Raw genomic sequence first — 874846 nt, 5'->3', positions numbered from 1 at the left:
GGGTGGCGGCCCGGGTTGCCCCGGGGTCCGGGGTTTGCGCCGCCGCGCCCCCCCGCCCCCCCCCCCGGGGGGGCCCGGGGGGGGGGGGCGCCCGGGGGGGGGGGGGGCGGGGGGGCCCCCCCCCGACCCCCGGTCGCAGGACGCGGACTGACCGGCCCGCCTGCCAGGGACGTCAGCACGACCCCGCGGCGCCGACGCAGTGGGGTCCGGAATCAGCGGAGGCCGGCGGCGGCCAGGAGGTTGCCCTCCGGGAGGGCCGGGAGGGTGCGTCCGCGGGACATGCGCTGTTCGGCGCGTTCGGCCGCGAAGGCCGGAGCGGTGGCGACAGCGGCAGCGTAGCTGGCCGCGGTGCGCTGGGCGATCGCCGACCAGCCGTACTGATCGTGCACCATCCGGCGGGCCCGGCGGGCCAGGGCACGGGCGCGCTCGGTGTCGGACAGCAGCGCGTGCACCGCCTCGGTGAGGCCGTCGGGGTCGTGCGGACGGAAGGTCATCCCGGTGACCCCCGGCTCGACGATCTCGGCGAGCCCGCCGGTCGCGGCCACGGCCAGGGGAGCGCCGGCGGCGGCGCCCTCCAGGGCCACCATGCCGAACGGCTCGTAGATGCTCGGCACGGCGAAGCAGTCCGACGCGGCCATCACGGCAGGCAGGTCGGTGCCGCCGAGGAAGCCCGGCAGGCTCACCGTCGCGCCGAGGCCCAGGCGGTGCACCTCGGCCTCCAACTCCGCGCGGTACGGCCCGTCGCCGACGATGACCGCGCGCAGCCCGGGGTGCCGCTCGCGTAGCCGGGGTAGCCCGGCGATCAGGTGCTGCACGCCCTTCTCGTAGACCAGCCGGCCGGCGAAGGTGACCAGCGGCCCGTCCCCGGCGAACCGGGCGCGGGCCTGCGCCACCGCCGCGGCCGGGACCTGCCAGCGGTGCGGCTCCACGCCGTTGGGCACCACCTCGACCCGGCCGGTCGGCACGCCGAACAGCCCGGTCACCTCGTCGCGCATGTAGCCGGAGCAGACGATGACCCGGCCCGACTCGCTGGCCAGCCAGTGCTCGACGCCGTGGATGGTGCGGTTCATCTCCTCCGGCAGCCAGCCCTGGTGCCGGCCGGCCTCGGTGGCGTGGATGGTGCTGACCAGTGGGATGTCGAGGTGCTCGCGCAGGGTCATCGCGGTGTGCGCGACGAGCCAGTCGTGGGCGTGGATGACGTCGTAGGCGCCGGCCTCGGTGGCGCGCAGGGCGGCGCGGGTGAGGGTGTGGTTGAAGGCCATGGTCCAGGCGAGCAGGGAGGAGGTGGCCAGGGGGAAGGTGACCGGGTCCTCGGCGGCGCGGACGATGCGGACGCCGTCGGCGTACTCCTCGAGGGGTGCGCCGTCGGTGTGCCGGGTGACGACGGTGACCTCGTGCCCGGCGGCGGCCAGGGCGACGGAGAGGGCGTGCACGTGCCGGCCGAGGCCACCGACCAGGACCGGCGGGTACTCCCAGGAGAGCATGAGGATGCGTCGGGTCTGCGGGGGCGTGCCCTGCCCGGCCTGCGTCGGGACCTGGGGACGGGAGGTCAGGGTGGGCCGGTGGACCCGGCCCGGGGTGTTGGTGGGCTGCTCGCCGACCCGCAGGGTCGTCACATTGGTCTCCGTCCATGCATGGTGGAACGCGCCGGCAGCGGTGGCGGCGGAAGGGTGCGAGAGGGTTGGCCGAGAGGCCGGGTCGGGGCGCGCGCGGGCGCGCACCCGAGAACAAGCAAAGGGCATCGCGGCGGATCCCGCATCTCGAAAGGGCCCAAGGTGACGGAGGACACCTGACGGTGTCAGGCGGGGTCAGTCGGGGTGATTCCGGTCGACGGTCCGGCCCGGGGGAGGGGCGCCGATCGGGTGCGGGGCGGCCGGACCTGCGGCGGGCGCGGGCGCGGGACGACGTCGGCCGCCGACCCCGCACACGGGGGTCGACGGCCGACGGTGCTACGCGCGACGGCGCGGGCTCAGTGGGAGTGGTCCTCCTCGTGGGCGGTGTCCGGCAGGTTGCCGAGCACCTTGTCGATCACGTGGATCCGGGCGCCGCTGGCCCGGTAGTCGGCGCAGACCGTCTCGGCCCGGTCGGCCAGCCGGGCGCCGGACCCGGCGGAGGTGACGGCGAGGTCGGTGCCGGCGAGCGTGGTGACGGGGCTGGTGGCCACCAGTTCGGCGACCGGGTGCGTCCCGGCGACCAGGTGTTCCCTCAGCAGCCCACGCAGCGTGGCGGTGTCCTTGAGCAGCAGGTTGTCGATGTTGGCGGTGGAGAACTTGGCCCGGAAGGCGTCGTCGGTCGGGGCGAGGATGGTCAGGCCGCCGGGGGCGGACAGCTCCTCGGCCATCCCGGTGGCCCGCACCGCCGCCTCGAACGTCGTGAGCACGGGGATCCAGGTGAGGGCCTCGTCGGGGGCCCGGCCCACCAGCGAGTCCGGGTTGCCCGGCTCGTCCCCCGATGGCAGCGCGTCGCACAGCGGTCCGCTGACGGTGACCGCGCCGGTGTCGCCGGTGCGGTCCGCCGGGGCGGGACTTTCCTGCGAGCTGGTGCAGCCGGTGGCCGCGACCAGGAGTGCCAGGGCCGCCCCGGCCATCGCCCGCCGGCGACGGGTGGCCCGCGGCGCGGACCCGGGGCGCGGGTTCGGGATGGGGGTCTGGGACACGGTCTCTCTCCACTCCGCAGCGGGTACGGGAGGCGCCGGCAGGACGGCGAGACCGTCCTGCCGGCGCCTCGTTTCAGGCGGGTTTCAGCAGGTCAGAGCCGCGCGCACTGGGCGGAGCGCGGACCGCTCACCGAGTTGGCGACCTGATCGTTCGTCGGCGCCGAGGCGTTGCCCGTGCAGGACAGCGGACCCTGGACGGTGTTGCCGGCCACCAGCGGGCCGGTGCCCGTGCTGCCGACCACGCCGACCGGGCCGTTGATCTCGTTGCCGACCAGGACGACCGGGCCCTGGGTGGCGGTGGCGTTCACCGGACCGGAGACCTTGCTGTCGGTGACGACGAACCCGGCGGCGCCGGTGGCGTTCACCGGACCGTTGATCGAGCCGCCGTTGACGACCAGCGCGGCACCGGGCAGCACCTGGATCGGGCCCCGGACTGTGGCCCCGTCCAGGCAGGCGAACCCGGAGACGGTCAGCGGACCGTTGTGGGTGCCGGTCAGGGTGGCGGCCACCCGCTCGCCGGCGACCAGACCCTCGACGGCCTGCTCGTCGAGCAGCAGCGGGATCAGGCCCCGCTCCGGCTGCGACAGCGGCACCAGGTAGCTGTTGCCGACCTTGATCACCTTCCAGCCGTGCGCGGCGAGCCGCTGGGCCACGGTGGTGCGCTGACCGGCGGGGCCGTCGGTGCGCTCGCCGTTGTACTGCTCCTCGGTCAGCCGGTACGCGCAGGGCGCCTGCTCGAGGATCCGCGCCGGGGTGGGGGCGTCCAGCGGCGGCGGGGCCTCACCCGGGTGCGGGGCCGGGTACGCCTCGATCTCGCGGGAGCCCCGGAACACGATCCGTCCCTCGTTGGCGGACTGCGACACGATCCCCTCGGCACGGGCCTTGGTGATGCTGGCGACGTTGGCGCCGTGGTACGCGAAGAACTGGTTGAACGTCCACAGCGCGGAGTAGGTCTTGCGCCGGCGGTTGTTCGCGGTGTTGCCCTCGTCGGGCCGCGTCGGGCCACCGGAGCTGCGCAGCTCCAGCAGGGAGTTGACCACGTTCTTCAGGCCGAGGGTGTTACGCAGGATGGTTTCCTCGCTCAGGCCCACGTTGGCCCCGGGGGTGCACCCGTAAGGACAGGCCCACCAGCCGTCCTTGGCGCCCTGGGTGTACATGTGGCCTTCGATCATCTTCTGCGACTCGTCGAAGATGCCCTGCGCCACGTTCTGGTGCCGCGGCGGCAGCATCGGCAGGTCACCGGTGTTGGCGTTGCCGTACTCGTGGCCGTCGTAACCGGCGATCGGCCGGTAGTCGCGAACCATCTCGGCGAGGGCCCGGGTCTCCGGCTGGCGGATCAGCGAGTGGTCCCGGTTCAGGTCCTGGCCGGTGGAGTTGCCCCGGCTGTTGGCCGCCCGTCCGTCGCCGTTGATCGCCGGCACGATGAGCATCGTGGTCTTCGACAGCAGGTCGAGGGTCTTGGCGTCCTTGGTGAAGGCGAGCTGCCGAGCCATGATCAGGCAGGCCTCGCGGTCACCCGGCTCGTTGCCGTGGACGTTGCAGTTGACCAGCAGCGGGTTGGTCGCGGCCACCGCCTCCGGCGTCGCCGCCGGCCGGGGGTAGCCGATGATCAGCATGTTGATCGGCCGGTTCAGGACGGTACGGCCGATCTCGACGACGCGGACCCGCTCGCTGGCCTCGTCGAGCGCGGCGGTGTACGCGTACTCGTTGACGTCGCTGGTGTACTGCGCGCCCAGCGTCTCCTCCCACTGGGTGCGCAGGTTCTCACCCGGGGTGCCCGGGTCGCCCCAGTGGCCGCGCGTGGTGCCGCTGACCGGCGCCGAGTACGGCTGGACCTCGGTGCCGAACCGGGCCCGGACCCGCCACTGGAAGCTGTTCCCCGGTGCGAAACCAGCGTCGGCGAAGGTCGGCTCGTCGTTGTTGACCTGCCGGTTCGGACGCCAGACGCCGGCGATGACCGGCATGCCGGGCATGCCGTCGGCGGCGAGCGGGGTCCGCTCGATCTGGTAGTCGGTAGCGCCTTCCACCCGGGTCCACGCCAGCGTGACGTACCCGTCGCCCTGCACGGCCGTGAGGCCCTGTACCTGGTTGGGCTCCGCCTGCTGCAGGGCCGCGACCTGCTGCGCCTGCGCCTGCGCCGGCACCGCCGTCGCCACGAGGGCGGCGGCGAGCAGTGCGGAGAACACACCGGCCGTTGTCCGTCTGTATCTCAAAACGATCTCCAAACAGGAGGGATGGCTGGGTGCGCCCAGCACACCCGCAGCCGGCCCGGAGTTGGGAGGCCGCCGGTGATTCTTGAGGATCATCTGAGATTCCCCATGCGGGGGCCGGGGCATGGATGGCGGTAACGGTAACGCAAGGTCCTCAAGCGGTACGCAGCCGGTAGCCGACGCCGCGTACCGTCTCGACCAGACCGGCGTCGTCGAGCTTGCCCCGCAGGGCCGCGACGTGCACGTCGAGGTTGTGCCGGGTGCCCCAGGTGGTCTGCCAGACGTCCAACTGCAACCGGTCGCGGGGCACCACCGTGCCGGCCTGCCGGGCCAGCGCCACCAGCAGGTCGAACTCCTTGCGGGCCAGGCTGACCTCCCGCTCGCCCACCCACACCTGCCGGGCGTGCACGTCGATGCGCAACCTGCCGGCCCGCAACTCGCTCCTGCTGCGGGCGCTGCGGGTGGTGCGACGCGTCACCGCCTCGATGCGGGCCTGCAACTCCACCATCGAGAACGGCTTGACGACGTAGTCGTCGGCGCCGGCCCGCAGGCCGGCCACCCGGTCGTGCTCCTCGGCGCGGGCGCTCACCGCGATGATCGCGACATCCTCGTCGGCCTGCCGCAGCCGCCGGCAGACCTCCAGACCGTCCCGGTCGGGCAGGTTGAGGTCCAGCAGGACCAGATCGACGGCGTCGGCCTGGATCGCCTCGGCGGCCGTCAGCGCCGACACCACCTCGTGTCCCCGCCGGCGCAGGGCCTTGGCGAGGGCGGACGCCACCCGCAGATCGTCTTCGACCAGGAGTACCCGCACCCACACCTCCCCTGGACCTCGTCCCCGCCGGATGCTGCGAGTCTGGCCGACGATCAACGACTTGACCAGTGCAGACGCAAGATCCTGACCGCTCGTCCGAGCCGATCGTGGTACCGGGAGGGCAGGCAAGGATGACGTCCAGGGCAGGGGACGGCCAGTGCCTACCAGCCGGGTGTATCCCGATGATCGTCCGATCGGGTGGATTGGCGGCGGAGCGCGCGGGGCAATACCCGCACGCGCGCCACCCGGCCCCCGTCGTGTGGTGCGCTCAGGGTGCGGTGCCGCGCTCATGATCTCGCGCGAGGGAGCGACATGCAGGTCTGGCCGGGTGAGCGGTACCCCCTGGGGGCCACCTACGACGGGATGGGCACCAACTTCGCCATCTTCTCCGAGGTGGCCGAACGGGTCGAGCTGTGCCTGTTCGACGAGTGGGACACCGGGGCGGAACGGCGGGTCGAGCTGCGCGAGGTCGACGCGTACGTCTGGCACGCGTACATCCCCGGCATCGAGCCGGGCCAGCGCTACGGCTACCGCGTGCACGGGCCGTACGACCCGGCGAACGGGCTGCGCTGCAACCCGGCCAAGCTGCTGCTCGACCCGTACGCCAAGGCGGTCGACGGCGACGTGCGGTGGGACCCGGCCGTCTACGACTACGAGCACGGCGACCCGGAGCGGATGAACACGACCGACTCGGCGCCGTTCATGCCGAAGTCCGTGGTGGTGAACCCGTACTTCGACTGGGGCAACGACTCCCCGCCCCGCATCCCCTACCACCACTCGGTCATCTACGAGGCACACGTACGCGGCCTGACGATGCGCCACCCCGACATCCCCGAGGAGCTGCGCGGCACGTACGCGGGCCTCGCCTCACCGCCGATGATCGAGCACCTGAGGAGGCTCGGGGTGACCGCCGTCGAGCTGATGCCGGTGCACCAGTTCGTGCACGACCACCGGCTGGCCGACCTGGGGCTGCGCAACTACTGGGGCTACAACACCATCGGCTTCTTCGCCCCGCACCACGGCTACTCGGCGCTCGGGCACCTCGGCCAGCAGGTCCAGGAGTTCCGGGGCATGGTCAAGGCGCTGCACGCCGCCGGCATCGAGGTCATCCTCGACGTGGTCTACAACCACACCGCCGAGGGCAACCACCTCGGCCCGACGCTGAGCTTCAAGGGCGTCGACAACCCCAGCTACTACCGGCTCAGCGAGGACGACCGCCGCTACTACGTCGACTACACCGGCACCGGCAACAGCCTCAACGTCCGCAGCCCGCACTCCCTGCAACTGATCATGGACTCGCTGCGCTACTGGGTGACGGAGATGCACGTCGACGGCTTCCGCTTCGACCTCGCCGCCACCCTCGCCCGCGAGTTCTACGAGGTCGACCGCCTCTCCACCTTCTTCGAGGTGGTGCAGCAGGACCCGGTGGTCAGCCAGGTGAAGCTGATCGCCGAGCCGTGGGACGTCGGGCCCGGCGGCTACCAGGTCGGCAACTTCCCGCCGGTGTGGACCGAGTGGAACGGCAAGTACCGCGACACCGTGCGCGACTTCTGGCGCGGCGAGCCGGCCACCCTCGCCGAGTTCGCCTCTCGCATCTCCGGCTCCGCCGACCTCTACCAGGACGACGGGCGCCGCCCGTTCCACAGCATCAACTTCGTCACCTGCCACGACGGGTTCACCCTGCGCGACCTGGTGTCGTACAACGACAAGCACAACGAGGCCAACGGCGAGGACAACCGCGACGGCGAGAGCCACAACCGGTCCTGGAACTGCGGCGTCGAGGGCGACACCGAGGACGCGGCCGTACGCGCCCTGCGGGCCCGGCAACAGCGCAACTTCCTGGCCACCCTCATGCTGTCGCAGGGTGTGCCGATGATCGGCCACGGCGACGAGCTGGGCCGCACCCAGCGCGGCAACAACAACGCCTACTGCCAGGACAGCGAGCTGGCCTGGGTCGACTGGGACGACGCCGACCCCGACCTGCTGGAGTTCACCCGCAAGCTGGTCGACTTCCGTCGCCGCCACCAGGTGTTCCGCCGGCGACGCTTCTTCACCGGCCTGCCGGTGCGCTCCCGCCTCGTCGACGAACCCCTGCCCGACCTGGCCTGGTACACCCCCGACGGGCGGGAGATGACCGGCGAGGACTGGGGCAACGACTTCGGCCGTTCGGTGGCGCTCTTCGTCAACGGCGAGGGCATCCGCGAACGCGGCCAGTACGGCCAACGCCACGTGGACGCCTCCTTCCTGCTCTGCTTCAACGCCCACGACGCGCCGCTGGACTTCACCGTGCCCGGCCCCGAGTTCGGGCGGCACTGGGAACTGGTGATCAGCACCGCGGAACCGGAACCGGAGAAGCCCACGGTGGTCGAGGCGGGCGGCACCCTGCGCGTACCCGACCGGTGCGTGGTGGTGCTGGAGAGGACGGCCTGACGTGTCGCACACCCCCCGACCCGACGCCGATCCCACGGACGCACCGGCCGCCCGGGTGGGCGCCACCTACCGCGTGCAGGTCCGCCCCGGCTTCGACCTCGACGCCACCGCCGGCCTCGCCGACTACCTGGCCGACCTGGGCGTCACCCACCTCTACAGCGCGCCCCTGCTCACCGCCACCCCCGGCTCCGCGCACGGCTACGACGTCGTCGACCACCGCGCCGTCAACCCGGAGCTGGGCGGCGAGGCGGCCCGGCAACGGCTGCTGCGCGCGCTGCGCACCGCCGGCCTCGGCCTCGTCGTCGACATCGTGCCCAACCACGCCGGGGTGGCCGTACCCGCCGCCAACCCCGCCTGGTGGGACGTGCTGCGCCGGGGCCGCGACTCGGCGTACGCCGGCTGGTTCGACATCGACTGGGACCGGGGCCGGCTGCTGCTGCCGGTGCTCGCCGACACCCCGGACGCGCTCGACGACCTCAAGCTCGCCGACGGGGAACTGCGCTACCACGAGCACCGCTTCCCGATCGCCGACGGCACCGGCGACGGCCGCGACGTCGGCGGAGCCGACCAGGGCAACCCCCGCGAGGTGCACGACCGGCAGCACTACGAGCTGGTCTCCTGGCGGCGCGGCGACGCCGAGCTGACGTACCGCCGGTTCTTCGCCGTCTCCGACCTGGCCGGGCTGCGCGTGGAGGACCCGGAGGTCTTCGCCGCCACCCACGAGCAGGTCCTGCGGTGGGCGGCGGCCGGCGAGGTCGACGGCATCCGCGTCGACCACCCCGACGGGCTGCGCGACCCCGCGGCCTACCTGGCCCGGCTGCGCGCCGCCGCGCCCGACGCGTGGCTGGTGGTGGAGAAGATCCTGGAGTACGGCGAGGAGCTGCCGGACTGGCCGGTGGACGGCACCACCGGCTACGACGCCCTCGCCGCCGTCTGCGGGCTCTTCGTCGACCCCGACGCCGAGGGCGACTTCACGGCCCTCGACACCCACCTCGTCGGCCGGCACACCTCCTGGCAGGACCTCACCCACGACACCAAGCTGGCCGCCGCCACCCGGCTGCTGTCGGCCGAGCTGACCCGCCTCGCCGCGCTCGCGCCCGACGTGGACCGCGACGCCGCCCGGGCGGCGCTGGCCGAGCTGGCCGCCGCCTTCGCCGTCTACCGGGGCTACCCGCCGCACGGCACCCGGCACCTGGCCGCCGCCCGCGCCGAGGCCGGCCGTCGCCGCCCGGACCTGACCGCCACGCTGGACGCCCTCACCCGCCGGCTGCGCGACCCCGACGACGAGCTGGCGGCACGCTTCCCGCAGCTCACCGGCGCGGTGATGGCCAAGGGCGTCGAGGACACCGCCTTCTACCGGTGGAGCCGCTTCGTCGCACTCAACGAGGTCGGCGGCAGCCCCGCCCACTTCGGCGTGCCGCCGGCCGAGTTCCACCGCTTCGCCGCCGCCCGGCAGGTGCGCTGGCCGGCGAGCATGACCACCCTCTCCACCCACGACACCAAGCGCGCCGAGGACGTCCGGGCCCGCCTCGCCGTGCTCAGCGAACTGCCGGGACGCTGGGCCGACCTGATCGCCCGGTGGACGGCCCGCGCGCCGCTGCCCGACCCGGCCTTCGCGCACCTGCTCTGGCAGACCGCCGTCGGTGCCTGGCCGATCGAGCGGGAACGGCTGCACGCGTACGCCGAGAAGGCCGCCCGCGAGGCGTCGGTGTCGACGAGCTGGGCCGACCCCGACCCCGCCTTCGAACGCGCCATGCACACCGTCGTCGACGCCATGTACGACGACCGGCAGCTGCACGCCGAGCTGACCGCCTTCGCCGCCGAGATCGCCCCCGCCGGCTGGTCCAACTCGCTCGGGCAGAAGCTCGTGCAGCTCGCCATGCCCGGCGTCCCCGACACCTACCAGGGCACCGAACTGTGGGACAACTCGCTGGTCGACCCCGACAACCGCCGCCCGGTCGACTTCGCCGTACGCCGGCAGCTGCTGGCCCGCCTCGACGCCGGCCCGCCCCCGCCGGTCGACGCGGACGGCGCCGCGAAGCTGCTCGTGGTGTCGCGCACGCTGCGGCTGCGCCGCGACCGCCCGGAGCTGTTCACCGGCTACCGGCCGGTGCCGGCCCACGGGCGCGCCGGCCGGCACGCGCTCGCCTTCGACCGGGGCGGCGCCGTCGCGGTCGCCACCCGGCTGCCGCTGGGCCTGGCCCGCGCCGGCGGCTGGGACGACACGACTCTGTCACTTCCCGTTCACGAGATGACCGACCTGTTCACGGGCCGGGCCTACAGTGGCGGGCAGACCCCGCTGGCCGACCTGCTGGCCACCTACCCCGTCGCGCTGCTGGCTCCCACCACCGAGTCCGTGGAGGCTTCATGACCGAGTTCACGGTGTGGGCGCCGCAGGCCGCCCGCGTCCGGCTGCGCCTGCCGGGCGACGCCGACCACGAGATGCGCGCCGGCTCGGACGGCTGGTGGCGGGTCGAGGTGCCCGCCGCCGGCCCCGGCACCGACTACGCCTTCCTGCTCGACGACGACGACCGGGCCCTGCCCGACCCCCGCTCGCCCTGGCAGCCGCACGGCGTGCACGGGCCGAGCCGGCGCTACGACCACGCCGCCTTCGCGTGGACCGACCAGGCCTGGACCGGCCGGCAGCTGCCCGGCGCCGTCCTCTACGAGCTGCACGTCGGCACGTTCACCCCCGAAGGCACCTTCGACGCCGCCATCGGCCGCCTCGACCACCTCGTCGACCTGGGCGTCGACATGATCGAGCTGCTGCCCGTCAACGCCTTCAACGGCGAGTACAACTGGGGCTACGACGGGGTCTGCTGGTTCGCCCCGCACCAGCCCTACGGCGGCCCCGACGGCCTGAAACGACTGGTCGACGCCGCCCACGCCAAAGGGCTGGGGGTGATCCTCGACGTCGTCTACAACCATTTCGGGCCCTCCGGGGCCTACGCGCCGATGTTCGCGCCGTACCTCACCGAGCAGAGCAACACCTGGGGCCGCACCGTCAACCTCGACGGCCCGCACTCCGACGGCGTACGCCGCTACATCACCGACAGCATCCTGATGTGGCTGCGCGACTACCACGTCGACGGGCTGCGGCTCGACGCCGTGCACGCCATGCCCGACTCCCGCGCCACCGGATGGCTCGAGGAGGTGGCCATCGAGGTCGAGGCGCTCGCCACCCACCTCGGCCGGCCGCTGTCGCTGATCGCCGAGTCCGACCTCAACGACCCCCGGCTGATCACGCCCCGGGAGGGCGGCGGCTTCGGCCTGCACGCCCAGTGGAACGACGACGCCCACCACGCCCTGCACACCCTGCTCACCGGCGAGCGGCAGGGCTACTACGGCGACTTCGGCTCCCTCGAATGCCTCACCGACGTGCTCACCGGCGGGTTCTTCCACGCCGGCACCTGGTCCAGCTTCCGCAACCGCCAGCACGGCCGGCCCGTCGACCGGCAGCGCACGCCCGGCCACCGGTTCGTCGCGTACCTCCAGAACCACGACCAGATCGGCAACCGGGCCACCGGCGACCGGATCTCCGCCACCCTCTCCCCGGGGCTGCTGCGCGTCGGCGCGACGCTGCTCTTCACCGCCCCGTTCACCCCGATGCTGTTCATGGGGGAGGAGTGGGCGGCCAGCACCCCGTGGCTGTTCTTCACCAGCCACCCCGAACCGGAGCTGGCGACCGCCGTCGCCACCGGCCGCAAGCGGGAGTTCGCCGCCCACGGCTGGCCGGAGGGCGACGTGCCGGACCCGCAGGACCCGCAGACCTTCGTCCGTTCCCGGCTCGACTGGGCCGAGCTGGACAAACCCGAACACCGCGAGATGTACGAGTTCCACAAGCGGCTCATCGCGCTGCGCAAGAGCCGGGCCGACCTGTCCGATCCTCGGCTGGACCGGGTCGACGTCCGCCACGGCGACCAGTTCCTGGTGATGCGCCGGGGCGAGTGCCTGGTGGCGGCGAACCTGGCCGCCAAGCCACAGCGGATCACGCTGCCGGGGGTGGCGCGCCGGGTGCTGCTGGCCACGGGGGAGGGGGTGTCGGTGACCCGCGACCGCATCGAGCTGCCCGCCGAGACGGCGGCGATCGTGGCGCTCTGACCGGCGCTGGTCAGCCCGCGTCGAGCACCTCGCGCAGCTTGGCCGCGAACTCGGCGGGCTTGCCCGCGTAGCCGAACTCGCCGTCGAGGAAGCCGCCGTGGTGGCTCGGGAACACCACGGCCTCCTGGCCGAGCAGCGCCGCGGTGGCGACGGCCGTACGCGCCGTGTAGGTGCCCGTGGTCTCCTCGCCGACCGCGATCACGACCCGGGCCGGACCGGCGGTGAGCGCCGCCGCGTCGGGGCGGTAGTCGGTGACCGCCCAGGATGCCTTCGACAACAGCGGGTCGTCGCGGGAGCCGTCGTCCTCGGTCGGCAGGCCGAACGCCGCTGGGTCGGGCGCGGGCTGGGCGAAGAAGTCGTCGGTGAACTCGCCCTGCCAGGAGGCCAACGCCATGAAGGCGGCCATGCCCGCGCCCATCCCCTTCGCCTCGTACGCCTCGTAGAAGGCGGTCCGGGCCCGTTCGGCGGCCTCGGCGTCGGGCAGCACGGAGTTGATCGGCGGCTCGTGCGCCACCAGCGTGCCGACGTCGCCGGGGTGGGCCGTGACCAGTTCGAGCCCGGTCACCGCACCGCCGCTGCTGCCGAACACGTCGACCGGCCCGGTGCCGAGCGCCTCGATCAGCAGGTGCAGGTCGGCCGCCTGCTGCTGCGGCGTGTGGTCCGACCGGCCGTCGCTGCGGACGCTGCGGCCCAGGCCACGCGGGTCGTAGGTGACGACCGTCCGGTCGGTGAAGTGGGCGGCGAGAGCGCCGAAGCCCTCCGCCGTCATCGGCTGACCGATCATGAGCAGCGTCCGGTGCCCGCCGGGGGCCGACACGGGCTCGCGTACGTCGTAGACCAGGTCGACGCCGGGCACGGCGAGGGTGTGGGTTTCCATCGTCGTCATGCCGGCGAGCGTACGACCGACGGGTGACAGATCCGGTGCTACGCGCGGGAAACGGCCCCACGGTCAGTGCGATGCGCCCCCGGCCCACCTGCGCAACGGTGACACCTACACCTGCCTCGCCGCCGGATCCGCCGTCGGGGCCACCACCGCGTGGCACCACGCACAGGATGTGATCGTCAACAAGAAGTGACCCTTGCCTCTTTATTGGTCAGTCTCTATCGTTGCTGGAAAGCGCTTTCCCGTCCCGGTGCTCATGCCTGAAAGGTGAACTCAGATGAGACGCAAAGTCGCCACGCGGTGGCTGGCCGGTGGTGCCACCGCGGTCGCAGGTGCCGTCGTCGCCCTGGCGCTGCAGATTCCCAACGCCTCGGCCGCCACGAACCTGAGCCTCGGCGCCGGCGCTGACGGCTCCAGCAAGGCCAGTGGTACCAGCTATGGCAACGTCATCGACGGCAACCCCAGCACCTACTGGTCGCCGAGCGGTTCGACCGGCACGGTCTCGGTCAAGTGGGGCAGCGCCACGACGGTGTCCTCGGCCGCCATCGTGCAGGCCTCGGGCGGCGGCTCGATCAGCGGCTGGCAGCTCAAGAACCACGACACGGGCTCCGTCCTGGCCAGCGGCAGCAGCGCCCCAGGCACCATCAACTTCTCCTCGACGTCGCTGAAGAAGATCTCCTTTGTCATCACCAGCGCGTCCGGCACCCCACGGATCGCCGAGTTCGAGACGTACTCCAGCGGCGGATCGACCCCGACCACCAGTCCGACCAGCGGCCCGACGGCCAACCCGACCAGCAACCCGGGCGCGCCGACTGGTGCGTGGCCGTCGTCGGCCGGCTCGGTGAGCATCTCGGGCACGGTCAGCGTCTCCGGCACCTTCGACGGCGGGATGAAGACGTACTGCTGCATCGGTGACGGTGGACAGGGCGAGTCGCAGGACCCGATGTTCAAGATTGCCAATGGCGGCACGCTGCAGAACGTCATCCTCGGTTCGCCCGCCGGTGACGGCGTGCACTGCGAGGGCACCTGCACACTGCGCAACGTGTGGTGGAACGACATCGGTGAGGACGCCGCCACCTTCAAGCAGACCAACGGCGGTACCTCCTACGTCATCGGTGGCGGCGCGCGCAACGGCAGCGACAAGACCTTCCAGCACAACGGCAACGGCACGGTCAACATCTCCGGCTTCTACCTCAAGGGATCCGGCAAGCTGTACCGCGCCTGTGGCAACTGCTCCACCTCGCACACCCGTCACGTGCGTATCGACAACGTCCTCGTCGACGACATCGACATGCTCGCCGGCATCAACAGCAACTGGAACGACACCGCGACGATCACTCGCGTGGTCGTAATCGGCTCGGCCACCATCTGCGGCAAGTACAAGGGTGTGCCCAAGGGCAGCGAACCCAGCTACCTCGGTGAAGGCTGGAACGACGCCAACTGCAAGGTCACCAGGAGTGACGTCACCTTCCGGTAGTCACTAGACACGTTTGTTCGCGAAGGGGCACCCGCCGCCAGGCGGGCGCCCCTTCGGTGTCCGTCGTACGGGGGCGAGTTCACTGAAACCCGTGCTCCACTTCGGCGGCATTCTGATGTCTTCGAAGCCATAGACTCTCCCTGTCAAGGGAGGGCCCGGCCTTCGGGCCGGGCGAGGATCGCAACTCTAGGGTCCCGCTCCGCGTGGCGTGCGATGTGCTCGAAGACGTGAACGGCCTGGGCCAGGTGCGCGGGGTTGATGGCTTCGAGGGCCTGTTGAAGGAGCTGCCGATGCGCGGCGTGGACGCTTTCGAGGGCACGGATGCCTACAGGCATGATCGTGATGAGGAAGGCGCGGATCCGGTTTCTGTTTGGTTGACACAGAAACTTTCTGGGTGGATCGTGGCATCGACGTAGATAACTCTGCTCCTGGGTTGAACCGAGCTTCGGTCTCTCCCTCAGCGCCATCCCGGAAGGACACTCATGCGCAGGTCCGCCTACCGAATCGCCTCAGGTCTCGCCGCCGCCCTGCTCACCATGCTGACCGCGACGCTGTCGGCGTCGCCGGCCGCTGCTGGCGAACCGTTTCAGAGCCCCGACACGGGCCTGGTCTTCTACTCGAGCTACCCGACCGAGGGGGTCGGCAGGCAGGCCACGCCTGACGGCGTCTGCCGTCAGGTCCCGGCCGACGCGACCTGGCTGCTGGCCTGGAGCGGTGGCTTCCGGAGCGTCCCCGGCTACCGGACCCCCGACTGCAGCGGTCAGGCCTCTGAGCTCAACAACTTCCACAGTTGGCCGAAGGGCTCTTACCTCACCTACAAGGCCAGTTAACCAGTGCTTCCCTGTGGTCGTTCGCGGGCGGCCACCGGGAAGGCGGCGGGATCACCTGCTGAAGTGCCAGTTCCTGGTTGACGCCGAGTGGCGTGTGGGGCGCCGCAAGCAGACGACGACCCCACACATGTCTTACCGTTGTGGTCGGCCGGTTCGCGTCAGTAGATTCGGCCGCTAGAAAGGTTGATGCAGCTGGTGTTGTTGTTCACGAGGCATTCCTCCCCGGTGATCTTCGTGACGTTCCCGGCGAAGTTGAACTCTTTGGTGACGGTCTTGCCGTACCCACTGGTGTTCCCCACGTGCTCGTGCCGCGTGCCGCCGTCGTTGTAACTGGCAGTAAGGCCTACGACGGCCGAGTAACCGTCGGATTTGGTGTCCTTGAGCTTCACCTCCACGTACAGGCGCCCGCCGGACCACCACCAGGTGCCGTAAGCCCAGGCGCCGGCGACGTCACCGGGGGTGCCGGTCAGGTCCCAGCCGGTTGCCGCCTGGGCGGGTGCCGGGGCAATAGCCACCGCACCGAACGTCGTGACTGTCGCTGCGGTCAGGGCGGCGACGAACCGGCGCATCCTCATGTCGTACCTCCATCTGAATCGGTTTGTCCGGAATACTTTCGCAACGTTCCGCGGTGGGCGCGTCAACCGACGAGTTGGCCTTTCGCTAATACCAACGCGGTACAAGCGCAGTGGACGCCTACTGCCGTCGCTGTACCTGTGGCCGAGGAGCACCGGTCCTACATGGACCGCTACACCGCTGCGATGATCGCGAGGCGCGTGCCGTGCCGACCTCTGACCGGTACGCCGAGATCGAGTTCCAGGCTTGGGCGTTCGGCGGACGACCGTCATGACCTCGAAGGAGCCGCAGCCGCAAGATCTGTGGACCCCTCGTACCCGCTGGCCCCGGCTGACCTGAACGACCAGAAGACTTTCCCAAACGGCGCGGTTGTTGCGGCGCGTCTGCTGCTCGTGGATGACGGTTGGTTAGGCGCACGCCGCCCGAACGCTACGACTCTATGCCCGGTTCGACGAGCGCCGAGCCGGGCCGCCGAGCACCTACTTGGTGTTGATGGTGAAGGTGCCCGAACTGTCGGTGGCCTGCTTCTTCAATGCCTGCCAGGGCGTCGCGTCCAGACCGAGGATGTCGAGCAGGTAGGCGGAGACAGTGTCCGCGACGAGCGCGACGCGGGCGGGGTCCTCGTCGGTGGTCTCGTTGACGGCCTCTCCGGCGATTCCGCCCAGGGTGTGCTCGCCGTCGGCGATGCTGAACAGCCGCTTCGGGGGCGGGCTGAGGTGGTAGGCGTCGGTGAACCAGTCGGGGCCGCGAGTGGACATGGCGGACTGGTCCTTGCCGCCGGCGATCACCAGGGCTGGCATACTCATGGTGGAGTAGTCCGGGCGCATGAACGGCAGGTGCTCTACCGCGAACGGGGTCAGGCTGTCGCCGGCGCCGGTCGCGGCAATGAGCGCGCCGGCCTTGACCGCAGGGTGGGAGAAGTTCTCACCCGGGGTGTCGGCGGCATCGAGGACGCGAGCGCCGAGCAGCGCTCCAGTGGTCTGCGCGCCCCAGGAGTGCCCGACGATCGCGATGCGATTGTGATCCGCGCGTGCGGGCAGGCTACTGACCTGGTCGAAGATGTCGCCGAGGTGGTCCAGGATCGCGTGCAGGTCCGCGATGCGCATGCGCCAGATGCTGGCGAAGCGGGGGTCGTCGAAGCCGATGCGGTTGCGGCGAGAGTCAAGGTGGGTGGGCTGCACGACGGCGAACCCGGCGGCCGCCCACCGGTCCACGAGGGGCTCGTATCCGTCCATCGACCAGGCATTGCCGTGGGAGAAGACGATGATGGGCAACTTTTCGCCTTCGACGGGCGCTGTGACCTTGACCTGAAGCGGGGCGCTGCGGCCGGTGGTAGGCACGGTGAGAGGCTTTACCGAGACGAGCTGACGGTCGAGCGGTGTAGAGGGCATGAGTGTCTCCGCGACTGGTCGTGGGTTTGCTAACTTTGACGGAACATTGTTCCGCAAGACTAGCGGAACAGTGTTCCGCGAACAAGGAGGGTGCGTTGTCCGACACACTCGGTGTGCGCCAGGCAGGTGCACGCCGCAGCCGCGAAGCGGTGCTGACGGCAGCGGCCGCAGCATTTGTCGAGCAGGGTGTGCAGGCCCCCGTCCGCGACATCGCCGGTCGTGCAGGTGTGGGGGTTGGAACGGTCTACCGGCATTTCCCGACGAGGGCGGATTTGGTGGCTGCCGTTTATCGCCATCAGGTCGACGACTGCACGACCCTGGCGGCGCAGCTGCTGCAGCAGCCGATCCCTGCCGTCGACGCTCTAGATCGGTGGGTCACGGCCTTCGTGGACTTTCTGGTGACCAAGCATGGTCTCAGCGTCGCCTTGGGCTCGGAGCACCCGAGCCTGGCCAACCTCCACGCGCTGGTACTTGACGAGCTCGTCCCAGCCTGCGCGACCCTGCTGGCGGCGAGTCAGGAGGCCGGGGAGATCGACCGGCAGATCACCGCGTACACCCTGCTGCGAGGCATCGGGAACCTGTGCATCCTCGGGCCGGACTATGATAGGAACGACGCCAGGCAGATGGTTGCCCGTCTCCTGGCCGGGTGCCGCACACGTGGCTCCACCATTTCCGGACCCGACGCGGCGTGAGCTGCACAAGTTGGGTCTCTGCTAGGTAAAATGCCGTCTGAATCGGGATCTGCGGCGCCATCTACGTCCGTCGCCACGAACTCTCATCAGCCAGAAGCGGACGCCGAGCGGCTCGCCTCGCTGGATGGTCGGTCGTTGCACAACGTTACCGATCACCCCCGCGACCGATCCCGCCCACGCGGCGCTGCGCCAAGTACCGGCGAAGGTTCAGCGCCATGGACCTCTGAAGGTCACACGGTGGACGGTGGTCGGTTGACCGGCTGGTCGGAGAGCCTCCAGGTATCGATAGGGATGTAGGGCGACGAGTCGGCGAGTCGGGGCGAGCAGGTGGAGGCGGCGGAGCGGGAGGCGGCCAAGCGACGCCTCCTGGACCAGGCCGAGGCGGAGCGCGTACCGGTGGAGGAAACCACCCGGGCGGTGCCGGACCGGCGGTGGCGGCGTGACCAGCGCTGACGAGCCCATCGGTCGCCGCGTCGCCCGCTGGCGGGCGCGGCGGCGGATGACGCAGCAGATGTTCGCCGACCGGCTCGGCAGGTCGAAGAGCTGGGTGGACAAGACCGAGCAGGGCGTACGTCCGCTCGACCGGTACCCGGTGATCCAGGAGATCGCCCGGGTGCTGCGCGTCGATCCGCTGGTGCTGCTCGGCGAGCGCCGCCCGCCGCCGTCGACCGGCCAACCGGACGGCGTGGACGGTGTGCGGGCCGCTCTCGCCCGTTACGACGATCATTGTGGGACCGCGTCGGTGGCGGAGACGGGCCGGCACGTCGCGCACGCCTGGCTGACCTACCAGCACGCGCACTACGCCCAGGTGGTGCGCCTGCTGCCGAGGCTGCTGCCCGCCGCGCAGGGTGTGCGGGCGCAGGCGCCGGGGTTGCTGGTGCAGGCGTACCGGATCACGTCGTCGGTGCTGGTGAAGCTCGGCGAGGCCGACCTGGGGTGGCTGGCCGCCGACCGGGCGGCGGGGGTGGCGAGCGGCGACGCGGTGCTGGCGGGGGCGGCGGCCGTGTCGGTCGGTCAGGCGCTGCGGGCGCTGGGCCGCGACCGGCTGGCGTTGGTGGCGACGCTGGCCGCCGCCCGCCGGGTCGGGTCCGCGTCGGAGCCGGTGCACGGCGCGTTGCTGCTCCAGGCCGGGCTGGCTGCGGCCGGTTGCGGCGACACCCGCAGCGAGGAGCTGATCGGGCGGGCTGTCGACCTGGCGGCGCGGGTCGCCGCTGACGACCCGCACCGGACCGGCTTCGGGCCGGGTGCCGTGGAGGCGGCCCGGGTGGTGGCGGCCATCGAGCGGGGGGACGCCGGGCAGGCGCTGCGCCGGCACGAGCAGACGGTACGCCGGGAGGCATGGCGGCGGCTGCCGGCCGAGCACCGGGCCGCCTACCTGGTGGACGTGGCGCGGGCGTACCTCCAGGTCGGTGACCTGCCGGGGGCGGGACGTGCGCTGGTCGAGGCGGACGCCGTCGCGCCCGCCGAGGTCCGGTGCCGGCCACTGGCGCGTACGGTCATCGCGGAGGTCGCCCGGGGTCACCCGGCGCCGGCCGACGTCGCGCGCCTGGCGACGCTGGTCGGCCTGACCCGCTGATCGCGCCGGCCAGCCGTTCCTGGCCGGATGTGGCCATCTTCGATCGAGCCGAGGCATTGGAGCAGAGGCGGAACGCCTACGGCGAGGTCCTGGAGCGCTGCCGGGCGGCGGGATGCAAGTAGTGAACGCTTCCCAGCAAGTGGTGGCCGCCCTCGTGGCGCTGGCGCAGTTGGGCAACGGCGACCGTTCACCCGGTTGGCCGCCGGGTTCCTGGCCGGTAGTGTCCGGAGGTGCTTCCCTCGAAGCCATCGGGCGAGCCGACACGGCGAGCTGACCTGGGGACGCGTATCCCATCCGTTCCAGGTCACGGAGGCGTTTCCCATGTCGTCCTTGCCGCAAGCTGTGCCATTCACCATCGACGTGCCCGACGACGTGCTGACGGACTTGGCCGAACGGCTGGCGCGTACCCGTTTCCCCCAGCCCACCGCGACCGGATGGCGTGCCGGCACGGACCCGGACTACCTGCGTGAGCTGGTGACGCACTGGCGCAGCGACTTCGACTGGCGTGCCCGGGAACGCGAACTCAACGCGGTGCCGCACTACACCGCCATCCTGGACGACCGACGTGTGCACTTCGTGCACATGCGTGCGGCAACCTCCACCGGTTCCTCCGCCCCGCTGCCGCTGGTGCTGACCCATGGCTGGCCGAGCAGCTTCGTGGAGATGTTGCCGCTGGCAGCCCGGCTGACCGATCCGGCTGCCTACGGCGGCGACCCGGGCGACGCCTTCGATGTCGTCGTTCCGTCCCTGCCCGGCTTCGTGTTCTCGGAGCTGCCGCGTCACGGCCCGGTGACCCCTCCGGTGGTCGCTGACCTGTGGGCCCGGCTGATGACTGACGTCCTGGGCTACGACACATTCGGCGCGTACGGCGGCGACATCGGCTCTCATGTCACCGGTTTTCTCGGTGCCAGACACCGGCAGCGGGTGGTGGGGATCCACACCCACCATCCGAGCCTGCACCCCGTTCTCGACGAGGCCCAGCCGCTGTCCGCTGCCGAGCAGGCCTACCTGGAGACGCGATCGAACGAGCACGACGGTGGCGATGACGGTTACGCCGCCATCCAGAGCACCCGGCCGGACACCCTCGCCGCGGCTCTGCTCGACTCCCCAGCCGGCCTGGCCGCCTGGATCGTGGAGAAGTACCGGGCCTGGAGCGACTGCGACGGAGACACGGAAGCGCGGTTCAGCAAGGACCTGCTGCTCACCATGGTGACCCTCTACTGGGTCACCGGGACGATCGGCTCGTCCTTCAGGCCCTATTACGACGACTCTCGGACTCCACCTCTGACCGATGTCGACGTGCCGGCAGGAGTCCGGCTCACGCAGGAGGACCACAACTACCCCCGCGAGTACGCCGAGCGCGTCTATCGCGATCTGCGCCAGTGGCGCGGTCCCGCGCGCGGAGGCCATTTCCTGCCCCTGGAGGAGCCCGACATGCTCGCCAACGACCTGCGGGACTTTTTCCGGCCACTGCGGGGCGGAGCGTAAACGCCCTTTCCGGGTCCGCAGTCGGAAATGTGGAAGCGACACCGCCTGGCCGAGGCGTGAACTGAGAAGGGCTCAATTGGCGGCGGTGGGATTTGCGTCGCATGGCGAGGCTGTTATTCGAGTCGGATTCGCTTTGTCGCCGTCGACTGTGAGCCTTTTCGGTCGCCAAGGAGTCAGTGTCAACTACCTGCCATTCCGCCACATTGCGATCAGAGTAATTCGATCGCTACGTTTCGCTGGTCCGTAATGGAGTACCCGAAATAGGGGGGCAACTCTTGAGATCAATCCTGCGCTGGTCCACATCGGTCAGCATGGCGCTCGCGCTGGTCCTGACCGGCTCGGCGGTCGCCCAGGCGAAGCCGAGCACGGTCGAGAAGAACGGCAACACCACCACCGTCGCCCGTACCAGGGACGGTCGTGCGATCACCAACAAGGCGATCGCCGCCGAGGTCGCCAGGTACTGGACGCCGGAACGCATGGCGAGCGCCGTCGACCTCGACATCGCGAAGCCCGCGAACGCCACCGCGTCGCTGGACCGGGCGCCGAAGCCCGACGGGCCGGCGGGCTCCGTCGCGCCGCGTCGACCGAGTGTCGCCAGCGGCTCTGACGTGGGCATCCAGCTCAACGAGTCGGCCGTCGTCGGCAAGGTCTACTTCACCACCCCCAGTGGCGGTGGCGCCTCGTGCTCGGCGAGCGCGGTCGCCAGCGGCAAGGCGCGACTGGTCATGACCGCTGGGCACTGCGTGCACCAGGGCGCCGGCGGGCAGTGGTACCGCAACTGGCAGTTCGTGCCGCGCTACCGCAACGGGGCACGCCCGTTCGGCACGTTCGTGGCCTACCAGCTCACGGCCCGTACGGCGTGGACCAACAGCAGCAACCACGATGAGGACATGGGCATCGCCATCATGCACAACGGCGGAAACTGGGGCCTGAAGGTCGTGCAGACCGTCGGCGGCCACGGCATGCGCTGGAACTGGGGCTACAACATCAGCCTCGTGACGGCCCTCGGCTATCCGTCCAACCTGGGCGGCGGCGAGAGCCAGTACTACTGTCAGAGCGGCACCTGGCACGCGGGCGGCCAGCAGATCCGGATGTGGTGCAACATGACCTACGGATCCAGCGGCGGTCCCTGGTTGCAGGAATACAACGACCAGAACGGTCTCGGATACATCAACAGCGTCGTGAGCCACGGCGACAACCCGGGCAACGGGCAGTTCGACGGCCCGTACTTCGACAACGACATCAAGAGCCTCTACGACTTCGCGGAGGGTCTCTCCCCGGCGTGACAGGTAACTGACGGCAGAGCCCCGGCCATTGGCCGGGGCTCTGCGCGGCGGTGCGTGTCATCGGCGGGGAAACTCCCCTCCGAAACAACCGGTCACTTGAAGCGGATGAACTTCGAGAACTGGTTGTTAGCGGTGCCCACCGAGACGGTCCGGTGGCTGTACTTGTCCGCCGAAACGTAATTGTATTCGTCGATTTCGAAGGTGCCGTTCGCGTTCACCTTCGTCACGAAGGCGACGTGACCGTAGGTGCCGCCCAGGCGCACGGCGACGTCACCGGCCTTCGGGCTGTTGTAGACCGGCACACCGGCGCGTCCGGCGGCGGCCACCCACTCCTTGGCGTTGCCCCACCGCGCCTGACCCTTGTACTGGTTGTGGAAGGCGACGCCGACCCGGCTGCGCAGCGCCCACGCCACGAAGCTGGTGCACTGCCCCTTGTAGAAGTTCCAGGGGTCGATGCCCGAGGTCTGGCCCTTGTAGGGGTAGTCGTCCTTCGCCGGGTAGGTGGTCCCGGGGGAGATCAGCCGGTGCGAGGCGTTGTTGTTCTTCAGCGTGGAGTTGAGGTTCTTCTTCGCCCCGGCCGCGAAGTCCTGGTACGCGTGGGAGCCGTTGTAACCGGTGTTGTAGTAGACGCGCACCGTCTTGCCGGTGCGGTTCCACGCCGAGGCCGCGTTGTTCTTGATGCACTGGCCCTTGCCGCTGCCGGCGCCCTTGAACTCGTAGCAGCCCGGCTGGGTCGTGCCGTAGTCGGACAGCGAGCCGGCGTGGTCGGAGACCGAGCCCGCGTGGTCGCTGTTGTAGTAGAAGCAGAACTCGCCGGCGTTGCATACGCCGTCGCGGGCCGCTGCCTGGGCCGGCGCGGCGACCGCCAGGACGCCGATGGTGGCGCTGAGCAAGCTCGCACTGAGGGCGCCGAGGACGCGAACGGTGACCGAGCGCATGATCACTTCCCTCCTGGGGTGGGTGAGGAGGGTCACGCTACAAGCCATCGACCGATTGCCATACCCCTCAATTGCGGCGCGGCGGGAGCAGGTTCGCGATGCGGGCGATGCCGCCCGACCTGATGTGGTCAGCTGCCCCGGCCACCGTCGGCAGGTCGTTGACCACCGACGCATACCGATGATCGTCCGCGCACAGGTTTTCCGGCGGCCAATCCGCCATGTTCCGTTGCGTTCTGTCCCGATTCCGGCTCATCGGGCCTGTGCTGCGCATAGCGTCAGGAGTGGCGGCTGTCCGCCGCCGGGCCCCGCCCTGTGCGGGTCAGGACGAGCTGACGGTGGTGCGACGTGGACGAGACCGAACCGATGCTGCTGGACCCGCGGGAGCGACACGCCGAGGGTGCCGGGCTGACCCGGGCACTGGGCGTGCTCAGCCTCGCCCTCGGCGCCGGTGGGCTGCTGGCCCCCCGCGTGCTGGCCCGGCTGACGGGCGTGGACGACTCACCCGCCGCGCGTACGGTCATCCCCGCCGTGGCCGCCCGCGAGCTGGCCCACGCGGCCGGGCTGCTCGCCGGCCGCCGGCCCGTCGGCTGGACGTGGACCCGGGTGGCCGGCGACGCGCTGGACCTCACCCTGCTCGCCCGGGCCTGGGCGGGCGGGTGCGGTGAGCGGCGCCGGCGGACCGCCCTCACCACCGCCGCCGTCGCCGGCATCGCCGCCGTGGACCTGGTCGCCGCCGTACGCGCCGGGCAGGCCCGGGCCGCACGCCGCCGGATGATCGACATGGAGGTGGCGGTCACCGTCAACCGCTCCCCGGCCGAGGCGTACCGGTTCTGGCGGGACCTGGAGAACCTGCCCCGGTTCATGTCCCACCTGGAGTCGGTGCGCGCCGAGGACCTGCGTCGGTCGCACTGGACCGCGCGTGGGCCGGCCGGCCGGCGGGTCGAGTGGGACGCGGAGATCATCGACGACCAGCCGAACCGGTCGCTCGCCTGGCGTTCGATGCCCGGCACCCGGGTGCCCAACGCCGGACGGGTGCGGTTCGTGCCCGCGCCGGGTGACCGAGGCACCGAGGTGCGCGTACGGCTGCGCTACGCCCCGCCGGCCGGCGCGCTCGGCCGGGCGGTGGCGAAGCTCTTCGGCGAGGAACCCGAGCAGCAGGTCCGCGACGACCTGCGCCGGTTCAAGCAGGTGGTGGAGACCGGTGAGGTGGTCCGCTCCGAGGGCAGCCCCGACGGCACCTCCGTGCGCCAGCAGGTCATGCAACGCCCCGCCCAGCCGGTGCCGACCGGCCGCCGCTGACCGCCCGCCACCGAGAGGACGAAGGATGAAGGCCACCGCCTGGATGGGCAGGGACAGCGTCAAGGTCGTCGACGTGCCCGATCCGAGCATCATGAACGCCCGGGACGCGATCGTACGCGTCACCTCCACCGCGATCTGCGGCTCCGACCTGCACCTCTACCACGGCTACATCCCCGACATGCGCAAGGGCGACATCCTCGGCCACGAGTTCATGGGGGAGGTGGTGGAGGTCGGACCGCAGGTGCGCAACCTGCGCCCCGGCGACCGGGTGGTGGTGCCGTTCCCCATCGCCTGCGGCCACTGCTCCTCCTGCCAGCGTGGCCTCTACTCGGTGTGCGAGAACTCCAACCCCAACGCCGGGGTGGCCGAGAAGATCATGGGTCACTCGCCGGCCGGCATCTTCGGCTACTCCCACCTGCTCGGCGGCTACGCCGGCGGCCAGGCCGAGTACGCCCGCGTGCCGTTCGCCGACGTCGGCCCGATCAAGGTGCCCGACGAGGTGCCGGACGAGCAGGCGGTGCTGCTCGCCGACGTCCTGCCCACCGGCTACATGGGCGCGGAGATGTGCGACATCAAGCCCGGCGACGTCATCGCCGTGTGGGGCGCCGGCCCGGTGGGGCTGCTCGCCGCCGCCAGCGCCCGGATGCTCGGCGCGGAGCGGGTGATCGTCATCGACCGGTACCCGTACCGGTTGCGGCTCGCCGAGGAGCACGCCGGCGCGGAGACCCTCAACTACGACGACACCGACGTGCTCGACGCGCTCAACGCGATGACCGCCGGCCGGGGGCCGGACGCCTGCATCGACGCCGTCGGCCTGGAGGGGCACCACGGCAACGCCGCCGTGTACGCGTACGACCGGGCCAAGCAGGCCGCCCGGCTCGAGACGGAGCGGCCGTTCGCGCTACGCCAGGCGATCCTGGCGTGCCGCAGCGGAGGCGTGGTCTCGGTGATCGGCGCGTACGGGGGCTTCGTCGACAAGTTCCCGATGGGCGCGCTCATGAACCGGTCGTTGATCATGCGTACCGGCCAGTGCCACGTGCAGCGCTACACCCGTCCGCTGCTCGAACGCATCCAGCGCGGCGACATCGACCCCAGCTTCATCGTCAGCCACCGGATGCCGCTGAAGGACGCCGCCAAGGCGTACAGGATCTTCCAGAAGAAGCAGGACGACTGCACCAAGGTCGTCCTCAAGGTCTGAGCGGGAGGGCGGCGCGCCCGCGACTCGGCCCGGGGGCGGCGACACCCCCGGGCCTCGTCGACACCGGCTCAGGCCCAGGGGGCCGTCGGATACCAGGGGATGATCTCGCGGCGGGCGAGCAGCCGTACGTCCCAGTAGAGGAACGTGAAGGCGCCGGCGACGATGAACGCGACCGCGGTCAGCACCGCCAGGCGGCTCGGCCGGGCGCTGAACCAGCGTTGCAGGCGCGAGCCGGCCAGCCAGGCCAGCAGCAGGAACAGCACCGCCATGATGACGATGTTGCCGATGGACTGGAGTGTGAACGCGGCCGCGCCGTAGAGCGGGTTGCCGCTCTCGGCGGCGTCGCGGAACATCTGCCGGAACAGCGCGAAGGGCCGGCCGATCAGGAAGCCGGCGATCAGGGCGCCCATGAAGACCATCGGGGCGTTGGGGAACCGCCGGGCGATGCGGGCGAACGGGTCCGGTACGACGCCGAGCGCGGCCAGACCGAGATAGATCATGATGAGCCCGATCGCGCCGAAGACCACCATGGACTGGATGCTCCTCGGCGACAGCCCGCCGGGGGAGTTGGGCGCGGTGGAGAACTGCGGCATCGACGTGCCGACGAGGCCGACGATCGCGCCGTAGACGGCCGACACCGTGATCATGCCCACCGACATCCAGCCCAGCGGCTTCAGCGGCGTGACGATCCGGCTGAGGCGGCTGCCCGTGGTGCCGGTCAGCGGGGCCAGGGCGCCGAACGCGGCGATGTTGCAGGCGGTGAACGTGCCCGCGATGCCGGAGACGAACGCGAACAGGATGCCGGCCGCGATGCCCTGGATGGGCGTCTCCTTGGCGTCGTGGCCGAGCAGCGTGTTGGCGACGTTGTCGCCGATCGTCCGGTCCACGAACTCCGCCGACCAGATGACGGTCAGCAGGAACCCGCCGAGGACGCTGAGCAGGATGATCAGACCGCGCCGTCGCGGAAAGTGCCCGTTGACGAACGCGGACGTCCCGACCCGGGCGGTGTCGGAATCGAGTCGGACGGGCGCGTCGGGTCGCGGGGAAGACCTCTGGGTCTGCGTCACATGCGCTCCTCGGGGGTAGGAGGGGCCGGTCGGGAAGGGGGAAGCCGGCGCCCGCGACGGCACTGGTGGCCACGATCGGCGTCGTGGCCACGAATCCGCCTCGGTGGGCCACCGATCGAGGTGGACGCGCGCACGGCGCCCCGGACCGAATTGGCGCGGATCGATGTCCGCGCTTCATCATCGGGGGACGGCCACCACCCGGGTTCTTCCATCGTGCGCAATTCCGCCCCGCCCTCTCCGCCCCGCCCCCTCCGCCCCGCCCCCTCCGGCCGGCCTCGCCCCACCGCCCCGCCTCGCCCCCGCCGCCTCGCCCGCCTCGCCGCTCTCCGCCTCGCCCCATCCCGCTCCGCTCCGCTCCGCGCCGCTCCGCCTCGCCCGCCTCGCCGCGCTTCGCCATGTTCCCTTTCCTTTTGCCCCTGTCCCGCTTCGCGCCCGGACCGCCTCCGTTCCTCTGCGGGCCGCCCCTGTTCGCCTCGCCCGACTGAGTCGAGGACGATGTCTCCCCAAAGGGTGCTCCGCGACCACGGCCGTGGTGATGCCTCTCGGATGCGCCGCGAGTCCTTCGAGCTGACCGTCCCTGTCGAGCTGATGTCGTGGACGATTCAGCCGATGCCCCTGATCCCGTGGCCGCCTCGGCTCGGTGCAGGCATGGTCGGCTCCTCGCAGCGGCCGGGGCAGGCGTGGACCCGCCGGGGGACGAGAAGCAGGAGTCACTGAACCTTTCCCAAGCTGATCTCGCAGCTCAGAGTAGGTGCGGCGAACCCAGGGATTGATGAGGGCGAGGCTCCAGGCCATCCTCGTCCTGCACCGCGTCAAACGACCCGCTACGAAGGATGCAAAACGACTCAGTCAGTCACGTTGGGCGCTGCACTAGGGTTCGAGGGTGACGAGCACCCCGCGGGAAGCGGAAGCGCGCATCGGTCCTATCGGCGCGCTACTCTGCCGATTGGCGTTCCTGGCCATCTGCCTGCCCGGACCGGTCCTGTTCGCCGTCGCCGTGACGCTCGACCCACTGCGGTCGCCCGCAGACTTCTGGGGCCTACTCGCTGGTGGTGTACTGGTGACGATCGTCGGTGTCGGCTTCGGCGTCTTCGGCTTGCGGCTGGTCACCCGCTCGCGCCGCGACGCGCTTCGGCTATCCGCCGCTGGTGTCGCCGCTACGGCGGAGATTCTAGCGGCGGCGAACCACCTGGGCGGAGAGGATCCTGGGCTGGAACTCCACCTGCGGATCAGCGGGCCCGGGTTCGCCACGTTCGAGGCAGACACGATCCGCGCCGACGACCCAGCCCTCGTGCCCGGCGCGTTGCTGGCCGCCGTCGTGGACCCCGTTGATCGTCTCTTTTCGATTAGTTAGCGGCCGTACGAGAACGCGCCCGCTCACTGGTCGGTGGCGTCGGCGCGTGGGGGCGACGCAGCTGACTTCGCCGACCGTGAATCGTTTACGACATCAGCTCGACAGGGCGCTCGGCACCATCGGCCCGGCTACCTGAACGCTGGGCGACCGCCGTGCTGGGCCCCGTACTGACGTGGCGGCGGTCAGGGAATGGGCCACTCGTGGACCGGCCGGTTGCTGTGCATCAGCGTCACGTAGTGCCGTACCACCTCGCGCAGCGCCTCCGGCCGGTCGAGGTGGTCGGCGGACTCCAGCCGGTGCAGGGTCTCCACCTGCCAGCTCGCGCCGTTGCGCCCGGTCAGGCACCGTTGCTCGATGATGCCGAGCAGCCGGTCCCGCTCGCCCGGCTCCAGGCCCCACCGGTCCAGCCCGTGGTGGGCCAGCGGGAGCAGCCGGCGCAGCACCAGCTCGGTGACCGGGAGGTAGCCGAGGCCGGGCCAGAAGACCTGGGCGTCGATGCCGTACCGGGCGCAGGCGGTGAAGTTCTCCTCGGCCGCGCTGAACGACATCTGCGACCACAGCGGCCGGTCGGCCTCGGCCAGGGCCCGGACGAGCCCGAAGTAGAAGGCGCCGTTGGCGACGGTGTCGAGCACCGTCGGCCCGGCCGGCAGCACGCGGTTCTCCACCCGCAGGTGCGGGCGGCCCTTCAGCACGTCGTACACGGGGCGGTTCCAGCGGTAGACGGTGCCGTTGTGCAGGCGCAGCTCGGCGAGCTTCGGCACGTCCCCGCGAGCCAGCGCCTCGGCCGGATCCTCCGCGTCGCAGACCGGCAGCAGCGCCGGGAAGTAGCGGACGTTCTCCTCGAACAGGTCGAACACCGTGGTGATCCACCGCTCGCCGAACCACACCCTCGGGCGTACGCCCTGGGCCTTGATCTCCTCCGGCCGGGTGTCGGTGGCCTGCTGGAACAGCGGGATGCGGGTCTCCCGCCACAGCTCCCGGCCGAACAGCAGTGGCGAGTTCGCGCCCAGGGCCACCTGGATGCCGGCGATCACCTGCGCGGCGTTCCAGTAGTCGGCGAACTGGGCCGGGCTGACCTGGAGGTGGAACTGGGTGCTCGTGCAGGCCGCCTCCGGGGTGATGGTGTCGGCGGTGACCGCCAGCCGTTCCACGCCGTTGATGGCGATCCGCAGATCCTCCCCGCGGGCGGCGAAGATCTGCTCGTTGAGCAGCGCGTAGCGCGGATTGGCCGACAGCGTCTCGGCGGTCAGGTGCTCCGGGCGCAGCGTCGGCAGGATGCCGATCATCACCATGTGCGCGCCCACGCCCCGCGCCCTGGTCTCGGCGGCGTTGAGACTGGCGCGCACGCTCTGCTCGAACTCGCCGGTGCCCGTGCCGGCCAGCCGCCGCGGCGCCACGTTGATCTCGACATTGAACTGGCCCAGCTCCGTCTGGAAGCTCGGGTCCGCGATGGCAGCCAGCACGTCGGCGTTGCGCATGGCCGGCATCGAGTCGTCGTCGACCAGATTGAGCTCGATCTCCAGGCCGGTCATCGGCCGCTCGACGTCGAACCGGGACTCGCGGAGCATCTCGGCGAAGACGTCCAGGCACCGCCGTACCTTTTCGCGGTAGCGGGCCCGGTCCTCGCGACTGAAGGTCCGCACCCCGACGTCCTCGCCCATGGTCACCGCCCTGTCACCGTTGGTCCCCCTAACCTCGCACGCCCGGGGCGGGCCGGGGAAGACCCGAAGCTTCTTGTACGTACCCACCGGGGGCCCGGGTGATCCCTGTCGCCTTCACCGGTTGTGCGGCAGGTGCGCGCGGCGGGGTGGTTAGCATGTGCGGCAACCGGTGGGGGAGTGACAATGCGCGAGAAGATCACCCGGCTCTTCGTGGCGGCGGCGATCGCCGAGGCCTGCTCCTGGCTGGCCCTGCTCGTCGGCATGGCCGTCAAGTACGGCCCTCCGGGCAACGAGATCGGCGTACAGATCTTCGGCCCGATCCACGGCGCGCTCTTCGTCGCGTACGGGCTGCTGGTCCTCGCGATGGCCCGGGTGCACCGGTGGCGGCCCTGGCCCACCCTCGTGGCGCTGGCCTGCGCCGTGCCGCCGTTCGCCACCCTGTTCTTCGAGCGGTGGGCGGCGCGGCGCGGCATGCTGCGCACCGCCGGCGAGCCGGATCGCCCGCTGACCCCCGTCGGCTGACCGGCCACCCGACCCGCCGCCGGGTCATCGGCGGGCAGGCCGGTCCGGCGACCGGGTCACGGCTGGCTGGCTGCCGGGTGGGTCAACCGGCGAGGAAACCGGCCAGCGCGGCGGCGAGCTGCTCCGGGGCCTCCTCGGCCATGTGGTGGCCCGAGTCGATCGCGGCCACCCGCACGTCGTCGGCCCAGTCCCGCCAGATCGCCGCCGGGTCGCCGTACAGGTCGACCATGTCGTCGCGCTCCGACCAGCAGAACAGCACCGGGCAGGCGATCCGCCGCCCGGCGGCCCGGTCGGCGTCGTCGGCCGCCCGGTCCGGGCCGAGTCCGGCGCGGTAGTCCTCGCACATCGTGTGCACCGTCGCCGGGTCGTGGATGGCCCGACGGTAGTCGGCGTACGCCTCCTCGCCCATGGCGGCCGGCGACCCGCCGTACCAGGCATCGGGGTCGGCGGTGATGACCCGCTCCGCCGGCTTGTCCGACTGGCCGAGGAAGAACCAGTGCCACCAGCGGGCCGCGAAGCGGGCGTCGGCGCGGGCCAGTGCCTCTCCGATCGGCACCCCGTCGAGCACGCCCAGCCGGCTGACCCGCTCCGGGTGGTCCAGCGCCGTGCGCATCGCCACGTAGCAGCCCCGGTCGTGCCCCACCACCGCCGCGCGGTCGTGCCCGAGCGCGTCGAGCAGGCCGACCACGTCGCCGGCCATGGCCCGCTTGGCGTACGTGGTGTGCCCGGGGTCGCTCGGCGGCTTCGACGAGCCGCCGTAACCGCGCAGGTCCGGGCAGATGACGGTGTGCTCGCGGGCGAGCAGTGGCGCGACCCGGTGCCACGTCGCGTGGGTGCGCGGATGCCCGTGCAGCAGCACCACGGGTGGCCCCGAGCCGCCGTGGCGTACCCGCAGCCGGACCTCGCCGACGTCGATGTGTTCCAGCGTGAACCCCTCGAACATGGCTGCGACCGTGCCCGCCCGCGCGGCGCCGGAAACGCGCCGGCCGCCCGCTCGCAACGCCCCACGCTTCCCGGCAGCGCCAGCGCCAGCGGCGGCGGCGACGCGGCGGCCCGGCGGGAGGCGGCCCGGCCAGGCGGGGAACTGGCCGTCAGGTCAGCGCCGACCAGGTCACCAGGACGGCGACCAGCAGCGCGCCCAGCACCGCCTGGAGCAGCAGCGGCGGCCCGAGGTGCGACCACAGGGTGGCGGTACGCGGGGTGAGCAGCTGACCCGTCGTGAGGTTCACGATCCGCTCGATCTTCGGCGGCAGGTCCGGGTCACCCTGGCGGCGCAGTGTGAGTTGCACGTGGTCGGCCGGGTGCAGGGCGCTCTGCGGCAGGTGCCCGTGCAGCTCGACCTCGCAGAGCTGCCCGGCGCCGGTGCGCAGCCGCACCGGTGTGACCAGGTATTCGGGGCCCTTCTTCAGGTCCTTGAACCGTCGTCGGGTCGCGCCGGAGCCGGCGGAGAGCAGGGAGCGCACCAGCGCCACCAGTAGCCCGGCGATCCCGGCCGCCGCGAGCACGGCGACCAGCACCGGCTGACCGATGCGCACCTCGCGCGGGTAGCCGTCCATCAACCGCACGATCCGTCCCGTGACGATCCGTTCGGTCGGGTGGACGATCCGCCGGATGTGCAGGTCACTGTCCATCTAAACCACCCAGAGTCCGCTTGCGTTCACTCATGGTATCGGCCATTCGGGTTGAACGACATGAATGAAATCCCCGTCACGCGCTCGCGGCGGTCAGGTGACAACGGCAGCGGCGCGGGTAAGCGGGGGGCCGAGCTGGAAAGGGGTCGAGCATGCAGCTGTCCTTCCTGCGCCCGCTCTACGACCGGCCGGGACCGTGGGTCTCGGTGTACCTGGACGCGTCCGCCAACACCCAGGACGCCCACCCGGCGCTCGATCTGCGCTGGCGGGCCCTGCGCCAACAACTCCAGCAGCAGCGCGCCGACTCGGGCACCATCGATGCCGTCGAGCGCGTCGTCCGGGAGCACGATCCGATGCCGGGGGACTACGGTCTGGCGGTCTTCGGCGCCCGGGGCCGGGTGGTGCTGTCGGAGTACCTCTCCGCGCCGCCGCTGCGGGACCTCGCCGCGTACACCCCGTTGCCGCACGTGATGCCGCTGCTGGCGCAGCGCGGCGAGCAGGTGGCCTGGGTGCGGGTGCTGGCCGACCGGACCGGCGCCGACGCCATGGCGATCAGCGCGGGCGGCGTGCCGCGCCGCGCCCACGTGACCGGCCGGGAGGACTTCCAGTTGCGCCGGGTGCAGCCCGGCGGCTGGTCGCAGTCCCGGTACCAGCGCGCCGCCATGGAGGCCTGGCACCACAACGCCGGTGACGTCACCGCGGCGACGGTGGAGCTGGCTGAGAAGGTCGGCGCCGAGGTGGTGGTGGTCGCCGGCGACGTGCGCGCCACCGGGATGATCGCCGCCCAGATGCCGCCGCGCTGGCAGGACGTGGTGGTCCGTACGGACGCCGGGTCCCGGGCCGGCGGCGCCGACCAGAGCCTGCTCGACGACCTCACCGTGCAGACCATCGCCGAGGTCGCCGACCAGCGGATCACCGCCGCGCTGGACCGCTTCGGCATGCAGGAGGACGTCGGCGCCGGGCTGGACGCCGTCGTGTCCGCCCTGCAACGCAACCAGGTCGAGACGATGCTCATCGTCGACGACCCGTCCGCCAGCGGGGAACTCTGGATCGGGCCGGACCCCACCGAGATCGCCACCGACCCGGGGCAGCTCGCCGCCATGTCCGTACGCGATCCGGAGAAGGTCCGTGCCGATGCCGCCCTCGTGCGCGCGCTGGTCGGCACCGACGCCGAACTGACCGTGCTGGGCCCGGACGAGGCGCCGGAGCTGACCGACGGCGTCGGCGCGGTGCTGCGGTACGTCGACGCCGCGACGCCGGGGCGCGGCGGTGGCTGAGCGTACGGTGGCCGACCTGGTGGTCGAGCGGCTGCGGGCCTGGCAGGTGCCGCGGGTCTTCGGCTACCCCGGAGCGGCCGTCGCCCCGGTGGTCGAGGCGTTGGACGCCTCGGGCGGGGACCCGGCGTTCGTGCCGGCCCGGCACGAGGAGACCGCCGCCTACATGGCCACCGGGCACGCCAAGTTCACCGGCGGGATCGGGGTCTGCCTGGCCACCCAGGGGCCGAGCGCGGTGCAACTGCTCAACGGCCTCTACGACGCCAAGCTGGACAACAAGCCGGTGGTGGCGATCGTCGGCGAGGACGTCGCCGGCCCGCTCGGCGGCGCCCACCAGGAGATCGGGCTGAGCCGGCTGTTCGCCGACGTGTGCAACCAGTTCGTCCAGTACGGCCGCCTGCCCGACGGGGTGCCGGCCCTGCTCGACCAGGCGTTCCGTACCGCCGCCGCCACCCGCAGCCCGGTCTGCGTGGTGCTGCCGCGCCAGTTGCAGGAGGCCGTGGTGCCCGACCTGCCGTCCCACGCGGCCGGGGTGCTCTCGGCGTCGCCGGGGGAGCCGCTGGCCCGGGTCCTGCCGCACGCCGTCGACCTGGACGCCGCCGCCCAACTGCTCGGCAACGGCCAGCGGACCGCGATCCTGGTCGGGCAGGGTGCCCGGGGCGCGGCGGGTGAGATCGTCGCCCTCGCCGAGCGGCTCGGCGCCGGGGTGGCGGCTTCGCTGCTGGGCAAGCCGGTGCTCGACGAGCGGCTGCCCTTCCACGCGGGCGTGCTCGGCGAGGTCGGCACGACGGCCGCCGCCGAGCTGATGGGCGGCTGCGACACGCTGCTGCTGGTCGGCACGAACAACCCGTGGACGGACTACTTCCCGATGCCGGGGCAGACCCGCACGATCCAGATCGACATCGACGGGCGCCGCTTCGGCGCCCACTATCCGGTCGACGTCCCGCTCGTCGGCGACGCCCAGGAGACGCTGCGGGCGTTGCTGGACAGGGTGCCCGACAGGCCGAACGCCCGATGGCGGGAAACCGTCGAGGCCTCGGTCGACCGCTGGCGGGCCGAGCGGGCCGAACGGATCGCCGCCCCCGCCGAGCCGGTGAACCCGCAGCTCGTGCTGCACGAACTCGCCGCCCGGATGCCGCACCGCGGGGCGGTGGCGGTGGACGTCGGATCGGTCCTCTACTGGTACGCCCGGCACCTGGACCTGCCGCCGGGCGTCAACGCGCAGCTCTGCGGCACCCTCGGCTCGATGGGCTGCGCCCTGCCGTACGCGGTGTCGGCGAAGCTCGCCGCCCCGGACCGGCCCGTGATCGCCCTGCTCGGCGACGGCGCGATGCAGCTCAACGGGCTGGCCGAGATGGTCACCGTGGCGCACCACTGGCAGGAGTGGCGCGATCCGCGCCTGGTGGTGCTGGTGCTCAACAACCGCGACCAGTCCGGCGTGGGCGGCGGTCGTACGCCGATCGACCCGACCCGGCGCCGGCCCGACGTCCCGTACGCCGGCTGGGCGCGCCTGCTCGGCCTGCACGGGGTGCGGGTCGACCGGCCGGAGCTGGTGGGCGCCGCCTGGGACGAGGCGCTGGCGGCCGACCGTCCCTGCGTGCTGGAGGCGGTGGTCGACCCGTTGGTGCGCCTGGCGCCGCCCGAGCCCGCGTTCGCGGACCTGCGTGAGGTGTTCGCCGGGGGCGAGGCGGCCCGCCGGGTACGCGACCGGATGCTAGCCGGACTGGCCGTGCAGGCCGACGACGTCGTTTGATCCACCCGGCGGCGGGCACTGAGGACGGGCAGTACGACGCTGGAGGTCACCTTGTCAGAGCCCCTCGACCGACCGTACGGTCGCGCGCCCCTGCCGCAGCCCCGTGGACCGGTCTCGGCGGCCCTGCTGGAGGCGCTGCGGCGCACGCCGCACGACCTTCCGGCGGGGCTCGGCGCCGCCCTGGACCCCGCCGACCCGCTCACCGACGAGGACCTCCAGCTCACCCTCTTCTGCTGCTACGAGCTGCACTACCGCGGCTGGCGGGGCGTCGACGACGACTGGGAGTGGCAGCCGTCCCTGCTGGCGCTGCGCGCGTACGCCGAACGGCACTTCGAGGCGGCGGTGCGGGCGCTGGTGGGGCCGCTGCCGACGCCGCTGCCCGGCGGGGTACCGGCGGCCCTGGCCGACGTGGTCGCCGCCGACGACGGGCCGTCGCTCGCCGGGCACCTGCAACGCCGCGCGTCGCTGGCCCAGTTCCGCGAGTTCGTCACCCACCGCTCGATCTACCACCTGCGCGAGGCCGACCCGCACAGCTGGGCCCTGCCGCGCCTCGGCGGGCCGGCCAAGGCCGCCCTGGTCGAGATCCAGATGGACGAGTACGGCAACGGGCGCCTCGACCGGATGCACGCCGAGCTGTTCCGGATGACCATGGACCGGCTGGGGCTGGACACCGGCTACGCCGCGCACGTGGACGCCGTGCCGGCGGTCACCCTGGCCACCAACAACCTCATGTCGCTGTTCGGGTTGCACCGGCGGCTGCGCGGGGCGCTGCTGGGGCACCTGGCCGCGTACGAGATGACCTCCTCGCTGCCGAACCGCCGCTACGGCAACGGGCTGCGCCGCCTGGGCCTGGACGAGGCGGCCACCCGCTTCTACGACGAGCACGTCGAGGCCGACGCCGTGCACGAGCAGATCGCCGCGCACGACCTGTGCGGGGGACTGGTCCGGGTGGAGCCGGGGCTCGCCCCGGACGTCCTCTTCGGCGCCGCCGCCGCGCTGGCGGTGGACCGGCTCTTCGCCGCGCACCTGCTGGACGCCTGGGCCGCCGGTCGCACCTCCCTGCGCACCCCCGCTCCGCTGCGCATGGAGGTGCGGAACCACCCCCACCCCGCCGACCTCCCCGCCGCCGTGGCCTGACCGCCGGACCGTCACGTGTGACGGGAGTGGGGTCAGGAGGCGCGGGTGGTGCCCGCGCGGAAGCCGACGGCCTTGTGCGTACCGTCGCAGAACGGCTTGAGCGCCGACTTGCCGCAGCGGCACAGCGCCACCGTGCCCCGCCTCGCGTCGATGGTCTCCCCGTCGGGGGTGAGCAGGGCGAAGTCGCCCCGGACCAGCAGCGGCCCGTCCTCGTAGGGCGTGATGGTCGCCGCCGCGGGGGCGTCGTCGTCGGTGCGCATGGGCGCAGATGTGCCCCTTACCGCTGCACTGAAACCCCTGCTCACCGGCGTGCCGGGGCCGGCGGTGACCGCCGTCGTGGCCCCGTCCGACGGGCCGGCGCCGCCCCGCCCGGGATCTTCTGATTGATCCCGCCCGGTGGGGGATGCCCTGTTTGAACCCCATCGGGACGGGAAGCCGGGCCGCGTGGTGAGCGAACGAGGCAAGGTGGGGCCGGTGCACAAGGTGCGCAAGGGGCTCACGGCCGAAGGTGCCGGGCTGGCGGGCGACCGGGTGGTGGCCGCCGGCAGCGCGGCGCGGGTGCTGGTGGCCGCCACGGCGCGGGCCCTGCGCGGGACCGACTGCGCCGACCTCGGGCACCCCGGACACCCGGGGCCGCTGTCGCGCTTCACCGGCGCGCCCGAGCCGGTACGCCGGGCGGCGGTGCTCCGGGCGGCCGGACGGGTGGCGCTGACCCCCGGCCAGACGGCCGAGGTCGACGCCGGCCGGGTCGCCCGCTGGTTCGCCGAGCAGTACCCGGGCCGCCGCTACCCGGGGGTCCTGGTCGGCTCCCCGCACGGCGCCGCCGCGCACCTGGCGATGGCGCTCGGCGTGCCCTGGCTGCCGGCGGCGTTCGAGATGACCGTGCACTGGGCGCAGGGCGCCGTGGACCGGCCGCAGGCCGCCCTGGACCATGGTGCCGCGCTCACCGCCCGCCTCCTCGGCGGCAACGCCGACCTGCACGTACGCCAGGTGCACTGCCCCGCGAGCCGGGGCGCACTGGCCGGCGCCACGGTGTCCCTGGGGGCCCGGTGGCGGTCCCTGCCGGCCGCGTACGCGCGCTTCCTGGCCGATCGGCTGGAGCCCGGCGCCCCGGTGCTGCTGCTGGGCGACGCCCGCACCTGGCCGGTGTTCGACTCCGCCCCGGGGCACAGCTTCCAGGTCGGTTGCCCGGGCAGCGGCCTCGACCCGGTCGACTTCCACCCGGACAGCCACGCCCTGCGCCAGGTGCTCCGCTCCGCCGGCGGGGACGGCGCGCACTGGCAGCCGCCGGAGGTCACCTCGCCGCCCGAGCCGGCGGAACACGGCGTGGAGTCCGGTTTCGAGGCCGCCGTCCGGGAGTGGACGGGGCGGCACGGGCATCCGCTGCACCGGGTTCTCGTGCCCCGACCGGAGGCGCTCAGCGCCGCGACCGCAGACCTGTACCGGCGCTGGCTGCGCGCCGCCGGCAAGACCGGCGACCGGCTGGTGGTGGAGTGCGGCCGGCTGCTCGACCCGTGGCAGGTGGTGCGGGCCGGGATGGTGCCGTACTGGTGCGAGAACGCCACCCGGCGCAGCGTGGAGGAGGTGGAGTGGTGGCTCGCCGGCAGCGAGCCGTTCAGCTCGGTGGACGTGCTGCCCGAACCGCCCGGCCTGCGGTCGCCGGCGCTGGCCGGGCTGCCCCAGTGGCTGGCCGTCGCCGGCTTCGGTCGCCGCCGGCGGGCGCTGGACCGCACCTCGGCGCGCGGCTACCCGGTCACCTCGGTGCCCACCCGCCGGGCCACGGAGGTGCTGCGGGCGCAGCCGTACGACCTGCCGACGCCGCCGCCGATGACGGTCGCCGACGCCCTCGCGGCGCTGCGTGACGGCGGCGCCGGCCAGGGCCTGCTGGTCTGTTGAGCCGGCCCTTTCGAAACATCCTCGCGAACCCCGGGTCCCGTGATTGAGTACCTACGGAGCGGGAACACCGCTGGCTGCGACGGCCTGATCACGCCGTCCGGCGTGGCGCCGTCACCCGCTGACATCCCAGTCATGTGACCCACTTTCCGGCCCGGGCGTGGTGCGACCACGCGCGCGCACGACCGGTTCCTGAATCCGGGCGGGGGACCTTCCTGAGGGAGGCGCGGATGTTCGGACAGACCACCACGACCACACCACCGCCGACCGAGCGGGGCCTGGAGGACCTCGACGCCGCCGCACTGGCGTACGCGGCCCGCATCGAGGGCCTTCCGCCTGAACGACGCCAGGAGGCGCGCGACGACCTCGTCCGCTTCGCCCTGCCGTTCGCGGGCCGGCTGGCCCGCCGCTACCGGGGGCGCGGTGAGCCGCTGGAGGACCTGGAGCAGGTCGCCCGGCTCGGTCTGGTCAACGCCGTCGACCGCTACGACCCGGAGCGGGGCTCGTTCACCGCGTACGCGGCCATCACCATCGTCGGCGAGATCAAGCGGCACTTCCGCGACCGCACCTGGGGCGTGCACGTGCCGCGCCGGCTGCGCGACCTGATCCTGGAGGTGGGGCAGGCGACGTCGGCGTTGACCAGCGAGCTGTCCCGGGCCCCGACGGTCGCCGAGCTGGCGGAGCGGCTGGAGACGCCGCAGGAGGAGATCCTCGCCGCGCTGGAGTCGGCCGCCGGCTACAGCCCGGCCTCGCTGAACGCCCCCGTCGGCGGGGAGAGCTCGGCCGAGTTCGGTGACCTGGTCGGCGAGTCCGACAACGCGCTGGAATCCGTCGACGACCGGGTGACGGTCAGCGGGCTGCTGCACCGGCTGCCCTGGCGGGAACGGCGGATCCTGGCGATGCGCTTCTACGGCAACCAGACCCAGGCGGAGATCGCCGCCCGCTTCGGCATCTCCCAGATGCACGTCTCCCGGCTGCTGTCGCGGGCGTTGACCTGGCTGCGTCAGGCGATGCTGGCCGACGCCCCGCCGCCGTGGCAGAACGGGGCCGCCGAGTCGGAGCCGGCGAAGACCCGGATCTCGGTCCGGCACAACGGCGACCGGGTGGTGGTGGAGGTCGGTGGTGAGGTCGACCGCGACGGCGCGGACCAGCTGCGCCGCGCGATGCTGGAGGCGGTGACCGGGCAGCCCGCCGAGGTGGTGGTCGACCTGGTCGGCGCGGGCGGCTTCGACGCCGGCGGCATCGCCGCGCTGATGGCCGGCCGCGAGGCCGCCGCCCGTACGGGGGTGCCGCTGCGGCTGACCCGGGTCCAGCCGGCCGTGCGCCGCTCGCTCACCGCGGCGGGACTCGCGGCGGCCCGCGAGAGCTGACCACGTCGAAAGGGCCGGCACCACGTGGTGCCGGCCCTTCCACGCGTACGCCCGCTCAGTGCTCGGGCGTGTCGCCGGGCCCGCGCGGGTGCCGCCAGCGGTCGTTCTCCTGCGGCTCCCGCTGGGCGCCGAGGTGGGTCTCCTCCGGCTCGTCGGTCTGCTCGAAGCTGGGCCGGCGCACCTCGTCCGGCTCCGGGACGTCCACCGGCCTGGCCCCGGACTGTGGAGCCGGCTGGTACTCGGCGGCCTCCCGTGCGCCGTGCGCCCCCTCGAGGGACGGCGACTCGGGCACGTGCCTCTCGCGGTGCAACTCGTCGCGGAAGTCCTGCGGCGGCTTCGTGGTGCGCTGCGGCAGGTCCCGGCCGAGGTCGGCGACGAGCGGGCCGTACTTGGCGTCGAAGGCGGGGCGCTCGGAGCGGATGCGGGGCATCCGGTCGAAGTTGCGCAGCGGCGGTGGGCAGGTGGTGGCCCACTCCAGCGAGTTGCCGAAGCCCCACGGGTCGTCGACGGTCACCTGTGCCCCGAAACGCCAGGACTTCCAGGCGTTCCAGATGAAGAACAGCGTGGAGGCGCCGAGCACGAAGGCGAAGATGCTGGAGAAGGTGTTGAGCGCGGTGAAGCCGTCGCTGGGCAGGTAGTCGGCGTAGCGGCGGGGCATCCCCTCGTTGCCGAGCCAGTGCTGGACGAGGAACGTGCCGTGGAAGCCGACGAACATCGTCCAGAAGTGGACCTTGCCGAGTCGCTCGTCGAGCAGCCGCCCGGTCATCTTCGGCCACCAGAAGTAGAAGCCACCGAAGAGCGCGAAGACCACCGTGCCGAACAGCACGTAGTGGAAGTGGCCCACGACGAAGTAGGTGTCGTGGGTGTGCCAGTCGGCGGGCGGGCTGGCCAGCAGCACCCCGGTGAGGCCGCCGAAGAGGAAGGTGACCAGGAAGCCGATCGCGAAGAGCATCGGCGTCTCGAAGGTGAGCTGCCCCTTCCACATGGTGCCGATCCAGTTGAAGAACTTCACCCCGGTGGGCACCGCGATCAGGTAGCTCAGGATGCTGAAGAACGGCAGCAGCACCTGGCCGGTGGCGAACATGTGGTGGGCCCAGACGGTCATCGACAGCACCGTGATCGCGGCGGTGGCCAGCACGAGGCCGGTGTAGCCGAAGATCGGCTTGCGGGCGAAGACCGGGATGATCTCGGTGATGATGCCGAAGAACGGCAGCGCGATGATGTAGACCTCGGGATGGCCGAAGAACCAGAACAGGTGCTGCCAGAGCATCGGCCCGGCGGTTCCCGGGTCGTAGACGTGGGCGTTGAGCAGCCGGTCCGCCGCGAGCGCCATCAGCGCGGCGGCGAGCAGCGGGAACACCAGGATCACCAGCACGCTGGTGAAGAGCATGTTCCAGGTGAAGATCGGCATCCGGAACATGGTCATGCCGGGCGCGCGCAGGGTGAGGATCGTGGTGATCAGGTTGACCGCGCCGAGGATGGTGCCCAGGCCGGAGACCACCAGGCCGATCACCCACAGGTTGGCGCCGACGCCGGGGGAGTGCTCCTGGCTGCTCAGCGGCGAGTACGCGGTCCAGCCGAAGTCGGCGGAGCCGCCCGGGGTGAGGAATCCCCCGACCACCATCAGCCCGCCGAACAGGTAGAGCCAGTACGCGAGGGCGTTGAGCCGGGGGAACGACACGTCCGGGGCGCCGATCTGGATCGGCACGATGTAGTTGCCGAACCCGAACGCCGCCGGGGTGGCGAACAGCAGCAGCATGACGGCGCCGTGCGAGGTGAAGAGCTGGTTGTACTGCTCGGCGGAGAGGAACTGCATGCCGGGGCGGGCCAGCTCGGCCCGCATCAGCATCGCCTGGATCCCCGCGACCAGGAAGAACCCGAACGAGGTCAGCAGGTAGAGCAGACCGATCTGCTTGTGGTCCGTGGTGGCCAGGAACCTGGTCAACTTCCCGCCGGGCAGGGCCTCGCGCATCGGCCCGGGGTAGCCGCCGAAGCGTGCCGGCGCCAGGATCGCCGGCCCCCGGTCCCGTGCAGGTGCGGTGTTTCCCCGCTTGGGCATGTGACTCTCACCCCGCCATGACGACAGATAGGACGGCGCGGCTACCCGCCCCACAGCCTATGAAACCAGGCGACAGCGGTTATTCAGGCGAGAGTGGTAAATTCGGTCAATTGGCCGGCAGTATGGCCCAGACGACCTTCCCGTCACCGGCCGGCGAGCTGCCCCAGCGCTGGGCCAGCTCGCGTACCAGCATCAGGCCCCGGCCGCCCTCGGCCCGCAGGTCGGGGCAGCGGGCCCGCACCGAGGTCCGGCTGCCGTCCGTCACCGCCACGTGCAGGTACGGCCGGCGCAGGGTGAGCGTCACCTGCATCGGCGTCCCGGCGTGCCGGACCACGTTGCCGACCAGCTCGCTGAGCACCAACGAGGCCGGACCGGCGACCTCGGGCAGGTTCCACCGGGCGCACGCGTCGGTGACCAGTTCCCGCGCCCGCCGGCAGGCCCCCGCGACCGGTTCGAGCCGGACCCGCAGCCGGGGTGTCGCTGCCGCGTTCGCCACCCGGGTCGCCTCGTCGCAGTCCCGGCGTACGGGCACCAACCGGCAGGCGGTCGACTGCGCCAGCCAGGTCGCCGCCTCGGCCGGCGGGGCACACAGCACCACGGGCACCGCGGGCCAGTCGGCCGCCCGGCGGGCGGCCGCGGCGAAGACCGCGAGGGCGAGCCGGTCACGCACGGTGATGTCGGCGAGGTCGACCACGAGCGCGTCGGGCTGGTTCGCGAGGCAGCCGTCCAGCACGGTGTGCACCGTGCGCATGGTGGCGAGGTCGAGGCTGCCACGCAGGCGTACGACGGTCACGGGTGACCCGTCGCGCACCTCGCAGGTGATCCTCCGCATCCGCGCCCTCGCTTCGCCTCGTCGAGGTCTGCGAACTACCCGGGGTCGGGTGGGGCGAAACCGCGACCGGCCGGGGCGCGACGCGCCCCGGCCGGTCCCGATGAGTCACCGCGCGGTACGGTCCCGCGTCGTCAGGACGCCGAGCGCGATCATGCCCACGCCGAGGAACAGGTGCAGCCAGTTGTCGGCGTTGTTGACGGGGATGAAGTTGGCCCCGCTGTTGTGGTCGACCGCCAGGCCGTAGAGCCAGAGCACCAGGTAGATCGCGCCCCCACCGATCAGGTACGCCCGTGCGCCCGCGACGGAACGGGCCAGCGCCAGCCCGGCCACCCCGAAGAGCAGGTGGACGATGTTGTGCAGCACCGAGACCTGGAACAGGCCGAACAGCTTCGCCTCGGAGTCGTGCCCGGCGAAGCGCAGGTCGTAGTAGTCGCTGGTGATGCCCGGCACGAAGCCGAGCACGCCGACGAGGAGGAAGACCACCGCCACGACGGTGGCGGCCCGCCGGACGGGCGCTTTGCCGTCCGCCGGGTTGTGCCGGGCGCGGGAGCGCGCCATGGGACCGGTCACCGCCGTCTCCTCACTGTGCGGGAATACCGAGCGGACCGGGCCTTCCCACTGTTCGCACCGGCAAACCCGCCGTCGGCGCGGATCGCCGGTCAGGCCGCCAACAGGCGCCCGGCGGTGGCGAGCTGGCGGACCCGCTCGTAGAGGCCCACGTACTTCTCCGCCATCACCGCGGGCGTGAAGCGCACGGCGGCCTCGCGCCGGCACTCGTCCGGGTCCAGCATGTCGGCGGCCAGCAGCAGCTCGCCGAGTTCCTCCTCGTCGGTGGTGAGCAGGCCGGTGCGGCCGTGCTCGATCAGCTCGGGCAGGCAGCCCCGGGCGGTGGCCACCACCGGCGTGCCCAGGGCCAGCGACTCGACCACCGCCGTGCCGCCCGGCTCCTCCCAGCGCAGCGGGAACAGCGAGGCCCGGGCGCCGGCCAGCAGGTCGTCGCGGTCCTGCCCGGCCACCGTGCCCACCCAGCGGACCAGGTCGCCGTCGACGTGCGGCGCCACCTCGTCGTAGAAGAACCGCACGTCCGGGTTCTGCCGGGCCTCGTCCCCGGCGGCGGCCAGGTCCTCCGGCCGGTGGTACGGGCCGACGGGACCGGCGAGCACCAGCGGCACCCCCACCCGCCGGGCGAGGCGCGCGCCCACGTCCTGGCCCTTGCCCGGGTTGACCCGGCCCAGGATGAGCGCGTAGTCGCCCTTGTCGGCGCGGGGCCGCCGGTCCGCGTCCACGGCGAGCGGGGTGGACAGGTGCACGTGGCCCACCGAGTGCTCCCGCAACGCCCGGGGCGCGCGGGCCAGCTGCGAGGCCGAGACGCCGTTGACCCGGACCCGGTCGCCGCCGTCGAGGTTGCCGTAGAGCGCCGGGTGCTTGGCCAGGTCCCAGTGCAGCGTGTGCAGCGCCGGCGGGGCGTCCGGGCCCATCGCGGTGAGCGTGGCCAGGCCGACCGCCTCCACGTGGTCGTGCACCAGGTCGATGTCGTCGCGCGAGTGCAGCACGCGCACCACCCCGTTCAGGTGCGCCTGGGAGATGCCGCAGACCTGGTTGTACGGCCGCTGTAGGGCGTGGAACTGCCCGTCGGGGAAGACGGAGAACTTCTCGTCGACCGGCAGGGCGCTGCTGTCGACCGACGCGAGCACCACCCGTACGCCGAGGCGGCGCAGCTCCGGCACGAGCGTGGCGATGACGTTCTCGATACCGCCGTAGCCCGGCGGCGGCACGGACAGCCACGGACCGGCGTTCATCAGGACGGTGAGGCTCATGCGACGTTCCTCTCGACGGGGCCGCGGGCCGTCCGCGCCCGGCGCGGCACGGGCACGACGGGTCGCGCGTTCACGCCGCGGCGACCCGTCGGCGGGGGATGCGGTGGCGCAGCTGCGCCAGGGGCGGCCGCTCCTCGACGGAGACGTCGCTGACGACGATCTCCCGGTCCAGGTTCGGCAGGGCGTCGGAGCCGCCCCGGCGGAACTGGGTCAGCAGCGCGGCCGGCATGGCACCCGGCGCCGCCCAGCCGCGCCGTTGCAGCCGCGACCAGGCGGTCAGCATGATCTGGGCCGACATCCGGCCCAGCGCGGCGGTGTCCTGGTGGCGGTGCTTGCGCTCGCCGAGGTCCACCTGGGCCAGCGCGTCCAGGCCGACCAGGTCGAGCAGGTCGATGAGCATCGCCGTCTCGACCCCGTAGCCGGAGACGAACGGCACCTGCTCCAGCACCTCCCGGCGGCCCGCGTACTCGCCGGCGAGGGGCTGCACGAAGCCCGCCAGCTCGGGCCAGAACAGGTTGAGCATCGGCCGGGCCATCAGCTCCGTCACCCGCCCGCCGCCGTCGGCCTCCACGCTGGACGCCCCGACCAGCGGACGGTGGTAGAAGCCCTTCACGAAGTCCACCGAGGGATCGGTCAGCAGCGGGCCGATCAGCCCGGTCACGAAGTGCGGACGGAACTCGCGCAGGTCGGCGTCGACGAACGCCACCACGTCGCCCTCGGCCGCGGCCAGCCCCGCCCAGAGCGCGTCGCCCTTGCCGGTCAGCCGGGGCAGCCCCCGGGTCATCGCGTCCTGGCTGACCACCTCCGCCCCGGCCGTACGGGCCACCTGGGCGGTGCGGTCGGTGGAGCGGGAGTCCACGACGATCAACTCGTCGATCAGCGGCACCCGTTCCATCAGGTGCTGGCGGATGGTCGACACGATCGCGCCGACCGTCGCCTCCTCGTTGTGGGCCGGCAGGACCACGCTGACCCTGCTGTCGCCCTTGGCGCGAATGAGGTGCCGGGCCGGCCAGTCACCCGCCGACGTGGTGCGGTAGGTGGCCCACGCCTCCACCACCGGTGACACGATCGTTTCCGCTTTCCGCACAGGCACCCCCAGATCGTGGCGGAAAAATCCTGCTCCTATTTCCCACTGCCGCGCTCGCGCTAACGCAGCATGCCTCACAGCCTGATCACGTCGGCGGCGTGGCCGGGTTCCGCCCTGGTGAACGTTTGGTTGCGCGCGTGCCGGGGGAGTGCTGTCGGCGACGCGAAACGGCGGCGAAGGGGCTTCACATGCGCACGTGCCGGGTGGGACTGGTAGGGGCCGGCGGGGTGGCGCGACGCCATGCCCGGGTGTTGGACGGATTCGCCGACGTGGAGCTGCTCGGGGTGACCGACGTGGTGCCGCAGGCCGCGGCGGAGTTGGCGCGCGCGCACGGCGCCCGCACCTTCGGCGACGTCGACGAGCTGCTGGCCGCCGGCCCGGACGCGGTCTACGTCTGCGTGCCGCCGTTCGCCCACGGACCGGCCGAGGAGGCGGTCGTCGCCGCCGGGGTGCCGATGTTCGTGGAGAAGCCCGTCGCCGTCGACCTGGTGACCGCCGAGCGGGTCGCCGACCTGGTGGCCCGGCGCGGGCTGCTCACCGGCGTCGGGCACCACTGGCGGTACCTGCCGGTGGTGCAGCAGGCCCGCGAGCTGCTCGGTGACCGTCCGGTGCGGATGGTGGCCGGCGCGTGGTGGGACAAGGTGCCCCCGGTGGACTGGTGGTCGCGGCGGGACCGCTCCGGCGGCCCGGTGGTCGAGCAGGCCGCGCACGTGCTGGACCTCGTCCGGCTCCTGGTCGGGGAGGCCACCGAGGTCACCGCGTACGGCGACGGCACCCCGCCGCCGGTCGACGGCGCCGACATCGACTCGGTCACCACCGCGGCGCTGCGGTTCGCCGGTGGTGCGGTCGGCACCCTCACCGCCGCCTGCGTGCTCGGCTGGAAGCACCGCGCCGGACTGGAGATCCTCGCCGACGGGCTCGCCCTGTCGCTGAGCGAGGACGGGCTGGTCGTGCGCGACGCCGACGGGGAACGCCGCTTCGCCGCCGACCCCGACGCCGCCCGGGTGGCCGTGGACCGGGCCTTCTTCGACGCGGTCCGGGGCGTCGGCGACGACGTCCGCGTCCCGTACGCCGAGGCCCTCGGCACCCAGCGGCTGGCCCTCGCGATCGCGGACTCCGCCCGCACCGGCCGGCCCGTACGGCTGGACGTGCCCGCCGCCGCGCCGCTCGCCGCCGGGGTGGCCGTCGATGCGTGACAAGGTGGTGGTGGTCAGCGGCCCGGGGCGGGTGGAGCTTGTCGAGCAGGACGCCGCCGAGCTGACCGACGGCACGTTCCGGGTCCGGACGCTGTTCAGCGGCGTGTCCGCGGGCACCGAACTCAGCTACGTCAAGGGCACCAATCCCTACCTCAACGTCACCTGGAACGCCGACCTCGGGCTCTTCCAGCCGGGCGTGGCCAGCACCCCCTTCCCGGTGACCCGCCTCGGTTACATGCAGGTCGGCCGGGTGGTGGAGAGCCGTACCCCGGCCGTCGCCGTGGGCACGGTCGGCGCCATGACCTACGGCCACCGCACCGGCTGGGTGGCCGACCCGGTCGCCGAGCGGTTCGTGCCGCTGCCCGACGACCTCGACCCGCTGCTCGGCGTCTACGTCGCGCACATGGGTCCGATCTGCGCCAACGGGGTGCTGCACGCCGCCGCCGACCTGCACGGCGCGGACGTGCGGTCGCTGGGCGACGGGGTGCGGGGCCGCCGGGTCGCGGTCGTCGGCGGCGGGGTGGTGGCCCTGCTCACCGCCCTGTTCGCCAGGCGGCACGGGGCCGCCTCGGTGGTGGTGCTCGACCCGACCCCGCAGCGGCGGGCCGTCGCCGAGGCGCTGGGCCTGCGGACCCTCGACCCGGAGGCCGACGACCCGGCGGTGGTGCTCAAGACCCGCTGGGCGCACGGCCCCGGCGACCGGGGCGCCGACGTGGTGTTCCAGTGCCGGGGGCAGGCGTGGGCGCTGCAGCTCGCCCTGCGCCTGCTGCGCCCCCAGGGCACGGTGGTCGACCTGGCCTTCTACCAGGCCGGCGCGGACGCGGTGCGCTTCGGCGAGGAGTTCCACCACAACGGGCTGACACTGCGGTCTGCCCAGATCGGCCGGGTGCCGCGCGGGCTCGCCCCCACCTGGGACCGGGAGCGCCTCTCCGCCGAGACGATCGACCTGCTGCGCGCGTACGGGGACGTGATCCGCAAGCACCTGGTCTCGGCCGTGGTGCCGTTCGAGGACGCGCCGGCGCTGCTGACCGACCTCGCCGAGCGGCGCCGCCAGGAACTACAGGTGGTGCTGACCGTCTGACGCCCCGCGCCGGGCCGGGCGGGTGGCGCGGCCCGATACCGTGCCAGCATGAGCGCCGACGCGTCCGTCACGACCGCCGCCGACCCCCTCACGACCGCCGACGCGCCCGTCACGACCGCCGCCGGTGGTCCTGCCGGAGCCCCGGAGGACCGGCGGGTCGGCCTCGCCGCCCTGCTGCCGTACCTGCGTGCCCACCGCGGCACCCTGGCGGTGGTGGGCGTGCTGTCGCTCGCCGGGGCGGCGGCCTCGCTGGCGCAGCCGCTGCTCACCCGCTCGGTGCTGGACGGGCTCTCCGCCAGCCGGCCCGTGGCGGGGCTGGTCACGGCGCTGGTCGCCCTGGTGCTGACGGGCGCGGCGATCGGCGGGGTGCGCGACTACCTGCTGCAACGCACCGCCGAGGGAGTCGTGCTGGACACCCGGCGGCGGCTGGCCGGGCACCTGCTGCGGCTGCCGATCGCCGAGTACGACCGCCGCCGCACCGGCGACCTGCTCTCCCGGGTCGGCTCGGACACCACCCTGCTGCGCGCCGTGGTCACCTCCGGGCTGTTCGAGGTGGTCACCGGCGCCGTGATGGTGCTCGGCGCGGCCGGCGCGATGCTCCTGCTCGACCCGGTGCTGTTCGGGGTGACCCTGCTCGGGGTGGCCGCCGGGATCGCCATCGCGGTCGCCTTCGCCCGCCGGGTGCGGGGCCTGGCCCGGGCCGCCCAGGAGCGCATCGGCGAGATGACCTCGGCGGTGGAGCGGGCCATCTCCGCCGCCCGCACGATCCGCGCCGCCCGCGCCGAGCGGCGCGAGGCCGACGCGATCGGCGTCAGCGCCGGGCAGGCGTACGCGGCCGGGCTGCGGGTGGCCCGGGTACAGGCGTTCGTCGGCCCGGCCAGCAGCGTCACCATCCAGGGGGCGTTCCTGCTGGTTCTCGGGGTGGGCGGGGCGCGGGTGGCGGCGGGCGCGATCACCGTCGGGGACCTGGTCGCCTTCATCATGTTCCTGTTCTTCCTGGTGCTTCCGCTCGGGCAGGCGGTGCACGCCTACACCCAGTTGCAGACCGGCCTGGGCGCGCTCCAGCGGATCGAGGAGATGCTCGCCGTCCCGGTCGAGGGGGCCGTCGACCGGCCGGCCGCCGCCCCGGCCAAGGCCCCGTCCGGCGGGGCCCCGGCGTCGGTCGAGTTCGACCGGGTGGGCTTCGGCTACCCCGGCGGCCCGCCGGTGCTGCGCGAGGTGAGCTTCACCGTGCCGGCCGGCACCCGGACCGCCCTGGTCGGCCCCTCCGGCGCCGGGAAGTCGACGCTGCTGGCGCTGGTCGAGCGCTTCTACGAGGTGACCGAGGGCACGCTGCGCGTCGACGGGGTGGACGTGCGGGACCTGCCCCGCGACGCGCTGCGCGCCCGGATCGGCTACGTCGAGCAGTCCGCCCCCGTGCTGGCCGGCACGCTGCGGGAGAACCTCCTGATCGGCGCGCCGCAGGCCACCGAGGCCCGGCTGCGCGCGGTGCTCGACGAGGTCAACCTGGGCCACCTCGCCGAGCGCGCCCGCGAGGGGCTGGACGTGCAGGTGGGTGAGGGCGGGGTGCTGCTCTCCGGCGGCGAGCGGCAGCGGCTGGCGATCGCCCGCGCCCTGCTGGCCGGGGCGCCGGTGCTGCTGCTCGACGAGCCGACCAGCAACCTCGACGCCCGCAACGAGGCCGCGCTGCGCCGGGCCATCGACGCGGTCGCGGCCCGGCGCACCCTGCTGATCGTGGCGCACCGGCTCTCCACCGTCGTCGACGCCGACCAGATCGTGGTGCTCGACGGGGGCCGGGTGGCGGCCACCGGCACCCACGACGAGCTCACCGGGACCAGCCCGCTCTACCGTGAGTTGGCCGCCCACCAGCTCCTGGTGACCTGAGCGCCGCACGCGTGCGACCCGCCCCGCGGCGACACCCGCGCGGTGGTACGGCGGGCGGGCCGCCAACGACGGCTCCGGTCGCGTACCGTTGCCGCTCATGGGTGTGTCGCAACGCTTGAAGACCAGGTTCCGCCGGTTCCTCCAGCGCCCGGGGACGACCGTCGACCTGGGGCCGCTGGAGAAGCTGCTGCCGGCCGTCGAGGCGCGCGAGGACGAGCTGTCGGCGCTCGACGACGCCGAGCTGACCGAGGCCGCCGGCAAGGCCACGGGCTACGAGGAGATCTGCGCGATCGGCCGCGAGGCCGCCCGCCGGGGCCTCGACCAGCGGCCGTACGACGTGCAGCTGCTGGGTGCGATGGCGCTGCTGTCGGGCAAGGTCGCCGAGATGGCCACCGGTGAGGGCAAGACGCTCACCGCCACCATCGCCGCGTACGGGCACGTCCGGCTGGGCAACGGCCCGGTGCACGTGCTCACCGTCAACGACTACCTGGCCCGGCGTGACGCCCTCTGGATGGAGCCGGTCTACACCCTGCTCGGCCTGACCGTCGGCTGGGTCAACGAGGCGTCCACCCCGCAGGAGCGGCGCGACGCGTACGCCTGCGACGTCACCTACGTCTCGGTCAGTGAGGCCGGCTTCGACTACCTGCGCGACCAGCTCGTCACCGACGTGGCGGACCGGGTGCAGCCGCCGCTGCGCACCGCCATCGTCGACGAGGCCGACTCGATCCTCATCGACGAGGCCCGGGTGCCGATGGTCCTCGCCGGCGCGGTCGCCGGCGAGCAGGACCCGGTGCACGCCGCCGCCGCCCAGGTGCGGGGCCTGCGCAAGGGCAAGCACTACACGGTGGCCGAGGACGGCCGCAGCGTCGCCTTCACCGCCGCCGGCCTGGCCGCCATCGAGGCCAAGCTCGGCATCGACCTCTACGACGAGGAACACGTCGCGCAGCTCTCCGCCGTGAACGTGGCCCTGCACGCGCACGCCCTGTTGCACCGCGACGTCGACTACATCGTCCGGGACAACTCCGTCGAGCTGATCGACGAGATGCGCGGCCGGGTCGCCCAGCGCCGCCGCTGGCCGGACGGACTCCAGGCGGCCGTGGAGGCCAAGGAGGGCCTCGACGCCACCGCCGAGGGCGAGGTGCTCGGCACGATCGCCGTGCAGGCGTACATCGCGCTCTATCCCAAGGTGTGCGGCATGACGGCGACCGCGGTGCTGGTCGGCGACCAGCTGCGGGAGTTCTTCGGCCTCGAGGTGGCGGTCATCCCGCCGAACACCCCGTGCGTGCGCGAGGACGAGCCGGACCGCATCTACGCCACCCGGGCGGAGAAGGAGGAGGCGCTGGTCGACGAGATCAAGCGCAACCACGAGCGCGGGCGGCCGGTGCTGGTCGGCACCCTGGACGTGAAGGAGTCCGAAGGGCTGGCCGCCGGCCTGAACGCCGCCGGGGTGTCCTGCGTGGTGCTCAACGCCAAGAACGACGACGAGGAGGCGGCGATCATCGCCGAGGCCGGTGCGTACGGCGCGGTGACCGTCTCCACCCAGATGGCCGGCCGGGGCGTGGACATCCGGCTGGGCGGCAGCGACCAGGCCGACCGCGACCGGGTCGCCGAGCTGGGCGGCCTCTACGTGATCGGCAGCGGCCGGCACGACAGCCGCCGGGTCGACGACCAGCTGCGCGGCCGGGCCGGGCGGCAGGGCGACCCGGGTGGCTCGGTCTTCTTCGTCAGCCTGGAGGACGACCTGGTCGTCCGGCACGCCGGCGACGCCGTTCCGGCCTCGCCCCGGATGAACGCCGACGGTCTGGTCACCGACGATCAGGTCGAGTACGCCGTCGAGCACGCCCAGCGGGTCGCGGAGGGCGTCAACCACGAGATCCACCGCAACACGTGGCGCTACAGCGTCGTGATCGAGCAGCAGCGCAAGGCCCTCGCGGAGCGTCGGGAACGGCTGCTGACCAGCGACGTGGCGGCGCTGATGCTGCTGGACCGGATGCCCGACAAGGCCGGCGAGATGGACGAGGACCTGCTCGCCCGGGCGGCCCGGTCGATCGCCCTCTACCACCTCGACCGGCTCTGGGCGGAGCACCTCGCGGAGCTCTCCGAGGTGCGCGAGGGCGTGCACCTGCGCGCGCTGGGCCGGCTCGACCCGCTGGACGAGTTCCACCGCGCGGCGGTGCCGGCGTTCAACGACCTGATCCCCGAGATCGAGCGGCGCACGCTCGCCACCTTCGAGGAGACGGAGTTCGCCGACGACTGGGAGCCGGACGAGGCGAAGCTGGTGCGGCCGAGCGCGACCTGGACGTACCTGGTGCACGACAACCCGTTCGGTTCGGAGCTGGACCGGTTGATCGCCTCGGTGGGACGGCGGCTCAGCTCCGCGTCGCGCTGACGCTGTGGGGGTCCCTTCCGACGCCTCCGGGCGCCCGGAAGGGGCCCCCTTTTGCGCCGTTTCGACCCCGGTTTGCGAGGGTAGTAGGCCGGGTCCGAAGAGTCGGGAGAGAACCAGGCGATGGAACAGGTGACGGCACCGGCCGGCCGTGCGGCGGCACGCGTTGCGACGACGGGGGCAGCGCGGCGGTGAACCTGGAGATGCGGGACCCGGCGGTGGAACGGCTCGGCGTCCTGGAGACCGCCGCCCTGCTGCGCGAGCTGACGGCCGCGCTGATCGCGGTCGACGACTTCGACGAGGCGCTGGGCGCGCTCGTACGCACCACCCGCGACGCGGTCGCCGGTGTGAGCTGGTGCGGCTTCACCACCCTGCGCGCCGGCGAACCAGCCGGGGCGGCGGCCTCCGACGCCCGCCTGGCGGGCCTGGACGACCTGCGGCACGGCCCCGACTCGCCAGCGATGGACGCGGTCCGGCGGCGGGAGATGATCCTCTCCGACCGGTTGGACCGCGAGGAACGGTGGCCGGCCTGGACGCCACGGGCCCGGGAGCTGGGCGTGCACGGGGTGATCTCCGCGCCGGTCGACGTCGACGAACAGGTGATCGGGTCGATCAACCTGTACGCCGGCACCGCCGACCTGCTCACCCCCGGGCACCAGCTCACCGCGATGCTGCTCGCCGAGCACGCCGGGCTGCTGCTCGCGGCGGTCCGCGACCGGGCACGCAGGGCCGCCCAGGCCGGGGAACTGGATTCGGCGGTGCTCGGCGACGGGGTGGTCGGGCAGGCCATCGGTGTGATCATGACCCAGCGCGGCTGCCCGGCCGAGGAGGCGCTCGACGTGCTGCGCAGCGCGGCGTCGTCGCTGGACATCCCGCTGCGTCAGGTGGCCGACCGGCTGGTCGCCACCGTGTCGCGCCCCCGGGACAACTGAACCTGTGGCGGCCAGCCCACCGTCGGGTCGGGGCCGGGTGACCGGTGGGACGATCGGGGCCGGTGGGCCGCGTGTCGTTTCGGCGTACGGGCGCCCGGGTAGCACCCTGGACTGGTGGACGCATGCCGACCTGGGGAGGAACCATGCAGAGCCGGCTGCGGGTGCAGGGGCACCCGATCCAACCGATGCTGGTGACGTTCCCGTTCGGGCTCTTCGTCAGCGCGACCGTGTTCGACCTGACCGACGTGCTCGGCGGGCCGGCCTTCCTCGGTGAGGTGGGCTACTGGACGACCGTGGCGGCCCTGTTCGCCGCCGCGCTGGCCGCCGTGGCCGGCATGATCGATCTGTGGGACGTGCCGGTCGACCGCACCCGGCGCACGGCGATCACCTTCAACCTGGTGAACGTGGCGATGGCGGCGCTGTTCCTGATCTCCTGCCTCGTCCGTGCGGACGCGCCGCAGCGGGGCGCGTCCGTCGTGCTGCTGCTCACCGAGCTGGTGGCGTTGGGCGTCGGCGCGGTCGGCGTCTCGCTGGGCGCCCGGCTGGTGCGCCGCTTCGACGCCGGACGCCGGGCCGAGGCCACCACCTTCGACGCGTTGGCCGGCACCCCGGACTCCACCATCGACCTGGCCCCCCACCGCCCCTGACGCCCCGCCCCGGCGGCGCCCCCCGCCCCGGCCCCAGCTGCGTCGATCATGCAGTCGTGGTGGCCGGTAGGGGCCGCTTCGCACCTTTCGCAGGGCACCACCACTGCATGATCGACGAGGCGCGACGCCACGCCGCACGGGCGACGCGAGCTGGAAGGGCTGGCGGCGGAGACGGCTAGCGGGGGTGGGATTCGGCGTGGTGGGCGGCGAGGACGTCCGCGCCGAAGTCGCTGGCGGGGCGGCGCAGGACCGTGTGCGCGTGGTTGCCGTCGTCGCTGGTGTTGTCGTACTCGATGAGCAGGTCGTCGCCCTGCACGCGGTAGTAGTGGCGGCGTCCGGGCACGGTCGGACCGGCCCAGGCGAAGTGCAGCCGCCCGGCGTCCAGTCGGCGCGCCTCCCGGATCGCCAGCTCGGGCGGGAGCCGGTCCAGATACAGCGCCACGAGTTGGTCCAGCAGGGCCCGTCCGGTCGGCCCGAGCCGGTCGGCGGGCACCCCGAGGGGCTCCAGCGGCCCGCCAACCTGGGCGCGGGTGGCGCTGATGATGTCCCCGGGGGCCTCGTCGGCGACGATGGCGGCGGACCGGCCGGCCGGGCCCATCGCGTCGAGCAGGGCGCGCCCCAGGTCCTCCTCCACGCCCAGCGGGCGGGAGACCGGGTGGCCGGCGTACCGGACGGTGGCCGGGTTGGCGCCGAGGAAGATCGGCGCGGGGGAGACCTGCCCGGCCACCACGGTCATGCTCACCGAGAGGTGGTGCCCCTCCAGGCGCCACGCCCAGGCGTCGTCGCGGGCCGGATCGCCGAAGACGGCCACCCAGTAGTCGCCGCTGTGCCGGCCCCGGCGCCAGCCCTCCGCCCGGTCCAGCACCTCCTCCAGCGCGACGATCGCCATCGCCTGGGCGTACGCCGGTGGGCTCAGCGCGGTGGCCAGCAGCCGGTGCGCGGCCTTGCGGCCCGCGCGGTCGAGGTCGGCCAGGCAGACTCCCGGGCGGGGCCGCGGCCGGTACTCGATCCAGCGGCGGGCCGCGTCGTCGTCGAACCGATGGGCGGCCCGGTCGCGGGCGGGCTCGTCCAGCGCGGCCAGCAGCGCCGCGGCGGCGGCGCGCATCTGTTCGGGCAGCGGATCCTCCACGGGACCTGTATACCGGCTGTCGGGCGCGTGCGCCGGGCGTCGCCGGCAGCGGTCAGCGGGGCACCTCGCGCACGACCGAGCGGGACACGGCGGGCGTCGCGGTCAGGCGGTCGGTGCCGTCAGCAGCGCGAACATCTCGGTCAGGTCGAAGAAGCGGGCGGTCTCCACCGCCGAGGGGCTGCCGTGGTGCGGGTCGGCTCCGGCGGCGAGCAGCGCCCGGACGGCCTCCGTGCTGCTGCGGAAGGTGGCGGCGGCCAGGGCCGTCTGGCCCCGGTCGTTGGTCCGGGTGTGGTCGGCGCCGCGGGCGAGCAGGGCGGCGACCGTCTCGGGGCGGGCGTGGTAGGCCGCCAGGAGCAGCAGGGTGTCACCCTTGTCGTTGGTCAGGTCGACGGGCAGCCCCGCGTCGACGTAGTCGGCCAGTTCGGCGGTGGCGCCGTCGCGCGCCAGGTCGAACATCCGGTGCGCGAACGCCAGCGTCTCGGCGTCGAGTTCCTCACTCACCGGTCCAGGTTAGTCGGAGCTCGGCCTGACGGGTCGCGCGGCCGGCGGGCTGGGAGGCGGAGCCGATGGATGGCGGTGGCGTCCCGGGTTCTGGGAATGCCTACTAAACCAATAGGGTTTGCAGCCTATGCTGGGTCGACGCTCCGCCGAACCGCGAGGACCGCCATGCCCGACCGACGCCCACCCGACCTGCTCACCGTCGCCCGCCGCTGGGCCGCCGACCCCGCCCGCTGGCCGGTGCCGCTGCGCTTCGATCCGGCCACCCGCTGGTACGCCCGGCTCGCCCACGACGCCGACCACGAGGTGTGGGCGTTGAGCTGGCTGCCCGGCCAGGGCACCGACCTGCACGACCACGGCGGCTGTGGCGGGGCGTTCCTGGTCGTCTCCGGGGTACTGACCGAGGAGACGGTCGGCGGGGGCGTGCTGCGCCCGCACCGGCTGCCGGCCGGCTCCGGTCGCCGGTTCGGCCCCCGGCACGTGCACCAGGTGTCCAACCGCGACGACGAGCCGGCGGTGAGCGTCCACGTCTACCGCCCCGCGCTGCGCAGGATGACCAGCTACCGGCTCACCGAGGGCCGGCTGCGCGTCGCCGAGGTGGCCGAGGCCGGAGTCGCCTGGTGAGCGCGACGCCGTCCCGTCCCCTCCGCCCGCGATCCGGTACGCGCCGCCCACCCCGCACCGGCCGTACACCGTCGTACGTGAACCGTCAGCACCCAGTGGAGGCAACGACCATGCCGCAGACCGACCCGCACGCGTGTCCGGCCCCGGTGGCCCCGCCGGGCGCCCGGGGTATCGACGAGATCCTGGCCGCCGCCCGGGCGCGGCTGGACCGGCTGGACCCCGAGCGCGCGCACCTGGAATACCGGGGCGGGGCGCTGCTGGTCGACATCCGTCCGGCCGCCCAACGGGCCGCCCACGGCACCGTGCCCGGCTCGCTGGTGATCGAACGCAACGTGCTGGAGTGGCGGTTCGATCCCCGCTGTGCCGCCCGGCTGCCCCAGGCGGTCGGCTACGACCTGCGGGTCATGGTCATCTGTCAGGAGGGCTACACCTCCTCCCTGGCCGCCGCCGCCCTCCAGGATCTCGGGCTGCACCGGGCCACGGACGTCGTCGGTGGCTTCGTCGCCTGGCGGCTCGCCGGCCTGCCCGTGCTCGGCCCCACCCCGCCGCGACCCACCTCCACCCCCGCGCCCCCGGTGACCGCCGGCCGGGCGCCGTCCTGACCGTCACGCTCCACCGGGCGTGGCGGCACCGCCGCCGCAGGAGGCTCCATGTCCGTCGTCGCCATCCCCACCCGAAACCACTCGACCGTACGCCCCGAGCGGACCGGGTCGGTCCGACCGCGAGCCACACCGAGCGTCACCATCACCCTCGACCTCGCCCCGGGGCCGGTCAGCCCCCGCCTGGCCCGGCTGTTGGAGCTGATCGGCGAACTCGCCGAGTCGGGGGAGGGGCGGCTGGGCTCCGGCGTCGCCGAGGAGCGGCCGGCGGCGCCCCGCGCGGTGCCGGCCGCCGTGGACCCCCACGCGATCCGGATCGCCACCGGCTCCCGGGTGGTCCACCAGGGCGCCCGCGTCATCCCGCTGACCCGCATCGAGTACGACCTGCTGCTGTTCCTGGCGCAGCAGCCCCGCCGGGTGTTCACCCGGCTGCAGTTGCTGAGCCGGGTGTGGGGCTACGAACACGCGGTGGCGCGCACCGTCGACGTGCACGTGCGCCGCCTGCGCGCCAAGCTCGACGAGGAGATGCCGGTGGTGACCACCGTCTACGGCGTCGGCTACCGCCTCGCCGACGAGGCCCGCATCGAGATCGAACACCACCGCTGACGGCGCCACCCGCGCGGCGTGCCCGGACCCGGGCGCGCCGCGCCGCCGTGTCCGGGCCCCGAACCGGGCGGGCACCCCCCTAACCGGCCAACCGGGCGGCTCTGCTGTAATCATCAGGCTTCGTACGCAGAGCGAGCATCCGGCTCCGATGCGTTCGTCAATTGTCACATTCATGCAACGCAGTCGCCCCTTGACCCTCGCGTGGGCGCCGGGAAACATCGATGAAGCGGCGTCCCGGGCCGTGGGGAACACCCGGACCAGCCAAGGAGGACCATGTCGGTCAGCCCCGCCTCGTCGCGCGCCGGATGGCATACGTCCCAGCCCGCTGTTCCCGGTCGTCCCCCGGGAGGCCAGCGGCGCCCCGCCCACACGGCCGCACCGATGCTGACGGTGACCCTGAACATCCCGCTGGCATCCGAGGAGTCGCTGACCCCGCCCGCCCGGCGGCTGCTGGAGGCCGCCCGGGAGATGCTGGAACGCGGCGAGGGCACCATCATCACCGCCGCCGTCGAGCGTCGCCCCGACCCGCTGCCCGCCGGCCGCTCGCCGGTCCGCCCGCCCGCCGCCACCATCCCCACCCTGCACATCCTGGCGTCGTCCCGCTCGGTGCTGCGCGACGGCGAGCCGTTGCCGCTGACCCGGCTGGAGTTCGACCTGCTGCTGCACCTCGTCGCCCATCCCCGCCGGGTGTTCACCCGGTTGCAGCTGCTCAACGCGGTGTGGGGCTACGAACACGCCGGCGTGCGCACCGTGGACGTGCACGTCCGCCGGCTGCGCGGCAAGGTCGGCGTCGACGTCCCGCTGGTCACCACCGTCTACGGCGTCGGCTACCGGCTGGCAGACGACGCCCACGTGACCATCGACCGCAACGGCTGACGACCGCCCCCACCGTGACCGGACGACCGCCCACCGCGTGACGACCGCCCGTAGTGGCTGACGGCCGCTGCCCCACCGCGTCTCGTGCGGGCGGCCCGTCCCCGGGCGGCCGGCGGGGCACCATTGTCGAATGCGCGTCCGACCCATCTCCCCGCAGCGGCTCGTCGCCGAGCTGACCGAGCGCCTCGCCGCCGCCGACGCCCCGGGCCGGCTACGGGTGGCGGTCGACGGCGCCCCGGCGGCCGGCCCGGACGAGCTCGCCGCCGCGCTGGTGGACCCGCTGCGCGCGCTCGGCCGACCCGCGCTGCACGTACGGGCCGACGACTTCCTCCGTCCCGCCTCGGTGCGCCTGGAATACGGCCGCAGGAACCCCGACGCGTTCTACGAGGGCTGGGTCGACGAGCAGGGGCTGCGCCGGGAGGTGCTCGACCCGGCCGGGCCCGGCGGCTCCGGGCGCGTACTGCCGTCGCTGTGGGACGCCACCGCCGACCGGGCCAGCCGCGCCGCGTACGTCGACCTGCCGCCCGGGGGAGTCCTGCTGGTCAGCGGGGCGCTGCTGCTCGGCGGGGCCCTGCCCTTCGACGTCACCGTCCACCTGGCGCTCTCCCCGGCGGCCCTGGCCCGGCGCACCGACCCGGAGCTGCGCTGGACGCTGCCCGCCTTCGCCCGGTACGCCGACGAGGTCGCCCCGGCCTCCTTCGCCGACGTCGTGGTCCGCGCCGACGATCCCCGGCACCCGGCGCTGGTGGAGTCCCCGGTGTCGCCCTGACGCCTCGTCGTGGCGGAAAGTCGTCGGTTTGACCGTCGGCGGGGCGGGGTAATCGCCCGGCTCACAGAGCGCGGGTGATCCGCTCGCGCCGCAGACCACCACGGCGCTGGGCCCACGCACCGGTGCCCAGGCGTATCACCAGGGCAGAAAGGCAGGCAGCGATGCTCGTCCACGACACGATCGGTACGGGCCGGTCCCAGGCGGAGATCGACCAGATCCGGCGCTCCCTGCAGGCCCGCTACGACGAGATGTCCGCGGAGTACGAACAGGCGGTGCTGCAGAGCCAGGTGCTGCGGCTGGTGGAGGTGGGTGACACCGCCGGCGACGACCAGGCCGACAGCGGCACCAAGACGGCGGAGCGGGACACCGCGCAGTCCCTGCTGCGCAGCATCCTCGACCGCCGCGCCCAGTACGAGCACGCCCTCAACCGGCTGGAGGAGGGCACGTACGGCTTCTGCGAGGGCTGCACCTCGGCCATCCCCGTCGAGCGGCTGGAGATCTTCCCCTCCGCCACCACCTGCGTGCAGTGCAAGCAGAACCGGGAGCGCCGGGCGGCCTGACCTCCGGTTTCAGCGGCTGCGGGTCGGTCCGGGACGCGGTGAGGTCGACCGATGGGTGAGATCAGGGTCGGCACCGCCTCCTGGACCGACCGCACGCTGCTGGACTCCGGTTGGTACCCGCGGACGGCCGACACCCCCGAGAAGCGACTGGCGTACTACGCCCGCCAGTTTCCGCTGGTCGAGGTGGACGCCACCTACTACTCGCCGCCCGCCGAGCGGACGGCGAGGCTGTGGGCCGAGCGCACCCCGGCCGGCTTCACCTTCAACGTCAAGGCGTTCAGCCTGCTGACCGGGCACCCGACCCGGCCCAACGCGCTCTACAAGGATCTGCGCCCGGCGACGGAGAAGAAGAACCTGTACCCGGACGACCTGCCACCGCAGGCGTACGAGGAGGTCTGGACGCGCTTCCTCGCCGCGCTGGACCCGCTGGTCGAGGCGGGCAAGCTGGGCGCGCTGCTGTTCCAGTTCCCGCCCTGGTTCACCATCAAGCGCGACAACAAGCAGTACCTGCTGGAGGTCGCGAGGCGGTGCGCCCCGCTGCGCCCCGTCTACGAGTTCCGGCACGCCTCCTGGTTCGACGGCGACAACGCCGACGAGACCCTCTCCTTCCTGCGTGAGCACCGGCTCGCGTACGTCTGCGTGGACATGCCGCAGGGGCACCGCTCGTCGGTGCCCCCGGTGCTGGCCGCCACCGCGGACCTCGCGGTGGTCCGCTTCCACGGGCACAGCGACAAGTGGACCAGCCGCGACATCCACGAGAAGTTCGGCTACCGCTACTCCGACCGGGAGCTGCGCGACTGGGCGCCGAAGCTGCGCGAACTGGCCGACTCCACCAGCCAGACCCACGTGCTGATGAACAACTGCTACCGCGACTACGCGCAGACCAACGCCGCGACCCTCGCCGGGCTGCTCGACGCCGCCTGAACGGCGGCAGGCGCCCGGCTTTTCATCCCGTCCGGGTGAGGGTCGCTCACCCCGCCGCCGCGCAGCATGGACGGTGCGTGTGGTCGGCAGCGGCCACGCGAGGCGACACGACGGAGGTGGATGGTGATGACGGTTCGGGTGGTACCGGGTCGACGGCCCGGCGCCGTGCTGCACGTCGTCGGCACGTCCGCCGCCGCCCGGGGAGTGCCGCGCCCCGCCCGGGTCGGCCCGACCCGGCAGCCGCGTGGCCCGGTGGGGCCGCCGCGACGTGACGACGACCGACGGTGGGAGACCGACGTACGGGGGTGGAACGATGGCTGAGCAGCTGCATTCGGCGTTCGAGTCCTCGATGGACAAGACCAACCTGATCCTCAAGGAGATCGAGCAGGCCTACGGCTGGCCGAAGGAGCAACGCAACCAGTCCTACTGCGCGCTGCGCACCGTGCTGCACCTGCTGCGCGACCGGATGCCGGTGCAGGAGAGCGTGGAGTTCGCCGCGCAGCTGCCGGTGCTGGTGCGCGGGATCTACTTCGACGGCTGGAAGCCGCAGGACGTGCCGATCAAGCTCAACCGGGACGACTTCCTGCTGGAGGTCCGCCAGGGCTTCCCGTACGACGTCGAGGGAGGCCCGGAGCGCGTGGTGCAGGTGGTGCTGGACACCCTGCGCCGGCACGTGACCCAGGGCGAGTGGGACGACGTGAAGGCCACGATGCCCCGGGACATGGCGAACATCATTCCCTGACGCGCCGTCCCGTGGGCGACGGCCCGTTCCACCTCGGGTGGGGCGGGCCGTGCCGGCTGTCGAGGGCCGGGGGACCGGGCCCGGCGAAGCGCCGGTGTGAACCGGAACGGGCGTCTACGGTGGGGTTAGAGAAGATCGCGCGTGGGGTACCACCCGCTGCACGACGGAGACCCCGGCGCAACGGCGGGGCGGCACATCCCTAGGGAGCACCGATGGCACTCAACGACGACGACATGCAGACCACCAGCGGCGGCGGCCTCGAGGGCCCGGCCGACGGCGGTGCCACGCCGGGCCAGCAGGACGGTGGCGCCGACGGCGGTGCCGACCGCGGTGCCGAGCGCGGTGCCGACAAGGGGGCCGACCAGGGCGCGGAGGGTCCCGCCGACGGCGGTGCGACCCCCGGCCAGCACGACGGTGGTGCCGACGGCAGCGCGGAGGGCCCGGCCGACGGCGGTGCGACCCCGGGCCAGCACGACGGCGGCGCCGACGGCAGCGCCTGACGGATCGCCATGACTGACATCGACCCGCCGGGCGGCCACGGCCGCCCGGCGGTTCCGTCCGCGGCCGCCGCCGCGCTCGCCCGCTGCGTGTCGGTCGAGCAGGCGAAGTTCGCCGCCGCCCACTGGGGACGCACACCGCTGCTCTCCCGCGCCGACGAACTGCCCAACCCGGCCGGCTTCACCGACCTGCTCAGTCCCGCCGACGCCGACGAGCTGCTCAGCCGCCGCGGCCTGCGTACGCCGTTCCTGCGCATCGCCAAGGACGGTCAGCTCGTGCCGGCGACCCGCTTCACCGGCGGCGGCGGCGCGGGGGCCGAGATCGGCGACCAGGTCCTCGACGAGCGGGTGCTGGAGCTGTACGCCGACGGTGCCACCCTCGTCCTGCAGGGCCTGCACCGCACCTGGCCCGCGCTGGTCGACTTCGCCCGCGAGCTCGGCACCGCCGTCGGGCAGCCGTTGCAGGTCAACGCGTACCTGACCCCCGCCGGCAGCCAGGGCTTCGCCACCCACTACGACACCCACGACGTCTTCGTCCTGCAGGTCGACGGCCGCAAGCACTGGCGGATCCACCCGCCGGTGCTGCCCGACCCGCTGGAGAAGCAGCCGTGGGGCGGCCGGGCCGACGAGGTCGCCGCCACCGCCGACGGGCCCGCCGCGCTGGACGTGGTGCTCGCACCCGGCGACGCGCTCTACCTGCCCCGCGGCTGGCTGCACAGCGCGCAGGCCCAGGAGTCCAGCTCGCTGCACCTGACCGTCGGCGTACGGGCGCTGACCCGCTACGCCCTGGTCGAGGAACTGCTCGCCCTCGCCGCCGAGGACCAGCGGCTGCGCGCCACGCTGCCGTTCGGCGTCGACGTCGCCGACCCGGACGCGATCGAGCCGGAGCTGACGGAGACGGTGGAGGCGCTGCGCGACTGGCTGCTGCGGGCCGACCCGGCGGCGGTCGCCGGCCGGCTGCGGCAGCGGGCCTGGCCGGCCGCCCGGCCGGCGCCCATCCGGCCCCTGGCCCAGGCCGCCGCGCTGGCGACACTCGACGTCGACACCCGACTGGCCCCGCGACCCGGCCTACGGTGGCAGCTCGACCCGCGCGGGGACCGCGTCGCGCTGGTGCTGTTCGACCGCACGATCAGCCTGCCCGCGACGTGCGCGCCGGCCGTGCGTGCCCTGCTCGGCGCCGAATCCCTCCGGGTCGGCGACCTGCCGGGCCTCGACGACGACGCCGACCGGCTCACCCTGGCCCGCCGGCTGCTGCGCGAGGCGGTGCTGGTACCCGCCTGAGCCCGCCCACCGCCCCATCGCCGACGCGGCCCCGGCCGGGCCGTGCCATTTCGGCGCGGCCCGGCCGGCGGGCGCGGCCTTCCGAGCCGTGCCCGAGGAGGGGTCCGGCTCAGGCGGCGTCGACGGCCGCCACCGGGCGGACCTCGATCGGCAGGGTGGTCGCCCGGGACAGCTTCTCCGCCCAGCCCAACGCCGCGTCGAGATCCGGCACGGCGATCACCGTGAACCCGCCGATGTGCTCCTTGCCCTCGGCGAACGGGCCGTCCGTCAGCAACGTCTCGCCGTCGCGGACCCGGACCACGCGGGCGGTGTGCGCCAGTTCCAGGCCGGCGCCGAAGACCCAGACACCGCTGCCGCGCATCTCCTGGTTGACGGCCTCGACGTCCCGCATGATCGGCTCGAGGAACTCCGGCGGCGGCGGGGCGTCCCCGTCGGGCTGGATCACGTTGAGCACGAAGTTCCGCATCGCACGCTCCCTCTTGTCGGGTGGCCGGCATGACCCGGCCCTCTCCGTCTACACGAACGGCGGGCGGGCGGATCGACGACGCGCTGCGGCAGCCTTGCCCGCACCGGCCCGGCGACGGCGGATCAGCGACCGGCGACCAGCAGCGCGACGGTGGTGACGAGCCCGGCGGCGAGCACGACGGTCATCGGCCGCGGGCCGAGCACCGCGTGCCGGCGGTCGGCGAGGACCTTCGCCGGCACCAGACCGACCAGCGGCCCCAGCAGCGTCACCACCAGGGCCAGCACCGGCAGTCCGACCCCCAGCTCGCCGCCGTACCGCTCGCCCGCCGCCCGCGCCGCGCTTCCGAGGGCGTACGCGAGCACCGCCCCGGCCACCCCGCACAACGCCAGCAGCGGGTTGACCGAGCCCGGCAGGTCGCCCGGCTGGCGGGTGCGGTTGAGCAGCTCCCGCACCCCGGCCAGCAGCGGAGCCGGTCGACCCGTGGCACCGGGCACCGGCGCCGGTGGCCCGCCCGCCCGGCGGCCCGAGCCGCCCAGCCGACCACGCAGCGCCTGCCACAGGTCGGCGACCTCGGCGTCCACCCGCTCCTGCTCATCGCGGGCGTCGGCCAGCTCCCGCTCCGCGCGCCGCAGCTCGGCCTCCGCCTCGGCGACGGCCCGCTCGGCGGCGGCACACTGCTGGGCGTGCCAGGTGTGCGCCTCGGCCCGCTGCACGCGCACCCTCGCGCTCAACTCGGCCAGCCGACGGATCTGGGCCGCGTACGACTCACTGGTCACGGGTTCGTTCATCGCGCCGGCCCGTACGGAATGATGACCTGGCCGGTGCGGTGCACCGCCCGGTCGAAGAACAGCCCCCGCCAGGGGCGGGGATACCAGTCCGGCCCGCCGGTGCCCGGATACAGCGACGAGCCCAGCTCGCCGCCGTGGGCGTCCAGCGCCACCCAGGCGCCGATCTGGTCCGTCCGGGCCGCCGGCCCCCCCAGGTCGGCCCGCATCCGGGCGACACCCCGCCACCAGGCCAGCACGTGGGTACGCCGCTCCGGCCCGTCGTGCAGGATCCGGCGCAGCTCCTCCAGGCCGGTACGCCGCCCGATCCGCGTCGCCAACGTCCCCGCCGCCGCGTCGACGGCGAACAGCAGCAGGTAGTGCGGGATGCCCGGCGTGCCGAGCCCCTCGGCGGTCTCGACCATCAGCTCGCCGACGGTCTCCTCGTCGTACCAGGCGGCGTCGTCGGCGAGATCCTCGTAGAGGGACCGGGCGGCCGGGTCGGCGTCCGGGTCGAGGCAGGCGATGGAGAAACGCGCCGTGCCGGGGCGGTGCTGGCGGGCCAGGGAGCGGGCCGCCGCGTCGAGCACCGCGCACGCCTCGTCCACCCGGGTGCCGAGCACCGCCAGGTTGCGGCCGGGAGCCCGGGGCAGCCGCAGCGCCGCCGAGCGCGCCTGTACGTCGATGATCTCGCCGAGCAGCGCCACCGGCGTACGCGGGTGGCCGGTCTCCGGGGCGGCCAGCGCCCGGAAGTCCGGCGCCTCGGCGAGCTGGGGGATCGCGTCGCCGTCGAAGAGGCGGGCCGGTGCGGCGTCCTGCGGGCGCATCCGCCACAGCCGGTGCTGCAACCCGCTCCACGTCTCCCAGTCGCTGGCCGACGGGATCCGGGCCACCTGGTTGCCCTCGGCCATGCCCGACTCCGCGTTGACGACGGCGTGGTGGCGCGGCAGGGACTGGGCGGCGTCGTTGCGTTCGGCGAGGATCCGCAGGGCCTTCGGCAGCGCGATCCGCAACGTGAACTGCGCGACCAGCGCCGGACGACCCCACAGGGCCTCGATGCCGCGCACGTCCTGCGAGGCGAGCACCAGGTGGATGCCCTGGGAGCGGCCGCGTCGGGCCAGGTCCTCCAGCAGGTCGGCGGCCTCCCGGGCGACCACGTCCCGCCCCGCCAGCAGCATCTGGAACTCGTCGACCACCGCCACGATCCGCGGCCAGTGCCCCGTGGGGTCGACCGCGCGCAGCTCGGCGAGCTTGGTGACCTCGTGCTTCTTCGCCGCGTCGGCGCGCCGACGCAGCTCCTCGGCGAGGAAGCGCAGCAACGCCAGGCCGAACTCCCGGTCGGTGTTGACGTTGATCCCGACGAGCCGCATGTGCGGCAGCCAACTCGGGTCCCGGCGGCCCTTGGCGAACCGCGCGAAGGACACCCCCTCCTTGAAGTCCAACAGGTAGAACTCCAGCTCGGCGGGGGAGTAGCGGGCGGCCAGCGCGCCGATCCAGGCGAAGATCAGGTTTGTCTTGCCGGTGCCGGACGGGCCGCCGATCAGCGCGTGCGGCGGATAGTCGCCCAGTGTGAGCAGCACCGGCCGGCCGTGCGGGCCCTCGCCGATCGGGGCGGTCAGCCCGGTGGCGGAGTCCTCCCGCCACATCTGCTCCGGCGGCGGCAGCAGGTCGGTGAACGGGGTCGGGGCGGGGCCGGCGTTGACCCGCGCCGCCACGTCCCGGCAGGTCTCGGTGACCAGCACCGGCGGGGGCGGCGGGTCGAGGCGTACGGGCAGGCCGTTCGGCCCGCCGATCCGGGCGCCGTCGGCGTGCGCGCCCACCCGGGTCACGGTGGGATCCTCGGGCAGCGACACGCCCCGGACCACCAGGTGCACGCCGCAGGCCGCCCCGGTGCGGACCACCCGGTCGAGCTGCCCGCGCTCGTGCCGCGACAGCTCGTCGCCGCCCAGCAGCACCGCCACCCGCCACGGCTCGGGCCGGCGCCCGGTGACGGCGGCCAGCTCGCGTAACGAGCCGTACTCCCCGGCCAGCACCGTCTCGTTGATGCGGCGGATCTGCTCGACCAGGTCGTCGAGCAGCCGGGCCAGCCCGCCCGGGCCGACGAAGGTGAGCAGCCCGGCGGTGCCGAGGGGGGCGAACCCGGCGAGGCCGCCACCGAGGTGCTCGGGGTCGTAGCCGACCAGCCGGACGGCACCCGGGTCGGCCCGCCCGACGCCGCGCAGCAGCAGCGCCGACACCACCGCGTCGCAGCCCTCCCGGTCGTCGCCGGTCAGCTCGACATGGCCGGCGTCGAGCAGCGGCACCAGCGCCGGCACCGGTTCGGCGCCGGGGATGCGTACCGTGCCGATGCGCAGCGCGCCCGGTGCCTCGGCCCGTCGGGCCGGCGTGGGTCGCCACCGCGACCAGTCCGCCGAGGCGGCCCCGGGAGCCTCCCGCTGGGCCGCGTCCGCCGCCCGCCGGGCCAGTTCCGCGATCCGCGCGGCGTGCCGGTCGTCGATCTCGGCCAGCCGCCGGTCGCGCTGCGCGCCCACCCGCTCCGGCACGACCGCCGCGGCGCGGCGGACCTTCGCCAGGCGTTCCCGGGCCGTGGTCAGCTCGGCCTGTGCGGTCGACACCCGGGTCCGGGTCGCGCCGAGGGCCTCGCCCAGCATGCCCCGAACCCGGGTGACCAGCTGGTTGCGCCGGTCAGCCATCGACGCCCCGCCCGCGCGGATCCGCGCTGACGCCGGACGCCTGGCGGCCCGTGGGTGGGCTCGACCAGACGCGGCCGGCCGAGCCGGTCCGGCCCGGGGCTGGCCCGTCGTCGGCCGGGGCGCCCCGCCGGGCCGCCGCCTGGTCGCGGTTGTCGGGCGCTGCGCCGGGCCGGGCGGACGACGCCCGTTCCCGCGCTGCGGCCGCCTGGTCGTGGGCCGCCCCCGCCCGTTCCCGCGCGGCCGCGACCCGTTCCCGCGCGGCGGCCACCCGGCCCTTCGCGGCGTCGGCGCGGCGCTGCCACTCGGCGTCGTCCGCCCGGTCGCGGGCGGTCTCCGTCTGCCGCTCCCGCTCCGTGGCGGCACGTCGCTCCCGGGCGGTCTCGGCCTGCCGGGCCCGCTCGTCGTCGGTGGGCAGGTCCCGGCCGAGCCGGTCCAGCAGCACTCCGGTGAGCACCCCCGCGGTGACGGCCGGGTCGGCGGCGTGCGGCTGCTCCGTCTCGCCCCGTCGCGGCGGGGGCATCCGGCAGATCCGGGTGAGCAGGGTCTCCAGCACCGCCGGCGGCAGGCCGGGCAGCAGGTCCCGGACCCGGCCGTCCAGCTCGCGGCGTAACCGTCCCAGGTCCTCGGCGCGCGGCGGATGCCCGAGCAACTCCCCGGCCAGGTCGCGCAGCAGGGGCGGGGCCACCGCGGCCAGGCCGAGGCCGACGTCGGCGTGCGCGCGGCGCAGCTCGGTGTGCAGGCGGTCGCGGTCGCCGGCCCGGACCCCGCCGACGACCCGGCGCAGCAGCTCCCGGGCGTCACCGACCTTCTCGTCGGGCTGCTCCGGTGGACCCTCCCGGCCGCCGGTCAGCTCCGCCACCCGCACCGCCCACCAGCGGCGGGGTGCGGCCTCGGCGGCCGGCTCGGGTGCCGCGGCCTCCGGGGCCGCCTCGCGCGGCGCGTCGTGCGCGGGCCGGCGCTGCTGCTCCTGCGGCCCCGGGGTCGGGGAACCGTCGGCGGCCAACCCGATCGCGGCGAGGTACGCCGACAGCTGCTCCTGCGCGACGCGCAGCGCGTAGCCGGCGGTCTCGGCGTGCTCGGTGGCGGCCGACAGCTCCGGCACCCCCATCGGGTTGGCCGACTCCTGGCGGACCCAGCGCAGCCGCTCGGCGGCCAGCCCGAACTTCTCCAGCGCCAGCGCCAGCTGCGCGAGCGGCAGGTCATCGGCGGCGGCGCGGACCTGTGCGCCGACGTCCTCGACGATGGACACGACCCCGCCTCAGAGCGTCGCGACGTAGAGTTGCGCCTGCTCGACGGCGACGAGTGTCGCGGCGAGGCACTCCTCCAGCTCCTGGCTGGCCTGGGTCAGCGAGGACTGGGCCGCCTCGACCGTCTCGTGCCCGCTGCCCTCCAGCGCGCCGGCCAATGTCTGTTGCGCCTCGGCCAGCTTCTCGCCGGCCGCCTGCACGGCGCTCTGGCCGTCGCCGATCTGTTGGAGCGCGACATCGATGGCTGCCTTGAGCTCGGCGACGCTCGCCACGGCGAAACCTCCTGGGGGCGGGGAGGCCTCCATTAGAGCCTATCCCTCACGGTGAGAGAAACTTCCGACTGTCAGTGTTCCTGCCCCGCCGACCGGTTGTCGACCGGAAGCGCCGGTAGTCCGATCAGTGGGACCCGTCGGGCGGGGTCGCCCGGTCGCGCAGCCAGCGCGGCCCGTACACCTCGGCACCGTGCGCGGCGACGCGTTCGCGCAGCTCACGGTCGGCGGTGACGACCAGCCGCCGGCGCTGCGGCGCGGCGGTGACCAGGTCGACGACGGCGTCGTCCCCGGACCCGGGGGCGGCGACCACCCGGACCTCGGCCGTGCCCGGCACGTCCCGGGCCCGGCCCTCCACCACCAGCACCACCTCCACCGGCGGCGGCAGCCGCTGCGGCAGCCCGGTGGCGGCCACCGTGGCCAGCGAGTCGCGCAGCCGGGCGGTCGCGCCCGCGCGGTCACGCCACCAGCCGTCCGGGCGGGATCCCACCACGTTGGCGGCGTCCACGATCAGCAGCGGCGTCGTCGACTCCATACCGCCACCCTGCCATCCCACCCACCCCGCCCGCGAGGCGGAGGAAGGGTCCCTTCCGCCACCGCAGCGTGCCCTCGCCCCACCGGGCGGGTGGCGGGATTGTGGCGTTTGTCGGGCCGACCGCCGGGTAGCCCCTGGCGACCGTCGCGCCCGACTGCGGAGGACAGACATGATGGGACCCGGTGACTTCGGCTCCGACCCCTGGGACGAGTTCCTGGCCCGGTACTTCGGCCGGGGCGAGGGTGGGCGCCGACCCACGCACCGGGTCGACATCACCCGGCTGATGACCGCCGACGCCCGGGAGATGCTCGCCGACGCGGCCCGCCGGGCCGCCCAGCGGCAGAGCAGCGACCTCGACACCGACCACCTGCTCTGGGCCGCGCTGCAACGCGAACCGCTGCGCGACCTCGTCCGGCGCGCAGGCGCCGACCCGGACACGCTGCTCAACGCGCTCGGCGGGCGCGGCGAGGGCGCGCCGAGGGGCGAGGTGCCGCCGAACCTGTCGCTCACCCCGGCGGCCAAGCGGGCGTTGCTCGACGCCCACCAGCTGTCCCGGGCGATGGGCGCCAACTACATCGGCCCCGAGCACATCCTCATGGCGCTGCCGCTGAACCCGGAGTCCCCGGCCGGGCGGATGCTCGCCGCCGGGCGGATCCAGCCGGAGTCGTTGCAGGCCGCCAGCGCCGAGCGCGGGCCGATGACCGGGCCGAAGCCCGACCGGGGCACGCCCACCCTCGACCAGTACGGCCAGGACCTCACCGACCTGGCCCGCAACGACCAGATCGACCCGGTCATCGGCCGGGCCGACGAGATCGAGCAGGCCGTCGAGATCCTGTCCCGGCGGACGAAGAACAACCCGGTGCTGATCGGTGAGGCCGGTGTCGGCAAGACCGCGATCGTGGAGGGGCTGGCGGAGCGGATCTGCGACGGCGACGTGCCGCAGACGCTGCTCGGCAAGCGGGTGATCCAGCTCGACCTGGCCGGGCTGGTCGCCGGGACCCGGTACCGGGGCGACTTCGAGGAGCGGCTGAAGAAGGTCATCGACGAGATCCGGGCGCACCGCGAGGAGCTGATCGTCTTCCTGGACGAGATCCACACCCTGGTCGGCGCGGGCGGGGCGGGCAGCGAGGGCGGCATGGACGCCTCCAACATGCTCAAGCCGGCGCTGGCCCGGGGCGAGCTGCGGGTGATCGGCGCGACCACGCTGGACGAGTACCGCAAGAGCATCGAGAAGGACGCGGCGCTGGCCCGCCGGTTCCAGCCGGTGTTCGTGCCGGAGCCCACCGTCGACGACACCGTGCAGATCCTGCGCGGCCTGCGGGACCGGTACGAGGCCCACCACCAGGTGCGCTTCACCGACGAGGCGCTGGTGGCCGCAGCCGAGCTGTCCGACCGGTACGTCACCGACCGGTTCCTGCCGGACAAGGCGATCGACCTGATCGACCAGGCGGGCGCCCGGGTCCGGCTGCGGACCCGCACCCCCGCCTCCGACGTGCGGGAGCTGGAGACGCAGCTCGACGAGGTACGCCGCGACAAGGAGCAGGCCGTCGCCGACGAGCAGTACGAGAAGGCGTCCACGCTGCGCGACCGGCTCGCCGAGCTGGAGGAGCAGATCCGCCTGGCCCGGGGTGACGAGGGCGGCTCGTCGCAGGTGCCGGCCGTCGGGCCGCAGGAGATCGCCGAGGTGGTCTCCCGCGCCACCGGCATCCCGGTCAGCCAGCTCACCGAGGAGGAACGCGACCGGCTGCTGCGCCTGGAGGGGCACCTGCACGAGAAGGTGGTCGGCCAGCAGGACGCCGTCACCGCCGTCGCCGAGGCGGTCCGCCGGTCGCGTGCCGGGCTGGCCGACCCGGACCGCCCGATGGGCAGTTTCCTCTTCCTCGGGCCGACCGGCGTCGGCAAGACCGAGCTGGCCCGGGCCCTCGCGGAGTCGCTGTTCGGCGAGGCCGACCGGATGGTCCGGCTCGACATGAGCGAGTTCCAGGAACGGCACACGGTCAGCCGGCTCGTCGGCGCCCCGCCCGGGTACGTCGGCTACGAGGAGGCCGGCCAGCTCACGGAGGCGGTGCGCCGCCGCCCGTACGCGGTGGTGCTGCTCGACGAGATCGAGAAGGCCCACGCCGACGTGTTCAACATCCTGCTCCAGGTGCTCGACGAGGGGCGGCTCACCGACAGTCAGGGTCGGACGGTCAACTTCAAGAACACCGTACTGATCATGACGAGCAACCTGGGCTCGGAGCTGATCACCGGCGCCCAGCGCGCCGTCGGGTTCGGCACCGGCGCCGAGGGCAGCGACCAGGAGCGCGACGAGCTGCGCGAGCGGCTGATGCGCCGGCTCCAGGAGAACTTCCGGCCGGAGTTCCTCAACCGCATCGACGAGGTGATCATCTTCCGTCGGCTGGAGGCCGAGCAGCTGCGCCAGATCACGGGCCTGCTGCTGGAGGAGACCCGCCGCCGGCTGCACGCGCAGGACATCCAGGTCGACTTCACCACGCCCGCCATGGACTGGATCGCCGAGCACGGCTACCAGCCGGAGTTCGGCGCCCGGCCGCTGCGCCGGGTCATCCAGCGGGAGGTGGACAACCAGCTGTCCCGGATGCTGCTGGAGTCGGCGATCTCACCGAGCCAGAAGGTCACCGTGGACGCCCGCGACGGGCGGCTCGCCTTCGACGTGGCGGCCGGCGAGCGCGGCTACAGCCCGGCCGCGACGTCCCATCCCCGATGAGCGGAGGGCGGACATGACCGAACCCGAGGAGACCCACGACGAGAGCGACCGCACCGATCCGATCCTGGCCCCGCCGACCGCCAACCCCGCCCGGGTGCGGATGCCGCCGGGGGGCGCAGGCCAGCAGGGCGACGACCCCGAGCCGGCGGAGTCCGACCGCCGCCGAGAGGAGGGCTGATGGTACGCGAGCAGCGGCTCGAACCCGAGGTGGAGGTGCTCTGGGACGACTTCCACGCCCAGGTGAACGTCCCGTCGGAGCAGTTGCGGCAGTGGCTGCTGACCCGCGGCTCGGGCGAGGAGTCGTTCGGGCCCGACCCGGACCTCGACCTGCCCGGGTTGGGCCGGCGGATCCTGCGGGTGCTGACCAAACGCAAGGTCGACCTCACGCCCGAGGACATCCGGGTGATGCGGGACGCCATCGACGAGATCCAGACGCGGCTGGACGAGAAGCCGCCGCGCGGCAATGCCGACGACGAGTGGCGGCACGCCCTGCTCGATCTGGGCCACGACGTCCTCGTCGAGCGCTGACACCGCACGACTGGCGGCGCCCGGGGCCTCCCGGGCGCCGCTGGTCGTGCTCAGCGATCGTGGTCAGCCGTGCTCGCTCTCCAGGCTGCCGATCGTCAGGCCCGCGGCGTCGGCCGCCGCCTCACGGTCGGCGCGGGCCCGCTCCTCGCGGGTCAGCAGGTTGGCGTACTCGGTGATGTCCGCCGGGTCGGGCACGTCGGGCAGGCGACGCAGGAACGTCTCCACCTCGCGGGCGGCGGCGGTGTGCGTGGCGGCGGCCTGCCGGAGGATCTCCCGGTCGACGGCGGCGGGGTAGGGATCGGTCATGCCCGCCTGATACCCGGCGTCACGCCGTTCGCACCCCGTCGGCGTCGGCGGCCGTCAGCCCCCGTGCCCCGTAGGCCGGGTTGCGCAGCAGCCAGGACAGGTACTCCGGGTGGGCCGCCAGCGAGTCGGTGTACGCGGCCAGCGCGTTCTCCAGCACCAGGTCGGCGTCCCGGGCGGCGGGGGAGTCGGGGTGCCAGCCCAGCATCAGCCGCCAGCGTAGCGGCGTACCGGCGAGCATCCGGGTGACCAGCCCGGAGACCGGGCGGAAGGTGGCCTGGCAGAGCGCGATGGCCTCGCCCGAGTCCACCATGTCGATGCAGCAGCGCACGTCGGTCTCGTACACCTTGCGGGGGGTGAAGCCGGCGCGGGCGCAGGCGGCGGCGAAGCAGTCGCCGAAGCAGCCGTCGCCGGGCGCGGCGACCCACTGTTCGCCGCTGAGGTCCACCAGGCTCACCTCCGCCTGCCCGGCCAGCGGGTGGTGCTCCGGCAGCAGCACGAGGACCGGGTCGACCGCCACCTCCCGCCAGCTCAGCCCGAACTCGGCCGGTGGGGCCGCGTCGCCGCACACCCCGATCAGCGCGAAGTCCAGCCGCCCGCCGGCGACCAACTGGGCCAGCTCCTCGGCGGACCAGGAGGCGTGCGTGGTGATCTGGGCCGGTGGCGGCTCGGCGGCGAGGCGGTGCACCAGACGGCCGAGAATGGGGCTGTTCACCCCGCCGAACCGGTACCGGCGGGGCACGTCCGCGGCGCCGGCCAGCCGCGCCGCCTCGTCCTGCAGGCCCTTCATCGCCGGCAGCAGCACCCGGGCCCGGGCGAGCACCAGCTCGCCGAGGGCGGTCGGGCGGGCGCCCCGGCGGTCCCGTTCGAACAGCGGCCCGCCCAGGGTCCGCTCGATGCGCTGGAGCTGGGCGGTGAGTGCCGGCTGGGCCAGGCCGAGCGTCGATGCCGCCTTGGTCACGCTCCCCGTCTCCGCGATCGCGCAGACCACCCTCAGGTGTCGCAGCTCCAGATTCATACCGTGACGGTATGACCCCGTAGCGATCGACGGAAGGCCCTGAACGGATCAACGATCCCCGATGTGCTTCCGATCTGCCCGCCGCGCCGCGAACGGGCCCACCGGCTCAGGCCGGCGGCGGCTCGGTCAGGTCGGCCAGGTAGGTGGGTCGGCCGGTGACGGCGTCGCGCACCTTGTCGACCACACCCACGGCCGGCTCCACGACCCGGTTCCACGGAGGGCTCGCCGGGGTGCCGGGGTGCGGGCGCGTGGGGGCCGCCTCCTCGGCGATCTCCAACCGGTTGCCCAGCCGGATCAGCTCCTCGGCGGTGGCCACCTCGCGCAGCGCCGCGACCAGCGCGCCCGCCTCCTCGACGTGGCGGTGCACCCGTGCGGCGACGTCGGCGAGCCCGTCGCCGTCGAGTTCCCGCAGGGCGGTCAGCAGGGCCCGGTCGTCCGCGATGGCCCGGTCGATGCGGTCGGCGGCGTCGGGCAGGGCGGCGCGTACGGCGGGCAGCAGGTACTGCTCCTCGGCGGAGAGGTGCCGCGACAGCGCCGCCGTCAGCACCTCCAGGCCCCGCTCGGGGGCGGGCTCCGGGCCGGGGCCGGTGAGCCGCCCCAGCAACTCGCGCAGCTGCCGGTGCTCGGTGTCGAGGATGTCGGCGATGCTGCGCCCGCCCGGCCGGAAGCCGTCGTCCTCTCCGGTCGGCGGCAGCGGTGGCAGGGGAACGGTCATGGTGCCCTCCTCTGGTGGCGGGCGGAGCGTGTGGTGGGTAACGGTCGCGAGCGGCGGTACCCGGCTCCGTCGGCGGCGAAACCGTGCCCGGTCGCCCGCCGGCCGTGGACCCCGACGGGCCCCTGGCGGTGGCGAGCGCGGCGGCGCCGGGCGGAGCGGAGCCGGCCGTCGGGGCGGGACGACCGCGCCGGGCGGGGCCCTGGTATGAAGAAGCGTTGACATCCTCCCCGCCCTAAAGGGCGGGGATTTCCTGGGTCACCCCAAAGGTTTCCTGCTTCACCGACGGACGCCCCGTCCGAGAGGACTCTCGTTGAGGTCTTACACCGCCTCCACAGGCAATCACGGAGAGCCCCTCCGCGAGAATGTTGCGGGCCGCGTTGACGTCGCGGTCGTGGACAGTGCCGCACCGGCAGGTCCACGACCGCACGTTCAGCGGCATCCGCTCAGCGAGCGCACCACACGCCGAGCACAGCTTGGACGACGGGAACCAGCGGTCCACAACAACGAGGTTGCGGCCGTTCCAGTCGGCCTTGTATTCGAGCAGGGTGCGGAACTGCCGCCAAGCCGCGTCGCTGATAGCACGAGCCAGGCTGCGGTTTTTGACCATGTTGCGCACGGTCAGATCCTCGATCACGATCGTTTGGTTCTCACGAACGAGCCGAGTGGTCAACTTGTGCAGGTGATCCCGCCTGCGGTCGGTGATCCGGGCGTGCACGCGGGCGAGGTTGAGTCGGGCCTTGTCCCGGTTCGCGGAGCCCTTCTCCTTCTTGGACAGGTTCCGTTGGGCGCGGGCGAGCGCGGCCCGGTCACGGCGCTCATGCTTCGGGTTTACGACTTTCTCTCCGGTGGAGAGGGTCAGCAGGCTGTCAAGGCCGGCGTCAACGCCGACCATGCCCGAAGTGGGAACCTGCTCGATTCGGTCGTCGCACAGCAGCGACACGAACCAGCGACCGGCCGCGTCCTGCGACACGGTCACCGTGGACGGCTTCGCGCCCTCGGGCAGCGGCCGGGACCACACGATGTCCAGCGGCTCAGTCATCTTCGCCAGGGTGAGCCGGCCGTCGCGGTAGCGGAACCCGCTGGTGGTGTACTCCGCCGACCGGCGCGACTTCTTCTTGCTCTTGAAGCTCGGGTACCGGGCTCGTTTGGCGAAGAAGTTCGTGAACGCGACTTGCAGGTGCCGCAGGCACTGTTGCAACGGCACCGACGACACCTCGCTGAGGAAGGCAAGGTCGTCGGTTTTCTTCCACGTGGTCAACATCGCCGACGTGGCGTTGTAGTTGACCCGTTCCTGGCGCAGCGTCCACGCCTCGGTGCGGGCCTGCAACGCCATGTTGTAAACCAGCCGGACACACCCGAACGTGCGGGCAAGCTCGGAAACCTGCGCGTCGGTCGGGTAGAAGCGGAACTTGAACGCCCGCTTCACGGTCTTGGTCACGTCTCACAATCTAGCAAGCTAGCCAGTAAGCCTTGCGGTGGCATGCGAGTGGACGCCCATCCGCCTTGGCGGCGGATGGGCTTTTCCTGCCCTGCTCCGCAGGGGCTCCGTTTCCTCTCCGGCCTGAAGGCCGAAGTATCCACGGAAGGAATCCGATGACGAGCGACGCCTCCGCCCGACCCGACCCGACCGGCGAGGTCGTCGACCTCTGCCGCGACCTCCTGCGGATCGACACCACCAACACCGGGGACAACGACACCAGCGCCGGGGAACGCCTCGCCGCCGAGTACGTGGCGGAGAAGCTGGCCGAGGTGGGCGTCGAGCCGGTGATCCACGAGTCGGCGCCCGGTCGGGCCAACCTGGTCGCCCGCATCCCGGGCACCGACCCGAGCCGCGGGGCGCTGCTGGTGCACGGCCACCTCGACGTCGTACCGGCCGACGCCGACGAGTGGTCGGTGCACCCGTTCTCCGGGGAACTGCGTGACGGCTACCTGTGGGGCCGGGGCGCCATCGACATGAAGGACTTCGACGCGATGGTGCTGGCCGTGGTGCGGCACTGGCAACGCACCGGGGTGCGCCCGCCCCGCGACATCGTCCTCGCGTACACAGCCGACGAGGAGGCGGGCAGCGACTACGGCGCGCACTTCCTGGTCCAGCGGCACCGCGGGTTGCTCGACGGCTGCACCGAGGCGATCGGCGAGGTCGGCGGCTTCTCCTACTCGGTCAACGAGAACCAGCGGCTCTACCTGATCGAGACCGCCGAGAAGGGCATCGACTGGCTGCGCCTGCACGCGCGGGGCCGCCCCGGGCACGGCTCGATGATCCACGACGACAACGCGGTCACCGCGCTCGCCGAGGCCGTGGCCCGGATCGGTCGGCACCGCTTTCCCGTGGTGGTGACCGACACCGTACGGGCGTTCCTGGAGGAGGTCTCCGACCTGCTCGGCATCGAGCTGGACCCGGAGGACCCGGAGACGGCCATCGCCAAGCTCGGGCCGATCGCCAACATCATCGGCGCGACGATCCGCAACACCGCCAACCCGACCCGGCTCGCGGCCGGGTACAAGGACAACGTGATCCCGGGCCGCGCCACCGCCACCATCGACTGCCGCAGCCTGCCCGGGCAGTCGGAGCTGCTGGAGCGGCAGCTGCACGAGCTGGTCGGCCCGGACATCGCCATCGAGTACCTCCAGCGTCAGCCGGCGCTGGAGACCACGTTCGACGGTGACCTGGTCGACGCGATGTCCGCCGCGCTGCGCGCGGAGGACCCGGGGGCGCACCCGGTGCCGTACATGCTCTCCGGCGGCACCGACGCCAAGGCGTTCTCGCAGCTCGGCATCCGCTGCTTCGGCTTCGCGCCGCTGCGGCTGCCCGCCGACCTGAACTTCTCCGCGTTGTTCCACGGCATCGACGAGCGGGTTCCGGTGGACGGACTACAGTTCGGCGTGCGGGTTCTCGACCGGTTCCTCCGCACCTGCTAGCCCCCGCCAGGCACCTCCGGCGGGAACCTCTGATCGTGAAGGGACTGACCCACATGACCGACCAGCACGGTGAGCTGGACGCCGCCCTCGAGCGCGTGATCGACGCGGCCCGTCACCACCTGGCCGCCGTCCGGGCCGCGCAGGGCCGCATCGACGACGACGACGTCTGGCAGGCGTACGTCGCGCTGAACAACGCGTCCTTCGCGTACGACGAGCAACTCCTGGACGCCTTCGGCGAGGTCACCCCCTGGGACGTCGAGTCGATCGACCCGGACGAGGCCGACCAGCGCTTCGGCGCCGTGGAGGGCGCGGAGCCCACCGACCCGCACCCGCGGGTCGTCTCGGTGCGGCAGCGGCGTGACTACCGGGTGCCGAGCGTGTCGGCGCTGATCCGGGTCGCCGAGGCGGCCCGGCGGGAGAGCACCCCGGCCGAGGACGAGCCGGAGCCCGTGGAGGGGGTCGGCGAGGCCGTGCTGGAGCTGCTCCAGAGCGGCGACGGCTCGCTCGGCGCGCTGGACGTGCCGGAGCTGGAGGCGCTCGACGGCGTGGTGATGGTCAGCGAGGTCGGCACGCCGGTCGACCTGGAGTCCTTCGACGACGACGACCCGGTGGGCCCGTTCCAGCCGGCCGCCGACGACCGGCTGGTCGGCCGGCTCGACGAGCACCCGTTCATGGAACTCGACGAGGAGCACGACCACGTCCACTAGGCGCTGACGGCACGCCCGCCACGCGGCGAAGGCCCGGGGCCCGACCTGATGGTCGGCCCCGGGCCTTCTGTCGTGTTCAGTACGACAGGCCGGGCTGCGGCTGGTTGACCCGGCGGCGACGCAGCATGACCTGCCGCGTGCCGTCGCGGTACAGCCGTACCCGCGCCAACTCCCACCCGGAGAACTCCGCCTGGATCGCCAACTGCGCCGCGGCGGTCAACCGGTCGACGTTCGGCGGCAGCCGCAGCGGCGCGTACTCGTAGTCCATGGGATCCATGCTGCCCAGCCGGCCGGCCGTCCGCCACCCCCTCGCCGCCGCCACCGGGCGGGGCGTCGCGCGCGCGGCGCCCGACCCGGTCGCGCGGGGCGTCGGGAGAGATTGCCGAACCGATTGACAATCGATAGGTTGCGAGCGATAGTCGATGCATGTTGAACGAGCATCGAGCGGTGGCGCCGCTCAGAGTGTTCCTCGTGGTGCTGTTCGGGATCCTGGTCATGCTTCAGGCCTTCTCGCTGCCCGGGCAGTTCGCGCACATGGCCGAGGAGTCCCCCGACCTCGCCTACCTCAGGTGGCCGATGACCGCCGTCGCGGTCTTCTGGGTGCTGTGCGTCCAGGTCGTGATCGTGGCCACCTGGCGGCTGCTCACCATGGTCAGGAACGACCGCATCTTCAGCGACGCCGCCCTGGCGTGGGTGGACACGATCGTGTGGGCGGTCGTGGCCGCCTGGGTGGTGCTGCTGGGCGTGTTCCTCTACGTCGGCTTCAACGCGTCCGACCCCGGGCTGCCGCTGCTGCTGTTCCTGCTGCTGGTGGGCGTGGCCGTGCTGGGCCTGCTGATGGTCGTCATGCGCGCGCTGCTGCGGCAGGCCACGACGCTGCGGACCGACATGGAAGCGGTGATCTGATGCCCATCGTCGTCCGCATCGACGTGGAACTGGCGAAGCGCAAGATGAGCGTGGGCGAGTTCGCCGAGCGCGTCGGTCTCACCCCGGCGAACGTGGCGGTGCTCAAGAACGGCCGTGCCAAGGCCGTCCGGTTCAGCACCCTGGAGGCCATGTGCCGGGTGCTCGACTGCCAGCCCGGCGACCTGCTCGAATGGGTGGAGGAGACGCCATGAGGTATCTGCTCGCCGTTCTCGCCGGCGCGCTCGGTGTCGCCGGCGTGGTGCTCGGGGAGGCGGACGACTCGCCGGGCCTCCAACTCCTGGGCGGTCTGCTCGTCGTCGGCGCGGTCGCGTTCGGCGTACGGATCGCGCGGCGCGGCAGGTAGCGCGACCGGAAACGGGCCGGTCAGCCGGCGGGCGGATTCGCCGCCAGCAGGGCGGCCAGCGACGACGCGCCGAGGGCCAGGGCGCGCGGGGTGCCCGCGTCCACCACCAGCCCCCACGCCGGGTCCGGCCAGTCCGCGAGCAGGTCCGCGCAGGGCACGGCGACGAACGGCACGCCCTCCCCGGCGAACGCGGTCAGCGCGTCCGGGGAGGTGAAGACGGGCAGCAGCGGCGCGCCCGTCGGGTCGGTGACGATCGTCCACGGCACGTCGCCGTCCGGCCCCGGCTCCGCCGCCAGCGGTACGCAGACGGCCGAGGCGGCCAGGATGCCGAGGTAGCCGGGCAGGTCCCGCCGCGCGCCGGCCTCGTCGAGCAGGTCCAGCACGGACGGGCCCGGAGGAGGCGGGGCGGGCGCCCGCACGGGGTGCGCAGCGGATTCCACCACGCCCGCGCCGGGCTGCGCGGATGCCCCGGCGGGCGCGACCGGCTCCGCGGAATCGCTGGCGGGCACGCCGGGGTGCGCGACGGGCGCGGCGGGTTCCGTGGCGTCCGCGACGGGCGCGGCGGGTCTCGCGGCCCGGCCGCGCGGCATCGTCGGCTCCGGCCGCACCCGGGGGCCGGTGGGCGGCAGGACCTGGCAGGACAGCGCGCCGGGCTCCGTGGTGAGAACCACGGCGGCGGTCTGCGCCGCGAACCCGCTCCACCAGCGCAGCCCCTCGGCGGTGCGGGGCGTCTCGTACCACCAGCCGCCGGCCCCGCGCGGCGCCTGCCAGCCGAGTTCGGCCAGGCGTCGCTCGTCGTAGGGCGGGCAGATCCCGCGCACGGAGTTCCGCCGCACCATCAGGTGCAGCCGGCGGGGGCCGGCGGCGAGCTCCAGGTCGGTGTCGTGGTCGCAGCCCGACAGCGTGTCGTGGAGCCGGGCGACGACGTCGGGCCAGCCCGACGAGGTCATGCCGGCGGCCCCGCGAGGCGGCCGTCGAGTCGCCCGAGCCGTCCCATGGCCTCCTCCAGCCGGCCGAGGGAGGCGAAGTCGCCGGGGGCGCCGAAGAGCCCGTTCAGGTCCGCGCCGAGCGTCGCGTCGAGACCTTCGGTGCGCTCGCCGAGCTGCGCGGTCGCCGCGGCGCGGGCCTGCCGGTACGCCTGGAGCACCATCGCCGCGAGATCCTCCGTGCCCGCCCGCAGCGCCGTCGGCGCGAGGCTCAGGTCGGTGAGCGCGCCGGTGGGGTCGACGGTCGCGGACACCAGGCCGCTGTCGTCGGTGGCCGTGGCGGTCAGCTCGTCGAGGTCGTCGGTGAGCCCGGCGAAGCGACGCTCGATGTCGGCGAGCCGTCCGGCGAGGGCGTCGAACGCGGACAGCGGGTCTGACATGAGAACCTCCCGTGCGCGGTGTCTTCCGGGGTGGCGGCTGGCGGCGACATGATCGTATCGTCGTCCCGCCGGGCGAACGGGGGAGGAACGGCGTGCCTGACATCGACGTCGACGTGCAGGCGGTACGTCGGCTGGAGGCGGCGGCGAAGCGGGTGGCCACCTCGCTGAGCGCGCTGGAGAGCCACATCGCGTCCGCCGGCGACATACCGGACGGGGCCTTCGGGCACCTGCCGTTCGTCAGCGACATGCTCCGCGACAAGTACGCCGAGCAGGTCACCGGCGGGGTGGAGCTGTTCCGCTCCGGCCACGACGCGTTCGAGCGGGTCGGCGGCACGCTGGGCGCCACGGCCGAGGCGTACGAGCGCACCGAGCAGGACATCGACGCCTCCTTCCGCGCCATCGGCGCCGGGATGACCCGGTGAGCGGGCCCGCAGGCACCGCCGTCGAACTCTGGAACGGCATCGACAACGCCCTCTCCGGCGTGGACAAGGCGGTGGATGCCGTCTGCCGTACCCTCGCCTGGCCGCTCATCCAGCTCGTCGACCTCGTCGACGGCGAACCGGCCGCGCTGCGCGCCAAGGCCACCGAGTGGGACACCCTCGCCGGCCAGGTGCGGGAGCTGGCCATGAACCACCGCGGCGTACGCGAGGCCGAGCAGGCCGCCTGGCGCTCCCCGTCCGGCGCGGCGTACGGGCGGCGGATGGCCGAGGTCGAGCAGCAACTGCTGGACGTCGCCGAACAGTTCGCCGCCACGGCCGAGTACCTGCGTGGCGTGGCCGACGCGCTGCAGACCGTGCACGACGTCCTGGTCGACATCTGCGTCGAGTTCGTCAACTTCCTGCTGGTGACCCTGGTCACCGCGTTGCTGATGGCGCCCTTCACCGCCGGGGCGTCCTGGGCGGCCGGGATGGCGCTCGGGGTCACCCGGGGCATGATCGCGCTCGCTCGGATGCTGAAGATCATCCGGCCGCTGGCGGCGCACCTGCAGAAGGTCATCCGGCTGCTGCAACGGGTCCTGCTGCACCTGCGCAAGCTGCGCAACCACCTGGACAAGCTGGTCGACAAGCAGAAGGCGCTGCGGGCCGGCCAGAAGTACGCCGACCGGCGCCGCGCCGCCGGCGCCGCCGACAAGTGGCACCACCGGTTCACCGACCCGGCGAAGGGCACCTGGAAGCTCGGCAAGTCCGGCACGCCGTTCGACATGAGCACGTTCGAGCGGCTCGGGGCGCTGCGGGCGCACGGCATGGCCGACGGGGCGCGCATGATCGGCCGGGACTGGGTCACCAACCTGCCGTGGAACATCCCGAACTCCGTCGTGCACGGCGTCACCTGGGGCACCGTGGCGACGGTCTCCGGCCTGTCGGTGCCCGGCACGGAGCGGGTCGGTGACAAGGTCGACGCGGCGGTACGGGGTGGCGCCGAGTGGATCGACCAGAATGTCTTCGGGCAGCCGCCGGCGCAGGAGCCGGCCGGCAGGTGACGGCCGATCGAGGGGGTGCGCGGTGTCCGAGGGGCGCAGCCGGCTGGGCCGGCTGACCGACGCGGTGCTGGGGGGTGCGCGCGCCGCCCGGGACAAGGCCCGGGAGCTGCGCGACGAGTTCCGCACCACCGACGAGCCCGAGCGCGCCCTCGTCGCGCCCCTGCTGCCCGGCGAGGAGATCCGCTACGTCGGCCTGGCGCCGGTACGGGCCCCGGAGACCCACCGGGCCGGCAGCCAGCTCGCCGACCGGGTGCACGCGGAACTGGCCGAGGCGCTCGACCCGCGTGCGCTGTTCGGGCTGCTCAACATCGTCAACCCGGTCGCCTGGGTCGACGCCGTGATGACGCCCGTACGCGTAGCCGCCGGCGTCCTGCTGCTGCCCGGCAAGGCCGCCGTCCTCGCCGCGGGCACGCCGGAGGCGGCCGAGCCGGAGCCGGCGCCGGGATCGGCGCCCCGGGAGCCGCTGCCGCTCACCGCCGAGCAGGAGGCGTTCCGGGCCCTGTTCCGGCTCAGCCGCCACCGACCGCTGGCCGACCAGCTCGCCGAGATCGCCTACCGGCGGCGGTACGTCTTCAGCGGCGACCTGGCCACGCTCGCCGGCAGCCTGCTGCTCTTCCTCGAGCGCTACACCGGCACCCCGCTGGCCGTCACCGACACCCACCTGCACCTGCTGCGGATGGGCCGCCGCCCCGACCCCGACCGCGAGGACCGGCGGCGTCCGCAGGTGCTGTGGAGCGTGCCGCGGCAGCGCGTCGCCCGCATCGACTCCGAGCACGGGGCCCGCCTGGTGCAGTTCCCGTCCACCATCGTGTTCGACGACGGCTCCTGGATCCGGATCGTCAACCCGGCCACCCGCGACGACCAGTCCCGCTTCCTCACCGCCGTACGCGATCTTCCCGGCCAGCGCCCCACGGCCTGACCGCACGCGCACCCCCGGGCCGGGGTCAGCCGTCGCGCTCGGGGTAGCCCACGGGTACGGCCGACACGTCGTCCAGCGCGGTGACGATCTCCTCGGGCAGGGTCATCCGCTCGACCTGGAGCGCGCCGAGCAGCTGCCCGACCGTCCGCGCGCCGAGGATCGGGGCCACCACCCCGGGCCGGTCGCGGATCCACGCCAGCGCCACCTCCGTCGGGGAGACGCCCAGCCCGCCCGCGGCGATGGCCACCGCCTCCACGATGCTGGAGCAGCGGGGCTCCAGGTAGGTGGCGACGAACCGCTCGAAGTGCGCCGAGGCCGCCCGCGAGTCGGCGGGCCGGCCGTGCCGGTACTTGCCGGTGAGGACCCCGCGACCCAGCGGCGACCAGGGCAGCACGCCCAGCCCGAGGGCCTCGCAGGCGGGCAGCACCTCCCGCTCCACGCCCCGCTCCAGCAGCGAGTACTCCACCTGTGCCGCCACCACCGGCGCGCGCCCCGGCCAGGCGCTCTGCCAGGCCGCCGCCCGCGCGGTCTGCCAACCGGCGAAGTTCGACACGCCGACGTAGCGGACCCGGCCGCTGGCCACCGCGTGGTCGAGCGCCGCGAGGGTCTCCTCCAGCGGGGTGTCGGCGTCGTAGCCGTGCAGCTGGAACAGGTCGACGTGGTCGGTGCCGAGCCGGCGCAGCGAGGCGTCCAGGGTGCGCAGCAGGTGCCCACGGGAGCCGTCCCGCCGCCGGCCGCTGCCCGGGCGCAGCCCCGCCTTGGTGGCGATCAACAGTTCCTCGCGCGGCACCAGCGTGCCCAGCAGCGACCCGATCACCGACTCGGCGTCGCCGTCGCCGTAGACGTCGGCGGTGTCGATGAGGTTGCCGCCCGCGTCGAGGTAACTCTTCAGCTGGGCGGCCGCATCGTCGGCGTCGGTGTCCCGGCCCCAGGTCATGGTGCCGAGCGCGAGCCGCGAAACCGCCAGCCCGCTTCGGCCGAGCGGTCGCTGTTGCATGGGTGAACCTTATTTCGAACCGCGGTCCGCCGATATCCTCGCCGCCGTCAAGTGTGTCGGGCGCGTCGCTTTTCCGACCGTCCGGACGCCGTTCGGGTGGTGGTGACCGGTGGACGGGCCTCCTTCCGGCATTGCGTAACCTGATGCGACCTGTGGTGCGGATGGGGGAGGACCTAGTGCGACTCGGGCTCAGCCTCGGATACCAGACAGCATGGAGCACACCGGCCGATCACCTGGCCTTCGCCCAGGAGGCGGACCGGCTCGGCTACTCGGTGGTGTGGGCGGCGGAGGCCTACGGCTCCGACTCGCCGAGCATGCTCTCCTGGATGGCCGGGCAGACGGAACGGATCGACCTGGGCAGCGCGGTGATGCAGATCCCCGCCCGTACCCCGGCGATGACCGCGATGACCGCGGCGACCATCGACGCGCTCTCCGGCGGCCGGTTCCGGCTCGGCCTCGGCGTGTCCGGCCCGCAGGTCTCCGAGGGCTGGCACGGCGTGCGGTTCGGCAAGCCGCTCGCGCGGACCCGCGAGTTCGTGGACATCGTGAAGCTGGCCGTCGCCCGCAAGTCCGTCGCGTACGACGGCGAGTTCTACACGCTGCCGCTGCCCGACGGCCCGGGCAAGGCGCTGAAGCTGGGCTTCCACCCGCCGCGCGAGCACATCCCGATCTACCTCGCCGCTGTCGGCCCGAAGAACCTGGAACTGGCCGGCGAGATCGCCGACGGCTGGCTGGCGATCTTCTACAGCCCGGAGTTCGCCGAGGAGCAGCTGGCGTCGGTGCGCGCCGGGCGGGCGAAGGTCGGCAAGGAACTCGCCGGCTTCGACGTGGTCCCGTCGGTGCCCGTGGTGGTCGGCGACGACGTCGCCACCTGCGCCGAGCTGGTGCGCTGGTACGCGGCCCTCTACGTCGGCGGCATGGGCAGCCGTCAGCAGAACTTCTACAACCAGCTCGCCACCCGGATGGGCTACGGCGACGCCGCCCGCGAGGTGCAGGACCTCTACCTGGCCAAGCGGCAGCGCGACGCCGCCGCCGCGGTGCCGCTGGAGTTCATCGACCGCACCTCGCTGCTGGGTCCGAAGGAGCGCATCGCCGAGCGGATGCGGGAGTACGCCGCCTCCGGCGTCACCACCCTCTCCGTGACCCTTTTCGTCGGCGACCGGGACAGCGGTGTGCAGACCCTGCGTACCGTCGCCGAGGCGCTGGACCTCTCGGGAGTCGGCGAGTGACCTGGATCGAGGCCATCGTCCTGGGCATCGTCCAGGGACTGACCGAGTTCCTCCCGGTCAGCTCGTCCGGTCACCTGCGGATCACCTCGGCGATCTTCTTCGACCAGGACGCCGGGGCGTCGTTCACGGCGGTCACCCAGTTGGGCACCGAGGCGGCGGTGCTGATCTACTTCGCGAAGGACATCTGGCGCATCACCCGTACGTGGCTGGTCGGTATCCGGGACAAGTCGGTGCGTTCCAGCCTCGACTACCGGATGGGCTGGTACGTCATCGTAGGCTCGATCCCGATCGGGCTGTTCGGGTTCCTGTTCAAGGACCAGATCCGTACCGCCGGGCGCAACCTGTGGCTGGTGGCGACCACGCTGATCGTGTTCGCGTTCGTGCTGGCGTTCGCGGAGTACTGGGGGCGGCAGACCCGCACCCTGGAGAACTTCAGGATGCGCGACGGCGTGGTGATGGGCTTCGCCCAGGCGATGGCGCTCATCCCGGGGGTGTCCCGCTCCGGCGGCACGCTCACCGCCGGGCTGTTCCTCAACCTCACCCGGGAGGCCGCGGCGCGTTACTCGTTCCTGCTGGCCATCCCGGCGGTGGTGATGTCCGGGATCTTCAGCGTCGGTGACGTCTTCGAACCGGCGGCCCCCGGCACGTCGGTGCCGAGCCTGGCCCAGATGATCATCGCGACCATCATCGCCTTCGGCGTCGGCTACGCGGCCATCGCCTGGCTGCTGCGCTACGTCGCCCACCACACCCTGTACGTCTTCGTGCTGTACCGGGTCGCGGTGGGCACCCTGGTGCTCGCCCTGCTGATGACGGGCACCATCAGCGCCACCTGATCCGCCCGCACAAGCCGGCCCCCGGACCCCGCAGCGGGTACGGGGGCCGCAGCTTGTCGTTTGGACCTATCCGGCACAAGTGGGACTTCTCGGCTATAGCCTCAGGGTGTCGCGCCATCTCGGGAGGGGATCGCCTGTAGCTCGCGCGGGAGGGAGGGCGCCGTGTCTGCCAGCGGCGGCCAGCGACGCGGGCGGGGGCGGCCACCGAGGCGGAACCTCGTCGCGGTCCTCTCCGTCGTCGTCCTCTCCGGTGCCTTCTTCGGCTACGACCAGGGCGTCATCAGCGGGGCGCTGCGCGACATCCGCCGGACCTTCCAGGCCGACACCTTCGCCGTCGAGGTGGCGGCGAGCTGGGTGACCCCCGGGGCGCTGGTGGGGGCGCTGCTCGGTGGTCACCTCGCGGATCGGATCGGCCGCCGCGGGGCGCTCCGGGTCGCGGCGGCCGCGTTCGTGGCGGGCACGATCCTGCAAGCGGCCGCGCCGGTGCTGGGGGTCCTGTTCGGGGCGAGGCTGATCCTGGGGCTGGGCATCGGGGTGGCGTCGGTCGCCGGGCCGATGTACGCGGCGGAGGCCGCGCCGGAACGCATCCGGGGCAGCCTGCTGGCCGTGTACCAGTTCTCCACCACGTTCGCCATCTTCATCGGCTACCTGGCCGACGAGCTGTTCGAGTCGGGCGGTTCCTGGCGCTATCTGCTGGGCGCGGCGGCGCTGCTGGGCGTCGCCCTGGCACTCGTCACCACCGTGATCCCGGACTCCGCCGTCTGGTACCTCAAGCGGGGAGACAAGCGCCGGGCGGAGGCGTCGCTGAAGGCGACCACGCCGGCGCAGAAGGTGCCGCAGCGACTGCACGCTGTCGAGGAGGGACTCACGGCGGGGCAGGCGGGCTGGCGGGAGGTGCTCTCGCGGCGGTGGCGGCGACCGCTGGCGCTCGGCGTCGGCCTGGCCCTGTTCCAGCAGTTGACCGGCATCAACGGGATCATCTACTACGCGGACCCGATCTTCTCGGCGGCGGGCTTCCACACCCCGCAGGAGCAGCTCACCGCGACCACCTGGGCGATCGGCGGGGTCGATTCGCTCTTCACGCTGGTCGCGGTCGCCTTCCTGGACCGGCTCGGCCGTCGTCCGTTGCTGCTGGTCGGGCTGCTGGGCATGGCGGTCTCGCTCGTGGTGGTCAGTCTCAGCTTCGCGCAGCTGGGGCCGGGCGCGGGGCGGGCCGCGGCGGCCGGGCACCAGCCCACCGACGCGGGCGTCTTCCTGCTGGTCGGCGTGGTCATGTTCGTCGCGTTCTACGCCATGTCGATCGGGCCGGCCGCGTGGACCGTGATCAACGAGATCTTCCCGGGACACATCCGGGGCCGGTGCGTGGCGATCGCCTCCGCCACGCACTGGGGTACGGAGTACCTCGTCACGCAGTTCTTCCTGAACATGCTCAGCGCCCTGGGGCGATCCGGGGTGTTCGCGCTCTTCGCCGGCACCTGTGTGATCGGCTTCCTGTTCCTCTGGCGGTACCTGCCGGAGACGAAGGGCAGGACCCTCGAGGAGATCCAGCAGATGTGGGCCGCCGGTGGGCGCGCCCGGCGCTCCCGCGGCGGCGCCGACCGCTCCGGCTGATCGGCGGACGCGTCGATACGGGACGCGGAGTTGCGTGATTCCGGTCCGCACCGGCAGCGCAAAGCGTACGGTCCTACTCGAAGCGACATTTAACCGGCGTAGCGGACATACTGGTCAAGCTGAGCTGCCGGTGCCAAGGCCGAGCCGAGTCCGTCCGGCCCGGCCGGTCGCCCCCGATCGACAGTCGCGAAGGACCCGAACAGTGCATCTGACACCGAAGGAATTCGACAAGCTCACGATCCTCTCGATGGCCGTCGTCGCCAACGCCCGCAAGGCCAGAGGGATCAAGCTCAACCACCCCGAGGCCGTCGCGGTGATCTGCGCCGCCGCGCTCGAGGGGGCCCGGGAGGGCAAGACCGTCGAAGAGGTCATGAACGAGGCCCGCAGCACACTGAGCGCCGACGACGTGATGCCGGGCGTGCCGGACATGTTGCCCATGGTGCAGGTCGAGGCGGTCTTCACCGACGGTTCCCGACTGGTCACCGTGCACTCACCGATCCGGTAGGCGCAGGAGTCCGGACGCGATCTTCGAGAAAGGCGGAGCAGAGATGGCCAAGCAGCATCCCGGCCCCAACTCCAAGCACGTGCGGCCCATCGGCGGCTACGTGCTCAGCGACCAGCCGCTGGAGTTGAACGCGGGCCGGCCGGTCACGGAAGTCGTCGTGCAGAACACCGGCGACCGGCCGATCCAGGTCGGCTCGCACTTCCACTTCTTCGAGGCCAACCGGATGCTCGCCTTCGACCGCGAGGCGGCGTTCGGCAGGCGGCTCAACATCCCGGCGACGACGTCCATCCGCTTCGAGCCGGGCGACAAGAAGACCGTGCAGCTCATTCCCTTCGGCGGGCAGCAGCGCGTCTACGGGTTCAACGGGCTGGTGCAGGGCTGGAGCGGAAGCGAGTCGATGCCCAGCTACCGGCCGGACCGGACGGCGGCGATCCACAACGCCAAGACCCGGGGCTTCAAGTTCGGCCCGGAACAGCAGGAGAAGCCCGAGCAACAGGACAAGCCCGAGGGCAAGAAGAAGTAGGTCCACTATCCCGCAGGGCTGCCAGCCTCGGGCAGGAGAGAAGAACAGATGAGCCAGATCTCCCGGCAAGAGTATTCCGGAATGTACGGCCCCACGACGGGCGACCAGATCCGCCTCGGCGACACGGATCTCTACATCGAGATCGAGAAGGACCTGCGGGTCCTGGGCGACGAGGTGATGTACGGCGGCGGCAAGACCCTGCGCGACGGCATGGGGGTGCACAACCAGTACACCAACGCCGAGGGGGGCCTGGACCTGGTCATCACCAACGTGACCATCCTCGACGCGACCCTCGGCGTGGTCAAGGCCGACGTCGGGGTCAAGGACGGCAAGATCGCCGGCATCGGCAAGGCCGGCAACCCGAACATCATGGACGGGGTCACCCCCGAGCTGATCACCGGACCGGGCACCGAGGCGATCTCCGGCGAGCACCTCATCCTGACCGCCGGGGGCATCGACACGCACGTGCACCTGGTGACGCCGTTGCAGGCGCAGGCCGCCCTGAGCAACGGTGTGACCACCCTGTGGGGCGGCGGCACCGGCCCGACCGACAGCACGAACGGCGTCACCATCACTCCCGGGCCGTGGAACATCCAGGCGATGATGCGGGCCTTCGAGAGCATCCCCATCAACATCGGCCTGATGGCCAAGGGCAACAGCACCGGCCGCGCGCCCCTGGTGGAGCAGATCATGGCCGGCGCGCCGAGCTTCAAGATCCACGAGGACTGGGGCGCCCCGCCCGCGGTGATCCGGGCCTGCCTGGACGTCGCCGACGAGTTCGACGTGCAGGTCAGCATCCACACCGACACCCTCAACGAGAGCGGCTACCTGGAGGACAGCATCGCCGCGTTCGAGGGCCGGACGATCCACACCTTCCACACCGAGGGCGCCGGCGGCGGCCACGCGCCAGACGTCATCAAGATCGCCGGCCAGATGAACGTGCTGCCCAGCTCCACCACGCCCACGGTGCCCTACGGCATCAACAGCCAGTCCGAGCTGTACGACATGATCATGGTTTGCCACAACTTCAACCCGCAGGTCCCCTCGGACGTGGCGTTCGTCGAGAGCCGGATCCGCACGGAGACGATCGCGGCCGAGGACGTGCTGCTCGACGAGGGTGTCATCTCGATGATGCAGAGCGACTCGCAGGCCATGGGGCGCGTCGGCGAGACCTGGTTGCGGACCATCCAGCTCGCCGGGCAGATGAAGGCCACCCGCGGCAAGCTCGCCGAGGACTCCGACGCCAACGACAACTTCCGGGTGCTGCGGTACGTGGCGAAGATGACCATCAACCCGGCCATCACCCAGGGGATCTCGCACGTGCTGGGCTCGGTGACGCCGGGCAAGATGGCCGACCTCGTGCTCTGGGAGCCGGCCTTCTTCGGCACCAAGCCGAAGCTGGTCCTCAAGGGCGGCATGATCGCCTGGTCGATCATGGGCGACCCGAACGCCTCGCTGCCGACGCCGCAGCCGGTCTACTACCGGCCCTCGTTCGCCGCGTACGGCAGCCAGCTCGCCAAGACCTGCGTGACCTTCGTGTCCCGGGCCGCGTACGAGGCCGGCATCGCCGAGCGGCTCGGCCTGCAACGGCAGGTCATGCCGGTGTACCGGACCCGGGGACTGACCAAGCGCGACATGGTGCGCAACGACCGGACGCCGAAGCTCGAGGTGGATCCGGAGACCTTCGCCGTGAAGATGGACGGCGTCCACGCGACGGTGCCGCCGGCCCGCAACCTTCCCCTGAGCCAGCTCTACTTCTTCAGCTGACGCCGCCGGGACCGTCCGTCGAACGCGTGCGGTCCCGGCACACCGACCGAGAGGAGAGGCCCGTGCTCGTCGAGACGGTGCTGGGCAACATGAACGAGCCGGACTGGACGGCCCGGCTGAAGGAAGCGCGCGTCGACGACCTGGTGCTCGACCAGTGGGACGCCCAGAAGAGCCGCATCCGCAAGACGACGACTTCCGGCGCGGAACTGGCGGTCTCGCTGGCGCGGGGCGTGCGGCTGCGCGACGGCGACGTCCTGGCCTGGGACGACCTGACCGCCACGGCGGTGGTGGCCCGGGTGCGGTTGGGCGACGTCATGGTGGTCGACCTCGAGAAGCTGCGCGGGGAGTCGGCCGAACTGCTGATCCGCTCGGCCGTCGAACTCGGGCACGCCATCGGCAACCAGCACTGGCCGGCCGTGGTCAAGGGCTCGAAGATGTACGTCCCGCTGACCGTCGACCGCAAGGTCATGGACTCGGTGATGCGTACCCACGCCTTCACGGGCATCACCCACGAGTTCGTCCCCGGCACGGAGGTCATCGCGTACCTCGCGCCGCACGAGTCGCGGCGGTTGTTCGGCGGGGCCGACTCGACGCCGCACTCGCACCTGCCCGCCGACCTGAACTGAGGGGCCGGCGGTGCGCACGATGGTCGAGACCCTGAAGCTGTTGCAGTTCGGCGACTCGGTCTTCCCGGTGGGCGCCTTCTCCTTCTCCAACGGGCTGGAGATGGCCGTGGAGCACGGGGTCGTCCACGACCGGGTGACCCTCCAGGACTTCGTCCGGACGGTCACCCGGCTCGCCGCCACGGGAGACGGCGTCGCCCTGCTCGCCGGCCACCGGGGCGCCGCCGCCGGGGACCTCGACCGGATCCGGCGCGCGGACGAGGCCGTCCACCTGCGCAAGATCAACGAAGAGATGCGCGTCATGTCCGTACGCATGGGACGCAAGCTGGCCGAGGCCGCGACCCGGATCGTCGGGGAGACCCTGCTGAAGAAGCGGATCGCCGAGTCGGCGAACGGCGTGCCGGTCACCTACCCGGTCGCCCTCGGGGTGGTCTTCGCCGAACTCGGGGTCGGCGAGGAGGACGCCTTCGCGGCCCACCAGTACGGCACGGCCTCCACGGTGCTCGGCGCGGCCGTCCGGCTGATGCGGTTGGACCACCTCGACGCGCAGTCGATCCTCTTCGCGGTCAACGAGAAGGTCGCCGACGACTACCGCGAGGTGCGCACCGCGGACCTCGACGACATGCAGACCTTCGGCCCCCACCTCGACGTCCTGGCCGCCGCGCACCAGCACACGCACGTGCGGATGTTCATGAGCTGAGTGCCCGGCGGAGAGCCGACGGGCGACCGCGCGAACCATCCCCTCCCGAATCTGAACCGAACTCCCCAGAAGGACAGGTCACGAGATGAAGTCGGCAAGTCGTATCGGAGTGGGCGGCCCGGTGGGCAGCGGCAAGACCGCGATCATCGAGGCGGTGGTGCCCCGGTTCGTGGAGAACGGACTGCGGGTGCTGGTGATCACCAACGACGTCGTCACCACGGAGGACGCCAAGCACGTGCGGCGCGCGCTGACCGGGGTGCTGGTCGAGGAGCGGATCCTGGGCGTGGAGACCGGCGCGTGCCCGCACACGGCGGTACGCGAGGACCCGAGCATGAACCTGGCGGCCGTGGAGGACATGGAGGCCCGCTTCCCGGACAGCGACGTGGTGCTGATCGAGAGCGGCGGGGACAACCTCACCCTGACCTTCAGCCCCGCGCTGGTCGACTACTTCATCTACGTCATCGACGTCGCGGCCGGCGACAAGATCCCGCGCAAGAACGGTCCGGGCATCTCCAAGTCCGACATCCTCGTCATCAACAAGACGGACCTGGCGCCCTACGTGGACGCCGACCTCGCCGTCATGGCGCGCGACGCGGACGCGATGCGCGACGGCAAGCCGGTCGTGTTCACCAACTGCAAGACGGGCGAGGGCGTCGACGAGCTGGTCTCGCTGATCCGCCGCAACGCGCTCTTCGACGCCGAAGTGGTCGCATGATCACACTGGACAGTGCGCGGGAGCTGGAGCCGTACCAGGACCAACCGGCCCAGCTGCCCGCCGCGTCCAACGGCAAGGTCGGGGTGCTGCGCCTCGGGTTCGAGCGGCGCGGGGAGCGCACCATCCTGCACGACCTCTACCGGCAGTCGCCGCTGCTGGTCCAGCGGGCGCTCTACTGGGACGAGGAGATGCCGCAGTTGCCCTGCGTCATGATCCTCACCACCTCCGGCGGGGTGCTGCAGGGCGACCGGCTGCACGTGGACGTGGACCTGGCGCCCGGCAGCCAGGCGCACCTGGTGACCCAGTCCGCCACCAAGATCCAGGAGATGGACGCGAACTACGGCACGCAGATCCAGCGGTTCACCCTCGCCGAGGACGCCTACCTGGAGTACCTGCCGGAGCCCACCATCCCGTACCGGGGCAGCCGGTTCGTCACCGACACCCGGGTGCGGTTGCCGGCCAGCGCCACGCTGCTCTACGGCGAGATCCTGCAACCCGGCCGCAAGCACTACCGCGACGGCGAACTCTTCGCGTACGACCTGTTCTCCTGTTCCGTGCGGGCCGAGCGGCCCGACGGCCGGCAGCTGTTCGTGGAGAAGTTCGTGGCGGCCCCCGCCACGTTCGAGGCGGCCCGGGTCGGGGTCATGGACCGCTTCCACATCTTCGGCAACGTCGTGCTGCTCACCGGTCCCGAGCGGGCCGCCCGGGTCTACGAGCGGACCTCGACGCCGGTCTGGGACGAGCAGACCCCGCTGGCCAGCGCCGTCAGCCGGCTGCCGAACGACGCGGGTCTCGTCTTCAAGGTCCTCGGCCAGGAAACGGAGCCGGTCCGCGCCGCGGTACGCGCCTTCTGCGTGGCCGCCCGCGAAGAGGTGACCGGCCACACCTTCCCGCCCGCGTTCAGCTGGCGTTGAGCCGACCAAGGAGGTTGCCGTGAGCGCTGTGACGCACGGCTGGCACAGGCTGAGCAGCCGCAACCCGTTGGTCGGCTTCGTCGACGCCTGCCTGCGCGGACCCGCTCAGGTCGTCTTCCAGAACAACGCGCTGACCGGCCTGCTCATCCTCGTGGCGCTCGCCTGGGGGGCGGTCGAGAACGGCCAGCCACGGGTCTTCGGCGGCGGCGTCCTCGGCCTCGTCGTCGGCACCGCCACGGCCCTCGTCCTCCAGGTGGACCGGACCTCGCTGCGGCAGGGGATGTTCGGCTTCAGCCCGCTGCTGACCGGGCTCGCCGTCCCGACCTTCCTCGACGACCGGCCGCTGATGTGGCTCTACCTGGTGCTGGGCGCCGCCGCCACGACCGTGGTCACGCTGGCCCTGAACGCGATCTTCAAGAAGTGGGGCCTGACCGCGTTCACGTTCCCGTTCGTGCTGACCACCTGGGTGCTGCTGCTGGCCGCGTACCAGTTCGACCGGTTCACCGTACTGACCGACATGACACCGAAGTTCCCCGGGCAGGGACCGCTGGCCGGCGGCAGCTTCGACTGGGCCCTCGTGCCGACCTTCCTGCGCGGCGTGTCCCAGGTGTTTCTGATCAACAGCTGGGTCACCGGGCTGATCATCGTGGTCGCGCTGCTGGTCAACTCCCGCTGGTCGGCGCTCTTCGCGCTGATCGGCGCCGTCGGCGCGACCCTGCTGGCGCTCTGGTTCGGCGCCGACGGGGCCTCGCTCGACAAGGGCCTGTACGGCTTCAACGCGGTGCTGACGGCCATCGCGGTGGGCGCGGTGATGCACCGCCCCGGCACGCTGGCGACGCTCTACACCCTGTTCGGCATCGCGCTGACGCTCTTCGTCCAGCTGGCCCTGGCCACCGTGCTCACCCCGCTGGCCATCCCCGTGCTGACCGGGCCGTTCAACATCGCCACCTGGTTGCTGCTGCTGCCCAAGCGGCACTTCGCGCCGTTGCCCAACCACGAACGCGTCGAGGAGACCGTCGTCTCCGCGGTGAAGCGCACCGTCTGACCGTACCGAGAGGAGAGGTGAGCGCCGTGCTCGCTCAGCAAGCGGTGAACTCGGGCGACACCGCCTGGGTGCTGGTCTGCACCGGCCTCGTGCTGTTCATGACGCCCGGCCTGGCCGCCTTCTACGGCGGGATGGTCCGCACCCGCAACGTGCTCGCGATGCTGCAACAGAACATCATCGCGCTGGGCGTCGTCAGCCTCACCTGGGTGCTGGTCGGCTACACCATCGCCTTCGGCGACGACGCCGGCACCGGCCTCTTCGGCAACCTCGAACTGCTCGGGCTGACCGGCCTCGGCGTCCCGCCCGCGCCCAACCTGCACGTCGTCGCCGGCCAGGTGACCGTACCCACCCTGGCGTTCGTCGCCTACCAGATGATGTTCGCGGTGATCACCCCCGCGCTCGTCACCGGGGCCACCGCCGGCCGGCTGAAGTTCCTCGGCTGGGCGCTGTTCCTGGCCGTCTGGTCCATCGTGGTCTACGCCCCGATCGCGCACTGGCTCTGGCACCCCGACGGCTGGCTGGCGAAGTTCGGCACCCAGGACTGGGCCGGGGGACTGGTGGTCCACGCCTCGGCGGGGGCCGCGGTCCTGGGCACCCTGCTGGTGGTGAAACGCCGCCGGGGCTGGCCGCGCACCGCCGCCCCACCCAACTCCATCCCGTTGACCATCCTCGGTGCGGGCATCCTCTGGTTCGGCTGGTTCGGCTTCAACGGCGGCGACGGACTCCAGGCCAACGGGGTGGCCGCCCAGGCGCTGATCAACACCCACCTCGCCGCCGCGGCCGGCATGCTGCTCTGGCTGGTGGCGGAACGGTTCAAGGACGGCCACAGCACCGTGGTCGGCAGCGTCTCCGGTGCCGTCGCGGGGCTCGCGACCATCACCCCGGCCGCCGGGTACGTCAACACCATCTCCGCCATCGTCATCGGCGCGATCGCCGGCATCGTCTGCCACACGGCGCTGCGGCTGAAGTACCTGCTCCGGCTCGACGACGCGCTGGACGTCCTCGCGGTGCACTTCGTCGGCGGCATGCTCGGCACGCTGCTGCTCGGCCTCTTCGGCGACAGCGGCGTCAACCCGCTCGGCAAGGACGGGCTCTTCCTCGGTGGCGGCGGATCCCTGCTCTGGCACCAGCTCGTCGGCGTCCTCAGCGTGGTGGCCTTCGCCTTCGTACTCAGCTGGGCGATTGCCGCCGCCGTGCAGGCGCTCGTCGGGCTCCGCGCCCCCGCCGACGAGCAGGACGACCTCGACCACGCCCAGCAGGGCGCCGCCGCATACCACCTCGGCGGCGTCGCGGGGCTCAGCGGCACGGGCGCGCCGCAGCGCCGGCAGCACCGGGCCGGACGGGAAACGGCTGTGGCGCCCGCCCAGCCGGCCGGGCACGCCCGGCTGGTGACCGCGACGGTGGACCCGACCCTGCTGCCGACGACGCGGGAGCTGCGCGACGCCCTGCGTGCGGCGGGCGCCACCGCCATCGTGGTCTCCGACGCCACCGTCTCCACCGCCGAGCCGGCCTCCCGCGCGCTGCCCCGGGGCTACTGGCAGGACCAGGACCTCCTGGATCGGGCCCGGGTCGAGGTGGTGGTGCGGCAGGAGGCGGTGCCCTCGGTGCTGGACGTGCTGGGCCGCTACGGCGCGGACCGGTCGGAGAGCTTCGTGCAGGACGTCCAGCCCGCGACGGACGTACGCTGAGTTCCGGCCGGCCCGCCGGATCCGGCTCGCGGCACGGACGGGGGACCGGCGTACCCCGGTGGACCTCCGGCGGCGGGCTACGCCGGAGCGGGTCACCGCGCGGAGCGGACCTGCCGGAGCAGCAGCGCGACGGTCGACAGGGCGAGCGCCGCCCAGGCCGGCACCCAGAGCGGGCGTTCCTGCGCCACGGTTCCGACGCCGCCACCGGCGGCGTAGCAGGTCAGCCCCAGCAGCCCGAGGAGCGCGCCCTGCCGGGCCCGGCTGCGGCCCCGGCCCGGCCCCACGAGCCAACGGCCGACGCGTTCCCCGGTCTTCGCCACCGTGCCCGACTGGTAGGTGATGGCGGTGGTGATGCCGGCGGTGCGGGCGAACAGCGTCGCCAGGGCGCCCAGGGCGAGGCCGCCGGCGGCGGCCAGCGTGACGCGCGGCAGCCCGCCCTGGTGGCCGTAGCGGAGCAGGACGTTGAGCACCGCCCACAGCGACATCGCGAGCACGGCGGCGGCGAGCCCTCGCGCGGACGGCGAGGAGCGGCTGCGGGCCGCGCGTACCTGCGAGACCACGCCCGTGCCGACGGCGAACGCGACCAGCGAGGCCGCCGACTCGGGCCAGGTGGGATGCCGCCCGGCCATGCTCAGGCCCAGGAAGATGGCGTTGCCCGACTGGTTGGCGACGAACGCGCCGTAGCGCAGGAAGGCGAAGGCGTCCACGAAGCCGGCGATCGCCGTGGTGAGGGCCAGGACCAGCAGCGGTCGTCGGAACTCGCGGTACGAGTCGTCGGGGTCCGGGGCGTCGCGGCCCGTCGAGGACCGCGGGGAAGCCGAGTCGCCCATCGCGTCGCACGCACCCTCCGAGCCAGGACCTGGACCACCCGTCCGTTCCGTCGGCGCGGACCGATCAATTCTCATGTTATTGGACTTTCACGGGGGAACCGGGTTGATGCCGCATACCTGTCATCCCGACATTCCGGCGGAGGGCCGCTGTCGGGCGCAGGCCATAGGGTGGTCCCGTGGCGACCCTTCTGCTTCTGCGACACGGCCGGACGACCGCGAACGCGGACGGTGGGCTGGCCGGGCGCCAGCCCGTCGAGCTGGACGACACGGGCCGGGCCCAGGCGGGCGCGGTCGGCGAACGGCTGCGGGCCCTGCCGTTCGCGGCGGTGGTGACCAGCCCGCTGATCCGCTGCCGGCAGACCCTGGAGCTGGCGCTGCCGGGGGTCGCCCCGGTGGTGGAGGAGGGGCTGATCGAGTGCGGCTACGGGGCCTGGGAGGGCCAGCCGCTGAAGAAGCTGGCCAAGGACCCGCTCTGGCCGGTCGTCCAGCAGCACCCGAGCGCCGCGGTCTTCCCCCAGGGCGAGGCGATGGCGGCGATGGCGGCGCGGGCGGTCGCCGCGGTCCGCAGCTGGGACGCGCGGATCACCGCCGAGCACGGTCCGGAGGCGGTCTGGTTGGCGTGCAGCCACGGCGACGTGATCAAGGCGATCGTGGCCGACGCGCTCGGCGTACACCTGGATCTGTTCCAGCGGATCGTGGCCGACCCGGCGTCGGTGACGGCGATCCGCTACACCCCGCTGCGGCCCTTCCTGATGCGGCTCAACGACACCGGCGGCGACCTGGCCGGGCTGGTGCCCCCGCCGCGCAAGCGGCGCCGGGGGGCGACGAAGTCCGCCGGCGCCGGCGACTCCGACGCGCCCGTCGGTGGCGGGGCGGGAGCGGGCCGGTGACCAGCCGGGAACGCCCCGGGCCGTGGCCTCGGGGCGCGGCGGACCCGGGCCGGTCGGGCGGGTCGGCGGCGGGTCGGCTCCGGCCGCCCGCCACGCCCGGCTACGGCGGCCGGTGCGCCGGGCGCGGCGGGCGCGCGGCGATTCGCGTCGGTGGGGTGCGCGGTGCCGTGGCGCGCCGGATAGGGTCGTGGGTATGACCCACCAGGTGCACGCCTTCGAGCCGCCGGAGCGGTTCGTCGCCGGGACGGTCGGGCCGCCGGGGGAGCGCACGTTCTTCCTGCAGGCGCGCGGCGGTGGCCGGCTGGTCAGCGTCGCGCTGGAGAAGGTCCAGGTGTCGCTGCTCGCCGAGAAGCTCGAGGAGCTGCTCTCCGAGGCGCAGCGCCGATTCGGCGTGGAGCTGCCCGAGCCGGTGGCCGCGGTCGGCGACAACGACCCGCTGGACACACCGGTCGACGAGGAGTTCCGCGTCGGCACGCTCGGGCTGGCGTTCGACGTCGACACCGCGACCGTGGTGATCGAGGCCATCGCCGTCGGGGAGGGGGAGGCCGAGGTCGACCTCGGTGAGCCCGACGACGACGAGGAAGCCGAGGACGACGACGAGGAGCCGGACGACGACCTCGACCGGCTCCGGGTGCGGCTGACCCCCGAGGCGACCCGCCAGTTCATCGAGCGGGCCCGACGGGTGGTCAACGCGGGCCGGCCGCCCTGCCCGCTCTGCGGCCAGCCCCTCGATCCCGCCGGTCACCTCTGCCCGCGGCACAACGGTTACCACCGGTGACATCGGATCTCCAGCCCCGACAGGACGGCGAGGCCGCGCTCCGGTTGCTCCGCGACGGCCACCTCGACCTGGAGGGGCGGCTCGTCGACGCCTCCAACACGACCCTGCGCGGCATCCTGACCCTCGACGGGCTGACGGCCCGCTGCGTCTACAAGCCCATCCGCGGTGAGCGCCCACTGTGGGACTTCCCGGACGGCACGCTGGCCGGCCGGGAGGTCTCGGCGTACGTGGTCTCCCGGGCCACCGGGTGGGACCTGGTCCCGCCGACGGTGCTGCGCGACGGCCCGTTCGGCCCGGGGTCGTGCCAGCTCTGGATCGACGAGCCCGACGAGGCCGAGCCCCTCGTCGGGTTCGTGCCGGCCGACGCGTTGCCGCCCCGCTGGTTCCCCATCGCCGCGGCCCGCGACGACGACGGCGCGCCGTACGCGCTGGCGCACGCCGACGATCCGCGGCTGGCCCGACTCGCGGTGCTCGACGCGGTGATCAACAACGCGGACCGCAAGGGCGGGCACGTCCTCGTCGGCCCCGACGACCGGATCTACGGCGTCGACCACGGGGTCAGCTTCCACGTCGAGGAGAAGCTGCGCACGGTGCTCTGGGGCTGGGCCGGCCGGCAGCTGCCGGCGGACGCCGTGGAGACCCTCGACGCCCTCGCCGGCCAGCTCCCCGGGGCACTCGGCGCCGAGCTGGCCGAGCACCTGACCCTGCGGGAGATCGCCGAGCTGGCGGCCCGGGTCGACCGGCTGCGGCGCAGCGGCCTGTTCCCGCAGCCGTCACAGGACTGGCCTGCGGTGCCCTGGCCCCCCATGTGAGCGCCCGCGGCTGGTCCACGACGTTGTCATGTTGATCACTGTGGGCCGGGCCTGCCGCGCTGGGCCGGCTGGTTAGGCTGACGGTCATGGACTCTTGGGCGGGACATGAGGTGCCGCGGCTGCCGGGCAGGGGCCAGCCGCTGTCGTTGTTCGACTCCGCGCGGCAGGGCACCCACCCGAGCGACCCGACCGGCACCGCGACCATGTACGTCTGCGGCATCACCCCTTACGACGCCACACACCTGGGGCACGCCGCCACCATGATCGCGTTCGACCTCGTGCAGCGGGTGTGGCGCGACACCGGCCTCGACGTGCGCTACGTGCAGAACGTCACCGACATCGACGACCCGCTGCTGGAGCGGGCCGAGCGCGACGGCGAGGACTGGAAGGTCCTGGCGATGCGGGAGACCGCGCTGTTCCGGGAGGACATGGAGGCGCTGCGGATCATTCCGCCGGCGCACTACGTCGGCGCGGTCGAGTCGATCCCCGACATCGCCGAGCGGGTCCTCCTGCTGCTCAAGGACGGGGCCGCGTACCGCTTGGAGGACGGCACCGGTGACGTCTACTTCGACATCGCCGCCTCCCCCCGCTTCGGCTACGAGTCCAACCTGACCCGGGAGCAGATGCTGGAGATCTTCCCCGAGCGCGGCGGCGATCCGGACCGGGCCGGCAAGCGCGACCCGCTCGACCCGCTGCTGTGGCGGGGCGCCCGTGAGGGCGAGCCGTCCTGGCCGGGCGGCGAGCTGGGCGCCGGCCGCCCCGGCTGGCACATCGAGTGCACCGTCATCGCGCTCAACCTGCTCGGCGACCGGATCGACGTGCAGGGCGGCGGCAACGACCTGATCTTTCCCCACCACGAGTGCTCGGCCGCGCACGCCGAGCGGCTCACCGGCGTGGCGCCGTTCGCCGCGCACTACGTGCACGCCGGCATGATCGGCCTGGACGGCGAGAAGATGTCGAAGTCCCGGGGCAACCTGGTGTTCGTCTCCCGGCTGCGCGCCGACCAGGTCGACCCGATGGCGGTCCGGCTGGCCCTGCTCTCCGGGCACTACCGTGCGGACCGCGCCTGGACCGACGAGCTGCTCGCGACGTCGCTGGAGCGGCTGGGCCGCTGGCGGCGGGCCGCCGCCGCGCCCGCCGGCCCGTCGGGCGAGGAGTTCCTGGCCGGCGTACGCGCGAGGCTCGCCGACGATCTCGACTCGCCCGGCGCACTGGCGCTGGCCGACGCGTGGGCCGAGGCGACCCTCGCCGGCGCCGCCGACGACCCCGCCGCCCCCGCTCTCTTCGCCACCACCCTGGACGCCCTCCTGGGCCTCCACCTCTGACCCACCACCCCACCCCGCCCGCACCCCCCTCGGGCGTCGATCATGCAGTTGTGGTGCCCCGCGAAGGGTGTGAATCGGCGGTGACCGCCCACCACAGGCGCATGATCGACGGGGCGTGGCGGGGGTGGGGTGTGGGCGGGGCGGTGGGTCAGCCCAGGACCAGGCCCGGGTCCGGGGTGGGGTCGGGGGCCGGGGCGGGGATCTTGTACTCCTCAGTGAGCGTGGTTACCGGGCCGGGCCAGGTGGCCTGGGCTACCTCGATCGGCTTGCGGTGGGCGTCGTAGGCGACGTGCAGCAGGTGCAGCACCGGCGTGTCGGGGCGGATCTGGAGGATCTCGGCCTCCTCGCGGCTGGGCTGGCGGGCGCTGATCGTGTCGGTGGCGGAGACGTAGCGCCGGCCGGTGGCCTCCTCGGCCTCCTGGTAGAGCGGGCGGCCGAACGCCTCGGCGCGTTCGAGGGACGTGCCGGCGGTGTCGGCGGGCAGGAACCACGAGGCGCCCACCTCGACGGGGGAGTCCTCGGTGCGGACGAGGTGGCGGCGGCAGAGCAGGTCGGTGCCGTCGGCCACCCCGAACGCGTCGGCCACCTCGGGCGGGGCGGGGGCCCGGCCGACCGAGACGAGCTGTTGCCGGTACCGCGCGGCCAGGTCGGTGTGGTAGCCGCGGAAGCCGCCGTAGCGGCCCCGGGAGAGCCGGTTGAGGCGCCGCCGGGTGCCCCGGACGTACGTCCCGGAGCCGGGCTTGGTGATCAGGATGCCCTCGACCCGCAGCTGGTCGACGGCGCGCTGCACGGTCTGCTTGGCCACGCCGAACATCTCGGCGATGGCCGGGATGGACGGCAGCCGCTCGCCCGGCGCCCAGTCGCCGCGGCGGATCTGGGTCTTGAGCTGCGCGGCGATCTGCCGGTGCGGGAACTCGGCCGCGCCCGGATTGATCTGCATGCCTGCCTCCTCGATCACAGCTAGGTTCCTAGGATGTCTCAGGGCTGGCGGCGGCGCCACCCCGGACACGCCGAGGTGCCGCGCACCGGCACACGAAAGGGCCCCGGACAACGAACGTCCGGGGCCCGACGGGGCAGGGGAGAGGGGCGCTACCAGGAACCGGCGGTGGGGCCGGCGGAGCCGCCCCGCCGGCGCAGGTACTTCTCGAACTCCTGGGCGATCTCGTCACCGGTCAGCGGGGTGATGCCCGCGTCGCCGACGCGCTCCTCCAACTCACGCACGTACTCGCCGAGCTCGGCGTCCTGCTCGGCGGCCCCGCGCACCCGCTGCTCCCACTCGGCGGCCTCCTCGGCCAGGTCGGCCATGGGCACCGGCAGGTCGAGCACCTCCTCGACCCGGTGCAGCAGGGCGAGGGTGGCCTTCGGGCAGGGCGGGTTGTTGGCGTAGTGCGGCACGTGCACCCAGAACGAGACGGCGTCGACCTCGGCGCGGTTGCAGGCGTCGTGCAGCACGCCGACGATCCCGGTCGGCCCGTCGTAGCGGGTGGGGGTGAGCTGGTAGCGCTGGGCGGCCTCCGCGTCGGAGGCGCTGCCGCTGATCGGCAACGGCCGGGTGTACGGCACGTCGGCCAGCAGCGCGCCGAGCACGACCACCCGCTCGACCTCCAGGCTGTGGCAGATCTCCAGCACCTGCTCGCAGAAGGTGCGCCAGCGCATGCTCGGCTCGATGCCCCGGATCAGTACGACGTCCCGCTCGGTGCCCTCGGGGCTGGCCACCATGAAGCGCGTCGTCGGCCACTCCACCCGGCGGGTCTCGCCCTCGGACATCGTGATGGTGGGGCGGCTGACCTGGAAGTCGTAGAAGTCCTCCGGGTCGATCTCGGTGACCTGCCGGGCCTGCCACACCTGCTCCAGGTGCTCGACTGCGGCGGTGGACGCGTCGGCGGCGTCGTTCCAGCCCTCGAACGCGGCGATCGCCACGGGGGACCGCAGCACCGGCAGTCCGTCGAACTCGGTCACGCCGTCACCCCACCCTGCTCGTCGGAGGCGGCGCCGGGACCGGACCCGGCCGTCCGCCCGCCGGGCGTGGTGCTGTCGCTGTAGTCCTTCACGTCCGTCAGCCTACGTGTCTGGGCGGGATGCGGCCCGTCGGCCGCGCCGGTCGCGCCCGGCGGGGGCCAGCCATACCGCGATGAACCGGACAGCGTGATCCCGCTGACACAATGTGGGAAGGGCCGTACGGGGGGATCGGTACGGCCTCGGCGGCACTAACCTGATCCCGTGCGGACCTCATTGCTCAACGTACTGGCAGACCGGATTCTCGTCGCCGACGGTGCCATGGGCACGATGCTGCAGGCGGCCGACCTCACCCTCGACGACTTCGAGGGCTACGAGGGCTGCAACGAGGTCCTCAACGTGACCCGGCCGGACGTGGTGCGTGGGGTGCACGAGGCGTACCTGGCCGCCGGCGCCGACTGCGTCGAGACGAACACCTTCGGCGCCAACCTCGCCAACCTCGGCGAGTACGACATCCAGCACCGCATCCGGGAGCTCTCCGAGGCCGGGGCGCGCCTCGCCCGGGAGGCCGCCGACGCGTACGCCACCCCCGAGCGGCCCCGCTTCGTGCTGGGCTCGATCGGCCCGGGCACCAAGCTGCCCACCCTCGGGCACGCCGACTACGCGACCCTGCGCGACGCGTACCAGGAGAACGCCGAGGGCCTGATCGACGGCGGGTCGGACGCGCTGATCGTGGAGACGTGCCAGGACCTGCTCCAGGTCAAGGCGGCGGTGGTCGGCTCGAAGCGGGCCATGGCCCGGCTCGGCCGCACGGTCCCGATCATCTGCCACGTCGCCGTGGAGACCACCGGCACCATGCTGGTGGGCAGCGAGATCGGGGCGGCGCTGGCCGCGATCGAGCCGCTGGGGGTCGACCTGATCGGGCTGAACTGCTCGACCGGGCCCGCCGAGATGGGTGAGCACCTGCGCTACCTGTCCCGGCACTCCCGGATTCCGCTGTCGGTGATGCCGAACGCGGGCCTGCCGGTGCTGACCGCCGACGGGGCGTACTTCCCGCTGACCCCGGTGGAGCTGGCCGACGCCCTGGAGCGGTTCGTCACCGAGTACGGCGTCTCGCTGGTCGGCGGTTGCTGCGGCACCACCCCCGAGCACGTCCGGGTCCTGGCCGAGCGGCTGCACGGCACGCGCCCCGCACCGCGCGAGCCGCGGCACGAGGCCGGCGTCTCGTCGGTCTACCACCCGGTGCCGTTCGCCCAGGACGCCTCCCTGCTGATGGTGGGGGAGCGCACCAACGCCAACGGCTCCAAGGCCTTCCGTGAGGCGATGCTCGCCGCCGACTGGCGGGCCTGCGTGGAGATCGCCCGGAGCCAGGCCCGCGACGGCTCGCACCTGCTGGACCTCTGCGTCGACTACGTCGGCCGCGACGGCACCCGCGACATGCGGGAGCTCGCCGGCCGCTTCGCCACCGCCTCCACGCTGCCGATCATGCTGGACTCGACCGAGCCGGCGGTGATCGAGGCGGGGCTGGAGATGCTCGGCGGCCGGTGTGTGGTCAACTCGGTCAACTTCGAGGACGGCGACGGGCCGGAGTCCCGCTACGCCCGGGTCATGCCCATCGTCAAGGAGCACGGGGCCGCCGTGGTGGCGCTGCTGATCGACGAGGAGGGGCAGGCGCGTACCGCCGAGTGGAAGGTGCGGGTCGCGGGCCGGCTGATCGACGACCTCACCGGGCGGTGGGGGATGGACCGCGCGGACATCCTGATCGACGCGCTGACGTTCCCGATCGCCACCGGCCAGGAGGAGACCCGGCGCGACGGCATCGAGACGATCGAGGCGATCCGGGAGATCGCCCGCCGTTGGCCGGGCGTCAACTTCACCCTCGGCATCTCCAACGTCTCCTTCGGGCTCAACCCGGCGGCCCGGCAGGTGCTCAACTCGGTCTTCCTGCACGAGTGCCGCGAGGCGGGCCTGACCAGCGCCATCGTGCACGCCAGCAAGATCCTGCCGTTCAACAAGATCCCCGACGCGCAGCGGGAGGCGGCCCTGGACCTGGTCTACGACCGGCGCCGCGAGGGCTACGATCCGGTGCAGCGGTTCATCGAGATCTTCGAGGGCGTGGACGCCGCGTCGGCGCGGGCCGGGCGGGCGGAGGAGTTGGCCGCGCTGCCGCTGGAGGAGCGGCTCAAGCGGCGGATCATCGACGGGGAGCGCACCGGCCTGGAGGCCGACCTGGACGCGGCGATGGCGCAGGGGCGCAGCCCGCTGTCCATCATCAACGACATTCTGCTCGATGGCATGAAGGTCGTCGGCGAGCTGTTCGGCTCGGGTCAGATGCAGCTGCCGTTCGTGTTGCAGTCCGCCGAGGTGATGAAGACGGCGGTGGCGTACCTGGAGCCGCACATGGAGACCGCCGAGGACGGCGGCAAGGGCCGCATCGTGCTGGCCACGGTGCGCGGCGACGTGCACGACATCGGTAAGAACCTCGTCGACATCATCCTGTCCAACAACGGCTACGAGGTCGTCAACATCGGCATCAAGCAGCCGATCAACGCGATCCTGGAGGCCGCCGAGCAGCACCGCGCCGACGCGATCGGCATGTCCGGCCTGCTGGTCAAGAGCACCGTGATCATGAAGGAGAATCTCGCCGAGATGGCCGCGCGCGGGGTCGCGGAGCGCTGGCCGGTCCTGCTGGGTGGGGCCGCGCTGACCCGGGCGTACGTCGAGGACGACCTGCGGGCGATGTTCCCCGGCCAGGTGCACTACGCCCGCGACGCCTTCGAGGGGCTGTCCCTGATGGACCGGGTGATGACGGCGAAGCGCGGCGGCGCGCCCGTGATCGACGCGGAGCGGGAGGCGGCCCTGGCGGCCCGTCGGGCGCGCCGCGAGCGGCAACGGGCGATCGTCAGCGAGTCGTTGCCGGAGTTGGACGACGCGTCGGTGCGCTCCGACGTGGCCACCGACGTGGAGGTGCCCACCCCGCCGTTCCTGGGCACCCGGGTCGTCAAGGGCGTGCCGTTGGCCGACTACGCGGCGCTGCTCGACGAGCGGGCCACCTTCCTCGGGCAGTGGGGCCTGCGGGGCGCCCGCAGTGGGCAGGGGCCGTCCTACGAGGAGTTGGTGGAGACCGAGGGGCGGCCGCGGCTGCGCTACTGGCTGGACCGGCTGATCGCCGACCAGGTGCTGGAGGCGGCCGTGGTGTACGGCTACTTCCCCGCGTACGCCGAGGGCAACGACCTGGTGGTGCTGGACGAGAACGGGCACTCGGAGCGGGCGCGGTTCTCCTTCCCGCGACAGCGGCAGGAGCGGCGGCTGTGCCTGGCCGACTTCTTCCGTCCGCGCGGCGACGAGCTGGACGTGGTGGCGTTGCAGCTGGTCACGGTGGGGCAGCCGATCAGCGAGTACACGGCGAAGATGTTCGCCCGCAACGAGTACCGCGACTACCTGGAGGTGCACGGGCTGTCCGTGCAGCTCACCGAGGCGCTCGCGGAGTACTGGCACCGGCGGATCCGCGCCGAGCTGACCCTGCCGGGCGGCCGTACGGTGGCTGACGACGATCCGGCGGACCTGGCGGGTCTGCTGCGCACCGACTACCGGGGCTGCCGGTACGCGTTCGGCTACCCGGCCTGCCCGGACCTGGAGGACCGGGCGAAGATCGTGGAGTTGCTGGGTGCGGAGCGGATCGGTGTGCAGTTGTCGGAGGAGTTCCAGCTGATGCCGGAGCAGGCGACGGACGCGATCGTGGTGCACCACCCGGAGGCGAGCTACTTCAACGCCAAGTGATCGCCGCAGGTGCTCTGACCTGCGGTGGAGCATCCGGAATGGCCATGTTTGGCATGATCATGCCGTCTCCAGGCCGTCCAGCGTTTGTGGGTCGTCGGCGAAGGCGTGGTCGATCGCGCGGCGGGTGCGGTCCTCCGCTGGCTGGCAGCAGGTGCGTGTAGATCCGGAGGGTTAGGAAGCGCAGGAATGATAAGCGATCAGGGCAGCCAGTCGTTCGCTGAAGCCCTCCCGCCGCGCCCATCGCGCCCCATCGAGCGCATGAAAACCTGTGTCAGAGATATCGGGCGCGTAGCCGATGTCGTGCAGCCAAGCGGACGCGACGAGCAGGTCTGCGTCTTCGCCCACCAGCCGTCCCAGAGTTTTGGCCTTGGCCGCCACCGCTTGGACGTGTCGCCAGCGGCGCGGCAAGGTCGAGGCGAGATGGCGAGCGGAAGCTTCTGCCGCCCAGCCGCTAAGAGAGGTCACGCGGGAATGGTACACAATCAGACTTAACTTTTGCCATGTCCATCCGTCAAGAAGCAAGTCAGACTGCGGATTTCCCGGTGAGTGTCAGTCCATCTCATCGTCTGAATCCGAAGTCTCAAGCAGGGCCTGAGTGGCAAAGTCCCGAGGAGCGTCGGGGTCGGTGGCCAGCAATCGTCGAACGAACTTCGCCTCCCGCTTGGAGTCTTCTTCTTTGGTGCGAGGCCTCCAGGCGAAAGGATTCGACCCTAGTGACCATACTACAAAATCATCGAAAAGCTGATCGTCCGTCAGTAACAGTCGTGGTCGATCAGGCAATGACTTAGCTAGCTGAGTTAGAGACTCACATTCGCGTGCGGGCTCGGTAACCGCCACCAGATCATACGGTGCTTGGATTGCATCTGCTAGAGTGTCAAGCAATTCAACGGCTCGCCCGGATGTGCCTCCTATTCTGCGTTTCACTTCCACAGGCACAAGACTCCCGTCCGAAAAGAGGAGTAGGACATCAGCCTCCCCGATATCGAGATTCGTTTCGGGATCTATGAAGCGGACGCCTGGGTGAGCGCCGACCAGTCCGTGTCCGTCCAACAGTTCGGTCAGCCACCGTAAGGCTAAAATGTGGCCAAGGCTATCCGTCTCGAGTACACGCCGCAGCGGCTCTCCTATCCGATAAGTAAATAGCAATTCGCGAGCGCCATATGGCTGATCAATGGTCCTACCGCATCCCGGGCAGCCGACAGGGGGCGGTAGGGAGGCCATTGGCAGCCATGAGGAGCTGGAGCAGTAGGGGCATGTGATGTTGGTTCCCCGCACCAGCAAATGCCGGCTTTCTGCCCAGGTGACCCAGCGCTTTGCGGCAGCCTCGTTTCCTAGAGCCTGCCGGAACTTCTGGTAAGGAACCGCCCGGCCCTCGCCGGCGGGAGCCACCGCCGGGTCATCCCGTCCAAGGTCTTGGGCCGCCGTCTCAAGCGCCTGTGGATCGGCTCCCAGTTTCATTAGCTCGCGATGGGTGCGGGTCCACCGCTGTCTCCACCACGACATGCCGCTACGCTCGCCGACTTCATAAAGAAGGTGGATCAGCGGCCTATGTAAAAGCCAGCGGATTCCATCCACGTCGCCGATGGATTCGATCAGCGTTGATGCAGCTAATCCCGCCTCCGATGGAGCCACCTTCAGCTTACGGCTTTGCGCTACGGCGGCAAGGCATGTCCATGTAGGCGGCCAGCAAACTTCAACGGTGCGTTCCCGATTAGGGGATACGGAAACCTGAGCTGCCCCAGCCTGGAAACGAGCAAAGAACTCGCCTCCCCGCATGGTGGGATCCGCCGGGATGGGATGGCCTGAGACATAAACGTCCAAAACCATACTCGGCTGGCGGAAACCTGAAAGAGTAGGGTTTAGAATCTCACGGTCGGAGTCACTGAGGGCATCCAGCTTTGCTCGTCCATCACGCCATAACGCGACCTGGCTACGAGGTCGAGCGGGTGGGTAGCCGAACGTAACCAGGTCCTCGTACTTGACGCACAGCGCATTGCGTGCGCCCGCCGTAAGAGACTGCAACTCGGAAATACTCAGCGAAGCACTAGTGATATGGCATTTTCCGCCGCTCAAACCGAACATGGTTGCGATGCCCGGCTTGGAAAGTTGTTTGAGCGCCTTTGCGGAGATCTCAGCAATCGGCAGACCTATTGGCAGCGCTCGCCGATCTCCATGAGCTGCCCTCAGGTTCCAGAGCAAAGCGACGTCTTCGACCGAGCCAGGACTGACCGCAACGATAACATTGGGGCCAGCGGCGCGACGGATCGAATTCGGTCGTGGGATAACCGAGTCTGTGGCGATGTAGCTAGTGTCTGGCTCACTGCCGGCTGCGAGGAAAACGTTGCTTAGCTGGCGTGGGCTCATGTGGCGCTCGTCGTTGAGGCGCGCGAGAAGATCCTCGAGAGAGCCTGACACGCGCTCGCGTACGACATTAAAGATGTCTTCGAATCGAAGGCCGGGTTTTAACGACGCGAACTCTGTGAGCCTTTCGCTCGGATTTGAAGGCCAAACTCCGAGAGTTGCGGCGTAAATCGGATTCCAGGGATCGGTAGGGTCTAGTTCTGCAATCTGGATCGGTCGCCAACTCTCCGCCGATTTAGTAGACGCGAGAACAATTACGGGGTAGTCCCAAACCGCCCGTTTTCCGACGCGCCTGGGGAGGCGCACCTCAACTTCCTGCAGTCCGCCTACATGGTCAACTTGCTGTGTTTCCAACAGCTTTGCATACGCTTCTGGGACCTGGCCGCGGGTGACCGGAAGGAGAGGATGTCCGCTACCGCCCCAGACCTGACACAGGTGACTGATCTCCTCGATCAGGCCAGTCATGTCCCCCGCTGGCACGGGCCGGGCCCAACGCTGCGGGCGTAGGCGAGTATGAACCTCGAGCGCACCGTCAAGTAGGGCGTCATCCAGCAGGCCAAGCATTGCGACAGGGTCTCACATCCTCCTGTTCAACTAGGGGCGACGCGCCATACAGCCAGCGCGAGGACAGGAGTTCACCCCACGCTTGTTGTTGCTAGCGCATGTCGTCCGGTGCGCTTGCCGTGCAGTGTCACGCAGGTCCCGAGACCTGACACTCAGTCTCCCTCGTCTCCCTCATGTCTAGTCCCACCACATGATTGACGGATGCGTCCCACCTGATGTTTGACGGTTGGTCTAGACATTAAGGGTGACCTTGCGGGGTCGGCTGGCTTTCAGGTTCCGGACGGGGTGGTCGGTGGTGCGGCGGACGGTGCGGGTGCCGTCGTCGCAGTGGATGGCCAGGTCGGTGTCGGTGACGTCGATGGTGACGGTCTTGTGGGCGTGGACCCGGCCGAGGGCGATCTTCTGACCGACGACCATGACGACGCCGCTGTTGGAGGCCCGCCGCTGCACTCGGACTGGTCCGGTGGCCGGTTGTGGTGGCGGTCCGGCGGGGCGGGCGCTGCGTAGCCGGGCCACCTGCGCGGGGGTCAACGGGTTGGGGCGGGTGCGCAGCAGCTCGCGGGTGTCCAGGTCGAAGAAGGCCAGGGTGTGTTCCTCGATGCGGACCCCGACGCGGCGGCCGGCGAGGATCTCGGCGGCCAGGACCATGTGCTGGCCCAAAGAGACACAGCCGTTGGCGCCAACGGTACGGTCGACTTCCACCGGCCCGGACGTCTGGCCTGTCGGCGCCGATGGCAGGGGTGGTGGTCCGGCGGGTCGGCCGCCGGCACGGTGCAGGGCAGCCAGGTCGTTGACCGACAGGTGTGATCGCACGGACTTGATGCGGGTGCCCGCGATCAGCAGGTGGATGATGTCGGTGTCGGCCCAGAACGTCACCGTCACCCCGGACCGGATGGGTCCGAGCCAGAACTGTTTCCCGCAGACTTGCAAGTTGCCCGACGCGGGAACGACCCGCTCAAACTCCACCGCCCCCGACACCACCGAGACCGCAACGGGCACGGGGACGCAGACCGGAGGTGAGATGAGGGCCTGGTCGATCGATGCGGTGAGGCGGGCGGGCAGCTTCACCGGCACCGCCTGCTCCTCGGCGAGGGCAGGAACGAACCGGTCGGCGGGGAAGGCCATGTCCAGGGACTGGTGCGGCCGGTCGGTGTTGTACTCGTCGCGGAACACGTCGATTGCGGCTTGGGCGGTGTCCAGGTCCGGCCAGACCGGCACGTCGTCGAGGAGTTCCCGGCGCAGGGTCTGGTGGAACCGTTCTACCTTCCCCGTCGTGGTCGGCGACGCCGGCTGCGTCAACCGATGGACGATGCCGTTCTCCCGGCAGATCCGGTCGAACATCACCTCCCCGCCCTTGCCGAACCGGTCGGTGAACTGCTTGCCGTTGTCGGTCAGCACCTCCTCAGGCACCCCGAACCGCCGCAGCCCGTCAGCGAAGGCCAGACAGACCGCCCGGCCAGTGGCCCTCCGGACCACCTGGGCAATGACACAGAACCGGGAATGGTCATCCACCCCAGTGACGACCTTCGCCTCACTGCCGTCAGCGAGGAACACCCCGCCGACGATGTCCATCTGCCACAACTCCATCGGCCGAGCCCGTTCCCACCGGCGGTAGTCCTTGCGCCCCCGCCGCCGCGCCACCGGCTCGATCAACCCGTGACGGACCAGGATCCGATACACCGTCATCCGCGAGGGCACAGGATCAGGACAGCCATGCCGGCCGGCCTCGAAAGCGATCCGACGGGCACCCCACCGCGGATGATGCCGACGCAGCTCACACACCAACGCCTCCACCTCCGGCGACGCCTGATGAGCACACCCCCGCGGCCGACGAGAACGATCCTCCAACCCCGCCAGACCCGCTTCGGCATACCGGACCAGCCACGAATGAACCGTCTGACGGGACACCCCGAACCGGGCGGCCACCTCCACCACCGGATCCCCGGCCTGCACCGCCAACACCGCCCGATACCTCTGCTCGACGATCGACAACTCCACCAGCGCCAATCCCGGCCTCCCACCACGCGATGCCCGCAAACACCACGCGATGAAGAACCCAGCTATTGATCATGTCAAGCATCTGGTGGGACGCGACTGTCAAGCATCTCCCGTGACGGGACACCTCGTCTCCCTCAGGTCTGTGAGAAGTTTCTGTACGGGGTCAAGGCGGCCCGCCTCGCGGGCCGCTCGCGCCGCCGACCAGGGGCCGACCCAGAGGGTCGCCGCTCGGGGGCCCCGCCGCCCAGGCGCAAGCGCCGGCGGCACCCCGGCGGTTCCAGCCCCGCCGGCGGCGCGACATACGAGGAAGCCCCGGGCCGCCATGGTCGATGGCAGTTCCGGGGCTTCATGAATTCGAGACACAGACAGTGCCTCCGGCGGGGTCCTCGGGCGCTCTGGGATGGTGGCGCCATCCCGACCACCTCCGTCCGGGCGAAGCCGAGTAGGTGGGGCCTGCCCGGTCAAGGTCGTTCAGACGTGGGGTGCTCCACCTTGACCGGGCAGGCCCCACCTACTCCACTGGGTGCGGACGAAGGCCGACGGGATGGCTTGGGTGGACCGACGAATCAAGCACCCTCTTCTCCACGGCATTGATGTTGACAGAGGGTAGACGTAGCATGACCTTCCGTTGTGAGGCTGGGCGATGTCTTGGAGCGCGATGAGAGTTTCGGAGTATTTTCAGTTGGGACGCACACAGCCAGAGTTGGATTTTGTGGACGTCGACACAGCAACCGACTCTCGCGTATTTATTGACCCCCGCGCTATTCGCATCCAGCAATCAGACTTCGCCGAAAAATGCCAGATGCTGCTCGTATCCTTTTTTCATGAACTGCTCATGGCAATCGTTGAGAAAGACGACGATCGGGTTTACAGCCTCCTCGGTCAACTAACTGAACCGAACGAGACGCATCTTGGGTACTCGCGAGGTCGTTCGCGCGGTCGCGGCCTCGGCGGTGTCGGTGCTGGGCGTGTAGCGAATATGATTCGAAAGAGCAAGGCTGCCGAGTCTGGCGTATTGGCCGACCTTGAAGACACCGCACTCTTCATCCCCGGAATTAAGAACGATATCGTTTCGGACATTGCAACGCATGTCCTGCGGGGTGCGCTTATAGGCTACACGCAGAAAGCTGCGGAGTATTACCACATCCCGGTCGAGCGACAGTACAGCGGGGCAATCTGGAATCCGGACAGCGGGGAATGGGATTTTGACCATGCCGACTTGCCCCGTGTCGACGAAAGCCCCTTGCTTCTTATTCCAAAGTCTATCGTCCGTTTCGATCTTACCCTAGACGAAGATAAATACTACAACGGCTTTCTGGCACCGCTGCACGAGGCTGCAGAAATCGACGCGAGGAGCAACCTGGTCTCCATCTTGAAGAATGGGACCCCACGCGTAAACCGCCTAAAGCTGCGCGAGAAGTACCCGGTTAACAAGACGGCAATTGTAGAGTACACCCAGCAGTTTCCCGGAGTTCTCGACCGGTATAAGGAATCCATTTCCCATTCCACAAGTCCGGTTCTCACTCATGAGCAGTTGGCGCAGAGGCTCGATGTGCCGACACCGAACTACGATGCCCTGCTCGCCCGCGTGAAGCGGATTCCAGCAGGCAAGGCTGCAGCGCACATCTACCATCGCGCGGTCGAAGAGCTCATGTCCGCGCTCTTCTATCCGCACCTCGGTAACATGCGGTTGGAGAGAGAGATCCACGAAGGTCGGAAGCGGATCGATATTTGCTACGACAACTTGAGTAGCATGGGCACATTTTTTTGGTTTACACAACATAAGGCTGCGGAGATTCCGGTCGAGTGTAAGAATTACCGGAAGGATCCAAGAAACCCTGAACTCGATCAGCTCGCTAATCGATTCTCGGTGCACCGGGGTCGCGTAGGTTTCATCGCTTGCCGAAAGCTTTACGATAAGGACCTATTCATTCAGAGGTGCAGGGACACGGCTCTCGATGGGAATGGGTTCATTCTCCCGCTAGACGACGCTGACTTTGAAGAGCTTGTGCAAGAGCGTAAGGCGGTGGCACAGGCCTCTTTCCGAGACAAGTCCATGTACAAGCTGCTTCGAGAGCGCTTTGACGCACTCGTTTCTTGACCCATGCTTTAGAGGCGGGCTAGATGAGGCCAGGTGACGTACGGAGCCGCCCATCCAAATGCCGGGTGACGCCAGTGGTTGTACAGCAACGAAGTACAGCAACCGACCACACCGAGCGGCGCATCTAGGAGCGGTATTTGACCACCACCTAGCGGTCGACGACGTACGGAACCCCTTGCCAGTCTCTGGGGGATAAGCGGTCGTCGCGACGCCGAGGAGGCCCAAGATCATGCCGTCTACAGGCCGTCTGAGGTGAACCAACGCCGACCAAGGATGACGATCGACGGCAGAGCCCAGCGCAGGACAGCCGCCGTTCGGTCCGGTTGGCGGTGGTATGGCAAGCGCCTTCCACATTGCAACGCCAAGTGACGCCGTACCCGAGCTCCATCAGATGCTGGCCGATGGTGATCATGTCATGGTGTACTCGCGGCAATGGCTTCCCGATGCGGGACCGGAGATCGCGGTGGTCGACATCCGGTGGACCGACGACGGGCTGATCGCCGAGGAGTGGGAGATCATCGAGCCGACGGCCCAGGCGGCGGCAAAATCTGGTGTGGTGGGAATCCGCTCAGCGTTGACCATGTGTGAGCGCGCCGTCGCCGATGATCGGGCTTTCAGGATCTGCGTGGACGCGCCGATCGGGAGCGGATCCCGATCGGCGCGTCGTGGAGCGCGGTGTCAGCCGAGGTGCCGGGCGAAGAAACGTAGCGCGCTGTCCAGCTCGAATGCCGGGATCTCGCCGTGCCTGCCGGGGTTGGCGTGCAGGGTCTTCTCGGTCGAGGCCAGGGCGTCGAACAGTGCCAAGCCCTGAGCCCGCGGCACCCGCTCGTCGTCCCACTGAAGCAGGAACTCCACCGGGACGGTGATCCGCGCGGCGGCCTGCGCTGATGCCAGCGCACCGCCCAGGCCCAGCACCGCCGCGCGGACCCGGGGTTCGGCGGCGACGAACGGCACACCGAGCCCGCAACCCAATGACACGCCCCAGTAGCCCACCGGACCGGCGCCGACGTACTCGAGACCGTGGAGCGCGTCCAGGACCGCCCTCCATTCGGGGACGGTCTGGCGGGCCACGAGTGCCAGGAAACCAGCGATCAGCGGTGCCAGGTCCTCTCCGGCGTCCACACGAGCCTGGTTCTCGGTCGCGATCCGGTCGTACTCCTCATCCTTCGGCCGGTCGCCGTGGCCAGGCGCGTCCACCGCCGCCACCGCGAAGTCACACTCGGCCACGAAGCGGCGTGCGCGGGCCACGATGCCGGGGGCCTTCTTGTGCTGGCCGCCGCCGTGTCCCATCAGGATCAGGGGGCGGGTACCGACGGCACCTTCCGCCGTCCACAGCACGCCGGGAATGCCATCGATGATGAACAGTTGTTCGCAGACGCCGTCGGACGACGTCGCAGAGTCGAAGTGCATAGCGCTCACGCCTTTCGGGATGCCTTGCGGGCGCTCCCTAGGCCATGCGAGGGAGGGAGTCCCGACCTGTCACAGCGTTGATCGGTCTCACCTCCTCGGTTCGCAGCAGCGCACAGCGACGCCGAAAGTATCACGAAGGCTCGCTCGCTTCTGCGCACGCAGGTCGCCGAGCGGAGGATGCTGCTTGAAGCAGCGTCCTGTCCCCGGATGGCCCGGCACCGCAACCAGGTGCGACGCCACGTGGCGCCGCCTGAGCCGGGAGAGGCCCGGGCGGGCTGGTCCTGCACCGAGCCCGCCCGTCCCGTTGCCTGTTCCTGGTGGTGGGTTGTGGTGTGGAGTGGTCAGCGCTGCAGGGTGAGCAGGCCGGGTCGGTGGGGCAGGAGGCCGTAGTCGCCGCCGGAGTTGGGGGGTCGGCCTTGGTAGAGCAGTCGTAGGTTGCAGGGGTTGATGGTCATGGTCTGGTCGGCGTTGCTGCGGATCAACTCGCCGTGGCTGATGTCGTTGGTCCGGGTGGGCGGTTCGGGATCGTGACGTACGTGCTGTCGGAGAGATGGTGGGTAGCCACCGCGGCACCGAAGTAGCGACCTGACGGGTGTGGAACAAGATCCTGTTAGCGCTCACACCCATAGATGAGTGCGGATTCTCAGAAAGTTACGGGATTATCGAGCGATAGTTTCGCCGCTGTCGATGGCGTCGGCGACGGACCGGGCCGTCCCGGAAGCTGGCCGGGATCGATCAGGCGGCGGCCCGGCCGCAAGCCGACAAAGGGCTACAGGCGACTTCCCCGCCATGCGCCGGTGGGCTGGGTGCGGCCGCGCCGCGGTGTCTTCCGGAACGCGGCCGGTTGAGGATGTTATCGATAACCTGCTATCTTTCCGGCGGGAGTGAAGGGCACACTCCCTGTCACCTCAGTCGATCGGCAGGCGCCCCGAGGGGTACGCCCGCTCACCGCCTCGCCGGTCGAGGACCAGTCCGGGCCGCTGCGCCGATGTCATGTGACCGCGCGCGGCCGGGCGACTCCGTCCGGTCGTACGCCCAGCTTCCCTCGCCTTGTCGCCGGCGGCCCCGGTACCGGCTCGACCCGGATCGCCGACGGCGAGGAGAAGCGGTTCGAGTCGTCCGCGCCCTCTGTTCCGGCGGGGGTGCGGCCGGCGGTCGCCGGGTCGACGTCGCGCAGCGCCACCGGCACAGGACCAACGGCCAGGAGGTCAGGCAATGCTGAAACACCGGCACCTTCTCTCATCCATCGCGGCCGCGGCGGTCCTTGTCGCCGCGACCGCCGGCGCGCTGGGCGGCGGCTTCCGCACAACGACGGTGGCCGCGACGAACGGCACCCTCGCGGCCACCGCGGGCTGCGGCAAGGCCCCCACGCTCACCAGCGGGACGCGCACGATCCAGAGCGGCGGACAGAATCGCAGCTACATCCTGCGGATCCCGGACGGGTACGACAGGAACCGTCCCTATCGGCTGATCTTCGGCTTCCACTGGCTGAACGGCTCGGCCAGCAGCGTGGCCTCCGCCGGCTACTACGGGCTCGCGCCGCTGTCGGGCAACAGCACGATCTTCGTCGCGCCCCAGGGCATCGACGCCGGCTGGGCCAACACCAACGGTCGGGACCTGACCCTCTTCGACGACATCTCCCGACAGGTCGAGAACGACCTCTGCGTCGACACGACCCAGCGCTTCGCGCTCGGCTGGAGCTACGGCGGGGCCATGAGCTATGCGGTCGCCTGCGCCCGGCCCACCGTCATCCGGGCAGTCACCGTCCTGTCGGGCGCCAACCTCAGCGGATGCAACGGTGGCACCCAACCCGTCGCGTACTTCGGCATCCACGGCCTCTACGACAGCGTGCTGAACATCTCGATGGGTCGGTCACTTCGCGACACGTTCGTCAGGAACAACGGTTGTACCGCGCAGAACCCGAGTGAGCCGAGCAGAGGCAGCCTCACCCACATCACTACCAGCTACTCCGGCTGCCGGCCCGGATATCCCGTGCAGTGGGCCGCGTTCGACGGAGACCACACCCCGAGTCCCGTCGACGGATCGTCCAGCCCCAACGACGCCAGGACCTGGACCTCGGGGGAGATCTGGCGGTTCTTCACCCAGCTCCCATCCACCACGCCGCCGCCCACGACCGCGCCGCCCACGACGGCGCCGCCCACGACCGCGCCGCCCACCACGGCGCCGCCCACGACCGCGCCGCCCACGACCGCGCCGCCCACCACGCCCCCGCCAACCGGCGGGCCGGGCGCCTGCGCCGCCACCTACCGCACGGTGAACAGTTGGCCCGGTGGGTTCCAGGGTGAGGTCGTGGTGGCCAACGTCAGCACCACCACGATCGACGGCTGGACCGTGCGTCTGACCCTGGCCGGCGGCCAGGCCATCAGCAGCCTCTGGAATGGCACCCACACGGCCACCGCCGGCGACATCACCGTCCGCAACGCCGCGTACAACGGCACGTTGGGCCCGAACGCCTCGACGACCTTCGGGTTCACCGCCACCGGCGACGGCGCCACCACGCCCAGCAACATCACCTGCACCAGCCCCTGAGCGCGGCGAGACCTGGGGCCCGGAGCCAGCTGGCTCCGGGCCCCAGCGGAGGAGAAAACCTTCCATTTTCAGATTGTGAGCCGTAGACATCTTTCATCGCCATCGACCTGCCGCTATATTGCGGGCACTGTCGATCTTTCCCGATGACGAGGTGCACATGTTCGACAACCCGACGCTGCGGCGGCGTACCCTCCTGGCTGGCGTCGCCGGTGCCGCGGCCGTCCCCATCGTCGCCAGCCCCGCGTGGGCGGCGTTGCCCAAGGTCTACATCGACCCGGGCCACGGTGGCACCGACCCCGGCGCGGTCGGCAACGGGCTGCAGGAGAAGAACCTGACGCTCGACATCTCCCTGCAACTGCGCAGCATCCTGCTGGCCAACTGGGCCGTCGACGTCCGCATGTCCCGCACGACCGACATCACCCGCAGCCTGGCGTACCGCACCGACGACGCCAACGCGTGGGGCGCGAACCTGCTCGTCAGCGTGCACATCAACTCCGGCGGCGGCACCGGCTTCGAGAGCTACCGGTACCCGTCGGCGAACGCCGCCACCGTCAACCTGCACAACGCCCTGCACCCGAAGGTGATCGGCAAGATGCGGACGATCGGCTCGGTCACCGACCGGGGTCTGAAGACCGCGAACTTCCACATGCTGCGCGAGTCGAACATGCCCGCGGTGCTGACCGAGAACCTCTTCATCGACTCCGTCGCCGACTCGAACCTGCTCAAGCGCGCGGACTTCATCACCGCGACCGCCCGCGGCCACGCCGAGGGGATCGCCGCCTACCTCGGCCTGGGCACGCCCACCCCGCCCGCGTTCAGCACCATCGTGGACAACGCCACGGCGGGGCGGTTCACGGCGAGCACCAACTGGGGCACCTCGTCGTACTCCGCCCAGCGCTACGGGGCCGACTACCGATTCGCCGACCCCACGCCCGCCAGCGACGCCGCCTGGTTCAAGGTGGACATCCCGGCGGCCGGCAACTACCGCATCGAGGTGCGGCACCCGGCCGACGCCGGCTACAACAGCTCGGCGCCGCACGTCGTCGTCACCGCCTCGGGCAACCAGACGGTCAACGTGGACCAGCGCTCCAGCGGCGGCGTCTGGCGCTCGCTGGGCACCTTCGCGCTGGCCGCCGGTGACCGGAACCTGGTCGCGGTCAGCCGCTGGACCAGCGCCACCGGCTATGTGGTGGCCGACGCCGTCCGGGTCACCCGGGTCTAGTCGTACCGCGAGGGCGACCGGGATCGCGTCGATTCGCGATCCCGGTCGCCCCGACCGTTCCACACGCCGGGCGTCGTCAGTGCCAGTTGTGCGACTCGACCACCTGGCAGACAAGAACCGCGCCGCCGGTACGGGCCGACAGTTCCTCGGCGTCGCGCAGCGCGAACCGCACCGGCCAGCTCGCGCCGAGCTTCAGATAACGTTCCCTGCCGGTGGGCGGCAGGAGCAACTGGTAGGGCTGCAACTGCCCGCGCGAGGCCGGCCGCCTCTCCTCCGGCCACAGCCGTCGCTGCTGGCCGCCGTGCAGGAGCGCGACGCGGGCCAGCAGGGTCAGGGTGGTGTAGCCCATCGGGATCGCGCGGTGCAGCTCGTCCGCGGACGGTACGCGATCGGCCGGGAACACCCGCGACGGCTGCTCGCGCGCCCAGTACAGCAGCCCGGCCCAGGGCAACGCGCCGTCGAAGGGGTCGCCCCCGTACGTGGGCCAGTCGATGCCACGGTGCGCGGCCGTCCCGCCGTCGGTGAACACGACAGCGACTGTACCGAGCGGACGAGGGGCCTGCGTACCGCCGTCGCCGGTCGACGGGTCCTCGACGACACGCCCGGAGGCGACATGTGGGGTGTGACAACGCCGCCAACCCTATATATGGTGTCGGGCGCAGCTGGTTCGGCCGCCCATCCGGGGCGGTCGAGGCAAGAGGGAACCCGGTGGGAATCCGGGACTGCCCCGCAGCGGTGAGTGGGAACGACCGCCGTCATCAGCACTGGGCCGCCAGCGGCCTGGGAAGCGACGGCCAGTAGGAGACCGGCGCGTCCGGTCACGCCCGCGAGTCCGAAGACCTGCCAGTGCGCCGTACGCCCGCATCGGGGTGTGCGGCGGTCCGAGGCCGCGTGGGACGGCCGACGCCATCCCGACGCGTGCCCCGCGCGCGTCGTCGTCGGTGTCCGCTCCCCGCGTGCCCAGGAATCCGTCTGGGATCAAGGCTCGCGAGGAGTGAGTGGTGACAGTCACCGAGGTTGTTCCGGCCGCCGGCACGGCGGTCGACGATGTGGCCGTGACAGGCCAGCGGCGGCCACGGACGCGGGTCCGCACGCGCGACGGCGGCACCGAGACGGTCGACGTCGACCGGATCGTCCGCGCGATCGAACGGTGGGCCGACGACCTCGCCGACGTCGACCCGCTGCGGGTGGCGACCCGCACGATCAGCGGCCTGTACGACGGGGCGACGGCGGACGAACTGGAGCGGCTGTGCGTCCAGACCGCCGCGGAGCTGATCGGCGAGGAGCCGCAGTACTCGCGGCTGGCCGCCCGACTGCTGGCCGGGTACGTCGACCGGGAGGTCCGCCGGCAGGGCATCGGCTCGTTCAGCGAGGCGATCGGCCGGGGGCACGCCGAGCGGCTGATCGGCGACGACACCGCCGCGTTCGTCGCCGCCCACGCCGGGGTCCTCGACGCCGCCGTCGACCCGCGCGGCGACCTGCGCTTCGAGTACTTCGGGCTGCGTACGGTCCACGACCGCTACCTGCTGCGCCACCCGACGAGCCGGCTGGTGCTGGAGACCCCGCAGTACTGGCTGCTGCGCGTGGCCTGCGGCCTGTCCCGCACGCCGGACGAGGCCATCGGGTTCTACCGGCTGATGTCGAGCCTGGCCTACCTGCCGAGTTCGCCGACGCTGTTCAACTCCGGCACCCGGCACACCCAGATGTCCTCCTGCTATCTGGTCGACTCCCCGCGCGACGAGCTGGACTCGATCTACCAGCGGTACGCGCAGGTGGCGAACCTGTCGAAGTTCGCCGGCGGCATAGGCATCGCCTTCTCGCGGGTGCGCTCCCGGGGCGCGCTGATCAGGGGCACCAACGGGCAGTCCAACGGGATCGTGCCGTGGCTGCGGACGCTGGACGCCTCGGTGGCGGCGGTCAACCAGGGTGGTCGGCGCAAGGGCGCGGCCTGCGTCTACCTGGAGCCGTGGCATCCGGACGTCGAGGAGTTCCTCCAGCTGCGCGACAACACCGGCGAGGACGCCCGGCGGACCCACAACCTGAACCTGGCCAACTGGATCCCGGACGAGTTCATGCGGCGGGTGGAGTCCGACGGGGTGTGGTCGCTGTTCGACCCCGACGTGGTGCCGGAGCTGCCGGACCTGTGGGGCGACGAGTTCGACGCGGCGTACCGGGCCGCCGAGGAGCAGGGCCGCTACGTGCGGCAGGTCCCGGCGCGGGAGCTGTACGGGCGGATGATGCGTACACTCGCCCAGACCGGCAACGGGTGGATGACGTTCAAGGACGCCGCGAACCGGCTGTGCAACCAGACCGCCGAGGCCGGCAACGTGGTGCACCTGTCCAACCTGTGCACCGAGATCGTCGAGGTCTCCAGCGACGCGGAGACCGCCGTGTGCAACCTCGGCTCGGTCAACCTCGCCGCCCACCTGGGTGCGGACGGCATCGACTGGGAGCGGCTGCGTGCCACCGTCCGCACCGCCGTGACGTTCCTCGACCGGGTCATCGACATCAACTACTACCCGACGCCGCAGGCGGCGGCGAGCAACCCCCGCTGGCGGCCCGTCGGGCTGGGGCTGATGGGCCTGCAGGACGTGTTCTTCGCGCTGCGGCTGCCGTTCGACTCGCCGGCGGCCCGGGAGCTGTCCACCCGGATCAGCGAGGAGCTTTACCTGACGGCTCTGGAGACCTCCGCCGACCTGGCGCGCAGCGCGGGCGCCCACCCGGCGTACGGGCAGACCCGGGCGGCGCGCGGGCAGCTGCAACCCGACCTGTGGGGTGTCACGGGAACCCAGACGGCGCGGTGGGCCGCGCTGCGGGAACGGGTCGCCGCGTACGGGCTGCGCAACTCGCTGCTGGTGGCGATCGCGCCGACCGCCACGATCGCCTCGATCGCCGGGTGCTACGAGTGCATCGAGCCGCAGGTGTCTAACCTGTTCAAGCGCGAGACCCTGTCGGGGGAGTTCCTCCAGGTCAACACGGCCCTCGTACGGGAGCTGAAGGCCCGTGGTCTGTGGACGGAGCGGATCCGTGCGGCCATCAGGCGCGCCGAGGGCTCCGTGCAGGACGTCGTGGAGCTGCCGGCCGAGGTGCGGGAGCTGTTCCGTACGGCGTGGGAGCTGCCGCAGCGGGCGTTGATCGACCTGGCCGCCGCGCGTGCCCCGTACGTCGACCAGTCGCAGTCGCTGAACCTGTTCCTGGCGGCACCGACGATCGGCAAGCTCTCCTCGATGTACCTCTACGCGTGGAAGGCCGGGCTGAAGACGACGTACTACCTGCGTTCCCGGCCGGCCACCCGGATCCAGCAGGCCACCGTCGCGCCCGTCGGGCCGGCTCCGGTCGGTGGGGTCGTGGCGCCGGTGGCGACCGTCGACGAGGCGCTGGCGTGTTCGTTGGAGAACCCCGAGGCGTGCGAGGCGTGCCAGTGACCATCCCCGCCACCCGTGAATCAGTGACCACCCCCGACACCCGTGAGCCGGAGGCCACCCACATGCTGCTCGACCCGGGGATGGATCTCACCCTGCGCCCGATGCGTTACCCGCACTTCTTCGACCGGTTCCGTGACGCGATCCGCAACACGTGGACGGTGGAGGAGGTCGACCTGCACGCCGACCTCGCCGACCTCGACCGGCTCTCCCCGGCCGAGCGGCACCTCGTCAGCCGCCTCGTGGCGTTCTTCGCCACCGGCGACACCATCGTCGCCAACAACCTGGTGCTCAACCTCTACCAGCACGTCAACTCGCCCGAGGGTCGGCTCTACCTGTCGCGGCAGCTGTTCGAGGAGGCCGTGCACGTCCAGTTCTACCTGAACCTGCTCGACACGTACGTGCCCGACGACACCGAACGCTCCGCCGCGTTCGCCGCCATCGGGAACATCCCGTCGATCCGGCGCAAGGCCGAGTTCTGCTTCCGCTGGATCGACTCGCTGGGCGAGCTGCGCGAGCTGCGTACGCGGGCGGACCGGCGGGCGTTCCTGCTGAACCTGATCTGCTTCGCCGCCTGCATCGAGGGGCTGTTCTTCTACGGCGCCTTCGCCTACGTCTACTTCCTGCGCTCCCGGGGGCTGCTGCACGGCCTGGCGTCGGGCACCAACTGGGTGTTCCGCGACGAGTCCATGCACATGGCCTTCGCCTTCGACGTGGTGGAGACCGTGCGGGCTGAGGAGCCGGACCTGTTCGACGACGAGCTGGCCGGGCAGGTGCGGCAGATGCTCACCGAGGCCGTCGAGTGCGAGGTCCAGTTCGCCGAGGACCTGCTCGGGCGGGGCGTGCCCGGGCTGTCCCTGGCCGACATGCGCGAGTACCTGCAACACGTCGCCGACCGGCGGCTCGTGCAGCTCGGCGTCCCCGCCCACTACGGGTCGGCCAACCCGTTCGCGTTCATGCAGTTGCAGGACGTCCAGGAGCTGTCCAACTTCTTCGAGCGGCGCGTGTCGGCGTACCAGGTGGGGGTGACTGGCACGGTGGCCTTCGACGACGACTTCTGAGCCCCGGCGCCGTCGTCGTGGCGGTGGGTCACGTCGCCTGCATCGAGATGTCGAAGGCGGCGTCGCGGACGTCGGCGACCGGATGCCCGCGCAGCAGGTGCAGCAGTTCCCGCCAGGGCGCGGACCAGCCGTACGCCCGGCCGCCGCCGGCCAGCGCCACCGCGAACAGGCCGGTGGTGGCCTCACCCCGGGCGGCGAGGTCGCGGGCCGTGGCGAGCACCGGCGTGGCGTCGAGGGGCTCCGGCGAGGCGGTGCGTCGGGACAGGAACCGGGCGAGCCGGGCGGCGAGCGCCGGCCGCCCGGCCACCAGTTCCGCGATGGCCAGCGTGTCGGCGGTCAGCCGGTCGCACGTCGGGCCGTCGAGCGGCAGCAGCGCCGTCAGCAGGGTGCCCGCCTGCGACACGTACGCGTGGTGTCGGCCCAGCTCGTCGGCCATCCGCCGCCACGGCGCGGCATCCGTGCGCGGGCCGGCCGTCCAGGCCGCGGAGGCCTCGGCCGCGATGGCGTCGATCCGTCGGCGGGCGGGGCGGTCCCTGGCGGGGCCGCCGAGGTCCGCGTCGGCGTCGTCGACGCGGACGAGGGCGCGCAGGGCGGCGACGAGCACGTGCTGCTCGGGGCGCTCCGGGTGGCGCAGCACCGCGTCCACGATGGGGCGCACCGCCTGCCAGTCGTGCTGTTCGTCCAGGTCGGTGAGCGCGGCCGTGACGAGTTCGGTGAGATCGGGCGCCCAGGGCAGCCAGTGCACGAGCCGGGGCCAGGCGATCCGGCCCACCTCCCGGTCGCCGCTCGCGCAGGCCCGGGCCACGAGGGCGGCGTAGCGGGGGCGATCCGGGGCGGCGACCGCGTCGGGCGGGGTCGCCAGGACGGTCAGCGACTCCTCCCGGCTGCCGGCGATGGCCTGATCGAGGATCGGCCAGCTCTGCGGCGCGTGCAGTCGCTGCCGGGCGGCGGCGACGATCGCGGCCCGCACGTCGCGGTGCTGGTCGGGCTGCTGCCACGCGGCCACCAGCACCGCCATCGCCTCGGGGGGACCGAAGCGGCCGAGCAGCCGCAGCGCCTCCTTGCGGCTGGTCACCTTGCCCCGGCCCAGGGCGACGGCGGACAGCGGGGCCACCAGATCGGCCGGGCGGGTGGAGCGGACGACGCGACCGGCCGCGTACAGGGCGACCCTGGCCCACTCGTCGTCGGCGTACGACAGCAGCAGCGGCAGCGTCTCGTCGGGCCGGCCGATCCACGGCAGGGCCGCCAGGGCCGCCTCGGCCAGGGTGACGTTCGTCGAGTCGACGTAGCGCAGCACCAGCTCGCGCCCGCCGTCCGGCACCCGCGCGGCGGCCCGTACGGCGGCGGCCCGGTGATGCAGCGGAGTGCCGGCGTCGGCGGCGAGGCGCGCCTGCAACCGCACGTACGCCTCCTGCTGGCGTGGCGGCCACCGCTCGGCGTGTACGGGTTGCCCGGGGATCCAGCGGGTGCCGGCGGTGAGGAACGCCCCCTTCGGCGGGCGGTGCAGCACCTGGTCGAGCAGGTCGTGACGTCGGGCGCTGACGGTCGACCACACGGTGGGCAGGGTGATGGTCGAGGTGTCGGAGTCCAGCACGTGGGCGACCCGCTGCGTCCGGGTCCTCGGGTCGGCCAACCACAGCTCGACGGCCTCCCGTACGACGGCGGCGACGGTGCCCGGGGCCGTCGCGCGGCGCAGCAGCTCCTGCAGGTCGGGCAGCCGCCAGGCCCGCCGCCCGAGGGCGTGGGTCACCGCGAACAGCGCGGTGAACTGGCCCCGGGCCATGCCGGCCTCGATCCATCCGCGCAGCCGGGCGAGGACCAGCTGCTCCTGGCCCCGGCGTAGCGTCGTGTCGAACCGTCCGAGCGACGGCAGCCGGTGCCCGCCGAAGAGCCGGTCGAGGGTGTCCAGCGCCCACCGCAGCAGGGCTGGTTCGTCGACGTGTCGACCCAGCACCCGGGCGGCGAGGGTGCCGAGCGCGGAGAGGGTACGCGTCGACGCGTCGCGGGTGGTCGTGGCGTCGACGGTGATGCGGGTCAGCATCTGTGCGGCGTCCGCGCGCAGCAGCGGGGCCAGGTTCGCCAGCTCCGCCAGCGCCACGGCCCGGACCGGGTCCTGCTCGTTGCGCAGCCGATCCAGCTGGGCCAGGGCCTCGGCCGCCGCGTCGGGGTCGCGGCTGCGCCGTGCGGCGGCCAGCAGCAGTTGGTACGCGACGGCCCGGTCGTGCGCGTCGGCGGCGCGCAGGGCGGGGGTGAGCGCCGCCGACGCCGCCGGCCAGGGCAGCAGGGCGCTCCACGACCGTACCCGCGCCTCGTCGTGGCGGACCTCGTCGAGGGTGAGCACCCGTCGTGCCTCCCGCTCTCGCCAGGCGTGCGGCAGCACCTCCAGCAGCGACGCGTCGGGGATCCGGGTGGCGGTCTCGACGTCGGCGAACACGGCGTCGTACAGCTCGCCGCGCCTGGCCGGGGGCAGGGCCGCCAGCAGCCGCGTCAGCAGGTTGTCGTGGTCGCGTACCCGCCGGCCGAGGGCGACCAGGTCCGCCTGTGGCAGTCGTACGAGTCGACGCAGCAGCGCCGGGGGCAGCCCCTCGTGGCGCAGCCGGTCCACTCGGGACGCCTCGGTCAGCAGGGCCAGCACCCGCCCCGGGGCGGACGCGGCGAGCGCACCGTAGTCGGCCAGGGCGCCGGGGAGGCGTCCGTCGGGCGCGTACCGTTCGAGCAGCGTCAGGGCGCGCTCCGGTCGGCGCCGGCCGGCCACCAGGACCCGCTCGCCGTGGGTCGTCCACCAGCGGTCCCGTTCGGCGGGGGCGAGGTGGGGCAGCGTCGACTCGGCGTGGTCGAGCACCACGTCGCCGTGGCGACGGGCGAGGCGGACCGAGCCCGGCAGCGCGTGTTCGACGGCCGGCAGCAGCCGGCGGACGGTGTCCGCCCCGCAGGCGGACAGCAGGGCGACCGCCTCGGTGGCGCCGAAGCGGTCCAGCACGTCGTCGACCAGGCCGTCGGCGACCGCCGGCCGGCGCATGCAGCCCAGCGTGCGGTAGACCAGGTGACGCAGGTCGGCCGGCGCGTCGCGGACGAATGCCCGCAGGTCGTCGCCGGCGAGCCAGCCGGCGCGTAGGCCCGCCTTCACGGCGACCGCCCGGACCGTGCCGTGCGGGTCGTCGACCGCTGACAGCACCGCCGCGCGGTCGCCGACGATGGCGGCGGCGGTGACGGCCAGGAACCGGTGGTACGACGCGCCGCCACGCAGGTCCGCCAGGATCTGCGGCAGCTCGCCCGTGGTGGCCAGCTCGCGGGCCCGGCGCGCCAGCGCCGCCATGCGCTCCCCGTGGTCCAGCGTGTCCAGGACGCCGAGCAGCCGTCGTGTCGATCTCCGCACGCCGTTTATTGTGTCGGTCGCGGGGGCCGGGCCGCAGACCCGTTTTCCACCCGGCGTCCACCGGCGTCCACCGGTCCCTGCCGGCGACGGTGCCGGGGAGAGGTGCCTTGCCGGCGTCTGCCATGCTCGGGCCGGTGACGACCGGCCACCCCACCAGCCCCCGTACCCACCGCCGTGTCCGCAGCCGCCGCACCCGCGTCGTGTTGATCTCCGGCGCGGTCGCCGTGCTTCTCGCCGCCGCCGTCTTCGTCGTCGCGGTGGTCGTGCCGCTGGTGCGGCCGGCGGGGCCGCGTCCGCTCTTCCAGCTTCCGGTCGCCTGCGGCGAGACGTGGCAGTTGGGCACCTATCCCGGTCACGACGACTACGACGTGGACCTGTTCCCGACCGAGGGCAAGGCGTGGGGGCGGCCGGTGCTCGCGTCGTACGCGGGGAAGGTGACCGTGGCGGGGATCAACGGATCGCTGGGTGGCCGTACGCCGGACGATCCGGACGGGCCGCGTGGCCGAGGCGGCGGCTACTGGGTGAAGATCGACCACGGCGGCAAGTGGGAGACGCAGTACCTGCACCTGCTGGAGCCACCGCTGGTCCGGGCCGGTCAGCGGGTCGCGCAGGGCGAGCAGATCGGGCGGGTGGGCAGCACCGGCAACTCCGGGGCGCCGCACCTGCACTACGAGCAGCGCCGGGGCTGGGAGAAGGTCGAGGCGTACTTCGACGGCGTGCCGTCGGGGATCACCCACGACGACACCGAGTACACGGTCACGCGCAAGAGCAACAACTGCGTCGGGGGATGACCGCCGGTGACCCCCGTGCGGCCGGGCTCGTGCTGAGCCCGGCCGCTGGGGCCGGCGACGTGGTGCCCGTGCTGAGCCACCGGAACGGCAGGTGCCTTGCCGCTCCGTTCGCACCTCGTCGGCGGTGTGGTGGGGCCGGGGGACTGCCCGCTGGCCCTGGTGCCGAGCCGCGAGCTGGCCTCCGGCCCCGGGGGGTCAGGAGGCGGTGGGGAAGTGGAAGTCCGACCCGATCGTCTCGGCCCGGCCCGGCCACCGGCTGGTGACGACCTTGCCGCGGGTGTAGAACGCCACCCCCTCCGTGCCGTGGATGTGGGTGTCACCGAAGAGCGAAGCCTTCCAGCCCCCGAAGGAGTGGTAGGCCATCGGCACCGGCAGCGGGACGTTCACGCCGATCATGCCGACCGTGACGTCCCGGACGAAGCGGCGGGCCGCCGCTCCACCGGAGGTGAACAGGGCGGTGCCGTTGCCGTACGGGTTGGAGTTGATGATCCGGACGGCCTCGTCCAGGGTGTCGGCGCGCAGCACGACCAGGACCGGTCCGAAGATCTCCTGCTGGTACGCGGCCATCTCGGGTGTGACCCGGTCCAGCAGGCACGGGCCGACGAAGTAGCCGCCGTCGTGGCCCTCCACCCGCAGGCCCCGGCCGTCGACGACCACCGTGGCGCCGGCTTCCTGCGCCTCGTTCACGGAGGTGATGACCCGCTCGCGCGCCTCGCTGGTGATGACCGGGCCCATCTGGGAGGACGCCTGGTCACCCGGGCCCACCACGATCGTCGACGCTTCCCTGGCCAGCAGTTCGATCAGCTCGTCGCCGGCCGTGCCGACCGCGACCACGGCGGAGATCGCCATGCAGCGCTGCCCCGCCGAGCCGTACGCGGCGGAGGTGATCTGCCGCGCCGCCTCGGTCAGGTCGGCGTCGGGGAGCACCACGGCGTGGTTCTTTGCTCCGCCCAGCGCCTGGACCCGCTTGCCGGAGGCTGCGGCGCGCTGGTGCACGTAACGGGCGATCGGGGTGGACCCGACGAACGACACCGCCGCGACGTCGGGGTGGTCGAGCAGCGCGTCGACGGCCGGCTTGCCGCCGTGCACCACGTTGAAGACCCCGTCGGGCAGGCCGGCGTCGGCGTACAGCTGGGCGACGAGGTTCGAGGCGGACGGGTCGCGCTCGCTGGGCTTGAGGACGAAGGTGTTGCCGCAGGCGATGGCGATGGGGTGCATCCACATCGGCACCATGACGGGGAAGTTGAACGGGGTGATGCCGGCGCACACCCCCAGCGGGGCGCGCAGTGAGTACGAGTCGATGCCGGTGGAGACCTGGTCGGAGTAGGCACCCTTGAGTAGTTGCGGGATGCCGCAGGCGAACTCGATCACCTCCCGGCCCCGGATCACCTCGCCGCGCGCGTCCTCGATCGTCTTGCCGTGCTCGGCGGTGACCAGCCGGGCCAGGTCGTCCTCGTGCCGCTCCACCAGGTCACGGAGCTTGAACAGGACCTTGGTCCGGCGGGACAGGGAGGTGTCGCCCCAGGACTCGTAGGCCTTGGCCGCCGTGGCGACGGCCTGGTCGATCTCGGGCTGCCCGCCGATCGCCACCTGTGCCTGGGGCTGTCCGGTCGCGCTCTGGTACACGGTCGCGTACCCGCTGCCGGCGACGGACGCCCCACCAATCCAGTGCTCGATGCTGCGCACCGCACTCTCCTTCGTCAATCGACGCTCCGAACGTCGCCGGATTCGTTCTGCGATTCGGTTCATGTGCTGTGGGTCGGGCGGGGTCCCGGCACGTCGTACGTGACCGGGATTCCGCCTGGGGGAGCTAGAGCCACCGGGTGCCGATTCCCCGCAGGTCGGGGGTGCTGAAGGAGTAGAGCAGCTCCATGCTGTCCGTGCTGTCGGTCTCGATCGCGTGGCCGACGCCGGCGGGGATGTACATCGCGGTGCCCGGGCCCGCCTCGAACTGTTCGTCGGCCACGGTGAACAGCGCCGTGCCGGACAGCACGTAGTAGAACTCGGCGGAGTCGGCGTGCAGGTGCAGCGGGTGCTTCATCCCCGGCTCCATGCGGTAGACGCCGGTGAGGAACTCGCACTCCGGATCGCCGGTCAGTTGCCGGTCGACGAGGCGGTGCACGAGGCCCTCGTCGTCCGGGTTGTGGTTGAGGGCGGAGATCAGCTCGTACGCGAGTTCATCGCGGTGCACCACGAACGCCGGGCGTGGGCCCTTCGCCCCGGGGGTGGCGGCTGCTATCCGGCGGCCACCGGTGGGTAACGCCGTCACCGCTCGGCGTCCACGCTCGTCGCCCCGAGGGGGATCTGGGGGCTGGTGAGGGGGCCGTGGTGCTTGGAGAGGCAGAGCGCGTCCCAGCCGGTGACCACCCCGTGGATGACGCCCGGTTCCCAGCACAGGTACTCGCCCGAGCGGTAGACGTGCTCCGGGTCCGTGGCGCACCAGCCGCCGAGGAAGAAGATCTCCTCGGTGCTGTGGTGGAACTCCAGGGCGGTCTTGGCGAAGCGCCGGGGCAGGACGAACAGGATGGTGTCCTTGCCGGTCTCCTCGACCTTGCGCAGCCGGATGCACTGCGTGGGCACCTCGAGGTCGCCGTGGCTGCTCGTGTCGGTCACTCCCGCGAACGCCTCGCGCACGGGGAGCCAGCTGGTCGGGTCGAAGATGTCGACGGTCTCGCCGAACGGCTTCGACGGTGCGGGGCGCTCGTCCGTGCGGACCTCGAACGGCGAGTCGGTCCAGAAGATCAACGTCGCGCCCTGCTCCGACGAGACGGGGCCGATCTCGGTGCCGGACGGCAGGAAGAGGTAGTGCCCGCGCCGGCACTGGCGGCCGGCGATGGTGAGGTCACCGTCGCGCACCAGTAGTTCGAGGTCGGCGCTGTTCCAGTGTTCCGGCATGACCCAGCCGGGTGGGACGTCGACGACGAGCGTCTGTGCGCCGGTCTCCGGGTCTTCGTTGATGTGCCGGGTGAGCAGTCCGAAGGGCAGATCCTTGGCCCGCCACACCCGCTGGGATACCTGGTCGATGATGACCCGTCGCTTGCCGGAATGAGTCACGGTGGACCTCCTTCGGGTTGCGCAGGATTGTATGTAATCGCTGTGGCACCGTCTAGGCCGTCGTCCCGGTGGTCGGGATCTACGCAGTCGACGGGGGTGCAACCCGTGCTTCGGCGCGGACGGGCCGAAGATCATGTATGCAAAACCGTCCCTGTCGACCCGTTCCTGGTCGGCGGTCCGGCCCGCGGTGCGGATCTGCCGGAGTGGGCGGGGTGCGGGCGGCGCGCGCCGGGCGGCGGTGCCGACGACAGTATGCCCGCCCGCGGCCGGCGCCCGGGGTGGTCGCGGTGGTCGGGCTCCTTGTGCCTGGTCAGGTCACTTGTATACGATCCAGCGTCTAGTCGTCCTTCCAGCCGCGTTTCCTCATCTGCTCGGAATCGGGGAGAGATGTCGCGAAGATTCGGTCTCGTCGGTGGGACGGTGGTCACCGAGGACGGCGTACAGGCCTCTGACGTGCTCATCGAGTCCGGGCGTATCGAGAGCGTCGGTCAGATACCGCCGTCGGCGGACATCGAGAAGGTTGATGTCCGAGGGAAGATCGTGATTCCCGGCGGCGTCGACGTGCATACACATTTGGATACGCCGTTCATGGGCGCCGTGACCTCCGACGACCATGCCTCGGCGAGCCGCGCCGCCGCCGTGGGTGGTACGACGACCTACGTCGACTACGCCTTCCAGCGGCCCGGCGAGCGCCTGCCGGAGGTCCTGGGGCGGTGGGCCGGTCGGGCCGGGGGCCGTTCCGCCATCGACTTCAGCTTCCACCTGGCCGTGACCTCGCCGTACCCGGATCTCGTGGCGGACATGGCGCTGGTGGTCGCCGACGGCGTGACCAGCTTCAAGGTGTTCATGGCGTACAAGGGCCTGGCCATGCTCGACGACGGTCAGCTCTTCTCGATCCTCGACGAGTCGAGTCGGCTGGGCGCGACGCTCTGCGTGCACGCCGAGAACGGGCACGTCATCGACGTCCTCGCCGAGCGGCTCGTGCGGGCGGGCAGGACCGGGCCGCTGGCGCACATGCTGTCACGGCCGCCGGAGACCGAGGTGGAGGCCGTGCGACGCGCGATCGCGCTCGCGAACATGGCCGACGCCCCGATCTACTTCGTGCACCTGTCGACCGCCGGCGCCGTCGCCGCCGTCGCGGAGGCCCAGCGGGCGGGGCGCCCGGTCTCGGGCGAGACCTGCACGCACTACCTCCTTCTCGACGAGGATCTCTACCACGCGCCCGGGTTCGAGGCGGCCAAGTACGTCGTCAGCCCGCCCCTGCGCGGTCGCGAGCACCGCGAGCAGCTGTGGCGGGGCCTGCGGGAGGGCACGCTGGGCGTGGTCAGTTCGGATCACTGTCCGTTCTGCATGGACGGACAGAAGACCCTGGGCGCGGACGACTTCAGGCGGATTCCCAATGGTGCGCCGGGCATCGAACACCGCGTTCCGCTGCTCTACGGGCACGGGGTGCGTCCGGGGCGACTGAGTCTCGAACGCTTCGTCGACGTGGTGTCGACCGAGCCGGCCCGCCGGTTCGGGCTCTACCCGACGAAGGGCGTGATCCGGCGCGGTTCGGACGCCGATCTCGTCGTGCTCGACCCGCAGGCGGCCTCGGTCGTGCTCGCGCAGACGATGACGCAGAACTGCGACTACACCCCCTTCGAGCGGTGGCACGTCCCGGGGCGTGTCGACGCGGTCTACCTCAGGGGCGAGCTGATCGCCCGTCGTGGGCGTTTCGTCGGACGTCAGGACGCCGGAAAGTTCCTGGCCCGTCGCCCTGCGTGATGGTTTTGGGATGTGGCCGTACGGAGCCTTGACAGCGCATGACTTGTATACAAACATCAGCGCTTGTGACCTGCTTCATAAGGTTTCTCTGCGTCAGCTGAAGCAACCTTGCACACAATGTGGAGGTGTTGGCATGGGAATACGTTCCGTGCGGGTACAGGCCGTGGCAGTGCTCGCCGTTGCGGGCCTGGCTCTCGCGGCCTGCGGGAACGATGCGAAGAAGTCTGATGCCGGCACCGGCCAGACCCTGACCATCGCCGCGCCCGGTGTCGTGTCGAGTCTCGACTCCGAGCGCTACCAGGGTTTCATCTCGATCGACCTGCTACCGAACACCGCTGGCACGCTCGTGCGCTTCAAGAAGCCCGAGGCCGGCGCGACGAAACTCCAGACCCCGGACCAGATCGAGCCCGAACTCGCGGAGTCGTGGAAGCTGAGCGACGACCGCAAGCAGATGACCTTCACCCTTCGTGAGGCCAAGAGCCAGTTCGGCAACACCCTCACCGCCCAGGACGTGAAGTGGTCGGTCGAGCGGATGGTCGAGAGCAAGGGTGTGCCGATCGCCAAGACCCTGATGGGCATCGGCGGCTGGGACATCGCCAACCCGATCACCGTCACCGACGACAAGACGTTCACGATCAACGTCGCCAAGCCGAACGCGGTGAGCGTCTCCATCCTGAGCACCTTCTTCATGACCATCTACGACTCGGTGGAGGCGAAGAAGCACGCCGCGGCGGACGACCCGTACGCCTACAAGTGGCTGGGGGAGAACACCGCCACCTTCGGGCCGTACCAGGTGAAGTCCTTCGACCCAGGCAAGGAGGTCCGCCTCACCGCCAACCAGAACTACTTCCGCGGTACGCCCAAGGTGACCGACGTGGTGGTGCGTGCCGTCGCCGACACCTCGAACCGGCTCCAGCTCGCCCAGAGCGGGCAGGTCGACGTCGCCACCGCGATGACCTTCGACCAGCTCTCCTCGCTCGAGAAGAGCGGTGACGTGCGCCTCGAGCGGGTGCTCTACCCGAACATCGACGTGCTGGTGCCGAACCTCAAGGCGAAGCCGTTCGACGACAAGCGGGTGCGCGACGCCATCTCGCTCGCCGTGGACCGCAAGGCGATCGTCGACTCGGCGTACCAGGGCTTCGCCACCGCGTCGGCCGACTACATCCACGACGACTTCGGCGCCCCGGCCGCGGACAAGCCGTTCACCCACGACATCGACCGGGCCAAGCAGTTGCTGGCCGAGGCGGGCCTGCCCAACGGCTTCTCGATGGAACTCGCCTACAACGCGGCGAACGTGGGGGCCCACAGCGAGCAGGTGGCCGTCCTGCTGCGCTCGCAGCTGGCCAAGGTCGGCATCGACGTCAAGCTGAACAACGTGGCCTCCGGCGCGGACTTCGACGCCGCCAAGCGTGAGGGCAAGCTGCAGACCTGGCTGGCCACCAGCACCCCGCTGGTGCCCGACCCCGCCTACTACCTGCAGGTCTTCTACTCCACCGGTGGACTCACCAACCTGCAGAACTACAGCTCGCCGACCCTCGACGACCTCAGCCGCAAGATCCTCGAAACCCAGCCGGGGGCCGAGCGGGAGGCGCTGGTCAAGCAGGTCAACGACTTCATGGTCGATGACATGCCCGCCGTGCCGCTGGTCGACGGCCAGAAGTACTACGTCTTCAAGAAGAGCGTGACCGGGTTCGTCAGCTACTCCCAGGGCCACGTCAACTACTACGACATCAACATCTCCTAGCCCGGTCGGGCGTCCCCGGCACCGTGGCCGGGGACGCCCCGACGGGCGGTGGTTCCGGACGGACCGCCGTCGAGCCGGTCACCGCCACCGGCACCTCTTCAGAAAGCTGGAACAGCCGACAAGACCGGTGTCTCCCCAGAAAGCAGGAAGTTCACTGATGTACCGACTAGGAGTTGACGTTGGTGGCACGTTCACGGACGTTCTGCTGATCGAAGAGGCGACCGGCAGGACGCGCCGGACGAAGGTGCCGTCGACGCCCCACGACCAGTCCGTCGGTGTCATCGAGGGCGTGACCCGCGTGCTCGCGGACGCCAAGGCCCGCGCGGCGGACGTCCGCCAGTTCCTGCACGGAACGACGGTGGCCACCAACGCCGTACTCGAACGTCGGGGAGCCCGGGTCGGCCTGATCGTGACCGTCGGCTACCGGCAGGTCCTGCACATCGCGCGCTCGTTCGTGCCGGGCGGTCTGGGCGGCTGGATCGTCTGGGACCGGCCGGCCGAACTGGTGGCGCTGGAGGACGTACGCGAGGTCGCCGGCCGGCTCGACTTCCGGGGCGACGAGGTCGAACCCCTCGACGAGTCGGCCGTCCGCGCCGCCGTCCGCCAGCTCGTCGACCGGGGCGTGGACGCCCTCGCCATCGGCTTCCTCAACTCCTACGCCAACCCGGCCCACGAACTGCGCGCCGCCGAGATCGCCGTCGAGGAGGCGCCGGGCGTACCGGTGTCCACCTCCGCCGGTGTCCTGCCCGAGCTGGGCGAGTACGAGCGCACGCTGACCACGGTGGCCAACGCCTACGTCCGCCCCGGCGTCGGGGCCTACCTGCGCAACCTCAGCACGAAACTCATCGCCGAGGGGCTCGTCGGCGAGCGCCGGGTGCTGCGCTCCGACGGCGGCCTGATGACCTTCGAGCGCGCCGAGGACATCCCCGTCAGCCTGCTGATGAGCGGGCCCGCCGGCGGGGTCGCCGCGGCGGTGGCCCTCGGGCCGGCCGCCGGCTACCGCGACCTGCTCACCCTCGACATGGGCGGCACCTCCACCGACGTCGCCCTGATCGAGGACGGCACCCCCGTCATCCGGCGCGAGACGACCGTGGCCGACCTCGCCGTGCGCGCCCCGTCGATCGACGTGCAGACCGTCGGGGCCGGCGGCGGTTCGATCGCGCACGTGCCCGAGCTGACCGGGGCGCTGCGGGTCGGCCCGGCCAGCGCCGGCGCCCTGCCCGGTCCGGCGACGTACGGCCGCGGGGGCGTGCTGCCCACCGTCACCGACGCGAACGTCGTGCTCGGCTACCTGCCGCACGCGCTGCTCGGCGGGGCGATGCCGCTCGACGTCGAGAAGGCCCGTACCGCCGTCGGGACCGTCGCGACCAAGCTCGGCGTGTCGGTGGAGGCCGCCGCCGCCGCGATCATCGACATCGTCAACGAGAACATGCTCGGCGCGCTCCGGCTGGTCTCGGTGCAGCGGGGCTACGACCCGCGGCGGTTCGCGCTCGTCGGGTTCGGCGGCGCGGGCCCCCTGCACGTCAACGCCCTGGCCAAGCTCCTCGGCTCCTGGCCGGTGCTGATTCCGCAGTCGCCGGGGGTGCTCTGCGCCTACGGGGACGCCTCGACGGGCGTGCGGGCCGAGGCGAACAAGTCGCTGGTACGCCCGCTCGACGACATCGACGAGGAGCAGCTGCGGCGTGAGTTCGCCGAGCTGTCCGCGCAGATCGACACGGAGTTCGACCGGGCCGCCGTGCCCGCGGACGCCCGTACGGTGCGCTTCGAGGCCGACGTGCGCTACCACGGCCAGGGCTTCGAGGTCTCCGTCGCCGTCGGGGAGTCCCGGCAGGAAGCGCTGATCCCGAAGCTGCGCAGCGGGTTCGACGAGGCCCACCAACGTCTGTTCGGCTTCGCCCTCGACGAGCAGCACGAGGTCGTCAACATCCGGGCGGTGGGGGTCTCCGAGGCCGGGCGGATCAAGCCGGTGGAGATCGAGCACGGCGACCGGGACGCCTCCCGCGCGATCATCGGCCGCCAGCAGGTGTACGTCGACGGGGGCTGGCAGGAGGCGTCGCTCTACGACCGCACCGCCCTGCGCGCCGGCAACGAGCTGCCCGGGCCGGCGATCGTCGTCGAGATGGATTCCACCAGCCTGGTCCTGCCGGGCTGCGTCGCACGCGTCGACAGGCTGGGCAACCTGCTCATCCTGCCGACCGAGGATGGAGTGGTCTGATGAGTGCGGTCATCGTCGAGACGCCGCGGCCGGCGCGTGCGGTGGAGGTCGAGCCAGCGGTGCTCGACATCGTCGAGAACGCGTTGCGCAACGCCCGCTTCGAGATGGACGCCGTCGTCCTGCGTACCGCGATGTCGCCCGGCATCCGGGAGCAGCACGACGCGTTCCCGCTGATCGCCGACCGGCGCGGGCGCATGGTCGCCGGGCAGTTCGGCTCCTTCATCGACGGCTTCCTCTCCGGCTACGACGGCACGGTCGAGGAGGGTGACGTCTTCTTCACCTCCGACCCGTACGCCTGTGACGGCGCCATCAGCCACGCCAACGACTGGCTGGTGCTGCTGCCGATCTACCACCAGCGGGCGCTGGTCGGCTGGGCGGCGATGTTCGGCCACATGAGCGACGTCGGCGGCAAGGTCCCCGGCAGCCTGCCGACCGACGCCGTGTCGATCCACGAGGAGGGGGTCATCGTCCCGCCGGTGAAGCTGTTCCGGGGCGGGACGCTCGACCAGCAGCTGCTGGACACCGTCCTCAACCAGGTGCGGCTGCCCAGCTGGAACCGGGCCGACCTGAACGCGGTCCTGGCGTCCTGCCGGACCGCCGAGACCCGGGTCCGGGAACTCTGCGACCGGTTCGGCGTGGACACCTACCTGTCGACGCTGGACCTGCTGCTGGAGCGCAACCGGCAGGCGATGGCGAAGCTCTTCCGCCAGGTCATCCCGGAGCAGCCGGTCACCTTCGAGGACTTCGTCGACGACGACGGACGCGGTGAGGGACCGTTCCGCATCCGGTGCACGCTGTGGCGTGAGGGCGACCGGGTCGTGCTCGACTTCACCGGGACCAGCGACCAGGCCGACGGGTCGATCAACTTCCTGCTGAACGAGAACGTCCTGCGGATGTTCTTCGGCGTCTACACGATCATGGCGGTCGACCCGCTGATCCTGTTCAACGACGGGTTCTATCCGCTGGTCGACGTCCGTATCCCCGAGGGCAGCCTGCTCAAGCCCCGACGGCCGGCGGCCATCTCGTGCCGGACGCACGCCCTGGGCCGGCTCTTCGACGTCCTCGCCGGGCTGCTGGGACAGTGCGAGCCGGACTTCCTCTGCGCGGCCGGGTTCTCGTCGAGCCCGCACCTCATGTACTCCGGTCTGGACCGCTCGGGCAAGTGGTTCCAGCTGTACCAGATCGGCTTCGGTGGCGTGCCCGCCCGCCCGGCCGGCGACGGCTTCGACGGGCACTCCATGTGGCCCTCGTTCACCAACGTGCCGAACGAGTACCTGGAGGCCTACTACCCGCTGCGCATCGAGGCCTACGAGTCGATCCCCGACTCGGGCGGCGCGGGTCTGCACCGGGGCGGAAACGGCATCCGGGTCGGCTACCGGTTCCTCGAACCGGGTGAGGTGTCCATCCACGACGACCGGTGGTTCACCAAGCCCTGGGGCGTGCTCGGCGGCGAGCCGGGACAACGCGGCACGAAGATCCTCCAGAAGGCCGACGGCTCGCGGCAGGTGGTGCCGGCCAAGTGCGACCACGTCGCCGTGACGCCGGGCGACCTCCTGGACTTCGTCACCTGGGGTGGCGGCGGCTGGGGCGATCCGCTGCAGCGCGATCCGGAGCAGGTGCGCTACGACGTCGAGCAGGGTCTCGTCACCGTCGAGGGCGCCCGGCAGTACGGGGTCGTCCTGGTCGGCGACGACATCGACCACGACCGCACCCGGGCGCTGCGCGCCGAGCTGGCCGCCGCCCGGCCGGAACTGCCCCGCTTCAACCGGGGCGGCACGCTGGAGGAACTGAAGGCGCGCTGCCTCACCGAGACCGGGCTGGCCGCGCCACGGGATCCGTCGCGTACCCAGGTGCGCGACGAGCCGACGGCGGCTCCCGCACGCACCGCCGCCACGACGCAGACCCGGCGCCCGGCCGACGTGGCCGGGGCGGGTGGCGTCCGGCCGGCGGGAGCGGGACCGCGCCCGCAGACGCCGACGCTCTCCCCGTTGGAGGCGCTCGTGCACCACATCGCCCGGCAGGTGACCGGGCGATGATCCCCAACCCTTCCAGGACCAGCGACGTCCTGGACAACGGCGGGCACCCGCCCGTCGACCAACCCGCAGAGGAGAACTGTCATGGCTGACCTTCAGATGTCCGCGCTCGGAATGATCGAGACCCGTGGCCTGGTCGCGGCGGTCGAGGCCGCCGACGCGATGGTGAAGGCCGCCACCGTCGTGCTGGTGGGCACCGAGTACATCGGCGGTGGACTGGTCACGGTGGTGGTCCGCGGCGACGTCGGCGCGGTCAAGGCCGCCACGGACGCCGGCGCGGCCAGCGCCTCGCGGTTGGGCGAGGTCGTCTCCGTGCACGTCATCCCCCGCCCGCACAGCGAGGTCGAGGCGATCCTGCCCACCGGGGCGACCCGGGGCGGAAGCAAGGCCTGACCAAGGCGTCGCGTGCTCATCGAAGGAGCTGATACATGAGTCGGGTGTGGACTGCCGTCGATATCGAAGACATCGCCCGGTCGCACGAGCCGCGCGAAATCCTTCTGGGCCCGCGTGACCTGATCTCCCCGCATGCCGAGGACATCGCACGGGGCCTTGGCATCGACATTCGCAGGACAGGACAGGACGTGCCGCCGGAGTCGGCGCCAGCACCGGTCGCGGCCGGCTCCGGCGGGACGCAGGGCGGATGCGACGACGCCGACGGCTGCTCGTGCGGCTGCGCGGGCGCGGAGGAGGCGGAGCGGACCATCCGTACGATCGCCGCCGCGCTCTCGTCGGCGAACCCGGACGCGGACGCGTCGACGGTGGCCAGCGAGACGTTGCGGGCGCTCGGCGCCTTCGGCGGACCGGGCGTCGGCACTCCCGAGCAGGCGCAACCGCTGCCCGGTCAGCTGCTGCCCAAGAAGGCGAAGGGGGCCCGGCCCCAGTTCTTCGCCGACCCGGGCATGGAGGCCCTGGTCTCCACGGTGGTCACCCTCTCGTCCGAGGTGTGGGTGCTGCGCGAACGTCTGATGACGCTGGAACGTCTGCTCGCCGACCGGCGGGTGGTGGAGCGCGGCGCGGTGGACGACTTCACCGTCTCCGGCGAGGACGCGGAGGTCCGCGACACCGAGGCGGCGGCCTTCGTCGCCCGGGTGCTGCGGGTCTTCTACGAGTGGCGTGAGGAGATCGTGCGGGAGGAGACCCCGGAGTCGTACCGGGAAGTCGTTCGGCAGGCCTTCACGCAGGTGGGGGAGGGGAAGTGAAGCAACAACAGCAGCACGGCCTGTTGCCGAAGGAGAACCACGACGAACTCGCCCGGGAGAACTTCGTCCGGGCGCTGAAGTCGCACATCTCCAACGAGGTGACCCCGGGGGTCCGGGAGTTGTACACGCACCGCGTCGCCCCGCGGTACGAGCGGGAGGAAGGTGTCCCGCCGCGGGACCGGCAGTCGGTGCGCAGGGCGATGGAGCCGGAGCCGTACTACCAGCTCTGGAGTTCCGTACGCCGGGCGAGCCAGGACCTGCTCTGGAACGTCGTGGCGGACAGCATCGGCCGGCAACTGGACGACCTGAAGGCGCGGGCGAAACGGGCCGAGCGGGGGCTCGGCTCGCTCGAACTGGACCCCGACTTCACGCTGCCCTGGTACTTCTGGGGCATCGACATCCACGCCATGCCCGGCGGGTACCGGGGCGAGTACGTGGCGGAGGACCTCACCGCCGGGGCGCTCTACGACCGGGGCGTCTACGTGTACGCCATGGGTCAGATGGGCGCGCTCAACGACGACTACGGCCAGTCGGTGGTGAACAACTACCTGAAGAAGCAGCACCGGGACTTCCGTCCCCGGCGCATCCTGGAGATCGGGTGCGGGGTCGGCAACTCGACGCTGCCGTACGCGGAGGCCTATCCGGACGCCGAGGTGCACGGCATCGACGTCGGCGCGGCCCTGCTGCGCTACGGGCATGCCCGCGCGGAGTCGTTGGGCCGTAAGGTGCACTTCTCGCAGCAGAACGCGGAGGCGACGAACTTCCCCTCGGGGCACTTCGACCTGGTCGTCTCGCACATCCTGCTGCACGAGGTGCCGCCGGACGCGGTCCGCGCCATCCTGCGGGAGTGCCACCGGCTGCTCGCCCCCGGCGGCATGATGATCCACGCGGACTTCCCCGGCTACGCGGGCCTGGATCCGCTGGTGCAGTTCCTCATCGACTGGGACACCTGGAACAACAACGAGCCGTTCTGGGGCCCGATGCGGGACATGGATCTCGTCCAGGCCGCGCGGGACGCCGGGTTCACCGGCGACTGCTCGGAGCTGTCCTGCAAGCGGGAGTGCGTCGAGGAGGTCACCACGCCGACCGGCCGGATCCTGCAGAGTGGCGAGCGGCGGCGCAGCGGCAGCCTCGCCCTGCTCGTGGGCAGGCGCTGACGTGGCGCGCGAGGGCATCGAGCTGCGGACGTTCGCGTTCGTCGACCGGCTCCAGCCGCAGATGGCCGCCCTGATGGGCAGCATCATGTCCGGCGACCCGGTCGTCGAGGGGATGTCCCAGCTCTACCTGGAGATCTCGCCGGGCAGCGACGTGTACGCGCTGGTCGACGCGGCCGTGAAGGGGGCCGGGGTCCGGCCGGGCTCCCAGGTCGTCGAGCGGCAGTACGGCATGACGGAACTGCACTCGATGTCGCAGGACGCCGTCCGCCAGGCGGGCCAGACGATCCTCGACCTGCTCGGGATGACCGAGGCGGACGCGCAACCCGCGGAACTCGTCTCGGCGAAGATCGTCTCCAACATCGACGCCTACCAGGCGCAGTTGGTGAACCGGTCCAAGAAGGGTTCCCTGCTGGTGGCCGGCGAGTCGATGCTCGTCGTCGAGTGTCAGCCGGCCGCCTACATCTCCGCCGTCGCCAACGAGGTGGAGAAGTCGGCGGACGTCAAGATCGTGGACGTCCGGGGGGTGGGTCAGTTCGGGCGGTTGTGGGTCTCCGGGCTCCACTCCGAGGTCGACTCGGCCCGCGACGCCGTCCGGCAGGCCTTCGAGAACACTCCCTGGTCCCACCGACGCTAGAGGAACGAGGTGGTTCGGCATGCGTATCGCCCGGGTGATCGGGTCGGTCGTCAGCACCGTCAAGGCCGACACGCTGACGGGAGCGAAACTGCTTGTCGTCGCGCCGCTGGGTGAGACGCCTGCCGCAGAGCCGTACGTCGCGGTCGACACCGTCGGCGCCGGCAGGGGAGAGGTCGTCCTGGTCGCGACCGGCGGGGCCGCGCGGCTGGCGGAGCGGCAATCCAGTCAGGCGCCTGTGGACTCCACCATCGTCGCGATCGTCGACCGGTTGGAGACCGAGGCGTGGATCAACTACGTGAAGGACTGACGTGGATCTGTGGGATGCGGGTGCCCTCGGCGTGGTCGAGACGCGCGGACTGGCCGCCTCGATCGTCGCCGTCGACGTGATGGCCAAGGCGGCCGAGGTGCGGGTGATCGGTGTCCGCCGGATCGGCGCCGGCCTCGTCACGGTGTCGTTCATCGGTGACATGGCGTCGGTGCGGGCGGCGATCGAGAGCGCGCGGAGCGCCGTCGCGGCGGTCGGCGGGACGCTCGACTCGACCGTCATCGGTCGGCCCGCCATCCCGACGGGACTGCTCCGCGAGGCGGCCCCGACCGTCGGGGAACAGGCCGCCGGGGAGCGGGCCGCGGGAGCGGAGTCTGCCGGTGAGCCGGCTGCCGGACGGGAGCCCGCCGGGGAGCGGGTCGCCGCACCGGCGTCTGGCGTGGCGCCGGTCGGCGGCGACGAGGCCGGGGCATCGGCCGGGGGCGACGAGGCCGGGGCATCGGCCGGGGGCGACGAGGCCGGGGCACCGGCGGGGAAGGCCGTGACCGGCGCAGGGCAGAAGCGGCGGTCGGCGCGCTCGGCCGCCCCGAGACGGCGCCCGCCGTCGGCCGGCCCGCCGTCCGACGGTGACTCGGCACCACCTACCGACCGACCACGAGGGAAGTGACATGCGCGGATACGTCGGCCCGGCGGGCGGGCAGATCCACTACCGCACGAGCGGTGACCGGGGACCCACGGTGGCGCTGTTCCACGAGTCGCCACAGGCGTCCAACGTCTTCGAACCCGCCATGGGCGCCCTCGGGCGGTCGCTTCGCGCGTTCGCCTTCGACACGCCCGGATACGGCCAGTCCGACCCGCCGGTCGGTCCGCTGGAGATTCCCGGGTACGCGCGCCTGCTGCTCGACGCGATCGACGCGCTGGGCATCGAGGAGTTCGCCGTCGCCGGGCAGCACACGGGTGCCTCCCTGGCCCTGGCGGTCGCCGAGATCGCCGAGCCCGGGCGGGTCACCCACGCGATCCTCTCGGGGCTCGTGCTCGACCGGGCCGAGCGGGAGGAGTTGGGCGCGTCCTGGGCGCCCGACAAGCCGATCGATCCGGCCGGCGGGCACCTGAGCGACCTCTGGGCGCGGTACCTGGAGATCTGGGAACAGCCGCCGGAGCTGGTCAACCTCGCCGTGGCGAACATCGCGTCGGTGTTCGAGCGCTACAACTGGGCGTACCGGGCCGCCTTCCGGTACGACCCGACCGACGCCCTGCGCGACGTGCCCTGTCCGGTGCTCCTGCTGACCGCCGAGCGGGACATGCTGGCCCACTGCGACGCGATCGCGCTGGCGGTCCGTCCGGACGCCAAGGCCGTCCGGCTGACCGACACCACCGGCCAACTGCCGTGGCGGGTGCCGGAGGAGTTCGCCGCAGTGGTGTCCTCCTTCGTCACCGAGGTTCCGGGAGGGGCGCCGTGAGCGAGGACGCGGATCTGATCGTCATCGGCGCCGGTACCGCGGGTCTGCCCTGTGCCATCGAGGCGGCGCGGGCCGGGCTGCGGGTCGAGTTGGTGGACGCCGACGACGACATCGGGGGGACGCTGCGGGTCTCCGCCGGACACATGAGCGCCGCCGGCACCCGCCGGCAGCGGCTGGCGGGCATCGACGACGATCCGGACCGGCACTTCGCCGACGTGACGCGGATCGGGCACCACCGGGGGGACGCGGCCCTGATCCGGCTGGCGGTCGACGAGGCCCCCGGGGTCGTGGACTGGCTGGACGAGAACGGCTTCCCGTTTGCCCCGGGCACGCCGGTGGTCTACCACGGGCACTCCCCGTACTCGCGGCCCCGGACGTACTGGGGGGTGGCGCACGGCCGGTCGATCCGCGAGACGCTGCGGCCGCTCCTCGACGAGCAGGTGGCGTCGGGCCGGATCAACCTGCGGCTGCGGACCCGCGCCGCGCGCCTGAGCACCGAGGGCGGTGCCGTCACCGGCGTCGTCGTGGACACCGCCGAGGGCCCCCGCGAGCTGAGGGCGGGCGTGACGGTCCTCGCGTCGGGCGGCTACGGGGCCAACCCCGCGCTGTTCTCCGCGCTGACCCCGGGCGCGCCGCGTCTGGTGACCAACGCGGTGCCGACCGCGACGGGCGACGCGATCGAGATGGCCCTGCCGCTGGGCGCCGGGGTCCGCTTCGCCGACCTGCACACCCCACGGCTCGGCCTGCTCGAACGTCGCTCCCAGCCCGGGCGGGTGGACTTCTGGTCCGAGCTGGTGCACCTCGCCCCCGCCGAACGTCCGCCCCGGGAGATCTGGGTGAACGCGCGCGGTGAACGGTTCGTCGCCGAGGACCTCGACGACGTCACGCGGCACGAGCGGGCCGTGCAGGAGCAGCCGGGGGCCGAGTTCTGGATCGTGTTCGACGAGGCCAGCATCGACGCCGGGTCGTCCCTGGTGCCCTCCTGGGGCGCGGAGCGGCTCCGTGAGGAGGCGCGCCGGGGGGACGTGGCCTGGGCCGCCGACGACCTGGCGGGCCTCGCCCACCTCGCGGGCATCGACCCGGAGGGGCTGTCGCGTACGACGCGGGAGTACAACCTGGCGGTCGAGCGGGGATCGGATCCGCTGGGTCGGCGGGTCCTGGAGCACCGCGTCGCCGGGCCGCCCTACTACGCGGTGCGTTCGGTGGCCGCGTTGCTGTGCAGTTTCGGCGGACTGGACGTCGACACCGACTTGCGGGTCCGGCGTGCCGATGGGGGTGTGGTCCCGGGGCTGCACGCCATCGGGGAGGCCCTCGGGATGGGGGCCACCAGCGGGGCCGCGTTCTGTGGGGGGATGGCGGTGACCCCGGCGCTGGCGTTCGGTCGCCTGCTCGGGCGGCGGTTGGGCGGCCGGCGCGATCAGCAGGGGGCGTACCTCTGATGCCCTGTATGCACTGAGGTCCGAATGTGGGCCTTCCCCAGATTCCCGTCGGCGAAATCCGCCGTTGACAGTTGACAGCGAATAGCTGTTGTATACAACGACCACTCAGTGGGCTGTTATGAGAGGTGTCCAATGTCTAGCGATCTGCACCACGAAGGACCGCTCCACGGCGTGCGCGTGGTCGAGTTCGGGTCCCTGCTCGCCGGGCCCTTCTGCAGCCAGCTGCTGGCCGACTTCGGCGCCGAGGTCATCAAGTGTGAGCCACCCCGCCAGGGCGACCCGATGCGCGAGTGGGGTCAGGAGAAGCCCCACGGCAAGTCGTTGTGGTGGCCGATCGTGGCGCGTAACAAGAAGTCGATCACCGTCGACCTGCGGACGCCCGAGGGTCAGGCGGTCGCCCGGCGGCTGATCGCACAGTGCGACGTGGTGGTCGAGAACTTCCGCCCCGGGACCATGGAACGCTGGGGCCTCGGCTACGAGCAGACGTCGAAGGACAACCCCGGTCTGGTTATGGTCCGGGTGTCCGGCTTCGGCCAGACCGGGCCGTACTCGACGCGGCCCGGCTACGGCTCCGTCGGAGAGGCGATGGGCGGCCTGCGGTACGTCGTCGGCGACCCCCAGACGCCACCGAGCCGGGTGGGCATCAGCCTCGGCGACTCGCTGGCCGGGACCTTCGCCGCCCTCGGCGCGGTGATGGCCCTGCGGGTACGCGACCGCAGCGGCCGCGGCCAGGTCGTCGACTCGGCGATCTACGAGGCGGTGCTGGCGATGATGGAGTCGCTGCTGCCCGAGTACGCGTTGGGCGGTCACGTGCGCGAGCGCACCGGGGCCATCCTGCCCAACATCGCGCCCTCCAACGTGTACCCGACCCGTGACGGCGGGCTGGTGCTCATCGCGGCCAACCAGGACACGGTGTTCCGGCGGCTGGCGGCGGCCATGGACATGGCGGACCTGGGCACCGACCCGCGCTTCAGCACCCACGTCGCGCGCGGCCGCAACCAGGCCGAGCTGGACGAGACCATCTCGAAGTGGTCGGAGCAGCACGACACCGAGCAGCTGATGGCGCTGATGATCAAGCACGACGTCCCGGTCGGTCAGGTCTACCGCGCCCCGGAGATGCTGAACGACGAGCACTTCGCCGCCCGCGAGGCCATCGTCCGGCTGGCGCACCCCGAGTTCGGCGAGTTCCCGATGCAGAACGTCGTGCCGAGGCTGTCGATGACGCCGGGCAAGGTCAACTGGATCGGCCCGCAGCTCGGCGAGCACACCGACGAGGTGCTGACCGACGTCGTCGGCCTGGCGACCTCCGAGATCGACGAGCTGCGCGCCAGCGGCGTCATCTGAGGACGGACACGGTGAACGATCTCCACGCGGACTACCGCAGGGCCGGCTTCGGCGGCGACCTGGGGCGCGGCACGCGCCGGGCGCTGCTGCTGGTCGACTTCGTGCGGGCCTACCTCGACCCGGCGTCGCCGCTGTACGCCGGCGAGGAGGACCCGCCGGCCCTGCGCGCCTGCGCCACCCTCCTGGAAGCCGCCCGGCGGCACGGCACGCCGGTGGTCCACACCAGGGTGGAACTGAGCCCCGGCGGCCTCGACGGCGGCCTGTTCACGCGCAAGGTGCCGGCCCTGCGGGTCTTCGAGCGCGGCGGCGAGTTCGGCGTCGCGCCGCCGGCCCTGGCCCCGCTGGCCGGCGAACCGGTCGTGACCAAGCAGTACGCCAGCGCGTTCTTCGGCACCAGCCTGGCCAGCACCCTGCGGGTGCTGGGGGTGGACGCCCTGCTCGTCGCGGGCGCCTCGACGAGCGGGTGCGTCCGGGCCAGCGCGCTGGACGCGTTGCAGCACGGGTTCGTCCCGCTCGTCGTCGCCGACGCGTGCCTGGACCGGGATCCGCGTCCGCACGAGGCCGCCCTGTTCGACCTCGGGGCCAAGTACGCCGAGGTCCTGACCCTGGACGAGGCGACGACGCTACTCGGACCGGGAGGTGTGTGATGCGGGTCCTCGGGTACGCACGGCGGCGGTTGCTCTTCCTGCCGCTGGGGCTGCTGTCCGTCATCGTCCTGGCGTTCCTGCTGGTCAACGCCCTGCCAGGCAACCCTGTCGGGGTCATCGCGGGGCCGGCCGCCTCGCCGGAGGACCTGGTCGAGATCGAGCGCCGCCTCGGCCTGGACCGTCCCCTGTGGGAGCGGTTCGTCGACTACCTCGCCAACATGGTGCGTGGCGACCTCGGCTCGTCGTACTACACCGACCGGTCGATCGTGTCCGAGATCCTGCGGTTCGCCCCGGCCACGCTCGAACTGGTTTTCCTGTCGCTCGCCATCGCCGCGATTCTCGGCGTGGGCCTCGGCACGCTGGGCGCGTACTACAAGGGCACGATGGCCGACCGGACGTCCCGGTTCGTCATCACCACGTTCCAGTCGATTCCCGACTTCTTCCTGGCCCTGCTGCTCATCTACCTGTGCTTCTACGTCGCCGGGTGGGCGCCCGCGCCGGTGGGCCGGCTCGGCCTGATGGACGAGCCGCCACCGACCGTCACGGGGGCGCTGCTGGTCGACTCGCTGCTCTCCGGTGACATGCAGATCTTCCGGTCGGCGGCGGCGCACTCGATGCTGCCGGTGTTGACGCTGGGCATCTACTACTCGGCGTACTTCGCCCGCAGCACCTACGCGTCGCTCGTACCGGCCCTGGAGTCCAAGCAGGTCGAGTTCGCGCGGGCCTGCGGCCTTCCGGAGCGGACCGTCCTGGCGTACGCCTTCCGGCAGGCGCGGACCCCGATCCTGACCTACGGCGGCATCCTGCTGGCCGCGCTGCTCGGCGGCGCGGCGATCATCGAGACCATCTTCTCGTGGGGCGGCTTCGGGGAGTGGGCGATCGACTCCATCCTCCAGCTCGACATGCCGGCCGTGCAGGGCTTCATCCTGGCCGCCGGTTTCGGAACCCTGTTGGCCTTCACCGCACTGGACATCCTCGTCGCGGTGCTCGATCCGAGGGTGCGTTATGACTGAGACCCTGACCGCCGACCCCACCACGGTCACCGCCCCGGCGACCAGGAAGCGACGCGGGGGTCACCGGCGGCTGCGGCTGTGGGTACCGACCGCGATCCTGACGAGCATGCTGGCGGCGGCCTACTTCGCCCCGCTGCCTCACGATCCGGCCGAGCCCGCCGCCGCCACCCTCACGGCACCCGACGGCGAGCACTGGATGGGCACCGACAAGTTCGGGCTCGACGTGTTCAGCCGGTTGGTGGCCTCGGCGGGCGTGGACATCCCGCTGGCCCTCGCCGGCATGCTGATCTCGCTCGTGGTCGGCGTGCTGCTCGGGCTGGCCGCCCTGCACCGGGGGCCCTGGGGCGAACGCGTCGTGCGCGCGCTCGACGTCTTCCAGGCCTTTCCGCTGCTGATCCTGGCGATCGCCCTGGTCGCGCTGATGGGCAACAACATCGAGAACGTCGTCGTGGCCATCGCCATCATCAACGTTCCACGGTTCGTCCGGCTGGTACGCAGCGAGGGCCTGACCATCCGGGAGAGCCGGTACGTCGAGGCGGCCCATGCCATCGGCGCGACCGGACCACGCGTCATGTTCCGGCACATCCTGCCGAACATGACCGGCATCATCCTGGCCCAGGCGTCCCTGGCGGTGGCGCACTCGATCGTCGTGATCGCCTCGCTGTCCTTCCTGGGCATCGGCATCAACGCCGCGGACGCCAGCTGGGGAGCAATGATCCAGACAGGAGCGCAGAACATGACGACCGGCCAGTGGTGGGTCTCGGTCTTCCCCGGGCTCGCCATCTTCCTGACCGTGCTGTGCTTCAACGCCATCAGCGACGAACTGCAGGACTCCTTCGGCCGGGCGAGGCAACGATGAGCACCCTGAAGGCACTGCGCCGGCCACGGCGGCGCCCCACCGGCCCGGACACCGAGGGCGCGGGCCGCCGCCTCCTCGAGGTACGCGGGCTGACCACACGCTTCGACACGCCGGACGGCGTGGTGCACGCGGTCAACGGCGTCGACTTCCACGTCGACCGGGCGGAGATCGTCGGCGTGGTCGGCGAGAGCGGCTGCGGCAAGTCGGTCACCATCCGGTCGATCCTCGGCCTGGTACGCCCTCCGGGGCGGGTGGTGGACGGCACCGCCCGCTTCAACGGTGTCGACCTGCTCGGCCTGCGCGGCGCGGAACTGCGCCGGCTGCGGGGCAAGGAGATCGGCTTCATCGCGCAGAACCCGTTCAGCGCCCTGAACCCGGTGATGCGCATCCACCGGCAGTTCGCCAACATCATGGCCGCGCACGGCGCGAAGTCCGACGGCGAGGTCCGGGCCCGGGCGCGTGCGGCACTGAGCGACGTCGGCATCGCCGGCCCGGACCGGGTGCTCGACGGCTACGCGCACCAGTTGAGCGGCGGCATGGCCCAGCGGGTCGTCATCGCCATGGCCATGCTGCTCAACCCCGCGTTCGTCATCGCCGACGAACCGACGACCGGTCTCGACCTGACCGTGCAACGGCAGATCCTCGACCTGATCCGCGCCCTGGTCCGTGAGCACGACCGGTCGATGCTGCTGGTCACCCACGACCTCGGTGTCGTGGCCCAGTACTGCGACCGGGTGGTCGTCATGTACGCCGGCAAGGTCATCGAACACGGGACGGTGCGAGAGGTGCTCAACTCGCCGCGGCACCCGTACACGCAGGCGCTCATCCGGGCCATTCCCCGGCCGGGTCAGCCGCTTGTGCACCTCACCGGGCGACTGCCGAACCTCGTCGACTATCCGGCCGGGTGCCCGTTCCGGGACCGCTGCCCGCACGCCTTCGAGCCGTGCGGGCAGGTGGTCCCGGAAGCGGTGACCGAGGCGTCCGGCCAGACGTACTGGTGCCACCTGCCGCAGGAGAGGGGGGCCGTCGGATGAGCCTGCTGGAACTGGCGAACGTCAGCAAGGAGTTCGACCTCGGGGGAGACACGCGGGTCTACGCGCTCGACGACGTGTCGCTCTCGGTGGACGCCGGCGAGACGGTGGCGATCATCGGCGAGAGCGGGTCCGGGAAGTCGACCTTGGGCCGGCTGGCGCTGCGACTGATCGAACCGACCCGGGGATCGGTCCACTTCGAGGGTACGGACGTGCTCGCGTTGCCCGCCGCGGAGATGCGCAAGCTGCGCGCGAAGATGCAGATCATCTTCCAGGAGCCGTTCGAGTCGTTGAACCCGCGCATGCGGGTGGGCGACATCATCGGTGAGCCGCTCGCCATCCACCGGCCCGGAATGTCGGCGCAGGACCGGCGGGCCCGGTTCGACCGGGTCATCGAACAGGTGGGGCTCCCGCCGGACATGGCGCGGCGCTATCCCGGTGAGCTCAGCGGCGGGCAGCAGCAGCGGGTGGGCATCGCCCGGGCCGTCGTGACCGAGCCGTCCCTGATCGTCCTCGACGAGCCCACCTCGTCGCTCGACCTGTCGGTACGCGCCCAGATCCTGCAACTGCTGGCCGACCTGCAGGCGGAGCTCGGCATGGGCTACCTGTTCATCTCGCACGACATCCACACGGTCCGCTACGTCAGCGACCGGATCGCGGTCATGTACCGGGGACGCGTCGTCGAGACGGGCCCCTCCGAGCGGGTGTTCGCCGACCCGCGGCACCCGTACACCCAGGCGCTGCTGGCCGCGGCCCTGCCCGTCGACCCCGACGAGGAGATGCCGCCGGCCCGCCTCGTCGGCGACCCGATGAGCCCGACCACGCTCGTGAAGGGATGCGTCCTGTACGGACGGTGCCCGGTGGGCGAGGACCGGTGTGCGCAGACCGAGGTGCGCCTGACCCCGGTCGACGCCGACCGCGAGGTGGCCTGCATCAAGCCGGGCGCGTCCGCGAGCTGACGACGGCCGGCCGGGTGTCGCCGAGGATCGGCGAGCACCCGGCCGGCCGTCGCCGGCCGCCCTCAGGCTTCGGAGCCGCCGTCCACCATGGCGTCCAGGAGCACCGTCCGGGCGGCCAGCACGTGTGCCCGCATGGTGCTCGCCGCCCAGTCGGCGTCCCTGGCCCGCAGCGCCGCCACGAGATCACGGTGGTGCGCCATGCTGCGGGCCAGCGCGTCCGGTGAGTACAGACGGAACGCCCGGACGATGAGCGGCACCTCCACGACCGCCGACAGCAGCGAGGTGAGCCGGGGGCTGGCGGCGGCGCTGATGACCAGTCCGTGCAGTTCGGAGTTGAGGTTGGCGATCTGCTCCAGGTCCGGCAGGGTCATCCGCTGCGCGCGTTCCTCCATCTGGTCGCAGAGCAGGCTCAGCTTCGGCAGGCAGTCGGCGTCGATGCGCTTGGCGGCCAGCGACGCGCCGTAGCTCTCCAGACGTGCGCGGATCTCGTAGATCTCCTGCAGGTCGACGAGCGACCACTCGGCCACCCGCGCGCCACGGTTGGGCTGGAAGACGACGAGGCCCTCGGCTGTGAGCCGGCGCAGGGCCTCCCGGATCGGGGTCCTGCTCACGCCGAACTGCCGGGACAGTTCGACCTCACCCAGGCGTTCGCGTGGGCCGATCGCGCCGCTCAGAATCGCGCTCCGTAACGCCTCGTAGGCGTCCTCCGCCGCATTCGTCAACCGTGCCTCCGTGGTGTGAGCGGCGTGCGGCACTACTCCTTGCCGCGTGCCCGACGGTCTGAGATTGTATACACATGGCAGTTCAATTGGTAGAAGTGTCCCCTCGCGACGGTTTGCAGAACGAAGCCGAGATCCTGCCGACGGCGCGCAAGGTCGAACTGATCCGGCGGTGCGTCGACGCGGGCGCCCGGCGGGTCGAGGCGGTGTCGTTCGTCCGCGCCGACCGGGTACCCCAGATGGCCGACGCGGAGGCCGTCATGGCCGCGGTGCCCCGGCGCGACGACGTGTCGTACATCGGTCTGGTGCTCAACCGGCGCGGGCTGGACCGGGCGCTCGCGGCCGGGGTGGACGAGGTGAACTGCGTCGTCATCACCACCGAGACCTTCGGCCGGCGCAACCAGGGCGCCTCCGTCGACGAGATGGTCCGGGCGTGGCACGACATCGCGCGGGCCACCCACGCGGCCGGGCTGCGGGCCAGCGTCACCGTCGCCGCCGCCTTCGGCTGCCCCTTCGAGGGCGACGTCTCCCCGGCGACCGTCGGTGACCTCGTCCGCCGGCTGGCCGACGGCGGGCCCGACGAGATCGCCCTGGCCGACACCATCGGCGTGGGCGTGCCCAGCCAGGTCCGGGAACTGGTGGCCGCGGCGACGGCGGCGGCACCGGGCGTGCCCCTGCGTGGCCACTTCCACGACACGCGCAACACCGGCATCGCCAACGCCCTGGCGGCGGTCGAGGCCGGCATGACGGTGCTCGACGCGAGCGTCGGCGGGATCGGCGGCTGCCCCTTCGCCCCGGCGGCCACCGGTAACGTCGCCACCGAGGACCTGACCTACGCGCTGCACCGTTCCGGCCACCCGACCGGCCTCGACCCCCGCAAGGTCGTCGAGACGGCGGACTGGATCGGCGAGCAGCTCGGCAAGGCGGTGCTGCCGGGCGCGCTCGGCCGGGCCGGCTGGTTCCCGGGCGAGCTGGCCGGGAAGGGCTGAGCGGTCCGCGTCGAGTCGACAGGGGAGGGAAGCGTGGCGATGGGGGAGCAGGCGTCCGGGCCGCTCAGCGGCGTCCTCGTCGCCGACTTCTCACGGATCCTCGCCGGCCCGTACGCGACCATGCTCCTGGCCGACCTCGGCGCCGACGTCATCAAGGTGGAGGGGCCGGGCGGGGACGACACCCGGACGTGGACGCCGCCCGTGCGGGAGGGCACCTCCACCTACTACCTCGGCGTCAACCGCAACAAGCGTTCCATCGCCCTCGACCTCGCCGACCCCGCCGACCTGGACGTCGCCCGGGAGCTCGTCCGCCGCGCCGACGTCATGATCCAGAACTTCCGGCCCGGCGGCCTGCGGCGCTTCGGCCTCGACTACGACAGCGTCGCCGCCGTCAACGAGCGGATCGTCTACGCCTCGATCAGCGGGTTCGGCGCCGGTGGCGGCGCCGACCTGCCCGGCTACGACCTGGTGGTCCAGGCCGCCTCCGGGCTGATGAGCCTCACCGGCGAGCCGGACGGTCCGCCCTACAAGGCCGGGGTGGCCGTGTTCGACGTGATCGCGGGCCTGCACGCGGCCGTCGGCATCCTCGCCGCCCTGCGGCACCGCGACCGCTGCGGAACCGGCCAGCACGTCGAGGTGGACCTGCTCTCCTCCGCGCTGTCCGGCCTGGTCAACCAGAGCAGCGGCCACGTGGCCGGCGGCGCGACGCCGTTCCGGATGGGCAACGGGCATCCGAGCCTGTTCCCGTACGAGCCGCTGCCCACCGCCGACGGCGACCTCGTCGTCATCGCCGGCAACGACGGGCAGTTCCGCAAGCTGTGCCACGTGCTCGGCCTGCCCGAGCTGCCCGACGACCCACGGTTCGGGCGCAACCAGGACCGCACGGTCAACCGGGAGGCACTGCGGCCCATCCTGGTCGCGCGACTGGCCGAGCGGACCCGCGACGAGTGGTTCCGGGACCTGCGCGCGGCGGGCGTGCCGTGTGCCCCCATCAACACCGTGGCGGGCGGCGTCGACCTGGCCCGGCAGCTCGGGCTGGACCCGGTGGTCGTCGCCGGCGGCGTGCCCGGCATCCGCAACCCGATCGGCTTCGCCGCGACGCCGCCCCGCTACGACCTGCCGCCGCCGGGGCTCGACGAGCACGGCGACGAGATCCGGGACTGGCTGACCGGCTGACCAGCCCGGCCGCGTGAAGAGGGCGTCAAGAAACGGCCCTCCGCCGTCATGATCGCGTCATCACCCCTGTCCCCTCGGGGAGCCACGGAGTTTCGATTGCCCGGCACGGCCGGAAGGCGGTCGTGCCGAGTGGTTCCGGTAAGGGAGTCAGCGTGTCCGACGTGGTGTTCGTCCTGGTGACGGTGGGACTGTTCGCCGTACTCGCCCTCGTGCTGAGGGGCGTGGAGAAGCTGTGAATGTCGTCGATGCCGTCGGCCTGGTGCTGGCGCTGGACCTGGCTGTGTTCATGGTGGTCGCGTTGCTGTTCCCGGAGCGCTTCTGATGTCCACGACGACAGCCGGCGCCCTCTTCGTCCTGTCCCTGGTGGTGGCGCTGGTCGCCGTACACCGGCCGTTCGGCGACCACGTGTACCGGGTGGTCGCCGGGACCCGGCACACGCGCGTCGAGCGCGGGCTCTACCGCCTGGTCGGCGTCGATCCGGCCGCCGAGCAGACCTGGGGCGTGTACGCCCGCGCCGTACTGGCCTTCTCCGCCGTGTCGATCCTGTTCCTGTACGCGTTCCAGCGGTGCCAGGACCACCTGTGGCTGTCGCTCGGCCACGAACCGGTCGTCGCCCACGGCGCCTGGAACACCGCCGTGTCGTTCGTGACCAACACGAACTGGCAGTGGTACTCGGGCGAGTCGACCATGGGTCACCTGGTGCAGATGGCCGGCCTGGCGGTGCAGAACTTCGTCTCCGCCGCCGTCGGCGTCGCCGTGGCGGTGGCCCTGGTCCGCGGCTTCGCCCGCAGCCGTACCGGCGAACTGGGCAACTTCTGGGTCGACCTGACCCGGATCACGCTGCGGATCCTGCTGCCCGTCGCGGTTCTCGGGGCACTGGCGCTGATGGCGGGCGGGGTGGTGCAGAACCTCTCCGGCGGCACCGAGGCCGCCACCCTGACCGGTGGCACCCAGACCGTCACCGGCGGGCCCGTGGCCAGCCAGGAAGTGATCAAGGAACTCGGCACCAACGGCGGCGGCTTCTACAACGCCAACAGCGCGCACCCGTTCGAGAACCCGACCTCCTGGACGAACTGGATCGAGATCTTCCTGATCCTGCTGATCCCGTTCAGCCTGCCGCGCGTCTTCGGCCGGATGGTCGGCCAGACCCGGCAGGGCCACGCGATCGTCGCGGTCATGGCCGTCCTCGCGCTCGCGAGCGTCGCGCTGACCAACGTCTTCGAGCTCACCGCCGGTGGCACCGTCCCGCAGGCCGTCGGCGCCGCCATGGAGGGCAAGGAGGTGCGCTTCGACGTGTCGAACTCGGCCACCTTCGCCGCCGCGACGACGCTGACGTCGACCGGGGCCGTCAACTCGTTCCACGACTCGTACACGGCGCTGGGCGGCATGATGACGCTGGGCAACATGATGCTCGGCGAGGTCGCGCCGGGAGGTGTCGGCGCCGGTCTCTACGGGATGCTGGTGCTCGCCGTGATCACGGTTTTCGTGGCCGGGCTGATGGTCGGCCGCAGCCCCGAGTACGTGGGCAAGCGGATCGGCTCCCGCGAGATCCGGTTCGCCTCGCTGTACTTCCTGGTCACCCCGGCGCTCGTGCTGGTCGGCACCGCCACCGCCTTCGCCACCGGCAACGACGCGACCGCGCTGAACGTCGGCCCGCACGCCCTCTCCGAGGTGCTCTACGCGTTCACCTCCGCCAGCAACAACAACGGCTCGGCCTTCGCCGGCATCACGGTGAGCACGCCGTGGTGGAACACGGCGCTGGGCCTGTGCATGCTGCTCGGCCGGTTCCTGCCGATCATCTTCGTGCTCGCCCTGGCCGGGTCGCTGGCCCGCCAGCGACCGGTGCCCGCCTCCGAGGGCACGCTGCCGACCCACCGGCCCCTGTTCGTCGCGATGGTCGCCGGCGTCACGGTGATCCTCGTGGCGCTGACCTTCCTGCCCGCGCTCGCGCTCGGCCCGCTGGCCGAAGGGCTGTGACCCGATGAGGAAAGAGACCATGACCGTCGACACGCGGGCACCGCACGACCGGGCCGAGGCGGGCACCCCCGCCGTACGCGGCAGCCGGGGTGGTGGCCTGCTGGACGCGCGGCAGCTGCTGCGGTCGCTGCCCGACGCGCTGCGCAAACTCGACCCCCGCATCCTGTGGCGCAACCCCGTGATGCTGATCGTCGAGATCGGCGCGGCCTGCACCACCGTTCTCGCGCTGGCCGACCCGTCGGCGTTCGCGTTCACCGTCACGGCCTGGCTGTGGCTGACCGTGCTCTTCGCCAACCTCGCCGAGGCCGTGGCCGAGGGGCGCGGCAAGGCCCAGGCCGCCAGCCTGCGCCAGGCCAGGAGGGACACCGTCGCCACCCGCCTGCACGGCTGGACGCCGGGCGCCGCGGCCGGCACCTACCGTGAAGAGGCGGTGCCCGCCCCGGAACTCGCGCAGGGCGACGTCGTCTCGGTGGAGGCGGGGCAGCTGATCCCGGGCGACGGCGACGTGGTGGAGGGCATCGCCAGCGTCGACGAGTCGGCCATCACCGGCGAGTCCGCCCCGGTGATCAGGGAGTCCGGCGGCGACCGCAGCGCGGTCACCGGCGGCACCCGGGTCCTCTCCGACCGGATCGTCGTACGGATCACCCAGCGGCCGGGGGAGAGCTTCGTCGATCGGATGATCGCGCTGGTCGAGGGCGCCAACCGGCAGAAGACGCCGAACGAGATCGCGTTGAACGTCCTGCTCGCCGCGCTCACCATCGTCTTCCTGCTGGTCGTGGCCACCCTCCAGCCGCTGGCCGTCTTCGCCAAGGGCTACCAGGCGGCGGCCCCCGACACCGGCGCGATCACCGACGCCGGCGTGACGGGCGTGGTGCTGGTGTCGCTGCTGGTCTGCCTCATCCCCACCACCATCGGCGCGCTGCTGTCGGCCATCGGCATCGCCGGCATGGACCGTCTGGTCCAGCGCAACGTGCTGGCCATGAGCGGCCGCGCCGTGGAGGCCGCCGGCGACGTCGACACGCTGCTGCTGGACAAGACCGGCACCATCACCCTCGGCAACCGGCAGGCCGCCGGGTTCCTGCCCGTCGACGGCGTCGACGCGAGCCTGCTCGCCGACGCGGCGCAGCTGGCCAGCCTCGCCGACGAGACCCCCGAGGGCCGTTCGGTGGTCGTCCTGGCCAAGCAGGAGTTCGGGCTGCGCGAGCGTGAGCCGGGCCTGATCCCGCACGCCACGTTCGTGCCGTTCACCGCGCAGACCCGGATGAGCGGCGTCGACGTCGACGCCGCCGGGAGCGCATCCCGGCCGGCCCGGCGGATCCGCAAGGGCGCCGCCTCCGCCGTCACGGCGTGGATCCGCGCGCACGGCGGCGAGCCCACGGAGCAGCTCGGGCGGACCGTCGACGAGATCAGCGGCGCGGGCGGCACACCCCTCGTGGTCGCCGAGCACGTCGACGGCGAGCCGGCCCGCGCCCTGGGGGTGATCCACCTCAAGGACGTGGTCAAGGCCGGCATGCGGGAGCGGTTCGACGAGATGCGCCGGATGGGCATCCGCACCGTGATGGTCACCGGCGACAACCCGCGTACGGCCGCGGCGATCGCCGCCGAGGCGGGCGTCGACGACTTCCTCGCCGAGGCCACCCCCGAGGACAAGCTCGCCCTGATCCGGCGTGAACAGCAGGGCGGCCGGCTCGTCGCGATGACCGGGGACGGCACCAACGACGCACCCGCCCTCGCCCAGGCCGACGTCGGCGTGGCGATGAACACCGGCACGTCGGCCGCGAAGGAGGCCGGCAACATGGTCGACCTCGACTCCGACCCGACCAAGCTGATCGAGATCGTGGAGATCGGCAAGCAGTTGCTGATCACCCGGGGCGCGCTGACCACGTTCTCCATCGCCAACGACGTGGCGAAGTACTTCGCGCTCATTCCCGCCATGTTCGCCGGCATCCACCCGGGCCTCGACGCGTTGAACGTCATGCGGCTGGCCAGTCCCGAATCGGCCATCCTCGCCGCCGTCGTCTTCAACGCCGTGGTCATCGTCGCCCTGATCCCGCTGGCCCTGCGCGGCGTGCGCTACCGGCCGGAGTCGGCGTCGCGGCTGCTGCGCCGCAACCTGCTGGTCTACGGCCTCGGCGGCATCGTCGTGCCGTTCGTCGGCATCAAGCTCGTCGACCTGCTCCTGCAACTCGTCCCGGGGGTCTCCTGATGCGCCTGCCCACCTGGCTCTCCGCACACGTGGCCGCGCTGCGCGCGCTGCTGGTCTTCACGGTGCTGCTCGGCCTGGCGTACCCGCTCGCCCTGGTCGGCGCCGGCCGGCTGCCCGGCCTGCGCGACAGGGCGGACGGGTCCCTGCTCACCGCCGACGGCCGGACGGTCGGCAGCGCGCTGATCGGCCAGGCGTTCACCGACGCCGACGGTGAGCCCGTGTCCCGGTACTTCCAGTCCCGGCCGTCGGCCGCCGGAGCCGGCTACGACCCGACGGCCACCGCCGCGTCCAACCTCGGCCCGGAGAGCGTGCTCGACACGCTCGCCGAGGATCCGCAGGGGTCGAGCCGGAGCCTGCTCAGCCAGGTCTGCGCCCGCAGCCGCGCCGTCGGCGAACTCGAGGGCGTCGACGGCCAGCGTCCCTACTGCACCGACGACGGCGTGGGGGCGGTGCTGGCGGTGTTCCGCGCCGGCGGGCTCACCGGCCCCGCCACCCGGGTCGTCAGCGCCAACCAGATCGCCCCGGCCACCCCGTTCCTCGCCACGTACGAGGGGGTGGCCGTGGAGCTGGCCCGGCCCGGCGAGGACCTCGTGGCCGCCGGTGGTCTGATCGTGCCGGTCCGGGGTGCCGCCCCGGACATCCCCGCCGTGCCCGCCGACGCGGTCACCGCCAGCGGCAGCGGCCTCGACCCGCACATCAGTCCGGCGTACGCCGACATCCAGGTGGCCCGGGTGGCCCGGGAGCGTGGCGTGGCCCCGGCGGCGGTCCGGCGTCTCGTCGCCGAGCACACCCGGGGGCGGGCGCTCGGTTTCCTGGGCGCCCCCGCCGTCAACGTGCTGGAACTCAACCTCGCCCTCGACGAGGCGCTGCCCGTCGGGTGAGGGACGGCGTGGGGTGGGGCCGGCGTGCCCCGCCCCCACCGTGGTCCGTGGTCCGACGACCGGCCGTGCCGGTGATCAGGGAGGATGTCTGCGTGCCCAGGGGAGAACTGCGCATCTACCTCGGGGCCGCGCCCGGCGTCGGCAAGACGTACGCGATGCTGGAGGAGGCCCGGCGGCGCGCCGAGCGCGGCACCGACGTGGTGGTCGGCCTGGTCGAGACCCACGGCCGCGCCCAGACCGCCGCGATGGTCGGCGACCTGGAGGTGCTGCCGCGCCGGGTGGTGACCTACCGCGGCGCCGCGTTCACCGAGATGGACCTCGACGCGGTGCTGGCCCGGCGGCCCGAGGTGGCCGTGGTCGACGAGTTGGCCCACACCAACGTGCCCGGCTCACGGCACGAGAAGCGCTGGCAGGACGTGCAGGAACTGCTCGACGCCGGCATCACCGTCCTGTCGACCGTCAACGTCCAGCACCTCGAATCCGTCAACGACGTCGTCGCGCGCATCACCGGCACCACCCAGCGGGAGACGGTGCCCGACGCGGTGGTCCGCGCCGCCGAGCAGGTCGAGCTGGTCGACATGACCCCGGAGGCGCTGCGCCGGCGGATGGCACACGGCAACATCTACCGGCCCGACCGGATCGACGCGGCTCTCGGCAACTACTTCCGGGTCGGCAACCTCACGGCCCTGCGTGAGCTGGCCCTGCTGTGGCTGGCCGACAAGGTCGACGAGCAGCTCGGCGCATACCGCGCCCAGCAGGGGATCTCCGAGACCTGGGAGGCCCGCGAGCGGGTGGTGGTGGCGCTCACGGGCGGGCCGGAGGGCGCGACGCTGGTCCGCCGCGCCGCGCGGGTCGCGGCCCGCAGCAAGGGCGCGGACCTGCTCGCGGTGCACGTCGCCCGCAGCGACGGGCTGGCCGGCGCCGATCCGGCGCAGCTCGCCCGGCAGCGCGTCCTGGTGGAGAGCCTCGGCGGCACGTACCACCAGGTGCTCGGCACCGACATCCCGGCGGCCCTGCTCGACTTCGCCCGGGGCGTCAACGCGACCCAGTTGGTGCTCGGCGCGAGCCGGCGCGGGCGGTTCGCGCAGCTCTTCTCCCGTGGCGTGGGGGTGACCACCACGGCCCTGTCCGGGCCGATCGACGTGCACCTGGTCACCCATCCGGAGGTGGGCCGGGGGCGGCGCGGCGCGGGCGTGCCGGCCGCGCTGTCGCGGCGACGCCGGCTGCTCGGTTTCGGCCTCGCCGTGTTCGGCATGCCGCTGCTGACGGTGCTGCTGCGGGCGCTGCCGGACCTCAGCCTCACCAACGACATCCTGCTCTTCCTCACCGGCGTCGTCGGGGTCGCGCTGGTCGGTGGGCTGTGGCCGGCGTTGGTCGCCGCGCTCGGCGGGTCCCTGCTGCTGAACTGGTTCTTCACGCCCCCGTTCCGGACGCTGACCATCGCCGAGGCCGACAACCTGCTCGCCCTGGGTGTCTTCGTCGCCGTCGCCGTGGCCGTCAGCGGGGTCGTCGACGTCGCGGCGCGGCGCACGAGGGAGGCGGCGCGCGCCTCGGCCGACGCGCAGACCCTGGCCACGGTGGCCGGTGGTGTCCTGCGCGGCGAGCGTCCGCTGCCGGCGCTGCTGGACCGGCTGCGCGAGACGTTCGGGCTGCGCGCGGTCAGCGTCCTCGAACTCGTCGCCGACGCCGAAGGCCGACCGGGGCGCGCCAGCGAGGACGGGGCGTGGCGGATCGTGGCCGGCGTCGGTGAGGATCCGGCGGGCAACCCGGGTGCGGGTGAGACGGCCGTGCCGGTGGACGACCGGCTCACCGTGGTGCTCTCCGGCCGGCGGCTGGAGGCGGCGGACCGGCGTGTGGTGGAGGCGTTCGCCGCGCAGGCCGCCGTCGCGCTGCGCCAGGAACGCCTCGCCGAGGAGGCGGCCAGCGCGCGGCCGCTCGCCGAGGCCGACCGGATGCGTACGGCGCTGCTCGCCGCGGTCAGCCACGACCTGCGTACGCCGTTGGCCTCGGCGAAGGCCGCGGTGAGCAGCCTGCGCAGCCACGACGTCGAGTTCGACGCGGGCGACCGCGACGAGCTGCTGGCCACCGCCGACGAGTCCCTGGACCGGCTCGGGCGGCTCGTGGCGAACCTGCTGGACATGAGCCGCCTGCAGGCCGGTGCCCTCGGGGTGACCCGCGTGCCGATCGGGCTGGAGGACGCGGTGCCGAGGGCGCTGGACGAGCTGGGTCCGCAGGCGGCCGAGGTCAGCACCGACATCCCCGCCGACCTGCCGGCCGCCGTCGCCGACCCGGGGCTGCTGGAACGGGTGCTGGTCAACATCGTCGCCAACGCGTTGCGGCACAGTCCGCCCGGACGGCCCCCGGCCATCACCGCCAGCGCGCACGCCGGGCGGGTGGAGCTGCGGGTCATCGACACGGGCCCCGGCATCCCGGAGGATCAGTGGGAGCACGTCTTCCTGCCGTTTCAGCGTCTGGGCGACCGGGACGCCGCCACCGGCGTCGGTCTCGGTCTGGCGCTGTCGCGTGGGCTCGCCGAGGCCATGGGTGGCAGCATCACTCCCGAGACCACCCCCGGGGGTGGTCTCACCATGGTGCTGCGGTTGCCCGCCGCCGCCCTGAGCGCCGCGGAGGGGCAGCCGGAATGACCCGCATCCTGGTCGTCGACGACGAGCCGCAGATCGTCCGCGCTTTGCGGATCAACCTGCGGGTCCGGGGCTACGACGTGCAGGCGGTGGCGACGGGCACGGCGGCGCTCAAGGCCGCCGCCGCCGATCCGCCCGACCTGGTGGTGCTCGACCTCGGCCTGCCCGACCTCGACGGGGTGGAGGTCATCCGGGGGCTGCGGGGCTGGACGCACGTGCCGATCATCGTGCTCTCCGGTCGGGCCGGCAGCCAGGACAAGGTGGCGGCCCTGGACGCCGGCGCCGACGACTACGTCACCAAGCCCTTCGGGATCGACGAGTTGCTCGCCCGGATCCGCGCCGTGACCCGACGGCTGCACGTCAGCGTCGACGCGACCACCGCCACGGCGCGGGTCGGCCGGCACACCGTCGACCTCGCCGCCCGTACGGTCACCCGGGACGACGGTGTCGACGTCCGGCTGACCCCCACCCAGTGGGGGGTGCTCGAACTATTGCTGCGCCATCCGGGCAAGCTCGTCAGCCAACGTCAGCTCCTGCACGACGTCTGGGGGCCCGAGTACCAGAGTGAGACCAACTACCTGCGCCAGTACATGGCCCAGTTGCGCCGCAAGCTGGAGGACGACCCTGCCCGCCCCCGCCACCTCATCACCGAACCCGGCATGGGCTACCGGTTCCGGCCCTGACCGCGGCGCGCCCGCTCCGGTCGCACCTTCGGGTCACCGACGGGGTCAGGCGGGGGCGACCGGGAGCCGGGGACCGGTGGGTGGTGCCGTGGCGGCCAGACTGAGCAGGGTCTGTCCGGTGGCGTCGTCGACCACGGCGACCCGTACGGCGTCGGGTGCCCGGTCGGCCAGCGGCACGGCGAACACGGCGGTCATCGGTCGACCCTGGTAGCGCCCGGCGTGCCCGACGAAGCGCCAGTCGCCGTCGTCCCAGTGTTCCCGTACGTCCGAGCGGAGCAGCGGTGCCACGCGCCGGTAGGCGTCGCTGAGCTGTAGCTGCTGGACGGTGGCCAGCAGCGGCACGCCCGCGCCGCCGCGTAGCGGGTGGGTCAGCCGGGCGCGCAGCCGGCGCAGCGGCAGCAGCCACGTCCGGTCCAGCTCGGGTGAGAGTGTCACCACCGCCGCCAGTTCGGCGAGCAGCACGGCGCCAGCGGCCACGGGTCGGTCGGCGAGCGCGGTCGACCAGCCGTCGGTGGCCGTCCAGGCCAGTCCGCCCGCGGCCAGCAGCAGCCCGGCCCGGGCCAGGCTGCGGTCGGTGACGGGGGTCGGGGTGGCGCTCAGGCAGCCGCAGGACGATGCCGGTGCGGCTCGGCGGGAGTACGCGAGGAAGCCGAGGAAACCGGCTGCCAGCACGGCTGCGGCTACCGCCTCCAGGCGGTGGACGGGCGGCAGCAGGAGCAGCGCGCCGAGCGTCAGCTCGACGCCGCCGAGCAGCCGGTACGCGGGCAACGCCCGGCGTTGGCCGAGCAGTCGGGTGAGCGCGGAGCGGCCGGCCGCCGTGGCGGCGTGCCGGCTGACGAGCTTCACCCGGGCGGACCAGACCAGCACCGCACCGACGACCAGCGGTTGCAGCGCCGCGAGCATGTCGATCATGGAACCTCCATCGGATGGTCCGGGACAGGTCCCGGCGGTCGCGGGTGTGCCGCCGGGACCTGCGGGCTATGCGGCGGCGTAGACGGTGGCGATGTCGATCTCGTTGGTGTCCGGATGCCAGGCGCCGAGCACCTGCACGTGCCGGCCGACGCGCAGCAGCGACAGGTCGCTGACGGCCGGGGTGCCGTTGTAGACGGCGGCGGAGCGGTCCGGCACGACGTGCGCGACGATCCGGTGGCCCTTGTGGTCGAGGTGCAGCAGGTTGCGCCCGACCGCGGCGATGTGCGCGTGCAGGTTGACGATGTTGACCCAGACGGAGTCGGCGGCGAGGGTGCCGTCGGGCAGCCGGACGCCGCGGGCGTAGAGGCCGTCGCCGACGGCGATCCGGTCGAAGGTGGTCGGGTGCAGTTTCCAGATGCTCGTGCCGTCGGTGATGCGGATCGAGTGCAGTACGGTGTCCGAGCCGGTCACCAGCAGCATGCTGCCGGTGATCCTGCTGATCCGGCCCTCGGCGAAGTTCGGGTCGGGGGCGCCGGGTTCGACGACGGCGGCCTCGGCGGCGAAGGCCGCCTCGGGGGCGAGCGAGCCGAGCGCGGTGGCGCCGACCACGCCGCCGAGAGCGGCGGTGGCGAGCAGCCGGCGCCGGTCCAGGGTCTGGTGCATGGCGGGTCTCCCTCGTTCAGACGGAATCGACGGAGCAGGGCCGCAGCCCGGTGGAGAGACTGGCGATCGCGCTGTACGCGGCGGGCGTCAGGTCGATGATCCGGTTGCTGCCGCAGGCCGAGCCGCAGCAGGTGCGTTCGCCGCAGAACAGGTCGGTCTGTGGGCCGCAGTCGGCGATGGCGGTGCCGACGCGGGCGCCGTTGCAGAGGTTGGTGGTGTAGTGCCGGAAGCCGCAGCCGCGGCGGCTCATGCCGGTGATCCCGCACGCGTGGGGCCGGGTGATGGCCAGGCAGGCGTCCGAGGTGTTCGGCCAGGCGTGCTGGTAGTTGCCGGACGAGCAGGTGCCGCAGGCGCCTCCGCCGGCGGTGCCGCAGGGCCCCCAGGCGCTGCCGCAGCAGAACCAGGACACCTCTCCGGTCAGTGCTGCCATGGGTCCTCCCTCCGATTCACTGATCGACATCGATCGATTTCCATGGAGGGTGATTGTTTCGGCACGAACAATCGAAGTCAATGGATGTATTCGAGTTCCTGCGCGCCCCGGGGAGGTGCGCCGCGCCCGTGCGGCGCCGGGACCTGCCGTCGCCGGGGGCGGGTGGTGGATCGGTCGAAAGAAATTTTTTGCCTCTGCTGTCGAGAGCCGTGGAACTTATCTCCAGCGCGGGATACCCTCCGGTGACACCTACCGTCCACCGTGGAGGAGACCGAACAATGCGCAAGCTGATGTCAGCGGTCGGAGCCGGGGCGATGCTGACCGTGGGGCTGCTGGCCGGTGCCGGCCCGGCACAGGCGGCGAGCTGCACCCTCGTGCAGTCCGAGATCTACAACGGCGCCAACATCATTCTCTGGTCACAGGGCCTGCAGGGCTGCTCGGGCGACGTCTACTGGGAGATCCAGTCGGGCGATCCCGGCACCAGCAACTGGCAGGTCGCGCAGAGCGGTACCACGTACTACGACAACCAGGTGTCCAGCTACTACGGCGACGTCGAGCTGCCGTGCTACCTGCGGGTCTACGCGAAGTTCGGCACCCAGGAGAAGCTGACCCAGCCCGCGCACAACAACAACTGCGCGGGCTGACGAGCGGGACCGGACGGGGCGGGACGCCGCCCCGTCCGGCGTCTGCCGCGGCGGTTACCGGCTGGGGTAGCGCGTGAGGTAGACGGGGGCGCCGACCCGCGTCACGTCGGCCGCCTCGCCCACGCCGTTGACCACGTGGTCGATCGTGCCGGCGCTCAGGTTGACGGTCATGACGTGCCGCAGCCGTACGCCCGGCGTGACGGGGACCTCGAAACCGTTCTCGGTGCGGATCGACGGGTTGTTCTGGTTGAACACGTACACCCCGCCGCCGTGCAACGTGTGGTGCCGCACCCGGTCGCCGACCTTGTACCCGGCCCAGCCCTGGACGTCGCCGTTCATCCAGTCGGCCTGCGTCGGCGGGTCGTACGGCAGCTCGTTCTGGTAGAGGACCGTCGTGCCGTGCTCGCCGTTCCAGACCGTGTTGTACCGCTGGAAGTGCTCGACGAAGAGGCCGGTGGCCGTCACGTGGTCGCCGTTGATGACGGCGCCGTAGCGGCCGGTGTTCGTCCGCCAGCGGTCGGTGTCGCCGTTGACGCCCTCGGTGAAGCCCTCGACGCCGTGGTCCCCGCGCCACACCCAGGTGTGGTCGATCAGGACGTGGTCGGCGTTGACCTCCAGCGCGGTGTGCGTCCTGCCGACGTGCGGCCCACCGACGCGGAAGTACACGTCGGAGAGCGTGACGGGGTTGCGCGGGTCGCTGACGTTGCGGCCGTGCTCGCGCCCCACCCGCAGCAGCACCGGCGACTCGGTCAGGCCGGCGTCGATGGTCACCCCGGCGACGACGACGCCGGGCACGCCGGCGACGTCCAGCGGTACGGCGCCGTGCACGGCGGTGAGCGTGGCGTGACCGATGCCGAGCACCACGGTGTCGGGCCGCCGGACCTCGATGCTGCGGGCGATGTCGTACACGCCGGGGGTGAGCAGCAGGTGCTTGCCGCGGGCTAGCTGGCTGTTGATGACGTGCACCGGATCGGACGGCTTGGCGATGAAGAAGTCCCGGATGCCGATGGTGCGCCCCGGCGTCATGCCGTCACCCCAGGAGATGCCCCGGCTGTCACGCCGGACGGCGGGGACGCGGACCTGGTAGCGGCCCCGGTCGTCGACGAAGAGGTACGGCTTCTCCCTGCTCACCGGCGTCGTGTCCAGCGTGGTGTAGGGCGGGTCGGGGAAGCCGGCGTCGTCCGGGGCGCCCACGGTGCCGGCGAAGACCTGGTTCCATACCGCGTTGGACCAGCTCTCGACCTCGCTGTTGCGGGTCAGCCACTGCTGCTGGGAGCCGTTGGTGGTGGCGGGCAGCCGGGAGTCGGCGATGAAGCCGCCGCTGGCGTACTGCGGGCCGGCGGTGCAGTAGTCCATCAGGGACAGGCCGCCGCCGCTGATGTCGAGCCGGCGCATGGAGACCGCCTGGGACACCGCCCAGAAGTTCGCCGAGGAGCGGCAGCCGTCCTGGCCGGCGGCGTTGATCGACAGCGACAGGTTGGACAGGGTGCGCCAGAAGTTGACCAGGGCGATGCAGTTGGCGGTCCCGCCGCCTTCGAGGCAGCGGTTGTATGCCTCGATCTTGCCGTTGACGGTGACGTCGGTGGGGGCGGCGCCCAGGCCGGAGACCTCGGTGTAGTAGCCGACCTTCACGTGCAGGGGCTGCGTGTCCGTACCGTAGCTGCCGGGCTTAAAGAGGTACGCGTGCCGCGCGGTGCCCATCTCGGCGTCGACCTGCCGGGCGTGCGCCGCGTCGAGGGTCGCCTGGATCTCGGCGACCGGTGTGTCGGGGTCGAAGATCGTGACGTTGGGCCCGAAGTCCGGGGCGCCGTGCCGGGCCGGTCCGGCGGCGGCGGCCGTGCCGGTGGTGCTGGCGACGGCTGTCAGCACCAGGCCGAGGGCGAGCGTCCGGCGGAGCCGCCGTCGCGCGTCGGGGGACTGCATTCTCATAGTTCGTCCTCTCCGCCGGCCGGGCGCGGGTGCCGGGCTCGGCGACGTGGTGGGGAGGTGTTCCGGCACGGCGCGGGTGGGCGCGCCAATGGCCGGCTCGCGGTCGTCGTCAACCTGCCTCAAAGCGCGGCGGCGGGGGACGACGCCTTGTGAGAGCGCTCTCTCGCCATCGCGACTTCTATCAAGAGGTGAAAGAAGGGTTGGCATGTTTCTACCCTGTCGATCCGCCCGGCGCTACTGCTGCGCCGCCGCGATCAGGGCGGGTTCTTGTCGAGCGACCGCGCCGGGCCGCGCACCGCACGACGCGGGTGGCGTGCCCCTGCCGGCTCGATCGATGTCGGTGTCGGCCGTCGATGGTAGGAACGTGCCTTCCGGTACGGGGGACGGCGGGGGTGCGCGTGATCGAGGTTCCTGATGCGGTGGTGGCGGAGTTGGCGGCACCCGTGGCTGCCGCGCTGCCACTCGTCGTCGCCCGTGTTCCGGCGGCACCGGCGGCCGAGCTCGGCCGGCTGCGGGCAGCCGACGAGGGGGGCGTCTGGCCGATCCGCGAATCCACGGTCGGGCACCCGGCGGTGCCCCGGTTCCGCTCCGGCTCCGGGGCAGGGCCGGACGACCCGCCGGTGCGGGACGCTCTCGGGTCGCTGCCGCCGTTGCTCGTCGAACGCCTGCTCGGCGCGCTGGAACTGACCGTGGCGGAGCTGGACCTGGCGGGCGGCACCCCGGACCTGGCCGGTCTCCTGGGCGCACCGATCACCGGCGCGTTCTCCATCGTCAGCATGGGCGGGCAGAGCGAGGCGATCAACGGCGCAGCCATGCTGGAGCAGCTCCGGCCCGGCGTGTCGTCGCTGGTCGCCGCGCTGGCGCGCCGGCTGGCCACCCACCCGCAGGTGGCCGCCCATCTGGTGGTGGAGCCGGGGATCACCGCCGAGCAGGACATCGCCGCGGCGCACGGTGCGGCCCAGCTCGCGCTGGCCGTGGCCACCGCCACCGCCGTCCTGCGCCGGGTGGGCATCCCGCCCTGGGCCACCGAGGCGCCGGCCGTGCTCGGCGTGGCGATCGGCACCGCCGTCCTGCTGCTCCGGCAGGCCCCGATGCCCGCCGGCTACACCGCGGCCGTGCTCGCCCGGGCCCGGGCGGAGTACCTGCTGCCCCGCCACTCCAGCGGGTCGGCGCTGGTGTCGGGGCACCGGTTCGCGCTGCTGGAGGGCACCGGTGTCCCGGAGGTCGATTTCGGCGGCAACGGACTGGTCGCGGTCGTCCCGGGCGGTGCGGTGATTCGCACCGGTGTCGAGAGCGGACAGGTGCGGATCATGTTGAGCATCCTGGACGGGCCGCCACCGGACGTCGCGACCGGCTGGGAGGAGATCGTCGAGGTCAGCTGGCAGGCGGCCGTCGGCGGCGCCTCGGTGCTCGGGCCCCGCGCCGGTAAGTCGCACCGGGAGCCGGCCACCCCGCCCTGGCCGGGCGACTACCGGCTGCGGGTGCACGCCCGAGGGCGGGACGAGACCGACGAACGCGACGCCGAACACTACGAGCTGGTGGTGTGGCAGGCGCCCGCCGCACCCGAGATCGTGCATGCCCGTACGGACCGGCTCGGCCACCGGCTGCGCGGCGAGCCGGAGCCGGCGCGGCCCGAACGGCCCGAAGCCGCCTACCGGTGGCTGCGTCAGAGCGCCCTGAGCGTGGCCGCGACGGTGACGGTGGTGACCGGGGCAGGTGTGCCGGACGTGCTGCGCGCCTTCGGGGCGGACCCGGCCCGACCGGAGTCGATACGGGCCCTGCGCGAGGACCTGATGCGGCGGCGCTCGAGCGACCCGTGGGTGGCGGTGCTGGACGTCGGCGGCGCCGTGCTCGCCGTCGAGTACAACGACTGGCAGGGCTCGACGGGGCCCGTGCTGACGCGCGCGTCCGCCAGCGGCCGGGCCGCCAGCATGTTCTGGAACGTCAACGCGCTGACCCGACTGTCGTTCGCCGAGCGCGGCGAGGTACTGCTGTCGGTGGAGCCCTTCGGCGACCTCGGCGCGCCACCACCGGTGGCGGAGGCGCTCGCGGGCCTCGACTTCGCCGACCACCACCGTGGCAAGCAGCTGATGGGCCTGGTCGCGGTGCAGCGGTTCACCGGCCACGGCATCACCGCCGAGGACCTCGCCCGGATCGAGTCCGCCAACGTCGCCTTCCGGATCGCCCCGGACCTACCTACGCTGTAACCGCGCCGGCCGCAGCCCGGTGTGTCCGTGTCAGGGGTGTCGTCGGCCGCGGTCGCGCTGCTGCGCGCGGCGTGGGCCGGTTACGCGTCGACGACCAGCCGGACCGTCACCTCCTCGCGACGGGCGGAGTGCCGCCGGCCGGTCCCGCGCCGGCCCAGCGGCGCTCGCGTCGTCAGCGCCGATGGGGCAGCATGCAACCGTGCTCCTGATCGTCGCCTCGGACCCGCTACGACCGCGCCATCCGGACGCCCACTTCGCGCCGGAGGCCCGCGCCGCGCGGGAGGCCGGCGTCGAGGTCGCCGTCGTCGACCACGACGCGTTGGCCCGTGGCGACGACGTGTCGCGGGCGGTGTCGCGGGTGACGGCCGAGGGCGTCGCGGTCTACCGCGGCTGGATGCTGCGCAGCGAGCAGTACGCCGTCTTCGCGGACGCGTTGGCCCGACGGGGCGTCAGCCTGCGTACGAGCGGCGAGCAGTACCGGCGCGCCCACGAGCTGCCGGGCTGGTACCCGGACCTGGTCGAGCTGACGCCACGCTCGGCGTGGACGGTCGGCACCGAGCGTGCCGAATTCGACCGGGCGAGGCGTGCGCTCGGCGGCGGGGCGGCGGTGCTGCGCGACTTCACCAAGTCGATGAAGCACCACTGGCACGAGGCGGCGTTCATCCCGGACCTCGACGACGGCGATGCCGCCTGGCGGGTCGCCAGCCGCTTCCTCGACCTGCGCGGCGAGGACCTCGTCGGCGGCCTGGTGCTGCGCCGGTTCGAGCGGTTCACCACCGCCGAGGTCCGCACGTGGTGGGTCGACGGCGCCTGCGTCCTCGTCGGCGCCCATCCCGACAGTCCGCACGACACGCCGCCGGAGGCGTTCGACGCGGGCCCGGTGAGCGGTTCGGTGGCGGCGCTGGGGCTGCCGTTCGTGACCGTGGACCTGGCCCTGCGCGCCGACGGCGTCTGGCGGATCGTCGAACTCGGTGACGGACAGGTCAGCGACCGACCGTCCACCATCGACCCGGCCGCTCTGGTCGACGTCCTGCGTCGCGGATCCCGACCTCCGAAACTTCCGGTGCTCCCGTCGACGTCGGCCCGGCTTGCGGGCAGGGCGTGAGCCTGCCCGAGGCGGCGATGGGGCGCGCATCCGTCGGAAGAATCCGATAACCGGGCGTTGAGGTTCCGGACATGTTCCGATACGGTCCGATGGAAGGGCTTCGATCAACTCACGGTGTCGAGGATGCTGACGTCGGCGTGGTCTCCGGGCGACCACCCCATCGGCACCGCACCGTGGCGGGCGGTTGCCGGGGCGACCTTCCTCATCCATCCGGTTCATCGAAAGGCTCTGCCATGGACAACGTTCCAACTCCTGCCGGTGGGCGCCCGGTCGCCCGCCGGGGGCCACGCGTCGCGCTGGCGTCGGTCGTGGTCGGTCTCTCCGCCGTCGCCGCGACGGTCGCGGTGGCGTCCAGCGCCAACGCCGGGACGACCCTGGGGGCGTCGGCCGCCGAGAAGGGGCGCTACTTCGGCGCCGCGGTGGCCGCCCACAAGCTCTCCGACACCACGTACGTGGGGATCCTCAACCGTGAGTTCAACTCGGTGACGCCCGAGAACGAGATGAAGATCGACGCGACCGAGCCGCAGCAGGGGCAGTTCACCTTCGGCAACGCGGACCGGATCGTCAACCACGCGCGCGCCAACGGGATGAAGGTGCGGGGGCACACGCTGGCCTGGCACTCCCAGCAGCCCGGCTGGATGCAGAACATGAGCGGCTCCGCCCTGCGTTCCGCGATGCTGAACCACGTCACCCAGGTCGCCACCTACTACCGCGGCAAGATCGACTCGTGGGACGTGGTCAACGAGGCGTTCGCCGACGGCAGCAGCGGCGCCCGGCGCGACTCGAACCTCCAGCGCACCGGCAACGACTGGATCGAGGCGGCGTTCCGGGCGGCCCGGGCCGCCGACCCCGGCGCGAAGCTCTGCTACAACGACTACAACACCGACGACTGGTCGCACGCCAAGACCCAGGCCGTCTACAACATGGTCCGCGACTTCAAGGCCCGGGGCGTGCCGATCGACTGCGTCGGCCTCCAGTCGCACTTCAACAGCGCCTCGCCCTACCCGGGTAACTACCGCACCACGCTGTCGAGCTTCGCGGCGCTCGGCGTCGACGTGCAGATCACCGAGCTGGACATCGAGGGCTCCGGCGACAGCCAGGCCACCGCGTACCGCAACGTGGTCAACGACTGCCTCGCCGTGGCCCGGTGCACCGGCATCACCGTGTGGGGCATCCGGGACACCGACTCCTGGCGGGCCAGCGGCACCCCGCTGCTGTTCGACGGGAACGGCAACAAGAAGCCGGCGTACACCGCCACCCTCAACGCCCTCAACGGCGGCAGCACCCCGCCGCCCACCACCGCGCCGCCGACCACCCCGCCGCCCTCGACCCCGCCGCCGTCCGGTGGCTGCGCCGCGACGGTCTCGCTGAACTCGTGGAACGGCGGCTTCGTCGCCACCGTACGCGTCACCGCCGGAAACACGGCGGTCAACGGCTGGACGGTCGCGCTCACCCTGCCCGGCGGTGCGACCGTCACCAACACGTGGAGCGCGCTCGCCACCGGTTCCAGCGGTGCCGTGACGTTCCGCAACGTCGACTACAACGGCCGACTGGCCGCCGGGGTGACCACCGAGTTCGGCTTCCAGGGCACCGGAACCGGACCCACCGCCACCCCCACCTGCACCGCGAGCTGATCCGTCGGCGGCCCGGCGGGGGAGACTTCCCCGCCGGGCCGCCGCCGCACGCACCTGTTGTTCCACCCCGTGTGGCGCAGCGGTTCGACACGGACGGCGGGCGTGTCCCGCCCTCCGCCGTCGTCACCCGGACGCCCGCCACCCACCGCCTTCCCCCGACGTCAGGGGAGGATGCGGCCTACGTGTCGCGGAGGCGAGCGAGCGTGTCCTCGATTCGTTCCCGTAGCAGCTCGTCGGCCCAGACGATGTCATCCGCGGAGCTGCCCACGCCGGAGCGGTCGTCGCGGTCGAGGAGTTCCTCCAGGGCGGGGATCGTCTCGACCGCCCGCAGCTCCAGGATGATCGCGAGGGCGAACCGGCCGCCGTAGTCGACGACTCCGCGGGTGAGCGGCTCGGCCAGCTCCGCCGTCGGTACGCCGAGCCGGGCGAGGGCTCGGGCGGCGGACAGCCTGCTCCAGCGGTCGCCCAGACGGTCGCGCAGCTGCGGTTCCAGATGGGCGACCGCAGCCGGGGAGGCGGACGCGAGGTCGGCGATGAGATCGGCGGCATGACGCGCGGGGGTGTCTCCGGCGACGAGCACGGCCTCCACCGTCGGCAGCACGCCCGCCGGTCCGGTCACGGCCGCTACCACCCGCGCCGCCAGGACCTGTCGCTCCCGCTGCGGGTGGATCCGCTCGGCGCTGCCGGTCAGCTGCGTGGTCGCGACGGACAGCAGCGGCGCCAGGGCGTCGCCGAGCTCACCGACGTCCGACATGGACGTCCATGGCACCCGAGCGTCTCCGGTCAGGATGGCGCGCAGGGCGTCGAGCACCACGTCGGTGTCCCCGGTCAGCCGCCGGACGGCCAGGGCCGCTTGCAGGTCGCCCGTCCGCACCGCCTGGTTCCGCCAGTGCGGGACGGCGGCGTGCTCGTCGTGACCCGACATGAGGAGCGCCCCAGCGACCTGCGGACCGGCGTGCGGCATGGCGGCGAGCAGGTCCGGCACGAGCGCGGTGGCGTCCGTACCCCAGTGCCCGACCAGCCCCGCCAGCACCTCGGCGGACGCCGGATGGCTGACCAGTTGGCCCCGGACGGCGGCCAGGACCTCCGGTGTGCAGCGGACCGCGCCGGGGGTGAACCGGAATCGGTGGCCCCTGGCGGCCGCCGCACAGACCGGCTCGACCCAGCGCGGGTCACCGAGCCGCTGCAACGTCTCGACCGCCCGGTACTCGACGGTGAAGCCCGGTTCTCCGGCGGAGTCGGGGAAGCCGCCGGCGACCTCGGCCAGCACATCGGCGAACTGCCCCGCGGCCGCACCCGCCTGGCGCAGCACGTCGACGACCCCGTCGCGAACGTTCGGATCCGGGTCGTCGAGCAACGGCGCCACCAGCGGTACGAACACCGGCGGCGCCGCGCGCCGGGCATCGCAGCGCCTGCTCAACGCCCAGAGCCCGGACGTCCGGGCTCCCGGCTCGGTGGAGCGCAGCAGGTGCTCGACGACCGCGACCGCCACCGGGGCGGACGGCGCGACCACGATCTCCTCCGACCACTCACCTCCGCGACTCCAGGCCCAGGTGACGCCCGCGTCGTCGTCGATCGCAGCCACCAGGGCGGGGATCGTGCCCGCCGGCCAGTCCAGGCGCGCACGGAGCAACGCCACCGCGGCGGCCACCCTGACCGGCGGGTCACCGTGCAGCGCCGCGTCACCCAGCACCGTTTCCGCGGCGACGGAGTCCACCTCGCCCAACGCGAGCGCCAGCGCCGCCCGCGCCGCCGGATGGTCCTCCACCGCCCACCGCCGCCACAACGGCTCGGCGCCCGCCCCCGCCTTCGTCGCGGCGTAGGCCGCTGCCTCGCGGACCTGCGGGTCGGCGTCGTCGAGCAGGGCCACGAGACGCTCCCGTTGGCCGGCGACCGCCGCCCGTACCCGCGTGAAGGCGGCGCCGTAGGCGTGCCGGTCGTCGGCCAGCATGCCCAGCATCCAGGCGAGGTCGGTACGGCAGTTCGTGGCCCCGGCGGCGAGCTCCGCGAGGAACGGCACCGCGGTCACCGTGGCCGGGTAGACCGTGCCCTGATGGAAGATGCTCCCGTGCAGGTCGGAGATCGCCGCCGAGGCGACCGCGCCGTCCTCGGAGCCAGCCTTCCGCAGCAGTTCCGGTGTGTCGAGGGCGCTGCCGTAGGAATGTGACAGCTCGTCCCAGGCCACAGCGTCAAGATCGTCGAGCACGCGCGCAGCCTACGTGCCGTCCGCGACGGACGTCCGACCCCACCGGGGTCGCGGACCGGCCCGCTGATCTCCAGATGCGGGTCGAGATTGCGGTACGGTGCCGCCGACGGTCGCGAAGGGGCGGTGCGGCACGGTCCCGATCGGACACCGGTCGTCGGCGGCTACGCGCGGACCCCGCCGACCCGCTGCGGTACGGCGACGAGGCCAGGGCGCCCGAGCCCCGAGCTGAGGGTGGACGCATGAACGCGAGAGGCGGACGGTGGTGACCAGGACCGGCTGGGCTCTCACCGGTGTCGGCTTCCTGGTCTGGGCGCTCTCGCCGCTCCTGTGGGTGACGGGGAAGCTTCCCCTGGACACCAGCCTGTTCATCGGCTCGACCGCACTGCTTCCCTGCATGATCTATTTCGGGACCGGAAAGCGTGGCAGGGGCGGCGACCGACACTAGCGGCGGGTCCCCGTAACGGGGAGCGGAGCAGCGGGCGGACCGCCCTGCCGGTCAGCCGGCGCCGAAGCAGACGAAGGCGGCGGCGGTGGCATGGGCGGCGCCGCCACCGTCGTCGAACGCGCGTCGGGCGTCGGCGAGCGCCACCGCCGGTGCCGCGCCGGCGCGCATCCGCCGGTGCAGGTCCAGCATCAGCGCGGTGGTCAGGTCCGCGGGGACCGGCAGCACGGCGGCGATCAGGCTGCGGGTGCCCAGCGCCAGCAGTACGGCGGTGAAGCCCATCACCTCGTCGCCCGGCCGCACGCCGGAGAGGCCGGAGTCGCAGGCGGAGAGCACCACGCAGCCCGGCGGGCGGGTCAGCCGCTCCAACTCGTACGCGGTCAACGGTCCGTCGGCCAGTTCGAGGGTGGAGAAGAGCGGGTTGTCGGCGCGAAAGGTGCCGTGTGCGGCGATGTGCGCCAGCCCGGTCCCGTTCAGCGCGTCGGTGACCGCGTCGGCGGTGGCGGCAGCGCCGCTGAGGTGGCGGGCGCCGGGCAGGGCCGCGCCGAGCTGGCGTACCTCCGCCTCGGCGGCGGGCAGCCGGGGCCCGGCCACCAGCACCGGCGGGCCGGGCGGGACGCTCCGGCCGACGGCGCGCATCCAGACCGTCGCCGAGGGCGCCACGGTCACCGGCCGGCCGGCGCAGGTCGGCAGGCCCGACCACGGTACGGCGTGCAGCGCGCCGATCGGGACGATCACCAGTGGACGCTCGTCCAGCAGTTGGCGTACGGGGTCGAAGAGTTGCCGGTCCAGCGCGGTGGCGGCGAACTCGACGCCGGCCCGGGCGCTGGCCGAGTCGCCGGTGGTGACCAGCCGGCGCAGCCCGAAGCGGTGTCGGCGGGCGGAATCGAGCGCCTCGTCGAGCGGGCCGAGGTCGTGCAGGCTGGTCCGGCCGTCGCGGACCAGCACCGCCCGCAGCCGTGGCCCGTGCGCCACCAGTTCCAGCAGCACGGCGTCCCCGAGCGTGGCGGCGAGGGCGCGTACGGTGGGCGGCGCCACGAGCCCTCCGCCGTCCGTGCCCCGGGCTCCGCCGTCCGCGCCCCGGGCCAGTTCCCGGATGCGCTGTTCGAGTCGGCCCTGGCTGCGCCGCAGCGCGTGTCCGGGATGGCCGGCCAGCAGCGCGTCCTCCAGGGCCGTGCTGACCATCCGTAGCTCGGCCAGGGCTGTGGCCAGCTCGGGGTCCTGCGGTGGCTGTACGGCGCGCATCCGCAGGGCGTTGGCCCGCCAGCGTTCCGCCCAGGCCAGCACCTGCGCGGGCGTGCCGGTGCGGATGGCGATGTCCAGCCCTTCGGCGGCCAGCTCGTGCCCGTACGCCCCGCTGTGCGCGCGTAGCTCCGTGGCGCCCAGGGAGGCCCGGTGGCCGTCGAGCACCGCCAGTCCCCGGCGCAGGGCCCGGGCCGCGCTCCGCAGGTCCCCGTCGAGCCGGCGGCGCAGCGCGAGCGCGTACCAGCCCTGGGCGCGGTGGGGTGCGGTGCCGCGGCGGTGCGCGCGGGCGGCCACCGCCAGCAGTTCGGCCGCGCGGGCGGGCCGGCCCAACGTCTCGGCCAGCCGGGCGGCCTCGATCCGGGTGGTCAGTGCCGGCGAGGGCCAGCCGGTGGCGTCGAGCTGTCCTGCGGTGCGCAGCATGGCGGTGAGCAGGGCCGTCGACCGGGTGCCCCGGGCGAACTCGGCGCGCAGCTCGACGTGCCGGGCGAAGGCGGCCCAGATGCGGCGTCCCTGGCGGCGGAAGCGGGCCCGTGCCGAGGCGGCGGCGGTCGCGGCGGTGTCCAGGTCGCCGGCGAGCAGGGCCGCCCGGGCCCGGGCCAGCAGTGCCTCGGCGAGGTCCGAGGCCATGCCCTGCCGGCGCAGCTCCGTCACGGCCGAGGTGGCCACCTCGACCGCCTCGTCGACCAGCGGCACCGAGAGCAGCAGCTCGAACCGGTCCAGCAGCAGCGCCGGTCGGGGCACCGACAGCCGGCGGTACTCGTCGTCGACGGCGGCGAAGCTGCGTAGCGCGCTGGCGACGTCGCCGCGCTGGCCGGCGGCGATGCCGATGTTCCAGCGGGCGTCGGCGGCGGCCAGGTCGAGGCCGAGGCGGCTGAAGATTGCCGCGGAGCGCGACAGGTCGTCGTCGGCGTTGCGGCCGGTGCCCCGGTGGGCGTTGAGCAGCCCGCGGTTGTTGCGGGCCCGTGCCTCCAGCAGCAGGTCGCCCTCGCGTTGGGCGATCTCCACCGCGATGGCGTAGTCCCGGACCGCCTCGTCGAACCTGCCCCGGTAGTGCAGCACGACGCCCCGCTGCATGCGGGCCCGGCCGGCGTCGGCGCCGGTCAGTCGGGGAAGTGCCAGGGTCACGGCGCGGAGCGCCGCGCCGGTGTGTCCGGCGTTGGCCAGGACGTACCCGAGGCTCATCCGGGCCAGTGCCCGTACGCGGGGCGAGTCGGCGACCCGCACCGCCCGGCGCAGGTGCCGCAGGGCGCCCGGCAGGTCGTTGAGTTCCCGCAGGGCGAGCCCGATGGCGCGTTCGGCGGTGGAGCGCTCGTCGGGGTCGGGATGACCGGCGGCGAGGATCTCTCGGCCGATCGCGATCGCCTCGCGGGGGTAGCGCTGGACGGCGTCGAGTGCGGCCTGGGCCGTGACGGCACCGGAAACGGCGCTGTCGGCCATGCCGGGAAGACTTCCCTAGTCGCGCTCTCCGGTCAATCGCGCTGACGGGTGTCGGACATGTCGCCTGGCCGACGATCAATTGACACTCAACTATCCTTTGAAATAATCGTCGGGTGCCTCGGAGAGCGCATCCGTAGCTGCCTGGCCCGTCGCCGACCACGCATCTTCGACCGCCTGGAGGACCGGTGCCGTCTGACGACTCCCTCGCGTCGCGTCCGCCTGCCGGGCTGTCCCGCCGGCAGGTGATGGCCTGGTCCACCCTGGCCGCGGCGGCGGCACCGCTCGGCCTCCTCGGGGCCGGTGGACCGGCCGTCGCCGACGAGTCGCCCGACGCCACCTACCAGCGGGTCTTCCTGGAGGCCCTGGCCGCCGACCCGGACCTGCGCCGGCACACCGTCAAGGGCCGGGAGTTCCTCTACCGCCCCCGGCAGCTCCTGGTGGCCCACCCGGACGTGCAGCGGGTCGTGAGCCGGTTGCGCAGCTACGGTCATCCGGTCACCGAGGGCGTCGGCTTCGGCGGGGTCGCCCGGCTCGTCTTCGCCGCCGAGACCGACGTCCCGGCGGTGGTGACCAGGCTCCGCGACCCGCAGCAGTGGCCCGGGCAGCAGCCTCCCCAGGTCCAGCCGCACCACGCCCTGCTCGGGTTCGGCAACATCATGGGCAATCCCGGAGGGCCGCCCCGGGTCGCCGCCGCCCTGCCGGCACCGGATCCGGCGCGGGCGGGCGAGGGCGCGGGAGTGACGGTGGGGATCTGCGACACCGGCATCTGGCGCCAGGCCGGCTCCCGCCATCCCCAGTGGCTGGCCGGCAGCTATCTTCCCGAGGTCGACGACGAGGACGCGGTCTACGTGGGCTCCGACGTGCTCGCGTTGCAGGGCGGCCACGGCACCTTCGTCGCCGGAGTGGTCCGGCAGGCCGCGCCGGGCGTACGTTTCGATCCCGAGGCCGCGCTGAACGCCACCGGCGTCGGCGACGAGGAGATGCTGGTCGCGGCCCTGGGGCGGCTCGATCCGCAGGTGTCGGTCGTCAACCTCTCGCTGGGCTACTTCACCCAGGACGATCAGCCTCCGCTGCCCCTGGTCAACGCGCTGGCCGGGCTGCCCGGCAGGGCTGTGGTCGCGTCGGCGGGCAACGCCGGCACCAGCCGTCGGGCCTGGCCCGCCGCCCTGGAGCGGGTCCTGGCGGTGGGCGCGGTGAGCGCCGGGCCCACCGGCCCGAGCCCGGCGCCGTACAGCAGCTACGGTTCATGGGTGGACGCCTGCGCGCTGGGGGATCGGACCAGCACCTACGTCAGGGGTCGGCTCCAGTTGCCGGGCCAGCCGACGCGGTACTTCGACGGCTTTGCCGCCTGGGCCGGCACCTCGTTCGCGACAGGTCACGTCGCCGGCCGCCTCGCGGCGCTGATGACCAGCGCCGGGCTCAGCGCCGAGGCGGCCCAGGCCGCGCTGGTCGCCGGCCCCCGCTGGCATCCCGACTACGGTGTACTCGTCGCGTGAGATCGGCGTCGGCGCCCCGGGCGGTGCCCGGATGAGCGAGCGCAGCACCGTGGGGCTGGTCGCCGCGGCCTCCGGTGGCGACGAGCCGGCGTGGGGCGAGTTGGTCCGCCGCTACACCCCCCTCGTGCTGTCGGTCATCCGGTCCCACGGGCTCGACCAGGTCGACGCGGCGGACGTGAACCAGACCGTCTGGCTGCGTGCGGTGGAGCACCTGGGGCGGCTTCGGGAGCCGAACGCCCTGCCCGCCTGGCTGGTCAGTACCACCCGGCGTGAGTGCTACCGGCTGCTGCGCCTCGGTCGACGGATCCAGCCGTTCGATCCGTACGACGACTCGGTCGACGGGCACGTCGGCGCCCGCCTGCTGGTGGATCCGGTCACCCCGGACGAGGGCCTGCTGCGCGCCGAGCGGCAGCAGGCGCTGCGGGAGGCGTTCGCTCAGTTGCCGCCGCGCTGCCGGGAGCTGCTCGCTTTGCTGATGGCCGATCCGCCGGTCAGCTACCGCGACATCGGTGCGCGGCTGGGCATGCCGGTGGGCAGCGTCGGCCCGACGCAGGCCCGGTGCCTGCAGAAACTGCGGAACTGTCCGGCTCTCGCTGCCTTGCTGAGGGCGCGTCCGGCCGGCGAGGGGAGCGGAGGTGACCGGGATGGAGCCGTGGCCGCCAGCCGCTGACGAGGCCCTGCTGGCCGAGTTGCGGGCCGCCCTGCGCGACGCCGACCCGGTGCCCGAGCACTTCCTGTCCGCGGCCAGGGCCGCGTTCGCCTGGCAGAGCATCGACGCCGAGTTGGAACTCGCCGAGCTGACCTTCGACTCGGTCTGCGACCCGGAGCCGGCCGGCCTCACCCGCTCCACCGGATCGACCCGTACGTTGATGTTCCGCAGCGGTCCGGTCGTGGTCGAGATCGAGGTGACCTCGACCGGGATCGTCGGGCAGGTCTCACCGGCCCGGGGTGGCCGGGTGGTGGCCCAGACCTCCGTCGGCCCGTACGAGGAGGTGCCGGTCGACGCGGTGGGCTTCTTCTCGATGGGGGTGCCGCCCGCCGGCCCGGTCCAGCTCTGCGCCCACACCTCGGGATTCACGGTGGCGACCGCCTGGGTCAGCCTGCGCTGAGCGGCCCATGGGCGGGCGGTGCCCGGCCGGACAGGTGGAACGGAGGTCACGGGCCCCGTCCGTGACCTCCGTTCCCACCCCCCCCCGGCAGGGTGACTACTTGACCCGCTGGGCCACCGTGATGTCGTACCGGACACCGCCGAGGTCGGCACGTGCGGCGCCGGTGGTGTCCGGGCCGATCTGGGTCACGTTGACGGCGGTCCTCTCCTGCGTCGGCACGGTCGCCGTGAAGTTGAGCGAGAACACGAGCCGCTCACCGGGGTTGAGTTCCAGGTTGTCCAGGCTGGCCTGGCCGATCTCGACGATCTCGACCTGGTTGCGGCCGACCTCGCGGACGCCCTTGCCGGCCTTGCCGCCCTTGACCCAGCGCTCGAACAGGGTCGGTCCGAGGTCGGCGACGAGCCGGCCACCGGCGGCCTGGAACGGGGCCCCGGTCTGGCCGAAGACGACACTGCTGCGCGCCGGCCGGGTCAGGGTGTTGCCGATGGCGAACGGGCGAATCTGCGCCAGACCGCCGGCGGTCACCGCCACCGAGTCGACGTTGCGCCAGGCGATGTTGTTGTTGTGGCGGGTGTTGACGCCGATGTCCGGGCCCTCGAAGGTCATCGGGTCGTTGGGGGAGACCCAGCGCGCCAGCAGGCAGAAGTGACCCGGGCCGGGCACGTCGTCCCACGGGATGGTGACCGAGGTGACGCCCGGGTAGACCGGCACTGCCATCGCCCCGATCTGGGTCCACGCCCCCGGCCAGGCCGCCCCGCCGCCGGGGGTGGTCCGGTAGACCCAGATCGTGCCCTCCTCCATCACGCTGTCGCCGTACGGGCCGGGGTTGCGCAGCTTGATGAAGATGTAGTTCCGCTGGCCGACGATCGGGTTCTGGCTGGTCGCGCACTCGACGGCGGTGGGGCAGACCTTGATGTCCGAGCTCTGCCAGAGCGGGTTGAGCGCGTGCGGCTCGAACCCCAGGTCGGCGGGCGTGTCCTGCATGTACACGTCGACCGCGCTGGCGGTGCCGACGCCGCCAGCGCGGCTGTCCGCCGGGCCGGTCAGGGGAGCGGCCCCGGCCGAGGTGACGGACAGCAGCGTTGCCAGTGCCGCGCCGGTGAGCAGGGCGAGCGTCGAACGACGAGCCCTTCCTGCGAGTCTGGTAGACACATTTCCTCCCGATGATGGGGGATCGCCGCACGCCCCGGGGCGGTCGCGTCGGCGGGTGGACGCCTTTACGGAGCCCAATCGACGCCAATAAATACATCTGTCGCCGGTCGATGTCAGATGGCGGGGTTTCGTATCAAGCCGACGAAAGCCGCACCGCGCTCGGAGGCCGGCCGTGGAAGAGGCTTCGCCGGGATCGCCGTGCCGGTCAACGCGCCGCGACCCGGCAGCTCCGACTCCTCGCCCTGCTCAAACACCTCCGGCCGCGCCGCCCGCAGCACCGGCAATCAGCCGGTCCGTGATCATCACGATCGCGGGCCGGGTCGGGCAGTGGGGTCCCCTGACGTCGAGCGAGTCGATCGACGACAATCGGGAACCGTCATCGTCCACAGTCGAGAGGACACGAGTGAAACGTCGCCTGCTACACGCCCTGACGGTCGCGACCGTCGTTGTCGCCGGTTCGGCCGTGGTGGCCGCGCCGGCGTCGGCGAGCGACGCGTGGGGCATCGTCTGCAATCTCCGGCAGAACACCTGGCTGCGCGCCGCACCGCACAGCCACGTGCTGCTCACCCTGACGGCCGGGCGCGGGTTCCGCTGGCACGGTCAGGTCTGGGCTGTCGACGACGACGTCTGGATCTACGGCCACGGCGCCGAGCACCCGTCCGTGGACGGCTGGGTCCCGGCCGGCAACACCACCTGCTGAACCGGCAGTCGAGTCGGGGTGGCCGCGGGCGGTCGCGGCACCCCGGCGCGGGGTGGCGGCCGGGAGCCGCCGACGTGCCGATCCCGGTCGTTCATCGAGCTGGGCATTGCACCAATCGCGGCGCCGACCCAATCGAGGGGCGGCGCCGCTACTGTTTCGGACCGCTGAGCATCGGCCGTGACCTGGATCACTAAATGGCCTCCCCTGGGAGGTGCGGCCGGCCGCACCTGGTGCGTCACGGCGGACCGGAGCTGCGACTTCCACAGGTCTCGTCCTGTTCGTCCCGCCGACCCCGGCTCGGTTGCCCGGCCGATGGGTCGCTGTCGTGTCGGTCACTACTGTTAGCGTGCCCTCGTTGTCGATCACGGCCGATTCCTCACGAAATCTGGCTGTTCTGCCACTGCGGAGGGTGTTCCTGAATGGGCTGGCTAGCGGTGGGGGACTCTTACGAGATCTCTCTCGTGGACGGAAAGGTGGCGGCCCGGTCCACCGGCCCACGCGCCGGCGGCCGTCCACTGAAGACGCTGCCGAAGGTACTGCGGGACGCCCCCGAGGTGGACCGGCTGCGCCAACTCGGCCAGTGGCTCGACCGGCACGCGGCGGAGTGCCTGGCCCGCGTCGACGCTTGGGTGGTGTCCTCGCTGCCGGTCCCGACCGGGCTGCTGGCCCGGGTCTGGCCGGACCCCGCCTGGCGGGACGCGCTGCGCGACCTCGTGGTGCTCGGTGACGACCCGGCGGAGCCGGGCTTCCTGCGTGACGTCACCGACACCGGTGACCTGCGGGTGGTCAACCTCGACGGGGAGACCGTCCGGCTCACGCCGGTCAGCGCCACGTTGCCCCACCCGGTGCGCCTGCCCGACCTGGTCGACCTGCGCGAGTTCGCCGAGGAACTGGACGTGACCCAGCGCGTCGAGCAGCTGCACCGCGGCACCTGGGCCAGGCCCGACGACCTCGGGCAGCGCGACACCACGATCCCCGACTTCCGCGGCACCACGGTCCCCAGCCGGCTGGCGGCCCGGGCCGGCACGCTCGGCTTCCGGGCCTCCGGCTCGCAGATCAGCTGCCGCGTCTGGGAGGCCGGCCGCACCGTCGAGGCGACCCTGTGGTTCGAGGAGGACTACTGGAGCTCCGAGGCGACCCTCGGCACCCTCTCGTGGCGGGTCGTGGACGGACCGACGCTGCGGTTGACCGAGGTCGGGCCGGTGGCCTGGTCGGAAGGAATGCGGATGGCGACGGCGATCTCCGGCGCCGTGACCGGGACGGGGAGCAAGGCGTGAGCGCGATGACGACTACGACGGACGGACAGTCGGCCGAGAGCCTGCTGGCCGCGGGCGCGGTGCTGCCGAGCGGTACCGCCGGGGCTGGGGACCGGGCGGTGCCCCTCACCGCCCGCACCTACCGGCACCCCGCCCTCGACGACCGGCCGGTGGTGCGCCTGGTCGACGCCGCGCTCGGCGAGGGCGAGGACATCGCCCTCGAGTTCCTCGGCCTGACGCCGGGCGCCGAGCCGGTCGTCGTAGGGCTGGGCCCCCGCCGCCCGTTGGCCTTCCCGGAGTGGGTGCTGGTGCACCACCCGGCGGACGGCCGGCACGCGCTGGCGGTGGTGCCGGAGTTGCAGAAGCTGGCCAAGCAGGTGCGCTCGCGCCCCAAGACCGCCCTGGACGCCCACCAGGGCATCGCCGACCGGTTCGCCCGTTCGCTGCCGCACTTCCTGCCGACGTTCTTCGAGCAGGCGGCGCGGGTGTTCCTCGCCGCCGGGCAGGACGCGTACGCCACGCAGCTGTTCAACAAGGCGCGCAAGGCGGAGGCGCAGCACGGCCTGCAGGTCGACCTGCACCGGCTGGACGAGGTCTACGTGGAGTTCGCGTCGGCAAAGGTGGTGTCCGCGACCGCGTTGGCCGGCTACGCGAAGGAGCTGTCCGCCCAGTTGCCGGCCGACGAGGCGCTGGACCGGTTCTGCCGGCTGGCGCTGCGGGCCGCGGCCGCCGGGGTGGTGCCGTCCACCCAGTCGGCCACCGCGGTGAACCGGCTGGTCCGTACGGCCAGCAAAGCCGCCGGCAAGGCAGCTGCCGCGGTCGCCGAGCGCGCGGACGTCTACCTGACCGAGCTGCTCCGGCTGCCGGTGGCCGCCGAGGCGCCGGCCGGCTGGTGGAAGGCGCACCTGCCGGCCGTGACGGCGCTGGCCGGTCGCGACCCGGCGATCCGTGGCAGCCTGCTCGACCTGATGCCCGCCGACAGCGACGAGCTGGTCGCCTGGCTGGCGCTGCTGGCTGACACCGGCGCGCTCGCCGGTCTGTGTGATCCGGACGTGCCGGACGCGGCACGCCCGCGCGACGGCTCCGTCGGCTGGCTGCGTCGCTTCCTGGGTCGGATCAGTTCCGTGAACCAGCACCGCCGCCGTCGGATGCCGCAGCTGTACCCGCTCGTCGAGCGGATGGCCGACCGGCTGCGCGTCGAGCTGGCCGGCAGCGGCGAGAGCCTCGACGTCGACGGTGACCTCGACCTGCTCGACCTGCTGCTCGCCCTCGGCCTGCCGGTGACGCCGCCCAAGCAGGGGGCCGCCCTCGACCTGGCGACGTGGGTCAAGCGTGACGGCGAGCGGGACCTGCTCGCCGTGGCCGGCGACGACCGGTTCACCGCCGCCCTGCGCCGGGGTCTCGACCAGCTCGACGGCCAGCAGCCGGCGTTGCGCCGGATGGTCGACACGCCGGGCGTCCGGCCGATGCTGGCCGACTGGCTGCGGGCGCGGATCCGCGCCCGCTTCGCCGCCGGGCTGCCGTACCTGCCGGCGGCGGTGGACTGGCTGGGCCGGATCCCGGTCGAGGCGCTGCGGCTGGTCTCCGACATCGTGGGTGGGCTCGGCGAGCCGGGCAGGGCCGGCGACCTCGGCCAGGCCCTGGGCGTCGACCTCGCCGAGCGCGTCGCCCGCACCCTGCGCGGTGGCCTTGTCGACGAACTGGGCTGGCCGGACTGGGAGCTGGCCTGGCAGGAGGTGACCGGCGGTGACCGCACGGTCGAGCTCTCCCGGCAGGAAGCCTGGCCGTACGTCATCCTGGGTGGGCCGACCACGGTGCGTGTGATCGGCGCCGAGGGCATCGTGCTCCGCCACGACCTGCGCATCCCGGCCAACGACATGTGGGGCCAGCCCGGCTACCACTACGTCGACGGCCACCTGCTGGTCTACTGGCGTTCCAAGGCGCTCAACTACGACCTGCGCGGCTACTGGCACTCGGCGCCCGGTGAGCCGCAGCCCCTGCAGGGCCGCACCCAGGGCAGCCAGGCGCGTGGAAAGCAGAGCACCCTGCCGTTGGCGGGCGGCGGGCGCACCACCGGCGACGGCGTGCTGCACCCCGGTGACACCGTCGTGCCGTCGGAGCTGCCGGTCATCACCGACGGCACCGCCCACTGGGTCTACCGGCGCGGCGAAGACGACGACACGCACGGCTGGCGCGAGTACGACCCGGTCGCCAACACCCACGGCGGGTGTGGCCTGCCCCGGTTCCTGGCCGACCTCCCGGTCGACGGCAGCCGGCTGCGGGCGTCGGCCAGCTGGCTGCGTCCGGCCCTGTCCGACCGGGCCACCCCGGCAGCGGTCCCGGTGGACGGTCTGCTCGGCTGGCGGGTGGTCACCCTGCCGGACGGCTCGGTACGCGGCGACGACCTCGCCGGTCGTACGGTGACCGTGGCCGCGGGGCAGGAGCCGATCGCGGCGCTGGTGCTGCCCGGCGACGACCGGCCCCGGGCCGTGCTCAACGGCCTCGTCCTGGTCGACCCCGACGGGACGGCGTCGGCGGCCCCCGGACCGCCGTCCAGCCGGGACTACAACCCCGCCGCCCCGCCGCTGCCGCCGCAGGCGTTCGTCGGTCACCTGCTGCCCCGGGACCCGGCCGGCTCCATCGCCCTGCGCCGGATGGACCGGGAGACCGCCGCCGCTCTGCTCAAGGTCGCGATCGACGAGCGGCGCGCCGCCCTGGCGGAAGAGGCCGCCCGCGCGGCGACGCGGTCCGGGTCGACCGTGGCCACGCAGGCGGTCACCGGCCTGCCCGTCGCCGTCGCGACCGCCACGGTCGCCGCCGCACCCGCCATCGACGAGGACGCCACCGACGAGCTGGTGGAGCTGGTCGGGTCGACGTTGCCGGCGATCGGCCACGACGCCCTGCTCGCCGGGGTCGCCGGGGCGCTGCGGCTGGCCGCCCGGGTGCGCACCGACCTGGACGCGGTGACCGAGCGGCTCACCCGGTCGTTGTCCGCCCCCGTCGCCGAGGCACCGCCGGCCGCTGCGGCCGGACCCACCGACAGGCAGCTGAGCGCGGCGCTGGACGGGCTGCGCGGCTCGATCTACGGGGCGGGCACCGTGGCGCACGCCTTCACCCAGTTCCGGGCGTTGGCCACCCAGCGCTCCGTCACCGGCGGGGGCAATCCCGCCGTACGGCTGCACCTGGACGGGCCGGCGCTGCCGTCCACCCTGAACTGGTGGTCGCTGCTCGGCGGCGTCGCCGCCGTCGCCTACCGGGCCGTCGCGGCGGTCACCCCCGACGAGCACCGGGAGTCGCTGCGCGCGCTGCTCACGGAGCTGGACGGGCTCGACCTGGGCGCGGCGGCCGAGCCGGGGCGGTGGCGCCGGTGCGTACTGCACGTGCTGGACGACGAAATGAGGAACCCCGACGGCTCGCGCCGCTACCCGCGGCCGGGCATCCTGCCGCTGCCCGACGGGGCGTTCCTCGCGGTGCTCAACTCCAGCGGCACGACCACCGGCTACTTCTTCGAGGCGCTGCACCACGACCCGGCCGGCGTCTTCGCCTTGCCCGAGCCGTACACGTTGCACTCCTTGGAGCCCGTCGGTGACGAACGGCCGGCCGGCTGGCTGGCCGCCTTCCGCACCGAGTGGGCCGCGCGTGGCCCGCTGCCCTGGCGGCCGGAGGCGGCCGAGCGGTTCGCCGAGCTGACCGGCATCACCCCCACCGCCGCGAAGCTGGTGCTGGCCGGCCTGCCGTACGTCGACTCGGCCGGCACCGTGCCGACCGAGCTGCGCAAGGCACTCGGGATCAGGCAGGTCGGCGAGGTCAAGCTGGCCTTCGGGGTCCTGCGGGAGGCGAGGCCGGCACTGCGGCTGGCCGTGGTCTCGGCGCTGCTGCCGGCCGACCCGGCCCGGCTGTGGACCGACGGACCGGACGTGGCCGCCGCCGCGGCGGTATGGAACGCCGCTCTGGGGCGCCGGGCGGTCGTGCCCGAACAGCTGCTCGCCGAGGCGACCCGTGCGATCCGCACCGGCTGGGCGCCCGCGAAGGCGTTGCCGGCGCTGCTCGACCCGGCCCGCTCGGCCGAGCTGAGCACCGACCTGGCCTTCGAGGTCCGGGGCAACCGGGCCCGGCCCGTCGCCAAGCGCACGGCGGGCTTCACCGGGCACGTGCTGCACTCCACCATCGCCCTGGCGGCCTGGGTCGCGCACCACACGCCGGTCGGCGACCCGTGCCGGGCGGCGCTGCCGGCCGCGTTGGCCACGATCCGGGACCGGCTGGCCAACCCCGACCTCATGCTCGACCTGGAGCAGTACGTCTACCTGCCCGAGTTCCGGCAGGTGGCGGGCACCCCGTCGGAGACGGGCCCGGGCTGGGAACGCTACGGCGCCATCGTGCTGTCCACCCACGACAGCCGACCGTTGCCCGCGCTGCGGCCGCAGCTGCTCGACGCCGACGGCACGGACCCGTACCTGCCGGCGCTGCGCAGGGACGTGGCCAAGCCGTATCCGGTGGAGGTGGCGCTGCGGCTGGTGCGCGACCCGCGCTTCGCGGCGCTGCTCGCCGACGCGGGAGAGCCCGCCGACGGCGCGCGGGCGGCGGACGGGACCTGGTGGCCGCAGGATCCCACCCGGTCGGCGTCCGACGTGGTCGCCGAGGTCGCCGAGGCGTACGGCCTGGGCACCGACGCGGCGGCGGCGTACCTGATGCTGCTGGCCATGCCCGACCCGACGGACCGCAACACGGCGAGGTGGACGGGCTGGAAGCCGGCGCGGCTGAAGGCGGCACGCGCCGAGTTGGCCGGCACCGACCTGGTCGTCGAGGCCAGCCGGTCCCGGGCCGGCCGGTCGCTGTTCCTGCCCGGCCCGTGGCTGGAGCGCGGCGCCGGGCAGGTGCCGATCGAGGGCTGGAAGTTGGCCCTGTTCGACCTCGCCCCCGACGGCACGGCCGCGCTCGGGGTGACCGTGCCGTTCGAACCGGCCGCGGAACTCTACCGGCGGGCCTGGCGACGCCTCCGCGACGGCGACCGGCCCCGCCTCGCCGACCTGCCCGGCCGCTGACCCCTGTCCGGCGGGTGGTGGCGCCCGCGACGACCTGCCCCGGCCGTCGCGGCGCCGCCGCCCCGCCCACCCCTGTCCCGAAACACCCCAAGAGAGAGATCGAGGAACACCCGTGACCGTGACGGAAGACGTCCGCCCCTCCGAGGCGCCGGAGAACGCCGCCCAGGTCCTCTCGGCCGAGCAGCGGTACGCCGACGAGCTGGCGTTCCTGGCCGCGTACGACGACGGGGCCCGGCCCCCGGGCTGGGCGCTGACCCCGCGCGCCGTGGTCACCTTCATCCAGGGCAGCGACGGCGAGGCGCTGAAGCTGCCCGCCGACCGGCGCACCGGCGCGGACGGTGGCGCGCTGCCGGCCAGCATGACCATCCCGGCGAAGTTCGTCGGCGAGCGGAGCCTCGTCGAGCGGTGCGTGGTGACCCTGGCCGGTGAGCGGGGTCTGCTGCTGGTCGGCGAGCCCGGTACCGCCAAGTCCATGCTCTCCGAGCTGCTGGCCGCCGCCGTCTGCGGCACCAGCGCCCTGACGGTGCAGGGCACCGCCGGCACCACCGAGGACGCCTTCCGCTACGGCTGGAACTACGCCCTGCTGCTCGCCCAGGGCCCGACGCCGCAGGCGCTGGTCGACTCGCCGGTGCTGACCGCGATGCGTACCGGTCGGGTGGTGCGCATCGAGGAGGTCACCCGCTGTCTGCCCGAGGTGCAGGACGCGCTGGTGTCCATCCTGTCCGACCGGCGGATGAACGTGCCGGAGCTGTCCGGCACCGACGACGGCCTGATCCGCGCCGTGCCCGGGTTCACGGTGATCGCCACCGCCAACCTGCGGGACCGGGGCGTGTCGGAGATGTCCTCGGCCCTCAAGCGCCGGTTCAACTTCGAGACCATCCACCCGATCTCGGACGCGGGCGTCGAGACCGACCTGGTCCGCCGGCAGGCGACCGCCGCCGTGCAGCGCGCCGGCGCGCCGTACGCGGTGGACGACGCGGTGCTCGACGCGCTGGTGACCGTGTTCCGCGACCTGCGTTCGGGCCGCTCGGGCGAGGGCTGGGACGTGGAGCGGCCCGGTACGGTGATGTCCACCGCCGAGGCGGTGCAGGTGGCGGTGTCGCTCGGCCTGGCCACCGCGTACCTGCCCGGCGGGGACGCGCTCGACCTGGTGCCCGGGCACCTGCTGGGTGTGGTCCGCAAGGACGACCAGGACGACCACGCCCGGCTGCTCGGCTACTGGGACGGCCCGGTCCGCCGCCGTGCCGAGGACGGCTCGGCGATGTGGCGGCGGCTCTGGGACCTGCGGGAGAGCCTGCGGTGACGACCCTCTCCCGAACGTCGCCCGCCCCGCCGGCGGCCGACCGGTCGACGGCCGATCCGCGTGTCGTGCTCGACGCGCTCGCCGCTTCGGCCCACCCGTACCTGATCGGGGTGCGGCACCACAGCCCGGCGCTCGCGGCGGTGGTGCCGGACCTGCTGGACGCCGCCGGGGCCGAGGTGGTCTGTGTCGAGCTGCCGGCCGACTTCCAGCGCTGGCTGCCGTACCTGTCCGACCCGGCCGCCCGGGCCCCCCTGGCGCTCGTGGGCAGCCACGGCGCGGACGGGCAGATGGGCTTCTACCCATTCGCCGACTTCTCCCCGGAGCTCGCCGCGATCCGCTGGGCCCGCCAGCGTGGCGTCGAGGTGCGCTGCTGCGACCTGCCGCTGGGCGATCCCGGCTGGACCGCCGAGACCGCCGAGCCGGCGACCGCACCCGGCCCGGGCCCCGACTCCGCCCCGACCGCCGGCGCCAGGTCCGCCGCCGGTGACGGCGCCGCCGAAGACGCCGGGGGGCCGGTGCCCGCACCGGGCCGGTCGTACGCCGCCGCGCTCGGCGCCAGCGGCACGGGCCGCGACGGTGACGACCTGTGGGACCGGGTCGTCGAGGTGCGTGCCCCGGGCTGCCCGCCCGAGGCGTTGCGTCGGGCCGCGCTCGGCGTCGGCTGGGCGATGCGCACCGACAGCGCCAACCGCGACGGCGTACCGGCCCGGGACCTGGCCCGCGAGCGGCACATGCGGCGGGTGCTGGCCGAGGCCGGTGCCGACGGCCGACGGGTCGCCGCCGTCGTCGGCGCCTTCCACGCCCCGGCCCTGCTCGCCGCCCCACCCGCGGTCGACGGTGCCGTCGAGGCCACCCGGCCCGCCCTCGCCCCGAACGGCCCGGTCCGGGCCGTGTCGGACCCGCCCGCGCCGGCCACCACCGGCGGCACGGCGGTTACCTCCCTGGTGCCGTACGCGTTCGACCTGCTCGACTCCCGCTCCGGCTACCCGGCGGGGATCCGCGACCCACGCTGGCAGCAGTCCGTGCTTACGGCGGCCGGCGACCCGGAACGGATCCGGGCCGCCGCCGCCCGGGCGGTCACCGACGTGTGCCGGGAACTGCGCGCGGCCGGTCACACCGCCGGCACCGGCGAGGCCGCCGAGACGGTACGGCTCGCCGACGACCTGGCCCGGCTGCGGGACCTGCCCGCCCCGGGCCGCGGCGAGGTGCTGGAGGCGGTGACCACCGTGCTCGGCCAGGGCGAGTTGCTCGGCCGCGGCCGGGCGCTGGCCAGGGCGCTGGAGACGGTGCTGGTCGGGGCCGAACGGGGCCGCGTCGCCCCGGGCACGCCGCGCTCCGGGCTCGGCCCGGCCGTCGAGGCGGAACTCGCCACGCTGCGGCTGCCCAACCCCGACAGCCCGAAGTCCCGCGAGGTACGGCTGGACCCGCTGCGCACTGAGCTGGACGGGCGGCGGGAGGTCCTGCTGCAACGCCTCCAGATCTGCGGCGTCGGCTACGGCGAGGCGATCGCGGTGTCCGGCACCGGCGACGGTGCTGCCCTGACCACCCGCTGGGAACTGGCCTGGACGCCGTCCGTGGCGGCCCGGCTGGACCTGGTCGGCGTCCGCGGGGTGACCGCGGCGCTGGCCGCGGCCGGCACGCTGCGGGAGCGGTTCCGCCGGGAGGCCGCCGACGGTGGCCCCACGGCCGCGCAGCTGCTCACCGGGCTCCGTGACGCCGCCCGGTGCGACCTGCCCGAGCTGGTCACCGACCGGCTCGAGCTGGCCGCCGCGGTGCTGCCGGGCACCGGCACGCTGCCCGAGCTGCTGGCCGCACTGGATCTGCTGGAGGCGCTGCGCCGCGAACACCTGCCCGGCACCACCGCCGACGGCCGGGCCCGGGCCGCCGAGTTGGCCGTCGTGCTGCTGGACGCGGCGGTACGCGGGCTGCCCGGACTGGCCGGCAGCGACGCCCCGGCCGACGCCGCCGCCCTGGTCGACCTCGCGGTGCGGGCCGGCGAGGACCGGATCGGTCTGCGCCTGGACGAGGCGCTCGACCACCTGGCCCGTGCCGGCTCGCCGCTGATCCAGGGCGCCGCCCTGGCCGCCCGGGTGCTGCTCGACCTGACCGACCTGGAGACGCTGGGCGGCCGGGTGGCCGGCTGGATCGACGCGGCGACCGGACCGGACACGCGGCGGCACCTGCACCGGCTGCTCGGTGGCCTGCTCGCCGGGGCGCACCCGCTGCTGCAGTCCGCCCCGGCCGCGCTGGACCCGTTGCTGGACCGGATCGAACGGCTGCCCGACGCCGACTTCCTGGACCGGTTGCCGGCGCTGCGTGGCGGGTTCGACGTGCTCACCCCGGCGGCCCGGGAGCGGCTGCTGCACACCGTCACCGAACGGCTGGGCGACCGGCTCGACCTGAGCCTGTCCGCCCCGCCCGAGCTGCTGGCCCGCTGGGCCGCCGCCGACGGGGCCGGTCGGGCCGCCCTGCTCGCCCGTCACATCCCGCTCCCGGGCGCGCCGACCGGCGCGACCGACGCCCCCGCCGGCACCAGCGCCCCCGTCGACGCCGACGCCCCCGCCGGCGCCGAAGTCCCCGCCGGCAGCGAGGCCCCCGCCGGCGCCGGACCCGCGCTGGAGGACGGGCTCACCCCGACCGACCGCTGGCGGCTGCTGCTCGGCCGCCAACCCGACCGGTTGCCGGCCGACGCCCGCCGCTACGCCCGCGCCCTGGACGAGCTGTACGGGGCCGGCCAGGGCGAGGGCGCCACCGACCTCGGCCAGGCGGCCGGCGGTGGACAGGAGGCCTCCTTCCCGACCGCGCGCGAGTGGGCCGACGAACTCGAGGCGCTGTTCGGCACCGCGGTACGCGAGGAGGTCATCGCCCGGGCGGCCGAGAACGGCCGTACGGACGTGCTCACCGAACTCGACCCGGCCGCGGTACGCCCCTCGATGGAGCTGCTGACCTCGGTGCTGTCGCTGGCCGGTGGTCTGCCCGAGGGGCAGTTGGCCAAGCTGCGGCCCCTGGTGCGGCGGCTGGTCGAGGAGCTGACGAAGCAACTGGCGACCCAGATGCGCCCGGCGCTGACGGGGCTGAGCAACCCGCGCCCGTCACGCCGTCCCGGCGGCCGGATCAACCTGGCCCGTACGCTGCGGGCGAACCTGGCGCACACCCAGCGGCTCGACGACGGCCGGACGGTCGTGGTGCCGCAACGCCCGGTCTTCAACACCCGCACCCGCAGGGAGGCCGACTGGCGGCTGGTGCTGGTGGTCGACGTCTCCGGCTCGATGGAGGCGTCGGTGGTGTGGTCGGCGCTGACCGCCGCCGTCCTGGCCGGGGTGCCCACCCTGTCCACCCACTTCCTCGCCTTCTCCACCGAGGTCGTCGACCTGACCGGCAGGGTCGACGACCCGCTCTCGCTGCTGCTGGAGGTACGCGTCGGCGGCGGTACGCACATCGCCGCCGGGCTGGCCGCCGCCCGCTCGCTGGTGACCGTGCCGAGCCGCACCATCGTCGCGGTGGTCAGCGACTTCGAGGAGGGCTACCCGCTGGCCGGGCTGCTCGGCGAGGTCCGCACGCTGGTCGGCTCCGGCGTGCACCTGCTCGGCTGCGCCGCGCTGAACGACAGGGGAGCGCCCTGCTACTCGGTGCCGGTCGCCGAGCAGCTCGTCGCGGCCGGGATGCCCGTCGCCGCTCTCAGCCCGCTCGAACTCGCCCGCTGGGTGGGCGACCGCATCCGCGGAGGATCACGTTGACAGACCGCACAGCCACCGCCGCAGACACCGACCGGTTGCCGCCGGTGCTGCCGGCAGTCGCCGCCGCGGCGGTGGCGGCCCTGCCGCCCCGGCTGCACAAGCGGCTGGACGCCACCGTCGAGCGGCTGGCCGGCGTACCGGTCGGGCCGGTCGACGGAGGCGTGTCGGTCGACTGCGGCCCGGAGGCGCTGGTCACCCTGACGCCCGGGCCGACCGGCGCGGTCACCGACGCGCAGCAGGCGCGGTGCAGCTGCCTGCTGGCGCCGCGCTGCCTGCACCGTACGGCGGTCCTCCTCGCCTGCCCGGTCGCCGACCCGGCCACCCACCCCAATCCGGCGTCCGCCGCCGGGGGACCGTCGACCGCCGAGCCCGCCAGTCGCGCCCGGGGGACCGGGCGTACCGCAGGAGAGGCTGCCGGTCGTGGCCGCCGGGGCGCGGCGCCGACGAAGGCGCAACGGGCCGCCGCCGGCGCGCTGTGGCGGGCGGCCGCCGCGGTGCTCGCGGCCGGCGCGCCGGCCGCCGGGGCAGTGCCCCAGGCCGAACTGCTGCGGGCCGCCCACAGCGCCCGGCTGGCCGGCCTGCCGCGGGCCGAGAGCGCCGCGCTGCGTACGGTGCGTGGCCTGCGCGCACACCGGGGCCGACAGAACGGTCACCGGCTGGCCGAGCTCGTCGAGGTGCTGCACGACCTGCTGTACGTCGCCGGCCGGCTGTCCGCCGGCGACCCAGACCCGGCGCTGGTCGGCGTCCTACGGCGTGCCTACCAGCCGGACGGCACGCTTGAGGTGTACGGCGTCTGCCGGGAACCGGTGATCAGCGCGACCGGGTACGCCGGGGTGGTCACCCACCTGGTGGCCGCCGACGGGCGCCAGCTCTCCTTCGGCGACGTCCGGCCGGGCGGCCCGGACCGGGCGCGGGACTGCGCCCGGGCGGTCACCGAGATGGGCGCGGTCGCGGTCAACCACGCGGTGCTGTCCCGAGGTGGCCTGCGGATCACCGGCACCACGGTCTCCCCGGACGGCCGCCTCGGCGCCGGCAAGGGGGTCCGGGCCACCCCGCTCGTCGAGACCGACTGGGCCACCGGGCCGGTGGCGGAACTGTTCGGCCGCCCACTCGCCGAGGTGGTGACCGCCCAGCTCGCCGTCGAGGACCCCGAGGACCCGGGCCGGGCCGGGACCGCGCTGGTCGGCGGTGACCTGGTGGTGGTGGGCGCCGTCGGTGACCAGGTGCTGGCCCGCGAGCTCGCCCCCGCCGCCGGCGCGGCGGCGGAGCGCGTGCCGGTACCGGACGGGCCGGTGATCCGGCTGGTGGCGGTCAGCTCGCACCCGATGCTGGCCCACGTGGCCAACCTGCGGCGGCTCGCCTCCCGGCCCGGCCTGCGGATCCGGGTGGTCGGCCGGCTCGACCCGGACCGGGCCGGCACGCTCCGCCCGCTCGCGGTCGGTCCGGTCCCCGGCGAGGCCACGACGCTGCGGCTGCCGGCGGACTGGCACGGGCGGGTGGACCTCGGCTACGACGAGCTCCAGGGCGGTCAGCTGCCACCCCGCGACCCGGCCGCGCCGGGTGGGCCGGTGCTCGCCGTCGGCGCGGACGCGGTCGCGGAGTCCCCGCTGTGGCGGGTCCGCCGGCTGGTGGAGCTGGCCGTCTCCGGCGGTCGCCGGGCGGTCGCCGAGGCGGCCCGCGGCGACGGGGCCGGCCTGGCCGGCCCGCTGCGCCGGGCGGGTTTCACCACGGCCGCCGCCGTGGCCGCCGGGCTCGCCGCCGAGTCCGACCGGCGCGGCCGGGACGCGTTCGGTCGGCTCACCGATCCCGATCCGGACCGGTACGCCTGGGCGTGGCTGGCCGCGACCGCCCACCTCGCCGCGGCCGAGCGGGAGCTGATCCGGTCCTCCTGGACCGCACCGCCCCTCGGCTGACGCTGTCGACGCCGGCGACCCCGCGACCGGCGCCCCGCCCGAACCACGGGTGGGGCGCCGGTCGGTGAGCGTTCGGGGCCGGCGTCTGGCACGGTGGGTACGGCACACTGAGCGGCATTGGCGTGGCCGGGCGACCGGTACGTCGCGACGAGGGGGATTCGTGGACTTCACACTGTCGACCCGGCCGGGGCGTATCGGCACGGTGGTGGAGGTTGTCGGTGAGGTGGACATGAGCACCACACCCCAGTTGCGTGACCGGTTGCACGAGGTGGCACAGGGCGGTGCCCGGGTGGTGGTGGTCGACCTGACCGGCGTCGGGTTCCTGGACTCCAGCGGCGTGGGTGCGCTCGTGGTCGCCTATAAGGATCTTCGGGAACGGGGCGGGTGGCTCGCGCTGGCCGGGGTCAGTCGGCCGGTGCGCTCCGTGTTGTCGATCACTTCGGTCGACCGGGTCATCGGCGTCTTCGACACCGTGCGGGACGCCGAGGAGGCGTCCGCCGCGGCGACGTGATGCCTCATTCCGTGCCGGCGCTGGCGCGGGCGGTGTCGGCGCCGGCGGTGCTGCGTCGCGGCCCGTGGCCGCCGTACCAGTCCACGATCAGCAGGGTGGCGTCGTCGGCGAGGACAGGCCCGGCGGTCGCCAGCACCGCGTCCGACAATGCCCGGACCGCCTCACGGGGGTGCAGGTGCCCGATCTCGCGTAGGGCGGCGGGCAGATCGAGGTCGGCGGCGTTGCGTTCGCGTACCCCGTCGGTGACGACGACCAGCCGGTCGCCCGGCGTCAGGAGAACCTCGCCGCTGCGGTAGCGCTCGTCGGGGAACATGCCCAGGGGGAAGTTGGCGGGCAGTTCCACCGGCGTGGCCCGGCCGTCGCGGACCAGCAGCGGCGGGACGTGCCCGGCGTTGAGCAGTTCGCAACGCGCGGTCCGCAGGTCGATCCGGCCGAGCACGGCGGTCACGTAGGCGCCCCGTACGTTCGCGTGCTCGGCGACGGCCCGGTTGGCCTCCTCGGCCTGCTCGATGAGACCGCCGCCGCGGCGGCGGGTGTTGCGCAGGCTGCCCACGCCGAGGGTGGCGGTCAGGGCGCTCGCCACGCCGTGGCCCATCGCGTCGGTGACGCTGAGGTGCAGCAGGTCGCGGGCCACGCTGTAGTCGAAGGTGTCCCCGCCGACGCTCGCGGCCGGCTCCAGCCAGCCGGAGAGGGCGAACGCGCCGGCCTCGCAGGTGAACGAGGCGGGCAGCAGACGCCGCTGGATCTCCGCGGAGAGCGTGAACGGGGTGCTGCGCTGCCCCCACTCGAACAGGTCGGTGTGCCGGCGGTTGGCGATGACCACGAACGCCAGCGCGTGCGCGGTGCGGCTGACCTGCGCGACCACGTCGGCGTTCGGCTCGTCCGGCAGGTCGATCTCCAGCAGGCCGATGGTCTCGCCGCGTTCGGTGACGGGCGCGAGCACCGTCCAGCTGCCGTCTCGGGCTACCACCTGGCTCTGCTGCTGGCGGAGGACCTGCTCGTGAGGTCCACCGTCGAAGGGGAGGACCTCGGCGTTCTCCTCGCCCTGACGCCGACCGGGGCCCTGGTCGACGGGCTCGTGGGTCAGGCGGACCAGGGCCCGGCCGCTGAGGTCGGCGATCAGCAGCGACACGCCGAGCGCGTCCAGGGCCGTGGCGATCGCACCGGTGACGGCGTGGACCGCCTCGACCGGCGGGGCGTCCTCAGCCGACTGCAACATTCCGGCCAGTACGGCCCGCTCACTGTCCTGCACCAGGCGAGCATAGGCAGCCGTCGCCCGGGCGTCGCGGCGGGCGAACAGGCGTGCGGCGACTGTCGGCGGCGGCTGCTCCATCCGTACGGCTCGCGGGTCAGTCGGCCGCTTCGACGTATGCCGCCAGGTTCGCCAGCGAGGAGGCGATCCCGGCCTCGTGGTCCGCCTGGTCGATGCCGGGTGGCACGTCCGTCGCGGTGACGGTGACCTCGGTTCCCGTCCCGGCGGCGGCGAGGTGCCAGGTCATCGTCATGGTGCCCGCGTACGCCGGGTCGTCGGCCTCGAACACGGCCCGCTGCACCACGCACCGCGAGGGCACCAGGGCGGCGAACCCGACGTCGACGACGTCGGTCGCGTCCGACGTCTTGCCGGGACTGTCCGCCGCGTCGAGGTAGGTCAGGACCATGCGGAATCCGCCACCCGGCCGGGGATCCCACCGTTCGATCCGCCCGCGCATGCCGTCCGGCGGCAGCCAGGCCTCCAGCGACGCCCGGTCGAGCAGGGCGCCGTAGACGGTCGCCGGTGGTGCCGCGATCACCCGGCTGGCGCGGTCGGTCCTTCCCACGGCCTCGATCCTAGGGCCGGGGTTCAGGCCTTGACCATCGTCCGCGCCGCCGGCGGGAGAGGAGCCGGTGTGCTCACTCGCCCGGGCCTGCGGGAGCTGGGCCGTTGTCGACGAAGTCGAAGGTCAGGCCCTCCCGGGCGGCACCGGCGCCCACCCGTTCGACGACCAGGCCCTGCCGGTCCGTCGCGCGGAGGCGGACCCCGCCGTCGCCGCTGATCGTGTAGGTCGGGCGGCCTTCGCTCTTCTCCTGCGTCTTCTCGATGGTGAACAGTTGGCCGGCTCGGCCGGCATCGCAGGCGGTGGCGACGACCGTCGTCGGGGCGCTGCCGTTGTCGCGCAACCCCATGCAGTCGGGCTCGCCGCCGGCGTGTGCCTTCGCGGTGCGGATCTGGTGGCGGCTGCCGCTGGCGGGCAGCAGCACGAACAGGCTCTTGTCCGTGTCGCCGGAGGTCATGCTCAGCCGTCCCTTGGCGTCGACGGCCAGGATCGACTCGAAGGACCCGACCGGCCGCAGGACGACCTGCCGTTCGCCCCGCAGGATCGGGTCGGTGCTGCCGGTCGCTCCCGGGCCTGTCGACGGCGACTGGTTGTCCGGCCCGTTGCCGGTGGGCGAGGGCGTGTTCGCGGTGCCGCTCGCGGGCGCCGACGTCGCCGGCGAGGTGGTGGGTCCCCCGGCTGTGGGAGTCGTCGAGGTGCAGGCTGCCATGGACGCGGCGGCGCCGACGGCGAGCGCTGTCGCGACGGTGGCACGAAGGACAGCCTTGGCAGGGGACGACAGGTTCCGCATGGTCAGCTCCTTAGAGGATCCTCAGGAGCGTAATCCCCCGTCGCCATCCGCGCGGCAGTCGTACCGCCGCTGCGGCGAGCGGGTGCCGGTCGTCGTCACGTCCCGCCGCTGCGGGGCGTCACGGGGTGTCGACGACCTCGCGGCCGAGGGGCCAGAACGCGGCGGGGACGAGCTTGAAGTTGGCGATCCCGAACGGGATGCCGATGACCGTGAGGCACAGCGCGGCACCGGTCAGGATGTGGGACAGGGCCAGCCACCAGCCGGCGAGCACCACCCAGAGGACGTTGGCGAGCCCGGACGCGACTCCGGCGCCGGGCTTGGGCACGACGGTGCGGCCGAACGGCCACAGGGAGTAGACGGCGAGCCGGAGCGACGCGACGCCGAACGGGATCGTGACGACCAGGAGGAAGCAGATGAGCGCGGCGATGCCGTAGCCGACGGCGAGGACGATGCCGCCGCCGAAGATCAGCCACAGCAGGTTGAGCACAAACCGGATCATGTCTCCGAGCATGACCGACGCGTGCCACCGGGTGGCGCGGCCGACAGGGCCGGCAGCTTCCCGACCAGGCTCGCGGGCAGCGCCGTGACGCGCGCCGCCACCCCTGCGTCCGCCGCTGCGCGGCCTGGAACCGCAGGTGGCCCTGCCCGGCGGCGGTAGGTCTGAGATGTCCGACACACCGCGATCGTGGCGGTTCGGGGCGGCTACGGTTGGTGCTCCGGAGGGTCCGGTGGAGGAGGCGTCGAACAGGCCGTGGACGGCTATGGCGTGCAGGTCACGCTGGTGCTCGTGTTGGTGTTGGTGAACGCGGTGTTCGCGGGCAGCGAGATGGCGTTGGTGTCGCTGCGGGAGAGCCAACTGCAGCGCCTGGAGCGGGCTTCCCGGTCGGGGCGGGTGCTGGCGAAGCTGGCGCGGGACCCCAACCGCTTCCTGGCCACCATTCAGATCGGCATCACCCTGGCCGGCTTCCTGGCCTCGGCGGCTGCGGCGGTGTCCCTCGCGGCGCCGCTGGTGGGGCCGCTGGGGTTCCTGGGGTCGGCGGCGGAGCCGGTGTCGATCGTGCTGGTCACCATCGTGTTGACCTTCGTCACCCTGGTGCTGGGCGAGCTGGCGCCGAAGCGGATCGCGATGCAACGCGCGGAGGGCTGGGCGATGCTGGTCGCTCGCCCGCTGGACGCGTTGTCGGCGTTCTCCCGGCCGGTGGTGTGGCTGTTGAGCAAGGCCAGCGACGCGGTGGTGCGCCTGGCCGGCGGTGACCCCCGCGCCAGCCGCGAGGAGGTCACCACCGAGGAACTGCGGGACATGGTCGCGGCGCAGCGCACCCTCACGCCCGAACACCGGATGATCATCTCGGGTGCGTTCGAGGTCGCCGAGCGGATCCTCCGGGAGATCCTCGTCCCGCGTCGCGAGGTGGTCACCCTGTCAGCGACGCTGTCGGCGCCGCAGGCGCTGCGGGAACTGGGCAGGTCGGGGCAGACCCGTGCCCCGGTCGTGGGGCGTGGCGGCCTGGACGACACCGTCGGCGTGGTGCACATGCGCGACCTGCTAGACCAGGACGGTCCGGTCGCGGCGTACGCGAGTCCGCCGTTGTATCTGCCGGAGACGTTGAAGGTGACCGAGGCGATCCGGGAGATGCGTGCCCAGCGGCAGCAGTTCGCCCTCGTCGTGGACGAGCGGGGTTCCATCGACGGGATCGTCACGATGGAGGACCTCGTCGAGGAGATCGTCGGGGAGATCTACGACGAGACTGACCGGGACGTGCAGGCCGTCGTGCGGGAGGCGGACGGGGCGCTGTTGATGCCGGGCGGCTTCCCGCTGCACGACCTGCCGGACGTGGGCATCGACCTCGACGAGGACACCCTCGAGGTCGGCGACTACACGACGGTGGCGGGCCTGGTCCTGGCCCACCTCGGCCGGATCCCGAAGACACCAGGCGACACGGTCGAGGTGCCGGGCCTGACCGCCGAGGTCGCTGAGGTGACCGGGCGGGCCATCACCCGGGTACGCCTGCGTGCGACGCCGACGTACGGGCACGGGCGCGAGCCCGGCGTGGACGCGACGAGTTCCTGACCGGTCCGGGCGACTCGCGGGCGAGTGGTGCGGGCGGCGGTGCCCCCGGGACAGGGGTCCTGCCGCCGGCCGTGCCTCCGGGGGGGGCGGCGGCCATGCCGCCAGTCTTACCCGACAGTAGCGGCGTGAATTCCTTCAGCTACCTCTCAGGTGGCGTTGGTAGTTTCCCGGCGCGGCGGGATCCACCGTGGACGCCGCAGATTCCTTGTGCCGTAAGGGTTTCGTGTGGAAGTCCCATCGGGGGTACACAGTGGATCGGGTTCCCCGCCCTGTGATCTAATCGGGTGAGTTTGTCCGCAACCGGTCGGATTGCCCGATCGGGACTTGAAGGAGAGTGCATGCCCGTCACCGCCGACCTCACCAAGCTGGTCGACAAGGCCTACCAGGACAAGACCCTCGCCGAGATCGTCGACGCCCCGGTGTCCGCCCTCGCCGGGGTCAGCGACGGCGACGCCAAGCTGCTCAAGGACGCCTTCAACATCACCACCGTCGGCGACCTCGGCCGTAACCCGTACTTCCGCACCGCCAGCGCCCTGGTGGCCCTGAACGGCACCAACTAGCACCACGGCGGGCGCCCGGCTGCCGAGAGTCCTTCCGGCCGCCGGGCACCTGCCCTTTCGGCCCGAATCCGCCGCCGCCCAGGCGCGGCGGGGTCCCGCCGATTGCGGGGCCGGCGGTGCGGCCCCGTCGAGGGGGGCATGGGTCACGCGGGGAGTGTGCCGCCGCCCGCTCCGCGCGCCGGGTGGCCCCGCCAGAGGGCTCGTCCTGTCCGTCCCGGCGCGGCCCGGAGCCCGTCAGTCGTGTTCCGGCTCTCCCGTCACGTGGTGCGCGGCGGCGTGCAGAACCTCGGAAACCAGCCGGCGGACGTGACCGCCGCGGGCGGTGTAGAGGGCGCGGCGGCCGTCGCGACGCACCGTCACCAGCCCGGCCAGGCGCAGTTTCGCCAGGTGCTGCGATACCGCCGGCCTCGCCACGCCGACAGCCGCCACCAGCGCGGTCACGTCCTGCTCGCCCTCGCCGAGCAGGACCATCAGCCGCAGGCGGGTGCCGTCGCCGAGCATCCGCAGCATGTCGACAGCGACGCCCACCTCGGCGTCGCCGGGCGGGCGCTGTTGCCGCCCGTTGGCACCTGCAACATTGTCGCGTGCGTACATGAGCACATATTATCGGGCTGCGAACCGGCGGGAAACGACCCTGCCGCGCCGTACCCGAGGGGGTCTGGATCGTGCGCGACCATCATCACGGCCACGGCCACGGCCACGGCCACGGCCACGGCCACGGCCATGGCGGCGACGGCCGGCGGGACGCGCCGCACGCGGACAACCACACGCACGACCACGCGCACGCGAGTGGGCCGGGGGCATGGTGGCACCGGCTGCGGCACACGATGGTGCCGCACTCGCACGACTCGCGGGCGAAGGTCGACCCGGCCCTCGAATCGTCCCGCGCGGGGCTGCGCGCACTGTGGATCTCGCTGGTCGGGCTCGGGATCACCGCCGCCGCGCAGGCGGTCATCGTGGTCCTGTCCGGTTCGGTGGCGCTGCTCGGCGACACCCTGCACAACGTCGCCGACGCCCTGACCGCGGTGCCGCTGGGGATCGCGTTCCTGCTGGGCCGCCGTGCCGCGACCCGCGCCTACACCTACGGGTTCGGGCGGGCCGAGGACCTCGCCGGCATCGTCATCGTCCTGGTCATCGCCGGCTCCGCCGTCGCCGCCGCCTGGACCGCCGTCGACCGGCTGCTGTATCCCGCGCAGGTCACCCACCTGCCGTGGGTGTTCGCCGCCGGGATCGTCGGGTTCGCCGGCAACGAACTCGTCGCCCGGTACCGGATCCGGGTCGGGCGACGGATCGGCTCCGCGGCGCTGGTCGCCGACGGTCTGCACGCCCGTACCGACGGCTACACCTCACTCGCCGTCGTCGCCGCCGCGCTCGGCGCCTGGGCCGGTTGGAACTGGGCCGACCCCGTCGTGGGCCTGGCCATCGCCGTCGCGATCACTCTCGTCCTCAAGGACGCCGCCCGGGAGGTGTACCGGCGGCTGATGGACGCCGTCGACCCCGCGCTCGTCGACCAGGCCGAGACCACGCTGCGGGCCGTCGAGGGCGTCCGCGACGTGACCGCGGTACGGCTGCGGTGGATCGGCCACCGCCTGCACGCCGAAGCCGACCTCGTCGTCGACGCCGGCCTCAGCCTCGTCGCCGCACACGAGATCGCCGCTGACGCCGAACACCAGCTCACCCACGCCGTGCCCCGGCTGACCACCGCGACCGTCCACACCGACCCGCACAGCCATCCCGGCGCGCACCACCACACCGACCTGTCGCACCAACGCCGTAGCGCCGGAGAACCCGTCGCCGGCGAGCGCCCCTGAGGGGCACCGGCAGCGGCCCGCTCCTGCGCCCCACGCAGCGCCCGGCGGTCCTGACACCGGGTGGCGCGGTCAGGGCCGGACCCGGAGGCGGTCCCGCAGGTCGCGACGACCGTCGGGCCGTCATGGACAGTCGGGCACCGCGCCGGGCGACCCTGCCCGTCAGGCGTCGCGGCAGGTCCAGGTCACCGTGCCGTCCACCGCGTCGCCGGGCAGCCCGCCCGCACCGGTGGTGGCCAGCTTGGCGAACGTCCACGTCCCGCCCCCGCGGTCGTCGGTGACCACCTCGCTGGACGTGCTGTCCGGCCACGTGCCGTAGACCGTGCCGTCCACCGCGATGCTCGGCCGCGAGCCCGGGGCGACGAGTTGACCCTTGGGGTACGTGCCCGGTCCCGTGTACTCCTCGATCCACAGCTCCAGCGTGACCCGCCGGCCGGCGACCGGGCCGTCGAGCAGGCCGGCGCCGACGTAGAAGGTCCTGCCCTCCTCCCCGGTGCTGCCCTTCGCGTACTCGGCGCAGCTCGCCGGGATGGTGCCGTTGTTCGTCGGCGCCGCCGCCGTCTGGTCGCCCGCGAGCGTCGTCGCGCCGCTGAGGCTGAGCGTCACGTTCAGTTGCGGGCCGAGCGATCCGCCGCCCTCGTCGTCGCTCCACCCGACCTTCGGGCCGCCCGCTGCACCGCAGGCGGCGTTCGTCGCGAGCAGCATCGTCATCAGGATCATCGAGCCGGTACGGCGTGTCCGTAGCATGGTTGCACTCCCTGTCTGGCCGTGCGGGCAAGCTTGAGCGGTGCCGCCAAAATTGCGCCAAACACGAGGCGGAGGTGCGGGTGCGCTTCGAGGTACTGGGGCCGGTACGGGTGTGCACGCCGGACGGCGAGGCGACCCTGGCGCCGAAGCCGCGGGCGCTGCTCGCCGTGCTGCTGGCCGCCCGTGGCCGGTCGGTCACCGTCGAGAAGCTGCTGGCCGAGCTGTGGCCGCAGGGCGCCCCGTCGACGGCCGTGGCGACGCTGCAGATGCATGTCTCGGCGCTGCGCCGGGTGGTGGGCGAGCGGCTGCGTACCGCGCCCGGCGGCTACCGGCTCGACCTGGCCGGCGCGACCCTCGACGCCGCCGAGTTCGAGCAGACCGGCGCGCTCGACCTGTGGCGCGGTGACGCGTACGACGGGGTGCGGGCGGGGCCCTCCGTGGCAGCGGCGGCGGCCCGGCTCGCCGAACTGCGGCTCGCTGCCCGGCACGAGTGGGCGCAGCGGGCGCTGACGCAGGGCCGGCACGTCGAGGCCGCCACCGAGTTGGCCGGTTGGGTGGCCGAACAGCCCACGGCCGAAGGGCTCGTCCGGCAGTTGATGCTCGCGCTGTACCGCTCCGGCCGCTCCGGCGACGCGCTGAGCGCGTACGACCAGGTCGCCGCCGCCCTCGGCGAGCTGGGCGCCCGGCCCGGCCCGGAGCTCGACGCGCTGGCCGCCGCCGTACGCCGGCAGGACCCCACCCTCGACCTGCCGGCCCCCGGAACACCCGCGCAGCGCAGCCGGTTCATCGGTCGCCGCCGCGAGTTGGACCGGGTGATCGGTCTGCTCGGCACGGCCCGGCTGCTCACCGTCGTCGGGCCCGGCGGCGCGGGTAAGACCCGGTTCAGCCTGGAGCTGGCCCGCGAGGTGGCCGACGATCACGACGCGGTGCACGTCGTCGAGCTGGCCGAGCACCGCGACGGACCGCTCGACGCCCGGCTGGCCGCGGCGACCGGCATCCGCGAGGAGCCCGGCGTGGCGGTGCGCGACACGGTCGTCCGGCAGCTGACCGGCCGCGTGCTGCTGGTGCTGGACAACTGCGAGCACGTCCGGGCGGACGCGGTGACACTCGCGCACGCGCTGCTCGGCGCCTGCCCCGGCCTGCGCCTCGTCGCGACCAGCCGGGAACCGCTCGGCCTCAGCGGCGAGGTGGTCTTCACGCTGGGTGGGCTCGCCACGCCGGTTGCCGGCGCGACCGATCCGCGCGCGGACGCGATGCGGCTGCTCGCCGACCGGGTCGCCGCGGCCCGCGGGGGTGCGGGGCTGGCCCCCGCCGAGCAGGCCGCGGCCGCCGAGCTGTGCCGCCGGCTCGACGGGTTGCCGCTCGCCATCGAGCTGGCCGCCGCCCGGCTGCGCGCGGTACCGCTGTCCGAGATCATGTCGCGTCTCGACCGGCGTCTCGACCTGCTGACCGGCACGTCGCCGGTGCCGCGGCACCAGACCATGCGAGCGGCCATCGACTGGGGCTACGACCTGCTCACCGAGCCGCAGCAGACACTGCTGCGGCGGCTCGGTGTGTTCGCCGGCGGCTTCGACCTGGCGACGGCGGCCGAGGTGGCCGGCGCGGATCCGCTCGACGCGCTCACCCAGCTGGTCGACCGGTCCATGGTGGAGTTCGAGCAGGGCCGCTACCGGCTGATCGAGACCATCCGCGAGTACGCCCGCGAGCGCCTCGACCCGGCCGAGCGCGCCGAGGCGTACGGCAGGTTGGTCGCCGTCTGGGAGCGCCGCCTCGCGGCGCCGCCGCCGCTGGACGGCCCGGCACACACCGAGTGGCTGGCCGGTGTCGGGGCCGACCACGACACGATCGTGGCGGCGCTCGACTGGACCCTGCGTGACGGCGACCCCGCGAAGGGGCTGGGGATCGCCGCGGCGATGTGGTGGTACTGGTGGGTGGCCGGGCGGATGGCCGAGGGCCGGGCCTGGCTCGGCCGCGCGCTCGCCACCGCCCCGCCGGAACCGTCCGCCCTGCGGGCCCGGGCGCTGCGGGCCGCCGCGGCGCTGGCCCGCAACTCCGGCGACCTGCCGGCGGCCCGCCGGCTGGGGGAGCAGGGCCTGGCCACGTTCCGGGAACTCGGCGACCGGACCGGGATGCTCGCGGCGCTGAACAACCTGCTGATCACCGCTCAGGCGCAGGAGGACTACCCGGCGTCGCTCGCGTTCGGCCACGAGGCGCTGCGGATCGCCGAGGACGACGCCGACGCGCGGATGGTCGCGGCGGCGTCCAACAACACCGCGGGCACGCTGCGCTGCATGGGCCGCCTCGACGAGGCGGAGGAGCTGTTCCACCGCGCGCTGGCGGGCTTCCGCGCCCTGAACGACCGGCGCGGCGAGGCGGCCGCGCTGACGAACCTGTCCACCATCGACCGCCGTCGCGGCCGGTACGCCCCCGCGCGTGCGGCCATGCGGGAGGCCCTGGCGATCTACACCGAGCTGGGCATCGCCGAAGGGCAGCTGGACGCCGTCGAGGGGCTGGCGCAGCTCGACGTCGCCGAGGGCGACCCGGCGGGTGGGTTGCGGCTGCTGGCGCTCGCCGAGCGCGAACGGTCCGCGCTGGGCGCGCCCAGCTTCACGCCGGACGAGATCGCGGACCGCGACCGGGCGGAGGCCGAGGCCCGCGCCCGGCTGGGGCCGACGGAGGTGGCGCGCGCGTACCGGCAGGCGACCGTGACGACGCTGGCGGAGGCGGTGGCGCAGCTGCTCGGCGACTGACTTCCCGCGTGACCCATGCCCACCCCGGTGGGCCCACACCGCCGCCGTGCCGGCGTTTGGGTCTTCTTTGGCGCCGCCGTCCATCCTGTCGACGTGATCCGATTTGCCAGGCCAGCCGCCATCCTCCTGCTGAGCGCCGCGACGGTGTCGGGGTGCGCGGCAACCGGCCCGACCGCCCGGGACGGTGCCGTCGCGGCGCCGCCGTCGGCCGACCCGTCCGCCACTGCGACGGTGGAGGGCACCGTCGCGACGCCCGCCCCGACCCCCGAGTCGATCCGGACCGGTACGCCGGGGGCGACGCCGGGGCCGGCCACCCCGAAGCCCGCCGGCAGGAAACCTGCCGGCAAGACGCCGTCGGCTCCGGCCACCGTGGAGGATGCCGGCCCGCGCATCGTCTACCTGCGCGTCGCCCGCAAGCCGAGGTGCGCCGAGGGGACCGCCGTCTTCCGGGCCGACCCGGTGCCGCTCGTGATCGAGTGGAAGATCACCGGCGCGACGGGTGGAGCCCTGTCGGTGGACGACCCGACGAACACCCCCGGCACGTACGGGTCGGTGGATCTCCAGGGCTCGCAGGAGTTCCTCTTCTCCTGCAACGGCGACGTCGGCAGCACCGAGACGCACACCTACACCCTCTACACCGTCGGCGGCGGGCCGGTGCGTTCCGCGACCGTCACCGCCTCGGCCAAGGTGCTCGACAAGGGGCTCGGGATGGGCTGATCCGACGCCGCCGCGCTCGCACCGGGGCTGACCGGGTGTCGGGGCGGCGCCGGTGTCGGCGCCGCCCCGGCCGGTTCAGGCGATCGTGCAGGTGGTGCCGTTGAGGGTGAACGAGGACGGGTGCCCCGTGTCGCCGGTGTGGGTGGCCTGGAAGCCCACGCTGACCGACGCGCCGGGCGCGAGTGTGGCGTTGTAGGAGACGTTGCGGGCGGTGACCGCGCCGCTGCTGGGGGCGTACGTCGCGTTCCAGCCGTTGGTGATGCTCTGGCCTGCGGGCAGCGTGAACGCCAGCGACCAGCCGTTGAGCGTCGCGGTGCCCGTGTTGGTGACGGTCATCGAGGCGGTCAGGCCGGTGTTCCAGGCGTTCACGGTGTAGTCCACCCGGCAGGTGCCCGGCCCGGGCGGGGGAGTGCTGGGCGGGGGAGTGTTGGGCGGCGGCGTCGTCGGGGGCGCGGTGGTGGGAGGCGGGGTGGTGGGCGGCGCCGTGGTGTCGAGCCCGAAGAAGCGGATCGCCTGCGCCGCGTCGACCGGCAGGTTGTGCGACACCCCCTGCATGCTGATCGCCTCGACCGGCGCCCGGTCGCCGCTGCCGCCGTAGCGGGTACGCGTGTAGCCGGCCTGCGGGCTGTCGGTGTACGTCGGCGTCTGGCTCAGCCCGTGCACGTTGGTCCACTGCTTGATCTGCTCGCCGAAGTTCGGGTAGCGCAGCACCTCGTCGTTCGTCCCGTGCCACGTCTGCATCCGGGGCCGGCGTCCGCTGTAGCCCGGGTAGGCGTTGCGGACCAGGTCCCCCCACTGCTGCGGGGTCCGGACGATCTGGCCGTTGGCGCACTCGCTGTTCCACTCGGAGCCGTTGGTGGTGGCGAAGCAGCCGAAGGGGACCCCGGAGAACGCCGCGCCGGCGCTGAACACGTCGGGGTAGAGCCCGAGCAGGACGTTTGTCATCATCGCGCCCGACGAGATGCCGGTGGCGAAGATCCGGTCGGGGTCGACGGCGTACCGCTGCCGGACGTGGTCGACCATCGACTTGATGCCCACCGGGTCGCTGCCGCCGTCGCGGCGCAGTGCCTGCGGCGAGGAGACGTCGAAGCACTGGCTGCTGCGGGTCACCGACGGATAGACGACGATGTAGCCGTACCGGTCGGCCAGGGCCGCGTACTGGGTGCCGGAGTACATGGCGGGTCCGGTGCCGGTGCAGTAGTGCACCGCGACCAGCAGCCCCGGTCGGGGCGCGACGGAGTCCGGCACGTACAGGTACATCCGTAGGTTGCTCGGGTTGGGACCGAAGTTGGTCACCTCGGTCAGGGTCGCGGCGGACGCCGGCGGGGCGAGCGCCACCGCCGCCAGCGCCGTCAGCACGGCGGCGGCCAGGGCGGCGCCCAGCACTCGGAGTCGGGCTCTCATGGGTGGTTCCTCTCAGACGGCGGACAGGGCGGGGTTCCGATCGAGGGCTGCCCGGCTGCCCGATCACGTCCGGCTCAAGAACATCGACAAGTATCTATAAATGCGGCGGATCCCGCAAGCGCCGGCAGTGGGACCGTCGTCCCGCCGCCCGCGTCGTCACGGCGTCAGGCGCTTCTCGAACCAGTGGTGGGCGTACGGCTCGTCGTTGTACGCCTCGATCTCCCGGTAGCCGGCCGCCCGGTACATCGCAATCGCCTCCGTCAGGTTGCGGTTGGTGTCCAGCCGCACGGCGGTCCAGCCCCGCTCGGCGGCCTGGCGTTCCAGCTCGCCCAGCATCCGCCGCCCGAGCCCGAGCCCGCGTACGGAGTCCGCCACCCACACCCGCTTGATCTCGGCGGGCGCGTCACGGTGGAGCTTCACCGCGCCGCAGCCGACCGGCTCGGCGTTGAGGGTGGCGAGCAGGAACACGCCCGCCGGGGGGACGAGTTCCTCGTCGCGGACCGGGTTGCTCCGGGCCGGGTCGAACCCGTCGTCGAAGCGCCGCGCGACCTCCCGGGCGTAGGCCCGCATGCAGGCGCGGGCCCGAGGGTCGCCCGGCGGGCAGGGCTCGACGAGCACCATCGACGCGACGAGCAGCCGCTGCACCTCCGCCATCGCCGCGACGAGCCGCTCGCGGTGCCGCCCGCCCAGGGGGGCGAGGATCGACCGGGCGAACTCGTCGGAGCACTTGTCGAGTTCGGCCCACTCGGCGCGGCCGGCGTCGGTGAGCGTGGCCACCCGGACCCGCCCGTCCCCACCGGCCTGTTCGGACGGTCCGACGGCGACGAGGCCGTCGCCCTCGAGCGCGCGCAGGAGGCGGCTGAGGTGCCCCGAGTCCAGCCCGAGCCGGGACCGCAGGGCGGCGACCTCGGCCCCGCCGGGGCCGATCTCCCACAGCAGGCGGGCCTGCGCGAGGGGGCGGGCGCGCGCCATGTACTCGTCGTCGAGCGCCCCCACCCGCTGGGTCACCGTCCGGTTGAACCGCCGCACGGCGGCGATGAGCTCTGCTTCCACGAAGCCTGACTTTAGTCAGCCGTATGTGGCCCGCGCCAGTGTCTTCCGGCGAGTGCGACGACCTTCCGTGCGTCGCCGGTGGTGCGGGATCGAGCCGTACGCCGATCCGGCGGCGCCGGGGCGGCGCGCTGGGCGCCACCCCGGCGCCGTCCGGTGACGTGTGCTCAGGAGGCGGTGCAGGAATACACCTGGGGACGGGACCAGTTGCCGTTGGCCATCGTGGTGAACCCGAAGACGTTGCCGCTGCCGTTGGAGCGCATCGTCATGACGTTTCCGCTGCTGTCCCAGCTCGGGGTGCCGTTCCAGGTGGCGGAGACCTTCTGCGGGGGCGTCACCGCGACGACGACGGTCCAGTTGGTGGCCCCGCTGACCGTGACGTTGCTGTTGAACCGGTCGCCCCACCGGGTGCCGTCGCTCAGCGTCGCGGTGCAGCTACCGCCCGGCGGCGGGGTGGTCGGGCCGGTCGTCGGCGGCGGCGAGGTCGGCGGGGGCGTGCCGTTGTTGAGGGCGGCGAGGACCGCGTCGTACGCGGCCTTCTTGTTGCCGCTGCCGTCGAACAGCAGCGGCGTGTCGGAGGCCCGCCAGGAGTCGCTGTCCCGGATGCCCCAGACGGTGATGCCGGTGCACCGGGCGACCGCGAGGCAGTCGTTGACCACGTTGCGGTACGTGGTGGCTGAGGCCCCCGCGATGTCCAGCTCGGTGATCTGCACGTCGACGCCGAGTGCCGCGAAGCTCGACAGGGTCGTGCGGTAGTTGCCCGGGTAGGGCGAGCCGCTGTTGAAGTGCGACTGGAAGCCCACGCAGTCGATCGGCACGCCCCGGGACTTGAAGTCGCGGACCATGTTGTAGACGGCCTGGGTCTTGGCGTGCGACCAGTCGTCGGTGTTGTAGTCGTTGTAGCAGAGCTTCGCGCCAGGGTCGGCGGCGCGCGCGGCGCGGAACGCCGCCTCGATCCAGTCGTTGCCGGTGCGTTGCAGGTTCGAGTCGCGCCGGGCGCCGCTGCTGCCGTCGGCGAACGCCTCGTTGACCACGTCCCACGAGTCGATCTTGCCGCGGTAGTAGGTGGCGACCTGGGTGACGTGGTTCAGCATCGCGGAACGCAGGGCGGAGCCGCTCATGTTCTGCATCCAGCCGGGCTGCTGGGAGTGCCAGGCCAGCGTGTGCCCCCGCACCTTCATCCCCCGGCCGAGGGCGTGGTTGACGATCCGGTCCGCGTTGCCGAAGGTGAACTGCCCCTGCTGCGGCTCGGTGGCGTCGATCTTCATCTCGTTCTCGGGCGTCACCGAGTTGAACTCACGGTTGAGGATCGTGACGTAGGTGTTGTCGCTGAGCTTGTTGGCGGCCACGGCGGCGCCGAAGTAGCGGCCGCGCTCCGCCGCCGACGCGCCCAGGGTGGTTCCGGCGCTCGCCGTGCCGGGCAGCACCGTGGCGCCGGTCGCCGCGAGCAGTCCCACGGCGGCGACGGCGAGAGCCGCGTGTACGCGCGAGCGTGATCTCGACCGGGTGTCCCGGTCGCACCTCTCGGTCATTCCTGCTCCTTCCGGGGCCCGGTCCGCACTGTCGGGGGTGGACCGGTGTGGTGGGGGTGTGTCGGATCGGGGCGCTCGGCGGGCTGTGCCGCGGGCCGGTCGACCCGCCTGATCGATCCCGATGGATGTGGAGTATGGCAGCGCGAGACATCGGCGAGCAACAATTTCCGGAAAACTAACGATAGCTAAGTCGGCGACCGCTCCGGTGCGCCTGTGGTGCCTGCCTGGTCAGCCGCACGCGTGGACGTGCGTCCGGGCGCGCTCATGGAAACGAGGCGATCGGAGATGAGTCGTGCCGGACGGATTTTCCGGAGTGCTTCCGTAACGGCTCACGGGCCGGGCGGCGACGGCGTGGCCGATCGACGGGCCGCCCGGATATGGTGGTCGCATGCAGGATCGGTACGGTCTCCGCCGCGCCGGCAAGCGGGTCTCGCTGCCGGCGCTGCTGATGCTGACCGTGCTGATCATGGTGCTCTCCGCGGCCCGGGCCGTCGGGCTGTGCATCGTCTTCCGGTGCACCAGGCGGGCCATCCCCGGCTGCGTGCCCGCCTGGTCGGCCGACCGCGCTCCGCCCGGGCTGGCGTTCGCCGTCTGAAGCCCGTCCGCCTTCCCCGCGTCCTGTGACGCGGGGCCCGTGGCTTGGAGCACCATGCCGACCCTGCCGCACCCTCGATCCATCCTGTCCCGGTCCGTCGACGACGGACCCCGACCCGGGGCGTACGCCGTCGCGGCCACCCCGCCACGGAGGCGGTGACCGTGCTGGCCCCCGGCGCGTACGCCCGCCTCGGCCTGCGCTATCCCGTCGCCCTGGACCTGGGCACCTCGACCGTCCGGATGTGGACGCCGACGTCCGACGCGGTCGTCGCCGAGCCCGCCGTCGTCGCGTGGAACTCGGCCGGCGCCCAGGCCGTCGGGCGGGCCGCCATGCAGCTGCGCGACACCGGTGACGTGAAACTGGCGTGGCCGGTGCGCCACGGCGTGGTGACCGACTTCTTCGCCTGCGTACACCTGCTGCGGGTGGTGGCCGCGGCGAGCGGCCGGCCGGGCGACGACGTCTCCCCGGTCGTGGTCGGCGTGCCGGCCACCGCCACGCTGCGGCAGAAGGACCTCCTGGTCGCGGCCGTCCGCCACGCGTTCGGTGGGCGGGTCGCCACGGTCGAGGAGCCCCTGGCCGCGGCCCTGGCCTGCGGGGCCGACCTCGACGGGGACGACGTGGTCGTCGTCGACATCGGACACGGCCGCACCGAGATCGCCCACATCACCGACCGGGCCGTCGAGGCGGCCGAGCACATCGGCGTGCCCAACGTCCTCGACCAGGTGCCGCTGATCGCCGCCACGGTCCGACGCCTGGGCGCCCGGCCGGTCTGGCCGGGGCGACGACGGCTGCTGATCACCGGGGGCGGGGCGGTGCACCCTGAGCTCGGAGCCCGACTGGCCGCGCTGACCGGCCGGGTCGTCACGATGCCCGCCGACCCGCACCTCGCCACGCTCGCCGGCCTGCGCCTGCTGCTCACCCGCTGACCGGCACCGTGCCGCACAGCGGCCCGGCCGGCGGTGCACACCGCCGGCCGGGCACCCGCACCCCGCCCGGCTGCCCCGCACCCGCCCGACCGATCCCGCACGTTGATCGCCTGCCCGGCCGGGACCGAACCCCCGGCCTCTCACCCACCGAGGAGTTCCGATGGACGTCGAACTGACCCCCCTGCCCGGTATCGGGTACCGCCGCATGTTCACCACCGACGCGGGACTGCGCATCGGCGTGGTGACCCACTACGGCGGCGGCCGGCGTGAGCTGGTCTACCAGGACGGCGACGACCCCGACGCCACCCGCAGCATCACCCTGCGCCGCGACGAGGCCGTCACCCTCGCCGGACTGCTGGGCCTGCTCGACGTCCTCGACGTCACCGTCACCGGCCCCGATCCCCGGGGAGCCCCGGTGACGAGCACCCCCGCCGCCGGGTAGGCCGCCGGACCGGGCGAGGGGGAGCGGCCGAGGGGGCGACCGCCCGTGGCCTGGTCCGGCACGCCGGCGTGCGCGCCGCCGTCGTGGTCGTGAGCGGCCGGTCCTCCGGCCCCGGGAACGCTGGTGCTCAGCCCTTTTGTCGCAGGTAGGGGCCCAGCAGTTCCCGGGTGAGGGCGAGCACGGCGGCTTCCGGGGTGCCGTTCTCGATCATCTGCGAGGACGCGTAGACCACCGCCTGGACCAGTTCCGCCGCGGCGTCCGGGTCGCTGGCGCCGTGCTCGGCCAGGGCCGCCACCAGGGGCGTACGCAACTGGTCGTGCAGGACGCGGGTCTCCTCGGCGAGGACGGCGCCCGGCACGCTGGCGGCGAGGCCGCGCATGACCGCGTGCTCCCCCTGAGCGACGAGGCGCAGGTTCGCCTCGACGTAGGCCAGCACCCGTCCGCCCGGATCGCCGGCCCGGTCCATCTGCTGCGTGACGTACGCCGACCACTCCGGGAACATGTCGGCGATGACGGCGTTGAGCAGATCCTCCCGGGACTTGAAGTACTGGTAGACGCTGGGGCGCGCCAAGCCTGTCCGCTTGCCCACCTCGGCCAGACTCGGCGCCTGCGCCCCGCTCTCCGCGAGGATCTCCCGCGCCGCCGCCAGGATCGCCCGTCGCTGCCGGGCACGGTGCTCGGCCACCGTGGGCGCCTGGATCTTCGGCACGGAAACCCCCTGTCGTCACGACACGGGCATGAGTCGCCCGTCGATCATCTCGTACACCGTCGTGCAGTGGCGCAGCACGTCGTGGTCGTGGGTGACCATGACGGTGGCGACGTCGTTCTCCTTGGTCTCGCGGGCGAGCAGCTCCACCACCTCGTGACTGCGGGCGCGGTCGAGGGCGGCGGTCGGCTCGTCCACCAAGAGTAGTCGCGGCCGGTTGACCAGGGCACGGGCGATGCCGACGCGTTGCCGTTCGCCACCCGAGAGCTGGTGCGGCCGGCGGTTCGCCTTGTGGGCCATCCCGACCTCGTCGAGCAGGGCCATCGCGTCGCGGGCCCGGGAGCCGTGACCGCCGAACCGGGCCGGCAACCGGACCTGGTCCACGGCGGTCAGCGCGGGAATGAGATTGCCGGACTGGAACACGAAGCCGACGAACTCCCGGCGCAGGGCCGCCCGCGCCCGCGCGCTCGGCACGGTCATGTCGCGCCCGGCGAGGGTGACCGAGCCCGCCGTCGGGACGGTCAGCCCGCCGGCCACCGCCAGCAGGCTGGACTTGCCCGCCCCCGAGGGGCCGACCACCGCGACGAACTGCCCGGGGGCGACCGTCAGGTCGACGGAGTCCAGGGCCGGCACGACGTCGTCGCCGTCGCCGAAGCGCAGGCTCACGCCGCGCATGACCAGGCCGGTGTCGGTCATCGGTTCGCTCCCAGTGCGGTCAGCGGATCCACCGCGGCGATCCGGACGATGGCCACGGCGGCTCCGGCCAGGCCGAGGAAGAGCAGGAGGAGGGCGGCCACCACGATCGCCGGCGCGCTGAGCGCGAACGGGATGCCGCTGCCGACCAGGCTGCCGGCGGCGGTGCCGACCGCGACGCCCGCGCCCACGGCGAGCAGCAGCAGGGCGAGGGCCTGGGCCAGCCCGTCGCGCAGCAGGTATCCGGTCGGAGCGCCCATGGCCCGCAGGACGGCGATCTCCGCGCGGCGTTGGATGGTCCACACGGTGAAGAAGGCGCCGACCACGAGCGCGGAGATGGCGTAGAGGAACCACTCGATCAGTCGCAGGGTCGACGTCTCGGCGGTGTATCCGGGCGAGGCGCCGTACGACTCGGTGCGGGACAGGCTTTCGGTGCCGGCGGCCCGGTCACCGGCGGCCAGGTCGATCTCGGCGCCGTCGGCGGCGCGCACCGCCACGGCGGTGATCTCGTCGTAGGTGCCGCCCGGCACGGGCTCGCCGGGGCGTACGCCGGCCTTGATCTCCTGCCAGATCCGCAGCGGCAGGTAGGCCACGTCGACGTGACCGAAGGTGTGCTGGTCGGCCATGGCGCCCACCACCGTGAGCTGGGTGCCGATCCGGTCGACGGTCACCGTGTCACCGACGCGCAGCCCGGCCTCGATCGCGGTCCGGCTCACCACGATGCCGTTCGCGTCGCCCAGCCGTGCGCCCTCGGCGACCGGTGGGGAGAGGAACGAGTCGGTGGGTACGCCGAACAACGCGAGGTCGATCTCCACGCCCGAGCCGCTGCGGGCGTTGATCAGCGCGTTGCCGAAGGGCGCCGCGTCGGCGACCTGGGGCTGCGCCTTCCACGAGTCGACCGCGGAGATGTCGATGACGCTGCGGGAGAAGGCCGAGTCGTGCTGCACCCCGTCGGCGAAGGCGAAGGAGGTCGCCGGGATGCGCTGGAGCCCCGACACACCGTCGTTCACCAGGCCCGTGGAGAGCCCAGACAGCAGCACCACCAGCACCGCGATGAGCGCGACCACCGCCCCCATCAGGCCGAACCGGGCTTTGGCGAACCGCAGTTCGCGTAGCGCTAGGAACATGCCCACCACCGCGGGCGCACTTTTGCTGACAGCATGTCAGCATCGTATCAACATGCTGTCGGCATCATTTCCGGGCGTCGCCCCGGGCCCCGACCGGCGGGTGGTGGGTCCCTCCCTACGCCGACCCGACGAACTGGCTGACGTGGTAGGCGGTGCTGCGATTGTCGGGCGTCCTGGTCCATTTCGAGACCATCAGGTGCAGGTCGTTGGCCCGCCGGCTGGACCACGGGTGGATGAAGCCGCCGTAGAGGCCCGGCTCCTGCCAGGAGGTGACCTGGATCCGCTCCGCCGTCCAGGCCCGGTCCGGCCCGTCCGCCGTGCGGGTGACGATGCACCCCGTGGCGCCGTTGAGGTACGACATGACCCAGGTGCCGTCGGCGAGCCGCCGCACCGAGGGCTCGCCGAAGCGACCGGTCAGGATGGGCGTGCACGGGCGGCCCCAGCCCCAGTTGCTGCCGTTGAAGCCCCATCCCTCGTACGACTCGGGGAAGAACAGCCGGTCCCAGCGGACCCGGCGCAGCATCATCGGCCCGTGCTGGCGCCCGGCGCGCACCGAGAAGACGTACACCCACTCCCCGTCGCGCTGCATCGTCCACATCTGGAACGGATCGGTGTTGGCGCCGTCGTTCCACCACTTCAGGGGCGTACGGATGAAGTCGTTGCCGTTGTCGCTGTAGGCCAGCCCGGCGTAGCGCGAGCGCCAGTGCGGCCCGGCGGGGCCGGCGGAGTTCCAGTTCTCGATGCTCATGTACGACACGAGCTGCCGGCCGGTCTCGGGGAAGGCGATGCCGTCGGTGGGGATGACGGTCACCTCCCACAGCCCGTCGATGCCGACGCCGTGGTGGCCGTTGTGCATCAGCTCCGGGGCCCGGCCGTTGCCCGCGACGCGGGCGGCGCTGTCGAAGACGATCCCGCCGGCGGCGCCCGGGTGCACGGCGGAGCGCAGCAGCACCGGCGAGCGCCAGTCGTTGGGCACCGGGGGACCCTCCGGCCACGGAGTGTCGAACGTGTCGCCGAACAGGTATCCGATCGAGCCGTTCTCCAGCACGTACGGGATGCCGAGGTCGGTGCCCGCGACCCGCCACCGGTGGTTGGTGTCGAGGTCGGCGCCCGTGAGGCGCTTCTTCCAGGAGGCGGCGTGGGCCGTGCCGGGGGCGAGGACCGGCGCGACGGCCGTGGCCATGCCGGCCGCGGCGAGGGTGCCGAACAGCGCGCGTCGAGTGGGCATCGTGACCGTCCTTGTCGCGAGGTCCCGCAGGGCACGGACATGACCGGACCCGGCGCATCAAACCATCACCATCGATGTAAGGGTGGAACCTACGACCAACCGGGCGGCGTGGTCAAGGAGCCCGCCCCCCGTGCAGTCGGTGCGGTGCGGACACGAGCGGGGACGGCGATCCCGCTGGTGGGGACACGGGTCGCGCAGCGGCTGCCCGCATCCCCTCGGGCCGGCCGGTGCGAGGCCGCGGAGAATAATCGGCCAGGGGTGTCCATCCGGCCGGCTCCCGTCCGTAGTGATGTCGTACGGCGTCGCCCGGCACGGGAGGGTGACGCGACACGGAGGGGAGTCGGATCGTGAAGTACATGCTGCTCATCAACGCGGGTGCGGTCGGCGAGGACGGCGGCGCCGACGGGTGTGAGGTCGCCGACTGGATGGCGTACGACAAGCAGGTCCGGGAGGCGGGCATCCTGGTCTCCGGCGAGTCGCTGGCGGACCTGGTCACCGCCACCACGGTCCGGGTCGGTCCGGACGGCAGGCGTACCGTCACGGACGGGCCGTTCGCGGAGACCCGCGAGATCCTCGGCGGCTTCTACGTGATCGACGTGCCCGATCTCGACGTCGCGCTCGACTGGGCGGCGCGCTGCCCCGGCGCGCGCGGGGGCGGATCCGTCGTGGTCCGGCCGGTCGCCGACTTCGCGGGCTGAGCGCGGTGGGCGAAGCGCCCGCCGGCAACGGGGCTGCGGACGAGGATCCGGCGGCGGTCGTGGCGGCGGTGTTCCGCGAGGAACGCGGTCGGCTGCTGGCGGCCCTCGTCCGCCGCTTCGGCGACCTCGACCTGGCCGAGGAGGTCACCTCCGAGGCTGTCGAGGTGGCGCTGGCGCGGTGGCCGGTCGACGGTGTCCCGCCCCGCCCCGGCGCCTGGCTGATGACCACGGCGCGCCGCCGGGCCGTCGACCGGCTGCGCCGGGACCAGGCCCTCGCCGCGCGGCTGGCGATCCTCCAGGCGGAGGCGGACCGGGCGGACCCCGCCCCCGCGCCGGGGGCGGGTGGCGAACTGCCGGACGAGCGGCTCCAGCTCTTCTTCACCTGCGCGCATCCCGCGCTCGCGGCCAAGGACCGTGGGGCGCTGACCCTGCGCTACCTGGCCGGGCTGAGCACGCCCGAGGTGGCCCGCGCCTTTTTGGTGCCGACGGCGACGATGGCCAAGCGGCTCACCCGGGCGAAGAAGAAGATCCACGAGGCCCGGATCCCGTTCCGGGTGCCGGACGCGGGCGAACTGCCGCAGCGGCTGCCGGGAGTGCTCCAGTCGGTGTATTCGATCTTCACCGAGGGTTACGCGGCCAGCGAGGGGCCGCGCCTGCAACGGCGCGATCTCGCCGAGGAGGCCATCCGGCTGGCCCGCATCCTGCGCCGGCTGCTGCCGGCCGAGCGGGAGGTCGCCGGGCTGCTCGCGCTCATGCTGCTGGTCCACGCCCGCCGCGAGGCGCGTACCGGGCCCGACGACGAACTGGTGCTGCTCGACGAGCAGGACCGTGGTCGCTGGGACCGCCCGATGATCGCCGAGGGACTCGACCTGGTGCCCGTCGCGCTGACCGGCGGGCCGCCCGGCCCGTACGGGGTGCAGGCCGCGATAGCCGCCCTGCACGTCGAGGCGCCGGACCTCGCCACCACCGACTGGCCGCAGATCGTCGCGCTCTACGACGTGCTGCTCGCCCTCGCGCCGTCCCCGGTCGTCGCGCTCAATCGGGCCGCCGCCGTGGCGATGCGCGACGGTCCGGAGGCGGGTCTGACCCTGCTGGCCGAACTGGCCGACGAGCCGCTGTTGCGGGGCCACCATCCGTACCCGGCCGCCCGGGCCGACCTGCTGTGCCGCCTCGGCCGGCACGCCGAGGCCGCCGAGGCGTACCGGGAGGCGCTCGGCCTGGCCGGCACCGAACCCGAACGGGCCCTGCTGCGCCGCAGGCTGGCGGCGATCGAGCGGTCCCGCGCACCGGGCACGTGACGGCGGGGGACGGCCGGCGGGATCGTCGGTGGCCGGACGATGGGCCCAACGGACAAGGCGGGCCCGTGAGGACCCGCCTTGCCACTGTTGGTGACTACCAGAGGACTTGAACCCCTGAACCACATCCGCGATTCGCAACCGTGCTAAGTGGCAGTCACCGCAAGCGTAGGCGGGACCCCCGCGGGCGCGCAGTCACCCATGTGACAGCTCAGCTGACGTTGCCCGAGTTCCGCGCACCGCCGCCGACCAGGATCTGACCGTCCGTCGACACGTTGTCGGTGACCGACCACAGGCGCTTGGCCGGCGCGCCGGACCAGGACGGGTTGCACATGATCCCGGGGTCGCAGTTCTGCGCGAGGTTGTCCCGGATCGCCATGATCGGGCCGCCGGCGCCGTACGCCCAGACGCCGAGGCCCGTGCCGGCGGCCACCGAGATCCGGTTGTCCGAGACGAACACGTGGCGCATGTTGCCGATCTTGATGCCGCGGATGGTCCCCGAGCCGCGCCACCACGCCTTGTAGAGGTGGATGTCGTTGCCGGTGACCCGGATCGTGCGACCGTGGATGGGCGGCCCCGGGCGGTACGAGATCCCGATGTGGACGCCCTCCGCCACCTGGTCGAAGCGGCAGTCGGAGACCTCGACGTCCCCGACGGCGGTCCCGCCCCCGATCACCACCCCGCAGGCGCCCACCGAGGTCTCCGCCGCCGCCGTCAGCGCCAGCCGGTACGCGCGGGCGTACCGGTCGCCGAAGGCCGGCTCCAGCAGGATGCGGTCGGCGACGGTGCGCAGGTGCCGGGCGGCGGCCGACGGCGTCTGCACCGGGCGGGAGGGGGGCGAGGCGGCGACGGCGGCCTCCCACGCGCCCTGGCTCAGTGCCGAGTCGAAGCGCAGGCTCGCGCCGGGGGCGGGCAGCGCCACCTCGCGGCGGTCGCGGGCGATGTCGTCGGCCCGCCGTACGTCGAGCCCGCCGCCGACCAGGTAGTCGCGCAGCGTCTGGCGCCCCTCGTCGGTGTCGAAGATCCGCCCGGCGCTCTCGCCGAGGCGTCCCTTGAGCGAGGTGAGCTGCCGCTTGTAGGTGGGCAGCCGCCCGGGGTCCTGCGTGGCCAGCTCCACCAGGCGCAGCACGTACGCCCCGGCGGCCTCGTCGCCGCGCAGGTCCTCGGCCGTGGGCGGGTGGAGCGTGGTCAGGGTCCGCCACTCGCTCTCCGGCACGATCGAGTTCATCCGTACGCCCCACTGGCCGACCCGCACGACGGTGTTCCACTCGCCGCGCTCCAGCCGGTCGTCGCGGTCGAGGGCGAGGCGGCCGACGAGCTGGCCGGCCAGCTGGCCGCGGAACTTCTCGTCCTTGACCAGCTCGGCCAGCGTGAGCGAGGCGGGGCGGGGTGGGCAGGAGAAGCGGCACCGGGTGACGATCGCGTGGTCGGGGTTGACCAGCAGCACACCCTGCTGCCCGTGGCCGATGCGGAAGTCCGAGTCGAGCACCCGGACCCGGCCGGCCGGGGTGCCCTCGTCGTTGCGGACCGTCAGGCAGGTGCTCTGCGGCGACGCGCCGGCCACCCCGGTGAGCTGGACGTGCTCGACGGTGACCTCGGCGCAGTTGATCGCGGTGACGGGCCCGAGGCGGTTCGAGGCGTACGCCGGGCCGGGGGTCTCCACCGCCAGGTGGGCCACCGACACGGTGCCGCAGTTGACGAACATCAGCGCGTGTTCGTGCCCCTGCACCCGTACGCGGCTGGCCGGGCCGGCGCCCAGCAGCCGGATGTTGGCCCGGCCGGTGAAGGTGACCGGCGTGGCGCTGGTGTACAGGCCGGGCGCGAAGCAGATCAGCACGTCGCCGGCGGGCAGCGTGTTGAGGGCCTGCACCCAGTCCATGCCCGGCCGGACGGTCACCGTCGCCCATCCGCCGGTGGTGGCCGCCGCGAGCTGGTCGATGGCGGCCTGCACGGTGGTCGACCCGGCCAGTGCCGGGTGCCCGGTCGGGTCGTACGACACCCGGTCGGCGCGCGACAGGCTGGCCGTGAAGGTCAGCGGCAGGCCGGTGGGCTGCCCGGCCTCGTCGAGCAGGACGGCGGTGACCTCCTGGGTGGCGGTGGCGGAGTCGAGCTGCCAGGCGCAGCGGGCCCGCCCGTCGGTACCCGTCTCGACGGTGACGGTGGCGGCGGTGGTGGACCCGGAGGTGACCCGGCCCTGGCCGACGCTGACGCTGAACCTGACCCGGGCCTTGGCGACGGGCCGCCCGCCGACGGCGACTCCGGCCACCAGGTCGTGGCCGAGCGGCACCAGGGTCGCCGGGCTGGCCGGCACCGGCACGGCCTCCTGGCCGTCGCCGCCGAGCAGGCTCAGGGCGAGCTGACCGGTCAGCGGGGCGAAGACCGGCCGGCAGTCGCGCAGCACGCTCCACTGGCTGCCGTCGTACGCGACGACGCCCACCCGTCCGTGGGAGCGGCGCGGCCCGTGCGGGGTCTGCGGCACGGGCGTGGTGCCGACCCGTGGCCACTCCACGTCGTGCACCGCCGCGCGGGCGGGGAACGCCCACCAGTCGCCGGTACGGTAGCCGCCCGAGGCCGCGAAGCGGATCTTGATGCCGAGCTCCAGGTCGAGTTCGGCGCCGCCGGCGGGCACCGTGCCCCGCCCGTCCCAGCGGCGCACGCGTGGCCGGCTCGGGAAGTCGGCCCGGTCGAGGCTGCCCGTGGCCGTGGCGGGGCGGATCACGATCCGGTCGCCCTCGACCCGGTCGACCTGCACCAGGGTGCCGGGCAGGCCGTTCTGCTCCCGGCCGTCGTCGGTCAGCTCCACCCAGGAGCCGTTGGCGAAGCCGGCGCTGCCGTCGCGGCCGGGAACCTTCACGGTCAGCACGTCGACGTCGACGCTCTCCCACGTCGCCACCGTCGAGGCGTTGTCCCGGGACCACACGTAGGTGGCGCTGCCCGGGGCGCCGCCGGCGAGGATCTCCACCCGGTAGTACTGGTTGTCCAGCCCGGTGTACGGCGACCCCGTCGGGATGACGCAGTCGCCGCCGGCGGCGCCGGTCGGGTCGGCCCGGACGGCGAGGGTGCCGGTGGAGGCGGCGGTCAGCTCGGCCCAGCCCGGCGGGGTGTCCGCGCAGCCGACCGGCGTGTTGGGCGGCCCGGCCTGCACCAGCCGCACCTGCCAGACGGTACGCAGCCGGGTGGCGGTGTCCGGCCCGCCGAGGGCGACCTCGCGCAGGGCCGGGTCCTCGATGGCGGTCACGTGCTGCGGCCACACCTGTAGCCAGGCGACGTAGACACCGGCGGGCACCGGGGCGCCGGTGGGCAGCCAGGTGCCGTCGAGGCGGCGGACGAACGGGCCGGCCGCCGGCAGGTCCGGCTGGGCGAAGACGGAGACCTGCGCGTCGTTTTCGCAGAGCACCCCGTCGAGGTAGTAGCGGCCGGCCGACAGCTTCAGGTCGGCCCCGCCGGTGAGCGCGAACGCCCCGCCGGCCAGCGGCGCGCCGACCGGGCCGACCACGTCGGTCAGCGCCGTGGCGCGCAGGTGCGCCTGGATGTCCTGCTGCTCGTTCCAGTCGGCGTCCAGGTCCACCCGGCCCTGCTGCTTGCGTACGCTCGTCGCGTGCCGCCGCTGGTCGAACGTGGCGCGGCTGATGTCGCCCTTCATGGTGTGGTTCCTCCGGTCGGCAGGACGGGCAGGGCAGCGGCCACCCGCCCCAGCGGCAGGTACTCCGCCAGCGCGAGGGCGAGGTTGTTGAGGCGTTGCGGGGTCAGGGCCCGCCGGAACGCGCCCATCTCGGCGCCGGACTCCGCGCCGGTGTGCAACTCGGCGGCGGCGCTGCCGGCGAGGCGGCCGTAGGTGGCGTCGCCGTAGCGGGTGCTGGCGAACGCCGGGCCGACGCGGGTGGCCACGTCGGGGTCGCCGGGGTGGGCCTGCTCGGCCAGGTCCGGCTGGCAGCGGTAGCGGCGCGGCGTGACCGAGCCGGGCCGCAGGTAGCTGAAGCGGACGTGGCCCTGCTGGCGTCGGGCGACGGTCGCCGGCTGGTCGAAGAGGCAGTCCGTGGCGGTCAGCACCCGCACGTCGGTGGCGCCCAGGACGGTCACCCCCACCAGGTCGGCCTCGGCGTCCGGGGCGGTGATCCCGCCGTGCACGAGGGTGTCGGCCACGGTGAGCGGGCCGTCGCCGGTGGCCAGCGCGCCGGTGACGCAGCGGTGCACGGCCACCCGCGTCCGGTCGTTGCCGGCGGCGATGGTCAGGCCCGTCGCCGCCGGGCCGACGGTGCAGTGCCGCAGCTCGATCCGGCCCAGGCCGGGCCCGCTTGCCGGGGGCGCGGCGACGCCCACCGCCCCGGAGACCAGCAGGCCGTCGAGGACCAGCTCGCCGGGGCGCTCGCCGGTGCCGGTGCCGGTCACCGAGAGGCCGCCGAGCAGGCAGGGCCGCACGCCGACCGGGTCGAGGTCGCTCTGCCGGCGTGGCCGGTCCGGCGGCTGGGGCCACCGGGCGGCCAGCACGCTCAGCCGGCTGCCCTGCCCGACCCGTACGACGAGGTCCTCGGCGTAGCGGTGGCTGTCGGTGAGCACGATGCGCCCGGCGGTGCCCGGGTGGGCGGCCTGCCAGTCGTGCCAGGCCGTGACGGCCTCGCCGATCGAGGCGACGACCTCGCCGGGGCGCGGCGGCTCGGTCACGCTCACCGCGAGCTGCCAGTCGACTCGCCCGTCGGCCGCGCCCAGGTCGCCCCGGCGCGGGTACGGGCCGGCGCCCACGTCGGCGCCGAAGGCGTACCACCAGGAGACCGCCAGGCGGTGCACGGGCCGCCCGGCCGCGACCGTGATCCGGCCGCGTACCGGGTCGACCCGCACCAGGCTGCCGGTCGGCCGTTCCCACCCGGTCAGGTCGCAGATCCGCAGGTGCTCCAGCGGTACGGGGCGCAGCTCGTCGCCGGGGGCCGGCTGGATCCACACGACGAAGGACGGGTCGTCCTCCCGGAACCAGCGCAGCTCCTCCGGGGCGGGCGGGGCGGCGGAGGCGAGCGCGGCCAGCTCGTCGCGCAGCGGGCGGCGGCGCAGCGGGCCGGGCACGTTGGCCTCGTCGGCGCGGTGGTCGATGTCCGGCTCGGTCACCGTCGGCCCGGTGAGCTGCCGGTCCACCCCGACCGGGTCGATCCACCACCGCCCGTCGGGCGGTTGCGCCACCGGGGCGGCGGTGGCCCGGTCCAGCCGGTACGACGGCAGCGGCCACACGTACATGCCGATGTTCGCGATGTTGGGGCGGCCCTGGCCGGCGTCCATGGCCCGTACGTCCACGCTCCGGCAGACCGGCTCGAACGGCCCGCCGACCAGTTCGAGGGGCCCCGCGTCGCGGATCGCGGCGGTGGCCGGCGCGGTCCGGACGTGGTTGACGTGCTGGGTGGTCACCAGGCGTTCGAAGAACTCCACGGCGGCGGTGCTCCAGCCGGTGTTCGCCCGGGTCAGCTCCTCCAGCGCGGCGGTGGTGCCCTTGCGCCGCCGGAACCGGATGGTGTCGGCCACCCGGGCCCGGTCGGAGAAGCCGGTGCCGTCGGCCAGCGGGTGCAGCCGGCCGGCGCCCACCAGCTCACCGAGGTACGGCACCACCCACTCGGCGCAGGTTTCCACGAACCAGTCGTCGGCGAGCTGGTCGACGTCGGCGCCCAGCGCCTCGGCCTGCTCCGCCATCACCTCGACCAGGGCGCGCAGCACGCCGCCGGCCGCCTCGTCCTGGCTGCGCAGGGCGCCCGGCAGCAGCGCCCAGATCTCCTCGGCCCTCACGATGCCTCCAGCAGGGTGACGTCACCGGCGTCGGCGGTGAGCAGGTCGGCGGGGAGCAGCAGGTCGCCGGTGCGCCGCGCCGGTGCGGCGGGGATGACCTCGGCCCGGCCGGCGGGCTGCCCGGCCTCGTGCAGCAGCTCCAGCACCACCGCCGCGACCCCGGGCACCGTGTGCAGCAGCGCCTGCACCTCGCTGGCGCGTACCGGCTGGGCGTAGTCGCGGGCGTCGAAGCTCAGGCCGGCGACCAGCGCCGCCCGGGCGGCGCCGGCGACCGCGGTGAACCGGTACCCGGGCGCGACGAGCAGCCGGGCCGTCACCGTGACCCGGCGGCGGTGGTGGCCGAGGATGCGTACGGGCACGGCGGGCTGGCGGGCCGCGTCGAGGGCGCGCAGCAGGTCGGTGCGCACCGGTGCGCCCTCGGGGACTGCCGCGCCGTCGGGGCCGGCCACGGTGAGCAGGACGATCTGCCGCTGCCCGTCCCAGACCAGGTCGGCGCGGGCCTTGCCGATGCCGGCGAACGCGCGGGCGAAGTCGGCGTGGTCGTGCAGGGAGACCACCCGGCCCAGGGTCCGTACGGCCAGCGGGGCGTTGCGGCGCGCCCGGTCCACGCCCTCCGGGTCGTCGGCGCCGGCGGCGGGCACCGGGTTGGTGACCTCCATCAGGCCCAGCGGCCGGGACAGTGGGATCGTCAGCCGTCCCGGCGCCAGGTCGGCCAGCCGGCCGATCCCGGACCGGTAGGTGGCCACCACGTTGTCCTGCCCGGTGGGCAGGCGCGCCCCGGTCCGGCCGTCGCCGAAGGTGACGCTGACGGTGCCGTCGTCGGCCCGCCGGACGGTGTAGACCCGGGCCGTGGGCGGCTGGCCGAGCAGCGCCGGCACCTCCTGCCAGCGGACCCCGTCGACCCAGACCGCCAGGGTGGTGCGCGAGCCGCTGGCGGTGGCGGCGGGCACGTGGGTCAGCGGCGCGTGCCGCAGCGTGAACCGTTGGAACGCCTGCCGGGCGTCGCCGCCGCCGAGCACCTCGGCCCGGCTCTCCCCGTGCGTCGCCTCGGCCACGTTGCCCAGCACGCGGACGCTGTCGCGGCGGTAGGTGTGCGCGACGTTCGCCTCGAGGTCCACCGTGGTCGTGTCGCGGATCCGCTGGACGGTGACCACCTCGCGGACCGCCGCGCCGGCCGGGTCGACGCCGGTGAGCACCAGCCGCCGACCGGGCTCCAGCCCCGGTGCCGGGCGGGCCAGCTCCAGTGTCGACGTCCGGGCCAGGGGTGCGGTGAGCGGCACCGGGGCCAGGGGGAGCAGCCGGCTGTCGCCCAGGACCGTCGTCGCGCGGCGGGAGAAGGTGTCCGAGTCGCCGCCGGTCACCGTGACGCGGGTGGTGCGGGCGGCGATGCCGAAGTCCGCCACCGGCAGGTCCGCGACCGTGTCCACCCGGCGTAGCTGCGGGGTCCCGCCGGTCTCCAGCACCAGCCACGACCCGGCCGTGATCGACGGGTACGACTGGTCCAGGTGCAGCTCGCGTACGCCCGCCGCGAACGGGGCGTCCACCCAGCTCTGCGCGCGGCCCGCGTACGCGCCGGGCAGCACCTGGTTCGTGCCCGGGTTCAGCTCGCCCACCCGCAGCGCCACGGGCAGCGCCGACCAGGGCTGGGCCTGGTGGCCGAACAGGGCGGCCCGCTGCGTCAGCAGGTGCACCTGCACGGCGGGCACCTGCTGGCGTAGCTCCGCGCCGAGCGCCCGGGCGGTCACCGGGGCGTCCAACCCGACCACCGTGTACGCGGGCACCACCTGGCCGCCGTCGAGGGCCGTGGCCGCCTGCGGCAGCACCGCCGTGACGGCCCGCACCCGGCGTACGTCGAACCAGTCGGGGCCGACCAGCAGCAGCGCGTGGCCGGGGACGAGCACGGTCTCGGTGCCGGCGAGGTGGAGCGTGTCGTCGCCGGGGCGCACGGCGCGGGGCTCGGTGACCCGTAGCCCGACGGCGTTCAGCTCGGGACGGGCGAGCAGCGGCTCGACCGTCTCGAACACCTGGGGCAGCACGCCGGGGCCCGGCACGCTCTGCGCCTGGCTGCCTGCCGGGATCGGCACCCCGTCCGGCGCGCCGGGCGTGGCGGTGACGGTGAAGGAGAGCCAGGTGGTGGCGGCGACGCCGGGCCGCAGCTCGTAGCCGATGGCCCGGGCCAGCATCAGCACCGAGCCGCGCTCGGTGGCGGTGCCGAGGAAGCCCTCGTTGGCGATGCGCTCCTGGTAGAAGGCGAGCACGTCCAGGGTGCCCGCCCAGGCGTGCAGCAGCGCGACGGCCGGGTCGTCGGCCTCGCGGGTGGTCAGCCCGGCCAGCTCCGGCCGGCCCCCGAGGCGGGCCAGCATGTCGGCCACGAAGTCCGCCTGCCGGCCCAGCCGGTAGTCGATGCCGCCGCGTCCGGGCGGGTTGGGCCCGCGGCCCGCTCGTGTCGTCACAGGCCACCCACCAGGTCGAGGTGCAGGATGCCGTGCTCCGGCACGCTGGGGTCGTTGTCGAGGCGGATCACCTCGGTGTCGCCGGTGCGCAGCACCCGGGCGGCCAGCTCGCCGCCGGGCGCCACACCCACCGGATGCAGTTCGGTGACCCGGACGTCGGTGACGCCCGGGACCGTCACCGCGGCGGCCAGCAGCTGGCTGACGTAGAGCGGGGTGCCGAAGCTGAACCGGTCGGGGTGGAAGAACCCGCGACCTCCGCCGGGCAGGTCGCGGTCGGAGAACAGCTCCAGCAGGGCCCGGCGTACGTCGGAGCGGAACGCCCCGGGCGTCACGCACACCCACAGCCGCAGCTCCACCGGCAGGTCCACCGGGTCGCGTAGTTGCAGGTCGTAGCCGGCCACCCGGAACCGGTCGAGGCGGGCGGCGAGGCGGCGGGCCAGGCCCGGCTCGGCGGCCAGCCGCTGGCCGCCGAGCAGGTCGAGGGTGAGGAAGACCGTCCACCAGGATCCGGTCCAGCGGATCCGGGCGGTGGCGCCGGCCACCTCCGGCAGCCGCAGCGCCGCGGCCACCCAGTCGCCGGTGGTGACCGCCCGTTCCTGGGTGGCGAAGGCGACCGGTGCGTGCTGGCGGGCGTGCTCGACGTCCTCCGGATCGGTGCCGCCGACGGCGGGCAGCGGGTTGGTCACGCCGAGGACGCCGGCACGGTCGGTGACGAGGGTGGTCAGCGCGTCGTGGCCGAGGTTGCCGGCGGCGCCGCCGCCACGCCACCAGGTCGCCTGGAACACCGTGCCGGCCGGCGGTCGGCGGCCCGAGGAGTCGTCGCCGAAGCGGAGGCCGACCCGCCCGTCGCGTTCGCGTTCCGCGACGAAGCCCTGGTCGAAGCGGTCGGCGTTGAGCAGGTCCCGGCGGGGCCGCCAGCTGCCCTCGGTGGTCTCCAGCCGGATCAGCGGCAGCGCGGCGCGGGGGTCCTGTGCGAGGGCCTGGCTGGCCGGGGTGTCCGTCGGGAACGGGGCCGCCGCCGCCACCGGCTCGGCGGTGAGCACCGGCCGCCACCGGGCCTCGGCGGCGGGCGGCAGGTGTCCGCGTACGGCGATGGCGTGCTGGACGGCCACCACGTTGCCCCGGGCGACCGCGCAGGTGACGAGCTGGCCGGTGCCCGTACCGGCGACGGAGGCGGTGACGGTGAGCGGGAACGCCAGCCGGTCGGCGGCACCCCACTCGACCTCCAGCACCGGCAGCCCCTCCACCGGGTCGGTGCCCGGCCGTGCCGCCACCAGCCGGACGACCTGCCGGTGGGTGGGGTCCGCGTCGGCGTGTCGCCCGGTGGCGGGGGAGAGCACCTCCTCCAGCAGCAGCAGGTCGCCGGCGGCCAGCCCGGTGGCCGGCAGGTCGACCAGGGTGGCCCGGGTCGCGCCGGCCGGCAGGCGGCAGTCCCGGCCGCCCCAGACGTGCAGGGCGATCTCGTTGCGGGCGGCGCGGGGGGCGAGCGCGGTCAGCGTCTCGAAGCCGGTGGCGCCGTCGGCCAGCAGCGTCGCCGCGTCGGCGGGCGGCAGGACCGGGGTGGCCCGGTCGGCGGCCAGCACCGGGGTGCCGGCCGGCACCCCCCGGGTCTCGGCGTCGGAGCCGGCGGCGACGCGCACGCTGAGCCAGGCGCGGGCGGCGCAGCCGTCGTGCACCGTGTAGTCGAGCAGCCGGGCGTGCCGGCGCACCGAGACCCGGCTGCGGGCGGTGCCGAGGTACGCCTCGGTGCCGGCGGCGTCCTGCCGGTAGGAGAGCCGGTCGGCGACGTGCGCCAACGCCTCCACCACGGTGATCAGCGGGTCGGCCGGGTTGCGTTCGGCCCAGCCCGGCAGCGCCGCGAGCCGGTCGAGCATCAGCCGCCGGAAGCCGTCGTAGTCCTTGGCCAGGTAGTCGACCGCCGCGGGGGCGGCCGGTGGCGGGGGCACGGTCGGCACGGCGGGGGCCGGGTCCAGGTCGCTGGGGCAGTTAGCCTTGAAGGAGAACACCGCCGCCGCCAGCACCGGGTCGAACCCGGGCGGCACCCGCTCGTCCACGGCCGAGCGCACCAGCCGCAGTGTGTACGGGGAGAAGTCGCCGGCCCGGTCCACCCGCACGGTGAGCACCGCGCCGGAGGCGGCGACGCTGAGTACCCGTACGCCGGTGATCCGCACGCCACCGTCGACGACCACGTTGCCGGCGACCAGCGCCGGCGCGCCGGGCACGCCGCCCGGCTGGCCGGGCAGCGGATGCAGGAAACCGACCCGCAGCAGCTTCTGGTCGGCCGCGTCCACCTCGACCCAGTCGATCCCGTTGAACGCGCTGCCGGGGCGGGCGACCTCGGCCCGGCGTTCGTCGTCGGTGCACCGCACGCTCATCCGGTCCCCCTCGAGATCCGTACCTCCGCCGGGCGGCCGGTGGCGCGCATCCGGTAGCCGACGTGCACGCGTACGGCCGCCTCGGCCAGGTCGACGCGGACCTCGTCGACCTCGATCAGCTCGCCGAGCCACCGTTGCAGCGCGCTGCGGGCCTGCAACTCGGCGGCGCCCACCACCGCCTCGTCGACGGGGGCGAAGAGCAGGTGGCCGAGCCCGGCGCCGAAGTCCGGCCGGTTGACCCGTTCGCCGGGCGCGGTGAACAGCACCGCCTCCACCAGGTCGGCGACGTGCCGTTCGGGGCCGGCCAGCCCCGAGCGGCCCCGGTTGTCGGGGCGCCATGGAAAGGCCGGGTACGTCACGACGCCACCACCCGGACCTGGAATCCGCTCACCGTGGGTGGGCCCTGCGGTATGCCCTCGGCGCTGACGCCCAGGCCGACGCTGATGGTGAGCATCGCCGGTTGGCCGTTGACCAGCACGCGGGCGGCTGGGGTGGTCCACTGGATCCGGACGCACGGCTGGGGTTTGGTGCCGGCGCCGACGGGGACCTGGAAGGTGCAGCCGGCGACCGGGTAGGCGTCGGCGGCGGTGAGCACCGGCAGCCCGTTGACGAGCACCCGGGAGTTGCCGGTCTGCGCGGTGACCGGCCCGGTGTGCGGGCAGGAGACGACGGCTCCGACGTGCAGCGGCGGGCCCGGCATCACGTCACCGTCAGGGCGGTCTGGTTGACGGCCACGGTCGGCCCGACCAGGGTGATCGAGGCGCCCTTGCCGTTGGAGATGACGATCCCGGTGTCGTTGATCGAGATCATCGCGCCGGTCAGCGTCTTGAGCAGGATGCCGCCGGCCGGGCCGGGCGCGTCGGAGATCATCAGGGTGGCCTGGCCGGGGGTCTGCAACACGATCGGCGGGGTGAGCGGCGGCGCGGCGGCCACCAGCGCGGGGATCTCGGCTTTCGAGCCGTACCAGCAGCCGGTCCAGATCGGATGGTCGGCGTCGCCCTGTTCGAACTCCACCCACACGCCGGTGCCGGGCAGCGGCACCGTGAACATGCCGGCCTGGATTCCGGCGAGGGGGAAGCAGGGCATCGCCCAGGTCGACGGGGGCAGCGTGACGTCGGGGACGGTCACCTGGATGCGGCCCTGCTGCAACGGGTCGACGTGGTTGACCACCGTGCCGCGATACTTGCCGTAGTACCTGGTCGTCATGGGTGTGCCCTCCCTGAGGTGGAGACGTGGGCGTTGCGGGCCAGGGAGAAGCGCTGCTTGACCTCGCCCGCCTTGACGGTGGTCGTCACGCTCTTCACCACGTACTCGCCGTCGTAGGCGCGTCCGGCGCCGCGCACCCCGACCAGCCGCCGGCACTGCAACAGCCGGCCGTAGCGCAGCACGTCCAGCGAGCCGGAGCCGGTGATCACGTTGGCCGACTGGGCGGCGCGGGCCAGGCCCCGGGCGAGGGTCTGCACCACGTCCATCCGGGCGGTGGCGTCGTCGGTGCCGGCCGGGTTCGACCGGCCGACGTTCATCCGCCGGTACGACAGCGGGACGGGGATCCTGCGGCCCAGCGGCGGGTTCAGCGGGGTGACGTCCGGCACCGGCAGCGGGATCGGCACCCGTACCTGCTCCGGGAAGGCGGTGAGCAGGTAGAGGGTCTTCTGCACCCCGTCGAACGAGAACGACAGGGACTCCACGTTGGAGCCGGCGTCGGCGTTGACGGTCAGCGCCGGCTGGGGCTGGCCCGCGCGGACCTCCGGCCCCCAGTAGGCGACGTTCATGCCGGGGGTGGGGCCCGGCTCGACGTAGAAGGTGTAGCCGACCTCGTCGGCCAGCTGCGACACGTACGCGAAGGTGGTGCCGCGTACCGCCGGGATCCGTTGGATCGGGTTCGGGGCGAAGACCAGCACGCTGGGCACCAGCATCGGCACCACCCCGTACGCGGCGAACGGGGCGAGCAGGGTCAGCACCCGGGCCTCGGCCGGCATCGGCATCGGCAGGTCCGACAGGTCGATCAGGTCCATCATCTGGCTCACGTCGACGCCGGTGAGGGTGAGCGTGGAGGCGCCGGCGTCGTTGCTGCGGGCCACGTCGTGGCGGGTGACGACCCCGTCGGAGAGCACCTGCGGGCGGCCGTCGAGGTGCAGCACCAGCAGGACCCGGGTCGGCGGGTCGAGGCTGCCGTCGGCGAGCATCCGTTCGGCCAGCGAGCCCCGGCCCAGGGCGAAGCGGAGCTGGAACCCGGAACGCTGCCCCGCGTTCTGGGTCACCTGCGCCTCCTGCAACGCCTCCACCAGCTCGTACGGGGCGGGGCGGAAGGTCAGCGGCCCGATGAGCAGTTGCAGGCGTACGCCCCTAGCCATTGCCGCCTCCCGGGAAGCCCTCGGGCAGCGCCACCCGCACGACCCGGCCCGGCTGTTCCAGCTCGGCCGGGTCGGCGGCGCCGTTGGCGTCGCAGAGCTGCCAGAACGCGGTCGGGTCGCCGAGCGTACGGGCGGCCAGCAGGTCGACCCGGTCGCCGTCGGCGACCCGCTCCCAGCCGGCCGTGGCCAGCCGCTCGGCGGGCGGCACGAAGCGGCGGCGCAGGTGGACCAGTTCCCGGCCGGTGTCGGGGTCGACGGTGACGGCGGTGCCGACGCCGGCGTACCGGCTCTGCGGGGGGATCGTTCCCGGAGACGGCTCGCCGACGCCGCCGGCGCCGGTGGCGGCGAAGAGGGTCTCCGCGACGCGGCTGTGCGCGGCCACCAGGGCCGGGTCGGTGTCGTTGGGCCCGGTCACGGCAGCCGGTCGATTCCGAGGTCGCCGAGCCGGCCGCTGCGGGCCCGGCCGGCGAGCTGTTCGAGCTGCTGGTGGGCGGCCATGGCGAGCCCGCCGGCCCGCCCGGCGGTGCCCACGTCGTTGACGGTCAGCACCCGCAGGCCCAACCGGATCTTCGCGCGGATCGGGTTCAGCATGGGATCGAACGCCTCCTCCGTGATGGTCAGTTCGGTGATGCGTACCGGCCAGAGCCGGCGCCGCCCGAAGGCCAGCAGCACGAGCGGGGCCGGTGGGGGGACGACCTCCAGGGTTCCGGCGGCCAGCAGCGCCGCCGCGTCCTGCACGGCGGCCAGGCTGGGGTAGGCCAGCGACTCCAGGGCGGCCAGCTGTGCGGTCAGGCCGAGTTCGGCGGTGTCGCGGTCGGCGAGCTGGTCGGCGGCGTCGAGTTCGGCCTCCAGGGTGAGGGTCTGCACGGGCGGGCCGGTGATCCGCAGCGCCTCGCCCTTCGCGCCGCCCTCCGCGCCGCCGGTCTTGAGCTGGAAGCCGCGGGTCAGCGCGTCCGGGTTGTACTGGAGGGTGATCACGCGCCGGGTCCGGCCGCTGTCCGGGTCGAGCACGACGAGGCCGGCGCGGAGCAGGCGGGGGCTGAGTGGGCTGGTCACGGGGTGCCTCCGGGGGCGGTACGCCGCCAGCGGATTCGCTCGGCGACGGCACGGGTGATCCGTCCGGTCAGCAGCTGCGGGCTGAGCCCGTCGAAGGTGAGCCGGGCGTCGGTGAGGTCGGTGATCCGGATCTGGCCGGTGGACACGCCGACGGAGTCGAAGAGCAGGTTCATCCGGGCGACGGTGGCGCGCTCCAGCGCGATGGGGCGCAGCGCGCCGGGGTGCCCGGTTCCGCCCGCGCCCCGCCGCATCCCTCCGCCGACCGTGAGGTGTGTCAGCGCGCCGGGGGCGAGGACGATCTCGTTGCCGGCGCCCAGCGGCAGGGTGATCTCGCGCGGGTTGTCGACCGACAGGTCCACGTCGACGTTGCGGATCTCCAGCCGGCCGGGCGGATCGGTCGACGGTTCGTCGTCGCCGAAGTCGGCGATGGTGTGCAGCAGGTCGTCGCGGGACTCGGGGGTCGGTTGGAGCAGCCGGTTCAGTCGCACCAGGCGTGCGGTGCGGGCCTGCTGCACCTCGCCGGTGGTGAGCTGCCAGCGCAGTACGTCGATGTCGCTGTCCGGCGGCGGCGCCCCCTCCGGGCCGACGGTGGGCACGTGCACCCGGTAGACGAGGGCGTCGCCCTCGACCATGAACCGGCCGGGTGTCCACCAGGGCAGCGCGCCGGTGAGCCGCCGGTAGTCCACCGCCCCGTCGCGCAGGGCCAGCCGGACCTCCCAGACGCGGGTGCCGTAGAGGAATCCGTCGTGGGCGACGTCGAAGTCGATGTGCCCGGTGAGGCTGTCGATCACCTCGCTGAGGTTGTAGGTGTGCAGGATCCGCAGCAGGTCGTCCCACTGCGTGGCCATGGCGGCCCGCCGCTGGGCGCTGGTGGTGCGGGCGGGCGTGGTCGTGGCCGCGCCGCCCAGCAGCGTCGCGAGGTCCAGGCTGAACGTCGCGTCGCGGATGTCCAGCGAGGGCAGCTCGCCGGAGCCGGAGTTCAGGTCGTGGGTGAGGTCGCCGAGCAGTCCCCGTTCGACGAAGACGTGCAGGCCGAGGCCGGTGTCGGTGAAGTCGAGCCCGCTGATCTCCCCGCCCCGGGCGGTGACCCGACGTCCCGGCGCCGCCCCGCCGGGGGTGGCCGGGTCCTGTTCGTAGCCGATGGAGGTGAGGCGCAGCCCGTACTCGGGGCGGCCGGCCGGGGCGCCGAGCAGCCGCAGCTCCCGTCCGGATTCGGCGGTGACCTGCGCGCGGATCGCGGTGAGGGCGGGCTCGCGCAGGCTGAGTCGCAGCGCGCCCAGGTCGAGGAAGTCGACGGTGAGGCCGGCGGCGGCGAAGTCGGCGCTGCCGTGCGACAGGAACGTGCCGATGTCGAAGCCGACCCGGGGCGCGCTGATCGCGCCGATGTCGAGCCCGCCGAGGACGCGCATGCCGGCCGCGGTGCCGGTGGCCTCCACCACGAACCCCTCCTGGCCCGCGCCGGGGCGCAGCCGCAGCTCCCCGAGGACGGCCTCGCGGTCGGCGTCGAGGCGGATGGTGACGCCGTCGTGCAGGTCGACCAGCAGGCCGCTGGCGCGGGTCTCCTGCACCACCACCTCGCGTAGCAGCAGTCGCCGGAACCGGCCGCCCGGGGTGCCGGCGGGGTGCAGGTCGATGCGTGCCCGCGCGGTGATGCCGGTGAAGGTGAGCGCGCCCTCCCCGGGGGCGATGCGCAGGCCGAGCGATTCGCCCTGCCAGTTCAGGGCGTCCACCGCGACCGTCGCCAGGCGCAGCCCGGGGGCGCCGTCCGGGCCGATCTCGATCCGGTCCGGCCCGACGCGGATCAGGCCCGTGTCCAGGCCCTGGATGCCGACGTGCTGCTCGTGTTCGCCGGGGCGCGGGCCCACGCCGAGGTGGCCTTCGCCGCCGACCACCCGGGCCTCGATGCGGCCGCCGCGGCCGAAGCCCAGCGTGAGCTGCGCGGCCCACAGCGCGCCGTCGACGTGCAGCGCGGCGTCGATCTGGCCGGCGATCTCGACCCGGGTGGCCCCGGTACGCAGCCGCCCGGCGGTCAGCCCGGCCGCCCGGGTCCAGCGCAGTCCGCGCAGGTCCACGTCGAGGATCTCCAGCGGCGGCAGGTCCGGCTCACCTGCCGGCACGGGGGTGGTCCGGCCGAGGCCGACGTCGAGCACGCCGCTGCGGTAGCGCAGGTCGCGGCCGGTGACCCGGTCGATGTGCAGCCGCTCGACGAACAGTTCGGCGGTGGCGGGGACGAGCTGTCCGGTGGCGTCGCGGTGTTCGGGGGTGCTGTCCCAGCGGCCGGTGACGGTCAGCCCGTCGAGCACGGTCGGTCCGCGCGAGGTGATCCGCCCGTCGCCCGCCCGCCAGTCGATCGCCGACAGTTCGATCCGGGACGGGCCGATGTCCTCGAACCGTAGCCCGCCGCCCTGCTCGGTCACGATGCGCCCGCTCACCCCGGCCCGGCGTACGGTGACGCGGCCGTCGGGCGTGCGCAGGGTGGTGTCGGTGAGGGTCACCCCGTCGAGGCGGGTGGCGACGGCGTCGGTGGGGTCGCTGATTACCCGTCCGGTGGCCGGGTCGACCTCGTGCGCGCCGGCGCGGATGAGGTCGACGGTGACCGCCGCCGCGCCCGGGCCGGTGGGCTGCCCGCCCACCGTGCCGGTGATCGTGGTCGGTGGTCCCTGCAGGGCGCGGGAGACCACGGCGAAGCGCAGTTGGTCGAGTTGGCCGACGGTGAGCCGCCCGGAGTAGGTCGCCTCCGCGCCGGAGAGGTCGACGTCGAGGTCGCGCAGCCGGACGCCGACCAGCGCCCCGGAGACCGCCTCCACCGAGTAGCCGGGCGCCGGCTCGGTGACGTCCATGCCGACCTGGTCGGCGTCGATCCGGTCGATGACCATGTTGCGTACCAGCGCGCCGCGGGTCTGCCGGCCTGAGCCCGTCGCGGCCGTGCGGACCAGCACGTCGAGGCTCATCCGCCCGATCCGGGTGCTGCCGCGCGAGTAGAGGCTGCGTCCCGGCGAGCGCAGGCTGACACCGGTCAGCTCGGTCTGCTCCACCACGAGGTCGGGCATGCTCAGGTCGTCGCCGCGCGGCACCACCCGGCCGTGGATCGCCTCGCCGGGGCGCCCGTCGGGTCGCGTCGGCGCGGTGAACGCGATCCGGCGGGCCTCCATGCCGGGGCCGCTCGCCCCGGTGACGACGAGTTCGCCGACGCCGAAGCCGACGGCGCTGCGCCGGGTCGGCAGGGCCTGCTCGGCGGCCGGGCCGGCCAGCTCGGGCGGCAGCAGCCCGCCGCCGTCGGTGTCGAGGTCGGCGCGCAGCCGCAGCCGGCGCGCCTCGATCCGTTCGATCGCGTACGCGCCGGCGCGCACGTCGGTGGCGGTGGCCTCGGCGAGCTGCACGCTCACCCCGAGGGTGGCCGGGTCGAGCGAGGCACCGAACCCGGTGAGGGTGAGCCCGCCGACGGAGACGCCGAAGTAGCGGCGGGCCTGCTCGCGCAGCTGTTGCAGCTCCTGCTCCTCGGCGCGGGTGCGGTGTCCCGGCACGTACCGGTCGGCGGCGTCGACCGGCTCGGCGGGGCGCGCCTGAAGTTCCCGGATCCGCGCCAGGCCAATCAGCCAGCGGGTCAGCTCGGCGCGCCGCTGCGCGTGGCGGGGCTCGTCGGGCAGCGCGGCCAGTTGCTCGCGTACCTGCTCGGGGGTGGGCAGCTCGGCGGCGGTCAGGCGCAGGGCGGGCGCACCGTCGGCGCCGGGCAGCAGGCGTACGCCGGCGGCGTCGACCGACGCGGTGGCGGCGCGTACGGTGGCGGCGGGCCCGGGCGGGGTCCGCTCGGCGCGGAACCGGTCGATCAGCTCGTCGTCGGGGAGGTACTGCCCGACGCGGGAGGGCAGCGACGCCTCGGCGTGGACGGGGTCGATCTCCACGCCGGCGGCCTCGACGCGGCCGGTCAGCCCGGTGACCCGGATGCCGCCGATGTCGAGGGTGCCGCCGGCGCTCGACCGCAGCCGGTCGGACAGCTCGATCATGCGGCGGCGTTCGGCCTCGCTGAGCGAGTCGGCGTGCCAGCGGTGCCGCCCCTCCAGGCGGTGCAGCTCCCGCTCCAGCGGTTCCAGCTCGGTGACCTGCCGGCGTACGGCGGCCAGCCGCTCCCGCAGCGCGGGCTGCGCCGTGGGGTCGGCGTGGGTGAGCCGTTCCTCCAGCGACCGTTGCTCGGCGCGCAGCCGGGTGGGCAGGCTGGTGCCGACGCCGAGCAGCGTCCGGCCGATCTCCACCCGGCCGATCTGTTGCATGCCGGCGAAGGAGAGCCCCTCGGCGGTGGCGCTGGCGAAGCTGACCTGCAACGAGCGCAGCATGCCGGCGGCGTCCTCGACCCGCTCGCCGACCGTGCGGGGCGGCCGGAGGACGCCGTCGGTGATCAGGCCGATGGCGGAGTTCGCCAGGGGCGAGAAGATCTCCCCGGCGGTGTACGAGGCGAGCTGGCGGGCCAGGAACGGCGCACCGGCCGTGTACGGGGCGAGCAACGCGTCGCTGATCTTGGACAGGAAGGGCAGCCCGCCGTAGAACGAGATGACGTTGTGCAGCAGATGGATCAGCGGGTTGATCAGCGGGATGCCGATCCAGCCGCGCCGCGACGGCTCGTCCAGGTCCTCGGTGCCGGTGGCCCCGGCGCGGAAGAACAGGTGCGACAGCCCGAACCGGGTCAGTCCCAGCGTCCCGCCGGGCAGCGACTCGCTGGCGAGGACCACGTCGGCGGCGCTGACGCCGCCCACCCCGGCCTGCGCGCCGACCGGCCGCTCGTAGCCCCGGTCGGAGAAGGACGCCACGACGTCCAGGTCGGTGAGGGTGATCCGGCCGGTGCGCAGGGAGCTTCCGGTGAACACCCGGTTCACGCCACTGAGTTCCAGCCGGGGCAGCCGCAGCCGTACGACGCCCTGCCGGGCGTCGACCGACAGGGACAGCTCGTTGGACCGCTCACCGGGGGTGCGGTCGCGCAGTCGCGCCCCGCCGACGTCGCCGCTGACCCACTGCAACTCGTGCAGGTCGAAGTCGCGGACCGTCACCTCCTCGGTGAACAGGCTCAGGCCGGTCCGGCTGAGGAAGAGCAGCTTCAGGCCGACGGCGACCAGCCGGCCCAGCTCGCCGAAGACCCGGGGCAGGCCGCCGGAGTCGAGCTGCTCGGGAACGAACGTCGGCCGGTTCCGCTCGTGGTAGAGGCGCAGCTGCTCGACGAGGGACTCCAGCCCCGGCACCCGGTCGGCCCGTACCTCCCGGGAGCGCAGGAACACCCAGCGGCGGTCGTCGAGGGCGTACAGCTGGATGACCAGCGAGCGCAGCTCGGTGGCCTGCGCGGCCGTCCAGAGCCGGTCGTCGCGCAGCCGGTCGCGCAGCGCGTCGCGGGTCTCCAGCCGGCGGGGTCCGGAGATGGCGGTGGTCGCCAGCGACGCGCGCATCTCGGGGGTCATCGCCGACTGCATGCGGGCCCAACGGTCCGGGTCCTCGGCGGCGAGCCGGCTCTGCTCGGCGGCCGGCAGGTTGCGTACGAGGTGGAAGGCGAGCCACGCCTCGCGGGGGTTGACCCCCCAGTCGAACAGCCCGACGTCGAGCAGTTGGCGGGCCTGCCGGGCCAGCTGGGCGGGATCGCGGCGGGCGAACAGGTCCAGCAGCTCCGGGCGCCACCGCTCGTGGGTCAGGTACGCGTCGGGCAGCGCCTCGACGATCCGGTCCAGGTCCCGCAGCGCGTCCAACCGGCGGACCACCGAGGTGAGCGTCTCCCGGCCGGGCCCGGCCGGGTGGGCCGGGGCGACGGCGGTGTCCCGTTCCAGCCCGATCAGTCGGCGGACCAGCTCCACTGAGTTGTGCCCGTCCACCCCGGCCTGCACCTGCTGGTGGATCTCGGCGACGATGCGGTCGGCGTCGGCCCGGCCGCCGGTACGACGGGTCAGGTCGATCGGCTCGGCGAGGCTGCCGAGTCCGGCGTACCGGCCGCCGAGGATGTCCTCGGCCGGGATGTTCTCCTCCAGCCGGGCGAACCAGCGGCCCTGCTCCAGTCGCACCCACCGGTCCTGGGCGGCCAGTGGCAGGCTGCGCAGCAGCAGGTACGCGAAGCGGGCCTCGTGGTCGCGGATCGCCCAGTCGAAGATGCCGTACGACAGCAGCCCTTCGACGCGGGTGAGGTTGTGGTGTTCCTCCCGGGCGGCCAGCACGACGAGCAGCCGGGGACCGAGGGGCGCGCCGACCCGCTTCTCCTCCCACGGCAGCTGGTCCAGCAGGGCGTCGATGCGCCCGGCCTCGTCGAGCCGGCGGACCGCGTGGCGTAGCCGGGGGCCCGGCTCGGGCGGGCCGGCGGTGCCGGCCGTGGCCCCGGCGGTCGTCGCGTCGGCCGTGGCCCCGGCGGTGGGTGGGGCCGGTGCCAGTCCGGCCAGCAGTTCCAGCGCCTGAGCGCCCTGGCGCTGGCCGATGAGCCGCTCGACGCGGCGCAGCCGCTCCCGCAGTCCCGTGTCCTCGTCGAGCCGGGCGGCCTCGGCGGCGGTCCCGCCGAGCGCCGTGATCTGCTCGCGCAGGGCGTCGGCGTCGCTGCCCCGCTCCGGCGCCTGCGTCAGCAGGCTCCGGAAGTGTCTGCCGCGCTCGCCGGTGAGCAGTTCCCGCAGGACGCTGGTACGCAGGGCGCGCAGCACGTCCAGCGCCGTGCGCCGCTCGACGGGACCGAGTCCCTCGGTGTCCAGCCCGCGTACGTTGTCGGCCTCCAGCAGGCGCAGCAGGTAGGGCGTCTGGCCGCCGAGCGCGGCGAGGGCGGCACCCGGGTAGAGCCGGTGGTGGCCGTCGTCGAGGTTGCGGCCCAGGTCGGTGCGGCGTGCCGACGGCAGGCTGTGCACCAGGCTCCGGGCGACGAGGAACGGCAGCGTGTCCAGCACCCGCAGGCAGCCGCGCACGTCGTCGCCGGAGACCCACAGGCCGTCGAGCAGGTCGATGATTCGGGCCCGTTCGGCCCGGTACCGGCGCTCGACGAGTTCGCTGAGCTGCGCCTCCAGCGGTCCCGTACCGGCTTGCGCGTCGGGGGCCGGCGTGGGGCGGGCAGCGGTCGCGACGGCACCCGTGTCGGCGGCGACCGCGCCGGCCGGCAGCCGGGCCGACGGCGTCCAGAGTGCCCGCCCGGCCGCGGCTGCCTCCGCCAGCGCCCGCGCCTCGGCCTCCGGGTCGGTGCCGCGCTGCGTCGTGGTCGCGGCGGCGCCGGCCTGGGCCAGGTGGGCGAGTTCGTGGGCGAGCAGGGCCCGCCCGGTCGCGCGGGTCGGGTCGTAGCCGGGGGCCAGGTGCAGCGCCCCGTCGGCGAAGAGGCCTCTCGCGCCGTGGTTGGCGGCCCGCCGCCCGGCCTCGCCGAGGTGCACCCGCACGGTGTCGGGCCGCAGGCCCAGCGCGGGGGCGTACCGGTCGACGAGGTCCCGGGTCAGCCTGGCCAGGTCCGCGTCCCGGTCGCCGGGCGGGGACTGTGGGCGTACGGCCGCCTTCCGCTCGCTCACCGGTGGGCCTCCCGGCAGGCGGGGCGGCCCAGCTGCGCCCAGATGGCCTCGGCCAGTGCCCCCGGCAGGTCCGTTCCCGCCGGTGCCGGCAGCGGGCCGGGCGGGGGAGAGGCGGGTGGCAGGCCGCGCTCGGCGAGCAGCCGGGCCAGCCGTACGCCCACCGCGGTGCCGAGTGCGGCGGGATCGGGCGTCTCGACGCCGGTGAGGACGAGTTCCCGGATGTCGACCTCGACGTTCATGACCACAGCCCCGGGTCGGCGGGCCGGTCGTGCTTGGCGTACTCGGCGGCCACGGCGTCGAGCACGTGCCGCATCCGGACGGGGCCGCGCTCCCCGGCGGCGACGAGGGCGGCGCGCAGGGCGACGGTGTGGATGTCGCCGCCGGTGAGGTCCAGGCCGGCGAGGCGGTGCAGGTCGAGGTCCTCCGTGGCGACCTGCGGCGGGAAGGCGCGCCGCCACAGGTCGGCCCGTTCGGCCGGGCCGGGGTGCCCGAAGGACACCAGCACCCGCAGCCGGCGCAGGAACGCCGGGTCGATGGCGGTACGCATGTTGGTTGTCAGCACCGCCACGCCCCGGTACTGCTCCATGCGTTGCAGCAGGTACGACACCTCGATGTTGGCGTACCGGTCGTGGCTGTCCTTCACCTCAGAGCGGCGGCCGAACAGCGCGTCGGCCTCGTCGAAGAGCAGCACGGTGCCGCCGCGCTCGGCGGCGTCGAAGATGCGGCGCAGCTGCTTCTCGGTCTCGCCGATCCACTTGCTGACGACGGTGGCCAGGTCGACGCGGTGCAGGTCCAGGCCGAGGGCCCCGGCGACCACCTCGGCGGCGAGGGTCTTGCCGGTGCCGCTCGGGCCCGCGAAGAGCGCCGTGACCCCGAGCCCACGCCCCGTACGCCGCCCGAAGCCCCGCTCGGCGAGCAGCGCGCGGCCGGCCGCGGCGGCGGTCAGCTGCCGCAGTTGGGTCAGGGCCGGCGCGGGCAGCACCAGGTCGTCCCAGCCGGCCCGCACGTAGATCCGCTCGGCCACCCCGTCGAGGTCCCGGCGGACCCGCTCGCGGACCAGGTCCCGGGCGTGCGCGGCCGGATCGGGGGCGGGCCGGGCGGCGGTGGCGAGGATCTCGTGGTGCCCCAGGTCGAACTCGCGGGCCAGCTCGGCGGCCGGGCGTGCGGGCAGCAGTCCCCGCCACAGCGCCCGCTGTTCCTCGCGGCTCGGCCGGTCCACGTTCGGCCCGGCGGCGATCCCGTCGAGCGTGACGGCGTGCGGGGCGGAGATGACGACGTCGCCGATGAGCCGCCCCAGCAGGTGCGCCACGCGGCCGGTCAGCTCGGGCGGTTCGTCGCCGGTCAGCTCCACGACCAGCACCGGGTCGGCGAGCACCACCTCGCGGTTCCAGAGCCGGACGAGGGCGTCGCGGTCGGCGACGGCGTCCGGCAGGTCGCCGGCCGCCAGCCGGTGGGCGGGGCGGCCCACCGTCGCCGCGGCGGCGGCGATGACGTCCGTGCGGTCGGGCCGGTCCGGCCCGCTGACCCGCAGGGCGTGGCGGCCGGTCTGCCACGCGGCGCAGAGGTCGGTCGCGGCCCGCCGCCGGCTGGGCGGCAGGCTCGCCGGTGGTGCGGGCAGCTCCGTGACGTACGGCCGCAGCCGCTCGTCGAGCCGCCCGGCGCCGCGTACCTCGTGCAGGATCCGCTCGTCGGCGTGCAGCGGGGCGTGCGGCAGCGGGCCGTCGCCGAGTTCGACCAGTCGGGCGGCGCGCAGCGGACGGTCGGGGGACAGGGCGTCCCAGTGCCCGCCGGGCAGGGCGTCCAGGCACCAGGCGAAGGTGGGCGGGCGGTCCAGCAGGCCGAGTGCCCCGGCGAGGGCGGCGACGAGCACGTCGCGTTCGAAGCCGGTCAGCCCGAAGCCGGCGGCGATCCGGTCCAGGTGCGCGCCGTCGCGGCGGGTGGCCTGCGCGGGTTCGCCCTTCAGCAGCAGCCGGATCCGCTCCACCTCGGCGGCCAGCCCGTCGTCGGCCCGCTCGGCGACGGCGGGGGCGGGCCAGCGGGCGGCGGCGCGGGCGGCGGGCATCACAGCACCACGGAGGGGCCGGTGTAGCGGCCGGTGGGGTCGGTGCTCAGCGGACTGTCCACCCCGTCCACCCGCAGCCGGGCCAGGTACGTGCCGGCGGGCAGGTCGCGGAAGGCGAAGCGGATCCGGTCGGTGCTTTCGGCGCCCGGGGCGATGCCGTTGCCGGGCGGCGCCGGCAGGATGGTGCCGGCTGCCCCGGTCAGCGAGAGGGTGACCTGCTGCGTCGCCTCGACCCGTGGCTGTGCGGTGACGGTGACCGCGCCGGTACGCAGCACCACCGAGTCGACGGTGCGGCTGGAGTCGACGACCACGTCGGCGGGGGCGATGGTGATCGTCGGCCGGTAGGTGACCGGCACGGCGTCGGAGCTGAGCGCCGCCCGGGGCGCGGGCGGGTCGCCCAGGTCGACGGAGTGGGTGACGACCAGCCCTCGCAGGCCGGCGGCGACGGGCCGGTCGAAGGCCGACAGCGGCACCCGCAGCTCGGTGGCCGATGCGGTGGCGGGGCTGGCGGTGGCCGTACCGACGCGGATGCGGGTGTCGGGGCCGGTGAGGTTGCGGCCGGTCACGACGAGGGTCGCGGCGGCGGTGACCGGGGTGCCGGTCGGCCCGTCGGCGCGTACGGCGTCGACCTCGGGTCCGCGTACGTCGACCGTCCCGGCGGTGACCGCCCGTACGGGCAGCGGTTCCCGGGCTGCCCGCAGTGGGTCGATCAGCACGACCGAGACGTCGAAGAAGACGCTGCTGCGGTAGGGGGCGCTGAACGCCGACCAGAGCCGGAAGCTTTCTTCGCCGCCGGGGCTGTTGGCGACGGTGATCCGTAGCTGTTCGACCTGCTCGGCGAGGCGGGACTCGGCCACCGGCGCCGGCAGGGTCGGGTCCGGCGGGTCGGGGGCGAGCGATCGGCGGATCGCCGTGCGGGTCAGCACCGGCGTCTCGTGCAGCATCGCCAGCAGGTGCCCGAGGAGGATCTCGCCGGTCAGCGGGTCGTGGCCGTGGACGCTGGCCACGTAGTGCAGGTCGACGCCGAGCGGGACGGCGGCGACGTCGTCGCCGGCGGCGTTGCGCGGCGGTGGGCCGAGGTTGGCCCAGGTGGGGTTGCGGGTGACCCGGCTGAGGAAGAGGTTGACCTGGTTGCCCTCCTGGTTGCCCACGCTGACCCGGTCGGGCGGGCCGGCGGAGACGGACACCCCGCCGACGGTCGAGGACGCGCCGGTGGCCCGCAGGTACGCCATCAGCTGGGCGCGCAGCACGGCGGTCACGGCGGCGAGGGCGTACGCGCTGCTCATCGGGGCCGTCCCTCCGGGTGGCGCAGGTAGGCCTCCAGTTCGGGGGCGGGTCCCGGGTCCACGGCGGGTGCCGGCGCGACGGGCGTGACCGGCGCGGGCGCGGCGGGTGCGGTGCGCCGCCCGGGGGCGAGCCGCACGTCGATCCGGCCGATGTGCAGGTGCACGGTGGGGCGCTCGGGTGCCCGGGTGGCGGCGCGGGTCACCGGCACGGCGCGTGGGGCCGCACCGGCGGTCACCGGCCGGAGCACGGTCGTCGGGGCCACGGGCGGCGCGGCGGGTGGCGCCGGCGCGGGCGCGGGCGCGGCGGGAGGGTCCGGCCGGACGGGCGGCGGGGTGGGTCGGGGCGCCGGTGGCGGGTGCTCCGGGTCGACCGGTGCGGCGGCGGCCCGTACCGCCTCCCGTGGGCCGGTCGGTGCGCCCGGCTGCGGCGCGGGTGCGGGCGGTGGGGTGGCGAGCGGCGCGGGTGGCGCGGTCCGCGCGGCGGTGGGGACCCTCGGCGGCTCCGGGTCGGGGGCCGGCGCGGCGGTCGGCGGCGGTGGTGGAGTGGCGGCGGGCGCGGCCGTCGGCGTCGCGACGTGCGGCGCGGGCGCGCCGGGCGCGGCGGGGCGGGCCGCCGGCAGGGGCGGCGCCTCCCGCTCTATCTCGTACGCCTCGAAGCCGCCGCCCGGTTCGGGCTGCTGCGGTTCGAAGCGGCCCGGGGTGCGGGGCCGCAGCCGGGGCGCGGCGTCGACGGCGAGGGCGGCCAGCGCCGCCAGGTAGCCGGTCACGGCACCTGCTCCAGGTAGGCGGCGCGGCGGTGCGGGCCGAGGCCGAGTACCTCCGCCTCCGACCAGCCGTACGCGCGGGCCAGGCGGTGCACCTCGCCGAGCAGCCGCCGGACGCGGCCGTCCGCGGCCTGCCACGCCCAGCCGGGCACGTCGAGCAGCGCCTCGGTGGTGGTGCCGCAGCCCGGGCAGGTCAGGGTGACCGCGACGACTCCGAGGGGGTCGCGCGCGGCCATGGCGGCCGACACGTCCGGCAGGGGGGCGTCCGGATCGGCCAGCGGCGGGTCGGCGGCGAGCAGGCACGCCCGCAGCAGCCACCGCTCGGCCGCCGCGGCGTCCCCGGTCCGCGCCGCCCCCTGGAGGTCGGCTGGCGTGGGCAGCCGCAGGGTCAGCTGGTGCCCCCGCCAGCGCAGCGTGAACGTCCCGGTGGCCGGGCCGGCCTGCTGCCGGTCCGGCGCGGCGGCCAGCAGGTCGGCGACGGCGAAGTCGACCTCGAGGCGTTCCGGGCAGGCCGGGCAGTCCAGGGTGGCCTCCACCCGGTCGCCGGTCCAGGCCCGCGCCGTCGTCAGCAGCAGGGCCGCCACCTCGCCCACCGGCAGCCGGTCGGCGTCCTCGCGGCCCAGCAGCAGCAGGGGGCGTCGCGGTGCCGGCTGCCCGAGCGCGTGGTCCCAGGCGGAGACCAGCTCCGCCTCGGTCGGCGGCGGCCCGGCGGTCACGAGCCGAGCCGGGGTTCGGTCGGTTCGGTGACCGCCTCGTCGCGTTCCCAGCCCTCGTTCTCCAGCTTGATGTGCTCGATGGCCACCGCGTTGGCGTTGGCGTCCAGCTCCGGCAGCGCCTGGTACTCCGACACCCAGCAGCGGAACAGCCGGTACGACTGGGCGACCTGCCCGGCCTCGTTGAGCAGCTCGATGGTGATGTCGCGCCGGAAGTCGGCCAGCGACGCCTCCGAGCCGAGGCCGGCGTGCAGTGCCCAGATCCGCCCGGCCCACTGGGCGAACTCGGCGTCGTGGGTCAGGCCGCGTTCCAGCGTGACCGCCTCGAACTCCGTACGCCCGGGGGACTTGCGGCTGGTCGACGGGTCGCCGCCGTCGCGGTGCTTGACCACCTCGGTGGTGCGCTTGAGCGCGCTGACCTTGCTGACCCCGGCCACGTAGCGGCCGTCCCACTTGACCCGGAACTTGAAGTTCTTGTACGGGTCGAAGCGCGTCGGATTGACCGCGAACTGCACCATGACTCACACCTCTCAGGACGGGCTCTGGCCGGCGAGCTGCTGGATCCGCACGATCACGAACTCGGCGGGTTTGAGCGGGGCGAACCCGACGACGACGTTCACCACGCCCTGGTCCCGGTCGTCGCCGGTGGTGGTCTCCGCGTCGCACCGCACCAGGTACGCCTCGCGTGGCGTGCGCCCGGCGAACGCGCCCTTGCGGAACAGGTCCTGCATGAACGACGTCAGGTTCAGCCGCAGCTGGGACCAGAGTGGCTCGTCGTTGGGCTCGAAGACGGCCCACTGGGTGCCCCGGAAGACGCTCTCCTCGATGTAGAGCGCGAGGCGGCGCACCGGGGTGTACTTCCACTGGCTGGCCAGCACGTCGGCGCCGGCGGTGGTGCGCGCTCCCCAGTTGACGGTGCCGACGACCGGGAAGGTCCGTAGGCAGTTGAGCCCGAGCGGGTTGAGTACGCCGTTCTCGGCGTCGGTGAGGGGGTGGACCAGGTTGGTCACGCCGCGCAGTTGCGCCTCCGTGCCCGCTGGGGCCTTCCACACGCCCCGCTCGGTGTCCTGGCGGGCGTACAGGCCGGCGAGGGTGCCGCCGGGGGCGACCGTACGCGGCCGGAAGCCGTCGGTCGGGTCGGGGATCCGCAGCCGGGGGAAGTGTGCCACCGCGTTGGGTCCCTTGACGCCGAGCTGGTTGATCCAGTCCAGCGCGCGGTCCGGGTCGTCGACCCCGGGCGGCGGGTCGACCAGCAGCATCGCCCGGCGCCGCGCGCACAGCTCGTAGGCGGCGGCCCAGACCGCGTCCGGGTCCAGCCCGGTGTCGACCGTCGTCGGGTCGCCGGGCTTGGCGCGGGTCGCGTCGGGGATGCAGAGCAGGTTGAACAGGTCGGTCCTGAGCAGGGCGTAGATGCCGGTGTAGGCGGCCTCGGAGCCGATCAGCGCGGCGGTGCCGGGCAGCGTCGTGCCGTCCGAGCCGGTGACCAGGTCGCCCTGGCCGAGCCGCTTGGCTCCGACGGGGGTGTACCGGCCGACGTTCGTGGTGGTGCCGCCGAGGCCGAGCAGGGCCGCGCCGTCGGCCACGTCGCCCGATGCGGTCGCGCCTGTGACGGTGAAGGCCGCGTCCACGGCCGCCGGGGCCACCAGCGGGTCGACGTCGCCGAGGACGCGCAGGCCGCCGTCGGCGGTGGGTAGCACGCGGACCCGCAGCCCGGCGGCCCCGTCGGCGGCGCCCAGCGCCGTGTTGATCTTGCGTTGCAGTAGCGCGGCCACGCCGGCGGGCGAGGACGGCAGCCGCTCGCCCTTCTCCAGCGCCGTGACGGTCACCGCGCCCACGGCCGGGACGGTCTTGGTGGGGTCCGCCGGGTCCGGCTTGGTGGGCCGGTCCGGTTGCACGGTGAGCCGGTAGTTCTTCGCGGCGTCGACCGTGGGCGAGCCGATGGCCGCGCCGACGGTGCCGCTGGGCACGGGCCGGCCCGCGCCGCTCGCCCCGGCCCGGGCCCGCACCAGGGCGGAGCCCCGGTCGGGGTCGTTGAGCACGGCGACGGCGTACGCGGCGCTCGCCGGGTCCGAGGACAGCCCGGTGAAGCGCTCCGTCGCGCCGGTGGCCGCGTCCTGGACGCTGAGGTTGAACGTCTTGGGGTCGGTCGCGTCGTCGTGGTCGACGTCGATCAGCAGACCGCTGCCCCACGCGCCGGTGCTCGCCGCGTCCAGCAGCAGCGCCGACTTCGGGCCGGTGCCCACCTTGTCCAGCAGGGTGACCGAGGCCGAACGGGCGTCGGCGCGGGGCACCCGTACGACGAGCGCGGCGGAGCCGCCGTTGCGGAAGAACTGCTGCACGGCGAGGCTGAGTTCGGAGTCCCGGTCGACGCCGCCGAAGCGGCGCTCGAACTCGCCGAAGCTGTTCACGCGTACGGCGCGGTGCTCCGGGCCGGTCCGGACGTATCCGACGAAGGCGGCCACCCCGGTCGCCACGCCGATGACGGGCCGGACGCCGCTCGGGGCTTCCTCGATGTAGACGCCGGGGTAGCTCGGAGTCACGGGCATGACTACCTCGTCTCGGAGTGGAAAGTCGGCTGTCCACACCCTCCGCCCGCAGGTCAGCGCCCCCTAGCGGGCACCCGACCGTGTTGCGACGCGAACCCGACAATGCGTCCCTGCCTGGTCACATTCCGTTAGCCGATCGGCCGCGGTGTGCCGCTGAAGGTCCCGGGATCCGTGCGCCGTTCGGTCAGCGTGGCGGGCGGGTCCGATGGCGGTGAGGTCGGCGCTGTCCGGCCCGGGGCGTTCCGCCGGCGCGGCTGGTGGCCCGGATGTCCGGGATGCGTCACTCAGCGTGACTGTCGGGCCCGGTCGGCGCGTTCCCCTTCGGGCCCGGCGGCCGGTCCGGTCGGTCGGCGTCGGCCCGTTTGTCCAGCGTGTTCATCGGACTCCGGTTTGCGGCGGCGGACTTCGGCCCCGTCGGCTGGAGCCAGCCCGCGGCTACTGTCTGTCGCAAGGAAGGTGAGGCCGAATCTCTTGACTGCGCCCGCCGCTCGGCAGTAGCGTCCCACATTAAGCAACGGTAACCATAATATGAGCCGCTAGGTATCTGGGGTAGCCATGAGAATGCGAGCATTGCGCGCTGCGGTAGCAGCCCTGCTGGTGACCGCCGCCGTTGCGGCCTGCGCGGAGAACCAGAGCCCGACCGAGTCCGGCGGCGGCGAGGCAGCCCCGTCGGTGGCGGTCAACTTCGGCGTCGGCGTCGACCCGGCGTACGCCCCGATCTACCTCGCCGACCAGGAGAAGCTGTTCCAGGCCAACGGCCTGAACGTCACGGTCACCCAGTTCCAGGAGGGCACCGGCGGCCTCGACGCGATCCTGGCCAAGCAGGGCCAGATCACCGCGAGCACCGAGTCGAGCCTGCTGAACCGGGCCACCCGCGGCGACATCAAGGGTCTGGCGGTCTTCTCGCAGTCGCCGAGCTTCATCAAGCTCGTGGCGCGCTCCGGCATCGCCGACGTGGCGGGCATCAAGAAGTACGGCGTCGTGCCCGGCACGGTCAACGAGTACGCCACCAACAAGGTCCTCGCGGCGCGCGGCATCAGCCGGGAGTCCGTCGAGTTCGTCAACGCCTCTCCCGCCGAGATGCCGGCCCTGCTCCAGCGCGGCGACGTGGACGGCTACATCATGTGGGAGCCGTGGCCGTCGCGCGGCGTCGCCAACGGCGGCAAGGTCCTGCTGACCAGCGGCGACATCGGCTACGTCTACAACCTCGTCATCGGGGTCGACGGCGCCTGGTACGAGGCCAACAAGGAGGCCGCCAAGAAGGTCGTCCAGACCATCGGCCAGGCGTGCGAGCAGCTCACCAGCGACCCGGCCAAGGCGGGCACCGTCACCGAGAAGGCCATCAAGGTACCGGCGGCGGAGGCGCAGAAGCTGCTGGAGGGCGTCCAGTGCCAGGTCCGCGACTTCACCGACGAGGACCTCAAGCGCTACGGCGAGATCGCCCAGTTCCAGCAGGACAGCAAGATCGTCGCGCAGAAGGCGGACCCGGCGGCCGTCATGGTCAAGGGGGTGGCGTGACAGTCAACGGCACCGCCCCCGCCCCCACGGCCGGCCGACCCGCCGACCGCGCCGGCTCCCCGATCCGCATCCGCGACGTCGACATCCGCTTCGGTGAGTTCGTCGCCGTCAGCGGCGCGAGCCTCGACATCGCCGCCGGTGAGCTCGTCTGCCTGCTCGGGCCGAGCGGCTGCGGCAAGTCCACGCTGCTCAACGCGGTCGCCGGGTTCGTACGCCCGGCGGCCGGCGAGGTAAGCTGCGGCGGCGAACCGGTGACCGGGCCGGACGTGTCGCGAGGCGTGGTCTTCCAGAGCGCCGAGGCGCTGTTCCCCTGGCTGACCGTACGACAGAACGTCGCCTTCGGGCCGCAGATGCGCGGCGTGCCCAAGGCCCAGCGCGACGCGGTCGTCGACCGGTACCTGGCGATGGTCGGCCTCGCGCACAGCGCCGAGCGGTTCCCCGAGCAGCTCTCCGGTGGCATGCGCCAGCGGGCCCAGCTCGCCCGGGTCCTGGCCAACGACCCCTCGGTCGTGCTGATGGACGAGCCGTTCGGCGCGCTGGACGCCCAGACCCGGCTGGTGATGCAGGTCGAACTCGACCGGATCTGGCGCGAGACCGGCGCCACGATCGTCTTCGTCACCCACGACATCGGCGAGGCGATCCTGCTCGGCGACCGGATCGTCACGATGACGGCGGGACCGTCGGCGGCGATCAAGAAGGACTACCGCTGTGACCTGCCCCGGCCCCGTGACCTGACCGACCCGGCCTGCGCGGAGCTCTTCCGGGAGCTGCGCGAGGACATCGGCGCCGAGGTGGCCCGGACGCTGCGCGCCCAGGGACTCGACGACGGCCACGACGGCCGGCCCGGCGCGCACCGCGCCGACGACGACCGGAGGGAGGGGCGATGACCGTCGAGGCACCCACCGTCCCCGACCGCACCCGGGCGGCGGCCACCGCCGGCCCGCGCCGCAACCGCTGGCCCCGGCTGACCCGGGTCGGGCTGTCGGTGCTGTCGGTGGTGCTCGGCGTGCTGATCTGGGACCTGGTCAGCCGCAACTACACCGCCTTCTTCCTGCCGTCGCCGCGGCTCACCCTCGACGGCGCGGTCGAACTCGTCCGCGACGGCACCCTGTGGGACTCGATCAGCGCGTCCTCGACCCGCATCCTCACCGGCTGGCTGCTCGGCGTGCTCATCGGCGTACCGATGGGTCTGCTGATGGGCTGCATCCCCTGGCTGCGGCTGATGCTCGACCCCTACATCCAGTTCTTCCGCTTCGTGCCGCCGATCGCCTTCGTCACCCTGGCCATCATCTGGCTCGGGCCGGGGGAGGCGTCGAAGGTGGCGCTGATCTTCTACACCACCGTCTTCATCGTCGCCCTCAACACCCTGGCCGGGGTGCTGTCGGTCAACGAGATCCGGATGCGGGCGGCCCGTGCCCTCGGCGCCGGCCCCGTACGCAGCCTGGTCTCGGTCGTGCTGCCGTCGACGGTGCCGCACGTGGTCACCGGTGCCCGGCTGGCGATGGGCAACTCGTTCCTGACGATCGTCTCCGCCGAGATCGTCGCCGCCCAGAGCGGCCTGGGATCGCTGATCTGGACGGCCCGCAACTACGCCAAGACGGAGTGGGTCTTCGTGGGCATCATCGCCCTCGGCCTGCTCGGCTACCTCTTCGACTGGATCCTGCGTCTGGTCACGGGACGGACCCTGCGCCGATACGGCGTCACGTTCTAGCGACCGACCCGTCGCCGACGCCATCCACCCCTACCCGAAAGGCTCGCCATGCTCTGCATCGGCGTCGACATCGGTGGCACCTTCACCGACGTCATCGTCTACGAGCCGGCCACCGCCCGGCTCGCCGAGGCCAAGACCCTCTCGACCCCGCACGACCCCGCGGCGGCCATCTTCGAGGGCCTGGCCAAGCTCGGCGTCAGCCTGGACACGGTCGACCGGTTCGTGCACGGCACCACCCGGGTCACGAACGCGCTGCTCGAAGGCTCCGGCGAGCCGGTGTCCGTGCTGGCCACCGAGGGCTTCCGGGACGTGCTGGAGATGGGCCTCGGGCACCGGCCGCGCCTCTACAGCGTCAAGGAGAGCGCCCGGCCGCCGCTGGTCGAACGCCGGCACCGGCACGTGCTGCGCGAGCGGATCGGCGCCGACGGCAGCGTCGTGCGTCCGCTCGACGTCGACGAGCTGGACGAGGCACTCGACCGGGTGGCCGCCGCCGGCCCCCGGGCGGTGGCGGTGTGTCTGCTGCACTCGTACCGCAATCCCGCCCACGAGCGGGCCGCGGCGCGGCGACTGGCGGAGCGCTACCCCGACCTGGTCTGCACCGTCTCCTCCGACGTGGTGCCGGAGCAGGGCGAGTACGAGCGCTTCGCCACCACCGTGCTCAACGCCAGCGTCCGGGGGACCGTCGCCGACTACCTGCGCGGGCTCGGCGACGCCCTCGCCGACGGCGGCTACGCCCACCCCCTGTCGATCATGACGAGCAGCGGCGGTGTCGTCTCCACCGACGAGGCCGGCCGGCTGCCGATCAACCTGGCCCTCTCCGGGCCCGCCGGCGGGGTCGCCGCCACCGTGCACCTGGCCACGCTGGCCGGCTACCCGAACGTCATCACCTGCGACATCGGCGGCACCAGCACGGACGTCTGCCTGATCAAGAACGGCACCCCGTTGATGACCAACGACGGGAAGATCGCCGGCTACCCGAACCGGACGTTCCAGGTGGAGATCAACACCATCGGCGCCGGTGGCGGCTCGATCGCCTGGCGCGACCTGGGCGGGGAACTGCGGGTCGGGCCGCGCAGCGCCGGATCGACCCCCGGCCCGGCCGCCTACGGCCGGGGCGGCACCGAGCCGACCACCACCGACGCGCACCTGCTCGTCGGTCACCTCGACCCGCAGGAGAGCCTCGGCGGTGAGGTGCCCCTCGACGCCGACGCCGCCCGTACGGCCCTGGCGGGGCTGGCCGGCACGTTCGGTCTCGACGAGCTGGAACTGGCGCACGGCATCCTCACCCTCGCCACGGTCAAGATGACCAGCGCCATCAAGGAGATCTCCGTGGCCTGCGGCCACGACCCGCGCGACTTCGTGCTGATGCCCTTCGGTGGCGCCGGCCCGATGCACGCCACCGACCTCGCCGACGAGCTCGGCATCCGTCGGGTCCTGGTGCCGCCGGTGCCGGGCAACTTCTCCGCGCTCGGCTTCGTCACCGCCCAGGCCCGCCACGACTACGTCCGTACCGTGCTGGTGCCGGCCGACGACGACGGCCTGGCGGCCGTCCGGGCGGCCCTGGCCGACCTGCGCGACACCGCCCTGGCCCAGCTCAAGGCCGAGGACGGCGTGGAGCCGGACCAGGTCAGCTTCGGTCTGTCGGTCGGCATGCGGTTCCGGGGGCAGAGCTTCGACCTCGCCGTCGCCCTGCCCGAGCTGCCGGCCACCGCCGACGAGCTGGTGGCGGCCTTCCACGCTGCCTACGCCGAGCGGTACGCCTACACCCGCTCCGACCACCCGGCCGAGATCGTCAACTGCCGGCTCACCGCGTTCGGGCCCCGCCCGGCGGTACGCTTCGCCGCCCCCGCCGGCGGCCCGGTGGAGCCCGGCCGGACCCGCCTCTACCGCCCGGGCGGCTGGGTCGAGGCGACGGTGTGGCGCCGTGCCGACCTGGGTCCCGGCTGCGCCGTCGCCGGTCCCGCCGTCGTCCGCGAGAACGGCAGCACCACCGTCGTCGGCGGCGGATGGAGCGCCACCGTCGACGACCACGGAAACCTGCTGCTGACCAAGGAGTGATCCGTGACCCCGCCCGCCCTCGACCTCACCGTGCTGGACCGCGCCGCCCGGGACCCCGACCGCGCCCTGTACGTCTTCGACGATCCGGGCCGACCCGTGACCACGGGGGAGTTCGCCGACCTCGCCGGCCGGGCGGCGGCCGTCCTGGCGGCCCAGGGCGTCGGCCGTGGCGACCGGATCGCGGTGTGGGCCGAGAACGGGCTGGCCTGGCTGGTGCTGCTGGCCGCCGCGGCCTGGCGGGGCGCCGCCCTGACCACCCTGCACCCCGGCCTCACCGGGCCCGAGCTGACCTCGGCGCTGGCCCGCAGCCGGCCACGGCGCCTCTACGCCGCCGAGCGGGTACGCGACCGGCACGGCCCGTCCACCGTCACGCAGGCCCTGGCGGCGTTGCCGCCCGGCGAGCGCCCGGACGGCTGGCACGTTCTCGGCGCCGACCTGGGTGCGGCGGCGCTGGCGGGACTGCCCGGCTGGGACGACCCGGTCCCGCCGCCCGTCGGTGACCCGGACGCCGCCTGCAACATCCAGTTCACCTCCGGCTCCACCGGCCCGGCCAAGATGGTGTCGCTGAGCGCGGCCAACCTGCTGGCCAACGCGGCCTGGACGGCCGAGGCGGCCCGGCTGCGCGCCGACGACCGCATCGCCTCGCCGCTGCCCCTGGCCCACGCGGCGGGGCTCGGCAGCGGGGCGACGCTGGCGCTCGTGACCGGCGCGCTGTGGGTCTCCACCCGCAGGTTCCGCACCGAGCCGGTCCTCGAGCAGATCGAGCGGCACGCGTGCACGGTCCTGCAGGCCGTACCCACCATGGCCTCGATGCTCACCGACCGCGTCGAGCAGGACCCCGGGCGCTGGGACCTGTCGTCGTTGCGGGTCGGCTTCCTCGGCGGCGCCGCCTGCGCCCCGGCGCTGCTCACCCGCACCCGGCGGGTGCTCGGCCTGGACCGGGTGGCGGTCGTCTACGGGCAGACCGAGGCCGGCCCGACGATCAGCCTGGACCCCGGCGACGGGAGCTGCGGGGCGCCCGGGCACACCGTCGGACGCGTCCTGCCGGCGCTGGAGGCCACCGTGGTCGACCCCGCCACCCGCACCCCGCTGCCCGCCGGGCAGGTCGGCGAGCTGCTGGTACGCGGCAGCTCGGTCACCTGCGGCTACGTCGACGACCCGGCCACCACCGCCGCCACGATCACCAGCGACGGCTGGCTGCGCACCGGCGACCTGGGCGCGCTGACCGGCGACCGGGTCCTCACCCTGGCGGGCCGGATCAAGGAGCTGATCATCCGTGGCGGAGAGAACGTGCACCCCGCCGAGGTGGAGGCCGTCCTCGCCGACGACCCGGCCGTGGCCCGGGTGTGCGTGCTCGGCGTGCCGTCGACCCGCTGGGGCGAGGAGATCGCGGCGCTGGTCGTGACCGTCCCGGGTGGGCACTGCGACGTCGACCGGCTCACCCGTACCGCCACCGAACGGCTGGCCCGGCACAAGGTGCCGACCCTGATCCGTACCGTCGCCGACCTGCCGCTGCTGCCGTCCGGGAAGGTCGACCGGCGGGCCGCGCGGGACCTGCTCGACGCTGCGGGGGAGGAACGCTGATGCAGCTCGGATCGTGCTTCCTGGACTCGCTCACCGTCACCAGCTTCTTCGGCAACGCCGAGATGCGTGGCGTCTTCAACGACCGCCAGCTCATGCAGTCCTGGCTCGACGTCGAGGCCGCCCTCGCCCGGGGGCAGGCGAAGCTGGGCATCATCCCGTCGGCCGCCGCGCAGGCGATCACCGAGGCGGCCCGCGTCGACCGGCTCGACACGGCGGTGCTCGCCGCCGACGCCGCCGACACCGTGCACCCGCTGGTGCCGCTGGTACGCGCGCTCACGGCCGCCTGCCCCGGCGACGCCGGTCGCTACGTCCACCTGGGTGCCACCACCCAGGACGTGATGGACACGGGCTTCGTCCTGCGGGCCCGCGACGGCCTGGACATCGTGCAGCGGCAGGTCGACGAGCTGGTCCGGGCGCTGCGGCGGCTGGCGCTGCGGCACCGCGCCACCCCGATGGCCGCCCGCACCCACGGCCAGCAGGCGCTGCCGACCACCTTCGGCCTGCGCTGCGCCGTGTGGCAGGACGAGTTGCAACGCCACCGCGTCCGGTTGCGGCAACTGCGCCAGCGGCTGCTGGTGACGAGCATGGGCGGCGCGGCCGGCACGATGGCCGGCTACGGCGCGCAAGCGTTCGCGCTGGAGCAGGCCGTCGCCGCCGACCTGGGGCTCGGCGTCGCCGCCACCCCCTGGCACGCCACCCAGGACCGCTTCGCCGAGTGCCTGATGGTCTTCGGTCTCGTCGCGGCCAGCGCCGAGAAGCTGGCCCGGGAGGTCTACTTCCTCGGCCGTACCGAGGTCGGTGAGGCGTACGAGTCGCAGCGGGCCACCCAGGTCGGCAGCAGCACGATGCCGCACAAGCGCAACCCGATCCGCTGCGAGGCGGTGATCGCCGCCGCCGGCACCCTGCGGGCCCAGGTGCCGCTGGCGTTGCAGACCATGGTCGCCCAGGACGACCGGGACATGGGCGTCGGGATGACGCTGTGGAAGCTGCTGCCGGAGTGCTTCATCCTGCTGGGTGGCGCGTTGCAGCGACTGGTCGACGTCTTCGGTGACCTCGGCGTCAACCCCGACCGGATGCGCGCCAACCTCGACCTCACCGGCGGGCTCGTGCTCTCCGAGGCGGTGATGCTGCGCCTGGCCGGCCCGCTCGGCCGGGAACAGGCCCACCACCTGGTCATGCGGATCGTCCGCGACAGCCTCGAGCAGGGCCGCCCGTTCGCCGAGACGCTGCGCGCCGACCCGCAGGTGGCCGCCGCCCTGCCCGCGGCCGAGCTCGCCGGCCTGCTGGACCCGCTGTCGTACGTCGGCCATGCCGCCGCGCTGGTCGACCGCGCCCTACTGAATTCGGAGTCGCCATGACCGACGCCCACCGCGCCGAGAAGTCCGTGCTGTTGCACCGCGACGGCCGGCTGGCCCGGGTGACGCTGAACCGGCCCGCCCGGCGCAACAGCTTCGACCTGGCGATGCTCGCCCGTTTCGAGGACGTGCTGCACGAGCTGTCCCGCGACGAGGGGACCGAGGTTGTCGTGCTCACCGGTGCCGGCACCGCGTTCTGCGCCGGCACCGACCTGTACGAGCTGGCCACCCTCGACGCCCGGGCCACGATGTCGGTGCAGCGGCGCACCGCCGAGCTGGTCGAACGCTGGTACCGGCTGGAACAGACCACCGTCACGGCGTTCAACGGCCCGGCCATCGGCTCCGGCGCCGTCCTCGGCCTGGCCAGCGACCTGCGGGTGGCCGCCGACACCTGCTTCGCGACCTTCCCGGAGGTGGGCTTCGGCATCCCGCTGACCTGGAGCGGCATGGCGATCCTCGCCGACCTCGTCGGCGCCGACCTGGCCAAGCGCTGGCTGCTGCTCGGCGAGCGGATCCCCGCCGACGAGCTGCGCGCCCTGCGGCTGGTGACCGACGTGGTGCCCCCGGGGCGGCTCGCCGACGCCGCGACCGGGATCGCCGACCGGCTGCTGGCCACCTCGGCGGTCGGGCGGTCGATGACCAAGCGGGCCGCCCGCCTGGCCGGGCCCCGCTTCGAGGCCGCCGCCAACGACTCCTACCTCGGCGCGCTGAGCGTGGCGCTGCGCCCCGCCGGTGACTACCTCGCCCGGAGGTCCGAGTGAGGGCCGGCGAGGCGATCGCCGACGCCGTCGTGGCGCAGGGGGTCGACACGATCTTCGGGCTGCTCGGCGACGCCAACATGTTCCTGGTCGCGGACCTGGTCCAGCGCCACGGCGTCCGGTTCGTGGCGGCCCGCAACGAGAACGCCGCGGTGATGATGGCCGACGGTTGGGCCCGCGCCACTGGCCGGTGCGGCGTCGTCACCGTGACCCAGGGTCCCGGCCTGGCGGTCGCGGGCGCCGCGTTGACCATCGCCCGGCAGGCCGGCACCCCGCTGGTGCTGATCGCCGGCGACACCCCGCCCGGCGATCCGTTGCACGTGCAGAGCTTCCCGCAGCAGCCGTTCGCGCTGGCCACCGCCGGGGCGTTCGTGCCCGTGACGGCGCCGGCCACGGCGGCCCGCGACGTCGGCCTGGCGTTCCGGGCCGCCGCCGAGGGCCCCGGCCCGGTGGTCCTCGACGTGCCCATCGATCTGCAGGACGAGCCGGTGCCGGACGGGGCCCCGCCCGTGCCGGCCCGCGCGGTGACGCACCGGCCCGCGCCGACGCCGCCCACCGACACGGCGGTCGCCGACCTGGCCGGCCGGCTGGCCGCCGCCCGCCGCCCGGTGCTGCTGGCCGGGCGGGGCGCCGAGGCGGCGGCCGACGACGTACGCCACCTCGCCGACCGGTGTGGCGCGGTGCTCGCCACCACCGTGCTGGCCGCCGGGCTCTTCGCCGGCCACCCGTACCACCTCGGGGTGGCCGGGGGACTGGCCCGGCCGCTCACCCGGCGGGTGCTGGCCGAGGCGGACCTGGTGGTCACCTTCGGGGCCGGACTCAACCGGTGGACCGCCGACCACGGCGCGCTCTTTGCCGGGGCGCGGGTGGTCGCGGTCGACGTCGACGCGCGGGCGCTGGGGGCGCGCTGGCCGGTCGACGTGGGGATCGTCGGGGACGCGGCGGCGACCGCGCGGGCCGTGACGGCCCTGCTCGACACGATCGAGCGTCCGGACTGGCGCAGCTCCGCCCTGGCCCGGGAGATCGCCGCGGCCGACCCGTTCGACGGCATCGAGTTCGTCGAGGGGCCGGCGGCGATCGACCCCCGCGCGTTCCTGCGGGTCTGCGCCCGGCGGTTGCCGGCCCGGCGTACCACCGTGGTCGGGGTGGGGCAGTTCGGCGGCTGGCCCAATCTGCTGCTCGACTCGTCGGCCGTGGACCGCGCGTTCATCGCGCCCTGGGAGTTCGGCAGCATCGGGGTCGGCCTGCCGTATGCCGTCGGGGCGGGGGTGGGCCGTGCGGACCGGCCGGTGGTCGCGTTCGAGGGCGACGGCAGCCTGCTCACCGGTCTCGGTGAGCTGGACACGCTGGCCCGGGTGGGGGCGCCGGTGCTGCTGGTGGTCCTTGACGACGGTGGCTACGGCGCGGAGGTGCGCAAGTTCGGCCCGCGTGGGGTCGACCCGGCGTTGGCCCGGTTCCCGGCTCGGGATTTGGCTGCGGTGGCCCGGTCTTTGGGCGTGCCGGCGTGGACGGTCACCGACGAGGCGAGCGCCGAGGCGGCGTTCGACGCGGTGCTGCCGGTGACCGGGCCGGCGGTGCTGCACGTGCGGGTCCTGCCCGAGGTCACCCAGGAGCGGTTCTGACGGTGTGCGTCGCACTGCGCCGCCGCCGGCACCTGACGTGGTGCCGGCGCGACGGCGGGGGCCTGTGGTGACCGGTTCGTGGGCGGTGCGGTCAGTCGCCCCACCGGTCGCCGAAGCCGTGGCCGAGCTGTCGGGACAGTTCGGCGGCGGTGCGGCAGGCGGCGTCGGCGAGTTCCCGGGTACGGGCGTCGTCGAGGCGGAAGATCGGCCCGGAGATGCTGATGGCCGCGGTCACCCGGTCGTGCCGGTCGCGTACGGGGGCGGCCACCACGCGCAGTCCGTGTTCGCTCTCCTGGTCGTTGAGGGCCCAGCCCTGCTGCCGGACGGTGGCCATGTGCGCCACGAAGGTGTCCAGGTCGGTGATGGTCTCGCTGGTCAGCGCCGTGAACGGCACGGTGGCGAGCAGGGCGCGCAGGGCGTCGTCGTCGTGGTCGATGAGCAGGGCCTTGCCGGCTGCGCTGCACCACAGGGGGATGCGTCGGCCGAGCCGGGAGACGAGTTGCACGTTGCGGGTGCCCTGGACCACGTAGAGCGAGAGGGCGTCGGAGCCTTCCAGGATGGCGAGGTTGACGCTCTCGCCCTCCTGCTCGGCGAGTTGGTGCAGCAGCGGGCGGGCCAGCGCGTGCAGGTCGATGCCGGCGAGGAAGCGGGCGCCCAGCTCGAAGACGGCGACGCCGAGGCGGTAGGTGCCGTTCTCCTCGTTGCGTTGCAGGAAGCCGGCGTCGGCCAGCGCGCGGAACAGTCGGCTGGCCGTGGACTTGTGCAGGCCCAGTTCGCGGCTGACGTCGCTGACCTTGCGTTCGATGGCGTCGCCCCGGAAGGCCAGCAGCACGCCCAGGGCGCGGTCGAGCGCCTGGGTGCCCGACTCGCGGGGGGCGACGCCCTCCTCGGGCGTCGGGTCAGTGGCGTACGGCATCTTGCTTCCCTGCCTTTCCGGCTGCTAGGTTTCATAATATAACTCTAGGGCCACATGATGGTCCATTGCATGGTGGTCCACCGCGCGACGGTCCACCGCGCAGCGGCCCACCGCACGGTGGAGCACCCGCCCCGAACCAGTCCGGGCCCCGGTCCGGCGGCAGACACGGACCGACACCGGAAATCAGTGAGGCATCCGCATGACTGTGAATCCGATCGACCTGGAAGTCGTCACCGAAAGTCTCATCTCGATCGTCCGGGAGATGCGACAGACGATCTTCCGTACGGCGCACTCGCCGGTGATCGCCGACGCCCAGGACTTCTCCTGCGCGCTCTTCGACCCCTCCGGGCAGATGGTCGCCCAGGGACGGGACATGCCGGGGCACGTCATCGCCATGCCGGCCTCGGTCGCCGAGATCTTCGCCGACTTCGCCGCCGAGATGCGCCCGGGTGACCTCTACATCGTCAACGACCCGTACCGGGGCGGCAGCCACCTCAACGACGTCACCCTGATCAGCCCGGTCTTCGTCGGCGAACAGATGTTCCTCTTTCCCTGCGTCCGGATGCACTGGGCCGACATCGGCGGCATGACCCCCGGCAGCGTGTCGGGCCAGGCCACCGAGATCCTCCAGGAAGGGCTGCGGATCCCGCCGATCAAGCTGATCGAGGAAGGCCGCCCGAACCGGGCCGCCTTCGACATCCTCTTCGCCAACGTCCGCATGGCCGAGGAACGCCGCGGCGACCTCGAATCCAGCATCGCCGCCTGCCACACCGCCGAACGCCGGCTGCGCGAACTCGTCGACCGGTACGGCACCGACATGATCCTCGACTGCGTGACCGCCAACATGGACCGCACCGAGCAACGCCTGCGGGACATGATCCGCGCGCTGCCCGACGGCACCTACCGCTACGAGGACTACCTCGACCTCTACACCGACAACGACTACGACGCCGCGATCGTCCGCTGCCGGCTGACCGTCGACGGCGACGAGATCGAAGCCGACTTCAGGGGCTCCTCCCACCAGGTCGCCGCAGTGGTCAACTCGTCGCGGGCGATGACCGTCGCCGGCGTGTTCATCGCGGTCAAGTCCGCCCTCGACCCCGGCGGACTGGTCAACCACGGGGCGTTCCGACCGCTGCGCGTGCTCACCGAGCCCGGCACGGTGGTGCACGTCAGCTACCCCGCCCCGGCCAACGCCCACAGCGAGGTCCGCAAGCGGGTCATCTCCGCCGTGATGGCCGCGTTGAGCCAGGTCGCACCCGACCTCATCGCCGCCGACCAGTTCGGCACCACCTTCCAGAACCTCATCGGCGGCGTGGACGAGCACACCGGACAGCCCTACCTGTACTACGACTACCCGGCCGGAGGCAACGGCGGATTCCTCGAATCCGACGGCCCCAGCGCGATGAACCCCGTCGACCTCGGCGACATCTCCACCATCCAGTCCGTCGAGCGGCTGGAAACCGAGATCCCGATCCTCGTCGAGGCGTGCGAGCTGCGCGCCGGATCCTGCGGCGACGGTACCCACCGGGGCGGCCTCGGCAGCCGGCGGGAGACCCGGCTGCTGGCCAGCGGCGGGGCGTACTCCGTGCAGACCGACCGCACCACCGTCCCCCCGTACGGGCTGCGCCACGGCGGCCCGGGCGCCCCGACGGTCACCCACCTGCGCCGCGCCGACGGCCAGCGGGTCGACTTCGACACCCCCGGCAAGGTCGCCGGCTTCCCCATGCGCGCCGGCGACGTCCTGGTGATGGAGTCCGCCGGTGGCGGCGGCTGGGGAGACCCGCTGGACCGCGAGCCCGAAGCCGTCGCCGAGGACGTCCGCCAGGACTACCTGACCGGCGACGAGGCCCGCCAGCGCTACGGCGTGCACCTCGACGCCGCCGGCGACGTCGACCGCGCCGCCACCGCCGAGGAGCGCCAACGGCTGCGCAACGAGCGGAACTGGCTGCGCCTCACCACCACCGACCGACCCGCCTACACCGGGCGGCGCGGCCAGCGCCGACTGGCCTACGTCGCACCCGGCAGCGGCCTGGCCGAGGAAAGCCTCGTCGAACTGCACGGCGTGCACCCGGCCCCACTGCGGGCCTGGCTGCGGCACGACACCACGCTCGCCGCCGACGAGCTGGCCCTCGACGACGACGGGATGCAGATCCTCGGCACCAGCACCGAACACCGCGCGTACGTGCGCGTCCTCACCGGGGAGGAACGGTCATGAGCAGAGTCTTCCGCGTGCCGGTGCCGACAGCCACCGCCCGCACCGCCGTCGGCACCGGCAGCGCCCCCGCCCCACAGCCCGCGCCGGCCCGCGCCGGCATCGTCGCCGGCTGCCTCAGCCCGCACCCGCCCCACCTGATCTACGCGGAGAACCCACCGCAGAACGAACCCCGATCCACCGGCGGCTGGGAAACCCTGCGCTGGGCCTACGAGCGACTGCGCAAACGCATCCGCGAAGTGCACCGCCCCGACGTGCTGATCGTGCACGCCCCGCACTGGATCACGATGGTCGGCCACCACGTCAACTGCGCACCGAACCCGCGCGGCATCTCCGTCGAGCCGATCTTCCCGCACCTCTTCCGCTACCGGTACGACTTCCGTACCGACGTCGAACTCGGCGAGGCCATCGCCGACGAGGCCAGCGGCCTCGGCCTCGTCACCCGCAAGATGCGCGACCCCCGGGTACGCGTCGACTACGCCACCATCGGCGCGCTGCACCTGGCCAACCCCGCCTGGGACATCCCCGTGGTGTCCCTGTCGGCGAACAACAACCCGTACTTCTACTCCGACGCGTCGCTGGAGGAGATGGAGGTGCTCGGCGAGGCCACCCGCCGCGCCGTCGAGGCCACCGGCCGCCGCGCCGTCCTGCTCGCCTCCAACTCCCTGTCGCACCTGCACTGGCACGAGGAGCCGGCGCTGCCGGAGGACATGGAACGCGAACACCCGTACAACAACCACCAGTACCGGTGGGACATGAAGCTGCTCGAGGCGATCCGCCGGGGACCCACCGCCCCGCTGCGGGAACTCATCACCGAACACATCGAGGCGACCGCGTCGGAGACGAAGGCCGGCAGCCTCACCTGGATGCTCGCCGCGATGGGCTGGCCCAAGGTCGCCGGTGACGTGCTCGGCTACGGCACGATCATCGGCACCGGAAACGCCGTCGTCGAGTGGCTGCCCGAGGGGAGTCCCCATGGCTGACCGGACCGGAATCGTCGCCGGAGCGCTCCTGCCCGGCATGCCCCACCTGCTGGCGAAGGAACCCGCACCGAGCTGGGCGGCACTCGCCGCGGCGGCACGCGACGTGGGAGACCGACTGCGCCGGCTGGAGCCGGACGTCGTACTGCTGCTGTCCACGCAGTGGTTCACCGTCCTCGGCCACCAGTTCCAGTGCGACCCCAACCCGCGCGGCGAACACGTCGACGAGAACTGGTACGCCTACGACTACGGCCTGCACCGCTACGACCTGCGCTTCGACGTGGAGTTCACCGAACGGTGGGCCGACCGGGTGCAGGCCGACGGCAAGCAGGCGCGCCGCACCCGCTACGAGGGCTTCCCCATCGACACCGGCACCATCGTCACCTCGGCGCTGCTCGACCCGGAGCGCAAACTGCGCTGGGCGCAGGTCTCCTGCAACCTGTACGCCGACGCCGACACCCTCGCCGACGTCGGCCGGGCCGGTGCCGCCGTCGCCCGCGAGGCCGGCGTACGCGCCGCCGTCGTGGTCGTGAGCGGCCTGTCCTCCGGCCTGATCCAGCAGTGGATCGAACCCGGGCAGGACCACATCGGCGCACCCGCGCACGAACAGTGGAACACCCGTGTACTCGACCTGCTGACCGCCGGCAAGGTCGACGAGGTGCTCGCCATCCGCGAGGACTACGCCCGGCAGGCCCAGGCGGACAGCCAGTTCCGGGCCCTCGCGTTCGCCGCCGGGACCGGCGTCGCGAGCGGCCCGGCGCAGCTGCACTCGTACGGCCCGATCTGGGGCACCGGCGGCGCCGTCCTGTCCTGGAACCTCCCCGAGCACCCCTGACCGAAGCCGACCCGCAACCAGAGCAAGGAGTAGACATGCGAAACGTGGCCGTGGGCTTCGTCGAAGCCGAAGGGTTCACCCCCATCTTCGACGCCGTCGACGCGATGGTGAAGGCCACCGAGGTCGAGGTGACGAAGGTCGTACGCCTCGGCGGCGGCATCGTCGCGGTCGCCGTCCGCGGTGACCTCGCCACCGTCGAGGAGGCGGTGGACATCGGCGAGGAGACCGCCCGGGCGCGCAGCCGCTCGGTGCGCTCGATCGTCTTCGCCAGCCCCTGCGACGCCGTGAGCGCGCTGGCGGTTGAACCTGACCTCGTCGGCAACTGACAACCGGGTAAGGAGAATCAGACATGTCCTCAGACATCGCGATCGGAATCGTCGAGACGCGCGGCCTGGTGGCCCTCTCGGCGGGCATCGAAGCCATGATCAAGACCGCCGACGTCCGGTGCGTGGCCGTGGAACGGGTCACCAGCGGCTACCTCGCGGTCGCCGTCCGGGGCACCCTCGCCGCCGTACGCCAGGCCGTCTCCGCCGGTGAGGCCGCCATCCGCGCCCACGGCGAGCTGCGCAGCTCCCAGGTCTACCCGAAGCCCCACCCGACCACGGCGGCACTGCTGGACGCGGCCGAACCGTCCCGCATCCGCGAGGTCATCGCCGGCCTGCGAGGAGAAACCGATGGTGCTCGGTGACGTCGTCGGCAAGGTGTGGGCCGACCGCATCCTGCCGGGGCTGCAGGGCAAACGACTCGTCCGGGTCCGGCCCCACGGCGACGGGCCCGAACTGGTCGCCGTCGACCCCCTGAACGTCGGCGTCGGCACCACCGTCCTGGTCGTCACCGACGAGGCCGCGGCGGCGGTGACCGGCCAACCCACCGTGGACGCCGCCGTGGTCGCGCTCGTCGCCGACTCCGGCAGCGAGCGGACCGAGCCCAGCACCTGAACCGGAAGGGACACCAGAGCATGCCCGAGTCATCCTGGCCGGTGAGCCTGCGCGACGGCCACCCGAGCGCCGACCCACCGGTCCTGCGCAACTTCGTCGGTGGTGAGTTCGTCGAGGGTGGGCGGCGGTTCGTCAAGCGCAGTCCGGTGACGGGTGAGGCGGTGTTCGAGGTCGCTGAGGCGGATCGGGGTTGTGTGGATGATGCGGTTGCGGCGGCGCGGGCCGCGTTGCGGGGGCCGTGGGGTCGGATGGGGGAGCGGGAACGGGCGGAGGTGTTGCGGCGGGTCGCGGACGAGTTGGAGCGGCGTTTCGATGATCTGGTGACCGCTGAGGTGGCGGATACGGGTAAGTCGATTTCGCAGGCGCGGACGTTGGATGTTCCGCGTGGTGCGGCGAATTTCCGTGCGTTTGCGGAGATTGTGGCGACGGCGCCGACGGAGTCGTTCACGACGGTGACGCCGTCGGGTGGTCGGGCGCTGAATTATGCGGTGCGTAAGCCGGTGGGTGTGGTGGCGGTGATCGTGCCGTGGAATTTGCCGTTGTTGCTGTTGACGTGGAAGGTCGCTCCTGCGTTGGCGTGCGGTAATGCGGTGGTGGTGAAGCCGAGTGAGGAGACGCCGGCGTCGGCGACGTTGTTGGCGGAGGTGATGGCGGCGGCGGGGGTGCCGGAGGGTGTGTTCAATCTGGTGCACGGGTTCGGTCCGGATTCGGCGGGGGAGTTTTTGACCCGGCATCCGGGGGTCGATGCGATCACGTTTACCGGTGAGTCGTCGACGGGGAGCACGATCATGCGGGCGGCGGCTGATGGGGTGCGGCCGGTGTCGTTCGAGTTGGGTGGGAAGAACGCGGGTCTGGTGTTCGCGGATGCGGATCTGGATGCGGCGGTGGCGGGTTCGGTGCGGTCGAGTTTCACCAATGGTGGTCAGGTGTGTCTCTGTACGGAGCGGATTTATGTGCAGCGGCCGGTGTTCGAGGAGTTCACGGCGCGGCTTGCGTGGGAGGCTGAGGGGCTGCGGTTCGGGTGGCCGGCGGATGAGGCGACGGTGAACATGCCGTTGATCTCGCATCAGCATCGGGACAAGGTGCTCGGCTATTACGACGTGGCCCGTGGTGAGGGTGCGCAGGTGCTGGCCGGGGGTGGGGTGCCTGTGTTCGGTGATGCGCGTGATGGTGGGGCGTATGTGCAGCCGACGGTGTTGACGGGGTTGGGTGCGGATGCGCGCACCAATCGTGAGGAGATCTTCGGGCCGGTGGTGCACGTCGCCCCCTTTGACGACGAGGACGAGGCGTTCGCGCTGGCCAACGGCACGGAGTATGGGTTGGCGGCGGCGGTGTGGACGCGGGATGTGGGTCGGGCGCACCGGGCCGGTATGCGGTTGGACACCGGCATCGTGTGGGTGAACACGTGGTTCCTGCGTGATCTGCGGACGCCGTTCGGTGGGGTGAAGGCGTCGGGGATCGGGCGTGAGGGTGGCGTGCATTCCCTTGATTTCTATTCGGAACTGACCAACGTCTGCGTGGACCTGACATGAGCGGCGGCGTTCGCATCAGTGACGTGGGTGCGGTGGACGTGGCAAGCACATCGTGGGTCGGGCGCACCGGGCCGGCAAGGGGTTGGACGCCAGCATCAGTGTTGCGGGGTGTCCGTCCGGCTTCCGGTCGACCCGCGGCTTTCGGTAGCGGCGGCGAGTGAAGTGGAGAGCTGACATGAGCGTCGACTACGAGGCGGCGGCCCGGGAACTGGTCGAGGCGCGGGAGAGCGCCAAGCCGTGTGCGCCGCTGCGGGGGCGACTGCTGCCGGAGGGCGACGTCACGTCGGCGTACCGGGTGCAGCAGCTCCAGGCCCGGCGGTGGGTGGACGCCGGCCACCGGCGGGTCGGTGCGAAGGTCGGGTTGACGTCGCGGGCGGTGCAAGAGAGCTTCGGTGTGTTCCAGCCGGACTTCGGTGTGCTGCTCGATGACATGGCGGTGCCCGACAGCGCCGAGGTGCCGATGGGCCGGCTGCTCCAGCCCCGCGTCGAGGCGGAGGTCGCGTTCGTGTTAGGCGCGGATCTGCCGGATGAGCGGATCACCAGTGCGGATGTGATCCGGGCGGTGGATCACGTGGTGCCGGCGATCGAGATTGTGGATTCGCGGGTGGCGGGGTGGGACATCTCGATCGTGGACACGGTGGCGGACAACGCTTCCAGTGGTCTGTTCGTGTTGGGCACGACGCCGCGTCGGTTGGCGGATGTGGATCTGCGGTTGTGCGGGATGGTCCTGGAGCAGGCGGGTGAGCCGGTGTCGGTGGGGGCGGGCGCGGCATGTCTGGGTAATCCGTTGCATGCGGTGCAGTGGCTGGCGCAGACGATGGCCCGTTCCGGTGATCCGTTGCGCGCGGGTGATGTGGTGCTGTCCGGTGCGCTCGGCCCGATGGTTGCGGTGACGCCCGGTGCGGCGTACGAGGCGCGGATCTCCGGCCTGGGCTCTGTCCGCACGTGCTTCTCCAAGGAGGCATCGTGAGTGCGGTGGGGGTCTTCGCGGTGCGTGCGCGGGGTGGCGTGGCGGCCGTCGCGGTCTTCGATGAGGGGGAGGCGTCGTGAGCGTTGGTGTGGCCGTGATCGGGTCGGGCAACATCGGCACCGATTTGATGATCAAGGTGTTGCGGTTGTCGGAGTCGCTGCGGATGGTGGCGATGGTGGGTATCGACCCGGAGTCCGATGGGTTGGCGCGGGCGCGCCGGTTGGGTGTGGCGACGACTGCCGAGGGTGTTGACGGTCTGGTGGCGATGCCGGAGTTCGCCGAGGTGGAGTTGGTGTTTGATGCCACGTCGGCGGGTGCGCATCGGCGTAACGATGCGGTGTTGGCGGCGCATGGTCGGCTGGTGGTGGATCTGACGCCGGCGGCGATCGGTCCGTATGTGGTGCCGCCGGTGAACCTGGACGAGCATCTGCACCAGCGGAACGTGAACATGGTGACGTGTGGTGGGCAGGCGACGGTGCCGATCGTCGCGGCCGTCGGCAGGGTGACGCCGGTGGTGTACGGCGAGATCGTGGCGTCGATCGCGTCGAGGTCGGCGGGGCCGGGCACCCGGGCGAACATCGACGAGTTCACGGAGACGACGGCGCGGGCGATCGAGGTGGTCGGCGGCGCGCAGCGTGGTAAGGCGATCATCGTGTTGAATCCGGCTGATCCGCCGTTGTTGATGCGCGACACCGTCTACTGCCTGTGTGAGGACGCTGACGCGGATCGGGCGGCGATCGCCGGGTCGGTGGCGGAGATGGTGGCGGCGGTGCAGGAGTACGTGCCGGGCTACCGGTTGAAGCAGGACGTGCAGTTCGACGTTGTGGATGCGTATGTGCCGTCGTTGGGGCGGCGTCTGCGGGGGTTGCAGGTGTCGGTGTTCCTGGAGGTCTCGGGGGCGGGGCATTATCTGCCGGCGTATGCGGGGAATCTGGACATCATGACGTCGGCGGCGTTGCGTACGGCGGAGCGGCTGGTCGGGCTGCGATCGGCGATGGCCCACGACAATGCTGACGGCGACGATCCGGGCCGGGGCAACGTTGATGGCGGCGCTGGTCAGGGTGTCGTGGAGGTGACCCGGTGACTGATCTGTACATCCAGGACGTGACGTTGCGCGACGGCATGCACGCGGTGGCTCACCGGTACACCGTGGAGCAGGTCCGTACGATCGCTGCCGCGTTGGATGCGGCGGGGGTGGCGGCGATCGAGGTCGCTCACGGTGACGGTCTGGCCGGTTCGAGTGTCAACTACGGCCATGGTGCGGCCAGTGACGCCGATTGGATTTCGGCGGCGGCCGAGGTGATGACGAACGCGAAACTCACCACCCTGCTGCTGCCTGGCATCGGCACCATCGCCGACTTGAAGGCGGCGAAGGCGCTCGGGGTGACGAGTGTGCGGATCGCGACGCACTGCACGGAGGCTGATATTTCGGCGCAGCACATTGCGTGGGCGCGGGAGAACGGCATGGACGTGTCCGGGTTCCTGATGATGTCGCACATGAACGACCCCGTGGGCCTGGCGGGGCAGGCGAAGTTGATGGAGTCGTACGGGGCGCACTGTGTCTACGTCACCGACTCCGGCGGTCGACTGCTCATGTCGGATGTGGCGCAGCGGGTGGACGCGTACCGGCAGGTGTTGGAGCCGACCACGCAGATCGGTATCCACGCCCACCACAACCTGTCCCTCGGCGTCGCCAACAGCGTCATCGCCGTCGAGCACGGCCGGATTCTCGGCGACGGGCCGCTCGGTTCGGCGCACGGGCGGACGGTGCGGGTCGACGCGTCGCTGGCCGGGCAGGGCGCCGGGGCCGGGAATGCGCCGTTGGAGGTGTTCGTGGCCGTGGCGGAGTTGCACGGGTGGGAGCACGGCTGTGACGTGTTCGCCCTGATGGACGCCGCCGACGACATCGTGCGGCCGTTGCAGGACCGGCCCGTGCAGGTCGACCGGGAAACCCTGTCCCTCGGCTACGCCGGGGTGTATTCGAGTTTCCTGCGGCATGCGGAGCGGGCCTCGGACAAGTACGGGGTGGACGTGCGGTCGATCCTGGTCGAGTTGGGACGCCGCCGGATGGTCGGCGGGCAGGAAGACATGATCGTGGACGTGGCACTGGACCTCGCCGGCAAGGAGACATCATGATCGGGCCGGACACCGCGGGCATCGCCGAGCGGTTGGGCGTGGCGGCCGACACCGCCACCGCCATCCCACAACTGGCCGCCGAGACCGGTCTCGATGTGGATGCGGCGTATGCGGTGCAGACCGCGTTGATCCAGCGTCGCCTCGACCGGGGTGAGCGCCTGGTCGGGTTGAAGATGGGGCTGACCAGCAAGGCGAAGATGGCGCAGGTCGGCGTGGACGAGGTGATCTGGGGCCGCCTCACCGACACCATGCGTGTTCCCGACGGCGGCACCCTCGACCCGAGCAGGTTCATCCACCCCCGCGTCGAGCCGGAGGTGGCGTTCCTGCTCGACCGCCTGCCCGAACCGGGCGAGCCGGTCGGGGACTTCACCGACGCCGTCCGCGCCGTCGCGCCGGCGATCGAGATCATCGACTCCCGCTACGCCAACTTCAGCTTCTCCCTGCCCGACGTGATCGCCGACAACACCTCCGCTGCCGCGTTCACCATCGGCGCCTGGTCCCCGGTCCCGGACGGCCTGGACAACCTGGGTGTGCTGCTGGAGATCGACGGACGGGTCGCGCAGGTCGGCTCCACCGCCGCGATCCTCGGCGACCCCCGCCGCGCCTTGGACGAGGGCATCCGGCTGGCCGGCCGCCACGGCGTACGCCTGCGCGAAGGGTGGGTGTTCCTCGCCGGCGCCGCCACCGCCGCCGTCCCCCTGAAACCCGGCGCCCACGTCCGCGTCGTCGTCGAACACCTCGGCACCACCTCCCTGCGAGCAGCAGCATGAGCGCACAGGCGCACGTCGTCGCCGGCAAAGCCGTACCCCGAGGCGCGTTTCCCCACGTCAAGGTCGCCGGCGGCTTCGTCTTCGTCTCCGGCACCTCCAGCCGCCGCCCCGACAACACCTTCGCCGGCGTGCAGGTCGACGAGTTCGGCACGACGAACCTCGACATCCGCGCCCAGACCAGAGCCGTCATCGACAACATCGCCGACCTGCTGAAGACCGTCGGCGCCGACCTGACCGACCTCGTCCAGGTCACCACCTACCTCGTCAACATGAACGACTTCGGCGGCTACAACCAGGTCTGGGCCGAATACTTCGACGCCACCGGCCCCACCCGCACCACCGTCGCCGTCCACCAGCTACCCCACCCACACCTGCTCATCGAGATCCAGGCAGTGGCCGTACTGCCCTGACGGACGAACAGTGCTTTACGGTGCGGACGACGTGGTTTCGTAGACCGTCTCCAGGCCACGCTCCGCGCGGACCAGCGAAGCCAGCCACTCGCGCGTCTCGGGGTCGGTCGAGTAGAGCAAGGTGCCGCGCATGCCCCGGGTCATCAGCACCTTGTAGGTGTTGCGGATTAGCCGGTCTGCCTCGACATCGCTGAGCGTCTTGCGGCTGCGGAACGCCGGGTCCTTCGACTCGGAACGTCGGGTGATCAGCTGGCCGTCGCGAGCGACCAGGTCCGGGCCGATGATGACGCCCGACCACTCGTACTCGAAGCCCTGGGCGGTGTAGACGCAGCCCACCTGGCCGAATCCGTGCGGGTCGGTGGCCCAGAACGCGCTGCCCGGCGCCTCGCCGACGCTGCGGTCGCTCTTGACGTTCCACGGCCGGGCCCAACTGCCCACCTGCACATCAGGAACGAGGGTGTCATCCGGGCGCGGATCGCTCCACGGCCAGCAGTATCCCGCCGACATCCGTGCCGTTTCCCCGGCGGCCTGTTTCCCGGCGAGGAACGCCTCCAACTCCTCCGGCGAGTCAGCGAGCCGAAGGTCGAAGCGGCCGTCGCCGGTCCAGACCGTCGGCTCGCCACCCTCGAGGCCCAGGAGATCGAGCACCCACTTCTCGTACGCCTCGCTGCCGCCGCAGCGGAACTGGTCGTGCAGCGAGACCACCTCGACCTCCAAGCCGAGCTGCTCGGCATATCGGGAGATGACGTCGACGCTGCCGAGTTCTCCTGGCTTCACGACCTGGTGCTCGTCGAGCAGGAACACCGGCACCCGTGCGGCGGCGATCAGTTCGTCGACCTGCGGACGGGCCTTGTCGCGCTTTGCCTTGGGCGTGAACCTGTTGACCGACGTCTCCCGGATCCGGTGCGCCTCGTCGCAGATCAGCACGTCGAACCCATTGCGTTCCGCTGTCATGAAGCTGTTGAAGTAGGCGAACAGGTTCTTGATCCGGGTTGATCCCTTGCCGGCGTACCGGCGCAGCGTCTGGGTGAACGACCGTGAGCCGGTGGCGTGCATGACCGATCGGTTCTGTCGGGCCAGTTCGCCGAGCACCGACAGGGCGATCACGCTCTTGCCGCTGCCCGGCCCGCCGGCGACGACCACGACCGACTTGCGGTCTGCCGACCGGGCCCGCTCCACCGCGTGCAGGACCAGCTCGTACGCCAGGCGCTGGTCGTCCAACAACGTGAAGTGCGACCGTTCCTTCAGCTCCTGGGCCGCGTACGACAGAAGGTGCCTGCTGGGCCGGACGGAGCTGGTGAGGAACCGGTCCGCTGCGGATGCGCCCGGCGCCGGCGCGAGGTGCGTGCGGAGGTAGTCGAGGAACTGGCCGCGACGCTGTTTGGTGAAGATCCGGCTCTGCTCCGTGGGGCGACGCGCGAACAGGTCTTCGACGTCGCGGTCGACGGCGTTGTGCAGGTACGCGGCACCGCGCACCGGATTGTGCCGGTCGGCGAGGACACCGAGGAAGTCCGTCAGGTATTCGCAATAATCGCTGATCTGCACCCCCGGGTGGAGGCGCGGACCTCGGGCGTGCTCGACCAGAACGAGTCGGTCGGAGCCCTCATAGGACTCGGCCTGGGACCACTGCTTCAGCTCCACGACCACGTAGGAGTCCTCGGCGGTCCTCGGGTCGACACCGGCCAGCACCACGTCGACACGCTTGCTCGTCAGCGGAAGCTGGTACTCGACCAGCACCTCGACCTGTCCCAGCCCGGCGTCGGCGAGATCCTGACCGAGCACCAGGAGGCTGCGGGACCAGGACCGCCGTTCACTCTGGCTCACGGCGTGGCGGAGGTTCTCGGAGATCCGGTCGGCCAGGGTGCCGTTGGTGGCCAGTCGGAGCAGACCATCGGCGGAGGTGCGGAACGCTGACAACACTTGCCCCCGGGCAGCACGAAATGATCGTGCGCATGGGGGGCGTGTCCAGCCACAGCCGGAAGCCCGTCGTTACGCGCCTGTATGAGGGGACTGTAGCGAAGAGATCAACTCATCGCCACGATCAAGGCCGTGCCTTTGCGGCCGAGCCCTTCGCCCGCTCCACCGGATACCGGACGGCCACCTCGTCGAGTTTGGTCATGGCAGCTTCGACGAGGTCGATGTCGAGCACGTCGGCGAGTCGCGTCAGATAGACCATGACGTCGCCGATCTCGGCCTTGACCCGGGCACTGGCCTCTGGGTCGGACATGACCTCGGTGGCCTGCTCGGGCGTAAGCCACTGGAACTCGGCGATCAGTTCACCCACCTCGCCGGCGAGCGCCATGGCCAGGTTCTTGGGCGTGTGAAACTGTTGCCAATCACGTTCGTCCGCGAACGCGCGCAAGCGTGCCGCCAGGAGATCCATTCGCGTGATCCTGCCATGCCAAGCGTGGCTCGTCGTACGTCGGGCCTGGCAGCACATGCGAAAGCCGACCAGATCGGCGACGACGGAACCAGAACGGTCAGGCCCGTGAACCACCGAGCCTGACTGTTCTGTCACAGGCTGACGAACAGCGGGAGTGCGGATCTAAAGGTGTTTCCGGCCTGACCTGCCGGGCGTTGTGCCTGGTGGGGAGGGTGCCGTGATGGCCGCGACCCGAACGAAAAGACCGGACGTAAGAAGCGGTCCGAGCCGTCGGCGGAGGCGAACCCGGACACGTACCTGCGACAAGATCCTGTCCGCGATACTTCCTGCACGTAGTCGCCTGCGGCTGTGGGTTACCCGAGACGGCGGCCACACGTGGTGGCACCGTACCTACATCGGCACCGGAGAAAGGATCACCCAATGACGCTGCAGCTTCGCGACTACCACGGCCATCCGTACCCTCTAGCTAGCCCCGACGAGGCAGGCCGCCGCTTCGACGAGCAGATCGAGGCGATCATGCCGCATGGTGGTTGTGGCCAAACCGTGACGATCGGACCCGCCGACCAACCCACGCTGCGAATCGACATCGACATCGACGCCGACCGCGCGGCCGTGCGTTGGCTACCTGACGGCACCCACGCCGCTGATTCGGACCCTGACACTCCCATCACCGTCTATGAGTCTCCCGACACCGGCCTGCTAGACATTCCAGCCGACCTTGCCCGTGTGGATACCGCAGCAGCCCGGGAGGCGGTCATCGAGTACGTGGCCACTGGGCAACGTCCTGCCGCGGTGTCCTGGACACACGCGCAGCGTGCCGCTTCATAGATCGCTTGTGATCGACCAGCAGCAAGGGGCGGCCGACCCCCTAGCGCTTTGCGGAAGCGGCTCCGCTCGGACAAGCCCGGTTCTAAGAGGGCATCTGATCTCGCTTGGTGAGGTTGGTCCGATTAGGTGGTTTCGTTTCGCCAGGTTGGGGTGGATTCTCCGGTGAGATAGCGGCTCATTGTGTTAGCCATCGCCCAATGGATCATCGCCCTGGTGCGTTGAGGGAGGGTCTCGTAGTCACGCACAAGCCGTCGGTGTTGCATCAGCCAACCGAAGGTCCGCTCCACGACCCACCGCCGGGGCTGGACGTGGAAGCCCTTCCCGGCGTGGCGGGGTACGCGCTCGACGTCGATGCCGAGCCGGGCGCCGTGCGCCCGTACGGCGGTGTTGTAGCCACCGTCTACCCCATGCCTTAGCCACGCCCGGATGGGCCGCGGACACGCTGGTGAGCAAGTGCCGGCCGGCGGTGGAGTCCTGCACCGACGCAGCGGTGACGATCACCGCGAGCAGCGAGCAGCAAGCCGAGGGTGTCGGTGGCGATGTGCCGCTTGCGTCCCTTGATCTTCTTCGCCGCGTCGATGCCCTGGCTGTCCTTGCCGACGTTGCTGGAGGTCTTCACGCTCTGCGAGTCCAGGACCACCGCCGAAGGGCTCGCGCTGCGGCCCCGGACCGTGCGAACCCGTTCCCGCAGCAGATCGTGGATCCGCTGCGTTGTCCCGTCTGCTTCCCGCTTGGCGTAGTAGTCGTACACCGTCTTCGCTGGCGGGAAGTCGTGCGGCAGGTACTCCCACGCGATCCCCGTCCTGGCCACTACAGGATCGCGTTGACGATCTCCCGCAGGTCATGGACCGGCCGGCTGATCCTCAAACCCACTCGCGCCGCCCGCCACGCGGTCAGCACCGGCTCGATCAACGCCCGCCGCTCATCCGACAAGTTCGACCGATATCCACGCCGCTTCGTACCCACGCGGCGATCGACGACCCGAAGTGCCTGACGCCACGCCGAACGTGAATCGACCGCTACGCGGATCAGATGCCCTCTTAGACTGACACGGACACCACAACCGGCACCACCTCGTGGATGCCCCGCTCGCGTAAGTACCGAAGAAGTAGCGGAGCGTCGCCGCCGTGTCGCAGTAGTAGGCACTGTGGGTCGATGGTTCCCTGTGAGATTGCTTGCGGGGCCACGTATGCGGCCGAGTGATGAATTCTGTTCACAGCCAGTTGGGTGACCGGTAGGTCAGTTAGCCACTCGGCCACGATGTCTTGAATAGATCGGCATCTTCGAGGAATCTCGATTACTGCGAAGACTAGAGCTCGGCACTTTCCTTCTTCCGGAAATGACGACACGATGCTTTCGAGTGCGGCCCGGGGGGTCATGAAGCCGTATTCGTTGACGTCGTTTCGGTAAGGAACGGTTGTGGGGGCGTTGAATAGGGTGAGACTGCCGACTGGTGCCGACAAATTTCCCGTGGTCACGTCGTCAACTATGACGTCGGCGCTGATGTCGTTGATGTGGGCGTTTAGTGAAGAGTATGCGGCGGCCCTGGGATTGGCATCCACCATCCTCACGAGGTCGTAACTCCTGGCAAGACTCAGGCCAAGGGCCCCGCAGCCGCTCCCCATGTCGACCAGGCTTCCGCCCCCGCCGTCGCCTCGTGCAAACTCAAGCAGTGTCAGTGTCGAGGAATGAGGTGGCATCACTAGGTCACCTCGCGGCGTCAGATCGATATCGCCGGACTCGTCGATCGTGAACAGTTGGTCTGACGCAAGGTAGAGCGAGGAGAACGGCGTTACCGAAACCTGACCGAAGGTGAGTGAGGCGCGGGTGTCGACGATACCCAGTTCGTCGATGGCCCGTCTCAGGTGCTCGGGCAGGACGCCACAATAGAGGTCGTGTGGTACCGGCCCATTGCGGACGAAGAGCTGTGTCAGGACACCTGCTGGCGTCCGACACAACTTGTCGGTGAGGTGGTCGCTCAGCATTGCGTACCTGGCGGACTGCTGAAGTAGATCCGCCTCGTCGTTCGCGCCCAACGTGTCTGCCACCCAGTCCGCTGAGAAGCCAACGGCTCGGAACTGGTCGGTAAGTGATGGTCGTGCCGGCGGAAGCGTGGCCGACGTGGCACGCTTAGCGGCTTCAACGAGCTGTTGCGTCGACTTCAAATCAGTCCTTCCGGGCCGTAGCGGGATCCGGTCCCGCCATAAGGGCGGCCGTGCCGTGAATTAGGGCGCGCGCGACGACCGGACCGATCGCCGACATGGGCCGGGGTCGCATCATGTCACCGTGGACGCAATCAATTTCGATGGCCTTTGTCCGGCCGGTGACGTGCCTCCGCCAAGCGTCGGGCCCGGGCGAGTCGGTGTCCTTGTCGTTCCTGGCCACGAAGAAGAGCAGATCGCCCACGAATGTCCTGGGCCGGAACTGAGCAGTCAGTCTCAGATTGTTGCGAAATGTTCGGGCGAGGTCTTCCACGGATATCGGTGCTCCGGGCCGCTCCCCGTCGCCAATCATGAGGTTCGCCAAGACCGTGGCCTCCGGGACGGCCGACTCTGCGGTCGCGTCACCGCCTACCGAGCGAATCAGCTCCGACGTTATGGCTTGCTCGCCGCCCACGAGGTCGTCTTCCCTCGTGGTGGGCTCGGGCGGGTAACCGTCCAGCATGATTAACAGGTCTACCTCGTGGCCTCCGGCTTGCAGACGTGTTGCCACCGCGTGCGCCGCCAACGCGCCGAAAGACCAGCCGAGTAGCCGGTAGGGGCCCTCCGGTCGCACCTGACGGATGTGTTCGACATACTTGTCGATCAGCACGTCAAATTCATCGGGGAGTTCGGCGGCGAGCCCGATGCCGGGGGACTGCAGCCCGTAGACAGGCTGGTCGCGGTCCAGGTAAGGCATGAAGGCTGCATAGACCGTCGCCACGCCGGCGGCAGGATGGATGCAGAACAGCGGCGGGCGGCCTCCGTGGAGCCGGAGTGGAAACAAGACTGCCAGTGGGTCGTGGTCGTTCGTTCCGGGATCGAGGCTGAGGATCCCGGCCACCGACGGGGTCTCGAACAGCGCGTGGATCCGGAGATTGATTCCGGCTTCCCGGTTGAGCCGGTTGATCAGCTGCGCGGCTAGCAACGAATGGCCACCGAGTTCGAAGAAGCTGTCATCGACCGAGACGCGTGGCAGCCCGAGAACCTCGGCGAAGATCTGGCACAGGTGATGCTCTAGAGGGGTGCGCGGGGGCCGGCCGTCCGTGCGCGACGAAGGCGTGGGAACGGGCAGCCCTCGATGGTCGATCTTCCCGTTGGCCGTTACCGGGATCTCGGCAACCACGACGATAGCCGCCGGTACCATGTGTGCCGGCAGCACTGAGGCGAGATGGCGGCGAAGTTGGTCCTCCCCGGGTCCGATGTCTCCCCGGTGAACGACGTAGGAAACCAGCCGTTGGTCACCAGGGCGGTCTTCTCGCACCACGGTCACGGCACGGGACACGTCCGGGTGCGCCGCCAAGCGGGCGTCGATTTCACCGGGCTCGACCCTCATGCCCCGGATCTTGACCTGGTCGTCTATGCGGCCCAGGTATTCCAGCGTGCCTCCCGGGCGCCAGCGGACCACGTCACCGGTGCAGTACGCACGCTCCCCCGATGCCAGATCGGGCAGCTCGACGAATCGCTCCGCGGTGAGCTCGGGCTGGTTCAGGTAGCCGCTCGCCAGCTGGACGCCAGCGAGGTAAAGCTCGCCCGCGACGCCGACTGGCACCGGGCGCCGGGTCCGATCGAGCACGTAAACGCGCGTGTTCCACACCGGCCGCCCGATGGGTACGGTCGAGCCGGTGTCCTCCGGACTAAACCGATGAGCGGTGACATCAATTGTCGCTTCGGTCGGACCGTACAGGTTGTGCAGCCGGGCGTCGGAGTGAGCGGCCCAGCGCCGGGCTAACGAGGTCGGCAGGGCCTCGCCGCTGCAAATGACGTCGCGTAGGTATGGCAAGTCGACCGACCCTGGATAGTCGAGGAACGTGCTCAGCATCGACGGTACGAAGTGCACCACCGTTACCCGCTCGTGCCGGATCACCTCGGCCAGGTAGACCGGATCCCTGTGCCCGTCGGGTCGGGCAACCACCAGGGTCGCGCCGGCCAACAGAGGCCAGAAGAATTCCCACACCGAGACATCGAAGCCCACTGGTGTCTTTTGCAGTACCCGGTCCGACGGCGTTAGCCCGTAGGTGGCTTGCATCCACAACAGGCGATTGGCGATGCTCGCGTGCGCGACGACGACGCCCTTCGGCCGTCCCGTCGATCCTGAGGTGTAGATGACGTAGGCCGGGTCTTCGGGCGCGACGTGCGGCAGTGTCGCCCCCGGAACGGTCGGCTCCCTGCTCGCCCCAGCCATAGTCTTCTCGGTCAGGACCAGTAGCGGCTCGGCGTCGACCAGCATCATGTGGATGCGTTCGTGTGGTTGATCGGGATCGATCGGGAGGTAGGCCGCTCCTGCCCGGTGAACCGCGTGCAGTGCCACCACCAGGGCGGTGGACCGCGGCAGCAACACGGCGATGATCCGACCGGGCCCCGCTCCCTGTGCCACCAGGAAGCGGGCCAGCCGCTCAACGTCCGCGTCGAGTTCGCGGTACGTGAACTGGTGGTGTTCATCAACGACGGCGACGGCGTCGGGTGTCCGCGCGACCTGTTGGGCGAAGAGCACCGGAAGTGTGGTCGCCGGAACCGGGACCGCGGTGGCGTTCCACTCATGAAGCAGCTGCCGACGTTCCAGCGGGACAAGAATGTCGAGCCCGGTAACGTGCACGGTCGGATCGTCTGTTACCTGCTCCATGATCCGGAGCAGCCGATCGGTGAGCTGTTTCGCGGTAGCCGGGTCGAAAAGGTCCGTGCGGTAGGTGAGTACGCCCGCCAGTTCTGCGCCGCCAATGCCCGACCGAGTGGGAGTGAACTCAAGCATCAGGTCGAACTCGGTGGAGGTGGGCGCGACTGCCAGCTGGGTGGTGCTCAGGCCCGTCAGGGTGGGTAGGGGCGGCGGGCCGTCTTGAAGGGTGAGCATTACCTGGAACAAAGGGTGGCGTCCCAGCACGCGGGGTGGCCGGAGGGCTTCGACGAGCCGCTCGAAGGATAGATCCTGGTGCGCATACGCGGCCAGGTCGGTCGCCTTGACGCGGGTGAGTAGTTCGGTGAACGTGGGGTCGCCGGAGACGTCCGTGCGCAGCACCACCGTGTCGACGAAGAAGCCGACCATCTCGGCCAGCGTCTCGTCGGTCCGACCGCTGACGGGAGCGCCGATTACGACGTCGGTCCCAGCGCCGAGCCGGGTCAGCAGTGCCGCGAACCCGGCATGCAGCACCATGAACAGAGTGACCCGGTTCGCCCTGGCGAGTGACGTGAGTCGCCGGTGGAGGTCCGGCCCGATGCTGAACTGGTGCTGAGCAGCTCGGGGTCTGGCCGTGCCGGCTCTGGGACGGTCGGCAGGCAGCTGGATCTCCGCCGGCAGGTTGGCGAGCTGCCTAAGCCAATAGTGCAGGTGCCCCGTCTCGTTGTCATCATCGTGCGTCGCGTCGCACGCGTGGTGCCCCGCGACGTAGTCCGCGTACTCCAAGACGGTCGGGGGCCACGCTGGCTTCTTTGCCTGTCGTCGGGCGGTGTACGCGGTGCCGATGTCGCGCATCAGAACCAGCAGCGACGCACCGTCGATGGCGATGTGGTGGACCATGAGCAATAACACGTGGTCGTCGGCGGACAACCTGAACAGCGTCGCGCGCAAAGGCGTCTCGACGGTCAGGTCGATCGGCTGGTCCGCTGCCGCCGTGACCTCGGCCAACAGTTCGGCCTCGCTGTCCACCCAACGCACTGGCAGGTCGACGAAGCCGGCCGGCTGGATCACCTGCACCGGCGTGCCGGCTTGGTTAGGAAAGGTGGTGCGGAGCACGGCATGCCGGTTGACGATGTCCGTCACGGCGGTGCGCATTGCCTCGACGTCCAGCGTGCCCCGCAGGCGCAGGGCGAGCGGCACCAGGTAGGAGTCGTCGCCTCCGGTCGAATGGTTGGCGAACCAGAGTCGCCGTTGTGCGGGGGAGAGGGGTGCTGCGGGCGGATGTGGTGCGTGGCGTCGTTCTGGCGAGGTCCGACCCGGCTCTGGGGTCGTTGCGCCGGCCGCCGTCGCGGATGGCTGATGCGAAACGTACGACAAGGGAGTCACCCATCTCTCTTTACCTGCCACCGCGTCGCTGGGGCGTGCGCTCGAACCGCCGTCGTGGGACCACCCGGAACCCGTCGCCCGGGGGCGCCTGCGTGCTTAGCCCTGCGCGTATTGATGTGCGACGACGACCGGCAGGCTGCTGACGCCGAGAATGAAGTTCGACGCGAACCACTCAACAGGTGCCGCCGGGACAAGGGTGAGTCCGCGTTCGACGATCTGGTCGAAGACGATCGACACCTCGACCTGACCGAGGGCCGCCCCCACACAACGGTGTAGCCCGCTGCCATACGACAGGTGCCGGTTTGGTCGACGATCCAGCACTAGGTCGTCTGGGTTCGGGAACTGTTCGGCATCGCGGTTGCCGGAGACGTTCCATAGTGTGACCGTGTCTCCCGCGCGGATGAGCCGGCCCCGTACGGTGACGTCCCGAGTGGCCGTTCGCTGCACGTAGGCGGCGGTCGCCGTGAACCGGAGGATCTCGTCCACTGCGGTGGGGAGCAGGGCCGGGCTTCGCAGCAGTTGCGCGTACCGGTCTGGTCTTTCCATTAGGGCGTTCAGTCCTGCCGCCGCAGTGTGGGAAGAAGTCTCGTTGCCGCCCACCGCCACGTTCAGGCAGTTGTAGAGGATGTCCTGCCGAGCGAGCGGCCGTCCGCTGACCTCGGCTGATAACAAGATTCCGACGAGATCGTCGCCGGGAGCGTGTCGGCGTTCCTCGACTAGGTCGTCGAAGAATGCGAAAATCTCAGCCTGCGTCGCGGCTAGGAGAAGTCGCTCATCGTCCTGATCGCCGTTGACCAGCCCGGGCTGCCGGAAGTTGGTCATCCTCCGGGTCAGCGCTACGAGGTGGCGGGCGTCCTGATGCCCGATCCGGAGCAGCGCCATCAGCGCCCCGGTCGCCAGCTCGACGGCGACGTCGCTGGCGAAATCACCGCCGCCCTCGGCTACTAGCCGGTTCAACGCCTGATGCACGAGCCGGTGCGCCTGTTGCCGAGCGGCGGTCAGAAAGCGGGGGGCGAAGACCGACTGGATGTGCTGGCGCAGCATCCGGTGCCGCGGCAGGTCGGTGGCGACCAACATCCGCCCGGACGACGTGTCGACCGGATTCCGGTACGACCCGCCCATGATCACCCCGTTGGTGGAGCTGTATGTCTCGTGGTCCCGGTACGCCTCGATGATGTCCCCGTAACGGGTCAGCGCCCAGAATCCGCTCCCCTCACCCGTATGATTCCAATGCACGGAGGCTTTGCGCCGTAGCTCGGCGAAGACGGCGTGGTGGTCGCCGGTGCGGAACATGTCGAGTTCGGTGAGGTCGACCAGTCGGGTCTCAGGCACGGATCGGTCTTCCTGTCGGGTCGGCATCTAGGGCGTTGGCGAGGTCGGCGAGCCTGGAGTGACGGATCACGTCCTGGAGTTGCAGCCCGCTGCCAAAATCGCGGGTGATCCGGCGGTGCATCCGAAAGGCCAGCAGCGAGTGCCCGCCGAGGGCGAAGAAGTCGTCGTGGGTCCCGACCTGCTCGACGCCGAGCAACTCTTCGAACAGGTCGGCGAGGTAGCGCTCCGTTCGACTGTCCGGTTTCTGGTAACGCTCTCTGCGGTGCAGGTCGTCGCGCAGGATCTCACGGAGGGCCTCGTTGTCGCGCTTACCGTTGGCCGTGGCGGGGATCTGCTCGATCTTGATCAAGGTCGCCGGCACCAGGAAGTCGGGCAGTCGCTCGCTCAGGTAGGCCCGAACAGCGGCGGGCGCCCCGTCCTCGGCGAGTTCGACGAAAGCGGCCAGCTGCTTGCCGTCACCTTCGCCGTGCACAAGAACCGCGGCGTCCTCGACCAGCGGGCAGTTCCGTAGGGTCCGTTCCAGTTCGAACGGCTCGACGCGGTAGCCCCTAATCTTGCCCTGCTGGTCCGAGCGGCCGAGAAACTCGAGGAGACCGTCGGGCCTCAGCCGCCCCAGGTCACCGGTGGCGTACAGCCGACCCCAACTGGATCCGCACGGGATGTCGACGAAACGCGCGGCGGTCTCGGCGGGTTCGTCGAGGTAGCCTCTGGCCACGCCTGCCCCGCCGATGAAGATCTGTCCGGTCCCGCCGGCAGGAACCGGTTGAAGGTCGGCGTCCAGCAGGTGTACGCGGCAGCCGTCGAGGGGAACACCTATCGGCACCGGCTGGGCCGCGTCCAGGTCTGCGGTGACCCGATGGGCGGTGCATGCCGTGGTTCCCTCCGTCGGGCCGTAGAGGTTGTAGAACTCGCCGGAGAATTGACCGTCGAGTATCTCGCGGCAAGCCTGGGGGAGGATCACGTCACCGCCGGTGCAGAGAACCCGGAGCGCCGCGAACGCGTCCCGGTCCTCCTTCGCAAGATGGTTGACCGCCATGCTGGGCATCAGCATCGTGGTGATCCCACGCCGCTTGAGCTCACGCCGGGGATCCCGACCCAGCAGCTCGGGAACGCTGGGCATGACCACCACCTCGGCGCCGGCCGCGATCGCGCACCACAGCTCGTAGTGGAAGGCGTCGAAGGAAACGCTGGAGACCTGTCCCATACGGTCGGTTGGCAGGATGCGGGGGAGCGCGGCATTTGTGGCGAAGTTGACCAGCCCGCCGTGGGTCAGCTCCACCCCCTTCGGTCGTCCAGTCGTGCCGGAGGTGAACAAGATGCTTGCCGGGTCGGCCGCGGCCACCGGGGCGACGACCGGTGTGGCGTCGGCGGTAGCCTCGGTCAGGTCGCCGACGGTCGTTGTTACAAGCTTTTCGTCCCACGGGGAGTCTTGGGCGGCCGTGTCCGTGACGACCACGGTGGCCCGCGCGGAGTGGACCATGTGGACCCGCCGCTGCTCTGGGTAACCTACGTCAATGGCGACGTAGGCCGATCCGGTACGCACCACCGCCAGTACGGCCACCAAGAGGTCGACCCCGCGCTCCAAGTGGATGGCGACTCGGTCTCCCTGTCCCACGCCGAAGGCTCGCAGTCCGCTGGCGACCTGTTCGGTCTTCGCCCACAGTTCGGCATAGGTCAGTGTCACGGACTCGTCGCTCACGGCCGGCCGTGCACCGTGCTCCTCGACGGTCGCGGCAAAAAGGTCGATCAGCGTTCCCACCCGCTGCTGTCGTGCGAGATGTCCTTCGGCGTTGGTGTTCATCCCCATCCTCACTTGATGGCAGTGCTTGGCCGTAGTGATATGCATGACGTGACCCACATGGAGGTCGAAGTCGCGGATTTTCCGTTCGGGTGTTCCGGTCGACAGACCGTCATCGTTGGACCGTCCCGGGCTGTTTATGTCAACACGCCTGCGTGCCCGAGCTTGCGCTTGATGCAAAGCTAGTCGATGTCGGCTATAGCGTCCAGAGATGGTGGGTGGGAGACCTCCGAACAATTCGATACTCAGAATCCGTGACCGGTGAATAGCGATCCATGTGGCAGTTTTCTTATCAACACGGGTCCGTTGGCGGACGGCTCGCCGCCAGGTCGCCGGGTCGGGCCAGGCCATTGTGTTTCGGTGAACGCGCTCACGATGTTGCGGCACACGGCTCGACGTGGTCTGCCAGGGCGAGGCGCCGGGCGAACGCGTCCAGTAGCGCGACCACGGTCTCGCTCTTGACCGATTCCTGGTAGAAGGTCGCGTCAATCCGAGCGCCATCGTCGTCAGGCCATACTTCGACAAGCAGTTCGCTCATCGGCTCCGGGACAGCCGGCCGGTGAACGCGGACCACGGTCTGTTCGAGCTGGAGGGTGGGTGGCTCGTTGTCCTGCAGGACGAACATCGTCCGGAACAAAGGATTACGGCCGCGCTGACGCGGTGGATTGACCGCGCGGACCACGTCGGGAAAGGCGAGGAGATGGCGGCCGCGGGCCAGCGACATCTGTTCGTGGGCCCGCCGCGCGAGCTCGGCGATCCGAGCGCTGGCCTCCGGCCGCAGCCGGAGGCAGATTGTGTCCACCAGACAGGTAATCACCTCGGCCTGGCTTGCCTGGCGTCGTACGGACACCGGGACGCCAATCCCGAAGTCGTCCTCGCCCAGCACTTCGGCGACCGCTGCCGCGTACGCTGCCGCCAGCACGGGGAAGCGAGTGATGCCAAGCTCGGCGGAGAGCCGATCGGCTGCGGCAAGCTGTTTGTCCGAGATCCGTCGGCTGTGCACCGCGACCGTCAGCTCAGCGACGTCGGAGACCCCCTTGATGCTGTCGTGTTCGGGCAGGTCGGCGAGCAGATTCGCCCAGTACCGGCGGGTGGAACGGTGCTGGCTTGTCGCGCTCACCTCGGCGACTCGGTCGTGAAGTGCGGCGGCGAGATCGGGGAGTGGTCCGGCGAACCGGGGTGCTCCGCCGGACCGCCGGGCGGCGTAGGCGACCGAGAGGTCATGGGCCAGCACCGACTCGGACCAACCGTCGTAGGCGATGTGGTGGATCACCAACGACAGCAGGTGGGCGTCGGCTGCAGTCCGCGCCCAGTTAGCCCGCCACACCTGCCCTGTGTCGATCTCGAGTGGACGGAGCAGGTCAGCGCGCGCGACGGCCCAGGCGTCCGGGACGCTGTCGAACGAACCAAGCGCAGCGAACTCGACCTCGCGTCCGTCCTGCGGCCGCAGGACGGACGCGAGGTCGATGTCGTAGCAGGCACGCAGTGCCGGATGGCGCGTCTGCACGTCGTTCAGGGCTCGACGGAACGCCTCGGGTGCGAACGGCCCTTGCACTTGCCAGCCAATCAGGCAGTGCCCCGCCCGGCTCGCCGGTCGGGTCTCGTGCTCGACCAGGAATCCGATCTGGGTGTCGGCCAGCGGGATGCCCGAGTCAGCGGGAGTACGCACCGGCGCTGGCGAGTCGACCTGCGCATCACGTACCAGGTCTGCCAGTTCGCGGGCGGAACGGGCATCGAGGACGTGTTGCGGTCCGAGGTCGACCCCGAGGCGTTCGTTGAGGCGCATGCACACCCGCATCGCGTCAAGGGAGTTGACGGAGCCGTCGTCGAGCCGGGCCGACGGCTCGTACGTCGAGCCGGTGACAGCCGACACCGTGCTCAGCACCGCCGCGAGAATGGCATCACCGGGCGCGTCGGTCGGTTCCGTCGTTGCTTGGGACGGCCGCTCCGCCTCGGCGGCAACGCTCAGGGCCTCGATGTCGACCTTTCCGTTGGCATTAAGGGGAATGTTCGCCACGGGCAGCAGACGCTGTGGGACGAACTGTCGCGGCAGGTGCGCCAGCAGGGTGGTTCGGAGTTCGGCGGGTGTCTGGTCAGTCCGTTCCGCGTTGGGGACGTAGAAGGCGGTCAGGCTGGTGCAGACGCCGGTGTCGTCCCGATCGGCGAGAACCACGGCTTGGGTAACGCCCATACGTCGCAGCTGGGCCTCGACGTCGCCGAGTTCGATCCGGAATCCTCTGATCTTGATCTGCCGGTCGGTCCGGCCGACGAACCGGAGAAGCCGGTCCTCTCCCACGAAACCCCGGTCTCCGGTGCGGTAGAGCCGGGTTCGCGTCGGCCCAAGCTGGATTTCGACGAACCGGCGGGCGGTCAGCTCGGGATCGCCAAGATAGCCGATCGCCAGTCCGTCGCCCCCAACGCAGATCTCGCCGACCTCGCCCGGTGCGCAGGGGGTCTCGCCGTCCAGCACGACAACAGAGGTACCTGCCACCGGACGGCCCAGCGGTATGCCCTGGTCGTCGCTGCAGTCGGCGGTGGTCACAGGGTGAGTGGTCGCGAAGACACACGCTTCGGCCGGGCCGTACCCGTTGATCAGGGTGATGTCCGGATGCCGGTGGACGAAGCGGCGGACGTGGCCGACCGACAGCTTCTCACCACCAGTGAGCACCTGACGCAGCCCGACGAATGCGTCGAGATCCTCGTCCACGATGAGGTTGAACAGCGAGCTGGTTAGCCAGACGGAGTCGGCTCCGGCCGCGACCATGTCGCGAACCGATCGGTGGGTCGGCAACTGGTCGCCCCAAAGCAAAGCGGTGCCGCCCGTGAGCAGCATCGACCAGAGCTCCAGGGTCAATCCGTCCCAGGGCAGTGGCGCCCACTGCGGCATCATTGAGCCTGGGCGGAAGTCTCCGGCAGTGGCCCCGGGGGCGAAGAGCCGAAGGGTCGCCCGGTGGGGTGACAGTACCGGCTTGGGCGTTCCTGTGGAGCCGGAGGTAAAGAAGACGCTGCAACCGTCGTCCCCGCAACCTTCCGGGACCACAGTGGTGGCGGGCACCGGGCCCCCGAAAAGGTCCGCGGGAGGCGTCCAACGATGCGTCCCGGTGGCGGGCATCGTCACCGTCACGGCCGGGTCGAGGATCGCGATGAGTTCCTGTTGACGGTGCTGGGGCCAACGATGATCCAAGACGGCGTAGGCCGCTCCTCGCATCAGAATCCCGAGCAACACGGCTACCAACTCCGCCGAGCGGGGAAGCAACAGCGGAACCACGTTTCCGGGACCGACTCCGAGCGCCTTCAGCTCCTCCGCGACCCGGTGTGCGGCCCCGGCGAGCTCCGCGTAGGTGACAGACCGGTCGGGGGTCAGCAGGGCAGTCGTGTCCGGCAGCTCCGCGGCCACCGCCAGGAATGCCTGGTGGACGGTCTCACCCCGAGGGTAGCTGGCGGCGGGGCCGTCTAGGAGCACCGGCGCCGACCGCAGGTCCGACGCGTCGGCAGGAGGCGGTTCGGTCTCGGACATCGAACTCGTCCTTCCCTTTGTTGGCAGCTTTGGACTTCGGTTAGACGAGAGGCGCGAAGAAATAGGTGTCACGACGGACGAAGCGCTCGTCCAGTCCGCTTGTGAAAAAATCTGCGAATCGCAGGGATACTGCGGTTTGGTCCTTCAAGACCCCGGTGAAGGTGCCCTGAACAGCAGTGCTGTCGTCTTGCACGAGCACAGATTGCAGTACGTGCCGACCGCGGTCGATGACGCGCGCTTCCCGGTAGAAACGACGCAGTTCGTGCTGACCGACCAGCGGTGGATAGCCCGGCCGGTGGTAGACCGCGTCAGCGGCGAAAAGGTCGACTAACTGGTCGATCTGATCCGAGTCGACAAGCGCGTAGTAAAGAGTGACCTGGTCGATGCGTCGTTGGCTGAGGATGTGCGGTTTATCTAAATTCTGCACGACGGGACCTCCTTGTCAAGGAACTGATTCCTGCAGCCGCAGCGGCGGTCGACCAAGCCGTGCCCTTCAAATGCCTACCACTAACTCGTTCCTTAGTCACATGCGTGAAGTTGATATGACTGCCCGGGTCAGTTGGGTTTGTCGCCGCGTGCCCATACGATGCGCGGCGGTTATTGTCGTGGCCGGCTGGTGAACGCCCTCGCCGGAGTGTCCCGCCGCCCGGCCGCCGCTGCGCTGGTCGGCGATTGATGAATCCCGTCACGCTTGGCGGAGCGCGACTCCGGATCGTCTCGCCGTCCGCGCCGATACCTCATCCGGGCCTGTTGGTTGCCCGCTTCGGCGATTCGCCGCTCGATGCCCTGCAACGAAAGGAGACAACGATGCAGACGCAGCCCGAAAGGATGCCGGTGGCTCTGCCCCAGGCGCCGTCCGTTGTGCTGTCGAACGGTGACCGACCCGCCTTCGGCACCGCCTTCACCCGGTCGATGGTGACCGCCCTCCACACCGCCGAAGAAGGCTGGGGCGAACTGACCCTGTCGCCGCGTCAGCCGCTGACCGTTGACCCAGCCATGGTGGGCATCCACTACGGCCAGGCGGTCTTCGAAGGCCTGAAGGCATATCGGATACCGGAGGGCGGCCTTGGTATCTTCCGGCCGAGGGCGCACGCCGAACGGCTGCGCGCGTCGGCCGCCCGGCTGGCGATTCCGGCACCCCCCATGGACCTGGTGCTCGACGGAATCAGCGCTCTGGCACGAGCGGACGTGGACCTCGTGCCAGACAGCCCAGACCGAGCGATGTACCTCCGGCCGCTCCTGGTGGCCGCCGACCCTAGCCTCGCCCTGCGCCCCGCTGACACCTATCTGTTGCTGCTGATCGCCTTCATCACGGGTGACTTCTTCGCCGACGGGACCGAGTCGATCTCCGTCTGGATCGAGGACCGGTACGTGCGGGCGGCGGCGGGTGGCGCTGGCGACGCCAAGGCGGCTGGCAACTATGCGCCGACCTATCTCGCCCAGAGCGACGCTGCCGCACTTGGCTGCCAGCAGGTCGTCTGGCTGGACGCCCACGATCGTCGGTGGGTCGAGGAGATGGGCGGGATGAATCTGTTTTTTGTACGTCGTCGTGCGGGGAGAACGGCGCTTTGTACCCCGCCGCTTTCGGGCACCATCCTCGCCGGCGTCACGCGGGACACCATCCTGACTCTCGCCCGTGACCGCGGCGTGCCGACCGCAGAATTGCCGCTGTCCGTTGAGGAGTGGCGGACCGGGTGCGAGACCGGCGAGATCACAGAGGTCTTCGCCTGCGGCACCGCCGCCGGGATCACCCCCGTGGGGTCCGTCGTCGGCCGGGATGGCCGCTGGACTGTCGGGGACGGCCGGCCTGGCCCGCTCACCATCCAGTTGCGGGGTGCACTGCGGGCCGTGCAGCGGGGAGAGGCGGCGGACCGGCACGGGTGGCTTGTGCGGATTTGATGGACGGCCCGGTCGCCTCCGCCCGGATACGGTCACCTCACGGTGTCCGGGCGGAGTCCGGCCTGTTGGGTGGCGTCGCGGTGCAGTGCTTCCCCATAGCTGATCTCGGCGCCGGCGCCCGCGTAGGCTCGGGCGGGCACCCCGTCGATGCGACGCAGCAGGGTAATGCTGTTCTGCGCCAGCTTATGCGGTTCGAGTAGATTGATGATCTCGATCGCGTCGGGATGCTTGCGGGCGAAGCGCTTGATGTACTTGACGATCGCCTCGCCCTCGGGATAGGTCAGCAGGTAGTGCATCGCGATCACACCGCCGTCGGGGTTCATCAATGACCAGAAATGGTCGAAGAAGTACAGACACTCCCACGCGTCGACCCAGGCGAAGTCGACGGGCGTGAAATCGTCGGGAAGGGCGTCTCGAAGGCCTCGAACGTCGGCGTTGACGATGTCCACCTGACCGGTCAGGTTCAGATCCTTCAGCGCGTCGCGCACCCGTCCCGCCGAAGAATGCTCGTTGGATAGGTTGTCGACCGCGATCAGCCTCGGTTCGTACGCCGTGAGATAGGCCGCCGGGGTAGCCAACGCCGGAGCGGCGTCGAGCCAATCACCGTCGAGCCTGCGCCCGGAGCCGAGGTGGGCGGCGGTCTTGGCGGCCAGCGCCGCCGAATCCCGCGCGACCTGCTGTCTGACGTCGGCGAGGGCGGCCGCCAGGAAGGGCGTCGTGTAGCCCATGCCGATCTCGAGGACATGACGCGGTCGGAGGAGTTGCACCAGCGTCGACAGCAGGGGCGCCACCACCTCCGTTCCCATGCTCGGCACGAACAGGCCGGCGACGGCTTCTTGGAACGAGGTCTGGTAGATCCTGCCTGCTGGCAAGGTCGTCTCCGTTCAGGGCGGATGGATGGCAGCGGCCGGGCGGTGTGCAACCGCGCGTTTCCTCAGTTGACGGCCGGCAAGTCCGGAGCGGTCGGGCGCACGCCGGACCCGGCGGTGGCCGGTGACGAGGAGGACGGCTGGTTGTCCTGGCTTCGGCTACGGATGAGATCCCGCAACTGCACCAGGTAGGGCAGGCTCGCCAGCACCACGTCATGTCCCACGCCGAAGTCGATGAGAGACGCCACCTCGTCGACCCCGATGCGCCGCAGGTCTTCAACCAGCGGCAAGACATCGGCGACCGAGCCGAACAGGCCGGCGGTGCGGAAGTACCGTTCGAACGATCTGCCGATGAGAAAATCGACGTCTGCAGCGGAGGCGGTTCGTGGGTCGAACCGTTTGCCGCCGGCCACGCTCTTGGTGACAAGATTGAGATTGCTGCGCAGATAGGCCGAGAAGGGCGCACGAACCGTCTCCCGCACCTGGTCGAGATCCGTGCCGAGGAATGTGTGCAACATGAGGGCGACGTGTCCCTGGCCTGACCTCCCGTGCGCCCGGAATGCGGTCCGGTACTCCTGGATCAACTCGCGCAGCCGGTCGATGTCCTGACCCAGCAGGTGGGTCAACACACCGACGCCGAGCCGACCGGCGGCTCGGAACGTCTCCACGTTCCCGGCGCTGGTCAGCCACATCGGCAGCTCCGGCTGCACAGGCCGGGGATATGTGGTGACGGTGACCGCTTTCCCGCGGCCGTCAATCTCACAGACGGCGTCGCCGCGCCACAGCCCACGCACCGCTTCGACTGTCTCCAGCACGTGGCGCGCCCTGTTCTCATACGCGCCCGGCCGTAGCACGAAGTCCGCCGGGCTCCAGCCGGAGGCTATGGCGATGCCGGCGCGCCCGCCTGACAAGGAATCCACCATGGACCATTCCTCGGTGATGCGTGCGGGGTGGTGCAACGGGCCCACCACGCTTCCGGCGCGGACCCCTACGTGCTCCGTAACGGCGGCCACCGCCGCTCCGGTGACGGCTGGGTTCGCGTACGGGGCGCCGAACGGGTGGAAGTGCCGTTCCGGCGTCCAGACGGCGGCGAACCGGTGTTCGTCGGCGAAGCGGGCGCCGTCGAGGAGTAGACGGTATCGATTCTTGGAATCGGAGTCGCCGTCGGCAAAATAGAACAGGCTGAAATCCATGAGTCCCCGTTGAGATGTCGAATAATCGGTGTCGGGCGGTAGTCGCAGCCGACGGAGAGGTGCCCTCGACCATAGCGTTTGGCCAATTTGCGGGCAACGTGTCGTCAAGTCACTGCGTACTGGTGTTCAGCACAGCGGCGCAATTTCGGTTGGACCGTTATCGTGCGGAGAACACCGCCGGCCCGCGTCCCAGTTCCGCAGCCCGAAGTCGGGAGCGGTCGATCACCCCCGGAGGGAACGTGCGCGTCGAACGATCCGGTCCCGTCACGTTCGGGCAACTGTCAGTCCTGCGCTCCGTGCAGCACCTCGGTCCACCGGGCCCGGTGGACGCGAACACCGCCCAGGTGTGGCCGCTGCCGCCAGGTGTCACCGCACGGCAGGTAAATGGCGCGTGGCACGAACTGTTGCTGCGCAACGAGTCGCTGCGTACGACGTACGACGCCATTGGTTCCCGGGAGCCGATCCAGCGGGTGCTACCCGTTCCCTGCCTGACCTTGCCGGTGGTCGACGTTTCCGAGGCTGGGGCGGATGCTGTCTGGGAAGCGGCCACCGCATTAACCAGTACGGCTCTCGACTTGGGCACCGACCTGCCGTGGCGGGCTGCTGTGATCACCCGTGACGGGCAGGCCACCCACCTGGTTGCGTCGTTCCACCACATCTGCGCGGACGACACCGGCATGCGTTCGGTGGCCACACAGGTGCGCGAGCTGCTCGATGGGAATCCGCAGCCGGCGGGTGCTCAGCCGCTCGAGCTCGCCGCCGAGCAGCGCGCCGCCCACCGTCGGCACGAGCGGGTCCTCCACTATTGGGCCGATCGGTGGGACGGCTTCGTGGCCGAAGACCGTTCGGGGATGGACCGGACATGGCGCTCGCAGGCGACCTTGTACAGCCTGCCGGCGCTGACAGCCGCAGAGGCGGTCAGCACCCGGTTGAAGGTGTCGGTTCAGGCTGTGGCGCTGTCGGCCGCTTTCATCGCGTTGCTGAACATCACCGGCCGGTCCGCGGCGACCTTCGGACTGATGGCATCCAACCGCTTCAGCCGACGCTGGGCCACCGTGGTCAGCTCGCTGAATCAGCTCGCCCCGATGACGGCGGCTCCACAGCCTGGGCAGACCCCCGACGACTTCGTCCGCACGGTGTACGCGAGCAGCATGGAGGCGTACAGCAATGGCGCGTACAACGTCGACGATCTGCGTGACCTGCTCGTCACGCAGGACCGGTCGGGTCCCGAACCGATGGAGTTCAACTGCTACTTCAATTTTGTCGGCGAACTCGCGACGAGCTATCCGCCAACGCACCCGGCGGCCCGGGCGGTTGCCTGGCAGCGACCCCGTCGGCAGAGCGGCCCGTCCTTCCACCTCGCAGTGGGCACGGGCGCGGGCATGACGTTCACCCTGCGCGCGAGCGAAGCCTTCCTGGGCGAGCCCGGAATCGCCGCGGTGCTGACAGGCATGGAGGCCGTGCTTATCGAGCTCGCTGCAGGGGCTGCGGCCGATGTGGCGGCGATCAACACGCGCCCTGTCCGCCGACTAGAATCCGACCAGACAGGAGCTGTCCGATGACCGTCCAGGCCGCTTTGCCCGTCGTAGAGCACCTGCCCACGTCCCTGCTCCGGCGCCTCCGTGCCACCTCGGCCGCGGGCGGCGTGGCCCGGAACTGGTGGCGTCACACCCTGGCCGACCCTCGCGTGCGACCCGGCCAACCACTGATCAACCTCGACACGGCCATGCCGACGATACTCCCGGTTCCGCTAACCGACTCGCATCGCGCCGCGCTCAAGGCGATCTCCGTCGACCGCCCCGTGCGGCTGCTCTCTCTTCTTGCGGCAGCCGGAGGACTGGCAACCCTACTGCCCGTCGGCGAGGTGATCATGGTCGCCACGGTCGCCCCGGACGGCCAGCCGGTGCCGGTCCCGGTGCCACTGGTCCGCGAGGAGAGCAGGGATCGGCTCGTGGAGCGATGCCTGGACGTGTTGGTGGGCGCGTTGCGACATGTCGATGGGCTGCCACCGGATCATGCCCTGACGCCGGCTCTCACCGTGGCGGTCGAGCCTGTCCAGCAGCCCCTGCCCGACTCCCCACTGGTTCTCTGCGCGCGGATCACGGGTGATCTGCCGGTGGTCGAGGTGCGCCACCGAGCGGAGGGGCGACTTTCCGACGTCGCGGACCGCTGTGCCCAGCTGCTGGCCGACATCCTCGACTACCCCGCTGCTCCCGTGTCACCTCTTCTCGACATGGCCGTAAATCCGCCGTCTCGACGGGACCGGTCCTGCGAAGACGAACCGGCCGAGCTGGACGAGACGGCACGCGCGCTGGCGGTCATCTGGGCTGAACTACTCGAGGTGCCGGTCGAGCCGGATGACGACTTCTTCGAGCTGGGTGGGCACTCGCTGCTCGCGCTGGAGTTGGTGTCGGAGATCCGGGACAGGATCACCGAGGGGGTGACGATGAACGACATTTTTGAGCATCCGACCCTGCTGGGCCAGGCGGCCCGGTTGAACGAACTGGCCGACTAATGCTTCTTTGATAGTGCTCCAGCCGGGGCGCTGACCTGGCTGAGCTGCGGATCGACGTGGTATGGGAACGAGGTCGGTCGCCGTCGATAGTGAACAGCTGTGGGACCTACCTCATGCGGCGTTGGTTCCCGGATACAGGGTAGACGTCCAGCGGTGGCGGATGCTCGGTGATGTCGAGGCCGTCTTGGTCATCGACGGGCCGAGTGCTCTGAAGAACGACCGGCACCCCGTCGGCCTGCAGCGGCAGTCTTGGGACACCGCTGGGGAAGATTGAGAACTGTCAGGTCGCTGTGTATGTCGTCTACGCCATCGATGCTGCTTACGCGATGCTCGACACCGTGCTCTACCTGTCCAAATTTGGTGCGCTGCCGAACGCCGCGCCGAGGCTGGAAGCAGGTGCGGTTCGCGACGAAGCCGCAGTGGCCGTCTCGGATGGTCGCCGCCGCGCTCACCACTGAGTTGTCGTGCCGATGGGTGGCCGTCGACGAGGCTTACGGCGACGACCCGCGACTAGGGAGCGTCTCTCGGATCAAGGCGGCTCGTTGACGAAGCGTGCCGGTTCGTCGATGGATCTCTGATGAGATGTGTGCGCGGCTGCAGCCGCATGTGCCGGACCGGTCGCCGCAGCGCGGCGGCCGGTGGGCCGATCACCGTGAAGTAATCGAAGCGATCGCGTGGAAGTACCGCACCGGGTCGCCGTGGCGCGACCTGCCCGCCGAGTTTGCTTCCTGGAAGGGTGTCTACTCGCGGTTCCGGCGGTGGACCCTCGACGGGACGTGGCAGCGGCTGCTGACCGCGGTGCAGGCCGACGCTGATGCCGCCGGTGAGCTCGACTGGCTGGTCACCGCAGTCGACTCCACGGTGGTCCGGGCCCATCAGCACGCCGCCGGAGTCCGGCCGGGAAAAGAACGCGGCGCCACGAGCCGGTCGACCACTGCCTCGGCCGGTCGCGAGGCGGCCTGACTGCCAAGATCCGCCTGGCAGCGGAGTCGCGCTGCCGGCCGATGAGCCTGCTCGTCACCGCTGGCCAAGTCGGCGACGCACCCCAGTTCGAAGCAGTCATGAACGCCATCGCAGTACCTTGCCGGGGACCCGGACGTCCACGGCAACGCCTGCGTGTGGGACGTAGGCAGTACCCGAGCCTTGTGCGGGACGCATGCCCCCTTGACGGGCCACTTGCATTTTGCAAGCATGGCCCGCATGAGCCTCTTCATCACCTGCCCGGTCGAGAGCGTCGAGCGCGCAACCGCCTTCTACACGGCCCTCGGCTGGACCCTTAACACCGAGATGTCCGACCACAATGTGTCGTGCTTTGCGATCGCGCCCGAGCAGTACGTCATGCTCGGCAGCCGCGAGATGTACGCGAGCGTCGGCGGAGTCGAAGAGCTAATCGGCGGACCTCAGACGCCCTCGAAGGTTACGGTCTCGTTCAACCTGGGCAGCCGCGAGGCGGTCGACGAGCTCGTTGACCGCGCCGGCGCCGCCGGCGGGCGGATCGGTGACACCGACGACTACCCCTTCATGTACCAGCGCCAATTCGACGACCCCGACGGCTACCACTACTCACCGTTCTGGATGAAGGCGGACGTCGATCCGACCGCGTGAGCGACCTCGCCGCAGCCCTCGACATCGTCGGAGCACGGTGGGCCCTGCTCATCGTGGAGCGGCTGCTCGACGGGCCACAACGCTACGGCGATCTGCAGCGCGACCTCGGCGTGCCGACGAACATGCTCGCGATACGCCTGCGCGAGCTCGAAGCGGCTGGCGTGCTGTTTCGCCTGCCCCTTCGGCACAACACCCGGGCCTATGCGCTGACCGATCGCGGGCTCGCCTTGCGCGAGGCGATCGTCGCACTCGGCAACTGGGGCAAGAGCGACGCCTAGTACTGCAACAGCAGTTGGTCAGGGGTAGCCGTGTCGTCGGTAGTGGCAGATTCGGGCTTGGTGTTGGCGTCGTCGGCGCCATCGGGACCAGGCCCAGACGCGTTCGGGTGGGTGAGTTGATCGCACTACGAGTGTGGTGAGTAGTCTTCGGATCTCCGGTACGGTGTAGCCGATCATCATGTCGTCGCCAGTGCTGGATCCCCGTCTGTGGAAAGGGATCGGGCCACGGACAGCCAGGCGTGGGCGGCCATCGCGAGGGCGATGTGGGCGTACCAGGCTCGCCAGTCGCGGACCTGGTATTCGTCGAGACCGGCTTCGTTCGTGGCCTGCTGGAAGCACTCCTCGATCGCCCACCGAGCCCTCGCGATCCGAGTGAGGTGAGCAGGCGGGTGCGGCGGGGTCCGTAGCAGACGTAGTAGGCGATCTCCCCGGTGGTCATACTGCGCCGGGCGAGCAGCCAGTTGCCCCCGGCCGGGTTGCCAGCAGATGCGCCCTGGCAGCCGCGCCCACCAGTACTCGCGCGGGCCGTGAGCGCCAGCGCCGGCGGACAGCCGGCACCACGCCCGGGCAGCCGGCTCACATCAGGTGATTACCGGCTTGGGCGCCCACCGCGCGGACGCCCTCGCCGCCGGTCTTCCTGCCATCTCGTGGCAGCGGGTATCCGCCGGTCAAGGTGCGCAAGGCTGCCGCACGACGAGCGGTCCTCTATCGCACTGCCACCCGCCGTCGCCGCTCGCGGCGGGCGTCGTTGGCTGCTGGTCCGCGGCAACCGCCGCACTGGCTACCGCTGCTGGGCACTCGGCTGCTCGAGGGGCGGCCGGAGCAGCGTCCTGGAACGCCGCTCCGGCCGTTTCGAGCAATGAGGAACTCCGTTGCCCGGGAAGGGGGGTACGGCGCCTGCGGTTAGCGATTTCAGAGCCCCAGTTCGCGGGCGAGGGTCGTCCGATCGACCTTGCCGGCCGGAGTGCGTGGCAGTGCCGGGCGAGTGACGGTCCGTCGCGGAATCATGACGGTGGGTAGACGGGATGCCAGCCAGGCGCGGAGCCGGGCGACAGGTGAGGTGGTGACCACTACCGCCACGAGGTGCGCGCGGATTGGATCGTCGCCCCTGGCGAGGAGGACCACCGCCTCGGACACCTCGGAGTGCGACTCCAGCGCGGCCTCGACCTCGCCGAGCTCGATGCGGTGGCCACGCAGCTTTACCTGTCCGTCGCGTCGACCCAGGAACTCCAGGCCACCGTCCGCGGCCCAACGTCCGAAGTCGCCGGTGCGGTAGTGGTTAGTGGGTAGGCCGGGCAGCGCGTCAAAGCTAGCGGCCGTGAGGTCGGGGCGATTGAGATAGCCGGTGGCGATTCCGTTCCCGGACAGGACGATCTCGCCGGTGACTCCTGCCGCGACCGGGAGTACAGCTCCGTTCGGATCGACGAGGTGCAGGTCGGAGCCGGGCAGCGCGGGACCGAGTCGAATTCGGTTCGGGTCGCTGACTCGGTCCGCGGTCGCCCAGATCGTCGCCTCCGTCGGGCCGTAGACGTTCCACAACTCCTCGCAGCGGCTCAGCAGGTCGCGGGCGAGCGCCGGCGTCATGGCCTCGCCCCCGCACCACAGTCGACGGGCGCCCGTTCCCAACCAGCCCCCTGCGATCGCAAACTTCCAAAAGCTCGGCGTCGCCTGGGTGACATCGGGGCGGTGCCGCTCCAGGTCCGCGGCGAAGGCGTCCGGCTGCTGCCGCGCCTCAGCTGAGGCGGCGATCACCGTGCCTCCCACGGTAAGTGGCAGCAGGAGTTCCGCGAGGCAGATGTCGAAGGTGAACGCCGTCAACGCCAGCATCGACTCGCCCTCTCGCAGCCCGGGAACCTGGCTGAGGCCATCGAGCCGATCGAGCAATGCCCCCTGCGACACGATGACCGCCTTCGGTTGCCCCGTCGAGCCGGAGGTGTACATGAGGTACGCCGAGCCGGCCGGCACGCTGCCCTGGGCCTTGCCCTCCGCGACTGGTGCGACCTTCAGCGCGCCCGTCTCGGGGTCCTCGGTCAAGAGCGCCACCGCGCCGGAGTCGTCGAGGACGAAACCAAACCGGGTGGCCGACTCGTCGGCTGCGAGCGGGAGCAGGGTAGTGCCGGCGGCGCTGGCCCCTAGTAGCCCAAGCACAGCGCCGTGGACCGTGCAGACCACCGAGCACACCACGTTCCCCTCGACGGCGACGCCGGCTAGCGAGCCGGCCAGTTCCTCCGCCTCCGCCGCCAGCTCCGCATACGTCCAGGTACGGTCGGACTGCCACAGGGCCGGCGCGTCCGGCCGGAGCGCGACCTGGTGTCGAAATCGGTGCCACACTGACATCATGTCTGTCCTCCTTGCCCTGTCGCCGGTGGGCGACTCGCTGTCAGTCCGTCCGGCGTAGATCGAGCTCCAGAGGTAAGCCCTGCCAACAGGTGTGCCGGTCGAAGAAGGCCAGGGCCAGGTCGTTGCGGCCTGTCGCGGTGGCGCGAACCACGATCCGTCCTGTCCCGGCGGCCCCCGCGCGAGCCGCTACTTCGTCGAGCATGGCGGTCTCGACGCCCCGGCCCAGCGCCGGACAGGTGACGAGGAAGGCCTCGACGACGCAGGCCCCCGGTTCGTGGGACAACAGCAGGGCCGCGCACAGGCCGTAGTCGCCGAGGCGGTCACGGACCTCGAAAAGCCGTACGACGCAGTCAGGGTCGACCAGTGCTGCGGAGAGCCGATCGGAAGCCAGTTCACCGAGCGTGAAGTCGGCGGTGCGCGCGAGCAGGTCGGCTAGGACGGGCAGGTCTGCCATAGCCGCCGCTCTGCCGGTCAACCGCACGTCGAGCGAGGCGACGTACTGCGCAACGTCCGTAGGCCGGCCCTCGGTGGCTGGGCTGGGACGAGGTGTCCGGGCCCAGTGCCCACCGGGCCGCCGACCGGCTGCCCAGTGTTCCGGCCTCGGCCCCGGAGGCCCGGGCGTCTCCAGCCGTCCCGCTGGTCCGGCCGTCATCACCAGCATGCTCTCGGCTTGTGCCCCGTGGGAGGCGACGAAGCGTCGGACCTGGTCGTCCAGGGGAGCGTCGTTGGTCCACCAGATCGTCGGGGGACGGCCCAGTCCGCCCGGCGGATCCGTGCCGGCTAGGGTCGGGTCGGCCCGGACGACGACGGGGGTATCGGTGGGCAGCCGTTCGATGGCACCTAGCTGGGCGGCGCTCAACGGTTCCGGGCCGTCCGCGACAACGACCACGCCGCTCACCGGTCCTGTGTGTCGATAGGCCAGCATGGCGGCGATCTCCTCACCGATCGCGGCGAACACCGGCTCGCGGTAGGGGATCCGGGCGAGCTGGTAGAGGTCCAAGTGCAGCGCGGCGGAGCCGCCGCAGCCCGAGATGATCGGATCGAGGTCCACGACTTCCGTGGCGGGCTGGCCGGCGAGCCGTTCGAGCGCCGTTTCCCGGAGCCGGGTGACGGCGGGATCCGGTGGGTCCGCTCGCGGCGGTAGCAGCATGACGAGACAGGCGTCCCATCGTCGAGCCGCCGCGAGTGCCGCGTCGAGCACTGTGCTGAACTCGTCCGCGACTGTGGGGTGCACGGCGCCACCATCAGCTCCGGCCGGGCCAAGTTCCTCCGGTCGGGCCGCCACCACCAGCACGTGCGGGTCCGACCTGCCGGCTGTGCCCTGGTCGTTCAGGCACTCCTGGACAATCTGGTTGTAGGGCGACACGGTGATGCGCGCGGCCAGACCGCTGTCGTGTAGCGCGACGCCCAGGTATGGAACGAGGGGATCCAGGGTGTAGCTGGCCAGCAGGCTGATGCGTAGCTCCGGCCCGTGTTCCTCGGCCAGGATCCGGCGCCAGCGCAGGCGGCGCTCCAGCAGGCTCTCCACCACCTCCGTCACGGCGTCGCCGCCGAGACCCGCGCGGGATCCTCGATCCGGGTCTTGAGGTGCCGCAGGAACGCCGCCGCCTCACGGCCGTTGACCATTCGGTGGTCGTAGCTAAGCCCCAGGTGCAGGTAGGGCCGTGACGTCACGCTGCCGTCGTCGCACAGCACCAATTCGGAGAGGGCGGCGCCGACGGACACCATGCACGCGTGTTGCGGAAAGACGATCGGTTGGGCGAAGACCACGTCGGGGTCGTTGTGCAGCGACACGGCGATGTCTCCGCCGTCATTGAGATCCTGGGCACGGAATGACCGGCGTAGCGCCTTGCGTCGGAAGTCCATGAGGATCTCGGCAATCTCCGGCAGGGTCCGCTCGGCGGCCTTCTCGACGACCGGGACGAAGAGCCCGTTGCCCATGTCGATCGTGACGCCAACGGCGATGTTCGCTGTCGGATCCCGGTCCCGTCCAAAAGCTATGTAGAAGCGGGGGAACTTGGCAGCTGCCTGACCCACGGCGGCCACGACGAGTTCGGGAATCCCGACTACCGTCCGGTCCTGCTCGGCGATTGACTGTTGCAGCCGCTGTGCTGCGGCCAGTTCCACCCGGACAAGGGTGAATGCTGCCGGGATCTCCCGGTGGGACCTGGTCACGGTGTCGATTACGGCCTGTTGGTGCCGGTCGTCGTCGCCGGCCTCGCCCGGCCCGGTGGCCGTTGCCGGGGTGTCCGACGCGTGGATGAGGGCACGGACATCCTCGGCGCGTACCATCCGGCGTCCGAGGGCGGCCAGGCGCTCGTCGCTGATCCCGTGTCGCTCGACCAGATCCCGGGCTGCGTTCGTCAGCAGGTAGGAACGCGTCGGCGGCGCCGGGTCGTCGGTTTCGCGGTGAACCCTCGCCTCCTCCGCCGACCGGAAATGGTGGGCGATGACGGCGCCGACCGCGTAGTCGCGGCCAGCCTCGGCGGCGTGCCGGAGGTGTCCGTCCGCCGGCATCTCGAGTTCCTCGGTGGCCTTTGACGTCTCGACGACGACGAAGGGCTCACCCGCCGCCACCTGCGCGCCGTCCTCTTGTAGCCATTCGACCAGGTTGTATGTCACGTCGTTGGAGTTGAGCCGGGGAATGCGAATCTCAGTCATCGAGGCCTCCGGTCAGAGCTCGGAAGATGTCGTCGGACCGCACCAGGACCTGTGACTCCAGGTGCGCCGCAGCGGGGATGACGCTGTCGAGGGAGTGCACCAGCGTGATCGGCGCTCGTAGCCGGCCCCAGAGCGCGCGGTAGAGCCCGTTGGCCATCTCACTGCCCCAGGTGCCGCCCGCAGTGCTCTCCTCCACGAAGCAGATCAGGCGCGTCTGGGCCAACAGTTCGTGAGCGGCGCCCAGATCGAGTGGGTATAGCTGCGCCGGCACGATGATGTCGCAGACCTGCTCGGTCTCCAGTAGCAGTCGGCGGGCCGCCGACAGCGCCCGGTCGAGCATCCCGCCGGGGGCGATGATGACGGCGTCCGGCTCGCCCGCACCCTCTACGCGCACGTGGGCAAGGTTGCGGGCACCGTCGAGGAAGCGTACCGAGAATAGGTCGTCGACTTGGGTCTCGGTGATCGTGGCGGACGGATAGAGGGTTTTGTCCTCGACCAGCAGGGCGGGGGCGCCGGTGGCGAACATCCGGGCGAGGGTCTCCGCCGCAGGGTGCAGTGGAGACAGCTCGTGAATGCTGAGGTTCGGCACCCCGATGAAGTGCTTTTGCGGGGACTGGCTGTGCGTCGGCCCGTAGCCCCGCCGGCCGCCGGCCGGACAGCGGACCACCATGCGCATCGGCAGTACCTCTCCGTACATGGTGACCGACTTGCTGGCGAAGTTGACGATCTGGTCGAACGCGAGACCGAGGAAGTCGGCGAACATCATCTCGACGACTACGCTGTTGCCGCACAGGGCCAGTCCGCCCGCGATTCCCGCGATCCCCGCCTCGCTGATCGGGGTGGTGAGGACCCGTTCCGGGAAGGCGCTGGTGAGTCCCTTGGTGATCTTGAAGGCGCCGCCGTATGGATCGGCGATGTCCTCGCCGAGGACCCAGGCGTTGGGATTCTGGGTCAGCAGCGCGTGCAATGCCTGGTTCAGGTCCTCGGCGACTCTCATGCCGTCCCTCCGGCCGTCCACCGGCTCAGCGGTCTGGACTTGACGTCCTCGGTGAGCCGCACGACGCGGTTCCGCTGCACAGCGTCGATCCGGTCGAACTGCTCCGGGTACACCTGCCGGTAGATCGTCGCCCAGTCTGCGGCGGCCACTGCGGCGATCTCCTCGGCCGTACGCGTGTCGTCGCCCTTGCTGTGCGGGCCGAGTCGGTTGGTCACGAACTCGATCACTGTCGGGATGCCGCGCCGAGCGGCGGCGAACAACGGGGCGACGTCGGCGCGTATCCGCGCCGTGTCCCGGTCCGAGACGAGGTGATGGCGTATGCCGAACCCCCGCACCCGCCCGGCGATGCTGCCGGCCAGCTGACGCACGGTCGGCGTGGACTGCGCCATGCCGTTGTTCTCGACGATAATGACTAGGGGAAGCTCCCAGAGCCGGGCGAGATTGAGCCCCTCGTACACCGCTCCCTCGCCCCAGGTGCCGTCGCCGATGAACGCGACCGCTGCGGTGCCGGTCCGGCTTCGTAGCAGGTGCAGTGCGACACCGGCCGCCACGGGCACGCTCTGTCCCTGCACGCCGGTGGAGAGATAACGCTCCCGCCGGAGGTGCTGGCTGCCGCCCACCCCCGCGCAGATCCCGCCGTCGCGTCCCAGGATCTCCGCGAGCAATCCTTCCGGGTCGTCGTGGAGCGCGAGGTAGTGACCGTGTCCGCGGTGGTTGCTGAAGACATGGTCGTTGGCTATCAACGGGGCCAGCGCCACCGGGATGTACTCCTGTCCGAGACAGGTGTGGGTGGTCCCGGCGATGCTGCCCGCGGCGAACAAACGCAACAGCGTCTCCTCGAACCGCCTGATCAACAGCAGCCGGCCGAGGTCTGCGTCACTGAGCCGTGGGGGAGCCGGTTCGGTGGCCACGCCGGCGTCACCGCCCTGCATGCTTGTCCGCCACCATGCGTCGGAGGTCGTCGAGCGTGTTGACGCTGGCCATCTCCTGCGCCGTGAACGAAACGCCATACTGCTCCTCGACGCTGACGATCAGCTGCACGTGTCGCATGCTGCTCCACGCCGCGTTTCCGGTGCGGCTGAGCTCGGCGGTCAGTTCCGAGGGCGGCAGTTCCAGCACGGCAACCACCAGATCGTCCAAGGTGTGCATGTCGCAGTCTCCAGGTGTGGCAGAGGTGTGGTCTCATTTGGCCCGGTAGGCGAGGTGGTGCTCGCGTCGCCAGCGCTGCACTACGCGGTGCAGCTCGGCGAGGTCGGTGGGTGTGGTCGTCGGCCCGGGCAGAAGCTCTGGTGGCAGAGCGAGCCCGTCCGTGCGTACCGGTCCTTTGGGAAGCAGGTGGCCGCCGTCGAACACCCACAGGTGGTCGACCGCGTCGGGCACCTGGGCGGGATCGCCGTTGAGGGAGACGGTCGCGAGCCCGGGGACTGCCGCCGCGGCTTCGGCGCACAGCGCGGGGTTCGCGTCGAGCAGCACCGCGTCGCCGGGATCGACGGCGCCGCGGTCAACCAGGCGTCTGATCGCCGCCGCCGGTTGTTCGTTCGGTGGATCCGAGGATCCGCCGAGGCAGCGTAGGGCGTCCCGGTGCCGGAGCAGTCGCAACTCGGGCCCGCTCTCGATAAGTGGCTCGGTACCCAGACCAGGCCGGACCGCCAGCAGACCGAGTCGGCGGGACTGGCCGACCAGGATGGGCAGCTGGCGGCGCCAGGCCAGGTCGACCGGTCGGCCGGCCGTGGGTGGGTACAGGCTGCGTAGCGGATCGAGGAGCAGGTGACGTCGGGTGCGGGTGGACAGGGCCAGGACGGCGCGGACGACGACGGTGGCCAGCGCGGTGAAGAACGCCGGCTGGTAGGGCATGTGCGCGAGATCGTCCGCACGCTGGTCGTTCGTCGTTGTCGGCCGGTACCGGGCGGCGAGCCCGGCGACGTGACCGACGTGGAGCCGGTCGAGTGTCGAGGCGATGGTGTCGAGCTGCGCGTTGAGGTAGGCCAACGTGCCGGCCCTGTCCGGTTTCGCCCAGGTTGCCGACGGTGGGCAGACCAGTATGAGCACTGGGCCGCTCAGGTTGGGGGCGGCCAGCGCCAGCACGTCGGCGAACTCGGCGAGTCGCCGTTCCATGACCACTCCGGCGCGCATCGGATCTGGGCGTTGAGGCAGGTAGCGCAGCCAGTCCTCCCACCGCAGCAGCACCACGGTGGCGGCGAACGGATCGGGACCGTCCTGTCCGGTCAGGCCGAGCAATGGCTGGATGAGCTGTCCGTACGGGGCGATCGTTGGGGCTGGCGCCAGGGCCAGCCGAGACCACCAGTAGCTCAGCACGGGTTCCATCGGGGTGGCTGTGAACGACGCGAGCAGCCGCACCGCCAACCGATCCTGGTCAGCCATCATCGCCTGCTTCCGCCCTCGCCGCCATCGTCTCCGTCTGCGGTGCTTCCGCCAGCGGTCCAGGCCGGGCGGGCGGCAGCAGGGCGGCGAGCACCATGCCTCCCGTGAGGACGCCGATGACTGGCCAGAGCCGATCCCACCGGTCGACCAGCACCCCGGCCAGGAGTGCGGAGACGATCGCGGGCAGGGTTTGCGCGACGAAGGTGGAGGCACTGCTGAGCGTCGAACCGGTCGTCGTGTAAACGTAAACTGCAAGGGTGACGATCATCAGGCAAGTGCCCAGGTTCCACCGCAGGGTGCTGGTCCAGAGCAGGCCGATACGCCGGTTACCTGCAACGATCATCGGTTACCCGGCTTCTCCGCCGAGGTGGCCGCCAGCAGGGCGTCGACCTCGGCATCAGTGAGGCTGTCCAACCGGTCGAGCAGGCTCGACAACCTGTCCTCCGCGGGCGTGGTCGTGAGCAACGCGGAGTAGTCGACCTTGCCGTTGCGGGTGTGCGGCAACGAGGCGACCACGGAGATCCGGCTCGGCACCATGTGCTCGGGAAGTTGGGCCCGCAGGTCCGTGCGGACACGTTCCGCGAAGTCGTGGTCTGTCGGCCCTGCCGGCACCAGCCAGGCGGCCAGCCTCGCTCGGGGGCCCTGCGTGTCCACCAACGCCACTGCCGCCAGGATGTCCGCCCGGCGGCTGAGTGCCGCCTCGACCTCTCCGAGTTCGATCCGGAAGCCGCGAATCTTGACCTGATTGTCGGTCCGCCCGACGAAGATCAGCGCGCCGTCGCCACGGCGGCGCACCAGGTCCCCGGTGCGGTACATCCGGCCGCCGGGTACCGGTGACCAGCAGTCCGGGAGGAAGTGCGTGGCGGTCAGGTCGGACCGGCCGCGGTAGCCGCGCCCCACGGCGACGCCGCCGACGTAGACCTCCCCGACCGCGCCCAGCGGGACCGGCCGGAGTTCGTCGTCGAGCACGTAGAGCCGCACGCCGCCGAACGGCAGGCCGACCGGCGTGGGCCCGACCTGGTCCGGTGGACACTCGCCCCAAGTCTGCACGATCGTGCCCTCGGTCGGACCGTACGCCGCGAAGAACCGTACCCTGGCTGCCCACCGGTCGCGCAGGTCCCGGCTCACCCGATCGCCGCCGGTCAGCACCAGCCGAACGGACGGCACTGCCGCCGGGTCGAGGATGGCGAGCACCGCCGGTGGCAGGAAGACGACCTCCGCGCCGGAGCGTTTGATCAACTCCTCGAGGGAGGCGGTCGACTCGGCCAGCACCGCCGGTCCGAGGCAGAGGACACCGCCGGTGCAGAGCGCCATGAACGTCTCCCACACCGAGGCGTCGAAACTCAACGACACGAACTGGAGCACCCGCGTCCCCGGCTTGAGGTCGAACGACTCACGGGATCGTTCGATCACGTTGACCAGCCCGTCGTGGGTGAGCGCCACCCCCTTGGGAGCACCGGTCGAACCTGACGTGTAGATGACGTACGCCAGGCTGCGCGGGTCCACCTGCCGAGGTGCGAGGCGCGGGCCTCCACCACCGTCGAGAGTGACCAGCCGTGCCGGCGTACCGTGTAGCGCCGGATCGTCCGGCTGTTCGGTGACGATCAGGGACAGGGCTGCGTCATCGATCATGTAGCGCAGCCGTTCGGCCGGGTAGGCCGGATCCAACGGGAGGAAGGCGGCGCCGGCCATCAGCACCCCGAGGACCGCCGCGACCTGTTCGGGCGAGCGGGTGAGGTGCAGTCCAACCACCGTCTCCGGCCCGGCGCCGAGCTTGGCCAGCCGGCCTGCCACGTGCATGGCGCCGTCGTGCAGTTCGCGGTACGTGGTTAGGCATCCATCGGACCAAATGGCAGGGGCGTCGGGCCGATCCCGGACGTGGCTCAGGAAGGAGGTGACGACGGAGTCGGGCGTGGGCCCCGCCGGGGGTGTCAGCTCGTCGATCAGGCCCGCCTGCTCATGCGGACTGAACATGGTCAGCTCGCGGAGCGGATGATCGGTCTCCGCGCGCACCAGCGCCTCGAGTACACGCAGGAAGTGGTCCCTCATCCGGGTCACGCTGTCCTCGTCGAACAGGTCGGTGGCGTATTCGACGTAGCCTGTCAAGCCGTCGCCGAAGTCCTCTAGGTACCAGCTCTGGTCGTACTTTGACGTGCCGGTGCCCAGGTCCTGCCGCTCCACCCGGAGGCCGGGCAGGCGCAGGGGAGCGACACCGTTGCCGAGTTGAACCAGGGCGACCTGGAACAGCGGCTGATGCGTGGCGGACCGTTCGGCGTCCACTGCGGCGGCGATGTCGTCGAGGGGTACCCAGGAGAGCTCTGTCGAGGTCGCCAGCCCTGAGGTGATCCGCGAGAGGGCCACCGCCACGTCGGGCTGGCCACGAAGATCGAGACGGACCGGTACCACGTTGGACAGGTAGCCGACTGCTTCAAGGGCCCGTGGGTGGTGGCGGTTCGCGGTGGGGACGCCAATCACCAGGTCGTCGCGGCTGGTGTAGCGCTCCAGCAGCACCCCGAGCGCCAACGCCAGCAGGGCGAACGGTGTGGTGCCCCAGGTGGCCGCCCGTGCTCGCAGACCTTCGTGGAGGTTGGCCGGCACCCGTAACGGAACCCGGGTGCCGAGCATCGACCGGGCCGGCGGGCGTGACCGGTCGAGGGGCAGGTCGAGCAGGGTGGGCACCCCGGCCAGCAGGTCCCCCCAGCGTCGCAGAGCCTCCTCGCGGGGGACCGTCCGGCGGCCCTCGTCCCACGACAGTAGCTCCCGCTGGCCGGGGCCAGCGGTCGGCGGCTCGGCTCCTTCCGCCGCGTAGTGCCGGCAGAGGTCGGAGAGGAGGATGTTCAGCGCCCATCCGTCGCACACGGCGTGATGGACGACGACGAGGAGGGCGTGCCGATCGGCGGCTACCGGGAGCAGGCACACCCGTACGGGGGAGCGGGTCAGGTCCAGCGGCTGGGCGGCGATCTCTTGGAGCAGGCTCGCCGCCAGGTCGAGCCGGGTCGCCGGCAGTTCCTCGATGATGACGGTCGCCGAGTCGGCGGGGCGCGTGGTCAGCAGGACCGTGCCGTCCGGCCCGGTCGAGAAAGCGGTGCGTAGTGCATCGTGCCGGTGTACGAGCAGGTTGAGCGCTCGCTGGAGCCGGCGCCGGTCGAGCTGACCGGTCAACCACAGGGCCACGGGGACGTTGTAGGCCGGGAGCTCCGGGCGGGCTTGGGAAAGCGAGAACAGGGCCGCCTGCCGGGGACTGGCGGGCACGGACGCGGCTTCGTCGTTCGGGACAGGCGCACCCCCCGGGGCCGCCGCCACCCCGGCGGGACCGGAGCGGGCCGCGGCCACCGCCGCGACGAGTTCACTCACGGTGGTCTCGGTCCGCAGCGTCTGCATCGGCAGTTCCACGCCGAGTTCCGACCAGCACAGGGAGAGTACCTGGACCGCCTGGATGGAGTCTCCGCCCAGCTCGCTGAACCGGTCGCTCGGGTCGACCGGTCCACATCCCACCACGGCGTCGATGATTCCGGCGACCTGCTCGGGGAGTGACTGGTCAGGCATGTCCGGGCCTCTCATCGGTCGGGCGGCGGCAGAGCAGCACACAGGAGATGGTTAGGTTCTGGCTGCGTGCCTGTTGAACGGTCTTGCCCGTCATCGGGAACTCGTGGCTCTGCTCAATGGTGAGACCGACGTCGGTCACGAGGCTGCGCAGAGCCTCCGGCGACCTCCACAGGGCGAGGTGGTCCGGAGCGGGACTGTTGACGGGAATGTTGAGGAAGAGCAGCCCGCCGGGCCGGGTCAGGGCCGTCAGGCGGCGCAGGGCCTCGGTCGGGTGCTCGAGGTGCTCGACCAGCTCGCTGGCGACCACCGCGTCGAACATCTGGTCGGTGGGGGCCGTGAGCAGGTCTTGTCGCCTGAGGTCCACGTTCCGCGTTCTCATCGCCGTCAGCGCGCCGCGCGTCGCCTCTAGGCTGGTGTCGCTGACGTCCCATCCGGTGATCCGCGCCTCGGTGAGCCGTTCCGCGGCGAGCGCCAGGAGCAGGCCGTGGCCCGGTCCCACCTCCAGCAGGGTCGCGTCGCGGGGTAGTCGGCTGAGGAAGGATTCGTGATACGCCTGCATTGCCCGGCAGTGGTTGGCCCAGAGCAGTTGGGACAACAGCAGTCCGTGGGCGTACCGGCGCATGTAGTCCGGGTTGTCGTAGACGAGCTGTCGCACCTCTTCAAACGAGGTGTGTCGGTAGCGGCCGTGCCGGCGGAAGTGGTATTCCTCCTCCAGCATCACTCCGCAGGTCCACCGGTAGTCGTCGACCACCTTCGCAAGGTCGTGACCGCAGATCCGCAGGATTCGCTCGGCGAGCAGCTCCGCTGTCGCCGCGTTGTCCGCCCCGGCCTCGCCGAAGCGCTGCCGGAGGTACGGCTCGTGCTCCGGCCACCGCCGGACCACCGCCTGGCACAGCGTGCCGAGTGCGGAGGCGGAGGGCATGGGGTGCAGAGCCATCCGGCTCATGCGCCGTCCCCACGCAGTTGTCGGCGTACGGCGCTGAGCTGCTGGGGCGCGAGACGCGACAAAGGGAATTCACTGGGATTCGGGGTGGGTTGGGACAGCTCCGTGACGAGTTCCGTCACGGCGGCGAGTTGAGCGTCCACCAGCCCACGAATAGTCGCCTCCTCGAACGCGAGCCGGTTGTAGCGCCACTCGACCATCAACCGGTCGACCGATACGGTGGCGACGATCTCTAGCGCGTACCGTCGCGTGGCCCGGTCGCTCTGCAACACCGTCGGTACCTCCACGGGCACGCCGAACACGCTGTTCGCCCCGACGGGCTGGTCGAACCGTCCGAGGTAGTTGAAGCTCATCTGGGACTGGGGGAGGGCGGCGAGCCCGCCGTCACCGGCCGGCGTCAGGTAGCGCAGCAGGCCGTACCCGATGCCCCGGTCGGGGATCGTGTCGAGGTGACGGCGGACCCGGTCAAGCACGGCCACGGCTGGCCCGTGCAGTTCGAGGCGGACGGGGTAGATGCTGGTGAACCAGCCCACGGTCCGGCTTACGTCGGACGTGTCGTCGATGGGTTCCCGGCCATGCCCTTCGAGGTCGATTTGGAGCTCGCGCCGACCGGTTCGGCCCGCCCACGCGATCAGGAGGGAGGCGAGCAGGACGTGCTGCGCCTGGACTCCGCTGATCCTGGGCACCTGCTGCACCAGGCGGTTAGTGCATTCGGCGTCGAGCGATGCGGTGATGCTTGCGCAGGTCGCCATGGTGTCTGTCGCCCCGGCGTGGTCCGTCGGCAAGGCCGCCGCCTCCGCCGCGGGGACGGACCGCCAGTAGTTGAGCTGATCGGTGATGTACGGCGACGCTGCGTAGCGGTGCAGGGAGGTAGCCCAGGACCTCATTGAGGCCGTCTTCGGCGGCAGCTTGGGTACGTCCCCAGCAGCCCGGGCACAGTACGCGGTCTGTAGGTCCTCGATCAGGATACGGAGTGACACCCCGTCGACCACGAGGTGGTGGACGGCGAGCAGAAGGCGCGGGGGACCGTCGCAGCCTCGAATGAGCGCCGCCGCCACCAGGCGTCCGTCGGTCAGGTCGATGCAGCGCTGGGCATGCGCGATGGCGTCTTCCAGCGAGCCGTTGTCGACGACGATCACCTCGGCTGTCGGTGCCTCGGCGGGCACCTTCTGCGTCCAGCGCCCGTCCTGGCAGGCGAAGCGGCTGCGCAGCGCATCGTGATGGTCGAGCACGTCCCGCAGGGCATGACGGAGGATGTCGGTGTCGACGTCGCGGTGAACCTCGACGACGACGGCCTGGTCCCAGTAGTGGGAGTCCGGTATCTCCTGCTCGAAGAACCAACGCTGGACCGGGGTCAGCGGGACCGGACCCGTCGCGACGTCATGGATGTTCGGGTTCGCGGCGGCCGAGGTGGCGCTTCTGGCCAGCGTTTGTAGGTCTGCGGCTTCGATGACCTGGCGGGAGGTGAGCCGCAGACCCCTGCTGTTGGCCCGGGCGACGACCTGCAGGCTGGTGATGGAGTCGCCGCCTAGTTGCAGGAAGTTGTCGGTCGGCCGGATCCGGTCGGTGCGTAGCACTTCGCGCCAGATTTCGACCAGCAGCCGCTCCTCGACGCTAACCGGGGTCGTGGCTTGGTCGTCGTCGCCCGACCACTGCGCTAGCAGCTTCCGCCTGGCCGCAGACAGCTCGGTGATCCGTTCGGCGTTGTCCGGGCGGGTCATACGGCGTTCCCTTCGCTAGGGGTGGGGATGTCACGCTGGTCCGCGGGCCGTTCCCAGAGCCAGCCGTCGCTCCAGACGTAGCGGCTACGCCCCCAGCGCAGCGCGGACGGCACGTCGGGGAAGAAGCCGCTGCCGTGCAGGTTCGCGCTGGTGTTGCAGAGCACGGGCACGCCGCTGAGGCGGTGGTAGGCGGACAGGAGCGCGCCGAGCACGGGGTTCGTTGCCGGGTCGACGGTCTGAAGCCGAGCCGAGTTGTCCAGGTGCAGCACCGCCGGGATCCGGTCTATCCAGGCCGGTCGGACGCGGTGGTCGAACAGCATGAACGGGTCCGGCGTGCCCGGGTCAAACACCTCAGGAGCCTGGTCGACGAGACAGATCGGTGACACGGGGCGGTACGCCTCGCGGCCCTTTATATGGTTGAGCCGGTCCTTCATTCCCGGCTGCGTCGCCGGCGCGACGATGCTCCGGTTACCCAACGCTCTCGGACCCAGCTCCGCCGCCCCGTGTAGCGCCACCACCGGTTCGCCGGTGAGGTGTAGGAGCGCGGCCAGCCCCTCGACGTCCAGAGGTCGGCGGGTGTAGCCGTAGCCGTCGCCGTCGTATTTGCCGTAGGCCAGGGCTGGACCAGAGTAGACCGACCAGGCCAGGTCGGGCGTGCCGGTTGACCTGGTCCACTCCGCGCACGCCGCGCCGATCGCCGAGCCGGAGTCGTTGGGGAAAGGCGGGATGTAGACCTCGTCGAACACTCCGCTGGCCCGGATCCGCGAGTTCCATTTGATGTTCAGCGCACACCCTCCGGCGAAACAGAGGCTGGCCGGGCTGTTCGGCAGCAGGGCGCGCATCTCGCGGAGGCTCTCGACGAGCCGTTCGCCGAGCCAGTGCTGCATGCTCGCGAGCGCGTCTTCCGGCCGGACCGTCATTCGTGCTGTGCGACTGAGGAAGCTGCGGGAGAAAGTCGTCGCGAAGTCCAGTGAGATGTCGAGCTCATCGCGGTAGATCTCGTCGAACACCCGGCAGAGATCGGGGCGGACGACACCCTTGGCGACGTAGGCCATCACCTTGCCGGGCACGGAGAGCTGCTGGTACGGAAGCTGGTCGGTGGGGACGCCGAGATCTTCTGGTCGGAACGGCGCGAAGTGCATCGCGAATGTGGCGTAGACGTTGCCGATGAGGCCGAAGATGGGCCCGAGGTTCTCCACCGCTCCGTGCGGGCGCACGAGGTATCCCCGGGGGAGTACACCACCGTCCCAGACCACCACGAAGGCCGGCTCGCGCCGCGCCGCGAACGGGCTCGTGCAGTAGGCGGACATGATGTGTCCGGTGGTGTGGTGGTAGCTGTGGTAGGGATATTCCTTGGCCCCGACGCGGAGCCCCTCGAAGCGGTATACAGCCAGGCTGTCGTCCTGGAGGTTGTCCTCGCGGTACGGGGCCACGGTCAGCGTCAGCGGGCTCTCATCGGCTTGGGTGACGACCTCGGAGGGACCGCCGTAGCCCCAGCCGTCCACAACAAAGGTGTCGACGTCGGTGGGGCTCAGGCCGTGTCCGGCCAGCACCCGCGCGATGAGGGCGGTGTCGGTCAGATCGGTGTAGCGGGACCGGTTGTCCAGCTTCTCAATCTCTACTGAGGTGATCAGTCGACCATTTTCGATGAGAGCGACGCTCCCGTCGTGGGTGACCTTAACGCCGCAGATCAGCATTCTCCTGGCCCCATTCGGATTTCCGGCTCCGCTGGTGCGGAGGCTCTCAGCAGGTCGGCGACCGTGGTGCGGGGACCGCGGCGCAGCACCCGGGCGGGAGTCGTCGACCGCTGCAGGTGCGCGGCCAGTTCGACTGGGGTCGGGTGGGCGAACATGTCCGGCACGGCTACTGGCCGACCGAGCAGGGCGCTCAACCGCCGGGTGATCCGGACCGCGATCATGCTGTCGCCGCCCAAGGCGAAGTAGTCCTCCGTGCCGTCGAGTGGGCCGGTGGCAAGTTCTTCCTTCCACACCGCCGCGATCGCCGTCGTCAGGTCCGGATCGTGCTCCCCGGAGCGGACAGAGGGGTTCGTGCCCCTCGGGGGACTGGGCAGTGCGGCGTGGTCTAGCTTTCCGTTGGCGTTAGTGGGAAGACGGTCGAGTCGGACGATGATCTCGGGCACCATGTGCCGGGGCAGCCGCTCGCGCAGGTACGCGTGGGTTGTGTCGTTGGCTGCGCCCTCGATGTAGGCGATCAGCCTGCTCGTCTGTGCCGTCCGGACCACGACGGCCGCCTGTCGTACCCCCGGTGAGGCAGCCAGCACGGCCTCCACCTCTCCCAGTTCCACCCGGCGTCCGAAGATCTTGACCTGCCGGTCGAGACGTCCGCGGAACTCGAGCTGACCGGAGGCCGTCCAGCGACACAGGTCGCCGGTGCGGTAGAGGCGGGCGCCCGGACGGGTGCTGAACGGGTCCGGCGGGAACCGGTCCGCCGTCGGACCGGGCGCGTCGAGGTAGCCGTGACTCACCCCGACCCCGCCGATAACGAGTTCACCCCACGCTCCGACCGGCACCCGGCGCAGATCTGCGGTCACCACATGGACACTGGTGTTGTCGATCGGTCGGCCGATTGGTGCTCGATCCCAGGTGGCCGATTCCGGGTTGGACTCCGTGTCTTCCCAGACGGTCGAACCCACCACCGTCTCCGTGGGCCCGTATTCGTTGATGATGCGGCTGCCGGGAAAGAGACGGCGCAGTTCGGCCACCTGGTCGAGCAGGAGCGACTCCCCGCCGACCACGATCACCCCCGGCCCCGCGTCGCCGCGGGCCTGACCGGCGAGGATCCGCCAGTGCGTCGGCGTGGCCTTCACCAACTGGTCGTGGCCCATCTGTCTCGCGACTTCCGCGTGCCGGTGCGGACCGTCGGCCACCGTGCGCACCGCCGCTCCCACGACCAGCGGTCCCAACAGACTCGTGATTGCGAGGTCGTAGGCAATCGGGGTGTGTAGTGGAACGCGCTGTCCCGCCGCAAGGCCGTAGTGACGGGTCGCCCAGCTCAGGTAGTTCGTCAGCCCTTGTTGGGTAGTCATTACCCCCTTCGGCGGGCCGGTCGATCCCGACGTGAATGTCACGTAGGCCACTCCGGTCTGCGGCTGGCAATCGCCGGGCAGCATCTCCGGCGGGTGGGTGACGTCTGCTCCGGTTGTCACCCGGTGCTGCCCGCCCGGCCAGTGCGCCACCTCGACTTCGCCAGCGACCAGGAGGTGTCTGATTCCGGCAGCTTCGAGCAGGGCCGCGCGTCGGGCCGGTGGGTCCTCGGGGTCCAGCGCGATGAAGGCGGCGCCTGCCCGCATCGCCCCGAGCACCGCCAGCACCAGTTCCGCGGAGATTGGCAGACAGAGCGCGACTAGGTCACCCGGTCGTACGCCGATGCCCACCAGTCGTGCGCCGAGCGCTCCCGCCCGGAGCCACAGTTGCGCGTATGCCATGGTCCGGCCGCCGTCGACCACGGCCGTCCGGTCGGGGTGCTGGGCGGCGATGGCGGCTATCCGCTCGATCGTCGTGCCCACTACGGGCGCTTCGCGTCCGTAACTCCAGCCCGACAGCATCCGTTCGTCCTCCGGCGGCACGTCCGGCCAGCGCGTCGGAGGGCAGTCGGCGGCGACTGCGGCGACTGCGGCGAAGTGGCTCATGAAACGGCGGATGGTTGCCTCGTCGAAGACGTCGCAGTCGTATTCGACCGTCATCCGGGCGCCCTGCGCCGAGCGTAGGACGCGTAGTGACAGCCCAAACTTGCTGGTGCCGTCGTGGCGCTCCAGTAGCTCGGTCGTGAGCGGGCCGAGGTCGAGCGAGGGAGGATCGTCATGCTCGACGGTGAACGACACATGGTGGATCAGGCGCGGTGTTGGGAAGGGTGCCCGCTCGAACGCCTCGACGACCTGTTCCTGCACCCGACCGACTAGGTCTGAGAGCTTGGGGATAGCGGTGTCCACCACCACCGGCGTGGTCTGGACGAAGTAACCCACCGTGCGTTCGAGGTTCACATCATCCCGAACGGTCAACGGCGTGGTAACCAGGACGGAGCGTTCCCCGAACCACCGAGCGATCACCCAGCCGAATACCGCCAGCATCGTGGAGAACAGGGTCGCGCCATGCACGATCGACCACTCTGATAAGCGGTTCAGCGTCGATGGGTTGAGTTCTCCCCACCACAGCGCGCCCGTGCCTGCGACAGCATCGGCACGGGGTCGGTCCACCGACAGGGTCGGGGGTGGCGCCCCGTCCCAAGGATTCGGGGCATCCGACGTGCTGCGGCTGCGCTGTCGTCGACTGAACTCCCGGTACGAGGATTTCACCGTGGGAAGTGCCGGTGACACACCGGCGACGTACGCGCGGTATGCCGTGCCCAGTTCGGCGCGGATCAGGCCGAAGGACCAGGCGTCGGCAGCCACGTGATGCACGACAAGTCCGAAGAGGTACTCCTGGTCGCTGCGGCGCACCAGAAAGGTCCGCAGTGGCGGATCCCGTTGCAGGTCGATCGGAGCACGTGCGCATTCGTCGAGCCGTGCAGCCGCCGCCGCGCCCGGCTCCGCTGCCCCCCGCATGTCGTGCTCGGGCAGCTCGACCGGCCCCGGGGGCGCGACCGTTTGCCGCAGCCGCCCAGTGTTATCGGTCCGTAGGGTGGTCCGCAGCGACTCGTGCCGGTCGACGACGGTCTGCACCGCACGGCGAAGCGCCATACGGTCGAGCGGCCCGCGGATCAGCCAAAACTCCGGCAGGTGGTAGACGGTGCTGCCCGGATGAACTTGTTCGAACAGCCACAGCTGTTCCTGCCCTATGGACGCTTCCGCCTCAATGGTCATGGATTCCACCTGGATCTAGTCGTCCTGGTTGGTCTGTGCCAACCAGCGACGCAGGCTGAGCGGACGAAGGTCGGTCCAGATTCGCCCGACATGCTCAAGGCACTCCTGGCGGGAGCCGGTCACACCGACGGACGTCCAGCCAACGGGTGGTTCCCGGTCGGCGAACCAGATGGAGTACTGCTCCTCGTCATTGACGACGACGACGTAGGTCCGCTCCTGCGCGGTGGGCGAGGTCATGCGCTGCCTTCCGAAGGGATGGTGGGAATCAGGACCAGGCGACGAGGTCGCTGTTCGTGGTGCGGCCGATGAAGGAGCTCACCGAGATCCGGTCGCCCATTCCCGAACCGGCCTCGACTCGGTGGAAGTTGCGGCTGTTGAACAGAATCAAGTCGGCCTCGCGTGGCTCAATGTGCAGCGACGAAACACCAGCCACCACTTGGGATTCGTAGCCGTAGGTGCCCTCGATGAGGAACTGTTCGGCGTCCTCGGTCCATGGCCGGTTGTAGACGACGGTGGCGCCGCCCCGCTCCGGCGTACTGCAATAGATGTTCCAGGTCAGCTGCGCGTCGATCGATCCGATCGACCATCCGGGAGCGTCGTGCGGGGCCCAATCGCAGTGCAACAGCGCCTCGTCGATGATGCGTACGAGTCCGGCGAAGTACTCGCGACCGTAGGTGTCTCGGGCTACTCCGACCGGCCAGCTCCAGGCACGACCGATCTGTTGGAGCACTAGGTGCAGCAAGTCGCCGCCGTCCTGAAACAGTTTTCGTCGGCGCCGTGTCGCCCCGGCTGCCTGGGCGAAGTACTTCTCCCGGCGGCCACTCTCGTGCCGGTGCTCGTACTGCGTGATGCCGATCCGCCCGATCGGCGGGTTGACCTGCTCGTAGTAGTCGAAGCCCTGCTCCTGGATTGCGCGCGCCACGGCCCGGGTGATGCCCTCCGACAAGAAACCGGGGACGCGGATGGCGGCGATGCGGTTGTCGAAAAGCAACCGGATTAGCTCTTCGTCAAGTTCCTTGGTTTCCACCAGCGTCCACTGGTCCATGTCGTTTCCCCGTCGTCTCGGTGGCATACCGGTTGAACCCACGTCTCAGCGCTCTTCGCTTGACAGCGCGTCGATGAACCTTTGCGCTGCGGCGGTCGCCGCCTGTTCTCCCCCCAGCTCGGTGGAGACCCGTTCCAGCAGACGGCGCGGGGTGCGGAGGCTGAACACTGCACCGACTCCGATCGGGGTGTCGAATGCGGCCCGGACGCGTCCGGTCAGCTTCACTGCGGTCAGCGAGTGCCCGCCGAGTCGAAAGAAATCGTCGTCGAGTCCTACGGACGAGACGCCGAGCACGCGTGCCCACAGGTCGCTCATCAGCTGCTCCGCCGGACTACGGTCCGCCGTGTCCTCGGCCGCGATCCCTGGGGCGACCTGGGGTGTCGGTAGCGCGGCCCGGTCGACCTTGCGGTTGACGGTGAATGGGAAGGACTCCAGGACCATGAGGGTCCACGGAACCAGGTGGTCGGGAACCGTGCGGCGAAGCCGTTCCAGGACGACCGCGACCTCGATGTCCGCGCGTGCGCCGAGTACGTAGCCCACGAGACGACGCTCTCCGTTGACCTCGCGGAGCAGCACGACCGCCTCGCGGATCTCGTCCTGTTCGCGCAGCAACGATTCGATCTCACCCAGTTCAATGCGGAAGCCGCGGATCTTGATCTGGTTGTCGAGGCGACCGAGAAACTCGATCCCACCGTCGGGACGCAGCCGGGCTCGGTCGCCGGTGTCGTACATTCGCTCGCCGGGGCGGCGGGGAAAGGGGCAGGGCACAAATCGGTCGGCGGTGAGCGCCGTACGGCCGAGGTATCCGTGAGCCACGCCGGCGCCGGCCAGATAGAGGTTGCCCGGCACACCCATCGGCACCGGCCGAAGCTCCCGGTCGAGGATGAAGGCGCGGGTGTTGGCCAGGGGCCAGCCGAGGTGGGGATGGTCGTCCATCCGCGCCGGGGGTTCGGCGACGACGTGACTGGTCACGACGTGGCATTCGGACGGGCCGTACTGGTTCTCGAGCCGGCAGCCGGGTGCGGCGGCGAGCAGTCGTCGCAGCTCGTCGGTTACGTGCAGCGGCTCGCTGCCCGGGATCAGCTCACGGAGTTCCGGCAGCGTCGTGCCCAGCCGAGCGGCGGTCGCGGCGACCTGTTCCAACGCGAACGCAGGCAGGTACCAGCGCTGGACCTGGCTTGCCGCGGCCAACGCCACCAGCCGCTCGAAATCCATCCGTTCGTCCTCGTCGACCAGGATCAGCTGGCCACCCACGGTCCACGTGGCGAAGATCTCCTGGAAGGAGACGTCGAAGCTAAGTGACGCGTAGGCGAAGGTACGGGCCGTCGGCGGCACCGAGGTGTGTCGCACCTGCCAGCTGATCAGGTTCGCCCCTGCGCGGTGTGACATGGCGATGCCCTTGGGGCGGCCCGTGGACCCCGAGGTGTACGTGATGTAGCAGAGGTCGTCCGGGCTTACATCGACGACATGGGCGGTAGCGACAGGGATCTCGGCCAGCTCGTCTACCCGTAGCCGGGTCGGGTTCGGCCCCAGCCGGTGGTTGAAACTGGTATCGGTGAGCAACAGTGCGGCGGCCGAGTCCGTCAGCAGGTAGGACAGGCGAGGGTCGGGGTGGTCCGGGTCGAGAGCCAGGTAGGCGCCGCCGGCTCTCAGCACGGCCAGCGCGCTGATCAGCAGCTCGGCGGTCCGCCGTTGCAGGATCGCAACGACGACCCCGGGGCCTACCCCCGCCTCGACGAGCGCCGCAGCCAACCGGGCGGAGCGTTGGTCGAGCTCCGCGTACGTTAGCAGTCTGCCGTGGTCGTCGAGGGCGATCGCGTGGGGCGTGCGGCGGAACTGTTCGGCCACGACCTGCTGCACCGGGCGCTGGTCGAGTTCCGCCTCGGTGCTGTTCCACATGGTCAGCAGCCGTTTGCGCTCAGCTGCATCTATCACGTCCACATCGCCGACGAGGCTTCCCGTGGTCAGGGTGCGCAGAACCGTCTCGAACCGGCCGAGCAGCGCCTCGACGACATCGTTGGCGAACCGCTCGCGGTCGTAGAGGATCTGGACCCGTAATCCCTCCGCGCGGGGTAGCACCAGGACGGTCAGGGGATATCCGGTGTCTTCCAGGAAGGTGCGGAGCTCGAACCGGACGTCCTCGTCGAGTGCCCAGTCGCTGCTGACACTCGGGTAGTTCTCGATCACCAGAATCGTGTCGAAGAGGGTGTCCTCGGCCGACCGGCCCGCGTACTTATGGATGTCGACGAGCGATGTGTGCTGGTGCTGCTCGACGTCGAGGCGGTCCGTCTGGACGCGGCGCAACCAGTCGACGATCGGCTCGCCGGGCTGGAGATCTGCCCGCCGGGGGACGGTGTTTATGAAGGGGCCGACGATGTCGCCCACGCCCGGCATGTCTGCGGGGCGCCCTGCCATGGTGAGGCCGTAGACGACGTCCCGGGTGCCGTTGTGGCGCGCCAGCAGAGCCGCCCAGGCGGCCTGGAAGACCGTGCCGAGGGTCACCCGGGCATTGGCGGCGAGCGTGGAGACGGCCAAAGAGAGTTCTGATCCCAAATCGTGGACAGCTCGGCCGTCGGCCGCCCGTCCGCGTCGCTCGCCCTCCGCGGGGGGACCAACGGAGACTGTCGAGGCCGCCGATGGGCCATTGAGGTACGCCCGCCAGTAAACGGCGTCCTGCCGAGTGTCGCGGCGAGCCAGCCAACCAATGAAATCCCGGAACGGCGGGGCGGGGGCAAGGCTAAGCGGTTGCCCCGCCACGTCCGCGCGGTACGCCGCCGCAGTCTCCCGAATGACTGTCGGAAAGGACCAACCATCCAGGATCAGATGGTGCAGGGTCCACACGAGCACCGCCCCCGCCGGCCTGTGGAACAGGGTAAGACGCATCAGTGGTGCCCGATGCAGAGGAATGCCGGCGGTCCGATCAGCAGCCAGGAACTCTTCCAGCAGCCGGGAGTGATCGACGTCGTCGAGGAGGCGGTGGTCGTGTTCGGTCAGCGGTACTGTCCCGATCGTCAGGACCGCCTGGTGTGGCTCGTCCAACCCCTCCCACATGAAGGACGTCCGCAGAGCGGGGTGCCGCCGCACCGTTGTGGTCCAGGCCCGGGTCAGCGCCGCCACATCGACGGGACCGCCCAAGTCAAAGACGAACTGCTCAAGGTACGGTCCGTTTAGCGGGCTCTTGAGCGTGTGGAACAGCATGCCCTGCTGCAGCGGAGTCAACGGGTATAGATCCTCGATCACCGGCTCGTGCCCGGCCTGGAAGCCGCTCATCGTGCGATTCCTCGAACCGCCACGGCGTGCTGCCCGACGAGGGTAGGCCCATCCACGGGGTGCTGTGGCAGGTCGTCGTGCTCGAGCGGGCGCAGCGGGACTGGGTTCCGGCTGGCCAAGAACTCGGGGCGAGGGCGGGGAACCTCGGCGAGGGGATGGTGGCTGCTGTTGTAAGAAAGAATGAGCAGACACCGGTCGTATGGCGACAGATTGTTCGACGAGCCGTGCACGACGGCGGGGTCGAACAGCAGGACCGTGCCCGCAGGTCCCTTGACCGAGACGATGCCCTGCTTGTCTACGAGGCTACGAAGGCTTTCGGTGTCCACTGTGTACTTGAGTCGGGCGGATACCGTCGTGCGCCAACCCTCGCCCTCCGGTACCTCGTCGATCTCTTCGGCGGGCAAGTCGCCGTACCTGTGTGAGCCAGGAATCAACAGCAACGGGCCATTGAACTCGTCTACCTCGTCTAGGTGGATGAGGATGTTCACCGCCGAGCGTTCCCGCAATCCATCCTCGTGGCGCCAGAAGTATGAATCCTGGTGCCATTGCCAAACCTCCCCACCGAGCGCTGCCTTTGCGTTGATCTTGAATTGGTGGACGTAGACATCCGGCCCGACCACTTGCTCGGCCAGTCCGACCAGGCGGGGCATCCGCACCAAATCGTGGAAGAACGGGGTCACCAGGTGCGCGCCATGCGTGGCGCGCACCAGGCCACTGCCGGCTTCATGAACGCGCCGAGGACTGTCGGTGTCCAGGTCGTGGCGAGCGTGCTTCCGTAGCGTGGCGATCTCGGTCGCAGTGAACATTCCCCCCAGTACGAGATAGCCGTGCTCCTCGTAGTGGGTGAGCTGGGCGGGGCTGAGGTTCATGCTTTCACATCCAGGTCATCGTGAGGTGGGGTCGGACACGAAGACCGCCCGGTGATCGGGTCGACTTCGGTACCGAGTAGCTCCGCCAGGCCGGTGGCCGACGACTCGGCCAAGGGCCACTGAGCGATCGGCGTGTCGGGATCCGCCGCGACGGCCTCGGCGGCGATGCGCAAATGTCGGAGGAACGCGTGGGCGGTGTCCGCCGTGAACCGGCGCGCGCTCCATTCAAGATCGCAGCGCAACTGTCGGCCGGCGGTCACATTGAGGGTGAGTTCGAACTTCGCGGGTCCCGGTGGGGGCGGCAGTTCCCTGACTGACAGTCCTGACAGCGTGACCGGCGCGTCGGCCTCAGGCACCAGGCTGAAGAACACCTGGAAGATGGGAGAGCGACCCTCCTCTCGCCCAGGGCGAAGGTCCTGGACCAACTGGTCGAAGGGGCACTGTCGCCGCTGGAGAGCAGCAACCACGGTGTCACGGATGCGTGCAGAAGCCGCGCCAAACGTCGTCGAGTCGGGCCATCGGGTCACCAAGGGTAGGGAGTTGAGCAGCATGCCGACCGTGGTGTCGAGTTCTCCGCTGTCCCGCAAGGACACTGGCGTGCCGATTACGATTGCGTCGTCGCCGGTCCACCGGTGCAACACTCCACCGAAGAGCGTGACCATGAGCATGAACGGTGTCACTCGTAACGAGCGTGCCACCTCGTCGAGCCGCATAGTCAGCTCGACCGGGAAATCGTCGCTGGTCACCGTGCCGGTGGTCGCTGTCTCGGCGTACACCGGTAGCGGAAGATCGAGTGCCCGCGGGGTATCTGCCAGCTGATCCCGGAAGTAGGCGAGGTGTTCGACGTAGTCATCGCCGGTCAGCCACTCGGATTCCCAGTCCGCGTAGTCGGCGAACTGCAGGGGCGGAGGGGCATCGGCATCTTGGTTGTCCGGTCGGTACTGCTCGGCAACTTCGGCCCAGAGCCGTCGCACCGACGGGGCGTCACAGATGAGGTGGTGTGCGACCATCGCCAGCAGGTGGTGCTCCGCGCCGCACACGAACAGATGCACCCGTAACAAGGGTGGGGCGGTGAGGTCGAAGGCGCCGGCGAGCGCCTGTCGTACAGCCGCCGGCAAGGCGTCGTGGGTCACCGTGAACGGGAGCTCAGCCGTAGGGTGGATCAACTGACGCAGCTCACCACCGACGCGGGTGAACGAGGTGCGCAGGGCCTCGTGCCGCCGCACCACGGCCGTGAAGGAATTCCTGAGCCGCTCCGTGTCCAGCGGCCCGTGCAGTTCGAGCAGCTTGGTGACGTGGTACGCGGAACCAGTTCGGTCCAACTGATGACTCAGCCACATGCCCCGTTGCCCGCTGCTGGCGGGAGCGACAACCACCTCGTGGTCAAGGCCGGCCAGTACCGCTGGCAGTGCTGGATGCATCGAGCTAGCTCCCTAGTGTGGAGAACGGTTGCGGCCACGGCACGACCATCCGCTGCAGACATGACGCCACTCCATTAATTACAAGGAGTCCGAGTATCCGCAGTTCGCCCGGCACTATTCCGCCTGCACTTACTCGTCGACCAAAATTGGCTGGCGTGGCGCTGGAGTGCGGCGCACGCATTTACCGCGTTCGCCCCGCACGAAGAGTATCGTTCCGATCTGGAGACCGCAACGATCCTGCCCTCAACGCCACTTTGGCCATTGGTTGAGCGTGGGTGAATGTGTGGTAGTTGTGCAGGCTGAAGCTGCCGCCGGGCAGCCGTCGGATTGGAGGCAGGCGACCGATGAATCGGCATGAACTGGAAGAAGAGGTTGTGCGTCTGGTAGTGGAGGCGAGCGAACATCCGATCGGCCGCGACACTATCGCTTCCTTGGCTGGGGATCTCGCCGCCGTGGGCTACACCTCGCTGTCTTACCTCCGGCTCCTGAGCGCGATTGAGAGCGAGTTGGACGTTTACATCAGTCCTGCCGACTTAGCTCGCGAGCCGCTGACGATCGCAAGGCTCGTTGGTCGCGTGGCGCACGAAAAGGCTTTGTAGCAACTTCCCCGGGGTCGAGGCATTGCGGTGTGCAACTGGGCGGTTCCTCGGTTGCACACGCTCGGCACACTGGCCTCGGGCTGACGGAATCCAACAGCTGACGGGATCAAACCTTCACCCTCGTGGTGCCCGTACCGACTTCGGCGGGACCGTAGGCGGCGCCGTAAAATCATGACATATCGCCGCATACAGTAAAGAACGGTCAGAGGTTGCCGGTGGCGTCTAGGTGGCTTAAGCTCGCGCAATGACCGGCGTGGATGTTGCAAAGCGAGATTGACACCATCGTTGCCGGTCTGTTCGGAAATGCGAAATACGGGGGTGGAGTTCAGTGGCTAAAAAGTGTGCCGCAGTGACGGATGTCTTGGAGGGCGGCGCGGATGATTCCGACGTCGTTCTTGTGCGAATTGATTCGTTATTGCCGGCGGAATCGCCGCGTCTCGGTGGGATCAACGATGATCACGTGAGGTTGTTGGCGCAGTCGGAAATCCCTCTCCCGCCCATCCTAGTGCAGCTGCGGACCATGCGCGTAATTGACGGCATGCACCGTTTGAAAGCCAGCCAGCTGAACGGCGCGGCCAGCATTAGAGCGCGACTGTTGAACGATGACGACGGCTCCGCGTATCTGCGCGGGGTCACCACCAACATCGCCCACGGCCTGCCGCTTTCGCTTGCCGACCGCCGGGCCGCCGCAAGCCGTCTTATTAAGATGTACCCGCACTGGTCCGACCGATCTCTGGGGCGGGCAGCCGGGCTCTCCGGCAAGACGATCGGCGCACTGCGGCGTGACCTGGGCGAGGCGACGCCGGGGCAGCGCACCGGCCGCGACGGGCGAATCCGCCCGGTGAGCAATGCCACCAGCCGTAAGGTGGTCAGCGAGCTCCTGACGCAGCGGCCCACCGCCTCGCTACGCGAGATTGCCCGGACAGCCGGCGTCTCTCCGAACACGGTGCGGAGCGTTCGGGACAAGATGGAGCGGGAGGGCCCTGCCGACGACGACCACTCAGCAGGGCTGCGGCCGCACCTCGAAGGGCCAGGCGTGCTATTGGTGCGGCATCTCCGGACCGATACTACGCTGGCCAACTTGAGCCGTGACCCGTCGCTGCGGTACACCGAGGCCGGACGCGCGCTGCTCCGCATGCTGCATCATCATTCGAGCGCGCCGATCGACGGCCGCCTCGTCGCCGCGCTGCCTCCGCATTGCTTACCGGTCGTTGCCCAGGTCGCTCGGAATCTGGCCGGCCAATGGGAGGGACTCGCCGACCTGGTGGAGCGCAGAGCACGGCTCGAAGCGGTCTAGCCGCTATCGCACGGGCAGGACGCCCCGGCGGCCATCCCTTCGGGGCCGCCGGGGCGTCCTCTGTCTGCTCACCTCTACGGTCGCGGCGGAACGTCGCGGAGCGCAGCGAAACTTAGCATTTTGGCTGTCGTCAGCTGCTCGTCCGCAAGGCTGATCAAAGCGGCCTCGATCGAGACCGCCAACTGCCCAACTAAGTCCGGCGCGAGGTAGTCCTGGCTGGCACGCACGGAGACTGCAAGCGCTTCGCCGGTACCAACGCGGATGTTGAGACGGGGTCCGGTCTCCCGTGCCGCAGGCTGCCACTCCACGCTGGTAGCGAGAACCGAGTCGTCCGGCGGGATGGCCTCACCAGTGCCGACAAAGTTGAAAAAGCAGTCGAAAGTGATTGGATCGGGGTTTGGTACGCCGAGTTCCGTCAGGTGGTCCCGGAGCGCGTCCACGCTATAACTGCCGCGCATGTACGCCTCGGTGCTAGACGAGGCGACGGCTCGAACAAAATCTGCAGTGGCCATGTTGGGGTCGCGATGAACGGTCAGCGGTGCGATCTGGTTCATGCAGCTCACCATCGACTCCCAGCGGCGGTCAAAACGGTTCGAGGACATCAGCGCCAGCGTGACGGCCGATCGCTGTTTGACCTCGAACAGGGCGAGGTAGGTGGCGGCCAGAACGACGGACGCTGCCGACACATTGAGTCGCTCGGCGATCCTGCGAACCGCCGACATGGCGGACCTGGAGGAAATCGCCGCCTGCGTGCGTCTGGTCGGGTCGGGCCCACGACGGTCCTCGTCGACCATGCCACCCCAGGCGTGCGCCCAGTAGTTGATTACGTCGAGGTTTCGGGCCTGCGCCGCACGCTGCCTGCGCGCTAGATCTAGCGGGCGGGCCGGGGGTGGCAACTCGGTCCCTGTAAGTAGTTGCCGGAATTGCTCTTCGAGTAAGAGGCAGGCCGTGTGGTCGGCGGCGCAGTGGTGGACGATGGCTATCAGGTATCGGTAGACCCCGTCGACGGCGCCCAGGAATGCGCGCCATGGGGACCCCGCCCAAATCGAAATCGGCTCTGCAAGGAATGGTCGCACCGCCTCCAACGCCGCCTCGAACGTGGCGGCCTCAAGTTTCAATGTCGAGACTTGGGCAGCGCGGTGGACATGCACGTGCTGCACCGGGTCGCGCGAGCCGATCTCATAGGTCGTCCGCAGAGTTTCGTTGCGGAGAACGAGTTGATTCCAGGCGTCAACTGCGGCGGTCGCTCCGACATTGGCCGGTAGCGGAAGGACAACTAACTGGTTGGCCTCCGCGTGCCGCTCCATAGGGATCGGCTCAATCGACCGCAAGAATGAGAGCTGCCCGAAGGTGACGGGTCCGCTTTCAATCAGGTTCATGTGTTGGTCCTCGTCATCTGCAGTGAGGTACGCCAGCCCGGGAAAATCTTTGGCGGCCGGCTGATCGATGTCGACGGTCGTCCCGATGGCGAACGCCCGGTAAACGGCGTGTCGTCCCCGGAAACACTCTAGAGGACGTCTCGCATCTGGTCAGGTTCTCGGCAGAGTTGTCAGGTGTAGGCGTGCGTCGATCTCGATTGTATCCAGCAGGACCAAAGGCCACTGATGTCTTCAACGCCTTGCGGACAAGACTGATAACCTTAGAGAGGCCTGTTCTCAGGGCCGCTACCACGGCGATCGACGAAGTCGCGGACGAGGGCGAACGGATTCTGGAGCGGGCTCAGACGGTCGAGGGCCGGTGGCGTACCCGAGCTAGTGGCTACTGCCCTGATCTCTCAGGTCGGTGCAGCGGTGCGGCAGTTGATGCGTCTGGAGCGCTAGAAAGCGCATCTAATCCGCATGGTGGCTGACTCACGTTCGACCGTTGTGGAGTTGGTTCGTTGATCGTCGCGTGGGCGTACAGCGGCGTGGGTATCTTCGGACTTGTCGGATGAGCGGTAGGGCGTTGATCGAGCCCGTCCTCATCGGATGGCGGGCGGCGCGGGTGGGCTTGGGGATCAGACTGCCGGTGCATGAACTGCGGAGATCGTCAACGCGATCCTGTACGTGACCAGAACGGGGATCGCGTGGGAGTACCTGCCGTATGTTTTTCCGCCGGCGAAGACTGTGTACGACTACTACGCCAAGTGGGAAGCAGGCGGGATCACGTAACGGATCTGTGAACCTCCAGCAATGTCGGCGAGTCCAGCCAGGACGTCGACGCGGCGGAGAAGATCAAGGGATGCAAGCGGCACGTCGCCACCGACACATGGGACTGCGTCTCGCGGTGATCGTCACCGCGTCGGTGCAAGACTGCACCGAGGGCCGGCACCTGTTCACCAGCGTGGCCGCAGACCACCCGACTTGGTCAAGGGCGTGGGTCGATGGTGAGTGCAGCACACTTGTGCGAGCGCACGGCGCTTGGTTCGGTGTAGACGTTGAGCGCGGTCCACGTCCAGCCTCGACGGTGGGTCGTGGGAACGGACCTTCGGCTGGCTGACGCAGCACCAACGGCTTGTTTGTGACTACGAGGCCCTTCCCCAACGCACCGGAGCGATGACCCAATGGCGATGGCTGACGCAATGAGGCGCTATCTCCCCGAGCCCGTCCACCGCCGACCGCAACCCGGCAGACGGGCAGTAATGGCTGCGTCAGGATGTGCCTTCGCCCACCACCGCAGATGGCTCGGCCGCCGGCACATTTGTTTGGGGCACCACCCGAGACGGCAGCAGAAGAGCTGCAGCCAACGCGCTGACTGCGAGGACTGCAATGACCAGCCAGACCGTCAGAGTTAGTGGCAGGTGCTGGCCGGCCACGCTGCCGATCGCACCACCGGCCACTGTCGCGGCCATCTCTGCCGCCGAGAACGCCGAACTCACGCGGCCGAGCTGATGGTCGGGCGTCTGTCGCTGTACCTGTACCTGTACCAGCATCAGCAGGGAACCGCCGGGCAAACCGGCTAGGGCGATGAAAATCAGCGCGGCGAGGAAGTGGTGGATGAGGAATAGTCCGGCGAAGCTGACAGTGATCGCGAGTAAGCAGCCTGTCATAGATAGTCGTAGCCGCCCGCTGCGGGAAAGTACATTTCCTACGTACGCACTAGCCAGAAACCCGCCGCCGAGCGCTGCCATGAGCACACCGACGTCGCTGGCGTTACCGCCGAGGACGCTGATCACATAGGGCACGAGCAAAACGTTCAGGGCTGCGTTGGCCAAAAGGAAGAGGCTGGATACGACGAGCGTGGCGCGTAGCACCGGATGGCCAAGGAGAAAAGCTAAGCCCTCCCGAACCTCCAACCAGAAACCGGCGAGCCAGGATGATGACGGCTTGTGCTCATCACGCATTTCGACCGGCACTCGGCCGATCCCGAAGATCAGCATTGCCGAGACTAGGTAGGTTGCTGAGTCTATCAGCACCAGCCCGTCGAAGCCGACCAGCGCGTACAGTGCGCCGCCGAGGGGTGCCCCGGCGAGACGCACGATCCCGCTCGCGACGGTGGTCCAGGAATTCGCCGCCTCCAGATCGGTGCCTCGGCCGACAATGGCCGGGACGACCGCTCGGGCGGCAGGCTGGAAGAAGTGTCCGATGGCGCTTTCGCAGAACATGGCCCCGTAGAGCAGCCAGAGCATGCTCGGGTCATTTACCAAGATCAGCGCCAGGACGATGACCATCCGTAGCAGGTCTGCGCTGATCATGATGAGGCGGCGGTCCCACCGGTCGACCAGCACTCCCGCCAGCGGTGCGAAGGCGATTGCCGGGAGGGTTTGGGCGACGAAGGCGAGGCCGCTGCTCATCGTCGAGCCGGTCATCGTGTAGACGTAGACCGGCACTGCGACGATCATCAACCAGTTGCCCACGTTGGACAGCAGCGTGCTGCTCCACAGCAGGCCAAAGCGCCGGTTCTTGAGGACTATCACGTGATTCCCTCTCCTACGGCACTCATATCGCATATCGCGTCTAGCTGTGTGGCAAGCCTAGGGACCATACCCTTCGACGACCAAATGCGCAGCCCTGGTCCGATCTCTAGGCGCAACATCGGCACCTCGACCTCCTGTGAGCAGGTCGAGCAGTCCTGCGACCGGGACCTCAGTGCGTCGATGATGGATACGGCGGCCGTGAGGTGCGCTCCGCCGGGCAGTGCCGGTGAGGCCACACGATCCGTCCGGCGGCGCCGGCGATCAGCTGCACCTTCACGCCGTGCCGCTTGTACATGCCGGAGTTCTACGGCCTTTGGTCGGTGGTCGGCGATCCGGTCGATTGAATCAGCGTGCCGTCCAGGATCGCGTACGCCAGTTGCCGGATGCGCCGCATCGTCGTGGCCAGATCCTGAGTGACCGTCGCGAGCGGCACGATCGCTTTCTGCACGTGGCGACAAGCGGTGGCGATACCGACTGTGAACCCGGCGGCGAGACGGGTGTAGGTGCCACCGTTGGTCAGATGGGACAGGGCCAACAGCGCCTGCCGACCCGGATCGAGACGGCGCGATCGGGATCAATGCTGATTACGGTGCAAGCGGATAAGGCCGACGAGGTGGTTCAGCGTTCGGGCGAACCCTAGTAGTGCAACGGCAGTAGGCGAACCGAGTTCGACTCGTGTTCGTTGGTTTGCCTGTGACGGATGTCGATGTTACCCGGTGGCATGGGGAGTTGGACCGGTTGCACACACAGAATCGGGCCTCGGGTTCGCCGGTCGGAGCCGCGGCGGCGGGCGCGGCAGTACCTGTGCGGGCTGCGTGGTGGCCGGCGGTCACGAGCGGGTTACCGCCGTTACACCACTGCGCCCTCAACGATCACAGGGCGACCGCAGGCTCCTCGGCATAGGCAGCATTCAGAATGCGCAGGAATTCCTGGTCCTGGACGAGCGGCTCGTCGCCGAGTCGCGCGACCGCGATGCCCGGCGTCCATGAGTTCATCACCGCGGCCGCGAGACGCCCGCCGAGCTCGCCGCGCCTGACCTCCTGCGTCCGTTGAGGGACTCTTAGTGCGTCGAGTCGGCGCGTCAGGATCTGCATCGTGACGCCGGGGAGGACCTCGGCGCACGGCCAGATAACGGCCTCTCCGTCCCAGAAGGCGAGGTTCCAGATGGTGGCCTCGCTCAGCCGACCCGATCGGTCGGCGAACGCGGCGTCGTCGAAGCCCCGGGCGCTCGCGCGCCTGAGCAGGAGCGTCTTGGACACCTCGCCGACGTGCTTGACGCGGGGGAGATGCCGCTCGTGCTCGACGACGTCGAGCGAGAGAGGTCCGGACGGCGCAGTCGCGGGATCGGTGACCTTCACCAGCACGTCGAGGTCAACGTCGTCCCCAGCGGGGGCGAACTCTCTCGGCCGCGAGGAGACGAAGCATGTCAGCGACGCGTCCGGGGGAGCGGCCGCCAGAGCGCTGCGCATCTGCTCGAGGATCGTCTCGTCAGCCAGGTGGCGGCCGAAGAGCTCGTCGCTGGCGTCCCGGAGACGGGCCAGGTGCAGGTCCAGCCCCCGCACACGATGGTTCCGGACCTGCATCGCGGTGAAGTGGGCGAACCCGGCGAAGGCCAGTGGCGCGAGGTCCGCCGCCTCGGCCGCCCTACCATTGAACAGAGTGATCGATGTGGTCATGCAAGCGACCGTAGGAGTTGACACCAGTGGCAGGGGCAAGCGGCGCGACCCAGGGAACGGCGCTGCGGATCGGCGATGTCGCGGCTCTCACGTCGGCCACGCCGCGGATGCTGCGTCACTACGAGAACCAGGGCCTCATCGCCGCGGAGCGCTCGTCCGCCGGCCAGCGCCTGTTCGATCCGTCCGTCGTCGAGCAGGTCCGCTCCATTCGGTGGCTGCTCGGCGCAGGGTTGCCCGTGGAGGCTATCCGCGAGCTCCTCGACTGCATCCACGACACCGACCGCCTCGAACCGTGCGCAGTTCCGCTGCTCGTGGAGCACCTTCAGGCGTACGACCGCCGCATCGCCGAGCTCACGACGACGAGGGACGCGCTGCAGGGGCTCATCGACGCGTCGAACGGGTGATGATCGATCATCTGCGTCCCTGATGGCGGCTTGGATCACCGTCGACACGATGTCGTTTCACGTATCAGTGCACGAGCCTCCGCCGATACTTGGATCATGGCGAAGGCGCGCGAGAAGGAACCCGAGACCATCACCGCGGACTTCGCGTGGCGGTGGTGGAAGTCCCTGATGGCGAACACGGTCGCGCTGGTCGAGGACGCGGCGCTCCTCGCCTCCCATGACAGCCCCGGCCGGGCGCAGGCGCTGATCGTGCTCGCCATGGATTAACTCGCCAAGGCGCGCTGGCTGTACGAGGCGGCCGAGCACCAGTGGACGGCTCCGCTCGGCCTCTACGGCCTCGAACCGAGGCCCGCGGGCGACGTGATCGTGCCGGAGGTCTGAGCTCGACCCGACGGCCCGAGCAGGATCGCATCGCCGAAGCTGACCGGTTGCTCTCCGAACTCGGAGAAGATGATCGCGGTGCCATCGCGCACGATGATGATCCGCACGCAGCCGTACGCTGCCGGCCCGATGGGGCGGTGAATGCTGCGGGTTCGGGCCTTGAGCGGCTCAACCATCATCGCGGTGACCCGCCGGTTGGATGAGCGTCCCGCGGGTGTGGGGAGGCCCCGACATCGCCCGCAGGACGCTCATGTGTGGTTCGGCCGGTCTATACGGTGACCTCGGCCTGCTCAGCGGCGGGTACGGCGTCTTCCTGCGTGGCTGCTTTGGGCAGGCGGAGGAAGATCGCGAGGATGATCGCTGCGCCGATGGCGATGGCGGCGTTGACGCCGATCGCAAGCTGCAGGCCCGGCAGCAGGGTGGCTGCGACGACGCCGGTGGCGATGGCCGACATCACCGGGGTGCCGAGGGCGATGCCGACCTGCTGGCTCATCGTCACCAGCCCGGTTGCGAGGCCCTGCTTGTCGGCGGGGACGCCTGCGGTGGAGGCGACAACGTAGCCGACGATCGCCACGAGGTTCGCGAAGCCGCCGATGAAGGTGAGGATCAGGATCGGGATCAGCCAGTTCCGGCTGTCGCCGGCGAACGCGAGCGGCGCCGTCGCTGCGGCCTGCACGATGAGGCCGGCGACGATCGCGGTCTTGGCGCTGGTCTTGCCGATGATCTTCGGCGCGATGAGCCCGCCGATGACGGTGCCGATGCCGAGCACGCCCAGGATGAGGCCTGCGGTGATCGCCGAATAGCCGAGGATCTGCTGGAGGTAGAGGGTGAGCAGGAACACGAGCGAGGTGAAGGTGCCGAACGCGAGGAGGCCGGCGGTGTTGCCCCAGCCGATGTTGCGGCGCTTCAGCAGCCCCGGGGCCACCAGCGGTTCCTTGACGCGACCCTCGATCGTGAAGAACACGACGAACAGGATCAGGGCGGCCAGGATCGGCCCCCAGGTTCCGGGGTGGGTCCACCCGGCGTGACCGGCGGTGTCGATCCCGAACACGAGGGCGACCAGGGCGAGGGTGATGGTGATCGCGCCGGGCACGTCGAGCTTCGGGCGCTGGCCGGCCGCGGGCTCGCGCAGGACGAACGGGGCGACGAAGATGACGGCGACGGCGACGGCGACATTGATGAAGAACGCCCACCGCCACGAGACCGCGCCGGTGAGGAGGCCGCCGAGCACAGCGCCCGCCGTGAACCCGGCCGCCATGAGCGCCCCGTTGAGTCCGAGCGCCTTGGAGCGTGCCGGACCCTCGGGGAACATCGTCGTCATCAGCGACAGCGCGGCGGGGGTGACCATCGCGGTGGCGATGCCCTGCCCGATCCGTGCCGCGATGAGCAGCACGGGCTCGGTGGCGAGGCCGCCGGCCAGCGACGAGCCGCCGAGCAGCACGATGCCGATCATGAACAGCCGCTTGCGGCCGAACAGGTCGGCAACACGGCCGAAGAACAGTGTGAACCCGGCGGCGCAGAGCGCGAAGGAGGTGACGATCCACTGCAGCGCGGAGGTCGGGAACCCGAGCTCCGTGCCGATGTGCGGGAGCGCGACGTTGAGGATCGAGAAGTCCACGGCGAGGGTGAAGTTCGCCGTCAGGAGGACGGCCATCGCGATCTTCTGGATCGGCGTGAAGCGCTCCGCCGGGATCGAGGTCGCGGCGGTGCGTGGTGGTGGTGCGGTGTCTGTTTTGCTCATGCCACCCAGACTCGGGCCGCGCGAATGAGGTAGCCAGCTCCCCGGTTTGTCTGGCCTATCGTTGCCTAGCACTCACAGGGTCAGGCTCCGCTCGCACGAGTGGCAGACAATGGATGCCATGGCAGCACAGTCTCTGGATACGGACGGCCCGGTCACCGAGCTGGGCGAGTTCCTGCGCTCACGCCGCGACCGCATCTCGCCCGACGAGGCCGGCGTCAACTCCTACGGCCGTCGCCGCGTGCCGGGCCTGCGCCGTGAAGAGCTCGCGCAGCTCGCCGGTGTTTCCGTCACGTATCTGACTCGGTTGGAGCAGGGGCAGTCGCAGAACGCCTCGGATGCGATCATCGACGCGCTCGCCCGTGCCCTGCAGTTGGATGCCGACGAACGCGCCCACCTGTACGCCCTCGCGCATCCGGCCCCGGTCAAGCGGCCCCAGGCGTCGAAGTCGGAGGTCGCCAAGCCGGGCGCGGAGCAGTTGCTGCACTCGATGGGCGATGTGCCTGCGGTGCTGCTGGGCCGGTTCAACGACATCCTTGCGTGGAATCGTGCCGGGCATCTGTTGCTGGCCGGGCACCTGGACTGCGACGCACCTTCCGACGTGGAGGATCGTCCGAACCAGCTCAAGCTCCTGTTCCTTGACGAGCACACCCGCGACCTCTACGTCGACTGGACCGACGAGGCCGCCCTTGCCGTCGCCTCGCTGCGGTATGTCGCGGCGCAGTTCGCCGAAGATCGCCGCCTCGCCGCGCTGGTCGGCGAGCTGTCGATGAACAGCCCCGAGTTCGCCCGCCTCTGGGCGGGCCACGACGTCCGCCTGTGCACGAACGGGTCGAAGCGGTTCCGCCATCCCGAGGTCGGAGAGCTGGAACTCGGGTACGAGGTGCTGCACCTGCCCGAGGGCAACGGGCAGCGCATCCTCACCCACACCGCCGAGCCCGGCAGCGCATCGTTCGCCGCCCTGCGGCTGCTGACCTCAACGTCCTGGCGCCAGGCCTGAAAACGTCGAAGCGCTCCGAGGAAATTTCCTTGGAGCGCTTCACTGTGCGCAGCAGGCTATGCGGCGAAGCGTTCGGCGAGCAGCCGGTGGGAGGCCAGTCGGTCTGCGGGATCGCTGGTGAGGGTGTTGACCATGATTTCCTCAGCCCTGTGCGCCGCCGCGAGCGCGGTCAGCTCGGCATGTACCTCGTCGGGGGTGCCGGCGATGATGGCCTTGCCGCGGGCCTTCGCGCGGATGCGCTCCTGATCGTTCCACCCGTGACGGGCCGTGGTCTCGGCGGACGGGATCGGCCCGTCCTGGCCGAGGTCTTTGCACGCCCGCCACAGCAGCATCGCATCGCCCTGGGCTTGCGCCCGCTGCTCGGTCTGGGCCGTGATGACCCGCACCGCGAGCATCGTGTGCGCGGCGTGCCCGGCCTCGTCCGCGGCCGCGCCGATAGGCGTTGGTGGCTTCCTCGCCGCCGCGGGGTACGGAAGAAGTGCTCGTGCGCATATCCCGCGCCGAGCTCGCCGGCCAGCGGCGCGGTCGAGCCGCCTGCGCCGAGCACCCACACCCGGCCAGCGGCTTGCCAGCCACCGGTCCGTGCGGCGAACCGCGCTCGCGAACGAGCTGGGCGGTCTTCTCGCCGTAGCGTTGGTCGTCCAGCGCCGCCCGTCCGGTGTCCACGCGATCTCCGTGCACCTGCCCGAGGGTTCCCATCACCTCAGCGACCTTGGACGCCGGGTACAGCGGGAGCAGGATGCGGCCAGTGCCGACCCGGGTCGTGGTGGTGCGTTCAAGGGCGAGGGAGGTCATCATCTCCGGGGCCGGGCTCGCGAACGAGCGCGAGCGGTGGTGCTCGGCGAACCAGATCCGCTGATACCCCAGCTCCTCAGCCTCCTGTGCGAAGCGGATGCCGCTCGCGACGGCCTCCGCCTCCGTGGGGGCGTGCTCGGTGAGGGGCACCTGGTCGAGGATCGAGATCCTCACGCCGACCACAGCTCCTCGCCTGCGGGGTGGAGGACGGGGATGATGCGCCAGTCACCACCGACCTGGAACACGAGATTGTGAATGTCCGCGCCCGCGATCGTGCGCAGCACCGGGATCAGCTCCTCGGCGTGCTCAGCCTTGGCGACATTGAGCGGCCATTCCCCGATTGTGGCGCCGCGCAGGTGCGGGTGGTGGATCCCGGCTCCGTAGGTGGCGATGATGCTGATCGGGGCGAGGTTCGCGGCCCGCTGCTCGGGCCAGGTCAGCAGCCAGGAAGCGATGAGTCCGCCGCGCTGGTCGCGGTGCAGGCCGGTGACCTGGATCTTCCCGGAGCCGGCGAGCAGGTGCTCGTTGAACTCTGCCAGCACCCGCCGCGTCGGGGCATCCAGGAGGTCAACGGCCTCGGCGAAGGCCGACTCCTTGCCGGAACGGGTGACGTGCCCGAAGTGGTTGCCGTCGCGCAGGTCGATGAAATGCCGGGTCAGCGCCTCCATGGGCGCAGGAACGGTCGTATCGATGGTGGTCATGAGGGGGCTCCTCTCGTTGTCGCGGTGTTGTGGTCAGGTCAGTTGCGGGTAGCGCTGAGCGCCGGAGTGGACAGTGCGGCTGCGACCGCCGCCGTCACGTTGCTGCCGGAGCGGAGCAGCTCTGCGTGCCCGGCGCCGGCGACGGTGTGCATCACCGGCACCCCGTCGGCACGGAGCCGGCCCGCGTAGGCGGCCACGTCATCGCGCACCGGATCGTCCTCACCGACCACCAGAGCGACCGGGGCGAGCCCGGCCAGATTCGATGCCGCGAGCGGTGCCGGCGGAAACGTCGGATCGGGCGCCCTGCCGAGCCAGAGCTGCCAGGCGACGCGCAGACTGGCGGCGCTCGGGAACGCACCGGAATCAGCCGCGTAGGAGGGGCGGTCGCATGCCGGGTCGAGCGGCGGATACGCGAGTAGGTGCGGCGGCACCGGCTCACCGGCGTCGCGGCGAGCGAGCACGGCGATGGCAGCGACGGTACCGCCGGCGCTATCGCCACCCACGACGACCGGCAAGCCTTCTGTCTGGTTCTCAGCCCAGGTGAGCGCGGCGAGCATATCGAGCACGGCGGCCGAAAAGCGGTGCTCTGGCGCGGGACGGTAGTCCACCGACGCGACCGCCCATCCCGAACGGGCGGTGAGCGCGGCCGTGACCGGCGCCCAGGCCGCGGCGGAACCATACTGCCAGGAGCCGCCGTGCGCCCACACCAGCCATCCCCGCGGCGTGCTCGGGCGGTGCGTCAGGATCGGCACCCGCGCACCGTCTGTGGCGACCGCACTGGTGAACGCCGCCTCGGGTGCAATGACAGTCGTCATGGTCATCCTGCTCCTCAGAGCTGGCGCAGCGCGCCGCCATCGACCGACCACTCCGCGCCCGTCACCTGTCCGGCCCGCGGCGAGAGCAGGTAGGCGATCACGCCGGCGACGTCCTCGGGGCGGCCGATCCTGCCGGTGGGCAGGCGGCGCTCCTCCCGGATGAACCGATCGACCGCGGTGTCGGGATCGGTGCCGAAGCGCGCGGCGAGCTGTTCGGCGAAGCCGCCCTGCGCATCGAACAGAGCAGTGCGGGTGGGGCCGGGCGAGACGACGTTCGAGCGCACCCCGACCGGGCCGAGCTCAGCTGCGAGCGACTTCGACAGCGACAGGATCGCTGCCTTCGACGCCGCATAGGGCGCCATCGTCGGATCGGGCATCCGGGCGGCCTCACTGCCCAGGTGCACGATGCTGCCGCCACCGGCCTCCCGCATCGCGGGAATCACCGTACGGGTCAGTCGGGCGACGGCGAACAGGTTGACCTCGAACGTCGACCGCCACAGCTCGTCCTCGATCTCGGCGAACGAGTCGCGGGTGTCGAACAGGGCGGCGTTGTTCACCAGGCCGTCGATGCGACCATGCCGTTCAAGAGTCTGCGCCACGAGCCGTGCCGTGGTTTCCGGGCTGGTGAGGTCGGCGGCGATGAAGTCGGCCGAGGCCGGCAGCACGCCGTCGCCGGGTTCGCGGCGGGCGACGGCGACGACGGTGGCGCCCTCGGCTGCGAGGTTGTGGGCGGTGGCGAGGCCGATGCCGCTGGTTGCGCCGGTGATGATGACGACGCGGCCGTCGAGTTCGAGATGCATGAGCGGGCTCCTTCTCAGGGAGTCAGGGACGGATGGATGCGGTCTTGCGGCGCGCGGCGATGCGGGCGGCCACGATGAGGGCGAGCCCGAGGAGGGTGAGCGCCCCGCCGGTGATGGTCGGGCTTCGCAGCCCCCATCCGGCGGCGATGGCCGCGCCTGCGAGGCTGACGCCGATGGTGTTGCCGAGGTTGAACGCGGCGATGTTCGTGGCCGACGCGAGTGTCGCGGCGCCCTGTGCGTGGCGCATCACCCGCGCTTGCAGGCCGGGCACCGTCGCGAAGCCAACGAGCCCGAGCAGGAACAGCAGGATCGCCACGAGGATCGGCATACCTGCGACGGCGCCGAGCGTCAGGATCACGACCGGCAGCAGGATCGACAGGACCAGCACCGCGTTGTCGGGGTTCCTGTCGGCGGCTCTCCCGCCGAGGATGTTCCCGGCGAACAGGCCCGCTCCGAAGACCACCAGCAGCGACGGAATCGCGGCGGTGGAGTAGCCGGTGACCTCGCGCAGCAGCGGCTCAATGTAGGTGAACACCCCGAACATGCCGCCGAACACCAGTGCGGTGGTGAGCAGTGAGGCGAGCACCTGCGGGCGGACCAGCGCACGGAACTGCTGAGCAACGGGGAGCTGATCCTGCTCGGGGTCGGTCTTGGGCACCAGGGCGATGAGCCCGGTGAGGGCGACGACGCCGAGTGCGCTGATGATCCAGAACACCGTCCGCCAGCCGAGCTGTTGCCCGACGAGCGCGCCGGCCGGCACGCCGAGCACGTTCGCGATCGTCAGTCCCGCGAACAACGCAGCCACCGCAGAAGCCCGCTTGCTCGTTGGTACGAGCGCGGCGGCGAGCACGGCGCCGATGCCGAAGTAGCCGCCGTGTGCGAGCGCCGCGACGATCCGGCCTGCGAGCATCACCTCGTATGTCGGCGCCCATGCCGAGAGCATGTTGCCGACGACGAAGAACCCCAACAACAGAACGAGCGCGTACTTCGGGGGTTGCCGCATGAGGAACGGGGTGATGATGAGCGCGCCCGGCACAACCGCGAGTGCGTAGACGCCGACGAGGTGCCCGGCCTGGCTGATTGTGACGCCGAGATCGTCGGCCACCTCGGTGAGCAGGCCGGCGATGACGAACTCGGTCAACCCGATCCCGAACCCGCCCACGCTGAGCGCGAGCAGCGCCAACGACGCGGCACGGCGCGTCACACCAGTGGACTTGGTCGAAGGGGCGGCAGCGGTCGTCATTCGGCGTTTTCCTCCTCGGTCGGGTTTCCTGAGGAGCGGCCGTATCTGCCATGGCCCAGTCCCATATCCACCATGCGTGGGTGCCGAGGAGGTAGCCAGAACCCTCGGTTGCCTAGCACTGGCAGGGATAGGCTCTGTGTGCGCCCTGTTCACCTCGTGGATATGACGGTCTCGATGCGGGTGATGTCGGCCGGTGCCGGCTACGAGTACCTGCTGCGCACCGTCGCCGTCGGCGATGGCGACCGTGATTTCTCGACTCCGTTGACGAGGTATTACACGGAGGAGGGAACTCCTCCGGGGTTTTGGATGGGGTCGGGTCTGCCGTATCTCGGCGGCGGTGAGCTCGCCGAGGATGGGCAGGTGTCCGAGGCGCAGCTTCAGCTCCTGGTTGGGATGGGCCGCGACCCGATCACGGGTGAGCCGCTGGGTGAGGCGTATCGGCAGTACGCGAGCGTGCAGGACCGCGTCGGCCGGCGGGTCGTCGACCTCGACCCGGAGCTTGGGCCGGTGTCTCGTGCGGAGCAGGTCGCGACGATTGAGGCGGAAGAGGCCGAGCGCGGCTCCCGTCGGGCGGTTGCGGGCTACGATCTGACGTTCTCGGTGCCGAAGTCGCTGTCGGCGTGGTGGGGTGACGCGGACGCGGGCACGCAGTCGCTGATCGCGGACGCGCACCATCAGGCGGTGGCGAAGGTGATCGCGTTTCTCGAACGCGAGGTCGCGGCCACCCACGTCGGCGCGGCCGGACCGGAGGGCGCGGTCGCGCATGTCGATGTCGCAGGCGCGCTCGCGACCGCGTTCGATCACCACGATTCCCGCTCCGGCGACCCGCAACTGCACACGCACGTGGTGGTGAGCAACAAGGTGCTCACGGTGCAAGATCAGAAGTGGCGGACCCTGGCCGGGCGGCCGGTGCACGCCTCGGTCGTCGCACTGTCCGAGCTGTACAACGCGACCCTCGCCGACCGGATCACCGACATGTTCGGGATCGAGTGGGAGGGCCGGGATCGGAACCCGGTGTGGGAGCTCGCCCCGGTGCCCGAACTGGTCGACAAGTTCTCCTCACGGTCCCGGCAGATTGAGGAGGAGAAGCCCCGCCTGATCGACGCCTACCGGAACAAGCCGGAACAAACACGGCCGCGAGCCGTCGGCGAAGACCGTGCTCAAGCTTCGCGCCCAGGCGACGCTGGCGACTCGTCCGGAGAAGCGGGTGCAGTCGCTCGCTGACCTCACCGTCGGATGGCGACACCGCGCCACCGAGCTGCTGGGTGAGGACGCGACCGCCTGGGCACGCACCCTCACCACAACCGGAGAGCAGGCGGCCTTGTTGCGGGCCGATGACGTACCGATCGACACCATCACGGACCTCGGCCGTTCGGTGGTCGCGGCGGTGGGTGAGAAGCGGTCGACGTGGCGGCGCTGGAACCTCCACGCCTCGGGTGAAGGCGTGCAGATGAGGTAGATCGCCCGCGCGGACCTGGACCATCCAGAGCGAGAGCTGGTCGGCGTTTCTCGGCTGTGGCGTCAGGAGTTCGGCGAAGCCGGCGCCGCTCACGCGTCGATCACGCCGATGTCCTGGCGAAACGCCAGATCAGCGAAGTGCGGCTGGAGTACTAGTCGATGCGTTTACTGCCGGCACCGCGATGTTGACGGACGTTCTGGACTCGGCCCATTCGACCCGTGCGCCTGGCGAGTCGGGGCCGGTTCTACCGGATGCGCCTACAGCCAGGCAGTAACCAGCGTCATCTCATCGGCTACGACAGCGCATTGCGCCGGGCGCGGCCAACGCGCGGACAGCGGCAGATCCGGATGGTAGCCAGCGAAGTCGGTTGCCGCTCTGTCGATGCCTGTGACACGGTGCAGATCCCCGACCCCCGGCTCCGAGGCCCAGATGACGATCTACTTCTACGGTGCCGACGAGGTTCCGTACGGTTGCTTCTCCAACTTCTCCGGCCACGGCTTCGACCTCGACGGCCACTGGTGGACGACCTCCGAGCACTATTTCCAGGCCCAGAAGTTCCCCGGCACCCGCCACGCCGAACTCATCCGGCGGACGGCGACCCCGTTACGGGCCGCCGAGCTGGGCCGCGACCGGTCCCGGCCGCTGCGCCGCGACTGGGAACGGGTCAAAGACGACGTGATGCGCCAGGCCGTGACGGCCAAGTTCACCGCCCACGCCGACATCCGCGCCATCCTGTTGGACACCGGCGACGAGGAAATCGTCGAGGACACCAGCACCGACCACTACTGGGGACGCGGCCGGAGTGGCACCGGCAAGAACATGCTCGGACGGATCTTGATGCGCACCCGCACCCAGCTACGCACCGACCTCACCCAGAACGCCAATGGCCGGGCTACCTCATCCTCGACGTGGTCCACGACGAGATCAGGTACGTCGAAGTGCTGTACCGATCACCGCTGTGCTGACAGCGCTCGTCTCCACAGTCGCGCGGCCGGCGGCATGAGCGTGCAGCCGACCTAGCCTTCAAGCTGCCCGGGGAAACGCACCTCGACGACCTCGGCCACGGCTTCGTTGTCGCCGCTTTCCGCCACCGTGAGTAGGGCACGGTCTTGGTCTAACGAGATCCCGACGTGCCCGCCTCGCAGGCGGATCGCTGTTCGAGCCGGAAAACGGTTTGAGTCCTCCTTCCGCGTTCCCGTAGGTTGCCGATGCCCCGTCGCAGCGAGGACAGAGGACAAACCGCGTGACCCCGCCCGCTCTTTAGACCTGACGCCTTCTTCCGCGCATCTACAGGCCGACCCTCCCGTCGGTTCTGCCGGGCTGCCCGCGTGCGCCCGTCCATGCAGCGTTTGAGGCCGCGCGCAATCGGCCTCGTGTCAGGTCTTTAGAGAGATCATCATGTCTTCACAACCTCATACTGTGCTGCCCTGGATCGTTCGCCGAACCAGGCTGCCTCTGCTGTCGTTGCGGTGCGTGGACTGCCGGTCGGAGTCGGCCACCACCGGCGAAGGCAGGTTCCGCGTCAACGCCAACGGCAAGCTGCTGGACGTGTGGCTACTGGTCCGTTGCGTCTCCTGCAATCGGACGAGCAAACTCACCGTGCACGAGCGATCGTCCGTCAGATCCCTCGATCCGGCGTTACTCGACGGTTACCACGCCAACGATCCGGAACTCGTGGTGGCCACGCTGCTGGATCCGCTGCTCGCTCGGCGCAACCGGTACACCCTGGACTGGCAGGGGGCCTGGCAGCTGGACACCCCACCGGCACAGCTCGACGAGGCGTGGCCCCTGCAGGTGGAGGTCGACTTCCAGGATCCGGTGCCGGTACGCCCGGAGCGGCTCATCGCGCAGGGGCTCCACCTCAGCAGAAACGAGGTACTGCGCCGGATCAAGTGTGATATTTCCCTGCGCCGTCCGACGAGCACCGGATTCACTTTTGTCGTGATGATGAGGGACTCGATGAACTAATTTGCACTCCCAGCGGTGCGAGTCGCAGCCGCTACCACGTCACATACGCATACAGCGGGAATCAGAAGTGGGGACATAGGCCGGCTCGCCTATGTCCCCACTTCTGACAATGTTCGTTCGTTGCCGTCTACCGCTCCTGACTTGATCAAATGCACTCAACTCGGCAGATCCGCGCATTGGCGTGCGGCACCAGCAGTCTTGACCCTTACGCACCGTTACTTGGCTCTCGGCGAGGCCGCCCGTGGTGGGTCCCTTTATGGCCGCCCCGGTGGAGCCCATTTCGGCCGTCATAGCCATGATGACCAAGGATCGGTTGTGGATCCTGCGCAAGGCGCGCACCGAGAAGTCCACCGTGGCGGAGTGGGCTCATGGTATGCGCGCTTCTCTCTGGGCGGTGACGGCGTTGGCAGCGGCTGGGGCTGGAGCTAGTACTGCAACGGCAGTAGGCGAATCGAGTTCGGCTCGCGTTCGTTGGTCTGCCTGTGACGGATGTTGATGTTGGCCGGTGGCATGAGAGTTGGACCGGTTGCACGCGCGGATCGGGCCTCGGTTTCGTCGGTCGCAGCCGCGGCGGCGGGCGCGTCAGTACCTGTGTGGGCTGGTCTCGGGTCTGGGCCGTAAGAACGGTTGGACCCTGGCTGAGCAGGTCGGGATGTGTCGCCGGACGGTATGCAGCGGTTGTTGCGGTGGGCGGACTGGGTCGTCGACGCGGTCCGTGACGATGTGCGGGACTACGTGGTCGAGCACCTCGGCGATCCGGGCGGTGTGCTGATCGTCGACGACACCGGCTTCCTGAAGAAGGGCAACCGGTCGGCCGGAGTGCAACGGCAGTACTCCGGCACCGCCGGTGACGCGTGGCCGGCCGGTGACCGGGCCAGGTCAGAGCGCCGGCGACAGGTACAGGAGACGGTTGGGCGAGCCGACCCCCGGGTTGATCACGACCGGGCTGGCGACGCTGAACAGGTAGCTGGCCACCTGGGCCGGCGTCCAGGTCGGGTTGTTGCTGAGGACCCGAGCGGCGACGCCGGCGACGAGCGGTGCGGCGTGTGAGGTGCCGCTGATTGTCTGGGTCGCGGTGATCGAGCTCCACCAGGCCGACGTGATGCGCTCGCCGGGGGCGAAGATGTCCAGGCAGGGTCCGAAGTTTGACCAGCTTGCCCGGTTGTCGTTCGTTGACGTCGCGCCTACGGTCAGCGCGGTCGGCACCGATGCGGGCGAGACGTTGCAGGCGCTCACGTTCGAGTTGCCGGCCGGGACCGTTACCGTGATGCCGTCGGCGACCGCGTTCGTCACTGCGGTGTTGAGCGCGACGGTGGGGCTGGTCAGCACGCCGATGTTCGCCACGGCCGGCTGCCCGGCGGGGTGGTTGGCGATCATCCAGTTGATCCCGTTGATCAGCATTGACAGCGTGCTCGGCAGGGCGCAGTCGAACACCTTGACCGCCACCAGCACGACGTCCTTGGCTGCCCCGTAGGTCGTCCCGCCGACGGTGCCGGCGGCGTGGGTGCCGTGTCCGCTGCAGTCGTTGGCCGGGAGTGCGCCGTCTACGGCGTCGTAGCCGTACACCGCCTGGCCGCCGAAGTCGGCATGGCTGATCTGGATCCCGCTGTCCACGATGTACGCCCGGACGCCGGTCCCGACACTGGTGAAGTTGTAGGTACCACTGAGCCCCAGTGATGCGTCGATCCGATCAAGGTTCCACGGCGCGTTCGTCTGGGTGGTCGCCAAGCTGGTCAACCGGTCCTGCTCCACGACCGCTACCGCCGGGTCGGCGGCCAAGCGCCGGGCCACCGGCTCGGAGGTCCGCACGGAGAAGCCGTTCAGCGCGTCACGCCAGACCTGGTCGGGACGGAAGCCGAACCGGTCGGCGAGGCGGGATACGTCAGCCTGCCGATCCCCGACCGTATCGCCGCTGTCCTTGAGGATGACCACGTAGCTGCCGGGCACCGGGGTGGCGTCGCCGGTGCCGAGGATCTCACCGGTCGTCTCGGAACGCGGTTCGGGGACGGGTGTCGCAGTGGCCGGTCCGGCAGCCGCGGTGAGGAGCATGACCGTGGTGGCGAGCGTGGCAATGGCGGCCGTTCCTGCTCGACGCTCGCGGGCGAAGATCGTGTGGCGGTGGAGCCTCATCTCCCAGCCTCCCTTTGTTCCGGCCATTTCGGCGGGCGTACGACGCGCCGATTGAATGGTCTGAATGGTTTTGCTGGATCGTATCGCCGATATGCAGATGGATTCCATAGCCAATGCATAGAGTTCAATCGACGGAGGTCTTTTTGCGCATCAAGTGAGAAGAGTTCCGGCTCGATGTATCAGGGCTGCTTCCGGTGCTCCGCCTGCGGCTGCTGCTGTCTGCGGGGGCCGCGTTGCGGCCTCGTGCTGGGTGCGGCCCCAGGCCTCGTCAAAGTCGTGGCTGGGTCGGAGTCCGATGAAGCTCGACTGCCTTCGCTCGGGGAGGGCCTGGCCATAGCCCGCGCCCGTGGGCAACGTCTTGGCCGCCCGCCGGCGATGGCCCGGAGGAGCTCGCGTAAGTCAATCCTTCTGGGAAGAATTCTGGTGTTGGAACGTTGTTTCGCTGCTGCGCACCGTCACAGGACGACCACAGGCCCTGGTGTCGTACCGCTGATCGAAGCTGCGGCGGCAGGGCGGGGTGGCCCGTGCGTGCGGGGAGGACGGACAGGTCACCCCTGCCAGCCCGCAAGGGAGAGACCGGCAGCAGATGAGCGTCCGCAACCAGCGACCGGCAGCGAACTACCGCCTCTCGGCGTACACCAGTCTGCTGCCGTGGCAGGTTCGCGAGCGACTCTTCAACCCGGTCGGCCTCGGACGCTGCGGCCTGGAGCCAGCCGACGTCTACGACTTCCTCGATTGAGTCGCCAGCGACATGGCCAACGTCTACGCCGCCCTGGCCGCCAGCCGCCGGGAGGCCGCCGTCCTCAAGGACGCGCTGCGCCGCTGGCAGTCCGAGCAGGCCCGCGCCCGCGCCGACCGGGGACACGAGGCATGACCCAGCGGTACGTCGTCCATCTGCCCGTCGCCGCCGCCGACCTGCCGGCCGCGCAGCGCTGGCCCGAGTGATCAACCGTTGGCTGCTGGTGCTGCCGCAGACCGACCCGGGGGAGATCACCGTTTCGGAAGAAGACAACCAGCACGTGCGTTAGCGGGTCTTCTGTGACCTGCGGATGCCTGAGGGCCGGCGCTGCCTGCTCCGTGCCGACCACGACGGCCCTTGCTCCCGCCGCCTTCCTCGGTGAGCACTCCGACAGTGCACCTGTTGAGTTGCGGGCCGAACTGGTTCCCTACTCGGGATAGCCAGCGGAGTAGGTCGCGTCCACGAGTTCTTGAAGGTGTCGGATGACCGAGGCCTTGTGGTCCGTCTCCGGAAGTTGTTGCTCGCCAGCCTTGACGAGCCCGCCTCGCCAGTGGCGGATGATCTCGCGCTGGGCCCTTGTGGACAGCTGGTCGATCCAGAGAGATCCGAGGTTGTTGTCGATGATTTCTTGAAGATGGTCGGCAGCTTCCCGGTCGGAGAGCCGTTCGACCAGAAACTCCAGTGTCCAGTCGAAGAGACCACCGGTGGCGGTCCAGTCGACCCCGGGTTTCAACACGATCAGGCCGGCCATCACTTCCCCACGATGAATACCCGTGGACCGAGATCACGGTCCGCTAGGAACTGTTCAACCCTGGCCGTCTGCTCGGCCGAGAACTTTGAGACGTCAACGGGCACGAAGTCGGCCTTGTCCAGGTGTCGTTCGATCTGATACTGAAGCTGCGGCCACTGCCGGTCGAAGAACTGGCCGGGGAAGTTACCGACGGCATCATATGTGCGCCCCGCGTCGTCGACCCAGTCGGCCGAGGAATCTGCAGGGGCGCGACTGAGTTGAACGCCGATGAGTTGTTCCAACCGTACCGCGGTTTCGGCCTCGCCTGGCCTGAACTTCCCGGTCGCCGGGTCCATGCCGAGAGCGTGGACGCGTTCTTCCTCGCTGGCGTGTCGAGCGGGGGGCTCACGAGGCGTCCCGGGAGTCGAGGTGCCGTCACCGGATCTGCCTGGTTGGCTACTGACCAGCCGCCCCAGAGCCTGCTTCAGCTTCTCGATGAGGTCGCCGAGTCGCCGGATCTCCGGCATCAGCCGTCGCAGGCTGGCCAGTAGTCCTCGTAGCAGCCGTGCGATCCGCCCCGCCCATGACGCCACCAGCGTCGTCACCTGCTCCACCACCAGCGGCGCGGCGAAGCCGCCGGTGACGACCAGTTCGCCGGCGTACACGATGAGCCGGGAGACGCAGGTGGCGATGGCGTCGCGGACCAGCAGCCGGACGGCGGCGACCAGGCCGGCGGCTCCTTCGGTGACGGCGGCGAGGGTGTCGGCGCCCTGGGCCAGCCCGCCGATGGCCTGCTGCTGCTCGGCGGCCCAGGCTCGGTAGGCGGGGCCGGCGCCGCCACCCCAGCCTGCGACGTCGGTACGGACGGCGGCGGCCAGGTCGGCGGCCTCCCTGCGCAGCGACGCGGCGACGTTGCGCCAGGTCTGGGCGTGGGCGGTGATCTGCGCCGGGTCGCCCGCGAGCCAGTCCAGTGCCTCGCTGAGCGGTTTGACGTGTTCGATCAGCCAGGCGATGCCGTACTGAAGCAGCGCGCCGACCGGGTCGGAGACGAAGGCGAGGGCGTCCAGGCCGGCGCTGACGACGCCGAGGGTGCCGTCGATCCAGCTGCCGGTGCGGACGCCCTGGGCGATGAGCTCGATGTCCTCGCAGATCCAGATGCCGGCCCAGGTGCTGGGCGGGGTGTCGGATGCGGTGGCGACGAGCGGGTTGGTGGTCACTCCTTGTGCCGTATCCGCTGTAGCGACCGCTCGGCCCGAGCGTCGGCGGCCCGGTAGCGGTCGGCGCCGGTCCGCAGCCTGTCGGCCGTGTCGCGTACCGAGCCGGCCGCGGTGTCGATGCCCTGGACCAGGGTCTGCTGGAGGCCGTCGAGTAGCACCGGCATGACCGCGCAGAGCCGTCCGTACGCCTCGGCGCCCAGCCGGACGTGCTGGCCGGCCTGGCGGGCGGTGTCGAGACTGTCGGCGCGGCGGTCGAGGCGTGCGGCGTGGCGGGTCAGGTCGTCGGGGTCGACCTGGATGCCCTCAGCGCCGGGCATCCGGTGTGCCCCGGTCGGGATCCAGCCGGCGGCGGTACGACTCGACCAGCGCCGCCGCTGTCGGATCCTCGGCGCCGAGGACGCCCGTGGTCGCCTCGGTGATCCTGCTCAGGAGGTCGGTGTGAGCGGCTTGGGTGGTCGCCAGGATCTGCCGGGCGGTGTGCGCCGCGGAGTGTTGTCGGGTCCGTTCGTCCAGCCGCAGGCCGACCAGCAGGCCCGATGAGTCGACGGTGACCTCGATCGCCCGGTCGGGGCTGGTCGCCGTGCCCCTCAGCGCCTGCACCCGCGAAGCCAGCTCCTTGGCCCGGGTCGCCCGGTCCGCGACGGACGTTTCCCAGTCGTCGAGCCGGCGCGTCGCCTCGTCCAGCGCGGCTTCGTCCGTCCACATGACTGACCCTCCCCAGGGCATCGACGCCGACCGGTCGGTGTCGCCGTCACGCTATCAATCAATGGCATCGCGTACGGTGACGGCCGCCGCTCTGGCCCCGCACGCGTCGGCACGCTCTGGTTACGGAAAGTTTGTAGATCATGGTTGACAAACCGTGCTCGAGGTCTACTTTGTAGACAGGGTTCTACAAGGAGGTGAAGGGCCCGTGGTGCGAGAGATGCTCAGCGTGGCTGACATCGCGGCGATGTTCGGCGTCGAACCGAAGACGGTCAGCATGTGGCGGCTGCGCTACCCGGAGTTTCCCGAACCGGACGTTCTCGTCGGCGGCATGGCGGGCTGGGATCCCGAGCGGGCCGAAGAGATCCGTGTCTGGGAGAGCCGGCGCCCCGGACAGGGGCGGCGCGCGATGCTGGCCGAGCACATCCAGGAGACGTTGCGGCGGACGTTCATCTTCCGGTTCATGCGCCCCGATGACTTCGCCTGGGCACCGATCGACTTCCCCGGCATCGAATACGAAGACGGTCGGCTCGCGGACGGCATGCAGGTCAAGGCCGCGGAGCACCTGATCGGCGCACTTCGCGACCAGGGCTACGAGATCGTCTTCCAGGACCCCGGCACCGACACGACGGAGGCCGTGCGACACGTGCTCTGGGACCGGTGGACCGCGCAGGAGGTCGGGGGGAACGAGTTCCTCGGGCAGTTGTTCGATGACTACGGACGGATCTACCGCGGCTGCACGGCCTTCGATGCCGCCTCCTACACGCTGAACCGGCTCGAAGCGCTCGGCGGCGAGATCCGCACCGTACTCGGACCGTCGCCGCAGGTACGGGCCCGCCGGTCGCGATAGCGCGATTGCGCGGCCCCGAACAGCACAGTCCCCTCTCGGGGGCATCGACCCGACGCACAACTGGTCGCCGGACGACACCGGACAGGAATCGAGCGGCCGGCGTGACGGCATCCTGGAGGCTGGAGACTTCGTGGAGACATCCGAGCACCACATCGAGCCCGCCGTCGGCAGGCTGGGCGTCCTGACAATCGGGCTCGGCGCCGTGGCGTCGACCTTCATCGCCGGCGTCGAGCTGATCAGGCGCGGCCTCGCTGAGCCCGTCGGCTCGCTCACCCAGATGGGCACCATCCGCCTCGGCAAGCGGACCGAGCACCGCGTGCCGCTCATTCGCGACTTCGTACCGCTGGCCGGCCTCGATCAGCTGGTCTTCGGAGCCTGGGACCCGATCTCGGACACGGCCTACGACGCCGCGCTCAAATGCGGTGTGCTCGACCGGTACACACACATCGAACCGATCGCGGCCGCGCTCAAGGAGATCGAGCCCATGCCGGCCGTCTTCGACCAGCGTTACGTACGGCGGCTCGACGGCACCAACGTCAAGCCCGCAGCGACCAAGCGCGAGCTGGTCGAGGCCATCCGCAGGGACATCCGCGAGTTCAAGGCGAAGCACTCCTGCGCCCGGCTCGTGATGATCTGGTGCGCGTCCACCGAGACCTACATCGAACTCGGCCCGGCCCACCAGAACATGGAAGCGTTCAACGCTGCGATCGACGCGAACGACGAAAGCATCGCGCCCTCGATGCTCTACGCGTACGCGGCGCTCACCGAGGGCGTCCCATTCCTCAATGGCGCACCGAACCTCACCACCGACATGCCGGCGCTCACGGAACTCGCCCACACGGCCGGCGTACCGATCGGTGGCAAGGACTTCAAGACGGGGCAGACGCTTCTGAAAACCGTGCTGGCGCCGATGTTGAAGGCCCGCATGCTCGGGCTTCAGGGCTGGTACTCGACCAACATCCTCGGTAACCGCGACGGCGAGGTGTTGGACGACCCCGACAGCTTCCGCACCAAGGAGAAGTCCAAGCTGGGCGTGCTCGAGCACATCCTGCAGCCGAGACTCCATCCCGAACTCTACGGCGACTATTACCACAAGGTACGCATCAACTACTACCCGCCCCGCGGCGACCAGAAGGAAGGCTGGGACAACATCGACATTGTCGGCTGGCTCGGCTATCCGATGCAGATCAAGGTCGACTTCCTATGTCGTGACTCGATCCTGGCAGCCCCCCTGGTACTCGACCTGGTGCTCTTCACGGACCTCGCCCAGCGGGCGGGACTCAGGGGCGTGCAGGAATGGCTGTCGTTCTACTTCAAGGATCCACAGCATGCGCCCAGCGTCTATCCCGAGCACGACCTGTTCATCCAGCAGACCAAGCTGAAGAACACCCTCCGCTGGCTGATGGGCGAGGAGCAGATCACCCACCTGGGAGCCGAGTACTACCAGGACTAAAAACCGGCTCGTCCCCGCCCACCGAGCACGGTCAGCGGGCGAGGACGAGCCGGCCCCACTGACATGGCCGACCAAGCGTCGGCGTTCGCCACGGACCGACCGGCGGCCTTCTGCGAACCCGACAGCCGTCGACGACCGTACGGCCAGCGCTTCCGCGAGTTCGTCGGCCAGCCAGCAGGCGGCCTACCGGGACGGCAGAGGGGCGGCCGGGCGGACCGCGGTGAACTGGTCGTGCTCGTAGCGGGTGGCGGAGAGCAGCAGCAGCCACTCGTCGCAGCCCTGCCACGGGTAGAGGTCGGCGGCGCCACCGCGTACGGTCCGGGGTCCGTCGCCGGTACGTGGCCGGGCATCCGCCGGCGCACCCGCGAAACCGGGGATCCACACGTCGGCGCAGATCTCCCCAGCCGAGCCCGTCGCCGCCAGGCCGAAGGCATTCTCCCCGGCGGCCGTGCGCTCCTCGTCGCCGAAGTCGTCGAGGATCTGCTCCTCGTCGGGTTTGTCATCGCCACGGAACGTCAGCGTGGTGGTGCCGGCGCGGGCCGCGTACTCCCACTCGGCTTCGCTGGGCAGCCGGAAGGGCAGGGCGTCGAGCAGGTCGTCCAGATCGTCCTCGAGCCGGGCCGTGTTGGTGTCCTCGTCGGCGTAGTCGTCCTCGTAGTCGGCCAGCCAGTGCCGGACCTGCCCGACCGTCAGCGGGTGCCAGGCGAGCAGGAACGGTGCGACCCGCACCTCACGCACCGGCTGGGCGTCCCTGGCGGCCCTGAAGAAGGGCTCGAGGGTGTCCTCGGCTCCTCCGTCGCGCTCGATCGCACGTACGGCCTCCAGTTCCGCCTCGGACAGACCCATGCGGAACGTGCCGCCGGGCACCTCCCGGAACACTACCCCCGACGCGGTGTGCCGCCACGCCGGACGTCCGGCCACGATCTGCTCCGTCCACATGGCGCCGAACGCTAGCAGCCGAGGCATCGCGCGGTGGAGCCGTCCGCCCGGATCGTGGTCGCCGCGCGCCGGACGTTCACCGCGCGCCGTCGGCGGCGGGTCAGTCGGGCTGGATGCGTAGCGTCGTGATGGTCGTGGCGAGCATGACGTAGTGCCCGACCAGCAAGCACAGCTCGATGCACTCGCGTTCGTCCAGATGGGCGCGCAGCGCCGTCCACGCCTCGTCGTCGAGGTCGCGCTCGCGAACCAGCGCATCGACCGCGACCAGCACGGCGTGATCGCGGCCAGACCACCCGGCGCCGACGTCGTCACCGGTGACGCGCTCGATCTCCGCGTCGGTGACGCCGGCCCGCCGCGCGAGCCTCAGGTGGTGGTCGTGCTCGTAGCGGCAGGCGCACAGGTGCGCGACCCGCAGGATGACCAGTTCGGTCTCCCGGCGGGGCAGCACGCCGCCCGGCATCAGACGGCGGGCGAAGCGCAGCCAGCCGCGAAACAGCGGGCGGTGGCGGCCGAGCGTGAGGAACAGGTTCGGCGGACCGGTGCCCGTGACCCGGCCCGCCGCCCGGCTGAACAGCCAGCCGAACGTACCGACGTCATGCCGGCCGCCCGGGCTGATGCGTGGCCCGGTCACGGCTGGTCGGCCGGCTGCGGCGTGGTCAGCGGCGGACGCTCCTGCTGCGCGATGCGCAGCACGTCGGCCAGCCCGCGTTGGAACCTCCGGTCGAGCAGCGGCTGGACCGCCATGCGCAGCGGCAGCAGGGGCCGCACCCAGCCGGGGGCGACGATCCGCCGGCTCCGTCGGGCGATGCCGCGCTCCAGCGCGGCGACGCCGACCTCCAACGAGGCGACGCGGTGCAGCCGGCTGCCGCGCAGCAACGCCGTCGCGGCTTCGGTGCCGAACCCGCGCGAGGTCATGTCGGTGTCCAACTCGGCGAAGTACGCGACGCCGGCGCGGGCGCCGGAGGGCCGCAGCTCGACCCGCAGCGTGTTGCCCAGCGCCTCGACCGCGGCCTTGGAGGCGCTGTACGCACCGAGCAGCGGCGCGTGTACCGCCGCGGCGAGTGACGCGGTCACCAACGCGTAGCCGTTCGGGTGACTGATGTGCGGGGCGGCGGCGCGCAGCGTGTAGTAGGTGCCGAGCACGTTGACGGCGTTCGTCCGCTCGAATACGTCCGGGTCACCGCCGACCAGCGGCAGCTGCGCGGCGACTCCCGCGTTGGCCACGACGACGTCGAGCCCACCGAGCCGGTCCACGGCCATGTCGACAGCGGCCTCGACCTGGGCCCGGGAACGGACGTCGCAGGTGCGCCACGGTGCGTCGCCGCACGCCGCCGACACCTCGGCCAGCAGCTCGGGCTCCAACCCGATGACGGCGACCCTGGCGCCCCGCTGGTGCAACCGACGGGCCAGGGCGGAGCCGATCCCACGGGCGGCACCGGTGACGAGGACCCGCCTGCCGGCCAGCGACCGGGAACCCTCGCCCATGTCGCGAGTATAGATACGGCCGAATGGCTGTGCACGAGTGGCCGCAACGGCGGCCGCGCCGGATCGGGCGTCAGCGCGGCATCGACGGTAGGGGATAGCCTGGCGGTTCAAGAGCGTGATCCGGCTTGCTGCGGTCCTGTGGTGCCCGGCCGGCAGGAGCGGGAAAGGTTGCCCGATTGCGTCCCTCGCCGGATGGACTCCGCCGTCTCGTCATGCTCAGCCTGCTGTTCATCGCCGGAGGGCTGGCCCTCGAACTCTTCGCCAACCTCGTCAGCGGTCCGGTCCAGCGCTTCCTCGACCGGCTGCCGGGCTGGCTCTACCCGGTGGCCCTGGTGGCGCTCCTGGCGGTTGCGGTCGTGGTCACGTTCTCGTACGAACGATCCGGCCGGCGCCCGGACCGTCCGGCCCGGCGCGCCGACGAGACGCCAACCGCCACGGCACGGAGAGCCGACCGGCCGAAAGACGGTGCGTGGTCGGCCCGGCGACCCGATCGCCGTACGCTGGTGCGGGCCGGGCTCGGCGTCGCGGTGGCTGGGGTGGCCGTCGCAGCCGCGCCGAAACTGCTCACCCGGCGTGGGGCGCCGCAATCGCCGGCCGGGGCGAACGGATGGACCCAGCGGACCCTCAAGCCCTCGGCCAGCGACAGGTCCGACATGGTCGAGTTGGCCTTCAGCCCGGACGGTGCGACCCTCGCGACGGGACTGCGCAGCAGCGGGCTGGTCATGCTGTGGGACGTCACCTCACGCGCACGCGTCATCCTGGACAGCCCCGGCGGGGCACGCGCCGTGGCGTTCAGCCCGAACGGCGCCAGGTTGGCCACCATGCCCGTCAACACTGACTGTTTCCACCGCGAGCCGGTGCTGATCTGGGACATCGCCACCCAGCGGAAGGTCGCCAGCCTGGCCGGGAACATGCTGGGCGGCTCGGTCGCGTTCAATCCCGCCGGTACGGTGCTGGCCTGCGGGTACCACTCCGACTGCGACGACGACCGCAGCGGAGGGCCAGGCGTGGTGGAGTTGTGGAACGTCTCCACGCGCAAGCGCACCGCCCGGCTGACCCACCCGGCGATGGTGGCGCGTTGCGCGGCGTTCAGCCCGGACGGTAGGACCCTGGCCGTCGGCGGGGGACCACGGAGGTCCACCGGTACCGACAGCATCATGCTCTGGGATCCGGGCACCCGCCAGCATCTCGCCACCCTCAGCCACCCCGACATGTCCGTGCTGAGGGTGGCGTTCAACCCGGCTGGCACGGCCCTGGCCGGCGCCGGCTTCGGCACCGACGACACGGGCGTGGTGATGCTGTGGGACCCGACCACCCGCCGTAACACCGCCACCCTCACCGAGCCCGCCTCGCTGGTGCAGGCCATGGCGTTCAGCCCGGACGGCAGGGTCATGGCGACCGCTCTCGTCGGCGGATCCGGACATGACGGTGCCGTGGTGCTGTGGGACATCGCCACCGGCACGAAGGTGGCCACCCTCGTGCACGTGGGCGATCCGGCCGTGACCTCGGTGGCCTTCAGCCCCGATGGCAGGACACTGGCCACCGGGACCAGCCGCGCCGCGGTCCACCTCTGGACGAAGCCGGTGACGGGATGATCCGCGGCTGACCGACGTTCAGTCGTCGCAGCCGATTCCGTCGCCGTCCCGGTCGAGGTCGTAGATGTCGCTGCCCACCACCCGGACCGGTCCGTGGACGTAGGCGGGACCGTTGCCGCTGCCGCCAGCGCAGTCGACGTCACTGGCGATGGGTACGCACGCCCCGCTGTAGTTCGGGTCGCACTGCCGCGTCTCCTTGGTCCCGACCCTGACCACCCGAGTGACCGGCGCCTTCGTGATCTCCGACTTGACCAGCTTCTTGGCCGTCTGCACGCCGTCGGTGTGGGTGACCTGGTAGGTGAGCGTCCTGACGCCGGCGACTCCCCGGGTGGACACCTTCCTGGTGCCCTTCGGCAGGGAGGAGTCGCGGATCGTCCTGGTCTGGAAGGCGATCCGCTGCGTCTCGGTGACCGTGCGCGTCCGCACCACCGGCGCCGCGGGCGTCGTCGGTTCCGCTGCCCCGGTGGGCGTAGCGACCTGCTGAGGGGAGGCCGGCACGGTCACGGGCGGGGTGGCATCGGCGGCCGGGACAGTCGGCACGGCCTCGGCGGCGGGCTGCTTCTGGCCCTGCGGCTCCGGAGGGGCAGCGACGATCGTCGAGATGATGACACCACCGCAGCACAACAGCACCAGCGTGACGGCGCTGATCAGCGCGACCTGCACGCTGGTGCCGCGCTTCGGTGGCGCCGGGAGAGCCCCGCCGGCGGAGAACTGCGCGGTCGGGTACGGCGGTGGCCCGGGTGCGGGGGGAGGTGGGGTCTGCCCGTGCCACGGTTCCTGGGGGTACGTCACGGCTGACAGTGTGCGCACCAGGGTCCCCGCCCAGCACCGGTCAGTCAGCCACGTTCCGTAGCAGTCCGCTGACGGCGCACCGTTCTTTTGTCCGGTCGCTGCCCGCCATGAGGTGAAGATCGCCGTCGATCGTTCCTGCGCGCAGTGCGACGGAACCGTGCGGTCAGCCGTCCGGCTCGCGACGAGCCACCGTACGCCCTCGTGCTCACACCGATGGGCGCGCCCGTCGGGTCAGAGGGTCGGCACCGCCGTGATGCTGCGCGGTTGGAGCCGGATCGTGAACCGTACGCCCCCGATCGTGGTGACGCTGTCGCTCTCGGCGTTCTTCTCCGCCCAGTCGTACGCCCGCTGGCGCAGTTCCGGGTTCCCGGCGAGCACGGCGTCGGCCGTGGTGGCGAAGAGCGAGGCGCACACCTTCGCGCCCGGCTTGAACGCGCAGTCCGCCCGGACGAGGCGCACATGGGTCTCGTCGTCGAACTCGATGGAGACGGTCAGGTCCCACCTCAGGTTGCCCGGCGCCGTGCACTGCTGGAACTGGGGGGCCTCGCTGACTGTCCTAGAGGGCCGTTCGGGAGGCGTACAGGTGTAGGAGTTGGTCTTCTTCAGCCAGTCCTCGGCGATGGTCGCGACCTTGACGCCGGGCAGGTAGCGGCGATCCGCGGAGGGGAAGTCGGCGCCGGTCGACGGCAGCGCCGACGGCCCGACCGGATCGGTGGTGAGCGTGCCGGCGGCCCCGCCCGAGACCGCGCCGGCGAGCCCGCAGAGGACCAGGGACACGACCACGGCCAGCACCAGCGCGATCCTGCCCGGCCCGGGGGAGCGCCCCGCTGCTCCGGGTGACGGCGGCGTGGCGCCCGGTCCGGTGCCGATGCCGACGGGCGGCTGAGGTGGCGTGCTCATCCCTGCCCCACCCAGACCCGCAGGCGCAGGGATTCCTTGCCGGCGGCCGTCAACTCGTAGCGGTAGGCGCCGATGGTCGCCTTGGCGCTCTCGCCGCCATCGAGGCGCTGGTCGAGCCAACCGCGCACCTCCCCGACGGTGACCGGGTCGTGGGAGACCGGGATGGACCCGAGCCAGGTGAGGAAGGACCTGGTCGTCGCGGGGACCTTGTCGCCGTAGTCGGATCGCACCGACCCGGACAGGTTGGTGATCAGGTTCTCGTGGCTGTCGACGTATGTCGTGAACTCCGCTCCGGCGATCCCGAGCTCGCACGTCGAGACGCCGTGGCCGCGCTCCTCGCAGGTGAAGCCCTTTTGCGTGAGCGCGTCGGTGAGCATGGCCGGGCTGAGGCCGGGGATGCAGCGGCCGCCGCCGCACCGGGCGGTCTGCGCGCCGAGCTCCGAGTTCCGGGCGACGGCGTAGCCGCCGGCCCCGGCGCCGAGCAGCGCGACCAGGCCGACCACCCCGGCGACGAGAGCGAGTCGCCGCCAGCTCGCCGCGCGCCGCCCCTTCACCTGGCCGGCATCGCCCGGCCCTGAAGGACCGGCCGGTGTGCCGGAGGGACTGGCCGGGTCAGGGCCCGGGGTGGGGGGCGTCGGCTGCACCGCGTCACGCTCCACTTCGTACGAAGGTCGCCCACTGCTGGGTGAAGGCACTGCTAGTCATGCCTAGCACCCGCTTGCAGACGGCGTTGAAGATCGGCGTCTGCACCAACGGTTCGCCCTCGGTGTCGTTGTACTTGATCACGCTGGCGTAGAACTCGACCGCGGCCGTCCGGCCCTTCGTCCGTTCCACAAAGTAGAAGACCGTCGAGGACAACGCGTACTTGAAGCTGGCGTCCCGGTCGTAGAAGTCCTTCGAGGTCGGCACCGCACCGCGGAAGGCGCCGGCCGCCACCCGACTGTTCAGGTAGGGGCGGTCGTTGACCTGCTCGGCCCAGCGGGCGAAGCCCTCGACGGCCCAGGTCGGCGCGCCCAGCACCCAGCCACCCGGGCTGAGCGCGGTCACCCGGGCGCCGACACTGTGCGCCACCTCGTGGCGGATCACCCGGCGCGGGTCGTCACCGAAGGCCGCGATGTTCTTGAGGTTGACCACGATCCGGGAGCCGGCGTACTGGTCCTGGTAGATGTCGCCGTTCTGCCGTACGCCCTGCTGCGGGATCTGGAAACCCTCGATCTCGGGCTTGAAGTTGCTGCTGCCGCCGAGGCCGTACCACCTGCGGTAGTTCTCCGCGTCGCGGGTCAGGAACAGCACGTGCCCCGGGAACCGGAGCCGGTCGCCCCAGAGCGACTCGACGTGGCGGATCTCGCCGCGTGCGGCGTCGGCGTAGCGCTGGAGATCCGGCACGCTGGCGTCGCCGATCAGGCAGGCGTTGTCGACATGGTGGACGGTCAGCGGCGAGAGGTGCCAGGGGGCGTCGCTACGCAGGCCGTACGCACCCATCTCGTCGGCGTTGTCGCGGGTGAGCGGCAGGATCTCGGTGATCACCAGCCGGCCGTCGCGGCGTGCCAGCGAGTAGCGGAAGCTGGAGGCCGGCGCCACCCCGCCGGGCCCGGCGTCAGCGGTCAGCTGCACGACCTCCTGCACCGGCGTGAACCGGTGCACCTCGCCCTCCGGCGTGCCGATGGCCTGCTCGGCGATGTACCCGAACGTGGTCAGCTTCAGCTTGCGCAGGTTGTCGAAGAGGAGCTTCTGCGCCTGGACCAGCTTGGCGTCGGAGTGGTTCAGGTCTGCCAGGAACGCGGCCTCGTCGCCCTGCCGCAACGCCTCGGCCCGGCGGTCGAGCAGGGCTTGCAGGGCCTGCTTGGTGGGCTCGCCCGTGGACTGGCTGCCCTCGTCGCGGAGCCGGGGCCGTTCCTGTTGGCTGCAGCCGGCGACGACGAGACCGGTGGTCAGCAACAACGCGCGCCGTGACCAACCACCACAGGCTCTGCTGCCAGGTTGCTGTCGCACTGCCGCTCTCCCTGAGATCCACCGAACGTCCGACGAGCCGCGAGCGAGATCATGCCACGGGCAGGCGGTGCCCGAGTACCCACGGGGCGTTCGCCACCCCGGGCCGGTGGCAGACACGGCCGTGCCGACGGGAGGCGTCACGCCGGGGCGCAGCGCCTCATTCCGGCTCGTGCAGCCGGTCCAGGCGGTCGCGATGCGCCCGCGTCAGGTGGAGCCCTTCCGCCGCGAGGTTCTCCTCCAAGTGGGCGATCCGTGCGGTGCCGGGGATCGGAAGGATCACCGGCGACCGGCTCAGCAGCCAGGCGAGGGCAACCTGCGTGGCGGTGGCACCAAGCTCAGCGGCCACGGCGGCGATCTGCGCCGTCGCTCCCGTCGCCCCGGCTGCGACGGGCCGCCACGGCAGGAACGCGATTCCCGCCTGCTCGCAGGCCTCGACGACAGGCTCGTGCTCCCGGTCGAGGATGTTGTACCGGTTCTGCACGCTCGCCACGTCGACGATCTGCCGCGCCTGGTCGAGTTCGGCGGCGGTGACCTCGGACAATCCGATCCGTCCGATCTTGCCCTCGGCCCGCAGCTCCCTGAGCGTGCCGAGCTGGTCCGCGAGCGGCGTCTCCGGATCGATCCGGTGCAGCTGAAGCAGCTCGATGCGCTCGACGCGCAGTCGGCGCAGCGCCTGCTCGACCTGGGCGCGCAGGATCGATGGACGCCCGTCCAGTTTCCACTCGCCCCGGGGCCCCGTCCGCGCGACGCCGACCTTGGTCGTGACGAGCAGCCCATCCGGATAGGGGTGCAGGGCCTCGGCGAGTAGTTCCTCGTTTGCGCCGCCGCCGTACAGGTGGGCGGTGTCGATCAGGGTGACGCCCAGCTCGACGGCCCGCCGAGCCACCGCCCGGGAGGACTCGCGGGCGGGCTGCGGATCGGTGGGCAGGTGCATGGCACCGAACCCCAGCCGCCGAACCTCCAGGTCTCCGCCGATACGAAACGTCGTCGATGTCATGCGTCCCCCTCGCCGGGCGGTCACGGTAGCAGCACGGATCGGGTCGTGCGGACCGTCCGGACCAGAGCTGGGGGAGTGGACCGCCGGCTTCCCCGCGCCGGGCGCGGCCCCTGCTCCCGCCGACTCCTGATATCGGATTTCCGTCAACCGGCGCGGACGCACACTTCGACCGAGGTGAACTGGTGAGGACGGAACGACGGCCGTCTGTGTCCTCATTTCCGGGAGCTGGTCAAGCGCTGCTGCTTGCGCGCCAACACCACCTCCGATGCACAATGGGCAGCGAGAAGGAGCGCGCCGGCACGACCAATGAGATTCGCCGACATCGATGGAGGCACGTCCATGGCGTTGACCCCGGCGGCTGGCGGCGGTTGCGGCGAGTCGTCGATGCCACCCCCGTCGATCCGGTCTCTGCAACCGGTGAATTCCGACGTCGAGTGGGACAGCTTCGACCCCCAGGCATACGTCCGGCACAACTACGCGGTGCTGCGTGCCGACGATCGGGAAATCCTCTGCCGGACCAGAGACTTTCTCGCCAGGGCGAAGCTCTCCGACGCGGACTGTGTCGACGTGGGATCGGGGGCGAACCTCTACCCGGCGCTGTCGCTCCTGCCGTTCGCGCGCAGGGTCGACCTGTGCGACTGGTCGACGTCCAATGTGAGCTGGTTACGTACGCAGATCCACGGCTATGACGAACTCTGGGACCCGTACTGGCAGGTGTGCGCGGAAAATCCGGCGTACTCGGCGCTGACCGATCCACGAGGCCGCCTGGCGCGGGTGGGCCGGGTGCGGAAAACCTCCGTCTTCGACGTGCCGAGGCACGCCTGGGACGCCGGCACCATGTTCTTCGTGGCCTGCTCCATATCGGCCGACCGGGCGGAGGCCGAACGCGCGATCGGCCGGTTCCTCGACGCGCTGCGGCCCGGCTCGCCCTTTGCCGTGGCGGTCATGCTCGGCTCCCGCGGCTACCACGTGGGCCAGCGCCTGTACCCGGCCGTGGCGCTGCGGCGCGCCGAGGTGGTGGCCCGCATCGCGGCGGGCGCGTACGACCTGGACGTCCACGAGGTACGGCTCACGCCGCCGCTGCGCGACGGATACCGCAGCATGCTGCTGGCCACCGGCCGTACCCGCGGTTGATCACAATGCCTGGTGACGGGAGGCGCCGGCCCATCGACCCGGCCTGCCCGTACGGCATTCACCTCGCACCCCGACCGGCCGACACGCGGCTGTCGAAGCCGTTCGAGTGGCACTCGACTGGCCCGCTACCATGTTGTTGCACGTCTTTGTGGATCACCGTGGATCATCGCGTGAACGGCAATACCCAGCAGTTTCTTGTCGACGACTACAGCAGACGGCGGTGAATCGTGCGGATACAGCCACGCCAGGAGATCCTCGACATCTGGCGTGCCACGGTGCGAAGTTGCTGGCAGAACGGCGAATGGCGCTGGGGTGGCCGAAGCGGCAGCAACTCGATCAGCGATGCGGAGCAACTGCTGACGCTGCTGCTCCCGGCGGCCAAGGTCCCCGTGCTGTCACTCGACGACCCGGATCGCGCCGACGACGAGGTGATCGAGGCACTCAGCCCGCTCGGCGGCGCGATCGAAATTCCCCGCCGGCTGGTCAGCGTGATCACCGACTACTTCACGCGGTACACCGACGACACCGGCACCCCGGTCTTCAGCGGCGGAACCTACCTCACTCCGCTCGACGGCGGCGCGGAACTCACCGACGAGCAACGCTCCCTGGACATCGTCGACTCGTTCGCGGTCTCCGTCACGCTGACCCTGGCGACGATCGGTTTCGTCAAGGTCTACCGCGGCACCACCAAACGACGCGACCTGCTGGCGCAACTGGACGCCCTGGACCAGATGGCCAGCGCGCGGCTCACCGCGGCCATGGTCGGCCTGCTCCGCAGTTTCAGTACCTTCGTCTTCTCCGCCAGCGACGAGTACGGCGTCCGACTGTGCGACATGATCAACCAGGACGAGGTGCCGCGCCGCGAACTCGTCGCCGCGCTGCGCGAGCAACTGCGCGAGACGATGGCCAGCCTGCGCAGCGTCGTCATCGGGTCGGGCCGGGTGACCGAGGACCTGGACAACAGCGAGATGCTGTTCGAGTGCGGCTGGTCGTGGGGGCTCATCGCCGGGGCCGAGGAGGTCCCGACCACCGAGCCGATCGGCCTGCAGCGCGACGGCGCGGCGGAGAACGCCCCCTACCTCTACTTCACGGTCATCGCGATGGACGCCATCGAGGACCTGAACTCCGAACGCACCCGCCTGCTCGGGTTGCTCAACGAGGAGCAGCAGCGGCTGTCCCGGGCGCTGCAACTACGCTGGGAGCTGACCCGGACGTACTGGGCGACGGTGGCGACCTTCGGCAACCGACGGCGCTGGCCCATCGAGGACATTCCCTGGCGGACGACCGACGGCGACCGGACCGACTACTACACCCTCCAGGCCACGTCGCTGGCGGTCAAGGGCCTGGTCGCCGGCGGGCGCGGCGGCGACGAGGAGTTCGGCCGGATCGCCGCGGTGCTGGTGGAGCTGGCGCAGCGCGCGCGGATCACCCGGCGTGCCTCGCCCGACGAGCCGGCGCTGCTCGTGCACGCGCCCGGCAAACGGGTGACCCTGATCGACGACACGTCGAAACCGATCATGACGTGGAACGTGAACGAGTACTCCACGGTGCTGCTCCAGCGGGCGGCCACCGTCGCCGGTCTGCTGAACAACGCCCGGCGGCGCAGCGAACTGCTCGAGCTGGCGGACGAGGTGTGGGAGCACCTGCTGCTGCGGCGCATCCCCGACGGCCAGCACCGAGGCCTGTGGGACCACGCCGGAGGCGCCTTCCCCGGGCTGGCGCCGAAGCCCGACGCACCCTCGTGGTATCTGACCGAGCGGGTGGTGGAGGCGCTGGTCAGCGCCGGTCAGCTGCTCTGGGACCGGCCGTTCCCGCGGGCCGGCCGACTCGCCTCCTACGCGCAGGACCTCATCGACGAGGCCGAATACCTCTTCGACCGGGAGCTGATGCGCGGCACGTTCGCCGGCGAGGCGATGCAGCGCAGCATGCGCAGCATCCGGGCCAGCCTGCGCCGGGCGCAGTCGCTGGTGGACGAGCGCCCCGGCACGGCGGCCGCCCTGGCGAACTCCCTGCTGCTGCTGCTCAACGACATCGCCACCGGGCAGCAGAAAGCCAGCGAGGGGATCTGAATGCTGGTCTTCGTCACGTCGCACAAGGGCGGCACCGGACGTTCGGTGACCGCAGCGAACATCGCCTACCGCAGCGCGCTGTCCGGCCGTCCCACCTGCTACCTGGACTACGACTTCGGCTCGCCCACCGCCGGCATCACCTTTCAGATCCCACAGGCCGTCAACGGGGTGGAGGGCGCCGGGCCCAACGGCGGCGGCCTGCACCGGTATCTGCGCGGAGAGATCCCGTCTCCGGAGCAGCTGGACGTGTGGGGCACATCAGAGCGGGCCAGCCTGCGCCAACGGCCCATCGGGTCCGGTCCGCTGGTGCTCCTGCCCGGGCAGCGCAACGGCAGCGAGTTCGGGTTCACCAACGACATCGCCAAACGCTGCGCCGAACTCTTCCTCCGCCTAGAGGAGGAGTTCGACCTGACCCTGGTGGACCTCAGCGCCGGCCGGTCGTATGCCAGCCAGATCGCGCTGGCGGCCACCGCCATCGCGACCCTGCGCAAGGTCACCGTCCGCTGGCTGGTGTTCCACCGGTGGACCCCCCAGCACGTCACCGCGGCGGCGGACCTGGCCTTCGAGGCGGGCGGGATCGTGGCCATGGGCAAGGAGTACGGCCACGAGCCGGACCGGCTGCGGGAGTCGCTGCGGTTCGTCCGTACGGCGGTGATCGACTCACGCGGCCCCGAGGTCGGCCACCTCGACCTCGCGCAGCAGGCGTTCCTGCGCAAGTGCGACGCCGAACTGTCGGAGCTGGCCCGACGACGAGGCGTCGGGCGCACCACGCTGTTCGGCGTGGTGCCGCTGGATCCCCTGCTGCAGTGGCGGGAGCAACTCATCTCGGACCACGACGTACAAAGCAAGATCGCGAACGTCAAGACTGTCGACGCCTTCGTGGATCTGACCGAGAAGCTCTTCGACGAGACGGCATGGGAGACCGTGTGATTGGCGTGGATGTCAGGTTCCAGGAGGCAGCTGCGGTGCGACGTACAGAGAGCGTGGCGTACTCGCATCTGTCGGTCGAGTTGGGGCACTTCTACGCGAAGGACTTCGGCGACGGATGTGAGGAACTGCGGCGCAGGTTCGCGCGGATCGCGGACTTCTCGGCCGCGATCCCGGCCCTCGCCCGACGCGGGCTACCCCCACACCGCCACCCGCGGATCAGCACCTGCTTCATGGTGGACGACTACTTCAATCGCTTCGGCACCCCCCGCGAGGTGATCCCGCAGGTGCAGAGCGCCGCGGCCGAACACGGACTGACGCTGGACTACGTGGCCCGTGAGTCCAGCTTCGCGCGGCACGACGGCGTCGAACTCGCCCAACTGGTGGTCGACACCCTCGTGGTGGAGCCACCCCGGCACACCACCGGGAGCCGCCCCCCGCTGAGCGAGTCGGGTTGGCTGTCCAACGGCAAACGCTCGCCCGGGCACGTCGACGCCCCGGCGATGACCCTGCCCCGACCCTGGTCCCCGCCGGTGCAGTCCGGAGACCCCCAGCACTCCATCTTCGTCGACATCGAGCTGTGGTCCGACGAGCCCAAGACGCGGGTGTGGGCCTGCGCGCTGCTCGCCTCGGTCTGGCAACTGACCCGGCTGGGGGTGCTACGCCACCGTGGTGAGACGGTCCGGCAGCCATGCCAGCTCACCGGGGAACTGCCGACCGACTGGGACGAACTGCCGGCGATCGTGCAGCTGAATCCGGCCGCCGCGCCGTTCTGCGCGTACCGCACGCTGACCCTCATGAACACCCACTACCTGCCGGTCGAACTGGCCGTACGGACCATCCTCAGCCAGGTGGCGGTACCGTCCCCAGTCGCGCAGCAGGTCGCCAAGCGGGCCGGCGGCGAGGGCCTGCAACTGCCCAGCGAACTGGTCGACCGGTTGAGCTACGTGTTCATCGGCGAGTGAGGGTGGTGTCAGCGCCCGCACGGCTGCGTGACCGCGACCCGGTTGGCCAGGTCACGTAGCAACGCCATGTTGTTCACGCTGATCTGGTCCCGGATCCAGTTGACCGACGACTTCCACTGCCGGCTGAACCCGGGCACCTGCTCCAGCCGGTCCCAGACCGGCCGCAGCCGCGGGTGGACCCGGGCACCCGGCAACCACAGGTGCAGCAGATGCTCCAGCACCGGCCGCAGCCGCTCGATGTGCTCCTGCCCCCCGGAGGCCGGTCGCGTGACAGCGGCCTCCACCAGGGACGACAGCATGGTCAGCAGCCAATCGTGCAACGCGAGGTCCTCGCAGAGGCCCGCCACGGCGGCCGGCACGTCCTGCGGGCCGACCACGAGTTCAACCGTACGCAGCGTGGGGGAGTCCACGGTGACCACCGCCGAGACATCCTGCCCCGGCTGCTGGTCCACCCGCGCCGTCCACCGCAGCCGGGTGCGTGCCGCGCGCAGCGGCGGGTGCCGGTCCAGCAGGCCGGACATCTGCACGCCGTCGAGCACCCGGCCGGTGATCGCCTCCAGGTTCAGCACGTCCGCGTTGTTGCCGTGCAGGAAGCCCGCGGCCAGGTCAGCGGCGTCCAGCTTGCCGACCGTCTCGAGGACGCCGGGGTTGGCCAGATAGTGCGACCACGGCTGGCGGCGCTCGCCGGCGACGACCTGGATGACCGAGGAGGCCTGCACGATCCGGCCGCCCGTGATGATGGCCCGGGTGACCACGGCACCCACCCCGCGCAGCTGACGGTTCCTGGCGCTGGGTAGCCAGCAGTCCACGCCGGTGCGGACATCGGGCGACACCGCGTAGAGCGAGGGGCGTCGGGAGGTCAGCACGACCTCGCCCTCGACCAGGCCGAGTACCTCCGAGCTCTGCTCCTGGGCCAGCGCCGTGCTGTGCTGCAGCAGGCTGGTGTGCACCTCACCCACCGTGAGCATGGCTTCCTCCGCATCGCAGGCACCGTCCGCGGTCGCCCCGCGGAATGCGGTCCCATGGTGATTGACGTACGCCGCCGTGACCCGCACCGACACGGATCCGTGTGGTATTACCGAACTCCTCGCGAGCCGGAATGCGGCTCGCCGGAACCATCTCTGTCCTGCGGTCATCATAGGCCGCCTGTTCGCGGGAATCCCACGCATGGGCGGGGTCGCGAGTGTTCGCGGGTCAGAGCGGTGTGAAGGCAGCTGATATTTTCATTGGTGCGGTCGCCAGCCACCCCCTGGAGTTTGCCGTTGATGAAGGTCTACATTTCGGCCACCCAAAAGGACCTGCTGGAATATCGGGCCGCCGTGCACGTCGTGGCGCGTCGTCTCGAGATCGAGGACGTGGCCATGGAGGCGTACGGCGCCGACATCCGGCCACCGTTGGAACGCTGCCTGGCCGACGTGCGCCGGTGCGACCTCTACGTGGGCCTGTTCGCCTGGCGCTACGGGTTCCGGCCACCCGGGCAGGAGTCCTCCATCACCGAGCTCGAGTACCGTGAGGCGCTCGCGGCCGGAAAGCCCTGCCTGATCTTCCTGCTCGCCGAGGACACCCCCTGGCCGGTCGACATGATCGACCGCGACGCCGACTGGCAGCAGATCGTCGCGCTGCGCGGCGAGCTCAAGGAGCGCCACCTCTGTGCCTTCTTCTCCGGAGTGGACGACCTCGCGGCCAAGGTGACCATGGCGCTGGCCGAAGTACGCAGCGGCCGGTCGCCGGCGCGCCAGCTCGCCGACCCGGGCACCCCCCTGCCCGAATCCGTGCGCAACCAGTACCACAAGCAGCTGGCACTGCGCTACCAGGCCGTCCCGCTGGACGCGGTCTCACCGCGCCCCACAATCGGATATCTGACGCTCGGCCTACCGAAGATGTTCGTGGAGCCCCGCGTACACGAGGACAGCCGGCCGGAGATGCCGAAGGCCTGGTGGCGCTGGGCCAGCTCCACCACCGACGGTGACGGCGGGCTGCCCGGGGTGGTCGACTCGGAGGAGGTGGAGCGGCTCTGGGAGGAGTACGCGGCCAAGGACGCGCTGGCACTGTTCGACGTGGTGTGCGATCCGGGCCGGCGGGCGATCGTACTGCTCGGCGACCCCGGCTCCGGCAAGTCGGCGGCCGCGCAGTACCTGGCGCTGGCGCTGGCCGGGGTCTGCGACGAGCCTCGGCTGGCGGCGCTGGACCGCTACCTCCCCGTCCTGATCGAGCTGCGCTCCTACGCCGCGCACTGCGGCGACGGACGGTGCGACGGCCTGCTGGACTACATGGGCCACCGCCACCAGCAGGGACTGGCCGGGATCGAGCAGAGCGTGCTGGAGGCGTACCTGCGGCACGGCGGACAGGCGCTCTTCCTGTTCGACGGCCTGGACGAGGTGTTCGACCCCGCGCAGCGCGAGGAGGTGGCCGCACAGATCGCCACGTTCGCCAGCGAATACCCCGGAGTGCGGACCATGGTCACCTCGCGGGCGGCCGGATACCTGCGGCACACCTTCGCCAACGCCGGCTTCGACCACTTCACACTGGAGGACCTCGACGACGAGCGGATCGCCCGTTTCCTCGGCAACTGGTACCGCTACGTGATGCCCACACCGGCGACCGAAGCCGACCGGCAGCGGCGACAAATTCTCGACGTCGTCCGCAGATCCCGGGCGATGCACGAGATCGCCGGCAACCCCCTGCTGCTCATGCTCATGGCGATCGTCGGCCGGGGCCACCCGCTGCCCCGCAACCGGCACCGGCTCTACGCCCACGTCACAGACGTCCTGATCTCCGAGTGGGACGTGACCAAACAGTTGCGCGAGAGCCACGGCGACGTCCCGCTGCTGGACCTACAGGCGAAGCGCCGGTTGGTGCGCCACCTGGCGTACTGGATGCAGTTCCGGGAGTCCGGCCCGGCAGGAAACTATATTGAACCCGACGAGCTGGCGCGGATCTTCCGGGACCACCTCGTCGCGTTCTACGGTTTCGAGAACGAGCGGGCGCTCGCCATGGCCTACTCGATGATCGAAAAATTGCGTCAGCGAAGCTTCATCCTGGAACGGTACGGGCTGCGACTGTTCGGGTTCGTGCACCGCACGTTCCTCGAGTTCTTCTGCGCAGAGGAGATCGTGGACAGGTTCAAGCACGATCCGGACGCCTGGGGCCTCGACCGACTGCGCGCGTTGTTCCGCGACCACTGGGCCGACCCCTCCTGGCGTGAGGTGCTCCGGCTGGTCGCCAGCGCCCTGCCCGCCCAGACCGCCAACGACCTGGTCATCCTGCTCGCCACCGAGGCCAACCAGCCCTGGCCGCCGCTGAACCTGACCGGCCCACCGTGGAACCTGGTGCTGGCCGCGCAGTGCGTGGCGGAGGCGCCGCAGCCCGCCGAACTGGCCGGCGCGGGCGACGCGGTGCTGTGCCAGCTCGTACGGCTGGTCGAACACGGCATCTCCGCCGACGACCCCAACCTGGCGGAACTCACCGAGCAGGAACTACTCTCCTCGATCCGGGCCCTCGGATCGAACTGGCCCGGCCGGCAGGCCTTCCTGCACTGGTACCGCCGACGCGGCGTGCACACCAGTTGGCGCTCCGGCTCCGCGTTCGCCACCCGGGTCGCCGCGGTGCTCTCCACCGCCGAGGAGCAACTGGAGGAACTGCTCGCCCAGGAACTCGGGCAGGGCCGCGAGCGGCAGGCCCACCTCACCCTGGTCGCAGGGCTGGCCGAGACCGCCGGCCGGCTGGACGCCACCAGCCCCAGCCGCCGCCGCTGCCGGGACCTCCTGCTCGCCGAGGCGCAGGCCGAGGTCTCCACCACGGTCCGGCAGGCCGCCGTACGGGCACTGGTCGCGCACTTCAGCACCGACCGCGACCACGTCGACATCCTGCGCGACCTGGCCCGTTCACCCGATCTCGCGGTGCGCGCGCTGGCCGTGCAGTCCCTCGGCGGCCGCAGCGAGCTGTCCGAGGACGTCCGCCAGGTGCTGGTCAACGCCACCGAAGACCCCGCCACCGCAGTGCGGCGGGCCGCCACCGCAGTCCTCACCGCGCGCTGCGCCGACCTGCCGGGCGCCGCCGGGACGCTGCAGCGGCTGCTGGCCACCGACACCGACCCCGGCGTGGTGCAGCGCGCCCTGGAGGGCCTGCTGGCCCTGCCGGAACACGCCGAGACCGCCCGCACCCGGGCGTTGCAGCGGGTGACCGGCGACTCCCCGGACGAGGTGCGGCGCTGCGTGGTGACCGAGCTGCTGCCCGGGCGACCCGGCCCGGAGAGCACCGAACTGCTGCTGAAGCTGGCCGGCTCGGACCCGTCCCCCCGGCTCCGCGCGGTCGCCGTGCAACGGCTGGCGCTCGTGCCCGACCCGGACGGGCGCTGCCGAGCCCGGCTGGTCGATCAGATCACGCGCGACGAGGACGCCTCCGTGCGCGCCGCCGCCGTGACCGCGCTGATCGACCGGGGCCGTGCCGACGACACCGGATGGACCGTGGTGGCGAAGGCGGCCCGTGTCGACGAGGACGCGACGGTGCGCCTGGCTGCGGTACGCGCGCTGGCCGAGGCCTACCCGGACCACCGCACCGGGGAACTGCTGCTGGAGAAAGCCGACAGCGACCCGACCGCGAGCGTCCGACTCGCCGCGGTCGACCTGCTCACCGGCCGACCGCTGCTCGGCCACGCCACCCGTGACCTGCTCATCAGCCGCGCCGCCCAGGAGCGGGACGCGATCGTCCGGCTGCGGGTCACCCTCCGCCTGACCCGGCTGGCCGACCCGCCCGACCCCGAGGTGCGCAAGTGCCTGGCCGAACAGGTCAGCCGGGACCCCGACCCGAACGTGCTGCGCGCGGCCGCCCAGGCGCTCGCCCGGCACGGCGAGACCGACGCCCTGATGGAGACGCTGTGCCGGCGGGCCCGCCGGGACAGCTACGTCGGCATCCGGATGGCCGCCGTGCAGACCCTCTGCGCGCACGGAAGCCCCGACGTGGTGACCGACGTGCTGCTCGAGTGCGTCGAGTCGGACACCGACCCCACCGTCTTCGACGCGGCGGTGCGCTGCCTGGCCGAGCAGGGCTCCGCATCCATGGCGGTGACACTGCGGCTCCTGCGCCGCCTGGCGGACCAGGACCCGGCGATCCGCGCCTGCATCGCCGCCGCGCTCGGCGCGCACTTCGGAGCCGACCCGGAGGTCCGAGTGCTGCTCGTAGGGCTGGTCCGCGACGATCCGGACCTGGAGGTCCGGCGCCGGGCCGTGGAACAGCTCGGAGCCGCGCTGGCCGGCCAGGTGGGGGTGCGGGAGCTGCTGCTACGGCTGGCGGACGACGACGACTGGGAGATCCGCCGGACCGCGCTGCTCGGGCTGACCCGGCACTACTCCAGGGACAGCCGGACCCGGGGCGTGCTTGTGAGGCTCGCCCGCCAGGAGGACGACAGCGTACGGCGGCTGGCCGGGCAACTACTGGCCGCGCTGCCCGACACCAGGCCCGACGACTTCCCGTGACCGGGCCCGACCGACCGCCGGACCAGCGGTGCCGCCGCCGGTGAGCGGGCCGAGCCGGCGGGGGCGCCGACCGCCGTTCGCCGCAGCCGGTAACGCGCCGGCGGGCGCGCGCCGAGCGCCGTCCTGATCGACCTGGTCAAATAAAATGCCGGTCATGACAGACCCGGTCGCCACCTCGCGCCACCTGGTCGAATGGTGGCTCCGAGCCGTGTTCGGAGTCATCGGGCTGGCCGCCTTCATCCTCGGCTACATCGGCTTCGACCGCCTGCTCCAGGCCCGGCCGGAGACCGCGCACGACCCCTACGACGTGCTCTACTACGACCTGCAACTCTTCGTCTTCGGCGCCGAGCCCTTCCAGAACGCCGGGCCCTACCCGTGGCAGCTACAGGTCGCCCGGTTCGCCGCCCCGCTGTTCACCCTCCTCGCCGTGGCCGAGGCCAGCCGGCTGCTACTGGCCGCCGAGAGCCGCCGCCTCCGGGCCCGGCGAGCCCGTGGTCACGTCCTGGTCTGTGGGGATTCCCCGTTCGCCCACATGCTCGCCGACCGGCTCTTCGCCGACGGTGAACGCGTGGTCGTCGTGCGCTCCGAACCGTTCGGACCGCTGGAATACCGCCTACGCCGGTATCTCGGCGTCGTCGGCGACCCGGCCAGCCCCCAGGTGTTGCGCGGCGCCGGCCTGCCCCGGGCCCACACCATCTACGCCTGCAGCGAGGACGACGACCGCAACCACGCCATCGCCAACACCGTCAGCCGGCTCATCCAGGACCGGCGGCAACCACCCCGGGTCTACGTGCTGGTCCACGACTCCGAGATGTGCCTGTCGCTGCAGGCCCGGCGACTCGGCGCCGCCGGATCCAGCCGGCTACGACTGGACTACTTCCACGTCGACGACATCGCCGCCCGCGCGCTGCACCGGCACCACCCGCTGCCAGCCGTGACCGGCCGACCCACCAGGGTCCTCATCGCCGGCACCGGCAGCTTCCGCCGAGCCCTCCTGGTGGAGACCGCGCGGCACTGGCGGGCACGCCGGGCCGACACCCCTCCCGGCCACGCCGTGCCGCCCCTGCGGGTGGACCTCGTAGCCCCGGACGCCGGCACCGAGCTGGCCGTCGCGGCGTCGCGCTACCCGTTCCTGAACACGGTCTGCCAGCTCACCGCGTACGACCGGGACCTCGACGGCCTCGTCGGGCTCGACCAGGTCGGCCGCGACCGCTACGACCGCATCTACGTCTGCGCGCCGGAGGAGACCAGCGGCCTGCAGTTCGTGCTGGACACGCCCGCCCTCTGGCAGCGCGCCGAGAATTCCGTCTTCGTACCGGTCTACCAGCAGGCGGCGCTCGCCGCCGCCTTCCACGGCGACTCCCGCCACGACCTGCTCGACGAGGTGCACGGCAAGCTGCGCCTCTACCCGGTACTGACCCGCGCCTGCGATGCCCGGCTGATCGCCGAGGACCTCACCGAACGGCTGGCCCGGCTGATCCACGAGCGGTACCTGCAGGCCCAGCAACGCGCCGGCATACGCCCCGGCGACGCGCCGGCCATGGTGGACTGGTCGCGACTGCCCGAGTCGCTACGGCGGGCCAACCGGGCACACGTCCAGGACATCGCCGCGAAGCTGCTCAACCTCGGGTGCGTCGTGGCGCCCCGGCGCGGCGGCAGCAGCGACGCCGCCGCCGGACAGATCATCGACGACCGGATCGAGGAACTCGCCCGCCTCGAGCACGAACGGTGGTGCCGGGAACGACGCGGGGAAGGCTGGACGCACGGCGAACCCCGCGACGACGCCCGGCGACGGCATCCCGCCCTGCGGCCCTGGGACGAGTTGCCCCTCGACGTCCAGGAGCAGAACCGCGCGGAGATCCGGGCACTGCCGGACGTCCTGTCCGACAGCGGATTCGCGCTGATCCGGCTGGCGCCCGCAGTGCCCGCGCAGCGGAGAGGACCGAGCGATGCCGGCTGAGCCCGCACCGGTACGCGTCGGCGTGACCGGGCACATCAACCTGACCCGGGACACCGAGTTGCTCGTCGCCGACGCGCTCCTCGTCGAGCTGCGCCGGATCAGCGACCGGCCGGTGCACGGCGTCACCTGCCTGGCGGCCGGTGCCGATCAGCTCTTCGTGCACGCGATCCTAAAACTGGGCGGCACGTACGAGGTGATCCTCCCGGCCCGCGACTACCGGACCGCCGTGATCGACCCGGAGAACCGGACGACCTTCGACGACCTGCTCGCCCGGGCGGCGGCGGTCGTCCACACCGGCCACGACCACTCGGACACCGCCGCCTACGTGGCCGCCAACCGGGAACTGGTACGCCGGGTGCAGCGACTCGTGGCGGTGTGGGACGGGGAACCCGGCTGCCACGCGGCGTCGACGGACCGGACGGTCGACTGGGCGCGGGGCCTCGGCATCCCGACCACGGTCCTCTGGCCCGCCGGCGCCCGCCGGATGCCCCGCAGCGACTGACTCCCGAATGATGTCCATTTTTCGATGTCGTTGTAGGGTGCTGCGGTGCCTCCCCCTTCCACCGTCAGCGCGCCACCGGGCGACCGCGCACCGACCTCCGAATCCGCGCCGTCCACAGCCCGGCAAGTGCGGCGCGCACGCTTCAGCGAATCCGGTCTCGCCTGGCTGATGCTGCTGCCCTCGGTGGCGGTCTTCGCCCTGTTCGTGTTCTGGCCGCTCGGGCGCACCCTCTACCTGTCCGTGCACGGCAACGACATCTTCGGCGCCGCGTCCGAGTACGTCGGCGCGGCGCACTACCAGGACATGCTGTCCGGCGAGTTCGGCAAGGTGCTGGCCACGACGGCGCTGTTCACGCTCTTCTCGGTGGTCCCGGCCGTGCTGGGCGCGCTCTTCGTGGTGCTGCTGCTGGAGGCGCGCATCCGCGGCGTACGGGCGCTGCGCACCGCGTTCGCGCTGCCGTTCGCGTTCTCGGTGGCGACCGCCTCGGTCATCTTCGCCGTCATCTACAACCCGGCGATCGGGGTGGCCAACGGCCTGCTCGGCTCCCTCGGCATCGACCGCGTCAACTGGCTCACCGACCCGTCGATCGCGCTGCCCGCCGTCTGCGCCGCGACGGTGTGGATGAACTTCGGCTACAACATCCTCGTGCTCTCCGCCGGGGTCTCGGCGATCTCGCCCGAGGTGGTCGAGGCGGCCCGGCTGGACGGCGCCACGGGCTGGCGGCTGGCGACACGGATCACCGTGCCGCTGCTCTCCCCGCAGCTGTTCTTCCTCGTCGTGGTGTCCACGATCCACGCCCTGCAGAGCTTCGGGCAGATCCACATCCTGACCAAGGGCGGGCCGGACCAGGCCACGACGACGCTGGTCTACTCGATCTACGAGAAGGCGTTCGCGTTCGGCTCCTCCGACTTCGGCGCGGCCAGCGCGCAGGCCGTCGTGCTGCTGGTCATCATGCTCGGCTGCACGGCTGTCCAATTCGGCGTCCTCGAACGGCGGGTCCACTACCGATGAGAAAGCTCAACCTCGGGCGGGTCGCCGTCTACGTCGTGCTCGGCCTGGCCGCGATCCCCGTGCTGTTCCCGGTCTACTACGGCTTCGTCGGCGCCGTCATGGGCCCCGGCGACCTGGCGACCTATCCGCCCGCGCTGGTACCGAGCGCGCTGCACTGGCAGAACATCACCGATGTGTTCCGCTCGGTGCCGCTCGGCCGCTTCTACGCGAACTCCGCCGTGCAGGCCGGCGTCATCACCGTGGCGCAGGTCGTCACGAGCATCTTCGCCGCGTACGCCTTCGCGTTCCTGCGCCTGCCGGCGAAGGCCGCGACGTTCAGCCTGTTCCTCGCCACCCTCATGGTGCCGTGGGAAGCGATCATCATCCCCAACTACCTGGCCATCTCCGACTGGGGCCTGACGCGCGGCGGGCTGACGTACCTCGGCCTGGTGCTGCCGTTCCTCGCCTCGGCGTTCGGCACGTTCCTGCTGCGCCAGGCGTTCCTGCAGTTCCCGACCGAGCTGCGCGACGCGGCGGTGATCGACGGGTGCGGCCACTGGCGCCTGCTGTGGCGGGTCATCGTGCCGCTGTCCAAGCCCTCCATCGCGGCGGTCGGCGTCTACGTCTTCCTCTCGGCGTGGAACCAGTACTTCTGGCCGCTGATCCTGATCCGCGACACCGAGTTCCAGACCCTGCAGATCGGCATCTCCCAGCTCAACGACGCCGAGGCCGCACAGCCGGGTCTCGTCCTGGCCGGCGTCGCGTTGTCCCTGCTCCCCACGCTGGCCGTCGTGATCTTCGGCCAGCGCTACATCGTCCGCGGGCTGACCGCCGGGGCGCTGCGTTGAACCATCGAGAAGGAGAAGCAATGAGAAGACCTCGGCTCCGCCGGACCGCGGCGGCGTTCGTCGCCGTCGTGGCCGCCGCCGCGCTCACGGCCTGCGGCGACTCCGGCTCAGGCACCGACGGCGACAGCGGCGCGCTCGACGCGCCCGGCGCCGAGGTGCTGGAGAAGGCCACGGACAAGACCACGATCGAGTTCTGGCACGCGATGAAGGGGGCCAACGCCACCGCCGTCGACCAGCTCGTCGCCGACTTCAACGCCCAGAGCGGCGGCAAGGTCGAGGTCAAGGCGGTCTTCCAGGGAAGCTACGACGAGACGATCGCGAAGTACAAGGCGTCGGTGCAGCAGAAGAGCACGCCGGCCCTGGTGCAGATCTACGACATCGGCAGCCGCTTCATGGTCGACTCGAAGCAGGTCGTGCCGATGCACAAGTTCATCGAGAAGGACGGCTTCAACGCCGCCGACATCGAGCCGAACATCGCCAGCTACTACTCGGTCGACGGCAAGCTGTGGTCGATGCCGTTCAACTCGTCGACGCCCCTGCTGTACCTCAACAAGGAGGCGTTCGAGCGGGCCAAGCTCGACCCGACCAAGCCGCCGAAGAACCTCGACGAGATCGGCGAGCTGGCGAAGAAGCTCACGGTCAAGGACGCCAGCGGCAAGACCGTCCAGTACGGCTTCAACGCCGCCATCTACGGCTGGCTGGTGGAGCAGCTGCTCGCCACCGACGGCAAGGAGTACTGCGACAAGGGCAACGGGCGCAGCGGCCTGGCCACGAAGGTGCAGTTCGACCAGGAGACGGCCGTGCGCGTCGCGCAGTGGTGGACGGACCTGGTGAAGGGCGGCTACGCGACGAACACCGGCCGCAAGACCGACGACGCCCAGGCCGCCTTCAAGTCGGGCACGGTCGCCATGCACCTGGAGTCCACCAGCGTGCTGCGCGGCTACGTCGACGCCGCGAAGGGCAAGTTCACCGTACTCACCGCCCCGTACCCGAAGGTGAGCGCCTCCTCGACGGGTGGTCCGATCATCGGCGGCGCCTCGCTGTGGATCAACGGCGTCGGCCACAGCGACAAGGAGAAGCGGGCCGCCTGGGAGTTCGTGAAGTTCGCCTCCGGGCCGGTCGAGCAGGCCAAGTGGCACACCAGCACCGGGTACGTGCCGATCAACGCCAAGGCGCTCGACGAGCAGATCGACAAGGACTGGATGGCGAAGTTCCCCCAGTTCCGTACCGCCGTCGACCAGCTGCACGCGCTGCCGCCGTCGGTCGCGTCGGCCGGCTGTCTGCTGGGTGTGATGCCGCAGGCCCGCAAGGCCTCCGAGGACGGCCTCGAGGCGGCGATCGTCGGTAGCAAGCCGGCCGAGCAGGCCATGAAGGACGCGGCGGCGAGCGTGCAGGGCGCCATCGACAGCTACAACAAGTCGGTCGGCTGACCCCGCGACACGTGATCGTCGAGAAGGGCCAGTTCCCCACGGAACTGGCCCTTCTCGCTGCCGGCCCACGGTCGGTGCCGCCGGCACCGGTCCCGGCGGCACCGGTCCCGGCGGCACCGGTCCCGGCGGCACCGGAGTCCGGGCTCCGCCGCAGGAGCACCGAGCCCCTCGCCGGTGCGCATCTCGTCCGGCGGGGTGCGGGCGGATCCTAGGGTGGGCCGTGCCACCGATCGAGGGAGAGACCGTTGCCGCTGTCGTACCGCCCGCCCCGTTGGAGCCCGACAGGGGCGGCCCTGAGCCTGCTCGTCGGGCTCGCCGCCTGCACCGTGCCGGGGAGGGAGTCGCCGGAGCCGCCGGCGCCGCAGATCGTGGTGACCCAGGAGAACCTGCGCGGAAAGGAGACCCCGGCGGGGCAGGAGGGCCCGGCGCCACTCTGGTCGGTGCCGGTCAGGCGGCTCGACCAGCCGTTGACACAGCTCGGCCAAGTCGTCGTCGTGCCCGACGGGCGGGAACTGCGCGCCGTGGACCGTTCCACGGGGCAGGACCGGTGGCGTCACCCGTTCCCGGTGAGCTACCAGTACGCGGTCGCCGGTGAGCTGATCGTCGTCAGCGCCAGCAACGGGGGGCCGCTGGAGGTGCTCGACGCGGCCACCGGCGCCACCCGCTGGCGGGCGGAGGACACCCAGGACGTCGTCGTCCAGCAACGGAACGTCTACCACCGGGCATGCGTCGGCACCGGCCGGTCCGCGACGTGTGTGGTCGTCGCCCGGGACGTCCGCGACGGTCGGCACCTGTGGAAACTGCCCGCCGACCGGTTCGCCCGGGTGTCCGACGACGCGGTCGGTGTCCGTCCGCCCCACGCCGCGCCCACCGAGCGGTACGTGGTGGTGCGGCTGACCGCGTCCACCCGGACCTACACCGTGATCGCGGCCAGCACCGGCAAGGCCGGCGCCGGGCGGCTGCCGAGCCGGGCCTGGTACGGCTTCCTCGCCGGTGACCTGCTGGTGAGCACCGACCACGATCCGCCCCGCGGCGACCGGCTGTGCACGGTCAGCATCGCCACCGTCAACGCGGCCACCGGCGCCAGAGGCTGGTCCGGTGAGGTCTTCAGCGGGCGGCGCGAGGACGGCGAGTGCGTCAAGCGGCTGGCGTACGACCACAGCGGGTTGACCATGATCGGGGTCGGCACCCGGCTCGTCGCGGTCACCGCCGACGGCCGGCCACAGGCGGTCGACCTGCGCACCGGCAAGGCGGAGTGGGAGGGCACCAGCCCCGGCGTGCCGATCAACGGGGACGACCGGTCCGTGCTGGTGCGGCGCACCGCCGACGAGGGCGAGCTGGCGCTGCTCGACATGGACACGGGCGCGACGCGGTGGAGCGCCCCGGATCCGGGGATGTCCGGCACCTCGGCGAGCTGGCGGGCGAGCGTGACCCGGCGCCTCGTGGCGGTCAGCGGCACGGTCGGCGAGCGGCCGTTCGTGCTCGTCCACGACGTGTCGACCGGTCGCCAACTCGGCCGGTATCCCGGTTGGCTCGCCGGCGCCGGGGACGACTGGGTCGCGGTCAGCCGTTCCGGGGGACCGGACGGGATCGCCCTGGACCTGCACGCCTTCTGAACCGGCCCACGGGAGCGGCGGCCGGCCAGCCGCCGCTCCCACTCGACGGAGCAGCGGCCACCCGGCTGACCGATCCGTGCCGCCCGACCGAGCAGCGCCGCCCGACCGAGCAGCGTCGTCCGGCTGGCCAAGCAGTGCCGCCCGCGCGACGCGGAGAAGACGGTCCCCGGCCCGCCCGGGCCGGGGACCATCAGCGGACGCCGGTCGCTCCGGCGCGCCGCCCTCAGCGCAGACGGGCCTCGATGGCCTCGATGACGCGCGGGCGCAGCTCCGCCGCGCGGATGACGGCGTCGACGGAGCCGACCTCGACGGCGCGCTGGATGTTGTGCACCCGGTCGAACTCGGCGGCCACCTCGCCCAGCTTCTCCACCCGTACCGTCGAGCGCAGTTCGTCGAGTTCCGCCGTCAGCGCCGCACGGTCGGTGCCGGAGGCCGCCGCGACGCGGGCCTCCAGCTCCCGCACGCGCGGGTCGGCGGCGGTACGGGCGTTGACGTCACCGGAGAACACCACGGCGGCGGCGGGGGCGCCGCCGAGCACCGAGGCGAACGAGCCCTCCAGCGCGAGCACTGTCATGTTCGGGTTCAGCGCCTTGGAGAAGACCACGAACGCGCCCCCGTGGTAGCGCGAGATCACGCAGAACACGATGGGCCCGCGGAAGTTCACGATCGCCCGGCCGATCTCGGCGCCGTACTCCAGCTGCAGGTTGCGCATCGACTCCGGCGAGCCGTCGAAGCCCGACAGGTTCGCCAGCACCACCAGCGGCCGGTTGCCGCTGGCCGCGTTGATCGCCCGCGCGGCCTTCTTCGACGACCGCGGGAACAGCGTGCCAGCGGTGTAGGTGTCCGGGCCGTCGGTGGGCGGGAAGCCGCGCCGCGGCACCGCCCGCGACTCGATGCCGAGCAGACACACCGGCATGCCCCCGAGGTGGACGTCCTGCACCGCCACGGTCTCCGCGTCGGCCATGCCCGCCCACCGTTCCAGCACCGGGTGGTCCTGGTCGGAGAGCGCCCGCATGACGGTGCGGATGTCGAACGGCTTCTTGCGGTCCGGGTTGGCCTCGGCGGAGAAGATCTCACCGACGGTGGTGAAGTCGCTGCCCACCACGACGTGCGGGAAGGTGGAGATGTCCCGGTCGATGGGGTCGCTCGTCCGCGTCCGCCGCGGCCCCTGCTCGCCGGGCGCGACGTACGTGTGCTCGTAGTGCGCCATCAGCACGTCCCGCGCGGCGGTCAGGTTCGGCGCCCAGTACTGCGCCTGCCCGTTGGGGCCCATCACCCGGTCGTAGCCGCCGATGCCGAAGTTGTCCTCGGCCGACACCCCGCCGGAGAAGTCGAGCGACTGCTTGCCGGTGAGGACCATCGCCGAGTCCGGCGTCATCACCAGGATGCCCCTGGTGTGCATGAGCATCGTCGCCTCGGCGTTCCAGTACGGCTGCGCGCCGACGGTGATGCCCGCGACCACGATGTTGATCTCGCCGCCGTCCTGGGTGAACTCGACGATGCGCTTGAGCGCCGCCGCCACCCAGTCCATGTTCTCCGTGCCCGACTCCATGGAGATCCGGGCGCCCGCGGACAGCGCGTACCACTCCAGCGGTACCCGCATCCGCTCGGCCAGGTCCAGCGCGGCGATGACCCGGCGGCACTCCGCCTCCGACAGCGCGCCGAGCGCCTTCGTCGGATCGCCGAGCAGCACGACCCGGGTGACGCCCTGCGGGTGCCGTCGGGTCGGCGTGGTCACCACGCCCGCCACGATCGCCGCCTTGTTGCGCCCCTTCGGCCGGTCGACCGGCACGAGCGCGTGGTCGTCGTCGAGGTCGTGCTCGACGAAGGTGCCGAGCAGGCCGGTCAGCTCGTACGGGTACACCGCGTTACGGCTGCTCGCGCGCAGTACCTTCTGCCGGTAGTCGTCGAGCGGCTCGACCGGCTCCTCCGACGGCTCGCCGACGGTCAGCTCCGTACCGCCGGTGGCGTCGAAGGAGATCCGCACAGCGATCTTGGCCAGCTCGCCGGTCCTGGCGTCGCGCTGCCGCGCGATGAACAGGATCTCCTCCAGCCCGGCGCCCGCCGTCGTCGGCAGCACCCGCCGGGCGATCATCTTCAGTTCGGCGCGGGTCAGCTCGCTCGGCGGCCAGACGTAGATCACGATCCGGTTGGTGCTGAAGCGCTTTTTCGACGGCCGCAGCGACTGCGCGCGGCGGATCGAGTCGAGGCAGGTGGCGAGGACGTCCTCGGCCGTGGGCAGCGCCACCAGCCGCCCGTCGTGCTCGCGCAGCTCGGCCAGGTCGCGTACCTGGGCGAACGCGACGAGCCGGTCGTCCGACGGGTTCTCCCGCGCGACGCACTGGAAGAGGTAGACCTCCTCGTCCGACGACGGCAGGCGGGTGAGGTCGAACCTGCTCAGCCGCTCCATCTGCATGCGCTGCGCGATGTACGGGTGCAGGCCCCGGATCAGCCGCTCCTCGACCATCCCGACCGTCGACGGCCGGAAGGTGAAGTGGTGGTGCATGACGGCGCCGCTGCGACCCGCGACGGTGGTGGTCAACCTGCGGACCTGGTTCGGCAGGGGGTGCGCGTTGACGACCTCGTGCAGCGCCGCGGCCATCGCGTCGAAGTCCTCCGGCTGCCCCTCCCAAGCCAAGTAGATGTCGACGTCGATGGCGTCGCGGCTGCTCGCCAGCTCCGCGAGGCCGCGCAGCGCGTCGCCCAGCGCCTCGAAGCTGACGGCGGAGGAGACCACGCACAGCCCGGGCCGCTCGGCGACCACGAACGTGCAGCCCTCGGCCACACTGGTGCGTACGCCGGTGAGGCCCTTGTTGCCGTAGTAGCGCCGGGTCAGCACCTCCAGCATCACCGCGTTGTCCAGATCGTCGCGGACGAGCCGCTGACCGAGCAGCCGCACGAGCGGCTCGGTGGAGCGCACCATCTCGGCGATGCGCTCGGCGCGGTCCGGTGCCTCCGGGTGCGCGTCGAGGTGCCGCAGGTGCTTGCGGACGTCGGCGTAGACGCGGGCGCGGTTGCGGCGCAGCAGCGGCTGGGCGAACCAGGCGAACACCACACCCCGCGCGAGGTCGGAGACCACCGGGAAGCGAACCTGCGTCGCGGCCACGAGCCGCTCCAGCGCGAGACCGGCGGGCTCGCGCAGCGACTCGTCCGGCGGCGGCTCGCGCAGCCAGGCGCGCAGCAACGTCGCGACGACCGTGGCGTCGGCCGACGCGCGTTGCAGGGCGAGGAAGATCCGGAACACGGCGGCTTCGAGCTCGGGGGAGCGCTCCAGGTCGGTGACGCCGTAGTGCCCGAGCGCCTTGGCGAGCTTGGCCTGGAACGCCTCCGGCAGCCCGGCCCGCTCCACGTCGAGGCACTGGAGGTAGGTGTGGAAGTACTCGCGGGCGCTGGGCACGTGGCCGGCGCCGCCGCCGTCCTCGCCCGTCGGCCGGTTACGGCTCAGCTCGGTGAGGTCGGCGAACACGTCGATGAGGTCGAGTTCCTCGGCCAGCGTCCGGTGGCCGTCCTCGGTGGCCGCCCGGCGTGCGGCGAGGTAGTCGTCGAGCAGCCGGCGCTCGTCGTGCGGGTCGACGTCGAAGCCGAGCAGCAGGCTGCGCAGGTCCTCCTGGCCGCGCGCGGCGCGCTCGCGGGCCGGGACGGTGCCGGACGCGGCGGGCAGGTCCAGCTCGACGGACTCGTCGGCCGAGGTCTCCCCGGCCTCGGCGTCGTCGGCGAGCGGCTCCAGCCGCAGCAGCGGCGCACCCGTCTCCACCTGGGAACCCACGGCGACGACGCATTCCTTCAGCCGCGCCTTGAACGGTGCCCGTAGCACCGTCTCCATCTTCATGCTCTCCAGCACCAGCACGGGCGCGCCCGCCTCGACCTCGGCGCCGACCCGCAACGGCGTGGCGACGACCAGCGCGGGCATGGGCGAGCGCAGGACGCCGCCCTCGTCGCGGGTGACCCGGTGCGCCACGCCGTCGACCTCGACCAGGTGGATCGGTCCGTGCGTGCCGATGAGCAGGCGGTAGCGGGCGCCGTTGACGAGGATCTGGCCGGTGTGCCGGTCGAAGCGCTCCAGTTCGACGTCGGCGGTGCGGACGGCCCCACCCGCTTCGATGCCGACCCGGAAGCGGTGCGCGCCGACCCGCGCGACGCGTACCCGGTAGCCGACGCCACGCAGCTTGAGGTCCAGCGGCCGGCCGCTCTCGTGCTGCACCTGCGGGCGCCCGCCGAACGCCGTCGACAGCAGCCGCTGCCGCTCGACGCGTTCCTCCTCCTCGTACGCCTCGATGGCGGCGGCCGCCAGCGCGACAGCGGAGTGCCGGTGCGAGACGAGCCTGCCCTCGCCCCGGACGCGGTCGATCCAGCCGGTGTCCGCGCTGGCGTCGATCACCTCCGGCTGGTCGAGCAGGTCGAGCACGAAGCTCTTGTTCGTCGCGCCACCATCGATGATCACCGTCGTCTGGGCCATCGCCCGACGCAGCCTGCCGAGCGCCTCGTCGCGGTCGCGGCCGTACGCGATGATCTTCGCGATCATGGAGTCGAAGTCGGCGGGGATGGTGTCGCCCTCGCTGACGCCGGTGTCCACGCGGATGCCGGGCCCGGCGGGCAGGTCCAGCCGCGCGATGCGGCCGGGGGAGGGCGCGAAGTCGCGGTCGGGGTCCTCGGCGTTGAGCCGGGCCTCGATGGCGTGGCCGCGCTCCACGGGCGGCTCGCCTTCCAGACGCCCGCCCGCGGCCACGTGCAGCTGCGCTTTGACCAGGTCGAAGCCGGTGGTGGACTCCGTGATCGGGTGCTCGACCTGCAACCGGGTGTTGACCTCGAGGAACGCGAACAGCCGGTCGCCGGGGTGGTAGAGGAACTCGACGGTCGCCGCGCCGCGGTAGCCGACCGCGACGGCCAGCCGCTCGGCCGACGCCTTGAGCTCGGCCGCCTGCTCGGGGCCGAGCACCGGCGACGCCGACTCCTCGATGACCTTCTGGTTGCGCCGCTGCACCGAGCAGTCGCGGACCCCGAGCGCCCACGCGGTGCCCTGGCCGTCGGCGATGACCTGGACCTCCACGTGCCGGGCACCGGTGACCAGGCGCTCCAGGAACACGACGCCGCTGCCGAACGCCCGCGCGGCCTCCTGGCTGGTGCGCTCGTAGGCGTCGGCGAGTTCCGCCTCGTTGGTGATCACGCGGATGCCGCGCCCGCCGCCACCCGCAGTCGCCTTCAGCATCAGCGGGTAGCCGATCTCGGCCGCCGCCGCCAGGGCGGCGTCCAGGGTCTCGACCGCGCCGCGGCTCCACGGCGCGACGGGCACGCCGACCTCCTCGGCGATCAGCTTCGCGCCGATCTTGTCGCCGAGCTTGCGCATGGCGTCCGGGCTCGGCCCGACGAAGGTGACGCCGACCCGCTCGCACAGCTCCGCGAACGCCGGGTCCTCGGCGACGAAGCCCCAGCCGACCCAGGCGGCGTCGGCGCCGGTCTCCACCAGCGCGCGCTCCAGCACCTTCAGATCGAGGTACGGGCGCGCGGAGGCGGGACCGAGATCGTAGGACAGGTCCGCCTCGCGGACGAAGGTGGCCGTGCGGTCGACGTCGGTGTGCAGGGCGACGGTCTCGATCCGTGTCCCGGTCTGCGCGGCGATGTCCCGGACAGCGTGGATGAGCCGCATGGCGGCCTCACCGCGGTTGACGATGGCGACACGACTGAACACCGACCAGCCCTCCTGTAGCCCAATGATGCGCGGGCCGCGACGTCGCGGCACCTTCGGCAGTGTCCACCCTCCCGCCTGTGGATCAAAAGGCCAGGGATCCGAATCGACGCGGCCAACGTGGAGGATTGTGGCTCTGACCAGGCAAAACGCTGGCCACCTTCTTGATCGTTTCCCGGTATGTGTTAGGGGGTATCCACATGGTGGGAAAGTGATGTCCGCGCCGGGCGCAGATGTTACTGACGGGTCAGGGGGCGCTGCCGCCGTCGAGGTCAACGACGAGCGACTCCGGGACGCGCATGCGCCACGCGTCGGTGACGAGTTCACCCAGGCGCTCGGCGTCCACCTGCGCCAGCCGCAGCATGACCAGAGGCAGCCCGTCGTACGCGGGCGTGGTGAAGAAGAGCTCGGGCTCGCCGAGGAGCAACGCCTGCTTCTCCGCCTCGTCGCCGACATACAGCACCGCGACGTCGGTCCGGATGAGGCGCGGCCGGCCGGGCCGACGCTCCGGGTAGGACCAGACGAACCCCTTGTCGGCGACCCGGAAGTCGAAGCCCTCGCTGTCGATCTCGACCACGTGCGGCAGCGCCCCTGCCAGGCGACGGACGTCGTCGGCGTCAGCCATCGAGATCGCTCCGGACCATGTTCTCCCGCATGCGCGCAGACTAACGGCCACCTCCGACACCGATCGGCTGTGAGCTCGGTTACCTCACCGCCCGGCGGGAATGAGATCGCCGGATCCGGATTTGGAGCCAGATGTGACTTCCTCACCCTTCCCGGCCCGGCTGCGCACCGACCGGTCGGCGGCGAGCCGATGACGGCCGCCGTCGACGCCCCTGACAGGACGGCAGCCCCACTGACGCGGGGTGACCTGATGAGCCCCCGGCAACGCCTGCGGCTCGTCCTCGTCCTCGGCTCGCTGACCGCCGTGGGCCCGCTGACCATCGACATGTACCTGCCCGCGCTGCCCGCGCTCGTCGCCGAATTCCAGACCACGTCGGCGGCGGTCCAACTGACCCTCACCGGCACGCTGGCAGGCCTCGCCCTCGGCCAGTTGTTGATCGGCCCGCTGTCCGACGCCGTCGGCCGACGCGTACCGCTGATCGCCGGCGTCGCGCTGCACGTCGTGGCGTCGCTACTCTGCGTCGTCGCGCCGAACATCGCGGTTCTCGGCGCGCTGCGGGTGGTGCAGGGCCTCGGCGTCGCCGCGGCCTCGGTGGTCGCGATGGCCGTGGTCCGTGACCTGTTCGACGGCACGGCCTTCGCCAAGCTGCTCTCCCGGCTGCTGCTGGTCATGGGGGCCGCGCCGATCCTCGCGCCGACCCTCGGGGGTGGGCTGCTGCGCTGGACGGACTGGCGCGGCGTGTTCGTGGCACTGGCCGCCTTCGGCGTGCTGCTCGCCGTGGTCGCCGCCCTCGGCCTGCCCGAGACGCTGCCACCCGACCGGCGCCGGCGCGGCGGCGTGGTCGCGACGGTGGGCGTCTACGGCGCACTGCTGCGCGACCGCACATTCGTCGGCCTGGTCCTGGTCGCGGGGCTGGCCATGGCGGCGTTGTTCGCGTACGTGGCCGGCTCGTCGTTCGTCCTGCAGGAGCAGTACGGCCTCGACGAGCAGGAGTTCGGATTCGCCTTCGGCGCGGGCGCGGTCGGGCTGATCGCGGCGACCCAGTTCAACGTACGGCTGCTGCGCCGCCACTCACCGCAACGGATCCTCGTCGTCGCCCTGGGCGTGGGGACCGTGGCCGGACTCGCGCTGCTCGCCTTCGCCGTCACCGGAGTCGGCGGGCTGCCGAGCCTGCTGGCGTCGCTGTGGGTGGTGCTCGCGGCGGCGGGCCTCGCGATGCCCAACGCGCCCGCCCTGGCCCTGTCCCGGCACGGGGAGACGGCCGGTACGGCCTCCGCCCTGCTCGGCGCCGTGCAGTTCGGCGTCGGTGCGCTGGCCGCGCCCCTGGTGGGCGTGCTCGGCACCGGCGCGGTCGCCATGGCCGTCGTCGTCGCGGGGGGCATGCTGGCGGCCATGGCGGTCCTGCTCGTCGTGGTGCGGCCGGCCCGGCTCGCCGGCATCGAGCCGGACGCGGTGGTCCTGGCGACGCACTGAGGCACTGGCGGGGGCGCGTTTCAGGAACACCCCCCGCGCGTGCGGAGACCAGGGCGGTCGCTCCCACGTCGGTCGAAAAGACCAGGTGTTGCGGGGCGCGAGGGTGACGACGCTCGCTCCCGCAACCCGGTTGCATGCTGACCGGTGGGTGTGAATAGTCTTTGCACCATGTCGAGCCCTGAGGCATCCAAGGTGGGGGCTTTCGGTCACGCCGTCAGCTCCCTGAACCGCTGAGTTCTTAGCCCGCTTCCCCCAGCAGCCTTTGCTGCCTGGGACATTTGCGCGCGGCCCTGGGGCGCTGGCCGCGGTGACGAGACGTCTCCTTCTCCTTCTCGCTCACCTCGGAGCTCTTGATGCCTCTCCCGCTCTACCTGCTTGCCGTGGCGGTCTTCGCCATGGGCACCTCGGAGTTCATGCTTGCCGGCCTGGTGCCGGACATCGCCACAAGCCTTGACGTGTCGGTCGGGGCCGCCGGGCTTCTGACCTCGGCGTTCGCTGTCGGGATGATTGTCGGCGCGCCGCTGATGGCGGCGCTTGCGCGCCGTTGGCCTGCCCGGGCCAGCCTGTTGAGCCTTGTGCTGGTCTTCGCCGTGGCCCACGTCGTGGGCGCCCTCACGACGAGTTTCGCGGTTCTGCTCGTCACCCGCGTGCTCGCCGCCCTGGCCAACGCGGGCTTCCTGGCGGTGGCACTGAGTACGGCGGCCACGCTCGTCGCATCTGATCAGAAAGGGCGCGCGCTGGCGGTGCTGCTTTCGGGTACGACGGTGGCCACCATCGCCGGAGTTCCCGGCGGTGCGGTGCTCGGCACGCTGCTCGGCTGGCGGGCAACCTTCTGGGCGATCGCACTGCTGTGCCTTCCCGCTGCCTACGGCGTCGTGAAGGGCATCCCGGCCCGTGCCGGACAGACCCCTCAGGGCACTGCGGCCGGCTCGTCTCTTCGGCACGAGATCGCCCAGCTCGCGATACCCCGGCTGGTGCTGGTCATGCTGCTCGGTGCCCTCGTCAACGCCGCCACCTTCGCCACGTTCACCTTCCTGGCACCGATCGTGACTGACACCGCCGGCTTGGGTGACTTGTGGGTCTCGGTCGTGCTGGTGCTCTTTGGGATCGGGTCCTTCACCGGCGTCACCCTCGCGGGACGGCTCTCCGATCAGCATCCCCGCATCGTGATCGCAGTCGGTGGCCCGTTGCTGCTGCTCGGCTGGGTCGCGTTGGCGGCCCTGGCCGCCCAGCCGGTGGCGCTTCTGCTCCTCGTGTTCGTGCAGGGCGCGCTTTCCTTCGCGTTGGGCAGCACCCTGATCGCCAGGGTGCTCTATGCGGCAGCAAGCGCCCCCACCATGGGAGGGTCGTACGCGACCGCGGCGCTCAACATCGGTGCTGCCGGCGGCCCCGTCGTTGCAGCAATGACCCTGGGGACCAATATTGGCAACCTCGGCCCGGTATGGGTCAGCGGCGTCATGGTTGCGATTGCACTGGTCATCGCCCTGCCGCTCCGGCGGTTCATTACACCCCGCGTCGGTCAGGCGATCCGATGACCCACGCGAACGCTCCGCTGAGCATCGAGGGACGGCGGCGACTCATCAAGCGCTGCAGACAGTGGGGTCTCCGGTAGAGGTTCTTCGACCAAGAAGAACCTGACACCGGAGACCTCGTGGCCACCTTGGCGGTGACGAGGCGGCACGACCTGACCGACGCCAGTGGGCGGTGCTGGCACCGCTGCTGCCTGCGGGTAAGCGGCCAGGTCGGCCGTCGCAGTGGAACAAACGGCAGCTCATCGACGGCATCCATTGGCGGTTCGCGTCGGTGCGCCGTGCCGGGGGAAAGCAGTTGTCGGCGGAGACCTGGGACACCTAGCCTGCTGGCTGTGTATGCCTCCTGCCTGCGGACGCGCCGGGTGTCCCGGTGAGCGGTCGCCTTCGTGAGATCGCCCGGCAGACGGTGGCGATCGCCGAGTCCGGCCGGTACCGCGACGGCGGCGGCGCCGAGGTCGTCATCGGCGCGCAGGTGCGGGCCGCGGTCGCCGGCACCCGGCACCACCTTCCGGACGAGGCGCTCCCGGTGGCGGACACGCGGGCCGGAGCCGGCGACGTCGAGGTGACGTACGAGTCGACGTTGCAGGCGGCCCGCCGGGTGGGGCCAGACGCGGCGTGCCTGGTGTTCGCGTCGGCCAAGAATCCCGGCGGCGGATTCCTCGGCGGAGCCAAGGCGCAAGAGGAGAGCATCGCCCGATCGTCCGCCCTGTACCCGTGCCTGCTCGCCGCGCCTGACTTCTACGCGTTCCACCGCGGCCAGCACGACCTGCGGTACAGCGACCGGGTCATCTACTCCCCGCGGGTTCCGGTGTTCCGTGACGACAAGGGCACTCTGCTCGACCTGCCGTACACCGCGTCGTTCCTGACGGCCGCGGCGCCGAACCTCGGCGCGATCGTCCGCAACCAGCCCGAGTACACCGCCGACGTGCCGGGGGTGCTGCGCCGCCGGGCGCGTCGGGTGCTCGAGGTGGCCGCCGCGCACGGGCATCGGACGATCGTGTTGGGCGCCTGGGGGTGCGGGGTGTTCCGCAACGATCCCGCCACGGTGGCGGAGGCCTTCGCCGACGCGCTGCGGGCGGTCGACCGGTTCGACCGGGTGGTCTTCGCCATCCGCGACAACCTGTCGGGCACACCCGTGTACCACGCGTTCACGCGGCGTTTCGGCGGCGGAGGGCCGGGGCCGGCGGGTGACGGCTGAGCGGACCGCCACGTCGCGCTGACCGCCGTACCGGCCGAGCTGCGGCGCGACGCCGCTGCCGGCGGGAGGAGCCCAGCCGCCGACGCCGGGCTCAGCGCGGCTGCTGGGCGAGGTCCCGGATGCCCCGCAGCGTGCCGGCCATGGCCTCCCGCAGGGCACCCAACCGGCGTTCGATGATCTCCTCCTCGTTCTCCGGTGCCTGGTCGATGATGAGGCTGAGCCCCGTGCGGCTGGGGCCGATCCGCACGGAGTGCGACAGCCGGCAGCCGTCGTCCTCGGCGACGAGACGGTACTGCCAGGAGGCGCCCGGGTACCCGGGGTCGGGAGGCCCGCCGCCGAAGCGGTCGTCCGGGTCGGTCACCACCCAACCGAAGACCCGCGGCTCGTCGTAGAGCACGACGTGCGAGACGGTACGCCACTCGCCCAGCAGCGGATGGTGGTTGTAGCCCTCGAACCGGGCGCCGAGGGCCGGCCCACCGCTGCCGTCCAGCCAGCGCACCCGGCGCAGCTCCGGACTGAACCGCGCGGGCAGCTCGATGTCCGTGACCAGTTCCCACACCCGGGCGGGATCCGCCGCCAGGTGGAGGTCGCATTCGACCGCCGGGCCGTCGACATAGCGCACGGCATCCTCCCTCGTGTCCTGCGGTTCGCTGATCCGCCGGCTGGCTCCGCTGTCACCGGACGGCGACAACCGCACCGACCATGATGGACTGCACGGGGCTGCCCACGCAGCCCCGGCACGGTCGGACACCCGTCACCACACTGGACGGACGGCGCCTTCCGGGATCTGTGGGTGCGCGATAGGATCCGCCCGGCCACAATGCACATGCTGCGGAGGCGACCATGAAGCTGCAATGGCTGACGAAGGCCTACGCGGCGGGAGCCGGGGCAGCGATCCTGGCCCTGGCGGGCACCGTCTTCGCCATCGGTACCACCGCGCAGCAGCCATCGGTCGTCGACGGCGCCTCGTGGCTGTGGAGCCGGAACACCGGCGAGGCCACCCAGGTCAACGCCGTGTCGGGCATCGTCGCGCTGCGTCAGCCGATGATCGACGCGCAGGGCCACCGGGTCCGGATCAGCCAGAGCGAGCAGTACGTGATCCTGCACGACCTGGACACGGGCCGGGCCACCTCCATCGACCTGGCCCGACTGGGCTTCTCGGGCTCGCTGGAGCTGGGCCTCAAGGAGGAGACCGCGCTGCTGCTCGACAAGGCGATGGCGGTCCTGGTCGACCGCACCAGAGGCATCGTGCGCCCGGTCGACCCCGCGACCCTGCAGGCCGCCGGCGAGCCGATGCGCCTGCCCGCCCCGCTGGTCGGCGGCGCATTCGACAAATCCGGACGACTGTGGCTGAGCGTGCCGAGCCAGGGCACGGCGATCGCGCTCACGCTCCACGCCGGCCAGCTGAAGGTCGAGCGGACCGAGGCGGTCACGGCCCCCGGCCGCCCCCAGGCGCTCTCGGTGCTCGACGACGGCGCGCTCGTCGCCGACCGCAGCGGCGCCGACACGATCACGGTCGTCGGCCCGCAGGGCGCCCGGAAGATCACGTCGCCGGTGCCGCTCGCCAGCGCGATCGTGCCGGCCCGCACGGTCGGTACCACCGCGGTGATCACCGTGCCGGCCGAACGGAAGGTCGTCACGATCGGCGACGTGACGGACGGCGCGAAGGTGGGCGTCCTGCCGCTGCCCAGCAAGGGCGAGGCGACGCAGCCCGCGGTCAGCTTCGCCGGCCGGGTGTACGTGCCCGATCAGTCAGCCGGCGTCGTCAAGGTCTTCGAAGCCGACGGCGACCCCGCCGGAAAGATAGACGTCGGTGCGCCGCAGACGTCGGTGGAGCTGGAGGTCCGGGAGGACCACCTCTTCATCAACGCTCCCGAGGCGGACAGCGCAGTGATGATCAACAGCGAGGGCAAGTCCTCCCGGGTGCAGAAGTACGACCCGAACCCGGCAGCCACCCCGACGCCGGACGCCACCCCGTCGCTGGGCACGCCGCCCACCGTCGCGCCGCCGTCCACGCGACCCGTCGACCCGCCGCAGCCGACCTCCCCGGCCGAGCCGCCGACCGATCCGGCGCCGACCCGGACCCGGGTACCGGTGCAGCCCCAGCGCCCCGGGCCACCGGTCCCGGTCACCGCGCTGGCCGGAGACGGGGAGGTGCGACTCTCCTGGGGCCGTGCGACGCGCGGGTCGGCACCCGTGCGCAGCTACACGATCACCTGGGACGAGGGTGGCGGCGGCCAGGTCCGGGTCGGCGGCGACGTGCTGCGCAGGACGATCAGCGGCTTGACCAACGGCACCACGTACCGGTTCCGGGTCGTCGCCACGAACGCGGTCGGCGCCGGACCGCCGGCGCTGTCCCAGTCGGTGCGGCCGCAGGCCACCACTCCACCGGCGACACCCGCCGCCCCCAGGGCCGCCCTGGAAGTCGGCAGCGCCGGTAACCCCACCGGCGCGGTCGAGGTCGACTGGGCGGCGGTGCCGCAGGCCGCCGACTACGTGGTGACGCCGATCCTGGACGGCGAGGCCGGCGCCCACCCGCCGCAAACGGTCTCCGGCACGAGCGCGAGGTTCCCGGGCCTCACCGCCGGGCGGACCTACACGTTCACCCTCACGGCACGCAACGCGGCCGGTCGGGCCTCGGCCGCCAGCCCGCCGAGCGCACCGGTGCGGGTCCACTACGCCCCCGGCGCGCCGGGTGGCGTGTCCGGCCAGCAGAGCGGCCCGGACACGTACCTCATCCGGTGGACCGCCGCGCGCGCCCACGGCGTCCCGGTCACGTCCTACGTCGTACGCGACAGCCGGGGCACGGTGCTGGCCCGGGTCAACGGCTCCACGCTCACCGCCACCGTCACCGCGAGCGGCCTGACGTCGGTGACGGTGACCGCCGGCAGCGCCGACGGCGACGGCCCGCCCGGCTCCGGCCGGGTCCAGGCCGCCACCGCACCACGGGTCACGATCACGTCGACGAGCGCCACCCAGAACTCGATCACGGTCAGGTTCACCGTGGACGGGGGCGGCTCCCCCCGGTGCACGGTCAGCGTCGGCCAGCAACGGGTCGACTCCTGCACGTCGCCGGTGACGGTACGCGGGCTGAACGCGGACACGGCCTACCCGGTGACCGTCGAGGCGACGAACTTCGCCGGCACCGGCAGGGCCCGGGCCGACCAGCGCACCAAGCAGGTGACCTACGGGGCACAGGTCACCTGCACCGACGCGCCGAGCAACCCGCAGCCGGACTTCTGCGCGAACGGCCTGCCGGTCTACTCCGCCAGCAACGACGACGGCGCGGTGCGGCGACGCGTCGCCAACGGCGCGCGCATCGTCGTCACCTGCAAGGTCCACGGCGAAAACCAGCAGGCCGGGCCGTACAACCACGACAAGGAGGGCGACCACTGGGTGCGCCTGACCGACGGTGGTTGGATGTCGTGGGTGTGGCTGCGGTTCGACAACGGCGACAACGTGGAAGCGATCCAGAACTGTTGATCAGACCCACCACACGGGGGACGGGCACGGCACTGGGCGGCGGCCTCCTGCTCCTGGCCGGCCTGCTGCTCGGGTACCGCGAACTGTTCATGCTGGGCGCGGCCGGCCTGAGCGCGGTGACGCTGTGCGCCGCCTGGGGCCTGGTCACGCCCTCGCTGCTGGTCGACCGCGCCGTCGTACCGGGTCGGGTCCGGCGCGACGAACCCGCCGAGTCCGTCGTCGACGTCACGGCCCGAGGCCGCGTCGGCGGGCTCCTCTCGCTGCACGACGGCGTCTGGGACGCGGACGGCAAGCCGGTGTCGGAGCCCGTCACCACCGACGTGGTCGCCCGTCCCTCCCTGGCGGTCCGGGTACGGCTGGAGTTGCCCACGGCCCGTCGGGGCGTCTTCCAGGTCGGGCCGTTGCGGGTCGGCCGCACCGACCCGCTGGGCCTGTGGTCGGCACTACGGCCCGTCGGTCGAGCGCAACAGCTCATCGTCTGGCCGAACTGGCACGCCGTGCCCGCATCGGCGATCGGGCGCACCGCACAGGTCGACGCGACCCGGGACGCCCGACACACGGAGAGCACCACCTTCCACACGCTCCGCGAGTACGTCCCGGGCGACGACCTGCGCCACGTCCACTGGCGTACCTCGGCCCGGACGGGCACCCTGATGGTCCGTCGGCACGAGGGTTCGTCCCTGGCACGACTGGTGCTGCTGATCGACGACCGCGCGGCGTCGTACGCCGACCCGGACAGCTTCGAGGAGGCCGTCGAGGTCGCCGCCTCGGTGCTGGTGTCGATGACGGACGCCGGACGCCGGCTGGCGGTGGTGAGCGCCGCGGACCCGACCCGCGACCCGGCGACCTCGGTCAGCGCCGGGCTCGATCTGCTCGCCGCAGCCCGGCTGACCGGTGCGGGCGCGTCCGACGAGCGGATCCAGGCCCAGCTCCGGCTACACCCGATGGGCGACGCCCTGCTCGTCGTGACCGGCGGCGCGGTGGCGCTGGCCGGCCCACTCGCATCGAGGTACCACTCGGTGCGGACCCTGGTGCTCGGGCCGGAAGCCCCTTCCGATGCCGCCGCCGGGGTGACCGCCGCACCCACCGCCGTCGGCATCGTCGAGCGGCTGCGGGAGCAACGATGAACCACCTGCTCCTCGTCCTCGCCGTCGCTGTCGCCGGGTTCGCCGGCGGCGGCCAGATCGCGGACGGCTACGCCGGCGGCGCGGCCCTCTGGGCGATCGCCGCCGCCGCCGTCGGCGCCGCCGCCGTCGGGCAACTGACCGCCAGACACCGGTCCCTGACCCTGCCTGCCAACGCGCTGGGCCTCCTCGCGCTGCTGTTCACCCTGCACCGGCTCATGCCGGTCCCGGACGGGCTGCTCGACGCGCTCCTGCATACCGGTGCCCGCCTGCTGACCAGCGCCACCCCCATCCCACCCCGGGTGGACACCCTGGCCCTGCCCGTGGCGGCCACCTGGATCGCGGTCGCGGTGAGCGGCGCCCTGGCCCGGGGACGTCGCCCCGGCACCGCCGCGCTCGCGCCCGTCATGCTCGCCGCCGCGATGCTCGCCCTGGCCGGCCCGCGTCGGCACCCCGGCTACCTGCTCACCGCGATCCTGGTCGCGGCGCTCGTCCTGCTGCTCGCCCTGACCCGGGCACCGCGAACGGTCCACCGGCGACCGCGCGCGGCCCGACCGGGCACGACGATCGTTCTCGCCACGGTCCTGGCCGCAGGAGCGGGGCTGCTGACACCGGTGCTGTTGCGCAACACCACGTCGACGCCGCCGGACCTGCGCACAATGGTGCTGCCCCCGGTGCAGGCAGAGGATCAGGTGCACCCGCTGAGCCTGCTGGGCCGCTGGCAGGCCCACCCGGAGCAGCCGCTGCTCGCCATCGACTCGAACCGCCCGGTCGTGCTGCGGTGGGCCGTACTTCCCGACTTCGACGGCACGAGCTGGCAGCCAGCCCCGTCCTACCTCGCCGCGGGCGGCGACCGGGCACCACGCCGGCCGGCGGTCGCCGCCGAACCCGTACGCGCGAAGGTCGCCGTCATGGGCCTGACGGGTGGCTGGTTGCCGGTACCCGACGGACTGGACCGGGTCAGCGGGGTGTCGATAGCCATCGACGAGGAATCCGGCGGCGTCGTCGTCCCGGACGGACTGCGCCCCGGACAGTCGTACGAGGTCGAGGCCGCGGTGCCCACGCCGACGACGGAGCAGCTGGTCACCGCGCAGCTGCCGGTATCGGCCGCCCTGGACGACTACCGGGCACTTCCGCCCGGCAACACCGGCCCGATCTTCTCGCTGGCCCTCGACGCCGCCGGTGACGGCCTGCCGTTCCAGCAGGCGACCGCGCTGGCCGGGTGGCTGAAGCGGAACTTCCGCTACGATCCGTCGGCCCCGGGAGGCAGCGGCTACCCGAGCATCGTCCGCTTCCTCACCGCCACCCCGCAGCTCGGCGGTGGACGAGGCACGTCGGAACAGTTCGCCGCCGCGTACGCCGTCCTGGCCCGCGCGCTCGGCATCCCGGCGCGGGTCGTCGTCGGATTCGGGGCGAAGGCCGCCAGGCAGGGCTCGGCCATAACCGTCGTCACCGCCGGTGACGCGCGGGCGTGGCCCGAGATCTACCTGGAACCGGTCGGTTGGATCCCGATGGACGTCACGGCCCCCCGAGCGACCGGCGATCCCTTGACGCACACGGCGCCCCCGCCCGCCCCGTCCGCCGCCGCGACGGCGTTGCCGCAGGCAGCGGTACCGGAGATCCCGGACGCGGAGACGCCGGACGGCGGCGGCTCCGGCGTCACCTGGCGGTACCTCGCCCTGCTGCCGGCGCTGGCGGCCGGCCTACCCGGGCTGATCGTGGCGCTGCGCCTGCGTCTCAGTCGCCGGCGACGCGCCGGCACGGACGAGCTGAGCCGGCTGCGGGGAGCGTGGGCGGAACTACTCGACGCCGCGCGCCTCGCCGGGATCCGCGTCGAGCCGCACTGGACGGTCGGCGCGACGGTCGCCGCGGTGAGCACGGCCGTGGCGACCGTCCCCGAACCGCACCTGGTGACGGCGGTCAACCGCACCTGGTACGCGGCCAGGCCGGACGCCGACGGCGCGGGGCCGGCCGTCGCCCAGGCCACGGCGCTCGCACACGGCGTCCGCCGCAACGCGAGCCGGCTGCGTCGCCTCGTCTGGTGGCTCGACCCCCGACCACTGTGGTGGTGATCCTCCGGTGCGCGGGGCGGGTCAGTCGCCCCTGAGCGCGCCGGCCGCCCGGCGGAGCGCCGCCTCGTCGACCTCGGGCAGTTGGTATCGCCGGCGGGCCAGATAGGCCAGGAAGTCCGCCTCGGGGCCGATGCCGTAGCGCTGCGCGAAGTAGGCCAGCGACTCGGACCACACCCACTCACCGTCGGTGCGCAGGTGCAGCGGCACCACCTCCGGGTGCTCCGGGTCGAACGGGTCCGCCTCGAAGCCGTACGCGACCGCCACCAGCGGGGCCGCGCGCAGATATGCCGCGACCGCCACACGATCCTGCTCGGAGAGCCGTGGTCCCCGTACGATCGGCCGGCCCTGCTCGTCACGCTCGGTGTCGACGGCGGCCGCCACCCTCGGCCTGGGCGGGTCAGGCTCCGCTCCACCGGCCAGAGCCCCGGACTCCCGGCCGGCCAGCCCCCGCCACCAGCTCGTAATCCGGTCCGCCGTCGCGGCTCCGATCGGCACGACGTCGTCGTCGAGTTCGCCCAGTTCGGCCAGTTCCAGAGACTCCGTCGGGCGCCAGTTTCCGTCCCGGCCGAGTGCGCTGTCCTGGTCGACGGTGCCGATCCGGACCCGTCGCAGCAGGCCGCTCGGGCGTTCCGGTGTGTCACCGGCGGCCACCCTGGCGTAGTACCGGATCTCGATCTGCTCCAGCCCCAGGTCGAGCACGACGCGCCGACCGTCGGGCAAGCTCCACGCCTGGTAGGCGAGCTCCTCGGGGCTGGTCAGCCCGAAGACCTCCCGTACGACCCGCGTCAGCTGGGCCGCCGTGTCGGCGTAGTCGGCGGCGGGCGCCGGCCAGGTCAGCTCACGCCACCAGTGCCCGGGATGCTCCGGGGTGGGCGGGGACCAGCCCGACTCGCGCAGGGCGTTCTCCTGCTCGGCGGGGAGCCGGCGTTCCCCGTCGCTGGCCTGGGCACCGCAGACCTCGACGACCAGCCGGTCCGGGTGCTGCCACAACTGGGCGAAGCAACCGTCGACCGGACGCGCCACCTCGTGCAGTTGCAGCACCGTGCCGTCCTCCAAGCGTCCCAGCAGGTCGCTGAGGCGGGCCGTCACCTCACCCCAGCCGGGCTCCGCGCTCACCATTCCTCCTCGTCTGCCGACGGCTGGGCCGCCCACTCGTCCAGGCTGGCCCGTGCTCGGGCCAGAACTACCGGTCGAACTCCGCCAGGGCCCGGTCGTAGGCGGCCCGAGCCGCCTCCAGCCGTACCCGGCCGAACCGGCCCGGCTCGGCCGTCCGCACCACGCGGCCCCGATACGACCAGAACGCGTCCTGCGGCACCTCCGCCGCCCGGGCCGGCAGGAACTTGAGCACCTCGTCGATCGCCGCCCGAGCCGCGAGGAGGTCGGTGCGCGCCTGCTCCCGCTCGGCGTCGGACAGGCCGTCCAGCTCCGCCGGGACGCTGCCGTAGACGTCCGCGACCCAGAGCCACTCACCCGCGTCGAGCAGCTGCGACGGCTCCCGGCCGGGCGCCCATTCGCCGTCGTCCGGAGCGGTCGGTTCGTCGGGCTGCCGGAACTCGAAACCCCGCGGCCGGCCGCACGCCACACACTGACCGGTGTAGCGCACGATCCACTCGTCGTCCACCAGCTCCAGCGAGCTGGTCGAGCCGAAGTCGACCTCCCCGCAGGGACACGGATGCAGCTCGAAGTAGAGATATGTCTCCTCGTGCGTACGGGCCAGGGGCGGTGCCATGTCAGCGACCATAGCGCTCGGTGAACGAAGTGAGTTGCTGGTGCCGCCGGGACCGCTGCTCGGCGAGGTAGGCCCGCCGGAACCATTCGGGGCTCGTACTGCGCACCTCGTGCCCGTTGGCCGTCCACAACATGCCGCTAGGCAGCTCCTCGACACCGGGTGGGAAGAACCTTGCGACCTCGTCCAACGCGTCGATCGACATCGTCAGCATCGTGACGACCGCCTCCAGATCCGCGGGATCCGGCTCGACGACCTCCCCGCTGTCCCCGCCCTCGTCAACCGCCGCTGTGGTCATCGCCGCCAGCACGGTGTCCGCCACCACGCCGTACGCCTGGCTCACGGCCACCCACTCGCCCGGATCGAGCAGTTCCGACGGGCCGTCCTCGGGGTGGCTGAACCGGTACGGATCCCCGGGTGGCGATCCCGGGCGCCGGGGGAGTCGGAAGACATGGTCACGGGACCGGCCACAGTCATCGCACGGGCCGTCGTAGCCGACGACCACGCCGCTTTCGTCGCTGGACAGGACCGCCATCTGGCCGCGCGGAAACTCCACCGACCCGCACTGACACGGATGCGTGTCCAGGTAGGTGTGGATCTCGGCGTAGGTCCGCGCCGGTAGCGGCGAGGAGTTGGCAGCAGGCGGGCTCTCCTGTCCGGACGGCGCAGCGACCGAGCCGTCGTCCGAGATGTCGGTCGGGGCATCAACCGGGACGCTGGCCGGCACGACATCCGGCTCGCCGGCCGCAGCGGAGAACATCGCCTCGAACCGGCGCCGGAAGTCGTCCCGGCGACCAAGGTAGAAGGCCGCGTCGCGGACCACCCGACTGCGCCGGAACACGTCCCGCCGCTGCTCGTGGACCCACTGACCGCGCTCGGTCCAGAAGGCACTGTCCGGCAGCATCTCGACGTCGGGCGGCAGGAACTTCCCGATCTCGGTCGCTGCTGCTGCGGCGCTGTCCCAGGCGTTCAGGACCGCCCAGTACGTCTCCTCGTCGGGCACCTCGTCACCCAACTGGTCGAGTCCGACCTCGGCCATGCCCGCGTTGGCCGACTCGATGACATACCACTGGCCGGCGTCGAGCAGGGTCGACCGGCCCACGCCGTACAACTCGCCCGCCTCCTGCGCGGCCCGCATGCCCGCCTTCGACACCGGCACCTGCGCGACGTACCACTCTGCCTCGTAGGGGCCGTCGAAACGAAGCAGCAGGTGCTCCTCATCGAGGTCGTCCAGCGCGGTGTGGCGCAGGTAGTCGACCCATCCCTCGCCATCCGGCAGATTCAGCTCCAGGAAGGCGTACGCCTCGGCGACCGTCCGAGCCTCAGCCATGAGGTAGCTCCTCACTGAGCCAGCGGGTCAGCCGTCTCACGTCGCCTCATAGAGCTCGAAGTACTCGTTCATGCTCAGTGCGCGGCAGTCGCCGGTAGACTCCTCCACCCGGATCGGCATATTGCCGACCAGGCGCGCCGCCGGATCCCCGGTCTCAACGAACTCCGCGGAGTTGTATCCGACCACCACGACCCCCGGCATCCGCCTGATCCACTCGGGCCGCACGACGAGTCGAACATCGTCATCGACGACGTGGTTGTCGGCGAGGTAGGCGAGGGCACGGTCGATCGCCTGTTGGTCGGTCATCATCAGTTCGTCCTCAGGAACATGTAGTCGGGCCATTTCACTACGTCAGCTATCCCAGTCTGCCCGTCGAGGAAGACGGTCCTGCCTCGGTCATTCACGACGTTGAAGACGTGGCCCGTCGGACCCCGGCCGAAGCCGAGCACCAGACCGCGAGCCCCGTGTCCCGCCCGCGTCATCTCGTCGATGATGTCGCTCAGCGTGACATGCCTGAACCTCGCGTCGAAGTGCTGCTCCAGGGGTCCGACCGGGCCCACGGGAATATCCCGAATCGCCGTCATCGGGGCTCCGCTCAGGGTGGTGTCCACCGCCAGCGCACAAGCCCGGCAGTTGTCATCACCACCGAAGGGATTGATCAGGTTGAGCAATCCCGGGGTTCTCGGCGTGTAGTAGTGGCCGCCGCGCAGTGTCGTCCCGGCATCGCCCCACCAGTTCCGGCCGGCGTCCTGGTCGGTCAGCCCACCCGGGACATCCACTGACGGCTCGATCGCGGCGAGGAGACCGGGCAGGTCCTCGACCCGTACGTCGGGAGGCGTCGCATCGTCGTGCTGACTCGTTGCGGTGTTCGGAGGTCCTGCGTCTCCCCAGGCCACCGGGGCGCCCGGCACGGTACGCGGACCCTGCCGGAACGGCGCGGGTCGTTCGCTGCGCGGTAGGTCTGCGGCGATCTGCTCCAGGTGCTGCAGTTGTTCGAACGCCCGTTGGGTACGGGCCAACAACGCGTCGGTTTCCGCGTGGAAGAGGACCAGGTGTTCCTCGCCGGCGGTGTTGATGTGCCGCTTGAGCAGCTCGCCGCGGTTCTGGGTCGAAACCGCCTCGTTTCCCTCGTAGGAGATGTTTGCCAGTTCGGTGGAGCCGGTGGTGATGATCGCGCTGCTGCTGTATGCGGCCTGTGTCCTGACGGCCTTGTCGAATGGCTTGTGACGAATCTTGGCCTCGACGAGCCGGACCCCGGAGGCCAACGCCTGGCCCACCGTGTCTCGGGCGAACCTGATCCAGCGAGCCTTCGGGCTGGGCAGCCCGGTCGGTTGCTGGGAGATACGGAGAATCTCCTGCCTCGCCCAGGCACGGACCGCGTCGGCTATCCGCTCCGGGCTCTGGGTGGGGTCTACCCGCAGCACGTAGGTCACATCGGAGTCGACGCGGTACGCCGCGACCGTGGCACCGCCGTCGGTGGAGCCGGTGCGGATCTCGAAAGTCAGGTGTTCGGGACGGTTTCCCGCGCCCTTGAAGGCGATCCGGAACGTGTGGTCGGCATCCTGGACGCGGGCGATCGCACCGGCCCGAGGCAGTTCCCCGTCAGGGTCGTCCTCGGCAGTCGGCCGTTCCTGGCTGCTCAGCAGCGTATCGATTGCCGGGAGCACGTCTCGATCGGCGGGCGGCAGGGCTCCGTACCGCTTTCGCAGCCGCGCCACGCTGTCGGTGGTGCGGGGATCGGCGGCCAGTTGTGCCTCGATCTCCCTGGCTCGTTGTTCGAGCTGCTCGACGGGTGCCCGCTGTTCCTCGATTCTCGTCCGCAGGTGCTGCGGAGAGGTTGAGTCAACTTTTGTCTCGGACAGGGTCCGAATCAGTGCCATATCGTTGTCGTGAAGTTGCTTCATCCGGTTGGTAGCGCGGCCGATCACGAAAGTGATGGCGCTGAGTCCGGTGAGCAGTCCGAGGCGGATGGAACCGCTGGCGGCGAAGGTGATCGCTCCACCGCCGACCCCTTGGGCCAGCGCCGGAAGGATGTCCTCGTAAAATCGCCGAACGGATGAAAACGGGCTTCTCCGGTCGGCCAGTATATTATCCATGATGTGCCTGACGGCGTCGGCGACCTGCTTCGGGTCGGCATCGACGTTCACCGTGAATTGGAAGCTGTTTCGCTGCATGCGCTCCGAGCCGGGGGCCACCGGACGGCCATCCTCCACCGCACCGAACTGGAACATCACGTCAACACCGGCACGGGTGTAGACAGCCGAAACCCTTTCACGGAGCGAGCGACCCCGATCGTGCGAACGCCCCGGTCCCTCCTCCCGGTAGGTCACCCCGACGAGGCGGCCTTCCGGGTCGACCATGTCCCGCAAGGAGAAGGTGACGTCGCGCTCCGTGTTCAATTCGGCTATGCCTGACGCAATCGATTCCCTGAGCTTCTGATTTCTAGGGTTGTCGATCGAATCGTGGCTCTCGGTGACCTCCTTGTTGTCGCCGTCCTTGTCGTCGTCTTTGCTTGCCTCCACGGGTGAGGTCGGGGCGGAGATGGCGTGCGGTCCGGCCTCCAGACGGTTCAGCGCCGTACGGGTCAGGTCGCCACCGATTCTCGCCAACTCCTGGATCTGCGCACCGACGTTGCGACGTTGCGCCGCACTCAACCGGCCCGACTGCGCGAGATCGTGACGCTCGAGGAGATCGGCGAGTTCACGGTCACGGCGTCCGGTGAAGCGGTCGACCAGCGCCTGCACCAGTGCCTTGGTCATGCTGGCCGCCACCTGCATGCTGCCGTAGCTACTGATCGCCTGGTTGCCCAGCCACCAGGTCGGCACTGCCAACGGCATTTCCTCCGCGGCCCTCCGCGCAAGGTACGTCCTACCGCTGGGCACACGCTGGGTGAGTTCATGCTGCCGACTCGCGACGGCGGTCAACGCCTCCCGCAACGCGGCGCGCATGGAATTCTCCGCGCTTCTTTCTGTGGCCTGCTCCGTGGCGGCGGCCAGATCCGGGGAGACCCGGAAGGTGATCTGTTTTTCGGTGTAGTCGATCTCGATCTTGTTCGGATCCTTGGTGTGCGCCACCTCGACGTGCACCACGACCCCTACGCCACCCGCCACCTCAAGTTCGTAGGCGTCACCGCCGACGGGCGCAGCGACATTGCGGCGATGCCGCAGTCCGATCTCCCCGAGAGACCGAAGCCTCCTGGACAACCCGCGGGTGCGGGGATCCGTGCGTCCGTGCAGGGGCGAGACATTGTCGAGGAACTCGATCGGCGTCTCGGCGAACGTCGCCATGATCTGCTCGACTTCCTCACCGACACGTTCCCGGACCTGTCGGGCCGCCTGCTCGGGGATCGCCTCGGTAGTTGGTTTCGTCTCCTCCTCCGGGCGGACGGTACGCTCGGCGGCCGTTGGCTGGCCCTGAACGCTCGTGGCCAGGTCCCCGGCGCGGTCGTAGCTGTTGTCGACCCGGCGCTGGAGTTCTCCGTCGGCGATGCCGCTGCGGTCCGGCAGTTGGGCCAACGCGCGATCGAGCTTGCGCTCGAGTTTCGCTGCGCTGTCGTACCGGGTGATCTGATTGCCCGTCAACAGATCAACCCCGGTGACGACAGCCCGCCTGAGCACGAGTAGCGGTGTGCCGAGGACCGCCGCCAGCACGGCCGAAACGGTGATGCCTGCGATGTTCGGGAGATTGGCGGCCAGCCGATCGATCCCCCGGTACGGCACCTCGCCCGGCCGCGCGTACTGCGACGCCACCATCTGCTTCAGCGCCTCGCGGAGATCGCGCTGGAACTTCGCTTCGGCCGCCTGCGGATCCCGGATCGATCCTGGATCGCCGAGCTCGAACCTGTCGGGGTCGATCACGAGGACGAAGTGCCGCTCCCGGCCGCCGCCTCGGAACTCGGCAACCTCTCCGTCCGGCACCGGTCCGGAAGCCACCTCGAAGGTGAACGACAGCCGGCCCTCGCCAATCCAGTCGTTCGGGGTGACCCGGTAACAGGTGCGGCCCGGTGCCGGCACGGGCTCGATCGTCAACACCCCGGGGAAGACCAGGACCGGTTCAGACGTCGTTCGACTGATCTCATTCAAGTGGTATCGGGTCCCGGCGACCACCGGGTCGGAGTCGAGCCACCACCGCCGGCGTTGCTCGATCAGCTGGGCCGTCGGCTCGGACAGATGCCGTCGAGCCAGTTCGATGCGCGCGTCCGCGCCGGGTACACCCTCGCGCAGAGCCCGGGTCTCGATGAACGTCTGCAGCGCGGACTCGACTGCCGCGGGCAGCGGACCCATCGCGGCGTGCAACCGGACCAGTGCGTCGATCTCGGCGAGCGCCGCCAGATCCGCGCGACTGGGTTGAAGCCGGCGGCCCGGGGTCGGGTCGTTGACCAGCGCGTCGTGACTGTTGAGTCGGCCACCGTGCATCCCGAGTAGCCGGCCGAGCCGGTTGCCGGCGGTTGCCCGCGCCTCACCCTGGACGTGTCCGATCGCCCTTGCCACGTATCGGTCGAGGGTTGTCGCGTTCAGATTGTCCAGATGGTTCGCGGCGAAGCTGACCTCGTACACGCCGTCGTCGCGGAGATCGCAAGTGGCTGGCTCGTCGTTCGCGGGGACCGCTACGAGGGCGATCTGGAACGGTCGGCCACGGTGCGGTCGGACCTCGATGATGTTCCCGTCCCGCACTGTGATCTGCCTACCGCCGTGCGACCCGGGGTGGCTGTTGAACACCGCCAACCGCTCGGCCGAGTCACGCAGTCGCCGTTCGAGCGCCGGATCGGGCGCTCCGGAGGGAGGCGGCAGCCGGTCGGCCAGGCCGTCGAGGTCCAGCCCGCTCAGGTCGGTCCGTCGCGTTGTGATCGACATCTGCCGGTCGCCGGCGACATCGACTTCGACGCGGCGGAACTCGATCCTGAGATCTCCCCGAGTCAACGCCCGGTGCAACTCGTCGAGAACGTCCGGGTTCTGCCGCAGTTGCTCGCGCAGCTGAGGGCTGGTCTCCAACACGTCGCGCACATACTGCGGGGTGCCACGTTCGGTGAGGCTGCCGTCCTGTAGCAGATGCCGGGAGCGACGGACCAGGCGCGTGTCCAGGAGCATCAACACCAGGGCGGGCCCGTCGAAACGCGCCACCAGGAACTCGCGGCCCGGCTGTGCTCCCTGCGCCGTCATGTCGACGGAGAGATCCACTCCGGTGACGCCGGACGGATCGGTCAACAGGTGCATCACTGCGGCGTGCGGCACTGCGGCCTCTGCGGAGCGGGCGATATCCGCCAGGCGGGAGTGCTCCTGTGCCACAGTTTCCAGTTCCCTCAGGCGCGCGGGCATGTCCGGGTCGTAGGCGTGCTCCGAAAGCTGATCGAGCGTTCGGCCCAGGTTCGACCGGGTCACCGCCTCCAAGTCGGAGATCCCCAGCGTCTCCATCAGTGGCCGAAGCGTCGTCTCCTGGAAGTCGACGAGCGCCATCCGGGCGTCCGCAGCCGACTGGACTGCCCGCGCCACCCGATCCGGTGGCTGCTGGAACTCGTACGTCTCGGATGGCCCCTCGATTGCTCTGCGTGTCGGACGGCGCCTGTCGAGCAGCGGGTCGCGTATCGGTTTGCCCGTTTCCGAGGACCGCAACGTGAAGTCCTCGCTGCGGTAGGTGCCCGGCTCGTCCAACTCGTGATGCAGTCGGTAGGTGCCCGGCTCGCGGAACGTTCCCGGCCGGTCTCCGATGACGTGCAGCCGGTCGTCCGGCGTCCGGTAACTGTCCCACCGGTCGCCGCTGACCCGCCACCCGCTGTCGCTGTCGCTGTCGCGCGAGAACAACGGACCCGCTCGGCTTCCCCCGCCCGACTCGACCGGAGGTGTCGGCGAGACCTCCGTCTCCGAAGCGTCATTAGGCGTCGGAAGAATCTCCAGGCCGTCCGTACCGAACGTCCGCTCCACCCCGTCGGTCGGGACCGTCGGCAGCCGTCCGTTGAGCACGTCGGCGCTGGCCGTCACCTCCGTGCCGTCGAGATAGGTCCACATCTTCTCGGTGACCCCGGTGACCTCCCGGCGCAGGACCCGGGCCAGCACCTTCGCGGGGGGTCGACCGCCCGCTGCGGAATAGCAGGAAACCAGCTTGATCCGTCGATCACCAAGCGTGATCCGGCCGGACCGGTCCAGGTCCGCGAGCGCTTCGGCGAAAGCCCTGGGCGACATCCGGTAGGGACCGACCACCACCTCGCCGTTACGCAACCCGTGCAGGGCGATCTTGAGTACCCCGTCCTCGGGCCGCAGAGCCTGGGCGTGCCGCCTCATCTCCGGGTCGCCGGTGAACTCGAGCCCGGAGGGAGCCGCCGTCACGAAGTCACGAACCGCCTGGAGCGCCCGGGGACCGGTCAGCAGCGGCAACCGTGCGAACTGTTCATCATTCCAGGATGCGAGCACGGCGGGAGACGGCGGAGCCGCTTGCGGGCGTTCCGCAACCGGTGGGTCGTCAGTGCGGCCCGCGTCCGCCGGACCGGAGTCAGCCGATGTGTCGACCTCGGGCAGCCGGATCCCGTCGGCGCCCTCGGGCGGACGGACCTGCGAAAGCGCCTCCTGCCGCTGCCGCGACAGGGTGCGCAGCCACCCCGGGTCGGCATCGGAGCGGCGGGCGTCCTGCAATTCCCGTACGGCGTCGTACGCCGCCCTGCTCTGCGCGGTATCCAGCCTAAGGTGGAGATCCAGCCCGGTGCGCGGATCATGCCACTGGCTGACGACACCGCCCACCTCGCCCGTCACCCATCCATTGACCAGGCGGACCGGCTGGTAGCCCCGCGCGGCCAGGTCGGCAACGGTGCGCCGGACGGCGTCGGCATAGCCGGCCGACGGCAACTCGATCGTGTACCGCAGCCGAGGGCGTACCTGCCTCCCGGCTCGGCCCGGCCGCGACTCGACTGCCTCGTCGGCGGCGCTTCGCCGTACCGCCGGGTCCTCGTTCGCGCGGGCCCGCAACAGCCGCCTGCCGCCCCCGACGGCCGCCGCCTCCTCGACCGCGCGCGCGACGTTGGCCTCGTCGATCGCGGTCGGCGACCCGGCCGTCGGTGTCGACGTCGCCCGCAGGTCGTTTGCGCGGCGCGCGTCCGGAGTGGAGACCGGGACGCCAGCAGCGTCGAGAAGCAACGCCTGGGAGGATTCGACATCGGTGTACGGCGGAGCGAGCGCCTCCGCGACGCTGCCCACCGGGTCGGCCCACTTGACGATGCCGGCGTCGTTGACCACGACGAGCTCGTGTGCCGCCTCGACGCCCGGGAAACGCACGACGACGAAAGCCAACGCGCCGGGACCAGCCGCCCGCACCGCCGCGTGGATCTGATCGAGTCCCGCGACCCCGCCGGGCTGAGCGACGTATGGACTGCCGATCCATTCCTCAGTGGACCGGGGCGTGGCCGAACCGCCCCGATTGCTGCCGGCGACCATGGGTCGTCCGAACCACGTCGACGCCAATGCCCGGGCGACCTCGGTTGCGTTGTTGTGTCGGCCCGCCTGGAACGGGCCACCCCCGTTGACCAACAACGTCCAACCGCCTGCCAACGGTGGGTGGACCAGGGGGAGCCCGTCGGAGTCCCGGGGAATGGCGTCGTCGAGGGCGCGCTCCTGGGCGGGGGTGGGTGGATCGTAGTGCGCCGGTCGCACACTCTGGGCCGCGACGCCACCGGCCAGCAGCAGCTCACGGGCGGATCGTGAGCGGCGCGTCGTTGACGCCGGGGCGACTGGTCGGTCCCGACCCACCGGCGGACGACCGCCGTCGTACGGCGTCGGGGTCGGCTCCGACAGCGGTGCCGGGGCGGTGCCCGTCGGCGTTGACTTCGGCGGCGGTGGGCTCGACGCGTCGGCCTCCCCACGGGTGGCCGGGGTCTGTTCGCCATCGGTGTCCGCGGGCGCTGATGCGGGTGGGAGGGTGTTCGCGGCAGGCGCATTCGCCGCGTTGTCGCGGCGAGCGGGTCTGGCCCGCGGCGCGTCGCCCGGAGCAGTCGGTGCGGCGTGCGGCGTGCTGCCTGGCACGGCTGAGGTGGCCTGCGGCGTGCTGGCTGGCGCGGGCCCCCGCGCGGTGCCCGACGTGGGCTCCGGCGCGGCCTGCGGCCCTTGCGGCGTGCCGGTGGGGTTGGTGGTCGTTGTCGCATCGGGGCTGGCGGCAGGCTCGATGTCGAAGCCGGCGTGCGCAGCGGCCATCGACATGGCGTCGACGGCGTCGGTGCGCGCGGCGTGCGCTGCCCTGGCTGCTTCCTGGATCTCCTCCGGGTCTTCGGCTTGAGCGGCCTGCTCGGCCGCCTCCTTGGCTGTCTGGGCGGCCTGCTCGGCGATCTGTGCCTGCCGAGCTGCGGTGTCGGCGCTCACCCTGGCCCGGTCGGCCGCCTCCTCGGTGAGCCGCACCCGGTCGCTCTGCTGTTGCTGGGACTGGTGGTGGGTAGGCTGCGGTGCTGCGCCGGGCGCACCGGTGCTCGGCGCGCCGGATGCCGGTACGCCTGGCCCGGCTGGAGACGGCGTGGAAGAACCAGATGTCGTCGGGGCGGGCGCCTGCGTGTCGGAGTCTTGTGTGTCGGAGTTCTGCGTACCAGGCGCCTGGGCCGTAGGCCCTTGCGTTGAGGGAGGCAGGTCGGCGGACCGTTCATTGGCAGCCAGCCGTGTGGCATCACGCGCTGCTGCGGCTTGCTGGGCACGCGTCTCGGCCGTATCGGCAGCCGCACGAGCCTGAGTCGCAGCCCGTTCAGCGTCGCGCTGGTATTGGGCCGCATTCTCTCGCAGCTCACGGGTCTGCCGTTCGAGGCGCTGTTGCGCCGTCTCCAACCCGACCATGCCGCGAGCGACATCACCGACCCGTTCCCCGATCCGGGCGCCGTTGCTGATGTAGTTGCGTCCCATACCGGCGACCGTCTGCCCCAGCCCCGGCGCGTTCAGGTCGACCGTGCCATCCGCCCCCAGCGATCCGCCCAGGTTGCCCAGGAGTTCCTCGGTCCACTCCGAGGCGGCCTCCGCACCGATGTTCGCCAATCCTCGGACGGCCCCGTTGTCGATCTTGCGCGCCAACGTCCGACCGACATCACCGACGTTGGATCCCAGCGCTCCGAGCCCGCCGCCGGCCGCCGCCGCACGAAGGCCCTGCCAGTCCCACTTGTCCCGGGTGCCCAGCACCTCCTTCTGCCACCACTGGGGCAGCCCCTCGGTGATCGTCTCTCGTTCCGCCTCGTTGCCCGACATCAGCACGACACGCTTGATCCCGCGCGCCCGCCACGCGTCCAGCATCTGCCGCAGGCCCGCGTAGCCGGCCCGCTGGGTGAACGAGGCAGCCGCTCGGCTCATCAGCAACTCGAAGATCTGTCGGACCGCCGCCCGGGTCAGCGCGATCCGCACCCCTGCCGCCGCCATCGCCGCGCCGAACGACAGCCACGCCATCACCGCGAAGACGAAGATCTCCGTGATCACGATGCCGACCTCGAGCAGCATGGTCAGCTTGCTGTGCTCGATGTCGAGCGCCGCCGCATCCAGCGAATCGGCGACCTCGCCGATCACCTCCACCAGTACGTCCGGCAGTTCGACCCCGACCTGCCCCCACATCTGTGCGAACCAGGCCCCCGCGTCGCCGCCCCACAACTCGCTCAACGTTTCGGCCGAGCCCTGCGCCGCCCCCACGGAGGTGCTGATCTGGCCCGCCAGCGTCCGCCAGTCCGCGGCCAACTGGCGAATCTGGTCCTCGTTGCCGGTCGGCCATGAACCGCCGCCCGAACCGAGCCACAGGACGCTGTCCCGGATGATGTTCCAAGGATCGCCGAAATCCCACAGCTCAATCACAGGCACCGTCCGGACAGGACTCGCCCGGCGTGTCCGTGCGGCGGGCACGACACGTCAGCGGGGCCGGCACGCGATGCTTCCGCTCCGGAGGGACTCGTGACGCGAGAGCGATGTGGGGGCATCGGGCAGGCGTATGCGTCGGGGCCACGTGGCAGGGTGGTGATCAGCCGCCCATGATGCGCGGGTCGTCGCTCTCCACGAGTTGGCCGAGCAGCTTGCCGGCTGCCCCTCCGACCTCCGCCACACCCTCGCCGAACAACTGGATCATCCGCTCCAGCTCCGGAGCGAGCTCGCCGTAGTTGTGTCGATATCTGCGGCCGGCGTCGTCATCGCCGAAGAGGGGCGCCAGCGCCGCCGTCCGGGCGACGAGACCCAGCCCGTCCACGCTCACGGAATGGGTGTCGGCCGTGTGGGTGGCAAGTCGCGACGCCGCGGTGATCGCGCCGCTGACGTCCTTGATGTCCGCGTACTGGGCCATGCTGCTCAGCGCTCCCGGATCAGATCGGCGAAGCCGGTGATGATGCTGTCGGCGTCGCGGTTCATGTGGGCGTCCACCAGTTCCTCCGGCACGTACTGTTGGAGGATCTCCTTGACCCGCTCCTGCACTCCCCGCGCGGCGACTTCGATCGTCTCCTCGATGGTGCGGGCAAGGTGGTCGGCGTCGGGCTGACGGTAGATGCCCGGGTCGATCACGAGTCGGCGCAGCCGGCCGTCGGCGCCCACGATCGCTGTGATCAGACGATCGGCCGATACGGCGGTCGCCTCCAGCCGGCCGAACTCCTCGGTGATCTTGTGGAAGGCGCCAGTGGCGCGTTCCACCTGGCCGCGCAGCGACTCGGCGCGCTCGCGGAGCGCCTCGACTTCATCGCGGGTGGGGGGCATGGCTTCACCGTACGTCAGCTCACGGCACCGTGGAAGACGCCACTGTGGACAGCCCTCGGACAGCTAGGATGCGCTTGTGCGACGCGCTTTGACATGCACCGTCGCAGCGCTCGCCGCGCTGTGGCCGATGGCCCTCCCGACTCCGGCGACAGCCGCACAGGCGTGTTCGCGTGGCCGGGCGGAGGGCACCCAGGCCACCACGAACATTCCCTGGGAACGGCAGTGGCTCGACCTCGACCGTGCCTGGACGATAGCTGGTGCGTCAGCCGCCGTCACGGTCGCCGTCATCGACACCGGGGTGGACGTGCGGCATCCACAACTGACGCGCGCGGTGCTGCCGGGAGTGGACTTCGTCGATGGCGGCGACGGTCGTGTCGACTGCACGGGCCACGGCACGGCGGTGGCTTCGCTCATCGGCGCCAGAGAAGACCCGAATACCCCGTTCGCGGGGGTCTCGCCGCATGCCAGGATCCTTCCGGTCCGGGTGGCCGAACGCATCGACGACGACATGAGTGTGGGAGTGGTCGCCAGGGGAGTGGACTGGGCTGTGGCCCGGGGAGCCCGCATCCTGGTGATGGCGTACACGCTGCCGACCGACCACGCCGCCGTCCGCGCCGCCGTGGCACGGGCGGTAGCCCACGACGTGCTGGTGATCGCATCGGCCGGCACCGTCACAGGCGGCGCGAAGTCCGTTCCCGTGCCGGCCGGCTACCCCGGGGTGCTGGGCGTGAGCGCGGTCGATGGCACCGGTGCGGTCCAGTCAGGTGCGTATCCCGGCTCCCACGTCGACATCGCCGGGCCGGGAGTGGACATCACGGCCGGAGCGCCGGCGCGCGGCCACACCAACTACTCAGGCCCGGACATGGCCGCGGCCGTGACCTCGGGGGTGGCCGCGCTGGTGTGGGCCAGCGACCCTGACGCCGCTGCCGGAACGGTGGCCAGGCGCTTGGCCGCGACGGCGGATCCGTCACCGGGCGGAGCCGGCAGCCCCTCCTACGGAGCCGGCATCGTCAACCCGGTCCGTGCCCTCAGCGAGCCGATCGCGAGCGGCGAGCCCCGGGTGCCGACCGGGTTCATGCCCGCGACCGCAGGCACGAAAGAGCAGGGTCCGGCGCACGGTGCCGTGGTCGGCGTCGTCTGTGCCGTCGCCGCGCTGGTGGTCACCGGGCTCGGTGTGCTCCGCCGGGCCCGCCGACGCCTCGAGCAGCCCAGGGGAAACACATGATCCAGCCAGCCGAGGCGCACGAGATCGCGCGGCGGTGGGCGCGCGGCTTCCACCCTGATGCGGGCGTTCGGCTGGAGCCGTTCGAGCTGGGATACGTGGCCTACCGGACCGCACCAGAGCACGCGGAACAGATCCTCGATGCCCAGGTCACTATCGTGATCGATGACGACACCCGGGAGATCACCCCGTTCGCGGCGCTGCCCGTCGCCGCCGTCGTGCGGCTCTATCGCGCCAAGCGCGCGGCGGAGAAGCGTTTCTCCGCCCCGCTACGGGGACTGCTCAGCCTCAGCGGCTGGCGACCCGCACGAGACATCGGCCTGGCCATGGACGAGTGGTGGTCACGAGGCGCTCCGGCCAGCAGGGCGATGCCGGCGGCCGTCCGCACGGTGGTGGCGGAGTTCGGTGGCTTGCACCTGCTACCCGCTGGCCTGTCGTTCGTGCCCAGGCACGGAGCGGGTGAGGTCGAGATGCTGCACGCGGGTGGGGTAGACGCCGTCGTCATCGGTGCACGACGACGCGAGTCGGTGGCGATCGACGAGGACGGCCGCGTCTGGCTGGGGGATGGCGGCGCGCCCCGCACGGTCGCCGACAGCTTCGATACCGCGCTTCCCCAGCTCCTTGGCCTGGCCATCTGAAACTGGCGGACGGAGAGCGTCTCCTGGCCGCCCTGATCAAGGCGACCCGCTCTGGCCGGATTCGCGTTCGCGCCGGCTTCAGCCGGCGCGAACGCGACAAGGTCCGTTTGACGAACCAGGTTTCGCCTATGCCCGGATCGAAGCGTTCTGGAAGTTCTTCGAGACGCCGTCCTCGGTTTCCCGCATGTTGGCGTTGGCCCGCTGAACCCTGATCGCGATCTCCTGGGCGATCTCGCTCATCTTCACCTCGGCGCCGTCCCAGATGGTCTTGGTCTCCTGGTAGGCGGCGAGACCGGTACCGTCCCAGTCGGCGAGACTGCCGTCGAGCCTTCTCCGCAACCCGTCGAGCTCGTTGCGCACCTGACCGATAGCGTTGATCATCGCTCGGGCGCAGTCGTCGATCGTGTCGAACTCGTACCGGACGATCCCCGCCATGTCAGACCTGCCTCGTCGTCGTCAGAGCGGCGCCGACCTTGCCGGCGCCGAGATCCACCGCTGCCACGTGTTGGGCGGCGCTGTCCTCCGCCTCCTGGTAGGTGCCGCTGGAGCCCTGAACCCGCTTACCGAGGTCCTCCAGCGACTCGTAGAGCTTCATCAGCTGCGCCTCGTACTGCGGGTAGAGCTGGCCGAACACCTGCTGCGCGGAGCCCTTCCACCCAGACCCGTCCAGGATGGGGGCCAGGGAGTTCTTGAGCTGCGCCTGAATAGCGACCAAGTTGGCCGTGGTCGACCCGATATCACGCGCCGCCTCATCGAGGCCGGCGGTCTCGTGCTGAGATGGGGCCATCCCAATCCTCCGTCTGATAGGCCTGAGGCGACCACAGCGGTGGCGGATGCCACACGCGCGAACTCTGGTGCCATCACGGCCGGATTCCATTATCGCGGTGGAGAAACTGTGCTGCCGTCGCCCGAGCGTCTTACCACAGAGGACAATAGCGGGCCGATCGGCATTCCGACAGTATCCATTCACGACCACGAAACGTGGCCCTGCCGAAAGGCGACGGCTGATCAGCGGGGCCGCAGCGGCGTGGCCAACCGGGCCCGGGCGGGGTCGAGCGCCACGCCCTCCTGCACCCGGGCGAGCAGGGCCGCCGGCAGCGGCACCGGTGTGCCGGAAAAGCCCAGCATGGCCGGCACGTCCCCGCTGGCGCACGCGTGCCGCACGCCGAGATCGGTGACGAGCACCAGCGGCCCGCCAGACGCACCGGGACTCGCCATGCTGCGGGCGAGCACCGCGTGGCCCGGTGCCACGAGCACGGCGTCAGCAAGCGGAGCGCCGTCACCGGCGGCACGTCGAGCGACGGCACCGGCCGCCTTCGTCGGCAGCTCTCCGTCGACGGTGACGGTGATCGCGTCGCCGAGCATCCCGGCGCACAGCAGGCCCGCCCGCGGTCGGACGAAGGCGGGAACCTGCTCCGGCGGGGCGAAGCCGGGCAGCGTCATCCGCGACACGATGGGCGCACCGGCGAGTTCGGCGGGCGTCACCGTCACCGACTGCGCACCGGCGGCGCCCCGCACCAGGGCCTGCTGCAACGCGGTCAGCTCCTGCAGGCCCTCGCGGCGTACGAGGTAGATCCGCTCCGCGCGTTCCGCGCCGGACAGGCGGACCAGCTGACCGACCCTGGCGTGCGGGAACCTGGCCAGTCGGGAGCCCCGCCCGGGAACGTCGACGGGACCGAGCCGCGCTCCCAGCGGAATCGGCGCCAGCCACGCGTCGTTGACCGGCACCCCGTCCTGCGCCGACAAGCCCAGGGCCGGCAGAACGTACCCGGGCTCGGTTATCGGGAACCGGTGGCCCGACCACAGCAGGTAACGGGTGCCGTCGGGGCCGGCGAGCAGCACCGCCTGCTCACCGACCGGTGTGGCGGCGACGGGCTGCGCTCCGGCCAGGATGACGGTGGCCGGGCCGCTCTGGCCGGCGGCGTCCGTACGCGGCATGGAACACAGGTTCCACGCCCCGGTCAGGTACTTCTTGGCCGGTACGAGCTCGTCCGGCGCGCCGGGGAGGCCGAGCAAAGCCCCCCTGGACCAGGTCAGCGACGCGCCGGCGACCCGGGCCGACCTGTTGCCACCCATGATCAGTGCGGCGGAGCTGAAGTTCGCCACCGGATAGAGCGTCTTCGAGGTCGCATCGCACACGTACGTCGCGCCGGTGTCGCGTTCGACGATGACGGTGTCGCAACGCTGCCAGGTGGTCTTGCCACCCGGGAAGATGAGGCCGACCACCGCCGTGCCGGCCAACGCGATGACCAGGATCATGATGCCGGCGAAGGCGGTCGCCCCGCCGTGCCGCCCGGCCCAGTCCAGCGGATCCGGTTTGTGGGCGAGCAACGCCCGTACCTGCCGCAGCATCAGGTACTGCTGCGACTGGATGAGATCTCGACGGCTGAGCATCCCCGTCAGCCTCCCAGGCCGCGGAAGTAGCCGAACAGCCCGAGCACGAGCGCCACCAGCACGGGCACCGCTGCGGTGAGCACCATCGACATGATGTCGGCGAGTCGACCCAGCCGGGGCGGCGCCGGTCGCCGGGACAACCGCAGCCCGAGCGCCAGCGACACCAGCGCGACCCCGATCAGTCCGGCCACGAGCGCGGCCGCCGCCATCGGCGTACGCGTCGGGCCGGTCCACGCGTACCAGGCCAGGCCGAGCGCCCCGACGATCGCGACGCCGATCAGCGGGGCGCGGTGCCGCACGGCCGCGAACGCGCGCGCCCGCAGCGCGCAGGCCACCGTCATCGCGCCCACCAGCAGCAGGCCGCCGACGGTGTGCGCGCGGGTCAGGAGTACGAGGCTGACGCCCGTGGCCACCATGGTGCCGAACAGCAGGCCGGTCAGGAGGCTGTCGGCCCGGCGCACCGCCGCCTTCAGCTCACCGGCCGCAGGAGGCGGGCCCTCGGCCGCACCGGTGATGGAGGGGACCGCCGGCGCCGGAACGCCCCCGATCGACATGGCCAGGCGCGGCAGCGCGAAGAGCCCGATCACGACCAGCCCGCCGACGACCGCGGCGGCGCCCTCCACGGTGGTGAGCCCGGTCGCCGCCAGCACGGCGATCCCGCCCAGGCCGCTCGCGAGGGCGGCTCCGGTCACGAACGGCACTGACGGGAGCAGCAGTTGACCGGCGAGTGAGACGAGCAGCAGGGCGGCGGCGGCACCGGCGACCGGCCACGGGCGCAGCTGGACGGCCTCGCCCTCCGTGCCCGTCAGCAGGGCCCCGACCGCCGCGTAGAGCAGGGCGGCGGCCCCGGTGAGCTGGGCGGTGGCGTGGTCGCGCGCGACGCGGTCGGCGAAGATCGCCGTGAGCAGCAGCGTCGCCGCCCCGGCGAGGGTCAGCGCGCCGGCCTGCCACGAGGCCGGGCCGGTGAGCAGCAGCACGGCGCCCGCCGCGAGCACCGCCGTGGCGACCGCGCGCCCCGCCCACCGGGTCGACTGCGCGCTCCACTGCGCCCCGAGGCCGGTGGCCTCGTCCGCGATGGCCTCCGCGACGTCGTCGAACGCCGGTTCGGGCCAGGTCGCGTCATGGGGGGAGAGGACGAGCGTCTCGCCGTCAAGTACGTTCTGCATGGCCAACGAATGGGCGTTGTCCAGCCGCTGGCCGTCGATCCGACGGAGGACCCAGCCGCCCCGCTCGACACCGTCCTCACCGAGTGCCGGCCCGGCGTGCCGCAGCAAGGTGGGCATGATCCTGGCGAGCGCGACGTGCTCCGGAACGGTTACTTCCATGCGGCGGTTCGGTGCGATGACGACGATTCGCGCCAGTCCCGTCTGCTGCTGCACTCGTCAGCCTCCCTTGTCGGATCCACAGTAGACAAGATCGTGATCGCCGTCACTACTATGTGTCGGTGGCGACGATCATCCGCAGACGACGGGCCCGACGTGCAGCTCCGCCCTTCCCGGCCGGCGACATCGTGCTGGAGCCGCCCGCGGAGATTCCCGATCCCGAGGGCGGCCTCGCCGGGCGTCTGATCATGATCCTGCCGATGGTGGCCGGAGCCGCCGCGATGATGCTCCTCTTCGCCGGAAACTCGGGCGGACTGCTGCGCATCATCACCGGAGGGCTGCTCGGGATCGCGATGCTCGGCATGGTCGGCACCCAGCTGACCCGGTCGTCCGGCGGCGGCAAGGCGCAGATGAACCAGCTGCGCCGCAGCTACCTGTTCGAACTGGCCGGGGTACGACGTACCGTCCGCAACGCCGTCCGGGTCCAACGCACGGCCGAGTACTACCGGCACGTCGCCCCGGGCATGCTCTGGTCGATGGTGGACACCAGCCGGCTGTGGGAGCGGCTCCCCGCCGACTCGGACTTCGGTCAGATCCGCATCGGGTTGGGCCCGCGCGAGTTGACCGCGCCGCTGGTGGCGCCGCCGTTCGTGCCGGTCGAGAAGGCCGAGCCGGTCAGCGCGGGCGCGCTACGTCGGTTCCTGACGACCTACCGGCAGGTGGAGGACCTGCCGGTGGTGGTGGCGCTCGACGGGTTCGCCACCATCCACCTCTGCGGCGACCCGGACAGGGCCCGCTCGGTGGCCCGGGCCATGATGGCGCAGGCGGCCTTCGGTCACGCCCCGAACGACATGATGGTCGCGGTCTGCTCGGCCGAGGACCGGCGCTACCTGTGGGAGTGGTGCAAGTGGCTCCCGCACGCGGCCCACCCGTCGCAGACCGACGCGCTGGGCCCGCTGCGCCTGATCAACACCTCGGTGGTGGGCCTCGAGGCGATGGTCGAGGAACTGCTGGTGGCCCGGCCGCGGTTCAACCCGTCGGCCAGCGAGGTCAGCTTCGAGGGGCCGCATCTGCTCGCCGTCATCGACGGAGCGGAGACCGCCGGCTCCGACCACCTCGCCACCGACACGGGCCTCGAGGGCGTCACGGTCGTACACGTCTGTGGTGAACCGCCACGCCACCCGGACCGCACCTGCCTCGTGCTCGACATGGGCGAGGACGGCACCATGACCGCGACCACCCACGGCAGCAGCCAGGTGCTGGGCCGGGGAGACGAGATGCCGCTGGTGCTGGCGGAGAGTCTGGCCCAGCAGCTAGCCCCGCTGCGGCTCGCCCAGGCCGGGACGGGCGAGCAGGCCATGAACTACACCCACGAACTCACCGACCTGCTGGAGCTCGACGAGCCGGAGCAGATCGACCTGTCGCGCACCTGGCAGCCGCGACCGAACCGGCAGCGGCTCCGCGTACCCATCGGTGTCATGCCGGACGGGGAGCGCCTCGAGCTGGACCTGAAGGAAGCGGCCCAGGACGGCATGGGCCCGCACGGCCTGCTCGTGGGCGCGACCGGCTCGGGCAAGTCGGAGCTGCTGCGCACCCTCGTCCTGGCGCTCTCCGTGACCCACTCGCCGGAGGCGCTCAACTTCGTCCTGGTCGACTTCAAGGGCGGCGCGACCTTCACCAAGCTGGACAGGCTGCCCCACACCAGCGCGGTCATCACCAACCTCGCCGACGAGCTGCCACTGGTCGACCGGATGGCGGACGCGATCAACGGCGAGCTGGTACGCCGCCAGGAGCTGCTGCGCCGCGCCGGCAACTACGCGTCGCTGCGGGACTACGAGCGGGCGCGCGCCGCCGGTGCGCCACTCGACCCGGTGCCCAGCCTGCTGATCATCTGCGACGAGTTCAGCGAACTGCTCTCCGTCAAGCCCGACTTCATCGACATGTTCGTGCAGATCGGGCGGGTCGGCCGTTCACTCGGGGTGCACCTGCTGCTGGCCAGCCAGCGCCTGGAGGAGGGCCGGCTGCGCGGCCTGGACACCCACCTGTCGTACCGCATCGGTCTGCGCACGTTCTCCCCGATGGAGAGCCGGGCGGTGCTCGGCGTCACCGACGCCTACGAGCTTCCACGTGCCCCGGGACACGGCTTCCTCAAGTACGGCAGCGAGTCGTTGCAGCGCTTCCGCGCCGCGTACGTCTCCGGCGTGTACCGGCGGGCGACCGCCGCCCCCACGCAGGTGGAGGACTTCCCCGTCTCCGTGTTCACGTCCGGCTACGTGGCCGGCCCGGTCGCCCAGGCCGTCACCGACGCGGAACTGGGGGAGGAGGCCGAGGAACCCGCCGACGAGGCGACCGGCGATACGCTGCTCGACCTCATCACCGAACGCCTCGTCGGTCAGGGGGTGCCCGCCCACCAGGTGTGGCTGCCCCCGCTCAGCGAGTCGGACACCATCGAGGACACGCTCGGCGGCCTGGTCACCGACCCCGAGCTGGGCCTGACCACGGCGGACGCCGCACTGCGGGGCACGCTCGACGCGGTGGTCGGTGTCGTCGACCGCCCCTTCGACCAGCGGCGGGACCCGCTGCGGCTGCCGCTGGCAGGCTCGGCCGGGCACGTCGCCGTCATCGGCGCGCCGCAGTCCGGGAAGAGCACCCTGCTGCGCACCCTGGTGCTGGGTCTCGCGCTCACCCACACCCCGGAGCAGGTGCAGTTCGCCTGCCTCGACTTCGGCGGCGGTGGCCTCACCGCCCTCACCGAGCTGCCACACGTGTCGGCCGTCGCGACCCGCCGCGAGTCCGACCTGGTGCGGCGCGTCGTCGCGGAGGTGACCCACCTGATCGCCGAACGGGAGCAGCTCTTCCTCGACCACCGCGTCGACTCGATCGCCGCCTTCCGCCGGCGGGCGGCGGAAGGCGAGTTCGGACCGGCCTGGCGCGCCGACGTCATGCTGGTGATCGACGGCATGCTGACGCTGCGCAACGAGTTCGAGGACCTGGAGGCGAGCGTCATCGACGTGGCCAACCGGGGCCTCGCCTACGGAGTCCACCTCGTGGTCGCCGGCAGCCGGTGGTTCGACCTGCGACCCGCCATCCGGGACGCCTTCGGCAGCCGGCTGGAGCTGCGCCTGGGCGATCCGTCCGACTCCACCATCGGACGGCGGGCGGCGGCGAACGTGCCCGTCCAGGCCCCGGGGCGGGGCATCACCCCCGACGCGTACCAGTTCCTGTCCAGCCGGCCGCAGCTCAACTCGACCGCCTCCGCCGACAACGCCGTCAGCGAGGCGGCCGCGGCCGTACGCGCCGCCTGGCCGGGCCGGACGGCGCCGCCGGTGCGCCTGCTGCCCACAGAGGTCACCTACGCCGCGGTGGCCGGCATGAGCGACCGGCCAGGTCTGCCGATCGGTCTCGCCGAGGCCGATCTCGGCCCCGTCCACCTCGACCCCGACGCGGACCCGCACGTCGTCGTCTTCGGCGACACCGAGTGCGGCAAGTCGTCGTTCCTGCGCATGCTGGCGGCCAGCGTCGCGGACCGGCACACACCCGAACAGGCCCGCATCATCGCCATCGACTACCGGCGCAGCCTGCTCGGCGCGCTGCCCGAGCAGCACCTCATCGACTACGCCACCACCGCCGAACAGGGACTGGCGCTGCTCAAGGAGGCGGCCGTCGCCCTGCGCGAACGGCTGCCCGACTCGGACGTACGCCCCGACCAGCTGCGCGCGCGCAGCTGGTGGACGGGTGCCGAGCTGTACGTCCTCGTCGACGACTACGACCTGGTCGCCGGGGACGGCAACCCGCTGATGGCGCTGCACAGCCTGATACCGCAGTCCCGCGAGGTGGGGCTGCACCTCGTGATCGCCCGCCGCAGCGGTGGCGCCTCCCGGGCCATGTACGACCCGATCCTCAGTCGGCTGCGCGACCTCAACGCGCCAGGGCTGGTCATGTCGGGCGACCGCAACGAGGGACCGCTGCTCGGCAACGTACGCCCGAGCGCCCTGCCGCCGGGACGGGGCTGGCTGGTGACGCGCAAGGAGGGCGTCCGGCTGGTCCAACTGGCCTGGTTGGACAGTCAGGTGTGACGGCGCGGGGTAGCCGGGGCAGGGTGGCCATCAGTACGCTCATGAGTCGTGGGCGATGGTGATCTGCTCCAGGCCGAGCTCGCCGGGCTGCGGACGTTCGCCGACACCGCCGCCGGCACCGGTGCGGCCTTCGCCGACGACGCGCGACGACAGCTCGGTGGCATCGCCGACACCACCGCGCTGCTCGGGCAGCCGGCGGGCTTCCGCGAGATGCGCTGGTTCGCCCGCGTGGCCGACACCGATCTCGACGCGCTGCGCGCGTTCGCGGAAGAGTTCGCCGACGGTCTCGCCAGCACCGCCCGCGGCGCGGACCTCGCCCACCGGTGGTACACGAGGATGGAGGGGCGCTCCACCCAGCAGCTCGACCGGATCGAGGACGCCCTGGCTACGGGCGACCTTCCCGGCCCGTCCTACGACGATGGCACCTCAGCACCCGCCGGCCCGGTCACCGGGCCGGTCGCATACGGCTACGACCTGCCCGGCGTGCAGCGCACCAACTGGGCGGCGCTCGACGCCGACCAGATCGCCACCCTGGTGCTCGGGGTGCGACCGGAGGTCGCCGACGCGCTCGCGACGCAGTGGCAGGTCATCGCCGAGTCGATCGGAGCGGCCGGGGTGACGCTGAAGGCCCAGGCCGACCCCCTGCACTGGTACGGCCAGGGCGGGCGGGAGTTCCGCCGCAACGTCAACCTGACGGTCGCCTCGGCCAGAGCCTGGCGCGACAGCGCCGCCAACCGGGCCGCCGACTACGACGACGCCCGGCGGGTGATCCTCGACGCCCAGCGCGAGCTACGCGCGATCGTGTCGCAACGTGAGGGTCAACTGGGCAACCTGCGGCTCGATCTGGCGGTCGCCATCTCCCCGCTCGGGCAGGCGGGTGTCCAGGCACAGATCGCCGGCGCCGAGCGGGCCGCGACCGAGGCGGCCAGAGCCGTCGCCACGCGGCTCAGCACGACGCTGGCCGCCATCGTGGACGGATGGCGGCCGGCCGCCCCGTACCGTGGATTGCTCGGTCTCGCCCCGGGTGCCGCTGGCGCACCGCTGGTGGACGGTCCCGCCACGCTGATGTCGCCCGCAGCCGGGCCGGCGCTACCCCCCGGCTTCGGGCCCGACCCGGGGCCGACGGAAGCCGGTCCCCAGCCCGGTCCCCAGCCCGGTCCGGGTCCCGCCGGGTCCGCCGGGCCGGGCAGCGTTCCCGGCGGGCAGCCGCCGGGCATGCTTCCGCCGGGCGCGTTCACCGGGCCGGGCACGCCCGGTCAGACCGTCCTGCCGCCCGCGCTCCGCGCTCCCCGGGTGCCGCCGATGCCAAGCGGTCTTCCCGCCGGCACGACGCCCGGCGGCCTGCTCGGGCCGGGCGGCGTGCTGCGGCCCGGCCTGAGCGGCGTGGGACCGGGAGGCATCGGCGGTCCCGGATCCGGGCGGGGGGTGCCGGCGCTCGGCCGTTCACCCGATCGGAACCCGCCGGTACACCACCTCGCCCCGGACAGCCCCGACGTCCGGGAGCCCACCCTCGGCGCGCGGACGCCGCAACTACCCACGGCACGGGAGAACGAGGCGTTCATGCCGATGATGCCCGGCCTCCTGGGCAGGCCGGTGCCGGAGCCGGCGGGACCACAACGCCCATCGGCATACCGGAACCGCACCGCGACTTCCGCCGAGGGCAACCTCTCCGGGCGCGCGGCCAGTGCGCAGACCTCGGTGGCTAGCCGTCCGGACGATCGACCCGGCGTGCTGCGGTCACGTCCCAGCCGGCGTGAGGATGCGAAGGCGGCACCCCCTGCGCTTCCCGCCCCGACCGTGCCGGCCCTTGCTCGCGTGGTGGAAGACAGTCGGCCTGCCAACCCCGCACCCCAGGAAGGCGGCACCCATGGCTGACCCCGTCTCGTTGAAGGCGCAGATAGCGGACATGCGTCATGTCGCCGCCACCATCGGCCGGGCAGCTACCGAGTTCATCGAGGAAACGGACGACATACTCGGTTCCATGGGCGGTGCAAAGTTCACCGTCTTGAACACGGTGACGGGAGCACACCCGATTTCCGAAGTGGGTCACTTCGTCGACTCGCTGAAGACCTGGCTGGGCGGGCCGGAAAATGGAATCGTTGGATATTTGTTTGTCGTGCGGTCTGCCCTCGAAGCCTACCGCCGAGCTGTCGATTTCGCGGCGGACTCCTATGCTTCCCAGGACGGATGGTCCCAGAACCAGCTCAGGAAGCTCGACGTCGACCTGCTGAGCAAAATGGGCATCACCGACATCTCGATGGACGAGAAGGATCCGGACTACACGAAAGAGGGGCTCTCCAGCAGCGGCGTCCAAGCGTTGGCGAAAAACAGCTCCTTCGAGCCCCGGGGGAAACTCGTCAGATCAAACTGGATGGGGGTCGACATCGAATCCATGTATCTGATGCTCACCTCTCCCCAACCGGAGCCGCTGCGGCGGGTGGCGAGCGGAATTGCCGAACTCGCCACGACGCTCAGAACCCACTCCGGCATCCTCGACCAGAGGGTCGACGACGTGGTGAGCCCCGACAGGTGGGACGGCAAGGCCGCCAAACGCTACGCCACGCTCGCTACCGAGACGTACCGGTCGTTGAATTCCTGGTCGGAGAACCTGGTCAGGCTGGCGCTGACCGTGGTGTACAGCGCCGACAAGCTCGCGGAGGCCAAACAGAACGCGCAGACGGTCTATGGCGAATATCGAGGCTACGTCGACTTGGCGACAAGAAACTACGATAAGTACTTCAGCAACATTAATGATTACAACGCATATGTAGCGCAGGTGAGGGATAACTACACCAAGACCATGCGGACGGTCGCTACGGATCTGACCGACACGTTCGAGGCGAGGTCGTCGTGGCACCTGCCGGGACCGTACGCAGGGCTGTGGATGCCGGGCACGACGGACCTGGCGGCTCCCGGGCCGGGTCCGGGGCCTGTCGGCGGGCCGGGAGGTGGGCCCGGTGGCGGTCCGGGAGGCGGCCCGGGCCCCGGGCCGAACGCGACCCCGAAGGGACCCGACACGGGGCTCGGGCCGCTCATCCTGCCGGACCAGGATCCGCCGAAGGACGACAAGAAGCCGACCAACCAGGACGACCCGAACAAGAGGCCGGACGGCGCGAACCCCAACAACCGTCCTGACGTGCCGACCCCGAGCCTGCCGGGGCCTGGCAACGCGGCGGGGCCCGGTGGGCTGCCGGGGCTGAACGACCTGCCAGGCTTGGACAACCTGCCGGGACTCGGAAACGCGCCAGGGTTGGGAGCCGACCCGGGACTCACCCCGGGGCTTCCGACCCTCCCCGTCCTCCCCGGCATCACACCGGGAGTACCCACCCTGCCCGGTGCTCGGCCCACTCTTCCTGGTGTGTCGCCGGTGGACACCCCTTCGGCCACCCCGCTGCCCGGCAACGGGGTCTCACTTCCCGGCCGTACCGGTGGAGGGCGGCTCGGCGGCGGGATCGGCGGTGACCCGGTGACCAGCCTGCCCGCCGCGAACGTCACCCCGTTGCCCCCCGCAGCCGTCACCCCCGTCTCCGCCGCCAGCATCGGCCCCGGTGGCGGCGGTGGCGGCGAGGGGAGCAACGGGGTGCCGATGATGCCGCCGATGATGGGTGGCATGCCGCCGGGCGCCGGGGGCGGCGGTGGTCAGGGTGGCGGCCCTCGGCCCGTACGCCGGGGTGGCCCACGGCTCGTCGACCCGGGCGCGGGCAGTGGCCCCGCCGCGCTCAGTGGCCGTAGCCGGGATCAGCGCCGCGACCAGCCGAAGGTCGTTTCGGTGGACACCGAGAGCTGGACCGTCGACCAGGAGCCGGTGCAGGCGCCGAGTAAGCCGCAGGCCCGCCCCATGCCGGGCGTCGGCTGAGCGCCGGCCGGTCCGACCTGCCGTTCCTCTACGCGGCACGGTGGCAAAGCACGACCCGGCCGCCGCGCCGTCCTGGACAGCGGGCGGCCGGCGCGTCGTGTCCTACGCGATGGCGGCGGCCAGGTCGTCGAGCAGCAGCAACTGCAGTTCGTCGGCGCTGGGGACCCGGCGTAGCTGCCGCAGCCGTTGCGCCTGCGCCTTGCGGATCCCGTCGAAGAGCTTGCGCGCCTCCCGGGCGTTGCCGAAGTTGCGGTCCTTGCCCATCGCGGCGAAGTAGCCGCCGATCGACGCGTGCAACTCGTCCGACAGCCGGTACTCGTGGGACTCGGCCATGGTGGCGAGGATGCTGACCAGCTCGTGCGGCGAGTAGTCCTCGAAGACGATCGTCTTGTTGAACCGGGACGCCAGGCCGGGGTTGGCGTCGAGGAACTCCACCATCTCACCGGTGTAGCCGGCGGCGATCACGGCGATCTCGTGCCGGTGATCCTCCATCAGCTTGACCAGCGTGTCGATCGCCTCCTGGCCGAAGTCGCCACCGGATCCGAACGACCGCGACAGCGTGTACGCCTCGTCGATGAAAAGCACGCCGCCGATGGCCTTCTCGAACGCCGCCGCCGTCTTCTCCGCCGTGTGCCCGAGATACTGCCCGACGAGGTCCCGGCGGGCCACCTCGACGAACTCGCCGCGTGGCAGGACGCCCAGGGAGGCGAGCAGTTGGCCGTAGATGCGGGCCACCGTGGTCTTGCCGGTGCCCGGGGAGCCCGCGAAGATCAGATGGTTCGTGGACGGGGCGACCGTCAGCCCGCCACGGCGCCGCCACTCGTTGACCTGCAGCTCGTCGATGATCCCGAGCACCTCGGCCTTGACGCCGGGCAGACCGACCAGCGCGTCGAGCTCGGCGAGCAGTTCCTCGGAACGCTTGGGGTCCTGGGCGCGCATCGCCACCGGCTCCACCCGGGCGGCCGGGCGACCGGCTTCCAGCATCTCGACGTTGCTGCCCGGGGCCAGCAGGATTCCGGGGGCGGCCGTCTGCTCGGTGGTACAGCCGGTGATCTGCCCGCCGCAGTCCGGCCCGACGCTGACGCCCACCCCGACCGTCTCGGAGATCCGGCACCGGCGGAGCGCCACGCTGCTGGCCTGGACCACGGACACGCCGATGTCCCCGGTGCGGGAGACCGTGCAGTTCTCCAGGGTCGGGCGGGAGTAGTCGTACACGTAGATGCCCCGGTAGCCGGCATCGGTGACCAGGCAGTTGCGCAGGACCGGGTCCGCCGAGCGGATCAGGATGCCGTCGGAGACGATCTCCGACACGGTGCAGTTCGAGATCGAGCCGGCGCAGTCGTCGATCTGGATGCCCAGCCGCGCGCCGACCACGCGGCAGCCGTCCAGGTCGAACTCGGTGCGGGCACCGAGCTGGATGCCCGCGGCGGACGCCGCCGAGCATTCGCAGCCGACCATCGTCAACTTCGTGCCGGTCGCGCTGACGGCCGGGGCGTCCACACTGGTGATGCGCAGGTGGCGCAGTTCGACCGTGCCCCGCTCGCAGTGCACCGCCGGGCGCTGGGTGTCGGGCGCGAGCAGGGTAACGCTGTCGGCCTCGGCCGCCACGATGCTCAACGACCTGTCGGTGAGCATCAGGTTCTCGCGGTATTCGCCAGGCCCGACCACGACCTGGTCGCCCGGGCCGGCCGCCGCCACCGCGTCGCTGATCCGGGGGTACGCGCCCGCGTGGCTGGTCGACACGAACAAGGTCGTCATGGTTTCGCCGTCCCGAATCGAGTGGTGCAGACCTGCACCGAAGAAGCAACCTGGTCAACCGAGAGCACAGCCACCACGACGAAACAGTAGTCCACCTCAGGATTGACCGCGTTGATGCGTACCGACGTCGCGCCCTTGGGTGCCTCGGCCAGGGTCGTCGGTGGCAGGCCGACCGGGCCGCCGATGACGTAGAAGGGCGCCTTGCCGGCGCTGCGGTCGGCGAAGGTGAGGGTGACGGTCACCCGTTCGTCCTGCATGTTGGTGACCACCGGCGCGGATTCGGCCAGTTGGGCGGCGTCCGGCAGCGACGACGGGCCCGGCGAGCCGGATCCGGTCCCCACGACACCCCGGCTGAGGGCCACACCAGCCACGAGCAGCGCGACCACCACCGCGCCGACGAGTAGCCAGCGCCGGATGTGCGACACCGACGCCGCCGCGCCGCGGCCGGCTGGCGCGGCTGGCGAGGACTCCGTTGGTGGGTCCGCCGGTGCCGCCGGGCTCTCGACCGCGGGTGACTCCGCCCGCGCCGGTCCGCCGGGCGCCTGCTTGTCGGGGGAACCGGTCGCCGACACGGTTGACGTCGCCGGCGTGGCCGGCGTCCGGGCGGGCTGCTCCGGGGCGGCGGCATCAGGTGACCGCGAGGTCGTGAGCCGGGCCGACACCGGCAGCAGCTGCCCGCAGCTCGGGTTCATGCAGTACGAACTGTCCCCGTGCTCGTCATGCCCGCACTGACGGCAGGTCACCTTCCGCATGCCGATGATTGTGGCACGGAGGACCATCGGAAGGGATCACGCGAGCCGTTGCCACGGACCGGCTGGAGGCCACAATCGTCCACTTACGACAGCCGTCACGGGTTCGGTGGGGCCTTGAAGAGTTCCACGACCTCGTCGGGCCGCAGGGCCCGCGTCCACAGCCGGACACCGTCGATGTCGCCGCGCAGGTAGTTGCCCGGCTCGCCGTTCCACTTGGCCCGCCCGATCGTGAGCGGACCGGCCGCCCGCCACGGCTTGCCGATGGTCCGGGTGGTGCCCGCCACACCGTTGACGTAGACCTGGATCCGCTTCGTCTTCGCGTCGTAGGTCCCCACCAGATGCGTCCACTGCGTGGTCACCGGCTCGTCCGACGTGGCCGTGGCGTTGTCGACCGGATCGATGACGTCGGCCGCCATCCAGTTGAAGGCCCACTTGCGGTGGTACCAGCTGTATTGCAGGTAGAAGCCGCTGGCGTTGGTGCCGTCCTGCCCGACCGCCGCCATGGCCAGCTTGCCAGGGTGGGCGGCGAGCTTGACCCACGCCGACACCGAGTAGCTGGCCGTCGTGTCGACCATGGCACCGGCCGTCGCGCAGTACTCGTTGCTGCCGTTGAGGGTGACCACCGAGCCGCGGACCGGATCTGTGCGCCAGTCCATGCCGTTCTGGCACTCCGCGACGGCGACTGCGCGCTCGTCGACCGCGAGCTGCACCATGTCGGGAAGGTCGGGCAGCACCGGGGCGGCCGGCTCACGCGCAGGCGCCGGCCACAGCACCACCACCGCGGCGACGAGTACGGCCACACCTGCGCTGAGTCCGGCAAGGACCGTCACCGTTCGCGACTGCACGACTCTCCCGAGGCTCGATACTGCGGTTGTGGGCGCATCAGCGCGTCGACCCTGGTGCTCAATTGAGCGGGCCACGGACGGTGGCACCTCGGATGCAGCGGTAGTCGGACCAGGTGACCACGGCCGGGTCGTCCCAGAAGATCACGAGACCGGCCCGGAAGCAGTAGCCGGTGTCCGGGTCGAGACCGTCGACGCGGACCTCGCCCCGCTGAACGGTCACCGGTTCGACCCGGGAGCGCATCCCGCCGCCGGTGGCGAGGACCTGGACGAGACGTTGTTCGTCCCCCTTGCCCGAATTGGCCCAGTGCAGGACGGCCGCGGTCCGCTCGTCGCGGACCTCGAGCCCGGTGGGCCGGGTCTGTTCCAGCACCTGAGCCACCAGCTCGGGGTTCATCGACGCGCTGGTGGCCCGGGGGACTTCCGTGACACCGTCATCGTCCTGCAGCAGCGCGACGACGCTGACGGTCAGCGCCGCGACGGTCACCAGCGCGGCGGCGAGCACGAACTGCCGTCGACCGGACCGCTGCCCGACCGGCGGCACGGTCACCGCCGCCGGGACGGGTTCGGCGGCCGGCTGGTCGGGCGGGCGCGCTGTGTCGGCGGTCGGAGCGTCGCCCTCGCGTCGGGTCTGCCCGGCCGGGGCAGGGGCCTTCCGTTCCACTGTGGTCAGCAACGCGCCGCACGCGGGATTCATGCAGTATGAACTGTCGCCGTGCTGTGAGTGTCCACAAGCGGCGCAGGCGGCATCGGCCATGGCGCCGATTCTGACATGGATCCCCGGATCCTGGCGGCCCGCCCGGGTCGGTCGCGCACCAGACCGCCCGCTTCGGTCGCGCACCGGGGCCGCCGGCTTCGGCCGCGCACCCGGCCGCCCGCCCCGGCCGCGCGCCGGGACACCCGCCCGGCGGCCAGCCACGCCGTATCCGGAGAACCTCTGCTCAGGCGGGTGCCTGTGCGACGATCGTCCTGCGCGTCGACCGGTCCGGCCCGCCCTCGCACCGATCTCTGGCAGGAACGCGGAAGCCTCACACCTCGTACCCCTTGGAGAACATGATGCCCCTTTCCCCGGCCCGGGTCCTCGCCGCGCTGAACGCGGTGCGACCCCCCGACCGGACGTCCCCGGTCATCGGAAGGGCCGTCGTGGTCGGCGGCAGCGTCGCGGGGATGCTGGCGGCTCGCGTGCTGTCCGACTACGCGGAGAGCGTCCTCGTCGTCGACCGGGACGACCTGCAGGTGAATGGCGAGCGGCCGGGCGTGCCCCAGGGCACCCAACTGCACGCACTGCTGCCCGGCGGCTTCCTCCAACTCGAGCACCTGTTCCCCGGTTTCCGCGAGCAGGCCGTGGCCCAGGGCGCGATCGAGGCGCCACCGGCGGCGCGGCGCAGCTACCTCGACGGCCGCCGCAAGATCGTCGTACCGGACGACGCCGACAGCCTCGCGGGCACCCGGCCCCTGCTGGAGGGGCTGATCCGTCAGCGGGTCCTGCGGCTGCCCAACGTCAAGACGGTCACCGCCCGCGCCACGGGTCTCGTGTGCGACGGCGCCGTGGTCACCGGGATCCGCTGCGACGTCGGCGGGATGACCGGCGTCGAGTCGAGCGACCTCGTGGTGGACGCCATGGGGCGATCGAGCCGGCTCTCCGACTGGTTGGAGCAGGCCGGCTGGGAGCGGCCCGCCCTGCGGCGGATGACCGTCAACCTCAACTACGCGACCGCGCTGTTCCGCCGCCCGGAGACGGACCCGGAGGCCACGGTGGTCATGGCGTTGCACACCCCCGAGACCCGGTCGGACGTGGCCGGCGCCGCGTTCTTCGCCGTCGAGGACGGCCGGTGGATGGCCATGATGGCCGGCTACGAAGACAACCGTCCGGGGCGCACGGCCGACGACTTCCGACGCCGGCTGCGCGAGCAGTTCCCGCCGGAGTTCGGCGAGATCGCCGGGCACGAGATGCTCGGCGATGTCCGGACCTACCGCCACGCCGACAGCCGGCGGCGGGACTTCCACGCGCTGCGGCGGTTTCCGGCCGGGCTCGTCAGCGTCGGTGACGCGGTCGCGTCGTTCAACCCGGTGTACGGGCAGGGGATCACCGCGGCGGCCCTGCACGCGGCCTGCCTGTCGACGTACCTGCGGGAAGGCCCGGATCCGAGCCTTCCCGCACGTCGCTTCTTCGACCTGCAGAAGGTCGTGGTGGACGTCGCCTGGTCGATGTCGACCTCCGCCGACCTGGCGCAGCCCCACGTCGACGGGCCCTACCCGCGCGGCTACCGGCTCTCCAGCTGGTTCAGCAGGCAGATCGTGGAGGCGACCGTCACGGACGTGCCGACGGCGCGGCGCTTCAACGACGTCGTCTCCCTGCGCGTACACCCGAGGTCGCTGGCCACGCCCGCCGTGCTCCTGGGCGCCCTGCGCGCCAACCTGCGCGCCCGCTGACCCGGCCGATTGCCCCGCGCCGGACGTCCCCGCCGCCACGGCCCGTTCCGGTGCGGCGGCGGGGACGTCCGGCGACCGACGCCTGGACGCGGCCCACGGACCGGCGCCGACCAGAGCGTTGCTCAGCTCACCGATGCCCGACGTGTCAGAGGGTGGTTTCGCCGTTGAGGCCGAAGTAGTCGTGCCATTTGGTGCTGGGGTTGAAGGTGGTGCCGGTGGAGAGTCCTACGTAGACGTCGTTGGTGTTGCCTTTGGTGAAGACGATGATGTCGTCTTTGCCGTCGCCGTTGGCGTCGGCGAGGTAGGGGAATTCGCCGTTGAGGCAGAAGAAGTCGTTCCATTTGATGGTGGTGCCGGCGAATGATGTGCCGGTGGAGGTGGCGGCGTAGACGTCGGCGTTGGTGTCGCAGGTGAAGGTGACGATGTCGTCTTTGCCGTCGCCGTTGATGTCGCCGACGCGGGGTTGTTCGTTGCCGACGGCGAAGAGGTCGTGCCACTTTTGTGGTGGGCCGAAGGTGGTGCCGGTGGAGAGGGCGACGATGACGTCGGCGGCGGTGTTGGGGCCTTGGGTGAAGGTGATGATGTCGTCTTTGCCGTCGCCGTTGACGTCGCCGATGGCGGGGTATTCGCCGGTGATGGAGAAGTATTCGTGCCACTTCACCGCGGTCCCCGCGAAGGAGGTGCCGGTGGAGAGGGCGACGTAGACGTCGGCGGCGTTGTCGTGGGTGAAGGTGATGATGTCGTCTTTGCCGTCGCCGTTGACGTCGCCGACTGCGGCGACTTCGTTGTGTGGGGCGAACCAGTCGTGCCATTTGGTGGAGTTGGTGAAGGTGGTGCCGGTGGAGAGGGAGACGTAGACGTCGGCGAGGGTGCCGTGGGTGAAGGTGATGATGTCGTCGCGTCCGTCGCCGTTGAAGTCTCCGGTGAGGAGGGTTTCTCCGTTGAGGCCGAAGAAGTCGTTCCATTTGACGGAGGTGCCGGCGAAGGTGTTGCCGGTGGAGGTGGAGACGTAGACGTCGTTGAGGGTGCCCTGGGTGAAGGCGACGATGTCGTCCTTGCCGTCGCCGGTGAAGTCCGTCGGCGAACCCGCCAGATACCGACCACCCGACGGTGACGATCCGCAGTTGTCGCTGACCAGGTACTTCTGGTTGTACTGGCCGGGATACGGCGCCAGCGACATCCCGTTGATCACGATCGTCTGCCCGACGCCGTTGTAGAGCTGCTCGTAGTGGATGTGTGCCCCGGACGAGTTGCCGGTGCTGCCCGTGGTGCCGATCTGCTGGCCCTGCTGCACGTACGCCCCGTCGGGCACGGAGTAGGAGCTGAGGTGGAAGTAGTACGTGGTCCATCCGCCGCCGTGGTCGATGACGATGTAGTTGCCGGCGCCGCTCGGCTGCGAGTACCGCCGGGCCACGCCGGCGGCGGAGGCGAGCTGTGGCGTACCGGCGGTGGATCCTCCGTCGGCCCGCACGAAGTCCAGGGCCAGTCGGACCTCGGCGCTGTGGTGTCCGTACGTCCACCGCTGCCCGCACGGGAACGGGGCCTTGAAGTTCGGTGCGGCGAGCGCGGGAGAAGAGGTCGCCACCGCCCCGGTCAGTACGCCGACCGCCAGGGTGAGTAGGGAGACCAGGATGCGACGCACCCTGCTCCTCGAATGCCGTGACATGGGTGACTCCGGTCAGGGAAGAGTCGGACGGGTGGGTCGCGCACCGTCAGGGCCCGGGCGGGGCTCGTCGCGCGCGGAAAGGACCGGCTGCCGGGCCGGAAGGCACCGATCCGGCAGCGGTGTGCCGGTACGGCTGACGACGCGCCGCCGTGGGTGCGTTGGCGGCGCGTCGTCAGCCGGGGAATCAGCCGGCGCGGCGCAGGCGCGCGAGCATCCCGTTGAGGTCCTGGGCGAAGATGTGCTGCCGGAAGAAGTGGCCGCCCGGTTCCTCCCGCCACTCGTGCGGGATGCCGGCGTTCCCCAGGGCCGCCCGGAACTCCCGCTGGCCGGCGAGCACCTGGTTCTCGTTCACGGTGTCGAACCAGTTGATCGGGTCCGGAGAGGTGCCGGCGACCAGGAAGATGCGCTTGTTGCGGTAGCTCTCGATGCGCTGCACCGGGTTGTCGGCGCTGACCCGGGCCTCGTTCCACAGCGGCGCGCCGTAGACCGTGCCGCCGCCGAGATCCAGCGCGGCGGAGGTCGCGTTGGCCCAGTGCACGACGAGCCCGAAGTCCCGACGCAGGCTGGCCGGGCCGGAGTGGGAGCTGACCGAGCAGAAGTGCCCGTAGTACTTCGCGGTGTACTTGAGGGCGCCGAACCCGCCCATGGAGAAGCCAGCCACGGCGCGGCCGTTGTACTCGGGGAAGGTGCGGAAGTTCGACTCGATCCACGGCAGCAGCTGTGCCATGTGGAACGTCTCCCAGTTGCGGGGCCCGGTGTTGCTGCTGACCGGGTTCGAGTACCACCCGGTGGAGGCGTCCGGCATGACGACGATGAGTTCCCTGCCGGCGGTCAGGTTGATGATGTTGTGGTTCATGTGGAAGTCCCGGAAGTCGGAATTCCCGCCATGCAGCAGGTACAGCACCGGGTAGCGCTTGCCGCTGGTGTGGTAGCCGTCGGGCAGCAGGACGTTGACCCCCGGGTCCCACTCGATGGCGTCGGTGGCGAACCGGTAGTACTGCAGGCGGCCACCGTTCTCGTTGCGGGCCACGATGCGCAGACCGTGGCCGTCACCGGCGGCGGCAGCCGGCCCGGGGGCGGCGAGGGCGCCGCCGAGCGCGCCCGCGGCGGCGACGCCCGCAGCACCGGTCAGCAGCCGTCGGCGGCTGACGGACTGGCGGACGGCAGGGATGTTGTCCATGGATCCTCCATCGGGGATGGGACCGCGCCGGGTGGCGGCGCGGAGCTTTCCTTCGTCTACGCGGGACGGCTTAGAGGGTGGTTTCGCCGTTGAGGCCGAAGTAGTCGTGCCATTTGGTGCTGGGGTTGAAGGTGGTGCCGGTGGAGAGTCCTACGTAGACGTCGTTGGTGTTGCCTTTGGTGAAGACGATGATGTCGTCTTTGCCGTCGCCGTTGGCGTCGGCGAGGTAGGGGAATTCGCCGTTGAGGCAGAAGAAGTCGTTCCATTTGATGGTGGTGCCGGCGAATGATGTGCCGGTGGAGGTGGCGGCGTAGACGTCGGCGTTGGTGTCGCAGGTGAAGGTGACGATGTCGTCTTTGCCGTCGCCGTTGATGTCGCCGACGCGGGGTTGTTCGTTGCCGACGGCGAAGAGGTCGTGCCACTTTTGTGGTGGGCCGAAGGTGGTGCCGGTGGAGAGGGCGACGATGACGTCGGCGGCGGTGTTGGGGCCTTGGGTGAAGGTGATGATGTCGTCTTTGCCGTCGCCGTTGACGTCGCCGATGGCGGGGTATTCGCCGGTGATGGAGAAGTATTCGTGCCACTTCACCGCGGTCCCCGCGAAGGAGGTGCCGGTGGAGAGGGCGACGTAGACGTCGGCGGCGTTGTCGTGGGTGAAGGTGATGATGTCGTCTTTGCCGTCGCCGTTGACGTCGCCGACTGCGGCGACTTCGTTGTGTGGGGCGAACCAGTCGTGCCATTTGGTGGAGTTGGTGAAGGTGGTGCCGGTGGAGAGGGAGACGTAGACGTCGGCGAGGGTGCCGTGGGTGAAGGTGATGATGTCGTCGCGTCCGTCGCCGTTGAAGTCTCCGGTGAGGAGGGTTTCTCCGTTGAGGCCGAAGAAGTCGTTCCATTTGACGGAGGTGCCGGCGAAGGTGTTGCCGGTGGAGGTGGAGACGTAGACGTCGTTGAGGGTGCCCTGGGTGAAGGCGACGATGTCGTCCTTGCCGTCGCCGGTGAAGTCCGTCGGCGAACCCGCCAGGTACCGGCCACCGGATCCGCCACCGGCGTTGACCAGGGAGACGTAGTAGTTCCAGTTCCAGTGGGGACCGGGGTCCGTGTGGTCGTTGCCCGGCATCTCGTGGTGACCCTTGATGGCGGTACGGTTCTTAGGCAGGCCGTACTTGTCGCACAGGTAGCGGGTGAGCGCCGCCGACGAGCGGTACATGCTCTCGGTGAACCAGCTCGGGTTGTCGACGTAGCCCTCGTGCTCGATGCCCACCGAGTACGGGTTGGCCGACCGCGCGTGGTAGGCCGTGTCGCCCTCGCGCACCATCTGGGTGATCTCGCCGTTGCTCGACTTCACGACGTAGTGCGCGCTCACCCCCGCCGACGGGTTCTGGAACCAGCTGATCGTGCCGGCGTACGAGCCCTGGGTCACGTGCACCACCACGGTCGTGATCCGCGAGGAGCGGCCCGCCGCGTAGTTGCCGCCGTGCGCCGAGATCCACCGGGCCGGCCCGTACTCGGGAACGGCCGCGGCGAGGGCCGCCGGTGCCGTCGCCCCGGCGGGGGCGACGCCGGCGTACCGGCCGAGTTCCGGTTGCACCCGCTGGGGCGCGACCCGTACGGAGGCGGTGGTGATGCCGGCGCGCAGCAGGTCGTAGACGTGGTCGGCGTACAGGCGTGCCGTGGCGTCGTCGGCGGCGTGCGCGTACCGGGCGACCACCGGGTACCAGGCCGAGACGCGGTCCCGGTCCGCGGCCGTGAGCCGCTCGGCGTCGGCGATGTCGCGCAGGAGGGCCGCGCCACCCCTGATGTTGGCCGAGGTCACCGACTTCAGGGCGGCCACCGGCTGCCCGGTCAGCTCGGCCGCCCGCTCCAGGGTGCGCTGGCGGGGGTTGCTGACCAGGTGCATGACGCCGTAGCCGTTGGCCTGGCTGGGCTGGCCGGCGTGCCCGTCCAGCCGGGTCTCGCCGTAGCCGACGGCGACCAGCAGGTCCCTGGGTACGTCGAACTCGCCGGCGGCCCGGGTGAAGGCCGTGTCGAGCGGGTCGGCGGAGCGGGTCGGTGCGGCGGCGGCCGGCGCGACGGGGCCCAGGAGCGCGGCCGCGAGGACGGCGGCGGCGCCCGCGCGCCAGGAGAGTCTGCTGGGTCTCATGGTGGTCTCCCGTTCGCGGGTCACAGGGTCGTCTCGCCGTTGAGGCCGAAGTAGTCGTGCCATTTGGCGCTGGCGCTGAAGGTGGTGCCGGTGGAGAGCCCGACGTAGACGTCGTTGGTGGCGCCCTTGGTGAAGACGACGATGTCGTCCTTGCCGTCGCCGTTGACGTCGGCGAGGTAGGGGAACTCGCCGCCGAGGCAGAAGAAGTCGTTCCATTTGACGGTGGTGCCGGCGAACGACGTGCCGGTCGAGGTGGCGGCGTAGACGTCGGCGTTGGCGTCGCAGGTGAAGGTGACGATGTCGTCCCTGCCGTCGCCGTTGATGTCGCCGACGCGGGGCAGTTCGGCGCCCACGGCGAACAGGTCGTGCCACTTCTGCGGCGGGCCGAAGTTGGTGCCGGTGGAGAGGGCGACGATGACGTCGGCGGCGGTGTTGGGGCCCTGGGTGAAGGTGATGATGTCGTCCTTGCCGTCGCCGTTGACGTCGCCCAGGGCGGGATACTCGCCGGTGATCGAGAAGTACTCGTGCCACTTCACGGCCGTCCCGGCGAACGACGACCCGGTGGAGAGCGCCACGTAGACGTCGCCGGCCGCGTTGTGGGTGAAGGCGACGATGTCGTCGCGGCCGTCCCCGTTGACGTCGCCGACCGCGCCGATCTCCGCGCCGGGGGCGAACCACTCGTGCCACTTCTGGCCGGCGCCGAAGCTGGTGCCGTTCGACAGGGCCACGTAGACGTCCCCGGTGTTGCTGTGCGCGAAGGTGACGATGTCGTCCTTGCCGTCGCCGTTGACGTCGCCGGTCGAGGCCGTCTCGCCGCCGATGGAGAAGAAGTCGTTCCACTTCACCGACGTCCCGGCGAACCCGGCGCCCGTGGAGGTGCTCACGTAGACGTCGGCGAGGGCGTTCTGGGTGAAGGTGATGATGTCGTCGCGTCCGTCGCCGCTGACGTCGGTGGCGGAACCGCCGGCGATGGCGTGGGTACGCGCCGCCTCGTTGAGCAGGCTCCGCGCCTTGGCCGCCACCTGGTCGTAGCGGTCGGGGAAGCCGGAGCGCTGCACACACTGGGCCACCTGACCGGCGGTGTAGCGGGGGTTGTTCTGGTCGCAGACGACCGCGCGGGTGATGTACTGCGTGCTGGCGTAGACCGGGTCCATGATCTGCTCCGGCGTTCCCCAGCCGTAGTCCCACCGCTGTTGGAAGACCCCGAGCGAGGACTTGTCGCCGCACGGCAGGTTGTTCATGTGTGACTCGACCCAGCCGGCCTCGAACGCGGAGAGCATGACCTTGTCGTTGACGTTGTGGGCACGGGCGACCCGGTAGACGATCACGCTGATCGCGGGGTCGTGGTTGGCGGGGATGGAGGAACAGGCCAGCGTGCCGATCGGGGTGTCGGCCTGCGCCGGCGCGGTCGCCACGACCGACGCCAGCGCGGTGCAGAGCCCGACCAGCAGGGCGAGGGGAGTACGTCTCACGATGCTCCTCTGGGGGTGTCAGCGGGGTGCGGCGAGCGGTGCCGCCGCGCGGGCGCGTTGCTGCCGGTGGGCTGCCGGGAGGCTGCCCGGGTTCGCTGCCGCGCCGCCGTGCCGGCGTCGGAAATCGATTGCCGAGGAGTATCGCCAGGACGTCAACGACTGTCAATGAGCCCTGGAATCTTCCTCCGGCTGGCAGCGCCCTGGCGGTAAAGTATTGACATCTCGCGATGCCGCCAGTTAACTCCCGAGCAATCGATTTCCTGCGGCTCCGCCGGTCCCCTGGAGGGATATCCATGAAGCCCCACGTACGCCGCTGGCTGGCACTCGCCACGGCGGCGGCGACCATGATCCTCCCGACGGCGGCGCAGGCCGCCGAGCCCGCCCCCGCGCCGCACGGCACCGGGGCCCTCGCCGTCGCCGACGACAAGGGTCCGGTCGGCTGGGACGTGTACCGCCGCCTCGACCGGCTCCCCGAGCTGGCGGCCGGCAGCCGTACCCGGCAGTTCTCCAGCTTCGCCCGCGACGGCTCCAACGACGACGGCTTCGTCGGCACCTACTCGTGCCTGCGCCAGTCCGGCGGCTGCGTCATCGCCGAGGACCGCGGACCGGGTGAGGTGCAGTCGATCTGGTTCACCCGCGATGACGGCAACGTCAGCGCCACCGGCTGGATCCGCGTCGAACTCGACGGCGTGACGGTCGTCGACACCAACCTCCAGCGCCTCGTCGACGGCGGCCTCGGCCACCCGTTCGTGTGGCCGCTGGTGACCAACGCCGACCAGACCTCCGGCGGGGTCACGATCAAGGTGCCCATGCCCTACCGCGAGTCGATGCGGATCACCACCCAGTTCAACCCGCTGTTCCACCACGTCACCTACCGCACGTTCGCCGACGCGGTCGGGGTGACCAGGTTCGACCCCACCGACCCGGCCGTCGACGTGGTCGACAGGCTGCGCGCCGCCGGCCAGCGCGACCCGAAGCCGAGCCAGCCCGGCGCGAGCACCAGGACCGCCCGGGTCGACGTCCCCGCGGGCGGGCAGTCGACGCTCGCCACGCTCACCGGTCCCGCCGCCGTCACGGCGCTGCGGCTGCGGCTGCCCGACGCCGCGGCCACCACGTCGACACTGACGGGCCTGCGGCTGCGGATCACCTTCGACGGGCGCACCACCGTCGACAGCCCGGTGGGCGAGTTCTTCGGCGCCGGCCTCGGCGAGCGCTCCGTCCGCTCGCTGATGTTCGCCATGGACTCCGCGCCGGGCGGCTGGTACAGCGCCTGGTGGCCGATGCCGTTCCGCTCCACCGCGACGGTCTCGGTCGCCAACACCACCGGCGCCGCCGTCACCGGCGTCCAGGCGGAGGTGACCAGCGCGCCGGGCACCGCCTGGACCGGCGCGCTCGCCGCCGCCGGCGCCGCCGGCTACTTCACCACCCAGTCGCGCCGCGCCGAGACCGTGGGGGGCAGCGACTGGATCATCGCCGACCAGCCGGGCCGGGGACGCTTCGTCGGGGTGTCGCAGACCGCCCGCGGGCACATCATCGGCGGCAACACCCGCAACTACCTGGAGGGCGACGAGCGCGTCCACGTCGACGGCTCGCCCACACCGCAGATCTACGGCACCGGCACCGAGGACTTCTACGAGTCCGGGTGGTACTTCAACCGGGGCGAGTACAGCGGCGCCTTCACCGGCAACACCGCCCACCTGTTCCGCTCCGGCGGTTGCGTCGACGAGTGCGACGCCATGTACCGGCTGATGATCGGCGACGCGGTCCCGTACGCCACGGGGCTGCGGTTCGGCATCGAGCACGGCCCGACCAACGACATGCCGGCCGACTACGCCTCGACCGCCTTCCTCTACACCCAGCCGACCGTCGCCCTGCGCCGCACCGACACGCTGGTCACCGGCGACGCCACCAGCCGCGCCGGGCACGCGTACACCGACTCCGGGAGCCAGTACCCGTTGACCGGGCCGTACGAGGGCGACGACGACAACGCCCCCGTCACCGGCCAGGTACGCGCCAGCGGTGGCGCCGTCAGCTTCCGGCTCGCCGTCGACCCCGGCAACCAGGGCGTACGGCTGCGCCGGCACGGCGACCAGGCCGCCGCGTACCAGCAGGTCGCCGTGTCGGTCGACGGCAGGCCGGCCGGGGTGTGGCTGCAACCGCTGGGCAACGACCGGCAGCGCTGGCTGGCCGACGAGTTCGTCCTGCCGGCCGCGCTGACCGCCGGCCGGTCGACGGTCACCGTCACCCTGACCCCGGCCGCCGGTGCCCCAGCGTGGACGGCGGCCCGCTACGAGGCCGACAGCATGGTCACCCCGTTCCTCGACACCACCGCGCCGGGCGCGGTCGCCGGTGTCGGCCTGGCGGGCGGGCGGGTGCACGCCATCGGCCTGTCCTGGACGGCGTCGCCCGACGACGTGGGAGTCGCCGCCTACCGGGTCTACGCCTCGCGCAACCCCGGCGTCGCGATCACCCCGGCCAACCTGGTCGGCACGACCCGTACGACCGCCTTCCGGCACGGCCCGTTGCCGGCTGGGCAGACCCGCCACTACCGGGTCGTCGCGGTCGACGGCGCCGGCAACATCTCCGCGCCCTCGGCCGAGGTGTCGGCCACTACCCGCACCCGCAACACCAGCGACGCCAACGGCGACCGCCGCGACGACGCCGTCGCGTTCACCCGGGGCGACACCGCCGACGTGACCACGTCCCTGTCGGACGGCGCCAGGTTCGTGCCGGACAGCCGCGTCTGGAACGACTTCTTCGCCGTCGGCGAGGAGATCCCGCTCACCGGCGACGTCGACGGCGACGGGCGGGCCGACATCGTCACCTTCACCCGTGGCGACAACGCCGACGTCTACGTGGGGCTGTCCACCGGCACGACGTACGCCGCCGGGGTCAAGTGGCACGACTTCTTCGCCACCGGTACGGAGATCCCCGCGGTCGGCGACGTCAACGGCGACGGGCGCGCGGACATCATCACGTTCACCCGGGGCGCCACCGCCGACGTGTACGTGGCGCTGTCGACCGGCAGCGGCTTCGGTCCCGGCGTCAAGTGGCACGACCACTTCGCCCTCGGCGACGAGCTGCCGGCGGTGGGCGACGTCAACGGCGACGGGCGCGACGACATCGTCACGTTCACGCGGGGCACCAGCGCCGACGCGTTCGTCTCCCTCTCCGACGGGACCCGGTTCGTCGAGGACGGCTGGAAGTGGCACGACTCGGTCGCGCTCGGCGATCAACTGCCGGCGCTGGGCGACGTCAACGGCGACGGGCGCGACGACGTGGTGACGTTCACCCGGGGCGCCATCGGCGACGTGTTCGTGGCGCTGTCCGACGGCACGCGGTTCGCCCCGCAGGTGGCCAAGTGGCACGACTGGTTCTCGGTGGCCGACGAACTGCCCGGCATCGGCGACTTCAACGGCGACGGAAAGGCGGACCTGGTGACGTACACCCGAGGGACCGGAGCGGACGCGTACGTGGCGCTGTCGACCGGCGGTGGCTTCGGCGCCGGCGTCAGGTGGCACGACCAGTTCGCGCCCGGCACCGACCTGCCCCGGCCGAGCGTGTCGTGATGCGCGCGCCCCGGATGCTCGCGGTGCTCCTGCTCGGCGCCGCTCTGCTGACCGTCCCGGCCGCGCCGGCCGCCGCCGAGGACGTCGTACGGGCGGAGGCGGAGTCGCTGGCGGTGGTCTCGTCCACCGCCCCGGTCGAGGCGCAGTCGAACTGCTGCGGGGTCGCCTGGTCGGCGGGCCGCCAGCTGTGGCTGCGGGGCGCCCGGGCGGGGGACTCGGTCACCGTGTCGCTGCCGTCGGTGCCGGCCGGGCAGTACGACATCGGCGCCGTGCTCACCCGCGCCGCCGACTACGGCACCCTGCGCTTCGCCGTCGACGGGGTGGCCGTCGGTCAGCTCTTCGACGGCTACGCCCCCACCGTGCGGCGCGTCGAGGCGGTGCCGCTGGGATCGGCCTCGCTCACCGCCGGCAGCCACCGGCTGACGGTGACGGTCACCGGCCGGTCCGCGTCCTCGACCGGGTTCTTCGCCGGCCTGGACACGCTCACCCTGCGCCGCGTCGGCCCGCTGGCGGCGGTCACCACGACGGCGTACGAGACGGTGGGCGAGACGCCCACGCGCGGGCCGCTGACCCGGGTCTACGACCCGGGCGTGGGGGAGCCGACGGCGTGGTACTACAACGACCACACGATCGTGCGTGACCAGCGGACCGGGGTGTGGCACGCCTTCGCCATCGCCCACGCCGAGCCCGGCGCGCCCCAGGACGAGAAGAGCTTCGGCCACGCCACGGCGCCCACGCCCACCGGGCCGTGGACGAAGCAACCACCGGCGCTGACCGCCGACCCGGCGCGGGGCGAACAGTGGATCTGGGCCCCGCACGTCGTCTACGACCAGGGCGTTTACCACATGTTCTACGCGGCCGGCAGCCCCGACTACGCGAACTACCGGATGCACCTGGCCACCTCGACCGACCTGTTCACCTGGACCCGCAGCCCCGCCAACCCGCTGTTCACCGACGGTTGGGAGGCTCGCGACCCGATGGTGACCCGGGTCGGTGACCGCTGGGTCATGTACTACACGGCGACCTCGAACCCGCAGGGCGGCAACCACGTGGTCGCGTACCGCACCAGCACCGACCTGCGGACGTGGAGCGGGCGCGGCGTGGCGTACGCGTCGCCGCACACCGGCCGGGCCGCCGGGCAGACGGAGTCGCCGTTCGTGGTGCGCCGGGGGGACTGGTGGTACCTCTTCGTCTGCTGCGACGGCACGGACTACGGCGCGGCGTACCGGCGCACCGCGGTCTACCGCAGCCGGGACCCCCTGCGCTTCGAGGGGGCGGAGAAGGTGACCGTGCTCGACGCGCACGCCGCCGAGGTCGTGGTGGACGGCGACAACTGGTACCTGAGTCACGCCGGCTGGGGCCAGGGCGGGCTGTGGCTCGCCCCGCTGACCTGGTCCTCGGGGGTCGTCGCGCGGGGCTACCAGGTGAGCACCGGATTCCTGCGCGCCGACGTGCGCACCTGGCCGTACACGCGCATCGCGTCCCTGGCGGTCGATCCCGCCGGCGCGGGGGCGTACCGGCCGGCGTTGGACTCGTCGCACCGGGGGACTGGTCCCTACCTGGCGGTCGGCCGCTTCGACGTGACCGACCGGGCGGGCCCGCCGGCCCGGGTGGACGTCTCCGCCGACGGTTCCCGGATCAACCTGGTCGGCATGCGGATGGGCGACGAGCCGGTCGTCGCCGACTGGCTGCTCACGGTGGCGCCCCGCTGGACCGGTCCGGGTCTGCAGAGCGACGTCACCTGGTGGGTGACCGGTCCGACGACGGCGCCGGTGTGGGAGGTGGCGTTCAACGTCGACGGCGCCCTGCCGTCGGTCGGCGACCCCGCCGTCGCGGCCCGGCCGACCGGTGACGTCACGGGGATGCCGACCTGGACGATGACCTCCGGCGCGAACCTGTCCCTGGTGGCGGCGCACCGCTGGGCCTCGGCGTGGCGAGGCGACAACACCTGGTACGACGCCGGCCACGCGATGGCGGCCTGGCAGCCGTTGTGGCGCAACGGGGGGATGGCGTGGCCGCCGGGGTCGTACGCGGGGGGCACCTGGCGGTTCGCCGCCAGTGGTGTGGGGCGGGACACCGCGTTCGCCGAGACCGTGCACGCGGCGGTCAACGCGGTGCCCTGAGGGGGGCCGCCGGTGCGGGTCGGGCAGCGGGGCGGCAGCCCGGCCCGTACCGGGGGCCGTTGACACCACTTCGACGGTCCTCTATGTTGCCAGAAATCGATTTCCGATCTCTCTCCGGAGGCCCGCATGAGCGACCAGGTGACCGTCGCCATGTCCGGCATCGCGAAGCGCTTCGGCGGCGTCCACGCCCTGCGTGGCGTGGACCTCACCCTGCGCGCCGGCGAGGTCCACGCCCTGCTGGGGGAGAACGGGGCCGGGAAGTCGACCCTGATCAACATCCTGTCCGGCGTCGTCACCGACTACGAGGGACAGATCTCGGTCGGCGGCGAGCCCGTACGCTTCACCGGCCCGGCCGCCGCCCAGGCCGCCGGCATCGCCACCATCCACCAGGAACTCGACCTGGTGCCGGCGCTGTCCGTGGCCGAGAACCTCGTGCTCGGCCGCGAACCGCGCACCCGGCTGCGGACGCTCGACCGGCGGGCGATGACCCGCACCGCCCACGACTGGCTGGGCCCGCTCGGCGCGCGGATCGACCCGCGCCGGCCCGTCGGGTCGCTGCGCGTCGGCGAGCAGCAGCTCGTCGAGATCGCCAAGGCGCTCTCCCTCGACGCCCGCGTGCTCATCATGGACGAACCGACCGCCGCGCTCGCCGATGCCGAGGTGCGGCGGCTGATGTCCACCATCCGGGCGTTGCGCGAGCGCGGCGTGGCCGTCGTCTACATCTCCCACCGGCTCGAGGAGATCGAGCACATCGCCGACCGGGCCACCGTCCTGCGCAACGGCGAGGTGGCCGGCACGCTGCGCCCGGACCCGGCCGACCGGCAGCGGATCATCACGCTGATGGTCGGCCGCCCGGCGGAGGCGCTGTTCAGCGCGGGATCCGCCGGACCCGCGCGCCCGACCGGGCCCCCGGTGCTGGAGGTCGACGACCTCGCCGTACGGCCCCGGGGCAGCCGCCCCGGGCGCTGCGAGCCGGCCGGCGTCAGCCTGAGCGTCCGCGCCGGGGAGATCGTCGGCCTGGCCGGCCTGATGGGGGCGGGCCGCACCGAACTGCTCGAGACCCTGTACGGCGCCGGCCCGCCCGGTCGCCGCAGCGGCCTGATCCGGCTGGCCGGCCGCCCGTACGCCCCGCGCGGCCCCCGCTCCGCGCTGCGCGCCGGCGTCGGCTTCGTGCCGGAGGACCGCCGCCGCTCCGCCCTGGTCCTCGAACACCCCGTGGGCCGCAGCATCGTGCTGGCCGCGCTGCGCCGGCTCACCACCGCCGGATTCGTCCGTGGCGCGCGCGAGCGGGACGCGGTACGCCAGCAGGTCGCCGCCCTGGCGATCAAGACCTCGTCGGCCACCGCGCCGGTCGGCTCCCTCTCCGGCGGCAACCAGCAGAAGGTCGTCTTCGCCCGGCACCTGCTCAGCCGCCCCCGCCTGCTGCTGCTCGACGAGCCGACCCGGGGCGTCGACGTCGGCGCCAAGGCGGAGATCTACCGGCTGCTGCGCCGGCTCGCCGACGACGGCATGGGCATCCTGCTCGCCTCGTCGGAGCTGCCCGAGCTGACCGGCGTCTGCGACCGGGTCGTGGTCCTGCGCCGCGGACGGGCCGTCGCGGAACTACCGGCCGACGGGTGCACCGGCGAGGACATCCTGACCGCGGCGATGGGCGGCGCGTCCGCCGGAGGAGACGACCGATGACTCACCTGCGCACACCGGAGAAGGGGCCGGGCACGCCGGCCCCGGCCGGCGGAGGCACGGCGAACGCCCCCGGCGGCGACCGGCGGTGGCGCGTACCGGGCGGCCGGGGCGAGCTCGTCGAGCGGCTCTTCGCCGTGCAGAGCCTCTTCGCGCTGCTGGTGGTCTTCGTGCTGGCCATCGCCGTCTCGCCCCGCCGCGACGGCGAGATCCTGTTCCTGTCCACGGAGAACCTCGGCAACATCGTCCGCGCGGTGTCGGAGATCGGGATCATCGCGGTCGGCATGACGTTCGTCGTCCTGCTCGGCGGCATCGACCTCTCCGTCGGCGCCATCCTCGGGCTCTCCGCCGTCGGCACCGCGACGCTGATGGTCGACTCCGGGCTGGGCATCCTGCCCGCCGTCACCGTCGTCCTGCTGATCGGCGCCCTCTTCGGCGCGTTGCAGGGCTACGCGACGGCCCGGCTCGGCATCCAGTCGTTCATCGTCACCCTCGCCGGACTCCAGGTCGCGCGCGGCCTCGCCCGGATCTGGTCGGGCGGGCTCGGCATCCCCATCGCCTACGGCGACGGCCCGCAGGAGGCGCCCCCGGCGTTCGAGATCCTCAACGGCACCATCAACGGGGTGGTGCCCGTCCCCGCGGTGCTGTTCATCGGCATCGGGGTGGCCGCGATCATCGTGCTGCGCAAGACCGCCTTCGCCCGCCACGTCTACGCCATCGGCGGCAACGAGAAGGCCGCCCGGCTCTCGGGCGTGCCGGTGCTGCGGGTCAAGGTCGCGGTCTTCGCCATCGCGGGCCTGCTCGCCGCGGTGGCCGGCATCATCCACGCGGGACAGCTCAACCAGGGCAGCCCCAACGACGGCGCCGGCTACGAACTCGACGCCATCGCCGCCGTGGTCATCGGCGGCACCAGCCTCGCCGGGGGCACCGGGTCGATGGGCGGCACCCTCGCCGGAGCGCTGCTGCTCGGCATCCTCAACAACATCCTCGCGCTCAACAACATCGACGCCAACGTGCAGCTACTGATCAAGGGCCTGGTGATCGTGGCCGCCGCCGGGCTGCAGAAGCTCCGCCGCAGCATCGTCTGAACCGCCACCGAACAAGGAGCCTCATCATGCGCACCCGTACCGTCCTGCTCGCCCTGCTGTGCACCGGCGCGCTCGTCACCTCCACCGCGTGCAGCGTGGAGAAACCGTCCGACGGCCGCGACGCCACGGCCGCGAACTGCGGCGCCGGCAAGGACTTCCTGATCGGCATGTCGCAGGCCAACAACGCCGAGCCCTACCGGCAGGTCATGAACAACGACGTGCAGACGGCGGCGAAGTCCGTCGCCGGGTTCAGCGTGGTCGTCTCCGACGCGGCGCAGGACAACAGCAAGCAGGTCGCCGACGTGGAGAACTTCCTCACCCAGAAGATCGACCTGCTGATCATCTCGCCGAACGAGGCCAAGCCGCTGACCGCGGTGGTGCGCAAGGCGTACGAGCGGGGGGTCCCGGTCATCGTGCTCGACCGCAAGGTGGAGGGCGAGGCGTACACCGCCTTCATCGGCGGGGACAACGTCGCGATCGGCAGGGCCGCCGGCGAGTTCTACGCCAAGACGCTGCTGCCCGACGGCGGCAAGGTCATCGAGATCGCCGGGCTTCCCGGCTCCACACCGGCGGCCGAACGCGCCCAGGGCTTCCGGGAGGGCATCGCGGCCAACCCGAAGATCGAGGTCGTCGCCTCCCAGCCGGGGGACTGGCTGCGGGAGAAGGGCCAGTCGGTGGCCGACGCGCTGCTCAAGGCCCACCCCGACGCCGCCGCCGTCTACGCCCACAACGACCCGATGGCCGAGGGCGCGTACCTGGCCGCGAAGGCCGCGGGGCTGCACACGAAGGTGAAGTTCACCGGCATCGACGCGCTGCCGGTGCCGTCGGGCGGCATCAAGGCCGTCGAACAGGGCCGGCTCGCGGCGACCTTCCAGTACGCCACCGGCGGCCGGGAGGCCGTCGACCTGGCCCGCCGGATCCTCGTCGACTGCAGCACGGACGTCCCGCGTACCACCACGCTCGACACGATGCGGATCACCAAGGACAACGCCGCCGAGACGTACGCGAAGCTCGGCGGCGTCGCCTGAGCGTCGACGGATCCCGGCCCGACGGGCCGGGACCGGACCTGGAGATCGGGGGATGGCTGGCATGACGGTGGCCGTGGTGCTCGGGGTCGACATCGGCACCTCCAGCAGCAAGGGCGTCCTCGTCGACCTGTCCGGGCGCGTGCTGCGCTCCCGGGTGCGCGAGCACCGGGTCGACCGGCCGCGACCCGGCTGGGTGCAGATGGACGGCCGCGTCTGGTGGGACGAGTTCGTCGCCCTGGCCCGGGAACTGCTGGCCCCGCGCGACGCCCACGTGGTGTCGGTCGGGGTCAGCGGGATGGGGCCGTGCGTGCTGCTCACCGACGCCGACGGCACGCCCCTGCGCCCGGCCATCCTCTACGGCGTGGACACCCGCTGCACGCCGCAGATCGCCCGGCTCACCGCGCGCTTCGGCGCCGACGAGATCCTGCGCCGGTGCGGCTCGACGCTGTCGACCCAGGCGGCGGGGGCGAAGGTCGCCTGGGTCGCCGACGCCGAGCCGGAGCTGTTCTCCCGCGCCCGGCGGCTGTTCATGCCGAGCTCCTGGCTGGTCCACCAGCTGACCGGCCGGTACCTGCTCGACCAGCATTCGGCCAGCCAGTGCACCCCGCTGTACGACAGCCTGGCCCAGAGCTGGTACCGGCCGTGGGCCGACGAGATCGCCCCCGGGTTGGAGCTGCCCGAGCTGCGCTGGCCCGGCGAGGCGGCCGGGGTCGTCACCGCCGGGGCCGCCGAGGTGACCGGGCTGACGCCGGGCACCCCGGTCGTGACCGGCACGATCGACGCCTGGTCGGAGGCGGTCAGCGTGGGCGCCCAGGGCGTCGGCGACCTGATGCTCATGTACGGCACGACGATGTTCCTGGTGCACACGGTGCCGCGCCCGCTGACCAGCCCGTCGCTGTGGGGCACGGTGGGCGCGTTCCCCGGCACCCGCAACCTGGCCGGCGGCATGGCGACCTCGGGGGCGATCACCGGATGGCTGCGGGAGCTGTTCGACGCGGCCGACTACCCCGAACTCCTCCGCCTGGCCGAGCGGTCCGGGCCGGGCGCGCGGGGACTGCTCATGCTGCCGTTCTTCGCCGGGGAGCGCACCCCGATCCTCGATCCCGACGCCCGCGGCGTGCTCGCCGGCCTGACGCTGTCCCACGGGCGCGGCGACATCTACCGCGCCGCGCTGGAGGCGACCGGGCTGGCGGTGCGCCACAACATCGAGACGATCGAGGAGGCCGGCGGCGACATCCGCCGCGTCGTGGCGGTGGGCGGCGGCACCCGCGGCGACCTCTGGACGCAGATCGTCTCGGACGTCACTGGCCGCGCACAGCACATCCCGTCGGTCACCATCGGCGCCAGCTACGGCGCCGCGTTCCTCGCCGCCGGGACGGTGCAGCCGGTCGACATCCACCGGTGGAACCCGATCCGGGAGGTCCGCGAGCCGCGCCCGGCGCTCGCCGCCGACTACGCCGAGCTGTACCGGCTCTACCGGGAGCTGTACGCCGGCTCGAGATCCGTCGCCCACGCGCTGGCCGCCCGCCAGGCGCGCCTCGCGACCCCACCCCAGCCAGGCACCGACGAGCCAGTGGAGGAAGTCAACCCGTGAGCAACTACACCATGCCGGTGCTGGTCGATCCGCCGGCTGCCGCCCCGTACACGGTCTACACGGTCGCCAGCGGCGACCTGCGGCCGGCCGCGAACGTCACCGGTTGGCCCACCCAGCAGCGCCTGGAGGCCGACTTCGCCAGCGCGGTGGCCGCCCTCGGCTGGCAGACCCGGCGGGCCCATCCGGTGGACGAGCACGCGGGTCACGGCTTCATCGACAGCCAGCACGCCGGCATCGAGGTCTTCCAGGGCGTTCCCGTGGACGCCCCGCTCGTCGTCGTGGAGGCGGTGTGGCAGTACAGCCACCACGTGCTGGCCGGGCTGCGCGCCCACCGTGGCCCGATCCTGCTCGTGGCGAACTGGAGCGGCGAGTTCCCCGGCCTGGTGGGCCTGCTGAACCTCGCCGGCAGCCTCACCAAGGCGGGCGTGCGCTACTCGGCGCTGTGGAGCGAGGACTTCACCGACGAGTGGGCGCGTGACGGGCTGAAGGCCTGGCTGGAGACCGGCGAGGTGGTGCACGACGAGAGCCACGTGCGGGACCTGCCGCCGTTGCCGTCCGATCCCGAGGTCGCGCTCGGCGTGGCGCTGGCCCGCCAGCTCCGGCGCCGGCCGGCCGTCATCGGCGTCTTCGACGAGGGCTGCATGGGCATGTACAACGCGATCATCGACGACGAGCTGCTCAACCCGCTCGGCGTCTACAAGGAGCGGCTGTCGCAGAGCGCGCTGGTCGCGGAGATGGCGCGGGTGCCCGACGAGGAGGCGCACGCCGTGCGGGCGTGGCTCGACGCGGCCGGGATGACCTTCCACACCGGCACGGACGAGGCCACCGAACTGACCGAGGCCCAACTGCTCAGCCAGTTCAAGATGTACATCGCCGCGTTGCGCATCGCCGACGACTTCGGCCTGGACGCGGTCGGCATCCAGTACCAGCAGGGCCTCAAGGACACCGTGCCGGCGAGCGACCTGGCCGAGGGCCTGCTGAACGACGTGACGCGGCCGCCGGTGACCAGCCGGGACGGCTCGCGCGAGCTGTACGCGGGACGGGCCCTGCCGCACTTCAACGAGGTCGACGAGGGCGTCGCGGTGGACTCGCTGGTCACCAACCGGATCTGGACGGCGATGGGGATGGACCCGGCCACGACCCTGCACGACATCCGTTGGGGGGAGCAGTACGGCCCGGACTTCGTCTGGGTGTTCGAGATCTCCGGCTCGGTCCCCGCGTCCCACAACGGCGGCTACGACCGGTCGTACAGCATGCGGCAGCCGCCGATGTACTTCCCCCTGGGCGGGGGCACCCTGAGCGGCGTCTCCCGGCCGGGCGAGATCGTCTGGTCGCGGATCTTCGTCATGGACGGGGTGCTGCACGCCGACCTGGGCCGGGGCACGGTGGTGGAGCTGCCCGACGCCGAGACGCAGCGCCGGCTGCGGGCCACCACCCCGCAGTGGCCGATCATGCACGCCGTCCTGCACGGCGTGGGCCGCGACCAGTTGATGGCCCGGCACAAGGCCAACCACGTCAACGTGGTCTACGCCGACGACGCCGACGCCGCCGACCGGGCCCTGCGGGTCAAGGCCGCGATGCTCGACGCCCTGGGGCTGCGGGTGCACCTGTGCGGTGACGTGAACCTCTGACCTGAGCGCGGGCTCCGGTTCACCGGGCCCGCGCCGGCCGGCCCCGGCCGTCGGTCGGTTGGCCGGCGGGGCGGGGCAGGGGCCGCACCGAACTCTCGCGTACCCGCAGGGCCGTGCGCAGGGTGACGGTCGAGGAGGCCCGCGCCGGGTTGGCGATCCGCTCGGTGAGCAGCGACGCCGCGGCCCGCCCCAGGTCGTACGTGGGCTGCGCGACGGTGCTCAGCGAGGGCCGTACCAGGTGAGCCCAGGGGATGTCGTCGAAGCCCACCACGCCGCACTGGTCGGGCACGGCGACACCCCTGTCGACGAGGCACTCCACCGCGCCCACCGTCATCAGGTTGTTGGTGACGAAGACGGCGTCCGGCGGCTCGGCCGCGCTCAGCAGGGACGCCATGGCCCGGTAACCGCCGTCCTCCCGGAAGTCGGCGTACCGGACCATCTCCTCCGGCACGCTCCGGCCGGCCGCGCGCAGCGCCTGCTGGTAGCCGCGTAGCCGCTGCACGGCCGTGGAGATCCGACGCGGTCCCGTGATGCAGGCGATCCGGCGGTAGCCGCCCTCGACGAGGTGGGCGGTGGCCGTCTCGGCGCCGTGGACGTTGTCCACGAGCACCGTGTCCACGGTCACCCCGTGGGGCTGCCGGTCGATGGCCACGACCGGCATGCCCGCCTCCGTGAGCCGGTTGATCAGAGCGGGTCGCCCCGACGTCGAGATGATCACGCCCGCCATCCGTTCGGCCAGGGCCGCCGTCACGTAGCGGGTCTCCTTGTCCGGATCCTCGTCGCCGTTGCAGAGGACCACCGAGAAGCCGGCCTCCTGCGCCACGTCCTCGATGCCACGCACCAGTGCGGTGAAGAACGGGTTGCCGATATCGGAGATGATCACCGCCCAGAGGCTGGTGCGCTGCCGACGCAGGCTGCGGGCCACCGCGTTGGGCCGGTAGTCCAGGTCGAGCATCGCCTGGCGCACCCGCGCCGCCAGGTCCGGATCCACCGACGCGTGCCCGTTGAGCACCCGGGACACCGTCGACGCCGACACCTCGGCCATCCGCGCCACGTCGTAGATGGTCGTCATGTGGCGTCCCCTGTCGGTGTCGTGCGCCCGGTTCCGCGGCGGACCCCCGGAGCCGGCCGCCCGAGCACACCGTCCGTCGCGGCCCGCCATCCGAGAGTGGTTGGCCCTGAGATCCTATATGCCGGGGAATCGATTTCTTCTCCGCCGTCCGGTTCAGCTCGCCCCGGCGGTCGACCGGGCGGTCCGTCCCGTCCCGACAGCCGTGCCTCCGCCGCGCGGTGCGGCGGCCCCCACCCGCCCGAACGGGTGGGGGCCGCCGGGCGGGTGGCGCGGCCCGTGCAGAGTGGAGGACGCCGCACGGGCGTGGCCGTCTCGCAGCGGCTGGCCGTGTCCCGCCGGGAGAGCGGGATCCTGCGGGAAGGAACGGTACGTGACGCCAGGCGACACGGGCGACCTGTCGGCGGACACCGCCCGGACCATCGGGCTGGCGAGCCGGATCCTGCTGGCCTACTTCGACGACGACATGGTCCAGGTGGCGGCCCTGGTCAACCCCCGTCCGCAGGAGGCGGTCGAGGCGCTGATCATCCTGGCCCAGTCGGCGATGGTGCAGGCCACCGGCGGGCCCGGCGAGGCGATCGCCACGCTGCGCGAGTTCGCCGTACGGGCCGAGATCGAGCTGGGCGGGAACTACCCGGACCGGCCGCGTTGACCGTCAGGCGCGGGTGATCCGTACCGCGTCGGCGACCACGTAGCCGCTGCCGCTGGTCCAGCGGCTCACCCCGACCTTGTTGCCGTCGCCGGCCGCGAGGGTGAACACACCGATCGACACCCACCGCCCGCCGTTGGCGCGCTGGTCGACCGTCACCGACTGGTTGCCCGAGGTGGTGGCGACGATGAAGGGCGTCCGGTCGTTGTATCCGGCGTCGGCGGGGTACCAGACCGAGACCTCGTAGGTTCCGGTCTCCGGGACGGCCGCCTTGTACCAGGCGACGTCGCTGGCCGAGGTCGGGTTCGCGTACCGGTAGTCCGTGCCGTAGCGCTGGCTGGAGTACGCCGACGTGCTCCAGTTGGTGCTCGCCGTGAACCGGCCCGACGTGGTGTTGTCGACGATGGTGCTCCACTGCGCCGGCGGCGGCTGCTGGGAGGTGCTCACGTCCAGGTAGTTGCGGTCGATCTTCATCGTCACGCCGCCCCAGGTCTCCGTCACGTCCCCGGCGTACTGGTGCAGCCGCTGGTGGTTCGCGTAGTAGGCGTCGGAGCAGTAGTCACCGGCGTCGGTGTCGGCCACGCCGTTCCACCAGGCGATCCAGATCTGGTCCAGCCTGGTGTAGCTCGCGTTGTTGTACTCCAGGCAGACGTCCCTGATGCCCGAGGACCCGCTGGAGTACATGCCGGCCAGGTAGCCCTTGGTGTGCAACCGCTCGACCCACCCGGACAGGAACGACAGCACCGCGGCGCGGCACGCCGCCGTCGTCGGGTAGTGCTCGATGTCGTTGTAGATGGTGCTGCCGGCACCGATGCCCAGCGCCTGCGCGGCGCTGGCGGCGCTGTCGGCGGCGGTGCGTCCCTGCGACCGCGCGGTGGCGGGGTCGGCGGACATCTTCGGCGCGCGGCTGCCGCAGGGCGCCTGGTAGCCGAGTTCGATGGGGATGAGCCGCCAGCCGTTGGCGACCTGGTTGGTGACCCAGGTCGCCGTCAGGTTGGGCTGCGCGCAGGTCCGGCTCGCGCCGCTGATGTAGATGCCCACCGCGCGGTACGGCGAGCTGGCGCGCCACGCGTTCATCGCCGACTGCGACGGGGCCGTGCAGGTGTCGAAGCCCTTGCCGACAAAGGTGCCGGGCTGCGGACCGACGGCCGACACCGCCACGGACTGTGGCTGGGTGTCCGTCGTCGGCTCGGCGACGGCCGCCGATCCGAACGTGATGGTGAGCCCCACTGTGGTCGCGAGGCCCATCAGCCATGCGGTGGTCGTTCTCATCCTGGCTCCCTCGAAGGATTTCTTGCACGAGGCTGAAGTCAGTGAAGAACTTTTACATACGCATCGAAGGTTGGCAATAGTGAAGGATTGGTGAACGCGCCGGTCACCAGGCGCAGGGCGCGTAGTCCTTCAGGAAACAGCCGTACAGGTCCTCGCCCTGCTCACCACGGACGATCGGGTCGTACACCCGGGCCGCGCCGTCGACCAGGTCCAGCGGGGCGTGGAAGCCCGCGTCCGCCAGCCGCATCTTCGTCGGGTGGGGGCGCTCGTCGGTGATCCAACCGGTGTCGACGCTGGTCATCAGGATGCCGTCGGTCAGCATCTCCTGGGCGCTGGTACGCGTCAGCATGTTCAGCGCGGCCTTGGCCATGTTGGTGTGCGGGTGCCCCGGCCCCTTGTAGCCGCGGCCGAACTGGCCCTCCATCGCCGACACGTTCACCACGTACTTGCGGCGGGCCGGCGCCGCGGCCATCGCCGGTCGCAGCCGGCTGACCAGGACGAACGGCGCCGTCACATTGCACAGCTGCACTTCCAGCAGCTCCACCGGGTCGACCTCGTGCACCCGCTGCACCCAGCTGTTGACCGGGTCGAGGTCCGGCACCAGACCGCCGGCGTCGATGGCGGTGGCCGCCGCGATCCGCTCCGGCGAGGCGGATCCGCTGGTCAGCGCGAGCGCGGTGAGTGCGTGCGGGGTGAGCGGGGTCGACTGCGGCGAGGCGGTCAGGCTGGCCGCCGGGTCGCCGCCGGCCGGCTTGGCGAACGTGACGATCTCCGGCAGGGGGCCGTCCGGCAGCGCCGCCGCCTCGGCGGCGACGAGCTGCGCGTACGCCCCGGGGCTGCGCCGCACGGTCTGCGCCGCGTTGTTGATCAGGATGTCGAGGGGCCCCTGGGCGCTGACCGAGTCGGCGAGCGCGATCACCTGGGCGGGGTCGCGCAGGTCGATCCCGACGACCCGCAGGCGGTGCAGCCAGTCCGCGCTGTCGGGCATCGCCGCGAACCGGCGTACCGCGTCGTGCGGGAAACGCGTGGTCACCGTGGTGTGCGCGCCGTCGCGCAGCAGCCGCAGCGCGATGTACATGCCGATCTTCGCCCGGCCGCCGGTGAGCAGCGCCCGCCGCCCGGTCAGGTCGGTACGGGCGTCGCGGCGCTCCCGGTTGAGCGCGGCGCAGGGCGGGCAGAGCTGGTGGTAGAAGGCGTCCACCTCCCGGTAGCGCTGCTTGCAGACGTAGCAGCCGCGCGGGTTGTGCAGGAAGCCGGCCGTGGAGCCCTCGGTGGGGGAGGCGAGCGGGATCCCCTGGGTCTCGTCGTCGATGCGGCCCGGGGCGCCGGTGGCGGTGGCCGCCGTCACCGCACGGTCGGCCGCCGCGATGGCGTCGCGCCGCTCCTCGCGCCGCCGCTGTTTGATCACCTTGTAGAGCCTCGCCGTGGCCCGCTGCACGCGCACCACGTCGGGGTGATCGGAAGGCAGGTCCTCCAGCGCCTCGAAGACGCGGAGACAGATCTCCAGCTGGCCCTGGTCGATGCCGTCGTGCCTGGTTTCCGTGATGTTGTCCGCCGCCATGCCGTCGCTGTCTCGTCCCGTTTCCGTGCCGGATCCTCCCGGCCCACGCCAGGTCCGACCCGAAACTGTACGCACCGCGCGGGCGCCGGCGCATCCCGCGCCCGTCGACGAGGGCGGGGCGCGTCCCGAAACGGCACGCCCGGCCCGGGAAGAGCGCGTGCGCGCCGTGCCTGTCCGGCCGGGTACGGATCAGCGGTGGTCGTTCCCGTTCAGCGACGGCAGCCGGCGCGGGTGTCGTGGCCGGTGGCGGTGCGCGGGCCGGGCGGGCGCCGCCTGGTCACGTCGGGCCGGCGCCGTGCCTGCCCGCGCGCCCGGCGGCGCAGCCCGTCCTCACCGCGCCGCGGCCGCCGGTGACGCCGTCTGCTCGGCCCGGCCGGGCGCACCGCCGGGGGCCGGCATCCCGCCCGTGCCCGGGGCGGCGAAGGCGCCGTTGCGCAGGGCGGGAAGGTCACCGCTCGCCGCGTCCCGCCCGGCGCCGCGCCGCCGCGCCCGTACGACGGCCGCCGCCGCCAGTGCCGCTGCCAGGGAGATCGCTGCCGCCTGCAACAGCGGCACCCTCCTGCTCCGTCGACGCCTCATGCCGCACCACCCTCTCAGTTCCGAGCCGACCTTTGTCCCCATCGTGGAGACAGGGGCCGCGCGCCGGGCGACGTTTCGGCGCATTCGACACGGTCGGGGCAACCACCGACCCCCGAGACCGTGACACGCTCGGCGCACCCACCGGAGACCTGATCGCGGAAGGCGATGACCTGTGAAGCAGTGGCTGTACCTTGCCGGCGCCATCAGCCTGGAGGTGAGCGGAACCCTGGCGTTGCGCGCGGCCAACGACCATGCCGCGTGGATCGCGCTGGTCGTCGTCGGCTACACCCTCTCGTTCGTCTTCATCTCGCTGGTCCTGCGTGCGGGCATGCCGATCGGCGTGGCCTACGGCATCTGGGCCGCCAGCGGCGTCGTCCTCACCGCGTTGCTGGCCGCGCTGCTGTTCGGCGACGCGCTCACGTGGGTGATGGGCCTCGGCTTCGCCGTCATCGTCGCCGGCGTCCTGCTCGTCGAACTCGGCTCCCACCGGGCCGAACCGGCCCCCGCCGTCCCGCACGACGTGCGCCACGAGCCGGAGGGGGCCCGATGAGCTGGGTCTTCCTCGCCGCCGCGATCGCGTTCGAGGTCACGGCCACCATGGCGCTGCGCGCCTCCGAGGGCCTGCGCCGGAAGGCGTGGGCACCCGTCGTCGTCGGCGGCTACGTGACCTGCTTCGTCTTCCTCAGCCTGGCCCTGCGCAACGGGATGGCCGTCGGCGTCGCCTACGGCGTGTGGGCCGCGGCCGGCATCGCGCTGACCGCGATCGTCGCGCGGCTCGCCTTCGACGACCCCCTCACCAAGGTCATGATGCTCGGCATCGGCCTCATCGCCGGCGGCGTCCTCCTCGTCGAACTCGGCGCCCAGTCGGCGCGCTGAACCCGCGCCGGTCTGACTCCGCCGGGGCCGGCGTCGCCCGCCGGCGAGGGGGTCGGCGCCGGCCACGCCCGGAAGTCCGGTCGGCGCGCAGGCGCACGCCGTGGCGGCGCCCCGGCCCGTACCCGGTCCCGCCCGTCTGCACTCGGTAGATCGTCCGTTCTGGGATGGTTGGGGCATGACCGCGCTGTTCCGCTCACGTCTGACCGACTGGACCGTTCTCGTCCCGCTGCTGGCGGTCCTGGTGCTGGTCATGACGTGGGACCGCGACCTGTCCGGCGCCGTCGTCGTGGTGGTGGCACTGCTGCTGGCGGGCGCGGTGCTGGCCGCCGTGCACCACGCCGAGGTGGTGGCCCACAAGGTGGGGGAGCCGTACGGCTCGCTCGTGCTCGCCGTGGCGGTCACCGTCATCGAGGTCGCCCTGATCGTCACGCTCATGATCAGCGGCGGGGAGAAGACGCAGTCCCTCGCTCGCGACACCGTCTTCGCCGCCGCCATGATCACGTGCAACGGCATCCTCGGGTTGTCGTTGCTGCTCGGAGCGCTGCGCCGCCGCGTGGCGGTGTTCAACTCCGAGGGCACCGGCGGGGCGCTGGCCACCGTGACCACCCTCGCCGCACTGAGCCTCGTGGTGCCGACCTTCACCACCAGCCGACCGGGCCCGCAGTTCACCCCGGCACAGCTCGCCTTCGCCGCCGTGGTCTCGCTGGCCCTCTACGGCCTGTTCGTCATGGTGCAGACCGGCCGCCACCGCGACTACTTCCTGCCCGTCAACAGCCACGGGCGGGCGCTCGACACGCAGGAGCACGCCGAACCGCCGTCGAACCGGGCCGCCCTGCTCAGCCTCGGCCTGCTGCTGGTGGCGCTGGTCGCCGTGGTCGGCGACGCCAAGTCGGTGTCCCCGGCGATCGAGTCCGCCGTCGCCGTGGCCAACCTGCCCCCGTCGTTCGTCGGGGTGGTCATCGCGCTGCTGGTGCTGCTGCCCGAGACGATCGCCGCCGCCCGGGCCGCCCTCCGGGACCGGGTGCAGATCAGCCTGAACCTGGCCCTGGGCTCGGCGATGGCCAGCATCGGGCTGACCATCCCGGCGATCACGGTCGCCTCGATCTGGCTGGAGGGCCCGCTGCTGCTCGGCCTGGGCGGCACCCAGGTGACCCTGCTCGCGCTCACGGTCGTCACCGGCGTGCTGACCGTGGTGCCGGGGCGGGCCACCGTGCTCCAGGGTGGCGTGCACCTGGTGCTGCTCGCCGCCTTCGTCTTCCTCGCCGCCAGCCCCTGACCGGTCACCGCGTCGACGCCGTACCCACCGGACGATGACCGCCGGCGGGCCGCGCCCGCCGGGGGCCGGGCGCCGGCGGTCGTGCCGGGCATGACCGATCCGGCGTCGGGGTACTGGACGGCAACGCCGACGCCGGGGAGGGCACTGTGACGACGCGCGTGGGACACCGGTCGAGAAGCCCCCTGGCCGGCCTGCTGGTGGCCCTCGTCGTGGCGGCCGGGTGCGTGGTCGGCGGGACGTCCGGACCCGAGGGACGCGAGCCCGCCCCGCAGCGCTCCGACGCCCCGTCCTCGCCCGACGCCGCGCAGACCCGGGCCGACGGCACCACCAGCGTCGAGGAGTTCCAGCAGGACGTCACCGACGCGCAGGCCATCGCCGAGCGGTACTGGGCCGCCCAGTTCCAGGCCTCCGGACAGCGGTTCCAGCCGATCCGGCGGATCATCCCGTACCAGCGCGCCGGCGAGGTGTCCTGCGGCGGGCAGGCGCTGCCGCGCAACAACGCCGTCTACTGCTCGGCCGGCGACTTCATCGCCTACGACGTGAACTGGTCGGTGCGCGCGTTCCGCCAGGTCGGCGACGCTTTCGTGTTCTACCTGCTCGGCCACGAGTACGCGCACGGCATCCAGGCCCGCCTCGGCATCCGCTACTCCTACACCATCGAGCAGGAACTGCAGGCCGACTGCATGGCCGGTGCGTACCTCGGCGACTCGGTGCGGTCGAAGGCACTCCGGCTCGACGACGGCGACCTGGAGGAGTTCCGCGAGGGGCTGCTCGCCGTGGGTGACGACCCCGGCCAGCCGTGGTTCGCCGAAGGCTCGCACGGCACCGCCGAGCAGCGTACGGAGTCGTTCTTCCGTGGCTACGAACGGTCTCTGGGCGCCTGCGGCCTGCGCTGACCGTAGGCCCAGGCGCCGACCGTCGGGCCCGGAGCTAGTCCCACCACTGCCTGACCAGCACCGACGCGCCGCCGCCGTTGTCGCCGAGGTTCGGGTCGTTGAACGAGAAGATCAGCTGTGGGGCCAGGCCGGCGTGGAAGTAGAGCATGCAGCCGCTGTCCGCGCCGACCGGGAACCAGCGGCCCGGCCCGTAGGACAGGCCGCTGTCCAGCATCAGCATGGTCCCCGCGGTGACCTTGGCGATCAGCGCGTAGCGGGGGGCGCCCGGCGCCGGCCAGTCGCTGCCGGCGGGCGGCAGTTCCCCGGCGATCGACTTCTGCGTGCCCCAGTGGTCGATCCGGATCCGGCCGTGGGCGCTCACCTGGAACACGTCCCGGTCGAGGATGCCCTCCGGGTCCGGCCACACGGTGTGCCTGTTGCCCGGCGCGGACCACGACTGGGCGTCGGCGTACTGGGGAGTCTCCTGGTCGTAGCACCGCTCCAGCGGCAGGCTCGCCGCGGCGGCCGGGGCCGCCGGCCAGAGCGCGACGGTCGCGGCGAGCAGGACCACGGTGGACCGGGCGAGCAGGGATCGGGCGCGCATGGCGACCTCCGGGTGGCGGGCCGCCGGGTCGGCGGCCGGGCGGTTCCCCAGTCTCGCCGCCGCCCGCAACCCGTCGGCCAGGTCACCCCGGCGGCACCTGCACCCCCGCGGCGGTGTCGCGGCTGAGAGGATCTCGGGGTACGCCACCTGAGGAGGATCTCCTGAGCAGTCACCATCCCGCCGCCGTGCTCTTCGACATGGACGGCACCCTGGTCGACAGTGAGAAGCTGTGGGACGTCGCGCTGCACGAGCTGGCGGCGGAGTACGGCGGCACCCTCTCCGCTACCGCCCGCCGGGCGATGGTCGGCTCCAGCATGGCCGCGTCGATGCGCATCCTGCACGACGACCTGGGCCAGCCGGGGCGCGACCCCCGGGCCAGCGCGGCGTGGATCGACGCCCGGATCCTGGAGCTGTTCCGCACCGGGCTGCGCTGGCGCCCCGGCGCGCTGAACCTGCTACGCGCGGTCCGCACGGCGGGCATCCCGACCGCGCTGGTGACCTCCAGCGGCCGGCCACTGGTGGAGGTGGCGCTGGACACCCTCGGACGCGACAGCTTCGACGCGATCGTCTGCGGCGACGAGGTCGAGGCGGCCAAGCCGCACCCGGAGCCCTACCTGACCGCCGCCCGGCTGCTCGGCGTGCCGATCGCCCGCTGTGTGGCGATCGAGGACTCGCCGACGGGGGTTGCCAGCGCGCTCGCCGCCGGCGCGGCGGTGCTGGCCGTACCGGCGGAGGTGCCCATCGGGCCACTCGACGGCGTACACCAGCTGGAGAGCCTGACCGGCGCGGACCTGGAACTGCTGGCGGCCCTGCTCGGCGCCCCGCCGCCGGACGCCTGAGGCGACGAGGGGCCCGCCGACCGGCGGGCCCCTCGTCGTGCGGCGGGATCAGTCGTGGGCGATGGCGCCGAGCACGTTGATCCGGGCGGCCCGCACCGCCGGCAGCGCCGCCGCGACCACTCCGATGATCGCGGCGAGGCCGAGGAAGATCCCCATTTGGGTCCAGGGCAGCACCAGGTCGGTGATGCCCTCGTCCCGCAGCGCCTCGACCACGGCCGCACCGAGACCGGCGCCGACGACGACACCGAGCAGCGCGCCGAACACCGAGATCACCACCGCCTCCACGGTGATCATCCGCATGGTCTGCGCCCGGCGCAGACCGATGGCCCGCAGCAGCCCCAGCTCCCGGGTGCGCTCCAGCACCGACAGCGCGAGGGTGTTGACGATGCCGAGTACGGCGATCACGATGGCCAGCGCCAGCAGGATCTGGATCATCCTGAGCAGCCCGTCCAGCTGACCGGTCTGCTGCTCGATGAACGTCCCCAGGTCGGCCACCGACACCTCGGGGGAGTCGGCCAGCAGCGCCTCGATCTGCGGCTGCACGTCGGCCACCGGCGTGCCCGGCGCCAGCTGGATGAAGCCCTGGATCGGCTGCGGGATGGTGAAGCCGCGCGCCGCCTCCGCCGGCAGCACCACCGGGTTGGTCAGCTGGGAGCTGGCGTAGATGCCGGTCACGGTGTAGGTCCGCGCCTCGCCCCGGGACGTCTGCACCGGCACCTTGGAACCCACGGAGAGGCCACGGGCCGTCGCGGTGTCCGAGCTGACCAGCATCCCGTCCGGCGCCAGCCGGTCGATGTCGCCTGCGGTGCGCTCGGCCCCGAAGATCTGCCGCAGCGCGGCGACGTCACTGCTCGCCGCCACCCACGTGCGCTGGCCACCGACCATCGCCAGGTCGCCGTACTCGCCGTCGACCATGCGTACCCCGGGGATCGCGGCGGCCTTCTCCAGCACCGCCGGGTCGAAGCTCGGCGGCCGGGGGCCGCTCTGCGCCCCGGCGATCACCAGCTCCGCCTTCACGCTGTCCTGGGCGAGGCCGCTGATGCTGCTCTTCGCCGAGTCCAGGATCACCGTCACCCCGGTGACCAGGGCGATGCCGACCATCAGCGCGGCGGCCGTGATGGCGGTGCGGCGCGGGTTGCGCCCGGAGTTGAGCCGGCCCAGCTTGCCCGGCACCGACCAGGCGAAGACCGCACCGAGCAGACCCACCACCGGCCGGCTGATCAGCGGCGTCAGCAGGGCCACGCCGATGAAGGCGAACAGCACCCCGCCGAGGATGGTGGCCAGGGTGTTGCCCCCGGCGTTGCCGGTGAGCCCCAGCGCCAGCAGCCCGCCGCCCACGGCGGTGACGATCGAACCGGCCACGGTGACCCTGGTCAGCGGGCGGTCGGGCGTCGCCACGTCCTGCATCGCCGCGATCGGCGGGATCCGCGAGGCCCGCAGCGCCGGCAGCAGCGCCGCCACCACCGTGATCACGAGGCCGACGGAGAACGCGCCGACCACGGCGGACAGCGGCACGCCGATCCCGGCCAGGGTCAGCCCGCCGGCGAACGTGCTGAACAGGTACGCCAGCAGCGCGCCGATGCCGACGCCCGCACCGAGACCCAGCACCGAGGCGACCAGCCCCACCGCGACGGCCTCCAGCACCACCGAGCCGATGATCTGCCGGCCGCTGGCCCCCACGGCGCGCATCAGCGCCAGTTCCCGGGTGCGCTGCGCCACGATGATCGAGAAGGTGTTGAGGATCAGGAAGGTGCCCACCAGCAGCGCCACCGCCGCGAAGCCGAGCAGGATCCGGTTGAAGAAGGACAGGCCCTCCTTCAGGCTGGCCGCCGCCTCCTCCGACAGCTGCGTACCGGTCTTGACCTCGAAGCCGCTGCCCACGGCGGCGGCCACCGCATCGCGCAGCGCCTCGTCCGACACCCCGTCGGCGGCGGTGACCGAGATGTTGCTGAAGGTGTCCGGCGCGCCGAGCATCAGCCGCTGCGCGACCGGCGTCGTGAACATGATCTCGTTGGCGCCACCGATGGAGTCCCGCCCACCGCTGTAGCCGAACACGCCGACGATGGTGAACTCCTGCTTCGGCTGGAGGGTCAGCACGCCGACCCGGTCGCCGACCTTCACCTTGCCGGCCGCCGCGAGCGCCCTGTTGATGACGATCTCGTCGTCGGCCTGCGGGGCCCGCCCCTCGCGCAACCGGACCAGGTCGCTCTCGCCGGTCCAGTTCTCGCCCAGCTGGGGCGGCCCGAACGAGGCGACCGCCTTGCCGTTGGCGCCGATCAGCCGCGCCCCGTCGACGCCGACCACACCGGTGGCCTCGGCCACGCCGGGCACCGTCCGGACCTTGTCGAGGACGGTCGCCGGCACCGGCGTGGCCACCTGCATGCCCTCCGCCTCGCCGACGTCGATCTTCGGCGTGCCGGCGACGTTGACGTCCACCCCCTCGTACGCGTCGGCGAAGATCGCGTCGAACGAGCGGCCGAGGGTGTCGGTGAGCACGAACGCGCCGGAGACGAACATGACACCCAGCACCACGGCCAGGCCGGAGAGGATCAGCCGGACCTTGCGCGCGAGCAGGCTCTTGAGGGTCGCGCGGAACATCAGCGCCCCGCCTCGGCCGGAGTGTCCAGCTTCTTCATGGTGTCCAGCACCGTGTCGGCGGTCGGCTCGATCAGCTCGGAGACGATCTCCCCGTCGGCGAGGAAGACCACCCGGTCGGCGTACGCGGCGGCGGTCGGGTCGTGGGTGACCATCACGATGGTCTGCCCGTGCTCGCGTACCGAGTCGCGCAGGAAGTTCAGCACCTCCGCACCGGCGCGCGAGTCCAGGTTGCCGGTCGGCTCGTCGGCGAAGATCACCTCGGGCCGGGCGACCAGCGCGCGGGCGCAGGCCACCCGCTGCTGCTGGCCCCCGGAGAGCTGCGCCGGGCGGTGGTCCAGCCGGTCGCGCAGCCCGACCGTGGCGATCACCGTGTCGTACCAGTCCGGATCCGGCTTGCGCCCGGCGATCGACAGCGGCAGCAGGATGTTCTCCTTGGCCGTCAGCGTCGGCAGCAGGTTGAACTGCTGGAAGATGAAGCCGACCTTGTCGCGGCGCAGCTTCGTCAGGCCCGAGTCGCCGAGGCCGGTGACGTCCGTGTCGCCGATCGAGACCGTGCCGCGGGTCACCGAGTCCAGGCCCGCGAGGCAGTGCATCAACGTCGACTTGCCCGAGCCCGACGGCCCCATGATCGCCGTGAACCGGCCCCGCTCGAACTCGGCGCTGACCCCCCGCAGCGCGACGACCTGCGCCTCGCCGCTGCCGTACACCTTCCACACGTCGTTTGCCCGGGCCGCGGCCTGCGCCTGCCGGCCTACCGTCGCGGTCACGTCATCTACCTCTTCCGTCTGTCTTCGTCCGCACCGCCCCCGCTGGTCGGCGCGGCAGAACCATCATCTGTGCCTGCCGGCCACGATCCGTCCGACTCCGGTCGGAGCCATGGCGGATTTCGCGCTGCGGGTGCCCCCCAATGCCGGCTCAGGGTTGCCCCTGAGGAGGCGTCGCCCGGGAGCATGCCCGTCGGCCCGGACCGATCCTGCACAGTGACGCCGCGTCAGGGTCAACCACGCGACGACCCCTCTGGTCACGGTAGGTGACGGCGACAACGCGCCGCCGTGCCACGCGCATCCCCGCGTACGCCGGCGGCGACGAGGCGCTATGCCTCTGGGCGGAGCGGTCCCGACTCGTACGCCAGCGCCACGGCCCGCACCCGGTCGCGCAGCCCGGCCTCGTCAGCACGCGCCCGAGGCGGGCCCTGACGATGGCCTCGCTGGCCCACGGCGCCCGGACGGTCCCGGCGTCGCACGCCCCGGGCCACTCGCGCGAGCACGTCCGGTTCCCGCTCGGTCAGCGCGCTGACCGCCCAGATGCCGGCCATCCGGTCACTCGTCGGCGCCCGGGGGAGTCGGGCGGGACCGGGCGTCATGCAGCGGATCCGGCGCCGCCAGGGTCGGAAACGGCGGCGGCGTGCCCCCGAAGGTCGGGCAGAGCGCCTGGTGGCTGCACCAGTCGCAGAGCCGGCTCGGCCGGGGGCGGAAGTCCTGCCGGGCGGTCGCCTGCTCGATCGCCCGCCACAGGGCCACCACGGTGCGCTCGAAGCGCAGCAACTCGTCGGCGTCCGGCGCGTAGTCGCAGACCTCCGCGTCCTTGAGGTAGAGCAGCCGCAGCACCCGGGGCACCACGCCCCGGGTGCGCCAGAGCACCAGCGCGTAGAACTTCAGCTGGAACAGCGCCCGGGCCTCGAACGCCTCCCGCGGTGCGCCGCCGGTCTTGTAGTCGACCACCCGCAGCGCCCCGTCGGGCGCCACGTCGAGCCGGTCGACGTAGCCCCGGATCAGCAGCTCCTCGTCGACCACCGCCGAGATCAGGCTCTCCCGCTCGGCCGGCTCCAGCCGGCGCGGGTCCTCCACGGCGAAGTAGCCCTCCAACAGCCCGGCGGCGGAACGCAGGAACTCCGCCGCCGCCGCGGCGTCGCCGTCGGCGAACAGCGCCGCCAGCTCCGGCTGCTCGGTGACCAGCCGGTCCCACTGCGGGGCCACCAGATCGCCCGCCGCCGTCGGGGTGCGCCCGGTGGCCGGCAGGTCGAACAGCCGTTCCAGCACCGCGTGCACCAGCGTGCCCCGGGCCTGCTCGACGGTCGGCCGCTCCGGCAGCCGGTCGATGCTGCGGAACCGGTAGAGCAACGGGCAGGTCTTGAAATCCGCCGCCCGCGACGGCGACAGCGAGGCCCGCACCGTCGCCGGGATCCCGGCCGGGGTCGAGGACTGCTGCGTGGTAACCGGTTGCGCCGTCATGCCCGGAAGGTTAGGGCACCGGTGTGACAGCACCCCGCCGCCGCACCGGCGCAAGATCCGCGCGCCGCGTCGGTGTCATGATCCCGTCGCCGCGTCGACGCATGATCTCCGCCGCGTAGCATCGATCCGATGGAGCAGACGAGTCGACCGCGCCGCCGGCCCGACGCGCGGGCCGGCCTCACCGTGGGCCGGGTGTTCGGGGTGCCGCTGCACCTCAACGGCTCGATGGTGCTGCTCACCCTGCTGGTGACCGTGCTGTACGCCGAGTTCGCCCGCCGCCAGCTCGACCTGTCCCAGCTCGCCGGCTACCTGATCGGGTTCGGCTTCGTGGTCTCCCTGCTCGGCTCCGTACTCCTGCACGAGCTCGGCCACGCCCTCACCGCCCGCCGCTACGGCATCGGTGTGCGCGGGATCACCCTGGAACTGCTCGGCGGCTACACCGAGATGGACCGCGACGCCCCGACGCCCCGCATCGACCTGCTGGTGTCGCTCGCCGGCCCGGCCGTCTCCGCCGTGCTCGGTGCGCTCGCGGTGGCCGCCACCCTCGCCCTGCCCGACCGCACCCTGGCCAACCAGCTCGCGTTCCAGCTGGCGGTGAGCAACGTCATCGTCGCGCTGTTCAACATCCTGCCCGGCCTGCCGCTCGACGGCGGCCGGGCGCTGCGGGCGGCGGTCTGGGCGGTGACCCGTGACCGTCACCGCGGCACCGAGGTCGCCGGCTGGGTGGGACGCGCCGTCGCCGTCGGCACCGCCTCGCTGGTCGCCCTGCTCACGTTCACCCGCGACCTGGCGCCGCTGGCGCTGCCGCTGATGCTGCTCGTCGCGTTCACCCTGTGGCGCGGCGCCGGGCAGTCGATCCGGATGGCCCGGATCAGCCGTCGCTTCCCGCTGATCGACCTGTCCCGGCTGGCCCGGCCCGTGTTCGCCGTGCCCACCGGCACCCCGCTGGCCGAGGCGTACCGCCGGCGCGCCGACGGGAACGCCCCCGGCGCCGCCCTCGTCGTCACCGACACCGCCGGACGGCCGGTCGCCCTGGTCGACCCGGCCGCGGCGGAGGCCGTGCCCGCGGAACGCCGCCCGTGGCTGGCCGTCGACACGGTGGCCCGGTCCCTGCCCGACCTGCCCACGATGCCGGTGGGGCTCGACGGGGAACGCGTGATGGAGACCGTGCAGACCCACCCGGGCGCGCAGTACGTAGTTACCTCAGGCGAAGATGTCGTCGGCATTCTGCACATCGCGGATCTGGCTCAGCTCCTCGAACCTCAACGGAAGATGAACACGTGACCGCAACTCCCCCCGCCGCCCCGGCCGAACCGGGCATCGGCGTGCCCGCCGACACCCCGGCGCTGCCCCCCGTCCACCGCGGCCCGTTCCGGCCCGGCGACCGGGTGCAGCTGACCGACCCCAAGGGGCGGATGCACACGGTCACCCTGGAGCCGGGCAAGGCGTTCCACACCCACCGCGGCATCCTGGAGCACGACGCGCTGATCGGCCTGCCGGACGGCAGCGTGGTCACCACCACCGGCGGCGGCACCGCGTTCCTGGCGCTGCGGCCGCTGCTGTCGGACTACGTGCTCTCCATGCCGCGCGGCGCCCAGGTGATCTACCCGAAGGACTCCGCCCAGATCGTCGCCATGGGCGACATCTTCCCCGGCGCCAAGGTCCTGGAGGCCGGCGCCGGCTCCGGCGCGCTGTCCTGCTCGCTGCTGCGCGCGGTCGGCACGGGCGGCGAACTGCACTCGTTCGAGGTCCGCGACGACTTCGCCCAGATCGCCCGGCGCAACGTCGAGGCGTTCTTCAACGGTCCGCACCCCGCGTGGCACCTGCACGTCGGCGACGTCGCCGGCTGCACCGAGACCGGCTTCGACCGGATCATCCTCGACATGCTCACGCCGTGGGAGACCCTCGACATGGTCGAGCGGGCCCTGGTGCCCGGCGGCGTGTTCATCGGTTACGTGGCCACCACCCCGCAGCTGTCCGAGCTGGTCGAGGCGCTGCGCGAGCGCGGCGGCTGGACCGAGCCGCGGGCCTGGGAGTCGCTGGTGCGCGACTGGCACGCCGAGGGCCTGGCCGTGCGACCCGACCACCGCATGATCGCGCACACCGCGTTCCTCGTGTCCGCGCGTAAGCTCGCCCCCGGCGTCACCGCACCGCCACGGCGGCGCAAACCCAGCAAGGGCGCCGAGGCGTACGCCGAACGCCGCCAGGCGCTGCGCGAGGCCGAGGCCGCCAGGCAGGCGGCTGCCGCCGCGGCGGCGCAGTCGGCGGCCGAGGACGCGGAACGGCCGTGACGGCGCAGCGGGGCGGCGAGGAGTGAACGGACGGATCCTGCCCGTCGGCGCGCGCCGGCGGGCCGGGCACGGGGAGGTGCAATGAGCCGGCCCGGCTTCGGTGGGGGCGACCTGCCGGCGGTGTTCCCGGACTGGTCGCCCTACACCGACCTCGAATCGGCGGCCCGGGCGTACCTGCGCGACCCCGACGTCGCGTTGGAGGCGCTCGGCGGGGTGCTGCGCGGCGCGTCGGTGCTCGGCTTCACCCTGGAACGCTTCGTCAACGAGGTCAACGGGGTGTGGCAGGAGGTCGTGGTCTGCGACGGCAGCCGTCTCGTCCTCTGGCACGGCGAGGACGTGCCGCCGGAGGAGGGGCCACCGGGCTCGATGACCTCGTCGCTGCGGGTGGTGCCGGTCTCCACGGTGACCGAGGTCGGCTGCCGGCGCCGGTTGACCCGTACCGACGACGGCGGGATCCGGGTCGACAGCATCGACGTCTACCTGCTGCTCACCTCGCTGGACGAGGCGCCGCCCAGCGACGAGGCCGTGGGCGCGCCCCGGCACGACGCGCTGCGCTTCGGCAAGACCCTCGACGACGGCGGCGCCGGGCAGATCGCCCGGCTGGAGGAGTTCGCCCGCCTGGTCGCCTCGGTGGTCGGCCGCCCGCTGCTCTGAGCCGGACGCCCGGCCGCTGAAGCGCGGGCCGGTCGGTGCGCCGGCCCGCGGTGTCCTCCCGTGCCCGCAGGCGCGGGAGGACGAGCGGCGCTCAGTCCTCCTCGGCCTCCGGGCCGGCCACCTCGACGCCGTCGCTGCCGCGCACCACGTGGATGCACTCGCCCGGGCACTCCTTCGCCGAGTCGATCACCTCGAGGCGCAGGTGCTCCGGCACGTCCACCCGGCTGCCCGGCGCCATCCGCAGGTCGCCGTCGGGGCCCTTGACGTAGGCGAGCCCGTCGACGTCGAACTCGAAGACCTCGGGCGCGTACTGCACGCAGAGCCCGTCGCCCGTGCAGAGATCCTGGTCAACCCAGACCTGTAGCTGATCCGTCACGACCTCTGCCACGGCGCACCCCCCATGTTCTCCCGTCCCACGCACCGACGGTACCCGAACGCCCGGACCGGCCCCCGGGGCCACCCTTCGCGATCAAGGTTCGGTGACGAGGGCGTTGCGTGGGACCGAATCGGCCTCATAGCGGCTAGTGTTAGGGCAGAACGTTCAAGCCCCCCGGGGAGGTGGGACGTGGCACGCAGCGACGACGCGGACTCGCGCGCCGCACGGTGGGAGAAGGAGGCCCACGATCTCTCCACGCAGGTCGCGTTCCTTCAAGAGGAACTCGCTCTGGTGCGGCGCAAGTTGACCGAAAGCCCCCGACACGTCCGGCAGCTCGAAGAGCGGCTGGCGGCCACCCAGGCACAGTTGGCGCGGCTGACCGAGAACAACGACCGGCTCGTGAGCACCCTCAAGGAGGCTCGCGCGCAGATCGTGACGCTCAAGGAGGAGATCGACCGCCTCGCGCAACCGCCGAGTGGTTACGGAGTCTTCCTCGCGCGGCACGACGACGGCACGGTGGACGTCTTCACCGGCGGACGCAAGCTCCGCGTCGCCGTCTCGCCCTCGCTGGACGTCGCCGAGCTACGGCGCGGCCAGGAGGTCCTGCTCAACGACGCGCTCAACATCGTCGACGCGTTCGGCTTCGAGCGGGTCGGCGAGGTGGCGATGCTCAAGGAGATCCTCGCGGGTCCCGACGGCAGCCCGGGCGACCGGGCCCTGGTGGTCTCGCACTCCGACGAGGAGCGCATCGTGCACCTCGCCGACACCCTGATCGGTTCGCCGATCCGGGCCGGCGACTCGCTCATGATCGAGCCCCGCTCGGCGTACGCGTACGAGCGGATCCCGAAGAGCGAGGTCGAGGAACTGGTCCTGGAGGAGGTGCCCGACGTCGACTACACCGACATCGGTGGCCTCCACTCGCAGATCGAGCAGATCCGCGACGCGGTGGAACTGCCCTTCCTGCACGCCGACCTGTTCCGCGAGCACCAGCTCCGCCCGCCGAAGGGCATCCTGCTCTACGGCCCGCCCGGCTGCGGCAAGACGCTGATCGCCAAGGCGGTGGCCAACTCGCTGGCGAAGAAGATCGCCGAGCGGGAGGGCAAGGAGAAGCACACCAGCTTCTTCCTCAACATCAAGGGCCCGGAGCTGCTCAACAAGTACGTCGGCGAGACCGAGCGGCACATCCGGCTGATCTTCCAGCGGGCCCGCGAGAAGGCCGGCGAGGGCACCCCGGTGATCGTGTTCTTCGACGAGATGGACTCGATCTTCCGGACCCGCGGCTCCGGCGTCTCCTCCGACGTGGAGAACACGATCGTCCCGCAGCTGCTCAGCGAGATCGACGGCGTCGAGGGGCTGGAGAACGTCATCGTCATCGGCGCCTCCAACCGGGAAGACATGATCGACCCGGCGATCCTGCGCCCCGGCCGGCTCGACGTGAAGATCAAGATCGAGCGGCCGGACGCCGAGGCGGCCAAGGACATCTTCTCCAAGTACATCCTCTCCGGGCTGCCGCTGCACCCGGACGACCTCGCGGAGCACGGCGGCGACCCCCAGGCCACCGTCGCGGCGATGATCGACGCGGTCGTGCTGCGGATGTACTCGGAGACCGAGGAGAACCGCTTCCTCGAGGTCACCTACGCCAACGGCGACAAGGAAGTCCTCTACTTCAAGGACTTCAACTCCGGCGCGATGATCCAGAACATCGTCGACCGGGGCAAGAAGATGGCCATCAAGGAGTTCCTCACCTCCGGACGCAAGGGCCTGCGCCTGCAGCACCTCCTCGACGCCTGCGTCGACGAGTTCCGGGAGAACGAGGACCTGCCCAACACCACCAACCCCGACGACTGGGCCCGCATCTCCGGCAAGAAGGGCGAGCGGATCGTCTACATCCGCACGCTCGTCTCCGGCGGCAAGGGCGCGGAGGCCGGCCGGTCCATCGAGACCGCCAGCAACACCGGCCAGTACCTCTGACGGACACCCGCACGGGGCCCGCGACGCGACGCGTCGCGGGCCCCGTCCCGTCCCGCCCGAACCCGCCCGCGCTCCGCCGCCCCGGTCCGCCGCGCCCCCTTCCGCCGTACGGCCGACTACGCTCGACGTGACGGGGGACCGGGTCGGGCGAGCGAAGCGGGTAGGTCGATGAGCGTAAGACGGATCATGGGCACCGAGGTCGAGTACGGCATCTCCGTTCCCGGACAGGCCGGAGCCAACCCCATGGTCACCTCCTCCCAGGTGGTCAACGCCTACGGGGCGCGTCCGGAACTCAACCGGGGCGGCCGCGCCCGCTGGGACTACGAGGAGGAGTCGCCGCTGCGGGACGCGCGTGGCTTCACCTACTCCGGCGCGGCGTACGACCCGGCCGAGGCGCTCGCGGACGAGGACCTCGGGCTGGCCAACGTGATACTCACCAACGGGGCGCGGCTCTACGTCGACCACGCCCACCCGGAGTACTCCACGCCGGAGGTGACCAACCCGCTGGACGTGGTGCGCTGGGACAAGGCGGGGGAGCGGGTGATGGCCGAGGCGGCCCGCCGCGCCGCCACCATCCCCGGCACCCAGCCGATCCACCTCTACAAGAACAACACCGACAACAAGGGCGCCAGCTACGGCGCCCACGAGAACTACCTGATGCGCCGCCAGACCCCGTTCGCCGACATCGTCGCGTACCTGACGCCGTTCTTCGTGACCCGGCAGATCGTCTGCGGCGCGGGCCGGGTCGGCATCGGCCAGGACGGCGGGCAGAGCGGCTTCCAGATCTCCCAACGTGCGGACTTCTTCGAGGTCGAGGTCGGCCTGGAGACCACGCTCAAGCGGCCGATCATCAACACCCGCGACGAGCCGCACGCCGACGCCGACAAGTACCGCCGGCTGCACGTCATCATCGGCGACGCCAACCTGTCGGAGATCTCCACGTACCTCAAGGTCGGCACCACGGCGCTGATCCTCACGATGATCGAGGAGAAGGCGCTCGGCCCCGACCTCGGCATCGCCGACCCCGTCAGCGAGCTGCGCGCCGTCAGCCACGACCCGAGCCTGACCCACCGGATGCGGCTGCGCGACGGGCGGCGGCTGACCGCCCTGGACCTGCAGTGGGCCTACTACGAGCGGGTCCGGTCCTTCGTGGACGACCGCTACGGCAGCGACGCCGACGAGCAGACCCTCGACGTGCTCGACCGCTGGGAGCGGGTGCTGGACAGGCTGGGCCGCGACGTCATGCTCTGCGCCGACGAGCTGGACTGGGTGGCCAAGCTGCGGCTGCTGGAGGGCTACCGGGAGCGGGAGCAGCTCGGCTGGGGTTCGCACAAGCTCCAACTGGTCGACCTGCAGTACTCCGACGTCCGCCCGGAGAAGGGCCTCTACCACCGGCTGGTCTCCCGGGGCGCGATGAAGACGCTGCTGGACGACGAGCAGACCCGCACCGCGATGACCGAGCCGCCGGAGGACACCCGGGCCTACTTCCGTGGCCGCTGCCTGGCCCAGTACGCCTCGGAGGTCGTCGCGGCGAGCTGGGACTCGGTGATCTTCGACGTCGGCCGGGAGTCGCTGGTGCGGGTGCCGATGATGGAGCCCGAGCGGGGCACCCGCAAGCACGTGGGGGCGCTCTTCGATCGGTGCCCCAGCGCGAAGGACCTCCTGGAGACCCTCACCGGCGGCTGAGGCGTCGTCGTCGACGGATGCCCGTCGTGTGCCGAAGGCGGCGCGCGACGGGCTTTTCGTCGCCTCCGCGAGGTAAGTTGATCGCAGGGCGATCGTGGAGGAGGCAGCAATGGCCACTCGTGACAGCGGCGGGCAGTCGCAGTCGGGCAAGTCGCGTCAGGGCGAGGAGATCGAGGACGTCACCACCGAGGCGAATCCGGAGGTCGCCGAGCGGCACGCCGAGATCACCGAGGACGTCGACGACCTGCTCGACGAGATCGACTCCGTCCTGGAGGAGAACGCCGAGGAGTTCGTGCGCGGCTATGTACAGAAGGGGGGCGAATAGGGTAAATCAGGCATTCAGGTATGCCTCAGCGGTGGGACGACCGCCACGGCAGCACGGACACGAGGTGCGCCAACTGCCCGTGGTGCCGGACGGGCGCCGCCGGTGTCCGTCGTGCGCCGAGGTGAAGTCGCTGGAGGACTTCCCCGGAACCGCTCGGGGCGCGGGACGGCCGTGGTCGGTACCGCGAGCCGTGCCACGACGCCAAGGGCGGGGAGTCCCGGCAACACCTGTACGGCGGGACGCGTGAGTACCACCTGCGGCGGCGCTACGGCGTCGGGACAGGGAGTTCCAGGAGCTCCCGGCCGAGCGGGGCGGGGTGTGCGCGATCTGCGGCACGCCGGACCCCCAACATCTGGACCACGATCATCGCACCGGGTGGGTGCGCGGGATATTGTGCTTCAACTGCAACGGTGGTCTCGGCCAGTTCCGTGACGATCAGTCGCGGCTGGCGGAGGCGATCACATATCTGAGAGGAACCACGTGGCAGCGGGTTTTGATCCATCCGGGCGTCTACCAGATGTGTTCACCAACGCGGGGACGTCCTCCTTCACCTCGTTCCTGAGCAAGGTGGCCCCCGAGATGCTGCCCGGCCGCCGGCCCCTGCCGCCGGGTATGGCCGCCGACATGGCGCCCCACGCGACGACCATCGTGGCGATCTCGGCCGCCGGCGGCGTCGTGATGGCCGGCGACCGGCGGGCCACCATGGGCAACCTGATCGCCCAGCGCGACATCGAGAAGGTGCATCCGGCCGACGCGTACTCGCTGGTCGGCATCGCCGGCACGGCGGGCATCGGCATCGAGCTGATGCGACTGTTCCAGGTGGAGCTGGAGCACTACGAGAAGATCGAGGGCGCGATGCTCTCGCTCGACGGCAAGGCCAACCGCCTCGCCTCGATGATCCGCGGCAACCTGGGCGCCGCGATGCAGGGTCTCGCGGTGATCCCGCTCTTCGCCGGGTTCGACCTGGCCGCGAAGGACCCGGCGCGGGCCGGGCGCATCTTCAGCTTCGACGTCACCGGCGGCCCCTACGAGGAGACCGGCTACGACGCGATCGGCTCCGGCTCGCTCTTCGCCAAGTCCGCGCTCAAGAAGCGCTTCCAGCCGGGTCTCTCGGTTGACGAGGCGGTCCGGCTCTCGGTCGAGGCGCTCTACGACGCCGCCGACGACGACACCGCGACCGGCGGCCCGGACCTGATCCGGCGGATCTACCCGGTGGTGATGACGGCGACGGCGGAGGGCACCCACCGGCTCACCGACGAGGAGATGTCGGCGATCGCCGAGAGCGTGGTCTCCGGCCGGATGGAGAACCCGGGCGGTTGATCCGCTCCCGCCCGCACCAGTCAGCAGCCGTCAGCACAGCGCCCTAAGGAGAACCGCCGCCGTGGCCATGCAGTTCTACGCCTCGCCCGAGCAGATCATGCGCGACCGCTCCGAGTTGGCCCGCAAGGGCATCGCCCGGGGCCGCAGCGCGGTCGTCCTGAGCTACTCCGGCGGGGTGCTCTTCGTCGCCGAGAACCTCTCCAGCGCCCTGCACAAGGTCAGTGAGATCTACGACCGGATCGGCTTCGCCGCCGTCGGCCGCTACAACGAGTTCGAGAACCTGCGCCGCGCGGGAGTGCGGATGGCCGACCTGAACGGCCTGAGCTACGACCGGCGGGACGTCACCGGCCGGGCCCTGGCGAACGCGTTCGCGCAGACCCTGGGTGCCATCTTCACCGAGCAGTCGAAGCCGTTCGAGGTGGAGATCTGCGTGGCCGAGGTCGGCGCCACCGCCGAGGACGACGAGCTCTACCGGCTCACCTACGACGGCTCCGTCAACGACGAGCCGGGCCGGATGGCGATGGGCGGGCAGGCCGAGGCGATCACCGGCGTGCTGAAGTCGCACCACCGCCCGGACATGTCGCTGGGCGAGGCGGTCAAGGTCGCGGTGCAGGCGCTCGGCAGCGTCGGGGGAGAGGGCGGTTCCGCCCGTACCATCGCCGCCAACCAGTTGGAGGTGGCGGTGCTGGACCGGCGCCGGGTGGGGCGGACGTTCCGTCGCATCACCGGGGCCGCGTTGACCGCGCTGCTCGACGGCGACAAGGCCGAGGAGGCGGTGCCGGCCCGTCCGGAGACGCCGACCTCCCCGAGCGAGGAGGCGAAGAAGCCCACCACGTCGGCCGGATCGGCGGACCTGGAGGGCCAGGAGAGCCCCGAGGCGTAGCGGACACAACACCCGGGCGGGCGGTCTCGGGCGCGAACGCGCCTGACCGACCGCCCGTTTCCGCGTCACCTCGTCTCCGGCCCGGGCGTTCACCTGGGCGCCGAGCGTCCACCCGGGATCCCCGCGAACGGTGCGCGTGGGCGCGCCCGCCCTGTCGACGCGGTGGCCGGCGCGAGACGGGCGCGGCGTGCGCTGCCCATCTGGGGCCTCGGGCGGCTAATGTCTCATCATGGAGCGGCGAATCTTCGGCCTCGAGACCGAGTACGGCGTCACCTGCACCTACCGTGGGCAGCGGCGGCTGTCCCCTGACGAGGTCGCCCGGTACCTCTTCCGCCGTGTCGTGTCGTGGGGCCGGTCGAGCAACGTGTTCCTGCGCAACGGCGCCCGGCTCTACCTGGATGTCGGCTCGCACCCGGAGTACGCCACTCCGGAGTGCGACTCGGTGGTGGACCTGGTCGCGCACGACCGGGCCGGGGAGCGGATCCTGGAGGGTCTGCTCGTCGACGCGGAGAAGCGGCTGCACGACGAGGGCATCGCGGGCGACATCTACCTGTTCAAGAACAACACCGACTCGGCCGGCAACTCGTACGGCTGCCACGAGAACTACCTGGTGTCGCGACACGGGGAGTTCGGCCGGCTGGCTGACGTGCTGATTCCGTTCCTGGTCACCCGGCAGTTGATCTGCGGGGCGGGCAAGGTGTTGCAGACGCCGCGTGGGGCGGTCTACTGCCTCTCGCAGCGGGCCGAGCACATCTGGGAGGGCGTGTCGTCGGCGACGACCCGGAGCCGGCCGATCATCAACACCCGCGACGAGCCGCACGCCGACGCGGAGCGCTACCGCCGACTGCACGTCATCGTCGGCGACTCCAACATGAACGAGGTCACCACGCTGCTCAAGGTCGGCACCGCCGACATCGTGCTGCGGATGATCGAGGCCGGGGTGGTGATGCGGGACCTGACGCTGGAGAACCCGATCCGGGCGATCCGCGAGGTGTCGCACGACATCACCGGGCGCCGCAAGGTGCGGCTCTCCTCGGGCAAGGAGGTCAGCGCGCTGGAGATCCAGCAGGAATACCTCGCCAAGGCGACCGAGTTCGTGGAGCGGCGCGGCGGCGACCAGACCGCGAAGCGGGTGGTGGAGCTGTGGGGCCGGGTGCTGCGCGCGGTGGAGACCGGTGACCTGGAGCCGGTGGCACGGGAGATCGACTGGGTGACGAAGCTACGGCTGATCGAGCGCTACCAGCGCAAGCACGACCTGCCGCTGTCGCACCCGAGGGTGGCCCAGATGGACCTGGCCTACCACGACCTGCGCCGGGGGCGCGGCCTCTACGGGCTGCTGGAGCGGCGCGGCGAGGTGGACCGGGTGACGACCGACCCGGAGATCTTCGAGGCCAAGGAGACCCCGCCGCAGACGACCCGGGCCCGGTTGCGTGGGGAGTTCATCCGGCACGCCCAGGAGAAGCGGCGGGACTTCACCGTCGACTGGGTGCACCTGAAGCTCAACGACCAGGCACAGCGCACGGTGCTCTGCAAGGACCCGTTCCGGGCGTACGACGAGCGGGTGGAGCGGCTGATCGCCAGCATGTGACGGGGGAAACCGGCCCGGTGCGGTGCTGGCCGCCGTCCGGGCCGGCGGAGCCGGTAGGCTGGCCGCGCCATGACGACATCCGAACCTCCCGAGAGCGGCCGCCAGCGTCAGAACTGGGCCGAGCGCCGCCGCGAGAAGATCCGTGACGAGATCGCGCGCAACCGGCGCGGCGAGTACACGGTGCCCACCTGGGTGCTGGCGCTCGCGCTGGTGCTGATCGTGGGCGCCTGGCTGGCCCTGATCTTCCTGGTCTGAGCCGCCTGCCCCGAGCCCGACGGCCGGCGCCCGGTCGAGCGCCTGCCGGCCCGTCGCGGCACCTTCCTCCTCCCGCCCCGCCTCCCGCCCCGCCTGCCGCCCCTGCTGAGCAATCGCGAAGTTGCGCCGGCGGCGGCGTACCTGGAACCGTCATCGCGTTCGGCGTTTCCGGTGACCGGCTGCGCGCGCTGCGTGGTCGTGGCAGGAAGGTGGCGGCATGGCACACATCGACCTCGGTCTCGACGAGCGGGCACACCCGGGCATCAACGGCCCGATGATCTTCCGCCCCGAGACGGCCAAGCCGCTCAACGAACTGGCGGAGACGCTGCTGCGCGCCCCGCACCCGACGCTGACCCCCGGCGAGCGGGAGCTGATCGCGGCGTACGTGTCGGGGCTGAACGAGTGCCGGTTCTGCTGTGCGTCGCACTCGGCCTTCGCCGCCGCGCAGCTGCCCGCGGGGATGCGGCTGGTCGACCAGGTCCGAGCCGATCCGGCGACCGCCGAGGTCAGCGACAAGCTGCGTACGCTGCTGGAGATCGCCGCCGCCGTGCAGCGCACCGGCCGCGACGTGACGACGGAACTGGTCAAGGCCGCGCGGGCAGCCGGCGCGACGGACCTGGAGATCCACGACACGGTCCTGATCGCGGCCGCGTTCTGCATGTTCAACCGCTACGTGGACGGGCTGGGCACGCTCGCCCCGGAGGACCCGGTGGTGTACGAGCGCTCCGCCGAGCACATCGTGCGGCACGGCTACGGCGCGAGCTGAGCAGGCGCTGAGCTGACCGCCGCCCGGGCGGAGCGCCGTGCCGCCGCCCGGGTGCCGCCGCAGCGCCGCGCCGACACCCGGCGGGCGGTCGACTCAGCGGGCGGTCAGCTCAGCAGGCGGGCGGCGTGCCGGCCGGCCGCGGCGGCGGCCAGGAAGTAGGCGTGGTCGGCGTCGAGGCCCCGGCCCATGGTGGACAGCGGCACGGGCGCGGCCCGCAGCGCGGCGTCGAGGCCGTCGGTCGGGACCCGCACGAGGCTGTGCCGCGCCGCGAGGGGCGCCAGCGCCGCGTCCACCTCGCCGGCCAGCGCCGGGGCCAGGCCGTCGGGCACGACCAGCTCGGCGGAGGCGAGGGCCACCCGGCCGTACGCGGTGAGGCTGTGGTGCGACACGCCCCGGTGGCGGGGCCGTGGGTCGGCGTCGGAGATCCGCAGCGACCCGACCGGGCGCCCGCCCAGCGTGGCGACGGCGTTGACGGCCTCGCCGACGGCCACCCCCGAGAAGCCCCACCGGGTGCCGGTGCCCAGGTTGCCCGGCCCCTGGGCGACGATCACCACGTCGGCGCGCAGTACGTGCCGGGCGGCCAGCAGCCCGCTGTGCACGGTGCCCGCCTCCAGGTCCCCGCCGAACGCCTGGCCGACGGTGACCGTGCCGACGAGGTGCTCGCGCAGCCCGGCGAGGGTACGGGAGAACCAGGCCGGCAGCGCCCCGCCGTCGGTCAGCAGGTACGCCACCCGGGCGGCGGGCGCGTCGGCGTGGATGCCGGCCAGGATCGCCGGCAGCGCGGAGTGCAGGTCGGCGGTGACCACGGGCAGGCCGGCCAGGTCGTCGGCGGCTGCCATCACCTCCCGGTGCGGGGACGCCTCCTCGTCGACGCCGAGCAGGATCGGCTGCAGCGGGGTGTAGCGGGCCTTGACCAGGTGGCCGGCGTCGCGGTTGTCGAGGGCCTGCGGCGGGTCCGGCGGCAGCCGGTCGGGCAACGCCACGACCAGGGCGTACCCGCCGGTGCCGAGGCCCATCAGCAGTGCGCCGGCGTTGAGCAGCACCCGGTCGCCGGGCTCGGGCCGGCCGACGAGGGCGGGGTAGGCGAGGGCGCGTACGCTGCCGCCGTCGGACAGGTCGACGTCCAGTTCCACCGCCCCGGTCCACTGCCGCCGCAGCGCCGTCACCGTTCCCGACCGCCATCGCACCATGCCCGGCACGCTAGCGTCGCCGCCCCGGACGGGCGCGCCCGGGGCGGTCAACCGCCGGAACCGTCCGGCTCCGGGTCGTCGCGCCCGGCGGCGCGCGTCGGGTCGAGGAAGACGTGCCGGACGTACGGGTGACGGGCGGCGAGGCGCCGCTCGGCCTGCTCGGCGGCGGCCTCGATGGTCGCGCCGCTGACGTCGTCGTCGAAGTCCACCTTCGCGGCGACCAGGACCTCACTCGGCCCGAGCTGCATGGTGAGCAGCGTCTCGATGCCGCGTACGGCGGGCAGGCCGGCGATCTCCTCCGCGATCTCACCGCGCAGCCGCTCGGGCACCGCCCGCCCGACCAGCAGCGAGAGGTTGCTGCCGGCCAGGACGGCGGCCACCACGAGCAGCAGCACGCCGATCAGCACGGAGGCGATGCCGTCCCACAGCTCGTCGCCGGTGAGCTGGGACAGGCCGACCCCGACGGCGGCCAGCACCAGCCCGATCAGGGCGGCGCTGTCCTCCAGGAACACGGCCTTCAACGGGGTGTCCGAGGTCAGTTGCAGGAACCGGCGCGGGGTGGTACGCCAGTGCCGCGACTCGCGGCGCACCTGGCGCACGGCGCGCGCCAGCGAGACCGACTCGATGGCGAACGACACGGCCAGCACGACGTAGGTGACCAGGTAGTCGCCGCTGTGCTCGTGCACCAGGATGGTGGTGATGCCGTGGGTGACGGCGAAGCCGGCGCCGGCGACGAACGTGAACAGGGCCGCCAGGAACGCCCAGACGTAGCTCTCCTTGCCGTACCCGAACGGGTGCCGGTCGTCGGCGGGCCGTGCCCCGCGGCGCAGCGCGAGGTAGAGCAGCACCTCGGTGGTGGTGTCGGCGACGGAGTGCACGGCCTCGGAGAGCATCGCCGCCGACCCGGAGAGCAACCCGGCGATCAGCTTGGCCACCGCGATGGCGAGGTTGGCGGCCCCCGCCACGACGACGGTGCCGACGCTTTCGCTCCTGACCTCCGGCTGGGTCACCACGCCACTGTAGAGTCGGCGGCGCCCGCCGACCGGTGAACCGACCGTTCGCGACGCGCGGCACGTCCTGCCCGCGTGGGTGCACGGGTGCGCCGGGTGGGCTGCTAGCGTCTACCGCGTGTCGCGGACCCGCACCGAACGCCTGGTCAACCTGGTTATCTGCCTGCTGTCCACGCGACGGTTCCTGACCGCCGCGCAGATCGCCGCGACCGTGCCCGGCTACGAGCACGATCCGGACGACGCGCGTGACCACGAGGCCTTCCAACGCAAGTTCGAGCGGGACAAGGCCGAGCTGCGTGAGCTGGGTGTGCCGCTGGAGACGGGGACGGCGAGCGTCTTCGACGCGGAGCCGGGCTACCGGATCGCCCACCGGGAGTACGCGCTGCCCGAGATTCCCCTGGAGCCCGACGAGGCCGCCGCGGTCGGCATCGCCGCCCGGCTCTGGCAGCACGCCGGCCTGGCCGCCGCCGCCTCCTCCGGGCTGGCGAAGCTGCGTGCCGCCGGCGTCGACGTGGACCCGCAGGCCACGCTGGGCCTGGAGCCGATGGTGACGGTGGATCCGGCGTTCGCCCCGCTCACCGCGGCCGCCCGCGACCGGCGGGAGGTCACCTTCGACTACCGGGTGCCCGACCGCGACGACTCCACCCGCCGGCGCCTGCAACCGTGGGGCGTGGTCTGCTGGCGGGGCCGCTGGTACGTGGTCGGGCACGACCTCGACCGCGCGGCGACCCGCTGTTTCCGGCTGTCCCGGGTGGTCGGCGCGGTCCGGGTGACCGGCGCGTCGGGCGGCTACGAGCCCCCGACGGGGGTCGACCTGATCAGCCACGTGGCGCGCTGGTCGGGGCCGACGGAGCGCACCGGGCGGGCCACGGTGGTGGTCGCCGCCGGGCGCGCCGCCGGCCTGCGCCGCTGGGCGGTCGGCGTCACCGCCGGGCCCGACGGTGACCGGCTCGTCCTGCCCTACGCCGACGCGGACGTGCTCGCCGGCCAGCTCGTCGGCTACGGCCCCGACGTGCGGGTGCTCGATCCGCCAGAGGTGCGCGACGCGGTGATCCAGCGGCTCAAGGAGATCGCCGCCCGGCACGACGACCTCGCGGTCACCGGGGGTGTCCGGTGACCCGCCCGGCCGCCCGGGGCGGCTCCCGCGCGTCGGCCGACCGGCTGGCCCGGCTGCTGAACCTGGTGCCCTACCTGCTGGCCCGGCCCGGCATCGAGATCGCCGAGGCGGCCGGAGACCTGGGCGTCACCGAACGGCAGCTGCGCGAGGACCTGGAGCTGCTGTGGGTGTGCGGGCTGCCCGGTTACGGGCCGGGTGACCTGATCGACATGGCCTTCGACGGCGACCGGGTCACGATCACCTACGACGCCGGCATCGACCGGCCCCTGCGGCTCACCCCGGACGAGGCCCTCGCGTTGGTGGTGGCGCTGCGGATGCTCGCCGAGACGCCCGGGGTGACCAACCGGGAGGCCGTCGAGCGGGCCCTCGCGAAGATCGAGCACGCGGCCGGCGACCTCGTCGCGGCGCCCGTCGAGGTCCGGCTGCCCGCCGACACGCGGCGGGTGGAGGAGCTGCGGGCGGCCGTCGACAGCGGCCGGGCGTTGCGCATCACCTACTACACGGCCGCCCGGGACGAGACCACCGACCGCGTCGTCGACCCGCTGCGGATGCTGATGGTCGGCGGGCGGGCGTACGTGGAGGCGTGGTGCCGCCGTGCGGAGGGGGTGCGGCTGTTCCGGGCCGACCGGATCGACGCGGTCGCCGAGCTGGAGGAGCGGGCCGTGGTGCCGCCGCAGGCCCGCCCGCACGACCTCACCGACGGGGTGTTCCGGCCGTCGCCGGACCTGCCGCTGATCACCCTGCGGATCGGCCGGGGCGAGCGGTGGCTCACCGAGTACTACCCGTGCGAGCGGGTCGAGGCCGGCGACGGCGACCACTGGATGGTCTCGCTGCGGGTCACGGACCTGGCCTGGGCCCGCCGGTTCGTGCTGGGCCTGGGCCCGGACGTGACCGTGGTCGCCCCGGCCGAGCTCGCGGACCAGGTGCGGGCCGCGGCGGTCGCCGCCCTCGACGCGTACGCCTCACCGGTGCCGGCCGCGCCGGGCGGGCCGGACCCGACTCCGGCCGATCCGGCGCTGGCCGCCGGCACCCAGTAGGCTGGCCGCCGTGGTGAAGTGGATCGTGCTCGCGGTGGTGCTGTTCGCGCTCGTCGTGTTCGCTCTGGCCCTGCGGCTGGTGCTGGCGCGCCTGCCACGGCTGCGGCGCGCGGCCGTGGCCCTGCAACGTCGGGCCACCGAGGCGGAGGCGCTGCGGGAGACCGCCGAGACTCTCCAGGCGCGGGCTGAGGCCCTCCAGGGGCAGCTCGACACCACCCAGCGGCGGCTGGCCGTGATCAGGGCAAAACGCGGCCGTTGATCGGTCGGTGCGCGAACCGCTCCGGTTGCGCGCAGGAATGATCTCTGCGGCAGACGGTTGACGGGACGTCCCGCGTTGGTCAGACTTCACCGACCGGGGCGAAACCACCATCACCCGGCGGGTGGCAGCGGCCGTCAGCGGACGTACGATGGACTGCGGTACACCCCCACGACGACACAGAGCGACTGGAGCTTCCCATGGGTGCCCTCAAGCCGTGGCACATCGCCGTACTCGTGGTCGTGCTGATCCTGCTCTTCGGTGCGAAGCGGCTCCCCGACGCGGCCCGTTCGCTGGGCCGGTCGCTGCGGATCATCAAGGCCGAGACCAAGAGCCTGCACGACGACGACCGCGACCTCGCCGAGAAGGCCGACGCGCAGGCCGGCTACCAGCCGCTCCCACCGCAGACCGTCCAGGGTCAGCCGTACGCGCCACCGCCCGCCGGGCAGCAGCCGCACGTCGCCCCGCAGCAGCAGCCGTACGCACCCCCGGTCAACGACCCGGTGCAGCGCGTCCGCGACAACTGACCGAAGGGCCCGAGACCCGTGGCCTTCTCCCTCAAGAAGCGCGGCCCGAGCAACTTCGAGCGGGCCGCCGACGGTTCGATGACGCTCATCGAGCACATCCGCGAGCTGCGTGACCGGCTGTTCCGCGCCTCCGTGGCCATCGTGATCGGGCTGATCATCGGCTTCGTGCTCGCGCAGCCGGCGTTCGATCTGCTCAAGCAGCCCTACTGCCGGCTTCCGGGCATGGTGGTCGATGGTGAGTGCCAGAACTTCCTGCAGCTCGCGCCGACCGACGGCTTCGTCCTCAAGCTGAAACTGGCGCTCTGGATCGGCTTGATCATCGCCGCGCCGGTCTGGCTCTACCAACTCTGGGCGTTCATCGCGCCCGGCCTGCACCGCAGCGAGCGCAAGTGGGCGTACGTCTTCGTGGCGATCGCGGCGCCCCTGTTCGCCGCCGGCGCGGTACTGGCCTTCTTCGTGGTGGACAAGGGCCTGGCCTTCCTGCTGGAAGCCGGTGTCACCGGCACCGACTCCCAGTTGGAGGTGACCCGCTACATCTCGTTCGTCACCAACATGATCCTGCTCTTCGGGGTGGCGTTCGAGTTCCCCCTCACCCTGCTGATGCTCAACTTCACCGGGGTGGTGAGCGCCCGCAGGCTGCTCAGTTGGTGGCGGGCCGTGGTCTTCGTCTGCTTCGCCTTCGCGGCGGTGGCGACCCCCGACCCCGGGCCGTTCGGCATGACCCTGCTGGCGCTCTGCCTGTCGCTGCTCTACTTCGTCGCTGTCGGGGTGGCCTTCATCAACGACAAGCGCAAGGGCCGCGGCAAGGAGGTCTACGCGGGCATCGACGACGACGAGGTGTCACCGTTGGAGTTCGACCCCGAGCCGGTGGAGGCCGGGCAACGGGTGGACGCCAGCGCGCCGATCACCGCCCCGGAGCCGATCGCCGCGCCGGCACCGATCGAACGCCGCTACGACGACATGACCTGACCGCCGGTCGCCGACGTCCCGCACCTGCCGGGCGTCCGCGCACCGCAGGCAGCGCCGCGAACGAGCCCTCCGTCACCGGGGGGCTCGTTCGCGTTGTGCTCCGGCGCGGCATCGCGACCACCGCGGGCGGGTTCCCTAACGCACGGCGCGTCAGCCGTCGACACCCAGTCGGCAATCCGTCACGAAGCATCCACTGGCTGCGATCGGGTAAGCAGATCTTTACGATGTGTCGACGTGTTCGACGAGGGAGGTCGCTGTCCAATGCGTCGCCCGGCGTTCCGCCGCCCACCCGTCGCCGCACGGAGCGGGGACACCGTGGCGGCGACCACGGGTGTGGGCGCCCCGGCATCCGGCGGGCGGCGCGCCGACGCGAACCCTTCGACGGACGCCGGCGGAGGGCCGCCACCCGTGTCGGCCGCCCTGGGTGACCCGCGTTCCGGGGTGAGTGCCCACCCTGGCCGGGGCCCGCACGGTCGTCCGGCCGCGCCGCCAGGCGCCCGGCCGCCCGGTCGCCCCTGCCCCTGACCGTCGGCTCGCTGCACCTGTCGCGCGCCAGCATCCAGTCGTTTCCGTCCGTCCACTCGGCCGGCCGGCCGAGTCCCGTCAACGGGACCCGACCGCCACCCCACCACCACCCCCAGATCGGAGCCACGCCTTGATCCGCGTCGTCGTTGTCGAGGAGATGGGACTGTTGCGTACCGCCCTGTGCGCGGCACTGTCGAGCGAGGAGGACATCCAGGTCGTCGCCGAGGTGACCGGGGTGGCGGACCTGCCCACCCTGGTGCGCCGGCACCGGCCGGACGTCGTGCTGGTGGATCTGGCGCCGGACGCCCCGCACCCCGTCGAGGCGGTCGCCGAGATCACCGAGGCGATGCCCGACACCGCCGTGCTGGCCATGGGCCGCCGGTGGAGCCAGCGCATCGTGGGGGACCTGCTGGCCGCCGGCGTACGCGGCCTGGTCGGCAAGGACGCCTCGCTGGAGGCGCTGGTCGACGCCGTGCGTGAACTCGCCGCCGGAGGGAAGGTCATCGACGCCGAGGCCGCCGTGACGGCGCTACGCCCCGAGTCGAGCCCGTTGACGCGCCGGGAGGTGGAGGTGCTGCGGGTGGCCGCGGAGGGCCTGCCGATCAAGGAGATCGCCCGCCGGCTCTACCTGGCGCACGGGACGGTACGCAACCACCTCTCGGCGATCATGCGTAAGACCGGCGCCCGCAACCGGATGGAGGCGGTGTGGCGTGCCCGCCGCGACGGCTGGATGTAGCGGGCACGCGTCCGCCGGCTCGTGCCCGCCGCACCGTCCCGCCTGGACGGTGCGGTCGACCTCACCGCCATCGCCGCCCGCGCTCTCGACGCCACGCGCGCTCGCCGAGCGGAACCTGTCGGGGCGTGATTGAATTTTGACGTTCCGTGATCTACCTGATGACGTTCCGGAGGGTCAACGGTGATCCGTACGCTGCTCGCTCTCGACGGTGCCCTGGTCCGGGGTGCCCTGTCGCTCGTCCTCGCCGCCGAGGAGGACATCAGCGTGGTGGCGGAGCTGGACCGGGGCGAGGCCCTGCCGCCCGCGGTACGCACGCGGCGCCCCGACGTCGCGGTCGTGGACCTCGACCTCGTCGACGAGGCGGGCCTGGCGGGGCAGTGCCCGTTGCTGGTGCTCGCCGACCGGCGTCGGGCGCGCAGCCTGCACCGGGTCCTCGTGCCGGGGCGTACGGTCGGGATCCTCGGCAACGACGTCTCCCCGCAGCGGGTGGTGGACGGCATCCGGCGGCTGGCCCGACACGAGTCGGTGGTCGACGCCGACCTGGTGATGGCGGTGTTGCGCCGGGACAGCCCGCTCAGCTCACGGGAGGCGGAGATCCTCGACCTGACGGCGGCCGGGGCCCCGGTGGCGGAGGTCGCCCGGGCACTCGGGCTCGCCCCGGGAACGGTGCGCAACCACCTCGGCCGGATCGCCCGCAAGGCGGGCGCGCGTACGAGGGTGGAGGCGGTACGCCTCGCCCGCGAGGCCGGCTGGATCTGACGACAGCACCGCCGGCGCTGGCTCTGACGACAGCATCCGCCGACGGCGGGTGGTCAGGGCCGACCGATCGGCACGCGGGCCGGCGGCGCCTCGGCCCAGTGCCCGACGAGCTCACGATAGGTGCACGAGCGGGTCAGCAGGTCGTCGTGGGTACCGACCAGCGGACGATCGCCGTCGAACACCAGCACCCGTCCCGCCCGGGTCGCCGAGCTGATCCGGTGCGCGATCACCACCAGGGTGCCGGGACGACGGGCGAAGGCGCGCTCGACGGTCGCCTCCATGGTCGGGTCCAGGTGACAGGTCGCCTCGTCGAGGATCACCAGCGGCGCGGGGGCCAGGTAGGCCCGGACGGCGGCGACGAGCTGGCGCTCCCCGGCGGAGAGGGCGGCGGGATCGACGTCGGCGTCGAGGCCCCCGAGGCGGGCCACCAGGGCACCGGCGCCGAGGGCGTGCACGGCGGCCAGGACCGTCGCGTCGTCCGCGCCGGGGTGCAGGTAGCGCAGGTTGTCGCCGACGGAGCCGCTGCGCACGTACGCCTCCTGCGGCACCAGCACCCGCAGCCGGGCCAGCGCGTCCGGCGGTGTGCCGGCGACCGGCACGCCGGCCAGGTGCACCGTGCCGGACTCCGGCGGCACCAGGCCGGCGATCAGCGCGGCCAGGGTGGACTTGCCGGCGCCGCTCGGCCCCACCACGGCCAGGTGCTCGCCGGCCGCCACGGTCAGGCTGAGGTCCGCCAGCACGGGGCGGGCGTGCGTGCCGTACCGGAAGGTCAGCCCGCGCAGCGCGACCGCCGGCAGATCGCCGTCACCGCCGGCGGCCGCCAGCGTCGGGCCCGTGGCGGCCCGCGTGCGGTCCGCCAGGTCCGTGGCGGCCTGTGCGCCGTCTGCCCGGGCAGCGGCGCGGTGCGCCGGCACGGCGGCGACGGGGGACGCCGCGACGCCGGCCGGCGCGTCCGGCGGCCGGGGCGGCCTGCCCTCGACGTCGGCGGTGTCTGAGCTTGCGCCGCCCGGCTCCGGCCCGGGGGACGCGCTGGTGCGCAGGATCCGGCCCAGCGTGACGGCGTAGCGCAGCCCGCCACCGCCGACGCCCTGCACCACCGCGTGCAGGGCGGGTTGCAGGCCGGTGGTGACGTAGACCAGCGCGCCCAGCACCGCTCCGGCGCTCAGCCCCTGCCGGACCAGCCACGGCGCGGCCAGCACGAGCACCACCACGGGCAGCCAGCCGCCCACCCCCAGGCTGAGGCTGCGCAGCGCCGCCATCCGGGCCAGGGTCCGCTCCGCGTCGGCCTGCGCGGTGACCCGCCGGTCCACGTCGGACACCACGCGCTCCTGCGCGCCGCAGGCGACGACGTCACGGTGCCCGGCCAGCGCCGACGCCGCGGCCCGGCCGAGCCGCTCGCCGGCGGTCACCTGCGCCCGTTGGTGCGCCGCCATGGCCGGCAGCGACGCGGCGAACACGACGAGGCCCACCAGCAGCGGGGCGGCCACCGCAGCCGCCAGCGGCGGGGCCAGGGTGAGCAGGCCGAGCAGCGCCGCGCCGGCGGTGAACAGGAACCCGCGGACCACCAGCACCAGCCCGCCGAAGGTGTCCCGGACCACCTCGACCTGGTGGGTCAGCCGGGCCACGGTGGCGCTGTCCGCCCGGCCACCCGACCGGGTCGCCTCGTGCAGCGCCGCCCGCACCACCCGGTCGGCCAGCTCGTCGCGGAACGGCTCCACCACGGCCCCGAGGCTGCGGTACACCTGTCCGGTGGCTGCTGCGCCCACCAGCACGGCCGCGCCGAGTCCCGCCAGCCAGGCCAGGCCGGTGCCGAACCGCCCGGCCAGGAACCCTCCGTCGACGGCGCGGGCCACGAGCACCCCGCCGAGCAGCGCCGGCAGGGCCTCGACCGCCGACCAGGCGGCCAGCCGGCCCAGCGCCCGGCGGCGGGCGCGCAGCGCCCCCCAGGTGGTCCGGCGTACGCCCGCGGCGGTGTGCGACCCGTCCACGTTCCGCGTGCCGCGGCCGCTCACCGCGCGTCCCCGGCGGGTGCGAAGACCGCCCGGTAGGCCGGATCGGCCCAGAGCTGCCGGTGTGGCGCCACGGCCCGCAGCCGGCCACCGTCGAGCCACGCCACCAGGTCGGCTGCCGCCGCCGTCGTGGCCCGGTGGGTCACCACGAGGCGGGTACGCCCACCGGCGCCGGTCGCTACCGCCCGGGCGATGCGGTGCTCGGTGGCGGTGTCGAGGCTGGACGTGGCGTCGTCGAGGACGAGCAGTCGCTCGGCGGGGAACGCGCGGGCCAGCCCGAGGCGCTGCGTCTCGCCGCCGGAGAACGGCGCGTCCGTCAGCCGGGTGCGGAAGCCCTCGGGCAGCCGGGCGACGACGTCGGCGACCTGCGCCGCCCGGGCCGCGGTCAGCACGGCGGGGGTGGCCGGGGCCGAGTCGGCGGGCGGTCGCGCCGACCGGGCGGGCAGTGCGAGCCCGATCGCGTCGTGCACCGTCTCGCCGACCAGGACGGGCCGGTCGAAGGCGTGGCCGACGGCCCGGCGCAGCGCGGGCGGGGCGAGCCGGTGCAGCGGCACCCCGTCCAGCAGCACCTCGCCGGTGTCCGGGTCGTGCAGCCGACCGGCGACCGCGGCGAGGGTCGACTTGCCGGCGCCGGAGCGCCCGACGACGGCCACCGTGGCGCCCGCCGGGACGGTCAGGTCGATCCCGTCGAGGACCGCCCGCCCGTCCTCGGCCCGTACGCCGACACCACGCAGCCGCAGTTCCCCCCGCCCGGGCGGCAGCGGCTCGCAGCCGTCGGGGCGTACCGGGTGGGCCAGCGGTTCGGCGATGCGGCTGGCTGCCGCGCGGCTGCGGACGAGACGGTTCAGCGTGGCCAGCACCGCCCCGAGCCCGGCGCCGAGGGCCGCGTACTGCACGGCGGCGACGAGTTGACCGGGGGTGAGCCAGCCCACGGTCAGCGCGTACCCGCCGACGGCCACGACGGCCACCTGGAGCAGCGGCCCCACGGCGGCGGTGCGGGCGCTCGCCCTGGCCAGCAGCCGCCAGCTGAGCAGGCCGTACCCGCGCAGTTCCGGCAGGGCCGCCAGCACCCGGGCGCGTTCCCGGTCGACGGTCGCGGCGGCGGCGATGGTGCGGGCGCCGCCGAGCGCCTCCAGCAGCCGGCCGGCGATCTCTCCCAGCACCCGCTGGTAGCCGGTGACGGCGGCGGAGGCGTCGGTGACGAAGGCCCGCATGAGCAGGGTGAGCAGGACCAACCCGCCGAGGAGGGTGACGCCGAGCAGCGGTTCGAGCAGGGTGAGCGCCACGACGCTGCCGACCGGGGGGAGCAGCGCGACGACGCCCAGCACCACGGCGGTGCCGGCCTGCCCGGCGTCGGCGGCCTGCCCGACGAGCCGACCCACCAGGTCACCCACCGGGTGACGGCGGACGGTGCGGACGTCGCAGGCGAACAGGTGCCGCAGCAGGCGCCGGCGCAGCCGCGCGGTGGCCCGCGCGGCACCGTAGCCGCTGGCCACGTCGGCGAGGATGTCGGTGAGCATGAGTACGGCGATCAGGCCGCAGGCGGCGGCCGGCCACCAGGCGCCCCCGTCGCCACCGACGGCGGCGTCGACCGCGAGCCCGAGCGCGGCGGGCAGGGCAAGTTCGGCGGCGGCGCCGGTGAGCGCGACCGCGCCGAGCAGGACCGTCCATGCGCCGCCGTCGCGGACCACCCGCCGCAGCAGGCGGTCGGACCCGGTCGGCGCGCCCATGGCTTCTCCCACGAAAGACGTGCGGCCCTGGGCGGACACGTCGGTCCGCCCAGGGCCTCGCGTGATGACCTGATCAGTTGCAGGTCGTGACGGACAGCGAGCTGTCGCCGCAGAGCAGCAGGCTCGCCCGGCTGCCACCGCCGGTGCGGTCGGCGGGGGCCATCTCCATGCCCTGGAGGTCGAGAAGCGCCATGTCGAGTCATCTCCTTCTGTGCCGGTCGGTCTGGGGATCTTGCGCTCGATGCCGCCGGTGACGGCGTTCGGCTCAGTTGCAGGTCGTGACGGACAGCGAGCTGTCGCCGCAGAGCAGCAGGCTCGCCCGGCTGCCACCGCCGGTGCGGTCGGCGGGGGCCATCTCGAGGCCCTGGAGGTCCAGAAGCGCCATGTCGTGTCACCTCCTTCCGTGCTGGTCGGTCGGGTCGGTCGCCCTCGCGTCGGCGAGGGTGTCGGGGGCGCCCGCCAGGGGCGCGAGGAACGGCAGGCGCACCGGGGCGTCGGGCCGCGCGGCGGCCAGCGCCAGCAGCACGCCGGCGGTGCCGGTGCCGAGGTCCATGGACAGCCGCAGCAACTGCTCGCCCGGGAAGGCGGTGCCGTCGCGGTAGGGCAGGGCGTGCCAGGCCAGCCGGGCCACCTGGGCGTCGCGTTCGCGGCACAGCTGCGGATCGTCGGGGTACGCCGCCAGGTAGGCCACGATCCCGGCCCGCCCGGCGAAGAGGCCGGACTGCGCGTAGAACGGGGACCGGGCGGCGCGGCGTACACCCGCGCTGGCCTCGGCGAAGCGCTCGTCGGCACGGTGGCGCAGGTACTGGTCGAGCACCAGGCCGATGCCGACGCTGCCCTGCCCGAGGTAGGGCATGGTGCGCCAGCCCTCGTTGACCTCGAGCGCGCCGTCGGGGCGTACCACGCAGCGGCGCAGGTCCTGGCGCAGCGCCGTGGCGGCGTGCTCCAGCAGCGCCTGCTCGCCGGTCAGCTCGTGCAGCCGCACCAGCAGCAGCGCCGGCCCGGTCCGGCCGCGCAGCAGCCCGGCGTACGGGTTGCGCCCGCCGCTGACGTCCGGCCCCGGGTCGTCGGCGAGCTGGTCGATCACCCGCTCGGCGACCCGCCAGGCCTCGTCGCGCAGGGCCGTCTCGCCGGTGCGCCCGGCCAGCTCCGCCAGGTTGAGCGCGATGCCGGAGAGGCCGCCCGACAGGCTGTGGTCGAGGCCGTCCAGCGGCTGACGAAGGCAGATGTCGAGCACGTCGAGGGCGTCCTGCCGGCGGCCGAGCGCATCGAGGGCGTACGCGACGCCGTGCAGGCCGTCGTAGAAGCCGCACCGGGTGCCGGAGGGGGGCGTCGTGGCGTGGCGGACCAACCACTGCTCGTGTTCCGGCCACCGTCCCGCGCCGCTGACGTGCAGGGCGTAGAGGACGCCGGCCGCGCCGTGGGCGAGGTTGAGCCCGCCGCTGCGGAACTGTTCGATGTCGCCGGGGAAGAGCCGGTCGTCGCGTTCGGGTGTCGCGCTGGCGAGGATCGCCCGGGCGAGCCGGTCGCGGTGCGCCGGTCCGACGCCGACGGTCAGGTCGGGGGCCGGCCCGGCGTCCGCCGGGTCGGTGCCGGTGATCTCCCGTACGGCGTCGTCGAGCAGTTCCCTCGGCACCGGGAAGTGTTCGGCGATCACGTCGGCGAGGTGCGCGGCCTTGTCCGGCCCGAGCCGGACGAGCTGGGTCAGCGGCAGGAACAGCGCCAGCCGCAGGCAGGCCAGGGCGTACCGGTCGACGGCGGGGCCGGTGCGGTCCCGGGGCGCGGCGAAGCCCTGGTTGCGCAGGCCCGGCCGGCGGTGCCCGTCGATCGGGGCGGCGACCTCGAAGTCCACCAGCGCGATCCGGTCGTCGGGGCGGACCATGACGTTGAACAGGTGCAGGTCGCCGTAGACCAGGCCGCGTTCGTGGATCGCCGTGACGACCTGCTCGACCTGCCGGTGCACGTTCAGCGCCCAGCGGGTGTAGTCGGCGCGGTCGGCGTCCGTGGCGTCGGCGTCGATCAGCGGGTACCTGTCCACCAGCACCTTGTTGAGCGCGCGGCCCTCGATGAACTCCAGCGCGAGGAAGCGGTGCTCGCCGAGGGTGAACTCGTCGTGCACCCGGGGCACCTGGGGCAGGTCGGCGAGCCGGCGCAGCGCGTCTGCCTCGCGGGCCAGGCGGGCCACGGCGTCGGTGCCGTCGGCGTCGAGGCCGGCGTGCGGGCGGGCCTCCTTGAGCACCACCTGCGTGTCGGTGCGCACGTCCCGGCCGACGTAGAGGCCGCCGCCGTTGGAGAAGTGGATGACCTTCTCGATCCGGTACGGCACCTCGTCGGTGCTGGTGGCGTTGCGGGCGGCCAGGTGGGGGCCGAGGAAGTCGGGCAGCGTGACCCAGGACGGCACGTGGAACACGGGATCGCGCCGGTCGGGCACCAGCGTGCCCGTGTCGTCCTCGATGGCCGGGACGACCTGGCCGTCGGGGGAGTGGCAGTAGCGGGCGGCGAAGCCGCCGTAGCGTACGTGCACCGGCCCGGCGCCGTGGCGCAGGTCGCTGAGGATGTACGGGCCGGGCTCGCCGGTGAGCAGCTCGTCGAGCTCCTTGCAGACCAGCTCCAGTTCCGCGTCGTCACGGGGGTAGACGGTGACGAACTTGCCGCTGGCCGCCCGGGAGGCGTACTTGGAGTTGCGCAGCAGCAGGGTGCGGGGGCCCCGGAGGAACTTGAAGGACAGTCCACGCGGGACGCAGTAGTCCCAGACGAGGTCCAGCACCCGCTCCGCGTTCGCCAGCGTCGCCGACACGTGGATCTTCCAGCCCTGCTGCGGCAGCGTGCCGCCCTCCGGGGCGTAGATCAGCCAGTCGTCGAGCGGCTCGGAGCGCCAGCCCTCGGGCACGGGTCGCCCCGCCGCCGCGAAGGTGGGCTGTTCGACGGCGCTGCCGAGGGAGTCGTAGAAGAGCCGGTCGGCGGCGCAGTAACTGTCGTAGCGCTCGTCCACCGTGACCACTCCCTCCGCTGTTCGGCCGGTGCCGCTGTCGTTCGGCCGATGCCTTCGTCCTGCTGACGGATACGAGTTTGTCCGTTCGGACCATGGTGCTTCCAGTGCGTTCAGTCATGACGGCGAATGTGTGCCGCACGGTCGGCCATGACAAAAGTCAGTTGCGCCCGCGACGGGCGGTGTCCCGCCCGACGGGCCGCCGGGCGGTACGTGAAGCCCGCCCGGTGGCGGTACGGTGCTGGCCGTGATCGCAGACGAGCACCCCTCTGTCGCCGGCGACGGGCCTGTCGCCGTGCTGGCCAACCCGACTGCGGGCCGGGGCCGGCACCGCGGGTTGCTGCCGCAGGTCCTGCACCGGCTCGCGGTCGCCGGTCGGCCCGTACGCCCGCTGCGCGCGCACACCGCCGACGAGGCCGAGGCGGCCTGCCGCGCGGCGGTGGCCGACGGCGCGTCGGCCCTGGTCGTGGTGGGCGGCGACGGGACGGTGCACCGCGCGTTGCAGGCGGTCGCCGGCACGGCTGTCCCGTTCGGTCCGGTGCCCGCCGGCACCGGCAACGACTTCGCCGCCGACACGGGCTTCCCGGCCGACCCGCTCGCCGCCGTCGACGTCATCGCGGCGGCGTTGCGCGACGGCCGCACCCGCCCGGTGGACCTGGCCCGGATGACGGGGGCCGACGGTACGCACCGGTGGTACGGGGCGGTGCTCGCCGCCGGCTTCGACGCGATCGTCAACGAACGCGCCAACCGGATGCGCTGGCCGAGGGGTCGGCGTCGCTACGACCTGGCGATCCTGGTGGAACTGGCCCGGCTGCGCCCGCGCCGCTACACGCTGCGCCTCGACGGGGTGGCACACGAGATGGACGCCGTGCTGGTGGCGGTCGGCAACTGCGCCAGCTACGGCGGCGGCATGCGGATCTGCCCGGACGCGGACCCGACCGACGGCCTGCTCGACGTGGTGGTGGGCGGCCGGTTCGACCGGCGCACCCTGATCCGGGTCAAGCCGCGCATCTACCGCGGCACCCACGTGACGCACCCGCTGGCGCGCACCTTCCGCGCCCGTACCGTCGAGTTGAGCGCCGAGGGCATCACCACGTACGCCGACGGCGAGCGCGCCCTGCCCCTCCCGCTGACCGTCACGGCCACCCCCGCGGCCCTCCACCTCCTCCGCTGACGCCCGCCCCTTCCCCTTCCCCTGCCCCGCCCCGCCGTCCCTCCCCGGTCCCGTCTCCTCCTCCCGGCGCCGATCATGCAGTTGTGGTGCCCCGCGCAAGCCGCGTATGCGACCAAACCCGGCACCAGAAGTGCATGATCGACGGCGTGGACGGCGAAGGCGGACCGCGTGGGCGGCGTGGTCAGGGGGTGGTGTGGGTTATGCGGTCGAGCCATTCGGCGAGCAGGGTGCGTTCGGCGGTGGTGAGGTCGGTGGTGAGGGTGTCGAGGGCGGCGCGCAGCGCCACGGCGTGCCGGACCGGGCGGTCGGCCCGCGAGGTGGCCCGGGCGGCGGCGGAGTCGGTGACCAGCGTGGCCAGCATCGCCTCCCGGCTGCGGGTCGACAGGGCCGGGTCGCGCTGCGGGGGCGGGGTCCGGATCAGGGCGAGGGTGACCCCGCAGGCGGTGGCGTGCAGCATCTCGGTCGCCTCGTCGACGCCCGTACGCAGCCGGCCGGCCTCGGCCACCCGGTGCACGAGCTGGCGCAGGATGTCGGCGGCGACCCGGGTCGCGGTCGGGGTCTCGCCGGGGCGCGGGTCGGCGTACATGAGGGCGTGGAACGCCGGGTTGGTCACCCCGAAGCCGACGTGCAGGTCCCAGCCCCGGCGCAGGTCGTCGACCGGGTCGCCGGCGAGGTCGGCGGCCGCCTGGGCGTGCAGGTACGCGGCGAACCCGTAGCTGGCCGCCGCGTCCAGCAGTCCGCGCATGTCGCCGAACTGGCGGTAGATCGTCGGCGCCTGCACGCCCGCTGCCCGGCTGACCGCGCGGGTGGAGACCGCCTCCCGGCCGCCCTCGGCGAGCAGCGCGGCGGCAGCCCGGACGATCCGGTCCCGGGGCGACGTCTCGGTGATCATGGAAGCGACGATAACGAACTCATGTTAGCGTCGCGTGTTAACGGTGCTGTCGATTCGCCGTTAGCTCTGCTTCGCGATGCCGGCCACGTCCAGCACGGCACCCGCCGTCAGCTCTGTTTCGCGACGCCGGCCAGGTCCAGCACCGCGCCCAGGCCGTTGGTCCGGCCCGCCTCGGCGGCCGGCAGCACCAGCACCGCGCACCCGGCCGCCACGGCCCCCGCGTCGGCCGGGGTGTCGCCCACCATCAGCGTCCGCTCCGGGTCGACGCCGAGCATCCCGCAGCCGCGCAGGAAGATCCCCGGGTCGGGCTTGCAGCGCCCCACCTCGTACGACAGCACGAACGCGTCGACGAACCCGGCCAGCCCCCACGCCTCGAAGTGCGGCCGGATGTCGAAGCCGATGTTGCTGACCACGGCCACCCGGACGCCCGCGGCGCGCAGGGCGGCCAGGGTCGGGGCGGTGTCCGGGTAGGGCACCCAGCCATCGGGGACCAGCACCCGCTCGTAGAGCGCGTCGGCGAAGCCCTCGATGCCGGCGTCGACGGTCTCGGCGAGCCCGGTGTAGGCGCCCCGGTGGGCGTGCGGGTAGAGATCCCGGTCGGCCCAGAGCTCGGTCAGCCGGGGCGGCACCCGGGCCGGCAGCGGCCCGCCCGCCCGGCCGGCGGTCAACAGCCGGTCGGCCAGCGCGGTGGCCCGCATCCGCTCCAGGGAGACCCCGCAGGCGCTCGCGGCGGCGAGCACCCACTCCCGAGGCTCCTCCACCTGGGCCAGGGTGCCGTGGAAGTCGAACAGGACCGCCTCCACCGGCCGGCGGGACGGGCCCGGGGGGACGGCGTCGTGCGAGGCGCTGGGCGGTTCGGCATGATCCGGCACGTCGTGCACCCTACCGACCGTCCCCGACGCCGTTGCCGGTCGGCCTTGCCCGGTGGCTGTCGGCGGCACGCACTAATCTTGGGAGCATGTCGAGTCCCGCCGAGCGGTACGCCGCGGCGCGCCGCCGGGCCACGCAGGCCGCACAGTTCCCGGCGCTCAACGAATTCGCCCTCGAGTTGGGGTTCGATCTCGACGACTTCCAGCGGGAGGCCTGCCAGGCGCTGGAGCGGGGCAGCGGCGTGCTGGTCTGCGCCCCGACCGGCGCCGGCAAGACCGTGGTCGGCGAGTTCGCCGTACACCTGGCGCTGCGCGGCACGCCGACGCCCGCCGACGGCGACGCGCCGGCGACCGCCGCCGAGGCCGCGCCGCCCCGGCGGCGCAAGTGCTTCTACACCACCCCGATCAAGGCCCTGTCGAACCAGAAGTACCACGACCTCGTCGACCGCTACGGCGCCGAGCAGGTCGGGCTGCTCACCGGCGACAACGCCATCAACGGCGACGCCCCGGTGGTGGTGATGACCACCGAGGTGCTGCGCAACATGCTCTACGCCGGCTCGGCCACCCTCGACGGCCTGGCGTACGTGGTGATGGACGAGGTGCACTACCTCGCCGACCGCTTCCGCGGCGGGGTGTGGGAAGAGGTGATCATCCACCTGCCCGCCTCGGTCACCCTGGTCTCCCTGTCGGCCACGGTGTCCAACGCCGAGGAGTTCGCCGACTGGCTGGTCACGGTGCGCGGCGAGACGGCCGTGGTGGTCAGCGAGCACCGCCCGGTGCCGCTGTGGCAGCACATGCTGGTCGGCAAGCGGATGTTCGACCTGTTCCACGACGCCGACGCCGCCCGTAAACACGACGTGCACCCCGAGCTGCTGCGCTACACCCGCGACACCATGCGCCGGCTGGAACTCGGCGAGGGCCGCAGCGCGGGCCCGGGCAGCGGTCGGCGCGGTCCCCGCTGGCGCGGCCCGATGCGCCCCGACATCGTCGACCGGCTCGACCGCGAGGGCCTGCTGCCGGCGATCCTGTTCATCTTCAGCCGCGCCGGCTGCGCCGCCGCCGTGCAGCAGTGCCTCGCCGCCGGCCTGCGGCTGACCTCCCCCGAGGAGCGGGCCGAGATCCGCCGCGTCGTCGAGTCGCGGGTCACCGCCATCCCCGGCGAGGACCTGACCGTCCTCGGCTACTGGGAGTGGCTCGACGGCCTCGAACGCGGCCTGGCCGCCCACCACGCCGGCATGCTGCCGGTGTTCAAGGAGGTCGTCGAGGAGCTCTTCGTCCGCGGCCTGGTCAAGGCGGTCTTCGCCACCGAGACGCTCGCCCTGGGCATCAACATGCCGGCCCGCTGCGTCGTGCTGGAACGCCTCGTCAAGTACAACGGCGAGGCGCACGTCGACCTGACGCCGGGGGAATACACCCAGCTCACCGGCCGGGCCGGCCGACGCGGCATCGACGTCGAGGGGCACGCCGTCGTCGTCTGGTCCCCGGAGACCGACCCCCGGCACGTGGCCGGTCTCGCCTCCACCCGCACCTACCCGCTGCGCTCCAGCTTCCGGCCCTCCTACAACATGGCGGTCAACCTGGTCGGCACCGTCGGCGCCGAGCCGGCCCGCGCGCTGCTGGAGTCCTCGTTCGCCCAGTTCCAGGCGGACCGCTCGGTGGTCGGCCTGGCCCGCCAGGTGCAGCGCAACACCGAGACCATCGAGGCGTACGGCGCGGAGGCGGCCTGCCACCACGGCGACTTCGACGAGTATTTCGCGCTGCGGGTGGCGATCGCCGACCGGGAGCGCGCCATCGCCCGGCAGGGGCAGAGTCAGCGCAAGGCCGCCGCGGTGGCCTCCCTGGAGCGGCTGCGGGTCGGCGACGTCATCCGGGTGCCGTCGGGCCGGCGGGCCGGCCTGGCCGTCGTGCTCGACCCCGCCACCGGCGGCTTCGGCGAGCCCCGGCCGCTGGTGCTCACCCAGGACCGCTGGGCGGGCCGGGTCAGCCCCGGCGACTTCACCACCCCGGCGGAGGTGCTGGCGCGCATCCGGGTGCCGAAGCACTTCAACCACCGGTCGCCGGCGGCCCGGCGCGACCTGGCGGCCGAGGTCAGCGGCACGGGGCTGGACCGGCACGGCGGCCGTCGTGGGGGCCGCTCCCGGCAGGCGGCCGGCGACGACCACCGGCTCAGCCAGCTCCGTACGGAGCTGCGCCGGCACCCCTGCCACGCCTGCCCTGACCGCGAGGAGCACGCCCGCTGGGCGGAGCGGCGCCGCCGCCTGGAGAAGGACACCGAGGAACTGCGGCAGCGGGTGGCGGGCCGGACCGGCTCGTTGGCCCGTACGTTCGACCGGATCGTGGCGCTGCTCACGGCCCGGGGCTACCTGGCGTCCGACGGCGCGGTGACCGACGCCGGCCGGATGCTGGGGCGGATCTGGACCGAAGCGGACCTGCTGGTCGCCGAGTGCCTGCGCCGCGGCGTGTGGGACGGGCTCTCGCCGGCCGAACTGGCGGCGGCGGTCTCCGTGGTGGTCTTCGAGGCCCGCCGCGACGTCGACGAGCGGGCGTCGCTGCCGCGCGGTCCCGTGGCCGACGCGGTCGACGAGACGCTCAAGCTGTGGAGCGAGATCGAGGCCGACGAGGCGGCCCGCGGCCTCACCGTCACCCGCGAGCCCGACCTCGGGTTCGCCTGGCCGGTCTACCGCTGGGCGCGGGGCGAGGCGCTGGCGAAGGTGTTGGCGAGCGGCCACGAGATCGACGGCGAGATGCCGGCCGGCGACTTCGTCCGGTGGGCGCGGCAGGTGGTCGACCTGCTCGGTCAGCTGGCCGACTCGGGCGGGGCCTCGGCGGAACTCCGGTCCACCGCCCGGCAGGCGATCGGCGCCGTGAACCGGGGCGTGCTGGCCTACCACACCCCGGCCTGATCGTCACTGTTGGTGACTGGGCGTCGGAAACCGACGCATCGCACCGTCGCGACAACAGCACCCCCTGAATTGTTCCGGGGGTGCTGTTGTGCCTGCTCGTGGCATCCCTGATCATTGCTGCGGCGCGCTGCTACGCGCCAGTAATCGATCTTGGGAAAGGCCCGCCATGGCGGAAATCAATCACTTTGAGTACGGGTGGATCACCCCCGCGCTGAGCTACGCGCTGTCGGTGCTGGGCTCCGCCCTGGGCCTCATCTGTGCGAGCCGGATCCGCACCGCCGGCAGCGCGGGCCAGCGCGCCTGGTGGGGAACGCTGGCCGCCTGGGCCATCGGCGGCACCGCCATCTGGACCATGCACTTCATGGCGATGCTCGGCTTCGCCGTCCAGGGCACCCGAATCCGGTACGACGTGCCGATCACCGTAACCAGCGCGCTGATCGCGGTGCTCGCGGTCGGGATCGGCCTGGCAATCGTCGGCACCGGACGGTTCTCCGCCGTACGGCTGCTCACCGGGGGCCTGTTCACCGGCGCGGGGGTCGCCGCGATGCACTACACCGGCATGGCGGCCATGCGGCTCAACGGCCGGATCGACTACGACACCACCCGGGTCGTGCTGTCGGTCGTGATCGCGGTGGTCGCGGCCACCGTGGCGCTCTGGCTGGCCATGACCGTCCGCCGTGGGTTGGCGGTCGCCGGCTCGGCGCTGCTGATGGGCATCGCGGTCAACGGCATGCACTTCACCGGGATGAGCGCCATGTCGGTGCACCCGCACGCCCGGCAGGGCGAGGTTTCCGGCGCCGGCGTCAGCACCCTGCTCGTGCCGATCATCCTCGCGGTGGTGTTCGGCGTGGTCGGACTGGTCTACGCGCTGCTCGCCGCACCCACCGCCGAGGACCGGGCCGCCGCCGAGTACGTCGGCACGCTGCGCGACCGGGAGCCCGTCGAGGCGCCGCTGGCGGCGGCGCCGGACCCGGTGGGACTGCGGGCCCGCTCCACCCTCGGCCGGCCGGGCACCCCGTTTCCGACCCGCCGGGACAACCACGGGCCTCGGTAGCATGCGCCGAAGAATCCACAGCTGCGGTAACGGCCCACCGCACCCGCTCCGCCCGCGGCCGCCTGTGACCGCGGGCCCGGAGCCGTGGTAGGCGGCCGGGCCGCAAGCCTCGGTCCGGCGTCGGGCCGGTCCGGCCGTCGGGCCGGTCCGGGGGCCGGCGGCTTCGGCCCGGCGGCCGGTCGCGGGTCGGTCAGGCCCGCTCGGCGAGGGCGTCGACCAGGCGGCGCGTCGAGCCGGCCAGGTTCCACTCGCCGGCCAGCTCCAGCAGCCGCTCGGGGTCGACCGGGGCGGCCGGCAGCGCGGTGGGCAGCTCGGGCAGCGGCACGTCGAGGGCGACCCGGACCACCTTCGGCGCGACGGCCAGATAATCACGCGCGGCGGTGAGCTTCGTGCGCAGCCCCGGGGCGAAGCCGGAACCCGGCTCGTCCAGGGCGGCCAGGATGCCCGCGATGTCGCCGTAGCGCTCGATCAGCCGGGCGGCCGTCTTCTCGCCTACGCCCGCGACTCCGGGCAGTCCGTCGCTGGGGTCGCCCCGCAACGCGGCGAACTCGGCGTACCGGTCCGCCGGCACCCCGTAGCGGGTGCGCACCGCCGCGTCGTCGCAGTCGTCGAGCTTGGCCACGCCACGCCCGACGTAGAGCAGCCGCACGGGACGCGTGTCGTCGACGAGTTGGAACAGGTCCCGGTCGCCGGAGACCACCTCGACCGGCGCCGGCTGGGTCACCGAGAGAGTGCCGAGCACGTCGTCGGCCTCGTAGCCGGCCGCGCCGACGTGGGTGATCCCGACGGCGTCGAGCACCTCCAGGATCAGCGGGACCTGCGGGCTGAGCGTGTCGGGCACCACCTCGCCGCCCTCGGGGGCCACCCGGTGCGCCTTGTACGAGGGCAGCAGCGCCACCCGCCAGTCGGGCCGCCAGTCGTGGTCCATCGCGCAGACCATCCGGTCGGGCCGGCGGGTGCGGATCAGGCTCGCCAGTATGTCGAGGAAGCCGCGCACGGCGTTGACGGGGCTGCCGTCGGCGGCCCGGGCCGCCGACTCGGGAATGCCGAAGTAGGCCCGGAAGTAGAGACTGGGCGCGTCGATGAGCAGGATCGGGGGTCGCTGTGCCACGCCCGACAGCCTGGCACATCCCACCGACATCAGGGGGGTACGGCGCGGCCCGTCAGCGACGTTCGTCGTCGCGGTACAGCGTCTCCCGGCGGGCCACGTACTGCAGGCCGTAGCTGGTGAGCAGCAGCGCGATGGCGACCGCGACCTCGAGCCAGGCCGCCGTACCGTCGGCGATGGTCAGGCCGACGACCAGCAGCACCAGGCCGGCCACCGCGGCGACGCCCGACCAGAGCAGCCTGCGGCGTCGGGTCGCGGCACGCTCCCGGTCCGTCGCTGCCACGGCGGTCGCTCCTCTCCGTCGGCGACCTGTCCGCGCCCAGCCTATCGACGGGTACGGCCGCCGGCGGCGGAAACCGGGCTGCGAGGCCGCCGCCCGCGGGCGAGACTTGCCGGTGTGACGTTCGTTGCCGGCCTGACGCTGGGCCGCCGGTTCCACGACGAGGTGCTGGCTCCGATCCTGCGCCGCCGTCTGCCCGGGCTGCGCTACGCGGCCGGCCTGCTCGACGGCGGCTCGGAACTGCTCGGCCTGGACACCCCACGCTCCACCGACCACGACTGGGGGCCGCGCGGGCAGCTCTTCGTCGCCGCGTCAGACGCGGCCCTGATCCCGCGGCTGCGCGCGACGCTGGACGCCGACCTGCCCGCGGAGTTCCTCGGCTGGCCGACCCGGTTCACCGGGCACGGCAGGCTTGGGGTCGCCGACCGGGCGGGCAGCCGACACGGCGTCACGATCCACGAGCTGGGCGGCTGGTGGCACGATCGGCTGGGCTTCGACCCCGCCGCCGGCGTCAGCGCGGCCGACTGGCTGGCCACACCGACGCAGCGGCTGGCCGAGGTGACCGGCGGCGCGGTCTTCCACGACGGCCTCGACGGCGCGCTGCGCGGGGCCAGGGCGGCGCTGGCGTGGTATCCGGACGACGTGTGGCGGCACGTGCTCGCCGCCGCGTGGACCCGGGTCGCCCAGGCCGAGCACCTTCCGGGGCGCTGCGCCGAGGCCGGCGACGACCTCGGCAGCCGGATGGTAACCGCCGGGCTGGCCCGGGACCTGATGCGCCTCGGCCTGCTCCTGCACCGCCGCTGGCCCCCGTACGACAAGTGGCTGGGCACGGTGTTCGCCCGGCTGCCCGACGCGGCGCCCGTGGTCGCGGCCCTGACCGGGGCGGTGGGCCCGGGGGACTGGGCGAGCCGGGAGGCCGGGCTGGTCCGGGCGCTGGAGACGGTCGCCGCCTGGACCGACGGCACCGGCCTGGCGGACCCCGTACGCGCCCGGCCCAGGCCCTTCCACGCGCGGCCGTTCCTGGTCCTGGACGCCGGTCGCCTCGCCGCCGCGCTGCGCGCCGCCATCACCGACCCGGTGCTGCGCGGGCGCCCGCCGCTCGGCGCGGTCGACCAGTACGTCGACAACGTCGACGTACTGACCCACGCCCGCCGGGTCCGCCGGCTCGCCGCCGCGCTGGACACGCCGGACTGAGGTGGCTCCGCGCGTGGGCCGGGGCTCGCCGGTGCCGGTGTGCCGGGCCGGTTGGCCGGGCCACGTCGCAGGTCGATGAAACAAGTAGCCGCGACGATGGCATCCTGCGTGCGGCAGGTCGACCCGGAGCAGCGGGGCTTCGGAGGCCGGCTCACGTCACGACGCGGACACCGGGCCAGCGTTCGGCGGGGCGGTGGCGGGCGAGTCGCTGCCGGGAGATCTCCGGGCTGACCCTGGCCGGGTTGCGCCGCCACACGCCGTCGAGCAGGTCGTCGAGGCCGTGCGGTGCGCACACCGCCATCCGGTCGTACGCGTCGAGGCGTATGGCCACTGCGGTGGCGTACTCAGGCCAGGTGGCGACCGCGTCGGCGATGGTGCGCAGCGGGACCACCGGACCGCCGCCGAACTTGGTTGGGTACCAGGTGTGCACGGCGGCCTGGTTCTTCGCCTCCCACGGCAGATCTGGCCAGGCCGCCGCCAGCCGCCGGGTGGCCCGGTCGTCGTTGTCGCGGCTCAGGTCTGTCGGGTCGAGGAAGACGACATCGACGTCACGCACCGATGACGGGTCGAAGCCGTCGCCGTACCGTTGGGCCCATACGAGGTCGCGGATGGCGCCGGCGCCGATCCAGGCGTCCGGCAGGCCGGAGTCCCGGACGACTCCCAGCGCCCGACACAGCCACGGGCTGTGCTGGACGAGGCCCCGCAGTTCGTCTTCCCGCATTGGTTCCCCTGGTTGCCACTGTTGGATGCTGGTCAGTCGAACAACCGGCCTACGAGGGCGCCCTGGCCGGATTGCAGGACGTGCGCGGCCCGTAGCGGTGGGCTCACATCGCACCTGGCCGCATCCCGCCTGCCCGCGGCATCCGGCCACGAAGCCTGCCCACCGAAAACACGTTGGCGGACCATGGTGGCCCGCTGCTAGTTTTTCCCGAGCCGTGCGAGAGACCGAGGAGGTGGTACCCGTGAACGTTTCGACATGGGTGCTCCCCTCTGGGGTCACGGTCGGGCGATAGGTCGTCCGGGAGCGCCGTCCACGAGCACTCCCGAAAGGCACGACCATGCGATTCACTACTGAGCAGCGCCTCGATGACGACGTCCTCGAACGCGAATTCACCCTCGGTGAGATCCCCGGCATCCTGTGGACGCCCGCATCCGCATCGGCGCCGGTCCCGCTGATCCTGCTCGGCCACCCCCCGCTCGGACTGCGCACGATGTACCCCCGCCTGGTGGCGCGGGCCCGGCGCGTTGCGGCGGAGGGCTTCGCCGCGGCCACCATCGAACTGCCCGGCAGCGGTGACCGGCCCCGCTGGGCCGCCGCCGAGGCGGCCCGCGCCGACCTGCGCCGGGCCATGGAGGCCGGCGAGCCGGTCAGCGACGAGATCATCGACGCCCTCGTCCTCCCGCTCGTCGACAAAGCGGTCCCGGAATTGCAGGCCACCCTGGATGCCCTCCTGTCGCTGCCCGAGATCGGCGGTCCGGTCGGGTACTCGGGGGGAGTGATCTCTGTCGGCATCCGGCTCGCGGTGGTCGAGCCGCGCATCGTGGCCGCCGGGTTCTTCGCCGGAAGTTTCGTGCCTCGTGTCATGTTCGAGGAGGCCCGACAGGTCACCATTCCGCTGCATGTCCTGCTGCAGTGGGATGACGAAGGCAACGACCGGCAGGCGGCCCTGGACCTGTTCGACGCCTTCGGTTCCACGGAGAAGACGCTGCACGCCAACATGGGCGGACACACCGGTGTCCCGCAGTTCGCAGGGGAGGACGCGGCCCGGTTCTTCGCTCGGCATCTGCGCTAGCCGCAGGCCAGGGGCCCCGCCGCCAGGCCAGCCGCAGGCGATAGGCGGCGTCGGCCGGCACACCGCCATCGAGGACACGCCCCAGCTCTCCTCGATGGCGGTGGCCAGCAGATGCATCACCGCCCCGATCGCGGCGGTGCCGGGCCACCGGCCGGTATCTCCGCCAGGCCAGGCACCCGCTCGTAGCCGACGAGGATGGGTAGTCGCGGATACTGGCACGGTGATCACCCTGCCCCACGGCCCGTCAGGATTGTCGAAGGCGACCTGGACGGATGCCGACTTCCCTAGCATGGGCTGGCATGATTGCCGGGTCCATGCCGTGAGCATCGGCGAGTACGAGGATGACACTCTTCCGCCTGCCAGGATGCTGCTGGACCTCGACTACATCGTGCGGTGGGTGCAACCCACGGGGCAAGACGGCCGTTTCACCTTCTGGGTCGCCCCCGCGACGCTCGTGTTCGAACGAGCTTGGAACATCGAGGGCACCCTCGGCCCGCTCCACGAAGTCATGGAGATCGCCGACCTTCATCGACTTCCTTCCCCAGACAGCAGTTCGGAACCGTTGTGGCACATCGAGGGTCAGAACTTCGATCTCCGTCTCCGAGCGGCTGCTTACACCCAGCACATCCGGCTACCGCCGCAGCATGTCCACCGGCAGGTCCTCACCTCCACCGAGCGTGCCGGGATCAGCTTCGCCGAGCGGTCCTTCTCGGAATAGCGGTGTACGGATCTGCCGCCGATCGCGCGCGTGTGGCGCCGTCCGGTCGTGCTGATGGATGCCTAGCTAGGCGTTTCGTGGTCTCACCAGCCAGCGATGCCTGACCCGCACCATCACGCCGCTATATCGACGCCAAGCTATCGTGGTCTGACCCCTGCAGCGACAGCGCGAAGGTGAGTCATGGACGTAGTCAGCACCACCGAGGTCCCGGTTGAAGAGGGGTTCGCCTTCTGGCGCGAAGTAAACTCGAAGCTCTGGGTGCCCTACGACTTACGCTGTGAACCGCAGTGGGAGCCCGGATTCCGGGCTCAGGTCGGAATCAGCGAGTTCGGTCCCGTGCAGGCGACATTCATGACCACGATGCCGCACGCGGTTCACCGCACTCCCAAGCTCATTCGGCAGGCCGATCCCGAGGTGTTCAAGCTGGGTTGCCTCGTGCGCGGTGGCGGTATGATCACGCAAGACGGCCAGCGCACAGATTTCGGCGTGGGGGACCTGATACTGTATGACACCTCCCGGCCCTACCTGGCCGAATTCACACCGGATGTGCCAGTGAGTCAGCTGCTGCTCCTGCGCTTCCCGCGCTCGTTGCTGCCGTTTCCTCCTCGGGAGTTGCGGCGCCTGAGCGCAGTTCGCATCCCTGGCGTCCAAGGCATCGGCGCGTTAACTTCACAATTCATGCAGCAGCTTGCCCGACACATGGACGAACTCAGTCCATTCGACGCCGCCCGGCTGTCCACCCTCACCATTGACGTGTTGACCGCGGCACTGGCCAACGCGCTGGACGTCCAGAGCGCGGTGCCCCCCCACACCCGACGGCGAGCGTTGATGGCTCAGATCCACGCCTTCGTCCGAGAAAATCTGGGCGATCCGCACCTGACACCGGACGCGATCGCCGCAGCGCATCACATCTCGCTGCGATACCTGCACAAGCTGTTCCACGAGGAAGGGCACACGGTCGCCGGCTGGGTCCGCGAGCGTCGCCTGGAGCAGTGTCGACGCGACCTCGCCAACCCCCAACTAGGAGCGCGCCCGATCCGCGCGATCGCCGCCCAGTGGGGGTTCGCCAGCCCGGCGCACTTCAGCCAGGCGTTCCGCAACGCCTACGGCCTTTCGCCACGCCAGTTCCGCGAGCAGTGCGCGAGAGTACGCGCAGACTAAACACTTGTGCGCTTACCAGTAACGACAGGCCCGGCTGCGGCCTGCATCCTTATCTCAGGAAATCCGCTCAGCCAGGATGGAATCTGATTCCGGCCTACGGAACAAGGTTCACTTGAGCGTGCCACATCGATCCGTGTCTTCGCGACGGAAGGAGCGCGAGGAATTACATCGTCGATCATTCTATGCAGCCAGCAGCATCATCTAGGCCGCAGCGGCGGCTGACAGGAGAGCATTGTGAAAATGTGGTACAGAACGGCGTTCCGGATCTCGGCAGTGACCGCGATCCTCGGCGCACTCACCCTGTCCGGGACCGTGGCACAGGCAAGTCCGGGCGCCGGCTCCCGCCTGACCCAACACGAAACCACCGCGGTTCCGGAGCAGGCCAAGCCCGGCAGCGACGACGTCGCCGCGCAGGTTTGCGGTTACTACGAGGACGCGGTGACGGCCTGGTACAACCACTGCGGAAGCACCCACGTGATCATCTACGTCGACGCGACGTGGCCCCGCGACGACTGGACCTGGTGCATCGGCCCGGGAACGTGGGACATCGGCGGCGCCAACGCCGTATCCAACGCCTGGTACGCGGGTCAAACCTGTTGAACCGTCAGCCAATCGCTGCGCGATCCTCCACCTAAACCGCAAGGCGCTTGCGCCGCCACCGACTGCCGGCGGTCGCGATGGGCCGCACGGGGAGGCTGAAGGGGAATCATTGTTCGTGGCTCAGTCTCCGGACGGATCTGGAGACTGAGCCACTTGCTCGTTGGCATGGCGGGCGCGATGCTCACGGTCGGGATCGTGGTGGATCGGGGCCTGGAGTGATCGATCTGGCGTCCGTGGGCTGGGCGGCGGCGGCCGTCTTCGCCGCGGACGCGGTGCGTGCTGCGCGGGAGCGGCGGGCTGCCCGAGGGGTGCAGGCGTTGCTGCGGGCCGAGGCACGCCAGCGGGAAGAACGCCGTCGGTTGACCGAGGAGTGGCTGCGGATCGCCTGGGACCTGCACGACAGCGTCGCGCACGCGAATGACCACCATCAACGTCAGGCCGCGATGGCCACCGGCAGGGCAACCCGCCGACGAGCAATGCTCAAGACCTGTGGATCGGCCGGGAAGGGGCGTACCTTCCCGGTGATCGATTCGTGTAGGTCTCTAGCAGGGCCGACGTTGGCGCGTCGGTCGGGAAGGCACGCCGGTGCTGACTGTAGTCGCCGAGGACGGACAGCGACGCGATGGCGTTTCGCCGTTGGACGAGGCCGTCCGTGAGGGGACGCGACGGACGGTGGCCGCCTGCGCTGGAGGCCGAGGTCGACGCCTATCTGGGGAGCTGGCACATGAACGTGACGCGCGGGGCCGGCGCCTGGTGGTGCGTAACGGCCACGCCCAGCTGCGGCAGGGGATCACGTGGGCGGGGGCGGTCGAGGTGGTCGCGCCGCGGGTCAATGACAAGCGCGTCGACCCGGCTACCGGGCAGCGTCGGCGGTTCCGGTCGGCGATCCTGCCGCCGTGGTGCCGCAAGAGCCCGAAGGTAGCCGAGGTACTACCTCTGCTCTGTCTGCATGGTTTGTCGACCGGTGATTTCGTCCCGGCCCTGGAGTCGTTCCTCGGCTCGGCCGCCGGCCTGTCCTCGGCCACGATCACACGGCTGAGCAAGCAGTGGACCGACGACTACCACGCCTTCTGCAAGCGGGACTTGTCCAGCGTCGATTACGTGTACGTGTGGGCCGACGGTATTCACGTCAATGTGCGCCTGCAGGAGGACAAGCTGTGCCTGCTGGTGGTCGTCGGGGTCCGCGCCGACGGGGTCGAAGGAGCTGGTCGCCCTGGCTGACGGCTACCGGGAGTCGACCGGTTCGTGGGCTGACCTGCTGCGTGACTGCGCTCGTCGGGGTATGCGGGCCCCGGTCCTCGCGGTCGGTGACGGCGCGCTCGGGTTCTGGGCTGCGCTGCGGGAGGTCTTCCCCGATACCCGGGAGCAGCGCGACTGGGTGCACAAGACGGCGAACGTTCTGGCCGCGTTGCCCAAGTCCGCCCATCCGGGCGCGAAGGCCGCCCTGGCTGAGGTCTACAACGCCGAGGACAAGCGACACGCCCACGCCGCGGCGAAGCGGTTCGCTGGCACCTACGGGGTCAAGTTCCCCAAGGCCGTCGCCAAGGTCATCGACGACCTCGACGAGTTGCTGACGTTATACGACTTCCCCGCCGAGCACTGGATCCACCTACGTACCTCGAACCCGATCGAGTCGACCTTCGCGACGGTGCGCCACCGCACCCGCGTCACCAAGGGCCCCGGCAGCCGAGCCGCCGGCCTGGCCATGGCGTTCAAGCTGATCGAGTCCGCGCAGGACCGGTGGCGAGCGGTGAACGCACCACACCTGGTCGCCCTCGTCCGCGCCGGCGCTACCTTCATCGACGGCCAACTGGTCGAGCGCCCGACCGGCCTGGCCGCATAGCTCACCACTGACAAACCCCAGGGAGCGCCAAGCATGACCATCATCGACAAGATCGCCTGGATCCACCTTGAGAACGGCGCGATCCTCAGCTCCCGATCACGCGGCAAGGACGTCTATTACATCCCCGGCGGCAAGCGAGAACCAGGCGAAGGCGACATCGACACCCTCGTCCGCGAGATCCAGGAAGAACTCAGCGTGACCATCGCCCCCGACACCGCCGACCACGTCGGAACCTTCCACGCCCAAGCCCATGGCCACCCCGACGGGACGATGGTCCGCATGACCTGCTATACCGCCGACTACCAAGGCGTCCTGCAGCCCAACAGCGAGATCGAGGAGATCGTCTGGCTCACCCACGCCGACCGCCACCGGGTCTCCCCAGTCGACCAGATCATCTTCGATCACCTACACGAGACCGCACGCATGCGCTGAGACAACGTCAACGCCCGTCCACAGGTATTGACAATTTCTCCCGAACGGATCTTCTGCTGGAGTGCTAGCCACTACAGAAACACCGGGTGCCTGGAACCCTGCCCGGACTACCCTCATGGCGTGCGCCCCGATGATCTTCCGTTGCCTCCCGCGTTCGAAGCGGTTACGGCCTGGGCTGGTACTGGGCGGGTGGTGCGTGCCACCGAGCTGGACGTGGCGACGTGGCGGCTTCCCGAGCCGCAGAAGACCGCGCTGGTCCGCTGTGGCGTGCCGCTGATCGATGACCTCGTGAGTGTGGTGTCGTTCCACGCAGAAGCGACGACGTACCGGTTGGCGAACTCCGACGACCTGGGCTGGGTGTACGGTGCCGCGCCGGGGACCGGGGAGGTGCAGGCATGCTCGTCGGACGGTGACACCTGGTTCGTCAACTCGACCGTTAACCACTGGCTGTGTTCACTGCACATGGTCGGGATCTGGCTGACCAGCTCGACCGCCATCGGCCGCTGGGACGAGGACGGACAGGCCGAAGAGGAAGCGCTCGCGGAGCTCGCCGAGCTGTTGGAGCGGATCCGGGCCTATGACCCGCCCGCGTTCGGGGACGGTGACCATGGAACCCACTTCTGGCCCGCAGTGCTCGACCGGTGGCTTTACTGATCGACGTAGCCGTCCTCTTCTGCCGCCGATCGGAGGCGGGGTTCTCTCACCGTTTGCTCGACGGGCTGCGCATCCCCCTCGTGCCGAGGGGCGCGTGCCTCGCCGGGATAGCGTTGGTGACGTGACGGAGCCCGACTACAGCCGCGCGAAGATCACGGTCCTGGAGTTCGACGACTCTGTACGCAAGCGACCCGGCATGTATTTCGGGGTAGGCAGGGATGACCCTCGTCTGGCGACTCGGGTGCTGTGCGCGGTCGTGGGGCACGCGTTTCATCCGGCAACCAGGGTCGCCGCGAGTCACACGCCTGACGTCGTGGCGGAGGTCATTGCTGATCTCGTCTTCTCGGTGACCGACGACCAGGCGGACATCCTGACCGGGCGGGGCATGCCGAAGCTCGGCTACAACGACTCGCTGCTCACCAGCGATCGGTGGTTGAGCGCTGCGGCGGCGGCTGTGAGTTCGCAGACGACCGTCGAAGTCTGGCGACACGGCCACGGCTTTCGGCAGAGCCTCATCGGCTTACGGCCGGTCGAGCCACCTGCGGAGTTCTCCGCTCCCGCCGGAGCCGGCACCCGTGTGGCCTTCGTCCTCGATCCCACCTACGTCGGTTCATCCGCGATCACCACCGATCTCGCCAGCCTCGACCTGCACGGTCCGCACTGCACCGACACCACCGGGCCCGGCAAGGTCGTCATCCGGGACCTCAGGGAGCCAAGCCGCCCACACGAATACCGGTGTGCCTGACCCGGGCATCCGGCCGGCGGATGGACCGGCAGGCCGCCACCCGCCGGACCGAGAACCACCATGCGTTACGACAGAGCCCGCAAGAACCTCGACCGGCACCCGAACTACCTCCTCGCCGCGTACACGGCCTCCGGAACATAGCCAGCGCTCACGGCCCTACCGATGAGCGTTCGTCACGACAGGACCATCCGACGCCTCTCGGTCAGGCGCGGTGCTGTGCGAGGTGGGGCCTGATGCGCCATGTGCCGCAGCCGTCTCACGGACGTCCGGAGGCGGACGTCGGCCTACGATGTGTCCCGGCTCGGCCCGCCTGACCATCGAGCGCGTTCAACTCCACTCACGATCTTGGAGGTGCCTTGAAGCTCTTGCTTACGTCCGGAGGGGTAACGAACCCAAGCATCCACTCGGCGCTCGTGCAGCTTCTCGGTAAGCCGGTCTCCGAGTGCCGTGCCCTGTGCGTCCCGACAGCGCAGTGGGGTCACCCGATGTGCGGACCGGCATCGGTGCGGGGCTTCGTGGCCGCCGACCCTGCTTCCGGTTGGCGGCACCTGTCCGGCCTGGGCTGGGCTTCGCTCGGTGTCCTCGAGCTCACGGCGCTGCCCAGCATCGGGGCAGAGCGATGGATTCCCTGGGTCCGGGAGACCGATGTGCTGCTGGTCGACGGTGGCGACGCGACGTACCTGTGTCACTGGATGCGAGAGTCCGGGCTGGCCGATCTGCTGCCCTCGCTGCCCGACACCGTCTGGGTGGGGGTGAGCGCGGGAAGCATGGTGATGACGCCCCGGATCGGGTCGTACTTCGTCGAATGGTCGTCGGCGCTGGACGACCGAGCTTTGGGAGTCGTCGACTTCTCGATCTTTCCGCACCTGAACCTCTTCCCCACGAACACCCTGGCCGACGCCGAGCGGTGGGCGGCCGACATCGGCGTGCCGGCCTACGCCATCGACGAACAGACGGCCATCAAGGTCGTCGACGGCTCCGTCGAAGTGATTTCTGAAGGGCAGTGGGTGAAACTCGGGAAATTGTCAACTCGGCGGCCATCCGGATCTGCCGCTGATCGCGCGGTCACGCCGAGTCGAGTACGTCGTGTTCGGCGCAAATTTGGTAGCGGTCCCCTGCGTCGATCGCAATGATGCCGGCGTGGATCAGCATTCGGTCGACATCGTCGAGTACTACACCTTCCGGTACAGCGAAGACGCTCGACTGGACGCCCGACCTCAGGCGCGGCTGGAGCGTACGCGGACGATGGAGCTCCTGCGGGACCTGTTACCACCTCCGCCGGCCCGGCTGTTGGATGTCGGCGGCGGGACCGGCCATTACGCGCGGGCCCTTGTCGCCGCCGGGCATCAGGTCCGTCTCGTGGATCTGGTGCCGAGCCATGTGGCGCAGGCCGCCGGCGGGCAGCCCGCGCTCGACGCGGTGGTGGCTGATGCTCGCGAGTTGCCCGAGGACGACGATCTCTACGACGCCACGTTGCTTCTGGGGCCCCTCTACCACCTGGTGCGCGTCGAGGACCGGTTGAAGGCTCTGCGCGAGGCTGCCCGGGTCACGCGCCCGGGAGGCCGTGTCGTCGCCGCGGCGATCTCGCGTTTCGCTGGACCGATCGACTTCGCGGCTACGGGGCGTCTGACCGAGACGGCGGTCCAGGAAGCCCGGGCGTTGCTCACTGACGGGGTGAACGATCCGCGTAGCAGCTTCACCCCGGCCTACTTCCACCGGGTTGAGGAACTCGTCGACGAATGCCGGACCGTCGGCCTGACCGACGTCGTGGTGCACGGACTCGAAGGGCCGGCCTGGGCGGCAGCCGAGGCCGCGGCGAACGGGCCGTTGTCCGATGTGGTCTTCGTCGGCGCACTGAATCTCGCCCGGGTCTACACCAGCGAGCCTTCGCTGATAGCCGCGAGCGCGCATCTACTTGCCACCGGGCTGATCCCGGAGAGGCGTACGGCACCATGAACAATGCGCTCGAATCGGGCGGAACTCAGACGGCGTGCCCGCCCGCTTGACGGAGAGTGTCGGACACCGCCAGTAATGTGAGGGCCGATCGCCGAACAGGCCGCGGACGTCGGCGGGGTGCAGGAACAATCAACGGTCCGGTGATTGCGCGGCGCGCCTCAGGGAGAGCAACGAGATGAGACCACTTCGCTACTCGATCAACGTCACGCTCGACGGCTGCTGCCATCACGAGGCAGGGCTCCCCCCGGACGAGGAGTCGATGCGCCACTGGACCGCTGAGATGGAACGGGCCGATGCCCTGCTATTCGGCCGGGTGACCTACGAGATGATGGAATCGGCGTGGCGGCGGCCGGCCACGGGCAGGTGGCCTGACTGGATGGGCGAGTGGGAGATCCCGTTCGCCGAGACCATCGACCGGGCGAAGAAGTACGTCGTGTCGAGCATGCTGAGCGGGGTCGACTGGAATGCCGAGCTGCTGCGAGGCGATTTGAAGCAAGCGGTTCAGCAGCTCAAGCAGAAGCCAGGCGAAGGCCTGTTCGTGGGTGGCGTGACGCTCCCTCTGGCGTTGGCAGATCTGGGGCTGATCGACGAGTACGCGTTCCTTGTGCAGCCGGTCCTTGCCGGACACGGGCCGACGTTGCTCGCCGGTCTGCGCGAGCGCATCCAACTCGAGCTGGTGGATCGCCATGAGTTCCGGTCGGGAGCGTCCGCCGTGCGATACCGGCCCATACGAGTCACGGCTTGACGTGATGTGTCCTGCCACCGTGGCCGGCCGGGTTGCTGTCGAGGCTCTCTAACAGCCTGCGGACGCGACCGGCGGCGCGGTGAGGGGTGTTCTGAACACGGCGGTGGGCCAGGACGAAGATGCGGTGCACCCCCACGCAGTCATCACGAACTCAGCCCGCGACCGAGGCGACTGCCTTCGCCGCCCGCCGAGAAACCCGTTGCGAGTGGCCGGCATCGGGTGTCTGGTTGATCGGCCACGAATCACGGGGAGAGAACATGACGCGTGTGACGCTGCCCGCCCCCACGCTGCACACCGCTCGCCTGCGACTGCGTCCCTTCGACGACGCGGATGCGAACGATCTCTTCGCGTTGCACAGCAGCGCCTACGTGCTGCGCTACTGGGATTCGCCGCCGTGGAGCGAACACGCCCGCGCCGAGCGGTTCATTACGGGTTGCCGGCAGATGGCAGAGGAGGGCACCGGGGCGCGGCTGGCCGTGGATCGTGTCTCAGACGGGGCGTTCATCGGCTGGTGCGGCCTGAACCAGTGGAACCCGGACTACCGCAGCGCGTCGCTGGGCTACTGCTTCCACGATGCAGCGTGGGGCCACGGCTACGCGACGGAGGCCGCACGCGCCTTGCTGCAGTGGGCATTCGACACGCTGGACCTGAATCGGGTCCAGGCCGAGGCCGATACACGCAACGTGGCGTCTGCCCGCGTGCTGGAGAAGCTCGGGTTCATGCGTGAAGGGACGCTGCGGGAAGACTGCGTCGTGAACGGCGAGGTATCCGACTCGTGGGTCTACGGGCTGATCAGGCGCGAGTGGCGGCCGTCGTCCGAGCTGACTGCCGCCTCCTGAGCCCCCGCGTCGCAGCCTGGGCGCGGTTGCGGACCGGCCAGCCGGTTGGCCGCGAACCCACCTCGCCAGCTCACGTTCCCTGGGTGCGACGCTCTGCGGTCAGCGTTCCTCGATCAGCGCCCTGAACGCGCCGGCGAACTGCGCGGGACGATCGACGGGCCCGAGATGGCCGCCGGGAAACTCGGTCAGGGGGAGTCCGAGCCGGGTGGCGAGGGCCGCGGCGGCCCGGTAGGGAAGCTGGCCCCGGGAGTCGATGCCGGCGATGGGGACCAGGCGCGAACTCACCGCGGCGAGCGCGGTCAGGTCGACCTCACCGGTGGCGAACGGGATCAGGATGTGCTCCAGGAACAGCGGTTGGAACTCGCCGAGCACAGTGAACAGCTCCAGCAGTTCCGGGGTGGGCGGTTCGGGGAGGGTCCCGGCGTAGCCGTCGAGCCAGTCGCCGACGTGGCGCAGGTCCGGGATGTCCGTGCCGGGCGCGGGAGCCGTCATGGTCTCGGTCATGAGCCGAGCCGCTTCGTCCATCCCGCCGGTGCGCGCGGCGGCGCGGACCGCTTCGAGCGCGGTGCGGTGGCGTCCGGCGTCCGGCAGCAGACCGAGCAGCGGGGGCTCGTGGACGACCGCGAGGCGCAGACAATCGGGGTGCCGGGTCAGCAGCTCAAGGGTGGTGATGGCGCTGGCGCTGAGGGCGAACACGGTCGGCGGCTCGTCGAAGAGCCTGTCGATCACGCCGAGGATGTCCTCGGCGTAGGCCTTCGGGTGCTGGTCGACGTGCACGGTGCCCGGCGGCGCCGAGACCAGGCGGCTGGACACGGCGACGACGCGGTAGTGGTCGGCCAGGTGCGCGGCGAGGCCGTCGAGGACGCCGGTGTGCCCGGCACCGCCGGGCAGGAGCAGCAGCGGAGGACCGTCACCGCGGTAGCGGTAGTCGATGGGAGTGCCGTCGAGGGTGAGCGTTCCGGTGTGGATGGCGTTCTCCTGTCGGGTTGCTAGATCTTCGACCAGTTGGCCAGGGTGTGGTGGAGCGTGTCGACCGCCCGCCGCCATGAGGCCTCGACGCTGTGGTCGGCGGTGAAGCCGCCGGTGGCCTCCAGGTCGCTGAAGCCGTGCAGGGTGCTGCGTAGCAGCCGGACCGCGTCAGTGGCGTCGGGTTCGGAGAGGTCGTAGCCGCGCAGCAGCGCGTAGCAGACCTCGACGATGCGAGCCACACCCGCCGACGCGGCGGGCTCCTCTGACGACACCGGATGTCGGGTGGCCGCGTAGCGACCCGGATGCCCGGTCGCCAGCGCGCGGTAGGTGTCGGCGAAGGCGATCAGGGCGTCGTGGCGGGACCGTCCCGCCACGGCCGAGCCCAGCGCGTCGGCCCATTCGTTGAGCGCGAGCAGCGCCACCCGCTCCCGCAGGTGGGCGAGGCCCCGGATGTGGGTGTAGAGGCTGGCGTCGCGGACGCCGAAGCGCTTCGCGAGCGCGGCCAGCGTCAGATTCTCGAAGCCGATCTCGTCGGCGAGGTCGGCGGCGGCGGACACCAGGGCGTCCGGAGTGATCCCCGCGCGCGGCATAAGGCTTCCTAACCTCCCTAGGATTAGCCCTAATGTACACAGGCGAGGAGCGGGCGCAACGCCGCCGGCGGCCGGACGGAGGGGCGGGCGCGGCGGCGCCCGCAGTGCCGCAGACGTGGGGCGCGGAGATCCTCGATGCGGGCCGGCCCCGGGGAGAGCCAGCCATGCCGTGGATCGTGGCGTTCGATGGACCGGAGATTGCCCCCCGGTGGCGGGTGGGGCTCCGTCCGTTCCCGAACGACCGTTAAGCTGGGCGGGTGGGATCCGACGAGTTGTATCCGCCCCGACGGCTGGCCGACGCCCGGCACGCCACCGCCGCCGCCGGCCTGGACGCGCTGCTGATCACCCCCGGCTCCGACCTGCGCTACCTGACCGGCTACGACGCCCACGAGGGGGAGCGGCTCACCTGCCTCGTGCTGCCCGCGCAGGGCGAGCCGACCCTGATCGTGCCGACCCTGGAGCGTCCGGCCGCCGAGGCGTCCCCGGCGCCGGCCACCGGCGTACGCATCGTCGACCACGCCGACGGCAGCGACCCGTACCCGCTGCTCGTCGCCGCCCTCGGCGGACCGGTGGCGACGGTCGGGCTGGCCGACCGGATGTGGGCCGAGCAGGTCCTCGCCCTGCGCGCGGCGCTGCCCGGCACCGCCCAGCGGTTGGCCGGCGAGGTGCTGCGCGAGTTGCGCCTGCGTAAGTCCCCGGCCGAGGTCGCGGCGCTGGCCGAGGCGGGCGCGGCGATCGACGCCGTGCACGCGCGGATGGGGGAGTGGCTGCGGCCGGGACGCACCGAGGCGGAGGTGGGCGCGGACATCGCCGCGGCGATCCGGACCGCCGGCCACGTGAGCGTGGACTTCGTGATCGTCGCCGCCGGCCCGAACGCCGCCAGCCCGCACCACGGCACCTCCGACCGGCCGATCGGCGCCGGCGAGCCGGTCGTCGTGGACATCGGCGGAACGATGCCGTCGGGCTACCGCTCCGACTGCACCCGCACCTACGTCGCGGGTGCCCCGGCGCCGGCCGAGTTCGTCGACTACTACACGGTGCTGCACGCCGCCCAGCGGGCAGCGGTGGCCGCGGTCCGCCCCGGAGTCACCGCCGAGGAGGTCGACGCGGCGGCCCGCGAGCCGATCGCCGCGGCCGGCTTCGGCGCGGCGTTCCTGCACCGCACCGGCCACGGCATCGGCCTGGACGGTCACGAGGAGCCCTACGTGGTGGCCGGCAACGCCCGCCGGCTGGAGCCGGGGATGGCGTTCTCCGTCGAGCCGGGCATCTATCTGGCGGGCCGCCACGGCGCCCGTATCGAGGACATCGTCGTCTGCACCACGGACGGCGTGCAACGGCTCAACACCACCCCCACGGAGCTCATCGCGCTATGACTGTCGACCGGATCCTGCCCACCGACGAGGCCCACGACCTGCTCGACCTCGCCACCGAACTCGCCGACCGGGAGCTCGCGCCGAAGGCCGCCGGGTTCGAGGAGCGCGCGGAGTTCCCCCGGCAGGTGCTGCGCACCCTCGGGCGGGCCGGCCTGCTCGGCCTGCCGTACGCCGAGGAGCACGGCGGCGCGGCCCAGCCCTACGAGGTCTACCTGCAGGTGCTGGAGATCCTGGCCAGCCGGTGGCTCGCGGTCGCCGAGGCGGTCAGCGTGCACACCCTGTCCTGCTACCCCCTGGCCCAGTTCGGCACGGACGAACAGCGCAAGCTGCTGCCCGACATGATCGGCGGGGAGCTGCTCGGGGCATACTGCCTGTCGGAGCCGCAGGGCGGGTCGGACGCCGCCGCGCTGACCACGAGAGCCGTGCGCGACGGCGACGCCTACGTGGTCGACGGCACGAAGGCGTGGATCACCCACGCGCAGGTGGCGGACTTCTACAACATCTTCTGCCGCACCGGCGGGCCCGGCCCGAAGGGCATCTCCTGCCTGCTGGCCGACCGTGCCACGCCCGGCATCGAGCCGCAGGCGGCCGAGCGGACGATGGGGCTGCGCGCCTCCCCGGTGGCGCAGATCGCCTTCGACTCGGCCCGGGTGCCGGCCGAGCGGCTGATCGGCGGGGAGGGGGCGGGATTCACCATCGCGATGTCCGCGCTCGACTCGGGGCGCCTCGGCATCGCCGCCTGCGCCGTCGGGCTGGCCCAGGCGGCGCTGGACTACGCGGTCGGCTACGCCCGGGAGCGCCAGCAGTTCGGCAAGGCGATCATCGACTTCCAGGGGCTGGGGTTCACCCTCGCCGACCTGGCCACCCAGATCTCCGCGGCCCGGGCGTTGACGCTGTCCGCGGCCCGGCTGCGCGACGCCGGCCGCCCCTACTCGATCGAGGCGGCGAAGGCCAAGCTCTTCGCCACCGACGTGGCGATGCGGGTGACCACCGACGCGGTGCAGGTGCTCGGCGGGGCCGGCTACGTGGCCGACCACCCGGTGGAGCGCTACATGCGCGAGGCCAAGGTGCTCCAGATCGTCGAGGGCACCAACCAGATCCAGCGGCTGGTCATCTCCCGGGCGCTGGCGAAGGGCTGACGGGTGCCGTCGCGCCGGCGTGACGCCTACGACGTGTCGCGCCGACGCGACACGTCGTCGCCGTGGAGCGGTTTTCCCGGTAGGTTGCACGCCGTGGAGGAGATCGACCGCGCCATCATCGCCGCGCTGACCGCTGACGGTCGGCTGTCGTACACCGATCTGGCGGAGAAGGTGGGCCTTTCGGTCTCCGCCGTGCACCAGCGGGTGCGCCGCCTGGAGCAGCGCGGCGTGATCAAGGGGTACGCCGCCCGGGTCTCCTTCGAGGCCCTGGACCTGCCGCTGACCGCCTTCGTGGCGATCCGGCCGTTCGACCCGTCCCAGCCCGACGACGCCCCCGAACGGCTGGCGCACCTGCCCGAGATCGACTCGTGCTACTCGGTGGCGGGGGAGGACTTCTACCTCCTGCTGGTGCGGGTGGCCAGCCCGACCGACCTCGAGCGCGTGCTCCAGGAGATCCGTACGGCGGCGAACGTGACCACCCGCACGACCGTGGTGCTGTCGACGCCGTACGAGAACCGGCCGCCGAAGATCAGTGCCGAGCCCCTCGTTCGGGGGCGTTCCCGGCCCCCGGGGGAACCGGCTGGTTCCACCGCAGGATGACCCGTCGGCCGTGCTCGTGGCCGAGCACGCTGACGGTGGCGGTGTCCAGCCGCAGCAGCCCGCCGGCCGAGGGCGGCAGGCCGACCCAGCGGGCGCCGAGCACGCGCAGGCTGTGGGCGTGCCCGACGAGGGCGACGGTGCCCCGGTCGAGTAGCGGGTGCACCCGGGCGAGCACCCGGTCGAGGCGTTCGCCGACCTCGTTGGGGGACTCCCCGTCGGGGCAGCCGTCGGTCCAGATGGACCAGCTCGGGTGGTCGTCGCTGATGTCGGCGGTGGTGCGCCCCTCGTACGCGCCGTAGTTCCACTCGGCCAGGTCGTCGAGCGTGCCGGTGACGGTGAGGCCGGCGAGCCGCGCCGTGTGCAGCGCACGGGCGCGGGGGCTGGCGAGGACCGCGGCGAGTCGCCGGCCGGCGAGGAAGCGGCCGAGGGCGCGGGCCTGCCGCTCGCCGTCAGGGGTGAGCTGGAGGTCGGTGTACGAGGTGTGCCGGCGGCTGGCGCTCCAGGTGGTCTCGCCGTGCCGGATCAGCAGGAGCTCTCCCATCCACCCAGTCAACCAGACACCCGTCCCACCCCTTCACCTAGTGTCCTAGGATGCTCTAGCGGGTGTGCGATGCCGCACACCAACGCGACGAACCCTGGCGACAGGGACCCGGACCGCACGAGGCCAGGGGAGAGGACCGCGTCGGCAGCGAGCACGAATCTGGCCGCCCCTCGTCAGGTCGAGAGGGCGGCCAGGGGCTGCCTTTCCGGTACGGCAGTAGAAAGCACGTCACCCCCGAAGCCGGTGGTCGGCTCGGGGGTGACGGTGTCGCGGGTCGGTCAGTCGTTGCGGTGCGTGGTCCACCACTGCTGGCCGGTCTCGGGCAGCGTGTCGATCGGGTCGTAGTAGGCGTAGCGCTTGTTGAGCGCCTCGGCGTCGGCGGACTCGATGGAGGTGCGGTAGTTCTTCGTCCAGTACGAGATGCCGAGGTCGCGGTCGTACTCGGTGAGCATGTGCACCCAGCGCTTGCCGACGAACGGCACGTCGCAAACGATGCGCGGAGTGGCGTAGCCGGGCAGGTAGCCCATGATGTCGTGCTGGAGTTGCTGGGCGTGCCAGACCGGGACCCGCCAGTGCTCGGCGTTAGGGATCATGTCGCACATGTAGAAGTAGTACGGCAGGATGCCCGCCTCGCCCTGGAGGGCGAAGCAGAGGTCGAGCAGGTCGGGGGCGGTGGCGTTGACGCCGCGCATGAGCACGCCCTGGTTGCGGACGTCGCGTACGCCGACGTCGAGGGCGGTCTGGGCGGCCCTGGCGACCAGCGGGGTGAGCGACTGGGCGTGGTTGACGTGGGTGTGGATGGCGAGGTTGACGCCCCGGCGGGCGGCGGTGCGGGCGACCCGTTCGAGGCCCTCGACGACGTCGGGCTGCAGCCAGTGCTGGGGCAGCCCCATGAGGGCCTTGGTGGCGAGCCGGATGTCGCGGATGGTCTCGATCTCCAGCAGCCGCATCAGGTAGGACTCGAGGTTCTTCCACGGGACGTTGGCCACGTCACCGCCGGAGACGACGACGTCCCGGACGCCGGGGTGGGCCTTGAGGTAGCCGATGTGGGCGTCGTAGCGGTCGACGGGCTTGAGGGTGAGCTTGAGCTTGTCGACGGTGGGGGTGGAGTTGCCCACGAGGTCCATGCGGGTGCAGTGCCCGCAGTACTGCGGGCAGGTGGAGAGCAGCTCGGCGAGGACCTTGGTGGGGTAGCGGTGGGTGAGGCCCTCGGCGACCCACATGTCGTGTTCGTGCAGGGAGTCGCGGCTGGCGTACGGGTGGGAGGGCCAGTCGGTGCGCCGGTCGGAGGCGACGGGGATCATGTAGCGCCGGATGGGGTCGGCGAGGAACGCCTCGGTGGTCATCGGCGCGAACGGCACCATCGTGTTGATCATCTGTGGCGGCACCAGCATGGACATGGTGGCCAGGGCCTTCTGGTCGGCCTCAAGGTCGGCGTAGAAGGTCTCGTCGACCGTGTCGCCGAGGACGGTGCGCAGCTGCTTGACGTTCTTGACGCAGTTGACGCGCTGCCACTGGGCGTTCTCCCACTGCTCGCGGGTGACGTGGCGCCAGCCGGGAAAGCGGGTCCAGTCGGGTTCGACGAGGGGCGCGCGGCGGTATTCGTAGGGCTGTCCGGCGGTGGGGACCGCGACCGGCGCGGGGCGGGGCGGGGACAGGGTCTCCACCGGTTGGGTCTGGGTCACGGCCCCTCCTCGATGTGGTGCGGTTGATCAGCGATCCCGAAGGCTACTGGAAAATATTCGGTGAAGAAATTAGTCTGCCGTAAGTTTTCCCGCTACGCGAGTCCTGGCCGGGGCTTCGAGCGGCATGACAGGGGAGGTCGCGTGACGTCACCGGTGGGTCTGCACCGCGTTGTCGAGCCGGCGGGGGTGCTGCCGCAGGCCGCGTGGCGGCTGGACGCGAGGCCCGAGATCGCGTCGAACGAGGTGCGTATCCGGGTGGAGCGGCTGAACCTGGACGCGGCGAGCTTCCGGCAGCTGTGGGAGAAGCACGGCGGCGACGGTGACGCGGTGCGTGCCGAGGTGCTTGAGATCGTGTCGACGCGCGGCAAGATGCAGAACCCGGTGACCGGGTCGGGCGGGATGCTGATCGGCACGGTGGAGGAGGCGGGGCGGCGCTCCCCGCTGGGGTTGAAGGCGGGGGAGCGGGTGGCGACGTTGGTGTCGCTGACGTTGACGCCGTTGACGATCCTCGACGGGTTGGCCCGTTGGGACGGGCGCAGCGAGCAGGTGCCGTGTGACGGGTACGCGATCCTGTTCGCCCGGTCGATCGCGGCGGTGCTGCCGGCGGATCTCGATCCGCAGCTGTCCCTGGCGGTGCTGGACGTGTGTGGGGCGCCGGCGTTGACGTCGCGGGTGGTGTCGCGGTACGTGGCGGAGCGGGAGCGGGCGGGGGATCCGACGCCGGTGCGGGTGGCGGTGGTCGGTGGCGCGGGCAAGAGCGGGTCGTTGTCGCTGGCGGCGGCGCGGCGGGCGGGTGCCGCCCGTACGGTCGGGGTGGTGCCGGTGGTGGCGGAGCGTGACGCGCTGGCGGCGGTGGGTCTGGCGGACGAGGTGGCGTTGGCCGACGCCCGGGATCCGGTGGCGCTGTCGACGGCGGTGACGACGGCGTTGGGGGCGCCGGCGGACGTGACGGTGGTGTGCGTGGACGTGCCGGGTTGTGAGCATGGCGCGGTGCTGGCGACGGCGGACGGCGGCACGGTGGTGTTCTTCTCGATGGCGACGAGTTTCGCGGCGGCGGCGTTGGGGGCGGAGGGCCTGGCGGCGGACGTGACGATGCTGGTCGGTAACGGGTACGTGCCGGGGCACGCGGAGTTCGCGCTGGGTCTGCTGCGGTCGGAGTCGGGGGTGCGGGCGTTGTTCGAGGCGCGTCTGGCGGCAGACTGATGGTCATGACGAACCCCTCGACTCTGTACCGCGGCGGGACGCTGCACTGCCCGGCCGATCCGAGCGCGACGGCTCTGCTGGTCACCGACGGCAGGATCTCCTGGTTGGGGGCGGACGCGGACGCGCCGGCCGCCGATCGGGTGGTGGATCTGGGCGGGGCGTTGGTGACGCCGGCGTTCGTGGACGCGCACGTGCACGCGACGGACACGGGGTTGGCGTTGTCGGGGCTCGACCTGTCGGGGGTGCGTTCGGCGGCGGAGTTGTTGGAGGCGGTGGCGGGGTTCGCGGCGGGGTTGCCGTCGGACGCGGTGGTGTTGGGGCACGGCTGGGACGAGTCGAGCTGGGCGGTGCCGCGGTTGCCGGACGCGGAGGCGCTGGGTCGGGCGGCCGGTGGGCGGCGGGTCTATCTGTCGCAGGCGTCGATCCATTCGGCGTTGGTGTCGGTGGCGTTGTTGGCGGCGTGTCCGCAGGTGGTGTCGGCGGCGGGGTACGACGCGTCGGGGTGGTTGCGGCGCGACGCGCATCACGTGGTGCGGGCGGCGGCGTTCGCGTCGGTGACGCGGGCGCAGCGGGTGGCGGCGCAGCGGGCGGCGTTGGCGCATGCGGCGTCGCTGGGTATCGCGGCGGTGCACGAGTGTGGTGGTCCGGAGATTTCGGACGAGGAGGACTTCACGGGGTTGTTGGCGTTGTCGGGTGACGGTGTGGCGGAGGTGTACGGGTACTGGGGTGAGTTGCTGGGTGCGGCGCGGGCTCGGGAGTTGGGTGCGGTGGGGGCGGGTGGTGATTTGTTCGCCGACGGGGCGTTGGGGTCGCGTACGGCGCATGTGTCGCGGGAGTACCTGGATGGTGACGGGGGTTGCGGGCACGGTTATCTGAGTGCGGAGCAGGTGCGGGAGCATCTGTTGGACTGTGCGGCGCACGGTGTGCAGGGTGGCTTCCACGCGATCGGTGACGCGGCGATCTCGACGGTGCTGGAGGGGTTCGCGGGGGCGGCGGAGAAGCTGGGTACGGATCGGGTGCGGGCGGCGCGGCACCGCGTCGAGCACGCGGAGATCATGAACAAGCGGTTGATCGCGGGGTTCGTGGAGTACGGGATCGTGGCGAGCATGCAGCCGGCGTTCGACCGGTTGTGGGGTGGCGCGGGTCGGATGTACGAGTCGCGGTTGGGCCTGGCGCGGTCGTTGGAGTCGAATCCGATGGGTGCGATGCACGGGGTCGGGGTGGCGTTGGCGTTCGGGTCGGATTCGCCGGTGACGCCGCTGGATCCGTGGGGTTCGGTGCGGGCGGCGGTGTGGCATCACAGTCCGACGCAGCGGATGAGTGTGCGGGCGGCGTTCGCGGCGCACACCCGGGGTGGGTGGCGGGCGGTGCGGCTGGACAACGAGGGTGTGTTGGCGTTGGGGGCGCCGGCGACGTTCGCGGTGTGGTCGACGCCGGCGGGGGTGGAGCGGGGTCTGCCGGTGTTGTTGGCGGCGGATCCGGAGGCGCGTGGTCCGCAGGATCCGACGCCGCTTCCGGTGTGTCGGCGCACGGTGTTGCGCGGTGACGTGATCTTCGAGGAAGGGTCTTCGTGAGCGAGCGAACCATCGGTACGGCGTGTGTCGCCGTTGCGGGTCAGGGTCGGGTGACGGTGTGACGGGCAAGCTTGATCTGGATCCGCGGCTGGTGGCGCGGGCGCGGGAGTTGGCGCGTCGTGCGGGTCAGCCGGTGGTGGATCTGGCGCGTAGCCATACGACGGTGTCGGTGGAGCGGGCGGTGTTGCGGCTGGCCGGGGTGACCGGTGCCGATCCGGACGGTATTCCGTGGGTGAACCGGCTCGTGGACGCGGTGGTCGCGGACGTGGGGTTGGGGCACGGGGTGGCGTTGCCGGTGTTCGACGCGCTCGCCCGGGAGCAGTTGGGTGACGTGACGTTGCTGGCGCAGAAGGCGGCGGCGGGGTCGGTGCGGTTCGAGGTGCCTTCGGGGAAGGCGGCCACGGCGGCGCGGAAGGCGGCGCGTCGGGCGGTCGGTGCGGGGATCCGGGCGATCGACCGGCGGCGGGCGGAGCGGGACCGGTTGGTGAAGCGGTTCGGGGATCCGGCGCAGCGGCCGTGGATCTATCTGATCGTGGCGACGGGGGACATCTACGAGGACATTCCGCAGGCGCAGGCGGCGGCGCGGGCGGGTGCGGATGTCATCGCGGTGATCCGGTCGACGGGGCAGTCGTTGTTGGACTATGTGCCGGAGGGTGCGACGCGGGAGGGTTTCGCGGGCACGTACGCGACGCAGGAGAACTTCCGGTTGATGCGGGCGGCCTTGGACGAGTCGTCGAGGGAGTTGGGCCGCTATGTGCGGTTGACGAACTACGCGTCGGGTCTGTGTATGCCGGAGATGGCGACCCTGGCGGGCCTGGAGCGGCTCGACATGATGTTGAACGATTCGATGTACGGGATTCTGTTCCGGGACATCAATCCGATCCGTACGTTCGTGGATCAGCGGTTCTCGCGGCAGGTGCACGCGCGGGCGGGGATCATCATCAACACCGGTGAGGACAACTACCTGACCACGGCGGACGCGGTGGACGAGGCGCACACGGTGACGGTGTCGCAGTTGCTCAACGAGTTCTTCGCGCACGAGGCGGGGTTGGCGGACTGGCAGTTGGGGTTGGGGCACGCGTTCGAGATCAACCCGGATGTGCCGGAGTCGTTGCGGTTGGAGTTGGCGCACGCGTTGTTGGCGCGGGAGTTGTTCCCGGACGCGCCGTTGAAGTGGATGCCGCCGACGAAGCACATGACCGGGGACGTGTTCCGGGGCAATCTGCTGGACGGGTTCTTCAACCTGGTGGGCACGATGACCGGTCAGGGGATCCTGCTGGTGGGGATGATGACCGAGGCGGTGGTGACGCCGTGGTTGTCGGATCGGGACATCGCGTTGCAGAACGTGCGGTACGTGCTGGGTGCGGCGGGCGGGTTGCACGAGGATTTCGTGCCGGCGCCGGGCGGGTTCATCCAGCAGCGGGCCAACCGGGTGCTGGGTGAGGCGATCGACCTGTTGGAGCGTATCGGTGAGCAGTCGTTGTTGTCGGCGATCGCCGAGGGCACGTTCGGGATCATGAAGCGGCCGGCGGACCGGGGCAAGGGCCTGTCCGGGGTGGCCGGGCACGAGGCGGACTACTTCAATCCGGCTACGGAGATCCTGGAAGGGCCGGTGGCATGAGCGCCGTGGAGGCTGGCGGCGGGGCCGTCGAGAAGAGGATCGTGCGGCCGTACGGGGACACGACGGGTGACGGCATGGTGCAGGTGTCGTTCACGTTGCCGTTGTCGCACGACAAGCGGGCCGAGGGCGCGGCGGTGCAGCTGGCGAACAAGATGGGCATCGACCCGGCGATGCTGGTGCACGCGAAGCCGATGGGCGACGGGTTCACGTTCTTCGTGGTGTACGGGCGGGTGAACCATCTGGTGGACACCTCGGCGGTGCAGGTGGTGGAGCGTGACTTCCCGCTGTTGAGCGCCAAGGAGGTCAACGCGGTGGTGAAGCGGCGGTTGCGGCGCAAGTTGTCGGTGGTGGGGGCGTGCATCGGCACGGACGCGCACACGGTCGGCATCGACGCGATCCTCAACGTCAAGGGCATCGCGGGGGAGAAGGGCCTGGAGTACTACCGGGAGTTGAAGGTCACCAATCTGGGTGCGCAGGTGAGTGTGCCGGAGTTGGTGGAGGCGGCCCGGGTGGAGCGGGCGGATGCGGTGCTGGTGTCGCAGGTGGTGACGCAGCGGGACGCGCATCTGCACAACACGCGGGAGATGTCGGCGGCGTTCCGGGAGGCGATGCCGGCGGGGCGTCGGCCGCTGCTGATCGTGGGTGGGCCGCGTTTCGACGAGACGATGGCCGGCGAGTTGGGCGTGGATCGGATCTTCGGTCGGGGGACGACCCCGGGTGAGGTGGCGAGTTTCCTGGTGCACGCGTTGATCACGGAGAAGAAGGCGAAGGCATGAGTGATTCCCGGGTGGGTCTGACGGTCGTGCACCGGCGGTATGTGCCGTATTCGCACGCGCACTACGCGGGCGATCTGGTCGACGGGGCGTACGCGTTGGGGTTGTTCGGGGACGTGGCCACGGAGGTGTGTATCCGTACCGACGGCGACGAGGGGTTGTTCGCGTCGTACTCGGAGGTGCAGTTCCGGGCGCCGATGAGGGCGGGCGACGTGTTGGAGGTGACGGCGACGGTGACGCGGGTGGGTACGCGCAGCCGCACCATCGACTTCGAGGCGCGGGTGGTGTGTCGGGGACGTCCGGATCGGGGTGAGTCTGCGGCGGAGGTGCTCGCCGAGCCGATCGTGGCGGTCACCGCGACCGGCACGGTGGTCGTTCCGCCGGTGGCGTGAGGTACGCGGTCTGCGCCGACGTCGGGTCCACGTTCACGAAGGTGGCGGTGGTGGACCTCGACGTCGGCGCGTTGGTGGGGGCGTCGGCGGCGCCGACGACGGTGGGTACGGACGTGTTGCACGGCCTGGACGCGGCGGTCGGTGCGGCCACCGCCGGGCTGGGTGTGCGCGACGCCCCGTGGTACGTGTGTTCGTCGGCCGGTGGTGGGCTGCGGTTGGCCGTGATCGGCTACGAGCGGCTGGTGACGGCGCAGGCGGGCCGGCGGGTGGGTCTGTCGGCGGGCGCGAACGTGGTGCACGTGGCGGCGGGTCGGCTCGGTGCGGCGGACCTGGCGGCGTTGCGGGCGGCGCGGCCGGACGTGGTGCTGCTGGTGGGTGGCACCGACGGCGGTGACGCCGAGACGTTGACGCACAACGCGACGCGGCTGGCGCGGGCCCGTTGGCGGGTGCCGGTGGTGTTGGCCGGCAACGTCGACGTCCGCGACGACCTGCATGCGCTGCTGGCGTCGGCGGGGGTGCCGGTGACGGTGGCCGACAACGTGTTGCCGCGCATCGGGGTGCTGGCGCCGGCGTCGGCGCGCGCGGCGATCCGGGAGGTGTTCCTGCGGCACGTGATCGGCGGGAAGCGGCTGTCGCGGGGGTCGCGGTTCGGGCGGCTGGTGCGCGCGGCCACCCCCGACGCGGTGCTGACCGGGGTGGAGGTGCTGGCCGACGCCCTGGGTGGTGATCTGGTGGTGGTGGACGTGGGTGGCGCCACCACGGACGTGTATTCGGTGCTGACGCCGGACGAGCGGGCCACCGGGCCGGGGCGGGAGGTGGCGGGGGCGCTGTGGCGGGCCCGTACGGTCGAGGGGGATCTGGGCATGCGGTGGAGCGCGCCGGGGGTGGTGCGGGCGGCCGTCGAGGAGCGGCTGCTGACCGGCGCGGAGTGCGACGGGTTGGCGGCCGCGGCGGCGGTGCGGGCCGACGATCCGGGGTTCCTGCCGGCTGGTGACGCCGACCGTGCGGTGGAGGCGCGGATCGCGGCGTTGGCGGCGACGGTGGCGCTGCGGCGGCACGCGCGGGGGGCGGCCACGGGTGAGCGGGCCGGCCGGGATCTGCGTGACGTCCGGCTGCTGGTGGGTTCGGGTGGGGTGTTGCGGCATGCGGCGCCGGTGGACGCGGCGGGGGTGTTGGGTGCGGTGCTGGCCGATCATGCGGGTGGGTGGGCGCTGCCGCGCGCGGCCCGGCCGGTGGTCGACGTCGACTATGTGCTGGCCGCCGGGGGGTTGCTGGCGGCCGAGCATCCGGCGGCGGCGGGGGCGTTGCTGCTGCGGCACCTCGCCGCGCATTGAGACTCGCCGACGCGACACGCCGTGGTGCATCACACGACAGGCCGGGGTGGGTTGACAGCGGCGGGGGTGCACGCCGTACCGTCTTTGAGTCCTACTACGGGAAGCGGCTGTTGTTCGCTTCGTCCCTTCGTCCGCTGGCCGAGCGACATGTGTGCAGTGCGTCGCGGCGGCCAGGTCCAGCGGGCGGGGGTCGGCGGGGCGGCGCGAACCGGCCGCGGTTACCGGTGTACGGGCAGGGTGGGGTGCACGGCCAGTAGACAACGGCCGGGCGGGGGCAGCCAGTCCGCGTCAGGTCGGTCCGAAGGTCGGCGCAGCTCATTCTCGCCCCACCGGCCGGGAAGGGCCTGGGAGCATCGGGGCGCGGCGCGAGCCGCGCCCCGATTTGTGTCCGGGTGTCCGTCAGTGGGCTCGCGTCGTGGCGGAACCGGCCAGGTGGGGCGTCTGCCGGCCTCGACTGTGGGAACCGGGCCGCGCCTCTGATCTCGGGACGTGCCGCCGGGCGGGGCGGCGGCGGTGGGGGCGGGTAGCCTTCGGCGCGTGATCGTGGGGACTCGACCGGCACCGACCGGGGACGACAGTCGGCTGCCTACCGGGCGGGCGGGGGCGTTGCCGTTGCGGGTGGCCGCGCCGATGGCGGTGGCGGCGGGGCTGGCGTTGCTGGCGGCTTTTCCGCCGTACGGGCTGTGGCCGCTCGCGCCGGTGGGGGTGGCGTTGCTGGCCGCGGCGACGCACCGCCGTCGGGTACGCGCCGGCGCCGGGTTGGGTTTCCTGACCGGGGTGGCGTTGTTCGCGCCGCTGTTGAGTTGGACGAACCTGCACACCGGCTACCTGCCGTGGGTGTTGCTGTCGCTGTTGCAGGCCGGCTATCTGGCGCTGCTGGGCGCGGCGGGCGCGTACGTGTCGCCGCTGGTGGACCGGGTGCGGTGGAGTTGGCCGGCGGTGACCGGGGTGTTGTGGGTGGGGCAGGAGGCGCTGCGGGACCGCACCCCGTTCGGGGGGTTCCCGTGGGGGCGGCTGGCGTTCAGCCAGGACGACTCGCCGCTGCTGCGGCTGGCCGCCTGGGGTGGGGCGCCGCTGGTGACGTTCGCGGTGGCGTTGACCGGTGGGCTGCTGGTGGCGGCGCTGTGGCGGCCGTGGGGTGGTCGGCGCCGCTGGTGGGCGCCGGTGGCCGGGTTGACCGCCGGGGCGGTCGCGGTGCCGGTGGTGGGGCTGCTGGTGCCGGTGTCGGGTGTGGGTGGCGGCGACGCGGTCACGGTGGCGATCGTGCAGGGCAACGTGCCGCGCCTCGGTCTGGACTTCAACGCCCAGCGGCAGGCGGTGCTGAACAACCACGTCGACGCGACGATCGAGCTGGCCGGGCAGGTGGCGGCGGGCGTACGGGCCCGCCCCGACCTGGTGGTGTGGCCGGAGAACTCCAGCGACATCGATCCGCTGCGCGACACCGACGCCGGGGCGCGCATCTCGCAGGCCGCCGACGCGGTGGGCGCCCCGATCCTGGTGGGTGCGGTGCTGCGGGGCCCGGGCGACGGGCAGGTCCGCAACGCGGGGATCCTGTGGCGGCCCGGTAGCGGCCCGGACCTGGCGCAGCTGTACACGAAGCGGCATCCGGTGCCGTTCGCCGAGTACGTGCCGATGCGGGATCTGGCCCGGATGGTCAGCAAGCAGGTCGACCGGGTGCGCGCCGATTTCGTGCCGGGTAGCGAGCCGGGGGTGCTGGACACCGGCACGCTCGTGCTGGGCGACGTGATCTGCTTCGAGGTCGCCTACGACGAGGTGGTGCGCGACACCGTCACGGGCGGGGCGCAGCTGCTGGTGGTGCAGACCAACAACGCCACGTTCGACGTGGCGGAGGCACGCCAGCAGTTGGCCATGGTGCGGCTACGGGCGGTGGAGCACGGCCGGGCGGCGTTGATGGCCTCGACGGTCGGGGTGTCCGGGTTCGTTGCCCCGGACGGGCGGGTAAGCGACGCCACCGGGTTCAACACCCGAGCGGTCGTGGTGCGGCAGCTGCGGCTGGACGACGGGCGTACCGTGGCCACCCGGGTCGGGCTGTGGCCGGAGGTGGCGCTGGCGGGCCTGGCCGTGGTGGCCCTGGTGGGCGCGGCCGTGCTGCGCCGCCGGCTTCGCGCCGGGTGACGCCAGCCGGGTACGCCGGCGGAGGGGGGCGACGGTGGGCGAGGCGAGCGGCACCCGAGCGGACACCGGTGCGCCGGGGGTGGGTCGGGTGCTCGTGGTGATTCCGACCTACAACGAGGCCGACAACGTGGCGCGGATCGTGGCGCGGGTGCGGCGGGCGGCGCCCGGGGTGGAGATCCTGGTCGCCGACGACAACAGCCCCGACGGCACCGGTGCGCTCGCTGAGGCGCTGGCCGGCGCGGACGGTCGGGTGCATGTGCTGCACCGTGAGGGCAAGCAGGGCCTCGGCGCCGCCTATCTGGCGGGGTTCGCGTGGGCACGTGAGCGGGGCTTCGACGCGGTGGTGGAGATGGACGCCGACGGTTCACACGCCCCGGAGGACCTGCCCGCGCTGTTGTCGGCGGCCCGCGACGCCGACGTGGTGATCGGGTCGCGGTGGACCCGCGGGGCGCGGGTGCTGAACTGGCCGCTGCGGCGGCTGCTGCTGTCGCGCTGCGGCAACCTGTATACGCGCCTGGCGTTGGGTATGCCGCTGTCGGACGCCACGGGCGGCTACCGGGTGTACCGGCTGGCGGCTCTGGACTGCATCGACCTGGAGTCGGTGTGTTCGCAGGGCTACTCGTTCCAGGTGGAGCTGTCCCGGCTGGCGCACCGGTCGGGGGCGCGCATCGTCGAGGTGCCGATCACGTTCGCCGAGCGGGAGCGCGGCAGCAGCAAGATGAGTCCGCTGATCGTGGCGGAGGCGCTGTGGCGGATCACCGCGTGGGGGGTGCAGGACCGGCGGTTGGCGTTGCGGCGGGGCCTGCACGGTACCGCCAGCGGGCAGGTCCGGTGGCCCTGAGCGGCGGCGTGTCATGCTGGACGGGGCGCCGGCGCCCGCGCGGGTGTCCCGTGCCGGGGCGCCGCGGATGGTGAGTGGGGTGAGATGCGCCGAGGACTGAGGTTTGTGCCGTTGGCCCTGTTGGCGGCGGTGCTGCTGGAGCTGGTGGTGTTCGTCGCGGTGGGGCGGGCGATCGGGTTCGGTTCGGCACTGCTGGTGGTGTTCGCGTTGTCGCTGCTGGGGCTGGTGCTGCTGCGGCGCGAGGGCATGCGCGCCTGGCGTGGCTTCAAGGTCTCCGCGCAGGCCGGGCAGCCGCCGGGCCGGCAGGTCACCGACGGTCTCGTCGGGCTGCTGGGTGCGTTGCTGCTGGCGTTGCCGGGCCTGCTCAGCGGCCTGGTGGGGATGTTGTTGCTGGTGCCGCCGGTGCGCCGGTTGGCCCGTCACGGGGTGCAGCGGGCGGCGGAGCGGCGGGTGTCGTCGATGGTGGCCGGTGACCTGTTCGGGCCGCGGCGGGTGCGGGTGCGTCGGGGTGCGCCGCAGCCGGCTGACACGTCGCCGCCGGCCGAGCCGACTGTCGTCGACGGGGGTCGGGCCATCGAGGGTGAGATCGTCGAGCCCGGCCGGAACTGACCTGTACGCGACGGCGCCCCGGAAGCGATGCTTCCGGGGCGCCGTTTCACGTTGTGGTTCAGGCGCGGCCGCGGCGGGTGCGGACCTCCTGCAGCCGCTCGGCGAGGATGTCCTCCAGTTCGGCGATGGAACGCCGCTCCAGCAGCATGTCCCAGTGGGTGCGCGGCGGCTTGGCCTTCTTCTGCTCCGGCTCGTTGCCGTCGACCAGCCGGGCCACGCTGCCGTCGAACTTGCATTCCCAGGTCGTGGGGACCTCGGCGTCGACGGCGAACGGGACCTCGAACTGGTGGCCCTTGGCGCAGAGGTACTCGCGGGTCTGGCGCGGCGCGAGCTCCGTGTTGCGGTCGGATTCGTAGCTGACCGCGCCCAGACGGCTTCCGCGCAGCATACGCTCGCCCATGATCGACTTCCCCTCGTTCGTGGTGCTGGTGTACTCGGTGTAACGGTCCGTTCCCGCCGGGCCATTCCCCACCCGGATGCCCGGGCGAGCCTGGACAAGGGTAGCCGGCCGTGCCAGCCGTCCGGCGGGGTCGGCCTGTGCCGGGTGGGGCTGGTGCGGTGTTTGCGCTGCCACCGGCGATGGTAGCCGCCCGCTGCCGCCCCGTCCGCGACGGCCGGGCTGGCGCGCCGCCCACAGGTCGCGGGCTCCCGCGCGACGAAGGAGCCACGCAGCTGCCGCGGCCGGCTCAGGGCGCCGGGGTCGGCGGCAGCGGCAGCGGCAGGCCCGGCAGCCCGTCGATGCTGCGCGCCACGTGCTCCTTGCCGGCGAAGTAGTCACTCAGCGACGCGTCGTCCTCCCGGGCGAACCGCCTGGCGTGCAGGTCACGGTCGGTGTCGTAGGTCATGAACGGCACCGCGTAGCCGCACGTGTCGCGGATCAGGTCGGCGCGTACGACGATGATCGCCCGCAGGCCGTGCACGGTGGTGTCGATGTCCGGGAAGTGGCCCGCCAGTTGCGCCCAGCGGGGGTCGTCGCGGAAGACGGGTTCGCCGTGCCCGTGCACCCGCACGATGTTCGGCGGGCCGGCGAAGGCACACCACATGAGCGTGATGCGGCCGTTCTCCCGCAGGTGGGCGATCGTCTCGGCGTTGCTGCCCGCGAAGTCCAGGTAGGCCACGGTGTGCGTGTCGAGGACCGCCCACGAGCCGCGCAGCCCCTTGGGCGACAGGTTGATGGTGCCGTCACCGGACAGCGGGGCCGTGGCGGTGAAGAACATCGGCTGGTCCTCGATGAAGCTGCGTAGCCTGCCCTCGATGCGTTCGTATGTCTTTCCCACCCCCGCATCATGACCCGTCGGCGCCCGCCCGGCTGTCCCGCGATGCTCAGTGCGCGGCGACGCGTACCCGGTCGCCGTCGCCGAGCAGGGCCGCCACCGCCTGCCCCTGCTCGGTCACGGCGACGCGTTCGGCCCGGGAGAGGCGGCGCAGCGGGGTGACGGTCACGGTGTCGGCCGGGACGCTCCACGTGGCGGCGACCCGACCGTCGACCAGCACGACGCGTTCCCCGGCGACCGACAGGCCCCGGTGGGCGTCGTCGACGATGCGGCTGCGGTCGTCGTAGCCGAGCAGCGCGTTGTCGAACGCCGGCAGGAACCGTACCGGCGCGGGTGTGTCGGCGTCGGGGCGCGGTGCGTCGGGCAGGTCCCACAGCCGCCGCCCGCGTTCGTCGCGGAAGACGACCAGTTCGTCGCGGATCGCGGCCACCGCGGCCGGCAGGCCGGCGAGACCGCTCCAGGCGCGCAGGTCGGCCGTCGAGGCCGGACCGAACGCGGCAAGGTAGCGCCGCACCAGCGCCTCGCCGACCGGGTCGCGGCCCGGCGGGGCCGGCGGGTCGATCTCGCGGCCCAGCCAGGACGACAGCAGCGTGGTGCGTACGCCCGCCGTCGTGCGCCACAGCCCGCGCGGCGGCAGCTGCACCACCGGGACGAGGGCGGCGAGCAGCATCTCGCCCAGCGCCCTCGGTCCCGTCGCCGGCCACCGTCCGGCGAGGGCCCGCGCGAGCCCGGTCATCGAGCGGGGCTCGCCGTCGGCCAGCACCTCCCGGCCCGCCGCGGCGAGCTCGTCGAGGTCCACGCCGGCGAGTTCGCGACCGTAGACCCCGAGTACCCGCTGGCGCAGCATGCCGTCGTGGCGGGCCCGCCAGGCCAGTGCGTCGTCGGCGGTGACGAGGTGCACGGTGCGGCGCATGAGGTGCATCCGCACCACGCCGCGGCCGGTCAGCAGGTCCGACAGCCCCGCCGGGTCGAACGCGCGCACCCGGGACCAGAGGCCGACGAACGGCTCCTGCGGTTCCTGCGCCTGCAGGCCGCACAGGTGCGCGACGGCGTCGAGGACCGGCACGTCGGCGCGTTCGAGCAGCAACTGCCGGGCGAGCGTGGCGCGGTTGAGCGCGCGGGTGTCGAGGACGGTCATCGGCGTACGGCCTTCCCTGCTGCACGGGGTACGGGAGACGGGCCCCGGCGCGTGTTCGGGACGCCGGGGCCCGGGCGCTCAGGTGGACCGCTGCCCGTCGAGGCTCTCGCGCAGGATGTCGGCGTGCCCGGCGTGCTGGGCGGTCTCGGCGATGACGTGCATCAGCACCCCCCGCACGCTGAGCACCGCCGTCGCGTCGTGCCACGGCGCCGGCGGCAGCGGATGCGTCGCCGACATGTCGGCCACGGCCGCGACGGTCTCCTCGGTGCGGGTGGCGACCTGCGCGTAGTCGGCGAGGATTCCGGACAGGGTCTCGCCGGGCAGCATCCGGAACCCGGCCTCGTGCTCGACGAGCCACTGCGGCACCTCGCGGGCCGTGCCGGCCGTGATGTCGGCCCAGGTGACCCCGTCGGGCAGCGCGAAGGACATGGCCGAGGGGCCCTCGACCACGAAGCGCAGCCACGCCTGCTCCATGGCCGCGACGTGCTTGATCAGCCCGCCCAGGCACAGCGTGCTGACCGTCGGGCGCTGGCCGATCTGCTCGTCGGTGAGGCCGCGGACGGTGCCGGTCAGGGTGGTTCGGGCGGTCGCGAGCGCGGCGAGCAGGTCGGCCCGCTCAGGGTCGAGGGTCGTCGGGGGCGTGGCGGTGTCGGTCATCGGGTCCTTCTTGTCGTCGTCGGTCGGACGGGAGCTACGTTCGCAGCCGAAGCGGACAGGATGTGTCCTCTTCTGCGGGCACCATGGGGGAATGCCGAAAACCTCCGCGCGCCTGCTGGCGTTGCTGTCGCTGCTGCAGGCACGCCGGGACTGGCCGGGGGCGCTGCTGGCGGCGCGGCTGGACGTGAGCGCGCGTACCGTACGGCGCGACGTCGAGCGGCTGCGCGAGCTCGGTTACCCCATCGCGGCTCTCAAGGGACCCGACGGTGGCTACCGCCTCGCCGCCGGCACGCAGTTGCCGCCGCTGCTGTTCGACGACGAGCAGGCCGTCGCCCTGGCCATCGCGTTGCAGAGCGCCACGACCGCCGGCGTCGGCATCGAGGAGGCCGCGGCGCGCGCACTGCACACGGTCCGGCAGGTCATGCCCGCCCGGCTGCGCCACCGCATCGACATCCTGCGGGTCACCGCCGTCGAGCGGTCCCCGACGCGGGCGGACCGGCAGGTCGACAGCGGTGTGCTCATGGCGCTCGGCGCCGCCGTGCACGCCCGCGAGGTGCTGCGCTTCGACTACACGGCCGTGACCCCGCGGCAGGTCGACGACGACGGTGGGCCGCGCGCGCCGCGTCGGGTGCAGCCGCACCACCTCGTCACGTGGGGCGGACGCTGGTACCTCGTGGCGTGGGACCTCGACCGCGGGGACTGGCGCACCTTCCGCGCCGACCGGATCCGTCCGCGTACCCCCACCGGGCCCCGGTTCACCCCGCGTGAGCTGCCCGAGGGTGACGTGGCCGCCTTCGTGACCAGCCGGTTCCGGGGCTACCAGGACTCCGGTGACTGGCCCTGCCGCGGGGAGGTGATCCTCGACCTGCCGGCCGCGGTGGTGTCCGGGTACCTGCACGACGCGCTCGTCGAGGAACTCGGCCCGCGCCGCTGCCGGCTCGTGCTGGGCTCGTGGTCGTGGATCGGTTTGGCCGCCACCCTCGGCCGCTTCAACGCCGACATCGAGGTCGTCGGCCCACCCGAGCTCAGGGACGCCTTCGCGCGACTGGCCCACCGCTACGCCGCCACCGCGGGCGGGTCAGGCGGCCCGTTCAGCCGGCCGGGCGGGAGCCCAGGTGGGCCAGGGCAGCAGCGAGGTTGCTGACCTGCTCGGCGAGCTGGGCCGCCCGCCGTTGCGCCTCGTCGCGGTCGGTTTCGGCGGCGCGCAGCCGTACGGTCAGCTCGGTGGCGCGGCCCTCGGCGGCGCTCGCGGCCTCGCGTGCGGTGGCCAGGTCGGCGCGCAGCGTGTCGTGCCGGCCGGTGAGGGCGACGAGTTCCGTGCGGGCCTGCTCGGCGGTGGCCTCGGCGTGCCGTCGGGCGGCCTCGGCGTCGCGGTGGGCGGCTTCGGCGCGTTGCCGGGCCGCGTCGGATTCGGCGGCGGCCGTGCGGGCGGCGTCGGCGTCGGCGCGGGCCCGCTCGGCACGCTCGCGGGCCTGTTCGGCTTCGGCGTGCAGGCGCTGCGCGCGTTCGAGGGCCTCGGTGGCGGCGCGGGTCGCCCGGTCGGCGTCGGCGCGGGCGGCGTCGCGTTCCGCGGTGAGTTCGGTGCCGCGGCGGCGCTCGGCGTCCGCCTCGGCACGCAGCGTACGCAGCTCGTGGCGGGCCGTGTCGCGGTCGCGTTCGGCCTGGGTGCGCAGGGCGTCGGCGGCGCTGGCCTGCCGGCGGGCATCGTCACGGGCGGCCTCGGCCCGGTCGGCGCGTTCGAGCGCCTCGGCGGCCCGCTCGGCGGCGCGCCGGGCCTCGTCGTGGGCCGCGTCGCGTTCGGCGGCGGCGGCGCGGGCCTCCTCGCGGGCCCGGACGGCCGTCGCGGCGGCGTCCTCGGCGTCGTGGCGGGCCTCGTCACGTTCGGTCTGTGCCGCCGCGACCTGCGTGGCCGCGTCGGCGCGGGCCTGGGCGAGCTGGCGTTCCACGCCGACCGGGGACAGTTCGGCGTGCAGGGCGTCGGCGAGGGTCTGCGCGACCTGTTCCAGCCGGTCCACCGCCTCCCAGGTGCGGGCCACCTGACCGGGCAGGCCGGGCGCGTTGCGGTGGCGCATCCGGCTGTTGCGTGAGGCCCGCTGGCAGGCGCCGTCGTTGTCGCGGCAGTAGCGGAACGGGCGGCCGGCGCCGACGCGCTGCGGCACCTGGCGTCCGCAGTGGGCGCAGGGTCGGGTTTCGGCGGGGGTGGGCTCGGCGTCCATCGAGGGCGCAGTCTACTGCCGGCCCCGGCGGTCACCGGGCGCAGCGCCCGACCGGATCACCCTCGCGGCGCTCCCACCGCGCCGCGCATCCGCCAGGCGGGGGCCACGTGCGCGTGGCCCCTCGGGGCCCGTGGCTCAGTCGGCCGTGCGGGCCGTACGGTCCAGGGTGTAGCGGCGTTGCAGCAGCAGCGCGACGAGCATCGCCGCCGCGGGCAGCAGCCCGAAACCCCAACGGATCGCGTCCAGCGCGCCGTCGGGCTGGACGACGCTGGCGCCCGCGGTGGAGGCGACGAACCCGCCCGCCGCCAGGCACAGCGAGTACGCCCACGGGCCCAGCGCCGCGCCGGTCGCCTCGGTGGCCGTCCAGACCCCGGTGTACGTGCCGGCCGCGCCGCCGCTGGCGCGGATGACGTCGGGCACCATCGAGAACGGCAGCAGCTGCATGCCGGCGAACGCGACGCCGAGCACCGCCACGGCGGCCACCAGCACGGGCAGCCCCGCCGGACGGCCGACGGCGAGGACCAGCGAGCCGGCCGCGAAGGCCGCCTGCGCGCCCAGCAGCGCCCGCTGCTTGCCGACCCGGCGGGCGAGGGTCAGCCAGGCCGGGGTGACCAGCAGCGCGGGCGCGACGAACGCCGCCACGAGCACGGTGGTCAGGGCGGGGCGGCCCAGCTCGTACTCGGCGTAGTAGGGCACACCGGCCAGGACCAGGTGGGTGGTGGTGGACATGGCCAGGTACGCGGTGACCAGCCACCGGAACTGCCGGTCGCGCAGCGCAACGACGAGTTCCCGCCAGCCGCCGCCGTGCGGTGCGGTCGTCGCGGCGGCGGCCCGGCGCAGCCGGGTGATACCGGCCACCCCGACCAGCATGGCGGCCAGCATCCCGACGGCCAGCAGCACACCCATGCGCTGGTAGCCGCCCCGGGTGGCCTCCTGCCCGCCGGCCAGCAGGGGCGCCAGCAGCCCGGAGACGAGGATGCCGAGGGTCAGCACCACCATCCGGAACGCCATCAGGCGGGTCCGCTCGTGGTAGCCGATCCGCAGGTCGGCGGGGGTGGCCAGGTAGGGCACCTGGTAGGCGGCGAACAGCAGGTTGCCGGCGACGAAGGCGAGCGCCACCCACGCGGCGGCCGGTGCGCCGGTGAGTCCGCCGGGCACGGCGAACAGGGCGGCGAAGGCGAGCGGCAGGGCGCAGCCGATCAGCAGCAGGCGGCGCCGGTCGCCCCGGCGTGCCTGTTCGACGTCGCAGCGGTGCCCGACCCACGGATGCAGCAGCACGTCGGCGACCTTCGGCAGCAGCAGCGCCAGGCCGGCCAGCCAGGGCGCGACGGCGAGCACGTCGGTGAGGAAGTAGAGCAGCAACAGCCCGGGAACCGTCACCCAGACGCCCATGCCGAGCGAGCCCGTGGCGAAACCGAGCAACGGTCCACGGGGCAGCGCGGCGGTGTCCGTACCGGCCTGCTGCTGGTCGAGCCCGGTCATGGCGGCCTCCTCGGCGGGCACGCCGCCCGCAATCCAACGGATGCTGGATTGTAGGGGCAGAATGGCCGTCATGACCATGCCCCGTCGCAGACCCGGGCGGCCCCGCCGCGAGGAGAGCCGCGCCACGCGGGAGGTGGTGCTCACGGCGGCGACCGCGTTGTTCGCCCGCCGCGGCTTCGACGCCGTCGGGCTGCGGGAGGTCGCGGCGGCCGCCGGCGTGGACGTCGCCACGGTCTCGCACCACACGGGTACGAAGGCGCAGCTCTACGACGCCTGCTTCGCCCGGGTCTTCGACGCCGAGCGCGAGGTGCTCGAGACGGCGGCCGGGCGGGCCCGGCAGGCCCTGGCCAGCGGGCCGAGCGAGGTGCGGCGCGCGCTGCACGACCTGGTGGACGTGTTCGTGGACTTCCTGGAGGACCGGCCGGAGACCACGGCGTTGTGGCTGCGCCGCTGGTTGGAGCCGCAGCGGCACGCCGAGCTCGACGAGCGGTACGCGGCCCCGCTGTACCGGCTCGTCGCCGACCTGCTCGGTGCCGCCGCGGCGGCCGGGGCGCTGGTCGAGCCGGCGCCGTACGTGACGGTGCGCAGCCTGGTGTGGGCGGTGCACGGGCACGTGGTGGCGCTGGCCGCCGGCGACGGGTCGCAGGCGCGGCAGCGGCGGGAGTTCCGCGCCTTCGTGCACCGCTTCCTCGACGGGCTCTACGGGCCGGCGACGTCTTGACGTGCCGCCGACACCGGACCATTATCCAACAGACGTTGGATTTAGTGGGAAGGAGTCGGCGATGGGCGCACAGCCGACCGTGGCGGTCATCGGCGCGGGCGCGGCCGGACTGGCCACCCTCAAGGCACTCGCCGACGTCGGCGTGCCCGCCGTCTGCTTCGAGGCCGCCGACCGGGTCGGCGGCCTCTGGGTGTACGGGGCGGCCGGCTCGCCCGCGTACCGGACCCTGCACCTGAACACCAGCAAGGGGCGCACCGAGTTCGCCGAGCACCCGATGCCGGCGCACTGGCCCGACTACCCCGACCACACCCGCGTCGCCGGCTGGCTGAACGACTACGCCGACCGCTTCGGCCTGCACGACGCGGTGCGGCTGCGGCACACCGTCGACCGGGTCGCCGCCGCAGCCGACGGCCGCTGGACGGTGCACGCCGACGGGCCCGACGGCGACGTCGAGGTCACCGTCGACGCCGTCGTCGTCGCCAACGGCCACAACCGGGTGCCGAAGCCGCCCAGCCCCGCCGTCCCGGGCGACTGCACCGCCAAGCAGATGCACAGCCACGCCTACCGGGGCCCCGAACAGCTCGCCGGCCGCCGGGTCCTGGTCGTCGGCGGCGGCAACTCCGCGATGGACATCGCCGTGGACGCCTCGTACGCGGCCGAGCGCACCCTGCTGTCGCTGCGCCGGGGCGTCTGGGTGGTGCCGAAGCACCTGCTGGGCCGCCCGTCGGACACCCTCAACGGCGCCCTGGCCCGCCGCCTGCCGTGGCGGCTGCGCCAGCGCATCACCCAGCGGCTGCTCGCCGCGACCGTCGGCCCACCCACCCGCTACGGCCTGCCCGCCCCCGCCCACGGCTTCCTCCAGGACCACCCGACCCTGTCCGACGGGCTGCTGTCGCGGCTGAGCCACGGCGAGATCGAGCCCCGCGGCGGCATCGCCGCCTTCGACGGCGACCGCGTCACCTTCACCGACGGCCGCGTCGACGAGGTCGACCTGGTCATCTGGTGCACCGGCTACCGGGTGGAGATCCCCTTCCTCGACCCCGCCCTGCTCGGCGACGGGGCCGACACCCTGCCGCTGTACCGGCACGTGTTCCACCTCGACGCGCCCGGGTTGGCGTTCGTCGGGCTGATGCAGTCCACCGGTGCCGCGTTCCCGCTGGTCGAGGCGCAGGCCAAGCTGGTCGCGGCGCAGCTGTCCGGCCGCTACGCCCTGCCCGCGCCGCAGGCGCAGCGCGCCGCCTGCCGGGCCGAGCTGCGGGCCGCCACCGCCCGCTGGGGGCAGCGCCGGCCCGCGATGCGGGTGGACTTCGACGCGTACCTGGCCGAACTGGGCCGGGAACTGGCCGCCGGCACCCGCCGCGCCCGCACCACCGGAGCCGCGGCATGAGCGGGCTCACGGGCCGCCGGGTGCTCGTCACCGGGGCCAGCGGCACCTTCGGACGACAGCTCTGCGCCGCGTTCACCGCCGCCGGGGCGCGGGTCGTCGGCGTCGACCGCCAGGCCGGCACCGTCGACGTCGAGGGCCAGCAGGGCGTGCCGGTGCTCGGCTGCGACCTGACCGACCCCACCGCCGTACCGGCCACCGTCGCCGCCGCCGTGCAGCGCCTCGGCGGGCTGGACCTGCTGGTCAACAACGCCGGCGTCGGCGGCCCCGCCCCGGCCGAGCTGGCGCCGGACGAGGTGGTGCGCCAGCAGCTGGAGGTGAACCTGCTCGCCGCCTGGCGCACCACCGCCGCCGCGCTGCCCGCCCTGGAGGCCACCCGCGGGCGGGTGGTCTTCGTCGCCAGCCGGATGGCCCTGCTGCCGCTGCCCCTGGCCGCCGCGTACGGCGTCAGCAAGCGGGCCCTGGTCGCCTACGCCGACGCGCTGCGCCACGAGGTGGGCACCCACGTCGGGGTGAGCGTCGTCTACCCCAGCATGGTCGCCTCCCCGATCCACGACAGCACCGCCGAGGCCGGCCTGTCCCTGCGCGGGGTGTCACGCCCCGAACCCGTGGAGGGGGTCGTCGCGGCGATCCTGCGCGCCGCCACCGCCCGGCGGGCACCCCGCGACGTCGCCACGACCCGGCGGGGCCGCCTCGAGCTGGCCCTCGCCCGGCACGCGCCGGCGCTGGCCGACCGGTTCGTGCGCCGTACCGTCGCCACCCGCGTCGCCGCCGGGGACCTGGACGCCGCGCCGCTGGCCGCCGGGATGCTGCGCCGGCACCGCGACAGCACCGGCTGACCCGACCGCGCCGAAGGTCACCTCGAGCGGCGTCGCCGCCGCCAGGTCCACCTCCCGCTGCCCGTACGGGCTGCGTACGCGCAGCCGCTGCGCGACGGGCGAGACCAGGCGGGCCCGCACCCGCCCGGGCGCCCAGGACAGCTCCTCGACGCCGACGCGTCCCCGGCAGGCCACCCCGCGCAGCACCCCCGTGCCCAGGCCGGGCAGCGGGGCCGGGAGCAGCCGCAGCAGCCCGGGGCGCGACTGCACCAACGACTCGATCAGCACCGCCGGCAGGGCGTGCGCGGCGTCGGCGTTGTACGTCACCAGGCCCGGGTTGTGCGCGCTCATCAGGGACCGGAAGAACATGTCGTTGCCGACGATCTTCCGCAGGTTCGCGGCGGTCAGCGCGCCGTCGTGCAGGCGGGCGGCGGCCAGCGCCCGGTGCAGGCTGCCGTGCGCCGACAGGTTCTCGTCGCCGCGCAGCGTCAACGCGCGGTGCGCGGCCCGCGCCAGCCCGGGGGTGTCGTCCGGGTCGATCTCGTCCAGCGGCCACACGGGGTAGAGGTGGCTGACGTGCCGGTGCGCGTCGTCGCCGTGGTAGCCGGGCCAGGCCCACTCGGCCAGCGCCCCACGCCCGTCGACCCGGTACGCGGGCAGCCGCGCGAGCAGCCCCGCCCACCGGTCGACGCCGGTCACCTCGGCGGCGGTCCGCAGGGCGTGCCGGGCGGCGGCGATGTCCATGGTGGCGTTCACGGCCACGTGCACCGCCCGCCCCCGCTCGTCGTACGGGCCGGTCTCCGCCGAGTACGACGGCACGACCACCACCTGGCCCGTGTCGTCGGTGACGGTGAGGACGTCCGCGAAGAAGTCCGCCACCTCCGCCAGCCAGCCGGCCACCTCGCCCAGCGGTTCCCCGGTGACCAGGTGCTGCTCGTACAGCGGGTGCAGCAGCCAGTGCGCGCCGGGCAGCCACGCCGCGAACGGCCAGTCCTCGTGCAGGTGGAACAGGTGCCCGTGTTCGCCGTCGGTGCGGCTGGGCGCCAGCAGGCCCCGCGCCCCGTAGATCGCCCGCGCGTTGCGCCGCCAGTCGTCGACCTGGCCGCGTACCAGGTTGGCGTGGGCGGCGACGACCTCCGGCAGGGCGCCGACGTTCGCGCCGGCCAGTTGCAGGTTCAGGTTGGCGTCGGTGGTGAAGTCGCCCGCCCAGGCGGCGTCCCACGAGCCGAGCCACAGCCCGGTCAGCCGGGGCGGCAGCACCCCGCTGGAGCTGAGCAGCAGGTACCGCCCGGCGTGGAACAGCCGCTCCAGCAGCGCCGGTTGCAGCGTGCCCGGGTCGGCGTCCTGCGCGGCGAGCAGCTCACCCACGGGCAGGTCCCGCTGCGCGTCCGGCACCCGCAGGTCCAGGCTCACCCGCCCGTAGGCGCGCCCGTGCGGCACGACGTGCCGGGCCAGCAGGGTCTCGTAGTCGACCCCGGCGTGGGCGGCCAGCCGATCCTCCAGCTCGCCGGTGCGCCACGGCGGGGCATCGGGCCGGTCGAGCACCGTGGCCAGCAGCGCCGGGCCGCGTACCACCACCCGGTCGCCGACGACCGCCACGTCGCCGTGCAGCAGGGTGAGCCCCTCGAAGCCGTACGCGCCACCCGCGTCGGGGTAGCGGCCCCGTACCCGCAGGAACACCAGATCACCCCGGCGGTACGCGGCGACGGTGTAGCGCACCGACTCCGGCCGGCCCGGCAGGTCCCCGGTGACGCCCACCGCGCAGGTGCCCGCGTCGACGTGGGTGAGCACCAGCGCGTCGGCGCGGGACACGAACGAGCGTCGGCGTCCGCCCGTCCACTCGACGACGACCTCTCCGGTTCCGAACTCGGTACGCCGCCGGTAGCCGTCGACCGGGCCGGGGTCGACGGCGTCGATGGTGAGGGCGAAGCCGGGGTGGAACGACTGTGTCCAGCGCAGCACCCCGTCGCCGGCGAGCAGCCGGCTGGCCTCCGCCCGTCGGCCGGCGAGGATCAGCTCGCGGATGCGCGGCAGCAGGGCGGCCAGCTCGGGCGGGCGGGCGTCGCGGGTGCCGTTGGGCAGGACGAAGCGGTGGTGGTTGACGACGATGCGTTCGGCGTGCGGCCGGCCGTACACCATGATCCCGGCCTCGCCGTTGCCGGACAGGAACGCGTCCTCCCAGCGCGCGGCGGGGGCGGTGTCGACGATGCGGTGCGCGGCGGACGTCACCGGCCGGCCCTCGCCGTCGGGGCGGGGGCGGCGGTGCTGTCGCGTACCGTCAACCGGGGCGGCAGCAGGGTGACCTCCGGCGTCGCCTCGCCGTCGAGCCTGCCCATCAGCAGCGACACGGCCCGCGTGCCGATCTCCTCGGCGGGCACCGGCACGGCGGTCAGCATCGGGTGGGCCTGCTCGGCGAAGCGGTCCGGGCAGACGGCGACCACCGACACGTCCCGCGGCACCCGCCGGCCCAGGGCGGGCAGCGTGGCCAGCACCGGATCGACGGCGGCCTCGTTCTGCACGATCAGCCCCGACACGTCGGGGTGGTGTCCCAGCAGGTCGGTGAGGGCCCGGCGGACGGCCACCGCGCCCTCCTCGCAGGGCAGCGTCACCGCGTCGACGCCGTGCGCGGCGGCGGCCTCGCGTACGCCGGCGCGGGTGCGGTGCGCGAAGCCGGTGCCCCGGTCGTAGACGGCGGCGGGCGCGCCGAGCAACGCCACCCGCCGGTGCCCCAGCCCGGCCAGGTGCGCCACGCAGGCCCACCCGGCCCGGTGGAAGTCCAGGTCCACGCAGGTCAGGCCGGTGGTGTCGGCGGGCAGCCCGATGAGCACGCTGGGCCGGGCCAGCCCCCGCAGCAGCGGCACCCGGGGATCGTCCAGCTCCACGTCCATGACCAGCACACCGTCGACCAGGGCGGTGGCGGCGACACGCCGCAGCCCCGCGGGCCCCTCGTCGGAGGTGACCAGCAGGACGTCGTGGTCGAAGCGGCGGGCGGTGGTGACCACGGCCATGGCGAACTGCATCACCACGGGCACCTGCATCCCGGCGCGCAGCGGCAGGACCAGCGCGATCACGTTGGCCCGCCGGCTGGCCAGGGCCCGCGCGCCGGCGTGCGGGTGGTAGCCGAGCAGCCGGACGCTGGCCAGCACCCGGTTGCGGGTGACCTCGGTGATGGCGCGCTTGCCGCTGAGGACGTACGACACGGTGCTCACCGCGACCCCGGCGTGCCGGGCGACGTCGGCGATGGTGGGCTGCGCCGGTCGTCCCCGTGCCCCGCTCACCGCGCCCGCCCCGACGCCGGTACGGCCGCCCGCCCGCCGACCGTCTCGTCGCCGCGTACGGCAAGGGCGCCGACCAGCCGCACGTCGCGGGCGGAGCGGCCGACCAGGACGGTGTGGGTGGCGTCCTCCACCACCCGGCGGCCCCGGGTCTCGTCCCACCAGCTCAACTCGGCGGTACGCAGCCGCAGCCGCACCACCTGCCGCTGCCCGGGCGCGAGGCTGATCCGGGCGAAGTCCCGTAGCTGGCGCAGGGGCTGCTTGACGCGGGAGCGGCGCTGGCGCGTGTAGAGCTGCACGACCTCCTCGCCGGGGCGCTCGCCGACGTTGGTGACCTCGACGCTCACCTCGACCTCCTCGCCCACGGTGGCCTCGGCGGCGCTCAACCGCAGGCCGGCGTAGTCGAAGCGGGTGTAGCTGAGCCCGTGGCCGAACGGGTACAGCGGGTCGCCCCGGTGGTACAGGTAGGTGGCGTCGGAGCCGATCACGTCGTAGTCGAGCAGGTCGGGCAGCTCGGCGGCGTCGGCGTACCAGGTCTGGGTGAGCCGGCCGCCGGGCTCGGCGTCGCCCACCAGCACGTCGCCCAGCGCGGTGCCGTGCTCCTGACCGCCGTGCGCGCACCAGAGCACCGCCGGCGGTGGCGTCCCGGCCTGACCGATCGCGTACGGGTAGCTGCTGGTCACCACCAGCACGGTGCGCGGGTTGGCGGCGTGCACGGCCCGCAGCAGCGCCTCCTGCCCGGCGGGCAGGGCCAGGTCGACGCGGTCCTCGGTCTCGCGGCCGTTGACCATCGGGTGGTTGCCCAGCGCCACCACCGCCACGTCGGCGTCGGCGGCCAGGGCGGCGGCCTCGGCGGCCCCGTCGGCCAGCAGGTCCACCGTGAACCGGGTCGCCTCGGCCGGGGTGGGGGCGTCGGCGTGCAGCCGCCCGTGCGCGTCGGCGGCGACGTAGCGGCCGGAGGCGAGGTGGTGCAGCAGGACCGTGCCGCCGGGACCCTCGTGGCAGCGGAAGGTCTCCCGGACGACCCAGCCGCCGGGTCCGGGGCGGTCGTTGGCGAGCGCGCCGGCCTCGTCGGCCCCGACGTGGCGGCCGTTGCCGACGGCGCGCAGCGCCACCACGTCGCGCCCCCAGTCGAAGACGTCGAACGCCGTGGCGGCGTCGCCGAGGGTCAGCGGCCCGCCGTCGGGGGTGTCGGGGCAGCCGACGTGGCGGGCGCCGACGCGCAGCGCGATCCGGTCGGTCCCGGGATGGGTGGCGACGGCGGCCAGCCGGCCGACGAGCCCCTGGTACGCGGTGATCGCGTACGGCGGGGTGCCGCTGTACCAGTCGGTGTGCACGGCGTCGGCCAGCGGGCCGAGCACGGCCACCCGCAGCCCCGGGTCGGCGAGGGGGAGCAGCCCGTCGTTGCGCAGCAGCACGATCGACTGGCGGGCGGCCTCGCGGGCCAGTTCCCGGTGCGCGGGGCGGTCGACGGCGTCCGGCGCGACGCCGGCGAAGGGGTCCACGCCCGGCGGGTCCAGGTCGCCGAGGCGGACGCGGACGGTGAGGATCCGCCGCACCGCCCGGTCCACGTCGGACGCCGTGATCAGCCCCCGGTCGAGCGCCTCGGTCAGCCGCCCGACGGTGGGGGCGCTGTCGGCGTCGTCCTCGGTGAAGCTGTCGATGCCGGCGCGCAGGGCGGCGGCGTAGCCGTCGACGTGGTCGGGCAGGTGGCCCTGCACCCCGGCGATGTTGCTCACCGCGCCGGCGTCGCCGACGACCATCAGCTCCTCGGGCGTCCACCGGCGCAGCTCGTCGGCGATGAGCGGGCTCAGGTGCGCCGGCACCCCGTTGACCAGGTTGTAGGAGGCCATCACGGCGACGGCCGCGCCGGCGGCCAGCGGGGCGCGGAAGGCGGGCAGCTCGTACTCGTGCAGCACCCGTGGGGGCAGGTCGCTGGACGTGGTGGCCCGGTCGGTCTCGTTGTTGTAGCCGAGGAAGTGCTTGACCGTCGGGGCGGTACGCAGCCGCTGCGGGTGGTCGCCGCGCAGCCCCTCGGCGTACGCGGTGGCGAGCCGGCCGGTGAGCCACGGGTCCTCGGACCAGCCCTCCTCGTTGCGTCCCCAGCGAGGGTCGCGCAGGGGGTTGACCACCGGCGCCCAGACGTTGAGGCCGACCCGCTCGGGGTCGGCGTGGTGCTTGGCGCGGACCTCGTCGCCGACGGCCGCGCCGACGGCCCGCAGCAGCTCGGGGTTCCAGCTGGCGGCGAGCCCGACGGCCTGCGGGAAGACGGTGGCCCGGCCGAGCCACGCCACCCCGTGCAGCGCCTCGGTGCCGGTGCGGAACGCGGGCAGGCCGAGGCGGGGCACGGGCGCCTGCCACTGGTGCAGCAGGCCGAGCTTCTCCGGCAGGGTGAGCCGGCCCAGCAGGTCGTCGACGATTGCGTGCGGGGAGGGGGCGGGGTGGTGGGTCATGGGTCGGTCGCCTTCCGTGGGCCTGCACGCGGCCGTGTCGAAGCGCTTCGACGAACGGTGACGCGAGCGGCATCGCGGTGTGAGGGTGGCGGTCGCCGGCCCGGAAGCGGTGAAGCGCTTCGACGACTGCGCGAGACGTGCCGCCCGGGTGCCCAGCCACGAGGCGGCGGTTCGAGGTTGGCACCTGCCGCCGGTCCGGTCAAGGCCCGGCGGCGCGCGGGCTCACGCGGCCGGAAGCCGACCCGACTCGACGGCGGCGAGCGCGGCGGTGGCCCCGCCGAGCGCGGTGGCCGCCGGGTCGAGGGTGGAGGCGTCGAGCTGGCAGCCGCCGGCGGCCGGGGCGTGGGTGCGCGCGGCGAACTCCGTGCGCGCCGCCGGCAGCAGCCAGGGAGCCAGGGCGGCGAAGTGCCCGCCGACGACCACGGCCTGCGGGTTGAGCAGGTTGGCCAGGACGGACGCGGCGTGCCCGAGGTGGCAGCCGACGTCGGCGAGTCCCGCCAGGACGGTGGGGTCGCCCTGGCGGGCCAGTGCCTGGATCCGTTCGATCTCCGGCAGGAAGTCGGTGACCGGCCCGTCCTGCGCGGTGTCGGGCAGGAGGCGACCCACCACCGCCGGCAGTCCGGCGTACGCGACCAGGCAGCCGCGGCGGCCACACGCGCAGCCGGGGCCGGCCGGGTCGAGCATGAGGTGCCCGACCTCGCCGGCGAATCCCCGGTTGCCGCGCAGCAGCCGGCCGCCGGCGACGATGCCCGCGCCGACCGAGGCCCCGCCGGTGAGGTGCACCAGGTGGGCCGCGCCGGCGTACGCGCCGTGGCGGTGCTCGGCCAGGACGGCGAGGTTGGCGTCGGTGTCGACGTCGACGGTGAGGTCGGGCTCGCGCAGCGCCGCGCGCAGGTCGGCGGCGAGGGCGACGTCCCGCCAGCCGAGCGCGGTGGCCCGGGGAACGGCGCCGTCGGGGTCGACGAGGCCGGGCACGCCCACGCTCAGGCCGAGCACGCGGCGGTCCTGCCCCCGTAGCCGGGTGATCGCGCGGCGGGCCAGGGCCGCCAGCGCGCGTACGGTCTCGGCGGGGGTGCACGACGGTGCGGAGAAGGCGCGCCGCCAGGTGAGCAGTCGGGTGCCGGCCAGGTCGGTGGCGAGCACCACCAGCTCGTCGGCGCCGATCTGCATGCCCAGGGCCGCGTACGGGGTGCCGTCGAGGACGAGCATGGTCGCGGGGCGGCCGACCCGGTTCTCAGTCAGCCCGGTCTCGCGCAGCAGCCGCCGCTCGATCAGCTCGCCGACCAGGCTGGACACGGTGGCCTTGTTCAGCCCGGTGTGCGCCGCGATGTCGGCCCGGGAGCAGGGGGCGTGCCGGCGGACGTGGCGCAGCACCAGGGCCCGGTTGGCGGTGCGGACGTCGCCGAGGTCGCTCGGCCGCGCTTCGTTGTGGCTGCTGATCACGATCTGTCCGCTCCCTGGGCGACGGTGCAGGATCCCGGTGGTGCCGCGCGCCCCATCATCGCGTACGCCGCCGGGGTCGTTGTCTTGTGGGACGGATCACCGTCGATTAGTTTATTCGGCTAGAACCCCAACTAATTCTAGCCGGAACGCGTACGTTCCGCGAAGCCGCCACCGAAGAAGGGAGTGCGCCGTGAAGCCGTCCCCGCCGGGCGCATCCACCGACCGCCGGTCCCTGCTGCGCCTGCTCGGCCTCGGCGCCGCCGCGACGATGGGTGGCGCCACCCTGGCCGGTTGCAGCAAGGAGGCCGGGAGCAGAGGCAGCGCCACCAGGGCCGACGCCATCCGCTCGGTGCTGCCCACCCACAAGCCGGCCGAACTGCTCCCGCCCGACATCGCCGGTGAGGGGCCGATCCCCGACGGCTACCTCAGCTACCCCCGCACCCTCGTCGACGCCGTCACCGAGCAACCCGGCCGGGGCGGCCCGCCGATCGGCACCATGAGCCCGTGGTGGGGACCGGCCCCACCGACGGCGGGCCGCAACTCCTACCTCGCGGCGGTCAACGCCAGGCTGGGCGTCGAGGTGCACCCGAGCCTGCAGGACGGCATGACCTACGCCGACAAGCTCAACGCGATGCTCGGCGCCCGCGACGTGCCAGAACTGCTCAGCGTGCCCAACTGGGAGGTCGACAAGGTCGCCCGGTTCTCCGACGCCGTCAAGGCACTGTTCGAGGACCTCACCGACCACCTCAAGGGCGACGCCGCCGCGAAGTACCCCTACCTGGCCGCGCTGCCCACCGGCGCCTGGGAGTACTCGGTCTGGGGCGGGCGGCTGCACGCCGTGCCGTTTCCCACCGACGGGCCGTTCGGGTACGCCCTGTTCCACCGCGCCGACCTGCTCGCCCCGGCCGGCCTGGCGGCGCCGACGTCCCCGGAGGAGCTGCACGAGTTCGGCCGCAAGGTCACCGACCCCGCCAAGGGGGTGTGGGCCTTCGGCAGCGTCTTCGACATGGTGCAGCAGTTCTTCGGCTGCCAGCAGTACTGGCGCAAGAAGCCCGACGGCGGCCTGGAGCACAAGTTCGAGAACCCGGCCTTCGCCGCCGCCCTGGAGTTCACCGCCAAGCTGTTCGCCGACGGGCTCGTGCACCCCGACACCGTGGCCAGCAAGGGCGCCGACGAGAAGCAGCTGTTCAAGGCCGGCAAGATCCTCATGTACCAGGACGGCCTCGGCGCCTGGCAGGGCATGCAGAGCGAGCGGGTCAAGCAGCTGCCGAGCTTCGACATGCAGCCGCTGCCGGTCTTCGGCGTGGCCGGGGCACAGCCGGTCATCTGGGGCAGCGAGAAGCCCATCTTCTACACCTTCGTCAAGAAGGGCCTGGGCGCCGCGCGCGTCGACGAGCTGCTACGGGTACTGAACTGGTGTGCCGCGCCCTTCGGCAGCCGCGAGTTCGAGCTGCGCGAGTACGGCGTCGAGGGCAAACACTTCACCCGCGCGGCCGACGGCAGCCCCGTCCCGACCGAGCTGGGCCGCAAGGAACTGGGGGCGCAGTACACCCACATCGGTGGCCGGGTCCCGGTCAAGGTACGCAGCGCCGACACCCCCAACTACGTACGCGACTACCTGGGCTACTACCAGAAGAACATCGCCCAGATGGAGAAGGACCTCTTCGCCGGCATCAAGCTGGAACTCCCGGCCAACTGGTCGAAGGTCCTCCAGCCGACCGAGGACAAGATCCGCGACATCCTGCGCGGCCGCCGACCCGTCAGCGACCTGGCGCAGGTCCGCAAGGAGTTCCTCGCCTCCGGCGGTGAGGAGGGGCGCGCGTTCCACGAGAAGGCGCTCGCCGACAACGGCCGATGAGCGCCCCGGCCACCACCGACGCGCCGGCGGCCACCGGCCAGGGCCCACCCGCCGGTCGTACGCGGCGGTCGCGTCCCCGGCACCGTCTACGCGACCGGCTGCGCCGGGACTGGCCGCTGCTGGCCATGACGGCGCCGGCCGCGGCGCTGCTGCTGGTCTTCCACTACCTGCCGACGCTCGGCAACGTCATCGCCTTCCAGGACTACAACCCGTTCGTCGGCGACGACCCCGTCGAGGCGTTCTGGCACAGCGAGTGGATCGGCTTCGGCAACTTCGAGGCACTCTTCGGCGACCCGCTGTTCTGGGACGCGGTCCGCAACACCCTGACCATCACCGCGTTCCAGCTCGTCTTCTTCTTCCCGCTGCCGATCCTGCTGGCCGTCCTGCTCAACAGCCTGGTCTCCGCGCGGCTGCGCGGCTTCGTGCAGAGCGTGGTCTACCTGCCGCACTTCTTCAGCTGGGTGCTCGTGGTGACGTTCTTCGTGCAGATGCTCGGCGGGGCCGGGCTGCTGGCCCAGGAGATGCGCGCGGCCGGCATGCAGCCGTTCGACGTCATGACCGACCCGGACACCTTCATCGTGCTGGTCACCGCCGAGGCGGTGTGGAAGGACCTCGGCTGGGGCGCCATCGTCTTCCTGGCCGCGCTGGCCGCCATCGACCCCAACCTGTACGAGGCGGCGGCGGCCGACGGGGCCGGGCGGTGGCGGCGGCTGTGGCACATCACCCTGCCGGGCCTGCGCCCGGTGATCGTGCTGCTGCTCATCATGCGCCTCGGCGACGCGCTGTCGGTCGGCTTCGAACAGTTCATCCTGCAACGCGAGGCGGTCGGCCGGGAGGCCGCCGAGGTGCTGGACACGTTCGTCTACTACCAGGCCATCAGCACCCAGCAGTGGGGCCTCGGCGCCGCCGCCGGGCTGTTCAAGGCCGTGGTCGGGCTGGTTCTCATCCTCACCGCCAACAAGGTGGCGCACCGCCTCGGCGAGCAGGGGGTGTACGCGAAGTCATGACCACGCAGCTCAGTGGCACCGGCCCGCACCTCGACGCACGGCGGCGACGGTCGCGGCGACCCACCTGGGAGGAGCCGCCCACGGCGGCGGGCACCGTGGCCAAGGCCGCCGTGCTCACGCTGCTCGTCGCGGCCGTGCTCGTACCTTTGTGGGCGGTGCTGGTGACCAGCCTCGCCTCGCGGGACACGATCGACTCCACCGGCGGGATGGTGCTGGTGCCCCGCGAGATCGACCCCTCGGCGTACGTCACCATCTTCAGCGGCGGGCAGATCACCCAGGCGGTGTGGATCAGCACCCTCGTCACGGTGCTCGGCACCACCGTCAGCCTCGTGCTCACCGTGCTGGCCGCGTACGGGCTGTCGCGGCCCGGCTCGGTGGCGCACCGGGGACTGCTCTTCTTCTTCCTGCTGACCTTCCTGATCTTCCCCGGTCTGGTGCCCAGCTACCTCGTGGTCACCGGCCTCGGGCTCAAGGACAGCATCTGGTCGCTGATCCTGCCCAGCGCGATCAGCGTGTTCAACCTGGTGGTGATCCGGGCGTTCTTCATGAACGTCCCCGGTGAACTGCTCGACAGCGCCCGCATCGACGGCGCCGGGGAACTGCACATCCTGGTACGCATCGTGCTGCCACTGTCCAAGGCGGTGATCGCCGTGGTCGGCCTCTTCTACGCCGTCGGCTACTGGAACGCCTACTTCAACGCGGTGCTCTACATCGACGACAACGACAAGTTCCCGATCCAGCGGGTGTTGCAGAGCTACATCCTCGCCGGGCAGTCGCCGAACGTGTCCGGGGCGGCGGTCAGCCTGCCCGGCGTCACCGCGTACCCGCCGACGCTGGCGGTGAAGATGGCGGTGGTGGTGGTGACCGTGATCCCCGCGGTGATCGTCTACCCGTTCGTGCAGCGGCACTTCACCAAGGGCGTCATCACCGGCGCGGTGAAGGGCTGAGCGGACCCGTGCGGCGCCCGACCCGCGACAGGTCGGGCGCCGCCGCACCTCAGGCGGGGTCGGGCAGCCAGGCGTCGAACGGCGCCGGGGCCACCGCCTCGCCGTTGAGCAGCAGCCGGGCCGGGGCGTGCGCGCCGGCGACGCTGACGTACGCCACCCGCAGCGGCCCGTCGGTGTCCACCCGCAGGGTGTCGCCGTCGCGTACGGCCGTCACGACCGTGTCGCCGTCGACGTCGTGCAGCACCGTACGGGCGTCGACGGCACCCCAGCTGACCAGGGTGACGTCGTGGAACGGCCCGTCGCCCACCGTGTCGCCCGGCGCGACCGTCGGCACGAGCGCGCCGTGGCGGACGTAGAGCGGCAGCCGGTGCGGCGCCACGGCCACCCGCACGTGCCGCCCGCCCGGGTGCCGCTCGCCGGTGGCCGCGTCGATCCAGTCGTCGCCCACCGGCAGGTAGACGTCGCGCCGCCCGGACGGGTCCGTCACGGGCGCGACCAGCAGGTCGGTGCCGAGGCGGTACTGCAGGTCCGTGGTCCAGGCCGTCGGGTCGTCGGGGGTGTCCACCAGCAGCGCGCGCATCATCGGCGTCCCGTCGGCGGCCGAGCGCACCGCCGCCGACCACAGGTACGGCATCAGCCGGTAGCGCAGCCGCAGGGCCGCCACCGCGTCGCGTTCGGTCTCGGCGGGGAAGTCCCACGGCAGGCGGCTGGTGGTGCCGTGCAGGCGCACCAGCGGCGACAGCGCCCCGAACTGGGTCCAGCGCACATAGAGCTGCGGTGTGGGGGTGCCGTGGAAGCCGCCGGTGTCGTGGCTCCAGAACGGCACGCCCGACAGCCCGTGCGACAGCCCGCCGCGCAGGGTGCTGGCCAGCCCCGGCCAGGTGGCGTTGACGTCGCCGCTCCACTGCGCGCTGTGCCGCTGCCCGCCCAGGTACGACGAGCGGGCCCACACGGTACGGTGCCCGGCCACCTCCTCGGTCACCCGGGCCACGACGTCGTTGAACAGCAGCGCGTACACGTTGTGCAGCTCCACGCCGGTCATCCCGTTGTGGGCGACGGCGTCGACGGGCACCCCCTCGGCGAAGTCGGTCTTGAACACCGCCACCCCCTGCTCCAGCAGGGGCCGCAGCAGCCCGGTGAACCACTCGACGGCGGCCGGCTTGGTGAAGTCCACGATGGCGCTGGCCGGGTGGCTGCCGTGCCAGACGTCGGCGACGTACGGGCTGCCGTCGGCGTGACGCAGGAAGTGGCCGGCCTCGGCCGCGGCGGCGTAGAGCGGGCTGTCGGTCATCAGGTAAGGGTTCATCCAGAGGCAGACCCGGAAGCCCTGCCCCGCGAGGGTCCGCAGCATCGCCGTGGGGTCGGGGAACGCCTCGTCGTCCCACCGCAGGTCCGACCAGCGGCCGGCGACCTGCCAGTAGCAGTCCAGGTGCAGCACGTCGCACGGGATGCCCCGCTCGCGCAGCAGGCGGGCGCGCTCGAGCACCCGCTCCTGCGAGTCGGGGAAGAAACCGGAGGAGACCCAGGCGCCGAACGCCCACTTCGGCGGCAGGTACGGCCGGCCGGTGAGCCGGTCCAGCCGGTCGAGCACCTCCGGTGGCGTCGGACCGGCCAGCACGTAGTAGTCGAGCAGGTCGTCGGGGACCAGGATCTGCACGCTGCTGTGGGTGGACTGGCAGACGTCGAACTGCACCGGCAGCCCGCTGTCGACCAGCACCCCGTAGCCCCGGTCCGACAGGTAGAACGGCACGTTCTTGTGAGAACGGTCGGACTCGCCGCCGAAGGCGTCGAAGTTCCACATCAGCGGCCGCTGCCCCCGCTTGTCGAGCGGGGTGAACTTCTCGCCGAAGCCGACGAAGCGCTCGTCGCCGGGGGCGACGAAGCTCTCGTGCCAGGCGACGCGCGCGCCGTCGACGGTGGAGCGGCCGAACGGCAGGGTGCGCCGCCGGCCGCTGATGTCCCGGGTGCCCGGGTCCTGCGCGAGCAGCAGCCGCCCGTCGGGGCCGAGGAACCGCAGGTGCCACGGGTCGAGCCGGATCTCGGCGACCACGGCGCCGGCGCCGACGCGGACGTGGGTGTCGTCGACGGTGACGGTGGCGGGGTGGGTGCCGGGGCGCACCAGCGGCAGCGCCCGGGCGGAGCGGCTGCGGGCCTGCGGGTCGTCGGCCAGGCGTACGCGGATCACCCCCTCGCCGGCGGCGTCGACGCGCAGCGCCATGCTCGCGCCGTCGGAGAGGGTGGCCTTGAACGTCACCCCCTGCGGGTCGGTCGCGACGACCTCGGCCCGGCCGACGACGGCGGCCCCGTCCTCGCCGGGGCCCCGCACCGGCAGGTCGGGTGGGTCGGCCACGAAGCTCTCGTACGGGACCAACGGCGGTCGGTAGGGCATCGGCGTCTCCTCCGGGATGGTTCCGACGGTCCCGCCAGTTTCTTTGGCTTCCCAACTAACTGTCAACGACAACCTTCGTTTGCTCGGTGGCGACTGCCGTTGACATGCTCCTGTGCGCTTCATATTTTGGACGCCTTCCCAACGAACTGGCGGTGGTTGAGATGGCCGACGGTGTACTGCGCTACGGCGGCGACTACAACCCCGAGCAGTGGCCGGCCGAGGTGTGGCGCGAGGACGTCGCCCTCATGCGCCGCGCCCGGGTCAACCTCGTCACCGTCGGCGTCTTCGCCTGGTCGCGACTCGAACCGGAGCCCGGGCGCCACACCTTCGACTGGCTGGACCAGGTGCTGGACCTGCTGCACGACAACGGCATCGACGTCGCCCTGGCCACCCCGACGGCGTCGCCCCCGCCCTGGTTCTCCCTGGCACACCCGGACGCGCTGCCCGTGACCGCCGACGGCGTACGGCTGCACCACGGCAGCCGGGACACCTACTGCGCCGCCGCGCCCGCCTACCGGGCCGCCGCCCGGGGGATCGCCGCCGCCCTCGCCGAGCGCTACGCCCACCACCCGGCCCTCGCGCTGTGGCACGTGCACAACGAGTACGGCACCACCTGCCACTGCGCGCACACCGCAGGGGCGTTCCGGCGCTGGCTGGCCGACCGGCACGGCGACCTCGACGCGCTCAACGCCGCGTGGGCCACCAGCTTCTGGAGCCAGCACTACACCGACTGGGCGCAGGTCGACCCGCCTCGCGCCACGCAGTACCTGGCCAACCCGGGGCACCTGCTGGACTTCCGCCGCTTCTGGTCGGACACCCTGCTCGCCGCGTACGCCGAGCAGCGCGACGTGCTGCGCGCCGCCAACCCGGCGATCCCCGTCACCACCAACTACGTCCTCGGCGACTGGGTGCCCGTCGACCACGCCCGCTGGGCCGCCGAGGTGGACCTGGTGGCCGTCGACCACTACCCGGACGCGGTCGACGGCGGCGCGGAGGAACAGACCGCCCTCGCCGCCGACCTGGCCCGGGGCTGGGCCCGCCACGGCGCCGGCGGCGACCGGCCGGCGCCATGGCTGCTGATGGAGAGCGCCCCCAACCAGATCCACGCCGGTGGGCGGATGCACGCCAAGGAACCCGGCCGGATGGCCCGGCACAGCCTCTCCCACGTCGCGCGCGGCTCGCGGGGGGTCATGTTCTTCCAGTGGCGGGCCCCGGCGGGCGGGGCGGAACGCTTCCACTCCGCCCTGGTGCCGCACGCCGGCCCCGACAGCCGCGTGTTCCGGGAGGCCGTCGACCTCGGCGCGACACTTCAGCGGCTCCGCGAGGTCGACGCCGGCACGGTCGACGCCGACGTCGCGATCGCCTGGGACGCCGCCAGCAGCTGGGCCCTGGGCCACCCGGGGATGCCGTCGCCGTACCCGCGCCACCGCGACGAGGTGGCCGCGGCGCACCGGGCGCTGTGGCGGGCCGGGTACGGCTGCGACATGGTGCTGCCCGGCGACCGGATCGACGCGTACAAGCTGCTGGTGCTGCCCGCCCTCTACCTCGCCTCCGACGACACCGCCGACTGGGTCGGCACGTACGTGCACGGCGGCGGGCACCTGCTGGTGACCTGGCTCAGCGGCGTCGCCGACGAACACGCCCGCGTCCGCCTCGGCGGGCACCCCGGGGCGCTGCGCGACCTGCTGGGCGTACGCGTCGAGGAGTTCCACCCGCTCGCCGCCGGCCAGACGGTGCCCCTGTCGGGCGGCGGCACGGGCCGCCTGTGGACCGAGACGGTACGCCTCGCCGGCGCCCAGCCGACGGCCTCGTACGCCGACGGCGTGCTCGCCGGGCTGCCGGCCGTGACCCGCCACCGCTACGGCGCCGGCACGGCCTGGTACCTGTCCACCCGGCCCGACGAGACCACCTACCAGCGGCTGATGACGCACGCGGCGCGGGCGGCCGGCGCGTCACCCGTCTGCCCGGACGCACCGGCCGGGATCGAGGCGGTCCGCCGGCGCGGCGCCGGGGCGAGCTGGCTGTTCCTGCTCAACCACACCGACCGGCCGCAACGGGTCCCGGCCGCCGGGATCGACCTGCTCACCGGCGCGACGGTCGACACCCAGGTGCACCTGCCCGCCGGGGGCGCCGCCGTGCTGCGCGAGACCGGCACCGCCGGTGCCCGCCCGCCCCCCACCGCCGGCGCGGCCACGGGCACACTGTGCCGATGCTGCGCGCCCCGGCCACCGCGACCCTGCCGGAACTCCTGCTGCGCCCCTGGCGCGACGACGACGCCGAGGCCCTGATCGCCGCGTACCGCGACCCGGTGCTGCGCCGCTGGACCCGGGCGCCGGTGACCACGACCGCCGAGGCACGCCGGTTCCTCGCGTCGGCACACCGGGACTGGGCTGACGGCCGCCGGTTCAGCTTCGCCGTGCTGGAGCCGGATCCGGCCGGCGACATCCTGGTGGCGCAGGTCATCCTCAAGAACGTCACCGCGCGGGGCGAGGACGCCGAGGTCGGCTACTGGACCGCCGCGCCCGCCCGGGGCAGGGGCGTGGCCCCGCACGCCCTGACGGCCGTCACCGACTGGGCGTTCGACCGGTTCGCCGGCCTGCGGCGGCTGGACCTGCTGCACCAGATCGACAACCCGGCATCCTGCCGCGTGGCGGAGAAGGCCGGCTACCGCTTCCAGGAGGTGCTGCCCGCCCGGCCGCCGTTCCCCCGCGACGGCCACCGGCACGCCCGGGAATGCCCGCCCCGGCGGGGGCGCTGACCGCATGCGTCGGCCCCGACACGGTGGCCGCGTTACCGTGGGGTCGGGGGAGGTGCCGGCAGGTGGACAGCTGGGAGGCGACCGTCGAGGCGCGCATCCGCGCCGCGCAGGAGCAGGGCGAGTTCGACAACCTGCCCGGCGCGGGCAAGCCGATCCCCGGCCGAGGGGAGCCCTACGACGAGTCGTGGTGGATCAAGAGCTTCCTGGAGCGGGAGAAACTCCCCACCGACCTGCTGCTGCCGACGCCACTGCAACTGCGCCGCCGCGTCGAGCAGGTGCCCGACGAGGTTCGGGACCTGCCGACCGAGGCGGCCGTGCGCGCGTTCGTGGCCGACCTCAACGCCCAGATCCTCTCCTGGCTGCGTACGCCCACCGGCCCCCGGGTCGCGGTGCGCCCGGTCAACACCGACGACGTGATCCGCCGCTGGCGGGCCGAGCGGGCGGTGACCACGGCAGCCGCGACCCCACCCCCCGCACCGCCGACCCCACCACGCAGGCGGCGCTGGCGAGCGCCCTGGCGCCGTCGGGCGGCGTAGACCCGGTCAGTCCACCGCCGCCCGCCACGACCAGGACGTGCGCCGGGCGCGACCGGGCAGCTCCCCGCGACCGGTCAGCCACCGCAGCACCTGCGGCGCGGGCCCGGCGGGCGCGTCCGGGAAGAGCCGGCGCACCACGGCCGCGCTGAGCTGCTGCGGCGGCTGCCAGGGCACCCCGAGACCACGGGCGATGTCGTCGGTGTGCAGCAGGACCTCCGCCACCCCCATCGCCGCGAAGCCCGCCGGGTCGCAGGGACCGTAGTGCCACGCCCGCGTCTGCGGCGCGGCCGCGTCGACGGCAGCCCGCAGCAGGCCACCGCAGGCGACCACGACGCGCAGCACCTCGGCCGGCCCCGCGGCGGGGGAGACGACCAGGTCGAACGGCAGGTAACCGTCGTCGGGCCGCCCGCTGACCTGGCCGGCGTACGCCAACAGGTCGTGCGCGACGTGCGCGGCGGTGGCCCAGCAGCTCCACTCCAACCCGCCGGCGGGCACACTCCAGTCCCGCCCCGTGTGCGGGCCGAGAACGGCGGTCATCTCGCGTACCGCGTGGTGCACGTCGACTCCGGTCAGCGCGGACATCTGCCGACCGTGTCACTGCGGCCCGGCTGCCGCAACCGGATTGCGCTTGCCCGCCACCGTCGTCGCCCCTAGGGTCGGACGCGTGACTGCCGGGTCGGCCATGGGCCACGAGCGGACAGGGCACCCGGCCGTCAGGTGAGCCGGGGGCGGGCGCGCGGCCCGCCGATCCCCGCCACCCACCGGTGCCGCCGCCACGTCCACCGTCGCGCGCCGCGCCGCACACTCTTCCGCCGCCCACGCCGCGTCGTACAGCCGGCGTATCCGCATCCTCGCCGCCACCGGTCGCCGGGCGGGCGATCCACTGTGGCCGCACCCTCCTGCCCGAGCAGAGAGCAGAGCATTGCCCAACGACTTCAACCAGCAGATCATCGACGAGTTCCGCGCCAACTCCGGCCGGGTCGGCGGCCCCTTCGCGGGAGCCCGCCTGATCCTGCTGACCACCACCGGGGCCCGCTCCGGCAGCCCGCACACCACCCCCGTCGGCTACCTCCCCGATGAGGAACGCATCCTCGTCATCGCCTCGGCCGGCGGCAGCCCGAAGCACCCCGACTGGTACCACAATCTCCTCGCCGACCCGCACGTCACCGTCGAGGACGGGGTCTTCACCTACCAGGCCCGCGCGGTCGTGCTGACCGGCGCCGAACGCGACGAGATCTTCGCCCGTGCCGTGGAGGCCGACCCGGGCTGGGCCGCCCGCAAGCACGCCAACCACCGGTCGCGGCAGGCCGCGTCCTGAGCCTCGCGCGCCCGGCCGGCCGTGCGGTGCTGAACAACCCGGCACTAGACCGGATCGTGACCCGCTGGCCGGACATCCTGCGGGTGGCCGGCTCCCTGAGTCCGCGCCTACGACCTGCTGCGGATGCTCGCCCGCGATGGGCATCCCACCCCGCTCGGCCAAGCCCTGGCCGCGTATGGCCGGATCGCCGAGACCCTGCACCTGCTGACCATGGTCGACCCGGTCGAAGACCAGCTCGGCGCGCTCGGCCTCGTCCTCAACTCGGTCATACGAGGGTGACCGCGGTGTCGCCCGTTACCGTGAGTCGGGGCGCGGTGACCCGGTCGGTGCGGTCGCCGGTCTCGATCGAGGCGTGCAGGTGGTAGTGCCCGCGCGGCACGCCGGGTCATCGCCCGTGACGAACGTCACCCTCGCCTTAGTCGCGGGTGGTCGGCTACGGTCCAACTATTGTAACGATCGCTACAAAATTGGAGTTGTTATGAGTCCGCTCGCGGGGAAGGTCGCGCTGGTCACCGGTGGTAGCCGCGGAATCGGGGCGGCGGTCGCGCGTCGGCTGGCGGCGGAAGGTGCCGACGTCGCCGTCACCTATCTGCGCGCGGCGGACCGCGCGCAGCAGACGGTCCGGCACATCACGGGCCTCGGGCGCCGCGGCCTCGCGCTCGCGGTCGACAGTGCCGACGCCGCCGCGGTCCGTGTGGCGGTGGATCACGTGGCGGCGACGCTCGGCGGCCTCGACATCCTGGTGAACAACGCCGGTGTCTTCCCGAGCGGACCGATCGACGCCGTGTCCGGCACCGACCTCGACCACGCGCTCGCGGTGAACGTCCGCGCGCCGTTCGTGGCCGCCCAGTCCGCCGCGCGGCACATGCGACACGGTGGACGCATCATCAACATCGGAAGCTGTTTCGCCGACCGGGTTCCGTACGAGGGCGTGACCCTGTACAGCATGACCAAGACCGCGCTTGTGGGCCTCACCAAAGGCCTGGCGCGGGATCTGGGGCCGCGCGGGATCGCCGTCACAACCGTCCATCCCGGGTCCACCGACACCGAGATGAATCCGGCGGACGCCGACGGCGCCGACGCCGAGCGGGCCTTCATCGCGCTCGGCCGGTACGCCGACGCCGACGAGATCGCCCGCACCGTCACCCACCTGGCCGGCCCCGGGGGCAGCTACATCACCGGGGCCGCGCTCGCCGTCGACGGCGGGTTCGCGGCATGAGCGAGCGTCAGCGAGTGAATCATCAGCTCAGTGCCCGCGAATGCATCGCGCCGCGAAGCGGGGCGATCGCATGAGCTGGGTGGTGCTCGTCATCGCGGGGTTACTCGAGATCGTGTGGGCGACAGCGCTCAAGCACACCAATGGTTTCACCCGGCTCTGGCCGACGCTGCTCGCCTGCTCGACCGCGCTGGTGAGCTTCGTGCTGCTGTCGATCGCGTTGCGGGACCTGCCGGTCGGCACCGCGTACGCCGTCTGGGTGGGGATCGGCGCGGTCGGGGTGGCGAGCGTCGGTATCGTCGGCTTCGGTGAGAGTCTCACGGCGCCGCGGCTGGTGTTCATCGCGCTGATCGCCGTCGGGATCGCGGGGCTCAAAGCCGTCGAAGGCTGAAGCGATCGGACGGTGAGGATGGCGGCCAATCCACGCGGCAGACCCCGCGCGTTCGACCGGGCCACCGCCCTGCGACGGGCGATGGAGGTCTTCTGGCGGCACGGGTACGAAGGCGCCAGCATGGCCGACCTCACCGCCGCGATGGGCATCCGCCCGCCGAGCCTCTACGCCACGTTCGGCAGCAAGGCGGCGCTTTTCCGGGAAGCCGTGGCGCTGTACAACGAGATCGAGGGCGCCGGCCCGCAGGCCGCGTTGTGGGACGCGCCCACCGCCCGCGCCGGGGTGGCGGCGCTGCTGCGGCACCATGCCCGCGCCTACGTCGATGCCGACCGGCCGACCGGATGCATGGTGGCGCTCGGTGGTACCACCCTCGGCGCCGGGCACGACGACATCGGCGCGTTCCTGGCCGAGACCCGGCGCTCCGATGTGGACGACATCGCCCGGCGGCTCGACCGCGGCGTCCGTGACGGCGACGTGCCGCCCGGTACCGACACCACCGCGGTCGCCGAGTACGTCTACGCGGTGTCGCTCGGCATGGCCGTGCGGGCCCGCGACGGCGCGACCGGTGAAACGCTGACCGCCATCGCCGAGGCCGCGATCGCCGCCTGGGATGCGGTCGTGCCGCCGCTAGGTCGCGAGTAGGTGCTGCAGCTCACGGATGGCCTTGTAGAGGGTCAGGCCGGCGCAGCCGCTTTTGGGTCGTGTCGCAGCAGGGTGATGAACAGGTGTGCGGCGGTGACCCCCGATCGTCTTCACTGAGGCGGCGTTGTCAACGGCGCAGACTGCCAGCACCCGATTCATGCCTGTTCCACGCGCCTCGTAGGACCGGCCAACGGCCCGGATAGCTCGCCATCGACGGCAGGATCGTTGCCCGCCGACGGATTCTCAACCCCCGGATCCCACGGATGTCACGTCCGCAGCAGGCGTACCGCAGTCGACGACACCGAGGCCAGTTCGGGCTGCGCAGGCAGAAGTACCGTGGGGACACCCAGCGACTGGTTCATCGCGGCGAGCTGGTTCTCGGCCTCAAGGTCGGTGGCGTTACGCACGCCGCGAATGATCACTCCCACGTCGTGGCGGCGGCAGTAGGTAGAGGTCAACCCGTTCCAGGCCGCAACGGTGACGGAGGTCCACTCGACCGGCAGGACGGCCCGGACAGCGGCCGCCCGCTCCTCTGCGTCGGCGCCCGGATGCTTGACGCTGTTGACCGCGACGAGCACGATCACCTCGTCGAAGAGGTCGCGTGCCCGGCTCACCACATTCAGGTGCCCGGCAGTAAAGGGATCGAAGCTGCCGGGGTAGAGGGCGCGTACGCGTACGCGACCGGAGGTGCGTGCTGTCGGCCGTGGCTCTGCCACTGGTTCTGGTGTCACGGCCGCAGGACCCGCAGCGCGCCGGGGATGAGAGTCCGTGATGCAGCGGTCTGCCCAGCTCCATGCCTGCGGAGCCAGATCCGCACGCCGTTGTCGTTACCCATGACCCGACTGCAGGTATCGGCTACCGGATTCCGCTGACCCCGAGCATGGGCGACACGTCACAGCGGAGCGCCCAAGCGTCCAAGCCGTCTCTCGCCGGATTATCGGATTACCGGTAATGACAATCCGTTTACCAGCCTGGACGAAAGGTGCGAATCGTTCGCACACCATAATGACTGTTATGCGCTTCGTGCAGCGATCGCGACAGGGGGGGGTGGCTCGTCCGTCCGTTCTCAACGCTTCTCGGTGATCCGGCGCCGAGGGTGATCGAGGTTGACCTGACGACGCTCTGGCCGTGGGGCAGGGATGGGCGTCGGAGTGTGTCTGCCGCGATAGCGTCCGCACGTAAAGGCGTTCATCTATCGTGAGGAACCTCGGTGACCGACACCCATTCGACGACCGTCCCCGTCCGCGTCTTCGGCGGCCCCACCGCCCTCATCGAGTACGGCGGCCTCCGGTTCCTGACCGACCCGACCTTCGACGCCCCGGGCGACTACCCCCTCGGTCCCGGCATGGTCCTCACCAAGACGGCGCCCGCCGCCGCCAGCCCGGCCGACCTCGGTGCCGTCGACGCGGTGCTGCTGTCACACGACCAGCACCCCGACAATCTCGACCACGCCGGCCGAGCCCTGCTCGCCGAGGTTCCCCTCACCGTCACCACTGCCAGCGGCGCCGGCCGCCTCGGCGGCAGCACCCAGGGCCTGGCACCCTGGGAGTCCGTCGAGCTGGAGCGTCCCGGCGGCGGCACCGTCACGGTGACGGCTGTGCCCGCGCGGCACGGCCCGCAGGGCTGCGAGCCGTTCACCGGCGAGGTCGTCGGGTTCGTCCTGTCCGCCGGGGACCTGCCGACGGTCTACGTCAGCGGCGACAACGCCTCGCTGGAACTGGTCGGGCAGATCGCCGAGCGCTTCGGACCGGTCGACACCGCCGTGCTGTTCGCCGGGGCCGTGCGTACCCCCATGTTCGACGGCGCGTTGCTCACCCTCGACAGCGCCCAGGCCGTCGAGGCGGCCCGCATCCTGGGCGCGCGGCGGGTCGTGCCGGTGCACGTGGACGGTTGGTCCCACTTCACCGAGGGACGCGACGAGGTGGTCGACGCCTTCACCCGAGCCGGCCTGGCCGACCGGCTCCAGCTGGGCTGAGCGTCCCCAGACGGGCGCGGAGCCGGACGCGGGCGCGGAGCGGGTTAGCTCCGCGCGCCGCCGAGACCGAGCAGGACGGCGAGGCCCAGGGCGCTGCGCGGGGCGTACGGCACCCGCCACAGTCCGCCGTGCGCGGCGCCGTACGCCTCGTCCTGCCACGGGTGCGCCAGCGTCGGGCCGCCCGTACGCAGGTGGTGCACCAGCAGCGCGGCCATCAGCGTGTTGCTGGTCGCCGGGTCGAACACCTCGATGCCGAAGCGGTGCGCACCGGCGTACGCGGCGGCCAGTGCCCGGTTGCGCAGCACCGAGCGGGTCCGGGTGGGCGGGGCGACGGTGAACGACACGGTCGCCCCCGCGTCGCGGGCCACGGTCGCCCGCCACCGTTGCAGCCGTTTCGCCAGCGCGTAGTTGGGGCCCTGCTGGGGCACGAGGCTGTCGTTGACGCCCGGGTCGACGCCCGGCGGGTAGTTGCGGTGCAGAAGCCTGCCGCCGGAGGCGACCCGCAGCGACCGGCGGACGACGCCACGCGCCGCGTAGCCCCGCTCGGCGTGGCGCACCGCGTCGCCGGGTACGGCGAACACGTCGGTGGGGGTGGCCAGGAACGCGAGTGCCACGTCGTCGCGGCGCTGCTGCAACCGGAGGGTGAGCGCGTCGACCGCCGTGGCGACCCGGACGTTGGTCGCGCCGTCGGCGTAGACGTAGTTGCCGAGCACGAGCCGGCCGTCGAGGCCGAGCAGCCAGTCGGCGACCTGCGGAAGGTTGTGCAGCAGGTCGGCGCCGGCACGGGCGACCAACGCGTCGTCGTCGGGGCGGGTGCCGGCGGGGACGGGCAGGTGCAGCCGGCCGCCGTGGCGGCGCGTGGTGTGCAGCAGGCGCCGCCAGATCTCCGGGCGGGGCAGGTCGACGGCGACGACGTCGCCGCCCCAGCGCAGCACCGACGGCAGCGGGCCCATCTCCGCGCCCGCGCCGAGCACCACGATGCGCTGGTCGCGCAGGTCGAGCCAGTCCGGGTTGGCCAGGACGGTGCCTACCGCCTCGGCGCAGGACGGCTCGATGACGCCGGCGGACACCCAGGCGTCGAGCCGGCGGCGCAGGTCGTCGCCGCGCAGTCGCTGCCCCCGGTACGGCAGGGAGAACTCGCGGTCGACCTCGCCGGTGCCGTCGATGGTCGCCGTGTGCAGCGGCTCGGTCCCGGTGGGCGTGTCGAACACGTCGCCGAGCGCGATCTCGGTGCCGTCCGCGCCGAGCACGGTCATCCGGCGGTGCAGCGAGGCGAGCCCGTCGCGGGCGATCGTCACCGCGGCGTCGTGGGAGAGCAGCCCGGCCTCGACGAGGCGGCGGAAGTGTCCGAGGTATCCGTGCCGCCAGTTCGTCTCGTGTTCCGCCGAGCGCGCCCCGACCGGATCGACGGCGCGCAGGGCGTCGGCGACGACCGCCCGCCCGAGCGCGGACGTACTGCGTCCCGTGCCGGTCGTGGGGAACACCACCCCGGTCGGACCCTCCACGCGCACCGCCCTCCCTCGGCCTGCCCTCGACGGTGTCACTCTGCCGTACCGGGTGGCGTCGTGCGCAGGCCGGGTCCGTGCACGCAGTCGGGAGGGGCGGTCAGCCCCGGTGGCGTACCTCGGTGTCCCAGATCTGGGACCACGGACGTCGCAGGCCGCGGCAGAGCCAGATCGGGCCACCGTTCTCGTCGTTGTCGACGGTGACGCGTTGGTCCACCCGCCCGGCGAGGGTGACCTCGGTGAACCAGCCCCGTAGCCGGTCCGGCCGCGCGAACCCGACCGCGATCACCACGTCGGCGTCCTGCGGGGGCCGGCCGAAGTCGGCCATGCTGTTGTGGCCGGAGTACGCGCGCGGCAGTCCACGTGCGGGCCCGTACCGTGCCACGGCGCCGGCCTCGCCGTAGTTGCCGGTGAGGATCACGGCGCGTTGCCGCTGGTCGGGGGGCAGCGCGCGGTGGACGGCGGCGAGCGAGTCGGCGAAGGCGGGCCAGCCGATGGTCTCGCCGGCGTCGTAGTTGGCGGCGACGACGAAGCCGGGGAGCCGGTCGGCCGGCACCACGGGCAGGAGCAGCACCGTGTTGCTGGCGGCGGTGAGCACGGCGCCGACCAGCAGCAGTCCCCGGCGGGCGCCCGCGCGACCGCGCGACGCCCAGCCTGCGGCGATGACGGCTCCGGCGGCGGTGAGCACCAGCAGCAGCGGGGCGTCGTAGTAGCCCTTGCCGCCGGTGAGCAGCACGATGCCGAGCACCACCAGCCAGGCCCATCCGAGGGGCCGCCAGGCGCGCCATGCCGGCCGCCGCAGCAGCGCCACCAGCCCCGCGACCCAGATCGGGACGGTGAAGGGGCTGATGATGACGAACTGGAGGACGAGCGCGTCGAGCCGACCGCTGTAGGAGCTGTCGCCGTCGGCGATCGCGGCGGCCACCGACAGTTGCGGGAAGTCGTGTGTCGCCTGCCAGATCAGGCTCGGCGCGGCGAGCAGCAGGAAGACCGCGGCGGCCACGAGCACCCACCGGTCGCGCAGCAGTCGTCGCGGTCCGGCGATGGTGATGCCGGCCAGCAGGCCCACGGCGAGCAGTGCCGGCAGCAGCTTGTTGAGCATCCCGACGCCGAGCGCGAGCCCGACGCCGAGGGCCCACCTGCTGTCGGCGGTGCGCAGCAGCCGCACCGCGCAGAACGCGGCCGTCAGCCAGACCAGCAGGTCGACGGTGGTGGTGCTGAGCAGGTGCCCGCCGGCGAGCACGATGCCGGCGGTGGCGGCGAGGACGGCGGCCCAGGTCTGCGTGCCGCGCCCGGCGCCGAACTCGCGGGCGATCGCGGCGACCAGCAGGACCGCCGCGCCGCCGAGCACCGCCGACGGGGTACGCAGCGCCACCAGGCTGCCCGGGGCGATCGTGTCGGCCAGCCGCGCCAGCGCCGGCACCAGGGGGCCCTGGTCGACGTAGCCCCAGTTGAGGTGCCGGCCGCAGAGCAGGAAGTACAGCTCGTCGCGGTGGTGGCCGTAGCGGCCGGCGAACAGGAGCAGCACGGCCGTCGTCGTGGCGGCCACCATCCACGGGCCGGTGGCTCGGGGACCGGGAGCGGCGGGGGCCGTGGGCGTCGCAGGCCGCTGCTCCGGCGCGGCGCGTTCGGCGACGGGTTCTGCCACCTGCCCATCATCGCCCGCGCCGACGGGCCACACTGTCCCGTCGTGCGGTGGTTGTCCGGCACCGGACACGCGTCCGGCGGGCGCGCGGGCGTGTCCGGTGCCGGGGCGGGGAAATGGCGTGCGGCCCGCGTACCCACGCTGGCAGGGTGGGCCGCATGACGGCACAGGCTCTGGCGGGTGCGCTCGCTGACGACGTACGGCGGAAGGTCTTCGCGGCGATCGTGCTGGGCGGCACCGACGCCCCGGCGGTGGCCGCTCGGGCGGGCCTGCCGACGCGGCAGGTGGTCACCGCGCTGCGTCGGCTCGTCGACGCGGGCCTGGTGACCGGTGGCGATGGTGACCTGCGGGTGGACACCGACCACCTGCGCGAGGCGGCCCGTACGCCGTCCGCGCCCCACCCGGCCGGGGACGCCACGGACCGCGTGCTGCGTACCTTCGTGCGTGCCGACAGGCTGGTCGGCCTGCCGGCGCAGCGCGGCCGGCGGCGGGTGGTGCTGGCGCACGTGGCGCGGTCTTTCGAGCCGGGGGTGCGCTATCCGGAGCGGGAGGTCGACGAGGTGTTGCGGCGCTGGTGCGAGGACGGCGGCACCGATCACGTGGCGCTGCGCCGGTATCTGGTCGACGAGCAGTTGATGGCCCGGGAGCAGGGCGTCTACTGGCGCATCGGCGGCTGAGGGTCCATACCGGATCCGGCGTACGACGCCGGGCGCCGGCCCGAGTTGACGACGCGGCCGGAACGCGCTAAATACTGAAGAGGAAGTTGAGTCGCCTCGACTCAACTAGAGGGACCTTCGGCCAGGAGAACCGAGGAGGCAGAGCCATGCTGATGCGTACCGACCCGTTCCGTGAGATCGACCGGATCACCGAGCAGTTCTTCGGCACCGCCGCGCGCCCCGCGGTGATGCCCCTGGACGCCTACCGCGACGGCGACTGGTTCTACGCGGCGTTCGACCTGCCCGGCGTCGACCCGGACAGCATCGACTGCACGGTCGAGCGCAACGTGCTGACCGTACGCGCCGAGCGGCGCCGGCCGGTCGGTGACAACGTCGAGATCGTCGCCGCCGAACGCCCGATGGGCACCTTCACCCGGCGACTGTTCCTCGGCGACACCCTCGACACCGACAAGCTCGAGGCCGGCTACGACAACGGGGTGCTGACCCTGCGGATCCCCGTCGCGGAGCGGGCCAAGCCCCGCCGGGTCACCATCACGGCCACCGGCAACGGCCGCAAGGAGATCAACGCCTGATCCGTCGTGCGCGGGGGCGGGACGGCCGGTGCGGCCGCCCGCCCCCGCGCACGTCTGGACGGTGGCGGCACCCCGGCAGCGGTCACGATCGCGTAGGGCGCGCCTCCGCCCGTTCCCGAGCCCAAGCTGAGAACCTTTTTCACATGTTCTCCCCGAACGCTCCGGCGCGGCCAAGCCGACCCACCCCGCTGGCCCTGCCCGGGGGGCCCGTCGACTTCACCGAGGCGTGGCTGCGCAACCGGCGACTGTCCGAGCACACCCGCGACGCGTACCGGCGTGACGTCGCCGGCTGGCTCGCCTGGTGCGCCGCGCGCGAACTGGACCCGTTGCAGGCGAACTTCCTGCACGTCAACGAGTACGCCCGCGAACTGGAGGCCACGCTCGCCGCGCGTACCGGCAAGCCACTCACCCCGGCCACCGTCGCCCGCCGGCTCTCCGCCCTGTCCAGCTGGTACGACTTCCTCGTCAAGCTGCGGGCGGTCGACGCCAACCCGGTGGCCGGCGCCGACCGCCCCCGCATCGACCGGGACCACTCGGCGACGGTGGGGCTCACCCCCGAGGAGGTCGACGCCCTGCTCGCCGCCGCCGAGGCCGACACCGGGCCGACCGCCGCCCGCAACCGGGCCGCGATCGCCCTGCTGGCCGACCTCGGGCTGCGCGTGGGGGAGCTGGTCTCACTCGACATGGCCGACCTCGGCGCCGAGCGGGGCCACCGCAGTGTGCGGTTCGTCGGCAAGGGCGGCAAGCACCGCCGCCGCGCCATGACCCCCGGCACCGCGTACGCGGTCGACGCCTACCTCGCCCAGCGGGCCGCCGCGCAGGGCGTGGCGGTGCACGAGCTGACCGGCCCGCTGCTGGTCACCGCCAGCGGGGCCCGGCTCGACCGGCACGCGATGTTCCGGCTGGTGCGCCGGCTGGCCCGGACGGCCGGCATCCCCGCCTGGGCGAGGTTGTCGCCGCACTCGCTGCGGCACGCGTTCGCCACCACCGCCCGCGCCGAGGGCGTGCCCCTGGAGGACGTGCAGGACGCGATGGGCCACGCCGACCCGCGCACCACCCGCCGCTACGACCGCGACCGGCACAACCTCGACCGCGACCCCGCGTACGTCATCTGGGCGGCCCGGGCCCGCCGCCGCGGCTGACGCCGCGCGCGGTGGGTGCCGGGGCGTGGCCTACGGGTCGGTGTGGACCAGGGCGTTGCTCAGCTCGCCGATGCCCGGCTGGTCCCCGGCGACGATCAGGACGTCGCCGTGGGCGAGGACGTGGTCGAGCCCCGGTGCGCTGACTGTCCGCCCGTCCCGGACGACGGCGATGACACTGACCCCCCGGGCGCGCGCGACGGCCTCGGCCAGGGGCCGACCGTCGTACGGCGACGCGGCCGGGACCGGCAGTTCGGCGACGCTGATCGCCTCCCGGTTTCGCTCGAGGTGTGTGACGTGGTCGATGGTCGCGATGGGGTGCAGCAGCTCGGCCATCTCCTGCGCCTCGGCCGGGCTGAGGGTCACCGACCGTTCCACGGTGTCCGGGTCCCCGGGCGCGTAGACGACGATGTCGCGTCGGCCGCCACGGTGGCAGACGACCCCGATCACCTGTCCCTCGCCGGTGTGCAGGGTGTAGCCGACGCCGATGCCGGGCAGCGGCACTCGTTCTATCTGCATCATTGCCTCCTGTCGTGTGGTGATGCGGCCTGGCCGGCCAGGCCGGGCCAGGTGCTCGGGGCGGCGGCCCACGGGCGCCGCCGCGGCGGACCGGGGCGGGCGACCACGCGCCGCCCACCCGGGCGGCGACCCCGTCGTGCCCCGCGGGCGGCTAGGCGAAGTAGCGCAGCCACACGTACACCCAGGCGATCAGCGTGGTCATGACCGTGGTGACGATGCCGTAGCGGGTGAACTGCCAGAAGCTGATGGGCTCCTTGGCGCGGGCGGCGATACCGAGCACGACGATGTTGGCGCTGGCCGCCACGGCCGTGCCGTTTCCGCTCAGGTCGGCGCCCAGCGCGAACGACCACCACAACGCCTGGCCGGTGGTCGGGTCCGGGGCCCCCGCCACCAGGCCCTCCACGATCGGCGCCATGGTCGCCGCGTAGGGGATGTTGTCGAAGAACGCGCCGAGCACCGCCGAGCCGAAGACCAGGCCCGTCGCCGCCGCGAAGTAGTCGTCGCCGACCGCGTCGCTGGCCCACTCGCCGATCCGGTTGATCACCCCGGTCTCGGTCAGGCCGGCCACCATCACGAACAGACCGGTGAAGAACACCAGCGTCGGCCACTCCACCTCGCCCAGATAGGCCGACCTGTCCGCCCGGGTCACCAGGATCATCAGCCCGGCGCCGAGCAGCGCGACGACGGCCACGTCGATGTGGATCACCGTGTGGAGCGTGAAGGCGACGATCACCAGGCCGAGCACGACCAGGCAGCGAATCAGCATCGCCGGGTCGGTGACGGCGGCACGGGCGTCCATGTCGCGTACGGCCTCGAACCGCTCCGGACTGTGCACGAACGCGCGGCGGAACATGACCCGCGCCAGCACCAGGAACGCCAGGAACATCAGCACCGTGATCGGGGCCATGTGCCACAGGAAGTCGTTGAAACTCAGGCCGGCCCGGCTACCGATGATGATGTTGGGCGGGTCGCCGATGAGGGTGGCCGCGCCGCCGATGTTGGCGGCTAGCACCTCGGCGATCAGGTACGGCGCGGCGGGGATGCCCAGCCGGCGGCACACCGAGATGGTGATCGGCGCGACCAGCATGACCGTGGTGACGTTGTCCAGGACCGGCGAGGCGATACCGGTGATCGCGACCAGCAGCACCATCAGCCGGTACGGCCGGCCCCGCGAGCGCTGCGCGGCCCAGATCGCCATGGCCTCGAACAGGCCGGTCTGCTTGATCACCCCGACGATGACCATCATGCCGAGGAGCAGGAAGATGACGTCCCAGTCGATGCCGGCGTGGTGCGAGTAGAACACGTCCGATCCGGGCACCAGCCCGAGCGCGGCCATCAGTCCGGCGGCGCCCAGCACCACCGCCACCCGGTTGATCTTCTCGGTGGCGATGAAGATGAAGGCGACCGTGAAGATGACGATCGCCGCGAGGGGGGACCACGCGCTCACGGGCATCCGCCCGGCGGGCCGTGCTCCGCACCGGCCGGCCGCTGCGCGCGGGAGTCCGTGACGACCTCCGGTGGCGTGGGTTCGATCGCCAACAGATGACGGTGCACGGGGTCCTCCCGGGTTCGGCACGATGGGGCGGGCGACGGCCGCACGAGGGCGGCGGCAGGTGGAGCCGGGAACGACGCAGCGGAGCCCGCGGCGGCTCCGGCCCGGGCTCGCGTTCATGGTCATCCGTGTGGTGCAGGTCGACATCGGGGCTGACACCCATTTGCCGCCGCCGCCGTCGCGCGGTAGTCGGTGAGCAGCCCTTTGGCCACCAACCGCTCGCCGGCCCCGCCGACCAACACGGATAATGGGTGCGAGCACGCATTTACAGCACGCGTCCCGGCCGACAGGCTGACCATGATGAGGGTGATCACCGCCGCGGGGCGTGCGAGCCCGCCGCGTTCCGACCCGCCGGCGAGCGCCGGCGCCGGGCGGCGTCGGAGACGGTTCGGGAGGGGAGGCGCCGCCGTGTCGCTGTTCTGGCGGATCTTCCTGCTCAACGCCGCCGTGCTCGTCGCCGCCACGCTGCTGCTGCTCGGTCCGGTCACGGTCTCCACCCCCGTGCTGCTGACCGAGGCCGTCGTCCTGACCGTGGGCCTCGCCGCGATGCTGGTCGCCAACGCCGCCCTGCTGCGGGTGGGCCTCGCCCCGCTGCACCGGCTGACCCGGGCCATGACCACGATCGACCTGCTCCAGCCCGAACCCCGCCCCGTCCCGGCCGGGCAGGCCGGCATCGCCGACCTGATCCGCGCCTTCAACGCCATGATCGACCGGCTGGAGGCGGAGCGGGCCGCCAGCGCCGCCAGCGCCCTGTCCGCCCAGGAGGCCGAGCGCCGACGGGTGGCCCAGGAACTGCACGACGAGGTCGGCCAGACCCTGACCGCGGTCCTGCTCGAACTCAAACAGGTCGCCCGGCACGCGCCCGAACCGGTGCGCGCCCAGCTCGCCCAGGTGCAGGAGACCACCCGCGACAGCCTCGACGAGATCCGCCGTATCGCGCGGCGGCTGCGCCCCGGCGTGCTGGAGGAACTCGGCCTGACCAGCGCCCTGAAGGCGCTCGTCACGGAGGTCACGGGGCACACGGACCTGACCGTGCGCCAGCACCTCGACGCGGACCTGCCGGCCCTCGACGGCGAAGCCGAACTGGTGCTCTACCGGGTGGCGCAGGAGGCGCTCACCAACACCGTCCGGCACGCCCGCGCCACCACCGTCGAGCTGTCCCTGGCCCGCCAGCCGGGCCACGTGCAACTGCGCATCCGGGACGACGGCCGGGGCATCGGCGACGCCGCCGAGGGCGCCGGCGTACGCGGCATGCGCGAACGGGCCCTGCTCATCGGCGCCCAGCTCAGCGTGGCGCCCGGCCCGGGCGGCGGCACCGAGGTGCGGCTGCGGGTGCCGCTCGGCAACCGGGAGGCCCGGCCGTGACCACCCGCATCCTGCTCGCCGACGACCACGCCCTGGTGCGCCGGGGCGTGCGCCTCATCCTCGACAGCGAACCGGACCTCAGCGTCGTGGCCGAGGCCGGCGACGGCGCGGAGGCCATCGCCCTGGCCGAGACCGAGCGCCCCGACCTGGCCATCCTCGACATCGCCATGCCGCGACTGACCGGCCTGCAGGCCGCGCGGGAGCTGTCCCGGCAGCAACCGGGTCTGCGCATCCTCATCCTGACGATGTACGACAACGAGCAGTACTTCTTCGAGGCGCTCAAGGCCGGCGCCAACGGCTACGTGCTCAAGTCTGTCGCCGACCGTGACCTGGTGGAGGCCTGCCGCGCCGCCGTACGCGACGAGCCGTTCCTCTATCCCGGTGCCATCAACGCCCTCATCCGCACCTACCTGGAACGCAGCGCCCGCGGCGAGAGCCTGCCCGCGCGGGCCATCACCGAACGGGAGGAGGAGATCCTCAAGCTCGTCGCCGAGGGCCACTCGTCCAAGGAGATCGCCCGGCTGCTGTTCATCAGCGTCAAGACCGTGGAGCGGCACCGGGCCAACCTGCTGCAGAAGCTCGGCCTCAAGGACCGGCTGGAGCTGACCCGCTACGCCATCCGGGCCGGGCTCATCGAGCCGTGACCGCACGCTGCGGGCGTACGCGACACGGCGGCGGGGCCGACTTTCCTGCGGGCGGGCCCACCGGTTCTCTACGGTCGACGGATGGGTGCTGAGCAGCCGTGGAGCCGGCCGGCCCGACGGGGCCGCCCGGTGCGTACCGGGTTGGTGTTCGCGGGCGTGGTCGTGCTGCTGTGCTGCGTGGGGGTCGCCGGGCTGGGCGCGTGGAACGTGCAGGTGGTCACGCAGGCCAGCGGCCCGGTGCGGGAGACCGCCGACGGGTTCCTGCGGTCGGTGGCGGCCGGCGACACCGACGGCGCGTACGACCGGCTCTGCGCCGACACGCGCAGCCGGTGGAGCCCGATCGGGTTCACCAGTTGGCTGCGTACCCCGCCGGTGGTCGACGGTTACGAGATCGTCGACGTGTCGGTGGCGACCCGGGGTGGCCGCCCGCGCGGGACGGTGACGGTGCGGCTGACCCGCGACAGTGGCCTCACCGAGGAACGCACACTGTCGGTCGTCCGCGAGGACGGCGACTGGCGGGTGTGCGGCGACCCGTACTGACTGCTCAGCGGCGGGGGCCGAGTTCGCCCGCGCGGTAGTGGCGGCGGCAGAGCACCTGGTAGCGCACCTCGGCGTTGTCCACGGTGTCGCCGATGACGACCTGCAGTCCTTCGCGGACCACCCGACCGTCGACGACCCGGGCGTTGAGCAGTCCTTCCCGGCCGCACCAGCAGAGCACCTCGACCTGGATGCGCGCCACCTCGTCGGCCAGCTCGAACAGCCGCTGCGCGGCCGGGAACAGGCACGAGCGGAAGTCGGTGGCCAGCCCGAACGCGTACACGTCGACGTCGTAGCTGTCGACCAGCTCGGCCATCTGTTCGATGTGCTCCAGGTTGTAGAACGACGCCTCGTCGCAGATCAGGTAGTCGACCCGGTCGCCCTCGGCCCACGTGTCGCGCACCAGCGTACGCAGGTCCAGCTCGTCGGTGACCTCGACGGCCTCGTGCGCCAGGCCGATGCGGGTGGTGACCTGCGGGCCGAGCGAACGGTCGATGCGGGTGGTGACCAGGCCGCGGCGGCCCTGCCGGGCGTGGTTGTGGTTCATCTGCAACGCCATCGTGGACTTGCCGCAGTCCATCGGTCCCCAGAAGAACTTCAACGCCGCCGCGTGCAGTGGCCGCCCGTCCACCCCGCGCGCCGCGGCGCACCCGGTGGGGGAGTCGTCGGGGCCCAGCGGCGGGCGCGCCAGACAGGTCGGGGTGGCGGCGTGGTCGGTCACGGACGGGCAGCCTAGCCGATCGACGCCGCCCGATCTGGCGGGTGCGGACGCGCGCGCCTCAGAGCACCCGTGGTGGGGTGTTGCCGGCGGCGACGATCGCCCGGCGCATCGGCACGGCCAGCAGCAGCAGGAACCCGACGACGAAGAAGATCAGCAGGGAGACCAGACCCACCCGGTAGGAGTTGGTGAGCTGGAACACGATGCCGAAGGCCAGCGGGCCGAGCCAGCTGGTGCCCTTGTCACTGATCTCGTAGAAGCCGTAGTACTCGCCCTCCTTGCCGGCGGGGATGAGCTGGCTGAACAGCGACCGGCTCAGCGCCTGGCTGCCGCCGAGCACGAGGCCGATGGCGGCGCCGAGGACCATGAACGGCAGCGGAGCCTCGGCGGGCAGCCGGAACGCGCCGAGGATCACCCCGGTCCACAGCACCAGGCTGATCAGCACGGTCTTCCAGGCGCCGATGCGCTTGGCGAGGGCACCGAGCAGCAGGGCGCCGCCGAAGGCGAGGAACTGCACCAGCAGGATGGTGACGATCAGGGTGCTCTGCCCGAGCTTCAGCTCCTCGGTGCCGTACTGGCTGGCCAGGGCGATGACGGTCTGGATGCCGTCGTTGTAGACCAGGAACGCGAGCAGAAAGAACAGCGTCAGCGGGTACGCCTTGATCTCGCGCAGGGTGCGGCCGAGCTGCCGGAAGCCGTCGGTGACCGGGTTGCCGCCGGACAGCGCGGCGGCGGTGGGGTGCTCGCGCAGCCAGCGCAGCGGGATCAGGGTGAACACGGCCCACCACACGCCGGCGGACACGATCGACCAGCGGGCCAGGTCGAGGGTGCGCTGGTGGTTGCCCTCCTCGCCGAGCATGCTGACGGCGACGAGGTTGAGCGCCAGCAGCAGGCCGCCGCCCAGGTAGCCCAGCGCCCAGCCGCGGCTGGAGATGCCGTCGCGGTCGTCGGGGCCGCCGAGCTGCGGCAGGAACGAGTTGTAGACCACGACGCCGGCGCCGAAGGCGATGTTGGCGACCATGAACAGCGCCCCGCCGAGCAGGTACCGGTCGCCGGTGACGAAGAGCATGCCGACGGTCGCGCCGGCGCCGACGAAGGCGGCGGCGGCGAGCAGCCGCTTCTTGTGCGCCGACCGGTCGGCGATCGCGCCGACGACCGGCAACGCGAACACGGTGAGGAACACCGACAGCGACACCAGGTACGGGAAGTACGAGCCGGCGGCGACCTTGATGCCCAGCGGGTAGACGTAGCCGTTGCAGGTGTCGGCACCCAGTTCGCAGCCGGCGGCGAGTTCCGTGACGGTGGTCAGGAACGGGCCGAGGAACACCGTGATGACGGTGGTGGAGAAGGCGGACATCGCCCAGTCGTAGAAGTACCAGCCGCTGCGTTCGCGGCGGGTGCTCGCCGGGGCGGGGGCGTCGTCCACCGCGGGGGTGACGATCTCGGCCATCGGGGTCCTTCGAACGGTTCAGGCGGCCCAGTGGCCGCGGCTGTGATACACGTCGCGCAACACGCCGACGTGATCGGTCATGATGCCATCCACCCCGAGGTCGAGTAACTCGTGCATCTCGGCAGGTTCGTCGATCGTCCAGACATGCACGTGCAGGCCGAGTCGGTGGGCGTGGCGCAGGAACCGCCGGTCCACCACGGGCACCCGCCCGTAGCGCACCGGCACCTGCGCGGCGACCACCGACGGCGGCAGCCGCAACGCCCGGCCGGTCAGCGACGCCATCCGCAGCCGGGCCACCCCGCGCATGCCGAGGCCGGTGGCGACGCGCCCCTGCGTGAGGGCCCGCAGCCGGGTGAGCCGGGCGTCGCTGAACGAGGCCAGCAGCACCCGGTCGCCGGCCCTGACGCGCGCGACGGTGGCCACGGTCGGCTCGACGCCGCCGTCGGCCTTGACGTCGATGTTGAACCGCACGTGCGGCCAGGCGTCGAGGACCTCGTCGAGGCGGGGGACGACGGCGGCGCCGCCGACGCGTACCGAGGCCAGGTCGGCCCAGCGCAGGTCGGCGATGCGCCCCGGCTCGCCCGTGACCCGGGTCAGCGTGGCGTCGTGGAAGACCACCGCGATCCCGTCGGCGGTGCCGTGCACGTCGGTCTCGACGTACCGGTAGCCGAGGCTGATCGCACGGGCGAACGCCGCCGCGGTGTTCTCGTCGCCCTCGGCGGCGCCGCCCCGGTGGGCGAACGCCAGCGGTGCGGGCCCGTCGAGGTAGGCGTGGGTCACGCGGGGAGTATGCCGGTGCCCGGTGGCCGGCGGGTGACCGGCCGGCTGCCGGACCGGGTCAGCTCCAGTCCGTCTGGTAGCCGGGTCTGCGCAGCAGGGCGAGAAGCTCGTCGTCGGAGGGGTGGTGGGTGCGAGTGAGCGGAGCACGCAGGTCGTCGACGGTCACCGGATCCGGACCCTGCACGCTGACGCTGAGCACCTGGTCAGCGCCGAAGAGGTACAGCGCGGTGGCGGGGTCGCTGTTGTCGGTGTCCCGGGTCACGACGAGGGTGAGACCGTCGCCGGCGTCGGTGCAGACGTAGATCGTCCGGACGTCGCAGTCGACCCCGTCGGCCAGGGACCCGTCGGGGGCCGGGTGGTGCTGCTGCCACACCACGGGCACCGTACGGCCGTCGCGGGTGCGCAGGCCGTAGGCGATGTCGAGACCGAGCCGGTCCAGCCAGCCGAGGGTGCCGGAGCGGGGCAGGTCGTCGGGGATCAGCAGGTCGTCGGGAGGCCAGGGGGAGGAGCGGGTCAGGTCGCTGAGATCCCGGCGGTCCTTCTCGTCGTGGTACGCCGAGCGCAGGACGGCGTACCCGCCTGCGCAGACGAGGACGAGCAGGGCGAGGACGAGCAGCGGCAGGCGCAGGCGGAGCACCTCGCCATTGTGCCCACGCCGGGATCAGGTCCTTCCGGAGCGCTGGGAGCGGCTGGTGTCGATCGGGCGACCCGGGTCGACGTGGCGGGGCCTGTCGGGCTCGTCGGGCCGCAACGGCACCAGCGAATCGGTGATGGCGTTGATGATCCGGTCGGTGGCGCGCAGGGCGGCGCCCGGGGCTGCCGGCGTCAGGTCGGCGAGGTCCACGGGGTCGCCGAAGTGCACCCGCACGACAGGACGGCGCACCAGGGAACGGGCGATCCCGCGCAGCAGGCCCTTCGGGGCGCGGTAGGGCAGCACCTCGTGGGAGCCCCACTGGGCCACCGGGATCACCGGCGCGCCGCAGGCCAGGGCGAGGCGGGCGGTGCCGGTCTTGCCCCGTTCGGGCCACATGCCGGGGTCCAGGCCGATGCGGCCCTCCGGGTAGACCAGGACCACGGATCCGCCGGCGACCGCCGCGGCGGCGTCGTCGAGGGCGCGGCCGACGGCGGCGGTGCCCCGGTCGACGCGCAGGTGCCCGGCGCGGCGCATCGCGGCGCCGATGACGGGGGCGCGGAACAGCCCGCCGGTGGCCATGAACCGGGGAGCGACGCCCCGGGCGCGGCAGGCGGCGGCGAGCACGACGGGGTCGAAGGGGCTGATGTGGTTGGCGGCCAGGATCAGCGGGCCCCGGCGCAGCGCCTCGGGCACGTCGCCGCTGACCTCGAGGCGGGCCAGGAGCGCGACGATGCCGCGGGCGAGCAGTTGCGCGGCACGCCAGATCAGCGGCGGCTGCCAGGTCGGGCGAGTGGTGTCCATCAGCGCGCATGGTCGCACGCGCGGGCCACCCCGCGTGGCGCGGGGCGCGCAGCGCCGGGGCCCTCCGGCAGAGGTGATCAGGGTCATTGGTCCCGGGTCGCTTCGGGACCCCCGCCCCTGCCGATTGGTCTACGACGCGAAGTAGTATCTACTACGTCTCGTAGTATGCACAGCCTGGGGGTTACTGGTGGACGCGTTGGACGTCGCCCGCTGGCAGTTCGGTGTCACCACCGTCTACCACTTTCTCTTCGTGCCGCTGACCATCGGCCTGTCCGTACTGGTGGCGATCCTCCAGACGATGTGGCACCGCACCGGCGACGAGAAGTACCTCAAGCTCACCAAGTTCTACGGCAAGCTCTTCCTCATCAACTTCGCCATGGGCGTGGTGACCGGCATCGTGCAGGAGTTCCAGTTCGGCATGAACTGGAGCGACTACTCCCGCTTCGTCGGCGACATCTTCGGCGCCCCCCTCGCGATCGAGGCGCTCGTCGCGTTCTTCCTGGAGTCGACCTTCATCGGCCTGTGGATCTTCGGCTGGGACCGGCTGCCCAAGCGGCTGCACCTGGCCAGCATCTGGGCCGCCGCGATCGGCACCAACCTCAGCGCGTACTTCATCCTCGCGGCGAACTCGTTCATGCAGAACCCGGTCGGCTACCGGATCAACCCCGAGACCGGCCGCGCCGAACTCACCGACTTCGTGGCCGTCCTGACCAACAAGGTCGCCATGATCACCTTCCCGCACACCATCGCCGGCGCGTTCCTCGTCGCCGGCTCCCTCCTGGTCGCCGTCGCCATGTGGCACCTGGTACGCAACCGCGACTCCGCCGACACCCCCGCATACCGCTTCGCCGCCAAGTTCGGCTCCTGGGTCACCCTCGTCTCCGCCGCCGCCGTCGCCTTCACCGGCGACATCCAGGGCAAGATCATGACCGAGGTGCAGCCCATGAAGATGGCCGCCGCCGAGGGCCTCTACACCACCGAGAGCCCCGCCTCGTTCTCCGTACTGACCGTCGGCAGCCTCGACGGCAGCCGCGAGGTGTTCGCCCTCAAGATCCCGTACCTGCTGTCCTGGCTGGGCACCGGCGACCCCAACGGCACCGTGCACGGCATCAACGACCTCCAGGCCCAGTACGCCGCCCAGTACGGCGCCGGCAGCTACACCCCGATCATCCCGGTCACCTACTGGAGCTTCCGCTTCATGATCGGCTTCGGAATGGCCGCCGCCGCCATCGCCCTGCTCGTGCTCTGGAGCCAGCGCAAGGGCCGCACCCCCACCAGCAAGTGGCTGCTGCGCGCCGGACTGATCATGCCCCTGCTGCCCCTCGCGGCGAACTCCTTCGGCTGGATCTTCACCGAGATGGGCCGCCAACCATGGATCGTCTTCGGCGAGATGCTCACCCGCGACGGCGTGTCCCGCAGCGTCTCACTGACCGAGGTCCTCACCTCGTTCACCGCCTTCACCCTCATCTACGCCGCCCTCGCCGTCGTCGAGGTCAAACTGCTGCTGCGCTACGCCAAGGCCGGCGTACCCGACCTCACCCCCGACCCCGACATCGACGACACCCACGACGACGCCGAACGCCCGCTCGCGTTCGCCTACTGAACACCGGAGACACACCGTGGAACTCACCACCATCTGGTTCCTGCTCGTCGCGGTCCTGTTCACCGGGTACTTCATCCTCGAGGGCTTCGACTTCGGCGTCGGCATGCTGCTGCCCGTACTCGGCCGCGACGACCGGGAACGCCGCGTCCTGATCAACACCATCGGACCCGTCTGGGACGGCAACGAGGTCTGGCTCATCACCGCCGGCGGCGCCATGTTCGCCGCGTTCCCCGAGTGGTACGCCACCCTGTTCTCCGGCTTCTACCTGCCGCTGCTGCTGATCCTGCTCGCCCTGATCATCCGCGGCGTCGCCTTCGAATACCGCCACAAGCGCCCCGAGGCCTCCTGGAAACGCCGCTGGGACACCGCCATCTTCGTCGGCTCGCTCGTGCCGGCGGTGCTGTGGGGCGTCGCGTTCGCCAACATCCTGCGCGGCGTGCCGCTCGACGCCGAACACGAGTACGTCGGCGGCCTGCTCGACCTGCTCAACCCGTACGCCCTGCTCGGCGGCGCGACCACCGCCGCCCTGTTCCTCACCCACGGCGCCGTGTTCATCGCCCTCAAGACCGTCGGCGACGTCCGCGAGCGCGCCGGCGCGCTCGCGGTGCGCATGGGCGTCGCCGCCGCCGTCCTCGCGGTGGCGTTCCTGAGCTGGACGCTGACCATCCGCTCCAGCACCGCGGCCGTCGTGTTCGCCGTCGGCGCGGCCCTCGCCCTGCTCGGCGGTCTCGCCGCCGCCCGGGTACGCCGGGAAGGCTGGGCGTTCACCGGCACCGCCGTGGCGATCGCGCTGGCCGTGGCGACGCTGTTCGCCGCGCTGTTCCCGAACGTGCTGCCCTCCACGCTCGACGCGGCCGGCACCCTGACCGCCACCAACGCCGCCTCCACCCCCTACACCCTGAAGATCATGACCTGGGTGGCGGTGGTGTTCACCCCGATCGTGCTGGCCTACCAGGGCTGGACGTACTGGGTGTTCCGCAAGCGCATCGGGGTGGCCCACATCCCGCGCCACTGACCCGCTCCCGCCGGGTGGCCGCGGGCCCCGCCGCCGCCATCCGCCCGAGCCACGGGGCGGACGCGCACTCCCTTCCGCGTCCGCCCCGTGGCCCTCCTGTCACCGGCGCTCGCAGCCGAGGGGAGCACGCACGATCGCGCCGGCCACGGCGAGCACGGCAGGGGCGTACCGGTGCCTCGGTGAGCAGCCGGCAGGCGACGCGTACCCGATGACATGGTGCAGGGCTCAGCGGGCTGCGCATCAGGGCGTATGCGAGCTCCACACGCGCACCTAGGCTCCTCACGTGTATGTCGTGGAGCGGTCGCGCGTGAATTCTCCGTTCAGCAAGCTGGTTTTCCACCTGCCAGAAAAGACGGTGCTCGGCTGGTTCCAGCGCGCCTGGCAGCACGAGAATCCCGAAGCGCTTCTCCACGCCGAGATCGGCGGTGGCGCCTACGGTTTCGACTCGATCTTCGAGGCGGTCGAGGAACACCGCCTGCCCTGCCCACAGACCCTCGACGAGCTGCGCGAACTCCTGGACGAACACCTATGGATCGAATCTGACGACCCGATACGCCTCGACGAGCGAGGGCTGCGGGTGCGTACCAACGACGACGAGGTGGATCTGGCCTACTACTTCCTCGAGGACGGGGCGATCGCCGCCCACCCCGACCGGCTCGCGTACCTCGTCAACGACACCTGGCCACTGCCGTCCGGCGCCGCCGCGCCCGGCGCAACCTTCACCCCTGACGTGGCGCTCCGCGTTGTCGGCCCACCCGGCCCCGTGCCGGATTCCGTCTACGCGGTCCGCATCACCTGGCAGCACACCCACCACAACAGCACGAACCTGGACCAGCGGGAAACGACCGTCTTCCCCGGCGTCAACCTGCCCCAACTCGCCAACCACCTACGCGGTATCGACGATCCCATGTCCCCGGAACGCTTCGACGCCGATCTGCTGCGCTCTCTCGTCGGACCCGACGACGACAACATCGGCCCTGCCATCGCCCGTTACGCCTGCCTCGAACGACGCGACTTGTCGATCTTCGGAAAGTGGACCGCACCCAGCCACGAGCAGATCCTGCAATGGAAACTGCCGGAGCCACCACCGCAGGCCCACGTCGCGGTGGATGAGCACCTCGCCCAGGCCGCCCGCTACATCGACGACTTCTTCGGCTACGAGCAACTGTTCCTTTTCGACACGCAGTGGGCAGCCGCGCACCCCGACCTGGCACTGTCCCTGCTCCGCTATGCCACCCACTGGGACCCGTTTGCGCCATGACGGATGCGCGAACACGCAGCTGCGCCACGGGCTTCTGACCGCCCAACCACGAACGGCAGGTTAGCGGGGGTGCGTTCGCGCCCGACCGGCTGATCCACAGCGGCGACAACAGCCCGGCCAGGAGACCCGACGGTCGGCGCGGCGGATGGCATCCCGCCACCCGCCGCGCCGACCGTCGGTGTCAGTGCGCCTCGCGCAGCTCCGCCAGGCGCGCCTCGATCTCCGCCAGCTCGGCGCGCAGCTTCTCCGCCTGCTGCTCCGCCTCGGCCCGCTCCGCGGCCATGATCTGCTCCACCGCCTCGTGCACGCCCGGCACGTCCACCAGCGCCACCATCCGCAGCGCCTCCGCCGGCCTCACCACGTACGGCTTCGCCAACGACTTGCTGCCCTGCTGCGCCGCCACCGTCCACTCGCCGTCGGCGTACGACAGCGTCACCGTCAGCCCCGCCGGGCCCTTCGCCTTCACCGCCTTCACCGCCTTGCGCGCCGGCGCGGCCGCCGGCTTCACGTCCGCCGTCTCCACCTTCGACTCCTCCCGTGGCGCCGGCACCCGCGGCCGGTCCAACACGAACTCCGGCTCCGCCGACGCCACCTCCACCTGTGGCTCGGGATCCGGCTCCGGCTCGGCCGCCTTGCGCCCCGCACCCCGCGGCGCCACCGCCACGTCGGCGGGGGAGAAGGGCAACTCGTCGCGCCCGAACCGAACCACCACGAACTCGTCGGAGACCGCCGGGTCGGTCAGCTCCACCACCTGACCCGTCTGCCCGGCGATCTGACCGGCCGAGGCGGTGAACACCACCTTCGGCTTGCGGCCCGCCGCCAGCGCCTCCCGGATGCTCTGCACCTCTTCAGTGGACAAACCCTGGCCAGCCGCACCCATCAGCAACCTCTTCCCCTCGAACACCTGTTCAGCTGCCTGCCTTGATACCAGCCCGGCCCGACAACCGGAAGATCAACCCCCCAGCGCCCGCAACGCCGCGTCCGCGTGGTCGTTCATGTTCAGCTCACTGTGGACCACCTCGATGATCCGCCGGTCGGTGCCGATCACGAACGTCATCCGCCGCGTGCTCAACGCCCCCAACGGCAGCCGCCGCCGCACCCCGAACTGCTCCGCCACCGCACCGTCGACGTCCGACAGCAGCGGATAGTCGAACCCGTGCCGCCGGGAGAACTCCGCCTGCTTCGCCACCGGATCCCGGCTGACGCCCACCCGCACCGCACCCACCGCCGCGAACTCCGCCGCCAGATCCCGGAAGTGGCAACTCTCCGCCGTACAGCCCCGGGTCATCGCCGCCGGGTAGAAGAACAACACCACCGGCCCGGTGGCCAGGAACTCCGACAGCCGCCGCGGCGTACCCGTCTCGTCGGGCAACTCGAAATCCTGCACCACGTCCCCGACACCCACACCCGCCACCCTGCACCTCCGCCATCGACCACCAGTGGGCGAAGCGTATGCGATTCCCGCCCCGGTAACGTCAGCCCGTCACGCAGCAGGAAGGCCGACACCATGAACCCGGTCACCGTCATCACCGGCGGCAGTCGCGGCATCGGCGCCGCCACCGCCCGCCGCCTCGCCCACGCCGGACACCACGTCGCCTTCAGCTACCGGCGCGACCGCACCGCCGCCACCGCCGTGCTCGCCGACATCCACGCCACCGGCGTACGCGGCCTCGCCGTCCCCGCCGACACCCGCGACCCCGACCAGGTCACCGCCCTGTTCGACGCCGCCACCGCCCTCGGCCCCATCACCGGCCTGGTCAACAACGCCGGCGTCACCAGCCCCATCGGCGCCTTCGTCGACCTCGACCCGGCCGACCTGCGCCACGTCGTCGACGTCAACCTCATCGGCTACGTCCTCTGCGCCCAGCAGGCCGCCCGCCGCATGAGCCACGGCGGCGCCATCGTCAACGTCTCCTCCGTCGCCGCCACCCTCGGCAGCCCCGGCGAATACATCCACTACGCCGCCGTGAAAGCCGCCACCGACACCCTCACCACCGGCCTGGCCAAGGAACTCGCCCCCCGCGGCATCCGCGTCAACGCCGTCGCCCCCGGCATCATCCGCACCGACATCCACGCCCTCTCCGGCCAACCCGACCGACCCGACCGGGCCGCCGGCCGCATCCCACTGGGTCGCCCCGGCGAACCCGACGAGGTCGCCGGCGCCATCGCCTGGCTCCTCGGCCCCGACGCCACCTACACCACCGGCACCGTCCTCCGCGTCGCCGGCGGCCTCTGACCAACCAGCAGCCAGGACACCCCGCCACCCCCACCCACGCCAACGGCACCCTCGACCCGCTCACCCTGCTGGAACGCCTCACCGCGCTCGGCGACCACACACCCTGGCACTGGGACCTCACCCAGGCACTGCTGCGCCTGCCCCACGACACCGACGACACCGTGGCCGACAAGGCCGCCGCACTCGGCACCCCGGCAGGGGAGCGGCTCGCCACCTGGCTACGCACCGGCGGACTACCGCAACCACTCACGCGGGTCACCACCGTCACCCGACGCCCCCGCAAGAACGGCTACGACTGGGAGCACGACCAACTGCCCGCCAAGCGCGTCATGGTCGAGCTGCGCCCACCCGACGGACACGCCGACCCGTACGGGCTGCTGACCGCCGACCCCGCACCCATCAGCACGGAACAGTCCAACTGGATGAACCTGTGGCCGTCGATCCTGCCCGGGCACCGGGCCGTCGTCGCCGCGTACGCCCTGCCGACCGTGGCCGCCACCGCCGACATGGACCAACGCGACGGCGCGACCATCCTGCCCCTGCTCGCCGACAGCACCGGCCCCGGCGGGGCCGCCCTCGACCTCGCCCTGGCCTACGGCCTCGGCGCCCGCCACGGCACCGACCGCGTCGCCACCCTCGACGCCCTGCTCGCGCTCGCCGCAGCCGGGCAGCTCGACGCCACCGCGACGGGCCACCACCTGGGCCACCTGGTCGCCGCCCAACTGGTCAAGCTGTCCAGGGCACTCGAACCGCTGCGCGACGCCGCCCTCGCCGGCGCCCCGCTGACCGTGTGGCAACTGACCGCCGCCGCGCTACCGGCGCTCCTCGCCGCACCCCAACCCCCACGCGGCCTGCCCGACCTGCTGAGCCTGGCCGCCGAGACGGCCACCACCACCGGCATCCGCATCGACGTGCCCGGCCTGGCCGACGTCGCCCGCCGAGGCGGATCGAGCCGCCTCGTCACCGAGGCCCGACGCCTGCACCGCGCCCTCAACCCGGCATGACCCCCATCCGCCCGGGGGAGCGGCACCCGACCCGAGCCCGCCGCAGCCCGACAATCGCCGCAACGGAACTACCGACACCCCCGGGCACCACCCGACAGACGCCCGCCCGTACCCGCCACACCAACCGCGCCGACAGACCGCGAACCTCCTGGGCAACACCGGCACGGCATGGCACGATCCTGCACGTGACCAGCACCTCCGCCGCAGCCCAGCACCTGCGCGACCTCGCGCGGCTGCGCCGCGTACGCGACCGCATCGACCGCGAGTACGCCAAACCCCTCGACGTCGAGGCCCTCGCCCGGGGCGCGAACATGTCCGCCGGACACCTCAGCCGCCAGTTCCGCCTCGCCTACGGCGAATCACCGTACGCCTATCTCATGACCCGACGCATCGAACGCGCCATGGCCCTGCTGCGCCGCGGCGACCTCACCGTCACCGAAGTCTGCTTCGCGGTCGGCTGCTCCTCCCTGGGCACCTTCAGCACCCGCTTCGCCGAACTCGTCGGAGTCCCACCGAGCACCTACCGCGCCCGCACCGCCCACGCCACCGGGGAGATGCCCTCGTGCATCACCAGACAGGTGACCAGACCGATCAGGAATCGAGAAGCACGGCCCACCCAGCCGCAACTAGCCTCGTCAGCATGAACCTCACCATCCACAACGCCTTCCTCCCGCACACCGACGCCGACGCCGCCCTGACCTTCTACCGCGACACCCTCGGCTTCGAGGTCCGCAACGACGTCGGATACGACGGCATGCGCTGGCTCACCGTCGGCCCGCCCAACCAGCCCGGCACCGCCATCGTCCTGCACCCGCCGGCCGCCGACCCCGGCATCACCGACGCCGAGCGCCAGACCATCCTCGAACTCATCGCCAAGGGCAGCTACGGCGCCATCACCCTGGCCACCGACGACCTCGACGGCCTCTTCGACCGGCTCCAGGCCAGCGGCGCCGACGTCGTCCAGGAACCGACCGAGCAGCCGTACGGCGTGCGCGACTGCGCCTTCCGCGACCCCACGGGCAACCTGATCCGCATCAACGAACTGCGCTGAGCCGCCCACGACAGACACCAGCCAGGAAGACGCCCGACGGAGACCGCCGAGACGGCCCCCGCGCAACAGATGGAGACCCCATGAGCACGGCCACGAGGACACACACCCAGGCATCCGCCCCACACGTCGCCGACAGCCACGACCTGATCCGCGTACAGGGCGCCCGCGTGAACAACCTCAAGGACGTCAGCGTCGAGATCCCCAAGCGCCGACTCACCGTCTTCACCGGCGTCTCCGGCTCAGGCAAGAGCTCACTGGTGTTCGGCACCATCGCCGCCGAGTCACAACGAATGATCAACGAAACCTACAGCGCCTTCCTGCAGGGCTTCATGCCATCCCTCACCCGACCCGAAGTCGACCTGCTCGAAGGACTGACCACGGCGATCATCGTCGACCAGGAACGGATGGGCGCCAACCCACGCTCCACCGTCGGCACCGCCACCGACGCCAACGCCATGCTGCGCATCCTGTTCAGCCGACTCGGCCACCCCCACATCGGCTCACCCAACGCGTACTCCTTCAACATCCCCACCGTGACAGCCACCGGCGCGATCACCGTCGAACGCGGCGACAAGACCAAGGCCGAGAAGGCCACCTTCCACCGCCTCGGCGGCATGTGCCCCCGCTGCGAGGGCATGGGCACCGTCAACGACATCGACCTGACCGCCCTCTACGACGCCACCAAGTCACTCAACGAGGGCGCACTCACCATCCCCGGCTACAGCATGGACGGCTGGTACGGCCGCATCTTCCGCGGCTGCGGCTACTTCGACCCCGACAAGCCCATCAACAAGTTCACCAAGAAGGAACTGCACGACCTGCTCCACCGGGAACCCACCAAAATCAAGATCGACGGCATCAACCTGACGTACGCCGGCCTCATCCCGCAGATCCAGAAGTCCTTCCTCGCCAAGGACATCGACGCCCTACAGCCCCACATCCGGGCCTTCGTCGAGCGCGCCGTCACCTTCCAGACCTGCCCCGACTGCGACGGCACCCGCCTCAGCCCCGAAGCACGCTCGTCGAAGATCAAGGGCAAGAGCATCGCCGACCTCTGCGCCATGCAGATCAGCGACCTGGCCGCCTGGGTACGCGACCTCGACGAACCGTCCGTCGCGCCCCTGCTCAAGGGGCTGCGACACCTCCTCGACAGCTTCGAGGAGATCGGCCTCGGCTACCTCTCACTCGACCGCCCGTCAGGCACCCTCTCCGGGGGAGAGGCACAACGCACCAAGATGATCCGCCACCTCGGCTCGTCCCTCACCGACGTCACCTACGTCTTCGACGAGCCCACCATCGGCCTGCACCCACACGACATCGCACGAATGAACAACCTGCTCCTGCAACTGCGTGACAAGGGCAACACCGTCCTCGTCGTCGAACACAAACCCGAGACGATCACCATCGCCGACCACGTCGTCGACCTCGGCCCCGCAGCCGGCACCCAGGGCGGCACCGTCTGCTTCGAAGGCACCGTCGAGCAACTGCGGGGGAGCGGCACCGTCACCGGCCGACACCTCGACGACCGCGCCACCCTCAAGAAGACCGTACGCACACCCACCGACGCCCTGCAGGTCCGCGGCGCCAGCAAACACAACCTGCGCGACGTCGACGTCGACATCCCACTCGGCGTGCTCTGCGTCATCACCGGCGTCGCCGGCTCCGGCAAGAGTTCACTGATCCACGGCTCCGTCGCCGGCCGCGACGGCGTGGTCGTGATCGACCAGGGCGCCATCCGCGGCTCACGACGCAGCAACCCCGCGACGTACACCGGCCTGCTCGACCCGATCCGCAAGGCCTTCGCGAAGGCCAACGGCGTCAAACCCGCACGGTTCAGCGCCAACTCCGAGGGCGCCTGCCCCACCTGCAACGGCGCCGGCGTCATCTACACCGACCTGGGCGTCATGGCGACCGTCGAGACCACCTGCGAGGAGTGCGGAGGCAAACGGTTCCAGGCAGCCGTACTCGAATACACGCTGGGCGGCCGCAACATCGCCGAGGTCCTCGCCATGTCCGTCGCCGAGGCGGAGGAGTTCTTCGGCTCCGGCGAGGCACGCATCCCGGCGGCCCACACGATCCTGTCCCGCCTCGCCGACGTGGGCCTGGGCTACCTCAGCCTCGGCCAGCCGCTCACCACGCTCTCCGGCGGCGAACGGCAGCGCCTCAAGTTGGCCACCCACATGGCCGAGAAGGGCGGCGTCTACGTCCTCGACGAGCCGACCACCGGCCTGCACCTCGCCGACGTCGAGCAGCTGCTCGCCCTGCTCGACCGCCTCGTCGACGCCGGCAAGTCGGTCATCGTCATCGAGCACCACCAGGCGGTCATGGCGCACGCCGACTGGATCATCGACCTCGGCCCCGGCGCGGGCCACGACGGCGGCCGGATCGTCTTCGAGGGCACCCCCGCCGACCTCGTCGCCAAGCGGTCCACCCTCACCGGCGAGCACCTCGCCACCTACGTGGGCGCCTGACCCGACGCGACCAAGTCGGGCCATGGCGGGATTGGTCGGCATCCGCCGGTCCCGCCATGGCCCCGACTGGTCCTGACGTTCCAGCGGTGCAGTCCAGGGGAGTGCTCGTGGTGCCCCCGACAGCCGCGACCTGCAAGTCTGGGGGACCGCAGAGCACTCCGGGAACGTCCGATGTGACCACGTCACGGGCACCGTCGTCGGGGAGCAGCTCACGCTCACGATCGAATGGGACAACAACACCAAGGGCATCTACGTCTCTGACCCTCATCTGCACGACGGCATGGCCACCAGCTTCGGGGAGGGAATCATGAAAGGCCGAACCCACGACGAGCGGAACGAATCATCGGCGGCCACCTGGGAGGTGCATGATCGGGTGTTCAGGCGCCTGGACCACATGTAGCGACGCGGAAGCGGCCGACCCCGGCGCCGCCACGACCTTCGTCGTCAGGGCCGAGTATCCAGCCGAGCCCTCAGGCCCTGACGATCTCGTCATCGGTCAGCCCAGCCGCCTTGCGGGTCGACCGTCGCCAGCGCCCAGCCCTGTGAGCGGGCATTACAAGCAGTTCGATAATGCACATTATGTCAAGTAGATCGGATCGGGCACTCCCTCGGCCGGGTCGGACGGCAGGCCGGCGAAGCGGCGCAGGTGCGCCTCCACCAGCGCCACCCGCGTACGCACCGGCGCGGGCGGCACCACGACCAGACGGTGACCGTGCGCGCGGTAGACCTCCTCGTGCACGCGGGCGAACGCCAGCGACTCGGCGTAGCCGATCCGGCGGGCCGCGGTGGCCGTGACGAAGCCCAGCGGCTGGACCAGGAACACCTCGCGCTGGTAGGTGCCGTCCCGCAGCACCCGCTCCACCTCCTCGACGAGCACCCGCCCCGCCGGGCGGCCCTGATACCGCGCGAGGGCCAACGTGCACAGGGGCGACCGGTCGTGGACCTGCACCGACGCGTACGCCCCGGGCGCCTCGCGGCGCTCCCGCTGGAGCCGCGCCACCGCGTCGACGAAGCCCGCTTCCTGCCACGGCGCGGCGACGCCCCGCGCCTGCTGTGCGGTGATGATGTCGGTGGCCGCTTCGGCGACGACGGCCCACCCGCGCCGGCGCAGCTCGTCGACGATCGTCGTCTTCCCGGCCCCCGGTGCACCGGTCAGTACGAAGCGCCGCACGCCCTCCCCCTCTCCCGCCGTTGCCGGCGAACCCGAAATTCATGCATAATATCTCTTATGCATGACAAACAGGACGAATCGGTACAGCGGTGGATCGAAGAGTTCCTGACCGCCCGCGCCACCCGCAAGCCCTCCCCCCACACGTTGCAGGCGTACCGACGGGACCTGCACGCCGTCGCCGCGCTGGCGGGCGAGGTGAGCACCCCTCCCCTCCCCCTCGACGCGCTGCCCGTCGCCGCCCTCACTGCCCGTGTCATGCGTGCCGCGTTCGCCCGGTTCGCCGCGCCCCGGGCGGCGGCGTCGGTGCACCGCGCCTGGTCCACCTGGAACAACTTCTTCTCCTTCCTGGTCGCCGACGGGGTGGTCGCCGGCAACCCGATGCCGGCGGTCGGCCGGCCCCGGGCGCCGCTCCCCCAGCCCAAGCCGCTGCGGGGCGCCGACACCCCCGAGCGGCTGCTCGCCTCCGTGGCCCGCGACGACGGCCGGCAACGCGATCCGTGGCCGGAGCGCGACCTGGCGGTGCTGGCGTTGGCGCTCTGCGCGGGGCTGCGGCTGTCGGAGTTGCTGGCGCTACGGGTGGGATCGCTGGCGGGTCGCCCGGGTGAGCGGCGGGTCGACGTCGCGGGCAAGGGCGGCCGGCCCCGGGTGGTGCCGATCGAGCCGGAGCTTGACCGGGTGCTGGTGGGCTACCTGGACAGCCGGGTGCGCCGGTTCGGGTCGCGTACGGTGCGGCCGGACGCGCCGCTGCTGGTGGACCGTCGGGGCGAGCCGCTGCGCCGGGGCGGGTTGCAGTACCTGGTGGAGTCCTGCTACCGGCGGGCGGGCATCGGCGACCGGGTGCCGCGCGGAGCGCGGTTGCATGCGCTGCGGCACACCTTCGCGACGCGGTTGGCGGAGGACGGGGCGAGTGCGGCGGAGATCATGCGGCTGTTGGGGCACGCGTCGTTGGCGTCGTCGCAGACGTACATCGAGGTGACTGCGGGGCAGCAGCGCGAGGCGGTGCGGTCCAACCGCACCAATCGGGCGTTGGCGGGGTTGGTGCCGGCGGAGCGTGTCGCGCGGTCGTGAGGCCGCAGGTCGGCGGTTGCGGCGGCGTCGAGGGGCGCGGCACGGGACGTTCTGCGGGCGCGGTCGGCGTGTGTCGGCCTGCTCCGCCGCCGGGGTGCGGGCGGCGGAGCAGGCGAGGGCCGGCGGGGTGACTCGGCGTCGGGCCGGGATGGTCAGGGGTGGCCGGTGGCGCGGCGGGCGGCGTCGAGTGCGTTGCGGAAGAGCATGGCGACGGTGGTGGGGCCGACTCCGCCGACGCGGGGGGTGATGGCTCCGGCGACGTCGGCGCAGGATTCGTCGACGTCGGGTAGGAGGCGGCGGCCTTCGTAGCGGACTCCGCCGCCGATGACGACGGCGCCGGGGCGGATGTGTTCGGGTCGGATGATGCCGGGGACGCCGGCGGCGGCGATGAGGATGTCGGCGCGTCGGGTGTGGGTGGCCCAGTCGGGGACGCCGGTGTGTACGACGGTGACGGCGGCGTTGGCGGTGGGTCGTTTCTGGGTGAGCAGCAGGGCGAGGGGGCGGCCGAGGGTGGCGCCGCGGCCGAGGATGACGACGTCGCGGCCGGCTACGGGGATGTCGTGGTGGGCGAGCAGGGCTTCGATGCCGGCGGGTGTGCACGGCAGGGGTCCGGGCAGGCCGAGGGCGAGGCGTCCCATGTTGAGCGGGTGCATGCCGTCGACGTCGAGGTCGGGGTCCATGGTTTGCAGGGCCCGGTCGTAGTCGAGGTGGGCGGGGATGGGGTGTTGGATGAGCAGGCCGTGGACGTCGGGTGCGGTGTTGAAGTCGGCGATGGCGTGGTGCAGGTCGGCCTGGGTGGCGGTGGCGGGCAGGTGTACGTGGGGTGAGGTGAAGCCGAGTTCGGTGGCCTGGCGTTGTTTGATGCGGATGTAGCCGGCGCTGGCGTCGTCGTCGCCGACGAGGATGGTGGCGAGGCCGGGGGTGGTGCCGGCGGCGCGTAGTGCGCTGACGCCGGCGGCGACGTCGGTGAGGATGCGTTCGGCGACGGGGGTGCCGGGCAGGAGTCGGGCGGTGGGCATGGTGCTCCTCTGCCGGCGGGGCCCAGGGCGGTCGACCTCCGCGCGTGGAGCTCCCCGATGGTTTGGTGTCCATCCTCTGGCCGCCAGTCGCGTCTGGGGTCAGCTTGCCACAGGTGTGGGTGGGTGTGGTGGCCGCGGTTGCGTGTGACGGATTGACTGTGGGTGTCCCGTTGGTCACTGGTCCGGGCTACCCTGTCGGCCTGTTCGTGTCGAGGCGTGGTGCGGGTGTCGTGAGTGGAGGTCGTGGTGCCGGTGCAGGGTGGTGGGGATGGTGTGGTGTCGGTTCCCCGGTTGGGGGTGGAGGAGGAGTTTCTGCTGGTTGATCCGGTGAGTCGGGGTGTGGTGGCGGGGGCGGACGCGGTGGTGGGTCGGGCGGTGCAGCGGTTGGGTTCGCGGGTGTCGGGTGAGATCACGACGTTGCATGTGGAGACCAGGACGGATCCGACGTCGTCGGTGCGGGGGTTGTTGGCGCAGTTGGTCGAGGCTCGTCGGGTGGTGGCGGAGTGTGCGGCGGCGGAGGGGTTGCGGATCGTGGCGACCGGTACGCCGGTGTTGGCGGGGGCGGTGTCGCCGCCGGTGCGGCGGGGGCCACGGCCGGATCGGGGTACGGCGACGTTTCGGGGGTTGCACGACGAGTTGGCGATTTGTGCGGTGCACGTGCATGTGGAGTTGCCGGATCGGGAGCGGGCGTTGCTGGTGAGTAATCATCTGCGGGCGTATCTACCGTTGTTGATCGCGTTGACGGCGAATTCGCCGTTCTGGGAGGGGCGGGATTCGGGTTATGCGAGTTGGCGGTCGATGATCTGGCCGAGGTGGCCGGTGGCGGGGCCGCCGCCTCGGTTCACGTCGGTGGGGCACTACGAGCGGGTGGTGGAGATGTTGTCGGCGGCGGGGGCGATCGTGGATGCGGGGACGTTGTTCTGGGACATCCGGCCGTCGGTGACGCATCCGACGTTGGAGGTGCGGGTGGCGGATGTGCCGGTGTCGGCGCAGGAGTCGGCGTTGGTGGCGGCGGTGGTGCGGGCGTTGGTGGTGCGGGCGTTGGAGGCGGTGGATCGGGGTGATCATGGTCCGGAGGTTGCCGGGGAGTGGTTGCGGGCGGCGTACTGGCGGGCGGCGCGGGATGGTGTGGAGGGGTCGTTGCTGGAGGCGGGTTCGGGGCGGTTGCGTCCGGCGCGGGAGGTGCTGGGTGAGTTGGTGCAGTGGTTGGGGCCGGTGTTGCGGGCGTGTGGGGACGAGGAGTTGGTGCGGGGTTGGTCGCAGCGGTTGCTGGTGGCGGGTAGCGGTGCGGTGCGGCAGCGGGCGGCGGCGGGTCGGCGGGGTCGGTTGACGGATGTGGTGGATTTTCTGGTGGCGCAGACGGTGGTGGATGAGCGGCAGCCGGCGTAGGTGGGTGGGGGCTGTCGCTGGTCGGGGTCAGCGGTCGCGGTGCAGTTCCCGGGTGAAGAAGTCGCGCAGGGGTGTCACGTGGCGTTCGGGGCGGTGCCATTCGGCGAGCAGGTCTTCGAGCAGGTGCAGTTCCTCGATGAGGGTGTCGCCGTGGTAGCGGCGGATGACGGGGTGGATGAAGGCGCTTTCGGCGGCGCGGTCGGGTTGGGGGTGGCGTTCGATGGCGAAGACGTCGCCGTGGTCGTCGCGGCCCCAGCGTAGGCCGACGGTGTAGTAGTGCGGGTGGTCGCGGAAGCGGGCGCGGATGTGGTCCTCGGGCAGGTCGATGTAGTGGCGTAGCTGCCCGTGTGGGTCGACGACGAGGGCGTCGCAGAGGAATTCGAACTGGGTCCACAGTGCGGAGCTCCAGTTGACGCGGTCGAGGACGAGGGTGGTGAGGGTGTCGGCGTCGGGGGCGACGAGGGTGTGTGGCAGGGGTACGCCGTCGTAGCGTTCGCGTAGCAGGGCGGTGAGGGTTCGCAGGTTATAGCGGAAGCCGTCGATGAAGGCGGAGGAGGCCTTCTTGAAGTCGCGGTCCTGGGCGAGGGTGCCGGCGAAGTAGAGGCCGTCGATGTTGGTGGACTGCCAGTCGCTGGTGGTGGTGGGCATGCGGCCGCTGGGGACCATGTCGGGTCGGCAGGTGGGGTCGAACGGTGTGGTGTCCATGGTGAAGCCGGTGCAGCGGAGGACGGTTTCGTATTCCATGACGGCGGTTTCGCCGTCGGCGTGGGTGTAGGTGAGGTGTACCTGGTAGCGGTTGTCGAGGGGGCGGATGTCGTCGATGACGCAGTCGAGTACGGAGTGCAGGGTCTTGAACTGGTAGCTGTCGAGGACGGCGCCGTGGTGGCCGCGGACGTCGCCGGGGTGTTTGGTGTTCCACGCGAGGCGTAGTGGGCGGGGGCTGGCGAGGTGGATCATGGCGGCGTGGTCGAGGAGCGCTGAGGCGGTTTCGAAGGCGGAGTTGCCCTTGCCGAGGATGAGGATGCGTTGCCCGGCGTAGGTGGCGGGGTCGGTGTGCATGTCCTCGTAGCCGGTGGCGTGTTCGATGCCGCGGATGTCGGGGATGTTGGGGCGGCCCCAGCCGGTGGCGACGATGAGGCAGTGGCAGTGCAGGACGTGTTCGGGGGTGTGGATGAGGAAGCCGTCGTCGAGGCGTTCGATGCGCTGGGCGGGGGTGTCGAAGCGTACGGCGAGTTGGTGGTAGCGCTGGAAGTCGGTGAGGTAGCGCACCATGTCGTCGGCGTGGGGGAAGTATTCGCTGCTGTATTTGGCGAAGGGCAGGTCGGCGGGTTCGTGCAGCAGGGAGTTCCAGTCCCAGCGCAGCCGGATCTCGGGGTCGGTGCTGGTGGTGTGGACCTTGTTGAGGGAGATGAGCCGGCGGTGTCGGGGGAAGTGGCGGAAGAACTGGGCTGGCGCGGGGGCGCGTTCGAGGGTGACGTAGTCGCAGCCGGCCTGTTGGAGGTAGTAGCTGAGTTGGAGGCCGGCTGGTCCGGCTCCGATGATGACGTACCGGTGGTGTTCGGTGGCGTGGTGGTGGCTCGTCGGGCCTGGGGTGGATGCCGTCACGCCAGAGACCTTTGCCGATGCGGGCGGGCGGTGTCAACGCTGGGTGGGGTGACGGTGACGCGACGGCTGGTGAGGGGTGTCCTGTCCCCTGCCGGTGGGGTGGGTCAGCCGAGGTCGACCAGGAGGGGGCGGTGGTCGGAGATGGTGGACAGGGGGGTGTGCACGGCGGTGACGGGTGGCAGCTGGTCGATGCCGTGGCGGTCGGCGAGGATGTGGTCGAGTTGGACGCGGGGTTGTCCTGCGGGGTAGGTGGGGCGGCGGCCGAGGGGGCGCCAGCCGGTGAGGAGTCGGGCGGGGCCGGCGGGCAGGTTGAGGTCGCCGAGGAGGATGCGTGGGGCGGGTAGGGTGCGGAGGGCGCGGACGGTCTGGCGGAGTTGGTGGGCGTTCCAGCCGGGGACGAAGGACAGGTGGGTGGCGGCGACGGTGAGTCGGCCGTGTGGGGTGTCGAGGACGGCGGCGAGGACGACGCGGGGTTCGTCGTGCAGGAGGATGAGGCCGCCGCGGGGGCCGGGGACGTAGACGGGTGAGCGTACGGGGGCGGGGCGCAGTCGGGTGACCTGCCAGGTGTGGACGCGGTGGCGGGTGACGAGGCCGACGCCGTAGCAGGGTTCGCCGTGTCCGTCGTCGTCGTGGGTCAGGGGGCGGAACTGTTCGCCGGGGGTGCCGACGACGGCGGCGGCGAAGCGGTGCTCGGCGGCGCCGAGGGCCTGGGCGGCGATGGCGGTGAGGTCGAGGTTGCCGCTGCGGCTCTGGTCGCGGTCGACTTCCTGGAGGGCGAGGATGTCGGCGTCGAGGGCGGTGACGGCGGCGGTGAGCCGGGCGGGGTCGACGAGCCCGTCGGTGAGGGATCGACCGTGCAGCAGGTTGAAGGTGGCCAGGCGCACGTTTGCACCCTACGTGCCGGTGGGTGGGTTGCCGGGTGTTGTGCTGCTGTGCCGGGGCGGAGCGTCGGATTCCGCGCGCCGTGCCTACACTCGCCGGCATGGATGCATCCGGACAGCCCGCGCCGGCCGGTTCGCCGGTGGTTCGCCCGCTCTGGTCGTTTGTCGGCCCTGCGTTCGGCGCGATGGTCGCTGCCGGGATGCTCGCCGCGCCGATCGGGCCGTTGGGTGCCGCGATCAGGAATGACCTTGGACTGTCCACCGCGGCGATGACGGTGACCGTGGTGGTGCCGTACGTGGTGGTGGCGGTTCTGCTCGTGCCCGGGTACCTGCTCGGTCGGCGGTGGCCCACGGCGACCGGGGTGCCGGCGCTGGTGTTCCTGCTGCTGGGGAGCGTGGTGTGCGCGTTCGCGCCGGGGGCGGTGCTGATGGGGGCCGGGCTGGTGGTCGTGGGACTGGGTGCCGGAACCGCGATCGGGGTCGCCGTCGCCCTGTCCGGTCAGCTGGGCCGCCGGCGGTCCGGGGCGCGGCTGGTGCTCGGCCTCGCGCTCGGCGCCGCTCTGCTGCTCGCACCGGTCGTGATCGGTGTGCTGGCGCAGAGGTTGGGTTGGCGGCCGGCGTTCCTGTTCGGTGTGCCGGTGGTCGTGCTTGCGGTGGTCGGCACCGGTGCGACTGGCATCGCGATGGGGGTGGCGCGGGGGTCCCGGTCGGGTCGGCCGGCCGTCTCCGCCCCGGCGACGCCGCTCGCCGAGGGGGCCCGGCCGGGTGGCCCGGCGCGCTGACGCGCGGCAGACCGGCAGGACCTCCGGCTGACACCGGCGGGCCGGCCGCGCATTTCGCTGTGGGCGCGAGGCCGGCTGCGGCCGTGTCGGCACGTCGTTCGGCGCGGGCCACACCGTCTGCGGTCGTGCCGGCGGCGCGCGCCGTGGTGACACTGCTCGACCACGACACCGGCATCACCAGGGACGTGCGGGGTCGGTGCTGGTGAGGCTGGCCACAGGGGGCGTCGTCGGGCGGGTGCGGGTGGGAAGAATGGCGGCCCGTGGATGTGGATCCCCTGTCTCTGAGCACTCTGCTCGCCGCGGCCGCGATCGCCGGTTGGATCGACGCGGTGGTGGGTGGTGGTGGGTTGCTGTTGTTGCCGGCGTTGTTGGTGGCGGCGCCGGGGATGCCGGTGGCGTCGGCGTTGGGCACGAACAAGTTGACGGCGATCGCGGGTACGGCGACGGCGGCGGTGACGTACGCGCGGCGTACGAAGATCGATTGGGCGGTGGCGGGGCCGGCGGCGGGGTTGGCGATGTGTTGTGCGGGGGTGGGCGCGGCGTTGGCGGGGGCGGTGCCGGCGTCGGCGTACCGGCCGGTGGTGTTGGTGGTGTTGCTGGCGGTGGCGGCGTTCGTGTTGTTGCGGCCGCGGTTGGGGGTGGTGGCGCAGCCGCACCGGCGTACGCGGGTGCGGGTGGGTGTGGCGGTGGTGGTGGCGGGGGTGGTTATCGCCCTGTATGACGGGTTGGTGGGGCCGGGTACGGGGACGTTTCTGGTGGTGGCGTTCACGGCGTTGGTGGGGGCGGATTTCGTGCACGGCTCGGCGATGGCGAAGGTCGTGAACGTGGGTACGAACCTGGGGGCGTTGGCGGTGTTCGCGGCGACGGGGCACGTGTGGTGGCTGTTGGGGGCGGCGATGGCGGTGTGCAACATCGCCGGGGCGGCGTTGGGGGCGCGGATGGCGTTGCGGCGTGGTTCGGGTTTCGTGCGGGTCGTGTTGTTGGTGGTGGTGGTCGCGTTGGTCGGCAAGTTGGGGTTCGACCAGTGGGTGGCGGCCTGACGGGGGCGCGCCACCCACTGGGTGTGCGGGTCGTTCAGGCGTGCCGGACGACGTCGGTGTAGTCGAGGCGGGGCAGGCGCGGGAACCAGGCGTTCTCGCCGGGGCGGCCGATGTTGACCACGAGCAGGGTCTTCCAGGTGCTGTCGGCGAAGAACTCGCGGTCGATGGCGGCGGCGTCGAAGCCGGCCATGGGGCCGGCGGCGAGGCCGGCGGCGCGTACGGCGAGCAGGTAGTAGCCGATCTGGAGGGTGGCGTTGAAGCGGGCCATGCGCTCGCGGGCGTCGGGGTTGGGGGCGAGGTCGTCGCGCATCTGGGGCCGGACGGGGAACACGTGCGGGATGTGTTCGTGGAAGTCGGTGTCGGCGGCGAGGACGGCGACCATGGGTGCGGTGGCGGTCTTGGCGCGGTTGCCTTCGTTCATGTGGGTGACGAGGCGGGTGCGTCCCTCGCCGGGGCGGACGTAGAGGATGCGCAGGGGTTGGGTGTTGGCGGCGGTGGGCGGGTACTTGGCGAGTTCGTAGATGGCGTGCAGGTGTTCGTCGGTGACGGGTTCGTCGGTGAAGGTGTTGGCGGTGCGGGCGTCGGTGAACAGCAGCGCCTGGGCGTGGGGGTCGAGGTTGATCAGGGGCGTGTGGGTGTCGGTCATCGGGTGTCTCCAGGGTGATCGGCTCACATGACTTCGATAACGGTAGCAGCTAGCTTTTTAGTAGCTCAAAGGTTTCGGCGATCTCCCCCGTATCCTGGGGTCATGACGGTCAGGCCGCAGGTGGGCGCCACGCCCCGCACGTGTGACGGGGGCGTCGCCCGGGCCTTCGCGTTGCTCGGCAAGCGGTGGAACGGCATGCTCCTGAGCACCCTCGCCGACGGGCCGGCCGGGTTCGCGGAGTTGACCCGCGCCCTGCCCGGGATCAGCGAGTCGGTGCTCTCCGACCGGCTGGGCGAGCTCGCCCGCCTCGGGCTGGTCAACCGGACGGTCCGGCAGGGGCCCCCGGTGGGGGTGAGCTACGAGCTCACCGAGCCGGGCGCGGCACTGCTGCCGGTGCTGCACGCGTTGGGCCGGTGGGCGCACGACAACCTCCCCGCCGAGGACGCGGCCCCCGCGTCGGGCTGCTGAGGAGCACGCAGACTGGTGTGTGATCATCGGCGGATGCCGGTGCGCGCCGAACACGACCGGGCCGTCCTCGCCGCTCTGCTCGGGCGGGACCCGGTGCTGCACGCGTACCAGTTGGGTGACCTGGACGACTTCTTCTGGCCGTACACCTGCTGGTTTCGTCAGGGCGAGGAGGTGGCGCTGCTCTACCACGGCGCCGAGACGCCCACGTTGCTGGCGTTCGCGGCCCCGTCCCGGGCCGACCGGCTGGCGGCGCTGCTGCGCCAGCTGGCGCCGGTGCTGCCGGCCCGCCTGTGGGCGCACCTCTCCCCCGGCGTGGAGTCGGCCCTGGCCCCGGCGTTCCGGATGGACGCCGCCGGCCCGCACCACCGGATGGCACTGACCGATCCGGCGCGGCTGGCGGCCGTGGACCCGGCCGGCACGGTCCTGGACGCCGGTGACCTGCCGACCCTGCGCCGGCTGTACGACGTGGCGTACCCGGGCAACTGGTTCGACCCGCGGATGCTCGACACCGGCCAGTACGTGGGTCTGCGCCTCGGCGGTGAGCTGGTGGCGGTCGCCGGGGTGCACGTGTTCTCCCCCGCGTACCGGGTGGCGGCGCTGGGCAACGTGACCACCCATCCCGGGTGGCGCGGGCGGGGCCTGGCCGCCGCGGTGGTGGCCACGCTGTGCCGGCGGCTGCGCGAGCACGTCACGCACGTGACGCTCAACGTGAAGGCGGACAACGCGGCGGCGGTGCGGCTCTACGGACGGCTGGGCTTCACCCGGGTGGCCGACTACGGCGAGTACGCGCTGCGCGCCCACGCCGCCGGGTGAGCCGGGGCACGACCCCCGCCGCCGGGGTCGGTCGGCGCCGGGGGTCGTGTGCGGGCGGGTCAGGCGTGGCGGCGGGGCGAGTCGAAGCGGCCGGCGCGGATCTCCCGCAGCGCCTTGCGGCGGGTGTCGCCGCGCAGGGTGTCGACGTAGAGGCGCCCGGCGAGGTGGTCGGTCTCGTGTTGCAGGGCCCGGGCGAGGAAGCCGCTGCCCGAGATGCTCAGCGGCTCGCCGTGCTGGTCGAAGCCGTGGGCGGTGGCGTGCAGGGCGCGCGTGGTCGGGAAGTAGAGCCCGGGGATCGACAGGCAGCCCTCGTCGTCGTCCTGGAGTTCCTCCGACAGCTCCAGCGTCGGGTTGACCAGGTGCCCGCGGTGACCGTCGGCGTCGTAGACGAACACCTGCACGTTGACGCCGATCTGGGGGGCGGCGACGCCGGCGCGTCCGGGCGCGCCGAGCAGGGTGTCCATCAGGTCGGTGACCAGGGCGCGCAGTTCGGCGTCGAAGCTGGTGACCGGCTCGCTGGGGGTACGCAGCACGGGGTCACCGATGATCCTGATGGGGCGCATCGTCATGCCGGCAAGGTTATCGGTCGCCCGTGGACCCGGCGGCGTGCGGGCGGGCGGCGACGAGCACCTCGATGCCGTCGAGGATGCGGGCCAGGCCGAACTCGAACGCCCCGTGGGGGTCGGCGGCGGCCTGGTGTTCCTGGCCGGCGGCGGTGCCGACGCGCGCGGCGAGGGGGTAGCGGCGCGGGTCGAGGGCCTTCTCCAGGTAGGGGGCGTGGGCGTGCCACCACTGCTGCTCGGTCATGCCGGTGCGCGCGGCGGCCTGGGCGGTCTCCACGGCGCTGCGTACGGCACCGTGGACGTAGCCGGAGACGAGGGTGACGACGGCGTCCATCTCGAGGTCGGTCAGGCCGATGCCGTCGACGGCGCGCAGTTCGTACTCGTAGCGGGCGATGACGTTGGGGCCCAGCGGGGGGCGGGTGGTGGCGACCTGGAGCAGCCAGGGGTGGCGCAGGTAGAGCGCCCAGGTGTCGCCGGCGATGTGGGTGAGCCGGCCGCGCCAGCCGCCGGGCACGTCGTCGGGGCGGGTGGTCTCGCCGTAGACGGTGTCGAGCATGACGTCGAGCAGTTCGCCCTTGCCGGGCACGTGGGTGTAGAGGGACATGGTGCCCACGCCGAGGCGTTCGGCGACGCGGCGCATGGACAGGGCGGCGAGGCCCTCGGTGTCGGCCACCTCGACGGCGGCGCGCACGATCCGGTCCACGGACAGGTCGGGTCGGCCCTTGCGGCTGGTGCGTTCGCGGGTGCGCCAGAGCAGGGCGAGGCTGCGCGCGGGGTCGCCGGTGCCGCTGTACTCGGTCGTCATGCCGGCACTGTAGCGTGCGCCGTACCGTATGCCGTACGGTCCGCGCGGACCGGGGGCCGGTCGGTGGGTGCGGCGGCTGCGGGGTGTGGCGGTCAGGTCGGCGGTGGCAGGCCCGCGTCGGCGATGCGTTGCCGCAGTGGCCGTCGGCGCACCGCGGCGAGGACCTCCTGGAGCAGGTCGGCCAGTGGGACCGACAGTTCCGCGTCGAGGTCACGAATCGCGGCGGTCGTCGCCGCCCACTCCGCCTCGATCAGCGGCAGCAGCTCGTGGGCCCGCTCGGCCAGGTGCACGATGCGTTGCCGGGCGTCCGCCCCCGCGGTCAGCTCGACCAGGCCGGCGCGGGCCATCTGCGCGACGGTCTGGCTGGCCGCCGAGTGGGTGACCCCGACCCGGCGGGCCAGGTCGCGGATGGGCAGTGGCCCGTCGGCGCGCAGCACCCGCAGCGGCACCGAGAACCGGGGCCGGTAGTCGGCCAGGCCCCGTTCGGCGTAGACGGTGGCCACGTCGCCGTCGAGCACCTCGAGTACGTGCCGCAGCAGGGTGCCCAGGGCCTCACGTTCCGGTACGTCCACCACACCCGCTAATGTAACAGCGCTGTTGTATCGGGGATGAGGAGGACACGACGATGGCGCAGCGCTACCAGGCGGTCGAGCCGTACGCGCAGGGAATGCTCGACGTCGGCGACGGGCAGCGCGTCTACTGGGAGACCTGCGGCAATCCCGACGGCAAGCCGGCCGTGGTGCTGCACGGCGGGCCCGGCTCCGGCTGCACGCCCGGCTGGCGGACCTTCTTCGACCCGGCCCGCTACCGGGTGACCCTGTTCGACCAGCGCGGCTGCGGCCGCAGCACCCCGCACGCCGCCGACCCGGCCGTGGACCTGTCCACCAACACCACCGACCATTTGATCGCCGACATCGAGCTGCTGCGCGAGCACCTCGGCGTGCGGCGGTGGCTGGTACTCGGCGCGTCGTGGGGCGCCTCCCTCGCCCTGGCGTACGCGCAGCGGCACCCGCGGCGGGTCAGCGAGATGGTGCTGTTCAGCGTCACCGCCGGCACCCGCCGGGAGATCGGGTGGCTCACCCGGGAGATGGGGCGGATCTTCCCCGCCGAGTGGGCGCGCTTCCGTGACGGTGTGCCGCCGGCCGACCGCGACGGCGACCTGGCCGACGCGTACGCCCGGCTGCTGGCCGACCCGGACCCGGCGGTACGCGAGCGGGCCGCGCGGCAGTGGTGCGACTGGGAGGACACCCACGTCGCCACCGCCCCCGGGCACCGGCCCGACCCCCGCTACGACGACCCGGTGTTCCGGATGTTGCAGGCGCGGCTGGTCACCCACTACTGGCGCAACGGGTGTTTCCTGCCGGAGGGGCAACTGCTGCGCGAGGCGGGGCGGCTGGCCGGCATCCCCGGCGTGCTCCTGCACGGCAGGCTCGACATCAGCAGCCCGCCGGAGGTGGCCTGGCAGCTGGCGCAGGCCTGGCCCGACGCCCGGCTGGAGCTGCTGGAGGCCGCCGGACACGGCTCCGCCAACGGCATGGCGGAGCGGGTCGTGGCGGCGCTGGACGACTTCGCCGACCGCCGCTGACAGGCTCGCGCGAGCGTTGGCGGTACCGTTCAGCGGCCGCCGAGCGCCGCGCGCACCGGGGCGGCCTTCGCGGCGGCCTCGGCGACCTCGGCGTCGGGGTCGCTGCCCCACGTGATGCCCCCGCCCGCCCAGACGTGCACCCGCTCGGCGTCCATGGCGGCGGTGCGGATGGTCAGGCCCAGGTCGAGGCGTCCCGGGGCGACCCAGCCGAGGGCGCCCATGCTGGCGCCGCGACCGACCGGCTCCAGCGCGGCGACGTGCTCCAGGGCGGCGAGCTTCGGGGCGCCGGTGACCGAGCCGCCGGGGCAGACCGCGCGTAGCAGGTCCGCCAGGCCGAGCCCGTCGGCGACCGCCGCCGACACCGTCGACTCCGCCTGCCACAGGTCGCACCAGCGGCGTACGGCGAACAGTTCGTCGACGCGCACGCTGCCGGTGCGCGCCACGCGGGCCAGGTCGTTGCGTTCCAGGTCGACGATCATCACGTGCTCGGCGCGTTCCTTGGCCGAGGCGAGCAGTTCGGCGCGTCCGGCGGTGGTGGCGGGCCGGGTGCCCTTGATGGGCCTGGTGATCAGCCGGCCGTCGGTCAGCTCCACGAGGGTCTCGGGGCTGGCACAGCCGATCGCCCAGCCCGCCCCGGTGAGGGTGCCGCCGTAGCGGGCGCCGGGCAGCGCGGCCAGCCGGCTCAGGGCCGGCAGGGGGTCGCCGGTGTAGCGGGCGGCGGCGTGCCCGACGAGGTTGACCTGGTAGACGTCGCCGCGGCCGATGGCCGCGCGCACGGCGCGCACGGCCTCGGCGTGCTGGCGTGGCGACCAGCTCTCCACGAAGGTGCCGCGCCACCACCGCGCCGCGGGTGGCGTGGCAGGGGGCGGCGCGGCCGGGGCGTGGCCGTAGACGACCACGGCGAGCTCCGGCAGCGTGGCCACGGGGTTGGGCGCGCCGCTCGGCCCGCCGGTCAGGGCGGCGCCGGCGGCGGCGGAGACGTAGAGGGCGGCCCCGCACACTCCGGCCGGGTCGTGGCGGGGGGCGGGGCGGGCCAGGTCGTGCAGCGGCAGGCCGTGCGCGGCGAGGAACTGCTCGGCCTGCGCCGCCGGGTCCCCGCCGTCGGCGGGCCGCCACTGCCAGCGGGCCCGCTCGACGAGCGTACGGCGGCAGGCGGCCGGCGCGCCCGGCACGTCGACCCCTACCCGTGGGAGCGTTTCCACGCCGTCCGGCCCATGAGCCCTCATCCGTTCAGTGGATTTCGGTGAAACGACGCGCATACCTGCTCGATGCGGGCCGCTTTCGCTTGGTACTGTGCGTCACTGGTCATGTGAACCATGACACAGTGCCCCCACAGTCCGGAGATCCCGATGTGCCAGCACCAACCCACCTGCCCCTCCGCCGAAGCGACCGACCGGGATGCCGCCCGGGTCCTCGCCTGCTTCCCTGAGCAGGGCTGGAGCCTGCTCTGCAACGGTGTCATCGTCTTCGAGGACACCGGCGAACTCCTCCCCGACGGCAGCAGCATCGCCCCCCACCGCGGCCCGGCCCGACACGCCCTCGTCGCCTGACTCCGTCACCCTGCGTCACGCATCTCAGACGCGCCGATCCAGGCTAGTCCCCCGGTCGGGACACCCCCGCCCAGGTCGGCGCACCCGCCGGGGCGGCACCACGCCCGCCCCGGCGTCACGCGACGTCAGCTCTCGAACGCCTCCGGCGCCGGGCAGGAACACACCAGGTTCCGGTCGCCGTACGCGCCGTCGATGCGCCGCACCGGCGGCCAGTACTTCCCGGCCCGCTGCACCCCGCCCGGGTACGCGCCCACCGACCGCGGGTACGGATGCGGCCACTCGTCCCCGGACACCATCGCCGCGGTGTGCGGCGCGTTCGCAAGAGGGTTGCCGCCGGCCGGCCACTCCCCCGCACCCACCCTGTCGATCTCCCCACGGATGGCGATCATCGCGTCGCAGAACCGGTCCAGCTCCGCCAGGTCCTCACTCTCGGTGGGCTCCACCATCAGCGTCCCCGCCACCGGGAACGACATCGTCGGCGCGTGGAACCCGTAGTCGATCAGCCGCTTCGCCACGTCGTCCACGCTCACGCCCGTCGCCTTCGTCAGCGGCCGCAGGTCCAGGATGCACTCGTGCGCCACCAGGCCCTTGTTGCCCGCGTACAGCACCGGGAAGTGCCCGCGCAGCCGCGCCGCCACGTAGTTCGCCGCCAGCACCGCCACCCCGGTGGCCCGCACCAGCCCCGCCGCGCCCATCATCCGCAGGTACGCCCACGGGATCGGCAGGATCCCCGCCGACCCGTGCCGGGCCGCCGAGATCGCCGGCCGGCCGTCGACGCGCACACCCAGCGGATCACCCGGCAGGAACGGCGCCAGGTGCGCCCGCACCCCCACCGGACCCACCCCCGGCCCACCACCGCCGTGCGGAATGCAGAACGTCTTGTGCAGGTTCAGGTGCGACACGTCCGCCCCGAACCTGCCGGGCCGGGCGAACCCGACCAGCGCGTTGAGGTTCGCCCCGTCGACGTACACCTGCCCGCCGGCGTCGTGGACCTTCGCGCACAGCGACGCGATGCCCGTCTCGTACACCCCGTGCGTCGACGGGTACGTCACCATGATCGCCGCGAGGGCGTCCCGATGCTTGTCGATCTTCGCGTCGAGGTCCACCAGGTCGATGTTGCCCCCGTCGTCGCAGCCCACCACCACGACCCGCATGCCGGCCATCACCGCGCTCGCCGCGTTGGTGCCGTGCGCCGACGACGGGATCAGACACACGTCCCGGTGCCCCTCACCCCGGTCCCGGTGGTAGGCGCGGATCGCCAGTAGACCCGCCAACTCACCCTGCGACCCGGCGTTGGGCTGCACGCTCACCGCGTCGTAGCCCGTCACCTCCGCCAGCCACCCCTCCAACTGGGAGATCATCTCCCGGTAGCCGGACGTCTGCGCGTCCGGCGCCAACGGGTGGATGTGGGCGAACTCCGGCCAACTCACCGGCTCCATCTCGGTGGTGGCGTTGAGCTTCATCGTGCACGACCCGAGCGGGATCATCCCCCGGTCCAGGGCGTAGTCGAAGTCCGACAACCGCCGCAGGTAACGCAGCATCGCCGTCTCGGAATGGTGGCTGCGGAACACCGTGTGGGTGAGGAAGTCCGACGTACGGGCCAACGCCGCCGGCAACGCCTGCCCGACCGGCCCGTCCACCACCGGCACCGCCCGACCGCCCCGCGTCGCCCCGAACGCCGCACACACCGTACGCAGGTGCGCCAGCGTGGTCGTCTCGTCGCACGACACCCCCACGTGGTCGGCGTCGACCAGCCGCACGTTCACACCCCGGGCCGCGGCGTCGGCGACGACCGCCTCCGCATTGCCGGGCACCCGCACCAGCACCGTGTCGAAGAACGCCTCGTGCACCACCTCGACGCCGTCGAGGCCCCGCAGCGTCGCCGCCAACCGCACCGCCATGTCATGCGTACGCCGGGCGATCCCCCGCAGCCCGTCCGGACCGTGGTAGACGGCGTACATGCCGGCCATCACCGCCAGCAGCACCTGCGCCGTGCAGATGTTGCTCGTCGCCTTCTCCCGCCGGATGTGCTGCTCCCGGGTCTGCAACGCCAGCCGGTACGCCGGATTGCCGTCCGCGTCACGCGACACCCCCACCAGCCGGCCCGGCAGCATCCGCTCCAACCCCGCCCGCACCGCCAGATAGCCGGCGTGCGGCCCACCGAAACCCATCGGCACCCCGAACCGCTGCGTGGTGCCGGCGACGATGTCGGCGCCGATCTCCCCCGGCGCGCGCAGCAGCGTCAGCGCCAGCAGGTCCGCCGCCACGGTCACCAACGCCCCGACCTCGTGGGCGGCCCCGACGAGCCGGGCGTCATCGCGCACCGCCCCCGACGCCCCCGGGTACTGCAGGTGCAGGCCGAAGAACTCCGCCGGCAACTCGTCGCGCCCCGTGTCGACGACCCGCACGTCGATGCCGAGCGGCTCGGCCCGACTGGTGATCACCGCGATGGTCTGCGGCAGCGTGTCGGCGTCGACCACGTACACCGCGCTCCTGCTCTTCGACGCCCGCCGCGCCAGCGTCATCGCCTCGGCCGCGGCCGTGGCCTCGTCGAGCATCGACGCGTTCGCCGTCGCCAACCCGGTCAGATCGCAGACCATGGTCTGGAAGTTCAGCAACGCCTCCAGCCGCCCCTGACTGATCTCCGGCTGATACGGCGTGTACGCCGTGTACCAGGCCGGGGACTCCAGCACGTTACGGCGGATCACCGCCGGGGTGTGCGTGCCGTGGTACCCCAACCCGATCATCGACACCGCCACCGTGTTGCGGGCCGCCAACGCCCGCAGCTCGGCCAGCGCGTCGTGCTCGCTGGCCGGCTCCGGCAGATCCAGCGTCCCGTGCCAACGGATCACCTCGGGAATCGCCGCGTCCATCAGCTCCTCGACCGAGCCGTAGCCGACGGCCTCCAACATCCGGCGCTCGTCGTCCGGGTCCGGGCCGATGTGGCGGTCGGCGAACTGCTCTACGGTCATGGGCGGCGCTCCCGGGGGGCGAGGTCGACAGGTCGGCCTCCCCCTCTGTCGCGCCCGCGAGGCGCTCCACAGTGCCTGCCCACGAGGTCCTTTTGCCTGAGAGGTTCCGGGGAGGATTTGCCCCTTCGGCGCCGCCCGCAATGCCGTCGGGCGGTCTCTCCCACGTGGGTGCTACCGGCATGGTCAACGCTACCAGCGCCCCCCGACCCACACCCCGACAGGCCGCCACCGACCCACGCCCGTCAACCCACCGGCAACACCCCGCCGGCCACCCGCTGCGCCACCGCCGGCAACAGCCGACCCAACGGCGCGTCGACGGTCAACGCCGCGTACCCGTCACCCCGCGTCGGCCCCTGGTTGACGATCACCACCGGAACACCCAGCTTCGCCGCCCGCACCACGAACCGGCGACCCGACATCACCGTCAACGACGACCCCAGCACCAACAACAACCGCGCCCGCGCCACCAGGTCGAAACAGCGGGCCACCCGCGCCGCCGGCACCGTCTCACCGAAGAACACCACATCCGGCTTCAACACACCGACCCGACAGAACGCGCAGTCGACCGTACGGAACGCGGCCACCTCGTCGTCGGCGAGATCCACGTCACCGTCCGGATTCACCGCCGCGACCCGCGCCCCGAAACCCGGATTCGCCTCCCGCAGCCGCCGGTCCAACTCCTCCCGCGACGTCCGGTTGCCGCAGCCCAGACACACCACCTCGTCGAGGCGGCCGTGCAACTCCACCACCCCCGAACTACCCGCGGCGGTGTGCAATCCGTCCACGTTCTGCGTGATGATCCCCTCGACCAACCCGGCACGTTCCAGACGCGCCACCGCCCGATGCCCCTCGTTCGGGGCCGCCCGCGCGATCACCCGCCACCCCAGATGACTACGCGCCCAGTAGCGCCGCCGCGCCGCGACGTCACCCGTGAACACCTGATACGTCATCGGGGTGTGCCGCCGCGCCGTACCGCTGGGCCCCCGGTAGTCCGGGATGCCCGACTCGGTGGACAGGCCCGCCCCACTCAACACCACGACACCACCACCGGCCACCAGGGCCGCCAGCGCGTCGACCGTCTCCGTCACCCGTCCATGCTGCCTCAGACTCCGGCCACCGGCGAACGGCGTCCGCGGGTGCCGGGCGGGTGTGGCGGTGACTGGTGCGCCGGGACGGTGGCGGCCGGCGCGGCCCACGCCGTCCGCAGGCGCCGCAGCCGGACGGCGGCTAGGTTGACGGTATGCGCGTCGTCATCGCCGGAGGACACGGCAAGATCGCCCAACTGGCCCACCGCGAACTCGCCGGCCGCGGCGACACCGCCGTCGGCCTGATCCGCAACCCCGACCACGCCGCCGCACTCCGCGCCGCCGGCGCCCACCCCGTCGTCGCCGACCTCGAACACACCGGCGTCGACGAACTCGCCGAACACCTGCACGACGCCGACGCCGTCTGCTTCGCCGCCGGCGCCGGCCCCGGCAGCGGCGCCGCCCGCAAGGACACCGTCGACCGCGCCGGCGCTGTCCTGCTCGCCGACGCCGCGCAACGCGCCAACGTCCGCCGCTACCTGCTGCTGTCCGCCATGGGCGTCGAACACGAACCACCCGCCGGCACCGACGAGGTGTTCACCGCGTACCTACGGGCGAAGAAGGCCGCCGAGGACGACCTCACCGGCCGCGACCTCGACTGGACGATCCTGCGTCCCGGCCGCCTCACCGACGACCCACCCACCGGACGGATCACCCTCGCCCGGCACGTACCCGCAGGCGCCGTCACCCGCACCGACGTCGCCCGGCTGCTGGTCGCACTGCTCTACCACCCGCACAGCGCCGGCACGATCCTCGAAGTCGTCGGCGGCGACACCCCCATCGCCGACGCCGTCGCCGCCGTCGACCGGCACTGACCCCGCCGCCGACGGGACCGGACGCCGCTACTCGCCGAGCACGGCCCGCAGTTGCGCGCTGACCTCCCCGGCAGCAGCCGCGTCGGTGCGCAACTGCTCCGACTGCTGCGACAGGTGCGCCTGCCACCGGCTCAGGTGCTGCTGCGCCGCCGCCAACGCCGCCGCCAACGCCGCCTGCCGGCCCTCCAACTCCCGCACCCGCCGCGGCAACCCCTCGTCCCCCGCCAGGCCGGCAACATCCCCGGCCACCACGTGCGCCTCCGCGATGATCTCCTGGGCCTGACGCCGCGCGTCGGCGATGATCTCCGCGCCCTCCGCGCTGGCCTCACTGATCGTCCGGTTCGCCTCGTCCTGCGCCCGCACCGCCAACTCGATCACCATCGGGTCCGGGCCCTGCGGGGCGGTGCTCGGCAACGCGCCGTGGCGCAACATCTCCACCTGCCGCGCCAGGGCCTCGTTCTCCCGCCGCAGCCGGTTCACCTCACCACCCAGCAACGCCACCCGCTCGTCCGCCGACCGGGCCAAGCCGGCGACCTCGTCGGCCGACAGCCACCGGCCGCCCCGAAACCGGCGCGCCTCCAACGCGGCCACCGACCGGGTCAGCTCACCGTGCGGATCGGCGACCACCCGGTCACCGTGATCGATGCTCATCGCGCACCTGTCCAACTCAAGTCGCGCGGTGCGGCGGGAGCCGCGCTCGCCAGTGGTGGGTAGAGGGAGTGATCGTAACTTTCGGTCAGGATCCGCTCCGGCGTCACCCCCGACGAGACCAGGGCGCTGACCGTCTCCCGGGTCATCTCCGGACTGCCGCACACGAGCACGTCGGTGTCCCGCCACGGACCCAACCGCGCCGCGGTGTGAGCGGCCGTACCGATCGCACCCTGCCACTGCCAGCCGCTCTCCACCGTCGGCACGTAACGGAGCCAGCCACCGACCTCACCGGAGCGCCACGACCCCGCCGGCGGCATCGCCGCCAATTCCCGCAACACCCGGTCGTCATACAGGTCGTCGGGCGTCTTGCCGCCCACCACCAGAGTCGTCGGACGCCCCGGTCCCCGCTGCAACGCCTCCACCACCGCCCGCAACGGCGCCAGCCCGGTGCCCCCGGCCACCAGCAGCAGCGGCAGGTGCGGTGACCGGTCGTACGACGACAACGCCTCACCCACCGGCAACCCCAACAACAATCGGTCGCCCTCGCGCACCTTGCGCACCAGATGGGTGGAGAACCGTCCCGTGGCGCGGACGTGGAACTCGATCGTCCCGTCCGGTCGTGGCGCGTTCGCCGGCGACAGATAGCGCCACGTCCGCAACTGCGGCACCTGCACCGGCAACGACTGCCCCGGCAGGTACTCGCACAGATAGTTCGGGCGGACCGTGAACACACACACGTCGGACCGCCGCCGCTGCACCCTCACCACCTCCGCCTCCCAGTACGGCGGCGACGACCGCACCGCCTCCGCGGCCCCGGCCAGCATCAACCGCGACACCAACTCGTACGCCGCGGCCCACTCCGTACGCAGCTCCGGCGTCCACCGCGGCCCCAGGAACCGCTCCAACGTCAACAGCAGCGCCTGCCCGACCTGGCTGTAGTGCCACTCCGCCATCGGCACCGGCCGACCCTGCCGGTCCTGCCCCTGGAACCGGCGGTGGTCGGCCCCCAACCGCTGCGCGAACGACATCACCACCGCCTCGTCGTCGATGTGGGTGATGACATGCCCCAACGCCGCGAGCAACTTGTCCTGCTGGTACTCCATGTTGGTGGGGAACATCGTGCGGACCTCGGGCGCGATCACGAACAACGTCGCGTAGAAGTGCTTCGCCGCCTCCGGACCGGCCACGCAGAGCTGGGCCCAACTCTGACGTAACGCCGCGATATCCATGCCTCAGCCCTCCTGCCGACGAGCGACGTCATGACGCTGCCGCAGGGTCGGCTGCGACACACCCGCCGCCCCGTACGCACGCTCCGCCTGCCACAGGTTCGGGTTCGGGATCCTCTCGTCGTAGTAGCGGTGGTGCACGGCATGCAACGCCGCCCACCCCACACTGCCGTTGAGCCACGACCAGTCACCATGCACCGGCCGACCCGCCCGCTCCTCGAACTCACAGAACCTCATGAACTGCTCCGACTCGGTGTGCGGATCCGACACCCGCACACCGGCCAGCCGGAACGAGTGCAACACCGCCTGGTTGATCACCAACACGGCGTGCTCGCGCCACAGATTGTCCGTGCGGGAGGTGTCCAACCCCAGCCCGCGGGCCACCGGCAGCAACTGGTCGTAGCGGTCCCGGTCACCCATGTTGCGGGTACCGATCTCATCACTCAGATAGTGACCGTTGAAGGGAGCGCAGCTGTAGTCCACCCCACCGATCCGCAAGCGCATGTTGCTGATCACCGGCAGAGCATGCCAGCGCAGCCGCAGATCCTCGAACCACGGATACTCCGGATGCACCAGGGCGACCTCCCGAACGAGGTCCCGGGACACCTCCACCACCGTCGGATCCTCGTACGCCGTCTCGATCACCCATGGCAACAGGTCGAACCGACCCGGTACCGCCGGCGGACGCCACCCCAGGCGCCGCACCGCATCGGTCATCGCCACCTGCGCCGGATCACCCCGCACCGACCCGTCGTCCGTCCGATGCCCGCAGTACCGGATCAACTGGTCGTTCCAGATCCGCGCCCGCGGCCCCACCCCTGGCCGGTCGGGCGCGAACACCGTCATCACCGACTGGATCCGCCCACCGTTGTCCGCCACCGCCAGGTGCCGCGCCAACTCCTGCGAGATGCCCGCCACCGTCGTCACCTCACGCCGGTCCCGGACCTTCAACCCCGCCCACCGGACCCGCCCCACGCAACGCACCGACTGCCGCCAGGCCACCTTGGCCCCGTACGCCAACTCCTCCGTGGTGTGCCGGTACGTGCCGGTCAGCGCGATCTCCTCCCGGACCTGCGCGATCCGCCCGATCAGCCCCGGCAGCCGTCGCTCCGCGTGGTAAAGCTGCAAGAACTCGACGGCCTCCGCCGCGACGTCCTCCACCAGGGGTTCCTGCGGCCAGGAGGCGTGAGCCACCGGACAGCCCGACGCGCCGCCGTCCGCGACACGCTCCCTGGCATCCAAGACCATTGCGTCGACGTGATAGTCAGTCTGCACTCTCGTTCAAATCCGATCGTCGGGCAGGCGTCGCCATCGCCTTCTACGTCGTCCGTACAGGTTCGCCGAACCGCTCCGGCACATCACCGGGAGTGATATGCACGTAGAAGATCGTGAACGCCGCACAACAGGATTCACGGTGACGCAATGACTGTCAACAAGGCGACTCGTGCCCAAGGCGTCCACTGTCGACAATTGCCTCCGAGCAGGGCCAGATTGGACATCACCGCAACGGCTGTCCCTCAGGGCGCCAACGAGGCAAACCCCGGCCTGCCTCCGGCGATCAACCAGCCCGACGACGCGCCCGACGCGCCGCCAACTCGTCACCCACCGGATCAGCCGCCACCTGCGGCTCCACCGACGTCGCCGGCTCCGACGGCAGGTGCGACAACGAACCCTGGATCTCCTTGAACGCCCCACCGATCGCGATGCCGAACACGCCCTGGCCACCCTGCAACAGGTCGACCACCTCCTCCGGCGACCGGCACTCGTACACGGTCGTACCATCGGAGATCAACGTGATGCCCGCCAGGTCCGCCACCCCACGCGACCGCAACGCCTCGATCGCCTTCCGGATGTTCTGCAACGACACCCCGGCGTCCAGCAGGCGCTTCACCACCTTCAGGACCACCAGGTCCCGGAACGAATACAACCGCTGCGTGCCCGAACCCGAAGCGTCGCGCACACCCGGCACCACCAACCCGGTGCGGGCCCAGTAATCCAACTGGCGGTAACTGATCCCCACGGCGTGGCAGGCCGTCACACCCCGGTACCCCACGGCACCGTCACCCTCGGTCGCCCAACCCGGCGGCGCCACACCCGGCTCGTCCAGCTCCGTACCCGGATCGAAATCTCGCGGCTCGTGCATCCGGACAACCTCCCCGCCAGTGCGGTGACACGCCGCTTCCGCAACGTGTGCACCCCTCGACACGGCAACCCTATAGCCGCCTTGAAAGATTGCCCCGCAGGAAACGTCGCGACACGCCGCACCACGACAAACGAAGATCACCCACCGCACCGGAACGTCACCGAAAGTGACGCCCCGCAGAAGGCCGCGATCAGCCGGCGAAATCCTCCGGACGCACCTGGTCCAGGAACTCGCGGAACTTCTCCACCTCGTCCTCCTGCTCGTCCGGAATGACGATCCCCGCCTCGCTGAGGACCTCCTCCGCACAACGAATCGGCGCACCGACCCGCAACGCCAACGCGATGGAATCACTCGGCCGCGCGGAGACCCGCACCCCGTCACCGAGCAACAGATCGGCGTAGAAGACGTTCTCCTTCAACTCGGTGATCTCCACCGCCTGCAACGGCGCCTTCAACGCCGCCAACACGTCCCGCAGAAGATCATGGGTCAGCGGCCGGGCCGGCTTGACCCCCTGCTGCTCATAGGCGATCGCCGTCGCCTCGACCGCGCCGATCCAGATCGGCAGATAACGGTCACCCTCGACCTCCCTGAGCAGGACGATCGGCTGGTTGCTGGGCAGCTCCACCCGAACTCCGACCACGCTCAGCTCGCGCACCGACGCCTCCGTGTCGTTGTCACCTACGCCGCACCGCGCCCTTCCCTGCACGGTACACGGACCGCGACACGGCCGTCCCATGCGCTACCCGCACCACGCCCGCGCCAGAAAGGGGTTACCCCGGCAAGCCTACGACACGCTTCCCGGGGAAGATCTTTCCGCACGGCCCCCGCCGGATCACCGACCCAACGTCGAACGCAACCCCACCCGCACCAACGCCGCATGCAACTGCTGCGACAACGCCACCAACTCCCGCGCCGTCTCCGCCGCACGCGCCCGCGCCGCCGGATCACTCTGCCGCGCCAACGGCGTCACCAACTGCGCGAACAGACCGGCCTCCCGATCCGCCGCCGTCCGGAACGCCCGCAGATGCCGCGGCTCCAACCCGTACGCCGCCAGACCCGCCACCGCCCGCGCGATGATCAACGCATCGTCGTCGTACCAACCCGGCGGATCCGACACCACCACACCGAGACGCTCCAACTCGCCCAGCGTCGACTCGTCGATCCCGCTCCGCGCCACCAGATCCAACCGGCCGAGCCGCACCTGCGGCGACCCGGCCGGCTCCTCCGGCACCCGCCCCGGAACCTCACCGTCCGGACCCACCGCCACCAACGTCGGCCGCTGCCGACCCGGCGACTCCCCGGACGCGTCCCACTGCGCCAACTGATCACGGATCACCCGCAACGGCAGATACTGGTCCCGCTGCGCGGTCAACACGAACCGCAACCGCGCCACATCGTCCCAGCTGTACTTCCGGTAACCCGCCGCCGTCCGCTGCGGCTCCACCAGACCCTCGGCCTCGAGGAACCGCAACTTCGAAATGGTCACGTCCGGGAAATCAACCCGCAGCTGACCCAGCACCTCACCGATACTCATCAGCGGGCGCGCACGGGCCGCCTCGGGCGGCGTGGAAGCCGCAGGCTCGTTCACCCCCGGCCGGCCCCCTCCTCGGGACGCGGACCGGCGATGAACACCACCCGGAACTTGCCGATCTGCACCTCGTCACCATTGCTCAACGTGGCCGCCTCGACCCGCTCCCGGTTCACGTACGTGCCGTTCAGGCTCCCCACGTCCCGCACCGTGAACGTCCCACCGTCACGGTGGAACTCGGCGTGCCGCCGCGACACCGTCACGTCATCGAGGAAGATGTCACTGTCCGGGTGACGACCACTCGTCGTCACATCGTGATCCAACAGGAACCGGGCACCCGCGTTCGGACCCCGGCGAACCACCAGCAGCGCCATACCCGGCGGCAACGAACCGGACATCCGGCTCGGCACCACATCGGTGTCCGGCCCCTCCAGCACTTCGTCGAGCGAACCGAGATTGAGCGTCGAAGTGACGTCGAGTGGGGGGAACTCGTCGTCTGGGCGCGTCATGGGACCACCTCACGGATCTGTTCGGTCGGCGTCGGGTAATGGCGGGTCTGGCCGCCGGGCACTCCAACACCCGGCGGCTGGCTCCCCGTGCCCGGAAAGGCAATTCCGCAACGCTGAACTATTGGGTTCTCGGTCGACTGGGCGAGCCTAGCCAGCGCCGAAATGCAGGGCAACCGGACGCGCGGAACACCCGCCACGCCCGAAGGGGACACACTCAGCTCTCGGTGAGCTCACGATACGCGTCCGCGGACAGCAGACCATCGACCGCCGCCGGATCATCCAGAGCGATCTCCAACAACCAACCCGCACCGTACGGCTCAGTGTTGATCAGCTCAGGAGTGTCGCCAAGCGCCTCGTTGCGCGCCGACACCGTACCGCTCAGCGGGGCGTAGATCTCCGACACGCTCTTCGTCGACTCGATCTCACCCAGCGACTCACCGGCCGCCACCACCGCACCCGGATCAGGCAGCTGGACATACACGATGTCGCCCAGGGCGTCCTGCGCGAAGTGCGTGATGCCGACCCGGACAGTGCCGCCGCCGGCACCCGCCACCCACTCGTGCTCCGCGGTATACCGCAGATCCTCAGGTATCACCAGACGCGTCCTTCATCCATCGGCGCACCGGAAACCCGGCGCGAGCCGCGCCGGTCAGGAGACCGGACGGGCGTGTTCCAGCTTGATCGGCGCGTGCAGCGCCGAAACCTCGGCAGCCTCACGATCCTCGACGATCAACTTACCGCCGTCACCCGCCACCGACGCCACCACCCCGCCAGGAATGTTCAGCGCCGTACGCATCGTCGCCGGATCACCGATCACCGTGATCGTGTACGGACCCGTCAACCGACGCCCGTCCACCACCAACGACCCGCCCTCCCCGTCCAGGAAGAACGTCGACGCGATGATCCGCACCGTCGCCCGGTCACCAGCGGAGATCTGCATCGCCTCCGCGCCCGCACCCCGCAACTCCTGCACCGCGTCCAACACCCGCGACGCCGAGATCGGCTTCTCACCCGCCTCGAACCGCACCGACAGACCCGGCCCCGTCGCCGGCAACGTCCCCGCCAGGATGCCCAACTCGTCGGCCCGCCGCGTCGCCTCCTCCAACGCCGCCTGCCGCCCCTGCTGACCCGACCGCAACTGCCGCTGGCTCTCCTCCAGCGTCGCGATGTCCTGCCGCAGCCGGACCTCCCGCGAATTCAGGTCGTACAGGATCCGCACCAGGTCCTCCTGCCGCGTCGCCCCCACCGTCGGATCCGTCGACGTCGACTTGAACTGCACCACCAGCGTGAACCCCAGCAACGCCAGCAACGCCGCGATCATCACCCCGGCCGAACTCACCCGCCGCCACGGTGCCCCCACAGCCACCGCCTGCCCGGCGGCACCCGCACCGGCGGCACCACTCAGATCCACCGTCGAGCCGTCCTCGGGCTCCCGCACCGGCGGCTCCACCGACGGCGCGGACCGCTCCGGCGCCAACGGGCTCAACTCGTCCGGATCCGGCGCGTCCGGCCGCGGATCAGGCTCCCCGGCCGGCCGCCCCGGACCCGCCGGCTGCGGCCAACCCGTACCCGTCTCGGTGTGCTCCTCGCTACTCATCGCCACCAACCTACGCCCGAAACAGGTGCCGACGGATCGCCGCCACGTTTCCGAAGATCCGCACCCCGAGAACCACCACCACGCCCGTGGACAGCTGACCGCCCACACCCAACTGGTCACCCAGGTACACGATCAGCGCCGCCACCAGCACGTTCGAGATGAACGACACCACGAACTGCTTGTCGTCGAAGATCCGGTCGAGCTTCGCCCGCACCCCACCGAACACCGCGTCCAACGCGGCCACCACCGCGATCGGCAGGTACGGCTGCAGCGCCGTGGGCACCGTGGGGTCGAGCCACACCCCGAGGACCACACCGGCGAGCAACGCCAGCACCGCGATCATCGACCACCTCCGGAGGGGCTGGGAGACGTCCTCGAACCGGTCGGCCCGGGACTGACGGAACGCTCGGCCCCCGACGGCGACGGCGTCGGACTCACCGAGGGCTGCGCGTAGCGTAGCCGCGGGTCCGGAGCAGCCGGCAGGGTGAGGTCCTCGGCCTCCCGCACCCCGAACGACAACCCGGTCTCCTCCGCCACCTTCCGCATCGTCAACGCGCTGCGGCTGTCCTCGTACCGGTCCCGCATCGACCCCGGACCGATCGCCGACACCTCGTACGGCCCCGTCACCGGTCGGTAGTCCACCAGGATCGCCTGCCCCGCCGACCGGATCGTCGACATCGCCGTCAACCGCTGACCGTTGATCGCGATCGCCTCCGCCCCCGCCGCCCACAGGTCGTTGGCCACACCCTGCAGATCGCTGTAGATCACCCGGGACGGACCCACGTCCGCGCCCGTCACCGCGTCCGGATTCTGCGGCGCGTCCGCGAGGCGCACCACGACACCGTCACCGCGCACCCGCCCGAGGCCGGTGCCCGCCTCCAGGTTGCGCAACCGCGCCGCCTCCGAACCGCCCAGCGCCGCCTCCCGCTGCCGCGCCACCTCCGCCCGCAGCTCGTCGGCCCGCACCGACAACCGGTCGGTCTCGGTCTCCCGCTGCTTGATCTGCTCGACCAGGCCGGAACGCGCCTGACTACGCCCCGGCTCGGCCTCCAGCGTCTGCCGGTACGCCACCGCGAACAGGAAACCCAGCAGCAGCACCACCACCAGGCTCACCGAGCGCGCCGACCGGCGCCGCCACCCCGGCGGCTCCGGCCGCCCCCGACGCCGGGCCGCCGCGTCGGCGTACCCCGGATCCAAGGGGTTGCGGAACAGTTCGGTGAGGAAGTCCGGGGCGTACACCCGGTCGGGGCGCCCCGGACCGTCGCCCGGCGCGGCCGTCATGCCGGCGCTCCCCCGGCGGCCCGTACCGCCCTGACCAGCCGGCCCGCCTGCGCCACGTAGAGCGCGCCGGCCGCCCAGTAGAGCACCAGCCCCCACCACGCCAGGCCCCAACCGATCGCCCCCGCCACGGTCGCCGTGGCCGGCACCGCGGCGGCGAGCAGCAAGACCGGGAAGGCGGCCAGCAACAGGAACGTCGCGGTCTTGCCCACGTAGTGCACCGGCGGCGGGCCGTACCCGTGCCGACGCAGCACCCCCAGCGAGACGAGCAGGAGCAGTTCCCGGGCCAACAGCGCCGCCGTGAACTGCCAGGGCACCACGTCCCGCGCGGTGAAGCCCAGCAGGGTGGCGAGGATGTAGAGCCGGTCGGCGAGCGGGTCGAGCAGCTCGCCCAGCCGGCTGACCTGGCGCATCCGGCGCGCCACCCAGCCGTCGACCCAGTCCGTGGTGCCGCCGATGGCGAGCACCACGACCGCGGCGACGTCGGCGCGCGCGACGAGCAGCAGGTAGAGGAAGAGCGGCACGCCGAGCAGCCGGACGAAGCTGATGACGTTCGGCAACGTGACGATCCGGTCGCCCACGGGCGGACCACTCGTGCCGGCGCTGACACCCGGGTGCTCTCCCCCGGCCGGCGGACGCGACACCGAACCTCCTCCACGACACGCGCTCCGCCGCCCGGCCGAGGACGGGGCGGCGCGGAGAACGGGTGCGCTGTCGGGCCGGCTCCCGCCGGCGTCCCCTGCGGTCCCCGTACGGGACCTTCGCCTGACACGGCCCGTGATCGTGATGATCACGGGCCGGCTGATCGCGCTGCCACTATATCGGGCCCTCGGTGAGCACTCCCGGCTCCGGCGTCGTGCCGCCGTCGGCGGCTGGTGCCGTTGTGCGGTAGGTCACTACCGCTAGGGCGTCCTAGGACACTGGTGGACGATCGGAGGTCTCAGCGGGCCGGGCGGGAACGACGCGTCAGGCCGTGCGGACCGAGGAATCGGCGGGTGCCTCGGCGGTCACCGCGTGCTCGAAGGCCAGCAGCGCCAGCAGCAACTCGTGCTGCGCCCGCGCGGGCATCCGGTCCAGCACGGCCTGCACCGCCCGGTGCCGGCGCTCCTGGAGCTCGCGCAGCAGCGACTCGGCGGCGGCGGTCGGCACCAGCCGCACCTCCCGCCGGTCCCGGGGGTCGGGCACCCGGCGCAGCAGCCCCGTGGCCTCCAGCCGGTCGCAGAGCCGGCTCGCCGAGGACGGCACGACGTCCAGCAGCTCGGCCAGGCCGTTGACGTTGGTCTCCGGCCGCCCGCTGATCAACGACAGCACGCGCAGTTGCGTCGGGGAGACGGCCATCTGGTGCCGGGGCACCGCCGAGTCGAGCACACCGACGAGCGCCTCCGCGGCGGCGTCGATGGCCGCGGCGAGATTCGGAGGTCGCTCCACCCGCTGTCCCCTGCGATCGTCCCGCTCGTGTACCGCCGTGGCGACGACGGTTCTCACCCGTCGCCCCGACCGACGGAACCACGCCAGTCCAGGCAGACGACGACGGCATCGTCGCGCAGGTCGACGTCCGCGTGCCAGGCGTGTAGTTCGCGCATCACCGTACCAACTGCCTCCGCCGGCGGTTGCAACCGCGTGGACCGCATCGCCCGCGCCATGGTCCGCTCGCCGTACGCCCCGCGGTCGCCCGGGTCGGCGGCCCACACCCCGTCGCTGACCACGAAGAGCCGGTCCCCCGGCTCCAGGTCGAACTCCTGGATGTCGTAGCGGGCCTCGGCGAACATGCCCAACGGCAGCTGCTGTTCGAGATGGATGGGCGTCACCGTGCCGCCGCGCAGCCGCAGCAGGTGCGGGGAGCCGGCGTCCACCGCCCGCACCCGGCCGGTGACGGTGTCCAGTTCGAGCAGCAGCGTGGCCACGTACCGGTGGCCGCGGTGCTGGTAGAAGACCGTGTCCGAGGCCAGCTCGGCCTGTTCCACGAGGCTGCCTCCGGACCGCCGCGCGTTACGCAGGGCGTTGACGGTGACGGCGGTCAGCAGCGCCGCCGCCAGCCCGATGCCGGCGCCGTTGAGCACCGTGACGGCGAGCCGGTCGTCGTCCACGGACCAGTCGAAGTGGTCCCCGCCGACCGTGTACGCCGGTTCCAGCTGGCCCGCCAGCTCGAACGCCGCGTGACTCACGCCGCGCCCCGGCAGCAGCTCCCACTGCATCTCGGCGGCCATGCTGAGCCGCTCCCGCCGGCGGAGGCGCCGGTAGCGGTCGGTCTCCCGGTCGGCCGCGCGCAGCACGACGGCAAGCTCGCCGGCGATGTCCGCGGCCCGCTCGACGACGTCCGGGGCGAGCGGGCCGGGCAGCTCGACCAGGAGCACGCCCAGCCGCTCCCCCCACACCGACAGCGGCAGGTAGAGCCGGCACCGGCCCTCGTCGTCGGTGTCGGTGACCGGCTGCTGGCTGCTGAAGCAGCGCTGCGCCATGTCGCGGCAGTCGAGCAGGCCGCTGTCGGCGAGGTCCAGCACCGGCCAGAGCCCGATGATCCGGTAGTCGGCGATGAACACGTTCGTCCGGGCGGCCCCCAGAGCGGACCGGATGGCCTGGTCCGCCGCCTCCACCACACGGTCTGGCGGGGCCGCACGAAGCGCACGCGAGACCTGCCCCGGTGCCTGCAACATGATCATCCTCCGGAAAGCTTGCCGTAGGGCAAGCATCATACGGAGGCCGCTCCCCCGCCCTCGGGGCGGGCGTACCTGGCGGCGCGGAGCCGGGCGGACCGTCTGCCGGCGCGCCCGGTACGCAGGCACGGCACGCCGACGTCGCCGCTTGCGGCGGTCGCCGACGGGTGCGCGGTGGCGGCCGGTCAGCCCGGCTAGCGGACGGCGATCCCGCCGTGGAAGGCGTCAGGCACCTGCGCCGGTGGGCCGTCCGGGCGCCACCGGGTGATCGGGACGATGCCGTCGGCGGTGGGCGCCCAGCGGCCCAGCAACGGCGGGAACGCGACCGGCGGGCGCATCCGGAACGCCGGGCCCATCATCGCCAGCGCCTCCGGGTGAGCGGCCAACTCCTCGGTGTCGAAGTCGACGGCGAGCAGGCTGCCCGGCGCCGCCGCCTCGTAGAGCTCGTCGAGGGAGCGGGCGAGCGTCTCGTCGTCCAGGAACGCGGCCAGACCGAGGAACACCACGCCGACCGGCCTGCGTCCCCAGCCCGGCACGAACCGGTGCAGCTGCGCGCGGTCGACGGTGCCGACGTCGGTGGCGTCGCCGTAGCCGTAGCCGACCCGGTCACTGCCGGCCAGCAGGCGCTGCCCGAGGCGGATGGTGACCGGATCGACGTCGGTGTAGAGCACCGTGGCCTCCGGGGCGACCTCGTGCACGTTGCCCATGGTGGGCACGCCGGCGCCGAAGACGAGGAAGCCGTCCACCCCCTGCGCGACCATCGCCCGGACCGTACGGCCGAGGAACGCGCGCAGCTCGCGGAAGACCGGCGCGCACGGCCCGTACGCCTGCTCGAAGGCGCGGGCGGCCGCCACGTCGACCGGGAAGTGGTGCTCCCCGCCGAGCCAGAAATCGATCATTCGCGCGGTGCTCGGCTGGTCCGGCTCAACCATCGACGACGCTCCCTCCCCGGTGGGCGTGCACAGCGTACCCAGCGCCCGGCCTGCCCGGTATCGGCCCGCCGACAGGCGCTCCGCCGCGATACTGGCCGGGAACCGGCGGGAGGTGGATCGGTGAACTCGGCGAACGGCGCGGCGGTGCTCGTCGGCGTGGACGGCTCGGAATCGGCGCTGCGCGCGGTGCGGCTCGCCGCCGCCGAGGCGGCCCGCCGGCACCGGCCACTGCGGATCGTGCACGGCTTCATCTGGCCGCTGCTGCGCGTACCCGTGGACACCCCCGCCGGCGGCCCACCCGGCGCCGGACTACGCAGGCAGGCCGAACAGGTCGTCACCGCCGCGACGTACGAGGCCGAGGCCACGGTGCCCGGGCTACGGATCTCCGGCGAGATCATCGACGGCGAGGCCGCCGCGGTGCTGCTCGGCGAGTCGCCGGCCGCCGCGATGATCGTGCTGGGCGACCGCGGGCTCGGCGGCTTCTCCGCCCTGGTGGTCGGATCGGTCGCGGTGCAGGTCGCCGCGCACGCCGACTGTCCGGTGCTGGTCGTCCGGGGCACCGACCGTCCCGACGGACCCGTCGTCGTCGGGGTGGACAGCTCCGAGACGGCCCGGCTCGCCGCGGAGTTCGCGTTCGAGGCGGCGTCGCTGCGCGGCGCGTCCCTGGTCGCCCTGCACGCCTACCGGCATCCGACGTCCACCGGCCCGGGAGACATGCGGCCGCTGGTGTACGAGGACACCGAGCTGCGTTCCGAGGAGGAACGGGTGGTCGCCGAGACCCTGGCCGGGTTGTCGGGGCGGTGGCCGGACGTGCCGGTCAGCCGGGAGACCACGCGGGGCCGCCCTACCACCGTGCTGGCCGAGGCGGCCCACCGGGCCCAGCTGCTGGTGGTCGGCCGCCAGGGGCGGGGCGAGCTGACCGGCCTGCTGCTGGGCTCGGTGAGCCAGTCGCTGCTGCACCACGCCGACTGCCCGGTCGCGGTGGTCCACGGGCCGCGCTGAACCCGCCGCGGGGTTGGTCCCGGCGCAGACGGGTAGACGAGCGGCGTACGCCATCGGGCGACGACGACCGGAGGAGGCAGTGATGCCAGGACCACGGCCGGGCAGCAACGCGTACGACAAGCAGCGGGCACGCATCCGCAACGCGATCGACGATTCGGGACGGCGCGTGCCGGACGACAAGGCCAACGACGTGGCCAACCGGCTCCTGCAGTCCGACCGTGGACAGCGGGGGATCGCCCGCGGCGACCGGGTCTACGGCCCCAAGGGCGAGCGCGAAGCGGGCGACCCGAAGTGAGGGCGAGCGGCGCGGCCGACGGGGCGATCGCCGGCGCGGTCGGCAGCACCGCCCTGAACGTGGTCAGCTACCTGGACATGGTCCTGCGGGCACGCCCGGCGAGCAGCACGCCGGAGGAGAGCGCCCGGCGGCTGGCCGAGGTCGCGCACGTGGACCTGGGGTCCGGGGACCGGGCGGCCAACCGCCGCTCGGGCCTCGGGCCCCTGCTCGGCTACGGCATCGGCGTCGCGGCGGGAATCGGCTACGCGCTGCTCGCCCGGGGCCGCCGGATGCCGTTGCCGCTGGCCACCGGCGTGCTCGGCGGCGCCGTGATGACGATGTCCGACGGGTCGATGACCGTGCTCGGCGTCACCGACCCGCGCACCTGGCGCCGCTCGGACTGGTTGGCCGACCTCGTCCCGCACCTCGCGTACGGCGTGGCGGCCGCAGCCACCTGGAACCGGCTGCGGCCGCACACCTCGCGTCGGGGCGGCTAGCCCCGGGCGCTCTCGTCGTCGGCGACCGGCTCCGTGGCCGGGCCGTACGGCGACACCTGCCCCCGGGGCACCGGCCGACCCTCGTCGCCGCGCGACGAGCCACGGTTGCGCGGGTGCCCGCCGGGGTTGGGGCCCTTGCTGTCCTGGCTGGTGGCGCCCTTGTCGTTGCGGCGGAACTCCTCCTGCTGCGGGTTCACCACGGTGCTCTCCTTCCCGGGATCCGACCGTGTCCGGCGTCGGTTACCCGCCCGCCCCGACGGCATACCCGCCCCGACGGACGGTCGCAGGGGTGGCCGGGCGCAGGGCGGGTACACCCGGAGGATGGGCGACGACCGGAGGGTGGCGCGGGTCCTGCTGGAGCGGCGGGGCCGCACGTACGCCGAGGAGGCGGGCATCACCCTCGCCGACCGACCCGCCCCGCTCTACCAGCTGCTGGTGCTGGCCACGCTGCTGAGCACTCGGATCCGGGCGGGGGTGGCCGTGGCGGCCGCCCGCGAGCTGTTCGCCGCCGGCTACCGGACCCCGCAGCGGATGGAGGCGGCCAGTTGGCAGGATCGGGTCGACGCGCTGGGCCGGGGCCACTACCGCCGCTACGACGAGCGGACCTCGACGATGCTCGGCACCGGGGCCCGGCTGTGCCTGGACCGTTGGCGCGGCGACCTGCGCCGGCTGCACCACGACGCCGACGGCGAGCCGGCCGGGCTGCGCCGGCTGCTGACGGAGTTCCCCGGCATCGGCCCCACCGGCGCGGACATCTTCCTGCGCGAGGCGCAGGTGGTCTGGCCGGACCTGCGCCCCTTCGCCGACCGGCGGGCCCTGGCCGGCGCGGAACGCCTCGGCCTGCCCCGCTCCGCGGAGCGGCTCGCCGGGCTGGTCGACCCCGCCGACTTCGGCCGGCTCGCCTCGGCGCTGGTCCGGGTGGCCCTCGGCGAGGAGTCCGCCGGTGAGATCACCCGCGCCGCCGCCGCGTGAGCGTGCCTACTTGACCGTTCCGTCGCCCGGCTTCGTCAGGTGCCACACCAGCAGCGCCGCCAGCAGCGCGAGCACGACGAGGCCCCCGGAGACGCCGCGGCCTTCCTCCTCGCTGCGGCCGGTGGTGCCGAAGTAGATCACCGCGAGCCCGGCCAGGACGGTGACGAACGTCCGCATCCCTCGGTCCTTCACGCACCGGACGGTACGACCCGGCCCGCCCCGGACGCAGCCGTTTCGCCCACTTTCATCCGGTTGATGGGCGGGGGCGGCTCGCCGGCTCAGGAGCCGGTGGAGAAGCCCCGCAGCCGCACCCGGCGGATCACCCGGCCGGAGACCTCCACCACCTCGACGGTCAGCCCCGGCAGGTGCACGCTCTCCCCCGCTCCGGTCGGCAGGTGCCCCAGCCCGGCCAACACCAGCCCGGCCACCGTCGTGTACTCCCGCGACGGCCGAAAGTGCAGGCGTACGCCGACGTCGGCCAGGTCGTGCAGCGGGAAGTCCCCGGGCACCAGCAGCGAGCCGTCCGGTTCCCGGACCACCCCGGTCACGTCCCGGTCGGTCTCGTCGTACAGCTCCCCGACGACCTCCTCCAGCAGGTCCTCCAACGTGACGATGCCGTCGACGCCGCCGTGCTCGTCGACGACGACGGCGAGCTGCTGGTGGCACTGCCGCAGCTCGCGCAGCGCGTCGGAGACGGGCAGGGTGCCGGGCAGCAGCACCGGTGGACGGGACCGGTCGACCACCGTCGCCGCGTCCACGCCGACGAGTTCGCGGATGTGCACCACACCGCGTACCTCGTCGAGGCCGCCCGGCCCGACGACCGGGGCCCGGGAGCGGCCGGCGGCGGCGAGCCGGCGCAGCCCGTCCCCGGCGGGCAGCGTCGCGGGCAGCACCGTCACCTCCAGCCGGGGCACCAGGATCTCCCGCAGCGTCCGGCCGGCGATGTCGAACGCGCCGGTGAGGATCTCCCGCTGCTGCGGGGACAGACCCCGCTGGCTGACCAGCATCTCCCGCAGCTCGTCCTCGGTCATCTCCGTACGGCTCGCCCGCGGGTCGCCGCCCGCGAGCCGGACCACCACGTCGGTGGCCCGGCTGAGCAGCCAGACCGCCGGCCGGGACAGCCTGGCCAGCAGATCCAGCGGGCCGGCGCTGAGCAGCCCCCAACGCTCCGCGCGCTGCATCGCCAGCCGCTTCGGGGCCAGCTCGCCCACCACCAGCGTGACGAACGTCAGCAGCACCGTGACCAGGACGATCGCGACGCCGCGCGCGGCGTCGCCGAGGAAGCTCAGCGGTCCGACCAGCGGCTGCGCCAGGGACACCGCGGCGGCGGCGGAGGCGAGGAACCCGGCCAGGGTGATGCCGAGCTGGATGGTCGCCAGGTACCGGTTGGGATCACGCACCAGCCGGACCAGCCGCTCCCCCGACCGGCTGCGCCGCCCCAACTGCCGCACCTGCCCCTCGCGCAGCGTCACCAGCGCCATCTCGCTGCCCGACAGGGCGGCGTTGATCAGCACCAGCACCCCCACCAGCGCGAGCTGACCGAACTGCGCCCCCATGTCAGTCGACCTCCAGGTCGTCGAGGGAGATCTTGTGCGACATCAGCCACCGGGCCAGCGCCGACATCCCGAACAGCCACAGCGGCGCCGACTCGGTGGTGCCGTTGGTGGCGAAGATCGCGAAGCGCAGGTCCGGCGCCCGGTACGCCTCGATCCGCCATTTGTGCTGCCTGTCCCGCCAGACCGCGGAAGGGTCCATGGCGTCACGCTAGGCGACCGCCGGCCCCACCGGGGCGGCTTCAGGACCCGGCCGTGACCACGACCCGCGCGTCGTCGGGCAGCCGCCGGGTGGCGCCGCGACGGTCCAACAGCTCCAGCAGCGGCACCGCCACCCGGCGGGTGGTGTCCAGCGCCTGCCGGGCGGCGCTGAGCGTGAACGGCTGGGGCAGCCCGGCCAGCACCCGTACGGCGTCGTCGACCGCCCCGGGCAGCAGCACCACGTTCTCGGCGAGACGCAACAGCGCCCCCGCGCGGACGGCCGCGCCGATCTCCCGGGGACCCAGCCCCAGGTCGGCGAGGCGGTCGGCCTCGGGGGCCCGGAACGGACGGTCGGCGTACTCGGCGCGGACCCGGGCCACGGCCCGCGCCACCGGTTCCGGCAACGCGTCGGCCGCCGACGCGGTGACCCGACCGGCGCGCAGCCGCAGCGGCGGCCGGACCAGCGCCTCCACCAGCGCCCGCTCGGGCAGGTCGAGGCGCTGGCGCAGCACCTCCACCGGCGCACCCGGCTCCAGCGGGTGCTCCCGGGCGTGCCGGGCGACCTCCTCCACCAGCCGGACGCCGAGGGCCCGCCAGTGCTCCGGGTCGGCCAGCCAGTCGCCGGCGACCGGCCGGGCCGTGACCTCGACGCCGGTGCGCAGCAGGTCGGCGGCCCGCGCCAGCCGCCGCCGACGCAGCTCGCCGGCCAGGTCCGGTCGGCCGTCCACCGTCGCCAGCACCCGCGCGCGGGCGGCGGCCGCGCCCCGGCGGGTCAGCGGCGGCGGCGCGACGTCCAGCACGGTCACCCCGCCCGCGACGTGGTGGCGGCCCGGGTCACGCAGCAACGCCCGGTCCCCCACCAGCAGCGGCAGCGGCCGGGCCAGCCGCAGCCGGGCGGTGTCCGGGCCGAGTGGCCGCACCCGCGCCGGCACCGCCGCCGCGCCGACGTGCAGGGTGAGCGTGGCCGGCAGTTCCGCGGCCGGGTCGCCGGCCAGCCGGACGTCCAGCAGGTCCGTGCGGTGGAACCGGCCGGGAGTGAGTAGCGCGTCGCCGCGCCCCAGCCGCTCGCGGGGCGTGCCGCGCAGGTTCACCGCCACCCGGGCGACGGCGGCGACCTCGGCACGCCCCGCGCCGAGGGACTGCAGGCCGCGTACCCGCACCGGCTCCGCACTCGCGGCGAGCTCCAGCTCGTCGCCCACCCACAGCCGCCCGGCGCCGAGGGTGCCGGTCACCACGGTGCCAGCGCCCCGGACGGTGAAGGCGCGGTCCACCCACAGCCGCACCGGCACGTCGGCGCGCGGGACGGGCAGCCGGGCGGCGAGCCGGTCCAGCGCCACGCGCAGCTGCGGCAGGCCGGCGCCGGTCACCGCGCTGACAGCGACCGCGTCGACGGCGCCGAGGCAGGTGGCGGCCAGCTCCGCCCGCGCCCGGGCCGTCGCCGGCCCCGGGTCCGCCAGGTCCGCGCGGGTCACCACCAGCAGGCCGTACGTCACCCCGAGCGCGTCCAGTGCCGCCAGGTGCTCGGCCGACTGCGGCATCCAGCCCTCGTCGGCGGCGACCACGACCAGCGCGGCGGGCACCGGGCCGGCGCCGGCGAGCATGTTCGGGACGAACCGCTCATGGCCGGGCACGTCGACGAACGCGACCGTCCCGCCCGAGGGCAGCGTGGTCCACGCGAAGCCGAGGTCGATGGTCATGCCCCGGCGGCGTTCCTCGGCCCACCGGTCGGGTTCCATCCCGGTCAGCGCCCGGACCAGGGTCGACTTGCCGTGGTCGACGTGCCCGGCGGTGGCCACCACCAGCACGGCTCAGTCCTCGCCGGGCACGCGCAGCACGGCGGCACGCACCGCCGCGTCGGCGTCGGCGGGCACGCAGCGCAGGTCCAGCAGCAGCCGGCCGCGCACCACCCGGCCGAGCACCGGCGGGTCGCCCACGCGCAGCGGCTGCGCGTACCGCTCAGGCAGGGCGAGCGCCCACGACGCCAGCTCGACGCCCGGTGCCCCGCCGCCGCCGACGACCGCCCCGGCCGGCACCACCTCCGCCGTGCGCCCGGCGGCGGCGAGGGCGTCGCGCAGCCGCTCCGTGCGGGCCCGCAGCGCCGCCGGGTCGGCGTGCAGCGCGGCCCGCGTGGGGGTGGCCGGGTCGCCGAGGGTGGCGGCCAGCGCGGCGAGGGTCAGCTTGTCCACCCGCAACGCCCGCGCGAGGGGGTGCCGGCGCAGCCGCTCGACCAGGTCGGCCGCGCCGAGCAGCAGGCCGGCCTGCGGCCCGCCGAGCAGCTTGTCGCCGCTGGCGGTGACCAGCGCCGCGCCGGCCCGCAGGGTGGAGGCGGCGTCCGGCTCGGCCGGCAGCAGCGGGTCCGGCGCGAGCAGCCCGGAACCGATGTCGGCGACGACCGGGACGCCGAGCGTGGCCAGCGCCCGTACGGGCACGGCGGAGGTGAAGCCGGTGACCTGGAAGTTCGACGGGTGCACCTTGAGCACGAAGCCGGTACGGGGACCGATCGCGGCGGCGTAGTCGTCGAGCGTGGTGCGGTTGGTGGTGCCGACCTCCCGCAGCCGGGCGCCGGTGCTCTCCAGCAGGTCGGGCAGGCGGAACCCGTCGCCGATCTCCACCAGCTCGCCCCGGCTCACGACGATCTCGGCGTCGGCGGCCAGCACGGTGGCGGCCAGCACCAGCGCGGCGGCGCCGTTGTTGACCACGTGCACCGCGCCCGCGTCGGGCACCGCCGCCGCGAGGGCGTCGAGGGCGTCGCGTCCACGCCGGGCCCGCCGCCCGGTACGCAGGTCCAACTCGACGTCGGTGTGCCCGGCGGCGGCGCCGACCGCCGCGACGGCGGCCGGCGACAGCGCGGCGCGACCCAGGTTCGTGTGCAGCACCACCCCGGTGGCGTTGAGCACCGCCCGGGGCGCCGACGCCGGCAGGCCGGCCAGCGCGGCGTCGCGTACCGCCTCGGGGGCGATCTCGCCCCGGCGGGCCCGCTCCTGGGCGCCGTGGACGGCGGCCTTGACCCGGGCCCGGCCCAGGGTGCCCACGGCGGCGGCCAGCCGGGGGTCGGCGAGCAGCGCGTCGGTGCGCGGCACCCGCCGGCGCGCATCGGCCGCGACGTCGCCCATGGTCCCCTCTTCCGCAGCGTGGCGGAGACGGACGGGAATCGAACCCGCCTGGCCCGGATCCCGGACCACACCGGTTTTGAAGACCGGGAGGGGCACCAGCCGCCTGAACGCCTCCACGCAGCAGTGAACCACAGGCCCGGCGGGCGGGCGCGGGCAGCTCAGCCCTCGACGGCGCGCCGCCGCTGGACGCGCTCACGCTGCGGCACCACCGTGTACTTCGGATCCTTCGCCGAGGCGACGCCGCCGTGGAAGATACCGAAGCGGGTCGCCACCGAGGCACCCAGCAGGGCCGCCCCGGACAGCGCGGAGAGCGCCCGGCTGCGCCGGCCCAGCAGCGCCCCGGCCACCCCGAGGGCGGTCAGGGCCCGCCCGGCGCGCAGCAGCCGACCGGCGGACCCGGTGCGGTAGGGCTCGCTGAGCAACCCCAGCCGGGTCTCGACGCGGTGTGCGCCGTACAACTCCAGGGCCGCGCCCGCCACCGCCATGCGGCGGGCGGGCCCGGCCTGCGCGACCGGCGCGGCGATCAGACCGACGCCGGCGCCGCTGGCCAGGGCGCTGCCCGCGAAGATGGTCGGCAACTCCGGGTACGCCTCGTGCCACGACGGCACCGCCGTGTCGGCCAGCAGCACCCCCGTGTACGTGGCCAGCGCCGGCGCGGTCGCCGCGGCGGCCAGCCCGGCGGCGTGCCCCACGGGCGGCAGCAGCCGACGGGCGAGCCCGAACGGGCCCCGCTCGGGCAGCCACGCCGCGCCCTCGGCGACCGCCGCGACGCCGGCGGCCGGGCCGAACGCGCCGAGGATCCAGGTGCCCACGGACATGGGCGAGGTGGGCTTGGCCACCCGCAGCATGTGGTGGAACCGGGCGGGCCGCCCCAGGTCCCTGATCAGGAAGACGGTGCTGGCCGTGACCGCCGCCAGCGAGGTGACCCGGCCGGCGCGGCGCAGCGCGGGCCGACCGGTGAGCTGCCCGCCCGCCGCCAGCAGCGACGAGCCGGCGGCCAGCCCACCGGTGAACAGGTACGCGGCGATGTCCCACTTCCAGACGGGCGGCTTGAGGATGGGCCGGCCGTAGTAGGAGGTGAACTCGGCCTCCGGCACCCGGAGTTCCTCGCCGCCGCGCCGCCCGCGCCCGCCACGCTCCTGAGTCACGAGGAACCTCCCACGAACGCGGCCACGGCCGCCGCCGCCATCGCCAGGGCGGCCAGGCCGGCCCGCTTCCACATCTTCGGCAGGTCCCGGGTGGTGACCACCGGGTCCGGCGGCAGCCCGTACACCTCCGGCTCGTCGAGCAGCAGGAAGAACGCGCCGTCGCCGCCGACCCCGTCGTCCGGGTCGTGCCCGTAGAGCCGCGCCTCGGGCACGCCCCGCTCGTGCAGCGTCGCCACCCGGGCCGCGGCCCGCTCCCGCAGCTCGTCGAGAGGGCCGTACTGGATGGACTCGGTCGGGCACGCCTGCGCGCAGGCGGGGGTCTGCCCGGCGCCGATCCGGTCGTAGCACAGCGTGCACTTCCACGCCCGGCCGTCGCCCTTGCGCTGGTCGATGACCCCGTACGGGCAGGCGGAGATGCAGTAGCCGCAGCCGTTGCAGATGTCCTCCTGCACCACCACCGTGCCGAACTCGGTGCGGAACAGCGAGCCGGTGGGGCAGACGTCGAGGCAGGCCGCGTGGGTGCAGTGCTTGCAGACGTCGGACATCATCAGCCACCGGAAGTCGGAACGGCCCTCCGCGCCCCCGGCGCGCCCCGGCGGCTGCGCCCCCGGCATCCCCAGGAACTCCGGCTCGGCAGTGCGGCCCGACGGGCGCCCGGCCGGGCGGGGCTGTTCGACGAACGCCACATGCCGCCACGAGTTCGCGGTCAGCGCGCCGGTGTTGTCGTACGACATGCCGAGCAGGTCCAGCCCCGAGCCGGGGACGTCGTTCCACTCCTTGCAGGCCACCTCGCACGCCTTGCAGCCGATGCAGACGCTGGTGTCGGTGAAGAAACCCATCCGGGGCGGAGCGTCGGTCCAGCCCGCCTCCGGGGCCGGATCGAGCGGCCCGGACAGGCTGTTCGGGTCAGGAAGCATCGCGGCCCTCCCCGGCGCCGTCGGCGGGGGCAGGCGGGGCGGACACCCCCGGGGTGAGCGTCGGGGGCGGGTGGCCGGCGACGATCCCCGCCCGCCGCTGGTAGTCGGCCACCAGCTCCAGCAGGGCCGCTCCGGTGGGCCGCCGCCCCGGACGCACGTCACAGGTACCGATCTTGCTCTCCTGGATCAGCACGTTCGGGTCCAGGGTGATCCCGAACAGGTCGTTGGCCGAGTCGCCGGTCACCAGGCCCTCGAACCCGAAGTGGTACGGCAGCCACACCTGGTGGATGACGCGCCCGTCCACCCGCAGCGGGCGCAGCCGGTCGGTGACCAGCACCTTCGCCTCGATCACCGCCCGGCCGCTGACCAGGTGCGCCCAGCCCAGGTGCGCCAACCCCACCTCCGCGGCCAACTGCGGGGACACCTCGACGAACATCTCCGGTTGCAGCTCCGCCAGGGGCCGCACCGTACGGCTCATCCCGCCCGCCGTGTGGTGCTCGGTGAGCCGGCTGACCGTGAACACGTACGGGAAGACCTGACTGTGCTCCTGCGGCGGGCTCGGGTTCACCGAGTTCACCGGGTGCGCGTACACCTTGCGGGTGGGGTTGGCCTGCTGCCGGTAGAGCGGGTTGCGCACCGGCGACTCCGCCGGCTCGTAGTGCGTCGGCAGCGGGCCGTCCAGCACACCGCTGGGCGCGTACAACCAGCCCTTGCCGTCGCCCTGCATGACGAACGGGTCGTCGCCGGCGATCCCCTCCGGGCCGGACGCGCCCCGCGGCGGCCGGTACGTCGGCGGCTTCGTCCGCTCGAAGTCCGGCACGTCGTAACCGGTCCACTGCCCGGCGTCCGGGTCCCACCAGACGTAACGCTTGCGTTCGCTCCACGGCCGGCCCTGCGGATCGGCGGAGGCGCGGTTGTAGAGCATGCGCCGGTTCGCCGGCCACGCCCAGCCCCACTCGGCGGCCACCCAGTCCTGCTCGTGGCGGGACCTGCGCCGCGCCGCCTGGTTGACGCCGTCGGCGTACACCCCGGAGTAGATCCAGCAGCCGAGGGCGGTCGAGCCGTCGTCGCGGGCCTCGGCGAACCCGGACAGCGGCCGGCCGGTCGCCACCTCGTACCCGTTGATCTCGCGCAGCACCGCCTCGGCGCTCGGCTCCGCGTGCGGACCGTGCGTGGGGTAGTCCCAGGCCAGGTCGAGCAGCGCCCGGTCGCGCGGCAGGTCGGAGCCGGCCAGCTTCTCCCGCAGCCGCAGCCCGAGGTGGTAGAAGAACCACAGCTCGGAGCGCGCGTCGCCCGGCGGGTCGACGGCCTTCTCGCGCCACTGCAACAGCCGCTGGGTCTGCGTGAACGTGCCCTCCTTCTCCACGTGCGAGGCGGCCGGCAGGAAGAACACCTCCGTCCGGCACTGCTCCGGCACGATCTCGCCCGTGGCGACCTCGGGGCTGTTACGCCAGAACGTGGCGCTCTCGATCATGAACAGGTCGCGGACCACCAGCCAGTCGAGGTTGGCCATGCCGAGGCGCTGCGCCCGACCGTGCGCCGAACCCACCGCCGGGTTCTGGCCGAGCAGGAAGTAGCCCCGCACCTTCCCGTCGATCATGTTCAGCACCTGCTGGTACGTCCCGTGGTCGCCGGTCATCCGGGGCAGGTGGCCGTAACAGAAGTCGTTCTCCGGCGTCGCCGCGTCCCCCCAGTACGCCTTCAGCAGGCTCGCCGCGTAGGCGCGGGCGTTGCCCCAGAAGCCCTTCTGCCCGGGGTGGCGGATGCTGTCCACCCACTCGTCGAAGGTGGGGTGGTCGGCGTGGTGCGGCATCGGCAGGTAGCCCGGCAGCAGGTTGAACAGCGTCGGGATGTCGGTGGAGCCCTGGATGCTGGCGTGCCCGCGCAGCGCCAGGATCCCCCCGCCGGGGCGGCCCATGTTGCCCAGCAGCAACTGGATGATCGCGCCCGTCCGGATGTACTGCACGCCCACGCTGTGCTGCGTCCACCCCACCGAGTAGATCAGCACGCCGGTACGCTCCCGGCCGGAGTTCTCCGTCCAGGCCCGCGCGAACTCCAGGAACTTCTCGCGCGGGATGCCACAGACCCGCTCCACCATCTCCGGGGTGTAGCGGGCGAAGTGCCGCTTCAGGATCTGGTAGACGCAGCGCGGATGCTGCAACGTCTCGTCCCGTTCCACGCTGCCACCCACCTCGGCGCCGTGCGACTCGTGGCGCAGCCCGGCGGCGGTGTCCCGCTCCTTCGCCGTGTGCCCGCTGCCGGAGTCGGACTCGTGGCCCGCGTACTGCCACGAGTCCTGCACGTAGCTGCCCGTCTCCGGGTCGAACCCGGAGAAGAAGCCGTCGCCGTCCTCGGTGTCGACGAACCGCTCGCTGACGATCGTCGCGGCGTTCGTGTACGCCAGCACGTACTCCCGGAAGTCCAGTTCGTTCTCCAGGATGTGGCGCACCACGCCACCGAGGAACGCGATGTCGGAGCCCGCGCGGATCGGCAGGTAGGAGTCGGCCAGGGCGCTCGTGCGGGTGAACCGCGGGTCGACGTGAAAGACCTTGGCGCCGCGCCGCTTGGCCTCCATCACCCACTGGAAGCCCACCGGGTGGGCCTCGGCCATGTTCGAGCCCTGGATGACGATGACGTCAGCGTTGGCGACGTCCTGCTGGAAGTCCGTCGCGCCACCGCGACCGAAGCTGGCCCCCAGACCGGGGACGGTGGCGGAGTGTCAAATGCGCGCCTGGTTCTCGATCTGGAGCGCCCCCATCGCCGTGAACAGCTTCTTGATGAGGTAGTTCTCCTCGTTGTCCAGCGTCGCCCCGCCCAGGCTGGAGATGCCCAGCGTGCGGTTCAGCGGCCGGCCCTCGGTGTCGATGTCCTCCCAGGTCTCGGCACGGGCGGCGAGGATCCGGTCGGCGATCATGTCGAGCGCGACGTCGAGCTCCAGATCCTCCCACTCGGTGGCGTACGGCCGCCGGTAGCGGACCTTCGTCTGCCGCAGCGGGCTGGTGACGAGGCTCTTGCTGGCGGACCCCTTCGGGCAGAGCCGCCCCCGGGAGATCGGGCTGTCCGGGTCGCCCTCGATCTGGGTGACCTCGCCGTCGGTGACGTAGACGCGCTGGCCGCAGCCGACCGCGCAGTAGGGGCAGACCGAGCGCGCCACACTGTCGGCGGTCTGGGTGCGGGCGGTTAGCTCCGCCGAGCGGCCGGACTGCGCGGCGGCGCCCCGGCCCAGCGGATCGGTGCCGGTGAGCTGCCGGTAGACCGGCCACCCCTGGATGAAGGTCCGCAGGCCCACGCGCGCGGCACCTCCTCTCCCGGCCCAGTGTGACGTCGCCACCATGAACATAGGCCAGGCCGCGCGGGACCGCGACCCGTGCCGCCCGATCGCCAGCGCCGCCTCACATCGTGTACGCGGCGACGGGCCAGCTGCCGGCCCGACGCGCTCGGCACGGGGACGGCCGTAGGGCGGCTGGGGACAGGAGAGTGCCGCCCCCGGGCCCGGTGGGCTCGGGGGCGGCACTGGTGTCGGTGTGCAGGTCGCCTCTCGGCGAGTGGCGCGACGCGGCTCCAGCCGGACGGTATTCCGCGAAGGCGATTTAGGTGAGGCCCGGGGACACTGGACACACCGACACCTCATTCAACCAGCCGACGGGCCGCGATGTTCCGTCGGCGGCCGGTTCGTGCCGCTGGCCGGCACCCCGGGTTCGGGTGCCGGCCAGCGATCCCCCTTGTGGTGGAAAGTCTGTGTCAGTTGTTCCAGTGCTCGGCGACCAGGTCGGCGGCCATCTGCTCCCACTGGGCGTAGTGGTCCGGGTACGCCGACACCTGCACCGTCTGCGCGGCCTTCGTCAGCGGCATCTCCTGCCACCCGTCGACCTGCTTCAGACCCTTCAGGAACGCCGTCGTCGAGTACTCCGGGTCGGTGATCTGCTCGACCGTGCCCCACCCGCTGGACGGACGCTGCTGGAACAGGCCCTGCGAGTCGTGGTCGTTGCGGTCACCCAGATGACCCAGGTTCTCCAACTTCGACTCCTGCAACGCGGTCGCGATCGACACCACGGCCGCACGCTCGTCCATACCGGCCTTCTTCGTCGCCGCGATGATCGCCTTCACATTGGCCACCTGCTCGTCGGACAGGTCGACCCGCGACTGCGCGCCCTGCACACCATGCGGCACCAACTTGCCCATGTCCGGCTTGTCAGCCTGCACCGCCACGGCGGTGATCGGGGCGGTGGCCTCGACGGGGGCGGTGGAGTCGGCGTGGTTCAGCGGACCGGCGGCCAGACCACCGGCAACAGCCAGACCAGCGATACCCAGAACGCTCTTACGCATGAACGTGTTCATCACAGATGCTCCATTCGGGGGTTGGCACCCACGCACCGAGGGGGATCGGCTTCACACGCGGGTGCAAGCACCGTCAGGCGCCCAATGAACTTCGAAGGGGAACTCCAGCAAGAGACTGGAGGAAAGATCAGATCGGTCACGTCAGCCTGCGGAAACCGGGCTGTCTCGCGGGGCGGGGGGATGCCCTCACGTCGACCGCGACCATGTGTAACCACGACCGGCCCGCCACCATTCCCGGGGATCCCCGCCCGCCGGCTCGAATCGAGGCGGTGTGGTTTCGTTCCCTCGGGCGGATGGCCCCTGCCCGCACGGAACGGGGTTGGCCTTGCTCGGTCGTACGCATGGTGTAACGACCCCGCCCCGGCCACGATTCCGCCCCCACGATGCGGCCGGTCACACCCCCGAACCGGACACCCGCCCTCACAGACCGACGGTGGCGCATAACTGACCAAGTCCAACCAGACACCCGCCCATAGACCGGACAGTCGACGTATCTGGGCCGATGACGGCCCCGCCGAGATCTTGGTAGAAAACGGCCCCTGGAGGGGCACATTCCTACCAAGATCTCGCCAGACCGAGAACTCGGCCGGACCGGGGACAGGGCGCGGTACTCAACCCTGACCCGGAGCCCGAAGCCGAGCCCGGAACTGGGGCCGCCGGGCGGACGCAGCAGTGCGCACCGACGGGGTGTGGCCCGCCGTGCCCGGCGCAGGGATCAAGCCTGACCGCCCGGAGCCGGGTACGGCGGGCCACACCCCCACCACGACGCCGGGCAACCAACACCCAGACGCGCGCGCCGCAAAGCCCCCGACACACGCGCAGAGCCCGTCACGCCAACCGCACCACACCCCGACACCATGGCGCCGCAAGCGCCACGCCCCACCGCAACCCGCCCAAGCGGCACAGCCACGAGAAGCCGAGAGGCAAGCGCAACGGGCAAACCGCGATCCCGAGCGGCCGGACCTGGGGTTACCCTGACAGCATGCAGGCCCTCTCCCCGGCTCCGACCCGCGCGGCCCACCTGGCCCGACCGGGCCGGCCCGCCGTGGTGGCCCGTACCCTCGCCGAGCTGACCGGTCCCACCCGTGGCGTGGTGGAGCTGCCGGTACGGCTGATGTGGAACGCCGACCGCACCTTCGACCTGGGCGATCCGGACGAGCTGCTCTGGATGTACGAGAACGTGTTGCGGGAGACCACCCGCACGGAGGATCTCCGGCTGCTCATCAACGGGCGCATCCTGCGCCGGGTGTGGCGGCTGCTCAACCTGCCCCGGGGCGTACGCCAGGCGTGGGAGAGCCGCCACCGGGGCCTGCGTACGGCGTGAACACCCCGCACCCGCACGAGTTCTACCGAGAGGTTGCCCGGGTGGCGCTGTCCGCCGCGGGGCCGTACCGGTTCGTGCTCGGGGGCGGGGTTGCCTGGGCCGCGCACGGGCTGGTGACCCGCCCGACGGAGGACGTGGACCTGTTCGCGGACGTGGAGGGGGCCGCCGCCGCTGCGGCGGACGGGGTACGGAAGGCCCTGGAAGAGGCCGGGTTCGAGGTGACCGACGCCGATCCCGACAGCGAGCTGGCCGAGCTGTTCGACGGCTTCGACCGGGACCTGAGGGACTTCGTGGTCAGCCGGGACGGGCGGCTCATCCGGCTCAGCCTGGCCCGCCTCGACCGGCACCGCAGCCCGGTGGTGATGGACCTCGGCCCCGTGATGGACGTACGGGACCTGATGGCCAACAAGACCGCTGCCCTGGTCAACCGGCGGGAGGTCCGGGACTACATCGACGTCGCCGCTGCCCTCGAGCACCACGACGTGGCGGAGCTGCTGGAACTGGCCCGGCAGCTCGACCCGGCCCTGGAGGAGGAGGACGTGCGGGCCGCCGGCCGCTACCTGGACCGGCTTCCGGACCGCCGCTTCGCCCGCTACGGCCTGGACCCCGCCGCCGTGGCCCAGGTCCGCACCCGCCTCACCCCCTGGCCCCGCTAACCCGCCCGCGACCCACCGTGGCCGCACCCAGCCGGGCCGATCATGCACTTGTGGTGCCTCACGAGAGCCGCAACTCCCCACCCTCCGCCCACCAGAACTCCATGATCGACCCAGCAGTGCATGATCGACGCGGAGCGGCGGCGCGGGGGCAGGGCGGCGCGGGGCACGGGCTCGGCAGCGCGGAGGACGGGCGCGAGGGCAGCGGCGCGGGTGGGCTACTTTGTGGGGCGGCCGCCCGTGACGCCGAGGATCTCGCCCGTGACGTAGCTGGACTCCTGGGAGGCGAAGAAGACGTACGCCGGGGCCAACTCGGCCGGCTGACCGGGGCGTCCCTCCGGGGTGTCCTGGCCGAACTTCTCGACCTTCTCCTCCGGCATGGTGGCCGGGATCAGCGGCGTCCAGATCGGACCCGGCGCCACCGCGTTCACCCGGATGCCCCGCTGCGCCAGGTCGGCGGCGAGGGCCTTGGTGAAGTTGGCGATCCCCGCCTTGGTCGTGGCGTAGTCCAGCAACTGCGGCGAGGGATCGAACGCCTGGATCGACGACGTGTTGATGATCGCCGAGCCCTCGGCCATGTGCGGCACCGCCGCCCGGCAGAGCCAGAACATCGCGTACAGGTTGGTCTTCAGCACCCGGTCGAACTGCTCGTCGCTGATCCCGAGGATGCCCTCGCCCTGCGCCATCTGGTAGGCCGCGTTGTTGACCAGGATGTCGATGCCGCCGAGGTCCCGCACGGCCCGCTCGATCAACTCCTGGCACTGTCGCTGGTCGGTGATGTCGCCGCGTACGGCGAAGCCCCTGCGGCCGGCCTCCTCGACGAGCCGGACGGTCTCCCGGGCGTCGGCGTCCTCCTCCTCGCCCAGGTAGGAGATGAGCACGTCGGCGCCCTCCCGGGCGTACGCGATGGCGATCGCGCGGCCGATGCCCGAGTCACCGCCGGTGATCAACGCCCGCCGGCCCTCGAGTTTGCCGCTGCCGCGGTACGACTCCTCGCCGTGGTCCGGCTTCGGGGCCATCTCCCGCGTCGAGCCGGGCGGCGTCTGCTGCTGCTTTGGTTGGCCCTCCTGCTGGCCGTACTGGCTCGTGGGGTCCTGCTGGGTGTGCTGGTCCTCGGTCACCGACGTCTCCTCGCGCACCGGTCGGGTCTGGGTCTTCCACCGCCCTACCCCGCGGCGGCAAGCGGAAACAGTGGGCCAGGTGTTACACGGACAGGCCTGTGCGCGCCGGTGTGCTGAAACACCTCGTGCTGCTGTGGCAGGAGTGACGACGGCTCGTTAAGGTGCGCTCGGCGCTCACCGGGCGTCCCGAACCCCCACGGAAGGGCACCTTCATGACCTCTCCCTCCGGCCCGTCGCGTCGCACGGTGCTCGCCGCCGCGGCCGTGGCGGCGAGCGTTCCGCTGATCGCCGCCACCCCCGTCCAGGCGGCCGGCGCGGCCCGGTCGCGGACCTGGGACCTGACGATCCTCGGCACCTCGGACACCCACGGCAACGTCTACAACTGGGACTACTACTCCGACGCCGAGTACGACGACAGCAAGCACAACGACGTCGGCGTCGCCAAGCTGGCCGCCCTGGTCACGCAGATCCGCGCCGAGCGGCGCGGCAAGGCGACGCTGGTGCTCGACGCCGGCGACACCATCCAGGGCACCCCACTGGCCACCTTCTACGCCAAGCAGGAGCCGATCACCACCACCGGTGAGACGCACCCGATGGCCAACGCCATGAACGTGCTCGGCTACGACGCCGTCACGCTGGGCAACCACGAGTTCAACTACGGCCTGCCGCTGCTGGCCAAGTGGATCTCGCAGCTGGGCTTCCCGGCGCTGGCCGCCAACGCCGTCAACGTCGCCACCGGCAAGCCGGCCTTCCTGCCGTACGTCATCAAGAAGGTCTCCGTCGGCTTCGCCGCGCCGCCGCTGCGCGTCGGCATCCTCGGCCTGACCAACCCCGGCAGCGCGATCTGGGACCGGGCCAACGTCGAGGGCAGGCTGCGGTTCGACGACATGATCGCCACCGCCGCGAGGTACGTGCCGATCATGCGGGCGCGCGGCGCCGACATCGTGTTGATCTCCGCCCACGGCGGCGACAGCGGCACCTCCAGCTACGGCCCGGAGCTGCCGATCGAGAACCCGACGGCGCTGATCGCCCAGCAGGTCCCCGGCATCGACGCGATCCTGTTCGGCCACGCCCACGCCGAGGTCGCCGAGAAGTTCGTGACCAACGAGCGCACCGGCGAGCAGGTGCTGCTCACCGAGCCGTCGAAGTGGGGACAGCGACTGAGCCGGATGGACTTCACGCTGACCCGCGAGCGGGGCCGCTGGAAGATCACCAGGAAGACCGCCGCGCTGCTCAACACCAACACCGTGACCGAGGACCCGAAGGTCCTCGCGGCCGTACGGGCGCAGCACCAGAAGACCGTGGCGTACGTGAACCAGGTCGTGGCCCGCTCCACCGTGGAACTCTCGGCGGCCGAGAGCCGGTACAAGGACACCCCGATCCTGGACTTCATCAACCACGTCCAGACCGAGGTCGTCGGGCAGGCGCTGGCCGGCACGTCGTACGCGGACCTGCCGGTGCTGTCGATCGCGGCGCCGTTCAGCCGCACGGCGGTCTTCCCCGCCGGCGACGTGAAGATCCGCGACGTGGCCGGGCTGTACGTCTTCGACAACACCCTCGAAGCGGTCGTGCTCAGCGGCGCCGAGGTGCGCACCTACCTGGAGTACTCGGCGAAGTACTTCCGGACCCTCGCCCCCGGTGCCCCGGTCGACCCGACGACGATCAGCGACCCGGCCGTGCCGGACTACAACTACGACGTCGTCTCCGGCCTCGACTACGACATCGACATCTCCCGGCCGGTGGGCCAGCGCATCACCCGCCTGGTGCTGCCCGGCACCGACACGCCCGTGGCCGACAACGCGCAGTTCGTGGTGGCGGTCAACAACTACCGGCGCAGCGGCGGCGGCAACTTCCCCGGCATCGTGAAGACCCAGGTCTACAACGAGCAGCAGGAGATCCGTCAGCTGCTCATCGACTGGGCGCAGGCCAGGGGCACCATCGACCCCGCCGACTTCTACCGGCCGAACTGGCGGCTGGTACGCGAGGGCGTCGCGGTCTTCTGATCGAGTGCGCCGGGCGGGCCGGGAGCGCACCGCTCCCGGCCCGCCCGGCGCTTCTCTTCATGAGGGAGATCTGAGTAGCCGAGGTGTCGGCGTGCACACGCCGGCCGTGGCGTCGGCCGGGAGGCCGGGCCGCCTCGACGGTGACCGGTCGAGGCGGCTGCGAGGCGGCCGTCAGGCCCCGTGCCGCAGATCCCACCGGTCCTGCGCGTCGCCGGGGTCCGGCTGATCCCGCCGAGGATCGGTCTCGGTCAGCGCGGTCCGCTCCTCCGGCCGGACCGCGGGCGGCATCTCGCCGAAGCGTACGTGCCGCAGGAAGGTGTAGTCCTCGTCGGTGAACGACGGGCTGGCATGGTCTTCCGCCATCACCGCTCTCCCTCGGCGTAGCTCTGCTGTGGACAGCGTCATTGTCCACCGCCGTGACCGGGCGCACCACCGCTAAGGCATCCTAGGATCCTGGGTGAAAAGGTGGGCCGAGTGGATGCGTCCGGGCACCCGGTATCGCTCGCGCCACCGGCCCGATCGCCACCGGACGGGGTACGGCTTTCAGCGGGCCGGTAACCGGTCCAGCAGCGCCAACGCGGCCCGCACCGGAGCCCGGCGCAACGTCTCGTCGAAGCTCGCCCGCCCCTGGCAGAACCGCACGAACATCCGCCACCCCGGCGGGGTGGCCAGCAACGCGTGGAAGACCCCCGGCCGCCGGTTGAACACGTCGAGCAGCCGGTGCCCGGCGCGCATGGACGGCACCAGGTCCCGCGCGACCGCGCCCTCGTATCCCGTCAGGTCACCGGCGGCCACCGCCGCGCCGGCCAGCTCGCCCGAGCGCAGCGCGTAACTGATCCCCTCGCGGCTCCACGGCTCCAACAGCCCCGCCGCGTCGCCGGCGACCAGGACGCGGCCCCGACGCAGCGGCGAGTCCTCGGCACGGCAACGGGTCAGGTGGCCGGAGTCGTGGGCGGGTTCCACCCCGGAAAGGCCCAGCCGGTCGACGAACCCACGCAGGTAGGCCCTGGTCCGCTCCCCCTCGCCCCGGGCGGCGATGACGCCGACCGTCAGGCGGTCACCCTTGGGGAAGACCCAGGCGTACGAGCCGGGCAGCGGACCCCAGTCCAGCAGGAGGCGGCCCCGCCAGCGGGCCTGCTCCCCCGGCGGCACGGGCAGCTCCAGCTCCAGCCCCAGGTCCACCTGCCGGTGGCGGACACCCACGTGCCGGCCGGTCACGCCCGAGGAGCCGTCCGCCCCGATGACCGCCCGCGCGTGGACCGTCTCGCCGTCGGCGAGCCTGACGCGTACGACGTCGGGGTCCTGCTCGACCGCGCGGACCGCCACCCGCTCGCGGACCTCCGCGCCGGCGGCGACCGCGGCCGCGCGCAGCCGGTCGTCGAACTCCTCGCGGCGCACCATGGCCACCAGCGGACCGCCGCGATGGTGGCGGGTGAAGCGGCGTCGCCCGTCCCGGGTGAACGTCACCCGGTCGACCCGGTCGTGCGCGGGCACCTCGATCCGGTCGGCCACCGCCGCGAGCGAGGTGCCGATCAGCCCGCCTCCGCAGGTCTTGTAGCGCGGATGCGCGGCGCGCTCCAGGACCAGCGTGCGCACCCCCGAGCGGGCTGCGGCGTGGGCGGCGGAGAGCCCGGCGGGGCCGGCGCCGACGACGGCGAGATCCCAGACGATCACTGATGCAGCCTAGGGCAAGCCGCCACGTCCGGCGGCCTCGGCGCGACGGCGGCACCGCCCGATCGGGTGGGCATCTTCGGTCGCCCAGCGGGTAACCGCGCGGCGCAACCGCCCGTACCGGAGGCGGGGCCAGGCGAAGGGGGCAAGCGATGCGGCAGGTGCAGCTGTCGGATGTCGAGGAACGGGTGTACGACGCCGTCGCGGCGCTCGAGGCCCGGGGCCAGGTTCCGTACCCGGACCTGATCGCCGAGGAGGCCGGCCTCACCGAGGAGCAGTTGCGGGCACCACTGCACCAGCTCACGGAGAAGAACCTGTTGCACCGGGAGGACTCGCCGATGGCGGGTCTGGACTTCGGACCAAGGTTCTGTGCCCGCCAGATGGCGTGAGGCGCCGCGCGCCACATGATGGTTCGCCTCCCCGGGATCGGGGCAGCGCCCGGCGGTGCCCGGTCGCTGTTGCGCGGGAGGCGGGATGAGTCCGCCGGACGCGCCACCGGCCGACGCCACCGCGTCGCCGGACGACCGGCGGCGCTGGCGGGCCCTCGGCGTCGGGCTGGTCGCCGCCTTCATGACGCTGCTCGACGTGAGCATCGTCAACGTCGCCATCCCGTCGATGGAGCGCGCCCTCGGTGCCTCCCCCAGCGACCTGCAGTGGGTGCTGTCCGGGTACGCCCTCACGTTCGGGCTGGTGCTGGTCTCCGCCGGGCGCTTCGGTGACGCACGGGGCCGGCGTTCGGCGTTCGTCTTCGGGATCGCCCTGTTCACGCTGGCCAGCGCGCTGGCCGGGCTGGCCGCCTCGCCCGGCTGGCTGATCGCCGCCCGGCTGCTCCAGGGGGCCGCCGCCGGGGTGGTCAACCCGCAGGTCACCGGGCTGATCCAGGAACTCTTCCGGGGACCCGAACGGGGCCGTCCGTTCGGGCTGCTCGGGGCCACCATCGGCGTCTCCACGGCCGTCGGCCCGCTGCTCGGCGGCCTGCTGATCGCCGTCGGCGGCCAGGAGCACGGCTGGCGGTGGGTGTTCTTCGTCAACGTCCCCGTCGGCATCCTCGCGGTGGTCCTCGGCTGGCGGCTGCTCCCCGGTCGCCCGGCGGGCCCGCACGACCGCCGGCGGCTGGACCCCGTCGGGGTGCTGCTGCTCGGCGCCGGCGTGCTGCTCGTGCTGTTGCCGCTGGTGCAGCAGCAGTGGCGGAGCCAGGCGAAGTGGCTGCTCGTGCCGGCGGGGCTGCTCGCCCTGACCGCCTTCGGCGTGTGGGAGCGGTGGTACGCCCGACACCAGGAACCGCTGTTCGACCTCGGGCTCTTCCGCTTCCGGTCGTACCTGCTGGGGGCGCTGATCGCGCTGGTCTACTTCGGCGGGTTCACCGCGATCTTCTTCATCTTCACGCTCTACCTGCAGAACGGTCTCGGCTACAGCGCGCTGGTCGCCGGCCTGGCCGTCACCCCGTTCGCGCTGGGCTCGGCAGCGGCGTCCGCGCTCGGCGGTCGGATCGTCAACCGCTTCGGTCGTCCGCTGGTCGCGGTCGGGCTGCTCATCGTCGTGGTCGGGCTCGTCACGGTGGTCGTCGTGCTGGACCGGGCCCCGCGCGGTGCCGCCGTGCCGTGGCTGACCGCGGCGCCCCTGCTGGTCGCCGGGCTGGGCAGCGGCCTGGTGATCGCGCCGAACCAGACCTTGACGCTGTCCGAGGTGCCGGTACCGCAGGCAGGCAGCGGGGCGGGCATGCTCCAGACGGGCCAGCGGATCGGTTCCGCCGCCGGGATCGCGGCCGTCGGCTCGGTCTTCTTCTCCTCGCTGGCCGCCAGCGGGAACTTCTCCCTGGCCTTCCGGCACTCGCTGCTGCTGGCCGCCGGCGTGATCGCGCTCGCGCTCGTCGCGGCCCTGGTCGACGTCATTCTCGGGCACCGCAGATGACGACGTGCGCTGCTCGGGCACGGCGCGGCCGAGACCGGCGAACGAGTCCGGCATGCCGCTGGCCGGCACCCCGGGTGGGGTACCGGCCAGCGGCATCACTCATTCACGTGCGCGAGTCAGCTGTTCCAGTGCTCGGTCACCAGGTCGGCGGCCATCTGCTCCCACTGGGCGTAGTGATCCGGGTACGCCGACACCTGCACCGTCTGCGCGGCCTTGGTCAGCGGCATCTCCTGCCACCCGTCGACCTGCTTCAGGCCCTTCAGGAACGCCGTCGTCGAGTACTCCGGGTCGGTGATCTGCTCGACCGTGCCCCACCCGCTGGACGGACGCTGCTGGAACAGGCCCTGCGAGTCATGGTCGTTGCGGTCACCCAGATGACCCAGGTTCTCCAACTTCGACTCCTGCAACGCGGTCGCGATCGACACCACGGCCGCACGCTCATCCATACCGGCCTTCTTCGTCGCCGCGATGATCGCCTTCACATTGGCCACCTGCTCGTCGGACAGGTCGACCCGCGACTGCGCACCCTGCACACCATGCGGCACCAACTTGCCCTTGTCGACCGACGGCTTGTCAGCCGCCACCGCCACCGGCACCGACTCCACCACCGGCGCGGCATGCGCGGCAACCGGACCCGCGAACACGCCACCGGCAAACGCCAGACCCGCAACACCAAGAACGCTCTTACGCAGAATCGTGTTCATCACAGATGCTCCATTCGGGGGTCGACACCCACGCACCGAGGGGGATCGGCTACACGCGGATGCAAGCACCGTCAGGCGCCCAACGAACTCAAAGGGGAAACTCCAGCAAGAGACTGGAGAAGATCAGATCGGTCACGCCAGCCTGCGGAAACCGGGCTGTCCCGCGGGGCAGGGGAATGCCCTCACGTCGACCGCGACCATGTGTAACCACGACCGGCCCGCCACCATTCCCCGGGATCCCAGCCCGCCACCTCGATCGAGGCGGTGTGGCCTCGTTCCCTCGGACGATGGCCCCTGCCCGCACGGAACGGGGTTGGCCTTGCTCAGCCGTACGCATGGTGTAACGACCCCGCCCCGGCCACGATTCCACCCCCACGATGCGGCCGGTCACACCCCCGAACCGGACACCCCGCCCACCGGGCAACCCCGACGCCGCGAGCCGCCACCCGGACACCGTGGCCTGAACCGAACGCCGCGCGCGGGACGGAGTCGAGAGCAAAAGCGCTGGGCGACGGCCACCGGTGGAACACCAGGGGGGTCTCCCGGCCCCGGTGACGCCCCTGGTGTTCCACCGGTGGCCTCCGATGGCGGGCGAGCCCGGGCGGGAAGTGGTCTCGTGGGCGGGGCAACTCCGACAGGGCCGGGCTGGCCCACCACGACGAGACGCTGCACCCGGGCTGCCGGCCGGACAGCGGTCCGGAGGCGGGGCGTCGCCGGCACGGACGGGACCGGCCGGCCCCCGGGTGCGGGGGCCGGCCGGTGTCACGCGAACGTCACCAGAGCTGGGCGACGATGTCCGCCGCCTGCTCCTCCCACTGCGCGTACGCGAAGGGGTAGGCCGAGACCTGCACGGTCTGTGCGGCGGAGGTCAGCGGCAGGTCCTGCCAGCCGCCGACGTTCTTGAGCGCCCGGAAGAACGCCTGCGAGGCGTACTCGGGGTCGGTGATCTGGTCGGGCGAACCCCAACCCGACGACGGGCGCTGCTGGAACAGGCCCTGCGAGTCGTGGTCGTTGTATGCCCCGAGGTGGCCGAGGTTGTAGAGCTTCGACTCCTGCAGCGAGGTGGCGATCCCGATGACGGCGCCCCGCTCACCCACGCCGGTCTCCTTGGCCTCCTCGATGATGGCCTTGGCGTTGGCGAGCTGCGCGTCGTCGAGCGGGATGCGCGACTGGGCGCCCTGCACGCCGTGCGGGATGAGTTCCTCGCGGCTGGGCTTCCCGGCGGACGGCTTGGTGGTCGTACCGCCCGTGGTCGGTGCCGACTCCTCGGCCGGGCCCGGCAGGGTCTTGCCGGTGGCCTGCTCGATCGCCGCCACGGCACCCTCGTGGGGCGTGGACGTGACCGGTGCGGCCACGGCCGTCGGCCCCAGCGCGAGGCCACCGAGGGCAGCCACACCCACCACGCTCAGCGCGATCTTGCGGTTCGGATCCTTCGAGTCCTTCGCGATGGCCGGGAGCCATCGAGTGAAGTCGTACTTCACGATGGTTGCCCTTTCGGTCAGGCGAAGCGCTCCTGGATGAGCACTCCTCGGGGGAAATTCCGCGCCGGACGGGGTTTCGGCTCCGGCGGTCTGGGGGACACAACCAGCCGGGCCTGTCGGTCATTCCGGAAATACACCGACCTCGGGCAGCTGCGACCGGGGTCACTCGACGGACCGGACGCAGGGGCACCAACGCCCCGGCCGGAGAGCCTCAGGCCGTACGCGGCGGCACCGAGGCGCAGCGGCGTACCCGCGTCGCGCGGGCGCCGAAGCGGACCAGGACGTGCCAGGGCTGCTTGAGGTGCTGGAGAGTGACGCGTGTCGGCCCTGCGGGACGGCCCACCGAGGCCGCCGCGCAAGCGATCGGGGCGGCGTGGGCCGCCCGCCCGCTCACGCCCTGTCGTCGCGGGTGCCGGGGTCGCCCGGCGCTGCCCCTTCGTCGCCGCCGCGCAGCTCCTGGAAGAGGGTGATCTGGAGGCCCGCCGGGGCGTCGAGGCGCGCGTTGAGCGACTGCCACGGCGTCACCGTGGGTGGGGCGATCTCGGTGGCGCCGGCGGAGATCAGGCGGCGGGTGGCGGCGCGGCTGTCGTCCACCTCGAAGGCCACCCGCAGCTTCGGGGCGACCTGCCGGCCGACCTCCACCTCGTCGATCATCCGCTTCTGCGCCGGGTTGGCGATCTCCAGCGTGGCCCGGCCGGCGTCGAGGATCACCACCCGCGCGTCCCCCTCCCCGGCGAACGCGGCCTGTTCGGGCATGCCCAGCGCGTCCCGGAAGAACGCCACCGCGGCGTCGTAGTCCTCGGCCTCCACCACCAGGCGCAACTGGCGTACGGCGGGAGGGCTGCCGGCGTCGTCCGTCATGTCGGCAGAGCCTAGACGAGCGGTCGCGTCGGCCTGGTCACGGCCCGGCGGCGAGGACAGCCGGGGCGGGTGGGCGACGACACGGCGGCGGCCCGGACAGCCGCTGGACGGCTCCCCGGGCCGCCGCCGGGGCTCGGGATCAGTGCCCCCGGGCCAGCCACTCGTCGAGGTGGGGAGCTTCCACGCCGATGCTGGTGCTCTCCCCGTGCCCGGTGTGCACGACCGTCTCCGGCGGGAGGGTGAGCAGCCGGTCCCGGATCGAGGCGACGATCGTGCCGAAGTCGCTGTACGAGCGTCCCGTCGCCCCCGGCCCGCCGGCGAAGAGCGTGTCGCCGGTGAACACCACGCCGAGCTGCGGCGCGTGGAAACTGCACGCGCCGGGGCTGTGGCCGGGCGTGTGCAGCACGGTCAACGCGGTGCCGGCCACCTCGACGACCTGCCCGTCGCGCAGGTCCCCGCCCGGCGCCTCGTCGGGGTGCACCATGTCCCACAGCACCCGGTCGGCGGGGTGCAGCAGCACCGGCGCGCCGGTGGCCCGGGCCAGCGCCGGGGCCACCCGGACGTGGTCGTCGTGCGCGTGGGTGGCGAGGATCGCCCGGACCCGCCGGTCGCCGACGGCGGCCAGGATCGCGTCGACGTCGTGGGGAGCGTCGACGACGACGCACTCGGTGTCGTCGCCGACCACCCACACGTTGTTGTCGACGTCGAAGGTCTGGCCGTCGAGGGAGAACGTGCCGGAGGTGACGGCGTGGTCGACGCGGGCCGTCATCAGAGCACCACCACCGAGCGCAGCACGTCGCCGCGGTGCATCCGGGCGAACGCCTCCTCGACCTGGTCCAGGGCGATCTCCTCGGTGACGAAGGCGTCCAGGTCGAGCCGGCCCTGCAGGTAGAGCTCGGTGAGCAGGGGGAAGTCGCGGCTGGGCAGGCAGTCGCCGTACCAGCTCGACTTCAGCGCGCCGCCCCGGCCGAAGACGTCCAGCAGCGGCAGGTCGACGGTCATCTCCGGAGTCGGTACGCCCACCAGCACGACGGTGCCGGCGAGGTCGCGGGCGTAGAAGGCCTGCTTCCAGGTCTCGGGGCGGCCGACCGCGTCGATCACCACGTCGGCGCCGAAGCCACCGGTGGCGGCGCGGATCGCCTCGACCGGGTCGTCCTCCCGGGCGTTGACGGTGTGGGTGGCACCGAACTTCCGGGCCCAGTCGAGCTTGCGGGGGTCGGTGTCCACGGCGACGATCGTCGTCGCGCCGGCCAGCGCGGCACCGGCGACCGCCGCGTCGCCGACGCCGCCGCAGCCGATCACGGCCACCGAGTCGCCACGGGTGACCCCGCCGGTGTTCATGGCGGCGCCGAGGCCGGCCATCACGCCGCAGCCGAGCAGCCCGACGGCGGCGGGCCGGGCCGCCGGGTCGACCTTGGTGCACTGGCCGGCGTGCACCAGGGTCTTCTCCGCGAAGGCGCCGATGCCCAGCGCGGGCGTGAGCTCGGTGCCGTCGGTGAGGGTCATCTTCCGCGTGGCGTTGTGGGTGGCGAAGCAGTACCACGGGCGGCCCCGGCGGCAGGCCCGGCACACGCCGCAGACGGCCCGCCAGTTGAGCACCACGAAGTCGCCGGGCGCGACGGTGTCCACGCCCGACCCGACCTGCTCGACGACGCCGGCGGCCTCGTGCCCCAGCAGGAACGGGTAGTCGTCGTTGATGCCGCCCTCCCGGTAGTGCAGGTCGGTGTGGCAGACCCCGCAGGACTGGATGCGTACGATCGCCTCGCCCGGCCCCGGATCCGGCAGCACGATCGTGGTCACCTCGACCGGCGCGCCCTTGCTGCGGGAGATGACTCCCCTGACCTGCTGGCTCACGGTTCCTCCTGATCCACGCCGACGCGTCGCGCCGCCGTCCCGTCGGTGCGCTGACGCGACACCCCGATCACGTTCCTCGGGCGAAACTACCCCGATCGTCGCGGACGATCCGGGGCCGACGGGCGGTTATCCCCGTGACCGGGCGGCCGGGCCTGTCCGGGCGGGCGCCGGGCGCGAGCCGGGGGTCAGGTCGGCGTCGCGGCGGGTGCCCGCGCGGCGAGTTCGCGGCGGGCCGCGTTGCGGTAGCGCAGCACCTGTACCGCGCCGAGCGCCCAGAGGACGTACTGCACGGCGAAGGCCCACCGGAAGGCGGTCAGGTCCGGGGTGGCCTGTCCGGCGGGGGTGGCCAGGTCGAGCACCAGGCCGACGGCCAGCACCAGCACGATCGAGGCGACGAAGCCGCCGACGTTGACGACGCCGGTGGCGCTGCCGATCCGGTTCACCGGGTTGAAGCTGCGCGCGTAGTCGAACCCGATGAGGGAGCCCGGGCCGTTGACGGCGAGCACCAGCACCAGCACCACCAGCAGCCAGGCCGGCGCCCGTCCCGGCCAGGCGAGCACGACGGCCCAGACCGCGGCGGTGGCGCCGGTGATCGCGAAGACCAGCACCGAGCGGTGGAACGGGTGCCGGGCGCAGAGGTGTGCGACCACCGGCCCCATCAGCAGCATGGCGGCGGTCATCAGGGTGAGCAGCGAGGCCGCCGCGGTCGGGCTGAGCCCCTGGCCCTGCACCAGGAAGGGGTACCCCCAGAGCAGGGCGAACACGGCCCCGGAGAACTGGGTGACGAAGTGTGTCCAGAGCCCCAGTCGGGTGCCCGGCGCCGCCCACGCGGCGAGCAGTTCCCGGCGTACGTCGGTGAGGGTGGGCGCCGCGCCGGCCGGGGGCGGTCCGCCCGGGGTGTCCCGGACGGCGACGACGACCATCAGCAGCACGCTCGCCCCGACGGCGGCGGCGGTGAGGAAGGCGGAGGTCCAGCCCGCCCAGTGCAGCAGCGCCACCAGCGGCAGGGCGCCGAGGATCGCTCCGAGCTGGCCGAGCGTGCCGGTGAGCTGGGTCATCATCGGGTAGCGCCGGCCCGGGAACCACAGCGCCACGATGCGCAGCACGCTGATGAAGGTCATCGCGTCGCCGAGCCCGATCAGCACGCGGCCGGCGATCGCCAGGGGCACGTCGGTGGCGAGGGCGAAGCAGAGCTGGCCGGCGACCATCAGCGCGCCGCCGGCGATGAGCAGCAGGCGGGAGCCGAACCTGTCGAGCAGCACCCCCACCGGGACCTGCATCGCCGCGTACACGGCGAGCTGGGCGACGGAGAAGGTGGCCAGCGCCGAGGCGTTGACCTCGAAGCGGTGCGCGGCGTCGACGGCGGTGACGCCGAGCGAGCCGCGGTGGAACACGGCGGCCACGTACGCGGCCACGGCCACGGCCCAGACGAGGCCGGCTCCGGACCGGCGCGCGGAGTCCGGTGCGGTCAGCACCCTCACCGCAGGGCCCGCAGCACGGCCGCGGCGTTGTCGATGTGCGCGGCGACGGCGGCGAGCCAGCGCCGGGGGTCGTCGGAGTCGAGCGCCGCGACCTGCTCGGCGTGCTCGGTGAGCGCCGTCTCGGCCCAGCCGGGCGAGAGCCGGAAGCTGGCCTCGCCCATCCGCAGTTGCCGGTCGCGCAGCCGCTGGTACAGCTCGGCGAGGATCTCGTTGCCGGCCGCGTCCACCACGGTGGCGTGGAAGGCCCGGTCGGCCAGCATCAGCGCGGTCAGGTCGCCGGCGGCGTGCGCGTCGCGCATCTCGGCCAGCCGGGCGGCGAGGTCGCCCCGCAGCGCCGTACGCCGGGGCCAGACCCGCTCGGCGGCGTGCAGCTCGACCAGCCGCCGCGCCTCGATCACGTCGTTGATCTCCCGGGCGGAGACCGGGCGGATCAGCGCGCCCCGCTTGGGATAGAGCCGGACCAGTCCCTCCGCCTCCAGGCGCAGCAGCGCCTCCCGGACGGGGGTGCGGGAGACCCCGGTGGCGTCGGCGATCTCCCCCTCGCTGATCAGCGAGCCGCCCGGGTGGATCTGCTCCAGGATCTCGCGCTTGAGGTGCCGGTAGGCCCGCTCGGCGGCCGAGGGCGCGGCCGTCCGGCTTACCGGGGAGGGATGCGTCATGTATCTATGGTGGGTCGGCCGCCCGGGCGTGCCCCCGCGCCCCCGCCGGACGTGGCGCGGGCCACCGTCAGTGCGCGCGCAGCGTCAGCAGCCCGTCGCCGTCGGGGACGAACCCGGATGCGAACGGCGGGCCGAAGCCGTCGAGCAGCCCCGCCAGCCAGCGGGTCTCGTCGGGCGCGGCCCGCTCCAACCGCATCCGGCGCATCCGCACCGGGGCCGCCCGCAGTCGCCGCAGCGCCCCGGTGGCCGCGTCGAGGGTCGGCAGCCACAGCAGCCGCAGCCACGGCCGGTACGCCTCCCGCCCGCCGATCCCCTCGTAGTCGTCGACCAGGTCGCCGCAGCCGTAGAGGATCAGCCGGTCGCGGTACACCTCGACGGGGCGGGGGTGGTGCGACGAGTGACCGTGCACCACGTCCACGCCGGCGTCGACGAGGCGGTGGGCGAAGTCGACGTGCGCGGGCGGCACCTCGTACCCCCAGTTGGTGCCCCAGTGCACGGAGACCAGCACCCGGTCGCCCGGCCCGGCCACGGCGGCGATCCGCCCGGCCAGCGCGTCCGCCGTGGCGACCGAGACCTCCGGCAGGTACGCCACCCCGGGTGCCCCGGTGGTGGCCGCCCAGGGCGGGGGCACCCCGCTCGACGGCGCGGCCACCGACCAGACGAGCAGCCGGCCGCCCGCGCGCAGCGGCACCCGGGCGGGCCGCCAGGCCGCCGCCGCGTCCCGGCCGGCGCCCGCCGTGGCGATGCCGGCGCCGCCGAGGGCGTCGAGGGTGTCGGTGAGTCCCACCGGGCCGAAGTCGAGGCTGTGGTTGTTGGCCAGGGCGCAGACGTCGAGCCGGGCCGCGGTCAGGCAGGCCAGGTTCGCCGGGTGCATCCGGTAGTGGATGGCCTTGGCCGGGGCGTGCCCGCCCCGGCCGGTCACCGCGGTCTCCAGGTTGACCACCCGCGCGTCGGGCCGTACGGCGTCGAGCAGGTCGAGCGCCTCGCCCCACGGCCAGGTCGGGGGTGCCGGACGCGGCATCGGCCCGCTGGCGGCCCGGGCCAGCTCGACGTAGTCGCGGGCGTCGCGTACCGCCGGTTCGCGCAGCTCGGGCGGGCCGGGGGCGGGCAGGATCGCGTCCACGCCCCGGCCGGTCATCACGTCGCCGCCGAGGAAGAGGGTCAGCTCGGGCACCGGGCCCGCTTTCCCCGTGCCGCCGCCCCCTCACCTGCCGACGGCGGCCTCGGCCCAGAAGTCCACGAGCAGGCGGTGGAACTCCTCGGCGCACTCGATCTGCGGCATGTGCCCGCAGTCGGCGAACAGGTGGGAGCGCGCCTTCGGCAGCCGGGACCGGGCGGCGTCGAGGTGCGTCGCCGGCAGGATCAGGTCCCGGTCGCCCCAGACGACCAGGGTGGGCAGGTCGAGCCGCGCCACCTCGGCCAGCAGTTCCTCACGCCACTGCGGGCTCACGCCACGGAAGGTGCCGAGGCTGCGCGCGGTCTCCAGCATGACCCGGGCGGCGTACGGCTGGCGGGCGACCGTCAGGGCGTGGGCGACGCGTTCGGCGGTGGCGAGGGCCGGGTCGTGGAAGAGGGCGCGCTCCACGCGGCGGGCGACCCAGCGGTTGGGCCGCAGCAGCAGCCGGCCCAGCGGGCGCAGCGCCAGCAGCCGCAGCGCGATGGTCACCTCCCGGCCGAAGCCGGCGCTGTTGACCAACGTCAGGCTGGCCACCCGGTCCGGTTCGGAGGCCGCGAGGCGCATGGCGACCGCACCGCCGAGGGAGTTGCCGACCACGTGCGCCGGCTGGTTGACGCCCACGGCGTCGAGGTAGCGGGCGGCGAACTCGCCCAGCGCCGGCAGGGTGCAGGGGCGGGCCATCGGCAGCGAACCGCCGTAGCCGGGCAGGTCGACGCTGTGCACCCGGAACCGCTCGGCGAGCAGTTCGTGCAGCTCGGTGAAGTCGCGCAGGGTGCGGCCGATGCCGTGCAGCAGCAGCACCGGCGGCCCGTCGCCGTCGACGCGGTGGCACACGCGCCGGCCGTCGACGGTGACGTGCCGCCGGGCCGGGGCGCTCACGCCGGCTCCCCGGCGGTGTCGGCCGCCGGGGTCGCCTCCGGCTGCCGCTGCGTGGGGGCGGGCGGCCCGGTGGTGAGCCGGCGGGCGGGCTCGCCCGCGATCCGGTTGAGCCCGAAGGCCAGGACCCGCTGGTACGACACCGGCGCCACCCGGGCCAGCAGATCGGGCAGCTTCGCCGACCAGCCGATCAGCACCCGACCCCGGCGGCGGTGCACGCCGCGCAGGATCACCTCGGCGGCCCTGGCGGGGTCGATGGTCAGCAGTCTCTCGAACTGCCGGCGGCCGGTCTCGAACTCCTCGGCGGGCACGCCGCTGCCCACCCGGGCGTTCTGCGCGATCCGGGTGCGGATGCCGCCCGGGTGTACGCAGGTCACCCCGATGCCGTCGCCGGCCAGCTCCTGACGCAGCGCCTCGGTGAAGCCGCGCACGGCGTACTTGCTGGCCGCGTAGGCGGTCTGCCCGGCAGGGGCGATGATCCCGAAGAGGCTGGACAGGTTGACCAGGTGCGCGCCTGGCTCGGCCCGCAGGGTGGGCAGCAGCGCGTGGGTCAGCTGCACCACCGCCCGGAAGTTGACGTCGACGACCCAGCTGAACTCGTCCAGGCTCACCTGGTCGAACCGGCCGCCCAGCGCCACCCCCGCGTTGTTGACCAGCAGTCGTACGGCCGGGTGGCGCCGGCGGATCTCCTCGGCCACCTGGGCGGTGGCGGCGGCGTCGGCCAGGTCGACCACGTAGGCGGTGAGCTGCCGTTCGGGGTGTGCGGCACGGACCGCCGCGACGACGGCGTCGAGCCGCCCCGCGTCGCGGTCGACCAGCACCAGGTCGCTGCCCCGGCGCGCGAGTGCGTGGGCGAGGGCCTCCCCGATCCCGCTGGCGGCGCCGGTCACCACGGCCGTGCCGCCGGTGAAGACGAACCTACGCACGGACGGTCCTCCTTTCCGGTGTGCCGGCGCGGGAGAACCGCACGCCGGGGTCAGTGAGCCGGCCGTGCCGCATCAGCAGGACGTCCCGGGCATAGTTCTGGTGCAGCCGCCACGGCGCCCGGGTGCCCTGCTTCGGCAGGGCGTCGACGCTGCGCAGCACGTAGCCGGCCGTCAGGTCGATGATCGGCTCCCGCTCCCCGTCGGGGGGCGGCAGCGGGGTGACGACCTGCTGGCCGGTGCGGTCCAGGTGCCGCAGCAGCCGGCAGACGTAGGTGGCGACCAGGTCGGCCTTGAGCGTCCACGAGGCGTTGGTGTACCCGATGGTCATCGCGAAGTTCGGCACCCCGGAGAGCATCATGCCCTTGTACGCGACGGTCTCCGGCAGGTCCACCCGCGCGCCGTCCACGCTCAGCGTCATACCGCCGAGGGCGAGCAGGTTGAGCCCGGTGGCGGTGACGACGACGTCCGCGGCCAGTTCCTCGCCGGAGGCGAGCCGGACGCCCCGCTCGGTGAACGTCTCGATGGTGTCGGTGACGATCGACGCCCGCCCGCGCGCCAGCGAGGTGAACAGGTCGCCGTCGGGCACCACGCACAGCCGCTGGTCCCAGGGGTCGTAGCGGGGCGAGAAGTGCCGGTCGACGTCGTAGCCGGCCGGCAGCCGGCCCCGGGCCGCGCGCAGCAGCAGCCGCCGGACCAGGGCGGGCGCACGCCGGCTGAGCTGGAAGTTGGCGGTGGAGAGCAGCACGTTCTTCCAGCGCACCACCGGATACGCGGCCTTCGCGGGCAGCCAGCGCCGCAGCGCGTCGGCGAGCACGTCGCGCGACGGCAGCGCCAGGACGTACGTGGGTGAGCGCTGGAGCATCGTGACGTGGGCGGCCCGCTCGGCCATCGCCGGCACCAGGGTCACGGCGGTGGCGCCGCTGCCGATCACCACCACCCGCTTGCCGGTGTGGTCGAGGTCGGCGGGCCAGTGCTGCGGGTGCACGATCCGCCCGGCGAACCGTTCGGTGCCCGCGAAGCGCGGGGTGTGGCCGGCGTCGTAGCGGTAGTAGCCCGCGCAGGTGAACAGGAAGGAGCAGGTCAGGGTGACCGTCTCGCCGGTGTCGTCGCGGTGGGCGTGCACCGTCCAGCGGGCGCTGGCGCTGTCCCAGTCGGCCCGCAGCACCCGGTGGCGGAAGCGGATGTGGTCGGTGACGCCGTACTCGTCGGCGGTGCGGCGGACGTAGTCACGGATCGAGTCGCCGTCGGCGATGGCCTTCGGGTCGGTCCACGGCTTGAAGGAGTAGCCGAGGGTAAACATGTCGGAGTCCGACCGGATGCCGGGATAGCGGAACAGGTCCCAGGTGCCGCCGATCGCCTCGCGGGACTCCAGCAGCGCGTACGTCTTCCCGGGGCAGCGGCGGCGCAGGTGGCAGGCGGCGCCGACGCCGGACAGGCCGGCCCCGACGATGAGCACGTCGACATGGTCGATGGCCATCTCGTCTCCATCCGCCGGTGTGACACCGGACACTAGCCACTACTGTCGAGGCGCGTCAACACCGCGTCGAGTTCGATCGACAGTGTGTTGATCCGGTGTAGAGTCACCGGGCATGACACCCGCCCGTACGGTCACCGGCAGCGCCACCGGGCGCGGACGGCGCGCGGCGCGCTCCGCCGGCGACGAACGGGAGCTGGCCATCCTGGCCACCGCCGAGCGGCTGCTGCGGCAGCGGCCCTTCGCCGACATCTCCATCGACGAGCTGGCGCGCGGAGCGGGCATCTCCCGGCCGACCTTCTACTTCTACTTCCCGTCCAAGGACGCGGTGCTGCTGACGCTGCTGGACCGGGTCATCGAGGAGGCCGACAGCGCCGCCGGGGACGTGCTGGAGCGGCTGGCCGAGGACCCGCGCACGCGCTGGCGGGAGCTGATCGGCCGGTTCCACGAGACGTTCGGCGCGCACCGCGCGGTGGTGCTCGCCTGCGCCCAGGTACGCGGCACCAACGCGGAGGTACGCCAGTTGTGGGCGACCGTGCTGGAGCGCTGGGTGCACGCGATCGAGACCGCGATCGAGGCCGAACGGCGGCGCGGAGCGGCCCCCGACGGCGTGCCGGCCCGCGACCTCGCCATCGCGCTGAACTCCATGAACGAGCGCGTCTGGTACGCCACGTTCGCCGGCGACGGGCCGGCGGTGGCCGAGGGCGACGTGGTCGACGTGCTGCGCGACGTCTGGCTGGCGGCGATCTACCACGGCACCGCTCCCCCGCCGGCCTGAGCCCGCAAGGTCCGGGCCGGCTCGGTCGCGCCCGGCCCCGGGCGCGGAGCGGGGTCGTCGCGCCTGGCGGACCGGCCGGGAACCGGGCACGGGCGGGGTCCGGCGTCACGTCCGCCGGTCGACGGGCGGCCGGGCCACGCCGGTGGCGGCCCGGTGCGCCGGTCGATGCCGCCGCCCCGGCCGCGCGAGCGCCCACAGCAGCGGCGCGGCGACCAGGCCCAGCAGGCCCCAGGGGTGACGGGCCGCCTCGACGGTGAAGGCGACGGGCCGGGTGGGCGACTCGATGCGACCGTGCAGTTCGTGCCGGCCGATGACGGTCACGTCCGTCGGGACGCGGATGCGGTACTCGCGGGTCTGCCCGGCCCCGATCGTGCCGAGCGGCGGGGCGTCGACGAGCGTGTGCACCCGCCCGGGCCGGCCGAACAGCAGCGAGAACGGGGGGTCCACCGCGTCGGCGGGGCCGACGTTGCGCAGGGCGAGGTCGACCGTCAGGTCTCCCGGCACCCCGAACCAGCCCCCGACCCCGGCGCGGTCGGCGGCGCGCAGGTCGGCGACGACCAGCTCCGCGGCGCCGCCCGACACGGGCGCGGGCGGCGCGTTCACGCCCGCCAGCGGCAGGGCGACGGCGGCCTGGGTGCCGCCGGTGGGCGTACGGGCCCGCAACAGGCAGGGGCAGCCGACCGGTGAGGCGGCGAGCCGCACCGGCAGGCTGACCGTGCCCGAGGCCGGCACCTGCCCGTGCCCGGCCCCGCTGGTCGCGCAGTCGAGCGCGCCACGGCGTGCCGCGTTGCCGCAGACCTCGATCTGCACGGTGCCGGCCGGCCAGCCGCTGAGGGTGACCGGAATCTGCGTGCCGGCCCGCAGCGTGCCGGCCGGCACGGCGATCCGTGGCGTCGCCGGCGCGGCGGACGGCGGGGGCGTGGCGGCGGTGGACGGGGTCGGCACGGCGGGCACCGGGGAGGCCAGCGTGAGCAGTGCGGCGGCGGCCGGCAGGAACCGGGTCACGGCGCGCCGCCGGCGGTGCCGGTCACCGGCCGGGTGGTCGGGGGCACCGCGACGGGGCCGGCCGTACGGGCGGCGCGGGCACGGCGGCGCAGCCGGACCGTGAGCCAGCCCGCCAGCACGGCCAGCGCGGCGAGCAGCAGCCACGGGGGCGCCCACGTGCTCGCGGCACGGCGTACCGGTGGCAGCGCCGTGTCCACGGTGGTCGGCGCCAGGTCGATCTCGGCGGTCAGCAGGAGGGCCGGCGGCACGCCGGTGACCCGCTCGGTGACGGTGAAGGCGCCGCCGGGCAGCAACTCGGGCAGGTCCACCGGCGCCGTACGGGCCAGCCGCCAGCCGAACGGCCCCTCGACGGCCACCGCCCCCGTCCCGGCGACGCGCACGTTGCCCGTGTTGCGTACGCGATAGGTGACGACGGCGTCGCCGCCGCCGGCCGGATTGATCGGGTTGTCGTAGCTGACGCTGACCGACTCGACGGCGACGGCGGGGCGGACGTCACCGTTCACCCGGAGGTAGACCCGCGCGGCCAGTCGCTGGTCCACCCGGACCTGCTGCCCGTCGGCGGTGGTCCGGGCCTGGGCGATCGCGGCGATCACCCCGCCCGCGTGGTCGCCCGGCGTGGCGTTGGCGGGCACACTCAGCCGGAACGGGATGTCGGCGCGGCGCCCGGGCGCCACCGTCCAGGCCCGTCGGTCGAAGCGGATCCAGGAGCCGACGTCGGTGGCCGCCCGGTCGGCCGGCAGCAGGGCGAAGGCGCCGTCGGCGGTGGTGTAGGCGTCGGTGCCGTACACCTGGAAGGTCAGCGGCCGGTCGCTCAGGTTGGTGACGCCGAGGTGGTCGGTGAGGGTGGCGCCGGGGGCCAGGTCGTAGATGAAGTAGTTGCGCCCGGTCGGGCCGTCGGGCCCCGACGGCTGTACGGCCCACCGGGTCGCGGCGGGGCCGGGCGTCGCCGGGCCGGAGGCGGGGGCGGGGGCGGCGACGGCCGCCGACGCCGGCCCCGCCGCGAGCAGCGCGGCGACGAGCGTGACACAGATCCGGGACAGAAGGGTGACGAGGGGCATTGCCGGCTCCGGGTGGATGGATGGCGGTGGCGCGGCCGGTGGGGCGGGCCGTGACGGGCCCGCCCCACCGGTGTTCCGGCGCCGACCTAGGAGAGGGTCAGGGTGAGGGTCGCCGCGTAGTCGCCCGCCGCGGCGGACACCGGCACCCCGAGGTTCAGCTGGGCACCGCAGGTGAAGGTGCCACCGCTGGCCCCGGCCGCCGAGGTGCACAGCGACCGGGCCTCGCCGAGGCCGGCACCGGGCGCGGCGACCGCGCCCGGTACGACCGTGCCGGTCCTGCCGGCCAGCGGGTCGTCGACCGCGACCGCGCTCGGCACCCAGCCGAGGTTGTTCGCGGCGATGACCCCGCCGGTGCTGGAGGTGAAGTCGGAGACCTGCCCGACGAGGCTCCAGCCGGCGTCGGTGCCCCGCAGGTCCGCCACGGTGGCGTCGTGCAGTGCCCCGCTGGCGACCTGGCCGTTGGTGACGGCCGGCAGCGCGACGGAGGAGCCGGCCACGCCCAGCGTCAGCGGGCCGCCCTTCACGGTGGCGGTGATCCGCTGCTCGGCGTCGCCCCCACCGGTGCCGGTCCCCGCGAAGGTGACCGGCGTGAAGGTGTCCTGGCTGCGATCCGCCGAGCCACGGGCCGCGAAGGTGATGACGTAGCACTGCACGGCGGTGCAGTCCACCCGGTTGCCGGTGCGGTCGGTGTAGACCGCGCTGATCGGCAGCGTGGTGCGGAACGTCCCGTCGGCGTGGAGCCTGTCCCGCGCCTCCGTCGGCTCGTTCGTCGCGTTGACCCACTTCGTCACCTGGAGCACGCCGGCGTTCGCCCAGTGCTCGTCGACCCGGGGGCCGAACGAGACGTAGATGCCGGCCGCGCCGTTGGCGGCGGGGTCGAAGCCGGAGCCCTCGACCGTGATCGTCGCCCCCGACGGGTCGAGCCCGCCGGGCGGGGTGACGGTCACCGCCGGGCGCGCCGGCCCGGCGTCGCCGCTGGTGAACGTGAACGACACCGGGTCGAGCGCGTCACCCGCCGCGTAGAAGCCGTTGAACGCCGTGGCGCCGGCGGCGGTCAGCGTCGCGGCCAGGTTGCTGCCGCCCCCCGTCGCCGGGCTCCCACCGAGCGCGAGCGTCGCGATCGTCGCCTGCCGTACCGACACCGGCTCGGCCGCCGACGTGACCAGGTCGACGTCCGCCTTCAGCACGGCGTCACCGCCGGAGACGGCGACCGTCGGGTTGGCCAGGGTGATGGTGAACATGTGCGCGGGGTACGAGAAGACGACGGTGCCGCCGTACTCCGCGTTGGTGGCACCGGTGGCGGCGTCGTGGGTGCCCCCCGCCGACGGGAAGGTGAACGTGCCGTCGGCGTTGATGGTGGCGCCGTTGCTCGCCGCGATCGGCGGGGTGCCGTTACCGGTCGCGACGTAGGTACGGAACGACTTCTTGAATCCCCAGGTCAGGGCGCCACCGGTGATGTCTGCCTCGGCTGCCGAGGCGGGGCCGGCGCCCACGAGTGCGGCCGACAGGCCGACGGCGGCGACCGCCGCCCACCGCATCGACCGCCGCCAGGCGTGACCGGCTCTGGATCGGATCATGCTGGATTCCTTCTCTTGATCCGCTACGGACAGTCAGTAAGGTAAGGCAACCCTAAGATGTTGGCCATCTGCGTTTGGGTCGGCTATCCGGACCGAACAACCCCTTGCGAACTGGATCTTCGTAACTTAGGTTAGCCAAACCTAAATTCTCCGGCCTTGCCGCCGACGCCTCGTGAGGAGTCCGATGCGAACCCAGCGTCACGTCTTCCTGGCCGCCGCCCTCGTCGCCCTCGGCGTCGTCGCCGCGCCCCCACCCGCGTACGCGGGCACCGGACGCGGCCCCGAGGGCCAGACGCTCAGCGTCACCCCCAGCACGGGGCTCGCCAGGTCCGGCGCGACCGTCACCGTCACCGGGCGTGGGTACGACGTCACCAAGGGCATCTACGTGGCGTACTGTGTGGACAACGGGGCCGGCGCGGTGGCCAGCCCGTGCGGCGGCGGGGCCGACACGACCGGTTCACTCGGGGCGTCGCACTGGATCTCGTCGAACCCACCCTCGTACGGCGAGGGGCTGGCCGTGCCGTACGGGACCGGCGGGTCGTTCCGGGTCACGCTGCGGGTCACCCCCACGATCGGCGACGTCGACTGCACCACCCGCCGCTGCGCGGTGGTGACCCGTACCGACCACTCCCGTGCCGCCGACCGCTCGCAGGACGTCCGGGTGCCGACGACCTTCGCCAGCGCCGCCCCCGCGCCGGCCAGCCCCCGCCCGGCGACCTCGGGCGCCACCGCCACGGGCCGCGCCCCGTCGGCTTCCGCCGGCACGCCGGGTGCCGCCGCCGCGCCGGCCGCCACGACGGCCCCGCCCGCCGCCCCCGCCGGTGCACCGGTGGCCGTCGCCGCCGGGGACGCCGCCCCGACCGCCGCCGCGCCGAGCGAACTGGCGATCAGCCGGGTCAGCACCGCCACCGGATCCGGTCGCGGATGGACCGTCGGGCTGCTGGTGCTCGCGCTGTCGGCCACGACCCTGCTGGGCCTGCGCGCCTGGCGCCGCCGGGGGCGGGCCCGATGAGCGGGACCGCCCGGCGCCGTGGCCTCGTACCGGCGGTCGCCCTGGCGGTGCTGCTCCTCGGGCTCACCGGTTGCGCCGCGGCCACCTCCGCCACGCCGATCGCCCCGGCGGGCTGCGGCCCGGTCACCGCCACCCTGGACAGCACCGACGTCACCGCCCTGCGCCCGGCGCCCACACCCGTCCTGCCGGCCACGGTCACCTCCGCCGACGGCACCGCCGTCACCGTCACCGACGCCAGCCGCATCCTGCCGGTGAACCTCTACGGCTCCATCGCCGAGACGGTGTTCGGCCTCGGGCTCGGCGCCAACGTCATCGGCCGGGACACCTCGACCACGTTCCCGGCGGCCGCGCACCTGCCGGTCGTGACCCCGGCCGGGCACGACCTGTCGGCCGAGTCGGTGCTCGCGCTGAACCCGACCGTGGTACTCGCCGACGACAGCATCGGGCCGCCGGAGGTGCTCCGCCAGCTGCGCGCCGCCGGCATCCCCGTCGTCCTCATCGAGGCCGAGCAGACCCTGGCCGCCGTGCCGGGACACGTCCGCGCCGTCGCCGCCGCCCTCGGGGTCCCGGCGGCCGGCGAACAGCTCGTGTCCCGGATCGAGAGCGAGATCGCCGCCGCCCGCCGGAGCGCGCCCGAGGGCCGCTCGCCCCGGATCGCCTTCCTCTACCTGCGCGGCACCGCCGGCGTCTACCTGATCGGCGGCGAGGGAGCGGGCTCGGACGCGATGATCGAGGCGATCGGCGGCGTGGACGCCGGCAGCGAGATCGGCCTGGCGAAGTTCCGCCCGCTGACCAGCGAGGGACTGATCAACGCCGCGCCGGACGTGATCCTGGTGATGAGCTCCGGGCTCGCCTCCGTGGGCGGTGTCGACGGCCTGCTGAAGCTTCCCGGGGTCGCACAGACCCCGGCCGGAGCGGCCCGCCGGATCGTCGACATGGACGACGGCACCCTGCTCACCTTCGGCACCCGGTCGGGGCGGACCGTGCAGGCCCTGGCCGCCGCCGTGTACTCCTGCGGCGGTCCGTCATGACCCGCGTCGACACCCCCGTCCGGACCCCGACGAAGCCTCCCATCGCACGCCCGTCCCGGCGCGGTCCGGTGCTGCTCGCCGGTCTCTCCGCCGCCCTGCTGCTGATCGCCCTGGTCGCGGCGGGCCGGGGGCAGGTGCAGGTCTCCCCCGCCGAGGTGCTCGGCTCGGTCCTGCACCGGCTCGGCCTGGACGTCGGCGCCCTGCCGACGAACCCCCAGGGCGAGAACGCGCTCTGGATCGTCCGCTTCCCCCGGGTGGTGCTGGCCGCCGTCGTGGGTGCCGCGCTCGGTTGCGCCGGCGCCGTCATGCAGGGCGTGTTCGGCAACCCGCTGGCCGAGCCCGGCGTCATCGGTGTCTCCGCCGGAGCGGCCGTCGGCGCGGCCCTCGCCATCGTCACCGGGGTCACCGTCCTGGGTGCCTGGACCGTGCCCGCCGCCGCCTTCGCCGGCGGACTCGCCACCACGTACGCGGTCTACCTGCTGGCCCGCGCCAACGGCCGGACCGAGGTGGTGACCCTGGTCCTGACCGGCGTCGCCGTCAACGCCGTCGCCGGTGCCGTGATCGGACTGCTCATGTTCGTCGCCGACGAGTCCGGGGTGCAGGCCATCGCGTTCTGGAACCTGGGCAGCCTGGCGTCGGCGAACTGGTCGGCGGTCACGCTGGCCGCGCCCTGCCTGGCGGTCGGTCTGGCCGTCGCGTACACCGACGCCCGCCGGCTCGACCTGCTCGCCCTCGGCGAGCCCGCCGCCCGCCACCTGGGGGTCGACGTCGAACGGCTGCGGATCCGCATGATCGTGGTCACCGCGCTGCTCGGCGCGGCGGCCGTGGCCTTCACCGGCATCATCAGCTTCATCGGCCTGGTGGTGCCGCACCTGGTCCGGATGGTCGCCGGGCCGGGACACCGCGTGCTGCTACCGGCCAGCGCGCTGGGCGGCGCGGTCGTGGTGATCGCCGCCGACCTGGCCGCCCGCACCCTGGTCGAGCACCAGGAGCTCCCGCTCGGCGTGCTCACCGCCGTCGTCGGCGGGCCGGCCTTCTTCTGGCTGCTGCGCCGCACCCGCAGCCGGGCCGGAGGCTGGGGATGAACCCGGCGCGGGGTGGGGTGGTGGACCGTCTCCGGGCGCGCGTCCCGCGTCGTTGGGCGGCGCCGCGCGTGCCGACGCCGGTGCCCCGGGGAACGGTCCGGGTACGGGTGGCCGGCCTGCGCGTCGCCCGCGCGGGGCGCGCGGTGCTCGACGGGGTCGACCTGCGGATCCGCTCCGGCGAGGTGCACGCCCTCGTCGGCCCGAACGGGGCGGGCAAGTCCACCCTGCTCGCGGCCGTCAGCGGTGACCTGCCGCCCGTGGCGGGCACCGTCGAGATCGACGGAGTGCCCCCGGACGGCTGGTCGCCGGTGGAACTGGCGCTGCGCCGCGCCGTGCTGCCCCAGCGCAGCACCCTGAACTTCCCGTTCACCGTCGACGAGGTGGTGCGGATGGGACGGGCGCCGTGGGCGGGCCGGTCGGAACAGGGCGACGACGACGAGGTCGTCGCCGACGTGCTGGGGCGCTGCGACGTGACCCGGTTCGCCGACCGGCCGTACCCGTCGCTGTCGGGCGGCGAACAGGCGCGCGTCGCGCTGGCCCGGGTGCTCGCGCAGCGGGCCGCCGTGCTGCTGCTCGACGAGCCGACCGCCGCCCTCGACCTGGGCCATCAGGAGCTGGTCATGAGCATCGCCCGGGACCGGGCGCGGGCCGGCGACGCCGTGGTGGCCGTGCTGCACGACCTGACCCTCGCCGGCGCCTACGCCGACACCGTCACCCTGCTCTGCGACGGGCGGGTACGCGCCGCCGGCCCGCCGGCGCAGGTGTTCACCGCACCACTGCTCAGCGAGGTGTACCGGCACGACGTCGAGGTCGTGCCGCATCCCCACACCCGGCTACCGTTGGTCGTTCCACGACGGCGGCGACCGGCCCGGACTTCCGTCACCATGGAGGAGACATGAGCCCGACCACCACGTTCTCGGCCGAACTACGCGCCGCCAGCGCGGAGGCCCACCAGAGCGCCGAGTCCCAGCGGTACGTCTCCGCGCTGCTGGCCGGCGACCTGGACCGCGCCGCCTACACCGCACTGGTGGTGCAGTACCACGTGATCTACGAGGCGCTGGAGGACGCCGCCGAGGCGGTGCGCCACGACCCGCTCGCCGGCCCGTTCGTCGACGACGCGCTGACCCGACTGCCCGCGCTCGCCGCGGACCTGGAGTTCCTGCTCGGGCCCGACTGGCGCCGGCGGATCGAGCCGACCCCGGCGACGGCCGCGTACGCCGCCCGCCTCGCCGAGGTCCGCGCCGGCTCGCCCGAGCGGTTCATCGCCCACCACTACACCCGCTATCTCGGCGACCTCTCCGGCGGGCTGCACATCGGACGATCGGTCGCCCGGCACTACGGGCTGACCGGGGACGCCGGAGCGGCGTTCTACCGCTTCGACGGGATCCCCAGCCCGAAGGCGTACAAGGACGCCTACCGGGCCAGGCTGGACGGCCTCCCGCTCGACGAGGCGGGACGGGCGCGGCTGCGGGACGAGGTGCTCGTGGCGTACCGGCACAACACCGAGGTCCTCGCCGCCCTGTCCCACCTCGTGCCGGCCGCACACGTGGAGGGCGCCGCGTGAGCGCCCCGTTCGGCGCCGACGTGGTCGCCGCCGTCTGCCGGCACATGAACGACGACCACGCCGGGGACTCGCTGCTCATCTGCCGCACGCTCGGCGGGCAACCGGCGGCCACCCGGGCCCGGGCCACCGGTCTGGACGCCGAGGGCATGGAGTTCGCCGTCAGCGTGGACGACGTCGAGGTCCCGGTGCGGGTGCCGTTCGCGTACCGGCTGACCGAACGCGCCCAGATCCGGCAGGAGGTGGTGCGGATGTACCGGGATGCCTGCGCGCGACTCGGTCTCCCGCCCCGCCAGTCCGGCTGACCGGGCGGCGGTCGCTCCCACGCGTACCCGCGGCCCGCCGCGGCGGAAGAGAAGGGCCGTGGCTGCCCGGTGGACCGGTGCCGGCCTGGGCCCGCTCCTTCCACAGGGGACTGTGACGGGGCGCCGGTTGTCGCCCGGTTGTGCGACCCTGGGGGCGACTGCCCGGGTCACCGGAGGTGATGACCACGTTACGACTGTGCGATCTCGTCGCCGTGCCCGACACCACCGCCGTGACCCTCGACGTCCCCGCCGGCACCACGGCCGCCCTGGTCGCGGCCCCGCCCGTCGGCACCGCCGTCGCCCGGGTGGTGAGCGGGCTGACCCCACCCGTCGCGGGCCGGATCCTGGTCGGCGACCGCGAGGTGACCACCCTGCCGCCGCCGCGCCGCCGCATCGCCTACGTGCCGGCCGGCGGCGCGCTGCTGCCCCACCTGACGGTGCGCCGCAACATCGCCTACGGCCAGCGCCGCCGGGAACGGGTGCGGGAGGTGGCCGACGCGTGGACGGCGACGGTGGTCGACCGGCTGGAGCTGGCCCCGACGCTGGGGCTGAGGCCGCACCTGCTGTCGGAGGCGCAGCGGTTCCGGGTGGCGCTCGCCCGCGCCGTGGTCTGCCTGCCCGAGGCGCTGGTGATCGACCTGCCCGGCGGGCCGGCCGGCGGTGGGCGGCTGACCGACCTCATCGGCCGGCTCTCCCCGCCGGACACACCGGGGGTGGCGGTGCTGGTGTGCACGGCCGAGGCGGGCGCGCTGCCCGACGTGCCGGTCGCGGCCGAGGTGGACGGGTGACGCCGATGGAGCGGATCGTGCCGCCGGCGCGGCTGCGCCGCCGTACGCTGCTGCGGGCCGCCGCCGGGGCCACCGCGACCGCCGTCGCGGGCTGCTCCGGCGCGCCGCCGGCGGTCCAGGTCGCGGTCGTCTGGAGCGGCAGCGAACTGGCCCGCTTCCGCGAGGTCCTGGGCGGCTACGGCGCCGGCGTGCAGGTGATCAGCGCCGGCAACGACATCGACGCGTTCCTGCGCGCCCGCCAGCTCGCCGGCACCAGCCCCGACGTGGCGATCCTGCCCAGGTCGGGGCTGGTCATCGAGTACGCCCGGCGCGGCTGGCTGCGCGAGCTGACCCCCGCCGCCAGCTACGCCCTCCCGCCCGGCATGGCCGACCTGCTCGCCGCCGACGGGCGCCGCTACGGCGTCTGGGTGAAGGCGGCCCACAAGTCCCTCTTCTGGTACTTCCCGTCGGAGCTCCCCGCGCCCCCGCGCACCTGGGACCAACTCGTGACGCTCACCCGACGGCTCGGCGCGCGGGCCCGGGCGGGCGACGGCCCGGCTCCGCTGGCCATCGGCGCGGCCGACGGCTGGGTGCTCACCGACTGGTTCGAGAACGTGCTCGCCGACGTGGCCCCGCCCGGCTACTACGAGGCGCTGGCGCGTGGCGAGGCGGACTGGCTCAGCCCGTCGGTGCACACGGCGCTGGACCGGCTCGCCCAGCTGTGGAGCATCGACGGCGCGTTCCCCGGCGGCGGGCGCCGGGCCCTGCTCACCCAGTACGAGGAGTCGGTGATCCAGGTGGTGTACCACCGGCGGGCGACGATGCTCTTCGAGGCCGACTTCGTCGACGACGTCAGCCGCCGGTTCCGCCGGGGCACGGAGCAGCCGGCCACCTTCCGCTTCCCCGGCGCCCGGGTGGCCGACAGCCCGCTGATCGTCGGCGGCGACGCCGCCGTGGCGTTCGCCGGCTCGGCGCGCGGGGCCGATCTGGTGCGCTGGCTCAGCGACGGCTCCGCGTTCCAGCCGTGGCTGCGCGCCGGCGGCTACCTCTCCCCCAACGTGGCCGTACCGCTGGAGGACTACCGCGATCCCGTCCGCCGCCGCCTCGCCGCCGAGCTGCGTGAGGCCGAAACGGTGCGCTTCGACCTCTCCGACCGGCTGCCCGGCCCGTTCACCGGCTCCGACGGGGTGGGCATCTGGCGGATCATGCAGGACTTCTTCGCCGACGTCACCGGCGGCGTCGCGGCCGGCAGGGCGACGCGCCGGGCTGCCGGGCAACTGGCGGCGGCGGCCCGCTCGGCGGGTGGCGGCCGGTGAGCCGCGTCCTCGGCGAGCCGGCGGTCCTCGACGACGTCGGGCCACCCCGGCGCGGGCGTGCCTACCCGGCGGCGGGGACCACCTCGACGCTGCTGCTGCCCGCCCTGCTGCTGCTCGGCGGGCTGGTGGCGTGGCCGGTGCTGCGTACGCTGCACGCCAGCGTCACCACCGACGGCCGGTGGGTGGGCGCGGAGCACTTCCGCACCGCGCTGGGCGCGCCCGGCACCGGCGCCGTGGTGGGACGCACGCTGCTCTGGGCGCTGCTGGTGCCGGCGGTGGTCACCGTGCTGGGCTACCTGCTCGCCGCCGCCTCGCGCCGCTCGCAGGAGGGCGGGCTGGTCCGCCTCATCCTCGTGGTGCCCACCGCGCTGCCGCTGGTGGTCACCGGGGTCACCTTCCGGCTGATGTACGACCCGGATCCGGAGCGCGGGCTGGCCACCCTGGTCGCCGCGACGCTGACCGGCCGGTCGGCGGCCGACGCCCCGCAGCTGCTCGGCCCCGGCCTGGTCACGGTGGCGCTGATGTCGGCGTTCGTGTGGGCGTGGGTCGGGCTGGCCGTGCTGGTGTTCCGGGCCGCCCTCGACGCGGTGCCGCCCAGCCTCGCCGACGCGGTGCGCGCCTACGGCGGCAACCGCCGTGACGTGCTCTGGGACGCGCAGTGGCGGCCGCTGCTGCTGCGTACGGTGGCGGTGGTGTTCACCCTGGCGGCGCTCGGCACCGCCAGGACGTTCGACCTGATCCTGGTGATGACGCCCGGCTCGGTACGTGACGAGGCGTCGGTGCTCGCGTTGCGGGTCTGGCAGACCTCCAACGGCGCCACCACCGGCGAGGGCGCCGCGCTCGGGGTGGTGTGGCTGGTCGCGGTGGCCGCCGGTCTGCTGGTCGCGGCGCTGTTCGTACGCCAGGCGTGGCCGCCGCCCCGGGACCCGGCGCCCGTCGCGCCCGAGGCGGCGCCCGCGCCGCGCCGGACGACCCGGCTGCTGGTGGCCGGCGCGGCGGTCGCCTGGCTGGTGCCGCTCGGGGTGCTGCTCGCCACCTCGCTGCACGGCCCGGTCGACGCGGCGGCGCGGGGCTGGTGGTGGAGCCCGCCCAGCCTCGACTCCTACCGCGACCTGCTGACCGGCACCGAGCTGTGGGGCACGCTCGGCTTCACGCTGGTGCTGGCGACCGTGGTCACCGCCGTGGTGCTGGGGGTGGCGTTGCTCGCCGCGTACCCGCTGGCCTGGCTGACCGGGCCGCCCGCCCAGGCCACCGGGCTGCTGCTGATGGCCGCCAGCATCGTGCCGGTGCAGGTGATCGCCGGGCCGGTCAACGAGGTGCTCGGCGTGGCGCTCTCCTCGGGCACGGCGCGCGGCCTGGCGCTGGTGCACGTCGCGCTGGGCGTGCCGTTCGCGGTGCTGGTGCTGCGTAACGCGTTCGCGGACCTGCCCGCCGAGCAGGTGCGCGCGGCCCGGGTGGGCGGGCGGCACTGGTGGGGCACCCTGCGGTTGCTCGCCCGGCACAACCGCCCGGCCGTGGTGGCGGTCGCGGTGCTGGAGTTCGTGCAGGTGTGGAACGACCTGGTGGTGGGGTTGCTGTTCAGCGGGCCGGGCGCGCTGCCGCTGGGGCTGTTCCTCGCCGGGCAGACCCGGGGCTTCGCGGCCAACAGCGGCGCCCTCGCCGCCGGTTCGGTCATCGCCTCGATCCTGCCGGTGCTGCTGGTGGTGCTGGCCCGCCGCCAGCTCGTCGCCGGCCTGGTCGCCGGGGGCGTGCGGTGACGGGGCAGGGGCCGGCCCGCCACCCACGCCGGCCCCGCCGACTGAGCCTGCTGCTCGCTGTCGGCGGCGTCGTCGGCGGAACGGTCAGCGCGGTGCTCGGCAACGTCACCGGCAACCTGCTCTCCGAGCTCTCCGTCGCCCAGCTCGGCTCCGCCAGCGCCGGGGTGATCGTGCTGGGCCTGGTCGCCGCGTTCGTCGTGGAGTGGCGCCGCCAACGGCAGCAGGCCGCCACGCCGGGCGACACCGGCGGGACACCGGCCACCGGCGCGCCCACCCTGCCGTGGCCGGCCGGGTTCACCGGGCGGACCGGGCACGTCGACGCGATCATCGACCTGCTGCGCAAGGAGCACGCGGTCGCGGTGGTCGGCCGGCGGGCCGTCGGCACGTCGGCCTGCGCGATCCAGGCCGCCAACCTGTGCCGGGAGGACTTCCCCGACGGCCAGTACTACCTGGACCTGCGCCGGGGCGGCCGCCGGCACGGCGCCCGGCAGGTGCTGACCGCGCTGGCCCGGATCCTCGGCACCCGGCCGCCTGCCTCGGGACGTGCCGACGACCTCGCCGACGCCGCCGACGAGCTGAGCGGCCAACTCGACGGCCGGGCGGTCCTCGTGGTGCTGGACAACGTGGACGACCCGGCCCAGGTCCGGCCGCTGCTGCCGCCGACCGCGCGGACGAGCCGCCTGCTGCTGGCGGGCACGGGAGCGCTGGCCGCGCTGGACGGGGTGGTGGCGCACGGGCTCGCCGAACCGGACGCCGAGGACGCCGTCGAGCTCTTCGCCGCCGCGGGCGCCACCGCGCCCGTCGCCCGGCCGCACCGACCCGACCCGCGCACCGACCCGGCGGTACGCGCCCTCGTCGAACTCTGCGGGCGGCAGCCCCGCACGGTCGCCGAGCTCGGTCGGCGTACGGCGCAGCACGGGTGGCGGCACGGCGACGTGCTCGACGCGCTGCGCCGCGCCGTCGACACGCCCCCGCACCAGCACGTCACCGCCTCCCCGGCGACCCTGCTGGTGACCGCGCGGGACACCGCGTACCACGCGCTGGGTGCCGAAGCGCGCCGGTTGTGGCGGCTGATGTCGCTCAGCCCGGTGCCGCTGGACCGGCCGACGCTCGCGGCGCTCGCCGGCCGGCGCCCGGACCGGGTGGCCGCCCTGCTGCACGCGCTGGCCACCGGCGGGTTCGTCACGGGGGCGCCCGGCGACCGCTACGAGGTGCGCCCGCTGCTGGCCCCGTACGCCCGGATGCACCTGCGCGACGCGGAGCCGGCGCGGCGGCGGGTGGCCGCGCAGGCCCGACTCACCCGGCACCTCGCCCGGCGGGCCGAGCGGCACGCCGCGAGCCTGGCCGTGGCCGGCACCCCGCCGGACCGGGCGCCGGCCCTGGCACTGGACGACGACCCGTACGGCTGGTTCGACCTGCACCAGGAGCTGCTGCTGGCCGTGGTACGGGTGCCGGCGGGCGCGGCGGAGACCCTGCCGCGCCGGGTGCGCCGCTGGTGGTTCCGGTTGGCCGTGGCGCTGTGCGGGTGGCTCGCCCACGCCGAGCGGCTCGACGAGTGGGCGCAGGTGTGCCGCACCGTGCTCGCCACCCCCACGGCCGACGACCGGCCGGAGATCGCCGGCTGGGCGCACAACGAGCTGGGGGTGCTGCGCCGCCGCCGGCACGACCCGCAGGGGGCGGCGACGGCGCTCAGCCTGGCCGTGGCCGAGCGGGGCCGGCGCGGCACCGCCCAGGCGCGGATGAACCTCGGCCTGGTGCTGCTGGACCTGGGGCAGCTCGACGACGCGGTGGAGCACCTGGAGCTGTCGCGGCGGCACCGCGCCACGGCGGACCGGGCGGGGCACGCGTTGACCGACCTCGGGCTGGGCGCCGCCCGGCTGGCCCGGGGTGAGCTGGAGGCCGCGCACCGCCACCTGGTCCGGGCGGCGAACGCCTTCCGCTCCCTCGGCGACGCGCGGGGCTACGCGGCGGCGCTGACGAACCTGGTCCTGGTGCACGCCGGGCTCGGCGAGCACCTCGACGCGGCGCAGTCGTGGCAGGCGGCGCTGCGCGAGTACGACACCGTCGTCGACCCGACCAACCGGGCCGCCGCGCTGCTCAACGCGGGTGCCGCGCTGTTGGCCGCCACGCCGACCCAGGCCCGGCAGGCGTACGGGATGCTGGCGGAGAGCCTGCGGCTGCGTGACGGGCGGCCGACGGCCGGGCTGGGGCGGACGCTGCTGCACCTGGGCGACGCGGCGGCGGCTCTCGACGATCCGGACGAGGCCCGGCGGCGCTGGGCCGACGCGGCGAACGTCTGCGAGGAGGCGGGGGACGCCGACGGCCAGGCGGCGGCCGACGCCCGCCTGGTGGGCAGCGACGCGCCGGGCTGAGCGGGGCGGTCACTCGGCACGCCAGACGGGGTCGCGGGGCGGGCCGGGCTCGGCCCAGCACAGCCCGCCCTTGGCCACCACGCCCGGCACCCCGTCGACCATGCGGCCGATGTCCACCACGGACGCCAGCGACATCACGACGTCGTTGCGCAGGTCCGCCACCGCCGTCTCGAGGTCGTCCTCCTCCGCCGACCAGTCGATGTCCGCGGCCCGCAGGTCGGCCACCGCGTGGTCGGTGAGCACCTGCGGGTCGGTCACGGCCACCGTGAGCCGGCAGTACACGTTGAGGATGAGCGGTTCCGGGGCGCCGACATCGGTCATGGCATCAGCATGACCCACGTCCCGCCGGTGGGAAACGCCGGCAGCCGGCCGGCAGGCCCGGGCGACCGCACGTGCCGCGGCGGCGATGTCACTCAGGGCTTGACCTCAGTGACGGGCACGGCAATACTTAGGTGCATGCCTAAGCGATCGGGCGATGCGGAGGGCGGCGCCACGGCACTGGACGGCGTGTTCCACGCGCTGTCGGACCCGACGCGCCGCCGGGTCGTCGAGCTGCTCGGCCGGGGGCCCGCGACGACCAGCGAGCTCGCCCGTCCGTTCGACATGGCACTGCCGTCGTTCACCCAGCACCTGGGCGTCCTGGAGCGCTCCGGCCTGGTGACCTCGGAGAAGAAGGGCCGGGTACGGACCTATCGGCTCGCTCCCGAGCCGCTCGCGCACGTCGACTCCTGGCTCGCCGGTCAGCGCGCGATGTGGTCGCGACGTCTCGACCAACTCGACTCGGTTCTCCACGACCTGAAGGAGCAGCAGACATGACCGCCTACCCGAGCGTGCACCCGGACCTCGACCTGGTGCTGGAGCGCACCGTCGACGTCGCGCCCGAGCTGGTCTGGAAGGCCTGGACCACCCCCGAGCTGGTCGTGCGGTGGTTCGCCCCGCGCCCCTGGTCGACCTCGTCCTGCGAGATCGACCTTCAGCCCGGCGGCAGGTTCCACACCGTGATGCGCTCCCCGGAGGGCGAGGAGTTCCCGAACACCGGCTGCGTCCTGCTCGTCGAGGAGAACTCGACGCTGATCTTCACGTCGGGGCTGGGTCCCGGGTTCCGCCCCCGGGCCGCCGGCGACGACTTCCCGTTCACCGCGGTCATCCGGATCGAGTCCGCCGGCGACGGCACGAGGTACACCGCCACGGCGATCCACGCCGACGCCTCGGCGAGGAAGTCACACGAGGAGATGGGCTTCGTCGAGGGCTGGGGCGCCGCGCTGGACCAGCTCGTCGAGGTCGTCAAGGGCCGCTGACGGCACCACCGCTCGCCCAGGCCGGCCCGCCGTCGTGGCCCGTACCGGGGTCGAGGAGACGAGGGGCCAGCCGGGCGGGCCGTACGCAAAGCCGGCTGACCCTGGCCGCCACGAGCGAGCCGGGCGGCCGTCAGATGTTCGACGAGTCGACCGGCACGTCGGTCGGCAGGGCGGGTGCGCCGGCCAGCGGGGCGTCGGTGCGGCACGACAGGCCGACCGTGTAGGCGGTCATCGACAGCGACCCGTACGCGTACCCGTCCACCAGCACCTCCGCGCCGTGACCGGCCGCGCCGGCGAGGCCCGCGAGGTAGAGCAGCGGGATGAAGTGGTCCGGCGTCGGCACGGCCCGGTCGAAGTCGCGGTGGGCGTCCAGCGCCGCCGCCCCGGTCGGCTCGCCGAGCATGACGTCCTTCGCCGCATCGTCGAAGCGCCGGGCCCAGTCGAAGCCCTCGTCGACCATGCGCGGATCCACGCCCCGCAGGTTGTGCACCACGTTGCCGCTGGCCACGACGAGCACCCCGCGCTCGCGCAGCGGGGCGAGCCTCGCGCCCAGGTCGAGGTGGAAGTCCGGGCCCTTGAACGCGTTGATGCTCAACTGCACGACCGGAACGTCCGCGTCGGGGAACGCGTGGGTGAGCACGGACCAGGTGCCGTGGTCGATCCCCCACGAGTCGACGTCCGCCCCGACCCAGGTGGGGTGCACGACGTCGCTGATCTCCTCGGCCAGCTCCGGCAGGCCGGGTGCCGGGTAGCTGACGTCGAACAACTCCTGCGGGAAGCCGTAGAAGTCGTGGATCGTCCTCGGCCTGGGCATCGCGGTGACGGCGGTGGCGCCGATGTACCAGTGGGCGGACACCACGAGGATCGCCCGGGGCCGCGGGACCGCCCGCCCGAAGGCACGCCACGCCTGCGTGTAGCGGTTGAGCTCCAGCGCGTTCATGGGAGTGCCGTGACCGATGAACGCGGCGGGCATCACCGCCGGAAAGGTCTCGTTGTGCACGCTGCTCCCCCCGGGCCGTCGGTGACCTGAGCGTAACCAACGTCGGAGGGAGCAGCCGGGTCAACGCCGGCCGTGGCCGGCCGTCACCGCCGCATACCGGCGGTGACCGTCAGTCGGTCACCTCGCGCCAGGCGGGGTGGTTGCCGCGCCACGCGCCGGCGAGAATGACCGCCGATGTCCTGCCCGGGCACTCCTGCACCCGGGAGCGGCCGGATTCGCCGCCGATGCGCACCTGCACGTCCCATCGCTGCCCGTCGGTACGGATGTAGACATCCCGACGCCCGCGCTGCGACGTGTCACCGTTCCACCAGTGTTCTTCTACCCTCACCCCGCGACCGTATAGCAGTTGGCGCGCCGGCGACACGCCCGGTGGCGGCAGAGCTGCGGCGAGGGGCGTCGGCGGTCAGGCGGACTCCCCCGGCGCCAGGTGCCGGTAGCCGGTCACCGTCTCGGCGAACCACCCGTTCACGCTGCTCAGGCCGCGTGCGTTGAGCTGGGCGTCGTGGATCGGGAAGACCCGCTCGGCCCCGACGGCGTTGGCGAAGGCGATCGCCTCGGTGAGCTTCAGCCAGGAGGCCTGGGCCGGGACCAGCAGCGTCTCGACCGGCTGCCCGGGCCGGTGCAGCGAGTCGCCCGGGTGGTAGACGGCGTCGCCGACGAGGTAGCCCAGGTTGGGGCAGTCGGGCTGACCGCCGTGGATGGTGGCGTGCCGGCCGCCGAGCGCGGTCACGGTCAGCCCGGCGGCGATGAACCGCTGGCCGGCGGCGACCCTGGTCACGGGCAGCGGCGCCAGGTCGGGCAGCGCGGCGCCCTCCGGCGCGAAGACCGGCACGCCGAGCCCCGCCAACCGGAGCACGTCGACGTGGTCGGTGTGCTCGTGGGTGACCAGCACGGCGTCCGCGCCGGCGAGGGCGCGCGGCTCGCTCCAGGTGCCGGGATCGATGACCAGCACGCCGCCGTCGTGCTCCAGTCGGACGCAGGAGTGGGTGAACTTCGTGATCCGCATCCGCCGACCGTACGACGGGGACCGCCGCGACGGTGGCCCCCGGTTTCGCCGGACAGCGCGGAGCCGGCCCCGCCCCGCGTGAGAGGCTGCGGGTCGGAAGGGAGTGCCGACATGAGCGACTACGGTCATCCGCTGGCCTTCGGGGCGTTCCTGACCCCCGGCAACGCCGAGCCCGCCCGGGTGGTGGGCCTCGCCATGCTGGCCGAACAGGTCGGGTTCGACCTGGTCACCTTCCAGGACCACCCGTACCAGCCCGCGTTCCTCGACACGTGGACGCTGATGAGCTTCGTGGCGGCCCGGACCGACACGGTGCGGCTGGCCGCCAACGTGACGAACCTGCCGCTGCGGCCGCCGGCCGTCCTCGCCCGCAGCGTGGCGAGTCTCGACCTGCTCAGCGGCGGCCGGGTGGAACTCGGCCTGGGCGCCGGCGCGTTCTGGGAGGCCATCGAGGCGATGGGCGGGCGACGGCTCACCCCCGGGCAGGGCGTGCGGGCCCTGGCGGAGGCGATCGAGGTCATCCGCCAGGTCTGGGACGTCGAGGCGCGCGGCGGGGTCCGCGTCGACGGCGAGTTCCACCGGGTGCTCGGCGCGAAGCGGGGCCCGGCACCCGCCCACGACGTGGGCATCTGGCTCGGCGCGTACAAGCCGCGGATGCTGGCGTTGACCGGGCGCCGGGCCGACGGGTGGCTGCCGTCGCTGAGCTACCTGCAACCCGGCGACCTGGGCCGGGGCAACACGATCATCGACGACGCCGCCCAGGAGGCGGGCCGCTCGCCCGGCGACGTGCGCCGCCTGCTCAACATCACCGGCCGCTTCGCCCCCGTCGGCCGGGGACCGCTGGACGGGCCCGCCGAACAGTGGGCCGAGGAGCTGGCCGACCTCGCGCTCAGCGACGGGATCAGCACGTTCATCCTGGGCAGCGACGACCCCGAGGACCTGCGGCGCTTCGCCGCCGAGGTGGCCCCCGCCGTCCGCGAGCTGGTGGCCGGCGAACGCGCGGCGGGCACCGCGCCCGCCCCGCAGACCCCGGTTCCGGCGCCGCCGCCGGCCGACCGGCGCCCGCCGGTCGGCGCGGGCGCCTTCGCCGTCGTCCCGACGCCCGACGACGGCGTACGCCGCAGCGCGATCCGGGTCTGGGACGAGAGCACGCGCCCCACCGGCCCCGCGCCCGACCCGGCGCGCACCTACACCGCGCACGACCAGGCCAGCGCCCAGCACCTCATCGACGTGCACGACGGGCTGCGCGCCGAACTGACCCGGCTGTACGACCTGGTCGAGCAGGTGGGTGCCGGACTGGTCGACGCGGGCACGGCCCGCTCGCACATCAACACGATGACGATCCGGCAGAACAAGTGGACGCTGGGCACCTACTGCGAGTCGTACTGCCGGGTGGTCACCACCCACCACACGCTGGAGGACCGGGGCGTCTTCCCGCACCTGCGCCGCGGCGACGACCGCCTCGCCCCGGTGCTGGACCGGCTGGAGCAGGAGCACCACGCCATCCACGACGTGCTGGAACGCGTCGACCGGGCGCTGGTCGCGTTCGTCTCCGTCTCGGACGGTATGGCCGAGCTGCGCGCGGCGGTCGACCTGCTCAGCGACACCCTGCTGTCCCACCTCGCCTACGAGGAACGCGAACTCGTCGAGCCCATCGCCCGGCTCGGCCTGAACTGAACCCGCCGCCGCACACGGTGGCGGGAGGATCGGAACCGGGCCCGCCGTCGCACGGCGTGCCGGAGGATCGGGGCATGCCGCGACCAGCCGGGCGGGGGCACCGCCGCCTGCCGCACACCGCCGACGTCCGCATCGAGGCGTGGGCGCCGAGCCGGCCGGAGTGCGTCGCCGAGGCGGTCGCCGCGCTGGTCGACACGTTCGTCGACCCGGCCGGGGCGGCCCCGGGCCCGTCACGGGAGTTCCGCGCGCCGGCCGGCGACGACGCGGACGTGCTGGTGGCCGTACTCGACGAGGTGATCTTCCGGATGGAGACGGCGGGTGAGCTGCCGCTGCACACCGACGTGGCCGACGCCGGCGCCGGCGGCCTGGTGGTGTGCTGGCGCACGGTCGACACCGACGCCGTCGAGCTGGTCGGCGCGGTGCCGAAGGCCGTCGCCCTGCACGGGCTGCGCTTCGGCCCCGACGGCGAGGGCTGGTCCTGCGCGGTGACGCTGGACGTGTGAGCCGTCCGGCTCAGCCCTTCACCACGCCGAGCGGCACCAGCCGGGCCACCCGCCGGCACAGCCCGGCGCCCTCGGCGGCGGCCACCACCGCCGCCACGTCCTTGTACGCCGCCGGCATCTCCTCGGCCAGGCCACGGCGGGACGCGCCGCGCACCGCGATGTCCTGCGCCGCCAACTGGGCACGCGGGTCGAGGCCCCGCTCGGCCTTCACGGCCTGCTTGCGGCTCTGCACCCGCCCCGCGCCGTGGCAGGTGGAGGCGAAGGCGGGTGCCCCCGGCACGCCGGTGAGCACGTACGAGCCGGTGCCCATCGAGCCGGGGATCAGCACCGGCTGGCCCACGTCGCGCAGGTCGTCGGGCAGGTCGTCGTGGCCCGGCGGCAACGCGCGGGTGGCGCCCTTGCGGTGCACGCACAACGCGCGCCGCCCGCCGTCGACGTCGTGGGTCTCGATCTTGGCGAGGTTGTGCGAGATGTCGTAGACCAGGTCGAGCCGGCTGCCGGTCACCCGGGCGAAGACCTTGCGGGCGGCGTCGGCCAGCAGTTGCCTGTTGGCGCGGGCGTAGTTGGCGGCGGCGGCCATCGCGCCCAGGTAGGCGCGGCCCTCGTGGGAGGAGACCGGGGCGCAGGCGAGCTGTCGGTCCGGCACGTGGATGCCGTACCGGGGCATCACCTTCTCCATCGTGCGCACGTGGTCGGTGCAGATCTGGTGGCCCAGCCCTCGCGACCCGCAGTGGATCATGACGCAGAGCTGGCCGGGGTGCAGCCCGAAGGCGGTCGCGGCCGCGTCGTCGTAGACCTCCTCGACGGCCTGCACCTCCAGGAAGTGGTTGCCGGAGCCGAGGCTGCCGACCTGCCGCGCGCCCCGTTCGATCGCCCGCTCGCTGACCTGCGCCGGATCGGCGTCGTCGACCGCGCCGTTGTCCTCGCAGCGCGCCAGGTCCCGCTCGACGCCGAAGCCGCGCTCGAGCGCGTACCGGGAGCCGCCGCGCAGCACCGCGTCAAGCTCCGCGCGCGTCGACAGGTGCCACACCGCGCCCTTGCCCATGCCGCGCGGGGTGGCTTCGCCGAGGCCGTCCATCAGCGCGTCCAGCCGGGGCCCCAGCCCGTCGCGGTCCAGGTCGGCGGCCAGCAGCCGGACGCCGCAGGAGATGTCGAAGCCCACCCCGCCGGGCGAGACCACCCCGCCGTGCGCGACGTCGGTGGCGGCCACGCCGCCGATCGGGAACCCGTAGCCCCAGTGCACGTCCGGCATGGCGTACGAGGCGTCGACGATGCCGGGCAGCGTGGCGACGTTCGCGACCTGCTCCAGCGCCTTGTCCTCCCCGGCGTCGGGCAGCAGGGACCGGGACGCGAAGACCACGCCCGGCACCCGCATCGGGTCGTGCCGGTCGATCCGGAAGCGGTACGGCGACTCCTCCACCAGCTCCATCCCCGGCGGCTACCCGGGCCGGCGGTCCCTACACCCGCTCGCCGGCCCCCGGCCGCCGCATCGCCCAGACGTCGGGCCCGCCGTCGGGCACCCGTGCCTGGCCGGTGACCGTGAATCCGAGCCGCCGGTAGAAGCGCACGTTCGGCTCCGACGAGGTCTCCAGCACCGCCGGCAGGCCGGCCCGGTCGGCCTCGGCCAGTCCCGGCCGCAGCACCCGGGCGCCCAGCCCCCGGCCCTGGTCGACCCGGCGCACGCCGACGGTGGCGAGCAGCGTCGCCGGCTCGGCCGGGCGCAGCGCGGCGCAGGCCGCCTCGGCGGCGCGCAGCGCCGGATACCGGTCACCGGCCAGCTCGGCGTTGCGGGCCGCGACGCCGGCCCAGACGTCGTCCGGCACCGGCCGGTCCGGGGGCAGCCAGACCGCCACCGCCGCCAGCCGGCCGGCGGGGTCCACCGCCGCCCAGACGTCACCGTAGGGCAGCCCGACGGCGGCGACCGTGCCGGCGAACATCGCCGCCAGCCGCTCGCGGTGCCGGTCGGCGGCCACCGTCCAGGCCATCCAGGGGTACCCGTCGAAGGCGTCGGCGAGCACGTCGGCCGCCTCGGCGGTCGACTGGGGGCCGATGCGGCGTACGTCGAACTCCATGCCGTCCTCCTCGCGCGCCCCACCCGGGTCGGCGCAGTGCGCGATCATGCCACGGTCCCCGGGGCCGGCGCCCGGCATTTGTCGGGGTGCTCAGAGCCGGTAGAACGCCCGGTAGCGGCGGATCAGCCGCCACTGCACCAGCACCGCCGCCACGGTCAGCAGGATCATCACCAGCGTCGCGGCGGCGGCGTAGCCGTAGCGCAGGTACTCGAAGCCGGTGCGGTAGACGAACAGCGACAGGTAGGTGGTGGCGTACGGGGGTGGGCCGCCGTCGGTGACCACGAGGGCCGGCACGAAGGAGAAGTGCAGGCTCTGGATCGCGTCACGCACCGCCAGCAGCCCCAGCACGGGCGCCATCAGCGGCAGCGTGATCCGGCGGAACACGTCCCAGCTGGTGGCGTCCTCGATGGCCGCCATCTCGTAGACGTCGCGCGGCAGCGCGCGCCGGGCCGCCAGCAGCACCACGAAGGTCTCCCCGACGGTGAACAGGCTCATGCCGATGATCGCCGCGCGGGCGTCGGTCGGGTCGGTGAGCCACTGCGGCGGGGTGCGGCCCAGCGCGGTCAGGCCGTTCTCGCCGCCGGTGCGCAGCACCTGGTTGATCGGGCCGTACAGGGGGTTGAGCAGCCAGAGCCAGAGCAGCCCGTAGGCGATCTCCGGCACCGCGGTCGGCAGCACCGCCGCGGTGCGGGCGCTGCCGACGCCGAGCGTCCGGCGGTGCAGCAGCAGCGCCAGGCCGAGGGCGAAGAGCACCCGCAGCGGTACGGCCACCAGCGCGAAGACCAGCGAGTTGGTCAGCGACACCCGGAACACCGGGTCGTCCAGCAGCGCCGCCACGTTGTCCAGCCCCACCCAGCGGGGCGGGCGCAGCAGGTCGTACTCGGTGAAGGCCAGCGCCAGGGTGACGGCGGCGGGCAGCAGCACCAACCCGACCAGCCCGAGCAGGTACGGCGTCAGCATCAGCGCCAACTGCCGGCGCGTACGGCGGTCGGGGCTCGTCACGGGGCGTACCGGCGCCCGGAGCCGGCGTGGAAGACGTGCACGTCGGCCCAGCGCACCCCGACGCGTACCGGCGTGTCCCGGGTGGGGCGGCGGGCGGCGGGCACCCGGGCGACGATCCGGTGCCCGCCGGCGAGGCTCAGGTACGCGTACGCGTCCTCACCGACCACCTCGACCCGCTCGACGGTGGCCGGCGTCCCCTCGGTCGCGGCCAGGTCGACGGCCTCGGGCCGGAACCCGATCTCCAGCTCGCCAACGCCGGCCGCGTCGACGGTCGGGGGGCCGGTGGGCGCGAGCGGCCCGGAGGCGGGCAGCAGGTTCATCGCCGGGGAGCCGACGAACCGGGCGACGAAGGTGGTGGCCGGGGTGCGCCAGATCTCGTCGGGGGTGCCGACCTGCTCGATGCGCCCGTCGCGCAGCACGGCGATCCGGTCGGCGAGCACCAGCGCCTCGGTCTGGTCGTGGGTGACGTGCACCATCGTCGCGCCGAGCCGGTCGTGCAGGGCCCGCAGCTCGGCGCGCATCTGCACCCGCAGCGCCTGGTCGAGGTTGGACAGCGGCTCGTCGAGCAGGAACACGTCCGGCTCGCGCACCAGCGCCCGGGCCAGCGCCACCCGCTGCCGCTCGCCGCCGGAGAGCTGCCCGGGCCGACGTTCCAGCAGGGCGGCGCAGCCGACGGTCTCGGCCGCCGCCCGGGCCCGCTCCCGGGCCGCCGCGCGGGGCGTGTCGCGCACCTGGAGGCCGAACGCGATGTTCTCGGCGACGCTCAGGTGCGGGAAGAGGGCGTACGACTGGAACACCATCGACACGTTGCGCCGGCCCGGACGCTCGGCGGTGACGTCGCGGCCGGCGATGCGGACGCGCCCGGCGGTGACCGGCTCCAGGCCGGCGACGACCCGCAGCACGGTCGACTTGCCGGCACCCGACGGGCCGAGCACCACCAGCAGCTCGCCCCGGGCGACGGCCAGGTCCACCTCGTGCAGCACGGTCGCGCGCCGGTACGCGGCCGAGACGCCGACCAGGGCGAGGCCCGGATCGCTCACCCGTGCTCCCCGCGGGCGAAGATCGGCCGGGTCTGCCGGTCGAGGTCGCGGATCACGTCGTCGAGCCGGTCGCCCCGGTGCATCGCGTTCTCCAGGATGCCGTAGGTGACGTCCTCGATCTCCGGCCAGGTGGAGACGGTCGGCAGCGCCCGGACGGTGGGGATGGCGTCGAGGAAGACCTTCGCGCTGCGCGGCGGCTGGGCGGGGCCGAGGAACGCCGGGGACCGCGACACCCCGATGCGCGACGGGACGGTACGGCCGGTGGCCGCGATGATGCGCTGCCCCTCCTCGGCGATGGCGAACTCCAGGAACCGCCACGCGGCGTCCTTGTGCTTCGCGCCCCGGGTCATGCAGTACGCGTCGGAGTGCAGCACCCCGACCTGCTCCTTGTAGACGGGCAGCGGCGCGACGTCCCACTCGAAGCCGGTGATCGAGCGGAACGTGGTGGTGGAGCGGCGGGAACTCATCAGCATGGCGAGCCGGCCGTTGGCGAAGCGCGACTCGTCGTCCTCGGCCTCCACCTCCTCGTCGGTGGGCACCACCCCGTACGCCAGCCGCAGGTCGACGAGGTTCTTCAGCGCCTCCCGGGCGGCGGGACCGTCCAGGGTCAGCCGGGTCGGCTTCGTCGGGTCGTCGACGAGCTGGCCGCCGTTGGACCAGACGAACGGGGCGAGCCGGATGATCGACGGCTCCACGCCGAGGCCGTGCACCGCCGGGCGCAGCGCCGCGCCCTCGCTCTCGGTGGCCCTGACCACCGCGCCCCGGGAGTCGCGGGTCATCGCGGTCGCGGTGGCGACCAGGTCGTTCCAGGTCCAGCCCGCCTTCGGCTCGGGCACGCCGTACCTGGCGAACAGGGTGCGGTTGTAGTAGACGGCCAGGCTGGAGACGTTCTGCGGCAGACAGAGCTGCCGGCCCTGCCAGCGGAAGGCGTTCCAGGCCACCGGGTAGTAGTCGGCCGGGTCCACGGCGTCGGAGGCGGCCAGCCGGTCGTCGAGCGGCTCGATGACGTCCTTGGCGGCGAACTGGCCGTAGAAGCGGTAGTTCATCAGGAACAGGTCCGGCGGGGCGCCGCCGGCCACCGAGGTGGCGAGCCGGGCCAGCAGGTCCTTGCGGTCGCTGGCCTCGACGAGCTGCACGTCGGCGCCGGGACGGGCCTTCTCGTACGCCTCGACGAGGGTGCGGTAGGCGGCGAGTTCCTCGGGGGCGCCGAAGACCAGCAGCCGCACCGGCCCGTCGGCGGACGACCCGGAGCCGGCGCCGCACCCGGTGGCGGCCAGCACGGCGGTGAGCAGCAGCGCGAGCAGCGCCTTCGGTCGCATCGTGGGTCCCGTCCCCAATCGCATGGTCAGTCTCGTCCCGTCGGGTCGTCGTGGTGGAGGAAGCGCCGCTGGGCGAGCACGAAGACGGCCAGCGCCGGCGCCGTGGCCAGCACCGCGCCGGCCAGGAACACCGGGAAGTTCGTCGGGTCCAGCACCGACAGGGAACGCAGCGCCAGCGGCAGGGTGAACAGGTCGCGGTCGTAGACGTAGACCAGCGGGTCGAGGAAGTTCGACCAGGTGAGCACGAAGGTCAGCGCGGTGAGGCCGGCGGTGACCGGGCGTACCAGCGGCAGGGCGACCCGCCACCAGGTGCGCAGCGGCGAGAGGTCCGCCACCAGGCAGGCGTCGTAGAGCTCGGCCGGCAGCGCCCGAAACGCCAGGTGGTAGACCAGGACGTAGAGCGGCGAGGTGCCCAGCAGCGCCGGGGCGACCAGCGGCACCAGGGTGTCGGTCAGGCCGAGCATCCGGAAGATCGCGAAGCGGGGCACGAGTAGCGCCGTGGCCGGCACCATCAGCGCGAGCAGGGAGGCCGCCACGACGACGCCGGTGACGCGCGGGGCGAGGCGGGTCAGCGCGAAGCCCGCCAGGGAGGCGACGAGCACGCTCAGCGGCACGGCGACGACCGCGACCAGGACCGAGTTGAGCGAGGCGCGCAGCAGCCCGCCCAGCTCGACGGCCTGCTGGTAGCCGGTGGTGGAGACCGGCTCCGGCACGAGCCGGGGGGTGGGCGGCGGCGGCAGGCCCGGCTCGGTGAGCGAGCCGGAGACCAGCAGCAGCAACGGCGGGACGAAGACGAGCAGGACGAAGGCCGCGCCGAGGGTGCGCCAGGCGCGGCCGGCCGCCCCGGGCAGCGCTGCGGGGCCGCGCGCGCGGCCCCGCAGCGTGTCGTCGCCGATGGTCGCCCGCCTCAGAGCGCGAGCTGCCAGGCGCCGAGGCCGTGCGAGGCGGCGTAGAGCACCCGCTCGCCCGGCACGACGGTGAGCCCGGCGACCTCCACGTTCGGCATGCCCCGGGCCGCCTTCACCCAGGTGGTGCTGCCCCTGGCCAGCCGCAGCACGCCGAAGTCGGTGGCCGCGTACAGGTCGCCGGTGACGTCGTCGCGGACCAGGTCGGTGATCGGCTGGTCGCCGAAGTCGTACGACCGGTCGGTCCAGGTCGCGCCGGCGCCCGCCAGCCGCACCTCGAACGCGTGCCCCAGGGTGGCCGGGGTGTTCGAGTTGAAGCCGCTGTAGGAGACCCACGCGTGGGTCGGGTCGGCCGGGTCGACGTGGACGCTCGTGACGAAGCGGTTCGGCGTGGCGACGGTGTCGATCCGCGTCCAGGTGACCGCCGACGCCGGCTCGGCGTCGACGTTGCGGGACACGAAGACCCGGCCGGTGCTGGTGGCCGCGTACGCCGTGGACGAGTCGGTGGCGACCCGCTGCACCACCGAGACGGCGCCGCCGGCCCGGTCGCCCCACGCGGCGTCGGTCAGGTTGACCGTGCCCAGCGGGGCGAAGTCGCCGCACTGCGCCTCGAAGGTGCCCGTCCAGGTGTTGCAGATCCGGTCGGCCTCGGCCAGGCTCCGGTCGCCCAGCCCGAACGTCTTCGTCCGGTAGACGGTGCGCGAGGTGCCGGCGAACATCGTGCCGCTGACCTTCGGGTCGCTGATCACCGGGGCGTAGAACAGGGTGCCCGGCTGCCCGAAGACCGGGTCCGAGATGGAGATCCAGCTGCCCGTGTCGCCGCCGGCGAAGTTCACCTCCGGCGAGGCGTCGTAGAAGGTGTGGAAGCGGAACTCCGGCCGGCCGACGTCGAAGCCGGACGCGCCGCCGTCACCGATCATCGTGTTGACCCAACGGCGGCGCTCGCCCTTGTTCTCCCAGGTGCCGTTGTCCTGCGTGCCACCCTGCAACAGCCGGTGGTCGTGCGGGCTGGCCGAGAGACCGATGAACTGCAACGTGTTCATGCCCGTGTTGATGCCGTCGAGCTTCGACGGGATCCGCGACAGCATCTGCCGGCAGCGGTCCTTCTGCGCCTGCGTGGCCAGGTTCCGGTCCGGGTTGTCGCACCATGCCGACCGGTCCACGAACTGCCCGCTGGAGCGCATCACGCCACCGTCGTTGGCCTCGAAGAACTGGTACGGGTTGCGCGGGTTGGTGACCAGCGCGTGCTGGTCGGGGTGCAGGCCGTTGGGGTGCAGCTCGTCGGTGCCGTCGTAGGTCATGTCGGTGCCGCTGACGCCGGCGTCGGTGGAGAGCACCACGGCCCGCTTGTGGGCGACGGTCTCGCCGTAGACGTACGAGCCGCCGGTGTAGACGATGTCCGGGTGCCCGGCCGGGGTGTGCACGAAGACGTCGTACCAGCACTGACCGGTGCACTGGTTGTAGGTGGCGTAGCCCGGGTCGGCCGGGTTGGCGCTGCTCAGGTCGGCGAACGCGGGGGTGCCGCCGGCCACGTCGTCGCTGCGGAACAGCCGCGAGTACGGGTTGCCGATGTTGCCCTCGTAGACGTACATGCGGGTCTTGCCGTTTGGCAGGGCGGTCACGTCGATCGCGGCGCGGGTCTGGAAGACCGCCGGGTTCAGCGAGGGCTTGATCTGCGCCCAGGTGGCGCCGGCGTCCGTGGAGCGCCACACCCCCCGGGCGTACGAGGAGGCGTAGACGACGTCGGCGTCGCGCGGGTCGAGCTTGACGTAGCGCACGCCGCGCGGCGAGCAGGCGGCGGTGTTGTTGTATTCGGCGGCGCTGCCCGTGCACTGGGTCGCGTCGGCCGAGCCGTTGTGGATGAACCGCCAGTTCGCGCCGCCGTCGGTGGACTTGTAGAGGCCCCACTTCTCGGCGTCGGGCACGGGCCGGGTGACGCCCGTGCAGCAGGAGCCGGACATGCCGCGCAGGGCGGTGGTGGTGGCGACGTAGAGCGTCTTCGGGTCGCCCGGCTTGACGGTGATCTCGCCGATGCCCTTGCCGGCGAGGGCGCCCTTGCCCAGCGGGCCCTTCCAGGTGACGCCGCCGTTGGTCGACCTGTAGAGGCCGACGCCCGCGACGCAGCCGGAGGCGCAGGTGTTCGCCTCGCCGGTGCCGACGTAGATGGTCAGCCCGGTCTTGTCGTTGCGGTCGATCTTGACCGAGCCGGCGGCGTTGATGCCGAGCGGCCCGCCGAGGTAGAACCACTTCGGTTCGGCCGCGAGGATGTTCAGGGTGCCCCAGACGCCACCGCCGGCCGGCGTGACGTACGCCCGGCAGAGCAGCGCGGAGCAGTCCGGGGCGATGTCGATGGAGGTGACCCGGCCACCGGCCACGTACGCGTTCGGCACGTAGTTGCCGGCGTTGCGGAACTCGGTGAACGGGTAGAGGGCCTCGCTGGGCCCGATGTTGGTCCACGCCCGGCTGCCCCCGGCGCGGCGCTCGGCGGCGGCGTACGCCGACTTGGACCGGTCGATCTGGGCGATGCTGATCGTGTCGGCCGGGTACGCGCGCTCCAGGAACTCCTGCTGCGCGGCGTTGCCGGGCCCGTCCGGCGACATGCCGTCGCTGCCCGGCACGGCCCGGCGCAGCCGTTCCAGGTGGGCGCCGAGCGCGCCCGGCATCTCCCCGTCGCCGGTCGCGGCGACGGGAGCCGGCACCTCGGCGCCGGCGAAGTGGATTCCGACGAGACCGGTCGATACCACCAGGGCACCGACCGCCAGTCCTGCGAGCAGATGGCGACGGCTGCGCTTCACGAGGTCCCCTCCGACAGGTGAAGGCGCCACCTCAGCGCGACCACGGATCGGCGACCGTCACTGGCAGCGTCCATGCTGGAGGATGACAGAGCGCACCGGCGTGGACAACCCCCCGTAGGGACGGGAGTCGACGCGTGGTTGCCTCCGCGTCCAGCGGGTAGTGCGCCAGCATGCCGTCGCGTTACGAGAACTACCCGAGGATCGCCATCGTCACCGGCGCGGATTCCGGCATCGGCCGGGCCTGCGCCGTCGCCCTCGCCGAGGCCGGCTTCGACGTCGGCGTCACCTGGCACCGCGACGCCGGGGGCGCCGAGCGGACCGCCGCCGAGGTGCGCGCCGCCGGCCGGCGCTGCGAGGTCGCCCCACTGGACCTGACCCGGCTGCCGGGGGCCGACGCGGTCGTCGACGAGCTGGCCGACCGCCTCGGCGGCCTCGGCGTGCTCGTCAACAACGCCGGCACCGGGGCGTCCGTCCCGTTCGTCGACACCGGCTGGGAGCAGTGGCGCGAGGTGCTCTCCGTCGACCTCGACGGGCCGTTCCTGTGCGGGCAGCGCGCCGCCCGGCGGATGCGGGCCGCCGGGCTGGGCGGCCGGATCGTCAACATCACCAGCGTGCACGAGCACGCGCCCCGCGTCGGCTCGGCCGCGTACTGCGCGGCGAAGGGCGGGCTCGGCCTGCTGACCAAGGTGATGGCGCAGGAGTTGGCGGCGGACGGGATCACCGTCAACGCGGTCGCCCCGGGCGAGATCGCCACTCCGATGACCGGCCAGGAGGACGTCGACCCGTTCACGCGGGACCGGCCCGGGGTGCCGGTGGGCCGGCCGGGCGACGCGCGGGAGGTGGCCGCCGTGGTGGCGCTGCTCGCCTCGCCCGCCGCCGCGTACGTCACCGGCGCCTCGTGGCCGGTCGACGGCGGCATGCTGACGATGGGTCCGCAGGCCAACGCGCTCGATTCGCACGACTGGCGGTCGGTACGGCGATGACGGCGGAGCACCTGGCCCCGCCCACCCGGCCGCGCCGGGGCGCGCATCCGAACGGGCGGCCTGCGGTGCACGTGCCGCTGCCCCGGCCGCACCCCGCACCCGGGTGGTCGGCGCCGGGGCGGGACAATGGAGTCTCCGCCCGCGAGCCCGCCGGCGGAGCGCCCCGATCGGCAGGAGAACGGTCAGCGTGTCGGAAACCCCCGGGGCGGCCCCGCCCGCGGACGGCCTGCGCGCCGACTGCGCCCGGTGCTTCGGGCTCTGCTGCGTCGCGCCGGCCTTCTCCGCGTCGGCCGACTTCGCCATCGACAAGCCCGCCGGCCGGCCCTGCCCGAACCTGGGGGCCGACTCCCGCTGCGGCATCCACGCCGACCTGCGCGACCGGGGTTTCCCCGGCTGTACGGTCTTCGACTGCTTCGGCGCCGGTCAGCGGGTGGCCCAGGTCACTTTCGGCGGGCGGGACTGGCGCGACGCGCCTCAGACCGCGGCGCTCATGTTCGACACGTTCGCGGTGATGCGGCCGCTGCACGAGCTGCTCTGGTACCTGACCGAGGCGCTCGCGACCCGGCCGTCGCAGCCGCTGCGCGACGAGTTGTCCGTCGCGTACGACGAGACGCAGCGGCTGACCCGGGAGCCCGCCGAGACGCTGCGGGCGCTCGACGTGGACGCGTACCGGGGGCGGGTCAACCCGCTGCTGTCGCGCGCCGGGGACGCGGCCCGCTCCCGGGGCGGCCGGCCCGGCGTGGACCGGCGGGGCGCGCACCTGCTCGGCGTCGACCTGCGCCGGGCCGACCTGCGCCGGGCGAACCTGCGCGGGGCGCTGCTGATCGGCGCCGACCTGCGCGGCGTCGAACTCGGCCTGGCCGACCTCACCGGCGCCGACCTGCGCGGGGCCGACCTGCGCGGGGCCGACCTGTCCACCAGCCTGTTCCTGCACCAGGCGCAGCTCGACGCGGCCCGCGGCGACGGGCGCACCGCCCTGCCGCCCGGCCGGACCCGCCCCGGGCACTGGTCACCGCTGTCGCTCACCCCGCTGCGCCGCCGGGCGGGGTTTCGGGCGCGGGGCGGCGGGTAGCCGGGGCCGGAGCGGCATCGGCCGGCACGGGGAGGCGAGTGTGGGGTATCGGGCGCGTGACGGTGAGCTGCCGGTCGACCCGGCGCACGCCGAGGACGAGGCGGGTCAGGCCCGGCTGGTCCAGGTCGAGGCGGACACCGACGTCCCGGCGCCGGACGACACCACGGAGAAGCCCGACCTGGTCACCGAGGACGACGGGTCCGGCGTGGTGGGCGGCGCGTCGGGCGGGTCCGGCGGCGGGTCCGGCATGCCGGGCCACCCGGACGCGGCACGCTGAGCACCGCGACACACGTTTGCGGGCAGGCCACGGGGGCAGGAGGGCGGCATGACCGAACAGAACCGTTCCGACCGGGCAGCCACCGACGAGCCGGACGGCGCCACCGCCATGCAGGCGTCGCTGCGACCGCCGGGCGAATCCCTGCACAGCACCGACGACACCGGCGACGACTTCGCCGACCTGCCGGCCGAGGAGCGACGGTCGGCCCGGGAGGTCAGCCGCGCCGGCTACGACGTGGACGCCGTCTCCGGCGCCACCGACCCGAACCGCACCGAGTGACCTGAGGCGTCGGCCCGCCGGAGCGGTCAGCGGCCGGCGGGCACGGCCGACGTGCGGGCCTCGGTCATGCCCCGACCGGCCAGCGCGTCGGCGCGCTCGTTCTCCGGGTGGCCGTTGTGCCCCTTCACCCACAGCCAGGTGACCTCGTGCCGCGCGCACGCGGCCTCCAGCCGCTGCCAGAGGTCGGCGTTCTTGACCGGCTGCTTCGCGGCCGTCCGCCAACCGTTGCGCTTCCACGAGGCCAGCCAGCTGGTGATGCCGTTGCGCACGTACGTGCTGTCGGTGTGCAGCTCGACGGTGACGGACCGGGTCAGGCTCTCCAGGGCCTGGATGGCCGCCATCAGCTCCATCCGGTTGTTGGTGGTCGGGGTCGCCTCGCCGCCGCACAGCTCCCGCTCGTGCGCGCCGTAGCGCAGCACGGCGCCCCACCCGCCGGGGCCGGGGTTGCCGCTGCACGCGCCGTCGGTCCAGATCTGCACGACCCTGCCGGCCGTCTCGTCCACCATGTCGGCAACCTACCGAATCGCCGCCGCCCGTCCACCGGCGGAGGCGGGTCAGCCGTCGGCGCGGAGGCGGGTCAGCCGTCGGCCTCGACCCGGCCGCCGGCGACCGGTCGCGGGACCGTCCACGTCGCCGATCGCCGGGCCGGGTCGAGGCGGTCACGGAGCCGGGCCGCGGCGTCGCCGGCCGTCGCGGCGACCATCGGCGGCAGCCGGGTGGTACCCATCAGCGCCACCTCCTCCGCCGGGCTGGTGGTGCCGTCGAGGAACCGCAGCACCCGCTCGGCGGGGTTGCGCGCGAAGAGCCGGTCGAAGAAGTCCGGCCCGCCGACCCCGCCAGCGTCCAGCGCCCGCAGCGCGACCGCGTCCATCCAGCGGTGGCGACGGGGGTACGCGGGGCCGGGCACCGGTGGGCGACCGGCGGCGAGGGCGCGGGCGATCTGCTCGGCCTGGCGGTGCATGGCGGAGAAGGTGAAGCCGGTGGAGGGCCGGGTGGCGCCGCCGGCCGTGCCGAGGCGGACCACCCGGGGCGACGGCCGGGCCTCGAACGGGCCGTCCGTCATCGGGATCACGCCGTTCTCCACCTCCCGGACCCGCAGCCGGGCCGGGTCGAGGCCGAGCAGGTCCCGGTAGCCGCCCAGCGCCGCGTCGTACCCGGCGTCGGTGAGCAGGTCGGGGCCGAACTCCGTGTACTCCACCAGGGCGTACCGGTCGCTCACGGGCAGGACGTAGCCGAACGACACGCCCCGGGCGGGCTGCGGGGTCCGGAAGTCCATCAGGACGGCCCGGGCGGGGTCGAAGACCGGTGCGTCGGCCTCCAGCCACCAGCCCCGGAAGTGCTGCAACCAGTTGGTGCGCCCGGGTCGCCGGGGCGGACGCGGACGGGAGTCCAGCACCCAGGACGCGCGGACGGCCGGCGCGGCGCCCCCGGTGCGTACCGTGACGTGCCCGCCGTCGTCGTGCAGGGCGTCGACGGGTGCGACGATCCGCCGTACCGCGAGCCGTCGTTCGGCCTCGGCGGCCCGGTCGTACACCGGGCCGGAGCGCAGCATGGCGTACCGCAGGGGGGCGAGGTCGAGGACGCGGCGACCGGCGGTCGTGGCCACCTCGACCTGGGACCAGCTCGCGGCCAGCAGCGGGTCGAGATCGCTGCCGGGGCGGTCCCAGAACGCCCAGGTCCGGTCCTGGCCACGCCGGTGGACCGGGTCGATGACGGCGACCCGCAGGCCGCGCACGCCGTGCCGGTCCAGGGCCGCGAGGAGCAGCGACGCGGCGCCGCCGCCGCCGACCAGCGCCAGGTCGACGTGCAGCGGTGCGGAGGTGTTCACCCCGCCTACGCTGCCACACCTTCCGCGCCGCCCGGCCACCGACCGACCCGGCCTCCGGCGGCGGGCATCCCTCGGGTGACCGGCGGCGGTAGGGTGCCAGCGGTCGCCCCCGGGCGACGGTCACGTCGCCCGGAGGAGCCCCGTCCCATGAGCACCGTCGCCGCCAACGCGCTCACCGCCCGCTGGGCGTCCGGCCTGGACGGCGGCCAGACGGTCCTCTCCGGCGCGGGTGTCCACCCGTTGCTGGCGCTGCTCGCCCGCTACGCCGCCGGCCCGGCCCGGGACGAGCTGCTGGCGGTCGCGCCGGACCCGGCGGGCTTCGACCTGGACAGCTCCCCCACCACCCGGCTCGCGCTCGCCGCCTGGGCGCGGCGGGACCTGCCACTGGCCGACCGGTGGCGGCGGGAGGTGCCGGCGGCCATGCGCGGGGAGCTGACCGGCGATCCGGCGCGCGACCGGGCCGCCCTCGACGAGTGGGCCGCGACGCACACCGACGGTCTGGTCCCGCGGTTGCCGGTGCCGGTCACCCCGGCGACCGCGATGGTGCTGGCCAGCGCGCTCTCGCTGCGGACCGCATGGGCCGCGCCGTTTCGTGACGCGTGGTGCCAGCCGACCGCCGGGCCGTGGCGCGGGCGCCGGCTGGCCGGGCTGAGCCGGCTCGGTCACGACCTCGACGCGCTGCGGGTCGCCGACACCGCCGCCGGCCCGCTGAGCCTGCTGACCGTACGCGGCGCCGAGGACGTCGACGTGGTGCTCGCCCTCGGCGCGCCGCAGCGGGGCGCGGCCGAGGTGCTCCCGGCCGCCGTCGGCGCGCTCGACGCACCGGGCGGGCTGCCGGTCGCCGCCGGCCCTGGCGTCGACGAGCAGGTCGTGGACGCGGCCGACGACCGCCCCGAACTGCTCGTCACCACCGTGGGCTTCACCGTCTCCGCCGACCACGACCTGCTGGCGCGGGCCGAGCTGTTCGGTCTCGCCACAGCCGCCGGGGACGGCGACCACTTTCCCGGCATCGCGCGGTTCCTGGCCGTCTCGCAGGCCCGGCAGAGCGTGACGGCGACGTTCGGCGCGACGGGCTTCCGCGCCGCCGTGGTGACCGCCATCGCCATGCGGGCGGGCTCGGCGCCGCGCCCGGTCACCGTCCGCAAGCGGCGGGTACGCCTCGACGTCGACCGTCCGTTCGGCTTCCTCGCCGTGCACCGCCCGTCGGGGCTGGTGCTGCTCGCCGGCTGGGTGACCGCCCCCGACGGACGCGCCTGAGCGTCCGACGCACCGACCAGGCGGACGCTGGACATGCAACCGTTCGGTTGCCTATGCTGCGGAAGGCAGCCGGACGGCTGCGTGTGCGAGGTGACCAGGGTGGACGACGTGTTCCGGGCGCTGGCCGACGCGAGTCGGCGCCGACTCCTCGACGACCTCAACCTGCGCAACGGGCAGAGCCTGCGCGAGCTGTGCGCCGGGCTCGACATGACCCGGCAGTCGGTCAGCAAGCACCTCGCGGTGCTGGAGGCCGCCAACCTGGTGACCACCGTACGGCGCGGCCGGGAGAAGCTGCACCACCTCAATCCCGCGCCGATCAACGCCATCGCCGAACGGTGGATCGACCGCTACGACCGCGAGCGGGTGCGCGCACTCGCCGACCTGCAGAGAGCACTGGAGCGGGAGCCGATGGACAGTCCCACCTTCGTCTACACCACCTACGTCAACACCACCCCGGAGAAGCTCTGGGCCGCGCTGATCGAGCCGGCGTTCACCCGCCGCTACTGGGGCGGCGTCGCGCTGCGCTCCGACTGGCGGGTCGGCTCCCCCGTGCTGTGGCAGGACGAGCCGGGTGGCGAGTTCCGCGACCTCGGCCAGCGCGTCCTGGTCGCCGAGCCGTACCGCCGACTCTCCTACAGCTGGCACGGCTTCCAGCCGGAGCACGCCGCCCACTTCGGCTGGTCCGAGGAGGAGTTGGCGGCCCGGCTCGGCGAGCGCAGGTCCCGGGTCACCTTCGACATCGCCCCCTACGGCGGGTTCGTCCGGTTGACCGTCACCCATGACGACTTCTCCCCGGGCAGCGAGATGTACCGGGCGGTCAGCGGCCAGCTCGACGGCAGCGGCGGCTGGCCGGAGCTGCTGGCCAGCCTCAAGTCGCTGCTGGAGACCGGGGAGCCGCTGCCCGAGCCGCGCCCGGAGAGCGCGACCGCGCAGGGCTGATCCCCGCAGACGGGCCGCGCCGGCACGGCCCCGACGACGTCGGCCCGGCCCGCCCGCGAGGTGGGCCGAGCCGGCAGCTCCGCTGCGCCTCCGTCTCGGCGGTGGACACGGGACGGCGGCGAAGAGTCCTCATTCTCACCGGATCGGGGTCCCGACCCTCCTAGGGTTGGTCACACCGGTGCCAGTCGCGCACGTTGGCCGCCCGAACGACGTCCCGAAGCAGTCAGCGGACGAGAAGGGAGGGAAGACGCGCATGAAGGCGGAGGCAGCTCTCGTCTCGGCGGCGCTCGGCGTGGGCACGCTCCTGCTCCCCGGTTCGGCGCTGGCCGACACGGCCGCGTCGCCGACCGTCACGCCGGGCGGCGGGACCGTCGCGTCGCCGACCACCACGCCGGCCGGCGGGACCGTCGTGCTCACCGCGACGACCTGCGACCCGGCATCCGGCGAGGCGACCTTCCGTGTCACCGACCCCGACCGCGACCGGAGCGTGCGCGCCACCACGGCGGCGGCCGGCGGCGGGCAGAGCGCCGAACTCCCCACCGCCGGCTTCGCCCCCGGCACCTACACGGTGGCCGCGACCTGCGGCGACGGCGGCGCGGCCGGCAGCGTCACGTTCACCGTCACCCCGGCCGACGGCCGCTACGGCGGGACGGGGGCACTGGCGGCAGGCGGCGTCCTGCTCGGCTCCGCCGCGGGCGGCGCCCTGATGCTGGCCCGGCGCCGGCGTCACATGGCCGCGGCCACGCTCTGACCGACGGCGCGCGCCGTCCCCGACCGGGAACTCGGCAACCATCCCGACGACGTCGTCTCCGCCGCCGCCCGGGGACACCGGCCCCGGATCCGCCGGGCCGGGTCGGCGCTACTCCATCGTGGACGGCTCCGGGATCGCCGGGGCGGGGGTGGTACGCGGCATCGGAACCTCGGTGGCCCGGACCGCCGGAGCCGACGCCAGCATCCGGTCGAAGACGTTCCGGAACAGCGTCGACATCGCGGGGTCGCTCGCCAGGGCGCCCACGAACGAGATCGAGGACGCGCTGAAGACCAGGGCGCCGTTGGGCCGTTCCAGGAAGACCATCGTCGCGCCGTGGCCCCCGGGGTTCTCCCCCCGGGCGATGATCTGTGACGCGGACGCCTCGCCGGCCAGCCCGCGCAGCCCGTCGGTCTCCCAGCCGCTGGCGGCGCCGTTGTAGCCCGTACGACCGAACCTGCTGCCGGTCACCAGGCCGGTGCCGGCCAGCAGCGGATGATCCCGCAGCACCCGGTACGGCGCGTACGTGCCCGCGTCGACGTAGTTGGTGCCGAGCAGCTGCGAGGCGGGCAGGCCCAGCTCCGTGTAGATGTCCCGCCTGCCGTCCGGACGACGGTAGGTCACCACCGTACGGCCGGCGTTGACCTGAACCCGCTCGTACATGCCGTTGCCGCCCGGGTAGATCAGCCGACCGCCGCCGGCCTGGAAGTTGACCAGTCGCTGGCGCATGGTGTCGGACCAGTACTCGGGGTGACTGCCCAGCACGAGCACCCGGTAGCTGGTGAGCCAGCCGTTGGAGCCGTGCAGGTCGGCGTCCTCGTAGACGTCGAAGGCGAGCCCCTGCTGGGACATCCAACGGGTCAGCAGGAGATCCGAGAAGAGGGTGTGGTCCCGGATCCCGGGGTCGTCGACGTTCAGCTCCGTCGAGGGCCTGCGGACGGAGAGGGGACGCCGGCCGGTCGTGTCCGGGCAGTACTGGCTGTGCCCGCCCCAGCTGTTGTAGGCGTTGTAGGTGAAGGTGGGCAGCAGCACCGCGATCTGGTTGGTGGGGCGGGTCGGCCGTACGAGGAACGGCACGTGACGGTGCAGCCCGTTGGGGCCCTCCAGCCGGGCGGCGTAGAGGCCGGGCTGCCAGTCGGCGGGCACCGGGAACCGCAGGCGGTCCGCCCAGCCGCAACCCACCCCGAGGAACCCGACCGGCAGTGGCTGCACCCCGCCGGCCACGGGCAGGGGTTGCGAGACGACCACGGGTTCGCCCGGGTTGGGCGCCAACCGCACGATCGAGGCGGTGAGCGAGGGGAACCCCGTCGACACCGCGATCCGCGCCACCTCGCCCTGCGCCACGCTCGGCGTGTTGGCGTAGCCCTGCAACGCGGCCTGGGTCTGCACCGTCCAGCCGGAACCGACCTTCTTCCCGGTGCCGCTGTGCATCCAGGCGGCCCGCCCGGCGGGGCCGGCGGTGGTGTGGTTCGTCAGCCGGTACTGCATGAGCGCGCCGGTCTGGCGGGTGGTGGCGGCGTTCGGCGGGACCGCGTACAGCGATCCCTGGCCGGTGAACCACACGCCGTCGTTGAGGAAGAAGTTGCGGAACCCGGAGCCGATTCGCAGTCCCGAACCCGACGCCCACGTGCCACCGCCGAGGTGCCGGTGCCAGCGGAGGTCGCCGTAGTGGTAGGCGTAGAGGACCCCGGAGGTGTCCGCCTGTAGCACCGCGCCGACGAAGCCGCCGCCGATCCGCGCCCCCTGCACCGTCCACGCTTTGCCGACCTGGTCGTACTGGTGCAGGAACAGCTCGCCCGCGGCGTTCTGGCCGTAGAACGCGCCGTGGAACCCGCACAGCCGGGGATAGCGGTCGAATCCGGCGCCGATCTGCCCGCCGCTGATCCAGGTGCCGGCGCCCGTCGTCGAGTTGGTCAGCCGGTAGCGGTAGTGGTGGACGGTGCCATCGCCGCGTACGGCGTAGAGCGAGCCGTCGAGGCCACCGAAGACCGCCCGGAACTGGTGCCAGCCGGAGCCGATCCGGCGGCCCGAACCGCCCGCCCACCTGAACGCGCCGGTCTGCCAGCCCGTGTGCCGGTACCAGTACAGCGCGCCGTCGGCCTGGATCGCGAAGATGACGCCGTACCCGCCGCCGACCAGGCGGATGAACCGTTGCTGCGGGTCGTACTGGGGCACGGCGGCCGACGCGCCGGGTGGGCCCGCCAGCACCAGCGGCGGCACGGAGGCGGCGAGGACGGCACCGGCGCGCAGCAGCCGTCGGCGCGGTACGCCGCGTGGGTCCGGAGTGTCCGCCATGGCGGCCCCTCTCGGCGAGGTGGGTGTGCTGGGCAAGCTACGCAGACGCGGGCGTCGACGTGGTCCCGTGGGGCGTCCCCGGCGGAGAAATCGGATGATCCGCGAGCACCTCCGGCCGGGCGGTCCGTCCCGCCCCACCGATCAAGCGATTGACTTTCATGGATGCCGCCAGCTCCGGGTGGGCGCGCGGTCGGCGCACCCGGGCGGCCGGGCCCGTGAGCGGCGGGTCACGTCGGTGCCGGACAGGCGGCCGGGCCCGTGGGCGGCGGGTCAGTCGGTGCCGGACAGGCCGTCGCCCGCCGCGAGGGCGCGCAGCGGGACGGGCTTGACCGGCGCCTGCGCGGTGAACGCCCCGACCTCCTCCGGCGTCCGGCCGGTGAGCGTGGAGATGAGCTGGCAGAGGCCCGGCTGGCAGGACCGGCCCTGGCACAGGCCCATCCCGGCGCGGGTCACCAGCTTCACCGCGTTGGCGGTGCCCAGGTGCGGATTGGCCCGCAGCGCGCGGCGCACGTCACCGGCGCGGACCTCCTCGCAGCGGCAGAGCACGGTGTCGTCGGTGACCAGGCTGCCCAGGACCGCCCGGTCCGGGGCGAACCGGTCGAGCACCCCGGCGACGAAGCGGCGCCGACGGCGCAGCTCCCGGCGGACCGGGCCGGCCAGCGTGGCGGCCCGCCGCTCGTCGAGCAGCCCGAGGTCGCGCAGCACGCCGAGGGCGGCCAGCCGGCCCTCGGCCGCCGCCTGCTCGGCGCCCGCGACGCCGGTCAGCTCGCCGGCCACCGCGATCCGGGGCACCGAGGTACGCAGCCACCCGTCGTGCCGGACCACCCAGCCGCCCGCGGGCGGATCCCAGTTCACCGCGCAGCCGGCCTGCCGGGCCAGCTCGACGGAGGGAACGAAGCCGTAGCCCAGGGCCAGTACGTCACAGGGCACCTCCCGGTCGGTCCCGGGCGCCGGCCGCCCGGTGGGGCCGACCTCGGCGAGGGTCACCGTGCTCAGGTCCGGGTCGCCGTCGGCGCGGCGGACGACCGTGCCGAACCGGACCGGCACCCCCGCCCAGCGCAGGACGCGCAGCGCGCCGACGCCCTCGGCGATCTTGCCGCCCGCACCCGCCACGGCGGCCAGCCCGGCCGGACCGGGCAGCAGGTCGCGGCGGCGCTGGATCAGCGCGACCTCGACCACCCGGGCACCCGCGCGTACGAGCTGGGCGGCCACCACCAGCAGCAGCGGGTGTCCCCCGGCCAGCACGAACCGGCCGCCCGGCAGCAGGCCCTGCGCCTTGACGAACGTCTGCACGCCGCCCGCCGTGAGCACTCCCGGCAGGGTCCAGCCGGGGAACGGCACCGGCAGGTCGTACGCGCCGGCGGTGAGCAGCACCGCCCGGGGTTCGAGCAGGCGGACCCCGGGCGGGCCGTGCGTGGCGACCCGGTGGCGGCCCGGCGGGGGCTGCTCCCCGGCGTACCCGTCGAGGCCGGCCCGGGTGCCGAGGACGCCCCACACGGTGGTGTCGGCGAGCCACCGTACGCCGGGGGCGGCGGTGGCCTCGGCCAGCAGCGCCCGGCCGGCGGCGGCCGGTGCGGCCGGCGGGGTGAACCCGGCCGGCGGGCGGCGGTAGATCTGCCCGCCCGGCTGCTCCTGCTCGTCGACGACCGTGACGGTGGCACCGTGCCGGCCGAGCGTGGCGGCGGCGGCCAGCCCGGCCGGGCCGGCTCCGACCACCACCACGTCGGGCGCGCTCACCGGGGCACCGCCGTGCGGACCCGCATGCCGGCGCGGACCCGCAGCAGGCAGGAGCGCTGGCAGGGCACGTCGTCGACCGTGACGACGCACTCGAAGCAGATCCCCATGTTGCAGTAGGGCCCGCGGCGGGCGCCGCCGCGCGTGGTGCCGACGGCCCGCTGCCCCGCGGCGAGCAGCGCGGTGGCCAGCGACTCGCCCGGATGGGCGGGCACCGGGCACCCGTCCACCTCGATGGTGACCGGCGCGGGCCGCTCCATCGCCGTACGCCTCGGCGGCTGCGCGGGCTCGGGCGGACGCTGTTCAGACAACGTTCAGCGCTCCGAAGCGGGCGGGTGAGTAGTCCTCGATCGACCGGTCGGTCCCGCCGGAGACGACCATGGCGGCGAGCAGCCGGGCGTAGGTGAGGCCGAGGGTGAAGGCCGAGCCGCCGGTGGCGACGTACAGGCCCGGCCGGCGCGGGACCGCGCCGAGCAGCGGCAGGTGGTCCGGGGTGAGCGTGGTCATCCCGGTCCAGGTGCGGATCACGGGCAGGTCGGACACCGCCGGCACCACCCGGGCGGCGTCGGCGTTGCCGACCAGCGACTCGTAGCGCAGCTCCGGGTTGCTCTCCAGGTCGACCTGCCCGGCCCGGCTGACCAGCTTGGCCGGCCATCCGCCTCCGATGAGCACGTTGCCGTCCTCGGTCTGCTTCATCGACAGCCGCCGGCCGACGTGCTGGATCAGGTGCGGCAGGATCGGCCGGCTGCGGGCGGTGGCGCTCATCGTCAGCCCGACCGGGAAGACCGGCAGCCGGACGTCGGCCATCGCGGCCAGCTCGCCGGTCCAGACCCCGGCGGCCAGCACCACGGTCTCGGCCAGGTGGGTCTGGCCGGCGCCGTCCCCCGGCCCGCCGGCGGTACGCAGTTCCCAGTGCCGGCCGCGCCGGTGCAGCCCGGTGACCCGGCAGCCGGTTCGCAGGACCACGCCGTGCCGGCCGGCGGCCCGGGCCAGCGCCGGGGTGACCAGCCTAGGGTTGGCCTTGCCCTCGCCGGGGACGTGACCGGCGGCGAGCACGGTGTCCGCCAGGTACGGCGCGAAGCGGCGCAGCTCCGCGCCGGAGAGCACGGCGACGTCGAGGCCGTACCCACGTTCCAGGGCGGCCTTGCGGTCCAGCACGGCGATCTCCGCCGGGGTCTCGGCGAGCATCAGCCCGCCGGTACGCGACACTCCGCACCGCTCACCGAGCTCGTCCTCGAGCGTGGCCCAGGCCCGCATGGCGTCCAGGTGCAGCGGGAGCGCGCGGGCCGCGGCGCGGGCGGCGGCGTCGCCGTGCTCGACCATCCGGAACTCCAGCTGGAAGTGCAGGCTGCCGGCGTTCTGCCCGGAGGCGTGCCGGTTGACCTGGTCCTTCTCGACGAGCAGCACCCGGTTGCCGGCGCGGGCCAGGTGCCAGGCGGTCGCGCAGCCGAGCAGGCCGCCACCGATGACCGCCGTGTCGTAGGTGGTCATGGGAGCAGGTCGAGCTGGGTCATGGTGGCCCGGACGCGGTCCTGTTCGGCCGGGGTGAGCGGGAGCAACGGCGCGCGCACGTGACCGGCCGGCACGCCGCGCAGGTTGAGCGCGTACTTCATGATCGCCTGCGCGTTGCCGAACCGGGCGCCGTAGTCCGGCCCGAACCACTCCTGCATGATCACCCGGTCGCGGGCGCCGAGGGCCCGGGCCCGGTCGAGGTCCCCGGCCCGCAGCGCGCGGAAGAAGTCGGGGTGGTCGGCGCCGAGCACGGCGCCGGCCCCCATCAGCCCGTCGCCGCCGATCGTGGTCATCAGCTCGATGCCCACCTCGTTGGTGGGGATGCCGAAGTAGCGCACCCGGTGCCGCAGGGCCACCAGGCTCCGGACGAAGCCGCCGAAGTCCGGCGTGGAGTTCTTGACCGCCACCACGGTGTCCAGGGCGCTCAGCTCCAGCAGCAGGTCGGCGTCCAGGTCGACGCCGGTGCCGCGGGGCCAGTTGTAGACGCAGAGCGGGATGTCGACCGCCTCGGCCACGGCCCGGTAGAAGGCCACGACCTCCGCCCGGGTGGGCACCACGTACGGCGGCGGGGTGAGCAGGATGCCGTGCAGGCCGGCGTCGCGGGCGGCCTCGGCGTGCCGGATCGCCTCCGCCGGCGTGTACGCGTTGCAGCCGCCGAGCACCGTGAGCCGGTCGCCGACCCGCTCGGCGGCCGCCCGGAACAGCGCGGCGCGTTCCTGTTGGGTCAGGCTGAACCACTCCCCCGTGGTGCCGCCGACGATCACCCCGTGCAGCCGCTCGGCGGCGAGCCAGTCCAGTTGGACCCGCCAGGCGGCGAGGTCGAGCTCGCCCGTGGCGGTGAACGGGGTGGTGACGGCCGGCAGGTAGCCGAACCAGTCGACGCTGTCGCGGTCCACTGCGGGTCCTTTCGACGGGCGGCGTCGTACCGCCCGCGTGCACGACGCGGGCCGGGGTGACGCTCCGGGTGGGGTCAGGTGTGGGCCGGGTGACGGTCCGGGCAGGTCAGGGGGTCGGCGGGGTGACCGCGATGATGAGCCGGGCCGGCTCGTCGCTGGCGTTGCGGTAGAGGTGGGGCAGCCGGGAGTCGAAGGTGATCGCCTCGCCGGTCCTCAGCTCGTACTTCTCGCCGCCGATCTCGGCCACGACGGCGCCGGTGACGGCGATCGCGCACTCCGTCGACGGGTGCGCCCACGGCTCGGTGGAGCTGGCGTCGCCCGGCGCCAGCAGGGCTTCGAGCACTTCCAGGTCGCCGCGTCCGGGCGTGAGCCGGTCGTAGGCGATCTGCCCCGGCGGCGCGGCGAGCCGGGAGCGCGAGCCGGGCCGGCTGATGTGCACCGGCGGGGCGTCCGGCTCGGAGAAGAGCGCGGCGATGGAGGTGTCGAAGACCCGGGCGAGCTTACGCAGGGTGGCCAGGCTCGGGTCCGTGGCGCCGTTCTCGATCTGGCTGAGCAGGGCGGGTGAGACGTCGGCCGCGGCCGCGAGCTGGCGCAGCGTGAGGGAGTGCTGCTGGCGCAGGTCGCGGAGCTGGTCACCGAGCATGGATCTTTCCTCGTTCCACAACAGTCGGGCTATAAATGTTTGACGTGACTATACGCGGCTGTCTAGCATGGTCAAACACAAGGCGACCGTGTTTGGCACTACTAGACAAGCCGCGTCGAGGCACGAATCGGACGGGAGCTCCCGTCCGGATACATCCAACCCCATGACGGCCCAACGGCGAAGACCCGCGAAGCCGCCACACGGCCGGCACCAGCGGTCCGACCCCGGCGTCACCGGCGCCGCCGGGCCCGACAGTCCCCAGAGCCCGTCCCACGCGGGCTGGCCCACACGAAGGTAGGAACAGCATGTCGGTGTCCCCTCGCCGGCTCCGCGTCGGAGCGATCGCTCTGGCGGCGCTGGTCACAGCCTCCAGCGCCGCGTGCAGCGCGGGCGGCAGCGGAGGAAGCGGCGACGGTGGTGCGTCCAAGACCCTCACCGTCAACACCTCGTTCGTCCTCAAGACCCTCGACCCCGGCCGGATCTACGAGGCGACCGGCCTCACCGCCGTGCACTCGCTCTACGACACCCTGCTGACCTTCGAGGGCTCGGACGTCAGCAAGCCGGTCCCGGCGCTGGCCGAGTCGTACGAGGCGTCCCCCGACGCCAAGACCTTCACCTTCAAGCTGCGCGAGGGCGTGAAGTTCTCCGACGGCAGCGCGCTGACCGCCGACGACGTGGTCTTCTCCCTCAACCGGCTGAAGAACGTCAAGGCCAGCCCGGCCGTCATGGTCAGCGGGCTCACGTTCGACAAGACCGACGAGCGGACCGTCGTGGTCACCTCGGCGACCGCCGACCCGAACATCCCCGTGGTGCTCGCGATGCCCTCCACCGGCGTGGTGAACTCCAAGGTCGCCAAGGAGCACGGCGCGACCGACGCCGAGGACGCCGCGAAGAGCGACACCGCACAGCAGTACCTCGACACGAACTCCATCGGCAGCGGCCCGTACGTGCTGAAGTCGTACGACCCGTCGGCGCAGGTGGTGCTGGAGGCCAACCCCAACTACTGGGGCTCCAAGCCCGAGTTCGACCGCGTCGTGCTGCGCAACATGGACGTGCAGACCCAGAAGCTGACCATGCAGCGCACCAGCGGCTCCGAGATCGCGCTGGACATCTCCGGCAAACTGCTGGAGGGGCTGCCCGACAGCCTGAAGACCTCCGGCGTGCAGGACACCGTCTACTTCCTCTTCCTCAACGCCGACCCGGCCGTCTCCCCGGTGACCTCCAACGCGAAGTTCAACCAGGCGCTGCGCGCGTCGCTGGACTACGAGGGCCTCGCCGCGCTGTACGGCCAGGGCGCCGCCCCCGGCGCCGGACTGGTCGCCCCGGCCTTCCCGGGCGCGCTGCCCGCCGAGGAGCAGTCCAAGCGTGACGTGGCGAAGGCCAAGGCGTTGCTCACCGAGGCGGGGCTGACCAACCCGACGGTCAAGTTCAACTACCCGGCCATCACCTACAAGGGGGTCGACCTGGGCACGGTCGCGACGAAGGTGCAGGGCGACGCCGCCGAGGCCGGCATCAAGCTGGAGCTGACCCCGCAGCCGCTGACCACCTTCCTCGACGAGATGCGGACGGGCAAGATGGCCCTCGGGTTCACCCCGCAGAGCCTGAACTACCCGGTCGCCGACTCGCTGATCAACAACATGTCGCCCGGCCAGGCCACCGCGCTGCGCTCGGGCTGGACCGTGGAGCGGGCCGACCCGGCCATCGTGGCCGCCGGCAAGAAGGTCACCGAGACCCTCGACCTGGCCGCCCGGGCCACCGCCATGCAGGAGTGGCAGCGGTTGATGAACGTCGCCTCGCCGTACGTGGTCCTCGCCAGCAACTCCTCCGTCGTCGTGGCGAGCGGCGATCTGACCGGCACGGACTACACCGCCGCCGGTTGGCAGGTCGACCTCGCCGCGGTCGGCCGGGGGTAGTCGCTCCATGACGACGACAGTCGACGACGCCGAGCCGGGCGCGGTCACCACGACCGTGTCCCGGCCTCGGCCGCACCGGGCACTGCTGGTCTTCCTGCTCAAGCGGGTGGCCATCACCGCCGGCCTGCTGCTGGGCGTGACGATCGTGACGTTCGGCCTGGTCACGGTGGTGCCCGGGGACCCGGTCACGGCCAACCTCTCCGACCAGGCGCTCAACGACCCCGCGACGGTCGCGGCGTTCCGCGAGAAGTGGGGCCTGGACCAGCCGCTGTACGTGCAGTACCTGCAGTACCTGGGCAACCTGTTCCAGGGCGACCTGGGCATCTCCCAGCAGACCGGCCGCACCGTGGCCGACGACCTGCTGCGGTACGTGCCGGCGACCATGGAGCTGGCCATCCCCACCATGGTGCTGGCGCTGCTGATCGGCACCGGGATCGGCATGCTCGCCGCCGTACGCAACGGCCGGATCACCGACCAGCTGGTCCGCGTCGGGGCGCTGCTCGGCCTGTCCACCCCGCCGTTCTGGCTGTCGCTCGTCGTGCTCTACGTCTTCTTCTACCAGCTCGGCCTCGCGCCCAGCGGCGGCCGGCTGTCGACCGCGTTCAGCCCGCCGCCGACGGTCACCGGCATGTACACCGTCGACGCCGCCCTGGCCGGCCAGTGGGACGTCGCCTGGGACGCCGCCCAGCACCTGGTCCTGCCGGTGCTCGTGCTGACCAGCCTGACCGTGGCGATGCTGGTCCGCTTCGTGCGCTCCTCCATGCTGGAGGTGCTCCAACAGGACTACATCCGCGCCGCGTACGCCAAGGGCCTGCCCGCCCGGGTCGTGTTCCGCCGGCACCTGCTGCGGGCCGGGCTGGTCCCGGTGATCACCGTCTCCGGGCTGGCGTTCGCCTCGCTGCTCTCCGGCACGGTGCTGGTGGAGAACATCTTCGGCTGGCCGGGCCTCGGCCAGTACGCCTACCGCAGCGCGACGGCGCTGGACCTGCCCGCGATCCTCGGCGTCAGCCTCTTCGTGGCGCTGGTCTACACGCTGGTCAACCTCACCGTCGACCTGCTGTACGGCCTCATCGACCCGAGGATCCGCCTGTCATGACCACACTCGCACCCGACCCCGTGGCGCCCGACCCGAAGGCGACGAACGCGCTGGCCCGGCGTCGCCTCCTGGGCCGGCTGCGCGGGCGCCGGACCGGGCGGCCCATCTGGCGGCAGCCGATCGCCCTGGCGGCCCTGGTCATCCTCGGCGGATGGCTGCTGGTGGCGCTGCTCGCCCCGCTCGTCGCGCCGTACGACCCGCTCGCGCAGAGCCCCGACGCGTACGCGCCGCCGTCGGGCGCGCACTGGTTCGGCACCGACTCCCTGGGGCGCGACGTGTTCAGCCGGGTGATCCACGGCTCCCGCCTGTCGATCCCCCTCGCGCTCGCCATCGTCTCGCTCGCCCTGCTGATCGGCGGCCTGCTCGGCCTGCTCGCCGGGTACGTGGGCCGGTTCGTCGACGAGGCGCTGATGCGCCTGACGGACCTGGTCTTCGCGTTCCCGCAGATCATCCTGGCGATGGCGGTGACGGCCGCGTTCGGGCCCAGCACCCGTAACGCCGTCCTCGCGCTGGTCATCGTCTCCTGGCCGGTCTACGCCCGGGTCATCCGCAGCGCCGTGCTGACCATGCGCGGCGAGGACTACCTCAGCGCCGCCCGGCTGCTCGGCGTCGGGCCGGTCCGCGCGCTGCGCCGCGACGTCCTGCCCAACAGCGTGGGTCCGGCGATCGTGCTGGCCACCCTGGAACTCGGCAACGCCGTCCTGCTGCTCTCCGCGCTCTCCTTCCTCGGCCTCGGCCCCCGCCCGCCGGCCGCCGAGTGGGGCTCGATGGTGGCGCTGGGCTCGCAGGACCTCTCCATGTGGTGGGTCAGCGTCTTCCCCGGCCTGGCCATCCTCACCGTGGTGATGGCCTTCAACGTGCTCGGCGACGCGCTGCGCGACCGGATCGACCCCCGCTACGCGAAGGGACGTTGAGAGATGGCACCCCTGCTCGAGGTCGACTCCCTGGCCGTCACCCTGCCCGGCCCCACGGGGCCGCTGCCGATCCTGCACGACGTGTCGTTCACCGTCGACGAGGGCGAGATGGTGGGCATCGCCGGGGAGAGCGGGTGCGGCAAGAGCCTCACCGCGCAGACCCTGCTCGGCCTGCTGCCCACCGGCGCCAAGGTCACCGGGTCGGCCCGCTTCGCCGGCACCGAGCTGCTCGGCCTGGACACGAAGCGCTGGCAGAAGGTGCGCGGCGCCGGCATCGCGATGGTCTTCCAGGACCCCACCGCCGCGCTGCACCCGATGCTCACGATCGGTCGGCAGCTCACCGAACACATGCAGGTGCACCTGGGCCTGGACCGACGGGCGGCCGACCGCCGGGCCGTGGAGCTGCTCGAACAGGTCCGCATCCCGGACCCGCAGCGGGCGGTGCGGGCGTACCCGCACCAGTTCTCCGGCGGCATGCGGCAGCGGGCGGCCATCGCGATCGCCCTCGCCGCCCGGCCCCGGCTGCTGATCGCCGACGAGCCGACCACCGCGCTCGACGTGACGGTGCAGGCCGGCATCCTGGCGCTGCTGGACCAGCTACGCGCCGAGACCGGGCTCGCCGTCGCGTTCATCACCCACGACCTCGGGGTGCTCAGCGCGCTCACCACCCGCGGGTACGTCTTCTACGCCGGGCGGGTGGTGGAGACCGGCCCCACCGGGGCGCTGCTCACCGCGCCGCGGCACCCGTACACGGCGGCGCTGCTCGGCGCCCGCCCGCACGGCACCCAGTCCGTCGGCACGCTGCGGCCCATCCCGGGTGGGCCGCCGGCGCCCGGGCAGGCGCCGCCCGGATGTCCGTTCCAGCCCCGCTGCGCGTACGCCGAGCCGTCCTGCGGCACCGCGCCGCCCCCGCTCTCCCCCGCCGGCGACGACCGGTCGGTGGCCTGCGTGGTCCGTCCGCACCTGGAGGTGGCGGTATGAGCGAGCCGGTCGGCTCGGGCGACCTGCTCGAGATCAGCGACGTCGAGGTGGAGTACAGGGCGCGCGGCCGGGGGCCGGTGCGGGCCGTGGCCGGGGTGAGCCTGGGGGTGGCGCCCGGCCAGATCGTCGGCCTGGTCGGCGAGTCCGGCTGCGGCAAGTCGTCGCTGGCCCGGGTCGCGGTCGGGCTGGCCGCGCCGAGCGCCGGGACGATCCGGTTCGCCGGCCAGCCGGTCACCCCGTTGGGCTGGCGCCGCCGGCCGGTGCCCGAGGTCGGGCTCCAGATGGTCTTCCAGAATCCGTACGCGTCGCTGAACCCCCGGCGCACCATCGGCGCCCAACTCCTCGACGGGGTGCCGGCGACGGTGACCGGCGCCGCCCGCCGGGCGCGGGTCACCGACCTGCTGGACCGGGTCGGCATGCCGGCCGGCACGGCGGAGCGGTACCCGCACCAGTTCTCCGGCGGGCAGCGGCAGCGGCTCGCCATCGCGCGGGCGCTCGCGCCGGAACCCCGGATGATCATCGCGGACGAGCCGGTCACCGCGCTGGACGCCTCGTCCCAGGCGCAGGTGGTCAACCTGCTCGTCGGGCTCGTCCGGGACCTGGACATGGGCATGCTGTTCATCTCGCACGACCTGTCCCTGGTGCACGAGATCGCCGACGTCACGGCGGTGATGTACCTGGGCCGGATCGTCGAGACCGCTCCCACCCGCGAGCTGTGGCGCGCGCCCCGGCACCCGTACAGCCGGGCGCTGATCGACGCGGTGCCGCAGATCTCGGCGCACCCGCAGCTGCCCAGGACCCTCGCCGGGGAGGTGCCCGACCCGGCGCACGCGCCGACCGGATGCCGGTTCCGGCCGCGTTGCCCGCACGCCTTCGCCCCGTGCGGCCAACAGCCGCCCACGCTCGAGATCGGCGGCCGCAGCGCCGCCTGCTGGCTCAACGACCCCACGGTGGCGCCGACCACCGTGCCCGCCGCGTAGAGGACACCGCAATGTGCATCCCCACCGAACAGGTCCTGGTCAATTTCGCGCTGTACGACGGCGTCCGGGACGACCTCCAGCGCGACCAGGGCGTCTGGATCGGCGCCGACGGCACGATCCGCGCGGTCGGGCCGGTCGACGACGTCCTCGCCGAGGCCGGCGACGCCCGCGTGGTCGACCTGCACGGCGAGCACGTCATGCCCGGCCTGACCAACATGCACGTGCACCTCTCGCTCGGCCTGCCCGGCCACTTCGGCGACGAGGTGCACCGGTCGAACCTCGCCGAGCTGGTGCTGCTGATGGCCGACTCGGCGCGCCGGACCCTGCACTCCGGTGTCACCACCGTCCGGCTCGTCGGCGAGAGCCGGTACGCCGACTTCGCCCTGCGCAAGGGGATCGACCGTGGCGCCGTGGACGGCCCGCGCATCTTCACCGCCGGGCACGCGCTCTGCTGCACGGGCGGGCACGGCTGGGAGGCCGACGCCCTGGAGGCCGACGGGGCCGACGGGTTCCGCCGCCTCACCCGCCAGCAGATCCGCGCCGGCGCCGACCTGATCAAGGTCTGCATCTCCGGCGGGATCGCCGGCGAGTTCGAGTCGATCGACACCCCCCAGCTGCTCGACGACGAGCTGGCCGCGGTGATCCGGGTGGCCCACGACTGGGGCCGCAAGGTCACCGCGCACGCCGGCCCCGCCGAGTCGGTGCGCCGCGCCGTGGAGCTCGGGCTGGACTGCGTCGAGCACGGCTACGAGCTGACCGACGAGGTGACCCGGCTGATGGCCGCACGCGGCGTCTGGTACGTGCCGACCATCGTGGTCAGCCGCTGCGAGCAGTTCTTCCGCGACGCCGGCGTACCGGGCTGGCTGATGGACCGCGCCCTGGGCGCCGGGCCCCGGCACTGGGAGAGCCTCCAGCACGCCATCCGCAACGGGGTGCCGATCGCGCTGGGCAGCGACATGCCGCCGCACGCCGGCTACGACGAGACGACCGCCACCGTGCGGGAGCTGGAGTTCATGGTGGACGCCGGGATGCCCGTCGCCGACGCCCTGCGGTCCGCCACCATCCGCCCCGCGCAGTGGCTGGGCCAGGCCGACACGCTCGGCAGCGTCGAGGTGGGCAAGCAGGCCGACCTGCTGGTCCTGCGCGACGATCCCACCCGCTCGGTGTCCGCGCTGCGCACCCTGCACACGGTACTCAAGAGCGGCGTCCCGTACCGCGACGACCACGGCCGCCTCGGGACCGCCCGATGACGACGATCACCGAGGTCGCCGACCGGTACCTCGACGCGCTCGCCGAGCTGGACCCGCAGGCCGCCGAGGCGGCGGGCCGTACCCCCGACTCGCACTTCGCGGACCTCTCCCCCGACGGCTTCGACGCCCGCGCGGCGCTGGCCCGCGACACCGCCACGGCGGCGGCCGACGCCAGCGCCGACGGCACCGCGCAGCGGGCCCTCGCGGGCGCGCTGACCGACCGGCTGGCCAGCGAGGTCGACCTGTACGACGCCGGCTTCACCACCCGGCTGCTCGCCCCGCTGGCGACCCCGGTGCACCTGGTCCGGCAGGTCTTCGACAACCTGCCCCGCGACAGCGAGCGGGACTGGGCGGTCGTCGCCGCGCACCTGCGCCGGGTACCCACGGCCCTCGGCCAGTACGCCGAGACGCTGCGCTGGTCGGCCCGGCGCGGGCACCTGGTCGCCCGCCGGCAGGTGCTGGCGGTCGCCGACCAGTGCACCGCCTGGGTCACCGCCGACGACTTCTACGGCCGGCTGGTGGCCGGCTACCCGGGCGGTCCGCTGGCCGGCGAGCTGGCCGTCGGGGCGGAACGGGCCAGCGCCGCCACCGCCGAGTTCGCCGCGTTCCTGCGCACCGAGCTGGCGCCCCGGGCCACCGAGGTCGACGGCGTCGGGCGCGACCTGTACGCCGTCACCGCGCGCAGCTTCCTCGGCGCGACGGTCGACCTGGACGAGCTGTACGCCTACGGCTGGGCGGAGCTGGCCCGCACCGCCGCCGAACAGCGCGCGGTCGCTGCCGAGCTGGGCCACCCGGACGTGGCGGCGGCGCGGGCCGCGCTGGACGCCGACCCCGCCGGCCGGGTCCCGGTCGGGCCCGACCTGGAGCGGTGGCTGCGGGAGCGCACCGAGCTGCTCACCGACGCCCTGGACGGCCCGCACTTCGACATCCCGGCCGCCACCCGAGAGGTGGTCTGCCGGATCAGCCCCGCCGCCTCCGGCGTCATGTACTACACCCCGCCCGACGCCGGGCTGACCCGCCCCGGCGGGATCTGGTGGTCGACGCCCCCCGGCGAGGCGACGGTGCCGGTGTGGCGGCACGTCGGCACGCTCTGCCACGAGGGCCTGCCCGGGCACCACCTCCAGCACGCGATCACCCTCACCACCGCCGACCTGCATCCGTGGCAGCGGTCGCTGTGCCAGGTGCACGGGTACGCCGAGGGCTGGGCGCACTACGCCGAGCGCCTCGCCGACGAGCTGGGCCTCTACGCCGGCCCCGCCGAGCGGCTCGGCATGCTCGACGGGCAGATGTGGCGCGCCGCCCGGGTGGTCATCGACCTCGGCCTGCACCTGGACGTGCCCGTCCCGGCCGGGAACGGCTTCACCGACGCGCGCCGGTGGACCCCGGGGCTGGCCGTGGACTTCCTGACCCGCGTCGCCGGGCTGGATCCGGCGACCGCCCGGTTCGAGGTCGACCGCTACCTCGGCTGGCCGGCGCAGGCGTTGGCCTTCAAGGCCGGCGCGCGGCTGTGGCAGCAGGCCCGCCGGGAGACCGAACGGCGCGAGGGCGCGGCGTTCGACCGCAAGGGGTTCCACCACCGTGCCCTGCGACTCGGTCCGATGGGTCTCGATCCCCTGCGCGCCCGCCTCGCCGAGCTTTCCTGATCCCCCCGACATTCCGTCCGCCCGCACCGGAAGCGAGCCACGATGACCGTTGACGATCTCACCGCCGCCATCAGCGACATGTACCGGTCGTTGGGCGACCGGGCGGCGTTCGACGCCCGGCTGCACCCCGAACTGACGATCTGGGAGTCCGACGCGCCCGACCTGCTCGACGGTCTGGCCGCCCTGGACGACCTGCGCGACCGCCGCGCGGCGGCCCGGGGTACGGCCACCCCGCCGACCTCGGTCGCCCCCGAACAGTTCCGCACCGAGGCGTGGGGCGACACCGGCCTCGTCCGCTACGTCCTGCGGGCCCGGTACGCGGCCGGGCAGCCGGACGAGTGCTTCCGGGTGACGGACGTGCTGCGCCGCGACGAGCGGGGCTGGCGGATCGTGCACCACCACGCGGAGGCCCTGCGATGAGCGCCGAGGAACCGGTCACCGACCTGTACGACCTGCGGGTCGTGGTGGAACGGATCGAGGGTCGCTCCGTCTGCGGCCTGCGGCCGGGAGACTACATCGACCTGACCGAGTCGAACCGGCTCAGCATCCCGCCGGGCAAGCACTTCTGCCTCTACGCCCTGGCGGCGTGCCTGCCGCTGCTGCCGGCCAAACAGCGGCCGCTGCCGCCGGAGGACTGGCTGGCCCGGGACAGCCACGTGGCCTGCCCGGACCCGGACGAGCGGGTCATCATGCGCATCGAGCGGACCGGCCGGCGACAGATTCCGACGGGAGACCTGACGTGAGCACCCACGACGGACGCCGACTCGTCGGCATCGGACTGCAGTCCGACAAGAGCGCCGACGAGTACGCGGCACTCGCCGAACTCGCCGAACGGCACGGCTTCGACGTGCTGTCGGTCTTCGGTGACCTGATGTACCAGCCGCCGTTCTTCCCGCTGCTGGTGGCCGCGCGGCACACCCGGCGGATCCGGCTCGGGTCGGCCTGCCTCAACCCGTTCACCATGCATCCCGTGGAGATCGCCGGGCAGGTCGCGGCGCTGGACCTGGCGTCCGGCGGGCGGGCCTACCTCGGGCTGGCCCGGGGCACCTGGCTGGACCAGATCGGCGTGCCGCAGGCCCGGCCGCTGCGGCGGATCGCCGAGACGGTCGAGGTGGTGCGGCTGCTGCTGTCCCGCGACGAGGGCGGCTTCCAGGGCCGGGAGTTCACCGTGGCGCCCGGCACCGCCCTGCGCTACGCCCCGGTCCGCGCCGACGTGCCCGTCCTGGTGGGGACGTGGGGTCAGCAGACCGCCCGGACGGCCGCCGCGTTCGCCTCGGAGGTCAAGGTCGGCGGGTCGGCCAACCCGGCGATGGCCAAGACGATGCGGGCCTGGCTGGACGACGCCACGCCCGCCGGCCGTGACCCCGTCGGCGTGGTGCTCGGCGCCGTGACCGTGGTAGACGAGGACGGCGCCCTGGCCCGGCGGGTGGCCCGTACGGAGGTGGCCATGTATCTCGCCGTGGTCGCCGCCCTCGACCCGAACGTCGACATCGACCCGGAGCTGCTGGCGCGCATCCAGCAGCACGTCGCCCGCCAGGAGCACGACCTCGCCGGCGCGCTGATCGGCGGGGACCTGCTGGACCTGTTCGCCTTCTCCGGCACTCCCGAGCACGTCGCGGCGCAGGCGGCGGCGGTGTTCGACGCCGGGGCTACCCGGGTGGAGTTCGGCACCCCGCACGGGTTGACCCCGGCCGGTGGCGTCGACCTGCTCGGCCGCCGGGTGCTGCCGCTGCTGCGGGGATGACTCCGTGGCGGGGGTGGGCGCGCACCGACCCGCCCCCGCCACGGTCCTCGCGGCCCGCTGGCGGCGTGTGACGTGTCCGCCGCCCATCGCTATTGACCTATGTTGATCTTTGTGTTAATTCACCCCGTTTAAACATCACAAAAAATGGCGGAAAACTCCCTTTTCTGAGCCCGGCCACGGCCCGCGACGAAGGCGTGACACATTGCCTTTGGTCGTTGCATAATGGCCGCCGCACGCGCGTCGGGACGCTGGTTCCCGACGCCGCTAGGCTGACCGAAGGGGACAATTCCGTGAAGCGGGACCACTCACCCGTCCTTCCTGGCGAAGGCGCCACGGACTACGCGCGATACATGCGCACGGACGCGCTGCTCGACCTGCAACGCCAACCGGCGGAGATGATCCACCGCGACGAGTTGCTCTTCCAGGTGGTGCACCAGTCCACCGAGCTGTGGCTGAAGCTCGCGGCGGCCGAGCTGACCGAGGCGGTCGAGCGGGTACGCGCCGGCGAGCCGGCGGCGGCCGAGCCGCTGCTGACCCGGGCGACGCTGGGGGTGCGGCTGGTCACCGACCAGTTGGAGATGTTCCGGCACCTCTCCCCGACGGCCTTCGAGGCCATGCAGCCCGCGCTGGGCAAGGGTTCCGGCGCCGAGTCCCCCGGCTGGAAACGGGTCCAGGCCGCGAGCCGGCAGCTCGGACGCGCGTTCGTCGACCACCTCGCCGCGCGCGGGACAGCCCTGGCGGAGCTGCGCCGGGCGGACCCGACGGACCCCGTCCACCTGCTCGCCGAGGCGATGATGGAATGGGACGAGCGGGTGTCGCTGTGGCGGGTACGGCACTACCAGGCCGCCCTGCGCGTCGGCGGCCACGCCCCCGACGGCGCCGAGGCGACGGTGCTCGCCAAGCTCATCGGGCACCGGTTCTTTCCCGAACTGTGGCAGGCCCGCGTGAAGTGCGCCCACGGGTGACGGCCACCGTTCCCATGCCGACCCCGCAGACAATATCCACCCCACCCCTCAATTCCTCAAGCATCTCCCGTCGACCGTTGACACGGACCGAATGTCGAGGTGCGGTTCGTGCGTGAACTGACGATTTGGCTCTCGGGTGCCGCCGATGCCGACAATTTTCCCTACTCCCCGGTGCTGGCGGAGTTCCACCGGGTCGGCAAGCACTTCGCCGAAAGGGAACTCCTCGCTCTGCTGGACAAGATCCGGGCCCAGGTGACCACCCCGGCGGCCGGCCCGCCTACCCGACCCGCCGTCCGGTTGCTGCGCGACTTCCTCGACGTCGCGCTCGACAAGTGGGACGGCCGGTACGACTACCGCAGCTACCTGGCCCTGCGGCTGCTCCGGCTCCCCGTCGACGGGGACGACGGGCACGGAGCCGGGGACCACGGGCACGGAGCCGGGGACCACGGGCACGGAGCCGGGGACCACGGGCACGGAGCCGGGGACCACGGGCACGGAGCCGGGGACCACGGGCAGGGAGCCGGGGACCAGGGGCACGCCGGTGACCCGGACGACGCGCGGCGCGAGCGCGACCGGCTCCTCGTCCGCCTGGTCGCCGACGCGCTGGCCTTCGAGCAGGCCGCCGGGTCCGGCGCCACCGACCTGCTGCCCGAGGACCGTCCCGGCCGGGAGATCGCGGCCAAACGCCACCGCCTCGGCGTGCGGGCCGCCGCCCCCGCCATCGCCCGCCTGGGCCTCACCGGGGCGGTCCACGACCCGGAGTTGGCGGCCGTGCTGCCGGCCCTCGCCGCCGAACTCGACCCCGCCGGAGAGCGCGCCCTGCGGCTGAGCATGCTGCCGGTCTACGTGTCACACGACGAGTACCTGTTCATCCGGGTGCTCCAGGCGTACGAGTGCCTCTTCGCGGGGCTCGTCGACGAGCTGCGGGGCACGATCGCCGCCCTCGCCGCCGGTGACGCGCGGCGCAGCGTGGACCGGCTGGCGTACGCCCGCGAGCAGCTCAGCGCCGCCGGACCGCTGTTCTCACTGCTGGCCACCATGCAGCCGGCGGCGTTCCGGACGTTCCGGCAGTACACCGAGGGGGCCAGCGCCATCCAGTCGCGCTCCTACAAGCTGATGGAGTCACTGTGCCGTACGCCTGACGGGCCGCGGCTGGAGTCGCCCGCGTACCTCCAGGTGCCGGAGGTACGCGACCGGGTGCAGGCCGGGCAGCCCTCGGTCGACGAGGCGTTCCGCGAAGCCGTACGCGAGGGCCAGCTCACCGGGGCGGACGTCGACCTGGTGGCCCGGGCGATGTCCGCGTTCGCCGCCGCCGTGCTCCAGTGGCGGCGTACCCACCACCGGCTCGCCGTCCGGATGCTCGGCCCCCGCCCCGGCACCGGCTACACGGAGGGCACCCCCTACCTGGCCGCCGTCCGGTCCATCCCGGTCTTCACCTCCGTCACCCACGACCCCGGTCCCCCGTCACGGACCCACCACGGAGGCGATCCCGAGTGAACCCGCCCGACCCGGCAGCCGACGAGGACACGCCCCGGTGCCTCGACGCCGCCACCCAGGCCGCCCTGCGCGCCGAGTTCCCGCTGCTGGAAACCTGCGTCTACCTGAACAGCAACTCCACCGGGGCCGTGCCGAGGGGCGCCGAAGGTGTGCTCACCGGCTACTGGAAGACGCTGCGCGGCTGGCGCGACGACGTCTGGCAGGACTGGCACGTCGGCCTCGACCGGTACGCCGACTCGGTGGCCGCCCTCATCGGCGCGCCCCCGGGCAGCGTGGTCACCGACGCGAACCTGAGCACCCTGCTCGCCCGGGTGGCGTCCTGTTTCGACTACCGCGCGCCGCGCGACCGGGTCGTCACCACCGACCTGGAGTACCCGACCGTGCCGTTCATCTTCAGCGCGTTCGGCCGCTACGGCGCCCGCCTCGACGTCGTCTCGTCGGGCGGCCCAGGCATCGACGACGACGCCCTCGAAGCGCGGATCGACGAGCGCACGCTGCTGGTGTGCGTCCCGCACGCCAGCTTCTCCACCGGCGCCACCGTCGACCTGCCCCGACTGGTGCGCCGCGCCCACGACGTCGGCGCCCTGGTGGTCGTCGACGCCTTCCAGACCGTCGGCGTCATGCCGCTGGACGTGACGGCGCTCGGCGTGGACGTCGTCCTCGGCGGCGCGCACAAGTGGCTGTGCGGCGTCGGCACCGCCTTCCTGTACGTCCGCCCGGACCTGGCGACCCGGCTGGAACCGGCGGCCACCGGCTGGCAGGCCGGCGACCGGGCGCTGACCTTCCAGCCGTCGACGGGCTGGGCGGCCGGTGCCCGGCGCTTCGCCGGCGGAACGCCGTACCCCCTCACCTCGCTGATCTCCCAGGTGGGTCTGGACCTGCTGGCGGGGGTGGGGATCGCCGCGATCCGGCGGCACTCGCTGGCCTGCACGTCCCGGATCCTGCACCGCGCGGCGGCGGCCGGCGTCGACGTGGTCAGCCCGGTCGAACCGGACCGCCGCGGCGGCGTCGTGTGCCTGGACGTCGCCGACGGCGAGGCCGTCAAGCGGCGGCTGGTGGCGCGGGGCCTGGTCTGCAGCTGGCGCGGCCACCTACGGGTCGCCCCACACGTCTACAACACCCTCGAGGAGATCGACTTCTTCATGGACGCACTGGAAGAGGAGCTGGGCCGGTGAACGTCACCCTGTCACCGCGGGCGCTGATGAGCCTGCTCGCCAACGGGCCCAAGGCCATGGACGTGCTGGAGACCGCGCTCGGCACGGGACTGCTCGACGCGATCGAGCCGGGGCCGGCCCGCCTCGGCGAGCTCGCCGAGCGCTTCGACGTACGGCCGCTGCGGCTGTACAAGTTCCTCGACTGCCTGGAGAGCCTCGGCTTCGTCACGCGCAGCGAGCCGGGCGACGACATCGCCACGGCCACGTACCGGGCGGTGCCCGGGCTCCGCGACGCCGTCGTGGCGGTCGTCGGACCGGACGCCATCGAGCGTGACCGGGACCGCTACCCCTGGCGGCGGCTGCACGGCCGGCTGGGCGAGAGCCTGCGCGGCGAGGTCAGCATGGGCGACGACGACTTCGCCTGGCCGCCGAAGACCGACGAGCAGACCGCCGCCTTCGAGCGCAGCATGGCCGTCGGGCTCGGCCCGGTCATCGAGTCGCTGCACCGCAACGCCGGCAGCCTGTGGCCGGGTCGCAGGCGCCTGCTGGACGTCGGCGGCGGCGACGGCACCCTCGCCGCGCACATCCTCGACGACGCCCCGGGGCTGCGGGCCGACGTGTACAACCTGCCGGCGGTGGCGCCGCTGGTGGCGGCCACCCGGACCCGCACGGGGCACGCCGACCGGCTGGGCTTCGTCGGCGGCGACTTCCTCGCCGAGCCGCTGCCGGCGGGCTACGACGCCATGGCGTTCGTCCGGGTGCTGCACGACTGGCCGAACGACGTCGCCCGCCGGCTGGTCGAGAAGGCGTACGCGGCCCTGGAGCCGGGCGGGATGCTGGTGATCTGCGAGGAGTTCCGCACCCCGGACCGGCTGGCGATGCAGTTCTTCTGGAGCTACTTCCTGATCGGGGTCGACACCTGCGTGAGCCGGCTGCGGGAGGTCGAGTTCTACACCGGCCTGCTCAAGGAGATCGGCTTCGAACGGGTGGCGGTGCTGCCCGGCGGCTGGGAGCTGGTCTGCGCGTACAAGCCGGCGACCGGGACGTGACGCGACCGCGCGGCGGGAGGTCCGCTCCCGCCGCGCGTCGGCCCCGGCGTTTGACCGCCGGGGCCGGGGGAAGACCGTGCGCCCAGGGCCGATTCCCGAGGAGCGACGATGGCGGACGCAGGACGGGCCAGGAAGGCCACGGGGGCGCGCAAGGCCCCGATGAAGCGGGCGGCGGCGGCGAAGAAGGTGGCGACGGCCACGAAGCGGGCCACCGGCGCGACCGCAGCCAAGTCCCCGGGCGGGAAGCCCACGCCGACGACCGCCCGCGTGGCCCGCAAGACGGACACCTCGGCCACGGCGACCCCGGCCCGCGCCCGCAAGGCGCCCGCCACGGCCGCGCCGGCGAAGAAGGCGCCCGCGAAGAAGGCGACGAGGGCCGCGGCGACGCGCGCCGGGGCGGCCTCGAAGACCCCGGGCCGCAAGGCGACGACCATGGAGTCGTTCGGCACCCGGCGGGCGCCCCGGACCAGCGCCGGCTGACGCGGGAGGCCGCCCGCGTCAGCGCTGCCGGGTCCCGACGCCGACCGCGCCGGCCCGTCGGCCAGAATGGGCCGGTGGCGAAGCGACCCCGCCGGCAGGCGGCCGACGACCGGGACCGGCCCTGCCCCTGCGGCACCGGGCAGCCGTACGCCGGGTGTTGCGGGCGGCTGCACCGGGGCGAGGCGGACGCGGCGACCGCCGAGGCGCTGATGCGCTCGCGGTACAGCGCCTTCGCCGTCGGCGACACCGCGTACCTGCTGCGCAGCTGGCACTCCTCGACCCGGCCGCGCCGGCTCGACCTCGACCCCCGGCAGCGCTGGACGGGCCTGGAGATCGTCGACACGGACCGGGGCGGCCTGTTCGACGCCACCGGCACCGTCGAGTTCCGGGCCCACCACCGGGCCGGCGGCCGGCCTGGGACGCAGGGCGAGCGCAGCCGCTTCGTCCGCGAGGACGGCCGCTGGGTCTACCTCGACGACCAGCCCGGCTGACGTCCGGCCGCGGCGCCTGGGCACCGCGACCGGACGACGGTCACCCGCTCGCGGCGATGCCGGTCGACAGGCCGAGCCGGTCGACCGCCGCCGAGACGAGTTCGTCGGGGGTCAGCGACAGGTCGAGCACCAGCACCGACTCGTCCGGGTGGTGCCGTTCCAGGGTGGCCAGCTGCGACTCCAGCAGGCTCGCCGGCATGTAGTGGCCGGCGCGGCGGGACATCCGTTCCCGGATCACCCCGGTCGCCCCGTCCAGGTGGACGAACTCGACGCTCGGCGGACCCTGGCGCAGCACGTCGCGGTAGGACCGCTTCAGCGCCGAGCAGGCCAGCACCGTCGACACGCCCTCGGCGGCGCGGGCGGCCATCCAGCCGGCCAACTCGCGCAGCCAGGGCAGGCGGGCGGCGTCGTCCAGCGGCACGCCGGCGCGCATCTGCGCCACATGGGCCGGCGTGTGGAACTCGTCGGCCTCGGCGAAGGTCAGTCCGGTACGGGCGGCGATGCCCCGCGCCACGGTCGTCTTACCGGCCCCGGAGACCCCCATCACGACCACGTGCCGCGTCGTGGGCGCGCCACCCGGGCGAGGCTCACCAGTCATGGACCGTGCCGTCCTGGAGCCGGTTGAACGGCAGGTACGCCGGCACGTACGGGAACTTCGCGGCGGCCTCCTCGTCCAGCTCGACGCCGAGTCCGGGCTGCTCGCCCGGGTGCAGGTAGCCGTCGGTGAAGGTGAACGACTGCCGGAACACCTCGTTGGTGAGCGCCCCGTGCTGCATGTACTCCTGGATGCCGAAGTTGTGGATGGCCAGGTCCAGGTGCAGGGCGGCGGCCATGCCGACGGGCGAGATGTCGGTCGGGCCGTGGATGCCCGACTTGATCTGGTACTGGGCGGCGAAGTCGAGCAGCTTGCGCATGGCCGTGATGCCGCCGGTGTGGGTGACGGCGGAGCGGACGTAGTCGATGAGCTGCTCGCGGATGAGCGTCTGGTAGTCCCAGACGGTGTTGAAGACCTCGCCGATCGCCAGCGGCGTGGTGGTGTGCTGACGCACCAGCCGCAGCGCCTCCTGGTTCTCCGCCGGGGTGCAGTCCTCCAGCCAGAACAGGTCGTACGGCTCCAGCGCCTTGCCGAGCTTGGCGGCCTGGATGGGGGTCATCCGGTGGTGGCCGTCGTGCAGCAGCGGCAGCTCCGGGCCGAACTCGCCACGCACCGCCTCGAACACGCCGGGCAGGTGACGCAGGTAGGAGCGGGTGTCCCAGTCCTCCTCGGCCGGCAGCGGGGTGCGCTGCGCCGGCTCGTAGTCGTAGCGCTTGCCGTCGGCGCTGGGCTGGGTGGCGACCCCGTACACGGCGTTGATGCCCGGCACCGACGTCTGCACCCGGATGGAACGGTAGCCCTGCTCGAGGTGCCGGCGGATCGAGTCGAACAGCTCCGGCAGGTCCCGGCCGGAGGCGTGGCCGTAGGCCATGATCCCGGTGCGTGACGCCCCGCCCAGCAGCTGGTACAGCGGCATGCCGGCGGCCTTGGCCTTGATGTCCCACAGGGCCACGTCGACCGCCGCGATGGCCGCCATGGTGACCGGTCCGCGACGCCAGTACGCCGAGCGGTAGAGGAACTGCCAGGCGTCCTCGATGCGGTGCGCGTCCCGGCCGATCAGCAGCGGTACGACGTGGTCGCGCAGGTACGAGGCGACCGAGAGCTCGCGTCCGTTGAGGGTGCCGTCGCCCAGGCCGGTGACGCCGTCCTCCGTGGTGATCTTGAGGGTGACGAAGTTGCGGTCGGGGCTGGTGACGATGACGTCGGCTGCGACGATCTTCACGGGGTGCCTTTCTTCCTACGGGTGCTCGGACGGCTAGCGGAGGACGGCTCCGGCCTCGTGGCCGTCGAGGAGGGACAGTTCGGCGCGGCGCGGCAACCCTTCCCAGTCGCCGGAGCTGGAGACCGCGAAGGCGCCGAGGGTGACCGCACGACGCAGCCGGCCGGCCAGGTCGAGCCCGTCGAACCAGCCGGAGAGGTAGCCGGCGGTGAACGCGTCCCCGGCGCCGACGGGGTCGACGGCGGTCACGCTCAGCGCCCCCACGCGCTCGACGCCGTCGCGCGTGTGCGCGCGGGCGCCGTCGGCGCCCAGCTTGACCAGGACCGTCTCCACGCCCCGCCGCAGCAGCTCCGCCACGACGGTGGACTCGTCCGCCCCGGGCTCCCCGACGAGGTCCAGCTCGTCGGCGGAGGCGACGACGGTCGAGGCGTACCCGGCCAGCGGGGTGAGCACCTCGCGGGCGGTGTCGCGGGACCAGAGGCGCTCACGGTGGTTGAGGTCGAGGCAGACCGGGACGCCCGCGGCGACGGCGGCCTCGGCCGCCCACCGGGTGGCCGCGCGGGCGGTGTCGGACAGCGCCGGGGTGATCCCGCTCAGGTGCAGCGTCCGCGCGCCGGCGGCCAGCGGCGCCCGCAGGTCGTCGACGTCGAGGGCGGAGCCGGCCGAGCCGGCCCGGTGGTACTGCACCCGGTTCAGGTCGGCGGTGCGCCGCTCCAGGAACAGCAGGCCGGTCGGCCGGTCCGGGTCGCGGGTCACCCCGTCGACGGCGACGCCCTCGGCGCGCAGCTGGCGCAGCACGTACTCGCCGAACTCGTCGGCGCCGACCCGGCCGACCCACGCCGCGCGGTGACCGAGCCGGGCGACCCCGACGGCCACGTTGGACTCGGCGCCGGCCAGGTGCATGGTCAGCGACCCGCCGGCGGCGAGCGGACCGGCCGAGCGCAGCGACACCAGGGCCTCGCCGACGGTGAGCAGGTCGGGTGCGGTCATGACGGGGTCGCCTCCCGCACGACGGCGAGGTAGCCGCGCGCCCGCGCCCGCAGGGCGTCCAGGTCACCGCCGGAGGCGGCGTCGCCGACCAGCGGGCCGCCGAGGCCGACCGCGATCGCGCCGGCCCGCAGGTAGCCGGGCACCTCGTCCGCGCCGACGCCGCCGACCGCGACGAACGGGATGTCCGGGAAGGGGTCGCGCACCGCCTTGAGGTACGCCGGCCCGCCGACCGAGGCCGGGAAGAGCTTGACCGCCGACGCCCCCATCCGCATCGCGGTGTACGCCTCGGTCGGGGTGAGCGCCCCGGCGGCGACCGGCAGGCCGCGGCGCGCCGCCTCGGCGATCGACTCGACCACGGCGGGCGTCACCACGAACTGCGCGCCCGCGGCGGCCACGTCCGCGACGTCGGCGGTGGTCAGCACCGTGCCGGCGCCGACCAGCGACCCGGCGGGGGCCGCCGCGCGCAGCGCCTCGATCGCCCGCAGGGCGTCCGGCGTGGTGAGGGCCACCTCGACGACGCGTACGCCCTCTGCCAGCAGGGCAGTGCCCGCGGCGATCGCGGCGGCGGTGTCGGTGCCGCGGATGATCGCCAGGACGCGGGCGTCGGCGAGTTCGGCGGTGAGGTCGACGGTCATGTGATCACCATTCCGCGTAGGAGCCGTCGCGGTGCCGCCACGTGGGGCTGCGCCACGCGTGCCCGCGCTTGTCCGCCGTGCGTACGGCGTGCTCGTCGATCTCGATGCCGAGGCCGGGTGCGGTGAGCCGCTCGACGTACCCGTCGACGAAGGTCAACGGGGTCTTGTCGAGGCAGTAGTCGAGCACCTCGGCGCCGAGGTTGTAGTGGATGCCGATGCTCTGCTCCTGGATCAGGTAGTTCGGCGTGGCGAAGCCGACCTGGAGGCAGGCCGCGAGGGCGATCGGCCCGAGCGGGCAGTGCGGGGCGAGCTGCACGTCGTACACCTCGGCCAGCGCGGCGATCTTGCGTACCTCGGTGATGCCGCCGGCGTGCGAGAGGTCCGGCTGGGCGACCGCGATGCCGGCCTGGAGCACCGGCAGGAACTCCTGCCGGTTGTAGAGCCGCTCCCCCGTCGACACCGGCGTGGTGGTGGCGCGGACGAACTCGCCGATGAGGTGCGAGTTCTCCGGCACCACCGGCTCCTCCAGGAAGAACGGCCGGTACGGCTCCAGCAGCGGGGCGACCCGGCGGGCGGTGGCGAGGGTGAACCGGCCGTGGAAGTCGACCGCCACGTCCCGCTCGTCGCCGAGCACCTCGCGGGCGGCGGCCACGCGCCGCACCACGGCGTCGATCTCGGCGACGGACGCGACCGCGCTCATCCGGCCGGACGCGTTCATCTTCACCGCGGTCAGGCCCGTCTCGACGGCGGCGGCGATCTGGTCGCGGACCTCGTTCGGCTCGTCGCCGCCCACCCAGCCGTAGACCCGGATCCGGTCGCGCACCGGGCCGCCGAGCAGTTGGTGCACCGGGGCGCCGAAGTGCTTGCCGGTGATGTCCCACAGCGCCTGGTCGAGGCCGGCGACCGCGCTGGCCAGGATCGGCCCGCCCCGGTAGAACGCCCCCTTGGTCATGACCTGCCAGTGGTCCTCGATGCGCAGCGCGTCCCGGCCGACGAGCAGCTCGCTGAGCTGCTCGACGGCGGTGCGGACGGTCTCGGAGCGGCCCTCGCAGGTCGCCTCGCCCCAGCCGACGATCCCGGAGTCGGTCTCGACCCGGACGAACAGCCAGCGCGGTGCGACGAGGAAGGTCTCCACCCGTGCGATGGTGGTCATGGTGTCCTCAGCCCTTCGTGGCGCCGGCGGTGAGGCCGGAGACGACGTACTTCTGCACGAACAGGGCGATCAGCATGATCGGCAGGGTGACCACCGTGGCCGCCGCCATCAGGCCGCCCCAGTCGATGCTGGCGTAGCCGACGAAGTCGAAGATCGCCACCGGGAGTGTCTTGGTGTCGGCCCCGGAGAGCACGAGGGCGAACATGAAGTTGTTCCAGGAGAAGATGAACGACAGGATGCCGGCGGTCGCGATGCCGGGCACCGACAGCGGCAGGGTGATCCGGCGGAACGCGCCGATGTGGGTCAGCCCGTCGACGAGCGCCGCCTCCTCCAGCTCGGCCGGCAGGCCGTCGAAGTAGCCCATCATGATGTAGACGATCAGCGGCAGCGACACGAACATGTGGCTGAGGATCAGCACGCTGAACCCGCCGACCATCTGCAGGTTCGAGAACACGTAGTACCAGGGCACCAGCAGCGAGACGCCGGGGATGACCCGCGCCATGAGCACGACGAGCGCGGACTTCTTCATGTTGAACCGGCTCATCGAGTACGCGGCGGGCACCCCGAGCAGCAGCGACAGCACGGTGGCGGCGAGCGCGACCCAGAGGCTGTTGCCGATGAACTGGATGTAGTTCGCCTGCTGGAGCACGTTGGAGTAGTTGTCCAGCGTCGGGGAGAAGACGAACGCCTTCTCGCTGTCGTAGATGTCGACGTTCGTCTTCAGCGACGCGGCGACCATCCAGACCAGCGGCGCCATCAGCGACAGCACCACGAGGACGAGGGCAACCGTCCGGAAGATCTTGTACGGCCTGCGCAGCTTCATCGGTCCAGCCCCTTCTTGCGGTAGGTCAGGGCCCACATCACCCCGATGATGATCAGGAAGAAGATGATGAGGACTGTCGATGAGACGCCGTAGTCGTTGTAGTCGAAGCTGAGCCCGTAGGCGTACACGTTGAGGGTCTCGACCTCGTGGAAGGACCCGCCGCCCCGTCCCTTGGTGGCGTAGAGGATGTCGAACGTCTTCAGGGCGTCGATGCCGCGCAGCAGGATCGCCACGATGACGGTGGGCATCAGCAGCGGCAGGGTGACGTGCCGGAACCGCTGCCAGGTGCTGGCGCCGTCGATCAGCGCCGCCTCCTGCGGCTCGTCGGACAGCGACGTCAGGCCGGCGAGCAGGATCAGCACGACCATCGGCGTCCACTGCCAGATGTCGATGAACATCGTGGTCGGCAGGGCGGAGCTCTGTCCGGACAGCCAGGGCTGCGGGCCGATGCCGACCCAGCCGAGCACCTGGTTGGCCATCCCGATGTTGGGGTCGAAGATCAGCCGCCACATCATGCCGACCGCGACCGGGGTGGCCACCAGCGGCAGGAGGATCGCGACGCGGACCCACTTCTCACCGCGGAACGGCCGCCACAGCAGCAGGGCGATGGCCATGCCGAGGACGACCTCGAAGAAGAGCACGACGCCGGTGAAGAGGGCGGTGCGCCACACGGCCGGCCAGAACCGGTCGGTGTCGCCGAGCACGTCGAGGTAGTTCTGGAAGCCGATGAACTCACTCTCGGCGCGTACCGAGCCCTCGGCGTCGGTCAGGCTGAGGTATCCGGTCCAGACGACCGGGAAGACGATCAGCACGGCGACGAAGAGCATCGCGGGCGCCGCGAAGAGCCACTTGCGGTGCTCGTTGGCCCAGCGCGACCAGGCCGAGGTCTCCGGGGACGGCGGGCGTACCCCGGGCGATTCTTTGACTGCTGTGGTGACGGCTGACATGAGGTCTCCGGATGGGGTCAGGGCCAGCGTCCCGACGTGGGGTGGGTGGAGCCGTCCGGCCCCACCCACCCCACGGTTCGGGCTACTTCGCCTCGTCGTCGAGGAACTTCTGGAACGCCTCGTTCGCCGCGTCCGCCGAGGCGGCCGCGTCCTTGCCGGTGATCGCGTCCACGATCGGCTGGCCGACGATCTCCCGCGCCTGGGCGACCTTCACCACGAGCGGACGGTCGTGGCCCACGCCGTTGGCGGTGCTGACCGTGGTGGCCTCGGCGAGGTCCTTCGGGTAGGTCGCCGCGCCCTCGGGGTTCTCCCAGACCGAGGTACGGGCGCTGGGCACGCCCGCCTTCTGCTGCTCCAGCGCCTGCTCCTTGCCGGCCGCCCACTGGATGAACTTCCAGGCGTTGTCCTGGTTCTTGGACGCCTCGTTGACGCCCAGCGCCCAGGACGGGATGTTGTACGGCTTCGAGCCGGCCGGGCCGGCCGGGAAGGCCGCGAAGCCGACGGTGTCGGAGACCTTCGACTTGGCCGGGTCGGTGGCGTTCTTGTAGAGCGAGTTGGCCTCGGTGTAGAAGGCCGCCTTGCCCTGGGTGAAGATCGCCATCGCCTCGGACCAGCTCATGTCGGTGCTGATGTTCTCCGGGCCGTGCTCCCGCAGCAGCCCGCCGTAGTAGGCGTACGCCTGCTTGGCCTGCTCGGTGTTGACCGAGGCCTTGCCGTTGGCGTCGACGAAGTCGCCGCCGAAGCTGTAGAGGAAGCTGGAGAACTGGGTGACCGCGGCGGCCTTGCCCGTGCGGGACACGAAGCCCGCCACGCCCGGGTTGTCCGCCTCGACCTTCGCCGCCTGCGCCTTGAGCTCGTCGAGGGTCTTCGGCGGGGCGGTGAAGCCGGACTTCTCCAGCAGGTCCTTGCGGTAGTAGAGGACCTCCTGCTCGGTGATGATCGGCACGCCGACCAGCTTGTCCTCGTACGTGGTGGCCTGCACCGGTCCGGACTGGAAGTCACCGACCTCGAACGCGCTGTCCGACTTGCTCTTTTCGGTCAGGTCGGCGAGGTACTTGTTCTTGGCGAACAGCTTCCCCTCCTGCAGCGGCCGGTACATCATCACGTCCAGGTCCCTGGACCCGGCGTTCAGCTTGACGTTGTACTGGTCGGAGAGCTGGTCCTCACCGAGCTGGGTGACCTCCACCTTCAGGCCCGACTGCTTCTCGAACTCCGGCAGCGCCTTCTTGATGTTCTCCGTCCAGACGTGGTTGACCAGCGTCACCCGGACGGTGTCCGAGCCGCCGGCGTCGTCCCCGCCGCCACCGCAGGCGGACAGGCCGAGGGCGACGACCATCGCCAGGGAAGTCCCGATAACTGATCGACGTCTCACGTCCATCTCTCCTTAAGCCGTGGCCGTGGCCGCCGCCCCGTCGGGTGGGCCGCCACCTCGCGTTTTACATCCGCTTAACACCGGGATGCTAGGCCGAAAAAGCAGATTTATACAAGGGGTAGACCTGACTGATATGCTCCGTCACGTGAAATCGTCCTCCCCGGGGGTCGTGGCCGCGCAGCTCGCCCCTGCCGAGGCCGGCCTACACGCACGCGTCCTCGACCGCCTCGGCACTGCCATCTGCGACGGCGAGCTCGCACCCGGGTCGGTCCTCAACATCGACGACCTGGTGGACCGCTACGCCGTGTCCCGCTCGGTCGTACGCGAGGTGCTGCGCGTGCTCGCCTCGATCGGGTTCATCGAGACCCGCCGCCGCGTCGGGGTCATGATCCGACCGTCGGAGGACTGGAACGTCTTCGATCCGCAGGTGATCCGCTGGCGGCTGGCCTCGGCCGGCCGCATCGTCCAGCTCCGCTCGATCACCGAGCTGCGTACCGCCGTCGAGCCGCACGCCGCCTGGCTGGCCGCCGGCCGGGTCGGCCACGACGAGGCGAGCGACCTGGTCGGGCTCGCGGCGAAGATGTGGGCCGCCGGCAAGGCCGGCGACGAGGAACGCTTCCTCCAGCTCGACATCGAGTTCCACCGCCGGATCCTGGTCGCCTCCGGCAACGAGATGTTCGTCCGGCTCCAGGACCTGATCGCCGAGGTGCTCACCGGCCGGCACCAGCACCACCTGATGCCGCACCACCCGCACGAGCAGGCTCTCCAGCTGCACGCCGAGGTGGCCCAGGCCATCCAGCGCCGCGACGGCGAGCGCGCCCGGCAGGCCATGGTGCAGCTCATGGAGCAGGCCTTCGACGAGATGAGCTCGATCTGGCGGCAGGCCGACGAGACCGCCGGCGCCTGACGAGCCCCGACCCCCTCCCCGCCGTTCCGCGCTATGACGGCGCGCTACGTCCGGCTCGGAGCGGGCGGTGGGCGCGGGTCGCCAGGAGCAGCGCGACGATCAGGTACGGCACGGCGGCCACCGCGAACGCGACCCCGTTGCCGGCCCCGGTGGCGAGCAGGACGTACCCGCCGTAGACCGCGATGACCGTCAGGTCGGTGGCCATCCCCGCCAACGAGGTGACCGTGGCGCGGCTGCCCCCGGTGATCCGCGCCTGCAACCGCGCGTCGGCGAGCACGGTGGCGAGTTGGAAGCCGCAGAAGGCCACCGCGACCAGCGCGAAGCCCACCGGCCGGGCCAGCAGCGCCCCGGCGGCCAGGGCCACGGCCGACAGCGCCAGCAGACCGGCGTACCCCCGGACGGTCAGCCGCTCCCCCGCCGGGGCCAGCAGGCCGCCCACGGCCACCCCGAGCCAGGTGAGCAGGAGCAGCAGCGGCACGGTCGCCGCGCCGACGCCGGTGTCGCGGGCCAGCAGCGGGGTGTACTCGTCCAGGGCGCCCCAGACCGCCGCGACGACCGCGACCAACAGCACCGCCGCGCGTACTGTCCGGTCGGCGTGGACCTCGGCGAGGCCGGCGCGCAGGCTCGCCCACCAGCCGAATTCCCCGTCGTCGGCACCCGTCCCGTCGTCCCGGCCGCTCCGCTCGGGTCCGCCGTGGGCAGGTCCGGTGGCGGGCCCGGCAACGGACCTGGTGGCGTCGGCCGGCTCGATCGCGGCGTCGACGGGCCCGGTGTCGCGGTGTTCCGGGAGGCGGGTGGCCACGGCGGCGGCGAGCAGGCAGGCGAGCACGCTGGCCGCGCCGACGGCCGGGTAGCCGCCGAGGGCGAACGCCGGCCCCGCCAGCAGGATCGAGGCGAGTACGCCCAGCGTCCCGACGGTCTTCGCCCGCCCGATGACGCGGGCGTAGCGGCCGGCGGCGCCGAGCCGGTCGAGTTCGGTGAAGACCAGCGCCTCCAGCGCGCCCGAGGCGAGCGCCCCGCCGGCGCCCCAGAGCACGAACCCGACGGCGAAGGCCGGGTACGAGGGCACGAGCACCCAGAGAGCGAAGCCGGCGGCGGTGACCAGCGGCGCGAGGATCAGCAGCAGCCGCCGGGAGAACGCGTCGGCGAGCGCGCCGGAGGGCACCTCCAGCAGGATGCTGGCGGCCGACCAGATCACGAACAGCGACGAGATCTGCCAGAGCGACAGGCCGGTGTCGCTGAACAGCAGCGCGTACAGCGGATAGAGCAGGACGAGTTCGCTGAGGAACGCGTACCCGTAGAGGGTGGCCGCCAGCCGGCGGGCGCGCGCGACGGACACGCGCGGAGGGTGGACAGTCATGGGACCTTCCTGAGGGGACGAAGCGGACGCCGGACGTACGGCGACCGCGGCGGCCCACGACAGTGGCCCCTAGCAGTGCATCAACATCGCCACGTCATGCCGGCGATGGTAGTCGCGCGGGCATGGCGGGTCACGCCCCTTTACCGGACACACGCCGGGGTGGGGTCCGCTGCGGATCCCACCCCGGCGTCGTGCGAGGTCAGCGGCGGCGCTCGCCGTCGAGCGGCGGGATGACCATCGTGGCCTCGCTGTCCTCGCCGACCGGCCGGGCCGCTGCGGGCGAGGTGACCTGCGTGGCGTCCGGGTCGCTCTGCCGCGGCACGGGCACGGTCGGGTCGGCGTCGACGCGGGGGCCGGAAACCACCTGCGTGGCCTCCGGGTCGGCCACGGCACGCGGGCCGGAGACCACCTGCGTGGCGTCCGGGTCGCCGGTCGTCGCCGCCGCGGCGAGGTGTGCCTCGCTGTCGCGGCGGCCGGCCTGGTAGGCGCGGGCGTGCGTGGCGATCAGCCGCGACTCGTGCTCGGCCCGGCTCAGCCACGACTCCCAGCGGCTCTGCATGGGCCGGACCAGCCCGCCGCCCACCCCGACGACGAGGATGCCACCGGTCGTGGCCAGGACGGCGATCAGCACGGGAGTGGTGACGGCGGTGGCCACACCGATCTGGTTCAGCGCGGCGATGACGCCGAGGCCGAGGATGAACACCGAGGCGATGGTGGCCAGGAGCCGGCCGTACGACAGTCCGCCCAGGGCGCCACTGATGATGTCCTTCACCGCGTTGGCGATGGCCGCGGCGACCACGACGATGACGATCGCGACGAAGGCGCGGGGCAGCCAGGCGATCACACCGGCGATCAGATCGGAGATCGGGTTCGGTCCCCAGATGCCGAAGGCCAGCTGGAGGGTCACCAGCAGCACCCCGTAGTAGGCGAGCTTGGCGACAATGTCACTGGCGTCGTACCGGGAGCGGGCCAGGGCCCGACGGATCCCACCGCGCTCCACGGCACGGTCGAAACCCACCCGCTCCAGCACCTTGTCCACGATCTTCAGCACAGCCTTGGCGATCAGCCAGCCGGCCACCAGGATCGCCACGAAGGCGACGGCCTTGGGCAGGAACAGCATCACCGACCGGAGGGCGTCCCCCACCGCGTCGCCGAAGTTGTCTCTCATCGGAATTCCTCCACACGGCATCCGGGTTCGTCCGGGCCGACCTACCCCCGCCCACGATCGGGGAAACCCCGCGTCAGCGGCGCCGGCAGTCGTAGGACACCGGGGCCTGGGCCTGCACCACAGCCGGGGAGCTGATGTTGACGGTTGCCGTCTCGTTCGTGGTGCCCACGCCGCTGAAGGCCCAGCGCAGCGTCAACTGGACGGTGTGCTGGCCGCGCCCGACCCGCTCGGTCAGCAGGCTGCCGGGCGCGCTGCCGGTACGCAGCCACTGGTAGCGGATCTCCCCGGCCCGGCCGTTGGTCGACACGGTGGCGACCACGTCCACGGTGACGTCGCACCGGTCGCCGGCCGGTTGCGGAACCGCCACCGTCACTCCGGTCACCTCCAGCGGGCTGATCCGCTGCCAGAGATAGAGGCCGACGGCGGCGAGCAGGGCGACGGTCAGCAGAGTGGACAGCACCGAGGTCACCGTCCGCCACACGGGCCGCCGCCGCGGCGGTGGCGGCGCCGGCCACGCGGGTGCCGGTGGCGGGGTCGTCGGCACGCCCGGCCCGAAGCGCACCTCCCCGCCGGGCGGGGCGACGGCCCCGGTGGGCCCGCCGAAGAGCGTCCCCGGACCGGGTCCGGTGGTACGCCCCGTCCCGGCCTCGGGCACAGCTCCCACGGCCCCCGCCGCGATCGTCTGGTCCTGCGCAGCGGGCTGCGCCGGCCACGGCCCGGTCCGCCCGTCCAGGGCACGCTGGGGCATCGTCGGCTCACCCTGGGCGGGGCCGACGGGCGCCTTGTTGTGGGTCAGGGGCGCCGCCGGTTCCCCGGCGGCCAGGTACACGGTCGCGTCGCGTGCGGGCAGGTGTGCCGTCGGCTCCCCGGCCGCCAGGTACACCGTCGCGTCACGCGAAGGCAGGTGCGCCGTCTGCCCTTCGGCCGCCAGGCGCGCCGTCACCTCGCCCGACGCCAGGCGCGCCGTCGGCTCGCCGGCCGCCAGATACACCGTCGCGTCACCCGACGCCAGGCGCGCCGTCGAATCTCCGGCGGCCAGATTGACCGTCGCGTCCTGCGAGGGCAGGTGCGCGGTCGGCGCTGCCGGCGGCTGCGGTCGGTGGACGTCGAGGCGGGCGGTCGCCATGCCGTCGTCCGGCTGCCGGTGGGCGGGCAGCGCCTCGGTCGGGTCGTTCGGCTGGGTCACGGCGGCCCGCCTTCCGTCGTCGTGGTCGGCATTGGTGTCCGGCCTCAGCCTGGCGTGCAGTAGTAACGCAACGACAGGTACACCGGTGAGCTCTCGGGCGAGGTGTTGCCGGCCTCGTCGACGGCGACGACCCGGACCGGGATCCGGGTGGCGTCCGCCGGTGTGGGCAGGTCGCCCAGGACGCCCTGGAACACCCCGCGCTCGCCGGCCTTCATGGGCACCTCGGCGGTACGGCCGTCCAGGGTGTACCGGAGGCGTACCCGTAGCTTCCCGGCCTCCGTCCGGTCGTCGGACACCTCGGCGGAGACGGTGCTGGACGTGGGCCCGTACGGACAGCCCCTGGGTTCCAGCTCGGTCGGGCTGGCCCAGACCTTGCCGACGGACGGGGCGACGGTGTCCGCCGGTGGCGGCGGGCTGGTGCTGACCGACGGGGTCGGCTCGGCGGGCGCCGACGTCGGCGGCGGCGTGCCGGTGCCGGTGGGAGCCGGTGCCGCCGTCGTCGCGGTCGGCGCGACGGTGGGGGTCGGAACGGACGTCGCCGTGGGCGTCGGGGACGGCGACGCGGCGGCCGACGGGGACGGTTCGCCGGTCGGGGCCGTCGTCGCCTCCGGTGCGGCCGGACCGGCGGCGGGCAACGGCTCCTCGCGGCTGGCGTAGCTCAGCCCGGCCCCGCCGATGATCAGCACAGTGGCCAGCCCTCCGCCGACCAGCGCCGCGCGGGCCTTGCCGGCGCGCAGCCACGTCCACCGGCCGGTGCCCTCGTCGAAGGCGGTGCTGGCCAGGCTGGTGGCCCCGCCGGTGCCGTCCGGGAACGGCAGGAGCGCGGCGAGCAGGGCCGCCCGCCGGGCCAGCTCGCGCAGGCCACGCTCCTCCCACCGCTGCCCGTACGCTTCGGCCGCCACCCGTTCCAGCACCTCGAGGAAGACCTGGGCGGGTTGTGGCCGCTCGGCCGGTTGCTTGGCCATGCCGTGGCGCAGCAGGTCGTGCATCGGCTCGGGGGCCGGGTCGGTGGGGATCGGCGCGCTGGCGTGCTGCTGGCGCAGGGTGAACAGGTCCCGACCGTCGAACGGGGGTCGGCCGGTGAGGCACTCGTAGAAGGTGGCGGTGGCCGCGTAGATGTCGCAGGCCGGGCTCGCCGGGGCGCCCGTCCACTGTTCGGGTGCCATGTAGCGGGGAGTGCCGGTGACGCTGACCCCGGAGCTCTCGCCCACCGGCATGGCGATGCCGAAATCGGCCAGCTTGCTGGTGCCCTCGGCGGTGACCAGCACGTTCTCCGGCTTGTAGTCGCGGTGCACGACGCCCCGGGCGTGCGCCGCGCCGAGCCCGGCCAGCGATCCCTTGAGGACGCAGAGCGCCGACTCCGGCGTCGTCGCCCCGTGCGCGCGCAGCATCTGCCGCAGCGACACGCCGTTGACCAGCTCCATGACGATCGCCGCGCCGTCGGGAGACTCGACGTACTCGTAGAGGCGGGAGACGTGCGGGTCGTCGATCCCGGCCAGCAGCCGGGCCTCGGCGCGGAACGCGGTGCGGAACTCCGGGTCGTCGCCGATGCCGCCGGTCAGGTACTTGATCGCGACCGGGGTGCCGGTCGCCTCGTGCACGGCGAGGTCCACCCGGCCGGACGCGCCGCGGCCGAGCTGCCGCACGGGGCGGTATCCGGAGACCTGCCAGCCGGTCACGCGTCCACCTCCCCGTCGCTGGGACGGTGAAGCCGCCTCCGGTGGCCATTGTCGTCACGGGGGCCGGTGCGGCAATCAGCGCAACGGTTGCTTCGGGCCCCCGGACGTCCGGGGTCGCCCCGGCGAACGGGCGCATGGTCGGTTACGGACACATGCCACTCGTACCATCCACGGGCAAGCCGGGGTGTGCGTCGGCCACGCCGCCGAGGTCAGTCCGGCGGGCGGCGGTGCCCGTCGCCGGAAGCGGGCACGGCGGGTTGCGTACGCCCGGCCGGTGGGTGCTCGGCTTTCGGGTGCTCGGCCGCCGGCGGCTCGGTGCCGCGGGTGAACTTGTCGAAGAAGCGCAGCAGTTCCACCGGGAACGGCATCACCAGGGTGCTGTTCTTCTCCGCCGCCACGTCCACCACGGTCTGCAACAGCCGTAGCTGGTACGCCCCCGGGGTGCCCGCCATCGCCCGGGACGCGTCGGCGAGCCGGCGGGACGCCTGGTACTCGCCGTCGGCGGCGATCACCCGGGCGCGGCGTTCGCGTTCCGCCTCGGCCTGGCGGGACATCGAGCGTTTCATCCCCTCGGGCAGCGCGACGTCCTTGACCTCGACCCGCTCGATCAGCAGTCCCCACGGCTTCTCGGTCGGCGCGTCGATGACGGCCTTCAGCTCGGCGTTGATCCGTTCCCGGTCACCCAGCAGGGTGTCCAGGTCGGCCTTGCCGATCACCGAACGCAACGCGGTCTGCGCCACCTGAAGCACGGCCGAGGGGTAGTCACGGACGTTGACCAGCGCCTTCACCGGGTCGACGACCCGGTAGTAGACCACCGCGTCGACGGTGAGGGTGACGTTGTCCCGGGTGATCGCCCCCTGCGGGGGCACGCCGATCACGGTCGTCTGCATGCTGACCCTGGCCATCCGGTCGGCGACCGGAACGATCAGCCGCAGACCGGGCTCCCGGACCGGCGTCAGCACCCGGCCGAACCGGAAGACGATGCCGCGCTGGTACTGCTGCACCAGCCGGACGCTCAGCGCGCCGACGAACGCCACGAACACGATGACGATCACCAGGCCGATCACGACGGCTTCCACGGCACCCCCGACTCCACGCGGCTCCCCGGGCCGGCCCTTTCCCGCCCCGGCGGAAAGTAGTCCCGTAACCGGCGATCAACGCGTGACAGACGGGGCAGGCCGTGGGCCGGGCGGGGGCGGCAGGCCGGGCGGCCCACCGCCGAGGGCTACGTGCCGGCGCCGCCCCGGTCGGAGGCGCGGGCACTTAGCAGCGCGATCCCGCACGCCGCGACGGCGCTCAGCGGGGCGATCAGGAAGCCGACGGTCACCTCCCCCGCCGCGTCCAGCACCAGGCCGGTCACCGCCGCCCCGCCCGCGCTACCCACCGAGAACGCCGTCGCCGCCCAGGCGAACGCCTCGGCCACCGTGCCGGTGGGTGCCACGTCGTCGATCGCGACGAAGGCAATGGTCAGCAGCGCCGGCAGCGCGAGCCCGCTGACCGCCATCAGCACCAGCATCGCGGCCGGCGCCGGGGTGAGCAGCAACGGCAGGTAGCCGGCGGCGAAGACGCCGACCACGCGCGGCAGGGTGGCGTACCGGCGCAGCCCGCCGAAGCGTACGTAGAGCAGGCCGCCGACCAGCGCCCCGGTGGCCTGCGCGGCGAGCAGCCAGCCCGCCCAGGAGCGCGCCCCGGCCGCCTCGGCGTATCCGGTCGCGGCGACGGTCACGCTTCCCACCGCCGCGCCGACCAGCAGCAGCGCCCCGAGGACCAGTCGGAGCCGGCCGGCGCGCAGCGGCCCGGCCCAGTGGCGTACCGCCGGCTCGCCCCGCCAGCGGCGCACCGCGTCGGTCGTGGCGAACCACGCGGTGCCGGCCGCCTGGAAGAGCGCGGCGGCGGCCAGACCGCCGGCCGGGCCGACCAGGCCCACGGCGGCGAGCGTGACCACCGGGCCGAGGATGAAGATCAGCTCCTGGACGGCGATGTCCAGGGTGTACGCGGTCTGCACCCGGTGCGCGGGGAGCAGGTCGCGCCAGAGCACCCGCAGGCACGACTCGAACGGCGGCGCGCCCGCCCCGGCCAGGGCGGCGGCGAACACGGTGACCGGCAGGTTCACGTGCGCGGCGGTGAGGGCGAAGCCGATCGTCGACGCCGTCACGGACAGCCACAGCACCGGCGGCTGGCGCCAGCGCTGCGCCATCCGGGCGAGCATCGGCTGGCCCACGGCGGTGCCGGCGGTGAACGCGCCGACCAGCAGGCCCGCCACGGTCAGGGTCATCGTCTCCCGGGCGAAGACGAGCAGGGCCAGCGGGGCCGCGCCGAGCGGGATCCGGCCGAGCAGGCTGGCCGCCAGGACCCGGGCGGTCTGCGGCACCCGCAGCACCGCGAGGGCGGAGGTGTCGGTGGGGTCGGCGGGCGGGTGGTCGGCGGGCGGTACGAGTTGGTCGTGATCGGGTCTGGGCATGACTGAACGCTCCCGAGGCGTGGCGGAGATGGACCGGAGGGCGGAGCGGGGGGTGCCGAGCCGGTCAGGGAACGTAGTCGGAGCGATCGTGGCCGTCGCCGTAGAGCGGGAGGTCCGGGGTGACCCAGAGGCCGTGCACGGCGGCGACGGCATACGGCGGGATCACGGTGGACAGTCTAGACCCGGACGCCGTCACCGCGGGGGCCAGCCGCACCGGATTGGCCCTGGCCACCCCGCCGACCCGCCTCCCTACGATGACTGCCCACGACTCGCCGCACCGCCGGGAGGACGTCATGCGGGAACGCTTCGCCGACCTGTCCACGCCGCTGATCGCCGACGCCTGCGTACGCCTCGGGGTGCCCCTGCGCGCCGCGCCGGCCGGGATCCGGGCGGTCGTTCCCGGTCACCGCCTCGTGGGCCGGGTGCTGCCCGTACGCCACCACGGCAGCGTGGACGTGTTCCTGGAGGCGTACGCGAGCGCCGCCCCGGGCGACGTGCTGGTGATCGACAACGGCGGCCGCAGCGACGAGGCGTGCGTCGGCGACCTGGCGGTGCTGGAGGGCGTCGCGGCCGGAATGGCCGGCCTCGTGGTGTGGGGCCTGCACCGGGACACCCCGGAGCTGGTGGAGATCGGCCTGCCCGTGTTCAGCTACGGCAGCCTCCCCCTCGGCCCGGTCCGGCTCGACCCGAGGGAGCCGGAGACGCTCGCCAGCGCCCGGTGCGGGCCGCACCTGGTGACCGCCGACGATCTCGTCGTCGCCGACGACGACGGGGTGCTGTTCCTGCCCGCCGCGCGGGCCACGGAGCTCTGCGCGGCGGCGGAGCGCATCCGGGACGTCGAGCGGATCCAGGCGCAACGGATCCGCGCCGGGGAGACGCTGCGCGAGCAGACGCACTTCGCCGACTATCTCGCCCGCCGGGCCGCCGACCCGACCTACACCTTCCGCCGGCACCTGCGGCGCGTCGGCGGGGCGATCGAGGAGTGACCGCGGAGGGTGGGCACGTGAGGGTGGTCATAGCGACTGGACGGGGCGGCACGGTGGGCTGCTAGCCTCGTCGGCAGGTCATGAGCGCCAGCGTCAAGCCCCGGCTCGCTGGCCGGCAACCCTCGTTCCGCGCAGGGGTGCCCCGGGTGAGGACCAGGCACCGGAGCGGATCCGGTGCAAGCGCGGCCTGGTTCCCAGGTCGGCACCGACCGAGGAGAGCCATGTCGTTCCGCATCTTCCCCCCACCGGTGGTTCCCGCCGTGCCCCCGACGTCGCCGGCGCTGACCCGACGCCGGCACATCGACACGATGCGGGTCTGCGCCACCTCGTGTCGCCCCGGCGACGCGCGCTAGGCGCGCCACCCCCTTCTTCCCGGAACCATCCCAGCGGTACGCCCATCGGGCGCACCGTCGGCGACACGCGCCCGTGTGCCCGTCGCCGCAGACACCTCATCGGAGACACCTGTGCGAATCCTCTCGTCCCTCACCCGGGCCGCCGCCCTCGGCGTGGCCGCCGTCCTCGCCGCCACCACGCTGACCGCCTGCGGTGACGACGCTGCCGGCGCGGCCGACAACCCGTACGGCCTGCTCCAGCCGGGCGTGCTGCGTGCCGGCACGCTCACCGACGCCCCGCCGAACGTCTATCTGAAGGACGGCAAGTTCACCGGCTTCGACAACGACCTGCTCATCGCGGTCGCCGAGAAGGTCGGCCTGAAGGTGGAGTTCGTCGGCACCGACTTCTCCGCTCTGCTCTCCCAGGTCAACAACCGCAAGTTCGACGTCGGCAGCTCCTCGATCACGATCACCGAGGCGCGCAAGAAGACCGTCGACTTCGGCAACGGCTACGACTTCGGCCACTTCGGACTCGACGTGCCGGCCGGCTCGTCGATCACCGGCTTCGACCAGCTCGCGGGCAAGCGGGTCGTGGTCGTGCAGGGCACCGTCCAGGACGACTACGCCACCGGCGAGGGGCTCGACCCGGTCCGGGTGCCCGACTACAACGGGGCGATCAACCAGCTCAAGGCCGGTACGGCCGACGCCTGGATCGCCCCGGCCGAGATCGGCGACAAGTCGGCCGCCGACAGCGGCGGAAAGATCGAGGTCGCGGCCAAGCTGCTCAGCCCGGCCCCCACGGCGTACGCGGTCGCCAAGGGCAACGACAAGCTGCGCGAGGCGCTCGACAAGGGCCTCGACGAGGTGATCGCGGACGGCACGTGGAGCCGCCTGCAGGCCCAGTACTACCCGGGCCGCCCGATCCCGGCCGACTTCACGCCGGGCAGCGGCACGGTGCCGGTGCCGTCGGCGTCGGCCACCTCCTGAGACGTAGCGACGACGAGCGAGCGGGGCGGTAGGAGCGACGATGGATCCGTTGAGCACCCTGTGGGAGACCTTCTTCGACTGGGACTCCATGCGCGAGGCGCTGCCCGAGATGGTGACGGTCGGGCTGCCCAACACGCTGATCCTGGCGTTCTCCGCCGCCCTGCTCGGCTCGGTGCTGGGTATGGCGCTGGCCGTCGCGGGCATCTCGCGTACGCGATGGTTGCGGTGGCCGGCGCGGGTCTACACCGACGTGTTCCGTGGCCTGCCCGCCGCGGCGACGATCCTGCTCATCGGCGTCGGCCTGGCGCCGCTGGGGATGCAGGTGTGGGGACCCAACCCGTATCCGCTGGGCATCCTCGCGCTGTCGCTGATCGCGGCGGCCTACATCGGCGAGATCTTCCGCTCCGGCATCCAGTCCGTGGAGGCCGCGCAGCTGGAGGGGGCCCGGGCGTTGGGCCTGTCCTGGGGTGAGGCGATGCGCCTGGTGATCGTGCCGCAGGGCATCCGCCGTGTGCTGCCGGCCTGGGTGAACCAGCTGATCGCGTTGATCAAGGACTCCAGCTTGGTCTACTTCCTCGGCCTGCTGGCCAGCCAGCGGGAGCTGTTCCGCATCGGGCAGGACTACGCGGCGAACACCGGCAACCAGTCGGCGCTGCTGCTGGCCGGGCTGTTCTATCTGACGCTGACGGTGCCGCTGACGCACGTCGTCAACTGGATCGACCGGCGGCTGCGCCACGGCCGGCAGGCCACCCCCGGTGACGCCGACGACGACCTCGACCTGGCGCTGCCGGGCGCGGCGGGAGGGAACCAGCGATGAGCATGGACACCACGACCTCGGTGAGCCTGAGCGTCCGCGACGTGCACCTGGCCTTCGGGTCGCACCGGGTGCTGCGCGGGGTGGATCTGGACGTGGCGCGTGGGGGTACGGCCTGCGTGATCGGCCCGTCCGGATCGGGCAAGTCCACCCTGCTGCGCACGATCAACCGGCTCATCGAGCCCGACCGCGGCGACGTGCTGCTCGACGGACGCAGCGTGCGGGGCGACGACCCGGACGCCCTGCGGCAGCGGGTGGGCATGGTCTTCCAGCAGTTCAACCTCTTTCCGCACATGAGTGTGCTGCGCAACGTCACCCTCGCGCTGCGCCGCACCCGCAAGCTCGGTGAGGACGAGGCGGTGGCCGTCGCCCGCGAGCACCTGGCGCTGGTGGGGCTGGCGGGCAGGGCGGACGCCCGCCCGGCGCACCTGTCCGGCGGGCAGCAGCAGCGGGTCGCGATCGCCCGCGCGCTGGCGCTGCGCCCGCAGGTGATGCTCTTCGACGAGGCGACCTCCGCCCTGGACCCGGAGCTGGTCAAGGGCGTGCTGGGGCTGATGGCCGAGTTGTCCGCCGGCGGCATGACGATGGTGGTGGTGACCCACGAGATGGGCTTCGCCCGCGAGGTCGCCGACACCGTGGCGTTCATGGACCGTGGCGTGGTGCTGGAGGCCGGCGAGCCGGCCGCGATCTTCGAGCGGGCGGAGCACCCCCGGCTGCGCCGCTTCCTCTCCCAGGTGCTCTGACGGCCGGCTAGCCCGCCACCTGCTCCGGCTGGCGGACGAGCTGGATCCGTGCGGTCGCCGTGGCCACCGCCACCGGCCGGCCGTCGGGCCCGACGAGCTCGCCGGCGAGGAAGCAGACCTCCCTGCCGCGCTGCACGACCCGCCCGCGGCCCACCAGCCGGCCGGGGCGGGCGGGGCGGAGGAACTGCACGTGGAGATCGAGGGTCGGCGCGAACTGGCCTTCGGGCAACGCCGCCACCAGTGCCGGCCCCAGGGTGTCGTCGAGCATCGCGGCCAGGAACCCGCCCTGGATCGCGCCCACCGGGTTCGTCAGGTGCTCGCCCGCCTGGAACGCCACCTCGATGGTCCCCCGCTCCGGCTCCACCGCGATCAGCTCCCAGCCGAGCACCACCGCCGCGGGTGGCGGTGACACCCGTCCCGCCAGCACGTCCCAGAACAGCCCACGCCTATCCGTGTCCGGCTCCATGCGCGACATTGAACATGCCACCACCGACACTTCCGGCGCTGCCCGGCTGGCACGCGGGGCCCACCGCCCCCGGACACGAGGGGGCTCGGGGCGCCCACGGCCGCTCCGACCTCGGCCGGCCTCTGGCGCGCAGCCGCATGTTGGCAATATCCTCCACTGCACACGTGGCGCTTGGCGCTCATTTTCACAGGGCTGCCCGCCGCGCCCCGGCCGCAGAGGAGATGCCTTGCACGTCGAAGATTCCGCACTGGACCGCCGGACCCTGCTGCGCGCCGGCCTCGGCGCCGCCACGGTCGCGGTCGTCGGCACTCAGCTCGCTCTTCCGGGCGCCGCGCAGGCGGACCCCGGCACCGACCTGGACTGGATCTACAGCTGCGACGAGTGGGGCGCGCGTCCGCCGGCGGACCCGCTGTCGGTCAGCGCCATCCCCACCAACAAGATCATCGTGCACCACATGGCGTTCCCCAACGTCACCGACTACTCCGAGGCGCAGGCGGTCAAGCTGGCCCGCGACTGCCAGAACCTGCACATGGACGGCAACGGCTGGTCCGACACCGGCCAGCACTTCACGATCAGCCGTGGCGGCTACGTCATGGAGGGCCGCCGGGGCAGCCTGGAGCGGTTGCGGGCCGGCGACCGGCAGATGATCTCGGCGCACTGCCCGGGTGAGAACGGCCGGGCCATCGGCATCGAGAACGAGGGCACGTACGTCACCGAGACGCCACCGGAGGCGCTGCTGGACTCGCTGGTCACGCTCTGCGCGACCATCTGCCGGCAGTACGGGCTGCACGCCCACGACATCTTCGGCCACTGGGACTTCCGCACCACGCTCTGCCCCGGCGCCGCCTTCTACGGGCAGTTCCCCACGCTGCGGCGCCGGGTGTTCGAGGCCCTCGGCACCGACCTCGCCGACGTGCCGGCCCGCCGCTGGCCGGACCTGTGGCGCTTCGTCGGCTCCCCGAGCGTCCGGGTGGTGCAGTACCTGCTGGCCCACCGCGGCTACGCGGTGCCGGTCAACAGCGTCTTCGACGCCGCCACCGTCGCCGCCGTGCAGGACTGGCAGCACCGCAACGGCATTCCGGTCGACGTCGACGCCACCCTCACCGCGCCCACCTGGGAGACCCTGGTGCCGGAGCTGGACAAGGACGCCACCGGGCTGCCCGTCACCGCCGTGCAGTTCCTGCTGAACTTCCAGGGTCGTGCCGAGGTCACCGCCACCGGCGAGTACGACCACCCGACCAAGATGGCCGTCAAGGACGTCCAGCGGCGGCACGGCCTGCCGGCCCACGGCAAGCTGGACGTCGACACCTGGTGCGCGATCGTCGGCGGCGTCGTACGCCGGTCGTTCCGCCACTGACCGCCGGCCGGCAGGCGGGGCGGTCCGGCCGGCGGGACACGAACGGCCAGCCGCGGGGCCGACGAGGCGACGCCGCCACGGGCCGCTGACCGCCGCGCGGCACGGGCTTCTCGCGCGGGGCTGGTGTAGCGGCGGCGGGAGCGGGTAGGGACCGCTGTCCGACGGGCCCGGGGCGACACCTCACCGGTGCGCCCCGGCCCGCAGCCGCCGGCCAGGGGGTGCACCCGAATGCTGTCGCCGCCTCCGCCTCCGCGGCCCGGTCGCCCCACCCGGTGGGCCGGCCCCGGCCCGAGCGCGCCCCGGCCGCGATGAACCGCGTCCGGAACCTGCGCGTACGCCCGGACCTGCTCTACGTGGCGAGCGGCTGGAGCACCCTGGTCACCGACGTCCGTGGCCGGATCACCGGCGCCGACCCGCAGGGCTTCTTCGCCCGCAACACCCGGGTACTGAGCACGGAACGCCTCAGCGTGGACGGTCGCGAGCCGGTCGCGTTCAGCACGGCCAACGTGGCGGGGCACGCCCAGCTCTCGTACGCCGCCCTCGGCGAGGGCGAGACGCTGCCCTCCCGCGCGTCCTACCTGCTGGTGGAGCGCTTCGTCGGCGCGGGGCTGCGTACCCGGCTCACCGTGGTCAGCTACGCGGCCGTGCCGCTGGACCTGCGGCTGCGCATCCACCTCGCCGCCGACTTCGCCGACACCAGCGAGGCCGAGACCGGCCGCCGGGTGCAGTCCGGCACGGTCGACGCGAGCTGGGACGACCGGGAGCGGGAACTGCGGCTCACCTACCGCTGCGACGGCCTCGACCGGGCGGTGGCGATCGGCGTCCGCGCCGACCTGCCCGTCTCGTACGCGGACGGCACCCTGACGGTCGACGTCGCGGTGCCGCCCCGGGGATCCGGCCGGGTGGAACTGCTCGTCGAACCGGTCTTCGACGGGCAGCGCCTCGCCGCCCCGCCGCCCACCTTCACCGACCCGGACGACGCCGCCGCGCGCGCCCGCGGCACCCTGGCCCGCGAACTCACCCGGCTCGCCAGCAGCAACTTCGACGTCACCGCCGCCTGGCGGTGCGCGGTCGACGACCTGTCCGTGCTGCCGCTCGGGGAACCGGAGGGGCCGACGGCGCCGATGGCCGGCCTGCCGATCTACCAGGAGATCTTCGGCCGCGACACGATGACCGCCTCGTGGCAGGCGCTGCTCGCCGGCTCGACGATGCTGGCGGACAGCCTGCGGCTCAACGCCCACCATCTCGGGCGGCGCATCGACGACTGGCGGGACGAGGAACCCGGCAAGCCGCTGCACGAGGCCCGGCGGGGCCCTTTGTCCCTGCTCGGGCTCGACCCGTTCGCCGGCTACTACGGCGACTGGTCGACCGCGCCGGACTTCCTGGTCTTCCTCGGCCAGTACCTGGCCTGGACCGGGGACCGTGACACGGTGCGGGAGCTGCTGCCGACCGCGCGGCGCGTCCTGGGCTGGATCGACCGGTACGGCGACCTCGACCGGGACGGCTTCCTGGAGTACCACCGCCGGTCCCCGCGCGGCCTGAAGAACCAGGGGTGGAAGGACTCGGACACCGCCATCGTCGACGAGCACGGCGAGGTGGTGCCGAACCCCATCGCGACCAGCGAGTTGCAGGCGTACTGGTACGCCGCGTTGCGGCACGCCGCGGTGGTGTTCGCCACGGCCGGGCACCCCGCGTTCGGCGCCGCGCTGCTCCGCCGGGCCGCCGCCCTGCGGCGCCGCTTCCACCGCGCCTACTGGATGCCGGAGCGCAACTGCTACGCGCTGGCGCTCGGGCCGGACAAGCGGCAGGTACGCTCGGTCAACTCCAACGACGGCCACCTGCTGGCCACCGGGATCGTGCCCGCCCGCCTCGCGCCCCTGGTCGCCGACCGGCTGCTCGCCCCCGACATGTTCAGCGGCTGGGGCGTGCGCACCCTGTCCTCGGCGCACCCGGCGTACAACCCGTTCAGCTATCACCGGGGCAGCGTCTGGCCGGTCGAGGCGGGCACCATCGGCCTGGGGCTGGCCCGGTACGGCTGCTGGGAGCACCTGCACCGGCTCGCGGAGGGGATGTTCTCGGCGGCGGCGCTCTTCACCGAACACCGCCTGCCCGAGGTGCTCAGCGGACTGCCCCGCGACGGAGCCCACCCGCATCCGGGCGTCTACCCCGACTCCTGTTCCCCGCAGGCCTGGTCCGCCAGCGCGGTCGTCGCGCTGATCCAGGCGCTGCTGGCCCTGCGCCCGGCCGCGCCGCTGCGGACGATCTTCGTCGACCCGCACCTGCCGGAGTGGCTGCCGGATCTCGTGCTGGAGGGCGTACGGGTCGGCGGTCGCACGGTCGACCTGACCGTACGACGCGGGCGCGGCGGGCGCACGTCGCTGCGCGCCCGCGGCGACCGGATCGCGGTGATCCGTCGGCCCACACTCCAGGCCTCGGCGATCCGGCACCGGTCCTGACCGGCTGCCGGAGCCGGGCCGGCCGGCGCAGCGCGGAAGGCGGCGGACACGGCCGACGGGGCTAGGATCCTGTCGTGGCCGATCAGGGGCTGATCCAGGACGACGAACGGTTGCGCCGCATCGAGGCCGTGACCGACGCGACGCTGTCCCGCCTCGACGCGGCCGACCTCTTCGACGAGCTCCTCGACCGCGTCCGGGACCTGCTCGACGTCGACACGGCGGCCATCCTCCTGCTGGACACGCACGCGCAGCAGCTCGTGGCCACCGCGGCCAAGGGGCTGGAGGAGGAGGTCCGGCAGGGCTTCCGCGTCGCCGTGGGACGCGGGTTCGCCGGCCGGATCGCCCTGACCCGGCAGCCGGTGATCGTCGAGGACGTCACCTCCGGGGTCGTGGTCAACCCGGTCCTGCTGGCGATGGGGCTGCGGTCGCTGCTCGGCGTGCCCATGTTCGCCCGGGGCGAGCTGATCGGCGTGCTGCACGTCGGCACGCTGGGCCAACGCCGGTTCACCGCCGACGACGTACGGCTGTTGGAGCTGGTCGCCGACCGGGCCAGCCTGGCCAACCTCGCCCGGTCCAACAACCTCGACCAGAACGCCGCCCTCGCCCTGCAACGCAGCCTGCTGCCCACCCAGCTGCCCCACGTGCCGGGCCTCGACATGGCCGCCCGGTACGTGCCCGGGCACGTCGCCGGCATCGGCGGCGACTGGTACGACGTGTTCGTCCTGCCCTCTGGCTGGCTCGGCCTGGTCATCGGCGACGTGTCGGGCCACGGCCTGCAGTCGGCGGTGATCATGGGTCGCGTCCGCAGCGCGCTGCGCGCGTACGCGCTGGTGTGCGACGACCCCGCGGAGGCGTTGACGCTCCTCGACCGCAAGGTCAGCCACTTCGAGGCCGGCAACCTCACCACCGCGCTCTACGCCATGATCTCCCCGGACCGGACCCGCATCCGGCTCTCCTCCGCCGGGCACCTGCGCCCCGTGCTCGCCGTGCCGGGCCGGCGGGGCGCACCCGTCGAGGTGCACGCCGATCCCCCGCTCGGCACGGGTCGCCGGCCGCCGCCCCGGCAGAGCGCGGAGGCGGACCTCCCGCCGGGCGCCGTGCTGGTCTGCTTCACCGACGGCCTGGTGGAACGCCGCCACGAGGTCATCGACGTCGGCCTCGAACAGCTCGCCGGCGTGGTACGGACGGCCCCGGCCGAGGAGGTCTGCGCCACGGTCATGCGCACCCTCGGCGCCGAGCAGCCGACCGACGACATAGCCGTGCTGGTCGTCCACCGCCTCCCGACGCCGACCTGATCCGCTCGCCGACCGTCGCCGGCGCCGGTCGGCTGGCCCCGGCCCGTTTGACGGGCGACGATCGCGGAAAGAGTGGCGGGCATGAAGTGGGCAAGCCGTGCCGTACCCGCCGCCGTCGCCGCCGTCGCGGCCCTCGCCGCGCGTGACCTGATCCAGCGCGACCACGCGTTGCTGCGTACCTTCCCGGTCCTCGGCCGGGCCCGGTACCTGCTCGAGTCCATCGGGCCGGAGCTGCGCCAGTACATCGTCGCGGGCAACAACGAGGAGCGGCCGTTCACCCGTGACCAGCGCCGCTGGGTGTACGCCTCGGCGAAGCAGCAGAACAACTACTTCGGCTTCGGTACCGACAACGACATCGAGTTCACCCCCGGATATCCGATCGTCAAGCACCGCACCTTCGGTCGGGCCGTCCCGCCGTCGGCGCCCGGCGCCGGGCACGACGTGCGGCTGCCGTGCGCGAAGGTGCTCGGCGCCGCCCGTGGGCGCGCCCGCGCCTTCCGGCCCGAGTCGGTGGTGAACATCTCCGCGATGAGCTTCGGGTCGTTGTCCGGCAACGCCGTGGAGGCGCTCAACCGGGGCGCGGCCCTGGCCGGCTGCCTGCACAACACCGGAGAGGGCGGGCTGTCGCCGTACCATCGCAAGGGTGGTGACCTGGTCTTCCAGATCGGCACCGCGTACTTCGGCTGCCGCGACGAACACGGCCGGTTCAGCCTGGAGCGGCTCAAGGACCTCGTCGCCGGGGCGCCGGTACGGGCGCTGGAGGTCAAACTGAGCCAGGGCGCGAAGCCCAGCCTCGGGGGCCTGCTACCGGCGGCCAAGGTCTCCGCCGAGATCGCCGCGACCCGGGGCATCCCGCAGGGCCGCGACTGCGTCAGCCCGTCCCGGCACGCCGAGTTCTCCGACTGCGACAGCCTGCTCGACTGGGTGGAGCTGCTCGCCGCCGAGACCGGCCTGCCGGTCGGCATCAAGTCCGCGGTCGGCGACCTCGGCTTCTGGGAGGAGCTGACCACCCTGATGCGCGACACCGGGCGCGGGGTCGACTTCGTCACCGTCGACGGCGGCGAGGGCGGCACCGGAGCCGCGCCGCTGATCTTCACGGACTCCGTGTCCCTGCCGTTCCAGCAGGGCTTCGCCCGGGTCTACAAGGTGTTCGCCGAGCGCGACCTGCACGAGCAGGTGGTCTTCGTCGGCGCCGGCAAGCTCGGCCTGCCCGACAACGCGGTGGTGGCGTTCGCGCTCGGCTGCGACATGGTCAACGTCGGCCGGGAGGCGATGCTGGCGATCGGCTGCATCCAGGCCCAGAAATGCCACACCGACACCTGCCCCACCGGCGTCGCCACCCAGAACCCGTGGCTCGCCCGGGGCGTGGACCCGGGCTCGAAGTCGGTCCGGGCGGCCAACTACATCCGGACGCTGCGCCGGGACCTCGTCAAGGTCGCCGAGGCGTGCGGCGTCGAGCACCCCGGCCTCATCGACACCGACGCGATCGAGATCCTCGACGGCCGCACCGCCTCCCACCCCCTGCACGAGGTGTACGGCTACCGCCCCGAGTGGGGCCTGCCGTCGGCCGCCGACCGGGCGGAGATCGTCCGGCTCATGACGGCGGAGGCCCCGCAGGGCGGCACCGCCCCGCCCTCGGCGACCGCGACGTCCTGAGCCGGCTCCGCGCGACGCCACAGAGGTGGGTGCGCGGTGGAGGTCTAGCGGTGCGCGTCGGCGCTGCCGCGCAACAGCCGCAGCTTGGCGCGTACGCCGTCGGCGTCGGGGTGTCCGAGGTCCAGCAGGATCTCCAGCGCCGCCCGCCAGGCCGTACGGGCGGCGGTGGCCGCACCGCCGGCGAGGTGGCTGTCGCCCAGGTGGACGAGCACCTCGGCCTCGTGGTGCCGATCGCCGGTCTCCCGCAGCAGGTCGACGGCCGCCTGGTAGCAGTCCGCGGCCCGGGCGAAGCACCCGAGATGGTGGTGGGCGTAGCCGAGGCTGTCCAGGGTGGCCGCCTCGCTGTACCGGTCGCCGAGTTCGCGCAGCAGCGTGAGGGCCTCCCCGCAGCAGATCAGGGTGCCCTGGCAGTCGCCGAGCAGCCCCCGGTACCAGCCGACGGCGTTGAGGCTGTCCGCCTGCCCGGCCCGGTGGTCGGCGGCCTGGAAAAGTTCCAGGGCCCGCTCGGAGTTGCGCAGCGCGTCGGTAAGCCGTCCCGCTCCCTCATCCATCCAGCTCAGCCCGCGGTAGGTGTGGGCCTGGCCCACCGGGTCGCCGAGGTCGGCGTACACCCTGAGGGCGCCTCGGAGGTGACGTTCCGCCTGGCCGTGGTCGCCGAGTCGGGTGAACGCCCGGCCCAGGTAGCGGTGCACGTACGCCTCCTGCCGTGACCCGTCGGGCAGGCGACGGGCGGCTTGCAGGGCGGCGCGCTGGGTCGCGACGAGGTCGTGCCAGTGGCCCTGCCGGTCGAAGAACGTCACCAGCACCCACGCCAACGACCAGGTACGGGCGTGCGCCCCGGCCGCCACGGCTTGGCGGAGGGCGGCGAGTATCGCGGGCCGCTCCGCCTCGAACCAGGCGAGTGCGCCAGCGGAGTCGGCGGGGGCGTCGATCGTCACCCCCGGTCGGCAGGGGTCGAGGGCGACGTTGTCCCGGTGCGGATCCAGTACCTGGTCCATGGCGTGGGCGCTGTGCAGGTAGTGGTCGAGCGTCCGGTGCACCGCCGCGGCGCGTTCGGCGCCCGGCTCCTCGGCGTGCGCCTGCTCGCAGGCGTAGACGCGCAGCAGGTCGTGCAGGGCGTACCGGCCCGGGGAGTGTTCGGCGAGCATGTGCGCGCGGGTCAGGTCGGCCAGCAGGGTCCGCGCCCGCGGTGCCGGGACGGCCGCGAGGCTGGCTGCGGCGGACGCGGTGACGTCTGGACCGGGGTGCACCCCGAGCAGCCGGAAGAGCCGGGCCGCCGCCGGCGGGAGCGCCCGGTACGACCAGGAGAAGACGGCCCGGACACGGCTCGCCGGATCACCCGTGTCGAGGACGTCCAGCCGGTGGTCGGCCTGCTCGAGTTCGTCGGCGATGACCCCGAGCGCGAAGCCGGTCTCGTCGGCGCGGGCGGCGGCGACGGCCAGGGCGAGCGGCAGCCGCGCGCAGGCCGTGACGAGCCGCTCGACAGCTTCGGGCTCGGCCGCGATCCGCTCCGGCCCGAGTCGTCGGGTGAGCAACCGGGCGGCGTCCGTCGCGGACAGCAGCTCGACGGTGAGGGGATGGGCGCCGTCGGTGGCGACCAGGCCGGTGAGCTGTCTGCGGCTGGTGACCACGACCATGGCGGTCGAGGTGCCGGGCAACAGGGGCCGTACGTGGTCGGCGTCGCGGGCGTTGTCCAGCACGACCAGGACCCGTTTCTGCGCCAGCAGGGTGCGGTAGAGGGCGGCCTGCGCGTGCAGGTCCGGCGGGATCCGGTCGGGCGGTACGCCGAGGGCGTCGAGGAATCCACGGACCGCCTCGGCGGGGCCCAGCAATCCGCCCGGGGCGAATCCCCGCAGGTTCACGAAGAGCTGGCCGTCGGGGAACCGGTCGGCCACGCGGTGCGCCCACCGTACGGCCAGCGTGGTCTTGCCGACCCCCGCGGTGCCGGAGACGGCGACGACGACACCGGACGTCACCTGGCGCCCGGCCGTGTGCAGGATCCGGTCGAGCTGGTCGATCTCGTCGCCCCGGCCGCTGAAGCCGCGCACGTCGGCCGGCAGTTGGGCGGGCACCGCCCGGTCGCGTGGTTCGGCCGGGAGCGTCGTCTGATCGGGCTCGCCGGGCGGGGCCGCCTGATCGGGGTCGGTCTGCGGGCCGGCCTGGTCGAGGTCGCCGTGCAGGGCCGCCTGGTGCAACTGCCGCAGCTCCGGCCCGGGATCGACGCCGAACTGCTCGGCCAGCCGCTGCCGCAGCGTCGCGTAGCAGTCGAACACCTCGGACAGGCGGCCGGCCCGCGCGAGTGCCCGCATCAGCACCGCCGCCAGCGGCTCGGCGACCGGATAGTCGTCCAGCAGGGCCCGCACCCGGCTGATCATCCGGGCATGGTGGCCCAACCTGAGGGCGGTCCGCGCCCAGTCCACCGCGGCGTCCAGCCGTTCCAGACCCCAACCGTCGCGCATCCGTGCCGGCCACTCGCCGGAGAGGTCCGCCAGGGCCGGGCCCCGCCACAGCTCCAGGGCCTCCCCCAGCAGCGCGGCCCGCTCGGCGTCCGGGCGGCGCCGGGCCGCGCCGACCAGTGCGCGGAACCGCAACAGGTCCACCTGCTGGAGATCGGCCCGCAACACGTAGCCGTTGCCGCGGTGCACCAGGGTCACGGGCGGCTGTTTCTCCTCGGCGGCGTGGGCCGCCTGGAGCAGGCGCCGGATCATGGCGATGTGGGCGTGGATCGCCGCACGCGGTTGGGCGGGCGGCCGTTCGCCCCAGATCCGCTCGATCAGGGTCTCGGTCAACACCGGACGGCCCGCGTCGAGCGCCAGGGCGGCGAGGGCGACACGTCGCTGCGGTGGCCCGATGTCCAGCCCGTGCGTGCCGGCCCAGACCTCCACCGGCCCGAGCAGCCGAATGTCCATCAACGCCCCCGTCGACAACGCATTCACCGGGCTCTATGACAACACAGGCCGCGCCAAGAACGCACCAAGCCCGGCACCAAGGACCCGGCCACATCATCGAGTGGTCAGCAGCCAGCACCGACGCGGACCAGAGCTGGAGCCACCGGACGGGCGTACCGCACCCGGACGGGAACGGTGGCGTCGATGCCAGTCCGAAAGGGAGTGTTTCATGCCACAAAGGACCGAAGGTCCGGCACGACGGGCCGTGCGAGTCGGTTCCTCGCTCGCCGTGCTCGCTTCCGCCGCCGTGCTCGGCACCACGCTCACGGCCACGCCCGCCAGCGCCGACCCCTGCCCCAGCGGCGCGCTGTGCGCGTACACCCAGTACGACTGGGGCGGCGCGCCCGGCACGGTCTACGGCGACAACACCAACCTGTTGCAGTACACGAAGTTCGCCAACGCCGCCTCGCTCTACAACAACGGCGGCTCCTGCAACGTCACCGTCTACTACAACACCGGGTACCGCGCGCCGTCCTACAACCTGAACCGGGGTACCGGCTGGCGGCGGCTGGGCAGCAACCTGTACCACCACGTCGGCTCGAACAGGTGGTGCCTCTACTGAGCGCCCTGAGATGAATCCGCAGCGATGGGCGCGGGTGGTCCTGCTTCCCGTCCTGCTGGGGGTGGTCGGGTGCGGTAGCGCACCCGGCCACACCACCGCCCCGGTGGAACTCCCCCGGCCCCTGGACGGTGTCACGTACTTCACCAGCGCCGAAAACTCAGCCCTGCACGACGCGCACGAGCAACTCGTCACCCGGTGCATGCGGGACAGGGGGTTCGCGTACCAGCAGGTCCCGCTCTCGCCGGCGACGCGACTGCGCGACCTCAATCCCTACGGGCTGCTCAGCAGGCACCAGGCCAGGACGGACGGATACCGGATCACCAGTTCCCTGGCCGAGGAGGCGAAGGCCGCGACGCGGCCGGCTCCGGGGTCGACGTCGTCGCCGGCGTGGAATGCGGCGCTGCTCGGCACCGACTCCCACCGGGTGACCGTCCAGCTCCCGGAAGACCACGAGATGTTCTACAACAGCGACGGGTGCACCCATCAGGCCACCGCCACGCTGTACAGCGCCGACTGGCAACGGTTGTACGACACGTTCCAGGTGCTGGCCAACCGGGTGGTCGAGACGGTGAACCAGGATGCGGAGTTCGTGCACGCCCAGTCCGCCTGGTCGGCATGCATGACACGGGCGGGGCAACCGTCCCGGACGTTCGACGAGGCGCGCGGCCGGATCGACGCCGCCTTCAAGAGGGCAGCCGAGGACCGCGCCGACCTGATGCCGGTCGTCAGGCAGGAACTCGCCACGGCCACGGCCGACGCCGCCTGCCAGGACGAGACCGGCATGGTCGAGGTCGTCCGCGCGGCACAGGGCCGCGCGGAGGCCACGGTCCTGGACACGCCCCGACAGGAGCAACTCGGTGAACTCCGACGGCTGCGGGCGGACGCGCTGCGACGCGTCACGACGCCGCCCGGAGCGACCCCGCGCTGAGGCCGGCGGGCGCGACCGGACCTGCCGAGGTGACCTCGACGAACGGCGACCCGTCGAGGTCACCTCGGCGGTACGACGGGAGCGGCCCTCGGCGCGCGGCACGAGTGACAACCACCGCCCGGACCGCTGCCGCCGGGACGCGGACGCGGACCAGGCGGCCGGCGCGACCACGCCGATAATGGCGCGCACCGGGGAGGCCGCCGCACCTATCGTGGCGCCGTGCTGATCAGACGCGAGACCCCTGCCGACGTCGACGCGATCCGGGCGGTGCACCTGGCCGCCTTCGCCGATCCGGCGAAGCCGGACAGCGTACCTGTCGAGGCGGGGTTGGTGGACGCCCTGCGGACGGACGGCGGGTGGCTGCCGGCCCTCAGCCTCGTCGCGGCCGACGAGGCCGGACGGGTGGTCGGGCACGTCGTGTGCACCCGGGGCCACGTCGCCGGCGAGCCGGTCGCGCTGGGGTTGGGCCCGCTCGGCGTGCTGCCGGCCTGGCAGCGGCGCGGGGTCGGCTCCGCGCTGATGCACGCGGTGCTCGGTGCCGCCGACGCGCGCGACGAGGCCCTGGTGGTGCTGCTCGGGCATCCCGACTACTACCCGCGCTTCGGGTTCCGCCCCGCGGTCGACCTCGGCGTCACGCCGCCGCAGCCGTGGGGGCCGCAATACTTCATGGCCCGCCCGCTGAGCGCGTGGCGGTCCTCGATCCGCGGCGGGTTCCGCTACGCCCGCCCCTTTGACGAGCTGTAAACCGCCGCGCCCGTCGGTCGCACGGCCACGGGTGCCTCCGGGGACGCTCGCCCGGCTGTGTTCGGGCAGGTCAGTGCCGCAGTCGCGGGTCTGCGTGCGAACATGTGTTCGTGTCGCGCGAGGCCAGCATCCTGCACGCCGACCTGGACGCGTTCTACGCGTCGGTCGAGCAGCGCGACGATCCGCGCCTGCGCGGCCGACCGGTGATCGTCGGCGGCGGCGTGGTCCTCGCGTGCAGCTACGAGGCGAAGGCCCGGGGCGTACGCAGCGCGATGGGTGGCCGGCAGGCCCGGTGGCTCTGCCCCGAGGCGATCGTCGTGCCGCCGAGGATGGCGGCCTACACGGCGGCGAGCCGCGCGGTGTTCGAGATCTTCCGGCGGACCACCCCGATCGTCGAGGGGCTCTCCATCGACGAGGCGTTCCTCGACGTGGGCGGCCTGCGGCGGCTGGTCGGTCCGCCCGCCGACATCGCCGCCCGGCTGCGCCGTGAGGTACGCGGACGGGTCGGCCTGCCGATCACCGTGGCCGTGGCCCGCACGAAGTTCCTCGCCAAGGTCGCCAGTGGCGTCGCCAAGCCCGACGGCCTGCTGGTCGTCCCGCCGGACGGGGAACTGGCGTTCCTGCACCCGCTGCCCGTGGAGCGGCTGTGGGGTGTCGGGCCGGTGACCTCGGCGAAGCTGCGCGAGCGGGGGGTGCGTACCGTCGGGCAGGTCGCCCGCCTCGGCGAGGCGACGCTGGTCTCGCTGCTCGGCGCGGGCGCCGGCCGGCACCTGCACGCCCTGGCGCACAACCGCGATCCCCGGCCCGTGCAGGTCGGCCGCCGGCGCGGGTCGATGGGGGCGCAGCACGCCCTCGCCCCCGTTCCGCACTCCTCCGCCGAGTTGGAGGCGATCCTCGCCGGCCTGGTCGATCGGGTGACCCGGCGGATGCGGGCCGCGACGCGGGCCGGCCGGACGGTGACGCTGCGCCTGCGCTTCGGCGACTACACCCGCGCGACCCGCTCGCACACGGTGACCAAGGCGACCGCCGACACGGCCCCGCTGCTCGGTGCGGCGCGGGCGCTGCTGCGGGCCGCGCTGCCCGAGATCGAGCGGCGGGGCGTGACCCTGCTCGGCGTGTCGGTCGGGAACCTCGACGACTCCCCCGTCCAGCCGCCACTGCCGTTCGAGCGCGATCCGGGGGCGGACCTGGACGCGGCCGTGGACGCGGTGCGCGACCGGTTCGGGTCGGCGGCGCTCACCCGGGCGGTGCTGCTCGGGCGGGAGCCGGGCCTGGAGATGCCCATGCTGCCGGACTGAGCCGCCGTGCCGTGACCGCAGGCGTGCCGAGCCGTGGGCATCCGCCGGTCACCCACCGTCGGGCGGCGGTGACCGGCGGGGTCGCCGGGGGTCAGCTCCCCGGCGGTACGGCGGTGCCCTTGCGGTAGTTGCGGCCGTTGCCGTCGGGGCGGTAGTTGTTCTCGACGTTGCCCGCCGAGTCCACCGAGAACCAGTGGATCCGCGTCCCCGCCGGGACGGTCAGTGTCTCCCCGCCCTCCCGGATGCCCGCCGAGCCGTACAGCGTCGACGCGTACGTGGGGGCGGCGCGGTCGAGGGTGTAGAAGACGGCGGCCGGTTCGCTGGTGGAGAAGGTCACGTCCACCATGCCCGGCGTCGCGCTCGGCGCGACCGTCAGCGTGCTGCGCGGCCGGGTCCGGTCCTTGGCGAAGTCCCGGGCCACCCGCATCAGCTCGACCAGGCCGTTGGCGAACTCCAGCGCCTCCTCGTGCGCCTCGTCCCACTCCGGCTGGAACGAGGTGCCGACCTCGAAGTTCCAGGCGTAGATGCCGTACTTGTACCAGAGCATGTCGCCGGAGTTGCCGGCCGCCGAGTAGAGCACGTCGGAGATCGGGCCGGTGCGCGCCGGGGTGACCGCCATGTTGCGGTGCCGCTTGATGGCAACCAGGATCCGCGACGAGGCGCCCCAGAAGGCCGACTCCTCGGCGAGCGTCGGGCGGGGCGCGGAGACCCGGTCGGGCAGCGCGTACGCGCCCGGCGACCACATGAAGTAGTTGCCCGAGGAGTGCAGGTTCATCGAGAACCGGATGTTGGGGCGGGCGGCCAGCCAGTCGAGGTTGCGGTTCTCCGGCTCGGAGAGCTCGCTCGGGCCGGCGTACGTGCCGCTGGTGCAGCTCGCCGACGCCCCCGAGTAGCCGTCGAAGAGGCTGTACTCGGTGTAGTTGCGGTTGTTGTCCACGCCCCAGGAGTTGCGGGCCAGGAAGTCGGCCGCTCCGGTCGTCGGGCAGTGGTTGGTCATGTTCTTGCGCTGGGAGTTGAAGTCGTAGAACGAGTAGTGGCCGCCGTCGGGGTTGACCGAGGGGGCGATCCAGATGTCGAGGTTGTCCAGCAGCTGCCGGGTCTGCCCGTCGTGTGCGTAGTTGCGCAGCAGCCGCTCGGCGGTCTCGACGGTGACCAGCGGGGGTACCCACTCGCGAGCATGTTCCTGGGCGTAGGCGAGCACGCCGAGCTTCGAGCCGTCCCGGTGCTTGCCGATCCGGATGGCGTACACCGGATGCGGGTCGCGCGAGACGCTCGCCGGCGCGCTCAGGCCGTCGCTGAGCGGGGTCCGCGCGGCCGGCGCGACCACGCCGGTGCCCGGGCTGCCGCGATAGGTGTACGCCCGCACGAGCGTCCCGGCCCCGGCGTTGAGTGCCGCGACGACCTGGGCGGCGGTGCTGCTCACCGCGCCGTCGCCGTCGGTGCCCAAGGTGACCCGTACGGCCGGGCCGGTGACGGTCACCGACAGCGGCACGTCCGCGGCGCCCGGGTCGGCGAGCTCCACGGAGATGCCGTTGCCGCCCTCGTGCCCCCAGGTCAGGGAGTCCACCGCGACGCGGCTGTCGGTGGCGGTGCCCAGCACGGCCTGCGCGTGCCGCCGATAGCCGTTGGTCCTGTACGGCAGCTCGACGATCTCGGCCAGCCGGGGGAACTCGGCCGCCAGCTGGTGGATCCGCGCGTACAGCTCGGTGGGCGTCAGGTAGCTGGTGACGAAGTCCTTCTGGTAGCCGGGCCCCTCGGGGCCGTCGCCGGGCGTCGGCAGCCACTCCCGCACCTGCGCGACGGCCACGTCGCCGGTCGGGCTGGTGATCCGGATCCGGTCGGGCCGGCTGGTCACCGTCGCGGCACCCCGGTGGTAGAGGTAGACCCCGGCGTCGACGAAGCGCGAGATCGTCTGCGTACCGCCGGAGCCGATCTCGGTGCCCGGCCCGCTGTCCCGCTCGACGGTGAGCGCGTCGGGGGCCGTCTGGCCCTGCGCCCACTTCGCCTCGACGGAGAGGATCTGGCTCGTACCGGAGGTGTAGTAGTCCGCCCGGATGATCCTGACATCGGACGCGGCGGACGCGGTCGGGCCGGCCGTCGCGGCGGCGAACTGGCGGTTCTGTGCGACGTGCCCGGCGATGGTCGCCTCGCGTTCCGCCATCCGGGCCCGGGCGTCGGCGGGACGGTGCAACACCTTGCCGAGGGTGAAGCCGGCCCTGGTCAGCGCCGTCGCCTCGGTGGCGGTGACGACCGCGTGCGCGACGACGCCGTCCTCGGTGCGGGTGACGTGGTGGTCGAGGTCGACGCCGGTGGCGACGAGGGCGTCCAGTTGGGTGGTGCCGGCGAGCAGCACCTCGACGACGTCGGCCTCCTCGTCGGCGACCCGGACCAGCTCGACCGGGGGCGCGGCGGCGGGCACGACGGCCGAGGCCGGGCTGACCAGCAGCACCGCGGCCGTGACGGCGGCCAACGCGGCCGGGACGGGTAGGCGGCGTCGCCACCGGGGAGCCAGGAGATCACGCATGTGTCCGCCCTTCTGGTCTCGGCAGGGCGGCCGGAACGGGATGGCCGAGGCGCCGCCCGGGTGCGGCTCCGCCCGTCGGTCGCGCGCCACGACGCCATCCTCAACGCCCGGAAACTGGCATGTCAATCCCTGTCGATGTCCCGCGCGCTGCCGGCCGACCAGCGGGCCCGCGCGCGGCGAAGCGGTGAGTAGGCGTGCTCAGGGCCGGCCCGGGGGCCACCCACATACTTACCCGAGCAGCTTGGACAAGATCGCCGGAAGAAGGCACAGGCATGACGACGCAGCACCGACCGACCTTTCCGCTCATCGCGCTCATCCTGGTCCTGTGCACCCCGGTGGCCGCCTGGTGGCTCATCGGTGACCTGACCGGCGACGAGGCCCGGCGACTCGCCGCCGAGGGCGTCGAGTTGGACTACGCGATCCGTCCGGTCAGCCTCGGTACGGCGGGAGACCGTATCGTCGGCGTCCTGGCGTGCGTCGGCGTCGTCCTCGCCCTCGCCTGGCTGCTCCGGGCCACCGCGCGCCGCCGCCTCGACCGCCGGTGGTGGTGGGTGCTGACGCCGCTCGTCGTGGCCGGCGTCCTGCTCGGCCTCGCCTGGCGGGTGCTGACCGCTGGCGGCATCGGCGCCAACATCGGAGCGGGGCTCATGCTCATCGCGGGCGGGCCCGCGCTGGCGATCCTGCTGATCGTCGCCGCGGTCGCGGCGGTACGGATGCGCCGCCGCCCGCACGCCCCCGAGTGACGACCGTACGGCGTTCGCGGGCTCACCTGGCGCCGTCCCCGCGCGCGGTCGGCGTCGGATCGGCTGCGGCGAGCATCCTGCCCGTCGTGTCGGCGAGGCGCCTCGCGGCAGCCGGGTCGAGAGTGCTCAGGTCGAGCGGCACCGGCCTGCCACGGTCCACGGCGGTCAGGGGCACCCCGGGGGGCGAGTCGACGAACCCGTGGACCGGTGCGACGGCCCGTTCGACGGGCCGGGCCGCGACCGCGGCGAGCGCCTTGAGGACCGTACGGGTCAACGGGTTCATCTGCTCCATCGCGGACGTCCCGCTGCGGGTGAACCCGGGATGGTAGAGGACGTAGGGAACGCGCTCGCCGAACTGTTCCGCCATCGCGACGCCCAGCAGGTCGTTCGCGCGGCCGGCCTGGAGTTGCGCGGCGATGGTGCGGTAGCGGCGCCGCAGCTGAAGGTCATCCCAGTGGATCTGCCCGGAACTGAGCCCGACCCCGGCGATGTTGACGATCACCGGGTGCGCGGCGGCGGACAGGGCGGGCATGAGCCCGTGGCCCAGGAGGTGGCGGCTGAGGTAGTAGAGGGCGAAGGTCGACTCGAAGCCGTCGCTCGTCTCGACCCGCCGCGGCAGCTGGCGGTTCGCCGCGAGCACCAGGGCATCGACCGTCTCGTACCTGGCCGTGACGTGCTCGATCACTGCCCGGTTGCCCGCGATCGTGCTCAGGTCGGCGGCCAGGAACTCGATCCGGCCGCCCAGCCCCGACTCCCTGGCGGAGGCCAACAGTCGCTCGCCCTTGGCCGGGTTGCTGCCGACGGCGAGAACTCGGTCGCCGCGTGCCGCTCGGCCGAGGACGAGCGAACGTCCCATGCCGTCGCTGCCGCCGGTGACGACAACGGTCCGATCCGTCTGGTCGGGATCCGTGTCGCCCTGCTGCCCGTTGACCATCAATTCTCCTAGTTACTCTTGGTAAGTACCTCCATCATCAGTAAGTGGTCAGGATCGTGGAAGAAGGCAGTTTGCTGTCAGCAACGAACACCGGTGTGCCCGCCCCGCTCGACACCGTCCTGCCGAGCCCGGTCCCCGCCGACGAGCACGAGCAGTGCCCGGTGACCGACGTCCTGCGTCGGGTCGGCGACAAGTGGACGGTGCTGGTCGTGGTGCTGCTCGGTCAACGACCACATCGGTTCAACGAACTCCACCGAGGCATCGAAGGCATCAGCCAACGCATGCTGACCCGCACGTTGCGCGGGCTCGAGGTGGACGGGCTGGTCCACCGGGAGGTCTTCGCGACGATCCCGCCCAGCGTGGAGTACAGCCTCACACCTCTCGGCAGGTCGCTGCTGAAGCCGCTCTCGGCCCTCGCCGAGTGGGCGATCGCGAATCAACCCCGCATCGCGGCCAGCAGGCGCGCCAACGACGTAGCGCCCCGCGCCACCTAGCTGCCCCCGGCGCTCAGACGAGACGCTGGACGCGTACGGTGGGCCGCTCGTTTCTCAGGTGGCCCTCCTTGTGCTGACGGACCTGCTCGTCCCAGACCTCCTGGTCGTAGTCGGGATCGGGCGGGATCCACCTGTGCGAGCCGTCGCTGTAGTGGAACTTCTCGTCCCCACGGCGCAGGATGCTCACCGCGCCCACCCAAGGAAACGCCGGTGCAGGTGTTCGGCAGGCAGATCGCCCAGATCATGCATGGCACGCACCAACTGGGCATCCAGGTGGAGCGCCAGCGCAACCGGGGAGTCGGCAAACTCCATCCGCAACTCACGCCGTCGCGTCAGGCAGGGCCAATCCGAAGCGCACCCACCGCACTCCCAGTCCGGCGGCACCGGCCAGTGCGGCGTCGTCGAACCGGGCTGCGTGGGCGTGCCGCCACCAACCGCGCCCGCCGTCCGCTCGCCCATCCCGCTCACCAGGTCTGGTACGGGCCCGAGGGAACCGGCCAAGCCAACGGAACGCTCCCGACCCCAGTCGGTCACTGCTGTTCCTCTCGCGGCCAGTGCCCCCGGTTGATCGGAACCCTGTGCCGTGCCCGGCACGGCAGCTCTCCCCCACATCGACACACGCGCCGCCATCGTCGCCACGACCACACCGGCCGATGCCTGCGGGCGAGAGTCATCGCTACGGCGGCCAGGTACTCGTCGTAAGCGACATGTCGCCACCGTCTTCCCTCGCCACTACGCGCAGGCTGCGGGCTGGGTCGCAAGGCCGTCTCCCTCCGTCGGGCAGCGCGACATGGCCGGACTCGGAGAATCGGGACCGGCTCGAACACGTTCGGTAGCTACGACGCTACGATCACGGCAGCGGCCCCCTGAACCCACTCGCAGTACGCGTGAGCAGGCCAAGCGGCCCGCACCGGCAGTGAGTGGAGACGGAACATCGACCACCGGTCAAGGTAGGGATGTCGGATGGCAGGTCGGGGACGGGCCACGCCCCAGCGCGGCGAGGTGACGGGGTACCTGATCAAGGTGATCCGAGAGTCCATTCCCATGACGCAGGAACAGCTGGCCACCAAGTTGGCCGTCGACCCGGCGACCGTGCAGAGTTGGGAGTCGGGACGGCGCCCTTTCAGCGCCATCGCGCTCGGACAGGCCGTCATGACGCTTAGGAAGCTGCGTAGGCTCGGCGCGGACGGAAGCCTGCTCGCCGCCGTCAACGACGCGGCCGAAGCCGACCTCATCCTCGCCGCGGTGCTCGACGACAGGGTGGAGCGGATGGCTGTCGCCGAGCAGCCTCTCGGCTGGTCGGTACTCAACCAGCGCCTGACCGACCTCATCCTGTGGGCGGCAATCGGCCAGACACCCACATTTCTCAGCGGGCACCGCACCACCCACCGTAGGCGCGGGCCCGTTGCCCCGGGTCCCCTGCTGACTGTTGCTCAACAGCGGCTCTTCTTCGCGAACCTGCACGTGCTCGCCGACCGCGCCGGCAACGGACGCGACCCGGCCGTCCTCCTGCACCGGCAAGCCTGTTTCCTCGCCGGAGCAGACCCGACCGGTGCTGCCGCCGCCTGGCTCACCGAGGGCCGTTACCGAAGGGCCAGTCGAGCGATGTCCTTCCGCACCTGGTCGCCGCTGTGGCCTGACGTCCGCTCGATTGCCACCTCCCTTGCGAACCAGGGCGACCCCGAACCACTGCGGGACTTCATCGCCCGGGCCCACCCGGACGACACCTGCGAGCGCTCCGCCCTCAACTACTCGGCATACTGGGTGGGCGAGATCCCGCATCGGCAAGGCGACGACTCCTTCATGCCGATGTCCCTGACCGATTGGAGAGGATCCCGCCTGCTCCGTCACCTGGTCCGCCGCCTCGACGCCGACCATCCATGCGTCGACCTCAACATCCACAATCTCTGGGCACTGCTCACCGCCCGACGCGGCCTCGCCCTCGACAACCCTGAGACCGGGCGTGCTCTCGTGGAACGCAGCACCCTGCTCCTCGACAGCGACCGGGTCTCCCCGCAGTCCCGGCGGGACCTGACGTCTATCGTCTACAGCCTGCGTACCGACGGACTCAGCGGCACAGGGATGGGCAGATGAGAGACGACCAGGATGCCGCCGGCGCGATGAGCTTCATCTTCGAAGCTGGCGTACTCAAGCGCGCCGCCCGCACCGGCTGGTGGTTCGCCGGCGTGAAACAGCCCGAGTCCATCGCCGAGCATTCCTTCCGCACCGCGCTCATCGGCATGATGCTCGCCGCGATGGAGGGCGCCGACCCCGCCCGGGTGTCGATGCTCTGCGTCCTGCACGACACTCAGGAGACGCGCGTCACCGACATCCCGCACATCGCCAAGCGGTACCTGACGGCCGTACCCAACACCACCGTCACCGCCGACCAGGTCGCCGCCTGCCCGCCGGTCGTCGCCGACACCATCGCGGCCGCCGTCGCCGAGTACGAGGCCGGCGAAACCCTGGAATCCGTCGTCGCCCGCGACGCCGACAAGCTCGAATGTCTCGTTCAAGCCGTCGAATATCGCCACCAGGGCGTCGGCGACGTCCAACGCTGGATCGACAGTTCCCGCGCGGCGTTGAAGACGGGATCCGCCCACCGCCTCGCCGACGCCGCTCTGGCCGGACAACCGCTCGCCTGGCTGAGCCCTCCCAGGCAGCCCGAGTAGGGCAGCTCGTCCGGCGGGAACCGCGGGATCGCGCGGGTGGCACCGGCGGTTGGACGATGCGGATGTGTCTTAGCTCACCCGGCTGCGGGCGTGTCGGCGCCCACTTGCGCAGCATGGGAGGGGTGCCGAGGTTTCACCTGCATGGAAACTGGAGAAGGTGAAGATCGCACCTGCGCTCAAGGGGGATCAACTCGTGTCCGACACCACCGACCGGTCCGACCGTCAGGCCGACCGTCCCGCTGAGGTGACCGACCCGCTGCTGTGGAAGCTCGCCCTGGACGTGGCCGACGCCCACGAGCCGGACGGCGACGGCGGGTGCCGCAACCTGCTCTGCGCGGGCCAGGCCTGGCCCTGCCCGGCCTGGAACAACGCCCAGCGCGCCCTGCACATGGCCCGGGCCGACTCGGGGCAGTCCGCGCCGCGCGCCGTGGCGCCGGCCGGCGGCCAGAGCCGCTCCGACCTGGCCCCCGGCAGGATGGCGCAGCGCACCCAGCCGCACCCGAGGACCGCGTCGGCGGCCTGAGGTCTGCCCCCCGCAAGACGGATGACCGGCTCCGCCGCACCGGCGGGCCATTCCTGCACGCCGCTTCGCTCCGGTCAGGCGTGACGGGCGAAGATCTCCCGGACGGCTGCCAGCTCGTCGGCGTCGATGAACCGCCCGTCCGGGAGGAAGTGCCAGACGGTCGACTGCCCGGCGTTGTCGCGGCAGGCGAAGCGCTGCGCGCCGTCGACCGTCGTCGGCGCATTGAAGATCAGCTCGCCGACGCCACGGCGCGTCGGCGCACCTCGGGCAGCGTGGTGGCGCGCAACGCGTGCCAGGTCCCGTCCATCGGCAGCCATGCTTGCCACCGCGCGAGCGTGCGCCCGCGAGCGCCCGCCCGCCCGCCGGCGGCGTCCGTCGCGGCCCGGCGGTGTCCGGCCGGAGGTCCGGTGTCCGGGAATCGGCCGGACAGCGGGGCGTGTCCGCAGCCTGGTCCACACAGGCGTACGCGCGGGGACAGCCCCGTCCGGCCAGAGGAGAGCCATGCTGAGAAAGAGATGGGCGGTAGTAGCCCTCGCCGCCGTGGTCGTCGGTACCGCGGCGCCTCCGGCGGGGCCGGCGGCTGCCGCGACGGCCCGGGACCGGCCCGCCAGTGCCGACGCGGCCCAGTCCGGCCACCGGCCCACGAGCATGACGGCCCAGGTGACCGGCGCCGTCGCCGGCGCCACCTCCACGGTCGGCACCAACGCCATCTTCGGTCCCGACACGCGGGTGCCGGTCACCCCGACCACCACGTTTCCCGCCAGCGCCACCGTCCGGTTGACGTTCGCGGGAGGCCAGTGCACCGGATTCATGATCAGCGAGCGTACAGTCGCCACGGCCGGCCACTGCGTGCACTCCGGCGGCACGCTCGGCTCCTGGCGTACGAACGTCGTCGCGTACCCGGGTCACGACGGCACGACGGCACCCTTCGGCTCGTGCGCGGCGGTCCGGCTCTTCGCCCCCTCGGGCTGGACCGGTTCGATCTACGCCCCCACCCCCGCCGACCCGACCTACAACTACGGGGCGGTGCAGCTCAACTGCACGATCGGCGCACGGACCGGCTGGCTCGGCCTCGGCTACCCGACCCAACCCGCGACCGGATCCTGCACGACGACCCAGGGATACCCGGTCGACCGGCCCGGACAGTGGGCGAGCAAGGACTTCATCCGCGCCGAGGCCCTGAACCACTTCTACGTGCGGCATCCCTTCGTCGGCGGGCAGGACGGCAGCCCCGTCTTCTACACCCCCAACCCGGACGACTGGTGCCCGACACGGCCGCCGCTGGTGATCCCGTGCCCGTGCCCGCCGCCACCGCCCTGCGTCTGCCCGAACCCGGCGGTGCTGGGGATCCTCGCCAGTGGCCCGTACGGCACGGGACCCGGGGCCACCAACAACGTCGTCACCCGGATCACGACGCCCGTCATCAACAACTTCATGCAGTGGCGTTGACCCTCTCCCACCGGGCGCTCCCGGGGCGGATGCCGGCAGGCCCTCGCCCCGGGAGCGCGCCGGTCAGCGGGACCGTACGGGCGCGGCGCCCAGCTTCTCCCGGACCTGCTCGGCGTCGAGGTGGCCGAGCTGCTCCAGGATCTCCAGCGCGTCGCTCCACGCACGGTACGCGCGCTGGGGCGCACCGGCGGCGCGGTGGCTGTCGCCGAGATGGGTGAGCGTCGTCGCCTCGTAGTAGCGCTCCGCCGCCTCCCGCCACAGCGCGAGCGCGTTGTCGTAGCAGCGGATCGCCTCCCCCTGCTGCTCCAGCCGGTAGTACACGTAGCCGAGGCTGTCCCAGGTGTGCGCCTGCCAGTACCGGTTGCCGACCTGCTGTTGCAGGACGAGCGCCCGCGTACAGTGCTCAAGCGCCTGCGGGTAGTTGCCGAGCTGGCTGTGGTACCAGCCGATGTTGTTCAGCGCGTTCGCCGTCCCGTTGGTGTTCCCCGCCGCCGTGAACAGGTCGAGTGCCCGCTGCGCGTGGTGCAGGGCCTGCTCGTACCGGCCGAGACGCTCGGCCAGGATGCCGAGGTTGAGGTGGGCCCGAGCGCTGCCGATCGTGTCGCCGAGTTCGGTGTAGAGCCCGAGAGAGCGGCGCAGGTGGGCGTCAGCCTGGTCGTAGTCCTCCAGCCGCAGGCAGGCCACGGCCCGGTTGCGGTGGGCGCGGGCCTCGCCGTCCCGGTCGGCCATCCGCGACGCGGCGAGCAGCGCCCGCTCCTGCACCACCAGCTGCTCCTGCCAGGCCCCGAGCCGATCGAGGTAAGTGTTGACGGTCCAGGCGAGCTGCCAGGCGTGCGTGTCGAACCCGGTGTCCGTGGCGAGGCCGACGACGGCCAGGAGCACCCGGTGCTCCGTGGTGAGCCAGCGCCACGCCGCCGCCCGGTCGGTGAGCGGGGTGACCGCCGTGCCCGGGCGGGCGGGGGCGGGGCTGATCGGGTCCCGCTGGTCGTACAGGAGCAGGTCCGCGGCGTGCGCGGCGTGCAGGTAGCAGTCGAGGAGCCGCCCGAGCGCCTCCCGGCGTACGTGCCCGGGCTCGTGCGCGGTGACCAGCTCGGCCGCGTAGGCGCGCAGGAGATCGTGCAGCACGTACCTTCCCGGGGTCGGCTCGCTGACCAGGTTCGCGCGGACGAGCGTCGCCACGCTCCGAGCCGCCTGCGCCACGGGCACGCCGGCGAGGCTCGCGAGCGCCGGCACGGAGACGTCCGGCCCGGGGTGCAGGCCGTGCAGCCGGAACGCCCGTGCCGAGGTCGCGTCCAGGTTGCGGTACGACCACGAGAAGACCGTACGGATGTCGGTGGCCGCGTCGCCGTAGCTGAACCGGTCGAGACTCCCCGGCTCGGTCAGCTCGTCCGCGAGCCGGCCGAGGTCGAGGCCCGGCTGGGCGGCGGCCCGTGCCGCCACGATGGCGAGCGCGAGCGGCAGGCCCGCCGCCGCGCCGACGATCCGGTCCGCCGCGTCCGGCTCCTTCTCCACCCGGTCCGCGCCGAGTCGCCCGGACAGCAGCTCGTACGCCTCCGTCCGCGGCAGCGGGTCGAGCAGCAGCGGGCGTGCCCCTTCGATGGTCACCAGCCCCGGCAGGTGTCCACGGCTGGTGACCAGCACCAGGCATCCCGGCGAGCCGGGCAGCAGCGGGCGGACCTGGTCGGCGTCGCCGGCGTTGTCGAGCAGGACGAGCACGTGCCTGCCCGTGAGCAGGCTACGGAACAGTGCGGCGCGGGCGTCCAGTCCCGTGGGGACGCGTTGCGCCGGCACCCCGAGCGCCTCCAGGAACTCGCGGAGCACCTGTGCCGGGCTCGCCGCCTGCCCGGTCGCGTCGTACCCGCGGAGGTTGACGTAGAGCTGCCCGTCGGGGAAGCGCTCGGCGACCCGGTGCGCCCAGCCGACCGCCAGGGTCGTCTTGCCGACCCCGGCCGTGCCGCTGATCAGGCAGATCGTCGTCGTGCCCGGCGTACCGTGCCGGTGCGGCAGGAGGTCGGCCAGTGCGGCGAGCGCCGTCCGGCGCCCCACGAAGTGGGGTACTGCCGCCGGCAGTTGCCGAGGTGTCACATGGTCGAGGGCGGCCGTCCGTCGCTCGTACGGTGCCGGCGGCTCGGCGCCGCTGGCCGGTTCGGTGCGGTCGCCGGAGCGGCGGGCGAGCTGGGTGCGGGCGGCGCTGCGCAGCCGGTCCTCCGCGCGGGCGGCGTCGGCGGTCCTGAGCAGTCGCCAGTGTGCCGCGTCCCAGTGGCTCATCTGCGCCAGTTCGGCCGGCGGTCGGACCCCGGCCCGGTCGGCGTGCGCGAGACAGGCGTTGACGAAGGCGACGACGAAGGGCCACTCGGGAAGCGACTTGGCGTTGAGCTTGTCGCTCAACGTCGAGCGCGCCAGCGGCTGCCGCAGTGACGCCGAGACGGCGACCAGCGTGTTCAACGACGGGGCCCCGCAGAGCTGCCGGAGGCGCCTGAGTTCACCGACGAACCCGGCCAGCGCCTCCTGCGCCTCCCGGCCCGGTTCGCTCATCCGTCTGCACCTCTCCGCGCCGGACGAGCCTACCAATCCATGGAAGGTTCCCGATGTCCTGCACGCGCCGCGACGGCTGTCGGGCGGGCCTGCTCCAAGCCGTCCGTGGACAGGTCGCCCGGGGCCGGGTGGCCGGCCCCGGGCGGGGCCGGCCACCGGGTGGGTCAGCGCCAGGTGTCGGTGCGGGTCTGGGTGCCGCCCGCCGGGGTGGTGAAGGTCCGGTTGTCGCCGGACTCCCAGATGACGGAGCCGTCGGGGTTCTTCTTCAGGTACTTGTACTCGACGGCGGTGTTCGGCGGCAGGCTGACGGTGGCCCGCCAGACCGGGTAGTCGGCCGGGGAGAGCGCGACGGCGTTCGCCGGGTTCCAGCCGCCGAGGGCGGGCAGGTTGCCGACGACGTACACGTTCTGGCCGAAGGAGGTGGTGGCCGTGGCGTGGAAGGCGGTGGCGACCGGACCGGCGGTGTCGCCGCGGAAGGTCTCGGTGACGGTGTGGCTGCCGCCCGCCGGGGTGGTCAGGTTCCGGTTCGCGCCGGATTCCCAGGTGACGGCCCCGGCGGAGGTCTTCTTGATGAACTTGTACTCCACGGTGGTGGACCGGGGCAGGTCGACCACGCCGCGGAACACCCCGCCGGTGGCGGGCAGCCGCACCGCGTTCGCCGGCGCCCAGTTGCCCAGCGCCGGGACGCTGCCGACCACGTAGACCTCCTGGCCGGCGGTCACGGTCGCGGTGACGGTGAACGTCGTGGCGACGGTGTCACCGACGGGGCCCGGCACGTAGGTGTCGGTCCGGGTGGTCGTCCCGCCGGCCGGGGTGGTGAAGGTACGGCTGGCGGCCTCCTGCTCGACCACCGTCGTTCCGCTCCTGACCAGGTACCGGTAGGAGACGGCGGTGGCGGCCGGCAGGTCCACCGTCGCGGTCCACGTACCGGTGCCGGTACGCGTGAGCGGCACGGAGGCGCCCGGGTCGCCGTTGCCGAGCGCGGGGGTGTCACCCACGAGGTGCAGCGTCCGGTCGGCGGGCAGCGAGGCGGTGGCGGTGAACGTGGTGGCGACCTTGGCGGCGGGGCCGCCGCGGGCGTTGGCGTGGATGGCGACCGCGCCGTTGGCGGGGATCGTGACGGTGGCCCGGCCACCGGTCACGGTGACCGTGGCGCCGGTGCAGCCGGCGGCGGTGGCGGCGCCGGAGATCACGTCGCAGTACGCGCCGTCGGCGAGGCCGGTGACGAACTGGGCGGTGGCGGCGGAGGCGGAGTCGTTGATGCCGATCCAGCCGCGGTCACCCCGGTGGAAGCCGATCACGTTGCTGTTGACGACCGTGAAGTCCGAGACCGTCTTGACGTTGCGGGCGGTGTTGGCCCAGCCGACCATGCCCTTGATGCCGGTGGACCGGGTGAGGCAGGTCCAGGCGGCGCCGCAGACCGTGTCGGTCACGTGGCCGGTGCCGGTGGCCGGCGGCGACTGGTTGCGGTTCGACCAGGTGAAGCTGTCGTAGACCGAGGGCTTGCCGTGCGGGTACGCCAACGCGAAGTAGTTGGCCAGGGTGTAGTCGCTGCCGTTCTTGTAGGACAGCACCACCCCGTCGCGTTCGAGGTCGTGGTTGGTGACCATGGCGAAGACGTTGGCGCTGGGCGCGTCGAGGTTCCAGCTCGCGACGTTGGCGAGGTTCGCGATCGAGCCCTGGAAGCTGGAGCGCAGCCCCTTGGCGTACGCGAAGTCGAGCACGTCGCCGTTGCCGATGAACGCCCGCGCCTTGAGCGCGTCGTTGGAGGCGCCGTCGAAGATCTCCTGGGCGACGTACGGGCGCTTGTTCTCCGCGACGGTGTTGTTCAGCTTGCCGAGGATGGCCGCGAAGTCGTCCTTCTTGACGTGCTTGACCGCGTCGACGCGGAACCCGTCGACGCCCAGGCCGATGAGGTCGTTGAGGTACGCGGCGATCTTGTTGCGGACCTGCTCCTTCTCGGTGTACAGGTCCGACAGGGACAGCAGCTCGCAGCTGGTCACCTGGGACTCGTTGTTCCAGTCGGTGATGCCGCCGGAGGTCGGGCAGTTGTCGCCGGGGTGGTGGAAGTCGCCGTAGCCGTAGGGCACGGCCGGGTAGTCGTAGCCGGTGAAGGTCGTGCCGGCGTAGCCGACGGTGCCGGCGGGGTTGTTGACGCCGGCCATGTGGTTGACGACCGCGTCGACGTAGACGCGCACGCCGGCGGCGTGGCACGCGGTGACCATGGCGGCGAACTGCTGCCGGTTGCCGAAGCGGCTGTCCAGCTTGTAGGACACCGGCTGGTACACCTCGTACCAGGGGTGCACCCCGTCGGCGCTGTTGGGCAGGCTCACCGACTCCTGCGGCGGCGCGACCTGGACCGCGCCGTAGCCCGCGGGGCCGAGGTGGTCGGTGCAGGCCGCGGCGACCGAGTTCCAGTTCCACTCCCACAGGTTGGCCGTCACCTCGCTGTCGTTGAGCGCGGCGGCGGCCTGGGCGGGTGCGGCGGCGGTCGCCACGACCGGGGTGGCGCCGGACGCGACGACGGCGACGGCGAGGAACAGGCGGGAGATGCGGGCGCGCAGGGGCGGTTTCGATCGGGCCATGACAGAAAGACCTACTTCCGGGGACGAAGAGGCACTGACGGGAGGGGACGGCCGTCCGGGTAGCAAAGACAATGCTCGATTGCCGGCAGCCTCTGCAATACCTTGCAGCAAACTTCTCGAAATTTCATGGCAACATTGCCGCTGATCACGGCTGAGTACGGCGACAAGCATCAAAAGCCGCGAAGCCGACAGCCCAACTGGAGCGTCGACGTCACAGCCTGCAAGTACTTGCAAGAGCCCGGACCGTTTCGGAGTGACCGGCCAGCACGGCGGGCCGTCGCAGTGCTCCGGCCCTCCTACAGGACGTTGCGGACCAGCAGGACCAGCCCGAAGATCACCCCGAACGCGACGACCACCGCCCTGAGCGGACCACCGGGGAGCCGGCGGAGCACCCGTGCCCCGACGAAGCCGCCGACGACGGTCGCCGGGGCCAGGAGTGCCACCCCCACCCAGTCGACGGTGCCGAAGAGGACGAAGAGCACGACGGCGGTGAACGAGATGACCGCCGAGAGCAGGTTCTTCATGGCGACCGTCCGGGTGAGCGCCTCACGCTGGAGCAACGCCAGGACGGCGATCAGGACGATGCCGAATCCGGCGCCGATGTAACCGCCGTAGAGGCCGCCCAGCCCGATGGACACCTGCAACGTCGCCGGGTGCGGACGCCCCTGCCGCAGGGCGGAGCTGCGGACCAGCCTGTCCAGTCGGTCCTGCGCAGCGAGGATGGCGGACGCGGCAAGCACCAGGAACGGCACGAGCATGTCGAAGACCCGCGTGGGCGTGACCAGCAGCAGCACCGACCCGAGGACCCCGCCGAGGACCGCCGCGGGCAGGACGTTGCGGATGTCCGGGCCGGGCGGCAGGTCCCGGAAACCTCCCGCGACGCTCGCCACGTTGCCGGGAAAGACGGCGACGGTGCTGGTGAACTTCGCGCTGAGCGGCGGTATGCCGACCGCGATCAGCGCGGAGAAGCCGATCAGGGAACCGCCGCCCGCGACCGCGTTGAAGGCGCCCGTGGCGACACCGGCGGCGACGAGCAGCGTCGCCTGGATGGGATCCATCGGATCCCAGGCTAGTGGCGTTGCCCGGCCGCCGGGCGGGTGTCCCGCAGGCCGCCCGACGGCACCGGAGCCGCGGATGTCGGCCGGCGACCGGGCAGGTCGGCCGGGCGGCGGGGCGGCGGGACGGCCGGGCGGCACGGGCGGTCGGGCTGCGCAGCGGGCGAGGTTCACCCCTTCCGGGTGAGGTGACAGCGACGCTCCGGGGAAGAAGGTGGCCGGTGAAGAAGGTGGCCGGTGAGGAGGGATCGCGATGGCGGATGCCACCCAGGAGTTCTTCCACGATCTCGCACGCCGCGGCCACGACCGCCGCCTGCGGGCGGTCGACGAGGGCAGCGTGCGCTTCGACATCAGCCACGACGGCCGCACCGACCACTGGCTGGTCCTGATCGAGAAAGGTGACATCAGCGTCTGCGAGCAGGCGACCGGTGGTGAGGCGGTCGTCGAGGCGGACCGGGCGGTGTTCGACCGGATCGCCAGCGGCGAGGCGTACTTCCTGACCACCGTGCTGCGCGGCGAGGCGTCGGTGGCGGGCAGCCCGCGGATCTTCGCGACGGTCCGGAAGCTGTTCCCCCCGCCACCCACGTCCAAGCGGCCTCGACACGAGGACGGTGGGCATGGCTGACGACCAGGTGGGCATCCTCGACGGCACGACCTTCATCGTCTGCGACCGGGCCGGCGACGTCCTGCCGTCACCCGACACCCCGCTCGGCCTGTTCGCCCACGACACGCGCCTGCTGTCGAAGTGGGTGCTGACGATCGACGGGGAGCGGTTGAGCACCCTCGCCATCGACGACATCCACTACTTCGAGAACCGGTTCTACCTGGTCCCCGGCCGGCAGGACGTCTACGTCAACAGCACGCTGTCGGTGCGCCGGGTGCACACGCTCGACTCCGGCCTGCACGAGGACCTGAGCATCACCAACCACGACGGCCGGCCGGTCGACCTCACCGTCAGGGTCGAGGTGGACGCCGACTTCGCGGACATCTTCGAGGTCAAGGACGCGACGGCGCGGAAGAAGGGCCGGCACTACCGGCGCGTCGACGACGGCCGTCTCGTCCTCGGCTACGAGCGGGACCGCTTCCGGCGGGAGACGATCGTCTCGGCGACGACGCCGGCCGAGTGGGACGACGACGGCCTGACGATCAAGGTCCACCTCGAACCGTACGGCCACTGGCGGACCCGGCTGACCGCCGAGCCGGACCTGCCGATGCCGAGAGGGCTGGAACGGCTCGCCATCCCCGGGCGGGCGACGCGTCCCAGGGACAAGGAGCGCCGGCTGAAGCGGTGGCTGGCGGAGGCACCCCGGCTGGAAACCAGCTGGGAGCCCCTGCGGGGCGCGTACCGGCGCAGCCTCATCGACCTGGCCGCGCTGCGGTTCACCCCCTTCCTCGCCGAGGACAGGAGCGTGCCGGCCGCCGGGCTGCCCTGGTTCATGAGCCTGTTCGGCCGGGACAGCATCCTCACCAGCCTCCAGACGCTGCCGTTCGCGCCCGATCTCGCCGCCACCACGCTGAAGGTGCTCGCCCTGCGGCAGGGCAGCCGGGTCGACGACTTCCGGGAGGAGGAGCCCGGCCGGATCCTGCACGAGATGCGGTACGGGGAGATGAGCGTGTTCGAGGAGACGCCGCACACCCCCTACTTCGGCAGCGCCGACGCCACTCCCCTGTTCCTGGTGCTGCTTGACGAGTACGAACGCTGGACCGGCGACGTCGCGCTCGTCCGCTCGGTCGAACAGGAGGCGCGGGCGGCGATCGACTGGATCGACCACTACGCCGACCTGACGGGCAGCGGCTACATCTCCTATGAGCGGCGCAACACCCGCAACGGCCTGGAGAACCAGTGCTGGAAGGACTCGTGGGACGCCATCTCGTACCGCGACGGGCGGCTGCCCGGCTTTCCCAGGGCGACCTGCGAGTTGCAGGGATACGCGTACGACGCGAAGATGCGCACCGCCCGGCTCGCCCGGGCGATCTGGCACGACCCGGCGTACGCGGACCGGCTGGAACGGGAGGCGGCGGACCTCAAGTCGCGCTTCAACCGCGACTTCTGGGTCGCCGACGGGGGCTACATGGCCCTCGCGCTCGACGGTGACGGCCGCCAGGTCGACGCCCTGTCGTCCAACATCGGCCACCTGCTGTGGAGCGGCATCGTCGACGAGCCGAAGGCTCCCGCCCTGGTACGCCACCTGATGTCGCCCGCGCTGTTCAGCGGCTGGGGGGTGCGCACGCTGGCGGAGGGCTCCGGCCGCTACAACCCGATCGGCTACCACGTCGGGACGATCTGGCCGTTCGACAACTCGTTCATCGCCTGGGGGCTGCGCCGTTACGGGTACGCCGACGAGGCGGCCCGGATCGCCGCCGGGATCCTGGACGCGGCGGTCTTCTACGACGGCCGGCTGCCCGAGGCGTTCGCCGGCTACAGCCGCGACGAGACCAAGTACCCGGTCAACTACCCGACCGCGTGCAGCCCGCAGGCGTGGTCCGCCGGCGCCACCCCGCTGCTGCTGCGCACCATGCTCGGGCTGCACCCGGTCGGCGAAGACCTCGTGAGCAGGCCCGCGTTGCCCGCTAATCTCGACTTCGTGGCGCTGCTGGACATTCCCGGGCGGTGGGGGCGCCTCGACGCGTACGGCCGGGGGCCGACCGGCGCGGGCGGGCGGGGCTACCAGCCGGCGCCGCAGCAACTCTCCGCCCCGTGACGGGAGTGACAATGCGAGGACCCGACCCGACCCGGACCGCCGTCGTCGGCGTCCACTGGCAGCACGAGATCGTCAGCCCCGGCGGGTTCTTCGGCCCCTACTTCGCCGAACAGGTCGCCCGGCACCGCGTCGCCTCGTACGCGGCGCAGGTGGCCTCCTCGGTACGCGCCGGCGGCGGCCTCGTCGTCTACACGCGGGTCGCCTACCGGCCCGGATACCCGGACCTGATCCCCAACACGCCCAGCCACGCCATGTACCCCGAACGGCAGGCCTTCCTCGACGGCGCGCCGAAGACCCGGATCATCGACGAGCTGGCGCCGCAGGCCGGCGACGTCGTCATCACCACCGTCCGGCTCGGCGCCTTCTTCGGCACCGAACTCGACACGGTGCTGCGCGCCAGGGGCGTGCAGACCCTCCTGTTCACCGGCGTCGCCACCAACTTCGCCGTCATGAACGCCGTGTTCGAGGCGGTCAACCACGGCTACCAGACGATGGTCGTCTCCGACGCGTGCACCGCCGCGACCGACGACATCCACCGGATGAGCCTGGAGACGATGGGGCAGCTCGGCGAGGTGGTCACCGCCGCCGAGGTCGCCGACCGCCTGACGAGGTGAGCCGTCGGGCCGGGCCGCCCGTCGGCCGCCCCGGCCGGGCCGCTCCGGTGGGCGGCCGGCCAGCCCCAAACAACTGCCTGGACAGCCCCTAGCGCGGCCCGTTCGCATTGACGACCGATGTGCCGCGCTGGCAGCATCCGGCGCATCATGATCAAGGAAAGCGGTTGGTCAGCGCCCCCCGTCCCCGCCCGGCCGTCCGGCCAGCCCCCCGGAGGCGAGCCACACCACGCGGACCTTGTCCATGAGGCGATCGTCCGGCATCCCGCCGACGCGGTGGCGCTGGGCACGGACGACGCCCTCGTCACCTACGGGGAGTTGCGCGCACGCAGCAACCGGCTGGCCCGGCACCTGCGGGCCACCGGGGTACGCCGAGGCGACCTCGTCGCCGTCCTGCTGCCCCGCGGTGTCGACGGGATCGTCAGCGTGCTGGCGGCGCTCACCGCCGGCGCCGCGTACCTGCCCGTCGACGCCGGCTACCCGCCGCAGCGGGTCCGGCACATGCTCACCGACTCCCGGGCGCGGGTGCTCGTCACCGTACGGTCGCTGGTCCGGCCCGACCTGGTGGTTCCGGGCACCCCGGTCGTCCTGCTCGACGACGACCGGGCCACGCTCGCCGCGTACCCCGACCGCCCGCCGGCCGTGCCGGTCGGCCCGGGTGACCTCGCGTACGTGATCTACACCTCCGGGTCCACCGGCCTGCCGAAGGGGGTCATGGTCGAGCACGGCTCGCTGCGCGGGCTGGCCCGGTGGCGGGCCGACGCGGAGCGCCTCGGTCCCGACGACCGCTGCCTGCACCTGTTCTCCCCCGGCTTCGACGCCTCGGTGTGGGACATCTGGGCACCGCTGGTGGCCGGCGCCAGCCTCTGGATGCCCGACGACGCGACCCGGGTCGACCCCGACCGGCTGGTGGACTGGCTCACCACGCACGCGATCACCTCGGCGACGCTGCCCACCCCGCTCGCCGAGGCGGTGCTGACCCGGCCGGCGCCGCCCGACGGGGTACTGCGCATCCTCGGCGCGGGGGGCCAGCAGTTGCTGGCCCGCCCCCGCCCCGAGCACGCGTTCACCACCGTCAACCTGTACGGACCCACCGAGGCCACCGTGCTGGCCATGGCCGGAGAGGTGGCGGTCGAGGGCGACGGCCCGCCGTCGCTCGGGCATCCGGCCGCGGGCGCCGCCATCCGGCTGCTCACCGACGACCTGCGTCCGGTCCCCGCCGGCAGCCTGGGCGAGGTGTTCATCGGTGGGCCGGGCGTGGCCCGGGGGTACCACGACCGTCCCGCCCTGACCGCCGAGCGGTTCCCGCCCGACCCGTACGGGCCGCCGGGCAGCCGCCTCTACCGCACCGGTGACCTGGCGCGCCAGCTACCGGACGGCACCTACCACTTCGCCGGCCGGGTCGACGACCAGGTGAAGCTGCACGGCCACCGGATCGAGCTGGGCGAGATCGAGAGCGTGCTGCTGCGTCATCCGGACGTACGGGCCGCCGCCGTCGGGCTGCACCAGGGGACGGCCGGCCCCCGGCTCGTCGGGTACGTCGTGCCCGAGGCCGGCCCGGACGACGTGGCGCTGGCCGAGCACGCGGCCCGGTACCTGCCGGCGACCATGGTTCCCGCCGCGTGGGTCCGGCTCACCGCCCTGCCGCTCACGCCGCACGGCAAGCTGGACCGGGCCGCGCTGCCCGCACCGGCGGAGCGGGTCGGCGAGGCGCCCCGCGACGACCTGGAGCGACGGGTGGCGCAGGTGTGGGCGGAGGTGCTCGGCAGGTCGCCGGGCCGCGACGACAACTTCTTCTCCCTGGGCGGGCACTCGCTGCGGGCCACGATGGTCGCCGTCCGGCTGCGCGAGCGGTTCGGGCTGCCGATCTCGGCGGCGATCGTGTTCGAGGCGCAGACCGTGGCCGCGATGGCCGACCGGCTAAGGAACGAGGTGCCGGCCGATCCGTCGACCGGCGGCGGCGAGGACGACCCGGTCGTGACCGGCACCGGGCAACCGAGCGATCCGGCCCTCGTTTCGCCGGGCGGCGAGACCTCGTCGCCGGGCAGGGTCCTGTCGTTCGCGCAGCAACGCCTGTGGTTCCTGCACACCCTCGACCCGAAATCCACCGCCTACAACACCCAGACCGCCTGGCACATCGACGGCGAACTCGACCTCGACCACCTCGACACCGCCATCGACGAGATCATCCGTCGGCACGAGATCCTGCGCACCACCTTCGCCGAGCACGGCGGCGTCCCCGTCCAGATCATCCACCCGCCGACCACCCACCACAGCAACCGCCACGACCTCACCCGGATCCAGCCGGAGCACCACGACCGCCACGTCCGCGACATCCTGCGCGCCGAGCTCGACCAACCGTTCGACCTCGCCACCGGCCCGCTACTGCGCAGCCACGTCCTCCAACTCACCCCCACCACGCACGTGCTCTGCCTCACCTGGCACCACATCGTCCTCGACGGCTGGTCCGTCGGCGTCTTCCACACCGAACTCGACCACCTCTACACCGACCTCACCCACGGTCGCACCCCCTCGCTGCCGCCGCTCACCACCCAGTACGCCGACATCGCCGAACGCCAACGCCACCACTGGCAGAGCGACGACGCCCAACGACACCTCGAACAACTCGCATCACGACTACGCGACGCCCCACCCGTCTGTCACCCGCCCACTGACCGGCCCCGCCCCGACACCGAACCCGGCCCCACCGCCGTCCACCACAGCCAACTGAACCCCGACACCCTCACCACCCTGACCACCCTCGCCGCCCAGACGGGCTCCACCCCCTTCGGCGTCCTCCTCGCCGCCTTCCAACTCCTCATCCACCGCTACACCCACCAGAACCCCATCGTCATCGGCACCCCCCTCACCGGACGCACCGACCCCGACGCCGAAAAACTCATCGGCTTCTTCGTCAACACCCTCCCCCTCGCCGTCGACATCAACCCCCACCACACCTTCCGCCAACTCCTACACCACTCCCGCACCGTCCTCATGCACGCCGTCACCCACCAGGACATCCCCTTCGACAAACTCGTCGAACACACCCGACCCACCCGCGACCGCCACACCCCACCCCTCATCCAGACCGTCTTCACCACCATGGAAGGCACCGAACCGGCACCGCTGCACACCGCCACGATGCGGCCGCTGCCGATCGACGAGGGGGTCGCGAAGTTCGACCTGACCGTCCAGGTGCAGGTGGAGCCGGACGCCGTCCGGGTGCTCTTCGACTACGCCTGCGACCTGTACGAGCCCGCCACGATGGCCGAGCTGGCCGACAGCTACCGGGCCCTGGTCGCCGCCGTACTGGCCGAGCCGGACCGGCCGCTGTCCACCGTGGTCGCGGTCACGGCCGCCCAGCGGGAGCGGCTCGCCGACGCGTTGATCGCCAGCCCGGTTCCGGTCCCGCCCGGTGATCTGGGGTGCGTGCCCCGGCTGGTGGCGGAGACGACCCGACGCCAACCCGACGCGCTCGCCGTCGTCGACGGGACCGGCGCCATCACCTACCGCGAACTCGACGAGTGGTCCAACCACCTCGCCCACCAACTCCTGCACCACGGCGCCCGACCCGACCACCCCGTCGCCGTCAGCCTCTCACCCGGCACACCCGCCATCACCGCCATGCTCGCCGTCCTCAAAGCCGGCGCCGCCTACCTCCCCATCGACCCCACCGCACCACCCGCACGCCGACACCACCTCATCACCAACTCCGCCGCCACCATCCTCATCACCGAAGACCCCCACGACACCGACACACCCCCCGGCGTCGTCACCCTCACCCCGCAGGCCACGGCCACGGCCGCGCCGCCCCCGCTCGACATCCACCCCGAGCAGGTCGCGTACGTCATCCACACCTCCGGGTCCACCGGCACGCCCAAGGGCGTCATGGTCCCCCACCGGGCGCTGACCAACCTGGTCCACTGGCACCTGGACGCGCACCCCAGCGGGCCCGGCCAACGCCACGGCCAGGTGGCCAGCCTCGGCTTCGACGCCGCGATCTGGGAGATCTGGCCCGCGCTGGTCAGCGGCGCCACCCTGCACATCGCCGACCCCGCCGACCGCCTCGACCCCGCCGCGCTGCACGACTGGCTGGTCCGGGAGGACGTCACGAGGACGTTCCTGCCGACCCCGATCGCGGAGGCCGTCCTCCGGTTGCCCACCCCGTCCACCAGCCGTCTGCGGACGATCTTCACCGGCGGGGACGCCCTCACCACCCGGCCGTCCGCGCAGGTGCCGTACACCCTGTTCAACATCTACGGGCCGACCGAGACCACCGTCGCCGTCACCGTCGGGCCCGTCCGCCCCGACGGCGTCCACCGGCCCGACCTCGGCGTCCCGATCGCCGGCGCCCGCATCCACCTGCTGGACGCCGACCTGCAACTGGTCCCGCCCGGGGCGCCCGGCGAGGTCTGCGTCGCCGGCGACGTGGTCAGCCGCGGCTACCTGAACAAGCCCGGGCAGACGGCGGAGCGGTTCCTGCCCGACCCGTACGGACCACCCGGCAGCCGCCTCTACCGCACCGGCGACCTCTGCCGCCTCCGCACCGACGGCACCCTCGAATTCCTCGGCCGCACCGACGAACAAATCGCCATCAACGGCTACCGCATCGAACCCGGCGAAATCGAAACCGCCCTACGCACACAACCCCACATCGAAGCCGCCCTCGTCACCACCCGCACACTCCCCACCGGCCGCCACCTCATCGCCTACGTCACCGGCACCCACATCGACACCCACCAACTCCGCGACACCCTCCACCACACCCTCCCCCGCCACCTCGTACCCCACGCCATCATCGCCCTGCCCCACTTCCCCCTCACCCGCAACGGCAAGATCGACCGCAACGCACTCCCCGCACCGGACCTGTCCGCGCGCGGCGAGCCGCCCCGCGACGCCCTGGAGCGACGGGTGGCGCAGGTGTGGGCCGACGTGATCGGCCGGACGCCGGGCCGCGACGACAACTTCTTCGCCTTCGGCGGGCACTCCATGCAGGCCACCATGATCGCCGCCCGGCTACGCGAAACCCTCGGCGTGCCGGTGTCGGCGGCGATCGTGTTCGAGGCGCAGACCGTGGCCGCGATGGCCGACCGCCTACGCGACGAGGTGCCAACCGATCCGTCGACCGGCGGCGGCGAGGACGACCCGGTCGTGACCCGCGCCGGGCAACCGAGCGATCCGGCCCTCGTCGCGCCGGCCGGCGAGACCCCGTCGCCGGGCCGGGTCCTGTCGTTCGCGCAGCAACGCCTGTGGTTCCTGCACACCCTCGACCCGAAATCCACCGCCTACAACACCCAGACCGCCTGGCACATCGACGGCGAACTCGACCTCGACCACCTCGACACCGCCATCAACGAGATCGCCCGCCGGCACGAAGTCCTGCGCACCACCTTCGCCGAGCACGACGGCGTCCCCGTCCAGATCATCCACCCCGAGCCCACGCATCACCGCACCCGCCACGACCTCACCCGCATCGACCCCGAACACCACGACCACCACATCCGCGACATCCTGCGCGCCGAACTCGACAAACCATTCGACCTCACCACCGGCCCACTCCTACGCTGCCGAACCCTGCGCCTCTCCGACACCGCCCACGTGCTCTGCCTCACCTGGCACCACATCGTCCTCGACGGCTGGTCCGTCGGCGTCTTCCACACCGAACTCGACCACCTCTACACCGACCTCACCCACGGTCGCGCCCCCTCGCTGCCACCCCTGACCACCCAGTACGCCGACATCGCCGAACGCCAACGCCACCACTGGCAGAGCGACGACGCCCAGCAGCACCTCCACGAACTCGCCGCACGACTCCGCGACGCCCCACCCGTGTGCCACCCGCCCACCGACCGGCCCCGCCCTGACACCGAATCCGGGCCCACGGCCGTCCACCACACCCACCTACCCGCTGGCACCCTGACCGCCCTCGCCGCCCGGACCGGTTCCACCCCCTTCGGCGTCCTCCTCGCCGCCTTCCAACTTCTCATCCACCGCTACACCCACCAGAACCCCATCGTCATCGGCACCCCCCTCACCGGACGCACCGACCCCGACGCCGAAAAACTCATCGGCTTCTTCGTCAACACCCTCCCCCTCGCCGTCGACATCAACCCCCACCACACCTTCCGCCAACTCCTACACCACTCCCGCACCGTCCTCATGCACGCCGTCACCCACCAGGACATCCCCTTCGACAAACTCGTCGAACACACCCGACCCACCCGCGACCGCCACACCCCACCCCTCATCCAGACCGTCTTCACCGGCGGGAACACCACGGGCATCGCCGACGAACCCATGCCACTGCACACCTCCACCATGCGGCCGGTGTCGATCGAGCCGGGAACCGCGAAGTTCGACCTCACGGTCCACGCGGAGGTGGGGGCCGACACCGTCGACGTGTACTTCAGCTACGCCCGCGACCTGTACGAGCCCGGCACCATGGCCGACCTGGCCGACAGCTACCGCGCCCTCGTCGCCGCCGTGCTGGCCGACCCCGACCGGCGCCTGTCCACCGTGGAGGCCGTCACCGACGACCAGCGCCGGCGGCTCGCGGCGGTGTCCACGGGGCGGCGGAGCGGGTCGGACCCGGCTCGTGCGACGCGGCCGGCCGGGACCGACCCCGCTGACGGTACGGACGTCCAGGGCACCGGGCCGGCCGGAATGGCCGGATGGTCGGACGGCGCTCGCGGGTGCGTGCCCCTACTGGTGGCGGAGACGGCCCGACGCCAGCCCGACACCGTGGCGGTCGTCGACGGAGCGGGCGCGATCACCTACCGCGAACTCGACGAGTGGTCCAACCACCTCGCCCACCAACTCCTGCACCACGGCGCCCGACCCGACCACCCCGTCGCCGTCAGCCTCCCACCCGGCACACCCGCCATCACCGCCATGCTCGCCGTCCTCAAAGCCGGCGCCGCCTACCTCCCCATCGACCCCACCGCACCCACCACACGCCGACACCACCTCATCACCAACTCCGCCGCCACCATCCTCATCACCGAACACCCCCACGACACCGACACACCCCCCGGCATCGTCACCCTCACCCCGCACCGCTGCGCCTCCCCGGCGGCACCCCGGGTCGACATCCACCCCGAGCAGGTGGCGTACGTCATCCACACCTCCGGCTCGACGGGCACCCCCAAGGGCGTCATGGTCGCCCACCACGCCCTGGCCAACCTCGTCCGGTGGCACCTCGACACCTATCCCAGCGGGCCCGGCGAGCACCACGGGCAGATCGCCAGCCTCGGCTTCGACGCGGCGGTGTGGGAGATCTGGCCCGCGCTGGTCAGCGGCGCCACCCTGCACATCGCCGACCCCGCCGACCGCCTCGACCCCACCGCGCTGCACGACTGGATGCACCGGCAGGGTCTCACCGAGGCCTTCGTGCCCACCCCGATCGCCGAGGCCATCCTGCGGCTGCCCACGCCGCCCACCACCACGCTGCGCACGCTGCTCACGGGTGGGGACGCCCTCACCACCCGGCCCTCCGCGCGCACCCCCTACGCCCTGGTCAACCACTACGGGCCCACCGAGGCCGCAGTCGTCGCCACCGCCGGGCCGGTGCGCCCGGACGGGACCCACCGGCCGGATCTCGGCACCCCGATCGACGGCGCCCGCGTCCACCTCCTCGATGCCGAGCTGCGGCTGGTGCCGCCCGGGGCGCCCGGCGAACTCTGCATCGCCGGCGACGGACTGGCCCGGGGATACCTCGGCCGTCCGGGGCAGACGGCGGAGCGGTTCCTGCCCGACCCGTACGGACCACCCGGCAGCCGCCTCTACCGCACCGGCGACCTCTGCCGCCTCCGCACCGACGGCACCCTCGAATTCCTCGGCCGCACCGACGAACAAATCGCCATCAACGGCTACCGCATCGAACCCGGCGAAATCGAAACCGCCCTACGCACACAACCCCACATCGAAGCCGCCCTCGTCACCACCCGCACACTCCCCACCGGCCGCCACCTCATCGCCTACGTCACCGGCACCCACATCGACACCCACCAACTCCGCGACACCCTCCACCACACCCTCCCCCGCCACCTCGTACCCCACGCCATCATCGCCCTGCCCCACTTCCCCCTCACCCGCAACGGCAAGATCGACCGCAACGCACTCCCCGCACCGGATCCCACGACCGTCCGCTCCGCGCCGCCCGGCGACGCTGTGCAGCGGCAGCTCGCCGGGATCTGGGCGACGGTGCTGGGCACCCCCGTCGCGGGCATCGGAGTCCGCGACGACTTCTTCGCCGTCGGCGGGCACTCCCTGCTGGCCACCCAGGTCACCGCGCAGGCCGGCGCCGCGTTCGAGGTCGACCTGCCGGTCGCGGCGCTGTTCCGGAACCCGACGATCGCCGGCCTGGCCGGCGAGCTGCGCCGCGTCGAGCGCCGGCCCGGCTGGGTGGACACCGTGGCCGGCCTGCGCGAGGCCGTCGCCGCGCTCACCGAGGACCAGGCCCGACGAGCGCTGGCCGCCGCCACCCGGCCCGGCCCGCCGTATGACGAGACAGGAGCACCCCGATGAGCGGCCCGTCGCCCGACCCGGTCGCCGCGCTGCTGCGACCGCCGCCCGGCTGGCCGGCGGAGGAGCACCGGCACCTACTGGTACGGCTGCTGCGCGAGCGGCTGGACACCACGCCGGTCGGTCCCGCCACCGTGGCCCAGCGGCAGCTCTGGTTCCTGCAACAGCTGGAGCCGACCAGCACCGCGTACCACATCCTGACCGTGGTACGGATGACCGGCGAGCTGGACCTGCCGGCCCTGCGCGGCGCGCTCGCCGCCGTCACGGACCGGCACGACCTGCTCCGGGCCACCTTCGCGATGGTCGACGACGAGGTGCTCGTGCGGATCGGTCCCCCCACGCCGGTGCCGGTGCCGGTCGTCGACCTCGGCGCGACGGACGCCGCGACCCGCGAGCAGCGGATCCGACAGGAGCTGGAGAGGGCCCACGACGAGCTGTTCGACCTGGCCGACGGCCCGCTGCTGCGGGCGGTGCTGATCCGTTGCGGGGCCAACGAGCACCTGCTCGCGGTCACCGTGCACCACATCGTCTTCGACGGCGGGTCCCGCCCGGTCTTCTGGAACCACCTCGCCACGGCGTACGACGCGCTGCGGGCGGGGAAGACGCCGGACCTCGATCCGCCGATGCCCGATGACGAGGACGAATTCGTCGACGACCCGGAGGACCCGGACGCGGCACTGGCCTACTGGCGCGAGCGGCTGGCCGGCCTGCCCGACCTGGACCTGCCCGGCGTCCGCGACCGGGTGCCCGCGGCGTTGGCCGCCGGGCGGCGGCTGGACGTCCCGCTGGACCGCGGCGTGACGACCGCCCTCACCCGGCTGGGTCGGTCCCGGCGGGCCACCTCGTTCATGACGCTGCTGGCGGCGTACCTGGTGCTGCTGTCCGTGCGCACCGGCAGCAGCGACGTCGCCGTGCTGTCGCCGACGACGGGCAGGACGAGCGAGGCGGACGAGAGCCGGATCGGGTACTTCGTCAACACCGTGGTGCTGCGCGGCGACCTGGCGGGTAACCCGACCTTCGCCGAGGTGGTCGACCGGGTCCGGGAGCTGACCCTCGGGGCGTACGCCCACATGGCGGTGCCGTTCGAACGGATCGTGGACGAGCTGCGCCCGGCGCGGGTGCCGGGCCGGATGCCGTTCTCGCAGTTCGCGTTCAGCGTGGAGGGCCGACCCGCGCCCCCGCCCCAGCTCGCCGGTCTGAGCACCGCCTGGATCGACGTCGACACCGGCACGGCGAAGTTCGACGTGCAGTTGGACATCCTGACCGACGGCTCGGGCGGGCTCGTGGCGGCCTGGACCTGGCGCGACGGGCTGTTCGACCCGGCGGACATGGCCGCCGTCGCCGACGACTTCGGGGCGCTGCTGGACGCGGTCGTCGCCGACCCGCACGCCACCGTCGACACGCTGCCGGTGTGCCGGGCCGTGCGGGGCGTCCGGGCGGCGACCCCGCCGCCCGCGGCGCGTACCCGGACGGGCGGAACGGGGTCCGGCACGCTGGTGCACCTCGGCGGGCCGACCGACCGACCGCCGCTGATCCTGCCGCACCCCGTCAGCGGCACGGTCGGCGCGTACGCCGAACTCGCCCGGCTGCTGCCCGCGCACCACCTCGTCGGCATCGAGTCGGCCGCCGACGCCACCGGCGACTCCATCGACGCGCTCGCCGAGGCGTACCTGGACGAAGTCGTCGCCCGCTGGCCAGCCGGCCCGTACCGGCTGTGCGGCTGGTCGATGGGCGGCCTGCTCGCGTACGAGATGGCCCGCCGGCTGGTGCGGGCCGGACGCTCCGTCGACCTGCTGGTGGTGCTGGACACCGCGCCCGGGCAGGCGCGCCCGGCCGGCGAGGGGACCGACGACGCCGCGACGGCGGCCCGCTTCGCCGCGGACCTCGCCGCGTCCCTCGGCCGGGACCACCCGGCGCCGGCGGCGGCGACGCTCGCCGCGCTGCCGGTCGAGGAACAGACGATGCTGCTGCGCCGGTGGCTGGTGGACGCCGGGGTGACCCCGGTGGCGCTGCCGGTGCGCGAGGTGCGCCGCCGGGTAGAGACCTTCGCCCGGCACGTCACCGCCGTGGCCGGGTACCGGCCGGAGGGCGCGGAGCTGCCGCTGACCGTCATACAGGCCTCCGCGTCGCCGCGCTGGCAGCCGCGCTGGGAGCGCTACGTCGGCGCCCGGACCACCGTCCACGAGTACGAGGGCGACCACTACTCGTTGCTGCGCCGGCCCACGGTGCAACGGATCGCCGGTTGGCTGGCCCGGGCGCTGGAGGACCGGTGAGTGGTGGCGCCCGGCCCTCGGCGGGCCCGACCGGGCGACGCGCGCCGCGCGGCCGGACCCCGACGTCTCCTACCGTGCCTCGCCCGCCATCGCCCGGCGCAGGCTCAGCGGGCGCATGTCCGTCCACACCGAGTCGATGTGCTCCAGGCACCGGGCGCGCGGCCCGACGAAGCCCTCCTCCCGCCAGCCCGCCGGGATCTCCCGGCCGTCCGGCCAGATCGAGTACTGCTCCTCGTCGTTGACGACGACCCGGCAGATGTCGGCCGTCTCCGTCTGCTCCACCGTCATCTTCTTCTCCTCACAGCTTGGACACCTCGGTCAGGGCCCGGTCGATCCCGGCGATCCCGGCGGTCAACTCCTCCTCCGTGATGGTCAACGGAGGGAACAGGTGCAGCCGGTTGGCCGCTGCCAGCGGCCAGACGCCCTGCCGCTTGCACGCCGCCAGGACGGCGGCCATCTCGGGCGCCAGCGTCCCCGGGGCCGCGTACGGCGCCAGCGGCTCGCGGGTCGCGCGGTCCCGGACCAGCTCGACGGCCCAGGCCAGCCCGACGCCGCGGACGTCGCCGACGATCGGGTGACGCTCGGCCAGCTCGGCCAGCGCCGGGCCCACCACGTCGCGGCCGAGTGCGGCCGCCCGGTCGACCAGGTTCTCCTCCCGCAGCACCCGCAGCGCCCCCACGATGGAGGCGCAGGCCAGCGGGTGCCCGGAGTAGGTCAGCCCGCCGGGGTAGCGGCGGTGCGCGAAGTGGGCCGCCACCGCGCGGGACAGCAGCACCCCGCCCACCGGCACGTAGCCGGAGTTGACCCCCTTGGCGAAGGTCATCAGGTCGGGCACCACGTCCCAGAGGTCGCTGGCGAACCACCGGCCGCACCGACCGAAGCCGGTCATCACCTCGTCGGCGATCAGCAGGATGCCGTGCTCGTCGCAGAGCCGGCGGACGCCGGCCAGGTAGCCGTCCGGCGGCACCAGCACGCCGTTGCTGCCCACCACCGGCTCGACGAGGATCGCGGCGATCGTGTCCGGGCCCTCGTACCCGACGAGCCGGCGCAGGTGCTCCAGCGCCCGTTCGCCCTCCTGTGCGGCGTTCTCGGCGTGGAACTCGCTGCGGTACGGGTACGGGCCCGTGAAGTGCACGGCGCTGCCGCTGGCCGTGTCCACCGGCCAGCGGCGGGGGTCACCGGTCAACGCCAGCGCCCCCGCCGTCGCCCCGTGGTAGGACCGGTAGGCCGCGAGCACCTTCGGCCGCCCCGTGACCACCCGCGCCATCCGCACCGCGTGCTCCACGGCCTCCGCGCCGCCGGTGGTGAACAGGACCGTCTCCAGGTCCCCCGGTGCCACCTCGACGATCGCCCGGGCCGCCTCGTCGCGGACGTCGACGGCGAACGACGGCGCGATCGTGCACATCCGTCCGGCCTGCTCGCGCAGCGCCTCCACCAGGGCCGGGTGCTGGTGGCCCAGGTGCAGGTTGCCCATCTGGGCGTGCAGGTCGAGCCACCGGTTGCCCTGCTCGTCCCAGAACCAGCTGCCCGCGCCGCCGGCCACGCGGACCGGGTCGATCTCCTCCTGGGCGGACCAGGGGTAGAAGACCGGCCCGCTCACGACGCCTGCCGTTCGCGGACCAGGTCGACCTGCTCGGCCAGCGTCGGCGCCGCGAAGACGTCCTGCAGGGAGAGCCGGACCTGGTACGCCTTGCGGATCCGACTGATCAGGCGGATCGCGAAGAGCGAGTCGCCGCCCAGGTCGAAGAAGTCGTCCCCGGGCTCGACGCCGTCGACCTTGAGCAGGGTGGCCCAGATCTGCCCGAGCTGGTCCAGCACCTCGCAGCGGCCGTCGTCGGTCGCCGGGCCGGACGGCGCGGCGGTCGGCTGCGCCGTGTCCGGGGCGGCCTCCGGCGGGACGGTCGGCCGCCCGGGGGCGGCGGGCACCAGTTCCAGCCGTCCCGCCGTGGTCCACCGCACGGTGGCCCCGGTGTCCCGCATCCGTGCCCCCGGCGTCCCGGCGTACGGGTCGTCGACCTCGCCGACGCCGCTGACCCACAGCCGCCCCGGGGTGTTCACCGGTACGGGCCGCGCGCGGTCGTCGAGGACGTAGCAGCGGGCCACGGCCGGCAGGTCGTCCTGGCCGACCAACGCGTCCGGCAGCCGCGCCGGGTTCCAGCCGTCGAGCACGGCCCGCAGCTCCCGGCGGGGCATGGCGGAGAGCTCCCCCACCGGCCGCTCCTGGTCGGAGACGAGCTGGTCGAGCACGGTCAGCATCGAGTCGAGGATCCGCTGGACGGTGGCCCGGTCGAACAGGGCGAGGCGGAAGTCGAGGCTGCCCACCATCCGGTCCTCGCCGACCTGGTTCACGGCCAGCGCCAGGTCGTACTTCGCCGAGGTCCACTCCGGCGGTTCCCACCGCAGCGCCTCGACCGCGCCCAGCCTGAACCGGTCCGGCACCGCCCGGCCGTACCGGACGCAGACCTGCACCAGCGCGGAGACCGCCGGGTCCCGGCGCGGGCGCAGCTCGCCGACCAGCGTGTCGAAGGGCACCCGGCGCAGCTCCAGCGCGGTCAGCACGCTGCCGCGTACGTCGTGCAGGAACTGGGCCACGGTGGCGTCGCGGTCGACCCGGATCCGCAGCGGCAGCAGGTTGACCAGGCAGCCGATCAGGTCGCGGGTCGACTCGTCGTCGCGTTGCAGGCTCGGCGTGCCGATCAGCAGGTCGTCGCCCGCGCCGTACGCGTTCAGGGTGCGGGCGAACGCGGCGGTCAGCAGGGTGAACGGGCTGGTCCGCGCGGCGGCGGCCGCCGCCACCAGCCGGGCGGCGAGGTCGTCGTCGACGGTGAAGCGCACCGACCCGCCCCGGTGGTCCAGGACCGGCGGCCGGGGCCGGTCCGTCGGCAGGGTGATCACCTGCGGGGCGCCGTCCAGGTAGCGCCGCCACCGGGCGAGCTGGTCGGCCGCGCCCGGCCCGGCGAGTTCGGCCTGCTGGCGGCGGGCCACGTCCGCGTACCGGCACGGCACGTCCGGCAGCCGGAGCGGCTCCCCCCGCGCGTACGAGGGGTAGAGCTGGGCCAGCTCCGCGAAGAAGATCTCCGCCGCCGTCGGGTCGGCGGCGACGTGGTGCACCACCAGCAGCAACGCCGTCCGGCCGGCGGGCAGCAGCACGGTCGCGACCCGGATCGGCCACTCCCGGGCGAGGTCCCACCGGCGGTCGCGGAATCCGGTCACCCGCTCGTCGACCGCCCAGCCGTCGGCCGGCGCATCGCTGAGGTCGAGCCGCGCGATGGTGAGCGGCGTCGCCGGGTGGATGCGCTGGACCGGTTCCTCGTCGACCTCGACGATGGTGGTCCGCAGCGCCTCGTGCCGCCGGACGATCTCGTCGACCGCCGCGTGCAGCGCGCCGGCGTCCACCGGCCCGGTCAGCTCGACCGCCGCGTCGAGGTGGTACGCCGCTCCGCTCGTGCCGGCCTGCTCGGCCAGCCAGATCGCCCGCTGCGCCACGGAGAGCGGAGCCGTGACGTCGTCCGACCCGGCGTCGGCGTCGCGCCGTTCGAGGGTTGCCGCGCGGGGCAGCTCCAGCGTCGGGGCGGCGTCGGCGTCGTGGCGCACCGTCAGCACCGGCGCGACGTCCCGGGGCACGGTCAGCGCGTTGTCCGCGTCCGCACCGGTGAGCGCCAGCCGGATCCGGTCGCCCGCCGCGAACCGGTACGCGATCGGGTGCAGCTCGATCTCCAGGCGGGAGTCGCCGGGAGCGCCGTCGACCTGGCCGCAGCCCTCGGTGACGTACAGCGAGGTGCCGTCGGGGGCGACCGACTCCAGGTAGGCGAAGACGTCCGCCGGGCCGTCGGTGACCCGGGCGGTCAGCCGCAGCACCGGGGCGCCGACCAGCTCGACCGCCTCGGTCAGCGGGTCGGAGGTCCAGCACAGCGCCCGGGTGTCGTTGTCCGTGAGGTCCGGGCGCTGGAAGGGCGAGCCGTAGCCGCTGGCCCACCGGCTGGTCTTGCCGGACGTGGTGGCGTAGTCGACCTCGTACCGCCGGGCCTCGCCGACCCGGGGTTCCGGTCCCAGCTCGCCGGCCGGGCCGAGGTGCCACGTGCCGGTCGTCGCCGGCTCCGGCGGCCAGGACCGGGCGGTACGCCACGCGTCGGCGCCCAGCACGTGGTACCGGACGGCCGGGCCGTCCATGATCCCGGTGTCGCGGCCCCGCAGCCAGTGGTCGAACCAGCGCACGTGCTCGTCGGCCAGGTTGTAGCCGGCGCCGCCCAGCACCCCGCCGGTGTGCGGCCAGGGGCCGATGACGACCCGGTGCGGCACGGTCAGCCGGCGGGCCCACTCGGTCGCGTCGCGCGCCCAGACGTCGTGCCAGCCGCCCAGGTGGTAGACGGCGACCCCGGAGGCGTTGATCGCCTCCAGCAGCGCCGACGGGCTCCGGGTCAGGTACGCCGCCTCGCCGGTGTCGGCCAGCCGCGACTCGCGCCCGGGCAGGCCGGCGAACATCGTCCGGACGTCCCGGTTCGCCACGTGCTGCTCGCGGGCGGCGGCCAGCAGGAGGCCGTCGGGGTCGTCGTCGAGGGGCGCGACCGGACCACGCCTGTCGAGTTCGCGCACGTCCTCGCCCCAGGCGCGGGCGAAGTCGTCCCGGAACACCCCGCCGTCCCAGGCGAAGCGGTGCAGGTCGAACAGCGCCATCTGCGGGAAGATCGCCGCCAGGTGCGGCGGGGCGGTGCTCGCCGCCAGGTACTGCGAGACCCCGAGGTAGGAGCGGCCGAACATGCCCACCCGGCCGTCGCACCAGGGCTGGGCGGCGATCCACTCGGTGACGTCGTACGTGTCGGTCGCCTCGACCGTCGAGAAGGGGCCGTCGCTGGTGCCGAACGACGCGCCGCTGCCCCGGCTGTCCACCACCACCACGACGTAGCCGCGGGCCAGCAGGCGCTGCGCGACCGGGAAGGCCCGCAGCGTCACCTCCCCGGGGGCCACCTCGGCCACGCCGAGGTCGTCGATGTCGGTGATGTCGACGTCCGCCAGTTCGGCGCGCACCACCGCCAGGAAGTCGTCGCGCCCGGGGCGCGGCGACACCTGGTGGTAGCGGTCGTGGGCCCAGACGGCGGGCGCGGGGTCACGCTGGCCGACCGGCCGGAAGACGTACGCCGCCAGCCGGGTCCCGTCGCGGGTGGCCACGTACTGCGAACGGCAGGTCCAGGTGCGGCTCATACCAGGTCGGCCCGTCCGTAGAGTTCCCGCGCCGGCACCCCGACGTCGGCGCAGCGCTGGAAGAACTCCGCCATCTGCTTGAGCTGGTACGAATCGTCGGTGTAGTTCGTCGCCATGACGAACACCAGCCACGGCTCGCGGCCCATCGCGTACACGTACGCCTGCCGGGCCCGCAGCCGCCGCACGATGCCCATCGCCTCGACGGCGTCGGAGCCGTTGAGCTTGCGGCTGCGGCTCATCTTCTGGTCGATGCGGCGGGAGAAGAGCGGACCGTACATCCAGGACAGCGGGGCGCCGTCGCACTCCATGCCGAGGAACGCCATGTCGACGTCGCCGATCATGTCGTGGATGTGGCCGAACAGGGCCGGGTCGACGCAGCGGTTGTCCGCGCCGAAGTAGAGGTTCTTCCCGCCGGTACGCACCGAGTAGGTGACCTTCGCGGCGATGTCGAGGTCGCAGTGCTCGCCGACGAACGGGCACACCACGATCTGCCCGTCGGGCAGCTCGATGGTCTCGCCCGGCTCCACGTCGACCACGTTGGGGAAGCCGAGCGCCTCCAGGCACAGCCGCAGCGACGGGTCCTGCAACGCCCCGGCGGCGGTCTTCGGGACCACCACCGTGCCGATGCGGTGCCGCAGCTTCAGCAGGGAGGCCAGTTCGAGGTGGTCCTGGTGCCCGTGCGTGATCAGCACGTAGTCGATGACGTCGGGCAGGTCGGCGTAGGCGTACCGGTCGCCGTCGCCGAGGGCGTCGGACAGGAACGGGTCGGTCATCACGGTGACCGGGCCGGACTGCACGACCACGCAGGCGTGCCCGAAGTAGCGCACCCGCAGCCCCGGGCCGTCCAGGTTGCGGTCCGGGCTGCCGCCCGGCTCGGCGGAGAACAACCCGCTGAAGGTCGCCAGGTCGGCGTCGGAGACGTCGAAAGCCTCCCGCAGCTCACCGAAGGGCCGGGCCGTGGTCATGGTGGAGAAGAGCAGGTCGATGCGGGGGTCCCGCAGCGGCATGGTGGCCTGCACGTGCCCGTTGCCGGGGAACCGCGGGGTGGTCATCGCGAACGGGCGCTCGTCGCCGGTGGCCAGCGACAGGTCCACCGAGTGGGCGGTCTCGTCGAAGTGCCGCGACCGGTAGAGCATCCGCTCGGCGAGCCGGATCCGGGCGTGGTCGTTGAGGTCGTAGACCAGCTCGACGTAGCCACGCAGGGCCGGCGGGATCTCGCCGTAGCGGGGTGTCAGGTCGAAGCCGTCGGCGAGCTTCTCCAGGTTGACCGTCAGCTCGTCCATGGCCGCCGACAGCTCCGGCATGGGTCCGTCGGCGAGGCGGGTCGCCAGGTCGGACACCCCGTCGAGCTGGTCGTCCTCGAGGTCGACGAACATGCCGCCGCGCAGCTTCGGGTCGCGGGCCGAGCGGCGGTGCAGCGCCGGCGCGTCGAGGAACGAGCGCAGCAGCGGCACGTGCAGCTTGGCGAAGTTCATCGCCGCCGGCGCCGGCGACACCAGGTTCAGCCAGGCGTAGTACCGGTGGATGAGCGGTTCCAGCGCCAGGTTGGGGCGGGCGTGCACCAGGTCGTGGCTGGCGAAGGGCTGGTTCATCGCGCTCCCTCGGTGGAGTCCGTACGCAGTCGGTCCCGGACGGTCCGGACGACCTGTGCGAGGTGGTGGAAGTCTTCGTCGTCGGTGGGGGTGTCCAGCACGAAGGTGTGCACCCCGGCCCGGATCATGGCCAGCAGCCGCTCGACGGCGCCGGCGTGGTCGGCCACCAGGTACGGCCCGTCCGCCTGGCCGGAGCGGAACGGCGCGAGCCGGTACGCCGGGTCGACGGTGACGGCCCCGTGGCCGGCCTCCGCCTCGGCGAAGAGCCGCTGCTTCCAGACGGAGTCGGTGTTGGCCATGGTGACCGCGGTGATCTTCGCGCCGTCCGGGTCTTCCGGGAAACGGGCCTCGGCGACCCGCTCGGTCTCCTCCGCCGTCGCCCGGGTCAGCAGCCCGAAGTTCAGCGCGCCCGGCGTCCCGTCGGCGTCGGGCCGGGCCGCCGTGAGCATCTGGATGCTGGTGGCGCCCACCCGCTCGGCCACCTGCCGGGCCGCCGGGGACTGCCCGGCGACAAACAGCCGGGGCAGCAGGTGCGCGGGGAGGCCGGGGGTGAGCTGCAACCGGGACACCTGGTAGAACCGCCCGTCGAAGCTGAACGGGCGGCGGCTGCCCAGCACCCCCATCATGATCTCGACGTACTCGGCGAGGCGCGCGTACCGGTCGTCGTGGTCCAGCCGGTCGCCGAGCGCGTCCAGGTCGCTCACAGCGGTGCCGGTGATCAGGTTGAGGTCGATCCGCCGCTGGTAGAGCAGGCCGAGCGAGGCGACCATCCGGGCCGCGGTGAACGGGTGCTGGTAGACGGGGTTCACCGCGACCAGCGGGCTGAGCCGGGTGGTGCCGGCCGCCGCGGCGGTCGCCAGGACCCAGGGGTCGAGCACCGCGCCGCTGCCGGTGAAGATGAGCACCCCGTCGAGGTCCGCCGCGTCGGTGCGGCGGATGACGGACATCGCCGTGTCCGCGTACGCGGTCAGGTCCCGGACCCGGGGCACCACGGTGATGAAGCTGACGTCGGGCACGGCCTCACGCTCCCTCTTCGGTGACCGCGGCGAGCGCGGCCCGGATCTCCTGCGCCTCGCGCAGCTTGCCGTCGATCACCTCGGCGAGCGCGGCGACGGTGGGGGTCTGCAGGAAGACGCCGAGTTGCAGGTCGACGTGGAAGGCCTGGGCGAGGTCCCGCAGCGTCCGGGCGGCGCTGAGCGAGTCCGCGCCGAGCATCAGCAGCGAGTCGTGCAACCCGATCCGGTCCACCCCGAGGCGGCGGCGCCACACGGCGGCCACCGCCTCCTCCAGGACCGAGCCGGCGGCCGGCTGGGCGTCGGCGGCCGGTGCCGCCGGCGGCGGGCCGGTCACGGGCGCCACGGCCACCGGGTCGACCCAGTGCCGCGTCCGCTGGAACGGGTACGTCGGCAGGCCGACGCGACGCCGCGACGCGCCCTCGTGCAGGGCGGCCCAGTCCACGTCGACGCCCCGGCGCCACAGCTCGCCGAGCGCGCCGAGCAGCCCCCGGAGGCTCCCGGCGTCGTCGGTCAGCGCCAGCGTCGACGCCTCGGCCGGGCCGACGGCCAGCGTCAGGTCGGCCTCGGCCGGCGCCCCGGCCGGCGCGGGCGGGTGGCCGCCGGCGCGCAGGGCGCGCCCGGCCTCCGCCACCGTCCAGCGGCCGTCGACGACGGCGGCCGTCACGGCGCCCGGACCCTCGCCGTGGGCGGCGACCGGGGACACGCCGCAGGCGCCCAGCAGCCGGGCGAGCGCGAGCTGCCCGGTGACGGTGGCCGCGTCGGAGCCCGCCCCGCCGGCAGCCGGGTCGACGCCCAGCTCACCGGCCACCCGGTCGACCTCCGCCCGCAGCCGGGGCAGGGCGTCGAGCAGCGCGGCCAGGTCGGGGCAGGTGGCGGGGAACGCGTACGCCACCGTGGCGGTCTCCGGCGACGCCTCGCCCGCGCCGACGGCGGACAGCGCGCGGGTCGCCTCCCCCGCGTCGGTCGCCACCACGAAGGCCCGGTGGCGCAACGCCCGACGGCCGACCTGGCTGGTGTAGGCGACGTCGGCGAGGGCCTGCTCCGGGTGCCGCCCGAGGTGCTCGGCGAGCCGGTTGGCGGCGGCGGCCAGCGCCTCGCCGCCGGCCGCGGAGACGGCGAGCAGCACGGCCGGCGGGTTCGGCCCCGGCGGCGCGGGCGGCGGCGCCTGTTCGAGGATGACGTGCGCGTTGGTGCCGCCGACGCCGAACGAGCTGACCGCCGCCCGGCGCGGCCCGGTGACCTCGGGCCAGTCCCGCAGCATGTCGTTGACGCGGAACGGCCCCCGGTCGAGGGAGGTCTGCGGGTTGGGCTTGCGGAAGTGGATCGACGGCGGCAGTTCGCCGTGGTGGATGGCGAGGACCGCCTTGATCAGCGAGGTCACGCCGGAGGCGGTGTCGAGGTTGCCGACGTTCGGCTTGACCGAGCCGATCGCCCATCCGGCGCCCGACGCGCCGGCCGCGCCGTACGCCTCCTCCAGGGCGGACACCTCGATCGAGTCGCCCATCAGGGTGCCGCTGCCGTTGGCCTCGACGTACTGGATGGAGCCCGCCTCGACGTCGGCGACCCGCAGCGCCCGGCGGATCACCTTCACCTGGCCCGACCGGCCGGGCGCCACGAAGCTGACCTTGCCCGCGCCGTCGTTGTTCACCGCCGAGCCCTTGACCAGGGCGTAGATCCGGTCGCCGGCGACCTCGGCGTCCTCCCGGCGGCGCAGCACCACCACGCCGGCGCCGTCGCCCAGGTGGTAGCCGGCGGCCTCGGCGTCGAAGGCCCGGCAGCGGCCGTCGGGCGAGTTGATGCCGTCGGCCTCGTGCCGGTAGCCGCGGGGCACCGGGTTCTTGACGCTGACCGCGCCCACGATCGCCATGTCGCACTGGTAGTCGAGCAGGCTGCTGATGGCGTGGTGCAGCCCGACCAGGGCCGAGGAGCAGTTCGTCTGCACCGTCATGCTGGGCCCGGTCAGGTCGAGCTTGTACGAGATGCGGGTGGCCAGGTTGTCCTTGTCGCTGGCGACGGCCATGCCCAGCCGGCCGGCGGAGTCGACCAGCTCCTGCTGGGGCAGCAGGTGGTAGAGCAGGTACTGGTTCAGGCCGCAGCCGGCGTACACGGCGATGTCGCCGGGGAAGCGGCGGCTGTCGTAGCCGGCGTCCTCCAACGCCTCCCAGGCGCACTCCAGCAGGATCCGGTGCTGCGGGTCGATCAGCGTCGCGTCCGTCGGCGAGTAGCCGAAGAACTGGGCGTCGAACCGGTCGGCGCCCTCGATGCCCGACCACACCGGCACGTACGCCGGGTCGGCGCGTTCCTCGGCCGGGACGGCGTCCAGCTCGGCGGCGGTCAGCTCGCGGCCGGCGTCGACACCGTTGCGGAGCAGCTCCCAGAACTCGGCGACGTTCGCCGCGCCCGGAAACCGTCCGCTCATCCCCACGACGGCGATGTCCATCTCGCTGCTCATCGACTTCCCACTTCCTGAATACGCTGGCGCATCAACCGGCGGCGGTTCGCCACCTGCTCGTTGCGGTCGGGCCCCGGGTCGACGGGCGGTTCCGTCGCCGGGCGCGCGGGCCCGCCGAGGTGCTCGGCGAGCTTGCGCACGGTGGTGTGCTCGTACAGGTCGACGAGCGGGAACTGCCGGCCGAGGAGTTCCTGGAGCCGGATGTGCACCTGGACCAGGCTCAGCGAGTTGCCGCCGACGTCGAAGAAGTTGTCGTCGAGCCCGACGGCGCCGACGCCGAGGACGTCCAGCCAGATCTCCGTGACCTGGGCCTGGAGCCCGCCGGCCGCCGGGGCGAGCGGCCGGGCCGTGGCGCCCGCGCCCAACCGGGCCAGCGCCTCGGTGGCCTCGGCCGCGACGGCGCGCCGGCTCACCTTGCCGGTCGCCGTGGTGGGCAGCTCGTCGACCAGGTGCAGCAGCGGCACCATGAACTCCGGCAGCCGCTGCCGCAGGTGGGTGCGCAGGTCGTGCAGCAGGTCCCGCCGCGCGGTGGCGCCCAGCGGGTCGTTGGCCAGCTCCGGCCAGTCGGCACGCCGGGCCCGCGGCGGGGTCCAGCCGACAGTGTCGTCCGGGCGGGACGCGGGCCAGAACCGCAGGTCCATCGTGTACGGATCGCGCGCGGTCGACGGCACCACGGCGGTCCGTCGGCCCAGCGCCTCGCCGATGCTCCAGCAGTCCTCCGGGTCGACCCCGGGCGGCAGCTCGCCGGTCGGGCGGGTCACCGGGTCGGCGTCGGCGAGACCGGTCAGCCGGCGTACGGGGCCGGCGACCGTGACCAGCCGCGCGTTCGGCACGTCGCGTACCTCCACCGGGCGGTTGCGGTTGCCCCGTAGCAGGCTCCGCAGCCGGGCGACGTCCAGCCCGTCGCGCGTCCAGTCCAACCGCACCGGCTCGACCGGCTCGGCGGCGTCGCCGTCGGGGGCGGTGCCCACGTGCAGGACGACGTCGTAGCGGAACGCGCTCAGCTCGTTGGCCTGCCGGCCGCGCTTGAGGTGCAGCTCCACCCCGGTCACCCCGGGCAGCCAGTCCGGCGCGGTGAGGAACAGGTCGGGGGCCAGCACCAGCTCGTCGTCGGCGAGCACCCGGGCGGCGACGCGGCGGCGCAGCTCGGCGACGGTCAGGCCGGGTTCCGGCTCGGCGCCCAGCTCCACCGAGGCGTGGAACACCTCCAGCAGGTCGAGGTCGCGTACGTCGCCGAGGTAGATCCGCCCGCCGGGCGAAGCCGCGGTGACCGCCGCGCGCAGCACCCCGCGCAGGTAGTCGTGGTGGGGGAAGTACTGGGTCACCGAGTGCAGCACCACGGTGTCGAAGCTGCCGGCCTCGATGCCGGTGACGTCGTCGGCCTCCCGCAGCAGCAGCGTGACCGTGTCCCGGTCCACCCCCTCGGCGTCGAGCCGCTGTTCGAGCACCTTCAGGCCGGCGGCGGAGAAGTCGGTGCCGACGTACGCCTCGCAGTCCGGCGCCAGCGCCAGGGTCAGGTTGCCCGTGCCGCAGCCGAGTTCCAGCAGCCGGCGGGGGCGCAGCTCCCGGATCCGCCGGACCGCCTGGTCGATCCACTCGCCCATCTCGACGTCGGTGAACGGCGCGCCCGTGTAGCTGCTGGTCCAGATCGCCTGCTGGGCCTCCTCGGCCGGACCGGCCTCGGTGTACATCCGGTCGTAGAGCAGCCGCCAGTCCGACACCCGGGTGGTGGCCGGCGCCCCGCCCCGATCGGCTCCGGCCGGCGCGGACGACCCGCTGTGCTGCCGGGGCACGACCGCCGCGACGATCCGCTGCTCGCCGCCGCCCGGCGCCTGGGCGAGCGCGGCCACGGCGGCGGCGACCCCGGGGTGGGCCCGCAGCGTCGCCTCGATCTCGCCCAGCTCGATCCGGAAGCCGCGCACCTTCACCTGGTGGTCGGCCCGGCCCAGGAACTCCAGCCGCCCGTCGTGGCTGAACCGGCCCCGGTCACCGGTGCGGAACAGCCGCCCGCCGGTGCCGTACGGGTCCGGGACGAACCGCGCCGCCGTCAACGCCGGCTGGTCGAGGTAGCCACGGGCCAGGCCGGCCCCGCCGACGTACACCTCACCGGCGAAGCGGGGCGGTACCGGCCGCATGGCCTCGTCCAGGACGTAGATCCGGGTGTTGCCGATGGGCCGCCCGACGCTGCCGACCCGCTCCGGTCCGGTGACCACGTCCAGGGTCACGTCGGCGGAGATCTCCGACGAGCCGTAGAGGTCGACCAGGACGCAGCCGGGCAGGGCCGCCAGCCACCGCGCGGCCAGGTCGGGGGTGAGCGCCTCCCCGCTGGAGTGGCAGTAGCGCAGCGCCGACAGGCGTCCGCCGACGTCGGCGACGCCGTCGAGGATGGCCCGCAGCAACGACGGTACGGCCACCAGGCGGGTGACCCGGTGCCGGGCGAGCAGGTCGACCAGGCGTACCGGGTCGCGTCCGACGTCCTCGGGCACCACGACGACCGGGGCGCCGGTGAAGAGCGGCAGGAACATCTCGCCGCCGGAGTCGAAGAAGCTCAGCGAGGTCTTGTGGCTGCCCACCTCGTCCGGCCCCACCGGGAAGCGGTCCATGATCCACCGTTGCCGGTTGACGATGCCCCGGTGCAGGCCGAGTACGCCCTGCGGGGTGCCGGTGGACCCGGAGGTGTAGACGACGTAGGCCACGTCGTCGGGGTGGGCCGTCGGCCGTGGATCGCGGTCGTCCTCGGTCGCGAGGGACTCCTCGGCCGGGTCGACGACCTCGACGTCCGGGAGGCCGACGGCCGCGCCGGGGGCGGCGACGAGCAGCCTGGCCCCGGAGTCGGCGAGCATGAACCGCAGCCGTTCCACCGGGTACGACGGGTCGAGCGGCACGTAGGCGGCGCCGGTCTTGAGGATCGCCAGCACGGCGGTGAGGCTGACCGTGGAGCGGGGCACCAGCAGGCCGACCCGGGTGCCCCGGCCGGCGCCCAGCCCGATCAGCCGGTGGGCGAGGCGGTTCGCCGCCGCGTTGAGCTCGGCGTAGGTGAGCCGGGTGGTGCCGTCGATGGCGGCCGGCGCGTCCGGGGTCCGGCGGGCCTGCTCGGCCACGATCTCCGGCGCGCACCGGTCGGTGTCGTAGTCGGCCGTGGTGTCGTTCCACTCCACCAGCACCTGCCGGTGCCGCTCTGCGCCGAGCAGGGGCAGGGCGCCGACGGGGGTCGCCGGCGCCGCGACGGCCGCCGACAGCAGCGCGGTCAGCGCCTCGGCCAGCACGCCCACGGTGTCGGCGTCGAACAGGTCGGTGCTGTAGTCGAAGGTGCCCAGCAGTTCGCCGTCGTGCTCGCCCAGGTAGAGGGAGAGGTCGTAGTAGGTGGCCCGCTGCCGTACCGGCCGGCTGCGCACCCGCAGCCCGGCCCAGTCCCCCAGCGCCCCCTCGTGGTTGAGCACCATCGGTGTCAGGCCGAGCCGGTCGGTGCCGCGCCCGTGCTGGTAGGCGAAGGCCGCGCTGAGCAGCGCGCCGCGGCTGGCGTCGGCGGCCTGCCCGAGCCCCTCGACGATCCGCCCGAACGGCACCTCGGCGCGGTCGGAGGCGGCCAGCACCGCGTCGTGGGCCGCCCGGGCCAGGGCGCCGAACTCCGGGTCGGCGGACAGGTCCACCGGCACCGGCAGCGGGTTGACCAGGTAGGCGACCAGGTCGGCGAAGCGGCCGCGGACCCGGCCGGCGTGCACGAAGCCGAGCGGGAACGTCGTCTGGCCGGCGTAGCGCGACAGCACCGCCGCGTAGCCGGCGAACAGCACGGCGGTGCGGCTGACCCCCTGCGCGGCGGCGAGCGCGTCGATCCCGGCGCGCAGGTCGGCGTCGAGCCGGAACGCGTGGGCGGCGCCCCGGAAGGTGCGCACCGACGGGCGGGGCCGGTCGGTCGGCAGGTCCAACGGCACGAGGTCGGCGACCTGGGCCTGGCACGTCGCGGTCAACTCCCGGCCGGCCGGACCGTCCAGGAAGGACCGCTGCCAGGCCACGAACTCGGCCGGGTGGGCGGCGGGGGCGGGCGGCGCCGCGTCGTCCCCGGCGGCGTGCCGGCCGTAGCCGGTCGCCAGGTCCTCGACCAGCACCGCCAGCGACCACACGTCCATCACGCTGTGGTGGGTGCAGAGCAGCAGGGTGTGGCGGTCCGCCGCGTGCCGGAACAGCACGGCGCGCAGCAGGGGCGGGCCGGCGAAGCCGATCCCGAGTTCCGCCTCGATATCCTCGTCGAGCCGGCCCGCCGGCCAGCCCGCCGCGTCGCGCACCTCCAGCGTGACCTCGGCGTCGTCGGCCACCCGCTGGGTCACCTCGGCGCCGGCGTCGTCGTAGCGGGTGAGCAGGGCCGGGTGCCGCACGCCGAGGTCGCGCACGGCGCGGGCCAGCGCCGCGGCGTCCAGTTCGCCGTCGACGGTGACCGCGCGGCACAGGTTGAGGTTGGCCGGGTCCTCGGCGAGTGCGCCCTGGAACCAGATCGCCCGTTGGCCGTACGACAGCGGGTAGGGCCGATCGGCGGCGGCCGGGGTGGCCGGCGGGTCGGCCGCGGGCGCGGACGGCAGCGCGGCGGCCAGTTCGGCCACCGTGCTGTCGCCCAGCAGGTCGGTCAGGGCCGGGCGGACGCCCCACTCCCCCTCGATCAGGTGTTGCAGCTCCACGGCCCGCAGCGAGTCGAACCCGAGCTCCGGCAGGGAACGGTCCGGGTCGATCCGCTCCGGGTCGACGTCGAGCAGCCCGCCGGCCAGGACGCGCAGTCGCTGCGCCTGCGCCGGCGCGGCGGCCGGGGCGGGGCGCGCCGCCGGGCGCAGGGGGTCGTCCGCGACGATCGTGGCGCTGCCGGCCGCGTACGCCCGCGCGCAGTCGCCGCGACGGGTCTTGCCGCTGGTGGTGACGGGGATGGTGCCGGGTGGTACGGCCAGCACCCGGTGCAGGTCCAGGCCGTGGACGGTCACCACGGCCCGGCGGGCCGCCTCGGCGATGGCCGGCGCCTCGTCCGACGCCGTGTCGGAGCGGGTCTCGTACCACAGGACCACGGCCTCGCCGACGCCGTGGCCATCGTCGGCGACGTCCACGCCGAACGCCGCGATCCGCCCGCCGAGGCGGGGGCAGGCGGCGCGGACGGTCTGCTCGATGTCGTCCGGGTAGTGGTTCTGGCCGCGGATGACCACCGTCTCCTTGATTCGGCCCCGGACGTACAGGTGGCCGTCCTGGCGGAAGCCGAGGTCGCCGGTGCGCAGGTAGGGGCCGTCGTCGGGGTCGCCGCCGAGGGTGGCGTGCAGGGTCCGCGCGGACTCCTCCGGCCGGTTCCAGTACCCGTCGACGACGCTGCCGCCCCGGACCCAGATCTCGCCGGCGGTGCCGTCGGGGACGGGGTGGCCGGTCGGGTCGACGATCCGGACCTCCGCCTCGGGCAGGATCTCGCAGCCGACCACCTCCGTGCCGGGCCGGTGGGCGGGTCCGGCGGGGTCCGGGTCGGCCACCGTGGTCACGACGGGCCGCTGCGCCCGCGCCCGCCCGGCGACCAGCAGCGTCGCCTCGGCCAGTCCGTAGCAGGGCAGGAAGGCCCGCTCGTCGAAACCGTGCGGGGCGAACGCCTCGGCGAACGCGCGCAGGGTCGCCGCGCGTACGGGCTCGGCGCCGTTGAACGCCACCCGCCAGGAGCTGAGGTCCAGGGCGGCACGGTCGGCCTCGGCGACCTTGCGCACGCACAGGTCGTAGGCGAAGTTGGGCCCGCCGCTGATGGTGGCCCGGTACCGGCTGATCGCCTGGAGCCACCGCACCGGGGTGCGGATGAACGTCGCCGGGTCCATCAACACCGTCGGCACCCCGAGGTAGACGGGGGTGAGCAGGGTGCCGATCAGTCCCATGTCGTGGTGCGGGGGCAGCCAGGAGGCCATCACCGTCGCGTCGTCGAAGGCGAAGGAGCGGCGGATGGCCCGCAGGTTCTCCAGCAGGTTCGCGTGGCTGACCATCACGCCCTTGGGGGTGCTGGTGGTGCCCGAGGTGTACTGGAGGAACGCCAGTCCGCCCTCGGCCACCGCCGGCTGCCAGCCGGCGGGCGCGGCGTCGAGGGACTCCAGCTCCAGGACCGGCAGCCGGCGACCGGGCATGAGCGTGGTCAGGTCGACGGCGCTCGTGACCGCGCGGGCGGCCAGCACCGCGGTGGCCTGCGCGTCGTCGAGGATCCGCCCGACGACCGGGGCGCTGGCCCGGTTGAGCCGGGCGGCCAGCGGAACCGGCACGGTGCCGGCGTAGAGGCAGCCGAAGAAGCCGGCGAGGAAGTCGACACCCGCCCCGACGAGCATCAGCACCCGGTCACCGGGACGGCAGTGCCCGGCCAGGGCCGCGCCGACCCGCCGGGCCCGGGCGTCGAGCGTCGCGTAGTCCACCGTGTCGGCGGAGCCGTCCTCGGTCACCAGGTGCAGGGCGGGGCTGTCGGGCTGGACCCGCGCCTGGTGCGACAGGGCGGCGCCCAGGTTGACGACGTCGGTCGCCTCGTGGATCAGGGCGCCGGTGTGCTCGGTCATCTGGCTCTCCACTCGCTGCACAGGGGTCGGACCGGGGGTCACGGCTGACCGGGCGCGAGCCGGGCGGCCAGTTCCGCGACCGTCGGCGCGTCGAAGATGACCGCCACCTCGACGTCCGCCCCCAGCTTCGCGGCGGCCAGGGCCACGATCCGGGTGGCCGTGAGGGAGTCTCCGCCGAGGTCGAAGAAGTCGTCGTGGATGCCGATGCCCTCGCGTCCGAGCACGTCGCACCAGATGTCCAGGAGCACCCGCTCACGCTCGTCACGCGGCCCGACGGCCCCGGCGGCGTGGGGCCCGTCCTGGCCCGGGGGTGGCAGCGCCGCGACGTCGAGCTTCCCGTGGTTGGTCAGCGGTAGCCGGGGCAGGCTGACGAAGGCGGCCGGCACCAGGTAGTCCGGCAGCCGCCGGCGCAGGTGGGCGCGCAGGTCCGCGGTGCCCGGCAGGTCGTCGCCGACGACGTAGCCGACCAGCCGGGCGTCCCTGCCGGGCGGGTCCCGGCGTACGACCACGGCGGCCTCGCGCACCGCCGGGTGGCGACGCAGTGCGGACTCCACCTCGCCCGGCTCGATGCGGTAGCCGCGCAGGTTCAGCTGCCCGTCGCCCCGGCCGAGGAACTCCAGGACGCCGTCCGGCCCGAACCGGGCCAGGTCGCCGGTGCGGTAGACGCGGGCGCCGGGCGCGTCGGCGAACGGGTCGGGCAGGAACCGCTCCGCGGTCAGGGCCGGGTTGCCGAGGTAGCCCCGGGCCAGCCCGGCCCCGCCGACGTACACCTCCCCGGCCACGCCCGGCGGCACGGGCTGCATCGCCTCGTCGAGCACGTACACCCGGACGTTGGCCATCGGCCGGCCGATCGGGACGAAGGGCCGCTCGTCGTCGGGGTCGCACGGCCAGGCGGTGCAGGAGACCGACACCTCGGTCGGGCCGTACAGGTTGAACATGGTGACGTCGAGCCGGTCGAAGACCAGCCGCTGCGTCTCGGGGGTGAGTTCCTCCACGCCCGAGACGATCCGCCGCAGCGACTTCAGGTCCGCGGCGTCGGCGGTGAGCAGCACCTCGCGCAGGGCGGTCGGCGCGAAGTCGGCGTCGGTCACCCCGTGCTGGGCGATCACCGCCGCCAGCCGGCGCGGGTCGAAGGTCGCCGTCTCGGGCATCAGCACGCTGGCCGCGCCGTTGAACAGGGCCCGGAACAGCTCGTCCAGGGAGACGTCGAAGGTGCAGGCCGCCTTGCGCAGCACCCGGTCGTGCGGGCCGAGCGGGAAGTTGCGCTGTGCCCACAGCATCCGGTTGGTGAACCCGCGGTGGGTGACCTGCACGCCCTTGGGCTGCCCGGTGGAGCCGGAGGTGAACAGGGTGTAGGCCAGGTTGTCCGGGTGCAGCGGCACGGCGGGGTCGGTGGCGGGACACGTGGCGGTCAGCGACGACTCGCCGTCCAGGTCGATGATCCGCCGGCCGGGGCTCCACACCTCGTCGCACAGGTCCCCGGCGGAGATCGCGACCGCCGGGCGGACCTGCCCGAGCAGCGCGTCCCGGCGGGCCTGCGGGTCACGCGGGTTGACCGGCAGGTGGTAGCCGCCGGCCTTGAGCACCGCCAGGATCGCCACCACCTCGGCGGCGCAGCGGGGCAGGCACACCGCCACCGGGTCCTCCACGCCGACGCCGAGGTCGCGCAGGTGGTGCGCCAGGCGGTTGGCCCGTTCGTCGAGTTCGCGGTACGTCGTGCTGACGTTGCCCTCGACGACCGCCACCGCGTCCGGCGTACGCCGCGCCTGCGCCTCGACGAGGCGGTGGACGAGCGCCTCGGGGCCGAGGTCGGCGGCGGTGTCGTTCCACTCGTGCAGGATCCGGTGCCGCTGCGCGTCGTCGAGCATCGGCAGCCGCCACACGCTCGTGTCGGGCTCCCGCGCCGCCTCGACGAGCAGCAGCTCGAACTGCCGGGCCATGTCGCGTACGGACTCGCCGGTGAAGAGGCTGGTGTCGTACTCGAACTCACCGATGAGCCCGTCGGCCGTCTCGGTGACCTTCACCGTCAGGTCCATCCGGGACCGGCCGGTCTCCATCTGGTGCACGTCGACCCGCAGCTCGGGCAGGTCCAGCCGGCTGGTGGGCACGTTCTGGAGCACGAAGGCGACCTGCGCGAGCGGCTGGTGGCTGCGGCTGCGCTCCGGCTGCAACGCGGCGACGAGCCGCTCGAACGGCACGTCGCGGTGCCGGAACGCGTCCAGCGAGGCCGCCTTGACCCGGCCCACCAGCTCGGCGAAGGTCGGTTCGCCGGACAGGTCGGCCCGCACCACGATCATGTTCAGGAAGCAGCCGATGAGATGCTCCAGCTCGTGCTGTTCCCGCGTCGCGATGGGGCTGGCGACGACCATGTCCCGCTGCCCGCTGTGCCGGGCGAGCAGCACGGTGAAGGCGGCGAGCAGGGTCATGTAGGTGGTGGCCCCCTGACGCTGTCCGAGGGCGCGGATCCGGTCCGCGTCGGCGGCGCCTAGCCGGAACCACTCGGAAGCGCCGACGAACTGCTGCACCGCCGGGCGTGGGCCCCGCGTGGGCAGGGCGAGCAGGGGCGGCACGCCGGCCAGCTCATTGACGCGCTCGCGCAGGTGGGCCGCCATCCGCTCCTCGCCGACCGCGGTGCGCTGCCAGGCGGCGTAGTCGGCGTACTGGATCGGCAGCTCGGGCAGGTCCGGCGTCGCGCCGGCGGCGAACGCGGCGTACGTGGCGGCCAGCTCGCGGCAGAAAATGGTGAACGACCACAGGTCGCAGACGAGGTGGTGCACGGTGACCCCGAGCACGTGCACGTCCGGGGCGATCCGGTAGAGCACCGTCCGCATGCTCTGGCCGGCGGCCAGGTCGAGCGGGACCCGCATCTCCCGCTCGACGGCGGCCCGCAGCACGGCGTCGTCGGGATGCGCGGTGGCGCCGGGCAGGTCGACCACGTCGATGCTCAGCGGGGCGGGCGGCGTGACGGCCTGCACGACCCGCTCGCCGAGCTGGCGGAAGGCGGTACGCAGGATCTCGTGGCGGCGGACGACCTCCTCGATGCTCCGGCGCAGCGCGTCCCGGTCGAGCGAGCCGGTCAGGATCAGCAGGGTGGCGTCGTTGTGGTGGACGGCGTCGTCCTCCAGCCGTTCGATGAACCAGAGCCGTTCCTGCGCGAAGGACAGGGGTGCCTCGGCGGCGTCCAGTCGGGGGATGGCGGCGCTGGCGGGTGCCGGCTCGGAGCGGCTGGCGCGCAGCCGCTCGTCGAGCAGCGCCCGCGCCGAACTGGACAGCCGCGCCACGCGTTGCGTGACGTCACTCGCGACCGGATGCTCCTGCCGTCCCACTGGTCCTCCGTTGTCCGTCGGTGATCCGGCTGCGGTCCGGGGCTTCCACCGGACGCGAGCGTCGCACCGATGCGGGTGCCGATCCTCGATCTCTACCAGGCTGGCTGAGCGCTTAGTCAGCAGGAGGACCGGTTTTAGGGGTTTGACCTCACAATTCACGACATCTGTTCCGAGTCCTAGGGGTTGGGCAAGCCGTTTCCCTGCCACATGATGGGCACGCTTGTGACGCCATCGGCGCGCCAGCACGCAGCCCGTCCGACCGACCGACCGGAGGTGATGCCAGGTGCGCGACGACCTCCGGATCCTGGCCGACCGGTCGTACCGGATGCTGTTCCTGGCCCGCACGCTGTCGCTGCTGGGCAGCGCCGTGATCCCGGTCGCGCTCGCCTTCGCCGTCCTCGACGCGCCGGGCGGCTCCGCCACCGACCTCGGCCTCGTGCTCGCCGCCCGGTCGCTGGCGCAGGTCGCGCTGCTGCTGTTCGGCGGTGTCCTCGCCGACCGGATGAACCGCTTCCGCCTGATGGTGGGCTCCGACCTGCTGGCCTTCGCCGCCCAGGCGACCCTGACCGTGGTGTTCGTCAGCGGCCGGCCCTCGCTGCCGGTCGTGATCGCCCTGTCCGCCGTCAACGGCGCCGCTGCCGCGCTCTTCCTGCCGGCCTCCCGTGGCGTCGTGCCGCAGGTGGTGGCCCAGGAGCAGCTCCAGTCGGCCAACGCGCTGCTGCGGCTGTCGCGCAACAGCACCACCATCGGCGGCGCGGCCCTGGCCGGAGTGCTCGTGGCCGCCCTCGGCGCCGGCTGGGCGCTGGCGGTCCCCGCGGCCACCTTCCTCGGCTCCGCGCTCCTGCTGGCCGGGGTCCGGGTGTCGCACCCCGCCCGGGCCGCCGCCAGCACCATCCTCGCCGACCTGCGGGAGGGCTGGCGGGAGTTCAGCTCCCGGTCCTGGGTCTGGCTGGTGGTCGTGCAGTTCGCGTTCGTCAACGGTTGCTTCTCGGCGATCTACGTGCTCGGCCCGCTGACCGCCAAGGAGCAGCTGGGCGGCGTCACCGCCTGGTCGGTGATCGTCACCGCGCAGGCCGTGGGCCTGGTCGGCGGAAGCCTGGTGGCGATGCGGATCCGCCCCCGCCGGCCGATGCGGGTGGCGGTGCTGGCGACCTTCGGTTTCCTCCCGCCGTTCGCGCTGATCGCGGCCGGCGCGCCGGTCTGGCTGATCGCGGTCTCGATGCTCGTCAACGGCGTCTGCGTCGACATCTTCGAGGTCCTGTGGGACACCGCCCTGCAGAACCACGTGCCCAACGAGGCGCTGTCGCGGATCAGCTCGTACGACGCCATGGGCTCGTTCGTGCTCGGCCCGCTCTGCCTGGCCGTCGTCGGCCCGGTCGCCGAGCGGATCGGCGTCGCCCAGACGCTGCTCATCGCGGGCGGGGTGCTCGGTCTGGTGACCGTCGCGACCTTCTCCGCGCGGTCGGTGCGTCAGCTGCCCGCAAGAGTCCCCGCCGCACAACCCGCCACGGTGTGAATCCGGCGACCTCGCCGGCCACGGATCAGGGTGGAGATCGGAGCAGGATGGAGCACCGGATAAGTCGGCAGATGACCGACGCGACCGACGCGTACGGGCGGCGCTTGGGGGCCTACCTCGAGCAGTCCTCCTACTCGCGGCTGCGCGGCAGCCCGGGCGTGATCGACCTCGCCTTCGGCGATCCGCACGAGTTTCCCGCGCCGGCCCTGGTCGAGGTCCTGCAGCGGCACCTGAGCCCGCGGCACACCGACTGGTTCGCGTACACCCGCGACCACCCGCCGGCCCAGGAGTCGGTGGCGGCCACCCTCAGCCGGGAACTCGCCCTGCCGTTCACCGCCGACGACGTCGCCCTGACCAACGGGGCGTTCGCGGGGCTGACCATCTGCCTGCGCAGCGTCTGCGACCCGGGCGACGAGGTGGTCTACCTCGACCCCGCCTGGTTCTACTACGAGCCGATCATCGCCTCGGTCGGCGCGGTCCCCCGGCCGGTGGCGTTGACCCCCGGATCCTGGCGACTCGACGCGGAACTCGTCGCGGCGGCGATCACGCCCCGGACCAGCGCCGTCATCGTCAACAGCCCGAACAACCCGACCGGCGCGGTCTACACCGACGAGGAGTTCGCCGCCCTCGCCGAGGTGCTGCGGGAAGCCTCCGCCCGCAACGGTCGGCCCGTGTACCTGCTGTCCGACGAGGCGTACCGGCGCATCGTGTTCGACGGCCGGTCGTGTCCCAGCCCGGCGACGCACTACCCGTTCACGTTCCTGGTGCACACCTACACCAAGACGCTGCTGCTGCCCGGCGAGCGCGTCGGCTACGTGGCGATCCCGCCGACCATGCCCGACCCGGCGGTGCTCCGCCGGGCCCTGACCGTGGCCCGCCTCACCACCGGCTGGGCGTTTCCCAACAACTCGCTGCTGTTCGCCCTGCCCGAGCTGGAACAGCACGCGCTCCAGGTCAAGCCGATCGAGCAGCGCCGCGACCTGCTGGTCGACGCCCTGCGCGAGGCCGGGTACGAGGTCCAGCCGAGCGAGGGAACGTTCTACCTGCTGGCCGGGGTGCCGGACGCGGACGACTGGGCACACGCGGCCCTGCTCGAGGAGCGCGGCCTCCTGGTGCTGCCGGCCTCGGTGATGGGCGCGCCGGGCTACCTGCGGCTCTCCCTCACCGTCACCGACGACATGTTGGAGGAGACCATCGGCCGGCTGCGGTCGGCGCAGCCCTCGACCCGGGAGCACGCCAGTGTCCAGCGATGACCTCCGCGAGGCCCACGCGGCCGTGACGCTCACCGCGGCGCCGGACGCGCCGGCCACGGGCCGCCGGGACGCGCCGGTGTCCACAGAGGAGGCTCGGCCCGAGGTCGAGGCCACCCTGGCCCGCGCCCGCCGGGCCCAGGCGGAGGTCGAGTTCTGGCCGCAGGAGCGCGTCGACGATCTGGTCGCGGCCCTCGGCTGGGCGGCCTACCAGGAGGACACCGCCCGGTCGCTGGCCGACCTCGCCTACCGGGAGACCGGCCTCGGCGACCCGGAGCACCTGTTCACGCTCTACCGGCGCCGGGTCCTCGGCACGCTGCGTGACCTGCACGGCGTCGTCACCAGCGGAATCATCGAGGAGCTGCCGGAGCGTGGCCTGCGCAAGCTGGCCAAGCCCATCGGGGTGATCGCGGTGGCCAGCCCCGCCACCGCGCCCTGCTCCGGGGTGGTCGGCAACGCCCTGCCGATGCTGAAGACCCGCAACGCGGTGGTCATCACCCCCAACCCCCGGGCCCGGCACTCCGCGACCCGCACCGTCGAGCTGCTGCGTCGGGCCCTGGAGACGATCGGCGCCCCGCCGGACCTCGTCCAGTGCCTGCCGGTCACCGACCGGCAGACCACCGAGGCCCTGATGGCCGCCGCCGACCTGGTGATCGCCGCCGGCGGCCCCGGCACGGTACGCCGGGCGTACCGCAGCGGCACCCCGGCGATCAGCGCGGGCGTCGGCAACCCGGCGGTGATCGTGGACGACTCGGCCGACCTGGCCGCCGCGGCGGAGCTGATCGTGCTGGGCGGCAGCTTCAACAACGGCACCTCCTGCTCGTCGGAGAGCAACGTGCTGGTGGACGCCGAGATCGCGGCCACCTTCCTCGACCAGTTGGCCCGGCGGGGCGCCCACCTGTGCGACCCGGCCGAGACGGCACGGCTGCGTACGCTGCTCTGGCCGGACGGGCAGGCGCTCAACCGCGACGCGGTCGGTCGACCCGCCGCGGCGCTCGCCGCCGCCGCCGGGATCGACCTGGCCGAGCCGGCCAAGACCACCGCCCTGGTGGCCCAGCTGCCTCCCCTGGCGCCCGGCGGTGTCCCGGCGCTCGACGACCCGATGCTCGGCGAGAAGCTGGCGCCGGTCTTCACCGTGTCGACGTTCAGCTCCTTCGACGACGCGTTGGGGGCGGTGGAGACGCTGCTGGGCCGGATCGGGCAGGGCCACAGCTGCGGCATCCACACCGACCGGCCCGACCGGGTGGTCAGGCTGGCCGCGCGGGCCCGCGCCGGACGGGTGATGGTCAACCAGTCGACCGCCGTGGGCAACAGCGGCAGCTTCGACAACGGGATGCCGTTCACCCAGGTCATCGCCAGCGGCAGCTGGGGCGGTTGCTCCCGGTCGGAGAACGTGACCTGGCGCGACTTCCTCAACTACACCTACGTCTCACATCCTCTGCCGTTGAGCCTGCCGGACGAGGAAACCCTCTTCGGCGCCCACTGGCGACGCCTTCCCTGACGGAGACCCCGCACATGGACATCAGCCCTCCCGAGGCGCCACCGCGCGACCTGACCCAGGCCGAGATCGACGCGTTCCACACCGACGGCGTGGTCCGGCTCTCCGGCATGATCGACGACAGGTGGCTCGGCCGGATCGCCGAAGGCGTCGAGTACCTGCTCGCCAACCCGACCGTGCTGGCGCAGGCGACCGCGTTGCTGGGTGGTGGCGGGTTCGCCGGGGACGCCTTCATGTGGAAGACCCACGACGGCTTCCGCGACTTCATGTTCTTCTCCCCCGCGGCGCGCATCGCCCAGCAGTTGTTCGGCTCCACCGCGATCACCGCCTTCTACGACCAGATCTTCGCCAAGCCGGCCGGATCGGGTGCCCCGACGCCGTTCCACGAGGACGTCAGCTCCTGGCCGATCGCGGGCGAGCAGGTGTGCGCGATGTGGATCCCCCTCGACCCGTGCACCCCCGACACCGCCGCGCTGCAGGTGGTGCGCGGTTCGCACCGCTGGGGCCGGCGCTACGTGCCGATCACCCCGGGGGCCACCCACCTCGGCCGGCGTGAGGAACTCGAGGCGGTGCCGGACGTGTCCGAGCACGAAATCCTGAGTTGGGACCTCACGCCCGGCGACATCGTGCTGTTCCACCCGGCCGCGTTGCACGGCGCCACCGGCACCGGCCCCGAGCGGCAGCGTCGGGCGTTCGTCTCCCGGTGGGTGGGCGACGGCGTCACCTTCCAGCCGCAGCACGCCGTCCTGCCGCTGCTGTGGGAACACGGCCTGCGGCCCGGCGACCCCATCGGGGGCCCGCTGTTCCCGAGGGTGCTGCCGACGCCGGTACCGACGGAGACCGGCGCCCGCTTCGACGGCCCGCAGCAACCCCACGCCGAACGGGCGGAGGAGTTCCTCACCATCCTGAGGATGCTGTAGGTGTTCGGAGAACTCACCGCCACGACCGCCGCCGGCCGGGAGCTGGTCTCCCTCGCCGAGAGCCACGTCGGCACCCTCACCGAACGGGCCGGCCGGCACGACCGGGACAACACGTTCGTCGCCGACAACTTCGCCGACCTGCGCGACAGCGGGGTGCTCGCCGCGTGCGCCCCCACCCGGTACGGCGGGCTGGGGGTCCGCTCCCTGCACGACGTGCTGGTGGCCGTCTCCCGGCTGGCCCGGGGCTGCGGGTCGACGGCCATCTGCGCGAACATGCACATGGCCTCGGTGTGGGGGCAGGTCCGCCGGTGGGAGCGGGCCGAGGCGGACGGCGACCAGGTCCGGGCGGCGCAGCTCGACGCGATCCTGGAGGCGTTGGGCGGCTCCGACCTGATCATGGCCGGGGCCTCCACCGAACCGGGCGCGACGTGGAACGGCGCGCTCACCGAGGCCGTCCGCAAGGGCGACGAGTACGTCATCACGGGGCGCAAGACGTTCGTCACGAACTCGGCCGTCGCGGACTCGTTCAACGTCGCGGTCCGGGTCGCCGATCCCGAGGGCGGGTGGCGGCAGGCCGAGGCCGTCGTCCTGGCCGGCACGCCCGGGCTGACCGTGCTCGGCGACTGGGACGCGCTGGGCATGCGGGGCTCCGGCAGCCACGGGCTCCTGCTGGAGGACTGCGTCGTGCCCGCCGACCGGGTCACCGTCGGGGAGCCGGTCGGCCCGCCGACCCCGGAGGACCTGGCGCGCTCCTGCGCGATCAACTTCCCCCTGCTGGGCGCCTCACTGGGGATCGCCGAGGCGGCCTTCCAGATCGCCGTGGAACACGCCACGCGGATGCCCCGGCAGCCTGGACGGGCGGCGCCGGCACACCACCCGTCCGTGCAGCGCGAGGTCGCCACCATGGAACTCGACCTGGCGGCCACCCGGGGGGTGCTGGAGCGCTCCGGACGCCTGGTGGACGCCCTGTTCGCCGCCGACGACCCGGCGCAGCGGTCCGAGGCCGCCGTCCACGACGTCGTACGGGGGTGGCAGACCGCGAAGCTGCTGGCGAACCGCACGGCGGTGAGCACGGTCGACCGGGCCATGACGATCTGCGGCGGGGCGTCCTTCAGTAGCCGGCACCCCCTGTCCCGGCTGTACCGCGACGCCCGCGCGGGCGGCTTCATGCAGCCGTTCGGAGCGCTGGACTCCTACCCGTTCATCGGGCGGGTCGCGCTCGGACTCGACCCGCACGCCGACTGAGGCCGACGGACGCCGGCGGACGCCGGCCGCCGCAGCGCGCGGTGGCGTCCGCCACGGACCCGTCCTGATGACCCGAAGCGGCCGGGTCGGGAACTACCGTCGCGCAGCGGGCCTGCCGGGTGCCGGCAACGCGCGCACGTCCAGCTTCCCGCTCGGCGTCCGGGGCAGCTCGTCGAGACACACCACGGCCCCGGGCAGCAGGTAGTCGGGCAGCGTCTCGCGGAGCTGTTCGCGCAGCTCGCGGGCGGTCGGTCCGGGCGGCTCGCTCGGCACGACGTACGCGACGAGGCGCGGGACGGAGCCGGTCCCGGCGACCGGCACCACCGCCGCCCGGCGCACCCCGGCGCACCGGCGTACCGCCTGTTCCACCTCGCTCAGCTCGACGCGGTGGCCCCGGATCTTGACCTGGCCGTCGCGCCGGCCGTGGAACTCCACCAGTCCGTCGGGGTGGCGGGTCACCAGGTCGCCCGTGCGGTAGCACCGGCCTTCGGGACGGTCGGTCGGGAACATCTCGCCGGTCGTCGCGGGGTCGTCGCGGTAGCCGCGGGCGAGCCCCGCGCCGAAGATCAGCAGCTCTCCCTCGACGCCCGCCGCGACCGGGCGCAGGTCGGCGTCGACGACGGCGACCCGCGTGTTGTCGATCGGGCGGCCGATCGGCACGGTGGCGGTGCCCGGACGCGCCGCCGGGTCGGTCGGCACCTCGAAGGTGAGCGCGCCGACGGTGGTCTCGGTCGGGCCGTAGTGGTTGACCATCCGCACGTCCGACAGCTCGCGGACCTGGTCCACCAGCTCCCACCGGCACACCTCGCCACCGACGACGAGCAGGCGGCGGGGCAGGACCCGCTCCGCCGCCTCGTCGAGCAGCGCCGCCAGGTGCGAGGGGGTGATCTTCAGGACGTCGACGCGGTGCTCGTCCTGGTAGTCGGCGAAGTCGTCGGGGTCCGTCGCGGTCTCGGTGGGCACCAGGTGGAGCGTGTCTCCCCCGGTGAGCGCCGGGAAGACCGCGGTGTGCCCGAGGTCCGTCGCGAGGCTGGTCACCGACCCGAAGCGCAGCCGTTCGCCGTCGGCCCGTTCCGGGTCGACCAGCCGGGCGACGAAGGCCGCGTAGTTGGCCAGGGCCGCGTGAGGGATCTCGACGACCTTGGGTACGCCGGTGGAGCCGGACGTGAACACGGTGTAGGCGAGCTGGTCCCCCGTGACCGGCGACGGACCGCCCAGCGCCCCGGCGCGCTCCGCCGCCGCCCCCGCGCCGATCCAGCCGGCCAGGTCGACGACGAGCACCACCTGCCCGGACACCGGCGGGTCGTCGCGATCCGTCACCACGACGGCGGCCCCGCAGCCGCGCAGCTGGCTCTCGACACGGGCCCGGGGCTGGTTGGCGTCCACGCAGGCGTAGCCGGCCCCGGCGTGCAGCGCGGCCAGGCACGCCACCAGCTGGGCGGCGCCGCGGTCGGCCAGGACGGCCACCGGGGCGGCTGTCGCACCGTGGCCCCGCAACACGTCGGCGAGACCCCCGACGGCGTGGCGCAGCTCGGCGTAGCTCAGTGTCGCGTCCGCGCCGACGACGGCCGTACGGTGGCCGTGCCGTTGCGCGGCCGCCCAGATCAGCGCGGGCACCGCCCGGTCGGGGTGCCACCCGGTCGGCGCTCCGGTCACCCCGGGATCGGCAGGCATGGCAGGTCCCTTCGGTTCGACGGCGGCGGGCCGACAGGGCGCCGGTCGACCATGGATCGCCCGGCACGGGCTTGCGGTGGCAGCGATCGTGACACGGGGGCCGCACCGCGACAACACCTCATTCGTGCCGCGGACCCCCTATCGTCGGGCCGCTCGGCGGACGACGACGCGCGTCCGGTGTGGTCAGACGGCCACCATGCAGTTGTCGGAGCTGCTGTCGCGCCCCCGGGCGCTGACGATTCCGGCGGAGCCGTCGCCGTAGTAGCGACAGAACAGGCCCGCCGGGCGCCCGCCGAACAACAGCGGCCCGATCACCGGGGCGACCTCGGCCTCGTGCGGTTCGTCGGCGCCGTCGGCGACCAGCGCGACGCGGCACGTACGCGGCGCCACGAAGTCCTGCACCACGCTGGTGCCGTCGGCGACGGCCTCGGTGACGGCCGACTCCCACGTCGCCTGGTCGACCTCCCCGCCGATGACCACCTGCTTGCCGCTCTCGCCCAGGCCCGCCTTGAGCACCAGCAGCTCCCGGTGCGCCAGCACGAACGCGAGCAGCTCGACCTCGCGGCCCTCGCGCGTGGTCCTGCGGTCCGAGAGGACGCGGGTCCACGGCACGTACCTGTCGACGAGGCTCCGCTCGGCCGCGCTCATCCACGGCCGGCCCTCCGACAGCAGGCCCATGGTCAGCTTGCTGTGCATGAAGGTCGACGTCTGGGTGCCCACGAGCAGGCAGCCGTTGTCCAGCGCGTCCTGCACGTAGCTGGTGTCGAGGCCGGCGTCGAGCCAGTCCGGGATGGTGAAGTTGCGCAGGCCGACGGGGTAGCGCAGGTGCGGCGGGCAGTCCCACGCCTCGGGCAGCTCCTCCGGCTCGAAGAACCGCGCGGTGACGCCGTGGTTGTTGAGGTAGTCGGCCTCCAGCTGGAAGTAGCGGCTGCGCACGCCGAAGACCCGGGCGCTGCCGACGATGGCGACCCGCGGCGCCAGCCCCAGCTCGTCGCAGAGCGACCGGTACATCGCGGCACGCACGGCGAACGGGTCCGGCGAGGTGAACGGGGTCCGCCCCTCGGCGTCGGCGTGCAGCTTGCGCCACACCTCGAGGCGGGCGCGCGTCTCCACGACGCCGCCGAGCGCGCCGCTGACGTTGAACTCCAGGAACCGGGGCCCGTCCGGACCGACGACGACGTCCGGCCGTACGACGCTGTCCGGGTAGCGCTCCTCGACGAACTGGTCGCGCACCCAGAGCTGGTCCTCGCTCTGCGGCATGCGGTAGGCCGCCAGCCGGCCCTCGGTGGTCGGGGCCGTCTCCAGGGCGGTGCGCCGCAGCAGGCCGACCAGCGCGGCGGCCACCCGGAAGATCTCGGCGTAGGACGCCCGCGGGACGGCTATGGGCGCCGCGGGCAGCAGCCGCTGGTAGGGCCAGCCCGTGTCCCGCAGCTCGTGGCGGAGCATCCCGCGGATCGTCTCCGCCGACGCCGCCGGCGCGAGGCGATGGGAGCCGAACCACGGGTGCCCGGTCGATACCGCACTGCCGACACCTTCGCGCACGGTCATCTGACGCTCCCCGGAAATCGCACGTCGGGCCGGCCGCCGGGGCTCTTCGCCGTGGGCCGGATCTCCGAAACGATGATCGAAATAGACTAACATTCACGTCCGACGTGGACCTCGCCCGTCCATCCGCACGCGACACAGGAGAGCTGTCGATGACACTGCGTCATGTCCAGGGCAACGAGTACCGCGAGGAACACGGCGGGGACTACGAGGACTTCGAGCCCGGCATGGTGATCCGGCACTGGCCGGGCCGCACCATCTCGGAGACCGACAACACCTGGCTGACCCTGCTCACCATGAACCAGCACCCGCTGCACTTCGACGAGCACTACGGCGCCGGCAGCGAGTACGGGCGGGTGCTCGTCAACAGCGGAATCACCCTGTGCCTGATCGGGGGCATGACCGTGCAGGCACTGTCGGCGCGGGCGGTGGCCAACCTGGGCTGGGACCGGGTCCGCCTGCGGGAGCCGGTCTTCGTCGGCGACACGCTGTACGCCACCAGCCGGATCCTCGACAAGCGGCTGAGCCGGTCCCGGCCCGGGCAGGGCATCGTCACGGTGGAGACGACGGGCACGAAGTCCACCGGCGAGACGGTCATCGTCTTCGAGCGGTCCTTCATGGTCCGCTGCCGGGAGACCGCCTCCTGACCTACGCCACGGCCGCCGCCCCCTCGTGCAGCGCCACGGCGGCGGCCGTGTCCTCGATGGCCATCCCGACCGTACGCAGGACGGAGGTCCGTCCGCCGACGCGGACCCCGCCGGTGACCAGCGTGCCCAGGTCGTGCAGGTCGGCCACGCCGATCAGGCCGGCGGCCAGGGCGGCCCGCACCTCGCCGGCGCCCTCCAACGCCGCGGTCCGCTCCTCGACGATCGCCACGGCCCCGGCCAGCAGGGCGGGGTCGAGTTCGATCGCGTCCGGGTGGGTGCCACCGATCACGTTGACGTGCGCGCCGGGCGCCACCCAGTCCGCCTCGACCAGGGGCGTGTTGTCGCTGGTCGAGGTCGCCGTGCAGATGACGGCCGCGTCGGCGACGGCGGCCTTCGCGCTGTCGCAGACGCTCGCGTGCACCGGGTGGGACACCGTGTCCCGGACCCAGTCGGCGAACTGCTCGGCCCGGTCCCTGGTGCGGGAGAACACCCGTACGCTGCGGATCCGGCGCACCGCCGCCACCGCGCGCACCAGGGCCCGCGCCTGCACCCCCGCGCCGATGACCGCGAGGTCCTCGGCGTCCTCGGCGGCACACCAGCGGGTCGCCAGGGCGGCGACCGCGCCGGTGCGCACGGCGGTCAGCTCGGCGCCGTCCAGCAGGGCCGTGATCTGCCCCGTGGTCAGGTCGGTGAGCGCGACGACCCCGTGGATCAGCGGCAGGCCGCGACCGGGATTGTCGGGGGTCAGCGTGGTGATCTTCACGCTGCCGACCCCGCGCCGCTCCCAGACCGCGGGGCTGACCAGCAGGACCCGCTGGGGACCGTGCTCGATGACAGTACGCGCCGGGGAGTCGGTCCGGCCGGCGGCGAGGTCCGCGAACATCTCGCCGAGGGTGTCGATCACCCGCACCAGCTGGGGGGTACCCGCCATCTGCGCGGCGTCGACCGTCACGGGCCCGGTCATCCGGCAGCTCCGCCGGTGCTGAACCGGGCCGCCCAGGCGTCCTCGCGCGCCACGGTGTCGCGGGCCATCCGGGCGAACGGCGGGCCGACCATGTTGCCGTCCAGCACGGCGATCCCGCCGCTGGCCGCGCGTACGGCCTCGGTCACCCTGCGCGCCAGGAGCAGGTCGTCGGCCTGCGGACGCAGCACCCGGTTGATCTCGTCGAGCTCGCCCGGGTGCACCGTCGCCTTGCCGTGGAAGCCCAGCGCCCGCACCCGGGCGGTCTCCTCGGCCAGGACGGCCGGTTCGGCGAGCCGGAAGTTGGCGGTGTCGATGCAGGCGGTGCCGTACCGCGCGCATGCCAGCGCCATCGCCTGCCGGGCGGCGAGCATCGCCTCCCAGCTGATCTCGACCCCGAGCGTGGCGGCCAGGTCGGCCGAGCCGAGGACCAGCCCGTCGCTGGCCCCGGCGATCGCGTCGGTCTCCGCGACCGCCTCCACGGTCTCCACCGTCACGTAGATCTCCGGGTACGCGTCCGCGCTGGCCAGGATCTGACGCAGCAGGGCCACCTCGGCCGCCGAGGTCACCATCGTCATCATGACGATGCCGGGCCGTACCGGGCACTCCACGAGAGCCACCAGGTCCTGCACCGCCGCGACGCTGCCCAGTTGGTTGATGCGGACCGCGACGTTCTCCGGCCGTGGCGCCTTCTCCAGGGCGGCCCGGCACACGACGCGCGCGGCCGCCTTCTCGGCCGCCGGCACCGAGTCCTCCAGGTCGATCAGGTGCACGTCCGCGTCGTACGACCACGCCTTGACCACCCGGTCCAGCGACAGCGCCGGCGTGTAGAGGATGCTGCGCGGGATCGCCCGCGCGCCGCCGCTCACCGGAGCACCTGCTCGGGCAGCGCCGCCGCCGGGCGGGCGCCTGCCTCCACGAGCACGGAGCACAGCCTGGTGATCTGCTCCTCGGTCTGGCCCGCGCGCAGCATGACCCGCAGGCCGGCGGCTCCACGGGCGATGATCGGGAAGAACACGGGCGAGGTGTAGAACCCGGCCTTGAAGACCCGCTGGGCCGCCTCGACGACCGTCTCGTCGCTCATCGGCACCACCCGGATCGGGTACGTGCTGCCGGACTGCTCGGTGGCCAGCAGCGAGTCGAACAGCGCGATGTTGGCCCGCAGCCGCCCCTGCAACCGGGTGAGTTCCTCCGTACGGTGGATCTCCGCCGAGGCGAGCGCGGCGCCCACGGCGGCGGCGTTCATCTTCTGCGAGTAGCCCAGGGGGCCCGCGAAGCGTTCGACGATCCGCCGCGTCTCCTTGGGGAAGCCGTCGAGCAGGATCGCCGTGCCGCCCGCCCCGAAGCCCTTGCTCAGGGTCGCGACGGTGATCGTCCGGTCGTCCCGCACGGGGCAGTGCGAGCGGACGTAGCCGATGCCCCGCTCGCCGTACGCGGACAGCGAGTGCGAGTCGTCGTAGAAGACCAGCATGTTGTACTTGTCCTGCAACACGGCCAGCTCCTCGACGGGCGCGTAGCCGCCGAGGCTGTCCGAGCCGTCCACGACGTAGCAGACACGCTCGTAGGTGCGGCACATGTCCTCGAGGTAGTCGAGGTCGTGGTGGCGGCAGGTGACGACCTCGGTCTCGTCGGCGCAGCTCGGCTTGGCGTTGGCCATCGACACGTGGGCGTTCTTGTCGAAGACCATCAGCGGGCGGGTGCCGTTGCCGAGGTGGCCCGAGGCGATCAGCGGCAGCAGGCCGGTGCTGGCCGCCGCCGTGGAGATCGCGCTGATCACCATCGCGTCGAACAGCTCGCCCAGCGACTCCTCAAGCTCCAGCAGCACCGACGTCTGCACGCGGGTACGCGGGATGCAGTGGTCCAGCACGCCGAAACGGCGCAGCGCGGCGACCGCCCCGTCGATCACCTTGGGATGGGTGTCCAGGTCCAGGTAGGAGCAGACGGTGAAGTTGACGAACTCGTGGCCGTCCGCCATCCGGAAGACGCCGTCGGAGAGGTCGCCGACGATGCCGGCGACCCCGTGCTCCTCGGACATGTTCCAGAAGGCGTTCCCCACGCCGATGAGCTTGTCGTTGTTGCGGTAGCGGTGGGTGGGGGTGATGGTCTTGCGCTCGCTCATCAGGAGTTCACCTCGGTGGGCTTGTAGCTGTAGACACCCTTGACCCTCCGGTACGCGTACGTGTAGAGCGCGACGCCGAGTGCGTGCGGCCTGCGGAGGATCTTCTTCGACTTCAGCCAGAAATTGACGTTGATGTTCATCTCGTCCAGCGACTCGGCCTGGTGCCACCAGCCGAGCGGCAGGTAGAGCATGTGGCCCGGTTCGAGGACGAAGTCGCGGCGCTGGGCGAGCTTCGGCGCCACCCTCGGGAAGCGCGCCAGGTCGACGTTGTCCAGGTCGAACACCTTGGACTTGTCCCCGAACCCGCGCAGCACCGAGCGCGGGTAGTACTCGCGGGAGCCGGGCGGGGCGATGATGAAGCGCTTGCGGCCCTCCAGCGCGACGTTGAAGTTCTCGAACTCGTCGAAGTGGTTCTTGGTGAACACCCCACGGTGGCTGATCCACAGGTTCGCCGCGTACAGCGAGTCGCCGTAGCCGAAGAACTTGTCCGCCTCGAAGCCGATGACGGCGTTCACGTCCGCCGGGCTGTTGCGGATGTTCGACACCACCCGGTGCCACGTGCCCGGAGTGTTCAGGTGGCGCTCGTCGGCGAAGAAGTCGCGGAGCTTGATGTCGCGGGTCTCCCAGCGCCCCGGGTGGTTCTTGTCGCCCGGCTCGGTGAACAGGGTGACGGTCATGTCGGCCAGCCGGCTCGCCACCCCCTCCCGGCCGAGCCCCCGCACGTCGTCCGGCAACGCGATCACCACGGGCACGTCGGCCTTGAACAGGCCGCCGGGGCCGACGGCCATGAACTCGTCGAACGTCATGCGGGCCACGGGTACGGCCGCCGAAACGTTCGCCCTGGACACTGCGTCCGAAACTCCCATGTCGCCCTTCCTCACTGCTGAGGGCCGCGTCACGCGGCCGGTCACGTGGTGGCCCTGCGGCTGCTCAACTCCGCCACCACGTCCACGATCAGGTCCTCCTGGCCGGCGATGGCCTGCCGCCTACCGAGTTCGAAGAACACGTCACGCGCGTCCACACCGGCACGGCCGGACAGCTCGACCACCTGGTGCTTGAATCCCGAGAACACCCCGGCCAGACCGCTCACGATGGACATCGAGGCGGTGACCGGCGGCGCGGGCATCAGTTCGCGCTCCGCGAGGTCGGCGGCGTCGAGGAGCGCGTACAGGTCGATGCCGGTCGCGAACCCGCTGCGCTCCAGGACGGGGACGAGCACCTCGAGCTGGGTGTTGCCCGCCCCGGCGCCGAACCCCCGCGCGCAACCGTCGATGATTCCGGCGCCGGCCTCCGCCGCCGCCACCGAGTTGGCGACGGCCATGCCGAGGTTGTCGTGGCCGTGGAAGATCACCGGCGTGTCGACCGCCGCGGCGATGGCACCGATCCGCGCGGTGACGTCGGCGGGCAGGAAGTGGCCCGCCGAGTCCATGATCCCGACCGCCTGCGCGCCGTAGCCGACGGCCTGCGCCGCGTGCTCGGCCAGCTGGGCGGGCGACGCCATGTGGCTCATCATCAGCACGCAGTGCGCCTCGGCGCCCGCCTCGCGCAGCACCTCCAGATGACGCTCGGCCAGGGAGGTCTCGGTGGCGTGCACCCCGATGCGGACGACGTCGGCGCCGTGGCCGATGGCCCGCCGCAGGTCATCGGAGGTGCCCCAGCCGGGCAGCATGAACACGCCCATCCGGCTGTGCCGCAGCGCTTCGCGGACCGTCGACAGCATCTCGTCGTCGCTCACCGCGGCCTGGCCGACCTGCATGGACGACGCGCCGAGACCGTTGCCGTGCCCGACCTCCACCACCGGGATCCGCGCCGCGTCCGCCGCCTCCGCGTAGCGACGCAGGGCCACGGCCCCGAGCTGGTGGCGGACCGCGTGCTGGCCGTCGCGCAGGGTCGGATCGTGGACCACGACGTTCTTCATCGGACCGCCTCCGCCCCGGCGGTCCGGCCCAGCCGGGCCGCGTGCTGCTCGGCGACCAGGATGGCGGCCGAGTTGATGATGTCGAGATTGCCGGCGTACCGGGGCAGCACGTCGCTGTGCGCGGTGACCTGGAGGGCGACCGTGACGCGGTCGTCGACCACCGTGCAGGCGGTCACCGTGTAGCCGGGGGCGAACGAGCGCACCTGCTCGGCCGCCTCGTCGACCGCCGCGCGCACCGCGGCCGGGTCGGCGCCCGGGATCCGCGCGTGCACGGCCGTCCGGAAGGTCGCCGGCGGCACCGCCGGGCTGATGTTGAGGATCGCCTTGACCTCGGGTACGCCCGAGAACGTCGTGATGGCGTGGCGGGTGGTCGCCACGTACTCGTCGAGGTTCAACCGCGTGCCGCGGCCGGCCACGTCGCTGGCCACCGTCGAGACGACCTCGAGGTAGCGCACGGGAAAACGGGCCGCGAGGGCGTGGGCGACCGGAATCGACGCCTGGCCGCCGCAGCTGATCAGGTTGACGTTTCGCCCGGTCGTCGCCGCCACGCCGGTCACGGTCGGCACCACCATCTGCCCGGCCCTGCTGGGCGTCAGGTCGACCACCAGCATGCCGAGCGGTTCCAGCAACGACCAGTGGTGCAGGTGCGACGCCGCGTTGGTGGCGTCGAAGACGACGTCGAACGCGTCGCCGGCCGCCAGCACGGCGTCGATCCCGGCGGCGGAGACGGGGCAGCCGAGTCGCTCGGCGTGGCGCAGTCCCGCCGAGGCCGGGTTGCGTCCGGCCACCAGGCGGCAGTCCAGCAGGGGGGATCGGTGGATCTTGCTGATCAGGTCCTGGCCGATCGCCCCGGTGCCGATGACGGCGACGGTGGCGGGCTCGACGGTGGGGGCGGCGTCGGTCACGTCGGCGGGAAGGGTCACGACGTGCCCCCAGGGCGCCGGAGCCGGTCGGCCGGCAGCCGGACGGAGGACCGCCGGGCGCGGGTCGCGTGGCTCGCGGCGTCCGGGTCGTGGGTTCTCATGTGCGTCCTCCTCACCATTCGGATTGCGCGGTGGTTGCGGCGAAGGTCGTGCCGGCGCCACGGGCGTACCGGGCCGGTGTGCCGGGTGCCGCCGGCCGGCCCGTGCCGGCCCGGACGCCGCAGGGCCTCGCGACGCCCGTCGCGGCGCGGGCCACCCCCGGGGCGCCACAGCGGGCGGGTCCCGGGAGACGGGTACGCCGGGCGGGTGCCGGGATATGTCGGGACAGGTCGTGACGGGGAGTCGGTCGGCGTATTCCGGTCGACCGGAAATGCCGGGGCGTCGAGCAACAATCGGACATATAGCGTGATCTCAGAAGTCTCGACGTGATAACCGAAGAAGCTCCCGTCTACATGCGCGACAACCAATGCGGCCATTGCGCCCACGTCGCCGTGCCGCCCAGCCGGCATCGAAGCTATCAGATGGCCCCGCCAGGTGGACCTGGCTGTTGCGTCACTCTCACGACAGTCCACCCTGGAGTGCAAATCGTCACAGAACTCCACGGTGGCCGGGACGAATCGTCCACGGGTCACCGCGATCGGGGCGCCTCCGGGCAGTCCGTACGACTCCCACCTGGCGCTTCACCGCGCGGCCCGCGCCGCTCTCCGGCGGGTCCCCGATCCGCCGGCCGCACCGGTGGCACTGGCCATCGACGCCCTCGCCACCATTTGCGACTATCTTCGTCAGCCCACCGCGCTGGCAATTCTGGACGGTCCGGTCATTTGTCGGCGGCGGTGGGCCGGCAGATCGAAAGAGGACGAAATGAGTCGTCGTCGGTCCTGTTCGACCGGCGACGGATGAGCCGCACCCCTGCCGGTTTCGCCTCCCAGCGGAACCGGACGCGCCACCCGCCCCGAGAGGACACGACATGACGACCACCCGGCCGCCCGCAGTGAGCAGGTCGCCACTGGGCCGCGCGTACGCCGAGCACCTGGCCCGCAGCGCGGACACGGACGACCCGGCCGCCGCCGCCCGGGACGCGAGCACCCTCGAGCCGTACCGGGACCGGTTCATGAGCGGCCCCGCCTTCCTCGACGACGCCGAGAGCCGCGCCCTCGCCCGGGACCTGCGCACGGTCTACGACCTGCTGCGCGCCCTGCCGGAGCGGGTGTTCGACGGGGACCTCACCGCGCTGGCGGCAGCCGTCGGCATGGATCCCCTACAGACGGCGCTGATCACGCGCGGCGCCCGCGTCGGGTCGCTCGTGCCGCTGGGCCGCGCCGACCTCTACCACGACGGCGCGGGGTTCCGCCTGCTCGAATTCAACGTCACCAGCGCGCTCGGCGGCTTCGAGACCGCCGACATCAACCGGGCGATGCTGGCGTACCCGCCGCTGCGTGAGTTCGCCGACCGGCACCGGCTGCGGTACCGCGACACGCTCGACTGCATCGTGCGGACGATGTACGCGGAGTGCGCCGCGATGATCCCGACGGACCGGCCACCCGTCGTCGCCGTGGTGGACACGATCGACAACTACCCGATCGTGGGGTCCCGGCTCGAGGTCCTCGCCGAGATGCTGACCGACCACGGCATCGAGGCGATCGGCTGCCACCTCGGCCAGTTCACGTACCCGCAGGGCCGGCCGACCGTGGCGGGCCGACCCGTCGACGTCGTCCTGCGGTACTTCCTGCCGGAGGACCTGGCCGACCCCGCCGTGACGCCCCAGGTCGAACCGCTGCTGGCCGCCGTCGAGCAGGGCAAGGTCGGCCTGTTCAGCCGCCTCGACGCCGAGCTGTACGGCAACAAGGGCACCCTGGCCATGCTCTCCGACGACCGGCACCGGGGCCTGTTCGACGCCGACGAGCTGGCCTGCATCAACCGGCTCCTGCCGTGGACCCGGCACGTACGCCCGCGCGGCACCGATCCCGGGGGCACCGAGGTCGACCTGCTCGCCTACGCCCGCGCCCGGCGGGAGGAGCTGGTCCTCAAGCCGACGCTGCTGCACGGCGGCAACGGCGTCCTCGCCGGCTGGACGGTGAGCGGCGACGAGTGGCAGGCCCGGCTCGACGCGGCGGTCGACGGCCCGTACGTGCTGCAGGAGCGCGTCCAGCCGGCCGCCGAGCCGTTTCCCGACGGTGCCGGCGGCGTGACGGACCTCTACCTGAACTGGGGGGTCTACCTGGCTGACCGCGACCTCGTCGACGAGGACGGATACGCCGGCTGCCTCGTACGCGGCAGCACGGATCCGGGGGTCGGGGTGGTCAGCATGGCCGGCGGCGCGAGGATCGGCTGCGCCTTCCACGGCGGCTGAAGCGGGTCACCGACCGAAAGGCCGGCACGTGCGGCGTCGAGCGCCCGCACGTGCCGGCCGGCAGGCCGTGAGCGGGCTCAGGCGCCCGTGCCGGAGCGCACCCGCGCGATCCAGGCCTCGACGTCGTCGGCGGTACGCGGCATGGCCGAGGACAGGTTCTCGTGACCGTCCTCGGTGACCAGCACGTTGTCCTCGATACGGACGCCGATGCCGCGGAACTCCGCCGGCGCCAGCAGGTCGTCGGCCTTGAAGTAGAGGCCGGGCTCGACCGTGAGGATCATCCCGGGCTTGAGCTCGCCGTCCGTGTAGTCCTGGCGCAGCAGCATCTGGCAGTCGTGCACGTCCATGCCGAGGTGGTGGGACGTGCCGTGGACCATCCACCGCCGGTGCCAGCCGCCGCTCTCGCGGTCCAGGGTCTGTTCGAGGGTGACCCCCTCCGGCAGCAGCCCCCACTCGTGGAGCCGCCGGGCGATGACCACGTTCGCGGCGGCGTGGATGTCGCTGAACTTGTTGCCCGGCTTCACCGCCGCCAGGCCGGCCTCCTGGGCCTCGAGGACCGCCTCGTAGATCTTGCGCTGGACGTCGGTGAAGCGGCCGCTCACCGGGAGGGTGCGGGTGATGTCGGCGGTGTAGAGGGAGTCGACCTCGACACCGGCGTCGACCAGGATCAGGTCGCCCTCGCGGACCGGCCCGGTGTTCTTCGTCCAGTGGATGGTGTTGGCGTGGTCGCCGGAGGCGCAGATGGTCTCGTAACCGATCCCGTTGCCGTCGTGGCGGGCGTACAGGCCGAAGAGGCCCTCGACCCACCGCTCGCCGCGCTCCTTGCCGACGGCCTCGGGCAGCCCGGCGATGATCGCCTCGAAGCCCCGGTGGGTGGCGGCGATCGCCTTGCGCATCTCGCCCACCTCCCACTCGTCCTTGCACAGTCGCATCCCCGAGAGGTGGCGGGCCAACTCCTCGTCGGCCTCGTGCTGCTGGGTGACCGACGCGAGGGTCTCCGCCTGGGCGCGGGTCTCGTCGACGAGCCGGGCGAGCCCGCCGTCGGCCCCCCGTACGACGCGCACCACCGTCGCGCCGGCGTCCTTGGCCAGGACGTCCGGCAGCGAGTCGATGTGCCGGGTGGAGACGCCCAGCCGCTGCTCGATCTCGAGCATCGTGGGGCGGGGCCCGACCCAGAACTCACCGAACCGGGAGTCCGCGAAGAACTCTTCGCTGTCGCGCGGGGCGAGCGGCCGGAAGAACAGGATCGCCTCGTGGCCGTCGGGCTTCGGGTCCAGCACCAGGACGCTGTCGGGCTCGGTGTCGAACCCGAGACCGGTCAGCCAGGCGAAGGCCGTGTGCGGGCGGAAGGTGTAGTCCGTGTCGTTGCTGCGCACCTTGAGGCCACCGGCCGGGATGATGAGGCGCTCTCCCGGGAACCGCCGTGACAAGGCCGCGCGCCGACGGGCCGCGTGGTCGGCGACCTCCGCGCGCGGGACAGGTGCCGCGTCCGGGCTGGCCCAACCAGAGGCGATGAACGCGCGGAACGCGTCGCTCGTCGGGGTGTTGCGGTGGCTGGCTTTCACCTGCTCGTCGCTTGTCATGGTCGATATCCTGCCACGCGCCGCGGAGCCTCGGCAAAGCTGCCGAGGCCCCGACGCCCTCCCCTGCCGGCGCGGGCGCGGCGGACGGCCCGGGTGCCGGGCGGCCTAGCCGTCGACGTAGACGAGATCCATCACGTCGGTGCGCCCCGACCAGCGCAGTTCGAGGCGCCAGCAGCCCGGTTGCGGCATGTCGATGATCGAGGGACCCGGGCCGCCGTCCACCTCCCGGGTCACCCGGGTCCCGGTACCGTCCAGAGTGGCGGTGATCCGGAGGGGATCCCGGGTGGCCGCGGCGGGGGACGTCGGGGCGGGGCGGGCGACCCAGAGGATCTTGTTGTTCGTCCCGACCTTCCTGGAGTGCGCGAGGGGGTGCCCGAACAGCACCGCGACGATCTCGCCGCCGAAGCCGAAGACGTGCGGCATCCGGGTGCTCCCGCTGAATCCGGCGTCCGCCCAGTCGGGCAGCGGCCCCGTCTCGACCCGGGAGCCGCAGCCGGCGGGGACACCCGCCGCGCTCGCCGACGCCGTCCCGGCCGGGGGGCCGACCTGCCGGGGCGGCGGCGCCGTCGTTGTCGCACACCCCGCCAACAGGAGCACCGTCCCCAGCAACGCCCTGCGTCCTGAACCCATGTCACGCCTCCCGACGACTTCGCAAAGGAACCACTGTCGGGACACCGGCCGGCTCCCCCGGGTTCCCGACCGGACCCGCCGGCGTGCAGCGCGACGACTGACGGTGCGCGCCCGGCGCGGTGGGCACCGCTCAGCGCAGTGACCGGGCGACCTCGATCGCCTCGGGCCGGGTCAGGTCGCCCTCGATCCGGTAGCTCACGCCGTCCATCTGCCAGATCAGGGTCGACGCGGCGAGCCGCGCGGTCTCCACCCGGACGGCGCCGGCGCGGTCCACGTAGGCCACCTCGTGCGGGGCCTCGACCCAGACGCCGAATTCGCCGTCCACCTGGACCCAGCTGACTCCCGTCGCGCTGGTCCCCTTGTGGAAGGCGAGGTCGAGACGGCCGTCGAAGGCGTCGATGCGCAGTGCTCCCCCGCGATAGAGCAGGGTCGCCACCCGGTGGGCGCCCGAAGCGTCCGGGTCGGCGACGAACACCTGCTCGGGCGGGCCCAGCTTCGCCGGCACGCGGATCGGGAAGCGCACCTTCCGCTGCGCCTCGCTCACGGCAGCGGGCCGCTGCGACGGCAACGGCGACGGGGTACCGGTGGGCGACACCGGCGCGGGCGTGGTGACGATCGCGATCCCGGCGAAGCGCAGCAGCCCGGCTGCGGCGTCGGCGAGGGCGGCCCGGCCCGGTGGCAGCACCGCGACGACCACGGCGGTGAGCGCCGCGGCGAGGAAGAGACGCCACCGGCGGCGCCGCGGCGCGGGTGCGGCGAGCCGGGCGCGTACGCGGGCGGTCACGTCGGGCGGGTCGGGCGTGCGCAGCCACGCGGAGAGTTCGCGCAGTTCGCGTTCGAGGTCATCCATGGCGCACCTCCGCGACGTCGAGCAGGCCGCGCAGCTTCGCCAGGGCGCGGGAGGTCCGCGACTTCACCGTGCCGCGCTTCCAGCCCAGCACGGCCACGGTCTCGTCCTCACTGAGGTCGAGGAAGAACCGGCACACGATCACCTCGCGGTCGCGCACCGGCAGCAGCCGCAGGGCCCGCACCAGGGCGGTACGGCGTTCCCCGGCGAGGACGGTCTCGACGGCGATGTCCGCGCCGGCCTCCGTACGCGGGTCCGCCACGGCGGCACGCAGGGCGAGTCCGTCGCGTCGGCTGCGCGAGCGGTGCAGGTTGCGGGTCTCGTTGGCCACGATCGCCAGCAGCCAGGACCGGAACGAGGACTCTCCCCGGTAGCGGGAGATCTTGCGATGGCCCTTCACGAACGCCTCCTGCATGACGTCCTCCGCGTCCGGACCCGCGCCGAGCAGCACCGCCGTCCGGTACGCGGACGCGGTGTGCCGGGCGACCAGGACCTCGTACGCCGTCAGGTCGCCCGCCCGGACGCGGGTGACCAACTCTTCGTCGTTCAGGGGTACCTCCGGTGGGGACGCATTCATGACACCGCCCGCGCCCCGCGGGTTCCGGTACCGCCGCGGGCAATTCCGCATCCGGTCGGCATCCTCCCGCGACCCGGCCGGATCGCGCCGGTACAGGTCGGCGGTGCCAGCGGAGTCGGCCACGACGGAACGGTCGGCGACCCTCGCACGCTTGTAGCAAACCTTCTTGACGATTCATCGATGTGTAGCTAAGTTTCAGCCATCCGGACTGAGAGGTCGTCGTCGATGAAGGCCCGACTCGCAACCGTGACCGTCCTGGTGGCCACCCTGTCGGCCACCCTCGCCCCGCCATCCGTCCCGGCCGCCGCCGAGCCCCCGCGCCCGCCAGCCGGTGAACACGGCTGGGTCACCTCCACGCTGCGGCACATGAGCCTGGCCCAGAAGGTCGGCCAGCTCTTCGCCACCTACGTCTACGGCAACGACGCCACCGGCCCCTCGGCCGCCGACCGCGCCGCCAACCGCGCGGCCTTCGGGGTCGAGACGCCGGCAGAGGTCGTCGACCAGTTCCACCTCGGTGGCGTCTGCTACTTCTCGTGGTCGCACAACCTCGACAGCCCGCGCCAGATCGCCACCCTGTCCAACGGGTTGCAGCGGGCCGCCGTCGGCGACGGTGCGAAGGGGCGGGTTCCCCTGCTCATCTCCACCGACCAGGAGCAGGGCGTGGTGCTGCGGATGCCCGCCCCCGCCGCGCAGTTCCCCGGGTCGATGGCCCTGGGCGCCGGGCGGTCGCCCCGGGCCGCGCGCGAGGCCGCGGAGATCACCGGGCGCGAACTGCGCGCGGTCGGCATCCACCAGCCGTACGCGCCGATCGCCGACGTCAACGTCGACCCCGGCAATCCGGTGATCGGCGTACGGTCCTTCGGCGCCGACCCGACCCTGGTGGCCGACCTGACCGCCGCCCAGGTCGCCGGCTTCCAGGACGCCGCCGGCGTGACCGCCGTCGCGAAGCACTTCCCCGGCCACGGCGACACGGCCACCGACAGCCACACCGACCTGCCGGTCATCGACCACAGCCGGCAGGAGTGGGACCGCATCGACGCCCCGCCGTTCCGACGGGCGATCAGCGCCGGCGTCGAGTCGATCATGACGGCGCACATCGTGGTACCCGCGCTCGACCCCTCCGGCGACCCGGCCACGCTGTCGCCGACGATCCTCACCGGCGTGCTGCGCGGCGAGTTCGGCTTCCAGGGCGTCATCGTCACCGACGCGCTGAACATGGCCGGCGTGCGACGCAGGTACGGCGACGAGCGGGTGCCCGTGCTGGCGCTCAAGGCCGGCGCCGACCAGCTGCTGATGCCGCCCGACCTGCGGCTGGCCCGCGACGCGGTGCTGCGGGCCGTCGCCACCGGCGAGCTGACCGAGCGGCGGATCGACGAGTCGGTCCGGCGCATCCTCGCCTTGAAGTACCGGCAGGGGCTGGCCGGGTCGCCGCTGGTCGACGTCGAGCAGGCCGTACGCACGGTCGGCGCGCCCGCGCACCTCGCCGCCGTGGCCCGGGTCACCGACCCGACGCTCACCGCGGTCCGCAACGACGCGGGCCTGCTGCCACTGGCCCCCGGGCAACGGTCGGTGCTGGTCACCGGCTGGGACAGCGCCGCCTTCACCCCGGTCAGGACCGTCGCCGAGGGATTCGCCGCCCGCGGTGCCCGGGCCACCCCCCGGCCCGCGATCCTGCCCTCGGACCAGACCATCGCCGCGACGGCGGCGCTGGCCGCCGAGCACGATCTCACCGTCGTGCTGACCAACAAGGCGTGGGACACGACCGTCACCGATCCACGCGGCACCCAGCAGCGTCTCGTCGCCGCGCTGCTCGCCACCGGCAGGCCCGTGGTGGTGGTCGCGGTACGCGATCCCTACGACGTCGCGTACCTGCCGGGCGTGAGCACCTACCTGGCGACCTACTCGTACACGCGGGCGGCGATGGACGCCCTCGTCCGTGCGCTGCACGGCGAGCTGTCCCCCCGTGGACGGCTGCCCGTCACGATCCCCACGGCCGACGGCTCGGGCACCGTGCTTTACCCCTACGGCCACGGCACGAGCTGGTAGGAGGCAACCCACGATGTCGTCGCTGTGCCCACCCACGCTCCGCCCGCTGGCGCTCGGCCTGGCCGTGGCCGTCCTGGGCGCGACCCTTCCGGCCACGGGAGCCGGGGCCGCGCCGCCCCCGGCCGATCCGGCGCCGCCGGTCGTCACCCCCGCCGACATCCACTTCCGGCACGACACGTTGCGCCCCGGGCACGCCCGCGAGGTCGGCCTGCTGCCCGAACACGTGGACCGCATGCCCGCCGACCTGGCGGCGTACCTCGAACCGACACCGGACCACCCCGGGTATCCCGCGTACGCCGGCGCCGTGGTCCTGGCCGCGAAGGACGGCGTGGTCGTCCAGCACGCCGCCGTGGGCTCCGCGGTCAAGTACGCCGCTGTCGGGCCGCCGCCCGGGCTGGTGGGGGTCGAACTCCCCGCCGACGAGCAGATCCCGGCGCGCCCCGACACCATCTTCGACCTGGCGTCGGTGTCGAAGCTGTTCACCGCCGTCGTGACCATGCAGCAGGTCGAGCGGGGGCGGGTGGACCTCGACGCGCCGGTCGCCCGGTACGTTCCGGAGTTCGCGGCCGGCGGCAAGGAGGCGGTCACCGTACGGATGCTGCTCACCCACACCTCGGGGCTGCCCGCGTTCACGCCCCTGTGGAGCCGGTACCCGACGCCGGCGCAGCGGTTCGCCGCCGCGCTCGCCACGCCGCTCACCCCCGGGGTCGAGCCCGGTACCCGCTACGTCTACTCCGACCTCGGGCTGATCGCGCTGGGCGTGCTGGTCGAGCGGGTGGCCGGCCGGCCGCTGGACATGCTCGTCGCGGAGGGCGTCACCACGCCGCTGGGCATGGCCGACACCGGCTACAACCCGGGACCGCAGCGACGGTCCCGGATCGCCGCGACCGAGTACCAGCCGTACGCCGGGCGGGGCATGGTCCACGGCGAGGTGCACGACGAGAACGCGTGGTCGCTCGGCGGCGTGGCCGGGCACGCGGGGGTGTTCTCCACCGCCGCGGACCTGGCCGTGCTCTGCCAGGCGCTGCTCAACGGCGGCGAGTACCGCGGGCGACGGGTCCTGCGCCCCGAGACGGTGCGCGCGATGCTGGTCAACCACAACGCCCCGCTGGAGCAGGCCTACCCCGAGAGCGATCGTGGGCTGGGCTTCGAACTGGACAAGCACTGGTACATGGCCGGGCTCTCCTCCCCGGTGGCGTTCGGGCATACCGGCTTCACGGGGACGTCGATCGTGGTCGACCCGCTCTCCCACTCGTTCGTCATCCTGCTCAGCAACCGGGTGCATCCCGACCGTGGCTGGGGCAGCAACAACGTCGCCCGCCGCGCCGTCGCGCGCGACCTCGCCGAGGCGATGCCGGTGCGGCCCCGCTCCCGCGAGGCCTGGCGCGCCGACCCGCGCGACAGCGCGGCGCTCACTCTCACCGCCCCGCTGCGCCGCGCGGCCCACGGCGGCACGGCCACCTTCCTGCTCTGGTACGACACCGAGCCCCGCTACGACAGCGCCCGGTTCGAGGTCTCCACCGACGGGGGTGCGACCTGGGCCACGGCACGGATGCTGCTGCGCCACGCCGACCGGCGCTGGACCAGCGACGGCACGGTCACCGGCTACGGCGGCCGGGTCTGGTGGCAGGCCTCGGTCGAGTTGCCCGACGGCGCCACCCACCTGCGCTTCAGCAGCACCACCGACGCCTCCAGCCAGGGCCGGGGCGTCTACGTCGACCGGATCGTGGCGTGGGACCGGCACGGCTCGCTCTTCCAGGGCGAGGGCGCCGACGCCACCCGGCTCGTTCCCGTCGGCTGGTCGCCCGCCCGTGCCTGACATCTCGACGTGCTCCGGTCCCGGTCCGGTGGCCGGCCCGGGCGACCGCCCGGCCGGCGACCCGGGACCGGGCCGCCGGGGCCACCCACCGGCAGAGCCACGGCGGGCCGCGCTGCTGGTCGGCCGCGGGTTCGGGGGCGCGGGTCGCGGCGGTGGATCCGGACGCCCCGCGACCCGGATCACCGGCGGGCGTTCAGGTGTGACGGCACACCAGGTCTGACGCGCACCGCCCCTGCCAGCCGGGGCGCCTGGCCGATCGGCGGCGGACCGCGCAGGCCCCGCATCGTCGGCCGTCGACCCGCGACGGTCGGGAGGACACATCCGGGTGGACGGGGCCAGTCAGCCCGAACGGTCACACCCCGACCGGCCCCACCGAACGCAAGCAATTCATGGTCGACAACGTGTCACTGATCTTAACCGGAGCGAGACGAGCCACCACTAGGGTCAGGGCGCCGATCGATGGGCGTCGTGACGGAACTCGTCTCCCGGGTGGGTGGGAACAGGAAGGGGTGGGAATGAGGGGGGTGGCTCCCTTGGCCATCGGCATCGCCTCCTCGCCGGCCGCACGCAGGCAGCTCGCAGGGCTGCTCGGCGGCACCGAGGCGTTTCTGATCGTCTCGAGCGTCGATCAGGCGCGCACGTTCCTCGGGGTGGCGGGGACACCCCACGCCGCGCCGCCGGCCGCGCCCGCGCTCGGCGCGACGGCGGAATCCGTGGAGCGCGCCGTGACACCGCCGCCGACCGGCCTGCGCGTCGACTCGGACCGGCGGGTGCTGCGCTGGCGGGACCGCGAGGTCGCGTTGACCCGGCTCGAGCACGACTTCCTGCGGTGCCTCGTCGGCGCCCCGGGGCAGGTGTGGACCTACGAACGGCTGCACCTCGAGGTCTGGGGCAACGTGCATCTCGGGCGCGGCTCCGACATGCACTCGGTGGTCCGCCGGGTACGGCACAAGCTGGCCCGGCTGGACGCCTCGGCGACGATCCACGCGGTCCGCGGGGTCGGCTTCCGCCTCGCCCCGATCTGAGCACCGCCTCCCGAGCACCGCGACGTCAGCACCGCGACCTGAGCACCGCTTCCCGAGCACCGTTTCCCCGAGCGCCGTTTCCTGAGCGCCGCTTCCCGAGCAGCGCGCCCGCGGGGCCCGGACGCGGTCCGGCCCGCCTGGTCGTGGACCAGGCGGGCCGGAGCTGTCAGCTGACGGGTGTCAGCAGCGGACGGGGGACAACGCGAAGTCCTCCACCGTGGGGGTGGCGGTGTTGATCTTCGTCTGGCGGGTCTGGGGCTTCCAGTTGTCCTTGGCGACGATCATCGTCAAGGGGTTGTTCCGCCGGTCCATCCAGTAGGCGTACTTGCCCTCGGCGTCCGTGGCGAACGTCCAGGACATCGCCCACGAGTCGACCTGGACGATGGCACCGGCGATCGGCGAGCTGGCACCCTGGCAGCTCGTCCCGGTGACCGTACCCATCAGCTTGCCCCAGGTCGTCGGCTGCAGCACGTTCAGCGTGACCGCGACCGGCTCGACCGTGTACGGGGTGTTCTCCTTGATGGCGACCGAGGCGGTGTAGGTGCCGGGCTGGTCCACGTTCGCCGACATGGCGACGTTGACCGTGACGGCCTCGCCCGGCGCCAGGGTGGCCGACGTCTTGTCGATCGTCATCCAGCTGACGTCGGCGCTGCTGGCGGCGCACTCCTCGAAGCCGGGCAGCGCCTCGCTGTCCCGCGTCGCGGTGAAGCCGCTGGAGGAGCCGCCGACCTTGTAGAAGCCGCACGCCGCGCCGCCACGGTAGCGGGCGGTGTTGGCGTTCGGCAGGCTCGACCACGAGGCCGTGGCCGGGTCGTAGGCGAAGCCGACGTTGGTGATGGCACCGCCCTGCGAGCCGCCGACGACCAGGAACTTGCCGTTGGCCACGGCGAACGAGCTGCCCCAGTTGTCGGCCGGCGCGTCGGCGATGGCCGTCCAGCTGTTGGCACCCGGGTCGTAGGCGTAGCTCGCCTTCTGCGACGCGGAGCCGTCGTTGCCTCCGGTGCAGTAGACGATGCCGTCGATCCCGCCACAGGAGAGGAAGGCCACCGACTTCGGGTAGTCGGCCAGGGTCTCCCAGCTGTCGTTGGCCGGGTCGTAGCGCACGACGTCGTTCGACATCGGCGTGCAGGACGACGTCGTGCAGCCGCCGACGGCGTACAGCTTGCCGCCCGCGACCGCCTGGCCCGCCGCCGAGCGCGGCGCCGGGTTGTCGGCCTTCTCCGTCCAGGTGTTGGCCGCCGGGTCGTACGACCAGGTGGTGCCGTCCGGGCCGGCCGCCGCCCAACCGCCAGTCGCGATGATCTTGCCGTCCACGACGCCCACCGTCATGGCGGTACGCGCACCGGGCAGATCGGCGATCGCCGTCCAGGTCTGGGCGACCGGGTCGTAGGCGTAGTTCTTCGCCGAGGACGCCGAGCCGGTGCCACCCGCGATGGAGTACACCTTGCCGCCCAGGTTGACCACCCGGTTGTCCATCACCACGGCCGGGTAGTTGGCGATGTCGGTCCACGGCGCGGCCTGCGGCCCGACCGCGGGCGACGCCGCCGTCGTCGACATGCCGGAGCTCTTCGCCGCGAACGAGGTCGGGACCTCGAGCCGCTGCACCGGCGCGCCCTGGGAGCCGAGCACCTCCTGCTTGCTCAGCCGGGACCCGTCGGCCCGCAGCAGCTCGAACCCGCCGGCCCGCTCACTGAACTCGACGGAGACCGGGGCCCCGCCGGTGTTGGTCACCGTGAACGACTTGGTGACCTTGCCGCTGGGCATCCGGGCCGAGCCGGTCACCTGGGCCGGCTTGACCGACAGGCGGCCGGCGGCCAGCTGGAAGTTCGCCGCGGTCGCCCAGTCGGCCTGGACGTCGACCGACTTGCTCTGGCTGACGTAGCTGCCGGCCCGGGCGGTGAACGGGTGGGTGTCCGTCAGCGTCGAGAACAGCCAGTAGAAGCCGTCCGCCAGCTCGGTGTCGTCCGGGGTCGCCACGGTGGTGGCCTTCTCCGACGGGCGGTCGTCGCTGGTGACGGTGGCGCCGTTGACGTAGCCGCTGTTGTTCTTGTCGCGGACGTGGCCCAGCACCAGGCCGCCGTCGATCGGCTGGCAGGTGAGCTGGCTGCCGATCAGGACGTTGTCGACCGACCACCACCACTCGTACGAGGCGTCGTAGTAGTGGAACCGGACCCGCGCCTGGGCCTGGCCCGCGGCCTGCGGGATGGCGATCTCGGTCACCTTCGGGCCACGGACGTCGGCCGCCTGCCGGAGCACGTTGGTCCACGTGGTCCCGCCGTCGAGGCTGAGGTCGACGTCGGCACGGTCGCTGCCCAGCCAGTTGTAGTCCTGGTTGAACCGGATGACCGGTGCCGTGACGCCGGTCAGGTCGACGACCGGGCTGACGAGCGAGGTGTCCTGCTTACCACCGGAGCCGTACTCGTCGCTGTCGATGATCGCGAAGTTGCCGGTGCCGCCGGTCAGGTTGCCCCGGCCGCCCTCGTCCGTGAACTTCCAGACCTGGCCGCTCGCGGCGTGGTCCACCACGGACCAACCGTCCGGCACGGTGTTGCCGTCGAAGGTCTCGTACTCGCCGTCCGAGCCGAAGCGGTAGCCGGGCGCGGTCGTGCAGGCGTTGGTCTGCACCGGCACCGCCACGTTGGCCGTGGCGTTGCCCGTGCCGACGACGACCTGCTTGGTCACCGTCTGGTAGCCCGGGTACTGCGGCTCGACCTTCAGGCTGTAGGTGCTGCCGGCCGGCAGCTTGAGGCTGTAGCGGCCGTTCGCGGGCGTGGTGTAGTCGGACACGCCCGACTGACCCTCCACGGTGACCTTCGCGTAGAGCGGCCAGCCGTGCCCGGAGCCGTCGGTGACGGTTCCGCTGACGGTGACGCTCGGCACCGCCGTCAGCGCCACGTCGACCGTCGTGGTCGCGTTGCGGGCGACCGCCGCCGGCGTGGTCTTCGCCTGGTAGCCGAACGCCGCCACGGCGACCTGGTAGTCGCCGACCGGGAGCAGCGACGAGTAGGTCCCGTCCGCGCCGGTGGTCAGCTCGCGGTCGGCCCCGCCGGTCAGGCTCACCGTGGCACCGGCGATCGGGGCGCCGGTGGCCGCGTCGGTGACCTTGCCGGCCAGCGTGCCGGTGTCGCCGATCGGGGCGCTGCTGAGCAGCGCGAGCGCGTCGAGCCGGCCCTCGCCGAACACGTTGTTGTCGTCGGCGGTGCCGCCGCACTGGGCGTCGGCCTTGTCGATCGCCGAGTTGTCCAGCAGCGCGCGGGTGGCGGTGACGTCACCGACGAGCGCCGGCGCGGCCGACCACAGCAGCGCGATCGCCCCCGCGAGGTGCGGGGCGGCCATCGAGGTGCCGTTGTAGCTGGCGTAACTGCTGCCCGGAATGCTCGACCGGACGTTCACGCCGGGCGCCGCGATGTTGGGCTTGATCTCGCCGTTCTGGCCGGCGCCGCGCGCCGAGAAGCTGGCGATGTTGTTGTTGACGTCGTAGGCGCCCGCGGAGTAGTTGCTGACCAGGCTGCCCGGGGAGCCGCTGGTCTGGCACGCCGATCCGCTGTTGCCGTTCGACCAGACGCCGAAGATGCCGGACGCGGTCCAGGCCAGCGTCACGTCCTCCATGAACGGGTCGTTGGAGGGCAGCGTGGTTCCCCACGAGTTGTTGATGATGTTCGGCCGCTTGCTGGCGTCCGGGTTCTGGCCGTTGAGGTCCGTCGGCTCGAGCATCCACTGGCCGGAGGTGACCAGCGCGGCGTCGCTGGGGCAGCAGCCGTTCGCCGCGATCCACTTCACCTCGGGGGCCACGCCGATCTGGTTCGCACCGTCGGCGCCGGCCATCGTGCCCATCGTGTGCGTGCCGTGCCCGTTGGTGTCACAGGGCGCGGCGCAGGAGCCGGTGGCACGGAACCAGTTGTAGTTGTGGTCGAACGTGCCGTCGCCGTTGTTGCCCCGGTAGGAGTTCACCAGCGCGGGGTGGTTGAACTGGACCCCGGTGTCGATGTTCGCCACGGTGATGCCGGCGCCCTTGACGCCGTACTGGGACCAGACGTCGTCGGCGTTGATGTTCGCGATGCCCCACTCGAGGGCGTTCACCGTCTTCTCGTCGGTGCCCTTGGTGACCTCGGGCACCTCGTAGGCGACCGGGGCGTACAGGCCCTCGACCTCGGCGTGCGCGGCGAAGCTCTGCGCCATCGTCAGGGAACCGCCGCTGACCTTGATCGCGTTGGTCGCCCAGAAGGTCTCGTACTTCGTTCCGGAGCCATCAAGCTCGGCCCGGATCTTGGACTGGCTGTCGGCGGCGGTCTTCTTCAGCGCCTCGGCGACGGCGGTGCCGCGCTTGTCCCAGTCCTTGATCGCGGCGGCCTTGCTCAGGTCCGCCCGGTCCTTGAAGCGGATCCAGAAGTCGCCCTCGGTCTTGCCCTGGAGCGCGTTCGTGAGCTCCGGCCGGATCTTGTCGGACGGGGCGGCCTGTGCGCCTGCCCCGGTCGCGGCCAGACCCGTCGCGGCGAGGACGATCGCCGCGCCGGCGCTGACCAGAGATCTGGCTAAGCGCCTCGTGGGTGGACGTGTGAACATCGGTGGTGCCTCCTCCAGAACGACCCAGAGTGAAACGAGCCATGGTGGAGGGTGCAGGGACCCGGGTCCGTTTGGATGATCCGGATCCGACCCCTACATGCCCCCCAGGCACCGCGCGGGTCGCGCCGGCTGCCCGTCTGGACACTATGATCGACAAGAATGGACGATCAAGAACTTGCCGTAAGCAATTTGTCACTAGCTGTTGGCCGGCTAATGGGGAGCTTGCCAACATCTGTCAGGACCATGACGAAGATGGGCAGAGGCTGCCCATAGTTTCCGGGTGGGTGCTGTGGGGGCACGTGACGAGAGCACGGCGCCGGACGGTCCAGGTCCGGCCGAAGAAGCGTTTCCGCTGGTGATCGCGGTGACGCCGTCGCCGGCCGAGCGGATACGACTGGCGGAACGGCTGGAGGGCGTCGCGCCGCTGCTGCTCGTCGCCGACCTCGACGAGCTGCGCAGGCTGATCGCGGCCCCGCCACCGCCTGCCCCGGAGCCGGACGCGCGGGCGTCCGCCGGCACGCCGGTCGCCGCCGACGACGCGCTGTTGATCGACTCCGCCCGTTCGACAGCCCGCAGCCGGGGCCGCGAGGTCGCTCTGACGCGACTCGAACACGACCTGCTCGCCTGCCTGACCACCGAGCCGATTCGGGCGTGGAGCTACGCCGAGCTGCACCGCTCGGTCTGGCGGGACGAGGGGCGCGAACGCAGGGCCGACGTGCAGTCCCTGGTCAAGCGGCTGCGCCGCAAGCTGCACCAACTCGGCACCGGGGTGGCCATCGACGCGGTACGCGGCGTCGGGTTCCGGCTGACCGACCACCAGCGGCCGAGGGTCGGCGGATCAGGATGACTGCCTGAATTGGGCAGCCCGGCCGCGCGTGACCGGTGGGCCGAACCGGACCGGGACGCCCGGGGAATACAGCACGCTGACCGGTGCCCCGTCGGGCGCCGGCAGCCCGGCGGCCGCCACGAGTTCGTCGTCCAGGTGCACCAGTTCCGCCCGGTGCAGCGGCCAGCGGGGATGCCAGTTCGGCAGGTGCAGCGTCCGCCCGTACGCCCGGGTGTGCAGCCCCCATCGGGCGGTGACGAAGTGCTCCAGCGGGGTGGGGTCGGCGATCGGCTCCCCCACCCGCACCACCATCCGGCTGGTCGCGCCGGCCGGGCCGGGCCAACGACGCCGGCACCGGTAGGTGTAATGGTCGCCGTCGCGCTCCAGCCGCATCCTCGACCACATGTAGGGCAGGCGCAGGGTCGCCCGGGCCACCAGCACCGCGGCCAGCCGCGACGCGTCGAGCGAGCGGAACACCACGGCGCGCCGGCCGGTGTCGTCGACCGAGTAGAGCCGGACGTTGGTCTCCCAGAAGCTGCCGAAGTACGGCACCCCCGGTCCCCGACCGAAACCCAACCCGACCATCCGGAAGCCGATCAGGCCGACGTAGCTGACCCCGTCGAGGGTGTCGGGCCGGGTTCCCGGGGGCAACAGCGGGGCGACGACCGCCGGCTCCACCGCCCAGTGCAGGAACGTCAGGTCGTCCCAGCGCTGCCGCAGGATCGACCGTGGGAACGCCTGCTCGGGTGCGGCCTCGACCGGCTCGGTGTCCACGTACCCATCATGCCCGGTGCCGGCACGACGCCACGCGCCCGGCTGGTCGGCGGCGCTAGCCCGGCGCCACGTCCAGCCGCGGGCGATGGCCGGCGGGCTCCCCGCCGTCGCGCTCCTTCGGGATCACGGGGTCGGGTGTGCGCCAGGAACGCCACAGCTCGCTGTAGCCGCCCCCGGCCGCCAGCAACTGCTCGTGCGTGCCGTGCTCGACGACGCGCCCGTGCGCCATGACGACGATGCGGTCGGCGGTGGCCGCCTGGCTGAGCCGGTGGGCGACGATCAGGGTGGTACGGCCCTCGGTGGCGGCCGTGGCGGCGCGGTCGAGGTCGCGCGCGCCCGAGCTGCCGGCCTCCGCGGTGGCCTCGTCGAGCACCGCGACGGTCGGTCCGGCGAGGACCAGGCGCGCCAGGGCGAGCTGCTGGGCCTGGGCGGCGGTGAGGTGCCGCCCGCCCTCCCCCACGCACGTGTCCAGCCCGTCGGGCAGCGTACGGAGCCAGTCGGTGACGCCGACGAGGTCGAGCGCGGCGCCCACCTCGGCGGCGGTGGCGTCCGGGTTGGCCAGGCGCAGGTCGTCGCCGAGCGTTCCGGCGAAGACGTGCACCTCCTGGCTGATCAGCGCGATCTCGCGGCGGACGTGGTGCTCGTCCAGTTCCGTCAGCGGTACGCCGCGCAGGCGGACGGCGCCCCGGGTGGGCGCGATGATTCCGGCGGCGATGCCGGCGAGCGTGCTCTTGCCCGCTCCGCTCGCGCCCACGAGAGCCACGCGCTCGCCGGGCGCCAGGCGCAGCGTGACGTCCCGCAGCACGACGGGGCCGTCGTCGTAGCGGTGCCGGTCGACGACCACCTCCAGCGCCGCGGGTTCGGGGCCGCCCGGGCCCACCGACCGCCGGGGCCGAACGGGCCCGGAGCCGTCGGGCGAGGCGGCGTCGGGCGGCGCGACGCCCACAGTGGCGGCGTCGGGCGACGCGACGCCCATAGCGGCAGCGTCCGGCGAGGCGGCGTCGGGCAGCGAGGTGAAGCCGACAGTGGCGGCGTCCGGCGAGGCGGCGTCGGGCAGCGAGGTGACGCCGACGAGCCGGGCGAGGCTGGCGCCGGCCTGGAGCACGCTGTCCGACTGGAGCAGCAGCAGGCCGATCGGGTTGAACAGGCGGTGGAAGTAGAGCGCGGCGGTGGTCGCCGCTCCCACGGTCGCCAGGTCGTCGCGTACCAGCAGGAAGCCGGCGAGCAGCACGGCGGCGAGCCCCACGAACTCCGACCGGTTGAGCCGCAGCCCGAACCGCGTGTGGAGGTTGAAGATCTCCAACGACAGGTCGCGGGCCGCGGCGGACCGGTCGGCGATCCCACCGACGTGCGCGTCCTCCAGCCGGTAGGCGCGCACGGTTGCCGCGCCGCGCAACGCCCCCGCCATGACCTGTGTCCGCTCGCCCGTCGCCACCCGTTCGCGCGCGTAGTACGGCACCGATCGCCCGAGGTACCAGCGCAGCGCCAACGCGTAGGCGGGGGCCGCCGCCAGCCCGGCCAGGCCGAGGCGCCAGTCCAGGGCGAAGAGCCCCACCGCGGTCAGCACGACGGACAGCAGCGCGCCGAGGAAGGCCGGGCCGCTGGTGGCGATCACGTTCGTCACCACGGCCACGTCGTCGCCGGCCCGGGCCACCAGGTCCCCGGTGCCGGCCCGCTCCAACGTGGCCGACGGCAGGTGCAGGGCCCGGTCGAGAACCCGCTCGCGCAGCCGCGCCAGCACGGTCTCGCCGAGGCGTGCGGTGAGCGCGGCGCCGATCGCGGTGAGGACGCCGGCGAGCACGGCGGCGCCCGCGATCACGCCCGCCCAGGCCACGATCCGTGGCGTGTCGGTGCCGGCGATGACGTCGTCGACGAGGCGGCCGAGCACCCAGGGTGCGACGAGCCCGGTCGCGGCGGCGGCGACCAGCAACGTGCTCGCGGCGACGCTGAGCCCGGGCAGCCGGGCGAACTCGGCCCGCAGGGCGGCCCAGGTCTGGCGGGCGGTGGCCGTGGGCAGCAGGTGCCTGGTTCCGGCGCCGCGCGTGGTCGACCCGTCGGTCATCGCAGGACCTCCTCCCGGTAGCGGGCGTCGCCGGCGAGCAGCTGCTCGTGCGGGCCCTCGGCGACGACCCGCCCGCCGTCGATGACGGCCACGCGGTGCGTGACCCGCAGCAGGGCCGGGCTGTTGGTGATCAGCACGGTGCCGCGGGCCGCCGCCGCGCGGGCGCCGGCCAGCCCTTCGGCGAGCAGCGCCTCGGTCACCGCGTCGACCGCCGTGGTGGGGTTGTGCAACACCAGTACGGGCGGGTCGGCGACGAGCGCCCTGGCCAGCCCGACCCGCTGCCGCTGACCGCCGGAGAGGTTCGCCCCCCGCTCGATGAGCAGCCGGTCGATGCCGTGCGGGTGCGCGGCGAGCACGTCCTCGGCAGCCGCGGCCCGTACGGCGGCACGCAGGACCGCCTCGTCGGCGGCGGTGCCGGCGGCGATGTTGGCGCGCAGCGTCCCCTCGAACAACGCCACGTCGTGTGGTTCGACCAGCAGGATGCTCCGTACGGCGTCGACGTGCAGCTCCTCGGCGGGCACGCCGTCGAGGTACAGCGTGCCCCGGTAGTCCTCGCGGGGCACGCGGCCGGACAGCAGCGCCACCAGCGCCTCGGCGTCGCTCGGGTCGTGGGCGAGCACGCCGAGGACCTCCCCCGCGTCGACCCGCAGGCACAGCCCGTCGAGCCCGGCGTGCCCGATCGTGTCGAGGACGAGCCGCGCCGGGGCCGGGGCCGGCGGGCCGGCGGTGCCCGGGCGGGTGAGCGGCTCGGCGCCGAGCACCCGGGCGACCCGCCCGGCGGAGGCGCGGGCCATGGCGAGAATCTGCACGCAGTACCCGAGGGTCTGCACGGGCTCGGCGACGAACTGGGCCAGCCCGACGACGGCGACGAGTTCGCCGATCGTGAGCCGGCCCTGGATCGCGAGCCAGCCGGCGACGCCGGCGACCGCCGCGAGGAAGAGGCCGTTCACGGCGGTGGTGAGCCCGAGGTGCAGGCCCTTGGTGTTGGCGGCGCGCAGGGTGACGTCGAGGGCGTGGCGGCTGGCGCGGGCGTACCGGCGTGCGGCGTGGTCCTGGGCGCCGATGCCGCGCAGCACGCGCAGGCCGGTGACGAGGTCGACGGCGAGCGCGGTCGTGGCGGCGAGGGTCTCCTGTTGCGACGCGCTGCGCCGGCTGAGCAGCGGGGCCATCCGTTGCAGGGCGACGACCACCAGCGGTACGCCGACGAGCACCCCGAGCCCGAGCGGGACGTCGACGACGAGCAGCGCGGCGGCCGCGACCACGACGGCGGTGAGCGCGGCGGCGCCGAGCCCCGCGACCCGCACGACGAGCGCGGCCAACTCGGCGTCGGAGGCGGTGACGGAGAGCAGTTCACCGTCGCGCATGCCCGAGCGGTTCCCGCGCGGGTCGAGGGCGCTCCTGGCGATCTCGACCCGCAGGAGGTGGGCCTCCTGTTCCAGGGCGCCGTACGCGAGGCGGGCGCCGGTGCGGTAGGCGAAGGCGAGGACGGTGAACAGGACGGCGAGGCCGGCGAGGGAGAGCAGCAGCGCCCGTACGTCCCCGGTGGCGACCGCGCGGTCGATGATCACGCCGATCGCGACCGGGACGAGGGCCTCGGTGGCCTGGTGGGTGCAGAGCAGCACGGTGCCGGCCACCACGCGACCGCGCTGGCGGCGCAGGGCGCGGCGCAGGATGGTCCCACCGCTGATCTTGTCGGCTGCCACGGGCGTCAGGACCGGGCGGGCGCGGCGGGGGCGCCGCACCGCCGGCCGGTGGACGGGACGCCGGGGCCGGTGCCGTCGGCCCCGATGCGGGTCAGGATCCGCACTCCGGGGCCGACGGCGCCCCGGAGGCACGAGGATGTGTACACGAGCTGCGCCCTCCCAGCGATCGAGGGCCAGGTTAGCCTCACCTAATGGCCCTGGTGAACGCAGGCTCGGCAACCGGCGGTGACGCCCGCCCGGGCCGGGGCCCGGGCGGGGTCAACGGGGGCGCTGGCCGAGGCCGTCGACCCGGCGCGCCGACGGGGGCGCCGGGCCCACCGGCCGGCCGACCCGGGCCACGTGCAGCAGGCGCTGCGGCGCCACGCCCAGCAACGAACCCAGGGCGGCGCGGGTGGCGGGCGCGTCGATGAGCTGGCTCAGCGGGTGCGCGGCCAGCCCGGCCGCGTGCAGGGTCAGCCACGTGCGCGCGAGCACCCGGCCGAACTCGACCTGGCTCGCGTCGTTGATGCCGGGCGGCCCGACGAGGACGAGCGCGGCGCCGCCGAGGGCGAGCGGGTTGCCGGACGCCGCCGCGAGCAGCCGGGGCAGCCCGAGCCGGCGCAGCGCCGGGTACGCGGCCAGCGCCGCCCGCAACGCCGTCGCCTCGCGCCCGGACAGGCCGAGGCACCGGTCGGTGAGCCCGTCGGCGTGGTAGTCCGGGTGCGCCGGGGTGAGCCGCAGCCACGACCGCAACTCGCCGACCACCGCCGCATCGGCGTACGTCCACCGGTCGGCGTCCCGCAGCAGGCGGGCCAGCAGGGTGGCGTCCGGTACGGCCCGCACCGTCCCGCCCGCGACCCGGGCGACGGCGTCGACGGCCGCCAGCACCCCGGCGTCCGGGCCGGCCGAGAACCGGCCCCGGTGGGTACGACGGGTGAGCACCTGCGCGGCGCTGAACGGGGTGTCGTAGCGGTGCGGGGCGGCCCGCAGCCAGCCCACCCGACGGTCCTCGCGGCAGTGGTCCCCGACGAACGTCATCCGCAGGCCCGCGTCGGCGGCGACGATCAGGCAGGTCTCGACGAAGGCACCCAGGGACAGCCGCAGGTCGCGGCCGGAGGGGTCGGCCGCTGGCAGCTCGTACGCCCGGTCCCAGCCCACCAGGATCGCCTCGGGCCGGTGGTCGAGCCGCCACGGCTGGGTGTTGTGCGCGCTCGGCGCCCGCCAGCAGAGCGGCTCCAGCTCGCGGAACGTCGCCAGCCGCATCACAGCGCCTTCTCGTAGAAGGTGTACCCGTGCAGCGGCCGGCCGCCCAGCGCCCGGTACTGCGCGGCCGACGCCGGATTGTCCCGGCCGACGTAGGTGCTGCGCAGCGTCGTGTACCCGCCGGCGTGCAGGTTGCGCCGCAGCGCGGTGGAGAGCAGGCGCTGGTAGCCGCGCCCCTGGTACCCGGGCAGCACACCCTTGACGATCAGCACCGCCTCCCGCCGGTAGCGGCGGCGCACTGCCAGCAGCCGGACCTGGTTGAGCAGGTGGAGGTCGCCGCGGACCCGTACCACGAACTCGCTGATGTCCGGCACGCACAGCACGAACGCCACGGGCTGCCCGGCCCTGGTCAGGTAGAGCAGCAGCGACTCGTCCAGCAGGTACGCCAGCCCGTCGGTCTGCCGGCTCAGCTGCGCGGCGGAGATCTCGGTGTAGTAGCCGAGCTGGGCGAAGGACGCGTTCAGCAGCCCCCGCAGCAGGTCGAGCTGCTCGGCGAGGCGCCGGACGTCGGCCCGGTGCACCGTCAGCTCCGCGCCGTCGTCGTCGGTGCCCGGTGGGGCGTCGTCGCCGGCGGGGACCGGGCAGATCCAGGTGTCCGACTCGAACCGCCGGTGGAACCCGTACGACTCGTACGCGCTCACGTACCGGGGCGGGTTCCAGGCGCTGTCGATGAAGCCGCGATCGGCGTACCCGGAGGTGATGACGCCGCCCGCCTGGTTGGGCAGCAACGCCACCGGCCCGAAGAGCGCGTCACGGTCGCCGGCGGCGCGGGCGGCGGCGGTGACCGCCTCGAACAGCGGTCGCGCCGCCGCCTCGGTGAACTCGGTGAGCCCGAAGAGCTGACACCGGCGGCCGAGCTTCGCGTCGAGGGCGGCGTCGGTGTGCAGGGTGGTCCGGCCGACGACCGCACCGGTGGCGCCGTCGCGCAGCACGTACATCGGCACGCCCTCGCGCCACCAGCGCCGCACCTGCTGGCGCGTCGGCGGCACGAAGCGCGGCTCGCCGGCGTACACCCGGTCGGTGAGCGCCAGGAACTCGCGCAGGCCGCGCCGGTCGACGACGCGTTGCAGGGCGTGCGGGGCGGTCATCGCCGCACCGCCGGTCCGACCGTCTCGGAGCCCAGCGGCGTAAACGTCGGGATGTGCCCCATCTCGGTGGACTCGGCCCGCCACACCCCGTTGGAGTAGCCGTCGGGTTCGGCGGTGAAGATCCGGATGTAGCCGGCGGTCGCGTGGCGGTCGCCGTCGGTCAGCCAGATCATCAGCTTGCGGTGGTGCCGGGACCGGGCGAAGCGCAGCAGGGCCTCGCGGTCGCTGAAGAACGCGATGGTGCCGAGGGTGAACGGGAACTCCCAGTAGATCCGGTGCCAGCGGTAGCCGGACATGCGGCGCATGTCGCGGACCATCCGCCGCCAGGCCGGCAGGAGCCGCAGGATCGCCAGCGGGCTCCGGTAGCGGGTGGCGCCGAAGAACATGGCGCCGGCCTGGGCGCGCGCCGGGGCGCGGGAGAAGTCACGGGTACGCATCACTCAGCCCACCAGGTAGACGTTCTTGATCTTCTGTTGTCCGGCGAACGGGCCGGCTCCCGGTTCGTGCAGCTCGACGCGGATGTCACCGGCGGCTGGGTCCTCGGTCAGCGACTGTGCGAAGTCGCGGGAGACGGCCGCCAGGTGGGCGCGTACGCCGCTGCGGCAGGCGGCGGCGAGGGCGTCGCGCTCCGCCGCGCGCAGCGGTCGCCGCAGTTCGAGGTAAACCACCGGCCGGGTCTCCAGCGTCTCGTCCTCGGCCAGCGCCAGGCAGAACCGGCTGATCTCGGCGGCGTACGGGTTGTCGGCGTAGAGGCCGTACTCCACGTCCTGCGGGTAGAGGTTGGCGCCCAGGTAAGACACCGTCGAGTCGCGCCGGCCGAACAGCAGCAGCACCGGCAGGGTCATCCGCTCGCTGGCCGTGGCCTCGCGGCACTCGGCCCAGCGCCGCGCGTCGCCCCGGACCAGGTCGAGGATCCGCCGGAAGTCGACGAGCAGCGCCTCGTCGCCGACGTTGTACCGCAGCCGTGGTTGCAGGACGTCGGGACCGGTCATCGTGCAGAGCAGTTCGCGGCGCTCGTTGGTCTCCAGGTAGGTGGCCAGCGGGTTGTACTGGAACACCATCGGCAGGCGCTGCTCGTCGGCGCCCAGCAGCGCCGCCCGCAGCTCGGGATCGTCGCGCAGGCGCCGCCGCAGCCACACGGTGAACCGCGTCTCCGCACCGATGCCGATGGTCAGGTCCGAGGCGCCGTACGCGGACCTGACCCGCAGGAACCGCTCCTCCAGGTAGCCGCGCAACGCCTCCGTCATCCCCTCTCCCCCGCAGCTGGCGAAGACGCGGTGGCGCGACCAGTCGAACCCCTCGGCGTCGAGCCGGTCCCGCAGGTGCTTGAGGAACGGCGGGTACGCGGTCACCAGGTAGTCGAAGTCCGGGCCGAACTCGCGGAGCGTGTCGACGATCTTGTCGAGGTCCGGGCCGGTGTTCTTGACCACCGCGATCCGGGCCATCGCGGCGCCGGTCGTCGTGCCGGTCGCCCAGGCGCCCATCGAGTAGGCGTTGATGACGAACGGGCGGCGCATCGGGAAGACCAGGCTGGTGTAGCCCACGATGTCGCGGTGCACCGCGCGCAGTTCCCGCTCGCCCCGGGGCCAGTTGAAGGGCCGGCCGGACGAGCCGGCGGACTCGTCGACCACCACGCCCCGATCGGGCAGTCGCCCACCCCGGCAGCGTCGGGCGGAGTCGAAAGGCACGACGTAGCTCACCTTGTCGGTCTCCGGGAAGTCCCGCAGCCGTCGGCGGGCCCCGGCCGGTCGGGCGCGCAGGAAGGCGCGGTACGCCGGAACCTCCAGCGCGGCGAGCGCGCACCCCGCACGCGCGTTCGCCGCCGCGAGCCGGTCCAGTACCGGGTGGTGCCGCCTGGCCGACCACCGCCACGACGCGGGATGGCGGGCGGCCAGGCGCACCGTCGCCCCGAGCACCTGGCCGAAGACCGTCAGGCGTGCCCGCCGCCAGCGTTCGCCGGCCGTCAGACGGGTCGACGCGAGGGGTGTCGGATCGGAATATCGACGCAGCGTCTCGGTCATGGGTGAATCCTCGGCGGATCCGGTCGGGGACGCCTGAGCTGTCGCACCGAGCCGGCGCTGAGTATCCGCACCTACCCCCGGCCGGCCCGCCGTACCGTGGGCCGACCGACCTTCTCACCGGGCCAGTCGCTGCGCGACCCAGTCGGCCGCCCGCTCGACCGCCCGCCGGGACTCGTCGGTGTGGTCCAGCATGTCGAACCCGTGCTGCCCGCCCGGTACGTCGACCACCTCCACCCGTACGCCGGCGGTGTCCGCCGCGTCGAGGAACGCCGCGACGGTCTCGGCCAGTTCCTCCCGTTCGCGGCCGACCCGGGTCAGCAGCAGCGGGGGCACGGGCCCACCCGGCTCGCCGAGCGCCGCGCCCGGCTCGAAGCGCGGGTCGACGCCCCAGTCCGGCAGCGGCGCGAGGAGCGGATACGTCAGCGCCACCGCGCGCAGCCAGGACGGCCGCTCCCGCAGCCAGTCCGTGCTCAGCAGTCCCCCGCCGGAGAAGAACCAGAGGGCGATCCGTCCGCTGTCGACGCGCGGGTCGGCGCGTACCCGGTCCACGGCCGAGGCGACGTCGAGGGCGGCCGTCGCGCAGTCGGTGGCGGGGCCCTGCGGACCGGCGACGACGCGCATCCGGTGCTCCACGGTGACGGCCAGGAGACCGAGGTCGGCGAGGAGGCAGCCGTAGCCGCGGTAGACCGGCCAGTCACGAGGACCCGGGTGCAGGTCGGGCGGTAGCGGTCCCCCGTGGACGAGGACCACGGCGGGATGCGGGCCGGCACCCTCCGGCACGTACCAGTCGAGGTTCGCCTCCCGCTCGTGCTGGCGGGCGGTCGGCGTCAGTACGAACGGGCGAAGGAAGTTCGGCGTCTCGGCCATGATCGCAGTCTGGCACGGTCCGGCCACTCTGTGGCGCCACGGTCGGGCGTCGCCCGTCTGCCGTCGGGGTGCGCGTGCCCACCAGGGACCGTCCGGTGCTGGTCGCCCGGGGCGATTGCCGCCGACCATGCGGCCGGTCGTTCGCGTGGCTCTCAGGTCCCCGTGGCGGGTGGCTCGGACGACGGCAGCGGCAGCTCGACGGCGGCCGTCTCCGCGACCCGCGCGGCCGAATGCGCCGGGGGCGGCATGTCGGCTCGCGGCGAGCGGCTGTGCACCCGGCCCCGGCCGGTCGGGTCCATCCGCCTGCTGACCTCGCAGGCCACCATCGCGATCGGCGCGGGCGGCGGGGTCAGCCGTCCGGCACCCCAGCGCACCCAGAGCGGGATCCGCCCCGCCTCGGCCTCGGCGAGCAGCTTCTCCCAGGTGCGCCGGCGCGTACCGTGATCGATCTCGACGACGACCGGCGGCCCGGCCGGGCGGGCACAGGCCACGTCGAGCACCGACTGCTGCGCGGACATCGGTGGCGGCAGCGGCAGCACGCTCGCCGCCCGCCGATAGACCCGCCAGCCCTGCGCCGCCGCCCAGTCGACCACCGCGTCGATCAGCCGGGCCGTGACCTCGTCGGTGGTCAGGTCGGTGAACGTGACCGTGTCGAGCCGGTCGGCCAGCGACGCCGCCAGCCGCTCCCCGTCCGTTTCGGCCATCACCGCGGCAGGGTAGCCCGGCCGACCGACCGGCCCGGTGCGCGGGTGCGTCTGCTCCGTCGGGGTGGGCCGCTAGCGCGGGTCGACGGACGCCGGCGAGCTGAGCGGGCCCTCGTTGCCGGAGCGGTCCACACCGGACACGCAGTAGGTCAGCGGGCGGTCGGCCGGGGCGGCGCGGTCCACCCAGCCGGTGCCGCGGGTCGTGCCGACGAGCCGGGCCGCGTCGCCGTCGACGCGGTAGACGGCGAAGCTCGTGGCGCCGTCCCCGCGCCAGGTCAGCGTCACGCCGTCGGCGTTCCCGCGCCGCGCGCCGGTGACCGTGGGGGCGGCCGGCGACGCCGACGGAAGGTGCGCCATCGTGGGCACCAGCGCCGGGCCGGCGTAGTGGGTCCGGCTGTACCGGTCGACCGCCCCGAGCCGGTCGGCGCGCACCTGCCGGGCGCTGAAGTGCACGCTGCCGTCGACGCCGTGTCGGCGGTTGAGGGCGAGCTGGCGGTCCAGCTCCGCCGGGTCGCGCCAGGCGCCGCGTTCGCCCACCCGGTAGTCGGCCTGACCGATGTAGAGCTGCACCCTCGTGCCCCGCACCGTGGCCGCCCACCACGGCAGCAGCTTGGCGTAGTCGGCCTTGCCGAACCCGATGTGCCAGTAGAGCTGCGGTACGACGTAGTCCAGCCACTGCCGCCGTACCCAGAGTCGGGTGTCGGCGTAGATGTCGTCGTAGCTCTGCAACCCGGCGGTCGCCGAACCGGCCGGGTCGCTGCGCGCGTTGCGCCAGATGCCGAACTTCACCCACGGTTTGATCGCCTTGATCCGCTCGCTCATCTCGCGGACCAGGGTGTTCACGTTGTCGCGGCGCCAGGCGTGCTTGTCCGCGAATCCCCGGCCGTACCGGGCGAACGTCGCGGCGTCCGGGAAGTCCTGCCCGGCCTCCGGGTACGGGTAGAAGAAGTCGTCGAAGTGCACGCCGTCGACGTCGTAGCGCTGGACCGCCTCCAGCATCGCGTCCTCGACGAACCTGCGGGCCTCGGGGATGCCCGGGTTGAAGTAGAGGCGGCTGCCGGGCCGGTCGGCGCTGGGATAGGTCACCACCCAGTCGCGGTGCCGCCGCAGCGGGTGCGTCGGCGCGAGCTGGTCCAGTTTCGGCCCGGGCCCGCCGACGGTGGCCGGCTGCCCGCCCCGGTAGGGGTTGAACCAGGCGTGGAACTCCAGGTTGCGGGCGTGCGCCTCGGCGACCATGAACTCCATCGGGTCCCAGCCCGGGTCGCGGCCGTCGCGTCGCCCGGTCAGCCACTCCGACCACGGCGCGTAAGCCGACGGCCAGAGCGCGTCCCCGCTCGGGCGCACGTGCACGAAGACCGCGTTGTGGTTGCGCCGCACCGCCAGGTCCAGCCAGCCCCGGAACTCGGCCCGGGCCTTCTCGGCCGGCAGCCCTCGCCGGCTCGGCCAGTCGATGTTGTTCACCGTCGTGATCCACATGCCCCGCAGCTCGCGGGGCGCCCGGGCCGGTCGACCGGCGCAGGCGGGGGCGCGATCCGCCGGGGCGGCACCGAAGGTGGTCACGCCGCCCTGCTCCGACAGGCCGCGTCCACCGGCGACCCGGTCCCGCAGCGACCAGGCGCCGAGGGCGACCGCCACGGCGAGCGCGGCGACCACCGCGACGAATGCCTGGGTACGACGGCGGCGGGCGGGCGACTCAGCGACGGACATCGCCCCAGTGTGCCCAGTCCGGCCTCACCCGGTGAACCAGTTGGACCGTTAGTTAACGATCAGATAAGGGTCGGACGCCGATCCTGTGGCGGAACCAGCCGAAGTCGCCGCCCTCGACCACTCCGACGCGGCGGGTCAGGAACGCGACGTCCGCCTCTCGTCAGCGGTGCCGCAGTCGCTGTCTGCCGGGACGAACGGGGTACGCATACGGGTCATCGCGTCCGCGCTCACGTCCACCGTTCGCCCACGTTCGCGGTCGGTGTCCCCGTCTCCCTCCGATTCGAAGGGATTCAGGGCGGGCGGCGTCATGTCTGCCAAGACGTACTCCATGATTCACAGGGCGGCGCGCAACATGTTCACTGGCGGCTGCGAGCCGGAAGGAAGGCGGGTCGCCGGGGCCCGTCATCGGCCGTCGCGTACCCGCTTGGACAGCCTACCGCCCCCACGCCCCGTCGCGGACGGTGAGGGTGTGGCCGGGCCAGCGCTCAGTCGTCGGCGAGGACCGCGTACAGACAGGACCACGGTGACCCCGGCCTCGACGTCCACTACCGCACCATCCGGGTCGGACCGATCAACTGACCGCGCCGGCGAGGGACGACGATCCGCGCGCGGGTCGTCGTCCCGCTGGCCGAACGCGGGCCGGCCGCGCCGCCGCACGGATAGTCAGTCGGTCAGTCCCGCCACGGCCGCGTCGACCGCCGCACGGAGCAGCCGCTCGTCCAGAGGCTCCATGACGGCGCTGGCGTAGACGGTCACGAGGTTGTGCCCCACCCGGACGATCACGAAGGCCGACCGTCCGGTGATCCGGGTCCGCCCGCTGCCCACGCTGAGCCGGTAGTCCACCCGCCAGGACTGCTCACCGAGCGCGGGCGGTGGCTGCGCGTCGACCGCGAACCGGACCGCCGAGCCGGCCGCGCCCCGGGCGGTGAAGCGGGGGCAGGCCCGCCGCGCCGACTCCGCCTCGGCGAGCACCGAGGCGGGCACCGGTTCGGCGTGGGACCTGACCTCGATCACCAGTTCCGCCGACGCGGTGGCGGTGAGGCCGGGCACCGTGGCGTAGCGGGCCCGCTCCCGGACCCGTTCGACCTCGCCGAGCCGGTCCAGGTAGGAGTCCTCAGCCAGGGGCCGGCAGGCCGACGGGTCTATCCGGGAGCCGCCACCCTCAGGCCGGTCGGGTGGCACCCGCCAGCCCTGGGGCAGCACCGCCCTGACCGCGCCGGCCGCCCGGCGAGCCTCCGCGCGGGTGACCGGCCGACCAGGGTCGCGTCGCCCCGGAGCGGACCGCGTGGGCCCCGGGGTGCCGGCGGGCACCGGCGGGACGACCGGAGCGGTCGACGGCGCTGAGAGCCTCGCCGGCTCCGCCACCGGAAGCGGGGCGTACGCCCCGGGGATCCCCGGACCGAGTATCGCCACCGCGAGCAGGGCCGTCAGCACCCCGGCCGTCGCGACGGGCACGCGGGCGCTACCCGGAGCGGACCGGGTGGGCCCCGGCAGGACAGGCCGGAACACCAGGAACGGCAGGGTGAACGCGACGAGGTAGCCCAGCCAGGCCAGCGGGGCCAGTAGGTGCGCCTCGGCGGTGTCCAGCCCGTCCGCGCGACCGGTCGCCAGGGCGTGCGCGTACTGCAGCAGCGCCGCCGCCGTGCCGGCCGCCCAGCCCGCGGTCAACGCTTGGCCGACACCGACGCGGCGGCCGACCGCGAGCACCACCAGGACCGCCCAGCCGGTGACCGCGCAGAGCAGCCAGCGCTGTTGGGCCTGCCGGCCCGCCTCGGCCAGGGTGTCCGGCGGGAACAGTTCGGTCCGCCACATGGCGGCCCCCGCACCGACCAGCACGGCGGTCAGGACCACCGCCACGACTCCCCGGTCCCACCGGCGCGGCGGGGTTCGGCGTCCCGCCCCGGCCCCGCGCAGCAGGAGCCCGACCAGCACCGGTACCAGCAGCGCGAGCAGCGGCCAACCGCTGCGGGGCAGCGCGAAGACCAGCCAGCTTCGGGCCGCGTGGCCGTCGGTCGGCACGGACGCCACCGCCGGCAACGGCCAGAGCACCGCGACACCGGCGGCCACCCCGACCAGGTACGTGGCCGAACGCCAGCCGACCGACCCGGGCCGGCGCGCGACCACCAGCCGCGCCAGCAGCACGCAGATCCCGGCCACCGACGCGGCGAGTGGCCCCGCGAGCGCGGCGACGAACAGCGCGACGGACACGTCCGTTCGGGCCGAGACGGCCGAACCTCCCGGAACCGGCAACGCGGTGGCGACGAACGCCGTCACCGCGAAGCCGATGGCCGCGCCGAGAACCGGCCGCCACCAGCCGCGCGCCCCGGCGGAGGCCCGGCGGACCAGCGCGGGCAACAGTCCGAGGCTCAGCAGCACGGAGCCGGCCCAGACCGCGACGGGCGGGCCGACGGTAGCCTGCGCGGTCAGGAAGAGGTCACGTACGAGAGCGTCGGCGGCGCCCGCCACCAGCATCGCGACGGCGCCGACCGCCAGCCCGTGGGCCATGCCACCCGGCGGGTCCGCCGGCCGGTCCAGCGCCGCCGCCCGGGTCGCCGGATCCGGATGCCGGGCCAGCAGCCGAGGCCGTCGCGTGGGACGAGCGGTTCCGGCGCGCAGCAGTGCGGCCAGATGCTCGGCGTGGCCGACGCCGGCGGCGTACCGGTCTGCTTCCCGCTCTCGCCGCCGCAGCAGCCCGGCCGCCAGCAGCGCGGTCAGCACCGCCATGACCGCCGCCCGGCCGAGCGCCGTCAGGTAGGTCGCGTTCAGCCCGAAGTAGGCCACCTCGAGCAGGCCGGCCGTGAGCACCGCCGGCACCGGCAGCCAGATCAGGCCCCGCACGGCCGACGCCCAGGCCACGTCCCGGGCGAGGACGTGCGCGAGTTCGTGCGTCACGACGGGATCGAACCGCGCCGGGTCGGCGTGGGCCACCGCGACGGCCGCCGGGAGCACCACCGTCGGCCTGCCGACCACGCCACCGGTGGTGTACGCCTGCCGTACGGGCGGGGCCGCGACGACCAACCTCGGCCGGCGTCGCCCGGCCAGCCCGTTGCGGTCGCACAGATCGACGAAGCGTTCCCGCGCGCCCGGCACGGTGAGCCGGCGACGAAGTCGACGCCGGTCGGCCAGCGGCAGCACCAGGACGAGGGTCGCCGCCGCGCCCAGCGCGATCCCCGCCCCGGCGAGCATGACCGCACCGCGCCGGCCGAACTGCCCGGCCAGGCAGCGGTCGCGGGCGGCCGACTGCTCCGCCGCCTCCACCGGGTGGGCCCGGGTGCAGACGTCGACGGTGGCCGCCCAGGGTCGGGAGAGCGAGCGGTCGGCGAGGAAGTAGAGGCCGCCCGCGCTGATCCCGACGCTGACGAGGGACGCCAGCACGAGTGCGTAGAGCCAGCCGAGCCGGTCCGGAGGAAGGCGTGGGCCGGCACCGGGACCACCGTCGCCGACGCCACGAGCGCCGCCGGTCGTACCGTCCGCAGCCGCGCCACCGTCGTGGCGGGCCCCGCCGGCACCCGGTCCGGTCATGCGTCCGGCGGATCGACCATCGCGCCGACGGCCGCGTCGGCGAGCAGTTGCGCGCGGTCGGGGTCCAGGCCCAGCGCCAGCGCGTGCCGGTGGCACGCCTCCCGCAATCGGCGCGCCTGTTCGGGATCCAGCCCCGCCCGGGCGGCGGGCGGGGCGGGCAGTTCGCGGCGGCGGCGACGCAGCAGGCCGGCCCGGACGGTGGTGGCACCGAGGACCAGAACCTCGCCCACGGCGGCGGCCACCACCTGGAGCACGATTTCGGTGACCATGGTGACGTCGATGCCGAAGCCGACCCCACCCTGCGGGACGGACCAGCTCACGCGTCCCTTCGACAGTTGCCGTCGCCAGCCGGCGGCCACCTCGTCGAAGACCGGAAGTTCCTCGGGGGCGATTCGACGGACCGCCGCGTGGGCAGCGCCCACGACCAGATCGGCGGCGACGTTCTGGGGCTCGGTCACGACGTCATCGTGCCGGTACGGCGCCAGCCCGGAAACCCGACAGTAAGGTTTCCGGCACCACGGTCCGTTCATGAACCATGACTGGCCGCACCGGACCTCGACGGCCGGCGGTGTAGTTCGCGCGCCCTCCAGGTCTTCCGTCAGCCGGAGCGCCTGGCCCGCCTCCTGCCCGACGGGAGCGGTCCGCGCATCCGGGCGCCCGAGGGATCCCCGATCCGTCCGCGCGGGACGGCTCCTCCGCGGTGGCGCGCCGGGCCGCCGGGACCGTGGCGGCGGCGGGAGGCAGGATGGGCGGGTGACCGCCCCCATCCGCACACCCTCCGCCGTGTTGGACGCGGTGCTCGAACGGTTGACGTACGTCAACGAGGAGACCGGCTACACCGTCGCCCGGGTGGCCACCGACCGGGGCAGCGACCTGCTCACCGTGGTCGGTGCGCTGCTGGGCGCCCAGCCCGGCGAGAGCCTGCGCCTGTCCGGACGCTGGTCGTCGCACCCGCAGTACGGCCGGCAGTTCGAGGTGCACTCGTACACCACCGTCCTGCCGGCCACGATCCAGGGCATCCGCCGCTACCTCGGTTCCGGGCTGGTCAAGGGCATCGGTCCGGTGTTCGCCGAGCGGATCGTCGCCCACTTCGGCCTCGACACCCTGCGCGTCATCGAGGAGGAGCCCGCCCGCCTGGTCGAGGTGCCCGGCCTGGGGCCGAAGCGCACCGCGAAGATCACCGCCGCGTGGGAGGAGCAGAAGGCCATCAAGGAGGTGATGGTCTTCCTCCAGGGCGTCGGCGTGTCCACCTCCCTGGCCGTACGGATCTTCAAGCAGTACGGCGACGCCTCCATCACCGTGGTCCGCGAGGAGCCGTACCGGCTGGCGGCCGACGTGTGGGGCATCGGGTTCAAGACCGCCGACACGATCGCCCAGGCGGTCGGGATCCCGCACGACAGCCCGCAACGGGTCAAGGCCGGCCTGCAACACACCCTGTCCGAGGCCACCGACGACGGGCACTGCTACCTGCCCCGCCCGCGGCTCGTCGACGACGCGATCAAAATCCTCAACGTACCCGCCGACCTCGTCAGCGACTGCCTCGACGAACTCGTCGCCGAGGAGGGCGTGGTCCGCGAGACGCTGCCCGGGCCGGACGGCGAGCCCACCGCAGCGGTGTACCTGGTGCCGTTCCACCGCGCCGAGCAGTCCCTCGCCGGATCCCTGCTGCGGCTGCTGCGCGACCGCGCCGACCGGCTGCCCCACTTCACGGGCGTCGACTGGGGCAGGGCGCTGGCCTGGCTGAAGGCCCGCACCGGCACCGAGCTGGCCCCTGAGCAGGAACAGGCCGTACGCCTCGCCCTCACCTCCCGGGTCGCCGTGCTGACCGGCGGGCCCGGCTGCGGCAAGAGCTTCACGGTCCGCTCGATCGTCGAACTCGCCGCCGCGAAGAAGGCCAAGGTCACCCTCGTCGCGCCGACGGGCCGCGCCGCGAAGCGCCTGTCGGAGCTGACCGGGCATCCGGCGGCCACCGTGCACCGGCTGCTGCAGCTACGCCCCGGCGGGGAGGCCAGCCACGACCGGGACAATCCCCTCGACGTCGACCTCCTCGTCGTCGACGAGGCGTCCATGCTCGACCTCATCCTGGCCAACAAGCTCGTCAAGGCCGTACCGCCCGGCGCGCACCTGCTGCTCGTCGGCGACGTCGACCAGCTTCCCTCCGTCGGCGCCGGCGAGGTGCTGCGGGACCTGCTCGCCGCCGAGGCCATCCCCCGGGTCCGCCTGACCCAGGTCTTCCGCCAGGCCGCGCAGTCCGGCGTCGTCACCAACGCCCACCGCATCAACGCCGGCAAGCCACCCCTGGTGCAGGGCCTCAGCGACTTCTTCCTGTTCGTCAACGAGGACACCGAGGCCACCGCCGCCCTGACCGTCGACGTCGCCTGCACCCGGATCCCCGCCCGCTTCGGCCTCGACCCGCGCCGCGACGTCCAGGTCCTCACCCCGATGCACCGCGGCCCCGCCGGCGCGGCGGCCCTGAACACGCTGCTCCAGCAGCGCCTCACCCCGGCGCGCGAGGGACAGCCCGAACGCCGCCTGGGCGGCCGGGTGTTCCGCGTCGGCGACAAGGTCACCCAGATCCGCAACAACTACGACAAGGGCCAGGCCGGCGTCTTCAACGGCACCCTCGGCATCGTCACCGCCCTGAGCACCGAGGAACAGACCCTGACGGTACGCACCGACGAGGACGAGAGCATCGACTACGACTTCGACGAGCTGGACGAACTCGTCCACGCGTACGCCATGACCATCCACCGCTCGCAGGGCTCCGAGTACCCCGCCGTGGTCATCCCGCTGACCACCAGCGCCTGGATGATGCTGCAACGCAACCTGCTCTACACCGCCGTCACCCGGGCCAGGAAGCTCGTCGTCCTCGTCGGCTCCCGTCGCGCGCTCGCCGCCGCCGTACGCACCGTCGGCGCCGGGCGCCGGCACACCGCCCTCGACCACCGTCTGGCCTGAGCGGCCCGTCCCCGCGCCGCCGTCCCCCGCTTCCCGCCCGCCGGCTCGGGGCCCGCCCGCGCCCATCCGGTCACCGGACGGGACGGGGACGCCGCGCGGCGTCACGCCGGGCGGGACGCGGCCGTCACGCCGGGCCGGGCGCGGACGCCGCGCGGTTCAGCGCCGCGAGTTGGATCTGCAACGCCAGCCGCGTACGCGGTGACTCGAGATCGACGACGGCGACCTCGGTGAGGCGGCGCATCCGGTACCGCAGCGTGTTGGGATGCACGTGCAGCTGCCGGGCGGCCCGCTTCGGGTCGCCCTGCTGGTCGAGCCAGGCGGCGACCGTGGCGACGTAGTCGGTGCCGTGCTCCCGGTCGTGGGCGACGAGGTCGGGCAGCGGCCCGCCCACCAGCAGGTCGACGCCCGGCACCGCGCCGACCACCCGGTGCACGACCACCTCGGCCCAGTGCTCCTCGAACCGCAGCACCGGATCCCGTCGTCCCGCCGGGCCGCGCAACGCGAGCAGCTCGGCCGCCTCGGCGCGCGATCGCGGCAGGTCCGTCAGGCCCGCGGCGACACCGCCGGACGCCGCGTACAGCCCCGGGTCGTGCACGGCGACGTCGTGGATCAGCTTCTCCATCCACCGCCGCGAGCCGGGCGAGGTGCCCCCGTCGACCAGGACGGCGAACAGGACGTCTCCGACGTCCGCCAGCAGCGGCTGACGCCAGCCGTGCCGGCGGGTGATGGACTCCCACAGGGCGAGGCTGTCGACCATCTCGCCCGTTCCGCCGTGCGCGCCGAGCGCGAAGACCCGCCACGGTCCCTCGGGCAGGGCCAGTTCCTCGCGCCCCATCCGACCGGGGGCCCGCAGGACGGCCCGCAGCCGGTCGGCCGACACCCGACGCGCGACGTCGGCCTGCACACGCAGGCGCAGCAGGTGCAGGGCCAGCACGGACGCCGTGCCCTGGAGGTCGCGCAGCCGCCCCTGCGGCACCGGGCCCTCGACGACGGCCCAGATCGAGCCGAGCAGCTCGCCTCCGGCGCGGATCGGGATGATGAGGCGGGGCAGCGTCCCGTCCGGGCCCTGCGGTACGAAGATCAGCTCACTGCCCGTCATGAGTTTGCGGAACACGCCCCGGGAGCGGAAGTGGGCGATCACGTCCCCGGGTGCCCGGCGGCCGACGATCGTCGACACCCGGGCGGGGTCGGTGCGGTCCTGGCGCGACGAGTAGGCGAGCACCCGGGACTGGGCGTCCTCGATCGTCACCGGAGCGTCGACGACGGCGGCGGTGGCGTCGGCGAGGGCGAACAGCTCGTCGTAGACGCCGGGCTCCCCGGTCTCCGGCGAGCCGGGCGCCACGGCCCGGTCGATCACCCCGCGAAGCAGCCAGACGAGCTGGGCCCAGGAGCCGTGGCGCTGCAACTCGACCAGGGTCAGGCGCCGCCCGGCGGCCGCCGACGTCACGTCGGGGTGCGCGGCCAGCGGAGGCTTGAGGACGAGGCCGGCCGCCCCGAGGTCGACGCAGCGGGCGACGAGGGCGAGCGCCTGCTCCGGGCTCGCGATGCCGACGCCGAGGACGATGTCCCCGCTCTGGCCGGTCGTGGCGTCGTCGAGTTCGGCGAGGGTCACGTCGCGTACCTCCGCCTCGTCCGCGGGGACGACGATCTTGAGCAGTGCCGCGCCCGCCGCGTCCACCACGCCAGCCACCGTGAGCATGCCGCGATTGTGCCCCGCTCTTGTGCGAAAGGGCCAACGACCTGGGCAATCCTTGGCCGGTACGGACAATGATCTATCGGCCCGGCGGGGACAGGATTGGCCGCGATCCCGGTAGCGCCTGAAGGAGAGAAACGACATGTCCCCCGTCGAGTCAGTGCCCGCGCCCCAACACGTCGCCGTCGTCGGCGCGGGGATGGTCGGGCTGGCCACCGCCTGGTTCCTGCAGGAGCGGGGGGTCCGGGTCACCGTGCTGGACCGTACGGGTGTGGCGGCGGGCGCGTCGTGGGGCAACGCGGGCTGGCTCACGCCCGGCATCACCACGCCCCTGCCGGAGCCGGCCGTGCTGCGCTACGGGCTACGCGCCGTGCTGAGCCCGTCCTCGCCGGTCTACGTGCCGCCGCGCGCGGACGTCCGGCTGCTGCGCTTCCTCGCCGGCTTCGCGCGGCACAGCACGCCGTCGAAGTGGCGCAGCGCGATGCACGCCTTCATCCCGATGAACCGGCGGGCGCTGGCGGCGTTCGACGCGCTGACGGCCGGCGGCGTCACCGCGCCGACGCACGAGGCGAAGTCGTTCCTCGCGGCGTACCGGACCGAGGCCGAGCGCTCGGTCCTGCTCGACGAGCTGGCGCACATCCACTCCGCGGGGCAGGGGATCGAGTTCGACGTGCTGACCGGGGCCGAGGCACGGGAGGTGGAGCCCGCCCTGTCGGACGCGGTCGGCGCCGCCATCCGCCTGCACGACCAGCGCTACGTCAACCCGGGCCAGTACGTGCACGCGCTGGCCGACTCCGTCCGCGCCCGGGGCGGGGCGATCGAGGACGGGGTGGACGTCGTGGACGTCCGCGACGAGGGCACCGGGGTCCGGGTGGTGACCTCCGCCGGCACCGACGAGCGCTACGACGCGGTGGTGCTGGCGACCGGCACCTGGCTCGGCCAGCTCGCCCGCCGCTTCGGCGTACGCACCGTCGTGCAGGCCGGCCGCGGCTACAGCTTCAGCGTCGCGATCGAGCACCTGCCGGCCGGGCCGGTCTACTTCCCCGCCCAGCGGGTGGCCTGCACGCCGCTGGGCGACCGGCTGCGCGTCGCCGGGATGATGGAGTTCCGCAGCGCCGAGGCGCCGCTGGACCGGCGCCGCATCTCGGCCATCGCCGAGGCCGCCCGGCCGCTGCTGCGCGGCGCCGACCTGGACGCCCGTACCGACGAGTGGGTCGGCTCGCGACCCTGCACCCCGGACGGGCTGCCCCTGATCGGCCGGACCCGGTCGCCGCGCGTCTTCGCCGCCGGCGGTCACGGCATGTGGGGCATCACCCTCGGCCCGCTCACCGGTGAGCTGCTCGCCGAGCAGATCACCGGCGGCGGCCAGCCCGTGGAGCTGCGCCCCTTCGATCCGCTGCGCTGACGGGCGTCGTCGGAGCCCTCGACCGTCGGTAGGGCTCCGACGCGCGTGTCGCAGGGGTGGTGCGCTCGGCCGGTCTTCCGGCCAGGCCAGCCCGGCTGTCGCCGCCGGATGGCGCCGATGACGTTTCGTACGCAGCTCCGTGACAGTTGTATGAAGAAGCTGTGGAAGGGACCGGGAGTGGTTTCGCCACCCTCCCGGCGGGGGCAACACGCAGCTCGACGACAACTCTCCGGAAGGACGGCTCCACGTGGAAGTCACCGGTTTCTTCACCGCCATCATCATCGGCCTGATCATCGGGGCGTTGGGCCGCCTGGTCGTCCCAGGCAAGCAGAACATCCCGATCTGGCTCACGCTGCTCATCGGTGTGGTGGCGGCAATCCTCGGCACCCTCGTCGCCGGGGCCCTGGGCGTGGACGACACCAGGGGCATCGACTGGATCGAGCTGGCCCTCCAGGTCGTCTTCGCCGCGATCGGTGTCGCCATCGCCGCCGGCGCCTACGGTCGCCGACGCATCCGCTGACCTGCACGTCCTACGGCGCCGGCCACCCTCGCGGCGGCCGGCGCCGTCGTGTCCGCTGGACTACCTGTTCGGCACGGCGGCGCTCGCCGAGCGGGTGCGGGACCGCCGCGGTGTGGGAACCGACCGCGACGCCAGTGCCCCCTTGCAACAGCGCGTCGCCGTAGAAGTGACGCCCTCTATCGGCGGCAGTCGCCACCGACGCGGCCGTGGGCGGTCCGCCGGTGCGGCTCGGGCTGACAGGTGGCGCAGAGCCGGGTCGACGGGCGGTGCGCCAGCTCTTCGATCGGGATGTCGCGGTCGCATCCTCCGCAGGTGCCGTACCGGCCCTGTTCCAGGTAGTGCAGTGCGCGGGCGATGTCACCCAGGGCCCGCCGCGTGGCGGCGGTCAACGCGGAAGCCGTCTCGACACCGGCACCGTCGGCGCGCATCCGTCGGGCCTGCCGGTCCAGCAACGCCAGCTGGATGCTGTGCCGCTCGTACTGCTCCGCCAGGACGATCCGGAGCACCCCCAGCTCGGCCTGCCTGTTCACGACGTACACGATCGGTCCTTCTTCCTGCTCGCAACGAAAGAACGGGCGGAGCGCTGATGCGCTCCGCCCGTCGGTGCCGGTCCTGTGGATCCGGGACGGGCGGCGGCGGGCGGCGCTGGCGAGGCGCCCGCCGGGTCGGCGGCGCGACGGTGCCCCGACGGACGCGGGCGACCGACGGCACGATGAGGTGGCGGGTGACCGCACCCGCGGTGAGGTGAGTCCGCGGCCCGGTCGTCGCGGTCGTGCGCGACGGGGCGGGAAACTCCTGGTACGCGGCGGTGCAGGGCTGCCAGGAGGGGGCGGGGGCGGTCACGGCGTCACCATAGACCGAACGCCCGCGTACCGGCCCGCCGCCCGGCGGCTCGGGCCTCGGCGTGGGGTTGCCGGATCGGCCCGCAAGTCGTGACCCGTCGGACCGGCCCGTAATTCACGTGCGCCGGACGGGCCGACGCCCTACGTTGCCGCCGTGACCCTGGACATCGTGAGCCTGGCGGACCGCCCCGACCTCGCCCGTGCGCTCGACGAGGACTTCGACGGGGCGTGGCCACCGTTCATGCTGTGGGACCCGATGGGCGCCGTGTACTACGCCGTCGCCCACGCCCTGTACCCCGAGTTCGTGTTCGCCGCCGTCGACCCCGCCGACCCCGCCCGCGTGATCGCCCGGGCGTACGCCGCGCCGTTCCGCTGGACGGAGCCCGAGCTTCCCGACGGCGGCTGGGACCGGGTGATCCAGCGCTGCACCGTCGGCCGTCTCACCCACGCCGAGACGAACATCGTCTCCGCGTTGGAGATCTGCATCCGGCCCGACCACCGTGGCACCGGGCTCTCGGCGGTGATGCTCGCCGCCATGCGGGAGGCCGTCGCGGAACTGGGCTACGACACGCTGGTCGCGCCCGTGCGACCGAGCGGCAAGCACACCCGGCCCGACCTGCCGATGGTGGAGTACGCGGCGCAGGTCCGCGAGGACGGCCTGCCGGTCGACCCGTGGCTGCGGGTGCACGTGCGCGCGGGCGGGCGCATCGAGCGCGTCGCCACCCGGTCGATGACGATCGCCGGGTCGCTCGACGACTGGCGTCGTTGGACGGGCCTGCCGTTCGACACCAGCGGGCCGGTCCACGTGCCCGGTGCCCTCGTGCCCGTGCACTGCGACGTGACGCACGACCACGCCGTCTACGTCGAGCCCAACGTCTGGGTCCGGCACCGGCTCGGGGCGGCTGCGGAAGCGTCAGGGCGCGGGCCAGTTCCGCAGCAGGGCGTCGAGGGCGTCGAGGACGCGTGACCAGGTCTCCTGCGTGTCGGGAGCGCTGTGGCTGAAGCCGCCGCCCATCTCCAGGCTGACGTAACCGTGGAAGACGCTGCCCAGCAGCCGCACCGCGTGCGTCTGGTCCGGTTCCGCCAGGTCGTAGCCGCGCAGCAGCGCCCGGGTCAGCTGGGCGTGCCTGCGGCCGGCGCTGGCGGCCGCCGTCCGCGGATCGAGCCTGAGCTGGGCCGCGGCGTAGCGGCCGGGATGCTCCCGGGCGTAGTCGCGGTAGACGTTGGCTAGTGCGGTCAGCGCGTCCTTGCCGGCGCGCCCGGCCAACGCGTCGGCTGCCCGGTCGGCCAGCTCCTCGAGGGCGAGCACCGCGATCCTGGTCCTGAGGTCCTGGGAGCTCCTCAGGTGCGAGTAGAGGCTGGCGACCTTGACGTCGAACCGCCTGGCGACCGCCGAGACGGTCACCTGGTCGAAACCGACCTCGTCGGCCAGCTCCGCCCCGGCCAGGGTCAGCCGTTCCGTGGTCAGTCCTGCGCGTGCCATACCCCTCCGCCCGCTCGACATAACTCATTTTGCATTTGCCTAAAGCTTTTAGGCAAATTAACCTGCGCCGCATGAAGCCGCTGACCGAGCAGGAGATCCGCACCGCGTTCGTCAACTGCACCAAGGGCGAGGCCAGACGCCTGTCCGTCCCGCGCGACCTGGCCGACCGCCCCTGGGACGACCTGGACTACCTGGGCTGGCGGGATCCGCGCTCACCCGGCCGCGCCTACCTCGTCATCGAGTTGGACGACCGCCCCCGGGGCCTCGTGCTGCGCTGCCCGAGCCCCACCCCCACACAGCCACGGCGCGGCATGTGCGCGATGTGTCTGACCTCCCCCACCGGCGGCGTCTCGCTGATGGTCGCGCCGAAGGCGGGCAGGGCCGGCCAGCAGGGCAACACGGTCGGCACCTACCTGTGCAGCGACCTCGCCTGCTCCCTGTACGTGCGGGGCAAAAAGGACGCGGGCGCCGGCGCGCGGCTACCGGAGTCACTCACCCTCGAGGAGAAGATCCAGCGGACCGTGGCGAACGTCGCCGCGTTCGTCGCCAACGTGACCTCGTGATCCGAGCGGACACGCCGCCGCATCTAGTCATGCTCATCGATGTCTGGTAGAAATCCTGCAAGGTCGGCCTTCTCATCGCAGGAATCCCCCACGCGAACGGGAGAGCCATGTCGTCCACCCGATCCACCCTGCGCCGCCGCCTGCTCACGTTCCTCGTCGCCATCACCGCCGCGACCGGAGTCACGCTCGGCCTCGCCAGTCCGGCCTTCGCCATCAGCCACTCCAGCGCCACCTCGCAGCTGAGCGCCGCCGGCATCTCCTGGACCTCCAGCGGCAACTGCAGCGACCGCAACGTCGCGACCTGCACCTCGTTCGACGGCGTACGGCAGGCGACCATCGACGGGATCATCACCTTCAAACGCGCCAGCGGGTGCGCCGTGACGATCACCGCCGGCACCGAGGTCGGGCACGCCGGAGGCACCTACAGCCACTGGAACGGCTACAAGCTCGACATCGCGCTGAGCACCTGCATCCAGAACTACATCTCGGCCAACTACACCTACGTCGGCTACATCTCCGGCTTCGGTTACCAGTACCGGGCGGCCTCCGGCAACCTCTACACCAGGGAAGGAAGCCACTGGGACATCCTCTTCTACACCTGCGGCGGCTGCTGACGCTCCGCCGCCGCGCCGGCACGACCAGCGGCCCGCGCTAGCCGGACCGGTCCTCCCCGGGCACCGCCAGGTGCAGCAGGACGGGGACCCGACCGGACGTCAGGTAGCCGCGCCCGGGCGGTCCGGTGAAGTACTGGTCCGGTTCGAGCGCCATGTGGTGCGCGAGCGCCGCCGCCCGGTTCTCGGGAGTCAGCACCAGCCGGACGCCCGTGCTCATGACCGTGTTGATCAGCCGGGCGAGTGGACCGGGAAAGCCTGTGAGCGCGGGTGCGGCGTCTCCGGTCAGGACCAGGGCCTGAGCGCCACGGGCGGCTGGCTGGGCGATCTCCTCCAGCAGGGTGGGCGCGCTGGCGAACCCCTGCTCGGTGGGGAGCACCGAGACATGGTCGGCGTCGTCGACGATCACGGCGAACGGAGCGTCGGCGAAGGCCGCGGCGGCGCTGCGCAACTCGGTGTCCGCGATGGCCGCCCCGGTGAGTACCCGGACACCCGGGTCGTGCGGAAGCAGCCCCGGCAGGGGCGACCGGGGCGACACGACCGCGAGCACGCCGACGCCCCGCCGGCGTAGGCCGTGGGCCACGACGGCGGCGGCGGTCGTACGACCGGCTCCCGGCGGCCCCGAGACCAGCAGCAGGTGGGGTCCGGCCGCGAAGAGGTCGATGCCGACGGTGGTGTTGTCCGGCGCCCCGACGCCGAGGGGGATCCAGGTGGCGCCGGGTAGCGCGGCGGGCGGGCGCAGCGCGTCGAGGGTGATGCGGGTGGGCAGCGCGGGGAACCGGCGGGGTAGCCGGGCGGGGTCGACGCCCCGGGCGGCAGCGGCGGCGTCGGCCACGAGCCGCGTGGCGGACGCGGCCACGGACCCGGGGCTGGCGGCGTCGCTGCCGATGGGCTGGCAGAGCTGGACGTGCCGGCCGGTGCCGGCGTCGACGGCGCGGCCGGGCAGCGCGGGTGGGCTGGTCATCGCGGAGGTCAGGTGCGCGCGCCGGGTGTCCTCCTTCGGGAACGGCAGGAGCAGCCGCCGGTTGTACAGGCCCGGCAGCTTGTGGTTGAGCATGTCCTGCCCGCCGAGCGGGACGACGTGCACGCCGAGGGGGGCGCCGGCGGTCACGACCCCGCGCAGCGTCGCGAGCAGCGAGGTCTCCACGAAGTCGGGGTCGCTGTGGTCCTCGAAGTGTTCCCAGCCGTCGACGACGACCACGACGTAAGGGCGGGGAGCGTCATCCGGGTCCGGCGTGCCGGCCGCGCGCCGCCGGGTCTCCTGGTCTAGCCAGGCGACCAGGCGGCGGATCCGGTCGGGGTCCGCCGGTGTGAACACCCCACCGCAGTGCGGCAGGTCGGCGTAGTCGGCGAGGCCGCCGGGTCGGCGCTCGACGAGGTAGAGGTGTGCCCGGTCGGGCGGGAACCGGGTGACGAGGCTCGTGACCAGGGTCCGGACGAACGTCGTACGACCCGACTGCGGACCGCCGGCGACCAGCAGCCGGTCGCCGGCGGCGAGGTCGAGGAACTCCGCCGGCTGCGCCTGCAACCCGGGCTCGTCCGCCAGGCCGAGCGGGATGGCCGTGTCCGGCGGGGCGGCGGTCTGCCGGCGGCGCAGTTCGTCGAGGGTGAGGACCGCCGGCAGCGGGGGCAGGAGCGGCCGGAACGGGGCGGTGAGTCTGGCTCTGCCGGCGGCCTCCTCCACGGCCGCGATCGCCAGCTCCTGATCCGTCGCGGCGTCGCCGGTGCGGCTGTCGCCAGCGACGCGCGGCATGCCCAGGTCGGCCCATTCGAGGGTACGGACGGAGGCCGCGACGGCACCGGAGGGCGGTGGATCGCCGAGGTAGCCGGACTGGAACTCGTGCGGCACCCGGGTCTCGGCCGTGGTGCAGAAGATCATCGCTCGCCCGCGCAGGGAACCGGGGATCGCGGCGGCGTCGGGCACACCGAGCACCTCGGTGCTGTCGGCGGCCTCGTTCTGACGCAGGCTGATGCGCAGCGACACGTTGTTCTTCAGCTCCGGCGACAGCTTGCCCTGCAACGACTGGGTGGCCAGGACGAGGTGCATGCCCAGGGACCGTCCCTTGGCGGCGACGTTCACCAGTTCGCGGACGAAGTCCGGGGTGGCGTCGAGCACCCGCGCGAACTCGTCGAAGACCATGACGAGTCGGGGCAACGGCGGCAGTCGCCGCTGCGTGCGGCGCTTCTCCCAGTACCGCTCGATCTCCCCCTCGTAGCGAGCCAGCAGGGACTCGCGCCGGCTCACCTCCGCGCGTATCGACGACAGGACGCGAGCCGCGGCGGCGTCGTCGAAGACGTCGGCGACGGTCTCCCCCGTGGAACGGATGAGCGCGACGACATGGGGGCAGCGTTCGAAGGGCAGGAACGCGCTGCCGCCCTTGAAGTCCACCAGCACCATGTTCAGCTCGTCCGGCCGGTTCGCCAGCAGCAGCGCGGCGACCAGGGTCTGCAACAGGACGCTCTTGCCCGCGCCGGTGGCGCCGCCGAGGATCATGTGCGGGCCCTGGCCGGCAAGGTCGACGTGCACCGGCCCGTTGGCGTCCGCGCCGAGCACCACCCGGGTGCGGGGCCCCCGGTCCTCCCCCCACAGGGCGAGCACGTCGTCGGCCGTCGGCGTGCCGAGGCCCAGCAGGTCCAGCAGTCGTACGCGGTCGGGGACGGCGTGGTGGGCGGCGGCCCGGGTCGCCCGGTCGCGCATCGGCGCCAACGCCCGGGCCAGCCGCTCGGCGGTCGCCGCGTCGAGGGCGTCCGGTCGGCCGTGGACGGGTGGTTCCTCGGCACTGCGGGTCAACCGCACCGAGTCCGGACCCACCTCGCACAGCCCCCGCGCCTCGGTCGTGCCGTGCCGGTCGGCGCAGATGGCGTAGACCCCGACCGCCGGCCCGTCGCGCAGGATCTCGTCCGTACCGGGCAGTTCGCGCAGGGCGAGCGCGCCGTACAGGACGACAACGATGTCCCCGCCGGCCCGGCCGGGCGCACCGGTGCTCTCCTCGGCCCGCCGCGCCGCGACGAGTCGGCGCAGTTCCCCCAGTCGGTCGGCACGCGTCTGCGGGGTGTTGCCGATCCGGCAGGGCACCCCCGCCCCGCCGTCGAGGTGTGGCAGCCACCGGGTCCACGCCAGGTCGTCGCCGTCCCCGGCGGTCAGCACCACCAGGCGCAGGTCGTCGGGGCCGCGCAGGGTCGCCAACTGGACCAGCAGCCAGCGCACCAGGTCGCCCACCTGCTGGGTCGCGCCGGCGATGCCGAGCACGCCGGTGGACCGCAGGTCGACGGTCAGCGGAGCGGCCCGCAGCACCGGTGCCATGAAGCCGGACCACGGCTCGCCGCGTACCGTCACCGCGGCGGGCAGGTCGGTGGTGCCGACGCGTACGGTCAGGCCGTGCGGCGCGGCCGGCCGGCGCGCCCACAAGTCGACCCGCTCCCCCAGGGCCGTCTCGGTGACCTCGGTCGGCCCCGGGGCGAGCAGGTGGCGGACCCTGCGTTCCTCCCGCGCCTGCGCGTCGACCTTCTCCTCCACCGCCTTCTTCGCCTCGGCGAAGCTCCGTTCCCGCTGCTTCGTCTGCTTCTCCTCCGCCGAGCTCATCACCTGGTAGGCGATCATCGCCCCAACCGCGCCCAGCCACAGCATCGGCTGTTGGAAGAGGAAGGCCGCCGCCGCTGCCATCCCCGCCCCGAGCAGGGCCATCGTCGCCGTGCCGCCCGCCGCCGGCTGCTGCTGCACGGGCATGGTCACCTCGACGCTCGGCACCACCGGGGCCGGCACGAAGGCCCGGTCGAACTCGAGCCGCCCGTCCGGGGCGCGGGCCACCCGCAGCGCACCGGCCGCTGCCGGTCGCCACCGCAGTTCGTCGGCGCCGACCCGCAGTCTGCTGCGGCGGGTCAGCCTGGTCCGCCTGCTGATCCGCACCCCGTCGACGAAGGTGCCGTTGCTGGAACCGGTGTCGACCACGTCGGCGCTGCCGTCGGCGTGGACGCGGATCTCGGCGTGGCCGCCCCGGGACACGTCGGAGTCGCGCAGCGGCACCGACGCCCGGGAGTTACGCGCCAGGGCGTGCCGGCCCGCGGTCAGCGTCACCGCGAGGCCGGCGTCGGGGCCGCGTACCACCTCCAGCATGCCGCGGGCGTCGGTGTCGACGGGGCGACCGGGCGGGCCCGGCGCGCCCACACTGATCACCGATCCCGGCACCAGCGGGCTCTGCGCCACGGTGGCCGCCGGGTCGAGCCGGGTGCTGCCGACGAAACAGGCCCGCCCGCCGACGGGCACCGGCAGCTCCGCCAGCAGCGCACCGACACCCGTGGCCGGCTCGGCGGTCACCTCGACGTCCCGGGACGTTCCCGTCTCGGCGTCGCGGACCGTCATCCGCAGGATCATCGGGGTCGCTCCGCCCCGAGGGTCCACACCCGGATGCCGTCGGTGCCGCCGCACGCCAGGGCCGTGCCCTGCGCGTCGAACGCCAGGGAGTCGCAGTCCGGCACGCCGATGTCGGTGAGTCCCAGGCCTTTGGAGTGCACCGTGCGGCCGGTCGTGGTCCGCCACACCCTCAGGTCGTCCCAGGTGCTCGTGGCGAACAGGTCGCCGGGCCCGAAGGCGGTCGCCCGCACCTCGGCGGCACCGCCGCGCAGGGTGGTCACGATCTCGTCCGATCCGGCGTCCCGGATGACGACGGAGTTGTCGGGTCGCACGTTCGCCATCGGGCCGAAGCTGCCGGCAGGGCCGACCCTGGCGCCGGTGCTCGTCCGCCAGAACCACCGCGTGTTCTTCTTCTCGTCGACACCGAGCAGGAGACCGCCGTCCGCACTGAACCGGACGAGGCTGACGTCGATGTCGTCGGCGTCGATCGGGATCGACCGGACGCGGCCGGTCACGCTCCACAACCGGACGCCACCGGTGGTGGCCGCGACGAGCATGGACCGGTCAGGGCTGAACCGCAGGGACTCGACCCAGGGGTCGTCGTCGCCGCCGAGGGTGGCCGCGACGCGCTGGGCCGCGACGTCCCACACCTTGATGGTGCCCTCCTGGGTGCCGCTGGCCAGCAGCCTCCCGTCGTGGCTGACGTCGAGCGCCGTGACCGGGTCGGTGTGGCCGTCGAGGACGGCGGTGGCCTGTCCGGTGGTGGTGTCCCAGATGGTGATCGTGCCGTCGCGCCCACCGCTGAAAAGCCGGTGTTCCGGCCCGTACGCCAGCACCGACACCGACTCCTTCGTGAGGACCCTGATGTCCGCGCTCTCGTGCCGGTAGTAGAGCGTCGCCCCCAGCAGGAGCACGACCACCACGATCCAGCTGACCAGGATGGCCCGGCGTGGGACGACCTGCCGGTCGGGCGCGGCGCGGCGCGAGGTCACGACGGGGCACCGGCCCGGGACGACGCCCTCCATCGCCTCGGCCAACTCCTCGCTGCCGGCCCTGATGTCGCCCACGACCAGCACCGGGCCGCTGCCGGGCCGCGAGTTCAGGAACGCGCGGAGCGGCGGCACCATGACCGGGGCGGCGGCCTGCGGGGCGGCGACTCCGAGGAACAGCCGGGTCCGGTGCGGGTGCCGGGTGGCGACGAGCGCGAGGACGTCCAGGTCGTCCCACGCCAGCGCCGCGTCCCGCCCCGCCTGCTTCGGCGTGCTCGGTCCACGGAGCACCAGCGCGTCGTCGGTGATCTCCAACCGGGCGGACCACGGAGCCTGAATGCCGATCGTGCCGACCAGCCACAACACGACCGCGGCGGCGACGGTGAGGTACGACGGGACACCCAGCGTCTTGTGCAGCAGGAGCCAGCCGAGCCAGCCGGCCAGGGCCGGCACGAGCACGTACGCCACCAGGTTCGTACGCCGGATCGCGGGTGGCGGCACGACCTGGTAGCCCTCGTCCGGGTCGGACCGCCCGGTCCCGTCGGCCCGGATCGTCGCGTGCGTGGTGGTGGGTGCCGACTCCCAGTCGCCTGCGGCGCCCGAGGCGCTCCCGCCGGAGTCGGCGGGCGCAACGGGACCGGCTTCCCCGGCCGGGCCGTGGGTCACGGCCACGCCGGCGTCCGTCGTCTCGCCGGTGAGCAGCGTGCGGGCCCGGTCGAGCGTCATCCGGTGCTCCGGGTCGCGCACGAGGAGCCCGGCGATCACGACGGACAACGGCGGCGCACAGCGTACGGGCGGCGGATCGTCGTGCAGGACGGCGTGGATGGTCGCCGCCGTGGAGGCGCGGTCGAACGGGGCCACCCCGTCCACCGCCTCCAGCAGGGTCACGCCCAGCGCCCACAGGTCCGCCGCCGGGCCGGGCTCGGCACCGTGGAACAGCTCCGGGGCCAGGTAGCCCGTGGAGCCCATCACACCCGTGTGGGTCAGCCGGGAGTCGCCGTCGGCCCGGGCGATGCCGAAGTCGACGAGCTTCACCCGGTCGCCGTCGAGCACCAGGATGTTGCCGGGCTTGACGTCGCGGTGGACCACCCCCGCCGCGTGCGCCGCGGCCAGCGCGTCCAGGACGCGTACGGCGAGCGTGCCGACCCGGGCCGGCGGCAGCGCCCCGCCCCGCTTCAGGACCTCGGCGAGGCTCGGAGCCGCGACCAGTTCGGACACGATGTAGAGCGCCTCGTCGTCGCCCGTTGGCGGCACCACGTCGTGGACGGCGATCACGGCCGGATGACTGATCCGTCCCGCCGTACGCGCCTCGCGCAGCGCCCGCTGACCGAACAGCGCGCGATCCTGCGCGGGCAGGCCCGGGTCGGCACGGATCTCCTTGACCGCGACCTGGCGCCCGATGAGTTCGTCGGTCGCCCGCCAGACCACGCCCATGCCCCCGCGACCGACCACCTCGTCGAGCCGGTAGCGCCCCGCCACGAGCCGGGACTCCTGCACACCCAACTCCTTGCCACGAACCGGAGAGTCATTGTGGACAGTACCGGCGCGGCAGGGGCGGCAGGTGCCCGGAAAGTGTCGCCGTCGCGTACTCCGGCCGGGCGACGGCCGCTGCGGTGCCACCGACTGCGACTGCCCCGGGGCCCCTGCGCCGGACGCAGCAGACCTCGGGGCAGTCAGCGGCCCGGCGCGGAGCCGGACCCGTCGTCGCTACGGGCCGGTCAGCACCAACCGTTGACGGGGCCGTTCACACCGGACCACAGGTAGGCGTCGGAGACCCAACTGCCGTCGCTGAGCCGGTTCCACAGCGCGGTGGTGCCGTACCGCCCGGTGTGGCTGGTGCCGTTGGCGGAGCAGGAGACGGTCACCGTGGCACCGTCGCTCAACGAGCCCAACGCGGCGTAGCCGCTGCCGGGGCCGGACCGCCTGGTCAGGGTGCCGCCGCCGTTGGCGTCGACCACCGCCTGGTTGAAGCCCAGCGCGCCGTAGTTGTAGAGCGCACCGCCGGCGCCCCGCCAGGTCGAGCCGTGCCGCGCGCCACCCTGGTACGCCGAGGCGCCGTTCTCGAACGCCCACTTGCCGATGCCGTGGCCGGCGATCGGCACGTACGCGCTGTTCTGCCGCAGCCCGAAGTGGACGTGCCGGCCGGACGCCGACCCGCCGCAGGTGACGTCGGTGCCCGTGTAGCCCAGGTACGCGCCCTGGGCGACGGCGGCGCCGTTGACCGAGATGCTGCTCCACAGGTGGTAGTAGTCGGTGGAGTAGCCCCGGTCGTGGATGACCCGGATCCACCCGGTGCACATCGTGTACGCCGTGCCGGCCCGTGCCGCGCGGACCACCTGGTCGCCGCCGGCGAGGTCGATCGAGCTGTACGGCGACTCGTAGCCGCCCCAGCCGTGCGGGCCGCTAGTCAGCGTCCACGTCTGGCCGACGGCGAAGGGCAGGGCCATCCCGGTCCGGAAGTCGCCGCCCGCCTGCATGGTGCCCGGCGTACGCGCGAAGACCGCCTTCTCCTGCTTGTTCACCAGGGGCGACTCCGCGGCGAGTTCGCTGAACCCGGCTTCGCCGTCGAAGTTCACCCGCCACGTCCCGGCCTCGGCGCGGGCGATGAAGACGGCGCCGGTCGGGTGGACGTCCTTGTCGTGGGAGGTGACGGCGACGGCGGTGCCGAAGGCCCACCGGCCGTTCTCGCGGGTGACGGTGACGCGGGTCTCGGGGCTGTCGGCGTGCCCCGCCGCCATGGCCTGGGCCTGCCCGCGCAGCTTGGCGGCCACGGCGTCCTCGACGCTCACGCGGATCGGGTCGGGGGTGGGCGCGGCGGCGTGCGCGGCGGTGCCCGCGACCAGGACCTCCGTCGCCAGGAGGGCCGCGGCGATGCCGACCCATCGTCTCTTGTGCACCATTGATGACCTCTTTCACATCGAGGGGCATCGCTAAGTGGTGCTGACGATAGACAAAACATGGAAGGTTGTCTACGTCACCCCCGTCGGCGGTGAAGGTATGTTTCGGGCCGGGCGGCCTCCGCTCAGAACAGCGTGGACGGCCCGACCGGCGCCGGCTCGGGCAGCGCCGCGACGCCGGGCAGCCGTGCCCGGACCTCGTCGTGGAAGCGGCGCGCGAGCTCGGGCGCGTCGGCGTTGTCCGGGGTGTGCACGAACACGGTCGGCGAGCGGCCCTCGCGCAGCCAGCCGGTCACCACGTCGAGCCACGGTTGCCAGCCCTCGACCGTGCGGGCGGGGTCGTCGCGACCGAGATAGCGGACGATCGGCCGGTCGGTCAGCGCGCGGGTACGCAGCGGGGTGCGCGGCTTCCTCGTCCACGCCTCCCGTTCCGCGTCGCTGGTCGGCGGGGAGCGGAAGAACGCGGTCGTGTCGAAGGGCACCCACTCCGCGCCGACCGTGGCGAGCGCCTCCTCCAGCGCCCGCGCCGCCCGCGGCTCGTCGAAGAACGCGGGGTGGCGGACCTCCACGGCGTACCGGTGGGCGGCGGGCAGCCCGCGCAGGAAACGGGCCAGCGCGGGCACGTCGGTGGGGCCGAACGAGCCCGGTAGCTGGATCCACAGGGCATGGGCCCGTGGGCCGAGGGGCTCGACGGCGTCGAGGAAGGCGCGAAGTTCCCCGTCGGCGCCGGCGAGCCGGCGTTCGTGCGTGACGACCTTCGGCAGCTTCAACACGAACCGGAAGTCCGGGTCGGTCTGCCGCGCCCAGGACGCGACGGTCTCCGGGGTGGGGGTCGCGTAGAAGGTGGTGTTCCCCTCGACCGCCGTGCACCAGCCGGCGTACGCGCGCAGCCGCTCGTGGGCCGGCAACGGGTGCGCCAGGAAGCGCCCCTGCCACGACTTGTGCGTCCACATCGCGCACCCCACGTGCAGGCGCATCAGGCCCTCCCACCGCTCGACGGTCCGACGCCGGGACACCCCGCGCCGCGGGTACGGTATCCGCCCGCGCCGGCGCTCAGCCACGCCGCCGGGTCAACCACGCGGGCACGCCGCCACGCCGCCGGGTCAACTACGCGGGCGCAACCCCGCCGCCGGGTCCACCGCGCCGGGCCGCGCCACCGCCACGTGCGGCACGGGGGCCTACCGCGCCGCAGGGCAGCAGACCGTCAACGCGCCGGGCACCACCTTCACCTTGAGCCGGGTGGTCTCGCCGCGCGCGCCGCCGTCCAGCTCGTACGTGCGCGGGGCGGCGAGGCGCACCTTGATCCTGCGGCCCCGCGTGATCCGTACGAACGGCGACTCCTCCGAGCGGCCGGCGGCCATCCGGCCCAGCGTGCGCGCCCAGTCCACCGCGCCGTCGGCCGTGGCGACGCCGATCTCCAGGCAGCCGTCGTCAGGGCGGGCGTCGTCGAACGCCGGGATGCCGCCGGTGATCGTGCCGACGTTGCCGAACAGCACACAGCTCGCGTCGCCGTCGAACCACTCCGCGCCGTCGACCGTGATCCGGGTGCCGACCAGCTCGCCGCGCACGTGCCGCAGCCCCGTCCACATGTAGGCCAGCCGCCCGAGCCTGCCCTTGAGCCGGCGGTCGGCCTCGCGGATGAGGTCGCCGTCGAAGCCGGCGCCCGCCATCACGGCGAAGTGTTCGCCGTTGATCCTGCCCAGGTCGAGGTCGCGGCGCCGGCCGTGCAGGCCGATGCGGACGGCCTCGGGCAGATCCTGCGGGATGCCCAGGTTGGCGGCGAACAGGTTGGCGGTGCCGGCGGGCACGATGGCCATGGCGGTGCCGGAGCCCGCGAGGGCGTCGGCGCAGCGCTGGACCATGCCGTCGCCGCCCCACACGAAGACCAGCTCGGCGCCCCGCTTCAGTGCCTTGCGGACCTTCTTCGGCGCCTTCCGGCTCTTCGGCACCTCGTACCAGATGAGGTGCTCGACCCCGGCGCCGGCCAGCTCGGCGCGCAACTCGTCGAGGCCGCCGCCGAGGGTCTTCCTGCGGTGGGCGACGACCGCGACCGTGCCCGTCCGGGCCGTGGTCGCCGGTTCGTCGCCCACCGTGCTGCTCGCGCTCATGGTTGCCGGGAGTACCCGGCCGGCGCGGATTCCACGCCCGCCGCCGGCCGTCGATCAGCGCGCCGACCAGGCACCGGGCGGCTCGGCCCGCACCGTCAGGCCGGCCGCCGGCCCCGGGTCGACACGAACTGGTACGACATCACGGCGAACCCGGGGTCCCGCAGCAGCCGGCGGAACGCCTCCAGTTGCCCGGGCGACACGCCCGCCTCGATCAGCTCCGGCTCCATCTGCCGGGAGTTCGTCTCGTACAGCGACGCGCCGAGCGAGCCACCGGGCCAGCTCTCGGAGTGGGTGATCGTGTCGATCTCGACCAGTCCCGCCGACGCGAAATGGGCGTGCACGTCCTGCGCCCAGGCCAGATCCGCGCCGTGGCTCTGCAGGATCCCGAGCATCGCGTCCGTCACCTGGGCGAAGAGCTTCGCCGCGTCGTCGCTCGGCGCGGTCAGCACGCGCAGCGGGGCGGTGCAGTCGAACTCCTCGACCACCAGCCAGCCGCCCGGAGCCAGCGCGTCGGTCAGCGAGGCCAGCACCCGCCGCCGCTCCGGCAGGTGCAGCAGCACCAGCCGGGCGTGGATCAGGTCGAACGTGTCGCCGGGCGGCGGCTCGCTGCGCACGTCGTGCCGGAGCACGTCGAGATTGGCCGTGGGCACGAGATGCGCGGTGTCGATGTCGGTCGCCAGCACGCGTCCCGCCGGGCCGACCGCCTGGGCCAGGCCCCGGGCCACCGAGCCGCCACCGGCACCGATCTCCCAGCAGACGCCGCCCGGGGCGAGCACCGGCGCGCCGACGCGGGCCGCGGTGATCGGGTCCAGGAAGGACTCCAGCGCCCGCAACTGGGGCACCGCCTCCGGGGAGCCGTTGTCGAAGGTGTACTCGGTGTCACGGATGTCTGTCGGCATCGTCGCTCAATCCTGTCGAAGGTGGTCGGGTCAGGTACGCGGAACCGGCCCAGAGCCCGGGGACCGGCCGGGACTCCGGCAGCTCCGCGACCGCGGCGACGCTGAGCATCGCCGCCAGGCGGCCCGGTTCGGCCCGGGCCTCACCCGCCGGGCGGTCGTAGACCACCCGGCCGTACTCGAGCACCGCGATCCGGTCCGCGACCTCGACGGCGTGCTCGAGCTGCTGCTCGACGAGGAGCACCGCCAGCCCGGTGCCGGCCAGCGTGCCGACGAGGTCGCGTACGCGGGCGGCCAGGGCGGGGGCCAGCCCTTCGCACGGCTCGTCGAGCAGCAGCACCCGGGGCTGGCCGAGCAGGGCCCGGGCGATCGCCAGCATCTGCTGCTCGCCCCCGGAGAGCTGGTCGCCGCGATGGCGCAGCCGGGCCGCCAGCCGGGGCAGCAGCTCCAGGATCCGGGCGACGGTCCACCCCTCACCCCCGGGGGTCGCGGCGCGCCACGGCACCGCCGCCAGGGCGAGGTGCTCGGACACGGTCAACCGGGAGAAGACCCGCCGGCCCTGCGGGACGAGACCGACCCCGCTGCGGGCGACGCGATGCGGCTGCCAGCCGGCGATCTGCACCCCGCCGACCTCGATCCGCCCACCGCAGGGCCGCACCAGCCCGGCGACGGTGTGCACCAGGGTGCTCTTGCCGGCGCCGTTGCGGCCCACCACCGCCTGCACGGTGCCGGCCGCCACATCGAGGGTGACCTCGTGCAGCACGATCCCGCCGGCGTAGCCGGCGCAGAGCCGCTCCGTACGCAGCATCACGACACCGCCTCCGCGTAGGCCTGCCGGACCGGACCGGAGGCGCGGATCTCGGCCGGCGTGCCGGTGGCCACCGTCCGGCCGTCGCGGAGCACGCTCACCTGGTCGCAGAGCGCGTAGACCAGGTCCAGCCGGTGCTCGACGAGCAGCACCGCGACGGCGCGCGGCAGGGCCCGCAGGAACTCCACCAGCCGGGCGACCTCGACGCCGGACAGCCCGGCGGCCGGCTCGTCGAGCAGCAGCAGCCGCGGCCGGCCCGCCAGGGCCATGGCGATCTCGAGTTGCCGGCGCTGCCCGTGGGCGAGCTGGCCGGCGGGGGTCGCGCCGACCTCACCCAGACCCATCCGTTCCAGCCACACGCCCGCCGTCCGCTCGGCGGCACACCGCCTCGCCCCCGGCCGCCACCGGCCGGGCCGCACCGCGTGGGGCAGCGCGGCGACCACCACGTTCTCGGTCGCGCTCAGGGTCGCCCACACGGCGGGACGCTGGTGGATCCGGCCGATGCCCCGGCGCGCCCGGGCGGCGGGGCCGAGGCGGGTGACGTCCCGGCCGGCGAGCAGCACCCGACCGCCGCCCGCCGGGACCGCGCCGCCGAGCACGTCGAGCAGGGTCGTCTTGCCGGCGCCGTTGGGCCCGATCAGGGCGTGCCGCTGGCCATGGTCGATCCGCAGGTCGACGCCATCGAGCGCGGCGAGCGACCCGTACCGGACCGTGACGTCCCGGGCGGACAGCAGCGGCGTCATGCCCGTACCCCCGTCGGCGTCGGCCGCTCCGGGGCGGAGGCGCGTGCCCGCGGTCCCGGGAGCAGCCGGCCCCGCACGCCCGACGGCCGGTGCCCGTCGCCGGGCAGCAGGTAGACGGTGACCACGAACGCCACTCCCAGCACCAGCGGCGCATGCCCGGGCAGCACGCCGAACAGCCAGTCCCGGGCGGCCACGACGATCGCGGCGCCGACCAGGGCGCCGCCCACCGACGCGACCCCGCCGACCACCACCCCGAGCAGCAGCAGGGCGGAGGTGTCGAACCCGAAGTCGGCCGGCGAGATGAACTGCTGCGCCACCACCAGCAGGGAGCCCGCCGCGCCCGCGACCGCCCCCGCGGCGACGTGCACGGCCGCCACGTGCGCCGACACCCGGTGGCCGCTGGCCCGCAGCCGCGCCTCGTCGTCGCGCCCGGCCCGCAGCACCAGGCCGGCCCGGGTGCGCAGGATGAGCAGCACGGCGCCGACCAGCACGGCGACGACCACCAGGGCGTACAGGTAGCGCGCCCGGTCGGTGGCGAGCACCGGCAGCCCCCACAGGGGACGCACCGGCGGGACCCCGGCGAGCCCGTCGGTGCCGCCGGTCACCGAACGCCACCGCCCGACGACGGTCACCGCGAGCTCGCCGATCGCCAGCGTGATCATCAGGACGATCACGCCGCGCGCGTACACCACGAGCGGGACGGTCGCGGCGGCCAGCGCCGCCCCGGCCGCCGCCGCGACGGCCAGGTGCACCACCGCCACGTCGGAGAGGCCGCTGCCGACGACCGCGCTGGCGTACGCTCCCGCCGCGTAGGGCGCGGTCTGCCCGAGGGTGGGCAGCCCCGCGACGCCGGTGAGCAGGGCGACGCTCACGCCCACCAGGCCCAGCGCGAGGGTACGCGCCAGCAGCGCCACGGTGTAGTCGTCGACCGTCCACGGCGCCAGCAGCAGCCCGGCCAGGACGAGCACGGCGACTCCCCGGCGCAGCGCGCGCACCGCCTCGTGCCTCACGACGCCCGCCGGGCCGTGGCCAGTCCCCGCGCCCGCACCGCAAGGACGGCGGCCATGGCGGCGAAGAGCAGGAACGGGGCGGCCGACGGGGCGAGCGCCACACCGAGGGTCTGGATCTGCCCGACGGCCAGGGCCGCGAGCAGGGTGCCGGTCATCGAGCCGAGGCCGCCGAGGACGACGACCACCAGCGACAGCAGCAGCACCGAGTCGGCGGTGTCCGGGCCGGGACCGATGATCGGCGCGCCGAGCACGCCCGCGGCGCCGGCCAGCGCCCCGGCGGTGGCGAGCACGCCGACGCGGATCCAGGCAGGGTTCACGCCGAGGGTGGCCACCATCTCGGCGTCGTCGACGGCCGCGCGGACCAGCATCCCGGCCCGGGTGCGACGCACCGCGACGTGGAGCAGACCGGCGAGCACGGCGGCGACGACGATGAAGACCAGGCGGTACGCCGCGTAGCGGTGCCCGGCCACCACCACCGACCCGTCCAGCGCCGCCGGCACCCGCACCGGTGGGTCGTCCGGCCCGAACACCCCCGCGAGCAGGCTCCCCCCGGCCAGCGCCACCCCGAAGGTGAGCAGCGCCTGGGTGAGGTGACTGCGTGCGGCGACCCGGGTGAGCAGCCCGGCGACCAGCACGCCGGCCGCGGTGGCGGCGACGATCCCGACGGCCAGCGCCAGCACCAGGCTCACCCAGCCGCCGTCCAGCAGCGCGGCGGCGGTGTACCCGCCGATCGCGTACAGGGTGCCGTGCGCCAGGTTCAGGATGCCGGCGACGCCGAAGCAGAGCACCAGCCCCGCCGCGGCGACGAAGACCAGCAACCCGTAGGCCACCCCGTCCAGGGCCGGGACCAGGTACGGGTCGATCCGGATGTCGACCGCCACGGCGCTCATCCGCCGACGGTGGCGAGGTCACCCACGACGGTGTTGGACAGCGCCCGGCCGTCCTGGCGTACCTGGCGCAGGTACCACTTCTGCACGGGTGCGTGGGTGGTCGGCGAGAACTGCCAGGTGCCGCGCGGGCTGGCGATCTGGCCGAGCTGGGCGATGGCCGCGTTGACGCTCTCCGGCGACGGGTCGTCCCCGGCCGCCGCGATGGCCCGGTCCAGCACGGCAGCGGCGTCGTAGGAGGCCATGGCGTACGTGGTCGGGGAGCCGTCGTTCTTCGCCTTCCAGGCGGCCACGAAGGCGCGGTTCTCCGCGTTGTCCAGGTCGGGCGAGTAGTTCAGCACCGAGTAGACGTCCCGGGCGGCCTCGCCCTGGGCGTCGAGCACCCCGCCCTCGGTCAGGAAGCCGGCGGCGTAGAGCGGCAGGTCGCTGATCTCCGACTGCGCGTACTGCTTGACGAAGTCGACGGCCGCGCTGCCCGCGTAGAACGTGTAGACGGCGTCCGCGCCGGAGGCCTTGATCCGGGCGAAGTACGGCGTGAAGTTGGTGGTCGACGGGAACGGGGTGAAGGTGGTCTTGCCGTTGGGGTTGGCCAGCGTGCCGCCGGCGGCGACGAACGCGTCGGTGAAGCCGCGCAGCTCGTCCCAGCCGCCCTGGTAGTCCGGACCGATGGCGTAGACGCTGCCGTCGACGTTGTCGCGCACGTGCCGGGCGATCGCCTCCCCCGGCTCGTCGGAGAGGTACGAGGTGTGCCAGATCCGGGACACGTCCTTGAGTTCCGGGCGGCCGTTCGAGCCGACGAACGGCACCTTCGTCTCGTTGAGCAGCGGGTAGACCGCGGCCACCGAGCCACCGCCGACGATCCCGGTGAGCGCGACCACGCGGTCCTGCTTGAGCAGTTTCGTCGCGGCGGGCACCGCGGTCGCGGCGCCGTTGCCCTCGTCGGCGACGACGAGTTCCACCTGTCGGCCGCCGAGCTTTCCGTCGTGGGTCGCCAGGTAGAGCTCGAAGCCGGCGCGGAGGTCCTTGCCGACCGCCTGGTAGGTGCCGGACAGCGACGCCAGCAGGCCGATCTTGATCGATCCGGCGGCGCCGCCGCCGCGCCCACCGTCGGCGCACGCGCTCGCGACGAGCAGGACGAGGGCGAGCAGGGCCGCGGTGCGGGCACGGCTACGCCGGGGCATGGTCAGAGGCATGTCTTCTCCAGGAGGGATGGGGGTTCCGGCGTGGGTGCCGGGGTGTCAGCGGCTGCGGCTCAGTGCCGCCCGCGCCGCCGGGGTCAGCGCGTCGCCGATGCGGTTCGCCAGCTCGGTCATCTCGTAGGAGACCTTGCCGACGTCGCACTGCGGGTCGGCGAGCACGAGCAGGGACGCGCCGTCGTTGAACGCCATCGAGAACATGAAGCCGCCTTCGAGCTGCGTGACGTTGGAGATCACCGCGCCGGCGTCGAAGAAGGCCGCGGCGCCGCGGAGGAGGCTCACCAGGCCGCTGCCGGTCGCCGCCAACTGGTCCGCCCGGTCCGGCGGGAGTCCCCTGGTGGCGGCCACCATCAGGCCGTCGCTGGAGATCGCGATCGCATGGCTGACCTCGGTGGCGCGCGCGGCGAAGGCGTCCAGCAACCAGCCGAGATCCTGTTGGTCGGTCACGTGCTCTCCCTGTCGGGTCAGTTGTTGATCAGGTTGGACCGGCGCCCGGCGACGCCCCGCGCGTACGCGGCCATCGCGGTGGCCACCTGGGTCGGGTCGCGGTGCGCGGAGCGCTGCTGCGGCACGGTCACCCCGCCCGGGACGAGGTGCTGCTGCGGCTGGCGCCGCGGCAGGCCGGACGTGGTGGTGGCGACGACCTCGGGCGCTTCGGCTCGGGCGGCGGTCCGCCAGGCGTCGTCGGCGGGGCTGGCCCAGGGCCTCTCGTCCGTGCCGTCGTGACTGGCCTGGAACCAGTGGTTGACCTGGTCGAAGATGACGAGTTCCTCGGTGGGCTGGTCGCCTCGGCCGGCCGGCGCCGGTGCGGGCCGGAACACCGGCGCCACCGGCAGGGCCCGCTCGGCCGCCGGCGTCCCGGCCCACGGCTCCGGCGGCCTCCCGGCCCACGGCTCCGGCGGGCTGGCGGCCCACGGCTCCGGTGCGGTTCCGTTCGCCGCCGCCGTTGCGTACGCCGGTGGCACGGCGGCGGTCCGCGCCGCGCGCCGGGACGGCCGGGTGGGCGTGAGCAGGAACTCCTCCGGCGGCAGCGACCGGATGATCGCGCCCGGGAGCGCCGCCTCGGCGATGGTGCCCCGGCGAGGACCGGGACGCAGCTGCACGGCCACGCCCAGCCGGGCGGCGAGCTGCCCCACCACGACCAGCCCCATCGCCCGTACGGCCGCGACGTCGATGGCCGGCGGGTGGGCCAGCAGTTCGTTGAGCTGTTGACGCCGCTGCGGCGACAGCCCCACGCCCTCGTCGCTGACCTGGACGATCACCCGGTCGCCGAGGCTGCGACCGGTCACCCACGCCTCGGTGCCCGGCGGGGAGTAGCCGGTGGCGTTGTCCATCAGCTCGGCCAGCAGGTGCACGACCTCGTCGACGGCCTCGGCCGCGACGGCGACGTCACCGTCGACCATGCCGAGGCGGATCCTGGCGTAGTGCTCGATCTGGCTCTGCGCGGCCTGGAGCACCTGTTGCAGGGGTACGTCGTGCTGGCGTACCCGCCCGACCCCCACCCCGCCGAGCACCAGCAGGCTGGCGTTGATCCGCCCCATCCGGGTGGCCAGGTTGTCCAGCGTGTAGAGCTGGTCGAGCCGTTCGGGGTCGGTCTCGTCCCGCTCGACCTTGTCGACCTGTGCCAGCACCGCGTCGACCAGGCGCTGCTCCCGCCGACTGAGGTGGATGAAGATGTCGGCGGTGTTGGCCCGCATGACCGCCTGCTCGGCCGCGGTACGCACCGCCGCCCGGTGCACGGCGGCGAACGCCTCCCCCACCTCGCCGATCTCGTCACCGGTCGACGGCTCCAGGGCGTCCGCGCTCTGCCGGCGGGCCAGCTCGTCCGGGTCCACCGAGGAGTTGTCCGGATGTTGGAGCCGGGCCACCACCTGCGGCAGCCGTTCGAACGCGACGGCGTTCGCGGCGTCCCGCAGCCGACGCAGCCGGCGCGTGATCTGCCGGGCCACCACCCAGGTGACCAGTGCCGTGAGCAGCAGCGCCACCACCACGGCGGCCGCCTGCACGGCGGTGCGCCGCCGCTGGTCGGCCTGGGCCGAGCGGATGTCGTCGAGCACCGCCGCGTCGACCCGTTGGCGCAGCTCGGCCAGGCGGGCGGACCACTGTTGGGTCGCGGCGACCCAGGCGCCCGGATCCAGGCGCAGGCGGCTGCCCGCACGGGTCCTCGACACCTCGTCCTGCAACCGTTGGAGCAGCAGGGCGTCCGCGCCGCTGCCCGCCTGCTCCCACCAGCCCCGCCAGGCGGGCCGGGCGAGCGCCAGGAAGGACAGGCTGGACTCGGTGAAGCCGGAGCGGGCGGCGGTGATGTCCTGCTGCATGGCCGGGGTCAGCTGGTCGGCGGTGACCGCGCGCAGGACGGCCACCTGCTGCTGGCCGGCCGCCTCGGCCGCCTTGGACAGCGCCGCCGAGGCCCGCATGCCGTCCGTGATCCGGGCGTTGACCGCCCCGAGGGTGACGCTCTCACGCAGCGTGAGCAGGTCGGCGATCACGATCCGGTAGCTGAAGGTCATCGCCGACACCGAGGCGCGCGCCGCCGTCCGGACCTGCGCGCGCAACGGCGGCAGGCCCTCCAGCGCCAGGTCGATCCGTGCTAGCGCGGGCTGACCGGCGGCGGGCCCGGAGGGCACCAGTGCCCGCTGCCGGCGGTAGCGGGCGACCGCGTCGTCGGTGCTCCTGGTGGCCTCGACGAAGGCGTCCTGCTGCTCGGCCGCGCCCCGGCCCAACAGGTCGGCGGCGACGACGCGCTCGCGTTGCAGTTGGTGCGCCAGGTCGCCCGCGTCGGCGGCCAGGTGCGCCAGGGATCCGAGGTCGCTCGCGCGGGTCGTCTGGCGGACGCTCTCGGTCAGGGCGAGGCCGGCGAAGCCCATCACGGCGACCAGGGGAGCCGCGACGATGAGGCGCATCCGGGTGGCGATCTTCCAGCTGCGGCGGCCGGTCGGGTAGGGTCGGGCCGCGTGGGACCTCGTGCTCGACGCCAAGATTGACTCCCGCGACTCATCCAAGACGGCCTATGCGCACCTTGCCATTTGCACGTCTCATTCGGCCGGAACCCGCGCGCTCAGACCAGACCTGGCAGTGGTACAAACGGCCCGTACCCGCATCTGTACCCAGCGTCAGCAGCGCCTGACCGCCCCCGCGGCCCCGGCCACCCGCAGGTCAGGGGCGCCCGGATCGACCGCCCGACGGAGGGGGCGGTAGGTCCGCCTCCGGCTGCCCGCCGAGCACCTGGCCGATCAGCTCCCGCAGCTCGTCGATCGCGGCCACGACCGCCTCCGGGTCGCGCGCGTCCCGCCGCACGACGGCCGTCGTGAGGGCCGGCTCCAGCCCGGCCACCTTCCCGAACCGAGGCCCACGGCGACCGTCCGCGGCCAACTGCTCCGCGGCGACCTGCGGCCACAACGCGGCCAGGCAGCCGCCGGTGCCGAGCACCTCGTCGCAGCGGACCGCGAACTCGTGGCTGCCGTACCGGCGACCGGACTCGACGGCGGCAACCGTCTCGCGGCTGAACCGCACCCGCTCCGCGAGCGCCCGCTGGGTCAGTCCCTGCCGGGTACGCCAGGTGCGCAACTCGGAGCGGAACCGGTGGATGGCACCGGAGCCACTGGCGCTCGACGGAGGCGTGCGATCCATGTGTTCACCTTCACGACGCCGATCTACCGTATCGGCATCGGCGTCAATCGACATTGGGCGACGAATGGGTATTCGCAGGGGACAATTCTTAACCCATCACAGGACGGGTGTGAAGACGCAACTTCGGAGGGTAGTCGCCGCGCGTGGACCGCGGGGCCCGGCGCAGCCGCCCCGGGGAGTGGGCCGCCGCGCCGCGCCGCCGCCGGTCACCCGGCTACGGGCGCGGCAGCGCCACCGGAGGGCACCGCCGCCTCGACGAGCACCGGCAGGCTCCGGTGCGCCCGGAATGCGACATTGGGCTTGTACGCACGGCGATGCCCGGCGGCCAGCCGCAGGCCGGGAATTGCCCGGCCGAGCCGGGTCAGCGCCGTCTGCGCCTCCAGCCGGGCCAGCGCCGCGCCGATGCAGAAATGCGGCCCGTGGCCGAACGACAGATGTCCGTCCGCGTCGCTCCGGTGCGGATCGAATTGTTCGGGGCGGACGAAAACGGCTGGGTCCCGATTCGCGGCACCGATCAGCAGCAGACAGCGCGCACCCGCCGGAATGGTCACGCCGTCCAGGGAGACGGGCCGGCGGGTGACCCGCAACCAACCGTCGATGGCGGGCGCGAAGCGCAGCGTCTCGGTCAGGAACGCGGGAATCCGTTCGGGGTGCTCGCCGAGTTCCCGCCACCGGCCGGGGCTCGACAGCGCCTGGTCCACCGCGTGGGCGAGCAGCCCGGCCGTGGTCTCGTGGCCGGCGACCAGGAGGTTGAACACGATGCTCGACACCTCGGCCACCGTGAGCACCTCGTCGTCACCGTCGCGGTACGCCAGCAGTTGGCTGACGTAGTCGTCGCCGTGCGGGCCGGCGGCGAGCCGGGCGCGTACCGACTCCTCGCAGTAGCGCCAGAACTCCCACAGACCCCGCGCTAGCCGCACCTGTTCGGCCGGCTCCGGCCGCCCCCAGATCAACGCCAGCTGACCGTCGCCCCAGGCCCGGATCCGCGGAACGTCCTCCTCCGGCACGCCGAGGATGTCGAGGAGGACCAGCAGGGGAAGTTCGGCGGTGAACTCGCCGACGAGGTCCACCCGCCCGCCGGCGCGGGCGACGAGCCGGGACACCAGTTCGTCGACCCGGCGTCGGACGATCGCGCCGTACCGCTGCTCGACGCGTTCCGGCGTGTTGGCGAAGGTCGCCCGCAGGGCCCGGCGGGTGCGGGGGTGCACCGGCGGGTCGGCCGCAGCCGTGGTGGGCGGCGCGTCGATGCGCGCGATGATCTCCATTGCCTCGGGGCAGACGTCGTAGATCGGGGCGAGGGTGAGGGCGTTGCCGAAGGCCCCGACGTCACTCAACGCCCGGCGGACGTCGGCGTGCCGGGTGATCAGCCACAGCCCCAGGTCCGGATCGTGGTGCACCCGGTCGGGATCGTCGAGAAGCCGCCGCCACACCCGTGCCGGATCGGCGAGATACACCCCCACGAACGGATCCAATCGCATGACCGCCTCCTGGAGCGCCATGGCCACGAACGGAATCGCCGAACGGCTCCCGGGGATCCGGTTTCAGCCGCGCTCCTTCACGGTGCGCCCATTCCGAGACCAAGTCAATATCAGCGCACTTCAATGTCTTGGCGCGCAATTCACCCGCCCTCGGGGCGCACTCGCAGCACGGCGTTCTGCAAGTTGCGATTTGTTCCTTGCCCCGTCGGCAGCGGCGACGACCAGGGTAAACGACGCCGCGACGGGCATCACGCACCGTCGCGCGCCACTGCCCGCGTGTCCCGGTCGGCCCCGGGAAATGTGGTGCACCACCGGCCGGGATCTGACCGGAACTGGTTGACCGACGCTCGGCACCCGCAACGGAAAAGGGCCGACGATGCCGCCCGCGCCCGACGAGAAGGGTCGCCCTTCCGTGGTCGACGGGGCGATCGGTCGGGGCCTGGCGTGGCAGGTGGGCCGGCCGGCGACATCACGCCGGCCGGCCCGTGCGCCGCGCCTAGAGGGTACGCGCGAGGCGGTCGGCGAGGATGCGGGTGAACCGGGAGGGATCGGCCAGCTCCCCGCCCTCGGCCAGCAGCGCCAGGCCGTAGAGCAGCTCGGCGGTCTCCTTCAGCGGCTCCTCCGTGCCGCCCTGCTCGTGTGCCTTGCGCAGGCCGGTGACCAGCGGGTGCCCGGGGTTGAGCTCCAGGATCCGCTTGACCGCCGGCACCTCGTGGCCCATCGCCCGGTACATCTTCTCCAGCGTCGGGGTGATGTCGTGGGCGTCGCCGACGACGCAGGCGGGCGAGGTCGTCAGCCGGGAGGAGAGGCGGACCTCCTTGACGGAGTCGGCGAGGGTGGCGCCCATCCAGGTGAGCAGGTCGGCGAAGTCCTTGCGCTGCTGCTCGCGCTCGGCCTCGGCCTCCTTCTTCTCCTCCTCGGTGTCCAGGTCCACCTGGCCCTTGGCGATGGAACGCAGCGTCCGGCCGTCGTACTGGCCGACGCGCTCGATCCACACCTCGTCGACCGGGTCGGTGAGCAGCAGCACCTCGTAGCCCTTGGCGCGGAACGCCTCCATGTGCGGCGAATTCTCGATCATGGTGCGCGAGTCGCCGGTGGCGTAGTAGATGTCGCTCTGCCCCTCCTTCATCCGACCGACGTAGCCGGCGAGGTCGGTGGGCTCGGCCGCGTCGTGGGTGGAGGCGACCGACAGGATCTCCAGGAGGACGTCCCGGTTCTCCGTGTCGTCGATGAGGCCCTCCTTGACGGCGGCCCCGAACTCGGTCCAGAAGGTCCGGTAGCGCTCGGCGTGGTTGGCCTTCATGTCCTTGACGGTGGCCAGGATCTTCTTGACCAGTCGGCGACGGACGACCTGGATCTGCCGGTCCTGCTGGAGGATCTCCCGGGAGATGTTCAGTGACAGGTCGTGCGCGTCCACGACGCCCTTGACGAAGCGCAGGTAGTTCGGCATGAGCGCTTCGCAGTCGTCCATGATGAAGACGCGCTTGACGTAGAGCTGCACGCCGCGGCGGCCCTGCGGGGAGAACAGGTCCAGCGGCGCGTGCGACGGGATGAACAGCAGGGCCTCGTACTCGAAGGTGCCCTCGCCCCGCATGTGCACGATGTCCAGCGGGTCGGCCCAGTCGTGGCTGACGTGCTTGTAGAACTCCTTGTACTCGGCCTCGTCGACCTCGTCGCGGGAGCGGGCCCAGAGCGCCTTCATCGAGTTGAGCGTCTGGGTCTCGGTGGTGCTCTGGTCGCCCTCGCCGGGCCGCTCGACGGTCATCCGGATCGGCCAGGCGATGAAGTCCGAGTACCGCTTGACGATCTCGCGGATCGTCCACTCGGCGGTGTAGTCGTGCAGGTTGTCCTCGTCGTCGGCCGGCTTGAGGTGCAGGGTCACCGAGGTGCCCTGCGGCGCCTGCTCGACCGACTCGACGGAGTACGTGCCCTCGCCGGCCGACTCCCAGCGCGTACCGCCGCTCTCCCCCGCCCTGCGGGTCACCAACTCCACCCGGTCGGCGACCATGAACGCCGCGTAGAAGCCCACGCCGAACTGGCCGATCAGCTCCTGCCGCGCCCCGGCGTCGGAGGACTCCCGCAGCTTGCGCAGCAGCTCGGCGGTCCCGGACTTGGCGATCGTGCCGATCACCTGGACCACCTCGTCGCGGGACATGCCGATGCCGTTGTCCCGGACGGTCAGCGTGCGCGCCGCCTTGTCGACCTCGATCTCGATGTGCAGATCGGAGGTGTCGACCTCCAGCTCCTTGTCGACCATCGACGCCAGGCGCAGCTTGTCCAGCGCGTCCGAGGCGTTCGAGATCAGTTCGCGCAGGAAGACGTCCTTGTTCGAATAGATGGAGTGGACCATCAGCTGGAGCAGCTGACGCGCCTCGGCCTGGAACTCCAACGTCTCGGCCCGGTTGCTCACACCGTGTCCTTTCATGCTCGAAAGCCCACCGAAGGTTCGCGGAAAGGATACGAGTCGTCGCCGACGGCGAGACGACGGGACGGCGGCGCGTCGGGAGGCGGCGCGGAGCCCCGGGTCAGCCCCGGTCAGGCGGCGCCCGCCGGCCCCCGGGGGCGTCACCGCCGCGCCGCGCGGTCCGCGCCATCGACGCCCTGCCGTCGTATCGGTCGCAGCTTCCGCGCAGGTACGTCCAGGTGTCAGGACCCCGGCGGCGGGGTACAGAGACGCGCTGGGGTGCCGGCGGACGTGCAGCTGAGGCCGGGTGCCAGGATGTACGGGTAACACCAGCAAGGGTCGTCGGGGCCCGGAAGTGAGGGCTGCGATGAGGTGCGACCGAGGGTGACGCGACCCACGGGGAGCCTGTTCGCCGACGGCGGGGAGACCGGGCGGCTGATGGCGCGCCTGGACTGGGCCGCCACCCCACTCGGCCCCGTCGACGGCTGGCCGCAGAGCCTGCGCGCCGCCGTACGGCTGGTCCTCTCCTCCCGCTACCCGATGCTGCTGCTGTGGGGCGAACACCTCACCCAGCTCTACAACGACGCGTACTCGGCGCTGATCGGCGACAAGCACCCCGACGCGCTCGGCGGTGACGTGCGGGTCACCCTGGCCGAGGGCTGGGACGTGCTGGGCCCGCTCATCGACGAGGCGATGGCGACCGGCGTCGCCAGCTGGGTGCCGGCGCTGCGGCTGCTGCTCGATCGGGCCGGCTACCGCGAGGAGGCGTACTTCAGCGTCTCGCACGCCCCCGCCCGCGACGACGAGGGACGCACGGTGGGGGTGCTCACCGTGTGCAGCGAGGTCACCGAGCAGGTCGTCGGCGAGCGCCGGCTGCGCCTGCTGCGCGACCTGTCCGTCGGGGGCGACGGGCGGACCGTCGACGTCGGGAGCACCTGTGCCCGCCTCGCCCAGGCCATCGGCGGGCATCCGCTGGATGTCCCGTTCGCCGCGATCTACCTGCGCGAGGGCGCGCTGCTGCGCCGTGCCGCCCACGTCGGCGGAGCGGCCGTGGCCGCCGCCCTGCCCGGCACGCTGCCGGCGGGCGAGGGCCACGAGTGGGGGCTGGGTGCCGCCGCCGGCGGCACGACGACCGAGGTGTCCGGCGTCGACGGGCGGCTCGTCCTGCCGGCCGGGCCGTGGGGTGACCCGCTGCGGACCGCCCGGGCCCTGCCGCTGCCCTCCGCCGAAGCGGGCCAGCCGCTCGGGGTGCTGCTGGTCGGGGTCAGCCCGAGCCGTGGGCTGGACGAGGCGTACCGGGCGTTCCAGGCGCTGCTGGCCCAGCAGGTGGCCGTCGCCGTGCGTAACGCGCAGGCGTACGAGGAGGAGCGCCGGCGGGCCGAGGCGCTCGCCGAGCTGGACCGGGTCAAGACCGACTTCTTCACCAACGTCAGCCACGAGTTCCGGACCCCGCTGACGCTGATGCTCGGCCCGCTGGCCGACGCCCTCAACGACAACGAGCATCCTCTGCCCGCGAGGCAGCGGGAGCGGGTCGACACCGCCTGGCGCAACGCCACCCGGCTGCTCACCCTGGTCAACAGCCTGCTCACCTTCTCCAGCCTAGAGGCCGGGCAGGCGCACAGCCAGGCCCGCGAGGTCGACCTGGCCGGGCTCACGACCGAGCTGTCGAGCGTCTTCCGGGCGGCCGTCGAACGCGCCGGGCTGCGCCTGGAGGTCGACTGCCCGCCGCTGCCGCGCCCGGTCGCCGTCGACCCGGTCAACTGGGAACGCATCGTCACCAATCTGCTGTCCAACGCGCTGAAGTACACCTTCGTCGGGCGGATCCGGGTCGCGCTCACCGCCGACGACGAGGAGATCCGGCTGACCGTCGCCGACACGGGCATCGGCATCGCCGAGGAGGACCTGCCGAAGCTCTTCGCGCGTTTCCACCGGGTACGGGGCGCCCGGTCACGCAGCCACGAGGGCACCGGCATCGGGCTCGCCCTGGTCCGCGAGCTGGCCCGCCTGGAGGGCGGCGACGTGCGGGTGGAGAGCCGGATCGGCACGGGGACGACGTTCACCGTGGCGCTGCCGTGGTCCGCCACGCAGCGGGCCGCCGGGCCGGCCCCCGTCGGGGTCGGCGACGCGGCCCGGGCCGCCGCCCAGGAGGCGGCCGGTTGGCTGGCCGATCCGGCGCAGGCGGGGGCGTCCGCGCCGGCCGGGCCGCCGGTGCCGGCGTACGGCGGCGTGGACGCGTTGCGGCACGCACGGATCCTGGTCGCCGACGACAACGCCGACATGCGCGCGTACCTGGCCCGGTTGCTGGGCGAGCAGGGCTGGCGGGTGGAGACGGTCGGCAACGGCCGGCAGGCCCTGGAGGCGATCCACCGGGCTCCGCCCGACCTGGTGCTCACCGACGTGATGATGCCCGAGATCGACGGCTTCGAGCTGGTGCGGCGGCTGCGTGGGCAGGCCGGCACCCGCATGCTGCCGGTGGTGGTGCTCTCCGCACGCGCCGGCGGGGAGGCCGGCGTGGAGGGGCTCGGCCTGGGCGCCGACGACTACATCGTCAAACCCTTCGCCGCGGCCGACCTGGTCGCCCGGATCCGGGCCACCCTGCGGGGTGCCCACAGCCGCCGCCTCGGCGACGCGGCACCCGACGCGGGCGGCGTCCCGGGCACGCGGGGCACCCCGGCCGGCCCACCGGCCCCCGGTGCTCCGTCGGACCGTCCGGCCGTCGCGCCGCCCGCGAGCGGGAACGGGGGGTACGCGCACGGCGGGGGGTCGGTCCCCGAACGCCCAGCCGTGCTGGACGCGGGCTGGACGTACCCGTCGCAGCCCACGTCGGCCGCCGCCATGCGGCGGGACGTGCGGGCCTCGCTGGAGGGGCTGGACCTCGATCCGGACACCGTCGCCGATCTCCTGCTGGCCGCCTCGGAGGCGGTCAACAACGCCGTCGAGCACGCCCAACGCCCGACCCGTCCCGAGGTGCGTGTTCGGCTACGGGTGTCCGACGGCACCGTCCGGATCACGGTGCGCGACTTCGGCACCTGGCGGGACCGTCGCCCGGCCATGGACCGGGGACGCGGCGCCACCCTGATGAACGCGTACGGGGACGTGCGTCTGGTGTCCACCGCCGAGGGGACCACCGTCACCATCGAACGTCGCCTGCCCCCGGCTCCCTGACCCGGATTCCGCCCCCGATCGGCGGGCTGGGCGATTGCGTGCCGTCTGTCCGGTTTGTGGTGGCGGTCGTCACCAGCCCGGTGGGCATGGCCCGGGGCCCCGGGTCGTTGTAACCACCGTGAGCGCGTGACCCCCCGAGCTAGCTCGACGGCCGGGGCGAGCCGGTCGGAATGCCGGCCAGGCCCGCGTCGTTACATCCCCCCGGAACGCGCACCGCCCTCTCACCCGAGGGCGCGCACCTGGTTCGACCTTTCCCTCAGCCCGCGACCACACCCACCCCCCTTGGTGTTGTCGCGTACCCCCGATCGAAAGGTGCCCCCATCATGCGTACCGACATCTTCCGCACCAGCGCCCTGACCGTTGCCGGGCTCGCCTTCGCCGGCGGCGCCATCGCCGGCCCGATCACCGCCGCACACGCCGCCTCCCCCACCGACACCCGACCCGCCACCACCGGCAA

The 874846-nt window shown here is 72.6% G+C and carries 728 protein-coding genes, 1 tRNA gene, 16 pseudogenes and 3 riboswitches; of the genes and pseudogenes, 379 read left to right on the top strand and 366 right to left on the bottom strand.

What is annotated here, in order from left to right; all coding sequences use genetic code 11:
- Positions 1–212: 212 nt before the first annotated feature.
- From ACGFIR_RS16030 to ACGFIR_RS16015, 4 genes are all read right to left on the bottom strand, one after another.
- Entirely contained in the window at positions 213–1616 is a 1404-nt protein-coding gene (locus tag ACGFIR_RS16030; protein WP_393145646.1) for a glycosyltransferase family 4 protein, read from the bottom strand.
- Between the two features lie 353 nt (positions 1617–1969).
- Positions 1970–2656: a fasciclin domain-containing protein gene (locus ACGFIR_RS16025; RefSeq protein WP_393145644.1), complete on the bottom strand. Its 687-nt coding sequence runs from the start codon at positions 2654–2656 to the stop codon at positions 1970–1972.
- Positions 2657–2748: 92 nt separating this feature from the next.
- Positions 2749–4842 (bottom strand): M14 family zinc carboxypeptidase, encoded by a 2094-nt coding sequence (locus ACGFIR_RS16020; protein WP_393145642.1) that lies wholly within the window; start codon positions 4840–4842, stop codon positions 2749–2751.
- Between the two features lie 178 nt (positions 4843–5020).
- Positions 5021–5677, bottom strand: coding sequence for a response regulator transcription factor (locus tag ACGFIR_RS16015; RefSeq protein ID WP_393003531.1), 657 nt, complete (start codon positions 5675–5677; stop codon positions 5021–5023).
- Positions 5678–5989: 312 nt separating this feature from the next.
- Between ACGFIR_RS16015 and glgX the strand changes: the two genes are divergently transcribed.
- The 3 genes from glgX to treZ are packed head-to-tail and all read left to right on the top strand — an operon-like array spanning position 5990 to position 12208.
- Positions 5990–8107 carry a glycogen debranching protein GlgX gene (gene glgX, locus ACGFIR_RS16010; RefSeq protein WP_393145640.1) on the top strand — a complete coding sequence of 706 codons (2118 nt, stop codon included), beginning with the start codon at positions 5990–5992 and terminating at the stop codon, positions 8105–8107.
- Between the two features lie 55 nt (positions 8108–8162).
- On the top strand, positions 8163–10478 hold the full coding sequence (gene treY / locus ACGFIR_RS16005) for a malto-oligosyltrehalose synthase (protein WP_393145838.1): 2316 nt from the start codon (positions 8163–8165) through the stop codon (positions 10476–10478).
- Positions 10475–12208: a malto-oligosyltrehalose trehalohydrolase gene (treZ, locus tag ACGFIR_RS16000; RefSeq protein ID WP_393145638.1), complete on the top strand. Its 1734-nt coding sequence runs from the start codon at positions 10475–10477 to the stop codon at positions 12206–12208. Before treY ends, treZ begins: the two co-directional genes overlap by 4 nt.
- 10 nt (positions 12209–12218) lie before the next feature.
- Here the strand turns inward: treZ and ACGFIR_RS15995 are convergent, their stop codons facing one another.
- Positions 12219–13094, bottom strand: coding sequence for an alpha/beta fold hydrolase (locus tag ACGFIR_RS15995; protein ID WP_393145636.1), 876 nt, complete (start codon positions 13092–13094; stop codon positions 12219–12221).
- An 82-nt stretch (positions 13095–13176) separates the two neighbouring features.
- Here ACGFIR_RS15995 and ACGFIR_RS15990 point away from each other — a divergent pair.
- The 4 genes and pseudogenes from ACGFIR_RS15990 to ACGFIR_RS15975 form a co-directional block, all read left to right on the top strand.
- Positions 13177–13269, top strand: a pseudogene (locus tag ACGFIR_RS15990) (IS5/IS1182 family transposase); the annotation flags it as partial.
- A 99-nt stretch (positions 13270–13368) separates the two neighbouring features.
- Positions 13369–14568 (top strand): pectate lyase, encoded by a 1200-nt coding sequence (locus ACGFIR_RS15985; RefSeq protein WP_393003511.1) that lies wholly within the window; start codon positions 13369–13371, stop codon positions 14566–14568.
- Positions 14569–14771: 203 nt separating this feature from the next.
- Positions 14772–14984 carry a hypothetical protein gene (locus ACGFIR_RS15980; RefSeq protein ID WP_393145634.1) on the top strand — a complete coding sequence of 71 codons (213 nt, stop codon included), beginning with the start codon at positions 14772–14774 and terminating at the stop codon, positions 14982–14984.
- 66 nt (positions 14985–15050) lie between these two features.
- On the top strand, positions 15051–15398 hold the full coding sequence (locus tag ACGFIR_RS15975; protein WP_393145632.1) for a hypothetical protein: 348 nt from the start codon (positions 15051–15053) through the stop codon (positions 15396–15398).
- Between the two features lie 158 nt (positions 15399–15556).
- Here ACGFIR_RS15975 and ACGFIR_RS15970 read toward each other — a convergent pair whose 3' ends face one another.
- Positions 15557–15967: a hypothetical protein gene (locus tag ACGFIR_RS15970; protein WP_393145630.1), complete on the bottom strand. Its 411-nt coding sequence runs from the start codon at positions 15965–15967 to the stop codon at positions 15557–15559.
- A gap of 483 nt (positions 15968–16450) precedes the next feature.
- Positions 16451–17362, bottom strand: coding sequence for an alpha/beta hydrolase family protein (locus tag ACGFIR_RS15965; protein WP_393145628.1), 912 nt, complete (start codon positions 17360–17362; stop codon positions 16451–16453).
- Positions 17363–17457: 95 nt separating this feature from the next.
- Between ACGFIR_RS15965 and ACGFIR_RS15960 the strand changes: the two genes are divergently transcribed.
- The 5 genes from ACGFIR_RS15960 to ACGFIR_RS15940 all read left to right on the top strand — a co-directional run bounded on the left by ACGFIR_RS15960 (position 17458) and on the right by ACGFIR_RS15940 (position 22404).
- On the top strand, positions 17458–18054 hold the full coding sequence (locus ACGFIR_RS15960) for a TetR/AcrR family transcriptional regulator (RefSeq protein ID WP_393145626.1): 597 nt from the start codon (positions 17458–17460) through the stop codon (positions 18052–18054).
- Between the two features lie 327 nt (positions 18055–18381).
- The gene (locus ACGFIR_RS15955; protein ID WP_393145624.1) at positions 18382–18507 is read left to right on the top strand and encodes a hypothetical protein; all 126 of its coding nucleotides are present in this window, start codon (positions 18382–18384) and stop codon (positions 18505–18507) included.
- Positions 18494–19630: a helix-turn-helix domain-containing protein gene (locus ACGFIR_RS15950; RefSeq protein WP_393145622.1), complete on the top strand. Its 1137-nt coding sequence runs from the start codon at positions 18494–18496 to the stop codon at positions 19628–19630. The genes ACGFIR_RS15955 and ACGFIR_RS15950 overlap by 14 nt, the downstream gene beginning before the upstream one ends.
- 321 nt (positions 19631–19951) lie before the next feature.
- Positions 19952–21118 carry an epoxide hydrolase family protein gene (locus tag ACGFIR_RS15945; protein ID WP_393145836.1) on the top strand — a complete coding sequence of 389 codons (1167 nt, stop codon included), beginning with the start codon at positions 19952–19954 and terminating at the stop codon, positions 21116–21118.
- A 311-nt stretch (positions 21119–21429) separates the two neighbouring features.
- A complete protein-coding gene (locus tag ACGFIR_RS15940) occupies positions 21430–22404 on the top strand; it encodes a trypsin-like serine peptidase (protein ID WP_393003507.1) in 975 nt (324 codons plus the stop codon).
- Positions 22405–22496: 92 nt separating this feature from the next.
- On the opposite strand, the gene ACGFIR_RS15935 is transcribed toward ACGFIR_RS15940, so the two are convergent.
- On the bottom strand, positions 22497–23342 hold the full coding sequence (locus ACGFIR_RS15935; protein ID WP_393145620.1) for a CHAP domain-containing protein: 846 nt from the start codon (positions 23340–23342) through the stop codon (positions 22497–22499).
- Between the two features lie 67 nt (positions 23343–23409).
- Entirely contained in the window at positions 23410–23562 is a 153-nt protein-coding gene (locus ACGFIR_RS15930; RefSeq protein ID WP_393145618.1) for a hypothetical protein, read from the bottom strand.
- A 125-nt stretch (positions 23563–23687) separates the two neighbouring features.
- Here ACGFIR_RS15930 and ACGFIR_RS15925 point away from each other — a divergent pair, with 125 nt between their 5' ends.
- Positions 23688–24641: an SRPBCC family protein gene (locus ACGFIR_RS15925; protein ID WP_393145616.1), complete on the top strand. Its 954-nt coding sequence runs from the start codon at positions 23688–23690 to the stop codon at positions 24639–24641.
- 25 nt (positions 24642–24666) lie between these two features.
- Positions 24667–25839 (top strand): zinc-dependent alcohol dehydrogenase, encoded by a 1173-nt coding sequence (locus ACGFIR_RS15920; protein ID WP_393145614.1) that lies wholly within the window; start codon positions 24667–24669, stop codon positions 25837–25839.
- 68 nt (positions 25840–25907) lie between these two features.
- Here ACGFIR_RS15920 and ACGFIR_RS15915 read toward each other — a convergent pair whose 3' ends face one another.
- Positions 25908–26906: a hypothetical protein gene (locus tag ACGFIR_RS15915; RefSeq protein ID WP_393003499.1), complete on the bottom strand. Its 999-nt coding sequence runs from the start codon at positions 26904–26906 to the stop codon at positions 25908–25910.
- A gap of 883 nt (positions 26907–27789) precedes the next feature.
- Between ACGFIR_RS15915 and ACGFIR_RS15910 the strand changes: the two genes are divergently transcribed.
- Complete coding sequence (locus ACGFIR_RS15910) at positions 27790–28260, top strand: hypothetical protein (RefSeq protein ID WP_393145612.1); 471 nt, start codon at positions 27790–27792, stop codon at positions 28258–28260.
- A 182-nt stretch (positions 28261–28442) separates the two neighbouring features.
- Here the strand turns inward: ACGFIR_RS15910 and ACGFIR_RS15905 are convergent, their stop codons facing one another.
- The gene (locus ACGFIR_RS15905) at positions 28443–29921 is read right to left on the bottom strand and encodes a glutamate--cysteine ligase (RefSeq protein ID WP_393003786.1); all 1479 of its coding nucleotides are present in this window, start codon (positions 29919–29921) and stop codon (positions 28443–28445) included.
- A gap of 183 nt (positions 29922–30104) precedes the next feature.
- Here ACGFIR_RS15905 and ACGFIR_RS15900 point away from each other — a divergent pair, with 183 nt between their 5' ends.
- Positions 30105–30443: a DUF3817 domain-containing protein gene (locus tag ACGFIR_RS15900; RefSeq protein ID WP_393003497.1), complete on the top strand. Its 339-nt coding sequence runs from the start codon at positions 30105–30107 to the stop codon at positions 30441–30443.
- Between the two features lie 82 nt (positions 30444–30525).
- Here ACGFIR_RS15900 and ACGFIR_RS15895 read toward each other — a convergent pair whose 3' ends face one another.
- Both ACGFIR_RS15895 and ACGFIR_RS15890 read right to left on the bottom strand, forming a co-directional pair.
- Positions 30526–31386, bottom strand: a complete 861-nt coding sequence (locus ACGFIR_RS15895; RefSeq protein WP_393145610.1) for an alpha/beta fold hydrolase — start codon at positions 31384–31386, stop codon at positions 30526–30528.
- Between the two features lie 148 nt (positions 31387–31534).
- On the bottom strand, positions 31535–32074 hold the full coding sequence (locus ACGFIR_RS15890; RefSeq protein WP_393003493.1) for a hypothetical protein: 540 nt from the start codon (positions 32072–32074) through the stop codon (positions 31535–31537).
- Between the two features lie 152 nt (positions 32075–32226).
- On the opposite strand from ACGFIR_RS15890, the gene ACGFIR_RS15885 reads away from it, so the two are divergent.
- From ACGFIR_RS15885 to ACGFIR_RS15875, 3 genes are read left to right on the top strand one after another with little or no spacing between them, the layout of a single operon-like run.
- Positions 32227–33351, top strand: coding sequence for a Vms1/Ankzf1 family peptidyl-tRNA hydrolase (locus ACGFIR_RS15885; RefSeq protein ID WP_393003491.1), 1125 nt, complete (start codon positions 32227–32229; stop codon positions 33349–33351).
- Entirely contained in the window at positions 33344–35101 is a 1758-nt protein-coding gene (locus ACGFIR_RS15880) for a thiamine pyrophosphate-binding protein (RefSeq protein ID WP_393145608.1), read from the top strand. Before ACGFIR_RS15885 ends, ACGFIR_RS15880 begins: the two co-directional genes overlap by 8 nt.
- Positions 35102–35152: 51 nt before the next feature.
- On the top strand, positions 35153–36238 hold the full coding sequence (locus ACGFIR_RS15875) for an iron-containing redox enzyme family protein (protein WP_393145606.1): 1086 nt from the start codon (positions 35153–35155) through the stop codon (positions 36236–36238).
- A 32-nt stretch (positions 36239–36270) separates the two neighbouring features.
- Here ACGFIR_RS15875 and ACGFIR_RS15870 read toward each other — a convergent pair whose 3' ends face one another.
- Positions 36271–36498 carry a CDGSH iron-sulfur domain-containing protein gene (locus tag ACGFIR_RS15870; RefSeq protein WP_393003485.1) on the bottom strand — a complete coding sequence of 76 codons (228 nt, stop codon included), beginning with the start codon at positions 36496–36498 and terminating at the stop codon, positions 36271–36273.
- 214 nt (positions 36499–36712) lie between these two features.
- Between ACGFIR_RS15870 and ACGFIR_RS15865 the strand changes: the two genes are divergently transcribed.
- A complete protein-coding gene (locus tag ACGFIR_RS15865; RefSeq protein WP_393003784.1) occupies positions 36713–38134 on the top strand; it encodes a hypothetical protein in 1422 nt (473 codons plus the stop codon).
- 227 nt (positions 38135–38361) lie between these two features.
- Complete coding sequence (locus ACGFIR_RS15860; RefSeq protein ID WP_393003483.1) at positions 38362–39501, top strand: SigB/SigF/SigG family RNA polymerase sigma factor; 1140 nt, start codon at positions 38362–38364, stop codon at positions 39499–39501.
- Positions 39502–39556: 55 nt separating this feature from the next.
- On the opposite strand, the gene ctaD is transcribed toward ACGFIR_RS15860, so the two are convergent.
- From ctaD to ACGFIR_RS15835, 5 genes are all read right to left on the bottom strand, one after another.
- Positions 39557–41560, bottom strand: a complete 2004-nt coding sequence (ctaD, locus tag ACGFIR_RS15855; RefSeq protein ID WP_393003481.1) for a cytochrome c oxidase subunit I — start codon at positions 41558–41560, stop codon at positions 39557–39559.
- Between the two features lie 106 nt (positions 41561–41666).
- Positions 41667–42392: an ATP-binding protein gene (locus ACGFIR_RS15850; RefSeq protein WP_393003479.1), complete on the bottom strand. Its 726-nt coding sequence runs from the start codon at positions 42390–42392 to the stop codon at positions 41667–41669.
- 105 nt (positions 42393–42497) lie between these two features.
- The gene (locus tag ACGFIR_RS15845) at positions 42498–42950 is read right to left on the bottom strand and encodes a DUF4383 domain-containing protein (protein ID WP_393145834.1); all 453 of its coding nucleotides are present in this window, start codon (positions 42948–42950) and stop codon (positions 42498–42500) included.
- Between the two features lie 101 nt (positions 42951–43051).
- The gene (locus ACGFIR_RS15840; RefSeq protein WP_393145604.1) at positions 43052–44209 is read right to left on the bottom strand and encodes a glycosyltransferase; all 1158 of its coding nucleotides are present in this window, start codon (positions 44207–44209) and stop codon (positions 43052–43054) included.
- Positions 44210–44279: 70 nt separating this feature from the next.
- Positions 44280–45263 carry a glucosyl-3-phosphoglycerate synthase gene (locus ACGFIR_RS15835; RefSeq protein WP_393003780.1) on the bottom strand — a complete coding sequence of 328 codons (984 nt, stop codon included), beginning with the start codon at positions 45261–45263 and terminating at the stop codon, positions 44280–44282.
- Between the two features lie 221 nt (positions 45264–45484).
- Here ACGFIR_RS15835 and ACGFIR_RS15830 point away from each other — a divergent pair, with 221 nt between their 5' ends.
- The 6 genes from ACGFIR_RS15830 (at position 45485) to ACGFIR_RS15805 (ending at position 53422) form a co-directional block, all read left to right on the top strand.
- Positions 45485–46492: a Gfo/Idh/MocA family protein gene (locus ACGFIR_RS15830; protein WP_393145602.1), complete on the top strand. Its 1008-nt coding sequence runs from the start codon at positions 45485–45487 to the stop codon at positions 46490–46492.
- Positions 46485–47573 (top strand): zinc-binding dehydrogenase, encoded by a 1089-nt coding sequence (locus ACGFIR_RS15825; protein WP_393145600.1) that lies wholly within the window; start codon positions 46485–46487, stop codon positions 47571–47573. The genes ACGFIR_RS15830 and ACGFIR_RS15825 overlap by 8 nt, the downstream gene beginning before the upstream one ends.
- A gap of 48 nt (positions 47574–47621) precedes the next feature.
- Positions 47622–49457 (top strand): ABC transporter ATP-binding protein, encoded by a 1836-nt coding sequence (locus ACGFIR_RS15820; protein WP_393145598.1) that lies wholly within the window; start codon positions 47622–47624, stop codon positions 49455–49457.
- A 97-nt stretch (positions 49458–49554) separates the two neighbouring features.
- The gene (gene secA2, locus ACGFIR_RS15815; protein WP_393003469.1) at positions 49555–51846 is read left to right on the top strand and encodes an accessory Sec system translocase SecA2; all 2292 of its coding nucleotides are present in this window, start codon (positions 49555–49557) and stop codon (positions 51844–51846) included.
- Between the two features lie 188 nt (positions 51847–52034).
- Positions 52035–52775, top strand: a complete 741-nt coding sequence (locus tag ACGFIR_RS15810) for a GAF and ANTAR domain-containing protein (protein WP_393145596.1) — start codon at positions 52035–52037, stop codon at positions 52773–52775.
- Between the two features lie 143 nt (positions 52776–52918).
- A complete protein-coding gene (locus ACGFIR_RS15805; RefSeq protein ID WP_393003465.1) occupies positions 52919–53422 on the top strand; it encodes a DUF2231 domain-containing protein in 504 nt (167 codons plus the stop codon).
- A gap of 175 nt (positions 53423–53597) precedes the next feature.
- Here the strand turns inward: ACGFIR_RS15805 and ACGFIR_RS15800 are convergent, their stop codons facing one another.
- A complete protein-coding gene (locus tag ACGFIR_RS15800) occupies positions 53598–54551 on the bottom strand; it encodes a DUF3500 domain-containing protein (protein ID WP_393003463.1) in 954 nt (317 codons plus the stop codon).
- Positions 54552–54653: 102 nt separating this feature from the next.
- Positions 54654–55052: an ankyrin repeat domain-containing protein gene (locus ACGFIR_RS15795; protein ID WP_393145594.1), complete on the bottom strand. Its 399-nt coding sequence runs from the start codon at positions 55050–55052 to the stop codon at positions 54654–54656.
- Positions 55053–55217: 165 nt separating this feature from the next.
- Between ACGFIR_RS15795 and ACGFIR_RS15790 the strand changes: the two genes are divergently transcribed.
- The 11 genes from ACGFIR_RS15790 to ACGFIR_RS15740 all read left to right on the top strand — a co-directional run bounded on the left by ACGFIR_RS15790 (position 55218) and on the right by ACGFIR_RS15740 (position 62527).
- On the top strand, positions 55218–55673 hold the full coding sequence (locus ACGFIR_RS15790) for a cysteine dioxygenase (RefSeq protein ID WP_393003459.1): 456 nt from the start codon (positions 55218–55220) through the stop codon (positions 55671–55673).
- Between the two features lie 110 nt (positions 55674–55783).
- On the top strand, positions 55784–56275 hold the full coding sequence (locus ACGFIR_RS15785; protein WP_393003457.1) for a rhodanese-like domain-containing protein: 492 nt from the start codon (positions 55784–55786) through the stop codon (positions 56273–56275).
- 48 nt (positions 56276–56323) lie between these two features.
- Complete coding sequence (locus ACGFIR_RS15780; protein ID WP_393003455.1) at positions 56324–56878, top strand: winged helix-turn-helix domain-containing protein; 555 nt, start codon at positions 56324–56326, stop codon at positions 56876–56878.
- A gap of 273 nt (positions 56879–57151) precedes the next feature.
- The gene (locus ACGFIR_RS15775; RefSeq protein WP_393003453.1) at positions 57152–57754 is read left to right on the top strand and encodes a winged helix-turn-helix domain-containing protein; all 603 of its coding nucleotides are present in this window, start codon (positions 57152–57154) and stop codon (positions 57752–57754) included.
- Between the two features lie 130 nt (positions 57755–57884).
- Complete coding sequence (locus ACGFIR_RS15770) at positions 57885–58523, top strand: uridine kinase (protein WP_393145591.1); 639 nt, start codon at positions 57885–57887, stop codon at positions 58521–58523.
- Positions 58524–58684: 161 nt separating this feature from the next.
- Complete coding sequence (locus ACGFIR_RS15765) at positions 58685–59083, top strand: TraR/DksA family transcriptional regulator (protein ID WP_393003449.1); 399 nt, start codon at positions 58685–58687, stop codon at positions 59081–59083.
- A gap of 51 nt (positions 59084–59134) precedes the next feature.
- Positions 59135–60007 (top strand): DUF72 domain-containing protein, encoded by an 873-nt coding sequence (locus ACGFIR_RS15760; protein WP_393003447.1) that lies wholly within the window; start codon positions 59135–59137, stop codon positions 60005–60007.
- 126 nt (positions 60008–60133) lie between these two features.
- Positions 60134–60328: a hypothetical protein gene (locus ACGFIR_RS15755; protein ID WP_393145589.1), complete on the top strand. Its 195-nt coding sequence runs from the start codon at positions 60134–60136 to the stop codon at positions 60326–60328.
- On the top strand, positions 60321–60749 hold the full coding sequence (locus tag ACGFIR_RS15750; protein WP_393145587.1) for a DUF2267 domain-containing protein: 429 nt from the start codon (positions 60321–60323) through the stop codon (positions 60747–60749). The genes ACGFIR_RS15755 and ACGFIR_RS15750 overlap by 8 nt, the downstream gene beginning before the upstream one ends.
- Positions 60750–60961: 212 nt before the next feature.
- Positions 60962–61249 (top strand): hypothetical protein, encoded by a 288-nt coding sequence (locus tag ACGFIR_RS15745; RefSeq protein ID WP_393003443.1) that lies wholly within the window; start codon positions 60962–60964, stop codon positions 61247–61249.
- Positions 61250–61258: 9 nt separating this feature from the next.
- A complete protein-coding gene (locus ACGFIR_RS15740; protein ID WP_393003441.1) occupies positions 61259–62527 on the top strand; it encodes a cupin domain-containing protein in 1269 nt (422 codons plus the stop codon).
- A gap of 109 nt (positions 62528–62636) precedes the next feature.
- On the opposite strand, the gene ACGFIR_RS15735 is transcribed toward ACGFIR_RS15740, so the two are convergent.
- From ACGFIR_RS15735 to ACGFIR_RS15710, 6 genes are all read right to left on the bottom strand, one after another.
- Positions 62637–62993: a YciI family protein gene (locus ACGFIR_RS15735; protein WP_393145584.1), complete on the bottom strand. Its 357-nt coding sequence runs from the start codon at positions 62991–62993 to the stop codon at positions 62637–62639.
- A gap of 122 nt (positions 62994–63115) precedes the next feature.
- Entirely contained in the window at positions 63116–63781 is a 666-nt protein-coding gene (locus tag ACGFIR_RS15730) for a hypothetical protein (protein WP_393003437.1), read from the bottom strand.
- A complete protein-coding gene (locus ACGFIR_RS15725; RefSeq protein ID WP_393003435.1) occupies positions 63778–66450 on the bottom strand; it encodes an FtsK/SpoIIIE domain-containing protein in 2673 nt (890 codons plus the stop codon). Before ACGFIR_RS15725 ends, ACGFIR_RS15730 begins: the two co-directional genes overlap by 4 nt.
- Positions 66443–67699 (bottom strand): hypothetical protein, encoded by a 1257-nt coding sequence (locus ACGFIR_RS15720; RefSeq protein WP_393145581.1) that lies wholly within the window; start codon positions 67697–67699, stop codon positions 66443–66445. Before ACGFIR_RS15720 ends, ACGFIR_RS15725 begins: the two co-directional genes overlap by 8 nt.
- Before the next feature lie 9 nt (positions 67700–67708).
- Positions 67709–67969, bottom strand: coding sequence for a hypothetical protein (locus tag ACGFIR_RS15715; protein WP_089000636.1), 261 nt, complete (start codon positions 67967–67969; stop codon positions 67709–67711).
- A gap of 124 nt (positions 67970–68093) precedes the next feature.
- On the bottom strand, positions 68094–68501 hold the full coding sequence (locus ACGFIR_RS15710) for a hypothetical protein (RefSeq protein WP_393003431.1): 408 nt from the start codon (positions 68499–68501) through the stop codon (positions 68094–68096).
- Positions 68502–68670: 169 nt separating this feature from the next.
- Here ACGFIR_RS15710 and ACGFIR_RS15705 point away from each other — a divergent pair, with 169 nt between their 5' ends.
- Genes ACGFIR_RS15705 through ACGFIR_RS15695 form a run of 3 tightly spaced genes read left to right on the top strand, consistent with a single transcriptional unit; the run spans position 68671 to position 71754 of the window.
- Positions 68671–71226: an ATP-dependent Clp protease ATP-binding subunit gene (locus ACGFIR_RS15705; RefSeq protein ID WP_393145579.1), complete on the top strand. Its 2556-nt coding sequence runs from the start codon at positions 68671–68673 to the stop codon at positions 71224–71226.
- A gap of 13 nt (positions 71227–71239) precedes the next feature.
- Positions 71240–71404, top strand: coding sequence for a hypothetical protein (locus ACGFIR_RS15700; RefSeq protein WP_393003427.1), 165 nt, complete (start codon positions 71240–71242; stop codon positions 71402–71404).
- Positions 71404–71754, top strand: coding sequence for a DUF3140 domain-containing protein (locus ACGFIR_RS15695; RefSeq protein ID WP_393003425.1), 351 nt, complete (start codon positions 71404–71406; stop codon positions 71752–71754). The genes ACGFIR_RS15700 and ACGFIR_RS15695 overlap by 1 nt, the downstream gene beginning before the upstream one ends.
- 63 nt (positions 71755–71817) lie before the next feature.
- Here the strand turns inward: ACGFIR_RS15695 and ACGFIR_RS15690 are convergent, their stop codons facing one another.
- From ACGFIR_RS15690 to ACGFIR_RS15675, 4 genes are all read right to left on the bottom strand, one after another.
- Entirely contained in the window at positions 71818–72060 is a 243-nt protein-coding gene (locus ACGFIR_RS15690) for a hypothetical protein (protein WP_393145576.1), read from the bottom strand.
- 19 nt (positions 72061–72079) lie between these two features.
- Positions 72080–73075, bottom strand: a complete 996-nt coding sequence (locus ACGFIR_RS15685; protein ID WP_393145573.1) for a LysR substrate-binding domain-containing protein — start codon at positions 73073–73075, stop codon at positions 72080–72082.
- A gap of 106 nt (positions 73076–73181) precedes the next feature.
- The gene (locus tag ACGFIR_RS15680) at positions 73182–73790 is read right to left on the bottom strand and encodes a hemerythrin domain-containing protein (RefSeq protein ID WP_393145571.1); all 609 of its coding nucleotides are present in this window, start codon (positions 73788–73790) and stop codon (positions 73182–73184) included.
- Between the two features lie 232 nt (positions 73791–74022).
- Positions 74023–75228: an RNA-guided endonuclease InsQ/TnpB family protein gene (locus ACGFIR_RS15675; protein ID WP_393145569.1), complete on the bottom strand. Its 1206-nt coding sequence runs from the start codon at positions 75226–75228 to the stop codon at positions 74023–74025.
- A 155-nt stretch (positions 75229–75383) separates the two neighbouring features.
- Between ACGFIR_RS15675 and ACGFIR_RS15670 the strand changes: the two genes are divergently transcribed.
- Entirely contained in the window at positions 75384–76709 is a 1326-nt protein-coding gene (locus ACGFIR_RS15670; RefSeq protein ID WP_393003415.1) for a M20/M25/M40 family metallo-hydrolase, read from the top strand.
- 53 nt (positions 76710–76762) lie between these two features.
- Entirely contained in the window at positions 76763–77416 is a 654-nt protein-coding gene (locus ACGFIR_RS15665; RefSeq protein ID WP_393145832.1) for a hypothetical protein, read from the top strand.
- 76 nt (positions 77417–77492) lie between these two features.
- Here ACGFIR_RS15665 and ACGFIR_RS15660 read toward each other — a convergent pair whose 3' ends face one another.
- Positions 77493–77684 carry a DUF5703 family protein gene (locus ACGFIR_RS15660; RefSeq protein ID WP_393003413.1) on the bottom strand — a complete coding sequence of 64 codons (192 nt, stop codon included), beginning with the start codon at positions 77682–77684 and terminating at the stop codon, positions 77493–77495.
- Positions 77685–77863: 179 nt separating this feature from the next.
- Between ACGFIR_RS15660 and ACGFIR_RS15655 the strand changes: the two genes are divergently transcribed.
- The 3 genes from ACGFIR_RS15655 to ACGFIR_RS15645 are packed head-to-tail and all read left to right on the top strand — an operon-like array spanning position 77864 to position 78686.
- On the top strand, positions 77864–78322 hold the full coding sequence (locus ACGFIR_RS15655; protein WP_393003411.1) for a DUF2975 domain-containing protein: 459 nt from the start codon (positions 77864–77866) through the stop codon (positions 78320–78322).
- Positions 78322–78534, top strand: coding sequence for a helix-turn-helix transcriptional regulator (locus tag ACGFIR_RS15650; protein ID WP_357093745.1), 213 nt, complete (start codon positions 78322–78324; stop codon positions 78532–78534). The genes ACGFIR_RS15655 and ACGFIR_RS15650 overlap by 1 nt, the downstream gene beginning before the upstream one ends.
- Positions 78531–78686 carry a hypothetical protein gene (locus ACGFIR_RS15645; RefSeq protein WP_393003409.1) on the top strand — a complete coding sequence of 52 codons (156 nt, stop codon included), beginning with the start codon at positions 78531–78533 and terminating at the stop codon, positions 78684–78686. The genes ACGFIR_RS15650 and ACGFIR_RS15645 overlap by 4 nt, the downstream gene beginning before the upstream one ends.
- Positions 78687–78706: 20 nt before the next feature.
- Here the strand turns inward: ACGFIR_RS15645 and ACGFIR_RS15640 are convergent, their stop codons facing one another.
- Both ACGFIR_RS15640 and ACGFIR_RS15635 read right to left on the bottom strand, forming a co-directional pair.
- The gene (locus ACGFIR_RS15640; protein ID WP_393145566.1) at positions 78707–79636 is read right to left on the bottom strand and encodes an SseB family protein; all 930 of its coding nucleotides are present in this window, start codon (positions 79634–79636) and stop codon (positions 78707–78709) included.
- Positions 79633–80052 carry a YbaB/EbfC family nucleoid-associated protein gene (locus ACGFIR_RS15635; protein ID WP_393145564.1) on the bottom strand — a complete coding sequence of 140 codons (420 nt, stop codon included), beginning with the start codon at positions 80050–80052 and terminating at the stop codon, positions 79633–79635. Before ACGFIR_RS15635 ends, ACGFIR_RS15640 begins: the two co-directional genes overlap by 4 nt.
- 92 nt (positions 80053–80144) lie before the next feature.
- Between ACGFIR_RS15635 and ACGFIR_RS15630 the strand changes: the two genes are divergently transcribed.
- Genes ACGFIR_RS15630 through ACGFIR_RS15620 form a run of 3 tightly spaced genes read left to right on the top strand, consistent with a single transcriptional unit; the run spans position 80145 to position 82451 of the window.
- Positions 80145–80474, top strand: a complete 330-nt coding sequence (locus ACGFIR_RS15630; RefSeq protein ID WP_393003403.1) for a hypothetical protein — start codon at positions 80145–80147, stop codon at positions 80472–80474.
- On the top strand, positions 80471–81532 hold the full coding sequence (locus ACGFIR_RS15625; protein ID WP_393145562.1) for a WXG100 family type VII secretion target: 1062 nt from the start codon (positions 80471–80473) through the stop codon (positions 81530–81532). Before ACGFIR_RS15630 ends, ACGFIR_RS15625 begins: the two co-directional genes overlap by 4 nt.
- Before the next feature lie 22 nt (positions 81533–81554).
- Entirely contained in the window at positions 81555–82451 is an 897-nt protein-coding gene (locus ACGFIR_RS15620; RefSeq protein WP_393145560.1) for a hypothetical protein, read from the top strand.
- A gap of 25 nt (positions 82452–82476) precedes the next feature.
- On the opposite strand, the gene ACGFIR_RS15615 is transcribed toward ACGFIR_RS15620, so the two are convergent.
- Positions 82477–83448 (bottom strand): aldo/keto reductase, encoded by a 972-nt coding sequence (locus tag ACGFIR_RS15615; protein ID WP_393003397.1) that lies wholly within the window; start codon positions 83446–83448, stop codon positions 82477–82479.
- Between the two features lie 176 nt (positions 83449–83624).
- On the opposite strand from ACGFIR_RS15615, the gene ACGFIR_RS15610 reads away from it, so the two are divergent.
- The 12 genes and pseudogenes from ACGFIR_RS15610 (at position 83625) to amt (ending at position 95601) form a co-directional block, all read left to right on the top strand.
- Positions 83625–84677, top strand: coding sequence for an LLM class F420-dependent oxidoreductase (locus ACGFIR_RS15610; protein WP_393003395.1), 1053 nt, complete (start codon positions 83625–83627; stop codon positions 84675–84677).
- The gene (locus ACGFIR_RS15605; RefSeq protein ID WP_393003393.1) at positions 84674–85510 is read left to right on the top strand and encodes an undecaprenyl-diphosphate phosphatase; all 837 of its coding nucleotides are present in this window, start codon (positions 84674–84676) and stop codon (positions 85508–85510) included. Before ACGFIR_RS15610 ends, ACGFIR_RS15605 begins: the two co-directional genes overlap by 4 nt.
- Positions 85511–85672: 162 nt before the next feature.
- Positions 85673–87121, top strand: a complete 1449-nt coding sequence (locus ACGFIR_RS15600) for a sugar porter family MFS transporter (protein ID WP_393145558.1) — start codon at positions 85673–85675, stop codon at positions 87119–87121.
- Between the two features lie 202 nt (positions 87122–87323).
- Positions 87324–87626 (top strand): urease subunit gamma, encoded by a 303-nt coding sequence (locus ACGFIR_RS15595; RefSeq protein WP_132237885.1) that lies wholly within the window; start codon positions 87324–87326, stop codon positions 87624–87626.
- A gap of 43 nt (positions 87627–87669) precedes the next feature.
- Positions 87670–88005, top strand: a pseudogene (locus ACGFIR_RS15590) (urease subunit beta); the annotation flags it as partial.
- A 192-nt stretch (positions 88006–88197) separates the two neighbouring features.
- Positions 88198–89916 (top strand): urease subunit alpha, encoded by a 1719-nt coding sequence (locus ACGFIR_RS15585; RefSeq protein ID WP_393003389.1) that lies wholly within the window; start codon positions 88198–88200, stop codon positions 89914–89916.
- 62 nt (positions 89917–89978) lie between these two features.
- Positions 89979–90542 carry an urease accessory protein UreE gene (gene ureE / locus ACGFIR_RS15580; RefSeq protein ID WP_393003387.1) on the top strand — a complete coding sequence of 188 codons (564 nt, stop codon included), beginning with the start codon at positions 89979–89981 and terminating at the stop codon, positions 90540–90542.
- 19 nt (positions 90543–90561) lie between these two features.
- The gene (locus ACGFIR_RS15575; RefSeq protein ID WP_393145556.1) at positions 90562–91239 is read left to right on the top strand and encodes an urease accessory protein UreF; all 678 of its coding nucleotides are present in this window, start codon (positions 90562–90564) and stop codon (positions 91237–91239) included.
- Positions 91240–91324: 85 nt separating this feature from the next.
- The gene (ureG, locus tag ACGFIR_RS15570) at positions 91325–91954 is read left to right on the top strand and encodes an urease accessory protein UreG (RefSeq protein WP_393003383.1); all 630 of its coding nucleotides are present in this window, start codon (positions 91325–91327) and stop codon (positions 91952–91954) included.
- On the top strand, positions 91951–92868 hold the full coding sequence (locus ACGFIR_RS15565; RefSeq protein WP_393145554.1) for an urease accessory protein UreD: 918 nt from the start codon (positions 91951–91953) through the stop codon (positions 92866–92868). Before ureG ends, ACGFIR_RS15565 begins: the two co-directional genes overlap by 4 nt.
- 19 nt (positions 92869–92887) lie before the next feature.
- Positions 92888–93913 carry an urea transporter gene (yut, locus tag ACGFIR_RS15560; protein ID WP_393145552.1) on the top strand — a complete coding sequence of 342 codons (1026 nt, stop codon included), beginning with the start codon at positions 92888–92890 and terminating at the stop codon, positions 93911–93913.
- A 26-nt stretch (positions 93914–93939) separates the two neighbouring features.
- The gene (gene amt, locus ACGFIR_RS15555) at positions 93940–95601 is read left to right on the top strand and encodes an ammonium transporter (RefSeq protein ID WP_393145550.1); all 1662 of its coding nucleotides are present in this window, start codon (positions 93940–93942) and stop codon (positions 95599–95601) included.
- 92 nt (positions 95602–95693) lie between these two features.
- Here amt and ACGFIR_RS15550 read toward each other — a convergent pair whose 3' ends face one another.
- Positions 95694–96431, bottom strand: a complete 738-nt coding sequence (locus tag ACGFIR_RS15550) for a YoaK family protein (protein ID WP_393145547.1) — start codon at positions 96429–96431, stop codon at positions 95694–95696.
- Positions 96432–96607: 176 nt separating this feature from the next.
- Here ACGFIR_RS15550 and ACGFIR_RS15545 point away from each other — a divergent pair, with 176 nt between their 5' ends.
- The 4 genes from ACGFIR_RS15545 (at position 96608) to mshC (ending at position 100236) form a co-directional block, all read left to right on the top strand.
- Positions 96608–97321: an MSMEG_4193 family putative phosphomutase gene (locus ACGFIR_RS15545; RefSeq protein ID WP_393145545.1), complete on the top strand. Its 714-nt coding sequence runs from the start codon at positions 96608–96610 to the stop codon at positions 97319–97321.
- Positions 97322–97514: 193 nt separating this feature from the next.
- Positions 97515–98099: a DUF3090 domain-containing protein gene (locus ACGFIR_RS15540; RefSeq protein WP_393003371.1), complete on the top strand. Its 585-nt coding sequence runs from the start codon at positions 97515–97517 to the stop codon at positions 98097–98099.
- Complete coding sequence (locus ACGFIR_RS15535; protein WP_393145543.1) at positions 98096–98911, top strand: SCO1664 family protein; 816 nt, start codon at positions 98096–98098, stop codon at positions 98909–98911. Before ACGFIR_RS15540 ends, ACGFIR_RS15535 begins: the two co-directional genes overlap by 4 nt.
- A gap of 86 nt (positions 98912–98997) precedes the next feature.
- Complete coding sequence (mshC, locus tag ACGFIR_RS15530) at positions 98998–100236, top strand: cysteine--1-D-myo-inosityl 2-amino-2-deoxy-alpha-D-glucopyranoside ligase (RefSeq protein WP_393145541.1); 1239 nt, start codon at positions 98998–99000, stop codon at positions 100234–100236.
- Positions 100237–100384: 148 nt separating this feature from the next.
- Here mshC and ACGFIR_RS15525 read toward each other — a convergent pair whose 3' ends face one another.
- Both ACGFIR_RS15525 and ACGFIR_RS15520 read right to left on the bottom strand, forming a co-directional pair.
- Complete coding sequence (locus ACGFIR_RS15525) at positions 100385–101176, bottom strand: GntR family transcriptional regulator (protein ID WP_393145539.1); 792 nt, start codon at positions 101174–101176, stop codon at positions 100385–100387.
- Positions 101177–101325: 149 nt separating this feature from the next.
- Positions 101326–102195 (bottom strand): PAC2 family protein, encoded by an 870-nt coding sequence (locus ACGFIR_RS15520; RefSeq protein ID WP_393003363.1) that lies wholly within the window; start codon positions 102193–102195, stop codon positions 101326–101328.
- 273 nt (positions 102196–102468) lie between these two features.
- Here ACGFIR_RS15520 and metH point away from each other — a divergent pair, with 273 nt between their 5' ends.
- Positions 102469–105972: a methionine synthase gene (metH, locus tag ACGFIR_RS15515; protein WP_393145830.1), complete on the top strand. Its 3504-nt coding sequence runs from the start codon at positions 102469–102471 to the stop codon at positions 105970–105972.
- Between the two features lie 171 nt (positions 105973–106143).
- Here metH and ACGFIR_RS15510 read toward each other — a convergent pair whose 3' ends face one another.
- The 3 genes from ACGFIR_RS15510 to ACGFIR_RS15500 all read right to left on the bottom strand — a co-directional run bounded on the left by ACGFIR_RS15510 (position 106144) and on the right by ACGFIR_RS15500 (position 110889).
- The gene (locus ACGFIR_RS15510; RefSeq protein WP_393145535.1) at positions 106144–106437 is read right to left on the bottom strand and encodes an HD domain-containing protein; all 294 of its coding nucleotides are present in this window, start codon (positions 106435–106437) and stop codon (positions 106144–106146) included.
- A gap of 84 nt (positions 106438–106521) precedes the next feature.
- Complete coding sequence (locus ACGFIR_RS15505; protein ID WP_393145533.1) at positions 106522–108798, bottom strand: hypothetical protein; 2277 nt, start codon at positions 108796–108798, stop codon at positions 106522–106524.
- 330 nt (positions 108799–109128) lie between these two features.
- Complete coding sequence (locus ACGFIR_RS15500; RefSeq protein WP_393145828.1) at positions 109129–110889, bottom strand: IS481 family transposase; 1761 nt, start codon at positions 110887–110889, stop codon at positions 109129–109131.
- Between the two features lie 664 nt (positions 110890–111553).
- On the opposite strand from ACGFIR_RS15500, the gene ACGFIR_RS15495 reads away from it, so the two are divergent.
- Positions 111554–112996 carry a hypothetical protein gene (locus ACGFIR_RS15495; RefSeq protein ID WP_393145531.1) on the top strand — a complete coding sequence of 481 codons (1443 nt, stop codon included), beginning with the start codon at positions 111554–111556 and terminating at the stop codon, positions 112994–112996.
- Positions 112997–113404: 408 nt separating this feature from the next.
- Here ACGFIR_RS15495 and ACGFIR_RS15490 read toward each other — a convergent pair whose 3' ends face one another.
- From ACGFIR_RS15490 to ACGFIR_RS15480, 3 genes and pseudogenes are all read right to left on the bottom strand, one after another.
- Positions 113405–113578: a hypothetical protein gene (locus ACGFIR_RS15490; protein ID WP_393145528.1), complete on the bottom strand. Its 174-nt coding sequence runs from the start codon at positions 113576–113578 to the stop codon at positions 113405–113407.
- A gap of 96 nt (positions 113579–113674) precedes the next feature.
- The gene (locus tag ACGFIR_RS15485; RefSeq protein WP_393145526.1) at positions 113675–114406 is read right to left on the bottom strand and encodes a dienelactone hydrolase family protein; all 732 of its coding nucleotides are present in this window, start codon (positions 114404–114406) and stop codon (positions 113675–113677) included.
- 341 nt (positions 114407–114747) lie between these two features.
- Positions 114748–114918: pseudogene (locus ACGFIR_RS15480) on the bottom strand (non-reducing end alpha-L-arabinofuranosidase family hydrolase); the annotation flags it as partial.
- Between the two features lie 703 nt (positions 114919–115621).
- On the opposite strand from ACGFIR_RS15480, the gene ACGFIR_RS15475 reads away from it, so the two are divergent.
- Together ACGFIR_RS15475 and ACGFIR_RS15470 are read left to right on the top strand one after the other, a co-directional pair.
- Positions 115622–116956, top strand: a complete 1335-nt coding sequence (locus tag ACGFIR_RS15475) for a cellulose binding domain-containing protein (protein WP_393145524.1) — start codon at positions 115622–115624, stop codon at positions 116954–116956.
- Between the two features lie 157 nt (positions 116957–117113).
- Positions 117114–118178 carry an N-acetylmuramoyl-L-alanine amidase gene (locus tag ACGFIR_RS15470; RefSeq protein WP_393145522.1) on the top strand — a complete coding sequence of 355 codons (1065 nt, stop codon included), beginning with the start codon at positions 117114–117116 and terminating at the stop codon, positions 118176–118178.
- Positions 118179–118254: 76 nt separating this feature from the next.
- On the opposite strand, the gene ACGFIR_RS15465 is transcribed toward ACGFIR_RS15470, so the two are convergent.
- A complete protein-coding gene (locus ACGFIR_RS15465) occupies positions 118255–118707 on the bottom strand; it encodes a hypothetical protein (RefSeq protein WP_393145520.1) in 453 nt (150 codons plus the stop codon).
- 117 nt (positions 118708–118824) lie between these two features.
- Positions 118825–119041, top strand: a riboswitch (cobalamin riboswitch).
- 186 nt (positions 119042–119227) lie between these two features.
- On the opposite strand from ACGFIR_RS15465, the gene ACGFIR_RS15460 reads away from it, so the two are divergent.
- Both ACGFIR_RS15460 and ACGFIR_RS15455 read left to right on the top strand, forming a co-directional pair.
- Positions 119228–121603, top strand: coding sequence for a ribonucleoside-diphosphate reductase subunit alpha (locus ACGFIR_RS15460; RefSeq protein ID WP_393145826.1), 2376 nt, complete (start codon positions 119228–119230; stop codon positions 121601–121603).
- A gap of 62 nt (positions 121604–121665) precedes the next feature.
- Positions 121666–122661: a ribonucleotide-diphosphate reductase subunit beta gene (locus tag ACGFIR_RS15455; protein ID WP_393003770.1), complete on the top strand. Its 996-nt coding sequence runs from the start codon at positions 121666–121668 to the stop codon at positions 122659–122661.
- 28 nt (positions 122662–122689) lie between these two features.
- Here ACGFIR_RS15455 and ACGFIR_RS15450 read toward each other — a convergent pair whose 3' ends face one another.
- A complete protein-coding gene (locus tag ACGFIR_RS15450; protein WP_393145518.1) occupies positions 122690–126037 on the bottom strand; it encodes a hypothetical protein in 3348 nt (1115 codons plus the stop codon).
- Positions 126038–126159: 122 nt separating this feature from the next.
- On the opposite strand from ACGFIR_RS15450, the gene ACGFIR_RS15445 reads away from it, so the two are divergent.
- Positions 126160–126828, top strand: a complete 669-nt coding sequence (locus ACGFIR_RS15445) for a M23 family metallopeptidase (RefSeq protein WP_393003333.1) — start codon at positions 126160–126162, stop codon at positions 126826–126828.
- Between the two features lie 195 nt (positions 126829–127023).
- Here the strand turns inward: ACGFIR_RS15445 and ACGFIR_RS15440 are convergent, their stop codons facing one another.
- From ACGFIR_RS15440 to ACGFIR_RS15430, 3 genes are all read right to left on the bottom strand, one after another.
- Entirely contained in the window at positions 127024–128514 is a 1491-nt protein-coding gene (locus ACGFIR_RS15440) for a CoA-acylating methylmalonate-semialdehyde dehydrogenase (RefSeq protein ID WP_393145516.1), read from the bottom strand.
- Positions 128515–128638: 124 nt separating this feature from the next.
- On the bottom strand, positions 128639–129097 hold the full coding sequence (locus tag ACGFIR_RS15435) for a dimethylsulfonioproprionate lyase family protein (RefSeq protein WP_393003329.1): 459 nt from the start codon (positions 129095–129097) through the stop codon (positions 128639–128641).
- Positions 129094–129882, bottom strand: a complete 789-nt coding sequence (locus ACGFIR_RS15430) for a cupin domain-containing protein (RefSeq protein ID WP_393003327.1) — start codon at positions 129880–129882, stop codon at positions 129094–129096. The genes ACGFIR_RS15435 and ACGFIR_RS15430 overlap by 4 nt, the downstream gene beginning before the upstream one ends.
- A 387-nt stretch (positions 129883–130269) precedes the next feature.
- Here ACGFIR_RS15430 and hydA point away from each other — a divergent pair, with 387 nt between their 5' ends.
- From hydA to ACGFIR_RS15340, 18 genes are all read left to right on the top strand, one after another.
- Positions 130270–131649 (top strand): dihydropyrimidinase, encoded by a 1380-nt coding sequence (gene hydA / locus ACGFIR_RS15425; protein ID WP_393145514.1) that lies wholly within the window; start codon positions 130270–130272, stop codon positions 131647–131649.
- Between the two features lie 133 nt (positions 131650–131782).
- The gene (locus ACGFIR_RS15420; RefSeq protein ID WP_393003323.1) at positions 131783–133393 is read left to right on the top strand and encodes an ABC transporter substrate-binding protein; all 1611 of its coding nucleotides are present in this window, start codon (positions 131783–131785) and stop codon (positions 133391–133393) included.
- Positions 133394–133550: 157 nt separating this feature from the next.
- Positions 133551–135608 carry a hydantoinase/oxoprolinase family protein gene (locus ACGFIR_RS15415; RefSeq protein WP_393145511.1) on the top strand — a complete coding sequence of 686 codons (2058 nt, stop codon included), beginning with the start codon at positions 133551–133553 and terminating at the stop codon, positions 135606–135608.
- Positions 135608–137644: a hydantoinase B/oxoprolinase family protein gene (locus ACGFIR_RS15410; protein WP_393145509.1), complete on the top strand. Its 2037-nt coding sequence runs from the start codon at positions 135608–135610 to the stop codon at positions 137642–137644. Before ACGFIR_RS15415 ends, ACGFIR_RS15410 begins: the two co-directional genes overlap by 1 nt.
- Positions 137645–137725: 81 nt before the next feature.
- Positions 137726–138034, top strand: a complete 309-nt coding sequence (locus ACGFIR_RS15405) for a BMC domain-containing protein (RefSeq protein WP_393003317.1) — start codon at positions 137726–137728, stop codon at positions 138032–138034.
- A 35-nt stretch (positions 138035–138069) separates the two neighbouring features.
- Entirely contained in the window at positions 138070–138840 is a 771-nt protein-coding gene (locus ACGFIR_RS15400; RefSeq protein WP_393145507.1) for a hypothetical protein, read from the top strand.
- Positions 138837–139997, top strand: coding sequence for a methyltransferase domain-containing protein (locus tag ACGFIR_RS15395; RefSeq protein WP_393003313.1), 1161 nt, complete (start codon positions 138837–138839; stop codon positions 139995–139997). The genes ACGFIR_RS15400 and ACGFIR_RS15395 overlap by 4 nt, the downstream gene beginning before the upstream one ends.
- Position 139998: 1 nt before the next feature.
- Positions 139999–140631 carry a hypothetical protein gene (locus ACGFIR_RS15390; protein WP_393145505.1) on the top strand — a complete coding sequence of 211 codons (633 nt, stop codon included), beginning with the start codon at positions 139999–140001 and terminating at the stop codon, positions 140629–140631.
- A gap of 19 nt (positions 140632–140650) precedes the next feature.
- Positions 140651–140938 (top strand): EutN/CcmL family microcompartment protein, encoded by a 288-nt coding sequence (locus ACGFIR_RS15385; RefSeq protein ID WP_393003309.1) that lies wholly within the window; start codon positions 140651–140653, stop codon positions 140936–140938.
- A 1-nt stretch (position 140939) separates the two neighbouring features.
- Entirely contained in the window at positions 140940–141563 is a 624-nt protein-coding gene (locus tag ACGFIR_RS15380) for a BMC domain-containing protein (RefSeq protein ID WP_393145503.1), read from the top strand.
- Position 141564: 1 nt separating this feature from the next.
- Complete coding sequence (locus tag ACGFIR_RS15375; protein ID WP_393003305.1) at positions 141565–142356, top strand: alpha/beta fold hydrolase; 792 nt, start codon at positions 141565–141567, stop codon at positions 142354–142356.
- A complete protein-coding gene (locus ACGFIR_RS15370; RefSeq protein WP_393145501.1) occupies positions 142353–143795 on the top strand; it encodes an FAD-dependent oxidoreductase in 1443 nt (480 codons plus the stop codon). Before ACGFIR_RS15375 ends, ACGFIR_RS15370 begins: the two co-directional genes overlap by 4 nt.
- 171 nt (positions 143796–143966) lie before the next feature.
- On the top strand, positions 143967–145139 hold the full coding sequence (locus ACGFIR_RS15365) for a CaiB/BaiF CoA transferase family protein (protein ID WP_393003301.1): 1173 nt from the start codon (positions 143967–143969) through the stop codon (positions 145137–145139).
- Positions 145140–145150: 11 nt separating this feature from the next.
- Positions 145151–145786: an isochorismatase family protein gene (locus ACGFIR_RS15360; RefSeq protein WP_393003299.1), complete on the top strand. Its 636-nt coding sequence runs from the start codon at positions 145151–145153 to the stop codon at positions 145784–145786.
- The gene (locus tag ACGFIR_RS15355; RefSeq protein ID WP_393003297.1) at positions 145786–146799 is read left to right on the top strand and encodes an ABC transporter permease; all 1014 of its coding nucleotides are present in this window, start codon (positions 145786–145788) and stop codon (positions 146797–146799) included. Before ACGFIR_RS15360 ends, ACGFIR_RS15355 begins: the two co-directional genes overlap by 1 nt.
- Entirely contained in the window at positions 146792–147658 is an 867-nt protein-coding gene (locus ACGFIR_RS15350) for an ABC transporter permease (RefSeq protein ID WP_393003295.1), read from the top strand. Before ACGFIR_RS15355 ends, ACGFIR_RS15350 begins: the two co-directional genes overlap by 8 nt.
- Positions 147655–148692, top strand: a complete 1038-nt coding sequence (locus tag ACGFIR_RS15345; protein ID WP_393145499.1) for an ABC transporter ATP-binding protein — start codon at positions 147655–147657, stop codon at positions 148690–148692. The genes ACGFIR_RS15350 and ACGFIR_RS15345 overlap by 4 nt, the downstream gene beginning before the upstream one ends.
- Positions 148689–149648: an ABC transporter ATP-binding protein gene (locus ACGFIR_RS15340; protein WP_393145497.1), complete on the top strand. Its 960-nt coding sequence runs from the start codon at positions 148689–148691 to the stop codon at positions 149646–149648. The genes ACGFIR_RS15345 and ACGFIR_RS15340 overlap by 4 nt, the downstream gene beginning before the upstream one ends.
- Positions 149649–149710: 62 nt before the next feature.
- Here the strand turns inward: ACGFIR_RS15340 and ACGFIR_RS15335 are convergent, their stop codons facing one another.
- A complete protein-coding gene (locus ACGFIR_RS15335) occupies positions 149711–150370 on the bottom strand; it encodes a GntR family transcriptional regulator (RefSeq protein ID WP_393003289.1) in 660 nt (219 codons plus the stop codon).
- 113 nt (positions 150371–150483) lie between these two features.
- Here ACGFIR_RS15335 and ACGFIR_RS15330 point away from each other — a divergent pair, with 113 nt between their 5' ends.
- The 8 genes from ACGFIR_RS15330 to ACGFIR_RS15295 all read left to right on the top strand — a co-directional run bounded on the left by ACGFIR_RS15330 (position 150484) and on the right by ACGFIR_RS15295 (position 160921).
- Entirely contained in the window at positions 150484–151356 is an 873-nt protein-coding gene (locus tag ACGFIR_RS15330) for a hydroxymethylglutaryl-CoA lyase (protein ID WP_393003287.1), read from the top strand.
- A 39-nt stretch (positions 151357–151395) separates the two neighbouring features.
- Positions 151396–152532, top strand: coding sequence for a CaiB/BaiF CoA transferase family protein (locus ACGFIR_RS15325; RefSeq protein WP_393145824.1), 1137 nt, complete (start codon positions 151396–151398; stop codon positions 152530–152532).
- Positions 152533–152764: 232 nt separating this feature from the next.
- Entirely contained in the window at positions 152765–152854 is a 90-nt protein-coding gene (locus ACGFIR_RS15320; RefSeq protein ID WP_393145495.1) for a potassium-transporting ATPase subunit F, read from the top strand.
- Positions 152854–154509 carry a potassium-transporting ATPase subunit KdpA gene (gene kdpA / locus ACGFIR_RS15315; RefSeq protein ID WP_393145493.1) on the top strand — a complete coding sequence of 552 codons (1656 nt, stop codon included), beginning with the start codon at positions 152854–152856 and terminating at the stop codon, positions 154507–154509. The genes ACGFIR_RS15320 and kdpA overlap by 1 nt, the downstream gene beginning before the upstream one ends.
- Before the next feature lie 19 nt (positions 154510–154528).
- The gene (kdpB, locus tag ACGFIR_RS15310) at positions 154529–156715 is read left to right on the top strand and encodes a potassium-transporting ATPase subunit KdpB (protein ID WP_393145490.1); all 2187 of its coding nucleotides are present in this window, start codon (positions 154529–154531) and stop codon (positions 156713–156715) included.
- Positions 156715–157596 carry a potassium-transporting ATPase subunit C gene (locus ACGFIR_RS15305; RefSeq protein ID WP_393145488.1) on the top strand — a complete coding sequence of 294 codons (882 nt, stop codon included), beginning with the start codon at positions 156715–156717 and terminating at the stop codon, positions 157594–157596. Before kdpB ends, ACGFIR_RS15305 begins: the two co-directional genes overlap by 1 nt.
- A 92-nt stretch (positions 157597–157688) precedes the next feature.
- Entirely contained in the window at positions 157689–160241 is a 2553-nt protein-coding gene (locus ACGFIR_RS15300) for a DUF4118 domain-containing protein (protein WP_393145486.1), read from the top strand.
- A complete protein-coding gene (locus ACGFIR_RS15295) occupies positions 160238–160921 on the top strand; it encodes a response regulator (protein ID WP_393145484.1) in 684 nt (227 codons plus the stop codon). The genes ACGFIR_RS15300 and ACGFIR_RS15295 overlap by 4 nt, the downstream gene beginning before the upstream one ends.
- 45 nt (positions 160922–160966) lie before the next feature.
- Here the strand turns inward: ACGFIR_RS15295 and ACGFIR_RS15290 are convergent, their stop codons facing one another.
- From ACGFIR_RS15290 to ACGFIR_RS15280, 3 genes are all read right to left on the bottom strand, one after another.
- A complete protein-coding gene (locus tag ACGFIR_RS15290) occupies positions 160967–161833 on the bottom strand; it encodes a MauE/DoxX family redox-associated membrane protein (RefSeq protein WP_393145482.1) in 867 nt (288 codons plus the stop codon).
- A 66-nt stretch (positions 161834–161899) separates the two neighbouring features.
- Positions 161900–162496: a cell wall protein gene (locus tag ACGFIR_RS15285; RefSeq protein WP_393145480.1), complete on the bottom strand. Its 597-nt coding sequence runs from the start codon at positions 162494–162496 to the stop codon at positions 161900–161902.
- Positions 162497–162512: 16 nt separating this feature from the next.
- Complete coding sequence (locus ACGFIR_RS15280) at positions 162513–162926, bottom strand: hypothetical protein (protein WP_393003267.1); 414 nt, start codon at positions 162924–162926, stop codon at positions 162513–162515.
- A 278-nt stretch (positions 162927–163204) separates the two neighbouring features.
- On the opposite strand from ACGFIR_RS15280, the gene ACGFIR_RS15275 reads away from it, so the two are divergent.
- Positions 163205–163570 (top strand): hypothetical protein, encoded by a 366-nt coding sequence (locus ACGFIR_RS15275; RefSeq protein WP_393145478.1) that lies wholly within the window; start codon positions 163205–163207, stop codon positions 163568–163570.
- Between the two features lie 54 nt (positions 163571–163624).
- Here ACGFIR_RS15275 and ACGFIR_RS15270 read toward each other — a convergent pair whose 3' ends face one another.
- On the bottom strand, positions 163625–165493 hold the full coding sequence (locus ACGFIR_RS15270) for an adenylyl cyclase (RefSeq protein WP_393145822.1): 1869 nt from the start codon (positions 165491–165493) through the stop codon (positions 163625–163627).
- 404 nt (positions 165494–165897) lie between these two features.
- Between ACGFIR_RS15270 and ACGFIR_RS15265 the strand changes: the two genes are divergently transcribed.
- The 3 genes from ACGFIR_RS15265 (at position 165898) to ACGFIR_RS15255 (ending at position 170445) form a co-directional block, all read left to right on the top strand.
- Positions 165898–167706 carry a DUF6461 domain-containing protein gene (locus tag ACGFIR_RS15265; protein WP_393145476.1) on the top strand — a complete coding sequence of 603 codons (1809 nt, stop codon included), beginning with the start codon at positions 165898–165900 and terminating at the stop codon, positions 167704–167706.
- 199 nt (positions 167707–167905) lie between these two features.
- A complete protein-coding gene (locus ACGFIR_RS15260; RefSeq protein ID WP_393145474.1) occupies positions 167906–168811 on the top strand; it encodes an ATP-grasp domain-containing protein in 906 nt (301 codons plus the stop codon).
- 233 nt (positions 168812–169044) lie between these two features.
- On the top strand, positions 169045–170445 hold the full coding sequence (locus tag ACGFIR_RS15255; protein WP_393145472.1) for an endo-1,4-beta-xylanase: 1401 nt from the start codon (positions 169045–169047) through the stop codon (positions 170443–170445).
- Between the two features lie 178 nt (positions 170446–170623).
- Here ACGFIR_RS15255 and ACGFIR_RS15250 read toward each other — a convergent pair whose 3' ends face one another.
- On the bottom strand, positions 170624–172651 hold the full coding sequence (locus tag ACGFIR_RS15250) for a HEAT repeat domain-containing protein (protein ID WP_393145470.1): 2028 nt from the start codon (positions 172649–172651) through the stop codon (positions 170624–170626).
- A gap of 496 nt (positions 172652–173147) precedes the next feature.
- Entirely contained in the window at positions 173148–175775 is a 2628-nt protein-coding gene (locus ACGFIR_RS15245; RefSeq protein ID WP_393145468.1) for a CHAT domain-containing protein, read from the bottom strand.
- Between the two features lie 185 nt (positions 175776–175960).
- On the opposite strand from ACGFIR_RS15245, the gene ACGFIR_RS15240 reads away from it, so the two are divergent.
- From ACGFIR_RS15240 to ACGFIR_RS15230, 3 genes are read left to right on the top strand one after another with little or no spacing between them, the layout of a single operon-like run.
- Positions 175961–177271: a S8 family serine peptidase gene (locus tag ACGFIR_RS15240; RefSeq protein ID WP_393003253.1), complete on the top strand. Its 1311-nt coding sequence runs from the start codon at positions 175961–175963 to the stop codon at positions 177269–177271.
- A 31-nt stretch (positions 177272–177302) separates the two neighbouring features.
- On the top strand, positions 177303–177941 hold the full coding sequence (locus ACGFIR_RS15235; RefSeq protein WP_393003251.1) for an RNA polymerase sigma factor: 639 nt from the start codon (positions 177303–177305) through the stop codon (positions 177939–177941).
- Positions 177916–178380, top strand: a complete 465-nt coding sequence (locus tag ACGFIR_RS15230; RefSeq protein ID WP_393003766.1) for a hypothetical protein — start codon at positions 177916–177918, stop codon at positions 178378–178380. The genes ACGFIR_RS15235 and ACGFIR_RS15230 overlap by 26 nt, the downstream gene beginning before the upstream one ends.
- A gap of 96 nt (positions 178381–178476) precedes the next feature.
- Here the strand turns inward: ACGFIR_RS15230 and ACGFIR_RS15225 are convergent, their stop codons facing one another.
- Complete coding sequence (locus ACGFIR_RS15225) at positions 178477–179532, bottom strand: hypothetical protein (RefSeq protein ID WP_393145466.1); 1056 nt, start codon at positions 179530–179532, stop codon at positions 178477–178479.
- 403 nt (positions 179533–179935) lie between these two features.
- Between ACGFIR_RS15225 and ACGFIR_RS15220 the strand changes: the two genes are divergently transcribed.
- The 7 genes from ACGFIR_RS15220 (at position 179936) to ACGFIR_RS15190 (ending at position 193994) form a co-directional block, all read left to right on the top strand.
- Positions 179936–180232 carry a hypothetical protein gene (locus tag ACGFIR_RS15220; RefSeq protein ID WP_393145464.1) on the top strand — a complete coding sequence of 99 codons (297 nt, stop codon included), beginning with the start codon at positions 179936–179938 and terminating at the stop codon, positions 180230–180232.
- A 419-nt stretch (positions 180233–180651) separates the two neighbouring features.
- Positions 180652–181509 (top strand): DUF4132 domain-containing protein, encoded by an 858-nt coding sequence (locus ACGFIR_RS15215; RefSeq protein ID WP_393145462.1) that lies wholly within the window; start codon positions 180652–180654, stop codon positions 181507–181509.
- Positions 181510–181514: 5 nt separating this feature from the next.
- Positions 181515–186530 carry a hypothetical protein gene (locus ACGFIR_RS15210; protein WP_393145460.1) on the top strand — a complete coding sequence of 1672 codons (5016 nt, stop codon included), beginning with the start codon at positions 181515–181517 and terminating at the stop codon, positions 186528–186530.
- A 112-nt stretch (positions 186531–186642) separates the two neighbouring features.
- Positions 186643–187833: an AAA family ATPase gene (locus ACGFIR_RS15205; protein WP_393145458.1), complete on the top strand. Its 1191-nt coding sequence runs from the start codon at positions 186643–186645 to the stop codon at positions 187831–187833.
- The gene (locus ACGFIR_RS15200) at positions 187830–191570 is read left to right on the top strand and encodes a DUF5682 family protein (protein WP_393145456.1); all 3741 of its coding nucleotides are present in this window, start codon (positions 187830–187832) and stop codon (positions 191568–191570) included. Before ACGFIR_RS15205 ends, ACGFIR_RS15200 begins: the two co-directional genes overlap by 4 nt.
- On the top strand, positions 191567–193483 hold the full coding sequence (locus tag ACGFIR_RS15195) for a hypothetical protein (protein ID WP_393145454.1): 1917 nt from the start codon (positions 191567–191569) through the stop codon (positions 193481–193483). The genes ACGFIR_RS15200 and ACGFIR_RS15195 overlap by 4 nt, the downstream gene beginning before the upstream one ends.
- A 160-nt stretch (positions 193484–193643) precedes the next feature.
- Positions 193644–193994, top strand: coding sequence for an STAS domain-containing protein (locus ACGFIR_RS15190; protein ID WP_393145452.1), 351 nt, complete (start codon positions 193644–193646; stop codon positions 193992–193994).
- A 4-nt stretch (positions 193995–193998) separates the two neighbouring features.
- Here the strand turns inward: ACGFIR_RS15190 and ACGFIR_RS15185 are convergent, their stop codons facing one another.
- The 4 genes from ACGFIR_RS15185 to ACGFIR_RS15170 form a co-directional block, all read right to left on the bottom strand.
- Positions 193999–195246 carry a PP2C family protein-serine/threonine phosphatase gene (locus ACGFIR_RS15185; protein WP_393145450.1) on the bottom strand — a complete coding sequence of 416 codons (1248 nt, stop codon included), beginning with the start codon at positions 195244–195246 and terminating at the stop codon, positions 193999–194001.
- Positions 195247–195343: 97 nt separating this feature from the next.
- On the bottom strand, positions 195344–195811 hold the full coding sequence (locus tag ACGFIR_RS15180; protein ID WP_393145448.1) for an SRPBCC family protein: 468 nt from the start codon (positions 195809–195811) through the stop codon (positions 195344–195346).
- Between the two features lie 73 nt (positions 195812–195884).
- Positions 195885–196598: a hypothetical protein gene (locus ACGFIR_RS15175; protein ID WP_393145446.1), complete on the bottom strand. Its 714-nt coding sequence runs from the start codon at positions 196596–196598 to the stop codon at positions 195885–195887.
- 118 nt (positions 196599–196716) lie between these two features.
- Positions 196717–197097 (bottom strand): YccF domain-containing protein, encoded by a 381-nt coding sequence (locus ACGFIR_RS15170; RefSeq protein ID WP_393145444.1) that lies wholly within the window; start codon positions 197095–197097, stop codon positions 196717–196719.
- A 252-nt stretch (positions 197098–197349) separates the two neighbouring features.
- Here ACGFIR_RS15170 and ACGFIR_RS15165 point away from each other — a divergent pair, with 252 nt between their 5' ends.
- Together ACGFIR_RS15165 and ACGFIR_RS15160 are read left to right on the top strand one after the other, a co-directional pair.
- The gene (locus tag ACGFIR_RS15165) at positions 197350–198666 is read left to right on the top strand and encodes a hemolysin family protein (protein WP_393145442.1); all 1317 of its coding nucleotides are present in this window, start codon (positions 197350–197352) and stop codon (positions 198664–198666) included.
- A gap of 338 nt (positions 198667–199004) precedes the next feature.
- On the top strand, positions 199005–199226 hold the full coding sequence (locus tag ACGFIR_RS15160; RefSeq protein WP_393003223.1) for a hypothetical protein: 222 nt from the start codon (positions 199005–199007) through the stop codon (positions 199224–199226).
- Positions 199227–199460: 234 nt separating this feature from the next.
- Here ACGFIR_RS15160 and ACGFIR_RS15155 read toward each other — a convergent pair whose 3' ends face one another.
- Positions 199461–199820 carry an ArsR/SmtB family transcription factor gene (locus ACGFIR_RS15155; RefSeq protein ID WP_393003221.1) on the bottom strand — a complete coding sequence of 120 codons (360 nt, stop codon included), beginning with the start codon at positions 199818–199820 and terminating at the stop codon, positions 199461–199463.
- Positions 199821–199891: 71 nt separating this feature from the next.
- On the opposite strand from ACGFIR_RS15155, the gene ACGFIR_RS15150 reads away from it, so the two are divergent.
- The gene (locus tag ACGFIR_RS15150; RefSeq protein ID WP_393145440.1) at positions 199892–201037 is read left to right on the top strand and encodes a cation diffusion facilitator family transporter; all 1146 of its coding nucleotides are present in this window, start codon (positions 199892–199894) and stop codon (positions 201035–201037) included.
- 159 nt (positions 201038–201196) lie between these two features.
- On the opposite strand, the gene ACGFIR_RS15145 is transcribed toward ACGFIR_RS15150, so the two are convergent.
- Positions 201197–201781, bottom strand: a complete 585-nt coding sequence (locus tag ACGFIR_RS15145; RefSeq protein ID WP_393145438.1) for a hypothetical protein — start codon at positions 201779–201781, stop codon at positions 201197–201199.
- Between the two features lie 80 nt (positions 201782–201861).
- Between ACGFIR_RS15145 and ACGFIR_RS15140 the strand changes: the two genes are divergently transcribed.
- Together ACGFIR_RS15140 and ACGFIR_RS15135 are read left to right on the top strand one after the other, a co-directional pair.
- Complete coding sequence (locus ACGFIR_RS15140; protein WP_393145436.1) at positions 201862–204531, top strand: BTAD domain-containing putative transcriptional regulator; 2670 nt, start codon at positions 201862–201864, stop codon at positions 204529–204531.
- A gap of 93 nt (positions 204532–204624) precedes the next feature.
- Complete coding sequence (locus tag ACGFIR_RS15135) at positions 204625–205248, top strand: hypothetical protein (protein ID WP_393145434.1); 624 nt, start codon at positions 204625–204627, stop codon at positions 205246–205248.
- 75 nt (positions 205249–205323) lie between these two features.
- On the opposite strand, the gene ACGFIR_RS15130 is transcribed toward ACGFIR_RS15135, so the two are convergent.
- The 3 genes from ACGFIR_RS15130 to ACGFIR_RS15120 form a co-directional block, all read right to left on the bottom strand.
- Entirely contained in the window at positions 205324–206652 is a 1329-nt protein-coding gene (locus ACGFIR_RS15130; RefSeq protein WP_393145432.1) for a PHB depolymerase family esterase, read from the bottom strand.
- A gap of 156 nt (positions 206653–206808) precedes the next feature.
- On the bottom strand, positions 206809–207705 hold the full coding sequence (locus ACGFIR_RS15125; protein WP_393003211.1) for a GNAT family N-acetyltransferase: 897 nt from the start codon (positions 207703–207705) through the stop codon (positions 206809–206811).
- 164 nt (positions 207706–207869) lie between these two features.
- Positions 207870–209234, bottom strand: a complete 1365-nt coding sequence (locus ACGFIR_RS15120; RefSeq protein WP_393145430.1) for an endo-1,4-beta-xylanase — start codon at positions 209232–209234, stop codon at positions 207870–207872.
- Positions 209235–209622: 388 nt separating this feature from the next.
- Here ACGFIR_RS15120 and ACGFIR_RS15115 point away from each other — a divergent pair, with 388 nt between their 5' ends.
- The 3 genes from ACGFIR_RS15115 to ACGFIR_RS15105 all read left to right on the top strand — a co-directional run bounded on the left by ACGFIR_RS15115 (position 209623) and on the right by ACGFIR_RS15105 (position 211197).
- A complete protein-coding gene (locus tag ACGFIR_RS15115; RefSeq protein ID WP_393003207.1) occupies positions 209623–209829 on the top strand; it encodes a hypothetical protein in 207 nt (68 codons plus the stop codon).
- 155 nt (positions 209830–209984) lie between these two features.
- The gene (locus ACGFIR_RS15110) at positions 209985–210755 is read left to right on the top strand and encodes a rod shape-determining protein (protein ID WP_393003205.1); all 771 of its coding nucleotides are present in this window, start codon (positions 209985–209987) and stop codon (positions 210753–210755) included.
- Between the two features lie 160 nt (positions 210756–210915).
- The gene (locus tag ACGFIR_RS15105; protein WP_393003203.1) at positions 210916–211197 is read left to right on the top strand and encodes a potassium transporter TrkA; all 282 of its coding nucleotides are present in this window, start codon (positions 210916–210918) and stop codon (positions 211195–211197) included.
- 127 nt (positions 211198–211324) lie between these two features.
- On the opposite strand, the gene ACGFIR_RS15100 is transcribed toward ACGFIR_RS15105, so the two are convergent.
- The 4 genes from ACGFIR_RS15100 to ACGFIR_RS15085 all read right to left on the bottom strand — a co-directional run bounded on the left by ACGFIR_RS15100 (position 211325) and on the right by ACGFIR_RS15085 (position 214951).
- Positions 211325–211906, bottom strand: coding sequence for a TetR/AcrR family transcriptional regulator (locus tag ACGFIR_RS15100; RefSeq protein WP_393145428.1), 582 nt, complete (start codon positions 211904–211906; stop codon positions 211325–211327).
- A 15-nt stretch (positions 211907–211921) separates the two neighbouring features.
- Positions 211922–212599, bottom strand: coding sequence for an ABC transporter ATP-binding protein (locus ACGFIR_RS15095; RefSeq protein WP_393145426.1), 678 nt, complete (start codon positions 212597–212599; stop codon positions 211922–211924).
- Complete coding sequence (locus tag ACGFIR_RS15090) at positions 212596–213723, bottom strand: ABC transporter permease (RefSeq protein WP_393003197.1); 1128 nt, start codon at positions 213721–213723, stop codon at positions 212596–212598. Before ACGFIR_RS15090 ends, ACGFIR_RS15095 begins: the two co-directional genes overlap by 4 nt.
- A gap of 115 nt (positions 213724–213838) precedes the next feature.
- Complete coding sequence (locus ACGFIR_RS15085) at positions 213839–214951, bottom strand: DUF4185 domain-containing protein (protein WP_393003195.1); 1113 nt, start codon at positions 214949–214951, stop codon at positions 213839–213841.
- Between the two features lie 356 nt (positions 214952–215307).
- Here ACGFIR_RS15085 and ACGFIR_RS15080 point away from each other — a divergent pair, with 356 nt between their 5' ends.
- Both ACGFIR_RS15080 and ACGFIR_RS15075 read left to right on the top strand, forming a co-directional pair.
- Positions 215308–215649, top strand: a complete 342-nt coding sequence (locus ACGFIR_RS15080; protein WP_393145820.1) for a YciI family protein — start codon at positions 215308–215310, stop codon at positions 215647–215649.
- A 5-nt stretch (positions 215650–215654) separates the two neighbouring features.
- Positions 215655–216947: an RNA polymerase sigma factor gene (locus tag ACGFIR_RS15075; protein WP_393145424.1), complete on the top strand. Its 1293-nt coding sequence runs from the start codon at positions 215655–215657 to the stop codon at positions 216945–216947.
- 208 nt (positions 216948–217155) lie between these two features.
- Here the strand turns inward: ACGFIR_RS15075 and ACGFIR_RS15070 are convergent, their stop codons facing one another.
- The 18 genes from ACGFIR_RS15070 to ACGFIR_RS14985 are packed head-to-tail and all read right to left on the bottom strand — an operon-like array spanning position 217156 to position 245809.
- A complete protein-coding gene (locus ACGFIR_RS15070; RefSeq protein ID WP_393145422.1) occupies positions 217156–220587 on the bottom strand; it encodes a DUF6519 domain-containing protein in 3432 nt (1143 codons plus the stop codon).
- Complete coding sequence (locus ACGFIR_RS15065) at positions 220584–222707, bottom strand: hypothetical protein (protein WP_393145420.1); 2124 nt, start codon at positions 222705–222707, stop codon at positions 220584–220586. The genes ACGFIR_RS15070 and ACGFIR_RS15065 overlap by 4 nt, the downstream gene beginning before the upstream one ends.
- Complete coding sequence (locus ACGFIR_RS15060) at positions 222704–225160, bottom strand: hypothetical protein (RefSeq protein ID WP_393145418.1); 2457 nt, start codon at positions 225158–225160, stop codon at positions 222704–222706. The genes ACGFIR_RS15065 and ACGFIR_RS15060 overlap by 4 nt, the downstream gene beginning before the upstream one ends.
- Complete coding sequence (locus ACGFIR_RS15055; RefSeq protein ID WP_393145416.1) at positions 225157–227535, bottom strand: baseplate J/gp47 family protein; 2379 nt, start codon at positions 227533–227535, stop codon at positions 225157–225159. Before ACGFIR_RS15055 ends, ACGFIR_RS15060 begins: the two co-directional genes overlap by 4 nt.
- Complete coding sequence (locus ACGFIR_RS15050) at positions 227532–227894, bottom strand: GPW/gp25 family protein (protein WP_393003183.1); 363 nt, start codon at positions 227892–227894, stop codon at positions 227532–227534. Before ACGFIR_RS15050 ends, ACGFIR_RS15055 begins: the two co-directional genes overlap by 4 nt.
- A complete protein-coding gene (locus ACGFIR_RS15045; RefSeq protein ID WP_393145414.1) occupies positions 227891–228235 on the bottom strand; it encodes a hypothetical protein in 345 nt (114 codons plus the stop codon). Before ACGFIR_RS15045 ends, ACGFIR_RS15050 begins: the two co-directional genes overlap by 4 nt.
- Positions 228235–228741 carry a phage baseplate assembly protein V gene (locus ACGFIR_RS15040; RefSeq protein WP_393003179.1) on the bottom strand — a complete coding sequence of 169 codons (507 nt, stop codon included), beginning with the start codon at positions 228739–228741 and terminating at the stop codon, positions 228235–228237. The genes ACGFIR_RS15045 and ACGFIR_RS15040 overlap by 1 nt, the downstream gene beginning before the upstream one ends.
- Positions 228738–229889: a hypothetical protein gene (locus ACGFIR_RS15035; protein ID WP_393145412.1), complete on the bottom strand. Its 1152-nt coding sequence runs from the start codon at positions 229887–229889 to the stop codon at positions 228738–228740. Before ACGFIR_RS15035 ends, ACGFIR_RS15040 begins: the two co-directional genes overlap by 4 nt.
- On the bottom strand, positions 229882–230304 hold the full coding sequence (locus tag ACGFIR_RS15030) for a hypothetical protein (RefSeq protein ID WP_393145410.1): 423 nt from the start codon (positions 230302–230304) through the stop codon (positions 229882–229884). The genes ACGFIR_RS15035 and ACGFIR_RS15030 overlap by 8 nt, the downstream gene beginning before the upstream one ends.
- Positions 230301–230945, bottom strand: coding sequence for a hypothetical protein (locus ACGFIR_RS15025; protein WP_393145408.1), 645 nt, complete (start codon positions 230943–230945; stop codon positions 230301–230303). Before ACGFIR_RS15025 ends, ACGFIR_RS15030 begins: the two co-directional genes overlap by 4 nt.
- On the bottom strand, positions 230942–238438 hold the full coding sequence (locus tag ACGFIR_RS15020; protein WP_393145406.1) for a DUF4157 domain-containing protein: 7497 nt from the start codon (positions 238436–238438) through the stop codon (positions 230942–230944). The genes ACGFIR_RS15025 and ACGFIR_RS15020 overlap by 4 nt, the downstream gene beginning before the upstream one ends.
- Positions 238435–238677 carry a hypothetical protein gene (locus ACGFIR_RS15015; RefSeq protein ID WP_393145404.1) on the bottom strand — a complete coding sequence of 81 codons (243 nt, stop codon included), beginning with the start codon at positions 238675–238677 and terminating at the stop codon, positions 238435–238437. Before ACGFIR_RS15015 ends, ACGFIR_RS15020 begins: the two co-directional genes overlap by 4 nt.
- Positions 238674–240500, bottom strand: a complete 1827-nt coding sequence (locus ACGFIR_RS15010; RefSeq protein WP_393145402.1) for an ATP-binding protein — start codon at positions 240498–240500, stop codon at positions 238674–238676. The genes ACGFIR_RS15015 and ACGFIR_RS15010 overlap by 4 nt, the downstream gene beginning before the upstream one ends.
- Positions 240500–241786, bottom strand: coding sequence for a DUF4255 domain-containing protein (locus ACGFIR_RS15005; protein WP_393145400.1), 1287 nt, complete (start codon positions 241784–241786; stop codon positions 240500–240502). Before ACGFIR_RS15005 ends, ACGFIR_RS15010 begins: the two co-directional genes overlap by 1 nt.
- Complete coding sequence (locus ACGFIR_RS15000) at positions 241783–242553, bottom strand: hypothetical protein (protein WP_393145398.1); 771 nt, start codon at positions 242551–242553, stop codon at positions 241783–241785. The genes ACGFIR_RS15005 and ACGFIR_RS15000 overlap by 4 nt, the downstream gene beginning before the upstream one ends.
- Positions 242550–243266: a hypothetical protein gene (locus ACGFIR_RS14995; protein WP_393145396.1), complete on the bottom strand. Its 717-nt coding sequence runs from the start codon at positions 243264–243266 to the stop codon at positions 242550–242552. The genes ACGFIR_RS15000 and ACGFIR_RS14995 overlap by 4 nt, the downstream gene beginning before the upstream one ends.
- Positions 243263–243781 carry a phage tail protein gene (locus ACGFIR_RS14990; RefSeq protein WP_393003159.1) on the bottom strand — a complete coding sequence of 173 codons (519 nt, stop codon included), beginning with the start codon at positions 243779–243781 and terminating at the stop codon, positions 243263–243265. Before ACGFIR_RS14990 ends, ACGFIR_RS14995 begins: the two co-directional genes overlap by 4 nt.
- Positions 243782–243793: 12 nt before the next feature.
- Positions 243794–245809 carry a phage tail sheath family protein gene (locus ACGFIR_RS14985; protein ID WP_393145394.1) on the bottom strand — a complete coding sequence of 672 codons (2016 nt, stop codon included), beginning with the start codon at positions 245807–245809 and terminating at the stop codon, positions 243794–243796.
- 561 nt (positions 245810–246370) lie between these two features.
- On the opposite strand from ACGFIR_RS14985, the gene ACGFIR_RS14980 reads away from it, so the two are divergent.
- From ACGFIR_RS14980 to ACGFIR_RS14945, 8 genes are read left to right on the top strand one after another with little or no spacing between them, the layout of a single operon-like run.
- The gene (locus ACGFIR_RS14980) at positions 246371–247327 is read left to right on the top strand and encodes an ABC transporter substrate-binding protein (RefSeq protein ID WP_393145817.1); all 957 of its coding nucleotides are present in this window, start codon (positions 246371–246373) and stop codon (positions 247325–247327) included.
- Complete coding sequence (locus tag ACGFIR_RS14975) at positions 247324–248214, top strand: ABC transporter ATP-binding protein (RefSeq protein WP_393003155.1); 891 nt, start codon at positions 247324–247326, stop codon at positions 248212–248214. The genes ACGFIR_RS14980 and ACGFIR_RS14975 overlap by 4 nt, the downstream gene beginning before the upstream one ends.
- Positions 248211–249038, top strand: coding sequence for an ABC transporter permease (locus tag ACGFIR_RS14970; RefSeq protein WP_393003153.1), 828 nt, complete (start codon positions 248211–248213; stop codon positions 249036–249038). Before ACGFIR_RS14975 ends, ACGFIR_RS14970 begins: the two co-directional genes overlap by 4 nt.
- 48 nt (positions 249039–249086) lie before the next feature.
- Positions 249087–251096 (top strand): hydantoinase/oxoprolinase family protein, encoded by a 2010-nt coding sequence (locus ACGFIR_RS14965; protein ID WP_393145392.1) that lies wholly within the window; start codon positions 249087–249089, stop codon positions 251094–251096.
- Between the two features lie 3 nt (positions 251097–251099).
- A complete protein-coding gene (locus ACGFIR_RS14960; protein ID WP_393145390.1) occupies positions 251100–252680 on the top strand; it encodes a class I adenylate-forming enzyme family protein in 1581 nt (526 codons plus the stop codon).
- Entirely contained in the window at positions 252680–254038 is a 1359-nt protein-coding gene (purB, locus tag ACGFIR_RS14955; protein ID WP_393003147.1) for an adenylosuccinate lyase, read from the top strand. Before ACGFIR_RS14960 ends, purB begins: the two co-directional genes overlap by 1 nt.
- A complete protein-coding gene (locus tag ACGFIR_RS14950) occupies positions 254035–254796 on the top strand; it encodes an enoyl-CoA hydratase/isomerase family protein (RefSeq protein WP_393145388.1) in 762 nt (253 codons plus the stop codon). Before purB ends, ACGFIR_RS14950 begins: the two co-directional genes overlap by 4 nt.
- Positions 254793–256415, top strand: coding sequence for a thiamine pyrophosphate-binding protein (locus ACGFIR_RS14945; RefSeq protein ID WP_393145386.1), 1623 nt, complete (start codon positions 254793–254795; stop codon positions 256413–256415). Before ACGFIR_RS14950 ends, ACGFIR_RS14945 begins: the two co-directional genes overlap by 4 nt.
- A 91-nt stretch (positions 256416–256506) precedes the next feature.
- On the opposite strand, the gene ACGFIR_RS14940 is transcribed toward ACGFIR_RS14945, so the two are convergent.
- Entirely contained in the window at positions 256507–257331 is an 825-nt protein-coding gene (locus ACGFIR_RS14940; RefSeq protein WP_393003141.1) for an IclR family transcriptional regulator, read from the bottom strand.
- A gap of 199 nt (positions 257332–257530) precedes the next feature.
- On the opposite strand from ACGFIR_RS14940, the gene ACGFIR_RS14935 reads away from it, so the two are divergent.
- The 12 genes and pseudogenes from ACGFIR_RS14935 (at position 257531) to ACGFIR_RS14880 (ending at position 268117) form a co-directional block, all read left to right on the top strand.
- A complete protein-coding gene (locus ACGFIR_RS14935; protein WP_393003139.1) occupies positions 257531–259549 on the top strand; it encodes a hydantoinase B/oxoprolinase family protein in 2019 nt (672 codons plus the stop codon).
- Positions 259546–260529 (top strand): tRNA U-34 5-methylaminomethyl-2-thiouridine biosynthesis protein, encoded by a 984-nt coding sequence (locus ACGFIR_RS14930; RefSeq protein ID WP_393145384.1) that lies wholly within the window; start codon positions 259546–259548, stop codon positions 260527–260529. Before ACGFIR_RS14935 ends, ACGFIR_RS14930 begins: the two co-directional genes overlap by 4 nt.
- Positions 260522–261361 (top strand): 2-amino-5-chlorophenol 1,6-dioxygenase subunit alpha, encoded by an 840-nt coding sequence (locus ACGFIR_RS14925; RefSeq protein ID WP_393145382.1) that lies wholly within the window; start codon positions 260522–260524, stop codon positions 261359–261361. The genes ACGFIR_RS14930 and ACGFIR_RS14925 overlap by 8 nt, the downstream gene beginning before the upstream one ends.
- 35 nt (positions 261362–261396) lie before the next feature.
- Positions 261397–261687: a BMC domain-containing protein gene (locus tag ACGFIR_RS14920; protein WP_151454615.1), complete on the top strand. Its 291-nt coding sequence runs from the start codon at positions 261397–261399 to the stop codon at positions 261685–261687.
- 23 nt (positions 261688–261710) lie between these two features.
- Complete coding sequence (locus tag ACGFIR_RS14915) at positions 261711–262049, top strand: BMC domain-containing protein (RefSeq protein ID WP_393003133.1); 339 nt, start codon at positions 261711–261713, stop codon at positions 262047–262049.
- The gene (locus ACGFIR_RS14910) at positions 262036–262299 is read left to right on the top strand and encodes a EutN/CcmL family microcompartment protein (RefSeq protein ID WP_393003131.1); all 264 of its coding nucleotides are present in this window, start codon (positions 262036–262038) and stop codon (positions 262297–262299) included. Before ACGFIR_RS14915 ends, ACGFIR_RS14910 begins: the two co-directional genes overlap by 14 nt.
- A gap of 20 nt (positions 262300–262319) precedes the next feature.
- Positions 262320–263831 carry a 2-hydroxymuconic semialdehyde dehydrogenase gene (locus ACGFIR_RS14905; RefSeq protein ID WP_393145380.1) on the top strand — a complete coding sequence of 504 codons (1512 nt, stop codon included), beginning with the start codon at positions 262320–262322 and terminating at the stop codon, positions 263829–263831.
- A gap of 175 nt (positions 263832–264006) precedes the next feature.
- Entirely contained in the window at positions 264007–264801 is a 795-nt protein-coding gene (locus tag ACGFIR_RS14900; RefSeq protein WP_393145378.1) for a 2-keto-4-pentenoate hydratase, read from the top strand.
- Positions 264802–264877: 76 nt separating this feature from the next.
- Positions 264878–265801, top strand: a pseudogene (locus ACGFIR_RS14895) (acetaldehyde dehydrogenase (acetylating)); the annotation flags it as partial.
- An 80-nt stretch (positions 265802–265881) separates the two neighbouring features.
- Entirely contained in the window at positions 265882–266937 is a 1056-nt protein-coding gene (dmpG, locus tag ACGFIR_RS14890; RefSeq protein ID WP_393145376.1) for a 4-hydroxy-2-oxovalerate aldolase, read from the top strand.
- Positions 266934–267707 (top strand): 2-keto-4-pentenoate hydratase, encoded by a 774-nt coding sequence (locus tag ACGFIR_RS14885; RefSeq protein ID WP_393145374.1) that lies wholly within the window; start codon positions 266934–266936, stop codon positions 267705–267707. Before dmpG (ACGFIR_RS14890) ends, ACGFIR_RS14885 begins: the two co-directional genes overlap by 4 nt.
- Positions 267704–268117: a RidA family protein gene (locus tag ACGFIR_RS14880; RefSeq protein ID WP_393145372.1), complete on the top strand. Its 414-nt coding sequence runs from the start codon at positions 267704–267706 to the stop codon at positions 268115–268117. The genes ACGFIR_RS14885 and ACGFIR_RS14880 overlap by 4 nt, the downstream gene beginning before the upstream one ends.
- 15 nt (positions 268118–268132) lie before the next feature.
- Here ACGFIR_RS14880 and ACGFIR_RS14875 read toward each other — a convergent pair whose 3' ends face one another.
- Both ACGFIR_RS14875 and ACGFIR_RS14870 read right to left on the bottom strand, forming a co-directional pair.
- Entirely contained in the window at positions 268133–270034 is a 1902-nt protein-coding gene (locus ACGFIR_RS14875; protein ID WP_393145370.1) for a DNA/RNA helicase domain-containing protein, read from the bottom strand.
- A gap of 124 nt (positions 270035–270158) precedes the next feature.
- Positions 270159–270500: a nucleotide pyrophosphohydrolase gene (locus tag ACGFIR_RS14870; protein ID WP_393003117.1), complete on the bottom strand. Its 342-nt coding sequence runs from the start codon at positions 270498–270500 to the stop codon at positions 270159–270161.
- Between the two features lie 420 nt (positions 270501–270920).
- Between ACGFIR_RS14870 and ACGFIR_RS14865 the strand changes: the two genes are divergently transcribed.
- Positions 270921–271328 (top strand): Imm1 family immunity protein, encoded by a 408-nt coding sequence (locus ACGFIR_RS14865; protein ID WP_393145368.1) that lies wholly within the window; start codon positions 270921–270923, stop codon positions 271326–271328.
- Positions 271329–271450: 122 nt separating this feature from the next.
- On the opposite strand, the pseudogene ACGFIR_RS14860 reads toward ACGFIR_RS14865, so the two are convergent.
- The 7 genes and pseudogenes from ACGFIR_RS14860 to ACGFIR_RS14830 all read right to left on the bottom strand — a co-directional run bounded on the left by ACGFIR_RS14860 (position 271451) and on the right by ACGFIR_RS14830 (position 284597).
- Positions 271451–272294: pseudogene (locus ACGFIR_RS14860) on the bottom strand (IS5 family transposase).
- A gap of 74 nt (positions 272295–272368) precedes the next feature.
- Positions 272369–273376: a methyltransferase gene (locus tag ACGFIR_RS14855; RefSeq protein WP_393145366.1), complete on the bottom strand. Its 1008-nt coding sequence runs from the start codon at positions 273374–273376 to the stop codon at positions 272369–272371.
- 118 nt (positions 273377–273494) lie between these two features.
- Complete coding sequence (locus tag ACGFIR_RS14850) at positions 273495–277523, bottom strand: amino acid adenylation domain-containing protein (RefSeq protein ID WP_393145364.1); 4029 nt, start codon at positions 277521–277523, stop codon at positions 273495–273497.
- Positions 277524–277619: 96 nt separating this feature from the next.
- Positions 277620–278855, bottom strand: a complete 1236-nt coding sequence (locus ACGFIR_RS14845; RefSeq protein WP_393145362.1) for a cytochrome P450 — start codon at positions 278853–278855, stop codon at positions 277620–277622.
- Entirely contained in the window at positions 278848–280656 is a 1809-nt protein-coding gene (locus ACGFIR_RS14840) for a non-ribosomal peptide synthetase (protein ID WP_393145360.1), read from the bottom strand. The genes ACGFIR_RS14845 and ACGFIR_RS14840 overlap by 8 nt, the downstream gene beginning before the upstream one ends.
- Positions 280657–281023: 367 nt before the next feature.
- Positions 281024–284170 (bottom strand): amino acid adenylation domain-containing protein, encoded by a 3147-nt coding sequence (locus ACGFIR_RS14835; protein ID WP_393145358.1) that lies wholly within the window; start codon positions 284168–284170, stop codon positions 281024–281026.
- Positions 284171–284210: 40 nt separating this feature from the next.
- Positions 284211–284597: a nuclear transport factor 2 family protein gene (locus ACGFIR_RS14830; protein ID WP_393145356.1), complete on the bottom strand. Its 387-nt coding sequence runs from the start codon at positions 284595–284597 to the stop codon at positions 284211–284213.
- Between the two features lie 380 nt (positions 284598–284977).
- Here ACGFIR_RS14830 and ACGFIR_RS14825 point away from each other — a divergent pair, with 380 nt between their 5' ends.
- Positions 284978–286069 (top strand): branched-chain amino acid aminotransferase, encoded by a 1092-nt coding sequence (locus ACGFIR_RS14825; protein WP_393145354.1) that lies wholly within the window; start codon positions 284978–284980, stop codon positions 286067–286069.
- Positions 286070–286101: 32 nt separating this feature from the next.
- Here ACGFIR_RS14825 and ACGFIR_RS14820 read toward each other — a convergent pair whose 3' ends face one another.
- Both ACGFIR_RS14820 and ACGFIR_RS14815 read right to left on the bottom strand, forming a co-directional pair.
- A complete protein-coding gene (locus ACGFIR_RS14820; protein ID WP_393145352.1) occupies positions 286102–286941 on the bottom strand; it encodes a hypothetical protein in 840 nt (279 codons plus the stop codon).
- A gap of 62 nt (positions 286942–287003) precedes the next feature.
- Positions 287004–288131: a MupA/Atu3671 family FMN-dependent luciferase-like monooxygenase gene (locus tag ACGFIR_RS14815; protein ID WP_393145350.1), complete on the bottom strand. Its 1128-nt coding sequence runs from the start codon at positions 288129–288131 to the stop codon at positions 287004–287006.
- A 239-nt stretch (positions 288132–288370) separates the two neighbouring features.
- Between ACGFIR_RS14815 and ACGFIR_RS14810 the strand changes: the two genes are divergently transcribed.
- From ACGFIR_RS14810 to ACGFIR_RS14785, 6 genes are all read left to right on the top strand, one after another.
- Positions 288371–289693 carry a condensation domain-containing protein gene (locus ACGFIR_RS14810; protein WP_393145348.1) on the top strand — a complete coding sequence of 441 codons (1323 nt, stop codon included), beginning with the start codon at positions 288371–288373 and terminating at the stop codon, positions 289691–289693.
- Entirely contained in the window at positions 289690–290646 is a 957-nt protein-coding gene (locus ACGFIR_RS14805) for a phosphopantetheine-binding protein (protein WP_393145346.1), read from the top strand. Before ACGFIR_RS14810 ends, ACGFIR_RS14805 begins: the two co-directional genes overlap by 4 nt.
- A 290-nt stretch (positions 290647–290936) precedes the next feature.
- Positions 290937–291104, top strand: a complete 168-nt coding sequence (locus tag ACGFIR_RS14800; RefSeq protein WP_393145344.1) for a hypothetical protein — start codon at positions 290937–290939, stop codon at positions 291102–291104.
- A 94-nt stretch (positions 291105–291198) separates the two neighbouring features.
- Entirely contained in the window at positions 291199–291609 is a 411-nt protein-coding gene (locus ACGFIR_RS14795) for an IS5 family transposase (protein WP_393145342.1), read from the top strand.
- 237 nt (positions 291610–291846) lie between these two features.
- Positions 291847–292251, top strand: coding sequence for a VOC family protein (locus ACGFIR_RS14790; protein WP_393145340.1), 405 nt, complete (start codon positions 291847–291849; stop codon positions 292249–292251).
- Positions 292248–292529 (top strand): winged helix-turn-helix transcriptional regulator, encoded by a 282-nt coding sequence (locus tag ACGFIR_RS14785; protein WP_393145338.1) that lies wholly within the window; start codon positions 292248–292250, stop codon positions 292527–292529. The genes ACGFIR_RS14790 and ACGFIR_RS14785 overlap by 4 nt, the downstream gene beginning before the upstream one ends.
- A 176-nt stretch (positions 292530–292705) precedes the next feature.
- Here ACGFIR_RS14785 and ACGFIR_RS14780 read toward each other — a convergent pair.
- The 19 genes and pseudogenes from ACGFIR_RS14780 to ACGFIR_RS14690 all read right to left on the bottom strand — a co-directional run.
- A pseudogene (locus ACGFIR_RS14780) lies at positions 292706–293098 on the bottom strand (IS701 family transposase); the annotation flags it as partial.
- 343 nt (positions 293099–293441) lie between these two features.
- Positions 293442–294866, bottom strand: a complete 1425-nt coding sequence (locus tag ACGFIR_RS14775; protein ID WP_393145336.1) for an amino acid adenylation domain-containing protein — start codon at positions 294864–294866, stop codon at positions 293442–293444.
- Between the two features lie 43 nt (positions 294867–294909).
- Positions 294910–296409 (bottom strand): hypothetical protein, encoded by a 1500-nt coding sequence (locus ACGFIR_RS14770; RefSeq protein WP_393145334.1) that lies wholly within the window; start codon positions 296407–296409, stop codon positions 294910–294912.
- A complete protein-coding gene (locus tag ACGFIR_RS14765) occupies positions 296406–297530 on the bottom strand; it encodes a 2-oxo acid dehydrogenase subunit E2 (RefSeq protein ID WP_393145332.1) in 1125 nt (374 codons plus the stop codon). The genes ACGFIR_RS14770 and ACGFIR_RS14765 overlap by 4 nt, the downstream gene beginning before the upstream one ends.
- On the bottom strand, positions 297523–298527 hold the full coding sequence (locus ACGFIR_RS14760) for an alpha-ketoacid dehydrogenase subunit beta (protein WP_393145330.1): 1005 nt from the start codon (positions 298525–298527) through the stop codon (positions 297523–297525). Before ACGFIR_RS14760 ends, ACGFIR_RS14765 begins: the two co-directional genes overlap by 8 nt.
- On the bottom strand, positions 298524–299459 hold the full coding sequence (locus tag ACGFIR_RS14755) for a thiamine pyrophosphate-dependent dehydrogenase E1 component subunit alpha (protein ID WP_393145328.1): 936 nt from the start codon (positions 299457–299459) through the stop codon (positions 298524–298526). Before ACGFIR_RS14755 ends, ACGFIR_RS14760 begins: the two co-directional genes overlap by 4 nt.
- Positions 299446–299676 (bottom strand): acyl carrier protein, encoded by a 231-nt coding sequence (locus tag ACGFIR_RS14750; protein WP_393145326.1) that lies wholly within the window; start codon positions 299674–299676, stop codon positions 299446–299448. Before ACGFIR_RS14750 ends, ACGFIR_RS14755 begins: the two co-directional genes overlap by 14 nt.
- 33 nt (positions 299677–299709) lie before the next feature.
- The gene (locus tag ACGFIR_RS14745) at positions 299710–300909 is read right to left on the bottom strand and encodes a hypothetical protein (RefSeq protein ID WP_393145324.1); all 1200 of its coding nucleotides are present in this window, start codon (positions 300907–300909) and stop codon (positions 299710–299712) included.
- Entirely contained in the window at positions 300902–301252 is a 351-nt protein-coding gene (locus tag ACGFIR_RS14740; RefSeq protein ID WP_393145322.1) for a hypothetical protein, read from the bottom strand. The genes ACGFIR_RS14745 and ACGFIR_RS14740 overlap by 8 nt, the downstream gene beginning before the upstream one ends.
- Positions 301249–304455, bottom strand: a complete 3207-nt coding sequence (locus tag ACGFIR_RS14735; protein ID WP_393145320.1) for an amino acid adenylation domain-containing protein — start codon at positions 304453–304455, stop codon at positions 301249–301251. Before ACGFIR_RS14735 ends, ACGFIR_RS14740 begins: the two co-directional genes overlap by 4 nt.
- A complete protein-coding gene (locus ACGFIR_RS14730) occupies positions 304448–305401 on the bottom strand; it encodes a class I SAM-dependent methyltransferase (protein ID WP_393145318.1) in 954 nt (317 codons plus the stop codon). The genes ACGFIR_RS14735 and ACGFIR_RS14730 overlap by 8 nt, the downstream gene beginning before the upstream one ends.
- Entirely contained in the window at positions 305398–307119 is a 1722-nt protein-coding gene (locus ACGFIR_RS14725; RefSeq protein ID WP_393145316.1) for a condensation domain-containing protein, read from the bottom strand. Before ACGFIR_RS14725 ends, ACGFIR_RS14730 begins: the two co-directional genes overlap by 4 nt.
- Positions 307116–308816 (bottom strand): carbamoyltransferase N-terminal domain-containing protein, encoded by a 1701-nt coding sequence (locus ACGFIR_RS14720; protein ID WP_393145314.1) that lies wholly within the window; start codon positions 308814–308816, stop codon positions 307116–307118. The genes ACGFIR_RS14725 and ACGFIR_RS14720 overlap by 4 nt, the downstream gene beginning before the upstream one ends.
- The gene (locus ACGFIR_RS14715) at positions 308810–311938 is read right to left on the bottom strand and encodes an amino acid adenylation domain-containing protein (RefSeq protein ID WP_393145312.1); all 3129 of its coding nucleotides are present in this window, start codon (positions 311936–311938) and stop codon (positions 308810–308812) included. Before ACGFIR_RS14715 ends, ACGFIR_RS14720 begins: the two co-directional genes overlap by 7 nt.
- Before the next feature lie 15 nt (positions 311939–311953).
- Complete coding sequence (locus ACGFIR_RS14710; RefSeq protein ID WP_393145310.1) at positions 311954–312175, bottom strand: MbtH family protein; 222 nt, start codon at positions 312173–312175, stop codon at positions 311954–311956.
- Positions 312176–312203: 28 nt separating this feature from the next.
- Complete coding sequence (locus tag ACGFIR_RS14705; RefSeq protein ID WP_393145308.1) at positions 312204–312983, bottom strand: hypothetical protein; 780 nt, start codon at positions 312981–312983, stop codon at positions 312204–312206.
- A 45-nt stretch (positions 312984–313028) separates the two neighbouring features.
- Positions 313029–316253, bottom strand: a complete 3225-nt coding sequence (locus ACGFIR_RS14700) for an amino acid adenylation domain-containing protein (RefSeq protein WP_393145306.1) — start codon at positions 316251–316253, stop codon at positions 313029–313031.
- Complete coding sequence (locus ACGFIR_RS14695) at positions 316250–317122, bottom strand: phytanoyl-CoA dioxygenase family protein (RefSeq protein WP_393145304.1); 873 nt, start codon at positions 317120–317122, stop codon at positions 316250–316252. Before ACGFIR_RS14695 ends, ACGFIR_RS14700 begins: the two co-directional genes overlap by 4 nt.
- A complete protein-coding gene (locus tag ACGFIR_RS14690) occupies positions 317119–318543 on the bottom strand; it encodes a condensation domain-containing protein (protein WP_393145302.1) in 1425 nt (474 codons plus the stop codon). The genes ACGFIR_RS14695 and ACGFIR_RS14690 overlap by 4 nt, the downstream gene beginning before the upstream one ends.
- Before the next feature lie 344 nt (positions 318544–318887).
- Between ACGFIR_RS14690 and ACGFIR_RS14685 the strand changes: the two genes are divergently transcribed.
- Both ACGFIR_RS14685 and ACGFIR_RS14680 read left to right on the top strand, forming a co-directional pair.
- On the top strand, positions 318888–319142 hold the full coding sequence (locus ACGFIR_RS14685; protein WP_393145300.1) for a phosphopantetheine-binding protein: 255 nt from the start codon (positions 318888–318890) through the stop codon (positions 319140–319142).
- A gap of 349 nt (positions 319143–319491) precedes the next feature.
- Positions 319492–320439 carry a ParB N-terminal domain-containing protein gene (locus ACGFIR_RS14680; RefSeq protein WP_393145298.1) on the top strand — a complete coding sequence of 316 codons (948 nt, stop codon included), beginning with the start codon at positions 319492–319494 and terminating at the stop codon, positions 320437–320439.
- 74 nt (positions 320440–320513) lie between these two features.
- On the opposite strand, the gene ACGFIR_RS14675 is transcribed toward ACGFIR_RS14680, so the two are convergent.
- The gene (locus tag ACGFIR_RS14675) at positions 320514–321818 is read right to left on the bottom strand and encodes a condensation domain-containing protein (protein WP_393145296.1); all 1305 of its coding nucleotides are present in this window, start codon (positions 321816–321818) and stop codon (positions 320514–320516) included.
- A gap of 666 nt (positions 321819–322484) precedes the next feature.
- Here ACGFIR_RS14675 and ACGFIR_RS14670 point away from each other — a divergent pair.
- Complete coding sequence (locus tag ACGFIR_RS14670) at positions 322485–322589, top strand: transposase (protein WP_393145294.1); 105 nt, start codon at positions 322485–322487, stop codon at positions 322587–322589.
- 479 nt (positions 322590–323068) lie between these two features.
- Here ACGFIR_RS14670 and ACGFIR_RS14665 read toward each other — a convergent pair whose 3' ends face one another.
- The 3 genes and pseudogenes from ACGFIR_RS14665 to ACGFIR_RS14655 form a co-directional block, all read right to left on the bottom strand.
- Positions 323069–324334: an MFS transporter gene (locus tag ACGFIR_RS14665; protein ID WP_393145292.1), complete on the bottom strand. Its 1266-nt coding sequence runs from the start codon at positions 324332–324334 to the stop codon at positions 323069–323071.
- A gap of 170 nt (positions 324335–324504) precedes the next feature.
- Positions 324505–324956, bottom strand: a pseudogene (locus ACGFIR_RS14660) (IS5/IS1182 family transposase); the annotation flags it as partial.
- A 250-nt stretch (positions 324957–325206) separates the two neighbouring features.
- Entirely contained in the window at positions 325207–326010 is an 804-nt protein-coding gene (locus ACGFIR_RS14655; protein ID WP_393145290.1) for an aminotransferase class IV family protein, read from the bottom strand.
- A 26-nt stretch (positions 326011–326036) separates the two neighbouring features.
- Between ACGFIR_RS14655 and ACGFIR_RS14650 the strand changes: the two genes are divergently transcribed.
- Complete coding sequence (locus ACGFIR_RS14650; RefSeq protein ID WP_393003105.1) at positions 326037–326414, top strand: MerR family transcriptional regulator; 378 nt, start codon at positions 326037–326039, stop codon at positions 326412–326414.
- A 96-nt stretch (positions 326415–326510) separates the two neighbouring features.
- Positions 326511–326681 (top strand): hypothetical protein, encoded by a 171-nt coding sequence (locus ACGFIR_RS14645; protein WP_393145288.1) that lies wholly within the window; start codon positions 326511–326513, stop codon positions 326679–326681.
- Between the two features lie 62 nt (positions 326682–326743).
- Here the strand turns inward: ACGFIR_RS14645 and ACGFIR_RS14640 are convergent, their stop codons facing one another.
- Positions 326744–326902 (bottom strand): hypothetical protein, encoded by a 159-nt coding sequence (locus tag ACGFIR_RS14640; RefSeq protein ID WP_393145286.1) that lies wholly within the window; start codon positions 326900–326902, stop codon positions 326744–326746.
- Positions 326903–327063: 161 nt separating this feature from the next.
- Complete coding sequence (locus tag ACGFIR_RS14635; protein ID WP_393145284.1) at positions 327064–328536, bottom strand: MFS transporter; 1473 nt, start codon at positions 328534–328536, stop codon at positions 327064–327066.
- 118 nt (positions 328537–328654) lie between these two features.
- Between ACGFIR_RS14635 and ACGFIR_RS14630 the strand changes: the two genes are divergently transcribed.
- Positions 328655–329533, top strand: a complete 879-nt coding sequence (locus ACGFIR_RS14630; protein WP_393145282.1) for a helix-turn-helix transcriptional regulator — start codon at positions 328655–328657, stop codon at positions 329531–329533.
- 56 nt (positions 329534–329589) lie between these two features.
- Here the strand turns inward: ACGFIR_RS14630 and ACGFIR_RS14625 are convergent, their stop codons facing one another.
- The 6 genes and pseudogenes from ACGFIR_RS14625 to ACGFIR_RS14600 form a co-directional block, all read right to left on the bottom strand.
- Entirely contained in the window at positions 329590–329919 is a 330-nt protein-coding gene (locus ACGFIR_RS14625; protein ID WP_393145848.1) for a hypothetical protein, read from the bottom strand.
- 328 nt (positions 329920–330247) lie between these two features.
- Positions 330248–330478 (bottom strand): annotated as a pseudogene (locus tag ACGFIR_RS14620) (LLM class flavin-dependent oxidoreductase); the annotation flags it as partial.
- Between the two features lie 20 nt (positions 330479–330498).
- The gene (locus tag ACGFIR_RS14615) at positions 330499–331029 is read right to left on the bottom strand and encodes a hypothetical protein (RefSeq protein ID WP_393003095.1); all 531 of its coding nucleotides are present in this window, start codon (positions 331027–331029) and stop codon (positions 330499–330501) included.
- A 38-nt stretch (positions 331030–331067) separates the two neighbouring features.
- Positions 331068–331850, bottom strand: coding sequence for an alpha/beta hydrolase fold domain-containing protein (locus ACGFIR_RS14610; RefSeq protein WP_393003093.1), 783 nt, complete (start codon positions 331848–331850; stop codon positions 331068–331070).
- An 8-nt stretch (positions 331851–331858) separates the two neighbouring features.
- Positions 331859–332644 carry an SDR family NAD(P)-dependent oxidoreductase gene (locus ACGFIR_RS14605; RefSeq protein WP_393003091.1) on the bottom strand — a complete coding sequence of 262 codons (786 nt, stop codon included), beginning with the start codon at positions 332642–332644 and terminating at the stop codon, positions 331859–331861.
- Positions 332645–332666: 22 nt separating this feature from the next.
- The gene (locus ACGFIR_RS14600; protein WP_393003089.1) at positions 332667–333887 is read right to left on the bottom strand and encodes an MFS transporter; all 1221 of its coding nucleotides are present in this window, start codon (positions 333885–333887) and stop codon (positions 332667–332669) included.
- 162 nt (positions 333888–334049) lie between these two features.
- On the opposite strand from ACGFIR_RS14600, the gene mobF reads away from it, so the two are divergent.
- The 5 genes and pseudogenes from mobF to ACGFIR_RS14575 form a co-directional block, all read left to right on the top strand.
- Positions 334050–335111, top strand: coding sequence for a MobF family relaxase (gene mobF / locus ACGFIR_RS14595; RefSeq protein WP_393003087.1), 1062 nt, complete (start codon positions 334050–334052; stop codon positions 335109–335111).
- On the top strand, positions 335095–335346 hold the full coding sequence (locus tag ACGFIR_RS14590; protein WP_393003085.1) for a hypothetical protein: 252 nt from the start codon (positions 335095–335097) through the stop codon (positions 335344–335346). The genes mobF and ACGFIR_RS14590 overlap by 17 nt, the downstream gene beginning before the upstream one ends.
- Before the next feature lie 429 nt (positions 335347–335775).
- On the top strand, positions 335776–336366 hold the full coding sequence (locus ACGFIR_RS14585) for an NADAR family protein (protein ID WP_393145280.1): 591 nt from the start codon (positions 335776–335778) through the stop codon (positions 336364–336366).
- A gap of 453 nt (positions 336367–336819) precedes the next feature.
- On the top strand, positions 336820–337314 hold the full coding sequence (locus ACGFIR_RS14580; RefSeq protein WP_393145278.1) for a DUF1062 domain-containing protein: 495 nt from the start codon (positions 336820–336822) through the stop codon (positions 337312–337314).
- Between the two features lie 514 nt (positions 337315–337828).
- Positions 337829–338163: pseudogene (locus tag ACGFIR_RS14575) on the top strand (transposase); the annotation flags it as partial.
- 30 nt (positions 338164–338193) lie between these two features.
- On the opposite strand, the gene ACGFIR_RS14570 reads toward ACGFIR_RS14575, so the two are convergent.
- A complete protein-coding gene (locus tag ACGFIR_RS14570; protein WP_393003758.1) occupies positions 338194–339444 on the bottom strand; it encodes a S8 family peptidase in 1251 nt (416 codons plus the stop codon).
- Positions 339445–340030: 586 nt separating this feature from the next.
- On the opposite strand from ACGFIR_RS14570, the pseudogene ACGFIR_RS14565 reads away from it, so the two are divergent.
- Together ACGFIR_RS14565 and ACGFIR_RS14560 are read left to right on the top strand one after the other, a co-directional pair.
- Positions 340031–340318, top strand: a pseudogene (locus ACGFIR_RS14565) (DivIVA domain-containing protein).
- Positions 340315–340565, top strand: a pseudogene (locus tag ACGFIR_RS14560) (hypothetical protein). Before ACGFIR_RS14565 ends, ACGFIR_RS14560 begins: the two co-directional pseudogenes overlap by 4 nt.
- Before the next feature lie 45 nt (positions 340566–340610).
- Here ACGFIR_RS14560 and ACGFIR_RS14555 read toward each other — a convergent pair.
- The 4 genes from ACGFIR_RS14555 to ACGFIR_RS14540 are packed head-to-tail and all read right to left on the bottom strand — an operon-like array spanning position 340611 to position 342835.
- Positions 340611–340934, bottom strand: coding sequence for a hypothetical protein (locus ACGFIR_RS14555; protein WP_393003071.1), 324 nt, complete (start codon positions 340932–340934; stop codon positions 340611–340613).
- Positions 340934–342130, bottom strand: coding sequence for a WXG100 family type VII secretion target (locus ACGFIR_RS14550; RefSeq protein ID WP_393003069.1), 1197 nt, complete (start codon positions 342128–342130; stop codon positions 340934–340936). The genes ACGFIR_RS14555 and ACGFIR_RS14550 overlap by 1 nt, the downstream gene beginning before the upstream one ends.
- Positions 342127–342447 carry a type VII secretion target gene (locus ACGFIR_RS14545; protein WP_393003067.1) on the bottom strand — a complete coding sequence of 107 codons (321 nt, stop codon included), beginning with the start codon at positions 342445–342447 and terminating at the stop codon, positions 342127–342129. The genes ACGFIR_RS14550 and ACGFIR_RS14545 overlap by 4 nt, the downstream gene beginning before the upstream one ends.
- Positions 342434–342835: a YbaB/EbfC family DNA-binding protein gene (locus ACGFIR_RS14540; RefSeq protein WP_393003065.1), complete on the bottom strand. Its 402-nt coding sequence runs from the start codon at positions 342833–342835 to the stop codon at positions 342434–342436. Before ACGFIR_RS14540 ends, ACGFIR_RS14545 begins: the two co-directional genes overlap by 14 nt.
- A 217-nt stretch (positions 342836–343052) precedes the next feature.
- Here ACGFIR_RS14540 and ACGFIR_RS14535 point away from each other — a divergent pair, with 217 nt between their 5' ends.
- Positions 343053–343682 (top strand): hypothetical protein, encoded by a 630-nt coding sequence (locus tag ACGFIR_RS14535; protein ID WP_393145276.1) that lies wholly within the window; start codon positions 343053–343055, stop codon positions 343680–343682.
- Between the two features lie 130 nt (positions 343683–343812).
- Positions 343813–345135, top strand: coding sequence for an inositol-3-phosphate synthase (locus ACGFIR_RS14530; RefSeq protein WP_393145274.1), 1323 nt, complete (start codon positions 343813–343815; stop codon positions 345133–345135).
- 183 nt (positions 345136–345318) lie between these two features.
- Here the strand turns inward: ACGFIR_RS14530 and ACGFIR_RS14525 are convergent, their stop codons facing one another.
- From ACGFIR_RS14525 to ACGFIR_RS14515, 3 genes are all read right to left on the bottom strand, one after another.
- A complete protein-coding gene (locus ACGFIR_RS14525) occupies positions 345319–346074 on the bottom strand; it encodes a formylglycine-generating enzyme family protein (RefSeq protein ID WP_393145272.1) in 756 nt (251 codons plus the stop codon).
- 100 nt (positions 346075–346174) lie between these two features.
- Entirely contained in the window at positions 346175–346705 is a 531-nt protein-coding gene (locus ACGFIR_RS14520) for a carboxymuconolactone decarboxylase family protein (protein ID WP_393145270.1), read from the bottom strand.
- Complete coding sequence (locus ACGFIR_RS14515; RefSeq protein WP_393145268.1) at positions 346702–347559, bottom strand: SDR family NAD(P)-dependent oxidoreductase; 858 nt, start codon at positions 347557–347559, stop codon at positions 346702–346704. The genes ACGFIR_RS14520 and ACGFIR_RS14515 overlap by 4 nt, the downstream gene beginning before the upstream one ends.
- Before the next feature lie 212 nt (positions 347560–347771).
- Between ACGFIR_RS14515 and ACGFIR_RS14510 the strand changes: the two genes are divergently transcribed.
- Entirely contained in the window at positions 347772–349154 is a 1383-nt protein-coding gene (locus ACGFIR_RS14510; RefSeq protein WP_393145266.1) for a WD40 repeat domain-containing protein, read from the top strand.
- Positions 349155–349172: 18 nt separating this feature from the next.
- Here the strand turns inward: ACGFIR_RS14510 and ACGFIR_RS14505 are convergent, their stop codons facing one another.
- The 5 genes from ACGFIR_RS14505 to ACGFIR_RS14485 form a co-directional block, all read right to left on the bottom strand.
- Complete coding sequence (locus ACGFIR_RS14505) at positions 349173–349946, bottom strand: G5 domain-containing protein (RefSeq protein ID WP_393145264.1); 774 nt, start codon at positions 349944–349946, stop codon at positions 349173–349175.
- A 231-nt stretch (positions 349947–350177) separates the two neighbouring features.
- Positions 350178–350846, bottom strand: coding sequence for a hypothetical protein (locus tag ACGFIR_RS14500; RefSeq protein WP_393145262.1), 669 nt, complete (start codon positions 350844–350846; stop codon positions 350178–350180).
- Positions 350843–351400 (bottom strand): hypothetical protein, encoded by a 558-nt coding sequence (locus ACGFIR_RS14495; RefSeq protein WP_393003047.1) that lies wholly within the window; start codon positions 351398–351400, stop codon positions 350843–350845. Before ACGFIR_RS14495 ends, ACGFIR_RS14500 begins: the two co-directional genes overlap by 4 nt.
- 94 nt (positions 351401–351494) lie before the next feature.
- Positions 351495–352838, bottom strand: a complete 1344-nt coding sequence (locus tag ACGFIR_RS14490) for a hypothetical protein (RefSeq protein WP_393145260.1) — start codon at positions 352836–352838, stop codon at positions 351495–351497.
- 157 nt (positions 352839–352995) lie between these two features.
- Positions 352996–353835, bottom strand: coding sequence for an aldo/keto reductase (locus ACGFIR_RS14485; RefSeq protein ID WP_393003043.1), 840 nt, complete (start codon positions 353833–353835; stop codon positions 352996–352998).
- A 339-nt stretch (positions 353836–354174) separates the two neighbouring features.
- Between ACGFIR_RS14485 and ACGFIR_RS14480 the strand changes: the two genes are divergently transcribed.
- From ACGFIR_RS14480 to ACGFIR_RS14465, 4 genes are all read left to right on the top strand, one after another.
- Positions 354175–354969 (top strand): SCO2525 family SAM-dependent methyltransferase, encoded by a 795-nt coding sequence (locus tag ACGFIR_RS14480; RefSeq protein WP_393145258.1) that lies wholly within the window; start codon positions 354175–354177, stop codon positions 354967–354969.
- Between the two features lie 227 nt (positions 354970–355196).
- A complete protein-coding gene (locus ACGFIR_RS14475) occupies positions 355197–357038 on the top strand; it encodes an SCO2524 family protein (protein WP_393003039.1) in 1842 nt (613 codons plus the stop codon).
- Entirely contained in the window at positions 357039–357968 is a 930-nt protein-coding gene (locus ACGFIR_RS14470) for an SCO2523 family variant P-loop protein (protein ID WP_393145255.1), read from the top strand. It begins immediately after the preceding gene.
- Entirely contained in the window at positions 357953–358930 is a 978-nt protein-coding gene (locus ACGFIR_RS14465) for an SCO2522 family protein (protein WP_393145253.1), read from the top strand. Before ACGFIR_RS14470 ends, ACGFIR_RS14465 begins: the two co-directional genes overlap by 16 nt.
- Before the next feature lie 8 nt (positions 358931–358938).
- Here ACGFIR_RS14465 and ACGFIR_RS14460 read toward each other — a convergent pair whose 3' ends face one another.
- A complete protein-coding gene (locus ACGFIR_RS14460; protein WP_393145251.1) occupies positions 358939–359898 on the bottom strand; it encodes an SCO2521 family protein in 960 nt (319 codons plus the stop codon).
- 297 nt (positions 359899–360195) lie between these two features.
- On the opposite strand from ACGFIR_RS14460, the gene ACGFIR_RS14455 reads away from it, so the two are divergent.
- The 7 genes from ACGFIR_RS14455 (at position 360196) to ACGFIR_RS14425 (ending at position 371750) form a co-directional block, all read left to right on the top strand.
- The gene (locus ACGFIR_RS14455) at positions 360196–364404 is read left to right on the top strand and encodes a HEAT repeat domain-containing protein (RefSeq protein WP_393145249.1); all 4209 of its coding nucleotides are present in this window, start codon (positions 360196–360198) and stop codon (positions 364402–364404) included.
- 154 nt (positions 364405–364558) lie between these two features.
- The gene (locus tag ACGFIR_RS14450; protein WP_393145247.1) at positions 364559–366364 is read left to right on the top strand and encodes a RyR domain-containing protein; all 1806 of its coding nucleotides are present in this window, start codon (positions 364559–364561) and stop codon (positions 366362–366364) included.
- Positions 366354–366866, top strand: a complete 513-nt coding sequence (locus tag ACGFIR_RS14445) for a hypothetical protein (protein ID WP_393145245.1) — start codon at positions 366354–366356, stop codon at positions 366864–366866. Before ACGFIR_RS14450 ends, ACGFIR_RS14445 begins: the two co-directional genes overlap by 11 nt.
- A 126-nt stretch (positions 366867–366992) precedes the next feature.
- Positions 366993–367877, top strand: coding sequence for a carbohydrate ABC transporter permease (locus ACGFIR_RS14440; RefSeq protein ID WP_393003025.1), 885 nt, complete (start codon positions 366993–366995; stop codon positions 367875–367877).
- Positions 367874–368704 (top strand): carbohydrate ABC transporter permease, encoded by an 831-nt coding sequence (locus tag ACGFIR_RS14435; protein WP_393003023.1) that lies wholly within the window; start codon positions 367874–367876, stop codon positions 368702–368704. The genes ACGFIR_RS14440 and ACGFIR_RS14435 overlap by 4 nt, the downstream gene beginning before the upstream one ends.
- Positions 368705–368724: 20 nt before the next feature.
- Complete coding sequence (locus ACGFIR_RS14430; protein ID WP_393003021.1) at positions 368725–370134, top strand: ABC transporter substrate-binding protein; 1410 nt, start codon at positions 368725–368727, stop codon at positions 370132–370134.
- 245 nt (positions 370135–370379) lie between these two features.
- Positions 370380–371750 (top strand): PQQ-binding-like beta-propeller repeat protein, encoded by a 1371-nt coding sequence (locus ACGFIR_RS14425; protein ID WP_393145243.1) that lies wholly within the window; start codon positions 370380–370382, stop codon positions 371748–371750.
- Positions 371751–371973: 223 nt separating this feature from the next.
- Here ACGFIR_RS14425 and ACGFIR_RS14420 read toward each other — a convergent pair whose 3' ends face one another.
- Positions 371974–377436: a carboxyl transferase domain-containing protein gene (locus tag ACGFIR_RS14420; RefSeq protein ID WP_393145241.1), complete on the bottom strand. Its 5463-nt coding sequence runs from the start codon at positions 377434–377436 to the stop codon at positions 371974–371976.
- A 244-nt stretch (positions 377437–377680) separates the two neighbouring features.
- Positions 377681–378058, bottom strand: coding sequence for an MmcQ/YjbR family DNA-binding protein (locus ACGFIR_RS14415; protein WP_393145239.1), 378 nt, complete (start codon positions 378056–378058; stop codon positions 377681–377683).
- Between the two features lie 249 nt (positions 378059–378307).
- On the opposite strand from ACGFIR_RS14415, the gene ACGFIR_RS14410 reads away from it, so the two are divergent.
- The 4 genes and pseudogenes from ACGFIR_RS14410 (at position 378308) to ACGFIR_RS14395 (ending at position 382261) form a co-directional block, all read left to right on the top strand.
- On the top strand, positions 378308–379531 hold the full coding sequence (locus ACGFIR_RS14410) for a multidrug effflux MFS transporter (RefSeq protein ID WP_393145237.1): 1224 nt from the start codon (positions 378308–378310) through the stop codon (positions 379529–379531).
- A 353-nt stretch (positions 379532–379884) separates the two neighbouring features.
- The gene (locus tag ACGFIR_RS14405) at positions 379885–381066 is read left to right on the top strand and encodes a Cmx/CmrA family chloramphenicol efflux MFS transporter (RefSeq protein ID WP_393145235.1); all 1182 of its coding nucleotides are present in this window, start codon (positions 379885–379887) and stop codon (positions 381064–381066) included.
- A gap of 116 nt (positions 381067–381182) precedes the next feature.
- Positions 381183–381348: pseudogene (locus tag ACGFIR_RS14400) on the top strand (transposase); the annotation flags it as partial.
- An 85-nt stretch (positions 381349–381433) separates the two neighbouring features.
- On the top strand, positions 381434–382261 hold the full coding sequence (locus tag ACGFIR_RS14395; RefSeq protein ID WP_393145233.1) for a TIGR02452 family protein: 828 nt from the start codon (positions 381434–381436) through the stop codon (positions 382259–382261).
- A 91-nt stretch (positions 382262–382352) separates the two neighbouring features.
- Here the strand turns inward: ACGFIR_RS14395 and ACGFIR_RS14390 are convergent, their stop codons facing one another.
- Positions 382353–382883 carry an SRPBCC family protein gene (locus tag ACGFIR_RS14390; RefSeq protein ID WP_393145231.1) on the bottom strand — a complete coding sequence of 177 codons (531 nt, stop codon included), beginning with the start codon at positions 382881–382883 and terminating at the stop codon, positions 382353–382355.
- Positions 382884–383104: 221 nt separating this feature from the next.
- On the opposite strand from ACGFIR_RS14390, the gene ACGFIR_RS14385 reads away from it, so the two are divergent.
- The 3 genes from ACGFIR_RS14385 to ACGFIR_RS14375 are packed head-to-tail and all read left to right on the top strand — an operon-like array spanning position 383105 to position 388940.
- Entirely contained in the window at positions 383105–385744 is a 2640-nt protein-coding gene (locus ACGFIR_RS14385; RefSeq protein WP_393145229.1) for a fibronectin type III domain-containing protein, read from the top strand.
- The gene (locus ACGFIR_RS14380) at positions 385741–386871 is read left to right on the top strand and encodes a DUF58 domain-containing protein (protein WP_393145227.1); all 1131 of its coding nucleotides are present in this window, start codon (positions 385741–385743) and stop codon (positions 386869–386871) included. The genes ACGFIR_RS14385 and ACGFIR_RS14380 overlap by 4 nt, the downstream gene beginning before the upstream one ends.
- Positions 386868–388940 carry a DUF3488 and transglutaminase-like domain-containing protein gene (locus tag ACGFIR_RS14375; RefSeq protein WP_393145225.1) on the top strand — a complete coding sequence of 691 codons (2073 nt, stop codon included), beginning with the start codon at positions 386868–386870 and terminating at the stop codon, positions 388938–388940. Before ACGFIR_RS14380 ends, ACGFIR_RS14375 begins: the two co-directional genes overlap by 4 nt.
- Positions 388941–388961: 21 nt before the next feature.
- Here ACGFIR_RS14375 and ACGFIR_RS14370 read toward each other — a convergent pair whose 3' ends face one another.
- The 7 genes from ACGFIR_RS14370 to ACGFIR_RS14340 all read right to left on the bottom strand — a co-directional run bounded on the left by ACGFIR_RS14370 (position 388962) and on the right by ACGFIR_RS14340 (position 402666).
- A complete protein-coding gene (locus ACGFIR_RS14370; protein ID WP_393145223.1) occupies positions 388962–390056 on the bottom strand; it encodes a hypothetical protein in 1095 nt (364 codons plus the stop codon).
- Positions 390057–390123: 67 nt separating this feature from the next.
- The gene (locus ACGFIR_RS14365) at positions 390124–390669 is read right to left on the bottom strand and encodes a hypothetical protein (RefSeq protein WP_393145221.1); all 546 of its coding nucleotides are present in this window, start codon (positions 390667–390669) and stop codon (positions 390124–390126) included.
- 1 nt (position 390670) lies between these two features.
- The gene (locus ACGFIR_RS14360; RefSeq protein ID WP_393145219.1) at positions 390671–391996 is read right to left on the bottom strand and encodes a hypothetical protein; all 1326 of its coding nucleotides are present in this window, start codon (positions 391994–391996) and stop codon (positions 390671–390673) included.
- 36 nt (positions 391997–392032) lie between these two features.
- Complete coding sequence (locus ACGFIR_RS14355; protein ID WP_393145217.1) at positions 392033–392305, bottom strand: YrhB domain-containing protein; 273 nt, start codon at positions 392303–392305, stop codon at positions 392033–392035.
- Entirely contained in the window at positions 392305–401784 is a 9480-nt protein-coding gene (locus ACGFIR_RS14350; protein WP_393145215.1) for a toxin glutamine deamidase domain-containing protein, read from the bottom strand. Before ACGFIR_RS14350 ends, ACGFIR_RS14355 begins: the two co-directional genes overlap by 1 nt.
- A gap of 163 nt (positions 401785–401947) precedes the next feature.
- Complete coding sequence (locus ACGFIR_RS14345) at positions 401948–402262, bottom strand: hypothetical protein (protein WP_393145213.1); 315 nt, start codon at positions 402260–402262, stop codon at positions 401948–401950.
- Positions 402263–402267: 5 nt separating this feature from the next.
- Positions 402268–402666, bottom strand: a complete 399-nt coding sequence (locus ACGFIR_RS14340; RefSeq protein ID WP_393145211.1) for a YbaB/EbfC family nucleoid-associated protein — start codon at positions 402664–402666, stop codon at positions 402268–402270.
- Positions 402667–402793: 127 nt separating this feature from the next.
- On the opposite strand from ACGFIR_RS14340, the gene ACGFIR_RS14335 reads away from it, so the two are divergent.
- Positions 402794–403891, top strand: coding sequence for a S8 family serine peptidase (locus ACGFIR_RS14335; protein WP_393145209.1), 1098 nt, complete (start codon positions 402794–402796; stop codon positions 403889–403891).
- Positions 403888–404526, top strand: a complete 639-nt coding sequence (locus ACGFIR_RS14330; RefSeq protein WP_393145207.1) for an SUKH-3 domain-containing protein — start codon at positions 403888–403890, stop codon at positions 404524–404526. Before ACGFIR_RS14335 ends, ACGFIR_RS14330 begins: the two co-directional genes overlap by 4 nt.
- Positions 404527–404652: 126 nt before the next feature.
- Here ACGFIR_RS14330 and ACGFIR_RS14325 read toward each other — a convergent pair whose 3' ends face one another.
- From ACGFIR_RS14325 to eccD, 4 genes are all read right to left on the bottom strand, one after another.
- Positions 404653–404961 (bottom strand): WXG100 family type VII secretion target, encoded by a 309-nt coding sequence (locus ACGFIR_RS14325; RefSeq protein WP_393002989.1) that lies wholly within the window; start codon positions 404959–404961, stop codon positions 404653–404655.
- Between the two features lies 1 nt (position 404962).
- Positions 404963–405313, bottom strand: a complete 351-nt coding sequence (locus ACGFIR_RS14320; protein WP_393002987.1) for a WXG100 family type VII secretion target — start codon at positions 405311–405313, stop codon at positions 404963–404965.
- A 221-nt stretch (positions 405314–405534) separates the two neighbouring features.
- Positions 405535–406920 carry a type VII secretion protein EccB gene (gene eccB, locus ACGFIR_RS14315; protein ID WP_393145205.1) on the bottom strand — a complete coding sequence of 462 codons (1386 nt, stop codon included), beginning with the start codon at positions 406918–406920 and terminating at the stop codon, positions 405535–405537.
- A gap of 5 nt (positions 406921–406925) precedes the next feature.
- On the bottom strand, positions 406926–408299 hold the full coding sequence (eccD, locus tag ACGFIR_RS14310) for a type VII secretion integral membrane protein EccD (protein ID WP_393145203.1): 1374 nt from the start codon (positions 408297–408299) through the stop codon (positions 406926–406928).
- A gap of 65 nt (positions 408300–408364) precedes the next feature.
- On the opposite strand from eccD, the gene eccCa reads away from it, so the two are divergent.
- The 3 genes from eccCa to ACGFIR_RS14295 are packed head-to-tail and all read left to right on the top strand — an operon-like array spanning position 408365 to position 416174.
- Complete coding sequence (eccCa, locus tag ACGFIR_RS14305; protein ID WP_393145201.1) at positions 408365–412318, top strand: type VII secretion protein EccCa; 3954 nt, start codon at positions 408365–408367, stop codon at positions 412316–412318.
- A 48-nt stretch (positions 412319–412366) separates the two neighbouring features.
- A complete protein-coding gene (locus ACGFIR_RS14300) occupies positions 412367–414193 on the top strand; it encodes a hypothetical protein (protein ID WP_393145199.1) in 1827 nt (608 codons plus the stop codon).
- Positions 414186–416174: a hypothetical protein gene (locus ACGFIR_RS14295; protein ID WP_393002977.1), complete on the top strand. Its 1989-nt coding sequence runs from the start codon at positions 414186–414188 to the stop codon at positions 416172–416174. The genes ACGFIR_RS14300 and ACGFIR_RS14295 overlap by 8 nt, the downstream gene beginning before the upstream one ends.
- A 102-nt stretch (positions 416175–416276) precedes the next feature.
- Here the strand turns inward: ACGFIR_RS14295 and ACGFIR_RS14290 are convergent, their stop codons facing one another.
- From ACGFIR_RS14290 to ACGFIR_RS14275, 4 genes are all read right to left on the bottom strand, one after another.
- Positions 416277–417932 (bottom strand): right-handed parallel beta-helix repeat-containing protein, encoded by a 1656-nt coding sequence (locus ACGFIR_RS14290; RefSeq protein WP_393145197.1) that lies wholly within the window; start codon positions 417930–417932, stop codon positions 416277–416279.
- Entirely contained in the window at positions 417929–418321 is a 393-nt protein-coding gene (locus tag ACGFIR_RS14285) for a hypothetical protein (RefSeq protein WP_393002973.1), read from the bottom strand. The genes ACGFIR_RS14290 and ACGFIR_RS14285 overlap by 4 nt, the downstream gene beginning before the upstream one ends.
- A 458-nt stretch (positions 418322–418779) precedes the next feature.
- Positions 418780–419529, bottom strand: coding sequence for a LamG domain-containing protein (locus tag ACGFIR_RS14280; RefSeq protein WP_393145195.1), 750 nt, complete (start codon positions 419527–419529; stop codon positions 418780–418782).
- Between the two features lie 58 nt (positions 419530–419587).
- Positions 419588–420223, bottom strand: coding sequence for a hypothetical protein (locus tag ACGFIR_RS14275; protein ID WP_393145193.1), 636 nt, complete (start codon positions 420221–420223; stop codon positions 419588–419590).
- 359 nt (positions 420224–420582) lie between these two features.
- Between ACGFIR_RS14275 and ACGFIR_RS14270 the strand changes: the two genes are divergently transcribed.
- On the top strand, positions 420583–421959 hold the full coding sequence (locus tag ACGFIR_RS14270; protein ID WP_393145191.1) for an FAD-dependent oxidoreductase: 1377 nt from the start codon (positions 420583–420585) through the stop codon (positions 421957–421959).
- 145 nt (positions 421960–422104) lie between these two features.
- On the opposite strand, the gene ACGFIR_RS14265 is transcribed toward ACGFIR_RS14270, so the two are convergent.
- The 4 genes from ACGFIR_RS14265 to ACGFIR_RS14250 form a co-directional block, all read right to left on the bottom strand.
- A complete protein-coding gene (locus ACGFIR_RS14265) occupies positions 422105–423592 on the bottom strand; it encodes an FG-GAP-like repeat-containing protein (RefSeq protein WP_393145815.1) in 1488 nt (495 codons plus the stop codon).
- A 217-nt stretch (positions 423593–423809) separates the two neighbouring features.
- Positions 423810–424805 carry an alpha/beta hydrolase gene (locus tag ACGFIR_RS14260; protein WP_393145189.1) on the bottom strand — a complete coding sequence of 332 codons (996 nt, stop codon included), beginning with the start codon at positions 424803–424805 and terminating at the stop codon, positions 423810–423812.
- A 70-nt stretch (positions 424806–424875) separates the two neighbouring features.
- Complete coding sequence (locus ACGFIR_RS14255; protein ID WP_393145187.1) at positions 424876–426942, bottom strand: N-acetylmuramoyl-L-alanine amidase; 2067 nt, start codon at positions 426940–426942, stop codon at positions 424876–424878.
- A gap of 20 nt (positions 426943–426962) precedes the next feature.
- The gene (locus tag ACGFIR_RS14250) at positions 426963–428414 is read right to left on the bottom strand and encodes an FG-GAP repeat domain-containing protein (RefSeq protein ID WP_393145185.1); all 1452 of its coding nucleotides are present in this window, start codon (positions 428412–428414) and stop codon (positions 426963–426965) included.
- A gap of 293 nt (positions 428415–428707) precedes the next feature.
- On the opposite strand from ACGFIR_RS14250, the gene ACGFIR_RS14245 reads away from it, so the two are divergent.
- The 7 genes from ACGFIR_RS14245 (at position 428708) to ACGFIR_RS14215 (ending at position 441127) form a co-directional block, all read left to right on the top strand.
- Entirely contained in the window at positions 428708–431983 is a 3276-nt protein-coding gene (locus ACGFIR_RS14245; RefSeq protein ID WP_393145183.1) for a DUF2961 domain-containing protein, read from the top strand.
- Positions 431983–434106, top strand: a complete 2124-nt coding sequence (locus tag ACGFIR_RS14240; protein ID WP_393007948.1) for a family 43 glycosylhydrolase — start codon at positions 431983–431985, stop codon at positions 434104–434106. Before ACGFIR_RS14245 ends, ACGFIR_RS14240 begins: the two co-directional genes overlap by 1 nt.
- 126 nt (positions 434107–434232) lie before the next feature.
- Complete coding sequence (locus tag ACGFIR_RS14235; RefSeq protein ID WP_393145181.1) at positions 434233–435789, top strand: sugar ABC transporter ATP-binding protein; 1557 nt, start codon at positions 434233–434235, stop codon at positions 435787–435789.
- Positions 435786–436874, top strand: a complete 1089-nt coding sequence (locus tag ACGFIR_RS14230; RefSeq protein ID WP_393145179.1) for an ABC transporter permease — start codon at positions 435786–435788, stop codon at positions 436872–436874. The genes ACGFIR_RS14235 and ACGFIR_RS14230 overlap by 4 nt, the downstream gene beginning before the upstream one ends.
- 26 nt (positions 436875–436900) lie before the next feature.
- Complete coding sequence (locus ACGFIR_RS14225) at positions 436901–437902, top strand: substrate-binding domain-containing protein (protein ID WP_393007942.1); 1002 nt, start codon at positions 436901–436903, stop codon at positions 437900–437902.
- Between the two features lie 52 nt (positions 437903–437954).
- The gene (locus ACGFIR_RS14220; protein ID WP_393007940.1) at positions 437955–439496 is read left to right on the top strand and encodes an FGGY-family carbohydrate kinase; all 1542 of its coding nucleotides are present in this window, start codon (positions 437955–437957) and stop codon (positions 439494–439496) included.
- Positions 439493–441127 carry a fucose isomerase gene (locus ACGFIR_RS14215; protein WP_393007938.1) on the top strand — a complete coding sequence of 545 codons (1635 nt, stop codon included), beginning with the start codon at positions 439493–439495 and terminating at the stop codon, positions 441125–441127. Before ACGFIR_RS14220 ends, ACGFIR_RS14215 begins: the two co-directional genes overlap by 4 nt.
- A 19-nt stretch (positions 441128–441146) precedes the next feature.
- Here the strand turns inward: ACGFIR_RS14215 and ACGFIR_RS14210 are convergent, their stop codons facing one another.
- On the bottom strand, positions 441147–442199 hold the full coding sequence (locus ACGFIR_RS14210; RefSeq protein WP_393007936.1) for a LacI family DNA-binding transcriptional regulator: 1053 nt from the start codon (positions 442197–442199) through the stop codon (positions 441147–441149).
- A 370-nt stretch (positions 442200–442569) separates the two neighbouring features.
- Between ACGFIR_RS14210 and ACGFIR_RS14205 the strand changes: the two genes are divergently transcribed.
- Complete coding sequence (locus ACGFIR_RS14205; RefSeq protein WP_393007934.1) at positions 442570–442848, top strand: hypothetical protein; 279 nt, start codon at positions 442570–442572, stop codon at positions 442846–442848.
- Between the two features lie 3 nt (positions 442849–442851).
- On the opposite strand, the gene ACGFIR_RS14200 is transcribed toward ACGFIR_RS14205, so the two are convergent.
- The 3 genes from ACGFIR_RS14200 to ACGFIR_RS14190 form a co-directional block, all read right to left on the bottom strand.
- Entirely contained in the window at positions 442852–444117 is a 1266-nt protein-coding gene (locus ACGFIR_RS14200; RefSeq protein WP_393007932.1) for a glycoside hydrolase domain-containing protein, read from the bottom strand.
- A gap of 103 nt (positions 444118–444220) precedes the next feature.
- Positions 444221–445678, bottom strand: coding sequence for an SDR family NAD(P)-dependent oxidoreductase (locus ACGFIR_RS14195; RefSeq protein WP_393145177.1), 1458 nt, complete (start codon positions 445676–445678; stop codon positions 444221–444223).
- Positions 445679–446008: 330 nt separating this feature from the next.
- The gene (locus tag ACGFIR_RS14190; RefSeq protein ID WP_393007928.1) at positions 446009–446257 is read right to left on the bottom strand and encodes a hypothetical protein; all 249 of its coding nucleotides are present in this window, start codon (positions 446255–446257) and stop codon (positions 446009–446011) included.
- Positions 446258–446429: 172 nt separating this feature from the next.
- Between ACGFIR_RS14190 and ACGFIR_RS14185 the strand changes: the two genes are divergently transcribed.
- The 4 genes from ACGFIR_RS14185 (at position 446430) to ACGFIR_RS14170 (ending at position 449305) form a co-directional block, all read left to right on the top strand.
- A complete protein-coding gene (locus ACGFIR_RS14185; RefSeq protein WP_393145175.1) occupies positions 446430–446807 on the top strand; it encodes a DMT family transporter in 378 nt (125 codons plus the stop codon).
- Positions 446804–447133 (top strand): DMT family transporter, encoded by a 330-nt coding sequence (locus ACGFIR_RS14180; protein WP_393007924.1) that lies wholly within the window; start codon positions 446804–446806, stop codon positions 447131–447133. Before ACGFIR_RS14185 ends, ACGFIR_RS14180 begins: the two co-directional genes overlap by 4 nt.
- A gap of 175 nt (positions 447134–447308) precedes the next feature.
- Complete coding sequence (locus ACGFIR_RS14175) at positions 447309–448409, top strand: calcium:proton antiporter (RefSeq protein ID WP_393007922.1); 1101 nt, start codon at positions 447309–447311, stop codon at positions 448407–448409.
- Between the two features lie 113 nt (positions 448410–448522).
- The gene (locus ACGFIR_RS14170) at positions 448523–449305 is read left to right on the top strand and encodes a neutral zinc metallopeptidase (RefSeq protein WP_393007974.1); all 783 of its coding nucleotides are present in this window, start codon (positions 448523–448525) and stop codon (positions 449303–449305) included.
- 34 nt (positions 449306–449339) lie between these two features.
- On the opposite strand, the gene ACGFIR_RS14165 is transcribed toward ACGFIR_RS14170, so the two are convergent.
- Entirely contained in the window at positions 449340–449888 is a 549-nt protein-coding gene (locus ACGFIR_RS14165; RefSeq protein ID WP_393145173.1) for a hypothetical protein, read from the bottom strand.
- Positions 449889–450073: 185 nt separating this feature from the next.
- On the opposite strand from ACGFIR_RS14165, the gene ACGFIR_RS14160 reads away from it, so the two are divergent.
- Positions 450074–450727 carry an HAD family hydrolase gene (locus ACGFIR_RS14160; protein ID WP_393145171.1) on the top strand — a complete coding sequence of 218 codons (654 nt, stop codon included), beginning with the start codon at positions 450074–450076 and terminating at the stop codon, positions 450725–450727.
- Positions 450728–450775: 48 nt separating this feature from the next.
- Here ACGFIR_RS14160 and ACGFIR_RS14155 read toward each other — a convergent pair whose 3' ends face one another.
- The 3 genes from ACGFIR_RS14155 to ACGFIR_RS14145 all read right to left on the bottom strand — a co-directional run bounded on the left by ACGFIR_RS14155 (position 450776) and on the right by ACGFIR_RS14145 (position 455556).
- Complete coding sequence (locus tag ACGFIR_RS14155) at positions 450776–453325, bottom strand: ABC transporter permease (protein WP_393145169.1); 2550 nt, start codon at positions 453323–453325, stop codon at positions 450776–450778.
- Positions 453325–454092 carry an ABC transporter ATP-binding protein gene (locus ACGFIR_RS14150; RefSeq protein ID WP_393007914.1) on the bottom strand — a complete coding sequence of 256 codons (768 nt, stop codon included), beginning with the start codon at positions 454090–454092 and terminating at the stop codon, positions 453325–453327. Before ACGFIR_RS14150 ends, ACGFIR_RS14155 begins: the two co-directional genes overlap by 1 nt.
- 552 nt (positions 454093–454644) lie before the next feature.
- A complete protein-coding gene (locus ACGFIR_RS14145) occupies positions 454645–455556 on the bottom strand; it encodes a RecB family exonuclease (RefSeq protein WP_393145167.1) in 912 nt (303 codons plus the stop codon).
- A 192-nt stretch (positions 455557–455748) separates the two neighbouring features.
- Between ACGFIR_RS14145 and ACGFIR_RS14140 the strand changes: the two genes are divergently transcribed.
- The 3 genes from ACGFIR_RS14140 (at position 455749) to ACGFIR_RS14130 (ending at position 458501) form a co-directional block, all read left to right on the top strand.
- Positions 455749–456840, top strand: a complete 1092-nt coding sequence (locus ACGFIR_RS14140; RefSeq protein ID WP_393007972.1) for a M50 family metallopeptidase — start codon at positions 455749–455751, stop codon at positions 456838–456840.
- Complete coding sequence (locus ACGFIR_RS14135) at positions 456837–457847, top strand: tRNA (adenine-N1)-methyltransferase (RefSeq protein WP_393007910.1); 1011 nt, start codon at positions 456837–456839, stop codon at positions 457845–457847. Before ACGFIR_RS14140 ends, ACGFIR_RS14135 begins: the two co-directional genes overlap by 4 nt.
- Before the next feature lie 81 nt (positions 457848–457928).
- On the top strand, positions 457929–458501 hold the full coding sequence (locus ACGFIR_RS14130) for a hypothetical protein (protein WP_393007908.1): 573 nt from the start codon (positions 457929–457931) through the stop codon (positions 458499–458501).
- Between the two features lie 91 nt (positions 458502–458592).
- Here the strand turns inward: ACGFIR_RS14130 and ACGFIR_RS14125 are convergent, their stop codons facing one another.
- The gene (locus ACGFIR_RS14125; RefSeq protein WP_393007906.1) at positions 458593–458889 is read right to left on the bottom strand and encodes a ferredoxin; all 297 of its coding nucleotides are present in this window, start codon (positions 458887–458889) and stop codon (positions 458593–458595) included.
- Positions 458890–459066: 177 nt separating this feature from the next.
- Between ACGFIR_RS14125 and arc the strand changes: the two genes are divergently transcribed.
- The 9 genes from arc (at position 459067) to ACGFIR_RS14080 (ending at position 467671) form a co-directional block, all read left to right on the top strand.
- Complete coding sequence (gene arc / locus ACGFIR_RS14120; protein ID WP_121398236.1) at positions 459067–460848, top strand: proteasome ATPase; 1782 nt, start codon at positions 459067–459069, stop codon at positions 460846–460848.
- Between the two features lie 168 nt (positions 460849–461016).
- Positions 461017–462534, top strand: a complete 1518-nt coding sequence (gene dop / locus ACGFIR_RS14115; protein ID WP_393007904.1) for a depupylase/deamidase Dop — start codon at positions 461017–461019, stop codon at positions 462532–462534.
- A gap of 109 nt (positions 462535–462643) precedes the next feature.
- A complete protein-coding gene (locus tag ACGFIR_RS14110) occupies positions 462644–462859 on the top strand; it encodes a ubiquitin-like protein Pup (RefSeq protein ID WP_088993750.1) in 216 nt (71 codons plus the stop codon).
- Positions 462860–463175: 316 nt separating this feature from the next.
- A complete protein-coding gene (locus ACGFIR_RS14105; RefSeq protein ID WP_393007902.1) occupies positions 463176–463421 on the top strand; it encodes an endonuclease VII domain-containing protein in 246 nt (81 codons plus the stop codon).
- Positions 463340–464179, top strand: coding sequence for a proteasome subunit beta (gene prcB, locus ACGFIR_RS14100; RefSeq protein ID WP_393007900.1), 840 nt, complete (start codon positions 463340–463342; stop codon positions 464177–464179). The genes ACGFIR_RS14105 and prcB overlap by 82 nt, the downstream gene beginning before the upstream one ends.
- A 61-nt stretch (positions 464180–464240) precedes the next feature.
- Positions 464241–465062 carry a proteasome subunit alpha gene (gene prcA / locus ACGFIR_RS14095; protein ID WP_393007898.1) on the top strand — a complete coding sequence of 274 codons (822 nt, stop codon included), beginning with the start codon at positions 464241–464243 and terminating at the stop codon, positions 465060–465062.
- A 229-nt stretch (positions 465063–465291) separates the two neighbouring features.
- The gene (gene pafA, locus ACGFIR_RS14090) at positions 465292–466650 is read left to right on the top strand and encodes a Pup--protein ligase (RefSeq protein ID WP_393007896.1); all 1359 of its coding nucleotides are present in this window, start codon (positions 465292–465294) and stop codon (positions 466648–466650) included.
- 69 nt (positions 466651–466719) lie between these two features.
- Positions 466720–466905, top strand: a complete 186-nt coding sequence (locus ACGFIR_RS14085) for a hypothetical protein (protein WP_393007894.1) — start codon at positions 466720–466722, stop codon at positions 466903–466905.
- A gap of 217 nt (positions 466906–467122) precedes the next feature.
- On the top strand, positions 467123–467671 hold the full coding sequence (locus ACGFIR_RS14080; protein WP_393007892.1) for a carboxymuconolactone decarboxylase family protein: 549 nt from the start codon (positions 467123–467125) through the stop codon (positions 467669–467671).
- Positions 467672–467775: 104 nt separating this feature from the next.
- On the opposite strand, the gene ACGFIR_RS14075 is transcribed toward ACGFIR_RS14080, so the two are convergent.
- Together ACGFIR_RS14075 and ACGFIR_RS14070 are read right to left on the bottom strand one after the other, a co-directional pair.
- A complete protein-coding gene (locus ACGFIR_RS14075; RefSeq protein WP_393145165.1) occupies positions 467776–468861 on the bottom strand; it encodes a DUF3866 family protein in 1086 nt (361 codons plus the stop codon).
- A gap of 47 nt (positions 468862–468908) precedes the next feature.
- Positions 468909–469871 carry a cation diffusion facilitator family transporter gene (locus ACGFIR_RS14070; protein WP_393145163.1) on the bottom strand — a complete coding sequence of 321 codons (963 nt, stop codon included), beginning with the start codon at positions 469869–469871 and terminating at the stop codon, positions 468909–468911.
- A gap of 118 nt (positions 469872–469989) precedes the next feature.
- Here ACGFIR_RS14070 and ACGFIR_RS14065 point away from each other — a divergent pair, with 118 nt between their 5' ends.
- The 7 genes from ACGFIR_RS14065 to ACGFIR_RS14035 all read left to right on the top strand — a co-directional run bounded on the left by ACGFIR_RS14065 (position 469990) and on the right by ACGFIR_RS14035 (position 475797).
- The gene (locus tag ACGFIR_RS14065) at positions 469990–470988 is read left to right on the top strand and encodes a helix-turn-helix transcriptional regulator (RefSeq protein ID WP_393007887.1); all 999 of its coding nucleotides are present in this window, start codon (positions 469990–469992) and stop codon (positions 470986–470988) included.
- Positions 470985–472025 carry a helix-turn-helix transcriptional regulator gene (locus ACGFIR_RS14060; protein ID WP_393007886.1) on the top strand — a complete coding sequence of 347 codons (1041 nt, stop codon included), beginning with the start codon at positions 470985–470987 and terminating at the stop codon, positions 472023–472025. Before ACGFIR_RS14065 ends, ACGFIR_RS14060 begins: the two co-directional genes overlap by 4 nt.
- Positions 472026–472035: 10 nt before the next feature.
- The gene (locus ACGFIR_RS14055) at positions 472036–472284 is read left to right on the top strand and encodes a hypothetical protein (protein ID WP_393007885.1); all 249 of its coding nucleotides are present in this window, start codon (positions 472036–472038) and stop codon (positions 472282–472284) included.
- Positions 472285–472481: 197 nt separating this feature from the next.
- Complete coding sequence (gene tatA / locus ACGFIR_RS14050) at positions 472482–472808, top strand: Sec-independent protein translocase subunit TatA (RefSeq protein ID WP_393145161.1); 327 nt, start codon at positions 472482–472484, stop codon at positions 472806–472808.
- A gap of 18 nt (positions 472809–472826) precedes the next feature.
- On the top strand, positions 472827–473777 hold the full coding sequence (gene tatC / locus ACGFIR_RS14045; protein ID WP_393007883.1) for a twin-arginine translocase subunit TatC: 951 nt from the start codon (positions 472827–472829) through the stop codon (positions 473775–473777).
- A gap of 655 nt (positions 473778–474432) precedes the next feature.
- On the top strand, positions 474433–475038 hold the full coding sequence (locus ACGFIR_RS14040; RefSeq protein ID WP_393007882.1) for a response regulator transcription factor: 606 nt from the start codon (positions 474433–474435) through the stop codon (positions 475036–475038).
- 180 nt (positions 475039–475218) lie between these two features.
- Complete coding sequence (locus ACGFIR_RS14035; protein ID WP_393007880.1) at positions 475219–475797, top strand: response regulator transcription factor; 579 nt, start codon at positions 475219–475221, stop codon at positions 475795–475797.
- A 53-nt stretch (positions 475798–475850) separates the two neighbouring features.
- Here ACGFIR_RS14035 and ACGFIR_RS14030 read toward each other — a convergent pair whose 3' ends face one another.
- The 5 genes from ACGFIR_RS14030 to lanKC form a co-directional block, all read right to left on the bottom strand.
- On the bottom strand, positions 475851–477809 hold the full coding sequence (locus tag ACGFIR_RS14030; RefSeq protein WP_393145159.1) for an ATP-binding cassette domain-containing protein: 1959 nt from the start codon (positions 477807–477809) through the stop codon (positions 475851–475853).
- Complete coding sequence (locus ACGFIR_RS14025; RefSeq protein WP_393145157.1) at positions 477806–479536, bottom strand: ABC transporter ATP-binding protein; 1731 nt, start codon at positions 479534–479536, stop codon at positions 477806–477808. The genes ACGFIR_RS14030 and ACGFIR_RS14025 overlap by 4 nt, the downstream gene beginning before the upstream one ends.
- A 73-nt stretch (positions 479537–479609) precedes the next feature.
- Positions 479610–479729: a SapB/AmfS family lanthipeptide gene (locus ACGFIR_RS14020; protein ID WP_089003486.1), complete on the bottom strand. Its 120-nt coding sequence runs from the start codon at positions 479727–479729 to the stop codon at positions 479610–479612.
- 72 nt (positions 479730–479801) lie between these two features.
- Positions 479802–479921, bottom strand: coding sequence for a SapB/AmfS family lanthipeptide (locus ACGFIR_RS14015; RefSeq protein WP_013734295.1), 120 nt, complete (start codon positions 479919–479921; stop codon positions 479802–479804).
- A gap of 6 nt (positions 479922–479927) precedes the next feature.
- On the bottom strand, positions 479928–482528 hold the full coding sequence (gene lanKC / locus ACGFIR_RS14010; protein ID WP_393007874.1) for a class III lanthionine synthetase LanKC: 2601 nt from the start codon (positions 482526–482528) through the stop codon (positions 479928–479930).
- Positions 482529–482763: 235 nt separating this feature from the next.
- On the opposite strand from lanKC, the gene ACGFIR_RS14005 reads away from it, so the two are divergent.
- Positions 482764–483699: a diacylglycerol kinase gene (locus tag ACGFIR_RS14005; protein ID WP_393007872.1), complete on the top strand. Its 936-nt coding sequence runs from the start codon at positions 482764–482766 to the stop codon at positions 483697–483699.
- Between the two features lie 181 nt (positions 483700–483880).
- On the opposite strand, the gene ACGFIR_RS14000 is transcribed toward ACGFIR_RS14005, so the two are convergent.
- Together ACGFIR_RS14000 and ACGFIR_RS13995 are read right to left on the bottom strand one after the other, a co-directional pair.
- Positions 483881–484591, bottom strand: coding sequence for a TetR/AcrR family transcriptional regulator (locus tag ACGFIR_RS14000; protein ID WP_393145155.1), 711 nt, complete (start codon positions 484589–484591; stop codon positions 483881–483883).
- A 107-nt stretch (positions 484592–484698) separates the two neighbouring features.
- Positions 484699–485463 (bottom strand): HAD family hydrolase, encoded by a 765-nt coding sequence (locus ACGFIR_RS13995; protein ID WP_393007868.1) that lies wholly within the window; start codon positions 485461–485463, stop codon positions 484699–484701.
- Positions 485464–485549: 86 nt separating this feature from the next.
- Here ACGFIR_RS13995 and ACGFIR_RS13990 point away from each other — a divergent pair, with 86 nt between their 5' ends.
- On the top strand, positions 485550–488363 hold the full coding sequence (locus tag ACGFIR_RS13990) for a DEAD/DEAH box helicase (protein ID WP_393007866.1): 2814 nt from the start codon (positions 485550–485552) through the stop codon (positions 488361–488363).
- Between the two features lie 166 nt (positions 488364–488529).
- Entirely contained in the window at positions 488530–489417 is an 888-nt protein-coding gene (locus ACGFIR_RS13985) for an MHYT domain-containing protein (RefSeq protein WP_393007864.1), read from the top strand.
- Between the two features lie 190 nt (positions 489418–489607).
- Here the strand turns inward: ACGFIR_RS13985 and ACGFIR_RS13980 are convergent, their stop codons facing one another.
- Positions 489608–490558, bottom strand: coding sequence for a 5'-3' exonuclease H3TH domain-containing protein (locus tag ACGFIR_RS13980; RefSeq protein WP_393145153.1), 951 nt, complete (start codon positions 490556–490558; stop codon positions 489608–489610).
- A 22-nt stretch (positions 490559–490580) separates the two neighbouring features.
- Entirely contained in the window at positions 490581–490808 is a 228-nt protein-coding gene (locus tag ACGFIR_RS13975) for a hypothetical protein (RefSeq protein ID WP_393007860.1), read from the bottom strand.
- Between the two features lie 114 nt (positions 490809–490922).
- Between ACGFIR_RS13975 and ACGFIR_RS13970 the strand changes: the two genes are divergently transcribed.
- Positions 490923–491999, top strand: a complete 1077-nt coding sequence (locus ACGFIR_RS13970; protein ID WP_393007859.1) for a DUF4037 domain-containing protein — start codon at positions 490923–490925, stop codon at positions 491997–491999.
- A gap of 151 nt (positions 492000–492150) precedes the next feature.
- Here ACGFIR_RS13970 and ACGFIR_RS13965 read toward each other — a convergent pair whose 3' ends face one another.
- Positions 492151–492720: a nucleotidyltransferase family protein gene (locus ACGFIR_RS13965; protein ID WP_393007857.1), complete on the bottom strand. Its 570-nt coding sequence runs from the start codon at positions 492718–492720 to the stop codon at positions 492151–492153.
- Between the two features lie 337 nt (positions 492721–493057).
- On the opposite strand from ACGFIR_RS13965, the gene ACGFIR_RS13960 reads away from it, so the two are divergent.
- The 12 genes and pseudogenes from ACGFIR_RS13960 (at position 493058) to ACGFIR_RS13905 (ending at position 503485) form a co-directional block, all read left to right on the top strand.
- On the top strand, positions 493058–493792 hold the full coding sequence (locus ACGFIR_RS13960; RefSeq protein WP_393007855.1) for a dienelactone hydrolase family protein: 735 nt from the start codon (positions 493058–493060) through the stop codon (positions 493790–493792).
- A 220-nt stretch (positions 493793–494012) separates the two neighbouring features.
- On the top strand, positions 494013–494510 hold the full coding sequence (locus ACGFIR_RS13955; protein ID WP_393007853.1) for a hypothetical protein: 498 nt from the start codon (positions 494013–494015) through the stop codon (positions 494508–494510).
- Positions 494511–494690: 180 nt separating this feature from the next.
- Positions 494691–495671: a helix-turn-helix domain-containing protein gene (locus ACGFIR_RS13950; RefSeq protein WP_393145151.1), complete on the top strand. Its 981-nt coding sequence runs from the start codon at positions 494691–494693 to the stop codon at positions 495669–495671.
- 273 nt (positions 495672–495944) lie between these two features.
- On the top strand, positions 495945–496271 hold the full coding sequence (locus tag ACGFIR_RS13945) for a DUF6355 family natural product biosynthesis protein (protein WP_393145149.1): 327 nt from the start codon (positions 495945–495947) through the stop codon (positions 496269–496271).
- Positions 496272–496856: 585 nt separating this feature from the next.
- Positions 496857–498114: pseudogene (locus ACGFIR_RS13940) on the top strand (IS256 family transposase).
- Between the two features lie 33 nt (positions 498115–498147).
- Positions 498148–498546 (top strand): NUDIX domain-containing protein, encoded by a 399-nt coding sequence (locus ACGFIR_RS13935; RefSeq protein WP_393007847.1) that lies wholly within the window; start codon positions 498148–498150, stop codon positions 498544–498546.
- A gap of 120 nt (positions 498547–498666) precedes the next feature.
- Positions 498667–499200: an SUKH-4 family immunity protein gene (locus ACGFIR_RS13930; protein ID WP_393007845.1), complete on the top strand. Its 534-nt coding sequence runs from the start codon at positions 498667–498669 to the stop codon at positions 499198–499200.
- Positions 499201–499321: 121 nt separating this feature from the next.
- The gene (locus ACGFIR_RS13925; protein ID WP_393007843.1) at positions 499322–499945 is read left to right on the top strand and encodes a hypothetical protein; all 624 of its coding nucleotides are present in this window, start codon (positions 499322–499324) and stop codon (positions 499943–499945) included.
- A 356-nt stretch (positions 499946–500301) separates the two neighbouring features.
- A pseudogene (locus ACGFIR_RS13920) lies at positions 500302–500961 on the top strand (Type 1 glutamine amidotransferase-like domain-containing protein); the annotation flags it as partial.
- A gap of 124 nt (positions 500962–501085) precedes the next feature.
- Positions 501086–501901: a class I SAM-dependent methyltransferase gene (locus ACGFIR_RS13915; RefSeq protein ID WP_393007841.1), complete on the top strand. Its 816-nt coding sequence runs from the start codon at positions 501086–501088 to the stop codon at positions 501899–501901.
- A 175-nt stretch (positions 501902–502076) separates the two neighbouring features.
- The gene (locus tag ACGFIR_RS13910; RefSeq protein WP_393007839.1) at positions 502077–502646 is read left to right on the top strand and encodes a dihydrofolate reductase family protein; all 570 of its coding nucleotides are present in this window, start codon (positions 502077–502079) and stop codon (positions 502644–502646) included.
- Between the two features lie 257 nt (positions 502647–502903).
- Positions 502904–503485 carry a GNAT family N-acetyltransferase gene (locus tag ACGFIR_RS13905; RefSeq protein WP_393007837.1) on the top strand — a complete coding sequence of 194 codons (582 nt, stop codon included), beginning with the start codon at positions 502904–502906 and terminating at the stop codon, positions 503483–503485.
- 99 nt (positions 503486–503584) lie between these two features.
- Here ACGFIR_RS13905 and ACGFIR_RS13900 read toward each other — a convergent pair whose 3' ends face one another.
- A complete protein-coding gene (locus ACGFIR_RS13900) occupies positions 503585–504532 on the bottom strand; it encodes an alpha/beta fold hydrolase (protein ID WP_393145147.1) in 948 nt (315 codons plus the stop codon).
- Complete coding sequence (locus tag ACGFIR_RS13895; protein WP_393007834.1) at positions 504475–505044, bottom strand: TetR/AcrR family transcriptional regulator; 570 nt, start codon at positions 505042–505044, stop codon at positions 504475–504477. Before ACGFIR_RS13895 ends, ACGFIR_RS13900 begins: the two co-directional genes overlap by 58 nt.
- Positions 505045–505301: 257 nt before the next feature.
- On the opposite strand from ACGFIR_RS13895, the gene ACGFIR_RS13890 reads away from it, so the two are divergent.
- From ACGFIR_RS13890 to ACGFIR_RS13880, 3 genes are all read left to right on the top strand, one after another.
- Positions 505302–506417 carry a M24 family metallopeptidase gene (locus tag ACGFIR_RS13890; RefSeq protein WP_393145145.1) on the top strand — a complete coding sequence of 372 codons (1116 nt, stop codon included), beginning with the start codon at positions 505302–505304 and terminating at the stop codon, positions 506415–506417.
- The gene (locus ACGFIR_RS13885) at positions 506414–507556 is read left to right on the top strand and encodes an acyl-CoA dehydrogenase family protein (protein WP_393007830.1); all 1143 of its coding nucleotides are present in this window, start codon (positions 506414–506416) and stop codon (positions 507554–507556) included. Before ACGFIR_RS13890 ends, ACGFIR_RS13885 begins: the two co-directional genes overlap by 4 nt.
- Before the next feature lie 93 nt (positions 507557–507649).
- Positions 507650–508156, top strand: coding sequence for an Lrp/AsnC family transcriptional regulator (locus ACGFIR_RS13880; protein WP_393007828.1), 507 nt, complete (start codon positions 507650–507652; stop codon positions 508154–508156).
- Here ACGFIR_RS13880 and ACGFIR_RS13875 read toward each other — a convergent pair.
- Positions 508086–508697 carry a histidine phosphatase family protein gene (locus ACGFIR_RS13875; protein ID WP_393007826.1) on the bottom strand — a complete coding sequence of 204 codons (612 nt, stop codon included), beginning with the start codon at positions 508695–508697 and terminating at the stop codon, positions 508086–508088. The two genes, ACGFIR_RS13880 and ACGFIR_RS13875, sit on opposite strands and share 71 nt — an antisense overlap.
- Before the next feature lie 278 nt (positions 508698–508975).
- Positions 508976–510382 carry a KamA family radical SAM protein gene (locus ACGFIR_RS13870; RefSeq protein WP_393007824.1) on the bottom strand — a complete coding sequence of 469 codons (1407 nt, stop codon included), beginning with the start codon at positions 510380–510382 and terminating at the stop codon, positions 508976–508978.
- A 153-nt stretch (positions 510383–510535) separates the two neighbouring features.
- Here ACGFIR_RS13870 and ACGFIR_RS13865 point away from each other — a divergent pair, with 153 nt between their 5' ends.
- The 9 genes from ACGFIR_RS13865 (at position 510536) to ACGFIR_RS13825 (ending at position 520865) form a co-directional block, all read left to right on the top strand.
- On the top strand, positions 510536–511585 hold the full coding sequence (locus ACGFIR_RS13865) for a zinc-binding alcohol dehydrogenase (protein ID WP_393007970.1): 1050 nt from the start codon (positions 510536–510538) through the stop codon (positions 511583–511585).
- 5 nt (positions 511586–511590) lie between these two features.
- Complete coding sequence (locus ACGFIR_RS13860) at positions 511591–513159, top strand: amidohydrolase (protein ID WP_393145143.1); 1569 nt, start codon at positions 511591–511593, stop codon at positions 513157–513159.
- Positions 513160–513217: 58 nt separating this feature from the next.
- Positions 513218–514780 carry a lysine 5,6-aminomutase subunit alpha gene (locus tag ACGFIR_RS13855; protein WP_393007820.1) on the top strand — a complete coding sequence of 521 codons (1563 nt, stop codon included), beginning with the start codon at positions 513218–513220 and terminating at the stop codon, positions 514778–514780.
- Positions 514777–515556 carry an OAM dimerization domain-containing protein gene (locus tag ACGFIR_RS13850; protein WP_393007819.1) on the top strand — a complete coding sequence of 260 codons (780 nt, stop codon included), beginning with the start codon at positions 514777–514779 and terminating at the stop codon, positions 515554–515556. Before ACGFIR_RS13855 ends, ACGFIR_RS13850 begins: the two co-directional genes overlap by 4 nt.
- Entirely contained in the window at positions 515553–515945 is a 393-nt protein-coding gene (locus ACGFIR_RS13845) for a hotdog domain-containing protein (protein WP_393145141.1), read from the top strand. The genes ACGFIR_RS13850 and ACGFIR_RS13845 overlap by 4 nt, the downstream gene beginning before the upstream one ends.
- Complete coding sequence (locus tag ACGFIR_RS13840; protein WP_393145139.1) at positions 515942–517279, top strand: glutamate mutase L; 1338 nt, start codon at positions 515942–515944, stop codon at positions 517277–517279. Before ACGFIR_RS13845 ends, ACGFIR_RS13840 begins: the two co-directional genes overlap by 4 nt.
- A 489-nt stretch (positions 517280–517768) precedes the next feature.
- Positions 517769–519415, top strand: coding sequence for an apolipoprotein N-acyltransferase (gene lnt / locus ACGFIR_RS13835; RefSeq protein WP_393145137.1), 1647 nt, complete (start codon positions 517769–517771; stop codon positions 519413–519415).
- Positions 519416–519449: 34 nt separating this feature from the next.
- On the top strand, positions 519450–520256 hold the full coding sequence (locus tag ACGFIR_RS13830) for a polyprenol monophosphomannose synthase (RefSeq protein ID WP_393145135.1): 807 nt from the start codon (positions 519450–519452) through the stop codon (positions 520254–520256).
- Positions 520257–520340: 84 nt separating this feature from the next.
- On the top strand, positions 520341–520865 hold the full coding sequence (locus tag ACGFIR_RS13825) for an FxsA family protein (protein WP_393007809.1): 525 nt from the start codon (positions 520341–520343) through the stop codon (positions 520863–520865).
- Positions 520866–520923: 58 nt separating this feature from the next.
- Here the strand turns inward: ACGFIR_RS13825 and ACGFIR_RS13820 are convergent, their stop codons facing one another.
- The 4 genes from ACGFIR_RS13820 to ACGFIR_RS13805 form a co-directional block, all read right to left on the bottom strand.
- Positions 520924–521265 carry an RNA polymerase-binding protein RbpA gene (locus tag ACGFIR_RS13820; RefSeq protein WP_007460094.1) on the bottom strand — a complete coding sequence of 114 codons (342 nt, stop codon included), beginning with the start codon at positions 521263–521265 and terminating at the stop codon, positions 520924–520926.
- Positions 521266–521551: 286 nt separating this feature from the next.
- Positions 521552–522142 carry a pyridoxamine 5'-phosphate oxidase family protein gene (locus ACGFIR_RS13815; protein WP_393145133.1) on the bottom strand — a complete coding sequence of 197 codons (591 nt, stop codon included), beginning with the start codon at positions 522140–522142 and terminating at the stop codon, positions 521552–521554.
- A gap of 46 nt (positions 522143–522188) precedes the next feature.
- A complete protein-coding gene (locus ACGFIR_RS13810; RefSeq protein WP_393145131.1) occupies positions 522189–523277 on the bottom strand; it encodes a winged helix DNA-binding domain-containing protein in 1089 nt (362 codons plus the stop codon).
- Positions 523278–523355: 78 nt separating this feature from the next.
- A complete protein-coding gene (locus ACGFIR_RS13805) occupies positions 523356–523934 on the bottom strand; it encodes a DinB family protein (RefSeq protein ID WP_393145129.1) in 579 nt (192 codons plus the stop codon).
- Between the two features lie 91 nt (positions 523935–524025).
- On the opposite strand from ACGFIR_RS13805, the gene ACGFIR_RS13800 reads away from it, so the two are divergent.
- Entirely contained in the window at positions 524026–525078 is a 1053-nt protein-coding gene (locus tag ACGFIR_RS13800) for a helix-turn-helix transcriptional regulator (RefSeq protein ID WP_393145127.1), read from the top strand.
- Here ACGFIR_RS13800 and ACGFIR_RS13795 read toward each other — a convergent pair.
- Both ACGFIR_RS13795 and ACGFIR_RS13790 read right to left on the bottom strand, forming a co-directional pair.
- Complete coding sequence (locus tag ACGFIR_RS13795; protein ID WP_393145125.1) at positions 525026–526150, bottom strand: hypothetical protein; 1125 nt, start codon at positions 526148–526150, stop codon at positions 525026–525028. The two genes, ACGFIR_RS13800 and ACGFIR_RS13795, sit on opposite strands and share 53 nt — an antisense overlap.
- Before the next feature lie 135 nt (positions 526151–526285).
- On the bottom strand, positions 526286–527632 hold the full coding sequence (locus ACGFIR_RS13790) for an MFS transporter (RefSeq protein WP_393007798.1): 1347 nt from the start codon (positions 527630–527632) through the stop codon (positions 526286–526288).
- A 70-nt stretch (positions 527633–527702) separates the two neighbouring features.
- On the opposite strand from ACGFIR_RS13790, the gene ACGFIR_RS13785 reads away from it, so the two are divergent.
- The 3 genes from ACGFIR_RS13785 (at position 527703) to ACGFIR_RS13775 (ending at position 530576) form a co-directional block, all read left to right on the top strand.
- Positions 527703–528353 carry a TetR/AcrR family transcriptional regulator gene (locus tag ACGFIR_RS13785; RefSeq protein WP_393145123.1) on the top strand — a complete coding sequence of 217 codons (651 nt, stop codon included), beginning with the start codon at positions 527703–527705 and terminating at the stop codon, positions 528351–528353.
- A gap of 61 nt (positions 528354–528414) precedes the next feature.
- A complete protein-coding gene (locus ACGFIR_RS13780; protein WP_393145121.1) occupies positions 528415–529740 on the top strand; it encodes a flavin-containing monooxygenase in 1326 nt (441 codons plus the stop codon).
- The gene (locus ACGFIR_RS13775) at positions 529737–530576 is read left to right on the top strand and encodes an SDR family NAD(P)-dependent oxidoreductase (RefSeq protein ID WP_393145119.1); all 840 of its coding nucleotides are present in this window, start codon (positions 529737–529739) and stop codon (positions 530574–530576) included. The genes ACGFIR_RS13780 and ACGFIR_RS13775 overlap by 4 nt, the downstream gene beginning before the upstream one ends.
- 261 nt (positions 530577–530837) lie before the next feature.
- On the opposite strand, the pseudogene ACGFIR_RS13770 reads toward ACGFIR_RS13775, so the two are convergent.
- The 4 genes and pseudogenes from ACGFIR_RS13770 to ACGFIR_RS13755 form a co-directional block, all read right to left on the bottom strand.
- A pseudogene (locus ACGFIR_RS13770) lies at positions 530838–532784 on the bottom strand (glycoside hydrolase N-terminal domain-containing protein); the annotation flags it as partial.
- On the bottom strand, positions 532781–533833 hold the full coding sequence (locus ACGFIR_RS13765) for a LacI family DNA-binding transcriptional regulator (protein ID WP_393145117.1): 1053 nt from the start codon (positions 533831–533833) through the stop codon (positions 532781–532783). The gene ACGFIR_RS13765 and the pseudogene ACGFIR_RS13770, both read right to left, overlap by 4 nt.
- The gene (locus tag ACGFIR_RS13760) at positions 533830–536283 is read right to left on the bottom strand and encodes a glycoside hydrolase family 3 C-terminal domain-containing protein (RefSeq protein WP_393145115.1); all 2454 of its coding nucleotides are present in this window, start codon (positions 536281–536283) and stop codon (positions 533830–533832) included. Before ACGFIR_RS13760 ends, ACGFIR_RS13765 begins: the two co-directional genes overlap by 4 nt.
- A 222-nt stretch (positions 536284–536505) precedes the next feature.
- Complete coding sequence (locus tag ACGFIR_RS13755; RefSeq protein ID WP_393007786.1) at positions 536506–537726, bottom strand: ROK family protein; 1221 nt, start codon at positions 537724–537726, stop codon at positions 536506–536508.
- A 190-nt stretch (positions 537727–537916) separates the two neighbouring features.
- On the opposite strand from ACGFIR_RS13755, the gene ACGFIR_RS13750 reads away from it, so the two are divergent.
- From ACGFIR_RS13750 to ACGFIR_RS13740, 3 genes are read left to right on the top strand one after another with little or no spacing between them, the layout of a single operon-like run.
- Entirely contained in the window at positions 537917–539584 is a 1668-nt protein-coding gene (locus tag ACGFIR_RS13750; RefSeq protein ID WP_393145113.1) for an extracellular solute-binding protein, read from the top strand.
- Positions 539581–540591 carry an ABC transporter permease gene (locus ACGFIR_RS13745; protein WP_393007782.1) on the top strand — a complete coding sequence of 337 codons (1011 nt, stop codon included), beginning with the start codon at positions 539581–539583 and terminating at the stop codon, positions 540589–540591. Before ACGFIR_RS13750 ends, ACGFIR_RS13745 begins: the two co-directional genes overlap by 4 nt.
- The gene (locus ACGFIR_RS13740) at positions 540588–541538 is read left to right on the top strand and encodes a carbohydrate ABC transporter permease (protein ID WP_393007780.1); all 951 of its coding nucleotides are present in this window, start codon (positions 540588–540590) and stop codon (positions 541536–541538) included. The genes ACGFIR_RS13745 and ACGFIR_RS13740 overlap by 4 nt, the downstream gene beginning before the upstream one ends.
- Before the next feature lie 49 nt (positions 541539–541587).
- Here ACGFIR_RS13740 and ACGFIR_RS13735 read toward each other — a convergent pair whose 3' ends face one another.
- Positions 541588–543927 (bottom strand): TIM-barrel domain-containing protein, encoded by a 2340-nt coding sequence (locus tag ACGFIR_RS13735; protein ID WP_393145111.1) that lies wholly within the window; start codon positions 543925–543927, stop codon positions 541588–541590.
- 161 nt (positions 543928–544088) lie between these two features.
- Between ACGFIR_RS13735 and ACGFIR_RS13730 the strand changes: the two genes are divergently transcribed.
- From ACGFIR_RS13730 to ACGFIR_RS13720, 3 genes are all read left to right on the top strand, one after another.
- Complete coding sequence (locus tag ACGFIR_RS13730; RefSeq protein WP_393145109.1) at positions 544089–546215, top strand: beta-galactosidase; 2127 nt, start codon at positions 544089–544091, stop codon at positions 546213–546215.
- A complete protein-coding gene (locus ACGFIR_RS13725) occupies positions 546137–546685 on the top strand; it encodes a GNAT family N-acetyltransferase (RefSeq protein ID WP_393145107.1) in 549 nt (182 codons plus the stop codon). Before ACGFIR_RS13730 ends, ACGFIR_RS13725 begins: the two co-directional genes overlap by 79 nt.
- Positions 546686–546747: 62 nt before the next feature.
- Positions 546748–547221: a DUF1992 domain-containing protein gene (locus tag ACGFIR_RS13720; protein WP_393007772.1), complete on the top strand. Its 474-nt coding sequence runs from the start codon at positions 546748–546750 to the stop codon at positions 547219–547221.
- Between the two features lie 6 nt (positions 547222–547227).
- Here the strand turns inward: ACGFIR_RS13720 and ACGFIR_RS13715 are convergent, their stop codons facing one another.
- Complete coding sequence (locus tag ACGFIR_RS13715) at positions 547228–547803, bottom strand: maleylpyruvate isomerase N-terminal domain-containing protein (protein ID WP_393145105.1); 576 nt, start codon at positions 547801–547803, stop codon at positions 547228–547230.
- A gap of 340 nt (positions 547804–548143) precedes the next feature.
- On the opposite strand from ACGFIR_RS13715, the gene ACGFIR_RS13710 reads away from it, so the two are divergent.
- The 5 genes and pseudogenes from ACGFIR_RS13710 to ACGFIR_RS13690 all read left to right on the top strand — a co-directional run bounded on the left by ACGFIR_RS13710 (position 548144) and on the right by ACGFIR_RS13690 (position 550788).
- Positions 548144–548539, top strand: coding sequence for a nitroreductase family deazaflavin-dependent oxidoreductase (locus ACGFIR_RS13710; protein WP_393145103.1), 396 nt, complete (start codon positions 548144–548146; stop codon positions 548537–548539).
- Between the two features lie 32 nt (positions 548540–548571).
- Positions 548572–548809: pseudogene (locus ACGFIR_RS13705) on the top strand (Tn3 family transposase); the annotation flags it as partial.
- 208 nt (positions 548810–549017) lie between these two features.
- Entirely contained in the window at positions 549018–549758 is a 741-nt protein-coding gene (locus ACGFIR_RS13700) for an SDR family NAD(P)-dependent oxidoreductase (protein WP_393145813.1), read from the top strand.
- A 70-nt stretch (positions 549759–549828) separates the two neighbouring features.
- Positions 549829–550146 carry a DMT family transporter gene (locus ACGFIR_RS13695; protein ID WP_393007764.1) on the top strand — a complete coding sequence of 106 codons (318 nt, stop codon included), beginning with the start codon at positions 549829–549831 and terminating at the stop codon, positions 550144–550146.
- 18 nt (positions 550147–550164) lie between these two features.
- The gene (locus ACGFIR_RS13690; protein ID WP_393145101.1) at positions 550165–550788 is read left to right on the top strand and encodes a TetR/AcrR family transcriptional regulator; all 624 of its coding nucleotides are present in this window, start codon (positions 550165–550167) and stop codon (positions 550786–550788) included.
- Positions 550789–551054: 266 nt separating this feature from the next.
- On the opposite strand, the gene coaD is transcribed toward ACGFIR_RS13690, so the two are convergent.
- Complete coding sequence (coaD, locus tag ACGFIR_RS13685) at positions 551055–551504, bottom strand: pantetheine-phosphate adenylyltransferase (RefSeq protein WP_393145099.1); 450 nt, start codon at positions 551502–551504, stop codon at positions 551055–551057.
- Between the two features lie 494 nt (positions 551505–551998).
- Between coaD and ACGFIR_RS13680 the strand changes: the two genes are divergently transcribed.
- Entirely contained in the window at positions 551999–552763 is a 765-nt protein-coding gene (locus ACGFIR_RS13680) for an MBL fold metallo-hydrolase (RefSeq protein WP_393145097.1), read from the top strand.
- A 44-nt stretch (positions 552764–552807) separates the two neighbouring features.
- On the opposite strand, the gene ACGFIR_RS13675 is transcribed toward ACGFIR_RS13680, so the two are convergent.
- Complete coding sequence (locus ACGFIR_RS13675; protein ID WP_393145095.1) at positions 552808–554268, bottom strand: hypothetical protein; 1461 nt, start codon at positions 554266–554268, stop codon at positions 552808–552810.
- A 100-nt stretch (positions 554269–554368) separates the two neighbouring features.
- Positions 554369–555916 (bottom strand): ArnT family glycosyltransferase, encoded by a 1548-nt coding sequence (locus tag ACGFIR_RS13670; protein WP_393145092.1) that lies wholly within the window; start codon positions 555914–555916, stop codon positions 554369–554371.
- 155 nt (positions 555917–556071) lie between these two features.
- On the opposite strand from ACGFIR_RS13670, the gene ACGFIR_RS13665 reads away from it, so the two are divergent.
- The 3 genes from ACGFIR_RS13665 to ACGFIR_RS13655 all read left to right on the top strand — a co-directional run bounded on the left by ACGFIR_RS13665 (position 556072) and on the right by ACGFIR_RS13655 (position 558304).
- Entirely contained in the window at positions 556072–556590 is a 519-nt protein-coding gene (locus ACGFIR_RS13665; RefSeq protein ID WP_393145090.1) for a DUF2087 domain-containing protein, read from the top strand.
- A gap of 146 nt (positions 556591–556736) precedes the next feature.
- Positions 556737–557162 carry an Hsp20/alpha crystallin family protein gene (locus ACGFIR_RS13660; RefSeq protein WP_393007750.1) on the top strand — a complete coding sequence of 142 codons (426 nt, stop codon included), beginning with the start codon at positions 556737–556739 and terminating at the stop codon, positions 557160–557162.
- 143 nt (positions 557163–557305) lie between these two features.
- Positions 557306–558304: a tyrosine-type recombinase/integrase gene (locus tag ACGFIR_RS13655; protein ID WP_393007748.1), complete on the top strand. Its 999-nt coding sequence runs from the start codon at positions 557306–557308 to the stop codon at positions 558302–558304.
- 30 nt (positions 558305–558334) lie between these two features.
- Here the strand turns inward: ACGFIR_RS13655 and ACGFIR_RS13650 are convergent, their stop codons facing one another.
- Positions 558335–558820 carry a cation:proton antiporter regulatory subunit gene (locus ACGFIR_RS13650; protein WP_393145088.1) on the bottom strand — a complete coding sequence of 162 codons (486 nt, stop codon included), beginning with the start codon at positions 558818–558820 and terminating at the stop codon, positions 558335–558337.
- Between the two features lie 151 nt (positions 558821–558971).
- Positions 558972–560273, bottom strand: coding sequence for an SLC13 family permease (locus tag ACGFIR_RS13645; RefSeq protein WP_393145086.1), 1302 nt, complete (start codon positions 560271–560273; stop codon positions 558972–558974).
- A 507-nt stretch (positions 560274–560780) separates the two neighbouring features.
- On the opposite strand from ACGFIR_RS13645, the gene ACGFIR_RS13640 reads away from it, so the two are divergent.
- From ACGFIR_RS13640 to ACGFIR_RS13630, 3 genes are all read left to right on the top strand, one after another.
- The gene (locus tag ACGFIR_RS13640; RefSeq protein WP_393007742.1) at positions 560781–561737 is read left to right on the top strand and encodes a HAMP domain-containing sensor histidine kinase; all 957 of its coding nucleotides are present in this window, start codon (positions 560781–560783) and stop codon (positions 561735–561737) included.
- Positions 561734–562381, top strand: coding sequence for a response regulator (locus ACGFIR_RS13635; protein ID WP_393007740.1), 648 nt, complete (start codon positions 561734–561736; stop codon positions 562379–562381). The genes ACGFIR_RS13640 and ACGFIR_RS13635 overlap by 4 nt, the downstream gene beginning before the upstream one ends.
- 81 nt (positions 562382–562462) lie before the next feature.
- Entirely contained in the window at positions 562463–562921 is a 459-nt protein-coding gene (locus ACGFIR_RS13630; RefSeq protein WP_393145084.1) for a hypothetical protein, read from the top strand.
- 4 nt (positions 562922–562925) lie between these two features.
- On the opposite strand, the gene ACGFIR_RS13625 is transcribed toward ACGFIR_RS13630, so the two are convergent.
- The 5 genes from ACGFIR_RS13625 to ACGFIR_RS13605 are packed head-to-tail and all read right to left on the bottom strand — an operon-like array spanning position 562926 to position 567301.
- The gene (locus tag ACGFIR_RS13625; RefSeq protein ID WP_393007736.1) at positions 562926–563639 is read right to left on the bottom strand and encodes a thymidine kinase; all 714 of its coding nucleotides are present in this window, start codon (positions 563637–563639) and stop codon (positions 562926–562928) included.
- 58 nt (positions 563640–563697) lie between these two features.
- Positions 563698–565086, bottom strand: a complete 1389-nt coding sequence (locus ACGFIR_RS13620; protein ID WP_393145082.1) for an MFS transporter — start codon at positions 565084–565086, stop codon at positions 563698–563700.
- 18 nt (positions 565087–565104) lie between these two features.
- A complete protein-coding gene (locus tag ACGFIR_RS13615; RefSeq protein ID WP_393007732.1) occupies positions 565105–565866 on the bottom strand; it encodes a glycerophosphodiester phosphodiesterase in 762 nt (253 codons plus the stop codon).
- A 58-nt stretch (positions 565867–565924) separates the two neighbouring features.
- Positions 565925–566503, bottom strand: a complete 579-nt coding sequence (locus ACGFIR_RS13610; protein ID WP_393145080.1) for a hypothetical protein — start codon at positions 566501–566503, stop codon at positions 565925–565927.
- A gap of 24 nt (positions 566504–566527) precedes the next feature.
- Complete coding sequence (locus tag ACGFIR_RS13605) at positions 566528–567301, bottom strand: lysophospholipid acyltransferase family protein (protein WP_393145078.1); 774 nt, start codon at positions 567299–567301, stop codon at positions 566528–566530.
- A gap of 187 nt (positions 567302–567488) precedes the next feature.
- On the opposite strand from ACGFIR_RS13605, the gene ACGFIR_RS13600 reads away from it, so the two are divergent.
- From ACGFIR_RS13600 to ACGFIR_RS13590, 3 genes are all read left to right on the top strand, one after another.
- Positions 567489–568904: a cytochrome ubiquinol oxidase subunit I gene (locus tag ACGFIR_RS13600; protein ID WP_393007727.1), complete on the top strand. Its 1416-nt coding sequence runs from the start codon at positions 567489–567491 to the stop codon at positions 568902–568904.
- A gap of 16 nt (positions 568905–568920) precedes the next feature.
- Positions 568921–569919, top strand: a complete 999-nt coding sequence (cydB, locus tag ACGFIR_RS13595) for a cytochrome d ubiquinol oxidase subunit II (RefSeq protein ID WP_393145076.1) — start codon at positions 568921–568923, stop codon at positions 569917–569919.
- Between the two features lie 283 nt (positions 569920–570202).
- Entirely contained in the window at positions 570203–571180 is a 978-nt protein-coding gene (locus ACGFIR_RS13590) for a hypothetical protein (protein WP_393145074.1), read from the top strand.
- Between the two features lie 181 nt (positions 571181–571361).
- On the opposite strand, the gene ACGFIR_RS13585 is transcribed toward ACGFIR_RS13590, so the two are convergent.
- Positions 571362–572060 carry a hypothetical protein gene (locus tag ACGFIR_RS13585; protein ID WP_393145072.1) on the bottom strand — a complete coding sequence of 233 codons (699 nt, stop codon included), beginning with the start codon at positions 572058–572060 and terminating at the stop codon, positions 571362–571364.
- Between the two features lie 72 nt (positions 572061–572132).
- Positions 572133–572594 (bottom strand): peroxiredoxin, encoded by a 462-nt coding sequence (locus ACGFIR_RS13580; RefSeq protein WP_393007719.1) that lies wholly within the window; start codon positions 572592–572594, stop codon positions 572133–572135.
- A 93-nt stretch (positions 572595–572687) separates the two neighbouring features.
- On the opposite strand from ACGFIR_RS13580, the gene ACGFIR_RS13575 reads away from it, so the two are divergent.
- From ACGFIR_RS13575 to ACGFIR_RS13555, 5 genes are all read left to right on the top strand, one after another.
- The gene (locus tag ACGFIR_RS13575; protein ID WP_393145070.1) at positions 572688–573416 is read left to right on the top strand and encodes an SDR family oxidoreductase; all 729 of its coding nucleotides are present in this window, start codon (positions 572688–572690) and stop codon (positions 573414–573416) included.
- A gap of 161 nt (positions 573417–573577) precedes the next feature.
- A complete protein-coding gene (locus ACGFIR_RS13570) occupies positions 573578–574420 on the top strand; it encodes a hypothetical protein (RefSeq protein ID WP_393145068.1) in 843 nt (280 codons plus the stop codon).
- Positions 574421–574605: 185 nt separating this feature from the next.
- On the top strand, positions 574606–575064 hold the full coding sequence (locus ACGFIR_RS13565) for a helix-turn-helix transcriptional regulator (RefSeq protein ID WP_393145066.1): 459 nt from the start codon (positions 574606–574608) through the stop codon (positions 575062–575064).
- Positions 575061–575471 carry a VOC family protein gene (locus ACGFIR_RS13560; RefSeq protein ID WP_393007711.1) on the top strand — a complete coding sequence of 137 codons (411 nt, stop codon included), beginning with the start codon at positions 575061–575063 and terminating at the stop codon, positions 575469–575471. Before ACGFIR_RS13565 ends, ACGFIR_RS13560 begins: the two co-directional genes overlap by 4 nt.
- 80 nt (positions 575472–575551) lie before the next feature.
- Entirely contained in the window at positions 575552–577942 is a 2391-nt protein-coding gene (locus ACGFIR_RS13555) for an ATP-binding cassette domain-containing protein (protein WP_393145064.1), read from the top strand.
- 577 nt (positions 577943–578519) lie between these two features.
- On the opposite strand, the gene ACGFIR_RS13550 is transcribed toward ACGFIR_RS13555, so the two are convergent.
- On the bottom strand, positions 578520–579113 hold the full coding sequence (locus ACGFIR_RS13550; protein ID WP_393145062.1) for an AAA family ATPase: 594 nt from the start codon (positions 579111–579113) through the stop codon (positions 578520–578522).
- 57 nt (positions 579114–579170) lie between these two features.
- Here ACGFIR_RS13550 and ACGFIR_RS13545 point away from each other — a divergent pair, with 57 nt between their 5' ends.
- Positions 579171–580181 (top strand): tyrosine-type recombinase/integrase, encoded by a 1011-nt coding sequence (locus ACGFIR_RS13545; RefSeq protein WP_393007705.1) that lies wholly within the window; start codon positions 579171–579173, stop codon positions 580179–580181.
- Positions 580182–580333: 152 nt separating this feature from the next.
- Here ACGFIR_RS13545 and ACGFIR_RS13540 read toward each other — a convergent pair whose 3' ends face one another.
- Positions 580334–581200 (bottom strand): bifunctional 5,10-methylenetetrahydrofolate dehydrogenase/5,10-methenyltetrahydrofolate cyclohydrolase, encoded by an 867-nt coding sequence (locus ACGFIR_RS13540; protein ID WP_393007703.1) that lies wholly within the window; start codon positions 581198–581200, stop codon positions 580334–580336.
- Positions 581201–581434: 234 nt separating this feature from the next.
- Here ACGFIR_RS13540 and ACGFIR_RS13535 point away from each other — a divergent pair, with 234 nt between their 5' ends.
- Positions 581435–582589, top strand: a complete 1155-nt coding sequence (locus tag ACGFIR_RS13535; protein ID WP_393145060.1) for a glutamate--cysteine ligase — start codon at positions 581435–581437, stop codon at positions 582587–582589.
- 27 nt (positions 582590–582616) lie between these two features.
- On the opposite strand, the gene ACGFIR_RS13530 is transcribed toward ACGFIR_RS13535, so the two are convergent.
- A complete protein-coding gene (locus ACGFIR_RS13530) occupies positions 582617–584194 on the bottom strand; it encodes an NAD(P)-binding domain-containing protein (protein WP_393145058.1) in 1578 nt (525 codons plus the stop codon).
- 104 nt (positions 584195–584298) lie between these two features.
- On the bottom strand, positions 584299–585078 hold the full coding sequence (locus tag ACGFIR_RS13525; protein ID WP_393007697.1) for an endonuclease/exonuclease/phosphatase family protein: 780 nt from the start codon (positions 585076–585078) through the stop codon (positions 584299–584301).
- Positions 585079–585176: 98 nt separating this feature from the next.
- Here ACGFIR_RS13525 and ACGFIR_RS13520 point away from each other — a divergent pair, with 98 nt between their 5' ends.
- Positions 585177–585857 (top strand): hypothetical protein, encoded by a 681-nt coding sequence (locus tag ACGFIR_RS13520; protein WP_393145056.1) that lies wholly within the window; start codon positions 585177–585179, stop codon positions 585855–585857.
- A 266-nt stretch (positions 585858–586123) separates the two neighbouring features.
- Entirely contained in the window at positions 586124–586897 is a 774-nt protein-coding gene (locus tag ACGFIR_RS13515) for a sulfite exporter TauE/SafE family protein (protein WP_393007966.1), read from the top strand.
- Positions 586898–586931: 34 nt separating this feature from the next.
- Here ACGFIR_RS13515 and ACGFIR_RS13510 read toward each other — a convergent pair whose 3' ends face one another.
- Positions 586932–587543, bottom strand: a complete 612-nt coding sequence (locus tag ACGFIR_RS13510) for a malonic semialdehyde reductase (protein WP_393007693.1) — start codon at positions 587541–587543, stop codon at positions 586932–586934.
- A gap of 102 nt (positions 587544–587645) precedes the next feature.
- Between ACGFIR_RS13510 and ACGFIR_RS13505 the strand changes: the two genes are divergently transcribed.
- A complete protein-coding gene (locus tag ACGFIR_RS13505) occupies positions 587646–588011 on the top strand; it encodes a winged helix-turn-helix transcriptional regulator (RefSeq protein ID WP_393007691.1) in 366 nt (121 codons plus the stop codon).
- 33 nt (positions 588012–588044) lie between these two features.
- Positions 588045–588824, top strand: coding sequence for a GNAT family N-acetyltransferase (locus tag ACGFIR_RS13500; RefSeq protein WP_393007689.1), 780 nt, complete (start codon positions 588045–588047; stop codon positions 588822–588824).
- A gap of 59 nt (positions 588825–588883) precedes the next feature.
- On the opposite strand, the gene def is transcribed toward ACGFIR_RS13500, so the two are convergent.
- The 3 genes from def to ACGFIR_RS13485 all read right to left on the bottom strand — a co-directional run bounded on the left by def (position 588884) and on the right by ACGFIR_RS13485 (position 590767).
- Positions 588884–589393 (bottom strand): peptide deformylase, encoded by a 510-nt coding sequence (gene def, locus ACGFIR_RS13495; protein ID WP_393145054.1) that lies wholly within the window; start codon positions 589391–589393, stop codon positions 588884–588886.
- A gap of 10 nt (positions 589394–589403) precedes the next feature.
- Entirely contained in the window at positions 589404–590192 is a 789-nt protein-coding gene (locus ACGFIR_RS13490; protein WP_393145052.1) for a TetR/AcrR family transcriptional regulator, read from the bottom strand.
- 92 nt (positions 590193–590284) lie between these two features.
- The gene (locus ACGFIR_RS13485; RefSeq protein ID WP_393007683.1) at positions 590285–590767 is read right to left on the bottom strand and encodes a MarR family winged helix-turn-helix transcriptional regulator; all 483 of its coding nucleotides are present in this window, start codon (positions 590765–590767) and stop codon (positions 590285–590287) included.
- A gap of 50 nt (positions 590768–590817) precedes the next feature.
- On the opposite strand from ACGFIR_RS13485, the gene pip reads away from it, so the two are divergent.
- Positions 590818–591777 (top strand): prolyl aminopeptidase, encoded by a 960-nt coding sequence (gene pip / locus ACGFIR_RS13480; RefSeq protein WP_393007681.1) that lies wholly within the window; start codon positions 590818–590820, stop codon positions 591775–591777.
- Positions 591778–591806: 29 nt separating this feature from the next.
- Here pip and ACGFIR_RS13475 read toward each other — a convergent pair whose 3' ends face one another.
- Positions 591807–593036 (bottom strand): chorismate-binding protein, encoded by a 1230-nt coding sequence (locus tag ACGFIR_RS13475; RefSeq protein WP_393145050.1) that lies wholly within the window; start codon positions 593034–593036, stop codon positions 591807–591809.
- A 90-nt stretch (positions 593037–593126) separates the two neighbouring features.
- Between ACGFIR_RS13475 and ACGFIR_RS13470 the strand changes: the two genes are divergently transcribed.
- Positions 593127–593327: a DUF5999 family protein gene (locus tag ACGFIR_RS13470; protein ID WP_151456036.1), complete on the top strand. Its 201-nt coding sequence runs from the start codon at positions 593127–593129 to the stop codon at positions 593325–593327.
- A 125-nt stretch (positions 593328–593452) separates the two neighbouring features.
- Here the strand turns inward: ACGFIR_RS13470 and gcvP are convergent, their stop codons facing one another.
- Complete coding sequence (gcvP, locus tag ACGFIR_RS13465; RefSeq protein WP_393145048.1) at positions 593453–596299, bottom strand: aminomethyl-transferring glycine dehydrogenase; 2847 nt, start codon at positions 596297–596299, stop codon at positions 593453–593455.
- A gap of 74 nt (positions 596300–596373) precedes the next feature.
- Positions 596374–596472: riboswitch (glycine riboswitch) on the bottom strand.
- Positions 596473–596541: 69 nt separating this feature from the next.
- Complete coding sequence (locus tag ACGFIR_RS13460) at positions 596542–597387, bottom strand: NAD-dependent protein deacetylase (protein ID WP_393007675.1); 846 nt, start codon at positions 597385–597387, stop codon at positions 596542–596544.
- 152 nt (positions 597388–597539) lie between these two features.
- Here ACGFIR_RS13460 and ACGFIR_RS13455 point away from each other — a divergent pair, with 152 nt between their 5' ends.
- A complete protein-coding gene (locus tag ACGFIR_RS13455; protein ID WP_393007673.1) occupies positions 597540–598199 on the top strand; it encodes an NAD(P)H-binding protein in 660 nt (219 codons plus the stop codon).
- Positions 598200–598226: 27 nt separating this feature from the next.
- On the opposite strand, the gene ACGFIR_RS13450 is transcribed toward ACGFIR_RS13455, so the two are convergent.
- From ACGFIR_RS13450 to ACGFIR_RS13380, 15 genes are all read right to left on the bottom strand, one after another.
- Positions 598227–598850: a hypothetical protein gene (locus ACGFIR_RS13450; RefSeq protein WP_393007671.1), complete on the bottom strand. Its 624-nt coding sequence runs from the start codon at positions 598848–598850 to the stop codon at positions 598227–598229.
- Complete coding sequence (locus ACGFIR_RS13445; protein ID WP_393007669.1) at positions 598847–600079, bottom strand: globin domain-containing protein; 1233 nt, start codon at positions 600077–600079, stop codon at positions 598847–598849. Before ACGFIR_RS13445 ends, ACGFIR_RS13450 begins: the two co-directional genes overlap by 4 nt.
- Positions 600080–600082: 3 nt before the next feature.
- Positions 600083–601324, bottom strand: a complete 1242-nt coding sequence (locus tag ACGFIR_RS13440) for a nitric oxide synthase oxygenase (protein ID WP_393007667.1) — start codon at positions 601322–601324, stop codon at positions 600083–600085.
- 310 nt (positions 601325–601634) lie between these two features.
- Positions 601635–602219: a MerR family transcriptional regulator gene (locus ACGFIR_RS13435; protein ID WP_393007665.1), complete on the bottom strand. Its 585-nt coding sequence runs from the start codon at positions 602217–602219 to the stop codon at positions 601635–601637.
- A gap of 190 nt (positions 602220–602409) precedes the next feature.
- The gene (locus tag ACGFIR_RS13430; protein ID WP_132237713.1) at positions 602410–602874 is read right to left on the bottom strand and encodes a bifunctional nuclease family protein; all 465 of its coding nucleotides are present in this window, start codon (positions 602872–602874) and stop codon (positions 602410–602412) included.
- Positions 602875–603051: 177 nt separating this feature from the next.
- On the bottom strand, positions 603052–603753 hold the full coding sequence (locus ACGFIR_RS13425) for a MerR family transcriptional regulator (protein WP_393007663.1): 702 nt from the start codon (positions 603751–603753) through the stop codon (positions 603052–603054).
- A 50-nt stretch (positions 603754–603803) separates the two neighbouring features.
- Entirely contained in the window at positions 603804–604256 is a 453-nt protein-coding gene (locus ACGFIR_RS13420) for an FHA domain-containing protein (RefSeq protein WP_089000305.1), read from the bottom strand.
- Positions 604257–604470: 214 nt separating this feature from the next.
- Positions 604471–604851, bottom strand: a complete 381-nt coding sequence (gene gcvH, locus ACGFIR_RS13415; RefSeq protein ID WP_393007661.1) for a glycine cleavage system protein GcvH — start codon at positions 604849–604851, stop codon at positions 604471–604473.
- A gap of 54 nt (positions 604852–604905) precedes the next feature.
- A complete protein-coding gene (locus ACGFIR_RS13410; RefSeq protein ID WP_393007659.1) occupies positions 604906–605853 on the bottom strand; it encodes a DUF881 domain-containing protein in 948 nt (315 codons plus the stop codon).
- Positions 605854–605863: 10 nt separating this feature from the next.
- Positions 605864–606196: a small basic family protein gene (locus ACGFIR_RS13405; protein ID WP_334608167.1), complete on the bottom strand. Its 333-nt coding sequence runs from the start codon at positions 606194–606196 to the stop codon at positions 605864–605866.
- Positions 606193–607134, bottom strand: a complete 942-nt coding sequence (locus ACGFIR_RS13400) for a DUF881 domain-containing protein (protein WP_393007657.1) — start codon at positions 607132–607134, stop codon at positions 606193–606195. Before ACGFIR_RS13400 ends, ACGFIR_RS13405 begins: the two co-directional genes overlap by 4 nt.
- Entirely contained in the window at positions 607131–607712 is a 582-nt protein-coding gene (locus ACGFIR_RS13395) for a CDP-alcohol phosphatidyltransferase family protein (RefSeq protein WP_393007964.1), read from the bottom strand. The genes ACGFIR_RS13400 and ACGFIR_RS13395 overlap by 4 nt, the downstream gene beginning before the upstream one ends.
- A gap of 385 nt (positions 607713–608097) precedes the next feature.
- A complete protein-coding gene (locus tag ACGFIR_RS13390) occupies positions 608098–608559 on the bottom strand; it encodes a MarR family transcriptional regulator (protein WP_393007655.1) in 462 nt (153 codons plus the stop codon).
- Positions 608560–608612: 53 nt separating this feature from the next.
- A complete protein-coding gene (locus ACGFIR_RS13385) occupies positions 608613–609785 on the bottom strand; it encodes a PP2C family protein-serine/threonine phosphatase (protein ID WP_393007653.1) in 1173 nt (390 codons plus the stop codon).
- Positions 609786–609979: 194 nt separating this feature from the next.
- Positions 609980–610717 carry an SAM-dependent methyltransferase gene (locus ACGFIR_RS13380; protein WP_393007651.1) on the bottom strand — a complete coding sequence of 246 codons (738 nt, stop codon included), beginning with the start codon at positions 610715–610717 and terminating at the stop codon, positions 609980–609982.
- A gap of 120 nt (positions 610718–610837) precedes the next feature.
- Here ACGFIR_RS13380 and ACGFIR_RS13375 point away from each other — a divergent pair, with 120 nt between their 5' ends.
- From ACGFIR_RS13375 to ACGFIR_RS13365, 3 genes are all read left to right on the top strand, one after another.
- Positions 610838–611719, top strand: coding sequence for a universal stress protein (locus ACGFIR_RS13375; protein ID WP_393007649.1), 882 nt, complete (start codon positions 610838–610840; stop codon positions 611717–611719).
- Positions 611720–611801: 82 nt separating this feature from the next.
- Entirely contained in the window at positions 611802–612014 is a 213-nt protein-coding gene (locus ACGFIR_RS13370) for a phosphatidylethanolamine-binding protein (RefSeq protein ID WP_393007647.1), read from the top strand.
- Positions 612011–612490, top strand: a complete 480-nt coding sequence (locus tag ACGFIR_RS13365; RefSeq protein ID WP_393007645.1) for a hypothetical protein — start codon at positions 612011–612013, stop codon at positions 612488–612490. Before ACGFIR_RS13370 ends, ACGFIR_RS13365 begins: the two co-directional genes overlap by 4 nt.
- Here the strand turns inward: ACGFIR_RS13365 and ACGFIR_RS13360 are convergent.
- A complete protein-coding gene (locus tag ACGFIR_RS13360; protein WP_393007643.1) occupies positions 612487–612690 on the bottom strand; it encodes a hypothetical protein in 204 nt (67 codons plus the stop codon). The genes ACGFIR_RS13365 and ACGFIR_RS13360 overlap by 4 nt on opposite strands.
- Positions 612691–612811: 121 nt before the next feature.
- Here ACGFIR_RS13360 and ACGFIR_RS13355 point away from each other — a divergent pair, with 121 nt between their 5' ends.
- Positions 612812–613462, top strand: coding sequence for a hypothetical protein (locus tag ACGFIR_RS13355; protein WP_393007641.1), 651 nt, complete (start codon positions 612812–612814; stop codon positions 613460–613462).
- Positions 613463–613468: 6 nt separating this feature from the next.
- On the opposite strand, the gene ACGFIR_RS13350 is transcribed toward ACGFIR_RS13355, so the two are convergent.
- The 10 genes from ACGFIR_RS13350 to ACGFIR_RS13305 all read right to left on the bottom strand — a co-directional run bounded on the left by ACGFIR_RS13350 (position 613469) and on the right by ACGFIR_RS13305 (position 624732).
- Positions 613469–613654 (bottom strand): hypothetical protein, encoded by a 186-nt coding sequence (locus ACGFIR_RS13350; RefSeq protein ID WP_393007976.1) that lies wholly within the window; start codon positions 613652–613654, stop codon positions 613469–613471.
- 86 nt (positions 613655–613740) lie between these two features.
- Positions 613741–615018, bottom strand: coding sequence for a hemolysin family protein (locus ACGFIR_RS13345; protein WP_393145046.1), 1278 nt, complete (start codon positions 615016–615018; stop codon positions 613741–613743).
- A gap of 1 nt (position 615019) precedes the next feature.
- The gene (locus tag ACGFIR_RS13340; protein ID WP_393007638.1) at positions 615020–615217 is read right to left on the bottom strand and encodes a hypothetical protein; all 198 of its coding nucleotides are present in this window, start codon (positions 615215–615217) and stop codon (positions 615020–615022) included.
- Between the two features lie 40 nt (positions 615218–615257).
- Entirely contained in the window at positions 615258–617021 is a 1764-nt protein-coding gene (selB, locus tag ACGFIR_RS13335; protein ID WP_393145044.1) for a selenocysteine-specific translation elongation factor, read from the bottom strand.
- A gap of 3 nt (positions 617022–617024) precedes the next feature.
- A complete protein-coding gene (selA, locus tag ACGFIR_RS13330; protein WP_393145042.1) occupies positions 617025–618329 on the bottom strand; it encodes an L-seryl-tRNA(Sec) selenium transferase in 1305 nt (434 codons plus the stop codon).
- 19 nt (positions 618330–618348) lie between these two features.
- Positions 618349–618444, bottom strand: a tRNA-Sec gene (locus ACGFIR_RS13325).
- 43 nt (positions 618445–618487) lie between these two features.
- Positions 618488–619477 carry an NrfD/PsrC family molybdoenzyme membrane anchor subunit gene (nrfD, locus tag ACGFIR_RS13320; protein ID WP_393145040.1) on the bottom strand — a complete coding sequence of 330 codons (990 nt, stop codon included), beginning with the start codon at positions 619475–619477 and terminating at the stop codon, positions 618488–618490.
- Complete coding sequence (locus ACGFIR_RS13315; protein WP_393145038.1) at positions 619474–620394, bottom strand: 4Fe-4S dicluster domain-containing protein; 921 nt, start codon at positions 620392–620394, stop codon at positions 619474–619476. The genes nrfD and ACGFIR_RS13315 overlap by 4 nt, the downstream gene beginning before the upstream one ends.
- A complete protein-coding gene (fdh, locus tag ACGFIR_RS13310; RefSeq protein ID WP_393145036.1) occupies positions 620384–623683 on the bottom strand; it encodes a formate dehydrogenase in 3300 nt (1099 codons plus the stop codon). Before fdh ends, ACGFIR_RS13315 begins: the two co-directional genes overlap by 11 nt.
- Before the next feature lie 452 nt (positions 623684–624135).
- A complete protein-coding gene (locus ACGFIR_RS13305; RefSeq protein ID WP_393145034.1) occupies positions 624136–624732 on the bottom strand; it encodes a hypothetical protein in 597 nt (198 codons plus the stop codon).
- 982 nt (positions 624733–625714) lie between these two features.
- Between ACGFIR_RS13305 and ACGFIR_RS13300 the strand changes: the two genes are divergently transcribed.
- Positions 625715–626056, top strand: a complete 342-nt coding sequence (locus ACGFIR_RS13300) for a hypothetical protein (RefSeq protein ID WP_393145032.1) — start codon at positions 625715–625717, stop codon at positions 626054–626056.
- Positions 626053–626712, top strand: a complete 660-nt coding sequence (locus ACGFIR_RS13295; protein WP_393145030.1) for a nucleotidyl transferase AbiEii/AbiGii toxin family protein — start codon at positions 626053–626055, stop codon at positions 626710–626712. The genes ACGFIR_RS13300 and ACGFIR_RS13295 overlap by 4 nt, the downstream gene beginning before the upstream one ends.
- A 215-nt stretch (positions 626713–626927) precedes the next feature.
- Here ACGFIR_RS13295 and ACGFIR_RS13290 read toward each other — a convergent pair whose 3' ends face one another.
- Entirely contained in the window at positions 626928–627830 is a 903-nt protein-coding gene (locus ACGFIR_RS13290) for an SDR family oxidoreductase (protein WP_393145028.1), read from the bottom strand.
- 212 nt (positions 627831–628042) lie between these two features.
- Here ACGFIR_RS13290 and ACGFIR_RS13285 point away from each other — a divergent pair, with 212 nt between their 5' ends.
- The gene (locus ACGFIR_RS13285) at positions 628043–629833 is read left to right on the top strand and encodes a bifunctional metallophosphatase/5'-nucleotidase (protein ID WP_393145026.1); all 1791 of its coding nucleotides are present in this window, start codon (positions 628043–628045) and stop codon (positions 629831–629833) included.
- A gap of 171 nt (positions 629834–630004) precedes the next feature.
- On the opposite strand, the gene ACGFIR_RS13280 is transcribed toward ACGFIR_RS13285, so the two are convergent.
- Positions 630005–630196, bottom strand: coding sequence for a hypothetical protein (locus tag ACGFIR_RS13280; protein WP_393145024.1), 192 nt, complete (start codon positions 630194–630196; stop codon positions 630005–630007).
- Between the two features lie 180 nt (positions 630197–630376).
- The gene (locus tag ACGFIR_RS13275) at positions 630377–631507 is read right to left on the bottom strand and encodes a geranylgeranyl reductase family protein (protein ID WP_393145022.1); all 1131 of its coding nucleotides are present in this window, start codon (positions 631505–631507) and stop codon (positions 630377–630379) included.
- A gap of 149 nt (positions 631508–631656) precedes the next feature.
- Here ACGFIR_RS13275 and ACGFIR_RS13270 point away from each other — a divergent pair, with 149 nt between their 5' ends.
- Positions 631657–631893: a hypothetical protein gene (locus tag ACGFIR_RS13270; protein WP_132239717.1), complete on the top strand. Its 237-nt coding sequence runs from the start codon at positions 631657–631659 to the stop codon at positions 631891–631893.
- A gap of 85 nt (positions 631894–631978) precedes the next feature.
- Entirely contained in the window at positions 631979–633415 is a 1437-nt protein-coding gene (locus ACGFIR_RS13265; RefSeq protein WP_393007595.1) for an MFS transporter, read from the top strand.
- A 116-nt stretch (positions 633416–633531) separates the two neighbouring features.
- Here the strand turns inward: ACGFIR_RS13265 and ACGFIR_RS13260 are convergent, their stop codons facing one another.
- From ACGFIR_RS13260 to ACGFIR_RS13205, 12 genes are all read right to left on the bottom strand, one after another.
- Positions 633532–634119, bottom strand: coding sequence for a hypothetical protein (locus ACGFIR_RS13260; protein WP_393145020.1), 588 nt, complete (start codon positions 634117–634119; stop codon positions 633532–633534).
- 773 nt (positions 634120–634892) lie between these two features.
- On the bottom strand, positions 634893–635600 hold the full coding sequence (locus tag ACGFIR_RS13255) for a hypothetical protein (RefSeq protein WP_393145018.1): 708 nt from the start codon (positions 635598–635600) through the stop codon (positions 634893–634895).
- A gap of 211 nt (positions 635601–635811) precedes the next feature.
- Positions 635812–635943, bottom strand: coding sequence for a hypothetical protein (locus ACGFIR_RS13250; protein WP_393145016.1), 132 nt, complete (start codon positions 635941–635943; stop codon positions 635812–635814).
- A 47-nt stretch (positions 635944–635990) separates the two neighbouring features.
- Positions 635991–636461 (bottom strand): VOC family protein, encoded by a 471-nt coding sequence (locus tag ACGFIR_RS13245; protein WP_393145014.1) that lies wholly within the window; start codon positions 636459–636461, stop codon positions 635991–635993.
- Positions 636462–636600: 139 nt separating this feature from the next.
- Positions 636601–637230, bottom strand: a complete 630-nt coding sequence (locus ACGFIR_RS13240) for an MBL fold metallo-hydrolase (protein ID WP_393145012.1) — start codon at positions 637228–637230, stop codon at positions 636601–636603.
- Positions 637230–638315: an S-(hydroxymethyl)mycothiol dehydrogenase gene (locus ACGFIR_RS13235; protein WP_393145010.1), complete on the bottom strand. Its 1086-nt coding sequence runs from the start codon at positions 638313–638315 to the stop codon at positions 637230–637232. The genes ACGFIR_RS13240 and ACGFIR_RS13235 overlap by 1 nt, the downstream gene beginning before the upstream one ends.
- A gap of 185 nt (positions 638316–638500) precedes the next feature.
- Positions 638501–639790 carry a nitrate/nitrite transporter gene (locus tag ACGFIR_RS13230; RefSeq protein ID WP_393145008.1) on the bottom strand — a complete coding sequence of 430 codons (1290 nt, stop codon included), beginning with the start codon at positions 639788–639790 and terminating at the stop codon, positions 638501–638503.
- A 2-nt stretch (positions 639791–639792) separates the two neighbouring features.
- Complete coding sequence (locus tag ACGFIR_RS13225; protein ID WP_393145006.1) at positions 639793–640455, bottom strand: GntR family transcriptional regulator; 663 nt, start codon at positions 640453–640455, stop codon at positions 639793–639795.
- A 67-nt stretch (positions 640456–640522) separates the two neighbouring features.
- The gene (locus ACGFIR_RS13220; RefSeq protein ID WP_393145004.1) at positions 640523–641629 is read right to left on the bottom strand and encodes a CapA family protein; all 1107 of its coding nucleotides are present in this window, start codon (positions 641627–641629) and stop codon (positions 640523–640525) included.
- 30 nt (positions 641630–641659) lie between these two features.
- A complete protein-coding gene (locus ACGFIR_RS13215; RefSeq protein WP_393145002.1) occupies positions 641660–642511 on the bottom strand; it encodes an alpha/beta fold hydrolase in 852 nt (283 codons plus the stop codon).
- Entirely contained in the window at positions 642508–643434 is a 927-nt protein-coding gene (locus tag ACGFIR_RS13210; RefSeq protein WP_393007576.1) for an SDR family NAD(P)-dependent oxidoreductase, read from the bottom strand. The genes ACGFIR_RS13215 and ACGFIR_RS13210 overlap by 4 nt, the downstream gene beginning before the upstream one ends.
- Positions 643427–644911 (bottom strand): flavin-containing monooxygenase, encoded by a 1485-nt coding sequence (locus ACGFIR_RS13205; protein WP_393145000.1) that lies wholly within the window; start codon positions 644909–644911, stop codon positions 643427–643429. The genes ACGFIR_RS13210 and ACGFIR_RS13205 overlap by 8 nt, the downstream gene beginning before the upstream one ends.
- Positions 644912–645023: 112 nt before the next feature.
- On the opposite strand from ACGFIR_RS13205, the gene ACGFIR_RS13200 reads away from it, so the two are divergent.
- Entirely contained in the window at positions 645024–645686 is a 663-nt protein-coding gene (locus tag ACGFIR_RS13200; protein ID WP_393144998.1) for a TetR/AcrR family transcriptional regulator, read from the top strand.
- Between the two features lie 105 nt (positions 645687–645791).
- On the opposite strand, the gene ACGFIR_RS13195 is transcribed toward ACGFIR_RS13200, so the two are convergent.
- From ACGFIR_RS13195 to ACGFIR_RS13185, 3 genes are all read right to left on the bottom strand, one after another.
- A complete protein-coding gene (locus ACGFIR_RS13195) occupies positions 645792–646691 on the bottom strand; it encodes a hypothetical protein (protein ID WP_393144996.1) in 900 nt (299 codons plus the stop codon).
- Positions 646688–647749: a WxL protein peptidoglycan domain-containing protein gene (locus tag ACGFIR_RS13190; protein WP_393144994.1), complete on the bottom strand. Its 1062-nt coding sequence runs from the start codon at positions 647747–647749 to the stop codon at positions 646688–646690. Before ACGFIR_RS13190 ends, ACGFIR_RS13195 begins: the two co-directional genes overlap by 4 nt.
- 86 nt (positions 647750–647835) lie before the next feature.
- The gene (locus ACGFIR_RS13185; protein ID WP_393007566.1) at positions 647836–649326 is read right to left on the bottom strand and encodes an HtaA domain-containing protein; all 1491 of its coding nucleotides are present in this window, start codon (positions 649324–649326) and stop codon (positions 647836–647838) included.
- Between the two features lie 184 nt (positions 649327–649510).
- Between ACGFIR_RS13185 and ACGFIR_RS13180 the strand changes: the two genes are divergently transcribed.
- The 10 genes from ACGFIR_RS13180 (at position 649511) to ACGFIR_RS13135 (ending at position 660532) form a co-directional block, all read left to right on the top strand.
- Complete coding sequence (locus tag ACGFIR_RS13180) at positions 649511–650338, top strand: hypothetical protein (protein WP_393144992.1); 828 nt, start codon at positions 649511–649513, stop codon at positions 650336–650338.
- Entirely contained in the window at positions 650335–651369 is a 1035-nt protein-coding gene (locus ACGFIR_RS13175; RefSeq protein WP_393144991.1) for a hemin ABC transporter substrate-binding protein, read from the top strand. The genes ACGFIR_RS13180 and ACGFIR_RS13175 overlap by 4 nt, the downstream gene beginning before the upstream one ends.
- Positions 651366–652454: a FecCD family ABC transporter permease gene (locus ACGFIR_RS13170; RefSeq protein ID WP_393144990.1), complete on the top strand. Its 1089-nt coding sequence runs from the start codon at positions 651366–651368 to the stop codon at positions 652452–652454. Before ACGFIR_RS13175 ends, ACGFIR_RS13170 begins: the two co-directional genes overlap by 4 nt.
- A 20-nt stretch (positions 652455–652474) precedes the next feature.
- Positions 652475–653353, top strand: a complete 879-nt coding sequence (locus ACGFIR_RS13165; protein WP_393144988.1) for a heme ABC transporter ATP-binding protein — start codon at positions 652475–652477, stop codon at positions 653351–653353.
- Positions 653350–654018, top strand: a complete 669-nt coding sequence (locus ACGFIR_RS13160; protein WP_393007556.1) for a heme oxygenase (biliverdin-producing) — start codon at positions 653350–653352, stop codon at positions 654016–654018. Before ACGFIR_RS13165 ends, ACGFIR_RS13160 begins: the two co-directional genes overlap by 4 nt.
- Positions 654015–654320: a DUF2470 domain-containing protein gene (locus tag ACGFIR_RS13155; protein WP_393144986.1), complete on the top strand. Its 306-nt coding sequence runs from the start codon at positions 654015–654017 to the stop codon at positions 654318–654320. The genes ACGFIR_RS13160 and ACGFIR_RS13155 overlap by 4 nt, the downstream gene beginning before the upstream one ends.
- A gap of 179 nt (positions 654321–654499) precedes the next feature.
- Positions 654500–655108 (top strand): ATP-binding cassette domain-containing protein, encoded by a 609-nt coding sequence (locus ACGFIR_RS13150; protein WP_393007553.1) that lies wholly within the window; start codon positions 654500–654502, stop codon positions 655106–655108.
- A 5-nt stretch (positions 655109–655113) separates the two neighbouring features.
- The gene (locus ACGFIR_RS13145) at positions 655114–656403 is read left to right on the top strand and encodes an extracellular solute-binding protein (protein WP_393145811.1); all 1290 of its coding nucleotides are present in this window, start codon (positions 655114–655116) and stop codon (positions 656401–656403) included.
- Positions 656400–658160 carry an ABC transporter permease subunit gene (locus ACGFIR_RS13140; protein WP_393144984.1) on the top strand — a complete coding sequence of 587 codons (1761 nt, stop codon included), beginning with the start codon at positions 656400–656402 and terminating at the stop codon, positions 658158–658160. The genes ACGFIR_RS13145 and ACGFIR_RS13140 overlap by 4 nt, the downstream gene beginning before the upstream one ends.
- Positions 658157–660532 carry a hypothetical protein gene (locus ACGFIR_RS13135; protein ID WP_393144982.1) on the top strand — a complete coding sequence of 792 codons (2376 nt, stop codon included), beginning with the start codon at positions 658157–658159 and terminating at the stop codon, positions 660530–660532. The genes ACGFIR_RS13140 and ACGFIR_RS13135 overlap by 4 nt, the downstream gene beginning before the upstream one ends.
- 9 nt (positions 660533–660541) lie before the next feature.
- Here the strand turns inward: ACGFIR_RS13135 and ACGFIR_RS13130 are convergent, their stop codons facing one another.
- Positions 660542–660853: a hypothetical protein gene (locus ACGFIR_RS13130; protein WP_393144980.1), complete on the bottom strand. Its 312-nt coding sequence runs from the start codon at positions 660851–660853 to the stop codon at positions 660542–660544.
- A 135-nt stretch (positions 660854–660988) separates the two neighbouring features.
- Between ACGFIR_RS13130 and ACGFIR_RS13125 the strand changes: the two genes are divergently transcribed.
- Positions 660989–661348, top strand: a complete 360-nt coding sequence (locus tag ACGFIR_RS13125) for an ArsR/SmtB family transcription factor (RefSeq protein ID WP_393007545.1) — start codon at positions 660989–660991, stop codon at positions 661346–661348.
- Positions 661345–661830 (top strand): SRPBCC family protein, encoded by a 486-nt coding sequence (locus ACGFIR_RS13120; RefSeq protein WP_393144978.1) that lies wholly within the window; start codon positions 661345–661347, stop codon positions 661828–661830. Before ACGFIR_RS13125 ends, ACGFIR_RS13120 begins: the two co-directional genes overlap by 4 nt.
- Positions 661831–661960: 130 nt before the next feature.
- Here the strand turns inward: ACGFIR_RS13120 and ygiD are convergent, their stop codons facing one another.
- The 3 genes from ygiD to ACGFIR_RS13105 form a co-directional block, all read right to left on the bottom strand.
- A complete protein-coding gene (ygiD, locus tag ACGFIR_RS13115) occupies positions 661961–662830 on the bottom strand; it encodes a 4,5-DOPA dioxygenase extradiol (RefSeq protein WP_393144976.1) in 870 nt (289 codons plus the stop codon).
- 109 nt (positions 662831–662939) lie between these two features.
- Positions 662940–663158 (bottom strand): hypothetical protein, encoded by a 219-nt coding sequence (locus ACGFIR_RS13110; RefSeq protein WP_393007539.1) that lies wholly within the window; start codon positions 663156–663158, stop codon positions 662940–662942.
- Positions 663159–663233: 75 nt separating this feature from the next.
- Entirely contained in the window at positions 663234–663836 is a 603-nt protein-coding gene (locus ACGFIR_RS13105; RefSeq protein WP_393007537.1) for an MBL fold metallo-hydrolase, read from the bottom strand.
- Positions 663837–663947: 111 nt separating this feature from the next.
- Here ACGFIR_RS13105 and ACGFIR_RS13100 point away from each other — a divergent pair, with 111 nt between their 5' ends.
- Together ACGFIR_RS13100 and ACGFIR_RS13095 are read left to right on the top strand one after the other, a co-directional pair.
- Positions 663948–665510, top strand: coding sequence for an LLM class flavin-dependent oxidoreductase (locus tag ACGFIR_RS13100; protein ID WP_393144974.1), 1563 nt, complete (start codon positions 663948–663950; stop codon positions 665508–665510).
- A gap of 74 nt (positions 665511–665584) precedes the next feature.
- Positions 665585–666013, top strand: coding sequence for an archease (locus ACGFIR_RS13095; RefSeq protein WP_393007533.1), 429 nt, complete (start codon positions 665585–665587; stop codon positions 666011–666013).
- Positions 666014–666023: 10 nt separating this feature from the next.
- On the opposite strand, the gene ACGFIR_RS13090 is transcribed toward ACGFIR_RS13095, so the two are convergent.
- The 7 genes from ACGFIR_RS13090 to ACGFIR_RS13060 form a co-directional block, all read right to left on the bottom strand.
- Positions 666024–667442: an RtcB family protein gene (locus tag ACGFIR_RS13090; protein ID WP_393007531.1), complete on the bottom strand. Its 1419-nt coding sequence runs from the start codon at positions 667440–667442 to the stop codon at positions 666024–666026.
- Between the two features lie 28 nt (positions 667443–667470).
- Positions 667471–668085, bottom strand: a complete 615-nt coding sequence (locus tag ACGFIR_RS13085) for a GNAT family N-acetyltransferase (RefSeq protein ID WP_393145809.1) — start codon at positions 668083–668085, stop codon at positions 667471–667473.
- A 90-nt stretch (positions 668086–668175) separates the two neighbouring features.
- Positions 668176–669045 carry a carbohydrate ABC transporter permease gene (locus ACGFIR_RS13080; RefSeq protein ID WP_393145807.1) on the bottom strand — a complete coding sequence of 290 codons (870 nt, stop codon included), beginning with the start codon at positions 669043–669045 and terminating at the stop codon, positions 668176–668178.
- Positions 669046–669083: 38 nt separating this feature from the next.
- Complete coding sequence (locus tag ACGFIR_RS13075) at positions 669084–670127, bottom strand: ABC transporter ATP-binding protein (RefSeq protein ID WP_393144972.1); 1044 nt, start codon at positions 670125–670127, stop codon at positions 669084–669086.
- Positions 670124–671446, bottom strand: a complete 1323-nt coding sequence (locus tag ACGFIR_RS13070) for an ABC transporter substrate-binding protein (protein ID WP_393144970.1) — start codon at positions 671444–671446, stop codon at positions 670124–670126. Before ACGFIR_RS13070 ends, ACGFIR_RS13075 begins: the two co-directional genes overlap by 4 nt.
- A 26-nt stretch (positions 671447–671472) precedes the next feature.
- Positions 671473–672327 (bottom strand): carbohydrate ABC transporter permease, encoded by an 855-nt coding sequence (locus ACGFIR_RS13065; RefSeq protein ID WP_393145805.1) that lies wholly within the window; start codon positions 672325–672327, stop codon positions 671473–671475.
- A gap of 26 nt (positions 672328–672353) precedes the next feature.
- Positions 672354–675146 (bottom strand): exo-alpha-sialidase, encoded by a 2793-nt coding sequence (locus tag ACGFIR_RS13060; protein ID WP_393144968.1) that lies wholly within the window; start codon positions 675144–675146, stop codon positions 672354–672356.
- 170 nt (positions 675147–675316) lie between these two features.
- Here ACGFIR_RS13060 and ACGFIR_RS13055 point away from each other — a divergent pair, with 170 nt between their 5' ends.
- From ACGFIR_RS13055 to ACGFIR_RS13040, 4 genes are all read left to right on the top strand, one after another.
- On the top strand, positions 675317–676129 hold the full coding sequence (locus ACGFIR_RS13055; RefSeq protein ID WP_393144966.1) for an SDR family oxidoreductase: 813 nt from the start codon (positions 675317–675319) through the stop codon (positions 676127–676129).
- 187 nt (positions 676130–676316) lie between these two features.
- Complete coding sequence (locus tag ACGFIR_RS13050; RefSeq protein WP_393144964.1) at positions 676317–677201, top strand: pentapeptide repeat-containing protein; 885 nt, start codon at positions 676317–676319, stop codon at positions 677199–677201.
- A 40-nt stretch (positions 677202–677241) separates the two neighbouring features.
- The gene (locus ACGFIR_RS13045; RefSeq protein ID WP_393007521.1) at positions 677242–677478 is read left to right on the top strand and encodes a preprotein translocase YidC; all 237 of its coding nucleotides are present in this window, start codon (positions 677242–677244) and stop codon (positions 677476–677478) included.
- Between the two features lie 48 nt (positions 677479–677526).
- On the top strand, positions 677527–677757 hold the full coding sequence (locus ACGFIR_RS13040) for a hypothetical protein (RefSeq protein ID WP_393007519.1): 231 nt from the start codon (positions 677527–677529) through the stop codon (positions 677755–677757).
- Positions 677758–677783: 26 nt separating this feature from the next.
- On the opposite strand, the gene rnhA is transcribed toward ACGFIR_RS13040, so the two are convergent.
- Both rnhA and ACGFIR_RS13030 read right to left on the bottom strand, forming a co-directional pair.
- Positions 677784–678263, bottom strand: a complete 480-nt coding sequence (rnhA, locus tag ACGFIR_RS13035) for a ribonuclease HI (protein WP_393007518.1) — start codon at positions 678261–678263, stop codon at positions 677784–677786.
- A 71-nt stretch (positions 678264–678334) separates the two neighbouring features.
- Positions 678335–679585 carry a lycopene cyclase family protein gene (locus tag ACGFIR_RS13030; RefSeq protein WP_393144962.1) on the bottom strand — a complete coding sequence of 417 codons (1251 nt, stop codon included), beginning with the start codon at positions 679583–679585 and terminating at the stop codon, positions 678335–678337.
- Between the two features lie 147 nt (positions 679586–679732).
- Here ACGFIR_RS13030 and ACGFIR_RS13025 point away from each other — a divergent pair, with 147 nt between their 5' ends.
- The 3 genes from ACGFIR_RS13025 to ACGFIR_RS13015 all read left to right on the top strand — a co-directional run bounded on the left by ACGFIR_RS13025 (position 679733) and on the right by ACGFIR_RS13015 (position 682532).
- Positions 679733–680842, top strand: a complete 1110-nt coding sequence (locus ACGFIR_RS13025) for a hypothetical protein (protein ID WP_393144960.1) — start codon at positions 679733–679735, stop codon at positions 680840–680842.
- 99 nt (positions 680843–680941) lie between these two features.
- On the top strand, positions 680942–681781 hold the full coding sequence (locus ACGFIR_RS13020; protein WP_393144958.1) for an ArsR/SmtB family transcription factor: 840 nt from the start codon (positions 680942–680944) through the stop codon (positions 681779–681781).
- 253 nt (positions 681782–682034) lie between these two features.
- The gene (locus ACGFIR_RS13015; protein WP_393144956.1) at positions 682035–682532 is read left to right on the top strand and encodes a hypothetical protein; all 498 of its coding nucleotides are present in this window, start codon (positions 682035–682037) and stop codon (positions 682530–682532) included.
- Positions 682533–682640: 108 nt separating this feature from the next.
- Here the strand turns inward: ACGFIR_RS13015 and ACGFIR_RS13010 are convergent, their stop codons facing one another.
- From ACGFIR_RS13010 to ACGFIR_RS12985, 6 genes are all read right to left on the bottom strand, one after another.
- The gene (locus ACGFIR_RS13010; RefSeq protein WP_393144954.1) at positions 682641–684824 is read right to left on the bottom strand and encodes a N,N-dimethylformamidase beta subunit family domain-containing protein; all 2184 of its coding nucleotides are present in this window, start codon (positions 684822–684824) and stop codon (positions 682641–682643) included.
- A 270-nt stretch (positions 684825–685094) separates the two neighbouring features.
- Positions 685095–686561 (bottom strand): NAD(P)/FAD-dependent oxidoreductase, encoded by a 1467-nt coding sequence (locus ACGFIR_RS13005; protein WP_393144952.1) that lies wholly within the window; start codon positions 686559–686561, stop codon positions 685095–685097.
- Entirely contained in the window at positions 686558–686869 is a 312-nt protein-coding gene (locus ACGFIR_RS13000; RefSeq protein ID WP_393007504.1) for a (2Fe-2S)-binding protein, read from the bottom strand. Before ACGFIR_RS13000 ends, ACGFIR_RS13005 begins: the two co-directional genes overlap by 4 nt.
- Positions 686862–688049: an NAD(P)/FAD-dependent oxidoreductase gene (locus tag ACGFIR_RS12995; protein WP_393144950.1), complete on the bottom strand. Its 1188-nt coding sequence runs from the start codon at positions 688047–688049 to the stop codon at positions 686862–686864. Before ACGFIR_RS12995 ends, ACGFIR_RS13000 begins: the two co-directional genes overlap by 8 nt.
- Positions 688046–688966, bottom strand: coding sequence for a dihydrodipicolinate synthase family protein (locus ACGFIR_RS12990; protein ID WP_393144948.1), 921 nt, complete (start codon positions 688964–688966; stop codon positions 688046–688048). The genes ACGFIR_RS12995 and ACGFIR_RS12990 overlap by 4 nt, the downstream gene beginning before the upstream one ends.
- A gap of 106 nt (positions 688967–689072) precedes the next feature.
- A complete protein-coding gene (locus ACGFIR_RS12985) occupies positions 689073–689609 on the bottom strand; it encodes a helix-turn-helix domain-containing protein (RefSeq protein ID WP_393007498.1) in 537 nt (178 codons plus the stop codon).
- A 305-nt stretch (positions 689610–689914) separates the two neighbouring features.
- On the opposite strand from ACGFIR_RS12985, the gene ACGFIR_RS12980 reads away from it, so the two are divergent.
- From ACGFIR_RS12980 to ACGFIR_RS12905, 16 genes are all read left to right on the top strand, one after another.
- Entirely contained in the window at positions 689915–691522 is a 1608-nt protein-coding gene (locus ACGFIR_RS12980) for an ABC transporter substrate-binding protein (protein WP_393007496.1), read from the top strand.
- A 7-nt stretch (positions 691523–691529) separates the two neighbouring features.
- Entirely contained in the window at positions 691530–692618 is a 1089-nt protein-coding gene (locus ACGFIR_RS12975) for an ABC transporter permease (RefSeq protein WP_393007494.1), read from the top strand.
- Positions 692615–693532 (top strand): ABC transporter permease, encoded by a 918-nt coding sequence (locus tag ACGFIR_RS12970; protein WP_393007492.1) that lies wholly within the window; start codon positions 692615–692617, stop codon positions 693530–693532. The genes ACGFIR_RS12975 and ACGFIR_RS12970 overlap by 4 nt, the downstream gene beginning before the upstream one ends.
- 3 nt (positions 693533–693535) lie before the next feature.
- Complete coding sequence (locus ACGFIR_RS12965) at positions 693536–694513, top strand: ABC transporter ATP-binding protein (protein ID WP_393007490.1); 978 nt, start codon at positions 693536–693538, stop codon at positions 694511–694513.
- Entirely contained in the window at positions 694510–695493 is a 984-nt protein-coding gene (locus ACGFIR_RS12960; RefSeq protein WP_393007489.1) for an ABC transporter ATP-binding protein, read from the top strand. Before ACGFIR_RS12965 ends, ACGFIR_RS12960 begins: the two co-directional genes overlap by 4 nt.
- 11 nt (positions 695494–695504) lie before the next feature.
- Entirely contained in the window at positions 695505–696743 is a 1239-nt protein-coding gene (locus tag ACGFIR_RS12955) for an amidohydrolase family protein (protein ID WP_393144946.1), read from the top strand.
- On the top strand, positions 696740–698386 hold the full coding sequence (locus tag ACGFIR_RS12950) for a DUF885 domain-containing protein (protein WP_393144944.1): 1647 nt from the start codon (positions 696740–696742) through the stop codon (positions 698384–698386). Before ACGFIR_RS12955 ends, ACGFIR_RS12950 begins: the two co-directional genes overlap by 4 nt.
- A 42-nt stretch (positions 698387–698428) precedes the next feature.
- Positions 698429–698806, top strand: a complete 378-nt coding sequence (locus ACGFIR_RS12945; RefSeq protein WP_393007483.1) for a nuclear transport factor 2 family protein — start codon at positions 698429–698431, stop codon at positions 698804–698806.
- Positions 698803–699129, top strand: a complete 327-nt coding sequence (locus tag ACGFIR_RS12940; RefSeq protein WP_393144942.1) for a TIGR04076 family protein — start codon at positions 698803–698805, stop codon at positions 699127–699129. The genes ACGFIR_RS12945 and ACGFIR_RS12940 overlap by 4 nt, the downstream gene beginning before the upstream one ends.
- The gene (locus ACGFIR_RS12935; protein WP_393007479.1) at positions 699126–700130 is read left to right on the top strand and encodes an LLM class flavin-dependent oxidoreductase; all 1005 of its coding nucleotides are present in this window, start codon (positions 699126–699128) and stop codon (positions 700128–700130) included. Before ACGFIR_RS12940 ends, ACGFIR_RS12935 begins: the two co-directional genes overlap by 4 nt.
- 290 nt (positions 700131–700420) lie before the next feature.
- Complete coding sequence (locus tag ACGFIR_RS12930) at positions 700421–701095, top strand: tryptophan 2,3-dioxygenase family protein (protein ID WP_393144940.1); 675 nt, start codon at positions 700421–700423, stop codon at positions 701093–701095.
- A gap of 99 nt (positions 701096–701194) precedes the next feature.
- Positions 701195–702592: a tryptophan 2,3-dioxygenase family protein gene (locus ACGFIR_RS12925; protein ID WP_393144938.1), complete on the top strand. Its 1398-nt coding sequence runs from the start codon at positions 701195–701197 to the stop codon at positions 702590–702592.
- Positions 702589–703767: an aminotransferase class V-fold PLP-dependent enzyme gene (locus tag ACGFIR_RS12920; protein ID WP_393144936.1), complete on the top strand. Its 1179-nt coding sequence runs from the start codon at positions 702589–702591 to the stop codon at positions 703765–703767. The genes ACGFIR_RS12925 and ACGFIR_RS12920 overlap by 4 nt, the downstream gene beginning before the upstream one ends.
- The gene (locus ACGFIR_RS12915) at positions 703764–704795 is read left to right on the top strand and encodes a methyltransferase (RefSeq protein WP_393144934.1); all 1032 of its coding nucleotides are present in this window, start codon (positions 703764–703766) and stop codon (positions 704793–704795) included. The genes ACGFIR_RS12920 and ACGFIR_RS12915 overlap by 4 nt, the downstream gene beginning before the upstream one ends.
- 108 nt (positions 704796–704903) lie before the next feature.
- Entirely contained in the window at positions 704904–705275 is a 372-nt protein-coding gene (locus tag ACGFIR_RS12910; protein ID WP_393007471.1) for a hypothetical protein, read from the top strand.
- Positions 705276–705349: 74 nt separating this feature from the next.
- A complete protein-coding gene (locus ACGFIR_RS12905; protein WP_393007469.1) occupies positions 705350–705766 on the top strand; it encodes a YchJ family protein in 417 nt (138 codons plus the stop codon).
- A gap of 40 nt (positions 705767–705806) precedes the next feature.
- Here the strand turns inward: ACGFIR_RS12905 and ACGFIR_RS12900 are convergent, their stop codons facing one another.
- The 8 genes from ACGFIR_RS12900 to ACGFIR_RS12865 all read right to left on the bottom strand — a co-directional run bounded on the left by ACGFIR_RS12900 (position 705807) and on the right by ACGFIR_RS12865 (position 713500).
- Positions 705807–706364 carry a gluconokinase gene (locus ACGFIR_RS12900; RefSeq protein WP_393144932.1) on the bottom strand — a complete coding sequence of 186 codons (558 nt, stop codon included), beginning with the start codon at positions 706362–706364 and terminating at the stop codon, positions 705807–705809.
- A complete protein-coding gene (manD, locus tag ACGFIR_RS12895) occupies positions 706354–707583 on the bottom strand; it encodes a D-mannonate dehydratase ManD (protein WP_393144930.1) in 1230 nt (409 codons plus the stop codon). Before manD ends, ACGFIR_RS12900 begins: the two co-directional genes overlap by 11 nt.
- A gap of 33 nt (positions 707584–707616) precedes the next feature.
- Positions 707617–708570: a sugar kinase gene (locus ACGFIR_RS12890; RefSeq protein WP_393144928.1), complete on the bottom strand. Its 954-nt coding sequence runs from the start codon at positions 708568–708570 to the stop codon at positions 707617–707619.
- Positions 708567–709205 (bottom strand): bifunctional 4-hydroxy-2-oxoglutarate aldolase/2-dehydro-3-deoxy-phosphogluconate aldolase, encoded by a 639-nt coding sequence (locus tag ACGFIR_RS12885; RefSeq protein ID WP_393144926.1) that lies wholly within the window; start codon positions 709203–709205, stop codon positions 708567–708569. The genes ACGFIR_RS12890 and ACGFIR_RS12885 overlap by 4 nt, the downstream gene beginning before the upstream one ends.
- Positions 709206–709209: 4 nt before the next feature.
- Entirely contained in the window at positions 709210–710358 is a 1149-nt protein-coding gene (dgoD, locus tag ACGFIR_RS12880; protein WP_393144924.1) for a galactonate dehydratase, read from the bottom strand.
- A gap of 7 nt (positions 710359–710365) precedes the next feature.
- On the bottom strand, positions 710366–711181 hold the full coding sequence (locus tag ACGFIR_RS12875) for a carbohydrate ABC transporter permease (RefSeq protein ID WP_393007457.1): 816 nt from the start codon (positions 711179–711181) through the stop codon (positions 710366–710368).
- Positions 711178–712128, bottom strand: a complete 951-nt coding sequence (locus ACGFIR_RS12870) for a carbohydrate ABC transporter permease (RefSeq protein ID WP_393144922.1) — start codon at positions 712126–712128, stop codon at positions 711178–711180. The genes ACGFIR_RS12875 and ACGFIR_RS12870 overlap by 4 nt, the downstream gene beginning before the upstream one ends.
- Before the next feature lie 82 nt (positions 712129–712210).
- Positions 712211–713500: an ABC transporter substrate-binding protein gene (locus ACGFIR_RS12865; RefSeq protein WP_393007453.1), complete on the bottom strand. Its 1290-nt coding sequence runs from the start codon at positions 713498–713500 to the stop codon at positions 712211–712213.
- A gap of 145 nt (positions 713501–713645) precedes the next feature.
- Here ACGFIR_RS12865 and ACGFIR_RS12860 point away from each other — a divergent pair, with 145 nt between their 5' ends.
- The gene (locus ACGFIR_RS12860) at positions 713646–714407 is read left to right on the top strand and encodes a FadR/GntR family transcriptional regulator (protein WP_393007451.1); all 762 of its coding nucleotides are present in this window, start codon (positions 713646–713648) and stop codon (positions 714405–714407) included.
- A 31-nt stretch (positions 714408–714438) separates the two neighbouring features.
- Here the strand turns inward: ACGFIR_RS12860 and ACGFIR_RS12855 are convergent, their stop codons facing one another.
- The 6 genes from ACGFIR_RS12855 to ACGFIR_RS12830 all read right to left on the bottom strand — a co-directional run bounded on the left by ACGFIR_RS12855 (position 714439) and on the right by ACGFIR_RS12830 (position 722261).
- Positions 714439–715767, bottom strand: a complete 1329-nt coding sequence (locus tag ACGFIR_RS12855) for an MFS transporter (RefSeq protein WP_393144920.1) — start codon at positions 715765–715767, stop codon at positions 714439–714441.
- A gap of 199 nt (positions 715768–715966) precedes the next feature.
- Positions 715967–716935, bottom strand: a complete 969-nt coding sequence (locus tag ACGFIR_RS12850) for a hypothetical protein (RefSeq protein WP_393144918.1) — start codon at positions 716933–716935, stop codon at positions 715967–715969.
- 73 nt (positions 716936–717008) lie between these two features.
- Positions 717009–718121 (bottom strand): hypothetical protein, encoded by a 1113-nt coding sequence (locus tag ACGFIR_RS12845; RefSeq protein ID WP_393144916.1) that lies wholly within the window; start codon positions 718119–718121, stop codon positions 717009–717011.
- Positions 718122–718165: 44 nt separating this feature from the next.
- Positions 718166–719800 carry a serine/threonine-protein kinase gene (locus ACGFIR_RS12840; RefSeq protein WP_393144914.1) on the bottom strand — a complete coding sequence of 545 codons (1635 nt, stop codon included), beginning with the start codon at positions 719798–719800 and terminating at the stop codon, positions 718166–718168.
- A 209-nt stretch (positions 719801–720009) separates the two neighbouring features.
- On the bottom strand, positions 720010–720879 hold the full coding sequence (locus tag ACGFIR_RS12835; protein WP_393007441.1) for an SPFH domain-containing protein: 870 nt from the start codon (positions 720877–720879) through the stop codon (positions 720010–720012).
- A 146-nt stretch (positions 720880–721025) separates the two neighbouring features.
- The gene (locus ACGFIR_RS12830; RefSeq protein ID WP_393144912.1) at positions 721026–722261 is read right to left on the bottom strand and encodes an MFS transporter; all 1236 of its coding nucleotides are present in this window, start codon (positions 722259–722261) and stop codon (positions 721026–721028) included.
- A gap of 254 nt (positions 722262–722515) precedes the next feature.
- On the opposite strand from ACGFIR_RS12830, the gene ACGFIR_RS12825 reads away from it, so the two are divergent.
- From ACGFIR_RS12825 to ACGFIR_RS12805, 5 genes are all read left to right on the top strand, one after another.
- Complete coding sequence (locus tag ACGFIR_RS12825; protein ID WP_393144910.1) at positions 722516–723247, top strand: RraA family protein; 732 nt, start codon at positions 722516–722518, stop codon at positions 723245–723247.
- 76 nt (positions 723248–723323) lie between these two features.
- Positions 723324–723436: riboswitch (SAM riboswitch) on the top strand.
- Positions 723437–723468: 32 nt separating this feature from the next.
- The gene (locus tag ACGFIR_RS12820; RefSeq protein ID WP_393007435.1) at positions 723469–723600 is read left to right on the top strand and encodes a hypothetical protein; all 132 of its coding nucleotides are present in this window, start codon (positions 723469–723471) and stop codon (positions 723598–723600) included.
- A 111-nt stretch (positions 723601–723711) separates the two neighbouring features.
- Positions 723712–724566, top strand: a complete 855-nt coding sequence (locus ACGFIR_RS12815; RefSeq protein ID WP_393144908.1) for an ABC transporter substrate-binding protein — start codon at positions 723712–723714, stop codon at positions 724564–724566.
- 40 nt (positions 724567–724606) lie between these two features.
- On the top strand, positions 724607–725383 hold the full coding sequence (locus ACGFIR_RS12810) for an amino acid ABC transporter permease (RefSeq protein WP_393144906.1): 777 nt from the start codon (positions 724607–724609) through the stop codon (positions 725381–725383).
- A 2-nt stretch (positions 725384–725385) separates the two neighbouring features.
- Complete coding sequence (locus ACGFIR_RS12805; protein ID WP_393145803.1) at positions 725386–726123, top strand: amino acid ABC transporter ATP-binding protein; 738 nt, start codon at positions 725386–725388, stop codon at positions 726121–726123.
- Between the two features lie 7 nt (positions 726124–726130).
- Here the strand turns inward: ACGFIR_RS12805 and ACGFIR_RS12800 are convergent, their stop codons facing one another.
- Positions 726131–726589, bottom strand: a complete 459-nt coding sequence (locus tag ACGFIR_RS12800) for a PaaI family thioesterase (RefSeq protein WP_393007383.1) — start codon at positions 726587–726589, stop codon at positions 726131–726133.
- Positions 726590–726815: 226 nt separating this feature from the next.
- On the opposite strand from ACGFIR_RS12800, the gene ACGFIR_RS12795 reads away from it, so the two are divergent.
- The 4 genes from ACGFIR_RS12795 to ACGFIR_RS12780 all read left to right on the top strand — a co-directional run bounded on the left by ACGFIR_RS12795 (position 726816) and on the right by ACGFIR_RS12780 (position 733353).
- Positions 726816–727946 carry a peptidoglycan-binding protein gene (locus ACGFIR_RS12795; protein WP_393144904.1) on the top strand — a complete coding sequence of 377 codons (1131 nt, stop codon included), beginning with the start codon at positions 726816–726818 and terminating at the stop codon, positions 727944–727946.
- A 308-nt stretch (positions 727947–728254) separates the two neighbouring features.
- Positions 728255–730402 (top strand): glycogen debranching N-terminal domain-containing protein, encoded by a 2148-nt coding sequence (locus tag ACGFIR_RS12790; RefSeq protein ID WP_393007379.1) that lies wholly within the window; start codon positions 728255–728257, stop codon positions 730400–730402.
- A gap of 74 nt (positions 730403–730476) precedes the next feature.
- Positions 730477–731697, top strand: a complete 1221-nt coding sequence (locus ACGFIR_RS12785; protein ID WP_393144902.1) for a PP2C family protein-serine/threonine phosphatase — start codon at positions 730477–730479, stop codon at positions 731695–731697.
- Positions 731698–731778: 81 nt separating this feature from the next.
- Complete coding sequence (locus ACGFIR_RS12780; protein WP_393144900.1) at positions 731779–733353, top strand: glutamate synthase-related protein; 1575 nt, start codon at positions 731779–731781, stop codon at positions 733351–733353.
- Positions 733354–733397: 44 nt separating this feature from the next.
- Here the strand turns inward: ACGFIR_RS12780 and ACGFIR_RS12775 are convergent, their stop codons facing one another.
- Positions 733398–736262 (bottom strand): BTAD domain-containing putative transcriptional regulator, encoded by a 2865-nt coding sequence (locus tag ACGFIR_RS12775; protein WP_393144898.1) that lies wholly within the window; start codon positions 736260–736262, stop codon positions 733398–733400.
- A gap of 244 nt (positions 736263–736506) precedes the next feature.
- Between ACGFIR_RS12775 and ACGFIR_RS12770 the strand changes: the two genes are divergently transcribed.
- From ACGFIR_RS12770 to dinB, 4 genes are all read left to right on the top strand, one after another.
- Positions 736507–736863, top strand: a complete 357-nt coding sequence (locus ACGFIR_RS12770) for a peptidase inhibitor family I36 protein (protein WP_393007371.1) — start codon at positions 736507–736509, stop codon at positions 736861–736863.
- A 10-nt stretch (positions 736864–736873) separates the two neighbouring features.
- Positions 736874–737791, top strand: a complete 918-nt coding sequence (locus ACGFIR_RS12765; RefSeq protein ID WP_393144896.1) for a hypothetical protein — start codon at positions 736874–736876, stop codon at positions 737789–737791.
- A gap of 219 nt (positions 737792–738010) precedes the next feature.
- Positions 738011–738535, top strand: a complete 525-nt coding sequence (locus ACGFIR_RS12760) for a GNAT family N-acetyltransferase (protein ID WP_393007367.1) — start codon at positions 738011–738013, stop codon at positions 738533–738535.
- Between the two features lie 110 nt (positions 738536–738645).
- On the top strand, positions 738646–739833 hold the full coding sequence (gene dinB, locus ACGFIR_RS12755; protein WP_393144894.1) for a DNA polymerase IV: 1188 nt from the start codon (positions 738646–738648) through the stop codon (positions 739831–739833).
- Positions 739834–739924: 91 nt separating this feature from the next.
- Here dinB and ACGFIR_RS12750 read toward each other — a convergent pair whose 3' ends face one another.
- Positions 739925–742357 (bottom strand): M14 family metallopeptidase, encoded by a 2433-nt coding sequence (locus tag ACGFIR_RS12750; RefSeq protein WP_393144892.1) that lies wholly within the window; start codon positions 742355–742357, stop codon positions 739925–739927.
- A gap of 272 nt (positions 742358–742629) precedes the next feature.
- Here ACGFIR_RS12750 and ACGFIR_RS12745 point away from each other — a divergent pair, with 272 nt between their 5' ends.
- On the top strand, positions 742630–743100 hold the full coding sequence (locus tag ACGFIR_RS12745) for a hypothetical protein (RefSeq protein WP_393007361.1): 471 nt from the start codon (positions 742630–742632) through the stop codon (positions 743098–743100).
- A 22-nt stretch (positions 743101–743122) separates the two neighbouring features.
- Here ACGFIR_RS12745 and ACGFIR_RS12740 read toward each other — a convergent pair whose 3' ends face one another.
- Entirely contained in the window at positions 743123–744034 is a 912-nt protein-coding gene (locus ACGFIR_RS12740) for an SDR family NAD(P)-dependent oxidoreductase (protein WP_393144890.1), read from the bottom strand.
- Positions 744035–744078: 44 nt separating this feature from the next.
- Here ACGFIR_RS12740 and ACGFIR_RS12735 point away from each other — a divergent pair, with 44 nt between their 5' ends.
- Positions 744079–744528 (top strand): winged helix-turn-helix transcriptional regulator, encoded by a 450-nt coding sequence (locus ACGFIR_RS12735; RefSeq protein WP_393144888.1) that lies wholly within the window; start codon positions 744079–744081, stop codon positions 744526–744528.
- 13 nt (positions 744529–744541) lie between these two features.
- On the opposite strand, the gene ACGFIR_RS12730 is transcribed toward ACGFIR_RS12735, so the two are convergent.
- Positions 744542–744715, bottom strand: coding sequence for a hypothetical protein (locus tag ACGFIR_RS12730; protein WP_393144886.1), 174 nt, complete (start codon positions 744713–744715; stop codon positions 744542–744544).
- Entirely contained in the window at positions 744712–744987 is a 276-nt protein-coding gene (locus ACGFIR_RS12725) for a hypothetical protein (RefSeq protein ID WP_393144884.1), read from the bottom strand. Before ACGFIR_RS12725 ends, ACGFIR_RS12730 begins: the two co-directional genes overlap by 4 nt.
- A gap of 504 nt (positions 744988–745491) precedes the next feature.
- Between ACGFIR_RS12725 and ACGFIR_RS12720 the strand changes: the two genes are divergently transcribed.
- The 3 genes from ACGFIR_RS12720 (at position 745492) to ACGFIR_RS12710 (ending at position 747723) form a co-directional block, all read left to right on the top strand.
- A complete protein-coding gene (locus tag ACGFIR_RS12720; RefSeq protein WP_393144882.1) occupies positions 745492–746622 on the top strand; it encodes a helix-turn-helix domain-containing protein in 1131 nt (376 codons plus the stop codon).
- Positions 746619–747200: an HD family hydrolase gene (locus tag ACGFIR_RS12715; RefSeq protein WP_393007349.1), complete on the top strand. Its 582-nt coding sequence runs from the start codon at positions 746619–746621 to the stop codon at positions 747198–747200. The genes ACGFIR_RS12720 and ACGFIR_RS12715 overlap by 4 nt, the downstream gene beginning before the upstream one ends.
- A gap of 193 nt (positions 747201–747393) precedes the next feature.
- A complete protein-coding gene (locus tag ACGFIR_RS12710; RefSeq protein WP_393145801.1) occupies positions 747394–747723 on the top strand; it encodes a hypothetical protein in 330 nt (109 codons plus the stop codon).
- Positions 747724–747797: 74 nt separating this feature from the next.
- On the opposite strand, the gene ACGFIR_RS12705 is transcribed toward ACGFIR_RS12710, so the two are convergent.
- A complete protein-coding gene (locus ACGFIR_RS12705; protein ID WP_393144880.1) occupies positions 747798–748040 on the bottom strand; it encodes a hypothetical protein in 243 nt (80 codons plus the stop codon).
- A 184-nt stretch (positions 748041–748224) separates the two neighbouring features.
- On the opposite strand from ACGFIR_RS12705, the gene ACGFIR_RS12700 reads away from it, so the two are divergent.
- The gene (locus ACGFIR_RS12700) at positions 748225–749172 is read left to right on the top strand and encodes a trypsin-like serine peptidase (protein WP_393144878.1); all 948 of its coding nucleotides are present in this window, start codon (positions 748225–748227) and stop codon (positions 749170–749172) included.
- A 63-nt stretch (positions 749173–749235) separates the two neighbouring features.
- On the opposite strand, the gene ACGFIR_RS12695 is transcribed toward ACGFIR_RS12700, so the two are convergent.
- The 3 genes from ACGFIR_RS12695 to ACGFIR_RS12685 all read right to left on the bottom strand — a co-directional run bounded on the left by ACGFIR_RS12695 (position 749236) and on the right by ACGFIR_RS12685 (position 755350).
- Entirely contained in the window at positions 749236–751707 is a 2472-nt protein-coding gene (locus ACGFIR_RS12695) for an ATP-binding protein (RefSeq protein ID WP_393144876.1), read from the bottom strand.
- A 164-nt stretch (positions 751708–751871) separates the two neighbouring features.
- A complete protein-coding gene (locus tag ACGFIR_RS12690) occupies positions 751872–754292 on the bottom strand; it encodes a carbohydrate-binding module family 20 domain-containing protein (protein WP_393144874.1) in 2421 nt (806 codons plus the stop codon).
- Positions 754293–754588: 296 nt separating this feature from the next.
- On the bottom strand, positions 754589–755350 hold the full coding sequence (locus tag ACGFIR_RS12685) for a sulfite exporter TauE/SafE family protein (protein ID WP_393144872.1): 762 nt from the start codon (positions 755348–755350) through the stop codon (positions 754589–754591).
- A gap of 250 nt (positions 755351–755600) precedes the next feature.
- On the opposite strand from ACGFIR_RS12685, the gene ACGFIR_RS12680 reads away from it, so the two are divergent.
- The 5 genes from ACGFIR_RS12680 to ACGFIR_RS12660 all read left to right on the top strand — a co-directional run bounded on the left by ACGFIR_RS12680 (position 755601) and on the right by ACGFIR_RS12660 (position 769456).
- The gene (locus tag ACGFIR_RS12680) at positions 755601–755972 is read left to right on the top strand and encodes a hypothetical protein (RefSeq protein ID WP_393007337.1); all 372 of its coding nucleotides are present in this window, start codon (positions 755601–755603) and stop codon (positions 755970–755972) included.
- Positions 755965–758049, top strand: a complete 2085-nt coding sequence (locus tag ACGFIR_RS12675; RefSeq protein ID WP_393144870.1) for a glycogen debranching N-terminal domain-containing protein — start codon at positions 755965–755967, stop codon at positions 758047–758049. The genes ACGFIR_RS12680 and ACGFIR_RS12675 overlap by 8 nt, the downstream gene beginning before the upstream one ends.
- Positions 758050–758060: 11 nt before the next feature.
- The gene (locus ACGFIR_RS12670; protein ID WP_393144868.1) at positions 758061–758663 is read left to right on the top strand and encodes a cysteine hydrolase family protein; all 603 of its coding nucleotides are present in this window, start codon (positions 758061–758063) and stop codon (positions 758661–758663) included.
- A gap of 117 nt (positions 758664–758780) precedes the next feature.
- A complete protein-coding gene (locus ACGFIR_RS12665) occupies positions 758781–767186 on the top strand; it encodes an amino acid adenylation domain-containing protein (protein ID WP_393144866.1) in 8406 nt (2801 codons plus the stop codon).
- Entirely contained in the window at positions 767183–769456 is a 2274-nt protein-coding gene (locus ACGFIR_RS12660; RefSeq protein WP_393144864.1) for a condensation domain-containing protein, read from the top strand. Before ACGFIR_RS12665 ends, ACGFIR_RS12660 begins: the two co-directional genes overlap by 4 nt.
- 69 nt (positions 769457–769525) lie before the next feature.
- Here ACGFIR_RS12660 and ACGFIR_RS12655 read toward each other — a convergent pair whose 3' ends face one another.
- From ACGFIR_RS12655 to ACGFIR_RS12620, 8 genes are read right to left on the bottom strand one after another with little or no spacing between them, the layout of a single operon-like run.
- Positions 769526–769738 carry an MbtH family protein gene (locus tag ACGFIR_RS12655; protein ID WP_393145799.1) on the bottom strand — a complete coding sequence of 71 codons (213 nt, stop codon included), beginning with the start codon at positions 769736–769738 and terminating at the stop codon, positions 769526–769528.
- A 16-nt stretch (positions 769739–769754) separates the two neighbouring features.
- On the bottom strand, positions 769755–771056 hold the full coding sequence (locus tag ACGFIR_RS12650; RefSeq protein ID WP_393144862.1) for an aspartate aminotransferase family protein: 1302 nt from the start codon (positions 771054–771056) through the stop codon (positions 769755–769757).
- Complete coding sequence (locus ACGFIR_RS12645) at positions 771053–774655, bottom strand: CocE/NonD family hydrolase (RefSeq protein ID WP_393144860.1); 3603 nt, start codon at positions 774653–774655, stop codon at positions 771053–771055. The genes ACGFIR_RS12650 and ACGFIR_RS12645 overlap by 4 nt, the downstream gene beginning before the upstream one ends.
- Positions 774652–776247: an MBL fold metallo-hydrolase gene (locus ACGFIR_RS12640; protein WP_393144858.1), complete on the bottom strand. Its 1596-nt coding sequence runs from the start codon at positions 776245–776247 to the stop codon at positions 774652–774654. Before ACGFIR_RS12640 ends, ACGFIR_RS12645 begins: the two co-directional genes overlap by 4 nt.
- Positions 776244–777263, bottom strand: a complete 1020-nt coding sequence (locus ACGFIR_RS12635; RefSeq protein ID WP_393144856.1) for an LLM class flavin-dependent oxidoreductase — start codon at positions 777261–777263, stop codon at positions 776244–776246. The genes ACGFIR_RS12640 and ACGFIR_RS12635 overlap by 4 nt, the downstream gene beginning before the upstream one ends.
- Positions 777264–777267: 4 nt before the next feature.
- Positions 777268–779715 (bottom strand): beta-ketoacyl synthase N-terminal-like domain-containing protein, encoded by a 2448-nt coding sequence (locus ACGFIR_RS12630; RefSeq protein ID WP_393144854.1) that lies wholly within the window; start codon positions 779713–779715, stop codon positions 777268–777270.
- On the bottom strand, positions 779712–786254 hold the full coding sequence (locus ACGFIR_RS12625) for an amino acid adenylation domain-containing protein (RefSeq protein ID WP_393144852.1): 6543 nt from the start codon (positions 786252–786254) through the stop codon (positions 779712–779714). The genes ACGFIR_RS12630 and ACGFIR_RS12625 overlap by 4 nt, the downstream gene beginning before the upstream one ends.
- Positions 786255–786292: 38 nt before the next feature.
- Complete coding sequence (locus tag ACGFIR_RS12620) at positions 786293–789580, bottom strand: amino acid adenylation domain-containing protein (protein ID WP_393144850.1); 3288 nt, start codon at positions 789578–789580, stop codon at positions 786293–786295.
- Positions 789581–789863: 283 nt separating this feature from the next.
- Between ACGFIR_RS12620 and ACGFIR_RS12615 the strand changes: the two genes are divergently transcribed.
- The 5 genes from ACGFIR_RS12615 to ACGFIR_RS12595 all read left to right on the top strand — a co-directional run bounded on the left by ACGFIR_RS12615 (position 789864) and on the right by ACGFIR_RS12595 (position 796009).
- Positions 789864–791096, top strand: coding sequence for an MFS transporter (locus ACGFIR_RS12615; protein ID WP_393144848.1), 1233 nt, complete (start codon positions 789864–789866; stop codon positions 791094–791096).
- Between the two features lie 71 nt (positions 791097–791167).
- The gene (locus ACGFIR_RS12610; protein ID WP_393144846.1) at positions 791168–792349 is read left to right on the top strand and encodes an aminotransferase class I/II-fold pyridoxal phosphate-dependent enzyme; all 1182 of its coding nucleotides are present in this window, start codon (positions 791168–791170) and stop codon (positions 792347–792349) included.
- Complete coding sequence (locus ACGFIR_RS12605) at positions 792336–793847, top strand: aldehyde dehydrogenase family protein (protein ID WP_393144844.1); 1512 nt, start codon at positions 792336–792338, stop codon at positions 793845–793847. Before ACGFIR_RS12610 ends, ACGFIR_RS12605 begins: the two co-directional genes overlap by 14 nt.
- A gap of 14 nt (positions 793848–793861) precedes the next feature.
- Positions 793862–794764 (top strand): phytanoyl-CoA dioxygenase family protein, encoded by a 903-nt coding sequence (locus ACGFIR_RS12600; RefSeq protein ID WP_393144842.1) that lies wholly within the window; start codon positions 793862–793864, stop codon positions 794762–794764.
- Positions 794765–796009: an acyl-CoA dehydrogenase family protein gene (locus tag ACGFIR_RS12595; protein WP_393144840.1), complete on the top strand. Its 1245-nt coding sequence runs from the start codon at positions 794765–794767 to the stop codon at positions 796007–796009.
- 93 nt (positions 796010–796102) lie between these two features.
- Here ACGFIR_RS12595 and ACGFIR_RS12590 read toward each other — a convergent pair whose 3' ends face one another.
- Together ACGFIR_RS12590 and ACGFIR_RS12585 are read right to left on the bottom strand one after the other, a co-directional pair.
- Complete coding sequence (locus tag ACGFIR_RS12590; RefSeq protein WP_393144837.1) at positions 796103–797683, bottom strand: amino acid adenylation domain-containing protein; 1581 nt, start codon at positions 797681–797683, stop codon at positions 796103–796105.
- Positions 797684–797866: 183 nt separating this feature from the next.
- Entirely contained in the window at positions 797867–799231 is a 1365-nt protein-coding gene (locus tag ACGFIR_RS12585) for a hypothetical protein (RefSeq protein ID WP_393144835.1), read from the bottom strand.
- A 149-nt stretch (positions 799232–799380) separates the two neighbouring features.
- Here ACGFIR_RS12585 and ACGFIR_RS12580 point away from each other — a divergent pair, with 149 nt between their 5' ends.
- On the top strand, positions 799381–799875 hold the full coding sequence (locus tag ACGFIR_RS12580) for a MaoC family dehydratase (protein WP_393007329.1): 495 nt from the start codon (positions 799381–799383) through the stop codon (positions 799873–799875).
- Between the two features lies 1 nt (position 799876).
- Here ACGFIR_RS12580 and ACGFIR_RS12575 read toward each other — a convergent pair whose 3' ends face one another.
- The 6 genes from ACGFIR_RS12575 to ACGFIR_RS12550 form a co-directional block, all read right to left on the bottom strand.
- Entirely contained in the window at positions 799877–800839 is a 963-nt protein-coding gene (locus tag ACGFIR_RS12575) for an ornithine cyclodeaminase family protein (RefSeq protein WP_393144833.1), read from the bottom strand.
- On the bottom strand, positions 800836–801705 hold the full coding sequence (locus ACGFIR_RS12570) for an HpcH/HpaI aldolase/citrate lyase family protein (protein ID WP_393144831.1): 870 nt from the start codon (positions 801703–801705) through the stop codon (positions 800836–800838). The genes ACGFIR_RS12575 and ACGFIR_RS12570 overlap by 4 nt, the downstream gene beginning before the upstream one ends.
- Positions 801702–802955 carry an aminotransferase class I/II-fold pyridoxal phosphate-dependent enzyme gene (locus ACGFIR_RS12565; protein ID WP_393007324.1) on the bottom strand — a complete coding sequence of 418 codons (1254 nt, stop codon included), beginning with the start codon at positions 802953–802955 and terminating at the stop codon, positions 801702–801704. The genes ACGFIR_RS12570 and ACGFIR_RS12565 overlap by 4 nt, the downstream gene beginning before the upstream one ends.
- Positions 802955–803761 (bottom strand): cupin-like domain-containing protein, encoded by an 807-nt coding sequence (locus tag ACGFIR_RS12560; RefSeq protein ID WP_393007322.1) that lies wholly within the window; start codon positions 803759–803761, stop codon positions 802955–802957. Before ACGFIR_RS12560 ends, ACGFIR_RS12565 begins: the two co-directional genes overlap by 1 nt.
- Positions 803762–803862: 101 nt before the next feature.
- On the bottom strand, positions 803863–804873 hold the full coding sequence (dmpG, locus tag ACGFIR_RS12555) for a 4-hydroxy-2-oxovalerate aldolase (RefSeq protein WP_393007320.1): 1011 nt from the start codon (positions 804871–804873) through the stop codon (positions 803863–803865).
- Positions 804870–805796 (bottom strand): acetaldehyde dehydrogenase (acetylating), encoded by a 927-nt coding sequence (locus ACGFIR_RS12550; protein WP_393144829.1) that lies wholly within the window; start codon positions 805794–805796, stop codon positions 804870–804872. Before ACGFIR_RS12550 ends, dmpG (ACGFIR_RS12555) begins: the two co-directional genes overlap by 4 nt.
- A gap of 967 nt (positions 805797–806763) precedes the next feature.
- Between ACGFIR_RS12550 and ACGFIR_RS12545 the strand changes: the two genes are divergently transcribed.
- A complete protein-coding gene (locus ACGFIR_RS12545; protein ID WP_393144827.1) occupies positions 806764–808146 on the top strand; it encodes a hypothetical protein in 1383 nt (460 codons plus the stop codon).
- Positions 808147–808223: 77 nt separating this feature from the next.
- Here the strand turns inward: ACGFIR_RS12545 and ACGFIR_RS12540 are convergent, their stop codons facing one another.
- From ACGFIR_RS12540 to ACGFIR_RS12525, 4 genes are all read right to left on the bottom strand, one after another.
- A complete protein-coding gene (locus ACGFIR_RS12540) occupies positions 808224–809729 on the bottom strand; it encodes an aminopeptidase P family protein (protein WP_393144825.1) in 1506 nt (501 codons plus the stop codon).
- Between the two features lie 105 nt (positions 809730–809834).
- Positions 809835–810359, bottom strand: coding sequence for a hypothetical protein (locus tag ACGFIR_RS12535; protein WP_393144823.1), 525 nt, complete (start codon positions 810357–810359; stop codon positions 809835–809837).
- Positions 810360–810489: 130 nt separating this feature from the next.
- A complete protein-coding gene (locus ACGFIR_RS12530) occupies positions 810490–811209 on the bottom strand; it encodes a hypothetical protein (RefSeq protein ID WP_393144821.1) in 720 nt (239 codons plus the stop codon).
- The gene (locus ACGFIR_RS12525) at positions 811202–811783 is read right to left on the bottom strand and encodes an RNA polymerase sigma factor (RefSeq protein ID WP_393007308.1); all 582 of its coding nucleotides are present in this window, start codon (positions 811781–811783) and stop codon (positions 811202–811204) included. Before ACGFIR_RS12525 ends, ACGFIR_RS12530 begins: the two co-directional genes overlap by 8 nt.
- A 225-nt stretch (positions 811784–812008) precedes the next feature.
- On the opposite strand from ACGFIR_RS12525, the gene ACGFIR_RS12520 reads away from it, so the two are divergent.
- From ACGFIR_RS12520 to ACGFIR_RS12510, 3 genes are all read left to right on the top strand, one after another.
- Complete coding sequence (locus ACGFIR_RS12520; RefSeq protein WP_393144819.1) at positions 812009–813829, top strand: glycoside hydrolase family 3 protein; 1821 nt, start codon at positions 812009–812011, stop codon at positions 813827–813829.
- A 13-nt stretch (positions 813830–813842) separates the two neighbouring features.
- Positions 813843–815648 (top strand): serine hydrolase, encoded by a 1806-nt coding sequence (locus ACGFIR_RS12515; protein ID WP_393144817.1) that lies wholly within the window; start codon positions 813843–813845, stop codon positions 815646–815648.
- Positions 815649–816163: 515 nt separating this feature from the next.
- Complete coding sequence (locus ACGFIR_RS12510; RefSeq protein ID WP_393007302.1) at positions 816164–816673, top strand: winged helix-turn-helix domain-containing protein; 510 nt, start codon at positions 816164–816166, stop codon at positions 816671–816673.
- Positions 816674–816853: 180 nt separating this feature from the next.
- Here ACGFIR_RS12510 and ACGFIR_RS12505 read toward each other — a convergent pair whose 3' ends face one another.
- Positions 816854–821236, bottom strand: a complete 4383-nt coding sequence (locus ACGFIR_RS12505) for a S8 family serine peptidase (protein ID WP_393144815.1) — start codon at positions 821234–821236, stop codon at positions 816854–816856.
- A gap of 355 nt (positions 821237–821591) precedes the next feature.
- Between ACGFIR_RS12505 and ACGFIR_RS12500 the strand changes: the two genes are divergently transcribed.
- On the top strand, positions 821592–822083 hold the full coding sequence (locus tag ACGFIR_RS12500) for a winged helix-turn-helix domain-containing protein (protein ID WP_393144813.1): 492 nt from the start codon (positions 821592–821594) through the stop codon (positions 822081–822083).
- On the opposite strand, the gene ACGFIR_RS12495 is transcribed toward ACGFIR_RS12500, so the two are convergent.
- From ACGFIR_RS12495 to ACGFIR_RS12440, 12 genes are all read right to left on the bottom strand, one after another.
- Positions 822075–822836: a YqjF family protein gene (locus ACGFIR_RS12495; RefSeq protein ID WP_393144811.1), complete on the bottom strand. Its 762-nt coding sequence runs from the start codon at positions 822834–822836 to the stop codon at positions 822075–822077. The two genes, ACGFIR_RS12500 and ACGFIR_RS12495, sit on opposite strands and share 9 nt — an antisense overlap.
- Positions 822837–822891: 55 nt before the next feature.
- On the bottom strand, positions 822892–824898 hold the full coding sequence (locus ACGFIR_RS12490) for an ABC transporter ATP-binding protein (RefSeq protein ID WP_393144809.1): 2007 nt from the start codon (positions 824896–824898) through the stop codon (positions 822892–822894).
- Positions 824895–826601 (bottom strand): ABC transporter transmembrane domain-containing protein, encoded by a 1707-nt coding sequence (locus ACGFIR_RS12485; RefSeq protein ID WP_393144807.1) that lies wholly within the window; start codon positions 826599–826601, stop codon positions 824895–824897. Before ACGFIR_RS12485 ends, ACGFIR_RS12490 begins: the two co-directional genes overlap by 4 nt.
- A 258-nt stretch (positions 826602–826859) precedes the next feature.
- Positions 826860–827843, bottom strand: coding sequence for a nitroreductase (locus ACGFIR_RS12480; protein ID WP_393144805.1), 984 nt, complete (start codon positions 827841–827843; stop codon positions 826860–826862).
- Positions 827843–828931: a GNAT family N-acetyltransferase gene (locus tag ACGFIR_RS12475; protein WP_393144803.1), complete on the bottom strand. Its 1089-nt coding sequence runs from the start codon at positions 828929–828931 to the stop codon at positions 827843–827845. The genes ACGFIR_RS12480 and ACGFIR_RS12475 overlap by 1 nt, the downstream gene beginning before the upstream one ends.
- A complete protein-coding gene (locus ACGFIR_RS12470; RefSeq protein WP_393007424.1) occupies positions 828928–829368 on the bottom strand; it encodes a DUF4188 domain-containing protein in 441 nt (146 codons plus the stop codon). Before ACGFIR_RS12470 ends, ACGFIR_RS12475 begins: the two co-directional genes overlap by 4 nt.
- 3 nt (positions 829369–829371) lie before the next feature.
- On the bottom strand, positions 829372–830952 hold the full coding sequence (locus ACGFIR_RS12465; RefSeq protein WP_393144801.1) for a phenylacetate--CoA ligase family protein: 1581 nt from the start codon (positions 830950–830952) through the stop codon (positions 829372–829374).
- Between the two features lie 114 nt (positions 830953–831066).
- Positions 831067–831819: an alpha/beta hydrolase gene (locus ACGFIR_RS12460; RefSeq protein ID WP_393144799.1), complete on the bottom strand. Its 753-nt coding sequence runs from the start codon at positions 831817–831819 to the stop codon at positions 831067–831069.
- Positions 831820–831971: 152 nt separating this feature from the next.
- The gene (locus tag ACGFIR_RS12455; RefSeq protein ID WP_393145797.1) at positions 831972–832523 is read right to left on the bottom strand and encodes a hypothetical protein; all 552 of its coding nucleotides are present in this window, start codon (positions 832521–832523) and stop codon (positions 831972–831974) included.
- Positions 832524–832595: 72 nt separating this feature from the next.
- Positions 832596–834230, bottom strand: a complete 1635-nt coding sequence (locus ACGFIR_RS12450; RefSeq protein WP_393144797.1) for a glycoside hydrolase family 10 protein — start codon at positions 834228–834230, stop codon at positions 832596–832598.
- 663 nt (positions 834231–834893) lie between these two features.
- Positions 834894–837752: a M48 family metalloprotease gene (locus tag ACGFIR_RS12445; RefSeq protein WP_393144795.1), complete on the bottom strand. Its 2859-nt coding sequence runs from the start codon at positions 837750–837752 to the stop codon at positions 834894–834896.
- Entirely contained in the window at positions 837749–838210 is a 462-nt protein-coding gene (locus ACGFIR_RS12440) for a hypothetical protein (RefSeq protein ID WP_393144793.1), read from the bottom strand. Before ACGFIR_RS12440 ends, ACGFIR_RS12445 begins: the two co-directional genes overlap by 4 nt.
- 295 nt (positions 838211–838505) lie before the next feature.
- Here ACGFIR_RS12440 and ACGFIR_RS12435 point away from each other — a divergent pair, with 295 nt between their 5' ends.
- Entirely contained in the window at positions 838506–840710 is a 2205-nt protein-coding gene (locus ACGFIR_RS12435) for an ATP-dependent RecD-like DNA helicase (RefSeq protein WP_393144791.1), read from the top strand.
- A gap of 124 nt (positions 840711–840834) precedes the next feature.
- On the opposite strand, the gene ACGFIR_RS12430 is transcribed toward ACGFIR_RS12435, so the two are convergent.
- On the bottom strand, positions 840835–842409 hold the full coding sequence (locus tag ACGFIR_RS12430) for a helix-turn-helix domain-containing protein (RefSeq protein WP_393144789.1): 1575 nt from the start codon (positions 842407–842409) through the stop codon (positions 840835–840837).
- A 136-nt stretch (positions 842410–842545) separates the two neighbouring features.
- Between ACGFIR_RS12430 and ACGFIR_RS12425 the strand changes: the two genes are divergently transcribed.
- On the top strand, positions 842546–843808 hold the full coding sequence (locus ACGFIR_RS12425; protein ID WP_393144787.1) for an NAD(P)/FAD-dependent oxidoreductase: 1263 nt from the start codon (positions 842546–842548) through the stop codon (positions 843806–843808).
- Positions 843809–844055: 247 nt separating this feature from the next.
- The gene (locus ACGFIR_RS12420) at positions 844056–844328 is read left to right on the top strand and encodes a GlsB/YeaQ/YmgE family stress response membrane protein (protein ID WP_121398573.1); all 273 of its coding nucleotides are present in this window, start codon (positions 844056–844058) and stop codon (positions 844326–844328) included.
- Between the two features lie 176 nt (positions 844329–844504).
- On the opposite strand, the gene ACGFIR_RS12415 is transcribed toward ACGFIR_RS12420, so the two are convergent.
- Positions 844505–844867 (bottom strand): TraR/DksA family transcriptional regulator, encoded by a 363-nt coding sequence (locus tag ACGFIR_RS12415; RefSeq protein WP_393144785.1) that lies wholly within the window; start codon positions 844865–844867, stop codon positions 844505–844507.
- 457 nt (positions 844868–845324) lie between these two features.
- On the opposite strand from ACGFIR_RS12415, the gene ACGFIR_RS12410 reads away from it, so the two are divergent.
- Positions 845325–846137: an N-acetyltransferase gene (locus ACGFIR_RS12410; protein ID WP_393007266.1), complete on the top strand. Its 813-nt coding sequence runs from the start codon at positions 845325–845327 to the stop codon at positions 846135–846137.
- Here the strand turns inward: ACGFIR_RS12410 and ACGFIR_RS12405 are convergent.
- Complete coding sequence (locus ACGFIR_RS12405) at positions 846084–846653, bottom strand: TetR/AcrR family transcriptional regulator (protein ID WP_393144783.1); 570 nt, start codon at positions 846651–846653, stop codon at positions 846084–846086. The two genes, ACGFIR_RS12410 and ACGFIR_RS12405, sit on opposite strands and share 54 nt — an antisense overlap.
- Before the next feature lie 71 nt (positions 846654–846724).
- Between ACGFIR_RS12405 and ACGFIR_RS12400 the strand changes: the two genes are divergently transcribed.
- Positions 846725–847216 (top strand): FBP domain-containing protein, encoded by a 492-nt coding sequence (locus tag ACGFIR_RS12400; RefSeq protein WP_393144781.1) that lies wholly within the window; start codon positions 846725–846727, stop codon positions 847214–847216.
- Positions 847217–847323: 107 nt separating this feature from the next.
- Positions 847324–847830, top strand: a complete 507-nt coding sequence (locus ACGFIR_RS12395) for a hypothetical protein (RefSeq protein WP_393007260.1) — start codon at positions 847324–847326, stop codon at positions 847828–847830.
- 37 nt (positions 847831–847867) lie between these two features.
- On the opposite strand, the gene ACGFIR_RS12390 is transcribed toward ACGFIR_RS12395, so the two are convergent.
- The 16 genes from ACGFIR_RS12390 to htpG form a co-directional block, all read right to left on the bottom strand.
- Entirely contained in the window at positions 847868–852199 is a 4332-nt protein-coding gene (locus ACGFIR_RS12390) for an FtsK/SpoIIIE domain-containing protein (RefSeq protein WP_393144779.1), read from the bottom strand.
- Complete coding sequence (locus tag ACGFIR_RS12385; RefSeq protein WP_393007256.1) at positions 852196–854664, bottom strand: protein kinase; 2469 nt, start codon at positions 854662–854664, stop codon at positions 852196–852198. Before ACGFIR_RS12385 ends, ACGFIR_RS12390 begins: the two co-directional genes overlap by 4 nt.
- 221 nt (positions 854665–854885) lie before the next feature.
- Complete coding sequence (locus ACGFIR_RS12380) at positions 854886–856067, bottom strand: peptidoglycan DD-metalloendopeptidase family protein (protein WP_393007254.1); 1182 nt, start codon at positions 856065–856067, stop codon at positions 854886–854888.
- A gap of 122 nt (positions 856068–856189) precedes the next feature.
- The gene (locus tag ACGFIR_RS12375; RefSeq protein ID WP_393007419.1) at positions 856190–857017 is read right to left on the bottom strand and encodes a DUF72 domain-containing protein; all 828 of its coding nucleotides are present in this window, start codon (positions 857015–857017) and stop codon (positions 856190–856192) included.
- A 225-nt stretch (positions 857018–857242) separates the two neighbouring features.
- Positions 857243–858172 carry a diacylglycerol/lipid kinase family protein gene (locus ACGFIR_RS12370; protein ID WP_393144777.1) on the bottom strand — a complete coding sequence of 310 codons (930 nt, stop codon included), beginning with the start codon at positions 858170–858172 and terminating at the stop codon, positions 857243–857245.
- Positions 858173–858267: 95 nt separating this feature from the next.
- A complete protein-coding gene (locus ACGFIR_RS12365) occupies positions 858268–859071 on the bottom strand; it encodes a class I SAM-dependent methyltransferase (protein WP_393144775.1) in 804 nt (267 codons plus the stop codon).
- Positions 859052–859876 (bottom strand): ABC transporter ATP-binding protein, encoded by an 825-nt coding sequence (locus ACGFIR_RS12360; RefSeq protein ID WP_393145795.1) that lies wholly within the window; start codon positions 859874–859876, stop codon positions 859052–859054. Before ACGFIR_RS12360 ends, ACGFIR_RS12365 begins: the two co-directional genes overlap by 20 nt.
- Positions 859876–860619: an ABC transporter ATP-binding protein gene (locus tag ACGFIR_RS12355; protein ID WP_393007248.1), complete on the bottom strand. Its 744-nt coding sequence runs from the start codon at positions 860617–860619 to the stop codon at positions 859876–859878. The genes ACGFIR_RS12360 and ACGFIR_RS12355 overlap by 1 nt, the downstream gene beginning before the upstream one ends.
- The gene (locus ACGFIR_RS12350; RefSeq protein WP_393144773.1) at positions 860616–861629 is read right to left on the bottom strand and encodes a branched-chain amino acid ABC transporter permease; all 1014 of its coding nucleotides are present in this window, start codon (positions 861627–861629) and stop codon (positions 860616–860618) included. Before ACGFIR_RS12350 ends, ACGFIR_RS12355 begins: the two co-directional genes overlap by 4 nt.
- On the bottom strand, positions 861626–862519 hold the full coding sequence (locus ACGFIR_RS12345; protein WP_393144770.1) for a branched-chain amino acid ABC transporter permease: 894 nt from the start codon (positions 862517–862519) through the stop codon (positions 861626–861628). Before ACGFIR_RS12345 ends, ACGFIR_RS12350 begins: the two co-directional genes overlap by 4 nt.
- Positions 862516–863709 (bottom strand): ABC transporter substrate-binding protein, encoded by a 1194-nt coding sequence (locus tag ACGFIR_RS12340; protein ID WP_393007242.1) that lies wholly within the window; start codon positions 863707–863709, stop codon positions 862516–862518. Before ACGFIR_RS12340 ends, ACGFIR_RS12345 begins: the two co-directional genes overlap by 4 nt.
- A gap of 45 nt (positions 863710–863754) precedes the next feature.
- A complete protein-coding gene (locus ACGFIR_RS12335) occupies positions 863755–864159 on the bottom strand; it encodes a roadblock/LC7 domain-containing protein (RefSeq protein ID WP_393007240.1) in 405 nt (134 codons plus the stop codon).
- A gap of 17 nt (positions 864160–864176) precedes the next feature.
- On the bottom strand, positions 864177–866690 hold the full coding sequence (locus ACGFIR_RS12330) for a nitrate- and nitrite sensing domain-containing protein (protein WP_393144768.1): 2514 nt from the start codon (positions 866688–866690) through the stop codon (positions 864177–864179).
- Between the two features lie 178 nt (positions 866691–866868).
- Positions 866869–867342, bottom strand: a complete 474-nt coding sequence (locus ACGFIR_RS12325; RefSeq protein ID WP_393144766.1) for a helix-turn-helix transcriptional regulator — start codon at positions 867340–867342, stop codon at positions 866869–866871.
- Positions 867343–867548: 206 nt separating this feature from the next.
- A complete protein-coding gene (locus ACGFIR_RS12320) occupies positions 867549–868820 on the bottom strand; it encodes a cytochrome P450 (protein WP_393007234.1) in 1272 nt (423 codons plus the stop codon).
- Positions 868821–869316: 496 nt separating this feature from the next.
- Complete coding sequence (gene htpG / locus ACGFIR_RS12315) at positions 869317–871245, bottom strand: molecular chaperone HtpG (RefSeq protein ID WP_393007232.1); 1929 nt, start codon at positions 871243–871245, stop codon at positions 869317–869319.
- Between the two features lie 363 nt (positions 871246–871608).
- On the opposite strand from htpG, the gene ACGFIR_RS12310 reads away from it, so the two are divergent.
- The gene (locus tag ACGFIR_RS12310) at positions 871609–874389 is read left to right on the top strand and encodes an ATP-binding protein (RefSeq protein WP_393144764.1); all 2781 of its coding nucleotides are present in this window, start codon (positions 871609–871611) and stop codon (positions 874387–874389) included.
- Positions 874390–874846 lie beyond the last annotated feature (457 nt).

The sequence above is a fragment of the Micromonospora sp. NPDC049051 genome, from assembly GCF_043197575.1.
GTDB lineage: Bacteria > Actinomycetota > Actinomycetes > Mycobacteriales > Micromonosporaceae > Micromonospora.
This window is presented reverse-complemented; position numbering and strand designations above follow the sequence as displayed.

What these genes read in the sequence shown, in the direction of transcription:
- glgX (WP_393145640.1), top strand. Translation starts at nt 5,990, where the DNA reads ATGCAGGTCTGGCCGGGTGAGCGGTACCCCCTGGGGGCCACCTACGAC.
- treZ (WP_393145638.1), top strand. Translation starts at nt 10,475, where the DNA reads ATGACCGAGTTCACGGTGTGGGCGCCGCAGGCCGCCCGCGTCCGGCTG.
- ACGFIR_RS15995 (WP_393145636.1), bottom strand. Translation starts at nt 13,094, where the DNA reads ATGACGACGATGGAAACCCACACCCTCGCCGTGCCCGGCGTCGACCTG.
- ACGFIR_RS15985 (WP_393003511.1), top strand. Translation starts at nt 13,369, where the DNA reads ATGAGACGCAAAGTCGCCACGCGGTGGCTGGCCGGTGGTGCCACCGCG.
- ACGFIR_RS15975 (WP_393145632.1), top strand. Translation starts at nt 15,051, where the DNA reads ATGCGCAGGTCCGCCTACCGAATCGCCTCAGGTCTCGCCGCCGCCCTG.
- ACGFIR_RS15970 (WP_393145630.1), bottom strand. Translation starts at nt 15,967, where the DNA reads ATGCGCCGGTTCGTCGCCGCCCTGACCGCAGCGACAGTCACGACGTTC.
- ACGFIR_RS15965 (WP_393145628.1), bottom strand. Translation starts at nt 17,362, where the DNA reads ATGCCCTCTACACCGCTCGACCGTCAGCTCGTCTCGGTAAAGCCTCTC.
- ACGFIR_RS15945 (WP_393145836.1), top strand. Translation starts at nt 19,952, where the DNA reads ATGTCGTCCTTGCCGCAAGCTGTGCCATTCACCATCGACGTGCCCGAC.
- ACGFIR_RS15940 (WP_393003507.1), top strand. Translation starts at nt 21,430, where the DNA reads ATGGCGCTCGCGCTGGTCCTGACCGGCTCGGCGGTCGCCCAGGCGAAG.
- ACGFIR_RS15935 (WP_393145620.1), bottom strand. Translation starts at nt 23,342, where the DNA reads ATGCGCTCGGTCACCGTTCGCGTCCTCGGCGCCCTCAGTGCGAGCTTG.
- ACGFIR_RS15930 (WP_393145618.1), bottom strand. Translation starts at nt 23,562, where the DNA reads ATGGCGGATTGGCCGCCGGAAAACCTGTGCGCGGACGATCATCGGTAT.
- ACGFIR_RS15920 (WP_393145614.1), top strand. Translation starts at nt 24,667, where the DNA reads ATGAAGGCCACCGCCTGGATGGGCAGGGACAGCGTCAAGGTCGTCGAC.
- ACGFIR_RS15905 (WP_393003786.1), bottom strand. Translation starts at nt 29,921, where the DNA reads ATGGGCGAGGACGTCGGGGTGCGGACCTTCAGTCGCGAGGACCGGGCC.
- ACGFIR_RS15900 (WP_393003497.1), top strand. Translation starts at nt 30,105, where the DNA reads ATGCGCGAGAAGATCACCCGGCTCTTCGTGGCGGCGGCGATCGCCGAG.
- ACGFIR_RS15895 (WP_393145610.1), bottom strand. Translation starts at nt 31,386, where the DNA reads ATGTTCGAGGGGTTCACGCTGGAACACATCGACGTCGGCGAGGTCCGG.
- ACGFIR_RS15890 (WP_393003493.1), bottom strand. Translation starts at nt 32,074, where the DNA reads ATGGACAGTGACCTGCACATCCGGCGGATCGTCCACCCGACCGAACGG.
- ACGFIR_RS15885 (WP_393003491.1), top strand. Translation starts at nt 32,227, where the DNA reads ATGCAGCTGTCCTTCCTGCGCCCGCTCTACGACCGGCCGGGACCGTGG.
- ACGFIR_RS15870 (WP_393003485.1), bottom strand. Translation starts at nt 36,498, where the DNA reads ATGCGCACCGACGACGACGCCCCCGCGGCGGCGACCATCACGCCCTAC.
- ACGFIR_RS15860 (WP_393003483.1), top strand. Translation starts at nt 38,362, where the DNA reads ATGTTCGGACAGACCACCACGACCACACCACCGCCGACCGAGCGGGGC.
- ctaD (WP_393003481.1), bottom strand. Translation starts at nt 41,560, where the DNA reads ATGCCCAAGCGGGGAAACACCGCACCTGCACGGGACCGGGGGCCGGCG.
- ACGFIR_RS15850 (WP_393003479.1), bottom strand. Translation starts at nt 42,392, where the DNA reads ATGCGGAGGATCACCTGCGAGGTGCGCGACGGGTCACCCGTGACCGTC.
- ACGFIR_RS15845 (WP_393145834.1), bottom strand. Translation starts at nt 42,950, where the DNA reads ATGGCGCGCTCCCGCGCCCGGCACAACCCGGCGGACGGCAAAGCGCCC.
- ACGFIR_RS15840 (WP_393145604.1), bottom strand. Translation starts at nt 44,209, where the DNA reads ATGAGCCTCACCGTCCTGATGAACGCCGGTCCGTGGCTGTCCGTGCCG.
- ACGFIR_RS15830 (WP_393145602.1), top strand. Translation starts at nt 45,485, where the DNA reads ATGCGCACGTGCCGGGTGGGACTGGTAGGGGCCGGCGGGGTGGCGCGA.
- ACGFIR_RS15825 (WP_393145600.1), top strand. Translation starts at nt 46,485, where the DNA reads ATGCGTGACAAGGTGGTGGTGGTCAGCGGCCCGGGGCGGGTGGAGCTT.
- ACGFIR_RS15820 (WP_393145598.1), top strand. Translation starts at nt 47,622, where the DNA reads ATGAGCGCCGACGCGTCCGTCACGACCGCCGCCGACCCCCTCACGACC.
- secA2 (WP_393003469.1), top strand. Translation starts at nt 49,555, where the DNA reads ATGGGTGTGTCGCAACGCTTGAAGACCAGGTTCCGCCGGTTCCTCCAG.
- ACGFIR_RS15805 (WP_393003465.1), top strand. Translation starts at nt 52,919, where the DNA reads ATGCAGAGCCGGCTGCGGGTGCAGGGGCACCCGATCCAACCGATGCTG.
- ACGFIR_RS15790 (WP_393003459.1), top strand. Translation starts at nt 55,218, where the DNA reads ATGCCCGACCGACGCCCACCCGACCTGCTCACCGTCGCCCGCCGCTGG.
- ACGFIR_RS15785 (WP_393003457.1), top strand. Translation starts at nt 55,784, where the DNA reads ATGCCGCAGACCGACCCGCACGCGTGTCCGGCCCCGGTGGCCCCGCCG.
- ACGFIR_RS15780 (WP_393003455.1), top strand. Translation starts at nt 56,324, where the DNA reads ATGTCCGTCGTCGCCATCCCCACCCGAAACCACTCGACCGTACGCCCC.
- ACGFIR_RS15775 (WP_393003453.1), top strand. Translation starts at nt 57,152, where the DNA reads ATGTCGGTCAGCCCCGCCTCGTCGCGCGCCGGATGGCATACGTCCCAG.
- ACGFIR_RS15770 (WP_393145591.1), top strand. Translation starts at nt 57,885, where the DNA reads ATGCGCGTCCGACCCATCTCCCCGCAGCGGCTCGTCGCCGAGCTGACC.
- ACGFIR_RS15765 (WP_393003449.1), top strand. Translation starts at nt 58,685, where the DNA reads ATGCTCGTCCACGACACGATCGGTACGGGCCGGTCCCAGGCGGAGATC.
- ACGFIR_RS15760 (WP_393003447.1), top strand. Translation starts at nt 59,135, where the DNA reads ATGGGTGAGATCAGGGTCGGCACCGCCTCCTGGACCGACCGCACGCTG.
- ACGFIR_RS15755 (WP_393145589.1), top strand. Translation starts at nt 60,134, where the DNA reads ATGACGGTTCGGGTGGTACCGGGTCGACGGCCCGGCGCCGTGCTGCAC.
- ACGFIR_RS15750 (WP_393145587.1), top strand. Translation starts at nt 60,321, where the DNA reads ATGGCTGAGCAGCTGCATTCGGCGTTCGAGTCCTCGATGGACAAGACC.
- ACGFIR_RS15745 (WP_393003443.1), top strand. Translation starts at nt 60,962, where the DNA reads ATGGCACTCAACGACGACGACATGCAGACCACCAGCGGCGGCGGCCTC.
- ACGFIR_RS15740 (WP_393003441.1), top strand. Translation starts at nt 61,259, where the DNA reads ATGACTGACATCGACCCGCCGGGCGGCCACGGCCGCCCGGCGGTTCCG.
- ACGFIR_RS15735 (WP_393145584.1), bottom strand. Translation starts at nt 62,993, where the DNA reads ATGCGGAACTTCGTGCTCAACGTGATCCAGCCCGACGGGGACGCCCCG.
- ACGFIR_RS15730 (WP_393003437.1), bottom strand. Translation starts at nt 63,781, where the DNA reads ATGAACGAACCCGTGACCAGTGAGTCGTACGCGGCCCAGATCCGTCGG.
- ACGFIR_RS15725 (WP_393003435.1), bottom strand. Translation starts at nt 66,450, where the DNA reads ATGGCTGACCGGCGCAACCAGCTGGTCACCCGGGTTCGGGGCATGCTG.
- ACGFIR_RS15710 (WP_393003431.1), bottom strand. Translation starts at nt 68,501, where the DNA reads ATGGAGTCGACGACGCCGCTGCTGATCGTGGACGCCGCCAACGTGGTG.
- ACGFIR_RS15705 (WP_393145579.1), top strand. Translation starts at nt 68,671, where the DNA reads ATGATGGGACCCGGTGACTTCGGCTCCGACCCCTGGGACGAGTTCCTG.
- ACGFIR_RS15700 (WP_393003427.1), top strand. Translation starts at nt 71,240, where the DNA reads ATGACCGAACCCGAGGAGACCCACGACGAGAGCGACCGCACCGATCCG.
- ACGFIR_RS15695 (WP_393003425.1), top strand. Translation starts at nt 71,404, where the DNA reads ATGGTACGCGAGCAGCGGCTCGAACCCGAGGTGGAGGTGCTCTGGGAC.
- ACGFIR_RS15690 (WP_393145576.1), bottom strand. Translation starts at nt 72,060, where the DNA reads ATGACCGATCCCTACCCCGCCGCCGTCGACCGGGAGATCCTCCGGCAG.
- ACGFIR_RS15685 (WP_393145573.1), bottom strand. Translation starts at nt 73,075, where the DNA reads ATGAATCTGGAGCTGCGACACCTGAGGGTGGTCTGCGCGATCGCGGAG.
- ACGFIR_RS15680 (WP_393145571.1), bottom strand. Translation starts at nt 73,790, where the DNA reads ATGACCGTTCCCCTGCCACCGCTGCCGCCGACCGGAGAGGACGACGGC.
- ACGFIR_RS15670 (WP_393003415.1), top strand. Translation starts at nt 75,384, where the DNA reads ATGACGAGCGACGCCTCCGCCCGACCCGACCCGACCGGCGAGGTCGTC.
- ACGFIR_RS15665 (WP_393145832.1), top strand. Translation starts at nt 76,763, where the DNA reads ATGACCGACCAGCACGGTGAGCTGGACGCCGCCCTCGAGCGCGTGATC.
- ACGFIR_RS15660 (WP_393003413.1), bottom strand. Translation starts at nt 77,684, where the DNA reads ATGGACTACGAGTACGCGCCGCTGCGGCTGCCGCCGAACGTCGACCGG.
- ACGFIR_RS15650 (WP_357093745.1), top strand. Translation starts at nt 78,322, where the DNA reads ATGCCCATCGTCGTCCGCATCGACGTGGAACTGGCGAAGCGCAAGATG.
- ACGFIR_RS15645 (WP_393003409.1), top strand. Translation starts at nt 78,531, where the DNA reads ATGAGGTATCTGCTCGCCGTTCTCGCCGGCGCGCTCGGTGTCGCCGGC.
- ACGFIR_RS15640 (WP_393145566.1), bottom strand. Translation starts at nt 79,636, where the DNA reads ATGACCTCGTCGGGCTGGCCCGACGTCGTCGCCCGGCTCCACGACACG.
- ACGFIR_RS15635 (WP_393145564.1), bottom strand. Translation starts at nt 80,052, where the DNA reads ATGTCAGACCCGCTGTCCGCGTTCGACGCCCTCGCCGGACGGCTCGCC.
- ACGFIR_RS15615 (WP_393003397.1), bottom strand. Translation starts at nt 83,448, where the DNA reads ATGCAACAGCGACCGCTCGGCCGAAGCGGGCTGGCGGTTTCGCGGCTC.
- ACGFIR_RS15585 (WP_393003389.1), top strand. Translation starts at nt 88,198, where the DNA reads ATGAGCCAGATCTCCCGGCAAGAGTATTCCGGAATGTACGGCCCCACG.
- ACGFIR_RS15575 (WP_393145556.1), top strand. Translation starts at nt 90,562, where the DNA reads ATGGTCGAGACCCTGAAGCTGTTGCAGTTCGGCGACTCGGTCTTCCCG.
- ureG (WP_393003383.1), top strand. Translation starts at nt 91,325, where the DNA reads ATGAAGTCGGCAAGTCGTATCGGAGTGGGCGGCCCGGTGGGCAGCGGC.
- ACGFIR_RS15565 (WP_393145554.1), top strand. Translation starts at nt 91,951, where the DNA reads ATGATCACACTGGACAGTGCGCGGGAGCTGGAGCCGTACCAGGACCAA.
- ACGFIR_RS15550 (WP_393145547.1), bottom strand. Translation starts at nt 96,431, where the DNA reads ATGGGCGACTCGGCTTCCCCGCGGTCCTCGACGGGCCGCGACGCCCCG.
- ACGFIR_RS15540 (WP_393003371.1), top strand. Translation starts at nt 97,515, where the DNA reads ATGACCCACCAGGTGCACGCCTTCGAGCCGCCGGAGCGGTTCGTCGCC.
- mshC (WP_393145541.1), top strand. Translation starts at nt 98,998, where the DNA reads ATGGACTCTTGGGCGGGACATGAGGTGCCGCGGCTGCCGGGCAGGGGC.
- ACGFIR_RS15525 (WP_393145539.1), bottom strand. Translation starts at nt 101,176, where the DNA reads ATGCAGATCAATCCGGGCGCGGCCGAGTTCCCGCACCGGCAGATCGCC.
- ACGFIR_RS15505 (WP_393145533.1), bottom strand. Translation starts at nt 108,798, where the DNA reads ATGACTGGCCTGATCGAGGAGATCAGTCACCTGTGTCAGGTCTGGGGC.
- ACGFIR_RS15495 (WP_393145531.1), top strand. Translation starts at nt 111,554, where the DNA reads ATGAGAGTTTCGGAGTATTTTCAGTTGGGACGCACACAGCCAGAGTTG.
- ACGFIR_RS15490 (WP_393145528.1), bottom strand. Translation starts at nt 113,578, where the DNA reads ATGGTCAACGCTGAGCGGATTCCCACCACACCAGATTTTGCCGCCGCC.
- ACGFIR_RS15485 (WP_393145526.1), bottom strand. Translation starts at nt 114,406, where the DNA reads ATGCACTTCGACTCTGCGACGTCGTCCGACGGCGTCTGCGAACAACTG.
- ACGFIR_RS15475 (WP_393145524.1), top strand. Translation starts at nt 115,622, where the DNA reads ATGCTGAAACACCGGCACCTTCTCTCATCCATCGCGGCCGCGGCGGTC.
- ACGFIR_RS15470 (WP_393145522.1), top strand. Translation starts at nt 117,114, where the DNA reads ATGTTCGACAACCCGACGCTGCGGCGGCGTACCCTCCTGGCTGGCGTC.
- ACGFIR_RS15455 (WP_393003770.1), top strand. Translation starts at nt 121,666, where the DNA reads ATGCTGCTCGACCCGGGGATGGATCTCACCCTGCGCCCGATGCGTTAC.
- ACGFIR_RS15445 (WP_393003333.1), top strand. Translation starts at nt 126,160, where the DNA reads ATGCTCGGGCCGGTGACGACCGGCCACCCCACCAGCCCCCGTACCCAC.
- hydA (WP_393145514.1), top strand. Translation starts at nt 130,270, where the DNA reads ATGTCGCGAAGATTCGGTCTCGTCGGTGGGACGGTGGTCACCGAGGAC.
- ACGFIR_RS15420 (WP_393003323.1), top strand. Translation starts at nt 131,783, where the DNA reads ATGGGAATACGTTCCGTGCGGGTACAGGCCGTGGCAGTGCTCGCCGTT.
- ACGFIR_RS15415 (WP_393145511.1), top strand. Translation starts at nt 133,551, where the DNA reads ATGTACCGACTAGGAGTTGACGTTGGTGGCACGTTCACGGACGTTCTG.
- ACGFIR_RS15410 (WP_393145509.1), top strand. Translation starts at nt 135,608, where the DNA reads ATGAGTGCGGTCATCGTCGAGACGCCGCGGCCGGCGCGTGCGGTGGAG.
- ACGFIR_RS15405 (WP_393003317.1), top strand. Translation starts at nt 137,726, where the DNA reads ATGGCTGACCTTCAGATGTCCGCGCTCGGAATGATCGAGACCCGTGGC.
- ACGFIR_RS15400 (WP_393145507.1), top strand. Translation starts at nt 138,070, where the DNA reads ATGAGTCGGGTGTGGACTGCCGTCGATATCGAAGACATCGCCCGGTCG.
- ACGFIR_RS15385 (WP_393003309.1), top strand. Translation starts at nt 140,651, where the DNA reads ATGCGTATCGCCCGGGTGATCGGGTCGGTCGTCAGCACCGTCAAGGCC.
- ACGFIR_RS15375 (WP_393003305.1), top strand. Translation starts at nt 141,565, where the DNA reads ATGCGCGGATACGTCGGCCCGGCGGGCGGGCAGATCCACTACCGCACG.
- ACGFIR_RS15355 (WP_393003297.1), top strand. Translation starts at nt 145,786, where the DNA reads ATGCGGGTCCTCGGGTACGCACGGCGGCGGTTGCTCTTCCTGCCGCTG.
- ACGFIR_RS15350 (WP_393003295.1), top strand. Translation starts at nt 146,792, where the DNA reads ATGACTGAGACCCTGACCGCCGACCCCACCACGGTCACCGCCCCGGCG.
- ACGFIR_RS15345 (WP_393145499.1), top strand. Translation starts at nt 147,655, where the DNA reads ATGAGCACCCTGAAGGCACTGCGCCGGCCACGGCGGCGCCCCACCGGC.
- ACGFIR_RS15340 (WP_393145497.1), top strand. Translation starts at nt 148,689, where the DNA reads ATGAGCCTGCTGGAACTGGCGAACGTCAGCAAGGAGTTCGACCTCGGG.
- ACGFIR_RS15325 (WP_393145824.1), top strand. Translation starts at nt 151,396, where the DNA reads ATGGGGGAGCAGGCGTCCGGGCCGCTCAGCGGCGTCCTCGTCGCCGAC.
- kdpA (WP_393145493.1), top strand. Translation starts at nt 152,854, where the DNA reads ATGTCCACGACGACAGCCGGCGCCCTCTTCGTCCTGTCCCTGGTGGTG.
- kdpB (WP_393145490.1), top strand. Translation starts at nt 154,529, where the DNA reads ATGACCGTCGACACGCGGGCACCGCACGACCGGGCCGAGGCGGGCACC.
- ACGFIR_RS15305 (WP_393145488.1), top strand. Translation starts at nt 156,715, where the DNA reads ATGCGCCTGCCCACCTGGCTCTCCGCACACGTGGCCGCGCTGCGCGCG.
- ACGFIR_RS15295 (WP_393145484.1), top strand. Translation starts at nt 160,238, where the DNA reads ATGACCCGCATCCTGGTCGTCGACGACGAGCCGCAGATCGTCCGCGCT.
- ACGFIR_RS15290 (WP_393145482.1), bottom strand. Translation starts at nt 161,833, where the DNA reads ATGATCGACATGCTCGCGGCGCTGCAACCGCTGGTCGTCGGTGCGGTG.
- ACGFIR_RS15285 (WP_393145480.1), bottom strand. Translation starts at nt 162,496, where the DNA reads ATGCACCAGACCCTGGACCGGCGCCGGCTGCTCGCCACCGCCGCTCTC.
- ACGFIR_RS15280 (WP_393003267.1), bottom strand. Translation starts at nt 162,926, where the DNA reads ATGGCAGCACTGACCGGAGAGGTGTCCTGGTTCTGCTGCGGCAGCGCC.
- ACGFIR_RS15275 (WP_393145478.1), top strand. Translation starts at nt 163,205, where the DNA reads ATGCGCAAGCTGATGTCAGCGGTCGGAGCCGGGGCGATGCTGACCGTG.
- ACGFIR_RS15270 (WP_393145822.1), bottom strand. Translation starts at nt 165,493, where the DNA reads ATGCAGTCCCCCGACGCGCGACGGCGGCTCCGCCGGACGCTCGCCCTC.
- ACGFIR_RS15255 (WP_393145472.1), top strand. Translation starts at nt 169,045, where the DNA reads ATGGACAACGTTCCAACTCCTGCCGGTGGGCGCCCGGTCGCCCGCCGG.
- ACGFIR_RS15245 (WP_393145468.1), bottom strand. Translation starts at nt 175,775, where the DNA reads ATGGCCGACAGCGCCGTTTCCGGTGCCGTCACGGCCCAGGCCGCACTC.
- ACGFIR_RS15235 (WP_393003251.1), top strand. Translation starts at nt 177,303, where the DNA reads ATGAGCGAGCGCAGCACCGTGGGGCTGGTCGCCGCGGCCTCCGGTGGC.
- ACGFIR_RS15230 (WP_393003766.1), top strand. Translation starts at nt 177,916, where the DNA reads ATGGAGCCGTGGCCGCCAGCCGCTGACGAGGCCCTGCTGGCCGAGTTG.
- ACGFIR_RS15215 (WP_393145462.1), top strand. Translation starts at nt 180,652, where the DNA reads ATGGGCTGGCTAGCGGTGGGGGACTCTTACGAGATCTCTCTCGTGGAC.
- ACGFIR_RS15210 (WP_393145460.1), top strand. Translation starts at nt 181,515, where the DNA reads ATGACGACTACGACGGACGGACAGTCGGCCGAGAGCCTGCTGGCCGCG.
- ACGFIR_RS15175 (WP_393145446.1), bottom strand. Translation starts at nt 196,598, where the DNA reads ATGCGGAACCTGTCGTCCCCTGCCAAGGCTGTCCTTCGTGCCACCGTC.
- ACGFIR_RS15170 (WP_393145444.1), bottom strand. Translation starts at nt 197,097, where the DNA reads ATGATCCGGTTTGTGCTCAACCTGCTGTGGCTGATCTTCGGCGGCGGC.
- ACGFIR_RS15160 (WP_393003223.1), top strand. Translation starts at nt 199,005, where the DNA reads ATGCCCGTCACCGCCGACCTCACCAAGCTGGTCGACAAGGCCTACCAG.
- ACGFIR_RS15155 (WP_393003221.1), bottom strand. Translation starts at nt 199,820, where the DNA reads ATGTACGCACGCGACAATGTTGCAGGTGCCAACGGGCGGCAACAGCGC.
- ACGFIR_RS15145 (WP_393145438.1), bottom strand. Translation starts at nt 201,781, where the DNA reads ATGCTACGGACACGCCGTACCGGCTCGATGATCCTGATGACGATGCTG.
- ACGFIR_RS15130 (WP_393145432.1), bottom strand. Translation starts at nt 206,652, where the DNA reads ATGAGAGCCCGACTCCGAGTGCTGGGCGCCGCCCTGGCCGCCGCCGTG.
- ACGFIR_RS15120 (WP_393145430.1), bottom strand. Translation starts at nt 209,234, where the DNA reads ATGACCGAGAGGTGCGACCGGGACACCCGGTCGAGATCACGCTCGCGC.
- ACGFIR_RS15115 (WP_393003207.1), top strand. Translation starts at nt 209,623, where the DNA reads ATGCAGGATCGGTACGGTCTCCGCCGCGCCGGCAAGCGGGTCTCGCTG.
- ACGFIR_RS15105 (WP_393003203.1), top strand. Translation starts at nt 210,916, where the DNA reads ATGGACGTCGAACTGACCCCCCTGCCCGGTATCGGGTACCGCCGCATG.
- ACGFIR_RS15095 (WP_393145426.1), bottom strand. Translation starts at nt 212,599, where the DNA reads ATGACCGACACCGGCCTGGTCATGCGCGGCGTGAGCCTGCGCTTCGGC.
- ACGFIR_RS15090 (WP_393003197.1), bottom strand. Translation starts at nt 213,723, where the DNA reads ATGTTCCTAGCGCTACGCGAACTGCGGTTCGCCAAAGCCCGGTTCGGC.
- ACGFIR_RS15085 (WP_393003195.1), bottom strand. Translation starts at nt 214,951, where the DNA reads ATGCCCACTCGACGCGCGCTGTTCGGCACCCTCGCCGCGGCCGGCATG.
- ACGFIR_RS15080 (WP_393145820.1), top strand. Translation starts at nt 215,308, where the DNA reads ATGCTGCTCATCAACGCGGGTGCGGTCGGCGAGGACGGCGGCGCCGAC.
- ACGFIR_RS15070 (WP_393145422.1), bottom strand. Translation starts at nt 220,587, where the DNA reads ATGAAGGGCGACATCAGCCGCGCCACGTTCGACCAGCGGCGGCACGCG.
- ACGFIR_RS15055 (WP_393145416.1), bottom strand. Translation starts at nt 227,535, where the DNA reads ATGAGCGTGCGGTGCACCGACGACGAACGCCGGGCCGAGGTCGCCCGC.
- ACGFIR_RS15045 (WP_393145414.1), bottom strand. Translation starts at nt 228,235, where the DNA reads ATGCCGGGCCCGCCGCTGCACGTCGGAGCCGTCGTCTCCTGCCCGCAC.
- ACGFIR_RS15040 (WP_393003179.1), bottom strand. Translation starts at nt 228,741, where the DNA reads ATGACGACCAGGTACTACGGCAAGTATCGCGGCACGGTGGTCAACCAC.
- ACGFIR_RS15035 (WP_393145412.1), bottom strand. Translation starts at nt 229,889, where the DNA reads ATGGCTAGGGGCGTACGCCTGCAACTGCTCATCGGGCCGCTGACCTTC.
- ACGFIR_RS15015 (WP_393145404.1), bottom strand. Translation starts at nt 238,677, where the DNA reads ATGAACGTCGAGGTCGACATCCGGGAACTCGTCCTCACCGGCGTCGAG.
- ACGFIR_RS15010 (WP_393145402.1), bottom strand. Translation starts at nt 240,500, where the DNA reads ATGCCCGCCGCCCGCGCCGCCGCCCGCTGGCCCGCCCCCGCCGTCGCC.
- ACGFIR_RS15005 (WP_393145400.1), bottom strand. Translation starts at nt 241,786, where the DNA reads ATGAGCAGCGCGTACGCCCTCGCCGCCGTGACCGCCGTGCTGCGCGCC.
- ACGFIR_RS14990 (WP_393003159.1), bottom strand. Translation starts at nt 243,781, where the DNA reads ATGGTGCAGTTCGCGGTCAATCCGACGCGCTTCGACCCGTACAAGAAC.
- ACGFIR_RS14985 (WP_393145394.1), bottom strand. Translation starts at nt 245,809, where the DNA reads ATGCCCGTGACTCCGAGCTACCCCGGCGTCTACATCGAGGAAGCCCCG.
- ACGFIR_RS14980 (WP_393145817.1), top strand. Translation starts at nt 246,371, where the DNA reads ATGCGAGCATTGCGCGCTGCGGTAGCAGCCCTGCTGGTGACCGCCGCC.
- ACGFIR_RS14970 (WP_393003153.1), top strand. Translation starts at nt 248,211, where the DNA reads ATGACCGTCGAGGCACCCACCGTCCCCGACCGCACCCGGGCGGCGGCC.
- ACGFIR_RS14965 (WP_393145392.1), top strand. Translation starts at nt 249,087, where the DNA reads ATGCTCTGCATCGGCGTCGACATCGGTGGCACCTTCACCGACGTCATC.
- purB (WP_393003147.1), top strand. Translation starts at nt 252,680, where the DNA reads ATGCAGCTCGGATCGTGCTTCCTGGACTCGCTCACCGTCACCAGCTTC.
- ACGFIR_RS14950 (WP_393145388.1), top strand. Translation starts at nt 254,035, where the DNA reads ATGACCGACGCCCACCGCGCCGAGAAGTCCGTGCTGTTGCACCGCGAC.
- ACGFIR_RS14940 (WP_393003141.1), bottom strand. Translation starts at nt 257,331, where the DNA reads ATGCCGTACGCCACTGACCCGACGCCCGAGGAGGGCGTCGCCCCCCGC.
- ACGFIR_RS14935 (WP_393003139.1), top strand. Translation starts at nt 257,531, where the DNA reads ATGACTGTGAATCCGATCGACCTGGAAGTCGTCACCGAAAGTCTCATC.
- ACGFIR_RS14930 (WP_393145384.1), top strand. Translation starts at nt 259,546, where the DNA reads ATGAGCAGAGTCTTCCGCGTGCCGGTGCCGACAGCCACCGCCCGCACC.
- ACGFIR_RS14925 (WP_393145382.1), top strand. Translation starts at nt 260,522, where the DNA reads ATGGCTGACCGGACCGGAATCGTCGCCGGAGCGCTCCTGCCCGGCATG.
- ACGFIR_RS14920 (WP_151454615.1), top strand. Translation starts at nt 261,397, where the DNA reads ATGCGAAACGTGGCCGTGGGCTTCGTCGAAGCCGAAGGGTTCACCCCC.
- ACGFIR_RS14915 (WP_393003133.1), top strand. Translation starts at nt 261,711, where the DNA reads ATGTCCTCAGACATCGCGATCGGAATCGTCGAGACGCGCGGCCTGGTG.
- ACGFIR_RS14910 (WP_393003131.1), top strand. Translation starts at nt 262,036, where the DNA reads ATGGTGCTCGGTGACGTCGTCGGCAAGGTGTGGGCCGACCGCATCCTG.
- ACGFIR_RS14905 (WP_393145380.1), top strand. Translation starts at nt 262,320, where the DNA reads ATGCCCGAGTCATCCTGGCCGGTGAGCCTGCGCGACGGCCACCCGAGC.
- ACGFIR_RS14900 (WP_393145378.1), top strand. Translation starts at nt 264,007, where the DNA reads ATGAGCGTCGACTACGAGGCGGCGGCCCGGGAACTGGTCGAGGCGCGG.
- ACGFIR_RS14885 (WP_393145374.1), top strand. Translation starts at nt 266,934, where the DNA reads ATGATCGGGCCGGACACCGCGGGCATCGCCGAGCGGTTGGGCGTGGCG.
- ACGFIR_RS14880 (WP_393145372.1), top strand. Translation starts at nt 267,704, where the DNA reads ATGAGCGCACAGGCGCACGTCGTCGCCGGCAAAGCCGTACCCCGAGGC.
- ACGFIR_RS14870 (WP_393003117.1), bottom strand. Translation starts at nt 270,500, where the DNA reads ATGGATCTCCTGGCGGCACGCTTGCGCGCGTTCGCGGACGAACGTGAT.
- ACGFIR_RS14865 (WP_393145368.1), top strand. Translation starts at nt 270,921, where the DNA reads ATGACGCTGCAGCTTCGCGACTACCACGGCCATCCGTACCCTCTAGCT.
- ACGFIR_RS14840 (WP_393145360.1), bottom strand. Translation starts at nt 280,656, where the DNA reads ATGAACACCAACGCCGAAGGACATCTCGCACGACAGCAGCGGGTGGGA.
- ACGFIR_RS14835 (WP_393145358.1), bottom strand. Translation starts at nt 284,170, where the DNA reads ATGTCCGAGACCGAACCGCCTCCTGCCGACGCGTCGGACCTGCGGTCG.
- ACGFIR_RS14825 (WP_393145354.1), top strand. Translation starts at nt 284,978, where the DNA reads ATGCAGACGCAGCCCGAAAGGATGCCGGTGGCTCTGCCCCAGGCGCCG.
- ACGFIR_RS14815 (WP_393145350.1), bottom strand. Translation starts at nt 288,131, where the DNA reads ATGGATTTCAGCCTGTTCTATTTTGCCGACGGCGACTCCGATTCCAAG.
- ACGFIR_RS14805 (WP_393145346.1), top strand. Translation starts at nt 289,690, where the DNA reads ATGACCGTCCAGGCCGCTTTGCCCGTCGTAGAGCACCTGCCCACGTCC.
- ACGFIR_RS14790 (WP_393145340.1), top strand. Translation starts at nt 291,847, where the DNA reads ATGAGCCTCTTCATCACCTGCCCGGTCGAGAGCGTCGAGCGCGCAACC.
- ACGFIR_RS14775 (WP_393145336.1), bottom strand. Translation starts at nt 294,866, where the DNA reads ATGTCAGTGTGGCACCGATTTCGACACCAGGTCGCGCTCCGGCCGGAC.
- ACGFIR_RS14765 (WP_393145332.1), bottom strand. Translation starts at nt 297,530, where the DNA reads ATGACTGAGATTCGCATTCCCCGGCTCAACTCCAACGACGTGACATAC.
- ACGFIR_RS14760 (WP_393145330.1), bottom strand. Translation starts at nt 298,527, where the DNA reads ATGAGAGTCGCCGAGGACCTGAACCAGGCATTGCACGCGCTGCTGACC.
- ACGFIR_RS14755 (WP_393145328.1), bottom strand. Translation starts at nt 299,459, where the DNA reads ATGCAGGGCGGTGACGCCGGCGTGGCCACCGAACCGGCTCCCCCACGG.
- ACGFIR_RS14750 (WP_393145326.1), bottom strand. Translation starts at nt 299,676, where the DNA reads ATGCACACCTTGGACGATCTGGTGGTTGCCGTGCTGGAACTGCCGCCC.
- ACGFIR_RS14745 (WP_393145324.1), bottom strand. Translation starts at nt 300,909, where the DNA reads ATGGCTGACCAGGATCGGTTGGCGGTGCGGCTGCTCGCGTCGTTCACA.
- ACGFIR_RS14740 (WP_393145322.1), bottom strand. Translation starts at nt 301,252, where the DNA reads ATGATCGTTGCAGGTAACCGGCGTATCGGCCTGCTCTGGACCAGCACC.
- ACGFIR_RS14735 (WP_393145320.1), bottom strand. Translation starts at nt 304,455, where the DNA reads ATGCCTGACCAGTCACTCCCCGAGCAGGTCGCCGGAATCATCGACGCC.
- ACGFIR_RS14730 (WP_393145318.1), bottom strand. Translation starts at nt 305,401, where the DNA reads ATGAGCCGGATGGCTCTGCACCCCATGCCCTCCGCCTCCGCACTCGGC.
- ACGFIR_RS14725 (WP_393145316.1), bottom strand. Translation starts at nt 307,119, where the DNA reads ATGACCCGCCCGGACAACGCCGAACGGATCACCGAGCTGTCTGCGGCC.
- ACGFIR_RS14720 (WP_393145314.1), bottom strand. Translation starts at nt 308,816, where the DNA reads ATGCTGATCTGCGGCGTTAAGGTCACCCACGACGGGAGCGTCGCTCTC.
- ACGFIR_RS14715 (WP_393145312.1), bottom strand. Translation starts at nt 311,938, where the DNA reads ATGACCATTGAGGCGGAAGCGTCCATAGGGCAGGAACAGCTGTGGCTG.
- ACGFIR_RS14710 (WP_393145310.1), bottom strand. Translation starts at nt 312,175, where the DNA reads ATGACCTCGCCCACCGCGCAGGAGCGGACCTACGTCGTCGTCGTCAAT.
- ACGFIR_RS14705 (WP_393145308.1), bottom strand. Translation starts at nt 312,983, where the DNA reads ATGGACCAGTGGACGCTGGTGGAAACCAAGGAACTTGACGAAGAGCTA.
- ACGFIR_RS14700 (WP_393145306.1), bottom strand. Translation starts at nt 316,253, where the DNA reads ATGAGCGGCTTCCAGGCCGGGCACGAGCCGGTGATCGAGGATCTATAC.
- ACGFIR_RS14695 (WP_393145304.1), bottom strand. Translation starts at nt 317,122, where the DNA reads ATGAACCTCAGCCCCGCCCAGCTCACCCACTACGAGGAGCACGGCTAT.
- ACGFIR_RS14690 (WP_393145302.1), bottom strand. Translation starts at nt 318,543, where the DNA reads ATGCATCCAGCACTGCCAGCGGTACTGGCCGGCCTTGACCACGAGGTG.
- ACGFIR_RS14685 (WP_393145300.1), top strand. Translation starts at nt 318,888, where the DNA reads ATGAATCGGCATGAACTGGAAGAAGAGGTTGTGCGTCTGGTAGTGGAG.
- ACGFIR_RS14675 (WP_393145296.1), bottom strand. Translation starts at nt 321,818, where the DNA reads ATGAACCTGATTGAAAGCGGACCCGTCACCTTCGGGCAGCTCTCATTC.
- ACGFIR_RS14655 (WP_393145290.1), bottom strand. Translation starts at nt 326,010, where the DNA reads ATGACCACATCGATCACTCTGTTCAATGGTAGGGCGGCCGAGGCGGCG.
- ACGFIR_RS14645 (WP_393145288.1), top strand. Translation starts at nt 326,511, where the DNA reads ATGGCGAAGGCGCGCGAGAAGGAACCCGAGACCATCACCGCGGACTTC.
- ACGFIR_RS14635 (WP_393145284.1), bottom strand. Translation starts at nt 328,536, where the DNA reads ATGAGCAAAACAGACACCGCACCACCACCACGCACCGCCGCGACCTCG.
- ACGFIR_RS14630 (WP_393145282.1), top strand. Translation starts at nt 328,655, where the DNA reads ATGGCAGCACAGTCTCTGGATACGGACGGCCCGGTCACCGAGCTGGGC.
- ACGFIR_RS14615 (WP_393003095.1), bottom strand. Translation starts at nt 331,029, where the DNA reads ATGACCACCATCGATACGACCGTTCCTGCGCCCATGGAGGCGCTGACC.
- ACGFIR_RS14610 (WP_393003093.1), bottom strand. Translation starts at nt 331,850, where the DNA reads ATGACCATGACGACTGTCATTGCACCCGAGGCGGCGTTCACCAGTGCG.
- ACGFIR_RS14605 (WP_393003091.1), bottom strand. Translation starts at nt 332,644, where the DNA reads ATGCATCTCGAACTCGACGGCCGCGTCGTCATCATCACCGGCGCAACC.
- ACGFIR_RS14600 (WP_393003089.1), bottom strand. Translation starts at nt 333,887, where the DNA reads ATGACGACCGCTGCCGCCCCTTCGACCAAGTCCACTGGTGTGACGCGC.
- mobF (WP_393003087.1), top strand. Translation starts at nt 334,050, where the DNA reads ATGACGGTCTCGATGCGGGTGATGTCGGCCGGTGCCGGCTACGAGTAC.
- ACGFIR_RS14585 (WP_393145280.1), top strand. Translation starts at nt 335,776, where the DNA reads ATGACGATCTACTTCTACGGTGCCGACGAGGTTCCGTACGGTTGCTTC.
- ACGFIR_RS14570 (WP_393003758.1), bottom strand. Translation starts at nt 339,444, where the DNA reads ATGAGGCTCCACCGCCACACGATCTTCGCCCGCGAGCGTCGAGCAGGA.
- ACGFIR_RS14555 (WP_393003071.1), bottom strand. Translation starts at nt 340,934, where the DNA reads ATGGCCGGCCTGATCGTGTTGAAACCCGGGGTCGACTGGACCGCCACC.
- ACGFIR_RS14545 (WP_393003067.1), bottom strand. Translation starts at nt 342,447, where the DNA reads ATGCCCGGCGCTGAGGGCATCCAGGTCGACCCCGACGACCTGACCCGC.
- ACGFIR_RS14540 (WP_393003065.1), bottom strand. Translation starts at nt 342,835, where the DNA reads ATGTGGACGGACGAAGCCGCGCTGGACGAGGCGACGCGCCGGCTCGAC.
- ACGFIR_RS14535 (WP_393145276.1), top strand. Translation starts at nt 343,053, where the DNA reads ATGCTCAGCGTGGCTGACATCGCGGCGATGTTCGGCGTCGAACCGAAG.
- ACGFIR_RS14525 (WP_393145272.1), bottom strand. Translation starts at nt 346,074, where the DNA reads ATGTGGACGGAGCAGATCGTGGCCGGACGTCCGGCGTGGCGGCACACC.
- ACGFIR_RS14515 (WP_393145268.1), bottom strand. Translation starts at nt 347,559, where the DNA reads ATGGGCGAGGGTTCCCGGTCGCTGGCCGGCAGGCGGGTCCTCGTCACC.
- ACGFIR_RS14510 (WP_393145266.1), top strand. Translation starts at nt 347,772, where the DNA reads ATGCTCAGCCTGCTGTTCATCGCCGGAGGGCTGGCCCTCGAACTCTTC.
- ACGFIR_RS14500 (WP_393145262.1), bottom strand. Translation starts at nt 350,846, where the DNA reads ATGAGCACGCCACCTCAGCCGCCCGTCGGCATCGGCACCGGACCGGGC.
- ACGFIR_RS14485 (WP_393003043.1), bottom strand. Translation starts at nt 353,835, where the DNA reads ATGACATCGACGACGTTTCGTATCGGCGGAGACCTGGAGGTTCGGCGG.
- ACGFIR_RS14480 (WP_393145258.1), top strand. Translation starts at nt 354,175, where the DNA reads ATGGCGTTGACCCCGGCGGCTGGCGGCGGTTGCGGCGAGTCGTCGATG.
- ACGFIR_RS14470 (WP_393145255.1), top strand. Translation starts at nt 357,039, where the DNA reads ATGCTGGTCTTCGTCACGTCGCACAAGGGCGGCACCGGACGTTCGGTG.
- ACGFIR_RS14465 (WP_393145253.1), top strand. Translation starts at nt 357,953, where the DNA reads ATGGGAGACCGTGTGATTGGCGTGGATGTCAGGTTCCAGGAGGCAGCT.
- ACGFIR_RS14460 (WP_393145251.1), bottom strand. Translation starts at nt 359,898, where the DNA reads ATGCTCACGGTGGGTGAGGTGCACACCAGCCTGCTGCAGCACAGCACG.
- ACGFIR_RS14455 (WP_393145249.1), top strand. Translation starts at nt 360,196, where the DNA reads ATGAAGGTCTACATTTCGGCCACCCAAAAGGACCTGCTGGAATATCGG.
- ACGFIR_RS14450 (WP_393145247.1), top strand. Translation starts at nt 364,559, where the DNA reads ATGACAGACCCGGTCGCCACCTCGCGCCACCTGGTCGAATGGTGGCTC.
- ACGFIR_RS14445 (WP_393145245.1), top strand. Translation starts at nt 366,354, where the DNA reads ATGCCGGCTGAGCCCGCACCGGTACGCGTCGGCGTGACCGGGCACATC.
- ACGFIR_RS14435 (WP_393003023.1), top strand. Translation starts at nt 367,874, where the DNA reads ATGAGAAAGCTCAACCTCGGGCGGGTCGCCGTCTACGTCGTGCTCGGC.
- ACGFIR_RS14430 (WP_393003021.1), top strand. Translation starts at nt 368,725, where the DNA reads ATGAGAAGACCTCGGCTCCGCCGGACCGCGGCGGCGTTCGTCGCCGTC.
- ACGFIR_RS14415 (WP_393145239.1), bottom strand. Translation starts at nt 378,058, where the DNA reads ATGGCTGACGCCGACGACGTCCGTCGCCTGGCAGGGGCGCTGCCGCAC.
- ACGFIR_RS14410 (WP_393145237.1), top strand. Translation starts at nt 378,308, where the DNA reads ATGAGCCCCCGGCAACGCCTGCGGCTCGTCCTCGTCCTCGGCTCGCTG.
- ACGFIR_RS14405 (WP_393145235.1), top strand. Translation starts at nt 379,885, where the DNA reads ATGCCTCTCCCGCTCTACCTGCTTGCCGTGGCGGTCTTCGCCATGGGC.
- ACGFIR_RS14385 (WP_393145229.1), top strand. Translation starts at nt 383,105, where the DNA reads ATGAAGCTGCAATGGCTGACGAAGGCCTACGCGGCGGGAGCCGGGGCA.
- ACGFIR_RS14375 (WP_393145225.1), top strand. Translation starts at nt 386,868, where the DNA reads ATGAACCACCTGCTCCTCGTCCTCGCCGTCGCTGTCGCCGGGTTCGCC.
- ACGFIR_RS14365 (WP_393145221.1), bottom strand. Translation starts at nt 390,669, where the DNA reads ATGGCACCGCCCCTGGCCCGTACGCACGAGGAGACATATCTCTACTTC.
- ACGFIR_RS14360 (WP_393145219.1), bottom strand. Translation starts at nt 391,996, where the DNA reads ATGGCTGAGGCTCGGACGGTCGCCGAGGCGTACGCCTTCCTGGAGCTG.
- ACGFIR_RS14355 (WP_393145217.1), bottom strand. Translation starts at nt 392,305, where the DNA reads ATGATGACCGACCAACAGGCGATCGACCGTGCCCTCGCCTACCTCGCC.
- ACGFIR_RS14345 (WP_393145213.1), bottom strand. Translation starts at nt 402,262, where the DNA reads ATGGCCCAGTACGCGGACATCAAGGACGTCAGCGGCGCGATCACCGCG.
- ACGFIR_RS14340 (WP_393145211.1), bottom strand. Translation starts at nt 402,666, where the DNA reads ATGCCCCCCACCCGCGATGAAGTCGAGGCGCTCCGCGAGCGCGCCGAG.
- ACGFIR_RS14335 (WP_393145209.1), top strand. Translation starts at nt 402,794, where the DNA reads ATGGCCCTCCCGACTCCGGCGACAGCCGCACAGGCGTGTTCGCGTGGC.
- ACGFIR_RS14330 (WP_393145207.1), top strand. Translation starts at nt 403,888, where the DNA reads ATGATCCAGCCAGCCGAGGCGCACGAGATCGCGCGGCGGTGGGCGCGC.
- ACGFIR_RS14325 (WP_393002989.1), bottom strand. Translation starts at nt 404,961, where the DNA reads ATGGCGGGGATCGTCCGGTACGAGTTCGACACGATCGACGACTGCGCC.
- ACGFIR_RS14320 (WP_393002987.1), bottom strand. Translation starts at nt 405,313, where the DNA reads ATGGCCCCATCTCAGCACGAGACCGCCGGCCTCGATGAGGCGGCGCGT.
- eccB (WP_393145205.1), bottom strand. Translation starts at nt 406,920, where the DNA reads ATGCTCAGCCGTCGAGATCTCATCCAGTCGCAGCAGTACCTGATGCTG.
- ACGFIR_RS14295 (WP_393002977.1), top strand. Translation starts at nt 414,186, where the DNA reads ATGGCTGACCCCGTCTCGTTGAAGGCGCAGATAGCGGACATGCGTCAT.
- ACGFIR_RS14290 (WP_393145197.1), bottom strand. Translation starts at nt 417,932, where the DNA reads ATGACGACCTTGTTCGTGTCGACCAGCCACGCGGGCGCGTACCCCCGG.
- ACGFIR_RS14275 (WP_393145193.1), bottom strand. Translation starts at nt 420,223, where the DNA reads ATGAATCCCGCGTGCGGCGCGTTGCTGACCACAGTGGAACGGAAGGCC.
- ACGFIR_RS14270 (WP_393145191.1), top strand. Translation starts at nt 420,583, where the DNA reads ATGCCCCTTTCCCCGGCCCGGGTCCTCGCCGCGCTGAACGCGGTGCGA.
- ACGFIR_RS14260 (WP_393145189.1), bottom strand. Translation starts at nt 424,805, where the DNA reads ATGGACAACATCCCTGCCGTCCGCCAGTCCGTCAGCCGCCGACGGCTG.
- ACGFIR_RS14255 (WP_393145187.1), bottom strand. Translation starts at nt 426,942, where the DNA reads ATGAGACCCAGCAGACTCTCCTGGCGCGCGGGCGCCGCCGCCGTCCTC.
- ACGFIR_RS14245 (WP_393145183.1), top strand. Translation starts at nt 428,708, where the DNA reads ATGAAGCCCCACGTACGCCGCTGGCTGGCACTCGCCACGGCGGCGGCG.
- ACGFIR_RS14240 (WP_393007948.1), top strand. Translation starts at nt 431,983, where the DNA reads ATGCGCGCGCCCCGGATGCTCGCGGTGCTCCTGCTCGGCGCCGCTCTG.
- ACGFIR_RS14235 (WP_393145181.1), top strand. Translation starts at nt 434,233, where the DNA reads ATGAGCGACCAGGTGACCGTCGCCATGTCCGGCATCGCGAAGCGCTTC.
- ACGFIR_RS14230 (WP_393145179.1), top strand. Translation starts at nt 435,786, where the DNA reads ATGACTCACCTGCGCACACCGGAGAAGGGGCCGGGCACGCCGGCCCCG.
- ACGFIR_RS14225 (WP_393007942.1), top strand. Translation starts at nt 436,901, where the DNA reads ATGCGCACCCGTACCGTCCTGCTCGCCCTGCTGTGCACCGGCGCGCTC.
- ACGFIR_RS14220 (WP_393007940.1), top strand. Translation starts at nt 437,955, where the DNA reads ATGGCTGGCATGACGGTGGCCGTGGTGCTCGGGGTCGACATCGGCACC.
- ACGFIR_RS14210 (WP_393007936.1), bottom strand. Translation starts at nt 442,199, where the DNA reads ATGACGACCATCTACGACGTGGCGCGGATGGCCGAGGTGTCGGCGTCG.
- ACGFIR_RS14200 (WP_393007932.1), bottom strand. Translation starts at nt 444,117, where the DNA reads ATGAGAACGACCACCGCATGGCTGATGGGCCTCGCGACCACAGTGGGG.
- ACGFIR_RS14195 (WP_393145177.1), bottom strand. Translation starts at nt 445,678, where the DNA reads ATGGCGGCGGACAACATCACGGAAACCAGGCACGACGGCATCGACCAG.
- ACGFIR_RS14190 (WP_393007928.1), bottom strand. Translation starts at nt 446,257, where the DNA reads ATGAGGCGTCGACGGAGCAGGAGGGTGCCGCTGTTGCAGGCGGCAGCG.
- ACGFIR_RS14180 (WP_393007924.1), top strand. Translation starts at nt 446,804, where the DNA reads ATGAGCTGGGTCTTCCTCGCCGCCGCGATCGCGTTCGAGGTCACGGCC.
- ACGFIR_RS14175 (WP_393007922.1), top strand. Translation starts at nt 447,309, where the DNA reads ATGACCGCGCTGTTCCGCTCACGTCTGACCGACTGGACCGTTCTCGTC.
- ACGFIR_RS14165 (WP_393145173.1), bottom strand. Translation starts at nt 449,888, where the DNA reads ATGCGCGCCCGATCCCTGCTCGCCCGGTCCACCGTGGTCCTGCTCGCC.
- ACGFIR_RS14155 (WP_393145169.1), bottom strand. Translation starts at nt 453,325, where the DNA reads ATGTTCCGCGCGACCCTCAAGAGCCTGCTCGCGCGCAAGGTCCGGCTG.
- ACGFIR_RS14145 (WP_393145167.1), bottom strand. Translation starts at nt 455,556, where the DNA reads ATGACGGCGCAACCGGTTACCACGCAGCAGTCCTCGACCCCGGCCGGG.
- ACGFIR_RS14130 (WP_393007908.1), top strand. Translation starts at nt 457,929, where the DNA reads ATGAGCCGGCCCGGCTTCGGTGGGGGCGACCTGCCGGCGGTGTTCCCG.
- dop (WP_393007904.1), top strand. Translation starts at nt 461,017, where the DNA reads ATGAGCGTAAGACGGATCATGGGCACCGAGGTCGAGTACGGCATCTCC.
- ACGFIR_RS14110 (WP_088993750.1), top strand. Translation starts at nt 462,644, where the DNA reads ATGGCCACTCGTGACAGCGGCGGGCAGTCGCAGTCGGGCAAGTCGCGT.
- pafA (WP_393007896.1), top strand. Translation starts at nt 465,292, where the DNA reads ATGGAGCGGCGAATCTTCGGCCTCGAGACCGAGTACGGCGTCACCTGC.
- ACGFIR_RS14085 (WP_393007894.1), top strand. Translation starts at nt 466,720, where the DNA reads ATGACGACATCCGAACCTCCCGAGAGCGGCCGCCAGCGTCAGAACTGG.
- ACGFIR_RS14080 (WP_393007892.1), top strand. Translation starts at nt 467,123, where the DNA reads ATGGCACACATCGACCTCGGTCTCGACGAGCGGGCACACCCGGGCATC.
- ACGFIR_RS14075 (WP_393145165.1), bottom strand. Translation starts at nt 468,861, where the DNA reads ATGGTGCGATGGCGGTCGGGAACGGTGACGGCGCTGCGGCGGCAGTGG.
- tatA (WP_393145161.1), top strand. Translation starts at nt 472,482, where the DNA reads ATGGGTGCCCTCAAGCCGTGGCACATCGCCGTACTCGTGGTCGTGCTG.
- ACGFIR_RS14025 (WP_393145157.1), bottom strand. Translation starts at nt 479,536, where the DNA reads ATGGGCGCGCCGACCGGGTCCGACCGCCTGCTGCGGCGGGTGGTCCGC.
- ACGFIR_RS14020 (WP_089003486.1), bottom strand. Translation starts at nt 479,729, where the DNA reads ATGGCGCTTCTCGACCTCCAGGGCATGGAGATGGCCCCCGCCGACCGC.
- ACGFIR_RS14015 (WP_013734295.1), bottom strand. Translation starts at nt 479,921, where the DNA reads ATGGCGCTTCTGGACCTCCAGGGCCTCGAGATGGCCCCCGCCGACCGC.
- ACGFIR_RS14000 (WP_393145155.1), bottom strand. Translation starts at nt 484,591, where the DNA reads ATGATCACCGAGACGTCGCCCCGGGACCGGATCGTCCGGGCTGCCGCC.
- ACGFIR_RS13990 (WP_393007866.1), top strand. Translation starts at nt 485,550, where the DNA reads ATGTCGAGTCCCGCCGAGCGGTACGCCGCGGCGCGCCGCCGGGCCACG.
- ACGFIR_RS13985 (WP_393007864.1), top strand. Translation starts at nt 488,530, where the DNA reads ATGGCGGAAATCAATCACTTTGAGTACGGGTGGATCACCCCCGCGCTG.
- ACGFIR_RS13980 (WP_393145153.1), bottom strand. Translation starts at nt 490,558, where the DNA reads ATGTCGGTGGGATGTGCCAGGCTGTCGGGCGTGGCACAGCGACCCCCG.
- ACGFIR_RS13965 (WP_393007857.1), bottom strand. Translation starts at nt 492,720, where the DNA reads ATGCGGGAAGACGAACTGCGGGGCCTCGTCCAGCACAGCCCGTGGCTG.
- ACGFIR_RS13960 (WP_393007855.1), top strand. Translation starts at nt 493,058, where the DNA reads ATGCGATTCACTACTGAGCAGCGCCTCGATGACGACGTCCTCGAACGC.
- ACGFIR_RS13950 (WP_393145151.1), top strand. Translation starts at nt 494,691, where the DNA reads ATGGACGTAGTCAGCACCACCGAGGTCCCGGTTGAAGAGGGGTTCGCC.
- ACGFIR_RS13935 (WP_393007847.1), top strand. Translation starts at nt 498,148, where the DNA reads ATGACCATCATCGACAAGATCGCCTGGATCCACCTTGAGAACGGCGCG.
- ACGFIR_RS13910 (WP_393007839.1), top strand. Translation starts at nt 502,077, where the DNA reads ATGAGACCACTTCGCTACTCGATCAACGTCACGCTCGACGGCTGCTGC.
- ACGFIR_RS13905 (WP_393007837.1), top strand. Translation starts at nt 502,904, where the DNA reads ATGACGCGTGTGACGCTGCCCGCCCCCACGCTGCACACCGCTCGCCTG.
- ACGFIR_RS13900 (WP_393145147.1), bottom strand. Translation starts at nt 504,532, where the DNA reads ATGGCGGCGGGCGGTCGACACGCTCCACCACACCCTGGCCAACTGGTC.
- ACGFIR_RS13895 (WP_393007834.1), bottom strand. Translation starts at nt 505,044, where the DNA reads ATGCCGCGCGCGGGGATCACTCCGGACGCCCTGGTGTCCGCCGCCGCC.
- ACGFIR_RS13885 (WP_393007830.1), top strand. Translation starts at nt 506,414, where the DNA reads ATGACTGTCGACCGGATCCTGCCCACCGACGAGGCCCACGACCTGCTC.
- ACGFIR_RS13875 (WP_393007826.1), bottom strand. Translation starts at nt 508,697, where the DNA reads ATGGGAGAGCTCCTGCTGATCCGGCACGGCGAGACCACCTGGAGCGCC.
- ACGFIR_RS13860 (WP_393145143.1), top strand. Translation starts at nt 511,591, where the DNA reads ATGACGAACCCCTCGACTCTGTACCGCGGCGGGACGCTGCACTGCCCG.
- ACGFIR_RS13850 (WP_393007819.1), top strand. Translation starts at nt 514,777, where the DNA reads ATGAGCGCCGTGGAGGCTGGCGGCGGGGCCGTCGAGAAGAGGATCGTG.
- ACGFIR_RS13845 (WP_393145141.1), top strand. Translation starts at nt 515,553, where the DNA reads ATGAGTGATTCCCGGGTGGGTCTGACGGTCGTGCACCGGCGGTATGTG.
- ACGFIR_RS13825 (WP_393007809.1), top strand. Translation starts at nt 520,341, where the DNA reads ATGCGCCGAGGACTGAGGTTTGTGCCGTTGGCCCTGTTGGCGGCGGTG.
- ACGFIR_RS13820 (WP_007460094.1), bottom strand. Translation starts at nt 521,265, where the DNA reads ATGGGCGAGCGTATGCTGCGCGGAAGCCGTCTGGGCGCGGTCAGCTAC.
- ACGFIR_RS13810 (WP_393145131.1), bottom strand. Translation starts at nt 523,277, where the DNA reads ATGACCGTCCTCGACACCCGCGCGCTCAACCGCGCCACGCTCGCCCGG.
- ACGFIR_RS13805 (WP_393145129.1), bottom strand. Translation starts at nt 523,934, where the DNA reads ATGACCGACACCGCCACGCCCCCGACGACCCTCGACCCTGAGCGGGCC.
- ACGFIR_RS13800 (WP_393145127.1), top strand. Translation starts at nt 524,026, where the DNA reads ATGCCGAAAACCTCCGCGCGCCTGCTGGCGTTGCTGTCGCTGCTGCAG.
- ACGFIR_RS13795 (WP_393145125.1), bottom strand. Translation starts at nt 526,150, where the DNA reads ATGGACGCCGAGCCCACCCCCGCCGAAACCCGACCCTGCGCCCACTGC.
- ACGFIR_RS13790 (WP_393007798.1), bottom strand. Translation starts at nt 527,632, where the DNA reads ATGACCGGGCTCGACCAGCAGCAGGCCGGTACGGACACCGCCGCGCTG.
- ACGFIR_RS13785 (WP_393145123.1), top strand. Translation starts at nt 527,703, where the DNA reads ATGACCATGCCCCGTCGCAGACCCGGGCGGCCCCGCCGCGAGGAGAGC.
- ACGFIR_RS13780 (WP_393145121.1), top strand. Translation starts at nt 528,415, where the DNA reads ATGGGCGCACAGCCGACCGTGGCGGTCATCGGCGCGGGCGCGGCCGGA.
- ACGFIR_RS13775 (WP_393145119.1), top strand. Translation starts at nt 529,737, where the DNA reads ATGAGCGGGCTCACGGGCCGCCGGGTGCTCGTCACCGGGGCCAGCGGC.
- ACGFIR_RS13760 (WP_393145115.1), bottom strand. Translation starts at nt 536,283, where the DNA reads ATGACCCACCACCCCGCCCCCTCCCCGCACGCAATCGTCGACGACCTG.
- ACGFIR_RS13745 (WP_393007782.1), top strand. Translation starts at nt 539,581, where the DNA reads ATGAGCGCCCCGGCCACCACCGACGCGCCGGCGGCCACCGGCCAGGGC.
- ACGFIR_RS13740 (WP_393007780.1), top strand. Translation starts at nt 540,588, where the DNA reads ATGACCACGCAGCTCAGTGGCACCGGCCCGCACCTCGACGCACGGCGG.
- ACGFIR_RS13735 (WP_393145111.1), bottom strand. Translation starts at nt 543,927, where the DNA reads ATGCCCTACCGACCGCCGTTGGTCCCGTACGAGAGCTTCGTGGCCGAC.
- ACGFIR_RS13730 (WP_393145109.1), top strand. Translation starts at nt 544,089, where the DNA reads ATGGCCGACGGTGTACTGCGCTACGGCGGCGACTACAACCCCGAGCAG.
- ACGFIR_RS13725 (WP_393145107.1), top strand. Translation starts at nt 546,137, where the DNA reads ATGCTGCGCGCCCCGGCCACCGCGACCCTGCCGGAACTCCTGCTGCGC.
- ACGFIR_RS13715 (WP_393145105.1), bottom strand. Translation starts at nt 547,803, where the DNA reads ATGTCCGCGCTGACCGGAGTCGACGTGCACCACGCGGTACGCGAGATG.
- ACGFIR_RS13700 (WP_393145813.1), top strand. Translation starts at nt 549,018, where the DNA reads ATGAGTCCGCTCGCGGGGAAGGTCGCGCTGGTCACCGGTGGTAGCCGC.
- ACGFIR_RS13695 (WP_393007764.1), top strand. Translation starts at nt 549,829, where the DNA reads ATGAGCTGGGTGGTGCTCGTCATCGCGGGGTTACTCGAGATCGTGTGG.
- ACGFIR_RS13690 (WP_393145101.1), top strand. Translation starts at nt 550,165, where the DNA reads ATGGCGGCCAATCCACGCGGCAGACCCCGCGCGTTCGACCGGGCCACC.
- ACGFIR_RS13665 (WP_393145090.1), top strand. Translation starts at nt 556,072, where the DNA reads ATGACGGCACAGGCTCTGGCGGGTGCGCTCGCTGACGACGTACGGCGG.
- ACGFIR_RS13660 (WP_393007750.1), top strand. Translation starts at nt 556,737, where the DNA reads ATGCTGATGCGTACCGACCCGTTCCGTGAGATCGACCGGATCACCGAG.
- ACGFIR_RS13655 (WP_393007748.1), top strand. Translation starts at nt 557,306, where the DNA reads ATGTTCTCCCCGAACGCTCCGGCGCGGCCAAGCCGACCCACCCCGCTG.
- ACGFIR_RS13650 (WP_393145088.1), bottom strand. Translation starts at nt 558,820, where the DNA reads ATGCAGATAGAACGAGTGCCGCTGCCCGGCATCGGCGTCGGCTACACC.
- ACGFIR_RS13645 (WP_393145086.1), bottom strand. Translation starts at nt 560,273, where the DNA reads ATGCCCGTGAGCGCGTGGTCCCCCCTCGCGGCGATCGTCATCTTCACG.
- ACGFIR_RS13630 (WP_393145084.1), top strand. Translation starts at nt 562,463, where the DNA reads ATGGGTGCTGAGCAGCCGTGGAGCCGGCCGGCCCGACGGGGCCGCCCG.
- ACGFIR_RS13620 (WP_393145082.1), bottom strand. Translation starts at nt 565,086, where the DNA reads ATGGCCGAGATCGTCACCCCCGCGGTGGACGACGCCCCCGCCCCGGCG.
- ACGFIR_RS13605 (WP_393145078.1), bottom strand. Translation starts at nt 567,301, where the DNA reads ATGGACACCACTCGCCCGACCTGGCAGCCGCCGCTGATCTGGCGTGCC.
- ACGFIR_RS13585 (WP_393145072.1), bottom strand. Translation starts at nt 572,060, where the DNA reads ATGGGTGCGGCTGGCCAGGGTTTGTCCACTGAAGAGGTGCAGAGCATC.
- ACGFIR_RS13575 (WP_393145070.1), top strand. Translation starts at nt 572,688, where the DNA reads ATGAACCCGGTCACCGTCATCACCGGCGGCAGTCGCGGCATCGGCGCC.
- ACGFIR_RS13560 (WP_393007711.1), top strand. Translation starts at nt 575,061, where the DNA reads ATGAACCTCACCATCCACAACGCCTTCCTCCCGCACACCGACGCCGAC.
- ACGFIR_RS13555 (WP_393145064.1), top strand. Translation starts at nt 575,552, where the DNA reads ATGAGCACGGCCACGAGGACACACACCCAGGCATCCGCCCCACACGTC.
- ACGFIR_RS13545 (WP_393007705.1), top strand. Translation starts at nt 579,171, where the DNA reads ATGCATGACAAACAGGACGAATCGGTACAGCGGTGGATCGAAGAGTTC.
- ACGFIR_RS13540 (WP_393007703.1), bottom strand. Translation starts at nt 581,200, where the DNA reads ATGCCCACCGCCCGACTCCTGCCCGGCACCCCCGTCGCCGAACGCATC.
- ACGFIR_RS13520 (WP_393145056.1), top strand. Translation starts at nt 585,177, where the DNA reads ATGGATGCATCCGGACAGCCCGCGCCGGCCGGTTCGCCGGTGGTTCGC.
- ACGFIR_RS13510 (WP_393007693.1), bottom strand. Translation starts at nt 587,543, where the DNA reads ATGACCGACACCCACACGCCCCTGATCAACCTCGACCCCCACGCCCAG.
- ACGFIR_RS13505 (WP_393007691.1), top strand. Translation starts at nt 587,646, where the DNA reads ATGACGGTCAGGCCGCAGGTGGGCGCCACGCCCCGCACGTGTGACGGG.
- ACGFIR_RS13500 (WP_393007689.1), top strand. Translation starts at nt 588,045, where the DNA reads ATGCCGGTGCGCGCCGAACACGACCGGGCCGTCCTCGCCGCTCTGCTC.
- def (WP_393145054.1), bottom strand. Translation starts at nt 589,393, where the DNA reads ATGACGATGCGCCCCATCAGGATCATCGGTGACCCCGTGCTGCGTACC.
- ACGFIR_RS13490 (WP_393145052.1), bottom strand. Translation starts at nt 590,192, where the DNA reads ATGACGACCGAGTACAGCGGCACCGGCGACCCCGCGCGCAGCCTCGCC.
- pip (WP_393007681.1), top strand. Translation starts at nt 590,818, where the DNA reads ATGGCGCAGCGCTACCAGGCGGTCGAGCCGTACGCGCAGGGAATGCTC.
- ACGFIR_RS13475 (WP_393145050.1), bottom strand. Translation starts at nt 593,036, where the DNA reads ATGCGCGTCGTTTCACCGAAATCCACTGAACGGATGAGGGCTCATGGG.
- ACGFIR_RS13470 (WP_151456036.1), top strand. Translation starts at nt 593,127, where the DNA reads ATGTGCCAGCACCAACCCACCTGCCCCTCCGCCGAAGCGACCGACCGG.
- gcvP (WP_393145048.1), bottom strand. Translation starts at nt 596,299, where the DNA reads ATGACCGTAGAGCAGTTCGCCGACCGCCACATCGGCCCGGACCCGGAC.
- ACGFIR_RS13455 (WP_393007673.1), top strand. Translation starts at nt 597,540, where the DNA reads ATGCGCGTCGTCATCGCCGGAGGACACGGCAAGATCGCCCAACTGGCC.
- ACGFIR_RS13450 (WP_393007671.1), bottom strand. Translation starts at nt 598,850, where the DNA reads ATGAGCATCGATCACGGTGACCGGGTGGTCGCCGATCCGCACGGTGAG.
- ACGFIR_RS13445 (WP_393007669.1), bottom strand. Translation starts at nt 600,079, where the DNA reads ATGGATATCGCGGCGTTACGTCAGAGTTGGGCCCAGCTCTGCGTGGCC.
- ACGFIR_RS13440 (WP_393007667.1), bottom strand. Translation starts at nt 601,324, where the DNA reads ATGGTCTTGGATGCCAGGGAGCGTGTCGCGGACGGCGGCGCGTCGGGC.
- ACGFIR_RS13435 (WP_393007665.1), bottom strand. Translation starts at nt 602,219, where the DNA reads ATGCACGAGCCGCGAGATTTCGATCCGGGTACGGAGCTGGACGAGCCG.
- ACGFIR_RS13425 (WP_393007663.1), bottom strand. Translation starts at nt 603,753, where the DNA reads ATGAGTATCGGTGAGGTGCTGGGTCAGCTGCGGGTTGATTTCCCGGAC.
- ACGFIR_RS13420 (WP_089000305.1), bottom strand. Translation starts at nt 604,256, where the DNA reads ATGACGCGCCCAGACGACGAGTTCCCCCCACTCGACGTCACTTCGACG.
- ACGFIR_RS13410 (WP_393007659.1), bottom strand. Translation starts at nt 605,853, where the DNA reads ATGAGTAGCGAGGAGCACACCGAGACGGGTACGGGTTGGCCGCAGCCG.
- ACGFIR_RS13405 (WP_334608167.1), bottom strand. Translation starts at nt 606,196, where the DNA reads ATGATCGCGGTGCTGGCGTTGCTCGCCGGTGTGGTCCTCGGGGTGTGG.
- ACGFIR_RS13400 (WP_393007657.1), bottom strand. Translation starts at nt 607,134, where the DNA reads ATGACGGCCGCGCCGGGCGACGGTCCGGGGCGCCCCGACCGGGTGTAC.
- ACGFIR_RS13385 (WP_393007653.1), bottom strand. Translation starts at nt 609,785, where the DNA reads ATGTTGCAGGCACCGGGGCAGGTCTCGCGTGCGCTTCGTGCGGCCCCG.
- ACGFIR_RS13380 (WP_393007651.1), bottom strand. Translation starts at nt 610,717, where the DNA reads ATGGTTGAGCCGGACCAGCCGAGCACCGCGCGAATGATCGATTTCTGG.
- ACGFIR_RS13370 (WP_393007647.1), top strand. Translation starts at nt 611,802, where the DNA reads ATGCCAGGACCACGGCCGGGCAGCAACGCGTACGACAAGCAGCGGGCA.
- ACGFIR_RS13355 (WP_393007641.1), top strand. Translation starts at nt 612,812, where the DNA reads ATGGGCGACGACCGGAGGGTGGCGCGGGTCCTGCTGGAGCGGCGGGGC.
- ACGFIR_RS13345 (WP_393145046.1), bottom strand. Translation starts at nt 615,018, where the DNA reads ATGGGGGCGCAGTTCGGTCAGCTCGCGCTGGTGGGGGTGCTGGTGCTG.
- ACGFIR_RS13340 (WP_393007638.1), bottom strand. Translation starts at nt 615,217, where the DNA reads ATGGACCCTTCCGCGGTCTGGCGGGACAGGCAGCACAAATGGCGGATC.
- selA (WP_393145042.1), bottom strand. Translation starts at nt 618,329, where the DNA reads ATGGGCGACGTCGCGGCCGATGCGCGCCGGCGGGTGCCGCGCACCGAC.
- ACGFIR_RS13315 (WP_393145038.1), bottom strand. Translation starts at nt 620,394, where the DNA reads ATGCTTCCTGACCCGAACAGCCTGTCCGGGCCGCTCGATCCGGCCCCG.
- ACGFIR_RS13305 (WP_393145034.1), bottom strand. Translation starts at nt 624,732, where the DNA reads ATGAACACGTTCATGCGTAAGAGCGTTCTGGGTATCGCTGGTCTGGCT.
- ACGFIR_RS13300 (WP_393145032.1), top strand. Translation starts at nt 625,715, where the DNA reads ATGCAGGCCCTCTCCCCGGCTCCGACCCGCGCGGCCCACCTGGCCCGA.
- ACGFIR_RS13285 (WP_393145026.1), top strand. Translation starts at nt 628,043, where the DNA reads ATGACCTCTCCCTCCGGCCCGTCGCGTCGCACGGTGCTCGCCGCCGCG.
- ACGFIR_RS13280 (WP_393145024.1), bottom strand. Translation starts at nt 630,196, where the DNA reads ATGGCGGAAGACCATGCCAGCCCGTCGTTCACCGACGAGGACTACACC.
- ACGFIR_RS13270 (WP_132239717.1), top strand. Translation starts at nt 631,657, where the DNA reads ATGCGGCAGGTGCAGCTGTCGGATGTCGAGGAACGGGTGTACGACGCC.
- ACGFIR_RS13265 (WP_393007595.1), top strand. Translation starts at nt 631,979, where the DNA reads ATGAGTCCGCCGGACGCGCCACCGGCCGACGCCACCGCGTCGCCGGAC.
- ACGFIR_RS13260 (WP_393145020.1), bottom strand. Translation starts at nt 634,119, where the DNA reads ATGAACACGATTCTGCGTAAGAGCGTTCTTGGTGTTGCGGGTCTGGCG.
- ACGFIR_RS13245 (WP_393145014.1), bottom strand. Translation starts at nt 636,461, where the DNA reads ATGACGGACGACGCCGGCAGCCCTCCCGCCGTACGCCAGTTGCGCCTG.
- ACGFIR_RS13240 (WP_393145012.1), bottom strand. Translation starts at nt 637,230, where the DNA reads ATGACGGCCCGCGTCGACCACGCCGTCACCTCCGGCACGTTCTCCCTC.
- ACGFIR_RS13225 (WP_393145006.1), bottom strand. Translation starts at nt 640,455, where the DNA reads ATGACGCATCCCTCCCCGGTAAGCCGGACGGCCGCGCCCTCGGCCGCC.
- ACGFIR_RS13205 (WP_393145000.1), bottom strand. Translation starts at nt 644,911, where the DNA reads ATGGCCATCGACCATGTCGACGTGCTCATCGTCGGGGCCGGCCTGTCC.
- ACGFIR_RS13200 (WP_393144998.1), top strand. Translation starts at nt 645,024, where the DNA reads ATGACACCCGCCCGTACGGTCACCGGCAGCGCCACCGGGCGCGGACGG.
- ACGFIR_RS13190 (WP_393144994.1), bottom strand. Translation starts at nt 647,749, where the DNA reads ATGCCCCTCGTCACCCTTCTGTCCCGGATCTGTGTCACGCTCGTCGCC.
- ACGFIR_RS13185 (WP_393007566.1), bottom strand. Translation starts at nt 649,326, where the DNA reads ATGATCCGATCCAGAGCCGGTCACGCCTGGCGGCGGTCGATGCGGTGG.
- ACGFIR_RS13180 (WP_393144992.1), top strand. Translation starts at nt 649,511, where the DNA reads ATGCGAACCCAGCGTCACGTCTTCCTGGCCGCCGCCCTCGTCGCCCTC.
- ACGFIR_RS13175 (WP_393144991.1), top strand. Translation starts at nt 650,335, where the DNA reads ATGAGCGGGACCGCCCGGCGCCGTGGCCTCGTACCGGCGGTCGCCCTG.
- ACGFIR_RS13170 (WP_393144990.1), top strand. Translation starts at nt 651,366, where the DNA reads ATGACCCGCGTCGACACCCCCGTCCGGACCCCGACGAAGCCTCCCATC.
- ACGFIR_RS13160 (WP_393007556.1), top strand. Translation starts at nt 653,350, where the DNA reads ATGAGCCCGACCACCACGTTCTCGGCCGAACTACGCGCCGCCAGCGCG.
- ACGFIR_RS13150 (WP_393007553.1), top strand. Translation starts at nt 654,500, where the DNA reads ATGACCACGTTACGACTGTGCGATCTCGTCGCCGTGCCCGACACCACC.
- ACGFIR_RS13145 (WP_393145811.1), top strand. Translation starts at nt 655,114, where the DNA reads ATGGAGCGGATCGTGCCGCCGGCGCGGCTGCGCCGCCGTACGCTGCTG.
- ACGFIR_RS13130 (WP_393144980.1), bottom strand. Translation starts at nt 660,853, where the DNA reads ATGACCGATGTCGGCGCCCCGGAACCGCTCATCCTCAACGTGTACTGC.
- ACGFIR_RS13125 (WP_393007545.1), top strand. Translation starts at nt 660,989, where the DNA reads ATGCCTAAGCGATCGGGCGATGCGGAGGGCGGCGCCACGGCACTGGAC.
- ACGFIR_RS13120 (WP_393144978.1), top strand. Translation starts at nt 661,345, where the DNA reads ATGACCGCCTACCCGAGCGTGCACCCGGACCTCGACCTGGTGCTGGAG.
- ACGFIR_RS13105 (WP_393007537.1), bottom strand. Translation starts at nt 663,836, where the DNA reads ATGCGGATCACGAAGTTCACCCACTCCTGCGTCCGACTGGAGCACGAC.
- ACGFIR_RS13100 (WP_393144974.1), top strand. Translation starts at nt 663,948, where the DNA reads ATGAGCGACTACGGTCATCCGCTGGCCTTCGGGGCGTTCCTGACCCCC.
- ACGFIR_RS13095 (WP_393007533.1), top strand. Translation starts at nt 665,585, where the DNA reads ATGCCGCGACCAGCCGGGCGGGGGCACCGCCGCCTGCCGCACACCGCC.
- ACGFIR_RS13090 (WP_393007531.1), bottom strand. Translation starts at nt 667,442, where the DNA reads ATGGAGCTGGTGGAGGAGTCGCCGTACCGCTTCCGGATCGACCGGCAC.
- ACGFIR_RS13085 (WP_393145809.1), bottom strand. Translation starts at nt 668,085, where the DNA reads ATGGAGTTCGACGTACGCCGCATCGGCCCCCAGTCGACCGCCGAGGCG.
- ACGFIR_RS13080 (WP_393145807.1), bottom strand. Translation starts at nt 669,045, where the DNA reads ATGCTGACGCCGTACCTGCTCGGGCTGGTCGGGTTGGTGCTGCTGCCC.
- ACGFIR_RS13070 (WP_393144970.1), bottom strand. Translation starts at nt 671,446, where the DNA reads ATGCGACCGAAGGCGCTGCTCGCGCTGCTGCTCACCGCCGTGCTGGCC.
- ACGFIR_RS13055 (WP_393144966.1), top strand. Translation starts at nt 675,317, where the DNA reads ATGCCGTCGCGTTACGAGAACTACCCGAGGATCGCCATCGTCACCGGC.
- ACGFIR_RS13040 (WP_393007519.1), top strand. Translation starts at nt 677,527, where the DNA reads ATGACCGAACAGAACCGTTCCGACCGGGCAGCCACCGACGAGCCGGAC.
- rnhA (WP_393007518.1), bottom strand. Translation starts at nt 678,263, where the DNA reads ATGGTGGACGAGACGGCCGGCAGGGTCGTGCAGATCTGGACCGACGGC.
- ACGFIR_RS13025 (WP_393144960.1), top strand. Translation starts at nt 679,733, where the DNA reads ATGAGCACCGTCGCCGCCAACGCGCTCACCGCCCGCTGGGCGTCCGGC.
- ACGFIR_RS13015 (WP_393144956.1), top strand. Translation starts at nt 682,035, where the DNA reads ATGAAGGCGGAGGCAGCTCTCGTCTCGGCGGCGCTCGGCGTGGGCACG.
- ACGFIR_RS13010 (WP_393144954.1), bottom strand. Translation starts at nt 684,824, where the DNA reads ATGGCGGACACTCCGGACCCACGCGGCGTACCGCGCCGACGGCTGCTG.
- ACGFIR_RS12995 (WP_393144950.1), bottom strand. Translation starts at nt 688,049, where the DNA reads ATGACCACCTACGACACGGCGGTCATCGGTGGCGGCCTGCTCGGCTGC.
- ACGFIR_RS12985 (WP_393007498.1), bottom strand. Translation starts at nt 689,609, where the DNA reads ATGCTCGGTGACCAGCTCCGCGACCTGCGCCAGCAGCACTCCCTCACG.
- ACGFIR_RS12980 (WP_393007496.1), top strand. Translation starts at nt 689,915, where the DNA reads ATGTCGGTGTCCCCTCGCCGGCTCCGCGTCGGAGCGATCGCTCTGGCG.
- ACGFIR_RS12975 (WP_393007494.1), top strand. Translation starts at nt 691,530, where the DNA reads ATGACGACGACAGTCGACGACGCCGAGCCGGGCGCGGTCACCACGACC.
- ACGFIR_RS12970 (WP_393007492.1), top strand. Translation starts at nt 692,615, where the DNA reads ATGACCACACTCGCACCCGACCCCGTGGCGCCCGACCCGAAGGCGACG.
- ACGFIR_RS12965 (WP_393007490.1), top strand. Translation starts at nt 693,536, where the DNA reads ATGGCACCCCTGCTCGAGGTCGACTCCCTGGCCGTCACCCTGCCCGGC.
- ACGFIR_RS12960 (WP_393007489.1), top strand. Translation starts at nt 694,510, where the DNA reads ATGAGCGAGCCGGTCGGCTCGGGCGACCTGCTCGAGATCAGCGACGTC.
- ACGFIR_RS12955 (WP_393144946.1), top strand. Translation starts at nt 695,505, where the DNA reads ATGTGCATCCCCACCGAACAGGTCCTGGTCAATTTCGCGCTGTACGAC.
- ACGFIR_RS12950 (WP_393144944.1), top strand. Translation starts at nt 696,740, where the DNA reads ATGACGACGATCACCGAGGTCGCCGACCGGTACCTCGACGCGCTCGCC.
- ACGFIR_RS12945 (WP_393007483.1), top strand. Translation starts at nt 698,429, where the DNA reads ATGACCGTTGACGATCTCACCGCCGCCATCAGCGACATGTACCGGTCG.
- ACGFIR_RS12940 (WP_393144942.1), top strand. Translation starts at nt 698,803, where the DNA reads ATGAGCGCCGAGGAACCGGTCACCGACCTGTACGACCTGCGGGTCGTG.
- ACGFIR_RS12910 (WP_393007471.1), top strand. Translation starts at nt 704,904, where the DNA reads ATGGCGGACGCAGGACGGGCCAGGAAGGCCACGGGGGCGCGCAAGGCC.
- ACGFIR_RS12900 (WP_393144932.1), bottom strand. Translation starts at nt 706,364, where the DNA reads ATGACTGGTGAGCCTCGCCCGGGTGGCGCGCCCACGACGCGGCACGTG.
- ACGFIR_RS12890 (WP_393144928.1), bottom strand. Translation starts at nt 708,570, where the DNA reads ATGACCGCACCCGACCTGCTCACCGTCGGCGAGGCCCTGGTGTCGCTG.
- ACGFIR_RS12885 (WP_393144926.1), bottom strand. Translation starts at nt 709,205, where the DNA reads ATGACCGTCGACCTCACCGCCGAACTCGCCGACGCCCGCGTCCTGGCG.
- dgoD (WP_393144924.1), bottom strand. Translation starts at nt 710,358, where the DNA reads ATGACCACCATCGCACGGGTGGAGACCTTCCTCGTCGCACCGCGCTGG.
- ACGFIR_RS12875 (WP_393007457.1), bottom strand. Translation starts at nt 711,181, where the DNA reads ATGAAGCTGCGCAGGCCGTACAAGATCTTCCGGACGGTTGCCCTCGTC.
- ACGFIR_RS12870 (WP_393144922.1), bottom strand. Translation starts at nt 712,128, where the DNA reads ATGTCAGCCGTCACCACAGCAGTCAAAGAATCGCCCGGGGTACGCCCG.
- ACGFIR_RS12855 (WP_393144920.1), bottom strand. Translation starts at nt 715,767, where the DNA reads ATGACTGTCCACCCTCCGCGCGTGTCCGTCGCGCGCGCCCGCCGGCTG.
- ACGFIR_RS12850 (WP_393144918.1), bottom strand. Translation starts at nt 716,935, where the DNA reads ATGAGAGACAACTTCGGCGACGCGGTGGGGGACGCCCTCCGGTCGGTG.
- ACGFIR_RS12830 (WP_393144912.1), bottom strand. Translation starts at nt 722,261, where the DNA reads ATGCCCAGACCCGATCACGACCAACTCGTACCGCCCGCCGACCACCCG.
- ACGFIR_RS12825 (WP_393144910.1), top strand. Translation starts at nt 722,516, where the DNA reads ATGACTGCCCACGACTCGCCGCACCGCCGGGAGGACGTCATGCGGGAA.
- ACGFIR_RS12820 (WP_393007435.1), top strand. Translation starts at nt 723,469, where the DNA reads ATGTCGTTCCGCATCTTCCCCCCACCGGTGGTTCCCGCCGTGCCCCCG.
- ACGFIR_RS12810 (WP_393144906.1), top strand. Translation starts at nt 724,607, where the DNA reads ATGGATCCGTTGAGCACCCTGTGGGAGACCTTCTTCGACTGGGACTCC.
- ACGFIR_RS12805 (WP_393145803.1), top strand. Translation starts at nt 725,386, where the DNA reads ATGGACACCACGACCTCGGTGAGCCTGAGCGTCCGCGACGTGCACCTG.
- ACGFIR_RS12800 (WP_393007383.1), bottom strand. Translation starts at nt 726,589, where the DNA reads ATGGAGCCGGACACGGATAGGCGTGGGCTGTTCTGGGACGTGCTGGCG.
- ACGFIR_RS12790 (WP_393007379.1), top strand. Translation starts at nt 728,255, where the DNA reads ATGAACCGCGTCCGGAACCTGCGCGTACGCCCGGACCTGCTCTACGTG.
- ACGFIR_RS12780 (WP_393144900.1), top strand. Translation starts at nt 731,779, where the DNA reads ATGAAGTGGGCAAGCCGTGCCGTACCCGCCGCCGTCGCCGCCGTCGCG.
- ACGFIR_RS12775 (WP_393144898.1), bottom strand. Translation starts at nt 736,262, where the DNA reads ATGGACATTCGGCTGCTCGGGCCGGTGGAGGTCTGGGCCGGCACGCAC.
- ACGFIR_RS12765 (WP_393144896.1), top strand. Translation starts at nt 736,874, where the DNA reads ATGAATCCGCAGCGATGGGCGCGGGTGGTCCTGCTTCCCGTCCTGCTG.
- ACGFIR_RS12750 (WP_393144892.1), bottom strand. Translation starts at nt 742,357, where the DNA reads ATGCGTGATCTCCTGGCTCCCCGGTGGCGACGCCGCCTACCCGTCCCG.
- ACGFIR_RS12745 (WP_393007361.1), top strand. Translation starts at nt 742,630, where the DNA reads ATGACGACGCAGCACCGACCGACCTTTCCGCTCATCGCGCTCATCCTG.
- ACGFIR_RS12740 (WP_393144890.1), bottom strand. Translation starts at nt 744,034, where the DNA reads ATGGTCAACGGGCAGCAGGGCGACACGGATCCCGACCAGACGGATCGG.
- ACGFIR_RS12725 (WP_393144884.1), bottom strand. Translation starts at nt 744,987, where the DNA reads ATGGGCGAGCGGACGGCGGGCGCGGTTGGTGGCGGCACGCCCACGCAG.
- ACGFIR_RS12720 (WP_393144882.1), top strand. Translation starts at nt 745,492, where the DNA reads ATGGCAGGTCGGGGACGGGCCACGCCCCAGCGCGGCGAGGTGACGGGG.
- ACGFIR_RS12715 (WP_393007349.1), top strand. Translation starts at nt 746,619, where the DNA reads ATGAGAGACGACCAGGATGCCGCCGGCGCGATGAGCTTCATCTTCGAA.
- ACGFIR_RS12705 (WP_393144880.1), bottom strand. Translation starts at nt 748,040, where the DNA reads ATGGCTGCCGATGGACGGGACCTGGCACGCGTTGCGCGCCACCACGCT.
- ACGFIR_RS12700 (WP_393144878.1), top strand. Translation starts at nt 748,225, where the DNA reads ATGCTGAGAAAGAGATGGGCGGTAGTAGCCCTCGCCGCCGTGGTCGTC.
- ACGFIR_RS12695 (WP_393144876.1), bottom strand. Translation starts at nt 751,707, where the DNA reads ATGAGCGAACCGGGCCGGGAGGCGCAGGAGGCGCTGGCCGGGTTCGTC.
- ACGFIR_RS12690 (WP_393144874.1), bottom strand. Translation starts at nt 754,292, where the DNA reads ATGGCCCGATCGAAACCGCCCCTGCGCGCCCGCATCTCCCGCCTGTTC.
- ACGFIR_RS12685 (WP_393144872.1), bottom strand. Translation starts at nt 755,350, where the DNA reads ATGGATCCCATCCAGGCGACGCTGCTCGTCGCCGCCGGTGTCGCCACG.
- ACGFIR_RS12680 (WP_393007337.1), top strand. Translation starts at nt 755,601, where the DNA reads ATGGCGGATGCCACCCAGGAGTTCTTCCACGATCTCGCACGCCGCGGC.
- ACGFIR_RS12675 (WP_393144870.1), top strand. Translation starts at nt 755,965, where the DNA reads ATGGCTGACGACCAGGTGGGCATCCTCGACGGCACGACCTTCATCGTC.
- ACGFIR_RS12670 (WP_393144868.1), top strand. Translation starts at nt 758,061, where the DNA reads ATGCGAGGACCCGACCCGACCCGGACCGCCGTCGTCGGCGTCCACTGG.
- ACGFIR_RS12665 (WP_393144866.1), top strand. Translation starts at nt 758,781, where the DNA reads ATGTGCCGCGCTGGCAGCATCCGGCGCATCATGATCAAGGAAAGCGGT.
- ACGFIR_RS12660 (WP_393144864.1), top strand. Translation starts at nt 767,183, where the DNA reads ATGAGCGGCCCGTCGCCCGACCCGGTCGCCGCGCTGCTGCGACCGCCG.
- ACGFIR_RS12645 (WP_393144860.1), bottom strand. Translation starts at nt 774,655, where the DNA reads ATGAGCCGCACCTGGACCTGCCGTTCGCAGTACGTGGCCACCCGCGAC.
- ACGFIR_RS12640 (WP_393144858.1), bottom strand. Translation starts at nt 776,247, where the DNA reads ATGAACCAGCCCTTCGCCAGCCACGACCTGGTGCACGCCCGCCCCAAC.
- ACGFIR_RS12630 (WP_393144854.1), bottom strand. Translation starts at nt 779,715, where the DNA reads ATGAGCAGCGAGATGGACATCGCCGTCGTGGGGATGAGCGGACGGTTT.
- ACGFIR_RS12625 (WP_393144852.1), bottom strand. Translation starts at nt 786,254, where the DNA reads ATGACCGAGCACACCGGCGCCCTGATCCACGAGGCGACCGACGTCGTC.
- ACGFIR_RS12610 (WP_393144846.1), top strand. Translation starts at nt 791,168, where the DNA reads ATGACCGACGCGACCGACGCGTACGGGCGGCGCTTGGGGGCCTACCTC.
- ACGFIR_RS12600 (WP_393144842.1), top strand. Translation starts at nt 793,862, where the DNA reads ATGGACATCAGCCCTCCCGAGGCGCCACCGCGCGACCTGACCCAGGCC.
- ACGFIR_RS12590 (WP_393144837.1), bottom strand. Translation starts at nt 797,683, where the DNA reads ATGCCTGCCGATCCCGGGGTGACCGGAGCGCCGACCGGGTGGCACCCC.
- ACGFIR_RS12585 (WP_393144835.1), bottom strand. Translation starts at nt 799,231, where the DNA reads ATGACCGTGCGCGAAGGTGTCGGCAGTGCGGTATCGACCGGGCACCCG.
- ACGFIR_RS12580 (WP_393007329.1), top strand. Translation starts at nt 799,381, where the DNA reads ATGACACTGCGTCATGTCCAGGGCAACGAGTACCGCGAGGAACACGGC.
- ACGFIR_RS12575 (WP_393144833.1), bottom strand. Translation starts at nt 800,839, where the DNA reads ATGACCGGGCCCGTGACGGTCGACGCCGCGCAGATGGCGGGTACCCCC.
- ACGFIR_RS12565 (WP_393007324.1), bottom strand. Translation starts at nt 802,955, where the DNA reads ATGAGCGAGCGCAAGACCATCACCCCCACCCACCGCTACCGCAACAAC.
- ACGFIR_RS12560 (WP_393007322.1), bottom strand. Translation starts at nt 803,761, where the DNA reads ATGACGTTCGACGAGTTCATGGCCGTCGGCCCCGGCGGCCTGTTCAAG.
- dmpG (WP_393007320.1), bottom strand. Translation starts at nt 804,873, where the DNA reads ATGAAGAACGTCGTGGTCCACGATCCGACCCTGCGCGACGGCCAGCAC.
- ACGFIR_RS12545 (WP_393144827.1), top strand. Translation starts at nt 806,764, where the DNA reads ATGACGACCACCCGGCCGCCCGCAGTGAGCAGGTCGCCACTGGGCCGC.
- ACGFIR_RS12540 (WP_393144825.1), bottom strand. Translation starts at nt 809,729, where the DNA reads ATGACAAGCGACGAGCAGGTGAAAGCCAGCCACCGCAACACCCCGACG.
- ACGFIR_RS12535 (WP_393144823.1), bottom strand. Translation starts at nt 810,359, where the DNA reads ATGGGTTCAGGACGCAGGGCGTTGCTGGGGACGGTGCTCCTGTTGGCG.
- ACGFIR_RS12530 (WP_393144821.1), bottom strand. Translation starts at nt 811,209, where the DNA reads ATGGATGACCTCGAACGCGAACTGCGCGAACTCTCCGCGTGGCTGCGC.
- ACGFIR_RS12525 (WP_393007308.1), bottom strand. Translation starts at nt 811,783, where the DNA reads ATGAATGCGTCCCCACCGGAGGTACCCCTGAACGACGAAGAGTTGGTC.
- ACGFIR_RS12520 (WP_393144819.1), top strand. Translation starts at nt 812,009, where the DNA reads ATGAAGGCCCGACTCGCAACCGTGACCGTCCTGGTGGCCACCCTGTCG.
- ACGFIR_RS12515 (WP_393144817.1), top strand. Translation starts at nt 813,843, where the DNA reads ATGTCGTCGCTGTGCCCACCCACGCTCCGCCCGCTGGCGCTCGGCCTG.
- ACGFIR_RS12510 (WP_393007302.1), top strand. Translation starts at nt 816,164, where the DNA reads ATGAGGGGGGTGGCTCCCTTGGCCATCGGCATCGCCTCCTCGCCGGCC.
- ACGFIR_RS12505 (WP_393144815.1), bottom strand. Translation starts at nt 821,236, where the DNA reads ATGTTCACACGTCCACCCACGAGGCGCTTAGCCAGATCTCTGGTCAGC.
- ACGFIR_RS12490 (WP_393144809.1), bottom strand. Translation starts at nt 824,898, where the DNA reads ATGACCGACGGGTCGACCACGCGCGGCGCCGGAACCAGGCACCTGCTG.
- ACGFIR_RS12480 (WP_393144805.1), bottom strand. Translation starts at nt 827,843, where the DNA reads ATGCGGCTGGCGACGTTCCGCGAGCTGGAGCCGCTCTGCTGGCGGGCG.
- ACGFIR_RS12475 (WP_393144803.1), bottom strand. Translation starts at nt 828,931, where the DNA reads ATGACCGCCCCGCACGCCCTGCAACGCGTCGTCGACCGGCGCGGCCTG.
- ACGFIR_RS12470 (WP_393007424.1), bottom strand. Translation starts at nt 829,368, where the DNA reads ATGCGTACCCGTGACTTCTCCCGCGCCCCGGCGCGCGCCCAGGCCGGC.
- ACGFIR_RS12465 (WP_393144801.1), bottom strand. Translation starts at nt 830,952, where the DNA reads ATGACCGAGACGCTGCGTCGATATTCCGATCCGACACCCCTCGCGTCG.
- ACGFIR_RS12460 (WP_393144799.1), bottom strand. Translation starts at nt 831,819, where the DNA reads ATGGCCGAGACGCCGAACTTCCTTCGCCCGTTCGTACTGACGCCGACC.
- ACGFIR_RS12455 (WP_393145797.1), bottom strand. Translation starts at nt 832,523, where the DNA reads ATGGCCGAAACGGACGGGGAGCGGCTGGCGGCGTCGCTGGCCGACCGG.
- ACGFIR_RS12450 (WP_393144797.1), bottom strand. Translation starts at nt 834,230, where the DNA reads ATGTCCGTCGCTGAGTCGCCCGCCCGCCGCCGTCGTACCCAGGCATTC.
- ACGFIR_RS12445 (WP_393144795.1), bottom strand. Translation starts at nt 837,752, where the DNA reads ATGACCGGACCGGGTGCCGGCGGGGCCCGCCACGACGGTGGCGCGGCT.
- ACGFIR_RS12430 (WP_393144789.1), bottom strand. Translation starts at nt 842,409, where the DNA reads ATGCTCACGGTGGCTGGCGTGGTGGACGCGGCGGGCGCGGCACTGCTC.
- ACGFIR_RS12425 (WP_393144787.1), top strand. Translation starts at nt 842,546, where the DNA reads ATGTCCCCCGTCGAGTCAGTGCCCGCGCCCCAACACGTCGCCGTCGTC.
- ACGFIR_RS12405 (WP_393144783.1), bottom strand. Translation starts at nt 846,653, where the DNA reads ATGGCACGCGCAGGACTGACCACGGAACGGCTGACCCTGGCCGGGGCG.
- ACGFIR_RS12400 (WP_393144781.1), top strand. Translation starts at nt 846,725, where the DNA reads ATGAAGCCGCTGACCGAGCAGGAGATCCGCACCGCGTTCGTCAACTGC.
- ACGFIR_RS12395 (WP_393007260.1), top strand. Translation starts at nt 847,324, where the DNA reads ATGTCGTCCACCCGATCCACCCTGCGCCGCCGCCTGCTCACGTTCCTC.
- ACGFIR_RS12390 (WP_393144779.1), bottom strand. Translation starts at nt 852,199, where the DNA reads ATGATCCTGCGGATGACGGTCCGCGACGCCGAGACGGGAACGTCCCGG.
- ACGFIR_RS12380 (WP_393007254.1), bottom strand. Translation starts at nt 856,067, where the DNA reads ATGGTGCACAAGAGACGATGGGTCGGCATCGCCGCGGCCCTCCTGGCG.
- ACGFIR_RS12375 (WP_393007419.1), bottom strand. Translation starts at nt 857,017, where the DNA reads ATGTGGACGCACAAGTCGTGGCAGGGGCGCTTCCTGGCGCACCCGTTG.
- ACGFIR_RS12370 (WP_393144777.1), bottom strand. Translation starts at nt 858,172, where the DNA reads ATGAGCGCGAGCAGCACGGTGGGCGACGAACCGGCGACCACGGCCCGG.
- ACGFIR_RS12365 (WP_393144775.1), bottom strand. Translation starts at nt 859,071, where the DNA reads ATGCCGACAGACATCCGTGACACCGAGTACACCTTCGACAACGGCTCC.
- ACGFIR_RS12360 (WP_393145795.1), bottom strand. Translation starts at nt 859,876, where the DNA reads ATGCTGCGTACGGAGCGGCTCTGCGCCGGCTACGCCGGCGGGATCGTG.
- ACGFIR_RS12355 (WP_393007248.1), bottom strand. Translation starts at nt 860,619, where the DNA reads ATGACGCCGCTGCTGTCCGCCCGGGACGTCACGGTCCGGTACGGGTCG.
- ACGFIR_RS12345 (WP_393144770.1), bottom strand. Translation starts at nt 862,519, where the DNA reads ATGAGCGCCGTGGCGGTCGACATCCGGATCGACCCGTACCTGGTCCCG.
- ACGFIR_RS12340 (WP_393007242.1), bottom strand. Translation starts at nt 863,709, where the DNA reads ATGCCTCTGACCATGCCCCGGCGTAGCCGTGCCCGCACCGCGGCCCTG.
- ACGFIR_RS12325 (WP_393144766.1), bottom strand. Translation starts at nt 867,342, where the DNA reads ATGGATCGCACGCCTCCGTCGAGCGCCAGTGGCTCCGGTGCCATCCAC.
- ACGFIR_RS12320 (WP_393007234.1), bottom strand. Translation starts at nt 868,820, where the DNA reads ATGCGATTGGATCCGTTCGTGGGGGTGTATCTCGCCGATCCGGCACGG.
- htpG (WP_393007232.1), bottom strand. Translation starts at nt 871,245, where the DNA reads ATGAAAGGACACGGTGTGAGCAACCGGGCCGAGACGTTGGAGTTCCAG.